This is a genomic window from Adhaeribacter terrigena (genome assembly GCF_016623615.1).
Lineage (GTDB): Bacteria > Bacteroidota > Bacteroidia > Cytophagales > Hymenobacteraceae > Adhaeribacter_A > Adhaeribacter_A terrigena.
Map to the genome: position 1 here is coordinate 57672 of NZ_JAEHFX010000001.1, position 922746 is coordinate 980417.

Sequence of the window (922746 nt, forward strand, 5' to 3'; positions counted from 1 at the left end):
GCCCGTATCATTCCTTTCAAAGGTTCCTGGATTGAGTTCGCAACCGACGTAAACAATGTGATGTATGCTTACATCGACCGTAAGAAGAAATTCCCGGTTACGACATTATTACGTGCTATTGGTTACGGAACAGATAAGGATATCTTAGACTTATTTGGTTTATCGGAAGAACTGAAAGCCGATAAGAAAACCCTTAAAAAAGCCGTGGGCCGCAAATTAGCTGCCCGGGTTCTGAGAACTTGGACGGAAGATTTCGTGGATGAAGATACCGGTGAGGTAGTTTCTATCGATCGTAACGAAGTGTTGCTGGAACGCGACATGGAAATTACGGAAGAAGATATCGATACCATCATCGATTCTGGTGTAAAAACGGTGATCGTTCACCGCGAAAACATTAACATCGCCGACTATACTATTATCTATAATACGCTTCAGAAAGACAACTCCAACTCGGAGCAGGAAGCCGTTGAGCAGATCTACCGTCAGCTTCGTAATACCGAGGCGCCAGACGTTGAAACTGCCCGCGATATTATCCAGAAGCTATTTTTCTCCGACAAACGTTACGATTTAGGTGATGTTGGTCGTTACAGAATCAACAAAAAATTAGGACTTGACAAGAACTGGGAAGCGAAAGTGCTTACCAATGAAGACATCGTCCTGATTGTGAAATACCTGATCGGTCTGATCAACTCCAAAGCTGTAGTGGATGATATTGACCTCTTAAGTAACCGTCGTGTTCGTACCGTAGGGGAGCAGCTTTACGCCCAGTTTGGGGTAGGTCTTGCCCGTATGGCGCGTACCATTAAGGAACGTATGAACGTTCGCGATAACGAAGAATTCAAACCAGTTGATTTGATCAACGCGCGTACGCTTTCTTCGGTTATCAACTCGTTCTTCGGTACCAACCAGTTATCACAGTTTATGGACCAGACCAACCCGCTGGCAGAGATCACGCACAAACGCCGTGTATCTGCATTAGGGCCCGGAGGTCTTTCCCGTGAGCGCGCAGGTTTCGAGGTTCGTGACGTTCACTACACCCACTACGGTCGCCTTTGTACGATTGAAACACCAGAAGGTCCGAACATCGGTCTGATTTCTTCCCTTTGCGTGCACGCCCGCGTGAACGGCATGGGTTTCATTGAAACGCCGTACCGTACCGTAACGGGTGGTAAAGTGGATCTGAACACGCCGGTTAAATATTTAACGGCTGAAGAAGAAGATACCCACCACATTGCCCAGGCGAATGCCCGCATCGATGATGCCGGTAATTTCTTAGCTGACCGTGTGAAAGGCCGTTTCGAAGGTGACTTCCCGGTTGAACCAGGTGAGACATATACTTACATGGACGTTGCGCCAAACCAGATCGTATCGGTGGCTGCTTCCATGATTCCTTTCTTAGAGCATGATGATGCGAACCGTGCCTTGATGGGCTCGAACATGCAGCGTCAGGCAGTGCCGTTATTAAAGCCACAGGCGCCAATTGTTGGTACCGGTCTGGAAGAACGCGCTGCTATTGACTCCCGCGCTTTGGTTGTTGCCGAAGGAACGGGTGAAATTGCTTATGTAGATGCTGATAAAATTGTAGTTCGTTACGACCTGACCGAAGATGACAAATTAGTTTCATTCGATGCCGAGTTAGTAACCTACGATCTGATCAAATTCCGTCGTACCAACCAGGATACCTGTATCAACTTAACGCCGATCGTGAAGAAAGGCGCGCGGGTTGAAAGAGGCCAGGCGCTATGCGAAGGTTATGCTACGAACCAGGGTGAACTTGCTTTGGGCCGTAACTTACAGGTGGCGTTCATGCCTTGGCAGGGTTACAACTTCGAGGATGCTATTGTAATCTCCGAGAAAGTTGTGCGCGACGACGTATTTACTTCTATCCACATTGAAGAGTTCGAGCTTGAAGTTCGGGAAACGAAACGTGGGGAAGAGGAATTAACCTCTGAGATCCCGAACGTTTCGGAAGAAGCAGTTCGTAACTTAGATGAAAATGGTATTATCCGGGAAGGTGCAGAAGTTCGCGAAGGCGATATCCTGATCGGTAAAATTACGCCTAAGGGTGAAACCGATCCGACCCCGGAAGAGAAATTACTCCGTGCCATTTTCGGTGATAAAGCCGGCGATGTGAAGGATGCCTCGCTTAAAGCGCCGCCATCCCTGCAGGGTGTGGTTATCGATACCAAGTTATTCAGCCGTCCTAAAAAAGACAAAAACCTGCGGGCCAAGTCTAAGAAAGAGGTTGAAGAACTAAAGTCGCATTACAACAACGAACTGCGCGCGGTAAAAGCGATCATGATCGAGAAGTTGGTTGCGTTATTAGATGGCAAAACGTCGCAGGGCGTGAAACACAAGTTCGGAGATGAGATCATGTCTAAAGGCGTGAAGTTCAACAAGAAGAACATTGTGGAGAACCTGTTCCCGGACAAAAACCCATACAAAGACGAAAGCAATTACGCCGTTCCGGAAGAGGTTACCTTGTTCAAAGACCTGATCCTGGAAAACTGGACCAACGACGAGCATACAAACAGCATGTTGCTGCAACTGGTGAAAAATTACACCAAGCGCCGTAACACGATCTCGGCCCGTTTCAAACGCGACCGTTTCACGCTGGAAGTTGGCGACGAGTTACCAGCCGGTATCGTACAGTTAGCCAAAGTTTATATTGCCAAGAAGCGTAAGCTGAAAGTAGGTGATAAAATGGCGGGTCGTCACGGTAACAAGGGTGTTGTTGCCCGTATCGTGCGCGAAGAAGACATGCCGTTCCTGGAAGATGGTACGCCAATGGACATCGTGCTTAACCCGCTTGGTGTACCTTCGCGTATGAACATCGGTCAGATCTACGAAACCGTATTAGGCTGGGCTGGTTTAAAACTGGGCCGCAAATACGCAACACCGATCTTCGATGGTGCTACGGAAGAGCAGGTTTCTGCTGAACTGGCAGAAGCAGGTTTACCGGTTTTCGGCCGTTCGTATTTGTTCGATGGTCTGAGTGGCGATCGCTTCGATCAGCCGGTAACCGTAGGGGTGATCTACATGCTGAAATTAGGACACTTAGTTGATGATAAAATGCACGCCCGTTCAATCGGACCGTACTCCCTTATCACGCAGCAGCCATTGGGTGGTAAAGCCCAGTTTGGTGGTCAGCGTTTTGGTGAGATGGAGGTTTGGGCGCTCGAGGCCTTCGGTGCTTCGAACGTGCTGCAGGAGATCTTAACGGTGAAATCGGATGACGTTATTGGCCGTGCCAAAGCATACGAAGCCATTGTAAAAGGCGACGTATTGCCGAAACCAAATATCCCGGAATCTTTCAACGTATTGATTCACGAGTTAAGAGGTTTAGCGTTAGAGATCACGTTAGATTAAGAACTCCTGAAAAAACGGTATGGTTTCGGGCCCTAAAAGTCAGAGAACATACAAACGTGGAAAAAATGGTATGCCGGAAGCGCTAAAAAGTGTGAGCCGGCATACTAAACCCACAGCATTAAGTGTTCATTCGTAAAATTTTCAAAACTGAAAAATGGCGTTTGCAAAAACCAAAAAATTAAATCAGGACTTCTCTAAAGTTACCATCAGCCTGGCCTCTCCGGAATCTATTCTGGAGCGTTCTAACGGTGAGGTAACCAAGCCGGAAACCATTAACTATCGTACGTACAAGCCTGAAATGGGCGGTCTGTTCTGCGAGCGTATCTTTGGTCCGGTTAAAGACTGGGAATGTCACTGCGGTAAATACAAAAGAATTCGTTACAAAGGCATTATCTGCGACCGTTGCGGCGTGGAAGTTACCGAGAAAAAAGTACGTCGTGAGCGTATGGGCCACATTGAGCTCGTAGTTCCGGTTGCCCACATCTGGTACTTCAAATCGCTTCCAAATAAGATCGGTTACTTATTAGGTTTACCTACCAAGAAACTGGACCAGATCATTTATTACGAGCGGTATGTAGTTATTCAACCAGGTATTTTGGCGGAAGATGGGGTGAATACCATGGACTTCCTGACCGAAGATGAATACCTGGATATGATCGACAAACTGCCACGCGAAAACCAGATGTTGGATAATAATGATCCGAACAAGTTTATCGCGCGTATGGGTGCCGATGCGTTGAACATGCTCTTAGAGCGCATCAACCTCGATGATCTGTCTTATGACCTGCGTTACTCTGCCGCCCACGAAACCTCCCAGCAACGTAAAGCCGATGCCTTAAAGCGTCTGCGCGTAGTTGAAGCGTTCCGTGATGCCGCAACCCGTATCGAAAACAAACCAGAGTGGATGATCATCCGCATGGTGCCGGTAATTCCACCGGAATTACGTCCGTTAGTTCCTTTGGATGGCGGCCGTTTCGCTACTTCCGATTTAAATGACCTGTATCGTCGCGTTATTATCCGTAATAACCGTCTGAAACGTCTGATCGAGATCAAAGCGCCGGAAGTAATTCTGCGTAATGAGAAGCGTATGTTACAGGAAGCTGTTGACTCTCTGTTCGACAACTCCCGTAAAGTAAACGCGGTTCGCGCCGAAGGTAACCGTGCCCTGAAATCCTTATCAGATATGCTGAAAGGTAAGCAAGGTCGTTTCCGTCAGAACTTATTAGGTAAGCGGGTTGACTACTCCGGTCGTTCGGTTATTGTGGTAGGTCCTGAATTGAAACTGCACGAATGCGGTCTGCCCAAGAACATGGCAGCAGAGCTTTTCAAACCATTCATCATTCGTAAACTGATCGAACGCGGTATCGTGAAAACGGTAAAATCTGCGAAGAAGATCGTTGACCGGAAAGATGCCGTGGTTTGGGATATTCTTGAAAACGTTCTGAAAGGTCACCCGGTTCTGTTGAACCGTGCTCCTACGCTCCACAGATTAGGTATTCAGGCTTTCCAGCCGCGCTTAATTGAAGGTAAAGCAATTCAGTTACACCCGTTAGTTTGTACGGCATTCAACGCTGACTTTGACGGTGACCAGATGGCGGTGCACGTTCCACTAGGACCTGCAGCAATTCTGGAAGCCTCTATGTTAATGCTGGCGTCGCACAACATCCTGAACCCTGCCAACGGTGCGCCAATTGCGGTACCATCGCAGGACATGGTTCTGGGTCTGTACTACGTAACCAAAGGCAAGCGTTCAACTGAAAATGAAACCATCCCGGGCGAAGGCATGACCTTCTACTCTCCGGAGGAAGTTATCATTGCGGTTAACGAGAAGAAAGTTTCGAAGCAGGCTTACATTAAAGTAAGAACCCACGACGTAGACGAGAACGGTAATTTCATTACCCGCGTAATCGAAACCGTGGCTGGCCGTGTGATTTTCAACGAGTTTGTGCCGAAGGAAGTTGGTTTCGTAGACGAATTGTTAACGAAAAAGAAACTGCAGCAGATCATTTCCCGCGTGTTCAAAGCAACGGGTATGGCGCGTACAGCACAATTCTTAGATGATATCAAAACCCTTGGTTTCCAGTCAGCTTTCAAAGGCGGTCTGTCAATGGGTCTTGGCGATATCGTAATTCCGAAAGAGAAAGACATCTTAGTTGAACAAGCTAAAAAAGACGTAGATGCTGTTTGGGCCAACTACTCGATGGGTCTTATCACCGATAACGAACGTTACAACCAGGTTATCGATATCTGGACGCGTATCAACAACCAGATCACGGAGACGCTGATGGGCCGCCTTGAAAAAGACGACCAGGGCTTCAACTCGATCTACATGATGATGCACTCCGGTGCCCGTGGTTCCAGAGAGCAGATCCGTCAGTTAGGCGGTATGCGGGGTCTGATGGCTAAGCCGCAGAAATCCCTGCAAGGTTCCGTAGGTGAAATTATCGAAAACCCGATCCTTTCTAACTTCAAGGAAGGTCTGGACGTAATCGAGTACTTCATTTCTACGCACGGTGCGCGTAAAGGTCTTGCTGATACGGCTTTGAAAACGGCAGATGCGGGTTACTTAACCCGTCGTCTGGTAGACGTTTCTCAGGACGTAATTGTAAACGAAACCGACTGCGGTACGCTGCGTGGTTTAGAGGTAAGCGCCCTGAAAGACAACGAAGATATCGTTGAATCATTATCGGAGCGTATCTTAGGCCGTGTAGGCGTGCATGATATTATCGATCCGTTAACCGATGAATTGATCCTGCAGGCTGGTGGTGAGATTACTGAAGAAGTAACTCGTCGCATTGAAGCAACTGCTATAGAAACCGTTGAAATTCGTTCGGTACTGACTTGTGAAACCAAGCGTGGTATCTGTGCGAAATGCTACGGCCGTAACTTGTCTTCTGGCCGCATGGTACAGAAAGGTGAAGCGGTTGGGGTAATTGCTGCCCAGTCTATTGGTGAACCAGGTACCCAGTTAACGCTCCGCACGTTCCACGTGGGTGGTACGGCATCTAACATTGCGGTAGATGCATCCATCCGGGCGAAATTTGCCGGGGTTATCGAATTCGAAGATGTTCGTACACTTGATACGCTCAACAACGAGGGCGATAAAGTAAAAGTGGTAATGGGTCGTTCCGGTGAGGTGAAGATCGTAGAACCAGGTACTAATAAAGTCCTGATCTCGAACCACGTGCCTTACGGTTCATTCTTACTGGTTGATGAAGGTCAGACAGTTGCCAAAGGTGACGAGATCAATAACTGGGATCCGTACAACGCGGTTATTCTTTCCGAGTTCGATGGTTCTATTCAGTACGATGCGATCATTGAGGGTATTACCTTCCGTGAAGAATCCGATGAGCAGACCGGTCACCGTGAAAAGGTTATTATCGAAACCAAAGATAAAACCCAGAACCCGTCTATCGTGGTTCAGGCGAAGAGCGGCGAACAGAAAGGTTACAACATTCCGGTAGGTGCACACATTGTGGTTGAAGACGGTGAGAAGATCAAAGCTGGTCAGATCCTCGTGAAAATTCCACGTGCCATTGGTAAAACCCGCGATATTACGGGTGGTCTGCCACGCGTTACCGAATTATTCGAAGCCCGTAACCCGTCTAACCCGGCGGTTGTTTCCGAAATCGATGGTGTGGTAACTTACGGTGGGGTGAAACGTGGTAACCGAGAGATCTTCATCGAATCGAAAGATGGGGTGAAGAAAAAATACATGGTTCCGCTTTCCAAGCACATCCTGGTTCAGGACAATGACTTCGTACGCGCTGGTATGCCATTATCCGATGGTGCTATCACGCCTTCCGACATCCTGAACATTCAGGGTCCGGGTGCAGTACAGGAATACCTGGTGAATGAAATTCAGGAAGTTTACCGTCTGCAGGGTGTGAAGATCAACGATAAGCACATTGAAGTGGTAGTTCGGCAGATGATGCAGAAAGTTGTGATCCTTGATGCTGGTGATACTTCGTTCCTGGAACACCAGGTGATCGATAAAGTGACTTTCATGGAAGAAAACGATATGATCATTGACATGAAAGTTGTGGAAGATGCCGGTGATTCAACGCAGCTGAAGCCAGGACAGATCGTAACGGCCCGCCGTTTACGCGACGAAAACTCCAGCTTACGCCGCCGCGACATGCGCCTGGTTACTGTTCGCGATGCTTCGCCTTCCGTTTCAAGACCAACGTTGCAAGGTATTACGCAGGCTTCATTGGGTACGCAAAGCTTTATCTCGGCTGCTTCCTTCCAGGAAACGACCAAGGTGTTGAGCGAAGCGGCTATCCGTGGCAAGGCCGACGAACTGTTAGGTTTGAAAGAGAACGTAATTGTTGGTCACCTCATTCCGGCTGGTACTGGTTTACGCGAGTACACCAAACTGATCGTAGGTTCGAAAGAAGAGTACGACAACCTGGTAGAATCGAAACGTCAGACAACCGCTCGTCAGAAAGAACTTCAGGAAAGATAAGATGGCAGAAAAACCAAAAGAGCAGCAAAACCAGATCAACATCGAGCTTTCGGAAGAAATTGCCGAAGGCGAGTTTGCCAACCTGGCCATGATCGCACATTCCAGCAGCGAATTTGTGATCGACTTTATTCGTCTGATGCCGGGCATTCCGAAAGCGAAAGTAAAATCGCGCATCGTAATTACCCCGGAGCACGCGAAACGCTTGCTCGCCGCGCTCAACGAAAACATTGAGCGTTACGAAGCCAGCTTTGGTGCCATCAAACAGACCCCGGAGTTTCCCAGTTTTCCAATGAACTTCAGCGGAACCATTGGCGAAGCTTAATTAAAAACGCTATCAATTTTACATACAAAAGTCCCGGTTGTTTCAGCCGGGACTTTTTTGTTTAAAACGCTATAACAATTGGCATATAAAGTCGTTTTTAAAATACCCCTCAATGAAGGTAAAATAACGCCGTTGCAATACTGAAGAATACTGGTTTTTCAAATCAACTTCAAGAAAAAAGTATGAAGATCTGGATCTTAATTTTCATAGCTTTTGCCGGCTATCTGAACCCGGTAGCAGGCCAATCAGAAAAGCCCGGCACGTACAAGCTGTCAAAAGGCGACCGTTTTTTAAATTTAGAATTCCAGGCTTCCCTAAAAAACCAGATAAAAGATACCTATTACAAAACAGGTAGCATGGGATTGGGTGGAGGTTATTATTTGCTGGATCGGGTAGCATTTAAAGCTACTTTTATGGGGCAACATTACGATGCTCTGGAGTTGGTAAACCCAACGCGGCAGAAATATGATGAAAAATACTTGCTAACACTTACCGGTAAAATGAGATATAATTTCGTGGAAATAAGAAACCTCGGAAACATCTTCATGCAATCGGGGTACAGCCAGGGGAAATTTACAGAAAGTAAAAAGATTGCGGTACAACGCTGGGAGATCATGGCAATAGGCGTCCAAACCGTATATACTAAAAAATCAGGCGGCCATATTATAGGTTTTGAGGCTGGTGGCGGAATTGAAAAAGGAAATCTGAATAAGAAAGCAACGTTTTTTGCTTTCAACGGAATCAATTATTATTTCCAAAAGCCTGAAAAAACGCTAGGGTTTTGAACCTAAAAACTGCACCCAGCTAAAACTAAAAAGCCCTTCTGTTTGCGCAGAAGGGCTTTTTAGTTTTAGTAGTGGCCGCGTCAGGAATCGAACCTGAATCAAAAGCTTCGGAAACTTCCATACTATCCGTTGTACTACGCGGCCGTAATTTTATCCGAAGGGAACGCAAAAGTAAACAGAATTTTTGAAAAAACTAGGCTTAGCCGAATAAAAACGCTATGATATTTAAGAGAAAAAGTATGTAATCCAAATAAATTCAGTAATTTTGCAGCTCGAAATTTAAGCAGGTTAAAGAAATATGAGTAATTCAAAGCTCATTTAGGCGGTTCAAAAACGCGTAAGTGGCTTTAAATAATTACTTTAAAATATTTTTTGATTTTGCAATGGGAATTCTATACCTTTGCAAACTAAATTTTCGAGAAGAGTTCTATTTATAACAACTTTGTAAATGCCTACTATAAATCAGTTAGTAAGAAATGGAAGGGAGAAGTTAACCTTCAAATCGAAGTCTCCGGCTTTGGATTCATGCCCGCAGCGCCGTGGCGTTTGTACCCGTGTATACACCACAACGCCTAAAAAGCCAAACTCGGCAATGCGTAAAGTAGCCCGTGTACGTTTAACCAACCAGAAAGAGGTGAACGCATACATCCCGGGTGAAGGCCACAACCTGCAGGAGCACTCCATCGTGCTTATTCGCGGCGGTAGAGTTAAAGATTTGCCAGGTGTTCGTTACCATATCATTCGTGGCGCTTTAGATACAGCCGGTGTAAACGGTCGTACCCAACGTCGTTCTAAATACGGCGCTAAACGTCCGAAACCAGGACAGGTTGCAGCAGCCGGAAAAGGCGCACCAGCTAAAAAGAAAAAGTAATTAGTTAGCTAAATTATAATGAGAAAATCAAAACCAAAGAAGAGACTTCTTCTTCCTGATCCTAAATACAAAGAAACTTTAGTAACTCGTTTCGTTAACTATTTAATGTACGATGGCAAGAAAAGTGTTGCGTACAATATTTTTTACGATGCCTGCGATCTAGTAGAAAAAAGAACGAAAGAAAATGGTTTGGAAATGTGGCGCAAAGCCCTGAACAACATCATGCCAGGCGTAGAGGTGAAAAGCCGTCGCGTAGGTGGTGCTACTTTCCAAGTTCCAACCGAAGTTCGTCCGGACCGCAAAATCTCTTTGGGTATCAAATGGATGATCTTGTATTCACGCAAGCGTGGTGAGAAAACCATGATGGAGCGTTTAGCCGGCGAAATTATTGCTGCTGCTAAAGGCGAAGGTGCAGCCGTTAAGAAAAAAGACGATACGCACCGTATGGCAGAAGCGAACAAAGCATTCTCACATTTCAGATTCTAATAAATGGCTCGCGATTTAAGATATACAAGAAACATTGGTATTGCTGCGCACATCGATGCCGGTAAAACCACAACTACCGAGCGTATACTTTACTACACTGGTAAATCGCACAAATTAGGCGAGGTACACGAAGGCGGAGCTACAACCGACTGGATGGAACAGGAGCAGGAGCGTGGTATCACCATTACTTCGGCCGCTGTAACGGTAGACTGGACTTACAAAGGACAGCCATATCATATCAACATCATCGATACTCCAGGTCACGTAGACTTTACCGTAGAGGTAAACCGTTCCCTGCGCGTATTAGATGGTCTGGTGTTCCTTTTCTCAGCCGTTGATGGGGTAGAACCACAGTCAGAAACAAACTGGCGCCTGGCAAATAACTATAAAGTAGCCCGAATCGGTTTCGTAAATAAAATGGACCGCTCCGGCGCAGATTTCCTTGCTGTTTGTAAGCAAGTAAGAGAAATGCTGGGTAGCAATGCCGTAGCGCTTCAGTTACCAATAGGCTCTGAAGATAGCTTCAAAGGTGTAGTTGACCTGGTAAACTTCCGCGGAATGGTTTGGAATGAGCATGATAAAGGCATGACCTTTACTGAAGTTCCTATTCCAGACGATATGCTGGAAGAAGCCGAAGAATATCGTGAGAAATTACTGGAAGCAGTAGCAGATTACGATGAGAGACTGATGGAGAAATACTTCGAAGATCCTGCTTCTATTACGGAAGAGGAAATCATCGAAGCGCTGCGTAAAGCAACCATTGATATGGCCATCGTGCCAATGCTTTGCGGTTCTTCATTTAAGAACAAAGGTGTTCAGACCATGCTGGATTACGTAATGGCACTTTGCCCATCTCCGATGGATAAAGAAGCAATTTACGGAACAGATCCTGACACTGGTGCAGAAATAGCCCGTAAGCCGGATGTAAAAGAGCCATTTGCAGGATTAGCCTTTAAAATTGCTACTGACCCGTTTGTAGGCCGTCTGTGTTTCGTACGTGCTTATTCAGGTGTCCTTGAAGCAGGTTCTTACGTTTACAATACCCGTTCAAACAATAAAGAGCGTATCTCCCGTATCTTCCAGATGCACGCAAACAAACAGAATTCAATCGAAAGACTGGAAGCTGGTGACATCGGAGCGGTAGTAGGCTTTAAAGATATCAAAACCGGTGATACGCTGTGTGCTCAGGAAGCGAAGATCGTTCTGGAAGCGATGGAATTCCCTGAACCGGTAATAGGTTATGCCATTGAACCGAAAACGCAGGCAGACTCAGATAAACTGGGTATGGCTATCGGTAAACTGGTAGAAGAAGATCCGACCTTAGTGGTTAATACGGACCAGGAAACTGGGCAAACCATTCTGAGAGGTATGGGCGAACTTCACTTAGAGATCATCATCGACCGTCTGCGTCGTGAGTTCAAAGTTGAGATCAACCAGGGTGCACCTCAGGTTGCTTACAAAGAAGCGATCACAAAATCGGTTGAACACCGTGAGACTTATAAAAAGCAATCTGGTGGCCGTGGTAAATTCGGTGATATCGTATTCGAGATCGGACCGAGAGAAGACGACAAACCAGGACTTGAGTTTGTAAACAACATTGTTGGTGGTGTAATTCCAAAAGAATTTATTCCGCCAATCCAGAAAGGTTTCGAAGAGGCTATGAAATCCGGCGTTTTAGCAGGTTTCCCAATGGACTCCATGAAAGTTCGCCTTTTCCATGGTTCATACCACGATGTTGACTCCGATGCGCTTTCATTCGAACTGGCAGCTCGTCAGGGTTACAAAGAAGCAGCTAAGAAATGCGGTCCAAAATTATTGGAACCAATTATGGCTGTAGAGGTAATCACGCCTGATGAGTACACAGGTCCAGTAACAGGTGACTTGAACCGCAGAAGAGGTCTAATGAAAGGAATGGATACCAAAGCAGGTTCACAGGTAGTTAAAGCCGATGTTCCGCTGTCTGAACTTTTCGGATACGTTACAGATTTAAGAACAATCACTTCTGGCCGTGCAACTGCTTCGTTAACTTTCTCGCATTATGAGCAGGTTCCGCAAAACTTATCAGATGCAATAGTAGCTAAAGTAAAAGGTACCGCTAAGTAAGAATTAAGAAAATGAATCAGAAAATAAGAATTAAATTAAAATCTTACGATCATAACCTGGTTGATAAATCTTCTGAGAAGATCGTAAAAGCAGTAAAAGCAACCGGCGCGATCGTTAGCGGTCCGATTCCTTTGCCTACTGAAGTTGACAAATTTACCGTGTTGCGTTCGCCACACGTAAGCAAAAAAGCCCGTGAGCAATTCCAGCTTTGCACCTACAAGCGTTTGGTTGATATTTATTCAACCAGCTCTAAAACGGTAGATGCCTTAATGAAGCTTGAATTACCTAGCGGAGTAGATGTAGAGATCAAAGTTTGATTTTTACTGATAAATCTAAATAAAAAAAGGGAACCGATATACCGGTTCCTTTTTTTTATTTCCGGCTGTAAATAAAATATTTACAAACCAGTTTGGTTTAAACATTTTTATTTTAGTATCTTTGCACTCCCATAAACAAGCCGTTTTAGGGAAGTTAAATCATTTTAAATAAATCTTAAAGTAGAATGCCTGGAATAATCGGTAGAAAAATCGGAATGACAAGCCTCTTCACGCCTGAAGGTAAAAGTGTACCCTGCACGTTGATCGAAGCAGGACCATGCACTGTAACGCAGGTGAAAACAGTTGACAATGACGGCTATGCCGCGGTGCAATTGGGTTTTGGAGAGAGAAAAGAAAAAAACACACCAAATGCATTAGCCGGACACTTTAAAAAAGCTAACGCAACTCCTAAAAAGAAAGTTGTTGAATTCCGCTTGGAAGATACAACTTTATCATTAGGCGATATCGTGAAAGCTGATCTGTTTGAAGAAGGCGAATTCGTGGATGCGATCGGTACTTCAAAAGGTAAAGGTTTCCAGGGTGTTGTAAAGCGTTACAACTTCGCCGGTGTTGGTGGCCAGACCCACGGTCAGCATAACCGCGGTCGTCACCCAGGTTCCATTGGTGCCTGTTCATGGCCTTCACGCGTATTCAAAGGAATGCGTATGGCCGGCCGCATGGGTGGAGACAGAGTTAAAATTCAAAATCTGCGCGTACTTAAAGTAATCGCAGACAGAAATGTAATCGTAGTAAGTGGCTCCGTTCCAGGTGCCAAGAATTCATACATTGTATTAGAAAAATAAGATGGAGCTTTCTGTATTATCAATTAAAGGTCAGGATACCGGCAGAAAGGTTAAGCTTTCTGATGCTATATTCGGCATTGAGCCAAATGAGCATGCGATGTACCTGGACGTAAAGCAATACTTAGCTAACCAGCGCCAGGGTACGCACAAGTCTAAAGAGCGTAACGAAGTAGCAGGTACAACTAAAAAATTAAAGAAGCAAAAAGGAACAGGTGGAGCCCGTGCTGGTAGCATGAAGTCTCCTGTATTTATCGGTGGTGGTCGTGTATTCGGTCCACGTCCACGCAATTACAGCTTCAAATTAAATAAGAAACTGAAAGCAGTAGCGCGTTTATCAGCGCTTTCTTCTATGGCAAAAGATAACAAAATTGCCCTGGTGGAAAACATAGAAATGAACGCTGCAAAAACGAAAGATTTCGTTTCGATTCTTTCTAACCTGAAAGTTTCTGATAAGAAAACGTTAATGGTTACCGGTGCAGTAAACACCAACGTTGTACTTTCGGCACGTAACCTTCCAAGAGTAAAAGTATCGGTTGCAACAAGCTTATCTACTTACGATATCCTGAATGCTGAAACTGTATTGTTTACTGAGGAATCAATCAATTCATTAGAACAACTTTATAGCAACAAATAATGGAAATTTTAAAAAGACCATTGGTTACTGAAAAGATGACCGCTTTGAATGAAGCTGGAAAGTATGCATTCGAAGTAGATAAAAAAGCGAATAAAGTTGAGATCAAGAAAACGATTGAAAAGCTTTATGGCGTAACCGTTGAGAAAGTTTGCACAAACCGTACTCAGGGAAAACTGAAAGTTAAAATGACTAAAGCCGGAATGGTATCTGGTCGTAAACCAGCTATCAAAAAAGCAATTGTTACCCTGAAAGCAGGGGAATCAATTGATTTCTATAACGGTATCTAATTATTAATAAAAAATGGCTTTAAAGAAATTAAGACCGATAACACCAGGTCAGAGATTTAGAATAGCTCCAGCCTTCGATGAAATCACTTCATCAACGCCTGAGAAATCTCTGTTGGCACCTATAAAAAAATCTGGTGGACGGAATGATTCCGGTAAAATGACCATGCGCTACATAGGTGGCGGTCATAAGAAACAATACCGTATGATCGATTTCAAGCGGACAAAGTTTGGTGTACCTGCAGTAGTTAAAACTATTGAATACGATCCAAACCGGACTGCTCGTATCGCGCTGGTATACTATGCAGATGGTGAAAAAGCTTATATCATCGCACCTGCTGGTTTAGCAGTAGGTACAACAATTGTTTCTGGTCCTGGTATTGCTCCGGAAGTTGGTAACTGTTTACCGCTTTCCGATATGCCACTGGGTACAATTATCCATAATATTGAGCTAATGCCAGGTAATGGTGGTATCCTTGCCCGTTCCGCTGGTTCTTATGCTCAGTTAGTTGCTCGGGAAGGCCGTTATGCTACTATCAAATTGCCTTCAGGCGAAATGAGAATGGTGTTGGTTAATTGCATGGCAACGGTAGGAACAGTTTCAAACTCAGATCACATGAATGTGAATATGGGTAAAGCTGGCCGTAACCGTTGGAAAGGTGTACGTCCGCGCGTTCGTGGTGTTGCTATGAACCCGGTAGATCACCCAATGGGTGGTGGTGAAGGTAAGTCTTCAGGCGGTCACCCACGCTCACGTAAAGGTTTATTATCAAAAGGTAAGAAAACTAGAAATAAGAATAAATATTCCGAGCAGCTAATCGTTAATAGAGGTAAAAAATAAATGGGAAGATCATTAAAAAAAGGGCCTTATATTGACTTTAGGCTCGAGAAAAAAGTTCAGGCCTTAGAAGAAACAGGCAAGAAAACAGTAGTGAAAACCTGGTCTAGAAGATCAATGATTTCACCTGATTTCGTTGGACATACATTTGCAGTTCATAACGGTAATAAATTCATTCCGGTTTATGTAACTGAAAACATGGTAGGACATAAACTTGGCGAATTTGCTCCAACCAGAAACTTTAGAGGCCACGTAGCTAAAAAAGATAAAGGCAAGAGATAATCATGGAAGCAGTAGCAAAACTAAGAAACGTACCTACCTCACCGCGCAAAATGCGCCTGGTAGCGAATATGGTACGCGGAAAGCAAGTGAACAGTGCATTAGGCATCTTGAAATTTGAAGCCAATTCAGGTGCTGAAAAAATCGAGAAACTTCTTTTATCCGCTTTATCTAACTGGCAGGCCAAAAATGAAGATGCCCGTATCGAAGATTCAAACCTTTACATCAAAGAGATCTTTGTTGATGAAGGCCGTACTTTGAAACGTCTTCGTCCTGCGCCACAAGGCCGTGGTCACCGGATCCGTAAAAGATCAAACCACATTACCTTGATCATCGATGCGAAATCTGATGAAGAAATGGTATCTAAAAAAGCAAAAAAAGCTGAATCAACCACTAAAGCCAAATAAGTTAAGATGGGACAAAAAGTAAATCCGATTGGTCTTCGCCTGGGTATTGTAAAAGGGTGGGACTCTAACTGGTACGGTGGTAAAGATTTCGCTGAGAAGCTGGTTGAAGACGAAAAAATTAGAAAATACATTCTTGCTCGTATCCCTAAAGGCGGTATTTCTAAGATTGTAATTGAGCGTACCTTAAAAAGAATCACTATTACTATTAATACAGCCCGCCCGGGTGTAGTAATTGGTAAAGGTGGTCAGGAAGTGGATAAAATTAAAGAAGAGTTAAAAAAGATCACGAGCAAAGACGTTCAGATCAATATCTTCGAAATTAAACGCCCTGAACTTGATGCTAAACTTGTAGGCGAATCTGTTGCCCAGCAGTTACAAGCCCGTATCTCTTTCCGTCGTGCTATGAAGCAGGCTATTTCTTCTGCTTTGCGCGTAGGAGCTGAAGGTATCAAAATCCAGGTATCAGGCCGTTTAGGCGGTGCTGAGATGGCTCGTACTGAACATTACAAAGAAGGAAGAACACCACTTCATACCTTACGTGCTGATATCGATTATGCGCTTTCAGAAGCACAAACCGTTTATGGTAAGTTAGGTATTAAAGTTTGGATCTTCAAAGGCGAGATCTACGGTAAAAAAGATCTTTCTCCTAACCAGGTTCCGGCTGAAAGCAAATCTGCTTCAGGTGGTCCACGCGGCGAAAGAAATGAACGTTCTGACCGCGGTGAGCGTTCAGGTCGTCGTAATGACCGTGGAGGCGAAAGAGGCGGACGTGATAAAGCCGATGGTGCAGCACCACGTCGCAATAACTCCGGTGGTAATAAACCACGCCGTTAATCATATAAAGTTAACTTCAAGTTTTTTTTAAGATGTTACAACCAAAAAGAACGAAATATAGAAAAATGATGAAGGGGCGGGTGACTGGTTTAGCTAACCGGGGCAGCTCCATCTCATTTGGCTCTTTCGCGATAAAATCATTAGAAGCATCCTGGATCACCAGCCGCCAGATTGAAGCGGCCCGTATTGCAATGACCCGCGCTATGAAGCGTGAAGGCCAGGTTTGGATCCGTATTTTCCCTGACAAACCTATTACCAAGAAACCAGCCGAAGTACGTATGGGTAAAGGTAAAGGTTCTCCAGAGTATTGGGTAGCCTGTGTAAAACCAGGTACCATTATGTTCGAATCTGATGGCGTGTCATTAGAGATTGCACAGGAATCCCTACGGTTAGCTGCTCAGAAGCTGCCGGTAAGAACGAAATTTGTAGTACGTAGAGATTACGTTGAGAGCAAGTAGTATGAAAAAAACAGATATCAAAGGCCTTTCTCTCGACGAATTGAAGGCCCAGGTGATCACAGAACGCACCAATAGCCAGAATCTTAAATTTGCGCATTCTATTTCACCTTTGGAAAACCCATTAAAGATTAAAGAAAGCAGAAAGCAAATCGCTCGTCTGAATACTGAAATCCGTAACCGGGAAATCGCTTTAAACTCCCAAAACGCAAAGTAAAATGCAAGAGAGAAATTTAAGAAAAGAAAGAAGCGGTAGAGTTGTTAGCAATAAAATGGACAAATCTATCACTGTTTTGGTTGAGAGCCGGACGAAGCATCCGATCTATGGCAAATTCCTCACCAAATCCAATAAGTTTATGGCTCATGACGAAAACAATGAGTGCGGTATTGGTGATACAGTTCGCATTATGGAAACCCGTCCGTTGAGCAAAAATAAAAACTGGCGTTTAGTTGAAATTATAGAGAGGGCTAAATAAGATGATACAGCAAGAATCTAGATTATCTGTTGCCGATAATAGCGGTGCAAAAGAAGTTCTTTGCATTCGTGTATTAGGTGGAACAGGAAAAAAATATGCTTCGATCGGTGATAAGATCGTAGTGACTGTTAAGTCAGCTTTATCTTCCGGAAACATTAAGAAAGGTACTGTTTCTAAAGCAGTTATCGTACGCACTAAAAAAGAGATCCGTCGTAAGGATGGTTCTTATATTCGTTTCGACGATAATGCTGCAGTATTACTGAATAATAACGATGAGCCACGCGGAACACGTATTTTTGGTCCGGTTGCACGTGAACTCCGTGAAAAACAGTTCATGAAAATTGTATCTTTAGCCCCTGAAGTTTTATAAGATGAAAACAGTAGTAACAAAGACAGCAAAACTTCATGTTAAAACCGGCGATACTGTAAAAGTTATAGCAGGTGATGAAAAAGGCAAAACTGGCAAAATTACCTCGGTTGATACAAAAAACGCGCGCGTAATTGTTGAAGGTTTAAACCTGGTAACGAAGCATAGCAAACCAAGTGCGAAAAATCCACAGGGTGGAATTGACAAAATGGAAGCAGGCATTAATGCCAGCAACGTGATGTTGATTGAAGGCAAAAAAGGTATTGCTACACGAACTGGAAAACGTATTAATAAAAGCGGTAAATTAGAGCGTTATTCTAAAAAATCCGGGGAGGCATTATAATGGCATCAGCAAGATTAAAAGAAAAATACGAAAAAGAAGTAATGCCTGCACTGAAAGAAAAATTTCAGTACAAAAGCATTATGCAGGTTCCCCGCATTACCAAGATCAGCATCAACCGCGGTATTGGTAACGCAGTGGCCGATAAAAAACTGGTTGATATCGGAGTAGAAGAACTAACTACTATCAGCGGTCAGAAGGCAGTTCCTACAAAGGCCAAGAATTCTATCTCTAACTTTAAGTTACGAGAAGGTATGCCGATCGGCGCAAGGGTAACCCTGCGTGGTGAGCGGATGTACGAATTCTTAGACCGTCTGTTAACGATCGCCCTTCCACGAGTACGCGACTTTAAAGGCGTAAACGACAAAGGTTTTGATGGCCGTGGAAATTATACATTAGGTATCAAGGAGCAAATCATCTTCCCTGAAATTTCTATTGATAAGATCAAGTCAATAGCAGGTATGGATATTACGTTTGTAACTACAGCTCAGAACGATGAGGAAAGCTACGAACTGTTGAAAGCTTTTGGTATGCCTTTTACAAACGTAAAGAAATAATATAATGGCTAAAGAATCAGTAAAAGCCCGCGAATTAAAAAGAATTGCAACAGTAGCAAAGTATGCTGAGAAGCGGAAAGAATTAAAAGCTGCTGGTGATTATGAAGCCTTGGATAAACTTCCAAAAAATGCTTCCCCAGTTCGTTTACACAATCGTTGCAAACTTACAGGCCGTCCAAGAGGATATATGCGTAAGTTTGGCATTTCACGGGTAACATTCCGTGAGCTTGCATCTGCTGGTAAAATTCCAGGTGTAACAAAGTCAAGCTGGTAGGTAACAATTTAGTTTTAGTATTTAATAAATTGTAGTATCTTTGCGGCTCGCTAAGAGCTTAATATACTTTTAATATAGTAACAATGAATACAGATCCAATAGCGGATTACTTAACCCGGTTGCGTAATGCCATTAAGGCAAATCACCGCGTGGTAGAAATTCCGTCCAGCAAGATAAAAAAAGAGATCACTAAGGTACTTTACGAGAAAGGATATATTCAGAGCTACCGCTTTGATGATGCCTCAGTTCAAGGTACTATCAAAATTGCTTTGAAATACAATCCTGCTACAAAGCAATCTGCAATCGTAAACCTTGAAAGAATTTCAAAGCCTGGTTTACGTAAATATGCCCATATTGAAAACCTGCCGCGGGTATTGAATGGCTTAGGTATAGCTATTCTTTCAACTTCTAAAGGTGTAATTACCGAAAAAGAAGCTCGCAATTTAAATGTAGGTGGCGAAGTTTTATGTTACGTATATTAAAAGTTGGTTAAGAGATGTCGCGTATAGGTAAATTACCAATTACACTTCCTGAAAAAGTGGAAGTTACAGTATCTTCAAATAACGAAGTTATTGTGAAAGGCCCTAAAGGCTCCTTATCTACAATGGTTGACCGTGATATTACTGTTTCGCAAGAGGGTAATACTTTAGTGGTTGAAAGACCAACAGAGCAAAAGCGTCACAAAGCAATGCACGGTCTGTACCGTTCTTTGATCAACAATATGATTGTTGGGGTAAGCCAGGGTTATAAAGAAGATCTGGAACTCGTTGGTGTAGGTTATAAGGCTACTATGGCTGGTACTACTTTAGAATTAGCGTTAGGCTATTCACACAATATTTTCCTTTCATTACCAGATGAAGTTAAAGCAACTGCAGTAACTGAAAAAGGTAAAGCTCCGGTTATCACTCTTGAAAGCATCGATAAACAACTGATCGGACAGGTAGCTGCTAAGATCAGATCGCTGCGTAAAGTTGAGCCATACAAAGGCAAAGGTATCCGTTTCGTTGGTGAAGTGGTTCGTAGAAAAGCTGGTAAAACTGCTTCTAAATAAGAATTAATCATGGCTGTAAATAAAGAACTAAGAAGATTACGTATCAAAAGAGGTATCCGGAATAAAATTTCCGGTACTTCTGTGAGACCTAGACTGTCTGTATTTAGAAGTAACAAAAATATCTACGCTCAAATCATTGACGATTTGTCTGGCCGTACTTTGGCTGCAGTTTCTTCTGCTAAAACTGAAAGCGCAACTAATAAAGTTGCGACTTCAGTGGAAGTTGGAAAGCAGATTGCACAGAAAGCACTTGAGCTTGGTATTTCAAGTGTGGTATTTGACCGTTCGGGTTACCTTTATCATGGACGTGTAAAATCATTGGCCGACGGTGCACGTGAGGCTGGACTTAAATTCTAATTTGATATGATAAAGAATAATGTACGTGCGGTTAAGGCCAGTGAAACGGATCTTAAAGAACGCGTAGTTGCAATCAAACGGGTTGCAAAAGTAGTAAAAGGTGGTCGTCGTTTCAGTTTCTCCGCTATTGTAGTTGTTGGGGACGGTAACGGTACAGTTGGCTACGGATTAGGAAAGGCAAATGAAGTTACCGATGCAATAGCTAAAGGTATTGATGATGCCAAGAAAAATCTTGTTAAAGTTCCTCTTTACCATCATACTGTTCCTCATGCAATTGAAGGTAAATATTCCGGTGGTTTTGTTTTAGTTAAGCCGGCTGCGCCAGGTACAGGTGTTCTTGCTGGTGGTGCAATGCGTGCTGTTCTAGAGAGTGCAGGAATTAAAGACGTTTTAGCTAAGTCTAAAGGTTCTTCTAACCCGCATAACGTAGTAAAAGCTACTTTTGATGCATTGTCTAAAATGCGTGATCCTCTTGTGGTTGCTAAGCAACGTGGTATTTCACTTTCAAAAGTTTTTAACGGATAATCCATGGCACAGGTAACAATAACTCAGGTAAAAAGCATTATTGACAAGCCTGAGAACCAAAAGCTTACAATGAAAGCTTTAGGATTAGGTAAAATTAGCAAATCAGTTACTGTTGAGTTAACTCCACAAATTGCTGGTATGGTTAATAAAGTTCAACATTTAGTATCTGTAAAAAATTTATAAAATGAATTTAAGTTCATTAAAACCAGCCGAAGGTTCTGTAAAGAATAGAAAGCGTATTGGTAGAGGTACTGGTTCTGGTCGTGGTGGTACTTCCACCCGTGGCCACAAAGGTGCTAAATCAAGATCAGGTTACTCAAGTAAAGCTGGTTTTGAAGGCGGTCAGATGCCTTTACAAAGACGCGTTCCTAAATTCGGCTTTAAAAACATTAACCGAGTAGAGTATTCAGCCATTAATCTGGATGTTTTACAAAATTTAGCTTCTCAGGGTACTACAAATTTCACATTTGAGACTTTCAGAACTAATGGTTTAGCTTCTAAAAATGATCAGATTAAAGTATTAGGTCGTGGTGAATTAACTTCTGCTATTGAAGTTTCAGCCCATGCCTTCTCTAAATCTGCTATAGAAGCAATAGAAAAAGCAGGTGGTAAAGTAATTACGCTTTAATTAAGTTTATGAATAAGCTTTTTACAACAATTAAGAACATTTTCGCCATAGATGATCTGCGTACCCGTATTTTAAATACGTTAGGTTTTATTGCGATCTTTCGTTTAGGTTCTTATGTTGTTCTTCCCGGTATTGATCCATCACAGCTAAAATCCAACGCCCAGGGTATCTTCGGGGTGTTGGATACTTTATTAGGTGGAGCCTTTAGTAATGCTTCAATCTTTGCATTGGGTATTATGCCTTATATATCTGCATCTATTGTATTGCAATTGTTAACAATTGCAGTTCCATATTTTCAGAAAATGCAAAAGGAAGGGGAATCGGGGCGTAAAAAGATTAATCAGATTACCCGCGTTTTAACTATTGCAATTACGCTGGCCCAGTCAATAGGGTTTATAGCCACCATTAATAGTGAAGCGATCGTAACCAATAATACCTTTTTTACAATCAGTTCCATGATCATCTTAACTGCAGGAACAATGTTCTGTATGTGGTTGGGTGAGAAAATTACTGATAAAGGTATTGGTAATGGTATTTCGATGCTCATTATGATAGGTATTGCTTCTCGATTACCTGGAGCGTTAATTGCAGAAGCCATTTCAAAACAATTAAATGGGGCCCTGATTTTCATTTTTGAATTGATTGTGCTTTATTTTATAGTTATGGCTGTAGTTATGCTTACTCAAGCCATTCGCCGGATTCCAATCCAATATGCGAAACAGCTTGGTGGAGGATCATCTGTTGCAGGTCAACGTCAATTTATCCCGCTGAAGGTAAATGCTGCGGGTGTAATGCCAATCATTTTTGCACAGTCTTTGATGTTTATTCCAGCGCTCGTTGGATCTATGTGGCGTGATGTAAATGAAGAGGTTGGAAGCTTTCTGACTACTTTATCTGATCCTTATTCATTTGTTCATAATTTATTGTTTGCCTTTCTGATTCTGGTATTTACTTATTTCTATACTGCTATAAGTGTAAATCCAAATCAAATAGCTGATGATCTGAAAAGAAGTGGCGGTTTTGTTCCAGGTATAAAGCCTGGTTTAGCAACATCGGAATTTATTGATGATGTTTTATCTAAAATTACTTTACCAGGCGCTATCTTTTTGGCAATTATCGCAATTTTACCTACTTTTGCATTCCAATTGGGAGTAAGCAGAGAATTTTCTTCTTTCTTTGGAGGAACTTCACTCATCATTATGGTTGGTGTGGTACTCGATACCATGAACCAGATTGAAAGTTATCTCCTGATGAAGCATTATGATGGAATGATGAAATCCGGAAAACTTAAAGGTCGTACGCAAAATATAGCGATAGCTTCTTAAATGGTTTTTTATAAATCAGAAGAGGAGATTGCTATTATTCGTGAGAGTGCTCAGATCCTGGGTAAAGCTCACGGTGTAGTTGCATCGAATATTAAAGAAGGTATAACCACCTTGCATCTTGATAAACTTGCTGAAGAGTTTATTCGGGATTCGGGTGGTATTCCCTCGTTTAAAGGGTATAATGGTTTTCCTTTTAGCCTTTGTATCTCTGTAAATGAAACTGTTGTCCATGGTTTTCCTGGATCATACATTATTAAAGACGGAGATATTGTTTCTGTTGATTGCGGAGTGAAATTTAAAGGCTATCATAGTGATAGTGCTTATACTCATGGTATTGGTGAAATAGACGATGCTACTTTCAGCTTATTGGAGAGAACCAAAGAATCTTTGTATAAAGGAATTGAGAAAGCAATAGTTGGAAACCGAATGGGCGACGTTGCAAATGCAATTCAGCAACATGTAGAGAAAGATGGTTTTACTGTGGTACGCGAATTGGTCGGGCATGGTATCGGAAAGAATTTACATGAGGCTCCTGAAGTTCCTAATTATGGAAAAAAAGGCCAAGGGATGAAATTACAAGCCGGGTTAGTTATAGCTATTGAGCCTATGGTTAATTTAGGCACCCGTAATATTGTACAAGAAAATGATGGTTGGACAATCAGGACCCGCGATCGAAAACCTTCAGCACATTTTGAACATACTGTTGTAGTTAGGAAAGACAAAGCAGAAATCCTAACTACATGGGATTATATAGAAAAAGCTTTAAAATAAAATATGGCCAAACAATCGTCAATCGAACAAGACGGAACTATTGTAGAAGCATTATCAAATGCAATGTTTAGAGTCGAGCTCGAGAATGGACATCAGTTAATCGCACACATTTCAGGTAAAATGCGGATGCATTATATTAAAATATTACCTGGCGATAAAGTTAAACTGGAAATGTCGCCATATGATCTAAGCAAAGGAAGAATTGTTTACCGTTATAAATAGAAATAATGAAAGTTAAAGCCTCCGTTAAAAAAAGAAGCGTTGACTGTAAGGTAATCCGTCGCAAAGGCAAACTTTACGTGATCAACAAAAAGAATCCACGTTATAAACAAAGACAAGGTTAATTAAATAAAAATTAGAAATGGCTAGAATAGCAGGAGTAGATATTCCAGACAAGAAGAGAGGCGAGATCGCGCTGACCTACATCTTCGGGATAGGTAGAAGTGCTTCCAAATCCATCTTATCTAAAGCTGGAGTAAGTTACGATAAAAAAGTTAGCGACTGGACAGAAGAAGAAGCTATTGCAATCCGTGGTGTAATTGCCGCTGAGCATAAGACTGAGGGTGTTCTGAGATCAGAAGTTCAACTTAATATCAAGCGTTTAATGGATATCGGTTCTTACCGTGGCTTACGTCACCGTAAGGGATTACCAACCAGAGGTCAGCGTACGAAGAACAATTCCCGTACGCGTAAAGGCAAGCGCAAAACAGTTGCAAACAAGAAGAAGGCTACTAAATAATTAGATAATGGCTCAGAAAAGAAAAGATAAAGCGAAGAAACGAGTTGTCGTTGTTGAACAGACTGGCCAAGTCCATATTAAAGCCTCTTTCAATAATATTATCATCTCTGTTACTAATAATAATGGCCAGGTAATTTCCTGGGCATCTGCTGGTAAAATGGGTTTTAAGGGTTCTAAAAAGAACACTCCTTATGCAGCCCAGATGGCCGCTTCAGATTGCGCAAAAGTTGCTTACGAGGCAGGTATGCGTAAAGCTGAAGTTTTTGTAAAAGGACCTGGTGCTGGCCGCGAATCTGCGATCAGAACTGTACAGAACGTAGGTATAGAAGTGACTACTATTAAAGATGTTACTCCGTTGCCACATAACGGTTGCCGTCCTCCAAAACGCAGAAGAGTTTAATTAGTAGCATTTTATTTGACATAATTTTATATGGCAAGATATACAGGCCCCAAAAGCAAAATTTCCAGAAGATTCGCTGAACCAATTTTCGGTGCCAGCAAAGCATTGCAAAAGAAAGCTTATCCTCCGGGGATGCACGGTCGAGGCCGCCGCAAAAAACAGTCTGAATATGCAATTCAGCTGATGGAAAAACAAAAAGTGAAATACCTTTATGGTATGCTGGAGAAACAGTTCGAAAACTTGTTTCATAAGGCAGCTTCTAAAGGTGGTGTTACCGGTGAAAACTTACTGGCATTATTAGAATCACGCTTAGACAATACTGTTTATCGTTTAGGTATTGCTCCAACGCGTCGTTCTGCCCGTCAGTTAGTTTTGCACAAGCATATTACTGTGAATGGTGAGATTGTTAATATTTCATCTTATTCATTAAGACCAGGCGATGTTGTGGCAGTTAGAGAGAAATCTAAATCATTAGAAGTAATTACCAATAGTCTTTCTGCCCGTAACGCTCGTCAATTTTCATGGTTAGAGTGGGATGGTAAAGAAATGACTGGTAAGTTCATTTCTGCACCTGCAAGAGATCTGATTCCTGAGAAAATTCAGGAGCAGCTTATCGTAGAGCTTTACTCTAAGTAATCTATTACTTAGTAAAGCTTACCCAAATAAATTTTCAACCATTAAAATTGCGTATATGTCAATATTAGCTTTTCAAATGCCTGAAAAAGTTGTGATGGAGAAGTCTGACGACTTCAACGGACAATTTGAATTCAAGCCACTTGAAAAAGGATATGGTGTTACTATTGGAAATGCTTTAAGACGTATTTTATTATCTTCGCTGGAAGGTTATGCAATTACTGCTATTCGGATTCCGAGCGTACTGCACGAATTTTCTGCTATTGAAGGAGTAATGGAGGATGTATCTGAAATTATTCTGAACCTGAAAATGGTTCGCTTCAAGAAAATCAGCGATGTAATTGATGATAAAGTTACCGTTTCTATTTCCGGCAAGGATAGCTTTATGGCTGGTGAAATCAATAATTTTACCAGCAGCTTTGAAGTACTAAACCCTGACCTGGTTATCTGTCACCTGGATTCAAGCATCAATTTTGAAATTGAGCTTACCATTCAGAAAGGCAGAGGTTATGTTCCGGCTGACGAAAATAAACCTGCAGACCAGGTGTTTGGTCAGATCGCCATCGATGCTATTTACACGCCAATTAAAAATGTGCGCTACAGCATCGAAAATACGCGTGTTGAACAGAAAACTGACTACGAAAAACTTTTAATTGATATTCAGACAGATGGTTCAATCCATCCTGAAGATGCTTTGAAAGGCGCAGCCAATATTCTGATCCAACACTTTATGCTGTTCTCTGACAATACCATGACTTTTGAAACTGCTAAGCAGGAAGAAGAAGAAGCGGTTGACGAAGAGATGCTGCATATGCGTAAAATCCTGAAGACGCAATTGAGCGATATGGATCTTTCGGTACGTGCTTATAACTGCCTTAAAGCAGCTGATATCCGTACTTTAGGTGATTTGGTTCAGCTTGATCTGCAGGATATGATGAAATTCCGGAACTTTGGTAAAAAGTCGTTGACTGAGCTTGAGAACCTGGTAGATGAGAAAGGCCTTACTTTCGGGATGGATCTTTCTAAGTATAAATTAGAAGAAGATTAATTAATCAACTGCATAATTCCCGATCCCCGTTTGGGTTGATTGACGGTATGCACGTGCACAAGTAAAATAAAATGAGACACGGTAAAAAAGTAAATCACTTAGGAAGAACATCTGCTCACCGCAAGGCAATGCTTTCTAACATGGCATCTTCCCTGATCCTGCACAAACGGATCAAGACTACAGTTGCCAAAGCGAAAGCGCTGCGTAAATACGTAGAGCCTCTGCTTACTAAATCTAAAAACGATACTACACACTCCCGTCGTATTATCTTCTCTTACTTACAGAACAAAGAGTCTGTAAAAGAGTTATTCGACACGGTTGCTGCGAAAGTAGCAACCCGCCCAGGTGGTTATACCCGTATTTTCAAGATGGGTAATCGTTTAGGTGACAACGCGGATGTTTGTATCATCGAATTAGTTGATTTCAATGACACGCTCCTGAACGCTACTGAAACTTCTGCTGCGGCTAAACCTAAAACCCGTAGAAGAGCTGCTGGTAAGAAAAAAGCAGAAGGTGCTGAAAATACTCCTGCTGCTGAAACGAAAGAAGAAAATAAAGCTACAGGTTCAACTGAAAATGCTGAATAAGTATTCTTTCTTAAATTAATTTGAAAGGGATACGGCGTAAGTCGTATCCCTTTTTTATTTTTGCAAAACTCTTTGGTTATGAACAACTCAAATTCGCAAGAAGCTATCTTAATGCTGGAAGACGGTACCGTTTTTAAAGGAAAATCTTTGGGAACGATTGGTACCACCGGCGGCGAGCTTTGCTTTAATACCGGGATGACCGGTTATCAGGAAATTTTTACTGACCCTTCTTATTACGGACAGCTGGTTTTAACAACTACTTCGCATATTGGGAATTACGGCGTAATTCCTACAGAAGTAGAATCTGACAAGATCCAGATTAAAGGTTTGGTTTGTAAGGAATTTTCTACGCATTTTTCCCGGAAAATGGCTGATACCTCTTTACAGGAATACTTTGAAAAAGCCGGAGTTGTGGGTATTTGTGAGATCGATACGCGGGAGCTGGTGCGCCATATCCGGAATAAAGGTGCTATGAATGCCGTTATTTCTTCAGAGATTCTGGATGTGGAAGAATTGAAGCTGCATCTGAAAGAAGTACCATCTATGGCCGGACTGGAGCTTTCTTCTAAAGTTAGCACAGAAAAACCGTATGGTTTGGAGGCTGAAAACTCGAAGTATAAAGTTGCCGTGCTAGATCTTGGCGTAAAGCGGAACAGCATGGACGAACTGATCGCCCGTGGCTGTGAATGCCGGGTTTTCCCTTACAATACACCTTTTGAGGAAATGGAAGCCTGGGGGCCGGATGGTTATTACATTTCTAACGGTCCGGGGGACCCGGCTGCTACCACGGAAGCGGTAAATACTGTGAAGGAAGTACTAAAGATTGAAAAACCGCTTTTCGGAATTTGTATGGGGCACCAGGTTTTAGCGCAGGCGAACGGTATTGCTACTTATAAAATGAAGAATGGGCACCGCGGGTTAAATCACCCGGTAAAGAATTTGATTACCGGCAAGTGTGAAGTAACTTCGCAGAACCATGGGTTTGCCGTAGATGCCGAAGCGGTGAAAGGTCATCCGGAAGTGGAGATCACCCACATTAACCTGAACGATAATACCGTGGAAGGAATCCGGATGAAGAATAAACCGGCTTTCTCGGTGCAATATCACCCGGAATCTTCTCCGGGGCCGCACGATTCTGAATATCTTTTCGATGAATTCATTTCAATGATCAATAATTCAATTAAAAAATAAAACTATAAACCGTTAATCATGGGCTTGATCCAAGACATTAAAGCGCGCCAGATCTTCGATTCGCGCGGGAACCCGACCGTAGAAGTAGATGTAATTACCGAGAATGGCTTTTTGGGCCGTGCAGCAGTTCCTTCCGGAGCTTCAACTGGTAAACACGAAGCCGTAGAGTTGCGGGACGGTGATAAGAGCCGTTACATGGGTAAAGGCGTGAGCCAGGCTGTGAAGAACGTAAACGAGATCATTGCGGATGAGCTGATCGGTTTCTCTGTTTACGAGCAGAATCTGCTGGACAAGATCCTGATCGAGCTGGATGGCACGCCAAACAAAGCAAAATTCGGCGCGAATGCGATCCTGGGGGTTTCGCTGGCAATTGCCCGGGCGGCGGCGCAGGAAGCTGGTTTGAGCCTATTCCGTTATGTAGGCGGCACTTCGGCGAATACTTTACCCGTGCCAATGATGAACATTCTGAACGGCGGCAGCCACGCCGATAATGCGATCGATTTCCAGGAATTCATGATCATGCCGGTTGGTGCTTCTTCTTTCTCGGAGGCACTTCGTATGGGTTCGGAAGTATTCCACCACCTGAAAAATGTACTGAAAGACAAAGGCCTTTCTACGAACGTAGGCGATGAAGGTGGTTTTGCGCCGAATTTGTCTTCGAACGAAGATGCGATTAAAGTGGTACTACAGGCCATTGAGAAAGCGGGTTACAAGCCTGGCGACGATATGATGATTGCCATGGATGCGGCCAGCTCGGAGTTTTTCGACGGAAAACACTACCATTTCAAAAAATCTACCGGCGACAAACTGACTTCTTCGGAAATGGTTTCTTACTGGAAAGACTGGTGCTCGAAATACCCGATCCTTTCCATTGAAGACGGGATGGACGAGGACGACTGGAAAGGCTGGAAAGAACTGACCGATACCGTTGGCGACAAAGTGCAGCTGGTAGGCGATGATCTGTTCGTAACGAACGTGAAGCGTCTGCAGGAAGGTATTGATAAGCAAACGGCTAACGCGATCCTGATCAAGGTAAACCAGATCGGTTCGCTTTCTGAAACGATTGATGCGATTAATTTAGGCCGCAGAAACGGTTATAAGAGCATCATGAGCCACCGTTCCGGTGAGACTGAAGACAATACCATTGCTGACTTAGCGGTGGCCCTGAATTGCGGTCAGATCAAAACCGGTTCGGCTTCGCGTTCTGACCGGATGGCGAAATACAACCAGCTGCTTCGCATTGAGGAAGAACTTGGCGAAACGGCTTACTATCCAGGCAAGAAATTCTAATTTATTCACGATTTGCGATTTTGATTACCGATTGTGATTTGAAAATTGAAGATCGATAAAACGTTAGAGCAGGATTTCCTGTTAAAATCTTTGTAACTTTAAGGCCGCTTTCAGCAATGAGGGCGGCCTTTTAGATTTTAGCTGGTTTGCGTTAAAAACGCTAGGGGTTAAGCTCCAAAAACTGCTGACTAAAACTGATTACGAATAATTGATTCCTGTTCACTGATAACTGGTTACTGACATGTGGGAGCGCATACCTAAATTTTTCCGGAGCTTTTATTTACTGGTTACCGTAGCTTTCCTGACCTGGATGTTTTTCTTTGATGAGAATGATTTTATCCGGCAGTACCAGATGAGCAAGAAACTCAGCGACCTGGAAGAGGAACGTGATTATTACGTTTCTAAAATTGCGGAAGTAGAAAAAGACCGGAAAGAACTGATGAGCAACGCCGACTTGCTAGAGAAATTCGCCCGCGAAAAATACCTGATGAAAAAGCCGACCGAAGATGTGTTTTTAGTAATTCCGGAAGAGAAGCGCCAGGAAGAAATTGAAGCGCAGCAAATGCCGGAATAGTTTTTAAACGGTAGGGATTTGCAGCTGAAAAGTCAGAAAACGGTATCAGATTTGATATAAAAAGTAAAAGCCACCTCATTCAGAAGTGGCTTTTACTTTTTCAGGCTGAAACCATAGCGTTTTCTTATTCGATCTTTTTGCCGGCCATAGCTTTTTTAATGGAGATCTGCATCACGCGTTCGGCAAATGGAGAAGTTTGTTCTTCCAGTTCATCTACGGCTTTCAGAATTTCGTCTTTGGTTCCGGAAGGCAGCGTGGCGCGCAGTTTTTCTACGTTGGTGCGGGTAATAGAAACTTCTTCTTCCGTTAAATGCTCGGCGTTCTTCTTCAGGAAATTCTCTACCTGGTAAAGCATCTGGTCGGCAGTGGTTTTTGCTTCGATCAGCATGCGGGCCGAAACGTCTTCTTTGGCGTGGGTAATGGAATCCATCAGCATGGTTTCTACCTGTTCGTCGGTGAGGCCGTACTGCGGTTTTACTTCCACGGTTTGCTTTACGCCGGAACGCAGTTCAATGGCTTCTACGGTTAAAATACCATCGGCATTCAGGATGAAGTTTACGTCTACTTTGGGAAGGCCGGCCGGCATTCCCGGAATTCCTTTCAGTTCGAATTCGGCGAGTTTTCGGTTTTCTTTTACCTGGTCGCGTTCGCCCTGATACACGGCAATCTTCATGTTACTCTGGCCATCTATAGAGGTAGTGTACTGGCGGCCAGCTTTGGTCGGGATCTTGGAGTTGCGCGGAATAATGCCGTCCATCAGGCCACCCATCGTTTCAATGCCCAGCGTTAACGGTGTTACGTCTAAAAGTAAAATATCCTGGCGGTTGCCGGCTAACACATCGGCCTGAATGGCGGCGCCTAAAGCCACTACTTCGTCGGGGTTGATGGAGTTGTTGGCCGGTTTTCCGAAGAAATCGGATACCATTTTGTACACAAGCGGCACGCGCGTAGAACCGCCCACCATGATCACCGAATCAATTTTATCGGCGGTCAGATTCGCGTCCTGTAAGGCCAGTTTGCACGAATTCACGGTTTTGCTTACGATCGGCGCGATCAGGTTTTCGAAATGCTCTTTGGTGAGCTCACAGGTTAAGCCGCTGGAAGTTTTGGAAGAAAATACGGCGTGGCTGCTGAGTTTTTTCTTCGCTTCTTCGGCTAAAAGACGAATCTCCTGGCTCAGCGATTTGTTTTCGTGGAGGGTTTCGGGTGCGATCTGGTTTTCTGTTAGCCAATAGTCAATGATTGCCCGGTCAAAATCGTCGCCTCCCAGATACGTATCGCCGTTGGTGGAAAGCACTTCAAAAATACCGTTGTGGATCTGCAGGATGGAAATATCGAAGGTGCCGCCGCCAAGGTCATATACCGCAATGGTTTTCTCTTCCGATGGGTCTAAGCCGATGCCGTAAGCCAGGGAAGCAGCCGTGGGCTCGTTTACAATGCGCAACACTTCCAGCCCGGCCAGTTTTCCGGCGTCGCGGGTAGCCTGTCTTTGTGAATCGTTGAAATAGGCGGGTACGGTAATTACGGCGCGGTTTACGGGCGTTTTCAGGGCGTGTTCGGCGCGCTTTTTCAGTTCTTTCAGAATTTCGGCGGAAAGCTCGATGGGAGAATAAAATTTATCGCCGATGCGCACTTTTACCAAACCTTCGGAATTATCGTCGATGATCTTGTAGCCAAAGAAATCGCGGTGCTCGCGCAGGTCCAGGTACGATTTTCCGAGCAAACGTTTTACCGAATAAATGGTGTTGGCCGGATCGGTGATCAGGAATTGCTTCGCTTCGTTGCCTACTTTCACCTCGCCGTGTGTGCCGAAATGCACCACCGAAGGCACAAGTTCGCCCAGATTCTGGTCGTTTATCGGGATTGCTTTTTTATGTTCGGGATGAATGTAAGCCACTAAACTATTGGTAGTGCCCAGGTCTATGCCCACAGCCATGTCTTCCTGCTGAATAGTGCCTGTGGTAAGATTTATTGCAACTTTTGCCATGTTTTCTATGCTTTAAAGCTTTCCAGAAACGGTATGGAAATGCCCTGCAAAAGTACGAATAAATGCCCCCTTTTCAGAATTAATCTAAATAAAGCAGTATTTCGGGAATTGATTTGCACTTATCGATGTTCATCTATCAGCGGAATTCCCACAATTTTGTTCCACGTATAGATAATTCCGGGGCCAGATATCTTTAAAAAGCCCCATTTAATAATAGCTTAGAATTTTAAAGATATTTATAATGGGCAACGTAACAACCAAACGAAAATTAGTAGCAGGAAAGCGGTTTGCAACCCGTATTCTCCCTTTTTTTGCGCCGCTTTTTTTCGCCACTTTAACGGCGCCGTCTAAAACGGTAGAAGCGAGGAGCAATGTGGCCAGTCATTTTAACCTCGATGCCGAAGTAAAACTAAACGCGCTGAAAAAATCGAATTTCCAGATGAACCTGCTGGAGATCTACGAACAAGCCGGGCTGGAGAAAAAAGGGATGACTTTCGAGGTTTTTGACAGGGCCATGATCGGGTATCTGAACCTGAAAAATGCCGGTTTGCTTTCCGATAAGCAGTTGCTCAGCGTGGTGGATTTCGACCTGCCTTCTACTAAAAAACGCTTCTGGCTTATTGATCTGGAAAAGCGGAAAGTGCTGGAAAATACCTTCGTTTCACACGGTAAAAATTCCGGCGGTAACATGGCCACACAGTTTTCCAACACCGACGATTCGAACATGAGCAGCCTGGGTTTTTACGTTACCGGCGAAACCTATTACGGCCGCCACGGCTTGTCTTTGAAACTGGATGGCATGGATGCAGCCCATAATTCTAACGCCCGCCTGCGCGATATCGTAATGCACGGTGCCGAGTACGTAAGCAAAGATTTTATCAACCAGCAGGGCCGTTTAGGCCGCAGCGAAGGCTGTCCGGCTTTACCGATGGGCTTGCACCAGGAAGTGATTGAACAAGTGCAGGACCGAACGGTGCTCTTTATTCATGCCTCGGTTCAGCCGTTACAGTCGCGTTTCCTGAACCAGGAAACGGCTATGGAAGCATTCTACAAAAATGATAATCTTATTTAGAAACGGTACTGTTTTAGCCTGAAAAAGTCTGCCCGCAAAAGTTGGCAGACTTTTTTGTTTTAGAAGCATAGCGTTTTCAGATTCGGTTGTTTGAAATAACAATAAATAGTTTTAAATTAACGCACTACTTCCAGCGCTAAACCTTGAAACTATGAGAAAACCGAAAAAACTGCTTGTAGCCTTTCTAAGCTTATTTTTGTTTGTACCAGTCGCCCAGGCGCAGACGAGCAATGCGTACACTTGCCAGACTGAAAGACATGCCGCAGAACTAGAAAACCAAAACCCGAATCTGATAACCAATCGGCAAGCGATGGAAGCGCAGATTCAGCAGTATCTGCAGCAGGCAGGTTCGTTAAAAACAAATGGCGTGGTGATTAAAATTCCGGTGGTGGTGCACGTGGTTTCGGAAAAGGGCTGCAATTCTATCTCCAAAGCGCAGGTTTTGAACGGGCTGGAAGTAGTGAACCAGGATTTCCGGCGGCAAAACCCCGATACAATAAATACCCGCGCTGTTTTTAAACCATTCGCCGCCGATACCGAAATTGAATTTGTGCTGGCCCGGAAAGACCCGCAAGGCAACCCGACCGATGGCATAAACCGCATTACTTCGCCTTTGGCTCACGTGCCGGCTACCCGCGCAACTTTACAACAAGCCGTGCCGGCCTGGCCAACCAATCAGTATCTCAATATCTGGCTGGTAGAAAGTATTTACGATGCCCAGTCTGGTATGAATATCTTAGGCTACGCTCAATTTCCGCACGTGCCGCCGTTGAATATTTTTGGGGTGGTACTGGAGCATAGCCAATGGGGAAAACAAGGTGCTGTGCCGGGCACCACCGCAAGCTCGACCGGCCATTTTGCTACCACCGAAATTGCGCATTGCTTTAACTTGTTTCATATCGAAGGTATTAATTGTACCGATGGGGATCTGGTTTCTGATACGCCCCCATCAACATTTGCCGGTCCGTTTACCTCGGCCTGTAACTTAAGCCAAAATACCTGTACCAACGATGTGGCCTTAGGTTTTCCGACAGATATGCCCGACCAGATCGAGAACTTTATGAGTTTCAGTAGTTTTTCCTGCATGAATATGTTCACGAACGGGCAGAAAATGCGCATGCGGGCCAGCCTCAATACGTATCCGCACCTGCAAAACATGGTTTCCCCATCTAATGCCCTTGCAACCGGCATTGATCCGAGTGTTACCGTAGCACCCTTAACGCCAAAACCTTATTTCTGTGCCGATACCAGAAGAATCTGTGCGGGCAATTCGGTTACTTTTTCGGATATTTCTTACCAGCAAGCAGCCAGTTCCAGAACCTGGAGCTTTCCGGGAGGCACGCCGGCCACTTCTACGGTGCAAAATCCGGTGGTAACGTACGCTACGCCCGGGAAATATGCCGTAACGCTTACGCTCAGCAATGGCGGCAACACTTACCCGGTTACCGTTACGAATTTCATTGAAGTAGTGCCGGTTTCGAATCTGATTAATGTAACGTTCCCGGATTATTACGTGGAAAGTTTTGAAGAACCAACGTTCCCGGAAAGTGCAACGGCCAACCGCAACTGGGAAATGAAAACGTCTGCGCTGGGAGCAAACCCGGCGAATTGGCAAAGAACCAATGCATCATCATCCACCGGAGCCCATAGCCTTCTTCTGGGAAGTGCCAGTGTTCCGGAAGGAACGATCTCCACGTTAATTACGCCGAATTTTACCGGCGGTGCTCCCTATGTATTTTTTAGAATGGCTTATGCCAAACGCGTTGCGCAGCCGAAAGATGAACTGCGGGTCTATGCCTCTGCAGATTGTGGCGCAACCTGGGGCAACCCGATTATTACCTTAACCGGCAATCAGTTAGTTACTAACGGCGGCACAAGTGTAAGCGGAAACTATATTCCTGCTTCCGGTGATTGGAAAACCAAATTTATTAGTTCCGGAGGAAGTTTCCAGAATTGGGGCGCTGACCATACCATGTTCAAAATTGAAACCGTGAACAACGGCGGCGGCACGTTTTACTTCGATAATTTTGAGATCGGAAACTTGTTATGCACTAACGAAGAACTGGCTTCGCAAAATAAGATCAACCTTTATCCGAACCCCTTAACTGCTGAATCGAAGCTGGAATTTGAATTGAAAACTTCGGAAAAAGTAACGGTGAAAATTCTGGATCTGGTTGGAAAAACTATCTATTCCGGTTCGGAAGCTACTTTTTCGGCCGGAAAGCATAGCGTTTTGCTGGCCGATAAAGTGAAAAACCAAAGCAAAGGTTTGTACCTGGTGCAGCTGCAAATGGGCGGGAAAGTTTTCAATACCAAATTGCTCTTGCAATAAAAGGCTGATGCATACACATAAAAAAAGCCTGCTGAATGATTTTCAGCAGGTTTTTTTGTTTTTAGATCGGGCAGTTTTTCACCCTGAAAGCATAGCATTCTCTAGAAAGTTAAGCTGAATTTTTTGGCCAGTTCCTCCAGGTCTTTAATTACCGGATCGAGTAAGTGAATGCCTTCCTGCAGGCGCTGCTCGGAAGTGATGCGTTCCGGATCGCCGGGGATCATTACTTTTTCGCCGGGCTTGGCTTTGGAATTGCGGAAGGTTTGGATCCAGTTATCCATGTGGGCTTTAAATTCATCGGCGGGACGGAACGCATCTACGCGCATGGCACCCAGAAAATGCCCGATGCCTTCGCCTACCGGGTTTTCCGGCAACGGTAAAAAGCTTACGAACGGCGGTACCCAGGGACCGTAATTTGCCCCGCTTAAAACTGCCGAAAAAATATCGACCACCGAGCCCAAACCGTAGCCTTTGTAACTGGCTGAAGCACCGCCGAGCGGCAGCATTGCGCCGCCCAGTTTCAGTTCGTCGGGGTTGGTGGAATCCAGGCCGAATTTGGTTTGGATCCAGCCAATTGGCGCTGCTTGTTTTTTGCGTTGCAGTACTTCCAGTTTGCCGTTGGCCGCGGTGGTAGTAGCCATGTCCAGAATAAAATCGGGTTCTTCGTTGGCCGGAATGGCAATGGCAATGGGATTGGTGCCTAATAAACGGTCGAGGCCATTGGTTGGGGAAACCAGCGGACTGGCGTTGGTCATGGCCCAGCCGATCATGTTGTGGGGCAGGGCACGCATGGCATGGTAGCCGGCAATGCCGAAGTGGTTCGAATTTTTTACTGAGATCCAGCCGCTGCCCGCAATTTCAGCCTTCTGAATAGCCATATCCATTACTCTGGGTGCAACAACTAAGCCTAAACCGGCGTCGCCATCTATAGTAGCGGTACTGGGCGTTTGGTGCACGATCCTGATTTCGGGTCTGGCATTGATGCGGCCGGCATCCCAGAGGCGCACGTACCCGATCAGGCGGGCAATGCCGTGCGAATCTACGCCCCGCAGATCAGCGGCCAGCAACGATTCGGTGGCTAAACGGGCATCGTCTTCCGGGCAGCCCATGGCCAGAAAAACCTGTTCGGTAAAATGAAAGAGGTGATTATATGAAAACATCTATATAAAGCGTTAAAGCGGTAAAAGTACCACAATTTAGGCAGAAATTTCCGAGCTTTACGGGAAATGCTATTCCTTCCAGTTATCATGCTTCCTTCTATGAATAATTTCTCTGTTGCGCGTTCCCGGGTTTTTACCGCGATTTTCATAGCGTTTTTGCTCCTGTTTTCTGTACCGTTTCAGCTTCGGGCGCAAAGCCGGAAAGAAGTTTCGGCTACGGTAAAGGAGGTAACCGTTTTTCTGCAGCGCGCCCAGGTTTTCAGTTCGGTCAGAACCAATATTAGTGCCGGCGAAACCGAAGTAGCCATTATTAATGTGCCTTCGCAGCTCGACGCGGCCAGTTTGCAGGTGGAAGCTAAAGGAAACGCTATGTTGCTCAACATTCGGTATGAGAATGATTACCTGGGCGGCAAAACCAAACCGAAAGATGTAATACAGGTGGAAGATTCGCTTCAGAATTATACCAACCAGATCCGCACGGTAACCGACCAGATCGATATTTTCCGGAAGGAGGAAACCATGATATTGGCAAACCAAAGCATTGGCGGCCAGAAAGGCGTTACGTTAGACGATCTGGAAGAAATTGCCGATTTTTTCCGCCAGCGGCTTACTTCTATCCGGACAAACATTTTGAAAAATGAAATTAAACTGAAAATTCTAAACGAAAAAGCCCAGAATTTACGCAACCAGTTAGGCGAAGTGAACAGCCGCCGGGCTTTGCCTACAGGCCGCATTCTGGTAAATGTTTCCGCCGAAAACGCTACCCCGCTGAACCTGGAAATAAGTTACGTGGTTTATAACGCCGGCTGGCAACCAACCTACGACCTGCGCGCCACCAATACCAAAAGCCCGATGAAGTTGTTTTACAAAGCCAATGTGTACCAGAATACGGGGGTAAGCTGGAATAACGTAAACCTGACTTTAGCGACTACCAACCCAAGCATCGGCGCAACCAAACCGGAATTACAGCCCTGGTATCTTTATTTTTATACGCCAACGCCGCGCGTTACCACCTTGTCTGAAGTTTCGGTTACGAGCGCTTCAAGAAAAAGAAACCGGCTGGCAAAACCCGCGGTAAACCAAAGTATTGACGTGTCTGCCGCGCCTCCGGCGGAGATGGAAGGTTGGGGCGCTGAAGCGGCTGATGTAGTTTCGGATTACACGCAAACCACGGAAAGTACTTTGTCGGTTAATTTCAAGATCGGCATTCCGTATTCGGTTCCTTCAGATGGCAAGCGGCAATTGGTAGATATTCAGCAACTCGACGTGCCGGCTACCTACAAATATGCCGCAACGCCTAAACTGAGCACCGATGCTTTTTTGCTGGCCCAACTTACCGGTTGGGATGAGTACAACATTCTACCCGGCGAAGCCAATATTTTCCTGGAAGGCACTTTTACCGGCAAAACCGTACTGAACCCGCAAGCCACCGGCGATACATTACAGGTTTCCCTGGGCCGCGACAAAAGGGTAGTGATTTCGCGCGAAAAAGTGAAGGAACTGCAAAGCAAAAGTTTGCTAGGAAATACCCGCAAAGAAGTGCGCGGCTTTGTAACTACCATTCGCAACACAAAGAACGAAGCCCTGGAAATTACTTTAGAAGACCAGATTCCGGTAAGCAACAACAAGGAAATTGAAGTGGAACTGGAGGAAGGCAGCAACGGGAATTTAAACAAAGATACCGGCAAAATTACCTGGAACCTGAAACTGAATCCGAACGAAACGAAGAAAATCCCGCTGCGCTTCTCGGTGAAATATCCGAAAAATCAGGTGGTGCCGGGACTTTAGAATTGCTGATGGTTAATTGTTAATTGTTAATTGTTAATTGTTGGGTTTTTAGGTCCAAAATTATAGCGTTATGTTGGTTGTTCGAAGTACGTGTTACCCACCCTAAACTCAGATTCTGCCAACTTCAAGAATTATTGAGTCATTCTGAGCTTGCTGAAGAATCTAACTGGTACTGCTATGGAATTCGAGCGAAGCAATGAATTCCTTGGTCGAGGTTCGAGGTTAGCTATCGTGCGGTTTCGGTACGCGTTAGTTCCCTCGACAAGCTCGGGATGACCAGAAAAATTATTTATTAATTCCTTAAACTGACATTGTTGGTAGAAGTAAGCATTATTTGCTGCATAAAAAAGCCGCTCCGGAAACTCCAATGCGGCTTTACTTTCTTAAATCAAAACGGTAGCGTTTTCGGCCTGAAAAGTCCAGATACCAATTACCAGCTGCCAGATACCAAATTAAGCCGTTTTCATGGCCAGTAATTCCTGGAGCATCCCTTCTTTCAGGGCGTAACCAGAAACCCGGATGCGCTCCATCTGATATTCCTCCAATATAAAATCGATCAGCACCAAAGCAACCACGATCATGTCGGCCCGCATTTCGATCATGCCGGGAATGGCCAAGCGTTGCAGGTGGTTCATGGGCAGAATTTCGTGGTACATGCGGTAAAAAGAAGCCAGGGAAAGATCCCATTCCGAACGGGAATTCTCGAGGCGGTTATAGCCGTGTTTCAGCGCTTCCATGTCGCAGAGCGTATCGAAGGTGCCGGAAGAACCGATGAGGGTTTTAGGTTGGAATTTGCGGACCGCTTCGCTTAAGGGCGCCAGCTTCTGTAACAGAAATGCCTTTTCAGCGGCAATTTCCGGTTCCGGGATCGGGTCGTGTTTAAAAAAATGATCGAGCAGGCGCTGGGCACCAATTTCGAAGCTGCGTTTCCAGAAAATGGTTTTGCGGTCGGCAATGATAAATTCTACGCTGCCGCCGCCAATATCGATGATCAGGTTTTTTTCCAGACCCAGATCCATGGCGCTGCGCACACCCAGGTAGATCAGTTCGGCTTCGCGGTCGCCGTCAATAATTTCAATGTCGTAGCCAAAGGTTTGCTTGATTTCCCGGGCCAGCGCCGGACCGTTGGAAGCGTTGCGCATGGCGCTGGTAGCGGTGGCTTTTACTTCGTGCACCCGGAATTCGGCCATTCTTTCCTGAAAAGCTTCGAGCGTGATCAGGGCGCGTGCCCAGGCATCGGGCGCAATTTCGCCGGAACTGATGCCGCCTTTGCCGAGTTTTACCGGCGCTTTGAATTTCAGCAACACATTGCCGTGACCGTAATCGTCTATTTCGGTTATCATTAGATGGAACGTGTTGGTTCCCAGGTCGATAAGAGCAATGCGGTGCCGGTTCATAGAGCGAAGGTTAAGGTTTCGGAGCGTTGGTGCTGAAGCGGAAAAAAGTGCCCAAAGGCAGCTTACGTAATTTCTGGTCCTGGAGATATATTTCGCCAAGTTCCTGCGTTTTTTTCGCGAACGGAAAGTTCTGATTCATCAGGTTTTCTAGGATCAGGGCCGAGAAACCGAGCGAATACAGGTTGATAACGAGAAAGCTGTTTTTCGGTTCGAGCAGTTCGGCGCAGAGTTTCAGCATTTCGTTCAGTTCGTCTTCCAGCTGCCACTTTTCGCCGTTCGGTCCGCGACCGTAAGCGGGCGGGTCCAGGATGATGCCGTTGTATTTATTGCCCCGTTTCACTTCGCGTTTCACAAAGGTCATGGCGTCTTCCACGATCCAGCGGATGTCTTTTAAACCGCTGGCTTCCATGTTTTCGCGAGCCCAGAAGTTCACCTGTTTTACCGAATCTACGTGCGTAACCTGCGCGCCGGCACCTCTGGCGGCTAAACTCGCGCCGCCGGTATAGGCAAATAAATTCAAAACTTTGGCGTTCGGAATCGCTTTGCTTTGGTCGTAAATGAATTTCCAGTTGGCGTCCTGCTCCGGAAACAACCCTACGTGCTTAAAGCTGCTCAAACCCAACCGGAATTTCAGTTTCAGGTTTTTGTAGTTGTAATTGATGAACCATTGCTCGGCCATATTCTTTTTCAGCATCCATTGTCCGCGCTCGGCGCTGCCTTTTTCGCGCTTGAAAATGGCTTGGGCCTGGTTTTTCCATTCGGTTTCGGAAAGGGCTTTGTCCCAGATGGCTTGCGGTTCAGGACGGGCCAAAACAAAATCGCCGAAGCGCTCCAGCTTTTCGAAATTGCCGGAATCGATCAGTTCATAATCGGGCCAGTTGGAAACGGTGAGAAAAGAATACATATATACAGGTCGGATTTTTTTGCTAAAACGTTGCGCGAAGGTACTAAATTTGTTGTTGGTTATTGGTTGTTGGTTGTTCGTTCGTTGTTGGTTGTTGGGTGGGAATTTTGGAACTTGCGGAGATAGAAAGTATTGAATCCATTTTATGAAAGTCAATTTTGAATTAGTTGAGAATTACGCCATTAATTTTGAAGGCAGGCATATTGATGTTCATAATGACTACGATTTTGTTAGTTTTGATTTTGATATAGTATCACAAATTTTGAAACTTAACTGGATAAAATCAGATAGAAATAGAATTACTTTCAATGAGATTCTTGATTTCACTTTGATTCATTATGAGGTAAATTTTCTAAATATTATGCCTCGCGATTCTAAAGCACTGAATTCTGATGATTCTTGCTTATTAGATTTTACTTTCTTTCCATCTACGGAACGTGATATAAATGATAGTTTAATGATTCAAAATTTGCCTCACAATTTAGATGATATCATTTATACATTCGCGGGAGGACAAATCATAAGAGTTAATTGTAGTGAAATTAAATTTGTAACGTCTTCAATAAAAAGTTAAACAAACTGTAATCTTACTTTTTTAGCCATTTTTGATATCGTTTTCACTAAATTAATGAAGTTGACTTGCTATTCTTATGCTAATGAAATCAATAATGATTTTTATTTCTTTCCTTCTGATATCATTTAATTGTATTGCTCAAAATCCAATAATTAGGACAGACTTTGACACGATTAAGGTTTTTCATGAAAAAACGCTTGTTCATTATAGAACATATCAAGACTCTTTGTTAGTTGAAGAAGCTCAGGCATTCTTATTTCCGATTACACTCAAAATTCCCAGGTTTAGATTATTGTTGGGCATTTTCAAAGTAGAAGTTGAGACCGATAGCATTGTTTTTCATGGGAGTAGAAAAAGCTTTTTGTCGGATCGGTCTTATAAAGTTGAAGAATATGAAAATGGTCAACTTTTAAACACGGGTTATTTTGATTCTTCTGGTCTTGAAATAAGTAAAGCTTTATTTTATTCTCATAGTAATTTTAAAGGGCCATGTGTTGAATATGGCAGCCATTTCTTCCTGAAAGGCAGAAAAAATTAGAATACCATACAATAGCCATTCTTTACTTTTTCAGCCATTTTAGATACCGTTTTTAATTAATCGATGAATATAAATTTCTATAAATACCAGGGCACCGGCAACGATTTCGTGATGATAGACGACCGCGATGAAAAATTTCCGGTGGAAGATCAGCAGTTGGTCGCACATTTGTGTCACCGCCGCTTTGGCATTGGCGCCGATGGTCTGATTCTGCTGCGCAACAAAGCCGGCTACGATTTCGAAATGGTGTATTTTAACGCTGACGGCCGCCTGGGTTCCATGTGCGGCAACGGCGGAAGATGCACCGTAGCGTTCGCAAAATTCCTGGGCGTTATTCAAAACCAAACCAGATTCTTAGCCGCCGACGGTGACCACGAAGCAACAATTGAAAACGGTCTGGTTTCGCTGAAAATGAACGAAGTGAATAGCGTGGAATGCGGTACTGATTTTTATTTTATGAACACCGGCTCGCCGCATTACGTAACTTTCGGCGAAAATGTAGCGCAGGAAAACGTGTTCGAAAAAGGCCGCAGCATTCGTTACAACGAGCGTTTCAAACAGGAAGGCACCAACGTGAATTTCGCCGAAATGCGCCCCGATAAAAGCCTTTACATCCGGACCTACGAACGCGGCGTGGAAGATGAAACGTATTCCTGCGGTACCGGCGTAACGGCCTCGGCTTTGGCAGCTTCGTTAAAAGGTCTGGAAAGCCCGGTGAAAATAGAAACGCCGGGCGGCAACCTTCAAGTTTCGTTTAAAAAACAAGGCGAACATTTTACCGATATCTACCTCACCGGCCCCGCCGAACAGGTTTTCAAAGGCGAGTTTTTAGCTGCAAAACGGTAGCGTTTTTAGCCTGGAAAGGGTAACGTTTTTCTTTGCTTCCAGAGCTGGTTTAGTAGCGTTTAATACTTTAGCGGTCATCCCGACGACAGGAGGGATCTCACCGGACTAGTAGAAATGCCGGAGAAAATGTACTACCAACCTGATGAGATCTCTCCTGACGTCGAGATGACGGATAAGAGATAAAACTGCTGTAATCAGGTCTTGAGTTTTAAAACAACCAATCTATCATTCACTAATTCTCTCATTCAAAATTTCTATGTTCCTTTCCTCTAAAAACATCAGCCTCCGCGCCCTCGAACCAACCGATCTGGATTTTTTGTACACGCTGGAAAACGATGCTTCGATCTGGGAAGTGAGCAATTCGGTGGCGCCGTATTCTAAATTTATTCTGCAGAAATACCTCGAAAATGCCGCCGCCGATATTTATGAAACCCGGCAACTGCGGTTTGTGATCTCGGAAGAAACGCACGGTGCGGTAGGCGCAGTAGATCTTTTCGATTTTGAGCCGCAGCACATGCGCGCCGGGGTGGGGATTAGCGTGCTGGCCGGCTTCCGGAAAAAAAAATACGCTTCGGAGGCTCTGGAATTGTTAAAAAAATATGCCAGCGAACTGCTGAACCTGCACCAATTATACGCCAGCGTGCCCGAAGATAATTATGCCAGCCTGCAGCTTTTTCGCAAGGCCGGTTTCGAGGAATGCGGCCTGCATAAAGACTGGCTTCGCACTTCCGAAGGCTGGAAAAGCGTGATCGAATTTCAACTCATTTTTTCGTAACCAAAAGCCCGGATTTAAATTATTGCCGGAATATGAAGTGTTAAATGTCCGGCTTTAAAGCTCTGAATCGCCTTCTTTTTATTTTATTATTTAAGCGTTTCCTGCCGATTTTTTCGGTTAATAACTAAAACGCTATCCTTTTTCAATTAAAAACTGCTTCTGCTTTTTGCAGTTTTTCTGCGGCTGTAAGTACCTGCCGCTTCTCCAGCTTCACACTTCTCTTCTATTTATCGCAACACTGCGGGTAAGCCTTCATTACACATTTCCTGATAAACCTGGCTATGATTCCGGTGTATACAATTCTTAACAAAGGGAATGTAGATTTCACGCGCTAAATACACCAATTTACAGTTTTTATGAAATTTCTGTAGCCCTTTTTGCGGTCTGAACGTATGCTGTTTTCTATGGCCTTTTGGACTTTTCTGTCTTCCTCGGCTAGCCAACCAAAACAGAATAAACCAGTTTCTGACTAAATTTCGTATCACGCTATGTATAAAGCTTCTACCGCATCACCTTCCATTCCTTCCGAAACCCTTACTGATTTTCCGACAACTGAAACCAAAAATTCCGGGACGCAATCCGTTGCAAATTCCGGCAACGCATTAAACACATTTCTAAATAATCTGCCCGATGTAGTTTGTTTTTCGCATTTGCGTTGGGATTTTGTGTATCAGCGGCCGCAGCATTTGCTTTCGCGGTTTGCCAAATACAGCCGCGTTTTTTACTTCGAAGAACCGGTTTTTTACGATAACGCCCAGCCGCATTTCGATGTAACCACGCGCGGCGAAAATATTACGGTATTGGTCGCGCATTTACCCCACGGTTTAACGCCGCAGGAATCGGATGAGAAGCAGATCGAATTGCTAGATGCTTTCTTAGTCGCGCAGAAAATAAACCGCTATTTGCTGTGGTATTATACGCCCATGGCGCTGGAAATTTCCCGGCAGTTGCAGCCCGAACTCACCGTTTTCGATTGCATGGATGAACTTTCGGCGTTTAAGTTTGCTCCGCCGCGGCTGCGCGAATTAGAAGCCGAAATGTTCTGGAAAGCCGACGTGGTTTTTACCGGCGGACAAAGTTTATTCGAAGCTAAAAAAGCCAGCCACGCCAACGTGCACGCCTTCCCGAGCAGCATCGATAAAGCGCATTTCGGCACAGCCCGCAAAGGTTTGGACGATCCTGCCGACCAGGCCTATATTCCGTATCCGCGCTTAGGTTTCTTCGGGGTTTTAGACGAACGTTTTGATATTGAATTGCTGGAAAACCTGGCCAACGCGCAACCTGATTGGCAGTTTATCATGATCGGCCCGGTGGTGAAAATTGATCCGGAAACGTTGCCGAAAAATGCCAATATCTATTACCTCGGCGGTAAGAAATACGAAGAATTGCCCTCGTATCTGGCCGGTTGGGATGTAGCATTATTGCCCTTCGCCGACAACGAATCGACCCGCTTCATCAGCCCTACCAAAACGCCCGAATATTTAGCCGCCGGCAAGCCCGTAGTTTCTACCCCGATCCGGGATGTGGTGCGCCCGTACGGCGAAAACAACCTGGTGCACATTGCCCGCGATGCCGCCGAATTTGAAGTGGCCATCCAGAACGCTTTGCTCCAAAACAACGACCCGGAATGGCTGCAAAAAGTAGATGCTTTTTTAGCAAATACTTCCTGGGAACAGACCTGGCAAAACATGGCGCTGCAAATGCAGAAGGCCCTGGCAGGAAAAACAAAATAAGCTGGAGGTCACATCTTCAAATCTCCAAATTTTCAAATCTCCAAATTATAGAATATGTTCGATTATCTGATCGTTGGGGCCGGGTTTGCCGGCAGCGTACTGGCCGAAAGACTGGCCAGCCAGGAAAACAAAAAAGTGCTGATAATTGACAAGCGCAACCACATTGCCGGCAATGCCTTCGACCATTACAACGAGGCCGGAATTTTGGTGCACAAATACGGGCCGCACATTTTTCATACTAACTCCAAAGACGTTTTCGATTACCTTTCCAACTTCACCGAATGGCGCAGTTACGAGCACCGCGTGCTGGCCAGTGTAGACGGCCAATTGCTGCCCATTCCCATCAACCTCGACACGATCAATAAGCTTTACGGCCTGAATTTAACGGCTTTTGAAGTAGATGAATTCTTCGAATCGGTGGCCGAAAAAGTAGATAAAATTACAACTTCTGAAGACGTGGTGGTAAGCAAAGTGGGCCGCGAATTGTACGAAAAATTTTTCAGGAACTACACCCGCAAACAGTGGGGCATGGATCCGTCGGAGCTTGATAAATCGGTTACCTCCCGGGTGCCCACCCGCACCAACCGCGACGACCGTTACTTCACCGATACCTACCAGGCCATGCCGCTGCATGGCTTTACCCGAATGTTCGAAAAAATGCTATCGCACCCGAACATAAAAGTGATGCTCAACACCGATTATAAAGAAATTGAAGACATCATTCCGTTCAAAGAAATGATCTTTACCGGCCCGGTAGATGAGTATTTCGGTTTCCGTTTCGGCAAGCTGCCATATCGTTCGCTGGAGTTCAAACACGAAACCCTGAATACCGAAAAAATGCTGCCCACGGCGGTGGTAAATTACCCGAACGAACAGCCTTACACCCGCATCACGGAGTTCAAATATTTAACCGGCCAGCAGCACCCCAAAACCAGCGTGGTTTACGAATATCCACAGGCCGAAGGCGACCCGTATTACCCGGTGCCGCGCCCCGAAAATGCGGAGCTTTACAACCAGTATAAAAAGCTCGCCGACCAGACGCCCAACGTACATTTTGTCGGACGCCTGGCCACCTACAAATACTACAATATGGATCAGGTAGTCGCGCAGGCTTTAACGCTTTTTAAGAAGATTTCGATCCGGGAAACCAATAGTGAAAATGCCGGATTACTTGATGGTGCTTTTCAGAAACTGAACGGCCACGCGGTAAAACTAAACGGAAGCGCCACTAAAATCAGGGAGCATGAATAAACCGGAGATCTGGGGCGGCATAGAGTGCAGCATGAACCGCGTAGGCGATAACTATTTCGGGCAGCTGGCGCGTAACGGGCATTTATTTCGCCCCGACGACCTGGAGCTGTTTGCCGGTTTAGGTTTGAAAAAACTGCGCTACCCGCTGCTCTGGGAACAGCTCGCCCCGGAAGATCCAAACCAGATAAACTGGGCCTGGGCCGAAGCAAATATGCACCGGTTAAAGGAGTTGAAAATTGATCCGATTGTAGGCTTGATTCACCACGGCAGCGGCCCGAAATACACCAACTTACTCGATGAAAACTTCCCGGAAAAGCTCGCAGCGTACGCCCGGAAAGTGGCCGAAAAATTTCCTTGGGTTACTTATTATACACCCGTAAACGAACCTTTAACCACGGCGCGTTTCAGCGGGCTTTACGGCTTGTGGTTTCCGCACGAAAGATCGGATAACGCCTGCCTGAAAATGCTGCTGAACCAGTTAAAAGGAACGGTGCTGGCCATGCGGGAAATCAGCAACATAAACCCTGCAGCCAGACTCGTGCAAACCGAAGACCTTGGCCTGACGCACAGCACCGAATCACTCGCTTACCAGGCCGAATTTGAGAATAGTCGCCGCTGGCTTACTTTCGATCTGCTCTGCGGCAAAGTAAACCAAGAGCATCCGCTCTGGGGTTATTTTCAGTGGGCGGGAATCGATGAAAAAACGGTACTGTTTTTTGCCGAAAATCCGCTGCCGCCCGATCTCATCGGCATCAATCACTACATCACGTCGGAGCGGTTTTTAGACGAAAATCTGGTGCCTTATCCGCCTCATACGCACGGCCAGAATCACCGCCACCGCTATGCCGACGTAGAAGCTGTGCGCATCGAAAACCTGGAAACGGCCGGCCCGGAAAAACTGCTGCTTGATACCTGGAACCGCTACAACTTACCCTTAGCCGTAACCGAAGTGCACCTGAATTGTACCCGCGAAGAACAAATGCGCTGGCTTCAGGAAGTATGGCAAGCCGCCGGAAATGCGCAAAAACAGGGCGCCGAAATAAAAGCCGTAACCGCCTGGTCTTTATTGGGTTCTTTCGACTGGAATTCGCTGCTGACCCAACCCAACGATCATTACGAAACCGGCATCTTCGACATTTGTTCGGAAAAGCCCCGCGCTACGGCGTTGGCTAAACAGATTAAAGCCTATGCCGGAACCGGGAAATACGCCCACGAAATTCTGAAAACGCCGGGCTGGTGGCACCGGCCGGGAAGGTTTAATTACCACTGTTTCGAATCGCAAAACGCTATGGTTTCCGGGCAAAAAAGTCAAGGAAATAGAGCTGAAAAGATCCGGCCCATTCTGATCACCGGGGCTACCGGAACGTTGGGAAATGCCTTTGCCCGCATCTGCGAAAAACGCGGCTTAACGTACGTGCTGCTTTCCCGAAACGGTATGGATATTGCCGAAAAAAGTAGCGTGGAAAATGCCGTCCAAAAATACCAGCCCTGGGCCATTATCAACACCGCCGGCTACGTGCGCGTGGACGAAGCCGAAACCGATGCGGACCGCTGCTACCGCGAAAACACCGATGGCCCCAAAGTTTTAGCCGAAGTCTGCGCCCAAGAAAATATTCAGCTCCTTACCTTTTCTTCCGACCTGGTTTTCGGTGGCACTAAAAATACGCCTTACCTGGAAACCGACCAACCCAACCCAACCAACGTGTACGGCAGCAGCAAACATCTGGCAGAAAAGCACGTGCTGGAAATTTTGCCGGAAGCACTTATTATTCGCACCAGCGCTTTTTTCGGCCCTTGGGACAGCTACAATTTCCTGTTTCACGCCTTAGAAACCTTGTCCCGGAATGAAGTTTTTACCGCGGCTTCCGATGCGTTCATCTCGCCAACCTACGTGCCCGATCTGGTACATACTGCTTTAGACTTGCTCCTCGATAAAGAAAAAGGCATCTGGCATGTAGCAAACCAGGGCGAAATAACCTGGGCAGATTTTGCCCGGAAAGCTGCTGATATGTTGCAGATCCAGACCGAAACCTTGGAACAAAAGCCGGTAAACGAATTTAATTTTACTGCTCAACGGCCTGCTTATACGGTTTTAAGTTCAGCCCGTGGTAACCTGCTGCCTTCCCTGGAAGATGCGCTTGCCCGTTTTGTCAGGGATTCGGAGCATCGGGTCTGGGAAACGGTATGGTTTGATTCTCAAAAAGTTAATGCCGAAACAGCTTCGGAATATTAGTTGGAAACGATACCCTGCTTTCAAAACGGTATACTTTTTTAACCAAAAACCGCAAGTTTGTCAGGTTGGCTGTTATTTAGGAGTTATGGCATTGTTTTCGAGAATCCTGCTTCCATTATTCGGAAATACCGCGTATTTTTGAGGTTATTAGCTTAGGATTCTAAAAATTAACGAAAAATGTTCGATCTAATCGGAAAAACCGTCGCGAAGTTGTTTGGCACGAAGTCGGAACGGGATATTAAAGAAGTAATGCCGTACGTAACGCGTACCAACGAGGAATACGCCAAACTTACCGGTTTATCCGACGACCAGCTGCGCCAGCGCACCAACGAAGTAAAAGCGATCATCGATGAGCGTTTACGGCCGATTGACGAACAGATCGCGGCGTTGCATGCCCGCGTTCAGAATGAAACTTCCCTGGATATCACCCAGAAAGAAAATATTTTCGCAGAAATAGACGAGCTGGAAAAACAACGCAACAAAGACCTGGAAGTGGTGCTGTTAGAAGTATTGCCCCAGGCTTTTGCCATTGTAAAAGATACCGCCCGCCGCTATACCGAAAACGAAAAATTAGTAGTAACCGCTACCGATCTGGACCGCACTTTTGCCAGCCGCAAACCCAACGTACAGATTGAGGGCGACAAAGCGATCTGGCACAACAAATGGATGGCTGCCGGTACCGAAGTTGTCTGGAATATGGTGCATTACGACGTACAGCTGATTGGTGGTACCGTTCTGCACATGGGTAAAATTGCCGAAATGGCGACCGGTGAAGGTAAAACCCTGGTAGCAACGCTGCCAGCTTTCTTAAATGCGCTGGCCAAACGCGGCGTGCACGTAGTAACCGTAAACGACTACCTGGCCAAGCGTGACTCTGAATGGATGGCGCCGCTTTTCGAATTCCACGGCATTACTTTGGATTGCATTGATAAGCACCAGCCTAACTCCGAAGCCCGCCGCAACGCGTATCGCGCCGATATTACCTACGGAACGAACAACGAATTCGGCTTCGATTACCTGCGCGACAACATGGCCCGCGAACCGGAAGAACTGGTACAGCGCAAGCACCACTTCGCCATGGTCGATGAGGTTGACTCCGTTTTAATTGACGATGCCCGTACGCCACTCATTATTTCCGGCCCGGTGCCACGCGGCGACGAACATGAATTTTATGAGCTGAAACCGCGCATTGCCATGCTGGTAGAAGCGCAGCGGAAACTGGTTAATAATTTTCTGGTTGAAGCTAAAAAACTGATAAAAGAAGGCAATACCCAGGAAGGCGGCGTGTCTTTGTTCCGTGCCCACCGCGGTCTGCCTAAAAATAAAGCCTTAATTAAATTCCTTTCCGAAACCGGGATCCGGGCCATTCTGCAAAAAACCGAGAACTTCTACCTGCAGGATAATTCCCGCCAGATGCCGGAAGCCGACAAACCGCTTTTCTTCACCATCGACGAAAAGAACAACCAGATCGAGCTGACCGAAAAAGGCGTAGACCTGATTACCGCGCAAGGCGAAGATCCGAGCTTCTTTATCATGCCGGACATCGGTTCAGAAATTGCCCAAATCGAGAGTAACAAAACGCTTTCTTCTGAAGAGCAGGTTCAGGCCAAAGAAAAACTCATTTCAGATTTCTCCGAAAAGTCGCAGCGCATTCACACCATTAACCAGTTGCTCAAGGCTTACACTTTATTCGAAAAAGATACCGAATACATTGTAACCGAAGACCATAAAGTTAAGATAGTAGATGAGCAAACCGGCCGTATCATGGAAGGCCGCCGTTACTCCGACGGTCTGCACCAGGCTATCGAAGCGAAAGAGAACGTAAACGTAGAAGACGCTACGCAAACCTACGCCACGGTAACGCTGCAGAACTATTTCCGGATGTACCACAAACTTTGCGGTATGACCGGTACAGCTGAAACCGAAGCCGGTGAATTCTGGGAAATTTACAAACTGGACGTAGTGGTAATTCCAACCAACCGCGTTATTTCCCGCGACGACCGCCACGATAAAGTTTACAAAACGGTGCGCGAAAAATTCAACGCCGTGGCCGACGAAATTGTAGAACTGACCAAAGCCGGACGTCCGGTACTGGTAGGTACAACTTCCGTAGAAATTTCTGAATTGGTAAGCAGGATGCTGAAAATGCGCGGCATCAACCACCAGGTTCTGAACGCCAAACATCACCAGCGCGAAGCCGAAATTGTAGCCGAAGCCGGTAAACCAAGCACCGTTACCATTGCAACCAACATGGCCGGCCGGGGTACCGATATTAAGTTAACCGCAGATAGTAAAGCCGCCGGCGGTCTGGCCATTATTGGTACCGAGCGCCACGAATCGCGCCGTGTAGACCGCCAGTTGCGCGGTCGTGCCGGCCGTCAGGGTGACCCGGGTTCTTCGCAGTTCTTCGTTTCTTTGGAAGATAATTTAATGCGTTTGTTTGGTTCCGACCGGATCGCGCGTTTAATGGATAGAATGGGCTTAGAGGAAGGCGAAGTAATTCAGCACTCCATGATCTCCAGCTCCATTGAGCGGGCCCAGAAAAAAGTAGAGGAAAACAACTTCGGAACGCGTAAACGTTTGCTGGAATACGACGACGTAATGAACGCGCAACGCGAGGTAGTTTACAAACGCCGCCGCAACGCTCTGCACGGCGAACGTCTGGAACTCGATATCTGGAACATGATCTTCGACGCAAGCGAGGATATGGTGCTGAACCACAAACTTTCCAACGATTTCGAGAACTTTGAACTGAATATTATCCGGGTTTTCGGTATCGATACCAAGATCACAGCAGAAGAACTTTCGAAGAAATCGGCCGAAGAATTAACGCAGCAACTTTACGACGAAGCCCTGCAGCATTACGTTACCAAAAACGCGCATATCCAGGAACATTCCTTCCCGGTTATCGCCGATATTCACATTAACAGCGGCCCGAATATTCAGAACATTGCTGTGCCGTTTACCGATGGCCGCCGCGGCATTTCAGTAGTTGCCAACCTGGAAAAAACGTTCAACTCCCGTTCCAAAGAACTGATCAAGGTGATGGAGAAAACGGTGGTGCTGAACACCATAGACCAGGCCTGGACCCAACATTTGCGCCAGATGGACGACCTGAAGCAATCGGTGCAGAACGCGGTTTACGAACAGAAGGATCCATTGTTGGTTTACAAATTCGAGTCTTTTGAATTGTTCAAACGCATGATCGGAAAAGTGAACGAAGAGTCGGTAGCTTTCTTATCACGCGCCGATATTCCGGTAGAGCAGCAGCAGGAAGTACACGAAGCGCCGGAACCGGTTCACGTGCCGCAACCAAAACTGACGCTTGAACACGAATCGGGTCTGAACTCTTTGGGTGCCGGTCCGGAAGACCTGATGGAAAACCAGACGCAGATCCCGCAACCGCCGCAAATGCCGAAGCAACAGCCGGTGCGCGCTACCAAAGTGGCTAACCGCAACGAAAAAGTGAGCGTACAGTACCACGATGGCCGCGTGCTGCGCGACGTGAAATACAAAACTGTAGAAGACGATCTGCTGCACAACCGTTGCGTGCTGATCGAAGACTAAAAACGAAACCGGGACATGAACCTGGCAGCCTACATCGATCATACCTTGCTTCGGCCGGATGCTACCCAGGAGCAGATTCTGAGCTTATGCGCCGAAGCGAAAGCGTATAACTTTGCGGCCGTGTGCGTGCCGCCGTGCTACGTGAAAACCGCCAAAGAAGCGCTGGCCGAAACTTCGGTAAACATTGCGTCCGTAATCGGGTTCCCGCTGGGGTACTCGCTTACGGACGTTAAGTTTTTTGAGACCCACAAAGCCCTGGCGCACGGCGCTTCGGAAATTGACATGGTAATAAACGTGGCAGCATTTAAAAGCGGTCACTTTTCGGAAGTGCAGGATGAAATCGAGCAGCTTTCCACGCTTTGCCATTTTAAGAATGCCGTGCTGAAAGTGATCGTGGAAACCGCTTTGCTTACCGAAAAAGAACTGGTGCAGGTTTGCGAAATGTGTGCCGTGGCGAACGTAGATTACGTGAAAACTTCCACCGGTTTTGCCAGCCGCGGTGCGGGTCTGAGAGACGTAGAAATTATGCGGGCCAATCTCCCGGAAAATATTAAAATAAAAGCTTCCGGCGGAATTAAAACGCGCGAATTTGCCTTAGAACTTATTGCCGCCGGGGCCAACCGTTTAGGTACTTCTTCGGGAATTGCTTTGATGCAGGATTAAATGATTTTGGCTTTCCATATTTAGCTTTCCGGCGTATGAACCCAATACTTGTGCAAATGAAGAAACAATATCCGCTTTTAATAGCTGTCCTTTTTTTCGGCATCTTTTCGGCCTGCGCCGGCTCTAAGGCCAGCGGCACTTCCGGCGATACGAAAACCACGGAGGAAACAAGCAAAACGGTAGGGAAAAGCAGCAAAAAAGTGCGCACCGAAGATCTGAGCGCGTATCGCCCGAAAGTGGCGGCACCTTCAGGAACGACTGCGGCCGCGGTGGAACCTACCCATCACGTGAACGATAAAGTAGCCATGCTGCTCGATACGCTCGCGGCTTCAAACAGAAATATAAAGTACGCGCAGGGCTACCGCATTCTGGTTTACACCGGCAACGACCGCAAAACGGCTTTCGATTTGCGCAAATCGGCGGTGAACAATTTGCCCGATGAGCGCGATTACCTGACCTATGTGCAACCCACTTTTAAACTGAAGATCGGCGATTTTTACACCCGTATGGAAGCTAACGAAGCCCTGCAGCAATTGCGGAACATTGCGCCGAACGCTTCCATTATTGCCGAACAAATAAACGTAAACCGTCCGAAGTAAAGGAGTTTTCAGGCCTAAAAGCATAGCGTTTTTAAAGCTTTGTCCTGACTTTTTTAGCCCGAAATCATAGCGTTTTAAAGCAAAAAGACTGCGCCGATACTGACCTCCCAGGTTTTTAAAACCTGGGAGGTCTTTTTATATTAGCACCTTAATTCATTACCACATTAGCGCCTTACCACCTTACCACATTAAACATGTCCGACCTGAAAGCCCGCGTAAAACAATTAGCTTCTGAATTTGCTGCCGATACGGTAAAGATCCGCCAGCACATTCACGCCAACCCCGAACTTTCTTTCCAGGAATTTCAGACCTCGGAATTTGTAAAAAACACGCTGGAAAGCTACGGGCTGGAAGCCGAAAACATGGCCGGGACTGGTTTGGTGGTGCTGCTGAAAGGGAAAAATCCGGAAAAGAAAACCATTGCCTTGCGGGCCGATCTGGATGCTTTGCCGATCTTTGAGAAGAATGATGCGCCTCATAAATCGAAGAACGAAGGCGTGATGCATGCCTGCGGCCACGATGCGCACACGGCTTCGTTGCTCGGTACGGCCCGCATTTTAAGCCAGTTGAAAAATGAATTTGAAGGCACGGTAAAGCTGATCTTTCAGCCGGGCGAAGAGAAATTTCCCGGCGGCGCCAGCATCATGATAAAAGAAGGCGTGTTGCAAAATCCGAAACCGGAAGCTATTTTAGGGCAGCACGTTTTCCCGCTTTTGGAAACCGGTAAAGTGGGTTTTAGAAGCGGCATGTACATGGCCAGTGCTGACGAAATTTATGTAACGGTAAAGGGCAAAGGCGGCCACGCGGCCATTCCGGAAATGAACATCGACCCGGTACTTATTTCGGCGCATATTCTGGTGGCTTTGCAGCAGATCGTGAGCCGGGTGGCCAGTCCTAAAATTCCCACGGTTTTATCTTTCGGCAAAGTGCAGGCCAACGGCGCTACCAACGTAATTCCCGACGAAGTGAAAATGGAAGGCACTTTTAGAACGATGAACGAAAAATGGCGCGCCGAAGCCCACGTGAAAATGAAAAAAATGGCCGAAGAAATGGCCGAAGCCATGGGCGGCAGCTGCGAGTTTACGATCCTGAAAGGCTACCCTTTTCTGCAGAACGAACCCAATTTAACGGCCAAAGCCCGCGAAGCCGCCGAAATCTATCTGGGCGCCGAAAACGTGGTAGACCTCGACCTGTGGCTGGCGGCTGAAGATTTTGCGTATTATTCGCAGGAAACGGCCGCTTGTTTTTACCGCCTGGGCACCCGCAACGAAAGCCGCGGTATTACTTCTTCGGTGCACACGCCCACGTTTGATATTGACGAGAAAGCCCTGGAAATTGGCAGCGGTTTAATGGCCTGGCTGGCGCTGGAACAATTGCAATAATTCAAATTGAATTTGCGGCAAAGCCTGAAAAAAGCATTGGGAAAGCTGTTTTTTACTGCAGTTTTCGTTTGAAAGTAAAGGAGTAAAAAGGACTTCCGCCGGTATTGCCGGTGCTTGTGCCGAACGGAATGACCGAGGTGGAGCTGCTTACCAGTTCAAATCCTTGTTCGTTTAGTTTTTCCATTTCCCGGATCACCGGTGCCATGTCGTATTGCTTGGCTGCTTTTTCGCGCTGGAATTCTTCTTTGGTGGTAGGAGTAGACCCAACCGTTACGCTGATGTAATTTACTTTGCCTTCCTGAAAAACACTGATGATGGCGTAATCTTCGGTGCGTTTATTTTTGGTTTCGGCGGTTGTAAAACTGAACAAGCCAATAATAACCGCCAAAAATGTTCCGAATAGTATCAGGTAGTTTTTCATAAATATGAAGGTTAAAGTTCCGGTTCTGTTTATATACGGTTAATTTTAAACCTGAATTCTGATCGGGCAATTTCTTTTTCAGCCGGAGCCGGGCAGCAAAGGGATTACTGGCTGGTAGGGGAAGGTTTTATTGAGGAGTTAGAACAAAATTTCCGGCTTTGGATCAGTTTGCTGCGTATCAGGCTTCAGAAACGCTATTAAAAATGACTAAAAAACTGCTTTTACTGCTCACGCTGAGCTTTTGCCTGAACCGGAACATTCTGGCGCAAACCAAAAAAGTACACGCCGATCCGTTTATCTGGACCGAACTGCAAGCCGATTATTTTCTTAAAGATCAAAGCTTTTTCTTTTTCCGGAACATGTACCGGCACAATACTAATTCTGCTTTTCCAGGCCTGAAAGAAAGCGGGGTTCTGAGTCATTTTTACCTAACTTATTTTCAGCTCGGTTACGATCAGAAACTAACCGAACACTGGCGCGCCGCGGTTTCTGCCCGTTATACTTTCGATGCCCGCAACAACAACCAGATCTACCTGGCTTATCTGCAGCACAATGGCAAAATTGGCCAGACAGATTTTATCAAGCGCCTTTCCTACGATATTATGAATTTTAAGGAAGGCGAAAGCCGCGGCCGGCTCAGGCCCCGGTTTACGCTGGAACGTAATGTTGATTTTGGCAGGCACAGGCTGCGCCCCGGCATAAGCTACGAGCTTTTTTTTTACAACAATTTCAACCCCGATCAGACTGAAATAGCAACCAGAACCGTAGACCGGACGCGGTTGCGGATTACCCTGAGCTATAAAGTGTCGCCTCATTTCTGGATCACGCCTTATTTTATGAAGCAGACCGAATTTTACAATGTGCTGCCTACTTACGTAAATGAACTGGATGCCGATGGCAACCTGGTGCTGGATCCGGACGGCAATCCGGTTCTGATTGAAAAAGAACCCGGCGGGAAGCGCAACCGCATCGAACCAATTTTCGGACTTGATCTGCGTATTATTATTCCGGGGAAAAATATTTCGGAAAAAACCGTTCCTAATTTAGGCAATGGCCCAATTGAATAATGAATTTAAAACCCGGAAGCATCAGTTTTACAGGAGCTGGTAATTGTCTTTCTGGCAGCGGTTTCTGCAATAATGACAGTTTTAATTCAGCTTCTCCAATCGTTTAAACCTTTGGCGGAACACAGTGTCTAAGAAGCACGTTAAGGAAGTTAAGTGTTTTATACTTATAGCGTTAAAAGAAATAATGCTTATCTGCCAAAAGTTGCAAGAAGCCTAAAAAGGCAGGCTTTTTGCAAAGGGTTTTTGCCGGAAAGCAGCGCGAAGAAAATTTCAGTTACCGGGATTCCTATATACCAATTCCGGAATTTCTTCCGTTATAGAACCATTACAAACAGCACTTTAACGTTTAATATATTTTATAAGTAAAAAAGCTACTTACACAATTTAAAACAGTTAAAAATGGAAGCAAAAAAATTCATCCTTGGCCTGATGTTGTCAGCTACTATGGGCGGCGGCATGGCCATTGGCGGGTACAAGCTCCTGGAAGAAGAAAAGCAACCGGTAGCCGAAACTGCCAGCAATAATGTGCGGTACACCAGCATGATGCGTAACAGCAAAGTGGAGGTACCGGTAGGGTTAAATTTTGTGAATGCAGCAGAAAACGTTACCCCGGCAGTAGTGCACATTACCACCGAATATAACCGGCGCCAAAGCCAGCAAAGCTATGGCCAGATGGACCCTTTTCTGCGCGAATTTTTCGGCGATAATTTTGGCGGATATCAGCGTCAGCAAGGTCCGGCAATGGGTTCCGGTTCGGGCGTGATCATTGCCTCTAACGGGTACATTGTAACCAACAACCACGTAATTGATAAAGCCGATAAAATTAAGGTGATCATGGACGACAAGCGTGAGCTGGAAGCTACGCTGGTTGGTGCCGATCCTAACACGGACTTAGCGGTGCTGAAAGTAAACGCCGATAACCTGCCTTCTTTGCGCTACGGAAACTCCGACCAGGTAAAAGTAGGCGAGTGGGTTTTAGCCGTTGGTAACCCTTTCAACCTGAACTCAACCGTAACGGCAGGTATTGTAAGCGCCAAAGGCCGGAACATCAATATTCTGCGCGGCAAAGATAACATGGGTATCGAATCGTTCATTCAGACCGATGCAGCCGTGAACCCGGGTAACTCGGGTGGCGCGCTGGTAAACCTGAACGGCGACCTGGTGGGTATTAACACCGCCATTGCTACGCAAACCGGTTCTTATTCCGGCTATTCTTTCGCCGTGCCTTCGGCCATTGTAAGCAAGGTAGTAGACGACCTGCTGAAATACGGCGAAGTGCAGCGCGCTTTACTGGGGGTAAGCATCCGGGAAGTAGACGCTACTTTAGCTGCCGAGAAAAAGATAAAGACCCTGAACGGCGTGTATGTAATGGGCCTGAATAAAGGTTCGGCAGCTTCGGAAGCCGGTCTGGAAGAAGGCGACGTGATTACTAAGATTAACGGTGCTGATGTAAATACTTCGGCGCAATTACAGGAGCAGGTTGCCCGCTACCGCCCAGGCGATAAAATTAAAGTAACCTTCCTGCGCGACAACAAAGAAAAGACCGTAAATGCTACGCTCCGGAACAAAATGAACGATACCGAAATTGTGCGTTACGATCCAGGCAAAGAAGTAGAAATTGATGGCGCTACTTTTAAACCGCTTACCAAACAGGAACTGAATAAATTAGACCTACAGGGCGGCGTAAAGATCGATAACGTGAAAAACAGCAAATTCCGCGATACGGGTATGAAAGATGGTTTCATCATTCTACAGATCGATAAAACGGATGTGAATACGCCGAAAGATATTGAAAAACTATTAGCTGACCGTAAAGGCGGTATTCTGATCGGGGGTATTTACCCGGATGGCCGCCAGGCTTTCTATGCCATGAGCCGCTAAGTTTCTGAAACCATAAATTAACATTTAAAGGCTTCTGCAAATTGCGGAAGCCTTTTTGTTTGTGTAGCTTTGCATAGAGCCAATCTGAAGATTTGAAAATTTGGATATTTGAAAATGGTAGGCTTTTTACCTTAAAAAGCGCGCCCTTTTAACTTAATTTCAGGAGCAACTAGCGCTAGTGTTAAGCGAAAGCGTTACTGGTTCCAGCCCCGGGTTTTTACCTTAAAAAGAATAGCGTTTTTTAACGTTTCAACAATTAACAATCAGCAATCAACAATTCAATAATATGAAACAAACCATCGATGCAGCACCAATGGCCGTGGCCGTTACCGAAATGCTGGAAAAACTGGGTATTAAGGAAGTAAATCCTGCTTATAGCACCGGCCTTGTTTGGGGCGGACAAAACAACAAAGAAGTACGCGAAATTTACTCGCCGGCCGACGGGAATCTAATTGCCAGCGTGCGCATGGCTACCGAAGAAGATTACGGTGCCGTGATCCGCAAGGCGGAAGAAGCGTTTAAAGTCTGGCGCACCGTGCCGGCTCCGAAACGCGGCGAAATTGTGCGCCAGATCGGCAACAAACTCCGTGAATTCAAAGAGCCGCTGGGCAAACTGGTAAGCTACGAAATGGGTAAAATTCTGCAGGAAGGCTTAGGCGAAGTGCAGGAAATGATCGATATCTGCGATTTTGCGGTTGGTCTTTCCCGTCAGCTGCAAGGCTCTACGCTGCACTCCGAGCGTCCTTCGCACCGCATGTACGACCAATATCATCCGTTGGGCGTGGTGGGCGTAATTTCGGCTTTCAACTTCCCGGTGGCGGTTTGGAGCTGGAACGCAATGCTGGCTGCCGTTTGCGGCGACGTAACGGTATGGAAACCATCAGAAAAAACGCCTTTAACTGCTTTGGCTTGTCAGCACATTATACGCGATGTTTTAGCTGATAACGAACTGCCGGAAGGCATTTTCTCGGTGATCATCGGCGATGCGAAAATTGGCGTGGCCATGTCGAAAGACGTGCGCGTGCCTTTGGTTTCGGCAACCGGTTCTACCCGCATGGGCAAAAAAGTTGGCGAAGCGGTTGGTGCCCGTTTAGGCAAATCGTTGCTGGAACTGGGTGGTAATAACGCGATTATCATGACCGAAAATGCGGACATCGAAATGGCCTTGCGCGCCGTGGTATTTGGTGCCGTTGGTACCTGCGGGCAGCGTTGCACGTCTACCCGCCGCGTAATTATTCACGAAAACATTTACGACGAAGTAAAAGAGCGCTTGCTGAAGATCTACCCCAACCTGCCGATCGGCAACCCGTTGAGCGACGGAACGCTGGTAGGTCCACTGATCGATAAAGATGCGGTAGAAGCATTTTTAAATGCCCTGAAAGCGGTACAGAAAGAAGGCGGTAACCTGCTGATCGGCGGCGAAGTGCTGGAAGGTGCGGGCTACGAAACCGGTACTTACGTAACCCCAGCCATTGTGGAAGCTGAAAACCATTACCACCTGGTGCAGGAAGAAACGTTTGCGCCGATTTTGTACTTAATTAAGTACAGCGGCGGCGTAGAAAATGCCATCGACATTCAGAACGGCGTGAAGCAGGGCTTGTCTTCTTCTATTTTCTCAACCAACATGCTGGAAACCGAAGCTTTCGTAAGCCACTGGGGTTCTGACTGCGGTATTGCCAACGTAAACATCGGTACTTCCGGCGCAGAAATTGGCGGTGCTTTTGGCGGGGAAAAAGATACCGGGGGTGGCCGCGAATCTGGTTCCGATGCCTGGAGAATTTACATGCGCCGTCAAACCAACACGATCAACTTCAGCCGCGAGCTGCCATTGGCGCAAGGTATTAAATTCGACTTTTAAGCGCCAAAACGATTGCGTTTTTAACCTTAAAAAGTAAAGCCGCCCGGAAAGTTTTTCCGGGCGGCTTTTTTATTTATGAGGTAATGAGAATCCCCCTTGTCTCTCCGAGGAAGGGAATTGCAATGCGTGATTTTTATCTGATTTAAATTCTCGTTATCCGATTATTCCTTATTCCCCTCCTCGGAGGGTTAGGGGTGGGTAACAAGTACTTTCGCCAACCTGAAAACGCTATGCATTTCAACAGAAAAACTTCAGCCGGAGTCAATCAGCAATCAGCAATTTACCGGATCGCTTCTTTCAGGAAATCGTTCAGCGGTTTGCCGGCGCAGTAATATTCCAGCAGCATTTCCGGCAGGTCGTCGCTAAGCAGCGGAGAGGTGTCGGTTTCGGCTTCGTAATAGAATTGTTTGTTGGCAATTAAAGGCTGTTCTTCGTAAAGGTCGCGCAGGTCTTTGGGTACAATTTTATTGCGCTCGCCTTGCAACTCACCGTATTTTTCCCGGAAGTTAGGATCTTCTACAATGGCATTGAAACGCTCCATTTCATCTTCAATGTGGTGACGCACGCGCGTTAAATTATCTTTTTCGAGTTCGTAAGAGCCGCCGCCAATGGTAATTTTATCGTGGCCGAACCGGAAGAAAAAGCCCGGACATTCCTTCGATTTTTTGCCGGCGTGCGAAATATTAGCTGAAACGTAGGTATGAAAAGGCGTTTTATCGCGCGAAAAACGGATGTCTTTGTGAATGCGGAAAACGGCATCGGTAACCGGAATGCAAAGCTGCGGGTCGTGCTGCTCCCGGATCCGGGTCATCACATCCTGCACCAGGTCTTTGAAGGGGCGTTTTACAGCTTCTTCGTAAAGGTTTTTATTATCGTCGAACCATTCCTGGTTGTTATTTTGGGAAAGCTGCTCGAAAAACCTGAAGAAATCGGCAGAAAAGTAGGTCATCGTTGTCAAAAGCGTTAGCGTAGGTTGAGGCCTCAAAATACACAATTCCAGCAAAAAAACATATCCATGCTCAAATATATTAATCCTGGTTTGTTTCGGAAGACACTCCGGCTGTTACCCCTCTTTCATTATTGCGCTTCATATAGCCTTCTTTTAATATTATTTCATAAGCCTAGACTTCGCGCTTCTATTGGCTATCTGCGTGGTTTTTGCGAATGAGTTGAAGCGCCTTTTTTGCACCCGCATGTGACAACACGTTAAATTCGATGTCGCGCATTTGGTTATAGCTCCGGAAAAAATGTTCGATCTGTTTTATCATAGGCCGGGGCAGGTCGCGTAATTCTTGCATGTGGGCATGCGGCTCAGATTCCGCAAAAACGCCGATCAGCCGGTCGTTGAGCTGCGGTTTGCCGTCTTTTCCGGTTTGCTCGGCCTCGAGCACCCCAATGATGCGGGTTTCTACCAGGCAGCCGGCAAACGTGGGTGCATCGAGTAAAACCAGCACATCCAGCGGGTCACCGTCTTCGGTTAAGGTATTGGGAATAAAGCCGAAATCATAAGGAAAGACCATGCCTTCTGGCAAAACGTGCTTCAGCTTAAAAAGGCCTTTTTCTTCGTCGAACTTGAATTTGTTGCGGCTGCCTTTGGGCGTGTCGATAATCACGTGGGCGAGGCCGGAACTTTCAGCCAGGGCAGGAATATGAGTAAAATTGAAGGTCATAGTACAGCCGGTTCAGAAATTAAGCTATACTTTGAGCCGGGCGCTGAAGTTGTAAAAAGCCGTTAAAAAAACGCTATGCTTTAAAGCTGAAAAATTACCGGCAAAATCATTTTCTGGCGGATCGGCTGGCCCTGGAAAAGTGCCGGTAACCACATCGGGCCGTTTTCGATCAGGCGTATCGCTTCTTCGTCGAGGCCGTTGCCGAGGGGCTTCAGGATCTTGAGGTTGGTGATGCGGCCGTCTTTTTCCACCATAAATTCTACCATTACTTTACCCTGGATCTGGTTTCGGCGGGCCTTGGCGGTATATTTCTGGTTTTCGCGGATGTAGGCAAAAAATGCATCGGTCCCGTTTACGGGCCGGGCCGGCTGCTCGGGCGTGACTGCTTTCAGTTCCAGATTTTCGTTGTATTCGGGTAAATTTCCAGCGCCGGAATTTTTAGTTGTAGCAGCCGTAGCGGTGGTATCGGGAATGCGGAAAATAAGCGGCATGGAAATGCGCTGGCGCACGTGTTTACCGCCGTGTTTGGCCGGCTGCCATTTTGGGCTGTTCCTTACCAGGCGTAAGCTTTCTTCGTTGCAGGCCTGGTCAAGGCCTTTTTCAATGTTAATGTTGGAGATAGTACCATTCTTTTCTACAATAAAAGTAACTTCCACGGTGCCCTGGGTTTTCTGCTTCAGCGATACAGTAGGGTAGGTGAGGTTGCGCGAAATGTATTCGGAAAAAGCCTCGATGCCACCGCCCGGCTGGGCTGGTTGTTCTACAGCCGTATAAACCTGGTCGGTTTTAGCTTGCTGCGCCAGCACCGGAACCGAAGAAAAGAACGCCAGAACGCCCAGGACCATTAAAACAGCTTTGCCGGAAAAAGTAAAAACGCTAGGGAATTTCATGCTGAAAGTAGAACTGATTGATACTTTAAATTTAAGACGTAGCTAAAATGCCGGTAATTTGCCTTTTCTTGCCCTAAAATAAACAAAAAAAAGTAAATTTGTAGCATGGCAACAGAAGACAAAGAACTTTTAAATTCCTCGAAAGCCCCTGAGCCGGTGGGTTCGTACCCGCATGCGCGGCGCGTGGGCAATCTTTTATTTCTTTCCGGTGTTGGCCCGCGCGAACGCGGCACCAAAAAAATTCCGGGCGTAGAACTCGACGAGAACGGCAATATTCTTTCGTACGACATCGAAGCGCAATGCCATTCGGTTTTCAAAAACGTACGCTACATTCTGGAAGATGCCGGCTCGGGCTGGGATAAACTTGTAGACGTAACCGTGTTTTTAACGAACATGAAAGACGATTTTCAGACCTACAACCGCCTTTACGCCGAATACTTCAAAGACAATCAGCCTTGCCGCACCACGGTAGAGATCAACTGCCTGCCCACGCCGATCGGCATTGAGCTGAAGTGCATTGCTACTATTGATTAGAAATTAGTATCTGGTAACAGGTATCAAGTATCAAGTAACAAGTATCAGGATTTTTTCAAACCTCACAGGTCTCCGAGATCTGTGAGGTTTTATTTTTTACGACTTTTTAACCCGGAAACCCTACCGTTTCTTAGCTTTGTACATGAACGAACCCGAAGTTTTGAACCCGGCCGTAACCTTTGAAAAGCGCCGGCACGATTTTGCTGCTTTAGAGAATACTTTCCGCCGGAAAGCCAATAACGTTTCGATGCTGCGGCTGGGGGTTTTTCTGGGTGGCGCGGCGCTGGCCGGTTGGCTTTTTTATACCGGTCAGACGGCGTTCGGTTTTTTGCTGCTGCTGATTTTTTATTTTGGTTTTGCCTGGCTCATCCGCATGCACGGGCGTTTGCAATACGAGCAGGAACATAACCGCATTTTAAGCCAGATTAACGGCGAAGAAATTTTGCGTTTGCAGGGTAAGTTAAATTTGTTCGACGACGGCGCGCGCTACAAAGACAGCCATCATTTTTACACTTCCGATCTCGACGTTTTCGGTGCACATTCCCTCTTTGCGTTGGTAAGCCGGTCGGTTACGGTTTCCGGGAAAAACATGCTGGCTAACTGGTTTCAGCAAGCCGCCGCGGCGCCGGAGATTCTGGCTCGCCAAAATGCCGTGCAGGAAATTGCTCCGGATCTGGAATGGCGCCAGCAACTCGAAGCCAAAGCCCGGCATTACAAACGCAAAACCGATCATCTGCCCGATTTTCTGAACTGGCTCGCGCAGTCCGGCTTTTTTACCGACCGTGCCTGGCTTTTGGTGTTGACTTTTGCGCTGCCTTTGGTTACCGTTTCGGCGCTGGCTTTGTGGTACTTCGATCTGCTTTCGGGTTATGTGGTTGCAGCGCTGGCTTTTGTGCAATACCTGCTGCACGCTAAATTCCGGAAGGCTAAAGACGAAATTCAGGAAAGATCCGAAGACCTGCACAAGGAAGTTTCCGGCTACGTGTCGGCGCTGGAGCACATCGAAAGCCGGCAATTTGCCAGCGAAAAACTGCAACAACTGCATGGCAAACTTTACCTCAATAACGTTCCAGCTTCGGCATCAATTAAGAAACTGGCGGGCATTTTAGACTACCTCGCAGCTACGCAAAACGTGTATCTGAATTTGCTGGTAAACAGCCTGCTTATGTGGGATTTTTTCTGGCTCTGGCAACTCGATAACTGGAAAAAAACGTCCGCGCCTTTATTCGAGCCCGCCGTTTTAACCTTAGCCGAAGTAGAGTGTTTAGCCAGCTTCGCCGCGTTTCAATTCGCCAACCCAAGCTACGCCGTTCCGGAAATCAGCACCGTACCGTTCGAAATTGAAGCTGCCGAATTAGGCCATCCGCTCATTTTCGTTTCCGAACGCATCAGCAATTCCTTCACCACTTCCGGCGCCGGGAAATCCTTGATCATTACCGGTTCGAATATGTCGGGCAAAAGTACGTTTTTGCGCACCGTGGGCCTGAATATGGTTTTGGCCTACGCGGGTTCGGCCGTTTGCGCAAAACAATTCAAATCCTTTCCGATGCAGGTTTTCACGGCCATGCGCACCGAAGACAATTTAGCCGAAAGCACATCTTCGTTCTACGCCGAATTAAAACGTCTGAAAATGCTATTGGACCTCACCGAAAAACCGGGGCCCGTGTTTTATTTTTTAGACGAAATTCTGAAAGGTACCAATTCCAAAGACCGGCATTTAGGTGCGGTAGCGCTGGTAAAACAACTGCATAAAAGGCAAGCCAGCGGCATGGTTTCCACCCACGATCTGGAGCTCGGCAACCTGGAAAATGAAATGCCGGGCGCGGTAAAAAACTACAGCTTCAACAGCAAAATAGAAGGCGATAAGATCATTTTCGATTACAAACTGACCCCGGGTATTTGCGGCAGTTTTAACGCCAGCAAACTCATGCAACTCATGGGAATTGCAATTGAGGAAGCATAAAAAACGTTAGGGTGGGAGGCGGAAAAAGTCTGCAAGTTGGAAGCTTTACTTTTTCATAGCATCAACCACCCCCAACCCCTCCTGACCAGGAGGGGAGCTTTTTTCCTGCTTCAAATTGACTTTTGGTGCTTAAAAGGATAGCGTTTTCTTCGCTAGCTATAAAATATTTAAAATAAAATTTAGCAGAAAGTAGCTCCCCGCCCTATCAAGGAGGGGCCGGGGGTGGTTGGCCCGTTCTCTGAGAATTTATAATGCCTGCATAAAACGGTAGGGTTTTAAACCAAAAAAGCCCCGGAAATCTCCGGGGCTTTTCTTATATCTGTAATTCGAAGATCCATTTCCAAATCTCCAAATTTTCAAATCATTGAATTAACCAGCTTTCTCCTCTTTCAACGTCCGGCCGAGCCAGTCGAAGAAGACGCGTTGCCAAAGCACGCTGTTTTGCGGTTTCATAACCCAGTGGCCTTCTTCCGGGAAATACAGGAAACGGCTCGGGATATTCTGCAATTGTGCGGCGCTGAAAGCTTCCATCCCCTGGTTGATCGGCACCCGGAAATCTTTTTCGCCGTGAATTACTAAAATTGGGGTATCCCAGTTTTTGGCGAATTTATGCGGGCTGAATTGTTCGAAGCTTTTGCTTGGATTCTTGTCGTAGTAGGCATTTCCGATATCATGTTTGGCAAAGAACATTTCTTCGGTAGTGCCATACCAGCTGTCTAAATTAAACAGGCCGCAGTGCGAAATAAAGGTTTTGAAACGCTTGTTGTGCATGCCAGCCAATTGATAAACCGAGTAACCGCCATAGCTTGCCCCAACTGCGCCCAGTTTGTCTTTGTTCACGTACGGCTCTTTGGTCATGTCATCGATCGCGGTCAGGTAATCTTTGATCGGCTGGCCACCCCAATCCTGGCTGATGCTGTTGTTCCATTCGGTACCAAAGCCCGGTAAACCGCGACGATTTGGGGCTACAATGATGTAACCGTTAGCCGCCATTAACTGGAAATTCCAGCGATACGAGAAGCTTTGCGAAACCGGGCTTTGCGGACCACCCTGGCAGTATAAAAGCGTCGGGTATTTTTTATTCGGGTCGAAATCCGGTGGGTAAATGATCCAGCTCAGCAGGTCTTTGTTGTCGGTGGTTTTGGAAGTGCGGGCTACTACTTTACCCATTTTAATTTTGCCCAGCATTTCGGTATTGATGCTGGTAAGCGGCGTTTCTTTGGCGTCTTTCATGCTCACCAAAACCAGTTCGGCCGGCTGGCTCATGGTAGTTTTGTTAACAATGAAATTCTGGCCGGCAATCTCGAAACCGTTGTAGTTGAACTGACCGTTCGAGAATTGCTTTACGGTTTTGTCTTTCACGTCGGCTACAAAAATTTGCTCCGTGCCTTTCAGCGTGCTGGTGAAATAGATCTTTTTGCCGTCGTTGCTCCATTTAATGCCGTGGGCGGTTTGCTCGCTTCCGGCGGTAATTTCTTCCTTCTTGTTCGAAGCAAAATCGTACACAAAAATGCGGTTGCGGTCCGATTCAAAACCCGGGGTTTCCATACTTAGCCAGGCCAGTTTTTTACCGTCAGGGCTGAAGCTTGGCTCGTTGTCGTAGCCCATCATACCATCGGTTAAGTTCTTGGTCTGGCCGGTCTTGATGTCGTACAGATAAACATCGGAGTTGGTAGAAACGGCGTAGGCCTTGCCCACCTGCTTTTTAGAGGTGTAAGCAATGGTGTTGCCATCCGGGCTGAAGGTAAGCTGTTCCGCGCCACCGTGAGGCATTAACGGGGCATCGTAAGGTTCTCCGGCCATAATGTCTTTCGGCGTGCCGCTTAAAGAACCGTCTTTGTAAGGCGCAAAAAATACGTGGCTTACTTTAAAGTCGTCCCACTGGTTCCAATGGCGGTACATCAGATCATCGATAATGCGCGCATCTGCCTTAGGCAGGTCCGGATAAATTTCTTTTACTTCCTTACCGTTTTTTACATCCTGGGTAAAGAGTATGTGGTTCTGGGCTTTGGCGTATTTGAAGTTGGCCAGGCCGTCTTTCAGGTCTGAAATTTTCTTTTTATCGGAGCCGTCCGGATTCATTTCGTATAGTTGAACCGAACCGCTTTCCGAAGAAAGAAAGGCGATCTTTTTACCGTCCGGGCGCCAGGTTACGTTAAATTCGCTGGTTTTGGTGTCGGTTAGTCTTTTGGCTTTGCCGCCTTCTACCGGAATGGTGTAAATATCGGCGTTGCCTTTGTTCTCTTTCAGATCGTAGTAGGTAACGGTGTAAACCACGGTCTTTTTATCGGGCGAAACTTCGGAAGAACCGAGGCGGCCGAATTGCCAGAGCAGTTCCGGCGTAAGGGTTTGCTGGGCGTTGGCAGTACTTAGGTGTAAGAAAACAGCCGCCGCTAAAACGAGTTTTTTCATCAATTTCAATAGCGTTTTGAGAAGCCTAAGTTACCAATTTTCGGGCAGAAACGGGAATGGAAAAACATGTACGTTAAAATTACCTGCTTCCGGACAATAAGAGCATTGCAAAGCAGTTTTTAAGAACAAAACCCTACCGTTTTTTCAGGAATATTTTTTTTTGCAGGATACTTTTTTATAGATGGCTTTTTTTTAAGTTTGCCCTGAAGTCTGAATTTTTAAACTGATAGAACCATGCGATTAGTAGCCAATATACCCCACGAAGATGTACGAATTTCGGTTTTTGCCTGGAACGAGAAATTCCTGGTGAAATTTGAGAAAGCCGGAATGGAACAAACTTACAAAATTGCCGAAATGGATATTCCCGGCGATGGCGACCTGGAAAAAATGATCGATGAGGAACTGGTGGATACCGTGCTGGAAATTTTCCATAAAATGGGTACCGCCTGGAAAGAAGCCCGGGAGCGGATGGATACATTGTAGTACTTTATTTGCTTTTCCAATCAGTAATCTAATCCTTCTAGTTTGATATTATTACAGCGTCGCGCTCAGGTTTTGCCGGATAAGAAATATTTGAATTTGCTGCTTTGCCTGGGGCACCTGTTTTTTTTAATATTCGTTTTTGCCGGTTTAAGGCTCCTGCAAGCCAAAGTTGTTTTTCCAGCAGAAACTGAATTGCTGAATTGGGACGCAGAGCATTATCATGCCATTAGTAAGAAAGGTTATTTTGGCATAAATGTGGCTTTTTTTCCGTTGCTGCCTGCCATCTGGCGCTTAACCGGGTTTAGCGGTTACGGAATTGCCCTTTTAAACGCAGGGGTTTTCTATGCAGCTTTTTTATGCCTGGCAGGTATGCTTCAGCTCCGGAAAAGAGAGATTTTACTGATTCTTTCTGTTCCGGGATTTTTGTTCTTTTACGTGCCCTACACCGAGGCCTTGTTTTTTGCCGGAGCAGTATTGTTCCTTTATGCTTTAAAGAAAGAACATTTCTGGTTCCTTATCCTAAGCATTTTCCTGGTTTCATTCATCCGGCCGGTAATTTCTATTTTATTGCCTGCTTTAGTGCTTACCGTATTCATCAGGCATAAACCGGGAGATGAGTTTTACGCTCTTAAAACAATAATCTGGGGTTTTATTTCAGTTTTGCCAGGTCTGATCGGGTTAGCCTATCTGCAAAAAACACAAACGGGAAGCTATTTCGGGTTTATAACCATTCAGGCCGAACATTGGCACCATTATTTGCAAATGCCTTCTTTTCCATTGTCAACCTGGGAAAACAGCACGCGCCTGGTTTTGTTGCTCGATGGGATCGGGCTATTCATTGCTTTGTTGTGCGGCGTGAAAGTGATGCAGCAGATGTGGTTTAAATATAAGAAGCCGGAAAACCTGTTGGAAGGTTACGTGCTTTTTTCGCACTTTTACCTGGCCGGATGCGGTGCCGCAATTCTGCTCTTTCAGGGGGGCGGCCTTATTAATATGAACCGCTATTTATTTGCCACCGCTTTTTTCGTGGTTGTATTCAAGCATTTCGCTAACCACTATAAGTTTAAGCCGGCACACTTCTTTTATCTGTTTGGCAGCCTTGAGGTTTTCTGGCTGCTTTTTAAAAGCTACGACCGGCTGAATACTTTCCTGAGATTAAGCCTGGCTTCCGTTTATTATTCAGCGATTTTGGCAGTTTTTCATAGATCAGCTTTTGTAAGAAATACCGCATTTGCAATTTTTTATGTTACTAATGCCGTTGCTCAAATGTATTGCCTGGATGTGTTTATGAGCGGACAGTGGATATCGTGATGAACTACTGGGATGAAAATATCTGACGTAAAATTTAAAGATTGGAATCAGGCACCGGAGTAAATAAAAGCTTCATAATTCTAAAAAAGTTTTCAATAGAAGCAGCGTTTGCATAGTCTGGGTTGTCAAGTAAGTGCCACTAGGGAAATCTGAAGAGCATATAGTGGGCATATTTACCAGAAACGAAGCGTTGAATTTTAGATTTATGAAGAAACTGATCTTTGCCTTTTTTACCATCCTTTCTTTCGAAACTTACAGCCAAACACCAGAAATTAAGCCTTTAGGGAAGTTTGCAATTGGCATTACTTTCTCCCCCGATTATTGCTACAGAACTTTAAATGCTGATGCTAGCAGTAAACCGATTGCTGACATGCGCGATGAAGAAGAAATTGCAAAACTTGGATTTACTACTGGTGCTACCTTGTTTTACACATTAGGTAGCCGGGTAGCCTTAGAATCCGGATTGCTTTTTTCAGATAAAGGAGAGAAAACCAGGGAAAGGAAATATAATTTTACTGAACCGATAGTTAACGCGCCTGTTGCAGGAACCCACAATTACCATTATTTCTATATTGATGTTCCGACCAAAGTTAATTATTACCTAACAATTGGAAAGATGAAGGCATTTGTATCGGCGGGTACTTCAACAAATATATTTCTAAAGGAGAAGAGGTCTTCTACCTATACCTATGCAGATGGCCGAACGGAGGACCGGACGGTAGTTTCTAAACCAGGCTTTTCCAGGGTAAATCTTGTAGCGCTGGCTGGTTTTGGAGTAGATTATACCCTGACAGAAAATTTGCAGATCAGAGTTGAACCAATTTACCGAAGATCGATAACCTCTATAATAAATGCGCCCATAAAAGGCTATCTTTATTCGGCCGGAATAAATTTTGGCGTGTATATGAAATTGTAAAAAGCTGCAATCGCCAGCCTTAACCTTAGGGTTAATTAGTACAGAAACAAAAAAGTCTGCCTCATTGCTGAAGCAGACTTTTTTTGGTTAAAACGATACCGTTTTCGGATAATTAACCGATCTGTACGCGTTTGAATTCAGAAACAGTTAAGCCTTTAGACTTGCTGTCCAGTAACTTCGCGATCGTCATAGACGGGTCTTTCACAAATTCCTGGTTCAATAAAGTAGAATCTTTGTAGAATTTGTTCAGTTTACCTTCGGCGATTTTTTCCAGCATAGCTTCTGGTTTGCCTTCTGCACGCGCCTGCTCTTTACCGATCTCGATCTCACGGGCAATAGTAGCAGCATCAACGCCGTCTTTGTCAAGGGCAATTGGCTTCATGGCAGCGATCTGCATGGCAACGTCTTTACCAACTTCCTGTACGTCGGTTCCGTTTACGTTTTTCAGGCCTACTAATACGCCTAATTTACCGTTAGAGTGGTTGTAAGCAACAACCTGGTCAGCAGTTACGGTTTCGTAAGCTACTACATCCAGTTTCTCGCCAATTTTACCCATCAGGTCGGTGATGTGGTCTTGTAACGAACGGCCATCAGCCTGCGGAGCGGCTAATAATTCTTCTTTAGAACCAGCGTTGGTTTTAACGGCAGTATCTAAAATAGTTTTCGCGAGGTTTTTGAAATCTTCAACTTTAGAAACCGGTTCTGTTTCGCAAGCTAAGGCAATTAATTTACCAGTTGTACCATCGGCGTTTACCTGGGTTAAAACTGCACCTTCAGAAGTTTCGTTGTCAGCACGTTTGCTGGCAATTTTCTGCCCCTGCTTGCGCAGAATGTCGATTGCAGCTTCCATGTCACCGTTTGCTTCGGTCAGGGCTTTTTTGCAGTCCATCATACCGGCGCCGGTAGTTTGTCTTAGTTTGTTAACGTCTTGTGCTGTAATAGCCATGTTTTCTTTTAATTAAGAATTAAGAATTAATAATTAATAATTTACTTTTTGGGTCCGGAAACCTACCGTTTTGGTGTTGCCTTCCGGATAAATTCAAAAAAAGGGAACAGGGTTGCCGGGCAGCCGCTGTTCCCTTTTGGGGATTTCATTCAGAGGTTACAAAGAATTACTCAGCAGCAACTTTTTCAGCAATACCCGCTTCATCAGCTTGTTTGCGGTCTGCATCTTCTTTGTCAACTTTACGCTCAGAAAGGCCATCTTCGATAGCTTTACCAATTACACCTACGATCAGGGCAATTGATTTGGAAGCATCGTCGTTCGCTGGAATAGGGAAGTCAACCAGTTCCGGGTTAGAGTTGGTATCGCAAACGGCGAATACCGGTAAACCAAGTTTCTGAGCTTCTTTGATAGCAATGTGCTCACGCTTCACGTCTACTACGAATAACGCAGCTGGCAGACGGGAAAGATCAGCAATACCACCTAAAACGCGGCCTAATTTCTCACGCTCGCGGGTAAGCATTAAACGCTCACGTTTCGCGATGTTAGAAACCATTAAAGGGTCTTTCATCATTTTATCGATGGTAGACATTTTCTTTAACGACTTACGAACAGTTGCGAAGTTGGTAAGCATACCACCTAACCAACGGTCAGTAACGTAAGGCATTTTCAGTCTTTTCGCTTCGTCGCCCACAATTTCCTGCGCTTGCTTTTTAGTAGCAACGAACATGATCTTGCGGCCTGATTTTGCGATCTGACGGATTGCAGCAGCAGCTTCGTCTAAAGCCACAACTGTTTTATTTAAATCGATAATATGGATGCCGTTTTTCTCCATGAAAATGTACGGTGCCATTTTCGGATCCCATTTGCGGGTAAGGTGGCCAAAGTGCACACCGGCATCAAGCAATTGCTTATAATTTGTAGTTGCCATTTTTCTAAGTACTCTTTAAGATTAACGCTTGCTGAACTGGAACGATCTTCTCGCTTTTCTTCTACCAAATTTCTTACGCTCAACCATACGTGGGTCACGCGTTAAGAAACCTTCTTTCTTCAGTGGAGGACGTGCTTCGCTGTTTTCTTCTACCAAAGCTTTAGAGATCGCTAAACGGATCGCTTCTGCCTGGCCGCTGATGCCGCCGCCTTTAACGTTAACTTTTACATCGTACTTGCCTTTTGCTTCTAACGTAGCGAATGGCTGCTCCACGATGGTTTGTAGTACTTCGTTTGGAAAGTATACTTTTATATCTCTATCGTTAATAGTGATATTCCCTTGCCCAGGCGTCATGTAGATGCGCGCCACCGAGGTTTTTCTTCTACCAGATGTGTTGAGAATTTCCATTAATGGTTAATTATAAATTGATTTTTAAAGTTTTCGGTTGTTGTGCTTCGTGTGGATGCTCAGCGCCTGTGTAAACGAACAGGTTGCGGAACTGCTCGCGGCCCAGACGGGTGCGTGGCAACATGCCTCTCACGGCTCTTTCGATTACCAGGTTAGGCGATTTTGCCATTAACTCACGAACAGTAGTATGTTTCTGACCACCTGGATAACCCGAGTGCGTTACATATACTTTGTTGTTCAGTTTCTTGCCCGTAACACGCAGGTTCTGGGAGTTGATAACAATTACGTTATCGCCGCAGTCGGCATTCGGGGTGAAAGAAGCTTTGTGTTTGCCACGTAATACGTTGGCAATCTGGCTCGCTACGCGGCCTAAAGTTGCGTCTCCGGCGTCTATCACTACCCAACCTTTATTAGCGGTCGCTTTATTAACTGATAGCGTCTTATAACTTAAATGATCCATTAGTTATGGTTAAATGGTTATATATGAATAATTTCCACTTCAGGGATTCTAAAATGGAGGTGCAAAGTTAAGGGTATTTCCTGAATTTGCAAATTGCTGAGAATTAAAAATTTAGTGGGAAGGTGAGGTCTTGAAAATCGAATCAGTACTTAAAGTTGAATTTGCTACTTTAAGTTTTTTCTTCTCAATGGCAGAAATAACCTTCTCTAATAGATAGGTTTGGCTATAATATTTTTCTGCCTGAATTATGAAATTAGTTTTCTCAACTAAAAGAATTTCTATCCATTTCACTTCAGGTGGAGGTTGGAAGGCATGTTCAACTAAAACGCAACTTAGATTCCAGCTATATTTTGATTTAAATTCATTTGGTTTGTCTAAAGTAACGTCTTTTGAATTTATTAGGATTATTTTCAATGTAGGTCCATCATTACCTTCATTGTCAATTGTAATTATTGCGTCATCGCATAATACGTCCTTTTTGAGTTTTTCTTCAATCTCCGCTACTTCAGGAATTCTTACAATCTTGTCGTATTTATCTTGGCAGCTTGCCAAAAAGCTGGAAAAAAGAAGAAGATAAAAGAAAGTATATTTCATGTTGAATTTTGAAAAGCCTAAAGCCAAAAGATGGTTGTTTTACTTTTTCACCTCAAAACCCTACCGTTTTACGAATTCTGCCGCAACGATTTCACCAAAACCTGAAAATCTTTCGGGTATGGCGCTTCTACCACCACTTTCTCGCCGTTCAATAAAGTAAAGCCCAGTTGGGTAGAATGCAGCGCGAACCGTTTGATGAGCGGTTGTTCTTCGGTTTGCTGCTTTAAGTTGAATTTGCGTTTCAGGCTGGAAAGGTACAGCACTTCGCCGCCGTAGAGTTCGTCGTTTACAATGGGCGCTTTCAGGTACATGAGGTGCAGGCGGATCTGGTGCATGCGGCCGGTTATGGGCTGGCAGGCAATTAAGGAATGGCGGTGATAGGTTTCCAGGGTGTTGAAAATGGTTTGCGCGGGTTTGCCTTTAAAGGCCAGTTTGGCTTTTCCTTTCAGGCCCGGCTGAATGGCGCGGTCCACTTCTACATTTTCGAATTTATGCACGCCCCAAACCACGGCATGGTACAATTTGTCTACCTCGCGGTTCTCGAACTGCATGCTTAAGTGGCGGTAAGCTTCCGGATTTTTGGCAATGGCCAATGCGCCGGAGGTTTCTTTATCCAACCTGTGACAGGCCTGCGCATCCGGGTGGTATTGTTTGGCGAGCTTCAGCAGGTTGGTGGCGTTTAAGGCGCGGTCTTCTAAAGTAGCCAGGAAAGGCGGTTTGTTTACTACTATAAAATCGTCGTTCTCGAATACGATGAGGTCGGTAAAAACGGGGTATTTCATTTAAGACTTTTTCAGTGATTTTGCCTACCGTTTTCCGGTGTTTTCAGGAAACGGCATTTTGCAAAGATACAGAATTTACCCCACCTAAATCCTCCCCTAAATCAGCCACTTTGATCGGGAATGCGTGTTCAACCACCCCAACCGCTCTTTGAAAAAGGAGGGGAGCTTCCGGAATCTGCAAATAGATTAAGTTTATTTGCACCGTTCTCTTGCAAAAACGGTAGGGTTTTGAGCAGAAAAAGTCACAATGAAGTATAAACGAGCCGCCCTGAAATAGAGGAGGGTGGGGCGGGATTACTTAATAGCTTTCAGCAGCTTGAATTTGAAAGTCGTGCCGCGGCCAACTTCGCTGTTAACGGCCAGAATGGAGCGGTGTGCTTCTACGATGTGCTTGCAAATGGCCAGGCCCAGGCCGGTGCTGCTGCCGGTAACTTCGCGGCTGCGGCTTTTGTCGATGCGGTAAAAACGTTCGAAAATGCGGTTGTGGTGTTCTTTGGCCATGCCGGCGCCGTCGTCGCGCACGGTAATGGTCATTTTCTTTTTACCGTCTTTGAGCGTGAGCCAGATGTTGCCGTTTTCGCGGCCGTATTTTATGGCGTTATCGAGCAGGTTTATAATTACCTGGCGAATGCGGTTTGGGTCGGCAAAAACGAGCAATTCTTCCTCTACGTCGTAATAGAAATGGAGCTTTACGTGGCGCAGGGCGGCTTTGTGTTCCAGTTGTTCCAGTACTTCGCCGGAAAGTTCGATGATATCGAAAACGCGTTTTTCCATTTTAATTACGCCTTTTTCGAGCTGCGAGATCGTGATCAGGTCCTGCACCAGGCTGTCGAGGCCGTCCAGGCTGCGGGCAGCTTTCTGAAGAAACCTGTCGCGCACATTTTCATCGTCGGCGGCGCCGTCTAATAGAGTATGGATAAAGCCCTGGGCGGCAAAAATGGGCGTTTTCAGTTCGTGCGAAACATCGGCCAGGAACTCACGGCGCAATGATTGCAACCGTTTCAGTTCGTCTATTTCCTTTTGCTTTTGTTCGGCCATGTGGTAAATTTCTTCCTTGATCCTTTTCAGCGGTTCGGGGCGGAACAGGAATTTACTGCTCATGCGCCGGAATTCCTTGCGTTTGATATTTTCCAGGCCGGCGTAAATGTTGTTGATCTCGCGGAAAATAAGGGCTTCGTAAGAAAAATAAACCAGAATAAAGCAAGCGCCAAAAGCCAGGCCAAGCGTGAAGATACGGCTGCGAAAGGCCAGGTAGGGCGAAAAGAAAAGGAAACCTGTTACAATGGCGGCTACCGTTAAAGAGATAATAATGGCAATCTTACGCGAACTCATAAATAGCTTGGGTGGCGGAACAGGAGCTTTCTATAAACCCCAAGAGTTTTTCAGTCTGTAAAGGTACCGTTTCTTTGAATGGTTTAATTCCTGATTGCTAATTGTTTTTGTATTCCCAATAAAAAATGCTGGTGTTTCCTCGTAGAAAAACCTGAGCAGGGGTTGGGTTTCATTTTTGCATTTAGTTGTTCAATCAACAATTAGCAATTAGCAATCAACAATTAATCCGTGTTGAATTTATAGCCTACGCCTTTAATGGTTTTGATATTTTCTTCGCCTATTTTTTCGCGCACTTTCCGGATGTGTACGTCTACGGTGCGGGCAATTACAAAAACATCGTTGCCCCAAACGCTGTTCAGGAGTTCTTCGCGGCTGAAAACTTTGTTGGGCGTGGCGGCTAAAAAGGCGAGCAGTTCGAATTCTTTTTTGGGGAGCGAAATTTTCTGATCGCCTTTGTAAACCGCAAAGCTGGTACGGTCTATGCGTAAACCGCCAATCGAAATTTCGGGAGCCTGTTCGGGGTTTTGCTGGTTGTCGCGGCGCACGTAGGCGGCCAGGCGGCTGATGAGCGCGCGGGGTTTTATGGGTTTGGTAATAAAATCGTCGGCACCGGCATCAAATGCAGCTACTTCCGAAAATTCTTCGGCGCGGGCAGTCAGGAATAAAATGTAGGTGTCTTTGAAACGCTTGAGTTCGCGCAGATACCGGCAGGCAGCAATACCATCCATTACCGGCATCATTACGTCCATGAGAATAATATCGGGGCTGAAGGTGAGGGCCACGTCAATGGCTTTTTTACCGTTCTCGGCGCTGGCCACCTCGTACCCTTCCTTCGTTAAATTATACTGTAGCAACTCGATAATATCGGGATCGTCGTCTACCAGAAGAACTTTGTATTTAGTAGTGTGCTGGCTCATAAGTGTTAGAATATCAGGCATTAATAAGTTTTCCTTAAGGAATTAACCCCTTTTTTCAGGTGCAAAGTTCAGACTCCGTTGCGGTTAAACCTACCATTTTCCCAATATTAACAATTCCTTAATCTGCACCTGCTATTACGAAACCGATATCTGGTAACTGCACTCAAATTTATGGCCGGACGGTAAACGCATAATGCCTTCTTTGTCGGTAATTTCGGTGGGTTCACCGGTATTGCTCGCTACGCCGTGCCACGGTTCCAGGCAAACCAGGTTGGCCTCCGGTTTTGGTGGCGACCAGATGCCTAAATAAGGGAAGCCCTGGAATTTTATTTCCACCTGCCGGTCGTCGGCGTCGGATTTTAACCGCATGGTCTGGGCTTTATTTTCCTTCAGCACAATTGCATCCTGCTTAAAGAGTTCGCGGGTCAGGGCCAGTTTTTTGTCTCTTTTCAGTACCGTTTCCGTTTCGCCGATCAGCAGGCCATCATGCAGTAAATGCCGGTCCAGATCCTGGTCTTCGTCGAACTCGAGGTAATAATCTTCGAATTTATTTTCCGGTTTCAGCGGGCAGTTAAAACCCGGATGGGCACCGATGGAAAAAGGCATTTCTTTGTCGTCGAGGTTCATGACCCGGTAATCTACCTGCAGCGTGTTGTTGTCTAAAGCATACGAAACCAGTAACCGGAAATGGAAAGGGTAATGCGCCAGCGTAATATCCGACCAGTGTAATTCCATGGTCAGGGTATCGTCGGTGGTTTCTACATGCGTAAAGATCATGTCGCGCGCGAAACCGTGCTGCGGCAAATGGTATGATTTTCCGTTTAAAAAGTATTTATGTTCCGGCAAACGGCCCACGATCGGGAAAAGCACCGGGGCATGGCGCGGCCAAACCTTCGCATCGCCCTGCCAGATGTATTCGGTATTATCGGAGAGCCGGCGGAAACTGCAAACTTCAGCGCCTTTGGCTTTTACTTTCACTTCAAACTCGGAATTACGCAGTGTATGGATCATGGTTTGGAAGGGTTTGGTTGCGGCTTTAAGATACGGTTTAAATCCTGAAAGTTATAATGTTTTTGAGGGGAATTTGTTTTTAGATAAGGGTTGCTGTTTTTAAAGAAGGTGATTTTTCAGGTGGTTTCCTTATTAGGTTTTTTATTTGAGGTCTTTGGTGCTAATGAAGAGTATGTTGGTGATAGTAGTTTTACAGCTTAAAAGGATACCGTTTTTTTTTGTCATCCCGACGATAGGAGGGATCTCATCAGATTCGTTGTTTCGCTTACTATTGACTTTTGAAGCTCAAAATGAAACGGTTTTTCATAGTCTGTATTCTACCTTTTATCATTAGCTGGATTAGCTTTTAACTCACTTCTGTGTTCTTTTTGTCCCCGAAAGGGTTCGGGATGTTCCACTTGATACAAAAAGAACCAACGGAAATCAAGCGGCACGTCCCGAAGCACTTCGGGAGTAAAGCGGAAACTTCCCGCAAGCCTGCGGGACAGGCGCTGACCGCTCAAACAACGCTTTGACAAATAGCCACCGTGATACTTTCTCAGCTTCGTAATGAACTGAAAAGTGCCTATATAGAAAATATTTCTGCTCTTGCAGGCGGCATAATCTGCCGCCGTAAGCGCAAATTATGCTTGCTCCTTGTTGCTTTCTTTGATCGTACTCCGCTCTCGCGTTCGAGTGAAATGGTTTTGAATTAGTAGAAAAGAAAAGCTCCCCTCCTTATCAAGGAGGGGTTGGGGGTGGTTGACCACGTGAGCTGATCAAAGTGGCTGGTTTAGCTATTTAGATGGTTGTATGACCTGCAAAGCCGCCCGAAAACGTTCTTCATCCGTTCCGGAAATAACTTCGAAAGGAAAATTGAGGCGTTCCAGTTCAGCTTTGTAAAGGTCGAAAAAATACTGGCGGAGGTGCGGGTGTTCGCGTTGCGGATCGGGTTCCCAGGGCAGGTCTATGTTCATTAACAGATACAGGTCGAAACGCTGGTTTTGCAGTTCGTCTAAAATCCAGGCGGGGCAGGTGCCGAACGCGTTTTCGCTCCAGATCTTCAGTACCAGTAATTCCGTATCGGCGAAGAGTATTTTGTGAGCCTGAGCTTCTGCTTGTTGTTGCAAACGGAGCTGGCCGCGGGCAATGTTTTCGAGATCTGTAAGTGTGTAAGCCTGGTTTAAATTCGCTACGTATTCACGGGCAAATTCGGGAACCCAGAGCGCCTTAAAATAACCAGCCAATTGCTGCGCCAAGGTAGATTTTCCGGTGCTTTCCGGCCCGGTTATGGCAATGCGTTTCATGTGGTTTCAAGGGCAAGTTCGCGCCGCCATTTCACGTAACCCTGAATGGCTAAACCCAGGAAAACAAAATACAAGCCGGCCGTTAAATACGCTTCTTTCTGAAAATAAAGCCATACGTAAACCACATCTACCGCAAACCAAAGGATCCAGTTCTCGATCTTTTTGCGCGTAAGCAGAAACTGGCCCATTAAACTGTAAGCCGCCAAGCCGGAATCCAGAACGGGGTAGTGCGCATCGGTGAAATTCTGGAAGTAAGCACCCAGGGCAACAGTTCCAATGGCGCCGCCTAAAACAACCAGAATTCTGGCTTTGGCAGAGAGTTTGGAAACCGGAAGTTCAGTGTGGTTTTTTCCGCCGCGCAGCCATTCGTACCAGCCATACATTGCCGAACCGGCATAGAAAATTTGCAGCCCCATATCGGCGTACAGCTTGATCTGGTAAAAGAAAACGGTGTAGGCCAGCACGCTGATCAGGCCCACAGGCCAGGTCCAGACGTTTTGCCGCACTGCCAGCCAAACGCCCAGCAACCCGGAAATTACTCCTGTAACTTCAAAATAATTCAGTTCCGGCATAAAAAACGGTAGGCTTTTGAGTCTAAAAAGTACGGCAAAGTAACAGCTATTTTGGCAAAGCATTTTCAAAAATCCGGGAAAGCTTTTGGCCGTACTACTAACAAAACGTTTTACCTTTACCAAAAAATTCAGAAAATGCTCCGCGAAATAACGCCTGCCGAACTGCAGCAAAAAATAAAGAACGGCGAAAATATCCAGCTCATAGACGTGCGCCAGCCCGAAGAATTTGCCATTTGCAGCATTTCCGGCAGCCAGCTTATTCCTTTAGGCGAAATTCCGAAACGCTATGCCGAAGTGGGTAATAACTCTGAAGCGGTGATCATTTGCCACCACGGTTTCCGGAGCGCGCAGGCCATTCAGTATCTAAATCAGCGTTTCGGCTACGAAAATTTACTGAACCTGAAAGGAGGGATCCACGCCTGGGCACTTCAGGTAGACCCGGAAATGGCGGTTTATTAAATGGTTAAATTGCTAAATGGTTAAATTGCTGATTGATAGAATAAGTGAGAATGCGCAAACCGAGAAAATGAAGATTCGGAAGTTCACAATTGGCGTTTTTGAGGCTGAAAACCATACCATTTTAGAGGCACTTTGGTTTTTGCCTTCAAAACCATAGCGTTTTGAAAGGCTGCTTTGCATAAAGAAGGCAGACTATTTTAAATTCCTGCTATTTGTTCATTTCCAATTCATCAACAATTTAACCATTCAACCATATAACAATTTAGCCATTCAACAATTCATTCATTTAAAATAGCGGTGCTAAATTATTATTGAGAAATTCTTGAAAAAATACACAAGGAATAGGAAAATCCCGTAACTTTGCATGGCAAATAGAAACCCTTAATTTTTATTTGCCATGGCAGATCAGTCCAAAGTTCTCTTCGAAGCCCTCACCTACGACGACGTTTTATTGTTGCCGGCCTATTCCGAGGTTCTCCCGAAAAATACCAACATCACCACGCAGCTTACCCGCAACATTCGCCTGAATGTACCCCTGCTTTCTGCCGCCATGGACACCGTTTCCGAAGCTGCAATGGCCATTGCAATGGCCCAGGAAGGCGGCATTGGCATCATTCATAAAAACATGAGCATTAAAGCCCAGGCCGAGCAGGTACGCAAAGTTAAGCGTTCGGAAAGCGGCATGATCCTGGACCCGGTTACGCTCGATGAAAACGCTTTGGTAAGCGATGCCCTTCGCCTGATGAAAGAAAATAAGATCGGAGGCATTCCGGTTATCAATAACGGCAGAAAACTGGTTGGCATTATTACCAACCGTGACCTGCGTTTTGAGAAAAAACCAGCCCGGGCCATTTCCGAGATCATGACCAAAGAAAATCTGATCACGGCGCCCCAAGGCATCAGCATGGAAGAAGCCGAAGACATTCTGCAGCAATACAAGATCGAAAAATTGCCGGTTGTCGATAAAAAAGGTACCCTGATCGGCTTAATTACCTATAAAGATATCCTGAAAAAGAAAAGCCACCCGAACTCCTGCAAAGACGAATTTGGACGTTTGCGCGTTGGGGCAGCCGTGGGTGTAACCGGCGATATGGTAGAGCGCGTTACTGCTTTAACCGAAGCCGGCGTAGACGTAATTTCCATCGATACCGCGCACGGACATTCCAAAGGCGTTTTAGATGCGGTTTCGGCCATTAAAAAACAATTCCCGAAACTGGAAGTAATTGCCGGCAACGTAGCCACTGCCGAAGGCGCCCAAGCCTTAGCCAAAGCCGGCGCCGATGCCGTAAAAGTAGGCGTAGGTCCGGGAAGTATCTGTACCACGCGCATTATTGCCGGTATAGGGGTGCCGCAGCTTTCGGCCGTAATGGAAGCCGCCAAAGGTCTGAAAGGTACCGGCGTTCCGGTTATAGCCGATGGCGGGATTAAATTCTCCGGCGATATTGTAAAAGCCCTGGCTGGCGGCGCCAGTTCGGTAATGGTTGGTTCTTTACTGGCGGGTACCGAAGAAGCGCCCGGCGAAATGATCATTTTCGAAGGCCGGAAATTCAAGTCGTACCGCGGCATGGGTTCCATAGAAGCCATGGAGATCGGCTCAAAAGACCGTTATTTCCAGGATGCCGAAGACGATATTAAAAAGCTGGTGCCGGAAGGTATTGTGGGCCGGGTGCCGTACAAAGGCATGGTAGCCGAAGTGATCTATCAATTAGTTGGCGGATTACGGGCCGGAATGGGTTACTGCGGAACGGCCTCCATTGAAAAGCTGCAGGAAGCTAAAATGGTGAAAATTTCTGCGGCCGGCCTTCGCGAAAGCCATCCGCACGATGTGCACATTACGCGCGAAGCGCCAAACTACAGCCGCTAATTCCGGGTTGGCTTTAGTATATATTTTTTTATATATTTATTTCCTGTAAAGTGCTAGTTCTCAATAAATTTATTGTAGGTTAGCACTTTATTTGTTTTTAGAGGGTAGTTATTTTCTAACCTTTTTGATATATATCAGTATTCAGGTTAATTATTCAGTTGAAAACAGACGCAGTTTTATTGCACGAATGCCCTACACTTCTCGGTTAAAACGAACTTATGCTGCCGTGGCTTTTGCCAGTTGGTTAATGTTGGTGGGCAATATTCTTTTGTGCATCAATATTAATGTAAGCCTGGACACCAATTCGGTTTACAGCCATGTAAATAACCTGCTCACGGTTATTTTTATGTTTTCAGTTTTCCTGTCGCAGCAAAATGAATCGGACCATATCAAAGGCACCGATTTTATGGCCTACCTCTGGAAGCTTTTTGTGCAGGCGGGCCTGGCGGCTTACGTATGCGTGGTAATGCACGTGGGGTATCTGGTGGTAGCCAGGCACTGGTTCCCGGATAGCAAGTATTTGCTAAACATTATCTACAGCATAAATTTCGCCTTGTTCATTTATTTCCTGGCCCGGGCTTTTTACACCTGGAAAAAACTGATCCTGTTTCAGAAGTCTAAATCGCTGCACACAGAATGGCGCTGGTTTGAATGGCTCATGTATGGGAGCTTGCTGCTTACACTCTTCAATATCAGTTATATAACCTATATTTTTGTGCCGCTGCTTTGCCTGCTGGTGCTTTATATTTTCTTTGTAAGCGTAAACCTGCGCTGGGTTGCCTATCTCACCCTTACTAAAAAATGGCGCTCTATTTTACTGCTGATCGTATTACTGGTCAGTGCGGTTTTGTTTGGCCGTTATTTCCAAGTGCTGGCGGGTAACCCTAATCTGGTAGCCGATCATTTTGAGCATCCGTTCGTGTTGCTGATGCTGTTCTTTGTTTTTATTTATGCCTTCATTTCGTTGCTGGTAGCAGTTTTTAGTTTGCCAACTTCTTCGGTTTTTGAACAGAAGCGCGACGATCTGATGAATATTCAGAAACTGAGCCAGTCTATCCAGCAGGGGCAAGACGAAAGCCAGGTGTTTGATATGCTATTCGACAGCACTACCAAAGCTACCGGCGCCGATGCGGCCTGGATCGAAATTTCGGATAACGAAGAGGATGTATCGCATATGCTGAACCTGGATCTGGCCAAGATCTCGCGCATCCGGCAGATCCTGAAAAACCTGAACCTGGATCATGTAGATTATATAAACAACAACCTGGAGCTGAATAATTATTTCCGCGAACTGGGTTTGCCTTATAAATCGCTGCTGGTAGTGGCCCTGAAATCAAGTAAACGCAGTTTCGGAATGCTCTACCTGCTCAAAGATATCGATCATGGTTTCGATCGCGAAAGCATCAATACCGTTCGCACGTATACCAACCAGACCATCCTGACCATTGAGAACCTGCGTCTGATAGAAGATTCTTTGCAGAACGAACGCTATAAAGAAGAACTGAAAATTGCGAGTGCGGTGCAGGATAGCCTCATTCCGAAATCGTTTCCGAGCGATAGCTGGTTCGAGGTGAGCACGTATGCGCAACCGGCCAAAGAAGTAGGCGGCGATTTTTACGATTTCCTGATGCTGAGCGAAAGCCGCATTGCCATTATTATCGGCGACGTGTCGGGGAAAGGGGTTTCGGCGGCGTTTCACATGGCGCAGATGAAAGGGATCTTTCACGCCCTGATGCAGGACGACCTGGACCCGGTGGTGTTTATGACGAAGGCAAATTCGGCGCTGAGCCGCTGTTTGGAGAGAACCTCGTTCATTACCTCTTCGTTGTATATAATAGATTACAAAATGCAGGGCTTGATGTTTGCGCGTGCCGGCCATTGCCACACGCTCTACTACAACTCCATGACGGAAGAAACGTTCTATTTTGTAACCGAAGGGCTGGGGTTAGGTATTATTCGCGATGCTTCGTATGCCAAACGCATTCATAAGCTGTATTACGATTATAATCCCGGCGACGTGATGGTGATCTATACCGACGGCGTAACCGAAGCCCGGAGCCCGGCGCAGGAAGAATACGGTGAAGACCGGCTGAAAGATATGCTGCAACAAACGTATCACCTGGAAGCCGAAGATATAAAATATGCGATCGTAAACGATCTAAAAACTTTTATTGGAGATGCCCACCTGCACGACGATCAAACGTTAATGGTGGTTAAATTCAGAAATGTTCAACCTAAAATTCAGATGTGACGTAAAGGAACTGCAAATGAAAATTACACACGAAATCAACGACAATACGATCACAATTAGCCTGGATGGCGAATTGGATGCCAGCTCTTCGGTGCTGCTGGATGAAGAGTTATCAAACCCTTCGATCATGAAGTACAACAAAATTCTAGTAGACTGCGCCAAGCTGAATTATATTTCATCGGCCGGTTTGGGTGTATTCATTTCCCACCTGCAACGGTTTGAAGATTCGCAGATCAAGCTTATTTTCTACAACATGCAGGAAAAAGTGAAGAACGTTTTCGAGATCCTGGGGCTCGATCTGCTCATGACGATCGTTTCCACGCAGGAAGAAGCCATGTCTGTTGCGAATGAATAACAGCATCCAGGTTAGCTGCAGTAAGAAAAATCTAAAAACTATCAGAGATTTCGTAACGCAGTATCTGAGCCAGTACGACCTGTCGGAAATTGTTCTGAATCAGATCGTACTGGCCGTGGATGAGATCAGCGCCAACCTGATCATTCACGCCAACCAGGAGAATGCCGATAAGTTCATGGAACTGGCAATTGAGCGGAAAAACGGACAACTGCTGTTCGAAATTTCAGATAATGGAATTTCTTTTCAGCGTTCAAATTACAAGGAGCCAGATATTGAGGAGCATATTCGCATCGGCAAGAAAGGCGGGGTGGGTATTGCGATTGTGAATCGTATTATGGACAAAGTTGAGTTTACTTCCGAAGAAGGCCGGAATATTTGCCGGCTGTATAAAACCGTATTCTAAAAACCCGCCCTTGGTGGGTTTTTTGCTTTAAAACCATAGCGTTTTTCGTGAATGATTGAATGAGAAAATAAGTGAATTGTTGAATTTTGGTATTGTGACTTTTTAAGCCTGATAGCATACCGTTTTTCATAGCCTGCTTTTCTACCTTTTATTAGTTTCTGAATTGCTTCTAACTTACTTTTCTGTTCTTTTTGTCAACGAAAGGGTTCGGGATGTTCCACTTAACGCAAAAAGAACCAACGAAAATCAAGTGGCACGTCCCGAACCCATTCGGGAGCAAGCGCAAACTTCCCGCAAGCCTGCGGGACAGGCACTGACCGCTCAAACAGCGCGCTTGACAAAAGGCCAACGCGCTAACTTTTCTTCTTCGTAGTAAACTTTGCAGTGCCTAGATAGTAAGCTTCTATGATCTTGCAGGCGGCAGGATTCGCTGCCGTAAGCGCAAATTCTGCTGGTATTTCATTGTTTTAAATTGATCGTACACCGCTCTCGCGTTCGAGTGAAGTACGCAGAAGTTTTGAGTCCCTTAATCCCCTAATCCTACAAATCCCAATCCAGACGAATTCACGATCAAAAACGCTATCCTTTTCGCCTTAAAAACTGCCTTACAGCACAAGAGCGGAACGGGCATACACGTTCTCTCAAAAAAAATCGTTAAAATTGCGACTGTCAAAGGAATACCTTCTATATTCGTAAATCTATTGCCTGTAGTTTAAAATAGCGTATGCGTAATTATCTCTTAGCTGTTGGGGCGGCCGCCCTGATCTTGACAAGCTGTAAATCTTCGAAAGAAGTAGCCAAACAGGAACCTGTTCTGGAAACCATCGGTTCTAAGCCGGTTTATACTTCCGAATTTCAGTATGTTTACAACAAAAACAATGCGAATGCCGAGAATGCTTATTCTAAAGGCAGCATCGAAGAGTATCTGAACCTCTACACCAATTTTAAGTTGAAAGTGATGGAAGCCGAAGCCCGCGGCCTCGACACGACCGATGCTTTCAGCCGCGAACTGGATGGTTACAAACAACAATTGGCCCAGCCGTACTTAACCGAAAAAAGCGTAACCGATAAACTGGTGCGCGAGGCTTATGACCGGATGCAGAAAGAAGTGAACGCTTCGCATATTCTTATAAACGTGGCTCCGGATGCCGATCCGAAAGATACCCTGGCTGCATACAACCGCATTTCCGAGATCCGGAAACAGATCGTGGGAGGTCAGAATTTCGAATCGGTGGCCAAAGAAGTTTCCCAGGATCCTTCGGCCCGCGAAAATGGGGGTAAATTAGGATATTTCACGGCGCTGCAAATGGTTTATCCGTTTGAGCACGCTGCTTATAATACCCCGGTGGGCCAGGTTTCGCAGCCGGTGCGCACGCGCTTTGGTTACCACATTATTAAAGTGAACGACATGCGTCAGGCGCAGGGCGAAATTAAAGTGGCCCACATCATGGTGCGCGCTACGCCAGGCATGCCCAAAGCCGACAGTGCCGAAGCAAAACGCAAAGTAGACGAAATTTATAGCCGCGTAAAGAAAAACGAGAACTGGGATAAACTTACTTCACAATTCTCCGAAGATGCCGGCTCGTCGGGCAACGGTGGTGAACTGCCCTGGTTTGGTACCGGTCGCATGATTCCTTCTTTCGAAGATGCTGCCTTCAATCTGAAAAACGTTGGCGATATTTCGCAGCCGGTATTAACGCCGTATGGCTGGCACATTATTAAATTGCTGGAAAAACGTACCCTGCCAACTTACGAAGAAACCGAAGCCAGCCTGCGGGCCAAAGTTGCGAAAGATTCCCGTTCGGAACTGAACAAAGCGGCTTTCCTGAAACGCATTCGTACCGAAAACAAATTCACCGAAATTAAAGCGGCCAAAGAACTGGCGCTGAGCAAAGCCGATTCTTCGGTGGTGAAAGGTACGTTTAAATACACGCCGGCCGGCAGCAAAGACAAAACGCTGGAAACGCCTTTATTCCTGATCCAGGATAAAAAGTACACTATCAAAGACTTCTTCGATTACGTGCAGTCTAACCAGCAGATCCGCAAAAATCACAATCCGCGCCACTACATGGAAAGCCTCTACAACCAGTTTGTAGATGTCAGCCTGCTGAACTACGAGAAAGCAAACCTCGAAAACAAATATGTAGACTATAAAATGCTGGTGAAAGAGTACCGCGATGGCATTTTGCTGTTCCAGTTAATGGACGAAAAAGTTTGGAGCAAAGCCATTGAAGATACTACCGGCTTGAAAGCGTATTTCGAGCAGAACAAGGAAAAATATAAGTGGGACACCCGCGCGCAGGCAACCATCATTTCTGCGGCCAGCAAAGATATGCTGAACCGTGCCGATAAAGCACTGGCCGGCGGCCGTTTCGAAGACAAGAAACAGGAGCCAAAATCGCTTGCCTTCGATGCCGGTAAAGATGCGTTTACCAAGCAAACCCAGGCCAAACTTGATGAACTGATCCAGCAGTTGAGCAGCGATTCGACCCTGAGCGTGGAAGTTCGCGGCAGCGCCGATAGCAAAGAAGTTGCCAAGAACAAAAAACTGGCCCAGACCCGCGCCCAGAAAGTAGCCTCTTATTTAACTTCCAAAGGCATTGCAGCCAACCGCGTAAAAACAGTAGCCAATCCGAAAGGTAAAACCCGCACTGTGGGCCTTACTTATTACTCCACCGATCCGGCCGTATTGGAAAGCACTCTGAACGAAGGCAACCCATTGGCAGTACAGATCACGCAGAAGAAATTCCAGAAAGGCGAAAACAAAGCTTTGGATGGCGTAACCTGGCAGCCTGGCACCTACAATGTAGAGCGCGACGGCCGTTTTATGCTGATCAAGATCGACCAGATCCTGCCGCCTTCTTACAAAACGCTGAACGAAGCCCGCGGTATAGCCACTTCCGATTACCAGGGTTACCTGGAAAAACAGTGGATCGAGGAGCTGCGCCAGAAATATCCGGTAAAAGTGAATCAGAGCGAAGTAGATAAGCTCGTTAAAAAATAGTATCGGAAATGCTTTAAAAAGCGCTGCTTTCCCGGCAGCGCTTTTTCTTTTTTAGCGGGTTCCAAAAATTCCGGCAACAAAATCAAATTAACACGCTATTTTTGCGTTAAGGCTTGTAAGCGCAATTTGCTTCACGGCCGCTTATTTTACTTTACTTTATAAATGATCGCTTTTAAAAACGGTATCCTTTCAGATAAAAAAACTTTTCTGTTGTGGCTTGCCTGTCTGGTAATGTTGCCGGCTTTTGCCCAACAGAAAAAAAATACGGTGCTCGACGGCATTATTGTAAAGCTCGATAACCAGATCATTCTGCGTTCCGAGCTGGAAATAAATTACGCCCAGGCGATGGCTTCCGGCCAGGTAAACAATGCCCCCGACCTGAAATGCGAAATTCTGCGCAGCCTTGTAATGAACAAACTGATGCTGGCCCGCGCCGATGCCGACTCGGTGGTAGTGCCCGACGACCAGGTGAAAGGCGAACTGGACCGCCGGATGGCGTACTTTGTAGCCCAGATCGGCAGCGAGCAGAAACTGGAAGAATATTACGGCAAAACCATTAAACAACTGAAAGACGAACTCGCCAAACAGGTACGCGACCAGCTGGTAATGCAGAAAATGCAGGATAATATTACCGGCCGCATTTCAGTAACGCCAAGCGAAGTAGCCAAATACTACAATAAAATTCCCAAAGACAGCTTACCGTATTTTTCTACCGAAGTGGAAGTGGGCCAGATCGTGAAAATTGGCAAGCCCAGCCGCAAAAACCGCGACGAAGCCCGTGCCCGCCTCGAAGCCCTGAAAAAACGCATTGAAGCCGGTGAAGATTTTGCTACCCTGGCCCGCCAGTATTCCGAAGATCCGGGCTCGGCGGCTGAAGGCGGAACGCTGGGATTTTTCAAGAAAAAAGAACTGGTGCCCGAATACGAAGCGGCCGCTTTGAAACTCGAGCCCGGCAAGCTTTCGCACATTGTAGAATCGCAGTTCGGGTTTCACTTAATTCAGTTAATTGAGCGTCGGGGCGAAGAATTCAATACCCGCCACATCTTAATTAAACCGGCCGCCAGCGAAATTGACCTGGCCGAAACTGCAAGAGAACTTGCTAAACTCCGCGCCGCCATTGTAAAAGACAGTATTTCGTTTGCCAAAGCGGCCAAAGAAAACTCCGACGACCGCGAAACAAAGAACAACGGCGGTTTATTTGCCAACCCCAAAGACGGCAGCTCGTACATTCCGCTGGATAAAATTAACCCGGCTGTGTTCTTTATCATCGATACCATGACCGTGGGGCAGATCAGCCAGCCCATGCCTTACCGCACCGACGATGGCAAAGAAGCGCAACGCATTATTTATTTGAAATCGAAAACCCCGCCGCACCAGGCCAACCTGAAAGACGATTACCAGAAAATATCGGCGGCCGCTTTAGCTGAAAAACGCAATAACGCCCTCGACGAATGGTTCGAGAAAAACCGTGGATCGGTGTTTATGGAAGTAAACCCTGATTTTGTGAACTGCAACCTGTTGCAAATGCAGAATTAAACCAAAACTATGAAGCAATTTTCATCGGATAAAGAAGCTGCCGACGCCTTATTTCAATCTGTAAAAAACCTGAATCAGGAAATCTCCAAAGTAATTGTGGGGCAGGATGAAGTGGTGCGTTTGGTTTTAACCGCGGTATTTTCGCAGGGCCATTGTTTGCTGGTGGGCGTGCCCGGCCTGGCTAAAACTTTGCTTATTCATACCATTGCCTCTTCCTTAGACCTGAGCTTTAATCGCATTCAGTTCACCCCCGACCTCATGCCTTCTGATATTGTGGGCTCGGAAACCATGGATCAGAACCGGAATTTCCAGTTCGTGAAAGGTCCGGTTTTCTCTAACATTATCCTGGCCGATGAAATTAACCGTACGCCGCCTAAAACCCAGGCCGCGCTGCTGGAAAGCATGCAGGAATATTCGGTAACCGTGGCCGGGCATAAATACGAATTACCCAAGCCGTTCTTCGTTTTAGCCACCCAAAACCCGATCGAGCAGGAGGGAACCTACCCGTTGCCGGAAGCGCAGCTGGACCGTTTCATGTTCAACATCACGCTGGGTTATCCTTCTTTTGAAGCCGAAAAGCAGATCGTGAAAAATACGACCAGCGGCCAGAAAGCTACGGTAAACAAAGTGCTCCACTCCGACGAAATCATGGCCTTCCAGGCCTTGGTACGCCGCGTGCCGGTAGTAGATAACGTAGTAGATTATGCCGTGAAACTGGTGCACAAAACCCGCCCGAATACCGAGATGGCTGCCAGCGTGGCGAACCAGTATTTAGAGTGGGGCGCCGGTCCGCGGGCTTCGCAGCATTTAATTGTGGGCGCCAAATGCAATGCGCTTTTAAACGGGAAATACAGCCCGGATATTGAAGATGTGCAGGCCGTTGCCTTGCCTATTCTGCGCCACCGCATTGTGCGTAACTTTAAAGCCGAAGCCGAAGGCATTTCTACCGAAAAAATTATTCAGGACCTTTTATAAGCCAAAACGCTATGGTTTTTGTGCTCAAAAGTCTGTTACCATAAAAAGTAACAGACTTTTTTGTTTCCAAAAATTCAGAAAACGCTATGCTTTGGACTATAAAAAGTCAGAACCTTCCGAAATAAACGCAACTTTCCGCCGCGAAATTTGTACATTAAGCCTGAAAAAAACGCCCGGAAACTAAACGCAAACCAATGGCCTCGGAAAAATGCATCACCATCATCGGCGGAGGTTTCAGCGGTACGCTTACGGCGGTGCAATTGCTGCGGCAAAGCCCGTTCCCGGTGTGCGTGAAACTGATTAACGCCGGTTATCCGCTTTCTAAAGGAGTGGCCTATTCGGCCGAAAGTAACCTGCATTTGCTCAACGTGCGTTCCGGCCGCATGAGTGCTTTTCCGCATATTCCGCGGCACTTTGTAAACTGGCTCGAAACGCAGCCCGACGTAGAGCAATTCTGCCAGCCCGGCGAAACCCTGGCCGATGCGTTTATGCCGCGGCGGGTTTACGGACAATACGTAGCGAATATTTTGAAAATGGCGCTGGAAAAACTGCCGGCCGGCTCTAAGCTCGAGATCATCGAAGACGAAGCCATTTCTATTGCCGAACTTTCTGAAAAACATTTTTTGGTGGAGCTGAAAAACGGCCCAAGTTTCCAGACCGAAAAAATAGTGCTGGCTTTGGGCAATTTTGCTCCCGAACCGCTAAGGCTGCCGGAAGAAATATTAACCGGCGAAAACTATTTTGGCAATCCCTGGAAACCGGAAATTCTCGAAGATCTTCGGCCGGAAGAACCCGTTTTACTTGTTGGCAGCGGCCTGACTATGGTAGATGTGGTGCTGAGTTTGCTTGAACAAAAATTCACGGGTAAAATTATTGCCATTTCGCCCAAGGGTTATTTGCCGATGGTGCACCGCCACACTGCCCCTTATCCCGATTTCCGGAAAGAACTGCAAGGGCCGTTTTCGCTCAATACGATCTATGCCGCCCTTAAACAACACATCCGCAAAGCGGTAGCCCAAGGCAGCAGTTGCGAAGCCCTGATCGATTCGATGCGGCCGCAAACCCAGCAGATCTGGCAGGGACTGAGCAAGGAAGATAAGCAGAAATTTTTGCGCCATTTGAGCTCCCTCTGGGGAATTTTCCGGCACCGCATTTCGCCACAAGTGGCAGACCGCATTCAGGCCGCCCGCGATAGCGGCCAGCTGGAAGTAAAACCCGCACGCCTGCAAAACGCCACCGAAACCGACGGAAAACTAAGGGCCATGCTTAAATTAAGGGGGCAGAAAGATCCGGAAACCATACCGGTGCAGCGCATTATTAATTGTACCGGTCCGCAGGCAAACTACGCCCGATTAACCATGCCGCTGGTCCAGAACCTGCTCGTGCAAAAACTGATTACGGCCGATGAACTGCAGCTGGGCTTAAAAGCCATGCCCGATGGCCGACTGATCCAGGAAAACGGAAAACCATCGTGTAAATTTTTTACCATCGGCCCTACCATGCGCGGTGCCCTCTGGGAATCTACGGCCGTGCCGGAGATAAGTGAGCAGGCGGCGCACCTGGCTCAGACCATTTTGCACGCCTTTCTGCCCGAAGCGGAAACAAAAGCGGAAAATACCTCGGCACAAACCAAAAGGTAAAGGGTAATTCCGTATTTTTGTATCTGAAACCTTACCGTTTTTTGTAGAAACTGAATTTAGAGATATGGAAGCTGCTTCGCTTTACCAACGTTTTAAAGATAACCTCGAAACCATTATCATACTGCTGGACAAAGGCACCGATATCCGGACCATGCCTTATTCCACCACCATGCCGCTGGAAGTTAAATTGTTCACCGAAGTTTTAACGCAGGTTGGCCTGGATCTGAACATAAAAACTGAAGGCATCAGTGCCGTAAACGAACTTTACAAAGCCTACAAGCAGCAGGAAAATGCCGTTTTGAAAGCCATGGAACGGATCCTGAATGATAAGCGCGCTTCCATGAAAACGCCGGAAGGAAAAATTCTGGTAAAGGAAATGCTGATCCGCCGCCTCGAATTTTTTAATGAAACCGCCCGTTCCATGATGGTAATGAGCAACCAGACCACGCTCAAAAGCCCGATCCAGCACATTCACCCGCATCACCGCGAAATGCTGATCCACCCGCCTTTGAAGTAGTGATTAGCGGAATTTTGCTGATCGCCAGGATATTGTAAAAAGCTGCGTTTCGGAAGAAGGCAGCTTTTTCGTTGTAAAACGCTATGATTTTCGGTCCTGAAAGTAGTTTTCAGGCCGGAAAGCTTAGCGTTTCTGAAGCAGAATTTATTTCGTGTATCTTTACAGTATGAATTTCGAATTTACTCAAACTGATCCTGCAAAAAATACCTTCGATGAAACCATGCCTACGGCGGCGCCCGGTTTTCTCCGTTTCATCAATTATATGCTCGATTGCATTTTTCTGGCCGTAGTAGCTTCTGTGATCCTCAATATTTTTGCGCCCGAAATGATGCCCAAAAGCATGGAAGATGTTTCTTCCGGCATGTTTATCAGTTTGCTATACCCTTTGCAGTTCGTGTATTACTTTGTGGCAGAATTTTTCTTCGGCAAAACGCTGGCAAAATTGCTGACCAAAACTTACGTAACCACCGAATTCAATGAGAAACCGGGCGTTAGCGCAATTTTTATCCGCACGCTTTGTCGCTACATTCCTTTCGAATACATTTCTTTTCTGGGCAACGGCATCGGCTGGCACGACCGCCTGAGCAAAACCTACGTGGTGCGTAACCCGAAGTAGAATTTTAAGAACCTAATGCCACTAAAAAAGCCTCGCGGGTTTCTATAATCCGCGAGGCTTTTTTAGTGGAAAGGCAATGAAAAACGCTATGTTTTTGGCCTGAAAAACTCAATAAGAGGCTTATTCCGGCTGGTAGCCATCGGTTAGCGTGTGCATAAACGCCACGATCGCTTTTACTTCCTGGTCGGTTAATTTTAAATCGCCCAATTCTTCGTGGTTCACGTTTTGCGGTATTTCCGGTTTGCCGAATTTGCCGCTGTCGCGCTGGTTGTAAAACTGAACCGATTCTTCCAGCGTTTTAATTACCCCGTTATGAAAGTAGGGTGCCGTTAAAGCTACATTGCGCAGCGTAGGCACTTTGAATTTTCCGTTTTCTTCCGCATTTTTCACTACTTTACCTAAACCCAGGTCGGGCTGATATTTGTCTTGCAGGCGTTTTTTAATTTCCAGATTTACCGGTGCGCCAATGTTGTCGTAGGTGAAATCGGTGAATAATACTTTGCCGGTGCGGGCGTCGGGTTCCGAAGGGTGGCAGGCGGCGCAGTTTCCTTTTTTCGGATCGTTAAAAAGCTTCAGGCCCAGTAATTCCTGTTCAGTAAACGTTGCCTTGTTTTGCCTGACATAATCGAATTTAGAGGTAAAAGGCTGAAATGCGGTAGTAGTTTCGAAAGCGGCAATGGCCTTGCCTAAACTGTTGAGGGTTTTTTCGGGGTCGTCCAAAACCTGCGCGCCATAAACCTGCTCAAAAAGCGGCCGGTAATTGGCCTGCTGAATGCGCCGGGCTACCAGTTCGGCATTGGCGTTCATTTCAACGTGGTTCAGCAACGGCCCCATGGCCTGTTCGGCTAAAGAGCTGGCGCGGCCATCCCAGAAAAAACCCCCTACGTAATGCGCTTCGGTAGTATCGAAATATAATGGCGGCGTGAAAGCAGCATAGGCTATTGCAGAAGCATTCCGGTTGCCAAGTACGCCCGGTGCGGCCCCGGCTGAAACGGCGCGGTGCTGCGGATCGGCAAAAGCTTTGGCGGGCGCATGGCAACTGGCGCAACTTTGCCCAACGGGGTTAGAAAGGTTTGCGTCGAAGAAAAGTTGTTTGCCCAGTTCCTGTTCCGGAGTGAGCCCAAGGGTTGTGCTAAACTGACCCGTAATGGTCCGGCCTTCGGGAGAAGCGGGTTGCTTATGGGTAAAGGCAAGCCAGCTGCAGCAGCAGATTAGTATTATTCCGGAAAGTAAAACTGAAAACCTCATCTTTAACCGTGTTAAACCAAATGTGAGGGCGAAGGATATTGTATTTTATCGCCATAAATAAGGATTAATACGGTAATTTATCCGAAATGGGTTTCTTTAAATATTTATCGGGAGGAAAAACGCTAAACTTTGAGCCTGAAAAACTGCAATGCGCTTCAGGCTAGGGGTTCGGGTTCTGAAGTCTGGGTTTGCCGAGAAAAAAATCGGTATCGAAATGCACGTAAAAACCGGTAGAGAATTCAAACGTGCCTTTGTTGAGATCGAAGAACGGCTCGAAGCGGTTGGTAAGCGAAACGCCTTCGGTTAAATGAAAGGTGCTCATGTGCCGGATGATCAGTAATTCGCGCTTCTTTTCTATATAACCCGGGTTTTTAACCGTAGTGCTTGCCGATTGGTAAAGCCTGCCGCCAAATTCCGAAATGTAGCCATTCCCGCGCCAGTAGCTTACCATCAATTCCCCGAACTTACGAATATCCGTTCCTACGTTCAGGTAAATACCGCTTCCGCCTTGAAAAGGCAACTGGTGCTCAAAGGAATAATCGTCGTAGCCTACAAAGTAGTTTTTGGTGTAGATGCTTTTCAGGAATTGGTCCTTTTTAGAAACTAACCCGCCATACGCGGTGTAAATTTCCCGCGGCTTTGTGGTAAAAGTATATTCTAAGCCAACGGTTCCATTAAAAAGGGTAGTCAGTGGGCGGTCGTTCGTATCGATCTGGCCGCCCTGATGGAAACCCGTAAACTGAATAGGGAGGTTAAGATTGTGTTTTTGGTAAACTAGGATCTGGGCAGGCTGATGCGGACTTTGATTATATGCCACTTCCCTTAATTTACGGTACAAGGCAATATTGCTGGTAAAACCACCGCCCACTTCTTCCTGCTGCGTATCGAAACGGTATTGCATTACCTGCCAGTCTATAAAAGCCTGAAGATCGAATTTCGGTTTCTGGTAAACATACTGCACGCCGTTTTGCAAAGGCACCAGCAGCTGGCGTTCAAAATCCCAGAGCGGCTCAATGTAATTGAAATTGGCATTTCCGTTCAGCGTTCCGAATAAAAGTGTGTGCGCGCCGGAAGTATACGTTACCGTAAAAGTTGGCTGCAAACGCGTAATTTTAAAACTTCCGAAATCTTTCCAGAGCAAAGCGCCGGCTTCTACTTTTACTTTTTCCGAAGGGTAATAACTCAAGCTCGGCATGAAATGATAACCAAAAAGCGTGTAGCCATCGGCGATCTTATTAAAATATTCGTTATTTTTAAAAAAGCCCAACGTTCTGATACCCAGGCGTAATTCTTTTGCGTATGCGGGATTTACCTGCGGCGCTTTCTGAAACGCCTGGTTTGGCAATTGTGCAAAACAAACCTGTGCTAAAAATATTAGCAATACGCCGGAAAATAATCTAAAAAAAGGCATAAAAAACGCTAGGGTTTTGGCACTAAAAAGTACCTTGGTCTGTTACAAATCAGCAAACGGAAGCAGTAGCGCTAGTATAAAAAGAGAATACTAAAAATACTTGCAAAGCATTGCTAAAAATAGTAATTTAGGCCTGAAATTACGGAATATATAACATATACAAGCTATAAAAGAAAAAGACAACATGAGTGCAACCGACAACATGAAAGCAAGCAGCGATAAGTTAAAAGCCCTGCAGCTAACCATCGACAAGCTTGACAAAGCCTACGGTAAAGGTTCCGTAATGAAACTGAGCGATACCAAAGTAGACGATGTGCCTGCTATTTCTACCGGTTCGCTGGGGCTGGATATTGCCTTGGGTATTGGCGGTTTGCCAAGAGGCCGCGTGGTAGAAATTTACGGCCCGGAATCTTCGGGTAAAACTACGCTTACCATGCATTGCATTGCCGAAGCCCAGAAAGCGGGCGGACTTGCCGCCTTCATCGATGCAGAACACGCCTTCGACCCGACCTATGCCAAAAAACTGGGGATCGACGTTGAGAATTTATTAATTGCCCAGCCGGATAACGGTGAGCAGGCTTTAGAAATTGCCGATAACCTGATCCGTTCGGGTGCCATCGATATTATTGTGATTGACTCCGTAGCTGCCCTGGTTCCGAAAGCGGAATTGGAAGGCGATATGGGCGACAGCAAAATGGGTTTACAGGCGCGTTTAATGTCGCAGGCATTGCGTAAGTTAACCGGTACTATCAATAAAACCGGATGCTGCTGTATCTTCATCAACCAGTTACGTGAGAAGATTGGGGTGATGTTCGGTAACCCGGAAACAACTACCGGTGGTAACGCCCTTAAATTCTACGCTTCGGTTCGTTTAGATATCCGTCGTATTGGCCAGATCAAAGAGAACGCCGATAATATTACCGGTAACCGCACCAAGGTGAAAGTGGTTAAAAACAAAGTAGCGCCTCCGTTCAAAGTGGTGGAATTCGATATCATGTATGGCGAAGGTATTTCCAAAGTAGGCGAGATCTTAGACTTAGGCGTAGAGCTGAATATCATTCAGAAATCCGGTTCGTGGTTTGCTTACAACGGCGATAAACTGGGCCAGGGACGCGATTCGGTTAAGAACCTGCTGTTAGACAACGAAGGCTTAATGGAAGAGATCGAAGGCAAGATCCGCGCGATGGTGAAAGGCGAACCAGAAAAGGTTGCCGCCGCGCTGGAAGACGTAGAGTAATTTCGTAAGTTCGACACCTGTAGGTTCGATTTTCTTAAAGTATAGTTCGTTTAGAAACGCTATGCTTTTGAAGGCTAAAAGTCGCTTCGGGATTTCAGTTACCTGATGCCTGAATTTGAATCGAACGTACGAATCCCGAACCTGCGAACCTCGAAAATTCGAACCTATGAAACGAAAAAAGGTGCGGTGTTAAATCGCACCTTTTTTGTTTATTTATGGTTTACAAACTGAAACAATACTTTTTCCGTTTTCACCCGTATTCAATTTGGTACGGGTTTTGAAATTGAAGCAAAAGATCAGTATTTATCCCACTATGAAACGTTATTTCTTTCCCCTGCTCCTGGTTTTGTTAGTTGCTTTTGGGTTTGCCTTTTCCGGTTTCGGAAGCCGCGACACCATGCGCAACATCGACAACGACAGCTTTAGATCCGGCGAAAAGCTGGATTACATTGTGCATTACGGCTTGATCAACGCCGCCCAGGCCACCATCGATATCGACAACGATATTCAGATGATCAATAACCGGCCGTGCTACAAAGTAAACGTGTTTGGCAAAACCACCGGCTCTTTCGATTTCTTCCTGAAAGTGCGCGATACCTGGCGTTCATACATCGATACCACTTCCATTGTACCGCAACGTTTTCACCGGAACATCGAGGAAGGCAAGTACCGGAAAAAGGAGAATATCATGTTCGACCATTATAAGAACCTGGCCACGGTAGAAGATAAAAAGGAAACCAACACCTTTAAGGTGCCCGATAATGTGCAGGATATTGTGAGTGGCGTTTATTACCTGCGTACCCTCGATTACGACAAACGCAAAATGAACGAACCGATCAAGATCCAGGGCTTCTTCGACGATGAAGTGTTCGATTTTACGGTAACCTATAAAGGCAAAGAAACGGTAGAAACCAAGGCCGGTAAAATAAAAGCCATTAAACTGGTGCCGAAAATGCCGAAAAACAAATTATTCGATGGCGAAGATGCGATCACCGTTTATTTGTCTGACGATAAGAACAAGATCCCGGTACTGATCCAGGCCGAAATGTTTGTTGGCTCGGTTAAAATTAACCTGAGCAAATACAAAGGTTTAAAAAGCCCGCTGGCAATAGCCAAAAATTAAAAAGCTATAATTTGAATTCAAAAAAAGCGCAGCCCTAAACTGCGCTTTTTTTGTTTCGACTTTTTGAGGCTAAAACCCTAGCGTTTTAAATGCTGATCTTTAGTTTTGGTGTTATGTATTGTTGCATGCAAAAACATTGTGCGTGCAATAAGCGCAGCATGCTCCGCGTAGCCAGGATTTTATGGTAAACCCGTAGTTGTTACAATATTTACCGGTGCCCGGAAGTTATGTTTTCTGATATTCTTAACAACCAACTATGAAAAAGTTTTGGCCGCTTTTTATTTTATCCCTGGTTTTAGCTGGCCGGCTACCGGCCCAGCAAAAGCAAGGGGCCTGGTGGTATTTTGGCGATAAGGCAGGTTTGAATTTTAATATGAATCCGCCTATACCTGATTTTTCAAGTCAATCAGGAAGTACTTTCGGTTGCGCTTCAATTAGTGATGCAAATGGGAATCTCCTTTTTTATTCAGATGGTAAGAATGTTTATAATAGGTTTCACAACATTATGCCTAATGGGCAAATTAGGAACCCTTTTACTGGTCTAGAGCCAAATTGTATGATAGTTCAAAAGCCGGGGAGCTCAAGTATCTATTACCTTTTTGTAGCTCAGAATTACGCAATTTTTCCTAGTTTAAACCAGGTTGCTTTTCTGGTTTCAGAAATAGATATGAGGGCCGATGGTAGAAAAGGTGCAGTCATTCAAAATCGGAAAAATATAGTTTTAGCTTGGGGAACTGCTGCTAAGATTACAGCTAATATGCATAGTAATAATCGTGACATTTGGGTGGTGACTCATTCACTCTTTGGGAATAATTTTTATTCTTTTTTATGTACTCCAGCAGGTATCGATTCTGCAATAGTTTCATCTGTAGGTAGTTCTTATAGGAACGGATCTAATGTCGCAGATTATATAGGTACCCTGAAAGGATCACCAAATAGTCAGTTAATCGCAGATGCAGTACAGGGTCAACAAATAGTTCAGTTATTTGATTTTGACCGTACTACCGGAGTATTAACCAATCCGAGGATCTTTAACTTAAATTACTTTACTTTTGGAGTAGCGTTTTCGCCCGACAATTCCAAAATCTATTTGAATGATTTTACAAATGTTTTTCAGTATAATTTAACAAAAAATAATTTTCAACTAACCTTATCATCAAAGGTTCAGGTCAGCAATTCCAGCTTTTTAGGTGCCCTGGATATGCAGTTAGGAATGAATGGGAAAATTTACATACTTCCTGATAGAACTAGGTATCCGTTTTATACTTATACAAATCCTCATTTAAGTGTAATAAATTGCCCGAACGAACTAGGGCAAGCTTGTGGTTTTCAGGATACCACAATTTATCTGCAAAATAATGGCGGAGCAAGATTACCCGCTCTGAACCAAACGCTCTTCCGTAACGCCAACCAATTGCAGGTAATCGCAGAACGGCCCTACATTTGCCAGGGCGAGTCGGTAAAGCTATCGGCTTTCGGGGCCGGGGCTAGCCAGTTTACCTGGCTTCCGGCGCAAGGCTTAGGTACCATTAATGGTGCAGAAGCTATTGTACAGCCAACCGTTACCACCACCTATACTGTAATTGGCTCCGGTTCTTGCCACTCCGATACTGCCCGGATCACCGTGGTGGTGGCCCCGCCTGCTTACGTAAATGCAGGGCCCGATCAAAGCATTTGCTCAGGCGCTACCGTGCAACTGGGCACTTCGCCGCAGCCGGGCTATAACTATACCTGGCACACATCAACCAACCTCTCCGATAGCACCATCGCCAATCCTACTTTTTCCGTGGTGAATACGGGCTCCACCAACCGGGCGTACCAGTTTATTGTAACCATGGATGGCCCCGGCGCTACCTGCGGCAAAGACAAAGATACCGTACAGATAACGGTAAAGCCCCAAATTGCAGTTAATGCCGGCTCTGCCAGGACTTTTTGCTCGGGAATTCCTACCGTTTTGCAGCCACAGCAATACAACAGCGCTTATGCTTACAGCTGGTCGCCGACTACGGGGTTAAGCAATGCTAATACGTTTGCACCAACGCTTACCTTAACCAATACTTCGGCCAAACCCGATACGCTTACCTATACCTTAACCGCTACTTTTAACGGTTGCTCCCGCAGCAGTCCGGTGCAGGTGATCGTACTGCCGGAGCCAAGGCCTGTAATCTATGGCCCGGCATCGGTTTGCCCCGGTTCGCCGCAAATTACCTATCAGGTTCAAAACCCGATTCCGGGCAATAGCTATATCTGGGGCGTGCGGGGCGGCAGCCTCAGCCAGACTTTCGGCGATAGCATTTGGGTAAACTGGGGCGCCGCTTCGGCCACGGCAACCGTGTGGGCGTTGGGCAGCAACCGTTTTAACTGCCCCGGCGATACCGTTTTCTTCCCGGTACTGATAAACCCGCTGCTGCAAACCGAAAAACCCAAAGGCAACGATACGCTTTGCGAAAACGATAAACAAAACCAATTGTATCAGTTGGCACGGGCGCAGGGTTCGGTCTATACATGGGGCATTAGAGGTGGCAGTATTGTTAGTGGGCAAAGCAGCCATGCGGTGCGGGTAAACTGGCCGGGACCGGGTCAATACAAGCTCTGGGTGCAGGAATCGGCCCAAACTTCGTTGGCGCAGTGCTACGGCGTTTCCGATACGCTTCGCATTACCGTGCTTCCTTCCCCGGATACTACGTTGGCAGTACAAGGTCCAGCTTCGGTTTGTGAACAGTCGCAGCAAAGCTACAGCCTGGCTGGTAATCCAGGTTCGATTTATCATTGGCAGGTGATCGGTGGCGCAATTATAGGCGGGCAAGGCTCCGGATCGGTCCAGGTAAACTGGCAAACGGTAGGGCAGGGTGAAGTAAAAGTGCAGGAAACATTGCCGAATGGCTGTGTTGGTAATTGGCTCACCCTATTTGTTCAGGTAAACCCGATCCCGGTAACCACTTCCCCGGTCTTCAACACTTTCTGCCCCGAAGCCCTTACCCGAACGCACCAGGTGCAGGGAATGCCGGGTTCTGCTTTTCAATGGCAGGTTTCTGGCGGAACGCTGCTGAGCGGGCAGGGCACCAGCCAGACTACTATCCGCTGGGACAGTCTTAGCGTGAATCCCAGTTACAGCGTGATCGAAACTTCGGCGTCCGGCTGCAGTTCGGCGCCGCATACTGTAGCCGTAGAATTCGACCGCTCCGCTCTGAAACTGCTCTCAGTAGGCTTAGACGAAGCGGAAGAGAATCTTATTATTCAATACAAGCTGCAGCATCCGCCGCTCACGCCGCCAGTCTACCTTAATATTTTTGCGCAAAACAGCCAGACCGGTCAGTGGGAATCCATCGGGCAAAGCTCCCTGGCCAATACCGTTTTCCGGGCACCCGCGGCTGCTTTTGAAATGCGCCATTACCGCCTGCAGGGCCGCAACTATTGCAGCAATGAACTGTATTCTAAGGCTCACCGTCCGGTAAAACTCACAGCTGCTGGTCAGGAAAATTCCGGAGAAGTGAAATTAAGCTGGAACGCTTATAAAGGCTGGCCGGGAACAGTGCAATATGAAGTCTGGCGGCAGCTGGAAGGGCAAACGGCTTTTGAAAAGCTGGCCGTTACCACCGATTCCAGCCTGAGCTTAAAGACTGGCCGCGATGGTTTCCGGCAGCGCTACCGCATAAAAGCCGTTTCGGCAAGCGGCCGGGAAAGCTGGAGCCAAAGCGTGGGCGTTGAGTTTCAGAACGAACTTGGCTTTCCCAATATCATCACCCCGAATAACGACCGCCTGAACGATACTTTTACCGCCAGCAACCTGCATCTGTACCCGAATAGCAGCCTGAAGATCTTTAACCGCTGGGGCCAGGAAGTTTTCAGCAGCCAGCATTACCGGGGCGAATGGCAGGCAGAAGGATTAAGCAGCGGCACGTATTATTACCTGTTGCAGACCCCGAACGGCAAAAAGTTTAAAGGCTGGGTGGAAGTAGTGAAGTAACCTTTCTGAAATAAAACTACCATAGCGCCGCTTCGAAGCAGCGCTATTTTTTTGCCTTTACTTTTCCCGCCCCAAACCCTGCCATTTTTAAATGCAAAAAGCCCCGGAACGATCCAGGGCTTTTATATTTTCAGGTAAGTTGGGGTTTCGGTTTTTTCGGGCGGTTGTAATCCGGTTCGAAATCATTTATTGGCAGCGAGATTCCGGGGGGCAGATCCAGGTCTGGCAGGTCGTCCTGGAGCGGTTCGCCGCCGTCATCGTCGTTGTCGCCGGAAGAAGGGCGTTGAAAACGGTTCCGGGGAATAACCGCAAAATAAGCCAGCATGGCCAACACCACAAGCGAGTAAAATAGGCTGATCATATTCACGGCAGAGCTTAAATTTAAAACATAAAGATGCAGGCGCTCAGAAAGGAAACCTGTTCTCATAAAACGAAAAATTCCGGCCTGTGGTTTTGCCCGTAATCCAGAATTTGAGTAACGATATATATTATGGTGGCGGACTTTAAAAACGGTATTGTTTTGATTTGAAAAAGTAAGCTGTACCTTTGCAGCAGTTTAGGGGTGCCTTAATATAACGGGCTGAGATTATACCCATTGAACCTGCTCCGGGTAATGCCGGCGAAGGGAAAACATGGTAAAACTTATAAAGAAAAGCAGGCTGCAAGCCCCTCGTGGCCTGTATGTTTTATCAATCTCATTTTACAATTTATGTTTACCTTTTTGCGGGCGCTTTTAGTGCTCATGCTGCTGCCTGCCTTCGCGTTCGCACAGTTCACGCTTTCCGGCACCGTTTCCGATGCCGCCACCAATCAACCTTTGCCCGGCGCTTCGGTGCAGCTTTCCGCTAAAAATGGCCAGATGTCCGATGCCGCTGGGAACTTTACTTTCACCAACCTGGAAGCCGGCAATTACACCGTTCGGGTTTCGTACCTGGGTTTTGAGCCGGTAAGCCAGACCGTAGAACTAACCGCCGACAAAACGCTGGCGTTTCCGCTGCAAAAAAGCAATATCCGCACCGGCGAAGTGGTAATTACCGCTACCCGCGCCAACGATAAAACCGGCACTACTTTCACCAACGTGAGCAAGGAAGAACTGGAAGAGCGCAATTTTGGTCAGGACATTCCGTATCTGCTGGAGCAAACGCCATCGGTAGTGGTAAATTCTGATGCCGGCGCGGGCGTAGGTTATACCGGCATCCGCATCCGCGGTTCGGATATTACCCGCATTAACGTAACCATCAACGGGGTGCCGGTAAACGATGCCGAAAGCCACGGTGCCTTCTTTGTGAACATGCCCGACCTGGCTTCTTCCATTCAGGATATCCAGATCCAGCGCGGCGTAGGAACTTCTACCAATGGAGCGGCGGCGTTTGGCGCGAGCATGAACATTCGTACCCTGGGTTTAAACCGCGAAGCCTACCTGGAAGCCACCAACGGTTACGGCAGTTTTAATACCTGGCGGCATAGCGTTTCGTTCGGCACCGGTCTGATCAACGATAAATTCACCCTGGATGCGCGGCTTTCTAAAATCTCTTCGGATGGCTACGTAGACCGCGCTTTCTCGGACCTGAAAAGTTATTACGTAGCGGCTGGTTACCACGGCAAAACCGGCAGCCTGAAATTCGTGACTTTCTCTGGCGTAGAGAAAACCTACCAGGCCTGGAACGGCATTCCGCAGGATTCTTTGAAAACCAACCGCACGTACAACAGCCTGACATACGAAAACGAAACCGATAATTACCAGCAGGATCATTACCAGCTGCATTATTCCAAAAACTTCGGCAGCAGATTTGACTTCGGCGGCGCATTCCACTTCACCCGCGGCCGCGGTTATTACGAGCAATACAAAGACGACCGGAAACTAAGCAACTATGGCATTGAACCGCTGGTTTTAGGCGATACTACCATTAAACGCACCGACTTGATTCAGCAGAAATGGCTCGATAATTATTTCTATGGTGCTACGTTTGCCGCCAATTATTACGCCCCGAACGAACGCTTGACCGCTACAATCGGCGGCGGCTGGAACACCTACGACGGCGACCATTTCGGGGAAGTGATTTGGGCCCAATATGCTTCCAACAGCAATATTCGTCACCGCTGGTACGAAAACAAAGCGCTTAAAACCGACTTTAATATTTTTGCCCGCGTGAATTACCAGGCCACCGAAAAACTTGGTTTGTTCGGCGATCTGCAGCACCGCATCATTAACTACGAGATCAACGGTTTCGACGATAAGTTTGTAGACGCCTCCTTACCAAAAACCACCTTCAATTTCTGGAATCCAAAAGCCGGCGCAACCTATGCGGTAACTAATAACCAGGCGTTCTACGCATCGTTTGCCGTAGGAAACCGCGAACCGGTTCGTTCCGATTTCACTGACCAGCCGCTAGCCGACCGCGAAGCCGGCAAAAAACCAATGCCCGAAACCATGTATAACTGGGAAGCCGGTTACCGCTTGCGCGGTCAAAACGCTACGCTTTTCGGCACCAAAACCCGTTACTCTTTCGATGCCAATTATTACTTCATGGATTACAAAAACCAGCTGGTATTAACCGGTCAGTTGAACGATGTAGGCTCGCCGTTACGCACGAACATCAAAGACAGCTACCGCCAGGGAATCGAACTTTCGGGCGTTTTAAATCTGAACGAATTGGTGGAACTGAGCAGCAATTTAACGGTGAGCCGCAATAAAATTCAGAACTATACCGAAACGGTTTATGTGTACAACGAAGATTACGTGCCGGAAACCATCGTAGAAAATAAGTATTCCGAAACTGATATTTCGTTCTCGCCGGAAGTAATTTCCGCGCATAAAATTGAAGTGCAGCCGCTGACCGGGTTAAAAATTGCCGCCCTTTACAAAACCGTCAGCAAGCAATTTTTAGACAACACCAGTTCCGAAAACCGCATGCTGAATAGCTACGGCATAATGGACCTGCGTCTGCGCTACACCATTAAACCCGCTTTTATGCGCGAACTGGAATTTGCCTTGCTGGTAAACAACGTGCTGAATGAAAAATACGAAGCCAACGGCTACACCTTCTCCGAAATGTATTCCGGCGATGCGACCCGTTATGATTACAATTATTATTACCCGCAAGCCACGCGTAATTTTATGGTAAGCGTAGGGATGAAGTTTTAATTTGTCTGAATTTGGATTCGTCAGATTTTAGGATTTAAGGATTTTTGGTAAAGAAAGGAAAAAATGATCTAGGGTGTTTTTACCATTCAAATTAGAATCCACTGATCCATTAATCTGACGGATCCAAATTCAGACAGTAAGCCTGCTCCAAGAGATTGGAGCAGGCTTTTTTTTGAACACGATTTTTAAAATTAAAAGATGCGCAGGATTTCAATTAAGCAAGATTTCACGCCTATCGCCAGCGCAGCGTCACCTGAAGATCACGTTATCCGGGATACTAAACTAAAAGAAAGCGAGCTACGAAGGGAAGCTGACACCAGTTTCTGTGAGAGCGGCCTCCAAGCTTTCCGGTGCCGACGCAGGAGGCAGCCCGGTAGGGCAGGAAGGGTTGCAGCCGCGAACGCAGAAACGAAGCCACCCGGCTTGAGGGAAAAAGCTAGCTATAAAAAAAAGACAGCAATTCATTAAATGAAAGATATCAGCTATGATAAACGGTACACTTTCAAGGCATAAAAGTCAATAGCATATTTTCCGCCACCCTGATGAGATCTCTCCTCATGTCGAGATGACCGAATAAAGTGGAGATTCCCAGAAAAACGCTATCCTTTTTGCCCTAAAATCTGCTACCTTAAAAACTACCAAACGAAAAACTAACCACAAATTTTTTCCTACAAGCCAAACCTTTACCTTTGCGCAGCAATTACTCTGAACAATTATGGCTTATAACCCTACCGAATTTTTAGATTATTACAACATCGACGACCTGCTGACCGATGAGCACAAGCTGATCCGCAAGTCGATCCGCGATTTCGTTAAAAAAGAAATTTCCCCGAACATCGAAAAATGGGCGCAGGATGCACATTTCCCTTCCGAGATCGTGAAGAAATTTGGCGACGTAGGCGCGTTTGGTCCGACCATCCCGGAACAATACGGCGGCGGCGGTCTGGATTACATTTCCTACGGCTTAATTATGCAGGAAATTGAGCGCGGTGATTCCGGTATGCGTTCTACGGCTTCGGTACAAGGTTCTTTGGTAATGTACCCGATTTACGCGTACGGTTCGGAAGAACAACGCAATAAATATCTGCCAAAATTAGCCAGCGGCGAATGGTTGGGTTGCTTCGGTTTAACCGAGCCGGATCATGGTTCGAACCCGGGCGGCATGCTGACCAACATCAAAGACATGGGCGACCATTATTTGTTGAACGGCGCTAAAATGTGGATCTCCAATTCTCCGGAATGCCAGATCGCGGTAGTTTGGGCGAAAAACGAACAGGGCCGCATTAAAGGTCTGATCGTGGAGCGCGGCATGGAAGGTTTCACCACCCCGGAAATTCACAACAAATGGAGCTTACGCGCCAGCTGCACCGGCGAACTGGTGTTTAACAACGTGAAAGTGCCGAAAGAAAATTTATTGCCTAACATCGACGGTCTGAAAGGTCCTTTAGGTTGTCTGGACTCAGCCCGTTTCGGAATTGCCTGGGGTGCTATTGGTGCCGCCATCGATTGCTACGAATCAGCTTTGAAGTATTCTTTAGAGCGTATCCAGTTCGATAAACCGATTGCCGCTTTCCAGTTAACGCAGAAAAAACTGGCCGAAATGGTTACCGAAATCACCAAAGCCCAGATCATGGTTTGGCGTTTAGGTATGCTGAAAAACGAAGGCAAAGCTACTACGCAACAGATCTCCATGGCGAAACGCAACAGCGTAGACATGGCCCTGCACATTGCCCGCGAAGCCCGCCAGATCCACGGTGGCATGGGTATTACCGGTGAGTATCCGATCATGCGCCACATGATGAACCTGGAATCGGTGATCACCTACGAAGGAACTCACGACATTCACTTATTGATCACGGGTGCCGATGTAACCGGCATTCAGGCGTTCAAGTAAGAATATTCGATTATTCGAAATTCGACTTTTTAGGCTGAGAGGCCTAGCGTTTTTTGAAAAGCAGCTCAGAGATGGGCTGCTTTTTGTTTTGCGTTATTACATTATTGCGTCATCCCGAGCGCGGTTGAGGGAACTATCGCATACCGAACCTGTTGAACTTATAATTCCAGACAGAAGTTGAATTGTCCAAATTAATCGTTATATGTCTGGAAATATCTACTTCGTTTATATCACTACCAATCCTAAACGGACTACCTATTACATTGGCATCACAAACGATCTAGCAGTAAGGCTCCAACAACATCTTGAGAATTGTGGTGACAAAAAGACTTTTGCTGGCCGCTATTATTGCTATAAGTTAGTTTACTTTGAAAGGTTCACAAATCCAACGCATGCAATTGAAAGAGAAAAGCAGGTAAAAGGTTGGCGTAGGGATAAGAAAGAAGCGTTAATTAAAAGTCTAAACCCGGATTTTAAATTTCTAAATTATATTGTTGAAGAAGTGGACGTTTATCTTTCAATCAAAAATGATCAGCGGGTTCGGTACGCGATAGTTCCCTCGGCTGCGCTCGGGATGACGCAATAAATTTAAAATTCAACGCCTTTTAAACCCTTGAGTACGGCAGCTTAGAAACCACCACAAATTTCTAAATCTCCCTTTGCTAACTACGTTAGATAAACCACTTTTAATAGCAATAATTTTAGTAAAAAAGCGTAAATTTGTATAGCCTCCGGGACTTATTCCGGGCGCAAAAACGTTACTGAAAAGCCATTTCTTCCTGCTGCAAAGTGAAGGATAAAACGCTATCAGAATTGGGTAAAAAAGTATGAGAGAAGAATATTTAACCGGCTCGGATGAACACATGTCGCCGGCCGAAAAAGAAATAGACAAGGCACTACGCCCGCTCGATTTCAGCGATTTCACCGGCCAGGAAAAGGTGGTGGAAAACCTGAAAATCTTCGTGGAAGCGGCGCGCCGGAGGGGAGAGGCCTTGGACCACGTTTTATTACACGGACCTCCGGGTTTGGGTAAAACCACGCTGTCGCACATCATTGCTAACTCGCTGAATTCGAATATTAAAATTACGTCGGGTCCGGTTCTGGATAAGCCCAGCGACCTGGCCGGTTTGCTAACGAATCTGGAGCAGAACGACGTGCTTTTCATCGATGAAATTCACCGCCTTAATCCGATCGTGGAAGAATACCTGTATTCGGCGATGGAAGATTACAAGATCGACATCATGCTGGATTCCGGCCCGAATGCGCGTTCGGTGCAGATTAGCCTGAATCCGTTCACGCTGATTGGCGCCACTACGCGTTCCGGTTTGCTGACCGCGCCTTTAAGAGCCCGTTTTGGGATCAATTCCCGCCTGGAATATTACGATTCGGCCTTATTAACGACCATTGTAAAACGTTCCTGCGAAATTCTGCAAACCTTCATTCACGACGATGCCGCGTTTGAAATTGCCCGCCGGAGCCGTGGTACGCCGCGTATTGCCAACAACCTGCTGCGCCGTACCCGCGACTTTGCCCAGGTAAAAGGCGACGGAACCATTACCGTAGATATTGCCCGCTTTGCCCTGAATGCTTTGGATGTAGATCAGAACGGATTAGACGAAATGGATATCCGGATCTTAACTACGATCATCGAGAAATTCAAAGGTGGTCCGGTTGGTTTGAGCACTATTGCCACGGCCTGCGGCGACGAAGCCGAAACCATTGAGGAAGTGTACGAGCCTTTCCTGATCCAGGAAGGCTACATCATGCGGACTTCCCGGGGCCGCGAAGCAACCGAAGCAGCTTATCGCCACTTGGGTAAAATTCCGCCGCAGCGTGTGGGTACTTTGTTTGAATAAGCCGGAGTTTTTAAGGCTGAAACCATAGCGTTTTAGCTTGAAAAATCAGATTAGAATAAAATTGAAAGAGCTGGCCCAAAGGTCAGCTCTTTTCGTTTTTTAGCTTAATCGAATTTTGCATTCGCTGCAATCCGAAGCTTTAAATATTAAACTTTACTCCGTCTTTTTAATTTCTGCGATCAGTTCCACTTCCAGCACCGATTCGTTATCTAAAAGCCTCGTAATTTCTACCCAGGTTGCGGCTGGCGTGTGGGTACCGTAATATTTCCTCCGGATGTCTTTATGTTTCTTAACCGCTTCAATATCTTTCGCGAACAGGTTTTCTTTCACCACGTGCGTAAAATCGAGGTTGTATTTCTTCAGGGTAACTTCCAGCGTTTTGTAAACCCGTTCCATGGCCTTATCCATGTCGTCGTTGCCTACCGTGCCCGAAATGTAAAGCAGGTTGCCGCTCCGGTAAGCTTGCGCATAATTCCAGTCTTTTTCCGAAGGGTGCAGGTGAAAAACCTTGCCGTTTTGTTCCAGTATTCCCTGGGCATTGGCTTTCCCGTTCAGCATTAAAACGAGTATTAGCATTAAGGCAGGTAGTTTTTTCATAGTGTAAAAATTGAAGTGGTTGATGATTCAGATTTAAGACAGCTATAATATAGAAAACCCTTAGCCTGCTGCTGTGTTTCGAAACATCCTCCGGAAAAACGCTATAGTTTTGAGGGTAAAAACTGATTTATGTAACAAATAAAGGAAGTGAAATTTTTTCGCCGGATATTTGTTCTTTCTATGATCCGTATATTCCCATTTTGAACAAAACCCAATACACCCATTTTATTAAGCAGAAAGCTGCCGAGCTCGGCTTTTTCTACTGCGGCATTTCCAAAGCAGAATTTCTGGAAGAGGAAGCGCCGCGCCTGGAAAACTGGCTGAAAAAAAGCATGCACGGCGAAATGGGCTACATGGAAAACCATTTCGATAAACGCCTTGATCCCAGAATTCTGGTGCCCGGCGCCAAATCAGTAGTTTCCTTACTGCTGAATTATTATCCGGAAGAACAACAATCCGAAGACTGTTTAAGGATCTCGAAATACGCGTATGGCACCGATTATCATTTTGTGATAAAAGACAAGCTGAAAACGCTGCTGCAGGCAATAAATGAAGCAATTGGAGAAGTAGGAGGAAGGTGTTTTGTAGATTCGGCGCCGGTGCTGGATAAGGCCTGGGCAAAGAAAAGCGGCCTGGGCTGGGTAGGCAAAAATTCAAACCTAATAAACCCGAAATCGGGCAGCTTTTTCTTTATTGCCGAACTCATTATTGATCTGGAACTGGAATACGACGGGCCGATAAAAGATTACTGTGGTACCTGCACGCGCTGCATAGATGCCTGCCCGACCGATGCCATTACGCAGGCTTACGTGGTAGACGGCAGCAAATGCATTTCTTATTTCACCATCGAACTGAAAGGGCAGATCCCGGAGGAAGTGAACGGCAAGTTCGGCAACTGGGTTTTTGGCTGCGACATTTGCCAGGATGTTTGTCCCTGGAACCGTTTCAGCAAACCGCATCATGAACCGGCGTTTCTTCCCCACGAAAAACTCCCGCAGCTAAACGCTGCCGACTGGCAGGAAATAACGCAGGAAGTTTTTCAGGAAATATTTAGAAAATCGGCGGTGAAACGAACTGGTTTTGCCGGGTTGCAGCGAAATATCCAGTTTGTCACGAAAATAAACGAGCCGTTAGATTAAGCTTCTACTTTGGCAAATACCTGGTTTAAAACCGGCGCGTGCAAAGTGGCAAACTGAATGTAACACCAGTTTCTTAGCTCATTGAGTTCTTCCTGAACCAATAACGTAAATGATTTGCGTAGTTCTTTTTCAAACAGAAACTGATCGAAGCTTACTTTAACCAGAATAGTTTTAATATACTCTAACATGATTGTTTATTGTTCTTTGTGTTGCACGTTAAGGCTAACGGCAGTAAATATACGGTAATACCTCACGCATGGGTTCTCCTTTTCTGAAAGTTTACCGTGGTTTTTGGTAAACGGCCAGATTCCGAAGGTGAAAAGTCTAAAAAAGTAGACCATGTTGCCTTTGTAGTTAATTTTAAAACGGTATTCCCGGAAGCCAGAAAAGTGTAAATTTGAATTCCGGAAGGTTTAAGCCATTCATGAAAAAACGCCTCATACTTTTTTGCCTCCTTTTGCTACCGTTTTTGCCGGCCTTTGCGCAGGAAATTGTGGTAAAGCTGGGCAAAAGTCCGGTGCCCATAGACGAGTATTTTACCATTTCGGTAACGCTTAAAAACGAGCAGTTAAAAACCATCGGTAAATTTCCCGAGATCGAAGGCTTTGAAAAAAGCAACCGTTTTTCTTCTACCCAGACCAATACCGTAAACGGCCAGGTTTCGTCTGTAGAGCAAACCATTACCCAGAATTATGCGGCCCTGAAAGAAGGGGAATTTCCGGTAAAACCTTTCAGCATAGAAGTAAACGGCCGCAAAGTAGAATCAAAAGGCGGAACCGTGAAAGTTGGTCCGCCGGCTACCAAAGCGGCACCGCCGCTCCAGGGTTTTGGCCTGCTCGACGAACTTTTCGGCAAACAAAAACCCCAGGAATACATCGACAAAAAAGAAGACGCTTTTCTGGCTTTCAGCACCGGTAAAGATGAAATTTTTGCCGGCGAAGGCCTGCCCGTAAATTTATCGTTCTACGTAGCCCGCGGCGACGAACGCCTGCTCGATTTCTACGAGTTCAACCGGCAGTATTCCGAAATGCTGAAAAAGCTGAAACCCGCCAATGCCTGGGAAGAAAGCTTTGCGCAAACCAGCGTAGAACCCGAGATCGTAACCATCGACAAAAAGGAATACCTGCGCTACAAACTCTACGAAGCCGTGTATTTTCCCATCAATACCGAGCCGCTGCTGTTTCCTTCGGTGGGCCTGAACATGATCAAATACCGCATCGCCAAAGAACCCGATATTTTTGGTGAGAGCCGGCTACCGTCGTATAAAACCTATTACACCGCGCCCAAAATTGTGCCTGTAAAACCGCCGCCGCCGCACCCTTTGCAAAGCGGTGTGCCCGTAGGCGATTACCGCTTAAATGAGCAGTTAAGTACCCGCCAGTTCACCGTGGGCAAAAGTTTTACCTACACCTTCGAAATTGCCGGGGAAGGGAATTTAGCCGTTTTAAATGCACCGGTTCCGGAGCCGGTTCCCGGGCTGGAATTTACCGCGCCCGATGTGCAGCAGCATATAATCCGGCAAAACGGTAGGGTTTCGGGCCGGAAAAGTTATGCCTATTTCGTTACGCCCAAAAAACCTGGTACTTTCGATCTCAAGCCCGTATTCAGCTTTATTTTTTTTAATCCGAACACCGCCCAATACGATACCCTGCAATCGGAGCTGCAGATTCACGTAACCGGCGAAGCGGATAACGATGCCGCCATTCAGGCCAAAGATATGGGCCAGTTCTACGAACGCATTGAAACCGAAAGCAACGAACTCGTAAGCCTGAACCAGTTTACCCAAGTTAAAATGTACACCAACCTGGTGGTTATTTTTCTGGCGGGCATTTCGCTTTTCCTGTTTTATAAAAACCGCGCATGAGCAATTCTTACGGCAAACTTTTCCGCATTACCACCTTCGGCGAATCGCACGGCAAAGGCGTGGGCGTAGTAATTGATGGCTGCCCGGCGGGGCTGGAAATTTCCCGGGAGGAAATTCAGCAGGCCTTGGACCGCAGAAGACCGGGCCAAAGCAATTTAACCACGCCGCGCCAGGAAGCCGATCAGGTAGAGATCCTGTCGGGGATTTTTGAAGGCAAAACGCTCGGTACGCCCATTGCGCTGCTGGTGTATAACCAGGATGCCGAAAGCAAAGATTACAGCCACCTGCAAAACGCCTTCCGCCCCTCGCACGCCGATTTTACCTACACCGCCAAATATGGCCACCGCGACCACCGGGGCGGCGGCCGCAGTTCCGCCCGCGAAACCCTGGCGCGGGTAGCCGCCGGGGCCATTGCCGCTAAATTGCTCGAAAGCCAAAAAGTAAAAATTGCCACTTACGTGTCGCAGGTGGGGAAAATAAAAGTGCGCAAGCCTTACCAGCAACTCGATTTGGGTAAAATTGAAACTAATGCCGTGCGCTGCCCCGACGGAAAAACGGCCAGCCGGATGATTTCTCTAATTGAAGAAACCCGCGATAAGAACGATTCGATCGGTGGGGTGGTAAGCTGCGTGATCCAGGGGGTGCCGGCTGGCTGGGGCGAACCTGTTTTCGATAAACTGCACGCCGAACTCGGTAAAGCCATGCTGAGCATAAACGCGGTAAAAGGCTTAGATTTCGGTTCGGGTTTTGAAGGATTAGGCATGACCGGTTCGGAGCACAACGATATTTTCTTTCAGGATTCCGGCGGCAACATTCAGACCAAAACCAATTATTCCGGTGGTATTCAGGGCGGCATTTCCAACGGGCAGGATATTTACCTGCGGGTAGCTTTTAAACCGGTAGCCACCATTCTGCAAACCCAAACCAGCATCGATGCCGAAGGAAACAAAATTCAGCTGGAAGGCAAAGGCCGCCACGACCCCTGCGTATTGCCGCGCGCCGTTCCCATTGTAGAAGCCATGGCCGCGCTGGTATTAGCCGATTTTATGCTGCGCGCTAAAGTTTCGAAGCTTTAAAAAACGCTAGGATTTTGAGCCGAAAAAGTGAAAGGATAAAGCTTGTTTTCGAAGGCTTTTGTATTTGACCTAACGGTCAAGTTTATGCGCCGAAAGGGTTTTCGGAGCAGTTTCCTGTCCTCCCACACAAAAGCTTAAGAGGGGTACAACGCTTGAATTCCAACCGAACCCCTTACAGCATATATGCTTTGTTGGAATTTCGTTATTTTTTCAATTTAAAATCTATTCCAACCATTAAATACCCTAATATAAATCCTTTATTACCCAAATGAATATTTATTGGTCTAACCTCATAAGCAAATCGACTTTGTTTTGGGTCAATTCTTAATCCGACCGAGGCATTCCCTCCATAATACAAAGCGTAAAAATATTCAGAATTATTATTTTGGGCGTCTCGCCAACCCCCAGTCCCTAATAAGCCTCTTGAATAATTAATAAAACCGCCACCTGTTGCAACTATAGATACAGCCTTATATTTAATTAGGTCGTAATGTATATTTATTCCTAGAGAGGTTATTCGATAAAATTGGTCCCGGGTATCGGTAATTGCGATTGGTAAAAATCCACCAATTGTCATATTTGGGTTTATTCTGAGTTTATTTTTTTCGCCAACACTTTTTTGCCAACCAATCGAGTAAATTAATCCCATTCCAATTTCTCTGCTACCTTCATTTATGCCAATGCCTATAGCTGTTCTGATGGAGCTCTTTTTATACTCTGTTTCTTGAGAATAAACCTCACTGCCTGTAAATAAACTGACCAATAAAAGTGGAATCAATTTACTAAAATTTGTTAATGCCTTAGGAATTTCTGTTTTCATATCAGACCTGTATATTTTTTCTTATAATGAATGCCAACGGCCGTGGCTATGCGGCGGCGAAGCTGCCGTATAGGTGTGGTTAGCATAAGTTTTTTATCTGTATTCGTATGTTACTTTGAAAATAGGAGTCTTGTAATCAGGACGAGTAGTCACTTTCTCAATCACCTTTTGGTCTAAGTTATATTTATAGTCTGTTCTAAAGAAATAAGCGTGATGCACTGTTTCAGTTGTCGGCAAATAGCCTTGTATATGGGTAATTGTTGTGTCGAGTTCAGATATGAGTAACGTATCCTTGTAATTATATTTAGAAATAGTCAACACGTCCTCACCAAGATGGTATCTTTTCTTAAGAATTAGCCTATTGTTATCTCCATAGAACATTGAATCAACAATGGTTAGCCATTTATTTACATTGGTATTATATTCTCTTTTGGTTGTAGTTGCTCTCCGAGATAAACTGTCGTATGTGTAACTTTCAGTTGTAGCGCTAGAATCATTACCAATAACTTTCTTGATTAGCAAGTTCTTATTATTGTAATAGTATCGTGCAGAAACCCTTTTATCATTTTTCGAAAAAACTACCATTGTCTTGACAAGTCTGTTTAAATTATCGTAATAATAAATTTCTTTTCCAGGCTTTTCACAGGTTCTTGTGCAATATTCCTCAGCGATAAGTTTTCCAGAAGTGTCGTATTTATAAAAGTGTTTATTATTTATTCCTAATTTCTGACCGTTCTCATTGTAGGTTTCGAAAATAGAGTCAATTCCTTTTAAGGAATAGTCACCGGAATCAAATTCATAATACTTTGTTACTTTAACAATTCTTCTCTTTTCTTGGTCAATATATTTTTGACGCCAATCACTTGTGCCATTGTCTGTACAGGCAGTAATTGTCAGAAGGGTTAATATGGAAATTAATATTCTCAAATTTGTGCTAACGGTATAGTATTTGCAAAGCCTGAAGCAAAGCAAAGGTTTTGTAAATACCTTGTTAGGAATTTTTATTTTTCCTTGGCAGTACCGTATCAATTGGAATTCCATTTTTAAAGTTTATGTAATATTTTTCATTACCATTTTCATCCCAATATTGCCAAGAATGTTCTTTTTTATAATTTTCCCACCTACCTTGAAATTTTTTATTACCATTATTGTAGTACTTCATTCCAACAACTAGCTTATCCTTTGGCTTCAACTTTTTTACGTTTTTAACTACCAAAATTTCATCATTAGAAATAAATAAGGACATTAATTTTCCTGTCTTATTCTCGGTCAGACTTAACTCATTATTAACTTTTTTAAAGGTTCCAGAAGATAATTCATATTCTATAAAATTATCAAAGTCCATTGCCTTTGTTTCTTTAAGCTTATAAATATTTGGTGGCAATAAATCAATCGAAATATCTGATTTTGGAGCATAATACCAACCATAAAAGTTCTGGTTCTTTTTTGATTGGCTACCACAATTGAGCACCGTAGCAAATAATAAAAGGAACAATAGGTTTGTATTCTTAATCATTATTGGGAAGGATTTATAACTTTTAATTATTCCTAACTACTGTATATCCGTAATAACTCCGTTTATCCCTCCACCGTCAGGCGGATAAACGTAACTGGATTAACGAATATACTATATTCTAACAGGATAATATAAGAAGTTAGAAAACTGCTCCGCTTTCTCCGGTTTGCTGCTGACTAGCTTTTTTCTGCTTCCGCTTTCTTGGCCAGCACTGCTTTTACCGAAGTCCAGTTAATTTCCGGGTAGCGATTATTATCCAGGTGGTCTAATTTAGGCAGGCCGCTGAGCATGTTGTGCAAATATTGCATGCCCTGCCAGGCCGGAAAAACTTCTCCGGGCGCCGGCGAAAAAGTTTTGGCCAGCTTTATCATCAGGCCGAACATGCCCAGGGTACCTGCCCACAACAACCCGAATTGCTCACCGGTAACTTCCGAAGCAGCATCCCGCAGATCGCGCATGGAAGCTACCTGGCCGGCAATTTTCAGGAAGCGGGGCGTGGTAGGGTCCAGCGCGGCGGTGGCGGTAAATGCGGCGGTATTGGCGCGGGTGGTAAAATCCATCAACTGATCGGCATTTCCCCAGTAAAGCACGCGTTTGAGGTTAAACAGAATGACCGGAGCCTCGCCCGTAAGCAGATCTGTAAACATGCCGTTCAGCACAGAAGTAGCTTTTATGGGGGCTTTATCCAGGATCTTTTGAAATTCTCTTCGCAGGTCCAGGTTGCGGTTGCTGCCTTCCGGAAGTCTGGTAAAATCGATGCAATAATCGGAGGGAATAAACCGGGGAACGCCCGCTGCTACTGCTGCCTGCAGCAATTTCGTTTGCGCCTCCACGATCACGTCGCGCAGCCCGGACAGGGCAGAAACCACGCAAGCGCCGCCTTTACAGGCTTCTGTCAATGCTTCCGCGTCGTTGTAATCAAGTCTTACGATCTCTGCGCCAAGTTGCTGTAAGGTTGCGATGGCTGCCGGGGCACTGTTTTCGCGGACCAACGCTTTTACGTGCGCCTTTCGTTGCCGCAGGTAGCCGGCAATTTCCAAACCCAAACCGCCGGTAGCGCCCGCCAGTACAATGGTTTTATTTCCGGATTGGGAAGGAAAAGAAAGTTCCGGGTTTGCTGTTTTCAGATTTGTAGCCATAACCTGCCTTAGAGATTTGTATTTTTCGGGCCGGCGTACAGAAACGAACAGCCAGGTGATTAATACATTGGTGCCCGGAAAAGGTTTTAATTCCGGCAGGCAGCCACAATTTTCGCCTGTTATTTTGCCGGGCAAAGGCTGCAAAAAATGCAGGCTGAAAAAACTGGCCGCTTTATTTCTTTCGGGCCGGCTTATCCAGGTTTTCCTTTACCCGGAAGGCCACAATGCGGGAAATCAGCTCCAGCGGCACGGGTTGATCGAAGGGAAATTGCACTGAACCTTTACCTTCTTTATAACCGGAAAGTTCTTTTGCAAACGCGGCGTGGCCGGTAGGCGTGGCATAAAACCCAAGGTGATTTTTAAAAGCTGCAAAATGGACCAATGCGCCGTTCTGCGTAAAGGTAGGAATGCCATAGCTAATGGTTTCGGTGGCTTCGGGTGCAACCTTTTTTATCGTTTCCCTTACATCTTCCAGCACGCGCTGTACTTCCGCCGGAAAGGCCGCTATGTATTCGTTTATGGTAGTGGGTTTGGCGTTCGGATTCATAAAAAAGAAGTTTCTTTTTAGCGATCTGCTACACGGGTTTAACGAATGAAATGCTGAAAGAAAACGGTAGGGTTCGGGCCGGAAAAAGTAAAGGCTGCAGAATCCGTTTTCCGCAGCCTATTATTTTTTGCCGTTTTTCCTGTTTGCAAACTTCAGGCTGACCCGGGGTTAATTCAAAGCTGCTTTGTTTTTGCCCGAAGCCAGTTTGCCGGCCAGGTAAGCCATAGGAATATAAGCCACTACCAGGTCTAAAACCGTAAACCAGGTAGGCGAAGGCAGCATGAACACGCTGGCAATGCCGCCGGCCAGGAAAAAGAACCCAACCACCAAAGCCAGCCGGATCTTATTGTAAACCGCCAGCAAAGCGGTAACCAAAGCGCCCGCAAACGTGCCCAGCGCGTGCGCCAGGAAAGGGAAAAGAAAGTGCTTCGGTTCAAATAAATGCATGGTGGCTTTCAGGCCTTCGGTGGTGGTTACGTCGGCGCCGGAAGGTGGCGGAATAATGGCGCCGCTGAGCGAAATAATGCCCATGTTCACCACGCTGCCCACAATAAAACCTGCCACTACGGCTAAAAAATTTCTAAGTACCGGACTCATGTTATCGTCTTTCAGATTCGTTTGATTATTGCTCTTTTCAGAATATTGCGAACCCCAAACCTAGGGTTTTTCCGGCAATTTCCCTAGCGTTTTTTACTGCGTTAAGATCACAAAAAACCACACCAGCACCAGCACCGGCAGCAGAAACGGAATGGAGTACGCAAAAATGTATTTAAAGAAAGTCGGCATTTTAACGCCGGCTTCTTCAGCAATGGCTTTTACCATAAAATTAGGACCGTTGCCAATGTAAGAAAACGCCCCGAAAAGCACTGATCCAATCGAAATGGCTTCGAGCAAATGATAAGTAACTTCGTTGGGAATGCCGTTGGCGAAATTTTGCACATCGGTAAAGCTGCTGTAGTTCATTCCGAATTTAGCCATGCCCAGCGAAAGGAAGTTGGCGTAGGTAGGCGCGTTATCCAGGAAGCCCGAGAGCAAGCCCGCGGCCCAATAGGTGTTGCCAGGCGTAATTAAATGCGCAAATTCGGGCTGCGAAGCCATTTGCGCGGTGTATTGCAGCGCCGGCATCATGGTAAAGAAAATACCGAAGAACAGGAAAACTACTTCCAGAATGGGCCCGAAGGTAAAATGATTGCCCTGCAGCGCCGTTTTGCTCGCATTTTTGTAGCAAAGAAAAGCGGCCGTAAGCTGAATGATCTCCCGCACAAACGATATCTTCAGGCCTTCGAACGGAATATAGGGCACGCCGTCAATTACTTTCGGATCGATGAAAATGGCTACCAGAATTACGCCTAACCAGAATAAATTACGTTTACCTTTCACGTAAAATTCGGTTTTGGCTTCGTTTCTGGCCACCACTTCGGGCTTAGGCTGAAATGCAACTTCTTTGTTGCGGCGGTCCAGGAAATAAAAGATAAGGCAAAGCGAACCCACGGCCAATATCCACGGGAAGATCAGGTGTTGCAGGGTCCAGAAAAACGGTACGCCTTTCAGAAAGCCGATGAACAGCGGCGGATCGCCGAGCGGGGTAAGCAAACCGCCCGCGTTGCTCACAATAAAAATGAACAGCACGATCTGGTAAGTTTTTATGCGGTGATTATTGATCCGGATAAACGGCCGGATAAGCAACACCGACGCCCCCGTGGTTCCGATAATGTTGGCCAGGCAAGCGCCCAGGAACAGGATCACGGTATTGGCCAGCGGTTTGGCATTCATGTTCACGTTTATGTAAATGCCGCCGGCTGCCACGTACAAAGCCGCCAGCTGAATGGCAAAAGATCCGTAATCTGCCAGCGTTTCTACGGTCATGTGGTAATCGTGGCGCACAAACAGGTATACGCTGAGCATGATCAAGCCCAGCACCACGGCAATGTGGCGGTAATATTTATGCCAGAAATGCGGGAAAAGCACCGGCCCGGTAGCAATAAGTCCAATTAAAAGCAGAAAAGGAATAAGCAGGTAAAACGGCACTCCGGCCGAAATGGCAGATAATAAGAGCATAATAAAAACGGTATCTTTTTTGAGCGAAAAACTGCAGGCCCGTAAAGGAAAAAGGGTTTTCCCGGCCGTTTTCGCACTTGGATAATGGCTAAATTACGGAAAAAACCGGAATTGCCCGGAAAACCTGAAAATTGCGTACCTTTGAAACTTTAATGTATATACACCGGTTTTATTTAAACACGGAAAGATCATGACAGAAAATACAGCAAAAAATATCTCGGTTTACGCTGAAGCCAGCCCGAACCCGGAATCGATGAAACTGGTTTTAAACCAGACTGTGCTGCCCGAGGGCGTGAGCGTAGATTACCCGAACGTGGAAGCTGCCGCCAACTCGCCGTTTGCGCAGGAACTCTTTAATTTCGAATATGTGTCGCGCATTTTCATGGCGAGCAATTTCGTAACCATCACCAAAAATTCAACCGATACGTGGGCGCAACTCATCCCGGAACTGCGCACGTTCATTAAATCGTACATGGAAGCTGGCGGACCGGTTTTCCTGGAAACGCCGAAAGCGGAAAGCAAAGCTGACCAGCCAAGAGACGAAAACCAGACCGAAGAAGACGCCGCGATTTCCCAGAAAGTGATCGACCTGCTGGAAAATTACGTGCGCCCGGCGGTTGAGCAGGATGGTGGTAATATTTCCTTCAAATCGTATAAAGACGGCATTGTAACCGTAAACCTGCAAGGCTCCTGCTCCGGTTGTCCTTCGGCTACCATCACCCTGAAATCGGGCATCGAAAACCTGCTGAAACGCATGGTGCCGGAAGTAACTGAAGTGAAAGCAGAAGGTATAACTATTTAAGTTTCGGATTTTCGATTTAGAAAAACGGTATCGTTTTAACGTAAAAAAGTCAGGTCGTAAGGCCTGACTTTTTTGTTTTCAGTTTACTAGTTGTGGCAAGGTAGAGGTATTCTTTTGTTTATAGTCTGTTAAAAATAGTAACTTTGCATCAGTTATTTTTTTAAGATTCTATGATAAACCACTATTGTTTGAAATATAAAAATTGGTTGTTTTGCAGCTCTTTCGTTTTCCTCCTTTTAAATCCATTTAATCTTAAATCCCAAAATCTACCCGTTAAGCATTGGGACAAAAGCTTCGGGGGTAGTGATTCTGATGTTATGTTTGATATCCACAAAACACTGGATGGTGGCTATGTACTAGGTGGCTATTCTGACTCTGGAATTAGTGGTGATAAAAGCCAGCCATCTAAAGGATTGCGGGATTATTGGGTGGTAAAACTCGATTCCGCAGGAAATAAAAGTTGGGATAAAACTTTTGGGGGTAGCTCTAGCGATCACCTTTTTTCTCTACAGCAAACTTCAGATGCTGGCTATATTCTGGGTGGTACATCTATTTCAGGAATCGGTGGTGATAAAAGCCAGGCAAGTCAGGGAGGAATTGATTTCTGGGTTGTGAAAATAGATTCAATTGGAAACAAAATATGGGATAAAACCTTTGGCGGTAGTAATAGTGATATATTTCAGTCTCTTCAACAAACATTGGATGGTGGATATATTCTGGGAGGAGAATCATATTCAGGGATTAGCGGGGATAAAAGCCAATCTTCAAGAGGTTTCAATGATTATTGGGTAATAAAAATAGATGCAAATGGCATTAAGCAATGGGATAAAACCTTCGGAGGCAATTCTTGGGATGAATTTCAGTCACTAAAACAAACCTCCGATGGTGGTTACATTCTTGGCGGGAATTCTGGGTCTGGAATTTCAGGAGATAAATCAGTACCATTAAAAGGCTTAAATGATTACTGGATATTAAAGCTGGATGCTAGCGGGAATAAAATCTGGGAAAAATCTTTTGGCGGGCCTGTGAGTAATGGTTTGACTGACCTCAAACTGACCTCAGACGGTGGCTATATATTGGGAGGTACATCTAATTCTGGAATTGGTGGAGACAAAAGCCAGGCAAGTCAGGGGGGGAATGATTTCTGGGTTGTTAAAATAGATTCAATTGGAAACAAAATATGGGATAAAACTTTTGGAGGTAGTTCCGCCGATTTCTTATATAAATTGCAGCAGACATTGGATGGTGGCTATATTCTGGGTGGTGATTCCGAATCAGGTATGAGCGGCGATAAGAGCCAGCCATCGCAAGGAATCCAGGATTGCTGGATTATTAAGATCGATGCAAGTGGTAATAAACTTTGGGATAGAACTTATGGAGGAAGTAGTGTCGAGTTTTTGTATTCCCTAAAAGAAACTAAATATGGAGAATATATCCTTGGTGCAAGTTCTTACTCTGGAATTAGCGGTGATAAGAGTCAGATAAGTAAAGGAAATCACGATTATTGGGTTATTAAGTTAGGCGATCCTTGTGTTGCAGAGCCAGTAGTATCTCCCGTGAGTAATTGCGGATCTGGTTCTGTTACTTTGTCAGCAACTGGTGCGCCAGTGGGAGCAAGCTATGCCTGGTACAATGTAGCTTCTGGTGGAACTCCACTTTATACGAATTCCTCTGGAATATTTATAACTCCTAATTTAACTACAACAACTACCTATTATGTGGCAGTCATCAGCAGTAATGGGTGTGAAGGAATGCGTGTGCCAGTAACAGCAACTATTCATATTTTGCCAACCATAAATACAGGGCCGACTGTTACAGTTTGTGTTTCTGCTGCTCCTTTACAACTTTCTGGTTTTAGCCAAAATGGTGGAATCTGGAGCGGGCCTGGCGTTAGTGCTACTGGTGTGTTTACACCCGATACGAGCTTACTTGGCACGCAAACCCTAACGTATACAATAATTCAAAATGGATGTGTGGTAACTGCTACCAAACTAGTAACTGTTATACCTTCACCTGTAGTGAATGCCGGTAACAGCCAATCTATTTGTGCAACAGCTCCTTCATTTCAACTCTCCGGATTTAACCCTGTGGGAGGAATCTGGTCTGGCCCCGGTATTAATGTAGGAGGAATATTTACTCCAGACAATAGTTTAATAGGTACCCAAACACTAACATATTCAATTATTCAGAATGGCTGTACTGTGTCTTCTACGAAAGAAATCACTGTAACTGCATCACCAATTGTTTTAGCAGGTTCTAATGAAATAATTTGTGCTAACGCATCTCCTGTGCAACTAACCGGTTTTAATCCTGCAGGTGGCACTTGGAGCGGACCGGGAGTGAGCGCTTCTGGCATTTTTACCCCACATACGAATTTAGTTGGCTCTAAAACCCTTACTTATAGCGTTACGCAGAATGGCTGCACAGTTTCTGTAACCAAACAGGTTACAGTAAAACCAGTTTATGAGGATTTTCTGGGGTCAGATACCATTGTTTGTGAAGGGCAGGAAATTACCCTTCGCGTAACGTTTCCTGCCAGTAGCTACCGGTGGAATGATGGGAGCCAGTCTTCTTTTCTAAAGGTAAAACAATCCGGTGATTATTGGGTTCAATGTGCCTTGGATGGTTGCGTGTTTACCGATACCATTCAGGTAACTTTTGAAAAATGCCCGGAACTATCAATTCCCAACATCATAACCCCAAACACCGATACTAAAAACGATTTCTTCAGCCCTCAAAACCTGCCGGCAGGAAAATGGCAATTACAGGTTTACAACCGTTGGGGCGTGAAATTATTCGAAGCTGAAAATTACCAGAATAACTGGCCAGATAAGAAAGTTTCAAACGGAACATATTACTACCATTTAAGAAACCCTGAGACAGGGCAGCAATTCAAAGGCTGGGTTGAAGTTCTTCAGTAATCACAAAACGCTATCGTTTTAACGTGAAAAAGTCAGGTCGTAAGGCCTGACTTTTTTGTTTACAATCCATACCATTTCCTAAATCGAAAATTCGAACCATCGAACAATCGAAAATTCAAATTAGTGAAGTGCCCGTCTTTTTACCATGCCGCCGGTAGTGTCGTTAATGCTTTGCTGGATAATGAAAGCTTTTGGATCGATCTGTTCTATTTCCAGGCGCAGGGCCGGGATCTCGAGGCGGGTAACCACGGTAAAAACAATATCCATTTCCAGGTTGCGGTCGCCGCGAGCCCCGAAGCCACGTTTGCCTTTGTAAATGGTTACGCCGCGGCCCAGGTTTTCGGTTATGGCCTGCCTTATCAATTCGCTTTGCTCCGAAATAATGGTAATGCCGGTGTATTCCTCAATACCCTGCACCACAAAATCGATCATTTTAGAAGCCGCAAAATAGGTTAAAATGGAGTAAAGCGCCACATCCAGACCCAGGAAAAAGGCCGCCGAGGTAAAGATCACGACGTTCAGGATCAGGATCACGTCGCTTACTTTCAGCAAGGGCGATTTTTTGCTTATCAGTAAGGCCGCTATTTCAGTACCGTCTAACACGGCGCCACCCCGCATGGCCAAACCAATTCCCAAACCAATAAAGAAACCCCCGAATACGGCCGTTAATAACTTGTCGTGGGTCATTTCCGGGAAATGGACCGTGGCCAGCGCTATAGATAAACCCAAAATAGCGAACGTGCTTTTTACCGCAAACCCTTTACCCAGGTGCCGGTAACCCAGTAGAATAAAAGGCAGGTTCAGCACTGCAATGAGAATAGGTAAGCCGTAGCCGGAAATAGAAGCCAGCAACATGGAAATACCGGTAACGCCGCCATCAATAAAGTGGCTGGAAAGCAGGAAACCTTCCAGACCAAAAGTGGCGGAAATGATACCGGCAACAATTAACAGGAAGTCTTTAATGTGCGTTTGCGTTTTTAAGAGCATAAATATTTGTTTTCAGGTAGTATTAGAAAAGTTTGAAAAAAAAAGGAACCCGCAAACATTGGTTTACAGGTTCCTTCCGGGAAAAGCAAAGCAGGTTAGCCGCTTTGCGGAGATAGCTTAATATTAATTAGCGCACTTTTTGTTGGGCTGGAACCGGTGTTGGTACAATGGCAGCGTTCCGTTTATCGCGGCGCTTATCCGGGTCGGTTTCCAGCGTAATTGGCGTGGCAATGAACAGGGACGAATACGAACCGAACAATACACCCACGATCATCGCGTAAGAGAAACCACGCAGGGTTTCGCCACCGAAGATGAACAGGATAATTACCACGAAGAATACCGTTAACGACGTGATAATGGTACGGCTGAACGTATCGTTCAAAGCCGGGTTCACGATGTCGCGGAATTTCAGCTTCGGATTATCGGTCAGGTACTCCCGGATACGGTCATAAATTACTACAGTATCGTTAATAGAGAAACCGATGATCGTTAAGATAGAAGCCACAAAAACCTGGTCCATTTCTAAGTTCAGACCAAACAAACGCGCGATCGGGAAGAAAGCAATTACCATTAAGGAGTCGTGGATCAAAGCAACAATACCACCCAGCGCGTAAGACCAGTCCTGGAAACGAATAGCAACGTAAACGAAAATACCAATAAAGGCCAGGATCACCGCCAATAAAGCAGTTTTCTGAATGTCATCGGCCATGGTAGCACCCACTTTAGAAGAACTCAGAATAGTTGGGTTCAGGTTGCTGTATTTGTTTAAGCCATGCTTCAATGCGGTTTCTACGGTCTGGTCTGCCTGCGAAGATTCATCATCGGCCAGGTAGCTGGTAATGATCTTGTAGCGGTTAGAAGCGCCAAACGTTTTAACCTCAGTACCGGCTTCTTTAAAGTCTTCAGTAAGTGCTTCTTTCACATCATCAGCCGGAATGTCCTGATCCAGGTTCACAATGTAAGAACGGCCGCCGGTAAAGTCAACCCCTAAATTCGGGCCACCCTGGAAGACCATTAAACCAAAACCAAACAAGATCACAACAGTAGAGAACACGTAAGCTTTCTTACGGTGGCTGATCACATCGAAGTTAAAGTTCTTGAACAGGTTTTTAGACAATGGAGTTGAGAAACTCATCTTCGAGCCATCTTTCGCCATCCACTCAACAATTAAGCGGGAAACGAAAACAGCCGTAAAGAATGAAGTAGCCAGACCCAACATTAAGGTTGTTGCAAAGCCTTTTACCGGACCTGAACCAAAGTAGAATAAGATAATACCAGCAAGTAACGTGGTAACGTTGGCATCAAAAATAGAGCTGAAAGCCTTGTCATAACCTTTGTGAATAGCATCTTTCATGCTCAGGCCGTTGGCAAGTTCCTCCCGGATACGCTCAAAGATCAGTACGTTCGCATCTACGGCCATACCAATGGTTAAGATGATACCGGCAATACCCGGTAAGGTTAACGAAGCATTCAGCTGAGCCAGTACGCCCACAATAAAGAACACGTTAATGATCAGGGCCAGGTTCGCAATTAAACCACCTTTCGCATAATACATTACCATAAAGAGCATTACAACTACAATAGCAGCAACCGAAGAGATCAGACCCTGGTTAATGGCTTCCTGACCTAAAGATGGACCAACAATGGCTTCTTCCACAATACGGGTAGGCGCTGGCATTTTACCGGCTTTCAGAATGTTGGCTAAATCCTGCGCTTCTTCAATGGTGAAGTTACCGGAAATAGAAGAGCTGGCGCCGGCAATTTCCGACTGCACAACCGGAGCAGAATAAACATAATCATCAAGCACGATAGCCACCTGACGACCAATATTTTCGCCGGTTAAGCGCTGCCATCTTTTACCACCGGCGGCGTTCATTTGCATGTTCACTTCCGGGCGGCCTTGCTGATCGAAATCCTGGCGGGCATCAGAAATGAATTCGCCGGAAACCGGAGCTTTGGCATCGCGGCCTTTTTTAATAGCATAAAGTTCCAGGAATTCCTGGCCATCCTGCGCTACGATCGGTTTCACACCCCATAAAAACTGCATGTTAGATGGGAAAATAGAACGGATCTCCGCTTTGCGGAACAGGGCGTTTACACGGGCCGTATCGCGCACGTTAGAGCCAATACCGCCCGGTAACTGGGTGAAAAGCTTCGCTAAAAGGCTGCTTTGCTGATCGTTAAGGGAATCGGTTTTAGGTTTTTCTTCGGTTTTAGCAAGGGCGTTGGTATCTTTTGCAGCAGATTGCGCCAGGGCATCTTTGGTGGTATCCTGGGCGGCAGCTTCTGCTAAAGCGTCGGTGGTAGTATCGGTAGCAGCTGCACCGGCTAAGGCATCTTCTTTTGCAGGAGCAGTAAGGTCTTTCAGGTTACCGGCTTTTTCCTGTTTTGCCAGGTAATCGCCCATCTGGCCGAAGAAAGGAGAGAATTCTTCCGGTTTCCAAACTTCCCAGAACTCCAGTTTCGCCTGGCCCTGTAATAATTTACGCACGCGGTTCGGGTTATCTACGCCCGGTAATTCGATCTGAATACGGCCGGTACCTTTTAAGCGCTGAATTTTTGGTTCGTTCACGCCGAATTTATCGATACGCGTACGCAGTACGTTAAAAGAACGGTCTATCGCGTTTTCAACTTCGGTGTTGATCACAGCCAGCACCTGATCGTTGGTAGACTGGTAAGAGATTTTGCCTTTGTTGGCGGTGTTAGAGAAAATACGGCTTAACTGGCCTTGCGGTTCAATATCGCGGTAAGCTTTGCCGAATAAAGAAACGAAGCTTTCCTGGCTGTTTTTCTGCAATTCTTTGGCTTGCTCAATGGCTTTCAGGAAGTTTGGGTCTTTGCTGTTGCCCGACATTACCTTGATAATTTCGATCGGCGAAACTTCCATGGTAACGTGCATACCGCCTTTTAAGTCCAGGCCCAGGCCAAGTTCTGATTTGCGCACATCCTGGTAGGTGTATTCGGCACCTAAGAAATTGAACACCGGCATCTTCCAGACAGAATCCAGATACGTCTGCTTTTTGTTCATGTTCACATTGCCTTTGGAATCGGTGGCATAGGCTTCAGCTTTTTGCTGCACCCCGCGCGATACCAGCGTGAAAGACAGGTAATAGGCACACAAAATGGCCACAATTACCGTCAGCGTGATGATAAAGGGTTTATTACGCATTAGAGTTTATAAATTGAAATTAAAATTGAAATACTGTTTTGGGTATCAGCAGGCAGGCACCAGAAATATCTTCCTGATTTTATAACTCACCGGGCTGTTCTGAAATTCCAGCAAAGCTGAAAAAAAAATACCATTGCGTGCAAAAACGCTATTGAAAAGGAAGGGAAAACTCAGGGGGCATTGGGCGAAATGCTGGTAGCCAGCAACCGCTGAAATAATGGGGTGATAACCGGAACGGCAAAAGAAACGAATTGCTTTGCAGCAACCGCCGGCGTAAAATCGAAGGAAATAAGATCCGGGAAAATGGCCTCCGGCAGTACAATAAAAGAGGTTACGGCCTCGAAAGAGACCTTTTCTTTTACCACGCATTGCTCCGGTGCTGCTTTAAAACGCTGCTCCGTAACCGGCTCATGCAGGTAAATAGCCACTTCGCGCTTGTCTAAAGACAGCACAGAAAGCAACGTAAGCCCCAGCAAAAGGAAGCGAAGTTGCAGCGATATGTTTTTTAAGCGTGGCATTATTCCAGACAAATTTAATTGTTTTTTCCGGAACACAAGAATTTGGAGGGTTTTGTCTTGAAAAAAATCCGTACAACTTAGGTTTAAAGCTGAAAACTATCGCGTTATCGTCATCCTGACGATAGGAGGGAGCTATTTAAGGTAATGAGAAAGGTTGCTATTGAGTTTTTATGCCTAAAAGGATACCGTTTTCATAGCTGGTTTCTGTTTTCAACCTCTAACTTTTAACTTTTGAAAGAGCTTTCTCCCTCAAGCCGGGTGGCTTCGTTTCTGCGTTCGCGGCTGCAACCCTTCCTGCCCTGCCGGGCTGCCTCCTGCGTCGGCACCGGAAGTCTTGGAGGCCGCTCTCACAGAAACTGGTGTCAGTTTAACTCCGTAGCCAACGTCTTTTTAGTTTAGTTATCTGGATAGCGTGATTTTCAGGGTACGCTGCGCTGGCGATATAGTGAATGGAACTTAGGAGTGTATTTCTGAAAATCCTGCAAATTCTGATTCAGAAAAGAATCCTTAAATCCCTGAATCTGATAAATCCCAATTGGTTTCGCCGAACTACGTTTCAGACAAATAATCCTGTCCATCCCATAAATCCCTAGAATCGTGTTCAGACTTCATAGTCGCCTGCTGCAGCTAACGGTACTATAGAAAAAAAAGCTCCCCTCTTTGATAAGGAGGGGTTGGGGGTGGTTGCATCTGGTTCGCCGATAAAAATAAAAAGCCCTCCCTTGAATCAGGGGAGGGTTAGGTCAAGTTAGCAGCTCAGCAACTAAAAGCTATTGCCCGATTTTCGTATTCAGGAAAGAAACCAGCACTTCCAGGCCGCGCTCGAACTGGTTGTTGTTCGGGATAATGATGTCGGCGTCGTTTTTGAAAGGCTTTATGTATTTTTCGTAGGTGGGCGCCACGTGGTGGGTGTAGCGATAAAGCACGTCGTCCAGGTCGTAGCCGCGCTCTACTTTGTCGCGCAGGATACGGCGGTGCAGTTTAATATATTCCTTAGCGTCTATATATACTTTCAGGTCGAGCAGTTTGGCCACTTCTTCGAAGTAGAAAACAAAAATACCTTCTACTACCACGATCGGGGCCGGCTTGAAAATGAGGTCTTTGGCTACTACGTTGGGGTTGTTGAAGGTGTACTCTTTGCGGGAAAACGTTTCGCCGCGGCTTATTTTTAATACGTCCTGCGCATATTCGTGGGCGTTTATGCAGCTGGGCAGGTCGAAATTGATGATGCCGTTCTGATCGGTGATCTGCTGGTCACGCTCGTGGTAATAATTATCCTGCGAAATGAGGCAAATATCTTCGGGGGCAAAGGAAGCTAAAAGTTTATTCAGAAAAGTGGTTTTCCCGGATGCGCTTCCGCCTGTAATTCCGACGATAAATGGTTTCTGCATGGTTTTGTAAATTAATCAGCCTGCAAAGTTAACTGAAAATGTTTAGAAGATTACTGCATGCAGATCAGGTTTTCGGCTGAAAAAGGTCATTGTTAAAATGCCTTGCGCTTCCAGACTGAGTTTTCCGGATTCTTGGTAGCTTCTGAACAGAGGTTCACCAAAAAGAAAACGGTATGGTTTTCAGGCTGAAAACCATACCGTTTTTATGCGGATTGTTCTTAACGTTAATAAACGGTACCAAATTTTTCGCTCAGGTAAGCTACCAGTTTGGCAATTGCCTGCCCGCGGTGACTGATCTTGTTCTTTTCTTCGGGGCTTATTTCGGCAAAGGTCTGGGTGTAGCCGTTCGGCACAAAAACCGCATCGTAACCAAAGCCGTTGGTGCCGCGCTGTTCTGTTATTATTTCGCCTTCCACAATGCCTTCAAAATCAAAATATTCGCCGTCTAAAACCAGTGCCACCACGGTCCGGAAACGGGCTTTGCGGTCGGTTTGGCCTTCCAGGTTTTGCAACAGCAGGTTTATATTGTCCTGGTTATTACGTTGTTCGCCGGCATAGCGCGCTGAATAAACGCCGGGTTCGTTATTCAAAGCGTACACTTCCAGACCCGTATCGTCGGCAAAGCAATTAATTTCGAAATGCTCGAACACGTACTGGGCTTTTTGGCGGGCGTTGCCTTCCAGCGTGTCCTGGGTTTCGGGCAGCTCTGCAGTGCAGCCAATTTGCGCCAGCGTTTTCAGCTTTATAGTATCCGGAAGCATTTTCTGTACTTCGGCCAGTTTGTTTTCATTGTTGGTTGCAAAGCAGATCTCCATCTTTTGAATTGTTAAATGGCTTAATGGTTAAATGGTTGGTTTCGCAATCGTCTTACGGCTTTTCGGGCGGTTAAAGATACCATTATTATATAAAGGATGCCGGCCGGCCAGAAGGATTTTGCTTGTTTCAGAGATGAAATGCTTTTGCAAATCTCTTCTTTTATAAGATCTGTAAAAACTTGATAGTTGTTTTTTTCTTTTAAATCAGTGTAAGCTTCATATTCAGTTCCGCAGGTAAATAATTGAGAATAGTCTACATCACGATAAAATACCCATAGGTTATTGCTATAGATAGACCAACCTACATTTGGCCAATTAACTATTGTTTGTTCTTCCAAACAAATATTTAGACCTGAAATCATAGTACCATAAGTTGCTTTTGGACCATAAATCAAATGTATGCCGCTTATAGTGTCCTTGTTAATCATTAATTGGTGAATCTCTTTCTGAGCTTGTTGTAATTTGTGCTCATCTTCTAATTGGTTACCGTTCAGCAAAATAGTTTTAAATTTTCTGATCGATGCTGGCGAAACATTAAATTCAGGATTTTCATTAAATTGATCAGGTGGGGTATCTGGAGGATTCCATAAGGTAACTTCAATTATATATTCCTGGTGAAAAGCTCCCTTTTGATCCAAATAAATATAACCCAAAACGGGCAGTAAAACCAAGCTGATCAATCCGGCGGGGTAGAAAAAACGATATCTTATTCGCCGGAAAAACTGCATAGAAAGTTTAGAGAATGTGTTTGAAAAATCCGCGAAATCCCTCAATCCGTAAAATCCGCGATTCAGAAACGGTAGGCTTTGGAGCGTAAAAAGTCAATAACAAATGTTGCTGCCAACCCGATGAGATCTCTCCTTGCGTCGAGATGACGGATAGAAATGCTATGCTTTTAGGTCTAAAAACTGCTGGGATTGGAAGTGCCGAATTTTAAAAAAAACAATCAGCAATTTAACCATTTAACAATTCAACCATTAAACTAGGTAAGCCGCAAAATTGCCGTTTTCCGGGAAAGTAACTTCGATGTGTTCGTTGAGGGTGGTGGCCAAAGAATAGCCGGTATAGGTGGCCGAAACCGGGAATAAGGTGTGGTGACGGTCGATTAAAGTAGCAATTTCAATTTTGCGGGCCTGCGCATCCAGGAAAAGCGGAAGGCTGTAAGCCAGCGTGCGGCCGGTATTCAGTACATCGTCGGCCAGGATCACTACTTTGTTTTGAAGGTTTCCGAGTTCGGGCGTGAGGTTTAAACTTTGCCGGGAGGGCGCTTGCTTGTTTAATTGCAAGCGGTGAAGTGAAATCTCAAAAGGCGAAATTTTCTGCAGTTCCTGGTGCAGCAATTCGGCAAAAACGTATCCTTTGGGCGCAATGCCTACCAGCACCAGTTCTTTTTCTTCGAAGTTGTGTTCATAGATCTCAAACGCGATGCGGGTAATTTTCTGCCTGATCTGGTCGGCATCCAGAATACGGGTCTGAGCACTGAAAGTAGTTTCCATGAAAAGAAGAATTAACGGAACATGGATTTGATGCTGCCCCACGAGCGTTCTACCGAAGACGGATTGTTTACGAAAGCTGTGGTAAAAGAAGCGTCGCCGGTAGAAGTGGCCACGGTTAGTTTATAGGTAATGGTGCCAATGCGGTTAGGCACGTTTCGCAGATCGGTATCGAGCAGGGAGTAGCGGCGCACGCCGGTAACTTTGCCGCTGCCAATTTGCTTAAAAGTAGTTTCGTTATTCAGTTTGCGGTAAACTTCGTAGCCCGAAACGCCGTTCTCATTCGCAATTTCCCATTCTACTTTCACATCGGTACCCTCAAAACCCGCCCGGAAAAAATTAAGCGAAACGCCCAATTCATCGGCAAAGGTTGCGGTAAACGCGAAACAAATAAGAATTAACGTAAATATCCGGGCCATAACGCTGCAGTCTTCAGCAAAACAAATATATACAAGTTTTTACTTAAATGACAATACTACATGTTAAAAATTAAATTTGCGTCCGATTGTTTTTAATTTCAGATAAAAACTTTATTTTTGCAGTCCGAAAGTTGAAAAAAGTAATTAACCGATTTATAAAATGAAAAAGGACATTCACCCAGAGTACAGAGAGGTGGTATTTCAGGATACATCCAGCGATTTTAAATTCATCACCCGTTCTACCATGAATTCGAACGAGACTATTACCATGGAAGACGGTAAAACGTATCCGGTAATTAAAGTAGAGGTTTCCTCTGCTTCACACCCGTTCTACACCGGTAAAAACCTTTTCGTGGATACAGCAGGCCGTATCGACAAATTCAAGCAGCGTTACGCTAAAAAAGCGTAGTTTTAAGCTTAAGAATAATATTAAGAAGTCTTTCCGAGGTTTTCGGGAAGACTTTTTTATTTTTGTGCCATGAACCTGATCCTCTTCGACGAACCTGAAATCCGGCAGAATTTATTGCCTTTTACGTTCACCCGCCCGGTGGCCGATATCCGCGTTGGTATTCTGACCCTTGCTGAAAAGTGGGCGCACGTTGCCAAGCAGCCGGTTTCTTTCCTCACGGAGCGTTACCTGCAGGCCAAATTCCCCGCTAACACCACGCAGGCCAACATTTACGTGAACGGCGCCGTTTTTCCGGATACCTTTCTGGCAGCAGAAATTGCGGCCCTAACGCCCGGCGAAGCCCTGATGCGCGAAGGAAGACTGGTTGCCTTGCACGCCGGTTCCGAATTCTTCGGTTCTTCCCAGCATGTTTACGACCACGTACCAACCACGCGCCGCGAATTGCCGGAGCCGCATGTGGTTTTGCAGAACGTCTGGGAAATTTTCGCCTTCAACGGAGCCCAGATCCGGGCCGATTTTAAAATGATAACCCACGGTCGCAAGAGCCAGCCGGTAAATGACAGGCATACATTTGTTTACGGCGAAGAAAATATTTTCATTGAAGAAGGCGTGAAGATCCGCGCCGCGGTTCTGAATGCCGAAAGCGGCCCGATCTACTTAGGTAAGAATTCCGAAATCCAGGAAGGTTCGCTTATAAAAGGCCCGTTTGCGCTTTGCGAAGGCTCTACGGTAAACATGGGCGCCAAAATGCGCGGCGACAATACCGTTGGCCCGCACTGCAAAGTAGGCGGCGAGATCAGCAATTCCGTGATTTTTGCGCACTCCAATAAAGGGCACGACGGTTTTCTGGGCAACTCGGTGATCGGTGAATGGTGCAATTTAGGGGCCGATACCAACACCAGCAACCTGAAAAACAACTACGCCGACGTAAAACTCTGGAACCACGCCAAAGGCGGTTTCAAAAATACCGGTCTGCAATTCTGCGGCCTCATGATGGGCGACCACAGCAAATGCGGCATCAACACGATGTTTAATACGGGTACGGTAACGGGCGTAAGCGCGAATATTTTTGGTTCCGGTTTCCCACGTAATTTCATTCCAAGCTTTGCCTGGGGCGGCGCATCCGGCTTCGAAACCTACCAGCTGCGCAAAGTTTTTGAAGTAGCCGAAAAAGTAATGGCCCGCCGCAATAAAGCCTTCGACCAGGTAGAGAAAGACATTCTGACGCACGTTTTTGAAGAAACGGCAGCCAGCCGGAATTTCTAGCGCTGGAGCATTAAAGAACAACCACCCCCGGCCCCTCCTTGAAAAGGAGGGGAGCTACTGACTGCTGAATTTTAGCTTTGGAAGCTCTTATTTGTCGGTGGGTTTTGATAAAAAATGGTAACCTTTCAGGCTTCAAAAGTCAGAAAAAAGCAGGAACCAAAAGCTCCCCTCCTTAGAAAGGAGGGGTTGGGGGTGGTTGACATTCGAGGGCAGAAAGCTTGCGGAAGGCAGAAAGTCATTTCCAGAACCAAGCAATCAACAATTAACAATCAGCAATTCAAAAAGTGCAGTTCAATCAGATCATCGGTCACGCCGATACTAAGCAGGTTTTAATTAACTCGGTACGCAACAAGCACGTGGCGCACGCGCAGCTGTTTATGGGCGCGGAAGGCGGGGCGAATCTGGCGCTGGCGCTGGCTTATGCTACGTATCTGAACTGCGAAAACAAGCAGGAAACCGATTCGTGTGGCGCTTGCAGCAGTTGCTCTAAAATAAATAAGCTCGTGCACCCGGACATGCATTTTATCATGCCCGTGGTGAATACGCCGAAAAAGGAAGCGCTGAGCCAGAATTTTCTGCCGGAGTGGCGCGAGTTTTTGCTCGAAAATCCCTACCGTTCTTTAAATGACTGGCTGCAGTTTATTGGCGCGGAAAACAAACAGGGCAATATTACCAAAGAAGAAGCGCGCGGACTTTTACGGCTGGTTTCTTTAAAAGCCTTCGAAGCCGAGTTCAAAATTGTGCTCATCTGGCTGCCGGAATTGCTGAACCCGACATCGGCCAATGCGTTGCTGAAATTGCTGGAAGAACCGCCGGCGCAAACCATTTTTTTATTGGTAAGCAATTCGCCGGAAAAACTGCTGGCTACTATTTTAAGCCGCACGCAGCTGGTAAACGTGCGCGCCTTTACGCCGGAAGAAACCATGCAATATGTGCAGGAAAACTTCGGGGTAGATGAACCCAAAGCCGCACAGGTAGCGCAACTTTCGGAAGGAAATTTACGGTTGGCCGGGCAGCTTTGCACCGAGATGACTTCGGATTATTTCGAATTCTTTGTGAACTGGATGCGGTTGTGTTTCTCCGAAAAGCTGGCGACCATCATTAAACTAAGCGAGGATTTTCAGAAGCTGGGCCGCGAAAACCAGAAGAATTTTTTGCAATACGCGCTTTCGGTTATCCGAAGGGTAATGCTTTTTGGCGTAGATCCAAGCCTGGTTGGTTTTGTGCCGCCCGCCGAAGCTGATTTCGTGAGCAAGTTTTCCAAGGTTATTCACGCCAATAACGTAGCTTTGCTAACCAACGAATTAAACCAGGCGCATTACCACATCGAACGCAACGCGAACCCGAAAATGGTTTTCGTAGATGTGTCGCTGGCGCTGGCGAAGTATTTGAAAATGAAGTAAGTTGGTATCTGATAGCAAGTATCAGGTAGCAGGTTTTTTGTCCCCCTTTGGAGGGGGTAGGGGGAGGACATCACGCATTTCGGAAAGAATCTGATAATGTGAAAATCCTCCCCCTACCCCCTCCAAAGGGGGACATCGCAATAAAATATGAAGCAGGAATTATGGTTTTCGAGCGAAGATTCTTAATTCTTAATTATTAATTTTTAATTAAAAACATGGCACTTTTCGATAAACCAATCCGGATCGGGACGCGGGGCAGCAAGCTGGCTTTGTGGCAGGCTTACCACGTGGAAGAAAAACTGAAAGCGGCCGGCCTCGAAACCGAGATCGTGATCTTTACTACCAAAGGCGATAAAATTCTGGATGTTTCGCTGTCTAAAATTGGTTCCAAAGGCGTTTTTACCGAAGAACTGGAAGAAGCGCTGCGCGATGGCGGTATTGATATTGCCGTGCACAGCGCAAAGGATGTGCAAAGTTCTTTAGCCGACGACCTTGAATTACTGGCTTTTCTGGAGCGTGAAAATCCAAGTGACGTGGTGCTTTCTTTCGATCCGACCTTCAGTCTGAACCGCGAAAATATTGTGGTGGGCACGTCTTCTACGCGCCGCCGGGCCTTGCTGAAAAAGTATTATCCGCACGTAAAAACGGTGGAAGCCCGTGGTAATTTGCAGACCCGTTTGCAGAAAATGGAAGAAAAGCAGTTCGACGGCATGTTGCTGGCTTACGCCGGCGTGCACCGCATGGATTACGTGAAATGGATCACCCAGACGCTTTCTTTAGACCAGTTTATTCCGGCGGTAGGGCAGGGCAGCGTGGCGGTAGAAAGCGCCAGAAACCTGGATGTTGCCAAACGGGAAAAACTGAAAGCCATTCTGAACCACGAAGAAACCGCTTATTGCCTGAAAACCGAACGCGCATTTTTACGCACCATGGAAGGCGGTTGCAGCATTCCAAGTTTTGCCCTTGCTTCTTTGCACGATGGTAAAATTTCCATAACCGGTGGCATTATCAGTTTAGACGGGCAGCAAATGATAAAAGAAACGTTTAGCGGCGCGGCTGCGGAAGCGGAAAGTCTGGGGCAGAAACTAGCCGAAACCGTACTGGAAAAAGGCGGAAAGGAAATTCTGGCCGATATCCGGGCGCAGCAGAAACAATTGTAATATTATAGATTTCCGAATAACCTTGTCGAGACGCAAAACTTTGCGTCTCGACTTTTTTATGCCAAAACCATATCGTTTTTCATTGGCAGGAATTTAAAATGTTTCGTGATAATATAAGCTGACCGGGCGCGTTATCGGGGAAATGATCAAGCTGAAACTATGAGAAATTTCCTGGTACTGATGTGCGTTTTAAGCTGCTGCACGAACGTATTGGCGCAGAAAATCTTAAGCTTAAAACCGTTCATAGGCCGTCAAACGCCCATTTGCCGTTTCGATAAGAATTTTCCTGCCCCTGATGGTTTATCGGTAAAACCTTTACGCATGGAATGGAGCCCTGGGATTTTGCTGGCACTTAAATTAAATTCTAACTGGACTGTGCAAAGTGGCATTGCAATGGGTTGGACCGGCTGGCATTTAAAGGATAAAAAATCTGATGCAAATTTCTCCGACCGCCCGGATGGCTTATCGGCGTTTCACCAGACAAATCAGGTGCAGCTTTTGGTGCAACGAAGAATCACGACCGTAAATACCTTAAACATCAGCCCCGGGAGGGATAATTACTTGTTGAATTTTGATCTATACCTTACTGCCGGACTGATCTACAGCATAATTCCGCGTTATGGTTCGCAAGCCGATTCTACTATATTTAAAAGGTATATGCATAACGGCAAGCCTGAATCTAACTTTAGTTACCATAAATTTCTGCACCGGCATAGCAATTCCATTTATATAGGCTTAGGAACGCAATTTTATAGCCGGAATAATGCCCGTTTCGATCTTACTCTATATTACAGCCAGGGATTAACCGATGTAATGGAAATTGAAGTAGATTACCGCCAGAACGATGATCGGTACAAAGCAAAATTGCGTACCCGCGGTTCTGTTTTCGGCGCTACATTAGCTTACCCGATCCGCCTGAAAACCTTCGAACGGAAATCAGTTTAAAGTTTCATAAGCACATAACTTCGTAGGAACGCAATAATTTGCGTCTCTTTTTTTTGCGGGTTAGGCAGTTTTTAATGCCCAATCCCTACCGTTTTTAAATGCGGTTGTTTGTCGTAATAACGTTAGGCGCAAAATATTGCAGCTCTGGAAGCGTTTACAACGGAAATGCTTTCTGCTTTCAAATCATTTTCACATCTTCACATTTCCAAATTTTCACCTTTACACAGATGTTACTTTTTAAGCGCTTTACCCTACCGTTTTTACTTGTTTTGCTAACCGTTTCGGTTGGTTTTGCCCAGAAGAAGAAAAAGACTTCGAAGAAAGATGATGTGGTTACCATTACCACGCCGCAGGGCGAAATGAAGCTGGTTTTATTTGAAGAAACGCCGCTTCACAAAGCCAATTTCCTGAAGCTGGCCAAGGAAGGCTTTTACGATGGCTCTACGTTTCACCGCGTGATCGAGAATTTCATGATCCAGGGCGGCGACCCGAATTCCAAAAACGAATCGCCGAACGACGATGGCATGGGCAATAACGGTTACATGATTCCGGCGGAATTTAAACCGGAACTGAAGCACGTTAAAGGCGCGCTGGCGGCCGCCCGCACCGAAAACCCGAAAAAAGAATCGAGCGGGTGCCAGTTTTACATTGTGCAGAACGAATTCGGTACGCCTTTTTTAGACGGAAACTATACCGTTTTCGGGCAAACTATTTCTGGTTTAGAAGTAATAGATGCCATTGCCAAACAGCCGAAAGATTTCCGCGACCGGCCGCTGACAGACGTGAAGATGACCGTGAAAGTAGAAACGATGAAGAAGAAAGACATCACCAAAAAGTACGGCTACGTTTATCCGGGCGCGGAAGTGAAAGTGAAAGAGGATAAAAAAGAAAAGAAAGAGAAAATCAAAGCGTAAGTTTTTTGAGGTTGAAAGCGCCGGAATAATGCCCGGTTTTCAGCCTGATTCTATTCCTGAATACTGAAAATGAATAAACGAATCTTGATAACCGGCTCGAACGGATTGCTGGGACAAAAACTGGTAGATCTGCTGCTGCCCAAAACCGACGTGGAAATTCTGGCAACTTCGAAAGGGGCCAATAAGCTGGCCTCGGTTTACCCGGAACTGCAGTTTCAGAACCTGGATATTACCAGCCTGGAAGATATTGCGCGCGTTTTCGAAAGCTTTAAGCCAACGCACGTGATCAATACGGCCGCGCAAACCAACGTAGATGTTTGCGAAGACGAAGCCCAAAAAGAAGCCTGTTATCTGCAGAATGCGTTGGCGGTTAAATACCTGGCCGAAGCCTGCGAAAAATTCAATACCCACCTTACGCACGTTTCCACCGATTTTATTTTTGATGGCGAGAACGGACCTTACACCGAAGAAGCCGAAGCCAAGCCGGTAAATTATTACGGCGAAACGAAGTTGGCTGGTGAAGAATTTTTAAAGCAAGCGAAATGCCCCTGGGCCATTGCCCGCACCATTGTGGTGTATGGCATTGTGCACGATTACGGCCGCTCGAACCTGGTTTTGTGGGTAAAAGAAAGCCTGGAAAACGAGAAAGCCATTCAGGTGGTAAACGATCAGTTCCGGAGCCCTACGCTGGCCGAAGACCTGGCGATGGGTTGCTGGCAGATCGTAGAACAGGACGCAACCGGCATTTTCAACCTTTCAGGACCGGATTTTTTAACGCCCTACGAAATGGCCTTGCAGGTAGCCGATTATTTCAAGCTCGATAAAAGTTTTATTAAAGAAGCCAGCGCCGCCAATTTTGTGCAGCCCGCCAAACGTCCGCCGCGCACCGGTTTTAAAATTGAAAAAGCCCGGAAAGTATTGGGCTACAATCCGCGGCCTTTCAGTGAAGGCGTCAGGGTAGTAGCGGAGCAGATCCCGGCTTAGGGTGCAGACTTAATATTTTGAAAGCGCAGGGCGAACGTTCGGCGCTTTTTTTTTACCTTAAAATGTACAGTTGTGCTTTGCCATGTGGCCACTTGCCGGATGAAAAGCGCTACTGAACAAGGTATAGGATTTCTTTCCAACAGCCTGGGTATAAGTTAGTTTTCTTTCAGGTACGGTATTTCGGATTTTTGCCATAATTATATAACAAATGAAATCCTTTTTACCGGTTGCCGTATAAAAGCTCGTTAGTTGCATGCTTCAATCTTCCGAAAACCTAATCCAGCTTTTATGCACAACGCGCTCATTCTGCATTACCAGCCGGCGGCCGCATCGGGCAGCCCAAACCTTTCTGTTCAGAAAGAAGATCTTGCCGCCCAACTGGCGCTCATTAAAAAGCTTCGAATGCCGGTGGTTTCGCTGGAGGAGCTGGTGGAGAATGATCGCAAACGCAAACGCTGGCACCGTCACGCACTTTTAATTTCCTGCACCGATACTTTTTTGGCCCAAAACCCTACCGTTTTTCAGCAATTAAAAGCTTCTGGTTTCCCGGTTACGGTTTTTGCATCCACCACCGAAAATCCTGACCCTGAACGCATAAATTTCTGGCAGGAACTGGTGGGGGCGGGCTTTTCGCTGGGTTCGCAGGGCATTTCGCCGGTAGATCTGACCCAGCTTCCGGAAGAAAAAATGCGCATTGCGCTCACGGAATCTAAAAGAATACTGGAAGAAATAACCGGGAAGGAAGTGCGGCATTTTCTGCCAATCGGTGACCTTAATAAGAAAGTAATGGCTGCAGCGCAGGAGGCCGGGTACGAAGCGTTGCTGTCGGGCAAAATTGGCTACAACAGCTTTAACGCCGATCTGATGCGCTTAAAAACCTGGAAAGTGCCGGCGCAGGTTTCGCTCAAAGCTTTTGAACATATGCTTTTGAGAGATAGAAAAGAGTTGCTGACGCAGGAACTGAAAGCGCAGGCTTTAAAAAACGGTAGGAGAATTATTGAAAAAAGTCTGTTTGGGAAGCTGAAAGGTTTGTTCCGGAAAGTGCGGGTTTGAATCTTTGTTACAGTTTTCAAATAATGATAAAAAAAGCTGCTCTGGAAATTTCCGGGGCAGCTTTTTTACTTTTTCAGGCTGAAACCCTAGCGTATTTCCACGGCTTTCTGAGCCACGGCAGTTTCGTGTTCTTCGCTGAAAACGCGTTTTACCCAGCGCGGCAGGAAGAACGAACCTAAGATCAGGTACAGGTAATACGTTACAATGCGGTACAGCAACACGATTATGGCCGTAAAACCACCTAAATAGCTGCCGAAAAACGTCGGGAAAGCAACTTCGGCAATGCCGGCGCCGCCCGGTGTAACCGCAACCATCAGCACTACTTTATACACAAAATTCCGGGCGAAAAGCAGCAGGTGGTCGTGGAAATCGATATCCGTGAAGGCGGCGATGAGGCAGTTGATAAGGTAGTAACGGGCGGTCCAGACAAAGGCGGTAGAAAGAATGGCTTTCACCCAATACCCGTAGCTGTGGCCTTTGATTTCGTGCGAAGCCCAAACCAGTTCGTTGCCGTGGCGGAACGCGCCGGTTCGCCAGCGCTTCAGAAAACCGATGCTGAAAATGCGGATGAGCAAACGTTTTACGCCGTTCGGATTTACGAAAAGCGCGTAGGTCATGATGATGGCGTAGGCCGTAATGAGCAGGTAACTGATCAAAAGTGCGTATTCCAGCCCCGAACTAACCGAAAAATTCAGGCCTTCCACATCCGGAAAGATCTGGCCTTTGGCGAAATACAGGATGATGGGCGCTACAATTACAAAATACCAGTTATCGAGCATGGCCGTTACAATTACGTAAGCCAGCGATTTTCCCAGTTTAATACCTTCCTTGTGAAGTAAAAACGTGGCAATGGTAGAACCGCCCACCACCGAGGGCATCACGCAGGAAGCAAATTCCCAGAGCATGATCACGTCTACCGATTGTTTCCAGCTTAAAAACCGGCCGGTAATGTGGCGGATGCGGTACATGTAACCAAAATCGCGGACCACCAAAACGGCAAACGTAATGAATATCCAGTGCAGCTTGGCATCGAGCAGGCGCGAAAAATCCTGGGCAGCCGGATCGCGGTAGATCATGTAGGCCACCACGCCCAGACCTATGGCCACCGGTATGGCAATTTTAGCGGGCGTAAAGTGGCGAAGGAAACTTTTTTTATTTAAATCCATTATTCGGGATCGGAATCTTGGTCGGAATCGGTTTTGGTGAGGGTGTCGGGGCTGGCGTGCACTTCAAAATTATTGAAGCCGTCGCTAACCTGCACCCAGATCTCGTTCAGCTGAATTAACTCCAGAATAACCAGAAAGTTAAAAATTACGCCGATTTTATCGGGAAAGTCTTGTAGCAGATCAGTGAATTTGAGAACGCGTTGTTCTTTTACCTTTAATTGTACAAAATCGCGCTGCTGCTCAATGGTGTAAGGGTAGGTATAAACGGTATGCTTGGGCTTGTTTTCTTCTTCCTGGAACCGGTTCATCACGTTCTCGAAAACCCGCATGAGCTTGTATAAACTCAGATCCTGCAGTTCCAGCTCTACCGAAGTTTTGGCCGCCAGGATCTTCATTTCGTCTTCTAAATTGCCGCGTTTTTCCTGTTTCAGGCGGTTTTCTTCCATTTCAGAAAGTTCGGCCAGTACGCTTTTGTATCTTTTATATTCCAACAGGTGCTGCACCAGTTCTTTACGCGGGTCAATCTCGTTGCCCTGATCGTCTTTTTCGGTGCGCGGGATCAGCATTTTAGCCTTGATGCGCATGAGCGTGGCGGCAGTGAGAATAAATTCGGAGGCCACTTCCATGTTCAGGTTTTCAAGCTGCTTGAGGTAATCCATGAAATCGTTGGTGATCTTGAAGATCGGAATATCGTGGATGTCCAGCTCATCGCGCTCGATGAAGAACAGCAGCAGGTCGAAAGGACCTTCAAACAAGGGTAATTTTATTTCGAAACTCACTTTTTTGGTATCAGGTATTGGGTATCAGGTAGCAGAATTTTTGCTTGCTGGTACTTTTTCCAACCTAAACCCTAGCGTTTTAGCTTCAGTCTCAGGCCGGAAATTCAAAAATACGGATAATTTAGGCTGCACCCAATTTTGTCTGAATTTGGATGGGTCCGATTGCTGGATTTTGGAACTCCAGGCAGAAAACTGGTTGCAGGCTTTTTCGGTGGTAAAATCATGGCAATCATTAAAATCCAGAAAATCGTGTTCAGACAACTTGTTTCAATACCAGGCGGACCGGTCAAGCCCTAACGCTACAGTAAAACAATGCTAAATCAGTGGTCGGTACTTTTTTCGCTTCAAACCATACCGTTTTAACATCGCTTCCGTTTAAGGGTTATGCAAAAACAGATTCATAAAAAGCTGCTGCTGAGTATTCTGGTAATGCTTTGGGCCGCGTTGTTCGGGGCTGAAAATGCCGAAGCCCAGAAAGCCAAAAAAATGAAGATCGAGCTGGGGGAAACTTTCCGGAACGATCAGGTGAAAGTTTTCCTGAATAAGGACCTGGTGTACGACAAACGCACTACCACCGCCGATTCAGCCAGCATTGCCGACCTGTTTTATGTAAACCGTCCGAAAGGCCCATATACCGTTACCGTAGAAATTAACGGCCAGAAATTCGAGAAAAGCAGCCCGAAACAGAAAAAGGAACTGGATGATGAAAATTATTCGCTGCTGATAAATTATAACCGCGATAGCGCTGAAGTGGAACTGAAAACTCATTCGCTGATCATTCTCTACGATTAGAACACGATTTTAAGATTTTTAGATGGACTGGATTCCCGTAAGGACAAGTCGCCACCTGTCCGCACAGATGGGTTTGTACTTTTTCCTTGCAGAACCATACCATTTTTCTTTTGCCTCCGTTTAAATTCCGGGCCTGAAAACCTACCGTTTTGCGGAAATAAAAATGGCAAACCCGATAAAAAGCAGCGAAATCTGAAAATCAGTTTAATCCGCGATCAAAAATGTGTAATTTTACCTGCTTAATTGCCTGAATAAACCAAAATGGAGCAAACTTTTTTGTACCGTTTTTGTTAAGCTATAGATTACGAAATTCACCCGCATGACGATAGAACCCGGACCCCTGTTAGCGAATATCGATTCGCCCGATGACCTTAAAAAACTGAGCCAGGACCAGCTGGTGCAGGTTTGCCAGGAATTACGCCAGTTTATTATCGATAACGTTTCCATTTACGGCGGGCATTTTGGCGCCAGTCTGGGCGTGGTGGAACTGACCGTGGCTTTGCACTATATTTTCAAAACGCCTTACGATCAACTGGTTTGGGATGTGGGCCACCAGGCTTACGGACACAAGATCTTAACTGGCCGCCGCGACGTTTTTCATACGAATCGCAAATACAAAGGCCTGTCGGGTTTCCCGAAACGCAAAGAATCCATTTACGATACCTTCGGTGTAGGTCACTCTTCCACGTCTATTTCGGCGGCGCTGGGCATGGCGGTGGCTTCGCAGTATAAAGGCGAAACCGAAAAGCAGCACATTGCCGTGATCGGTGATGGTTCCATGACGGCGGGTATGGCGTTTGAAGCGTTGAACCACGCGGGCGTAACCAACTCGAATCTGCTGGTTATTCTGAACGACAACTGCATGAGCATCGACCCGAACGTAGGTGCTCTGAAAGAATATTTAACCGATATTACTACTTCGGCAACTTATAATAAAGTGCGCGACGAGATCTGGAATATTCTGGGCAAGATCAGCAAATTCGGTCCGAACGCGCAGCAGATTGCCAGCAAAGTTGAAAGCGGCATTAAAGCAACTTTATTAAAGCAAAGCAATTTATTCGAAAGCCTGAAATTCCGCTATTTTGGTCCGGTAGACGGTCACGACGTGAATCACCTGACTTCGGTGCTGAACGATCTGAAAAATATTCCAGGCCCGAAATTACTGCATTGCGTTACCGTAAAAGGCAAAGGCTACGCATTAGCCGAAAAAGACCAGACCAAATGGCATTCACCGGGCTTGTTCGATAAAATTACCGGCGAAATTTATAAAACTGTTCCCGAGAAACCCGAGCCGCCAAAGTACCAGGATGTTTTCGGGCATACCATGGTAGAACTGGCCGAGCAGAACGATAAAATTATGGGCATCACCCCGGCTATGCCGAGCGGTTGTTCCCTGAACATCATGATGAAAGCCATGCCCGACCGCGCCTTCGACGTGGGCATTGCCGAGCAGCACGCTGTTACGTTTTCGGCTGGTTTAGCAACGCAGGGTTTGGTGCCATTCTGCAACATTTACTCCAGCTTCATGCAACGCGCCTATGACCAGGTAATGCACGACGTGTGTCTTCAGAACCTGAACGTGGTTTTCTGCTTAGACCGCGCCGGTTTTGCCGGTGCCGACGGCCCGACGCACCACGGAACCTACGATATGGCCTACATGCGCTGCCTGCCAAACATGATCGTTTCGGCACCGATGAACGAAGAAGAACTGCGTAACTTAATGTTCACTGCTTCGCAACCCGATATGGGACCGTTCACGATCCGTTACCCAAGAGGCGAAGGTGTAATGCCGGAATGGCGCACGCCGCTTAAAAAGATTGAAGTAGGCAAGGGCCGGGTGATTCAGGAAGGCGAAGAAGTGGCAATTCTGACGATTGGCCACATTGGTAACTACGCCGTGGAGGTTTGCGAAAAACTTTCGTTAGAAGGGCTGAATCCGGGCCATTATGACATGCGTTTTGCCAAACCCTTAGACGAAGAAATGCTGCACGACATCATGCGGAGATACGATAAGATCGTGACCGTGGAAGATGGCTGTCTGCAAGGCGGTTTTGGCTCGGCAGTTTTGGAATTTATGGCCGATCATAACTACCACGCGCAGGTTCGCCGCTTAGGCATTCCGGATAAATATTTTGAGCACGGCAGCCAGTTGCAATTGCAGCACGAAGCCGGTTTTGCGCCCCAGGATATTGAAAAAGCCGTACGCGAACTAATGGCGCAGCACGTTTACGCGCGCTAAAAACGGTAGGGTTTCGGCCCGAAAAAGTCAATAATAAAAAAACCTCACCAGTCTTCAGGACCGGTGAGGTTTTTTTATTTCAGGCGGTTTCCTTTGCTATACCGGCCGGCCTGAAACCAGAACCCGGACACAATAGTTATGCTATCAGGGAAAACAATTTTCCGTTATATTTAAACCCAAACCCGAAATTGCCTTGAACCCGGAGAAATCAATTCCCGGTAATAAAATAAACAAGATGGAAACGAATAAAACCTTAGATCTGACCGCGGAAGCGAAGAAATATACTTACGCCGAATACAAAGCCGGTACTGAAAAACAGGTAAACGAAGGCATGTGCGCCACGCCGGAACTGCTGGAATATACCAAACTGAACCTCCAACGCATGAAACGCCTGGACAAAACAGTGAGCCTGCGGCCGGAGGTAACCGAAGCCCTGGAAAAGCTTAACCGGAAATTGCAATGGGTAGTGATTTCGGAAGGCTGGTGCGGCGATGCGGCCCAGAACGTGCCGGTGCTGGCTAAAATTGCGGAAGCCTCGGAAGGGAAAATAACGCTGGAATTTGTGCTCCGCGATCAGAATCTGGAACTGATGGATCTTTACCTGACCAATGGCGGCCGCTCTATTCCGAAGCTGATTTGCTTTGATGCCGATACGCAGGAAGAATTAGGAACCTGGGGACCGCGTCCGGCAGCCGCGCAGGAAATGTTTATACGCCTTAAAAACGAGGGCGTTCCGAAAGACGAATTCATTTCCGCGGTGCATACCTGGTATTCCAACGATAAAACCCAAAGCATGCAAATGGAGTGTGCCGAATTATTGGAAAACTGTAATCGCTAAGCTGAACCGGCTTTTTAAAACCTCGCAGATCTTCAAGACCTGTGAGGTTTTTTTTCGTACTTTCGTTTGCTACCTTCTAAAAAACGATGACTACCAAACCCGCCGAAAACACCCTTGTATTCCTGCACGGTTTCTGCGAAAGCACCGAAGTATGGACCGACTTTATTGCTAAACTGCCGGAGAAATTCCATTGCGTGGCATTAGATCTGCCGGGTTTCGGTGCAAACCTGGAGCCGGTGAAAGATTATTCCATAGAAGCCATGGCCGAAGCCGTGCATGCCGAACTGAAACAGCTGCACATTAAAAAGTGCGTGCTGGTGGGGCATTCGCTGGGCGGTTACGTGAGTCTGGCGTTTGCGGAAAAATACCCGAAAATGCTGCAGGGCATGTGCTTGTTCCATTCCAGCGCTTTGCCCGATTCCGAAGAGAAAAAAGAAGCCCGCAACAAGACCATCGAGTTTGTGAAAAAGCATGGCGTGGAGGTTTTTATGGATTCTTTTGTAACCCCGCTTTTTGCGCCGGAAAACCGGGAGAAATGTAAAACCGCGATCGAAAAACTGAAGAAGATCGGCAAAGCCACGCCCGAAGAATCCATCGTGAAAACCCTGCGGGCCATGCGCGATCGTAAAAAACGCCTGAAAGTGCTTCAGGAAGCTGCGTTCCCGGTTTTGTTTATTGCCGGCAAAGAAGATGGAGCCGTGCCACTGGAAGCTACGTTGCAGCAATGCCATTTACCTAACAACAGCACCACCGTTTTCCTGGGCGGTACCGGCCACATGGGCATGTTCGAAAAGCCTTACGAAACCCGGAAGGCCCTGGAAAAATTTGCGGAATTGGTTTTCGGCTGATCGGCTAATAAGCAGATTTTCGACTTTTTCAGGCCAGAACGCTACCGTTTTTTGCGGCGCTTTTACTTCGTTTCAGTTTCATGTTGCCGGCAAGCCTGATGGCTGGTTTTTCAATGAAGCGGAAGCCTGCATAGCTTAAAATAACCAACACCGGGGTGAGCGAAAATATGATACCAGAAAATTCTGCGGGGCTTAACTGCTTTGCGTTTTTCAGGCCAAAGCCAAAATAGAAAACCGTGAAAAGCAGGATTCCGTGGAGCAAATACGTGCTGTAGCAAATATCGCCTAAAAATTTCAAGGTCTGGTTTCTGAAGACGCCAAACAGATCCGCTCCGCCCGCGAAGAGCAGAAAAACCAGGAAGATCAGCGCTTTGCAAACTACATTGTCGGCGGTTTCAAATTGGGGGATGGCCAGCAGGCAGGCAAGGATAATTAATCCCGTCAGGGCCTGGTTTCTTTTCGAATTAATGGAAAAATGTTGCGTTAAAAACGCCGTTATAATGCCGCCGGCAAACGATAGATAGTCGTGGTAATGCTGCAGGCCGTGGTATTTATAGAATATCAGCAAAAAAGCAATGCTGGCAACCAGGTAAAATACGGCCGGCCGGACCTTTAATATGAACAGAGAAAGCAGCGGTAAGCTGAAATAGAAAAGCCATTCGAAGCGCAGCGTCCAGGTTATTTTGGCATTGATCAGGTTGGCAAGGGCATGGCCGTTAAGCACTGTTTCGCCGGGAATTTCAAAAAGCCCCAGCCGGAGTACCGATACCAGAAATTCTGAAAACCCCCTTTGTATTTGCCAGTCGCTCAGGATGAGTACATACAGAATAATGATGGCGAGCGAAAAATAATACATGGGTACCAGCCTGAAAAACCGGGAAACGAAAAAGTACGCCCAATCGAACGGCTCCTTTCTGGCCTGAATCAGCTTTTTGGTGAAAAGGAATGCGGAAATCATAAAGAAAAGCGCAACGCTGGTCTGGCCGAAATGATTGAACAGGTTTGAACTCGTAAGCGTCCAGGTACCGGTTTGCAGGTATTGGTGCCAGATGCTGGCGTGGTGAATAAAGACTCCAATGCCCAGCAATCCTCTCAGGCCATCGATGGTTTCGTAGCGGCTTGGCAGCGAACTGATTCCGGGCTTTAAAATTTTGTTGATTAAAAAGCCGGTAAGAAAAGCCAGCAAAAAGATACCGAGCGCGAAAAGCGGATGTAAGGGATCGGCAAGTTGGGTGAGTTTGGAAATCATTTTTGCTTTTCGGTGGACTCAGGAATCAGCCAGCAAAATACAATATTAACCCGTATGCCGGTTTGAAATTCAAAAATTAATCCCTTAGCACAGCCGTAATTCCCTTGTTTATGCAGGCCTGCAAGCGCCGTAAAGCGCTGAGACCGTCCGAGACCGGGCAATAAGCCTGACCGAAAGTCACGTTTAACTTTTCGATATCCCTTTCCAAAACAGAGCAAAGGTCTGGTCGGTTACGGCTTTCCGGTTTGTGAGCTGCGGATTTTGCGTTAAAAATCCTACCGTTGCGTTAAGCTGTCCGCTGAAAAGCGCGATGAAAAGCCCGCTATCTATAGGGGCAAGGCTGCCGGCTTCGATGGCTTCCTCTACAAAATCCAGGGTGAACTGAAAGGCCGAAGCCGATTCTTCTTTGGTTAGGCTGGAAATGAAAGGCGAGTGACTGTACATGTTGAAAAACCGGAATTGGTACGGGTTTTCCAGGGCCCACGAAATGGCTTTTTGCCAGAAATGGTAGAGTTTGTTTTCTACGGAAGGTTCAGTAGGAAAATCCTGTTGAAAAAAGCCGGCCAGTTCGTTTTTAGCTTCCCGGTAAAGGGCATTTATCAGTTCGTCTTTGCTTTTAAAATACAGGAATAAAGTGCCCGTGGCCACGCCCGCTTCTTTTGAAATGGTAGCCGTAGAAGTATTCTGAAAGCCCTTTTCGCAGAATAATTTCAGGGCGGTAGCAATAATGCGGGCTCTTTTCTCAGACATGCGTTCGGGTAGTTTTTATTCTGCTTTCGCTACCGTTTTTACCTTTTCCCACCAGCGGCTGGCTGGGTACGTTTCGTCCAGAATAACCGGCTCGCCGATCATGGGCGTGGTGATCTTTACCTGCTTTTCGGCGGCGGCTTTTACCACGCGCTGCAAAGGTTCATCCCAGTCGTGTAAGGCCAGGGCGAATTTTCCTAAATGAACCGGCAACAGCACTTTGGCTTGCAGATCCTGGGCGGCCTGCACGGTTTGCTCCGGCATCATGTGAATATAAGGCCAGTTTTTGTTGTATTGCCCGGTTTCCAGAATGGCAATATCCAAGGGACCGAATTTCTCGCCGATGGCTTTAAAATGCGCATCGTAACCGGAATCGCCGCCGATGTAAATTTTATGACTTGGTGTTTCCAGCACGTACGAAGCCCAAAGCGATTTCCCGCGCGCAAGGCCGCGGCCGGAAAAATGGCGCGCCGGGGTAGCCGTTAATTTCAGGTTTTCGAAGGTAGTCGCTTCCCACCAGTCCAGTTCGGTAATTTTATTTTCGGCAATTCCCCAATTCTCTAAATGCGCGCCCACGCCCAAAGGCACGTAAAAATGCTTCACCTTATCTTTAATAGCCGTAATGGTTTCGTAGTCGAGGTGGTCGTAATGGTCGTGGGAAATGATGAGCATATCGATCTCCGGAAGATCGGAAGCGGCGTAATTATTGGCGCCTTCAAAAGCCGTTACCATAAACGAAAACGGCGAAGCATGACCGCTGAAAACGGGATCTACGAGAATATTTCTGCCGTTGGTTTTAAGAAGATAAGACGAATGCCCGAACCAGAAAATGCTAGGCTTTTGAGTGGAAAAAGTCTTCAGATCGGATTTAACGGTAGGAATGGATGCGGCCGGCCGGTTGTTTTTCGATTTGTTGAAAAAGTCGTAAAGCATGCCAAAAAAAGTTGCTTCTTCTGCCTGAACCGGCGTTTCGGATAAATTCCGGAACGCACCGTCTTTGTAGTTCGGCGATTTTTGAATGCGTTCCAGCCGTTTGCCTTTGGGCGTTTTGCCAAATGGGCCCTGCTGCATGACCATAAAACCGGTTATGGACAAAAAACAGGTAATGATGAAGGTGGTGATCATAAGTTTAGGCAGGATTTTCATTTGAAGGCCGGAAATTTTTTACTGATATGACTAATCAGTCAGTAAAGGTAGGAACCGGCTTTTTCTGCAGCAAGTTCCGGATAAAGAATTTTAAGTGCTGCAAGTGCCAGGTATAATAGCCGGCCCACACCAGGTTGTCCCGGCAAAAGTCATTTAGGGCGTAGTTTCCTGATCAGCGCAACCTGCTTTAGCATGCGGGGAAATAAAGATGCTACTGCAAAAGTTCGGCTTAGGACTTTGAGAGATTAGCAGAAAGCAGTTTTTAGGCTGAAAAGGATAGCGTTTTGGCAAAATCAGTTTTAAAAAAGCAGCTTCCTTTCCAAAGCCCGAAAATTGCGTTTACGGATGCGGCGTTACTTCTTTGGGAAATTTATCGGCAATTAAATTCAGGTTAATGCCGTGTTCCAGAAATGCCTTGCAGCCATCTAAAACGGTGGTAAATCCGCCGGTCGCATCTTTTATCTCGTTCAGCAGTTCCGGGCCGGTTTGGTGGAAGCCGTAGTTTCTGATGGTTACGTAGGTCGCGTTTTCGCTCAGGGTTTTAAAGTTAAATTCTACCGAGGTTGCCGGTTCGCCCCATTCGATCAGAATGCGTTCGTTCAGCTGAATTTCCTTTACCAAAACTTCCGCCGAAACGCCGTACATTTCCCATTCCCAGGTAATGGTTTTACCGGTTTCCAGTTTGCCGCTGCCTTGGGTAAACCAGAAATTCCGGGTGATCTCCGGATCGGTAAAGGCTTGAAAAACCTGCGCGGCCGGTTTACGGATGAGCATCTGGGTTTCTACCACGGGAGTCTGGTTTGTTGGCATAAATGGGTAAACGTAGCTGCTAAAAATGAAAAAGACTTAGCTGAAAAGCGGCTTGGTTTTTCAGGGGTAAATGATGAGGAAAATAAACGCAAATAAATTGACCAGAAGCACCACGCCGTACACAATATTAGTGCGGCCGCTGCTCAGCGAAAGCATTACCGTAAACACCGAAAGCCCCAGCAGAATAATGGATTTAATGTCGAGCCCCAGAATGATTTCCATGTCGTAGATAAAGCAAACCAGCGCTACGCTCGGAATGGTTAAGCCGATACTGGCCAGCGCCGAGCCCAGCGATAAATTCAAACTTACCTGCAGCTTGTTGCTCCGGGCAGCAATAATGGCGGCAATGCTTTCGGGTAATAAAATAATGGCTGCAATTATGACGCCTACCAGTGTTAATGGCAAATGGTAGCTGGTAATAATGCTTTCGATGGTAGGCGACAGGGTTTTAGCCAGTAGCACTACTATGCCTAAACTTATCAGCAGGAAAACCAGGCTTAAAACCAGCACCCGGTTGTTTACTTGTAATGAAGGATGATCTTCCTTTATTTCGGTGGTAAGAAAATAGTTGCGGTGCCGGGAAGTCTGGGCAAATAAAAAGCAGCCGTAAATTACCAGGCAGGCCACCGAAGCGAACATAAGTTGCGGTGAGGAATAATAAGAACCCTGCGCGCTCTTGGTGAAAGTAGGCACCACCAGGGTAAATACCACAATGGAAATAAGGGAAACCAGGGCTATGATCACCGAATGTTTGGAGAATTTCTGTTCGTGATGTTTCAGACCGCCGATAAAAAGACAAAGCCCCACAATGCCGTTCAGAATAAGCATGGTGGCCGAATAAACCGTATCGCGGGCCAAAGAAACGGCTTCTTTTCCGCCCGAAATCATGAGCGAAATGATGATGGAAACTTCTATTACCGTAATGGCAATGGCCAGGATAATGGTTCCGTAAGGTTCGCCAACGCGGTGGGCAATGATCTCGGAATGGTGCACCGCCGACATTACGCTTAATATAAGCAGGACGCTGGCTACTACCTGAAAAATACTACTGTCGTGTACAAGCCCCGAAAAAAACAGGATCCAGGCCAGTGTCGGGATAATGATGGTCCATTGCAGGAATAATCTCATAAGTTGTTTTTGATTCTTTGCAAGATAAGATTTTTAAGGTTTTTTTCCGGCATAAAATTGTTCTTTACGGTACCGGGATTACGCAATTTTTTTTCTGAACGCTGTTAATGGAAAAAAAAAGTGCCGGACAAAACCGCCCGGCACTTCTGAGATTGTTGATAAATTGGAGCATTAATTGGCTTCCACGTATTTTTTAAAATTATCCAGAATGGCCTGCCAGCCGGCGCGCTGCATTTCATCGGAATGGGTGCCTTCCGCGTCGAACGTTTCGGTTACCTTGGTTTCATGGCCGTTACCGGCAAAGGTTATTTTTACTTTCCGGCCGTCGGGCATGGCGTAAGCAATTAATTCGTTTGGTTTTACTTCGTCGTAAACGCCTTCAAAATCGAAACCGACGCTGCCGTCTTTTGCTTCCATCCGCGATTTGAACTTGCCGCCGGTGCGCGGGTCGTTTTCGGCCGAAGGCGTGTGCCAGTCTTCCGAAGCGCTGTTCCATTGGGTAATGTGCTCGGGCGCGGTCCAGAATTGCCATACTTTTTCTACGGGCGCGTTTACGGTGGTTTCTACGGTAATGCTGGTTTTGGCTGAAGTGGTTTCCATGGGTTTTCGGTTAAGTGAAGTGATGAATAATTGTTTTGAAGATGAATAACTGGTTGAAACCGGTAAAGTTAATTTCTCCCGTTAAAAAAACGAATGCTTTCACCTGACTTTTTAAGCCTGAAACCCTAGCGTTTTAAAGAAGCAAAAAGGTGCTGCCTGAAACAAGCAGCACCTTTCAACGGTAATCTGGTTTGGCCACTATTTCGGGCCGTTAGAAAGCACGAAAACGCTATGTTTTTGCCCCGAAAAAGTGCCGGTGAATAAACTGGTTTTCAATAGGAACCTCGATCAGGTTTTGGCAAGAGCTTAGTTATTGCCGTTTTCCGACGAGCGCAGCATGTTTAACCCTGCCTGGGCAATGCCGCTATCGGGAAATTCCTTTAATGCTCGTTGGTAATAAACTTTGGCCTGCGTACCGTCGCCGAGCTGGGAATAGCAATAAGCGATGTTTACCAGCGCCATTTCTTTGTAGGAAATGCGCGAAGAACTAAGCAGGAAAACAGCCCGGAATTTATCCAGCCATGCGTGACGCTGAAAGAATTCATAGCTATTTTCGAAATAAGGGATCGCGTTTTCAAATGCATTTTGTTTAAGGAACATCATGCCGTAGCGGTGGTATTTGGCCAGGAAAAAACGCAGAAAATAAGCCAGTACCAGATACGTAGCAATGGCCATTAAACTGGGCGCGCCCACTTGCAGGAATTGGAAAAAATAAACCAGTGCCACAAAAATGCACAGGTGCAAAGCAATTGCCAGCCAGTTGATTTGCCGGATTACAGGAGTGCCGGAAGCCATATTACACCAGTTTATGCGCCACCAGGTATTCGGCAATTTGCACCGCATTGGTTGCGGCGCCTTTGCGCAGGTTATCGGCCACGATCCACATGTTTAAGGTGCGCGGCTGGGTTTCGTCTAAGCGGATGCGGCCTACTAAAACGTCATCTTGCTGGTGCGCATCTTTCGGCATGGGGTATTGCAGGTTTTTTACGTCATCTACTACTCTCACGCCTTCGGTTTCGTTTAATAAACGGTATACTTCGGCCAGCGAAAAGTCGCGTTCAAATTCCACGTTCACGCTTTCAGAATGGCCGCCCATTACCGGAATGCGCACCGCCGTAGCCGTAACCTGAATAGAATCGTCGCCCATGATCTTCTTGGTTTCGTTCACCATTTTCATTTCTTCCTTCGTGTAACCGTTGTCTTCGAACACGTCGATGTGCGGAATTACGTTCAGGTCGATGGGGTAGGCGTAGGCCATTTCGCCTTGCTTGCCGGCGCGTTCGTTCAGCATCTGGTCTACAGCTTTTTTGCCCGTTCCGGTTACGCTTTGGTAGGTGCTTACCACAATGCGCTTGATCTTGAAGGCTTCGTGGAGTTTGTGCAGTGCCAACACCATCTGGATGGTAGAGCAGTTCGGGTTGGCAATAATTTTATCTTCCGGGGTCAGTTCTTTGGCGTTTATTTCCGGTACCACCAGTTTTTTGGTCGGGTCCATGCGCCAGGCCGAAGAATTATCGACTACGAACGTGCCTACTTCGGCAAACTTCGGGGCCATTTCTTTGGAAATGCTGCCGCCGGCCGAGAAAATGGCAATTTCAGGTTTGGCAGCAATGGCAGTTTCCATGGAAACCACTTTGTAAGGCTGGCCTTTGAAGTTTATGATGTTACCTACGGATCTTTCGGAAGCCACCGGCAACAATTCGGTAACCGGGAAATTGCGTTCTTCTAATACTTTCAACATTTCGGTGCCCACCAGTCCGGTTGCGCCAATTACAGCTATTTTCATTTTATTTACGTACGCTGTTAAAATTAATTTTTTAGGCTTGTTATAGTCGGAATTTTATGTCCCCTTTGGAGGGTTAGAGGGAGGATTTACATTATTTGATCATGTTTTCGAATAATTTTCCTGTCCTCCCCCAACCCCTCCAAAGGGGGACAGGATCGCTATTTTAATCTGTTTCACAAATTTACGCACAAATCCTGAATGAGAAGCTTTTTACTTTTTCTGTTGGTTTGCCTGCCGTTCTTTGCCCCGGCTCAACTGCTCGAAACGTTCTCCGACGGCGATTTTACCGCCAACCCCGCCTGGGCCGGCGATGTAAGTTTGTTTACCGTAAACACGGCGCAGCAACTGCAAAGCAACGGTCCGGCGGTTACGGCCACGGGTTACCTGGCTACGGCTTCGCAGGTGAATACCGGCGCGGAATGGGAATTCTGGGTGAACCTGAAATTTGCGACTTCCAGTGGGAACCTGGCGGAAGTGTATCTGATGAGCGACGCACCGAATTTAGCCGGGAGCCTTAACGGTTATTTTGTACGCATCGGCGATACGCAGGATGAAGTAAGTTTATATCGCAAAACCGGCACCACTGCCACCAAAATTATCGACGGCGTGGACGGCACTATTTCCAGCACAACCAACAACCTGGTGAAAGTGAAAGTTAGCCGCAGTACAGCCAATTTGTGGTCGCTGGAAATTGACGTAAGCGGTACGGGCAACAGTTACGTTTCGCAGGGAACCGTGACCGATGCCACGCACCAGCGCTCGGAATTCTTCGGGGTTTTTACGCGCTATTCTTCGGCCAACAGCACCAAATTTTATTTCGACGATCTCCGGATCACGGATGCAACGGCCCCGGTTTTACTTGCTGCCACGCGCGTTTCCGGCACCCAGCTCGATCTGCTTTTTAACGAACCGGTGAATTTAAGTTCGGCGCAAAATGTAGCCAATTACGCTGTTTCCGGAGGCGTTGGAAATCCGGTTTCGGCGGTGCGCGATGCGCAGGATTTTCGGTTGGTACATTTAACCTTTGGAAGCACTTTTCCGGGCGGAAACCATAGCGTTTTGGCAAGCAATCTGTCAGACTTATACGGAAATGTGGCCCCAGCTTTAACCGGAAATTTCAGTTTTTCGGCGCCCGTTATTCCCGCGTTGCACGACGTGCGCATTAACGAATTGATGGCTGATTACAGCCCGGCGGTTGGTTTGCCATCCGCAGAATTTGTGGAGCTTTATAACCGCAGCGGCAAAACGTTCAATCTGCAAAACTGGAAACTGACCGATGCTTCCGGGGTGCTGGCGAATTTTCCGGGGTATACTTTTCCGGCCGGAAGTTATTTGATTCTTTGCGCCCGCGCCGATACGGCTTTGTTCCGGCCTTTCGGGAATGTGTTGGGCTTGCCGAATTTTCCTTCCCTCAACGATGCCGGCGACGATCTGAAACTGCTGGACAATTCGGGTAAGCTGATCGATAAAGTAACTTACACTTCGGCCTGGTACAACGATCCCGTAAAAGCTGCCGGCGGCTGGACTTTAGAAAGCATTAACCCGAACGTACCCTGCCCGGCACCGGAAAACTGGACGGCCTCAAATGATGTTTCCGGCGGCACGCCCGGCCGGCAGAATTCCGTTTTCAGTACCGCACCGGATACGCAGGAACCTACACTTTTAAACGTAGAAACGCTATCGGACTCGGCCCTGAAACTCACGTTTTCGGAAACCATGGATAGCCTGACTTTAGCTGCTGCTAACTATACCGTTTCAGGCGGCATTTCAGTAGTTTCGAAAGTTATTTCTGGCGGGAATTTTAAAGCCGTTACGCTGAACTTAAGTCCCAGTTTAACCCTGGGAACGAGTTACACGGTTGCTGTTTCTGGGGCGGCCGATTGTGCGGGAAATGTGATGCAACCTGCCAGTTTGACTTTCGGAATTGGCGCAAAACCGGGTTTTAACGAAGTGTTGATCACCGAGATCATGGCCGATGAAAGCCCGGTGGTGCAGTCTCCCAATGCGTTGCCGGGCTTTGAGTATCTGGAAATTTTCAACCCGACAACTAAAACGCTCGATCTGAAAGGCCTCAAACTCTCAGATGGCGGCACGCCCGCGGTTTTTCCGGCCGTAAATTTAGCACCCGGCGAATACGCGATTCTGGTGCCGACTTCCCGCGTAGCCGCTTTTCAACCTTTCGGGAAAACCATTGGACTGAGCAATTTTCCTTCGCTCAACAATTCCGGCGAAACGCTGAGTTTGCGAAGCCAAGCCGGCAGCCTTATTTTCTCACTCACCTATTCCGATGCCTGGTACAAAGACAGTAAAAAGAAAGACGGCGGCTGGAGCCTGGAAATGATCGATGCAACCAATCCTTGCGGCGGCATAAATAACTGGATGGCTTCAGTTTCGGCTAACGGTGGCACGCCCGGCAAAGAAAACTCCGTGAAAGCCAGCCGGCCCGATAATATGGCGCCGAAACTTATTCGCGCGCAAGCCATTTCGGCAACCAAAACGGTACTCTTTTTCGATGAAAAACTCGATAGTTTAACGGCTACGCAGGCTTCCTATATGATTGTGAATGGTCCGGCGGTTTCGCAGGTCTTGCTTGTTGGTCCGGAATTTAACGCGGTGGAACTTACGCTGGCGCAGAGTTTAACGGCCAACCAGGTTTTTACGGTGGAAGTGCGGAACGTGCGCGATTGTAACGGCAATTTAGCTTCGGTTTTAAGTGCCAATTTTGCGCTGCCGGTTCCCGGGCAAAAAGGCGATATTGTGATCAATGAAATTCTGTTTAACCCCCGGCCCAACGGCGTAGATTTTGTGGAACTCCTGAACCGCAGCAGCAATTACCTGGACCTGAAAAACTGGCAACTGGCGAATCTGCAGAACGATACAATTTCGAACCGCAAAACTATAGGCGTGGACTATATTTTAGCGCCGCAGCAACTGGTCATATTAACTACCAATCCCGAAACGGTAAGGCAGCATTATCCTACCCACGATCCGAACGCCTTTTTGCAAATTCCTTCGCTGCCTTCCTACAACGATAAAGATGGAACGGTGATCTTGCTGCACCCTGCCGGGCAGGTGATGGACAGCTTAACCTACACCGAAAAAATGCATTTTGAGCTTTTAGATGAGAAAGAAGGCGTTTCGCTGGAACGGATCAGAACGGAGGGGCCAAGCGAACGGAATAATTTTCATTCGGCCGCTTCTTCGGTTGGTTACGCCACGCCGGGCAAACCGAATTCGCAGGTGCAGGAAATTGGTCAGCCTGCTTCCGGTTTCACCGTCGAACCCAAAACTTTCAGTCCGGACGGCGATGGCTACAAAGATTTTACGACCTTCAATTTTCAAGCTTCGCGCAATGGGCAGGTGGCTACCATTATAATTTACGACAGCCAGGGCCGCGAAATGAAAAAGCTGGCGCGCAACCAGTTACTCGCCGCCGGCAATTTCTTTCAGTGGGATGGCACCACCAACGAAGGCCGGAAAGCGCCGGTGGGTTACTACCTGGTTTTAATAGAGGTATTCGATCTGAACGGCCGGCAGCAATCTTTTAAAGAAACGGTGGCTATCGGCGCGAAATTCTGAAATCCAGAAAATCAGCAACTGTCTTATAAACTGACGTTAATCAAGCTTTTTTTTTGTCCCCCTTTGGAGGGGTAGGGGGAGGATTTTTTACTTTATTTGATTTTGAAATAATTGATCTGGAATGTGAAGTCCTCCCCCTACCCCCTCCAAAGGGGGACTTTCTTACTGGTTGCGGAATGTCAGTTATAAATCAGAATCTCTCCGCAGCAATTTTAGAAACTGCATAGGGTATTTTGGAGATGACTTCCAGGCCTTGGCGGTTTTACTTTTTCGGCCCTAAACCCTACCGTTTTTGTAAGCCGTTCGGCCTTCTGAAAAAAAGTTTTTACAGACCAGGCAACCGTTTGCGCAAAAGCCGTGTCTACCCACCTGAAGGCCTTCAGTACTTCTAAACAGTTGCTGAAAATGAGAGATTTAGTTAAAATTATGATCCTGATCGGTTTGCTGATCATTGCCGCGCTGCAAGCCTGTGACCTGAATATGGAAGGAGAAGAGGAAATTACGCCGGCAAAATTTACCGCAGAAACCAGGCTTGCAAACGATTATTTGCAAACGAAGATAAACCAGGCGCTGCCGCTGCACGTGCTCGCCAACGATGTGAAACTGCCGAACAGCACGCTGGTTTTCAGCGAACCGAAAAACGGCACGATCCAGATAGATGCTACGGCGGGCGGCTTTTTATACGTGCCGGCCAAAGGCTTTAAAGGCAAAGAAACCTTTAAATACCGCGTGTGCGGCCCGGGACCCTGCGAATATGCCACGGTAGAAATTGTGGTGTTATAAACGCCGCAAATGGCTGGTAAAACGGCCGGACAGCTGATTTTAGAAAGAAAAGCCCGTTGTCGAAGCGTTTAGGATCAGGTATTTAGAAAAAAAAATAAGGCGGATTTCCGCGGAAAAGTAAAAGAAAGTACTTAACTTAAAGCAGACAAAATTTTGGCTTACTTGGAAGAGGCAATAATTGAAGGATGTAAACGCGAAGAACCCGCGTTCCAGGAGCTGCTTTATAATAAGTATGCTTCCCGGATGATGGCCGTATGCTCGCGCTATGCAAAAACGCGTTTCGAAGCGGAAGACGTTTTTCATGAAGCTTTCGTGAAAGTTTTCAAAAATATCCATACCTACCAGAGCGGGTCTTTTGAAGGCTGGATGAAGCGCATTTTTGTGAACACCGCCATTAATAATTACCGCCAGAATAAGAAGCATTATAATCACGATGAGTTTGGCGTAGAACACGATTTCAGCTCCGAAACCGACAGCGTGATCAGCGGCATTTCTACCCAGGAATTGCTCGATATTGTGAACCAATTGCCGGAAGGCTATCGTTTGGTGTTCAATATGTTTGCCGTGGAAGGGTATACGCACAAAGAAATAGGCGAATTACTCGGCATTGCCGAGGGCACTTCCAAGTCGCAGCTGGCCAAAGCCAAACAATTGTTAAAGAAATTACTCAGCACTTATTCCTTACCTCAATATGCCAACTAAACAAGCGTTCGAAGAACAATTCCGCGAACGGTTCGAAAACCTGGAAGAAGCGCCGCCGGCCTTCGCCTGGAATAAGATCCGCCAGGAAATAACGCAGCCGGCTGCTGTAAAAGCAAAAAACAACCCGGTAAGATTCAAATGGCTGATGCCCGGAGCATTTATTGCGGTTATTTCCGTAGCACTGCTTTTTATGCTGAAATACAACAAAGCCCTGGAAAGCCAAACGGTTTCGAACGCAAAGATACATGCGTTGCAGGCCGAAGCCGAAGAACTGCGGGAGCCGGTAACGGAAATTGCCCCGATCGTTCCGGAAACCGAAGTGAAAGCGGCCAACCCGGTATTCAAGGCATACCAGGCTGATGAGGCAAAAACAACGGAACCTGCTGCTGCTTTCGTGAAAAAACGCTATCTGAATGGCGCTGAAAAGTCTGCCGCACCGGAAAACCTGAAAGCAACCGCTGCGAAGAAAAAACTGAACGCCACCAAAGTGGTTTACGTGGTAACGGTAGATCCGAAATCAGCTTCGGTAGAGAAGTTTTCTACCACCATGCCCGATTCGGTTGCGGCTACAGGCACAGCCAATTAACTTAAAAAAAATTAAACCTCAGCGGGTTGCTGCTCTTTGTTTAAATACGAAGGCCGGCAACCCGTTTTTTGTTTGGCACAACGCTGATCTCCGGCCGTAAAAACCAGCAGGAAATAAGTAAATTGCCAGCCTCTATGGAAATTATCTATCTCTGTTTTTTCGCTTTCCTGGCTGGTTTTATAGATTCGGTGGTGGGTGGTGGCGGTTTGATCCAGTTGCCGGCTTTGCTGGTTATAATGCCCAACACGCCGGTACCGGTTTTGCTCGGCACGGGCAAACTGGTAAGCATTTCGGGCACGGCCTCTTCGCTGCTGCGTTATTCGCGCGACGTAAGAATTAACTGGAAAAGTCTGTTGCCGGCGGCCGTTACAGCGTTCGTTTTTTCATTTCTGGGTGCCCGCGCCATCAGCCATTTGCCCGTGGAAGCCTTGCGGCCCATGGTACTTTTTCTGCTCATAGCCGTAGCGTTTTATACTTTCTGGAAAAAAGACCTGGGTTCGTTGCATGCTCCGCGCCTTTCGGTTACTAAAGAACGCTGGTACGCCATTTTAGCCGGCATGGCCATTGGTTTTTACGACGGCTTTTTCGGGCCCGGCACCGGTAGTTTTCTCATCTTTGTTTTCATCGGCATTTTCGGTTTCAGTTTCGTGGCGGCTTCGGCTTCGGCCAAAGTGGTGAATCTGGCCACCAATTTATCGGCGCTGGGTTATTTTGTCTGGAAAGGCTACGTGCTGTATCAGATCGCTTTACCGATGGCGGCCTGCAATATAGTAGGTTCGGTAGTTGGAACGCAAGTAGCCTTGAAACAGGGCAGCGGGTTTGTGCGGCGGCTGTTTCTGGTAGTAGTAACAGCCATCATTCTGAAGTTCGCTTACGATACTTTCCAGAAAGGCCGGTTCTGATCGGAAGGTAAATGCGGATATTTTTTGGCCTGAAAACGCTATGGTTTTGAGTCGGAAAAGTATCGGTCATAAAAGCTGTTATTTCTTCTGAATGTGTTATTTTTAGCAAAACAGTCCGAAAGAAATGTACCTGGTTTACGAACGCGCGCCCTATAAAATTTACACCGATCCGAAAAAAGCCGATGCCGCCGCCATTCACCGGTATTTAAGCCAGGATTCTTACTGGGCCCAAAATGTGCCTGTGGAAACGGTCGTAAAATCGCTGCAAAATTCTTTGTGTTTCAGTTTGTACGCTGCTGAAAAGCAGATCGGCCTGGCCCGCGTCATTACCGATAAAGCCACCTTTGCCTATCTCTGCGACGTGTATATTATGGAAGATTTCCGGGGAAATGGTTTGAGCAAATGGCTGTTGGAATGCGTGCAAAACCACCCCGATCTGCAACACCTGCGGCGCTTCATGCTGGCTACTAAAGATGTGCACGGGCTTTACGAACAATTCGGATTTAAACTTTCGGAAGCGGGGCGGTTAATGGAAATTGTGAACCGGGAGGTTTATTTGTAATTACATTATATATAATGGCTTGGCTAAAGGATTTAATTAAAGAAAATAATTTTTTGGATGTTAGGAATTATATTAATAATTGTTAATATTTGGTAACAATTTAAAGCTCTGTTTTCTACGCAATATCATTACTTGTTTTAATACTTTGTTTAAAGCCTGAAGTTTCGAATAGTTTATTATCCTTAAGATTCGTTAGGGGATAGGCTGTTATGTTGTCTGAAAGGCTATTGGTAGTATTTTGTTTAACCTTAACATAAATGCTTATGAAAAACAAGTACCTTTTATTGTGGTTATTCCTATTGCTTTCTTTATCAGTCAGAGGGCAGGAATACGTTAATAAAGACTGGACCCTTTCTTCGGGAAATCCGACCAGGCTTGAATGGAGCGCCTCCCATCTTACAGCCAGCCATTTATATACTTTAGGGAACACGTATAAAGCGGGCGAAAATGCCAATTTTCTGCTTACCAAATCCGATCTGGATGGCAATGTGATCTGGACGCGGGAATATAATGCCCATAACTTAGACGATTTTGGGGTTGCGCTTATAACCGATGCAAACAATAATGTTTATGTTACCGGGGCAGTTACCGCCTCTAATAACAAATTTGATATTGCCGTAGTTAAGTACAATGTAACTGGAAACCTGGAATGGTGGTACCACTATAATGGCAATTCTAATTTGAACGATTTACCTGTTGGAATTGCGTTTGACAATGTTGGCAACATTGTAATTGCGGGTACTTCCGTTGATGCTTTACAGCATGAAAATATTGTAACATTGTCGCTTGATAATAGTGGCAATCTGAATTGGAGCAAGTTGTATGACTATGCAAGTTTAGAGGATGGTGCTACCGGAATTATTAAGGGAGATATGGTAATCTTATTGTTTCCGGGGGAAGCGCAGCCAGTGCCAATACTTACAATTTTGTGACGTTGGAATATGACCTGCATGGAAAATTGCTTAGATCTCATCGGTCAGCAAACCAAATTGGATTGGATCGCCCTGCAGCAATTGGAGCAGATAGCAGCGGAAACGTAATTATTGGCGGATTTTATACCAACCAGCCCGGTAATACCGAACTTTCTCTGATCAGCCTGAATAGTAGTTTGCGGCAAAATTGGGCGCAAAATATAAATATTACGCCCGGCGAAGATAAAATTGCCGACCTGTTTGTAAACCAGAACGGCGATATATATGTAACCGGCCATAACGAAGAAAGCCCTGGTTATTTTAAAGCATTTGTTGCCAAGTATGATAATGCCGGCAACCAGCTTTGGCTGGAACATTACCAAAGCCCACGCGGTGGGGCATACGGTAAAAAGATCAGCATGGATAACAATGGAGATCTGGTGGTGGCTGGCGTAGTGATATCGGATGCCAATAAAAATTTTCTGACTATGAAATATTCGCAAGATGGGGAAATACGAATGGCCGAAGAATTTGATAGCGGGAATACTGATATTGCTTCTTCATTGGCCTTGGATAACCAGGGGAATATTTATATATCAGGCACTTCTTCCAGCCCGACTGCCGACCAGTATAATACAGTGAAATACAGCACTTATTACCGGGAAATAAACCCGGTAACTTCATCTAAAGGGGTTGAATACGTAGACAATGATGTGATCATCAAGTTTAATCCTACTGTAGTAAAAGTAAGCGCGATAGATAACCTGGATAAAACTTATGGCAAGCTCTCCGATTTTGTGCAACCCAGCGCGATTCAAACCATGTATAATGCTTTAGATCAGCGGATTAATTTTGGCTCTCTGAATACTGTAAAAGTTTTTCCGAACTTAACTACTACCGATAATTATTCTATTTCCCGTTTAGGCGATACTGTAGCGATGCCTCCTTTCTGGGCTACTTTTGTAATTGAGTTGCCAGACAAGGTAGATGAAACGGAAATTGCGGCGAAGCTTAGTAGAATTAATCCCACTATTGAGTATGCCCAGTTGAACTATATTGTGAAAGCTACCGCCAGGCCAAATGATAATTTGATAAGTGTTGGCAATAACCAATTACCTGGATTAATACCTAATGCAACATTTAAATATGCACATATAAAAATGGAGCAGGGATGGGATGTTGAAGTTGGTTCTGAAGATATAAAAGTCGGCGTAATAGATAGCGGAATTAACTGGGAGCATGAAGATTTCGGAAAGAAGACTGGCTCAAAAGCTTTTATTGATTCCAAAATAAAAGGAGGATGGGATTACCGGAATAAAGTACATGTGGCCAACGCGTCTAAACCTTTTGATGACAATGGCCATGGCACAGCAGCTGCCGGAATAATTGGTGCGTTGCGCAATAATACGAAAGGCGTTGCTGGTATAGCGGGAGGCGATATGGCCGTAAGTAATTCAAGCTATCCAAATGGCAACTCAGGGGTTCAATTATTTTCATTAAGAATCCTTAAAAAAAACGGATCAGCTTACTCTTACCTTATGGAAGCAATAGTAGATGGGGCAAGATATAATCCAAGTGCGGCTAACCCTGGCTTTGGGTTACATATTCTGAATCTTAGTTTAGCCGCAGGAACAGATAGTGCTGGCGTTTTGGAAGAAGCAATAAAGTTCTGTTTTCGAAATAGTTGTACGGTTGTAGCGGCAAGCGGAAACTATGGTAATTTGAATGTGGCTTTTCAAAAAATGTATCCGGCTTCTTTTTATGATCCTTGGGTTATAAAAGTTGGCTATAATGATGCTACCGGAAAAAGGGGCTTTTTTTCTAATTACGGCCATAATTTAGACCTGATTGCTCCCGGAACAAACGATTTGTATACTTGTTTAAGTAGTGCAAACAATAACGCTTATGTAGATAAATTGCAAAATGGAAAGGATGATATTGAAGGTACTTCTTTTGCCGCGCCACATGTGACTGGAGTAGCAGGTTTAATGCAAAGCCATTTTTACAAGAAGCGGAATAAAATCCTTGCTTCGGAAGATATTGAGTTCCTGATCCAGAAATATGCCACGGATATCAATGTGCTAAATTCAAATTATTTTCAATATTACGATGACCTAACAGGCCATGGAAGGTTAAACGCTGACAGTGTTTTAAAGCATATCGAGTTCCCAAAATACGATGTGCTTCATGATAGTGCTTCCATGAAAAAAGACCCTTACACCATAAATTTATATTCTGATAGTACCAAAATAGAATTGCGGAAGCCTGCTTTTGGTTTGCCAGCCGGGGAATATATTATGGATGTTTACGATGTAACAATTACCAAAACACACAGTATTGGAAATGCCACGGTTGTTAATAGTTGGGTAAGAAATGCCTCTTCCAATTTATTTCGCAGGCCCCTTCTTACCTTATCGCCCCGGGGTTTATCTTTAGAGCCTGAGCCGAATGTAACGGTTTTTAATGTAACCAATACTCAGGCTATGGTGGCCGGTAATTGTTACTTTGTGAAAAAAAGTTTAACCGGGCAAACCATAAATAAGTGGATTCCATTTGACCCTTACGATCAGCGTAAATTAGGTTATGCTGCGTATAGCTTGCATGTTTACGACGCGAACGCTACCGGTGTGGCCGATGCTTTTGCGGGTAAAAATAGCCTTATCAAAATTTACCCCAATCCAACGACAAAAAATCAAACAATTCAGCTTTCCTTGAAAGAAGCAGAACAAGTATCTATCAAACTATTTGATATACAGGGTAGGGAAATCAGGACGATCTACAAAGGCATTGCCGGACAAAACTTCAAGGCTGAAGTAGATTTGAATGCCCTGCCAAATGGCATGTACCTGTACCGGGTAGAAACCGGTAGGGAAGTAGTGCATAGCAGATTCGTGAAAAATTAAAAGAACAGCGATATGAAGAAGATAAACTATATTTTTATCTGTTTACTGGCTTTGGCTACTATATTCCAGGGCTGTAAAAAAGAAGATGATGCCAAAATTGAGCCAGCCCCGATAACCCCGGCGCCGGAAACGTTCACGTGTATCCCATTTGAAACCTATGACTTGAGTAATTGCTGGTTAGGACCGCAATATCGGAAGAAAGGTACGTTTTACCAAATGCCTTGCTTTAACCCAAATAACAGCAACGAATTTTTATATGTGCGCTCCAGCTCCATCTATAAATATAACCTCCTTTCCAAGCAAAGTACGATGATTGCAGAGCGCGTTCAGCCGGTTGGGCCGCCAGATTGGTCGCGATCAGGCTGGATCGTTTTTTCGGATATTAGCTGGAAAATCTGGAAAATCCGGGATGACGGAACCGGCTTGCAACAATTAAGTTTCGGGGAAGACGATCAATTTCCTTACTTTAACCCGGCTGGTGATAAAATTATTTACGGTTCGCACTTCCTGAATACGAATAAAATGCTGATAATGGATCTGAACGGCAATAAATTAGATACGCTTTGTTCTTTACGACTGGGTAGTTGTTTAGGTTGGGGCAATAGTTCCTGGACTGTTAACGACCGTATTCTCCGTCGCACGCACAGTGGTCAGGGGATGGATGGCGAACTAAGTTTTTATAATTATGCCACTAAACAAGATGAGTCCCCACTCTTTACTTATAAAAATGACTCGAGCAATCAGGAAATCCGGGATTATAAAGTGCTGAATGCTGATAAAATTTTGTATGCCATGACCAATAAAGGCCTGGTGCTGTACAATATTCAGGCTAAAACTCACCAAGTACTGAAAGAAAACTGCCACAATATCTGGTACGATTTCTTTTCCATTTCCCCGGATAAAACCAAACTGCTCGTAGAGAAAAACACCCTTAAATTTGTAGGTGATTGCACTTTTGAGCAACGCAAAAGCCTTGTAATCATGAATATAGACGGCAGCAACGAGCAGGAAATTCCCTTACCATAAAACAGTTTTCTGCTGAAAAACGGTAGGGTTTCATGCATAAAAACCCGCATAAAAAAACAGGCAACCCAAACCGGGTTGCCTGTTTTTTTGCTAAAAAGCATAGCGTTTTTTAGAAAGTAACCGTAGCCGCCATGCCGTTGGCCGGACCCATCAGGGGCATGATCGAGACGTTTTCCATGCCTTTGGTTTTGTGCAGTTGCGGCACCAGAATACCCGCGCCCGCGCCAATGGCATAACCCAGTAAGTTGTCGCTTAAAAAGTGTTTCCCGGCTTTCAGGCGCAAATAACCAACTGTGGCCGGAATGGCGGCTGCAGCGCCCCAGACATAAGGCCGGGCTTTGGAATCGGGGTTGAAATCGTGGAAAACTTTGGCGGCGAAGAAGGTAGCACTGGCGGCGGCAGCGGTGTGGCCGGCAAAGAAAGAGTTCTGGGCATGCTTTTTGGTTCTTTCGGTATTGTCCGGATCGTTGTTGTAAACCAGCGGGCGTTTGCGCTCTACGTGGGCCACCGACATGGTAAATAAAGTTCCGGTTACCGCCATCGCTTCTACGTAAAGTACCGCCACCTGACCTGCTTTCTGGCTGATGTCCTTATCGAGCAAAAGCAAAAACGGCAATGCAAACGAACCATAAAACGGATAATCGCTGGCCTTTTTGGCGCTCAGACTGAAGTTTCCGGCACCAAAACGGTCGAAGCTGTTAATTTTATTTTTGGCAGCTTCCAGATCGGCATCTATGGCGGCAAGTTCTTCGGCACTCGGGGCATGTTTATTTTCCTGGATCAGGTATAAGCCGGTGGCGCTGGCTCCAACGCCTAACAGCGTTACAGGCAGATCCACCCGGGTTCTGGTCCGGTATGGGGAAGTGCCGGTAGTCAAGGCAATTGATCTGGTTTCCGGCATATTTACCAGGGTTTGAGTTTCCTGGGGAGTAAGCGTAGCGGTTTCGGCGGAAGGCTGGGCGTAAGCAAGGCCGACAAACTGAACGGCTGCCAGCACACTAAGCAAAAGTTTTTTCATGTAGTTTTCAGAATATAAGCGGAAATTAATATTGTAAAGATGCTTAGGGAAACGGGCAGCTTTTTAAAAGGTTATTGGCAGATAGTTTTAGCGGCCAAAATCATAGCGTTTTCCCCGAATAGTTACAGGTTATTTGCCGGCAATGCGTTCGTATTCCAGTCGGGCTAAGGTGAAATCGTAAAGCGCGTTAAGGTAATTGGTTTGCGCGTTGAGCAGGTCATTTTCGGCATCGGTTACGGCCTGGCTTTTTTCCAGACTTTGCTCAAAACGGATGCGGGTTACACGCAATACTTTTTCGGCAAGCTGCACATTCTCTTCCCGGATCTTCAGGTTTTGTAGTTCGTTTTTCAGCGTGAGTAATTTGTCGTTGGTCTGAAAAATGTAATCGCGTTCGAAGCTCAGCAGCTGGCTACGACTGCGTTTCAGGGCAATTTTACTTTCCTGCACCAATGCTTTCCGGTAAAAACCTTCGAATAAGATCCAGTTCAGCTGCGCGCCGGTATAAGCCACGGGGTACCATTTTTCCTGAAAATCGAAAAAACTGAAATTGTCACGGTACGCCTGCGAGCCGTAGTAGCCATACAAACTGAGTGTGGGCAAGGCCAGCCGCCGGTTCCGGGTGAGCAGCAGGTTTTCCTGTTCCTGCTGCAGCAATAAGGTGCGGTATTCCGGGCGCGCTTTGAGGTCAAAAATATTGGGTTCGAAAAAGGGCTGGGCAGCGGAAAGGAGCAAGGTATCAGTTAAAATTACCGAAGAATCGAGCGGCAGGCCGGTCTGGTATTTCAGGTGGAGCAGGTTTTTTTCCAGGTTTTGGATAGCGTTTTGCAGCTCGGCCTGCTGGGTCTGAAAGTTGAGTCGGGCACGGTCTACCTCGATGGGTTGCAGCTGGCCGTTCCGGAAAAGCGCTTGGGTGTTTTTATAAAATTCCTCGTTGCGCAGCAGGTTGCCGCGGGTAAGTTTTATTTTCTGCTGGTTAATAAGGCAGCTGTAATACGCTTTTTTTACTTCCAGCGCCACTTCGGTTTGCTCGGTTAAAAGGTTGTTATTCGCAATTTCCTGTTCACGTTTCGCATGTTCCACCTGGTATTTCCGGTCCGGATCGAAAACAGCATAATTGCCTTCCAACGCCGCCGTTGTGCTGTATTTGGTACCGAAAACCACCGGAATATTCTGGCCCGGCAAATTCCGGAAATCGCCGGGCAGGATCTGGGTGGGCAGTTGGGCGTTGTAACGGGTGTCCAGCCCGGCCGAAACTTCAGGATACTTTGCCGCTTTTTTCTGTTTGAATCTGGTGCCGGAAATTTCCGCCTCATACCCCAGCTGCTGCACCGAAAGCTGATGCTGCCGCGCATATTGCAAAGCCGCTTCCAGGGAAAGCAAACGGCTTTGCGCCAGCAAAGGCCTGCCCACCGAAAGCAGTAATAGCAACAGGAATATACTTTTCAGCCTCCAAACCATAGCGTTTTCAGTACGGATATTTTAGGTAATCAGGTAAGGCAAGACTTTTTTCTTTCCTCTTCTGAAGATAAAGGTCTGCGTATTTCTGATCTTTTTTTAAATCAGGAATTGTGAAAAATCCTGCCATGTTGCGAGTTAGTCGCAGCCGCAACTTGTGACTTTGCCTTTATAGCAAGTTTGTAAATTGCGGAAGCGTTGCGACTTTATTCTGCAGTTTTCATCTCTAAAAACCTGCCATTTTTATCGCTGCATTTGTTGGTTGCCTTGCAGGCAGGGTCAGTTACAAACAGACCAAATTGTAATCCACAAGTTGTGGCTGCGCCTAAACTTGCGGGATCAATTGTGAAATTTTTAGTTTCCTAAGGAAACATTTGTTCTGATTAAGTAATTCTGGAGCATCACTTTCCCTTTTATTTATTCTCTTACTCAATAACTCAATCATGCAATAACTCACTCATTCAAAATTTCCCTCATTCAGGATCACGCCCGGAACACGGAAGCCGGTTCGGCTTTGGTAATTCGGCGGATGGCAAAAAAAGCGCCGCCGATGGAAATGATCAGCGTAATGAGCAGGAAAGCCAACCGGATAAGCGGCGAAAAACTGAAGATGGCGCCGGCGTTGGATATACCGTAACGGAACCCTTCGAGTAAAACCGAGCCGATGAGGTAACCCACCGTAGCAATGAGAAAAGCCTGGGTTAAGATCAGGTTGCGGATGTAAGCGTTGCTGGCGCCGATGGCTTTCATGGTGGCATAATCTTTTATGCGGTCTACGGCGGCCGAATACAGCGTTAACCCGATAATGACCAGGCCCGAAACAATGGCAAAAGCAATGAGCGAACCGGTAGAAATGGCAATGCCGCTGGAAGATAAAACGGTTTTTACGGTTGCATTGGAAAAATCGCGCGGAAGCCAGGCCCGCACGCCGTACAGGTGCCGGTTAAGGGCATTGCGGACTGAATCGGGATTAGCGCCGGGTTGCAGGTCTATCAGGAAGGCGTTTACTTTGGTTTGTGGCACGCTCCCCAGCGCCCGGGCCCGCTCGATGGTAGTAAAAACGTAAGCCGAACCAAAACCCCGCGCGCCTTTGGTCTGCGCTTCTACCTGCACACGTTTGCCGTTTATTTCAAAATTGTCGCCGAATTCCGTATCACCCAGACTGGCTTTATCAAAGAATTCTACGCTAACCGCATTTTCACGGAGCAGATCGTTGGCAGAGCCGTTTATCAGGTTCCAGGGGCCGCCTTTAAATGCCGGTGCTTCCGAACCGATGAGTAAAACCCCGTAGCTTTTGCCGTTCCTGAATTTGGCGTTTCCCCCGGAAACCACGTACGGATAGGCTTTAGCCACGCCCGGAATAGATTCGGCCTGCCGCCCAATGCGCACATCGATCTGGCCCAGTGCGTTTACGTTGGTGGTGCGGTCGTCTACGAGCCAGAGGCCAGTGGTCGTGTTGTCTACCAGCGAACTCATGGCGTTGGTCAGGAAAATGAAAATGCCGCTTTGCTGCCCGATCAGAAACGTAGAAATGACCACGCCCAGCAAAGCCCCGATGATTTTGGCTTTGTCGTAGATCATGAAACGGAGCGCGGTTTTCAGCATTTTCGGCAGCCTTTATTTCGTGAAGATCACACATTCCACCCGCATCCCGAAGATCATATCCTGCCCGTTTTCGGCCTGAATTCTTACTTCCCGCACGCGCCGGTCTTCCAGGTCGCCGCCGGCATCGCTGAACAGGGATTTCTTTTTTAAATAAGGCGCGGCAAAAATTACTTTCCCAAAAGCCAGCGTATCGTTCATGCCCTGGTGCCGGATCAAAGCTTTTTGCCCGACTTTTACCCGGTCGGCAAACAGTTCGTCTACTTCGCAAAGGGCGGTAACCGGGCCGGCGGGCGCAAAATCGGCCAGAGGCGTGAAAGCAGTAACGGCACTGCCGGGCGTAAGATCCATGGTCAGGACCAGGCCGTTTTCGGGAGCTTTTACATAGCGTTTTTCCAGGGCCAGTTTCGAGAGGTCTCGTTTCTGCACGGCATTGGCAACTTCCTGGCGTTTCACGTTCAGTTGGGCTTGCAGGCGTTCGGCTTCGTTTTGAGCAGTTTGGGCTTCGGTGCGGGCATTGTCTACGTTCTGCCGGCTTTCGGCGCCCTGGTCGTAAGCATTCTGCAGGCGTTGGTATTGCTGTTGCGCGTTGGCGGCTTTGGTTTTGGCTGAAGTGAATTCCGCCTGAGAAGCCCGTATTTCGGCCTGCCGGGTGGCAATGGTGGTCTGGTCGTTTTGAACCTGGGCAGCTTCGGTTTCGGTGGTCATTTCCAGCAGCTTTTGGCCGGCTTTAACCGAGTCTCCGGCTTTCACTAAAACCTGCTTTACCACGCCGCTTACCTCGGCGCTGAGCGGAATGATCTTTTCGGCGGGTTCGATGCGGCCAATGGCGGAAACCCGGCTGGGGTCGAAACTGGTTTTGGGTTTTTCGGTTGAATTTTCTTCTTTTTTGCCGCAGGAAAACGCTATGCAAAACAGCAGGAAAACTGCCAGCCGGTTCCGGAAAGTTTGGTAACAGCGGAACGTAATGGTTTGTTTAGTTGCGCGCATGGTTGGTCTGGGTCTTTATTTCCGGAAGGTTCATTTTACGGGATCACAAAACCGTTTTCTACTTTTATAATGCGGTCGGCGTAGGCTTCCAGGCGTTTATCGTGGGTAACTACGGCTACGGCTTTGTTCTGGCGGGCCAGTTGCTTTAGTTCCTGCATGATCACTTCTGCCGAGGTGGCATCGAGCGCGGCGGTGGGTTCGTCGCAGAGGATCAGTTCGGGGTTGGTAACCAGGGCCCGCGCAATGGCCACGCGCTGCTGTTGTCCGCCCGAAAGTTCTTTAGGTAAAAAATGCTGGCGGTCGGCCATGTTTACGGCAGTTAACGCAGCTTCGGCCCGCTCACGGGTTTCGGTTTTGGCGGTTTTGCTGAGTTGCAGCGGCAGCATTACGTTCTCTAAACCGGTAAGCGGCGAAATAAGATTGATACTCTGAAATACAAACCCGATCTCCTGCAGCCGCAGTTTAGCCAGTTCATTTTCATTTAAAGCCGATGTGTAGGTGCCGTTTATATTCACCCGGCCCTGGGTAGGATAAATAACGCAGCCCAAAAGTGAAAGCAGCGTGGTTTTGCCCGAACCCGATGGCCCGATGATGAGAATCAGTTCGCCGGCCCTGATTTCCAGATCCGTGGGCTGCAGGGCTACAATTTCAGTGTCGCCGCTTTGGTAAACTTTAGACGCTTGTTCGAGACTGGCAATAATGCGGGCCATGCAGTTTTTTATTAGTACAACTGTTTTTCCTGCATTTGGTTTTTTAGTTTTTGCACTGAAAAGCATAGCCTTTTTTCTGAAGCAGCAGGAAAATGCAGGTAAATAGCGTTGATCAACAATCCAAGCGATGTCGCAAGTTTAGGCGCAGCCCCAACTTGTGCCTTTTCGCTGTTAGCCAGTTTGTAACTGACAGAAGCATTGCGGCTTTCCATTACAACTTTTCGCTGGCTAAACCCTGCCGTTTTCAAAGCAAGCTGTTTTATTTGTCTGCATACATGGTCTTTACAAACTGACCCCATTCTATCCCGCAATTTGCGGCTGCGTTTAAATTTACGGGATAGAATGGGGTGGAATTTAAAAACGGTATCGCTTCGGGCTGAAAAAGTCTGGAAGCAGGTTATGGAAATACGGGTTTTTTAGTCTGAAAGTATTGTAGTAATTTTGTCCTCCTTTAGCGCTTGTGCTTACAATGCGTTTTTACGGTTTTTTAATAGTTTTTGTACCTAACATTTAAACGAAATGCCTTATTTATTTACCTCCGAATCGGTTTCGGAAGGACACCCGGACAAAGTTGCCGATCAGATCTCCGACGCCCTTTTAGACGAATTCCTGCGTCAGGACCCGGCTTCTAAAGTGGCTTGCGAAACCCTCGTTACAACCGGTTTGGTGGTGCTGAGCGGCGAAGTGAAAACGGAAGCCTACGTAGACGTGCAGAAAGTTGCCCGCGAAGTGATCAAAAAGATCGGTTATACCAAATCTGAATATAAATTCGATGCCGAAGCCTGCGGCGTTATTTCGGCCATTCATGAACAGAGCGGCGATATTAACCAAGGCGTAGAGCGCGCCAAACCCGAAGAGCAGGGCGCCGGCGACCAGGGCATGATGTTCGGGTATGCTACGAACGAAACGGATTCTTACATGCCGCTGGCGCTGGAAATTTCGCACGTATTGCTGAAAGAACTGGCCGCGATCCGCAAGGAAGGCAAAGAAATGACCTACCTGCGTCCGGATGCCAAATCGCAGGTTACCATTCGCTACTCCGATACGCATGTGCCGGAAACCATCGATACCATCGTAATTTCTACCCAGCACGACGATTTTGCCGGCGAAGCAGAAATGCTGAAAAAGATCAACGACGATGTACTGAACATCCTGATCCCGCGCGTAAAAACCAAGCTTGCCAAAGTAGCCGACCTGTTTACCAACGATATTAAATACCACATCAACCCGACCGGTAAATTTGTAATTGGTGGTCCGCACGGCGATACCGGCTTAACCGGCCGTAAAATTATTGTTGATACCTATGGCGGTAAAGGTGCCCACGGTGGTGGCGCTTTCTCCGGCAAAGATTCTTCTAAAGTAGACCGTTCCGCAGCTTACGCGGCGCGCCACATTGCCAAGAACTTAGTAGCTGCCGGGGTAGCCGATCAGGTATTGGTGCAGGTTGCTTACGCCATTGGCGTAGCCGATCCGGTAGGTTTATACGTTACTACTTACAACACTACCAAAGTAAAAGGCGCCAACGGCCAGTTATTAAGCGACGGTGAGATCTCCGATAAAGTAAGCGGTTTGTTCGATATGCGTCCTTACGGCATCGTAACGCGTTTCGGCTTACAGAACCCGATCTTTGCCGAAACTGCTGCCTACGGCCACATGGGCCGCACGCCGGAAAAGAAAACCGTAAAAGTAAAACAGAACGGCAACTGGATTGAGAAAGAAGTGGAAACCTTTACCTGGGAGAAACTCGACTACGTAGATAAGATCAAAGCCGCTTTCGGTTTATAAGCCCGAAAAACGCTATCCTTTTTAATTGAAAAACCCGGGCCAGTTGGTTCGGGTTTTTTATTTCCTTAACTGAAGTTAACGGATAGAAGTTTAATGCTCCTGCCTGGAGCATAATAGTGGCTTCTACGGGCGCAAGTGGTCAGCGAAAGCGTTACTTGTGACTTTTAAATGCTGGAAATCTTCAGACTTGCGTAAATCTGTTCCTGAATTTTAAAATCTGTTGGTATACATGAAAGTCTGAAGACTTTCTGAAATTTAAAAGTCACAAGTGACGCTTTTGCTGAACACTTGCGCCAGGAATGGTTTCACGCAAAAAGGTTTTTAAAGCGCCGATCTCAAGCCGGCTAAAGGAGTTTGAAATACAAAAATAAGCCCACCGCGCCGGCCGATAAAAGCGCCAGAACCGTGGTTTTCCAGGAAGAAACAAGAACGCCGGTCTGGTATTTGCCTTTTTCAAGCAGCACCCGCGTTACCAGAATGCAGCCAAGAATACTCCACCAGATGGCTTGCTGCGGACCTTTTTCCAGGCTTTCCGGCGCAAAGATCACCAGGAATACCAGCGGGAACCCGGTAAGGTAGTACAAAAATTTCAGCGGAAGCGAAGAAGTTTGAGTCATAAATAGGATGAAAATTCAGAGTTTCAGTTTTAAAACAACCTGCGTTTTACGAATATAAAACGCGCGTTGTTTATAAGCAAATTATGCCGGCAATTCTTCTTCCAGTCTGGTCATTTGCGCCCGGATATTTTCCGGGATCGGCACTTTTTCGTTTTTGGCAAAATCGAACATCACCAGCACATCTTTCGCTTCCGCAGCTACCTGGCCGTGTTCGTTCAGGAGCTGGTGCTTCAGCCCGAAACTGGTATTCTTCACAAAATCGAGCTTCACCTGCACCGTAATTTCGCCCGGATAATGCAGCCCTTTCAGGAAATTGCAATTGGTAGAAGCCAGAATAGCGCCTGTTTTCGTTGCCTTGAAAAGCTGCGTCAGGCCAATGGCATCCCAGTAATTTACCCGCGAAGCCTGGATGTATTTGAAATAAGAAACATTGTTGATGTGGCCGAAAAGATCCATTTCGCTCCAATCGAGGCGAATGTTCAGTTTAACCGGGTAGTTTTCCATAGGTTAGTTTAAGTATTTGTATGCCTTGTTTTTTATTTTTTCTGATCTTTATTCACCAGGTTTTTAGTTTTCATGCCCTAAACCCTACCGTTTTTCAGCAAAAAAGCCCGGCTTACAGGCCAGGCTTTTTTTATTACGCCGGAATGCAAAAATCATTTTCAAATTTCCACATCTCCAAATTTTCAAATTGCAATTAGTGCGACATCATTTTTTCTTTATGCCGTTTTACCTGCGTGGTAAGCGCGTCTAAAGCCTGATCGGTAGCGGTTTCGAAACTGGTAGCTTCTTCTTTTACGAAGAGCGTGGAGCCCGGTACAAACAGCTTAACCTCTACGGTTTTGTTGGCAATGCCATCGTTATTATTCAAACGGAGATAAACTTCCCCTTCGGTTATGCGGTCGTAATATGTTTCCAGTTTGTCGAGGCGCATCTGAATGAAATCAAGCAGTTTCTGGTCGGCGTCGAAGTGGATGGAATGAATTTGTAATTTCATAGTGATTGGTGGTTTATAATGTGAATATTAAGCCTTTGGATGGGCTTTTTCAAAAATTGCTTTTAATTTTTCAATTGAATTATGGGTGTAAACCTGCGTAGCCGCTAAACTGCTGTGCCCCAGCAATTCTTTAATGGCGTTCAGGTCGGCGCCATTATCGAGCAAATGCGTGGCAAACGTATGCCGGAGCATGTGCGGGTTGCGGTGCTGCGAAGTGGTTACCAGGCCGGTATAATGTTTTACAATGCGGTAAACCAGTTTCGGGTAAAGCGGCTGCGTTTTAGCAGTAACGAGCAGAGCGGCCGGTTTGTTATCCGGAAATTCGAGCGTTTTATGTTTTAAGTAAGTTTCCAGGCAGTTTTCGAGCGAAGCGTTGAGCGGTAAGATCCTTTCTTTCTGGCCCTTGCCCAATACTTTTATGGTTTTTTTATGAAAATCGATCGCGTTTTCGGTCAGGCCAATAAGTTCGGAAAGGCGCATGCCGGTGCCGTAAAGCAGTTCCAGCACGGTTTTGTCGCGCCAGCCTTCAAAGGTATCGGCAAATTCAATCTGTTCGAAAAGCTGCTGCATGGTTTCCTGGGGCAAAAATGCGGGCAGTTTCTTGCCGGCTTTAGGCGCGGTAACTTTCAGCATCGGGTTTTGGCTGATCACGCCGGTTTTAAGCAGGAATTTGTAATAGGAGCGGAGGCAGGCAATTTTGCGGTTCACGCTGCGGGCCTCCATCTTGTTTTGCAGCAGGCTAACGATCCAGGAACGGATGATGGTATGGTCGGCTTCAGCCGGGTCGGAGAGCTGGTAGGTTTGCGCCAGGTATTCGGCAAACCGGCCCAGGTCGGTACGGTAGGAGGTAAGCGTGTGCGGACTGTAACGCTTCTCGTAAGTAAGATATTTAAAAAATAAATCCATAAATCAGTATTCCGGAGCTGCTGCTTCGGTAATACTAATTTATGGATTAAATATTAGAAACCTAGTAAAAAATACTAGTAGTTTTCGTTCGCGAAAAGGTTCTGGATATAAGCAGCTTTTTGTTTCTGCTTCCGCTTCGTGATAGATGGTTTTTGGAAGAAAGTACGCGAACGCAGTTCTTTCAACACACCAGTTCTTTCGAATTTTTTCTTGAATCTTTTTAAAGCGCGGTCTACCGACTCGTTATCCTTAACGTTTACAATTATCATATTAGGCTTTGAATTACTTATTTTAAAGGCTGCAAATTTATAAAGAACTATCCTGAAAGTCAAGCGTTCTTGGGAAAAATTATTGAATGACAGAATTACTGAGTGAGTGAATGAGGGAATTAGTGAATGAAAGAATAAAGAAATTCTCAGTTATTCACTCATTCTGTCATTCAATAATTCTATCATTACTTCAAAATGGCTCTTGAAATTACCAGTTTCTGGATCTCGGAAGTTCCTTCGCCGATGGTGCACAGTTTCGAGTCGCGATAATATTTTTCGGCCGGGTAGTCTTTGGTGTAGCCGTAGCCGCCGAAGATCTGTACGCCTTCCGTGGCCGCTCTTACGCAAACTTCCGAGGCGTAGTACTTGGCGAAAGCCGATTCTTTGTTCACGTTAAGGCCTTTGTTTTTCATATCAGCGGCGCGGTACGTTAATAAGGAAGCTGCTTCAATTTCGGTAGCCATATCGGCCAGTTTAAAGGCAATGCCCTGGAAATCGGAGATTGGCTTGTTGAACTGGTGACGCTCTTTGGAATATGCCAGCGCGGCTTCGAAAGCACCCTGCGCAATGCCTAAGCTTAAAGCAGCAATAGAAATACGACCGCCATCCAGCACTTTCATCGCCTGGATGAAGCCTTCGCCTTCTTTGCCCAGCATGTTGCTTTCGTGCACGCGGCAATCGGTAAAGATCATTTCGGTGGTTTCGGAAGCGCGCATGCCCAGTTTATCTTCTTTGCGGCCGCCTTCAAAACCTGGCGTTCCGCGCTCAACCACAAAAGCCGTCATGCCGTGCGAATCGCCTACTTCGCCGGTGCGCACAATTACTACCGCAATGTTGCCCGATTTACCGTGCGTGATGAAGTTTTTTGCGCCGTTAATTACCCAGTGGTCGCCGTCTTTAACCGCGGTGGTGCGCATGTTGCCGGAGTCGGAACCGGTGTTTGGTTCGGTTAAACCCCAGGCGCCGATCCACTCGGCCGTAGCCAGTTTGGGTAACCATTTCATTTTCTGCTCTTCGTTACCGAAAGCCAGAATGTGGCCGGTGCAAAGCGAGTTGTGCGCCGCCATAGAAAGACCAATAGAACCGTCTATTTTAGAAAGCTCGGCAATTGCGGTTACGTATTCCAGGTAGCCGAAACCGGAGCCGCCGTATTCGGTTGGCACCAGCACGCCCATTAAACCAAGTTCGCCTAAAGCTTTGAAAACGTGCACCGGAAATTCCTGGCTTTCGTCCCATTTCATCATGTCTGGCTTGATGTGTTTGGCTCCGAAATCGCGGATCATCTGGGCGATCATTTTCTGGTTTTCAGTAAAAGTTAAATCCATTTATAAGAAGGTTATGCGTTTAAAAACGGTATGCTTTTGAAGCAAAAAAGTAGTGCAAAGCTAAACAAAAGCAGCGAATTGCCGAATGCCTGCGTCTATGAAATTGAAAATGGGTTTTAAAATTGAATGCGCACGATGTTTTATCAGGCGAACCTTGCTATATTTAACCCGCTTGCCCGCTCCCCGGAACTATTAAATGCGTTGCTCATGAGAAAACAGGTACTTTTTCGCGCTATTTTGCTAGCGTTTTGTTTTGTGGCTGGTTTTAACTCGCGACTCTTTGCCCAAACCTCATCCGTAACCGACTACCAATTCTCAGCTTACAGCGGTACGTTCACCCCTTTGCCATCTTCTGCCACCGTTTTTACTTTATCTTCTGCTTTTGGTCAGGCCGTTCCCATTGGGTTTACCTTCAATTTTGCAGGTACAAATTATACCACCGTTTACGTTTCTAAACAGGGATTTATATCTTTTAATCCCGGTGCTGTAATTGAGCTTAATAATCTTTCAGGGAATAATCTGAATTCCATTAATAATCCGTCAACCTCACGGCCTTTGATTGCACCGCTTTGGGATCAGTTGCATGGGAATTTACCACTTTCTAAAGCTTCTACAATCAATACCGGCTTGTCTGGTAACCAGGTTTTCACCTTTGAATGGTTAAATTGGAGATGGGACGGAATGGCACCGACTTATGTCATTTCTTTCCAGGTGAAACTTTATGAAGCCACCGGTCGCATCGAGTTTCATTACCGGCAGGAAACCGGTTTACCATCTACTCCAATGGCCTCCATCGGCTTGGCCGGCACGGCCACCGGCCCGGGTAATTTCCTTTCGCTTTCCGATACCGGCCCCAACCCGAGCGTAAGCTACCTGGTAGAAACCACTAATTTGAGCCAGAAACCGGCTACTGGCCAGGTGTATGCCTTTACGCCGCCGCCCGTGCCGCCCGTAGATGTGCGTATCATTGCCTTAACCGCCCCTTTAGACAGCGGCTGCCACGGCGCCGGCCAGCCGGTTAAATTCCTGCTCAAAAATACCGGCAGCACGGCGCTTAACTTAGCCACCACGCCGGTTACCGTGCAAGCCACTGCCCGCGGCGCTAACGGCCAGAATTTCCCGCCGCTCGTGCTTAATACCGGCACTTTAGCCGCCGGCGCCACTCAGGAAGTAACCGTAGCCAGCAATTTCAATATGCAGGCCGCCGGCACCTACCGCTTCAACGCCCGTGCCCTGGTTTCAGGCGATGGCAATACCGCCAACGATTCTCTGAAAGTAGCCATTAACCGTACGCAGGTGCCGCTTTATGCCCTGCCCCAGGCAGTGAATTTTACCGGGGTAAGCGGCAACGGCTCTAATATGGGCGTAGTTTTTCCCGGCTGGCGCGAAGCCAACGGCCGCAAAGCCCGCAAAATAAATGCCTCCTGGGAATATGAAACCGGTCTGGGAAATGCCGCCAATACCACGGCGGTGGTGCGGTTCCAAAGTGGGAGCGAGAAGTGGGAATGGGTGATGGGCCCAAAAGTTACTGCTGCCGCCACTACCGTGCTGCGTTTTAAAGCCGCCCTCACCGATTTTGCTAAAACCTCGCCGCATGCCACCGGTATGGCCGGCACGCAGGATTCGCTGAAAGTAATGGTTTCTACCGATTGCGGCCTGAACTACCAGCTGCTCTATGCGTTTCACGCCGGCAATACCGCCAGTTTAAGCAATACCCTCACCGATTTTGAAATTCCGCTGAGCCAGTTTGCCGGGCAGAACATCATCGTTGGCTTTTGCGCTTATTCCGCTTCCCGGCTTACCACCCCCGATTACGAATTCCACCTCGACGATCTTTTCATCGGTACGCCGCCGCCGCTCGATCTGGCGGTAACCGCTCTGGCTAATCCTTTCAAAAACGGCTGCTATTCGGCCTCCGAACCGGTTTCGGTTACGCTGAAGAATTTCGGTACCAATACGGTTAACTTTGCCGCAACGCCCGCCGCCATGCAGGTAAACGTGAGCGGTAAAACCGCAGCCACCCTCACGCATACGATCAACTCCGGCACGCTCGCTCCCGGCGCTACCCAAACGGTAACCCTGCCCGCCACGCTCAACATGCTGCCGGTAGGTACTTATAACTTCAGAGCCTTCGCCAAAATTACCGGCGATCCGAATGCCGCCAACGATACGGTTTTTGCCGTGCGGCAGGTAGATTCGGTGTATGCCCTGCCGCAAAGCAGCACGCTGGCCGGTTTTACGGGCGCTAACCTGCCGGCCATTTTTCCCGGCTGGCACGAAGCTTCCGGGTTAACGCCTTTCGGCACGCAGTCGCACTGGCTCAGCTCCACGGGGTTGGGCGGGGCCGGAAACCAGACGCTGAAGATCTATTTATCGAGCTACTTTAAAAACGAATGGATCATCGGGCCCAAAGTTGTGGCCGGGCCGAACACCGCCGTGCGGTTTAAAGCCGCCCTTACCACGGCCACCATTTTTACGCCTTACGCCCCCGGCATGAGCAACACCGACGATAAAGTGCAGGTGCTGGTTTCTACTGATTGCGGCGCAACCTTTATGCCCATCCATACCTTCGACAGCAACACTTCGGCCGGGTTAAGCAACGTATTGACGGATTTTGCTTTTTCGCTGAGCGCATACGCCGGCCAGGAAATAATCGTAGCGTTCTTTGCCAGCGAAGGCACGATCGATAACCTGAATTACTACGATTTTCACCTGGACGATATTTTCATTGGCGATCTTCCTCCGGCTGACCTGGGCGTAACGGCAATTTTGTCGCCGCCGCCGGCAGGTTGCTACACCAATGCCGAGCCGGTTGCCGTTACCATTCGCAATTTCGGCACGCAGGCTGTAGATCTGAGCAATAAGCCGGTAACGGTAACGGCGCAGGTTTCGGGAGCCACTTCGGCCACGCTTTCCGCATTTGTAAATACCGGCATTTTGCTTCCCGCCGATACGCTGGTAGTGAACCTGATCCCGGGCCTGAACATGCTTGCTGCCGGTACTTACAACATAAAAGCCTACACCAATACGCTGCTCGATAACAATGCCGTCAACGATACCGCCACCCTGGTGAGAACCCGTTACCCGCTGGCCTCTTTGCCGCAGACCGTAGATTTTACCGGCTTCACCGATGCCAATTTAAGCCAGGTTTTCCCCGATTGGCGCGAAGCTTCGGGCAGGGTGCCAACCGGCAATACGGCTAACTGGAAACACGCTATTGGTTTGGGCAGCACGCAGAATACGACCGCTAAAATCTACTTAGGCTCCGTTTGGGAAAAAGGCTGGCTTATCGGGCCGAAAGTGGTGCCAACGCCAAATACCCGTTTAACGTTCCAGGCCGCCATCACCGAATGGTTCAACCTAAACGCTGACCCAACCGGCATGGACGGCACCGACGACAGCGTGAAGGTGCTGATCTCGGAAGATTGCGGCGCTACGTTCCAAACGCTCTTCGTATTCGATTCGGTGAGTGCGGTGCATTTAAAGGATTCGCTCATCACCTATTCTTTCCCGTTGGGCGCTTACAAAGGCAAGGAAATTACCGTCGCTTTTTTTGCGACCGATGGCACCATAGACGACCCCAGCGAATATGCGTTTCACCTGGATAATATCCGGCTGGAAGATATAACGGGCGTGAAAGAAGAAAAAGCTGCGTTGCCGCTCCTGGTTTACCCCAATCCAAACCAGGGAGAATTCTACGTAAACCTGCAAAGTTTTGAAAAAGAAGTATCGCTTACGCTCAGCACGCTAACCGGGCAGGAAATCCTAAAGCACATTATTCCGGATGCCGGCAAGGTAAAACGCTATGATTTTCGGCACCAAAACCTGAAGCGAGGCATTTACCTGCTCAAAGCCGTTTCGGAAAAGCAAAGCCGGGTGGCCAGGGTGGTGGTGCAGTAGGTGGTATTTGGTATTTGGACTTTTTAAGGCAGAAAGCATAGCGTTTTTAGCCGAAAGACTTACGACTTTTCAGGGGCAAAAGTATAGCGTTTTTTAACGTGAAAACCTCCCAGGTTTCTGAAACCTGGGAGGTTTTTTGTTGGCCGGAAACGTAAGTAGCTGCAAGTAGCGTAGGGTTTAAACCCTACGCTACTTGCAGCTACTTACGTTTATAAACCGTTAATAAACGCTATGCTTTCTGCCTTAAAAAGTCCAGATACCAGCAACCAGATACCTGCTACCAAATACCAGAAATTAATCGTAATAAAATTCCTGCGGCAGCTTTTTGTAGATCGGGAAGATCCAGCCCAGTTTAATGCCGTAAAGCAGATCCAGGCGGCTGGCATCGTCTTTCCGCATTTCATCGAAATTATATTCGCGGCGGTTTTTAGTAAAGGCCTGGGTAAATTCCAGGTTCGCAAAAAAGTTGATGCGGCGGCGCTTGTCCAGGTACATATAACCCAGGTTCTGCGTTACCGCCAGGCCGTTGGTGAGGCGGTCGTAGCCTTTTTTGTATTCGCCCCGGATCTGGGGCACACTGCGGGTAACGTCTTCGTAGTTGATCTTATGCTGCATAAAACCCAGTCCGCCCATCACAAAGAACCCTGAGTTAATGCTGGCCCGCCCAACCGGCGCTGAAAATAATTTACCCGCTTTAAAGATCGGGAGTTTGGTGCCACGTTCCGTAATTCTAACGTCTGCATCCAGGCCATCTTCCCCGAGCAGAAAACCATCGCGGCTTAAAAGGCTGTTCAATGGTTTTTCCTTTACCTTATCGCCAAACATATAGCTAAAATCGGCCCCGAAAAGCCAGTTCTTTTTGGTTTTGAACATAAAGCCGCCGCCCACTTCAAAGTTATTGCCGAAACGTTTGGCCAGATCGCCGCCGCTCACATCAAAACCGGCGGCCGCGTAGATCATCGGAATGTGCATGAGCGAATCGGTATTCCGGGATTGCGCTTTGGTTTCCCAGGAAAATAACTGCAAAAGAAGGGCAACAGCAAAAATATATTTAGGCACGGGAATAGAAAACGGTAAAGTTAGAGCCATAAAAACTATAAAAGCAAAGTTACAGTAAATTCCGGATGTGCCTGAAAAATAATTTCCCGGAAAGGCTAGTAATAGCGCTTTATATGCTTACTTTGCACTTTATTGCCAGAATACCGTAAACCGAACTGTTAACCAGAAGCTATATTTTTTTTAATGCTGCGCTCTTTATTGTTTAAGTTACCCCGCTACGGCTGTTTTCTCCTGCTTTTTGTTTCGCTTTGGTCCTGCAGTGTTTACCGGCAGAATATCATGTTCCGCACCGATGGCGACGTGAATATTGAAAAAATGCGGGCCTCGCTTGCCACCGCCGAAAAGAATTACGTGATCCAGCCCAACGATTACCTGGATGTGCGGGTTTATACCAACCGCGGCGAACGCATTCTCGATCCTAACGGCGAGATCCTGCGCAGCCTTTCTGGCGGCATGATCCAGAACCAGATAGAAGAACGGCCCCGTTTCCTGGTGCAAAGCAACGGTATTGTAAAATTGCCGATGGTAGATTACGTAAAAGTAAGCGGCCTCACCTTGCTGGAAGCTGACAGCCTTTTGCAGGTAATGTTCACCAAGTTCTACAAAGATGTTTACGTAATTACAAAAGTGCTGAACAACCGCATTATTGTATTAGGGGCACCGGGCGGCAAGGTAATTCCCATGACTAACGACAACATGAACCTGATCGAAGTGCTGGCGGCCGCAGGCGGGGTAGATAAGAACGGTAAAGTTCATAATATCAGGCTCATCCGCGGCGATCTGCAAAACCCGAGCGTGCAGGTGATAAACCTGGCTACCATAGAAGGCATGCGCAAAGCGGCTTTAAATGTAGAACCAAACGATATTGTGTACGTAGAGCCCGTGCGCCGCGTATTCTTGGAGGCGCTCGCCGATTATCTGCCGGTTTTCAGCGCTGTAACCGGAGTACTTACCACCTACATCGTTATCAAAGATCTGATCGAAAACTAAGCTCTTATAATAAGAACGGACAGATTTTTTCGTTATTCTCCGGGCTTTGCCCGATTCAATTTGAAAATTAATGGCATCTACCCATACCACTGAGCTGGACGAACTCGAAAATAAACCTGTAATGCTGGAATCTGATGAAGATGCCGATGGCTCTGATTTTGATCTGGAGACGCTTATTCTGGTTACCCGCAAAAGTCTGGTCTGGCTCTTATTACTGATCATGCTGGGCTTGGGCGGCGCTTTTCTGGTAATCCGGTATACGCCTAAGCTTTACATGTCCACCTCGCTGCTCAAGATCGACGAACAATCGGAAGCCGGGGCGCTGGGACTGAATACCTTGCCGGGAGCAGATAACCGGGCCAATATTAACAAGCTTTCCGGCGAAATTGAATTGCTGAAATCGAACCTGATCTACGAGCGGCTGCGCGAAGAACTGGATTTGGACGTAAATTATTACGTACGAGGCAAAGTTTTAAGTCAGGAACTATATAAGTCTTCACCCTTCGATGTGATCTTTAAAGTAAAGAACGAAGCCCTTTACGATCAGGAAATTGACATTGATGTACTGAACGATAAGCGTTTCCGGTTATCGTATGCGCAAGGGGAAGAAACGATAAGTAATGAATACAGTTTCGGTGAGATCATCAGTAACAACGATTTTGACCTGAAGATCCTGAAAACTGCCTCTTTTGACCCAAATGCAACCGGCCAAGATTATTTCTTTAAAATAAACAGCGTAGGCAGCGTTTTAAATTACCTAAGCAGCAATCTTTCTGCGCTTATCGTAAATCCGGATGCCCGTACCATCAGCATTTCGTTTCAGGATCATAACCCTTTAAAAGCGAAAGATATTGTTAATAAAGTAGACAGCGTTTACCTGGACCTGAAACGGGAAACCAAGAACCAGTCGAACGAGCAGACCATTTCCTTTTTGCGCGACCAGCTGGATGAAACCAAAACCCAGCTGCAGAACGCAGAAGCCAATCTGGAAGCCTTTGCCAAACGTAACAAATCTTACGACATTAAAGCCGATGTTGCCGCTTCGCGCGCCAAGATCGAGAACATGATGAAGGAAAAGGAAGATCTGAGGCTTAAAATTGCCCTGCTCGATGATGTTTCCGCACTTTTGGCCCGCAACACGCATGTAGACCAGATCGTGCCGACCTTAGGTACTCTGGGCGATCCGCAGCTAAGCGAGAAAATTGCTGAATTAGGCAAGTTGCAGTCGCGGCTGGAGTTGAATTTAGCTTCCTATCAGCGTACCACGTTTGCCGTAACCTCGCTCGAAACGCAAATTCAGAAACTGAAGAAAGATATCCGGGAGTTACTGGTGCGGAGCCGCGAGCTGCTGCAAAACCAGATCGTAGCCATCAATGCCAATTCCGGAACAGTTGAATCTGAATTGCTGAGCATGCCGCAGAAGGAAACCGAAGCGATCCGCTTAAAACGTTTCTTCGATCTGTACGAAAAATTCTACCTACTTTTGATGGAGAAACAGGTTGAATTCGGTATTGCCAAAGCCGGTACCACACCCGATTTTCAGATCCTTTCTCCGGCCAATTTGCCAGGCGCACCTATTTCGCCTAATAAATTAATGGTTTACGCCATTGGTATTGCTTCAGGCTTGTTTTTAGGTCTGGGTTTAATTGCGGCCCGTTATTTTCTGCATAATACCGTCACCAATATCCGGGAAATGGAGCGGATCGCAAAAGCCCCGGTATTAGGTGTAATTCCAAAATACGAAAAAGAAAAACTAGCCGTTTCGAAGCTGGTGGTAGACAAAAATCCTAAATCGGCGATCAGTGAAGCTATTCGTTCTATCCGAACCAACCTCGAATTTATTAGTTCTTCCAGAAATAAACGTCTGATCTCGGTAACTTCTACCATAAGCGGGGAAGGGAAAACGTTTGTGGCGGTAAACTTAGGCGGTATTATTGCGCTCTCGGATCAGAAAGTAATTATTCTGGATCTGGATATGCGCAAACCGAAGGTAAACCTGGCTTTTGAAGGCGAAAACACCAAGGGGATCAGTACCATTCTCATCGAAAAGCATAGCGTTCAGGAATGTATTCAGCCTTCTTCTATTGCAAACCTGCACTATATTCCGGCCGGGCCAACACCGCCCAATCCTTCGGAACTGATCTTAACGCCCAAATTTGATAAAATGCTGGAAGAGTTGCACCAGATCTACGACGTGATCATAATTGATACGCCGCCGGTTGGTCTGGTCACCGATGCTATGCTGATCATGCGCAAAGCCGATATTCCAATCTACATTGTGCGGGCCGATTATTCGAAAAAGGCTTTCCTGAAAAATATCAACAAACTCACCCGTTCGCACGGGATAACCAAACTGACTACCATTCTGAACGATGCCCGCAGCTCCGGTTTATATGGCTATGGCTATGGTTATGGTTATGGTTATGGTTACGGCTATGGTTATGGGCAGGGGTATTATGAAGAAGTAGAAGAAAGATCGCTGCTGCAGCGCATCAAAGAACGTCTTTCTTAAGTTAAGGCTGAAATGAGATCGTTTTTCCGGAAGTTATTGGGAAGTAGCAAGGCCGCTGAAGCACTGATGGCTAACCTTGCAGATCTGAAAGCAGATATGCATTCTCATATTTTGCCGGGGCTGGACGATGGGGCCGAAACGCTGGAAAAATCCCTGGGGCTGGTAGAGAAAATGGTAGGCTTAGGCTATCAGAAACTCATCATGACGCCGCATATCATGGGAGATTTTTACAAGAACACGCCGGAGGGAATTCGGGAAAAACTGGAACTGCTGCAAAAAGCCGTGCAGGAAAAAGGCTGGCAAATTCAACTTGATTTTGCGGCTGAATATTACCTGGACGAATGGTTTATCCGCAAGCTGGAGAACAACGAAAAACTGCTGACCTTCGGTGATAATTACCTGCTCTTCGAAACCTCTTATATAAACGAACCCAGTTTTCTGAAAGATGCCGTTTTTCAGATCCAGTCGGCCGGATATAAACCCGTGCTGGCCCATCCGGAACGCTACACATACCTATACGGAAAATTCAGCGACCTGGAAAAACTACGCGAAGCCGGCGTGCTGTTGCAGCTCAACCTGAATTCGCTGGGCGGCTATTATTCGGAAGGGGCAAAACGCGTGGCCGAAAAACTGGTTGACGGCAAGCTGGTAGATTTTGCCGGTACCGATGTGCATAGCCAGAAACACCTCCAGTTTTTGCAAAAAGCCGTAGCTTCCAAACATTTTGGCAAACTGATGGCGTTGCCTTTACGCAATTCCCAACTTTAATTTCCTGTGCAATGGTAGTGGTAACGGGTGCAACCGGCTTGATCGGCAGTTTTTTGGTAGATGCTTTGCTGCAGCAGGGCTATGAAGTGCGGGCGATTAGCCGCAGGAGTTTTTCGGGCCAGAACCATAGCGTTTTAACCTGGCTGCAAGGCGATCTGCTGGACCCGGTTTTTCTGGCCGAAGCTTTTGAAGGCGCTACCCACGTTTTTCATTGTGCCGGCCTGGTTTCGTATGCCCCGCAGGATAAAGAACTGTTGCAGCAAACCAATGTGGAAGGAACGGCCAACGTAGTAAATACCTGCCTGGCGCTCGGAAATATAAAACTCTGTTACGTAAGCTCTATTGCAGCCGTAGAAAACGAAAAAAATAAACCCGTAGCCGACGAAGAGGCCAAATGGGATCTGAATGCGGAACACAGCGGCTACGCCGAATCGAAATACAATGCGGAGCTGGAAGTATGGCGCGGCATTTCGGAGGGGCTTTCGGCGGTAATCGTGAACCCTTCTATTGTGCTCGGACCCGGAAACTGGCACGAAAGCAGCACGCAGTTATTCCGGTATGTGTTTGAAGAAAAACCCTTTTATACTGCCGGAACCGCCAATTTTGTAGATGTACGCGATGTAGTGGAAATGATGTTGCAACTGGCTTTTTCGGAAGTGGAAGGGGAGCGTTTTATTCTGAATGGCGGGCAGCTTACATATGAGGACTTTTTTCAAATGGTAGCTGGTTGTTTCGGGAAAAAAGCGCCGGGCGTAAAAGTTGCCGCCGGCCTGGCTAACATTTTATGGCGCCTGGAACATGTGCGGAGCCTGCTTACCGGAAAACGCCCCTTAATAACCCGCGATACAGCCCGCATTGCCGGCCGCACGCACACATATAGCAGTAATAAAGTAAAAAAAGTGTTAACTTGCCAATTCCGCCCTTTACCGGAAACCATTGCCTGGAGTTGCGCGGGGTTGCAGGAAAAACTGGTGCAGAAAACAGGCTAAACTTTTTACCCCGGCCAAGTGTATTGGAAGGAAGGAACCGGTACCAACCGGAGGAACGAACGAGTGAAGATGAACGAAGAATTTGAGGATAGAGAGGAAGCGTTGGAGATAATCAGAAAATTTGAAGACATGCTGGCCAATAATAGTAGTGTGTTTTTTGATTTAGCCGATTTTGAATTTATAATCGACCATTATACTACCAGCTTTAACTATACCAAAGCCATACAGGCCTGCAATACGGCCCTGAATCAATACCCATTCTCTACAGAATTGCTGATCGATAAATCGCAGATCCTGGCTATGGCCGGCGATTTTACCGAAGCCCTGGAGATCATAAAAAAACTGGAACTTTCGGAGCCTGAAAACGCCGACGTTTTGATGACGCACGGCATTATTTATACCCAGCAGGGCGAATTCAGCGAGGCGATAGATTACCTGAAGCGGGCTGCTATTCTGGCAGAAAACCGGGACGATATTCTTTTCAACATCGGGCTTACTTACCAAAGCTGGGGCAAATTCAATTCGGCCATTAAGTACTATAAAAAGTGCCTGGAAATTAATACCGAAAATGAGATTGCCCTGCAGGAACTGCTTTATTGCCTGGAAGTTACTGGAGGATTGGAAGAAAGCATTTCGTTTTTTCAGCAATTTGTAGACAACGATCCGTATTCGGCGCTGGCCTGGTTTAACCTGGGTATGCTGCATTTCAAGCTGGCCAATTTCGAAAAAGCCGTTTCCGCCTTCGATTATGCCACCATTATAAAAAACGATTTTGCGATTGCCTACGTGAACCTGGCCAATGCTTATGTGTGCCTGGGCGAATTTGCAAAATCGGTAGATGCCTTTCATCAGGCGCTGGAGCACGAAGAACCAAGCGCGGATATTTACTGCAACATTGGTGAATGCTACGAAAAAATGGGGCAGTGGGATCTTTCGCGGCGGTATTACCAGAAAGCCATCGATCTGAATCCGGAAATGGATGAAGCCTGGTTTGGCATTGGGGTAATTCTGAATGCGCAGGAAAAATGGTTCGAAGCGGTGCATTTCTTCCGCAAAGCGGCGCAGATCTACGATGAGAACCCGGAATACTGGCTGGCTTTAGGCGCGGCCGAATACAACGTGGGAAACATTGTTTCCAGTTTAGAGAGTTACGAAAAAGCCAGCATCCTGAGCCCGGGCAACCGGGAGGTGTGGCTGAACTGGAGCATTATTCTGCACGAACAGGGAAATTATGAAGAGGCGATCGATACGATTAAAAACGCCATTGAGCTGAATCCGGACGATGCCGAGCTGCATTACCGGCTTTGTGCTTACATGCTGGCCGCAGGAAAATACCGCGAAGCATACAATTATCTGGAAAATGCATTAATTTTGGACTTCGATAAGCACAAACTGCTTTTTGAGTATTTCCCGGAACTGGAATCGCAAAGAGCCCTGTCCCGCATTATAGATCAATACCGTAAGTAAATTACATGAATTATTTTTTGAAAGACCTGCCGGAACGCGATCCGAAGCCACGAGAAAAAGGCTATACCATGGCCATGGATAAGGGTCTGAGCGTTCGCGAAGTAGAAGATTTTATTGAAGTTGCCGGCAATTATGTAGATATCGTAAAGCTGGGGTGGGCAACTTCTTATGTGGTACCCAATCTGCAGAAAAAACTCGACGCTTATAAAGCAGCCGGAATTCCGGTTTATTTTGGCGGCACGTTATTCGAAGCGTTTATTGTGCGCAACCAGTTTGAAGATTACCGCCGCGTGCTCGATAAATATAAAATGGAATACGCCGAGGTTTCGGATGGTTCTATTGAGATGGAGCACGGCCAGAAGCTGGATTATATCCGCACCTTATCTGAGCAGGTAACCGTACTTTCGGAGGTAGGTTCTAAAGATGCCGAAAAGATCATTCCGCCTTATAAGTGGATCAAGCTGATGCTCGACGAACTGGAAGCCGGAAGCTGGAAAGTGATCGGGGAGGCCCGCGAAGCCGGTAACGTTGGTTTGTTCCGCAGCACCGGCGAAGTTCGCAGCGGTCTGGTAGAAGAGATCTTAACCAAAGTACCTTTCGAAAAAATTCTGTGGGAAGCCCCGCAGAAATCGCAGCAGGTGTTCTTTATCAAATTGCTGGGTGCTAACGTGAACCTGGGTAATATTGCGCCGAGCGAAGTGGTGCCTTTAGAAACGATCCGTTTAGGTTTACGTGGCGATACCTTTAGCCATTTCCTGAACCAGGGCAAAGACGTTGCCCCGAAATTTAACGGCGTAACCCAGAAATTAGACTAAAGCATTCAATTATCTCCGGAAAATTCCATGGAAATTATCAAGTACCTGATCGATTTTATTCTGCACTTAGATGTGCATTTAACGGAGATCATTACCAATTACGGCGTTTGGGCATATGCCATCCTGTTTTTAATAATTTTTGTGGAAACCGGCCTGGTGATTATGCCATTCCTGCCCGGCGATTCGTTGCTGTTTGCCGCTGGTGCATTTGCCGCTCCGCAGATCATTAACGGGCAGCAGGTGGATGGACCTTTTAATGTTTTTTACCTGATCGGTTTGCTTTTTATTGCGGCTTTTCTGGGCGATACGCTTAATTACGCGATCGGAAACTGGTTTGGGCCAAAGGTGTTTCAAAAAGATTACCGTTTTCTGAAGCGCGAATATTTAGAAAAAACCGAAATGTTCTACCACAAGCACGGCGGTAAAACGATTATTTTCGCGCGCTTTATTCCCATTATCCGCACGTTTGCGCCCTTTATTGCCGGCGTTGGCACCATGCGTTACGCAAAATTTCTGCTTTACAACATTGTAGGCGGGTTTATCTGGGTAGCCGGTTTTGTAATTGCCGGTTATTTGTTCGGCAACATTCCGGCCGTGAAAAAGAATTTTACGCTGGTAATTTTTGCCATTATCATCTTATCCGTTTTACCGCCGCTTTACGAAGTTGCCAAGCATAAATTTGCCCGCAAAAAAGTGAATGCGTAAATAAAAGGTCAGGATTAAAACGCTATAGTTTTATAACGAAAAAGTAAGAAGTAAAAGGCGGGATCTGGTTCCGCCTTTTTATTTTTGTAGCAGTTGCAGCAACGTTAAAAGAAGTCTTATGCGCAGATTCGGGTTGATTGGTTATCCTTTGGGACATTCGTTTTCCGGGAAATATTTCACCGCAAAGTTTCTGTGCGAAGGCATTACAGATGCCGGGTATGAGCTTTTCGAGCTTCCGGACATTGCTGATTTTCCTGCTTTTTTAAGGCAAAATCCTGGGCTGAAAGGGTTGAACGTAACCATTCCGCATAAGCAAACTATTTTGCCGTTTCTGAATGAAATTGATCCGGTAGCAGCAAAAATTGGGGCCATAAATACGGTTAAAATTACGAACGGAAAATGCACCGGCTTCAATACCGATTATATTGGTTTCCGCGATTCGCTCCAAAACTTTCTCCAGGAATTAACGGCTGTAAAAGCGTTGATCTTAGGAACCGGCGGGGCTTCCAAAGCAGTGCAGGCAGCGCTTCAGGAGTTGCATATTCCTTTTAAAATCGTTTCCCGAAATCCTGAAAACGGTCAGTTAAGTTATGCTGAGCTTGGTCCGGAAATTATGGAAACGCATCAGCTCATCATCAATACCACGCCGCTGGGTACTTTCCCGAATACTGAAACCTGTCCCGAAATTCCTTACCAAAACCTGACCGCAAAGCATTATCTCTATGACCTGGTTTATAATCCGGAAGAAACGCTGTTTATGAAAAACGCTATGGAAAAGGGCGCTAAAACTAAGAACGGCTACGAAATGCTGGTGCTGCAGGCCGAAGCCGCCTGGCAGATCTGGAACAGCTGATGCGTTGACATGTTGGCTTTGAGCAGGTTTTTTGCGTACACGGGTTATGAAATTGCTGCAAAAACTTCGCGAAAAAGCCCGCCACCTGAATACCGAAATTTACGCGCTGTATTTAGCCTACAAGCATCCGGAAGTTTCGTGGGTAGCCAAAATCATCATTGCCATTACCATTGGTTACGCCCTCAGCCCCATAGATCTGATCCCGGATTTTGTGCCGGTTTTCGGTTTTTTAGACGATTTGCTGATCGTTCCGGCCGGCATTGCACTTTCCGTTCGCCTTATTCCGGTTTCGGTTTTGCAGGAATGCCGCGCCAAAGCGCAGGAGCTTTTTCACAGCAACAAACCAAAACTGCGCTACGCCTGGATGATCGTATTTTTTACCTGGCTCCTGGTAGCCGCAGTTGCCGTTATGCTTTTCTATAAATTCTTCCACGAACCCAAACCTTCCGAAAGTCTGTAACTTTCAGGGCGATTCATTCCTGGCTGTCTGAATTGGATTTGTCCGATTATTGGATTTTGGGATCCTTAAGAGATGTCATTTTTGTTCCATTTCATTTTTATGAAATCAATCCTTCAGAAAAGCAACCGTGAAAAAAGTAGGTATACATCCAATACTCCATGAATCGGACGAATCCGAATTCAGACAAAAACGGTAGCCTTTCAGGGCAAAAAAGTATGTGTTAGCAAACTATTAGCGCTGCCGGAATGTTATCATTTGTCTATCTTTACCAGATTAAATCAGCCTGAATGGATTTTAAATTAACATCTGAATTTCAACCGACCGGCGACCAGCCCAAAGCCATTGCGCAGTTAACGGAAGGCGTTTTGAACGGCGAACCCAGCCAGACTTTACTCGGTGCCACCGGTACCGGTAAAACTTTTACCGTAGCCAACGTCATTAAAAATACCGGCAAACCTACGCTCGTGCTTTGCCACAATAAAACCCTGGCCGCGCAGCTTTACGGCGAATTTAAATCTTTCTTTCCCGAGAATGCCGTAGAATATTTTATTTCCTATTACGATTATTACCAGCCCGAAGCCTACATTGCCTCTTCCGATGTTTTCATTGAAAAGGATCTGGCCATAAACGAAGAGATCGAAAAGCTGCGTTTGCATTGCACTTCAGCCTTGCTTTCGGGCCGGCGCGACATTATTGTGGTGGCTTCGGTTTCGTGCATTTACGGTATTGGCAACCCCGAAGAATTTGGCAAGAATGTGATCTTTATTTCGGCCGGGCAGCGCGCCAGCCGCAACAACCTGCTTTATTCTTTTGTGCAGATCCTTTATAGCCGCACCGAAGCCGAATTTACGCGCGGAACTTTCAGAGTGAAAGGCGATACGGTAGATATTTACCCGGCCTACGCCGATTTCGCGTACCGCATTTATTTCTTCGGCGATGAAATTGAAGCCATCCAGCGGATCGACCCGTCCAGCGGGAAAAAGATTGGCGATGAAAGCAGCATTGCGCTCTACCCGGCAAACCTGTTCGTAACCGGCAAGGATACCTTGCAGCAGGCCATTAAAGAAATTCAGTTCGATATGGTGGCCCAGCACGAATATTTCGAGAAAGAAGGCCGTGCTGTGGAAGCCAAACGCATAAAAGAACGCACCGAATTTGACCTGGAAATGATCCGCGAACTGGGTTATTGCTCCGGTATCGAGAACTATTCGCGTTACTTCGATCGGAGGCAGCCCGGCGGCCGGCCGTTCTGTTTGCTCGATTATTTTCCTTCCGATTATTTAATGGTGATCGACGAAAGCCACGCTACTATTCCGCAGGTGCGGGCCATGTGGGGCGGCGACCGGGCGCGTAAAACCCAGCTGGTAGAATACGGTTTCCGTTTGCCTTCCGCCATGGATAACCGCCCGCTGACCTTCAACGAATTCGAAAGCATGCACCGGCAAACCATTTACGTTTCCGCCACGCCTTCCGATTATGAATTGCAGCGTTCGGCCGGGGTGGTGGTGGAGCAGATCATTCGCCCGACGGGTTTACTGGATCCGGAAATTGAAATTCGCCCAAGCACTAACCAGATCGACGATTTGCTGGATGAAATTGACGAACGCATTAAGATGGGCGACCGGGTTCTGGTAACTACGCTTACCAAACGCATGGCCGAAGAGCTTTCTAAATATCTGGAAAAACTGCACATAAAAGTAAAATACATTCACTCCGAAATTAAATCTTTGGAACGGGTGGAAATCCTGCGCGAATTGCGCCTTGGAACAATCGATGTGCTGATCGGGGTAAACTTATTGCGTGAAGGTCTGGACTTGCCGGAAGTTTCGTTTGTGGCCATCCTGGACGCCGACAAAGAAGGTTTCCTGCGCGATCAGCGTTCTTTGATCCAGACTGTGGGCCGGGCAGCGCGTAACGAACGCGGCAAAGTAATTATGTATGCCGACCGCATGACGGGTTCCATGCAACGCACCATCGACGAAACGAACCGCCGCCGCATGGTTCAGATGGCCTACAACGAAGAACACGGCATTACGCCAACCACAGTATTAAAATCGAAGGAAGAGATCTTTGAGCAAACCTCCATTGCCGATGCTAAAAAGCCGGAAGTGAAAATGTATGCCGGTCCGGAAGAAGTTTCGCTGGCGGCAGAGCCGGTTATTGCGATCATGAAACGCGATGAGCTGGAAAAACTGATCCGCAAAACCGAAAAACAAATGGAAGCCGCCGCTAAAGAACTCGACTTCCTGCAAGCCGCCAAATACCGCGATGAATTAGCCGAACTGCGCCGGATTCTGAAAACGAAACGCGACTAATTGAATTGCTGATTGTTAAATGGCTTAATTGTTATAATTAAAAACCCGGAACAGACTTGATTCTTTTCCGGGTTTTTTGCTTTAAAAGCATAGCGTTTTGCGACTTCTGAGGCTTCTGGCACAAGTGTTAAGCGTCAGCGTCACTTGAGCCTCACCATCTCAGAAAGTCTTCAGACTTTCATGAATAAAAAGTTGAGTTTTGGAGAAAACGGCTAATAATGCTGCAAGTCTGATGTCTTCCCGGAAACAACGGGTTTAAATCTGCCTGGAAAGATGGAAGTATACCCGAAGTCTGAAGATTTTTTGAAGTTGCTATGACCCACGTGACGCTGACGCTTAACACTTGCGTCAGTAAACTCGCCCCGTAAAATTTTTACAGTTTTTCAGACTTTTTACGGCCGAAACCATAGCGTTTTCTAAAGCGGGCATAAAACAAAACTCCCCGCCTCCAGAAGGAAGCGGGGAGTTTTTCAGTTTAAAAAGCTAGCGTTTTTGCAGCAATTATTGTACTACAATACGTTTAACAGCAACTTCAGCGTCAGTAGAAGCTTTCAGCATGTAAACACCGGAAGCTACATTTTTCAGGTTGATGGTTGCGTTATCTTTAGAAGCAGCAGCGCTGTAAACCAGACGGCCTTGCATATCGCGTACTTCCAGGTTCAGGTTACCGCCTTTCATATCTTTAGCAGATACGTTGAACACCCCGTTGCTTGGGTTCGGATAAACAGAAACCAGTTTCGCGTTCAGGTCTTCTTTCACGCCGGTGATGTTGGTCAGATTCGCTTCGAATAAGAAACGGTAATCATCTTCTGCATCTTCAGGCGCGACAGGTGTTGTACCTGGAGTTGGCATTACGAAATTAGTATTAGGACGGTCTGCATCCCCATTTTGAACAGAAAACGGAAATGAAAAATCAACAGCAGTTGGTTTAGCTAACAAGCCTAAACCAATGAAATAATCCTGGTTTTCTACAATTGCCGGGGTTGGAAAATTGAAGGTAATAAAATTGTCAACATCTGCCGCAGTAAGCACCATATCCGCTGATCTTGCCAATTCGTTGCCACTAGCATCTACAACAATTGCATAAACTGTACGAGTAGCAGTTAATACAGCTGGGTTAAAAGCAGGGCCAGGAATATAAGCACGCATGCTGTTTACTTTTACTTTATTTGTAGCGAAGAAACGGGATAACCTTACGCCTGAATTTGCAGCAGCTGTCTGACCAAATGGGCCAGGAATAGCAGTTTCAAGAACCGGATCAGTGGTAGCATCAGCCTGCATAGCATAACTTTCCGCGTTAGTAGAAACTACCTGTGTGAAATCTTTAGCGTTGTTTAAGTTTACATCATCATTTGGTACAGATACCTCTATGAAGTTAGTGCCGCTACCTGCTACAGGCATATAGCTTGCAAAGGAAATAATAGTATCTGCACCAGCTGGTAAAGAGGCTAAAGTAACTGTAGTGCTAAAAGTATTATTTCCAGTTACATCCAGCGATATTACTTTATTAGTAGCAGCAGCAGAACCTGTGTTTTTAATTAAGGCCTTTACAACATGCGGAGTACCAGTTGCTGTGGCTACTTTACCTTGAGAGAAAATCGCCTCAACAGAAAGGTCGTTTGGAGGTAAAGTAAAAGGGGTAAAGCGATAAGTACGGCCTGCGTCTGGTAAGAACGTATTACGTACAAAATGCAAAGCTGGATCGCCTGGGAAATTAGGGTCCTGGTTTACAAATGTAGTAGCTGTCCAGGCTGTACCACTGCTTGGCTTTGATGCCAATACCCAATCAATTGGAGCAGCAGTTGAACCTTTTAATCCAACTAAAAGCGGTTGGCCGCCAGGAGTTGTTGCTGAATTTGAAACCCAGGTACCATATACAAGCTCGATATTGTTGGTTGTTTCATAAAGCTTGATTTGGAACTGCATTGTTGTAAATTGTGCCGTAGCATTTGCAACTGTAGTTGCTTTATCAGCCAGGTTTTCGAACTGGATGGTTGTTACACGGTTTGGAGCAGTACCCGTAGTTGCTACCCGGAATTCAGTAGGGTTAGCAGTTTGGTCAGCAGCACCCTGTAAGTCAACAAAGGAGCTGGCTGCAATAATGTTCGTGTTTGCGGAATTGGTACTCGAAATCGGGTCTAATAACGCAGCAGAAGAAGGAGCTGTTGAACCCAATTTAATATATCCATTTGTATTCAATACAAACTGGGTAAATGCTTGGCCATTGTAATTAAACGTGAAGCCAATTGGCTGAGCTGCTGAGTTAGCATTATCGTTGTTTGCTACTGTAATTATAGTGCCTGTAGAGCCTAAATCTGTATAAGTACCAGCAACATTAGTAGAGTTTGCAGGGCGGTAATTCAACTGTGCCATTGCTGGCATTGCGCAAAAAGAACCTGCAGCAAGGGCTGCTAAAAGCATCCGGCGCTTTAATTTCGAAGCCTTGAAGCTTGGGCTTGAAATGGCATCTTGTAGATGTTTTTTCATAAAAGTGATAAATAAATAAAAAGTGAAAATTTCAGTTTTGTGAATCAGAGTGGAAATATACACTTTTTCCGAAAAACAAACAGGCTTTTTGTTTAAAAAATGATTTTATAACGAAGCTAAAACCTGTGTTTTTTCAGGTTCGTGCAGAACCGTTCCAACGAAACACGGTTTCATCATTGACTGGTATGCAAATAATCAGGGTGTTACTGTTTTTAGAACCGGTTACACCAGCAACAAACCTTTTTCCCGGATCTGCTTCCACCAAACGCTATCTAAAAATGCGGTAAAACTCAGCGGCGCTTCGACAGGATACGTGGTTTCAATTTCTTTCAGGCGCAGCGGTTCACTGTTTCCGGAAGTAAGGTTTTCGAAAATGTTCATTAACCAATCTCCGATAACCAGCGGCAACTCCAGTTCAAAGTCTTCGGCTTTTTCGTAGAAGGTTAAAGTGCAGGTTGCTACTGCATTTACTTTTTTCGGCTTAAACCCTAGCGTTTTTTCGGGCACGTTGCCAAACCAAAGCAGGCGAAGGTTCCGTTTCTCGTAATCAGATTTACCGGGTTCGGCAATGGCATTATAGATCAGGTTTTTAGCAACGGTGGTGCGCGGCACTTTAAAGTCGAACCAGAATTGAAGGTTTTCTTCCAGCCCGATGCCGTGCATGAAATTGTAAATGGCCTTCGCCAGCCCTTTTCCGAAAGCTTCGTGGTCGGTGCCTTGCGGATCGTCGTGCCAGAGGTCGTTATACGCAAAGTTGCCTTGCTCCGGACCAATTTTCACCACCCCGAATTTCTCCGGGTGCCGCCCGATGGGACTGTGCGCCGTCATGGAGAACCGGTGCCAGAAACCCGACTGGATCACGTTATTTTCAAAAAGCTGCCGCACCACTTCCAGGCTGTCGATGGTTTCCTGCGCGGTCTGGGTTGGGAAGCCGTACATTAAATATGCGTGCACCATAATACCGGCCTGGGTAAAACCTTCGGTTACGCGGGCAACCTGGGCAATGCTCACGCCTTTTTCCATCTTCGCTAAAAGCCTGTCAGAAGCTACTTCCAAACCACCCGAAACGGCAATGCAACCCGAAAGCGCCAGCAAACGGCAAAGATCCGGCGTAAAGGTTTTCTCGAACCGGATATTGCCCCACCAGCTGATTTTTACGCCACGGGTTATCAGTTCAATGGCCAGGTCGCGCAAAGCCAAAGGCGGGGCCGCTTCGTCTACAAAATGAAAGCCGGTTTGGCCGGTCTGCGCAATAATCTGTTCAATTCTATCTACCAATAATGTGGCAGGCGCGGTTTCGTAGCGGGCAATGTAATCTAAAGTGATGTCGCAGAATGAGCAGCGTTTCCAGTAGCAGCCGTGCGCCACCGTCAGTTTATTCCAGCGGCCGTCGCTCCACAAACGGTGCATCGGGTTCATCACTTCAATAAACGAAATGTATTTATCCAGCTTCAGATCCGAATAATCGGGCGTGCCAACTTCCGTATGGGAAATGTCTTTTTCTGTGCAGTTATTTATATAAGAAACGGTACCGTTTTGAAGTAAAAAAGTCCGTTGCAGGTTCCCAATTTCGCGTTCGCCGTTCAGGAATTCCAGAATTCTGAGCCACGGACTTTCGCCGTCGTCGAGCGTTACAAAATCGATGTATTTGAAAAGTTTCGGTTCGTTCAGGCTACGCAGTTCGGTATTCGGGTAGCCGCCGCCCATCAGCGTTTTTATTTCCGGATTTACGCTTTTTATATGTTTTGCCAACAGCAAAGCCCCAAATAAATTTCCCGGAAAAGGAACCGAAAAACCCACCACATCCGGTTTTACTTCGGAAAGCAATTCATCTAAACTTTCGAGCAGCATTTCGTCGGGAATGGTAAGCGGCGCGTGCAGGGCTTTTTCGATCGGCTCAAAACTCGTGGCGCTTAACCCTAATTTCTCAGCGTAACGGCTGAAGCCAAAATGCGGACAAACGGCTTCCATTATAAAATCGGCAATGTCTTCTAAATAAAGCGTGGCCAGATGCCGGGCTTTATCGGTAATTCCAAGTTCGCCAAAACCTGCTTCCAGGTCGCCAATTTGGTCGAAACGCGAAGCTTCCGGCAGGAAACGGCTGTAGCAAATTTGCTGGGCTAAGGTAGAATCCTGGTTTTGCAGAAATTTAATGACCGGTTCTACCGTTTCGAAATAACTTTTCCGGAGGCGGTAAATGCGCTGCGCATTATCGGAAAGCTTCTGAATATTGGTTACGCTGTTAAACATGCGTTCCAGGCCTTTCCGGCTAAACATTTTCAGCACCATATCCAGCCCCAGATCCGACTGATGCACGTTAAAACCGCGGCTTTTCAGGAAACCTTTTAAGTAAGCCGTGGCCGGATAAGGGGTGTTGAGCTGCGTGAGCGGCGGGGTAATAAGCAGGATAACCGGAGATTTCAAAACCTGGAATTCAAATGTTTAGCCTGCAAATTTACGCATTTTTGGCCGGTTTTTGGCCAGGAAGGCCTTGCATCACCCATTATAAAGCAGAATTGTATAAAACAGAATGGACAGCGTTTAAAAGCTGTCCATTCTGTTTTAGGTTACCGGGAATTTATTTTTCAATTACCAGTTTCTGATAGTATCGGTGCTCCGGAGTATTTATCTGCAACAGGTAAAGACCATTTGCCAGCCCCGATAAGTCTAATGCCTGGGTTACCTCTCCGGCTAAGTTGGTTTTATACGCGCGTTTATAAACCTGCCGCCCTAAAGCATCGCTGATTTCTACCGAAATATTGCGAACGCCGGGCTGCTGAAAATAAAGCGTAGTACTGCCTGTGCTCGGGTTCGGGAATACGTTGAATTTTCCTATTGATATACCGGGTTTTATTCCGTTCATTACAAAACCAAAAACCACGGAAGTATCAGAAGCGCAACCATTATTCCAGATAATTACCTGGTAGCTGCCGCTTTGCGTGGGCTTGATGCCGGCGGTGGTTAGGCCGGTAGAGATGCCGTTCAGTAACCATTCATAAGTTCCTGCAACTACTCCAGAAGTTAAGCTATCGCGGTTAATAGCGGTAATTACCGGGGTAGGTGGTTTGGCCTGAACGATGATTTTTAAGGTATCAGTAGCGAAGCAACCGTTCTGGGCAAAGGTATAAACCAGTGTATGCAAGCCGGTTCCGGCAACTGCCGGATCAAACCCTGAGCCGGAAATTCCGCTGCTTCCGCTCCAGTTTCCGCCGGCCGGGGTTCCCTGCAGTGCATAAGGCGCAGTGCCGGCGCAAAGCAAAGTGTCAGAGCCGGCAGAAACCACCGGAACGCCCCGCACAATAATAGAAACCAACGCGGTACTGCTGCAGCCCGTTAAGGTATCCGTAACCAGAAGCTGCTTTAAAATGGTATCGTTTCGGGTTAAAAAACTGCCAGCGGTAAAATTCGGGTTCGCAATAGCCGGGTTACTGATGCCCGAAGTTGGCGACCAGTTGTAAACCAGGCCAGGAATAGGTGTAGTACCGAGCGCAATTGTTTCACCGGAGCAAATATTTCTGTTAAGGCCTGCGTTGGCAACCGGTCCGGTAAGCACCTGCACATTTTGGGTAGTAGTAGAGGTGCAGCCATTTCGGGTTAAGGTGTAGGAAATAGTATAACTGCCCGGAAGCGCCGGAATAAACGTATTGCCAAATACCAGGCTGCCGCTGAAAGTCCCGCCGGGAACAGCTGGAATCAGATTTATAGGTTGCGTGGTAGTACAATACGTTGGGTTCAGGGTGTTAAAAGCGCTGTTTGGTAAAGGCTTGATGATCACTGTCATTTTTGCCGGAACGCTTTCGCAACTACCGTTTTTCTGAGTAATAAAATACGTGGTAGTAGCCGTTAAACCTATTGGGGTGTAAGTCGGGCCGCTATGAACCAGGTTGGTTAACAGCGAATCCGAATACCAGCTTATATTACTGCCCGAAACCTGCAAAGCCGCTACTGTTTCGCCCAGGCAATATTCCGGAGGCATTACGATCTGCGGCATTGCCGGTATTGAAGTGATGCTTAGCGGTATTATTACGGGACTTATATAAGCCGGTCCGGAAGCGGTGAGCCTGAGTTTATAAAGGTTACTTTGCTTGCTGGTGACTGGCAAATGTACCAGCAAAGTATCCGAATCAATGGAAATCAGGCTGCCCACAATTACCGGGTTCGTAAAACTTCCGGACGAATCGCTTAACTGCGCCTGGAATTCATTGCCTGCCTGAAACGACCCGAAAACCCGGTACGGAAGCATAAATTGTTCCCCGGCGCAGAAACTGCTATTGGTAAGTGGCAGCGGCATTACTGCGCGGGAAGAACTGCTTTGCACGCAAATGCTAAAGTCGCCGGTTCCGGTTTTCTGGTTGTAGGCATAAACGCGAACGTAATAGGTACTGCCTACGAGTGTGCCAACAGCTTTTAACATTTCTCCGCCTCCGGCCAGCGCCGTGTCGCGGCACATTACTGAAGACAAAGCCCCGCACGAGCCGGATAGCAACTCTACCACCAGATCGGCATTACCGGGATTGGTTACGGTAATTACGTTCTCTACGCCAATTGCCGTGAATTTATACCAGACATCGGCCGCCGAAGCTCCGCTACAACCGGCCAGCGTTTGGGTAGCGTTCAAAACTGTGCCGGTTACCGGTTGGCAGGTTGTTGAAGCCGTTAAAGTAATCGCGCCATTGCAATCATCGTTTACCGGCGGCGTCGGCAGTTCCTGCACGCAGATCGTAAAGTCGCCGCTTCCCCAGCCAGGGCCGTAATGGTACACCCGCACAAAATACGTGTCGCCAACAGTTAGCCCGGCAGCATCTACGGTTTCAGTAGCACCCAGAGAAGTATTATCGCTGCAATGCAGAAGCGCCGGATTGTTGCAGTTTCCGCCAAATACCTGCACTACCGCATCAAAACCCGCAGACCCGCTTACTTTTATCCGTTGGTTGGCATTGGTAGCCGTAAATCTATACCAGGCATTGCCGGCGGCATTCCCGGAGCAAACCGGCAGGCCTTGATTTAGCAGCGTTCCGGTAATCGTACCACTCACAGCATTGCAAATACCAGAAGCATTTACCGGTACCGTTACTGCCTGCTGGCAGGTTGCATTTACCGGGGTAGTATCTTCCGTGATGCATATCGTAAACTTGCCGGTACCATAATTTTCTACTTCGGTAGTATTAACCCGGAGGTAGTAAGTAACGCCCTGAGGTAAGTTGAAGTAGCTATGGGTTAAGTTATTGCCGCCGTTAAAATTGTAATTACATTCAACCGGCCTCAAGTTGCCACAGGTATCGGCGTATAATCTTAATTGCGGGTGAAAATTAGGGTTGCCTTGAATCGATACGGTTAGCTTCCGGGCGCTGGTAGCAGTAAATTTGTACCACAAATCTTTTCCGAGGCTTTCCGTGGTATTAAAACAACCTTGAGCAATTGAAGCAGTAGCTTCGGAAATATTTCCTTCTATTGCTACACAGGTACTTCCGGCAGTTAAATTAATGGCTCCGGCACAATTGTCATTTACCGGCGGGTTTACCGTGCGGATGTTCAGCCTGAAATCGGCACAATGAGGCTGAGGCCATGTATCTACTACTAAATAATAAGTGCCGTTGGATGTAAAAGTGAATGGCAAGGTGGCAGAAGTATCCAGACCGGTTGCAATAAAAGGTTGATTATTCAGCCCCATAAATGTTACCTGGCCATTGCATTGGTTCAATATGCGCAGACCTTTCCGGATGCTGTTCCCGCCCAGCGTAAAGGCATACGTAACCGGAGCATTGGTAACATTCAACTGGAACACATAATCTTCTCCATCGCCGTAGCGGGGAGATTGGCCGTTTATAGGAAAGTTATAACTGCTTTGAATCATCCCAAAATCGTTTCCCTTGCCGCAGGTGGTTTGCAGGCCGCTGTTAAACGGTATGGCCGGAATAATAAAAGGATTACTGCAGGAAGAACCAACCGGACGCGGCGGCGCATCGGTTACGCAGATCGTGAATTCCCCGGTACCTCCTCCAGTATCAAATACTTTAACGAAATACGTGTTGCCTGCTGTTAGATTGGTTGCATACATTACCTGGGCATTAGTACTACTCTGTTGTATATTACAAGCCAGGATGGTTGGTGTTGGGCAGGCGCCCTGCAAAAGCTGGATACCAGGCTGGAAACCAGCTAAACCCTGCACGGTAATGTTGTGGCTGGAGGCTGTTGCTACGAACTTGTACCAGACATCGGTATCGCCGTTTGCCAGTACGCCGGGGTTCATAAAAACCATACAACTTTGGGCTGCGCCCGAACTGGTAGCAAGAATCGTAGTTCCTGAAACCGGAGTGCAGTTATTGGAAACCGGTAAAGTTATCGCATTCGCACACAGGTCATTTCCGGGAGGCAGCGGTGCCGGATTAATTTTCAGGTTAAAGTTTCCGCAATTGATATTTCCTGCGGCCATTCCCTGGAAGAGAGCATCTTCTACCACCAGGTAATAAGTACCGTTGGTGTTAAAGCTGAAGATGTTGCTGGAGGTGGAATCTCTACCGGCCTGGTTTGTATAAAGGAGCTGACCGAAGGTGTTTATGGCGCAGTTCGTTGGGGAAAAGGCCGGGCTGGGGCAGTTCCGGTAGATATTTAACATTTTAGAAGTAGTACTTCCGGAACTTAAGGTCATCTGGTAAGAAACCGGCGCATTGGTAATATCCAGCCGGAAAACATAGTCTTCTAAAGGTAGTGAGCCTCCGCCCCGACAATCGCTTCCGTAATTATCCTGGCTGCCGCAGGTGCTTACCTGCCCGCTGTTGAAAGGAATAGCCGTTACTGGTACTGCCGTAGCGCAAACTGCTCCAACCGGCGCCGGGGAATCTTCCTGTACCGAGATGGTGAATTTATCATAGGTAGCATCAGTCCTGTAATCATAGACTCTTAAATAATATGTGTTGCCCGGGGTCAGGTTGTCTGTCCTTAATTCTTCCTTTGGGTTTTGGGCATTAATATACCGGTTCATACAAACTAAAGAATTAAGACTATTGCAGCTGCCACTGAAAAGCTCAACCACTGGATTGAATGCAAATTCCGGAGTTGCTGCGTTGTTAGGTAAACCAACAACTTTTATGAGCTGGTACGGAGAAGTGGCTACAAATTTAAACCATACATCGTCGTTGGCATAAGCTATAGTAGGAGACTGGCAGGAAGGCATGGATTGCGTAGTGCCCTTGGTGCTTCCGGCAAACGGAACCGGAACGGTGTTTATGGGAGCAACCGGCAACGTTATGGCGCCGATGCAGTCGTCGTTTTCGCGTAATTGGGTAATGCAAAACCGAAGCTGTGAGTTACTAATTCCGGCTACCGGTAAATAAACCCGGAAATAATACGTCTGGCCGGGAACCAGGTTGGGCAAGTCAGTGCGGTTGGTATTCGAGCCTTGGGTAAAGCAAAGCATAGAAGTAAGGTTGCCGCAGCTGCCGGAAAACAATTCGAAACTTCCCTGCACGTAAACCTGATGCTTCGTGCCTTTGGCAACAAAACTGTACCAGGTATCATCGTCGGCAAAGGCATTAATAGTATTTCCGGATGGGATGCAGCTTGGCCGCGATTGTGTGGCATAAAGCGAACTTGCGTTCACAAAGCTGCAGGTATCTCCAACTGTTACAGTTATGGCGTTTATGCATTCATCATTAACCGGGGGCGGCGGAGCATTTTTCAGACTGAACCGGAAATCGCCGCAGGTTTGCCCGTCTACTACAAAGTAATAGGTGCCGTTTGTTTTTAAGGTAATAATGCTGCTGTCGGCTACTCCGGACCGGGAAAGAGGACTTTCGCCTACAAAATTGGAAGGCTGTAGGGCAGGCGTTGGGCAATCTTTAAATACCGAAACCCATAGATTGCTGGCCGTAGCCGAAGGCCGGTCGAGGCGCATCAGGTAAGAAACCGGGGCATTGGTAACTTCCAGTTTATACACCAGGTCTTCGCCGGGAAGGGAATAATTCCGGAAGTTGCTGCGGTAGTTGTCGCCGCTGCCGCAGGTGGTTTGCAGGCCACTTTTAAAAGGCACACCCGGAATGTTCAGCGCATTCACGCATAAGGCTCCGGGCGGCATGGGCCGGTCTTTTACCGAAATGGTAAACGTATTGGTAGTGATGTTATGATTGTTTGCATATAGCCGGACGAAATAAGTTTGACCCATTACCAAAGGAGCGAGTTGGATAGTAGCACTGGACCCATAAGCTGCCTGCACCCCGCATTGGATAGAACTTAAGCTGTTGCAGGTGCCAACTAAAACCTGAGCTTCTATTTGTAAACCTGAAGAGGCTGTAATTTCCACATCATGCGCCACTCCGGTTGCCTTAAACTTATACCAGACATCGTTAGCCGTATAACCCGGGCCACCGCAGGGTGGCATAGATTCGGTAGCATTCTGAATGGTTCCCGAAACAGGAACGTGCGTTGTATTCACCGGAAGGCTTACCGCGCCGTCACAATTATCGTTGGAAGGGTCGGAGATGCAGATGGTAAAGTTACCGGAACCAGCTCCCGCTTTGTAATGGTAAACGCGCACATAATAGGTGTTGCCGGGAATCAGGCTATCGGGCTGGGACATTTCCATTGCTCCCAGGCCGGTAGCATCTGTACAGATCAGGGAAGTAAGATTATTGCAGGAGCCCGAAAAAACTTCGATTACAGCATCGTAGTTAGCGCTGCAGGTTACCCGGATGCCATGCCGCATTTTGGTAGCTACAAATTGAAACCACACATCATCATCGGCTATGCCGCCTGCCGCACAAGCAGGCAAGGTTTGGGTAGCCCCCGTCGAAATCCCGTTCGATGGGCTGCATGTGACTCCGGGGGTTAAAGAAATGGCGCCTCCACAATTATCGTTCACCGGTAAACCCTGCGCTTGTGCGCTGGTACCTTTCAGCAGGCTTAGCAGAAAAATAAGCCAGAATAAAAAGCTTACATAAGTTCGGGTACAGGAAGGGCTTTTCATAAGGTGCGGCATAAGGAGTTAGCTTTCGGAATTTATTCCTTACCGGCACAGACAATGAAAATGCGAATAGGGTTGTATGGGCCTATAAACTTTTTCTACCACCGCCTTGCAAAAAGTAGTTCAGGGCCATTTGCGGCCCCTGCAAGGCAGGAAGTGAGAAAGAACAAAAACGCTATGGTTTCGGGCCTAAAAACTGCGCGTGAAATCCAGCAGCAATCGAAACAACTCCGGAAACCTGGTAAGCGGCAGGGTTTCGGGTTTGTCGTTCACGTCGTGGTAGGCGGTAGTGCCGCCGAGGGTGTAAAAGAAAAATGCCGGCACGCCTTTTTCCGAAAAAGGGAAATGATCGGAATTAGCGGCTTTGCCCCGGCTTTTTATTTCCGGAAAGTAGTTTTTCTGTTTATTGAGCTGCTGCAGTTGCGCAAATTCCTTTTCGTGAATGCGGCCGTTCACCACCATTAAACCCGCCTCGCCGGTGCCGGTCAGATCCAGGTTTACCAGGAATTTAATTTGCAGCAGCGGAAAAAAGGGATTTTCTACGTAAAAACGTGAGCCCACCAAACCGGCTTCTTCGGCCCCGAAAGCCATGAACACGACGGAATAATCGGGTTGGTTTTCGGGTTGGGCATAGTAGTGTGCAAGTTCCAGCAGGAGGGAAGTGCCGCTGGCATTGTCGTTGGCACCAGGGAAATACGTGTTTTCGTCAATGCGTCCCAAATGATCGTAATGCGCCGTAAAAACCAGAAACGAATCGGGCTGCGTTTTGCCGGGAATAAAACCGATCACGTTCTGCGTCTGGTAATCCGGAATAAAGTTCGCTTTAACCTCGTATTTGACTTTTTGGGGCGTTTTGCCTACCGTTTTTTGCAGCAGATCGAATTGCGGTTGCGGGTTCTGATTTTTAGCAACGGTGTACGTCAGTTTCTGCGGGTGGGAAATTAAAACAGCGCCGGCCGTCTGCATTTTTTGCGCGAACACGTCCGGCAGAATACTCCGTTTTATCCAGAATTTTTCCGGAACCAGTATCGCTTTGCTTTTCAGATTTTGGTTTAGAAATAATGCGCCCCGTTTTTCATCGGAATAAATAAGCGTATCGAGCGGCAGAATTTTCAGTTTGCCTTTACCGGAACGGATTGCTGCATCCGGAATAAAGTCCAAACCAGGCTTCAGTTTCTCACCGTCCAGCTTCAGCTCCGTTTCCAAAACGGTATTTACCGGCAATGAAAAAGTCTGAAAATAATCTCCGTGGAATGGTTTTAAACCAACTTTCTCAAACTGCTTCTGAAGAAATTCTGCTGCTTTTTTATCGCCTTTGTTTACGTAACCGCGGCCGTGCATTTCCGGGGCGCAAAGCGTTTCAATATTTTTCCGCACCCGCGCCATATCCTGCGCCGGCGCTGAAAACGGTAGGAAAATGAGAAGAAAAACCCAGCAGTTCCGCATGAAGCGAAGATAGCAGATTTATTTATGTCTGAACACGATTTTCAGGATTATAAGAAAGGCAGGATTTTTCCGAATTGGGATCTGTCGGATTTGAGGATTGGTAGGTACAGGGCTTCACCTGTCCGCACGGTATTGCGATAAGTTATTGCAATACCTCTTCGCAATTATTTCTGCCAGTCGCCAACAAGTTCCTTCGCTATTGCGATGCGAAATGCTTCGGGACATGCAGGATGGCGGAAAAAACGGTATGGTTTCCGGCCTAAAAAGTATGCAGTACCATCCGGCTTTAGCCCACGGAAAAGAAAAAACTCAGAAAGTAAGCTTGCGCCGAAGGAGGATGTAAAAGAGGCAAGCGCCTAAAACCGTACCGATCACATCGCTGATCACGTCGCCGGTTTCGCCGTGGCGGCCGCGTTTCATAACCGTTTGCAAAAGCTCAATAATAACGCCGAAAAAAAAGCAGATGACTACCGAAATACCAATGGCAAATTGCAGGAACTGGGCCCGGCCGTAATGAAAATATAAACTGCGGACCAGTAAAAAAGCCAGCAGCCCGAAAACGCCCACATGTGCCAGGGTATCGAAAGAAAGGAGTTTCCACTCGGGCGTTTTAGGAAGCGATTCTGAGGGCAGCAGCGTTAAAAACAGAATGACTGCTGCCCACAAAATTGCCGGGAAATGATAACGGAGAAAAGTAGTTACCACAAAAGAATACTTAAGCGCCGATCAGTTGGCCATAAGCTTCGGCAGAAAGTAAACCTTCCAGTTCCGCTTTATCGTCGATGCTCATTTTGATCATCCAGCCGTCGCCGTAAGCATCGGAGTTTACCAGTTCCGGGTTAGAACCCAGTTTTTCGTTCAGTTCCAATACCGTTCCGGTAAGCGGCGAGAACAGGTCAGAAACAGTTTTAACGGCTTCTACGGTACCAAAAACTTCGTCTTTGTTTACTTTTTTGTCAACCGTGTCAATGTCCACGTATACGATGTCGCCAAGTTCGCGCTGGGCAAAATCCGTGATGCCGATTATCGCTGTGTCGCCTTCAATGCGTACCCATTCGTGTTCTTTGGTGTACTTCAGTTCGCTTGGTAAATTCATAATGTTTTGATTGTTAGTTGTTTATTGCTAATTGCTGATTGATTTTGGTAATAATGACCTATCTTGTGAATTGAAAACCAAAAGTAGTTATTCAATTCACAATTAACAATCAGCAATTAACAATTAGCAATTTATAGTTTTTTACCTGAAAACGATACCATTTTATTGCGATAAACTGTAACGTAACTGCACCCCGCCTTCAGTAACCGTATTTTTGAACGAAGTCGAAATTTTCGGGTCCGAAATGGTGCGCGTAAAGTAAAGCTGCACGTTTAACCGCTGGTTCACCGTATAGTCAATAGTAGGCCGGAGCTGCAGCTGCATGTTGCCGTTGGTTACTTCATTGCGGCTCTTTTCTACGATTGCTCCGCTCACACTATCCTGCACAATGCTGCGCTGAATAATGGTATTGTCGCGGATCGAAAGATCGAGGCGGCCGGTCAGTTCGTTTTTCAGGGTTTTGTATTCGCCGTTGATCTTGAACGGGATCCGGAAATTGGAAGTGCTGTAACCCGCACCAATTACAATGTCCTTCACGTGGTTTTCGGTTACCTGGGCGTTGCTCAGGTTCAAACTCAGGTTCCGTTCGGTTTTATATTCAATGCGGCCGGTTATGTTGTTCTTCGTTTTAAAATTCACCCCTAGCAGTGGCGTAAGGCGTTCCATAATGGTTACCTGGCTCACCACGTAGTACGGTATATATTCGCCCCGTTCGTTCTCAATGCTCGGGAAACCTAAGTTCGGGGTTAAATACGAAAGCGAGCTGGCAAAATTCGTTACGCCATACGTGCTCTGGTAACCGTGCGAAATGGAGATCGAGCTTAAATAACGTTTCACAAATTCCAGGTTCGAAAGCCCCGAATAATCGATCCGCCAGTTTGGCAACGGAATCCGTTTGGTCAGGTCGCTGGCTTTGGCTCTTTCCGTTTTATAACCCGAAGCATCTTTGCCCTGGTAGGCCAGGTGGAAAGCCGGGATCAGCACATCCTGCGAATTCAGTTTGTAAACCGAATCCTGTAGGCTGCCGCTTGGGTTGGTAAGCGGGTCGCTCAAAAGTTTGGTCAGAATCTGCTGGCGGTTGATTATGAATTGCTCAAACGCTTTGGAAACGTAATTGTCCGGCCGGGCTTCAAACATCGTCTGGATCGTGATGGTAGAAACGCTGAAGGCGCCGGTATTGATCGGGTTCTGCGCTTCGGCACGGCGGTCTGGTATCACAACGCCAGTAGTATCATTCACCGGACGGCGGTAGAACACTTCCCGGATATCGGAAACATCTTTCTTGGCATCTACCAGAATGTTGAAATTCCGGATCGGTTGCAGTTCGGTGCGCATGTTGAGGCTCCAGGTTTTAAGCGAACTCAGCGGCGTTTGCAGATACTGGCTGCTATCGGTGTACCAGCCATTGCGGTCGGCACGGTCATAAAGTTCATCCAAACCGTATTGTTTTCCGGCTACAAACCCAAGGCCCGGTGCGCCAAAACCTTCTTCAAAACCAAAGAATTTCGTGCCTGGTAAATAACCCGGCAGTAAGCTTCCTTCGCTGCGCACGTAAGTTACGTTCAAGGTCCGGGCGGTCATTAAACCACGTAAAATGGTTTTCAGCGCTTTCAGTTCCGGACCTTTGGTGGTGTCTTTCTTTGCTTCCGTTGGTTTTGCGGCAACGGTTCCCGGTTTAACCGGAGCTTTGGCTGCCGGCCGTTTCACCTCGGCTTGTTTTGGCTGTTCGTTGTTTATCTTGTTCAGGAACTTCACTTTATTGTAAAGTTTTACCAGGTCTATCCGGCCGTTTACGCTCGTTTCTGCATTATTCTGAATGGTATTACCCAGTTTCAGCTGCGAAGAAGCCGTATCGGAAACGGAGTTCAGGAAGTTGGAGCTCGCCGTCCAGGTGTAGCTTACCTGGTAACGCGTATCGGCACTTACCCAGTCCGTAAGCGGGAATTTGTCGAGCGGCAAACGGTAATTAAGCGCAGCCGTCTGGTCGAAGTTCGTATTCCGGCCAAAATTCTTCAGGTTCTCGAACGCTACCTTGTTGTTTTCTTTGGTCAGCGGGCCGTAAGGTTCATCTACAATGGCGCGGTTCGTGGCTGTATAGTCAAACGAAAGCGCTTTGGTAAATTCCCATTTCAGGTCGTAGATCCGGTTAAAGAAGAACGTTTTCTGGTAAAGCGGCAAAATTCCGGTAGTGCTCGGCAACTCATACGGGTTGTTCCGGCGCTGGAACTGCAGCTCGTTGTAGCGGCGGTCCAGGTCGGCCCGGAAAGCCAGACGGCTCGGCAGGAACGTGGCATTCAGTTCTTTTATAGGCCGCAGATACGGGCTCTGGAACTTGGTGCTTTGTTCGAACGGCGCGTAGTTTTTCGGGGTCGCGTTATAGGTATACGCCAAACCGCCGGTATAAATTTTGGTCAGGTCGCGGTCCGTTAAAATATCGGTGTGCAGTTTTTCGCTGTAAGCATACGAAAGCGAAATGTTCTCAATGTCGTACACCTTCGGTTTGGAATTCGGGTTAGTTTTCTCTTTCCGTACGTTCAGTAAACTGATGCTCTTGGTTGTGGTCCGGTCTAAAACTTCTTTTTTATATGCTGCTTTATCTTCCGGACTATTAGCATATTTTTCCAGCGATTGGCTCAGTTCCATATCACCTTCCAGCGGGTCGTAGCGCGGCTCGCTTTCTATTACCCCGTATTGCACCGAAAGCGGAACTTTCAGGCCCAAAGCAGATGGCAGGAATTTATCGGCTACAATGTTGGAGTTCAGGTCGAACTGACGGGTGTTTTCCCGGGCGCGCTGCGCAATTTTCTGCTGAATGCCGCCAAAACCTACGGTGGTATAACGCCCGGTAGCAGTAATGTCGGCTACGTCGGCCAGCTTGGCGTTTACGCGAGCTGTGGCCGCCCAGCCAGCGGTTTTATCAAAATCGGAAACACGCATTTCGTTTACCCAGATACATACACTTTGCTCGGCACCGTCGTCACGCGGGTTCAAAACCCCGATCATGATGCCCTGCACCGCACTGAAATCCGGGTTACCGACTACGGTAATCGATTTCCCGTCTTCGCGGGTGATTGTAAATGGTGTGCGACGGTTATCGGTAGTCATATTCCGCCGGGCTTTGGCATCTACAAAATCTTGGAAGGCTACGTCTATTTCGTTTTCTTTCGGCCAGATCGCATACGGGTCACTGGTACCCTGCTGGGTCATTTTCAGCGGAACTGAATATTCGTAATAGTTCTGGGTGTAGTCAGTACCAATGCGGATAAAAGCGCGCATTTGCCCGTCGCGGGTTACGTTGTTCGGGCTTTCGGCGTGAATGAACATTTTCAGGCGCTTGTAGATCAGCATGTCCATAGAAACGTTCTTGTAAACCGCCTTGCCGTATTTGTCTACCAGGTTCTCTACGCAGATCTGCATGGATTGCTCGTTCAAACGGCGTTTGTTCTGCGAAGCATAATCGTCCTGGCGCACGGTACCCGGAGGCAATACATACGGAATAGCACCTGAACTTACTTCACCGTTCTCTTCAATATTCACTGCCGAAACGTCGAATTTATCGGCGCTCGGATCGCAGATACCGGTACAAGGTTCGTTGTTCTCGATAATGGCCGTCTGGAATTTACGCCACTGGTTCGCCACAAACTGAAACTGCACAAAACGAAGTACCGCCGGCTGTTCAAAATCGGTCAGGTACATGCGCAGGAAACGAATGGATTTGTAACCGCTGATGCCGCCAATATTGCGTGCCAGCGGGCTGCGAACCGGGATCCGGAACTGGTACCAGGTTACCGTTTCGCCGTTAATTTCATTTTCTACCTTGTCTACAATGTAAGGGTTGGTACCAACGGCTAACTGCCCCGGTTCCAGCGGAATGGAATACTCGTAATACCGTTCCACATCCGAAACAATATTATCCTTGTTCAGATCTTCTTTATCCGGGAACGTATACGATGTTTCGATGCTGTTTTCCGGCGAGTTGCCTTCCATACCGTTGTAGTTTTTATAACGGCCCAGAATTTTTACGTCGCGGTTGGTATATTCAGCGTTCAGGTGGTGCTTGAAATTATCGTTGGAAGGGTCATCTAAATTGCTGTAGATCCCACTGAAGAATTGCTTTTCATCGCTGTCGTTCAAACCATCCAGACCAATATCCTGGCGGCTCCGCGAACCGGCATCGTTGTCGAAGGCATCGGTCAGGAACTGCAGCGTGCTTACACGGCCCCATGGCGTGCGTTCGGTATCTTCTTCGGGGTTATCGCCGGTTGGCAGGCCGTTCTCAAATTCATACCGGTTGGCATTCTTCATCAGGTCTTCCGAAACGTTACCCAGGTTGAAAACCAGGCGGCCGCCGGTGGTGTTGTTCGTAGCCGGATTTTCGCTGTCGTTTACCACGCCGTTCGGGCCGGGCAGGAAAGGGTCCATCATCCAGAATTCCATGTATTCGATATTGGCATTATCGAAATCGGTATCGAAGGTAATCTCCCGGCTGATGCCGCCGTAATTGCGTTTTAAATTAAAGCCTTGTTTAAAATGTTTTCCATCATCGGCCACATCCGGAGAATAGTTGTACTGTCCGCGTTCGCCCGGGTAATAGGCTACGTCGAAGGTATATTCGTTATTGTTGGCAATTTCCGGGTCCCGGTTCGGGAAAAGCTCGCGCTTCTGCACCGCCCGCACATAGTGGTTTTTAACGTCGCCGGTGGCAATATTGCTTGGTTTCTGGCTGCTGCCGGTATAATAAACCTGGTCAATAGAGTACCAGGCAATCTTTGCCCGGCTATAAGCATACGCACGATCTGGTTGTAAGGCCCCGAAACGATCATCCGGCGTAACCGGGGTGGTAGCCAGGCGCCAGCCGGAGGTTCCGAAGCCGCCCAGCGTATAAGGGGTTTTTACGCTTTCAAAATCATCGATGAACGAAACCCCGTCTTCACCCCGCAGTTTCGATTTAGCTGGTAAAAGCTGGGCGAATTCGCTGTTAATGGTTACTACCGACGGCACTTTGGTTTGAATGATCGGCAGTTTATCGATCATTTTGGTCAGGAAACGCGACTCACGGCGGTAATTCAGATCCAGGCCGTAAATGGTGTTGTTTGTTGGTTCATCGCCAATGCCTACGCGGTAAACAAAGGGTTTTTCGGCCAGATGCAATACCGTTCCGCCTAAGTTGAAATCAGGGTTCAGTTTATAATCGAAGCGGGCACCGAGTAAGGTTCGCGGCTGCACGTTCACGATCTGGGCTTTTTCGAAATTCACTTTCAGGTTACTGGCTGAATTCAGGTAGCTCGGATTCAGGATCTTTACGCGGCCTAACTGGTAATTTACCTGGTAATCTACGTTTTCCTGCAGCTGCGTACCGCCCGAAAATACGGTTACCGAACCTTCGGCGATCTGAATGCCTGGCAAAATAATTTCGTCGGTGGCAGTGGCCTGGTAGCGGCCCTGTAAAAAGAATTTGTTTTTGTTGGCAAACTGCTGCGCATCCGTCTGGGTAGAGTCGTAAAGCTCCTGATACACGTATTTCTGGATCAGGGCATCTTCCGTTCCCGGTTCAAATTTGCTGCGCAGGTAACTCCCGAATGGTTCCACTTCCGGGAAGATAATGCGCCCGTTTTCCGGATCGATGGTGATATCGGTTAAAAAGTCGAAGTTACCGTCGGATGGTTTATCGTTGTTGCGGTTTACGTTATCGAGGTTGAAAACCGAAACCAATGGCCGGTCTTTTACCTGGTTGCCTTCGCGGAGGCTGTTAATGTCTACGCCGGTTTCGTCGTCTTTATAAATAATGTTCAGCTGAAAATTATCGCGGCTTACCTGACTGGCGTTCAGGGAATAAATGTTTTTCATCATCAGATCCCAGGTTGGCAGGCCTAGCGCCGGGTTCGTAGATTTCAGCATTTTCAGGAAGATCACCTGGTCGTCGGTAATGTTCTGATAATCGTCCTGCAGTTCGCCTACTTTATAGGTCTTGCCGTTCAGGGTGTATTCAAAAGCTACGCCAAGCACCTGCTCCGGCAGCAAAGCCGAATTCAGGGATATGTAACCAAGCTGCGGGTTGAATTTATATTCGGCCTGGTTTAGTTTTCGGGCTTTTACGTGTTCAAACTCTATCGCTTTTACCAGGCCCTGGCCGGCTAAAACGGCGTCGACCTGGTTGTTGTCGCGGGTGCCGCTTTTGGTAACCTGATCAAACAGGCTGTTGGCTTTGTTGTCGGCTGGTTTGCGCGGGGTGCTGCCACCGGGAAATGAAAGGGAGGTATTATAAACAGCATTACGGTTTCCTTCGGCTAAATCCATTAACGCTACCATATTCCGCAGGTTTTCAGTTGCGCGGTTATCGTTGGTAATGTAAACTTCCAGGCGGCGGATGGTAATACCGGAATTTACGAGCGGCAGGTCTTTCAGGGCTGCATCGTAGCGGTCGCGGAAGAACTGAGCAAGGAAGAAGTGGCGGTCTTTTTCGTAATCGCTGGCTTTTATTTCAAAAATACGGTTCTGGGCGCCATTCTGAATGTTTACTTCATCTACCTGCCCGCGAATGTTGGAGGCAATGGTGGTAACGCCCAGGCGGCCGAACTGCAGCTGGGTTTTTACCCCGAATAAATTCTGGCCGCCGGAAATCAAGCTGTTATTAAGCGGCAGGCTTACGTTACCGGCTTCGATCTTGCGGATAATCTCTTCGTCGTAACCGGTGTATTCCAGCTTCATGTTGTTTTCAAACTCGAAGTTGGCTTTGGTATCCCAGTTAAAGGAGAGTTTTAGTTTTTCGCCGATCTGGCCGATCAGGTTCAGGGTAATGTTCTGGTCGAACTCAAAATCGCCGACGCGCTGCTGGCGCAAGGGTAACTGGCGGTTGAAGTTCCGGTTAAAGCGCGCGCCGAAACGCAGCGTTACGTTCCCGTTCGGACGGATATCGACGTAATTGCCGCCAAAGATCCGGTCGAAAGCGGAGCTGATGTAAATTTTAGGGATCACGCGCTTGCTGGCCACCACGCTTTCGCCGTCCTGCCCGGCCGATTTGGTGCGCCAGTAATTCCGAATGGCCTGTTGCTGCTGGAATTTCGAATATTCTTCGAAAGTCATGTAGCTCGGGTTGCGGTAATCGAAACCACCGATCTCTTCGTTGATCTCGTAATAGCGCAGGCTATCGTCTAAGGTAACGTTGGTTTTTACGTTGGCCGGGTCGCCCAGCAGCAGGGGGGAGTTACTTCCCTTGTTCGAGAAAGGATCGCCGGTACGGTCTTTAGGCCGGTAGGTGGGCTGTTTGCTGGGCTGGTAGGGCCGGTTGCGGGTGGTATCCTGCAGGGTGGTATCCGGGGGAAACAGGTTCCGGAAACTGGTCAGCGTTAAATTGCCGCGTGCGCCGGTAGTAGCCGCCTGCGAAAGCCACGCCAACAGCGAAATAACGACCACCGAGGCCACAATCGTTTGTGTTCTTCCTTTATTCGAAATCAAGGTGCGTAAAAAGCTATGAAGATTTTAAAGCAAATTTTATGAGCTGTTCCACGCTGAGGTGGTTTCCTTCGCGTTTCAGGATCGCGTCGAGGGACTTTTCAGCCACGTTTTTGGCAAAGCCCAGCGTTACCAAAGCAGATAACGCTTCGTTCCGGTTTGTATTGTGTGATACGGTACTAAAAGCTGCAGCATCGATCGGACTTTCTTTCCGGAATTTGTCTTTTAGCTCCAGAATAATGCGCTGGGCCGTTTTGGCGCCAATTCCCTTTACATTCTGAATGGTGCGGACATCTTCCTTTACAATGGCCTGCTGAATTTCGGCCACCGTAAGCGAAGAAACGATCATGATACCCGTGCCGGGGCCTACGCCGGAAATGGAAATAAGGTGCAGGAAAACGTTCTTTTCGGCGGGGTCGGAAAAACCGAAAAGCGTGTGTGCGTCCTCTTTAATGTGCAGATACGTGTAGAGTTTGCAGCGTTCGCCTTCTTTTAAGCTTGAAAAAGTATTCAGCGAAATTTTGATCTGGTAACCGATCCCCCCTACATCGATGATGACGTAGGTCGGGTCTTTATAGGTTAGTTTTCCGTCTATATATGCTATCATTTATAAGCTTCTCTTATAGTTTTGCGCATCTACCACAGCAATGGCCACCATGTTCACGATTTCGCGGATCGAGCTGCCCAGCTGCAGAATGTGCACCGGCTTGCGCATACCCATCAATACCGGGCCAATCGCTTCGGCGCCGCCAATTTCCTGCAGTACTTTATAAGCAATGTTGCCGGAAGTAAGATCCGGGAATATCAGCGTATTAGCGCCTTTTTCGGCAAGTTCGCTGAACGGGTAATGTTCTTTTAGCAGGTCGCAGTTTAAAGCCGTATTGGCTTGCATTTCCCCGTCAATAATTACATGCGGGTAACGCTCTTTCGCCATTTCGGTAGCTTTACGCGCTTTTTCAGGCATTTCCCCGTTATTGGAGCCGAAGTTAGAGTAGGAGAGAACAGCTATTCGCGGTTCGGTATCGAAGAAACGTACGGCACGGGCCGTTAAACCAATAATATCGGAAAGTTCTTCGGTGGTAGGGTTTACGTTTACGGTAGTGTCGGCAAAGAAATAAGGCTCTTTTTTGCTCAGAATGATGTACATCCCGGCCACTTTATTAATGCCTTCTTCCACGCCAATTACCTGCAGCGCCGGTGAAATGGTTTTGGAATAATCGCGCGTTAAACCCGAGATCAGTGCGTCGGCTTCATTCAGTTCCACCATAATGCTGCCGAAATAAATGCGGTCGCGTACCAGGCGGCGGCTTTCGAATAAGCTGAGGCCTTTGCGCTTCCGTTTTTCGAACAGGATTTTGGCAAATTTTTCGCGTCTTTCGTCTTCTTCAAACGGATCCAGGATCACGCATTCGCTTAAGTCGAGGTTGTTTTCGGCAATGATCCGCCCGATCTTTTTGCGGTTTCCTAATAAGATAGGCTGGGCAATTTTCTGGTCTTTTACGATCTGGGCTGCTTTCAGAATTTTCACGTGATCGGCTTCGGCAAATACCACACGTTTCGGGTGTTGTTTGGCCTGGGAAATCATGCGGTTCATGAGTTTCTGGTCGATTCCGATGCGTTTGAGCAATTCGTGGTGATACGCTTCCCAGTCTTCTATGGGCTGCCGGGCTACGCCGGTTTCCATGGCGGCTTTGGCTACGGCCGGCGAAATGCGGGTGATCAGGCGCGGATCGAGCGGCTTGGGTATTAAGTATTCCCGGCCGAAAGCAATGGTGTTATCGGCGTAAGCTTTATTCACAATATCCGGCACCGGTTCTTTGGCTAACTCAGAAAGAGCTTTTACGGCGGCCAGTTTCATGGCTTCGTTAATTTCGGTAGCGCGGACATCTAAAGCGCCCCGGAAAATATAAGGAAAGCCCAGCACATTATTTACCTGGTTCGGATGGTCGGAGCGGCCGGTTGCCATGATCAGGTCCGGACGGGTAGACATGGCCAGGTCGTAGGTAATTTCCGGGTCCGGGTTGGCCAGGGCAAACACGATGGGGTTTTTAGCCATGGTTTTTACCAGTTCCGGGGCCAGTACATTACCAGCCGATAAACCCACGAAAACATCGGCGCCGTTCATGGCTTCGGCCAGCGTAGTGATTTTGCGGAGCGTTACGAACTGGGCGCGGTAAATATCCAGATCATTACGGTGCGGGTTAATAATGCCGTCTTTATCGAACATGACAATATTATCGAGCTTGGCACCCAAGGCTACGTAGAGTTTGGCGCAGGAAATAGCCGCCGCACCGGCGCCGTTCATGACGATCTGGGCCTCGCTGATCTTTTTGCCCACCAGTTCCAAAGCATTCAGCAAGGCGGCGCCCGAAATAATGGCAGTGCCGTGCTGGTCGTCGTGCATGATCGGAATGCTCATTTTCTCGCGCAGGGCATTTTCGATCTTAAAACACTCCGGTGCTTTAATGTCTTCCAGGTTTATACCGCCAAACGTTGGTTCCAGCGAAGAAACAATGCGGACAAATTCTTCGGGATCGGTACAATCAATTTCAATGTCGAACACATCGATGCCGGCAAATTTCTTGAAAAGAACGCCTTTCCCTTCCATAACCGGTTTAGAGGCATCGGGTCCGATATTGCCCAAGCCTAAAACCGCAGTGCCGTTGGTAATTACGCCTACCAGGTTGCCTTTGGCGGTATATTTGTAAACGTCGTCTTTATTGGCGGCAATTTCTTTGCAGGGTTCGGCCACGCCGGGCGAGTAGGCCAGGGCCAGATCGAGTTGCGTACTTACCATTTTGGTAGGCACCACTTCAATTTTTCCAGCCGGACTCTGGCTGTGGTAATTCAGCGCTTCTTCTTTATTTATTTTGATCATCTTCTGCGTTCAGTTCATTCTGACAAACCTGCAGGCGACGGATCTGACGTCCGGTGCGTACAGGTTGTTTATGGTAAAAAAATGCAAGGCCTTAGCCTTAACCTACAAATATAAGGGTTTGCTCCGGATTGTTGCCACTACGCAGCCGGCACATTTCGGTTATGAGGCCTAAATTTTTGCTGCCCGGAAGCGTGTCATTTGCAGGCATAAAAGCAGACCGGGCCGGAAAAGGATAGGAAATTAACCGGCAAAAGTCTTTTCCGTCCGGAGCCTGTTTTAAAAAAGGTATGGTTTTCAGCGGAAAAACTCGTGAAGGCAGGGCCTGGTGGAACTGACAGGAAGAGCTATGCTATTGTTGAGGCTGAAAAGTAGGAGTGGTGCATGGCAGCTATGGGAATAAGTTGGTATTATCTATTCCAGCAATTTTTCTGCGGCGGGCTTTTAGTTTTTAAACCAGAAAGCATAGCGTTTTTTTAATGTAAGTGCCTGAAATAGCTTTTGTTGTATTGGTTTTTTTTGTTACGGGTTTGCTATATTTGGTTTCATAAACTGAATCGCACCGACTATGAAAGTAAAGTTACTAACGAGTATTCTTTTCCTGTTCGCCGGATTTTGTTTCAAAGTTACTGCGCAAAACCCCACTGGCAAAGAAGCCAATATCTGGTATTTTGGTTACAAGGCTGGGCTTGATTTCAATTACATTCCTCCTCGTGCATTATTAGATAGTAAATCCGATGGATGGGGAAACTTTGCTTCTATTTGTGATGGGAATGGCAACTTACTTTTTTATGCTTCGCCAGATTCTATACTAGACAGAAACCACCAGAGGATGCCCAATGGAGCAGTTGCATCCGGAGGACTAACTACTAATTCAGCAGTCATTGTACCTTGGCCTTCCAATCCAGGCAAATATTTCCATTTTTCTGCCTTTGCTGTGCCAATGGGATTTAGCTTTTCTGTGGTTGATATGAGTTTGCGCAATGGCTTAGGCGATGTGGTGCCAACCCAAAAGAATATCCTGATTCAAAACCATGTTTATGATAAAATAACGGGCGTACAACATCAAAACAGACGGGATATCTGGGTTATTGCTCGAAAGACGCTTTCCAATATATACCATGCATATTTAGTAAGCCCTACCGGGGTAAACAGCACTCCAATTATTAGCCAGATAGGGCCTAATCATTATCAAAGCCACATTACACCATTAGGAGCATTTAAAGCTGCGCCGGATGGGCGTACCCTGGCTGATGAAGTTTGTTCGCCATTTTCAACGAATCAGTTGAAATTTTACCATATCCAGTTAATAGATTTTAATTCCTCTACTGGGGCAATGATTGATAAAGGTATCCTCCCGGATTCAACTGCATTTGGATTAGAGTTTTCACCCAATGGCTCGCTATTGTATGCAGGCAGTAGACCACTTATGCCTGGTAATGGCGATTATTTATGGCAATATAATCTAAGCTTGCCAACAACCGCAGCTATGTATACTAATCGAAGTCTTATAGCTCACCGGCCTGCAAATGTTACTGGGCCTCACTATGGCCATATGCAGGTTGGGCCGGATGGGAAAATTTATATGAGTATGCAAACGAATAATGATTTTAATCCTCCATGGAGACAATACTATCTGGGTGTTATCAATAAACCTAATGAACCAGGAGTTAGAGCAAGTTTTGTCCCATTAGGAATCAACGTGAATCCTGATAATTTGCAGCCTCGCCCTCGGCATCCAGGTTTTGCTCTTCCCACCTTCATTCAAAGCTACTTTTTCAAGCCAAGCATTTATCTGCATCAAAGCTGCTTAGGCGATACGGCTTACCATTTCTCGATCAACAACTCGGGCCCCCTCGATTCATTGCGCTGGGATTTCGGCGATCCGGCTTCGGGCAAGCATAATACCAGTTCGCAATTCAGTCCCTGGCACAGCTATGCTACGGGCGGCACTTACAACGTACAGGTAATTGCCTATTTCCAGTTCGGCTCCGATACCCTGCAGCAAAGCATCACCATCCCCGGCCCGCCGCTGCGCAACGTTTTAGGCAAAGATACTACCTTATGTGCCGGCTCGGTTTACACGCTATCGCCCAACGTACCGCAGGCTCTAAGCTACAAATGGCCCGATAACTCCACCGATTCAGTTTTCCAGGTAAGGCAGCCGGGCACGTATTGGGTAGAGATCGTTACGGAATGTGGCCCTTACCGGGATTCGGTGCAGGTAGATTTCCTGAACCCGCCATCTTTTTCTTTAGGCTCTGATCTAACGCTTTGCGCCGGCGAAAGCATAACGCTCAAGCCTCAGATAAAGGATGCGGCTTACTTGTGGCAGGATGGCAGCACTAAAGATAAGCTGGTGGTCGATATGCCCGGCACGTATTGGCTGCAGGCCTCCAACCGCTGCAGCAGCACCCGGGATAGCCTGGTGGTAACCTTCCGCGAGCCGCTGCCGGCTAATTTGTTAGGCCCCGATACGATTTTATGCGAAGGAGTAAGCTACACCATCAGCGCAAGCGGCAACTACACGCTTCAATGGCAGGATGGCTCTACAAGTCAAAGCTTCACCGCTACCCAAGCCGGCACCTACTTTGCTGACCTTACTAATCCTGAAAACTGCACGGTAAGAGACAGCATTACCGTGAGCTACAGAAATTGCTTCGGTAAAGAGTATTTAATTCCCAATATCATCACCCCTAACAGTGACGGCAGGAACGACAGCTTCGTGATCTGGGGAGCCAAGCCCGGTACTTTGGAACTGAGCATTTACAACCGCTGGGGCATACTAGTTTATCAAAGCGATGATTATAGAAATAACTGGCAGGCAGAAAATGCTTCGGCTGGTATCTATTACTACCTGCTCCAGAACAAACAAACCCGCAAAACCTACAAAGGCTGGCTCGAAGTGGTTCGTTAAATGGCTGAATGGTTAAATGGTTTAATGGTCACTTGGTGTAGATTTCTAACTATCCTTTAGCAGCCTGCTTTGGTCTGTGCGCCACAGACCAAGGTGAGCGACCAGTGAATTGGTAAATGATTAATAGTTTTCAGGCCCAAAAGCATACCGTTTTTCAGGCAGCTAAACCTGCGAGGTTTAAGAAACCTCGCAGGTTTAGCTGCCGCCAATGGTTTTCGTTACCGATCTTAGTTTCCCTCCCAAAACGCTACCGTTTTGCACCCAAAAACTGATTGCCACGGGTTTTAACCCGTGGAGCATAAAGTAAAACACTATACTTTTAGCCCCAAAAGTATGGCACAAAAAAAGCCCGGCGGTTGGCCGGGCTTTCAATTTTATGTAACTGAACTTAGCTGATCACCAGTTTCTGGCCCGGTTTCAGTTCGTTGGTTTTCAGGTTGTTTTTCTTTTTGATCTCTTCCACCGTTATGCCTTCGTACTTTTTGGAAATATTCCAGAGCGTATCGCCGGGCTGAACGGAGTGGATGATGATCGGAGCTTTGGGTGCCACTTTGCGGGCTACAGTTTTTTTAACCGGGCTGGCTTTGGCAATTTGTACCGGGGCTGGTTTGGTTTCTGCTACCGTTTCTTCTGTCGTTTTCACCTCGGCAGATGCCAGGGCAGTGGTTTGGGCAGAATCTGTAACCGCCGGCTGATGAATTACCAGTTTCTGATTTACCATTACATTGGTAGATTTCAGGTTGTTCCAGGTTTTCAGGTCTTCCACCGTAACGTTATGTTCTTTCGCAATCTTACCCAAAAAATCGCCGCGTTTTACCGTATAAGGCAATTTCTGCAGGCTTTCGGCCGAAGAATCCGGCTGTTTTTCCGGCGCTTGTTTCGCGATCATTACCGGTTCGGGTTCCTGCGGCGTCAGTTTCGGCTGTACCGGTTTTGGGGAAAAATAACGGGAATTATCCAGAATGGTACTGCGGTTCTGCGCAAGGATCGGGCGTTTTTCGGCCGGCACTTTTATGGCAAAATTCCGTACCGTTTCCGGCAGATAATCTTTCTTTAAAGATGGGTTCAGGTTTTTCAAAGCTTCCGGGCTCATGTTCAGTTCTGCCGAAAACTTAGCCAGATCAATCCCCTGGTTCAGAAGAACGGTATCGGTAGCAATGGCAAACTGAAGGGAATCGGAAGTGATCTTGTGGTGCCCGGCATAATTCATGGCGTACATTACAGCCGTGAAAGACGGAACGTAACCGCGCGTTTCTTTTGGTAAATAAGGGAAGATAGCCCAGAAGGTTTGTTTGCCGCCGCCGGCTTTGGCGATGGCTTTCCGCACGTTGCCCGGTCCGCAGTTATAAGCTGCCAGGGCCAGTTCCCAGTCGCCGAACATGTTGTGGAGCTGGCGCAGGAATTTGCAGGCCGCTTCGGTCGATTTTTCCGGGTCCATGCGCTCGTCGTAATACGCATTTTGCACCAGTTTAAAATCGCCGCCGGTGGCCGGCATAAACTGCCACAACCCTAAAGCGCCCACGTGCGATTTGGCTTTCGGGTTCAGCGCCGATTCTACCACTGCCAGGTATTTCAGTTCTTCCGGCATGTTGTGCTTTTTGAGGTATTTCTCGAAGAGCGGAAAGTAGAGGTTTTCGCGCTCCAGCATCCGGCGGGTATATTTCCTGTTCCGGATGGTGAAATAATCTACATAGCTGCGCACAAACGGGTTGAACGTAAGCGGAATGGAAGATTTAATGCAGCTCAAACGATCCTGAATTACTTCGTCCGGCTCGTTGGGGATCAGCTCGCTGAAGGAAAAGAAACGCTCCGGAAAGGTAAAAGCAGAATCCAGTTTCAGGCTTACCGAGTCTTTGGAAAGCTTTTTTTGCAGCCCGGGTTTACGTTCGGAATCTGCCCACGCAGGTTGCCACACGCTTACGAATAAGGTTACTAAAAAAAGCTTTCCGAATTTCATTAGGTTGAAACTAAAATATTGTCTGTCAGATATTTAGAAAAAGCAAATAATTCCTGTTCTTCAAACGAACGGCCAATTAACTGTAAGCCGATCGGAAGGTTGGTAGCGTCGGTGCCGGCCGGAACCGATATGGCCGGTACGCCGGCCAAAGATGCCTGTACGGTAAAAATATCGGCCAGGTACATTGCCAATGGGTCTTTCGCATTTTCGCCAATGCTAAAGGCCGTAGTTGGCGCCGTAGGCAGAATCAAAAAGTCGAAACGGCTTAATAATTCGTCGGTTTTTTCTTTTATCAAACGGCGCACTTTCTGGGCTTTGGTGTAGTACGCGTCGTAATAACTGGCGCTCAGTACGAACGTTCCCAGCATAATGCGGCGCTGCACTTCTTCGCCAAAACCTTCGGCGCGGCTTTTCTTGTAAAGCGAATTCAAATCCGTAGCCTGCTCGCTGCGGTGGCCGTATTTTACCCCATCAAAACGCGAAAGGTTCGAGCTTGCTTCGGCGGTGGTTAAAATATAATAGGTCGGCACCATGTAAGCGAGATACGGAAAATCTACCGCTTCCACAGTATGGCCTTCTGCTTTCAAGGCTTCAATCGCGTTTTCCATGGCCGCTTTTACTTCCGGCTGCAAACCCGGGCTTTCCAGCGTATCTTTAATGTAACCGATCTTCTTTTTACCGGAAACTTCCAGGTGCTGGCTGTAAGCCGGAACTTCACGCTGACTGGCGGTGCTGTCAAATTCATCGGCGCCGGCCATTACTTCTAAAAGCAAAGCGGCGTCTTCTACGGAGTGCGTTAACGTACCGATCTGATCGAAAGAAGAAGCGTAAGCCACTAAGCCGTAGCGCGAAATGCGGGAATACGTTGGTTTTAAACCCACTACCCCGCAAAAAGCTGCCGGCTGACGCACGGAACCACCCGTATCGGAACCGATGGAAGCAAAGCAAAGATCTGCCTGCACTGCCACGGCCGAACCTCCCGAAGAACCGCCCGGAACCTTCGAATTATCCGCCGCATTGAGCACGTTGCCAAACGAAGAGTTTTCGTTCGAAGCGCCCATGGCAAATTCATCGCAGTTCTGGCGGCCAATGATGATCGCATCTTCATTTAAAAGGCGCTGCACCGCAGTACCTGTGAATAAAGACTTGAAACCGTTCAGGATCTGGCTCGAAGACTGCAGCGTATGATCTTTATACGCCAGCACATCTTTCAGCCCGATAACCATCCCGGCCAGTTTACCCGCAGAGCCATTTCTGATTTTGGCATCTACGGCTTCGGCCTGGGTAAGGGCTTCGTCAGCAAAAACTTCTAAAAAAGCATTCAGGTGCGCATTGTCCTGGATGTTCTGTAAATAAAACCGGACCAGATCGCTGCAGGAGGTGTTTCCTGCAGCTATATCGGTCCGGATAGCGCGGAGGGAGCGGTAACGCATTCGCTTAGTTTGCTTTTGGTTCGTCTTTTACGCCGTTCTCTATTTCAGATTTAATTTCTTTGGTAGCATCTTTAAATTCGCGGATGCCGCGGCCCATGCCTCTTGCCAGTTCCGGGATCTTTTTAGCCCCGAACAACAAAAGCACAATTAATAAAATTACCATGATTTCGCCGGTGCCAATATCGCCGAGGAAAGCAAAAACGGTATTTAAAGCCATAACTTACTGGTTTAAAAGTAAAAAATAAGGACTACAAAAATAGGTATTATTTCAATACAAGACCAGAAAACCCGATAAAGTTTAAAAACGGTATCATTTTCTTTAAAAAAAGTGCGGATGCCTGATGGTAGCTGGTTTCGGTAACATTTTTGGTTCCGGAAAAATATTACAGTCGAACGCAGGATACTTCGCGCCAACGTGTAACTTCGCCGGGAAGTAACCCCTTCGGCCACTTTTTCGCTATATTTACGATCATGACCAGCCAGTCTAAACTGAACACAAGCTTAACGGAAGAACAGCAGGCCTTTGCCGGGAATAAAGTATATGGCCAGCCGCTCCAGGAACTTGCCCGCCTCGAAGCCCTGGAAAGTTACGATATTCTGGATTCTGCTCCCGAAGCCGATTTTGACGCCCTCACCCGCCTGGCCGCTTACATCTGCGAGACCCCGATCTCGCTTATTTCGCTCATTGATGCGCAGCGGCAGTGGTTTAAATCGAAACTGGGTTTGGAAGTGCCCGAAACGCCCCGCGAAATTTCCTTCTGCCAGTATGCCATTTTGCAGCCCGAAGTATTTGAAGTGGAAGACGCCACCCGCAACGATATTTTCCGCGAAAACCCGCTGGTAACCGGCGAGCCGAACATTCGGTTTTACGCCGGCGCGCCTTTAATTACCCACGAAGGTTTCAGTTTAGGTACGCTCTGCATTATAGACACCGTGCCGCGCAGCCTCTCCGGAAAACAGAAAGATGCCTTGCAAAGCCTGGCCCGCACCGTAGTAACCCACCTGGAGTTGCGCCGGGCCCGATTGACCCTCGAAAACGAAAAAGAGAAACTGGAAAACCTGCTGAAACTAGCCAACAGTACCGCAAATGGAGGCCTGGTAGCCGGCAAGTCCGATATTTTTGTAAAGCAGGAATCGAAACTGGTAAAAGTGAACACCGCCGATATTTTATGGGTAGAAGCCCTGGGCGATTACGTAAACATTCACACCCACAAAGACCGCTACACCATTTACGCCACCATGAAAGACATGGAAACCAAACTGCCCGGCAACGAATTTGTGCGCGTTCACCGGAAATACATTATCAGCGTAAATAAGATCAAATCCATCGAAGACGATTCGGCCGTAATAGAAAAGCGCGATACCAGCAACGCCGGCCACATGATGAACGGCCTGATGTACGTGCCGATCGGGAGTTCTTACAAAACCACGTTAATGAAACGCCTGAACCTGATCTGATGCCAGAACAAGGACATTCGGAGCATGCTTCAACAATCTGTAGATTTTTGTCAGGCTTGCCTGCGCCGTTTTTCAAACAGGAACGTATAAGTTTCTGGTAGTAACAAAACGTTTACCCGGCAATTCGCTCCGTTAATCAGCAAAAAGCATACGTTCATCGAAAAGTTAAACTTTCACCGAAATTAGAAGTTAAATTTGAAAAGAATATCGGAAAAGCTTCCACAAAACAAGGCTTTTCGGATCCTGAATTAGAAACATAAGTTTGTTTTCATAGCTCAGAAAGGCATCCTGCAAAGCGGGATGTTTTTTTTTTGCCTTTTGCTTAACAGTTTGTGGAACGCTATTGTTTTAAGGCCTAAAACTATCTAGAAAAACGCTATTGTTTTGAACCCTGAAACGAGTGCCTAAATCGCTATTCTGCTTTGTAAACGTAGGTTTCGGTTTTAACGGTGCCGTTGCTGAGTGTCTGCGTCCGTTTTACCGGGAAGCCTTTTTCGTTGTAGTCATACGTGTTGGTATAGGAACTTACTACCCGGCCGGCCTCGTCTTTCAGCTCCATTTTTAGCTCGTTGCCTGCAAACGTTATCGGGTTTATGTTGGTGTTCGCAAACGGGTTCATTTTCCCATCAAAGCTAATTTCAATTATATCCTGAAACTGTCCCTGATCGCCGGTTCCGGTGGAAGTTACCGCGTTATTGCTTTTATAAACGTACGTACGGCTGTTGGTGAGCTGGTTATCCGGCGCCAGTTCGGTCCAGCGGGTTATGTTGCCGTTGGCGTCGAAAAAGTAAAGGCGCTGATGATGCAGGTTTGGCGCGCCGGCAGCATCGGGGTAGGAATGCAACAATTTCTGGGGAAGATTTCCGCCATTGTACACCATTTCATCCTGCTCCAGGAAAACGCCGGTGCTGCCGTAAATGCGTTTGCGGTGTAATTTTCCATCGGCCAGGTAGCTGAAAACGCTGTAACGCTCCAAGGCTCCATTGCCAAAGATTTCTTCCTTTATAAGCTGGTTGGCCGCATTATAAGTATATTTCAGCTTCACCACATCGGGCGACAGGGAAGTGGTGCGGGTAATTTCTGTGGGGAAGAATACCAGTTCCGGCTCAGGTATGGGGGCAGGTTTTTCTTTTTCACAGGAAAGGAAAGCAAACGCTAAAAACAGTACAGGCAGGACCTTTTTCATGGTTTATCAGAATTTTCAGAAGCAGCTATACGGTATTAAACAGCGCCGCTAACAAAATAGTATTTCCACTGCAAAGAAAAATTTCAGGTTTTCAGAACCTTTCGCAGCAGAAATGCTAGGTATTCAGGCAGAAAAACCCGCGATAGTAATTGCAGCACAAAAAGGATAACGTGGAAGCGGAAAAAACAATCAGCAATCAGCAATCAAGCGATTACTGCGGTGCCAGCCAGCTTTCCGGGTTCAGGTTGCTGCTGTTTTTCCAGATCTGGAATTGGAGTTCGGTGGTGCCTTCGGCGTTGGTATAAACCGTTCCGATCACGTCTTTGCGACTCACGGTTTGCCCTTCCGAAACACTTACCGTTTTCAGTTTGGCAAACACGGTAAAGTAATCGCCGTGCTGAATCATCACGATGTTGTTCATGCCCGGCACGCTGGCTACGGTCAGCACTTTGCCGTCAAAAACCGAACGGGCCGCTTCGCCGTGGCTGGTCTGAATATCGATGCCGCGGTTTTCTATTACAACGCCTTTTAAAACCGGGTGCGCGTGTTTGCCGAAACGATGCGAAATAAAACCTTTGCCTACCGGCCAAAGTAAACGGCCGCGGTTGCCGGCAAACGACGACGATAGCATGGCCATTTCCGGAGTCATGCTCACTTTGTTAGTTTCTACTTTGGTTTCGGCGGAAGAAGTTTTACCGGCGCGGGCATCGGCGGCGCTTTTGGCCTTGGCCGCGCGGGCTGCCCGGGCAATTTCCTCGCGCACCATATCGGCAATTAAATTATCGAGTTTGCGCACCGACTGTTGCCGGCGGGCCACTTCGCGGCGCAATTCTTCTTCCTGCTTGCTCAGTTTCTGCACCACCTGGTCTTGCTGGCCTTTCAGATTCAGGAGGCTTCTTTTTTCGGCCAGCTGTTTTTCCAGGGCTTTTTGTTTTTCCTGCTGCTGTTCGGTAAGGGTGTTCAGTTCCTGATTCAGGTTTTTAGTTACGCGGTTTATCTGGGCCACCTGGGCTTTACGGGCATCGGCGTACTGGCGCAAATACCGCAGGCGCATGGTAAATTGGTTAAAACTTTCGGAAGCGAACAAAAACATGAGCCGGTTATAGCTGTTGGTCGTTTTTGCCGCCGAATAGATCATGAGCGCGTATTCCGCCTTCAGTTTTTCGAGGTCCGACTGCATGGAAGTTACCAGGTGCTCGGTCTTCTTTACGTCTTTCTCGATGTAGTGCAACTCCGAACTCACGTTCCGGATCACGCCTTTCTGCACCGTAATTTTTTCTTTAATGGCGTTGAGCTCACCGAGCGAAGCTTCTTTCTGGACGCGGGTTTGTTCCAGAATGCGGTTGGCTTCCTGAATGCGGCGCAGGTTTTCGCGTTTTTCCCGTTCCAGCGTAGCCCTGGATTTAGGCTTGCGCTGCGCCGTAGTGGTGAGCGTGGCTACCAGTAAAAGACAGGAAAGAAAGTAAATAAAGTAACGCCGCATGAAATAAACCACTCCTTTTTCAGGATTGCCAGCTGCAAAGATGCGAAATACTGCAAAGAACTGCTAATAAACGCTATGGTTTTGGCGATGGAAAGTGGGGGAGGGATAATTTACCAGTGCTCTAAACCGATAGTTAAAAGTGTTTTGATGGGCGGGCTTCGCAATTTTATGGTCTGAATTGACAAGACTTTTTGCTTTCAAAACGCTATAGTTTTTAAAGTAAAAAGTCAGCAATACCTTTTGGTGCAAAATTAAAACATAAAGTAAAGCAACGGTCCTGAAGAATTTTACGACCTATCTGTAAAGTGAAAATCTACCGATGCATTTTAAACTTCTTCTACTGATATTTTTCTGTGGTTTAACTGTAACTACCAATGCCCAGGAAAAGCAAGGGGCAAATTGGTTTTTGGGAGGTGATTATGATGTTTTTTTAGGGCCTATTCCGGGCGTTCATTTAGATTTTAATCATTCAGAAGTATCTAAATCCCAGTTTCTTATTAAATATGGTATGCGTGTGGGAGCAGTTGCTACAATCAGTGATAGAAAGGGCCGGCTTCTTTTTTTTACAAATGATGGTTATGTGTTCTCCCGGGAAAAGAGCAATAATGAGTATCAACCCATGCTCAATTCAGGTTCCAGAGGTAGCGATTTTTCAGAACTGATCATGCAAAACCCAAAAGATGAGCAACGCTATTATATTTTTACAACTACCTATTCATGGGAAAATCCTTTGCTTGTAAAGGAAGTGAATATGCGTTTGAATAATGGTTTAGGCGACGTTGTTCCTTCAGCATCAGGAGCAGTGAAAACGAACATTGGTACTGGTATGGCTGCCATGCTGCATGCCAATAATAAAGATTTCTGGCTTGTAACTTCAAGTGCTACTGGCGATAGCATCTTTTCTTTTCCAGTTAATGCAGCTGGAATTGGCGCTCGGGTTGTTTCGCTTCCTAATAGAAATATCGATTCATTATGCTGGCTCAAAAGTTCACCAAACAGCGAAATGTTGGTTACAGGCGGAAAACAGGGCGTAGAATTATTTCATTTTAACCGCCACACCGGTGCTGTTTCGCCATTTGTTACACTTGGTATTCCTGATCCTGGAAAAGAAAAAGGCTATTCTTTTTCATTTTCTCCGGATAATAAGAAGTTGTATGTTGGCACAAAAAGCATTTTCGACCCAGTTAATAATCAAAATAACAGTTCTTGCTCCATTTTGCAATATGAGCTTACAGCTGGTAACGCTACCCAAATTCAACAGACAGTAACTGCCCTTTATAAAACTTCATTACCCAATAGCACGAATGATCCGCTCTTTATTTCGGATATGCAATTGGCAATGAATGGGAAAATTTACACATCAATTAGAAATCCTTCTTTCAGTTATAATCAAAATTATTTAAGCCAGATCAATTATCCGGACCAAAAAGGATTAAATGCCGGTTTTCAGCTGAATACAATACACGTTGGCGCGCTTATTTTAAGCCTTCCATCCCTAAATCAAACAATCTTCCGCAACGTCGGCAAACTACAGGCGCAAGCCAGTAAAGATACCATTTGCTACGGCGATTCAGTGCAACTTTCGGCTTATGGCGCGGGTGCAGAACGCTTCCGGTGGCAGATTGTCGATGGCCTGACTTCTCCTAACGATACGCTGGCTAATCCGATAGTTTGGCCAACGGTTACTACTACCTACCGGGTTATTGCTTCTTCACCATTTCGTACCGATACGGCTTTTGTAAAAGTGGTAGTTCGGACAAATCCTGAAATAAAGTTAAGTGGCCCCGAAGAAGTTTTTACTTTAGCCGAGAACCAGGAATACCAAGCATCAGGCGAAACGCCCCGAAGCACCTTGAATTGGCAAGTTTTCGGCGGCGAAATTGTTTCCGGGCAAGGCACAAACCATATCAGGGTAAATTGGGCCGAAGCTGGTTCCGGAACGTTAAGAGTAGTTGAAATTACTGGCCAAGCGTGTAATTATTCCGAAAGCTTAAATGTTAAAATTACTGGCTCGCCGCCGCCGGTTTTCTACAACATCATTACGCCCAACGGCGACAAACTGAACGATGCTTTTGTAATCCAAAATCTGAAATGGTATGCTGAAAACGAATTGAAAATTTACAACCGCTGGGGCGTAGAAGTATTCCGGACTCGGAATTATAAAAATAACTGGCAGACAGAAGAATTAAGTAGTGGCGTTTACTTCTACCGTTTTCAAGCCGGAACGCAAACCTGGAAAGGCTGGCTCGAAGTGGTAAAGTAACCATTAGTTTTTCAAACAAAAACGCTACCGTTTTACTTCAGAAAACGGTAGCGTTTTTCGCTTAAAAAGTCGTGGCTCAAACCTCTTGCCTCAGAAATTACTTCCGTTGGTAATCAGCCGGAACTGAAAAAGGAAATTGCAGGTCAGGTTCGTTCAAACTGAATTTGCTGTATTTAATCGCCACTGAAGCTGCTTTGGAATTAGGGTCCGGGTTGGAGGCGCGTTGCAGCAGAATCAAAGATGCCGTCGGGAAAAGGTTATTGCCCTGCGTTTCAAATTCGTTGTAAGTAGCTACAATGGCGTCGCCGGTTTTTTCGTCTATAACCTGCAGGCGTTTGAGTTTGCGCATTTCCACGTCCAGGAACTGGTTGATGAGCAGGTTGTTGCGCAATTGCTGGATCTGCTGCATTTCGCCGCCTTTAATTTCCTTTATCGTGCCCGGTTCGCCCGGCAGGTAATTCCCTAAAAGCATGGCCTGCAACATGTCGAACGAAGCGGCAATGTTGTATTTCTTTTGCAGCATCGAAAAATTGCCGGCAATGTATTCGCGCTGCAACCGGTTCAGCACCTGAATGGTATCGGGGGTAATGCGCACGCGGGCCGCTTCTATGCCCAAAGCCGGCACCACCGAGATCCAGATCACGCTGTCTTTTTTAATGCGGACGGTTACGGCCGAGCCGATCTTTTCATCGGGCTTTTCTAGTTGCATCCGGCCTTTGGCGCTGAAGGTGGTAAATTCGGTGTTCACCACGTTTACAGATACATTCGGCACCGTAGCTGCGGTAGCCGTTACGGGCACCGTTTCCTTCTTGCAGGCGCTTCCTAAAAACGCTATCGAAAAGGCCAGGAAAAGTGCTGCGCGGTTATTCATAAAGTTTTTTGTCACGGATTTTTTTGTCGATCAGGTCCGAAGCGCCGCCGGCTTTTTTAGCTTGCTGCCACTGGCTCAGCGCTTCGTCTTTTTTGCCCAGCTGGAAAAGCACGTCGCCGTAATGCTCGATCACGGTGCCGTCTTTGCTGGTTTCCAGGGCTTTTTCCAGGTATGTTTTGGCGCTGGTATAGTCCTTCATTTTATACAAAACCCAGGCATACGTATCTAAATACGTGCTTTCTTCGGGGGCCATTTTTATCAGTTTTTCAGCCATTTCCTTTGCCTTTGGCAGATCCTGGTTTCTAACCGATAAAAAGTAGCTGTAATTGTTCAGCACGTGAATATTATTCGGATCAATGGCCAGTACGGCTTCGTAGGCGTTATTCGATTTTTCATATTGCTTCATCGAATTATAAGCATCACCGAGCTGCAGGTTGAATTGCGTTTGCAGTTCCGGTACATCCGCAGAAAGCTTTTTGCCGAACTCCAGGGCTTTGGCTGCTTTGCTGAAATTCTTCTTGATCAGGTGCGCCGTGCCGTTATAGAACCATACCACGGCCTGGTTCGGAAACAGATCGGTCGCTTTTTCGGTGTGCATCAGCAACGAATCATTTTCGCCCAACTCTGCATCCAATACTATTAGCTGCTGCCAGACCTGGAAATGCGATTTGTCATATTTTAACGATTTGGCATAGAAGTCGCGGGCGGCTTTTTTATTGCCGCTCAAGGCCTGAATATCCCCGGAAACGGCATAGGCTTTGGCTTCGGTAGGATGCGCTTTTACGGTAAGCTGCGCCAGCTGGGTAGCAGTTGGTTCCAGCTCTTTGTTAGGCAATTGCTGCATGTAACGCACCAGGATCCCGATCTTATCGTCTATGCTTAAAAGCGGGTTTCCGAAGGCAATTTTAAGTTGTTCTTCGGCGGCCTGCGGCTGGTTTTTCTGGCGGTAAAGGTCCGAAAGCAGCAAATGTACCTGCGGATCGTCGGGCACATCCGAACGCAGCAAACGGTTCAGCAAGGCAATGCCTTCGTCGGGGCGGTTATTGGAACCCAGGATCTGGGCCTGCGCCATCACAAACTGCGGTTCGGTGGGGTTATTGTCGATCAGTTTCTGTCCTTCGGCCAGCGCTTTTTCCAGTTGGTTCTGCTTTAAATAAAGCTGCTGTTTCCGGAAAATGATCTGCTCCAGTTCGCCGAATTGCTTTTCGGCTCTTTCGTAAATCCGAACGGCGTCTTCGGTTTTATTCTGCGCTAAATAAAGATCGGCCAGGTTGAAATAATACATTTCTTCCTGCGGAAATTTTTCGAGCAGGCGGGTAAAAACGTTCGTAGCTTCGGCAAACTGCTGGCGGCCGGCGTAAAGCTGACCTAAAAGCAAGTAATAATAGCTGTTTTCCGGGTCCAGATCGAGCGCGGCTTTGGCATAAGGCAGCGCTTCGTTCTCTTTCCGGATGTTCAGGTACATTTCCGCGACCTTGAAGTTGACCGCTGCATTTTCCGGGTTCAGTTTATACGCCTGCATAAAAGACTCCAGCGCCTGCGGGTAATCTTCGAGCATGGCATATTTTACGCCGTCCAGGAAAAAACTCTCGCTGGCCTGCCGGGCTTTCGCATCGATCTCGGCAGGAATTACCAGCGCGGTTTTCTTCTTTTTACGGTTCCGCTTTTCGAGTTTTTCCTGCCGTTTGCGTTCTTTCCGTTCTTTTTTTGTTTCAGATTGCTGGGCAAAAACCGGGGTGCCTGCTGCGGTAAACAACAGGGAAAAGGCAAAAAGGAAAATTCGGATGCGGAACATTAAATATTAGTCTCTGATGGTGTTGTAATCGCCGACGCTCAGGTCAGACTGCTTTCCTTGTAACGTAACGAAGCTGCCCACCATAGAGTTCGTCAGGTTGCTGTTGCGCACGTCGCTGCTTTCCTGAACGATGGAATTGCTGATAACGGTATCGGAAATGCCGGTTTTTTTACCAACAGAAACGTGCGGACCCACAACTGAGTTGGTAATTACCGCTTCGTCGCCAATAAATACCGGCGGAATAATAACCGAATTGGTGATCCTGGCGGAAGGCGAAACGAGGTCTTTTTCGTCTTTAATGTATTCCAGGTAACGCTGGTTGGTATAAACGGTCGCGTTTTTGTTGCCGCAATCGAGCCACTCCGAAATTTTGCCCGGCACAAACTTCGTACCTTTGTTCTTCATGTTCTCGAGCGCGTTGGTCAGCTGGTATTCGCCTTTGTCGGTAATGTTGTTATCGAGCAGGTACTGTAATTCCGAACGCAGATACGCGCCATCCTGGAAATAATAGATCCCGATAATGGCCAGGTCGGAAACGAATTCGGTTGGTTTTTCTACGAAATCGGTGATCTCGTTCTGTCCGTTCATTTTAATTACCCCGAAGGCGCTCGGATCAGCTACCTGCTGCACCCAGATGGTGCCGTCAGAAGACGTGTCGAGTTTGAAATCAGCTTTGAAAAGCGTGTCGGCAAAAGCCACTACCACTTTTCCGTCCAGGGCTTCTTTGGCGCACATAATGGCGTGGGCCGTTCCCAGCGGCTGGTCCTGGTAATGAATGGTACCTTTGGCACCTACTGAAGCCGCAATATCCAGCAGTTTTTGCTCTACCTCTTTCCCGAAATCGCCTATAATGAAAGCAACCTGTTCGATGGGTTCGTGGCAAACTTTGGCAATATCTTCTACCAGACGCTGCACAATGGGTTTGCCGGCGATCGGTACAAGTGGTTTCGGAACGGTGAGGGTGTGCGGACGCATGCGCTTGCCCATGCCCGCCATTGGTACAATTATTTTCATGGTTTTATTTTTTTAGCCGGCCGGAAAGCCGGTTGGTTTTTTTAGATGAACAGATGCTTATTAAAATCTGGTAAAGAGTTTTTATGCCCCAAACGCTATCGTTTTTCCGGCGAAAACCCTACCGTTTTTACTTTTTGCCGGTGCTGCCGTATCCGCCCGCGCCGCGTTCCGTTTCCGAAAGCTGCGCGGTTTCGAGCCAGTTTACGGTTTCGTGTTTCGCCACAACCATTTGGGCAATGCGTTCGCCGTCTTCAATTAAAAATTCTTCTTCCGAAAGGTTTACCAGCAGCACTTTTATTTCGCCGCGATAATCGGCATCTATGGTGCCGGGGCTGTTGAGTACGGTAACGCCGTGTTTGTAGGCCAAACCGCTCCGCGGCCGGATCTGGGCTTCGAAACCTTCGGGCAGCTCAATAAATAAACCCGTTGGAATTAAGGCGCGCTGCAAAGGTTTTAAACTTACTGCCGCATCGAGGTTGGCGCGCAGGTCGAGGCCGGCGGAAAGGGAGGTCTGGTAAGCCGGCAACGGGTGCCGCGATTCGTTAATAACTTTTAATTGCATGTAAATGCTTGTTTTTCAGAATAAATGGTATTACCTGCGGGTTAAAAACTGCTTGATGAATTTCGGTTTTTCGAAGGCATAAATACTGAGCAGAAATAAGCCGCACAGCAAAATATGAAATATATGCCGCAATATAAAATCTTCGATCTCGATCAGGAAACTTGCCGCCGTGAGCACGATGGCCAGCATCAGGTAACTGCTGATCGCTTTCACCGGATACGGAACCGGATAATGACGGTTGCCTAAAAGTAAACAAACCGCCGCCATGGTAAAGTAGCAGATAAGCGTGGTAATGGCGCAGCCCATGTAGCCCAGTTTCGGGATCAAAAACCAGTTGAGTAAAATGGTTAATGCCGCGCCGCCAAAACTGATGTAGGTGCCGTAATGCGTTTTATCGGTTAATTTAAACCACACCGAAAGGTTATAATAAGCGCCCAGAAATAAATTGGCCAAAAGTAAAATTGGCACCACTCTTATGCCGGCGCGGTAACTTTCCTGGCCCAGCAGCATCTGGAAATCTTCGAGGTTGGCGGAAATAAAAAGGAAAATAAAGGCGCAGCAGATCATGAACCATTTCATAACCTTGGCAAACATTTTCGGCGAATTTTTATCCTGGCTCTGCGAAAAGAAAAACGGCTCGGCGGCGTAGCGGAAAGCCTGGATGGTGAGCGTCATGAAAATAGAAAGCTTGTAGCAGGCGCCGTAAATACCTACGGCCGCTAAGTTGCTGGTACCCGGATAAAAACCTTCCGGCAGCCATTCTTTCAGCAGAATTCTATCCAGCACTTCGTTTACCATGCCCGCCAGACCCATGAACATAAGCGGGTAAGCGTATTTTAAAAGCGGCTTAAGCCAGGCAAAATCAAGCTTAAACCGGAACCTTATAAATTCCCGCCAGAGCATGGGTATGTAAAGCAGATTCACGCCCAGGTTCACCAGGAAAACGTAGCCCACCCTTAATTCAGGATCGTAAATTCTGGCGATGTAGGGTTGCAATGCCGGTAAAAAATCGCCCTGGTAAATGTGCTGGCAGAAATACAGGAAAAAAATATTGGCCGTAACGATCAAGAGCACATTGAGCAAACGCAGACTGGCAAACCGGATAGCTTTATTATCTAAACGCAAACGCGCAAACGGAATGGCTACAATGGCATCGGTAGCCAGAATGATGGCCAGCCAGACAATGTAGTGCGCTTTATCGGGGTACTCTAAAAGGCTGGCAATTTGCCCGGAAAACGCTATGAGAATGCCCGAAAAAAGTAAGCTGCTGCTTAGAAGCAAACTCTGCACCCGGTTATAAGTTTCCTGTTTGGCGTAATCGGGTTTGTTGGCGAAACGGAAAAAAGCCGTTTCCATGCCGTAGGTGTAAATAATATTGAAGAAGGCAACGTAGGCGTAAAGTTCGGTTACAATGCCGTATTCTTCGGGCGCAAACATTTTGGTGTAAAACGGCACCAGCAAGTAATTCAGCGCCCGCCCGACAATGGTACTGATGCCGTAAGCGGCCGTTTGGCTGGCCAGTTTTTTCGCAATTGCGCTCATTTAGTTAAATTATTGAATTAGGGAATGAAAGAATGATTGAGTGTTTAAATGAAAGATTTTTTTAATTTTTATTCTATCATTCAATAATTCTTTCATTCAATCACTAAAAAAAACGGTATCCTTTTCAGCCGAAAAACCCACCTGCCGGGTTAAAAGCGAGGTGGGTTTTTAGGATTTCTGTTAAATCTGTTTAGTTACCGGAAAAGGCTGGTTTGCGTTTCTCGAGGAATGCGCGGGTACCTTCTTTAAAATCGGCGGAACCGCAGCAGCGGCTGAAAGAGTTGGCTTCGGTCTGGAAACCCTGTTCTTCTTTGTCGTAAACCGCGTTCACGCAATCTATCACCAAACCTACGGCCAACGGCGCTTTGGCGGTAATTTTCTGCATGATCTCGCGGCATTTGTGCATGAGTTCGCTTTGCGGCACTACGTGGTTAACCAGGCCGTAACCGTAAGCTTCCTGCGCATTGATCATGTCGCCGGTCATCATCAGTTCCAGGGCTTTGCCTTTGCCAACCAGTTGGGTTAAGCGCTGCGTGCCGCCGTAGCCCGGTATAATGCCCAAGTTTACTTCCGGCTGACCGAATTTTGCGTTATCGGCCGCAATACGGATGTGGCAGGCCATGGCCAGTTCGCAACCGCCGCCCAGTGCAAAACCGTTTACGGCCGCAATTACGGGCTTGGTGCAGTACTCTATCATGTCAAAAGTTTCCTGACCGCGCTCGGCAAAACGGCGGCCAACCACTTCATTCAGTTCAGCAATTTCCGAAATATCGGCACCGGCTACAAATGCTTTTTCGCCGTCGCCGGTAAAAATAACGCCTTTAATATCGTCGTCGTCATAAACTTCCTGCATGGCAGTTCTGATTTCCTTTACCGTTTCAATATTCAGCGCGTTCATTTTGCTCGCACGGTTTATTGTAATCGTCAGGATGCCTTCCTGCAGGTCGAGTTTAAGATTAGAATAAGTAGTCATAATTTGCGCAAAGGCTTTCAGTTTATGATTTTGATTGCAATGCAAAGATAAGCAAAACGCGGCAAACAACAGCTTTTCTTGCTGGTAACTAATAATTCGGCCTTTCAGGAATATATTTACTTTATATATAGTATTTGTATTGGAAAAGTACTTACTTAGAGTGGTAAATTGCTGCAATCTCAACTACTTATAACCAAAACATTATGGGATTTATTTCTGAATTTAAAGAATTTGCCTCCAAAGGAAACGTAATGGATCTGGCCGTGGGGGTGGTGATTGGCGCGGCCTTCGGGAAGATCGTGGCCTCGTTTGTAGAAGATGTGCTGATGCCGCCGCTCGGCATTATTATTGGCGGCGTTGATTTCAAACACCTGAAAATTCCGCTGAAAAGCGCGGTAATGGAAAACGGCAAAGTAATTTCCGAGGCCGTAACGCTGAATTACGGTAATTTTATTCAGACCCTGGTCGATTTCCTGATCATTGCTTTTGCCATTTTCCTGCTCATTAAAGGCATTAACCGGCTGAAACGGAAGAAGGTAGAATCTGTGGCTGCCCAGGAAGTTATAAAGAAACTAACCCACGAAGAAGAATTGCTGACCCAGATCCGGGACCTGCTGGCCGAGCGTCCGCGGGTTTAAGGATACCATTTTTTTAACCCCCGGGCGGGCTTAGCCGTATTCGTTTCCGAATGCCGCTAAGCCCGCTTTTATTTACTGATTCATGAAAAAAATTCTCTTCAGCTTTCTTACTTTTTTTACCTTTTTACCTACCGTTTTCGCTCAGGATTCCGATTCTACCAATTACTGGAACTGGGGTGGGGCCGGTACCATAAATGTGGGCCAGGTGGCGCTCAGCAACTGGGCTGCCGGCGGGCAAAGTTCCGTAAACGTGCTGGGACTGGCCAGCCTTTTTGCCAATTACAAACGCGGCACCAGCGCCTGGGATAATACATTGAATGTGAACTACGGCGGCAATAAAACCGGCAAAGAAAAATTCCGGAAAAACGACGATAAACTGGAGCTGAACGCCAAATACGGCCGCCATGCGTTCGGGAAATGGTATTATGCCGGGCAGTTCAACCTGAAAACGCAGCTTTCGCCTACTTTTTTTAAAGATACTGATTCTGTGATCTCCGATTTTATGAGCCCGGCTTTTATCATGACTTCCCTGGGACTTGATTACCGGCCGAACGAAGATTTCTCGCTTTTCCTTTCGCCGGCTACCGGTAAATTTACGTTTGTGAAAAGCCAGCGGCTGGCCGATGCGGGCGCTTTTGGGGTGGAACCCGGGCAGCTCAATAAAGAAGGTTTCCGGGTGCCGAATACCGGGGAACGTTTCCGCGAGGAAATTGGCGCTTACCTGGCCATGCGGTTGCGCCGCGACGTGATGGAAAATATCAAGCTGCAAACCCGGCTCGAACTTTACTCCAGTTACAACAATAACCCCAACAACATAGACGTGAACTGGGAAAACCGCCTCGATATGAAGGTGAACAAATTCATTTCCGTAAGTTTAATAACCGAACTGGTCTACGACGACGATATTATGATTGCAGTAGACCGCGACGAGGACGGAATTTACGAAAGTTCCGGCCCACGTACCCAGTTTAAGGAAACGCTGGGGGTAGGTTTGTCTTACAAATTCTGAAGTAATGAGTTGTTTATCAGGTAAAAATGCTGTCTTTTTCGAACTTAACACCGGGTTGGCTGCGTTAGAAAAACATTTGGTATGAATATTGGTTTTCAATAACTTGCCTGTTTATTTTTTTACGCGCTTACCCAATTGTTTATGAATAAGATATTTGGATTTGTTTTTTCGATCATGTTCTTGTGCGCAGTTGCTTCTGCCCAGGCTCAGAGCCAGGGTGCGCCGCGTGGTCAGGATAATAATGTTTACGGGAATGATGCAGCCACTGCCAAACCGGTTTCGCCTTATGCCAGTAATACCGGCAGCTATACAGTAACGAAGTATAAAGAAAGCAAAACCAAAAAGAAGCTGCGCCGCGGCGAAGCCCGTTCCCGCTTATCGGTTCCGCAGCCCAAAGGCAAACCGCTGAAGCATAAAAAGAAACGTAAATTCCTGTTTTTCGGATAGAACTTTTAAAATGAAAATCCGGCCCTTACCAGAAGAGCCGGATTTTTTTATGCCCGCACTTTTTGAGCTGAAAGGCATACCGTTTTTTAATCCTGGAAAACGAAGCAAAAAGCTAGCTCATAAATCAAAGTTTCTCCGTAGCGTAGGGTTTAAACCCTATGCTACGGAGAAACCCTTTCTGGCGCAAGTGTTCAGATGCAGGCGTCACTTGTGACTAAATCATGTTGGCAAGTCTTCAGACTTGTGTAAATACTAACAACGGTTTTCAAAGTTTCCGTAAAAGATTCACGAAAGTCTGAAGACTTTTTCACCTGTATGAGTCACAAGTGACGCCTTCGGCTGAACACTTGCGCCAGCATATAGCCAGTACTTTTGAGGCTTAAAATGATACCGTTTTTTTACTCTGGAAGGAAGTAAAAAACAAAACCCTTCCGCTTTGCAGCAGAAGGGTTTTTTATCTTAAAACGCTACCGTTTTTCGGTTAAAAATTACAGCGTACGTTTTACTTCTTTCTCGGTGTATGCTTCAATAATGTCGCCTACTACCAGGTCATCGAATTTCTTGATGCTGATACCGCATTCGAAACCGGTGCGCACTTCGGCTACATCGTCTTTGAAACGTTTCAGCGCCAGGATATCGCCGGAGTGAACCACGATACCATCGCGTATGATCCGGATCTTGGAGTTTCTGGTAATGGTACCATCGGTAACCATACAGCCGGCAATCGTACCCACTTTCGTGATCTTGAATACCTCGCGTACTTCTACGTTGGCTACAATTACTTCCTGAACGGTAGGGGCAAGCATACCTTCCATCGCGTCTTTCAGTTCGTTGATGGCGTTGTAGATGATCGAGTACAGACGGATATCGATCTGTTCCTGCTCAGCCAGTTTACGCGCATTCAGCGATGGACGAACCTGGAAACCGATAATGATCGCATCGGAAGCCGAAGCCAGCAATACGTCGGATTCGGAGATCTGACCCACACCTTTGTTCAGGATATTTACCTGTACTTCCGGGGTAGAAAGTTTTAGTAATGAGTCGGAGAGTGCTTCTACCGAACCATCCACGTCACCTTTCACGATCACGTTCAGTTCCTTAAATGAACCGATAGCCAGACGGCGGCCGATCTCATCGAGGGTAATGTGTTTCTTGGTCCGCATGCTTTGCTCGCGCAGTAACTGGGTACGGTTGGTTGCCAGTTCGCGGGCTTCGCGTTCGGTTTCCATTACCTGTAACTTATCGCCGGCCTGCGGTGCGCCATCCAGACCCAATACCTGCACCGGCGTAGATGGAATAGCTTCCTTCATTTTTCTGCCGCGGTGATCGGTCATGGCTTTAACGCGTCCGAAATGAGAACCTGCCAAAACGATATCGCCAACTTTCAGCGTTCCGGTTTGCACCAGCACGGTAGTTACGTAACCACGGCCTTTATCCAGGGAGGCTTCAATAACGGTACCCAGGGCTTTTCTGTTCGGGTTTGCTTTCAGTTCCAGAATTTCGGCTTCGAGCAATACTTTTTCCAACAGGTCTGGAATACCCTGGCCCGATTTGGCCGATATTTCCTGGCACTGGTATTTACCGCCCCACTCTTCCACTAAAACGTTCATCGCGGCAAGCTGCTCACGAATTCTGTCCGGGTTAGCGGCTGGTTTATCTATTTTGTTTATCGCAATTACAATTGGCGAACCGGCGGCCTGCGCGTGATTTAAGGCTTCTTTGGTCTGAGGCATCACGTCATCGTCGGCAGCTACCACAATAATTACAACGTCGGTTACTTTGGCACCACGGGCACGCATCGCGGTAAACGCTTCGTGACCCGGGGTATCCAGGAAAGTAATACGTTTTCCGGTTTCAGTAAGTACATCGTAAGCACCAATGTGCTGGGTAATACCACCGGCCTCACCAGAAGCTACGCGGGAATTACGGATGTAATCGAGCAGGGAAGTTTTACCGTGGTCAACGTGACCCATGATGGTAACGATTGGTGCACGATCCTGCAGGCTTTCCGGATCTTCTTCTTCCAGAATACTTTCTTCTTCTTCTGCGGAAAGGAATTCTACATCGTAGCCAAACTCATCGGTAATGATCGTGATCGCTTCGGCATCGAGACGCTGGTTAATGGAAACGAACATGCCCAGGCCTAAACAAACCTTAATTACTTCGTTCACCGACACGTTCATTAAAGAAGCTAAGTCGTTGGCCGAAATAAATTCCGTCAGTTTCAGCGTTTTAGATTCCGACTGTTCCTGCATGCGTTGTGCTTCGGTAGCATCGGCGATAGCAGAACGTTTCTCTCTTCGATATTTGGAACGGTTACCCTGGTTTCCGCCTTTGCCACCGCTTAAGCGGGCCAGCGTAGCCTTGATCTGTTCCTGAATCTGTTTGTCGGTAACCTCCGGTTTCGGATTGGCTGCCTGAATTGGACGCTGGTTGCCTTGCCCCGGACGGTTACGATCGCCTGGACGACCCTGGCCACCGCCGCCCCCCGGACGCTGCCCACCTTGACCTTGTCCCTGGCCACCACCGCCTTGCGGACGATCACCTGGTACGTTGGTAGTTGGGGCCTGCGTAATGATGCGCTTGCGTTTTTTCTTATCGCCTCCCTGGCCTGGCTGGCCCGGACGGTTTTTATTGTCGGAAGAAGCTACCGGCTTGCCGCCTTTTTTGCGGAAAGAATCTTTCGGTAATTCAATTTTACCCAGTACGGTTAAGCCTTTCAGCTGATCGCCTTTGGCCGCAATGGTTTCTACCGCATCGGCTGCCGGAGTTACCGGCGCTGCTGGTGGCGTTGGCGTGGCCGGAGCAGCAGGAGTAACCGGTGCAGCAGCTGCCGGTTTGGCGGGCTGTACTTGTGGTGCTTCTGTTTTAGGAGTTTCCGGCTTCGGATTTTCAGCCTTCGGCGTTTCTGCTTTTGGTGCTTCCGTTTTAGGAGCGTCCGGTTGCTTTGGCGCGGCAGCTACCGGCTGAACGGGTTCTGCTTTCGGTGCTTCTGGTTTTGGTGTTTCAACTTTTGGCGTTTCTACTTTCGGCATTTCTGCTTTCGGCGTTTCGGCTGGTTTTTCAACGGCCGGTGCCGGCGCTTCTGTTTTAGGAGCCGGGGCTGGATCGGGAGTTTTGGCTTCTGCCGGTTTAGGCGTTTCGGTTGCTTTAGGGGCTTCCGCTGCTTTTGGTGCAGCCGGTTTACCTTTGGCATCGAGGTCTATTTTACCTAATACTTTTATACCTGGCAATTTTACGCCGGTGGCCGGAGCTTCTTCCTCGGTTTTAGCCGGGGCGGCTGGTTTGGTTTCAGCAGAAGGGGCAGGCGCTGGTTCCGGAGCTGGTGAAGCAGGAGTTTCCGCAACTGGTTTAGCCGGGGCAGCAGGCTTGGCCGAAATTTCCGGTTCAGCTTCCTTGGCTTTTTTAACTTCCAGTTCCGGAGCTTTTTTCACTTTTTCCAGGGCTTCCAGTTTGTCGGCTACAGAAGATTCAAACGCTTTGAGCAATAACTTGAACTGTTCCTGGGTAATTTTTGCGGTAGGTTTATTCTCGATCTCAAAACCTTTGAGGGTCAGGAATTCTACCACAGAAGAAATACCTATGTTCAAAGTTTTTGCAGCCTGATTTAGCCTCATTGTTTTTTCTTCTGTCATGCTCAACTGTTCGGTATTATATATTTTAATGGTTAACAGGTAATTCGTTGTAAAATAGTAAACGCAAATTTCGGTAATTTTCCGGAAATAAGCACTTTTTAACGCCCAAAGGCTAGCGTTTTTCCGCCAGCCCCGGGAGTTTTTAAGTAATTAAGCTTCTGGTTCCGATTCCGAATCAAATTCCTGACGGATAATATTCAGGACATCTTCTACGGTTTCTTCTTCCAGCTCGGTGCGGCGCACCAGGTCTTCTTTGCTTACAGCCAGTACCGATTTTGCCGTGTCCAGGCCGATCTTTTTCAGTTCGTCGAGTACCCAGGCTTCAATTTCGTCGGAGAATTCGTCTAAGGCAATGTCTTCGTCGTATTCTTCCTGCTCGCGGAACACATCTATTTCGAGGCCAACCAGACGGCTTGCCAGTTTAATGTTCTGTCCGCCTTTACCAATGGCTAAAGAAACCTGATCCGGTTTCAGGAATACGGCTACGCGACCTTCTTCCTGGTTGATCTTCATGCTGGTAATTTTGGCCGGGCTCAGCGCGCGCTGAATGTAAAGCTCCAGGTTATCGGTATAGTTAATTACATCGATGTTTTCGTTCTCGAGTTCACGCACAATGGTGTGAATACGGGAACCTTTCATACCCACGCAGGCGCCTACCGGATCGATGCGGTCGTCGTAAGATTCTACGGCAACTTTGGCTCTTTCGCCCGGTTCGCGCACAATATTTTTGATCACGATCAGGCCGTCATAAATTTCCGGAACTTCGTTCTCGAACAAGCGCTCCAGGAAAACCGGCGAGGTGCGGGAAAGAATGATCTTCGGGTTGCCGTTAATTACTTCCACGCGCGAAACTACCGCCCGAACTACATCGCCTTTACGGAAACGGTCTTTCGGGATCTGCTCGGTTTTTGGAATGATCAGCTCGTTATCTTCGGTATCTACCAGCATTACTTCGCGGTTCCAAACCTGATATACTTCGCCGGAAATGATCTCGCCCACCAGGTCTTTGTATTTCTGGTAAACGATCTCTTTTTCCATGTCTTTGATGCGCTGGATTAGGGTCTGGCGGGCGGTGAGAACGGCGCGGCGGCCAAAATCTTCCAGCTTCACTTCTTCGGCCAGTTCTTCGCCGATTTCGAAATCAGGCTCGATTTTCTGGGCTTCGGAAAGCGGAATTTTATCGTGATCCCAGATATCTTCGGAGTTATCATCCACAATTTCGCGGTTGCGCCAGATCTCGAGGTCGCCCTTCTCTACGTTCAGGATAATGTCGAAATTATCGTCGGTGCCCCATTTTTTACGGATCATGGTACGGAATACATCTTCCAGGATCCGCATCATGGTTGGGCGGTCTATGTTCTTGAATTTCGCAAACTCGGCGAACGATTCGATGAGCACTGAACTGTTCATGCTGTATTTATTTAAATGATATTACAATGTTGGCTTTTACAATATCGGCGAGCGGAATGTTGGTTGGTTCTGCGGCCAGTTTTTTGTTTTTGCCTTTGCTTTCTTCGGTTAAAAGGATAGCGTTTTCTGATACTTCGTTCAGGATCCCGATCTTTTCGGCACCATCGGCCATTTTAAGCTTTAGCTTGCGGCCTACATTGCGCTGAAACTGGCGCGGGCTGGTAAGCGGGTAGTCTATGCCCGGCGAAGTTACTTCCAGCACGTAGCTGAATTCTTCGCCCTGCTGCTCTTCAATGCGCTTGGCCAACCGGCGGCTGATGCTGGCGCACTGGTCGATACTGATGCCCTGGTCGCCGTCGGCCATTACAGTTACTTTGGGTTTGATAGGCGATTCGGATACGGTTACGCCAACCAAAAACAGGTCGCTTTCGGGCAGTATTCCTTCCAGCATTTTCTCAACAGCTGCAACAGTCAGGCTCATGGTTTAAGGTAAAAACGAAGTAATAAGAAACAAAACAGGGGACTTCATGTCCCCTCGCTTCCCTGATTTTTCTACAAAAGTAGGAACAAAACTTGATTTTTGCAAATACTGGTATTTTATTCCGTTAAGATACCGTTTTTCTGAGGCATTCGTTACGTGGTGAAGCTGCTTTTTGCGCGCTAATTCGCTACTTTTGTTTTTCATTTCTGAACACCCTCAAAGCTGCGTGCGCCGGACTTTAATTTTTACGATTTATTTATTTACGCTGGCCTGGCTGCTGGTAGGGGTGGTTTGCATTAATACCCCGCCGGCTACGTTCTGGCCGGCCGGTTTCATTGCCATGACGCTGCCGGCGCCGCTTTTGCTGAACCTGGGTTTCCTGTTTTACTGGCTCTTTGGTAAATCGGTGCGGGTTTTAATTCCGGTGGCAGTGCTTTTTCTGGCCTGGGGGTTTTACAAACGCGGTTTTGCCATTAATTTATTTCCGGCCAAAGCAAGTGCCGACGATAAAACGCTGACGGTGCTGAGTTACAACGTGCGCATTTTTAATTTGTACGAACACCTGCGCGTAGATGGTTTTGAGATCTCGATCGAGGAAATTAACTGGGTGAAAAACTACCCGGCCGATATTTTTTGTTTACAGGAATTTTATAACGAACCCGGTCACAATATTTATAACTCGGTAGAGAAGATCTGGAAAGGGAATGCCAAGTATGCGTTTGTTTCCAAATCGTTGGTAAACCACGTGGGCGGACAATTCGGGCTGGCTATTTTTTCGAAATACCCGATCGTAAATAAAGGCTCTATAAAATTCGGGAAGCTTACGCAGAATCACGCCATGTTTGCCGACCTGAAAATTCATGAAGATACGATCCGGGTGTATAATTTCCATTTGCAAAGCATGAGCATCGAGGAAAAGGAAATTGTGGAAAGTTATTCGGGCGAAAGCCAGGAAAGAATGATGCGGGTAAAACAATTGAGCCGCCGCCTGAAAAAAGGTTTTTTAAAGCGCAGCGCGCAGGTAGATACGCTGGTAGCGCATTTTCAGGCTTGTCCGTACCCGGTAATTATTGGCTGCGATCTGAACGATACGCCTTACAGTTATACCTACGATAAATTTGACGGGCTGCTGAATAACGCTTTTACGAAAGCAGGAAACGGTTTTGGCGCTACGTATAACGGTAAATTGCCTTTTTTGAGGATCGATAACCAGTTTTACAGCGATGATTTTAAGGTAACGGATTTTAAATTGCATACAGAGGTGCCTTATTCCGATCATTTTCCGGTTTCGGCTACGTATGTTTTAAAAAGGAAGTAATGGGGGTTGGATTTAAGGATTGTGCGGAGTTTTGGGGTTTAAAACCATACCGTTTTATTGCGTCATCTCGACGATAGGAGAGATCTCATCCGGATGGTAGTAATGTTTGCTATGGAGTTTTTGAAGCTTGAAATTATACTGTTTATCATAGCCACCTTCTTTCCCCTAATAAATGGCTTTTAACTTCCATAGTTAACTTTTCCCCTCAAGCCGGGTGGCTTCGTTTCTGCGTTCGCGGCTGCAACCTTACCTGCCCTTGCGGGCTGGCTAAAGCCACCGGTAAGCTTGGAGGCCGCTCTCACAGAAACTGGGATCATACACCTTCGTAGTCAGCTTCTTTTTAGTTTAGCTTCCTTCATTACGTGATCTTCAGGTAACGCTGCGCTGGCGATAGGCGTGGATAACCACCCCAACCCCTCCTTGAAAAGGAGGGGAGCTGGTAGTAGCCAGCTTAAATGCAGAAGCTATTACTCAAACTATAGAGCGTAAAACGCTATGCTTTCAAGCTGAAAAAGTAAAAATAAAGCAGGAAGCAAAAGCTCCCCTCCTTACCAAGGAGGGGTTGGGGGTGGTTGTTTTCGATGCAGAAATTCTCCCTTTAGAATAAAGATTACAAAGCAGGAAATTTAAAATCCTGCCAATCCCTAAAATCCTAAAAATCGTGTTCAGACAAACTTCATTGCCGTCTGCTTTAGCTGACGGGTTTAAGGGAATTTCAGGAAACTGTTTAAGCCCTTCTGCCTTTTATAATTAATCTCTTAACTTTGTTCTTTCCTTTTTAGGGCTGAAATCCTACCGTTTTAACGAACGAATTGCTTATGAATAGTTTTCCGCTGAAAATATACAATACGCTTACCCGTAAAAAAGAACTTTTTGAACCGCTTGCGGCGCCTTTTGTGGGCATGTACGTTTGCGGCCCAACGGTTTACGGCGAAGCGCATTTAGGCCATGCCCGCGCGTATGTTTCTTTCGATGTGCTGTATCGTTACCTGAAAAATGTTGGTTACAAGGTGCGCTACGTACGCAATATTACCGACGTGGGACATTTGGTGAACGATGCCGACGAAGGAGAAGATAAGATCGGGAAAATTGCCAAGCTCGAGAAGCTGGAACCGATGGAAGTGGTACAGTATTTTACCAATAGCTTCCATCACGACATGGCGCTGCTCAACATTCTGCCACCGGATATCGAGCCCCGCGCCTCCGGCCACATCATCGAGCAGATCGAAATGATCAGGGAAATTATGGATAACGGGCTGGCTTACGAAGTAAATGGTTCGGTTTATTTCGATGTGCCGGCTTATAATAAAGAACATAAATACGGCAAACTTTCGGGCCGCATAATTGAAGAATTGCTTTCGAATACGCGGGAACTGGAAGGGCAACAGGAGAAACGTTCGCCGCTGGATTTTGCGCTTTGGAAAAAAGCTTCGCCGGAGCACATCATGCGCTGGCCTTCGCCCTGGGGCGATGGTTTTCCGGGCTGGCACCTGGAATGCTCGGCCATGAGCCGGAAATATTTAGGAACTACCTTCGATATTCACGGCGGTGGATTGGATTTAATGTTCCCGCACCACGAATGCGAAATTGCGCAAAGCCAGGCCAGCAACAGTAAGTCTGACGAAGCCAAATATTGGGTGCATAATAATATGATCACGATAAACGGCCAGAAAATGGGCAAGTCGCTGGGCAATTTTATTACCCTGGGCGAACTGTTTTCCGGCGATCATAAAATGGTGGATATGCCGTATTCGCCCATGACGCTGCGTTTCTTTATTTTGCAGGCGCATTATAGAAGCACCCTTGATTTCAGCAACGAAGCCTTGCAGGCGGCTCGCAAAGGCTACGTGAAACTGATGAACGCTTTGCGCTTACTCGAAAAACTGGAAGCGGCTTATGCGGAAGTTCCGGAAGAAGGCGAAGCGGACCTAGAAACAGTGAAAATGATTGAAAGCTGCTACCAAAGCATGGCTGACGATCTGAATACGGCAAAAGCGATTTCGGGATTATTTAACGTGGTTTCGTTTCTGAACGGGAAGTTCCGGGAGCCGATACTTTCAGCAGAAGTTTCGAAAGCTACTTTGGCGTTCATTCTTACCCATTTCCGCACGCTGGTGCTTGATGTTTTAGGTTTGAAAGACGAAAAAGCGGCCGATGCGGATGCCTTGCTGGAAGTGGTAATGGAGTTCTATAAAAAAGCCAAAGCTGAAAAAGATTACGCGCAGGTAGATGCCATCCGGGCTGCGCTGAAAAAGCAAAACCTTGTACTGAAAGATTCTAAAACCGGAGTAGACTGGAGTTATGAATAAAAGACTGATTGCCGCCACTTTTTTAACCGTTTTTAGTTCCGTTTTCTGGAGTTGCGATTCGAGTACTCAGAAGCGGGAAAAAGTAGGAAAAGCTCCCGAAATTAAAGAACCGGAGATGCTGAAAAGCCCCGCTTTTATTGCCGATTCGGCTTATAAATATACGGCCGCGCAGGTGGGCTTCGGTCCGCGTATTCCCAATACTGAAGCCCACGTTAAAACCGGCGATTATTTAATTGCCAAGCTGAAGGCCTTTGGCGCTACGGTTACCGTGCAGGAATTCGAAAGCATGGCGTTTGACGGCACGATGCTGAAAATGCGCAACATCATTGGCTCCATAAATCCGGACGCCAAGAAACGGGTTATGCTGGCGGCGCACTGGGACACGCGCCCCTGGGCCGATAAAGATTATCAGCGGAAAGATGAACCCATAGATGGCGCCAACGACAGCGCCAGCGGCGTGGGTATTTTGCTGGAAATTGCTCGGGTAATTAACGGGGCGAAGGAAAAACCGAACATAGGAGTAGACATCGTTTTTTTTGACGGTGAAGACTACGGTTACGATGAAAGTACGCAGCACGACAAAGTAAACAAACTAGCCAACAGCGGTACCGATACGTGGTGCCTGGGTTCGCAATACTGGGCAAAGAACCTGCACACACCGGGCTATAAAGCCGATTATGGTATTCTGCTGGATATGGTTGGTTCTAAAACGGCCAAATTTGCCAAAGATGCTTCGTCGCGGAATTATGCCTCGCACGTGCTGAACAAGGTTTGGGATGTAGCCGATAAAATTGGTTATGGCGAATATTTCGTGCACGTAAACACGCCAGGCATTACCGACGACCACGATTACGTAAACCAGGCCGGCACCCCGATGATCGATATTATTGAGTACAATCCGCTCACCAACGATTATTTTGCGCCCTACCACCACACCCACCAGGATAATATGAATATTATTGAACGCCGCAGCTTAAAAGCGGTAGGCCAAACGGTGCTGGAAGTGCTTTACCGGGAGTAGAAAACGGTATTACTTTGAAGGTAAAAAGTCCTGAATAGCTGGTCTTGTACCGGCAGTTCAGGACTTTTGGTTTAGTTGCTTTAGGAATATGTTTTTTTAATTTTTCGCTAAATACTCCAACCAACTTCCATCTTTCCCAACTTCCAGTCTAGCTTTCCGGCCGCAAACCAAGGCTAAATTATGCGCTTCGTGGCCAACCGGGAAATCGAAACAAACCGGGAAATTGTATTTAGATGTGTGTTCGCGGATAATTTCGTAAGCGTTTTGCCCGAAAGGAATGAGGTTGTCTTTCATGTCGCTCATGTGACCGATGATGAGGCCGGCGAGGTTTTGTAATTTACCGCAGCGGTCTAAATGCACCAGCATCCGGTCGAGGTGATACAGGTATTCGTCGAGATCTTCCAGGAAAAGGATCTTACCATCGTAATCGAAATCGGAACGGGTGCCGATTATGGTGTGCAGGATCGATAAATTACCGCCAACCAATTCGCCTTCCGCCTTACCCAAACGGTTAAAAGTATGTGCTGGAACTTCGTAGGAAATAGCTTCACCAAACAGAATTTTGCGCAGACTTTCGATTGCGGCTTCGCTGCCTTCGCGCGGAAAAAGAATGGGCATAATGGCGTGCAGGCTTTCGAAACCAAGTTTATACAGGTGCGCGTGCAAAGCCGTTACATCGCTGAAACCAATTACCCATTTCGGGTTTCGGGCGAATTCGGTGAAATCCAGATCGTCTAAGATTCGGGCGGTGCCGTAACCGCCGCGGGCGCATAAAATAGCTTTTACTGAAGCATCGTCGAGGAAACGCTGCAGGTCGCTTCGGCGAAGTGCGTCGGAGCCGGCAAACTGGTGAAATTCCGCGCCAATAGTTTCGCCTAAAATTACTTCCAGTCCCCAGCTTTGTAACACCGTTATGGCAGGCTGCATTTCTTCCAGGCTCACTTTTCGGGCAGTAGAAACGATCGCAATTTTATCGCCGGCTTGCAGGTTCATTTTGTTAATGATTGATTGAGTGAATTAGTGAATGATTGGGTTAGTGAATGAGAGAATAATTGAGTGTCAGCGTGGATGAATTCCGGGGTAAATAAAGACTTTTTTAGCGGAAAAGCATAGCGTTTTGGGGCGTAAAACTACGCTTCAGGAACGTCTTTTTTTGAAGAAAAGGAAATAGATGCCGAGTACCAGCGCCACTAACACAATGGCATAATAATAGAGCGGTTCGCGGTTTTTTTCCTGCACTATATCCGTCACGATCGCGTACAGGTTTATACCGAAAAGGAGCAACAGGAAAATACCGGCAATTTTATAACGCATGGGGAGCTTAATTAAAAAACGGTAGGGTTTGGGGTGAAAAAACTAAAAGCTCCTCTTTTATGCAAAAAGAGAAGCTTTCAGGTATTCGTTTTTTATTCTGGCATTACATTAACAAACCCGCCAGCGTAGCCGACAGGTAAGAAGCCAGGGTACCGCAGATCAAGGCCCGCACGCCCAGGTTCGCCAAATCTTTACGGCGCGTTGGAGCCAGCTCGCCGATACCACCCACCTGAATGGCAATGGAGCTGAAGTTGGCAAAACCGCAAAGCGCAAAACTGGCGATCAGGAAAGACTTCGGTTCGAGCTTGTCTTTTAAAGCCGTCAGGTCGAGGTAAGCTACGAATTCGTTCAGCACCATTTTGGTACCCATTAAAGAACCGGCATCGAAAATATCTTTGGTAGGAACGCCCATGGCCCAGGCAAAACCGGCAAAAACGGCCCCCAGAATGGTTTTCAGGCTTAGCTTACTCAGATCTACGCCTACGCCGGTAAGGTCTAAACCGGCGCTTACCAATAAACCACCAATGGAGCCCAGTAAATAATCTACCAGTGCAATTAAGGCAATAAAACCGAGTAGCATGGCAATTACGTTCAGGCCTACGCGAAGGCCATCGGATGCGCCGTGCGAAATGGCATCGATCAGATTAGAGTGCTGTTTGGTTACTTCCAGTTTTACTGTGCCTTTTGTTTCGGAAGGTTCGGTTTCGGGGTACACGATTTTGGAAATCACGAGTGCTGCCGGGGCCGCCATTAAACTGGCCGCAATTAAATATTCGGCCGGAACACCCAGGGCAATGTAAACCGCCATTACGCCGCCGGCAATACAGGCCATACTTCCGGCCATGGAAGCTAAAAGTTCGGAACGCGTCATACCAGCCAGGTACGGTTTGATCATGATCTGCGCTTCTACCTGGCCCACAAAAGCACTCGCTACGTTACTCAACGCCTCGGAACCGGAAACGCCCATGAGCCAGTGCACGGCTTTGGCAATTACGGCTACAATGCGCTGCATCAGGCCAATGTGGTATAGAATGTTTACCAGCACGGCCACAAAGATAATGGTAGGAATAATGTTGAAAAAGAAAACGAAGCTGTTGGAAGGACCGAAAACCTGAGCCATGAGTTCGCGGTTTACCAGCGGGCCAAAAACGAATTCAGCGCCTTTACTCGAAAAATCCAGGAGTTTGGTTACGCCGGCGCCCAGTTTCCCGAAGATCACTTTACCAATGGGCACTTTCAGAATGAAAATTGCCAGACCTAACTGCACCAGTAAACCTACTATTACCAGCCGGTAGTTAATGGCTTTGCGATTATTCGACATTAAAAAAGCGATGCCTAAAATAAGTGCTACGCCAATAAGCCCGGTAAAACGGTCCATAAAATTTGGTTTGTTAAAAAAATAAAAACGCCGAAAATGCTTGCAGCAAGGAGAAAATCAAACTGTTATGCATGCAGTTTTTAAGCCGCCAAAGATAAGTAAAATTTGCTAGTTGCTTCACAATGCGTTAACATAAAAAAAAGTCTTCCGGCCACGGCCGAAAGACTTTTGGGTGCTGAAACAATACCGTTTTGCTTAGTTAGCGTTGTAGAGATTCTCTACTTCCTGCCAGTTAATGATGTTAAAAAACGCCGCAATATAATCCGGGCGACGATTCTGGTAGTTCAGGTAATAAGCATGTTCCCAAACATCAAGGCCCAGAATTGGCTTGCCACCGCAGGTTTGTGCATCCGGCATCAGCGGGTTATCCTGGTTAGGCGTAGAGCAGATCTCCACGCTGCCGTCTGATAATTTGCAAAGCCAGGCCCAACCCGAACCAAAACGCGTCGTTGCCGCCGCAGTAAACTGGGTTTTAAATTCATCGAAAGAACCGAATTTGTTATTGATAGCCTGAAGCACATTGCCTGTTGGCAGTCCACCACCGTTGCCGCTCAGCAGTTTCCAGAAGAAGGTATGGTTCCAGTGGCCGCCACCGTTATTACGCACTGGCATTGGTAAGCCCGCAGTTTTCATGATTTCATCCAAGGATTTACTTTCCAGTTCAGTGCCTTTAACGGCATTGTTCAGGTTGGTTACGTAAGCCTGGTGGTGCTTGGTATAGTGAATTTCCATGGTGCGCGCATCGATGTGCGGTTCCAGGGCATCGTAGTTATAGCCAAGTTGAGGCAATAGAAATTCGTATTGCGTTACGCTCATAGTTTTAAGGTTTAAAGGTTAAAGTTCCCAGTAGGGCTTATTTCAAAGGTATATTATTTTCGTTTATTCTGAAAGAAACTGCTCATTAAATCTGCGCATTCGTGCTGCATTATGCCGGTTTCCAGCTCGGTTTTTGGGTGCAACAGATTGCCGAATTTCCGGTAGCCGCGTTTCGCATCGGGCGTAGCATACACTACGCGTTTTAACTGGCTCCAGTTCAGGGCGCCGGCGCACATGGGGCAGGGTTCTACGGTAACGTAAAGCGTGCAATCGTGGAGGTATTTATTGCCTAAGTTGTTCGCAGCAGCGGTTATGGCCAGCATTTCGGCGTGCGCGGTAACGTCGTTCAGTTTTTCGGTCTGGTTGTAGGCGCGCGCCAGTATCTTGTTGTTGCACACCACCACGGCGCCGATCGGAATTTCCCCTTCTTCCAGCGCGTATTGTGCCTGTTTAAAGGCTTCTTTCATAAAGGTTTCGTCGGAATATAAGCTCAGCACTTTTTTAGTGATTAATGATTAATGGATAACGATTCGTAAACCTGGCAGCTCCGGTTTTTGGGGTAAAAACGATAGCGTTTTCCGATTGCCAACGAGGGTTTACGAAAAACGCTATCCGGAATGCTTAAGAGGAAAGCTGGGAATTCATTAAGAACTGACTTTGATGGAGTTCATCACTTTGTTGGCGGTTGCCTGCCATTTGTCTTTCAGCAGGGTTGGGGCATTGAAGGTGAAGATCATAAGTTTGCCACCTTTCAGGTAATACTGCATGATGGTGTATTTTTTAACCGGGGCTTTGTTGCTGTTCGGGTTTTCGTCTTTTAGAGTAGAAACAAACTCGAACACGATCATCTGTTTTTTATCGATCTCTTTGATCTCTTCTCTTATGAACTGCACTTCCGAGAAAGTGCGCATGATGGAGGCTTTGTAAATATCTTTTACTAAGGGCAGATCCCGGGCAATGAACGTGGTTGGTTTTTCATTTACGCTGAAATCTATCTGGCCATTTTTACTGCTGTAAACGCCCAGTGGTTTGCGCGCCGCCGGGTATTTTACGGCAATTCCTTCGTCGGGCATTACGGTAAATTCTTCGGGCAGGGAAACGGTTACGCGTTTAGCAATGGTTACTTTTTTAAGATTGATTGGCGCATCATAATTATAGTTGCGGTTAGCCGGAGCGGTTGGTTTGCCTTTACTGCCGTAACTGCTGCTCTGGGCATAGCCAACAGCGGTGTTTAAAAGGAAAAAAGATAATAGAATAAAAAATACGTTTTTCATTTCTGATAATAATTGAGACGGCAAGTTAGCCAAGAAACGTTGGTTTTTAAATTTTAGCGTTTCAACCACGACAAATTTGCGGCCAATTGTAGTTCAGTATGAAGGCTTTTTGATGCTTTTAAGGTTGGAAGGTTACCGTTTCTGATCGCGGATTTGCGGAGTTACTGGATTTTGCGGAGTTTTTTGGTTTGAAAAGATAGCGGTTTTTTAATCGTCATTTCGACGATAGGAGGGATCTATTGGAGCTAAGTAAGAGCGGTTGCTCTTGAGTTTTTATACTTGAAAGGATAGCATTTTCATAGATTGCTTCTGTTCTTAATTATTAATTTTTAATTATTAATTAAACTTTCTCCCTCAAGCCGGGCGGCTTCGTTTAGCTACGCTGAATCTCCGATTTCTGCGTTCGCGGCTGCAACCCTTCCTGCCCTTGCGGGCTGCCTCCTGCGTCAGCACCGGAAGTCTTGGAGGCCGCTCTCACAGAAACTGGTGTCAGTTCCCTTCGTAGCTCGCTTCTTTTTAATTTACTCTCTCAAATAACGTGATTTTCAGGAAACGCTGCGTTGGCGGGATGCGTAAAATCAGGTGTTAAAAATCATGTTCAGCATTTCAATCCCTAAAATCGTGTTCAGACCATTGCCGGCTGCTTTTGCTGAAGAACAAAAATGCTAGGGTTTTACCCCGAAAAACTCCACGCATAAAAAAGCGCCAGGCAAATGCCTGACGCTTTTTAAAAAGTCTTCCCCTGAATTAGGGGAGGTTACACTTTCGTAACGACTTTTAAATTATCGCCTGGTGTACGGTCGATTAATTTGTTGTAAGGGTCGATGCCGGCTTTGCTTGGTTTTTCTTTTACGAAAATTTCCAGTTTGTTCTGGCCGGTTTTAATGCGTTGCTTTTCGAAATACACCGGAACGTCTTTGCCAACTTTCTGGCCTTTTTCTTTTTTGTACGTGAACACGGCAACGTCAACCAGGTCGTTCATTTTGGCTTCTTTTTCGTTGCCCAAGCTGTCGGCGTAGTATTTTTTGGCATCCAGGTTCAGGGTTACTTTATAGCGGCCGTCTTTCATTTGCTGGTAGGTTGGTTCGTTGGCTTTGTTTTCGTAAAGCGTAATGTTCTCAAACATATCGGCCACTAAATACTGCAATGAATCCGGGGTAGCTTTCTTGATGTATTTCAGGAATTCTACTGATGTGGTGTAAGGTGCTTCCTGGAATTTAACGGCGTTCAGGTATTCTTTGATGGCACCGTTCAGTTTGTCTTCGCCTAAATAATCTGCTAGCGCATACATCACTACAGAGCCTTTCTGGTAATGAATGTATTGCTGGTTTTCTACTTTGTAAAGCGGCAATTCTTTCTGGTCTTCGCGGGCGCGGCCACTCAGGTATTTGTCCATTTCGTAGCGCAGAAATTTCTGCATCCGGTCGTCCCCGTAAGTTTTTTTCATCACCATTAAAGCGGAATACTGGCTCATGGTTTCTGAAAGCAATGTTCCGCCCTGAACGTTCGCGCCAATTACCTGATGCGCCCACCACTGATGCGCTACTTCGTGGGCTGTTATGTAAAACGGATAATCTACGTCTTCTTCGTCTGCATCATCGATATCGGCAATAAAACCAACGCTTTCAGAGAATGGAATGGTGTTCGGGAACGATTGCGCGAAGCTGGCGTAGCCCGGGAATTCCAGAATGCGAACCTGGCGGTGCTGGTAAGGGCCGAAATTTTTGGTGTAATAATCCAGCGACGCTTTCACACCTTTCATCATCCGGTCCAGGTTGTATTCGTGGCCTTTGTGGTAGTAAATTTCCAGCGCTACGTCGTTCCATTTATCTTTTTTTACCTTGTAATCGGCGCTCAGGAACGAATAGAAATTCAGGATCGGCGCGTCCATTTTGTAGTGGAAATACCGGCGGCCGTTTTCCATCCATTCTTTCTGCAAATAACCCGGCGCAATGGCGGTCTGGGTTGGAACGGTGCTCACGGTTGCTTCAAATCTAATCCAATCGGAATCGTGGGAAATGTAGGTGTTGCCGTAAGCGGTGGTGTCGTAAACCGATGGCATGCGGTCTTTCTTGGCTAACCCGTATTCCTTGCGGGCATCTTCGTCGCTGATCTCTGCTTCGGAATTATACCCGATGCTTGGCAAATAGCTGCTGTTGAAAAAAGAACCGTTGTAAACAATGTTGGTGTTAGAACCTTCGTTTTCGAAGCCTTTCGTTTCGTACAGCAAGTCCATTAATAACTGCACCGAATCGCCGGGCTGTAAGGCTTTGCTTAAGCGGTAAATGTAGTAGCCGTTCTTTTCGTCGCGGTGCACATTTTTATACGACCGGCTTAAGGCCAGCTTTTTGATGTCCATTTCGGTGTTGGTGTTCACGTGAATGGAATCGATGGAGACTTTAGTTTTATTTTTGAGCCAGAAATGGCCTTTCATCCGGAAATTACGCTCTTCTGGGAAAATATCAACGTTCAGGTTGGAAGCTACAATTCTTGGTTGCGGCGACGTTTCGTATTGCTTGTACAGCTTTTCGTATTCCGCCATTTCCTTCTGCTCGTCTTTGCCGCCGGTGTATTCGTTCAGCACGTTGGTGTTGTAGAAAATGAACCCGCCGGAAGTAAGGAAGATCAGAATAGCCGCTATCGAAACCAAACCAGATGACCGGCTGAATTGGGTGCGGGCCACTTTTAAGCGCCATTTCAATAGCGTTTCGGTGCCGCGTACGTACAGCGCGCTGGCTACAATGGCCAGGAGCACGGCAAACGCGGCCCAGTAAATTTTAAACGCCAGGAAAGGCACAATGAAATGTCCGTAGCCATTCATGGCCGAATACTGCACGCCCGGCCCGAAGTTGAAACGTAGCAGATTGTGCTCAATGCCCATTTGTCCCTGGAACAAAGTGAACAAATAGTAAGCCGCCATAATAAAGTGACCCAAATACTTATTATTCACCACCACCTGCACCAGCATGGCCAGCACGCAAAGAATAAGCAAACCCGCCAGTTTCAGTCCGAAAAGACCTTTCAAATAAAGTAGCGGCTCGATGTCATAGAAACCTTTGGCAATCTGCACGATAATCCCGCAAACCATAACCAAGGCCAGCAAAACTACCTGCACTAACATGAGGGCCGAAAGTTTGGAAGCAAACGGTACCCAGTTCGGAATTGGCAAAGCGTCGTAGATCTGGTTCATGCGGTTATCGCGTTCGCGCCACACCAGTTCGCCGGCGTAATAAATTATAATGATGAGCTGGAATAAATAGAATGAAGCGGTTAATCCGCCAATTACTTCGGAAGTTACCGGGAAGGTGTTGGTGTCGTACATTTTGCCAACCTGCGCGCCAAAAGCTAATAAGGCCGCCAATCCGGCAAACACGATGGCAATAAAATAAACGCTTTTTACAATGCCCAGAAACTCCAGTTTGAGCAAGCGCCAGTATTGGCTCAAACTCTGGAAACCGGTGTAGGTTGGTTTGGCTTCGGGTAAAATGAAACGGGTAGTAGCCGAAACGTTGCTGATCTTTTCAGAAGCCGCTTTCCGGTTTACTTTGCCTTCGGAAGCGAAGAACGCGAAACTGAAACGGAAGTAACAGAAAGCCAGAATGCCTAAGCCCACCGAAACCCAGATCAGTCGGTTCAGCATAATTTCCGGGTTAAGGGGCAGCAGGTTATTGTTTTGTTCGGCTACGGTCCAGTATTTGGTCGTGAATTCCGCCGCGGCAGAACCCATCGGATCGAGCAAAGTAACTAAGAATTGGTTGTCAAGATCCTGGGTCAGGTTCTGGGAGATCACGTACAAAACCAGGAACATGATGCTGCCAATGTAGGTGGAAAGAATATTGCGCGTAAGGGTTGCTAAGGAAAAAAAGATGGCCCCAATAAACAACAAATTCGGCCACACAAAAAGCAGGTACGGTTGCACGTAAGCCATAATGTTGAACGGACCGAATTTCTCCGGTTGCAGCCAAGGCCACGGCAATTCGCCGGCCATTAATCCCAACCCAATTCCCATTAAAACCAGCATGGTTATCAGGAACGAACCTAAAAAGCGGCCGCCCAGGTATTCCCATTTTTTAATGGGCGTGGTATAAAGTAACGAATGCGTGCGGTGCTCAAAATCGCGGTAAACCGCATTGCCCATAATGGCCGAAATAATAAGCACGCCCACAAAATTCAGGGCCATGATAACCGGTGCTAAAGAAGCCGGGGAGTTCATGAAAACTTTACTGCCCGTGGTTACAGAAGCGCCTTTAAATGCTCCGCCCATGATGTTCATGAACAGGAAACCCAGGAAAAAGAGCAGCGCAAAATATATATAGGTAACCGGCCGGCGGAGGCGGTATTTAAGTTCGAAAAGGAATATTTCTGAAAACATCTTATAAAAAAGTTAAGAGTTATGAGTTGAAAATTTTGAGTTTTTTAATCGGTTATGATAGCGTTCTGCGATCAGGTCCCCCTTCGGAGGGGGTAGGGGGAGGATTTTTACGTTATCTAAATTTTATCAGAAATGCGTGGTCATCCCCCAACCCCCTTCAAAGGGGGACTTTCTTCTCAAAACTTAACTCATGGCTTTCAGAACTTCATTCACAGCCGGGGCGGCCTGCGCTTTGGTAATTTGGGTAAAGTACACATCTTCCAGGTCTGGCTGCACGGTTTCGAAGGTGTAATCGGGGCGGGTTTCTGAATAGATATGCACCAGGGTTTTGCCAGCAAACAGGCGCGACGAAATAACGTTGTATTGCAGTTGGTATTCCATCAATTCTTCCTTACCGATCATTCTTTTGAAGATTTTGCCGCTCAGGTCGTCCATTACGCGCAGCGGATCGCCGGTTAATAGCACTTCGCCTTTGTTAATAATGGCCATCTGGCGGCACAGGTCGCTTACATCGGAAACAATGTGAGTGGAAAGAATTACCACGCGGTCTTCGCCGATCTCGCAAAGTAAATTATGGAAACGATTCCGCTCCGCCGGGTCTAATCCTGCGGTTGGCTCATCTACGATAATAATTTTCGGGTTACCTAAAAGTGCCTGGGCAATACCAAAACGCTGTTTCATCCCGCCAGAATAACCACCCAGATTTTTCTTCCGCACATCGTATAAGTTGGTTTGCTGAAGCAACGCCGCGACTACCGCCTGCCGTTCTTTTTTATTGTGTAAACCTTTAAGCACCGCCATGTGATCCAGCAGATCTTCGGCGTTTACTTTCGGATACACCCCGAATTCCTGCGGCAGATAACCCAGCACTTTTCTGACTTCTTCTTTCTGTTTCAGCACATCCAGATCGCCGAGCATGATGCTCCCGCTGTCGGCTTCCTGCAGGGTAGCAATGGTGCGCATTAACGAAGATTTGCCGGCGCCGTTGGGGCCCAGTAAACCAAACATACCGGTTGGAATGGTGAGGTTTACATTTTTGAGGGCCTGGGTGCCGTTCGGATACGTTTTGGAAAGGTTGCGGATCTGTAATTCCATGGGTTTAAAAGTCTAAAAGGGTAGGGTTTCGGGTAGAAAAACTAAAGGCGTTTGCGCAGTAGATGCGGTAAATGCTGCAATGGTTGCCCTGCCATCCGGAAATTATTTTCAGAAAGGTTTGGAGCCTAGAAATATAAAAATATTTTTTCGGAAGTGTGTTAAATGCAAGGTGGTTTTTTGTTAATGCTTTGTTTTTTAAGTTGAAGTGGGCGCAATGCTGGGTAAAAGGTGGTAAAATAATAGTGCTTTTCATGGGTTGGCTTCTAGCCTCGGAAACGGAAAAAGCGGCAGTTAGAATTTATTGAAACAAGTTGTAACCCCTGCAAATACAAAATTTAAAAACTGTTATTTCTGGTAAAATGCTCTTTTACAGCAGCAAGGTTATTTGCTGAAAAAACGGCATCTTAATTCGGTGATAAATCAGTAACTTTGCACTTTCATTTTTTAAAGTAGTATTTAACGATGAGTAATATTCCGCACATAATATTAGCCAAAGGGAAAGAGCATTCTTTATTGCGTTTTCACCCCTGGGTTTTTTCGGGTGCTGTTAAGAAAAAAGCTGACGGGCTGGCCGATGGCGATGTGGTAGAAGTTTATTCGGCGCAAAACGAATTTCTGGGAACCGGGCATTACCAGCAGGGCGGCTCTATTGTAGTGCGCGTTTTTTCTTTTGAACCGGTGGAAGTAAACCTGGCTTTCTGGGAATATAAAATTGGCCAGGCTTATACCTTTCGCACTACGCTGGGCTTAACGCACAACCCCAAAACGAACGTATATCGTTTGGTTTTTGCCGAAGGCGACGGGTTGCCGGGGCTGGTTATTGATGTGTACGGCGGAACGGCCGTTTTACAGGCGCACACCATTGGCATGTACCGCGCGCGCCACGAAATTGCGCAGGCTATTATGAATGTGCTGGGCGAAAACGTGAAAGCGGTTTACGATAAAAGTGCCGAATCGCTGAGCCAGAAAGCACCGGCCGATGCTGTGAATGGTTACCTGCTGGGTGATAACGGGGCCGAAACCATTGTAAAGGAAAACGGTAACGAGTTTTATATTGATTGGGTGAACGGACAAAAAACGGGCTTTTTTGTGGATCAGCGCGAAAACCGCGAACTGGTGGCGCGTTATTCCAAAGGCAAAAATGTGCTGAATACATTTTGTTACACCGGCGGTTTTTCGGTTTACGCGTTGAACGCAGGCGCTGAACTGGTACACTCGGTAGATTCGAGCAAACGCGCCATTGAACTGACCGAACGTAATGCCCAGCTTTCCGGCCACGCCGATAAGCACGAAGCTTTTGCGATCGATACGTTCGATTTCCTGAAACGCCCACTGGATGAATACGACGTGGTGATTCTGGATCCGCCGGCTTTTGCCAAACACTTAAGCGCCCGCCACAATGCGGTTATGGGTTACAAACGCCTGAACGCCGAAGCGCTGAAGAAAATGAAAGCCGGCAGTATTTTATTTACGTTCTCGTGCTCACAGGTGGTAGATAAATACCTGTTCGAAAACACCTTGATGGCAGCAGCCATAGAAGCCGGACGCAGCATTAAGATCATGCACCAGCTTTCGCAGCCTGCCGACCACCCGATCAGCATTTTCTGTCCGGAAGGCGAATATCTGAAAGGCCTGGTACTTTATGTGGAATAGGTTGATTGCTGATTGTTAATTGTTAATTGATTTCGGTAAACGCTATGGTTTTGAGATAAAAAACTCTAAGCAAGTGATTCCGGAAATCAGATAAAATCTATCAGCAATCAGCAATTAACAATCAGCAATAAAAAAAAGCATCCTGTATTGCTACAGGATGCTTTTTTTATTTTCGGGGAAAAGATCAGGTCAGTTTTGGGGCTGCTCTTAGAATTCGTCGTCGTCGTCAACGTTCGAGAATTCATCGTCTTCATCCAGATCATCGAAATCGTCGTCCAGATCCAGGTCAAGATCATCAGCGTCTTTGAAGTCATCACCCTCGTAGTCATCGTCTACCAGCAATTCTTCTTCAAAATCATCTTCTTCTACGTCGTCGATATCATCGTCGCCGCCCGGCATCGCTTTTAGTACCGGGTAATTCATCATTACGATGTTGTTGTTCGGAGCGAACGGGTTGGTTAGGCTGGTGTTGGTGTACATAATCTTCAGTTGAAAAATATGGGTTAATTCTGTGTGTTTTCTGAATGCAAAAATAGTAAGATGAACTTACAAAAAAACTGCTGCAAGCCGCCGGAGCACGATTTTTAAGCTAAATACGCAAATAAATCTCAAAGCGCTGTCCGGCCATAGAAAAAAATAATTCTGATGCAAGAAGCAGGCGCAGGAGCTTAAAGGCACATAAACTGAAATTTCGGAAATTAGTTCCCGGCTTCCGCCAAACAGTTACTTTTTCGGGCTGAACAGCTACCGTTTTTTAGTGGCCTTAAAAGTTTTCAGCAAAATGCGTGCCCGGGCTCTAATCGCAGCGCTTTCGTGTTCCAACGCGGCGTGTAAAGCTTCCCGTACTTCGGGTTGAAGCCAGTCGTGCTGTCTGGCTAATACGGCCAGGGTTTGCAGGCAGTTCACTTTTACGAATTTATGCGGAAGGGTATGCAGCCAATTGAAAAGCGCATTTACGGCCAAAGCCAGATCATCTTCTTCCAGTTCCAGGTAACCTAAAAGTAAGGCTATGTGCCAGATTATTTCGTTTTCCTGCCTTTGGCTGGTAGCTGAAAGTATTTCTTTTTTATAGGGAATTAGCAAGGCAGGGGTTTTTCTGGCCGCTTTTTCTACCGCGTTGCCCATGCGGAGCCGTACTCTTGCGTCAGGATTATGGAGCATTTCCCGAAACATGACCGGAAACGTTTCGGGGTTTTCTTCCAGAAAATTATTGAGTTGGCTAACCGTTCCGGTATAATCGGAAAGATTATTGGAGGTTGGTGCCGGGTAGATTTTTGACGCCATAATTTCTACCGGCTTTTTACATTTCTCAGCAGGTTCAGCGTGTGCTGCAAAGCCATTTTATTGGACCAGTCCTGATGCCCGGGAATTACAAAATTCGGATCCGGGAATTCGGATATTACGGTATTCAGGGAGTTTGGCCAGGCTCGTAGGTTTGCATCGGCTACATTGCCAAGGTCTTTGGCGTGGGTGCTTTTTACAAAGCAGCCGCCGTAAAGTACTTTCTGGTCCGGAAACCATACCGTTATATTATCTTCTGTGTGTCCAGGTCCGGGGTAAAAAGTTCGGATATTGGTTCCTCCAACGGAAATAGTAGTATCGGCGGGTAAAATTCCGGCTGGTTGGGGGTGCTTGTTCCGGGCAGCGCTTTCGGCGGTAAGGCGGGTGCTGATCACCCGGATATTTTGCTTTTGCAGCGCTTTAATTCCCCCTAACCGGTCTTCGTGAGCATGTGAAACAACGCATAAAACCACCGGCTTGCGCAGATTGTTTTTCACCCAATCCAGAATTTCTTTGGTTGGTTTTTCGCCCCAGCCGGTATCGATTAAAACTACGCCTTCGGTGGTTTCTACCAGTAAGCCGTTAGAGGGAAAGGGCTGGCCGTTAAGCAATTTGTAAGATGTATGTACATAAATGCCGGTTGTTAAAGGAGTTACTTTTATGGCTAATTTATTATTGTTTTGGCTGAAACCATTCGGTAAAATTCCAAGAAGCGAAAGTAGAAAAAGGAAATAAAATTTCATAAGGCCGGTTTATGTTTCAAACTTAACAAGATTAACGGAATTATCTGGGAGGAGAAAGCGCCTGCATTAGTTTTTGGTCTGCAAACCATAGCATTTTCCATTAAATTTGTGCTTTTTTCGCATGCAGGCTTCCGAAACTATGTGTATTTTTACCTCTTAATTCTTTCCTGAAGCAAATAAGTAAATTCTGATATGTTGAGAACCCATACCTGTGGCGAATTACGCAGCGAGAATATTGGCGATAAAGTGGTTTTATGCGGTTGGGTGCAGCGCTCCCGCGACAAAGGCGGCATGCTTTGGATCGATCTGCGCGACCGCTACGGCATTACGCAGCTTTCTCTGGAAGAAGGCGTTACGGCGGAAGATGTATTGAAAACTGCCCGGGAGCTGGGTCGCGAATTTGTGCTGAAAGCCGAAGGAACCGTAATTGAACGCGAAAGCAAAAACGATAAAATGCCCACCGGCGCGGTAGAGATCAAGGTTTCTAACTTAGAAATCCTGAACGCAGCTAAATTGCCGCCTTTCATGATCGATGATGAAACCGATGGCGGCGACGACCTGCGCATGAAATACCGTTACCTGGATCTGCGTCGTAACCCGGTGCGGAAGAATTTAGAGTTGCGCCACCGTATGATGCAGCAAACCCGCGCGTATCTCGATTCCCGTGAATTTATTGAAGTGGAAACACCGGTTCTGATCAAATCTACGCCGGAAGGTGCGCGCGATTTTGTGGTGCCGAGCCGCATGAACCCGGGTGAATTTTATGCCTTGCCGCAAAGCCCGCAAACGTTCAAGCAGCTTTTAATGGTTTCCGGGTTCGATAAATATTTCCAGATCGTGAAATGTTTTAGAGACGAAGACTTACGTGCCGACCGCCAACCAGAATTTACCCAGATAGACTGCGAACTTTCTTTTGTAACCCAGGAAGATATTCTGGATATGTTCGAAGGCCTGGCCAAACATTTATTCAAGACCGTACGCGGCGTGGATATTGAAAAACTTCCGCGCATGACCTACGCCGATGCCATGAAATTCTACGGCAACGACAAACCCGATACGCGCTTCGATATGAAATTCGTGGAACTGACGGACGTGGTGAAAGGCAAAGATTTCAAGGTTTTTGAAGAAGCCGAACTGGTTATTGGTATCAACGCGAAAGGCGCTGCAACTTACACGCGGAAGCAGATCGACGAGTTAATTGATTTTGTAAAGCGTCCGCAAATTGGAGGCACCGGCATTATTTACGCCCGCGTGGAAGCCGACGGCAGCCTGAAATCTTCGGTAGATAAATTCTATGCGCCGGAAGACTTACTGAAGTGGAAAGCTGCCATGAATGCGGAACCCGGCGATTTACTTTTATTGATGGCCGGCGGTGCGGATAAAACCCGTAAAGCGATGTCGGAGTTGCGTCTGGAAATGGGAACGAAACTCGGTTTGCGCGATAAAAATGTATTCAGCCCGCTGTGGGTGGTAGATTTCCCGCTGCTGGAATGGAACGACGAAGCGCAGCGTTATTTCGCCATGCACCACCCGTTCACGTCGCCAAAACCAGAAGATCTGCACCTGGTAGAAACGAACCCGGGTGCGATCAGAGCAAATGCTTACGACATGGTAATTAACGGGGTGGAAGTTGGCGGTGGTTCTATTCGTATCCATGACCGGGAGTTGCAGAGCCGCATGTTTAAATTGCTTGGTTTCTCGGAAGAAGAAGCCCAAAATCAGTTTGGTTTCCTGCTGAATGCGTTTGAATACGGCGCGCCGCCGCACGGTGGTCTGGCGTTTGGTTTCGACCGTCTGTGCTCATTATTTGGCGGTTCCGATTCGATAAGAGATTACATTGCTTTCCCGAAAAACAATTCCGGCCGCGACGTGATGATCGATGCGCCTTCGCCGATCGCGCAGGAGCAGCTCCATGAACTGCAGATCAGGTTAAGAACGGAAGCCAAAGCTTAAGCAGTTTTGTAGCGTTAAAGCATAGCGTTTTTATTATTCTAAACCTCACGGACCTTCGGGAACTGTGAGGTTTTTTTATGCTTAAGAAATTAAGAAACAGGAGTTTTTAATATTAAAAGCATAGCATTTTTTAAAAGTCTTGGCTGCATATAGATAGAGCGTTTTTTTTTGTTCTGATATTCAATTGGTTATGTGTTTTACGGAGCCTTTTGAGAATTTCAGGCAACCGGTTAGAACTTTGTGTTGTCTGTGTTTTTGTGAAAAATCATGTTTGAAGCACTGATAAGTTATGATGCTGAAAAATAAGACGTTGTGATCATCGGGCTTCATCCCGGATCAGTATTTTCAGCTTTTGCTAATACTTGCTTTCAACCTGTTCTTTAAACATATAATTAAAACTCACCCTATGAAAAGTAAATACACCGGTTTTAATTTCCTGCTGCTTATCTGCCTTTTTTGGCTGGCGGCTCTGCCCAAAACCCTGGCGCAGGCTCAGTATTGTACCAGCAATCTTTACACGACCGGTTGTTCGGCCAATGACCGGATTGATCGCTTTGAATTTGGGACGATAAATAATTTAACCACAGGTTGCGGTACCAACGGATATTCAGATTTTACTTCCATAAGTGCGAACGTGACCAGGAATAATAATTATACGTTACGGGTACAGGCTAACGCGGCATCTGCGCAGGGCTTTGGGGTCTGGATCGATTTCAACCAGGATCTGGATTTCGACGATGCCGGTGAATTTGTTTATGCCACGCCAACTACGGGTACCCAGTTATATACAAAGCAAATCCCCATTCCCGGCTCTGCTATGCTGGGGCAAACCAGATTACGGGTGCGTTCGGTAAAAAATGCCTTGCTGGTAGCAGGAAGTGCCTGTGTGCAGTTTGCTTTTGGTGAAACCGAAGATTATTCCCTGAACGTGCTGCCAAATACGCAATATTGCACAGATCTTTATCAGCTTGGTTGTACCGCACAAACTATGATCTCAGCAGTAAAGCTTAATACCATCAATACCAACGATGTTTTTTGTACCAGTGGCTCCGGATATGTTAACCGTACTTCGATGAGCACAACCGTGCAGATGGGAGTTACTTATCCGTTGGAAGTAACGGTGGCCTACAACGCAGGCGCAGCAGCGGTTTGGGTAGATTATAATAATGACCTTGATTTTGATGATGCCGGTGAATTTATAATAAGTGATGTAGGAGGCATTGGTGGGTCTGCTGAAATAAACGGCACGATCACAATTCCTCAAAATATTACTCCGGGAAATAAACGGATGCGGGTTCGTTCGGCAAATACCTTATTCGGATTTCAGCCCACCGATGCCTGCAGATATGAAAGCAATGGCGAAACTGAAGATTATACCCTGAATGTGGTAGGGCAGCCAGGATATTGTACAATAGGGCTTTATCAGCAGGGTTGCAACGGGGGATCATCCAGCCCGAGTATAACTGCGGTAACGTTTGCCGGGATCAGTAATTTCAGTGCCTGCTCGCCCAATGGCTATGGCGATTTTACCAATCTGGCCGCCAGTGTTCGCCCCGCTACAAAATACCCGCTTAGCGTGGGCGTAGGCCGAACAAACCTGGCCATTGGCGTGTGGATAGATTTTAACCGCGATTTTCAGTTCAACGATGCCGATGAGTTTGTTTATCAATCTGCCGTGCAAACCGGCCAGGCTATTACCGATTCTATCCGAATCCCGGCAAATGCACCTTTGGGCAGTACCCGCATGCGTATCCGGACCTTTAGCACCAATCAGGTTCCTCAGGCTAATCAGGCCTGCTTTATGGCTTCTTCCGGCGAAACAGAGGATTATACGATTATCATTACGCCGCCACCTGGCCCGGTAGACGTTGGGGTTAGCGAAATAATCACGCCTAAAAGTTCCTGCGGTTTGGGCACTACGGAAACGGTAAGCATTGTGGTGAAAAACTACGGCACTACTACTCAAAGCAATTTCCCGGTGAACTATGCCGTTAACGGGGTGCCAGCCGGAAATCAAACCGTAAGCCGAAGTCTGATTGCCGGCGATACTATTCATTTAAATTTCATTTCAAAAGCGAATCTCAGCGCACTTTCTAATTTTAATTTGAAATCATGGACCGGTTTATCTTCGGATGCCCAATTGCTGAATGATACTGCCAGCATAAGCGTTACAAATTTTGGCAATGGGGTTTCAGTTTATCCTTACACCGAAAATTTTGATTCCTTTGTGCCTTTGATAGCCAATAATGTGGTTTTAGCTGGCCTTTTTCAGAATGGCTGGAGTAATACAACGAATGATATTATCGATTGGCGGGTTTCTTCGACCTCTACGCGGCAATTGGCCAACGTAGGCCCGACCAGCGATCATACCACCGGCAGCGGACTTTATGTAAATGTGATCAATACTACTCCCGGCGGTGCCACTGCTAATTTAGAATCGCCTTGTTTAAATTTTACCAATGTAAATAACCCAACCCTCGAATTCTGGTACCACATGTTTAATATTGGTTCTGGTTCGTTGGCGGTAGATGTGAACGACGGGGGAACCTGGAATCTGAATATTTTCACTCTGAATGGTTCGCAGCAAGGTGTTAGGCCTGACCCGTGGCTGAAAGCAACTGTTTCGTTATTGCCATATGCCGGAAAAGTGATCAGGCTGCGGTTCAGGGCTCAAAGCGGTACCACAGGTGCCATTGCCCTGGATGATATTGGTTTGTCAAATCCGCCTTTTCCGGTGCATAACATCGGGGTTTCGCTGCTTAGCTCGCCGCAAACGGGTTGCAGTTTAAAAGCCGCCGAAAATATTTGCTTACAGGTTACCAACCTCGGTAACCAGCCGGCCATCAATTTCCCGATAACGTATCAGGTAAATAATCTTGCGCCGGTTACCCAGGCCTTTCCTGTAAATCCGCTGGCCCCGGGTGCTTCGGTTAGTTTCTGTTTTGGCACAAAAGCAAACCTGAGCGCGGCCGGAAATTATCAGCTTAAAGTCTATACTGCCTTACCAGCCGATTCGGATAAGAGCAATGATACTTTACAGGCTACGGTTACGAATACGCTTCCAGACCTCAATTTTACGTTTACACCAACTGCGCCGCAAACCTATCAGTTCACGGCCCAGAATTTAGGAGCCGGAAATATAAGCTGGGATTTCGGCGATGGTAACACCTCATCGGTTGCCAGCCCGGTGCACCAATTTACTACAGCCGGAAGCTATACCGTAAAGTTAACAGCGGCCAGCGCGAACGGTTGCGACGGTGAAGTGCAGCAAAGCGTTTCTGTAGTAGTGAACGGAATAAAGGAAGAATCAGGAAAAGCGTTCCAGGTCTATCCGAATCCGGCCAATGCCAACGTTACCATTTCGCTGGCTGAAAATAATGCGGGGAAGCAGGTTTTACTTATTTCGGCGTTGGGCGTTACTCTGAAAGAATACAGGATACCCGCCGGAATTCTGAAAACACAGTTCGCAGTAAACGAGCTGCCGGCCGGCGCCTATTTTATTAAAGTTTTCAGTGAGAAGCAAAGCTATCTGCAGCCACTTATCTTAACCCGCTAAATACGCAGCACAATGGTAGTTTTTTAACTTGTAAGCATCCCGTTTCTAAACCCAAAACCTCACAGAACCCAAAGCTCTGTGGGGTTTTTTTATGTTCGCCAGGCAGGTTAAAGGAGTTTTTCAGCCTGAAAGCATAGCGTTTTATACATGAGAATTTCCGGGTTTGACACCGGTTCTTTTCATAAAAAAAAATATGAAATTTAATGAAAAGCAATACAACCGTTTAACACAAATGCGTGTCTGTAGATTTGTGAGAGTTTACTTGTAAATAGTAGGGAAGCGGGTTGCTTTAAATCTCGTCCTGTTTTGGTTTAAAGCTGCTGCGGTATTCCCTGCTTTTTCTCTCTTTTTCCATAGCGTTTTGAATTATTCAAAACAATAGTTAGCGTTGATTCTCGCATTCCAGAAGCCTATTTTCTTGAATTTTTTCATAGTGCAGAAGCACCGTTGAAGGCTATTGCTTATTGAGCTTTACAGATTTTTCAGAATTATAAAAAAACATCACACATCTTAACCCTCAACTAATATGATACGATCACGCTATGGGAAACAAATTTGGGCTATAGTATGCTGGTTGCTGATTCAGACCTTCTTCCTGATGCCGGAAGCACGGGCGCAAACCTATTGTACCACCAACCTTTATACCAATGGCTGTTCAACCAACGACCGGATCGATCTGTTTACCTTTGGTACCATTAATAACCCTAGCTCCACCTGCACCGCCGGCGGTTATTCCGATTATACCAATCTGGTGGCAAATGTGAACAATAATGGTGTTTATAATATGAGCATGCAAGCCAATGCAGCTTCGGCTCAAGGTTTTGCGGTCTGGATCGATTATAACCAGGATAATGACTTTGACGATGTGGGGGAAATGGTTTATAGTACAACCACTACCGGAACCCAAATTTATGCTACAACGGTGCAGATTCCGGGAGCAGCTTTACCCGGTACCACCCGTTTAAGAGTACGATCCATTCGGGGCGGGCTGCTGATTGCCAGTAGTTCCTGCACGCCATTTTCATACGGAGAAACGGAAGACTATACGGTTACAATTGCCGCAAGTACGCAGTATTGTACTACCAGCCTTTATCAGAATGGCTGTAGCACTTCAAATATGATCAATGAGGTCCAGTTTGCCGGCATTAACACCTCTGATACGAATTGTAATGGTAGTAATGGGTACGCAAACCGTACCAATTTAAGTGCTACTGTGCAGATGGGGAGTACTTATCCGCTCTCGGTTAAAACCGGAGCAATTATTAGAGTTGGTGTTTGGATCGATTATAACCAGGATAATGATTTTGATGACCCGGGGGAGTTTATTGCTTTTAATCAGGGCGGTAACCTGAACAGGTCTGTCATAATCGCTCAGAACGCTTTACCCGGTACCACCAGAATGCGGGTAAGAACAAACCCTCATGCCTTTTTTCAGGCAGGGGATGCCTGTAGTCAAATGATCAGCGGCGAAACTGAAGACTTTACATTGCATATTACCGGCCAGACCCAATATTGCACCGCTAACCTACATAATCTTAATTGTGGCATTGGCTCGAACCCTAACAATTATATTTCTTCCTTTAGTTTGGGTAGTATAAATAATAACTCCACATGTTCTGCCAACGGATACGGAGATTATACAAGTCAGTCGGTTGGAATAACCAGGGGGACTACCCAATCTTTTACTATTACTTCTCCGAATAACACGAATGCTTATGGAGTTTGGATCGATTTAAACAAAAACCTGCAATTCGATATACAAGAGCTTGTTTACCAGTCACCGACCACCAGCAACGGGCTAAGCCAGACAGCATCTTTTACAATTCCTGCAACTGCGGCCCTGGGAAATACACGGTTAAGGGTTCGGGCTTTTTCAGGTAGCATCCCGCAGGCTTCGGAAGGTTGTACTTTTAAATCGACAGGCGAAACCGAAGACTATACGCTTACCATATTAGCGCTGCCTAGCCCGATAGATGTTGGAGTAACTACTATTACCAGGCTGAAAGATGCGTGTGGGTTGGGTGCAGCAGAACAAGTAAGCATAATTGTAAAGAACCTGGGAACCACAACCCAAACTAATTTTACTGTAGGTTATTCGGTAAATGGCACCTCAATAGCAACCCAAACAGTTTCTAAGGCAATGGCTCCCGGAGATACCACGCTGGTGAATTTCTCTTCTAAAGCAAACCTGAGCACTCCGGGCGTTCATACTATTAAGGCCTGGACTAACCTGGCTAACGATGCAGAAGCATACAACGATTCTACCAGGCTTAGTTTAACCAACTTTGGTAATGGTATTTCAACTTTCCCGGCTACAGAAACCTTCGAAACTTTCGTGCCGCAATTAGATGCCTTAGGAAATAATATTATGGCAGGTACATTCAAAAACGGGTGGAGTAATATGAGCAACGATAACGGTGACTGGATGGTATCCGGGCCGGTAACCCGGGCAAAACTGAATCTAAGTGCTTCCGGCGACCATACTACCGGTACCGGTAATTATCTGAATTTTTTCAGATACGGTTCCAATACCGGCACTGCTGATCTGGAATCGCCTTGCATTACCCTAACTTCCCTGCAAACCCCAACGCTGGAATTCTGGTACCATTTGTATGGCGGCACCAACGGCTCCTTAGCGATAGATATAAACGAAGGCGGAAACTGGAACCTGAACGTTTTTACTTTAACCGGCAGTCAGCAATCAACAGCATCGTCGCCGTGGCTAAAAGCCGTTGTGCCTCTTACAGCTTATTCCGGCAAATCGGTGCGGCTGCGCTTCCGGGCGACAATAACCAGTACCAACTCCATAGCGGTGGCCATAGATGATTTACGCATTCTGGACCTGGCGGCCGCTTTGAACGATGTAGGAGTAAGCCGGATAAACACACCCATTACAACTGGCTGTGACAAAAAAGCTGCTGAGGAAGTATGCGTAAACCTGACCAACTTTGGCAATACTACCAGAAAGAATTTTCAGGTTGGCTATAAGCTAAACAACCTGGCAATAGTATCAGAGACCTTTGCTGATTCCCTTTTACCGGGCCAGACCAAGCAATTCTGTTTTGCAACCAAAGCAAATTTGCTTGCCGCCGGAACTTACACAATAAGGGCATTTTCCAGCTTAGCCGGTGATCAGGATCTGGTAAACGATACAGTGGAATCAGTTATCACAAACATTGTTTCCCAGGCAAACTTTACCTTCATGAATACCACCGGAACTACTTACCAATTTACTACACAGTCGGTAAACTCAGGTTCATTTATTAAATGGTATTTCGGCGACGGTGATTCCACTACTACCATGATGCCTACCCACCAGTATCAGGCCCCGGGAACTTACACCGTAACCATGAAGGCCGTTGATTTTCAGGGATGTCTCACAACCGTTCAGAAAGTGATAACGGTTACCGGTGGCACCGCCCTACACGATATCGGGGCGGTATTAATGACCAAACCGGTTTCAGGTAGCCACTGCAGCCTTACAACCACAGAACAGGTATGCGTTAACTTAACCAATTATGGGAACGTGAAGCAGAAGAATTTCAGTGTGTACTATAAAGTTAACAACCAGGCAGCAGTTAGCCAGCAGTTTACCGATTCTATAATGCCGAATCAGACGAAGCCATTCTGTTTTTCTGCCCCAGCCAATTTAAGCGGAGCCGGTATTTACGCTATTAAATCATACACAAACCTGCCAAACGACCTGAACCGGAACAATGACACCGCACGGGTAAGCGTAACGAACAAAGTGCCGAATTTAACCTTTACTTTCAGCATCACTTCCCCTACAACTGTCCTGTTCACACCCCAAAATTTAAGCGCTACTGCTCCGGTAAAATGGTACTTTGGTGACGGCGATTCTGCTGTTACGGTATTGCCAACGCATACGTACCCGGCGGCTGGAACTTATACCGTAACCTTGAAGGGGACTGATCTGCAGGGGTGTATTGCTTCCGTGCAGCAAACAGTAAATACGCTAAACACTGGCATAAATGAAACTGTTGCAAATACTTTTAAACTTTACCCGAACCCGGCAACTACTTTTCTCATGCTAAAGTTTTCTGAAAGGAAGTCGGCAAAGGAAGTGGAGATCGTATCGGTTTTAGGGCAAAAAGTAAAATCGCAGAAAATTGACGCTGGTTCAAAAGAAGTAAGATTGGGGGTGCAGGAACTGCCGGCCGGAACCTACCTGGTGCGCATCACCGAAGCCGATAAAACGGTTATTCAACGCCTGATCATTCAGAAGTAGAATCTGACTCTGACTCTAGCACTAACTCGTTTCAGGATGCTCTACAATTGAATCCAAACCTAAAGAAGCCGAAATTTAGGACTGCTCTGAATTTGTGATTCAGGCAAAAACTCTTCTGAACAGGGGAAATAACAAAAAAGTGCGGCCGGTAAAAATTACCGGCCGCACTTTTTTGGCTTAAAACCCTACCGTTTTCCGGCAGTGAAATTCCTATAACCAGTTGTTGAACCAGCCCGGGAAAATACCCATAATGAAGGTGAAAATGCTCAGGAAGATCAGCATGAAAGCAGCAAAGCCATCTACGGCCACTTTTTCGCCGACCGGCTCTTTCATGTACATGGCCATTACCACGCGGAAGTAGTAATAAATGCTTACTGCCGACATTAAAATGGCTACTACTACTAACCAAACCGCTCCAGCCTCAATAGCAGAACCGAATATGAAGAACTTGGCAAAGAACCCACCGGTTAGCGGAATACTGGCCAGGGAACACATGGCCACGGTCATGGCGAAAGCCAGCAGCGGATTGGTGCGGCCCAGGCCGTTGAACATTTCATAAGTTTCGCCCTCGCGCTGATCGGAAACCAGTTTCAGTACCCCGAAAGCAGCCACGGTGGCAACGGTGTAAGAAAGTGCGTAGAATAAAACGGCATTCTCGGAATAATCGTTGAATGAAGTTAAGGCAATTAACAGGTAACCGGCATGCGCAATGCTGGAATAAGCCATCATGCGTTTAAAGCTGGTTTGAATGGCGGCGCCAATGTTTCCGATAACCAAAGTCAGTACCGTGATGGCTACCAGTGTTGGGTACCAGAATTCGTTCAGGCCCGGGAAAACGGCCCAAACCAGTTTGTAAAAAGCAGCAATACCGGCCGTTTTTACCACGGTGCTCATGTAAGTCGTGAAAAGGGTAGGCGTGCCTTCGTATACGTCCGGGGTCCAGAAGTGGAACGGCGCGGCACCAATTTTAAAGCAGATCCCTACCAGCACCAGCAGTACGCCAATTTCCATCATCGGAAGAAGGTCGGTAGCAGTGGTATTAGATGAAAAAGAAGCGATTTCGGCAATGTTGAAGCTGCCGCTAGCGCCGTAGATCAAAGCAAAACCGAAAAGCAAAATACCGGTAGCAAATGAGCCCATCAGTAAATATTTCAGGGCGGCTTCGTTCGAACGCAATTCTTTTTTGTGGCTGCCGGCCATTACGTACATGGCAATGGAAAGAATTTCGATGCCCAGGAAGAGCATGATGATGTTTTCGTAGCTCACCATCATGATGGCGCCCACCAGCGAGAACATTAAAATGGAATAGAATTCGGCTAAATGCGGGTTGCCGCTGTTAATATAGCTCCGGGAAAAAGGTAAGATCAACGCCAGCGAAAGCACCATTACCGCGCTGAAAGCCACCGCAAAATTATCGATGGTGAGCATGTTGTTGAAATGGCTTTGCGGGTTATTCCAATCCAGGAAATTTACTCCGAAAACAATTGCCAGGAAAATGATTACCGCCGGCAAAAGAATCTTGTTCGACTTCAGAAAGCCGAGGAAAAGATTGATGATGCCGAAAACTGATAAAAGAATTATTGAAGTCATTTTTTTTTAGATTGTTCGAATTTCCGAATGTTCGAATTTTCGAATTTTTAAAGGAGAAAATCTAAAATAACGTTATTCTAAATTTTTAAAGTTAGGCCTTATGTAAGTTCAGATCTATTATATCGAACCTCGAACATTCGAACCTCGAAAATTCGAAAAGAGGACTACCTTTTAATAATGCTCAGCAGGTTTTGCACCGCCGGTTCCGAAATGTTCAGAAACGTGTTCGGGTGCAGACCGATCCAGAAAACCAGGATGATCAGCGGGATCAATACGGCCAGTTCGGAAGCAGTCAGGTCGGTAAACTTGGCCGTAGTAGTATTTGCTTCGCCGAACATCACGCGCTGGAACATGCGGAACAAATAAACTGACCCTAAAATGATGGTTAAACCGGCAACCGCGCCCATGATGTAGTTGTACTGGAACACGCCGCTCAGCAACAGGAATTCGCCTACGAAACCGTTGGTCAGTGGCAATGCTACCGTACCAAGCAACAGGATCATGAAAGCAATGGTGAAGAATTTAGCATATTGCGTAATGCCGCCCAATGCTTTAATCTCTCTGGTACCGGTGCGGCGGAAAATGATATCGATCAGGAAGAACATGCCCACTACGTTGATACCGTGGCTCAACATCTGGATCATGGCGCCTTGTAGGCCTTGCATGTTCAGCGTAAACAAACCGGCCGCAATTAAACCCACGTGCGAAATGGAAGAGAAAGCGGTTAAGCGTTTCAGATCGTTCTGACGAATGGCGATGATGGCACCGTAAATAATGCCGATGATCGCTAAAACCAATACGACATCAGCCCATTGCGCTACGCCAGCCGGAACGACCGGTAATAACCAGCGGATCACGCCGTAGATACCCATTTTCAGCATGATACCGGAAAGGAGCATAGTGCCCGGCGTCGGGGCTTCGGTATACGTATCGGGCTGCCAGGTATGGAACGGGAAAACCGGCATTTTAATGGCAAACGCCAGGAAAATGAACCAGAAAACCCAGCTTTGATTTTCCGGAGAAAGCGCTAAGTTGTAGAACGCGGAGATATCGGAAGTGTGCGTGCCCGGGGTCTGGAAGTATAAATACACAAACCCAACCAACATGAACAAGGAACCGAAAATGGTATAGATAAAGAACTTAAAAGTAACCGGCACGCGACGTTCTCCGCCCCAGATCCCGCAGATAAAGTAAATCGGAATTAAAGCAACTTCCCAGAAGAAATAGAACACGAACGCATCCAAGGCCACAAACGAACCGATCATGCCCATTTGCATGAACAGGATGAGGGCGTAGAACGTACCGGCGTTATTGTAGGTGTGTTTAAAGCTGGAAAGGATGATCAACGGTACTAAAAACGCCGTTAAAAGTACCAGCAGCAAACTGATGCCATCCATACCGATATGGAAACTAATGCCGGCATTCTGGATCCAGGGCTGGTTTATTTCGAATTGGGTAGCAGCGTTGGGCTCAAAGGAAACCGCCGCGTAAACCGCGATCAGGAATTCGATTACTGCCGCGCCGAAAGCTGTTTTTTTGGCAGCTTCGCCTTTCATTAACAGTACCAGTAAACCAGCTAAGGCCGGCCAGAAAAGTAAGAGTGCAGTTAACATTTTCTATTTTTAATGTTAGACACAAGTATCAGGACACAAGTATCAGGACTTTTTATTTTCTGACACAAGTGTCAGGACTTTTTTATCTTAAAACGATAGCGGTTTGGGCTGTTCGTTCTTTTTAAATTCTAATCTGATCTTTTAATTCTTCGATCTGAATTTTTAAATCTCCAAATCGGAAAATCGGCAGTTAGCGCATAATATAGTTCAGCACCAGGATCAGGATAATGCCCGCTACCATGGTAAGCAGGTAAGAGCCAATCGCCCCGCTTTGCAGCACGCGCAGGCCGCGGCCACCACCCATCGTAATGCGGCCGAAACCATGCACTACCGGATCGATGATGCCTTTTTCCACGAAACGGTAGAGGCCAGTTGAAAGACCCATCACCGGTTTCACAATAATGGAATCGTAAAGTTCGTCGATGTAATATTTGTTGTAAATTAGCTTGTGGAGGCCGGTTTCGGTTCCTTCGGCGGCTGGCACCGACTTTTTGCTCACGTAAATCACGTAGGCGATTATCGCGGCAATTAAAGCAACTACTACCGAAATGCCCATCAGCATGTATTCCGTAGCGTGATCCATGTGATGACCGAATGCTTCCGGATTAAGCTGCTGTGAGGCGGTGAATAACGGGGCTAAGAAATTACCTAAGCTATGATTTTCGGAGAATACCGGCGGCAGGCCCATAAAACCGCCAATGGTAGATAGAATGGCCAGAATGATCAACGGAAGGGTCATGCTTTTCGGCGATTCGTGTAAGTGGTGGCGTTGCTCTTCCGTACCTCTGAAACCGCCGAAGAAGGTCAGGAACATTAAGCGGAACATGTAGAAGGAAGTCATGAAAGAAGCCAGCAGACCGAAGGCCCACATGATCTTGTTATGCTCAAAAACATGCGCCAGAATTTCGTCTTTCGAGAAGAAACCGGCAAACGGCGGAATACCCGAAATGGCCAGCGTACCGATGAGCATGGTGATGAAGGTAACCGGCAAAGCCTTGCGTAAACCACCCATGTTGCGCATATCCTGTTCGCCGCTCATGGCGTGAATAACCGAACCGGCACCTAAGAAAAGAAGCGCTTTAAAGAAAGCGTGCGTTAATACGTGGAAGAAAGACGTGCTGTAAGCCATTACGCCCAAAGCCAGGAACATATAACCCAGCTGCGAAACGGTAGAGTAAGCCAGAACTTTCTTAATATCGTTCTGGAAAAGGCCGATGCTGGCGGCAAAAACTGCCGTAGCCAGACCAATGATCGCTACAAATTCCAGCGTGATCGGAGCCATGGTATACAGCACATTCGAACGCAGCACCATGTAAATACCGGCGGTAACCATGGTAGCGGCGTGAATCAGGGCAGAAACCGGGGTAGGACCCGCCATCGCATCCGGGAGCCAGGTGTAAAGCGGCAGCTGGGCACTTTTACCCATCGCACCTACAAAAAGCAACAGCGTAATAGCCGTGATCATTTCGGAAGAAACCGGTAAAGTAGGGGCCTGCGTGAAAACCTCGGAATACGTTACGCTGCCGTAGGTCATGAAGATGAGGAAGATCGCTAACAGAAAACCTAAATCCCCGATGCGGTTCATGATAAAGGCTTTCTTAGCGGCATTGTTGTATGGCGTTACTTTGTTCCAGAAACCGATCAGCAGGTAGGAGCAAAGCCCTACACCTTCCCAGCCGATGAACATCATGGCGTAGTTGGCGCCCATTACGAGCAGCAACATCGAGAAAATAAACAGGTTCAGGAAAGCAAAGAATTTCCCGAAACCCGGATCGTGGCTCATGTAACCGGCCGAATACACGTGAATGATGAAACCAACGCCCGTAACCAGCAGCAACATGATCAGGGAAAGCTGGTCGATCTGGAAGGCGAACGGAATGCTTAAGGAACCAACTTTTATCCAGTTAAAAATTTCGGTGGTATACCCAACCGAGCCCGCCGGGAAGCTGATGAAGAGGTAAATAGAAAGCAGGAAGGAAACCAGCACAGAGCCGCAGCCAACCAGCGTAACCACAGATTTGGGAAGTTTACCGTTGCCGAGGCCATTGATAACGAAGCCAATAAACGGCAACAACGGGATCAGCAGGCAGATAAGCGCCATGGCTGCGTTGTTTTCCGGTACTTGAATTTGTTGCATTTATAAAGGTTTAAAAATGAACGGTATAGTTTTCAGGCGAAAAAGCCTACCATTTTAGTTTGTTGAGTAAATGCACATCGGTGCTCTGCAGGTTGCGGTAGATCATTACAATAATGGCCAGGCCCACGCAAACTTCCGCCGCGGCCACTGCCATAATGAAAAACACGAAAACCTGCCCGTTCGGGTCGGAACGGTAGGCAGAGAAAGATACCAAAAGCAGGTTTACTGCGTTCAGCATCAGTTCTATACACATAAAGATGATGATGGCATTGCGGCGAAGTAAAACGCCTGTTACCCCAATTACAAAGAGCGCGGTGCTCAGAAAGAGGTAATAATTTAACGGAATGGTCCGGATGACCTCTGGAATTTCGTTCATAGCCGATAAACGCTTGCGCGGTTACGTTGAGTTAATTGCGTAGAAAATGCAGCCGCAAAGTTATCCGCATTTTTCAATTTTACACAATTTATCGGCAATCTTCTTTCAACAGTATCGATTAAAAGGGCAGTTTTTTAGTCCAAAATCCTAGCGTTTCAATTTACTGTAGCCAGCCAGACTTCCGCATCGGCTTTGTTTATAAAACGCTCCACGATCACATAATCATTTACTGCCTGTTCAAATTTGCCAAAAACAGTTTCTTCGGACGTTAAATAATATTCTTCCGGCGAAACGACCATGGCCAGAAAGAGCGTATTCCCGATCAGCTTTAAGGCTTCATTAAAAAGATCTTTAAACAACGGGTCCGGACTGAAAGCCAGGTTGAGGCGCCGCCGGGACTGATCGATGAGAATACGTTGTACGGGGTTTTGTTCGATAACCACCAGGGCCGCCTTATAGCCGTCCAGGAGTTCCTTTTCTGAAACGGTGCCCTGCCAGCTGATGCGGATCAGGGAATTAGCTGGTTCGAAACAAACACTGAAATTGGGTTTGGGAAGCGGTTTTTCTGCCATACGGGTGAGATAAGGTAGATTGATGGCCTTAAAATAACATAAATCTTTTAGAATTACGCCGTAAAAAATGGTTTTATAGAAAATGAAATGCCATTGGTTCTATAACATAAAAAGCCGGCCACTTTGCGGCAGCCGGCTTTTTATGTTACAAAATTCAGGTATCCCCGGAAGATTAGAAATGGCGTTCGCCGGTTTCTTTTTTACCCAGCATCACGGCACCGGCCATGGCTACTAAAAAGAGCACCGAAGCCAATTCGAAGGGCAGGAGGTAGTTTTTGAAAAGCACCATACCCAGGTTCTGTACCATTCCGATCTGCGAATCAAAACCTTCTGCTTTATACGTTCCGGCGTCTACATCTTTCAATGCGGCTACCATAATTACCAGTAAAATGCCGCCGGCAATTACGGCAGCAAACTTCGAAAGATTCGATTTATGCGTTTCGTTTTCTTTATTCAGGTTCAGGAACATGATCACGAACAGGAACAATACCATAATGGCGCCGGCGTACACAATAATATTAACGGCGGCCAGGAACTGCGCATTCAGCAAAATATAGTGGCCCGAGATCGAGAAAAAAGTCAGGATCAGGAAAAGCACCGAGTAAACCGGGTTCCGCGAGAAAACCACCATGCTGCCACTGATCAAAGTCAGGAAACAAAGGAAATAAAAAACGTTCTGGATCATTTAATTCAATTAAGAATTAGAAATTAAGAATTAGAAATTGAGGCAATATTACGCATAAAAATGCTATGGTTTTAAGGCTAAAAAGTCAGATCAACCATTCAGCCATTAAATCCTTTAGCAATTAATACTGGTAGTTGATATTGTCTTTCGTGTTTTTGTGCGTATCGGTGTTCAAAGGTTCCAGCAAACGGTCTTTGCCGTAGATGAATTCTTCGCGTTCGTAACGCGGCGGCGTAATTTTGTCGTTCTGTAAAAACACGGCTTCTTTCGGACAAGCTTCTTCGCAGAGGCCGCAGAAAATGCAGCGCAGCATGTTGATCTCGTACGTTACTGCGTATTTTTCTTCGCGGTACAAATGCTCTTCGCCTTTCACGCGTTCGCCGGCTACGATCGTGATCGCTTCGGCAGGGCAGGCTACGGCGCAAAGCCCGCAGGCAGTGCAGCGTTCCCGGTTCTGTTCGTCGCGTTTCAGCACGTGCAGCCCCCGGAAAACGTTACTCATCGGGCGGATCTGCTCAGGATACTGAATGGTAGCTTTTTTCTTGAAAAAGTGGCGCAGCGTAATGGAAAGTCCCTGGAAAATAGCCGGCAAATAAGCTCTCTCAGCGAAAGTCATTTCCTTGGGTTCCAGTTTTTTTACTCTATTGGTTAAAGGTTGCATAATGCTCCTTTCAGTTTAAAATTTAAAACATTGCTTTAAGTTGTGGCCAGAACAGAATAGCTGCTCCGGTTAAAACCACGTTCATGATGGCCAGCGGAATTAAGATCTTCCAGCCCAGGCGCATCAGTTGGTCGTAACGGAAACGCGGCAAGGTCCAGCGCACCCACATAAAGAAGAAAATAAAGGCGAAGATCTTTCCGAAGAACACCACTATGCCCAGAATCGTTACCAGGTTATGCGCCAGCGTTGGATCGGAAGCAATGTTTGCTCTAACCCAATCCTGGCCCGGAAAGTTGAACCCGCCGAAATAAAGCACGCTCATTACCGCGGAAACCACAATAATGTTTACGTACTCAGCAAACAGGTACAAGCCCAGTTTCATGGCCGAATACTCCGTATGGTAACCGCCAATTAATTCGGTTTCGCATTCGGGTAAGTCGAAAGGGGTACGGTTGGTTTCAGCAAAAGCGCAGGTTAAGAAAATGATGAAGCCCAGCGGCTGGTAGAAAATATTCCAGTCTAAACCGGAAAGCCCCAGGAACTCGCCGCCCTGCTGCAACGTGATCTGGCGTAAAGAAAGCGAGCCACTCATCATTAAAAGCGCAATGATGGAAAGACCCATGGCTAGTTCGTAGCTGATATTCTGCGAAGCAGCGCGGATAGCCCCTAATAATGAGAACTTGTTGTTCGAAGCCCAGCCCCCGATCATGATGCCGTAAACGCCCAGCGCTACCACACCAAAAATGTAAAGCAGACCAATGTTCGTTTCAATGCCCTGCACCCGAATGTGGTTGCCGTTAATGATCAGGGTATTGCCAAACGGAATTACCGCCGAGCTCATACAGGCCGTTAACATGGCCAGCGAAGGACCCGCCACGAATAAAAATTTATGCGCATTGGCAGGAATGAATTCTTCTTTGAAGAACATTTTTACCGCATCGGCCAGGGGCTGTGCCAAACCGAACGGACCCGCGCGGTTCGGACCGATCCGGTCCTGGATAAAGGCAGCAATTTTACGTTCCGCATAGGTGCAGTACGTAGCAATCAGCAGCGTGATCCCGAAGATCCCGAGGATGATCATTGCATTTATTGAAAAGGGTTCTAACAGAAATTCCATTTTACTTAATTAGAAATTAGAAATTACGAATCAGGAATTTTTAACGAGTTCTGAATTCATAATGCAGTATTTTTCCGAATAACGAGCAACGAAAAACGACCAACGATTTAGTTCTGATCCTGAATCTGCGTATCCACCACGTGTGCCGGCAGATCCGGAACCAAATGCGGGTTAATAACCGGCAGTTCGTAATGGTTAGCTGCAATTACCGAAGCGCGGGCAATGTGGCGCGGACCGTCGATGATCCAGTCGCTCATTTCCTTTTTATCGAAACGGCAGGTATTACAGATGAATTCTTCTACTTCGCCGTATTCGTTTTTGCGGGCAGTAACGCGCAGCACTTCTTCGCCACGGCTCCAAAGCACTACTTTCCCGCAGCAGCCCGGCGTTTCACATTCGCGGTGCGCATCCATGGGCTTGGTAAACCAAACGCGGTTTTTAAAGCGGAAAGTCTTGTCGGTCAACGCACCCACCGGACAAACGTCGATCACGTTGCCTATAAATTCGTTTTCCAGGGAGTTCTCGATATACGTGCCAATTTCAGAAGCATCGCCGCGGCCTAAAACCCCGTGAACGCGCTTTTCGGTTAACTGGTCGGCGGTGTACACGCAACGGTAGCACAAAATGCAGCGCGTCATGTGCAGCTGAATCAACGGACCGATGTCTATTTTATCGAAGGTGCGGCGGTCTTCTTCGTAACGGGTGCCGGAAGTGCCATGCTCGTAGCTCAGGTTCTGCAGATCGCACTCACCGGCCTGGTCGCAAACCGGGCAGTCGAGCGGATGGTTGATCAAAAGCATTTCCACGATTCCCTTCCGGGCTTCCATGGCCTGTTCCGATAAAGTGTTTTCTACCACCATACCATCCTGAACCGGGGTAATGCACGAGGCAACCAGCTTGGGCATCGGGCGCGGATCCTTAGCCGAACCAGCCGTTACTTTTACTAAGCACACGCGGCATTTACCGCCGCTGCCTTTTAAAGGCGTATAGTAGCACATGGCAGGCGGCACAACGTTGCCACCAATTTTGCGGGCAGCATTCAGAATGGTGGTGCCATCTTCCACTTCTACCTCAATGCCGTCAAAAGTTATTTTAGCCATTATTTCGTTGTTCGTTGTTGGTTGTTCGTTGTTCGAATTTTAATAGGAGCAACTACAACGTAAAACCTGTAATCTATTTAATTCAGCAGCAGTTTTCTGACTTTTGAAGGTTGAAACCCTACCGTTTTTTGTTTTCGGTTCTGACTTTTTTAGCCTGAAACCCTAGCGTTTTCCTTTATGCCAGCACGGCTTCCGATTTATTGAAAACGGCCCCTGGTTTGGTAGCTTCCTGCGGGTTACGCACGTGCCACTCAAATTCCTCGCGGAAATGACGAACCGCACTGGCAACCGGCCAGGCCGCAGCGTCGCCAAGTGGGCAAATGGTATTTCCTTCAATTTGTTTCGAAATGCTCACCAGCAGATCGATATCGTGCATGGAGCCGTGTCCGTGCTCTAAACGGTGCAGTACTTTTTCCATCCAGCCGGTACCTTCGCGGCATGGCGAGCATTGTCCGCAGGATTCGTGGTGGTAGAAACGCGCGAAATTCCAGGTATTGCGCACTACGCAGGTTGTATCGTCCATGGCAATAAAACCGCCGGAGCCCAGCATGGTACCACTCACAAAGCCACCTTCAGATAATGATTCGTAGGTCATTACGCGGGGAACGCCTTCAGCTGTTTTCAGGAATAATTCGGCAGGAAGAATTGGAACCGATGAACCACCGGCAACCACCGCTTTAAATTTCCGGCCTTTCCAGATGCCGCCGCAATATTCGTCGGAGTACAGGAATTCTTCTACCGGTAAACCTAATTCAATTTCGTAAACACCCGGCTTGTTTAAATGTCCGCCCGCAGAAATTAACTTGGTACCGGTGGAACGGCCTACGCCAATTTTTGCGTATTCATCGCCGGTGTTGTTCACGATCCACGGCACGGTAGCAATCGATTCTACGTTGTTTACCACGGTAGGAGAGCCATAAAGGCCCCAAACTGCCGGGAAAGGCGGTTTATTACGCGGGTTTCCGCGTTTGCCTTCCAGCGATTCCAACAAGGCTGTTTCTTCGCCGCAAATGTAAGCGCCACCGCCCGGGTGCACGTGTAAGTCTAAAGAATAACCGGAACCTAAAATGTTTTCGCCCAGCATGCCGTTCGCGTACGCTTCAGCAATAGCTTTCTCTAAAATCCGCAACACGAACATCAGCTCACCGCGGATGTAGATATAAGAAGTTCGCGCACCCAAAGCAAAGCTGGAAGTGATCATGCCTTCAATAAGCGCGTGCGGGATCTTCTCCATCAGTACGCGGTCTTTGAAAGTACCTGGTTCCGATTCGTCGGCGTTGCAAACGAGGTAGCGTGGCTTGCCTTCTGGTTTTGCCAGGAAGCTCCATTTCATACCCGTAGGGAAACCGGCGCCACCGCGACCACGAAGACCGGATTTTTTTACTTCTTCCACCACTTCGTCGGGCGTCATGGTTTTCAGGGCTTTTTCCACCGAACGGTAACCTCCCATTTTGCGGTAGGTTTCGTAGGTTTCAATGCCTGGTACGTTAATATGTTCGGTTAATATTTTAAGTCCCATTTTCTTCGCTTTCTTAGACACAAGTATCAGGACACAAGTATCAAGACTTTAAAATGATATTCAAATTTTCCGTTACCGGAATTTCGTTCTTAGTTTTTCGGGTGAAAAGGCTAGCGTTTTTAACGTTCGCTTTTTCAGTAGTTTTTATAGTCGAAACAATAGCGTTTCAAAACCTGGCCTCTTAAGTTTCCTCAAAAAACTTGGGAAATACGTTGAGTTTTTTCGCTAAAACCCTGGAGTTTTCCTACTTGAAAAGCTTAATTGCTTTGTTTCACCGCCGCTTTATTCCGCAGGTCTTCCAGCAGTTTATCCACTTTTTCCGGATCGAGGTTTTCGTGGTAATCTTCGTGGATCTGGAGCATTGGGCCCATGCCACAAGCCGCTAAACATTCAACCGTTTTCAGGGTGAACATGCCATCCGGCGACGTTTCGCCCACTTTGCAACCGATGCGGTTTTCGATGTGCTCGATCAGTTGGTCAGAGCCGCGCAGCATGCAAGGTCCGGTGCGGCAAACTTCCAGCACGTAATTTCCAACTGGTTTTAAGTTGAACATGGTATAGAAAGTTGCTACTTCATATACCTCTATCGGTTCTATGCCTAAAATTTCGGCTACTTTATCTTGTACCGCCGGGCTCACCCAACCGCCAAATTCCGCCTGCGCAATGTGCAACACCGGCAGAACTGCCGATTTTTTACGATCGGCCGGATAGTGGCTGATGTAGCGTTCTATTTCTTTCTGAGCGGCTTCGGAAAATTTAACCTCCGATTTATCTTTAAAATCAACCATTTCTAGTATTTCAGTTAACAGTTTTTCGGTTTCGGATTTTGACTTTTTAAGCCTTAATGCCTACCGTTTTCTGTTCTTATTTCACTGTAAATTAAGCGTCTAATTCGCCGGCAATTACGTTCATCGAGCTCAGGATCACGATCGCATCCGAAAGCTGCGTGCCAATTACCATTTCCGGGTAAGCCTGGTAATAAATAAAGCACGGACGACGGAAGTGCATGCGGTAAGGCGTGCGGCCACCATCGGAAACCAAGTAGAAACCAAGTTCGCCGTTGCCACCTTCTACACTCTGATAAACTTCGCCAACCGGCGCATCGATTTCACCCATCACAATTTTGAAATGGTAGATCAAAGCTTCCATGTTGCGGTAAACCGCTTGTTTCGGAGGCAGGTAATATTCAGGAGCATCAGCGTGGTAAGGTCCTTCGGGAAGGTTTTCCAACGCTTGTTTGATGATGCGTAAGCTTTGCCAAACCTCTTCGTTACGAACCATGAAGCGGTCGTAGGTATCGCCTTTGGTACCAACCGGAATTTCGAATTCGAAATCTTCGTAAGAAGAATAAGGGTTCATCACGCGCACATCGTAGTCAACGCCGGCGGCACGGAGGTTAGGTCCGGTAAAACCGTAGTTCAGGGCACGTTCAGCGGTAATACCACCTACGTTCTGAGTGCGATCCATGAAAATGCGGTTGCGGTTGAACATTTTTTCAAACTCGGCCCACACTTTCGGGAATTCATCTAACCACTTGCGCAGTTTTTCAATAGCAATCGGCGAAAGATCGCGTTCCATCCCGCCAATGCGACCCATATTGGTCGTTAAGCGGCTGCCGCAGATCTCTTCGTAGATCTCGTAAACTTTTTCGCGTTCCTGGAAAACGTAAAGGAAACCGGTAAAAGCGCCCGTATCTACGCCCAGAATAGAATTACAGATCAAATGGTCGGTGATACGCGCTAATTCCATGGCAATTACCCGGATATAATCGGCACGTTTCGGAGTTTTTACGCCCAGCAGTTTTTCTACTGTCAGCCACCAGCCAATATTGTTGATCGGAGCAGAGCAATAGTTCATGCGGTCGGTAAGCGGGGTAATCTGGTAAAACGGACGACGTTCGCAGATCTTTTCGTAGGCGCGGTGAATATAACCGATCGTGGGCACGCCCGAAACGATCTTTTCACCGTCCATCTGAAGGATATTCTGGAAAATACCGTGCGTAGCCGGGTGCGTAGGTCCCAAGTTCAGCGTGGTAAGTTCGTTATTAAATTCATCAGCAGTCTGAAGCGAACCGTGCACCTGATTGATCGGGTGCTTTACTTCTTCTGCTTTTTTAATTTCTGCCATTTTTGGGTTCGTTATTCGTTGTTCGTTGTTCGTTGTTCGAATTCAGAAATTTAAAATTCCGTCATTTGAAAAACTCCAACGGCTAACTCACTTTACTTTTCGTTTTTTTTTGCCCTTGAAACGCTATCGTTTTTCCCTTAAAAAGCAGAACAACGAAAAACGAACAACGAGCAACGAAATTATCTTCCGAAGAAGAGGTCTACTTTATCTTCCCGGGTGCCGTCTTCCAGCGGGTAATGCTTCAGCATCGGGTGATAATCCATGTCTTCCACGTTCAGGATGCGAATTAAATTCGGGTGACCTTCGAACTTGATGCCGTAAAAGTCAAAAGCTTCACGTTCCATCCAGTTAGCGGTGGCGTAAAGCTTCGTGGCGGTTGGTACCACCGGATCGGCGATAGGGAAGAAGATCTTGATGCGCAGGCGAACGTTATGAACCAGGCTGTGAACATGGTAGATCATGCCCAGTTCCTGGTCTTTGCTGCTTGGATAATGAATGCCGCACATGGTGGTGAGGAAATTCATTTGTAAAAACTCATCCGCGTGCAGAAACTCCAGAATTGGAATGATCTGCTCGCGGGTGGTAGTAACAGTCAGCAGGCCGTATGGTTCGCCTATATCGGTAAATGTTTGTTCACCGAATTTCTGCGTTAAGCGCTCTAAAACTGCCTGATTGGTAAGTTCGGCCATGCTTATTTGATGTTGTAAGAAGCTAAAAGTTCCTGGTACTCCGGAGAGTTACGACGACGCAATGATTCGTTGGCGGCAAGATCCTGCACACGCAGCAACCCATCTAAAACGGCTTCCGGACGCGGCGGGCAACCCGGCACGTACACGTCAACCGGAATAATGCGGTCGATGCCCTGTAAAACGGAATAGGTATCGAAAATACCACCCGAGGAAGCACACGCACCCATGGCTAAAACCCAGCGCGGCTCGGCCATCTGCTCATAAACCTGCTTTACAATGGGCGCCATTTTCTTGGCAATTGTTCCCATAACCATCAGCAAATCGGCCTGGCGCGGGGAAAAACTTGGGCGCTCAGAACCGAAACGGGAAATATCGTAGTTGGCACCCATAGTAGCCATAAACTCAATGCCGCAGCAGGAAGTAGCAAAAGGCAGCGGCCACAGCGAGTTTTTACGCGCCATGCCAACCACTTTTTCTAATGAGGTTGCGAAGAAACCGGCGCCTTCGTGGCCATCCGGAGCTTCAATCATTCTGATATTGCTATTTAAATTGCTCATAAATCTCTAAACTTTAATCGAAAATCGGGCTAAAAGCACTTTCTTCTCAACACGCAGGAATTTTTAAAAGTTTATTCCGTTTCGGTTTCCGTTAATTTATTCCCACTTCAGAATGCCTTTTTTGATAACGTACACGAAACCAGCCATTAACAGGCCCATGAACGTGATCATCTGCAGGAAACCTTCGGTGCCCAGTACTTTGAAATTCACGGCCCAGGGATACATGAAAATGATCTCGATATCGAAGATCACGAACAGGATCGCCGTCATGAAGTACTTATAGGAAATAGGCGTACGGGCGTTTCCAACGGTTGGAATACCGCATTCCCAGGCTTCGTCTTTTACTTTGGAATGGCGTTTCGGGCCGATCAGGTGGGTTACACCCATGGCAAAAGCCACAAAACCAGCCGCTGCCAGAAATTGTACAATAATCGGGAGGTAATCGTATGGGGTATATATTGCTTGTTCCATTTTAAATGCGTTCTGAGGCGAAATTTGGGAGCAAAATTAGAGATTAATCAGAAACATTACAAGCTAATAATCGGATTAGACTGTTTCTAAATAAGGCTTACGGTGGCAGGTTTTGTTCTCATAAAAAAGCTATGGTTTTGCTCCTGAAAAGTATAACGTTAAAATGTAGTTTTATTGAGCGTAACGTGCTGATAATAAAAAAGCTACCGCCTTTCCTTGGTTTCGGAAAACGGTAGCTTTTTGAGCTCATAAAGTATAAGTAAGCCTTACTGCTTCACAATGCGTTTTGTAATGGTTCCGCTTTCGGTTTGCAGTTGCAGCAGGTAAATGCCTTTGGGTAAAGCTTCTATGTATACCGAATTTTCCTCACCGGCCTGGAAAGTTTTGGTCAGCCAGGTTTTGCCGGTTACGTCAGCCACTATAGCAGTAAAAGCCGCTTTGTTTGCGGGGATAGAAACCGTTACCATTTTGCTGGCCGGGTTCGGATAAACGTTTACCGCAGCTTCGGCCAACTGATCTTGTACCCCGGAAACATTGAAAGTCTGGAAATTGCTGTAAACTTCTTTCACGCGGTCTTCCAGCGTAGTTGTGCCTGAACTCCACGAGTCCTGGTAAATGCGCTGCGTTACATCAATGCCCGAATAGGTGAGCACCTGCCGGTCTTCGCCTTCATAGTCCCAGGCATTATTCATCTGGTTCCAGTCTTCATCCAGCCAGCCGGTATAGTTTTTATTATTATCGTAAGTCTCGGTTTCGCGCATAAAGTTCTCCCAGGCGGTGCCGTTCCAGTTTTCATAGGTACCTACGTGGCCGCCGTTGGCATCGTAAACTGCGGTATATTTTTCGTCTTGCACCCAAACGTTATTATCGAAAGTTTCCAGCACATATGCCGAAGGAATTTCGTAAAGTACATGCCAGGTCAGGTTTAAGGCCCGGTAAGCATCCGTCCAAACGCCGCTGTTGTATTCCTGTATAACCGCGCTCGTAGCAACCCCGCCCACATTATTCAACACTATCCGTTCTTCCGGTTGCCAGGTAGTGCCATCCCAGCTGGAATTAGTAAACGACGTTGCCAGGTTGTTGGCATCGTAAACGGTTTGTTCGCGGGCTTCCCGTACCCAGGTGTTCTGAACGTTATCCCAATACTCGGAAATGAGCTCGGTTTTGTTGCCTTTCTGATCATAGCTGATCAGGGTCATATAACCATCTATCAGTTCCCAGGCGCTGCCATTCCAGCCTTCTACCCGGTATTCAATTTCGTTGCCCCGGGCATCGTACGTTGTTTTTTCGCGGCCCAGGTTCTGGTTGGTAGCCGGGTCGGTGTAGAGACGTTGCGTTAAGCGTCCCTGGGTATCGTAAGTATAGGTGCTGTGGCTTTGGATCTGCCAGTTGCCGCCACCCGACGCCACATAATCCTGGCTGTTGCCCGGCCGCGATACCAGCGCATTTATTCTGGCGTGGCTGCCGGTTGGTGCATCGGCTGGTTTAACGGTTAATTTTCCCGGCCGGAATTTCGTGGAGTTTCCCTGGGCCAATACGTTGATGCCAACGCCGGCCAGCAACCATACGGCTAAGGCCGCAGTTAAAAATCTGGATGTAAATAATGCAGTCATAATCAAAAATGAAATGAATTTACAATAACTAAAAGTTACGGTATGTTTCCGGGAAGGTGCTGAAAATGTGGTGAATAGCTTTTTTTATGAGTGACAGGTTCAGGCCAGGCTTTCCCGACGATAAAACGGTAGGCTTTTAAGCTGAAAAACTGCTGTTTGGCTTATTGTTTTATGAATTTTTGCGAAACAACACCTTTTTCAGTCTGCAATTGCAGCACGTAAATACCGGCCGGCAGCGCAGCAACCGAGAACCGGTTTTTCTGACTGGTTTCGGTTTTTTCTGTAAGGCAGGTCTTTCCGGTCAGGTCTTTTATGGTAGCTACCGCAGCTGAGCCGGTAATTCCAGTTGCTTCAAAGCTTATAAAATCCTGCGCCGGGTTCGGGTAAAGCTTTATCTTCATCGCTTTCTTATCGGTTTTCGGCAAGCCGGAAACACCCGAGCAAATGGAGATCCGGGAGTTAATGGTTTGGTGTACCTGCCCGTTATAAATGCCCTGCGCCACAATTTTATAGGGTCCGAAAGTCCAGGGAGCCGGCACGTTTATTTTGCGGTAAAGCGGGTAGGGCATGGCCGGGCCGGGGCCGGCTACAAAATAGAACTGCACCAAAATGGTATCGTTTCGCACCGAAAAACTCTGGGTCCCATACTGGATGCTGCCATCGGCCACGGTTCCGAAAACTTCCACATCGAAATGGCTGGCCTGGCAGATATACGGCGGTGCCCAAATGCTGTCGAAAGCGAAGACTACGCTCTGCGCAGCACTGATCCGTGAAAAGCCGGCAACAAAAAGCAAAAGCAATAAAATTTTTTTCATAGTTCAGGTAGCATCATGTTTAAGAATGACGCCGGTTTCAGTAATTCCGTTGCAGGCATTTGCTGGTTTCTGAAGCAAAGACAAAAGAAATATTTGCTACCCTTAGCCGCGCAAATAATATTTTGCCAACGACAATATTCAGATACAGGAATTTTAGCAACCGTTGCCATCGGTAACAAAAAAAGCTACCGCTCTCCTTTTCAGAAAACGGTAGCTTTTTGGCACTAAAAAGTCTGCGTTTAGTTTTTTATGATCTTCCGAACCGCCTGTCCTTTTTCAGTTTGCAGCGTGAGCAGGTAAATGCCGGGTTTCAAGTTTTGTATGTTCAGTTGTTTTGCTTCCGTAGCTTTGAAATTACGGCTCAATATTACTTTACCGGTGATATCAGAAAGCAGGGCAGTTACATTTTGCGTTTTTTCAGCGATCTCGATGTTCAGGAGGTTTTCAGTTGGGTTGGGATAAACCTTGGCGGTTATTTCCTGAGGGATTTCGTTTTTCAGGCCGGTTACCCATTGCGTTGTGTAAACTTCCCTTAACTGGTTATTCCAACCAGGTTGAGAAAAAGACCAGCTGCGATAGATCCGTTCTGTAATTTCATCTGCCTGGTTATAAGTTAGCACTTGCGCTGATTCAAATCTGGACCACCAAGCACCATTTAACCATTCTTCGTTTTTAGAACCAATGTAATTTTTTTTTGTGTCTAAAATTGTGGAAATGCGGTAAACATTTTCCCAGGCACCATTATACCATTGCTGTTCTGTATAAATTGACCCTCCAAGAGAATCGTAAGAGATGTTAATTTGGGCGTAATCTTCCCATGTATTATTAATCCACTGTTGCACTTTCAGGGCGGTTGGCTGCATTTTTGAAAAATTATGCCAGGTAATATTTACATGTCTTTCGTGATTTGTAAGCGTGCCATTTAAATAGCGCTCAATCGTAATTTCAGTTGCAGGCCCAGTAGGAACACTGTAGGTAAATGTTGTGTTTTTATTCTGAATCGGATTGTGAAGATAAGTTTCAGAAATCTGGACAACATTCATTGCCGTATCATAACCGTAAAGATCCCATCTATAGGACTGCCAGCTACCATTTATGAGTCGTTCATGATCAGCTAAAATTTCATTACCATTTCTATCATAATTTCGCTGAATTCTATACCCGGCAATAGGTGTCCATTGGTTGCCATTCCATTGGAAGTTTGCCTTTATCAATTCTTTGCCATTTCTGTCATATCGGACTGAATCTTTTTCCAGCGGCCATCCTTTAAGATCAAAAACTGTACGGGATGTATACCAGCCTAAGGAATCATAGGTGTAAAATCCCCGATTAGTCAGATTCCAGCCAGAATTACTTGAATCAGGAAGATAAATATCGCAAAACGGTAAATTAGTATTGGTGCGCAGATTTCCGTAACCCCTTTTTTGTTCCCGTTTTTTAAAAGTTTGTTGAAGATCTTTCCATGAACTCAGGACCGTATGGCTAATATTGGGTTGAGGAGTTATCTGCGCAAAACTCGAAAAGCATATGAAAAAATGAATAATTATTAAACTGAAAATGGGTCTCAACAGTAAAGTTGGAGTAAGTTGTATTCTCATAGATCGAAAGGCTTCATTAATAACAAGTCGTAGAAATTTCTGCAACCGTTGCCTTAGGTAACAAAAAAAAAGCTACCGCCTTCTTTTCCAGAAAACGGTAGCTTTTCAGCACTAAAAAGTCAGATTAACTTATTTCGCCAGGAACGGGTAACGGTAATCTACCGGCGGCACAAAGGTTTCTTTAATGGTGCGGGTAGATGTCCAGCGGATCAGGTTGAATACCGAACCGGCTTTATCGTTGGTACCCGAAGCTCTGGAACCACCAAACGGCTGCTGACCAACTACGGCGCCGGTCGGCTTATCGTTAATGTAAAAGTTACCGGCCGCGTGAACCAGTTTTTTAGTGGCCAGCTCAATAGCATAACGATCCTGCGCGAAAACGGCACCCGTCAACGCGTAAGGCGAAGTAGAATCTACCAGCGTCAGCGTATCTTCAAAGCTGCCTTTTTCATCATACACGTAAACCGTTAAAACCGGGCCGAACAATTCCTCGCACATGGTTACGTAAGCCGGGTCTTTGGAAAGAATAATGGTTGGCTCAATGAAATAACCTTTCGATTTGTCGCATTTGCCACCGGCAATAATTTCCACTTCCGGATCTTTCTTCGCCGCTTCAATAAATTTCTCCAGCTTATCAAACGATTTTTCGTCGATCACCGCGTTAATGTAATTGCTGAAATCTTCCGGGTCGCCCATTTTAAAGCTTTTCAGGTCTTCCAGCACGTAGCCTTTAATTTCTTCCCACAGGTTAGAAGGAATATACGCGCGGCTGGCTGCCGAACATTTCTGACCCTGGAATTCGAACGCGCCCCGCGAAATAGCCACCGCTACTTCTTTGGCATTAGCCGAATGATGCGCCAGGATAAAGTCTTTTCCGCCGGTTTCGCCCACAATTCTTGGGTAGGTGCGGTAACGCGAAACATTCTCGCCAATGTTTTTCCAGATGTTATTGAAAACGCCCGTAGAGCCCGTAAAGTGAATGCCGGCAAAATCGCGGTGCTTGAAAATTACGTCGCCCGCAGTCGGGCCTTCTACATAAACCAGGTTAATAACGCCGTCCGGCACGCCGGCTTCGCGGAACAATTCCATCAGCACATTAGCTGAATAGATCTGCGTGTTGGCTGGTTTCCAAACCACTACGTTACCCATTAAAGCAGGCGCAGCTGGTAAGTTACCGGCAATAGAAGTAAAGTTGAAAGGCGTAAGGGCAAATACAAAACCTTCCAGCGGACGGTGCTCCAAACGGTTCCACATGCCCGGCATGCTTTCTGGCTGAATGGCATAAATATCCATCATGAACTTCACGTTGAAACGGAAAAAGTCGATCAGTTCGCAAGCCGCATCAATTTCAGCCTGGTAGGCATTTTTGCTCTGGCCCAGCATGGTAGCCGCGTTCATTTTCGCCCGGAACGGACCCGCCAGTAATTCGGCCGCTTTTAAAAAGATCGCTGCGCGGCTCTGCCAGGGCATATTGGCCCATTCTTCGCGCGCCGCCAAAGCCGCATTAATGGCCTGCGTAACGTGCTCGGCCTCGCCCTGGTGGAAATGACCCAGCACGTGTTTATGATCGTGCGGAGGGGCAACAGCCACTTTGTTATCGGTACGAACTTCTTCGCCGCCAATGTACATGGGAATATCTAACTTCTGGCCTTTCAGCTCTTTATAAGCTTTCTGCAGTTCTTCTCTTTCTTTGGAACCCGGCGCGTAGCTTTTTACAGGCTCGTTTACCGGGGTAGGTACATTAAAAAATCCGTTCGACATATTTTTTCAGTTATCAGTTAAGGTTGAACAGTTATCAGTTCGTTTAAACTCTAAAGCAAAGGTATTTATAATTGTTGATTGTTGATTGCTAATTGTTGATTGAGCTGAAGGTTCGGAGCAGTTTTTACTTCGATGATCCTACCGTTTTTAACTCCAAATGCTAACAATTCAATTATTGAAATCAATCAGCAATCAGCAATTTAAAGAATCCGCTGCAGCTCGCTCAGGCAGGAAATTTCGTAAGTTGCTTTCAGCGGGTGCTTTTTCTTTTCAGGGTTGAAGAAAACCTGATCGATGCCGGCATTTTGCGCGCCCAGGATATCGGCTTCCAGGTTATCGCCTACCATCAGGCAGTTTTTAGCCGTGCAGTTGGCGCGTTCCAGGGCGTGCTGAAAAATGCGTTTATCGGGCTTGGCAAAACCCGTACATTCCGAAGTGATCACTTCGCCAAAATAAGGATGCAGGTTCGAGCTCGTAATTTTCTGCGCCTGCGAATCTTTAAACCCGTTGGTAATGATATGCAGTTCGTATTTGCTTTTCAGGTAAGTAAGCGTTTCGTAAGTGAACGGGAAAACTGCCGATTTGGTAGGGCAGATGCGCAGGTATTCTTCCTCCAGTTCAAACGGGATTTCGCTTTGCGGCACGCCCAGGTCGCGGAGGGTTTTGGTGAAACGCGTGCGCCGCAACTGTTCCTGGTTTACCTTACCGGCATTATAAAGCTGCCACAAACGTTTGTTTACGTAGCTGTATTTCTTAAAAAAATCGGAACAGGTAAAATCGTAACGACTTAACTTGAATTCCTCGAAAAGGTGGTAAATGGTTTCTTCGGAGTTCTTTTCAAAATCCCAGAGCGTATGGTCCAGGTCGAAGAAAATATGGGTATACGTTTTCATGTTCAGGTAAGTAGGCGCAAAAGTTAAAACCGGTCCGCGCCCTGTTTGGTTCGGCAAAGGTAGGGTTAATTGGTGAATGGCTTAATTGTTAAATGGTTAAATTGTTGATTCCTGCCTGCAGCGGGATTTACGGAAAGATTCCCATTAAATAGCGAAGGTCAACCCCCGGCACCTCTCCTTAAAGCCACGAAGTTATAACCCCACCCTGATTCAGAGGAGGGAGCTTTTTTCTCCTGTGTACCGTCAGCTAAAGCAGATGGCAATGAATGTCTGAATTTGGATTTATAGGATTCAGGGATTTAAGGATTTCTTGTCTGAACACGATTTCCAGGATTATCAATTTCACGCCAATCGCCAGCGCAGCGTACCTTGAAAATCACGTTCTGAAGAAAGCTAAACTAAAAAGAAGTTAGCTACAAAGGGAAACAGATACCAGTTTCTGTGAGAGCGGCCTCCAAGACTTCCGGTGCCACAGGCAGCCCGCAAGGGCAGGAAGGGTTGCAGCCGCGAACGCAGAAACGAAGCCACCCGGCTGGAGTGAGAAAGCTACCTATGAAAGTAAAAAGTTATTAGTTAAGATCGAAAGCAAGCTATAAAAACGGTATCGTTTCAGGCTCAAAAACTCATTAACAAACTTTCTTATTAACTTAAATAGATCCCTTCCATCGTCGAGATGACGGAAAAAAAACGCTATGCTTTTAAGCTTAAAAACTCAGAGCAAACCAAAAATCACCCCTGCCACCTTCTACTATGCAATTTGCAAACCGCCAGTTCCCGGTTCGAATAAAGTACATTGTAAACTTCCTGGTCTTTCAGCAAAAGCGCATCTTTTTCCAGGTACCCGAAGATCTGGCTCAGCAGGTCTTCCGTTTCTTCCTTTAAATAATAATACGCCCAGTTATCTACCCTTCTAAAACTTACCAGACCGGCATTTTTCAGGTAGATCAGGTGCCGCGAAACTTTGGTCTGGGTAAAATCGAGGATCTGTTCCAGGTCAGAAATACACATCTCTTTGTTGCGGTAGATCAGGTTCAGCAGGCGGATCCTGGACTCATCGCCGAGCGCTTTGAATACTTGTTCGCCGAAAGCTACGTTAAAGTGTTTGAGCCGCATGTTGTGGAATTAAGGTGAAACAAATTTAGCCGGCTTGCATCAATAATACCAGAAATGCGGTATTATTGTATAGCGGCGAAGCAAACGCTGTATTTCCGGCAAAACTGCCTTTACAACATTAACGTACCTGCCAGTATGCATTTTTTTACAGGTTTCAGAAATATTTTTACCGCTTTGGTTTTTACCGTGGCAGCTTTTTTACTGGTACTTTCTCCTCAAAAAGCGGCTGCCCAGGGCAGAGCCAAAGTGGTGCAGCTAACCGGTATCGTTACCGCCGGCGACAGTTTATACGGCCTGGTAGGCGCTAGCGTATACGTGCCCAAAGCGGGCCGCGGAACCACCACCAACCAGTATGGTTATTTTTCCCTGGCCGTACTGGCCGGCGACAGCGTGGTTTTCAGTTCGGTAGGGTTCAAATCGCAGTTCATTAAAATACCCAGAACGTTCCGCGGCGATAGTTATTCGGTGATCATTGAAATGAAAGAAGACCAGACGGCGCTGCCCGAAGTCCGGATTTTCCCTTATTCTACCGAAGAACTTTTCAAACGCGCATTCCTTTCGCTTAAACTGCCGGACGAAGACCAGAAAGCCGTAGCCAAAAACCTGAACGAAGCCATTATAGAACGCATGATGCTCGATGCACCGGCTTCTCCGGGCGTTAACTTCCGGGAGCGGATGCGCCTGCAGGATGCGAATATCGAACGCCGCTACATGGCCCCAACCATACCGCTTACCGCCTGGTACGACCTGATCCAGGCCATAAAACGCGGCGATCTGAAAAATCAGAAAACCGACAAGTAACCCTGCTGAATAAAGACTTTTAACGCCTGAAAACCTACCGTTTTCAGGCGTTATTTTTTGTGCCCTGCAGGCTGCTTCGTACTTTTTAAGGACAAAACCATAGCGTTTTTCAGCAACCTCTTTCCTTATTTTGAGTAAGCCTAGTAAGAAAATCCGATATTCGAATTTTTGAATATTCGATGATCTGATGATTTAATAATCAGCTTGTATTTGATAATCGGACAACCGAATATCGAATAATCTAAAAATCTTAAAAACGAACGTATGAACGTAAATATTCCGGCTACCAATTTGCCCCGCGTGGTAGTTATCGGTTGCGGTTTTGGCGGGTTGGAGCTTGTGAAAAAACTGCGGCACGCTCCGGTGCAGGTAGTGCTTTTAGATCGCAACAATTACCACAACTTTCAGCCTTTACTCTACCAGGTAGCCACCGGCAGCCTGGAGCCCGATACCATTGTGGCCCCGATCCGCAAAATGTTCAAGGGCCAGAAAAATTTCATTTACCGCTACTGCGAAGTTACCCGAATCAATGCCGGCAGTAACCAGTTAGAAACCAACATCGGCCCGATCAGTTACGATTATTTAGTGATTGCCACCGGCAGCCAGACCAACTTTTTCGGCAATAAAACCATCGAAAAAGCGGCTATGCAGATCAAAACCATTCCGAGCGCGTTGAATTTGCGGAGCTATATTTTCCAGAATTTCGAGAAGGCGCTTTTAATGAACACCACTTACGAGAAAGAAGAACTCATGAACGTGGTGGTGGTAGGAGGTGGCCCCACGGGCGTGGAAGTAAGCGGCGCGATTGCGGAATTAAAAGCCAACGTGTTGCCCAAAGATTACCCCGAGCTCGATTTTCGCAGCATGCAGGTTTACCTGATCGAAGCCGGCCCGGTTTTACTCAACGGCATGAGCGCCGAAGCTTCGGCCAAAGCCAAGGAATACCTAGAAGAAATGGACGTGCACGTCTGGATAAATGCGCCGGTAGAAAAATACGAAGACGGCAAAGTTTATTTCGGGCAGGGGCAGAGCATTCACGCCGAAACCCTGATCTGGGCGGCCGGCGTGAGTGGTACCGCTTTGCCGGGCTTGCAGGAAACTGCCGTAGCCAAAAACCAGCGCATAAACGTAAACCAATTCAATAAAGTAGAAGGCTACGAAAACATTTTTGCCATCGGCGATTGTGCCCAGATAGTTACCGAAGATACGCCGCGCGGCCACCCCATGGTAGCACCGGTGGCCATGCAACAAGCCAAATTGCTGGCCAAAAACCTGGTACGCATCCTCAACCAAGAAACGCCCGAAAACTTCGTTTATCACAACCAGGGTGCCATGGCAACCGTGGGCCGCAACAAAGCGGTGGTAGATCTGCCGAAGTTCAAGTTTCAGGGCTTTTTTGCCTGGCTGGTCTGGCTTTTTGTGCACTTAATGAGTCTGGCCGGCCACCGCAACCGGGTAATAACTTTCTTTACCTGGGTATGGAATTATTTTACCTACGACCAATCGTTGCGCCTCATTATCCGGCCGTACTGGAAAGAACCGCGCAAGAAAAAAGGCGACGCCAGCCCGGAGGCCCAAGGCAACGAAACCCCGCAGGAAAAACCGCAACCGCTAGCTTCGCCTGATCTGCAATCTGCGAAACCAGCCGAGCCGCTTCCGCCGGCTACAGATACCAGTCCGCCGGAAGCCCCGAAAGAACAGCAGAACCAACCGCCGCAAAATCTGCCGCCAGTGGCTTAAAAACGGTAGGCTTTTAAAGCAAAAAACTCCGCAACCAGTACAGGCAGCAGAGTTTTTTTTTATTCCGGTTTTCAGAAATTACTTTTTCGGTTCCATCAATTTAAAGAACTGATCCAGTTGCGGCAGAATTACAATGCGGGTCCGGCGGTTGCGCGAACGGTTTTCATCCGTGTTATTCGTTACCAGCGGCTGGTATTCAGAACGGCCTGCGGCAATCATGCGTTTGGCATCTACGCCGTAGTTCTGTTGTAGAACCCGCACTACAGCTGTAGAACGAAGCACGCTCAGATCCCAGTTGTCTTTAATGAAAGTGGTTTTAATCGGTTTGTTATCGGTATGGCCTTCCACCATGAACTGCACATCGGGCTGGGCTTTCACCACGGCGGCTACTTTGCCTAAAACATCCTTAGCGCGCGGGGTAATTTCGTAGCTGCCACTTTTAAACAACATTTTGTCTGAAATAGAAATGAAAACGGCGCTGCCATCTACTTTCACTTCCACGTCCTGGTCGTTTACGTCTTTCAGGGCGCCTTTCAGGTTCATGACCAAAGCCAGGTTCAGCGAATCTTTTTTCTGCAGCGAGATCTGCATATTCTTGATATAGGCGTCTTTCTGGTTGATGTTCTCGATCGACTGGCGGATATTATCGGCTTGTTGCTGGCTGATCACCGAGAAATTGCTCAGCTGGTTGAGCAACGCTGTGCTGTTAGCTTTCAGGTTATCGATCTCCGATTGCATGGCGCTGATCTTAGCCGTTTGTCTTTCCTTTTCGGTATTACAATCGTTGAACTGTTTTTGCAGGGCTTCATATTTGGCCGTCTGGCCTTTGTATTTTTTGGAGCTTACGCACCCGGTGAAGGCCATTGAGATTGCCAGTGCCGGCAATACTAATTTTTTCATGTTGATTTAGGATGGTTTGATTACTTGTACGACAAAGTTAGCATTCTATTGCCTTTCAAACATTATTTCCCGGCAAAATGTACTCTTTCAATGCAAAACGCTATGGTTTTCGCCCTGAAAAGTGTAGCGTTCTGCCTTTTTAAGTTCCGTACTGAAATTGTTAAAACGGTAAGCTCAGGCTTTCTTCGATCGCATGCCGGGCAGTACTTTTACGTTTTCCTGCGCCAGCAATTGCTGGTATTCCGATGAACCCAGCGGATAAACGGCAATTTTTCCGGCCTCGTCGTAATGCGCGCCAAAGCCGTAACGTTTCACCAAAGCCGACGCCCGCATGCACGGGTGCCCTTTCGAAAACAGTTGTGCTTTTATTTCTTCGCCTTCCGTTTCCAGCACTTCCTTCGGAATCTCTTTTTGCTGCACATATACTTCCCAGATCAGTTCCTCATGCCCGAAACGGTAGGGATTCCGGGTTAAAATCTCGTACTGAATGAAATGCGCCGGTCTTTTGCCGTTTTTAGCCACCGGAATTTCAGCAACGGTAACCGGGCAATCTTCCGAAACTTTAACGAACGCGTTCTTATAGCTCATAGAATTTCTTAGTTGGTATCCATAAGTTCTCAGCCGGGTTTTGCTTTCCCGTTCAGTTTATTTTCCAGCCGTAAGCGCTACTATTTCCTGTATGATCAGTTCCCAATCCTGCTCGTGCAGTTCGTGCCCAACGCCTTCCAGCCTGAGCAGTTTGGCTCCCGGAAAAGCTTCCTGCAAAGCCAGCGCGTGGGGGTAGGGCAGGATCGGGTCTTCGGTGCCGTGAATAATCAATACCGGCGCTTTAATTTCGGAACTGCGATCATAATACGCTTCGCCGCCACCCAGCATAGCATGATTAAACATGCTGATAAGGCTATTCGCGCGGTCAATTTCCCGGAAAGCGAGCTGACTGGACCGCACTACGTCAAACTTCCTTGCCGAGCCATTTACCAGTTTCCAGCCGCCAACCAGGTAATCCTGTACTTCGGCTTTATCTTCCCAGTCTAAAGTTGCGGCCCGGCTATGGTATTGCAGAAATTTGGGATCTATCTGCGGCAGTTCCGGACGGTTGGCCCACACACTGGAAGCAATAAGCGTTAAACTCAAAACCCGTTCCGGTTGCTGCAAAGCCATGATCTGCGCCAGCATTCCACCCAGCGACATGCCCACCAGGTGCGCTTTTTCTATTGCGTAAAAGTCCAGTACCCCAAACGCATCGGCCGCCATATCGGTAACGTCGTAATTGAGTTCCTCAAATACCGAAGAACGCCCCACATCGCGATTGTCGTAGCGGATCACGAAACGGTTTTGCGCCCCCAGTTTCCGGCAAAATGCCTCATCCCACCAGATCATGGAAGCCGTGGCACCCATGATCAGCAAAATGCAGGGATCAGTAGCGTTGCCAAACGTTTCCGTACAAATTTCAACGCCGTTGGTTTCTATTATTTTTTCAGCCATGGTCGCAGCAGTTTTGAAAAAATGAAGTTACGAATTTCACGCTTTCAGCAAAAGCAGACGGCTGTGAATTTGTCTGAATTGGGATTTATAGGATTCATGGATTTTTGTCTGAACACGATTTTTAAGATTAAAGGATAGGCAGGATTTTCAAAAACAAGATTTCACGCTTATCGCCAGCGCAGCGTATCCTGAAGATCACGTTATCTGAGAAACTAAAATAAAGAAAGCTTACTACGGAGGAAACCGACACCAGTTTCTGCGTGCGCGGCCTCCTATTCGTACGGTGCCTTTAGGCAGGCCGCAAGGCCAGTTTGAATAGAAGACGCGAACGCAGAAACGAAGCCACCCGGCTCGAGGGAGAAAGCTCTTTTGAAAGTTAAAAGTTAGAGGTTGAAAGCGAAAAGCAAGCTATGAAAAAGAACTCCTTTCAGGCTGAAAAACTCAATATGCTGCAGTAATGCTCCACGGGTTAAAACCAGTGGCAATCAGCTTTGACATTCAGCGAAATCTTTAATCAGTTTAATCAGCGATCAAAAAACGGTATCCATTCAAAGTAAAAAACTCAATAGCAAACATAACTACCAACAGTATGAGGTTTCTCCTAATGTCGAGATAACGCAAAGAACGGTATGTTTTCACACTTAAAAAGTCAATAGGTTACTTTCTTAAAATAGATCTCTCCTATCGTCGAGATGACGTGGAATACGCTATCCTTCCAACCCCAAAAACCACTTTACAAAACCTGCTCCGCCAACAACCTCTCCAATTTTCCTGCCGGATCATTACACAAACCCGGATGCACTTTAGAAGTTTGTACCACGGTGCTGCGAGTAGCCGTAAGCCACCGGAAACGACTCGCCAAAGGCAATTCTCCAATGGTTCCGCCAGCTTTGCCGCCCTGGCAAATCCGTTCGAAAGCCTGCAAACGTTCCTTTATTTCTTCCAGGTCCAGTTCAGCAGAAAAAGCACGCAAGCGAGGCTCGTCTAAATGAAAAACCGTTTGTAGAAAACCCTGCGACGCGCAGTATAAAATCACCCCCACGTTCAGGAATTCTTCGCGTTCTACCCTGGGCATTACGCGGAGCACGGCGTACTCAAATAAGTGCTTCTCTTGCATTTTTCGCCTCCTGCACAAATATTTCCGAATGCGCGATCCGGGTGTTTAAAAAATTAGCGTACATCTGCCGGTTTTCCTCCGCATCTTCAAAAGCCGATGTAGCCAGCCAGTCTTCCGGCAGCAAATTAACGATGGCCTGAATGCGTTCCGGCGTCAGTATTTTCCGGAATTCCGCATCAACAGTTTCGAGTTCAGAAGCTTTTGGCAGCAGCACATGGTCTTTTATCTGCACGAAAGGCCGTTTGGCCTGCTCTTCCCAGTTCTGGCCCGAATGGTGAAAATAAAGCGCCGCACCGTGGTCTATGAGCCAGAGTTCTTTGTGCCAGATCAGCATGTTGGTGTTGCGCGCCGTGCGGTCTACGTTGGTTACCAGGCAATCGAGCCACACAATGCCAGAAGCTGTTTTGGCATCTACCTGGTTCACCAGCGCATCGAAAGTAATGGCGCCGCTCAGGTAATGCACCGCTAAATTAAGGCCTTCGGAAGCGCGCAAAAGATCCTGAATTTCTTCGTCAGGTTCGGTGCGGCCAAAAGCTTCGTCAACGTTTGCAAACACAATTTCGGGCACCCGGAAACCCAGCAAACGCGCAATTTCGCCGGCTACCAGTTCCGCGATCAGCGCTTTTACGCCCTGGCCCGCCCCGCGGAACTTCAGGGCGTATAAAAAAGCGTCGTCGGCTTCCACAATGGCCGGCAGCGAACCACCCTCGCGCAAGGGCGTTAAGTAACGGGTAACTTCCACAGACCTGATCTCAGGCGGATAATAATTCATATTTACTTTCTATCGTTACACCAAAAACAAAAATACGCACTTAAATAAAACGGAAGCATTACACGTACCAGACGTCTTCCGCCGCCACCGTAATGCAAACCTTTTCGCCTTTTTTGCCCTTAAATCCTACCGTTTTCACAATCACCGGAATGCCCGCAAGCTGCACTTCTACTTCCGAATAACTGCCAAAGAACTGCACCCTATTTATTGTGCCCGGAATACCGTTTTCAGCGGCGTCTTTAATTTTTATACACTCCGGCCTGATCAGCAAACTTTTTTCCGATAAGGCAATCCGGAGCATGGCTTCGAACCCGAACGCTAAGGGCGGGGGAATTAAATTGTAGCTTCCGAAAAGGCCGGCGGTATATTGGTTTACCGGCCGGCGGTAGATCTCCTGCGGCGTGCCGCGCTGCACGATCTGGCCATTTTCGAGCACCAGAATTTTATCGGCCCACGAAAGCGTATCCAACGGGTCGTGAGAAACCAGCAGGCTGGTAATTTTCAGCTCTTCACCAATGTCGTGTAATACGGTTTTCAGCAGTTTTTTATGGCCGTTGTCCAGGTTCGAAAAAGGTTCGTCGAGCAGCAGCAGTTTGGGCGCGCCCAGCAGCAGTTTGGCCAGCGCAATGCGTTGCCGTTCGCCCCCCGAAAGTTCGCTGGTTTTGCGTTTCAGCAAATGCCCGATCCGGCAGAGCTCATACAAGTTTTCGGCGTCATTTTCGGCAAAGGTGTTGGCGTATTTTAACACCTGTTCAACCCGTAAAAACTGCGGTAATTCAAAATGCTGGCTTAAATAAGCAATGCCTGCCTGCCCCGGCACCAAAACTTCCTGCGGACCGCGCACGCGCGTGCCATCAAAAAAGACTTCGCCCGCATTAGGTTGCACCAGCCCGGCAATGATCTGCAAAAGCGTACTTTTTCCCGAACCCGTTTCGCCGGCAATTACCAGTTTCTGAAATTCCTGCTGGGTAAAGCTGATGTCTTCCAGAACGGTATGGTTTCGCTCCTGAAAACTAATGTTCTGTACTTCTAATAAGGGCATTTTTTGGTATTTTATTTACGAAGCTTACGCAACAAAGAGAGAGATCTCCTTATGAGGCTAACGTAGCAGGGTTAAATTTAGATTGCCCGATTCCTCTCTTCGGAGGGAACTTTTGCTCCTGGAAAGCCTTTTCAGAAACCTGTTTTTCCGGCCAAGTTAGTTTTGCGGGGTAACGGCTTGCTGTTTACCGTGGTCTGTAGCGCACAGAACACCTTGCTGCCGGTTATTAAAGCACTCAACTTTTAACGGCTGCGCTTCCGGCAACTGCAATGCTAAAAGGGTAAACGTAAAAATTACGCCTGGTAAAGCTGAATTAAATTGCCGCAGCCATCTTCAAAAAGCGCCTGCGTGCCGGCTTCGGTTTTAATGGGTGCCTGCCGGAAAGTTACGCCTTTGGCAACCAGTTTTTCATATTCCGCTTTCATATTGGTTACGCCAAAAACAATGCACGGAATACCGGCGGCATATAAACCGGTTTGGTAAGCTTTCGCCAGCTTGCTTTCGTTGGGTTCCAGCAAAAGCCCGGTGCCATTGGGTTCTTCTGGCGAGGCTACAATGGCCAGGTTTTGTTCCGGCAGGTAGAGCTTTTCTATAAAACCCAGCACCTGGGTGTAGAACTTAAAAGCGGTAACCGGGTCGTTTACAAAGATGCTGGTTAAGGCAATTTTCATGGTTTTTTGAGCTAAATCCCTACCGTTTTGTTTCCGGAGCGCCTTCCAGAAATTGCTTTAACGATACGCCGATGATCTGCTGCCAGCCTTCCACGAAATTCGGTCTGGCTAGTGCCGGTTCGTTTGCCGGAAAGGTATCCAGGCCGGCGTGCGTCAGTTTTAAACGGGTTTTTTCGCCTTCCGGAAATAGTTCGAACGTTACCAGCGAATTGCCGGAAAATCCATCGTAGCGCCAGCTGTAAGCCAGTTTTCGCTCCGGAATTACTTCGGTTACTTCGCACAAATGCAGGAATTTCCGGTTTTCCGCACCGCCTTCAAATTTAAACACAAAACCCGGTTCCGGCTTAAATTCTGCCAGGTCGAAATACCATTTTTTCATCTGGTCTTTATCGGTAAGAGCCAGCCATACGGTTTGGGCAGGAGCGTTAAAAGTGCGTTCTATTTCAATGGATTGGTTTGCGTGCATAGGTTTTTCCGGAAAAGAATAAGAAGCATTACCGGCATTCTGCAAATGTAGCCCGGAAGCTTGGTTTACCCAATTTTAAGGCCATTATTTCCCCGGGCTTCATAGAAAACGCTATGGATTTGACCGCTAAAACTGCTGCAGTTAAAGCAGGCGCATAAAATATTTATCCAACGGAAGCAACCATTTGCGAATAGTTTGCGACCTGTTATTAGAAAGCCTTTCCACGCAGCAGCACAACCGAACAAGCAATGCATGGCTTCCCCATAGCTTGTGCGCTGTCTTACTGAACTCCGGCTCCGGCAATGAAAGGCCTGCATTGCCCGGATGCAAAAGAGTAGATCCATAGCGTTTATGGTAGCCAAATTTTGAAACAGAACCCTGTTTCGGAGGAATGCTATTGCCTTTTTTCTAACCTAACAAAAGAAACATGAAAACCAAGATAAAATTGATGGCCCTATTAGTAGCATGCGTGCTCTTCGGGCTTTCTTCCCGCGTTTTAGCCACTCACTTTCAGGGCGGCGACCTTACTTACAACTGCATTTCGCCAAATGTGTACATCGTAACGGCCAAAGTTTACCGCGATTGCACCGGGGCGGCTGCCTATACCTACAATGATCTGAAAGTCTGGTCGCCGGGCTGTAATACCGGCCGCGTCATTCCCATGACCATGCAGGGCGGGCTCATAACCGGCACCCCGTATTGCCCTGCTGTGGGCAACCCTTGCACCACTTCCGGAAGGCCAAATTACCAGGAAGTTACGTTTACCGCGCTGGTGGTTTTAAACGCCGCCGAAATAGCCTGTAACGACTTAATATTCAGTACCCGCAACAGCGCCCGCAACACCAACGAAAACATTACAGGCCAGGATTATATTTATACCGAAGCATTTGTAAAACTGCGTCCGACGGTTAATTCGCAGGTGCAATTTTATAATTCATCGCCGCAGTTCAGCGGCAACAATATTCCTATTCCCATTGTGTGTTTCGGGCAGCAGACCCGTTTCAGCCTCAATGCCAACGAGCTGGAAGGAGATTCTCTGTCGTACGAGTTAATTGCCGCACAATCGAATTATAATACGCCCATTGCTTATAAACCCAACCCTTTGGTACTCAATCCCGGAACTACTTTTAACAATCCAAATCCGAAAAGCCCTTATTCCAATCCCTTGCGCCCGCAGGTTGCGCTCGTGCAGGGCGCAATGCCGCCTGTTTTCACGCCCACCTATCCCATGCCTTCGGTAACGGTTAACTGGAACGGCCCGGCCACGGTGCCCATGCAGGACCCTAATTCGCCCACCGGAACGACCCTGGTTTGGGCGGCCACGCCAGCTTTTAGCCTCAACCCTTTGAGCGGCGAACTGATCTTTACGCCTTCGGCTTATTACCCGGGCACGGATCCGGACCTGGGGCGCAACAAATATGTGGTAGTGGTGCAGATAAACGAATTCAGAAAAGTAAACGGCAGCATGGTTAAAGTTGGTCACGTGCGGCGCGATATGCTGTTCATTGTGGAAGATTGCTCCGGAAACCAGACCACTCAACCGGATGTTCCGGCGCCGGCACCAATTTTCAATGCCACCATCAAGAGCGATACCATTATTGAAGTGCAGACCTGTAACTCCACGCCGCTCCGCTTCCTTTTCTCCGACCCGAACCCGGGCGATAAGCTTACGGTAACTTTCGATACCAAAGTGGTAGACCAAATGCCGAACAGCCATTTAAGCATCCGGAATAACGGTTCGGCGGTAGTAGAAGCCCTGCTTTATATCACGCCTGAACCGCAGCACGTGGGCCGCGATTATTACCTGCCCGTAACCATTACCGACGACCATTGCCCGATAAAAGGAACCGCCACCTACATCTACCGCATTCACGTAGTGGAAAATAACTTTGCCGAACCGGATGGCGGTTTAAAGCAACGCACCCTTTGCCTCGGCGACCAGACCGATCTGAAAGTAGTATTGCTGCGGCCCGATTCCCTGCTTATTCCGCCGGCAACGAAGCCGCAAAAAGCCAGTTACACCTACCAGTGGCGTTTAGGTGCCGGCTCCGATCCCCTGCATGCCGGCTTCGATCCTAATACCAGTAACCAGAAAGATATCACTATAAAACCAACTTTGCCGGGAAACTACCGCTACAACCTGATGGTTACCAGTGCTATTTCCGGTTGCGTCGATACGATTTCCTTTGCAGTGAAGGTGCAGCCTTTGCCGGTTATTAACGATTTGCAGGTGCTGTACGCCCGGGGGCAGGAAGAAATTAGGTTCGGACGTTCTGCCCCGCTGCAGGTAAGCTTAGGAAACGCAGATCCGGCAACTTACACGTATTCCTGGTCGCCGGGCACCGGTTTATCAGATTCCACAGTTATGAACCCGATTGCTTCGCCGCTGAAAACCACCACTTACAAGCTTACGGTTTCCAGCAAAGAAGCCAATTGCAAAGCCGAGCGCGAAGTAACCGTAAAAGTGGGGCCTTTCTTCCTGCCCAACATCATTACGCCAAACAACGACGGCAGCAACGATGCTTTTGTTTACAAGGGCATCCAACCCAATACCTCGCTCAAAATTTACAACCGCTGGGGCGTGCTCCTGAAAGCTTACAGCAATTACGATAACAGTTTCAACGGCCAGGGCATCAGCGACGGCACGTATTATTACGTGATCAAAGAACCGAACAACGGCAAAACCTATAAAGGCTGGTTCGAAATTGTCCGCGATTAAGTTGTTTTGTTTCAAGAGGATAGTTTCAAGTGAAGAAAAATACTCCGCCGGTCCAGCGTCTGCGGAGTATTTTTTTGAAAAACGGTATGTATTTGGGGGTAAAAACTGCTTATTCAAAAAGGCTAAAATTTATCTCATAAGCCAGAATTTTTCCGTAGCGCAGGGTTTAAACCCTGCGCTACGGAAAAATTCTGTTTACCGAAGCAATTTCAGAAACTGATCAGCGTATTTGCGAGATAGCTCCTAAAAATTGGTTCCTGAAACCCGGGATTTTCTAAAAAAAGGAACGATATAAACCCGGAATACAAGGAACAATCGCTAAGCCATCAATCAATGATCGTCCGGAAAGTGAGGTTTACGCGGGGCTTAAAAATTGTTTTGGTAGGCGGTAAGCGGTGCAGCCAGTTGGTTTGCGTGGCATCTTTCATCACCAGTAAACTGCCGTGCCCCAGCACCAGCGAAACCACTTGTTTGGTTTGTTTGTGTTTGAAAGCGAATTTCCGCTCTGCTCCAAAACTCAGCGAAGCAATGGTCGTGTTCCGGCCCAAAGCTTTTTCGTCGTCGGAATGCCAGGCCATGCCTTCCTCGCCCGAATGGTACAGATTCAGCAGGCAGGAATTAAACGTGGTGCCGGTTTTGGCTTCCGTCAGCGCTTTCAGTTCCAGCAATGCCGGCGTCCAGGGCAGGGCTTGTTTGGTGGTGTTGGAGTAAGTATAAGCAAATTCGCGGTCGCCGTACCAGGCCACTTTTCGTTTGGTAATAAAATGCTTCCCGAAAATATTAGCCTCATCGTTTTTCCATTCGATCTGGTGCAGCAGCAAATCATAAAACCGGTCTGCTTCCTGAAGCGGCATGATCTTCCCGAAATAATTTACCGTGCCGCCTTCGGGCAATAAATTGGTTTTTTCGTCTACCAGATTTCCAAACAGATCCATTTTCGTTTTTTTCTAGATGTGGGCGTGTCCCTGCGGGCCGGGCTATCCGCTGCAAGTCCTCGCTGCGCTGCGGGCTTTCCGCTGCTATCCCTCACGCAAATGCAGCAACCCGGTTCCTTTCCCGGATTATTAAGCAAAATTAACGAACCCTGCACCACAAAACCAGCTCAAATTTGTTTTACCCCAAGAATAAAAACGCTATGCTTTAGCTCTTAAAAAGTCAGGTAAGGGTGTTTTAAATGTAAACAGCATGGTTCTGAAACTTTTTTAATACCTATGAGTACAATACATAAGAAAATTATGTATCATTGCGTTCTCCTTTCAACCTCCTGAAAATGATCTATTCCTCCGAACTCATAAAAGGCACCTTAAAAACCATTATCCTGAAGCTTTTAGCCGACAACAAGCGCATGTACGGCTACGAAATCACCCAGAAAGTAAAAGAACTGACCTCGGAAAAAATTCAGATAACGGAAGGCGCTTTGTACCCAACTTTACACGCGCTGGAAGACAGCGGCCTGGTAACCACCGAAACTGAATACATTGGCAAGCGCGTGCGCAAGTATTACAGTCTGAGCCAGACCGGCAAAACCCAGGCCCAGGAAAAAGTAAGCGAGCTGGCCGACTTTATGGAAACCATGAAATTTCTGTTAGACCTCAAACCGCAGCAAATTTAAATGTACCAGCTTTCGGAAGAACAGATCGATTTCATCAGCCGCGACATCCAAAGCCGGGGGCTGGAAATGGAAAGCCTGCAGCAGGATCTGCTCGATCATGTGTGCTGCATCATTGAGCAAAACCTGGAAGCAACCGGTAATTTCGAAGGCTTTTATTTGGCAACCATCCGCACTTTTTACAAAACCGAACTAAAGGAAATAGAGGAGGAAACGCTTTTTTTACTAACCCATAAAAACTATTATGCCATGAAAAAGATTATGCTTGCCAGCGGGGCTTTTTCCGCCATTGTGCTCAGTATTGGTATCGTATTTAAATTTATGCATTGGCCCGGCGCCGGCGTATTGATTGTGATTGGTATTGCCTTGTTCAGCCTGCTTTTCCTGCCGCTGCTTTTCACCCTGAAAATAAAGGAAAAAGAACAGGCGCAAAGTCCGTTTATTTTAGCGGCCGGCACGCTCAGCGCCATTTTGTTCAGCCTCAGTACGCTTTTTAAACTCATGCACTGGCCCCTGGCAAATGTGCTCGGGTTAACGGCCATCGGCATTATGCTGCTGCTGTTCCTGCCGGTTTACTTTTTCACCGGCATCCGCAACGCCGAAACCAAAGTGAATTCGATTGTAACGTCTATTTTAATTGTAGCCGGTTCGGGATTGTTAATGTCTTTGGTGCGGTCGCCGGGAGGTTCTACCAGGCTCAACGAGCTTAATACGAGCTATTTTTTGCGCAACGAACAGATCCTGCACCAGGAACAAAAACAAGTTGCTGATTTCCTGAAAACGAACCCCGGAAAACAGGATGCTTTCGCGCAAAGCCAGAAAATAAACGCGCTATGCGAAGAATTGAAAGCCTACATTTTAGAAAGGGAAACCGGCCGTAAAATCCTTCCGTCCGAGCTGGAAAAGGAAAACACCTTGCTAACCGACGGTTGGGTACGCGATTATTTCAAAGATGATCTGCCGGCTGCTCAAAAACTAAAAACCTTAAGCAGTTTGGTAGAAACCTATAATCAAATAAACGCCAAAACCGGAAACCCCAATTTTGTACCCATTCCGGTAAAAGAAACCGTGCTCGATAAAAGCGAAGAAAGAACGTTGGCCGCCCTGAATGGTTTTACTCAGATCCAGATCATGGTTTTGCAAAATGAGCAAAATTTGCTGGCGCAGAAATAAGAAAAAACGCTAGGATTTTAAATGAATAAACTCCGCTGCAGTAGAAGTAGCGGAGTTTTTTTATTGAATTCTCATAAGATATTTCAGTTACCTGATCAATGCTGGATCACCAGTTTTTCGGTAACCGTTCCGGCTTCGGAAATCAGATTCAGCAGGTAAATCCCGTTCGGATATTTTTCCACGTTCAGCAATAATTCGGTTTCAGCAATTAAAGTTTCGTGCAGCAATTTGCCGGTCAGGTCGCGGAGTTGCAGCGTGGTCTGCGGGCGTTTTTCCGGGAAGAAAAAGTTTACGGTCTGGCTGGCCGGGTTCGGATAATAGGCAAACGTTGGTTTCGCTACATCATCGGAGAGCCCGGTTACAGTTTGCAGTACGGTAGCCATAAAATCGCGGGCCGGGTTCGGCGAAATAATATCCTGGTTAATGAGCATGCCAATGGCCACGCTATCCTGCGGCGAATACAACATGCAGGCCGCATACCCGAAATAATTTCCCGCGTGGCCCCAATAGGTTTTACCGGCCGTTGGAAAACGCATCACGCCCAGGCCATATCCGTTAAAATAACTGCCATTCACGTTCGTAAAAGCAAGCATTTCATTCAGCGAACCAGGGGAAAGCACCTTGCCTGAATACAGATCATGGGCCCATTTTGCCAGATCGAACGCATCGGTAAAATAACCGCCATCCGCCTCCGCCGAACTCCACAACGCGATCCGTGAATAACCCGAAACATCTACCGCCTGCAACGGATTCATGTTAGGTGCAGCCCAGTTATGGGCCGTCGGGTTCGGGTATTGCTCAAAAACTTCCATGTGCGTGTTCTGCAATGTGCGCGGCACCAGCAGATCCTGACGCAAAACTTTGTGCAACGAATCTGCCGTAACCGCTTCGATCACTTCGCCGAGCAGCACGTAATTGGCGTTGCAGTAACTCCAGGGGCCGCCCGGCACACCGACCGGTGGCGTTAAAAAAGAATCGATCACGGCGGGTATGTACCAGATCTTATTCAGATCGCGGAACATGGCGTCTTCCCAGGCTACGTTCGTTACGTCGCCCAGGCCGCTTTTATGGTTAAGCAATTGCCGGATGGTCAGGTTCGGATTTACGTACTGGTGCGAGCCGATAAATTCATGCAGCGAATCGGAAAGTTGTAATTGATTAGCATCTACCAACTTCATGATCTGGGCGGCAATAAAGGTTTTGGTAACGCTGCCCGCGCCCAGCAGCATGGCTGTATCCATGGCTACTCCCCCGTGCGAAATCCCGCTCACACCTTTCCAGGTGCCCTGTTTCTGACTGTAAACCGCCGCCGAAATACCTTTTACCCGGTACTGGGTTCGCAGATTATCGACCGAATTTTGCAGCACTGCAGCCTTGGCGCCGGTTATGCGCTGCTGGGCATTGGCGGTAAGCAAAGAACCCGAAAAAAGGAGGACGGCTAAAAGAACGCCTAAAAAGCGTAGCGGGAAATAACCATTTCGGAAGTAAAGTTTTCTCATGCAGTTTTAGTTAAATAGTAGCCAATCAGGTTTGTCCGGAAGCAGGTTATTCAGGTGGGAGGAAGCAGTGAAAATTTGCTTGGAAAGCCCGTTTCAGAAGAGGGTTTTACCAGTCTTAAAACAGTTCAACAGCAATTCCGGACACCTGTCTCTTACAACCGCTATGCCAGAGTAAGCTTTCATTTAAAACAGCTTTTAAAAATGGTTTCTGAGAAGTATTCCGGCAAAACACTGTACTGTTTCCGGACGGTAAATGTCTGTTTTCGATGCAGTTTTCTCCTGCAAAACCATACCGTTTTAGGGCTTTTTTACCCCCAAGGAAGGTCGCTTGAAACGCTATGGTTTTAAGCAAAAAAAAACGCCGCCAGGTAAATCCGGCAGCGTTTAATTTCCTTTCAAAGTCGGTTAAACCAGCACTTTATTTTTTATCACTTTCTTCAGCGCCATTACGTAGCCCAGGTGAATGCCTTCGTGGAATGGCAGGAATGAAATGGCCTCGTCGATATTCTGAATGGCTACGCCGTAGCGGGTAGTCCAGGGCGTATAATTGGTGAAAATATTTTGCCCATAATCGGTTTCCAGTTGGTCTAACGTAGTGAAAAGCATTTCTTTGATCTTTTCTACTTCTTCCGCAGTAACACGCTGCTCGGGTTTGCTTTCGGGTTTGTAAGCCAGGAAAAATGCATTTTCAATTTTTAAAGGCAGACCCGCCCGGAAATAGCAAACGCCTTGCTGCGCCGCAATCAGGTGCGCCACGTTCCAGATAATATTGTTATTAAAGCCGGCCGGAATTTCGTTTATTTCTTCTATTGTAAGATCATGGATGAGGTTAAGTAAAGCCTCACGGGTTTTGCGAATGGTTTCTATTTGCGGGTGCATTTTCAGACGAATGTAGGTTAAAAATAAGGATAAATGGTGCCCGAATTTAGAAGAAAGTTAAGCAAATGCAAAGCTAAGTTTGTAAAGAAAACGATAGGGTTTAGATGAAAAAACGCTGATGAAATATTACCGCAGCGTTTAAATCACATTTTAATGTTCCTTAATTTATCAGGATCCTGGCGGGTATCGAATAGCGCACCTATAAAAATGATGTCTTTTTCAACCCAGTAAATGAGCTTGTAATTCCCCTCGACCAAATATCAATATTCGTTTTTCTTGCTTTTCAATAAAACTTCATGCTGCCCCATTGTTGGTTGACTGGGCAATAATTTCGTTTTACTAACCAGATCTTTTGAAATTTTCCGGGCTACGTCCAGGCTGGCAGTTGTTTTATAAAAGTCGAAAATTGCTTCAAGTTGCACAATTGCACTATCGGTCCAGACAATTTTCATGACCAGGAATCAATATCCTTTTCCAGGTCTTCGGCGCTTCTGAAACGGCCATTGGCAGCATCGTCTTCGGCGCTGTCTATCATTTTATTGAACTCCTCCATGGACATGGGATTTACTTCGGCCGCGTATAATTTCTGTTTTTCTGATTGCAGGATTTGTTCGAATTTAGCTACGATTTTTTCGTTGTTCAGCCGCAAGAATTCTTGTACAAAATGTATTTTCCGAGCTTGTATGTCCATAATGAAATCTTTTCAAGTAAAATTAAATTGAAAATTACGCTTTTGTTTAGAACAATTTTTGAGAACTTTTAATTAAAAAATAAACTCTAAAATTTTAGGTGAAAGCCACCCAACAATTCCAATTAATGTACCTATTACAATAGAGTAAATTGCAATCTTACGAGTTTTGATATTTTCCTCATAAGTTCTATAGTATTCTCTTCCTTTTTGTTTAATCCTTGATTTAACAAAAATATTCTCAGTTGAATCTTCCGGGAAATCACGACCCAGCATACGTAATCCTTTGTAATTGTAGATGCTTTCTTGCTCTATATAGTCTTGGGCTTCTTCAAGAATTGTTTCTAAATATTCTTTTGATGGTATATCTTTTTTACCAAAAGCATTTCTAACGTCATAAAAATTTCCATCATCATGCTTAGATAAATATTTTAAGATTTTTAATTGAACTTGGTTCATCTTATAAATATTTTAACCACTAAAACGCTATCCTTTTTCCTCCAGACCTACTCCCCACTACTACCACCAGCTCCACCAGAACCCTGCTGCTTCAACTGCTCCCGCATCGGATTCGTACCGCGTTCATTCCGGTCTTTAAACAACTCAAACCGCGAAGGCGCTAAACGTCTTGGAAAACTATTATTATTCAGATCAATATCCGCCGTTTCTAAAAACGGATCCAGCGTAAACGACACTACCGGCTTTTCAGTAATGAAAACCTTGGTTATTTTTTCGTTGTTCATGCGCCAGATCTCGGCCGGAATTCTTAACGTTTCTTCGGTACCGTCGTCGTATTTCATCTGCACAATTAATGGCATAATTAACCCGCCAATATTCCGGAAATCGACTTCGTAAAAGTGCAAGCCTTTGTCCAGAATAGCTTTTTCCTGTGGGCTGAGTGAGTTGTAATAAGCCTGGTAACGCGCTTTATCAGAAGCGGTAGTTTCCAGCGGATTGTAGGCGTTGTAGAAATCTTTCAGCTCCGGTTTTTCCTCTACCAGCGTGCGCGTAATGCTTTTCAGGTTTTCCTGCTGCGACAAGGTTTTCGGGGTGTTATTCTGCGCGCTTAGTTTTTTGGCGTTTTCAATTTTCGGGTTTTTAGAGTCAATTGTATACCATTTTACGCTTTCCAGGGCGATGTCGGTGTGGTCGGTGGTGTAGAACCAGCCGCGCCAGAACCAGTCCAGATCCACGCCCGAAGCATCTTCCATGGTCCGGAAAAAGTCGGCCGGCATCGGGTGGCGGAATTTCCAGCGGCGCGAATATTCCTTAAAAGCATAATCGAAAAGTTCGCGGCCCATTACCGTTTCGCGCAGAATATTCAGCGCCGTGGCCGGTTTGCCGTAAGCGTTATTGCCAAACTGCTGAATGCTTTCCGAATTAGTCATGATGGGTTCCAGCGTGCTTTTGTCGCTTTTCATGTAGTCCACAATTTTGTATGGTTCTCCCCGGCGGGATGGGTAATCGCGCTGCCATTCCTGTTCGGTTAAATACTGCACAAACGTGTTCAGGCCTTCGTCCATCCAGCTCCACTGGCGCTCGTCGGAGTTAATGATCATCGGGAAAAAGTTGTGACCCACTTCGTGAATAATTACCGAGATCATGCCGTATTTGGTGGTTTCAGAATACGTGCCATCGGCCTCCGGACGACCGCCGTTAAAGCTCAGCATCGGGTATTCCATGCCGCCCACCGCGCCGTGCACCGAAATGCAAACCGGGTAAGGGTAAGGCACCGTAAACCTCGAATAAACCTTCAGCGTGTGCGCAATCACTTCGGTAGAATACTGCCCCCAAAGCGGATTCCCTTCTTTCGGGTAAAACGACATGGCCATAACTGGTTTGCCTTCGATTTTCACCTGCATGGCATCCCAGATAAATTTACGCGAACTCGCCCAGGCAAAATCGCGCACATTCTTCGCCGTAAACGTCCAGGTTTTCTTTTTGCTGGCTTTGCTTTTTTCGTTCTTTTCGGCTTCACTTTGGCTTACAATCAGCACCGGTTTTTTCGCGTTCTCCGCTTTTTTCAACCGGTTTTTCATTTCTGAAGAGAGTACCTGTTCGGCGTTCTGCAATTCGCCGGTAGCAGTTACTAAATGGTCGGCCGGCACGGTTAAGCTTACTTTGTAGTCACCGAAAGGCAGGGCAAATTCGCCGCGGCCCAGGTATTGTTTGTGCTGCCAGCCGTTCACATCGTCGTAAACCGCCATGCGCGGAAACCACTGCGCCATCTGGTACAAATAGTTGCCGTCTTTTTCAAAGTATTCGTACCCGCTGCGGCCGCCAATTTTACGCTGGTTGTTAATGTTGTGGTGCCACTTAATGGTGAAACTGTAGCTGCCTTTCGGATTCAGGGTTTGCGGCAGGTCTACACGCATCATGGTTTTGTTGATCGTATATTTCAGCGCCTTGTTCGTTTTGGCATCTTTCACGCTTTCAATTTTAAAGCCGCCGTCAAATCCCTGCTGCTGCATGTATTCCACCGCCGAAAACGTCATGCGGTCCTTGATTTCTCCGGTTCGGGTCAAAGCCGAAATGCTTTCCTTGTCAAAAATATTCTGGTCCAGCTGTACCCACAAATACGTCAGTTTATCCGGGGAAAGGTTGGTATAGGTAATGGTTTCCGTACCTTTCAAAGACTGGTTTTCATCGTTCAGTTCGGCGGAAATTACGTAATCGGCGCGCTGCTGCCAGTATTGGTGGCCCGGTGCGCCGGAAGCGGTCCGGTAGGTATTTGGCGTAGGCAATTCCTGCCCCAGTTGCCGGAATTTACTCTGGTCGGTATTGCTTTGCGCGAAGGCGAAGCTAATGGAAAACGCTAGGAAAAAAGCAGCAAAAAGTCGTTTCAACATTATGAATAATTGTGCGGATTAAAAAATGGGAATGTGAAAATGCTTTTTCAGAAAAGCAAAAGCGCATTGCTGAACAAGATACAATTTTTAGAGCAGATTTCCGAAAAGGAGGATATGGAGGAATTCATTGCCGTCTGCTATAGTTGACGGTACTAGCAGATGATTTTTAATTGGCTTTAGCCTAAATCATACTTAGAAAATTTGGCTAAAGCCGGGCAGAGATTCTGTCTGAATACCATCAGCTAAAGCAGACGGCAATGAAAGGAAAGTTAATAATTCTCAGTCAGCAAAAATCCCGAATAAAATATAAGCCGAAACCAGCGCTGTTATGGAAGAAACCACCATGATCCAGGTCTTCCGCGGCAACAACCGGGCAGCAAAAGTGTTCAAAAGCAAAGCCAGCAGCACAATCAAAACCTGCCCGATCTCGATGCCCACGTTAAAAGCAAACAGTTCTAAAACCGGCTTGCTTTCCTTTCCCAAAAGCATCTTCAGGTAGTTCGAAAAGCCCAGGCCGTGGATCAAACCGAAACCGGCCGCCAACAGATTTTGCGTGCCAAACCCTACCGTTTTTGCGCCCAATCTGGTTTGCTGGAAAATATTAAAAAGGCTGGTAAAAAGAATGGTAACCGGGATCAGCGTTTCAATTAAGCTTTCGTTTACCGGAATGATTTGCAGCACCGCCAAAGCCAGCGTAACGGAATGCCCGATGGTAAAAGCCGTAGCCAGCAAAACCACGTTCCGCCAGTTGCGCCACACAAAAGGCGCGGCCAACGCTACCAGAAAAGCCAGGTGATCGTAAGCCTGTAAATTTAAAATGTGGTGAAAACCAAGTTGCAGGTAAGCCGAAAAAACCGAATCGTTCAAGAGTAATTATCTGTGGTTGTTCGTGTAAATATAAGCCTGAAGTTCGGGTTTGGAAAACGGTATACTTGCAAGCTTAAAAAGTCAGCGAAATCTTTTAATCTGTTTCACCGGCGATCAAAAATGGTATGGTTTCAGCCCCAAAAAGTCGAACAATCGAATCTCAAACATTCGAACAATCGAGAAAAAAACGCTATGGTTTTCAGCCGGAAAACTCTCAAGCCGGAAAATGGAGCCATAAAAAAAGCCCCGGCAATTTGCCGGGACTTTTATCAGACTGGTGAGCAAAAATTATTGAACGATCAAACGCGTAACGCTTACTTTATTTTCAGAAGTAACTTTCAGTAGGTACGTTCCGGCCGCTAGACCTTGCAGGTTCATGTTGGCTTCCGGTTGACCGGCTTTCACGTTTTCAGTAGCAATTAACTGCCCGGCCAGGTTGTAGACCGCCAGGCTGGCAGCCTGCTTCAGCCCGTTCAGTTTCACCTTGAAATTACCGTTGTTCGGGTTCGGATAAACGCTGATCAAATTCGCTGTCAGGTTCTCTTTCACGCCGGTAGTAATGCGGTAATGTTGCAATTTAATGTTGTCGATCAGGTTAGCCGTTCCGGTTCCGTTCGCATAACCTTCTTTCACGTTGCTCTCCAAGCCTATCTGAATAGAAGGCTGGTTCAGGAAAGAAGAAAGATCGAGCTTCACGTGCGACCAGGTTGCTCCGGCAGCGCCGTAACCACCAATCGGCGGGTTGTAAGTGTTACCAACCTGACGGCCGTTTACCGTAACCCGGAAATTGGTGTTGTATTTCGAAGCTTTAAACAATTGTTTCAAGTCGAAAGACAGGATCAGGGAATCGGCAGCGCTGCCCGGAGTTGGCATGATACACATGTAAACGCCAGAGAAGTGCTCCGGATTTACGTCCCATGGGCTTTTAATGCCCACCGGAATATCCCAGCTGTTATGATCAACGCCATCCATAATAATGCCTTTGGTTGAATTCACGCCGAAGCTGGCCGCCGTATCTTCCTTTACGTTAGATCTGGCGTTCACAACTTTGCGCAGTGCGTCCAGGCCATTAGCTGCCGTTTCGAAGTCGATGTTGATGTTGGAAGATGTCATCAGCGAGTTCGTTACTTTCAGCGTATCGGCATCGTTGCCTGCATTATTATCGCCGCTCAGTGCTGTACTGGCAACAATGGTGTACGGGCCGGCAACCGACATATCCGTTTTTACCGTGAAGGTATAGTTAGCGGTTGCATTATAAGCCAGCGAACCGTTATAAACTTCGTTCGCTTTCACTACGCCGTTTACCGAATAGGTTACTGGAATAGCGGTTTGCGTGCTGGTACCAAAGTTTTTGATCGTTACCGTAATGCTTTCCTGGGCCGAAAGACCGCAGTTAGCCGCCGGGCCCGAAACAGCCACAATACCCACGTTATCTACCGGAACAGAGAATTCGTAAGCGCCGGCATCCGGCGTAGTAGTGCTGCGCGGCGCGCCGTTAATGTCGTCGGTTACCGCTGCAACCGGACGGCCCACGTTGTCGATGCTAAGGCCGTTCGGCAGGTAATTTCCGGCGGCGGCATTGGCAAATACCGGGTTTCCGGCTACTGAATTCTGGTCGAAAGCGCCGTTGTTAATACCTTTCCACAGCGCCAGGGTTGGATAGTCGCTCGTGCCATAACGGCCCAGGTTACCCACTGTAACGTTAAATACGTTGTTGTTGCTGATAATGGCAGAAGTGGTCGTATTCAGGTAAAGCGCATATTTAGCACCGGTAGCGCTGCTGGTCATATTCACAATGTTGTTTACAAACTGAATGTTGCTGGCTACTACCGTCTGGTAGAAAGCACGTACATCGCCATCGTTGTTGGCATTGGAAATATCGAAAGTGTTGTTGAAAACGTGCATGCCGTCGCTGCCTACGTTGTAAATACCGTAGATCGCATCGTAGCTGTTGGTGTTGTAGATCAGGTTGTTTTTAACAATATTCTCGGCACCAACCGGAGCATCGTTCGAGCTGAAATGAATCGCATATAGATCCGTATCCAGGGCAGTGCCGGTAATAGCACCACCGTGCGTATTATGGATCCGGTTTTTGCTGATCACGGTCTGCTGCGAGTTGCCGGCTACTTCAATGCCTCTGCAGGTTCCAACATCGGCCAGGGTAGGGCGGCTCATGTCGTTGCCTTCCACCAGCGTACCTTTTACGGCATTCAGTTTAATGGCCGTAGCGTAGAAATCGCGGATCGTATTGTTAATGATCTGGTTATTGCCAGCCAGGGTCAGGTCGCCGTTCAGGTGAATAGCTTTATGACCACCGGTAATGGTGTTGCCGGAAATTACGTTGCCATTGCCGGTATTGCCTGCTATGGTAACGGCCGCGTTGGCATTCGAGAAAACAATACCGGTAGCATTAGACTCCACGCTGGAAGTAGACAAAATGCTGATGGTGTTGTTGCTGATTGTGTTGTTGTCGGCGCCATTGGTAAAGTGCAGTCCCCAGCCAAAAACCGGGTCTGTGGTAGCAATGGTAAAGTTCGAGATCGTAACGAAATCGGTACCGTCTAATTTAATAACCGCACGGTTGGCCGAAGTGGGAGCAAACGAAATGGTGTTGCCGTTACCGTTAAAAGTTACCGTGTTGGTAGCGCTGCTGCCGTTAATGCTCAGGAATTCTACCTGCTCGTTATAAGGGCCCGTGGCATTGGTAACGTTGAAAACAACCGGACCGCTGATGCCGCAATTGTTCAGGCTTTGGGCTGCTGCCGAAATGCTCTGGAAATTGGTAGCCGAAGCCGGGCTGTTTTTGTCAATTGTATACGTACCGGCTAAAGGCGCGCAGGCATAAAGCGTAGTGGTAAAGCAGTCGTTAGCCGTATTCGAGTCGGTAGTGTTGTTTGGCGTAGCGGTGCAGAACTCAAGGTTGTAAACCCCAGCTGCAAACGTAAAGTTACCAATGGTAACCGGCGCAGAAACCTGGCCGCCCGCTAAAGAACCGATCCAGTTGAAAGGCGTTTGAGCCACTCCGTTCACCGTCCAGTTAATTGCCAGACTGGTAAGGTTGGTTGCACCGTAGTTTTTGATCGAAACTTGTACAGCTTGCTGAAAGCCTGGAACTGCCGGGGTAACCGGCGAAACCAAAGCCAGAATCCCGGCATCGAAACCAACCGGCACAAATTCATAAGCACCTGGGTCTGGCGTAGTGCTGCGTGGAGCGCCGGTAATATCGTCGGTAACCGCTGCTAATGCAAGTGCCAGGTTGTTCAGCATCGAGTTAGTAGGAGCAAAATCGCCATTGGCCACGTTGCTGAACAGCGGGTTGGCAAATACAGAGTTCTGGTCGAAAGCAGCGTTATTAGCAGTTTTCCAGTCAGCCAAAGTAGCATAAGCTATGGTGTAGTAACCAAACGTGCTGTTTGCAATAGCCGGATCGATGTAATAAGCATTACGATCTGTAGTCACCGAAGAAGCGGCCGTATTTAAATGAATGGCGTGTCTGGCACCGGTACCAGCGCCACCCAGGTAGATCAGGTTGTTGTTGAACTTAATGTTTGCAGCAGAAGTACTCTGCGCAAAACCGCGGACATCTTTCGTAGTGGTAGCGTCTAAAACAATGGTGTTGTTATAGATAAAAGAGCCATCGCTGCCGCTGTTGTAAATACCGTAGGTAACGCCCGGGTTATTAATGTTGTAGATCAGGTTGTTTTTGATGATGTTCTCTGACCCAACCACCGCATCGTTACTGTTCAGGTAGATCAGGTAAGCAGCATACGAGGAAGAAGTAACCAGGTCGTGCGTATTGTGAATCCGGTTTTTAGCAATGGTGTTACCTGCCGCATGGTTTTTTAATTCTACCGCGCTGAAGTTTGAAGTCGTTGCATTGCGGGTCACCCGGGTGAATTCGTTGCTTTCTACCAGGGTATTCATGGCTGCATCCAGCATGATACCGGTATTGTAGAAATCCTTAATAATGTTGTTTTTAATCTGGTTATTACCAGCTGCCGTTACTGCGCTTGCCAGGTGAATGCCTTTGTAACCGCCCAGGATCGTATTGCCGATAATGAGGTTATGGTTACCGGTGTTGCCGGCCGTTAATGCAGCATTGGCATTGCTGAAAACAATACCGGTTGTAAGCGCTTCTGAACTGCCGGTTAGGGAAGTGTTCAGGGTATTATTGCTGATCACGTTATGATCGGCGCCATTAGAAAGCTGAATTACCCAGCCATAAGAGCCGGTAGCAGTCAGTATAAAATTATTAATGTTAACGTAATCAGCGCCATCTAACCGGAATATTGAATAGTTTGTACCGCCTGGTTCAAAAGAAACGGTATTGCCGTTGCCGTTAAAAGTAATGGTATTGGTAGCACTTGCTCCTGTAATAGAAGGAATAATTACCTGCTCATTGTAAGGGCCAGAGCCAGCCACTACGTTTACCGTAACCGGACCTGATACACCGCGGCATGAAAGATCCTTCATCAGGTCGTTCAGAGTTGGGTAGGTACCGGTTGCTGAAAAGGGAACATTCTGGTTTACAGTATACACCCCGCTCATTGGGGTAGGGTTGGTTATCATTTCCACCATGCCAGAAGTGGCTGAACTGCCGCCACTGCAGGTTGTAACTACACGGTAGTAAGTAGTAATACCATGCGAAGTGGTCAGACGGGAAGTAGTTGCCCCGGCAATGTTGGTCCAGGTTGTTCCATCTGTTGAAGATTGCCACTGGTAAGTAATATCAGAACCTATAGTAGCTCCAACCAGGTCGAGCTGGAAATTGGTATTAGGACACACAAAAAGAAAAGGCGCCACTACGTTGCCGGCTACCGGAGTACCTGTACAAGCTGGCGTATTGGCTACATCAATTCCGAAATTAGCTAAAACGGCGTTGCTGGAACCGGTAGTAGCGGTTACTGAACTGGCCGTAAGCCGGCGGCCTGAAACCGAAGAAGTAACCACGTTTATGCTGCCGTTAACTCGGGAAGTCATGGTCATATCTACGATCAGCGGTTTTGCCGGGTCATACAAGAAAGGGGTGGTCAGGTCAATGGCAAACCATTCGTTTACAGCCGTAACCGAAAGTGTGGTAGCAGTATCGAAATAAACCTGGCTTAAGTTGGTAAAGAACTGGGTTTTGGAAGCGCCTCCAAAGCTGGTTGCCAGGGTTTGCCCCAGGCTGATTTTCAGGTCTTTCAGCTTAACAGTTCCAACAGTGCTGGCCTGAAAGTAAACCCGCGTAATGTTGCCTGGCGTTGCTCCCGCCAGTTCCCCGGGAAGGTAAAAAGTCTGAATCCGTTTAGAACTCGTGTTAAATGGTACAGTGTTATTGCCGGAGCCTGAGCTTATCGCGAACTGCGGCGTAACCTGGGCATTTGCGCCCGGCATAAAAGCGAAGCAAAGCGCTAGCATAAATAAGAGGAAGCGGGCAGGCCTGCTACACCCGGAAAGGGCGTAATGTTTCAGACCCTGGAAGGTTTGTTTCCGAAAGTAGTACTGATTCATTAAAGTAATTAAAAGATTGAAAAATAATTTGCGCCTTAAAGTTACTGAAAAAACTGGCCCGATTTTTATTTTTATGTCATAAATGCTTGAAATTCAAAATGCTACATGTTTGTTTTGTTATTTTAAAACCTTTAAATTTTGTTTTTGAAACAGTTTCGATTTGTCGTTCACTATAAAAAAATAGCCGTTTACCATATATATTGTAAGGGTATATATTTACCTAAACCCTGAAAATCAGCTTTAAGACCTTTCAGAACCGGATGAAAGGGGGAAACAGAGCCGAATGGATGGATTGATTGGACTATGTTTTAACTGCCTGTTTATGTGTTTGGGAACACTATGCTTTTTGCTAAAAAAACCATAGTCTGAAAAATGCTATCCTTTTCAATCGGAAAAGTAATTTTCATACCAGCGCCTTTCTAAATGTATCGTTGCTTAAGAAAATCTTTCCCGGTGCTTGAGTTTAAAGTGTATTTTAGTCCTAAAAATGCTATGGTTTTCCGCCTGAAAAGTAAATATGCCCTACCGGAGCGTTTCTGTCCGAACGGTACATTTGCCATCCATTCAACTGATAAACGCTATACTTTTCACCTTGAAAACTGTAGGTTCAAAACGGTATGGAATTGGCCCGAAAAAGTCGAGGCATAAAAAAAAGCCCCGGCAATTTGCCGGGGCTTTTCAATTTTAATTCAGAATCAGGTTATTCCACGATCAGTTTATTGATTTGAACCCCTTTCTCAGAAACTACTTTCAAGAGATAAGTGCCGGCTGCCAGGTTTTTCACCTGCACTTTGGTTACTTCCTGACCTGCTTTCACTTCCTCTTTCGCGATTAGCTGACCAGTCAGCGAATAAAGCTCTAAAGCAGCATCCTGCTTGTAGCCAACCAGCTTCACGTTGAATTTACCGTTGCTTGGGTTTGGATAAACGCTCACGCTCATGCCTGCCATCGCACCTTTAATACCTGTGTTGGTAATGTTTACCGCCGCTGAAGGCAGGGAAACGCAATAATTATGATCTCTTACTACCACCGTATAGTTACCATTGGCAATAGCCGTATACGTCTGTGCGATTGCGCCTGCAATGGCCGTTCCGTTCAGGTACCATTGGTTGCCTGTATGCTCCGAAGAAGTCAGTTCCTGACCCGAATCTCCTCCTTGGGTAATGGTTGGCGTAGCCGGCCGCGGATTTACGGTAATGGTGTATAAAATAGAAGTAGCAGAACAGCCGTCGCTATTCGTGGTAACCACTACAAAAGCGCCGGTCGTTTTAGCTACATAGGCTGCCGATGTTGCACCCGGAATAGGAACGCCGTTGTTTAACCACTGGTAGGTAACGCCCGGGGTTAGAGAACTGGCGATCAAGGTGCTGGAATCTCCCTGGCAGATGATGCCGCGGCTGCCCGGGGCAAAAGTAACAGCCGCCTGACCGGGGCCATTGGTTACAAAAGCCGTAACCGGCGTGCGCGGAGTAGCATTACAAACTAAGGAATACCGGATAGTGCCGTTCCAGTCTTTGTTCGGGGCTACGTTTCCAAAAGCGTTGCATAAACCCGTACCCGGCGAAATACGCAGGTCGGTATTGCTGTAAAGAATAGGTGCCGGGAGGTCAGAATATTTTACGGGCGCCTGAATATAGATACCCGTTAACTGTCCCGCCTGCAAACGCAAGGCATTAACCGGAATGGCCGTAGCGTTGCCCGGACCGGCCGAAATTACGGTAACCGTATCAAGTGGGGTCCAGGAGGCGGCACTGGTTTCTGAACCCGAAAAGCTACCGTTTTTGTAATAAATATAAACCGTTACCGAAGTTCCGGCTGCATCGCTCAGGTTCTGATCAAAGCCGTTAATAATAAGATCGCTCACCGGATTTACGTCAAACATGTTTCCTCCGGCGCAACCTAAAAAGCCGTTGAAGGAGTGGGCATTCAGGCTTAAAGCATTGCTGGTAACCGTTGCCTGCGCATAAAAAGTGGTAGTGCCTAAAACCTGGGTAGTATACGCATTGCCGGAAGCCAGGGGAGCGCCGCCGCTGGCCGCACCATACCACGCAACCTGGCTGCCTCCGGTCGGCGTTACCGTTAAGGTAACCGGCCGGCTTCCCTGGCAAATCGTATCGCCGGTAACCGAAGCAATGCCCGAAGGCAATACGGTTGCCAGTATTACATTCGACGTGTCTGCAAAAGCACCGCAGCTTACAATTGCCTGGAAATAGGTGTTCTGCACCAGATTGGAGGTAATGTAAACAGCATGAATAGCCCCGGCAATATCGGTAAACGGACCATTGGGGGAAGTTGCCTGCTGCCATTTAATGGTGCTGCCGGTCGATCCGGTCAGGTATAAACTTACCGGGCTGTTGTTGCAAATAGTAGTAGCGCTTACCGTTGCTGTTCCGGCTACCGGACCCGTTACTACTACCGTGGCTGTACTCAGGGTATCGTTGCTGGTATTGCCGTCTCCGGTAACCGTGGCAATTGCCTGAAAGCTATAGGTGCCGGGAAGGTTCATGTTCAGGCTGTCTACCAATACGGTAAGCGCAGCGCCGGGAAGCAGTGGATTGCCATTGTTTAGACTGTTGGCATTCAGGTTTAAGCTAAGCGTTTGGCTCACGGGTCCGGAAACGTGTACGGTAACCGTAGCTGGTTGCGTCGTAAAATCCAGCGAAGCTGCCCCCTGGTTTTTGATCGTTACCAAAACCGGCTGAGGCCTGTTGGCGCAGCTGTTGCCGGCCGCCGGGCCGCTAAAAGCCGTAGCACTCAGGTCAGCCTGCGCAAGGTTTACCAGGTGCAGATCATCTACGTGAAAATCGTACATGCTGGTGCCCGAAGTGGTGCCGCCGCTACCAAAAATAGCCACAATTATCTGCTGCCCGGCAAAAGGTGCTAACGATACGCGCTGTTCTGTTAATACATTCGTCAGGTTTGCGGCCGCATCCAGGGTATAAACCGGCGAAAAACTCAGGCCGCAGTCGGTAGAAACCATTACCTGCACTTTATCGGTAGCATCCATGCCATCCGGGTCCGGGTTTAGGCTATTATTGTCGGTAATAGCCGCTTTAAAAATGAAATGCGTACCGGCCGTTGCCGTTATTTTCGGGCCTACCAGCCATTCGTTCTGGTTGGCTCCGGTGCCGTAAAGCAATAATTTGGCGGTAATGTTGCCGGCCGCGCCCAGGTTCGTGGCATGAAACCAGTTAGAAGTAGTGCCGGCCGGTACCGTGGTGCCTTTGCCTTTCAACCAGTTCGGAAATAAAGCAGTTAAGTTATTACTGTTAAAGCCCGTAAAATCTACCATCTGCGGCAAACTAACCACCGGTTTAACCTGCGCGGTTCTTTCCGGCATGGCATCGTTAAACGGAAAGCCATCGCCGGAAACCTGTGCGGTGCCGTTAAAAGTATAGGTGCCGGCAGGGAGCATATTCAGGGTGCCCACCGGTACGTTTAAAGTAGCGCCGGGTGCTACCAGGCCTGAATTTACCACGGTGCTCAGCGTCTGGGTTACCGCGCCGGTTACCTGTACGGTTACTGTTGCCGGGTTCAGTGAAAGGTCCAGCGGCGTATTCATGAAATTTTTAACGGTGGCCGTAACATTTTCGCTGGCCGTGAAACAGCCCGTAGCCAATGGCGCCGCCAGCGTTGTCAAACCCAGATCCAGTGTAGGAGCCGTTCCGATAAAAATGTTGTCCAGGAATATTTCATTGTCCTGGTTTACTACGGTGCCGTCGGTGGCATAGAAAGCAATTTTTACAGGTTGCCCGGCATAGGCGCCCAGGCTTATTGATTCTTTCTGCCCCGCATTGCTAATGGGCGTTTTGGAATCGTAAGTACGCAGCAGGGAATAACTTTGGCCGCAATCGGTAGAGATCAAAACCAGGAAAACATCGTCTGAACCCATGGTTGTGGACGAACTGCTGCCCCAGGGCGTCAGGGCCAGGTCAAATTGCAGGAGGGTAGAAGCTACCGGTTGAAATTTCGGGCTCATGATCCAGGAATGCGCCTGGAAATCGATAAAATTGAACATCGCGGCTTTGCCGTTCACATGGCTGGCATTGTTCACAAAGTTATCATTCAGCCAGGTAGAGCCACCACCGGTAGCAAAATTGGGCGCACTGTTCGGGGTATAAACACCGCTACTTTCTTCCCAGCCGGGAAAAATCGCTGACAGGTTTGAGCCGGTGTAATTCGTGAAATCTACAAAAATGGGCAGCGCCGCAGGGGCAACTGTGGTTCTGGTTGCTTCCGGCATGGCATTGTTAGCCGGAAACCCATCGGAGGTAACGGCCGCTGAGGCGTTAAAAAGATAAGTGCCAAAGGCGCTCATGTTGTAGGTAGTAGAAACCTCTACATCCAGCACTGCACCCGGCGCCAGTGTACCGCTCGTTACCGTAGCCGGCGTGAACGTTACCGGGTTGGGGCCTGCAGCATTTGCCGAAACCGTTAAAGGGTTCACCCCGAAATCGAGGGTATTGGTGCCCGTATTTTTAACCTTGACGGCAATCGTTTGGTTGGGGCCATAGCAACTGATGGTACCCGGCTGCGACAAGGCAATGGCGCTTACGTCGTTGGCTACCGGTTTGCTGAACGCGTAGATCTGCCCGGTGGCCGGCTTGGTACTGATCACGCTATTGGTGATACTCGTGCTGGATGGCGGGTTAGCGCTGGTATTGTTTACTGAAATATAATTATGGTTGCTGTTGCCGGCTATGCCGATAGAAGCCGATGCTGCTACCGGATTTCCGCTTTCGGAACGGTAAATGAATTCAATTTTTCCGTCGGCTTCGTAAAGTTTTACCTGAAAAGAAATTACCGGCACGTTGGAAGAAGCACTATATTCCCAGTTCAGCCATTCGAAGGTAAAAACCTGCGCTCCGGGCTGGCCGCTTACCTCATATGCAGCATTGGAGCCACCCACAGCCCGGCCGTCCAGGTTATCCCAGAGCGGGGCCAGTAACGGGAACTGCGAATTAACGTTAGTAAAAAGGTTATTTGAATTGTTGTTGGAAGTGCGGCTCCCGAATGAAATATACCCGTCGGAACTGGCTTTGAAACTGGTAAAGTTTACGCCTTCAAAATTAAAAACAAAGCCATTCGGAAAAGTGGTGGCTGGCATCAGGTAACTATCAGCCTGCAGTAAGGGCACCTGAATAGCCGTAGCCGGCAAAGGCGTAAAAGTGCCCTGGAGCGCTTCGAAGTTATATTGATTGGCAGACTGGGCCGTTGCCGTACCCGCCCAGAACGCCGCGCTGCATAAAAGTGCCGCGCGTAAAGTCAAGGTACGGGTCGTATTCTTCAGTTTCCCGGCCCAGGCAGACCTTTGTAAAAATTTTCGCATGCGTAATTGGAATTAAAAAGTATTTAGAAAAGGATTGTTCCCTGGCATTAATTATAATGCCTTTTCCCGGAAGATTTTGCAGGAGATGAACCGGCATCCCGGCCGGGAAGGGATTAGAAATGAAGGGTAAATTAATACATGATAAAAAACGCTATGCCTTCTGGCATAAAAAGTAATAAAGTATGTTTCTGGATCTTCTGTTTGTTCGTAGTTGAGGTTGTGCGGCAACATGGTTTTGCGCCATGTAATGTAAGCCTTCCAAAGCTCTTACCACTTCAAGATCAGGCAAAGATAGTGCTTCCTTTTATTAGTAAAGCCTGGTTTTAACTAAAGATAGACTTTTTGACAGCGATTATTCGAAATGCTATAAACCGGCTCCGCATACTGCAAGAAAACAATTTGAAGAATTGCCGGAATTGAAAATAAATCGGTGCGAAACGCTATGGAATCAGGCCTTAAAAGTCAGAAAACGCTATGTTTTTCATCTTGAAAACTGCATAGTTCAAAACGCTATGGTTTTCCGCCTGAAAAGTAGAAATGGCCTACCGGAATGTTTCTGTCCGAACGGCACATTTGCCATCAATTCAACTGAAAAACCCTATACTTTTCACATTGAAAACAGCCCGGTTCAAAACGCTATGGTTTTAGCTTGAAAAAGTAGGGACATAAAAAAAGCCCCGGCAATTTGCCGGGGCTTTTCAATTTTAATTCAGAATGAGGTTATTCCACGATCAGTTTATTGATCTGTACGCCTTTTTCGGAAACTACTTTGAGCAAGTAAGTACCGGCTGCCAGGTTTTTCACCTGTACTTTGGTAATTTCCTGGCCCGCTTTCACGTTTTCCTTGGCGATCAGCTGACCAGTCAGCGAATAAAGCTCTAAAGCAGCATCCTGCTTGTAGCCAACCAGCTTCACGTTGAATTTACCCTTGCTTGGGTTCGGGTAAACGCTCACGCTCATGCCTGCCATTGCTCCTTTTATACCCGTGTTGGTAATGTTCACTACCGCCGAAGTATCAGAAGTACAACCGCTGGCATTCGTTACCACAACAGTATAGTTACCGTTGGCAGTAGTCTGGTAGGTCTGGGCTGTAGCTCCGGTAATGGCCGTACCATTCAGCAACCACTGATTGCCCGTAGCTTCAGAAGAAGTCAGTTCCTGGCCCGAGTTACCGCCTCTGGTAATGGTTGGCGTAGCCGGTATAGGGTTCAGGGTAACAGTAGTAACTGCCGAAGCAGCGCTGGAACAACCATTAGAAACCGCTGTAACGGTAAACGTACCGGCTGCGTTGGCGGAGTAAGTTGCTGAAGTTGCACCTGTAATGGCAGTGCCGTTATTAAACCATTGGTAAGTTACGCCGGTAGTTGTAGAAGAAGCAGTTAAAGTTACCTGGCTGCCAGGGCAAATAGCAGTCGTGCCACCGGCGGTAACAGTTGGAATAGCAGGTGCAGTAGTAGCAGTAATTGTAGTAGCCGCCGAAGCAGGACTGGAGCAGCCGTTTGCTGTAACTACCGCGGTATAAGTACCGGCAGCACTTGCTGTGTAAGTTGCATTGGTAGCACCTGTAATAGTAACTCCGTTGTTATACCACTGGTAAGTAGCTCCTGTAACTGAAGATACAGCAGATAAAACTACGCTGCCCCCAGTACAGAAAGTAGTGGCTCCGTTTGCCGTAACAGCAGGAGCAACAATTCCCGGAGTTACAACTACGGCAACAGGTACCCGTGGAGCAGCACAGCTGGCTGTGTAGCGAATTACACCATTCCAGGCCCGGTTTGCGTTCACACTGGTAAAAGAACCGCATAAACCAGCTCCGACCACAATGGAAAGATCAGCATTAGAATAGGTTATTGGTGCAGTAATAGAAGTATAACTTACATCAGCTTCTACATAAAAAGCATAATTCTGGCCTCCTGCCAGCGGAAGCGGATTCACCGGGATAAAAGTAGCCGCATTTGGTCCTGCGGAAGTTACTGTTACTGCCTGGTGTAAAGTCCAGGCCGAGGCCGTTGTTTCTGAACCCAGGTAAGATCCGGTTTTATAATGAATATTAACCGTTACCGATGTTCCGGATAATGCATTCAGGTTTTGGTCAAAACCCGTAATAGTGATATTGCTGATCGGGTTTACATTGAACATGCTGCCGCCGGTACAACCATTTCCCCCTGTTAAAGGATGCGCATTCAGAGATGTTAAACCATTCCCAACAACGCTCGCTTGCGCGTAATAAGTAGTGTTAGCCGTTACAGTTGGTGAATAGGTATTGCCGGTGGCTAAAGCAGAACCGCCAGTAGCAGCACTGTACCAGGTTATAGTTGCCCCCGCCGATGGAGTAGCGCTTAAAGTTGCAGGCAATCCGCTACAAACTGTAGCACCAGCCGAAGCAGTTACCTGTGGATTACTAACTGTTACCGTAACTACATTCGAAGTGTCGGAATTAGCGCCACAGCTTACTATAGCCCGGTAATACGTGGTTTGAGTAAGGGTAGGAGTAGTGAAAGGGGCAGCAGTTGCACCCGTAATATTTGTAAACGCCCCGGTTGCTGAAGCGCCCTGCTGCCACTGCACATTTCCGCCGGTTTTACCAGCCAGATTCAGCGTAGTAGCACCGCTTAAGCAAATGGAACCTGGCGTTGCACTGGCTACCCCGGAAACCGGAGGACCCACTACAATGTTTACTGGGCTCATGGCATTATTAGCAGCCACCGTATCGCCGGCAACGGAAGAAGAAGCGTTGAACGTGTAAGTTCCTAAAGCAGACATGTTCAGGGTTCCTACCGGCACGTTTAAGGAAGCACTAACGGCCAGCGGGTTTCCACCATTAAGCGTGTTGTTATTCAGTGTAAATGGTATAGCCTGGGTTACTGCACCGCTAACGTTTACCGTAATGGTAGCATTGTTGGTTTGAAAATTAAGTGGCGCTGAACCCATATTTTTGATCGTAACAGTTACATTTTGCGCATTCCCATAGCAACCATTCGATACAGTTGGGTTTACCAGAGCCGTTACCCCAAGATCGATCGGGGTGATTTGGAGAATAGCAAGATCATCAATATGGAAATCATAATCCGATGAACCCGAGGTAGTGCCTTCCGTGGCAAACAACGCTACAATAATATTCTGGCCGGCATAGGCGGCCAGCGATATTGCCTGCTCCGTGAGCACATTCGTCAGGGTAGCGGTATTGGCTGCATTTAAGGTAAATACCGGTGAAAAGGTAAGACCGCAATCAGTAGAAACCATTACCTGTACTTTGTCATCTGCATCCATGCCGTTAGCATCCGGGGTTAACCCATTATAATCTGTAATGGCTGCTTTAAACCGGAAAAAGGTCTGTGCCGTTGGGGTAAATTTAGGGCCAACGATCCATTCATTTTTACCCGTTGACCATAAATTGATCTTAGCGGTAGTATTGTTGCTGCCTCCCAGGCCGGTTGAGCTTGTCCATGAAGAACTGGTACCAGTAGGAACAGTTGCACCGGCTTTTTCTATCCAGTTCGGGAATAATGTAGTTAAGTCAGACCCGGTATAGCCGGTGAAATTTAAATTCTGGGGTAAACTTACCACCGGAACCACAGTGCGGGTTGCTGGGGCAGCAGCATTGTTGTTTGGAAGTCCGTCGCCGGTTACGTTTACAGTGCTGTTAAAAGTATATGCACCCGGTGCGCTCATCGGTAAATTACCCATGCTAACGTTCATTGTCGCACCCGCTGCTAAAGTGCCGGTATTAATTGTGGTAGTAAGCGTTTGGGTAACCGCGCCGGTTACGTTTACGGTTACTGTAGCCGGGTTAACCGCGAAATCAATTGGAAGGGCTGCATAGTTTTGGATAGAAACCGAAACTGCCTGGCTAGCTGCCATACAACCGGTTGCTAACGGAGAAACCAGGGCAACAACTCCCAGATCCAGGGTTGGCGGGGTGCCAATGAAAATATTATCCAGGAAAAGATCTATGTCTTCCGGATCGTTTACAGTTCCTTCGGTAACAAAAAAGCCAACGGTAATTTCCTGCCCTGCATAGGCACTTAAGCTTACCAGGTCAGATTGCCCGGTATTGCTGATCGGGGTATTAGCCGAATAAGTCCGGAGTGCGGTCCAGCTGGCGCCGCAGTTGGTTGAAACCATTACCTTAAACTGATCATCAGAACCTAAAGTGGCGGCAGTAGTGGCTGCATAAGCAGTAAGGGCCAGGTCGTAACGAACTGCGGAACTTGCAGTAGCCAGGAATTTAGGGCTTACGATCCAGTCGTTCATTCCCAGGTCATAAATATTTACCCGGGCTGAGGTGCCGTTCGTACCCGTGGCGTTGCCAAAATTGGAGTTGGTCCATTCATCAGAAGTAGTACCATTTGGAAGGGTTGGGCCCACGCCTTCGCGCCAGTTTGGAAATAAAGTAGCAAGGTTTGTGCCCGAGTATCCAGTAAAGTCTACAGTTTGTGGCAAGGTAGCAACAGAGGTAACTGTGCGGGTTACGCTTGCCAGCGTATCGTTCCCTCGAAAGCCATCAGTCGCTAAGGCTGCATAGGCTTTAATGTTGTATGTGCCTGCTGCCAGCATATTTGCATTGCCAACCGTTACGTTTACCGATGCATTTGGTAGCAGCGTTCCTGAATAAGTGGTAGTAATGGTTTGTGGGGCTGCACCGCCGGTAATTCTGGCTGCAACCGGCACATTGCTGATCGGGCTGGTACCAAAATTTTTCAAGGTAACTTCAATGGGTTGCGTAGCCGTGTAACAAGCCGGTTGAACAGGAGCTAGCAAAGCGGTAATGCTTGCATCTGCTGCTACTAATGGGCGCGGAGCAAACTGGTAATAATCCACCTCGGAGACTACCGCATTGATATTAGATTCCAGCGGTAAGGTATTGGTTCCCTGCTGAATGGCCGTAGTGCTGTTTTGCTGCAGGCCAACGGTAGTAGTAAGCGTTGGGCTGCCGGCATTGTAAAGATTTACCACATAAACTTTATTCGTAGTTTCCTCCAGCACAATGGCGTTATAGGCATAAGATATATTCGGGTTGCCGTATTCGAAAGAAAACCAGACCACCCATAACTGGCGGTTCGGGGCAGTACCGTAAACCCGGGTATGCACCACATCGTTTGTACCGGTTGGCTGTGCATTGGTAAACTCATCCCAGAATCCGGCTATGGTATTATTAGGTAAAGTTGCGGCTGGAAGGTTCGTGTTTGCGCTGGGCAGCGCCGTATTGGCCACATCGAAGGTAAGCAGCATGTTGGCACTGGCCTTGTAACTGGTAACCGGCTGCCCGAAAAAGCTGAAAGTGAAAGGCATGGTCTGGGTAGGAGACCATGCATTTGCCGCCGCAGAGCCGGGAAGAATGGTTGTCCAGCCGGTATTGTCCGATACGGAGCTGGTGCTTGGGCGTACTGTTCCCGGATAGCCCGCATTCTGGGCATAAATGACATCGTAAGTTGTCTGGGCAAACGAGCAGTACGTCGTAAACAGCAGCAACTTTAGTAGTAAGAGTTTTTTCATAAGGAATTAGGAAGTTACAGGTTAAAATTGTTTACTCTTTAGCCCAAAGTCATGGCTTGAGGCCAATTAAATAAGTCTGTGAGATTAGACCGGTTGGTAGGAGAAATCCGATTGAGTTTGTGCAACGAATAATAATCCAGGCAAGCCTTGCTTAACCAGTTAACCGCATAGAACTAATTGTAACGTTTTATGGCTGGGCCATTTTGTTTCCAATGTTTCTTCCTCGCGGCGGATACATTATTTAAGGCGGGATACGGTAAACAAGTAGCATGATATTAACCATTATTAATGATCAAAAAATGATGTTTCGCGAATGGTAATCTGCCGTGCGATTGGTAATCCGTTAGTGTAATACTATTGTGGTAGTGTTTGTACGGATAAGCGTAAATAGTAATATCACAGTTCACTTCTGTAGAATTCAAATATATAAGTTTTTAATTGTTAAACTAATTTTTCAAAAGTTTAATTAAGAAAGTGAGATTCTTGTTTGGTAACCGCCAGATTTCCTGAGGTATTAAGAAATTTATAGGGAAAGTTCGGAACATTTATTAGGAAAGAGCAAAGCAATAAGCCAAGGGTAATTTAATGGGTCATCATTTACCTGAATCTCAGGTTGAAAAACGCTATTCTTTCAAATTAGAAATCTGCTTTCAGACTAAAAACGCTATGCTTTTCAACTGAAAAAGTCACGTTCCTGCCATCGTTTTTAAGGAAGTATTACCTTATAATTTTTTCACGCTGAAAACTGCCCGGCTCAAAACGCTATGGAATTGGCACGAAAAAGTAAAGCCATAAAAAAAAGCCCCGGCAATTTGCCGGGGCTTTTTAAGCTTGAATCATCGAAAGGTTTATTCCACGATCAGTTTATTGATCTGTACGCCTTTCTCGGAAACTACTTTGAGCAGGTAAGTACCGGCTGCCAGGTTTTTCACCTGTACTTTGGTAATTTCCTGGCCTGCTTTCACTTCCTCTTTCGCGATCAATTGACCGGTCAGGGAGTAAAGCTCAAGCGCTGCATCTTGTTTGTAGCCAACCAGCTTCACGTTGAATTTGCCCTTGCTTGGGTTCGGGTAAACGCTCACGCTCATGCCCGCCATTGCGCCTTTAATGCCCGTGTTGGTAATGTTCACTACCGCCGAAGTATCAGAAGTACAACCGCTGGCATTGGTTACCACAACAGTATAGTTTCCATTGGCAGTAGTTTGGTAGGTCTGGGCTGTAGCGCCTGTAATGGCCGTTCCGTTTAGCAACCATTGGTTGCCCGTAGCTTCAGAAGAAGTCAGTTCCTGGCCCGAATCTCCGGAACGCGTAATGGTTGGCGTAGCTGGTTTCGGATTTACGGTTATAGCTGTAACGGTAGAAGCAGCAGAAGGACATCCATTTGCAGTAGCAATAACGGTGTAAGAACCAGTTGCATAAGCCGTGTAAGTAGCAGCTGTAGCGCCGGTAATGGCAGTGCTGTTTTCATACCACTGGTAAGTTGCACCGGGAGTAGCAGAAGCAGCTGTAAACGTTGCAGAATCACCGGCGCAGAAGGTAGTGGCCCCGCTAACGGTTACCGTTGGAGTAGCAGCACCTTGCGTTACCGTTACTGTAGTAGCAGAAGAAGCAGCAGAAGGACATCCATTGGCACTAGCAACAACGGTGTAAGAACCAGCTGCATTAGCTGTATAAGTAGCAGCTGTAGCGCCGGTAATGGCAGTGCCATTTTCATACCACTGGTAAGTTGCGCCGGTAGTAGCAGAAGCAGCTGTTAATACAACCGAGCTACCTGAACAGAATGTTGTCGGACCACCAGCTGTTACCGTTGGAGTGGCCGCCGGTGTGTTAACGGTTACTACTGTAGCGGTAGAAGCAGCGGAAGAGCAAGGAGTTGCATTGGCAATAACCGTGTATGAACCGGAAGTTGTAGCTGTATAAGTAGCATTAGTTGCTCCGGTAATGGCAGTGCCATTTTCATACCACTGGTAAGTAACTCCTGTAGTGGTAGAAGCAGCTGTTAATACTACAGAACCGCCAGTACAGAAAGTTGTAGCACCCCCAGCTGTAATAGTTGGTGTTGCAGCAAGTGGATCAACGGTAACGGTTGTGGCTGCAGATGCTGCACTGGTACAAGCACCTAAAACTGCTTGAACTGTATAAGAACCAGCCGTAGAAGCCGTGTAGGTAGCAGTAGTTGCACCCGCAATAGCGGTACCATTTTTAAACCAGGCATAAGTAATACCAGGAGTAGTAGAAGTAGTGGTAGCTGTTAATACAACTGAACCGCCTGCGCAGAAAGTAGTAGCTCCGCCAGCTGTAATGGTTGGTACAACCGGAGTAGTACCGAAAGTAACTACAGTGCTACCGGTAGCAGAACAGGTTGTTGTAGTGTTAGTTACTTCTACAGTGTAAGTACCTGCTGCAGTAGCAGCGTAAGTTTGCGAAGTAGCACCACTTATCGGAGTACCGTTGAAAGACCACTGATAGGTTGCACTTGGAGTCGCGCCAGCATCTAAGGTAGTTGTCAGAACGTCGCATACATTACGCGTTGCAGGTAAAGTAATAACCGGAAGTGGGTTTACGGTTGCTACCACTGCAGTACGGGCCGATCTGCAACCAGCACTGAAAGTTAAATCGAAGAAGCTGTAATAGGTAGTAGCTCCAGGAGCTGAACTTGCACTGGTTGCACCACCTGTAATGCTGAATACTCCACCCGCCGAGGTTAATGGGTAAGCAGGGCCGGAATAAGGATTGTAACGATTGAGGAATACACCTGATGAGTTTAACAGGTTGTAATCACCAGCAGAAGGAACTGCAATGTTAAGTGGAATTAAGGTCTTATTTCCAACATCTGAAGCTGAAACTGCTACCGTTACCGGGCTGCCTACTGCAACGCCGGCACGGGTATAAAGCTGAACAACTACGTTGCCCGCACTTACCGGATAAACATATGCAGATTCTAAAGTACCAGGCTGCGTAAAGGTCATGGTTAAACCCCAGCCACTTGTGCCCGGGCTTCCGAACGTGCCATAATTACCTGTTGAAGTTAAGCCGGCTTTGTAAGAAGTTAAACCTTCAATCGCTTCAGCATAATAAGTAGTAGTAGCCGTTACATTTGGCGTAAAAGAATTACCACTGGCTAATGAGGCTCCACCAGTAGCGGCCGCATACCAATTAATGGCAGCATTTGCAGAAGGAGTTGCAGATAAAGTAACAGTACCGGCTCCGCAACGGGTAGCCGGAACTACTGAGGCCACAGTAGGAGTAATTACGGTAACAGTTATAAGGTTTGAAGTACCTGTGTTTGTACCGCAGCTTGCTACTGCCTGGAAGTAAGTAGTTTGGGTTAAGGCAGTTCCTAAGGTATAATTACTGCTTGTAGCTCCGGCAATATTCGTGAACGGACCAGTTGCCGAAGCAGCCTGTTGCCACTGAATATTACTTCCTGTATTACCGGTAAGCGATAAGGTAACTACACCGCTGGTGCAAAGTGAAGTCTGAGAAACAGAAGCAGTACCTAATGCAAACGGAACTACCGTAATATTGGTAGCTGCCATGGCATCGGTAGTAGCATTGGCATCGCCGGCGATAGAAGTGGAAGCATTAAAGGTATAAACGCCAGGAATTGACATGTCTAAAGTTCCAACCGGAATTGCAACACTAGCACCAGACGCTAATGCGGTACCATTGTTTGCTGCATTGTTGTTTACCAAAAACGTTAACGTCTGGGTAATTGCACCAGTCACGTTTACGGTAATGGTAGCGTTTGTAGCAGCAAAGTCTAAAGCATTGGAACCGTAATTTAAAACAGTGATAGAAACTGTTTCCGCATTTGAATAGCAACCCTTTACAGTTGGGGCAGCTAACGCAATTGCACCGAGGTCTACTGCTGGTGGCGTAAATTCATCGGCTCCCATATCCGGAGCGGTTGTGCTTCTTACATCACCGTCAATATCAGTTGTAAAACCGGTAATTGAAGTAGCTTTACCATTCAACGCAATGTTTACAAGCTGAATATGAAGATCAGTTGGGGAAACAAACTTAGGATCTATGTTCAGAGACGCAGCATCTTTCGTTGTTGCTGTTTTCCAATCGGCCAGGGTAAGTTTATCTGAGCCTAAGAAGCCAAGCTTGCCAGCCGGACCACTAACAAAATAATTATTATTGTTAATGGTGCTGAAAGCTGTACCGCTTAGCGCATAAATCGCATAAGCGCTGGTAGTAGCTGTTCCAGTCATGCTGTTAGCAAAAATGTTGTTGCGTACATCAAGGCCGGTTACTGCAGAGTTGTTGATTAATAAGGCAGCACTGCGAATAGCACCGGTTCCGGTAAACGCTCCGGTCATGTTAATGCTATTATAGTAGATCTTAACGTTATTACCACCATCAACTCTGATACCAAACGGATTGAACATACTTGCAGACTCGCCAATAGAGGTCAGGTCATAGATCATGTTGTTGTCGATCGTGATGTTATCTGAACCACTGGAAGAAGACAGGAATACACCAAAAGCACCATATAAGATAGTATTGGAAGAGTTCAGGCCGAAAATTCTGTTTTTGCTAACTGAAGCACCAGTTACGGCAGAACCTATCTCAATACCAGCAAGGTTACCAGAAAGCGAGGTTTGAATGTTGAAGATGGTATTTCCGGAAATAACAGGTGCAGTTGCATTCTGGACTAAAACGCCACGGAAAGATACATAGTCCGCAGCTGTTTGAGAACCTATAGAATTGTTTCTGATCTGCGCACCGGTTGCAAGATTTGCTGCATCGCCTTGCAGGTAGATACCATAATATGTTTTGGAAATGTTGTTGTTCTCAATTACCAGGTTGTTGTTTCCGCCGCCGGTAGAGAAAATGCCAACAGTTCCGGAAATCGAGTTGCTTCCTGTACTGATGTTCAGGTTTTTGTAAGTATTGTTTACTGCTCCTGATGACGGTTGAATGGTAAATGTATTTGTTACAGTACCGTTATTGATGAAGGTTAAGTAACGGCCTGATCCTCCAAATGAACCATCGATCGTTACCCGGTCAGCGCCTACCAGGCGAATAAGGCCAAAGCCTGCGGTACCGGTTCCTGAAATAGTGCGGTTAATGGCAGCGTCCGGACGGATCGTTAAGGAGTAGCTTCCTGTTCCTTCCTCGGTCCACTGTCCTAAGCCAATGTTGCCGGTTTCTGCAGTAAGATCTGCTGTAATTTGTACCGTAACGTTTGCATTCAGCACACCATTGTTAATGGCTTCAAATAAACCGCCAGCATTTGTAAGTGAAGGATATGTACCAGGCACGGTAACTGTAGCCGGGATCGGGGCATTAATATTGTATGAGTAGGTTGCAGGTACAGAGGTTACTGTATTTACATCAGTAGCAATAATACCTGCCGGCTGAGTAGACACGTTTGTGTTTACATCCTGTGCGATAACGTAGTAAGTAATGCGGTCGCCGTTTGCAACCCCACCCATAGCAGCGCCGGAAATTGTAAATGTCCAGGTGCCGTTAGAAGCGGAACCGCTTGCTAATACCCCTTGCGTTGAGAACCATGTAGTACCGTTATCTTTGCTGAAGTAAATTCTTGGCATTAAATTACCAGTAGTAGGTACTCCGTTAGCATCCGTTATTATTGCAGTTACGGTCCGGTCAGCGGTAGAGCTGGTATTGGCAAGTAACGAGTTAATCGTGATTAACGGAGCAGAAAGGTCGCCGAAAGTAAAGGCACCTTCATCTGCACCTAAATCAGGGGCAGTGGTGCTGCGTGCTTGGTTATCAATATCATTGGCTGCCCAGGTAATTGCACCACTAAAGAATGAACCGCCGCCTTCAACTTCAGTAGGAACACTTGGGTTGATATGCAGATCGGTAGCAGAAACAAACTGCGGGTTGGTAGAGAAGCTGTTGGCATCCTGGTTGGTGGTAGTTCTCCAGGCAGGTAATGTAGCCTGGTCTACACTATTAGCTAAACCCGTAAAGCCATTTGTAGTATTGGCAATATAAAGCGTATTGCGGTTTGAAACTGAACCGGCAGGGCCAGTTGTTGCTGCCCCGGTAGTTACCCAAACATAATGTTTCGCAACACCGGTCTGAGCACCCATAAAGTTTGCAAAGATGTTATTGCGTACGTTCATAACGGGCCCTGTTGCAGTTCCAATCTCAAAAACGGAGCTTGAAGCTGTAAATGCTGCCACAGGTTCAATGCGTACGCTGTTGAAATCGATGTTGTGGGTGCTGCCAGTTCCACTGCCGTTGGATTGAACGAAAATACCGATAATTCTACGGCTGGCAGAAGCAGTTCCACTAAAAGCATGGTTCAGAGCGTATATAAAGTTGTTATACACTCTTGATGTATGGCCGTTGGTAGTAGTGTAATGGTTAATTCGCATACCGGTAACTGCAGAAGTGCTGCTGGTACCTGAGTTAGCGATATCATGAATTCTGTTGTTGTATACTTGAACTAAACCCAGGCTCTGGTCAATGAAAATACCATCTACAGTTGTGCCGCTAATGGTGATGTTGCGGATCTCGTTATTGTAAACTTTCAGGTTATTCTGGAGCGTGCCTTTAACACCGTAGGCAGAAGTAGAGCTTCCACCTAAGTCGTTGGCAGTTGCGGCACCAATGGTGTTATTGAAAACCTCATTGTTGTTGTCGGGGAAAGTACCCGCGCCGCTTACCAATAAGATACCATTGTAAACATTTTCAATGGTTAAGTTATTATAAGAGTTGTTTTGGTTTACACCGGTTAAGTTAGTAGCCGTAACGCCTCCTCCTGTAGAGCTGGAAGATTGTAATACAGCAATTGAACTTGTATTGCTGCGGTTCAATGTGATTTTGGCGTTCTTAATGGTGTTGTTCAATGCGCCGTTTGTAGCAGAAGCATTGCGAATCAAATAACCATATTCTACTGCACTTCCGGTATTAATAGCTATATCAATGCCGTCGAAGGTGAAAAAGTCGCCGCCATTGATCGTAATCCCGGCATCTGTAGAGCCAGTGGTTCCGGTAGGTTTCAGAATCGGATTTGCACCAGTTCCGTTTTTAATAAACGTAATGGTATTGGCAGTGGTACCAGTTACCTGAATAATGGGAGCATCTTCTGTGAAGGTTTGTCCGGCGGAAACGTTAAAAGTAACCGCACCATTTACTCCATCCAGGTTTAATTTTGCAATCGCATCGGTGAAGGAAGTAAAATTCGTGCCGCCGGTTGGAAGAGTATTATCGATGGTATAAGTTCCGCTTATTGGTGCAAATGCACGGGAAGTTAATACAATATCATCGATAGAAACGGGAGGCTGGGTACCAGAGCCGTTATCGTTTTTCCAGGAGAATACCAGCTTTTTGGTAGTGCCGGCGAAAGAAGTCGGTAGCTGAATGGTAGTAGTTGTATAACCGGTTCCAGCTGAAAAGTTGTACCAGGTAGCCCCAATACGGTCGGCAGATGGCATTGCAGTACCAGCAGTAACGGCAGCAGTAGTTGCAGAAGCAAATACTTTCATGTTATCCCAGTCGTTGGATGGCCCCTCGCCCTGAGCTTTCCATTTAAAAGTTAAAAAGATAATAGGCTCATTTGCCGGGAATGTTACATCTTTTGAAAGATGAACGATAGAAGTAGCAGTAGCAGGGGAAGACAGAGTTAAGGTGTAGGCATTGGTAACGCCGGCATCATTTGTAATAAATGCAGACTGCGTGCCACTTGCAGGTGTGGCAGCACTACCGATAAACCACTGATTTGTTTGAGTGCCATTGGTCATGATCCAGGTGCCTAGCCCAGTTTCCCAACCTTCATTCAGGATGGTAGTTTGAGCTTGAGCATTCGGGGAAAATAGCCAGCTGCTTCCTAAAAAGCCAGCTAACAGGAGCTTTCTGCTTCCTGCTTTCTTCAGCTGCCTGGCAAGCGAATGCCAGCGACCAGGTGAAGGTTTGTGTAAGAATTTGTGCATAAAAAGGTTGTGAGAAAATAAATGTATAATAATTTGCAATGGAGAAGCTTTATGCTACAATTTATTAAAATTGAAAAACATAATAGCCTAGAACATAATAGGTGTGACAAAGGGTGGAGTTGTGAATGGATAGTATTACCAGGTAAGTTTATCCATTAACCTCCAAATATATGGTTATAAGCTGGTTAAACAAATATATTTCGATGATTTTTTGCATTAGAATATTTGAGATAGGAATATATTAATACAGAAGTACAATACATTAAAAATGAAAAATAAACAATGGGTAAGTGTTTTAACAGAAAATTTTCACTTTTATTAAGTTGTAAAATCGTTTACTAAGAAATATATGTCATTCACTAAATATTTGGAGATATGCTTTGGTTTTTTCAAGCATATTTTCTGACTTTATTAACCTGAAAGCATAGCCTTTTAGTAGGAATACTTATTAATGGAAAATTTAGTAAATGGTATTTCTATTAGATTGTTTAGCAAAAGAAAATTTGCTTTTTCAGCAGTTTAATAGTTGCGAAGTAAAAGCTGGGGTGTAGTTTAGAATCAATAAATAAAAAAAGGTCCCGCCGGAATTTCCGGCGGGACCTTTTCTAACAGTTTTTCAGGCCAAAGCCCTACCGTTTTTGCGATCCTGGGAACTGGTCTTCCGGATCTTTGAATCAGACCGTAAAAGTTTTATGAATCGCTATCGCAGGATTGCCTTTTCCGGTTTGTAAAATGACAGTAGTTTTAATATTCAGATTTGAATATCTTTCTTAACTTGCCTTCGTAACAGGAATTGTGTTCTGATTAGCCTCTCCATGAAAAATAGCAAAACATGAAAAGAGCCATTTTTACGTTAGTCTTCGTCTTATTTGCCTGTATAATTAGTTTCAGTCAGCAATGGCCTAACGTGCCGGGGAAATTAGAGATCTTGACTGATTCACTAAACAGGCCAATAGGCATTCGAAACGGGTTCGTAATTACTTCAGATGCAGCCCTGAACCGCGTTTTTAGAAATAATCAGGTTTATAATTCTTTTCAGGCGTACCCAGCCGCGTGGAATCAGGCATTGCGGGATATATATGTACTCGAATGCAATTGTAACGAACGGTTGCTTAAAGACACCCTGGAAAGGGCGCCGTTTTACTACTATGTTGAATTTATAAATCAAACAGTTCTTACAAGTTATAAAGAAGAAACTGAGCCAGCTGATCTGAAAATATATCCCATTCCAGCAGCTTCCCGGGTCTTCCTTGAAGCAAAAGAGAAAATAGAAAAAGCACAGATCATGGATCTTAGCGGTAAACTGATTTATGAAATTGAAAACCCAACTAAATACTTTGATGTTTCCGGGCTTAGAAGCGGCCAATATCTGCTGCTTTTAACCTCGAAGGCTAAAACATTTAAACGACTAATTCTGAAAGAATAAAAAAAAGTCCCGTCTGATACATGGCGGGACTTTTTTGTGTTAAAACCATAGCGTTTTTATTCCGGTCTCGGAAAAGCTACGTCCAGGTTTTTAAAGGCAATTCTGTCATTTTCCAGCACGGCTTCCACTACGGAATCTTTGGTGATCTTGCCGGCCAGGATCTCTTTCGATAATTCATTCAGCACCATGCGCTGCAATACGCGTTTCAGCGGACGGGCACCGAACGTAGGATCGTAGCCTTCGCGGCCCAAAAAGTCGAGCACCTCGCCGGTGGCTTCCAGGTGAATGCCGTTTTCTTCCAGACGGTCCTGAATTTGTTTGAACTGGATGGTAACGATCTTGCGCAGTTCTTTCTGGCTCAACGGACGGAACATGATTAGCTCATCGATGCGGTTGAGGAATTCCGGACGCACGGTTTTCTTTAGCTGCTCAAATACTTCCTCTTTCGTACGCTCGATCACTTCTTCTTTGTTGCCTTCATTCATTAAACTGAAGTTCTCCTGAATGATGTGCGCGCCAATGTTGGAGGTCATGATGATGATCGTGTTCTTGAAGTTCGCGATCCGGCCTTTATTATCCGTTAAACGACCGTCGTCTAACACCTGCAGCAGGATGTTAAATACATCGGGATGCGCCTTTTCAATCTCATCCAGCAGGATTACCGAGTACGGTTTCCGGCGCACGGCTTCGGTCAGCTGACCACCTTCGTCGTAACCCACGTAGCCCGGAGGCGAACCGATCATGCGGCTTACAGCGTGGCGTTCCTGGTACTCACTCATATCGATGCGCACCATTGCGTTATCATCGTTGAATAAATATTCGGCCAGGGCTTTTGCTAATTCGGTTTTACCAACCCCGGTGGTTCCCAGGAAAATGAAAGAACCGATCGGGCGTTTCGGGTCCTGCAAACCGGCGCGGCTACGGCGAACCGCATCGGAAATGGCGGCAATGGCTTCTTCCTGACCGGCTACCCGTTTGCCTAGTTCTTCTTCCAGGTGCAGCAGTTTTTCACGGTCAGACTGTAGCATTTTGCTTACCGGAATTCCCGTCCATTTGGCAACTACGCTGGCAATGTCTTCGGAAGTCACTTCTTCTTTCAGCATCGGGTTGGAATCCTGGTTTTCTTCCACGGCTTGCTGCAGTTCGGCCAGGTGTTTTTCCGCTTCCTGAATTTTACCGTAACGCAGTTCTGCTACCCGGCCGTAATCGCCGGCGCGTTCGGCTTGCTCGGCTTCCAGTTTGTATTGCTCAATGTTTTCTTTTTCCTTCTGAATTTCGCCGATCACCCCTTTTTCGTTTTCCCACTTCGCTTTCAGATCGTCGCGCTTGGTGCTCAGGTCGGCAATTTCGCGGCTCAGGTTTGCTTCTTTGTCTTTGTCATTTTCTCTCCGGATGGCTTCGCGCTCGATTTCCAGTTGCATGATGCGGCGGTTCAATTCGTCGAGTTCCACGGGTAACGAATCGATCTCAATGCGTAGTTTCGCGGCCGCTTCATCCATTAAATCGATGGCTTTATCCGGAAGGAAACGGTCAGAAATGTAGCGGCTCGAAAGTTCTACCGCAGCAATAATGGCATCGTCTTTAATGCGGACTCCGTGGTGTAGTTCGTATTTATCTTTGATCCCGCGCAGAATTGAAATAGCATCCGGAATATTCGGTTCATCCACCATTACCGACTGGAAACGACGTTCCAGCGCTTTGTCTTTCTCGATGTATTTCTGATATTCTTTAAGCGTAGTCGCGCCAATGGCGTGCAGTTCGCCGCGGGCCAATGCTGGTTTTAGTAAGTTGGCCGCATCCATCGCACTTTCACCGCCGGCACCTGCCCCAATCAGGGTGTGAATTTCGTCGATGAAAAGCACGATCTCGCCTTCGGAATCAACCACTTCCTTGATCACCGCTTTCAGCCTTTCTTCGAATTCGCCTTTGTATTTCGCACCCGCCACGAGCAAACCCATATCCAAGGAGAAAATGGTTTTCGATTTCAGATTTTCAGGCACGTCGCCGGATACAATTCTTTGGGCCAAGCCTTCTACAATAGCCGTTTTTCCAACGCCTGGTTCACCCAGTAAAACCGGATTGTTTTTGCTCCGACGGCTCAGGATCTGTAAAACCCGGCGGATCTCTTCGTCGCGGCCAATCACCGGATCGATCTTGCCGGCCTGGGCCATTTCGTTCAGGTTTTTGGAGTAGCGTTTCAGGGAATTGTATTTGGCCTCGGCGTTCTGGTCGGTTACTTTTTCGCCGCCGCGCAATTCCTTGATCGCTGCCTTTAAATGCTTCTCGTTGAAACCCACGTCTTTCATGAGCGAAGCCACGTTATCGGAGCCCGCCATGATGGCCAGCAGCATGTGCTCGATGGTTACAAACTCGTCGTTAAATTCTTTGAGGTAATTGGTGGCTTTCTGCAAAGCGGCTGCCGCCGCGTTACTTAAATACGGGCTGCCGCCGCTCACTTTCGGGTAAGCCGCCACGATCTGGTCGAGCCGGGTGTTGAGGATGTTCTGGTTTACGCCCAGCTTTTTAATGAGAAAGGACGTAACGTTTTCGTCGGTTTGCAGGATGCCTTTGAGCAAGTGGCCGGTTTCTACAGCCTGTTGCTGGTTGCCGCCGGCAATCTCGGTTGCCTTCTGGATGGCTTCCTGCGATTTGATGGTATAATTATTAAAGTTCATAGTTTTTCTCCGTTTTATGATACCGTTTCTGAACGTTTAGCAAACTACTTTCCAAAGGCATAAATTGTTTAAATCCGGAAAAAATGACAGCTATTGTTGTGGTCTTAAAAAAGAGAGTCAGACTTTTTGGCTGGATTAAACCTCACAGGTTTTCAAAATCTGTGTAATTTGGTTCTTCCAGTTTCTTTAATAACTGTAGCATCAGACTATAAATTTCGCGCAGGTCTTCCGGATTGGTAATCGCAAGGTCGAGGCTGAAGGTGAGCAGGTTTCGGGCGCCGGGTTCGTCGGTTTCGTGGCTTAGTTTTAGTTCGCAGTCGGGGTATTTGAGCAGCGTTTGACGGATGGACTCATCGGTGAAGATCGTTTTTAAAGCGGCCGGGTTATTGGCTTTTATCATGAAGGCCTGGTCGAGCCGGGGATAACCCAGTTCCACGTCTTCCATGCCCAGCATTTTGCCCACTTCGTTCAGCCAGTTTTGCGGGTGCAGGTGAAATTTCAGGGCTGAGTTTTCTACCGGTGCCATAAACGTGGTAGTTTCAAAACCGCCTTCAAAACCGCCGCCCAGATCAATGTCTATGTCGAAATAAACCTCGTAATTTTGCTGCTTTACCTGCGCGCTATAGGTTAGTATTTCGCCTTGCTGTTGCATGTCGGTGGCAATTTGCTGCCAGATTTCGGCTTCGTTTTCGCCGCTGAATTGCCGGAGATTTTCCATAGTAGTTTTGATCGCTGATTGAACGGATTATTGAATTACGCTGATTTTTTCTCTTGCTCTGTTTCGGGAGTTTTTCAGCGTAAAACCATAGCGTTTTTGCAACATTACGTTCTAAATTCAGAAAAGATAAAAGCGGTAGGGAAGGCACAAAAAAAGTCTGGCGTAAACCAGACTTTTTAAGGTGAATACCATAGCGTTTTTTATTTGTCGACCGGTTCCATTTGTTTGCGCATGAGGCTGGCAAGCATGGAATCGGGCATCAGATTTCCCTGGGTTACGTGCATTTTTGCTTTGGTAGTGGGCAGCACGCGCTTTTCGCCTTTCATTAAACCTTCGTAAGCGGCTTTGGCCACATCTACCGGCGAATCGAGATCGCTGTGAGCAACTTTAGTGTTTTCGGCGCCGGCTACTTTAAAGAAGTTGGTATCGGTAGCGGCCGGGCAAAGGATGGTTAGCTGCACGCCCGTATCCTGAATTTCGTTTTGCAGCGCTTCGGAAAAAGAAAGTACAAACGCTTTGCTGGCCGCATAAACTGAAAGCAGCGGAATAGGCATAAAAGCGGCTTCGGAAGCTACATTCAGGATCTTGCCGGAGCGGCGGTTGAGCATGAATGGCAAATATAATTTGGTTAAATGGGTAAGCGAAGCAATGTTCAACTGAATCAGTTCCAGTTCTTTTTTCAGATCGGTCTGGGCAAAGAAACCGTGCTCGCCAAAGCCGGCATTGTTCACCAGAATTTCTATTTCCAGGTTCCGGCGCTGAGTTTCGGCAAAAAGCTGGTCCGGGCTACCGGGCTGGCTCAGGTCGCAGGGAATGGTCATGATCTCGGCCTGCGGAAATTCGTTGCGGATCTGGTGAGCTGCGCCTTCGAGTTTTCCGGCAAAATGCGCTACCATTACAATTTTGTAATTATCGCGGGCAAACAAGCGGGTTAGTTCGTAGCCAATGCCGCTGGAAGCACCGGTAATTAAAACGGTTTGAGTTGAAGACATATGCAAGGTCGGTTTTAAAGGTTAGACGTTTGCTTTTTACTGTCCGGCCCGTTAAAAGTTTTGTTAAGCTTGTGTTGCGTTTGGTAAGGTGGTTATTCAGCGTCCGTTCATAAAGGCGCCAAATACCAGCATCATGAGCAGTCCTGCGCCATAAAGCACCAGGAACACGGCCGTCAGGATCCCGAAAAACTTAAAAAACGATTTCAGGCGACTGAAAGCAGCAGTAAGATCGAATTGCTCGTTGCGGCGCAGGGCGTTTTGGGTTTTGGTGCCGAACTGATACAAATAAAGCGAAGGGAAAAAATAAAGCAGCGCCAGGAGTAAAATATAACCCGCCATGGCCAGCGAAGCCGCGCCCGAAGCAAAGGGATTATCGCCGGCTTCATAGGTTTGATTCCGGCCCAAAAAATTCATAAAAGTGCCCATGAAAAAAGCCCCGACCACCATAAAACCCACAAAGGTAAAACCTACAATGCCCAGAAATCTGGCCCATTTAGCCGATTCGGAAAGGTAGTTTTTGATCGGGGCGTTTACTTGCAGCGTTTCTTCCGGCAGGGGTGTGGCGGCAGCAGTTTCGTAGTTTTCCATGGTTTATAAGGTTGGGTTTGAAAAGCAAACTACAAATTCTTTTGCTAAAACCAAGAGCTGCGGAATGCGGTTACGCTTCCCGTACGTCGCTTTTAAAAACTTCGGCGTAATGATCGGCCAGACGCGTTGGTTCGGGAAGTTTGTGTTTGAGGGCAGTTTTCAAGGCAATTTCGGTAGCGTTTTCCAGGTCCATTAAATGTCCCACCGAAACAAACACCGGCTTTACTTTTTCCTTGGTGCGCAATACGTTGCCGATGTGTTCGTGCTGGTGAATAATGGGCGTAATAGCGCCTTTTTCCGGACCGGGTTCTTCATATTTCCCGGCCAGGATCTTCTTGGCTACACCCATGGTTGGTTTATTCAGCAAAACGCCGAGCTGGCTGGCAATTCCTAATCTTCGCGGGTGCGCAATGCCGTGGCCGTCTACCATGATCAGGTCGGGTTTGGTTTGCAGTTTTTCGTAGGCTTTGAGCAGGTTCGGACTTTCGCGGAACGCTAAAAAACCGGGAATGTAAGGCAGTTCCACGACATCGTAATGGTACACTTTTTCCAGGATCTCCAAGCTTGGCCAACTCAGAAGCACAAATACCGACAGAATATTTTCGCCGATAAAAGAAGAGTCGCAGCCCGCAATGGTTTTGAGCTCAAAATCCGGTTTCTGGATGATCACTTTTTGCCGCATGTCGTTTTGCTGCGCCGTAAGCGTTTTTACCAGTCCGGGATCAGGAGCAGGATATTGCTGGTACCAGGCCATCGTTTTAATTTGAAGATTTGGAAATTTGAAGATTTGAAAATGTTACTGAAAATTCCTCCTAATTGTTTTTGAAGAATTAAGTTTTTGGGAAAAAGATATGTTTTTAAAACTTTAGGTTCATTTCCAAATTTTCAAATCTCCAAATCTCCAAATCTTCAAATTAACTACGCGCTGCACGGAATTCTCAGGTCTATGAAAAGCACTTTCCATTTGCCGTTAATCTGGCCGAAGTGGAACTGGTAGGAAGTGGCGGTTTGTACGACGGTTTTTTGCACAAGCGGCAAGGTTTTTTCAATGTTTTTCAGTTCGTTTTCGGGCAGGCTGGCGTATTTGTGCATTTCTGTTTTGCGGAAAGCTTCGGCATCGGCTACAAAACAGCCTTCTTTGCTGTAACCGGTATTGCCGCCGGTCTGACCTTCGCAGTTAAAGGTGGGCAGGGTTTCTTCTTTTAATTTGCAGCTTTGCAGCCCGTCTTTTATGGTGAAAAACGATTGTTGCTGAAAGTCACGTTTAAAGTTGCGGATGTCTTTTACCAGCGTCATTTTGGGCATGGCTCCCGGGTTTTCAATGATATAAACGCCGCGTTCCGAATCCATGAAATGGTTGAAGGCATCGGCATCTTCGTTGTAAACCGCCGTCTGAAACTGGGTGAAAAAGGTTACGAATTCGCTTTGTGCTTTGGCTCTTATCGTGTCGCGCCCATCTATTTCGTCGTGGCCAGGCGGCGATTTGGCGGCAGTGCTTTCCTGGTCCTGCGAGCGGTTTTCGATCTGGTCGGAGCCTTCGCAGGCCAAAAGCAGGGCGGGAAGCAGAAAAAATAAATATCTGATCTTCATGGCGAAAGGGTTTGCAGCTTTGGTACGGTTAAATATGCAAAGTAGTTAAACCAAATTGCCGGTTGCCACTTTTTCGCTTTAAAACCCTACCGTTTTTTAACCGGAAGTACAGCCGCAAGAAAAAAGAAAAATGACAAAGATCATGCTTTCGGCTGACGGGCACTTTCTGATAACAAAAGCGTAATCAAGACCTTTGTGATGTACAAATCTTCCGCACAAAGATGAACACACTTAAACAACTGATCGAGAAATACAACCAGCCCGTTCCGCGCTACACCAGTTATCCTACCGTTCCGTTCTGGGACAATGCTGCGCCCGACAAAAAACGCTGGAAAACAACGGTAAAAGATACGTTTCAGGCTACCAATACCAATGAAGGCATTAGTTTATACCTGCATTTGCCCTTCTGCGAAAGCCTTTGCACCTATTGCGGCTGCAACAAACGCATTACCCGAAACCACGCCGTAGAACCGGTTTACTTGCAGGCAATTCTGAAAGAATGGGCCATGTACCGCGAAGTGCTGGAAGACAGGCCGGTTATCCGGGAAATTCACTTAGGCGGCGGCACGCCCACTTTTTTCAGTCCCGAAAACCTGGCCACCCTGCTAACCAAACTGCTGGAAGGCTGCGAAATTCACCCGGAACACGAATTCAGTTTCGAGGGGCACCCCAACAACACCACCCGCGAACATTTGCAGGCTTTGTATGAATTGGGGTTCAGAAGGGTAAGTTACGGCGTGCAGGATCTGAGCCTGAAAGTACAACAAGCCATTAACCGCATGCAGCCTTTCGAGAACGTGAAAAACGGTACCGAAATGGCGCGCGAAACCGGATATACTTCCGTGAATTTCGACCTGATCTATGGCCTTCCGTTCCAGACGCTGGAAAGCATAAAAGATACCTTTGAGCAGGTAATTACTTTGCAGCCCGACCGCATTGCGTTTTACTCTTACGCGCACGTGCCCTGGAAAGAAAAATCGCAGCGCGCGTATTCGGAAGAAGATCTGCCGCAGGATGAAGAGAAGTTTGCGCTTTATGAACTGGGCCGCGAAATGCTGTTAAAAGCCGGTTACCACGATGTGGGCATGGATCATTTTGCCAAAGCCGAAGACGATCTGTACCAAGCCAAACAGGAAATCCGCCTGCACCGCAATTTCATGGGTTACACTACCAACAATACCAAATTGCTCATCGGGTTAGGCGTTTCGGCCATCAGCGATGCTTTTTTTGGGTATATGCAGAATGTGAAAACTGTGGAAGAATATTATGCACTTTTGAAAATGGATGAACTCCCAATTGTGAAAGGCTATTTCTGCACTACCGAAGACGTGGAAATGCGGAAGCACATTCTGGAAGTAGCCTGCACCGGTAAAACCACCTGGAGCCCTGCCGATGCTTTGTGTGCTAAAACCATTGTAAAACTGCTTTTACTGCAGGCCGACGGGCTGATCACCATGGGGCATGGTAGTTTACAAGTTACGCCGCTGGGTAACCGCTTTATCCGCAACATTTGCAACGCCTTCGATGTGAAAATGCATGCGGTTAATCAGGAGGGAAGCGTGCCGGAAAAAATGTTCAGCAAGGCGGTTTAGGTTTAATTGTTAAATTGTTGATTGCTGATTGTTAATTGTCAAACCAGTAGCGTAGGGTTTAAACTCTACGCTACTGGTTTAAAACAAAAACGCTATACTTTTCAAGTGAAAAAGTATAGCGTTTTTGTTTTATGCTTTGGTTGAAATCCCTTTCAGGAAGTACGCAGTTTTTTATAAATCCGGATCGCCAGCATTAAAATCACGCCAAACAAAACCAGCCCTACTACGCCCCAGATAAAGTTTAAGCTGCTTTTGAGCACCACCAGGAAAACGATGGCAAACAGGAAAAGCGTGGCTACTTCGTTCCAGATGCGCAGCTGCGTGGAAGTTTGTTTTACCAGGTCGTTTTGCTGCTGTCTGAATATTTTCTGGCAGCTGAACTGGTACAAAAACAAGCCGGCCACAAACGCAATTTTCAGCCAGAGCCACCCGGGAATATTTTGAAAACCGGTGTACAAATAAAGCATCCAAACGCCGAAAAGAAGCGTGAGAATGGCCGAGGGCCAGGTAATGCCGTACCACAACCGTTTTTGCATGAGTTTAAACTGCGTCTGCAGGATCGATTTTTCGGGCTCGGGTTTGTCGGCGGCTTCGGCAAAATAAATGAACAGGCGCACAATGTAGAACAACCCGGCAAACCAGGTTACCACGAAAATGATGTGCAGGGCTTTTACGTATAAATACACTTCAGGTAATTAGAAATTAGAAGTTCAAAATTAGAAATTACTACCGGATTTTCCGGCAGAAATGTAGCCATACAAAACGGTAGGGTTTTATGCCTGAAAACTATCGCCGCGGCAAACCAATTCCCATTCCGGCTGTTTCTTTTGCAGACACGTTTTCCGGCACTTTCAACTTTGAGCATTATGGCTTCAGAAATTTTTAACGCTACCATTCCCATTTCAGTTGGCAGATTTACGCTTCCCGGCGATCTCATTATTCCGGAAAAGGCTTCGGGACTCGTTATTTTTTCGCATGGCAGCGGCAGCAGCCGGCTGAGTTCGCGCAACCGCTACGTGGCCAAGGTTTTACAGGAACACGGCATTGCCACGCTTTTATTCGATCTGCTCACGCCCGAAGAAGATCAGGATTACCAGAAACGTTTCGAAATTCCTTTGTTAACCGAAAGGTTGGTAGCCGTTACGAACTGGGTTTTTGAAAATGAAAATACAAGCAATTTTACCATCGGTTACTTTGGTTCCAGTACCGGCGCGGCCTCGGCCTTGGGTGCGGCGGCCGTTTTAGGCAAAAAAGTGAAAGCAGTAGTGAGTCGCGGCGGCCGGCCCGATATGGCCATTCCGGTTTTGCCAAACGTGAGTGCGCCGGTGCTTTTACTGGTTGGCAGCAACGATGGGCAGGTAATAGAACTAAACCAGCAAGCCTATGACCAGATGCCCGGCACCAAAGAAATGAAATTAATTTCCGGTGCCACGCACTTATTCGAAGAACCAGGCACTTTGGAGCAGGTTGCCGAACAGGCCGCTGCCTGGTTTAAGAAATATCTTTAACAAATTACGCGGAATATAGAACGTTAAAAGCTACCCGATCTTCAATCTTAACCCCGCAAAACCATGATCCGAAACCGACAGGATGGCGCCAAAAGATTAACCGAACGCTTGCGTAAATACCAGGGCGAAGACGGGATAGTGCTGGCTATTCCGCGCGGCGGCGTTCCGATCGGGGCCTATATTGCCAAAGAACTCGGTTTCCCGGTAGAAGTAATTCTTTCTAAAAAGATCGGGCATCCGCGAAATCCGGAATTTGCCATTGGCGCCGTAAGCATGGATAGCGTAGAAGTAAACGAAAGTCTGGCTGTTCCACGTGAATACATCGAAAAGGAAACGCAGAAAATTCAGGAAGAACTTAAGCGCCGCTACCAGCTTTTTATGGCCAGCCACAAACCCACCGACCTGCACAACAAACTCGTAATTCTGGTAGACGACGGCATTGCCACCGGCCATACCTTGATGTCAACCATTTTAATGGTAAAAAAGCAGAAACCAAAAAAACTGGTAGTAGCCGTTCCCGTGGCCCCGCCTTCAGCCATTAAAGAATTCGAACCGCTGGTAGATGAACTGATCTGTTTATTAGCCCCGCCCGGTTTCTACGCCGTAGGGCAATTCTACGAAGAATTTCAACAGGTAAGCGACGAAGAAGTGATCTCAGCGCTGAAAGGAAATATTGTTTTCTGAATCAGAATTTTAGAACTTACGGAATTGACCCACCTCTATAGCAAAAAACCATGGAAGGCCTTGAACAGATACTGTGGTCAACCATCTCAGCTCCCTCCCGAAAGCCACCGGGATCTGCGACTGTTCAGGAGGGAGCTTTTCCTTCTGTAATACCGTCAGCTGAAGCAGATGCCAATTACATCTGAACACGATTTCAGGGATTTATAGGATGGGCAGGATTTTCAATAAATAAGATTTCACGCCTATCGCCAGCGAAGCGTTCCCTGAAAATCAAGTTATGCGAGAAAACTAAACTAAAAAGAAGCTGACGACGGAGGTGTATGACAACAGTTTCTGTGAGAGCGGCCTCCAAGCTTACCGGTGGCTTTAGCCAGCCCGGTAGGGCAGGTAAGGTTGCAGCCGCGAACGCAGAAATCGAAGATTCAGCGTAGCTAAACGAAGCCACCCGGCTTGAGGGAGAAAATCAACTATGAAATTAAACCATTAAAGGTTGAAAGTAGAAAGCTGACTATGAAAAACGGTATCCTTTCGAACATAAAAACTCAATAGCCAGCTTTCTTCTTAGCTTAAATACACCCCTCCTCATGTCGGGATGAGATAATAAAAACGCTATGCTTCAGCGCTGAAAAACTCCCTCATGCAATTTAAAATCCTCCCGCTTCGCCAATTCCAAAAACTCCTTTTATATTTGCCAACCGTTCTTGCTGCAATCTGCCCGGGCGGGTTTTAAGGAAACTTTAAAAGAGAAAACGCTATGCTTTCGTAGCCAAAAACTCATAATTCATTAAACTATGACCAAAAACACCAAAATTATCTATACCATTACCGACGAAGCGCCGGCTTTAGCCACGTATTCGTTTTTGCCTATCGTAAAGAAATTCACGTCGGCTGCCGGCATCGAGGTAGAAACCCGCGATATTTCCCTGGCAGGCCGCATTCTGGCTACATTCCCGGAAAACCTGAAGGAAGATCAGAAAGTGAACGACGACCTTTCTTACTTAGGCGAACTGGCGAAAACGCCGGAAGCGAACATCATTAAATTACCGAACATTTCGGCTTCGGTACCGCAATTGGTAGCCGCAATTAAAGAACTGCAAAGCCAGGGCTACAACATCCCGGATTACCCGGCTAACCCGGAAAACGATACCGAAAAAGAGATCAAAACCCGTTATGGCAAAGTGTTGGGCAGCTCGGTAAACCCGGTTCTCCGCGAAGGGAATTCCGATCGTCGCGTGGCCGATGCGGTGAAACAATACGCCAAAGCGCATCCGCACAGCATGGGCAAATGGTCTTCCGATTCTAAAAGCCACGTTTCGCACATGCAGGACGGCGATTTCTACGGGTCCGAAAAATCGGTAACTATAGAAAACGCTATGGAAGTGAAAATTGAATTCGTTAGCAACTCCGGCAATACTTCCACTTTAAAAGAAGGCCTGAAACTGAAAGCCGGCGAAGTGATCGATGCGTCCCGCATGAGCGCCAAAGCCCTGCGTGAATTCTACGCCAACCAAATTGCTGATGCCAAAGCGAAAGGTGTGCTGCTTTCTTTGCACCTGAAAGCAACTATGATGAAGGTTTCCGACCCGATCATGTTCGGTCACGCGGTTACCGTTTTCTTCAAACCGGTATTCGAAAAACACGCGGCTACCTTCAAAGAAATTGCTTTTGATCCGAACAATGGTTTGGGCGACCTGTACAACAAACTGCCAAATTTGGCTGCGGAAAAACGTGCTGAAATTGAAGCCGACATCAAAGCGGTTTACGACAATGCGCCGGCTTTAGCCATGGTAGATTCTGACAAAGGCATCACCAACCTGCACTTCCCGAACGATGTGATCATTGATGCTTCCATGCCGGCCGCGATCCGTACTTCCGGCCAGATGTGGGGCGCCGACGGCAAATCGCACGACACCAAATTCATGATTCCGGACCGCAACTACGCCACCATTTACCAGGAAGTAATTGATTTCTGCAAAAAGAACGGCGCTTTCGATCCGAAAACCATGGGAACCGTGCCGAATATCGGTTTAATGGCCCAGAAAGCTGAAGAATACGGTTCACACGACAAAACTTTCCAGATCGCGGAAGCCGGTAAAGTGCGCGTTTCTGATGCTTCAGGCAACGTTTTAATGGAGCACAACGTGGAAGAAGGCGATATCTGGAGAATGTGCCAGACCAAAGATCTGCCAATTCAGGATTGGGTGAAACTGGCCGTAACCCGCGCCAGAATTACCAACACACCGGCCATTTTCTGGTTAGATGAAAACCGCGCCCACGATGCTGAGCTGATCAAAAAAGTAAACCAGTACCTGAAAGATCACGACACGAACGGCCTGGAAATTAAGATCATGAGCCCGGTAGAAGCCATGCGCTATACCTGCGAAAGAGCCAAAGCTGGTAAGGATACCATTTCTGTAACCGGTAACGTGCTCCGCGATTACTTAACCGATTTGTTCCCGATCTTAGAGCTTGGTACTTCGGCTAAAATGCTTTCTATCGTGCCTCTTTTAGACGGCGGTGGCTTGTTCGAAACCGGTGCGGGTGGTTCTGCCCCGAAACACGTACAGCAGTTCCAGGAAGAAAACTACCTGCGTTGGGATTCCCTGGGTGAGTTTTTAGCGCTTGCCGTTTCATTAGAAGATCTGGCTTACAAAACCAAAAACGAAAAAGCCGAAGTATTAGCCGAAGCCCTGAACAAAGCCAACGCCGAGTTCCTGGAAAAAGACAAGTCGCCGGCGCGTAAAGTGGGTGGCATCGATAACCGCGGTTCGCATTTCTATTTGGCCTTATATTGGGCGCAGGCTTTAGCCGAGCAAACCAAAAATGCCGAACTGAAAGCTGCCTTCGAACCTTTGGCCAAAGCCATGACGGAAAACGAAAACAAGATCGTGGAGGAGCAAATTGCCGCGCAAGGCAAACCAGTAGAAATGGGCGGTTATTTCCATCCGGATGCTGCTAAAGTTGAAAAAGCCATGCGTCCATCCGAAACGTTGAATGCTTTGATCGGTTAATTTCCGGTTCATTTAAAATCTAAAAAAGCTGTCTGATCTGTTTCGGGCAGCTTTTTTTAATTTACCTGCACCCGAAACCCCACCCTGAAAGAATTGGTATATTCCTGAAAATAATATTATTTGATATAATATTGGATTTTGTTTTGAAAAGCTTATTTTTAAGACTTGTATGGGCTCCGTAGTGCCTATCCTAAACGCCTCACCCTTGCATATGTGTAGAATTTAACAATCGCAAGCATGTCAACGGATAAAACTTTGTCGCAGAAACAGACTGCCTTATGCCTTCAGCAACAAACCTATTCGCTGGAAAAGCAACTGAGTGAGAAACGATATTCCATAACTGAGATCGGCGAACTGATTCCGGGGGTAATGCTGATCGACGATTTTATCTGCAAAACGAACGACTACATGAACCATGCCGGCTGCAGCGTGCTCCGGCATACTTCGGAGCAACTCAATTTACTGGGTGAAAAGTATTTTACGGAGTTTTTTGAGCCCGGCGAGATTAAACAGATCTTTAAAATGGCTACCGAACTGATCCAATCCGGGGATGGCAGCCGGGTGAATAGTTTTTACCAGCGCGTCCGGCCCGATCAGCATTCGCCTTACGAATGGTATCACATGACCACCAAACTTATTACCGATAAAAATACGCCGGGCGCTTTCCAGAAAATGATCATGGTAGGCAACCGGGTGAACGATATGACCGCGGTAGTTAATAAAATGAACCGCTTGCTGGAAGAGAACCTGTTTGCCTCTAAAAATTATCACCTTTTGGCCCGCTTAACCAAACGCGAAAAAGAGATACTCGCGCAATTGGCACTGGGCTTAAAAAACAAAGATATCGCCGAACAGAATTTTATTTCTGAAGCTACCGTAGAGCAGCATCGCAAAAACATCAAGCATAAATTAGGCGTAAAAAATCTCGCCGAACTCATCCGTTTTGCGCTCGCCTACGACCTGATCTGATCTGTAAAACGCTATGGTTTAGGCGCCAAAAAGTGCTGTAAACAAAAAGGGAAGCTGCTGCTGCAACTTCCCTTTTTACTTTTTAAGCGAAAATCGATACCGTTTTAGTAACCGAAGATCTCTTTCAGGCTCAGTTGTTCTACTTTGCCGTATTTCGCTAATTCTTTAAAGTTCAGGCGGTCTTTCGAACCAATTACTAAAATCGCTTTTGGCTGGCCTTTCACGTTTTCAGCCTGGAATTTCTTCACGTCATCCATGGTCATGGAATTTACGCTCGTGAAAATATCGCGGCGAATATCGTAATCGATACCCAGTTTCTTGGCGCGCTCATAGTTGAACAGAATGCCTGATTTAGTAATGCGTTCGGTAGCAATGTTGTTGCGGATCGAAGCTTTCGCGTTTTGCAGGTTCATTTCGGCAACCGGCATTTCGGCTAATAAAGCATCCATGCCCGCCATGGCTTCCGGCAGTTTGTCGCTCTGCGTACCAATGTAAGACATGATGTAGTTGGCGCGGTCTTTTTTAGCAGCGTTGTTGTAGCGGGAGTTTACCGAGTAAGCCAGGGCTTTCGATTCACGCAGTTCCTGGAAAACGATAGAACCCATGTTGCCGCCGAAGTATTCGTTATAAAGCTGCACAGTTGGCACCATTTCCGGGTTGTAGTTCTGGGCTTTGGTCAGGAAGATAATTTCGGCCTGCACCATGTTGTAATCTGCCCAGTAAACTTTGTTTTGCTTGATATCCTGCTCCTTGAATACTTTTTCGGCCGGAACCGCTTTTAAAGTAGCCGGTAGAATACGTACGTCGTTCAGCGTTGAAACCAGTTTATTCTCTTCCCGCGGACCGTAGTAAAGCACGCGGTGCTCGTACGTCGGAATGCTCTTGATCATGCTAACCAGTTCTTCCGGCTTAACCTTTTTCAGTTCTTTCTCCGGAATAACATTCGTGAACGGGTTGTTTTTGCCGTATTTCGCAAAGTTCACCAAACCCTGGCTCAGAATGATCTGCTTGCTAAGTTTGGCATCATCACGCTCTTTCAGCGTACCATCTACCAGGTCTTTCAGGGCTTTTTTATCTGGTTTGGCGTTTTTCAGGAAGTTTTCGAACAGGCTTAAACCTTTATCGAAGTTTTCGTCCATGCCGCGCAGCGAAATATAAACCTGGTCCTGCGACGAGAATACATCGAAAGAACAGCCCAGTTTGTAGAATTCCTGCTGCATTTCTTCTGCCGTAAGTTTATCGGTGCCCAGGTATTTCAGGTAGTTCACCGCAAGGCCCAGTTTCGGATCGTTGTTGGTGCCCATATCCAGGATATAGTACAGCTCGAACAAACCGTTTTCTTTGTTGCGGGAGTAAAGCACCGGAACATTGTTTTTCATGTTCAGTTGCTGAATGTCCTTCTTGTAATCTACAAAAACCGGCTGAATTGCATTCGATTTGGCGCCCATTACGGTTTTGTAGAATTCAGATTCTACGCCGCGGTTAGCCGGCACCGGTGTGATAGCAGGCTTGTCAACTTTCTGTGCGTTAGCATCTTTGCCGTTGCGTTTGTAAACCACCACGTAGTTATTGCCATAGTATTTGTTGGCAACATCTACTATGTCTTTCTTGGTAAGCTGCGCGAATTGGTTATCCATGTTCACGTAATCTTTCCAGTCCATGTTGGCCACAAAAGCAGTAACGAAAGCATCGGCGCGGGAAGAGTTGCTTTCGTAAGCCTTCATGCGGTCAATTTTTTCGTTGTTGATAATGGCCGGGATCAGCCAGTCAGCAAATTTACCTTTCTTGATCAGGTCGATCTGGCCGAGTAATAATTTCTGCGCATCTTCCAGTTTCTGGCCCTGGCGCGGCGAAGCGTAGAGCATGTGCGAAGAATAATCGTTGTTGATGTCGGCGAAAGAAGCTGCGTTCAGAACGGCTTGTTTCTGATTCAGGTTTATATCAATTAAGCCCGCCTGGTTGTTGCTCAGAATACGGTCTATCATGCGCAAAGCCAGGGCATCTTTTTCTTTTACGCCCGGAAAGCGGAAGCCCATCATCACCATTTCGGCATCGGGTCCCATTACTTCGCGTTTTATCGGCTCGGTGATCGGCTCTTCCATGGCTACTTTAAAAGCAGGAACATCCTGTTTCTTCCAGCTGCCAAAATATTTATCTATCGTCCGAATCGTCTGTTCCGGATCTAAGTCACCGCTCAAGCAAATAGCTACGTTATTGGGCACATAGTATTTGTTGAAGTAATTTTTGATCTCGGTAATGGAAGGGTTTTTCAGGTGCTCAATCGTTCCGATGGTGGTTTGCGTGCCGTACTGATGCTGCTGATAAAGGGCAGTGTTCATGGCTTCGTAAACCTTGCGGAAATCGTTGTCCAATGTCCGGTTTTTCTCTTCGTAAACTGCCTCCAGCTCGGTGTGGAACAAACGCGGCACTACTTCGCGGAAACGTTCGGCCTGCACCATCGCCCAGCGTTCTACTTCGTTTGCCGGAATATCGTCTACGTACACGGTCTGCTCAACCGATGTGTACGCGTTGGTACCTTTGGCGCCCAGGCCACTCATGGCTTTATCGTATTCGTTCGGAATGGCATATTTTGCCGCTACGCCCGAAACGCTGTCGATCTGGTGGTAAATTTTCTTGCGAACGGCCGGATCGGTTTGTTTGCGGTATTGCTCGTAAAGGGCTTCAATTTTATCGAGCTCTACTTTTTCGGCGGCCCAGTTCTGGGTGCCGAGTTTGGAAGTGCCTTTAAACACCATGTGCTCCAGGTAGTGCGCCAGGCCGGTGGCATTAGCCGGGTCGTTTTTGCTACCCGCTTTCACGGCCACGTAAGTCTGAATACGCGGTGCATCTTTGTACTGCGTAATATACACTTTCAGGCCGTTATCTAAGGTATAGATTCGGGCTTTCAGCGAATCGCCGGGCACGCTTTCGAAGGTATAGGTTTTCTCGGCGGGCTGTGTAGTAGTGGTGGCAGAAGTTGCCTTATTTTGGGTTTCAGTGGTTTTACACTGCGTAAAGAGCATGGTGCCCAGCACTAAACCCAGATAAATAGGTTTTTTCACGGAAGTTATTACGGTTTAAGAGATGAAGGTTTTAACAGGTCAAATATAATATATTATGCCGGTTTGTAAAGGAAACACTATAAAATTGCCCGTTTTGGTACATTCCGAACGGTAAGATGTTTTCAGTTTTCATCCGGAAAAAGATAGCGTTATTTTGTCAGCCTGCCTTTCTCGAAGCATTTCGGGGAGCGCTAGGGAAGGATCTCATTGTCGGATGGTAGTTTTTTAGCTACAAAGCATACCGTTTTTCTTTGTCATCCCGACAATAGGGGGGATCTATTACAGTTGGTAGTTTGGTTTGCTATTGACTTTTTTGCCTCAAAAGGATACCGTTTTTTATAGCTGGCTTTCTACCTTTTATCATTGGCTGAAATAGCTTTTAACTTCCTTTAGTGTTCTTTTTGTCTTGACACAAAAAGAACCAAAAAAGTCAAGTCAACAAAAACTCGCTGACCGCTCAAACAGTTTGTTGACAAAAAAACACCGTGATACTCTCTCTTCTTTGTAGCGATCCGAACAGTGCCTAGATAGTAGATCTTAGTGGCTATGCAAGCGGCATAATTTGCTGCCGTAAGCGCAAATTATGCTGGTAGTTCTTCGTCTTTCGTGGATCGCTCTCCGCTGCGCGTTCGAAGGCCATTTTTTTTCGAAGGCAATTCTTTTAAGGAAGTCCTGTCAATCCTTAAAATCCTCAAAATCGTGTTCAGACAAAATATTTAGCTGATGGTACTACAGGAAAAGAAAGCTCCCCTCCTTAGCAAGGAGGGGTTGGGGGTGGTTGACTTGCAGAACCAATTGCTATAATTGAAGCAGACCATTAAAAGAGAAAATCCTGTACTTCCTTTAATCCTTAAAATCGTGTTCAAACCAATAATCGGTTCAATCACCAAAATTATAGAACTCAAACCGCAGACAATTTTCCTCAAAAACGCGATGCTTTCGGCATGAAAAAGCCTTTAACGGAGAATCTGAAAAATTAACCAAATGTTTTTTCCGAAACCGGTTTGTTTTCTCTAATTTAGATTCCCAAAATTTAGTTTTACCTCCAAAATATATAGCGTTTTTCGTATGAAATTCTTTTACTTCGCGGCCTTCCTGCTCCTTTTTACCTTGTCTGGTTTCACGCAGAAAACGGTGGTTACCGAAACCGAGCAAACCATTAACGGCGTGCCGCGCAAAGGCCAGCAGATCAGCATTCAGCTCGATGCCAAACTGGTGGAAAAAGCCTGGGAAAGCTACCTGAAAGAAAAAGTGGGAAAACTAACCGGCAAAAATATTCTAACCAGCAACAAAGGCATTTATACCATCGAACAGGGTAAGATTGAAGCCGTGGCTTCCACGCCGCTGCGCATTGTTTCTAAAGTAGACGTAACCGAAGGTGCCACGCTGGTTTGGTGGAGCCTGGATATGGGCAGCGCCTACGTAAACAAAGATGCCACGCCCCAGCAATACGAAGCCGCCGAAACCATTCTGCGCGATTTTGCCCGCAAACTGTACCGCGAAGATGTAGCCCGCCAGGTTTTAGATGCCGAAAAAGTTTTAGCCAATACCCAGGCCGAAGAACTGCGCGTAATTAAAGCCGCCGACGAGATCAAGCGCAACATCGAAAAGAACAAGCAGCGCCGCATAGAACTGGAAGCTGAACTTGCCCAGAATGCCCAACAACTTACGCAGCTGAACCTGGACACTGAAAACAACATCAAGCAACAAGCCACCGCCAAACAAAACGTAGATAATATGCGCCAGGCGGTAGAAGTCGTTAAAAATAAAGTGAACCTGATCGAGTAGTAAAACGCTATGCTTTCCGGCTCCAAAAGTATAAAGCCCCGAAATTTTTCGGGGCTTTTTTGTTGGGGTAAACTAAGAATTCTGGCTAACCTGAAAAACCTGGTGATTCTGGAATTTTCAACTAAACTTTAAAAGAGCTTTTCTATAAATTATTCCGGAAAGAACTCACTGGAACGTGCTGCGAGCTCGCACCAGCCTTTGAAAATAAATTAACCGGAAGAAAAAAAATCCTGATACCTGTATCTTGGTACCTGTGTCTGAAGGTTACTTCAGATGTTTCCGGATCAGTTCGTCGGCAAATTTATCGTCTTTCCAGCCCATGATGCGCACATTATTTTGTGGTTCGGAGTTTAAAAACCACGTTTCCAGCATTTTTTTTGCCGCCGGATATTTCCGGATAAATTCTTCTGAATCGGTGGCCTCAAGCAAACGTTCGCTGGGTTTGGCCGGCACGGTTACGATCTGGTACTCGAGTTCGCCGGCACTTTCCAATAGCAAAACCCCGACTGGCATTACTTCGGTTACCGTACCGGTTTCCTGGCTTTCGCTTAAAACTAAAGCGAACAGCGGTTTATTATCGGGCGTGCGGGTAGAAGGAATGAAGCCAGCATTGGCAGGGTAAGGCAGAAACCGGATAATTTTATCCTGCCCGGCTTCCTGCACCACCGCAAATTCATTCGTTTTGGAGCTGAAGGCATATTCACGTGCCGAACCGGCTGGCGTTTCGATTACCACCTGCACCTGTTTGCTTTCAGAAAAAGCGGGCAAGTCCTCGTAATTGGTCTTACAGCCTGAAAACGCTAGCATTCCCAGGCCAAAAAGTACTTTCTTCATCTAAAACTACAGCGCTTCGTTCAGGGCTTTAAACGGATTCAGCATATTAAACCGCAAACTGAAACGGATATTCTGTTTGAAATCTTTGAAATCCTCGGGGGTATCATTCACAAAGTTGCTGCCGGCAATGGGTAAATATAAACTGAAGAAACCTTCACCAATGTTCAGTGCCAATCCCGTTCCGTAAAATAGATCGTCATAACCTCCGGCTTTGCCCAAGTCAAGGTAAGCGCTCAGGGGAAAGTAAGGAATATCCGTTTCCAGGTTCAGGGTACTCATCCAGTCATCTGAAAATACCGGAATAAAGTTTTTGAAAGCACCGTCACGCATATCAGTTTGGTCTGCCAGTGCGCGAATTCCGTCCGATTTCTGTGCCCGGTCCAGGAAAATGGTTTCTTTCAGGTAATCCGGGCTGCCGCTCAGACCCATGTAAAAGGGAACTTCCCCCTGGGTAAAGAATTTCCCGCCAAATAACCGCACGTTAAAGTTTTTATCCTTAGACCAATAGCGTTTGTATTGAATAGCGCCGCGCAAGGCATTACTTTGGTTATCAGATTTTTTGGGGTCTGAACCTAAATGCTGGAATTGTAATTCAAATCCGAGGTCTTGCAAAGCACTCTTTTGGGAGTACGTATAAGTCATGGTTTGCCCGCCAATATCTTCCGGCTGATGCAAAATTCTGAAAAGGTTATCGGTAGACGCAGGTTCCAGGATTTCGTTTATCGTCCCTCCGGCCTGGTTAATATTTGTGATTGCCAATTTCAACTGCTGGCGTGGACTACGACCGGACTTCCGTTTAAAATTCAGCGTAAGCGAAGGCTCGTATTTCTCGAAATATTCAAAGCGCTGGAAGTTAAAACCAATTAAAGCCTGCCGCAACCATTTGCTTTCGCGGGCAACCAGGTTATAATTGATATTGCCAATGCCGTTCACCTCATTTTCGTGAAAACTGTACATAGGCATTACCAGGAAATTCACGCGTTTATAAAGCAAACTGCTGTTGTAAAAAGCGGCGCCCAGCATGAATTTATCGGCGGTGTTGGCGCCAATTACCGGCAGAAAGTAAAGCTGTTTTTTATCGTATTGTTCAATGCCGGCCAGTTTCTGCAACCGGAATCTTTTCGATTTTTTGAAAAGGCCGCTGGTTTTTAACTGGTTGTCGCGGCGCTTCAGTTCCGGCACTACGTAATCCGGATCGATCACGTATTTCTCGGCCTGGGTAGTAGCAAACGCGATGGTTTCAGTGCCGGAAAAGGGTTTGGTCCAGTGCTGTTCCAGTTTCTGGCCCTGCGCATCGAAAGCCGCTACCGGTACCGCCACCGGGTAACCCGATTCGTTTTTAATAGTAACCATTCGGCCCGTTGGCCCCGCATCTTCACTTTTAATTTCTACGTCTACTGGCTTGGTGGTTTTTATAATATTGCTGAAAAACCAATCCAGGTTTTCGCCGGTGCTTTTCTCAAAACTCCGCTGAAAATCTTCCGGATACGGGTGTTTGAATTTCCATTCTTCAAAATACGTCTGCATGGCTTTATCAAAACGTTCCTGCCCCAGGTAAGCTGCCAGGTATTTAAAAACCATGGTCGATTTCTGGTACACAATGCCGCCATAATTCAGTTTAAAATAATCGGCAGCATGGTATTCTATGGGTTGATCGTTGCCGCGGCTTGCGGTTACCTGATACAGCAGTTCGTCGGTAATGGAAGCCGGCACATTTTCCAGCCCGAAATGCCTGCGCAAACCAGCCGGAATAGAACCATCTTTTTTGCCCAGTTCGGTATTCTTATCGGTGTCTATGCGGCTTTCTACATAAGAGTTCAGGCCTTCGTCCATCCAGGGGTGTTGCCTTTCATCCGAAGCCAGAATGCCGTAAAACCAGTTGTGGCCCACTTCGTGAATAATTGCTGAAGGAGAGGTTACCGTAACCATCGGGTATTCCATGCCGCCCACGTTTTCGCCCAAGGCGCCGTCTACGGCCGTGGCTGCGCTGTAGGGATATTCGCCTACGTGTTTGGAATAGTAATAAACCGCTTCGTTAATATCGTTTTTGCTTTTCAGCCAGCCGTCGGCATTTTTGTTCAGGAACATTTGCCAGGTAATTACCGGTCTTTTCGATTCCGGAAGTTCTACCGTGTCTTTTAATACGTTAAAGCGCTTATCGGCAAACCAGGCAAAATCGTGAATGTTATTCTGCACGTAATGCAGCGTTTTGGTTTTAGCCGATGAAGCCGGAAAAGTCATATCGTTGCCGAAGCTGCTTTTCTGCGCCGTTACGCGGGCTAAACTATCCAGGCGTCTGAGTTCCGAAGCGGTTTGCAGTTCGCCGGTGGCGCCCACGGTATAATTTTCCGGCAGCGTAATTTTTACGTCGAATTTCCCGAACTCCGAATAAAATTCGCCCTGATCTAAATAAGGCATTGGGTGCCAGCCTTTACGATCGTAAACCGCCGGTTTGGGATACCATTGCGTGATCTGGTACGACTGCGCTACGTGCCCCAACCGCGAAAATGCGCCCGGCACTTTTACCACGAACGGCGTTTTGATCGTGATCTTTTCGCCCGGTTTCAGCGGTTCGTTCAGGATAAGTTTGCCAATATCTTCCTGCTCGTATTCGAGTCTGGCCGGCCGGCCGTTCACTTCAAAAGCCAGGTTGCTGATGTAGCCGCGCTGCTCTTTTTTAGCGAACTGCAATTTGCGCGAACCATTAACTACCATTTGCTTTGCCAGAGCCGTTTTTGTGTTTTTATAAGCGTTAGGCCACAAGTGAAAGTAAATGTAGGTAAGCTGGTCCGGCGAATGATTTACGTACTCAATTTCTTCGGTGCCGCTTAATTCGTGTTTATCATCGTTGAGCGAAACAGCAATTTTATAATTTACTTCCTGCTGCCAATAAGTTTGCGCCTGGCTCAGGCCCGGAAGTAAGGTCACCGCGAAAGCTGCTAAAAGATTTTTCATAGATCAGAGAATTGCAAAACAGAATTTAAAGTTAGCGGATTGTTCCCGAAATCATGCGTTTCGGGCAGTTTTTATCTAACTGGGTTTGCTTTCCTGATTTTTGCCGGGCCTGCCAGCGGGTTTAGAGTTTTTGATTCCGAAAGCATAGCGTTTTGCAATTGGTGAGAGGCTTATGCTGAAGGCGGGAAAACGCGCTTCCGGATTTTTAAAGCGAAACCGCAACGGTTTCGTATTTGGTGATCTTTACGTTTTTCCAGTGACCCATAATATTATCGTGGCGGTCTACCAGAATATCAATCGTGTTTCTCAGGCGTTTGTTCATGGTGTCTCGCACCACGTAAGTGCCATCCAGTTCCTGCGAAATACCGTTTACCTGCACCGTGTCGCCGTATTGAATGGGGCCGCCCCAACGTTTGAGCAGGTTTCTGGAAACGGCGATCCAGCGGTGTTGTTTTACCTGCCGGTGATTGATGCGGGAGCCGTCGGCGGTTATTAAGGGCTCTGCGTCGGTCTGGGAAGCGTCCGGAAAATAAACCGAGGCCGATACCTTATGCGAGAATACGGGCAGTTTTTTTAAGACCTTTCGGATCGGGTTTACTTTTATGCTTAGCGGAAAATCGGTTTTGGAATACGTTAACCGGGCCGGGAAGAAAGTGACCATTAGAAAAAACAGGCCAATAATTTTTTTTCGTACCATGTCGCTTCATTTTGTGAACACTTGTTTAAAATTTTCATGAACCTCTTTAACGGTTGCTCTAAAAATATGGTTGAACGAAGTTGGTATGGTACAATTTATATACACAATGCTTTTTCAGAGCATTTAATACGAAAACGCTATGTTTCAGGGCTTTAAAACTGCTTTCCGTAGCTCTAATAAAATTTAGGAATTTTTATAATATTCTTTGTAAAATACAATTAAATTTAACCGCTATCCGGATTTTTGGTATTATTATTCTCCTGAAAAACATTCACAATTAATTTTGTACCGAAGTAAAGTGCAAAAACAGGGCAGAAGCTTTAAAACATCGGGCGATAAAACGCTATGGTTTTACCGCCCGAAACTAACTTTTTCTGGCTGATAATTACCGGTAACCTGCCGCCTGCAAATGGAATAATTCCGCGTAGCGGCCACCCTTCCGCAAGAGTTCTTCGTGCGAACCGATCTCTACAAATTGCCCGTTCTCGATCACCAGAATGCGGTCGGCCATGCGCACGGTAGAGAAACGGTGGGAGATAAGTACGGCCGTTTTGCCTTTGGTCAGTTCGGCAAAGCGCTGAAAAACCTCGTGCTCTGCGCGCGCATCCAAAGCTGCCGTAGGTTCATCCAAGATCAGAAGCTGGGCGTCGCGCATGTAAGCCCGGCCAAGTGCAATTTTCTGCCATTCGCCGCCCGAAAGATCTACGCCTTTTGCAAACCTTCTGCCAATGATCTGGTTATAACCTTCCGGTAGTTTTTTAATAACAGAATCTGCTAAGCTCAGTTCGGCCGAGGTTTCGATGCGCGGCTGGTTTTCTTTTTCCTCAATGCGCCCCACGGCAATATTATTGCCCGCCGAAAGCTGAAACCGCACAAAATCCTGGAATATAACGCCGATCTCTTTGCGCAGTTCCACGGGGTCGTATTCCTTCAGATCGTAACCATCCAGCAAAATCCGGCCTTCGGTAGGGTCGTATAAACGCGAAAGCAGTTTTACCAACGTGGTTTTTCCGGCGCCGTTTTCACCTACCAAAGCCAGTTTTTCGCCGGCTTTCAGCGTAAAATTCAGGTTGCGGATGGCCCATTTTTCGGCGTTCCGGTACTTAAAGCCTACATTTTCGAAGGTAAAACCCTGCCTGATCGGTTTCGGGAAAGTCCTTGCCTGGGCGTTTGGTTTAATGCGCGGCTGCAACTGAAAGAACTCGAAGAAATCCTGCAGGTACAAGGCGCCTTCGGCAATACTCGAAAAACGGTTCAGAATACTTTCTAAAAGCCCGCGGAGCCGCATAAAAGAGCCGGAAAGGAAGGTCAGATCGCCCAGCGTTAACGTGCCGGTTACAGTTTTATATATTATATATAAGTAGGCGGCGTAATAACCTGCACTGCCCAGCGCGGCAAACAGGCTTCCCCAGGCGGCGCGTTTTAAAACCAGCTTTTTATTAGCAAGGTAAAACTGGTCGGAAAGCTGCCGGAAACGGTCGGTTAAAAAGCCGGAAAGCCCGAATATCTTTACTTCTTTGGCTGTGTCGTCGCTGGCGCCGGTCATGCGCAGGTAATCGAGCTCACGGCGTTCGGGCGTCCAGCCATGCACCAGCGAGTAACTGCGTTCGTTAAAATGCGATTCGCCCAGAAAAGCCGGGATTACGGCCACTACCAGCAGCAAAATAAGCCACGGATTGAACGCAATTAAACCCACCGAAAGGAAAAGCATGGTAATAATATCCTGCGCCTGGCCCAGCACCTGCGTCATTAAAACGGTACGGCTTAAGGTTTGGCGGCGGGCACGTTCGAGTTTATCGTAAAAGGCTGCATCTTCAAACTGATCGAGGTCTAAGGTGGCGGCGTGCTCCATCAGGTTTATGGAACTCTGGTTGGCAAACAGATCGCCGAGCAAACTATCCAGTAAGGCTGTGGCGCGGTTCAGCAGATCGGAAATAATGGCCAGACCAAACTCCAGCCCGATAAGCATAAAAAGATAATTCAGTTCCAGGTTTTCCGGCGTTTTGGCCAGGCGCACCACTTCGTCTATGATCAGTTTGCCAATGTAGAGCGTAGCCAGCGGAATTGCCGCCCGGATAATGCGCAGCATCATGTTGGTAAAAGCCATGCCGGGGCTAGTATGCCAGATCAGTTTCAGGAAGCCCGGCAGGTTTTTGAGCGCCGAAACCCGTTCCTTTAAACTAAGCGGGGGTTTATCCTGGTTGCGTTTGGCGCGGTTAGCAAAAAGATCGGAAAAAAAAGCCATAATGAAAAGTTGAACTAAAGCAGATACGCAAAACAAATATCAGGCGGCAATTTCAACCCGACTTTTTGACGCATTTTGCCTGGCGTTTTCCGCTAAAAAAAAACTCCGGCGCTTTTGGGGCCCGGAGTTTTTTGGAGGAAGTATTTTGTTGACAGGAATGCTGACGTTACCCGAAATGCTAACAGTTCATTTTAAATTCTTCACCGAATCATTTTCGGAAAACTAATAACGGCTGTTCCAGGAAGGTTCGAGCACGTTCAGTTTCAGGATCCAGAAATCTTTATAACCCAGTGAGTTATTCTCTTTGTGGCCACTGCGTGGTGAATCGGAAACCCCGCCGAGTACATAGCCGCCGTCAGCAGTTTGTTGCAGCGCGTATAAAGCATCTTCTTCGGCGCCGCCGTAGGTTTCATCCCAGAGTTTATTGCCGCGGGCATCGGTTTTTACAATCCAGAAATCAGTTTTCCCTTTGCCGTCGTGGGTTTTGTCGGCACCTTTGGGAGAAGTAGAAATACCGCCTAAAAGAAAACCACCGTCGGAAGTAACTTCTATGGCCGAAAGGTAATCGAAATTTTTGCCGCCGAAGGTTCTATCCCATTTCTTCTGACCCTGAGCATCCAGTTTTACGACCCAGTAATCGCCTTTTCCGTGGTTAGGCTGGCTTTTATCGCCGTTTCGGCCCGAATTAGATACGCCGCCAACAATGCAGCCGCCATCCAGGGTAGGTTGCAGCGCAGTCAGGTAATCGTCGCGGTGGCCACCATAGGTTTTTTCCCACAGCAGTGTTCCGTTCTCATCGAAATGCGCCACGTGAAATTCATCGCCGGTGCGGCGTTTGCGGCTTAATTCCGAAGAATGGTTTTTGGCAGAGCCGCCACCTAAAAAGTAGCCGCCATTCGGGGCCTCTTTCAGCACATAAATAGCATCGGCATCGGCTTCACCAAAAGATTTATCCCAGAGTTTGTTCCCGTTGGCATCCAGTTTCAGAACCCAGTAATCCGGCAGGCCATTCGAAATGGTTTTACTTCCGCCAATGCCGGAATCGGAGTAGCCGCCCAGCAGAATTCCGCCGTCGGCCGTTAGCTGCAGCGAATAAAGAAAATCGTAGTCGCTGCCGCCGTAGGTTTTATCCCAGATCTTGTTGCCATTGGCATCCAGGCGAATAATCCAGTAATCGAAGCTGCCAATGTTGGGCTGGCTTTTGTGTTCGTTTCGGTCCGATTTGGAGCTGCCGCCTAAAATGTAGCCACCATCAGCGGTTTGCACCATTAAATTACAGATGTCCTGTTCGGTGCCGCCAAACGTTTTTTCCCAAATCAGGTTACCGTTAAAATCGAGTTTAAAAACCCAGAAATCGGTAAGGCCATAGCCGACGCTGGCTTTATCTTTACTCTGGCCCGAGTCGGTAAAGCCGCCGGCCAGATAACCGCCATCAGGCGTTTGCTGCAAAAAAGTAAGATCGTCGTTTTTATTACCGCCTAAGGTTTTTTCCCAGAAAACCGTGGGCAACGATTGGGCATTGACGTTAAAAGTAACAGCAAGCCATAAGCCTAAGCAAATAAAGCTGATCCGGAAACAAGCGAATAGACCCTTATGGGAGATCTTCATTTGAAGTTTGGTCTGTTTATGCTGTTTATACACTTCTAGATATAAAGGTTAGTAAGTTATTCTGTAATTGGAGTAAATTTTTTCAGGGAATAGCTATTGTTTATTCACTGCAAATTTACCATAACCATTTTTAACAATATAAATACTAAGAGTTTGCAAAGTTAATAAAAAGATTCGTATAATTTTTAGCATGATACAAATAAGTGGTTGGTAATCTGGCAGATGTTACTGGAAGGCCGTTTTTAATTAAAATATGTTGCGTCTTTCGGGCGGAGTAGTTTGAAGTTTGATGGTTGCAAACATGTTTAAATTTTTGCTTTTGCAGCCTGAAACGATGCAGACTGGTTTCCGATAATTTTGGTTGAACAAAATGGCCCCCTTACGTGCGATTAAATGCAGATGTCTGCTTTTTGCCCGGAGCAGCTTAACGCAAACGCAGTTACTGCGCTTAAACCACCAGACCAAAAACAGCCTGAAAGGGTTGCCTGGGCGCATTTACTTTATTTCCGGACTTAGGGTTTTGAATAAATTTCAATTTGATCTGCTTTTTAAGGCGCATTCACTAGCCAGCTTCCTTCGGTATAAACAAAAAAACTCCGGCAGGTAGCTGCCGGAGTTTTTTTAAAAAAAGAGCTTGCCGCCTGAAAATCAGGATAGATAGGAGCGGAGCATCCAGGCATTTTTTTCGTGAATCTGTTGCAGCTGGGAAATAAAATCGGCGGTGCTTTTGTCGCTAAAGTTTTCTTCACATTTTTTTACATCTTCGCGCATTTCCCTGATCAGGCTTTCGTGATCGCGAAGCAGGTTGCCTACCATGGTTTTGGCATCCGGATATTCGCCCGGAAATTCCTGTAAGGTGGCATGTTTGGTAAATTCCTGGTGCGTGCCAATGGCTTTAGACCCTAAAGTGCGGATGCGTTCGGCAATTTCATCTATAGATTCGGCCATTTGTTCGTATTGCTCCTGGAAAAGCGTATGCAGCTCCTTGAAATCGGTGCTAACTACATTCCAATGATAATTACGGGTTTTGGTATACAGTACGTTGGCGTTGGCCAGCACCTTGGTTAAAAGATCTACGCTACCCTTCAGTTGCTCGGGCGTTAAGCCTATATTCAGTTCCATAGTTTTGGGGTTAGAGTTTTTCGTTTTCAACAGATACTGTTTTTAGCGCCGCGAGTTGCAGGCAATCCGGAAAAACTGTTGGTTTTTAAAATTCCGCCGAAACGATAAAACGCTATGCTTTTGGTCCCAAAAAGTAAGAGCAGAATAAACTACTGAAACGGTAGGAAAAACAGCTGAAAAAGTGCCAGGTAATAAATAAAAAGCGGAATAAATAAAAAACCTGACCGTTGCAGATCAGGTTTTAAATTATACTTAGTTTTCGTTCAGCCAGGCGGAAGCCGTTTCTTCATCGGTAAAGACCATGGCCTGCAAAAAAGGCGTCTGGGTTTTAAAGACTTCGGTAAAAACAGGCCCGCTGGAAAATCTTGGCGAAAGTACCCAGGCAAAAGAAGTACAGCCTAAAATAAACAAGCGCGGAAACCAGTTTTTAATGGCCCAAACCGGCGCTTCCTGCCACGAAAGATAAAAATTCTCGTTTATGTTCAATATCTTCCGGCAGTTTTCTTTTCTTAAAGCCGCTTCAATTTCTTTAGTAAAAACAAGTGCACTTTCTTTGGAGTGATTTCCCGTCCAGGTAACGCAGATCCAGTCGTTCTCCGCATCGTAATCTATGGTAACGGCCGGCGTAATGGTCAGCAAGTCAACATCATTTATTTGTACTTCCATATCTTTCTTTAAACATCCCCGCCCAAGATAAGGCAAAATCAGATTAAACTTACCTGTCAGTTTGCCCTTTAGTAAACGAAGTTAGCAATTTTGCATGATAAATTAAAGATATTATTGATTAAATAATATTGCGCCTATAATTTTTGCTGTATAGATTTCCCCTAAACTTAACAGAGAAGTGCTTTTCTAAAGGGTAACTTTCCTAAAGGGTAACCAGATATGCCATAAACAAAAAAACCTGATCGTTTCTGATCAGGTTTTCGTGGAGAATATCGGAGTCGAACCGATGACCTCTTGCATGCCATGCAAGCGCTCTAGCCAGCTGAGCTAATCCCCCAAATTTTAAGAACACAATTACGAACCGTTGATCTTCCCGAAGGCTTTCGGGACACTCAGCCAGCTGAGCTAATCCCCCGTTTGGTTATTGTGTTGCAAAACTAATACAAATTTTAAAAGCTTCAAATATTTAAGCTGATTTTTTTGAAATTTATGACAATAAAAAAGACAGCTGGTAGGCTGCCTTTTTTATTGATTTGGTTATCTGTTAGTTAAAGATATAGCGGATGCCGAACTGCCCCTGCCATCTGGAGCCAAAAGTGTTTTCGTCCCAAACGCTGGTCTTTGGCTTGCTGAAAGTAAAGGTTGGCAAACCGGTATTTGCCTGACGCCCTGCGTAGGTAACCAGCTCGTAAGCGGCGTTGGCTACCGTATAATTTCTGCCCCAGTCTTTATTCAGTAAGTTTCCGAGGTTGAATACATCGAAGGTAACCTGCAGGGTGTGCTTTTTACCGTTTGCATTGATGTAGAAATCCTGGCCTAAACGTAAGTCTAACTGGTTTGTCCAGGGCATGCGGGCGCCGTTCCGTTCTGAATATTTACCGCGGCGCTCTTTCAGGTAATCGTCGTTTTCAATAAAGTCGTTCAGGTCGTTCCACATTTGTTCGGCGCTTACGGTACTGTTACCAACCAGGACAATTTCGTCGCGGTTGCGCGGTACGTAAAGCAGGTCGTTCGCATTGTTGCCATCGTTATTCAAGTCGTTGCGGTATAAATACGTGAACGGCGTGCCGGATTGGCCCTGGTAGAATAAGGAAACTGAAGTACCGAAGTTGTCGCCGTATTTTATAGTATAACCGCCGGTGGCAATGATCCGGTGGCGGATATCGAAACGGGAGTAAGACAATTCCGGATCGTTCGGGTTATTTACGATCTGGTTGAACTGCCAGTTAGAACGGGCCGTACTGCTGGCGCCACTGTTCAGGTCTTTCGATTCGCCGTAAGTATACGCTACCATGGTGTTGATGCCGTTGGTAAAGGTTTTCTGCAATTGTCCGGTTACAGTATAGGTGTAGCCTTTCTTGGCATTGTCAAGCAGAATTACGTTCGTAAAATCGCGGCTGATTTTGCGGTCGTTGCTCGAAGCGGCATAAACCGGTCGGTTGTCCGGGCCTGGCAAGGTGCCTACCGGGTCTTTCAGGTTTATATCTTTATAAACAATGTCGTTCAGCGTTTTAGAATATATACCTTCTACCGTAGCAATTATGCCCAGCGGTAATTCATAATCGGCAGCCAGGTTGGAGCGGAACGTTTGCGGGATCTTGAAATCTTCGCTTACCAGGTTTATCTCCGAAGTAGTACCGGCGGTGCCAATGGTAGATTGTAGTGCCGGGTTTGGTTCGAAACGCGGGTTGCTGGAATTGAATATAGAGTTAAAAGTAATTCCGTTATTGGTGAATTGGTTCGAAAGCCAAACAAATGGCACGCGGCCCGTGAAAATTCCGGTACCGCCACGAACCTGTAAGGTTTTGTCGCCACGAACATCCCAGTTAAAGCCGGCACGCGGCGCAAACAGCAATTCGCCGCTTGGAGTAGCATCGGTGCGCAGGTTCGTATACTGCGGATAGCTGTCAAAAACGGTTTCCACTTTTTCGTTACGAGCCGGCTGATCGGGTAATACCGGAACATCGAGGCGCAAACCTAAAGTCAGGCGCAATCTGTCGGTGGCATTGTATTCATCCTGAATGTAAGCGCCTAACTGCATGGCATCAAATTCAGCAGATGGCCGGTCATTGCCCGGTACAGCAGAATAGGTTGCTTCTGCCTGCCTTGGTTTGCCCGCAAAGAAGTTTTTAAAGCTGGAGAATTGGTAATAGCCGTTGCTGTTGTTTATGAACAGGTTGCGGAAGCTGAAGAATTCGTTATGCGTTCCGATGGTAAACGTATGCTTGCCTTTAAAAATGGTCAGGTTATCGGTAAATTCAATAATGTCCTGATCCAGTTCGTTCGCTGCAGAGCTGCGCTCGCTGCCGGCCACCACGTTGCCATTGCCACCATTGCTGTAATTGATCTGCATCTGCGGGAAAAGGCTGCCTAAGGTTTCGCGGAAATCGCGGATGCGGGAATACCCTACAATTAAGTTGTTGGAATACGTTGCTGAGAAATTGCTTCTTAATTCGGCTACGGTGCTGTTGGTAGTGCTGTTGAATTTATAAGCGTTGTTTCCGAAACGGAAGTTGTTGGAGAAACGGGTTATATTATCGTCGAATGCATCTACGAAGTTGTGGCGCAGCGTTAACTGGTGTTTGGCATTGATGTTCCAGTCTAAACGGGCGAATAATTTATTGCTTTCCGTTAAGCGGTCAATGTTTCCGAAAGAGCCGGCATCGTAACCATAATTGTTTTTCAGGAAATCGTAAACCAGTTGCACGCTGTCAGCCGGCACAATAGAAGTAGAAGAGCCCAGGTTATTTTGCAGCGGCTCGCTGCGCCGGGTTACTTCCCCGTTCAGGAAAAAGAATAGTTTATCTTTCAGGATCGGACCGCCAATGCGGAAACCAGCCTGGTAATCTTTAAAGTCCGCAGCTTTGGTGCGGGTTACGTCTACGCTTTTGCCAACGGTGTTTTCGTTGCGCAAGAAACCAAAAACAGAACCTTCAAAGTTGTTGGAACCGCTCCGGGTTACGGCATTTATGCCGCCGCCGGTAAAGTTGCCCATTTTTACGTCGTAAGGCGCCACTACTACCTGTATCTGTTCAATGGCATCGAGGGAAATGGGTTGCGTGCCTGCCTGACCGCCCGGCGTACCGCTGCCGGCCAAACCAAAAACATCGTTGTTTACCGCGCCATCTATGGTAATATTGTTGTAGCGGTTATTAGCACCACCAACCGAAGTTCCGCCGGAAGTGTTGGAGGCCTGTGGCGTTAAACGGGTGAAATCGGATAAGCCCCGGCTCAGAGTTGGCAAACGTTCCAGTTGTTCTCTTGAAATGTTGGTGGCTGCGCCGGTGCGGTCAGGGTTTATCACATTGTCGCGGCGGGTAGAGATCTCCACTTCACCCAGACCAATGCTGCCGCTGGTAATGGCAAAATCAAGTTTCACCGATTGCCCTAAACTAAGGAAAATATTTTCGCGGATTTGCTCCTGAAAACCTATATAGCTCGTTTTTACGGTGTAAGGGCCACCCACACGCATATTCTGAATGTTGTAGCGGCCATCGGTATTGGTAGTAGCCACGTACTGGGTATTGGTAGGATTGTGAAGCGCAATGATTGTGGCACCCGGCAGGGGAGAACCACTTTCATCGCTTACAAGGCCGTTCAAAGAAGCCGTTGTACTTTGTGCCCAACTTAAATGCATTGGCAAAACCAAGGCAACCAGCAGGAACATTTTCTGGTAGATTTTTTTCATGATAGGGGTTGAGAATTTGCACAAAGGTAATACGGCCACCCCGGAAGAATGCTAAGCCCGGATTAAGAAAATGTTAAATTTGGTGAAGGAATTTTTAGTCTGGAAATAAATTGATAATGCAAACCGCTGCAGTCAGGAAAGCGCTAGATCTGCGGCCGCACAGCTTTAATAAAAAGATCGCTCCAGTAACTCGAGAAAACGTTATCTTCTTTTACGCCTAAACTCGTGGAAGAATGAATGAAACGCACTTCTTCTTTTTCTTTAATTACTTCGGTTACCAAACCCACGTGCGTGATCTGGCTGCTGCCGCGGCGGGCGCTGAAAAATACAAGGTCGCCTTTCTGCAACTCTTTGGGGCGGACGGATGGGCCAAGCTGGCTTTGCTCGTTGGAGCTGCGCGGCAACTGCACGTCTATAGCACTGAAACTCTGGTATAATAAGCCTGAACAATCGATGCCGATGCGGGTGGTACCGCCGTATTTATAAGGCGTGCCATAATACGAACGGGCGGTAGATATAACTTTTTCTATTTTTTGATTTTCGCCGCGCCGCGCTTCTTTCAGTTTGCGTTTCTCCGACCAGCCGGCTTGTTTGGCCGCTTGCTTTTCGAGCTTTTTAAATTCGCGGGCCAGTTGCTGCTGCTCGCGGTCGTCGGGCGAAACCGGGCCGGAAGAACGCAGATGAAATGACTGGCAGGAAGCCATGGCAACCAAAACCAGCATCAGAAAAATCGGATATTTTTTAAATAACGCCTGCAAACCCATATCTTAGCTTTTCCTGTTCCTGCTCTAAAATTAAGTTAAAATTTTTTCTTTCAAAATGACTTTTTCGCCCGTTTCCGATACCGTTTTAAACCAGTTCCGCCAGATAATAGGCGAAGCATTTGTGTTAATTTCCCCGCACGAAGATTTTGCCCGCTACGCCTCCGACGAAACCGAAGACCTGAAATTTTTTCCGGAAGTAGTTTTAAAACCAGCAAACGCCGAACAGATTGCCGAAATTGTACAGCTCTGCCATCAAAATTTTATTCCGGTTACGCCGCGCGGCGCCGGCACGGGTTTAAGCGGCGGTGCTTTGCCGGTGCACCAGGGCGTGGTAATTTCCACGGAAAGGCTGAACAAAATTCTGGAAATAGATGAACGGAATTTGCAGGCAACCGTGGAGCCGGGGGTGATCAACGAAGTTTTTCAGCTGGCGGTGCAGGAAAAGGGCTTGTTTTACCCGCCCGACCCGGCCAGCAAAGGTAGCTGTTTTTTAGGCGGCAATCTGGCGGAAAGCAGCGGCGGGCCCAAAGCGGTGAAATACGGCGTTACCAAAGATTATGTGCTTAATTTACAGGTGGTTTTGCCAACCGGCGAACTGATCTGGACCGGCGCGAATGTGCTCAAGAATGCTACCGGCTATAATTTAACTCAGCTCATGATCGGGAGTGAAGGCACGCTGGGCATTATTACCAAAATTGTTTTCCGCTTAATTCCTTTCCCCACCAAAAATCTGCTGTTGCGCGTGCCGTTTTATTCCGCCGAAGAAGCCTGCGCTGCTGTTTCGCACATTTTTCGCACAGGTTTGGTGCCTTCGGGTCTGGAGTTTATGGAGCGCGAAGCCATAGAATGGGCCAGCCGGTATTTAAATATTGAAACGGAGCTGCCGGAAGGAATTGAAGCGCATTTGCTCATCGAACTCGACGGCAATGATTTGGATACTTTATACAAGGAAGCTGAGCAACTTTACGAACTGCTGCAGAACTACAGCATCGGCGAAATTCTGCTGGCCGATAACGAAGCCCAGAAAGCCGAACTCTGGAAACTGCGCCGGAATGCCTCCAATGCGGTGCGTTACAATTCGGTTTACAAGGAAGAAGATACGGTGGTGCCGCGCGCCGAATTACCCAAATTGCTGCATGGAGTAAAGGAAATCGGTAGGCGTTACGGCTTCAAAAGTGTGTGCTACGGCCACGCCGGCGACGGCAACCTCCACGTAAACATCGTAAAAGCCGACATGACCGACCACGACTGGAACCACAAACTCACCGACGGCATCAAAGAACTTTTCGAGTTGTGCGTGAAACTGGGCGGCACTATTTCCGGCGAACACGGCATCGGGCTGGTGCAGAAACCCTACATCGGCATCGCCCTTGGCGAAACGCAACTAAACCTGATGCGCGGCATTAAAAACGTTTTCGATCCGCATGGCATCATGAATCCGGGAAAAATCTTTTAGATGGTTAAACAGTTGAATTATTAAATGGTTGATTGGTTAAAGGGTTTATTTTTTACGGGAAATGGTGAGTTATCTGGCCGTTTTACGTAAAAATGGTATGGTTTTTCGGCTAAAAAGTATGGTCCGGACGTTTTGCTTTTAGCTAAACGTTTCCTTACGAAAGCCACCAACCAATTTAACTATTAATCAATTATAACAGTGAATCATTTATCATTTATCGGGCTATTTTCGGGGTTTATTTTTGTGGTTGCCGGCTTGGTGATGCGTTTTTTCCCGCCCAAAAAAATTAACTGGTACTATGGCTACCGCACCTCCACTTCCATGCGTAACCACGAAGTCTGGAAGGCGGGCAACCGGTACGCCTCGCAACTCCTCTGGCAGCTAGGCCTGGTAATGTTCTTGTTCGGGGTTTTTACGTTTCCTCTGCCGCCTTCAGCCTTTACCGGAATTCTGGCCGGCATCCTGCTGATGCTTTTGCTGGTTGGCGGTATGTATTTTCTTACCGAACGCTATTTGAAAAAACATTTCGATGAGCAGGGGAGAAGAAGAAACTAAATATCTTGCGGCGTCATCAAAATCCTTGTTATGAAACCAAGCTTTTGATGACGCAGCCGCAGCATAAGATTTTTGTACCCAGGTCCTGTTCAGAAAGTTGGAACGCGATAACGCTGCAGGCAAAAGGCCGGTTCTGGGCCAGTTGCCTCTAAAAATTCCAATCTATTACCTTCGCAACCACTGGTGGAAAAACCAAAAATGTGTTCCGCAGGCAGGATGGTTATTTTTCGGGAGAATAACACTTACACCTGAACCTTTCCAGATATAGTCTGAAAGTATCAGGTACTTTTCAGTCCCAAACCCTACCATTTTACTGTTAGTCAAGCCGCTGTTCAGGAGTTTTACGAAATAGATTTCATAAAGCAGTCCATTTCCGGACTTCATGGTGTGGATATGCGGAGATGTTGCTTCAGGCTTTCCGAAATAGTATAAAAACCTGGATGTAAAAGCGTGTTTCAAAGGCCGGTATGAAAACCACGAGGCCAGATAACCGGTATACCTTTTATCGCTTTTACATTTGCTATGTACCAAAAGAGCCTCTTCATTTTTCTTTTAAGTATCGTGCTTCCCCAGGTAGTTGCTGCGCAGGAATTTCGGAAAATGGAAATAAAACCGCATCAGAAGCTATGGGAGGAAGGATCCGTAGTTACAGGCGATTTTAAGGGTGAACCTTTACTTAATGCTGCTGCCAACTCCGACCTTTCTTACCAGATCGGCTATTTTCCTGAAAAAATAAAAAGACCTGACTCCACAATTTTCCGGTATTCGGCTTTTAGTTTCATGGACCGGAACAAATCATGGCTTAACCCCAAAGCGAACCCGGAACAGCTCTTAAAATATAATCAGGTAATCCTGAACCTGGTGGAGGTTTACGAACGAAAATTGCAGCGTGAACTAAACCTGCTCACAGATCAGGCAGAGGCAGATGCGGTTACGAGCCAGCTTTTTAATCAGTTAAATCAGGAAACCAAACGCCTGGCCAGCGAAACCAGGAACGGGGAGGATGGCGCGATGGTAGCGCAATACCTGGCCGGTACAGAAAAACAGCTTGCCGAGGATCCCGCGTCATTGTTGCCGAACTTTTCTGACCGGAATTTTAGTTACGGGGTTCATGCCGGTTTTGGCTATTCCGGTCTGACCGGTAATATGAACCGGTATTTTCAAAACCCCATTAATCTGGTTTTTGGCCTTGATGCTGGTTATAAAAAGCTGGTGCTGCACCTGAATGCTACCCAAGGTTTCTCGGAAGTGAAAAATAATTTTACGGAAGCCCGCATCTGGCCCGCCGATATTCGGGTGAGCGTAAACCTGATAGAAGCGTCGGCAGGTTTCCGGTTGCTGCATACCGCCAGACTGAACCTGATCCCTTTTGCCGGCTGGGCTTTTGCCGATTTTTCCGGCAGCGATAAAAATGATGTGTACCGTTATCACGAATTACAGGAGCACACCTTCAGCGCCGGCATTTGCCTGGATTATAAACTCAGGCACCGCTTAAACTTCATTCCCGGCTACTTTGGCAAACCCGAAGGTTCTGAAACCCGCATTCGCACCCGCCTGAGTTTTATCCCGGTGCAATATAATGACCAGCAGAAAGGAGGCATCGTGAGTTTGTCTGCTTCGCTGAATTTTGGAGGCCGCATGCTGAAGGTTCGCTAAAATTCTATCGCAGTCACTAAAATCAATTTTTACCGGTATTTTCCGGGTTACGCTTGCCGGGCACGCTGGTTTTCATTCAGGTCTTAATACACAGGCACTTTTTCTGGCCAAAACCCTAGCGTTTTTCTCACGTTACTCCCGCATTTCAGGATTTTCTGAAAATAAATTCTATTATCTCCAAATTACCCGTATTTTTGACGCTTGCTATGTGTGGAATATCTGGAATATACGCTTTTAACGACGCCGGCCGGCATTTTATCGGCAACCTGAAGGCCTCGACCGATGCCATTGAAAAACGCGGACCTGATTCGCAGGGCCATTTTGTGAGCTCCTGCGTAGGCCTGGGCCACCGCCGTTTGTCTATTATCGATACTACCGAAGGCGGCGCGCAGCCCATGCACGACGAAACCGGCCGCTACACCATCGTTTTCAATGGCGAAATTTTTAATTACCGCGAACTGAAAGCAAAACTGGCAGCCAAAGGCCATACCTTTCAAAGCCAATCCGATACCGAGGTGTTGCTCAAAATGTACATCACCGAAGGCAAAAGTTTCCTCAAAAAACTGAATGGCTTTTTTGCTTTCGCCATTTACGATAAACAGGACGATAGCCTTTTTGTGGCCCGCGACCGCATGGGTATAAAGCCGCTCTTGGTTTACAAAGACGCAGATAAATTCATTTTCGCTTCGGAAATGAAAGCCATGATGGCCTTTAATATTCCGAAAAAGCTCGACCTGACTTCGCTTTATAATTATCTGCAGCTGAACTATATTCCTGGTCCGGCCTCTATTTTTAAAGGCGTTAAAAAATTGCGTCCGGGTTATTACCTGCATATTCGCAACGGGAAAGTGATGACCAAAGCCTGGTACAAGATTCCCTACGATAAAAAGAAAACCAAAAACAACCCGCTCAACTACGATCAGCAGCAAAAAGAACTGGTGCGCCTCATGGACCAGTCAGTAGAACGCCGGATGATAGCTGATGTGCCTTTGGGCGCTTTTTTGAGCGGAGGCATCGACAGTTCAGTGATTGTGGCGCTGGCGTCCAAATATACCAACAAGCTCAACACGTTCTCGATCGGGTATAAAGACGAGCCATTTTTCGACGAAACAAAGTACGCTAATTTAGTTGCCGAGAAATATAAAACGAACCACACCGTTTTCTCGCTTACCAACAACGATCTTTACGACCACATTTTCGATGTGCTGGAATACACCGACGAACCTTTCGCCGATTCTTCCGCGCTGGCCGTTTATATCTTAAGCAAACGCACCCGCGAAAAAGTAACAGTAGCCCTTAGCGGCGACGGCGCCGACGAACTTTTTGCCGGCTACAACAAGCACATGGGCGATTACCGGGTGCGCCATGCCGGCTGGAAAGAAGAGGCTGTGTTAGCTTTATCACCACTTTGGGACGTTTTACCAAAATCCCGAAACTCTGCTATGGGAAATCGCGTACGGCAGTTTCAGCGTTTCTCTAAAGGCATGATGCTTTCGAATAAGGAACGTTACTGGCAGCTGGCCACTTTCACCAACGAAAAAGACGCGCGCAAACTCTTCAAAAAGCAAATAGCCCGGGTAATAGGCAAGAAACTTTTCCAGAAACGCAAAAAGAAGATTCTCGAGAACATTCACCAGGACGGCGATATTAACGAGGTGCTGTACACCGACATGCAACTGGTACTTCAGAACGATATGCTTACCAAAGTAGATCTGATGAGCATGGCCAACAGCCTGGAAGTGCGTACTCCGTTCCTCGATTACAAAGTGGTGAATTTTGCTTTTTCCCTGCCGGAATCTTCCAAAATAGATGGCGGCATGAAGAAAAAGATCGTTCAGGATGCATTCCGTCACTTATTACCCGAAGAACTTTACAAGCGCCCGAAACACGGTTTTGAAGTACCTTTGCTGAAGTGGTTTCGTAATGAACTAAAGCCATTGATCACCGATGATCTGCTTTCTGATCAGTTCATTGAAGCCCAGGGTTTGTTTGAAGTAGAGGAGATCCGGAAACTGAAAACCAAGCTGTTTTCCAGCAACCCCGAAGACATTCACGCCAGGATCTGGGGCTTAATTGTGTTTCAATACTGGTGGAAGAAGTGGATGGCCTGATTTTTTTAGTTAAAAAAGATACCGTTTTGAATTTTCGTTTTAGCTTCGTTTAAAACATTTGAAGTAGAAAATTATGAAGATAGCAGTTGTAGGCACCGGTTATGTTGGTCTAGTTACCGGCACATGTTTAGCCGAAGTAGGTATGGAAGTTACCTGCATTGATATTGATCAGAAAAAAATAGATAGCCTGAAGCAGGGCATTCTGCCGATTTACGAACCCGGCCTGGAAGAAATGGTACTCCGCAACACTGAAAAAGGGCGTTTGCAATTCTCTACCAATCTGGCCGAAAGCATTCAGGGCGCCGATGTGGCCTTTATTGCCGTAGGTACGCCTCCCGGCGAAGATGGCAGCGCTGACCTGAAATACGTGTTAGGGGTGGCCCGTGAAATTGGCCGCAACATGAACAACTACATGGTAGTGGTTACCAAAAGTACCGTGCCGGTTGGAACAGCTAATAAAGTGCGCGCCGCGCTGGAAGACGAACTTAGTGCTCGCGGAAAAAATTTCGATTTTGATGTAGCTTCTAACCCGGAATTCCTGAAAGAAGGTGCCGCTATTGAAGACTTCCTGAAACCGGACCGCATTGTAATTGGCGTGGAATCGGAAAAAGCGGAAGGTATCATGTCTAAAGTTTACAAGCCATTCCTGCTTAACGGCCACCCGATCATTTTCATGGATATTCCTTCCGCTGAAATGACCAAATACGCGGCTAACTCCATGCTCGCTACCAAGATCAGCTTTATGAACGACATTGCCAACCTCTGCGAAATTATGGGCGCCGATGTAAACATGGTGCGTAAAGGCATTGGCTCCGACGCCCGTATCGGCAATAAATTCATTTACCCAGGCATTGGCTATGGGGGCTCTTGCTTCCCGAAAGATGTGAAAGCCCTCATCAAAACAGCAGCCGATCACGGTTACAAAATGCAGATACTGGAATCAGTTGAATCGGTAAATGAGAATCAGAAATCGGTGCTTTTCAATAAGATCCAAAAGCATTTTAACGGCGACCTGAAAGGAAAAACATTTGCGGTCTGGGGTTTGTCTTTCAAACCAAAAACCGACGATATGCGCGAAGCGCCTTCCTTGGTAATTATTGAAAAACTGCTTGCTGCCGGTTGCCAGGTAAAAGCCTACGATCCGGTAGCCATGAAAGAAGCCCAACACATCATCGGCAATAAAATTGAATACGCCAACGATCAGAATGAAGCTCTGGTAGACGCCGATGCACTTTTGATCGTAACGGAGTGGCCGGAGTTCAGATCGCCTAATTTTAAAGTTGTAGGTAAACTGATGCGCGATAAAGTTATTTTTGATGGTCGTAATATTTACGATACCAAAGAAATGCACGACGCCGGCTTTACTTATTACGGCATAGGCGTAAAGCCTTATTACCATTCTACAGTAGAAATTGCATAAATAATAATGGGTAGAAAACGCATTTTAATTACCGGCGGCGCCGGCTTTTTAGGCTCACATTTATGTGACCGGTTTTTGAAAGAAGGGTACCACGTTATTGCCATGGATAACCTCATTACGGGAAGCCTGGCCAATATCGAACATCTTTTTAAGGAGCAACATTTTGAGTTTTACCACCATGATGTTTCCAAATTCGTATTCGTGCCGGGTAAGCTGGATTATATCCTGCATTTTGCTTCACCCGCTTCACCGATCGATTACCTGAAGATCCCGATCCAGACGCTGAAAGTAGGATCGCTGGGTACGCATAATTTGCTGGGCTTAGCCCGTGTAAAACATGCCCGCATGCTCATTGCTTCTACTTCCGAAGTATACGGCGATCCGGAAATTCACCCGCAGGTAGAAGAATATTGGGGGCACGTAAACCCGGTTGGCCCACGCGGTTGCTACGACGAAGCCAAGCGTTTCCAGGAAGCGATCACGATGGCTTACCACATGCACCACGGTCTGGAAACCCGCATTATTCGCATCTTCAACACGTATGGCCCGCGTATGCGCTTGGATGATGGCCGCGTTTTACCAGCTTTTTTAAGTCAGGCATTACGGGGCGAGCCCCTTTCCATTTTTGGTGATGGCTCGCAAACCCGTTCTTTCTGCTACGTAGACGATCTGGTGGAAGGAATCTATCGCTTACTGCTCAGCGATTACCACTTGCCGGTTAACATTGGCAACCCTTCGGAAATCACGATCAAGGAGTTTGCCGAAGAGATTAGTAAACTGGCGGGCGTAGAGCTGAACTTAACATACCAGCCGTTGCCTGAAAACGATCCGCAGCGTCGCAGGCCGGATATTACCAAAGCGAAAGAAATTCTGGGCTGGGAACCTAAAGTGGACCGGGCAGAAGGCTTGAGAAGAACTTACGAGTTTTTTAAGGATAAAGTGTAAGGTGTAGGTTCCTCATTATTAATTATACCGTTTCTCAGAGATCTAATGCGATTCTCTTTGTAGGAACGGTATTTTTTTAGAAAGCATAATCGAAGGATAAGGGTGGAGAAAGTTCACAGATAAGGGAAATCGAACTTTAAAAAATAGAAGCAAATAATTTTTGAAGCTTAACTCTTAATAATAGTAATCTTTCAAATTATCTTATATTTGTAAATTACTCTTAATTTAAGATGTTCGATCAGGTATAGTAAAGAAAATACGTCTTGATTTAATTAGTTAATCCTGAAAAGTAAAAGGTTATCAGCAAAACTTACGTTCAAAAAATGATTCACTCTGTTCAAGTAGAACCGATCCAGATGGTGGATCTCAAAAACCAGTATCTACGGATAAAAAATGAAGTAGACGCAGCTATTGCTCAGACTTTAAATACTACCACATTTATTAATGGGCCTCAAGTTACAGAATTTGCTCATAATTTAGGGCTTTTTCTGCGGGTTAAACACGTAATTCCGTGTGCTAACGGTACGGATGCGCTTCAGATAGCTATGATGGCTTTAGGACTGGAACCCGGTGATGAGGTAATAGTTCCTACATTTACCTATGTCGCGACCGCCGAAGTAATAGCTCTATTAGGGTTTGTTCCGGTTATGGTAGAATCAGATCCCGAAACCTTTAATGTTAGGGCTGAAGATATTATAAACGCTATTACTGCTAAAACCAAAGCTATTGTACCTGTACACCTTTTTGGGCAATGTGTTGATATGGAACCATTGCTTAAACTGGCAGAAGACCACAATTTATATGTAATTGAAGACACAGCTCAAGCCCTTGGCGCAGAATACACTTTTTCAGATAGTACCATAAAGCGGGCCGGTACAATGGGTACAATTGGTTGTACTTCTTTCTTTCCTTCTAAAAACTTAGGTTGCTATGGCGATGGGGGAGCTTTATATACTGATAACGATGACCTTGCCGAAAAAGTAAGAATGATAGCCAACCATGGCCAGGCTAAAAAATACCATCACAAAATGGTGGGCATAAATTCTAGATTAGATACGTTACAGGCCGGAATTCTGAATGTGAAATTAAAGTATCTTGATGAGTATGCTGCGAACCGCAATGCCGCTGCCGATTATTATGACAAAGCATTTTCTGGAGTTTCTGGTTTACAAACGCCCCGGCGTCAAAATAATTCAACTCATGTATTTCACCAGTACACTCTAATTGTTAATAATGGAAAGCGAGATGAATTAAAAGCGTATCTGGAAACCAGGGGGATCCCTTCCATGGTATATTACCCTTTGCCTTTATACGCCCAAGAAGCATTTAAGAACGATAAATATAAGGCAGAGAACTTTCCAACGGCAGAATACCTTTGTTCATCTGTTCTCTCCTTACCAATTCATACTGAAATGACCGAAGAGCAGCTTAACCAGATTGCTGCAGCAGTTTTAGCATTTTTTAATTCCCAAAGATAATGGCTGAAAACGAATTTTTTGCGCACACCACCGCTGTAGTAGATGAAGGATGCACCATTGGTAAAGGCACTAAGATATGGCACTTTAGCCATATTATGTCTGGTTGTATCCTAGGAACCAGTTGCAACATTGGTCAGAACGTAGTGATTTCTCCCGGAGTTGTTCTGGGTAATAATGTAAAGGTGCAAAATAACGTTTCAATTTATGAAGGTGTTACCTGCGACGATGATGTGTTCCTGGGGCCTTCCATGGTTTTTACCAACGTAATTAACCCCCGAAGTGCGGTTAACCGCCGGGGACAATATTCTAAAACTCATGTAGGTAAAGGTGCGTCTATCGGGGCCAACGCTACTATTGTTTGTGGCCACGATATTGGTGAATTTGCATTTATCGGTGCCGGAGCTGTAGTAACCAAAACTGTTCCGGCCTTTGCCCTTTTAGTAGGGAATCCTGCCCGGCAATTGGGTTGGATGAGTGAATTCGGGCATCGCCTTAATTTTGATGCCGATAACAAAGCAGTTTGCCTGGAAAGCGGACAGGAGTATCAATTAGAAGCGGGTAAGGTAACCAGAACTAAATAATTCAAATAACAATTCAGGATTTTACAAGAAGGGTTCCCTTTTTATAAATCCTTATGTCTGAACACGGTGGAAAATAACCAAAAAATAAAATATGCGGTAATTGGATGCGGCCACATTGGGAAGCGTCATGCCGAAATGATTGTTCGTAACCCTGAATCAGAGTTAGTAGCCCTAGTAGACGTGAAAGATCGTTCCCAATTAGGCTTGGAGAACTTCGAGGTCCCTTTTTTTAATGATATCGATACCATGCTTGCTTCCGGCCTGGAAATAGATGTGGTAAATATCTGCTCACCGAATGGCTTTCACTCAGAACATGCTTTAAAATCGTTAGCTGCTAAAAAGCATATTGTGGTAGAAAAGCCAATGGCTCTTACTAAAAATGATGCTGAAAAGGTAATCTTTAAAGCGCTGAACATGCACCGGCATTTATTTGCCGTAATGCAGAACCGGTATTCACCGCCATCTGTGTGGATTAAGGAAATGATAGAATCCGGGAAATTAGGGAATATTTATATGATGCAGCTAAATTGTTATTGGAACCGCGACGATCGTTATTATAAACCGGATAGCTGGCATGGTAAGAAGGATCTTGATGGTGGGACTTTATTTACCCAGTTTTCTCATTTTATCGATATCATGTACTGGCTTTTTGGTGATATTGATAATATTCAGGCTAAGTTCAACGACTTTAACCACGCCAATCTTACCGATTTTGAAGATTCAGGTTTTGTAAGTTTCGATTTTGTAGAAGGGGGCATGGGCTGCATTAACTATTCCACATCAGTATGGAACCAGAATTTGGAAAGCAGCATGACCATTATTGCTGAAAAAGGCAGCGTAAAGATTGGTGGTCAGTATATGAACGAAGTAGAATACTGCCACATTAAAGATTATGAAATGCCTGAATTGGCCCCAACTAACCCTGGAAATGATTATGGCGCTTATAAAGGATCTGCTCAAAACCACCATTACGTTATCGAAAATGTGGTAGATGTTCTTAAAGGTAGAGCTCCAATTACTACCAATGCACTGGAAGGCTTGAAAGTAGTAGATATTATTGAGCGGATTTACAAAGAAAAAAAAGTCGACCAGAAGTAGGATATAATGGAATTAGCAAATAAAAAAGTATTAGTAACAGGTGCAGATGGTTTTATCGGCAGCCAGTTAGTAGAAAGACTTTTAGAAGAAGGATGTCAGGTAAAAGCATTTGTTTATTATAACTCATTTAATACCTGGGGATGGCTTGATACGCTTCCTAAAGAAAAACTTAACCAGATCGAGATATTTACCGGCGATATCCGCGATCCGAACGGGGTACGCGTGGCCTGTCAGAACGTAGATGTTATTTTTCACTTAGCAGCCCTGATTGCCATTCCATATAGCTATCATTCGCCAGATAGTTACGTTGACACGAATATTAAAGGGACCCTGAACATCCTTCAGGCTGCTAAAGACCTGAATATTGAAAAAGTGCTCGTTACTTCTACTTCCGAAGTGTATGGCACAGCCTTATATGTGCCAATTGATGAAAAACATCCGAAGCAAGGGCAGTCACCTTACTCCGCTACCAAAATCGGAGCAGATTATATTGCAGAATCGTTTTACCGCAGCTTTAACCTCCCGGTTACTATTGTAAGGCCGTTTAATACCTTTGGTCCTCGCCAATCAGCCCGGGCGGTAATCCCAACGATCATTTCGCAATTGGTTTCTGGTTACAACGAAATTAAACTCGGTGCCTTACACCCTACCCGCGATCTGCTTTTCGTTAAAGACACGGCCAATGGTTTTGTAGAAATTGCAAAGTCTGATAAAGTATTAGGCCAGGAGATAAACATAGCCACTAACTCCGAAATAACGGTAGGCGATCTGGCACAAAAACTCATTGACAAGATCAATCCGCAAGCGAAAATCGTGACTGACGATGTACGCATGCGCCCGGAGAAAAGCGAAGTGGAAAGACTGTTCGGCGACAATAAAAAAATTATTGAGCTTACCAACTGGAAACAACAGTATTCGTTAGATCAGGGGCTGGAGCAAACAATAGAATGGTTCAGTAACCCGGCAAACTTGGCTCGCTATAAGGCCGATATTTACAACCTGTAACTCTTTCCGGAAAGGAAAAAATTGCTATTATATAAACGTTCTGCCCCAAATATCTCAGGTTATATGCTAAATAATGCCAGTTACACCGTTCCAGAAACCAAAAATGCTAATTCTACCCAGGTTATGGAAGCAATTTATAAAGAGATTGTAGATTACATCAAAAATTTATACGGCAATAAGGATTTTATTCCGCTCCACGCCCCGGTTTTTCAGGGCAATGAGAAAAAATATGTAGTTGAAACGATCGATTCTACTTTTGTTTCTTCGGTAGGTGCTTTTGTAGATCGTTTTGAGGAAATGATCCGCGATTATACAGGGGCCAAATTTGCTATTGGCACTATGAATGGAACGGCAGCGCTGCACATGGCATTGCTGCTGGCCGGGGTTAAACAGAACGAACTGGTTATTACGCAGCCATTTTCATTTATTGCCACCTGCAATGCCATTTCTTACATAGGTGCCCAGCCGGTTTTTGTTGACATCGATGCCAAAACGCTAGGCTTATCGGCCGAAAAACTGGAAGCCTTTTTAGTAACGGAAATTGAAACAAAAAACGGTAGCTGTTTTTATAAAAAAACCGGGCAACGTATTGCGGCTTGCGTACCCATGCATACCTTTGGCCATCCTGCAGATATAGAAAAACTGGTTGAAATATGTAACCGTTACAACGTGCCTTTAGTAGAAGATGCTGCGGAATCTATTGGTAGCACCTATAAAGGCCGCCAAACCGGTACCTTTGGCTTACTAGGGACGTTTAGTTTTAATGGAAATAAGACAATTACCAGCGGCGGCGGTGGAGTAATAACTACCAACGATCCCAGTCTTGGGAAAATGGCAAAGCATTTAACCACCCAAGCCAAAGTTCCGCACCGTTGGGATTTCGTACATGACCATATCGGTTATAACTACCGTCTGCCGAATTTAAATGCTGCATTGGCTTGCGCCCAGATGGAACAATTAGATGCGTTTATTCAAAACAAGCGGGAAACTGCTGCTGTTTACGCAACTTTCTTTCGCGAAAAAGGAATAACCTTCGTGCAGGAACCGGAAGGCTCTCTCTCTAACTACTGGCTGAATGCTGTTTTATTAAAGAATCAGGCGGAACGCGATGCTTTCTTAACTTTTACCAACGACAACGGTGTAATGACGCGACCGGCCTGGCGCACCATGCATAAATTACCAATGTTTCAGAATTGCCACCGGGGCGACTTGTCAGTTGCCGAAAATATTGAGGCCCGGTTGGTGAATATTCCAAGTAGTGTAAGGTTTGAAAGCTAAGGAACCAATTCTACTGATTGGGGGCGGCGGGAATTGTAAATCGGTGATCGAAGCCATAGAATCGGAAGGAAAATATCAGGTAGCCGGTATTGTGGATGCACCTGACCGGGTTGGGAAACTCGTGCTCGGTTACCCCATAATCGGCAGCGACGAAGATCTTCCTGAGTTTTTAAAGCAAGTTCCCAATGCCCTGATTACAGTCGGCCAGTTGAAAAGTGCGGCAAGCCGGATCAGGATTTTTGATGCAATAAAGGCCGCTGGTGCACGGCTTCCGGTTATAGTAGCTTCCACTGCGAATGTTTCCAAGCATGCTTTAATCGGAGAAGGAACCGTAATTCTTCACGGTGCTCTGGTGAATGCCGACGCTGTGGTTGGAGTAAACAATATTATAAATACCGGGGCTATCATTGAGCACGATGCAGTAACCGGAAACCATTGTCATATTTCCACAGGTGCAGTTCTGAACGGCGATTGTGTTGTTGGGAACGAAGTGTTGATCGGTAGTAATGCCGTATTGAAGCAGGGAATTAAGATTGCTGACAAAGCCGTAGTCGGTGCGGGTTCGATAGTGTTGAAAGATGTAGATGCGGGTATGGTAGTAGTAGGTAACCCTGCTAAAATAAAGTAGAAAATGAATAGAACATTAATAATTGCTGAAGCTGGCGTAAACCATAACGGCAGCATCGAACTGGCAAAAAAGTTAATAGACGTTGCCGTTGAAGCCGGGGTGGATTATGTGAAATTCCAGACCTTTAAAGCGGAGAACCTAGTTAGCAAATCGGCCAAGAAAGCGGCTTACCAGGTTAAAAACATTAATGATAACGACGATTCGCAGTTTGCCATGCTCAAAAAGCTGGAGCTGGATATCGACACCCATAAACTGCTTATCGATTATTGCCAATCCAGAAATATTAAATTTCTTTCTACCGCTTTCGATCTCGACAGCATCGATCTGTTGAATGAATTGAATATTGATCTCTTTAAAGTTCCTTCCGGCGAAATAACCAATTACCCGTACCTGCAAAAGATCGGACGTTCGGGCAAATCGGTTATCGTTTCAACGGGTATGGCCAACCTGTCCGATATTGAGGCTTGCATCGAAGTACTAACCAACGCCGGTACAAACCGCGACCAGGTTACTATTCTGCATTGCAATACCGAATACCCTACTCCAATGAAAGATGTGAATCTTAAAGCTATGCTTACCATTGGCGAAGCCTTTAAGGTTCCAGTTGGATATTCTGACCATACACTCGGGATCGAAATTCCCGTTGCTGCCGTAGCAATGGGTGCTACTGTTATTGAAAAGCATTTTACCTTAGATAAGACCATGGAAGGCCCGGATCATAAAGCTTCGCTAGAGCCGGATGAACTTATAAAAATGGTGGCGGCCATCCGGAATATCGAAAACGCTATGGGAAATGGTATAAAAAGTCCTTCGGCTTCCGAAGCCAGGAATATAGAAATAGCCCGGAAAAGCATACATATAGCTAAAGACCTGCCAGCCGGCCACACATTGACAGAAGCCGACTTGCTTATGAAACGGCCTGGTTCCGGCATTTCCCCGATGAAAATCAATAGCATTTTAGGCAAGACAATTGCCGTATCTTTACGGGAAGATGATATTTTATCCTGGAGCCACCTGCAATGAATATAACTGTTTTAACAAGTTCGCGCGCAGATTACGGAATTTATTTACCGCTACTTAAAAAGCTTCAGGCCGATCCGTTCTTCAATCTGAAAATTTTCATTTTTGGTACTCACATGTCTGTTTTTCATGGGCTTACCAAAAACCAGATAAAAGAAGACGGCTTTGAAATTTCCCGCGAAATAGAGTCGCTGATTTTAGGTGATTCGGCAGAGGCTATTTCTTCTGCAATGGGGCTTACTATGCTCAAATTTGCTTCGGTCTGGGCGCAGGAGCAAAATGAAGTAGATCTGATTTTCTGCCTCGGCGACCGTTACGAAATGTTCGGAGCGGTCATGGCTTCTGTTCCATTCAATATTCCGGTAGCGCATATTCATGGAGGGGAAACTACCATTGGAGCTATCGATAATATTTTCCGACATGCTTTAACGCTTGCTTCAAAGCTGCACTTTGCCACTACACAACACCACGCAGGCCGGATAAAAGAGCTAACTGGTCAGGAGAATAATATTTACAATGTTGGCTCTTTAAGTTTAGATAATTTAAACAATATTGATTTTTATTCAATTGGCGAGTTTAAAACAAAGTTTGGGGTAGATATGTCCATTCCTACTATACTGGTGACTTACCATCCCGAAACAGTAGATCTTAGGAATAATTTAAACTCCCTGAACGAAGTGATTGCCGCATTAGACACACTTGATGAACAGATCCTAATTACAATGCCGAATGCCGATACCCAGGGAAATGAAGTAAGAACCGTATTGTTGCGATTTGCGGCTCGTAAAAAGAATGTGGTAACTGTTGAATCTTTAGGCACTAAAGGCTACTTTTCTGCGATGCATTACAGTAAATTTTTGCTAGGTAATAGTTCTAGCGGAATAATTGAAGCAGCTTCTTTCAGAAAATACGTAATTAACATCGGCGACAGGCAGAAAGGCCGGGAAGCAGGCAGAAATGTAATTCATTGCGCCGCCCAAAAAGATAATATTTTAAATGTAATCAGGCAAATAAATGAATTGCCTGATTACGACGGGTTCAATATTTATGGTAGAGGAAACGCTTCTGAGAAGATTGCCAGGATTCTGAAAGAAATTAATCTGCAGAATTAGGGTTTAGTGAGGCAGTTTTCTACCTTAATAAATATTGGCTTATCAATCAGGAATATTTATATATGAAGTCTTTAGATAGTAATATTATTAGTAATAATGCATCTGGCCGTGAAGCAATAATACAACTGGACCGGGCTAAAATAGGGAGCAAGGCTTTATTTATTGTAGATGAGAATGGTAAGTTACTTGGTACATTAACCGATGGCGATATAAGAAGAGGGCTAATTGCCGGGAAAGATATTGATGCTTCGGTGGAAAATTTTATTAACCGGAATTTCCGCTACCTCTATGAGAGCCAACTTACTCTTTCTGATTTGAATGCTTTAAGGGAAATTAAGATAGTCTTGGTTCCGGTACTTGACCAAAGTAAAAAATTAATAAAGATACTTGACCTGAACGATCGGAAAGCCATTTTACCGGTAGATGCTATTATCATGGCGGGCGGGAGGGGCGAAAGATTGAAGCCGCTTACCGATGCTGTTCCGAAACCAATGCTGAAAGTAGGCGATAAACCTATTATTGAACATAACCTCGACCGGTTGATCTATTTTGGCATAGAGAATATTACAATCAGCATTAAATATTTAGGAGAACAGTTAAAGGCCGCATTTGGTAACGGAGAAGAAAAAGGCATTCATATCCAGTACATTACCGAAGAGCAGCCTTTAGGCACAATAGGCGCCGTTAGCATGATTGATGGGTTTAAAAATGACCATGTACTAATCATGAATTCGGATCTGTTGACCAACATCGATTTCGAAGATTTTTTTCAGACATATCAGGAACAAAACGCAGATATTGCCATAGCTACGGTTCCTTATAAAGTAGATATTCCTTATGCCGTACTGGAAGTAGAAAATTCCCGGATCAAAGATTTCAAGGAAAAGCCAAGTTATACCTATTATTCTAATGCGGGTATTTACCTGATAAAAAGAGAGTTCCTTAGGCTGATTCCTAAAGGTGCGCATTATAATGCTACCGACTTGATGGAATTGTTACTGAAGAATGGCCATAACGTTGTTTCTTATCCAATTTTGGGCTATTGGCTTGATATTGGTAAGCATGAAGACTTCTTAAAAGCCCAGGTCGATATTAAGCATATTCAATTTTAAAGCCGTAGTAAAAACTTGAAATGAAACAGAATAGAAATGTTTTAGCAATTATACCGGCAAGGGGAGGTTCTAAAGGAATTCCTGGGAAAAATCTGCGACTATTGAATGGAAAGCCATTAATTCAGTATTCCATTGATGCAGCTCTTGAGTCTGAATTAATTAATAAGATTGTAGTTTCTACCGACGACGATAAAATTGCTGAGGCAAGTATAGGTTTAGGGGCAGAAGTTATCAAGCGCCCAGAATCCCTGGCCGGCGACAAAGCTTTAGTAATAGATGCAATCAGGTATACTATTAAGGAGAGTGAATTGCAGGGCTTTGTACCCGATATTATTGTTCTTCTTGAATGTACTTCACCGATCAAAAGTGTTGAAGAAATCGATCTTGCTATCCGGAAATTGATTAACAATGAAGCGGACTCGGTAGCTACTTTTAAGGAAACAGCCGTATCTCCTAACCGGCTTTGGCGCATTGAAGATGGCAAAGTTGCTCCCTTTATTGAAAGTGCTTCACCCTTCATGCCAAGACAGGCTCAACCAAAAGGCTATGAATTAACCGGGCAGGTCTATGCTTTTACAACCTATATCTTGAACCAGAACCCGGAGGCCATTTCAATCCTTCTTGGCAGAGTGTTGCCTATTATTTCGAAAAGTAAGGCTGTAGATATCGATGAAGAGTTAGATCTTTTAATTGCAGAACAAGTTTTAAAATATATTGAGAATGAAAAGATTACAGGAGCTTTTTAATTTAAAAGGCAAAACTGCATTTGTTACCGGTGGCGCAGGATACCTGGGGAAGGCTATCTGTGAAACTTTGGCCGAGCTCGGCGCGAACCTGGTTATTGCCTCCCGGGATGAAACTAAATGTAAGGATTATGCCCGAGTAATTACCGAGAATTTCGGCGTAAAAGCTATTGGGATTGGAATGGATATTACCAGTATCGATTCCATAAAGGCGGCCTTGAGCCAGATCGAAAATGAATTTGGCAGTATTGATATTCTGGTGAATGATGCCTGGTCCGGCAATAAGAATACGTTTGAATCCATTTCTTACGAAGACTGGCAATACGATATTAACGTATGCCTTAACGGGGTTTTTTACACCATTAAAGAAACTACTCCTTACCTGATAAAATCAAAAGGCGTAATTCTGAACATTGCCTCTATGTATGGGCATGTATCCCCGGACTACCGCCTGTATGATGGTGCGAAACTGGCTAACCCGCCAAGCTATGGCGCTGCCAAGGCTGGAGTAATTCAGCTAACCAAATATCTTTCAAGTTTCCTGACTGAGCACTCCATCCGGGTTAATGCTATTAGTCCGGGTCCGTTCCCTTTCCCGCAAACCGGAGTAGATAACCCGGAGTTCATTCAAAAGCTGAGCGATAAAAATATTGTAGGCCGGGTTGGAACGCCGGATGACCTGAAAGGTGCTGTGGCATTATTATGCACAGATGCTTCTAAATACATGACCGGACAGAATATTTGCGTTGACGGGGGCTGGGCAGTATGGTAGAAATCAAAGTTGGAATTATTGGGTTGAGTAAGGGTAATGGTCACCCTTATTCATTTTCATGTATAATTAATGGTTATAACGATTCTGGTCTAAAAAATTCTGGTTGGGATGGTATTTATAGCTACGTTCGGCTGCGCGATGATTCGGATTTCACTTTCCCAGGCGTTAAAGTAACCCACGTCTGGACCCAGGATCCGGAAGAAAGCAAGAAGATCGCTGCTGCAGCCAATATACCCAATATTGTTTCTGCATACGAAGACTTTATTGGTGAAGTGGATGCCGTAATAATTGCCCGCGATGACTACGGAAACCATTATAAAATGGCGCGCCCTTTTCTGGAAGCCGGACTTTTTGTTTTTGTAGATAAACCTCTAAGCATAGATCTGGAAGAACTCAGGTTCTTTAAGCCATATTTGGAAAGCGGCCATTTAATGAGCTGCGCGGGCATGCGATATGCCCAGGAACTGGACCCGGTAAGAAACGTAAACGAATGGTTAGGCGAAATAAAGCTGGTAAGAGGAGCTGTATTGAATGACTTTGAAAAATACGGAGTCCATATGCTGGATGGCATTTTCAGCTGTGTTCCTTTTAAAGTTGACCGGGTTCTGGCTATCAAATCTAATCACAAAAGTGCGGTTCTTTTTAATTCCGATGATTCCATCATCCAGATCGATGCCTTGGGCGAAGTTGTGAAAACGTTTCAGATAGATTTTTTTGGTACCACCGGAAGATTTACTGCTGAACTGAATAATAATTTCAGTGCCTTCCGTCGTACTCTTTTTCATTTTTTCAAAATGATAAGAGAAAGAAAGCCTTCTATTGATCCGGAGCTGACACTGTCTATTATGAAAACGATCATTGCTTTTAATATTTCATTGAAAGAAAACAGAGAGGTTAAAGTTAGCGAAGTTCATGTTTAGTTTAAAAGATAAAGTAATCATTGTAACGGGTGGGAGCGGGCTTTTAGGTTCTCTTTTCCGGAAAACCATTGAACAGGCTGGTGGTATTGCAATCAATGCCGACGTGAATGCTTCCAAAGACTTAGATCAGAAAGAATACTATTGTAACATCACTGAAGCCGGTTCTATTGAGGAGCTTTTTGAAGCGATCGTCCATAAATATGGCAGAGTAGATGGCTTGGTAAATAACGCTTATCCTAGAACTAAAGACTGGGGGGTGAAATTTGAAAAAATTCCGGCCGAATCCTGGAAGCAAAACGTAGATATGCACCTGAACGGTTACTTTTTATGCTGTCAGGTAGCAACTAAGTTCATGGAAAAACAAGGTTTTGGAGCAATTGTTAATATTGCATCTATTTACGGCATTGTTGGTCCGGATTTTACGATCTATGATGGCACTGAAATGACAACGCCGGCTGCCTATTCTGCAATTAAAGGGGCAATAGTTAACTTCAGCCGCTATCTGGCTTCATATTATGGACCAAATGGCATCCGGGTAAATTGTCTTTCTCCGGGTGGTATCTTCGATAACCAGCCTGAAAGTTTTGTGAGAAATTATTCAGCCAAAGTACCTTTAAGACGCTTAGGAAAGCCCGAAGATATTGCTCCGGCGCTGGTTTTTCTGTTAACGGATGAAGCCGCCTATATTACCGGGCATAACCTGATAGTGGACGGAGGCTGGACAGCAATTTAATTTATATATTATTTCTTTAATTCAATATAATCCTGTGTTGGAAAATGCTGTTAATAATTGCTCTAGCAAAAGGATGAGAAGTTTTTAAAATGTTAAAAAAAATTTTTTTTCATTCTGCACTTTATGCACTTCCCTCAATAAGCTTGCAGATAGTATCATTATTGATGCTGCCATTTATTACTCCTCATCTCTCCGCTTCAGACTATGGTATTTATGGAGTTATATTAGCTTACATATCTTTTATTGGCCCTCTACGGGATTTGGGGTTCAATATTTCATTTGTTAATTCGTATTTTAAGCATCCAAAGAGGTGGCCACTTATCTGGCGGGCGTTATATGGTCATTTAATATTATGGAGTATTTTGTTTTCCCTGATTTACATTACTTTAATATTAATAGCTGTTCCTAAAAGTGAGTTTCAAAATATTTATGAAATTTTAGTTTTAACCTTATTACCCGGAGTCGTTTTTGATACTGCTAACAATATAGCAAATTATTATTTTAGATTTAGTGAAAGACCAATTATCATCGCAACTGTTGGAATATTTTCAGGAGTTATAGGGATGATTGTAATGTACTACTGTATTGTGGATCTGAAAATGGGTTACCTTGGATGGTTTTATAGCACATTTGCAACTTCATTAACATTGTTTTTAATTTACTTATATCCAGTATTTATAAAAAATAAATTATTTCCTATTGTTAAATACCGTAAAAACTTTATTAAAAAGTATCTAAGGGTATCCCTGCCTATGATACCTCATAATTACTCTTCTTATCTCTTAAACTCCTCTGATAGGGTAGTGATGGATTGGTATAAAATAGATTTAAAACAAGTAGGATTATTTAATATTGCATACAGATTTGGCGGTGCTTTTGAAATGATTGGTGAGGCAGCTGGAATGGCAATTGGTCCCCAGTATGTTAAGCTGTATATTAGTAAGAAGAAAAGTGATTTACAGCTTGCAAGACAGCTTACATTTATTTTAATGGCGCTTTTTCTAACTGCTGGGTTTAATGGGGCAATTTGGCTGAAAGAAGTTTTCCAGATATTAATTAAGAATAAAGACTTGGCTTCCGCATACGGTATTGGTACTATAATTCTTATGGGGTATTGTTATAGGCCAATGTATTGGGCCGCAATCAATAAATTAAGCACTTTTGAAAAAACCGATGTCATTTGGAGAATTTCTTTTGGGGCAGGCATCATTAATGTTTTGTTGAACCTGATTTTTTTAGGTAGCTATGGTATTATGGCTGCGGCGATTACTACGTTTATTTCCTTAATGATTATAGGATTTGCTGGCTTTACATTGAAAGAATACCGAGAGATGGATAATTTACCGCATTATCCTATTGTTTGGCTTCTGGCAATTATATTTGCTACTTTTCTTAGTTATTATGTTAAAGATATTGCAATTTGGCAGAAGGCTATAATTTCTTGTGCCTCATTGATTTTTATTTTTTATTACATAAGGAAAATTTACTTTGAGTTCCACTTAGATTCAAATAATGGATAGAGCACAACTTGGTAAGCTTCTTTATAAATTTGAATCAGAGAATACGGAAGCCATAGGAAAATTACAAATTAATAAATTTCTAATCTGGTCTATTGCTAAACCTTCAATCTTTTTTTTTCCGTTTGAACAAACGAGTGAAAGTAATAGTGGCAGTTCAAAATCTAACAATTCAGTTGTTACAAAATTAAAATCCATTTTAGGCTTTTTAATAAACCTATTCTTAGTTTTACTTAAATGTATAGGTAGAAAAAAAATAGTTATACTTTTTAATTCTACAATTAATAAAAAAACAAAAAATAATAAAGGAGAGCATTTCAATTTCATCACTGACCCATATGTAACCGAGGGTGTTCTACACACTTACTTAAATATAGAATACACTGTCGGAGAAAAAGTACAGGGACCATCGACTGTAAAAACTGACCTGAACATAGATGGGCTATTTTCTTTGTCAATTTTACTTAGATTATTCATCTCAAAAAGAAAAATCAAAAGAGATAGTCAAAAGTTAGAAGGCCTCCTTAATGATTTTTTTAATAAGTCTAATGTTAAGATTCAAATAGATTGCCAATTCATTGAGCAAATATTGATAAATTTTTATACAGATTATAAATTATGTAAGGCTTTGTTCTCCTTATTAAAGCCCAAAATTATAATTTCTTCAGAAAAGATTGGGTCTGGAGTCTTTGGCGCTGCTATTGATTTGAATATTTCAAGCATAGATATTCAGCATGGTGTTGTGGATCCTTTTGATGGGATGTATCAGTACTCTCCAAATCTTTTACCATATAAACAAAAGATGGTAATCCCTACTGAGATAGGAGTATGGGGGATTCAATTTAAAAAGTTGATGCTAGAGAAAGGTTTTTGGGAAGAAAAGGAAGTAAGGGTACTAGGAAATCATAGAATAAACTCGTTTAAAGATAATTTTAAACGCTCAAATGCAGATTCAACTATAATACTATTTCCAACTCAATGGCCCTTTTTTGAGGAGGCTATGGAATTATTAAATAAATTAAAAGTTGAGAGACCTCACGTTTTTAACTTAAAAATTAAAATTCATCCAATTGAACCAGACAACTTCGTAAAGCAATATGAGGAATTTGCTGAACAGAATAAAGAATGGGTAAGTATATCGTATCCTGCTGAAGATATTTATAAACTGATAGCACACTCTAAAGTCGTTTTAGGCTTTAATTCTACAAGTTTAATTGAGGCAATTAATTTAGGAATTCCAGCAATTAGCTTAACTACTAGAGGATATAACCAAGGAGTACATTATTATTTAGGAACTAGTAGTTTACTACTTAAGAATTCTATAAAAGTCATCAGTTATCAGGCTATAAATGAACTAATACTAACCTTAAATGCTGTTATTAGTGATGCTGATTTTTACCAAAATTGGTTAAATGAACTAAAAAGTTCCAGCTCTGAGTTATATGCAGAAGGATTTAAAGAGAATGCTGAAAAGCAAATCGCCGATTTATTAAATTGATTTTATTTAAATATAATTATTTCTTAATATTCTAAGATTATTAAAATGTGTGGTATAGCACTTCTTATAAATAATAATATTACTACAATTAAAGAAGAAGAAATCCGCGCCATGACGGACATGGTTGAACATCGTGGTCCGGATGGTAGTGGTACCTTTATTGAAGGTAACGTAGCAATGGGACATCGGAGGCTGGCAATTTTGGATCTTTCGGAATGTGGAAAGCAACCAATGATGTTTGATCATTATGTTATAGTATTTAACGGTGAAATTTATAACTATATAGAGCTTCGAGATGAACTGAAGCAGTACGGTTATACATTTGTTTCTGAATCAGATACGGAAGTTCTTCTTAAATCTTATGACAAATGGGGTGAAAACTGCGTGCATCATTTGCGTGGAATGTGGGCTTTCAGTATTTACGACCGAAAAAATGAGCGCGTTTTCATAAGCCGAGACCGTTTTGGAATTAAGCCTTTATACTATACGCAAACGCCAACAAAATTCTTAGCCGGATCTGAAATAAAACAATTTACTGTTATTAGTGATTTTGAAGCAGTAATGTTTCCTCCAATAGTTTATGAATTTTTGTTGCATGGGGCGCTTAATCATAACAAGTACACTTTTTATGAAGGTGTTTTTGCTTTACAACCAGGCCATAATTTGATTTATGATTTGAAGCAGCAGAAATACAATATTTACCAATGGTATTTCCTTGAGAAAACGGTTGAAAAACCGAAAGTGACTCCTGAAGAAGCTTTTAAAATTTTCCGGGAAAAGTTTGAAGAGGCAGTTAGGATTCATTTAAGATCTGATGTGAAACTTGGTGCTTGTCTTTCAGGAGGACTGGACAGCTCTTCGATCGTGACTATGTCGCGAAAGATCTTAGGAGAAAAGGTTCCTATATATACGGTTACTTCCTGCAATGAAGAGGCGCAATACGACGAAAGAGAATTTTCCAAAGCAGTTGTTGACGCCTGCCACGCTGAAGAAGTGCTGACCTTTCCCGATTTAAATACCCTTTATGCGGATAGTATTTTAGAAAAGATATGCTGGCATCAGGATCAACCAATTGGTACAGGTAGCCATTTTTCTGAATATGCAGTGTTCGAAGCTGCCCGGAAGAATAATCTGATCGTAATGTTGGATGGTCAAGGTTCTGATGAATATCTGGCTGGGTATCACAATTTCTTTATTTTCAGATGTATTGGTCTGATTAAGAAAGGCAAATTCCTTGATTTAGCCAGAACTGTAAAAGAACGGGCTGCCAACAGAGGATTGTCTGCCAAAAATATTTACCTGGATATTTTGAAGGTTTTTGTTTCCAAGAACAGAGAAATAGAATTTAAATTCACGCCTTGGTTAAGGAAAGAATGGGTGGAAAAGTATAAAGGGTCAGAGGCAATTACTTATAAAGGCTATCGAAACATTGAAAATATCAAAGACCTGTCTCTTTTAAGTATCAAGGAGATTAGCATTCCTTATCAGCTGCATTCTGAGGATAGAAACGCGATGTTATTCTCAATTGAATCACGCGTTCCTTTCTTAGATCATGAGCTTGTAGAGGCCATGATGGGCCTGCCTGAAGATGTATATTACTACTACGGGCTGGATAAAAACCCTATCAGACAAGGTTTAAAGGACATTCTGCCGGAGAAAATCTATAACCGTAAAACTAAGCTGGGATTTGCTTCCTCAGATGATATCTGGATGCGGAAGAATAGTAAGGAAATAAAAAGCAAACTGGAAGCAGCGGTCAATTATTTCAAAGATATATTAGATCCTCAGGTACTTACCGAATTTGATAAATATAGTGAAGGGAAGTCAGGATACAACAGTATATTTTTCAGGATACTTTCATTGCATGCTTGGGCAAAAGCTACCCAGGTGAGTGTTTATTAGTAATATTTTAATGGAAAGTACCTTCGAATAAATTTATTTTCATTAATCGGTTAAATGGGCTGTTTTTATATTAAGGAAATGGCGCTGTGAGTTTTTGGGCATAAACCCATACCGATTTTAATTTATTGCTGTTAATATAAATATTCCAAGCTGGGGTAATGAGGACTTACGTCACGAATGAATAGTCAGAGCAATATTCTGGATAAACTGAGGTATAATTAGAATGACTGTCAGCAGAGTTTTTGACGAGATAAGAATAGAGTTTTAGCACAGTTATTGCCGGTAATTAGGTCCTTTGGGTAAATTATAAGCAAATAGGTTAGTAAAGAAAAGATAGTTCTTAAGTATTCGTTATTTAAGAGGTGGCTTTTTTTCTGATTACTATTTCCAGAATAAGGTACTGGATTCTTTATCTTTGTCGTAACTTTAGTTGTAAGTAGAGAATTATATGATTACTATAATCGATTATGGCCTCGGAAATCTTGGTTCTGTAGCCAATATGATGAAAAAGGTCAATGTGGATGCAATAATAACCAGTAACCTTGCTGAAATAGAGCGTGCGGAGAAAATATTGTTGCCAGGGGTTGGGGCTTTTGATGCAGCCATGGAGAAACTTACAGATACGGAGTTACGGGAAATTCTGGATCATAAAGTACTGGAAGAACGCATACCGGTTCTAGGTATTTGTTTGGGTATGCAGCTTTTAACTAAGGGAAGTGATGAAGGTACCTTGCCGGGTTTAGGATGGGTACCAGCTTATACTCATAAGTTTCCAGATAATCTTGGAATAAAAATACCGCATATGGGCTGGAATTATGTAATCCATAATCGTGATAACCCTCTTACCGGAAATTTTGACAAGGATTTTAGATTCTACTTTGTTCATTCTTATTTTGTTAAAGTAGAGAATGAAGAAAATTCAATATTAAAAGCAACCCATGGAATAACTTTCGATGCTGCAGTCCAAAATTCTAATGTTTTTGGCGCCCAGTTCCATCCTGAGAAAAGCCATCGGTTTGGAATGCAATTATTTAAAAATTTCTCCTTGTTATAATGGTTATTAAAAGATTAATACCGTGCCTGCTCTACGATGGAAAGTATCTGGTTAAAACAGTAAATTTCAAGAACCCTCAGTATATAGGCGATCCGATTAATGCAATAAAGATTTTTAACGATAAGGAAGTTGATGAGCTGGTGTTCTTAGATATATTCGCTACTAAACAAAAGCGCTCACCAGATATTGCTAAGATATCACAATTTACTTCTGAGTGTTTTATGCCTTTTGCTTATGGAGGTGGAATTACTACTTTTGATGATTGTAAAAAATTATTTCATGCCGGAGTAGAAAAGGTAATAGTTAATTCGCTTTTATTCACTAATCCTAACGAAGTAAAGAAAGTTGTTGATGTGTATGGCTCACAGGCAGTAGTTGCATCAATCGACGTGAAGAAAGGGCTTTTTAAGGGGTATGGAGTCCATTCGCATGTGGGCACAAAAGTTAATAAAAGCATAGAAGAACTCATATTATTTGTTCAGAATGAATTGAAGGTAGGCGAAATAATGCTGACTTCAGTGGATAATGAAGGAAGCTGGAAAGGATTTGACGCGAAGTTAATTCAGAATATACACTCTTTAATCAAAGTGCCACTTATCGCTTCAGGGGGAGCAGGTACAATCGAAGATATTCGGAAGGTGCTTTATGAATTAAATGCAGATGCAGCAGCTATCGGAAGCATGGCGGTGTATCAAAAAAAAGGAATGGGAGTATTAATTAACTTCCCAAAGCGAGAAAATATAATATTATAGCAAAATGGCTAACCAGGAATATAAAATGTGTAGTGTTTGTGTAATGGATACAACCGATCCTTCAATTGTTTTTGATGAGAACGGACAATGTAATCATTGCAAATCGTATAGCGAAAAGTTTAAAAATACCCAATTAATTTCACCTGAAAAGAAAAAAGAACTGCTTCACAAGAATATTCAGGAAATAAAGACTCGGGGCAAAGGAAGCAAATACGATGGTATTCTGGGAGTAAGCGGTGGTGTAGATTCTACTTACGCTGCCTTGCTTGCCAAAGAGCAAGGACTAAGAATGCTGATTTTTCATGTGGACAATGGGTGGAACTCTGAACAGTCTGTAGGAAACATTGAAAATCTTGCCCAGATTACTGGCTTTGATTATGTAACAAATGTTCTTGATTGGGAGGAGTTCCGGGATATTCAATTAGCCTACTTAAAAGCGTCAGTACTTGATTTTGAGGTACCGTCAGATCATGCAATCTATGCAACTACCTATAAGTATGCTGCCAAGTATAATATAAAAACTATTATTACTGGCCTGAATGCTTCTACAGAAGGTATTTTGCCAGGCACATGGCATTACAGCGAAAAGAATACAGATTCTGTAAATATCAAAGCTATTCACAAACAATTCGGGAAATTACCGCTTAAGAGCTTTCCTTTATTGAGCTATGAAGACTTCTTTTATTATACCAAAGTTAAAGGAATAAAATCTTTTGATATTCTAAACTATGTTGAATATAATAAGGAAGAAGTTAAAAAGCGGATAATGAAAGAACTAGGCTGGCGAGACTATGGCGGAAAACATTACGAATCTATAATTACGCGTTTCTATCAGGGATATATATTGCCACAAAAATTTGGAATTGATAAAAGAAAGGCACATTTGTCAACTTTGATAGCCGCTGGCCAAATTACAAGAGAAGAAGCGCTTAAAGAATTAGAGAAACCACCCTTAGATCCTGAAATTCTGAAACATGATCTTGAGTATGTTCCCAAAAAACTAAACATAAGTCAAGAGGAATTTCAGCAGCTGATGAAACTGCCTAATAAAAGTCATTATGAATACCCTACCGACCAGTATAAACGTGGCAACTTAGGACGGATTAAAAATAAGATCAGCTCACTATTTAAAGCCTGATAGCCGCCTTTGTATTTGTCGAAATACGAGCCTGTAATCTATTCAACACAGGCTTCAATCTAAGTTTTTTATCCTATAAGCGTGGTGGGAAAACCGCAGAACATCTTATTAATTACTTCTCAGTTTATTGACCGGTATATCAGTGGTTTTACTAACAGATATGTTGGTTTATACACCTATATTCTAAATAATGGCTTTGCCAGGAAATTTACTTTTCTTACAAATGACCTGATCTGGGATCATTTTTTTAAAGGGAAAGATGATTCCAGAACTGAGATTTTATCTGTGCGATACAATTTTTTGTATAAAATAACAAGTCGTTTATTTTATCCGCTCTATATATGTTACTTATATAAAAAAAATAAATGCACATCTGTTCATGTTTCTACCTCGGTAATAGATGTACTTTATCTGATCAGGGTCTTCAACTTTTTTGGTATCCCTTATTGTATCACATTTGCTTCCAACAGCATAGAAATGGCTGCCTATGGAAGTGATTGGAATAGAAGAAGATGGACAAAAATATTAACAGAGGCAAAAAATGTAGATATTTTAAATCCTACACACGACCTGCACTTTTTCCCGTGTAAGCAGTTTGTGTCACGGTGTAGTTTTCCTTATTTTTCAGAGCTGAACCATGTTGATGAAAGTGTTTATCTGAATCCGGTCAGAAATAACTGGATAATCTTTTGTGGATCGTTAATACCTCAGAAGAATCCTCTGCTAGCATTAGAAGGATTTTACCATTTCATTAAAAACAATAATTTCCCTGATGATTTAAAACTGATTTTTTTCGGTAAAGGTGAACAGTTCGCGGAGCTGGACGAAAAGTTAAAAAGAGTGAATTCAGAATTTGGTAAAGAGTTGATTGCTTTTGCCAATTATAAAGATCTTCCTGAAGTGCTATCTAAGTCGAAGATTTTTCTTAGCTTACAGGATTTTGACAATTACCCTTCTCAGTCCTTAATGGAAGCCATGATCTTTTGCAATAGTATAATTAGCATCGATAATGGCGATACATCAAAAATGGTAATAGAAGACCTTGGCAATGTATTGCTTAAAGGTAAGGATCCTGAGCAGTTGTCAGATGCGATCAATCAGCTTTTGCAAAACAGAGTGCCAAATGTTCAAAACAGAAATTTTATTCTTGAAAATCATAATCCAAAGCGGTTTATGGAGTACTTGTTAGAGGTACATAATAATTTAGCTAGTTAAATACAGTACTTTAAAAGTAATAATGCTTCAAAAGAACAGTTCTTTGGGTTTAAGGTAAATGCACTAAAACAGTATCGGTTTTAACTGAAAAGTCAAAACAGGTTTTTCCAAAATTATTTTAATAAACGGTAACTGATAGCTTACGTGAACTTACGCCTGAAGTGCATTTATTGATGAAGCGGGCTGAATAGTTTGGTAAACACTTTGTATAGATTACATTTAAATTTCTATTATTTCTAAACGCTTCTCATACTCAGGTAATTAATATTTATGGGTAGATTACTTCACATTGTTGATACGCTGGAGCGAGGCGGTGCTGAGACCCTTGTTTTAAATACCGTAGAAATGATTAATAAATCATTTCCGGACTTTGAGCAGTATGTGGCGGTAATGTATAGGTCTGGTGAACTGGAAAAGCAGCTCCCGGACAACGTTAAGCTGATAAACCTCAATTTCAGGTTAACCAAACTCCCAAAAGCCATCATTCAATTACGGGATATTATAAAAAGGAATAATATTGAAGTTGTTCATTCTCACCTGATACATTCCACGTTACTTGCAAGATTAGCGCTGCCTAAAGGGGTAAAATTGGTTACAACTTACCATAGTGTTTTTTATGACCCTGAAATGGTAACTTATGCTAAATACGAATTGCCAATTGATAAATTTACTTACAAGGAACAATACTTTACAATTTATGTATCTGATGCTGTAAGGGAAAATATTGCCAGTAAAGTAGGAATTAAGAAAAACTTCAAAGTGCTTCCAAATTTTGCATCGGTAAAGTTTAAACCTTCTTATAAATTAAATTCCCAAAAGCCTTTACGGATCGTGATGGTAGGTAATCTTCACGAAATAAAGAATCATGAAATAGCTATCAGGGCTTTGGCTAACTTAATGGAAGCGGATATTACCCTGGACATTTATGGGGATGGAATACTTCGCGGATTTCTTGAAAATTTAATTGCCGAGACCGGAGCGAAGGTAAATCTTAAAGGGAAAGTTTCGATGGATTCCGGAATACTTGGCCAATATGATCTCTTTCTTATGACTTCGCATCATGAGGGAATGCCTCTCTCGGTTCTGGAAGCTATGCAAACGGGCCTGCCATCGATTCTGAATGATATACCTATGCTGAAAGAAACTGCTGCAGATAGCGCGCTGTATTACAAGTATGATGATCTTGACGCTCTTGTAGCCCAGATAGGTAAAGTTTATCAAAACCGTTCCATTTTGGCCGATCTTGCGCAAAAAGCAGTTGTGCGCTCCAGGCAATTTTCCGCGGAGAGTTATATGAACCAACTCCTTGAAATCTATCGTTCCTGACGTCTTATGGGTATACCAGGTTTTAGCAACGTTTCTGTATAGATAAGTCTTTAATTTAAAAAGTGTACCTTTGTTGCCTTGCTTAGATTTTTAAATTATTTATTCATTCCTTTTTTATTTTTGTAGAAAGAGGAGTAAAAGAGATTAGTATTTACTAGATAATACATGGTATGCTTAATTGCCTGATTGAAAGGTTTTAAAGGTGCCAGGTTTAACGTTATCCTGATGTGCGGAATTGCAGGTTTTATAGATTTTAATAATAAAAGTAGTGAGCAAACCCTTGGACAGATGGCGCAATGCGTTTCGCATCGCGGACCGGATGGGCAAGGTGTCTTCTTCAGACAAACTGGATCGGCACAGATTGGATTAGGTCATAGAAGACTATCCATCATAGATTTGAGCACTTCTGCCAACCAGCCAATGTCTTTCGGACGGTTGCATTTAGTTTTTAACGGTGAAATATATAACTACAATGAAATACGGGAGCAACTGATCGCAAAAGGCCATCAGTTCCAGACCCATTCCGATACGGAAGTGATTTTACATGCCTGGCAGGAATGGGGGGAAGCTGCTATTCAGCACTGGCGGGGTATGTTTGCCATTACGCTATTCGACGAAGAAGCGAAAGAAATAATTTGCATTAGGGATAGGGCTGGAGTAAAGCCATTTCATTATTACTGGAAAAATGGTTTATTCCTTTTTGGCTCTGAGCTAAAATCGATTATATCTTACCCAGGTTTCTCAAGAAAAGTAAGCAAACCTGCCTTGAAAACCTACCTCCAATATGGCTATGTTTCTCATCCTTATACAATCTTAGAGGGTGTTTCCAAACTTTCACCTGGGCATTTGCTCAGGCTTAATCTGAAAACAAGGGAGATCAAAATTAAGCAGTATTGGAACGTGTATGATTATTACAATAAGCCAAAGTTAAAAATTGGGTTAGAGGAAGCAACTGCCGAAACAGAACGGATTTTATCTGAATCCTTCCAATTAAGAATGGTGGCAGATGTTCCGGTTGGTGTATTTCTGAGTGGCGGTTATGATAGCTCATGCGTAACAGCGTTGCTTCAGAAAAATAATGCTGAAAAAATAAAGACGTTTACCATTGGATCTACAGATGGTAAGCTGAATGAAGCGCCATATGCGAAAGAAATTGCTGCCTTTTTAGAAACAGACCATACCGAATATTACTGTTCGCCACAGGAAGCATTATCAATTATCCCGGAACTGCCGCATTTTTATGACGAGCCTTTTGCGGATAGCAGCGCAATTCCTACAATTTTGGTGAGCCGGCTGGCTAAGAAAAAAGTTACTGTGGCTTTATCTGCCGATGGAGGGGATGAAATATTTGCGGGTTATAACCGGTACGATTACATTACCCGATATACGCAAAAGATTAATTCAATACCCACTCCCATCCGAAAAGCCGCTGCTGCCACCATGGAACTTTTTAATGCTGAACAGATACCGTTTTTAAAAAAGAATAAGATGGCCAGTAAGTATGGAAAATTAAAGAATATTCTCGCAGACCCATCTCCCCTTGAACTCCTTAATAACCTGAGCCAGGTCTTTACTGATAAAGAATCTGATAAGATATTAAACGGTATGGCAAATGGATTAAAAACTGCTCATACCAGCACGGAGTTGCTTAGCGGCTATAATGATCCGCTGTCGTTCATGATGGCCATTGATTACCAAACCTACTTGGTAGATGATATTCTGCAGAAAGTGGATCGAGCAACTATGTCGGTGAGTCTGGAGGGCAGAGAGCCATTTCTGGATCAGAAGATTATAGAATGGGCTGCACAACTTCCCAATGAGCTTAAGTACTACAATGGACAGAAAAAGTACATTCTAAAGGAGATCGTGCATAAGCATCTTCCGAAGGAAATCATGGAAAGACCAAAAATGGGTTTCGGCATCCCATTAGCTTCCTGGCTTCGGAAGGAATTAAGAGAACTGGTAAATAATTACCTAAGTGAAAGTAAATTAAGCGAACACGGGCTTTTTAATATTGCCGTTGTAAAACAGATCGTATTCGACTTTTATAATGGAATGAACGAGAATCATTTAAAGATCTGGCATTTGCTTATGTTCCAGATGTGGTATGAAAAATGGATGGAAAAGTAATTAAAGATTCAGTTTCTGTATTTTTATTAAACAATGTTTTAAATAACCGGCAGTTTTCATGAACATAGCTGTAATTGGGGCTAATGGATACCTTGGGCAACACTTGGTATATTACCTTCTTAAGGAAAAACAGCAGAAACCGGATTGCTATGATATTCAGCCGGATTTCGCAGGTAAAGATACTGTAGCTTACCAGCAACTTAATATTTGCGATAAAGAACAGATAGGTAACTGTTTTGCAGCCTACGATTATATATATTTTTTCTCAGGACTTACTGGTACTGATGTCTCAATTGATAGATATAGAAGTTTTATAGAAGTTAATGAGCTTGGGCTACTGAATGTGCTCGATTCTTTAAAAGACCTTAATACTAAGCCAAAATTGATTTTTCCTTCTACCAGACTGGTTTATAAGGGCCAAGAAAACACGCCATTATCAGAAGATGCCGAAAAAGAGTTTCGTACGATTTATTCTTCGTCTAAATTTAACGGCGAGAAGTATCTCGAGATGTTCAGGAATCTTTACGCCCAGCCCTATACCGTTTTCCGGATCTGCGTGCCTTATGGCAACGTAGTTGGGGGGCAACTTTCTTACGGAACGGTAAGCTTTTTTCTGAATAAAGCTACGAATGGTGAAGCAATTACTTTGTTCGGTAATGGGAATTTGAAAAGAACCTTTACGCACGTAATGGATCTTTGTCGGCAAATTGTAGAAGTTTCTGCCAAGCCTGAGAGTAATGGCAATTGCTTTAACACTGCGGGAGAAACCTATTCGTTGAAGGAGGTTGCAACAATGATCGGAGAAAAATTTTTGGTTCCGGTTCAATTTTCCGAATGGCCCAAAAAAGCTTGGAAGCTGGAATCCGGCGACACCATTTTTGAATCTTCAAAACTGGAGCAACTGTTACCGGAGGCCCTTAAATTTTCTATAAAAGAATGGATAAACGCTTAATAAATTATAATACAAAAGGAAGAGATCAAAACACAGAACTTGCATTTCTAAAATCTGCTTTGACTTTTCAGAATCCATTTAATACTACTGAACAGGTACTGGAATGGGTACAGGAAAGAAACCGGCAGGTTCATGTCAATATCGAACGCATCCCGTTCGATAAAATGCGGAATTGGTCTCTGGATGAAAAAAAGGAAAAGCTGCTGCATAGTTCCGGTAGCTTTTTTTCTATTGAGGGGATCAATGTAAAAACAAACTGGGGACTGGTTCCAGATTGGGATCAGCCGATTATCAATCAACCTGAGATCGGTTTTCTGGGCATTATTACCAAAGAGGTCAGTGGTATTCTATATTTTCTGCTACAGGCTAAAATAGAGCCTGGTAACGTAAATAATGTACAGCTCTCCCCAACCTTGCAGGCTACCAAGAGCAATTATACCAAAGTTCACAAGGGCAAGGCACCTGCTTACCTAGAGTATTTTACAAACCGGACCCGAAGCGTGGTCTTATTAGATCAGCTGCAATCCGAACAGGGCGCCCGGTTCCTTAAAAAAAGGAACCGGAATATTATTATTAAGATAAATGAGGAAATAGAAATACTGGATGATTTCTGCTGGCTTACCTTGGGGCAGATAAAAGACCTGATGCGATTTGATAATGTGGTAAATATGGATACCAGGACCGTTGTTTCCGGTATCTCCTTCGGCAACCACTCAGATGAAACTGTTAATTTTTTTAATCTTATCAATGATGGCGTTTCTGGAGTGGGGGCTCAATTCTTAGCTTCAGATCTGAACAGCGAAGTTTCACTTTATTCATTCGATGAAATCATACATTGGTTTACAGATCTGAAAGTTAAATATGATCTAAATATCAAATCGATTCCGCTAAATGCAGTAAGAGACTGGCTGATCGAAGATAATTGTATCCGGCATGTTGATAATAAATTCTTTAGTGTGATTGGGGTTCACGTTGAAATTTCCAGCCGGGAAGTTACGAATTGGGATCAACCATTGGTTGCGCCGGTACAGGAAGGTATATGTGCTTTTATTGTAAAGGAGATAGATGGTATTTTGCATTTTTTGGTGCAGGCGAAGTTGGAAAGCGGAAATTTTGATATTCTGGAAATGGCTCCGACCTTGCAGTGCCTGACAGGAAGCTACCATAACGAAAATAGTCTGCAAACACTTCCGTATCTGGATTATGTTCTAAATGCATCTTCAGAAGAAATAATTTTCGATACCCTACAATCGGAAGAAGGGGGCAGATTTTACCGGGAACAAAACCGCAATATGGTATTACTTGTAGGAAAGAATTTTTCTCAGGAAGTGCCGGAAAACTATATCTGGATGACCTTAAACCAGCTAAAGATCTTTATCAAATTCAATAACTACTTGAACATTCAGGCCAGAAGCCTGATCTCAGCAATCTCTTATAATTAATTAGCTATGAATTGGGGCATATTAGGCTGCGCAGGCATTGCACAGAAAGCGGTGATACCTGCCATCTTATCTATCAATGAAAACAAGCTGGTTGCTGTAAGCAGCCGGAATCAGGAATCTGCGGATAACTTTGCCAAAAAATTTGGTTGTATTGGGATTGAAGGATATGAAGAGCTGTTGAAACGGGATGATTTAGATGCGGTTTATATTCCGTTGCCCAACGGGCTCCATTTTGAGTGGATCATGAAAGCATTGGAGCATAATAAACATGTACTGGTAGAGAAAGCTGCATTTATTTCACTTTCCGAAGCGCAGGAAGCCGTGGACCTTGCCAGAAAGAAAGGCCTAGGGATTGTTGAGAATTTTCAATTTCAGCACCATTCCCAGAATACCTTTGTGAAAAAGATGCTAGTGAAAAACGAGATCGGCGAGATCCGGTGCTTTAGAAGCTCTTTTGGCTTTCCGCCTTTCGATCCGGAAACCAATATACGATATAAACCGGAATTAGGAGGTGGAGCCTTACTGGATAGCGGCGCTTATGTGCTGAAAGCGAGTAGTTTTTTCTTTGGTCATGATTTCGAAGTGAAAGCGGCGCACCTGGATTATCACGAAGAATATGGGGTAGATTGGTTTGGTGGAGCCTTTTTGATTAATAAAGCCAATGGGATCTTCGCTGAAGTAGCATTCGGATTTGACAATTACTACCAGTGTAATTATGAGATTTGGGGAAGCACTGGTAAGATTACAGCAACCCGGGCTTTTACAGCAAAAGCAGATTTTGCACCAACCATAATCCTCGAAAAAAACGGGGTAAGCACGGAAATTGTTTTAGAGACCGACGATCATTTCCGGAACATGCTGCAGTATTTTAACCAGACTGTGAAAGAGGAGAACTTTGAACCTGAACTGCAATATATTCTTACGCAGGCTAGGTTAATTGAGCAGGTGCGGCAATTGGGAGGCAGGAATTAAAATTCCTTTTACAAAATGGCGGTTAAAAGGAATGTTTTGGTTCTGGTTGAGTTTTTTGGGCAAGGCGGAGCGGAAAGAGTTGGAGCTATGGTTGCTCAAATGCTTGCGGACAGCGGAAAGTATAATGTATGGCTCTATGCCATTCAGGGAGGAGACATCACATCTACTTTAGCAGGAGTGACGTCCGGTAGTTTAAATATTCTAAATGAACCAGGATCGTTAAAAAAGGTCCGAAATTATTACCTGAAATTTGCCCGGTTAAGTAAATTAAAGAAGCAACTGAATATTGACCTCTCTATTAGCAGTCTGTGGCCGGTAGACTGGATCAATGCCTTAACCGGTTCCGATAAAAAAGTGGCCATTATCCAGATCAATATTCTGAACAATGTGCAAAATGAAAAAATGGTCAGATTTCGCAAATTAGTTTCTACCGTTTATTCCCGTTTCGATAAAATTGTATTAGGTGGCGGCAATCTGGTGCCGGAAATGACAGATTTTTTCAAGATCAATGGTGAAAAACTGCTGGTGATCCAGAATCCGGTTGAAACCAAGCGGGTTGAAAAAAATCTGCGGGAGCCTTTACCGTTTGGCTTATCCACCACTTTTGATAAGTATCAGGTTTTGGTTGCCGCTAACCGGTTGAGTGCAATTAAAAACACCCAAGCCCTGATTTACATTTATAAATTATTGACAGATAAAGAAAAGGTAAAAATTCTGATAATTGGAGAAGGCGAAGAAAAGGAAAGATTACAGCAACTTATTATCAATGAAGGTTTCACTTATTCTCAGGTAGAATCCGAGAGCTTTGATGAAAATTCGAATTTCTATTTTTTAAACTTCCAGAACAATATCCATAACCTGATTGGCACGTCGAAGGTCTTTTTATTCCCTACCAAAGCCGAAGGGTTGCCACTAACGTTATTGGAGGCCATGAGCACCGGGGTGCCTGTATTAGTAAGCGACTGCCCGAACGGAGGCGTAGGGGAAATTATTAATGGAACTTACGATTTCGACTTTAGTAACCAGCGGTCTGAACCTGCAAAGTTTGATGGGGGTTATTTAATGCCAATACCTCATACGGATAAGGCAGAGCAATTAGTTTTCTGGAAGGGCAAAATTGAGGAAATACTTGCCGCAGATAACCCAAGGCGGGAAAGTTACAGATTTTCGAATAAGGCTAGGGCAGAAAAGTTTGATGTGGAGCACGTGAAATTCACATGGGTAAGCATGATTGAAGGATTATTTACAAATTAATGACAACAGGAAATAAAAAAATACTTTATTTATCTTATGATGGTATGAGCGATCATATCGGGCAATCGCAGGTATTGCCTTATCTGATCGCTTCCAGTGAAAGAGGAATGGATATCCATATTTTGTCTTTTGAAAAAAAACAAAATGAGCAAAAGATCGCTGGGATCCAGAGTTTGCTGGAGAAGCATGCTATCAAGTGGTTCAAAATAAAATTCAATCAGGGAGGAGATCTATCTAAGGTATATGATTATATAAAATTCTTTTTTAGCGCCTTTTATGTTTGTATCAAATACCGGTACGATATTGTGCATTGCCGGAGCTATACCGCCTCAAATATCGGTCTTCTCTTGCATTATATATTAGGTAGAAAGATAATTTTTGACAAAAGGGACTTCTGGATCGATGCTAAAATCGAGACCGGTAGGATCAACCCCGACAGCAGCTTCAGCCATAACCTGATCAATAAATTCCTTCGGTTCTTTGAAAGAAGGCTTTTTTTGGATGCTGATCATATTATTTCACTAACCGAAAAGGCAAAACAGGTCGTGCTACAAAAGTATCCCTCCAGAAAACCAGAGGATATTACAGTAATTCCTTGTTGCGTTGATCTTAACCTATTTAATAAGAATAAATTGGATCAGGGAAAGGTTACGACCTTAAGATCGGATCTTGGACTTGATGGGGCTTTTGTGCTGGGTTATGTGGGGAGTATTGGTTCTACTTATATGATTCCTACGTTGTTTGAGTGCTTTAAAGCAATTCAAAAAGCAGTTCCGGAGGCAAAATTGTTGTTTATGGTTAATAACGATAAGGAGGAAGTTTATAAGGCTGCCGCGGAAAGCCAGGTATCGCGGGAAAATCTGGTGGTTACTTCCGCTTCTCGCCCCGAAATGCCTTTGCATATAGCCCTGGTCGATATGGGGATCTTTTTTATTACGCCTACTTTTGCCAAGCAGGCGACTTCCCCAACTAAGCTTTTTGAAATGCTGGCTATGAATAAACCCATAATTACCAATGCGGGGGTTGGTGATGCTGAAAAGATTTTTAATGATCTGCAGTGTGGTTATTTATTAAATAACTTTACCGAAGAGGAATTTAAGAATGTTGCCAGGTGGGTTAAGGCTAATATGGCTGGAAAGCAGTTCGATCTGAGTTGCTATTCGTTAGAATTTGGCGCCCGGAAATATTACGAGGTGTATCAAAAAAAATAATAATGAGAAAGATTTTATTTGTAGCACCGTATCCGGAAGGACTTGCCCCTAGCCAGCGATTAAAGTATGAACAATACTATCCGTATTTCAGGGAAGCAGGATATGAGATCACTACGAGATCCTTTATTGATGCGGAGTTCTGGCAGACCGTTTATAAGCCAGGTAATACCTTTAGGAAGATCCTTTTTACAATTAAGGCCTACTTTAGGCGGATAAAAGACCTGTTTACCCTTGGTAAATATGATGTGGTATATGTGCACCTTTGGGTCACCCCAATTGGCCCGCCTTTATTCGAGTGGCTTTTCCGGAAGTTCTCAAAACGGCTGATCTATGATATTGATGACTTGATCTTTCTGAAACCGAAGAGCAAATCGAACCCCCTGATCAACTGGTTGAAGTCCAGTAATAAGTCCATTTACCTGATGAAAGTTGCTGATCATGTGATTACGTGTACCCCGCACCTTGATCAGTTTGTAAGACAATTCAACAACAAAACCACCGATATATCTTCTACGATAAACACCATTGCTTATCGGCCCCGAAAAGATTATTCTGTTAAAGAAAAGATCACGTTGGGGTGGAGCGGGAGCCATAGCACTTCCAAATATGTTTATCTGTTAAATAATGTTTTTCTGAAACTGAAAGAAGAAATAGATTTCCGTTTGCTGGTTATCGGCGACCGGGAATTTAAGATGGAAGGCATTGAAGTAATTGCTATTCCCTGGCAGGAGAGCACAGAAGTAGATGATCTTGCTAAAATAGATATCGGCCTTTACCCGTTGCCGGATGAGGAATGGGTATTAGGGAAAAGTGGTTTGAAAGCCTTGCAATACATGGCGCTGGGTATTCCAACAATTGCAACTGCCATTGGTGCAAATTACAGAGTAATAGAAAGTGGTGTTTCCGGCTTCCTGGTAAATTCTCCGGAAGAATGGTTGCAGGCAATCCGTGATTTGGCGAAAAATGAGGCACTTAGAGTTTCTATTGGATCTAAAGCTGCTGAGCGGGTAGAGCAATTTTATTCTCTTAATGCCAATGCACCGGTTTATTTGAGAATTCTGGATAAAGTTATTTCAAATGAGGTCAATTCCTGATTTATAGAGTTTTTACAAAACAATATGTTATCCCGGAAACACCGATTGATTTGTTATTTTACCATTTTGCCAGGACTTTAGTTTCCAGAAGCAAATGTAACGGTACTTTTTCGGTTTAAAATAATAGCGTTTGTATTCTATAGACCTGCGTCTTCTACCTTTGTTTGTTTAAAGCTTTCTCAGAAATACTTGCATTGTCAATTTAGCTAAACAACTTATTTGCTACTTTCAATAATTTGACTGCTGGCCCTTTTGTCCGCCGATAAGATGCTTCAGGGCACCCGCGCAATCTTTGGGTGCCTACGATCAATTATGTTAAGATGATAACAATGGGTTTGTATAACTACTAATAAAAACCATATTAAGAGGTCAAAGATAACCTTTTGAATAGATTTGGGTTCAATATTTTATAAAGACAATATCATTGCTTTTTAGCTAAAAATGATATCGTTACTACCAGGAATTTAATTCATAAATTATTGAATTGAATTCCTGGTAGTAACGGGTTTTGAGATTACTGCCCTATTATTAATAGTCAATAGTAGTTTAGATTTCTTAGTTTTGATTTTAGACACCACAAACTTTTCTTTATACAAAATTCCTAGAAAAAGCAGATAGAAGGGCATAAACGGTATTTTATAACGGACCAAAGAACCAAAGTTCGCAGAAGATACGCCAACCATAAATGCAAAGGTAAAACTGAATAACAGGCAAAACTGGATAAGGGGGGAGTTCCAGATGATAGACATTGATCTGCCGAACCCTTTTTTGAAGAGCAGGTAAAGGGTGAAATATAGAAATAACATACTTTCTGCCGATGCAAAGAAGATGAAAGGGCTCAGATATTCCCAAGGGTAAGGCCGGAACAAGCTGATATTTATTCCCTGCGGAATAGCAATTAAAACTCCTAAGGGAGAAGAAAAGTCGACCTCAAAACTATATGCCGAACCAGCGCTGCTTTCCTGAATATAAACAGCAGTCTGGGCAGCCGTTTCTAAAACCTGATCCACTGAATATCTTCCCAGTAATTCATCTGCATTCTGTAAAAAAAGTGCTATTGCAGCTGCACCAAACATGAAAATAAATGGAGTACTAAACCATTTTATAGCTGGATTCTTTATCTTATCCCGATTACTGTTTATAATATAAATAATGAAGAAAGGAATAAATGCGGCTAAAATGTATAGTTTAATGGAAGCGATCATAAGCATGGCTATCAAAATACCAATGATGTTTCTGATTAAGTTTTTAGGTTTAATAAAGATATAGTAGCTACAGATAAACAGCCACATTAAGGCTGTAAATGTAATGGTATCTTTAAATATTCCGGAATCCCAAATCAGAACAGACGGGATCAAAATAGAACTGAAAGCAGCGATCTTAATGGGTATGTTAAATTCTTTGATTATAAAAATAAAGAAATTCCAAACCCCTATAAATGCTATAACACAAAAAAATATGGCGCAAGGTAGAAAAGTGTCAAAAGTGAAAAAATTAAAAACAGCCGCTATTTTGCTTACAGTAAACGATTCATTTGCAAAAATATGGACGTTTCCGCCAAAAAGCCCAAGTTTGTTAGTTTCATTAAAAGTATTTAATTCCTGAAAGAGGACTGGGATAATTTGGTCTGGAAACTCTAACCAATATGAAGTAAGCATTTTGCCTCCTCTAAAATAATTTATTCCATCATAAGAACCTCCATAGTAATATTGGTAAATTAATGAAATAGAAATACAACCAAATAGTTTTAAGTATAGAGCCCAATTAAAATACTTCTTCAAGGTGCTATTCTTTCCATGTTTTACTTTAAAATAGAGGTTCATTAATAAGATTGCACCAATCAGATAAAAAGGGAGGAGCAAATAGTCTTTTAGAAAAATGAATTGGTTACCCATGGAAAGTTATTTTATTTAGAAACCTTAAACCCGCCAAGAGTTATTTAAGATTATAACGATATTATAATAATTAAGACAGGTGTTGTTAAAAGTAGAAGTTACGAGTAATCTAATTGGGCTCTTTAGAGATCCTTTAAAGTTGTAAGTAAGAATGTTTAGCTTTGTTTTTTTAATTTAATGAATAAGTAATGGTTAAGAATTTAAATTTACAACCCAATAGTTTTAAAATAAAGGAGATTTTATTTTAATCTTAATTTGGTTTGAAAATTTAAACCTTATAAAATGTTTGAAAAATAAATTGGTCATTTTCTATATAGCAAGTTGCCTTATAAACAAAATGTTCCAATCATTTTAAAAAGACTATTAAAGATGGAGAACAGCAGCTCAAATTCTAAGTTTCCAAAACTATTTCCTTAAGCTATTCAATCAAAACATAAATTATATAATTGAATCCTCCATACCTAATATTCATTTTGAGGTAAAATAAAAAATGTTATCAATTTTTATTTTTTTTTAATATTAGATTCAAATACATGCAAATTTTTTATCCTTTGTTAATTATCAATTGGTAATTATTTAGGCAGTAATTCTGGCGGAAATATCTTTTATTTTCAAAAAGTCTGGTTAACGGGACTGGAACGTTCTCCTCGTTTTAATAGCAGGGATGATAATATTGAGCTTAGAGCTTGAAAAAAAAAATGATTGTTTTGCAAACTTTTTTCACCTGATCTTCCTGCAAGCCCGGATATATTGGTAAGCTCAAATAGGTTTTTGCTAATCCTTCTGCAATCGGGAATTCTCCTGGTTTATAACCTGATTCTCTATACGCGGCCTGTAAATGCGGTGGGAGCGGATAATGCACCATTGTTTGAATGTCTCTAAACGCCAAATTATCTTTCATTTTATCACGGTCATTCATTTGAATTGCATACAAGTGATAAACATGTGTTGCACCTTCAGCAATTTTGGGAGTAATAATTCCTTGCATTCCATCCAACTCCTGATTGTACAAAGCCGCAATCTTCTGCCTTTCTGCATTCCAATACGCTAAATATTTCAACTTTACATTCAGAATAGCTGCCTGCAATTCATCTAAGCGAGAGTTGAGCCCAATAACCTCATTATAATACTTCTTCTCCGAACCGTAATTCCGAAACATGCGCGCTTTACGGGCTAATTCTGCATCATCGGTTATAATGGCACCAGCATCACCTAGTGCACCTAAATTTTTGGTGGGGTAGAAACTAGTAGCGTTGATGTGACCAAAATTGCCGGTTAGTATTCCTTTAAAAGCAGCGCCCTGGCTTTGTGCATGATCTTCCACCACAAACAGGTTATGCTCTTTTGCGATTTTCATGATCGTATCCATTTCACAAGCCTGGCCATAAAGATGAACCGGTATGATAGCTTTGGTGCGAGGTGTAATGGCTGCCTCAATTAAAGTCGGATCGATATTATAGGTATCTATTCGGGGTTCTACCGGAACGGGGGTAGCTCCAACTAAAGAAACTGCCAGCCAGGTGGCAATGTAGGTATTGGAAGGTACAATTACTTCATCGCCAGGGCCAATCTCCAGGCACATGAGGCAGATGCGCAAGGCATCCAGGCCGTTGCCAACTCCAATACAGTACCTGGTTTGGTTGAAAGCTGCATAATTGGCTTCAAATTTCTCAACTTCCGGACCCAGTATGTAGTTTTTAGAATCGAAAACGCGAGCCATCGCTTCCAGCACTTCCTCGCGCATTTGGCGGTTCATGGGTTCGAAATCTAAAAACGGTATCTTCATGAGGTTAAAAAGTCAATCCTATTTCCACTGGTTTTGAAAATCGGAAATATCCCTGATGTAGTCAGTTTCATCGTAAAGTTCAGACGAAAGTACTAGTTGGAGCGCATTTTCGGAATAATTCATAATGCGCCAGACATTCGGGGGAAGGTATAAAGCCTGGTCCGGGGAATGCAGTTCAAAGCTTTTTTCTTCACCCGACGGAGACGTAGTAATAACGGTTACGGAACCCTGTAAAGCTACCAGGATCTGCTGGTTCCGGTAATGCGCGTGGTTCCCTCTTATTGCCTGTGCCGGTATAGAATGGGTCCAGAAAACCCGTTTAACTTCAAAAGGAATATTTTTAAGATTCTCTGCTACGGTAATAAACCCTTTTTCAGGCGCGCCGATCTCTGGAAATTCAAATAAATATGGTTGGGTCACGAATAAAAATGGTAGGGTTTTGACTAACAAAAGTACATAAAATCTCTGGTCCGGCGGTTTAGAAGTTTCATTAATAATACTTTCGGGGCTGAAAAGGATACCGTTTTTAATCAGGAAACTACACTTTCCGGTTCTTCTTCAACCACGCCTTTGCTTCCTTATGGGGTTGCGATTTCTTGTCAGCAATATCTTTTAACCGTTCGTAGTGCTTTTTGGCCAGTTTCAGATCCTGCTGTTGCTCGGCAATTTTAGCCAGATTGAGCAGGGCATATAGCGCATAGCCGGATTTTTCTTCGTTGGTCTGTTTCGAGAAATTTACGCATTGCTCGTAATAGTTTTTGGCGCGGTTCAGGTCTTTGTGCTTGTTTTGAGCAATGTAGGCCAGGAAATAAGAAGCGTAACGGCCACCAATTTCTTCGTAACCGGGCATGCGGCGATTCAGTTTATCAAGAATATCTAATGAAACGCGTTCAGATTCCATGAAATTGCCTTCCAGGAAAGCCAGTCGGGCGTAAAAGCGCTGAAAATACGCATTATCCGGGTACGTGTAGGCTAGGTAACGCGAGATGGGCATAGCGGCTGCCGGATTATTTTCTTCGTTCGCGTAAATCTTCATCAAAAAGAATTTCGCTTCGGTGCCAGTGTAAAAACCATTGGCAGCTACCATATTCAGCTGTTGCAAACCAAGCTTTTTGTCGCCATCCGGGAAGAAAAGGAGCACCGGTTTGAGAAGCGGATAATTATTCGAGATCCAGACCGCGTAGTAATTATAAAGGCCTTCACCGAATAAAAATTCCGGGCTCAGGTCGTTGCCAACCCGGCTTTTCTGCAAATATTCCAGCGAATTTTTACTGGCGAAAGTAGCTTTGCTCCAATCACTGCGCTCGGCATGAAGGCGGGCTTTGAAACCATAGGCGGCGGCCAGGAAAAAAGCGGCCTCAAAATTTTTCTCATTGGCATCGAACATCCGTTCGGCGTGCGTGATGGTGGTGTCCATGTAAGCATAAAAAGCGCCATCGTATTGTTTGGTGCGGATGTTGGTGGGCACGATTTTCCACCACTGGCTCAAACCCATCAAAAAATAAGGCATGGGGTGTTTCGGGTAGCGGCGGCGGAGCGACTTGAATTGTTTTTCGGCTAAAGCGTATTTAAAATTGTACAGATTATCTACCGCACCGCCAAGTTCATTCTGGATATCTTTGTCGAGCAAAAGCATGCCCCGGATATCTTTGGGTTGCGGCAGAACCACAACCGAATCGATCTCAATAATACGCATGATAGAATCCACAACCTGCTGTTCGCGCACCGAATTGCGGATCGAGTCGTTCTGGGCCTGCGCAGCCAGGGAGAAAAACGCTAGGAAAAAGAGGCAAAAAAGTCGCTTCATAGCTGCAAATAACGAAAAATCGAAAGTAATTAAAAGTAAACGCAACAACTGCGGCGGTGTTGTACTAATTTTGCCTGAATGGCGGAAGTTGATGGCAATAAAAATTGAACACAATTTTAAAGATTTGGGAGATGGGCAGGAATATTTGCCTGAAACGTAGTTCGGCGCAGCCAATTGGGATTTGTAGGATTCAGGGATTTAAGGATTCTTTTCTGAATCAGGATTTACAGAATTTTGAGAATTATCATAATCACGAATTAGGATTTCTCTGTAGAGACACCCTTCTCGTTGCCCTTTTACATTCCCATATCAAGTCTATCGCCAGCGCAGCGTACCTTGAAAATCACGTTAGAAGAGAAGCTAAACTAAAAAGAAGCTCACTACGAAGGAGCATGACACCAGTTTCTGTGAGAGCGGCCTCCAAGACTTCCGGTGCTGACGCAGGAGGCAGCCCGCAAGGGCAGGAAGGATTGCAGCCGCGAACGCAGAAACGAAGCCACCCGGCTTGAGGGAGAAAGTAAACTATGAAAGTAAAATGCTTGTAGTTAAGTACAGAAGCAATCTATAAAAACGCTATCCTTTCAAGTATAAAAACTCAGTAGCAAACTTAACTACTCACCCAATGAAATTTAGCTACGCCGAACCTGTGGTTTCTCCTCACGTCAGGATGACAAAAAAAACGCTTTCATAATCACCAGAAAAACTAAATTCGCTACCAGTTACCAACACAAACCCTTATGGAATTACTGCAAAAACTCTGCGCCATCCACGCGCCATCCGGCAACGAAATCAACATGACAAATTTTGTGCTCGAGTACATTGAAAAGAAAAAAGGCAATTGGAAAGTGCAGCCTCAGATCATTACCGGCGAAGCTTTTCAGGATTGCATCATGCTGGTTTTCGGCAAGCCGCGCACCGCTGTTTTTGCGCATTTAGATTCCATAGGTTTTATGGTTCGCTACGGCCGGCAACTCATTAAAATTGGCGGACCGGATGTGGAAACGGGTTACAAGCTGGTAGGCGAGGACAGCCAGGGAAAAATTGAATGCACTTTACAGGTTGACGAAGAAACCGGCGAATTGACTTACGATTTTGACCGGGAGATCGAGCGCGGCACCGAACTGGTGTTCAAACCTGAATTCCGCGAAACCGAAGAAACTGTACAGTGCTGCTACCTGGATAACCGCTTAGGCGTCTGGAATGCTTTAAAAGTAGCTGAAACGCTGCAAGACGGCATTATTGCTTTTAGTTGCTGGGAAGAACACGGCGGCGGTTCGGTGCGCTACCTGGCCAAATATATTTACGAAACCTACGGCGTGAAACAAGCCCTGATCTCAGACATAACCTGGGTTACGGAAGGCGTGGAAGCCGGCAAAGGTGTGGCGATTTCCCTGCGCGACAGCTTGATTCCGCGGCGTAGTTTTATCATGAAAATCATTGAAATTGCGAAGAAATCAGGCGTACCGTTTCAGGTGGAAGTAGAGAGTGCGGGCGGTTCTGATGGCAAAGAATTACAGCACAGCAGCATTCCCTGGGACTGGTGTTTTATAGGGGCGCCGGAAGATCACGTGCATTCGCCAAACGAGCTCGTGCACAAAGCCGATATTCAGGCCATGACGGAGATGTACAAGGTGCTGTTAAAGGAATTATAAATTTCACGTTCATTTCTTGCAGATTTCATTTAGAAAATTCTATATTTAGAGCAATTAAACGTCATTCACCATCACGCTCAAAATTTTCTAAATGGAACAAATTGTTTACGCAGTCCCGGCGCTGGGCATCCTGGCGCTGCTGTACACCGCCGTAAAATCTGCCTGGGTTACCCGGCAGGATGCCGGCGACGAGAAAATGCAGACCATTGCCCGGTATATTGCCGAAGGTGCTATGGCTTTTTTGAAAGCAGAATATAAGGTACTCACCTATTTTGTGATCATCGGCGCTATTTTACTGGCGTATCTGGGCTTTACCGGCGAAAAATCGCACTGGACCATTTCCCTTGCTTTTATTATGGGCGCGGTGTTTTCGGCCCTGGCTGGTTTTATAGGCATGCGCATTGCTACTAAAGCGAACGTACGTACGGCTCAGGCCGCTAAAACCAGTTTGTCGCGCGCGCTGAATGTTTCTTTTACCGGTGGTTCGGTAATGGGAATGGGCGTGGCCGGCCTGGCTATTCTGGGTCTGGGTTCGCTCTTCATCGTTTTGTATCACATTTTCGTGCAAAGTACCGGTGCCGACGTAAATGGCATTGAAATGGAACGTGCCCTGGAGATTCTGACCGGTTTCTCGTTAGGTGCGGAAAGTATTGCCCTATTTGCCCGCGTTGGCGGCGGTATCTACACCAAAGCTGCCGATGTGGGAGCAGATTTAGTTGGAAAAGTAGAGGCCGGGATTCCGGAAGATGACCCAAGAAATCCTGCTACCATTGCTGATAACGTGGGCGATAACGTAGGCGACGTTGCCGGGATGGGCGCAGATTTATTCGGCTCTTACGTGGCTACGATGCTGGCTACCATGGTTTTAGGCCGCGAAATAATTGCCAACGATAATTTCGGCGGCATTTCGCCGGTTTTATTGCCCATGGTAATTGGCGGCTTGGGAATTATCTTCTCTATAATCGGGGTAATGTTTGTGAAAGTGAAGGAGGGAGGCAACGTGCAGGCCGCGCTGAACTTAGGAAACTGGGTTTCGGTGATCCTGACGGCAGTTGCTTCTTATTTTGTTGTGAACTGGATGTTGCCGGAAACCATGGATATGCGCGGTTTTGAATTCACTTCCATGGAAGTTTTCTACGCCATTATTGTGGGTTTAATTGTGGGTGCTCTCATGAGTATCATCACCGAATATTATACTGCCATGGGTAAACGGCCGGTTAACAGCATTGTGCAGCAAAGCTCTACCGGCCACGCTACTACCGTTATCGGCGGTTTAGCAGTGGGCATGGAATCTACCGTTTTGCCGATTATCGTTTTAGCGATTGGTATTGTGCTTTCCTACGCCTTTGCGGGTCTTTACGGCGTGGCCATAGCCGCTGCCGGTATGATGGCAACTACGGCTATGCAACTCGCCATAGATGCTTTCGGGCCGATTGCTGATAACGCCGGCGGTATTGCTGAAATGAGTGAATTGCCGAAAGAAGTACGCGAAAGAACCGATATCTTAGATGCCGTTGGCAACACGACTGCCGCAACTGGTAAAGGTTTTGCCATTGCTTCGGCAGCCTTAACTTCCTTGGCTTTGTTTGCGGCTTTTGTGGGAATTGCGGGCATCGATGCCATTAATATTTATAAAGCGCCGGTGCTGGCCGGACTTTTTGTGGGCGCCATGATACCGTTTATCTTTTCAGCACTTGCCATTGCGGCGGTTGGCCGGGCGGCTATGGCCATGGTACATGAAGTGCGCCGCCAGTTCCGCGAAATTCCGGGTATTATGGAAGGAACCGGTAAGCCGGAATACGACAAATGCGTGGCCATTTCTACCAAAGCTGCGATCCGGGAAATGATGTTGCCGGGAGCCATTGCCTTAACCGTGCCGGTTTTGGTCGGGTTCGGTTTGAAAGGGGTTTTTGACTATGCTTCTTCCGCCGAAATTCTGGGTGGTTTGCTGGCCGGCGTTACGGTTTCGGGCGTGCTAATGGCGATGTTTCAGGCAAATGCCGGCGGCGCCTGGGATAATGCCAAAAAATCTTTCGAGAAAGGCGTAATGATAAACGGAAAAATGGAATACAAAGGTTCTGAAGCTCATAAAGCCTCCGTAACCGGCGATACCGTTGGCGATCCGTTCAAAGATACTTCCGGACCTTCCATGAACATCCTTATCAAACTTATGTCCATCGTTTCCCTGGTAATTGCGCCGCACATTGCCGATAATTCCAAAGAACACGACCGCCGAATTGAGAATCCGGAAAATACCATTGAGGCGGCTCCCGGAGCAAGAAACAATCAAAATACTGAAAACACGCACGTAATTACAGTAGCCAGAAAATGATATGGTTTTCATCTGAAAAACGGTAGAAAACGCTATGTTTTTAGCCTAAAAAAGTAAAATCCCAAAAGTCCTTCCCGGAATCCTGGAAGGACTTTTTGTTTGCTGGTTTTTAACGCGGTATTTTTATCTGTCTGGATCAGAGTTTTCAGGATTAATCCCACCCAACCCTCACCTAAATCAGGAGAGGGCTTTTTTTACCGTCAGCTAAAGCGGACGGCAATGAATATTTGTCTGAATTGGGATTTGTAGGATTAGGGGATTTAAGGATTCTTGTCTGAACACGATTTCAAGGATTTATGGGATGGACAGGAATTTCGTCTGAATCAGAATTTGCAGAATTAGAGAATTATCAGAATTAAGAATCAGGAATTATAATTTCTTTCTAAAGGCACTTCTTGTGGATACCCTTTCACTTTACCATTTCACGTTTATCGCCAGCGCAGCGTATCCTGAAGATCACGTTATCCGGGAAACTAAACTAAAAAGAAGTGAGCTACAAAGGAGAATGACACCAGTTTCTGTGAGAGCGGCCTCCAAGACTTCCGGTGCCGACGCAGGAGGCAGCCCGGCAGGGCAGGAAGGGTTGCAGCCGCGAACGCAGAAACGAAGCCGCCCGGCTGGAGGGAGAAAGCTCAATTGAAAGTAAAAAGTTAGAGGTTGAAAGCGAAAAACAAGCGAAGAAAACGCTATCCTTTCAGGCTAAAAAACTCAATAGCAAGCTTTCTCAGCTGCTTAAACAGATCTCTCCTCACGCCGGGATGACGAAAAAGTCAGGATGACCAAAGAATAAAACGCTATCTTTTCTAAGCAAAAAACTCTGTGAAATCCTTTAATCCGTATCGATCCTGATCCAAAACGCTATTCTTTCAGGCACAAAACGCAGAGCTTCACGATTAAAAGTTTCCCATTTTGTATTACTTTTGAAACTTCAAACCTGACCAAACCCTTTCAATGGCTGCGCAAACCGTTACCCTGCACGATAAATCTTTTGGCATTTACCTGCCGGAATCCGAAATCCTGAGCAATATTAAAGCCCTTGCCGATAGAATTAACCAGGATTACGCCAGCCTGAACCCGCTTTTTGTAGCGGTTTTGAACGGCTCGTTCATGTTTGCTGCCGACCTGCTGAAAGAGGTAACTGTGCCCTGCGAAATTTCTTTTATGAAGGTGGCTTCTTATGAAAATACCAGCAGCACCGGGCAGGTAACCGAATTGGTTGGCCTGAAAGAAGAAATTGCCGGCCGTCACCTCGTTATACTCGAAGACATTGTAGATACGGGTAATACGGTAGTAAAATTGCTCGATATGTTAGGCGTGCGAAATCCGGCCTCCATCGAGATCGCAACTTTGCTTCAGAAGCCGGAATGCCTGCAACACAAACTTGATGTAAAATACACCGGCCGCGAAATTCCGAATGATTTTGTAGTAGGTTATGGCTTGGATTACAACGGTTTAGGAAGGAACCTGCGCGATATTTATAAGGTGATCTAACGTTTTTTGAGCATAGACTTATAAAAGGAAGCCAGATTTTCGTTTAAAAGCTCTACCATTTCCGGCTCCGACCGTTTGCGCGGCGGAATGTTTTGCGATGCCTTTATAAAGTAGGGGAAAGGTTTGGTAAGCTGGTGGAAATCATTGTCCCGCACCACGAGCGCTTTAAACGAAACTTCGGCGTTGTTGCTGGCATTCAGGTCGTCCGGTTCCGGGCGGTATTGTTCCAGGTCGGTAATTTCAGCCACGTAATAGTTGCGTTCTGTAATTTGAGGGTCGGCCGCCGGTTGCAGATTTTCATTTACAAACCCGCCCATATAATTGCCGGCTTTTATTTTTTCAGAATTAGTGCTGAAGAAGAAATAAACCGGGCAAAACTTGAAATGCTGCTGAAAAGCGGCGATCAAACGTTTGTTTTCTGCTTCCTGTCTTCGCTTTAACGTAGCGGCCATCTGCTCGTTTCCCGCTTTTTCCAGGCTGGAAATGGCTTTTTCTGAGGTTCGGAGCCGAACCAGCAATACCCCGTTTTTAAGGTTTTGAATGTGCGTCCTGGCCTGGATATCGGAAGGGATTGTTTGCTTTTTCTTTCCGGCCGTGCGATTCGATTTACGGCTGGTTTCTACTGCTTCCGGTTGTGCGTTTAAAGCCTCCTTTTTATTCAGGGACGGGTTTTGCTGCGAAAAGGCCGACGCAGATAACAGCAACAGAAGCACGATTGAAGTCATAGCTTTCTTCATATTAAAAGGATAATTTTCTATAAGATTAACAGTTTACGCGAATTTATTCTTATTTTTGCTCTTTATTTTCACGAAGAAAGCATGCTGAACCTCGTTTTATTTGGCCCTCCGGGCGCTGGCAAAGGTACTCAAAGCCAGAAACTGATTGATAAATATAACCTAGTACACCTTTCTACCGGTGATTTGTTACGTTCTGAAATTACGGCCGGCACGGAGCTTGGTTTAAAAGCCAAAGCGCTGATGGACCAGGGTATGCTGGTGCCCGACGAAGTGGTGATCGGGATGATCGATAACAAACTGAAGGAAAATAAAACGGCCGGCGGTTTCATTTTCGATGGTTTCCCGCGCACGGTTCCCCAAGCCGAAGGCCTCGACCGCCTTATGGAAGAGAACGGCACCGAAATTACCTGCATGATCGCGCTGGAAGTAGACGAAGAAGAACTTACCAAACGCCTGTTGCTGCGCGGTAAAACCTCCGGCCGCCCCGACGATCAGAACGAAGAACTGATCCGCAAGCGCGTGCAGGAATACAACAACAAAACCACGCCGGTAGCCAATTACTACGAAAAGCAAGGTAAATTCTTTTCGGTGAATGGCATTGGCGAAATTGAAGAGATTTTTGCCGAAAGCTGTGCCATTATCGACCGGCATCTGGCCAAAGCAGAATAAATACGCATATTAATCCTGCCGGAAAAACGGTAGGATTTCAGGCTTAAAAACTATATCGGAAGCCGGTTTTGCCTCAGGTGAAACCGGCTTTCAGCTATCATTAAAATCCATAAACGTGTCAGGTTCAAACTTCATCGACTACGTAAAAATATGTTCGCGCTCTGGTCACGGCGGCGCCGGTTCTGCGCATTTGCACCGCGATAAAAAGAATGCCAAAGGCGGCCCCGACGGCGGCGACGGCGGACGCGGCGGCCACATTATTCTGCGCGGCAACGCCCAGCTCTGGACGCTTTTACACCTGCAATATCAGAAACACGTAATTGCCGGTCGCGGCGAAAACGGTGGCTCCAGCCACAGCACCGGTGCGCAGGGCCAGGATATTATTCTGGATGTGCCCATCGGAACCATTGCCCGCGATGCGGAAAGCGGTGAACTGAAAGCCGAAATTGTGGAAGACGGCCAGGAAATTATTCTTACGCCCGGCGGTCGCGGCGGCCTGGGCAATTCGCATTTTAAATCTTCTACCAACCAAACCCCGCGAAACGCGCAGCCCGGCGAAGAAGGCATTGAAGAATGGGTGATTCTGGAATTGAAATTACTGGCCGATGTTGGTCTGGTTGGTTTCCCGAATGCCGGCAAATCTACCTTGCTTTCGGTTGTTTCGGCGGCGAAGCCAAAAATTGCCAATTATCCGTTTACCACCCTGGTGCCAAACCTGGGCGTTGTGGCTTACCGCGATTATAAATCTTTCGTAATGGCCGATATTCCGGGCATTATTGAAGGCGCTTCCGAAGGCCGTGGTTTGGGCATCCGTTTCCTGAAACACGTTGAGCGTAACTCCATTCTATTGTTCATGATCTCGGCCGAAAGCCCGGATATTCTGGAAGAATACCACATTCTGCTAAACGAACTGGAAACTTTCAACCCCGAATTACTGGATAAAAAGCGTTTGCTGGCCATTACCAAATCCGACCTGATGGACGATGAGCTGGAAGCCGAAATGCGCCAAACCCTGCCAACCGATCTGCCCACTATTTTCATTTCCAGCATTACCAATAAGAATATAATGGAGCTGAAAGATATGATCTGGAAAGCGTTGAACGATAAGTGATTACTTAATTGTTGAGTTGTTGATCGCTGATCGTCAATTGCTGATTGTTTTCAGGATTTCAGCCTGGAAATGGTATCATTTAAATGCATAAAAGTATCGGCAACGAAAAATAGCGTTAGGAAACATTCCTAATTATTAATTCTTAATTATTGATTAAAAAGGTGCCACTATGTCAGAAAAACGCTTTGGCAAATTAATTGATAAGCTGGCCGATAAGTCTAAAAAGATAATTACAGGTATGAAAACCGGAAAAGATAAAAATAAGCCCGACTCGGAAGAGCATGTAGATAAGCACGAAAACGTTGAAGGTCAGACTGTAACGGAAGAACAGGAAACCATTCCTGCCGATCATCAGATGCCGGATGTGCCAACCGATACGCTTTCGAAAACGGAGGAAGAACTGAGTGAGATGAAGGATAAATACCTGCGCCTTTTCTCCGATTTTGAGAATTTCCGCCGTCGTACATCCAAAGAACGCCTGGAACTGATGAAATCTGGCGGTGAAGACGTAATGACTGCCTTATTGCCCGTAATGGATGACCTGGACCGTGCCAAAATGGCCATGGAAAATGCCACCGATGTAGACGCTGTAAAAGAAGGTCTGGAATTGGTTTTCGGAAAACTGGCCAGCATTTTACAACAAAAGGGGCTGAAACCTATGGATGCCAAAGGCCAGCCATTCGATGCGGACCTGCACGACGCGATTACCCAAACGCCGGCCGGCGACGAAATGAAAGGCAAAGTGGTAGATGAAATTGAAAAAGGCTACTACCTGAACGATAAAGTGATCCGCTTCGCAAAAGTGGTTATTGGAGCATAAAATACAATGGCAAAAAGAGATTATTACGATGTGTTAGGCGTGAGTCGGGAGGCAAGTGCGGAGGAAATTAAGAAAGCCTATCGCAAAATTGCCATTAAATATCACCCCGATAAAAACCCGGACGACCACACGGCGGAAGATAAATTTAAGGAAGCTGCTGAGGCCTACGAAATTCTGAGTAATCAGGAGAAAAAGGCGCGTTACGACCGTTTCGGCCACCAGGGCATGAACGGCGGCGGCGGTTTTGGCGGCGGCCACATGAACATGGAAGATATTTTCTCCCAGTTCGGCGATATTTTCGGCGGCGGCGGTGGCGGCTTCGGCGATTTCTTTGGCGGCCAGCAACGTGGCGGCCGCAGAGTGCGCAAAGGCAGTAACTTACGCATTAAGCTCAAGCTGAACCTGGAAGAAATTGCCAACGGCGTTGAGAAAAAAATTAAAGTAAAGCGCTACGTAGCCTGCGAAGCCTGTTCCGGCAACGGTTCTAAAAACGGCGCTTCGTTACAGAATTGTTCTTCCTGCCAGGGTTCCGGCCAGGTGAGAAAAGTGGTAAATACCATGCTGGGCCAGATGGTGAGCACGGCAACCTGCCCAACCTGCCACGGCGAAGGCAAAATTGTAACCCAGAAATGCGAAGTTTGCCACGGCGAAGGGCGTCAGCTGCAGGAAGAAGTGATTCCGATCAACATTCCGGCGGGCGTGGCCGATGGTATGCAACTGAGCATGAGCGGTAAAGGCAACGTGCCGGAGCGCGGCGGTGTTCCGGGTGATCTTTTAATTCAGATTGAAGAAGAAGCCCATCCAACCCTGAAACGTGACGGCAACAACGTGGTTTACGACCATTACATTAGCTTTGTAGATGCGGCTTTAGGTGCAAGCATAGAAGTACCAACCATTGAAGGCAAAGCGAAAATTACGCTGAAAGCGGGAACGCAAAGCGGCGAAATTCTGCGACTGCGCGGCAAAGGGATTAAAGACCTGAACGGCTACGGCAGAGGCGACCAGCTGATCTACATCAACGTCTGGACGCCGAAGAACCTGAGCAGTTCGGAAAAAGACCTGTTGGAAAAGTTACGTGATTCGCAGAACTTTGCGCCAAATCCGGGCAAGAACGAAAAAGGCTTCTTCGAGAAAGTGAAAGAGTATTTTCAGTAACAGCATTGTATTACCCTGTTTTATTGTTTTAGTTTTTGTTTGTTAGAGAAAGCCGGTTTAGAAACTTAAACCGGCTTTTTCGTTTTTAAAACGCTAGGGTTTGGGGCAGAAAAAGTACCTGCATTTTCAGATAATAAAGAGAATAGAAACTACTTGTTTAAGACGCCGTAAGCAATTGTTCGAGCATTTTTTTTTCAACTTAATAAACCACCCAAACCATGACCTTAACCCTGGAACAAGCTCAAGCCATGATTGCCGCAGCTACCGCTAAAGCCAAAGAACTGAACGTAAAAATGAATATTGCGGTAGTTGATGCCGGCGCCAATTTAACGGCTTTCGTGCGGATGGATGGGGCTTGGTTGGGCTCGGTAGATATTTCGATCAAGAAAGCTAAAACGGCGCGCTTTTTCGATATGCCGACTGGCGAGATCGGGAAAATATCGCAGCCTGGCGGTTCGTTATACAATATTGAGCACTCCAATAATGGCCTGATCACGTTTCCCGGAGGCATTCCGATAAAAGCGGCCAACGGTGAAATTATAGGCGCGATCGGTGTATCGGGCGACTCTGTGGAAAACGACCATACTGTAGCCAGCGCAGGTTTAGAAGCCTACAAGTAAAAAAAAACAAAACGAAAAAGCCGGCAGTTATACAACTGCCGGCTTTTTCGTTTTAAAATGCTATGGTTTCAGGCCGTAAAACTCAATTCTTTTCCAGCCAGGCAATCCAGTCTTTTGCGGTCTGGGTCCAGCCAGTTCCCCGGTCCGGAATGCCTTCGCCTTTAGCATCGACTTTAAAGTAATTATGTTCCAGACCGACGTAATCTTTAAAGGTGAAATTCTTTTTCTTGTCGCGGATCATGGCAATGCGCATAAAATCGTTGTATGGTGCGCAATGATCTTTGGTGCCATACGTAACCAGAACCGGCACTTTTATTTGCTGGAAATTATCGAAGGAGGGTTGATTGGCACTTAATTCATATCTGTATTGCTGTTCCAGCGTGAAACCCGGATGCACAGGCAGGTCAGGTGATTTATTCACCAGTTTTTCCCAGTATTCGAAAGTATCATTCGTATAAGTTTTGGTAGAATCGTCGTATGGGCGGCATTGGTGGATCATTGTTGCCATTTGTCCGAATGGGTTAGCGCTGGAACTGATCACGTGGGTTACGTCTTTGGAGATCCTGGCGAGTTTGGCCACAATCGTTCCGCCTTCGGAATGCCCGGCAATTACCATTTTTTTAGAATCTACCCAAGGCTGCTTTTTCAGGAATTTCAGCACCTTCGCATCACGGTCCACGTAATAATCGATGTGGTTAAGTTCCTGGTACTTTGCGGGAAACAAACCGGTTTTCGGATCGGTGTATTCGCCGCGGTTAGTTATATTTTTAAAATTAACAATAGCCGGAACGCCGGGCTTGCTTACAAAAACCACATGGTAATCTTTGGTCAGGATCCGGGTATCGAAAGGCATGATGGAAGCGAATCCCTGGCCTTCGTATTCGATCAGCAACGGAATAGGTAACGATCCTTTTTCCAGCAGCATAACGGGTTTCCGAAGCGCTTCCTCGCCCTTTTTCGAATGAATTACCAGGTCTACCGTATCTTTTTTATAAGGCATTTTCACGATGCGGTATCCAAAATCTTCCGGTTTGTATTTTTGGGCCATGGCACCGGAACCGCTGAAAACGAACAGGGAAATATGCAGCAAACAGGTTTTAATACGGATGTTCATAAGCTGAATTAATATTTTTCTAAGTTTGAAAACGGTAGGGTTTTGCGGGCAAAAAGTATGAAGTGCCTTATTCATAAAAAATAGCGTACCCGTTCTGATCGTAATTGAATGTCCACGATTTATTAACCGATTCATATACAAATCCATTGCGGTTTTTCCGGTGGCGGGTGTAGCTTCTGAAGTTATGATTAGATAAGGTCCGTAAAAATACTTCCTCGAAAATAGCCAGGCTTTTGAGCTGGTTCGGAGCTTGGTCATAATCTCCAAACGTTTCCGTTTCGGTATAAATCGTATCCTGCAAATAATGGTCGAAGCTTAAGGTTTCAGTTTTTTGAAGGTTTCCGGCGGCATCGAAAAAGAAGCGTTTAATAGTAGAAATGTTGCGGTCTTTGTGCTGGGTATAAGATAGCCTGTGGCCGGCATAAAAAAACAAGGTTGTATCGTACGGATGGCTGGTGTTCATGGCGTTATGCCGGATAATCTTATGGATCTGGCCATAGAAGTTCAGGAATACCCGTTTAGGTTCATTGCCAAAATTCAGTTCCGGATCTTTCTGGGTAATAATAATCTCGCGCCCTTTGTGGGTTATATCTTCATAAAGTTCAGGCCGGAAAGCGGATCCAAAACCCGTATTCGGGTTGATTTGAATAAAACCGCCCTGCCTTTTACTTACCTGGCCATTTGCGTTGTACGATAGCGTTACCAGCGGTTCCGGGCCCATAAAAACGTTAAGGGGATAGGCCATGTATTTTATCAAATATTTATCGGGCTTGGGAACCGGGTTTTCAAAATCGGATTTACAGGCGAAAAAGGGTAGGAAAAAGAGTACTAAAAGTAACTTGCGCATAAAGTAAGAAGCCAAATGATCGCCCTAAATTACAGGATTAAAGTTGCCTTGCAAATATACCTTGTTGCTTTTGCTGTTTTATGTTAAAGAGGTTCAAATGCAGCAGTGTTCATTTTTCCTTTCAGCTTAAAGTTAATCTTCCTGCTTGCACATTCGGGGCAAACGCGTAGTTTTACAGTACAAAACCTTAGCGTTTTCCGCACAAAAACTATGTTGCAGATAAAAGAAGTCAGTAAAAAATACGCCAGCCACCTGGCCCTCGATCATGTGAGTTTCGAGATCCCGAAGGGCTGCATTTTTGGTTTGCTGGGCCCGAACGGCGCCGGTAAAACCTCGCTCATCCGCATTATTACCCAGATAACCGGCGCCGATACCGGCGAAATTCTGTTTAAAGGCGAAAAACTGCAGCCTGATCACATCCGGTATATGGGGTATCTGCCCGAAGAGCGTGGCCTTTACAAAAAAATGAAAGTAGGCGAACAGCTGCTTTATTTAGCTCAACTCAAAGGTTTAAGCAAAGCCGAAGCCACAAGCCGCATTAAAAAATGGATCGATAAACTGGATTTGCGCAGCTGGCTCGATAAAACCATCGAAGACCTGAGCAAAGGCATGCAGCAGAAAGTGCAGTTCATTGCTACCGTGGTGCACGAACCCGAGCTGATCATTCTCGATGAACCTTTTTCCGGTTTCGACCCGGTAAATGCCAATATTATTAAAGACGAAATTCTGGAACTTCGCGAAAAAGGCAGCACGATTATTTTTTCTACGCACCGCATGGAAAGCGTGGAAGAGCTCTGCGACAATATCGCGCTCATCAACAGATCTAAAAAAGTGCTCGACGGGCCGGTGAAAACGATTCGCGACAGCTATAAAACCAACACTTTTATGGTGGAAGGCAAAGGGAAACTACTGCTCGCTTCGCCTGATTTTAAAGTGCTGGAGCAAAACGAGCACCACGGTTTTTTCCATGCCACGGTTCAGATCTTAGATAACCAGAGCCCGAATGTTTTACTACGGTATATGCTGGAACGGGTAGAAATTCACGCTTTCCGTGAAAAAATACCGAGCATTAACGACATCTTTATTCAAACTGTAACCGAAAAAATATATGCATAAGATCTGGCTCATCGTTCAACGTGAATATTTAACCCGCGTCCGGAAAAAAAGCTTCATCATCATGACCTTGGTGGGACCGCTTTTAATGGCTGCGCTCATGGTGGTGCCGATCTGGCTGACCACCATTTCCGACGATTCTGAAACCATAGAAGTGCTGGATGAAAGCGGTTTGTTTGCCGGAAAATTTCAAAACGAAGGTGATCTGAAGTTCAAACCGGTTTCCGGTTCGGTAGAAGCTGCCAAAAAAAGGGTGATGGAAACCGAAAATACCGCGCTGCTTTACATTCCGAAAATTAACCTGGATAAACCGGAAGGCATTAAACTTTTTTCGCAGGAAAATACGAGTTTAACCACGCAGATCGGGCTGGAGAAAATGCTGAAACGCGAGATCGAGGAACAGAAATTTGCCCGTTCCGGCGTAGATAAAAAAGTACTCGACCAGATCAAAACCGACATCAGCATCAGCACGGTAAACATGGCCGACGGCGATGAGAAAAGCAGCAACGCGGCGGTTACTTCGGCGGCCGGCTATATTGGCGCCATTCTGATCTACATGTTCATTTTTATTTACGGCGTACAGATCATGCGGGGCGTGATAGAAGAAAAAACGAACCGCATTGTGGAAGTAGTTATTTCTTCGGTAAAGCCTTTTCAACTCATGATGGGGAAAATTCTGGGCATTGCCGCCGTGGGTTTAACGCAGTTCCTGCTCTGGATCATGCTTTCCACCGCCATCGTTTCGGTAGTTTCTTCCCAGTTCAAGGTAGATCGTTTTTCAGACGAAAAGATTGAGGAAACCCTGAAAACCACTTCCGATGCGGGGCAGGCCAAAGAAATGCACGATATTTTCAGCGCGATTAATAACCTGAACGTGCCGCTTTTGCTGGGCTGTTTCCTGTTCTATTTTTTAGGCGGTTACCTGCTTTACGGCGCATTATTCGGGGCGGTAGGCTCGGCGGTAGACAATGAAACCGATACGCAGCAATTCCTTTTCCCGATCACGATCCCGCTCATCATGTCGTTTATTGTGGCGCAAACGGTTATCATTAAAAACCCCGACGGTCCGGTTGCTTTCTGGATGTCGGTAATTCCGTTCACGTCGCCTATTTCCATGATGCTGCGTTTGCCTTTCGGGGTGCCTACCTGGCAACTTTTGCTTTCTATGGCCATGCTGATTTTAGGCTTTATTTTTACGGTATGGCTGGCGGGTAGAATTTACCGCGTGGGTATTTTAATGTATGGTAAGAAAGTAAATTACCGCGAATTGAGTAAATGGTTGTTTTATAAAGGTTAATCTTAACCCTCCTCTAAAAAAAAGGGAGGGTTTTTTTATGTTTTTCCTTGGGTTATGCTGTCCTATAGCAAAAATGCTTTTTGGTAGTTTTTATGCCTGAAAGCATACCGTTTTCATAGATTGCTTTTGTTCTAAACTACAAGCATTTTACTTTCATAGTTTACTTTCTCCCTCAAGCCGGGTGGCTTCGTTTCTGCGTTCGCGGCTGCAATCCTTCCTGCCCTGGCGGGCTGCCTCGTGCCTCGGCACCGGAAGTCTTGGAGGCCGCTCTCACAGAAACTGGTGTCAGCTTCCTTCGTAGCTGGCTTTTTTTTAGTCTACTTTTCTTCAGTCCTTGATTTCAGGATAGGCTGCGCTGGCGATAGGTGTGAAATCAGGTGTTAAAAATCCTGTCCATCATTTCAATCCCTAAAATCCTGTTCATACGAAAATCCTTAAATCCCTAAATCCTAAAAAAACTATTCAGACAAAACTCATTGCCCTCTGCTTTAGGTTACGGTCTCTAAGCTCCCGTCCTTTTCAAGTCGCAGATTCCGGAGAATTTCGGGCAAGGGGTTGGGGTGGTTGCCCTGCACTGCTGGCTGCTTTACCAGAAGAACCTGATGCGTAAATCCGATTTTGGCTGAAATTTCCTAAACTCTTTCTATCTTTAGCATATCCCATTCCTCAAACCCATGAAGCGCTTTTTTACGTTGCTGCCCCTTGTTTTTCTGTTACTTGCTATGAATGAAAAAACGGCTTACCAGCTTTTTACTTCCGAAGGGAAAGCCACCGATACCGATAAAATGTTACGGGAACTGGCAAAAGCGGATGTCATTCTTTTCGGCGAACAGCATAACGATTCGGTGGCGCATGCCTTGCAATTGCTCGTTACGCAAAAACTTTTTCAGACGCATGGTAGTCAATTGGTTTTAGGCGCCGAAATGTTTGAAAGCGATGTGCAGCTGGTGCTGGATGAATATTTGAGCGGTAAGATTAAGGAAAACAATTTTGAAGCGGAATCGCGGCCCTGGAGTAATTACACAACTGATTATAAACCTTTAATAACGTTTGCCAAAACGCATAGCCTGAAGTTTATAGCCACTAATGTGCCGCGCCGTTATGCCGCTTCGGTAGCTGGTTCGGGCGTGGAAAGTTTAACCAGTTTTAGCCCGGAAGCGCAGAAACTGATGGCGCCGCTGCCTTATAAAATTGATTTAGAATTGCCGGGTTATAAGAATATGCTCACCATGTTTGGCGGTTCGCACGGCATGGGAGAGAAGGGCAATAAAATGGTGGCAGCCCAGGCGCTGAAAGATGCTACCATGGCCCATTTTATTCTGAAGAACCTGCAGCCGGGCCAGAAATTCCTGCATTTTAACGGTTCGTACCATTCCGATAATTTCGAAGGCATTTACTGGTACCTGAAACAGCAAAAGCCCGATCTGAAAATTATCACCATTTCTAATGTTAGCCAGAAAGAGCTGAAAAAACTGGACAAAGAAAACCGGAAGAAAGCTGATTTTATTCTGGTAGTTCCAGAAGATGCGCCGAAATCGTATTGAGGAGGAAACGGTACGGAAAGGGCACAAAAAAGTCCGGCTTGTTTCCAGGCCGGACTTTTTGAAGTAAAAACGATAGCGTTTTATTTTTTAAGCGCTGAAAGAGCTTCCGCAGCCGCAGGTGCTTTTGGCTTGCGGATTGTTGAAAGTAAAGCCGCGGGCGTTCAGGCCATCCTGGAAATCTACTTCCATTCCCATAACATACATACCGTGCTTTTTGTCCATGATCAGCGTAACGCCTTCCAGATCAAAGGTTTCGTCAGCTTCTTTGGCTTTGTCGAAACCCAGCAGATAAGACATGCCCGAGCAGCCGCCACCTTGCACGCCAATGCGCAACCCGTAGCCTTCCGGCACGTTTTTATCTTGCATAATTGTCTTTACTTCCGCCAACGCCTTCTCAGTGATGGTGATCGGCGCTTTTTTTATTGTTGAAGTTTCCATGTTCTACAGTTTTGATGCGTAAAAATACGAAATATATTCCGGAAAAAATCCGCTTCCGTATTTTGGTAAAACGATATTAATCCTGAAATGATTTCAAAAATATTCCGATATTTAGAACGCTAAAAATCTAATCCTGCATGAACACTTCCGAACTGATATTCGACCTGCTTAAAATCATTCTGCCGTCTGCCCTTTTATTGACCGGGATGTACTTCCTGGTAAAAAGTTACGTTGACCGCGACTACAAACTCCGCTTGCTGGAGCTGCGCATGAAAAACGCCGAAACCGTGCTCCCGATCCGGCTGCAGGCTTACGAGCGCATGACGCTTTTCCTGGAACGCATTACGCCCAGTAACCTGCTTATTCGCGTGAGCAGCAGCGGCCACACCGCCTCCGATTACCACCGGATGCTCATCAACGATATCCGGAACGAATACAACCACAACCTTTCGCAGCAGATCTACATGACCGACCAGACCTGGGAAAGAATACAGAGTGCGAAGGAAAACGTGGTTACGCTCATAAACCGTTCGTACCACGAAATGCAGGATAAAAGCAAAGGCACCGATCTGGCCAAACGCATTCTGGAAACCATCATCGCCCAGGAAACCGACCCGACCGCGCATGCCATTACCGTGATGAAAAAAGAGATCAACCAGGTTTTTTAACCTAAAAGCATAGCGTTTTACAATGAAAGCCAGCTTCTGCGAGAGGCTGGCTTTTAGTTTTTCTGCCGGAAACACAATCGGTTTCAATGCAAAAACCTGTGAGGTTTAAAATCTCACAGGTTTGCTAAGGGTTTTTTAGGTGAAAAGGATACCGTTTTTATAACTTTACCAGTTTGGAAGTCAGGCTTTGTTTTTCGGAAGTAACCGTAACCTGGTAAATGCCTTTGCTTAAAGCAGAAATGTTGAGTTGCTGTATTTGGCTGTTTTTGGAAGTGTTAGTTTGCAGAACAATCCGGCCGGTGTAATCAGTAATGGTGATAATGGCTGCTTTATTTTCGAAGGAGTTTGGTAGCTGGATTTGGAGTAGATCATTAGCCGGGTTCGGGTATATGCCTAAGGTTTGGTTTTCAGCAATTGCTTCCGATTTGCCCAGCAAGATATTGTTGTTAAAGAAATTCTGCACATTTTGAGCATCCTGGGAAGCTGTTACGAGGCTATTCAAATTAGAACTTCCGCGGCTGTAATTATAGGCAACCGTAAATTTCAATTCCTGGCCGGCGTTTAGGTTGAATGGTCCGATAGAACCAAGTCCTCTTCTGTCGCCGGGTGTATTTGACGATTGGCCAGTTGGTTGCGCTTTACTTTCAGACCAACCATTTGCTCCACCTGGAAACATATAAGAAGCAGGAGGATTGCTTTGATTGGTTCCATCACCCCATTGCGTTAAGAACTTGCCATCTCGCCAAACGCCGCTCATGTAGTTGTAAAAATCTGAAGCGCGGGAAGGATTACCATTAGTAGGGTTACTATCGTTTTGGTAATAAATAAAGTGACTCATCTTGTTATCGAGGAAAATAACCGATTGTGCCGGTGGGTTGGCGCCGTAGCCATTTGGATTTATAGTAACCTGGCCATAGATGGTTTGTTTGGTAAAAGTGGTGTCTTCATCATAGTTGTCGCCATTATAGACGTAAAAACGATTCTGAAGGGTATCGCAGCCTATAAAATCATCATCATAATAGCCAAGGTCGAAATCTACCCAGATGCCGGCGTAGAAATTCTGTAAATTAATGGTGCCCCGGTTAATGATGCGGTACTCGGTGAAGAGGGTATTGAAAACGGCCGCGCTGGCTGGGTTATCAAACCCGTAATGCATTACATGAACTTCTGCGTTCATGGATGGCGATAAAGGGTATTTCTCATTGCCTTTGTCATTTAGAATGAGATAGATCGCCTGATCGCCGTTTATATTCGGGTAATCGCCTTGCGCCGGAGAATAAACGCCATCGTTGTTCAGGTCTACAAATGGGGCGAGCTGAGCCGCTTCTCCTTTAGAAATATCGCCATTTCCGGGCCAGGTTGCGATAGCTTTTGGCATCGTATAACCGGGTTTGTTGTAATTGGCCATGTGGTTTTGGATTTCCGTTTTACTTACTTTCCAAAGCTTGTCGTATTTAACCGTGTGGCTTGTATCCTGAACTGTTGCAATTGGTCCGGGCCAATAACCCCCGTGATTAATAGAACCTTGCCGGTAGGTTTGCTGCGATACATAAAGCTGTCCGGAATGATCTTTCCCGCCAATCCAGAGCGCCCCGGCATAAATAGTATGTTTTCCGCTGCCACGGGGCACTTCAAACCTTGCGTTCATTAAGTCTGTGAAAGCATCGCCTCCGGTTAAAATATGCGGTTTGATATTCGATACATCCAGCTTTTCGTTAGCCAATCCATGGGTTTGAGTGCCCTGGCTGTAAGCGTTAAAAGTTATTCCGAGCAAAAGGAGAGTTAGCGCTTTTTTCATCGTGGTAAGTTTGGGTTCGTTACAAAGACGAACTTGATGTTACAAACGCTGCTTTGGGTTTTAAGAAACAACAAGTATTTTTTTCATACGCTTCTCAAGCCATTTATTTAAACTTTTTCTATTGGAAACAATAGGGTTTTAAAACTGCCCCAAACCTGTGAGATTTTAAAATCTCACAGGTTTGGGGCAGTTTTTTAGCAGGAAACCATACCGTTTTTACAATTTTACCAGCTTAGAAGAAATCGTTTGTTCTTCGGAAATAACGGTTACCTGGTAAATACCTTTGCTTAGACCCGAAATGTTGAGTTGCTGGTTTTGGCTGGCTTTTATCGCTTTCGTTTCCAGTACTATGCGGCCGGTATTATCGGTAATGGCAATAGTGGCTTCCTTGTTCCGGAGTGAATTTGGTAATTGAATTTGCAACAGATCGGAAGCCGGGTTTGGGAAAAGCATTAACGATTGTGAAAGTATTTCGGGTTTGGTGGCGCTAACTATTGAGCTGCGGAAGAAATTTTGCACGGTCTGGGCATCCTGAGCGGCCGTTACTAGACTGTTCAGATTAGATGTGCCGCGACTATAGTTGTAAGCTACTGTAAATTTCAGGTCCTGGCCGGCGTTCAGATTAAACGGGCCGATAGAACCGACGCCGCGACGGTCGCCCGGAACATTGGAGCCAGCAGGTGGTAAATTATTCACTTCAGACCAACCTGCACCGGTTACCGGATTTCCGGGGAACATATAATTGGCTGGCGCATTTAGTGTATCGGTACCGTCGCCGCCGTAGGTTAAACGTTGGCCGTTTTTCCAGTAACCGCGCATATAGTTGTAATAATCAGATGCCCAGCCCGGATTGCCATTTACAGGATTGCTATTATTGTTGTAGTAAACAAAATGGCTCATTTTTTTATCCAGAAAGATTACTGATTGTGCCGGTGGATTGGCTCCGTAACCATTAGGATCTATGGTAATTGGTCCGGTGCCGGTCTGATGGGTGAAAATAGTGTCTTCGTCATAATTATCGCCGTTATAAACGAAAAAACGATTCTGAAGCGTATCGCAACCAATAAAATCGTCAATGTAATAACCCAGATCAAAATCTACCCAAACGCCGGCGTAAAAATCCTCCAAATTTATGGTGCCGCGGTTTATAACGCGATATTCCGTGAAGAGCGTATTGAAAACGGCAGCGTTTGCCGGGTTATCATACCCGTAATGCATTACGTGAACTTCGGCATTCATGGACGGTGATGAAGGTATTTTTACGTTTCCATTATCGTTCAGAATGAGGTAGATTGCCTGATCGCCATTAATATTCGGGTAATCGCCTTGTGCCGGCGAATAAATTCCGTCGTTGTTTATATCGATGAAAGGGGCAAGTTTAGCGGCTTCGCCATTTGCTGCATCACCATTACCCGGCCAGTTGGCAATATCGGCAGGCATCGTGTAGCCTGGTTTGTTGAAATCGGCTATATGGGTCTGAATTTCGGCTTTGCTTACCTTCCAGAGTTTGTCGTATTTAGCAGAGTGGGCCGTACCTTGTACAGCACCAATTGGACCGGGCCAGTAACCAGCATCATGTGGTGCTCCTTGCCTGTACGTTTGGGCTGAAAGATATAGGTTGTTTTGTTGGTCTTTGCCTCCAATCCAGAGTGCGCCAGCAAAAATAGTATGTTTTCCGCTGCCTCTCGGTACTTCAAATGCCGGCAAGCCATTAACAGTACCCATTGATCCAAATGAATTGAACATATCGCCGCCCGTTAAAATAGTGGGATTGATGTTCGAAACATCCAGGTTTAGTTTGGCCTGACCATGTGTTTGCGTGCCCTGACTGAAAGCGTTAAAAGTTATTCCGAATAAAAGAAAGGTAAGTGCTTTTTTCATAGTTGCCGTTTTGCGTTCTTTTCATTGACAAGTTTGATGTTACAAACGCTGCTTCAGCTTTTAAGAAATGTTAAGTTTTTCTAAGTAGTTTTTCAACCAGAAACCCTACCGTTTTAAAACGAAAAACCTGTGAGGTTTTAATACCTCACAGGTTGGCTAAGTGTTTTTCGGCTGAAAAGGGTAGCGTTTTTAAGCTTGTGCTGCTACCGTTTTGCGTTGGTTTTCTATCGCGCTTTGGTAGCAAGCTTCGTAAAGCGGTACAATTTTACCGGTTTCAAATTGCTGGGCGTGGGCAAGCGCAGCAGCTTTAAAGCGCGGCAGATTTTCTTCCTGCAGCACAAAAAGCGCATTTTTTACCATGTCGTCCACGTCGCCGATGTTGCTCAGGAAACCAGTTACGCCTTGCACGTTCAGTTCCGGAATGCCGCCCGCGTTCGAGGAAATGACCGGCACTTCGCAGGCCATGGCTTCCAGGGCGGCCAGACCGAAGCTTTCTTTTTCGGAAGGCATTAAAAACAGGTCGGCAATGGAAAGCACTTCCTCCACGGCTTCGAGTTTGCCTAAAAAGCGCACATCCTGGCAAATGTTCAGGTCGCGGCAAAGTTTTTCAATTCCCGGCCTTTCCGGCCCGTCGCCTACCAGCAATAATTTACTGGCAACGGTTTTTCTGACCTCAGCAAAGATCCGGATCACGTCTTCCACCCGTTTTACCTGCCGGAAATTAGACGTATGCACAAGCAGTTTTTCGCCGAAAGGGGAGATAGCTGCCTTGAAATGTTCTTTGGGTTGTTTCCGGAAACGCTCCAGGTTTATAAAGTTCGGGATCACTTCGATCTCTTTCTCGACCTTGAAATATTTGTAGGTTTCCACTCTCAGGTCGTCCGAAACCGAAGTAACCGCGTCAGACTGGTTGATGCTGAAGGTAACCACCGGTTCATAAGAAGGATCTTTGCCCACCAGCGTAATATCGGTGCCGTGCAGCGTAGTAATAACCGGAATGTTGATGTTCTGCGTTTTCAGGATCTGCTTCGCCATGTAGGCCGCCGAGGCGTGCGGAATGGCGTAATGCACGTGCAGCACATCCAGCTTCTCGAATTTTACGATGTCTACCATTTTGCTGGCCAGCGCCAGTTCGTAAGGCGGATAGTGAAAAAGCGGGTAATCCGGGATATAAACTTCGTGGTAAAACAGGTTTTCGTTGAAGAAATCGAGGCGGGCGGGTTGGCTGTAGGTAATAAAATGCACCTGGTGGCCTTTCTGGGCCAGGGCTTTGCCCAATTCGGTAGCCACCACGCCGGAGCCGCCAAAGGTTGGGTAACAAACAATGCCTATTTTCATAGCAATTCTTTTTTTCGGAGCCGGAAATAGCAATTTTATTTTAGAGAAAACAAATGGGTGTTCTTATGATTTTGTAATTTTTAATTTGTTGCTTTTGCTATTATATAACTGTTTTTGGCTGGAGTGGGTATTTCAATATTGGTTTTTATTTCCGGAGCTTTTGAAGGGTTTAATGAGGTTTTGGGTTGAAAGCGTTTTGGGTTTTTGTGTGTGAAAGCATACCGTTTTATGGCGTCGTCCTGACGATAGTAGTGATCTCATCAGGTTGGTAGTTTTGTTTGCTATTGAGTTTTTAGGCTTGAAAGTATACCGTTTTCATAGTCTGCTTTCTACTTTCAACCTTTAATGGTTTAATTTCATAGTTTACTTTCTCCCTCAAGCCGGGTGGCTTCGTTTCTGCGTTCGCGGCTGCAACCCTTCCTGCCCTGGCGGGCTGCCTCCTGCGTCGGCACCGGAAGTCTTGGAGGCCGCTCTCACAGAAACTGGTGTCAGCTCCCTTCGTAGCTCGCTTCTTTTTAGTTTAGCTTTCTTCAGAACGTCTTCAAGGTACGCTGCGCTGGCTATAGGCGTGAATCAACCACCCCAAACCCCCATGTCGTCAACTTAAGGGTTTATTCGGTCATCCTGAGCTTGTCGAAGGAACTAACGCGTACCGAACCTGCAAGGAATTCATTGCTTCGCTCGAATTCCCTTGTAATTCCGCGTAAGTTTCTTCGACAGGCTCAGAATGACCCGATAATTTTCTATGGATTCTCTTAAGTTAACGACATTGGGGTTTGGGGGTGGTTATCTTCAGGGCAGTAATGTTTAAAACTTTATTACACGCTGCTTCAATTGAAATCCTTTAATCCATGAATCCAATAAATCCTAATTCAGACAAAATTCATTCTCGTCTGCTTTAGTTGCCGGCTCAAGCACAAGAAAAAAGCCTGCGTTTGAGCAGGCTTTTTTTTAACTATCAACTACAAACAAGTTAAGATTTCGGAATGATCGATTTGTAAACCACATCGTGAATGCGGGTGCGGATGTTGTATTTTACGAGCTTGTTGTTTTCGGCATCATGGTGCACCCGGTTCGAAAGGAAAATGTAGATCACTTTGTTTACCGGGTCTATCCAGGCGCAGGTGCCGGTAAAGCCCGAGTGGCCGAAGGTGCTTGGCGGCGCCAGATCGGAAGTCGGGCCGTTGCCTTTCGGGTCCATTTTGTCCCAACCCAGGCCGCGGCGGTTTTCCTTGTTCTGGCTTCTCGAGAATTCACGCACTACCTGGTTCTTGAAATATTTTTTTCCGCCGTAGTTCCCGTTGTTCAGGTCCATTTGCATCAAAACGGCCAAATCGTTGGCGTTCGAAAATAGACCGGCATGGCCCGCTACACCGCCCGCCATGGCAGCCATCTGGTCGTGCACGTTGCCCCAAACCAAGCTGTTACGAAAATATTTATCCTGTTCGGTAGGAGCAATGCGTTCGCGGGGGAATTTGGCCAGCGGGTTGTAGGTCATGGTAGTTAAGCCGAGCGGCGCGTAAAAATTCTGATCCATGAACTCGTTAAGGTTCTGCTTCAGCATTTTTTCGGCCAGGCGTTTCATCATAAAAAAGCCCAGGTCGCTGTATTTGTATTCGTATTTTTCTGCCCCCCCTTTTTTGGAGATCAGTTTCGATTTTATGGTCCAGCGCCATAGCGAATCTTCCATGGCCTTGGTGGCATAAATACCCGGAATTACTTCGTGCGGAAAATCGGTGGTTTTTTCGCTGGCATAATACGTCTTTTTCAGTTTAAGCGAATCGCCGACCGTGTTTTTCCAGAAAGGCAGGAAAGGTTGCAAACCAGCCTGGTGAATCAGGATGTCGCGGATGATCAAACCACCTTTGTTGGTGTTGCGCAGTTCCGGCAGATAGGTGCCAATGCGTTCGTCCAGGTTTATTTTGCCCTGATCTTTCAGGTACATAATGGCCTGCAGCGTAGAAGCTACTTTGGTAACCGAAGCAATGTCGTAAAGCGTGTAATTGGTAACCTGCTGCGCTTTGTCGTAAGTATAATGGCCGTATGCTTTGTTGAAAACCACCGTGCCGTTTTTCACCACCAATACCTGGCAGCCCGGCGTTGCGGCGTAAGCAATGGCTTCCAAGGCAATATTATCGATGCCTTTCAGGATCTGCGAATCCATGCCTTCACTTTCCGGCACTGCATAGCGCAGGCGGTTAATGGCCGGCGTACTTACCCCGGTGCCTAGTTTAAAAGTTTCGCTGGCAGTAACCGGTAAGCGGCCACGGCCGGGCAGGGCGCCGAAAAGGATCTGAGGTACCACCGTTTGTGAAACCGCATTGTCTTCGTAACCGCATACCAGCCAGTCGCTCGCATCGAAATATTTCAGGCTGTAAGCATTGCCCATAACCGCTACCACTACTTTATAAGCGCCGTTCAGTTGCAGGTTCCGGATAAAATTACGGGTGCCTTCACCGATGCCAAAATCTTTCAGCGGCGTATTGTTCATACCGTGAATGCTCACCACTATCACATCGTGGCCCTGTAATTTGGGGTACAATTTATCGAAGATCGAATCGGGCGCAAAGCGGTCCGGGACGTTGAACTTGGTGAAAGGCGCGTAATTATCGAGGGTGCGGGTAAACTGGTTATCCGGGGTAACGCCGACCGTAATGGAGGCGAACTGCACAGTGTCCAGGCTCCGGAATGGCAGCAGGTTTGCTTTGTTTTTAACCACGGTAGTGGAGCGTTCGTAAATTTCCTGCTGCACTACGGCGCTAACCGGTTTATCGATCTCGGCGGCCAGGTTTTTGGTTACGATCGGTTTATATTTGTTCAGGCCGGCAAAATATTTGGCTTTCAGGATCTTTTTTACGCGCAGGTCCAGTTCTTCCTGAGTGATTTTCCCGGCGGCAATGGCTTCTTTTATTTTAACCATGGCAGTAGGCACATCTTCCGAAAACAAAAGAACGTCGTTGCCGGCCAGCAAAGCCATAACGTCCAGTTCGCCGGGTTTGTAGAAGTTGCTTACGCCTTTCATGTTCAGCGCATCGGTAAAGATCAGGCCTTCGTAGCCCATTTTTTCTTTCAGCAGGCCGGTAACCAGTTTTTTGGAAAGGGTAGAAGCCTGATTAGCCGTACTATCGATCTTCGGAATGTATAAGTGGGCCACCATTACGCCCATTACGCCGGCTTCGAAGGTTTTCCGGAACGGGTATAATTCCACTTCGGTCAGGCGGGCAAGGTCGGCATTGATCACGGGCAAAGCGTAATGCGAATCGGTATCCGTATCGCCGTGGCCGGGAAAATGCTTGGCAACCGCAATTATGCCGTTGTCCTGCAAACCTTTCAGATATGCTACGCCGCGCTTGGCCACCTGTTCTTTGCTTTCGCCGAAAGAGCGGTTGCCGATCACGGGGTTGGCTGGGTTTACATTCACGTCTACATCCGGCGAAAAGCTGATGTGCACGCCTAATCGCTTCATTTTCAGGGCTATTTCCTTGCCCATCAGGTAAATCAGTTTTTCATCGTCCAGGGCACCCAAGGTCATCTGGCGGGCAAAGTGCATGGAAGAATCCAGGCGCATGGAGAGGCCCCATTCGGCATCCATGGAAATGAGCATAGGCACGCGGCTCAGGCTTTGGTAGCGGTTGGTTAAAACGGCCTGGCGAAAGGGAGTTCCCTGCAAAAACATGAGGCCGCCAATGTTGTAATCGCGCGCCAGCTGGTCAATTTTTTTATAATGATTTTCGTCTTTGTTGGAGTAAGCGGCTACCATAAAAAGCTGGCCCAGGCGCTGGTCGGGCGTCAACGACATAAAAACGCTATCGACCCAGCTTTTCTCCCGGACCATCATCAGGTTTTCTTCCGAACCATTGAACGACATCAGCGAACCCACCCCACCAAGCGTAGACAACAGAATTACAAGATTTAATAACTTACGCATTGAGTACTGAACTTCTAAAATTTGAATACGTCGGAATTACGGCTAATTTTGTGCAGCAGCACCAGCAATAATTTCTGACTTTTTCGGGCCCGAAGCATACGGTTTTTCCGTAACAAACTGACCGGCTTTAAAATAAAACAACCCGTTTTCTGCGGGTTGCGCTTAAAAGACTAACGCTGTGCCCGGCCGGTTTCATACATTTCCGGCGCAAAGGACTTTTAAAGAAGAAAACGGTAGCGTTTCGGGCTTAAAAAGTCTGTGGGCAATTAGATTGCAATATTACTAATAATTTTTTTTACGGGCAGTAAAGCAGCTGTTTTTAATAGTGTTAGCTTGCCGCGGAAAAGCAACGCTGCCCGGTCATTTTTAAGTTTTCAGTGCCACATGGCAGATATCATACGTTTATTACCCGAATATTTAGCCAACCAGATCGCGGCCGGCGAGGTGGTGCAACGGCCGGCTTCGGTGGTGAAAGAGTTGCTCGAAAATTCAGTAGATGCCGGCGCAACTTCGGTGCAGCTGATCGTGAAAGAAGCCGGTAAGCAGCTCATTCAGGTGGTAGATAACGGCGCCGGCATGAGTGAAACCGATGCGCGCATGAGTTTCGAGCGCCATGCTACTTCCAAAATCAAAACCACCGAAGACCTTTTTCGCATCAAGACCATGGGTTTCCGGGGCGAAGCGTTGGCCAGTATTGCCGCCGTGGCGCAGGTAGAACTTAAAACCAAGAAACGCGACGCCGATACCGGCACCCGACTGGTAATTGAAGGCTCTGAAATTGTGGAACAAAGCCCGGTGGCCACGCCCGACGGCACTTCGTTTTGCGTAAAAAACCTGTTCTTTAACGTGCCGGCGCGTCGTAATTTCCTGAAAACCAACGCGGTGGAAATGAGGCATATTCTGGATGAATTCCAGCGCGTGGCTTTGGCCAATCCGCAGATCGCGTTTTCGCTGTACCAGAACGATTCTGAAGTCTATAAATTATCGGCCGGAAAACTGAGCCAGCGCATCATTAACCTGTTCGGGAACAACTACAAAGAACAGATGGCCAGTGTGGAAGAAGATACGGACGTGTTGCAGGTGCGCGGCTACATTGGCAAACCCGAATTCAGCAAGAAAACCCGCGGCGAACAGTTCTTTTTCGTAAACAACCGTTTTATAAAAAGCGGTTACCTGAACCACGCCGTGATGAACGCTTACGAAGGGTTGTTGCCCAAAGACAGCCATCCGTTTTACGTACTTTTCCTCGAAATTGAGCCGCAGAGCATTGATATTAACGTGCACCCCACCAAAACCGAGATCAAGTTCGAAAACGAAAAAGTGATCTATGCCATTGTGCAGTCGGCCGTGAAAAAATCGTTGGGCGTGCACAACATTGCGCCTTCTTTAGATTTTGACGGCGACGTGAATTTTGCGCCATTGAACCCGGTTCGGTTGCAACCTACAAGCACGCCCGATTTTGGCAATTTCGAAAAAGCGAAAAGCTATAACGCTATGGTTTCGGGGCAAAAAAGTGGCAACACCCAAAACTGGGAACAACTCTACGAAGTAACCCGCCGCGAACCGACTTTTCCGAAAAATGATAGCTTGCCGGCCGGCCTGGATTTTGGCGATGAACCCGTTGAAAATAAACCGCTTACCTTTCCTTCTTCCATCAATTCGGAAAAAGCGGGCTCGAAAGCCATTCAGGTGCAAAACAAATTTGTGCTGGTGCCGGTAAAATCGGGCATTATGCTCGTAGACCAGCAGGCGGCGCAGGAACGTATTTTGTTCGAAAAATTCAGCAGCGCCTTAGATAAAAAGACCGGCGTTTCGCAGACCTTGCTTTTCCCGCAGGCCATTTCGTTTTCGCCTTCCGATTACAGTTTGGTGATCGAGCTTTCCGCCGAATTTCAGGACCTGGGTTTTCAGCTCAGCGAATTCGGGCACAATACCATGCTCATAAACGGGATTCCGGCCGATGTGCCACCGAGTTCAGAAAAAGAACTGTTGGAAAGCCTGCTCGAACAATATAAAAATAACTTAAGCGGTTTAAAGTTAAACAAACGCGAAAGCCTGGCCCGCGCCATGGCCAAGCGCGTGGCCGCCCGCTTCAGCAACCGCCTTTCGGACCTGGAAATGAACGCGCTGGTAGACAAGCTTTTCGCCTGCCAAACGCCCAACTACACGCCCGACGGCCACAAAACCATTGTAATGCTGGACAAAGACCGGCTGCAGGAGTTTTTTAAATAATTGTTAATTATTAATTGCTGATTGAATGAAGAAAACGATACGGTTTTGGCCTTCAAAAGTCAGCACTACAATCAGGTTATTTCAACCTAAAATCAATTAACAATCAGCAATCAACAATTAACAATAAAAAAAAGAACATGTTCCAATTAACCCCCACGGTAAAAGCGCTGCTCATCATGAATCTGGTCATTTTTGTGATGACCAATTTCATTTTTCCGGAAGCCATGCAACAGTTTGCGCTCTACGGTTTTCAGTCTGATAAATTCCGGGGATACCAGTTGTTTACGCACATGTTTCTGCACGCCGGCTGGGGCCATATTTTCAGCAACATGTTCAGTTTGTTTATTTTCGGACCGATGCTGGAATACCGCTGGGGCGGCAACCGTTTCCTGGTTTTTTACCTGGTTTGCGGCCTGGGTGCAAGCTTGCTTTACCAGGGAATCCGAACGTATGAGATAATGGATATGAAAAAAGACGTAGCCGTTTATGCTGAAAATCCGAGCCCGCTGGCTTTTAGTCAGTTTTTAGATGAACACTTGGGCGGACGATACAATCCGGAAGCGGTGGCGCAGTACAAACGCGAAGCTGATAACCAGGAAATGGTACAGGCCACGATTGAATCGGTAAAAAGCGTTTACAACGATCTGGTGCAGAACGGCAAGATGGTAGGGGCCTCAGGCGCGGTTTTCGCCCTGCTGATGGCTTTCGGCATGCTCTTCCCGAATACCGAACTGATGCTCTTATTTTTCCCGTTTCCGATAAAAGCGAAATATTTTGTGCTTTTTTACGGCGCTTACGAACTGTATGCCGGTTTGGCCCGTAATCCCGGCGATAATGTAGCCCATTTTGCGCACCTTGGCGGGATGCTTTTTGCGTATATCCTGCTAAAGATCTGGGAACGCCACGACCGCAAGAATTTCTACTAAACCTCTATGACTTCGATCTTCGACGATATAAAGCATGCTTTTACGCAGGGCGGCAACGCGGTAACCAAACTGATCCTGATCAACGTGATCGTGTTCGTTACGCTTATTTTGCTGCGCACCATTTCGTTCCTGGTAGGTTACGGCTCTATTTACGAACTGGTAACCATTAATCTGGGGCTTCCGGCGCATATTCTGCGGTTTTTATTTAAACCCTGGACCATTTTTACTTACTTTTTTACCCACGAAGGTTTCCTGCACATCATTTTCAACATGCTGAATCTGTACTGGTTCGGGTTTTTGGTGCGCGAATACTTGGGCAATAAAAAAGTGGTGAGCCTGTATATTTTAGGCGGTCTGGCCGGCGGCGTTTTATATCTGCTTTTCTATAATCTGGTACCCTATTTCGAAATGCGGGCAGCCACTGCGGTCATGATCGGGGCTTCGGCCAGCGTGCTAGCCATTATTTTAGCCGCTGCTACCTTGTTGCCAGACTATACCTTTAACCTGATCTTACTTGGTCCGGTACGCATCAAATACATTGCCGCCTTCCTGGTAATTCTGTCTATTTCCGGTGCCGTGGGCGATAATGCGGGCGGCAATATTGCCCACATTGGCGGTGCGCTTATCGGGTTTCTTTTTATCAAACAGCTGCAAAAAGGCACCGATCTGGGTAAACCCATTCATGCCATCGGCGATTTTTTTGGTAACCTGGCAGCCGGCCGCCCAAAAATGAAAGCTACTTTCAACCCGGCCGGGTCCAGATCACGAAGCACCAATTCAGGTTCTGCCAGCGTTCGTCCCGACCAGAAAGAAATAGACCTCATTCTCGATAAAATTTCGGAGTCGGGCTACGAAAGCCTGACCAAAGAAGAAAAACAAAAACTTTTCCGCGCCAGCCAAAAGTAAGATTAACCCCGGCTACCGAAACTAAATTCAGCTGCCTGAGTTAAAGAGTATGGCTTATTTTTGAACGTGAACTTTTCCGGCTAAACACTTGCACGCTTTAATTTAATCCGGTTTAAACCGATTGAAAGGAGGCGAAAAATGTGTTTTTCTGCGGAAGCAAGTTTTGGGGCCAGTGCTGTTTTAGGAGCCATTGGCGTAATTTCGTTGCGCAAATGCAGTAACCGGAAACACCGCCTTTTTGCCGCAATTCCCATCTTTTTTGCCTTTCAGCAACTCTCCGAAGGTTTTGTATGGCTGTCGTTTTCAAGCCCCGGCTGGGAAATTTACCGCAGCACCTTTGCTTACATTTTCCTGGTATTTGCCTTGCTCGTCTGGCCCGTCTGGATGCCGGTTTCGGTCTGGCTCCTGGAGCCCCGCGAAAACGTGAAAAAACTGCTGGCCGGCTTTTCGGTGCTGGGGGTTTTATTTGCGGTACTGGCCGGTTTTTTCCTCTTCAGCCATACCGTTTTTCCTGCCATAAAAGATCATCACATTCATTATGCGCTGGGTTTTACCGGTCATCTTTTTAAAGGGGCCAGTTTGCTGTATTTTATTCCAACGGTTATTCCAACGTTATTTTCCAGCCGGAGAAGCGTAAACTTTTTTGGTTTTTACCTGGCTCTTTCCTTTCTCATCAGCGAACATTATTTTGGCCAGGCAGTAGTTTCGGTATGGTGTTTTCTGGCAGCCGGCATGAGTATAATTGTGCTTTGGGCAGTACTGGAAATGAAGAAAACGGATAATACGCTGGCCTGATCTTTTGACTTAAAGTTACCAGCTCCGGGTTATTAAAACGCTATGGTTCCGGGCTGAAAAACTAAAAAACAGGTGAGTTACCAGAACCTTCACCAGATTTTTGTTCAAAACGCTATCGTTTTCAGGGGAAAAAGTCGTAAACCGGACATCCAATAATTTATCCGTACTTTTGCGTTCTTTTAAGCACCTTTTTATGACCACTTTCGCGGATCTGAACCTGAAACCCGAGCTCCTGCAACGTTTGCAGGAAATGCAATACCACACGCCCACGCCCATTCAGGAAACGGCTATTCCAATTTTGCTCGAAGGCCGCGACGTAGCCGGTCAGGCGGAAACCGGAAGCGGCAAAACAGCAGCTTATGGTTTGCCTATATTAAACGCACTTCAACCGGAACTGCAGCAGATTCAGGCGCTGGTAATTGTGCCTACCCGTGAACTGGCCGTGCAGGTGCAGAAAGAACTGAAACTTTACGGACAGCAAATCAGGAATTTAAAGATCGGCGCTTTTTACGGCGGTCATAAATTTTCCGAAGAAACCGCTTCGCTGGCTTTCCCGCCGCAAGTGCTGGTTTGTACACCCGGCAGGATTGTAGACCATCTGAACCGCCAGACCGTTGAACTGAAGCACTTAAAACAACTGGTTTTAGACGAAGCCGATAAATTGCTGGAAATGGGTTTTCAGGAAGAACTCGACCAACTGATGCGGAATCTGCCCAAGAAGCGCCAGAGCATTTTGTTTTCCGCCACCATGCCCGATAAAGTGAAAGGCCTCGTGGTGCGGTCGCTGAACAAACCCAAAATGCTGGAAGCTTCCCAAAAAGCAAATCCAAACCAGCTCCACTTTTCAGGGCTGAAAGTGAAGCCGGAAGAGAAAGAAACGATCCTGGTAAACCTGCTCAACAGCTTCGACCATGCAGGAACGGTAATTTTCGTGAATACCCGCGAAGCCGTAGATGGTTTGGTTGATTTCCTGCAAGCCAAAAAAATAGGAGCAAAGCCTTTGCACGGCGGCATGGAACAACCCGCCCGCGACAAAACCATGATGCTGTTCCGCAACGGCACCATTCCGGTTCTGGTAGCTACAGATGTAGCCGCCCGTGGCCTCGATATTTCCGCCTTAACCACCATCATCCACTTCGAAATTCCCCACGACGAAGAAGCGTTCCTGCACCGCAGTGGCCGCACCGGCCGGGCCGGAAAAAGCGGCGTGGTGTACACGTTGGCCACCGAGAAAGACGAAATGAAGCTCCGGGAATGGCCGCAGGTGAAAATCGATGAATGGCTGCCGGTTTCCAAATTCCAGCGCATGGCAGCCGTTTCCAAGCCGAAAACGCAAACCGCAGCTTTTACTACCCTGCACATTACCGCCGGTAAAAAAGACAAGATCAGCCCCAGAGATATTGTAGGCGCTTTGATTGCCGAAGCCGGGTTGAAAATGGAGCAGATCGGGAAAATCGAAGTGCTGGAGCGTTTTAGTTATGTGGCCGTTCCGCAGAAACAGGCTAATGCGATTGTAGAAAAGTTAGGGCAAGGGCGAATTAAAGGGAAGAAATTCAAGGTTAGTTTGGTGAAGTGACCTCACCCAACCTTCCCCTAATTCAGGGGAGGACTTTGATCGGATAATGTGATTTAATCACCCCCGAACCCCTCTTTGAAAAGGAGGGGAGTTTGAAAACTGTCAGCTAAAGCAGACGGCAATGAATTTTCTTGCTTTTGACTTTTTGTGCTTAATAGCATAGCGTTTTTATTAGCTTACTACAAAACACTGAACTTAAAAATTTGCAGCGCAGCAGCTCCCCTCCTTTTTTCAAGGAGGGGTTGGGGCAATGCCGTCAACTTAAGGGAATCCATAGAAAATTATTGGGTCATTCTGAGCCTGTCGAAGAAACTTACGCGGAATTACAATGGAATTTTGAGCGACTGAGCGATAAATTCCTTGCAGGTTCGGTACGAGTTAGTTCCCTCCCAAGGTCGGGATGACCCAATAATTTTCTATGGATTCCCTTAAGTTGACGGCATTGGGGGCTGGGGTGGTTATTTCACGTTATTGCGTAAAAAGTCCTCCCTGAATTAGGGGAGGATTTAGGTGGGGTAATAAACACAAAAAAAGCAGCTCCGTTTCCGAAGCTGCTTTTTTTATTTTATCGAACAATCGAATATCGAAAACTCGAACGATCTTAATTAAGCGTTAACCGGCATGTTGTCCAGGACGTCCATCACTTCGCGAACGGCTTTTTCGGATGCTTTCAACAGCTCCATTTCTTCGTCGTTTAGTTGCAGTTCGATCACTTTTTCTATGCCGTTTTTGCCTAATACTACTGGTACACCTAAATAAGTACCGTTAATGCCGTATTCGCCTTCCAGTTTAATGCAAACCGGGAATACGCGTTTCTGGTCACGTACGATGGCTTCTACCATCTGTGCAGCTGCGGAACCCGGAGCATACCAGGCAGAAGTACCCATCAGTTTTACCAGTTCGCCGCCGCCGTTTTTGGTGCGCTCGATGATCGCGTTCAGTTTATCTTCCGCGATCAGCTCCGTAACCGGAATACCACCAACGGTAGTGTAACGTGGAAGTGGAACCATGGTGTCGCCGTGGCCGCCCATTAATACCGCCTGGATATCTTTAGGCGATACGTTCAGTTCTTCGGCTAAGAAAGCGCGGTAACGGGCCGTATCCAGAATACCGGCCATACCCATCACTTTCGTGCGTGGCAGTTTGGAAGTTAAATGCGCGGCGTAAGTCATTACGTCGAGCGGGTTAGAAACCACAATGATGATGGCTTCCGGAGAATATTTGATCACGTTTTCGGTAACCGAACGCACGATGCCCGCATTGGTAGAAATAAGGTCGTCGCGGGTCATGCCAGGTTTGCGCGGCAGGCCGGAAGTGATCACCACTACGTCGGAGTTAGCGGTTTTGCTGTAATCGTTGGTTACGCCGGTGGTACGGGTGTCATACAGGTTGATCGGAGCTTTCTGCCAGATATCCAGCGCTTTGCCTTCGGCGAACCCTTCTTTGATGTCTACTAAAACTACTTCGTTCGCGATCTCGCGGTAGGCCAGAACATCGGCACAGGTTGCGCCCACGTTACCGGCGCCAACTACGGTTACTTTCATTATGATCAGGTTTTTAAGTGTAATAATTTCGGTTGGGTAAAATTAGAAAAAAACCAATACCGGTGCGAGTTTTTTGTGTTTTTTAATTGGAAGGAGTTTTGGAGGGGAAAAGGATAGCGTTTTTCTAAACAATCTGGTGGTTAAGTCGCTTTTTAAGATAAAGCAGTTATTCCATTCTTAAAGAACCAAACCATGCAGGATGCACCAGAAATTGCAGCACTAAAACTTCAGTTGCGGGGTGAATTAATTCAGGCTACCGATGCCGGTTACGACGAAGCCCGCAAAGTTTATAACGGCATGATCGACAAACGCCCACGCTATATTGTGCGCTGTGCAAACGTGGCGGACGTGATTTACTGCGTGAACTTCGCCCGGGAGCAAAATTTGTTGCTGGCTATAAGAGGAGGCGGGCACAACGGTCCCGGTTTGGGAACCTGCGACGACGGCCTGGTGATCGATCTTTCGCGCATGAAAGGAATCCGTATTGATCCGGAAGAAAAAACTGCCTGGGTAGAAGGTGGTTGTACGTTAGGTGATTTTGACCATGCGGCGCACGTTTTCGGTTTGGCAACGCCGAGCGGCATTAATTCAACTACCGGCATTGGCGGATTGACTTTGGGCGGAGGCGTAGGGCATCTGAGCCGCCAATATGGGCTCACCATCGATAATTTGCTGGGAGCGGACATGGTACTGGCCGATGGTAGTTTTGTGCAGGTAAATAAAGATAACCACGAAGACCTGTTTTGGGCGATCCGGGGTGGTGGCGGGAATTTCGGGGTGGTTACGGCTTTTCATTTTAAACTTCACCCGGTAGATATAACTTATAGCGGCCCAATGATCTGGGAATTAAGCGAAGCCAAAGAAGTGATGCAGTGGTACCGCGATTTTATTGAAGATGCGCCGGAAGACCTCAACGGTTTTTTTGCTTTCCTGAAAGTGCCGCCGGTAGAACCCTTTCCGCAGGAATATCATACCAAAACCATGTGCGGCATTGTGTGGTGCTATACCGGCGAGCTGGCTGAAGCCGAAAAAGTTTTCAAACCGATCCGTGAATTTAAAAAGCCTGCTATTGACTTTGTAGGCCCGATTCCGCACCCGGCGCTGCAAAGCATGTTCGATGCGCTTTACCCGCCGGGCTACCAATGGTACTGGAAAGCCGATTTCGTGAATGATTTACCGGATGAAGCCATTGAAAAGCATTTAGAGTTTGCCGCAAAATTTCCTTCGCTTTTCTCTACCATGCACCTTTACCCGATAAACGGTGCCGTGCATAAACATTCCACTTCTGATATGGCCTGGAATTTCCGGGAGGCAACCTGGGCGCAGGTAATTGTGGGCGTAGACCCGGACCCGGCCAATAAAGATAAAGTGGTTTCCTGGGCCCGGGATTATTACAAGGCGCTACACCCGTTTGGAGCCGGTGGCGCTTATGTTAATTTTATGATGGAAGAGGGGGAAGACCGGATCCGGGCAACCTACGGCAAAAATTATGAAAAGCTGGAGAAAATAAAGGCCAAGTATGATCCTGATAATTTATTCCGGGTGAACCAGAATATTAAGCCGTTGGTGGTAAGCTGAGAAAATATGGTTTCTGTTTGAATATAAAATGAGCCACCTAATATGTATAGGTGGCTTTTACTTTATTATTAAGAAGTAGTTTTTGAAGGGAAAAGGATAGCGTTTTTCGGGGCTAAAATTACTTAAAAGCGGATTTTACTGATCATCAGCATTATTACTAATCGTTGTTTGCTTTCTTGGTAACTGAAATTCGCTTTTAAATATCTTTAATCCGGCAGCTCAAAAGAGGCCTTGAGTTTACCGCTCTTTATTGCTTTCATAAATTCTGCAAAATCACGTTCGGTTTGGTTGGCATAAGCCACTGCAAATTTCCCGATCGCCATGTCTAATTGTTCCCTTTTCCCCATATAACCGGCTAAAAGGGATGAAGGTCCGGTTTTTGCGTGGGCGCGGGCCAGCATTCTGCCGCATAGTTTGGCGTAACCTTTTAAAACTGCCTTGTCGAACGTTTCTATATCGGGGGAAATTTTTTTGTCTTTCAGCTGGCGTACATAGAATTGTCTTCCGCCCGGCCCGGTACTCCACCCCAGAAAAACATCGCTGGCCGCCTGCACCAGCCGCTGCCCTGCTACCACCCGCTGACCATGGTGTTTGTAAATGCTTTTACCGGTAAAGGGCTCCAGAGCGCTTTCGCCGGCTTCTTTTATCTGCAGAAAAAGCGGCTCGTCTTTTTTGTTCATCAGCAGAGCCACAAAACAGGGCGTTCCCACGCTGCCTACGCCTACTACTTTCATGGCCAGGTCTACCATTTTGTATTGGTTGAAAAGCCATTTTCTGTCTGACTGTAGGGTTTCTGCGTATTTTTTAAAGAACCCTTCAATCATTTTCCGACTCTTATCAATATCAAAGGGGTGATAAACCAGGGGCGGCTGATCTTTGATCACGAAATTACCGGATGAGCTGATGGCCATTTTATAGAGCTCTTTTTGGATAGATTGCTTCTGACCTTTGCTAATTAATTTGTCCAGTTGTTTTTTTGACCTTTTAACTTTAGCCATGTCGCGAATTCCCTCCAGATCGAATTTTATGTACCACAGATCCAGTATGTTCATGGCCGCAAATTCCTGCATGCTTTCCCGGTAATATTTAGAAACATTGCGGGCAATTTCCAGGGTTGTACTTTCGCCAATGCCTTTTTCCCGGGCCGCGAGCACAAAGCTGGTAGCCAGGCGTTTCAGGTCCCATTCCCAGGGAGCCGGATTCGTTTCGTCGAAATCGTTGGCATCGAAGATCAGGCTGCGTTCGGGGGTGGCAAAACCGCCGAAATTCGCTAAATGCGCATCGCCGATGGCCTGTACATTTACCTTGGTGTGCGGCTGAAAGGCCAGATCGTAAGCCATTACGGAAGCCGTAGCGCGGTAAAAAGTAAAAGGCGATTTGCTCATCCGGGCGTGCCTGATCGGAACCAGGTTCTGAAGGCGGCCAACATTGTCGGCCTTAATAAAAGCCGCGATTGTAGGACGGTTTGGCGGCAGTTTAAAAGTGCCCTGTTCGTTTCTTTTTAATTTCTGCCGAAGCTTTTTGCCTTCATTTCCTGGTTTTACTTTCATAGCAGTATGGAAATACAAGTTCCTTATTTTCAACCGCTTGTTCAGGCAAAGGTTTTAAAAAGATGAGCATAATAAAAGAAGGCGACAATTAATTGCCGCCTTCTTTTATTATTTGTAAGATATTGATTGTCTTTTAATTCTGCAAGCCGATCATCGTTTGGGTTAAATTGCGCTTTTCGTTTTGCAGGTTCATGAGAGAAAGGTTTGGTTAAGGTTACGGTTTTTTGTGGGGAAAGGGTAGCGGTTTGAATTACAAAACCCGCTGGTATTTCTTGCCGCTAACAGTTGTAAGCCGGACCAGACCATGCACTGCCGAATAATAAACGCTGTCAAGGCCAAGCGGACTGTTTATAGAGCCTCCCTGGTAAGGTTTATAACTGGAGCATCTGTCGGAAATGCTGGCAGTATTTAATTTATGGAACTGCTGCCCGTTAAACGAGATTTGCGGTATAAAATTAAAATTGCCGATTATTGGGTATAAGCTTTCTTCTGTTTTTCCTAAATAAATTTGTTCGTTATTGAATTGTTGTGAAATTTTAAAAAAAAGGTAGAAAGAACATTTATAATTCGATTTGCAAGGGCGATTGAATTCCGGATCATTTGGGTTGTCGCCACTTTCAATGCGGGCTTCAAGCGAAATAGGTTGGTTCTGGTCGTTTGTAATATTTCCTTCGAAATGGGCGGTAACTTTATCCCAAGTCTCATAAATTGATTCGCAGGGCGTGTTTTCATGCCCGAGAGGCACATAGGTTACAGGCGATATTTCTTTGTTTTTACAAACCAGGAAATATTTATTCCCAGCATCATCCAGAAAGTGCAGGCTGTCACCAGGTTGATTGGGAATAAAGCTTCTTTCCGTTACGCTTAATAAAGGCTTTTTTTGTGGATCACAATCTTGACGCAAGCAGCCTCCTAATATATTCCCTATAAACAGGAGAATCATTACTTGTAGAGTACGAGTGGCAAACAGCTTCATAATTTGGTATTAAATTTTTGTAATAATAACCATTATTTACAAAGGATGTTACAGTAAAGAGGTTTGTTTTTAACAAGCTATTATCACTTCCTCTCAAACCAAACCTCCAAAACTTCCTCCGTCTTCTCACTCACTTTAAATCGGTTATCCGGCCGCAAGCCAACCACCCAGGCAATGCTTTGCGCCGAACTCAGCACCAGAACTTTGGCTTTTAAATTAAGCGGCACTTTCTGATCGATCAGCAAATCGCTGATTTTCTTTTTTCCGTTCATGCCGAGCGGCACAAACCAGTCGCCTTCCTGCCACGGGCGGAGTTTGAGCGGGAATTGCAGCAAAGCGGCATCCAGGGCAGCTACTTTTTTGCCTTTCGGAATTTTATAACCTTCGGCGGGAACACGTTTTAGTTTGATCGTGAAGTTATCGGCCTGCAGTTCGGTGTCGGTTTCGGAAATTTCGTAGGAGGCAAACTGGCGCAGGTCTTTGGGCGTAATTACGAGTTGTTCGCGGTCTATTACCAGGTGGTGCGTCGGCGAATCGAATTGCGTGCCGGAAGCATTGTGCAGGTTGGCGGCAATTTGCTTCGACTTTTCGAAGGGAAAATGATACGGTTTTAGCAGTTCGTGCAGCACGGTAGCCAAAGATAAACTCGTTTCCAGTTCCGGTACATTTATATAAGTGGCTTCGTCGGTTTCTTTCACGGCCCGGTTTTTTGCTTCGGAAACATAGCGTTCGAAAATGGCTTCGGCGCCGCGGATGCGTTCGGAGGTCTGGAAAATGGTTTCTTCCAGGTTCGGGTTTAGTTTTTTGAGCACCGGCACTACTTCGTGGCGCAGCAGGTTGCGCTGATATTTGGTGGTTTCGTTGCTCGCGTCTTCGCGCCAGGCCAGGCGGTTTTCCACTAAATAATCGTAGAGATCGTCTTTGGCCATGCAAAGCAACGGACGAATTAAGTTGCCATTCTTTGGCGGAATGCCGTGTAAACCCGCCAGACCGGTGCCGCGCGTGAGGTTCAGGAGAATAGTTTCTAACGTGTCGTTCTGGTGATGGGCGGTGGCAATAAAGTCGAAACCAAGTTCCTGGCGCAGTTTTTCGAACCAGCTGTAACGCAGTTGCCGGGCCGCCATCTGGATGGAAAGTCCGTGTTCATCGGCGAAAGCCTGGGTGGAAAAATGCTCGGAGTAAAACGGCACTTCGTATTTTTTGGCCAGTTTTTTTACGAACAGTTCATCGGCTTCCGATTCTTCGCCGCGCAACCCGAAGTTGCAGTGCGCAATCGCAATTTCGTATTTGAGTTTGTGCAGCACGTCGGCTAAAACCACGGAATCGAGGCCACCACTTACGGTTACAATTATTTTCGCGCTGGCTTCGGCCAGTTTGTTTTCTTTTATATAAGAAGCTATTTTTTCTAGCATGGGTTAATGCGCTAATGCGGTAATGTGCTGAAACTTTCGTGTTTCTTTTGAGATCAATTTAATTTTCGGTCATCCAGAGCTTGTCAAAGGAACTAACGCGTATCGAACCTGCAAGGAATTTATCGCTCTTCGCTCAAAATTTCCTTGTAATTCCACGTTAGTTTCCGCGCCAGGCTCGGAATGACGCAATAAGGGATTGGCTTAAATCTTACGGTGAAAATATATTCCTTTCTCCCTTTATGTATTTCAGACGAAACTGCGTTTAAAAACCTGCCACCACTTTTTTCGGTTAAAACCATAGCGTTTAATTTGCTACTGATTTTTCAAGCTTAAAACGCTATGGTTTTCGGCCTGAAAACTGCGTTTCGGCAATGCCGGTATTTTATGCTAATTTTGCCCGCTTTATTAAAGTTTAAATGAAGATCACGAAAGTACTGCTTTTTCTGTTTTTTCTGACCATGCCGGGCTTTTCGGTTTGGGCGCAACAAGGTCAGCCGAAGCCCAAACCGGAGAAGGTAGAATTGTTGCGCGCCGATGCGCTGGAAGGCGGCACGTTTAATGGGCGTCAGATCCGTAAATTGCTCGGCAACGTGGTTTTTAAACAGCAGGATACGTATATGTATTGCGATTCAGCGTACCAATATGCCGATCAGAATGCTATGGAAGCTTTTGGGAACGTGCGCATTACGCAGGGCGATTCGGTAACGGCTACATCCAATACGGCTTATTACGACGGCGATGCCCGGCGGGCGAAACTGCGGGGCAACGTGGTGCTGCAGGACCCGCGCATGACTTTAACCACCCCGAATTTAGATTATGACCTGGACCGTAAAACGGCTTTTTACAACGAAGGCGGCACCATTATAGACGGTACTAATAACTTAACGAGCCAGACCGGCGATTATAATACCAATACCAAAATGTTCCACTTCACCCAGAACGTGGTGCTTACTTCGCCGGATTATTTAATCACCACCAACGACCTGCTTTACCACACCGTTACCAAAATTGCTTATTTTAACGGGCCCACCACCATAAACGGCAAAGACGGGAAAATTTACGCCGAAAAAGGGAATTACAACACGCTTACCAAAGTTTCGAATTTTGAGCGGAATGCCATGATCGAGACGGAAAAATACCTCTTGGGCGGCGATAAATTATTCTACAACCAGAATACCAAATACGGGCAGGCCGACGGCAACGTGCGCATGACTTCCAAAGCCGATAACGTGGTAATTAAAGGGCAGCGGGCCAAATACTGGCAGAATACCGGCCGCGCCGAAATTACCGGCAGCCCGGTACTGGAGAATATCATGGAAAACGATACGCTTTATATGTCGGCCGATATTCTGATTTCGGAAGAATCGCAAGATACGGCCAAAGCGAGCATGATCTATGCCTACCACGACGTGCGGATCTTTAAAACCGATCTGCAGGGCAAATGCGATTCGCTGACGTATAACCAGAAAGATTCGGTGATCTATATGTTTACGCGGCCTATTTTATGGTCGGGTAAAAACCAGCTTACGGCCAAACACATGCAGCTTTTTATCCGCGACAAAAAACTGCACACCATGAAAATGTTTACCGATGCGTTTTCAGTTTCGGAAGACACCCTCCGGAATTACAACCAGGTGAAAGGCCGCGACATGACCGCTTTTTTTAAGAACGATGCCATTAGAAGGGTAAACGTGAACGGCAATTCCGAAAGCATTTATTACGCACTGGAAGGCGATACGGCGGTAACGGGTATGAACCGCGCCATTTGCTCGGATATGATGATCCAGTTCATGGAAAATAAACTGCAGAGCATTTCCTTTCTGGATAAGCCCGTAGCCCGCTTTATTCCGCCGCACGAACTCAGCCCGGAAGAAACCCGGTTGGATGGTTACCAGTGGCTCATTGCCGAAAAACCTACGCGCGAAATGGTAGTGGGGCCAAGGCTGCCCAAAAAAGTGGTAGTGAAACAACCGGCTGCTCCTGCTAAAACAACTCCCGCGAAAGCACCTACCCGTAAGGAGCAACGCCAGGCTAAACGCGAGGCTAAAAAGGTTCAAAAAGCGGCTAATGGCAAGAAACCTTAACAATACCAAACTGCTTACGGCGTTATCTTGGGAAATCTGAAAGATAATCGCTATTTTTGCGCCCTCATGAACAAACGAATTTTTCATATACTTCTTTTCTGGTCAGCAGCGCTGGTTTTTACCGCCTGTTCCGATTTTCAGAAGATACTGAAGAGCGACAGCGTAGATAAAAAATACGAAGCCGCCCTGAAATACTACGAGAAGAAAGATTATTATAAAGCCGGACTTTTACTCGAAGAACTGATACCCCTTTTAAGAGGCCGTCCGGAATCGGAGAAAGCGCAGTTTTTATTTGCCAACACCCAATATTTTCAGCGCGATTACGTGCTGAGTGCGTATTACTTCCGCAATTTCTACGATACCTACCCGCGCAGCGAATTTGCCGAAGATGCCATGTTCCTGCACACCAAATCGCTGTATAAAGATTCGCCTTCTTTCGACCTGGACCAGACCAGCACATATACCGCGCTGGAATCTATTCAGGAGTTTCTGAACCGCTACCCGCAGAGCAAAAATAAGGATGAAGCGAACCAGATGTACGACGATCTGAACGAAAAACTGGAAGTGAAAGCCTTCGAAAGCGCCAAATTATACCACCAACTGCGCCGCTACCAGTCGGCCGTTGTGGCCTTAGGAAACTTCCAGACCAATTATCCTTCTTCGGAATTTAACGAAGAAGCCGCCTTTTACCAGATCGAGTCGCAGTATAACCTGGCCAGGGAAAGCGTGGCTGAGAAACAGCGCGACCGGTATTACGATGTAGTGGGCTTGTACCAGGGTTTTGTAGATAAGTATCCGAAGAGCAAATATTTGCGTACTGCCGAAGGATTTTATACTGCCTCGCAAAGCCAGCTGGAAAAGCTCCGGGTTTCGTCGGCAAAGGAATAGTAAGTTTTTGGGCCGGAAAGCCTACCATTTTTTAATTAAGCATTTAAATAAACATATATATGGCAAACGTACCTGCTTCAATTATTACCCGCAACATGGCCGAATTCGCGAAAGAAACCGGCAACGTGTATGAGTCTGTGGCAATTATCTCGAAAAGAGCAAACCAGATCTCGGTAAAACTGAAAGAAGAGCTGAACTCGAAACTGGCCGAATTTGCAACTACCGTAGATAACCTGGAAGAAGTTTTTGAAAACCGCGAGCAGATCGAAATTTCGAAATACTACGAGCGTTTGCCAAAGCCTACCATTCTGGCCATTGAAGAATTTATGGAAGGCAAAGTGATGTTCCGCATGCCGGAAGAAGAGGAAGAAACGCCTTCTTTATAATACGGTATGCTTCGGCATAAAAAGATCTTATTGGGCGTAACGGGCAGCATTTCGGCGTATAAAGCGGCGCAACTGGTGCGGTTACTCGTAAAAGCAGAAGCAGAAGTGCAGGTGATCCTGACCACTTCTGCTTCTGGCTTTATTACCCCGCTCACGCTGGCTACGCTTTCCAAACGCCCCGTGCTAACCGATTTTGTGAAAAACGAAAGCGGCGAATGGAACAACCATGTGGAATTAGGCCTTTGGGCCGATGCCATGGTCATTGCGCCGGCCAGCGCCAATACGGTAGCTAAAATGGCTAACGGTTTATGCGATAATCTGCTGACAGCCTGTTATTTATCGGCTCGGTGCCCGGTTTTTGTAGCCCCGGCCATGGATCTGGATATGTACCGCCACCCGGCCGTAACCGCCAATTTTGACAAGCTGAAAAGCTACGGCAATTATATGATCGAAGCAGGTTTTGGCGAACTGGCCAGCGGCTTGGTAGGGCAGGGCAGGTTAGCGGAGCCCGAAGAAATTGTGGAAATGCTGTATCAACATTTTACCGACCTGCACATTGCTTAAGGGAAAAAAAGTATTGCTCACGGCCGGACCAACTTACGAGCCGATCGATCCGGTGCGGTTTATCGGAAATCACTCAACGGGGAAAATGGGATTTGCGCTGGCCGAGGCGTTTGCGGATGCAGGCGCCGATGTTACGCTGGTTTCCGGGCCGGTGAATTTAAAGACTTTACACCCGCAGATCCATACCGTTTCGGTAATGACGGCTGATGAAATGTTTGCCGAAGTGCAGCAATATGCGGCTGAGGCAAATATCTGGGTTTTTGCGGCGGCCGTAGCCGATTACAAACCAAAACAAGCCGCCGCAACCAAAATAAAAAAGGATTCTGATTCGTTTAGTATTGAGCTGGTGAAGAACGTAGACATAGCGGCTACGCTCGGAAAACAGAAAAAGCCCGGCCAGTTTGCGGTGGGCTTTGCGCTGGAAACGAACAACGAACTGGCGCACGCGCAGCAGAAACTGCAAAAGAAGAACCTGGATATGGTAATTCTGAATTCGCTTCAGGATGCCGGCGCCGGGTTTAAACACGATACCAACAAGATCAGTATTGTGGAGCGCGATAAAATAACGAACTTTGAACTGAAGGCAAAAACGGCGGTAGCGCAGGATATTGTCCGGACGATAATAGAAAGAATGTATGCGTAAAGTTTTAGCAGCGGTTTTCTTTTTGCTGGGAATGGGTTTGCAAACCCAGGCCCAGGAGCTGAATTGCGAGATTACCGTAAATACCGAACAGTTGCAGCAGGTGCCCAACAAACGGATCTTTACCGAAATGCGGAACCAGATCTTCAACTTTATGAACAATACGCGCTGGACCAACGACGTGTATAAGCTGGAAGAACGCATTAACTGCAAGCTTTTCATAACCATTACCTCCATGCCCGAGATCGGGACTTACAAAGCCACGGTGCAGGCGCTTTCGAGCCGGCCGGTTTATGGTACCGCTTACGAAACGGTGGTTTTTTCGCACATCGATAAAGACTGGAGTTTCGAATTTAACGATGCACAGCCGCTGCAATTTTCCGAAAATACCTTCACTTCCAATTTAGCTTCTTTGCTTTCCTTTTATGCCTACACCTTTATTGGTATGGACATGGATACCTATGCCTTGAAAGGTGGTTCGAAAATGTACGACCGGGCGGTAACCGTGATGAACAACGTGGTGGCGCAGGGGCAGAATAATCCCGGCTGGAAAGCTTTTGAAAGCACCCGTAACCGCTACTGGGTAGTAAACGGCCTGCAGGATCCGCAAATGGAATCGGTAAGAAATGCGCTTTACAGCTACCATTTGCAAGGCATGGATATTTACATGACCAAACCGGAAGAAGCCAGGGTAAACATTCTCACGGCCTTGCGCGGCATTCAGCAGTCGGCCCGTTTGAAACCCGGTGCGGCCCTGATCCGGGATTTTTTCGAAGCGAAAACCGATGAGATCATCAACGTGATGAAAGGCGCCTCACCGGCCGATAAACAAGCAGCTATTACCTTGCTTTCGGAGATCGATCCCACCAATACGGCCCGGTACCAGACGATTATGCGGTAATTTCTTGATTTGAAAATTTGGAAATTTGAAGATGATCCTTTCCAAATGAAATATTTTTTTTCTATCGGGTTAAGCTGTTTTTAGCACTTTTTCGGGTTAAAAGCATAGCGTTTATGAACTGGTCTTTGCCTCAAAAGACAGAAGCTTTAAACTATTTACCGGAAATCCATTTCCAAATCTTCAAAATTTTAAATCTCCAAATTATAAAAAATGGGCAAGCGGCAGGTTCGTATTTCTCAGAAAAATCTGGCCGAAAAGCGGACTGAGATCGGACATCGTGACGTGCAGCTTATTTTAACGGATAGCCGCGTATTTCACGGCACAGTAAACGAATTTTCTGATGTATCTTTGTGTATTAAAGATTACCGGCAACGTTTGCATACGTTCGGGCTGGGAGAGATACAGGAATTGGTTTACGATTTCGAAACGCTTTGCTGAAATTACATGCTTGTTGATTTAAAAATACAGAATTACGCTTTAATAGAGAACCTGCAACTGCAGCCTTCGCCCTTGCTGAACGTGATCACCGGCGAAACCGGTGCGGGTAAATCCATCATGCTCGGCGCCATTGGTTTGCTGCTGGGGAACCGCGCCGATTCTAAACTGCTTTTCAATACCGAACAGAAATGCGTGATCGAGGGCGTTTTTAACGTGGCCGATTATGAGCTTCAACCGCTTTTCGCCGCCGAAGATATTGATTACGATGCTACCTGTATTCTGCGCCGCGAAATTACGCCTACCGGAAAATCGAGAGCTTTTATAAACGATACGCCGGTAACGCTGGAAAGCCTGCGCAAAGTTGGTACTTTCCTGATGGATATTCACTCACAGCACGATACGCTGCAGCTTGGCGATTCGGCTTACCAGCTGAATATTCTGGACTTATATGCTGGTAATCAGAAGGAACTGGAACGCTACCAAACGGTATATAAAAACTACAAAAAACTCGAAGCGGCTTTTAAAAAACTGGAAGCCGAACTGGCGCAGAGCAACAAAGAGCTGGATTACCATACCTTTTTGCTGAACGAACTTTCAGAAGCCAAATTAACCGACGGCGAGCAGGAAGAACTGGAAAGCGAACTAAAGCAACTCGAACACGCCGAAGAAATAAAACTAAAGCTCTCGCAAGCCTTACAATATTTAAGCGAAGGCGAAATGAACGTGGTTTTGGCCATGAAAGATGCTTCGCATTTACTGGGGCAGGTGGCGGCTTATTCCGAAAGTTTTCAGGCTTTGAAAGAGCGTCTGGACAGCAGCTTAATTGAGCTGAACGATATTGCTGCCGAAGTGGAAACTGCCGAACGCAAAACCGAAGCCGATCCGCAACGCCTGGAAGTAATTCAGGACCGCCTGAACCTGCTTTACACGTTGCAGCGTAAACATTCGGTTAGAACGGTGGCCGAACTGATCTTAATTGAAGAAGATCTGGCGGGTAAAGTGAGCGGCGTTCATAATTTGGATGCGGCCATCGAGAAAACCAAAAAGGAAATGACAGCGGCGGCTGCCGAAGTAGAGCAAACCGGCAAAACGCTATCGGAAAGCCGCAAAAAAGTGTTCCCGAAATTTGAGAGCGAGCTTCATAGTTTACTTTCTGAATTGGGCATGCCGAACGCCCGCATTGTAATCGAACACCAGCAAGTAGCTCCAACCGCTACCGGCCTGGACCTGGTTTCGATTCTCTTCAGTGCCAACAAAGGCGCGCAGCCGCAAACGCTGAGCAAAGCGGCCTCCGGCGGGGAGTTTTCGCGTTTAATGCTTTGCGTAAAATATTTATTAGCCGATAAAACTGCGTTACCAACCATTGTGTTCGACGAAATTGATACGGGTATTTCCGGCGAAATTGCGGTGAAAGTGGGTAAAATGATGCAGCAAATGGCCAAGAAACACCAGCTTATTGCCATTTCGCATTTGCCGCAAATGGCCGCGCAGGGCAACGAACATTACTTCGTTTATAAACAAGACCGTGCCGACCGCACCGTTTCCAACATCCGGAAGTTAAGCGAAGAAGAGCGCGTGAAAGAAATTGCCCAGATGATTGCCGGCGCCAATCCAAGCACCAATGCGTATCAGAGCGCAAAGGAATTGCTGGCCCTGTAAATCGTTTCTCCTTACTCGTTATTCGGAATTAACCTCACAGGTCTTTGTGACCTGTGAGGTTTTTTGTTTTCGTACTTTTTCAGGCAAAAACCATAGTGTTTCGGGCAAATTTATGGGCTCAGATTTTCAGCTTTCAGCTTAATTCACAATATTGCAGGATTATATTTTGCGTGGCTGATTGCGCTTTACCAACAACGAATAACGAAACTCCAAACTATGGCTTATAACCTGCTTAAAGGAAAAAGAGGCATTATTTCCGGTGCCCTTAACGAAGAATCTATTGCCTGGAAAGTGGCTTTAAAAGCGCACGAAGAAGGTGCTGAAATTGTGCTGACCAATGCGCCGCTGGCTATGCGGATGGGTGAAATAAACAAACTGGCCGAAACCTGCAATGCCCAGATCATTCCGGCCGATGCTACTTCGGTAGAAGACATTGAAAACCTTTTCTCGAAGTCTACCGAGATCCTGGGTGGCAAAATTGATTTTGTGCTGCACTCCATTGGCATGAGCCCGAACATCCGCAAAGGCAAAAGCTACGGCGATCTGAACTACGACTGGTTCCAGAAAACCCTGGATATTTCGGCCCTTTCGTTCCATAAGATGATGGCCGTAGCCGAAAAGCAGGATGCTATGAACGAATGGGGCTCGATCGTAGCGCTTTCGTACATTGCTGCGCAGCGCGTATTCCCGGATTATACTGATATGTCGCAGGCCAAAGCCGTTTTGGAAAGCATTGCCCGCAATTACGGTTACCGCTTTGCCAAACTGAAGAACGTACGCGTAAACACCATTTCGCAAAGCCCGACCATGACCACGGCCGGTTCCGGCGTAGGCGGCTTTGATGCGTTCTTTGAATATGCGAACAAGATGAGCCCGCTGGGTAACGCTTCTGCCGAAGATTGCGCCAACTACTGCATCATGATGTTCTCGGATCTGACCCGCAAAGTTACCATGCAGAACTTAATGCACGACGGTGGTTTCTCTTCGACCGGAATCACGGAAGATATTGTTGAAATGATCAGCCCGAAAAGTTAATGTGCTAATTTTTTAATGTGCTGATGTGGTATCGGCATCGCGGTAATAAAAAGGCCTCTGAAGTGATTCGGAGGCCTTTCTTGTTTTAATTTATTTGATGTCACCTGAGCCTTAGCGGAGAACCTCATTAGCTGATAGCACTTTTTCAACTATAACTGATACCGTTTTTACACTTCTGGCGCAAGTGTTAAACGAAAGCGTCACTTGTACCTTTAAATTACGACAAGTCTTCAGACTTGCGTAAATTCCAATCCAGAGCTTCAAATATTAAGGAGAGTATCCATGAAAGTCTGAAGACTTTCTGAAATGAATAGTCACAAGTGACCCTAACGCTTAACACTTGCGCCAGTTATCTTCATTTATCAATTTTCTCATTTCCATATCCCTCCTTTACTCATTTCCACGTTTGCCTCATTTCCCAATTAGCATATCAACACATTAAAAAATTAGCACATTATTCATCTTCCCGGTTTACGGTAGCAATATCGAAAGCGGGCACGCAGAACGAAACATATTCGCAGGGTTCTTCGAATGGGTTGGAGTAGCGTACGCGGGTTCCGGCTTTTATTAAAATTGACTGGCGCTCGCCCAGGTCTATGGTTTCTTCGTCCATTTCAATGCGTTTTTTGCCGCGCAAAACCAGGGTTACTTCGTCAAATTCCGGTTTCTGAAAAGGTTCGCCCCAGTGCGGTGGTGCCAGCATGTGCGCTACACTGTAAGCAGAAGTGTGCGTGGTGGCCAGTCCGAAATGCTCTTCAATGCGTTTGCCGTCGGTAGTTGGTACCAGGAATGGTTTGGTTTGCAGCAGGAATTTTTTATCAGCCATATATCGGTAATTCTATAAGGTTAAAAACCCATTATTTACATTCGCCTTTGGTGTAAGACGTTACGCCGGCATTTGTGGCCACGCAGGAATTGCCGTAGGTTTTACCATCGCAACCGCACACCGGGTCGTAGATTTCGATGCAGATGCCGTCGGGGTTTATTTTGGCAGGATCGATGCAGGTAGTTTTCTCGGTGGTTTTGCAGGAGAGTAAAAGGAGCAGCGGAAGCGCCAGAACGATAGGTTTTAAAAGTGAATTCATAGGATCAGGTTGTTTTTTCAAATATACGGTTTAAACTATTTTTTTAACGGAACGTTTAAAAACCGGGCCATAATTGTGGATTAGATTCCGACTTGCCTGAAATAATTTAACTAAAATCGAACCTTGCCGTATAGCCAACTTACGAAAAAAATGGCCGTTTCTGGCAGATAATTTATATCCTCTAATCATCTCTTTCACCATTCTAAAAATCTAATTATGAACAGCGGACAGTTTAATAAAGGCGGTAAAAAAGTGAGATACGAAAACGCAGCCAACGCCGATACCAATCGCACAAAATATGGTACCGGGGCATTTGGCGCTTCTAAAAAGAAGAAAACAAAATATTTTTCCGATAATGGCAACAGCAGCAATAAGATCTGGATGGCTGCTTTGGCCGGAGCCAGCGCAGGCGTAATTGCCGGTTTGCTGATGGCTCCTGAAAGCGGTAAAAGCACCATCGACAGCTTAAAAAGAAGTGCCATGCGTTTAGGCGACCAGATGGACGAAACATTCCGGGTGGCAATGAATAAAATGGAAAGTATGGGCCTTGCCCGTTCTGGCGACAGCCTGCAGATTCAGGGAAACTGGGATCAGGTTAAAGGAAAAATGAAAGCTCAGTACGGCACTCTTACCGATCAGGATCTGGCTTACCTGGAAGGGCAGGAAGATAAATTTCTGGGTAACCTGGAAACCAAACTTGGCAAATCGAAGCGCGAACTGGTTCGCTGGATCAACAGTCTGGCTTAATTTTTTCAAACTTTTTTCCGGCGGAAAAAATAAGCCGGAAATTGTTTGCTTAAATATATAATAAACTATATGTTTAAGCGTTCAACACTTTGTAAAACGGTAGGTTTCCGGAGATAAAAACTCAGAAATTTACATATTAATAAAACTTAATATATCAATAAACGTTAAGTTAAATTACTGGAGCAGTTTGTAATGCAGGCTGCACAAATCAGAAATAAAAATCAACTCTATAAATTTATAATACTATGAAAGACAATAGCGGAAAAATTATTTTAGCGCTTTTAGCCGGTGCAAGTGCCGGAGTTATTGCCGGTTTATTAATGGCTCCGGACAGCGGTACCGCTACCCGCGACAGCCTGAAAAAATCAGCTTCTAAACTGGGCAAAGATCTGGAGAAAAAACTGCAGGAAGGAATGGCTAAAATGGAAAGCATGAATGCCGGCGGCTTGATCGATCAGGCTACTTCTATGTTAGGTATGAACAAAGGTGGCGATTCGCAGACTGGTTCTAATACTGGTTCCGCTAACGCTGGTTCTAATACTGGCCGTAGCGCTGCTTCCGGTTCAACCGGATCTTCTGCTTCGTCTGGTTCAGCTGGCAGCACTGCTGGTAATACTGGTTCATCGGCTGGCGGTGGTTCTACCATCAGCAACAGCTAATTGAAGTTACTTTTGTAACCCCGGGCATTAAATGCCCGTATAATAAAGTATAATTGCTTAACTAGTTTTAAGAAGAATTAGTTGATAAGTGAATTTTAAATAGAAAACGAACGGAAATACAGGTTCGAAAGAACAAGTAAAATGAAGTGAGTGTTTAAAATTCAGTCTTCAATTGATCTGAAAAAGAGTTAGTTAAGCAATAAAAAAGTCCCGTTTTTAAAACGGGACTTTTTTGCGTTTAAACCATACGGTTTTGCTTATTCTTCCTGGGCTTGCGCCTGTTTTTCCGGCTTCATTTGCGGGAAGAACAATACATCCTGGATAGAGTTTGAATTCGTCATGATCATGGATAAGCGGTCTATGCCGATGCCTAAACCGGCGGTTGGTGGCATACCGTATTCCAGGGCCCGTAAAAAGTCTTCGTCCAGCAACATGGCTTCGGTATCGCCGCGTTTGCCAAGCTCTAACTGCTCTTCAAACCGGGCCCGCTGATCGATCGGGTCGTTCAGTTCCGAGAATGCGTTGCAGATCTCTTTTCCGTTGCAAATTGCTTCGAAACGTTCTACCAAACCTGGTTTGTCGCGGTGCTTTTTAGCCAGCGGGCTCATTTCTACCGGGTAATCGGTAATAAACGTTGGCTGGATCAGGTAAGGCTCGCACATCTCACCAAAAATTTCGTCTATGATCTTGCCGCGGCCGATATTCGGATCCAAGTTTATTTTCAGGCCTTTTGCAACTTCACGCATTTCCGCTTCATCCATTTCCGAAATATCGATCTTGGTGAAATGTTCAATGGCTTCGTACATGGTATAACGTTTCCACGGGCGGGCAAAATTGATGATGTTTTCGCCTACTTTTACCTCGGTAGTTCCGTGCAGGTCCATGGCAATTTTTTCTACCATTTCTTCTACCAGGTCCATCATCCAGTAATAATCCTTGTAGGCTACGTAAAGCTCAACCTGCGTAAATTCCGGGTTATGGAAACGGCTCATGCCTTCGTTCCGGAAATCTTTGGAAAACTCGTACACGCCATCAAAACCACCTACGATCAGACGTTTCAGATACAGTTCGTTCGCGATCCGCAGATACAAAGTCATATCCAGGGTGTTGTGGTGCGTTTTGAACGGACGCGCGGCGGCACCCCCGTAAAGCGGTTGTAAGATCGGCGTTTCAACCTCTAAATAACCACGCTTGTTCAGATACTCGCGCATGGAGTTGGTGAGCTGGGTACGCTTAATGAAAGCTTCTTTCACGTGCGGGTTCACTACCAGATCTACGTAACGCTGGCGGTAACGCATTTCCGGATCGGAGAAAGCATCGTAAACTACTTTGTTGCCGTTTTCGTCTACCGCTTCTTTTACAATTGGCAGCGGTTTCAGGCTTTTGGTTAAAATTTTTAACTCCGTAACGTGTACCGAAATTTCGCCTACCTGGGTGGTAAAAGCGTAGCCTTTAATGCCGATAAAGTCGCCGATATCGAGCATTTTTTTGAATACGGTATTGTACAGGTCCTTATCCTCACCGGGCGCAATATCGTCGCGGGAAATATAAAGCTGAATGCGGCCACTGCTATCCATGAGTTCGGCAAACGAAGCTTTACCCATAATGCGGCGGCTCATTAAACGACCCGCCAGGCTTACTTCCTGGAAGTTGTTGAGTTCCGGTTTATAATTCTCTTTTATTTCTTTGGCCGAGGCCGTAACGTCAAATAATTCGGAAGGGTAAGGGTTGATGCCCATTTCGAGCAATGCTTCCCGTTCGTGGCGGCGGCGTAATTCCTGTTCGCTTAGCTGCATTTTAGATATCTGGTTTAAAAGTAATTTAATCCGCAAAAATGCGAATTTATTTGCGGATTATGGCAATTTTTTCGTTTTATAACCATTCGCGGGTAAATTCAGTATATGAGGAAAACGCTATGTTTTTAGAAGAAAAAACCGGGAAACAAATCTAAAACGACTCATTCCCGTTTATAGCCTTAAACCAAAAATGAACTATGAAAAGTGAAGTAACTTTAATTTTCGAAGAGAACGACGGCACGCTGAACTGGCTATTTAATATAATTTCGTACGCCCACCACATCTCAGACGCGAAAGTGAAAGGCATGCTGGAACCGATGATGAAAGAATTTCTGCACCAGGACAGTTACAACCGGCTTTTAGAACTTTCGGAAAAAAATATTTCGGAAGAAGAACTGATATCCGAGCACCTGAATAAAGGCGTGATCAAATTCAGTTCGCCCAAGGTAACCGTGCGCGGCCCTAAAATTAAAGCCATGTGCTACATGATCGAGCAGGCCGGCGCCATGCAGGAAGCGGCCGCGGGCGAAGATGTGCCGGAAAATGTGCTGGCTTTATTCAAAGGTCACCAGGGAATTCTGGACCGCATTAAAATTGTAATTACCGAAGCCCTGCAGATTGCCGGCGCTAAAGGCGTTCAGATCGAAAAATTCAGCAGCCAGTAATGGTTAATTATTAGTGATTAATGAATAATCGTTAATGAACCGGGAAACCGGGTGGCTTTTATGAATATTAAATAAAAAAACCTCACAGCTCTTTTCAGGCTTGTGAGGTTTTTTTGTTCAGACTTTTCAGGCCCGAAACCCTACCGTTTTTAAGTAAAAAAGCCCGGCAAAATTTGCAGGGCTTTTTGTTAAATCGGACAACGAATAACGAAATTAAGCTGCAAGGCCGAATTGGTAGTTTTGTTCGTTGCCGAATAGCGGTACGATCTTTTCGCGGAAGCGGGCGGCAACATAGCCATCTTTCAGGTGCGCCGGCAATTCTTCCAGGATCTGTTCGTATTTCTCCAGCCCAATGGCTTTGGCCACGTAGCTTTCATGAATGCCATTCAGGTAGCTTACAATGTTAAGTAACGATTCATGGAATAAACTAAAATCGATATCGGCTTCCACAAAACGCTCAATTTCGCGGTGCGACGAAGAGATCTGTAAGCGGCTCAGCAGATCGAAGAACGTGGTATAACCCATGCGCCAGGTAATTTGCTGCCAGTGCTGGGCATTCCAGCGGTTCAGGATCTCGTTCGTTTTCGGGTTCCGAAGCGCTGTATTCGGGTTGTTTTGCAGCTGCGTTCTGATGGCGGTTGCTTTCTGCTTGCGCGTGGTGCGTAAAAACTGCCCGATCTGCGCCTGGGCATCGAGTTCTTTTTCAGCTATTTGTAAACCTGCTTTGTAAGCGGCTAGCGGCAACCGGTGCACACTAAAATCGTTGTAATGGCCGGCCGCATAAAAACCAATGGCTTTCGGGTACGCGTTCCGCACTACCAATCTGCCAACTTCCCGCTGAATTACGGATGCGTTGTTAGTTTGCACGCCAAGGGTGTATAAAAAGGCCCGCAACCCCGCAAAAACGGTAAAGTAAGCCTGCGGAAAGGTCCAGTGCAGGGCATTTCTTAAGTATGCCTCATCGCCGAGTTCGGCCGTAGAACGCAACGCATATTCGGTGCTCCAGCAGGAGCGTAAAAGTTTAATAATGGCCTGCTGGTCTTCGGTTTTGAGTTCAGCCTGGTGTTCTTTTAAGAAAGCCAGGTGTTGCAAACCGGCATCCGAAGCGCTATTTTGTATATGGTAATTAATGGCCGAAAAGTAATTCAGGAATACCTGCGCGGGAATGGACTTCCGCCAGGTTTCTTCGTTTTTTTTCTCCTCCGCAAACAGCGGAATCACATTTTCATCTGTTAGCTTTTTCATACTTTTTTAACAAAAAAACATAGCGTTTTAGTTGCAAAACAGGGTCTGAAATAGGGGATATTTGATTCTATAAAGCGTTGATAATCAATCAAATAAAAGGGAATTGAAAATATTTTTAACTCATTTGGAAAGGTTTGATAATCAAGGGCTAACGTTTTGATAAAACCGGAAAAAGCTATGCTTTCGGGCGGAAAAAGTGCCTGCACAGTAAAGCAGAAAAGTAACAGAAACCGCTGAAATGAGTTTAAAGGTAAAGCGAATCTAATCCTTAGAAAATGGAGCTGTCTTACATTCTGAACGAACTCGGCGAAGACCGGGAAATGTATTTTAATTCGGTGGCGCCGCCAATTATCCAGACCAGTAATTTCAGTTGCAAAACCGTAAATGCGCTGCGCGAAGCTTTGCTGCACGAAAGCGAAGTGGAGTTTTATACCCGCGGCAATAACCCGACTACCGACCTGCTGGAAAAGAAAGTGGCCGCTTTGGAAGGAGCCGAACATGCCCTCGCTTTTGGCAGTGGTATTGCAGCTGTTTCGGCGGCAGTGATGAGCCAGGTTAACGCCGGTGATCATATCGTTTCAGTGGCCAAACCTTATAGCTGGACCAATACGCTGCTCAAGAAATACCTGCCAAAGTTTGGCGTTGAAACTACGTTCGTAGATGGCCGCGACGCTGCCAATTTCGAAAAAGCCATCAAGCCCAATACCAGGGTTTTTTACCTCGAAAGCCCCAATTCCTTCACTTTCGAACTGCAGGATATTGCCGCGGTTACTAAAATTGCTAAGGCCCATAACATCATCACCATCATCGATAACAGTTACGCGACGCCGCTTTTTCAGCAACCCATTGCTTTGGGCGTAGATATTGTAGTGCATGCGGCTACCAAATATATTTCCGGCCATTCCGATACCATGGGCGGCATAATTTGCAGCACGCATGCGCGCATCACCAAAATTTTTGAATCGGAATTTATGACGCTGGGCGGCATTATCTCGCCGTTCAACTCCTGGCTACTGCTGCGCGGTTTACGCACCCTGCCAATCCGCATGGAGCGCATAGCCGATACTACCCGCAAGGTGGTAGATTATTTAACCAAACAACCCAAAGTGCAGAAAATATTCTTTCCTTTCCTGCCAACCGATTCACAATACGAACTTGCCAGAAGACAAATGAGCAATAACTCCGGGCAGTTTACCATTCAGCTCCAAACCGAAAATCTGGAAGAAATAGACCGCTTTTGCGACAACCTGAAACACTTTTTAATGGCAGCCAGCTGGGGCGGGCACGAAAGTTTAATTTACCCCACAGCTGCCAGCTACAACGCCGGAAATTACAAATCTGACCTGCCGCCCAACCTCATTCGTTTCTACATTGGCCTGGAAGATGCCGATTACCTGATAAAAGACCTGGACCAGGCTTTTGCCCTGATCTGAAAACGGTAGGGTTTAGCCGGCAAAAACTAAAAGCAATAAAAAAGCCCCGGCATAATTGCCGGGGCTTTCTATTTTTAACAGATTTACGACTTATTTTACCGCTTTGGCACCAGCCCACTGGTCTTTAATAATGTTAGTGGCTTCGCTCAGGTAAATGTCTTTCGAAAGGTTTTTAATAAACTTGGTATTAATATTTTGCTTCACCGTATCGGCACCAATTTTATCGGTATCTACTTTTAAAGAAGCTATGTTCAAAGGTTTATTGCCTTTTTCAACTTCTTCATAGCGTTTCGCGTCTTCCTTCGACTTTTTGTTTTCAGCCATGAACGTGGTCAGTTTCAGCGAGCGGTTGGTATTATCCGACTGCTGTTTCATGCGTTGGGCAATTTCGGTTACCATTTTGAAATTTGCATTTCCGGCAACGCGGGAAGTGGAGTTGGCTTTCAGTTTTGCAATATTGGGTTGATCTTTCCAGAGTTTGAAGCTGGCCGGCTTGATCTCATCCCAAGGCAGCGGGAAGTCCTGATCCTTTTCGCCTTGCTCCAGGTAGGTGTACATGTCTGGCAATAAAATGTCAGGTGCAACGCCCCGCAGCTGGGTAGCGCCGCCATTTACGCGATAGAATTTCTGGGTAGTAAGTTTCAGCGAACCCAAAGGTTTAATGGCGTTAAATTCACTTGGCACTACGTTATCTAAATTGAAAACCTGCTGTACTGTGCCTTTGCCAAACGTGTTGGCACTGCCTACCACTACGCCACGTTTGTAATCCTGCATGGCCGCAGCCAGAATTTCCGAAGCCGAAGCGCTGAACTGGTTTACCATAATTACCAGCGGGCCATCGAACTGCACCTGCGGGTCGCGGTCTTCCAGAATGGTAGGAGCGGAGCCGCTCGTTTCTACCTGCACCACCGGGCCGCGCTCAAAGAACAAACCAGCCATCTGCACAGCATCCTGCAAAGAACCACCACCATTATTTCTCAGATCTAGGATCAGGCCCTGGATATTTTGTTTTTTTAGTTTTTCTACTTCTTTCCGCACGTCGTCGGCGCTATTACGGCCGCCTTTGTTGTCGAAATCGGCGTAAAAGCCGGGCAGTTTAATGTAGCCAACCGGTTTCTCTGCATTTATTAGGGCCGATTGCGCGTAAGTTTCTTCAATGATCACGATATCGCGGATAATGGAAATAACTTTTACCGAAGCGTCAGGTTTTTTAACGGTCAGGCGAACTTCCGTGCCTTTTTTACCGCGTACCAATTGCACAGCATTGTCCAGGCGCATGCCTTCCACGCTTACCGGTTCTTCGTTACCCTGGGCCACTTTCAGAATAATATCGCCGGCTTTCAGTTCGCCCTGACGATAGGAGGCACTACCCGGCACAATTTCGGCTACTTTAATATAACCATCGCGTTCACTTAAAGTAGCGCCAATACCTTCCAGGCGACCGGTCATGGCAATATCAAAAGAGGCTTTGTCTTTCGGCGGAAAATATTCGGTATGCGGATCGTAAGCGTTAGCAATGGCGTTTATGTAAGCCGAAACGCTGTCGTTCCGATCGAACTGACTGATGCGACGATACATGTCGTCGTAAGTTTTTAGCACTTTTTTCCGGGCTTCGGCTTCCAGTTCGGTGTTGGTTTTGGCAGGCGTTTTATTGTCTTTTTTAGCTTGTGCTTTCTCCTGCATTTCTATCAGTTCGGCCATTTGTACCAGTGTCTGGTATTTTAGGTATTTCCGCCAGGCTTCGCGCTGTTCGGCTTTGTCTTTCGGGAATTTCAGTTTTTCCGGATCCAGTTCGGTGCTTTCTTCGGTGTTGAAATCAAAAGGTTTGGCCAGAATATCTTTATAGATTTCCTGGCTTTCTTTAGAACGAACGTTGAAAATACGCGTGCTGGCATCCAGGAACTCGTAAGAACCGTTCTGTACGTGATCGTCTATTTTGGTTTGGTATTTCTGCAGTTTATCGATATCGGTCTGCAATAAAAATTTCTTGTTGAAGTCGAGGCGTTTCAGGTACAGGCCGTACACTTTTTTAGAAAAATTATCGTCTAATTTCTCCGGCTGAAAATGCGCTGAATTCAAACCCTGCATGAGTACGCGCAGCAGAATTTCGTTTTTACCCTGGCCTGAAAGATCCTTTTTCGTTTCGCCGGAACCGGAATGCGATGTATAGCAGGCAAATAGCATCATCACCGAAAAGAGTGATGCTATAAAAATTGATTTAGATTTTAAATAATGCATAAGCGCTATTAAAGTACGTTTCAAATATACACAAAAGTAATGCCCGATTCAGCAGTTTTCCTGCAATATGTCTACGGAAAAAAACACCGTTACTCCGTTTGTTTCCGGACAATTTTACCGGCGAATTTGTTTTAAAAAGGGCAATTATTCTTTAAACGAAATTGAGCGAAGAAAAATGCTATGGTTTGCAATAAAAAAAGTGCCTGCCGGGCTTTTATAACCAGATTAACCTTTAAACACAAAAAAGCCTCCAATATATTGGAGGCTTTTTCTGTGTAATTGATTTTTAACTTTTAAACGCGGCTTAGCGATAAATATGCTCGCCGTTGCTGTTTTTCCATTCTGTTTCGAAATAGCGGGCATCTTCTTCGTTGCGTGGGGTTACACCCATTACTATGCCGCCTTCTTTTACGCCAGATTCATAAACCTTAGCGCGTTCTTCCGGAATACCAGAGCCTACTAAAGCACCCAGTAAACCACCTGTTAAACCACCGGCACCGGCACCAGCCAGACCAGCCGCTAACGGACCAGCAATTACCAATCCTAAACCTGGCAATGCCACAGAAGTACCTAAGGCTGCTAAAGCACCAACAATAGCGCCTAACGTACCACCAATGGCAGAACCGGCACCAGCACCTTCAAGGGCTTTGTTGCCTAATTCGGTTTCGGTGTGGGTATCAGAAAAATGTCTTTTACGGGTATCGTCCGACATAATTACGTTCACATCGTCTTTAGTATAACCGCGGGAATGTAAAGTGCTGTAAGCGCGTTCTGCACTTGCTCTGTCTCTGAACATTCCGGTCATCATGCGGTTTGAATTGCTTGTATTTTCCATAGTTGTGTAAAAAAATTAAGTTTAAATGAATACTTATTTAGGAAACCGCTAAACCTTTTTGGCTCCGGTTCCGAGTATCATTAAACGCCTTGTTAACTTTTTGGTTACGGAAATTCTGGAAAAAGCTTAAAAAGCAAAAGCCGCAGCAGGTAGTCTGATTTCCCTGCAACGGCTTTCTTAGAAATGTGAAATTAAATGAGATTATGCTGTCTTATTTTTTCTTTGGGGATCTTCCACACCAGAAGTCTATTGGAATATTATACCGAACTTTAACTGCTCTTCCGTTTTGAAATCCAGGTTTCCAGGCTGGCATTGACATAATTATACGAATGAATTCCTGGTCAATATCTTCCCGTACACTTTTAAGGATTTTAGGATCAGTAATTTCACCATTCTGATCAACAACAAAAGAACCAATTACTTGTCCTGAAATTCTATCCCTCATAGCGGTTTCCGGATATTTTACCGAAGAACTTAAAAACTTCATCATAGCATCCTGACCTCCAGGGTATTGAGGATGCTGTTCGATAAAGACATCTTCTGAAATTGCAGCGAGACTATCATAAAGGAATTTTTGTCTTGCCTTAACTTTCTCTAAGTCAGGGTGCGGAATAGAAGAAGGTTTTACTGGCTGGTAATTAGCAATACCGGGAATAAAAAGCATAGCCACTTCTATCCGGTGGCAGGTACTCCAGGAATCAGGGGTTTGATGCTGCAGAATCTGCATGGCATTACCACCTGCTTTTAAAGTCGCCTCCCTGGCAAGTTTTAATACTTCAGGATATGAACAGTTAGTACTGAATCCTGTATCTGAAATTCTAACAATTCCGAGTGACTCCGCTTCGTTAGGTCGTGGCTGTCCGTGCTCAAGAACTGTTACATTTCTCGATCCCGCAGTTATAGTTGTGGAAGGCTGCCTTGAATCTGTAACTTTAACCGATGGTGCACAACCCGTAACCCAAACCGAAAACGCTATGAAAAACAGCAGTAAAAGTCGTGAATGGTGCATGCTTACTTCTTTGCGGCTTTGCGGCGCTGTTTTTCTTTGCTGATCAGGTTGAATTCGCGGGAGCTTTGGCCGGCAATAGCCGTGTTTTCATTCGCGCGGCGCAGTAAATAAGGCATCACTGCTTCCACCGGGCCGTAAGGTACATATTTGGCTACGTTATAACCGGCGTGGGCCAGATTGTAAGATAAATTATCGCTCATGCCCAGCAGCTGCGCAAAGAAAACCCGTTCATCGCTTGGTTGCAGGCCTTTTTCCGCCATCATATCCATTAATAGTGCCGAGCTGGCTTCGTTGTGCGTGCCGGCACAAATGGCAATTCTATCAATGTGGTCGATGCAGAATTTCAGCGCTTCGTTGTAAAGTTTATCCGAAGCTTCTTTGGTGGGGTTTATCGGGCTGGGTTCACCGTGTTCGGCAGCTACGCGGCGTTCTTTTTCCATATATGCGCCCCGAACCAGTTTGCCGCCCAGGTAATAATTTCCTTTCAGCGCATTGTCGTAATCACGCTTAATTACATCCAGACGATCGTGGCGGTAAAGCTGGTAGGTATTGTAAACGATGGCTTTCTGCTTATTGTATTTTTCCATCATTTCATACGTCAGCTGGTCTATCGTTTCCTGTATCCAGCTTTCTTCAGCGTCAATAAAAATACGGACGTTCTTTTCAAAAGCGCGTTTGCAGATCGAATCTACCCGCTGGCGGCCCCGGTCATAAGCCGTTTTTTCGGCTTCCGAAAGCGTTTTGTTTTCCTGCACTTTTTCCAGCAAAACGGTATCGATTACGCCGGTAATTTTGAAGACCGAGAACGGAATGGCTTTGTTGCCGGCCGCTTTTTCAACAGTGGCAATAATTTCATCGCGGGTATGGTCAAAGCTTTTTTCGTTGCCTTCGCCTTCCACCGAATAATCCAGAATGGTACCGATGTGCGATTCGGCCAGCTTATTGATGGTGCCGGTACATTCCTGAATGGTTTCGCCGCCGCAGAAATGTTCGAAAATGGTAGGCTTCACCAGGAATTTAACGGGCAGATGCCATTTAAAAGCCGTTTCCAGGATCGGGCCGCCGGTTTTTACCAGGAAATTATTATTCATGGTAGCAAAAAGCCAGTACATTTTCTGCAGCTCAAAATCAGACTTGGATGCAAACGCAACGGCGGTATCGTCGAAAGAAACTTTTTGACTCGGTTTCATTTAAAAATAAGGTAATTTTACAGCTGCAAAGATACGCAAAAACGTCCGGATTGAACACGGTTTATGCTTATTTCCGGCCAGCCCGAAACCCTGCCTTCCGATCTTTTTGAGCAGAAGCAGCAATATTTTCCGGTTAAAAACGCTATGGTTTCGGGGCTGAAAACCCGCGCCGCCTTTGCCCAGTACACGCAGCTTATGGAACTGAACCCGCACCAGAATTATTTTTCGCAGCTTTTAAATAACCGTCGTCCGCTTCTTATTTCCGGGCCCTGCAGCGCCGAATCGGAAGCGCAGGTTTTAGAAACGGCCTTTGCTTTAAAAAATACCGGCATCGATCTTTTTCGCGCCGGCATCTGGAAACCGCGTTCCAAACCCGGCACGTTCGAAGGCATTGGCGAGATCGGGCTGCAATGGCTGAAGCGCGTGCAAACCGAAATTGGTTTGCCGGTTTCGGTAGAAGTGGCTACGCCGCAGCACATCGAACTGGCGCTAAAATACGGCATCGATGTGTTGTGGATCGGCGCCCGGACTACTGTAAACCCGTTTGTGGTACAGGAATTGGCGGAAGCTTTGCGCGGGGTAGAAATTCCGGTAATGGTAAAAAATCCGGTAAACCCCGATCTGGCTTTATGGGCCGGGGCTTTGGAAAGGTTTTATAATATGGGCATCCGGAGTCTGGCAGCCATACACCGGGGCTTTTCGGTTTTAGGCGAGAACCGCTACCGCAATGCGCCGCTCTGGCAGATCCCCATCGAACTGAAATCCCGTTATAAAAACCTGCCTTTAATTGTAGATCCGAGCCACATTGGCGGGCGCCGCGAGCATATTTTGCCGCTCACGCAGCAGGCCCTCGATCTGGATTACGATGGCCTGATGGTAGAAGTACATCCGAACCCGGCTGTGGCCTTAAGCGATGCCGAACAGCAACTCACCCCCGCCGCTTTTGCCGAAATGCTGACCCGTTTGCAGGTAAGAAGCGCGAATAGCCCCAACCCGGAATTTCAGAATTGCGCCGAAGAGTTGCGGGAAAAAATAGACAATGCCGACCGCGAAATAATTGAAATGCTGGCCCGCCGCATGGCGCTGGTAGAAAAGATAGGCGAATATAAAAAGCAAAACAACGTAACCATTCTGCAAATGGAGCGCTGGAACGAAATTTTTAAAACCCGCCCCGAATGGGCCGCTAAAATGGGGATGAATGCGGAATTTGTAGAGGAATTGTATAAACTAATTCATCTGGAATCTATCCGAAAGCAAACGGAGATTATGGAGCGGTAGTTTTTTTGCTGGAAAGGATAGCGTTTTTCGTCATCCCGACGTCAGGAGAGATCGCATCAAGTTAGTAGTGAGGTTAACTATTGAGTTTTGGAACTTGAAAGGATAGCGTTTTTATAGCTAATTTCTGTTCTTAACTACAAGCATTTTACTTTCAATTGAGCTTTCTCCCTCAAGCCGGGTGGCTTCGTTTCTGCGCTCGCGGCTGCAACCCTTCCTGCCCTTGCGGGCTGCCTGTGGCACCGGAAGTCTTGGAGGCCGCTCGCACAGAAACTGGTGTCAGTTTCCCTTCGTAGCTCGCTTCTTTTTAGGCTACTTTTCTTCAGGCCTTGATTTCAGGTTACGCTGCGCTGGCGATATGTGTGAAAGGAATTTGAAAAAGAAATTCTTTTAATTCTCTTATTGGCTACGCCGAACTTCGTTTCTGAAAATTCAGATTTAAACAAGAAATCCTGTCCATCTCATAAATCCTAAAAATCGTGTTCAATTTCATTGTCCTTTAGCTGACGAATTCAAAAAGCCCTCTTAAAAATCAGGGGAGGGCTTTTTGAATTTTGTAAATCCTTAAATTTTGCAAATTCTGATACAGATAATTGTCTTGAAAATCCTGTAATCCAGAAAATTCTGATTCTGATAAACTCATTTTTTATTCAGCATCCGCTCTAAGCCGTTGGCAATAAAAAGTAAGATACCCAGGCCGAAACTGATGCCTAATTGTTGCGCTGTAAGCGGTGCGAGCCCGAATGTTTTTTGTAAGGGCGGGAAATAGATGGCTAGCAATTGTAATCCGATCGTAACGAAAGTCATTAACATGAATAGCGGGTTGGTTTTTACTGAGAATGGCTTTTTTACGTTGGCTCTTAACCCAAAGGCATTCCCGATCTGAGTAAAACCGATGGTAGCAAAAATCATGGTTTGCCAGGTCTGGTCTTGCGGATTTCCGGGATCGTAGTAAAAGTAACCCGTACCCAAACTGATGATCCCGATCAGAAATCCTGACCAAAGTACATAGCGCAGGTCCGGGGCGGTGAGTACGGGTTGGTCAGGGTGGCGGGGTGGCCTGCTCATGGTGTTTTTTTCGGCCGGCTCCGTTCCTAAACCCAAGCCCATTAAACCGTCGGTAAGTAAATTGAGCCAGAGCAGTTGCAGAGGTCGCAGGGCAATATGAACTCCGAATAAAGGTGCGGCCAGCATTACGAACACTTTTCCCAGGTTCCCGCCTAAGGAGAATTTAATGAAGCGCAGCAGGTTATCGTAAATAACCCGGCCTTCTTCCACGGCGGCTACAATGGTGGCAAAATTATCGTCCAGTAACACCATGTCAGAAGCTTCTTTGGCAACATCGGTGCCGGTAATGCCCATGGCCACGCCAATGTTGGCTTTCTTCAGGGCGGGCGCATCGTTCACCCCGTCGCCTGTCATGGCTACTACTTCACCATTGGCCTGTAAAGCCGAAATGATGCGTAATTTATCTTCCGGCGAAACGCGTGCAAACACTGAAACTTCCTTTACTGCCTCCCGCAGTTCTTCTTCTGAAAGCTGTAGCAGTGCTTCGCCGTTAAGGGCTTTGAAATTTTCGGTTATACCCAGTTCGCGGGCAATGGCAGCAGCCGTAAGCGGATGGTCGCCGGTGATCATGATGGGGCGGATCCCGGCTTTGCGGCATTGGGCTACGGCAGGTTTTACGGCAGCGCGCGGCGGATCGATCATGCCGATCATGCCCACAAAGATCAGGTCCTGCTCCAGGTCAGCTTCGGGTTTTTGAGGCAATTCCGATAGCGTTTTGTAGGCCAGACCCAATACCCGCACGCCTTCGCGCGCCAGGGCTTCGTTGGCTTGCTGCATCTGGTTTAGCCAGGCTTCGGATAGTTTTTCGGTTTGGCCGTTTACCCAGATATGACTGCTGATTTCGAGTAACCCGTCTACGGAGCCTTTGGTAAAAGCCATGAAATTAGTGTCGCGCCAGAATTCAAAAAAAGAGCCGGGCGAATTCTCAGGTAACCGGTGCACCGTAGACATGCGTTTGCGATCCGAATCGAAAGGATATTCACCTACACGGGGCATGTTTTCGAAATGACATTGCAAACCAGCCCGGGCGGCGGCAACAAGTAAAGCGCCTTCGGTGGGGTCGCCAATAATAGTAAACTCTTCGTGTTCGGGGTTGGTAGAAAGCGTGGCGTCGTTGCACCAGGCACCAATGCAAAGCGCCATTTTTACCGTTTCGGAATGTCCGCTTTTCTCCTGAAGATCTTCGAGTTCTACGTGTTGATCCGGAAGTTTGAGGGTAGTGGCGGTCATACGGTTTTCGGTGAGGGTACCGGTTTTATCGGAGCAGATCACGGTTACTGAACCCAGCGTTTCGGCGGCAGGAAGTTTGCGGATCAAGGCGTGGCGTTTCAGCATGCGTTTGGCGCCGATGGCCAGCGTAATGGTAACTACGGCCGGTAAACCTTCGGGCACCACGGCAACGGCTAAACTAATGGCCGTCAGAAACATTTCTTCCGGCGATTCGCCCAGTAAAACCCCGATTCCCAGCATGAGCGCCGCCGCGCCGGCTCCGATCAAAGCCAGCATTTTTCCCAGCCGGTCGAGGCGTTGCTGCAGAGGCGTTTGCAGGTTTTTTACTTCCTGCAGCAAGGTGGCAATTTTGCCGAGCTCGGTTTGCATGCCGGTGCCCGTTACAATGCCCACCCCGCGGCCATAGGTTACGTTGGTGCCCAGGTAAGCCATGTTTTTACGGTCGCCGAGCGGCAGGTCTTCTATTTCCAAAGCCTGGGAAAATTTCTCGACTGCTTCCGCTTCGCCGGTAAGCGCGGCTTCCTGCACCCGGAGGCTGGCACTTTCCAGCAATCGCATATCGGCGGGAATGATGTTGCCGGCTTCCAGCAGCAGAATATCGCCGGGTACCAGCTCCGGGGCGGCAATTTCCTGCACCTTGTTTCCGCGCCGCACCCGCACGGTGGGCACCGACATTTTTTTGAGGGCAGCCATGGCTTTTTCGGCGCGGAATTCCTGCACAAACCCCAGCACCGCAAACAGCACCACAATGGCCAGGATCGCAATGGTCTCTATGGTTTCGCCTAAGAAAAATGAAATAACCGCTGCGGCCAGTAAAATAAGCACCATGGTTTGAGTGAATTGTTCCCAGAGCATTTTCAGCGGATTTTTTCCGCCTTTTTCCTGCAATTCGTTGGGGCCGTATTTTTCCTTGCGCGCCGCAATTTCTTCGGTGGAAAGTCCGGCAGGGGAAGTTTGAAGGGCTTCTAGCGTTTCTTCACCGGAAAGGGTATGCCAATTTTGGTTTATCATGGTGCAGTTTGCCTTTTTCAAAGGAAAAGGCTTCCTAAAACGGTACGTTTTTTAACCGGAAAAGTAATTGGGGTTAAAAGGAATGCTTTCAGGAAATTGAAACAACGGAAAGAAAAGTTGGTTTAGAGTTTTTTATGTAAATTGAATAGCGTTTAAGAACATACCAGATTTTCGATTGCAGCAGCTCATCACCTTTCTTTCCAAACTCGCCAATTTCACCGCTTCCGAACTGGAACAGATTTCCAGCTTCTGGAGCCGGAGGCAAACATTTAATCGCGGCGAATTTATTGTGCGGGCCGGTGAAGTGGAAACGCAGGTGCATTTCGTTTTGGAAGGCACGCAAACCATTCATTACCTGGAAAACGGCAAGGATATTTGCGTGGGTTTTGGCTATCCCGGCACGATCCTGATCGCATATCCTTCGTTTATTACCGGCAAGCCTTCCGATTTTTATTTACAAGCTATTAAAAAAACCGAGCTGCTTTCTTTGAATTATTCCGATTGGAAAATGCTGCTGGAAACGCTGCCGAAATTTAAAGACGTGTGGCATAAACTGACCGAACAGGCCTTACTGGGCATGATGGCGCGGGAAGTGGAATTGCACCTGGCTTCCAATGCCGAACGTTACGAACGGTTATTGAAACGCAGTCCGCAGTTGTTGCAGCAAATTCCGCAACGGTACGTGGCCTCGTATCTGAAAATGGAACCCGAGACGCTGAGCCGCCTGAAAAAAGCAACGGCTTGGAAATCTTGATCCACGTCAAGGTTTCCGGGGAAGCGGCGGCAGTATCTTTGTTTAAAAAACGAAACGCCATGAATCCTACTTTAGACCAATTAACCCGTGAGGTAAGAACGATCGTTCAATTTGCCGAAACAGAACTCAAAAAGCTGCCGATCGAAAAGCTGAATCAACGGCCGGCCAACGGCGGCTGGAGTTTGCTCGAATGCCTGGAGCACCTGAACCGCTACAGCAATTATTACAACCCGGCACTGGAAAAAGCCCTTGCTACTAATTCATCTGCGAAGGGCAATTCGGAAATAACGCTAACCTGGATCGGGAAAAAATCGGTGGAAATGATCGCGCCGAACAATACCAAAAAGCACAAAACCATGAAGAAAATGAATCCTCAGGGCTCGTTGCTGCACGCTTCAGTGGTAGACGAATTTCTGAAAAACCAACAGCAATTACTTTCACTGTTGCAAAAATCAGGACAGACCGATCTGGGTAAAAAAGCTGTTCCGGTTGAGTTTTTCCGCTTGCTGAAAATGAACATCGGCGAAACGCTGCTTTTTATGGTTTTGCACGAACAACGGCACTTTCTGCAACTGCAACGAATTCTGGCGGAAGTAACGACTCGTAGAAATGCAGCAGCTTAAACTTTAAAACCAGATCAAAATTCGGGTGGCACCTTTTAGCCTTAAAACCATAGCGTTTTTGCAAAGTTTCCACGGGTTTTAACTCGTAGAACATTGCTGTTTCCGGCAACTCCTGCAAGCCAAATCCTGACAAATTCCGTACCTTCGGGTTATGGAAAATATTTTCTTCGGAGCCGAAGCCTTTCCCAAACTTCAGGAATTTTTGCAGAATAAAGCTTTTAGCCAGGTGCTGGTTTTGGCTGATGAAAATACCCGCCGCGATTGCTATCCGCTGGTAAAGAAATTCCTGCCGGAACACCAAATTTTGCAAATTACCTCCGGCGAAGCCAACAAAACGCTGCAAACCTGCGAAACGATCTGGCAATTCCTGACTGAAAAGCAATTTGACCGCTGGAGCGTGGTGGTGAATCTGGGCGGCGGCGTAATCGGGGATATGGGTGGTTTTTGTGCAGCACTTTACAAACGCGGCATCACCTTCGTAAACGTGCCTACCACGCTTTTAGCAATGGTAGATGCGAGCGTGGGCGGTAAAACTGGCGTCGATTTTTCCGGGTTTAAGAACCAATTGGGTATTTTTCAGCAACCTACGAGTGTTTTTATCGATCCCGTTTTTCTGGAAACCTTGTCGGGCCGGCAGCTGAAATCGGGTTATGCGGAAATGATCAAGCACTGGCTTATTGCCGATGCGGCCGCTTTTGAAACCCAGCGCTGGAACGGTTTGCTGGCTGCCGACTGGCAGGAATTAATTCCGGAAGCGGTGAAAATTAAGAGCCGGATCGTGCAAGCCGATCCGCTGGAAAACGGTTTGCGCAAAGTGCTGAATTTCGGGCATACTGTGGGGCACGCCGCAGAAAGTTATTTTTTGCAGCAACCCGGCCGCGAACTTTTGCACGGCGAAGCTATTGCGGTGGGCTTGCTATGCGAAAGTTATTTATCGGAACAAAAAGGCTTGCTCAGCAATAGTGAATTAAGCAAGATCGAAACATTCCTGGCTTCGGTTTTCGAGAAAGTGAAACTTACGCCCGAAGATATTGCCGGGATTTTACCTTTTCTGCAACAGGATAAAAAAAATTTCCGGGGCACTATTAATTGCGTGCTGTTGGAAAGTATTGGCAAGCCCGTTTACGACCAACCCGTTACGCTGGCAGAAGTTGAAAAATCCCTGCGGTATTACCAATTGATATGAGCGGAATCTCGATTTCAATTTCGCACCCCACGGGCATTTTACGAGGCACGGTTCAGCTGCCGGCATCTAAATCGGAAAGCAACCGCGCGCTTATTATTCAGGCCTTAAGCCCGGAAAGAATCACGCTCCAAAATTTATCGGATGCGAACGATACGGTTTTGCTGCAACGGCTTTTGCATGCTTCGGAAAAGGAAATCAACGCCGAAGATGCCGGCACAGTGATGCGCTTTTTAACGGCTTATTTCAGCTTAACCAACCAGCCAAAAGTTTTAACCGGCACCGAACGCATGTGTCATCGCCCGATCGGGATATTGGTAGATGCGTTGCGGGAATTGGGCGTGGAAATTAAGTATCTGGGTCAGGAAGGTTTTCCGCCATTGGAAATTAAGGGTTTTGAGCCGAAGTTTTCTGGCAAATCAAATGTGAAATTACGCGGCGATGTGAGCAGCCAATTTATTTCGGCATTGTTGTTATGCGCACCGGTTTTGCCCCATGGTTTGCGGCTGGAACTTGCAGGAAAAATTGCCTCGCGGCCTTATATTGAAATGACGCTGGCTTTGATGCAGCAGTTCGGCATTTCTTCCAGTTTCATAGGAAACGATATTGAAATTGCGCCCAAAACTTATGAAGGCGGAACATTTTCAGTGGAAGCAGATTGGTCGGCGGCAAGTTATTGGTACAGCCTGGTGGCACTGGCGAAAAAATCAGAAATTCTGTTAACTGGTCTGAAAGAAAATTCCCTGCAAGGCGATAGCAAAGTGGCGGAACTAATGAAGGATTTCGGTGTAAAAACGACTTTTCTGAAAGAAGGGATTTTGCTTACGAAAACTGCTGAAACAGCTGAAAAAATTGCCATCGATTTCTCCGATATTCCGGACCTGGCGCAAACCTTTGCGGTGCTGGCTGCGGCAAAAAATATAGCTTTGGAAATGACCGGCCTGGAAAGTCTGCGCATCAAAGAAACCGACCGCATTGCTGCTTTGCAAACCGAGCTGGCTAGATTTGGCGCTACGTTAATGGAAACCAAACCCGGTACTTTTTTAGTGAAAAATGATAGCGTTTTGGGGCGAAAAATTGCCGTCCAAACGTATCACGATCACCGCATGGCGATGGCATTTGCCCCGCTTGCTTTGTTTCAGGAAATTCAAATCGGAAATCCGGAAGTGGTGAAGAAATCGTACCCGCAGTTTTGGAATGAATTGCGGAAAGTGGGGTTTGTGGTGGAAGGAATTTAGTTTGCCAGGAATGCTATGCAAAAAAAAACTCGCCAAAGGGCGACTGATAGTCTCTACCTGTTTATTTCCTGAAAGCCGCCAGCAGCTTTAGGAAATATTCCGGCGCTTTGAACAACCGGCTGCCGTACCAGCTGAACATTTCACCGTCTACGATCATCACTTTTGCCTCCGGACAAATCTGCTGAAATTCCTGAAAATGTTTTTCCTGAAAAGGGTAGGGTTCGGAAGAAAGCAGAATCACTTCCGGCCGGCTTTTGTGCAGCAATTCGATACCGATTTCCGGGTAACGCTCGGCATGGGCAAATACGTTTTCGAAACCGCAGCGCTGCAGCATATCATTTATAAACGTGTTGCTGCCGGCGGCCATGTACGGGTTTTTCCAGATGAAATAGGCGGCCTGGATTTTGTTTTTAGGTTGCGGCAATTGAGCAAAAGCAGTGGCAGTTTTGGAGGCAATTTCGATAGCATTTTCAGCTTTTCCGGTTAGTTCCCCTACTTTCCGGATCATGTCTAAAGAATCTTCCAAAGTAAAAATATCGCTCATCCAGACCGGGTATTTTTCGGCCAGCTTTTCGATGCCTTCCTGGTAATTTTCTTCTTTGTTGCCAATGATCAGATCCGGTTGCAATTCATCAATAACTTTGAAATTGAAATTCTTGGTGCCGCCGATCTTCGTTTTGGGTTTTACTTTTTCCGAAGGGTGAATGCAGAATTTGGTAACGCCCACCACTTCGTTTTCCAGCCCCAGATCGAAAAGCAGCTCCGTTTGCGAAGGCACCAGCGAGATGATCCGTTTGGGTTTTTCAGCTAAAAAGATAGCGTTTTGGAGTTGGTCGGTGAAGGTGGGCACGGTGGTGATTTACGTTTTTGGATTGACGGTTTACGATTTTCCGGGTAGGAGTTTTTAATGGTAAAATGCTGCCTTTTTTCAGTTGCAGTGCTTTGGTCTATGCGCCACTAACCAAAGTTATAGCTTTTCGGTTAAAAGGATAGCCGTTTGGAGTTGATCGGTGAAGTAAGATTTTTAAATATGAAATTAAGAATTTAAAAGGAGAAATGTTTTTAAATGAAAACACCTCACAATTTCGATAGCATGTGAGGTGTTTTTGGTTAATTGTAATTAATTGCTTTGGTTAATAAATTCATTAAGTCTATCCCTTAATTCAATTGCATGAGCTCTATCCAGATTAATGTTTTGTTTATTTACTCTTGGATTTACAGGACGGTCAGCAGGGGAGTTCCAAATCACAAAATATTCATTGTCTGAATTATAATTGAGTACAATATTACTCTCAAATCCAGGAAGATTATTCTGTCTTCTAAGTTCAATTACTCTTGCCATTTCCTTTTCGTTTAGGGTTAATTAATTAGAAAATTACTTCAGATACCGGAAATCCTGGCCGGCTTCGAGCTGCAAAATAAACTCGTACATGAGTTTGATCACATTTTCTACGTCGTCTTTGTGCACGGTTTCTACGGTGGTGTGCATGTATTTCAGGGGCAAAGAAATCAAAGCCGAAGCTACGCCATCGGAAGAATACGCAAACGCATCGGTGTCGGTGCCGGTGGCTCTTGTGGCGGCGGCACGCTGGAATGGAATTTCCTTTTTCTGGGCTGTATCGATGATCATTTGCAGCAGGTTGTTCTGCACCGCCGGGCCGTAGGTTAAAACCGGACCTTTGCCGCAATGCTGGTCGCCGCTGATCTTTTTGTCGTACATCGGGCTTTGCGTGTCGTGGCACACGTCGGTAATGATGGCTACGTTTGGCTTGATACGGTGCGCGATCATTTCGGCACCGCGGAGACCAATTTCTTCCTGCACCGCATTTACCACGTACAATCCGAAGGGCAGTTTTTTCTTGTTTTCTGCTATCATTCGGGCTACTTCCGCGATCATGAAACCGCCAATTCTATTGTCTAATGCACGGCCTACGTAGTATTTGTCGTTCATCACCATCAGTTCGTCGGTGAAAGTAACTACCGTTCCCACGTGGATGCCCAGTTCTTCCACTTCAGCTTTGGTACTGCAACCGCAATCGATGAAAATGTTTTCTACGGTTGGGGCTTTATCGTTTTCCACTTTGCGTACGTGAATGGCCGGCCAGCCAAAAACGCCTTTCACGATGCCTTTGCGGGTGTGGAAATTCACGCGCATACTTGGCGCAATGATGGCATCGGAACCGCCGTTGCGGCGCACGTAAATGTAACCCTGGTCGGTAATGTAATTCACAAACCAGGAAATTTCGTCGGCGTGCGCTTCAATTACCACTTTGTATTCCGCTTCAGGATTGATCACGCCGACTACAGTGCCATAGGTGTCTACAAAATATTCGTCTACGTACGGTTTCAGGTATTCAAGCCACAGTTTCTGGCCCTCGGCTTCGAAACCGGTAGGGGAGGCGTTGTTTAAATATTTCTCTAAAAAATCGAAGGATTCTTTTCTCATAATTTTCAGATATGCAAAGCAAATGTTAATGTGCCCCTTACGCAAGTCGTACTTTTTGGGTCTAAAAACATAGCGTTTTGGGGAGGCCAATATAACGAAAAAAAAGGTTGCCCCCGAATGAGGAACAACCTTTTTGTATTGGAGAAATGATTAACGAAACTACAATGGAATATTGCCGTGTTTCTTGCGCGGAAGTTTCACCGCTTTATTTTCCAGCATTTTAAATGCTTTGATCAGCTTGGTGCGGGTTTCGGAAGGCGTAATTACCTCGTCTATAAAACCACGGTGCGCGGCGCGGTATGGCGTGGCGAATTTCTCCTGGTATTCGGTTACTTTTTCGGCCAGTTTGGCTTCCGGATTTTCTGAGGCGGCAATTTCGCGTTTGAAGATGATTTCGGCAGCACCTTTCGCGCCCATAACGGCAATTTCGGCGGTTGGCCAGGCGTAGTTCATATCCGCGCCGATGTGCTTGGAGTTCATTACATCGTACGCGCCGCCGTAGGCTTTGCGGGTAATTACGGTAATGCGTGGCACGGTAGCTTCGGAGAACGCATACAATAATTTTGCGCCGTTGGTGATGATGCCGCGCCATTCCTGGTCGGTGCCCGGCAGGAAGCCCGGAACGTCTTCCAACACTAAAAGCGGAATGTTGAAGCAGTCGCAGAATCGAACGAAACGGGCAGCTTTGGTAGATGCGTTAATATCGAGAACTCCGGCTAAAACGGCAGGCTGATTGCCCACAATACCGATGCTGCGGCCGGCTAAACGGGCAAAACCTACCACAATGTTTTCGCCGAAATTCTTGTGCACTTCCATGAACGTATCCGCATCGATGATGCCTTCGATCACTTCGCGCATGTCATAAGGTTGGTTGGCGTTGGCAGGGATGATGGTATCGAGCGCCGGACGGGTTTCGTCTTCCTGCGCTTCGTAAGGCACCGCCGGAGCCGTGTCTTCGCAATTCTGCGGCATGTAGCTTAAAAGTGCCTTGATGTTGTTGATGGCTTCCACTTCGTTGGCGCAGGAGAAATGCGTAACGCCGCTTTTCGCACTATGCGTGCTTGCGCCGCCCAATTCTTCGGAAGTTACGTTTTCGTGGGTTACGGTTTTTACTACGTTTGGTCCGGTTACGAACATGTACGAGGTATTTTCCACCATCAGAATAAAGTCGGTGATGGCCGGAGAATATACTGCACCGCCCGCGCACGGACCCATAATGGCAGAGATCTGCGGCACTACGCCGGAAGCCTGTACGTTGCGGTAGAAAATATCGGCGTAACCGCCCAAAGAAACTACGCCTTCCTGGATACGGGCTCCGCCGGAGTCGTTCAGGCCAATTACCGGAGCGCCGTTTTTCATGGCCAGCTCCATAATTTTAACGATCTTCTCGGCGTGGGTTTCGGAAAGCGAGCCGCCTAAAACGGTGAAATCCTGGGAGAAAACGTATACCAGACGACCGTTTACGGTGCCGTAGCCGGTTACCACGCCATCGCCTAAATAGTATTCTTTATCGAGGCCGAAATCTTTGGAGCGGTGCATTACAAACTTGCCGATCTCTTCGAAAGAGCCTTCGTCCATTAATAAGCTGATGCGTTCGCGGGCAGTAAGTTTGCCTTTTTTGTGCTGGGCATCAATGCGGTCCTGGCCGCCGCCTAAGAGGGCTTCGGCATTCTTTTTAGCTAAAATTTCGGTGGGAGTTCCGGTATGGGAATTTGGCATGGTATCCGTTCAAATTTAATTCTGACCCCAAATTTATTAAAGTATGCCGGCATTACTATTTTTTGGATTGGTTTTTTCGGGAGGGATGAGTTTTTGGGGTGGGAGGGATAGCGTTTTTGGGTATTTGTTGGGTTGCATTGGGATTAGTCTTGTAAAAAAAGTTAATACTCATTGAGTAAGTTATAACAATTGCCTATATTGGTAGGCCCCTATATAATTAAACGCTAGTAAGGCTTGTGAATATCCTGTAGAAGGAATGCAGGTAATTCCATAAAGATAGAGTCAAATGAATGAAAGAAAGTTATCAGAACTACAAAAAGAGTATAGAGCCTTCTTTTTAGAGAAGATGAAACTTTATAATGTTAATTCACCTGCTCAATTAACTAAGGAAAAAAAAGGTGAGTTCTTCTCAGAAATAAAGCAAGATTGGGCAAAATGTAAACTATCGAAAAAACAAATCAGGGAGTTCAGTAAAAAGACAACTCAACCAACTGTAGATGGACCAGTAGGATTATACCGTAAGGAATCAATACGTGAAACCGAAAATGAATCAACCATTACGACAAAGCAATGGTCTCAAAAAGAGCTCTTAAATTATCCCAATAAGGAAAAGAAGCACCATCAATCAGAAAGAAAAACATCATATCAGGCGCAAGAACGACTACCACAGGAGTTTACCAAACAAATCATTAAGTCCGAGCCAAATCTTGAGCAAACAGACGATTTGAGAATATTTTTTAAACCTAATAATCATTTTGTTCAAGAAGGACAATATCAGTATCCTGTTGTGAAAATGCCAAGGGAAAACTCAAGTCTGAAGCTTCCAAGGACTGGTCGTTCTAATCAAAAAGGTTATAAAGAAATAGACTTTTTTAAACAACTAAAACAGAATATGGTTGACATTGAAATAGTCAACAATGTTCATATGGTGATACCTAATTTTAATAAGCCTTATGAGCCTGATATTGTTTTGTTTAATAAAAGCTTAAATCTCTATATCGATATTGAAATTGATGAACCCTATGATGGTTATTACAGATACCCTACGCACTATATAAATCCTGAAAATGAAGTTAAGCAAGACAATATCAGAGATTTGTTTTTTACTGAAAGCGGATGGGTTGTTTTAAGATTCACTGAAAAACAAGTTCATTGTCAAGCTGACGAATGCATAGGTTTTATCAGAAATGTACTGAATTCAATTTATAACAGACCATTTTCTAACATTGTAAAATGCCAACAGGAAAACCAGTGGGATTATAACCAATGTATTCAATGGCAAAAATCCTTTTACAGGGAAAAGTATCTTGGAATAGATAGGTTTCAAAAACAATACAGCAACAAGGAAATTGAAATTGATAGCAAAGAAAATGAAAGTATTGAAGACCTAATACAAAGAACGAAAAAATTCAATTTTGATAGTTGGAATGTTGGTGTTACGATTGAACCTGAGTTACACATTTATATAGGAGATGAAACGGGGAATGCAGAGTATATTTCTGTAACAACTCTAATTGAACGTTTTTTTCCTTTTGATTTAAAGAGATATATTGAAAGAAAGGCAGAAGAAGAAAATAGAACGGAGGAAGATGTATTTGATGAATACTCTTTGATGCGGGATGAAGCAGCGGAGAAGGGTACATACCTTCATAATCAAATCGAAAACTTTCTAAAGGGAAAAGAGTTTGATGCAGATTCAAAAGAGTTTAAGCTTTTTCTTAATTTTTACAATAAAGAAATTAAGGTAAGGAATCTTTTATTCAATGATGCTGAAAAAATGATTTTCTCCAACAAGTATAATGTAGCAGGAACAATTGATTGTCTTTTTAAAAAAAATAAGGAAGACGAATATGTAATCCTTGACTGGAAAAGGAGTAAAAAACTCATCATTGATAATCGTCCAAGAATTTTCGGATTTGGCTACGCCTCATCTGAATTATGCCACCTAGATAATTCAAGTTATTATAAATATTGCCTGCAACAGAACATTTACAAACACATAGTTGAAACTGAGTATTCAATGAAAATATCCTCAATGAAGTTAGTCGTGTTACACGAAAACTATTCTAACTATCATATTGTGGATGTACCTAAAATGGAGAAAGAAACCAACATAATTTTAAACTCACTCAAAGTAAAAATCTGATATGGACATATTAAAAGAATTCCAGGCTGCAATTGAAATTGAATTTGCTAAAAATCTTCAGGAGTTTGAAGAGCAAAAGAAACTACCTTTAGACGAAAAGGTGGCTAAGGGTGTTACTATGACTAACCTAAAGGTTGAATTTGACTTTTATAATGGTTTGCCGAATCAGTATTGTTATTCGTTGTCAGGTTCTCAAGGATACATTTCGTCAGCGAAGATACTTTGTGACAACAATATCTCGAAATTCAAAGAAGGCAGCTCTGTTATTTTGAGTAATGGTGCACATCACTTTGAAATGGATATTGAAGAAGATAGTACAGAAAACTTTATTCTTAAACCCAGCGACTTCAATGTAAAGCACTGTTACATTGACACCAATAACTATCCAAATAATAATTGGGAAATAAATGCAGTAAATTCAGACATCAGCACTAAACTTCTTTTATATACTGGTGAAATTTTAAAAAACAAAGAAACAACGCTACGTAAAATTGATGACTTTTTAAACGGAATAACCAAAAATCACTTTCAAGATTATTCCCAAAAAAATGGCTACTTAAACGATTCGCAAAACTCGGCTTATTTGAAAGCCATAAATGCGAGTGATTTTTGCCTTATTCAGGGTCCTCCTGGAACTGGTAAAACCGAAACCATCGGAAACATCGCAAAGCACCTTATTGATTGTGGCTTAAAAGTATTCATTACTGCTCCAACTCATACGGCCATCAATAACTGTTTAAAAGCTGTTGCTTTAAAAGTTAAAGACAGTAGCAAAGTGATAAAGATTGGGGAAAAAGCAAGTAATAAAGAAGTACAGGAGAATCAATATGTGAGTAAGAAATCACGAGTAACATACTCCAGTTATTTAAATAATTCCAGCTACAGCCAAAAAGGTATTGCAATAGGCTCAACAGCTTATTCGCTTTGTTATCCTGGTAGTAAAAAGCTTGACGGATGGGAGTTTGATGTTTGTATTATAGATGAAGCGTCTCAATTGAGTATTCCATTATCCATAGCAGCAATGAGCAGGACAGGAAAATATATTTTCGTTGGCGATCACAAGCAACTTGACCCGATTATTCCAAAGGGTTCAAATAATGAGATGTTTGCAGAATCGATTTTTAGTAGACTGGCACGCATTTATCCCAACGAAATAAATCTCTTGAATACTTCCTATCGCCTTAATAACTCCCTCATTAAAATTCCAAACACCTTGTTTTATGAGAATCTACTTCAATCGGCTTCTTCTACACTAGAGGATAACTCGCAATATATTTGCAATTATCAATCTGAAATTTTAAATAGTGATGCTCATAAACTTATATTGCACAATGTTTTTGATGGAAATCATCGTTCACAACACGAGTCAAAGATGGTTGCAGGTTTAGTTTCAGACCTCTTGCAAAACGGCGTGAATATCAAAGATATTGGTATTATGTCGCCATACAGAGCGCAAGTGAGGGAAATTAAAAAAGAGGTTAAAAAAGTACTGCCAAGGAGTATAATTAATCCATTCGAAACCTTACTTGTAGATACGGTTGATAGTATGCAGGGGCAGGAGAGGAATTATATCATTTACAGTTTGGCTAACTCTCATCCACTTGAATCCATGAGGCGATTAGACTTTTTCTACAGCCCAAATAGATTGAATGTGGCCATTACCAGAGCAATTAAAAAATGTTTTGTAATAGCTAACAAAAAGGTGTTTGACATAATAGATGATGAGTTAAAAGTTCACAAGGAATATCAAGATATAAAAGACAATCTTGACGTATTTAAACGATATTATTCTCTCTCTTCAAAAGCAGAGATAAACCAAACTGTAGAAGCAGAATGGTAATTGTATAGCCTTAACACGATTATGCGTTGAGCGCTATAGGAAGGCTATATACAACTGTATTCCGACTTTTTCAGCCCGGAACCCTACCGTTTAAAACAAAAAAAGCCCCGAAGCAATTCGGGGCTTTTTTAATGGGATTTAAGAAAACTTATTCCGATGCTTTCGGATCGGTTGGGGTTGGTTCTGAAGTTTCCGGCAGTTCGTCGGAAGCGCTTTTCGGGGCACCGTCTTTCGATTTTTCGGAAGAGAAGCTCAGTTGTTCTTTGCCTTCTTCGTAATCTACTTTTATAACGTCACCCTGCGCCATTTCGGCTTTCAGGATCTCTTCCGCGATTGGATCTTCGATGTATTTCTGAATGGCCCGGTTCAGCGGACGCGCGCCGTATTTCGGATCGTATCCTTTTTCGGCTACAAAGTCTTTTGCTTTTTCGGTGAGCTCAATTTTGTAACCCAAGGCCTGCACGCGTTTGTAGAGTTTGCCTAATGAAATATCGATGATCTTGAAGATATCTTCTTTGGCCAGCGAGTTGAACACGATGATATCGTCCAGACGGTTCAGGAATTCCGGCGAGAAGGTTTTCTTCAGGGAATTCTGAATGGTTGACTTCATGATATCGTCCATGTTTTCCTGGCGCGCCTTATTGGCAAAACCAATACCGGCTCCGAAGTCTTGCAGATCTCTGGCGCCAATGTTCGAAGTCATGATGATGATCGTGTTCCGGAAATCTACTTTGCGACCCAAGCCATCGGTTAAGATACCATCGTCTAACACCTGTAAAAGCAGGTTGTAAACATCCGGGTGCGCTTTTTCGATCTCATCTAAGAGCACTACCGAATACGGCTTTCTGCGGATCTTCTCGGTCAGCTGACCGCCTTCTTCGTATCCTACGTAGCCCGGAGGCGCTCCCACCAAACGCGATACGGAGAATTTCTCCATGTATTCGCTCATGTCAATTCGTACCAGAGAATCTTCTTTGTCGAACAGATACGTAGCAAGCACTTTCGCTAATTCGGTTTTACCAACGCCAGTAGGGCCTAAGAATACGAACGAACCGATCGGTTTTTTCGGATCTTTCAGACCCACGCGGGTACGCTGAATGGCTTTTACCAATTGCTGAATGGCGCGGTCCTGACCGATCACTTTGCCTTTCAGCTCGGTGCCCATGTTCAGGAGCTTGGCGCTTTCGTTCTGCGCTACGCGGCTTACCGGAATTCCCGTCATCATGGCAATTACTTCGGCCACGTTTTCTTCCTTCACGGTATAGCGTTTTTTCTTGGTTTCTTCTTCCCAGTTTGCTTTCGCTTTATCCAGCTGATCGATGAGTTTTTTCTCTTTATCGCGGAGCTGGGCAGCTTCTTCGTATTTCTGGCTTTTTACCACCTGGTTTTTCTCTACCTTAATATTTTCGATAGATTCTTCCAGTTTCAGGATGTCTTCCGGCACCACAATGTTGTTGATGTGCACGCGGGCACCGGCTTCGTCCAGAATATCGATGGCTTTATCCGGCAGGAAACGGTCAGACATGTATCTATCCGATAACTTCACGCAAGCCTCAATGGCCTTGTCGGTGTACATTACGTGGTGGTGATCCTGGTATTTATCTTTGATGTTGTGCAGAATTTCCACGGTTTCTTCCGGCGTAGTTGGGTCTACCATCACGATCTGGAAACGACGGGCCAACGCACCATCTTTCTCGATGTACTGACGGTATTCATCCAGGGTAGTAGCGCCGATGCATTGGATTTCGCCGCGGGCCAAAGCCGGCTTGAACATGTTCGAAGCATCCAAAGAACCAGAGGCACCACCGGCACCAACAATCGTGTGGAGCTCATCGATGAAGAGAATCACGTCCGGCGATTTTTCCAGTTCGTTCATCACCGCTTTCATGCGTTCTTCGAACTGACCACGGTATTTCGTGCCGGCAACCAGAGAAGCCAGATCCAAGGTAACTACGCGCTTGTTAAAAAGCACGCGGCTTACTTTTTTCTGAATGATTCTTAACGCTAAACCTTCGGCAATGGCAGTTTTACCAACGCCCGGCTCACCAATAAGGATCGGGTTATTTTTCTTACGGCGGCTCAATACTTGGGCTACGCGTTCAATTTCTTTTTCGCGGCCCACGATCGGGTCGAGCTTATCTTCTTCGGCCAGTTTCGTTAAGTCGCGGCCGAAATTATCGAGTACCGGAGTACGGGATTTTTCGCCGGGCTTTTTGGCAGTGGAACTTCCGGAACGGGAAGAAGCACTGCTGCCGAATAATTTGTCGTCGTCGTTGTCGTCAGTATCTGAAGAGGCAATGGGGTTGTTCTGCTGATAGTCCAGCGAATCTCTGATAGCTTCGTAGTTCACGTTAAATTTGGCTAGAGTTTGAGATGAAATATTGTCTTCGTCCCGGAGGATGGAGAGTAATAAGTGTTCAGTGCCGATAATATCGCTTTTGAAGATCTTGGCCTCCAGGTACGTAATTTTCAGTACTTTTTCGGTTTGCTTCGTGAGCGGAATACTGCCGGTTATGTTGGTATTCGGAGAAGCGGTATTGCGGGTTGCCTGTTCGATGGAATATTTTAATTCGTCGATGGAAACGCCGAGTTTTTTGAGCAGGGCAATGGCGGTTCCTTCCCCTTCGCGGATCATGCCCAGCAAAAGGTGTTCGGTTCCTATATAGTCGTGCCCAAGGCGAATGGCTTCTTCGCGGCTAAGCGAGATCACTTCTTTCACCCGGTTAGAAAATTTAGCTTCCATGTATATGTATTTGTAAAATAATTTATTTTTTTAACTGCTGCCGCACTTGCCGGAACCGTTTTCTTTTAATTTAAACAAACAGCCAGCCTTAATTGTTCAGGTTTGGAGATTGGCGCTTTGCTGGTAGCCGGCCGCTTCGGGGCCCTGGTTGAAGAGCAGGTCGAGCATGCTCAGGTTGGGTGCAAATTGCCTGCCAAACACCTGGTTATACGGTTTTAGTGTCAGGCTGTCAGGTGCTTTTTTCGGGTGAATGCCGGAACGTAAATCTTGTACTGGTTTCTCATATTTTTCCTCATAACGTTCGGTTAAACGCAGGGGTTTTGAAAATTTTAAAAATTTAATATATAAGCGCAGAAATTCGCGGTTCAATTCAAACAGGAAACGCGGTTGCTGCCGGTAAATTGCCTCAAAATAATCGGCATAGAACTCGAAATAAGGCGAATTGCCGTAGGCCGATTTTATCGTGCGCCAGTGCGTGTTCACCCAGTTCTGTTCGTAGTCTATTTCCAGTTCGGTAATTACGGTTTTGCGGTTGCCGCCTTTTACGGGTACGGTTAAGGCCAAAGGCCCTTGCGAGGTAAGAATATGGCAGCGGTTGCGGTAGCTTTGTTTTATATAGTTTTCGTGCGCTTCTATTAAAAGCTCATCGGCGTTAAAAGCGTGCTGAAACCAGGCAATGCTGGGGTGGTAGTGCAGTTCGGTTAGTAAAATCATAGCGTGGTTCGGGAACTTCCCGATTGCGATATTACTTATTTTACGTAACTTTAAGGTATTTATTGCAGACGTATGTTTTTGAAACGTTTTACTTTTCTGGCCATTTTGGCTACCGTTTTTTCGGCCGCCCACGGCAAGCAACTCGACGCTACGTTCGATCTGGTGCGTTTTAAAGCCACCGACAAGCAGAATATGGTGGAACTGTATTGTTCGGTGAACGGCAATTCGGTGATCTATAAAAAAGTGCCCGGCGGTTATCAGGCTTCCGTGGCACTGGAAGTGCAGGCAGCCGATTCGGCCGGTATCCGCCATTTCGATAAGCTTTTAATGAAGTCGCCGGTAGTGCAGGATACGGCCGTTTTTCAGCCGGCTTTTAACCTGCAGAAGCGTATTTTTCTGCCGAACGGTAACTTTAAATTCAGCATAAAAGCCCAGGATGCCAACAGCAAACAGCCGGCCAGCAATATTGAGCTGCCGCTGCTGGTAAACTATAAAAAGGATGCCGTGCAGCTCAGCGATATTCAGCTGATCGATTCGTATTCCAAATCTTCGGAGAAAAATGAATACACCAAAAACGGGTATAAACTGGTAAGCTACGTTTCTAATTTTTACCCCAAAGGCCTGAACAAACTGAGTTTCTACACCGAAATTTATAACGCCGAAAACGTACTGGGCAAAGAGAAACCGATGGTGGTTTTTTACCGCATTGTGCCTACCCGCGACAATTTGGCCAAACTCACCATTGCCGGCCAGAAAGTGATGAAAGCCGCGCCGGCCAACGTGCTGCTGCAGGAACTGGATATTACTACGCTGGCTTCGGGAAATTACGATCTTTTTGTGGAAGTGCGCAACGAAGAAAACAAAGTGGTAGCTACGCAGCGCCGCCTCATTCAACGCAGCAATCCGCTTACCATAAACGAAGAAGTAGCTATAAATGCCGTAAGCCCGAATGTGAAAGACACCGATCTGCCGCCGGCATTTACCAACCTGGATTCCACTAAATTCGATCTTTACCTGTATTCGCTGAAACCGATCGCGAATGCTACGGAAAATGCGTTTATAGATAAAGTAGCCAAGAACGGCAGCAATTTTCAGAAACGGAGTTACCTGTATAATTTCTGGAAAAAACGCGACGACGAAAACCCGGAACGGGCATGGCTCGAGTACAAAACGCGGATTGAAGTTGTGGAGAAATCATTCGCCAACCAGACTTTCCACGGGTATGAATGTGATCAGGGGCGCGTGTATCTGCAATACGGCCCGCCCAGCAAGATCAGCGACGAACGTACCGACGTAAACCGCAGCTCGTCGCGTAACACCGATTCACGCCCTTACCAGATCTGGCAATATTATACGTTAGGCGATCAGCGGAACCGCATGTTTGCGTTTGTGGAAATGAATTTAGGTAACTGTTATTCGCTGCTGCATTCTACGGCTAAAGGGGAAATTAACAATGTAGCCTGGCGGGCACAAGCCAGGTATAAATATGCAGGCTCCAAAAATCAGAGTGGTTTCGATCGTGATTCTGAACAAGGCAGCTATTTAGACAGCGAAGGCAACGAAACGCAAACGCCGGGGCAACGCCTGCCGCAGAACCGCTAAGTTATTGGCATGCAGGCGTACCCTCCTAAAAAACGTTATTACCCGTTGTGGTGGCTTTTGCTGGCCGTTTCCAGGTTGCCGTTTCCGTTGCTGTATTTACTTTCCGACTTTTTATGCCTGATCCTGTACCGTTTTATCGGGTATCGAAAAAAAGTGGTCAGGTTGAATCTGGAACGGAGTTTCCCGGAAAAAACGGCGGTCGAAATTGAAAGCCTGATTCCCGCTTTTTACCATAACCTTTGCGACGTAATTGTAGAAACTCTGAAGCTGGCTACCATTACAAAGGCCGAAATGCGAGGAAGAACCAGCCATCCCGATTCAGAAGTTTTTGTAAAGGCCGCATCAGCCGGTCCGGTTATAATTCTGGGTTCGCACCAGGCTAACTGGGAGTGGGCTTTGCCCGGCGCGGCGGCGCATTTCAGCTTTCCGGCCGATGGTATTTATAAAGTCCTGAATAACGAATTTTTCGAATGGTTCATGCTCCGTACGCGTACGCGTTTCGGGCAGCATTTAATAAATATGAAAGACACGCTGAAGGATTTTATCCGCCGCAAAAATATTCCCCGGGCTATCAGCATGCTTTCGGACCAGACCCCGCCGCGCGGCGAAATCCAGTACTGGACCACCTTTCTGAACCAGGACACCGCTTTTTATGTAGGCGCCGACAAACTGGCAGCTACCTTTAAATACCCGGTTTTTTTCGTGGAATGTGTGCGGGTTAAAAGAGGCTTTTACGAATACCGCATTTCGCAGCTCTGGGACGGTAAAACAACGTTAGAAAACGAAGCATTCCCGATCACAGAACGCTATGCCCGCAAGCTCGAAAAGTCTGTGCAGGCAAATCCGGCGGCTTATTTATGGTCGCATAAACGCTGGAAACACGCCAGACCGGTTGCAAATGAAATGGCTGGGATGCAATAAAAAACGCTAGGCTTTCGGGCCTGAAAACTAAAAACGCTATACTTTTGAAGCCCAAAAGTATAGCGTTTTTTTTTTGCGTTGTGGAGCAACGTTTTTACAGATATTCCTCCAACTCACCGGCACCTTCGCGTACCACTTCAAAGGCATCGTCTACGCAGTTTACAACCGTAGAAGCAATGTTGTTGCCGTAGCCGCCGTCTATCACGGCATCTACCAGGCCGCGGTATTTTTCATAGATCAGTTCCGGGTCGGTAGAATATTCAATTACCTCGTCTTCGTCATGAATGGAAGTGGAAATAATGGGGTTGCCGAGTTCGCGTACCAGCGTTAAGCAAATATCGTTTTCCGGCACCCGAATGCCCACGGTTTTCTTTTTGGCGCCGCCGAATTTGGGCACTTTGCTGCTCGCTTCCAGAATAAAGGTAAACGGGCCGGGCAAGGCTTTTTTCATTACTTTATAGGTTTGCGTAGAAATGCCTTTGGCGTAATCGGAAATGTGCGTCAGGTCGGAGCAGATAAACGAAAGATTGGCTTTCTCGGGTTTAATGCCTTTTATCTGGCAGAGTTTTTCTACTGCGCGGGCGTTGTGCAGGTCGCAGCCAATGCCGTAAATGGTATCAGTGGGGTAAATAATAATGCCGCCCTGGCGTAAAATATCCACTACTTCCAGGATCTTTTTCAGGGGCGGGTTCTCGGGATGAATTTTAATGAATTGAGCGTTTTTCATAGGAAGGTTAAGGTAGCGCAAAAATAAAAAAGGCTTCAGTTATTACTGAAGCCTTTTAAATAAGTTTGGTTTCGCTTAGTTAATTTTAACGAAACGTTTTACGGCAACGCCTTGCTGGGTAGCAATGCGCAGGGAGTAAACGCCTGCCGGGAAATTAGCAACGTTCAGTTCAGTAGCAGTAGCCGGAACATTGGCAACTACCTGGCCTAAGCTGTTCACTACCGAAATAACGGCATTCTTCGTGTTTACTGCGCTCAGGTTTAGTTTCAGTACGCTGGCAACCGGGTTTGGATAAATGCTGATCTGCTTGTTCAGGTTTTCAGAAACACCCGTTACGTTACGAAGATCAGATAAACGGCGCGGAATGATCTGGTATCCTTCATCGCGTGGATCGGTTTGGTCAAACTGACCACCAATACCTGTTACTACGAAAATGCCGGTTGGTGCAGGAATGGTATGTAGGTTAGAGCTTGGAACAACCCGTAATCTGTAGGTGTTCGTGCCATCCGTTACATCAACATCAGCAGCAGATGAGCTGGTTGGCCACTGGTTAGGATCTACTAAAGAAACCGGGTTTGCCAGCGTGATCAGTTCAGACTCAGTGCTTTCGTTCAAAACGGTTACTACAGCCGGCTGAATCAAAGTGCGGTTGTTGGCTAAAACCACAATAGAATCCAAGCTGATCTGGGTAAGGCCGTTGAAGTGTCCAACTGTACCAACAACATAAACTGAATCGCCTTCAACAGGAGCTGTGGCAGGAACTACCGCAGCAGAAGTTGTGAACAGACCAATACCGCCGGTGTTGTCAATTAAAGTAAGTTGTAAACCGGTTGTGCGTTGGTTTTCGCCGTAAAGGGTGCCATAAACTCTGACTTTTACGCCTAAAGAATCTGGCTGGAGCGTGGTAGCGTTGTTGGTAGTAATCTGTGCTACAGTATAAGTAGGAATCGGGGCAACTTCGTTATCCTGGATTGTTAACGTGAAAGAAGAAGTGCCTAAAGTAACGCCGGTAGAAGGGTTGCTCAGAGTTAAAACCACAGTTTCGTTCTGCTCCAGAATTGCATCGTCTAAAATGGTGATGGTTAAGATTCTGGAAGTAGTATCACCAGCAGCCCAGTTCAGGGTAGAACCTGTGAACGTGAAGTCGGTGCCAGCAGTAGCCGTTCCGGTAGTTGCTAAAGCTACATCGGCAGAAGTTGCTGCTGTAGTGCTTGGGTTCGTAATTCTTACTCTTACTGCATGCGTACCGCCGGTTACATTTTCAGCAACGGTTGCCGCAGCAGTTTTAAAGCCTACCGTTGGACCAGCTGGAGCAGCAACACAGTTGGAAGTATGAGAACCGAAACCGGTATAGTCCGTGTCGATGAAATCATTCCATTCAGTAGCTAAGGCAGGAAAAGGGCAAGTAGTGTTTGTCCCGGAAGTTCCCGGAGTTACGGAAGTAATACCAGCACTTACAGTAACTTTCCGGCGCAGGGTGCGGTCTTTAGTGCTTAAAGTTGCAGTACCGTTATTCCAATCCGATCCCGGATCGCAGCCGATATTGCCAATAATATCAACGAATGATTCTGTGGTGCCAACCGTTTTTACAATAGCCAGTGCATCATCACCGTTAAAAGTCATTGGGTTCGCAGTGGTGCCTGTAGTAGTTACATCGGCAGTTGCGAGCAAACCAGCACCAGCCTGGCCGTTTACAATCACCAAAACATCGCCGGAGGCTATTGTGCCCGTTAATTGCAGGGTAGCAGTAGGAGCCGTGGCAAGCGCGCCGTTGGAATATAATTTTACTGAATAAGCCGAGAGGCTGATCGCAGCATTGGTAGGATTGTAGATTTCTACCGCTTTATTGTTGCCGCTTGCTCCTTCAGTATATTCAGAGAAGAATAGATCAGAGCAACCTGTGGTTTGCGCCTGAGCTTCAGAAGCAGCGAAAGCAGTGCTGGAAAGCACCAAAGTCATCACTCCCAGTTTTTTTAAGTAATTCTGGATCATAAATTAAAGGTTAATTGAATATTCCGACTAAAATAAGTGTTAATTTTGCAGGTCAAAACTACTCAAAATTAAGACAAAGGGCAAATTCAAGTGCATTAAGAATTTGTTATCCAAATTATGGCAACCAAACAAAAATCAAAACCCCGCAATAAAACGCTTACGTATCTGCTGGTGCTGCTGTTGTTCCTGTTCGTGAGCTTTTCGTATTACGCTTACCAGATCATGTATACCGATAACGTAGATACCAAAGGCAAGCCAACCTACGTGCGCATCCGCAAAGACCAGAGCTACGAAGCCGTTATGGATTCGATCGAGGCCAAAGGTGTGATCATCGATAAACTGGCGTTCCGGTTTATGGCCAAACTCATGAATTACGATAAACTGGTAAAACCGGGCCATTATCAGATCCCGGATAATGCCACCAATTACCAGCTTATTGGTATTCTGCGTTCGGGCCGGCAGACGCCTATCAAACTTACCTTCAATAATATTCGCCTGAAAGATGACCTGGCTGCCAAACTGGCCGGTTACCTGGATGCCGAAGAAGATGAGTTCCGTGAAATGTTCAACGACGAAGAATATCTGAAGCAATTCGGTTTCACGCCCGAAACCATTATGCTCATGTTTATTCCGAATACTTACGAATTGTACTGGAATACCACGCCGGAGCAACTTATGGAGCGGATGAAAAAGGAATACGATAAATTCTGGACCGCCGAACGCATTGCCAAAGCTAAAAAACAGGGTTTAACCAAGAAGGAAGTTTCCGTTTTAGCTTCTATTGTAGAAGCCGAGCAAAACCAGCACCCCGACGAAAGACCCAGAATTGCCGGCGCCTACCTGAACCGTTTAAAAAGGGGCATGGCCCTGGAAGCTGACCCGACCGTAGTTTTTGCTGTTGGCGATTTTTCTATCCGGCGGGTTTTAAACAAGCATTTACAAACAGATTCGCCGTACAATACCTATAAATACAAAGGCTTGCCGCCCGGCCCGATCAATCTGCCAGCCATTCCTTCTATAGACGCGGTGTTGAACCCGGAAAATCATAAATACATTTATTTCTGCGCCAAAGAAGATTTTTCGGGCTACCACAGCTTTGCCGAAACTTTTCCGGAACACTTAGCCAATGCCCGGCGCTACCAGAAAGCCCTAACGGACGCCAAGATCATGAAGTAATTTAAATGGTTAAATGGTTAAATTACTGATTGTTAAATGGTTGGTTTGATTTGCGGGGGGCTTTTGAATGAAGCCTGACTTTTAAAGCTGAAGAACATACCGTTTTAACCATTAAGCAATTTAACCATTAAACCATTTAGCTTAACTTTCGGTCGTTATAAACGGTATGCTTTCCGGAGTAAAAACTCGAAACGGCAGGGCAGAATTTCTAAAAAAAATAAGCAATCAACAATTTAAACATTAAGCCATTTAACCATTAAACATGTACCAGACCGACGTTGAGATAAGAGTGCGCTATTCCGAAACCGACCAGATGGGCTACGTGTATTACGGCAATTACGCGGCTTATTTTGAAGTGGCCCGTACCGAAGCATTCCGGCGGTTAGGCATTCATTATAAGGAAATGGAAGCGGATGGCGTAATGATGCCGGTGCTCGAACTGAAAACCAAATTCATCCGCCCGGCCAAGTACGACGATCTGCTCACCATCCGGTTGTTTCTGAAGCAATACCCTACGGGTGCCCGCATTTTATTTGAGTACGAAGTTTTTAACGAAGCCCAGGAATTGCTGACCATTGGCGAAACCACCATGGTTTTTGTAGACATGAAAACCGGCCGGCCAACGCCAACGCCGCAGGAAATTCAGCAAACAATGGCACCATATTTTGCCGATGGGGTTACACGATAAATACATTAAACACAGCCGCCTGTACCGCCTCTTCATTGTAGCCTTGAAGAAGTTCCGGTTCAATAACGGGCAGGCTTCGGTTTACGATGTACTTACGGTGCTCATTCACGAAGTGAAGCTCGATTCGGTAACCAAGCGTTCGAGTTACATGGCTTATAACTTTACGCTTTCCATTTTCCCGGCCATTATTTTTCTTTTCACCCTCATTCCCTACATCGGCGGACAGGATTTTAACGATAATATTATTGATTTTCTGCGCGACTTTATGCCGCCGGAAATGTTCAATGCAGCCGAAGGAACTATTAACGATATTGTGAACCAGCCGCGCGGTGGGTTATTATCAGTCGGGTTTTTATTTGCGCTGGTGCTTTCCAGTAACGGCATTATGTCGTTGCTCGATACCTTCGATAAAAAATATCATACCTTCCAGAAACGCAGTTATTTTAAAAAGCGGGTTATTGCCACGATACTTACCATTGTGCTGGCGCTGATTCTGTTTATTGCCATCGCCGCCATTTTCTTTGGTACCTATATTCTGGACGTGCTGGTTTATTACGACGTGGTTACCGAAACTTCTACCTACGGCCTGATCCAGGTGCTGAAATATATTTCAGTGGTTTTCCTGTTTTTGCTGGCTACCTGCATGATCTATTATTACGTGCCTGCCATTCAGGATAAATGGCCTTTTTTCTCGGCCGGCGCCGTGGTCTCCACCGTGCTGATCTTTCTTATTTCCTGGCTTTTTTCGCTTTACATCAGCAGCTTCGATACGTACAACCACCTTTACGGCTCTATTGGCGCACTGGTAGGTTTAATGATCTGGCTCGATTTTGTTTCTATGATCCTGATCCTGGGCTTTGAAATTAATGTCAGTATCGATACGGTTACCAAGCGGCTGGAGAAGTAGTAGTGACTTTTTAAGGGTGAAAAGATAGCGTTTTTTCGGTCATTTCGACGATAGGAGGGTCTATTTAAGCTAAAAGGAAAGTTTACTTTTGAGTTTTTAAGCTTGAAAGGATAGCTTTTTTATAGCTGCCTCTTTTTTTAACTAATTCCCTTTTACTTTCAATTAAACTTTTTCCCTCAAGCCGGGCGGCTTCGTTTCTGCGTTCGCGGCTGCAACCCTTCTTGCCCTGCCGGGCTGCCTCGTTCCTCGGCACCGGAAGTCTTGGAGGCCGCTCTCACAGAAACTGGTGTCATTCTCCTTCGTAGCTCGCTTCTTTTTAGTTTAGTTTCTCAAATAACGTGATTTTCAAGGGGCGCTGCGCTGGCGAGGAATAAGATAATTTGGACCTGCACCCACAAGAGGTGCTTCCTCGGGTGTTTAATCCTGCCCATCCTTTAATCTCAAAAATCGTGTTCAATGAAATTTACAGAAGCAGAGATAAGGTTGAGATACTTTTGCTTTAAAATCAGATAGATAGGTTTCGGGTGGGAAAAAACTGAAACTTTTTTTCAATTTTTTCCGAAAATGGTTTTGTAAATTCAATTCAGGTGCATACTTTTGTATCATCAAAACAGAGAGGTGGCAGAGTGGTCGATTGCGGCGGTCTTGAAAACCGTTGACTGTTAAAGGTCCGGGGGTTCGAATCCCTCCCTCTCTGCAATCTAAAAGCCCTAAATTGCTATGTATCAGCGATTTAGGGCTTTTTTTATTGCCCTGTCGTCAAAAAATAGTCAAATAATTTTTTCTATAGGGTTTTATAGAATTTTTTTTTCATAGCTTGTGCCATGTTCTCTTAGCCAAGAAGCATTTATTCTGCATTGTTAGATTTTTTTGCCATGCCAAAGTTTGTTAATAATACCCATGTAACAGGAGAAAGAGGTGTTTTAGCTTTCAGCACCTATTGCAATAAGCATAATCCATATATTATTTTCAGAGAGGTTACTAAAAATGATTTTGGGATTGATGGGGAGGTAGAAATAGTTAGAACTAATGAAGAAGGTAAAAAAGAAGCAACGGGCGAGGTTTTGAAAGTTCAGATTAAATCTACAGCTTCTGATAAAGGTTATATCCGCCGAGAGACTGATGAAGAAATAGAGTTCCAAGCAAAAAAGGAAGATATTGAATATTGGTCTAAATATAGCTTAGATGTATTATTGGTGCTTTATGATGATAGGAATGAGAAGTTATACTGCCGGAAGATTGAAAAGGTAGATCTGGCGAAAGTAAAACTAAAGAATAGCCAACCAATCATTTTTAATAAAAATGAAAATTTATTAGAAGTAGCTGATAATAAATTCGTTCTGAAATTTTCTCATAAATTTAAGCAAAGGGTGAATTTTGATGCGGATGAACTACTTTTGAGTAACATGCTGCATTTTAAGGCGCATCCAAGAGTAGTCTATAAATTTGATTCAAAATTTACTACTAAAAGAAGAATCTTTGAAGAATTAGAGCAGGACGAAGCTCCAATTTTTGTTTTAAATAGTAACTCTATTTTAACATTCTTTGATGAATCCGAGTTAAGTGAAGGATTTAAATCGAAAATTTTAGCTTCTGATGTAAAGGAAACGGTTTATTATAATGATATATTAGAGGATAGAGCTCTTAGAAATAATTATATTGAACTGATAAATGAGTATGTTAGAAAGCATTTGTATTCTAAAAGGTTAAAATTCAACAAAGATTATAAGAGATATTATTTTGCAAAACCCTCTGAGGCAGATAGTAGGGAAATAAGTTACCGATCTCGGAAGATGAATAGATCGACTCCCAGAACAGTTGTTAATAAGTACACTTATGGTAAAGATACTTTTTATAGACATGCGGCTTTAGGAATCGAATACCACTTTATAGAAGATAAGCTATATTTTGTAATGAATCCTAAATATTTATTTACCCATGATGGGAACGATACACTCTCTCCAGATAAAATTACAAAATATACAAACTTCTTAACAGCCCGAGAGTTTAATCAGCAGATTCTCAATACCGTTCATTTTTTCTTTGATTATCTTTCAAACGTAGAAGATGGAATTAGTCTTTGGGATTATAATAAGCATAAAATCTTATTAAGTAAGTATATTTCTTTCTTTGTTAAATTTGGAATCCCATTAGATACACGCAAAGATAGGGGTAGAAAAAATGAAAATAGAAACGGTTTAAAGCAGGCAGAATTGTTTTAGAGATGAAAGTAGAGTTATTAAAGGAGCCTTTGTTAGAATTCGGTAATGATTTTCTATGCGATGATCCAAAGACTGGTATTACAGTTGGAGGTTTTTTTTCATTAACTAATAAGACCCACCGTACTGAATTGCATTATGCATTAATTGGTACTAATAACGGAATAGAAGCGGCAATTGATTGGTTAAAAAGCTTTGAAGATGAAATAGAAGCCTCACCTAAAGATTTAATCTCGGTTGATGATTTTGAAATAAATGATGGGCAGGTAGTTCAATCTGAAAGTGAATATCAATTATTTGATACCGAAATAGATAGTAATGCTACCGATAGAACAACTTTTGAGCAAAGTAAAAGGCTTAATCCTAACTTTCCTGGTTTTAGGACAGATTCCATTTTTGAATGTGAATTCGTTAACGATGATGCTAATAACAAGGTAGTTAAAGAAATTTCGATAAGCAATATTCTAAACGATAAAGAAATAGATCCTTTAGATAAGGCTATTCGAGTTGCTGATCTTTATGTTAACGCTTATAAAGAAATTATAGAAGATAGTATCTCGAAACCAACTGTTTGCTTTTTAATAATTCCTGCAAAAGTATATGATAAATTTTCTTCAGTTAGATATCATGGTAATCATTACTTCAATTTAAGAAGATACTTAAAAGCTCAATTGATTAGCATTCCCAATTCTATTCCAGTGCAAATCATCCTGGAGGATACACTTACTGGTAAGAAGAAATCTTTACAGGACTTATCAATGCAGGCTTGGAATTTTATTGTAGCTAATTACTATAAGACTTCTGCGACACCCTGGACACTAACTCTGAAAGATAAACATACGTGCTTTATAGGTATTAGCTTTCATAAAGTACTGGATTCAGATTCAAACGTTTTAAGATCAAGCATTGCCCAGGCATTCGATTATGAAGGTAAAGGGGTGATTTTTATTGGGAAACAATTTGAATGGAACTCTAAATTAACGAATACTGCAGCTCCGCATTTAACCCATGATTATGCGCAGGATTTAATTAAAAAGGTGCTTTTAGAGTATAAGAAGTACCATAAGAATCAAATGCCTACCAGGGTGGTAATACATAAAACAACTGATTTTTGGAATGTAGGCATTAATCAAGAATATGCTGAAGTGGAAGGATTTAAATCCGGGATCCACGAGCTTTTAGGGGAAGATGTTGAGATTGATTTAGTTACCTTAAAAGGATCTAACATTAAGCTTTTAAGAACGGGAGGTATTTACCCGCCCGTAAGAGGTACTTTACTTCATTTAAATCAGCAGCATGGAATATTATATACTACTGGGTATATACCTTATTATGAAACGTTTCCAGGAGTACATTTTCCTAAAGCTATAGAAGTAGAGATTTTCGAAGGCGAATCCACTCTCAAAAAAGTGTGTGATGAAATTATGGCCTTAACTAAAATGAATTTTAATAATTGTAGCTATTACGATAGTTTACCAATTACAATTCGATTTGCACAAAAGGTAGGTGAAATTATTCAGTACATTGATGATGGTGTAATTCCTCCAAATAAATATTATTATTATATGTAGGTTGGAAGTAATGTAACTCATTACTTCCAACTAAATTATTCGAACCCTTCTGCAAAAAACTCCGCCGGCGTAATCCCAAAGGCCTTAATCAGCTTCATTAAGCTGGTGAATTTAATATTTTCCCCATTTTCATACCTGTTAAATTGCGTTCTGGTGATATTATGTTCGTACGCAAAGTAATCAGCATTTGTATAGCCTTTCTGAATCCTTAAATCTCTAATTCGCTTTGCAAGCTTTTGAAGATCAGGGTCTTCTTTCTTGAGTTGTTTCTTGCTTTTTTGATCATTACTGCCACTGTTTAGCTCTGATTCGGAACTGGAGGTGGTTGCTTTTTCTGGCTTTTTCATGGCCAAAAATTAGATGATGCCCTCTTAAGGACTAACCTCTGTAAAGATTACCTTTTTTAAAGAACCTCTTTTAAGATTATTTTAAAGAGATTTTATATATTTGGACGTCAATCAAACATCTGATAAATGAAAAGAGCATGTCTACTTTTGCTGGTTTTAGTTATACCATTTATTCTAAAGGGTCAGGAGTTGCCTTGTAAAGCAAAGTATCGTGATGGGCGTTGCAAAGAACGTTATCGTGAAGACTCAAATGGGGAAATACATGGGAAATACATCTTATATAACGAAGCGGGTGTTGTATCTTCAAGAGGTAATTTTAATCATGGTAAAGCTCAAGGCTGTTGGGAATTTATTTATTCGGACGGCACCGAATATAAGTGGTATGAAAATGGCAAGGAGGTTTACTTTCATTCAAATCACTATTCACCTATTGTTTCCTATGCTCAGGCAATCCAGCTGCAGAAAAAGTATGAGGCTGTACACAAAGCAAAAATGGCAGAGGTTAGGAAGTTAGAAGCAAAGGCAGAAGCAGAGAAAGAGGCCTTAGCAGCCAAGGTAAGGAGAGAAGAAGAAATTGAGTACCAAAAGAAAGTCGAATCAGAGGCTGCAAAAGCGAAATACGTAGCTGAAGCTCCAGATAGGGCTCTAACTGCCATGAAAACCAAAAGCGGGCCGGCACTTGATCCAAATTCATTGGTATACTTATCAAATAGCTATTATCTCAATAAGGGCTCATACGCTAACATTACAAAACTGGCTGAATCAATTTCAGCCTTCAATGATTCTAATCCTGCTGATAGAATAACTGATATCTACATCATTGCACATGCACATAAGGGCTTGGAAAGTGATTCGGAGCAGAGCAGAAAGCAGGATAATATTTTATTTTTGCTTACGCTAAACAGAGCGGTTATGGTAAAAACCATTTTAGCCAATAAAACTAAGGATATTAAATTTCATCTAATACCAGTAGGAACAAAAATTCCAGTTGGTACAACGGCGGCAGAGAACAGTAGAACTGAAATATTTTATGAAGCAAACTCTGAAGTTAATAATGCTCGAACAGTATTTTCTACCTTGGCAGGCCATTATAAGGTAGCAAATGAAAATGGTGAATATGTTGGAGAGAATATTGTAAAAAATGATTTGTTAAGAGCAGTAGTTCTTAGTAATTTGAGGTCTTACTTTGATGCAAACCGAAAAGGTCAGTTTATTCCGATAGAACTTTGGGACGCTAATTTTGGCCAAGCCGAGAAGGATCTGGATAAGTTTAAGAAAGAACTACTTAATATAGCCGGTTCAGATTATACCATTAATAAGTATGTTATTAAATATGAGTGATAAGCAAGTAGGTAGTTAACCATATAAATATGCATTCTTAAAGCCTTATAATTGTTTAAGATTATAAGGCTTTTTATTTAGGGATTTTATTAAAACCACTGGTTGATTGGTAAAGCATATTTGATGTAACTTGATTCCGGGTTTGACTTTTAATCGCTACAGGTTTCAAACTTAACATTAAATCATTACCTTACCCTAACTGTAGGAGGCAAAACAAAAGGTTAAAGATATACCTCCACAATCCGATACTATGAAACTGATTAACAATCAGGAAGTACGATTATTCGATGAACTTAAATCGTTTCTAACGAATAATTCTGAAGTTTATTTGTGCTGTTCCTATTTCACCATTCCAGCGCTTTTTGAGCTTTCTGATCAACTACGCCAGGTTCAATCCATCCGCATTTTGATCGATTCAAAAGCAGACCAGGATATTCGGTTTGCCTACGACCAGAACGAATGGCTCAGCTACCTGGACCTGCGAAGCAAGCATAAATCCGATACTTCAATAGAGATTATCCGAAGTAAAAGCCAGATCAGGCACGGTAACGTGGGTGGTCAGAAGTTTATCCTGGTGAAAAATGGGGAGCAGATCCATTGTTTTTCAATTGTGCCGCAAGATCTGAACCTGGTTACCTTGGGAATTTCGCCGGCACCAGGTCCAATTATTTTAAGCTATTTCGAAGATACTACTGGGCAATTTCTAAACCTGTTCAACCAGTTTTGGAATAATAGCCATAAAGACCTGAAACAGCTGATTTTATCGGTGATGGAAAAAGCGTCAGCTGATAATGCACCAGAGCTGATTTATAAATTTAGCCTATTCAATCTATTTCAGAACGCTACCATTGATGAAGTTTCCGAGCAACGTTTAAAGAAGATAGGCTTCAAAGAAACCAACGTTTGGAAGATGCTTTACAACTTCCAACAGGATGCCGTGTTGGGTGCCATCGACAAAATCGAAACGTTTGGTGGGTGTATAATTGCTGATAGTGTGGGCTTGGGTAAAACCTTCGAAGCGCTGGCGGTTATGAAATACTACCAGATGCGGAATGATCGAATTCTGGTGCTTTGCCCAAAGAAGCTTCGGGATAACTGGGTAGTTTATGCCCAAAACGATGTAAGGAATATTCTATCCAAAGACCGGTTAAACTTCGATGTGCTGAATCATACTGACCTATCCCGGAAGAATGGTATGTCTGGTTACATTAACCTGGAAACGATTAACTGGGGGAATTATGACCTGATCGTGATCGATGAATCGCATAATTTCAGGAACAACCCGCCAGTACGGGAAGGCATTACTCGCTACCAGCGCCTAATGACCGATATTATAAAGACTGGTGTAAAAACGAAAGTCCTGATGTTGTCGGCAACTCCGGTGAATACGAAGATGAATGATATCAAAAACCAGATCTCATTTATTACAGAGCAAAATGACAAAGCCCTGGAGCCTTATGGAATCAATAGTATTGAAGTAACCCTACGTAGAGCGCAGCAACGTTTCAATAACTGGCTTAAAAATAATTATGGCCACGCAAACAGCCGTGATACTTTAGTGGATAGCCTGGACGGTGCGTACTTTAAAATACTGGACTTATTAACTATTGCCCGTTCCCGAAAACACATACAGAAATACTACGATGTAAGAGATATCGGTAAGTTTCCTGATCGTTTAAAACCAATTAGCAGGCACGCCGATTTTGACGTGAACCGGTCTTTCCCGGCAATGGATAAGGTGAACAATGATCTGAATGCGTTGAACCTGAAATTCTATTCGCCGCTATCGTATGTGCGTGGCGATAAACGACCATATTATGAAGCTAAATATGATATTACAACCGCTAACGGTAGTATTTTCAAGCAGATAGAACGAGAGAGTAGTTTGATCCACTTAATGCGTGTGAACCTGCTTAAACGCCTGGAAAGCTCTATACACGCCTTTCGTTTAACCTTGGAATCGCTTCTAAAACACATCGATTCTATTCTTTTAAAAATTGAAAATGCACATAGCAATGCTTCATTCGATAGCGACCTCGATATAAATGAGGTTGACCTGGACGATGAATTGCTGGAAGATCTATTGGTAGGTGGGAAGATCAAAGTGCTGCTGCAGGATATCGATTTAATAAAATGCCGGGAAGAACTACTTGACGATAAAAAGCGGATTCGGAATTTGCTGGCGCAAACCGTGGTGATCGATGCGGAGCGGGATGCCAAACTCCTGGAATTGAAGAAGCTGATCTTAGATAAGATTACCTTCCCGATAAACCCAGGCAATAAAAAGATAATCATCTTTTCCGCTTTCGCTGATACCGTTAAATACTTATATGAGCATTTGCAGCCCTGGTTAAAATCGGAGCTTGGGCTTTACACAGCGCAGGTTACGGGTGGTGAAACAAACAAAACTAACCTGCCCGATTGCCGACCAGACCTAACTTCCATTCTGACGAATTTTTCGCCGATCTCTAAGAAACGTGAGATTATAATGCCCAATGCGGTAGAAGAAATCGATATTCTATTCTGTACCGACTGTATTTCCGAAGGCCAAAACTTACAGGATTGTGATTATCTTATTAACTATGATATTCACTGGAATCCGGTGCGAATCATTCAACGCTTTGGTAGGATAGACCGCATTGGCTCCCGAAACGATAAAATCCAGTTGGTAAACTTTTTCCCTAACCTTGACCTGGATAGTTACATCGACTTAATCGGTAGGGTACAAGGAAGAATGCAGATACTGGACGTTTCGGCAACCGGCGACGATAATATTATTGACGAAACCGTTGGCCATAAGCAGGACTTGGAATACCGGAAACGGCAATTGGTACAGCTGCAAAACAAAGTGCTCGATCTGGAAGATATTGAAGGCGGTATCAGTATTACGGATCTTACTTTCAACGATTTTAAGATTGATGCGGATCGCTTAACTACCGAAGAAAGAGAAGCCTATACCTTAATGCCGAAAGGTATCTACGCAGTAACTCAAAGCAACTTGGAAGATGCACCCAAAGGCGTTATTTTTTGCCTGAAAGACCTTAGTGCAATGGGCGAAGATGTTTACCGCAACAATGCGATCTTCCCTTATAGTTTATGCTATGTAAACGCTGACGGCGAAATTTTTATTCCCGGTAATAATCCGAAACGGTGTCTTGATTATTTTAAGAAGCTGTGCCTGGGCAAGCAGGAAATATTGCCAGCTTTGGTAGCTGAATTTAATAAGGAAACCAGAACGGGTAAGAATATGGATGCTTATGTAGCCTTATTACAAACCACCTTGCGCCATTTAAAAGGAGTGGACGAAGATATGGGCCTTGATTCGTTAGCCACGCCAGGAGGAACCAGGTTGTTTAAAACCGAAATGGATGGCACCTATGAACTGGTTTCTTTTCTGGTTATAAAATAACGTGGAAGAATTAAACGCCATATTGCAGATTCCGGAGCGGTGTCTGGTAAACCGAAAACTTACGAAGGCATTCTTTAAACGGAATTTCGATTTGACCAGCGCCGAAAGAGCTTTGTTGGATGATCCTGCGTTGGTAAGCGGAATGGATATTGTGGCTTCCATTACCCCAGCAAGCTGTAACGTTAGCGTTTATAAAGACGACCTGTCCGACTTTACAGAAGTGCTAATAATAAGTGTTCAGACCACGGAAGTAGATTTCGAACGGAACCAGCTGAAAATAGCCGAGCTGATACAGAAACACATTCCTTACCCGATACTGCTGTGTGTTTACCACGCAACTACTTTTACGTTAAGTGCCGCCGATAAACGGATAAACCAAAACGACAGCACCAGGCGCATTGTAGATAAAACGTATTTTTCTGAAACGATCAGCCAGCAACAACCTACGGAGCAACAACAAGTTTTTCTGGATAGCCTGGCTTTTGCCCTGCTCGATAAAACCAACCTGAAAACGTTTTATGAAAGTTATATTCAGTTGTTGGTTTCGTTGAAAGCAGCTGAGTTAAGCGGTGTTTTTACAATCCGAACCCAAAGTCGTACTCAGGATGATATTGCAGCGTTGGCCAGAATAGAAGCGTTGCAGAAAGAAATTAGTGGGTTGCAAAATCAAGTCAGGAAAGAAACGCAGCTTAAAGAAAAGGTAAAACTGAATATGCAGGTGAAAAACCTGGAAAGCCAGGTTCAGGAACTTTTAACGAACTTAATATAAAAAAAGAATCCCGCTGTAGGCAGCGGGATTTTTCATTTCTTCTAATGCTAAAGTTTATTTCAACTTAACATATTTGGCAAGTTTAACAGCTTTAGATAGTTCTGCTCGAAATGCAGGCCGTAAGCCAGATTCCTCAATCACTTCTCGAATTCCGTGTTTTAGAATTTCGTTGCTGTACCCAATACCAAAGCGGTAGATACCTGTTACCTGTTCGCCCCGCTCCGCAGAGTTGTACATCTCATTTAACTTTGCGCCTAATTCTTTTAATTCCATAATTATTATCGTTTAGTTTATGCAAAGGTACGAAAGTTTTTGAGCTTTTTGAGCTTTTTTTTAAAAATATGCTCAAAAAGCTCAAGATATTTTGCAACTAATTGATTATTTGGTATTTAATTTTAAAGGTGTTCTTTTTAAATATAGGCGTTAGAATTGCCGGCAAATTTTCTTTACCCTTTCTAAACTTTAAGCCTCTGCCACTTTTACCCATCGATCTCTTTGCTTATACTTGTAGGAGAAGTTTAGCTTGCCAATTTTCTGCGCCGTTTAGCGGTTCCAGCACTTGCCGGCAATAAATCTAAATGTAAAACGCTATCGGTTTGGCCTGAAAAACTCAGAAAATGCTATCGTTCTTACCTGAAAAAGTAAGAAGCCCTTACCGCTATTATTAAATAATATTTCTAAATGGTTATCGGCAAACCGTAGGTTTATCCGGTGCCAAGCAGCAGCTATTCATTATGGAACAAACACTTGAAATGGAGCAGATCACGGCTGGCCACGAACTGAGCCAGAGTGCAGATATAGTAAAGCAAAACCTGGAAACCCTGAAAACGCTATTCCCTACCATCGTAAAAGAGGGGAAGATAGATCTTGCAGAATTGAAAGCATTGCTGGGTGAAGAAGTAGAAACCGGCGATGAATATTACCGCTTTACCTGGGCCGGCAAAAGTATGGCTCGCCTGGAAGCCAACAAACCAAGCACCGCTACCTTACGCCCAAACAAAGCTGATAGCAAAGATTGGGATACCACGCAGAACATTTTCATTGAAGGCGATAACCTGGAAGTATTAAAGCTGCTCCAAAAAAGCTATGCCAACCAGGTAAAGATGATTTACATCGACCCCCCATACAACACCGGGAGGGACTTTGTTTACAAAGACAACTACAACGATAACCTTGGAAACTATTTAGCAATTACCGGGCAAGCCGATGAAGCAGGGAACCGCATTAGTACCAATACCGAAAGCGATGGCCGTTATCACAGTAATTGGCTAAATATGATATATCCACGTTTAAAACTTGCACGAAATCTTCTAAAGGAAGATGGATTAATATTTATTTCCATCGATGATAATGAGTTGCAAAACCTAAGAAAAGTATGTGATGAAATTTTTGGGGAAGAAAACTTTATAGATAATATTATTTGGAAGAAAAGGTATGGTGGTGGTGCAAAGGAAAAATTCTTGGTATCCCTGCATGAGTATATTTTAGTTTATGCAAAAAATAGCTTGGAGCTAAATCCTATTTTTATTCCAAATAATGAGGATGCTATTAAAAGATACTATACTAAACAGGACGAAAAATTTGAATCAAGAGGACCTTATAGAACTCACCCTTTAGAGGCAACTAAAAGTATGGGTGAAAGGAAAAATTTGGTGTATCCGATTCCTGGTCCAGATGGGGTAGAAGTTTGGCCCAAGCGGCAATGGTTATGGGGTAAAGATAGGGCTCTTGAAGCACTTAAAAATAATGAATTAGATTTTTTAAGAGATAAGGATAATAATTGGTCGATCCATACTAAGCAATACTTGAAGGACGAAAGCGGAAAAGTAAGAGAAAGTAAAGCATTTTCTATAATCGATGATGTATTCTCTCAGCATGGAACCAATGAAATATTAGACCTATTTGGTAACGCACAGATTTTTTCCTTTCCAAAACCTACTGAACTTTTAAAGAAAATATTAAATATAGGTCTTGAAGAAACTAATGAGATTGTAATTGATTTATTCTCTGGTTCAGGATCTACTGCCCATTCCATTATGAACCTAAATGCCACCGATGGTGGTGAACGAAAGTTTATTTGTATTCAATTACCCGAGCCTACTTCAATTGATAGTGAAGCTTACAAAGCAGGTTATAAGAACATTGCTGAAATCACAAAAGAGCGATTACGCAGGGCTGGCGAGAAAGTGAAAAAGGAAGCTAAATCTGACCTTTTTACAAATGAAGTTAATAAGTTAGACACTGGCTTTAAGGCTCTTAAACTTGATAGTTCAAATATTCAGGCTTGGGATGGCAGTGTAGAAAATTTTGAGCAAAACCTGTTTACGGCTGCGTCTAATATTAAACAAGACCGCTCCGAAGAAGATGTGCTTTACGAAATCCTGCTGAAATACGGTTTAGACCTGGCGCAACCCATCGAAGAAAAAACGATTGCCGGCAAAAAGGTGTTCAACATCGGTTTAGGCGCTCTGTTTATCTGCCTGGCCGATGGCATCACTACCGATGTAGCCGATGGTATTGGCCAATGGAAGGAAGCACTGCAACCAGCCAGTTGCCACGTTATTTTCAAAGATACCGGCTTCACCGATGTAGCGAAAACTAACTCTATCCAGATCCTGAAACGCTATGGAATTAGCGATATAAACTCAATCTAATTCACGCAAAGTAAAACGGTATGCAAATTAAGTTCGAAAGTGAATTAGATTATCAGCAAGATGCTATTAATGCCATCGTCGGTATTTTTAAAGGTCAGGAAGTCTGCACCTCTAACTTTACCGTGTTTTCGCCGGCATTTTTAGCCAAGCAGAAAAACATCGAATTCAACCAGTTAGGGTACGCCAATAAACTGCAACTCACCGAAGCGCAGATCCTGGAAAACGTGCAGAAAATTCAGCTGCACAACGGTATGAAACCTTCTGCTAAAGAAGATATTGATGTCAAACACCTTGATTTTTCGGTGGAAATGGAAACCGGTACCGGTAAAACCTACGTGTATCTGCGCTCCATAATGAAAATGAACCAACAATATGGATTTACAAAATTCATTATTGTGGTGCCATCCATACCAATAAAAGAAGGCGTTTACAAAAGCTTACAGATAACCGAAAGCCACTTTAAAGGGCTGTACGCCAACATTAACTACAAATATTTTATCTACGATAGCTCCCGGCTGAACGAGATCCGTGATTTCGCTACCAACGACCAGTTGCAGATTATGGTCATCAACATCGATGCCTTCCGCAACAGTTTCGACGATTCCAAAGATGCCAATTCCAGCGTCCGTATCATCCACCGCTACAACGATAAGCTCGGTTACAAACCCCTGCAACTTATCCAGGACACCCGGCCAGTAGTTATCATCGACGAACCGCAAACGACGCTAAGTACACCACTGGCCAAGAAAGCAGTTAAAAACCTGAACCCGTTAACCATTTTACGCTATTCGGCCACGCACAAAGAAAAGCTGAACCAGGTGTATAAACTCGATGCCATAGATGCTTACAACAAGCAGCTGGTAAAACAGATCGAAGTAGCGTCGGTAAAAGTTGAAGGTTCGCCTACCAATGCTGCTTATGTAAAATTGGTATCGGTACAGAATAAAAAAGGCATTACCGCCAAGCTGGAACTGGATGTAATAGTAAAAGGCGACCGCAAGCGCAAAATAGTAGAAGTTAAAAAGCCCGATGATCTGGTGCAGGTTACCCGAATTCCTGAGTACGATGGTTTTCAGGTAAATGAAATCTACACCCAGGCAGGCAACGAATACATAGAATTCTTGAACGGCACCATCTTAAAATTAGGGGAAGTTGTTGGTTCCGTAGATGAAAGCCTGATCAAGCGGATGATGATCCATAAGACAATAGAAGAACACCTGAATAAAGAATTACTGCTGAACCCGAAAGGCATAAAAGTCCTGAGCTTATTCTTTATCGATGCTGTAAAACATTACCGGGTTTACGACGAAGATGGCAATGCCCAGAACGGCGATTACGCTACCATTTTCGAAGAAGAATATAAAAAGCTGATCAAAAAGCCGAAGTACCAATCGCTGTTCGGTGAAATTAAAGACCTGGATTCCGAAGCGTCCGACGTTCACAACGGTTATTTTTCCATCGATAAGAAAGCCAAAGCCAGCAACAAAAAAGAGAAATTCGAATACTTTAAAGATAGTAAAGAAGATAAGCCAAGTAAAGATGACGAGGAAACTTACAACCTCATTATGAAGGAAAAAGAAAAGCTGCTTAGTTTCGATTCTAAACTGCGGTTTATTTTTTCGCATTCTGCCTTGAAAGAAGGTTGGGATAATCCGAACGTTTTCCAGATCTGTACCTTAAAAGAAGCTGGCGCATCCGAAATTCGCCGCCGTCAGGAAATTGGTCGTGGTTTACGTTTAGCTGTAAATCAGGAGGGCGAAAGGATAAGAGGGTTCGATGTAAACACGCTAACCGTAATGGCAAGCGAGTCTTACGAAGATTTTGTAGAGAATCTGCAAAAAGATATAGAAAAGGAAACCGGTATCGTTTTCGGGATTCTACAAACCCACAGTTTCAACAATATCGTGGTAGCCATGGAAGGCAGCGATCCTGTTTTCTTCGGCCAGGAACAGTCAGCCAGGCTATTCGATTTCCTGATGCTGAAAGGCTATATCAACAACAAAGGCAAAGTCCAGGAACTCTTAAAAGATGACCTACGCACGGGTAACGTAGATCTGCCTGAGCACTTGGAAGACCACGTAAAAGCGCAGGTAATCGAAACGCTGAAACACACTGCCGGCAAAATCGAAGTAAAACGTAACGAAGATAAGCAGCCCGTTACAGTTAATAAACGAGTATTGCTTAGCCCTGATTTCAAAGAACTGTGGGATAAGATAAAATTTAAAACCACCTACTCCGTAGATTTCGACTCTCAGAAATTGGTGGAGGCCTGTCAGAAACACATAAGCGAACGCCTGGTAGTAAGTCGTGGTAGATTGGTTTACGAAAAGGTAGATTTAGCAATGACCCAGGGTGGCGTTACTTTAGCCAGCGAAGCCATTACGGATTACGGTATCATAAACCAGCAGGTAGAAGTGCTGCCTGATATCGTAACGTATCTGCAAAACGAAACCCAACTGACCCGTAAATCTATCGTCCAGATTTTGCAAGGCTGCACCAACCTGAAATACTTTAAGATCAACCCACAAAAGTTTATTGAAGGCTGCATCGATATCATTAATGAGCAAATGCGCCTGCACATCATCGATGGCATTGTTTACACCAAAATAGGCGATCACGAATTCTACCGTCAGGAATTATTCGAAGAAGAACAACTGACCGGTTACCTGAAAAAGAATATGCAGGCCAGTACCAAATCGCCATACGAACACGTGGTTTACGACAGTGGTATTGAATCGCAACTGGCTCAAAAATTCGAAACTACTTCCAACGTAAAAGTTTATGCCAAACTGCCAGGCTGGTTTAGAATCGATACCCCGTTAGGCGCTTACAATCCCGACTGGGCAGTTCTTTTCGAAATAGATGGCACTTATAAGTTATTTTTCGTCATCGAAAGCAAAGGCTCTATGGGTTATGAATTCTTACGGCCAGCAGAACAAGGTAAGATCGATTGCGGGAAGGAACATTTTAAAGAACTCTCCCGAGCCACTGGAAGCCAGATTAGTCTTGAATATGTGAAAGATATTGAAGATGTTGCTAATCTGGCAATGGCGAAGGTGTAGTAAAGTCTACTACATTTGATATATAGTTATCAATTGTCGTAGACTTTAATTTTAATTATCAGAAAACGTTATGAATTTTATTTTTTCCATTCTTGTAAACCTCAACCAATCACTATAAAGATTAAAATAGTGGCTAATATTGTGGCCAATTTCTACATCATATTTGTGGAATAAAATATTTTCTATTAAACCAAGTATACGATAGTGGTTCCGGTCGATAATTTTAAATTTATTTATCGATAATAAATTTTTTGCCATTATTCTACTGTTCGAATTCAATAGGCAAAAGCTATTCGTTTCAGTAAGGTATTTTTCATAAGTGTCTTTAGGAATAGTACTATAATGGAATTTTAAGTTCAGTATATCTTCATCTAAAATAAATTCAATATAGGGTAAATGATCATGGCATTCATATATTTCATAATACTCTGAATCAAATCTATACAAAATAGCCTGTAAATATTCAAGTAAACTTTGCTCTGTCAGAGGATGATAGTCTATTTTTAAAGGTTTAATTGTTGTGTAATTATCAGTAAATTCAATTGGTAAATTAGGTTTCATATTTTTTAAATTTTATAATATTAAAGGCAGCCACATTTTGTTGTATTTGGCTTTTTGTGATTACCGTGGACTGTTATTTGTGTTTATTCAGCAGCCAAAATGGTAAATAATCTGCTGGAAGATTAAATTAATCTATTTGATTCGTAATAAAGGGTATTTTCTGCATTCCTATCCCATCACAACCCTGGCAGCCACCACCAGCGCAGGCCGGACATCTATCGAATTTATAGAAGAAAAAATCCGGTTCGTAATTCAGTAGTTTAATTTCATTATATTCAGGTAAAGTAATAAGAAAGAATTCCCTATCTGTTTCGCCAATAATTTGGTTGTTATCAATGCCGATGTAATCAAACTTTGCTTTAATTAGCATAGCTGATTTTGATAAATCATAAATTCCGTATTTATCATTTTTCAAATATTTTACCAGGGTTTCTTCTGGATTCAAAAAGCTGTATTTTAAGATCATTTTCATTCTTATTTTAATTTATATAGTTAAAAAAGCAGCTTTCGGTAGCAAAAAAGTAGCATTTTATATTTAATATATAAGGAAAATATACCTTACAAATGAAATACAAATGCGTTAAACTTTATAAAAGAAGCTACGATAAGCTAACCACAGCGAAAGTCGATTTGGAGTCCTTAGACTACTATTTATGCCGTGCAAGAATTGTAGATTTAGCTTTAGATAACCTATTAAAGTCCATAGAAAAAATGAATGTTACAAATCATGGAGCATAAGGCTGGCTATCTGAACGATCCCTATATTTTTGCAGTACAAGCAGGTAAAGATCATTACGAGGTTCAAATTATTCAACAAGCGATAATTGATTTTCAGTTCGATTATTTTATTAATCCAGGAAATGTAGAAGCTTTTATTTCGAATTTAATTAGTTCCTGGAATACAACAGTTTGGGACTCAGGCTTCACTTTTTTTAATATTAACAATTGTTTCAAAAGTGGTAAATCTTATTTTGAAGTAACAGGTTTTAGTGTAATAATTTCAAGAATGGATCTTTCAGAATACGAAATTGAAATTGGCCCAGATGATGTTGGTAATGGAATATTAGATTTTGAAGCTTATTTGAACCAAGAATAAGCAGGTAAGCCTTCTAATGAAGATTAAATCCGTTGGTAAGAGCCTGAGCTAAAGGCTTCATAGAAATTCAGCTATTTGGTTAGCTGAATTTCTATGAACAGGTTAGAAAATGATCAATTCTACTTTTTCTGATCGTTTTCGCCCAAGCCTTAAATTCAGGAGATTTACGCCAATTATTCTTTTCTATAGTTAAGTTATCAGTTTCTGAAGTATCAGTGCTGTTGTTAAATTCAAATTTTAAGATTCTCAATACCGTTTTTAGATTCCTAAATTGTAATGGTAAATGATTTATTTCCATGTATTTGTGTGCAATTTTCTTATCAGCTGAGGTAACTAACTTTAATGAAATCAAATGAAAAAGATCTTTAAGATTGCTCAAGGCATTAATACCTCCATAACCATATGAAATAGTAAGCATTTTTTGGTCTATTGAAAAATCTATCATAATTCGGTCTGGTGAATCCCCATCAAAATTTATAAGTACTTCTAAGCAATCTAATTCATCAATTACTTTAAATAATAATTTTTCTGTATTCTGAGAATTACAACCCTTTCCATATGTTGGCGTATTTGAATAGATTATGGACATTATTTTTAATTTTTTGATATATATTATTCAATATTAGATGTTTTATAGGTTCTGGATATTTTTAAAATTGATGATTTAAGTTCTTTACATTTTTTAATAGCCTCTTTTTTATCAGATACAGTGTCCAAGATTATGATATCTTTAATTTTATTAATCAAAACATCTTTCTCTTTTAAATGATTAATCCAATAATGTAACGGAGAAAATGAAGTCCAGGCTGCTCTGATGCAATTCCCACCTTGATCAATAAGAGCTAAAATATAAAATTGCCCATCTGAATCAGGTATAGGTAATAATTTTTTGTAAAGGAAAGTATCCCTTAAATTATTAAACTCAGCTAATGCAAGATTATAATACTGAATATAATCTTTTCCATATGTTGCTTTAATTTCTTTATATTTTATTAATGTTATGTCTTTTAAAATCATAATTTATTTTGTATTAAATGTTGTTTGCCACTGGTCCAATTATTGTTGTTGGCTTAGTAAGTAAATACAATGTATAATCCTGTTAAATATTATAAAGTGATTTAATTTTTTCTTTTCTAACTAATTTTGTCCAGATGGCATAAGTGGTTTCCCATTCCTGGAGCTTATCTCTATCAATTGGTCTATTATCTATTCTAAATAAATAATATTGTATACATGAAATAAATTGCGGTATCCACATTGCGTTTTTAAAGTGGATATCTAATTTGTTTAACAATAGTAGGTTTTTTACAATTTCATAATCCATCTCAGTAATTAAACAAAATGAATTTTCCTTTTTAGTATATCCACCTCCGTTAAGAAAAATAATATTAGATGGGTACGTGTATTCTATAAAAAATATATTGTTAGTTAATTTAAATTTTAGTTCTGGAATAGGGACATCTTCGTGTTCGAGGTAATCAAAATAAAAATCCCTTCCAAAAATCTTAATCATTTGAATTATGATATCCAACCCTGGATGATAAATTTTTGGTTTTGAGACCACTTCTCCATTGTCTATAAATGAATTTAATAAAGAATTTAGCTTATTGATTTCTATTGATAGTTGTATGAATTCTGGTGCATCCTCCTCCTTATGAATTTGAATATCTGCATTCTCAATCAAATTGATAATTAGAGAAGCAGCATGATAATTATTTATTGGAGATGTATGTTTGAAGCAAATTTTAGCTACATCGTATAATTCACAATAATCCGTGGTCTCTTTTAGTAACTCTTTTCCTCGGTAGTACAACTTTTCATTTTCTACCAGAAATTCTATTTCTATTAATTCAGGTGGATAGTTGTTTGCTAAAAGAATATTTTTCAGTGTACCTGTAACATTCAAGGCGAATTTTTCTCTTGTTTCGCATTCTATTCTGCCACGGTTGTTAAATAAATTACTCGGTTGAATAGGTATATATTCGTATAATGTATTAAGGTGATTGGTATTAATTATTTGCATCGAAGTCGATTGTTAACTGTTGATTGATTAAGAATTTGCGTTTAAAGGTTTTATATTTTTCAGATTCGATTTGATAACCTGCTTTTTTTAATTGCAGATCATTCATATCTATATGCTTCGCATGGAAATCTGTAAGTTGGAGTTGTATTACTTGCTCGCACTCCGATTTAGTATAGTCGTATTTTTCTTTGAATAGAACTTTTTTGTTATTTGTTAGATTAATGAAAATCTTTGAATGGTATGCTGGAAAAGAATCGGTTTGGTCAAGTTCTGCATATAAGAAAAAGTACTTAGCTGGGTAACTTTTACCATCTATTATTAGTGATTCTTCTGGCAGTGATCCTTTGGTACTATTAAATAAAAATTGGTTTGGGTTTGATTTTAAATTCATATTAAATGTGGTGTTTACAATTTATTTACCCACTTTATATGAGAAAAAATCCTTTTGTTTTGGAGGTTCATAAAAAAAAGCAAACTTTTTTATTTGCTTTTTTTTATGCGGTTAGGAACTTTAAATAATATTAAAAGTTTCTGGAGCTTTAAGTTTGGGCTCGATACCAACTTCAGAACAGAAGTGCTTCAATACTAATGCCTGCACTTCATTAATATATTCACCTTCGCATAGTATGCTATCATGTAAAGAACAAAAGAAATGGCTCTGGCTTGAGAAGTTATTTTTATGTTTTTCCATTAGCTCCGTTAATGCTCCATCTATTACCGCAGTAGACTCTATTTTTTGCATAGCAATAGATAAGGATTTATAGTTGCTCATTTTTTCCTGCTGGATTATTTGGTAAACTGTGCTGAACTCTTGTCGAAATAGCTCAGCTTCCTTTGTGTAATATCCTTTTTGGTTTAAGCTGTAAAATACATTAGCAAAAAGTGTTACTTTAAATTCCGGTATATCTTCAGGTGCTACTTTTAATATATCTGCTAAATATTGGTAAAATTTGCCTTCACAAACTAATTGGATATACTTATTTACATCAGGAGGAAAGTTCCGGTTTGGAAATGCTTTAAACAATATTTTAACTAAACAGAAAGGTTGAGCATTTGCAACGTCTATACTATAAATCTGCGCTTTAGGGTTTTCTTTAATATAAAGGAATTGACGCAGCTCCCGCCAAAGAGTTGAAATTGGATGATGCATACGGCATCCCTTTTCATCCCTTATCGCATTAAAACCAGTGCCATCGTATATTGAATAGATACTATATAAATATTTTTGTAGCTTATTATCTAATATATCTTTTAAGTAAGTATATTTTGCGGACTCAGTGGTAAGTCGGTTTAGTTCTTTGATTTGTTTTCTTTTAAGTTTTATTTTATCTGGCTTTGATAAATTTTTAGAGTACCAGTCTTCTACAAATCGAATCGCTTCATATTTCCTAATACTAATAATTTGTATTTTAGATTGTATCCATTGAGTAACATCGTCTTGATTGGATAAATCTTTTTGTTTATATTTTAAAATGTTTTTGTGTAGCGTAGTGTATTTGTCGACTAAGATCCGTCGGTGCATTACGTCGTATTCTTTTGTTAATCGATAACCTTTGCATTCACCCTGGAAATTATTTTCAGTTGTAGCTACTTCATATTTCACCTTTTTATTTCTGTTTTGATGATCAATATTTAGTGGATCGAATTCTTCTATGATCTTATATTTATATAAGAGTGGTTTTAAAATTTGTGTATAGCGACAAGTTAGAAATCTTTCAAAATGATATTTTCTTGATAAGTGGATAAAGTCATTTTTACTATATTTATTATTTGTTACCTGATTGATGTATAACTGGTGAAGCATAAAATCTAATTCTTGGCTATGCCTTTCTATCATAAAATCTTTCCAGCCTTCATTCCGTAATATTTCTTTCGCTTTAAAATTTTTTGGAGTATATATTTCTAAATCTTCGTTTTTCATAACCATACGCTTTATTATTGTATGGATATTTTTTAAAAAGTTGTATTACCAGTACCGAAATATTTTCACTATAAACCTGAAATATAAATTTACTTATTTAAATATTTTGTAGTGTTGATGTGAAATATTAGAATAAATCTATTAAATTAGTGATAATGCCATTTTTTTAGAACTAATGCTTGTTCTTAAATAAATTATTTATAATTATTTGTAATTGCTTAATTATAATATTTTAAAGTTAAATTTCTTTGATTGTTATCATTTGTACTCTCACTTTTCAGATTATATTCTAACTACCTATTGAAAGTTCTTTTATAAAGAGACGGTAAGTAATGGGCCCTTTATTCTATGGTGGAAAAATGTCTATTTGGTTATTTCCATTTTTATAAGCAGAAATAAATTAAGAAGCCGCTATTTAGACAAATTATAAATTGGCCTTAGGCAATCTTATGCTCCAAACTTTTAAAATTTATAATCTATAAGCATAGAATTTTAAATTGTAAAAAAATATTATGAAACTACTTAAAAGAATAAAAAAGCAAAGAAAAGACACTAATTCGGTTTTTAAGATACACTATTCTTGTACTGCAAAAATCATCGATGGTGAATGGAATTTTGAAATGCATGAATCAAGATCAATTTCTGGTCATTTACTCCTATTAAAAGAAAAGTGGCCTGATCATAAAGAAATGAATTATGACTTTGGCATCTATAAATATAATCATATAGGAGAGTTAGTAATTGATGAAAAGGTATCCTTGTCAGTTCTGTACAATTTAAGCATGAAGAAGTATTATGCTACACTTTGCATCGAAAAAACAAAAGCAGATATCAGGAAAGAAAAAATACTAAATATTATTAACGATTAACCTGGATTTGATTCTCACTTAAATAGATTATAAATGCTAAAAGAATTACAAAAATGATAACTACAGAATTATTTACCCCATCGTCAGAATTTACATTTGGTGAAGATGATGACATTAAAACCAAGATATGTATTGATCAACACCTAAGAGATGTTGAAAATGCGTTGCTTGAATTAGCAAATAATGGAAACATTGTAACAGATAAGATCCAGCCAATAATAGATATGGATCTTAAAGTTTTTTCAGAAAAATATAACACTGGCAATTTACTTGATTTACCGGAAAACGACTCATTGATGCGTTACTTAGTAAATAAGCCCCGGTCAAATGCAAGATTTATTCTTAACCCAAGCGATTTGCTTCCAGATGATATTTTATATTTTAAAGAAGCCGAGATATTTTTTAAAGAGTTAACATACCTTGGTGTTTATAAGTACTGGAATAAATACTCCGAGGTTTATGGAGTTGCTGTTATTTATTTATGTTCCCGTAATGGTAATATGTATGAAATTTACGGAAAATTTGATGATTATAATAATCTATATTATTTAAAAACTTCAATTGTAACTTATGATATCTTATGTGATATGTTGGACTATGACGAATTTAGCCTTGAAATTGACCTACGACATGTAAGAAGACAATATATCATTACTAATATTAATTTATTAATCAATGATTAATGATTCAAGACAAAAATATAGCCTTTGAAATGATCATAGATTAAAAAAAATAATTCATTTACAAATCTTCAACCCTCGTTGAAGATTTGTAAATGAATTAAAAATTTACTATATTTAGATAAATCAAAACCGATGTTATGGATTTTTCTGGAAGTGATAAAAAAAAATATGTATTCTATTTTAGAGTAAGTACAAAGCGGCAGGGAGAAAGCGGTTTAGGATTAGATGCTCAGCGGACATATTTAAATCATTTCTATAGTGGCAAGAATGTTCTGGCAGAATTTACAGATGCTGTAAGTGGAAAATCCATTGATAATCGTCCACAGCTTTTAAAAGCCTTAGAACTTTGTAAAAAGGAGAAGTCTATTTTAGTCGTGGCAAAAATCGATAGATTAAGCCGGAATACTGAACAAGCTTTAAGTATTTATCGGGACTTAGAAGGTAGGTTAGAAAGCTGCGATATCCCGAATTTGGACAAGTTTACACTAACTCTTTTTATGGCTATTGCAGATAGAGAACGTGAACTTATTAGTATTAGAACCAAAAATGCTCTGGATGAAGTGATTCGTCGTCGCAATGGTAAAAACTGGCGAGAAGCTTCTGCTGCTTATAAAACTGGTGAAGCTTCAAAGAGTGGTATACTTGCGATAAAAGCTAAAGCTTTAGCTAATGCAAATAATAAGAGAGCTGGGGCGTTAATTTCAGAATATCGAGATAAAGGTTTTAGTTGGCAGATTATTTCTGATAAATTGAATGATGCAGGTTTCAAAGCAAGTAAAGGTGGTAAGTTCCAAGCAGTTCAAGTTCAAAGGATTTATTACAGAATAGTTGAACCAGTATAATTTGTATACTATATATTATTAAAGAAAATAAAGAGCCAATGCTGAATGTTGCATTGGCTCTTACCTTTTATATGATTCTGTTTATGGTTTAATTTTACTTAGCTAACCCTTCCAAGTAGTCTTTTACTTCCTTCGAATCGTAATCAGCCATACCATCATGGCGAGCAGCTACTTTGCCGCCTTTACCCAGAATGAAAGTAGTCGGAATCGATTGTGTTTGGAAAGTAGCAGGAATATTGCTGGCTGGCAGGTACACCGGGAATGTATAACCTTTTTTCGAAATGAATTTCTTTACTTTCTCCATACCATTCTGGTCTACCGAAAGCATTACAAAGGCAATATCCTTTTCGCCGTTAAGCTTATCGTATAATTTTTGAATACCTGGCATTTCGGCTACACAAGGCGGACACCAAGTTGCCCAAATATTCATAAAGACTACCTTGTTTTTCAGGCTGCTGAACTTAACCATATTTCCTTGCAGGTCCTGCAACAAAAAATCATTGGCTAACATTGCTTCTGGTACAACTTCCGTTTCCGGCGATTTATTTATTGAAGACCGGCTTGCTGGAATTGCCGGCAGATCTGGCTGCATTATTCCAGTTGCCAGTAAAACCCGTTGCACCTGGCCAATGGCTTCAGTATGGAGTCCGCTTAGGTAAAGAAATCCAAAAACAACCACGGTATAAACCCAGCCTGGAATGTTACGGAATGAAAATTTATTTTTAGTCATGATCTTTTCTATTTAAAAGTTCTCGATAAGTTCTTGCAAAGGTATTGCCTTAAAATTCCAGCCACAGTGACCAAAGTTACTCTGGCCAGAATTTTAAGGTTTGGAATGTTACCGTTTTACAATTCAACCGTGATAAATCCTTCCTGTTGCAAGTCGAACATATAGGTTAACCCGTTAGGGATAATTTCAGCGCCATCCATAATTTCCGAAGGTGCTATTTTAAACTTATCCAGCGACATACCACAAACTTTATAAGTGACCCCGGCCGCTTTTCCAGCTTCAAAAAATAGCTTCATTTCGCTGTCTTTTTTAAAGGCTTCCACCGATTTAGCACAAGCCATAATTACAATTTTATCAGCGTTATACTTCTCTTCATTCCGCATGGTCTGGGCCGTATTTACCGCAGCTTTCAGATGGTCCGGTTGACTGATCAGGATGCCGTAGTTATTCTTTACAGAAACAGAAGAATCTGACGCTGAATTTACAGCTTGTGCTGTGGAGCAGGAACTAATGGCCATTACTCCGAGGAAAACAACTGCCATCATTTTTACAGCATTATTGGTACTGGCAGTTAATTGGTTTTTCCTAACCAGGTATTGGTCCAGACCATAGTAAACTGCGCCGTTCGCCATAAAGAACAGCAACACACCCATAATTGCAATGTTCTTAAAAAGCGGTCCCATGGTAGCGACACTTCCCACCTGCATTGTAAGCGTTATTGGAATTAGGATAAGAATTAGCAGGAGCGCAGCCTTTCGGGTTTGAAAACCAACCAGCAGCATCAGGCCACCAACCAGTAAACCAATACCAGAGAGGATTACCAAAATTTCAGGATCGGCCATAGAAGTTGCCAGGAAACCCATTTTTGCTTTCTCTAATCGGGCTGCTGCTTCTGATGTCTGGAACAGGTGGTTGAAAGCAGCAGTAATGAAAATGAGGCTTCCCATGATACGTAAAGCCAGAAATGATATTTTATTCAGGTTATTTGATTGCATAATTTTTCGATTTTCAATTAATGTTTAGGACCTTAAAACGCTATGGTTTTCGGGCGAAAAAGTCGGTTCTTATTTCCTACCGGAATACATAATCTACATTAGGGACCTGCGATAAAACTGGTTCCGGCAAATCCAAGGCTTTGGCTCGATCATCGGTTTTAGGCGAAACGGTGCCTTTCTTTTGCAAGTATTCGGCCATTACATCGTGAATGGTGTAGTCCAGCACTTTCGGGTCTTTGGCATTGGGCATCCGGCAAAGCGTGTGGTCGGGTTCGCCCCGACGTAAGCAAGCAGCCATAGTATATTCTTTTTTCAGGTCTATTGGATTTCCGCCGATGGTTATGGTTTGCACCCGCTGGCCTTTCGGGGCGTTGGCGTTAAAGGTCATTTCCATTCCTGAAAAACGGATCAGCCAGCCGCCGAAGCGTTCCAAGGGTTTTTCGGCAAATACATTGTGCAGTTCTTTTTCCATCCAATCGTGTATCTGCTGGCCGGTGGCTTTACCGGTTTTCACGTTTTCATTTACCGGCAGCATATTCCAGATATCGGAGTAGGTAATAGCTGCTTTCCCTGATGCATTGGGAATGATGGGATTACCGAAACGGAAACCATTGGAGATGGCAATGTCGGCACCGGTTTTCCAGCGAACGGCGTCCGTAATCATATTATCCATTCCGGTTTCAACCACCAGGTAGCGGTAAAGCGGCGTAGTGGTGTAGCCTAAAACTTTGTCCATCTGAGTGCGGTAGGGAGCAAGCTGTTCGTTTATAACCTGCTGCACTTCCGGATCGGCGGGATATTTTGCTGGATCTACATCGATAAGTTCGTAGCGTTGGCCTACAATTTTTCCGTCTTTAATGTCAAGGTCCAGGCGGCCGACAAATGAGGCGAAAGCCCCCGGTTCTACTACCTGGGCATATTTGCGTTGAATTGGTTTCCGGATGCGTTCGTGGGTATCGTTACCCAGAATAAAATCGACGCCTTTAATGTATTCCTGGTCGGCCAGGTGAATTTGCTTGGATATGCCGATGTGCGTAACCAGAAAAAGCACATCCACTTGCTGATCTTCTTTCAATTCTTTTATCAGGTTTTCCAAGTTGTCTTCCACCTGCTTAAAAACAAGACCTTTACTGAAAGATGGATTCTGGCGGATCGGCACTTCGGGGTCGTTGTAAGAAATAAAGCCAAGCTTTACACCGTTCACTTCTTTCACCAGGTAGGGCGGATAAAGCATTTGGTTCGTTTTCTCTTCGTACACATTGGCGCACACAATCGGCGTATCGAAAGATTTTAGCACGCTTTTCATTTTATCTGGACCATAGATCACTTCCCAATTGCCCGGAATCAGGAAATCGTAGTCCATCGACTTAATGATGGGACCAAAGGCTTTTCCTTCGGTAAGGGCGGCAATGGCACTTCCCTGGATTAGATCACCGCCGTCCACAATTACCGTTCCCCCTGGGTTTTCAGCTTTTACCTGTTTGAAAATGGTTTGGATATGCGCCAGTCCGCCCCGGGTTTTGAATTTGAACTGGCCGTCTTCTACAAAGAATTCCTGATGCGGTTCAACCTGACCGTGAATGTCGGCGGTCTGCAGAATGGTAACAGTTTTTATGTCGTTTTGCATAGCGTTTTGGGATGTTGTAGCGGTTTGGTTTTGCTTACCGCCATGGCAGGAAGCAAGAAAGATTCCGGCTGCTGGGAGCGCCGTGATTGCTATTTTTTTGAGTATATGAAACATCTTTTATGTTTAAAATGAAGGAAAGGGAGTACCTGAAAAGTAGCACATATTAGTCAACCACCCACTAAAAGAAAGCTTTAAAGGGTTATAGGAGTTATGCTGGTTTCGTTTAGAAATGAATTAACGACGTATGAAAAACATAGCCTGATCTAACCAGCACCAAAGAAAAGTGGTGTAGGTTAAAGCCGTAAATTCAGATTAAGAGAAATAGGAAATTAAGCGAACCTTGGAGGATCAGGTTCTTCGGAAGTGGAAAGGAAATGGTAATAAGCTTGCTGAAACGGGGCTGTTTCGGACAGGGTAAAGGGAGGTAAAACCGATACGGAAAAAGCTACTGGTGGCGGTGCCAGCTTGCTGATGCACACTTTCACTTCCGGAACAGGTTGTTCAGATTGTTCGGAGGTTGGTAATGCAACTTGTTGTTCCGGGTTTTGTTGATTTCGGGAGACTGCCTGTAAAGTAGCCCGGGCTTCGGAGCGGAAACATTCCTTTTTGAAAACCACATACCCCGTACCGGCAGGTGCTACTTGCAGCAGCGCCCACGACGTCAGATGTATCATCAACATCAGCCAGGTCAGTATTTTAAGGTGGTCTTTCAAATCAAATTAATTCATTGGTTTACAAAGATACCAGCTTTGGATTTAAGGTTATGTGATTTTTGTCACTGAACTTCCATTATATAAAACGGTACTTGCAGCTTATTTAACGTAACTTAAATACTAACTGATATGAAAAGTCTTTTTGTAAACCTGATCTTCGTTGCGATGCTTACCGTTTCTGGCTGTGCGCAATCGCAAAATTCTTCCGGTGGAAGCCGGCAGGATGTAAATGCTATGCAGGCCAAAGAATTGATCTCGGAAGATAAGGAAATGGTGATTCTGGATGTCAGAACGCCAGAAGAATTTTCCGAAGGGCACGTTACAGGCGCTACGAATCTGGATTTCTACGCCCCAGATTTTGAACAGCAATTAGAGAGGCTGGGTACTACCAATACTTACTTGTTGTATTGTGCATCGGGTAACCGTAGTGGAAAAGCTGCCAGCCTGATGCAAAATAAAGGCTTTAAAAAGATCATCAATTCCCAGGCTGGTTATAAGGAATTAAAACAAGCAGCAGTACATACCAAATAAATCGTGTCGGAAAAAGTAAATCAAATTTTTCGGGTTTCGCTTTTCTGGCTTTTTCTGGTCCTAATTCTCATTACCGACTTTATAAGTGCGCCTCTGGCTTTGTTGGCAGGTATAATAATGGGTTTGAGTCTTGGGAATCCGTACCCATTGCAATTAGGAAAAATTACTAAATTTGCCTTGCAGGCATCAGTAGTTGGTTTAGGGTTTGGTATTAACCTGACCCAGGTGGCGGAAACCGGAATTAGTGGCTTTTTTTATACTGCCGTCTCGTTGGCGGTAACGATGGTCTTAGGTCTGTTATTAGCAAAGTTATTCGGGGTAGAAAAGAAATTAAGCCACCTGATCTCTGGCGGAACAGCTATTTGCGGCGGTAGCGCCATTGCAGCGATTGCCCCAGCCATTAAAGCTTCCGAAAAAGAGATAACCGTAGCGTTAGGGATTGTTTTTATTTTGAATGCGGTGGCCTTGTTTATTTTTCCAGTGGTTGGCAAATATCTACAACTTTCACAGGAACAGTTTGGAGTTTGGGCAGCTATTGCGATTCACGATACCAGTTCAGTAGTAGGAGCGGCCACCAGTTACGGTGAAAAAGCCCTTGAAATTGCTACTACCTTAAAACTAACCCGAGCCTTGTGGATCTTACCGATGGTAGTTTTTACTGGACTTATGTTTAAAACAGAAGGAAAAAATGCAGCCTTCCCCAAATTTATCTTGTTTTTCCTGGCCGCTTCAGTTGTTCATACGCTGATTCCTGGATTGGAAAATGTGTACGCTGGTCTAACTTCTTTGGCTAAAAAAGGATTGATCCTGAGTTTATTTCTAACGGGTGCTGGTATCAGCTTATCTCTATTAAAAACCATCAGTTTCCGGCCATTTGTTCAAGGAGTTTTGCTTTGGGTACTGGTAGCCACCGGATCGCTAATTGCCGTTATATACTTGATGTGAAGGGGCCACTTTTGTTGAAATTCGGTAGTGGCCTGAACGCTTTTAATTAAATAGCTGGGGTGAATTTCTGACATTCTTCACTTCGCCAAAGTAGCTTATTGGTGCAACACATTCGGATCTCTGATAAAATTCCGGCACCTACCGTTAGTAATGCAGTTCCAATTATTACCGTTTCCAATCCAAATAAATCTCCTATAATTCCGGCCAGAACCGCACCAGCTACATACCCGAAATCTCGCCAAAAACGGAAAATACCGAGGCTTTGCGGTCGCTGGCCAGGGTGCGTGTTTTCGGCTACTAACGTTATGAAATTAGGATAAACCAAAGCAGTACCGGCTCCCAGTAAAACCAGCGCAGTTATTAAAATCGGTAACGATTGGCTGAATAAAAGTCCGGAAATGGCTAACCCTTGTAGCACCATTCCCAAACTGAGAAGCTGTTTTTTACAAACCAGATCACCAAGCTTGCCGGTAACTAACTGGCCTAAACCCCAAACAACTGGGTATATACCAGCAAGCATCCCGATCTCTTTTATGGTATAACCTTTCGATGCCAGCAGCACCGGTAATAGCCCCCATAAAATTCCGTCGTTCAGGTTGTTTACAAACCCGTTAAGCGTAACGGAACCAAGGTTGCTGTGCCGCCAGGTGGTATCTTTCCATACATTTTGCAGCAATGGAATATTGGTTTGTAGGGTTTCGGTTTGTACGTGGGCGTAAGTATCTTTTATAAACAGCAGCGAAATCAGCAAACCAGCCATCGAAAACAGAATACCTGGAATGAAAGCCGTGACAACATTTCCAAATTCGGAGGCCAGGTAACCAGCCAGAAAGGCCATTAAGCCAACTGCCAGATAGCCGGCAAATTCGTTAATGCCCATTGCCAGACCCCGATTCTTTTCGCCTACCAGGTCAATTTTCATCACAACGGTGCTGCTCCAAGCTAATCCCTGATTTATTCCCAACAAAAGGTTCGCAAATATTATCCAATTCCAATTAGGAGCATAGATCAACAGCCAGGGAACAGGTAAGGCAAAAGACCAACCAAGCAATAATATCTGTTTGCGGGTAAAGCGACCAGTAAGTTTACCCATTAACAGGTTTGCGCCCGATTTGGCCAGTCCGAAAGCAACTATAAAACTCAACAGCGCTGAATTACCGTTAAGTCCAAAATTGACTTCGGCAAACTGAGGGATTACGGAGCGTTCCAGGCCAATCATTGCGCCCACGAAAGCATTTACCAGCACCAGCAACCAGAATTGGAATGCATTTTCCCGAAGGCCTAATTTAGCAATAGCCATAACTTTCTAAAAAAAACAATACATTTAAAATCAAGTCCTACGGGTATTCATTCTCATAATGCCCCACCCGATTAGAACCATTAAGATTGCCATAATCAGGAATCCAATATTCCATGCTTCTGGATTGGGAACATTGTCTCTTACATTGTGATAACGAAAGATAAAATGATTCGCACTATCCATTACATTGAAAATACCCCAACCGGCAATCAGACCGCCAATAAAGATCTTGTTTGACAAGTCCAGATCTGTCCTTTTTCTGGAAAGCCACATTAGAATAATACCAGCTAAGGTTAATATCCACGTTACTGCTTCAAATACGCCATCCCAAAACATATTTATGCTTTTGGCTTCCAGCGTAACCGGAGCCAACTGATTCGATAACATTTGGTGCCATTGTAAAAGCTGGTGCAGGACAATACCATCCACAAAACCACCCATGCCTATCCCGATTAGCAACGAATATGCTATTACAGGGGCTTTTAAAAGTTTAGGCTTCTCTGTGTCCCCTAAACTGTTTCTAACCTTTGAATGGTTATAAAGCAGGATCAGAGGGATCAAGACAACCAGTGGTAATAAGGTTTTCAGAAAAATCTCAGTAAAATTTTCGTTGTAAATCCCCTCCTGAATATTGAGATTACAGGATACGCAAAGCATTATGGTTGATACGTTCATATTAATTGGGCTTTCGAATTAAAAAACCTTCATAAACAGGCTTTGCGCCTATATGAAGGTTTTTTACGGCTGGAAAAAAGCCTTGATTAAAAATTGCCACTTTTACGCCTGTTTTGATAGCGTTTTCTGTATTAATGCGGAAGTTTGTTTTGAAATAGCCCGTAAGCATAGGTGCCTACAAGGCCGCCAAAAATGGCTACTAAGATAGGCCAATAACCGTGACCAAGGTTTACAAAAAGTGGCCCCGGACAAGCACCTATCAAGGCCCAGCCTAACCCGAATACAGTACCGCCAATCAGGTAACGGGCTACCGATTTTTCTTTATCCGTAAAGATAATCGGGTTGCCCTGGATATCACGGAGTTTATATTTTTTGATGGTGTAGGTTAACAAAGCAGCCAGCGTAACCGCCGTGCCAATTATGCCATACATGTGGAAAGCCTGGAAGCGGAACATTTCTTGGATACGGTACCAGGAAATAGCCTCAGACTTGCTCATTACAATACCGAACAAGATGCCGGCTAAAATAAATTTCAGGAATTTCATTTCTTATTTTTTTTAAGGCTTAAAACCAGGTTTAGAAAATTAATGGCAGCAGCAAATGGGTCATAACCAGACCACCGATGAAAAAGCCAATTACGGCAATCAGGGAAGGCAACTGTAAGTTAGATAGTCCACTAATGGCGTGACCAGAAGTACAACCACCGCCATAACGTGAGCCGAAACCGATCAGGAATCCACCGCCTAATAAAATCAGGAAACCTTTCAGGCTAAAGAGTGCTTCGGTACTGAAAATTTCTTCGGGCTGTAATCCCTGTGGGGCAGCAAAACCGATGGCTTGCAGATCCTGAATAGTAGCCTGAGAGATTTGTACCGCTTCGCCGTTACTCAGAAATTCGTTGGAAATAAAGCCGCCGATAATGGCTCCAATCAGGAACATTAAATTCCAGGTTTGGGCTTTCCAGTTAAAGTCGAAAAACTTTACATTTTTACCGGCTCCACATGCAGCGCAAATGGTACGGAAGTTAGAAGAAAAACCAAACGATTTTCCAAAGAATAACAGGATGGCCATTACCAGAACGATCACGATTCCGGAGGTATACCACGGCCAGGGTTGTTTTATTAATTCAAGCATTTGTGCGGATTTGTTTAAATTTTAAATAAGTAGAAAATTCCCTTAAACATCCCGCCATTTCAGCGTCTTTCAGGATATGCAGGATGATAATTTAGGAAATATTATCGTGGCCAGGCACCAACGCCGCCAGCCAGGTTATATACTTTTAAGCCTTGTTCAGCCATTAATTTACAGGCTGAACCTGAACGATTACCACTACGGCAAAAAACAAAGTATTCTTTATCCTTATCAAGCATTCCCAATGCAGCCTGCAACTCTCCGGTCATAATATCGAGGTTTCGGGAACCTGGTATAGTACCGCCTTTGAATTCATCAGCAGTCCGCACATCCAATAGTTCAGCTTTCGATGCATTTGTGTACTTCGCTTTAAAGGCGTTTCCATCCAAATCTTCGTAATTTTTCGGGATTGTTTTAAATATATTTAACATGACGATTCCTTTTTATAATAATGGTTTTCTGCTCCGCTTCCGGCCAGAGGGCTGTTTAATACTTTAGAAATAAACAGGTGAGAGTCTGGCCGAAAACGTTGCAGGGTTACAATTTTAATATTACAAATTGATTTAAATTTATTTCAATGTTGACGGACAAACGTATGCCGTTTTCGGGATGCTGGTTTCAGCAATAGCTTTGAACCCGCCTTCCACATTTACCAGGTTGTCGAAACCACGGGCTTTCAAGATTGAAGCTGCGATCATGGAGCGGTAACCACCTGCACAATGTAGATACACCGGTTCGTTTCTCGGGATTTCAGCCAGGTAATCATTCAGGTAATCTAAGGGTGCGTGGGTAGCCGTTTCTACGTGCTCTGCTTTGTATTCCCCATCTTTCCGAACGTCTATAATTTTAATGTTACTGTCTGCGTTAAACTCTTTTTTCAGTTCGGAAGCTGGTATTGATTTAATATTATCAGTCTCCTTCCCAGCAGCTATCCAGGCTTCAACACCACCATTCAAATAGCCCATTGTATAGTCGTAACCTACCCGTGCTAACCGGGTAACTACTTCTTCTTCCCGGCCTTCTTCGGTGATTAATAGAATCTCCTGTTTCAGATCTGGAATTAAGGTACCCACCCAAGGAGCAAAATTGCCGTCAATACCAATGTTAATGCTGTTTGGAATAAATGCTTTTGTGAATTCTTCCGGTTTGCGAGTGTCTAAAATAAGGGCGCTGGTTTCGTTGGCTACAACTTCAAATGCTTCGGGTGTCAAAGCCATTAATGCACGTTCCAGTACATCAGCAATATTGGCGTAGCCTTCTTTATTCATTTGCACGTTCATCGGAAAATAGGCAGGGGGAGCCATCAAGCCATCTGTTACTTCTTTAACAAATTCCTCCTTGTTCATATCCGCCCGTAAAGCGTAATTGTTCTGCTTCTGGTTGCCCAGGGTATCGTAGGTTTCTTTGCTCATATTTTTGCCGCAGGCCGAACCCGCTCCGTGCGCTGGATAAACCAAAACATCATCTGGCAAGGTCATAATTTTAGAGCGCAGGGAATCAAATAAATGACCCGCTAATTGATCCTGGGTCAGGTCCGATTTAGCGGCCAGATCCGGACGACCTACATCGCCAATGAATAAAGTATCTCCGGAGAAAATAGCATAGTCATTACCGTTTTCGTCTTTCATTAAGAAAGTGGTAGATTCCATGGTATGGCCAGGCGTATGCAACACTTTTAAAGTTACATTTCCCAGTTTCAGTTCTTCGCCATCTTTAGCAATGTATGCTTCGTAAGTAGGTTGTGCATTAGGTCCGAATATGATTTTCGCACCACTGGCTTTAGCCAGGTCTACGTGACCTGAAACGAAGTCGGCGTGGAAGTGCGTTTCTAAAACGTATTTGATTTTAACTCCCGCTTTTTCTGCTTTTTCCAGGTAAGGGGTAATTTCCCGGAGCGGATCGATAATGGCTGCTTCGCCGTTGCTTTCGATGTAATATGCGCCCTGAGCCAGGCAACCGGTATAAATCTGTTCTACTTTCATGGTAGGTGATTCTTTTAAATTATTTATGATGAATTATTTACTTTTTCTGCTTCCAGCCATAGCGATTTAATTGTTAAGCTGGAAGAACGATACAAAGGTCGCAAGAAAGGAAAGGGTAGTCAGTGACTTTGGTTACACTGCTAAAAATTTACAACAGCGTTTCTTTCAGGATGATATAAACGCCCATTACCAGTACAAACCAACCGAATGAAGTTTTGAGTTTATCGGCGTGGATCTTCGTTGAAAGGTAGGTGCCTACGAAAATACCGGCAATGGAAATGGTAGAGAAAATAGCCAGGAAACTCCAATCGATATCGTAGTTGTAAATATCCCCGATGAAACCGAAAAGTGATTTCGCTGCAATAATTAGTAACGAAGTTCCCACTGCCATTTTCATATCCAGTTTACTGAACAACACCAAAGCAGGAATGATCAGGAAGCCACCGCCAGCACCAACCAGGCCGGTAAGTGTACCAACTACTACACCTTCGGCTAAAATGCCGGCATAGTTGAATTTTGGTTTAGGGTGTGGTGCGTTTGGATCTACGTTTTCAATGTCGATTTCCTTATCGGCATTTTCATCCATTGGTGGCGCATTCTTCTTTTGCCGGATCATACTGATAGAAGCAAAAACCATCAGCACCGCAAAAAGCAGCATTAGTAAAATACCTTTGGTAATGGCAAAATCGCCAATGTCGAAAAGGTTTTCCGGAATGGCCGGAACGATGTAGCGGCGGGTGGCATAAACGGCCAGGATAGAGGGTAAGCCAAAAACGATGGCGGTCTTCATACTGACCAGTCCTTTTTTGTAAAAACTGTAGCTTCCTACTAAACTGGTTAAGCCCACAATAAACAGGGAATAAGCCGTAGACATAACCGGGGTAAGACCGATCAGGTAAACTAAAACTGGTACAGTTAGAATAGAGCCGCCGCCGCCGATCAGGCCAAGGGAAAGCCCGATTAATAGGGCTGCAAAGTATCCGATAATTTCAAGTATTTCCATAAGGTTTGTATTTGTTGGTACAAAATTACCTTATGGAATTCTCGCCCACAGTGACTTACATCACGCAGCCAAAAAACGTTGCAATAAATTGAATGATGGATATTATACCTTTTCCAGGTTATGAACCTTTAAATAATTACGGTGTAACGTAACCGCACCACGTTGCTCTAACTTTTTTAACAAGCGGGAAATTACTTCCCGGGAGCTGTTCAGTTCTTCGGCAATTTGCTGATGTGAAAGCCGGATCTCGGAGCCGATGGTTTCTACGTGGCGTTTCAGGTAAAATAAAAGCCTTTCATCTAAACTTTTAAAGACAATGCTGTCCAGGGTTTGCAGTAATTCTTCAAAACGTTCCCGATAGGTGCCAATTACGAAATTATGCCAGCTTTTATACTTGGCCAGCCACTGCTCCGATAAATGCGCCGGAATTAAAACCACATCAGAGGACTGCACGGCTTTGGCTTTTACCTGACTGGTTTCTCTGCGGTCAGTACACATCATTGATAGGGCGCAGGCGCTGCCTGGTTCCAGATAATACATCAGAAATTCATTTCCTTCATCATCTTCCCGGTACACTTTCAGTAAACCGTTTAAAAGTAAAATATTGGAGCGAATATACTGGCCGGTTTGAATGATAGGTTCACCTTCTTCAAGGTGTTTGATCACGCTTTCTTTTAATATGCCATCCAATAGCGGTTGTTCAAACTGCGGGAATTGCTTTTGTATTTCTTCTTTGTTTATGGAATCCATGAATTTCAATGCAAGGTTAAATTTACTTTCGCACTATTTTTAATAGCATTTCCGGGGCACTATTGGCGGAATTTTGCTTAAAGTCGCCACGCAGTACTTTTAAGGCGTACCGTTCTTCTTCAATTTCTTTCCTGGTTCGGAAACCCAGTTTCCGGAGAATAGGCAGGGGAGGGCACCAGCCCTGAATACCGTGCTGCAACAGAAAAGTAGTTACAATACCCGGGAGAATAAACCACCGTTTGTCTTTCGCAAAACCCAATAGTACGCCCGTTAAGGCCAGCGTAGAGGCATTTACTTCCAACAGGCGTTCAACATCCCATTCTTTGTTTAGTTCTTCTATGCGGTCTTCCAGGGCCTCCAAGCTGTCATAGCCATACTGCGAAATATTATCCAGTATTTCCTGGTCAATTTCCCGATTTGCTTCATTGGTAGAACTGCGCCGGACCCGGCCTTCCTGATTTGAACTCATTTCTTCCATAGTTTTTCCTTGACTATACGACAGCAAAATGATTGAGATATTTCAGATCTAACGGTATGCAAAATAGCCGGCATCTTTTTAGATACCGGCTATTGGTAGTTATCAGTTATTGGTAGTTATCAGTTTATAATTTTACTTTTTGAAGTCATTCACAGCTTCGCTCAAATCTAATACTTTGGTTTTTGGCAAGGCTTTTTCCAGAATGCTGCTTCCGGCGGCAGAACGATAACCGCCAGCGCAATGAACCACTACCGGTTTATCGGTTGGTACTTCTTTGGCTCTTTCCCGCAACTCAGGTAAAGGAATGTTTATGGCTTTGTCGAAGAACTTACCGGGTTTGGTTTCAGAAGTATTCCGAATATCTACAATGGTGTAGTTGCCTGGGTTGGTTTTAAAGTCAGCCAGATCAATTTCTGGAGTAGTAGCAGCCGCTTGTTCTGTCTGCACAAATGCGCCCTTTATATGCTGCTCGTATCCAATTTTAGCTGCTTTTTGAATCAGGTCATCAAGTTCCGAATCGCTTGCGGCAATCAGGTAAAAGTTTTCTTTCGGGTCAACAATACTACCCAGCCAGGTTTCGAATTTACCGCCGTTCTGAATATTGATGGCACCCTCTAAATGACCTTTCTTGAACGTTTTTTCCGGCCGAGCATCTACAATCAATTCACCGTCTCCGGGTTTAAAGTTTTGTTCCAGGCGTTTTACTTCTTGTAAGCTTGGTTCGTAATTCGGTGCACCTTCCTTGTTCAGGCTTACATCGTAGCCAAAATATTTCGGAATGAACGGCTGGTCCTCGGTAATGATCTTAACGAATTCTTCTTCGCTCATTTCCTTTAAAGCGTAGTTGCCGATCTTTTCAGCGCCAATGGTGCTGGAATGGGCATCGGAAAGCGATTTGCCGCAAAGCGAACCAGAACCGTGGGCTGGATACAACAGTATATCATCGGCCAAGGTCATCAGTTTCTGGCGGGTGCTTTGGTAAAGCTGGCGGGCTAATTCCTTTCTTTTTGCCGTTACATTACCAGCATTTTCCCGCAAATCAGGGCGGCCTACATCACCAATAAACAATGTGTCGCCGGTAAACACTGCTTTATCTTTGCCACCGTGTTCCAGCACAATGCTGATACCATCTGGCGAATGACCAGGCGTATGCAACGATTTAAGCTTGATCTTACCAAATTCCAGCACCGCACCTTCGTCGAAAGCCTGATGCGGGTAATCCGCACCTACCAGGCTATGGGTGTAAATGGTAGCCTCGGTTTTTTCGTGAATTTCAAGGTGGGAACTTACAAAGTCAGCGTGGGGGTGGGTTTCGATCACGCCAATTATTTTAGCATCGTTTTGTTTGGCGAAATCATAATAGGGCTGCGGATTTCGGGCCGGATCTATCAGCACAATTTCCTTTGCACATTCACTTAATATAGCGTACGAAAAATGGGCCAGGCCTTTGTCATTAAACTGCTCGATTTTCATAATTTCTCTTTTAGGTTTTACTCATTTAAAATTCTGCTGGGTTAGCCAGTAGTAAAATTTATGATACAAAGGTACAGCATCCCCGAAAGCTGGTCAGTGATGTTTGTCACATATGGCAATTGCTGTTAGGTTACCATTTATCGTAGCCTTGGTTTAGAATGTAAGTTGGGTAACGAAATTAAAATGATGGAAGTTGGTATTGTAAAACCGTTTTTCCAGAGGAAGTTTGGTATCAGGCGATAGTCGGGCAATGTATAATAACCGGAAGCTTAAACCGTTCAGCGGTTCAAATTCTGGTTTATAATTCAGGTCGATCAGGCCATTCCAGTAAGACGTTGCTCCATATTTATTAAATTGGAAATCGTGATAAGCTGGTAGCCAGGTTTTGGTTATTGCTGCTTCTGCCGATAGTTTAGGAATGATATCTTTCCTGGCTTTTACTGCCAAAGCATCAGAATTACCAAGCCCTTCCAGGCGGCCTCTTGGGGTAGTTACGAAAAATTGTTCCCGCCCAAATTCTCTTGGAAATAAGAACCGACCTTCGGCACCCAGGTGTAAATAGTTGGCCGAAAAGTGCCAGTTGCTCGGTTCGAATGCAATCTTTCCACCAGCTAACCATTGCTGCTGATCAGGAAAATATGCTAAGGCTGGTTCCAGGTTACCGCCATTGCCAACCTGAGTTTGAAATAAACCTTCTGCGCCGAGCCTGAATTTGGGTTTTACTTCCAAGATCAACTTGGTGTATGTGGTATTGGAAACGTTTTCGATCCAGTAATTCCAGGTTTCACTTTTCAATAATCCTGTTTTTTGCCATTGAAATCCAGCAACTGCAATCCCAGTGGTTTGAACCTGACTTTTATAGCCCGTTTGCCTACCGTTTTCATCTACTCCAACGGGATAAATACCAATACTTTCGCCAGCCTGGTACCAGGAAACTGTGCTGCGGGGCGAAAAATGATCGAGCCAGGCAAGGCTGAACCGGCCATTTTGCTTAACCGGGATTTCCAGGCTAATTCCCTGCACCGAATACGGTTTCATGCGGCCATCTTGGGGATTGATTAAGGGTGAAGTAAAACTGAAACGGCCGATGGTGGCTTTTATGTGTTTGGTGTGGTATTCCAGATACAATTCATCCAAGCGATCCAAATCTGCTTTGTTCTCTGCTTCTTCTATGTCGAATAATTCAAGTTCGTAGCGGGGTAGTTTACCCGATTTGTAATCAGGTTCGGCTAAATCAGAGGAAAATGCATTGTAGGTAAAAAGCCCAGCCAAGCCAAACCTGAATCCCTTATAGGGTGCGGAATGAAAACCCAAACGTGCTCCAATCGCATTGGCATAATGATCAGACAGTTCGCCCTGATTATAGGTAGCCATAAAGTAATTCCGGATGTGGCCTTCGGTTTCACCGTGGGTAAATACATCTTTGATGTCCCTAACCTGAATGGAATCAGTTGGAATTTCTGCAACATTATGGTGCTGCCCTGAGGCTCCCAGGCTAATAAAAAAGCTCAGCAACAATAACGGAAATTTAGGTTTTGAAAGCATATTAGAAATCAGTCCAGGTGGAGCCTTGGTCCAAGCTGGTTTATTAATTAAAGGATTGGCTTAGGAAACGGAGATGTACTTTTTAACGTCCAAACCATAGCGTTTTAGAAACAGATATTTGGGCCAAAATTCCCTTGGGTGAGATATGGCATAATCGCTATAATAAACCGGCCAAAAAGTGCCTTACTTTATATGGTAGGTCAGCAGTGGACGGATGCAGCGGTTAATCAGCGTTTCCGCTACGCTGCCATAGAAGATTTTACTGAAACTGTTTCGATCATGTGTGCCGATCACAACCAGGTCCATTTCAGTTTCCTGATTAAAGTTGCGGACGCCTTGTGGCACTTTATAATCGTGTTTCAGGTACAGTTCAGAATCTTGCAATTGCATGGCCTGGGCGAACCGCTCCATGTTGCTTTTGAAATTCGCTTCCTTTTTTTTGTCGCTTTCAGCTAATATCTGTAACAAATGAATTTTAGCACCAAACAGCTGTTGCAGTTTTATTACTGTATTAGTCGCCGGATTCTGCTGTTGTTTTTCCTTGAAGTCGGCTACCCATAAAATATGTTGAATCGGCGAAATAGAGGCAAATTCGTGGATGGAAATGACCGGGATCTGGGCGTGTCGCACCAACTGTTGCGCCTCGGAACCTGAGATTTTTTCAAGCAGGCCAGTAGCGCCTTTTGTACCCATTATTACAAGGTCGATCTGATTGGACTCGGCATACCGAGCCAATTCGGTAGTCAGGCCACCGTACAGGATCTGGCTTGTAAACGAAAAATCGACGTGCTGTTTCAGGTTCTGGAATTTCTCAACTGCTTCTTGTTCCCGCTTTTGCAATGCTTTGTGGTCAATATTCTCCGACGCTTCGTTGCTGCCAGCCCATTCAGCTTGGTTAACCTGAATTACGTGTACAAGATGCGTTTCCAATGGTGTTTTATCCTGCAGAAATGCCAGAAGTTCGATGGCTTTTGCGGATACCGGTGTAAAATCTACCGGGATCATTACTTTAAATTTCATAACTGTGGCTTTTAGGTTGTTTATGTGTTCAGAAGAAAAACTGTTATAGCGTTATTTCTTTCCGTTACAAAGTTGGCTAACTAAAAAGCTGTAGTCAGTGACATTGGTTACATAAACTAATTAGTAAATGTAATCTTAATGGTAAGTCGATTTTGCTTGAATATAGATTTATGACTTTACTTGATAACTATTAAAGCTATTCAATAGAAGCTTTTTGGAAAGCTTGTTGTTTAAAGAAATTTTTCGTATTCATCTTTGCTTCAGGAAAGTGTAAATTAGTAGTTTCATAATGCGTCATTTCTGGCAAAAAGCTAATTATGAGGTGAATGTGCTGCAAAATATCTTCTTTTAAAGTTTTGTGAACATTTATTCAAGTTGGATTTTAATTGAAGTGTTTGGCCGTTTTCTAATGTAGATATAATTAAGCAGACGCTTTTAATTATTAAAATTATTTAATTGATTTGTTTTACCTTTGCCAAGGTGCTAAGAAGCAAATACATATCGTTTCTATTATTTTTTGCCTTCCTGGTAATGCAGACGCATATTGTCCTGCCTCACCATCATCATCACAATTCTAAAGAAACTCCAGGCCATAGCCACAACCATAAGCATGATCATGGACACGAGCAGGGAAAACATCCAGATTCTGGTAGGCTGGGTGATTTAATAGGCCATGAAGCTCACCAGAATACGTCTGCAGAAATTCTGCCTTCTACAGTTCAGGAACATTCAGTTAAAAAAGCGGATATAAAGGTTCCTTTTATTGCTAAAGCTGAATATTTATTCAAATATCCGAAAGTACCAAGTTCTTCCCAATACACTTCCCAGGATTTAGATTTTTATAAATCCGACCATTTTCATTCCTTCCAATTACGAGGGCCACCTGCTTATATCCTATAAGTCAGGCTTTTTGCTGTTTTCCAAATCTTAATAGCTTGTTTCCAACCTTAATTCTAAGGCTGTTAAACCCTGCGTATTATATTCAATAGGAACATTCCTGAAGCATTTAAACCTGTTTTTCTGGTTAAAAACGGTAGGCATTTTCAGCCAAAAAGTGGTTGATCGCTACCGGAAAACGCTATGCTTTTGGACTAAAAAAGTGCCGGACCCATCCTGCTTAAAATTTCATATCTATACTTTTTCATTTTTCAAATTAAAACCAAATCACGATGAAGAAATTTATCATTCCGGCAATGTTTTGCCTTGCTTTAACTGTTGGCTGCGCTGAAAAGAAAACAGAAACCGAGGCCCATACCCACGAAGACGGTACTACCCACGAAGCGCATACGGAAGCCAATCCGGAAACTGCACCAAACCAGGAAGAATTCGATGCTACTGGAACGGACACAACTAATGCAGCACCGGCTACGGAAGGCGAACATACCCACGCCGATGGAGAGCCGCATAGCCACTAATTTTTAACGGAAGGCAGGTTTTTAATGCCTGCCTTTCATTTTGGAAAAGTATTTATGAAAAAGATTCAGTTATTGATTTTAGGCTTTTTTCTGGTTTTGAGCGGATGCAATAAACAGCCACAGGAGGAAGCCCACGAGCACGGTGAAGGCGGGCATGCTCACGGTTTGGAACCAGTTTCCTATACCTTGTACTCCGATAAATCCGAGCTTTTTGTTGAATTTAAGCCACTGGTAGTTGGGCAAGTTTCAAAGTTCGCCACCCACTTAACTAAGCTTAACAATTTCAAACCATTTACAAAAGGTCAGGTTACTGTTAGTTTTATTTTGAACGGAAAAGGAATTCGGAGCACTGCGGATAGCGCCAGTTCTCCGGGAATATTCCGGATGGCTTTACAGCCTAAAACCGCTGGAACCGGCAAATTAATTTTCGATATAAAAACCCAGGAATTTGCGGATCAGTTTGTGATCGAAAACATCCAGGTTTATCAGGATGAAAAAACAGCAATGGCCAACCAGCCTGCTGAAGCTGCCGGATCAGATATAACTTACCTGAAAGAACAAGCTTGGAAGACCGAGTTTGCAAACCAGGAAGTAAAAAAACAGCCCTTTGCGGAAGTGATCAAAACCACTGGTCAAATATTATCTGCTCCAGGCGACGTTGTGGTGGTTTCTGCCAAAAGCGACGGGATTATTAAATTCGGGAAATCAGGAATTATGGTAGGCGAACCGGTGAAAGCCGGGGAATTGCTTTTCTCCGTTTCCGGCAGCGGTTTAACGCAGAATAACCTGGAAGCCAGCATTCAGGAAGCCAAAACAAATCTTTCTAAAGCCCGCTCGGATTACCAGCGTGCGCAGGAACTTATAAAAGACGACATCATTTCGCAGCGTGATTTCTTGGAAATAAAAACGGCTTATTCAAACGCTCAAACTGCCTACAATACTCTCTCCAAAAATTATGGTAGTGGTGGCCAGCGGATCACGGCCCCAATAACGGGCTACCTCAGAAATATTCAGGTAACGGAAGGACAGTTCGTAGCAGCCGGGCAACCAATAGCAGAAGTAACAAAAAACCAAAAACTGATGCTCCGGGCAGATGTATCGCAATCCTATTTTCCAAAACTTGGCTCCATTACAAGCGCACGTTTTAAAATGCAGAACAGCGATAAAATCTACAGCACACTTGAACTGAACGGCAAGGTAGTTACCTACGGCAGAAGCGCTGAAAACAATGTAACCGTTCCGGTAAGTTTTGAGGTGGACATGGCGGAAGGAATGGTACCAGGAGCTTTTGCCGACATTTATCTTCAAACCAAAGAAACCAAAAATGCCCTGGTAATTCCGATTTCGGCCTTACTCGAAGAACAGGGTAATTTCTACACTTATGTTCAGGTTTCCGGTGAAGGGTTTCAGAAAAGAGACTTGAAACTGGGAGCCAATAACGGCGAACAGGTAGCAGTTTTAAGCGGAATTTCCGAAGGCGAAAGAGTGGTAACCAAAGGCGGCTACCAAATTAGACTTTCCACGATGTCAGGTGCTTTACCGGCTCACGGCCACGAACATTAAGAGCTATGCTGAATAAGGTTATAGAATTTGCACTGCATAACCGATTGGTGGTTATAGTAGCATCGGCCTTGCTCATTTTTATGGGCAGCTATACAGCTTCAACTATGGAAGTGGACGTCTTTCCCGATCTGACGGCCCCAACCGTAGTGATACTTACTGAGGCCCACGGAATGGCTCCGGAGGAAGCGGAAAGACTGGTAACGTACCCAATCGAAACGGCGGTAAATGGTGCCTCAAATGTACGGAGGGTTCGGTCTTCTTCTTCCGCAGGTATTTCTATTGTTTGGGTGGAGTTTAACTGGGGAACCGATATTTTCCAGGCCCGCCAGATCGTAAATGAACGTCTGATTTCCGTTGCGGAAAACCTTCCGGAAGGAGTAGGGAATCCTACGCTTGCTCCTAATTCGTCTATTATGGGCGAAATTATGCTGATCAGTTTAACCGCCGACAGCACCAGCCTGATGGATTTGCGCACCATTGCGGACTGGAACATCCGGCCACGATTATTGGCTACGGGTGGAGTTTCGCAAGTAGTAGTAATTGGCGGCGAATACAAACAGTATCAGATCCTGGCTTCGCCGCAAAAAATGAAATATTATGGTGTTTCGCTACCGGAATTATTGCAGGCCAGCAAAGATGCCAATCAGAATGCTTCCGGTGGTTTCCTGAACGAGTATGGTAACGAATACATCGTAAGAGGAATCGGTAAAACCAGCGACCTGTCGGAGTTAGGAAAATCAGTAATAAAAACGGTAAACGGGGTTCCGGTTAAAATTGAAGACGTAGCCGAAATAAAGATCGGTACCTCGGTAAAGATCGGTGATGGTTCTTTGAAAGGCGAGCCGGCGGTTATCATGACGGTAATGAAACAGCCTAATACCAATACATTGGAGCTTACCGATAAAATTGATGCCGCTATGGCAGAAATGAGCCAGAACCTACCGCAGGATATCCACATCAATACCAAGATTTTCCGGCAGGCAGACTTCATTACGGCCTCGGTGAATAATATACAGAAGGTACTGGTAGAAGGCTCCATTTTCGTAGTCATCATCCTGTTCATTTTCCTGATGAATTGGCGGGCTACGGTAATTTCCCTTATCGCTATTCCCATCTCATTACTGGTGGCAATTCTAACCTTGAAATGGCTCGGTTTAACCATCAATACTATGAGTTTGGGCGGGATGGCCATAGCCATTGGCGACCTGGTAGATGACGCCATTATTGACGTAGAAAATGTATATCGTAGACTTAAGGAAAATGCTCATAAACCGATTGCAGAACGTGTAAATAAGCTGAAAGTGATTTATGATGCATCGGTAGAAATTCGTTCTTCCGTTATCAATGCCACCTTTATCATAATCGTAGCATTTGTGCCATTATTTTTCCTTTCGGGAATGGAAGGCCGACTTTTAGCGCCGCTGGGCATAGCGTTTATAGTGGCACTTTTCGCTTCATTGATCGTGGCCATTACACTTACACCAGTGCTTTGCAGCTTCCTGCTTACCAGCGATAAAAGGCTTTTAAAAGAGCATCAGGATAGCTGGCTGGTGCGCCACCTGAATAATATTTATGAAAAGGCGCTGGTGAAAGCTATGGGAATGCGCAAACTGGTAATTGGTCTGGCAGTAGGTTTACTGGCTGTTGCGCTGGTTCTCTTTTCAGGCTTAGGCCGCAGCTTTTTACCTGAGTTTAACGAAGGTTCGCTGGTTGTAAGCGTGGTGAGTTTGCCTGGGATTTCACTGGAAGAATCGAATAAGATTGGTACGCAGGTTGAAAAAGCTTTGCTCACAGTTCCGGAAATAAAAGTAACTACTCGTCGCACGGGTAGGGCAGAACTCGATGAACATGCCCAGGGCGTAAATGCTTCTGAAATTGATGCGCCGTTCACGTTGGAAGATCGGGATCGGGAAGAGTTTATGAAAGAAGTTCGGGAAAAGGTCGGCAACATTACTACCGCTAACATTACCATCGGGCAGCCAATTGGTCACCGCATAGATCATATGCTTTCTGGTACCCGTGCCAATATTGCCATTAAGATTTTCGGTCCTGATCTGAGCCAGTTGTTTACGCTTTCCAACCAGATTAAAGCCAATATTGAAGGCATAGATGGTCTGGTTGATCTGAGCGTAGAGCAGCAGGTCGGGATTCCCCAAATACAAATCAAAGCTAACCGGGATATGCTGGCAAAATACGGCATTTCAATCGGGCAATTTACGGAGTTTATTGACGTGGCATTTGCCGGCGAAAAGGTATCGGAAGTGTATGAAGGAGCCAGAAGTTTTGATTTGATCCTGAAATTTAACGATGCCAACCGGGGTAAAATGGAAAACATCCGCAACAGCCTGATCGATACCGATTCTGGCGAAAAGGTGCCGTTGCATTATGTTGCTGATATTGTTTCTACTTCCGGACCAAATACCATTAACCGGGAGAACGTGCAGCGTAAAACGGTGGTGTCAGCAAACGTGGCTGGCCGTGATCAGAAAAGTGCTGTAGCGGAAATCCGGAAGAAAATTGAAGCCACTATCAAACTGCCGGAAGGCTATCATATTGAATATGGCGGTCAGTTTGAAGCCGAGGCAGAAGCTTCCCGAACGTTAATGATCGCTTCGCTTTTAGCCTTGCTGGTTATTTTCCTGCTTTTATACCAGGAATTTAAGGATGCCAGAGTTTCGGGTATCATCTTACTCAACTTGCCGCTGGCCTTAATTGGCGGTATCCTGAGCGTTTATTTTACTTCGGGTATTCTGAGCATTCCGGCCATCATCGGTTTCATTACGCTTTTCGGCATTGCCACCCGGAACGGTATTTTACTGGTGTCGCATTATGAATTACTGCTGCGGGAAAATCATTTTACCGGCAGCAAAAAAGAAATCCTGTACCAATCCATTATTCAAGGTTCAAAAGATAGGTTAAGCCCGATCCTGATGACAGCTTTAACGGCTGCATTGGCGCTTATTCCACTGGCGATTGCGGGTGATTTGCCGGGCAATGAAATTCAAAGTCCGATGGCCCAGGTAATTTTAGGAGGCCTGCTTACTTCTACCGTGCTGAATTTGTTTGTGATCCCAATCGTGTTTTTCTGGACGACTAATAAAGCTGAAATGGTATGAAAAATATAAGAAAAACTGTTCGTATGAATTATTGGAAAGGAATATTTTTGGGTATAGTGATTTCAATTCCCGGTTTGGGTTTTGCGCAAAGCAACCTCGATGCCGTGCTAAATTCCATAGCTCAAAACAATAAAGCTATTGCCGCTAATAAGCAATACTGGGAAGCTCGTAAACTGGCTTTTAGAACAGGTCTTACTCCTGAAAATCCCGAAATGGTATACGACTACATGCGTGGCAGACCTGCTTCCGCCGGAAACCAGGAAGATTTTGCAGTAACGCAAACATTTGATTTCCCTACCGCCTATGCTAAAAAGAAAGCGTTATCGAAAGAACAAATTGCCCAGACTGAATTTCAGGCTGCGGCATTCCGGCAGGATATTCTGTTGGAAGCCAAATTAAGTTACCTGGAAATGGTATACTTGAACAAACAAAAAGCAATTCTGGCTCGAAGACTGAAAACTTCGGAGAGCCTTCACAACGATTTTCAGAAAAAATTTAAGCAGGGGTTTGCTAATATTCTGGAAGTAAACAAAGCCAAAATCCAGCTGGCAAACCTGCAAAATGAATTACGCCGGAACGAAAGCCAGCTCAAACTAAATTCTGAAAAGCTCACGCAGCTTAATGGCGGTAGTGCAATTGTCGTAAGCGATACGCTCTATCCAACCTTAGCGCAGATTCCGGTTTATGAGAAAATGGATAGCTTGGTTGAGGTAAATGATCCGATCTTAAAAACCGTAAAACAGCAAAAAGAGATCAGCATCAAGGAAAAGGAAGTAACCAAAGCACTTACGCTGCCTAAACCTGGAATTGGCTACCATTCGCAGGCTATCCTGGGGCAGAAATTTAACGGTGCCAGAATTGGAGTTACTATTCCGTTATGGCAGGATAAGAATAAAGTAAAGCAAAAGGAGGCTGAAATTCTGTATTCTGAATTGCAGATTCACAACCACCGCACCGAGCACCTGCACGAAATAAAAGCCCTTTATGACCAGTACGAAAGTTTACGCTTAGGTTTAACAGACTACCAGAGTCTGATGCAGGCCGTTCACAGCGATGTTTTATTGGCAAAGGCATTGCGACTGGGAGAAATCTCAACTACCGAGTATTTTATGGAGCTTACTTACTTCTATAATTCCTATGATAATTACCTGGCTTTGGAAAAAGAGTATAACCAGGTAATTGCGGAACTTTACAAGTTTGCTTTATAGTATTACTTCCTGACCAGAGGCAATAAAAATTTAAAGTACTTCAGGCCAATGTTGCTAACATATGGATATGAAATAATTTAGCGAGATTGCAATAACAAAAAAAACCTGTCATTTCTGACAGGTTCCACTGATACGCAGGAGACTAAGCTACATTTCGGTGTAATCGGAAAGTCGTCACCCATACTTTCCGAAATATTTTTATAACCGGTAAGGCATTTAATCCTACCGGTTATTGTTGTTTAAAGGGGTACCATGATTCTTGTCGTAGAATGGTCCGATAATTATATTGGTTGAAGTCCATACAATAAAGTGTTTCCATTGCTTTCCATTTTTAGTGCAGGCAAGTAAATAAACGTCATTCGTGTTGGTACCTAACTTGTAGTTAAAATCCTGACAAGCCTTAACATTATTGTGCACTAAAGTCCTTTCTATTTCAAACAGCTGTTTACTACCCGGTTCTTTTCATTGCCCAGTATCACGGATTGTGAATGAGCACAATAAGGTCAATCCTATAGCTAAGACACTAATCGGTTTCATTACCTTCCAATTACTGAACCAATGGCTTCATTCCGGTAATACTTCTTCCGGAACCAACTGGCAAAATTTACAAGCGCAATTAAGGCTGGAACTTCAATTAAGGGCCCTACAACCCCAGCAAAGGCTTGTCCTGAATTTAATCCGAATACTCCGATTGAAACTGCAATGGCAAGTTCAAAGTTATTGCCGGTAGCAGTAAAAGCTACTGAAGCGTTCTGTGCATAAGTCGCACCTAATGCTTTTCCCATATAAATGCTTATTACAAACATAATAGCAAAGTACAGCACCAAAGGAATTGCAATCCGGATAACGTCAAATGGAATATTCACAATTAGGTTACCCTTCAGGCTGAACATTACAATAATGGTAAACAGCAAAGCAATTAGAGTTATCGGGCTTATAGCTGGTATGAATTTTTCTGAATACCACTTTTCTCCTTTTAGCCGGCGAAGAATAAAGCGAGAAAGAAAGCCCATTAGGAATGGAATACCTAAATAAATTAATACACTTTCGGCAATTGCAGACATACTAATATCTACAACTTTGCCCTCCAGCCCAAACCAAGTTGGTAATACAGTAATGAAAACGTAAGCAAATACGCTATAGAAAAGCACTTGGAAAATGCTGTTAAAAGCTACTAATCCAGCAGCGTATTCACGGTCACCCTCTGCTAATTCATTCCAAACCAATACCATTGCAATGCACCGGGCAAGGCCGATCAAAATAATGCCAACCATATATTCCGGATAGTCATGCAGGAAGGTAATTGCAAGAATGAACATAAGCACCGGGCCTATAATCCAGTTAAGGACTAAGGACAGGGTTATGACCTTTACATTTTCAAATACTCGTCCTAACTGTTCGTATTTTACTTTCGCTAAAGGTGGGTACATCATTAAGATAAGACCAATGGCTATTGGTACATTCACGGTACCTACTTGAAAGGAATTTATGAAGGTTTCAGTTTGCGGAAATACATATCCTAATAATACTCCAATACCCATTGCCAGGAAAATCCAGACAGTCAGGAATTGATCTAAGCGGGAAAGCTGTTTTCTTTCCTGAACATTACATTGGCTCACTTTTCTTTAATTTAAAATTTAATTAAATTCCTTTTCTTAAGCTCTCAGCATACGCATCCGGAAGGATACTATCTTCGATAGCTTTAGCAGCTTTTTCAAAGTCATATTCAAACCGAATAAACTCCACCTGAATGCTTTCCTTATCTAATATGGAGCTATTATCGTTAATGGAAAGCATCACGTAACCCCCACGGTTATCGCCATCTTTCGGCTTTCCAACAGAACCGATGTTGACTGCATGGCGGAAATGATCTTGTCCCTCAGCACCTGAATTCATTATTCGATGGTAAGGTTTATGGGTATGCCCAAAGCACATAATATCTGCATCTGCATCAGCCATAATCCGTAGCATACTCTTTTCATCACGGTCTTCGAAAAGGTATTCATTTATCTTACGTGGGCTACCGTGAACCAGTAACAGATTCAGCTTATCTTCATTAAGCTGAAACTCTACTTTTATATGAGAAGGCAAAGTTCTGAGATACTGCCGCTGCTCGTCTTTCATAATTTCATTGGTAAAAGAAATCGAAACAGCTCCGTTAGCCTTTTCATCATCAGTTTTATAAGCGCAGCCGCATTCAGGAATGTTTCTTCCGATGCCGAAATCATAGTTACCAGCAATGGTAGGTATGTTTCTTTTTCTGATTTCATCCACTACTTCATTAGGCCAGATATTATAGCCAACCAAGTCGCCCAGACAATAAATGAAATCTGGTTTTCTGTCATCTACATCGGCAAAGAAAGCTTCTACGGCTGGCAGGTTAGCGTGTATATCGCTGAACAATGCAATTTTCATAATATGGGATTTAGGATTAGGATAACAATTTTGAAATTAGCAGCAGCCTGAATTTGGATCGCAGGTATTCCCTGGCTGGAAAGTATTAAGGTTTAATCTGAATTTTTCCTTGGGAACACCGCACTTATCTAATGCCAGACAAGCAGTAGTTTTCGCCTGTAAAACAAAGTCAGTACCGTCGTGGCCTAAATCATATTTACCAATGGTTTCACCCTGATACTCAACCTCAATTTCCAGATCTTCCATCCCCAGCTTCGTTTCAGAAAGCTCAATGATATTAATAAGTTTCTGGGGCTTTAAGCGGTGATCATAATCGTTAGCATCCCAAAGCTGGAAATTGGCTACCTTTTCATCCCGTACGGTACCACCGCAGTCGATGAAGTGTTTGCTGATAACACCAACTTCGGTAACGTGGAAGTTCTCAGGAACCATTGTTCCGTTCTCTAATTTAAAATTTACTGATTCGGCACCACTTAGAATGCTTTTTACTTCTGACAGTTTCATGGTATTTGAATTAATGGTTAACAACAAGTTGACTTTTTATAGATTTCGGTAAGCATATTACCGAAGTAGGAATTAATATATTCTAAAGCACCCTCGTCCAAGCAATAACAGATAGCATTTCCTTCAATGTTACCTTTGATGATGCCAGCATTTTTAAGCTCTTTCAGGTGCTGTGAAACCGTAGGCTGTGCCAATGGCAGTTCGTTAACTATATCGCCGCAAATGCACGTTTTTACCCGAAGCAGATATTCGACGATGGCGATTCTGGCTGGATGTCCCAAAGCTTTAAGGAGCGTAGCAGTTTTATTTTGATTCTCGGTAAAGAACTCGGATTTAGTTAAGCCCATAGTTGAAATTGTTTCATTGCAATATTACGATAATAATTTAACAAAGATGTTGAACTGGAAGTTTAATTTTAAGAAAAACTTGATTTGGCCTATACCAGCCAGCAACCTGTTAAGCGAAGCATCCTTTCCAAAAAGAGCGAGTTTAATTTGATCTTAAATAGAAAGGCTGGATAGATGGTTTGTTTTATGATAGTTTTTTTTACCGTAATAAGGCATAAGAAGCAAAGCATACAATACAAAAAAAAGAGCAATCATTTCGGATTGCTCTTTTTAATTTACTTCTTTTTGCAACAAGATGGTAGCGTACTCGCTGATGCAAAAGATATTGTAGATTTGGCTTTCGCTTCCTTTACCAATGGGCAGTCAGGCGTACCTTTTAACTTGCACTCTTTCACAATGGGGCAATCAGCCGTACCTTTCAACGGACAATCCTTCACCTTGTCATTTCCAGCGAATGCAAAGAAGGTACCGCCTGCAAGCATCATCGTGCCTGTTGCAATTCCTAAAAATCTCTTTTTCATAATATTTAATAGTTAAACGCTATGTCGGGTATAGCAACAAAGCTAATTAAACAAAGCAACCATACCTTGCTTTTTATTTCAGGTTAAACTGGGCTTCCTATTCCAGCAGCTATCAATTGTTAACACCCTTGCCTGAGCAACAAGAAAGCAACTCACCGTTTACGACAATCGCTGGCAAGGAAGTAATATTATACTCTTTTACCTTGCTAATGCACTCCTTGGTGTCGCATTGCTCCGTAAGGTTATATACGGTTAAATCACACGATTCACAGGCCATTGCCGTTACCATTTCCACAACTGGTTCACAAACTGGACATCCTGCGGTGAATACTTCTATTTTTCTCTTAGCCATAGTTGTAAATTTTAATTTAAGCAAATCTACATCAGGGTACTGGGTGGTAGTCAAGCAGATTTATTCTTTGAGTGATTTTCTTTCATCTGGTCATAGACCGACTGGATCTCGTGCATTTTGCTCGTTAATTCATCAACGGTAAGGTTCGGAAATTGCTTACGTAACATTTCAATCCTTACTGCCTGACTACAATCACCTGAACAGTTTTCCATCGTTTCTGAAAGTTTAACCGCCAGAGATTTTCTGAACGTTTCATCCAGCAACAGGAACTGCGCAGTTTCCAGTGCTTTACCCGCAGCTTTGAACTGCACCAATACCGTTTCGGGATTTTTGTCTTCATCCAGCATCTTGATGATACCTTCAAGCTGTCCTTTTATAGTGTTCAGTCTGGTCTTTATGTCCCTGGTTAGATCCTTTTGTAGCATAATTTCAAATTTCATGTAGTATAATGCAGTTCAGGGGGTGGTCTCCAAATAATTAAGTTAAAAATTTTAAGACTTAACAAGCCAAAGAAAGGTGATTGTTGTGTTTATTGTAGCTACGGTACTTATTGTTTTTCCACCAATGCAGGCCGGCTCAATTTGCTGTTCCTGAGTTTGCATTATAAAAAAAATGAATTTAAAAGGAATTATTCGGAGGTATTTAAGGTCAATAATTAAGTAAGAACTTGCTTTCAGAAAAACTTTTGGGACGGAAGCCTTTATAATTCTGCAAATCTTTTCCAAAATTTTGTAACGAAAACTGGAGAAATAAACCTTTTCTTTGTATTTGGGTATTTAAACCTGTTCATGGCCAACCATTTGAAACACATAGGGAAACAATTGATGGTATTTGCGTTGATCGCATCTATCTTCAATATCTATGCCCTTGAAATATGGTGTGGTCTTACTATGGATGGGCCCCGGCATGAACCGATAAGCATTGGGTATCATGGAACAAATGCGCCAGCAGGAACAGATTATTGCCCGCATCAGAGTGATACAGATGACCATAAAGGTGCTTGTGAGGATCATCATAGTTTTTTCCTGACTTCCTTAGTAGATTCTGGCCCGCATAAGATTAATTTTTCTGCAGATGATTTTCAGTTTATTCTACCTGATCATCTCAATATTTTTGGCTCTCATACCAATCCTCTGTTAACCTTGTCTGTAAGGTTATTTCCTGATGTCGGACTTAAACCAAAGGTCCCAGATATCCGGATATTTATCTGTTCCCTTATTATTTGATTTTTTTCCTTTCAGTAACCTGAACAGGCAGGCATTTCTGCGCTTTTCAGGTTCTTTTTGTGGCCATACTTTTTTGGCTCACAGGTATAACGTTTTCCTTACTTCTAAACCAGGATTTGCTTTTCTGGCTATTGATGTACCTAAACGCTATTGCCTTTCCTCAAAATTCTAAATTTTCATTATTCAACTTTTAGCTGGCATGTACGCTCATGCACGTCTGCTATACCTGCTATTCAAAAAAAACGGTAGGTATTCAGACTATAAAAGTCCGTCTTAAATATTGTTTAATCATAACTGTAAACCCCATGAAAAACATTTTGTTAGCCCTATCCCTTTTCGCTGCTGTAATGGTTACAGGCTGTAATAAAACCGAAAAATCTACTGAGAATCAGGGTGCTTCTTCTGAAACCACCACTTCCGAAACTACTCGCCCTGCGCACGGAGAACCGGGCCATAACCATGAAACTGATCATGGCCAAATGGCAGCAGTTTATAGCTGCCCGATGCACCCGGAAGTTACCAGCGATAAGCCAGGTAGCTGCCCGAAATGCGGAATGGATTTAGTTAAAGAGGATGCAAATGCAAAGCAGGAAGATCCTGCGCAGTAGTTTTTTACAATAAAGCCGCCTGATTCCTGGACGAATCAGGCGGCAATTTAGATTGATCATGATTGAAAAAATAATATCATTTTCTATCCGGAACCGGCTAATTGTTTTAGGGGTAGCCGCCATTTTATTTGGCTGGGGTCTCTATTCTGTAGACCGGAATCCGGTGGATGCTATTCCCGATTTGTCGGAGAATCAGGTAATCGTTTATACGGAATGGATGGGCCGAAGTCCTCAAATTATTGAAGACCAGATCACGTATCCGTTAGTATCAAATTTGCAGGGCGTTCCCAACGTGAAAAGTATCCGGGCAAATTCCATGTTCGGTATGAGTTTCGTGTTTGTGATCTTTAACGATGATACCGATATATACTGGGCCAGGACCCGGGTGCTCGAACGGTTAAATTATGCCCAGCGATTACTTCCGGATCAGGTGGTGCCAACCTTAGGGCCGGACGGTACCGGCGTAGGCCATATTTTCTGGTACACGCTCGATGCTCCTGGTTTTGACCTGGCCGAACTTCGAACCTTACAGGATTGGTACATCCGCTTTGCCTTACAGAATGTTCCGGGAGTAAGTGAGGTTGCTTCCTTTGGCGGCTTCCAGAAGCAGTATCAGATTGCCATCGACCCGCATAAACTGAATTTTTACAACATTCCGCTTAGTACAGTGCTATCGGCAGTGAAATCGAATAATAACGATGTGGGAGGCCGGACTTTTGAAATGAGCGGTTCCAGCTATCTGATACGAGGCTTGGGCTACATTAAAAATCTCGACGACATCCGAAAAATACCATTAGGCACTTTTAACTCCGTTCCGGTTACCGTTCAGGATGTGGCAGCCGTGCAGACTGGCGGGGAATTACGATTAGGTATAACGGAAGAAAACGGGCAGGGCGAAGTAGTAGGCGGAATTGTGGTGATGCGCTACGGTGAGAATGCCAGAGAGCTGATCGACCAGGTGAAAATGAAAATGGAGGAAGTAGAAAAAGGGCTTCCGCCTGGAGTGAAGTTTAAAATTGTGTATGACCGTAGCGATCTGATCGATGCCGCAGTGGCTACTTTAAGGGAAGCCTTAATAGAAGAAATCCTGGTGGTTTCTCTGGTGATCCTGATCTTTCTGTTCCACTTCCGGAGTGCTTTGGTGGCCATGATCACCATCCCGCTTTCGGTGCTGATCGGCTTTATTTTAATGAATGTGTTTGATGTAACCTCCAATATCATGTCGCTGGGTGGTATAGCTTTAGCAATTGGCGACCTGGTAGATGCAGGAATTGTGATGGTAGAAAATGCCTACCGGAATTTATCGGAGGGGGAAGGAGTGAGCTGATGGAAAATCTAAATAATAACCAAATAAGACATACCCGGGATATTCCGGAACCGGAAAGAGTCCAGATCATTGAGAGATCGGCACGAAAAGTAGGTAGAGCAGTTTTCTTTTCCATCCTGGTAACGCTCGTTTCCTTTGCACCTTTGCTTTTCTTAACCGGCCAGGAAGAAAAACTGTTTACGCCGTTGGTGTTAACCAAAACGTTTGTCATGATCGGTTCGGCCTTCACGGCTATTTTCGTGGTGCCTTTGCTGATGCGTTTATTGATGAAAGGCCGCTTGCGCCCGGAAAGCCAGAACCCGATATCCCGTTTTTTTATCAGGTTGTATGGGCCGGTAATCAGGTGGAGTTTGCGCTGGAAGAAAACCGTATTAGCCATAGCGGTACTGATTGTTTTGGGCAGCATACCGGTTATCATCCGGACCGGATCTGAATTTATGCCGCCCCTGGATGAAGGTTCGTTACTATTTATGCCTGTTACCCTGCCCGATGTTTCCAATGCCGAAGCCAAACGCATTCTGCAGGTGCAGGATCGGCTCATAAAATCGGTACCGGAAGTGCAGAACGTTTTAGGCAAAGCTGGTCGTGCTAATACCGCTACCGATAATGCTCCTATGAGTATGATCGAAAGTATTATCCTGCTAAAACCGCAATCGGAATGGCGGGAAGGCATGACCAAAGAAAAACTGATCGCCGAACTGGATGAAAAAGTAAAGATTCCCGGCGTTACCAACGGCTGGACCATGCCCATTATTAACCGCATCAATATGCTGGCGACAGGTATAAGAACGGATGTTGGGGTGAAGGTTTACGGTCAGAACCTGGATTCCATTTATGCCATTTCGCTGGATGTAGAAAAAGCTTTAAAAGGCGTGGAAGGTCTGACTGATTTATATACCGAAAGGCTTACTGGTGGTAAATACCTCGATATTCAGATCAAACGGGATATGCTGGGGCGTTACGGGCTCAGCCTGGATCAGGTAAACCAGGTAATCGAAACCGCTTTGGGTGGCATGAGCCTGACCAATACCATTGAAGGCCGGGAACGGTTTACCATAAACGTCCGGCTGGCGCAAGATTACCGCAACGATCTCTCTGAAATTAAACGAACCCTTATTCAAACGCCCCAGGCAGGGCCAATTCCGCTTTCTTCGGTTGCCGATATTACTTTAACCGATGGTCCTGCCATGATCAGTTCGGAGAATGCAATGCTCCGGGGAACGGTACTTTTTAACGTAAGAGGCCGGGATTTAGGCAATGTGGTGGAAGATGCCCGCCAACGGGTAGCAGATCATATTAAGAAGCTGCCGAAAGGCTATTACCTGGAATGGAGCGGGCAGTACGAAAATAAGATCAGAGCTGAACAACGCCTTCAATTCATTATTCCAGGCGTGCTGATCATTATCTGTTTTATTCTATACATCACTTTTAATTCCTGGAAGGAAATGCTGATCGTGCTATCAAGTATGCCCTTAGCGCTAATCGGAGGTGTTTATTCGCTATACTTTTTCGATGTGAATTTCTCTGTTGCTGTGGCTGTAGGATTTATTGCCCTATTCGGAGTAGCAGTAGAAACAGGTGTACTCATGATCGTTTACTTGAACGAATCTATGCAGCGGTTATCGACCCGAAAGCAAGGTCAACAAATTGAGCAGAAGGACCTGAGAGATTCAGTGTATGAAGGCTCTGTATTGCGGGTAAGGCCAAAACTGATGACAGTAATGGCGGATATGATTGGTTTATTGCCGGTATTACTGGCAGGTGGTGTAGGAGCAGACGTGATAAAGCCAATTACCATCCCATTTGTGTTTGGTCTGGTTTCATCCACCCTATATGTGCTTGTCGTGCTGCCGGTAATTTATCTCTGGGTGAAAGAATATGAATTAAGAAAAACTGGAAGCATCGCATTCCTGGATATTAAAGAATAGGCCCATGGAAGTTATAAAAATTAAGATCAACTGGAAGTATACCTTATTTAAACTGGCTCTGCTACTGACTTTTGGGCTGATCAGCCTGAAAACGGTAGGGCAAAGCCACGAAAAACCGGTGCTCACGTTGCAGGAAGCATTGCAAAAGATGGAGCAACATTATCCCCAGCTTAAGCAATACGATTACCAAAAACAAGCTGCCGAAGCCCGGGTTTCAGGTGCACGGAGTTGGATGCCGCCACAGGCAACTTTTGGGCTAAGCCGCCTGCCTTATAACCCTAAAATGATCGATATGCCCCTGATGGAAACCCAATCAGGTCTGATGGTCGGGGTAGAGCAAATGATACCAAACAGATCAAAGCAACGGGCTAAAGAGCGGTATTTACAGGCTCAGGTTCCTGCTATAGAACAGCAGCGCAAGTGGACTTTAAATGAGTTAAGGACTGAGCTTAGGACTTTGTATTTCAACCGGTACGTGAGCGAAAAAATGCTCAGTGTAATAAGCAAAAGTGAACAAGTATTAAACCTGCTCATAAAAAATTCGGAAGCGCAGTATGCTTATAACCAGGCGCAGCTTACCAATATTTACAGCGCAAGAGCCCGGTTGCAGGAACTTCAGAACTTAAGGCTGGCGCAGCAACAGATGGTTCAGGAAAGTAAGTTCGGTATAAATACCTTAATAGGGCAGCATGTAAATCAGGAGTTTAGTGTCGATACCACAGCTGTGCCGGGCATAGGAATTTCCCCTATGTTGTTAATTGATACAACAGCAGACCGCAGCGATATTGCCATAATGAGCGCTAATATCCAGGCCATGCAGGCTAACCGGGAGCTGATGAAAACTGAGTTGAAACCTGAATTTGGATTCAGGTTCGAGCACATGCCCATGTTCAATATGGAATCGATGTATTCGGCAATGGTAATGGTTTCCATTCCGATTGCACCCTGGTCTTCTAAAATGACCAAGGCCGAAGTGAAAGCCATGGATCAGCAGCTAAATGCTATGGAAAAAGAGCGGGAAACGATGCATCTGATGCACCTGAGAATGGCCAATGAAAAGCAGGCTATGTGGAAGTTAGAACAAGAGCGGGTACAACATTTCCAGGAAAAAGTGTTGCCCGCTTACCGCAAAGCTTTGGATGTAAACCTGCTTGCTTACCGGCAGAATACCGCTAACCTGTTTGTAGTGCTGGATGCCTGGGAAATGTGGCAAATGAAAGAAATGGAATATTATGAACTGCTTGGCAAGGCACTAAAACTGGAGGTGGAATATGCTCGTGAAATGGAAAAATAAAAGCCTGATCCTACTACTTTTTGGGTTACTGCTGGCAACGGCTTCTTGTAAAAAGGAAACCGCAACGGAGCATAAAGAACATGCAACCGAAACCGAAGAGGGCGTAATTTATACCTGCCCGATGCACCCGGAAGTTACCAGCGATAAACCTGGTAGGTGCCCGGAATGTAATATGTTCCTGGAGCCGAAGGATGTAGTTCTGGAGCAACTTATTGCTGATCCAAACCGGATTGTAGTTTCCTCCCAGGCTACTGTGCAGGCAAAAAGCAACACGATGAATAAGCAGGTGCAAGCGGAGGGCATAATTGCTTTTGATGAACGCCAAAACAATACAGTTGCTGCTTACTTTCCGGGCAGGATTGAAGAACTGTTCGTGAAATACAATTATACCTTTGTACGTAAAGGCCAACCCATTTTGTCGCTTTATAGCCCGGAACTACTAACGGCCCAGCAGGAATTTCTATTTGTGCTGCATGCGGAGGATAATGCTTTAGCAGAGCAGGCCCGGAAACGTTTGCGTCTGTTGGGGCTTACAGAATCACAACTCAAAACCCTGGAAAAAACCGGTAAACCACAAACTAAAACCACGGTTTACAGTCCCTATGAAGGTTTTGTCAGGTTTACTCCGGAGGCCGCTACCACCTCAACTACAACGCAAAGTCCAGCGGCAGCAGGAGGAAGTATGGGTAACATGGGAGCTGCAAACACAGCTCCTGATGCTCCGGTAACCCAATCAACTTCAGTAGAAAATCCGATCAGAGAAGGACAGTATGTAGCCAAAGGCCAGACACTTTTCCAGGTTAATGACCTGAAAAAGGTGTGGGCTATTCTAACACTTCCGGCAGGTATTGCTGGTTCTGTAGAAACCGGTGATAAGGTAACCATTCGATCCCAGTTACTGCCTGATAAAACCATTTTAGGGGAAGTTAATTTTATAGAATCTGTGGTCCGGCAAGGGCAAAACCAGGTTACGGTAAGGGTTTATCTGGCTAATCCGGACCTTAAATTAAAGCCTAATTCCCTGGTGCAGGCTACTATCGCCGATGAAAATAAGCAGGCAGTTTTAACGGTTCCAACTTCAGCAGTATGGAGTTTGGGGCGGCGCAACATCGTTTGGGTTCGGAAAACGCCAGCCGGTAATCATTCCTTTTCCTTTGAAGCCACAGAAGTACAGATAGGTAAACAAAATGGCGACTATACCGAGATTATTAGCGGGCTGCCGGATGGTGCCCATGTTGCAAAAGAAGCCGGTTACATGACCGACAGCGAATCCTTTATCAGACCTTAAAAAAATGATTAATAAGCTGCTATTTTTATTGACGCTGGTTATTGGCATTTCTGCCTTTACCGGTTGTACCGATTCCGGCCAGGATGGCCACGAACATGCCGCTGCAGGAGAATATTATACCTGCCCGATGCACCCCCAGGTCCGATCAGACAAACCCGGAGTCTGCCCGGTTTGCAACATGACCCTGATAAAAGTGGATGGAAGCGCTTCCAAAACAGAAACAGGGATCATGCTTACCGACCAGCAAAGGAAACTTGCCAATATTCAAACTTATAAAGTGGTAACCGGCAAAATCGGAGACATGTCAACCTTAACTGGGGAAGTGGTGCTGAACCAAAATGCTACTGAGTCCATAACGGCTCGGGTGCCTGGCCGCATTGAGAAATTAATGGTATGGAGCATCGGCGAAAAAGTGCGAAAAGGCCAGCCGCTTTACCAGATTTACAGTGAACAATTGCTGGCTGCTCAACAGGAGTATTTATTGGCACTGCAACAGGAAAGCATAAACCTGAGCGGGTTGAAACAGGATCTGGCTGCTTCTTCCCGGCAAAAGCTTCTGCTATGGGGCATGACAAATGGCCAGATAAATCAGTTAGCAAAAACAGGTAAGGCAAGTCCCCGTGTCACTTATTACAGCCCGGTGTCCGGAAATATTACGGAATTGGCCTTCCGGGAAGGAAGTTATGTAATGGAAGGCTCGGTTGTTTTTCAAGTGTCTGACCTGACCGCTGTTTGGGTACAAGCCCAGCTTTATCCTGGTGAAACGGGTCTTCAATTTCAAAAAGAGAATGTCCGCATCGTTGCCGAGGCTTATCCCAAAGATACGCTGGCTGGTCAGCTGGTTCTGAATAGCCCGGTTTTGGAAACGAACCGGCAGGTAAACCTGGCTACTTTTAAAGTTGATAATATGGCTGGGAAATTAAAACCAGGAATGCTGGCCTATGTGCTAATAAGACAGCCATTGGATGCTGGAATTATGGTGCCTAAGTCGGCTATTATTCCTGGAGATATGCCAATGGTATGGGTTGAAAATAAGGATGGGTCTTTTGAGCCCCGCATGGTAAAAACGGGCAGCAATAATAAAGATTGGGTAGAAATTAATAGCGGTTTAAAAGGAGAAGAACTTGTAGTATCGGAAGGAGCTTACCTGTTAAACAGTGAATACATCCTGAAAAAGGGGAACGACCCGATGGCTGGGCATAATCATTAATCTATTTTAATATAAATCATGAATTTCAAATCACTAAAATATTGGTTTTTAACATCATTCTGTTTAGCCCTGGCATTATTAAATGGGCCGACACTTTTAGGTCATGGAAATGAAAAGCATGGCAAGAAAACGGAAACTGAACAGGTGGATACCTTAAATACCAAAGCCCAGGAACAGGTCGATCCTATTACAGGAGGTACCGTAACGGAAGCTGAACATGCCGGCCATATCGCTGATAAAAGAAAGGTTCATGCCTCTATTTCAGATTTTCCGCACATCCATCCGCTTATAGTTCACTTTCCAATCATGCTATTAATGATTGCTGCGGCTATTCAACTGGTTAATATTTATTTTTTTCGGACCGAGTTGAATTGGGTGGTAACGGTACTTACGGTAATAGGCTTTATCACTGCCTATGCATCAACTTATTGGGCACATCCCCATACCAGCGGCTTAACCGAACATGCAAAACTGGTTTTAGACCAGCATGATAAGTACGCTTACCTCACCATTTATTTTTCAGGGGCAGGTCTGCTGGCCCAAGTATTAAGCTTGCTGGTTTTCAAAAAGAAGCGTTGGGGTATAGTAGTTGCCGCCTTACTTCTTACCGGAGCTGGCTATTCCGTGGCTATGACCGGCCATTATGGGGCACAATTGGTCCATATCGAGGGCGTTGGTCCTCAGGGAAAATATCTTGAGCATCATCACTAATATTTACAAGCTCCTCATAGATGGAAACCCAACAGAATAGTAAACCGATGCTTTACATTAAGCACATGGTATGCCCCAGGTGTATTTATTTGATCAGAACCGAATTGGAAAGGCTTAACATTGCCGTAAAGGAAATTCAGTTAGGAACCGTTGAATTTATGCAACCACTTATGGAAGACGAATTCTCTGCTGTTAAAACTGCATTAGAGAAGTTTGGTTTCGAGATAATCCAAGACCAGAAGTCCAGAATCGTAGAGCAAATAAAGACCCTGGTTATTGATTTGATTCGGTATAGTAAAGAACCTATTTCAATTAAGTATTCTGAATTTCTGGCTCGGGAAACGGGTAAAGATTACAGTATGCTAAGCAATCTTTTTTCCGGCTCTGAAAATATCACTATTGAAAAGTATATAATTCTACAAAAGATCGAATATGTGAAGGAACTGCTTACATACGACGAACTTAGCCTGAGCCAAATTGCCGCAAAACTTTCTTATAGCGATTTAGGATATCTTTCCCGGCAATTTAAAGAGATAACCGGGAAAACCCCAACCGAATACAAGAAGCAGCGATTTAATGACCGGAAACCGTTAAATGATATTAATCCGGACTGAATTTTTCAAATCTAATCCATAATTCTGTAAAACGAAAAAGGGCTATTCAGGTATACGTTTATATCATTTAAACATAAAAATATTATACTATGCATAACTCAAAATACCAAAATGTAATTCAGGCTTTAGATGCCTGTGCTGCTGCGTGTAACCACTGTGCTGCCGCTTGCCTCAATGAGGAAGATGTAAAGATGATGAAACGCTGCATCATGCTTGATATGGACTGCGCTGCAATCTGTAAAGAAACAGCTGCAGCCTTAGCCCGAGGTTCTGAAATGGCAACGATTTTTTTACAGACCTGTGCTGCAATCTGCGATGCCTGCGGTGAGGAATGCGGGAAGCACGAACATGACCATTGCAAAGCTTGTGCTGAAGCCTGCCGCCGTTGTGCAGAAGCATGTAGAAGTGCGGCTTAAAAAGAGCGGTTTACTGGCTGATCTTATTTATGCAGCTTGACAAAGAACAAAGGCTGTTAAAGATTTAGGGTGAAGATTTAATGGCAGCTTGTAGAAGGGAGGGCTTAAGGCTTTCCCTTTGCTTTTCTTTCAGAAATCAGAAGATAAAATCTTTTAAAGCTGTACCTGAAAAGTTACTGGCTCTCGGATTACGGCTACTAAAACAGAAAAGCATTTAGTAGCAATTTTGTGATTTTTAAGTTTTACATAACTACCATGTATATGATCAGATTAGTAATAACCATCCTGTTTATTTACTTTGGGTTAACAGCTGTTGCACAACACGAAGGGCATAACATGCCGGCTAAACAACAACAGCAGCCAGTAATTTATACCTGCCCCATGCACCCCGAAGTGCAAAGCCCCAAGCCGGGCAAGTGTCCTAAATGCGGCATGACGCTGGTAAAAAAGAGCACGCCAGTTTCGCCTAAACCTAAGGCCACTCCAAAATCTCAGTCCAGGTCTACTCAAAAGCCGAAGGTAATAAATACCGTTCCAACCCAAAAAACGGTAGGTACTGAACCGGAAAAACCCAAGCCGCCAGTACAAAATGAAGATGTAAAAGAAGGGCCCACCCATAAGGCCGGTCACCCAACCGAGTCTCCTGGCCCTACCAGAACACCTAAAAAAGTGCGTTATGACCTGGTGGTGCATGATACGATCGTGAATTATTCCGGTAAACCGAAGCGAGCAATTGCAATAAATGGTAGTATTCCAGCGCCTGCTCTAACTTTTACCGAAGGCGATACTGCAGAAATTTACGTCCATAATAAGCTGGATGAAGAAACTTCCATTCACTGGCACGGGGTTTTTCTGCCAAACCGCTTCGACGGCGTTCCATGGCTTACCCAGAAGCCAATTAAACCCCACAGCACTTATTTATATAAATTCCCGATCATTCAGAATGGCACGTATTGGTATCACAGCCACAGTGCTTTCCAGGAACAAAGCGGCATGTACGGAGCGCTGATTTTTAAGAAAAAGAACGAGCCTGAAATGCCTGCCTTCCCCATTGTGCTCAGCGACTGGACAGACATGAACCCGCATGAAGTGTATCGGTCGCTGCGCACAGCCAACGATTGGTTTGCTATCCGGAAAGGTGCAACTCAGGCTTATGCAGAGGCAATAAGGAAAAGCCATTTTGGAACCAAACTTAAAAATGAGTGGAAGCGGATGACTGCTATGGATGTAAGCGATGTTTCGTATGAGCGATTTTTAACCAATGGGAAACCGGTTTATGAACTTCCCCAATTTAAAGCAGGGCAACAGGTAAAACTGCGAATTGTAAACGGCGGCGCATCTACCTATTTCTGGCTCACCTATTCTGGCGGTAAAATTACCGTTGTAGCCAATGATGGCAATGACGTGGAACCAGTGGAAGTTGACCGGCTTATAATTGCTCCCTCCGAAACCTATGATCTTATAGTTACTATTCCTGAAGACATGCAATATGAACTCCTGGCAACTGCCGAAGACAGAACCAGTTCTACGTCGCTTTTACTGGGAAGCGGGCATAAAATGCCTGCTAAGCCGCTTGGCCGGTTAAAGTATTTCGAGGGCATGAAAATGATGAACGGTATGATGAAAATGAACGGTGATATGGAGCCAATGGGCATGCAAATGAGCAACCAGCAAATGGATATGAACTACGTGATGTACCCTGAAATTACCGGTGAAGAAGAAGGTGGAACTGCCGTGGAATCAACCCCCAAGACAACAGGCGAAAACGGTATGCATAAGCAGCAAAAAACTGACACCACTCAAAAATCCCAATCCATGGAAGGCCATAATATGCAAGGGCATGAAGGACATGATATGAATATGGGTTCAAGTGGCGGAGATCTGGTTACGCTTAATTATGGAATGCTACGGGCTACAGAAGAAACAACCCTTAAACCCGCATCAGAAAAAGTGCTGCATTTCGAGCTTACCGGTAATATGAACCGCTACGTGTGGTCGCTGGATAATAAAACGGTATCGGAATCAGATAAAATCCTGATAAAGAAAGGAGAGAATGTAAAAATCATAATGTTTAATAATTCGATGATGCGCCACCCAATGCACTTGCATGGGCACGATTTTCGTGTAATAAACAAACAGGGTGCTTTTGCACCGCTAAAAAATGTGATTGATGTAATGCCAATGGAAACTGATACTATTGAGTTTGCCGCTTCAGAGAGTGGAGATTGGTTTTTCCATTGCCATATTCTTTATCATATGATGACCGGAATGGGCCGGGTATTCAGTTACCAGAATTCTCCCCCTAATCCAGAACTTCCGGACACAAAAATGGCCTGGAGAAAGTTAAACCAGCATGAGAGAGTATTTCTGCCATCGGCACGAATTGGTTTGGAGAGCAATGGTACTGAGGGGGAGTTTTTGCTTAGCGGAACCCGCTTTGAACTTTCCAGCGAATGGCACATTGGAGTAAAAAAGGAATACGGCATTGAAAGCGAAACATACATTGGCCGGTACTTTGGTAAAATGCAATGGTTTTTCCCATTCATTGGCTTTGACTATCACCACAACAGTGTAAAAAACGAAACGGAAGAAACACTTTTAGGCCAAACAAGCAATAAGAATAATCGAAAGGCTTTTTTAGCTGGTTTTCAATATCTCCTGCCAATGTTGGTGCAGGCACAAGCCAGAATAGACAGTGAAGGAAAGTTTCGTTTTCAGCTGCGCAGGGAAGATATTCCGGTTACCAGCCGGCTAAGGTTAGATCTTTCTGCTAATACGGACAAGGAATATCGGGCAGGCTTGCGGTACGTAATTACAAAATACTTTTCTGTTTCTACCCACTACGACAGCGATATGAAATATGGAGCCGGAGTTACTATTATCTATTAAAATCAATTAATTTATTAAAAATTAAAAAAAACTTAAATCACGTTTTATGAAAAAGATCAGATTATTTACTTTTTTAAGCCTTTTCTGTACCGTTTTTTTTCTTGGTTCCTGCAATAATGATGACGAGGAAGTAGAAGGCCTAAAACTTGAAGCCCATGATAGCAACAAAATGATGACCATTATGCACGAAATGATGGCTCAAATGATGAACAGCCAAATGACGGCAGGCCCTGATCATATGTATGCTATGATGATGCCGATGCACCACGAGGGGGCAATTAAAATGGCGGAAGAAGAAATCGCAAATGGTACAAATGCTGAAATGAAAGCTATTGCCCAACGTATGAAAGCTGCACAGGAAGTCGAAATTCAGCAATTTAACGCCATGCTCGCTACAATACCAACGGGTACTCCGGATGCGGAATACAATAAAAAGGATAAGGCGGCAATGGATAAAATGATGCGAGACAAAGACTTAAGGGTAATTACAGGAAATACGGATCATGATTTTGCCCAACTAATGATTCCACACCATCAAAGTGCAATTGAGATGTCTTATGCTTTACTTGAACATGGAAGCGATCCAGCATTAAAGAATATGGCAAGAAAGATCATTGAAGATCAAAACAAAGAGTTAGAAGAATTGCAAACCTGGTTATTAGTCAATAAGGGATATTAATCTTAACATAAATGCTTCAGGAAGGCTTAACAGCTTTCCTGTTTTTTTTAATGTCTTGCTTTTTGGCCAAATTTTACCAAGCTGATGCTTTCACCTCTTTTGCGTAAAGTTTTTCTTACGACTCATATAACCCTTTCAGTTGGGTGGCTCGGTGCGGTAGCTGCTTTTTTAGCCATAGCGCTTATGGGTCTGGTTAGTCAGGATACCATGCAAGTACGATCTGCTTACATCACGATGGAATGGGTTGGCTGGTTTGTTATTGTGCCTGCTTGTTTGGGCTCTTTAGCAACGGGCCTTATCCAGTCTCTTGGTACGAATTGGGGTTTATTCAGGCATAAATGGATAGTTGTAAAGTTGCTGATGACAGTTGCATGCACCATTCTTTTGTTTCTTCACATGCAACCTATAAGTTACTTAGCCGATGTCGCTTCAAATGCAGATATTTCAACTATTGAACTGCGCAAACTTCGAATCCAGCTCATTACAGATGCTGGAGCAGCTTTGTTGGTCTTATTGGTTATTACTTCAATCTCTGTATTTAAACCCTGGGGGCGTACCAGGTTCAGTTTTGGCAAGCAGACCATAAATATTACAAAAGGAAAAGGTAATAAGCCCTGGCGGCTTTATATTATCTATGGACTTATTAGCCTTATCATTTTGCTATTTATTATATTCCACCTATACACAGGCGGGATAAAGCATTTTTAATTTCCTAACTATAAAAAAATGGAAAGATTTCATTACAACTCGGCCCTCGAAGCTTTGAATGACCTGAAGAAAAGAGGTTATACCTTGGATTTTAACCTGGAAGGCGATTGCCTGCAATGTCCGCAGGCACAATTACAGTTAAACCCCAAAGACTTTACAATTGATGAAGTTTACCGGTTTGAAGGCATGAGTAATCCAGCGGATAGTTCGGTAGTTTACGGCATTTCTTCTAAAACCGGCCAGAAAGGCGTATTGGTAGATGCTTATGGCATGTACGCTAATTCGGTTTCCACAGAAATGGCAGCAAAACTTAAATCAGCGTATCACTAACCCAAATAATCATGGATCATTCGCATCACCAGCATCATCACAATTCAGGAAAAGGTGCTGATAATATAAAAGCAGATTTAGCAGAAAAAACGGTCCATGCGCATGAAGAAGCGGGTGGCCACGGCGGCCACGGACACGATCACCATGCCATGATGATCGATGATTTCAAGCGCCGGTTCTGGGTTTCATTGGTTTTATCTGTTCCGGTAGTTGTGCTCAGCCCGATGGTGCAGCATATTCTGGGGTATACCTTAGATGTGCCGTATGCAATGTACATAGCCTTTGTGTTGTCTTCGGTAATTTTCTTTTATGGGGGCTGGCCATTTTTAAATGGTTTAAAAGACGAAGTAAAAGCTGGCTCGCCGGGTATGATGACGCTGATCGGGGTAGCCATCACCGTAGCCTATGTGTATAGTTCCGCTATTGTATTCGGCCTGAAAGGGATGGACTTTTTCTGGGAACTGGCCACCCTAATTGTAATCATGCTGTTGGGCCACTGGATCGAAATGAAATCGGTAATGGGAGCTTCCAAAGCGCTGGAGTTACTGGTTAGCATGATGCCCTCCGAAGCCCACGTGATCCGGAATGGTGAAACGTTGAATATTGCCATTGCCGACCTTCAGAAGAATGATTTGATCCTGATCAAGCCCGGGGAAAAAGTGCCTGCCGACGGACTGGTTGAAGAAGGTAACAGTTACCTGAATGAAAGTATGCTGACCGGCGAAAGCAAACCAGTACAAAAATTAAAAGGCGATAAGGTAATTGGCGGGGCGGTGAACGGTAATGGTTCGCTGCAGGTAAGGGTGCAGAATACAGGCAAAGACAGCTATCTGAATAAAGTAATTACCTTGGTGCAGGAAGCCCAGAAAACAAAATCAGAAACCCAGAACCTGGCCAATAAAGCCGCTAAGTGGTTAACCTATGTAGCTTTGTTTGCAGGTTTTGCCACACTTGCCGTCTGGCTTTTAGTGGGTGCTGAATTTGCGTTTGCGCTGGAACGAATGGTAACGGTAATGGTCATTTCTTGTCCGCATGCCCTGGGGTTGGCTGTACCGTTGGTGGTGGCTATTTCTACGGCCGTTTCGGCACAGAATGGCTTGCTGATCCGGAACCGTACCGCTTTTGAGAATTCCCGTAAGATTACAACTATTATATTCGATAAAACCGGCACGCTTACCAAAGGGTCACATGAGGTAGCTGAAGTTGTGGTATTTGAAGTTGGTATTTCGGAAAGGGAGATGTTGCGCCTGGCAGCCGGGGTAGAACAGCATTCCGAACATTATATTGCCCAGGGAATTTTACGCAAAGCGAAAGAACTTCACATAGAAGTTCCGGCCTCAGAGGATTTTAACTACCTGCCAGGCAAAGGCTTGGAAGGAATGGTAGGGAATCAGGATGTAAAAGTGGTTGGCCCTAATTACCTGCAGGAATTTAAAGTTGAGGTGCCGGCAAATAAAGCGGAAGAAGGGGTGGAAACGGCTGTGTATATCTTAATTGATAAAAAGCCGGTTGGTTACATAAAATTGCGTGATCAGATAAGGGAAGAATCGGCAGAGGCAATTGCTGTTCTAAAAAAGAACGGTATCAAAAACCTGCTCCTAACCGGTGATAATGAAAGGGTGGCTAAAAGTGTAAGTGAACACCTGAAAATGGATGGTTACCTGGCTAATGTATTGCCGCACCAGAAACAGGAAAAGATAAAAGAACTTCAAGCCCAAAATGAATTCGTAGCCATGACCGGCGACGGCGTAAACGATGCCCCAGCTTTGGCACAAGCTGACGTAGGCATTGCGGTAGGCTCTGGTACTGATGTGGCTGCTGAAACTGCCGATATTATCCTGGTAAATAGTAATCCAAAGGATATTGCCTCGCTTATTTTGTTTGGCAAAGCAACTTACCGGAAGATGATCCAGAACCTGGTTTGGGCTACCGGCTACAACGTAATTGCTTTGCCTTTGGCGGCTGGAGTTCTCTATAACTGGGGTATCATGATTTCCCCGGCCGTTGGTGCAGTTTTAATGAGTATGAGTACAATAATCGTAGCCATTAATGCCCAGCTGTTGCGGAAGGAATTGAAGTAAGTTAAGCAGAGAGGAAACAAAAACGGCAACCAAAATGGTTGCCGTTTTTGTTTAAAATTCTTCCGTTTGGTTTACAGCTTTTCAGCTTTATAACCAGCTTCCTGCACCAGTTTAATTACTTCTGCTTCGTTTAAATTCGCGGTAGAAACGGTCAGGATTTTCTGGGCATTGGTGGTATCTACTTTCCATTCATTAATACCTTCTGCTTTGTCCAGGAAAGGTGAAATGTTAGCCACACAACTTCCGCAATTGATATTGGTTTTAAATTTTAGATCTTTCATAATTTGTGCCTTTAAGTACATTACAAAGATACTTAGTAGGGTCAGCGTTTCCGTTACAGGATTCCGACGGTTTCTTATAAAATTCGGTACTATCGCCTTTAATTCACGAAAACTTTGTAATTCTTTTCCGATTCGAAATACAAAACTTCCCCTGAAGCGCTACCAGGTTTTAAGGCAATAAATGCTACCGATTTATCTACTTCTTTGCCGGTTACGGGGTCGGTCGCAAACCGCACAGAACGCTCATTTTTAATGGTTTTCACGCACATTTCGCAACAGCCGTAATACATTTTACCTTCAAACGGCACCGGGAATTGCTGTTTACCCATGTAGGCATTATTCACCATGCAAACCAAGTCTTTTGGCAAGCCGGTTTCCGTCATCGGGTTTTCACCTGCGACCTTATTTTCCGGTGCATGAGCATGCATAGGGGCAGCTGGTTGCGTATTTTCAACTGGCGGTGCGGCAGCGGCAGTTTGGTTGTTTTCGCTTTTTTGCTGGGAACAGGATGCCATGATCAAGCCGGCGAAAAGAACGGGTAAGATTATGCGGTTTTTCATATTGTTAACTGTTTATTGAATCGGTGCGTTACCAGGTTTTAAGTTTTCTTTTTATCTGATTTTCTTTACATTAATTTCTGAAACCGCCTGAAAAACGCTATGCTTTTGACCGGGCTTTTGTTCCGGAAACAATTATTTTTTTGCCATTGTTCCTTCCTTTATGTGTGAGCAGGCATGGGGCAGTAATTTGTCGCCTGGATTTAGCGAACCAAAAATTTCTACTTTGCCATCCTGTTCCCTGCCTTTTTTTACAGCTACTTTTTCAGTTGAATTATTTACCGTTCTAATTACAAAAGTTCCTTCTTCTGAATCGATTAAAGCTGATTTTGCTATTACAAAGGTACTGTCCTTCAGAGCCAACTGAAAGCCTTTAATAGACCAAAGGAGTGATGTATCGAACTTTATCCACCGGGGTTTGGTAATATTTGCCCTAAAATTGATTGCTTGAAATTGAGAAAAACCATGGTCAATAATTAGAACATTTATTGATTTGTGATTTCACTTCTCTTCCTAAAACTTTTATTTAAAGTTACCATGTATCTAAACAGTTTAAAAGTAGCCCTATTTAAGTCAAACTTCCCTGCGTAAAGTTTACCGAACCGTCCAGTTTTACTGAATGTCCCATATTTATATTTCGATACAAAAGCTTTAATATTAAAAGATTAAAATATATATTTAGTGTATAAAAATATTGTTAACATCTAAAATAAGAGTATGGAACAAATCCAAGCAATTAAACCTGGTCCAAAACCAAGAAAAGATGATGGTGATTTAGATAGAAGAAGGCGAGTTTCACCTGAAAAGAAGCCAGATTATCCCCCTCTTAAACCTCACAAACATAAAAAAGGGGAATAGTAGCTTTTAGTTTACTAATCCTCATGTTAGTGAATTTCTTAAAAAATGAAAAGAACCTGCGAGGCATGACCTCGCAGGTTTTTTTATGCATGAATACTTGTTGATTACATTTATGTGAAACTGAAGATAGTTTATTAAGCCTTTTAACTTCTTAAATACTTTTTTGCTTTTTTAACGAATCAATACATTCTTTACCAGTACCAGATTATAAAGTTGATTTTGATAATATTAAGGAGTATATCAGAACTTTACCTCGAAGGCCGATTTTTTTGGTTTGCCATACTTCGATCATGGAAAAGAAGATTTGCACGGAAAGAATTCTAATGATTATTGAAGTAAAATCCCAAGTCTGGTGAAATCCTAAACGACTCAAAACTTCATTCGCTGTATTCTTATAGCATTTAGAATAGCTAAAAACGCTACGCCTACATCGGCAAAAACTGCTTCCCACATAGTAGCCACTCCGAATGCCCCAAAGATTAGCACCAGGGCTTTTACGCCAAATGCCAGCCCGATATTCTGCCAAACGATCTGCTTCGTTTTCTTGCCAATATTTATGGCGGTGGCAATTTTTGAAGGCTGATCAGTCTGGATCACCACGTCGGCAGTTTCGATAGCAGCATCGGAGCCTAAGCCACCCATTGCCATCCCTACATCGGCTAAAGTAATTACTGGCGCATCGTTTATGCCATCACCAATAAAGGCTACGGTCTTTCCTTGCTTTTTAAGTTCTTCTACCTTATTCACTTTGTCTTCCGGAAGCAATCCACCAAAAGCCAGGTCTATTCCGATTTCTTTTGCAATTTTCTGAACGATAGAATCTTTATCGCCGGAAAGCATTACAATGTCTTTTATGCCTAAGTGGTGTAGCGTTTTAATAGATTGTACAGCATCCGCTTTTATCTGGTCGGCAATGGTAATGTAACCCGCAAACTTTCCATCAACCGCTACCAAAACAATGGTATCTATTATGGCATCAATCTGTCGGTCATAAGCAATGCTGAATTTGTTCATCAGCTTACCGTTCCCAGCTAATACTTCTTTGCCATCAACTTTACCTTTCAGGCCGTGGCCGGAGATTTCTTCAATATCTGATACCGTTTTTTGCTTGTGAGATTCGCCCGAATACTGCACAATTGCCTGGGCAATGGGGTGGGTAGATTTGCTTTCCAAAGCAGCTGTTAAAGCAATGAATTCTGCCTGTTCAATTCCATTGGTTTTGATTTCCTGCACTTTGAAAACGCCTTCGGTAAGGGTGCCGGTTTTATCCATAACTACAGTATTCACTGTAGTTATCAGGTCAAGATAGTTGGAACCTTTAAACAGGATGCCGTTTCTGGATGCTGCTCCGATGCCACCGAAATAACCCAGCGGGATAGAAATTACCAGGGCACACGGACAGGAAATCACGAGGAAAATCAGTGCTCGATAGAGCCAGTCGTTAAACACATAATCTTCTACAATAAAGTACGGAAGCAAAGCCATACCTAAAGCCAGAAATACTACGATTGGCGTATAGATTTGAGCAAATCGGGTAATAAACTGCTGCGTTTTCGCTTTCCTCGTACCTGCTTCTTCAACTAATTGCAGGATTTTAGACAGGGCGCTGTCTTCGTAAGCTGAAACAACTTTGAGTTCAATAACCTTATCCAGGTTGATCATGCCTGCCAGCACTTTATCTCCTTTTCTTTTTGTGTCTGGTTTCGATTCGCCGGTTAAGGCTGCTGTATTGAATGAAGAACTTTCGGAAAGCAATTCGCCATCTAAGGCTACTTTTTCACCGGCTTTGACCTGGATGGTTTCCCCAATATTTACCTGTTTTGGATTTACTTCAGAAATCTGACCATTGCGGAGCACACCTACAATTTCCGGGCGATTATCTATCAGATCTTTAATGGATTTTCGGGATCTGGCAACGGCAGCTTCCTGGAAATGTTCACCAATTACGTAGAACAACATTACCGCCACACCTTCCGCATATTCGCCGATGTAAAATGCCCCAAGCGTAGCAATACCCATCAGGAAGAACTCATTGAAAATACTGCCATTTTTGATGTTGGTAATAGCGTGCCAAAGCACTTTCCAACCTACCAATAAATAAGCAATCCCGAAAACGGCAAGCCGGATATAACCTTCAAACCAGGTGACATCAGTATAATCGAGCGCAATGCCCGTAAGCAAAAGCACCAGACTGATTACCGTTGGGATATAGGAAGAACTTTCGTCTTCGTGGTCGTGTCCGTCTTCGTCTTTATTGGGTTTTGCATCGGTGCTGCAACATTCTGCTTTGTTTGCCGGCACTTCATACAAAATACCAGTTTTGGGCTTCTCAGGCCCCGGATGTTCAGCGGTTCGGGGAGAAGTAATTTCCATTGGTTTAGGTACCTCGGATTTATTTTTATTTGGTTCGGTCATAGGTTTAAATATAGGGCACTTTAATGCCAGCTAAATGGAATAAGCGATCTGAATACTTACTTCTTCTTCAAACTACAGAACACAAAGTTTTGAATAGTATTGAATGGAGTAGTGTGGTCTGCTTTATGGCAATCAAGCATTTCGAATCCTGCAGCAAACAATTCAGGTAAGGATTTTTCGGTGTATTGTTTTATTTCTAACCCGCTGCATTTCTTGGGGCCATCTTCGGAGAACGTACCGATAACTAAAAACCCTTTAACTGCTTTGGTTGCTGTTTGAACATATTTAGCAATCTGGTCGGGAGTAGTAAGGAAATGAAAAACAGCCCGGTCGTGCCAAAAGTCGAATTCGGTATCTGGCTTAAAATCGGTTATATCGGCAACAATCCAATTCACGAGGTCTGCTTTTGTACCCAGGCGGGTTTGGGCTCTTTTAAGGGCATTTTCGGAAATATCCAGAACACTAACATTTTCGTAACCTTCCGCTACCAGATAGTCCACAAGTTTACTGTCGCCACCACCCACGTCGATAATTTTAGCAGATTTTGGTAAGTTAAAACTGTGGAAATAATCCAGTGAAGTTTTCGGAATTTCTTCTGTCCAGCTTACTTCATCTGGGCTTTTTGTTTCGTAAATGGTTTCCCAGTGATCCTTATTTTCTGAGTTCATATCAGTAGTTTTTGGAGTAGATTTAAGAGCGGTTCTAACAGCAGGCTTTATCAGATTGCATTGGCGGACATTTTACGGTGCCATAGCTGCAATACACGCAACAATCGCCAGCTTTTGGCTTTAAGATTTGTTTACAGTTTTCGCATTCATAGAAATACTGGCAGGCATTTGTAGGCATTTCTTCTTCTTTGCTGAAACCGCAATGCGGGCAAGTAATGGTACTTTTTAGGTTGATTTCTGTACCGTTTTTAACCTCAGGGAAACAGCAGGCATTGTGGAGCCTGTTCCGGTAATGGTTTATTACGGCTGAAATAAAAAGGCCGAACATACCCAGATAAAGCAGGTAAATCCAATTATCGCTTTCCATTATATGGTAGCTGTAGAAAATCATTACGGCGCTTGGGATTGCTATTAATAACGGATAAGTGCATCTATGCTTCCGGTAAGATATTGCCAGCCCAACCAAAGACAGCAGCACTAATCCCTGAAATACCCACATCGTCCAGCCTCCAAATAATTCGAAAGTGCCAAAGCCAAGTGCGGTTAAAATGAAACCGAATAACGGGAAACAACAAGGAGAAGCTAATGCTGTGATTAGCAAACCAAAGGTGCCAAGTCTGTTTAAGTTTGATTCAATTTCCATTTTTCTATTTATAGTCTGAAAGTATTTGCTTCAAATCTGCCGGAATTTCCATCGGTAATAAAGGCGGCACATTTGCACCTCCGGTATTGCCAACGGGAATTTTACCGACAAAAGATTTGATGCCACCAACCAATAACCGGGGAAGCTGACCAGCTACTTCTTTTACGCTTTTTATTTGCCATCCGAATTTCAGCATTTGCCAATGAACGGAGGTATGCGGAACCGGGAAAGCCTGGCCTAAAATATGCGCACGCTCCAGATGAAACCAGGCTATTTGTAATTCTCCGTTTCGAAAGTTAGCTACATAATTGTCCAGTTCATTTTTATAGAACGGGGTAAGCTTGTCAGGCATTTTCAGGTTAAATTTCATAGTGTTTCGTTCGGTTGTTTTACAAAGTTACTACCGCTTAACCTGCAACTGCATTGCATTTTATTGGGTGCAATTACTACACAGCCCCTTAATTGTTAGATTTATTTCTTCGGCATTGTATTGTTCTGGAAGTTGTATTTCTGGTACACGGGTTTTAGGTAAGCAAAAAGTCTTATCGCATTTTCTACAGTAAAAATGTAAATGAAGGTCGAGACAAACTTGGGCAGAACAGCTACTGGAGCAAAGTGCGTACTTTACGGAAGTTGTTCCGTCATCAATCTGGTGAACTAAACCTTTTTCCTGAAAAGTTTTTATTGTTCGGTACAGGGTGATTCTATCAGATTTTTCAAAATTTGCCTCCAGGTCGTTTAAGCTTACCGCTGACTTTTGGTGTAGCAGGTAATCAAATACTAACAGCCGCATCGCCGTTGGTCGGATGCCTTTTATCAGCAGGTCGGTTTCCAGGTTCTTTAGCATAGCGTTTTTGTTAATGACCGTGGCCTCCGCCCTCTTCTTCTGTATTCTTAATCTTAGCAAGCACCGAATAAGCTCCCTTGGTAACTATCTGGGTGGAATCTGAAATATTTTCCGGTAAGAAAATTTCTACGAAACCATCTTCCGATACGCCAGTCATGATTTCCAGCATTTCGAAATCGTGCATTACCTCATTATTCTCTTTTCGCTGCCCCTTAGCTAAAAAGATGTAGTTTTTCCCGTCTGCCTGTACTACGGCTTCTCTGGGTAAAGCTTTAACGGAATTGCCTTTCAATTCTATATTCGCATTAATGAAGGTGCCAGGAAGCAAGGTATGGTCTTCTTTATCTAAGTGTGCATGCACTCTGATGGTACGGTCACCGGTAACTGCTTTCCCAATAAGGTAAATAGTAGCAGTTCGTTCCTGGTTTTCATTGGGTAACAAAAACCTGACTCTCTGGCCTTTGCTGATCTTGGCAGCATCCTTTTCGAAGACAGTTAATTCAGCGTGTAAATGGTCTGTATCGGCGATGGTAAATAATTCGTCGGTAGGATTAACGTATTTGCCGATGTTCACATTTACCTCCGTAACGTAACCGGTAATAGGGGAAATAATAGGAGCCGTTCTGGCTATATTCCCTGACTGAATTCTACCGGTGGAAATACCGATCATTGCCAGCTTTTCCTTTAGGCCATTGACCCTGGCCCGAACACTTTTATATTCAGCTTCCGTTTGTTGCAGCGTTTTAGCCGCATTCACATTTGCTGCCCGTAGTTCTTTCTGGCGGGTCAATTCCAGGTTCAAGTAATCCAACCGGCTTTTATTTTCCAGGTAATCCTGCTGTAACTGAATGAATTCTGGATTTTCAATTACAGCAATTACAGAGCCTTTTTTAACTAACTGACCCTGCAAAAGATCGGTGCTTTTAAGAAAACCACCTAACGGAGCACTAATGCTTACCAGGTTTTGAGGGGGTACATCCAAAAGTCCTGATACCTTTAGTACCTGGCTCAGGTTCTTCATTTGAGGTTTACCGAGTTCTATTCCGGCAACTTCATATTGGCGGCTGGTAAATTCTACAGCATTTGCATTTTCCTCTTCAGTATGACCTGCTTCTTCCTGGGTTTCAGGAGCAGTTTTTTCGGCTTCGTTGGTACCGTTTTGGCCGTTACAAGCTACAAGGATTAAGATTAAAAACAGATAAACGTAGTTGGCAAAACGACTGAGGTATGTGCCATTCAAAGATATTTTATATCGTGTCATATTTTGTCGATTCAAAAAATTAGTATTGATTTCCGGTGAAAAACTCAACCGCAATTGCTGCCTGGTTATATTGATTCAATAATTCAAGGTGCTCAGTCCGGATCGTCTGGGCACGGTTTAGAGCCTGAATGAATTCCAAATAGCCTATTTCACCGCTTCGAAATGCCAGGGTAGCATTGCTGGTAATCAAGTTTGCCTGGGGCAATGCATTTTGCTGGTAAAACTGTAGACTGGCCTGGTATTGCAGAAATTGTTGCACCAGTTGCGCATATTGTCCTTGTATAGTTTTCTGATTGTAGTCAAGGTTAGATTGGGCGATCTTTTCCCGGATTTCAGCGGCTTTTACATTTGCTTTGGTTGGGCCCAACCAGAGTGGAATGGAAACTCCGACTTCCACGCCCTGGAACCTGTCACCTGAGCCAAACCGTTTAACCGTGCCACCTTGTTCTTCAGTGCTGCCGATCAGAGACTGGTTAAAGTAACCTAATCGCAGGTCAGGCAATAATTCGGCTTTTTCAAGAGAAATGGCTTGCTTAGCGATTTCAATTTGTTGCCTCAGATAAATCAGATTTGGGTTATTGCTAATGGCTGCAGTAGCTGCGTTAACGGCCAGCTCTTTAATAATAAGAGCATCTTCAGCTACCGTTACTGGCTCCTTGGTGTTAAGTAGGAATTGAAGGTTTACCTGGTTCGCCTTTATTTCTGAGCCATTGCGGTTCATAGCTACTTTTGAGCGGGCAGCTTCTGATTCGGCAGTAACTTGTTCCAGGTACGTTGTTTCTCCAGTTCGGTATCTTACCTGAGCTGCCTGTACAAAGGTGCTGATAAGGCTATCCTGGTGCTGTAAAACCTTATGCTGGGCTTCCAGGAATACAAGCTGATAATAGGTTTCTTTAACCTGCCTGATCAACTCATTTGCCGTTACATTTTTCTGAATTTCGCTGCCTTTGATATTGGCATCCGCTAATTTAGCACGGGCACCCCAAACCGTGGGAAAGGGTATGGTTTGCCCAATGGTAAAATTATTATCCTTTTCGCTGCTGTTATACTGCCCGTAAGTTAGGCCAACATCGGTTTTGTTTATTCCCGATGCAGTTTTCCTAAGCGCCTGTTGCAGTTCGATTTCATAATTAGCAGACCTGATGGTGCCATTATTCTGCAATGCCTGATCAATGGCCTGATTCAGCGTGATGCGTTTGACTGGATTATCCTGCGCACCAGCAATTGAAGGCAAAATGCATAGCAACATGAGCGCAATCGTAGCTAAACCTGCCGTGGAATTACCTTTGGGGTTTTTGAATCCTTTTTCGAAATAAACATACAGCACCGGCAGAACCAGCAGGGTAAGCAGAGTTGCAGATATCAATCCGCCAATAACTACGGTAGCTAATGGCCGCTGTACCTCAGCTCCAGCCGACCCCGATAAAGCCATTGGTAAGAAGCCCAAAGATGCTACGCTGGCAGTCATGAGTACTGGCCGTAATCGATGCTTGGTGCCTTCAATAACCCTTTGGTAAATATCGGTCATGCCCGATGCTTTTAGGTTGTTAAATTCCCCGATCAGTACAATGCCGTTCAGAACGGCTACTCCGAATAACGCTATAAAACCGATACCAGCAGAAATACTGAAAGGCATCCCCCGTAACGAAAGGGCAAGAATTCCGCCGATGGCAGAAAGTGGTATCGCTGTAAAGATCAGCAGCGATTGTTTGACCGAGTTAAACGTAAAAAACAGCAGGATAAAGATCAGGCCTAACGCCACTGGAACAGCAATTCCCAAACGTTGCCTGGCTTCGATCAGGTTTTCGAATTGCCCGCCATAACTGACATGATATCCAACCGGGAGCTTTATCTGGCTTTCTACCTTTGTGCGCAATTCATTCACCACGCTTTCAACATCACGGTTGCGGACGTTAAAAGCTACTGTAATTCGTCGCTTGGTATCGTCACGTTGTATCTGGTAGGGGCCAGGCTGGAAGCTAACTTCTGCTACCTGGGAAAGTGGAATCTGATGCCCGTTTGGAGTGGCAATAAAAAGTTGCTGCACATCTTCGATCCCTTGCCGGTTTTCCTGGTCAAGCCTTACTACCAGGTCAAATTTTTTCTCCCCTTCATAAATCTGGCCTGCTACCTGACCCGCAAAAGCAGTCTGAACTACCTGGTTTACATCTTCTACTGCCAAACCAAATTTTGCGAGCTGGCCACGGTTATAATTTACCTGAATTTGAGGCAGGCCAGTTACTGTTTCCACGTAAACGTCTTCAGCGCCTTCCACAGTTTGTACCAGTTTGCCGACTTTTTCTGCCTCTCTGGATAGCGTTTCCAGGTCTTCACCGTAAATTTTTAAAACCACATCCTGCTTGGCACCGGTCATTAATTCGTTGAATCGCATTTGAATTGGTTGCTGAAACCCAAACGTAACGCCGGGAATATCTTCTAAAGCTTTTGCCATCATATTGGCCAGTTCATCCCGGTTATCGGCAGTAGTCCATTCATCCTGATCTTTCAGAATCACCATCATATCTGCAGCTTCCACCGGCATTGGATCTGTAGGTATCTCGCTGGAACCGATCTTACTTACCACTTCCTTTACCTCCGGAAATTCTTTTAATAGTATTGCTGCAGCTTTCTGAGAAGCATCTACTGTTTCCATCATTGAGCTTCCGGTGAGAACCCTTGTTTCAACGGCAAAATCACCTTCACTTAGGGTCGGAATAAATTCGCCGCCCATCCTGCTGAAAATAAGATAGCTAATAGCAAATAGGCCTGCTGCGGTAAAAACGATAATGGCTTTCCTTTGTAATGCAAATCGAATAAGCGGATCGTAGCCCCGCTGGAAGAAATCCATCAGCTTGTCGGAGATATTTCGTTTATGAGTAGTTTTCTTGCTTAAAAACAGAGCCGACATCATTGGTACGTAGGTTAGGGAGAGCAGGAACGCACCTAAAATGGCAAAAGCTACTGTCTGCGCCATCGGGCCAAACATTTTGCCTTCTATTCCTACCAACGCTAAAATAGGCAGGTACACGATCAGGATAATGATCTCGCCAAAAGCAGCGGAATTCCGGATCTTGGAGGCTGCTCCATATACTTCCTTATCCATCTGTTGCTGATTCAGTCGGGTATGGCCAGTTATCGTGGTTATCCGGTGAACGATGCTCTCCACAATAATTACGGCACCATCCACTATCAACCCGAAATCAATGGCTCCAAGGCTCATTAAATTGCCTGAAACGCCAAACAGGTTCATCATGCTGATGGCAAAAAGCATTGCCAGGGGAATTACAGAAGCCACTACCAAGCCTGCCCGTAAGTTTCCTAAAAACAGCACCAATACGAAAATGACAATCAGCGCACCTTCCGCCAGGTTTTTAGTTACTGTATTAATGGAATTGTTTACAAGCTTTGTTCGATCCAGGAATGGCTCAATTTCTACACCTTCGGGTAGACTTTTACTAATGGTGGCTATTCTTTCCTTTACATCACCGATTACTTTAGAAGCGTTGGCATCTTTGAGCATCATGACAATACCACCAACCACTTCGCCTTCAGCGTTCCGGGTCATGGCTCCGTATCGAGTTGCATGGCCGAACTGTACCTTGGCAACATCACGGATCAAAACAGGCACACCGGATTCCCGATTCTTAACCACTACCTGACCTATTTCATCCAAATTTGTAATTAAACCTTGGGTGCGGATGAAGTAAGCATTTGGTCTTTTGTCGATGTATGCCCCGCCTGTATTCTGATTGTTTCTTTCTAAAGCGGTAAAAATCTCAGCTATGCTGACATTCATGCTTTTCAGGTGCTGCGGATCAATGGCAATCTCATATTGTTTTAAAAAGCCTCCGAAGCTGCTTACGTCCGCCACGCCAGGAGTGCCGAGTAATTGCCGGCGAACGATCCAGTCCTGGATTGAGCGTAATTCCGTAGCGTCATATTTCTTTTCATACCCTTTCTTCGGATGTATAAGGTATTGATAGATTTCGCCTAAGCCTGTAGTAACGGGAGCCAGTTCGGGCGTACCAACACCTTCCGGAATCTGCTTTTCTGCTTCTGATAAGCGTTCGTTTACCTGTTGCCTGGCCCAGTAAACATCTACTTTATCTTTGAAAACAATTGTTACAACTGATAGGCCAAACCTGGAAAATGACCGGATTTCTTCAATATCCGGAATAGTGGCCATGGTTACCTCAATCGGGTAAGTAATCAGGCGTTCGACCTCTTGTGTGGCCAAGGAAGGGCTGGCGGTTATTACCTGAACCTGGTTGTTAGTAATATCCGGAACGGCATCAATTGGGAGCTGAGTAACTGAAAACACTCCCCATACGATCAGGGCAAGCGTAAAAAGTCCAACAATCAGCTTATTATGGATCGAGAAATGGATTACTTTATCGAGCATTATAATAAATTAAGTAAATAGATAGGTGATTGCACTGGAACACCAGGAAGGTGCCAGGACAAGAATTCAGCAAGTTTTGCTGATCACTTAAAAAAATCTATTAGCTTAATTTTGGCGGCTGCCAGACGGAATAGGAGAGGTCTAAGCGATTTATTTGCTTGTAAATGGGAAATTCTTCATCAAAAACTATTGAAATAGTTTGGATGACTTGGGCCGTATTGGGCAGGATGGTAACACCACTGCAACAGTTGCAAATGCAAAGCGGTGAGCAGGCGTCTTCCGTGTGGATAGGAGTATCCGCTTCGGAATGTGAACTTGCTATTGTAACTGGAGGAAATGAATATACAGGTTCTTCATCCATGCAAGGTATGCAGGATATTACCAGCAGGTAAACGCTCAGTATGTAGTTGAACCACTTCATTTTTGCAAATGTATTTATTTCTGCATCTTATTACAAGAAATTATAGAAAGTTACAATGATTTTGGTTGTTTTCTTAAATCTATTAGTGCGTTATTTTAGCTGGTATAGCAGTTAGTAATTCAATAACTTACTGATCTACATTCCAGCTAATATATACCATAAATGGTTTTGGCTTTAGGACGTGAACTAATCGATCTGGTAATCTGACTTTAAAGAAGTAAAAATTTAAATTTGTATAAACTCCTTTTTTCGTTGAAAACTCAATTTCCTGGTAGATCTTAATCATTTTTCTTCCCTTTTTTAAATAAAAGGGGTTAAGAGCATAGCTTAGACGCCAATCTTCATGCTGCTTAAATCGAACCTCCTTGGTTTCATTAACTCTCATAGAATTTAGATTTTTTCGTACTACTGGTGACTTTCTGAAATAATCAGCTTCCAAATAAAGGTTCTTACCAGTACCGTCCAGATAATGCTCCAAAAGATTGGCAGATTCAGGGTAGATTATTTTTCCTACAATCACTATAGAATGATAGATTATTTTACATTGTAGCCTATCAGCAACCGTTAGTTCTTTTTTTTCAAACCTGGTATCTATACCTGCTAAATGTTTACTGATAATACTCCCTAACAGACTACTTACCGGAGTTAGTAGGATTAGTGTGAAAAAAAATAGACAATAGACTAAATTTTTTAAGTATCTCAATAAATATCTGTGTTATATGATTGAGTTTTTTGATTATAATTCTGTAATAATATTTAGAACTTTTCTTTTAGTTCCTGTTTTGTTTTCAAAAATTCTATGGATAGCTTCCTTGGTGATTAAGGAGGTAAGTAGCTGATGTTCTTCGTCGTAGATATTTAAAATATCATAGATTTCTAATGGCTCTTCAAAATTAGTTAAGAAATTACTAAGATCATTTTTATAAGCTTCGACACTCCAAGAAGGTAGTTTCCAGGTTCTTTGATTTATTACTTTAGCGGAAAGTAGTCCTTCTGCAATTAATTGCCGGATTTTATCTGCAGATACTTCTAATATTTTGCCAGCCTCTTTAGTAGAGTAAAACTGTTTGGAACCAATAGTAACCAACGGATTTGCTTCATTTAGACGAAGTTCTAACTTTAGATCGTCGCATAGGATTTTAAGTTTATCAACCGAATTATTTAGTTTTTCCAACATTTTCGGTTTATCCTGAGCTTTGCCAATTCGAAAGTTAATATATGTTAAGGCATCGGGCTTAGTGATACTTTGATTCTCAAAAATTTCGGTATATAATTCTTTCTTATCCATTCCTAAATATAATTAATATTTAAGAATTCTGATACTTCTTGAATATCATCAATCGGGCTAAGTTGAATATATTTATCAAATTCTTGCTCGGACGTATGTCCGGTAAAAGACATTATCATTCTTTTAGGATATCGTCCTTCATTATATAAAATCGAGGCAAAACTCCTGCGCCCACTATGGGAGGCAGCTAATGTATGGTATTCAACCTCTTTATATTGTTCGTATTTTCCTCTAATTTCTTTTACCCATACTTTTTCTAAACGTTGGAGGAAATTTTGATAGAATTGCTTTAAAAATACTTTTATGCATTTGTTATACTTTTGATCGCTCATACCCAGTGTATAATCGTGTTTTTCTAACAGATCCTTAATTGTTTGGTTAGAATTCAATAAAAATTCATTATTAGTTTTCTGGGCTTTTTGCTTACCCATTTCTAAATGGTGGCGTTTGATCAATTTTAAATCTGATATTCTGTTAGCAGTAAGGATACTTATTACAAAGTAATCCTTTGACCTTATCAAGATTTCTTTTGAAACAGATCTTGATACTTCCTGGCCGGCAGAGAATTCTATGTATGAGTCATCTTGTAATGCACCATCGAACTCAGATGAAGAAAGCAACTTTACATCTTCTCTTTTCTTAAAGGCAAACTCCAGGTTCGTAAATTCCGATATCTGAAGTTCTTTCTTTACATTCTTCAAAATAAGTTTCAGCTTTTCGTAATCCAGGTTAACTCCTTTGTTGATTGCCCATTTAAAAAAAGACATTAAGGCGTCTAAGCGCTTCAAAAGCGTATTATTATTCATTCCGAACCGATCATCAAAAATAACCTGCGCAGTTAGAAGATGGTTTGGAGTGCCTGATTGCTTTTGGTTTTTAGGTTTATTGAAAAGCAAGTAATTGATCAAGTCCTTAAAGAATTCTTCACCAATATCATCAAAGGAATAGTCCATGTTTTTATAAGTGCAGAATTGCTCATACCCAGATTTAACTGCATTGACAACACTTTTTTTATTCCGTTCTTTCTTCTCGTAAAGCTTATGATAATCTTCCAAATAACCTTGGATGGTAGAATAGTTTACTTTGCTTTCTTCCTTATAAGTTGTTAAAAGATTTTCAACCTGCTCCGGGGTTGGTTTGTCATGGTGTTTATTTACATAGCCTTCAATTATGGATTCGATCCTTAGCTGTTTATTATCCAGCTTGGTTTTGTCAGTTTGATAATCATTAGGTGCGATAGCATTAGTTTTCCTATAGATTTTATCTTCATTAAAAAGCCCGGCATCTTTCACATAAATATTGGTCTTAAACCGTTTAATCTTCCCATCTTTGGTGTAGAGAATTTTAATGTGATTTTTTTCTCTTTCCTTCACTGCTACCAATGAAGTATATTCGTTTAATCTGGCCATTTTTTGTCGTCAAATAAAAGTCAAGTAGTCAAAAAATAGTCAAAAAAACAAGTGGGAAGTTGTTGGGAGTTATTGGTACAGTGCTTGCAGAGTATTTGTTAAGTTGCTGACCCTTAGTGATTTAATATTGACTGTTGAATTTCGTAGTTTGTACTTGTCGGGTAATTGCAGAACCTCCCTCTCTGCAAGCTAAAAGCTCTAAATCGCGAATATGAAGCGGTTTAGAGCTTTTTTGCTTTTAGGCTTTTTTTTATCGATCGGGCTTGTATTTATTCTGTAATGCCGGTCTTCCGGTTTTGTTAAACTTCGCGCTTTCAAATCATTTCTTACCTCCTTCAATTCGCTTGTTATCAGGTTTTATTCAGGGATGAGTATTCTGTGTTAATGGCTACAATGTAGTAGCGGAATAAAAATGTGATCAAATTACTATGAGAAAATTCTGAACTATAATACCCGAATAAGGGGATGGGTTTGGGAGATATATTAATTTTGTTAGCACTTTTTTAATGAAAAAATTAATACTCTTTGCCTGTTTGCTTCTTTGGGGCTACAGGTCAAATGCGCAGAGTACGAACGATGCCGGGGTGAATGCTATTACGGGTCCAGCTTCACCGGTACTCTCCGGGGTAAGCCAACCGGTTGCGGTTACCATTAAAAACTACGCTGCCAGCACGCTTACGGCGGCTACCATAGGTTTCAGCGTGAACGGAGTAGTGCAACCAACTTTTTTCTGGACGGGTAGTCTGGCGAGTAATGGAACAGTAGCAGCAGTAACCATCGGCAACTTTACTTTTTTGGCCGGAAACCATACCGTTAAAGCATGGACCAGTAATCCGAACGGTGCTATCGATGGGAACCATGCCAACGATACAACTACCGTTACAATTGCAACCTGCACTGCCCTGAACGGTACATATACGATCAATAAAACTGCGCCGGCTTCTGCTACAAACTTCCAGTCTTTCGCTTCCGTTGCTCAGGCGCTGACCAATTGCGGAATTGGCGGGCCGGTGGTATTTAACGTAACCGGTGGGCCTTATAACGAAGCGGTTACTTTCACAAATGTGAATGGTGCCAGTGCATCAAATACCATTACGTTCCATGGGAATGCTAATTCGCTGAACAACCCGGCTTTGACTGGCGATGCGCTCAAACTGGATGGTTCTAAGTATTTCCGTTTCAATAACCTGAAAGTAGAGAATAATCAGGCCGCTACGGGCGGTGCCGTTTTAGCTCTTCTGAACAACGCTCAGAATAATATATTTACCGGCTGTACTTTTACGCATAGCATTTCTATTACGGCTGCATCGTGGGTTATTAATATGCAGGGGGGAAGCAGTAATAATACTTTCCAGAATAATACCCTGATCGGCGGTAACTATAGCATAAATAACAGTGGTACAACCAGCGCACTAAATTCCAATAACCAGTTTACCGGTAATAATATCAAAGATTTTTATTTCACCGGTATTCAGACTAGCAATGCACCGGGTGCGCTGATAGAAGGAAACGATATTTCCCGGCCCATGCGTACCACTACCAGCACTTTCCAGGGCATCAGCATTGGTTCGGGTTGCACCGGTGTTACGATCAGCAAAAACCGCATTCACAATACCCACGATGCCATCTCGCTTCCAACAGGTAATTATTTTTACGGGATATACCTTACCGGCGCGGGTATTTCCGGTACCGAGAATATTGTGAAGAACAATGCGATCTATAATATTAATATTCCGAATGGTTCGGTTTATGGTATTTACAATTCGGGTGGAAGCAATACCTATTTCTATAACAATACGATATCAGCAGATAACCCCGATATTACGTACAATACGCTCCGCGGAATTTATCAGGGTAGTGCATTCACGAACGTAAAGTTTATTAATAATAACGTTAGCTTAACCAGTCCGGCAACCTCCAAGCATGCTGTTTATTTAGGCTCGTCCGGCATTTCGCTGGTAAGCGACAGAAATAACCTGTACGTAGGCTCTTCCGGAAATATTGGCTATTACGGTACCGACAAAGCAACACTGGCAGACTGGAAAGCAGTGAACGGAAGTGCCTATGATCAGAACTCCGTTTCTGCAGATCCGCATTACATAAACCTAAGTACAGGTAACCTGAGACCAACCAATGCAGCCCTCAATAATACCGGGCAGATTTTAACTGCGGTTACCGATGATATTACCGGCGCACCCCGCAGCACAACTGCCCCTGATCTGGGTGTCTATGAATTTACGCCTGCAGCAAATGATGCCGGTATTATTGCTTATGTTTCGGCTGCAACTCCAATTGTTCCGAATATTAGTACACCGGTAGTGGTAACGTTAAAGAATTTCGGAACGGCGCCGCTTACTGCTGTTGCCATTAACTGGAGCGTGAACAATGCAGCGCAAACGGTTTACAATTGGACCGGAAATCTGGCGAGTTATCAGACTGTGAACGTTACTCTAGGAAATTATACGTTCCCGGGAGGCAACCATTCGCTGAATATCTGTGCTTCTAACCCGAACGGTGTAGCTGATCCTAACACAGATAATGATTGCCAAACCGTTTCAATAATTGCCTGCACCAACTTTGCCGGTACCTATACCATTAACAAAAACGCTCCGGCTTCAGCCACGAATTTTGTTTCTTTTGCTTCGGTTATAAATTCACTTAAAAGCTGCGGGGTTTCTGCCCCGGTTACGTTCAATGTAGTTGCCGGATCAGGACCTTATAATGAAAATATTTCAATTGATAATATATCAGGTGCAAGTGCTACCAACACCATTACTTTTAATGGCAACGGCAACGTAGTGGCGAGCCCAAGTGCGTTAACCGATATTGTTCTGAAACTGGATGGGGCTAAATACCTTCGGTTTAATAATCTGAAAATTGAGGAGCACCCGAATACCGTTACCGGCGGGGTTATCTGGATGATTAATGGCGCTCAGCAAAATATTTTCAATGGATGCCATTTTACCCACAGTGTAATCAATACAAATGCTTCTTATGGGGTTTATATGCAGGCTGGTTCATCTTTCAATAAATTCACGAATAATACGATTACTGGTGCTTATTATGGTATCTATAATAATGGCATGCCGAACCTGCCAAATAGTAATAACCAATTTATTGGTAATATTCTGAAGGATCAGTTTGCTTATGGTATTTATAGTGCATTCAGTCCTGTTACTTTAATTGAAGGCAATGATATTTCCCGCCCTAACCGGACAAATGGTACCGTTTTTTTTGGTATTAATTTTTCAACCGGGGTTCAGACTACTATAAGCAAGAACCGCATTCATAACACACACGATGTAGTTACCGTTACCGGTGATGTTTATGGTATCTATTATGCTGCAGACGGAACTGCGGGGAATGAGAACATTATAAAAAATAATGTTCTGTATAATTTTAATAATACTGGCGGTACGCTTTATGTTTTGTATAGTGCGGGCAGCAATACGTATTATTACCACAATACTATTTCAGTAGATAATCCGAATGTAAACTTTGCCAACGTAAGAGGAATAGATTATGCCGCACCCGTTACGAATGTTAAGTTTATTGACAACATAATCAGCATAAGCAGCCCTGCTACCCTTAAACATGCTATCTATTTAGGTTCAACGGCTCCCCCGATCATCAGTAATTACAATAACTTATATGTTCCGAATGGGAACGTTGGTTATTTAAGTGGTGATATTGGAACATTAGCGTTGTGGGCACTTGCAAACCAAAACGCCTACGATCAGAACTCATATTCCTTAAACCCGATTTTTGCTAATGCGGTAAGCGGAAATTTACGACCTACTGCTCCGGGAGCGGATAATCTGGGGCAGCCCATTCCAACCGTAACCGATGATATTAACGGAAATTCCAGAAGTACAACCACGCCAGACATTGGTGCATACGAATTCACCATTAATCAGAATGATGTTGGGATTACAAATATTACCGGCCCGGTTGCTACCGGTTGCGGGCTTACTGCTGCCGAAACCATTACTGTAACCATTAAAAACTACGGAACTTCTGCGCAAACCAGTATACCGGTTTCTTATACCCTGAACGCTGGCACCCCGGTAAATGAAACGTTCACCGGAGCGCTGCCTGCTGGTGGCACCGCAATATATACCTTTGCGGCCAAAGCGAATATGGTAACGGGCGGAGTTCATACTTTTGCCGCACAAACTAACCTGCCAAATGACGCAGTAGCTGTAAATAACGATACTACCCTAACAATAACGAATGCATTGGTGCCAACTCTGCCGGCAAAATTCGATTTTGAAACGCCTGTAACTGGTATGAATAAGTTATACAAGGTTACGAATGCAAAATCCAATATTTGGGAAGATGCAGCAGCCAGCTTTGGTACTGGTTCTACCAAAGGTATGATCATGGATGGGGTAGGCCATGCAGGCTGGGTTCCTCCGGTTGGCGTAGTAGATACCTGGACCAGCAATTCGGATAATTTTTCCGGAATATACATCTGTATTTCGCCGGCTGGTGGCCCGGTAGCCGATTCCCTGTATTTAACTTTTGATCTGAAGCAATTATTTAAAGGGGCCTATGTAAATACCAACTTCCGGGTAACCGTGAACGGGACCCAAACCGGTCAGACTTACCAGCCGCCTTTCTCCGGTTTGCCAATTAACTGGCAGAAAGTAAAAGTTGACCTTACCAAGTATATAAATGATCCGTTTGTAAAGATCGGGCTGGAAAGCATCGTGAAAGAAGCGTATGACAACGGTAACGGCACAGCCAACCTGATCGACAACATCGAGATCAGGCGTGTGGGGTATACCGGGGTAAAAGATGCTACGCTTGCCGCTCAACTGAACGTATTCCCAAATCCTGGAAATGGCATCTTTAATGTTGAACTTCCAGAGAGTAAAACTTACGAATTAATAGTATCTGACCTGGCTGGCAAAGTGATGATAAAACAGGTAGTTAAAGGTGGAAGAAGCCAGTTGAAGCTGGAAGGAACTGCCAAAGGCATCTACCTGGTGAAGGTTACTTCAGAAAAGGGCACTGCGGTAAGAAAACTGATCATAGAATAATAAAACGGTATGCTTTTAAGCATAAAAACTCCTGCTGGTTTTCCGGCAGGAGTTTTTTTTTGCCTGATTTTTTGTTCTGCAGTAAATAAATCTCCAGTTTCGGGAGCCAGTTGAACGTTGCTTAACCTTGAATAATGTTTTACACCTGGTGACTCATACCTGGTTACAGGTGGTTCGTTTATACTTTTTCAAAGGAAATCTAAGCGGTTTTCTAAACCAGAACTACCTGTAATTTCTTCCGGCAACTTAGCCTAAATTGTGATTCTTATAGCTACGGATTTACACGGCAAATCTGCGGGGAAGAATACAGCCAATACAAAAACGGGCTGCCGGCTGCTGCAATCCTGCTTTATTCTGAAACGGTATTTAAAAACAGCCGAAAAGTATAAACCTGATCTGAATACTCTCGCGGCGGGGGTAATTTATGGGTAGGATTTTTTTAATGCTTTATATAAGAACAGACTCTAAAATCCTGAAAATATCTAAGTTTGTCTTGTAGTAATCTGATTAACATACATTGTTTGATTAGCTGGTTGGCGTTCATGCCTGAAATTGCTCTGTTCATTCCCATATTATTGAAGTGTAAATAACTATTAAATAGTTTTAGTTAGGATAAGTCGTGTTTATACTGAATAGACACTCTTATTATCAGTTACTTTTTCTCACAAATAATTTGGTTTTTTCAGGGTCCGGCATTTTTAAATGCCGGACATCTGGATTTGCAACTCCATTTTCAGGAGAAAAATGATCATTGAATTTATCCTCATTTTTTTTCACTTCACTCTTTCTTTCAAATGAAAAAACATTTACTCTTTTATCTGGTGTTTCTGCTGCTTGCCATAAATGCTATGGCGCAGGTGCAGCAAAGTACAGTAGTTAGCCTTGGCACAGGTACAACTGCTTCCAAGGATAACGGCCCGATCGTGGTGGATGCCACCGTTCCGACAGGTTATTTTTCCCGGCATATAGGCCTCTATATGGCATCAGATATCTCTGCTGTTCCTTTCACGGAGCGGGTTCTGACTAAAATCGCCTGGTATAAAGATAATGCAGACCCGTATGTTACTACCAGCGGAGCCATGAAGATCTACATAAAACAAACGGCTTTGCAAACTTTGTCACCTCCGATAGGATTTGGTGTAAACTGGAATACGCACTTTACGGGTGCTACTGAAGTGTATACCGTGAACATGCCAAGCATTAGCAGCGGAGCCGGCTGGAAGGAATTCGTATTGCCGAAACCCTTTACCTGGGATGGAACCAGTAACCTGGAGGTGTTCGTGGAATGGACCGGGGTAGGCACTATTACCAACAGCCTGAACTGGCGTTATACAACCGGAGCTGCTACTGCTAATACGCTTACTACTACCGGCACAGGAACGACGGGTCTCCCGGTTTCCGGAAACATTCCGGATATTCGGTTTACCTTTTCTTCTTTCAACAACGATGGCGGCGTAACGGCAATCAACGCGCCGGTTTCGCCGGTTACGGCAAACGTTAGTACGCCAGTTACTGCTACCATTAAAAATTTCGGCATTAACGCAGTAACTACTGCCACCATTGGCTGGAAAGTGAACGGCATAGCCCAACCGGATTATACCTGGAGCGGCAACCTGGCCAGCCAGCAAACCGACGGACCTGTTACGCTGGGTAATTATACTTTTCTGGATGGTTCTCATACCGTTAAGGCTTATACCAAAACCTTAAATGGCGTTGCTGATCCGCTCTCGGCCAACGATACCACTACCGTTCAATTGGTAGCCTGTTCTGCTTTAAGCGGAAATTATACGATCAATAAGAATGCCCCGGTTTCTGCTACCAACTTTCAGTCGTTCAATGCAGTTGCCCAGGCTTTAAATACCTGCGGTGTAGCCGGGCCGGTAATCATAACGGTTACTTCAGGAACAGGCCCATACAATGAGTCGGTTACATTGACCAACGTGCTTGGTACCAGTGCCACCAATACCCTTACTTTTGAAGGCTCAGGCAATACCATTACTTCGGCCAATGAAATCATATTCAAATTGAATAACGCGGATTACGTAAAGCTGAATAACCTGGTAATTACCAATACAAATACCGGGCAAAAGTGTGCCGGGGTACAGTTGATTAACAATTCTGATTTCTTTACCCTTTCGAACAGTACGATTAATATGCCGCAAATAGCTTTTGCGGGTATTGTTGGTATCGTACTAACCGAAGGCACTGGTTCCCAGTATAATGCAACAGGAAATTTTTCTAACAACTCTTTGTTTCAGAACAATATCATCAATGGAGGGTATTATGGTATCCGGATGCATGGACAAGCAGGCGTTCCAACAGGATCTGCTCCTACAGGCGCAGTAAATAACCATTTTATTAATAACCAGATCCGTGAATTTTCCAATTTTGGTATCTCCTTAAGCAATGCCGATGGCACCAAGATTGAGGGCAATATTTTTACCCGCCCGACCCGGACAGATGTTTCAAATTTTCAATGTGTAGTGATCGCTAGCGGATCAATCAATACCCTTGTAAACAAGAATCGTTTCCATAATTCACATGGTGGCGCACCTACAAATACTGGTGGTGCCACTGTTATTTCTATTGAATCTGCTGCTGCTGCCGGTTCGGAGAATATTATCAAGAACAACCTAATCTATAATATCAATCATCAGGGGGTTGTTAATGTAATTAGTATGTTCAGTAATACGGTTACCGGAGCTTATATTTATCACAATACTATTTCTATTGAAAACCCGAACCGCCCGGCCACCAATACCAGCAATATCCGGGCATTTACCGGTGCATCAGGGGTCGGAGGAAATGTTAAATTCATCAATAACATTATTTCTGTAAATATGCCGGGCACCGGCAATAAACACGCTATTTACCTTGGCGCCGCACCGGCTGCCACGTTCGTAAGCAACAACAACGTTTTGTATCTTGCTTCCGGCCAGACCAATGCTTTTACCGGCGCAATAGGTGCTACTAATTACGCGACATTAGCCAACTGGCAGGTGGCCAATACTACCACGCCTTACGATGTGAACAGCGTTGCTATTAACCCGGCATTTACAAGCCTTGCAACCGGCGACCTGAAACCAACAGCATTGGGTGTAAATAATATTGGAGTTCCGGTCGTACCAACCGTTGCCGATGATTTTATGGAGGTAACCCGCAACGCAACCACTCCTGACCCGGGCGCTTATGAGTTCGACGTGAATGATGCCGGTGTATCGGCCATCACAGCTCCAAATTCCGGCTGTAACCTCTCGAACCAGGCAGTAATTACCATTACCGTAAACAACTTCGGAACGGCGGCTTTAAGCAATATTCCGGTTTCGTATACAATTAATGGCGGCACTCCTGTAACGGCGATTATTGCTGGTCCGATTGCTGCGGGCGCAACCGCAACGTATTCTTTCACGGCAACTGCTAACTTAAGCACACCAGGTTCTTACAGCATTGTAGCCAGCACCAACCTTGCCGGCGACGCGCTTGCTCCCAACGATGCTTTCACCAAAGTAGTTGTTTCTTCTGCGACACCAGCAATACCGACAATCACTGCCGGTGGCCCAACCACTTTCTGTACTGGTGGCTCGGTGGTATTGACCGCTGCTTCTACAACTACCGGCGCAACTTTCACCTGGTTTAAAGATGGTGTAGCGATCACTGGTGCAACAGCAGTTACTTATACTGCCACTACTGCTGGTAATTATACTGCGGTGGCTACTGCGAACGGTTGCGCCAGCCCGGCTTCAGCGGTAACTACTGTAACGGTAAACTCAATTACAGCAGTACCAACTATTACAGCAGGTGGCCCTACAACTTTCTGTACAGGAGGTTCTGTTACGTTAACAGCTGCATCGACCACAACTGGAGCTACTTTCGCCTGGTATAGAAATGGTACAGCGATCACGGGCGCAACAGCAGCAACTTATTCGGCTTCTATGGCGGGTAATTATACCGCAATTGCAACAGCAAACGGTTGTTCCAGCGGATATTCGACAGTTATAATTGTAACAGTTAATACAATCGCAGCTACCCCAACCATTACTGCCAGTGGCCCTGCAACCTTCTGTACTGGTGGCTCCGTGGTATTGACTGCAGCTTCTACGACTACCGGCGCTACTTATACCTGGTCCCTGAATGGCACGCCAATTACCGGCGCCACTTCGGCCACTTATATTGCCACTACTGCTGGTAACTATACTGCAATAGCTACGGCTAACGGTTGCGCCAGTCCGGCTTCGGCAGTTATTACTGTTACTGTAAATGCTGCTCCGGCTATACCAACTATTGCCGCCAGCGGGACGACAACTATTTGTGCAGGTGGTTCTGTTACGTTAACGGCTGCTTCTACTACCGCCGGCGCTACTTATACCTGGTCCCTGAATGGTTCGGCAATTACGGGTGCTACTGCTGCTACTTATACTGCTAATACAGCAGGAAACTATACTGCTACGGCTATTTCAGGAACCTGTACAGCAACGTCAGCCGCTACTGTTCTTACAGTTACTCCGCTACCGGCTACCCCAACTATTACGCGTAACGGATTCACGTTGACTTCCAGCAGCGCAACGGGCAACCAGTGGTATAAGGATAGCAATATTCTTACCGGAGAAACCAATGCCACTTATAATGCTACTGCCAATGGATCTTACACGGTAGTGTTTACCGACAATGGCTGCAGCTCTGCAATTTCAAATGCGGTTAACATTACCAACACCGGCCTGGCCGACGATCTGGCTAATTTGCAGGTTGCTGTTTTCCCGAACCCTTCAACTGGAATATTCAACGTTACTTTACCGGAAAACCAGACTTACAAGTTATTGGTAACCGATTTGACGGGCAAAGTGATCCAGCGTCAAACTGTTAACAACAGTAAGGTTCAGTTAGATATCCATACGGCAGCTAAAGGGATTTACCTGCTCCGTATTTCCGGCGAAAACGGTTTGGCCGTACGTAAGCTGGTAGTCGAGTAAGCGCAAAACGCTATCCTTTTTATCACGAAAAGTCCTTCTGTATTTTGCAGGAGGACTTTTTTTTATACATTATTGCTCTATTTTTAAATTAATTTAACTGCGGATTAGGAATTGGTTCTTGGCCTATACTTGGATGAAATTTAAGTTTAATTAAAAACCAAACGGGAGGTCCGACTGCATTAAAAGCCTCCTGATTTTTTATCAGGTAAATAAGCAGCCGCCTCTAATTGTATTGCATCATTAAAAATTCTATAGTCCCGCACCTTGTTGCAGGGCTTATATTTTTCCTTATGAGGATCTGGAAGGATAGGGTAGGAACACTGTGAAAATTTACAGCCAGCTTGCATTAACTTGAATATGTGATTAGTGGCCTGTTAAGAAAAAATGGAATGCATGAAAAAATAGTTTGTATTTGCTTTAAATGCATTTCTTTGCATATGCAAATAAAGAAGGTTTTAACAGGTTTTATCCATTTTGTTGTATGGTTGCTATTTGCTACCATGCCACCCATTATCTTTTACGATGCGCCTTTTAATAAAAGTTATTCGCAGACGTTAGCCTTGCCTTATTATTGGCTGTTTGTTTTCTTCTATATCTTTATTTTTTATTTTATTACCTATTATCTTATTCCGAAATTCTACCTGCGGAAAAAGTATGTTTGGTATTTCGTAAGCATGTTCCTGCTATTTGCAGTGTGTTATTTTCTGAAGCCTTTTGAGTTGATGTTTTATCATAGTTCTTCCTTTACTGAAGAAATACCTTATCAACCTTTTGGCCCGGATATTATAAGTATTTTCACCTATATAATGGTTGTTTCGATGGGGATTGCGCTGCAGATTATCACCCAATGGCGGCGCGCTGAAAAGGAGAAATTAGAGGCGGTTGCTGAGAAAAAGACGGCGGAATTGTCTTTTCTGAAAGCTCAGATCAATCCCCATTTCCTGTTCAATACCCTTAACAATATTTATTCGCTGGCCATTACCCAAAGCCCGAACACGGCGCCTTCCATCATGGAACTTTCTAACATTATGCGCTATGTAACCGATGATGCTACCAAAGATTTTGTAACCGTGGATAGGGAGGTGGATTGTATCCGCGACTATATCAGCCTGCAGAGTTTGCGCCTGGGGGAGAGCACGCAGGTGATTTTTGAAGTAACAGGCCAGACCGAAAATAAAAAAATTGCGCCTTTAATTCTGATGACCTTTATTGAGAACAATTTTAAATACGGTGTTTCAAACCACGAAAAGACAAATATTACCATCAAACTAATATCTGATGATCAGAAAATAGGTTTCTTTTGCCAGAATAAAATCTTTGTGCACCACAACCAGATGGAAACAACCGGAATCGGCTTGTCCAATACCCGCAACCGGCTCGAACTTGCTTACCCAAACAAACATTCTTTAGATATAAGCAATAATAATGGACTTTATACCGTACATTTAACATTGCAGGAATAGTAATATACTCTTTCTCAGGAAACATTTTAAAAGACAATGACCTTGACTAGCGTTGCGATTGATGATGAACCTCTGGCCCTGGAGTTGATTAAAAATTATGCCGGACAATTGCCAGGCCTGGAATTAGTGAAAATCTTCAATGACCCCATTGCTGGCGTACATTTTTTAAAAAGTAAACCGGTAGACCTGCTCTTTATAGATATCAATATGCCGGATATTTCCGGCCTGGATCTGGTACGTTCTCTAAAAGTAAAACCGCTTATTATTTTCACCACTGCTTATAAAGATTTTGCTTTCGATGGTTTTGAACTGGAAGCCATCGATTATCTTTTAAAACCTTTCGATTTCGATCGTTTTTCGAAGGCTGTACAAAAGGCCCAGGATTTTTATTCCTTTAAACATGGTGCTCAAACCGATACCGAAGAAAGTCTGTTCGTGCACTCGGAATACAAACTGATAAAAATTCCCATCAGCCAGATAGAATACATTGAAAGCCTGGAAGATTATATCAGGATCCATCTTACGAATGCAAAACCAGTGCTTACGCTTATGTCTTTAAAGAAAGTGTGTGAAAAGCTGCCACATGATAAATTTAAAAGGATCCACCGGGGTTATATCATACCGGTTAGTAAAGTAAAAGCCATTGCTAACCGTAAAGTACTTTTAACTTCCGGCAAAGAATTGCCGATCAGCGAAAGTTACCTGCAGTTCATCCAGGAATGGAAAAATTCCTGACTTAATCCGCTTATTGCATCATTTACTTAAAAGAAATTCAGATTGGTTTTCTGTTTCTTTCTTTCTTTCCTGTATACCAGAATTAATGTCTTTCAATTACCTGCGTAGCTCCAACACATACTTTCTAATCGAAAAACCATAGCGTTTTTCAGCGGAATAGAAGCGGTTTACTGCTGCTTTAAAAGCATGGACCTGATTTAAAGGCTAAAAAAGCTATGGTTTTGATTACTAAAACGCATTATGGATTAAATGAAAGTGCTTTTGTTACTTTCAATAATCTTTCTATTACAGTTCAACAACAATAACCTCCATATTCTATTCCATTTAACCTGTATAAGTAAGTTTCTTACGGTTCCGGCCAACGCGCAGCTTTCGCAATTCAAGGATAATTTATTGCTGGTTGCATTTTCTTTTAATAAAAAGGGCTTCTGAATCTAATTCTTGGGAATGCAATAAAAACGATAATTTTTTAATATAAAAAAGTCTGCCGGAATATGCTGTCAATAATGAGGTCCTGTATTCATCGACTGAAAGTACCTTTCTACCGATACTTCTTCCCTCAGTCGAACCTAATCTTTTAGTTTTACTAATTGGTTCACCAATATCAATGGCTTTCTAAGGCTGTTAATTGATTTGTTTAAAGCATAAACGAGCTCCGGAAGAAGAAATAGCAGTTAAAATCAAGTCAGGTAAAAACGCTGGTTTAGGTTTGGTTACGCTTTCCTAAGTTATTAAAAAAGTTGTGATGTACACGGGAAGGTCAAGGAGATTATCAGGTTAAATATATAAATAGTATTTATGCCAGATATGATGAAAAGGGAGGTTTGTGATCGGGAATAGTAAAATTGTTTTTATGCAACATTATTCGTTGCCATTTAATACTATTTAATGAAAAAAAAATATTATTAACATCTTTTGGGCGGCAATTCTACTTCAGGTAAATGCGCAGACGTATTCGAATAGCCCCGTGCCGGTTGCTGGCTTTACAGTTTTCTATACTGTGAACGGCGGAACTCCTTTTAGCCAGATCTACACCGGCTCTCTGGTGAGTGGTGCGACTACAAATTTTAGCTTTACTACATGGGCAAACTTGTCTGTTGCCGGCACTTATAACGTTGAGGTTACCGTGACGATGACCGGCGACCCGGTGGCAGCCAATAATGCTACTATGTATACCGTCATAAATACTTCGTACAACGGACTTCCGCCGGTTTTCGATTTTGAGCCTGGTGGAAACGGTATTGCCCAGTTTAAGGCTATAACCAAAACCAGATCTGCTATTTCAGAAGACGCAGGAGCGAGCTTCGGTTCAACATCTACGAAAGGAATGATCATAGATGGGGTAAATCATACAAGCTGGAACGTTCCAACGGTGGTTGTTGATCCCTGGAACAGCAACGCAGTAAATTTCTCAGCTGTGTATATCTGTTTCTCTACAACGGGAGGCAGTGCTAACGATTCGCTGCTGCTCACCTTCGACCTGAAGCAGTTATACAAAGCTGCCAATGTCAATACCAACTTCCGGGTTACTGTAAACGGTGCCCAGGTAGGCCCAACGTACCGTCCGCCATTCTCCGGCATGCCGATCAACTGGCAAAAAGTAAAAGTGGACCTGAGCCAGTACAAAAATGACCCGAACATCCAGATCGGCCTGGAAAGCAGCGTGAAGGAAGCTTACGCCAATGGTGCCGGCACTGCCAACCTGATCGACAACATCGTGATCAAACGAGTAACCGGACCAACCTGCGTGAAAGACGATCTTCTGCAAAGCCTGGTAAATGTATTTCCAAACCCATCAGCTGGACTTTTCAATGTTTCCTGCCGGAAGGAAAAACCTATACGTTAACGGTATTGGAACTGAGTGAAAAAGTGATAAGCGCTCTTACTGTAGCTTCTGAGAAAAACGTGATGGATTTCATAAGCCTCGCGAAAGGAATTTACCTGTTGAGAATCCAGAGCGTAACCGAAAACGTGGTCCGCAAATTAGTAATCGAATAAGGTAAAAGTAATCATGTAAAGTAAATATAACTGTTTTAAGAAGGAGGCTTTTAGCCTCCTTTTTTTTGTGCCTGCTGAATTTTAGCAGGATCAGAAAAGATCATGGCGCATAAAAACGCTATGGTTTTTTACCTGAAAAGTCTTTCCCGGGAAATCCTGGCATTTCCATGCAAGCCTGTTCATCGAGGGAAAATGCCTGTGTACCGATGCTTCTTCGAAAAGTTAAGTTAGTTCTAGTATTTTCCAAAGCAGTTAAAAGAAACCCTGGTCTGAATTAGAGCTTAATTCCGGAAAACGGTATGGTCTGGGCCATCAAAACTGCCAGATAAAAGATTCTGGAATTTTAGTTGTGAGTCCTATTTCCATTAAAGCAGAGTGCTGGGAAATCGCCGTACAGCCAGCTTTTCTCGATCGACTTTGCTGAAGCTTTCAGAGAAGAAGATTACGCTATAACAATAAATTCATCTTTCACTTTAATTAATATTTTAATGAAAAATCTTTTATTTCTTACCCTTCTTTGTTTAGGGTTAATGGGCGGTGCAAGGGGGCAAACTTGTACTTCCACTATTAGTTCCTATCCTTACTATCAGAATTTTGAAGCCGGAGCAGGTGGCTGGACTTCGGGTGGTAACAATTCTTCCTGGGCTTTGGGACAACCTAATAAACTGGTTATAAACTCAGCCGCATCCGGAACGAAGTCCTGGGCAACTAACCTGTCAGGTAACTACAATGCGAACGAGCAATCTTTTGTAGAAAGTCCGTGTTTCAATACTAATTCGCTAACGCAGCCGGTTGTTGAAATGAAGATCTGGTGGAACTCCGAATTCAGCTGGGATGGTGCCGTTTTGCAGTCTTCTATCGATAATGGTGCTACTTGGCAGATTGTAGGTGCCAATGGTGATCCGAATAACTGGTACAACGATAATTCAATTGGCGCTGGACCGGGTGGCCAGCCCGCTGCTTCCGCTATCGGCTGGACCGGCAGAACGGGTTTCACCCCGGGCAACGGCTCCGGTAACTGGGTTGTAGCCAAACATGCATTAACCGGCCTGGGTGGTAAAACCAGCGTGAAACTGCGCATTGCCTTCGGTTCTGGCCCCACTACGGAAGATGAAGGATTCGCATTCGATGATGTGTCGGTTTATGAATTGCCGGCGAACGATGCCAGTGTAGCTTCAATCACCAATCCGGTAGTTTCAATACAGCCGAATGTAAGCACTCCAATTACGGTAACGATTAAGAACCATGGCTCGACAGCCCTAAGCACTGCTACTTTAGGGTTTAGCGTGAATGGTGCCGTTATTTCAAACAATTTTGCTTTTAGCGGAAATCTGGCTACAAATCAGGTTTCTGCTCCGGTAGTTATCGGTAATCATACTTTTCCGGCCGGAGTATATACCATTAAAGCCTGGACCCGCTTGCCGAATAGCGTTCCAGATGGCAACCCAGGCAACGATACTATAAGTGTGCAGGTTTACTCTTGTACTTCCCTGAGCGGAACTTATACCATAAATAAACTAATTCCGGCTTCTGCTACTAACTTTCAATCGTTTACCGCAGCTTCTCTGGCCATGTTAAACTGTGGGGTAAGCGGTCCGGTTACTTTTAACGTAGTATCAGGCAGCGGACCCTATACTGAAGCTGTAACGTTCGGGAATATACCGGGAGCCAGTGCCACCAATACAATTACTTTCAACGGTAATGGCAATACCATTCTGCGGCCTGCTGCTTCTCCAGCCGATGGGGTATTGAAATTATCCGGCACCAAATTTTTCCGGTTTAATAATTTACAGGTTGAAACGGACCCGGCAACGGTTAATTGGGCGGTGCTTAAACTGGAAAATGCAGCTGCAAACAATATCTTCAGCGGCTGTACTTTTACGCATAGCATTACCACCACATCTGCCGCATCACAAGCCGTCCTGATCATGCAGGGATGCACCAGCAACAACTTCCAGGATAATACCATTATTGGTGGTTACTATGGAATATTGAACAACGGGTCGTCACCCTTGCCAAATAATAATAACCAGTTCTCGGACAACATTTTTAAAGACCAGAATTTTTACGCCTTTTCTTCCTCAAACGCAAATAATATTATTGTCTCGGGGAATGATATTAGCCGGTCTCTAAGAACAAACGGGACCAGCTTTTACGGAATAAATTTTGGACCCGGAAGTTTAGGGATAATGATAAGCAAGAACCGGATCCATAATACCCACGATGCAGCTACTGCAACAAACGGAACAGTATACGGCATCTATATGAGCGCACCAGGTACTTTGGGTGCAGAGAATATTATAAAGAACAATATTATCTATAATATCAATTGCGGGGGCGGTACGCTCTATGCTTTCTACAACAGCAATGCAAATAATACCTATTACTACAACAATACTGTTTCGGCCGATAACCAGGGTGTGAATTACAATATACTGCGGGGGATTCATTTTACGACTAGTACTGCAAACGTGCAGTTCATTAATAATAACCTGAGTTTAAGCAGCACGGCTACCACCAAGCATGCAATTTACCTGAGCAATCAAACGAATTCGTTATACACCAACAATAATAACTTTTACCTGGGTACTTCCGGAAATGTAGCCTATTACTTAGGAGCAAATGTAATTACCCTTACCGCCTGGAAAATTGCCAACAGTAATACTTACGACCAGGCATCAGTTTCTGCAGATCCGCTTTTTGTAAACGTACCTACAGGTAATCTGAAACCTACTAACCCCATCCTGAATAATATTGGCCAGGTTTTAACCGCAGTAACGGACGATATTACCGGTACTCCCCGCAATGCTACTACACCTGACCCGGGTGCGTACGAATTTACCCCGGCAGCGAACGATGCAGGCATTTCCGCAATACTATCGCCGGTTTCACCTGCAACCCCGAGTGTGAGCTTGCCGGTAACGGTAACGCTCAGTAACTATGGGTTAAGTCCGCTGACTTCGGTTACTATAAACTGGTCGATCAACAGTATTGCCCAGTCACCTTTTACCTGGACCGGCCACCTTACCACCAGTCAATCAGCAAACGTAACCATTGGCAATTATACTTTTGCGGGCGGCATTTTTGCCCTTAATATCTGCACAAGTCTGCCAAATGGCGTTGCCGATCCAAATGCCATAAATGATTGCCGAAGTATGAGTGTTATCTCCTGTAATGCGTTAGCGGGTACCTATACCATCAATAAAAATGTGCCGGCTTCAGCTTCCAACTTTGTATCATTTACCACTGCTGTAAATACATTGGTAAGCTGCGGCATTACTGCGCCGGTTACCATAAATGTTGTTGCCGGTTCTGGCCCTTATAATGAGGTGTTCGAAATTTTTAACATTAACGGAACCAGTGCAACGAATACTGTAACGTTCAATGGCAATGGCAATACTCTAAGCAGTCCAAGTCCGGCAGCAGATGCAGTTGTTAAATTAAACGGTGCCAAACACATCCTTTTCAATAACCTGAATATCGAAGTGCATGCGAATGTATCAGGAGGATCGGTCGTTTCGCTTGTGAATAATGCTCAGAACAACACGTTCAGCGGGTGCACAATCACACATAGCAAAACCATCACTGCTACTTCATATGCAGTTTCCCTGCTAACCGGAAGCAGCAACAATACCTTCCAGAACAATACCCTTATCGGGGCTTATTATGGTATTTATAACGGTGGTGCTTTCGCTGTTCTAAACTCGGGTAATCAGTTTATCGGAAACACCCTGAAGGATATGTATAATGCAGGTATTTATAATTACTTTGGTCCAAACACGCTGATAGAAGGAAATGATATTTCCCGTCCTACGCGTACCAATGGCATACTTTTTCATGGTATCTACAACGCAACAGCGGGCAGCACTGCCGTAATTATCAGCAGGAACCGGATCCATAATACCAATGATGCAGCAACCGCTACGGCAGTTAACGTATACGGAATTTACACAAGCGCTCCGGGTGCGGTTGGCTCCGAGAACATCGTAAAGAATAATGCGATCTATAACCTCAATAATACCGGAGGAATGGTTTATGGCCTGTACAATTCGAATTCCGGCAATACTTACTATTACAATAACACGGTAGCCGTAGATACTGCATCGGGCAGCTACAATGCAGTGTATGGCATGTACTTTACCGCTGCTTCCCAGAACGTGAAATTTGTGAACAACCTGGTTAGTTTAACCAGTACGGCAACTACCAAATATGCGCTTTACCTGGCAACAAACGGAATTATGCTGATCAGCGATTATAACGATCTGTTTGCACCGGGCGGTCACGTAGGTTATCTGGTAAATGCATTCACCACGCTGGCAAACTGGAAAACGGTGAATACTGCGGCTTACGACCAGAATTCCGTTTCTCTTGATCCGTTATTTGTAAATGTTGCCTTAGGAAACCTTTATCCAACAGAACCAAACCTGAATAATTTAGCGCAGCCTTTAACAGCCGTAACCGACGACATAACCGGAGCTCTTAGAAGCGTAACTATGCCGGATATTGGGGCCTTTGAGTTTAACATCAATGTGAACGATGTAGGGGTGATTGCAGTTTCCGGTCCGGTAGCTACCGGCTGCGGACTTACGAATGCGGAAACCATTACCATTACCCTTAAAAATTTTGGTAATGTTGCCCACACTTCCATACCGGTTTCTTATACCATTAACGGTAACGGAACGGTGAATGAAACCTTTACCGGTTCGCTGGCTCCGGGTGCTACTGCCCCTTACGCGTTCACGGCTAAAGCAGACCTAAGTGTTCCGTCAACTTTTGAAATAATTGCCCGGACCAACTTAATCGGAGATGCCAATGCGTCTAATAATGCCGATACGCTGAATATAACCAATTCCCTGATCACGGGTATGCCGGTTACTTTAAACTTCGAAACGGTTGCTACCGGAATTACCCGCTTCCGCAAAGTGGTTAATCCAAAATCGAACATTGCTGAAGATGTGGCTGCCAGCTTTGGTGCTACTTCTACTAAAGGCCTGATCATGGATGGTGTTAATCATGCAGGTTGGGTTATGCCTTCCGGGCTTACCGATCCGTGGACTACTAATCCGGATAACTTTGCCGGAGCTTATATCTGCTTTGATTCAACTGGCGCCGCCGCTAACGATACGCTGCTGCTGACCTTCGACCTGAAGCAGTTATACAAAGCTGCCAATGCCAATACAAACTTCCGGGTTACTGTAAACGGCACTCAGGTAGGGCCTACGTATCTTCCTCCATTCTCAGGTACACCAATTAACTGGCAAAAGATCCGAGTTGACCTGAGCCAATACAAAAATGACCCTTTCGTAATGATCGGTCTGGAAAGCAGCGTAAAGGAAGCTTACGATAGCGGTAACGGTACAGCCAACCTGATCGACAACATCGAGATCAAACGCGTTGCCGGCCCAACTGCACCAACCGGCCTGAACGAGCATACGCTGCAAAGCAACGTGCAGATCTATCCGAATCCATCGAATGGCCAGTTCAAGGTTGCTCTTACCAAAGGCAAAAACTATTCATTTACGGTATCGGATCTGAGCGGAAAAGTGATCAGAACCCAAACAACAAGAAAGGAAGATAATATGCTGGATATGACCGGCGTTGCCAAAGGAATTTATCTGCTGAAAATTCAGAGCGCCACCGAAAGTGTGGTTCGCAAACTGGTAATTGAGTAAGGTAAAAAATTAATTAAGTATAGTAAAGTAAAATGGTTAAAGAAGGAGGCTTTTAGTCTCCTTCTTTCTTTTGAGCCTCCTGCATTATTATCAGGATGAATCTCCCCGGATTAAAAACGCTATGATTTTTTATCAGAAAAGTCTCCAGGAATATTCGGGCATTTTTTTGCAAGCCTGTTCGTCGATACAAAGTGCCTGTTTGCCGATACTCTTTCGGAAGGGCAAATCTATTGTTGTATTTTCAAACAAGTTATTTATAGGAATTTCTGAAAGTAATATAGAAGATCTCTATTGAATTGCTTGGTTTACCATCATCATATCTCCACGGAATGTGAACCATCAACAAAACAAAAGCAGGAAGAAAGCCGGGAAAGCAAGCTACCAATTAGACGCACTCAAACTTCCATAATAGCAGGTTGTTGCATTTAACACAAGAAAATAAATTTATTACATCAATCACTTTTTAATGAAAAAATTAATACTAATTGCCTGTAGCCTGTTAGCAGCCTACGGAAGCAAAGCCCAGGATGCGGGGGTAAATGCGATAAGCTCCCCAACTTCATCGGTACTTTCAGGGGTAAGCCAACCCGTTAGCGTAACGCTTAAAAATTATACCGCCTCCGCATTAACTTCTGCCACGTTGAGTTTCAGCGTGAATGGCGTAGTGCAGCCCTCTTTTTCCTGGTCGGGGAATATAGGAGCGAACGGAACATCGGCTTCAATTGCAATCGGCAATTTTACTTTCCCGGCAGGCTCGCATAAAATTAAAGCCTGGAGCAAAATGCCGAACGGCGTAACCGATACAAACGCAGCAAATGATTCGGCCAGCATCACCATTTTTTCCTGCTCGAGCCTGAGCGGAAATTACACGATCAATAATAATGCAGCCGCTTCGGCTACCAACTTCACCTCAGTAAGCGCAGCAGCCCAGGCTTTAGCTTTATGCGGAGTAAATGGCCCGGTTACTTTTACAGTAGCCCCGAATTCAGGACCTTATAACGGAGTGGTTAATTTGCCGGTGATTTCCGGAACAAACGCTACTAATAAGGTTACTTTTGAAGGCAATGGAACCATCATTTCCGGAGCGGGCAGCCAGGGTCTGATCAATTTCAGTGGTGCTGATTACGTGAAGGTGAATAATTTTAAAATAAATGTAGACCCGGCTTCTACAACCAGTTCGGGCGTTTATTTTAGTAATATTTCCGAAAACGATATTATTTCGAATTGTACCATAAACCTGTCAGTGTCATCCACAGGAATGAACATGAGTGGTATAGCGGCCGGAAACTTCAGTGGTAACAACGTTAATAACCTGCTCATTGAGAATAACATCATCAATGGCGGAAATAACGGAATTTTATTGTCCGGAACGGGCACAAATACTGGTAACCAGATCATTGGCAATATCGTGCGGGACTCCCGTGCTTATGGCATTTACATAGCCAACGGCGGTTCAGGCACCCTAATAGAAGGAAACGACATCAGCCGGCCGACCCGGGTCAACACCCAGGGTTTTTATGGCATTACCCTTCAGGGTACAACTATTAATACCATTGTGAACAAGAACCGCATCCACAATACTCACGATGTGTCTTCAAATCCGCTATCATTTGTGCGTGCTATTCATACAACGGCAGCTGCTCCTGTAGGAAGTGAAAATATTATCAAGAACAACCTGATCTACAACATCACCAATAACGGCGGTCCGTTATACGCTTTAGCTAATGAGGGAGGGAGCGGTACTTATTACTATCATAATACCGTTTCAGCCGATAACCCGAATATTATTTACACCACGGTGAGCGGACTCTATATTCAACTTGCTGCAAGCAACCTGAAATTTATCAATAATATCGTTTCGCTTACAACATCTTCCGTGGTATCACACGCAATTTATCTTAATAGTAATGCTGTTTCGCTGGTAAGTAACAACAACGATCTGGTAGTTGGGGGCTCTGGCCATATTGGTTATTATCCGTCAGTAAATTTTACCACCCTGGCTGACTGGAGAATGGCAAACGGAGGTATTTATGACCAGAATTCCCTATCAGTAGACCCATTATTCGTTAACGCTACTTATCTGCAGCCTTTGGCACTTGCTTTAAATAATGCGGGGCAGTCATTACCAGCCGTAACGGATGCTATAAATGGCGTAACCCGCAGCACAACTACGCCTGACATGGGCGCTTACGAGTTTACCCCGGTTGCTAACGATGCTGGCGTAACAGCCATAAATGCTCCGACTTCCCCGGTTACCCCGGGCAGCCAGCCGGTAAGTTTTACCCTGAAAAACTTTGGAACGGCTACGCTTACTTCAGCAACCATTGGCTGGAGCGTGAATAATGTAGCACAAACACCATATTCATGGACCGGTAGCTTGAACAGCTTACAGGCTACGGCTACCCCGGTAACCATTGGTAATTATACATTCCCAACGGGTAATCTTACGCTGAAAGTCTGGAGCCAGAACCCAAATGGTGTTGCTGACGGATTGACGGCCAACGATACCACGGTTTTGAATATTGTTTCCTGCGCCCCTTTAGCAGGTAACTATACTATCAACAAGAACAACCCTACGGCGGGCACGAATTACCAGAGCTTTGCGGAAGTAGTTCAGAAACTTAATACGTGCGGCGTTTCAGGTCCGGTTACTATTACCGTAGCTTCCGGAACCGGACCTTATAACGAACAGGTTGAGATCATGAATATTCCTTATACCAGCGCTACCAACACCGTTACTTTTGAGGGCAGCGGCAATACCGTTTCGGCTACGCCGGTGGCAAAATTGGGTATTATTGTTTTGAACGGAGCGAAATTCGTGAAGGTGAACAACTTTGTGATTACGGCGCCTACGGGAGTAACTTCCGTAATGGGCATTCAGCTGCTCAATTCGGCCAATAATAATACGATCTCCAACAACACCGTTAATTTGCCTGCTACAGGAAGTGTGTCAAATGTAAGCGGGATAGTTGCCGGAGCAAGTCTTTTTGATAAAGGAAATAATACCAGCTTTACAAAGATCCAGAATAACATTATTTACGGAGGTGGTATCGGGATCAAGATATTGGGTAATACTGAGGGAGTTCATGCAGTAAATAACCAGATCACGGGCAACCAGGTAAGGGATTCTTATTATACCGGCATCAGTATTAACGATGCAAATGGTACCCTGGTAGAAGGAAATGACATTAGCCGCCCTACGCTTACAGCTTCCGGAAATTTCACGGCTATTGAACTTTTCGCGGTCACCAGGAATAGTATTATCAGCAGGAACCGGATCCATAATACCCACGACATGATACCAACCACTACATCTTATGTATATGGTATTAGTGTAAACAACGCAGCATCAACTCCTGGTAATGAGAATATTATTAAGAATAACCTGATTTACAAAGTTAATATTAAAGGGGGGAATTTTATCGGACTGTATAATAGCGGCAGTAACGGTGCCTATTTCGACCACAATACTGTGGCAACAGACCCGGCGGACAACTATAACACAGTAAATGCTGTGTACTTTGGTGGGAATATCAGCAACGTAAAGTTCAGAAATAACATTATTTCCTTACTAGGTCCGGCTACTAATACCAACTTTGCTATTCATGTGTCAAGCGCCGGAATTTCTCTGGAAAGCAACAATAATGATCTTTATGTAAGTTTTGGAGGCTTTATTGGCTATTTCAATGGTGTGCCAAAACTTACCTTGGCTGATTGGAAGACAACAAATCTGAATGCCTATGATCAGAACTCTGTTTCAATTAATCCGGTATTTACAAACTTTGCTACCGGCGATCTGAAACCAACTGCTGCCACGCTCGACAACCTGGGCCAACCAATTGCTAACGTTACCGACGATTTCCTTGGAATTTCCCGCAACGTAACCACACCGGATATGGGCGCATATGAATTCGTGACAATCGGCAATGACGTAGGTATCGTGGCGGTTTCCGGCCCAAGCATTACCGGATGCGGTTTATCTGCTACCGATTCTATTACGGTTACGATCAAGAACTTTGGAACCATTACCCAGACTTCCATTCCTGTTAGTTATTCAGTAAATGGTGTTGATATTCCTGCTCCTGAAACCTTTATCGGTTCCATTGCCTCGAACGCTACCGCTACGTATACTTTCAGCACCAAAGCAAACCTGGCAACTGCTGGAAATTACCAGATAACTGCTACTACCCAGCTTGTAGGCGACAACATTGTTAACAACAATCCTAATACCTTATATCTGACCAATACCCTGCTGCCCAACCTGCCGGTGGTATTCGATTTTGAAACGCAAGCTTCGGGTATTGCCGGCATGCGCAAAGTTGTAAATTCAAATTCTTCTATCGTCGGAGATCCTGCTGCGAGTTTCGGTACCGGTTCTACCAAAGGAATGATCATGGATGGTGTTGATCATGCCGGCTGGGTTGCTCCAACAGGAACTACTGATCCCTGGACAACAAATCCGGATAATTTCGCGGCTGTTTCCTTCTGTATTCCGACAGGAAGTGGCGCGGCTACTGATTCTCTGAAATTGACTTTCGACCTGAAGCAATTGTTCAAAACTGCTATTGAAAATACCAATTTACGGGTAACGGTAAATGGCGCACAAGTTGGTCCTACTTATCGTCCGGTTTCCGGAACCAATAACTGGCAGAAAATTAAAGTAAACCTGAGCTCTTATTTAAACACTGGTTCCATATTGATCGGTCTGGAAAGCAGCGTAAAAGAAGCTTATGACAGCGGCAACGGTACTGCCAACCTGATCGACAATATTAATGTGAGCCGTGTATCAGGAGTTACAGGGGTGAAAGACTATCTGTTGCAAAGCCTGGTAAACGTTTATCCGAACCCGAGCAACGGTATCTTTAATATAGAGCTTCCGAAAGGAAAAGCTTACGAACTGGAAGTAACAGACCTGACCGGAAAAGTGCTTAAAAAGCTGAACGCTAAGGGAGGAAGCAATCAGCTGAACCTGGAAGGAAAAGCAACTGGTATTTATCTGCTGAAAGTTTCTGGGGATAATGGTTCTGCGGTTCGTAAACTGATCGTGGAATAGAAAAAAACGCTATCCTTTTTAAGAGAAAAAGTACCCCGGAGCATAATCTCCGGGGTACTTTTTTTTAGTTCCGGCCATCCTTATACCCTGGTCTTTAAATCCTTGTTTTTGTCTGTTAATAGCTGCGAAAGGTCGGTTCGGGCATACTTTTTATTTATTCAGGGATAGAAAACCTTTGTTTAGACATACCTCCGATGAGGGCCAATCCTTTAACAATATATTTCACTGGTATATAATTAAGCTTGGAAAGGAATGCCTATGGAAAACTGAAAACGAAAACTATTCCCGAAACTTTAAATTTTCATCATTCAACATTCACTTAATGAAAAAAAGATTATTACTTACCGTTGCAGCGGCCCTCAGTCTTCAGGCTAAAGCACAAACCTATACCCATGCCACCGTGCCCGTTACAGGCTTTTCGGCCGACGTAATTTCCGATGGGCCAGGTACCGCAATAAGTTCTGCCCCGTACGATATAGACGGAGTGGGATTTAACCTGGTAGCCCAGAATTTTGTTAACCCTGCAAACCAGACCCCGGTTTCATATTTACCTACCGGGGGGCTTATTAACAGCGCCGCTACCGCAGGGCTTAGTTTTCAGATGGCGCCTTACAATGCCAACAATTCCCTGCGAATAACTACTGCAAACAATACAGATACTATTGTATTTGTAACGCCTCGCGCTGCTCATAAAATTAACCTGCTCATAACTTCGGCTTATGGCTGTACTTTTACCGCAACCCTTAATTTTACCGATGGAACCACGGAAACATTTTCTGGCAATGTTGTTCCTAACTGGTTTGATGGTACTGCACCTATTGCAATTAAAACGATTGGTCGGGTAAAAAGAGCAGACAACACGATCGAAAACCCAGCCAATAACCCGCGCCTATACCAGTATGCTTTTACGTTGAATGCAGCTAATACCAGCAAGCTCATACAAAGTATAAAATTTACCAAAACATCTACACCTGCAAACGAAATACTGCATGTATTTGCGGTATCGGCCAGTACGTTATTGCCGAATGATATCGGGATAACTGCTATTTCAGCGCCTACTTCGCCGGTAACTCCGGGCATAAGCCAGCCAGTAACGGTAACCGTAAAAAACTTCGGTTCGAGCCCGCTTAATACTGCAACCCTGGGTTTTAGCATTAACGGGAATACCGTTTTAAATAACTATGCTTTTACCGCTTCCCCGGCTTTAACTACGAATGCTGTTTCCACGCCTGTTACCATCGGGAACTATACTTTTCCGGCAGGAAACCATACCATTAAGGCCTGGAGTTCTCAGCCCAACAGCCTGCCAGATGGGGCTCCAGCCAACGATACGATACAAGTGTCTGTTACAGCCTGCAACGCCTTAAGCGGTAACTACACCATCGATAAAAACACCCCGGCTACTGCTACTAATTTTACATCGTTTGCAGCCGCCCGGCAGATACTCAGCAGTTGCGGGGTTAGCGGGCCTGTAACGTTCACTGTAGTGCCAAATTCCGGACCTTACAACGAACAAGTAACGCTGGCGGCAATAAACGGCGCCAGTGCAACCAATACCGTTACTTTTGAAGGCTCAGGCAATACCGTTTCTGTTGCTCCCGGATCGACCCACCTGGGTATTTTTACCCTGGACGGTGCTGATTTTGTCAAGATCAATAATTTTAATATTACGCTGCCTGCAGCGGCTACCACCGGCTGGGGTATTCAGTTAAAGAATAATGCCGATAATAATGTCATTTCAAACAATACTGTTAACATACCTTTAACGTTAACCACATCGGCAGTATTTGGTATTGTGGCAGGCTCGGGTGCTACATCTGCCGGAAATAATGCCAGCAATACAATTATTCAGAATAATATTATTAACGGAGGCTATGGGGGGATTTCAATTAACGGAAATAGTAGTAACGGAGGTGCAGTTGGAAACCTGATAAAGGATAACCAGATAAAGGATTCATATTTTTATGGTTTATACCTGAATAATGTAACGAACGTCATTATAGAAGGCAACGATATAAGCCGTGCGGTACGTACGAATGGCACTGCTTATTATGGGGTATATCTATCCGGTATCTCTATCGGCAACCACATCAAAAAAAACCGCGTGCACAATACCCACGATGCAGCGACCACTAAAACCGGAACTGTTTACCTTTATTATTGCAATAGTTCAGGTGCCGTAGGTTCTGAAAATATTTTCTCGAATAACCTCGGTTACAACCTGAATAATAACGGCGGACTTTTATACGCATTCTATAATGGTGCTTTCAATAATAACTGGTTCTACCACAATACAATATCAGCAGATGATCCTGCAATATCTTACAGTACACTGCGGGGTATCTGGTTTACCACGGCCTCTACCAATGTACGGGTAATTAACAACAATTTTTCCCTGGCCAGCGCTGCAACCAATAAGTATGCAATTTACCTGGCATTTAGTGGTATTGCGCTGCAGAGCAACGGCAATAACTTTTATTTAGGCACTTCCGGTAAAATTGGGTATTACACCGCAGACAGAAACACGTTAGCCGACTGGAAAGCCGTAAACGCTGGTGCCTATGATCAGAATTCTGTTTCTGTAGATTCATATTTTACCAATCTGCCTGCGGGTAACCTGAGACCAAATGCCGGCCAGTTAAATAACGCAGGGGTGGCTCAGACTGTCGTAGTAGATGATTTAACCGGTACAACCCGTAGCACAACAAACCCGGACCCGGGAGCTTATGAATTCGTGCCACCTGCAACGGATGCTGGTATCAGTGCAATTCTTTCGCCGAATACCGGATGCGGTCTTACAAATCAGGAAACAATCTCGGTTACCCTGAACAACTTCGGTGCCGCAGCCCAGAGCAACATTCCGGTTTCTTACACCATTAACGGTGGTACGCCGGTTACAGAAACTTTTGCCGGACCATTGGCTCCCGGGGCTTCTGTAACTTATAATTTCACAACCAAAGCGAATTTAAGCGTTCCGAATAATTACACCATTGCTGCTCAGGCCAACCTGGCTGGAGATATGTTTACTTCAAACGATGGTGCATCTAAAGCAATAATTGCTATCCCGCTGGTTACAACGTATCCGTACCTGGAAAATTTTGACACCAACCAGGGTGGCTGGATAGCGAGCGGCGCATCTTCTTCCTGGGCTTGGGGAACTCCGGCTAAGGCAACTATAAACTCAGCTGCATCCGGAACCAAGTCGTGGGTTACCAACCTTACAACAAACCATAATTCAACTGAAAAATCGCAGGTAGTTAGCCCATGTTTCAATTTCTCTGGCTTAACGGCCCCGGTAATTGAAATGAAAGTCTGGTGGAATTCCGATTTCAGCAACGACGGTGCCGTTTTGCAATCTTCAATTGATGGAGGCTTAACCTGGCAGAACGTGGGTGTTTCCGGCGATCCTAATAACTGGTATAACGACAATTCCATTAATGGTGGTCCCGGCGACCAGCTTCCTCCCTCAGCGCATGGCTGGACCGGCCGTAACGCTACCAGTAACGGTAGTGGTGGTTGGGTTACGGCAAAACATACTTTGTCTGGTTTAGGCGGTCAGTCTTCCGTACGTCTGCGCATTGCCTTCGGATCTGATGGTTCAACGAATTACGATGGCTTTGCATTTGATGATGTAACGATCTATGAAACTCCGACCAACGATGGTGGCGTTACTGCCATTATTACTCCTAATTCAGGGTGTGGCTTAACGAATCTGGAAACGGTAACCATTGCCGTTAAAAACTTTGGTGGAACAACGTTATCAAATATTCCGGTTTCCTTTAAAGTAGATGGTGGTTCACCGGTAACCGAAGTTGTAGCTGGTCCGATAGCATCTAACACAACTATTAATTATACCTTCGCCGCCAAAGCTAATCTGAGTGTTGTAGGGTCGCATACCATTGTTGCAAGAACATTTGTACCTGGCGATAACCTGGCATTTAATGATTCCCTGGTTAAAATTGTTACAAACATTCCCGTTGTTTCTTCGCTGCCTTATACCGAAGGGTTTGAAAACGGAAACGGCGGCTGGCTGGCTGGCGGTACTAATTCTACCTGGGCACTGGGTACTCCTGCAAAAACGGTGATCAACGCTGCTGGTGCCGGTACAAAATCATGGGTAACCAGCCTGACCGGAACCTATAATGCTTATGAGAATTCGTACGTAGTTGGTCCTTGCTTTAATTTTGCCGGTTTGGCAGACCCTGATTTCGAAATGAAAGCCTGGTGGAACTCTGAATTCAGCTTGGATGGTGCCGTATTGCAATCTTCTATTGACGGAGGCCTAACCTGGCAGAACGTAGGCGTGAAAGGTGACCCGAATAACTGGTATAACGATAATACCATTAATGGTGGCCCGGGTGGTCAGTCGGCGGCTTCAGCACATGGCTGGTCAGGACGCAATTCTACTAATAATGGTTCTAATGGCTGGGTGACTGTAAAACACCGACTTAATGGTTTGGGCGGTCAGTCTGCTGTTTTGCTGCGTGTTGCCTTTGGTTCCGATGCTTCAGGCCAGGACAATGGTTTTGCTTTTGATGAAATTAAGATACTGGATAAAAGCAATGACCTGGCTGTTAATTCAGTTGTTCCGATCAATAAGCTTTGCGGTTTGACCAATGCAGAGCCGATCACAGCGGTTATTCAGAACCAGGGGCCAGTTGCTGCTTCGGGTTTTACGTTAACTTATTCCGTGAATGGTGGCTCTCCGGTAACGGAAAACTTTACCGGATCATTGGCAAGTGGTGCTTTAGCTAACTTTACCTTTAACCAAACTGCAAACCTGTCTGCTTCCGGTAATCAGAATATTGAGGTTACAGTAAACATGACCGGTGATCCGAATGCAACAAATAATTCGGCTACTTATTCTATTGCGAATTCTACTTTTGCCGGGCTTCCTCCGGTATTCGATTTTGAGCCGGCTGGAAATGGTATTGCTCAGTTACGTACAGTAACCAATTCCAGATCTGCAGTTGTTGAAAGTGTTGATGCTACAAATGGTGCCGGTTCTACCAAAGGAATTATTATGGATGGTGTGAATCATTCGAGCTGGACGATTCCAACGGGCATTACTGATCCTTGGATGAACAACCTGGAAAATATTTCGGCGCTTTACATCTGTTTCGATCCAGGCAGCACTAACCCTAAGGATTCATTATTACTGACTTTCGATCTGAAGCAGTTGTATAAAACAGCTAATGCTAACACGAACCTGCGCATATTGGCAGATGGCGTTCAGATCGGACAGACATATCGTCCTCCATTTACTGGCACGCCAATCAGCTGGAAGAAAATCAGAGTTGACCTGAGCAATTATCAGAACCGTAACGGTCTGCAACTCGTGATCGAATCGAATGTGAAAGAACCTTATGCAGCTGGTGCTGGTACAGCCAACCTGATCGACAACATCGAGATCAGGCGTGTTGTGTATACCGGTGTGAAAGATGCTACGCTTTCTGCCCAACTGAATGTATTTCCGAATCCAAGCAACGGTATCTTCAACGTTGAACTGCCGCAAGGTAAAAACTACGAACTGGTAGTAACTGACCTGACTGGCAAAGTACTGAAGAAATACCCCGCTAAAGGCGGCGCAAACCAACTGAACCTGGAAGGCACAGCCAAAGGCGTTTATCTACTGAAAGTTAGAGGCGAGAAAGGGGCTGCGGTACGCAAGCTGATCGTAGAATAAAAAAACGGTATAACTTTTAACTTAAAAACTCCTGCCTCGATAAGGCAGGAGTTTTTTCATGGCTGAGCCTACCGTTTTTTATATTTTTTGAATGTAAATATCTGTTAATAAGATGTGTTAGGTCTATTTCTGAACGTTCAAAGATACATTTTGCCTATTCAGGGATATTCGCTGTTTTCCAGGGAAAACATAACCTAATTTAGTAATGCATATTAAAGTTGATACTATCTGTTAAAGTCTTCAATAGACCTGAAAAGATGTGGAGCGTGTGAATTATATACTAAGAGTGGTAAAGTGATAAAAATAAACCCGACGAGAAGTTAATTTGCAATCACACGATGAAAAGCCTTGTAAAAGGTAATTCATTTTACTCCGTAATCTTTGCCTGGTAATGGGTAAAAACGGTTTATCTGACTATGAGGTAGGTAGTGGAAATAAATGTTGTTTATGTGGAAAGTCCCCCGAAAGATTTTGGGGGATTTTTTTTACATAACAAATTTAAAAAAGAAGCCTGTGTCTGGAATAAGCTATTTGTAAACAGTTGCCGTTATATGATAAAAAAGCAGATTTTAGTTCTTAGGGCAGGTGTTTATTTATTCTGCTCAATTTTGCAGGAAGCCTGTGAATCGTTTCTTTTGTATATGCAAAAAAAAATCTTTTCTTATGCCCTGCATTTTATTTTATGGTTCTTCTTTCTGTGCTTTCCTCTGATTTTCTTTATTGAAGGCGATGAATTTGAGATAGAGAGTGTTCTGACATTGCCGTATTACTGGCTGTTTTCGTTTTCGTACTTATCGTTGTACTACCTTAACTATTACTTTTTTATTCCCAGGTTTTACCTGAAGAAACAATACAACAAATACATACTGACCATTTTTGGCTTATTCACGGCTTTTTATTTCCTGAAACCTTTCATTCTGATGTTCAGCCATTATTTGAAAGAACAGAATGTTGCTTTGCCTGACTATCCTCCGTTATTGCCAGATACCATATCCATCATAATTTTTGTTTTTGTAGTTGTTATCGGCCTGGCAATTCAGGTAATTAAGCAAAGAGAAGCCACAGAAAAACGGGCTTTACAGGCAGAAACAGACAGAGCAAACGCGGAATTATCGTACCTGAAAGCGCAGATAAACCCGCATTTTTTATTCAATACCCTGAATAATATTTATTCCTTATCGGTAGATCAGCACCCGGAAACTCCGGCATCTATCATGAGGCTTTCCAACATTATGCGGTACCTTACCGATGATGCATCCAAAGATTTTGTGCCGCTCGAAGAAGAAATAAATTGTATCAGGGATTACATAGACCTGCAAAAACTGCGGTTGTACAAGAATATGACCGTAGATTTCTCGGTTACCGGCAATATAAAAGATAAGCAGATTGCTCCGCTTATTCTGATGACCTATATTGAAAACGTTTTTAAATATGGCATCAGCAGTCGTGAAGAAGCCCGGATAACCATTAAATTGCAAATAGATGATGAGAAGATCAGTTTTTTCTGTCAGAATAGGATTTTTGCCTTGCCGCGGGTAATAGAACGCATCGGTATTGGGCTGGTTAATACTGAAAAACGGCTTAAGTACCTATACCCGAATAAGCACAATTTAACAATTTCCAACAACAATGGTTACTATACTGTAAACCTTACTTTGTTCGCATAATATCTTCTATTTGTAAAAAAAATATCCTGAAAGCATGATCCTTAAATGCATTGCCATTGATGATGAACCTTTAGCGTTAAATCTGATCAGGAATTATGCGGCCAAAATTCCCGCCTTACATTTAATACAAACCTTTAACGATGCTTTATCCGGGGCCGAATTTCTTCGGCATAACCCGGTAGATGTGTTGTTTCTGGATATCAATATGCCGGATATTTCCGGTCTGGATCTGATCCGTTCTTTAAATGAAAAGCCGCAGGTAATTTTTACCACTGCTTACAAAGATTTTGCTTACGAGGGTTTTGAGCTGGATGCGCTCGATTACCTTTTGAAACCCATCACTTTTGAACGCTTCGGGAAAGCCTTTCAGAAAGCCCTCGATTATTACTCCGCTAAGCAAATTCAGGCAGAATCGCACCCGGAAAGCCTGGTAGTTTCTTCGGAATATCAGCGGATCAAAATTGCCCTTTCCGATATTGAATTTATTGAAAGCTCCGAAAAATACATCAAGATCCACCTGGTGAAAGCAAAGCCGGTATTAACCTTGATATCGTTGAATAAAGTGCTGGAAAAGCTTCCGGAAGATAAATTTAAAAGAATTCATCGGCGTTTTATTGTAAACGTTTTCAAAGTAAAATTTATCTCTAACCAGAAAGTGCAGTTGACATCCGGAGTAAAATTACCGATTGGGAAAACTTACCTGCATTTCATTGAAGAATGGTTGCATTATTAATTGTCAACCTGAATTCATTATGCGTTTTCTGACTTTAAGGATCTTGTTTTTGTAAAAAAATAAAAAGGCTGGATATTATTCCAGCCTTTTTATTTTAATTAACCTGCCTGATTTATTCAGTTTTTTCTGAAGTGTAAGATGCGTATTACAATTATCAATTAACTTTTAATGCCTGCATTACTTCTGGATTACGATCTGTTTCTGAACAAATTTATTGGCTACCTGGCATTTTAAGGTGTAAACCCCGGCTGGCAAATGATGTACCGGAACCTGGATATTCGGGCTCATTTCCTCGAGTTTAGAAACCTGCTGGCCAAGGGCGTTGTAAAGTTCCAGCGAAACAATTTGGTTCTTGCTTTCTACTTTAACGTTCAGGATAGTTTGAGCCGGGTTGGGGAATACAGACAGATCAAAAGCAGCTTTGTCTTCCTGGGTACCTAAGGTTGTCTGAATACGGAATGCTTCTGTAAAACCACAACCGAAATCGCCATTGAAGTAGCCTTTCAGTTTTAAATTGGCGTTGTTAGCTAAGTTTTTAGCAGTTAAAGAACCAGTTCCCTGGCTTTGAGCCGCCCACCAGGAAAGACCGTTGCAGCCAGTATCAGTTACTTCCAGGCGATAGCATCCTGACGGCAACTGTATTGTATCACGGTAGGTAGTATTGCCGGAAGTTTGCAAACGCGATTTTACTGCGTTGCCGGAAGCATCGTAAATGCGCCATTTGGTTTGAGAGCCTGCTCCATTAGTGGTCATGGTTACCAGGAAATTATTCGGCCAAACTGCCATTGGCGTAAATTCAGTCTGCATTTCGTTGTTTAAGGCATTTGGGTCGGCTGCGCCGTTTACTTTAGAAATCAGGGCAGTAAATTTTGCTTTGCCGGTTCCCATGGTCACGAATTCTGAATTGTTCGGTAAAGAAAGTTCTTCGGAACCCCCTGCCGGAATACTAACGCTTAAGGGGTATGTGTGCATCGTTCCTCCCAGCAGGCCGTAAGTAACTTCCAGGCTGTTGATTGTAGTATTGCCTGTGTTTTTCACCAGGATCTTTGCTTCTTCGCAGGTTGGGTTAGAACGGAAATAAGCTTCGTGATCATTTGGTGAAATTATAGTTTCTAATGAAGCATCAGTAGTGTAATGATAGGCACCGTAGTAAATAACCTGGCCTTCCACCGCGTAAGAGGCTTGGGAAGAACTTACATTATATGCCTGAAAATCTACGTCTACCGTATAGTTGCTGCCTGCGGTAAGGTTGCCCAGCGGGTGATAGTTTGATTGAACCGCATCGCCGGGGCACCAGTTTGCGCGGTCATAAACCCAAGTACCGGTTTGCGGATAAAGGTTGTTGAGGCCGCAGTTGTTTCGCCAGATATTTTTCTGGGCAACCATGGCATTGTTTACGTTTACGCGGTAGTATTTGCTGCAGAATTCTGAGCAATTATCGGCAGGGTTAGAGCCGTGGCCGGTTACGTTGAATTTTAAAACCGCCGCTTGAGTACCGGCAGGTATTTGTTTTGTGCGCGCGTTCATTTTAGCTTCAAAAGCTGCGGAATTTCCATAAGCAAAACTACCATTCCACAGGCGGTCAATTTTTATTACGTTGCGTGGCGGCGTACCTTCAATCAAAGTAAATTTCACGTTTGCGGTAAAACCGCCCGAGTAGCCACTGTAATGGATCCGGATATTGGTGTTGCCTTTTAAATACTGGGCATAATCCGTTACATCAAATTCGTAGCGATGTTGCCAGTTCCACGGAAAGCGGCTTACGTTGGCATAAGGCGTTATTAAACGCCCGATCTCAAAGGTATCGGTAGGAGTAAACAGAAAGACCTGAACCCCATAATCCCAGTCGCCGCAGTATTGCGGATTGCCCTGGCATTGGTATTTGCCCAGGGTAAATGTCATGGTAATGTTGCGGTAAGCAGTGTTGGAAGTTGGGAAAACTGCCGGGGAATTATAGTTGCCATAATTAGCCAGCTGCGTTGCCGTGTGCGACTGCACTACCGTTGTGTCTCCGGGGGCGGCTTGAACACCTGACAATAAAAAAAGACTTAAAAAAAAGAGGAAGTAACAATGTTTCATGAAAAAAGAATTTGAAGGAAAAAGGGTATAAATAATGTAATAGGGCTCAGTTTAAGGCGATTGTCTTGTAGTGGGTTAATGCGTTGTTTTCTGTTTTCGATATGAATTGACAGTATTTAATTTGTTTTTGCGGCGAGGTGTTTTAAAATTAGAAAAAGCCCTGCAGGTTAAATTGCAGGACTTTTTGGGGTGAGATTAATAGCGTTTTGAGGTTATTCCACGATCAGTTTGCGGGTAGCGGTATTGTTTTCGCTGGTAATTTTGAGCATGTAAACGCCTTTGGCAGTTTTGCTCAGGTCTATTTGCGCGGCAGTTGTTTTTACTGTTTTCAGTTCGATCACCTTACCTGTCAGGTCAGTTACTACTAATTCATAGGTTTTTCCTTCCGGTAAATTCAGATTGAACAGGCCGGTAGAGGGGTTTGGATAAACTGCAACCTCCAGTTTATTCCTGTCATGGTTGATGCCGGTATTGGTAATGGTTACGGCGTTAGAGGACAGGGAAGTACAGCCGTTGGCAGTAACTTTTACTGTGTAAACGCCATTGGAAGAAGCATTTAAGCTTTGAACATTTCCGCCAGGAATAGCAGTGCCGTTTTTGAACCACTGGTTGCCGGCCGGGCTGCTGGAAGTGAGCAAATTGCCATTCCGGGTGATGGTGGGCGTTACTGGGAGCTGCTTAACGGTGATGGCTCTGGCTACTGAAGCCGGGCTGGCGCAACCATTAGCTGTCGCAATAGCAGTATAGCTGCCAGCTGCTTTCACCGTTAAGTTTGCCGTAGTTGCTCCCTGTATCAGGTTACCATTATTAAACCAGGTAAAGGCAGCGCCTGTAACGGATGAAACAGCAGTTAAAGTTGCCGAATCGCCGGTACAAATAGCGGTTGAACCGGTTAAGTTTACACCTGGTGCCGGTGGCGGAGTATTTACAGTAAGGGTAATCGTGGTAGAAACTGGGCTTGAACAGGTTCCAGCAATAATAGCTGTTGCAGTGTAGCTACCGGCAGCATTTGCGGTATAAGTTGCATTGGTAGCTCCGCTAATGGCAGTACCATTGTTAAACCACTGATAAGCAACTCCAGTGGTAGTTGAAGCGGCTGTTAACGTTACTGTGTTGCCGGAACAGATTGAAGAAGCTCCGGAATTTGTAATGGAAGGAGTTGCCGGCGTAGAGCTATTTGTTACCGACTTCGTGAAAGTATCGTTCGTTGGCACAACATCACCGGGCATTATAGCTTTAGCTTCTATGGCATAGGTTCCTAAAGCGCTCAGGTTTGCTTTTTGGGTAAAAGAATAATTTACTATAGCATTTGCCAAAACGGGGCCAGCTACTACTTCATTTACCGGTGTTCCGGTGGCGCCGATCTTATAGGATACCGGGATGTTGCTCAAAGTGGAAGATCCGTTATTCTTTACGGTTACCGTAATGGTTTCCGTACTGGTAAGGGCGCAACCAGAATTCGGTGCGGTGATAGCTGTAATACCGGCGTCGGTAGCAACAGCTGGAACAATTGTCCGGATAGAAACCCCCATGATGTGCAATACTTCGTTGGTCCCGGTAGAGGTTTTATTGATGGCAATGCTTTGTATCAACTTGCTGGTATTTGCGGCACTTAGTGCTAATGCTAACTGATAAAGACGCGGGGCATTTGCCGGGTTTTCAAGAATATTTGTTGTTCTTGAAACTCTGCCAATATTTTGCGCTGCAATGGTTCCGGTGCCAACCATCCACCGATCTACGGTCTGATTGGTAAATGCCTGATTTGTACCATCGGTAAAGTTTACCGTAACTGTTAATGTGCTGGTATACACCGAGGTGGCTAAAAGATAAATCTGATTTGCAGCGGTAGGAGTGGCCAAGGTAAGCGTACCATTATTGGTAGTGCCAGTCAGGCGCAAAGAGTTGTTACCGGTGTAAGGCGCTAACTGGAACGTTAAGCCTGAAGTAGCAACACTGTTAATAAGTCCGCTGTTCGGTAAAAAAGCCGCCGGGGTTTGGTTAGTAGGGCTTACATAGTTCTGAGCAACAAAATTGTAGCCAACAAGGTCAACGTCAGTAGATGTCGAAGCGGTGGCCGAACCGGAGCCATTGGCAATCACGTCTGCCGTGAAACCAGAAACAGTTACCGGAGCATAAGAATATGTCTGGGCATTTGTGTGTAAGGCAAATGCAGCTGCAAACACAGTGAGTAAAGATTTTTTCATTTCAAGAGTTATAATTTTTATTTAAAATAATGGCCATAGAAATCCACCAAAGCTTCTGTAGGAAGCAGGTAACAACAGGTTTTAATTAAATTAATAAGTTTGTTTGTTGTGCAGAAAAGCCTGATCAATGTTCAGGCAGAAGCGTAAGGCGTTATATAATATTGTATATACTGAAACTAATATATAATTTAGCTTTTCTTGTTCTTAAGAAGCATTCATGAACAGGGAAAATGTATGCCTGAACGCAAAACTTTAAAAGCAAAAAAGTCCCGCTGTAACTTCAGCGGGACTTTTTCAGTGAAAAACCATAGCGTTTTTTAGTTCATTGTTTCTTTCGTAATCGGGTTGCAATTTTTCCCAGGCCGAATTGTGCATTTAATAAACGCCGGCAGGTAAATGCTCATACATCCCGATCGTTATTTTATTGTTGCCTTTCTGCACGTTCATATCCAAAATAGTTTTGCCGGTGAAATTCATTTTAAAACGTTTACCTTTGCCATTCCGGGAATAAAGCATTTGACCATGGTTTATTCCTTTACTGCGACCAAAAAGCAGGTCCTTTAACCCGGCTATTTTCGCTACCAAATGAAAGTCCAATAGTTGGTAAAGCAAGTGTTTGGTTTTTGGTAATTATAGTGAAAAGTGCTGATTGATATTTAAAATTATTTTGTTGTAAATATCTGGTATTCAGGGTTTATTGCGTTGCCGGTTAGGTTCATTCCTGCCGCTTTGCAAACAGAAACCCGCAATTAAAACTGTGTTTTGTTTAAATATGACTTGTGAGCGGGCTTCTTTTCTGAAGATCGGTTTTTTGGATTATGCAACTGCCTTAATATTACCTGAAAAGTGCTGGAAATACTGTATGAAGACGCGCATTATGTAGCTATTAACAAACCGAATGGCTTGCTGGTGCATCGTACGCGCATGGCGGAAGAGAAAAACGAATTTGCGCTCCAGTTACTGCGCGACCAGCTCGGATTACGCTTGCACCCCCTGCACCGCCTGGACCGGGGTACATCGGGGGTGCTGCTGTTTGCCAAAAGTCCTGAAGCGGCCGCCCCCATTGTAAAAGCTTTTCAGGAACGCCAACCCGATAAAACTTACCTGGCAATTGTGCGGGGTTATGCCCCGGAAGCCGGCACAATCGACTGGCCCATTCGCCCGGACCGGGACAACAACCTGAAAGAAGCACAGGAGGCCGTTACCCATTTCGAAAGGCTTGGAACGGTTGAGTTACAAATTCCGGTGGGGCGTTACGAAACTGCCCGTTACAGCCTCGTTAAAATTAAACCGGAAACCGGCCGCATGCACCAGATCCGCAGGCATTTCGGACACATCCGGCATTATATTATAGGCGATAAAAAACACGGCGACTGGCGGCATAACCTCATGTTCCTGGAAGAATTAAACAGCGATACACTTTTATTACACGCTGCTGCATTAACGTTCATCCATCCTTTTTCCAGAGAAAAAGTTGAAATAAAAGCTGCGCTTCCTGCAAATATGCGTCGCCTTTGCGAGCAGTTTTCCTGGGCTCCATTTCTGAAGCAAGCAATTTGGTAGGAACCAACCAAAAAAATAATTTTATAATTCACCTGATCAAGCCCGGTCCTGCAAAAAAGATCGGCTCATTAGAGCTGCGAAAATAACTTCAAACCAGAAATGTCCATGTTTTTTTGGAAAATTTTCTGTTATAGAACAAAATGCATAATTTGCGAGCCTGTTTATTTTTTTTCAGGTTATGCAGAAGGTCCTGTTTTATTTGTGCGTAGTTTTTTTGCTGAACGGCTGTGGCGGAAAGGAAAAAGATCCGGACCCGATTCAGGGTAATAAAGCTGAATTGCCGGTAGCCTCTTTCGATTTATTTGATAAAATTGTGCCGACCGGATATACCATTCGCCCGCAAAATTCCAGCACAAAGGCGGTGCGCTACGAGTGGAAATTTGGCGATGGTGAAACTTCTTCCGACCTGAACCCCAGTCACCATTATAATAACCCGGGCACTTATATCATCACGCTAAATGCTTATAACCTTAACCATGAAGTAAGCATAGTTTCCAAAACGATAAAAGTTGGGGAGGTGTATCTGACGGGCGTTAAACTTAACAAGATCAATTTCATGAATCCGGTAAACCAGCCCTGGGATACCGATGGAACCGGGCCGGATATTGAATTCCGGGTGGCACCTTTGCTTTTAGGCGGCCAAAATCCGGACTGGATTTTCCATGAACATCTCAGGAATGATTTTACGCCTGCAATGTTGCCATACCAATACAAGCTGAGAACGCCTTTAAAAGTATTTGGCAATAACCTTAACTACAATTTAGCAAGCGGGCTTTATTACTTTGGCTTATTTGAAATGAACGGTTCGGTTACAAACCGGGAAATGTTCTATACCAATAGCTCCCCCAATTATTTTGATACGCAAATAGGTAATTCGGTACTGGATCTGCCAACCCCGGATTACGATATGACCCTTTATTTTGAAGTTTACTGATCTTTCCTTTTTTAGCACATGAAGATACCGTTTCGGAAAAGTTCTCTTTATTTTCAGTTTTTAGTTTTGCTGCTGGTTTTAACCGGCTGCAGCAAAGATAACGTTGCTCCCAAAGCAGGCATTATGGCCGATAAATATCAAGCTGAACCGGGAGAGATAATTACTTTTACCAGTACCAGCAGCAACCTCCGCGATTATGCCTGGGAATTAGATAACGGGGTGAAATCGGATGAAAAAGTTGTAAAAACTTCCTTCGATACGCCCGGTAATCACGTTGTAAAGTTAAAAGTTACCGACAGAAGCGGCAAAACCAATGAGACCAGCATAAACGTTTATGTTGGCCGGTTTTACTTAACCACAGTTGGGCTAACGGCCATGAATTTCAGAAATCCTGATGGTAATACCTGGGATGCAGACGGGTCTGGCCCGGATCTGAGTTTTGGCTTAAACACCCCGGGAACTACTAATTATGGCTGGCTGGTTGGCGACAATATTACGCAGAAAGATATTCCTAAAAGGCTTATAAGTGGTTCACCCATCCTTTTAATAAACAATAATTACACGTTTACTATATACGAAACGCCGGAGCAAGGAAAAACGGGAACTTCCCGAACAATAAAAAGCTGGCAGTTTAATCCTGTAAAAGAAGCGCAAAAAACAAAGTATAGTAATAATAATGGCATCATTGTTTTGCCGGGCCAATATCCGGGTATCTATTTTGAATATACTGTGCAGTAATCTGTAATTCTTAAATTAATGAGCGCATATTCCAGTTTAATAACCAGATTTTTAATATTGCTGTTTGTGGGTTTTAATTTTGCAGCCTGCAAAGGAAATCATTCTGATGAGCCAGCCCCTGCAACTGTTAAGCCGGTTTCGGCTGCAACGGTCGGTTTTACCAGTGATCTGCAACTCGCCGATGTGAACCAGACCGTTACCTTTACCAACCTAAGTGCCAATGCAGCCCGCTACACCTGGTATTTCGGCGATGGCGATTCTGCCCACACGGTAAATGCCAAGCATAAATTTTTACACCCGGGAAAGTACCAGGTAATTCTGAAGGCTTATGATCATCAGAATGTGCCTGCTATAAAATCTATGCAGTTTGCAGTAGGGGAGCGGTTTATTTCAGGACTGGTAATAAATAAACTGAAATTTACTGACCCATCCGGCTTGCCTTGGGATAACGGAACAGGGCCGGACCTTTGGTTTGGCTATATTAAAATAACGCAGGAAAATTATTTATCTATGCGCAGGATTAAGAATAATCTTCAGGCCAGCCAAATACCTTACCGGCATACTTTAGAAACAAACCCGTTTCTAAACGAAGATTATAAATTTGTACTGGCCGAATTCGATTCTACCTCTGCCACTACCTATACCTCCCGGCAAATGACTTCCTGGATTTTAAACCCGGCGCGGTCAGCAAAATGGGATTCTGTAACGCAAACCGGGTACGTGGAGCTCAAGAATAATGATTATGAGGTCCGGTTCAATCTCAAGCTTAAGTTAGAATAAGCGAACAAGGCCGGCTCATAACCAATTTGCAATAGTTTTCAGGTAGAAAACCATACCGTTTTTCAATCAATAACTCTGAGCGAAATATAAAGTTGGCTGGTCAAGTTTTAGCGACAGATTTTATTTTAATTTCGGCTTGGCTGCGAGCAGGTTATCTGATTTAGCAGCATGATAGAATTGTTATTTTGAATTTACTGCGGGCTTCAGGAAAATTGTTCTGCAAATAGGATTGCGTTGTAACGAGTGAATAGACTTTAAAAACGCTAGGATTTTGAAGCAAAAAAGTCAGGCTGTGTGCCTGACTTTTTTGCTTCTGTCATTTTAGAAATGAATTTTCTGTGTTGGGTCTGCTTCATAAACAGCCGCATATCAGGGATATTATTCCATCATCAATTTCAGGGTTTGGCTGGTTTTGCTGCTCTGAACCCGTACCACATATAAGCCTCTTGGCAGGAGCTGGCCTTTTATTTCTGCCGTAAGCTGGTCGCCGGCCTGAGCATTTCCTTTTTTTAGAACTTTTACCGGGTTGCCTTCCATGTTGTATAAAATAACGGCGTAATCACCCTTGTCTGGCACGGTAAATTTAATTTTGGTAGTCAAACGGAACGGGTTCGGGCTGGCTTCCAGGGTGGCGGGCGTTTGCATGGTGGCCGACATTCTGGCTACGGATACGGTAGCTAATGCATTTATTTCCGAAGCGGTTAAGGCAATGTTGTAAATCCGGGCATCGTCTAGATAGCCCTGAAAACGGCTGTTACCACTGCTGGTTGCTCCGAAAGATAGGGGCTCATTGTTGCTGTTTATTACCGGTGTTGAAGTTAATACCTGGCTATCATCCAGCGTACCGTTCAGGTATATTTTCATAACGGAACCATCATAGGTAGCAGCTACGTGCAGCCAGGTTTGGCCATTCGTTGGAGCAGTCGCGTTAGAAACTACCTGGTAATTGTTAAGCGCAGAAATTTGATTAAAGCGGAAAGCAACCCTGGCACTACCAGTTAATGAAATTTCATAACCATCATTCGCCAGCCCTTTTTTCAGGATAAATTGTCTGGAGCCTGAGGTTTCTGGCTTGATCCAGGCAGTTAGGGTAATGCCACTACCTGGGTTTAGCGTGGTGCTGTGAGGGGCAGTGGCGTATTGGTTTAAGCCGGTCAGATGTAATGCCTGCCCGATTCTGCCGGTTACAAAACCCGGGTTTCCTGAAGTGGTGGCGTGGTTTCCGTTGCCGGATGCATCTGAAAGCGTAGTACCCGCCGGGTCTTCCATTTGCCAGTGACCCACTAACGCAACCGGCTGCGGCACAGTAGTGAAATTCCATACCGTAGACCAGTTGCTGGCTCCGGCAGCATTAACCGCTCTTACCCGCCAGTAGTATTGCGTGTTGTACTCTAAACCTGAAACCGAGACCGATAAAGCTGTAATATTATTAATATCATAAACCGGAGCCTGGAAATTCGAATCTGTGGCTATCTGGAACTGGTAGCTACGGGCATCGGTGGTGGCATTCCAGCTTACGGTTGTGGCAAGACTGATGTTGGTAGCATTGTTCAGTGGTGAAGCCAGTACCGGAACAGTTGGAGGCGAAGTTGGCGCCGCAACCGTAGTAAAATTCCAGGTCGATGACCAGTTGCCTTCCCCGTTGTGACTATACGTTTTTACCCGCCAGAAATATTGGGTGCTATGGTTCAGGCCGGTTAGCTGCTGCGAAAGCGAGGTGATATTGCTGCTATCGGCAACCAGCGTAGAAAAAGTGTTTGAAGTGGCTACCTGCAAACGGTAAGTAAGGGCGTTGTTTGCTGCATGCCAGCTTAAAGTTGGATTGATATCGATGTTCGTAGCGGTATTGGCAGGCGCTTGCAGGGTTGCTGCATCCGGCACAATTATAGGTTCGGCTTCAGTAGTAAAATTCCGGATCACCGACCAGTTACCGAAACCTGCGGAATTACTTGCTCTTACCCGCCAGTAATATGGGGTGTTGTAAGCTAAGCCAGAAACAGACACCGCACTACCCGTTACATTACTTGAATCTATGATTTTGTTCGAAAAACTGGAGGAAGCCGAAAGTTGAACCTGATACGAAGTGGCGTTGGTAACAGCGTTCCAGCTCAGCGTTGGTGTAATGCTAACTCCTGTAGCTCCGTTGGCCGGCAGATTCAGGGTTGGAACTCCAGGCGGCTGCGGTGGGGGTGTACCATCGTCGGTAACCAATACACCAACTGCCTCGCTGGAAGTAGAAGCTAAAATCACCACATGCGGACTAAAGGTGTTTTTTATACTGGTCGGGTTGTTGTAAGTCCCGGAGATCAGGGTGTATGTCGAGCCGAATGAAATAGCATTTGTCGAGGATTCCTTATACAGAATATCGCCGTCATCTTCATTAGAAGCATAAACGATCCTGATTTTAGCACTTTGTTCATTCAGCACCACAATGCCGCGGGTACCAATATTGGAAACGCCATACAGATTATCCCAAGTGCCGGAGGGCCGCCGAACCAGTAACGCAATTCTCGGGTAATTCTGCGAATCGTAGCTGGTTTTAACGGCGCAATACAGCGTGCCATCGCTGGCAACTTTCAGGTTCATATGGTCGTCAGCCATTCCGTTGCCTTTGTTAAGGGCAGATTGCGAAGCCGGAATCTCATCTGCTGTCCAGGTACCCGGGTTCGTGCCATCGGTATGCATTCTAAAACCAAAGCGTTTGGTAACCTGATTCGACCAGAATACGCCGATCTTATTGAGCATGGGAAATGCAACTACAGCGCCAATATCATCAGGATCTATTCCCGAAGCAATTGTAATTGGCGAGCTCCAGGAAGAATACGGCGAATCGCTCCAGCGAATAGTAATGCTGGAATCATCGTCGGAAGCCATCCACATGCGGTTGTTAGTATCCAGATCGATGGTGGCCGTTTCAGAACTCAGGTTGGTGGGTATCCGGATGGTGGAAGTTCTGCTGGTCCAGCGTTTATAGGTACTGCTGGCTGCCACATATTCTAACGATACCAGATCCGTTTCGCCGGGCCGGAACAGGAGAATGTGCACCAGGTTTCCGTTTACTTTACAGTCGGCCCGGCGGTTATCTTTATTTAGAATCGTTAGTATTCTGGTCCAGGTTGTATTATCCAGCCGAAAGACATGCGCACCTGCCCCATCTGATAATACGGTAAAGTGCTTGCCATCGTGGATCCAGGCTTTAGATTGAGGTTTCTCCCGGGTATTGGTGGTTATACTTAGCGATTTTAAGTTAGAAACGTTCGGGAACTGGGCAAAAGCGGTTTGAATACATAGTAAGGCTGCTATCATTAAAGATACTGCTTTTCTCATAGTAAGGAAGTTTATATAGGTGGTAAATTGAATTCCTGCATCATGGGCTGGATATAAAAAAGAGGTGCCAGCCACAAATGCTAAATGACAATTAATGCTAAGTGGTAAGGGTAATTTATTCGGTTTGTTTTATAAGCAAGGGACGTGAAATCCGGCAGAACAATGTCTTTCAGGAATCATTTTCGATTTTGCGCGGGAGCGTTAATGGCACTGAGTCAGCTCAATGCCTCCCACTAAATCATTATAAATGGAGCCTGTAAAAGCGAATCCGGACCTGAAATTCAGAGGCGGATCAGTTTTATTGTTTTGCTGCGTTTTTCTGTTTGTAAGCGGACCATATAAAGGCCGTAAGGGAGATTCTTGGCATCGAGCTCAACGGTATGTTTTTCCCCGTATTTGGTATAGCCTTCTTTTATATTGAAAACCAGGTTTCCCGTTACGTTGTAAAGATCTACGGAATACCGGGTATCGCCGGGAACCGAGAATTTTACTTCGGAGGTGGTCATACTGGGGTTCGGATTAACTTCAAGGTGTAAATATACGGCATCGAAAGCGAGTACGCCCGTACTATACAATGAGTCTGAAGCTATGACCAGGGTGTTGGGGCTGGTATTGTTCTTTATACTAGTGCTGTGATCGAATTCCCCGTTCATTAGTTTATAAGCCTGCCCGAATGCGATAGGCGCAATGAACGATTCCCGGTACATAATATTTCCGCCGCGTTCTTTGGCCGTGTAAACCACCCTTAGTTTTCCGGTGACCTCATTTAATAATACAATTCCCTTTGTGCCCGTAGGCGAAACCGGGTAAAGGTTGTCCCAACTGCCGTTTGGCCGCCGCACCAATAGCCCCAGGTTTGGGTAATCTGACCGGCCGTAATTGGTTTTAACGGCACAATAAAGCGTGCCATCCCGGCCCAGGGTCATGTTCAGGTGGTCGTTGGCCATGCCACCTCTGAAATTGACCGCAGACTGCGAAGCGGGCACTTCATCTTCGTTCCAGCGTGTGGGGTCGGAGCCGTCAGGATGCGTTCTGAAGCCAAAACGCTGGGAATTCTGATTAGACCAGAGTATGCCCACCTTCCCAAAAACGGGCATGGCAATAAGGGCACAGATGTCATCTTTTTTTACTCCCGAAACTACGGTTATCGGGTCACTCCAGGTTGAATACGGCGAATCGCTCCAGCGTACATAGATCTTGCTGGTATCGTCGTAGGCGATCCACATGCGGTTCCGGGTGTCAATGTCGATGGTGGCGGTTTCTGCGCTGTCATCGAGCAGCACCAGTACTCTTTCCGGCCTTGCAGACCATAGTTTGTAGGTAGAAGATTCGGGTACGTATTCTATTGATAATAAGAAGGACCTTTTTTTTCGATAAAGGATCACGTGTACTACATTGCCTACCACTTTGCAATCGGCCCGGGCATAGGTAGATTTTGCAAGGGTAAGCATCCTGGTCCAGGTTGTGCCATCTAAACGCCATACATGAGTTCCCGCAGAATCGGTCAGCACGGTCCAATAAAAGTCATCGTGAAACCAGATCTTGGATTGCGGGCTTTCCTGGGTATCGGTGGTTACTGCCAGGGGGGTTAAGGGAATTGTATTGTAAAACTGAGCCGAAGCACTTTGGATAAAAAGCAAAATAAGGGCCATTACAATTAGAAATTTTCTCATAACGGTTAAGCATTAAGGTAATTCGGCAATCCATTGTTTTCAGGAGTACATTTTATGTTTTTTTAAAGGCTTGGATCGGAAAACCAATTTTAAAAAATTATAAAAAGGGGGGAATCAGCTTGGTGTAAAGAGTATATATATGGTATAACCTTTTTTAAGTTGTATTATTTCAATTATTTTCTAAAAATTTCCGTGAACAGGTTATGTTGCTTTCCGAGGACTTGTTGTATTATCCCGTGGCAAGGTTTTCAGGAGTTTTAGCTTAAATAAAAATTGAGTGAAAGGGCAACCCAAAAAAGGCATGCAGTTTTTGCTCCGAAAACCATAGCGTTTTGGAAATAAAATAATGGTGTTTACACGTGGTTTAGGATTTTAATCAGAAATCCGCAGGGATTGGGAAAGCATATTTACTTTAGGGTTTACCTGCAGAAACTGAGATTTTGCCTGATCCTGAAATTGTTGTTTGAATAACAAGAGTTCCCGGAAATTTTGAAGCATGGTACGGTAATTCCGGAAGCTGCCTAGTTTGGCTTTCAGGGAAATATATGCAAGCTCATTGGCCTGTGATGTCCGTAAGCCGGCTGGCAAAAGGAGGCTTTTTATAAATGCCGGCAGCAGTTTCCGGGTATAATTGGCTACCGTTTTGGCGTATTGAAAATGAAAATCTGCCAGCGAGCGGGAGCCTTTATTCACCAGAAAACGATAGGGCACAAGGGCAGAGAAGCTTTGCGCACTCTCCCGGAAATACCGTTCGTGATATTCGCGGGTCAGGCGTTTGGCCGGGATAAAATGGCGGAAAATCAAACGGTCGTGGTACCAGATTGCGTTACCGGCCAGGGCCAAAGCAAAGCAAAGCTCGTAGTCGCCGCCCGAACTCAGGCTGGCGCCTTTGCGGTCGGTTAACCGGGACCTGAAACCAGCTTTTAATAAGGCCTCAAAAGCTGTTCTTCGCATGACGCTGCCGGCGCCGTAAACCACATTCGTTTTAACTTTTCCTGATCTTAATGCTTGCGGGCCGCTGGCAAATAAGCGCGAATTTCTGGCCCAATGGGGCGGTTTTTCTTGGAATACCAATTCGCCGTACCCGCCCAACATCCCTATCTCGGGGTGTTGCATCATTAATTCGTAAGCACGTTTTACATAATCGGGGCAAAGCCAGTTATCGTCGTCGCAGAAAAGCACGAACTCGTAACGGGCTTTTGCCAGCCCTAATTCGCGGGCGAAAGTTAAACCCGGCTGGGGCTGATGCAGCAAAGAAAACGGCGTTTTGTTTCCGGAATTTTCCCAGACAGAAGCCGCCACCGCAGCAGACTGGTCGGTAGAAGCATTGTCGATCACGATCACTTCCCAGGGAATTTCCGGCGGCACATTTTGCCTGGCCAGGTGGCGCAGCGTGTCAGGTAAAAGCGCTGCGCCGTTATACGTGCAGATAATTACCGATACGCCCGCTTCCATAATTTATACAGGTTTAGTTTCAGGTATAATTTAAGTAGTATAAGGTGCAACAAAGGGCTCCGGTGAAGGTGCAGAATATGCTTTATCTGGGTTTTTACTACCTGCTCGTTATGCAGGCTGTTCCATAAACGGTTGGCTATTTTCAGGCCGTAATAGGCATAATACTTTTTAGAACGGGCCAGTATTCCGGTTTTCTGACCTTCGGGTAAATGCTGCTGGATCAATTTCATGGTCCTGCCAAGGTCTTTTAAATGCCCGCCTTTCAGGAATTTATTGCCCGAAATGGAGTTGGAATGCGTGCGGTATTCTGCCAGGATCTGCGGCGTATAAGCAACCGGGTAATGACGCGCAATACGTACCCACATTTCCCAGTCTTCCCCGTAGGTTACCCCAAAAAAGCCGCCCAGTTTTTCGTACACTTCGCGGCGCACGGTAATGGTGGCATATTGCAGGCGCTGCCGTTCGCTGATCGTTTTGAGCCAATTGGGTAAAATGCCGTCGTGCTGCATTTCGGGCGTTTTATCGTAGTTTTTCCTACCGTTTTCGTCTATGCAGGTGTAGCGGCAAAAAGCGGCGCCGGCCTGCGGGTTTTGCTCGAAAAGGGTTTCAATTTTGCGGTAATAGCCATTTTTAACTTTGTCGTCGCCGTGGAGCAGGTGCACATAATGGCCTTTGGCGCGGATCAGGCAGGTTTCGAAATTTACGAGGCTGCCTACGTTTCTGGGTTGCCGGAAATACGCAACGCGCCCTTGCCCGATCTGCTTTACCAGGGCTGCCACATCGGCGTCGGTGCTGCCATCATCTATTACTTCTATCTGCATTTCGGCTGCCGGAATGTTTTGCTGCAATACGCTTTCCAGGGTTTCGGGCAGAAATTGCGCGCAGTTGTAAACCGGGATCATAACCGACCATTTCGGCCGTACACAATTTTCAGGTAGCGGTGCAATGCGGGGCGGAGATTTGGGAATGTAAGCCATCGGTTCAGCGGTAAATTGTTTCAGCGGCGGGTTTATGAAGTTTAGAATTCCGGAGGAAATATGCACTTGTTCTTTTCCGGATTTTCCAGTCCGGAAAACGGTAGGGTTTCAGCGGGAAAAAGTAAAGGCCGGTTTTAGTTTACGCATTACAAGCTGCTCCCGGATAAAGGCCCGCAAAGATTTTAAACCATCTGACAGCGAATAAACCTGCAGCAGGAAAAGGAACCTGGAAAAGAACGGCAGTTTACCGGCCAAGGACCAGATGGTGTAATTGCGTTTGTGCAGCGCCGCTTTTTTTATGGCCTTAGCGTTACGATTTACGTTGGGTTTTGCCTGGATGCAAAGCGAAATAAAATCAAGCTCTTTTATGCAGGCAACCAAAGCGTTTATGCTGTTTCGGGCTAAAATCGGTCCGAAATTATGACGGTAGCAGAACAGATAACAATCCGGAACGATGTAGTGCTCGCCGGCGTAGTAGCGGATGTTGCGCAATACCTGTTCCTGTTGGGCGAGTTCGTATTCCGTTTTTTTCAGAACCTGGTTCAGGCTCTGGCTGGTTTCGCGGTAATCGAGCAGCACTTCGGGCAGGTTATAGAATTTATATCTGCGGGTGAGCTGCCAGAATAATTCGTAATCTTCGGCGTAAGCAACAGTGTAATTGTGCACGCTTTCTGAGGCGCTTTTCCGGAACATGATGCTAGGGTGGTAGATCCAGCAAATGAAGGTGAGGTTGTAGTAAAAATGCTCGCTTTTGAACCGATCCTGCCGGATGAATGTTTTGTCTTCTGAAATTACCCGCACCAGGCAAGATACCATGGCGCAGTCGGGGTTTTGCTGAAGATAAGCGTATTGTTTTTCCAGTCGTTCGGGATAGCTGATGTCGTCAGCATCCATGCGGGCAATAATTTCAGTTTGGGCCAGGCCAATGCCTTTGTTTAAGGTTTTAGTAATGCCCATGTTCTTTTCATTCTGATAAAACCGAATGCGTGGATCGCCGAAAGTCTTCACAATTTCTACGCTCCGGTCGGTAGAACCATCGTCGATGATGATAAATTCGAAATCGCGGAAAGTCTGGTTCAGCATGCTTTGCATGGCTTCGACCAGAAATTTTTCGGCATTATAAACCGGCATCAAAACTGTTACACTAGGCATGGGCTGGTTGTTTGGTCAGAATTCCGTTTCTTGTTAAAAATCTGGTAAGCAGGCGCAGAGGTTTTAAAGAAAGTCGCAGCAGTTTTTTCGGCAAGGTCCGGGAAATAAAAAACCAGTTCGGATTACGGTATGGCAGCAAGGCCTGGTTTAATAGCTTTTTAAGTTTCGCGTCTGAAATGTTGTGATGCTGGAAATAGTTTTCGAGCCAGTTCAGAAAGTAGGCGCGTACTTTATGGTAATGCCCTTTTTCATTTACCCATTGCACCACCGAGCCCGGCCGTTGGCGGTAAAGGTTATTGCATTCCGAAGAGAGGTAAACTTTTTCCCGCAGGTAGATCTTGCATAAAAAAGCCTGGTCTTCATAAAGCTGGTATTCTTTGGTGAACGATTCTTCGAAACCGCCAGCTTTAATGATAGCTTTTTTGCTGAGCAACCAGGCACAAGGCCCGGCCGCAGCACCTTTGCTTAGCGGATAAAGACTGTATAATAATTCCACCGGTCCGAAGACTTTATCCTGATGAGCAGGCAGCCGGATCACGCGGTTTTTTTCGTATAATGAGCCCACCGGAATTTCGATGTCTTCGGCTTTTGGATCGTTCCAGCTATACCAATGCGTAGAGCCTTCGGCCACTAAACCCAGATCCGGATATTTTTGAAAAATGGCTACCTGCTTTTGTAGTTTTTCCGGCAGCCACACATCATCTGCATCCAGAATAGCAATCAGGTTTCCTTTGGAGTTTTTTACGCCCAGGTTGCGGCTTACGCACACGCCTTTGTTTACATGCCCTTCGTGCTCCAGGTAAAATATTTTACCTGGATGATCGGCCGCAAACTGTTTTGCAATACCGGTGCTTTGGTTGGTGGAGCCATCGTCTACCAGCAGCAGTTCCCAGTTCAGATACGTTTGGGCCAGCACGCTTTTTATCGTTTCTGACAGGAATTTTTCTTCGTTCAGAAAGGCGATGATCACGGAAACCAGTGGTTGTGTTTGCATGGCAGTTAATTTTTTAGTGCGGCTTCATTCTTACTTTTAAACCTTAAATGCCTACCGTTTTTGATTGCGGATCAGGGGAATTTCAGGATCTAAGGTTCTTGCTGATATTTCCAGTTTTGCCTTCCGTTGTTTATGGGGCGGCTTCGGGTTGCTTTTCATACTTTTTGAGGCTCAAACCATAGCGTTTTTTACTTCAACACCAGCGTTGCGCGGGCAGATATTGTGCGGCAAATTTTTCCGGCGGAAGATCTTTTACCTGGAAACGGCCCATGCGGAATTGTTCGGTCTGGTTGTTTATAAATTCATCCTGCGTGGTGAAAGCGGCTTTGAACTTTGTCTGGTTTGCGGTCCGCAAGGTCTGGGTATTATAATTGCCGTAGGGGTAGGAAAGCAGCTCGATGTTCCGGTTGGTAATGTCGCGCAGCAGGTTGCGGTTTTCACTTAATTCCTGTTCCTGAAACTCAGGCGGGTGAAAAGCCAGCGCGGCATGCGAAACCGTGTGTGCGCCAATTTCAAAAAGGGAGTTCCGGCTGAGTTCCTGCAATTGTTTTTCGGACATGCTTTCGTAACCATTTCTGGGTGCGCTTGTAATAGCAGCCCAATCGCGGATTTTTTGTAATTCCTGCTTCTGTATTTTAGGCGGAAGCGGTTTTAAGGTTTGCCACAATTTCAGGAACATGGCGCAGCGGATATTAGGCGGATTCTCTTCACCGGCTTTCCAGTTGCGGTTAATATGCCGTTGTACGGGCCTGAGTTCCGCTTCCTGTTGCAATTCAAAATTCAGGACCTGACCGTTGATTTTACCGGAGAAAACCGGCGGTAATTTTTCTGAAAAAAGGATCAGGCTTTCCAGTTCATCCCACCAGAATTCGGTTTTTTTTCCCAGGTTCGAAGTGGTAATGAAAAAGGTAGCCGGCAGGTTGTATTTCTCCAGCAGTGGTTTGGCGATCAAAAAATTATCGGCATACCCATCGTCGAAAGTGAGGGCAATGCTTCCGCTTTTCAGGCGGTTTTTCCTGGCGTTTTGGGTTAGTTCGGTAAGGGAAATTACCCGGCCGGATTGCTGCAGCAACTGGAGTTGCCGCTCAAAATTTTCCGGGCTAACGGTTATGTCCCAGATGTCGCTTTTTACTTCGGCCACGCGGTGGTACATCAGCACGGCAGCCTGCGGTGCGAAATACGATCTGAAGATGTGGCGGAAACGGAAGTTCATCATGATAGGGCTTTCTGGGCTTTCAGCGTAATGATTACTTGGTAATGCGGGTCGTGGTGGTCTAGTTTATGGCGCGGAACTTCGGGCAAACCCATGCCATATAAAAAAGCAGTGGCCGCAAATACATTTCCGAACGAGCTGATTTTTGCTTTGCCTTCGGGAAAGGTTTTAGTGGTTAATTTCTGCACGGCCTTATCGGTAAAAGACCAGTACCAGGTTTCTTTCCATTCGCCCTGGTCTATGGGCGTGATGCCGGGAACGGTGAGCAGCAGCGTGCCGCCGGGTTTTAAAATGCGGTGGCAGGTTTGCATGGCGGCATCAAAATCGTAGATCAGGTGCAGGGTTTGCGTAAGAATGATGCAGTCGAAACTGTTGTCGGCAATCTGGGGTGCGTGGCTGATGTCGCCAATAATGGTTGCCTGCGGATTTTTATCGTTCACGTGCAGAATTTCGCTTTTGGTAACCCGGGTTTTTCCGAAGGCCATGGTATAAGCATTGTCGCCGATCTCAAGCGTTCTGCCTTTTATGTTCTCAGATTCCAGCGCCAGGAAATTTTCGATGTAATACCGGTCCACGGGGCCGCCCCGGTCGTAGCCAAAGCATTTACTGAACGGCGTGGTGCGGCTGAAATCGCCGAAGGCAACCTGGCCAACTGCCGGAACATGATTTTTGGATAAGCCCATTTTATGAAGCCATCTTAAACTAAAATCGGGAGCGTTTCGCTTTACAAAGGTCTTTAGCATTGTCTTTCTTCTGGTTACAAGGTGTTTAAAAAGCAGCTCCGGCCGGTGCCAGATAATGGTGGTGGCCGCCTTGCTTTTATTCGTGCCGGTTTTAAGTTGCTCTAAAAGGGCCTGGCAGTAATAGTTTTTCCAGTTGCGGCGGCCTTTTTTCAGGGCGTTTTTTTCAGTATCGGTTTTCAGGTGCGGCTTCTGGCGATCGAGTATTTTCAGTACGCCCTGCAGCATACCCGGAATATTGCCAGACATATTGCTGTTGTGAAGCCGGTAAGCCGCAATTTTCTCGGTATGGTGCAGAACCGGGTGGTGGCGGGCAATTTTCAGGTACAGATCATAATCTTCGCAGTTAGGCAAACTTTCATCGAATAGGAACTGGTCGAAAATCCGTCGGTCGTATAAAACGGTGGCGTGCATGCCAATGTAGTTTCCCTGCAATAAATGCTCGTAATGAGAAGCGCTTACAGTAGTTTTTTCGTCCAGAATCCTACCGTTTGCTACATATACTTTTTCGTGCGCGCCCGATACAAAAGCGAGGTCAGTATATTGCTGAAGGTAATTTGCGTTGGTTTTAATTGCTCCCGGTAAAAGCCAGTCGTCGGCGTCCAGAAAAAGCAGGTATTGGCCTTTGCTGTGCCTGATCCCGGCGTTCCTGGCAGCAGATAAACCTTTGTTTGTCTGGTAGATGTACTGCACTTTTGGTGAGTTTTCGGCTACCGTTCTGGTGTTGTCCGTCGAACCGTCGTCTACCACAATTATTTCCAGGTTAGGATAATCCTGCCGGCGTACACTTTCGAGCGCATCGGGTAAAAAGGCACCGTGGTTGTAGCACGGTATAATTACCGAAACCAGGGGAGATCCATGCCGGGCTGTTTCCATCTTAGCGGGATAGCTTAGTGTTCGGACGTTTGTTTTTTATATAATAAGCCAAGCCCGATAGAACACCCAGCATTTCGGCCGCAATGGTGCGGTAACGATACGAGTAATGCGGAAAACCCGAACGGAGCAGGCGCAGATAATGCCTTGGCAATACCCAGAAGATCTGTTTTGCATAACCCGCCTGTTGGAGTTGCTGCTGCTGTAAAAGTGCCGCCGCCGTGTAGCCCCGCATATAATAAAAGAGCTGTTTTTTAAGGCCTTCAATTTCTTTGCGGTGTTCGTGAAAGGCTACCGCCCGTGGGTTGTAATGAATGGTGTGCCCGGCTTTCAGAATGCGGTACCACATTTCCGAATCGCCGTTGCAACCGGCGGCGCCTACATCCAGGAGCTCATCGAAATAACCCACTTCCTCAAAAATCTCTCTCCGGAAAGCCATGTTGGCTCCGGCCCCGATGTTCCAGACCGGCGGGCCTTTTCGAAGCGTTTTCCGGAAAAAGTCGGAATCGTATTTCACATCGGTATAGCCCCGGTTAAAACTCCAGTGTTTCTCAAAAATATATTGAGCTTCGGTAGCCAGCTCGGCTGCAATTACCAAACCGGTCATGGCGGCTACCTGCGGCTTTTCAAAAGTTTGCCAGATCTGATATGTCCAGAGCGGATGCACGGAAACGTCATCGTCGGTGAAGGCTACGATCGGGAATTTAGCGTTGCTTACGCCTGTATTGCGGGCAATATCCAAACCCGGCCGCGGTTCTCTTATATATTTTACCTCGGAGAAAGCTGAAACAACTTCCCGGGTAGATTCGTCGGTTGGGGCGTTATCGATCACAATGATTTCGGCCGGCCTGCAGGTGAGGTTCTGCAGCATGGTAAGGCAGCATTTTAAATGTGCGGCCCGGTTGCGCGTGCATACTACCACCGATACGGCAACTTTTTCCGGAATAATTTCTGTAGCCGTTATTTGCAGGTTTGCCGGAAGCCAGCTCTGCAGGTTTTTTAATTTGTCCGGAGAAGTAGTGGCCAGGTAGTTTGCTTTTAATTCAGCAGGATTTTGGGCATAATGGTTTAAAGTTGGGAGAATTGCCTGGCCCATGGCTTTATAATATTCATCGGTCGAGGTGTTGGTGCCAGGTTCCAGGTACAGGTCGCCTAAGGGTATGGTTTTCCACCAGAAAACTAAGTAGTTACCCTGGTGGTGATCCAACTCCGGCATTTCCACCGGTTCGTGCAGGCTAATATGGGAGATCCGGTATGGCTGGTGCGTTTTCATGTTTTCTCTTTTTGGCGCAGTAGCAGAATTTTTATAGAGCAAAAGCAGGTTCAGACTTTTCAGCCCTTTTTTCCTACCGTTTTTCAGATTAAATCTACCTGAAGCTGATCTTGTAAGCAGGTGTTGGTTTGTTTCAGCTGAAAAGGGAATTTTGGCCTTACAGCTCCCCACCACTTGCCATACCATTGAATATCGCCGCGGTAATCTTCCAGTTCAAAGGTCAGGCATTCTTCGAAATCGAAAAGCGGCACGGAGGTGTCTTTTAAAAAATGGAGGGAAATGTAGTAAGCCCCATCGTTCAGGAAATTACCGGGAATGGTACATTCGCCTTCCAGAAGCCCTTTTTGGCCGCGCGTGGCAGGCGAAGGAAGATCGAAAATGCACTCGCCGCCTAAATTGAAAAGCAAGATGCTTGCACTTATCAAGACATCGTCCTGCAGGTTCCAGAACTGGAATTTTACCTGCAAAGGCGTTCTGATATCCAGGGCAGCTTCCGGATTTTCTAATTGCGGAATGAGTTCAATTGATTTTACGCGGATCTTATCATTGCCGGGCGCTTCCTCCGGTACTTCCCATTGCTGTTTAAATTTAGACTGCTGCGTACTGGAAAGGTATTTATTTACCACTTCCGAAACACCGCCAAAGACCTGCATTTTTCCCTGGTTCAGCCAAAGCGCTTTGTCGCAGAGATTCTTTATGGCCTGCATGTTGTGGCTTACAAACAAAATGGTCCGGCCACTGGCCTGCGAAACTTCGCGCATTTTGCCCAGGCACTTTTTCTGAAAATCGGCGTCGCCAACGGCAAGCACTTCGTCTACTATCAAGATGTCGGGTTCCAGGTGGGCAGCTACCGCAAAGGCCAGGCGTACATACATGCCGGAAGAATACCGCTTTACGGGCGTATCGATAAATTTTTCAACCCCGGAAAAAGCTACGATCTCATCGAACTTGCTCCGGACCTCGGCTTTGCTCATGCCCAGAATGTAACCGCTGATGTATATATTTTCGCGGCCGGTAAGCTCCAGGTTAAAGCCGGTGCCCACTTCCAGCAAGCTGCTTACTTTTCCTTTGCCCAATACCCGGCCCTGCGTAGGTCTTACGATCCGGGAAATAATTTTGAGCAGGGTAGACTTTCCGGAACCGTTCCTGCCGATGATGCCAATGGCTTCGCCCTGGTTTACCTCGAAGCTTACATCATGCAATGCCAGGAAAAAATCCTTGTTGCCTGCGGCAGTATTTCCGGGTTGCAGCTGAAAGAACGGGTCTTCCTTTTTCAGGAAAGCGGTATTCCACCAGCGCTGCAGGTCCTGTTTGAACGAGCCGGTGCCAATTGTGCCCAGCCGGTACACTTTTGATAATTGCTCTACTTTAATTACGGTGTCAGGCATGGCAGAGCTGGTTTAAACGATGTCAATTAATTTATCGCCTTGTTTATTAAAGAGGAGCCAGGCGCCGGTTAAAAGCAAAAAAGTAAAACCCAGGCTATATAATATAGATGGCAGCGCAATGGTGCCTTCGCCCAGCATGGCCAGCCGGAATAATTCGAACATTGGCGTTAAGGGGTTGAGCTGCACCAGCCACCGCACATTTTCAGGAATGGTGGCCAGCGGGTATATTACCGGAGTTAAGAACATGAGCAGCCGCACGCCCAGGTTTGCCAGGTTGGTCATGTCGCGGTATTTGGCTGTTAATACTGAAAAGATCAGGCCCAGGCCCAGGCTGAAGGCGCCCACATTTAATACTATAAACGGTATGGTCAGCAACCAGCTGTTAACCGGAAATGAAAAGCCGCGGGTAAAACTGTAGAAAACCATTGCGCAGAGCAGCATGATAAACTGAATGGCAAAGCGCAACAGCTGCGTGCTGATTACTGAAACCGGCATGATGATGCGCGGAAAATATACTTTGCTGAAAACGTGGGCGTGTTCTTTAAAAGTAGAAGAAGTGCCGGTAAAGCTATCGTTAAAGAAATTCCAGAGGATGATGCCGGCTAAGTAAAATAATACGGGTGGCACCGAGCCGGTAGAAATACCCACCAGTTTATGGAATACCAGCAGATACGTTGCTAATGTGAGCGTTGGCTGAAACAGGATCCAGAGCGGACCTAAAACGGTTTGCTGGTAATTAAGCAGAAAATGCCGCCGTACCAATCCCGCCAGCAGGTGCCGGAAAGCCCAGAGTTCTTTCAGGGTGTGGCTCCAGAAACTGGTCTTATTGCCAATTTCCCAATCCCAGCTGTTTACAGCCTTTATCATAATCTGGAAGTTAGAATTTTTAGAGTGCTTGATAATGTGTGTGTACCCTGCTACTGGTTAAGGGTTTTACGGAATGGCGCATTACTGCTTGAACCGTGGGAAATAAATAGTAAAGGCTATCTCTGTGCAGACGAACTGATTTACTCTGCCCGGAGTGGGTGGGTGTTTTATAGTTTGCTGATATATAATAAAACCAATATTTGCGGCCTTGCCAGGCTGCTGGCTAAGCATTATAGGACAGCTAACCGTGTTTAGCTGATTTTAGCAGGCCTTGTTTGTGGAAAATTGTATAAGTCATTCATAAACACAATCTTACATTTTAAGTATTTACGGGTAAACGGCAAATGTTACCGTTTTTTGGCCTTGTTTTTGTTTGCTTCGCAGACTGTAAATTTTTAAAACATGGCCAACTTCGTAACTTATTCTGTGAATCACCTAAATTTCAGTGTGTTGGAGTTGCTTTTTCTAGGGAAGGAGGTGTTCTTTCAGAGGGGATAATTCAATATATATGAAATTTAAGTTGTGTTTTTACCCATTTTATTGATATGTTCACTTACTTTTCTTCAAATATTGCAAAACTATTTCAGAAGGCGTGGATGTTAATAGGGTGTAATTGATTTTTTAACTATTCTAATTTTTTATGAAAAAGAGAATTTTGCCAGTATTATCTTTAGCCTTCTTAGGCGCGTTCGCATCGTGTGAAAAGAAGGAAGTAGAAGAAACGGCACCAACCAGTCTTTCTGCAGCTAACAGTGCAAGATCAGCTAACTTATTATATGAAGAAGACCTGGAAAGCTCTTTGTTTTCAACTGCTCACAACATTGAAAATAATGGTACCAGCTGGACACTGTCTTCTGTAACGAACCCGGTTTACCAGGGTGCTAAAGCTGCCCGTTTCGAGATCCAGAAAGGTCAGACGCTGGTAGGCTCATCTAAGCGGGTACGTTCTGAAGTAACGATTATTAAAGGAACAGAATATCCGAATTTCCCGAAAGATGTGTGGTATTCTTATTCTATCCTTTTCCCGGCAAAAGGTTTTGAATACGATGATACCCGCGACTGTATTAACCAGTGGTTTGAAGATGGTAGCGATGAAACTACGATCCGTGCCCAGAAAGATAAGGCGTTCTTAGAAGTAACTCCTGCCAGTGGTTCTTCTACCCTGATGAAATACGATTTGTTCGGTACTTCTTCTAATGGAAAGTCGGTTGATGGATTCAATAACATTCCTAAAGATAAATGGACTCAGTTCGTGTTCCACTTCGTTCACTCGACAGGTTCTGATGGTCTGATCGAGGTATGGAGAGATGGCGTGAAGATCCACACGATCAATGGCCGTAACATGCACCTGATGATTCCGAAATGGAAAATTGGTTTGTATAAATCTTCTTTCCTGGATGGAAGTTCGTCTAGAAGTTCAAGAGTGGTTTACTTCGATAACGTTCGCGTAGGTAACTCTAATGCAACTTATGCTGATATGGTAGGTGGTACAACAACTGCACCAACCCCAACTCCTCCTACTACAACTGAGCCAACTACTCCACCTACAACTGAGCCAACTCCAACTCCTCCTACTACAACTGAGCCAACACCGCCAACCTCTCCAACTACTCCAGCCCCTGCTACAGGAGTATTGAGCTATACGCTGGTTAATTCGTCTACTGATAAAGATATTATGACGATTACCAATGGCGCGGTTATTAATCGCAAAACCTTAGGTGTTTCGAAATTTAATATCCGGGCGAACACCACTGCCGGAAGCTCTGTAGTGAAGTTTGTATTAAGCGGAAAAGAATCTAAAACAAGAATCGATGATGTGGTTCCTTATGCCTTGTTTGGTGATGACAGAAATGGTGACTATAATAACTGGTCTGCATCTTCTGGTAACTACCGCCTGGAAGCCAATACTTATTCCGGTACAAAGGATAAGATGGGTTCAGCAACCGGAACGCCATACGTAATTAACTTTACTATTCAGTAATTAAAACTGAAGTGATCTAAACAGATCAAAAATCTGAAAAGGCAGCTAATTTTTAGCTGCCTTTTTTTGTGCCTTCAACTTTAAGATCTGCAGCGGTAAGCACTATACTTTTTCAGCAGAAAAACATAGCGTTTTGTTCGCTTCCGCCGGAAGGGTGTAGGCTGTAAATAGGCAACTGACTTTTAGGGCTTAAAACCCTGGCGTTTTCCAGAAATTGAAAACATTTCGGCCCGCGTTTAATTATCTGTTATATAAGTGCATAATCGTAGCGTGCAGCCTGAAGATGTTTTTGGTTTAAATTGAAAATAGCAGAAAAATGGTTTCATTCCGGTCTTTAAGTTTCATTGCGTTGCTGGGGTCGCTGGCGGTAACTACCAAACCTGGCGCTTCAGCCAATAAAAATATTGCGGCATTAAAGTGTGCCGGTTTAAGCCGCCCGGAAAAAAGCTCCCTGCTGTATGCCGAAGATTTTGAAAGCTCCAATCCTTTTGCTACGGCAGATGGGCTGGAAACCGGGCCGGAATATGCTTTAACTTTTGTCGATTCGCCGGTATTTCAGGGCAAAAAAGCGGCTCGGTTCGAATTGCGGAAAACGGACGCGCTGGTAAAAGATGGCAAACGCGCCGAAGCGGTGATCGTACCGGCGGTAGAAAATAAAGATCGCTGGTATGCTTTTGCTGTTTATTTCCCGGCCAACGATTATCCTTACGATTCTCAGCAGGAGGTAATCAGCCAGTGGCGGCAGCGGCCCGATTACCATTTAGGCGAAACTGCCGGTAGCCCGGCTACGGCTTTACGCGTTAAAAAAGACCGTTTTCTGCTGGATGTGGGTTTTACGGCCCGGCAGGTAGCCGCTGAAGTAGATGATAAAAGCCGTAAAAAAATTGACCTGGGACCGGTTACCAAAAACGCCTGGCACCAGTTCGTTTTCCACTTTATTCATTCTTACCAGGAAGATGGCTTAATAGAAGTGTGGCATAACGGCGAAAAAGTGCTCACCCATAAAGGCGGTAATATTTACAACAACCAGGTTTTTCCGAAATGGAAGATCGGCCTTTACAAAGCATCTTTTAAAAACGGCACTTCCGAAGTAGATAAACGCGTACTTTATTTCGATAATATCCGGGTCGGCAACGAACACGCAACTTTTGAACAGATGTCGCCGGCTACGGAATTTACCAAGGGCGGAAATTAAGAATCTGGTAAAGTTTTCAAAATATGCTACCCGTTCACAGTTTCGTAATTGATTGCCTGAAAAAAGGCCGGATTTTCAGATCAGGCTTTTTTTTGGCAGAAAACGCTATGGTTTCCGGCTGAAAAAGTAACCGGTTCATATTCTGAAAACTTTACCAGATTCTTTTTTGAATTGATCTTTAAAATGCGCTGCTGTGTACTTTGCGGCTGAATACGGTAAGGAAAATAATTTTAAGATCGAGCCCAAGTGTCCAGTTTTCCTGGTACCATAAGTCGTGGGCAGTACGCTGGGTTCTTTGTTCTTCGGTGTCGGTTGGGCCGCGCCAGCCGTTTACTTGTGCCCAGCCGGTAATACCGGGTTTAAAATAATGCCGGATCATATAATTGTTCACGCTTTCCTGCAATTGCTGGTTCAGGAAGCTGCGGTGCGGCCGCGGGCCAACCACGCTCATGTCGCCGTAAAGCACATTAATGAATTGCGGTAACTCATCGAGGCTGTATTTGCGCAGGAATTTGCCGATCCTGGTAATGCGGGCATCGTCTTTCTGGGTAGATAAGCTGCCACCGTTCACCGCATCGTTTTCGCGCATGCTTCTGAATTTATATACCTTAAACGGCCGGCCACCGCGCCCGATGCGGATTGGGCAATAGAAAACCGGTCCCGGAGAATCCAGTTTTATGAGCAGCGCAAGCAATAAGAATACCGGGGAAAGGAACAACAATACGCCGGCCGAAAAGAGCTTATCGAAGGTGTTTTTCAGGAAAAAAGCATAGCGTTCGTCGAGCGGTAATTGCCGTACCTTTACGGCATCTATGTGGGCATACTGGGTGGCTTTGTAGTTTTTACCCAACAGGTTGCCGTAGTCGGGAATATAGGTTACGCGCACGCCGTGGTAATCTGCCGCCCCGATAATGTTGCGGATCTTTTTAGAGGGCTTTACCGGTAAGGCGATCACAATTTCATCTACCGGGTTGTCTTTCAGATACTGATGGATGTCTTTCAGATCGCCAACCACTTTGTTTTGCGGTACCTGGCAGGTTTCTTTTTTGCAGTTTATAAAACCTTTGATCCGGTAACCCTCGTTTTCGCGCTCAGAAAAATGCTTTTCCACGTTTTCGGCCAGATTTCCAACCCCGGCAATAAGCGTAAATTTAACGTTGGCTTCCTGGTTTTTTAAAGTCGTTAGCAAGGTTATGATCAGAAAATTTACCGTGATGCTCAGCACCGGGAAACCGATCACAAAAGCCGCTACCACATCTTTATCGGGGGATGGAATGCGGAACAAAATGAAAATAATAAAAACCAGGACCAGTATGATGAAATACGTTTTAAGGTAATTGAAAATCCGGAGCCCGAAATCGTGATCTAAATTCAGATTATAGAGTTTTCGCCAGTAGCTGACCAGGAACCATAAAATGACAAAGCCAGGCAGAATGGTCCACTCAGATTGGAAATGATCCTTGTTACTGAAGAAATAAATAGAAATAAAAGAAGTAAGAACGAGTGTTAGTACATCTCCGCCAATGTAAAGGGTCGGGAGATTGCGTTGTACAGTTTTGAACATAGCTTTAAAGGACTTAAGTGCGAAATGTTTGTTTTGTTAGGTGAGCCGGCTTTTAATGGGCGGTTTTACAGTAGTAGCAGGTCGTGGGGAAGAAGCAAAATTAGATTTTGCTGATTTTAGTTGAAATATTCTGATATTATTATTCTTTTATATAGAATATTTAGAAATATTTATAGTTTTATTTTGGTTGTTTATTCGCAGTTTGCCAATTTTTAATAAGCGAAAACAAAGCTTCGCCACCTGAAAACCACCTTGTGGTGATTTAAAGCGTAATTGTTCGTTAATCTTTAAAGATTTAAGGATATTATTATGAAATTGTTAAGTTATTATATGGCAAAAACAATAAATAGTTACATTTTATACATAATAATGGTCCGTAATTGTAATAAATATGGTTTTCGCATCGAAAAAGGGGGTGAGTGTTTTTGTATGTGAAGGCCAATGAAATAAGATCAACTGGCGGGCGAATTTCGGGCGGTTTTGGCAGGCGCAGCGAAACGTAAAAGAAACAGTTTTGTTTCAGGTAAATGCGAAACAAACTGCCTTGAAAAATGAAAATACCGGAAACTTTTGTGCAGCTTCGGTATTAACTGGAAAAAAACGGCAGGAAAAATCAAGCTAAAAGTATAAGTAGTTTGTTAAGCATACTTAAGTACTTCGTTTATCATAAACTGGGTAGTATCGATGCACTCGTTCAGCATTTTATGACGGGTTTGCCGGAACTGCGTTTTTACGTCTTTATTCCGGATTATTTCAATGGCTTTTTCAATGGCTTTTTCCTGATCTTCGGGGCTTTCGGTAAAATTGAAAACAATGCCGTATTTTCGTTCCTCTTCGTCAGTATAGCCCCGGCCATCGTTGTCCATAAAAATAGATGGCGTACCTAGAACCGCTGCTTCCGAAGCCATGGTAGCACTTTCGCCGAAAAGCAAGCTGCTATAGTAAAGCGCATCGTGCATTTTATGGAACGGGATCCGGATGCGGTATTTCTCCAGGTCGGTAGGTAATTCGCCTTCGGCGGTAATAAATACTTTGGCGTGTTCCGAGAGGGCTTTTATGGCTTTCCGTTTGTTCACCAAACTCATGCCCGCATGCCCGAAATCGTGGGCTGCCCCCCAGGAAACAAACCGGACAATGGCGTATTTTTCTTCTGGTTTTACCTGGAGCAGATCTAAAATTGCCGGGTCAGGAGTAAAATAATTCGGGTGCAGGTAGGCCAGCTCCATGTAACTGTTAAAACGCACGTGTTTTTTGCCCAGGTTTATGCGGTAGCAGGCCGGCGTAAAAACTTTGGTGGCAAAAGGTACGGTAAGTTTGTGGTGCAGCTTCGCGTGTTCGGTATCGCTGAAAACGAGGGAAACCTTGCCCAGTATTTTTGCTACCTGCGAAGGGTAAGGATGCAGGAAATTCAGAAAAACATCGGGCTTGAACCTGGAGGCGATCCCGATCAGTTTGGCATCGGCGTAAAGCATATACAGGAATTTGCCGATCTTGCCGTTCTGCCCTTTTCCGCGGTTAATGTAGGGGAAATTATACAGCTTCAGTAAATTATGCTCGATCTCTTTGTTGCGGGAAACGAACAGGATTTCGTGCCCGTTTTTTTGCATAATGCTGGAGAAATTCCGGAAATAATGCACATGGGCCGGGTGGTTTATATCGATCAGGATCTTCATAGTTTCTTCTGATGAATAATTTAAACTTAATGGTACGCCTGTCGTTAAGCCGCGTGGCAGCATCAGAATGGGCATGGAGCTACCCTGAAATGGAGCTGTTTGCTACGAATGAGTACCATATTAACGTAAACAAGCCCGCCTTGTTTCTGAAAACATGGAATATCTGTATTGGAAAAGTAATATTTTTTATTTCACAGATACAGACCTAAAGGACGTAAAACAGTATTTCTGAAAACGGGTATAGCTGTGAACCAGAATTGACTTTTAACCTGCTCCTGTTCCATTTTGTCTCTTTCCCAGATTTTGTTGCGCAGGTTATTGGTTAAGTTACTTTTAGTGCCTAGCAGGATCTTATAAGCCCCGGCTTGTAAAATTTCTGATTCTACAGCTTTGTTGGGTACCCGCTTACCATAAGGATAGGAAAAATACCGGACCTCGGTATTGAACGTTTCGGCCAGGATCTTTTTAGAACCAAGCATTTCAATTTTTGCTTCAGTATCCGTCAGTTTCGAAAATTCCGGATGAGACATGGAGTGAGACCCAAGAGAATAACCGAGGCCTAACAATTCGCTTACTTGCTTATTGGTAAGATAAGGCTGGATTTCTGCCAGGTATTGTTTTAGGGGCGGCATACCAGCAAGTTCCCAAGCCCGGTTGGTTATTGCTTCTTTGGCGGCCATGGGGAAGTAGTTGCTTAAAGCAATTATGCTTTTCTGGTCTGGCGGGAGGTGGTATTGTTGCGCTAATTCCCGGCAAAGTGCAGCTTCCTTTTCTTTAGAAATTTTATTCTGGATTAAGTAAATCTTATTGTTCCACATCAGGTCATTATTATCCAGGCAGTTGCTTAGCAGAAACAGGGTAGGTTTTATATTGAATCTGGAAAAGACCGGGGCCATTACCGAATAGTTTTCCTGAAAGCCATCATCCGTTGTGAAGGCAATTGTTTTGGTAGCTTTTTCATTGTTTTCTACCAGCCACACAGCTTCGTCGAGGGTTATGAAAGTATATCCGTTTTTTTTATACCAGGTAAGTTGTTCGTTCAGAATGCGTTCTGTGAACACATTCTTTTTATAGTAATAAGGTATGTGGCAGGAATTGCTAACCAGGTGGTAATATACTATTCTGGGCAAACCACTTTTATAAGATAAGAGGGGTTTTTGAACAACACCAGCATTCAGCAGTTTCATGATCGTATTTTTCAATTTTCCGGAAGTTTAGCAGGTTGACCAGATTTTTTTATTGCGGGTAGATTTCGGGATCGCATATTGCTTCGGTATAATGGTTTTGAGAATATATGTCTAAACATCAGCACTTGCCGGTTGCTTATCATATTTCAACACTTCATTCACCATAAACTGCGTAGTGTCTATGCATTCATCTAAGAGATGCTGACTTTGGCGCCGGTACTTTTCTTTCCCGTTTTCTTCCTGAATAATTGTCAAGGCTTTTTGAATGGCTGATTCCTGATCCTGGGCACTTTCCCTGAAATTAAAAACCAGGGCGTATTTTTTTTCCTGTTCATCCAGATATCCTAAACGGTTGCTGTTAAGAAAAATGGCCGGCGTACCCAGTATAGCAGCTTCTGAAGCCATGGTGCCGCTTTCGCCGAATAATAAGGCGCTGTAATACAACGCATCGTGCATTTTATGGAAAGGGATCCGGATGCGGTGTTTTTCCAGGTCTTCCGGCAATTCGCCTTCTGAGGAAATGAATACTTTGGCGTGCCTGGATAGTTCCTGTACGGTTCTCCTTTTATTTTCCATAGTTATGCCGGCCTGGCCGAAATCGTGCACCGCTGCCCAGGATACAAACCGGACGATCACGAATTTTTCGGTTTCCTTTACCCCGAGCATCTCCAGCACAGCTGGGTCCGGCTTAAAATAGTTGGGATGCAAATAGGCTACCTCCATGTAGCTGTTAAACCGACATTGTTTTTTACCAAGGTCTAGACTGTAGCAGGCAGGGGTAAATATTTTAGATGCATACGGCACCGTAAGCTTATGATGCAGGCTGGCATGTTCGGTATCGCTGAAAACCAGGGAGGTTTTGCGCAGGAAATTAGCCACCTGCGAAGGGTAGGGATGCAGGAAATTAAGGAAGACATCGGGCTTGAATTTTCTGGCAATGGCCCAGATTTTTACGTCGGCATAAAGGAGGTATAAGAACTTACTAAATTTGCCGTTTTTGCCTTTTCCCCGGTCTATGTAAGGGATGTTGTAAGAATCCAGTAAGGTATGCTCTATCTCCTTGTTTCTGGAAACGAACATAATTTCATGCCCCATCTGTGTCATTAGCTTGAAAAAATTCCGGAAGTAATGCACGTGGGCCGGGTGGTTGATATCGATCAGAACTTTCATAGTAGATTGTGGTAGGGAAGGTGGAAAATGTTTTTTAGTTTTTTGTAGAAGTTTTCTTGCAGGTAAACGCTATGGGTTCAGGATTAAAAACTCTGCAATCCCTGACTTTCTGAAATCAGGAAGTTAGTAACCGGAATGGCTTTAGCGCAGTGCCAGCTGGTAAATGCCTTTCACGCGTTGGGCAATGGTTTCGGCATCTAAACCCAGATCTAAAATGCGTTTTTCACCCTCGGTGCGGCCTTTCCGTTCGGAAAATTCCAGCGCCTGTTTTATTTTTTCGGCAAAATCCTGGGGTTTGAAAGAAGAAAGGTAACAACCTTCGGTATTGCCAAAAACCCAGCCGGCATCGCCCATATCGGTAGAAACGATCGGGCAGTTGCAGGCCATGGCTTCTTTGAGTACGTTTGGCGAACCTTCCATAAGCGAGGGCACCACCAACACATGGGCTGCGTTCAGGTATTTGGGTATCATTTCGTGCGAAACCGGGTAGGGATTGATGAGTTCCACATCGGTGCGGTTCAGGTGTTCGAGCGCATCTTTTACCAGGGCAAAATTCTTCCGGACGTTGGTGCGGCTGCCCAGGAACAGGATCTGCTTTTTTTCGGGGTCCAGGCCAAGTTCGGAGCGGAAATCGGTAGTAGCCGGTTTGAATTTTTCTTTGTTGATGCCGTTGGGAATGATGTAGGATTTATGCTTCAGGTACACGTAATCTTCGATGTTCTGCGATTTGGAAATAATAGCTTTGGTGAACGGCTGGATCAGGTACGTAAGCAGGGTGTTGGCCCGGCTCTTCAGCTGCACTTTGTTTACGCCAATGTATTCGCCGTAGGCATCGCTGCCCATTAACGACAGCACTACCGGCGTGCGGCCCGAAGCCAGCACTGCCGACCAGCCGGAATGCGTAAAATGCGCATGGATCAGATCGTATTGGTTAACCTTAAGGTGTTTACGTAGTTCAAGACTTGCCTTGAAATAACCATGCAAACCTTTCCCGACTATCGGAAAATAATCTACATCGATACCCACTTTTTTCAGCGATTCGCCCTGTTCTTTAATGAACGGGATCACCTCGAAACCTTTAATATTACCGCTGCAAACAAACAGGACTTTCATATTTTTTCTGGATTACATAAAAGAGATCGTTACAAGTAGCATTACCGGAAGGCCGCACTTTTTCTGGTCAAAAGCATAGCGTTTTATCAGCTTATGCCCTAAGACTTGCTTAGTTCATCGAAACAGAATACTGCGTTAAGGCGGGTTCCGGCTCATCTTTAGCCAGGCTGGTAACCCTGCCGAATTTTGTGGTGCTCAGCAAAAGCATAAGCAGTGGGGCGAAAGTTAAAGTGCCCACAAAACGGCCGGGAATAAGTACAATGAGAAACATAAACAGGAACGGGTAGAATAATTTCCGGTTCGGGCCGGGAATCTTCAGGTTTTGTTTCAGGAAATAATGACTGAAGAATATTGTGAAAAACAGTACCCCTATTAACCCAGTGCTGAAAAAGATCATGTTTATATCTGAGTGGATGGGCCGGGCGTGGTTAAAATATTTGGCTCCAAAACTATAGGAATCGAAGAATTTAATGCCGAAAAATACTTCGAACATACTGGCTCTCCGCTCATGATAATCCATCAGGTATTTGGTTTCAAGATAGCGGCCTTCTTCCTCGTAGGTATCTAAATTCCGGATGCGGTCGCGTTTTTCGAGCTGGGCATCCAGCCGGTCCTGATAAAGCGGATAACTCACTACCAAACCGCCCACGGCAATGAAAAGGAACAAGACCATTTTGAACATTAGTTTCGGGTTCAGCAAAGCGTAGATCACGATAGCCCCTAACAGCATGCCGAAAGCCGTACGGCGCGTATTTAAAATCAGAATGCTGATGTTTATCAGGATCAGCGTCATATCGCTGAGCTTCACCAGTAAATTTTTATGCGGATTAGCCAGCAGGTAATGAACGCTCAGAAAAACCACGATCGGTACAATGTACATGCGAGAAGTGATCAGAAAACCGGTAGAAAAGGCTTCGGTATAATAGCCGCCGATGCCGAGCACATTCACTACAAAAATGTAGGCCGGAATCGTGTAAAGTAACAGGCGGTTATAAGGTTCAAATTCTTTTATAAAATCAACTTCGGCTCCCAGGTGTTTGCCAACCGGGATCATGAGCAGCGTGATCAGTACCGATAGAAAGGCCCGCGTAGAAACCACCATGTCGCCGGAATTTATTACGAGCAGCAGCAAGAGGTAAAGTACCAGGGCAATAAAAACGGCATCCGATTTTTTCAGGGCCTGGTACTTGAAAACGTAGATCAGCCCGAGGCTAAGCGGCACGATGTAGCGGATGGCGGCATAGACCTTGTTTTCTTCGTAAAAGCCATCAAACATATCGAAGAACACGAAATATGCGATCAGGGCGAAAACGAAGGTTCTGGTATCGTAAAAAAACAGAATGATCAGCAGGATTGTAAGGCCAAGTAAAATCATAATCGGGTAGGTTTAGTTAGTTAAATGGAAGCACAGGCGCTAAGAGCTTTAAGAACAATTCGCCGTTCTGGGAAGGGCTTTGTTTGGTGGAGAGGGTATGTTTCTGGCGGCAATCTGCATGCTGGTATAACCCGTGCAGATAGGCATTGTATTTCTTCATTTCGGCCAGCCGTTTTTCGGGCGTCATGCGGTCGAAGCGGCTGCGGTTTGTGCTGCGGTTCTCAATCCGGTCGGCGGCAGTTTCTACATCCAGATCGAAATAAAAAAGATAATCGGTTTTGAAGTAGAACTGCTTTAGTTCGGTTTGCAGTTTTTCTACCCGATCGGTTTTAAAGATCGTAGCCGACCAAAGCTCCTGGATCATCCATTGATCGAGCAATACCAGGTTTACTTCTCTGCTCTTCAGCATTTTATCTAAGGCCGCCTGAAATACCGAAAGCCGCAGAAAACGGTAAACCGAATTAAGACTGTAAATTCGGTAGCGGGCTAAAGTAGCCGTGTATTGCACCAGGGTAAAAGCCTTCAGAAAAAGGGTGTTAAGGTAGAGCTGAAGTTTCTGCCGGCGTCCCAGATTTCTGAAATATGTTTTCAGGTCTTCGGATTGGCAAACCTGCAGGCCTTTGGCTTGCAGCATTTCGGCGAAACAATTGCAACTGGTAGTTTTGCCCACGCCCGGTGAACCTACAAATTCCACGATGGTGGCTTTTTGCTGGGTGCGGGTTGGTTTAGAAGTGGGTGCTGCGGTAAACGTTTTCACCATCATTGCTGCTTTTAAGCTTCCTGGGTATATTTTTTTGTTTGTTATTCAGATTTTTAATAATGGCCCCGGTGAAAAAGGCACCCGAAAAAAGGATTTCCGGGGCGGCCTGGGTTGCCGGGCAAGAACCGGTTTTTTGGCGGCCACCTGCTGGTAAAAATTCCGGAGCATATTTTTCAGAAAAATGAGCTGAATCACCAGTTTTATTCCCGGATCGGGCAGGCGGTTAAGCAGAAATAAGATCCGCCATTTGTTTGCCGAAAGCCGGGTATAACTGAAATCGGTTTCCATTTTCAGGCTTTTTACCCGGTTAAAACTAAGCGCGTACCGGATGCCGGCTTTTAAAGCTTTTCCGGCGATGAGTTCGTTGCGGTAAAAATCGCCGTCGGCATAAAGGTCCAGCCAGCATTCGCGGCAACTGTCCATTTTTGCAAAACGCTGCGGCAAGCCGCTGAATTTTTTATTGTAGATCACCAGCGGCTTAGGTGTGTAGGCCACCGGGAATTCACGGGCGATGCTGGCACAGAAAAAATTATCTTCGCCGCTGATCATGCCTTCCGGAAACCCTTTTATTTTTTCGAAAACTACCGGATCTACAATGGTGGCCGAAAGCCGGGTAATGTGATGGGTCCATTCGCAGCGGAAATAATCTTCTACAATTCCTTCCGGCATGGTGCCGCCTTCTATAAAGGTGCGGTGGTTCTCTAAAACGGTATGGGCCGCGCCGTAAAAACCACAACCCGGATACGTTAAGAGCAGCTTGCGCATTTCGGCCAGGTACTGCGGCTCCCAAAGATCGTCGGCATCCAGAAAGGCAAGGTAGCGGCCTTTGGCGCGTTTTATGCCATGGTTGCGGGCTGCCGAAACGCCGGCGTTTTTCTGATGAAAAACCTGCAGACGGTGATCGTGGAACAAACCCGCTATGGTGGCACTTTGGTCGGTAGAGCCATCGTTTATCACCAGCAGTTCGTAATCCGGAAAAGTCTGGTGGAGTACCGATTGCAGGGTATTGGCGATGTGTTCCTGCTTGTTGTATAACGGGATCACGATGCTGAAAAATGGTCTGGCTGCACGCACGGGAATAGGGTTTAAGGCATTGCTAATTAATTTTGTTAAGCGATTATCCGGAGATTTTTAAAAGGCCGGGCCGACTTTTTCAGACTAAAACCATAGCGTTTTTAAGGACAATTCTCCCAGATATTCTGCTTCACGGAAGTAAGCACCTGTTGCAGCGGCTGGGTAGCGTCTATGGTTATGGTTTTGCAGCTTTTTCCGAATTGTAGTTTTTTAATGCCGGCTATTTTGGTTTCCAGTTTTTCCAGTGAAGTTTCGCCAGGTTTGCGGGCTTCTACCACTTCGGCATCGGCAATCAGTTTAATAATGGCATCGGGCGGCGTATTTTCGGCGCGGGCATACACCCGGGCTTCGTAGGCAGCAATCCTTTTAAAAATTGGGTTTCCGGAATTGCGCAGGTGGTGGAGTAAGGGGCCGTCATTGTAACCCATCAATTGGTTTTGCGGGAACCGGTCGCAGATCACAAGCATGCCTTTGGCCCGGGCTTTTTGCATGCGGTTCAGGTTGCTGCTTTTCTCATGGGCTACCAATAGCGCTTCCAGGCACTGATAAATATTGGCAACCAGGCCACTTTTTTTGCCTGAAACCCTACCGTTTTTTACCTGGCTTTCCTTCGAAGCTGCTTTGGGTTTCGCGGTTTTTTTGAAGGCCTGCAATACTTTTCTGGGGAAGGAAATCCTGCCGTCGCCGCGGCCGTAGTAAATGCGGTACACATCCAGTTTCTGCCGGAAAGTTGCCTGCAGATTAGCCGTAACCGTAGATTTACCGGAGCCGTCGGCGCCAATTACGGCTACTACCATGCCGCCGCGCGGATTGATGCGCTGGGCCAGAATGGGCTGGTTTAATAGGCGTGCCAGCTTGCGGGAAACTTTTACGGTTACTTCGCGGTACCAGCGCAGCACCAGGGCTTCGAGGGGCGAATGCAGCCGGTTATCGCGGAATTCGTTTCGGATCAGATCGGCCAGTTTAAACAATTCGCGGCGGTTGAAAGACCCGGTAATGAATTGATAAATTGGTTCGTAGTTTTGGAAAATGCCTTTCAGTATTCGCTCGATGTCTTCGTTTTTTGCCTGTTTGCGCAGCCATTCGTATTCCGTTTGGGTGTTGCCGGTGTATTTTATTTTATTGAACACGTACATCAGCCCCTGGTCGCGGTGGCGGAGTTTCAGGGCTTCGCGGATATAAAGCAGCACCAGTTCAAAAGCCGGGCTGCTGCAATAAATGCCGAACGTTTCGTTGAAATACCGGGTTTCGAGGATCTTGTTTTCAAAATTGAGCTGGTAGCCTTTCAAATACATTTCGCCCATGGTAAGCCGGAAATGCGCATGCACGTGGATCACTTTCCCCGATTCCAGATCCAGACCCAGGAAATCTTCGATGTCTTTGTATTCTTTCTGGCTGATGGAATGAAAGCGTTTGAAACCAAGTTCATGCAGAATTTCAATGGTTTTTTCTTTCTGGTTTTCATCGAAGAGTACATCCAGGTCGGTGTCGCCGGTCATGGAAGCGGCCAGGTGTTCGTTGCTTTTCCAGTGGCAGTAAAGTATGTTGTTTTCATGCCAGGCGGCCACCAGGTTTTTTACCAGGGGGAGGGTGACTGCCGGTTTGGTTATGAATTGGTCCATGCGCTTTGGGGGGAAAGTTTCTTAAATCGTTTCAGCAGCAGTTTGTTCAATAGTTCTTTCTGGTCATCGCGGATAAAAAGGGCCGGGAATTGCCAGATGGTGAGGGCAGAAAGCAGGCCGAGGCCCAGCACAGTAAGCAAAAGCGTAAGAAAGCCGGAACCAAAATACATCCGGCTCCAGGTGGATAAAGCGTACGTTATAGTGCCGGTAAGCAAGCCCAGGCTCAGGCCAGGCAGGTGCGCTTTCAGCATATCGAGCCAGGTAATGGTGGTAAGCTGAATACTTAAATGGGCCATTAGCAGGAAATTGAAAACCAAGGCCCCGGCTACGCCAACGGCTACGCCCGGTAAACCCCAGAACTGCCCGAGGTAAGAACCAACTACTACAAACAGCGCGTATAAAAACTGCCGCCAGGCCCGGCGGTAAACCGCACCGGTAGCTCTTGCCAGCGAGTCGCTCATTTTGTAACTCATCCGGAAAAGCAGGCTGCAGGCCAGGATCTGGAACGGGAAAACGACCGCGTTCCATTTCGGGCCGAGCAGAAGCAACACAATTTCCGGGGCCAGGATCATGAAAACTATGCTTAACGGAATGGCTACCAATGCTATGCTGCTTACGCCGGTTAAATATGCTTTGCCCAGCCGGGCTTTATCGTCCTGCACTTTGGCCATGGCCGGGAATAAAGATTTGTCTAAGGCGTTGCCGAAGAGGCTGGCCGGCATAACCATGAATTGATAAGCGCGGCCGTAAATACCCAGCGCCCCGGCGCCCAGCATCCGCCCGATCACCAGGTTATCGCCCTGCACCGCCAGGAAATTGCCTAAACGCGCCAAGGTCATGCCGCCGCCAAAATTGATGAGTTCTTTAAAAGCCGCTTTTTCGAAACCGGGTTTCTTCGGAAATGGCTGAATGATAACTACCAGCAGCGCGTGCAATACGGCCTGGGTAATTAACGCGGCCACCAAAGCCCACATGCCCCAGCCTAAATATGCCAGTACAATACCCACCGCCCCGTAGCCAATGGCATAAGAAGCAACTTCTACGGCGGCAATGGTTTTAAAATTCATGTTCCGCTGCATTAATGCCTGGCCTACCAGGGTGAGCGAATCTACCAGGAAAATCAGCGAAACCATGCGCAGCACTGAAACCAGACCCGGCATCCGGAAAAAATCGGCTAAAAGCGGGGCGGTTAAGATGAGCAGACCGGCAAAGAAAAGGCCCATGAAAATCGATAAGGTAAGACCGGTGGTTAAATGACGGTTTTCCAGTTCTTTACGCTGCACAATTGCCGGACCCACGCCCATCTGCGAAAACATTTTTGAGAAGTCAACCGCAATTACGGCCATGCCCACGATCCCGAATTCTTTTGGCGAAATAAGCCGCGCCAGAATTGCCAGCACGCCAATTTTTAAACCTACCTGAATGCCGCTACCCGTGATCATCCAGAGAAAGCCGGAAAGGGTACGTTCGGTTAGTTTTTTTTCAGCGTTCATGGTAAGGGCTTGTGAGAGGGTGAAAACTTAGTGATGACTTTTAGGGCCGGAAAGCATAGCGTTTTACTTCGAATCTTTCAGTTTTTAAGCCGCCGTTTCCGGAGTTGTTTCCGATTGGTTTTGCAATGGGATGTTTTCGGGCAGGGTGGCCAGAGTCATGTGCAGGTTTGAAGCGAGCTGCTCGGGGGTATCGGTCTGGTAAGATATTTCTGTGGTAGCAGTTGTTTGGGCGGGCGAGTAATAGGCTTTGAACCAGTCGGTGAATTTTTTAAGACCGTCCTGGATGGTAGTGTCGGGTTTGTAGTTGAAGTGGTGAAGCAGATCATCTACGTTGGCCCAGGTGGCTACCACATCGCCGGCCTGTATTCCCTGCATTTCCAGCAAGGCTTTTTTGCCCAGGTTCTTCTCGATTTCCGAAATAAAACTCATGAGCTCTACCGGGTTGTTGTTGCCGATGTTGTAAATGCAATAAGGCGCGGTGGAGCGGGATGGATCGGGTTCGTGTGCATTCCAGTCGGCGCAGGGCTCGGCGGGTTTGTCCATCACGTTCACGATGCCGTTCACAATATCGTCTATGTAGGTAAAGTCGCGCTGCATTTTGCCTTCGTTAAAAACCTTGATCGGCTTGTTGTTCGAAATGTCTTCGGCAAAACTGTAATAGGCCATGTCGGGGCGGCCCCACGGACCGTAAACCGTGAAAAAGCGGAGCCCGGAAGTTGGAATGCGGTATAAATGGCTGTAAGTGTGCGCCATGAGTTCGTTGGCTTTTTTGCTGGCGGCGTAAAGCGAAACGGGGTGTTCGGTATTGTGTTTTACCGAGAAAGGCATTTTTTCATTCAACCCGTAAACGCTGGAAGAACTTGCGTAAACCAAATGCTGAATTTTATGATGGCGGCTGGCTTCCAGAATATTGAGAAAACTTACCAGGTTACTCTGGGCGTAGCAATCGGGGTTGGTAATGGAATAACGCACGCCGGCTTGTGCTGCCAAATGCACAATTATGTCGAAATTTTCGCGGTCGCAGAGCTCCATGAGCTCTTTTTTATCTTCCAGATTCATCCGGATAAAGCGGTAAGCGGCATGTTTCTGACTTTGCACTTCCTGGTTCCAGGTTACTTCCGCTTCCGGAATTCCGCTTTCTTTCAGTCTGGCAAACTTGAGTTTTATGTCGTAATAATCGTTTATGTTATCTACGCCCACCACTTCGTCGCCGCGGGAAAGGAGCTTTTCCGCAAAATGAAAACCAACAAAGCCAGCAGTTCCGGTTACTAATATTTTCATCGTTTCGGGTTTTTAAAATGTACTTTTTTAGCCGCCAGCCATAGCGTTTCGGGCTTTAAAATTGTTGGTTCAGATTGCGAGTTCACGCTTTTGGTTTTATAACTTTTTGGGGTCAGAATCCTAGCGTTTTGGGGAGGTTAAGCTGCCACCGCTTCGAGGCAGGTTTTGGGGAGTTCTACATAAAGCATGCAGCTTAAAGAGGGGAGCGCCACTTTTACGGTCTGGTTTTTAACGGCCACTACGGTGCCGTGCTGTTCCATTAAAGGACCGCTGGTTACCCGCACCGGATCGTTTATATTAAGGGCGGCGGCTTGCAGTTTTACATCGGAATATTCGCGTAAAAAATGCCGGATAATGGTTATTTCGCTTTCGCGGATGGTAGCCGGTTTGCCCTGCCAGGTTACATAATGCAGAATGCCGGCGAGGCGTTTTAAAGCCGGCAGCTGTTTTTCAGTAACTTTTACAAATACATACGAGCTGAAAAGCGGCTCATACACTACTTTTTTGCGGTCGCTCCATTGGCGCACTACCCGGTTCAGGGGACAATAATTCTGAATGCTGTGCAGGGAAAGCAGATCGGCTACTTTTTTTTCCCACCGCGGTTTGGTGTAAACGGCATACCAATTCTCGGATATCAGGTTTTCATTCATCGGGTAGAAGTTTAAAGGGTTTAAATAGCAAAAGGGCAGGGCTTCGCCTTCCTGGGTTACAAATTATTTAAGCGGGTATTTGCTGAAGGCTTGATCAGGTCCGGGAGGTTGTAAAAGAAACTAAAGCGAATTCAACGGTCTGATGATCAGAAGATTGGTTTGCGCTTTAGTCTCAGTTGGTCAGGCGATAAGTATGAGTGAAGGAATATCGCAGGGCCGGCTTTTGTGCCCGTACCCTACCGTTTTGAATTTGTTCGTTTCAAGGAAATGTGCTGGTCGCAAACCGCAGGAACTATACCTGCGGATCCAGGTCTGGCGTGGCTTTACTGGTGTTGTAGTTTATCAGTTTTTTCAGATTTAAGCCCAGACCTTCGGTTTTAGGAGCCTCTTTCCGCTTAAATTTAGCGCCGTATTTGTAGCCATAGGCAGAGCCGTAACCGTAGCCGTAGTCGCCTTTAATAAAGCCCCGGGCTTTTACCCCGGTAAATACAATACCTAGGTTACTTACTGCTCTTAATTGGGTGTTCTGGTTCAGGTGCTTGATCTTGCTTTTTGGGGTAAAAGCGTGGCGCATCACAAACAAGGTAGCATCGCAATATTCGGCGAGCAGGTAGGCGTCGGAAACTAGTTCAACCGGCGGCGTATCGATAATGATGTAGTCGAAGGTTTTTTCTACGTATGCAAAGAAGGTTTCCAGTTTTCCGTTCAGCAGCAGTTCGGTGTGGTCGCCAATGGAAGTTCCGGCTGGTATAATGCTCAGGTTACTGAAGCCGGTTTCGCATACAATGCTTTGCGGATCAATGTCTTCGGTTAAATATTCGGTAAGGCCCGTTTGTCTGAAGCAGTTGAACAATTGCGAGGCGTTCGGGCTTCTTAAATCGAAATCGATCAGGACCACTTTCTTGCCCGAAGAGGCCAGGCTGTACGCCAGGTTGCTGCTTACAAAGCTTTTTCCTTCGCCGGCAATGCTTGAGGTTACCATTATTTTTTTCCGGTTAAAAGACCGTCCGAACAAGCCCATGGTAGCGCGCATTTGCCGGAATTGCTCAATCACGTACACTTCGCCCGGTACGGTAAACAAGGCCCCTTCCTTGCGTTTCACATCCGAAAGTTCGGTAATGATCGGAATAGTAGTATTGTCTTCTATATCGGAACGGAAAAGCAGTTTGCTGGTGAGTTGTTCCTTGGTAGTTACAAAGCCGATGCCTAAGGCCAGCGAAAGAAACATCGCTACCGCATATACCTGGATCGGTTTGGGGTTAACCGGCATTACCGACGACTGGGCCATATCTACTACCCGGCTGGAATTAGCAGTGGGAGCATGGGCCAAAGCGGTTTCTTCTCTTTTCTGCAGCAGGAAGCTGTAAGCGTTATTTTTAATGGCCATTTCGCGGCTGATCTCGAGCAATGCCCGCTCTTTTTGCGGAATGGTCTGCAAAGCGCTGCGGTAGGAGTTGTTGGTAGCCATCAGGTCTGCACGGCTGGCAAGCAGGTTGGCTCGCTGGTTGCGGATATTTTCCAGAATGCTTGGGCGGGCTTTATTTATTTCGTCCTGCGTGGCCAGCAACAGTGGGTTGTTTTCAGCGGTAGTTTTGCTTAAAGCCTGGTATCTCAGTTCGGCTTCGTAGAGTTTTTGCAGCAGTTGCGATAAAACCGGCTCACTTACACCCAGCGTAGAAGGCACTGTGCTTACCGTATTCCGTTTCGAAATTACGTAGGCTTCCACGTTTTTGAGTACGGCCAGTTTCATGTTTATGTCAGAAAGTTTCCGGTCGTTATCGCCTACGTTCTGCAGGTATAGTTTGCCTTGCTCGTCCAGGTTTACCACCCCGGCCGACGATTTAAATTGTTCTACCTGGTCTTCTACCGAAGTAAGTTCGTCTTCTACCACTTTTATGCGGCCTTCTATAAAATTCATAGTATTGGCGGCCAGTTCGTTGCGGTCGGCTATGGCTACATCGTTGTATGCATAGATCAGGTGGTTCAGGATATCTTCGCCGCGTTGCGGTACCTGGTCTTCCAGCGCCAGGTTTATTACCGTAGAAAGCTTGCTGGATGGTTCCACGGCCAGGTTCATAAGTAATTCGTTGGCTACGCGGCGCGGATTTACAATGGCAAAATACAGCGGTCCGGCCGGCATGGCAGATTTAGCAGGGTTTTCGGTAAAAAGCATTTCTCCGTACGGCGTAGAAACCCATTCATTGAGCGCATAAGCGGTGCTTCCGATAATTACCTGGTTTTTCTCTTTGTTAAAACGGAAATTGATCTGCGGGTATTCAAGCGCTTTATTCGGGTTGCGGAGGGAAATTCTTACCGGTGAAGTAGTGTATGCCGAACTCACTTTGAACTGACCCTGCTCGTAAATTGGGGCGTAGAGTTTCAGGCTATCTACCACTTTATTCATCAGAATGCGGCTCTGGATCACTTTCATCTCGTTGTCTACCAGTTTGCTGGAAGTAAACCCGTCTATTTCTTCCATCATTTTGGGGTCATTTATACCTTTTTTCTCGTCTTTAATGAGCAAAGTAGCGCTGATCTGGTACGTTGGCGAGGCATAGTATTTCAGGTAAGCCCAGGCTGCGCCGCCGGCAAACAGCAGCAAAATGAGGAATAAGGGCCAGTAAGGCAGAAACCGAAAGGTTAATGCAGCGAATAAATTTTCCTCGGATCTTGGTTTATCTTTATTTATGGATAGCATACCTTTAAATTTTAACGGGTTAAACGATCTACACTAATTACTGCCAGGGAAAGCGCACTCAGGATAACCGGTAGCCATTGCCGGGTGGCGCTTGCGTTCGCGATCTTGGTTTTGTTGGGCTCGACATAAATAATGTCGTTGGATTTGAGGTAGTAGTAGGGCGAGGTAAAGATCTGGTTTGAAGTGAGATCGATGCGGTTGAGTTTCTTTTTGCCGTCTTCTTCCCGGATAAGCAGAATGTTGTCGCGGCTGCCGTAAATGGTCAGGTCGCCGGCCAGCCCGAGGGCTTCGAGCAGCGTAATTTTTTCGTTCGGAACGGTAAGTACAGCCGGCCGGGCAACTTCGCCCAACACCGAAACCTTGTAATTCATGTACCGGATATCGACAATGGGATCCTTGAGCAGCTTCCGTTTTACAATTTCGGTTCTGATTACATCCTGCAGGGCTTTTTTGCTTAAACCGGCTGCGTGTATACTGCCCAGATAGGGAAATTTGATGTTGCCTTCGGTATCTACCAGGTAACCGGCGGCATTGGAAATGTTGTTGGTAGCGCTGGTAGGCCGAACAGAATTACTGTTGAGGGAATTAAATACTTCGGATGCCTCGGGGTTTAAACTCGTGACGGAAATACTTAACAGGTCGTTGCTTTGAATAACAGGCTCGAGGCTCTCGAGCTGGGCCGTAAATTCAGCCTTGTTAATGTCGTTGAAATAGATTGCCTTTTTAGAACTGGTACAGGCAGAAATGATGAGAAAGGTAAGGCCCACAGCTAGGGAGCCCAGATTTTTAAAGCTTTTCATACGTATCGGAGGTTTAGAGTGGTGGCTTGGTAACTTGTTCGTGCTTTATGGAAACGGAATAATAACGCATAAACAAAGTGCAATAAATTATTAATTTACTTCAATACGTTAGCTTTTAGGGGTGAGTTGTTGAAATGCCGGGCTAAGTTGAGAACGGGTTATCTTTCATGGTAAATGGATGCTTTTTGTAAGGCAGAGCACTATGAGGACTTAAAATCGTCCTGTAAAATATAGGAATATGCAAGTATTTAGGATGATTGAGGTGCTTTTCAGGATATTTTGACTTTTAATTTCAGACTTTGAAGCAAGCATTTTAGACGTTTCCCCGAAGGTAAATGAAGGCCTTTTTTAATATCAGGGGTCTTTTTTGCATGCAGAGATGTGGTCATCTCGGGGTAAGGATAAATCTGATTAAGTTGGCAGGAATTGGTTTTGACTTTTTAAGGTCCAAAGCATAGCGTTTTTATTGCTTCATTCCGAAGATAAGAGGGTCTTATCGAATTGGTAGTTTATTATTACTATTACTATTACTATTACTATTTATATTCTGGTTTGCTTTGTCCTGTCATCCGGAACGCTGATGAAGGACCTTGTGGACTGAGAAGCAGTTTTTCTGCTACAAAGAATAGCGTTTTCTTGTCATCTCGACGTTAGGAGAGATCTCATCAGGTTGGTAGAAAGCTTGCTATTGAGTTCTTGAGCCTAAAAGGATAGCGTTTTTATAGCTTGCTTTAGTTTTTAATTCTTAATTTTTAATTATTAATTAAGCTTTCTCCCTCAAGCCGGGCGGCTTCGTTTCTGCGTTCGCGGCTGCAACCCTTCCTGCCCTTGCGGGCTGCCTGTGGCACCAGAAGTCTTGAAGGCCGCTCTCACAGAAACTGGTGTCAGCTTCCCTTCGTAGCTGGCTTCTTTTTAGTCTACTCTCTCAGATAGCGTGATTTTCAGGAAACGCTGCGCTGGCGATATGTGTGTGAAATCAAACTAAAAATAATCCTGTCTATCTTTTAATCCCTAAAATCGTGTTCAGACAAGAATCCTTAAATCCCCTAATCTGATAAATCCAAATTCAGACAAATATTCATTTCCGTCTGTTTTAGCTGACGGTATATACTTCCTTCCTGGATAGTCGCAGATCCCGGAGACTTTCGGGGGGAGGGCCACGTTACCCGATCGAAGCAACAGGTTTAGCTAATTAAAAACAACTATTTCCCCGATAAGAAAGCAGCAATTTTTACTGATACGGCGATATGGTTGGCTGCGAGTAATAAAAATCCTGGAAATCGTAAAAGCGGCGGGAGTTTTCGTAGAATTTAATGTTGTTAAAACTGTCGCCTTCGGGAATACGTGGGTAATAGGCCAGCAACAGTTGAATGGTATTAAAGCCCATGTATTCGTTCCGGAATCGGATGCCTACGCCAAAAGCCTGGTAGGGCTTGTCTTTGAAAGGCGAAACATCGTCGGTGCGGGATAGCCAGGCAAAATCGGCAAAAACTACGCCCGCCAGCCGGAAACCGACAAAGGAAATGGGGGTGAAAAGGTTGCTTTCCAGGTTCAGGGTAAACCGGTTCTGGCCTACCAGCGTGCCCGAACTGAAACCGCGCAGGCCTTCATAATTATTCACGCGCAGCACTTCTCCGGGGTCGCGGTTCAAGCCGTAGGTCATGCGGTTCCAGACAAAGTTACGCAGCAGCCAGCCATTCAGATTATAGAGTTTGGTAAAATACAGGATGTTGGTATTTATTACGCCCTGCGCCCTTTTACCTTCCTGGTAAAAAGTGCCGAATTCGCCGCTGGCGTATAAGTAGCCGAAGTTCAGGTTGTATTTCCCGAAATCGTTCCGGATGCCGATGTATTGCCGGATGCGGCTGGTGGCATATTCGTAGCCCATTGTAAGGGTCATTAAATTGCCGGCAGGAATATCTTCGGTGCGGCCAAAGCCGAACAGGTATTTGTCTTTATAGTATTTACGGTAGCTGTAACCAATACTGGCCAGATAAAGCGTGGTGTTCAGGTAACCGCCTTCGGTAGGTGTTTTCGTAAAATTAATATTGCTGATGCGCGTGCCTACAATTAAGCGGCCCGGATTATCGTAACCTAAATTATAGGTCTTCAATTTAAAAGATCGGGCCAGCCACAGGTCTTTGGCGTTAAAGCGCAGATCCTGGGTGCTGTCGCGGGTAAAGGTGCGATTCTTGAACCAGTTTACCGTGAGGCCGCCGGCATATTTGGTAGTAGGCGTATAAAAGTAGCGGTTAAAAGTAAAGCCCCGCTGATCGTTGCGGTAATCATTTAAATAATTGAACTGGGCGGAAATATAAGAGCGGTAAATATTTTCGATCAGGTAACTGCCCTGGTATTGCCATGACTGCGGCAGATCATCTATTCCGAGCCATATTTTATTGCGAATCTGGTGGCCGAGACCAAGAAAGTTAACGTCGCGGAGGCCGATTACGGACATGGTTTTAGATGCATTGTAGCCAAACGAACCGCCAATACTGAAAACATCGCGGGTAGTAACTATAATATCTACGCTGTCGGCAGTGGTGGTTTTTTCATTTACGCGAATGCGGGCATCCAGAATGTGGTCGGTCTGGCGCAGCAAACGTTCCGATTCTAAAATAGCCTGTGGTTCGAGTTGTTTGCCTTTCCGGAATAATAATTTGTTGCGCACGCGGCCGCGGTGAGTTTTTATGTGCAGGTAGTTGCCGCTTTTTTCCAGAAAGTTATCCGGTACGGAAGCCGTATCGGTAAGCGAATAACCAAAGGGATCGAGGGTTTGAATATCGATTCGGCGGACGATCTTGTAATCGTGCTGCGAAAACTGGTAATTGATCAGCTCCGGGTCAATGCCGCTTTCGGTGGGTTTTTTCCGGTTGAAATTAAAAAGCTTGCTCACAGCGCGGGCCGGTAAACTTTTGCGCTTCGAATATTCCTGCAGGCCTTTCAGAATGCGGTCAGAAGAAGTGCCTTTCCGGGTCGTATCGGCCGGAACCGAATCGGTTTTAGTTGGCGTTTGCGCATGCGTTTGCATTGGTTGCAGCAAAACCACAACCGGTAGGAAGAGAAAAAGAACCCAGCGAAAAATAAAAGGCATTTTAGAAAATTGAACCAACCGGTAAATTACAAACGTATGCCGCAAATCAAAAATGCCATTTTTATATAGTTAAATTATTGGGTGCATTAACGCAAATCCTGCTTCGGAGTTTTTCAGGCCTTTTACCTACCGTTTTCTTTAGCATCTGTAGTTTGCTTTGCAGGAATATTTTAAATAGATACTAAATAAATTAGTTTAAAATGCTTGTTTATTTAGTAAAACGTTCGTAAAATTACGTCATGAACGAACGTATTCAGGAAAAGCTAAAAATATTAGCCGATGCGGCCAAGTACGATGTTTCCTGCTCCAGCAGCGGAGGCAAACGGAAAAACAGCAACAAAGGCCTAGGCAATGCTGAAGGCATGGGCATTTGCCACAGCTATACCGAAGACGGCCGTTGCGTTTCGTTGCTGAAAATCCTGCTTACCAATTTCTGTATTTACGATTGTGCTTACTGCGTAACCCGCAAAAGCAACGATATAAAACGCGCTGCCTTTACCATAGAAGAAGTGGTAGACCTGACCATAAACTTCTACCGCCGCAACTACATCGAAGGCTTGTTCCTGAGTTCGGGCATTTTCAAGAACGCCGATTATACCATGGAACGTTTGGTACGAATCGCCAAAAAACTGCGCACCGAGCATAAATTCAACGGTTACATTCATCTCAAAACCATTCCCGGGGCGTCGGAAGAATTAATTAAAGAAGCCGGTTTGTATGCCGACCGCCTGAGCGTGAACATTGAGCTGCCTTCGGAAGTAAGTTTGAAAAATCTGGCTCCGGAAAAGAACTATGCCGAAATTTTAACGCCCATGGGCAATATTTCGGATCAGTTGCAGCTAAGCAAAGACGAACGGAAATTATTTAAAGCTGCACCCGCGTTCGCGCCGGCCGGCCAAAGCACGCAACTGATCATTGGTGCTTCAAAAGAAAACGACCAGCAGATCTTAACGCTTTCGAGCAACCTTTATAATAGCTATAATCTAAAACGGGTTTATTATTCCGGCTACGTGCCGGTGAGCGAAGACAGCCGCTTGCCTTCGCTCGTAAACCCGCCCATTATCCGCGAAAATCGCGTTTACCAGGCCGATTGGCTCATGCGTTTCTACGGTTTCCAGGTAAACGAAATTGTAGACGACCAGAATCCGGACCTTGACCTGGAGATCGATCCGAAACTGGCCTGGGGGCTGCGCAACCTGAGCGTTTTTCCGGTAGAAATAAACACCGCCGATTACGAACTGATCCTGCGCGTACCGGGCATCGGGGTAAAATCGGCAAAGAAAATTGTGGCTGCGCGCCGGTTTGCACCGCTAAGCCTGGAACATCTGCACAAATTCGGCGTGGTTTTAAAACGGGCGCGTTACTTCATAACCTGCAAAGGCCAAAGCCCCGAAAGCAAAGACTTCACTGCCGAAATCATCCGCCGCCGCATTCTTTTTGGTGAAGGCTCCGTGCGGAATGCGCTGGTAAAGCAACAACTTTCGCTCTTTGCCATGGCCGGCTGAAAACGGTAGGGTTTTAAGCTGAAAAACTAGAATGAAAGCCGCAAAAACGGTATCAAAATCAACCCAAAAAGTAAAAATAATTTTTCCTGAAAACATAGTTAAACCCTTTGAATTAAAATGCTATGAAAAATTCTGCAAAAGTTAACCCGGTTTCCTGCCGCTGCAAATTAAGCAAACTGGTGCTGCACTTAAAGCAAATGAACGGCCTGATCTCGGTGCCGGCGCCCAAAGGCAACGGCCGCATTAATCTGCGTGCCGCCGAAGCCGTGTTTGTGCAATACATTTAAAAACCGGGAATGCATTATTATACCTACGACGGTAGTTTTGAAGGCTTGCTTTCGGTTATTTTCGAAGTGTATGAACACAAAGCCTGGCCCGATAAAATTGACAAACAAGGGCAGGAGCAACCCGGTATTTTTGCCAGCTCCCACCATGTGCTAACCGACGAAGCTAAAGCGGCCCGCGTGTGGAACGGTTTGCAGAAAAAACTTTCGGAAAGCGCCTGCACCGATCTGTATAAAACCTATTTGTGGGAGCAGCCGGGCTTTGAAATGCTGATCTTCCGGTATGTAGAGCTGGTTTTTGCAAGCAAAACGAATATTGAAGAGAATTTTGCCGAAGATTGCGTGCGCCATATCTCTCAGATCAGCAAGCAAATTTTCCGCGAAAAGCACCGCATGGAAGCCTTTATTCGCTTCCAGAAAACTGAAGATGGACTTTTTTACGCCACCATTTCGCCGGATTTTAACGTGTTGCCGCTTTTAAAAACGCATTTTCAGAAGCGTTATGCCGATCAGGCCTGGCTGATCTACGACGTGAAACGCCGCTACGGCCTGCACTACGATCTTGAAAACGTCAGCTTTATTTGTCTGGAAGAAGCCACCGTACACGCTAAAACCGGAGCGTCACCGGCAAACATTTTGTCAGAAAAAGAGCCGCTTTACGAGATGCTTTGGCAAACTTATTTCGATCACGTCAATATCCCGGAACGGAAAAATAAGAAGCTGCACCTGCGCCACATGCCCGTTCGCTACTGGAAATACCTCACCGAAAAGCAAGCCCGTTTGCAGTAAAGTGAATACCCGAAGCTGGCAAAATGGTACTCTTGCACTTATTGAGAACAGCGACGGCATTTAAGAAACCAAGAAAAATTTATAAGCAGTAACAATTATGGACGAAATGAAATTAATAAAGCTTTGCATTTATCTGAGCTTAATTCTGGAAGAAAGCGGTAGCGCTACAATACAGAACGCATAAGTTATAAACTAAAAAAGGCTGAATTACTTCAGCCTTTTTAATTAAAAGATATTTCCCGTTCAGCCATTCAAGCCATTCAATTTAACAGGAAAGAGTAGGTAAAAGCTGGTTTAACAGGTTGAAAAGCTCCTGATTGCCGTTCTGGTGGTAGTTTTGCAGGTTCATCCGGAAACTGTTGATGTCGTAGAGAAAGGCGCGCAGGTTATCCGGGGTAATTTCTTCGAAATGGCGGCCGTAACCCAGTTTGTCTACATAAGCCGCGTTCATAAACTGCTCGAACTGGTTTTCTAAGGGAACAGAGCAAACGGGTTTATGCAGATATATGGCTTCGCTGATTAATGAGAAACCGCCGTTGGTAAGCACGGCTTTTGCGCTGCTCAGATCGTCTATAAAACCTTGTTCGCTGAAAGATTTTAGTTGCACATTCCCATGCATTTCGGTTTTGTTGAAGCCATATACCCGGAAAGTTTCCAGCGGCAATTGCTGCAAGGTATTTACCAGATTTTTTTGCGAAGTGGAAGATTGATAAACCAATACGTGCGGACCATTCGTGGGCGAAGCATTCAGGATGGAATCGCGCATGATGGGCGGCACCAGCGTGGTCTGGTCTTTCTCCAGAAGCGCCGGAAAAAAAGAGGTGATGAGGTAATGCTGGCAGCGCGGAACTTTGGCTTGTACAATTCTCTTCCCGATCAGAAAGTTCTGTTTCTGATTTTCCGGAATTTTGATATCGAGTTTACCACGGCTCATAACCTGCATGTTATCGATGCTGATAATGGGTAGTTTGTGGTGTTTTGCAAAAAAGTAGCTGAACGATTCGAAATCAGAAATAACCAGGTCCGGGGCAAAACTTTCTGCAATCTTGCGGTATTTGGCAAAGTTGGTTTTCAGGTTTTCAGGCGCCGTTTTTAACGTGCTGGTAAAGGTTTTCAGTTTCGAAACGGCCGCATTTTTATATGCCAGGTGGAAGCCTTTTATTTCGTGCACCCGCTCCGGAAAACTCTGGTTGAGCAACGTAAATGCCCGCGAGCTTGAAACTACCTGCACATCGTGGCCACTTTGCAAAAGATAGCGGATTATTACCTGGCTGCGGGTTGCGTGACCCAGGCCTTCGCCGGGAACGCCGTAAAGTATTTTCATAGTGCCGGATTCTTGATTCTTGAGAGGTGGAATTTACTAAAAATTGCCGGGGTATCAGTTTTAAAACTTGTAATCTTTATACGTTTTGGTAAACTCGGCGCCTTGTATAACCGGATTTACCTGTAGGTTATGGTATTCGTATTGTTCGAATAAACCTTTCTCGTCGTACACTTTTATGACCACCGGCAAGCCCGTTTTCTGGTCTAAGAGCATCCAGATCTTCCTGGCATAATCGGTTGGAATCTTTATTTTCTGGCCGGCTTTTACATCGGAATAATCATCCAGGGCCGGATTTTTCTCCAGGATCATGTATTCGCTGAGCCTGAATTTAGTTGCAATATTGAGCACGTTTTCGTTCGGCCCAACGGTATGCTCTATGTACCGGAAATTCGGGTTTTCGAGCGTCAGCGGGTAGCATTTTAAGTTGTTCCAGTTTACCGGTTCGCCCGTTTGCAGCATGCCGGCGGCTTGTTTGCCGTATTTTTTCAGTATAAAGTCAGTAATGGCCAGAATCTGGCTGAAACCCATTTCGTGAATGGTGTGGTGTTGCCCGCTGCGCATGGTGCTGCTGTTCGGGTTCAGGCTGATCGTGGTCCACGGGAAACTGCTGGGCCGGATAAAAGCTTCGTTATTATTCTGCCCGGAAACAAATAAAACCTCCATGCCCGGGTTGGGCGTTTGGTACCTGAGGTAAACTTTAAACGGTTTTTGCTGCAGTTTTACGTTTGCTTTTTCACTCGTAAGTTTTCCCTTTATCCGTTCCTGTTTCTGTAAGGTGAATTTCAACGTTTGTACGTCTTTGCCCGCCTCCAGCATTTGGCTTACTAACTGGCTTGCCGTGGGTGTTGCCTTCTGAAACGAAAGCAAACAGCCGAGGGCTAGTAAAAAATTCAAAAGCAAAAAGCACTTTTTCATACGTAAACCATAGCGTTTTTAAGCAGCAAAATATATTGGGATTATTTGCCCTTATCCATCGGATTTTTCAGGCCTTTATCCAGTTTTGCGATCGTTTCCAGCACCCTTTTTTCGCGGGTTTCTTCGCGTTTGGCGCTGGTTACCCAATGCACATATTCTTTCCGGTTCGTAAAAGAAAGCTTTTCGAAAAACACGAACGCCTCTTTGTTTTCCGCCAAAGCCTGTGCCAGATCTTCCGGCAGATTTACCACGCGGTTTACCGTATCAATATAAGGGTTTTCCGGTTTAATAACCGTTTCAACAGACATATCGCGCAAGGCCCGCCGCACTTTGGTGGGTTTGTCGCCCGCCTTTCTAAAGCTGAAAGCCGACCATTTGTCATCGAGCGAGATCAGGTTCAGAAACTGCCATTCTTCCGCCGAAACGCTTTCCCAGCCTTTGTCGCGGGTCAGGTCGGTTTGCATCTTCGATGAACCCTTCGGATAAGCCACCCAAACCACGCCCTCCGGCGTGACCACATTTTTAACCACCGGTACCAGTTTATCTAAAGTAGCTTTATCGGGCGCAAAAAATAAGATCAGGTCCGCGGTGCTTTCCGGGAGGATGGAAACGGTATGGTTTTGGGCAAAAAAAGTCTGCCATTCCGGGCTGCCATTCAGCAACAAAATTTGCTGTCCGGGCTGCAAACGCATTTTCTTCAGGAGGGAATTATCTGGCATAGCCGCGTAAGTTGGAAGTAGTTGAAAGGCTGAAATTCGGTTTCGGAAAGAAAGATAGCTATTTTTTCGGCACGTAGGCGCGCACCAGTTCGTCTTTATAAACTTCCTGATAAAGGCTATCAGCAATATTTTCCGGAAATTTCTTTTGAAGTTCAATCATCACGTAATCATATTTTTCACTTGCAACCGGAGCAACATTATCGATCTGAATTTTTTTACCAAAGCGCGCATACTCGTATTCCAGGAAAAGCTGGTAAAACGGTTCTTCCACGTAAACTTTCTTCGCCTCGCTTTTCTGAATCTGTTTTACCAGGGCCGGGAAATTATAATACGGCTGCGGATAATCTTTCAGAAAAAACTCTGCTGCCAAAACCTGGAAACCGGCAAAAATCAACACGCCAAAAAGCATCAGCGGGACTCTCAGATTATTGTTCCGGATCAAGAATTTCAGCAGGAAACCGATTATCAAAGCAGCACCCAGGTAATCGAAAAAGCTTTTGAAAAACAATACCCTCGGCGGCGGCAACATTAACTGGAAACGCATGAAAGCATAAACCACCAGGCTGGTCGCCAAAGCAAATCCAATGAGCCAATTGCTATGTTTCGGCAATTGTTTTTTCAGAAATGGCCGGTTCCGGAATAGAAAAAGCGCCAGCAATGCGCCCATCGTAACGTAGAAAAACAGAATGCCGCCGCCGAACTTTCCGCCCATCAAAAAGCCCTGGCTTTCGCGCAGGTAAAGCGGTAACTGTTCCCAAAATTGTTCCGGCGTTAATCTCCGTAAATACTTATTCCCGAAAAGTGCTTCCGGACCGCTTACCAGCAATAAAGGCATATACAGAAGCAATGTTCCGCTCAATACTGTAGCTCCAGCCAAAGTCATTTTCGGAATTTTCTGCCATTGCTTTTGGAAAAGAATATAAATTCCCGCCACAAAAACGCAAACCGCAAACGGGTAAAGAAAGGTTGGAACGGTATAAAAACCCAGAACTGAAAGCAAGCTGAAGATCGACCAGTAACCAGCTTTTCCGGTCTGCAGCGCACGCATGATGCTTGCAAAAGCCAGCACCGCCAAAAGCGTAAGCAACATGTAGCCCCGGCCTTGTGTGGCCATAAACAACGTAAAACAGCTAAAGCCAAACAAGCCGGATGCCAGGTAAGCCGTGGTGAAATCCGAAAACCGCCTGGTGATCAGGAACCCGGAAAACGTTAACAGCAAACTAAACAGCAGCGGCGGTAATCGTAAGATCCAGAAAGGCTCCGAAAAAAAAGGCGTTAAAGCCGAGGCCAACAGATTTTGCAGCAAATGATTGTTCGGAATAGGATAGAAGGTAGCCGTAGCCCAGATTCCGTTTTGAATAAACAGGAAATAACTAGCTGCTTCGTCGGTATGAATCGGGAATTGAAACAGGTAGTAAAACCGCTCGGTAATAATTAATATGAAGGTAAGCCCGGCTACAATTCTTTCAGTCCGGTTCAGGCTACCAAGTTCAGACTTCATAAATCTGATGATCTTTTTGAAAAGCAGGCTAAATTTGCCTGGCATTCGAAAGAAAGCATCCCGGAAAAACGCTAGGGAAAAGGCCGTAAAAAGTATGAGTAAAACCGGGTATGCGAGCCGGATCAGGTTGAAGCTACTCTGTGGAACCGGTTTAACCGGAAAGGTTAGTTTCTGGTCAAGTTCAAAATAAGTGATTTTCCTCAAAGCAGTAATATCTTCCGGCCCGTGGAAAAGGAAAAGCAGCCAGACGAAACTACCAAACAGAAACAAGCCGGTCAGGCTGTAGAAAAACTGCAGCCGCAGGGAATTAAGCATGCAGCAAGCTACAAAAACGGTAGGGATTTTAAAACAAAAAGCCTGTTCCTAAAAGGAAACAGGCTTTTTGCAACATGGGGAATTTATGAAAACTATTTTCTTTTTTCCTTGATACGGGATGCTTTACCAGAAAGACCACGCAGATAGAACAGACGCGCACGACGTACAACACCTCTTCTTACCAGCTCGATCTTCTCGATGTTTGGCGACAATAAAGGGAAAATTCTTTCCAGACCGATCTGGTTAGAAACTTTACGTACTGTGAACGTTTCACCGTTGGTGTTAACGTTACGACGCTGAATCACCACGCCCTGGAACTGCTGGATTCTTTCTTTGTTACCTTCACGAATCTTTACGTGAATGTTTACAGTATCGCCCGCTGAAAAATTTGGAATAGAGGCGCGTTTTTCGTTGAATTCTTCTTTAACTAAATCTAACAGTAGGCTCATGGCTCTTTAAAATATAAAAAATTCTTATTTCTGATTTCGGACTGCAAATATAAAACAATCTTACAAGTAAGACAAATGCAATCAATTAAAATTTATTAATACGCTTATAGTCAGCGTATTAATCGTTTAAAAGGTCGGGCCGGCGGGCTTTGGTACGGGCCAATGCCTGCTCAAAACGCCATTCCTCAATTTTTGGCTGGTTTCCGGAAAGCAAAATCTCCGGCACTTTCAAGCCTTCATACTCAGCCGGACGGGTATAAACCGGCGGCGCCAGCAAGCCATCCTGAAAAGAATCCGTCAGGGCAGAAGACTCATCGTTCAAAACGCCCGGAATGATCCGGATCAGCGCATCGGCTAAAACTGCCGCTCCCAATTCCCCACCCGAAAGCACATAATCACCGATGCTGATCTCGTGGGTAATGAATTTTTCGCGTACGCGTTCGTCCACCCCTTTGTAATGCCCGCACAAGATGATCACATTTTCCAGCAGCGATAAACGGTTTACCAGCGGCTGTTTCAGTTGCTCGCCATCGGGCGTCATGTAAATAACCGCGTCGTAGTTCCGTTCGGCTTTTAAACCGGCCAGGCACTTATCGATCGGTTCGATCATCATCACCATGCCCGCGCCGCCGCCAAACGCATAATCGTCTATCTGGCCGTGTTTGTTTATGGCAAACTTGCGCAGATCGTGCAAATGCACTTCGGCGATCCCTTTTTCCTGCGCGCGCTTCAGAATAGAATGCGTGAAGAAACTGGTAAGCAAATCGGGCTGACAACTGATAATATCGATCCGCATGGGTTATCTTTCTTCGGTTATTTTTCGTCCGAATAATCTTCGTCGCCGTCGTATTCTTCTTCGTGGCGGTTGGTTGGTTGGGTATACACTTCCATTAAACCATCCGGCAGTTTCACGAAGATCTTTCTGGCAACTTTGTCGGTTCTTAAAACAATATCGTCGGCCACCGGGATCAGGATTTCGTGGCCCTGGTATTCCATCGCCATAAGATCCTGGTTCGGCATTTCGTAAAATTCCTTTACCGTGCCCAGTTCGCCTAAATTTTCGTCTATTACCTGGTAACCAACCGTTTCGTGGAAATAAAACTGGTCTTCGTCGAGTTCCGGTAATTCGGAAAGAGGCAGATACAGCGTAGTCGATTTTAGTTTTTCGGCCTCCGCAATGGTGTTCAGGTCTTCGAACTTAAGTATGAATTTGCCGCCGGCCTGGGGTTCGATCCGTTCAATAAAAAAAGGAACCAGTTTGCCGGCCATAAGCAGGAAAACTGATTCCAATTCTTCGTAATCTTCCGGGTAATCTACGTCGAATAACGCGACTACCTGGCCTTTTACCCCATGCGTTTTGACGATATAGCCTAATTCAAAGCAATCATCTAACTTCATGGAAATGGGTTTATTAAGCTTCCGTTTCTTCGGTAGCTTCGCCTTCAGTTGCAGCCGGAGTTTCCTCGCCAGCTTCTTCTGTAGTTTCTGCTACAACCGGAGCAGGAGCGTTTTTCTTCGCAATGGCAGCAGCACGGTCAGCGTTAACTTTGGCTTCAGCAGCTAAAGCAGCTTTACGGGCATCGGCTTTCTTCTGAGATAAAGACTCTTTTTTGCCAGTGATCTTCGCTTCTTTGCTTTCAGTCCATTCCTGGAATTTAGCATCAGCAGCTTCTTGCGTTAAAGCGCCTTTGTTTACACCAATCTGTAAGTGTTTTTTGTAAAGGATACCCCGGTAAGACAGCATCGCGCGAACAGTTTCGGTCGGCTCAGCACCTTTCATTACCCAGTCAAACGCCTTTTCCATGCTGAAATTGATCGTAGCAGGGTTGGTAAGCGGGTTGTAAGTACCTAATTTCTCGATAAAGCGACCATCACGTGGTGCACGAGCATCTGCAACTACGATATCGTACATTGCAGCTTTTTTGCGGCCTCTGCGGGCCAGTCTGATTTTAACAGCCATATTGGTTAACTAATTGTTATGCGACGGAACCCGTCCGTCTTTTGAGTCTGCAAAGGTACAAATTTATTTCTGAATAAAAAACGCCAGGATAAAGGCCCTAAAAAGTCTGAAGCAAAGAAATTTTGTTTTAATCTCTGAACCGGTTTAAACTGGTTGGTCCGCGTCCGAAAAAATCGCCGGTTAGGAAATAGCGCGGTCTGGGTTTTACCGTATCGGCCAGGGTTGGCCCGTAGTTTTTTCTTATATATTCCTGCGGAAAGCCCTGCAGCCAAAGCAAAGTCGGGAAAATATACGCGTGGCTGTATTGGTTCGGAAAGTTCGGTTTGAAATTCGCGGGCAATTGTCTGGCCGGATCCCAGATCAATAAAGGTACTTCCGCTTCCTGCTGACTGGCTTTAAACACAGAGGCGTGCGCAAAATTAAATCCTTCTTCCCGCAAATTCTGGCCGTGGTCTGAGGTGTAAATCACCAGCGTACTGTCTTGTGGCAAAATATTGACGTGCAGTTTTTTCCAGAATTCATCCACGCTCCAGCGCAAAGCATTGTGGTAGGTATTCAGGGTTCGTTCCCGATCTTTATACAAACTGCGCTTGCCTAAAACCGGCTGAAAAAATGCCGAATCTGCCGGGTAAGCCGAAGCATACGGCCAGTGCGCCCCTACTTTTACCACATAAACGAATACCTTTTTTTCTGATTTTGCCAGTTCAGTCAGTTTTTCAGCTATCAAATGATCGCGCAGGTAACGCGGTTGATCCGGGAAAGCATCGCCGGGTTGCCAGAAATGATCGATGTATTTCAGGTCTTCCGGCGAAACAAAATTCTGCAACGTTTTACCCGTAAGCTGCCCGTCGATATAATAAGTTGTGTAACCAGCCTTTTTGGCAAACTGAAAAATGTTCTGGCGCTGCAAGGTAAGCTGGTTTTTATCCGGCAATTCTTCCGGCCGCGTACCGCACATGAGCGCAATATTAGAACCGTCGCTCTGATTGGTGGTTGAAGATGCCAATCCGAAATTGATAAACGAAGCTGCGTGTTTTTTCAGAAATGGTGTAGTTTCCAGGTTCGGATTGTTCAAACCAAGCTCGCCGCCGGTCACGCTTTCATCTACAATCAGGAATAATTTCGGAACGCCTTTCTGCACCGGTTTTACCGGTACGGTTTGCCTGATCGGCTGCGTTAAGCGGTTCGTAGCACCCACAGCCAGATCTACGGGAACGCGAAATATGGCCGGAAAATCATCGACGATACCGTTGCTGTTCTTAACCTGCAGTAAAACTAAAACGGTAGCCAAAACCGGCAAAAAGGTGTAAACGCCCGAAAACCGCAGCTTCATTTTCTTTCGCAAAAACCAACTGAAACCAATTACCAGAACCGTTGCCAGCAAAGCCAGCAGGATCTCGGATTTAAAATTCCCGAAAGCCAGCGGCAGCAATTTCAGGTTGTTCAGCGCCGTAGTCGCATCGGAGTACATAAAATTATAGCCCGAAATAAAACGGTAGGAAAAACTGACAAAAAGTGCTGGAGCTAACAAGAGTATGAAAGCCAGCCATAGATACCGGTTCTTCAAAAACAGCAACACCCAAAAACTAAAAGCCGAAAGCAGGAAAAGCGCGGCGTAAGCCAGGAAATCGGTAATACTCACCTGAAAAAGCAGGTAGTTTAAAATGAAATACAACCGGCCCGGCCGCATTTCCGCAGTGGCCACGTAAAGCAGCAGCACGACAAAGCCCAGCAGAAAACGGTAGTTTTTTTTCAGAAAAAGTAAGGGCATCGGCAAAAGGTTCTGCTTTTTTTGTGCAATTTCGGCAAGTTAATCTAATTCGCAATTCTGCCCATTAAAAAGCGGTCAGCAGTTTTTATGCATTCACCCCAACTTGCTTCTCAACGGCTGCCAGCCCCAGACCTGATCCGGGGAATTGCCCTGGTGGGAATTGGGGCCGAAAATATTCTGAGCTTTAATGCGGCCAACGAACACATTGCTTTGTTTGCCGCCAGTTTCCCCGAACCCGTTAGTCAGGCTTTGCTGAGCGTTTTTATGCTGTTTTTCCGGGGAAAGTTTTACCCGGTTTTTGCACTGCTTTTTGGGTTTGCCACGGCTTTTTCTTTTGCGCAGCGCGGCCATAAACCTTTTTTCCGGCGCAGTCTTTTCATAGCACTTTTGGGCTTAACGCAGTTAGTTTTTATCTGGAACGGCGACGTGCTTCTGCAATACGCCTTGCTGGGTTTGCTGTTATTCAGCCTGAAAGATCTGCCTGATCGCATTCTGCTTTCCTTGTCTGCAATTTTGTTTTTGCTCAGTTTTCTGCCCGCCGGTTTTTTGCCCCCAAACCCTACCGTTTTTAGCGGCATTCCCCCGGAAGTTTATGCAAAAGGCAGTTTTCTTACCTTGCTCCGTTACCGCCTTCCCGAGTTTTTGCACGGCCTGGCTTCCCCGGAATTCCTGTTGTTTCTGGCCCGGATCTTTGCGTTTATGATATTGGGATTTTTCCTGGGCCGGAACCAGAAATTTAAGCAGTGGCTACAATTCAGCACAGTATCCAGGTATTTTATAATTGGCTTGCTGAGTTTTATGGTGTGCGGCGCCTTGTTGCAGTTTTCCGGCTTACGCGGCGAGGCAATCCGGCCGGCGCACCTGGAAGTAATCAAAGCAATTATACTGGCCCTTTTCTTTCTGGCCAATGTTTCGTTGTTTGTTTTAGTGCCGCTACTTTTATTTCTCCGATTTCCGGCAATGCGTTTCTGGCAACTTTACATCGCCGCCGGCCGCCTGACCTTAAGCCATTACCTGTTCCAGAACCTGCTGTTTAGTTTCGTTTTTTACGGTTATGGTCTCCGTTTTTACCTGCAAGTTCCGCCGCTGCAACTTTGGTTGGCTTACGGATTGCTAATGCTCATGCAAGCTCTTGTTTCCGTTTGGTGGCTCCGGAATTTCAAACTAGGACCGGTGGAAAAGGCGCTTCGGAAATTTGCGTATGACCATAAATAAAAAATGCCTTCTCATGGCTGAAAAGGCATTTTTTATTGTAGTATTCAGAATCTAGGCCCGCACCAGTTTCGGACGAAGGGAAGTCACATAAAGCAAACCGGCAAAGCCCGAAGTCATCAGAATGCCAATACTCCACATGATCTTTTCAGAAACCGCAAGTTTTTCGGTTGTATAAATCTCCGATAAAGCCTGCAGCATAAAAATGATTGAAAGCCCCAGGCCCCCCCAAATTATTGCCGAAGCGCCGGGTAGGGTTTGCACCGTAAATAATGCGCCGGTAAGGGTAAGGATAAAGCCGGCAAAAAAGAAAAATTTCAATCCAAAAGTAAATTTCATGGTTTTCAGATTTGTTTCGGATTCAAGATAACAAAAAAAAGCCTTTCCCGCAAGGAAAAGGCTTTGAAAACGCTATGGAAATGCAGCTGAAAACTACGCGCGCACTTTTTTCAGTTTAATAATGCCGAGTTTATCCAGCGTCCAGATCACCGGGTAGGTCGGGTCCACTTCCCACCATTTTACTCCGAAATTCACGCGGGTTGGCAGTTTGTGGTGGTTATTCTGAAACAATTCGCCGCCGGTTACAAAATCAAAAAACAAAGAGTTGCGCGATTTATCGTTGTTGTCGAAATTCTGGTAACCGTATTTGTGGCCGCTCCAGTTAACAATAGCCCCGTGAATCGGACCCATCAGGAAGTGAATCGGCAGCAACAGGTACAGATACCACATATCGGCCGGCACAAAGGCCACGTAAAATGCCACGTAAAACAAGCCCCAGCCTATACGGCTCCAGTAGGTATCGCCAAAATTTTCCAGGCTGTTCCAGAGCGGATAATTGCCTTCAAAACGATCTTCCGGCGTTACGCGGTGGTGCAATACATCGTTGTAAATATTTTTGGTTTGCCACATCATGCTGAATGCGTTGGTGTAATAATGCGGCGAATGCGGATCTTTCGGCGTATCGGAAAATGCGTGGTGCATGCGGTGCAAAATGGCATAAGCGCGCGGCGAAAGGAATGACGAACCCTGGCTGATATAGGTCAGGAAAAAGAAAAATTTCTCCCAGAATTTATTCATGGTAAACATTTTATGCGCCGAATACCGGTGCAGGTAAAACGTTTGCACAAACAACGACAGGTACCAGTGAACAATAAAAAAGACAATAATGATCATTGAAAAAACGGTATAGTTTACGGCTGAAAAAGTCAGTAGCTTCGAAAGGTAAACACCAGGGGAGCTAATTCGTTCACAAAATTACGAAGTAGGCAGCATACCTGACAGGTCGGTGCAAAAGAATTTAAGAAAACTGATCAGAATCATCCCGCCAGTTTAGGCGGAGAAGTAACTTGTGGGAATATCTTTGGTCAGTTTGTAATTGACAATGTCTGCAAGGCAAATAAACCGCACGCTATAAAACGCTAGGTTACCGCCGTGAAAAAGTCGAAATAATATCGTAGTGCTTCCACAAGTTACAACCTTGCTATTAAGGGAAAGTCACAAGTTACGGCTCCGCTTAAACTTGCGACATGACTTGTGATTCAGAGAATAACGATTTAAAAGTCCTGCCGGAAAATTTTCCAGGGTTGCACATTTGGCAGCGGCGCGGTTATTTTTATAGTCGTTTTCTGTACCGGGTGCTCAAATTCCAGCTGATAGGCGTGCAGGCCAATGCGTTTGTCGGGCAAAAGGGCGGGGGCACCGTATTTTACATCGCCCAGCAGCGGACTTTTCTGCGAAGCCATTTGCACGCGGATCTGGTGCGGCCGGCCGGTTACCGGATTCACCTGCATCAGGTAATATTGTTCACGGTGCATCAGCAATTTGTAACGCAGTTCAGCGCGCTGACTGCCCGGTTTTTCCGAAGAAAAGGCTTTAGTAATATTTTTGGCAGGATCTTTCACCAACCAATGTTCCAGGCGCGCTTCGGTCTGATTAGGTTTTTGCAGCGAAATTGCCAGGTACGTTTTAGTGGTTTTATTGCTCCGGAAAAGTTCGTTCATCCGGGCAAGTGCTTTCGATGTTTTAGCCAGTACTACCACGCCGCTCACCGGCCGGTCGAGCCGATGCACTACCCCTACAAAAATATTACCGGGTTTGTTGTATTTCTCGCGCAGGTATTCTTTGGCCAGATCGGGTAAAGTAACATCGCCGGTCGCATCGCCCTGCACCAGTAAACCGGCCGGCTTGTTAACTACCAGCAAATGGTTGTCTTCATACAAAACGTCCAGCATTTTTATTAATGAGTAATGATTAATGGTTAATTATGAATTTTCTCCTTCGGGAGTTTCGGGAGGCTGTGGAGATGGTTCAGGCTCTCTAAACGGTTCAGGTTTTTCTGGTAATTCGCCTAAGCCTATGAAGGCATCTTGCTGGTTGTAAAATAGCAGCCATTCGTATTTTTTGGCCACCACGTAAAACGCAAGCTTCGGTAACTGGCTCAGTACTTTCTGAATGGCCTGCACGGTTCCCTGAAAAAGCCAGAGTTTGGATTCCTGAACGTTTGGATCGGGTAAAAGCAGCCAGTAGATCTCATTTTCGGGCAGCAATTCATCCAGATATTCATATGGTTCGAAGCCTTTTAGCGGAATAAGTTTTTGCCGGCCTTTAAAATGCTCCGGCCATTCCTGAGGCTGCAGATCCGAGCTGGTTTTCATAATAAAGCGGCTCTCGATCTTTTTCTGAATAGCAGGCCAGTGCGTAAAAGGCCCCACGGTAAACTGTTCCCGCGAAAGCTTCAGCAACCGCGCCAGCCCAATAATCCGTTCCCGAAAAGTTGCCATGTTTTTTAATGAATAATAGTTAATAACTAATGATGAATTTTCCGTTTTACGGTCATCCGGGAAATTAATCATTAATCCTAATTCATTAAGCCTTAATAAGCTTCTTTCTCGTTCGGGAAATCGCGGTTTTTTACGTCGGCAATGTAGTTGGTTACCGCATCGGTCATGATGGTGTGCAGATCGGCGTAACGGCGCAGGAACCTTGGTTTGAATTCCTTGTTAATGCCCAGCATGTCGTGCGCTACCAAAACCTGGCCGTCTACGTGCGGGCCGGCGCCAATACCAATAATAGGAATGGTTAATTGTTCGGCTACTTTTTTGGCCAGTTCCGAAGGGATCTTTTCCAGCACGATCGAGAAACAGCCTAATTCCTGCAAAAGCAACGCGTCTTCTATCAGTTTATTGGCTTCTTCTTCTTCTTTGGCGCGCACGGTATACGTTCCGAATTTATAGATAGATTGTGGCGTTAAACCCAAATGGCCCATGATCGGAATGCCTGCGCTCAGAATCCTTACGATTGAATCTTTAATTTCCGAACCGCCTTCCAGCTTAATGCCGTGCCCGCCCGATTCCTTCATGATCCGGATAGCCGAACGCAAAGCTTCGGAAGAATTTCCCTGGTAAGAACCAAAAGGCATATCTACCACCACAAATGCCCGCTTAATGCCCCGCACTACGCTTTGCGCATGGTAGATCATCTGGTCGAGGGTGATAGGCAGGGTAGTTTCGTGGCCGGCCATTACGTTACTGGCCGAATCGCCTACCAGCAACACGTCTATTCCGGCTTCATCGAAAATGGTAGCCATGGAAAAATCGTAAGCCGTAAGCATGGAAATCTTTTCGCCCCGCTGCTTCATGGCCTGCAACTGGTGCGTGGTAATGCGTTTTATATCTTTCTGAACCGACATGCAAATAAGTTTATCGCGTTTCCCAAAGGTAGAAAAAGAAAACGGCTTTTTTAATGCTCAACCGGTTTTGACTTTCTCCCATAGCATATAAGTAACCGGATGTCCGGAGGGTTTGCACTTTTCAGCGAACGGTACCGGTACAAAAGGCTATAGTTTTTACGCGAAAAACCCTACCGTTTTTAGGCTTTCTTCCGCAAATGAAAGAAAGTAAATAAAAACGGTAGGGTTTCCGCCCCAAAAAGTCTTTAAAGAATTACCGGTTATAATAGGTCTGGTTGCGGGTGAATTTCAGGTCACGCAGAATAGAAGATTTCACGTTGATGTTCACGTAATACCCCTGCGCATACCCGAAAGGCGTCCAGCCGATACTCATTTCCCAGCAATGCAGGTCGCGGTACAGGTCTATCTTGGTAAACGTTACGTCTTTATTTACCATGTCGTAACCCGAACTGAAGGCCACTTTCCATTTTTCGCTGGGATTCACGGTGCCGCGCACCATTACGTTGCGGTTCTGGGTAATACTACCTTCGGGGAAATACCGCGGGTTGAAATAAGAAGCGTTAAAGCCCAGGTAAAGCGACCATTTAACGTCAAAATCTACGTACTCGGGCAGCGCAGTCACGGCCGTTTGCGGGTAAGTAGTAGGCTGCGTTTCCGGCCCAACCGGGTAACTGTTGGTGCTTTCACGTTTTTCCCGTTTCCAGTTTTCCGGGTTCAGATCGGTAGAAACATCGAAATTGGCCTGGGTGAAGTTTACCAGCTTGTAATTGCCCCGGCCGAATTCATACTCGTTTACGCGCCGGCCATTGTAGAACTGATACGGGCTGAAGTTAAAGGTCATGTTTATGCTGATCCGGTTGAAGAGATTCGTATTCAGCTGTACCAGAATATCGCTCAGGTTAAAGGAATCGGCGGCGAAATTATAGCCCCCGCTCGCCGTCAGGTTATCGATCAGTTTTACTTTGTCAAACCCGCTTACGGTATCTTTTTTCGATACTTTTTTCATTTCCACGGAATTGCGCAAACTAAAATTAAGGGAACTCTGCGGAAACGGTGACGGGGCGCTGTAAAGCATGCCGTTGTAGCGCGAAAGCCGTTGGGTACCTTCCTGGTTTAACTTTGGCAAGGTTTCGTAGAAATCATAGCGCGGGTCGCCAAAATCGGGGCTGAAGTTATACGAAACGGCCGGGTTAATTACGTGGCGGATCGCTTTGATCTTTTTGCCCTTGAAGTTATACATCCCGTAGATCTGGGTGCTTAAACTGGCACCCGCCGAATAATTGTAAATGCGGCTGAATCGGGAAATAGTATCGGTTTCAATGGAATCTAGTCCGGCCGCCGTTTGGGTAAACCGGTAATCCAGCCGTTTGAACTGCCAAGATTCCCGGTACGCTACGTTCGGCGAGAAATTTAAATATTTCAGAATTTTATAACTGCCCAGGCTGATGTTGAAATTATGGTCTGCGCCGTATTGCCCTGCGGAAAGAATGCGGTCAAGATGTTTAGAAAAATCCAGCGTATCGCGGCCTACCCGGTTGGTGAACCGGTTCTGCGCATTCAGGCGATAAGTGAAATAAGCCTGGTTGGTAATGTTTTCGTACCAGGCGCCGGTTGGCACTTCCGGCGCTAGCCAGCGGAACGGGTAAAGGCTGTTGGTTCCTAAGGTAAAATCGGGCAAGTTAAAGGTAACTTCCTTGGTTTGCACGTTCTGGAAATGGCTGGCCCGGATGTCATAATTTATCGGCGCGTTCGGCAAAGACCGCGAATAAGAAACCGCCGACTGGAAGGTAGAAGACAGGTATTGGCCGGGATCGGTGGCATTTACTTTATTGTAGCTCGAAGAACCGGCGTTAACGCTGGCGCTGAACCGGCCGCGGCCTCCTAATGCTTCCGGCGAGTGGTTCCAGCGCACCCAATATGTTTTGTTTTGCGGCCGGAATAACCTGGGTGGACCTACGGTGGCATCTGTAGACAGTTGATCCTCCCCATTAAACGTGCTGTGCTCTAAACTGAAATTACCCCGGTATTTGTAGCGTTTATAATAATCGCCGTGCGCCGAAACCCCGTAATCGCCCAGAGAATAAATGTCGCCCATAAAACGCATGCCCAGGTAATCGTTCACGGCCCAGTAATAGCCGCCGTTGCGCAGGTAAAAACCCCGTTCGCGGGTTTCGCCAAAAGTGGGAATAATAACCCCGGAAGCCCGTTTTTTAGGCGTAGGGAATAAACCGAACAAAAAGCCCAGCGGAGTAGGCACATCGCCGATCCAGAGGTTGAACGGGCCGGTAATCACTTTGCGGCCCGGTTCCACTTTCATTTTGTGGGCATTAATAAAAAAGTGCGGGTGTTTCAGGTCGCAAGTGGTGTATTGCGCATTCTGCCCGAAAAGTTCGTTGTCGGCATTTTTCTTTACCGTTTCCGCGTGAATGTAGCCTTCGCCCTGTTTGGTAATGGCCCCGGTAATTTTGCCGCGCTTGGTTTTATAATTGTAAGCCATTTTTTCGGCTTCGTACATTTCTTCGCCGTCTTTAAAAATAGGCGTACCCACGAGCTTGCCGGCAGAATCGGGCACGCCGTTTGCGTACACCGTGCTGGTTTCCCAGTTTATCTGAATTTGTTCGGCTACCAGCGAGGTAGTTCCGTAATCGATCTTGGCATCGCCGAAAAGGTACATGATCTTCTGCACCACATCGAAGCGGATCGAATCGCGGGCCGAATAGTTGATGGTGGTTTCCACGCCGCCTTTACGGGCTGCACTTACGCGTATAGTATCGGTGTTTTGGGCAATAGTATCGGGCGGGGTAACCTGGGCCAGCAGGCCTTCCGTTATCCCCAAAACAGACAGAATCAGCAGGGCGATTCTGAAAATGTAGGCTGGCGTTTTCAGTTTATGGTAAAATTTTGCTTATTTTGTACAAAGTTATAGGTTTCGCTTTAAGTAACGCAACTCGTGAAAAATATTGTAACCGTTTCCGTTTTAGCGATTTTTTTTGTTTTAGGTTCTTTTACGGGTACTTCCCGGAAGGCTTTCAGGTTACGTACAGTTGTAATTGATGCCGGCCACGGAGGCAAAGATCCCGGTTGCAACGGCCGCCATTCCAAAGAAGCGCATATAGCCCTGAAGGTTGCCCTGCAACTGGGGCAGTATATAGAAAAAGAAATGCCCGATGTAAAAGTTATTTACACCCGTAAAACCGATACCTTCGTAGAACTCATTGACCGGGCCGGCATCGCCAATAAAAACCGGGCCGACCTCTTTATTTCCATTCATTGTAATTCCGGACCGTCTACGGCTTATGGCACCGAAACTTATTGCATGGGTTTGCATACTTCGGAAGGGAATTTAAAAGTGGCCAAACGCGAAAACGCCGTAATTCTGGAAGAAGAGAACTACCAGGAAAAATATAACGGTTTCGACCCGAATTCTGCGCAAAGCCACATTATGTTCGCTTTGTACCAAAGTGCGTATATAGAGAACAGCCTGCGGTTTGCCCAGAAGGTAGAATACCAGTTCAAGCATAAAGTTGGGCGCACCAGCCGCGGCGTAAAACAAGCCGGCCTTCTGGTACTCTGGAAAAGTGCCATGCCCAGCGCCCTGATAGAACTTGGATTTTTAACAAATAATGCCGAAGAAAAATACCTGAACGATAAATTGGGCCAAACGTATATGGCTTCAGGAATATATAGAGCTTTTAAAGACTACAAAGTAGAGTTAGAAGCCATGAATTAAGCTAATTAAACCTCCGTGAGAATCACAAAAGAAATTAAAGTTGCCCTGCTGGGTATTGCTGCTGCTGTTGCCTTATACTTTGGATACTCCTTTTTACGGGGAAGTAATCTTTTCTCCGATACCCGTACCTTTTATGCCCTCTACGATACCGTAGACGGGCTTACCATTTCCAACCCGGTGTTGCTCAATGGCGTGAAGATCGGCATTGTGCAGGACGTAAAGTTGCAGCCCAAAAATAAAAACCGCATCCTGGTTACCATGGATATCAACGAAGATATTGACGTGGGCGATTCTACCATTGCCAACCTTTCGAGCAGTTCTATTCTGGGAGGTAAGGCCATAACGTTAATTATGCGGGCCAACACCCGGCGTTACGAGGGCGGCGATACGCTGATCTCGTTTACCGAAAAAAGCCTGACCGATATGCTTACCGCCAAAGCCATGCCGCTGATGGGCAGCGTAGATTCTACCTTGCTCAAGATCAACTCTTTCTTTGATAAAGACGCCAAAAAAAGCATGCAGGCTACCATGCTCAACGCGCAGGCATCTACCGAGGCCATGAAGAATATCCTGATCATGAACCAGCGGAACATGCACGAAATTACCACCAACCTGAGCGAACTGACTTACAGCCTGAAAGCCACGCAACGCAAGTTCGATCGCCTGGCCGGAAACCTGACAACCATTACCGATACGCTTAAAAATTCGGAACTCAACGATGCGATCCGCAACATGAACGCCACCGTAACCGAAGCGCAGATAGCCGTGAAGAAATTCAACGAAAACAACGGTACGCTGGGCAAACTCATGAACGACGATTCGCTTTACAACAACCTGAACAGCACCGCTAAAAACATGGATGCCTTAATGATAGACCTGAAAGCAAACCCGAAACGTTACGTACATTTCTCGGTTTTTGGCAAAGGGGCGGGCAGCGGCGATACCAAAGTGGAGAAAGCCAACGTGGTAAACACCAAAGGCACCGGTGAAGTGAAGATTAAAGAAGTGAATAACGTAGATACTACCCGTAAGCCGACCCCCGCAACCAAATAAAGCCGAGTAAAATTTTTTCAGAAACGCTATACTTTTGAGCCTTAAAAGTATAGCGTTTTTTTATGCCTTAAACTGTGGGGTTGCCTGCGGGAAAGGTCGCTTTAAACTTTTTGAACGCAGGTTTGAATTAAAAAATCAGCGACATCAATAAATCCGTTTCATCCGCAATTCTGAAATTTGTATTCGAAACGGTAGGGTTTCGGGCTGAAAAACTGGTTCGGGGGCTTTGCCAAATTTTAGTAACTTTGCCCAACCGGCATTTCACAGCTGGAATTGTTTTTTCATTTCTCATCTTGCTCCTTCAATGGATATCGAATTTAATAAGAACGAAGACGCGCTGAAGCAACTCAGTTTTCAGCTCAAAACCAGACTCAAAAAAATACACCTCGGCGGCGGCGAAAAGAACATTGCCAAGCAACACGCCAAAGGCAAACTTACCGCCCGCGAACGCATCGATTATTTGATTGATGATGAATCGGAATTCCTGGAAATTGGTGCTTTTGCTGGTGAAGGCATGTATAAAGAATACGGCGGTTGCCCGAGCGGCGGCGTGGTTACCGGCATTGGTTACGTAAAAGGCCGTCAGGTAATGATCGTGGCCAATGATGCCACCGTAAAAGCCGGTGCCTGGTTCCCGATCACGGCCAAGAAAAACCTGCGTGCGCAGGAAATTGCCATGGAAAACAAACTGCCGGTAATTTACCTGGTAGACAGCGCCGGTGTTTTCCTGCCTATGCAGGATGAGATTTTCCCCGATAAAGAACACTTTGGCCGCATGTTCCGCAATAACGCCATCATGAGTTCCATGGGAATCGTGCAGATCTCGGCCATTATGGGAAGCTGCGTGGCTGGTGGCGCGTATCTGCCTATTATGAGCGACGAAGCCATGATCGTAGACCAGACCGGTTCTATTTTCCTGGCAGGTTCATATTTAGTAAAAGCGGCCATCGGCGAAAGCATCGATAACGAAACCTTAGGCGGCGCTACCACGCATTCCGAAATTTCCGGCGTAACCGATTATAAGTTCCAGACCGACCAGGAATGTCTCGATGCGATCCGCAATATCTTCGATAAAATGGGCGATTACGACAAAGCCGGTTTCAACCGCGCTGCGCCGGCCAAACCAAAACTCGACGAAAAAGAGATCTACGGATTGCTGCCAACTGACCGCGTAAAACCTTACGACGTGATGGACATCATCAACCGTTTGGTAGATAATTCGGAATTTGAGCCTTACAAAGATCTTTATGGCCAGACGTTGGTTTGCGGTTTAGCCCGGATCGATGGCTGGGCCGTGGGAATTGTGGCGAACCAGCGCAAGATCGTTAAAAGCAAAAAAGGCGAAATGCAAATGGGCGGCGTGATCTATTCCGATTCGGCCGATAAAGCTGCGCGCTTCATTATGAACTGCAACCAGAAGAAAATTCCGCTGGTGTTTATCCAGGACGTTTCCGGATTTATGGTTGGTTCCAAATCAGAGCACGGCGGCATTATTAAAGACGGCGCTAAAATGGTAAATGCCATGGCCAATTCCGTAGTACCGAAATTCACGATCCTGATCGGTAACTCATACGGTGCGGGTAACTACGCCATGTGCGGCAAAGCCTACGATCCAAGATTGATCTATGCCTGGCCAACGGCCCAGTTAGCGGTAATGAGTGGAGCCGCCGCCGGTAATACCTTGCTTCAAATTCAGGTTGCCTCTTTAAAAGCCAAAGGCGAAGAGATTACCCCGGAAGCCGAAAAAGAACTGCTGGACAAGATCACGGCCCGCTACAACGAGCAACTTTCGCCATACTACGCTGCCGCGCGTTTATGGGTAGATGGCATTATTGATCCGCTGGAAACCCGCAAAGTGATTTCCATGGGCATAGAAGCTGCCAACCACGCCCCGATCGAGAAGCAATTCAATGTAGGCGTTATTCAAACATGATTTAGTGATTATGGTAATGATTAATGAATAGTGATTAGTAACACGGCTAAATGTGATTCGTAAGAACCATTTTAGCTGTGTTTCTATATCAGAAAGTATCATTAAGCATAAATCTTATGCTTTTGCCTTACGTATTGTAAAGGCTTATAAATATTTGTCTGGAGAGAAAGGAGTTTGTTTTATCTAAGCAGCTGTTACGGAGCGGAACTTCTTTTGGAGCAAACGTTACTGAAGCAATTGGAGGCATCAGTAACCCCGACTTCTTAGCTGAAATTTCAATTGCCTACAAAGAAGCCTTGGAAACCAAGTATTGGCTTCAGTTTTTAAAAAAAGCAGAGAATTTAGATGAAAAAGTATTTAACTCTCTATTGGAAGATTGCGTTGAATTGAGCAAAATATTATTCGCTATTTTAAAGACAACCGGAAAAATTAGAAATTCAGATTAGTGTTTGCGGTTTGTATCTGACTTACGAATCACGAATCACTAATCACTAATCACTAAAAAATTTGACCAATAAAGAAATAAAAGCGCTGATCTCGCTGCTGGAAGACGAAGATCCGGAAATTGCGCGGCATGTAGGCGAGCAGATCAATAACCTGGGCGATACCATTATCCCGTTCCTGGAGGAAGCCTGGGAAGAAACCCTGAACCCGGATTTCCAGAAAAAGCTGGAAGACCTTATCCACGACCTGCAGTTCTCGGCGCTCAAAAACCGCCTGATTTCCTGGAAAGAAGAAGGGGCAACGGATCTGCTGCGCGGCATCTGGCTCGTAAACACTTACCAGTACCCGGATGTAGAGTTTGCCAGCATCACCAAAGCGATTGAGCAGATCTACTACGAAGCCTGGCTGCTCGTTAAGCCCGACATGCACCCTTACGACCAGGTAAAAGCGCTGAATTATGCGTTTTTCAAAGTCAATAAGTTTTCGGCGAATACGGTTAATTTTCATGCGCCTTCCAACTCCATGTTGCATCTGGTGCTGGAGAATAAACGTGGTAACCCGCTTACGCTGTGCGTAATTTACCTCACCATTGCGCAGAAACTGGGCTTGCCGATCTATGGCGTAAATCTGCCGAATTTGTTTGTGCTCACGTATAAACACGAAGTTTTAGATCAGTTTTACATTAACGTATACAATAAAGGCCTGATCTTAACCAAAACCGATATCGATAATTATCTGCTGCAACTAAACCTGAACCCGGTAGAGATCTTTTATGAACCCTGCGGCAACCTGGCCATTGTGCAGCGCTCGCTCCGTAACCTGGCTTTCAGTTTCGAAAAAATGAACGACCTGGAAAAAGCTGCCGAAGTAACCATGCTCCTCGACGCTATTACCGACGACAAAGACAACCTGAACAAAACCGAAGAAGAGGACGAAGAATAAAAACGCTATGCTTTTAGCACGAAAAACCCGCAGCAGATCTCCAGGCTGCGGGTTTTTCGTTGATTTCGCTTTGGTAAAGAAATGAAAAGTTTACTAATGATAAATCAGTATCATCTTCAAATTTTCTCATTTTCAAATCTTTAAATTTTAATTTAATACTTTTTGATCAGGCAGCCCGTAGCCCGTTTATCGAAAGACTGCACGTTGCGGTCGTTCAGAACAGCTTCAATGGCATTGCGGAGATAATTGTCTTTCACGCCGCTTTCCAGCTGCGGATTATCGTCTATGGCGCCTTTGTATTTCAGAATAAAATCTTTGCCGGTGCCGTGCAGCACAAATACTTCCGGCGTTTTGGTAGCCCCGAATTGCTGGCTAATCTTCTGGCCTTCGTCGGCTAAATACGGAAAGGTGTAATTCCTGTCGTTTACTTTTTGAGCCATTTCCGCTACCGTTTCGCCGTCTTCTGTGCCAATGGCCGGGTTAATGAACACGAATCTTACGCCGCGGTTCTGGTACGTATTATTCAAACTCAGCAGGCGGTTTTCGTAGAGTTTAGAGTAGGGGCAAAGGTTGTTGGTAAAAACCAGCACCACGGTTTTGGTGCCCGCAAAATCCTGCAGCGAAACCGCCCGGCCGGCTGCATCTTTCAAGGTGAAATTGTTTACTTTCTGACCCAGCTGATAACCGCCCTGCGCCAGTACGCTAAGCGAAAGCAAAGAAAAAACGAATACAGCGCTAAAGAATTTCATAGGGTTAATTTTCATTTTCGGGTGAAGCCAGGCAGTATGTGAGCATGAAATTATCAAAATTTTCGAAGTGAACGGTAAAATTCCGGTGAAAGTTGTTGACCAGTACTTTGCCTTCCAAAACGCCTTTTTCCGTTTCCCAAACCGGGCCGACGGCTAAGTTTTCTTTAAAAAGCAGTTTTTTGCGGCTATACATTTTATACAGGGTTTCTTTCGCGCTCCAATACAAACAGGTTTTCTTCAGATCCTGGTTAGCCTGCTGCAGTTCCTTGTCGTTCAGGAATTTAGAAGCAAGCTTCAGGATCTTTTCCCGGATAATTTCAATATCTATGCCAACTTCAAAGCAATCGGAAAGCAGCACTGCCACCATGCCGCCGCTCTGCGAAACCGAAACCTGGTAAGGCGTGCCGGTAAATTCAGGTTTGCCGTTTTCATTCGAAGTGATCTGGTAAGGTTCAGACGTGAAATCCTGCAAAAGCAGGTAAACCAGAATGCGGCTCGCCAGCCATTCCTGCTGCCGGACTGCACTTTTAAAAACCGGTATTTCCTGCTGCGGGCGCAGTTTTCTGAAAAGCAAGGTGAGCGCTTCCACCGTTTCGGTAATCTGCCAGAAACCTATAAAAGTGGTAGCGTTAATTTCGCGGAGATCGGTAAGCGGCACGGGAATTTTTTGTTCGGAATTTAGAAGTTTTACAAACCGAATGGAACCGGTTTTTACAGCCAGACAAATAAAATCAGGTTTTGGTTGGCCTGAAAGGAAAATAAAATCCGGATTTCGCCCGAAACTTTGTAAATTTATAAAATAAAACCAATTCTGCACTCAAAAAATGGCCAGTCCGCTGGAAGTTACCAAAACCGCCACCTTAACCGGGCACCGCGACTGCGTATACACGCTCGAGCGTTCGGGGCTGGAACATGTTTTCTTTTCGGCCGCCGGCGATGGTTTTGTGGTAGCCTGGAACCTGAACGATCCTGAAAACGGCGACCTGATTGCCAACGCCAACAGTTCGGTATACGCCCTGAAATATTTAGCTGATAAAGACCTGCTCGTGATCGGGCAGAATTTTAAAAGCCTGCAGGTGGTAGCGCCGGGAACCAAAAAACTGATACAAACGGTTGCCATGCCACCGGTTGCCATTTTCGATCTGGCCTATTCCGAAAAGCACCAGAAACTCTACGCCGGCCTGGCCGATGGCAGTCTGGTGGAAGTAGAAACGCTATCGTTTTCGGTGAAAAAAGTGCTGAAAGGCAACGGAAAAAGCCTGCGGTGCCTGGCCCTGAACGAAGCCCGAAACGAACTGGCTGCCGGCTATTCCGACCACACCATAAAAATATTTGAAGCTGACACGCTGAAGCTGAAGCAGGAAATTGACGCCCACGCCAACTCCGTTTTTACGGTTGCGTACACCCCCGACGGCAAATACCTGTTAAGCGGCAGCCGCGACGCGCATTTACGGGTCTGGAACGCAGAAAAAAATTACGAAGAACACGCCAGCATTATTGCACATTTGTTCACCATAAATCACCTTACGTTCAGCCCGGATGGTAAGTATTTTGCCACCTGCAGCATGGATAAAAGCATAAAAGTGTGGGATGCCGCAAGCTTTAAATTGCTCAAAGTAATAGACAAAGCGCGGCACGCCGGGCACGGAACATCGGTTAATAAATTATTTTGGTCAGGCCACGAAAATGCATTAGTTTCGTGTAGCGATGACCGCACCATTTCGGTTTGGGATATTAAATTAAAGAGGTATGAAGATAACACCGTTAGAAATTCGGCAGAAAACGTTTGAGAAAGCATTCAGAGGGGTAGATAAAGACGAAGTGCAGGCGTTTTTGCTCACGCTGTCGCAGCAGTGGGAAAAGATGAACGATGAGAACAAAGACCTCAAAATGAAACTGGAAGTGGCTACCCGCGAAGTGCAGAAAATGCGTGAAGTGGAAAGCAGCCTCTATAAAACCCTGAAAACAGCCGAAGATACCAGCGCCAGCATCCAGGAGCAAGCCAACAAAGAAGCCGACCTGCGGATCCGCGAAGCCCAGTTCAAAGCCGACCAACTGATGAACGAAGCCCGCCAGAAAGCCCGCAGCCTGATAGAAGATGCCTACAAGCAATCGGAAAAAGCCATTGCCGAAATGCAGCAGGAGGTTAAAACTATGGAGCAGGAGCACGAGCGCATAGAATCTTACGTAGAAAACCTGGTGCGCGAGCTCAAGCACCTGGCTACCGATGCACTGGAAAAAGTAGAAAAAAACCAGGCAAAACCTAAAGTATCTTTATCCAGTATCATGAGTCGGGCCGCCAATATAAAGGTGAAAGAAATTGAAATGGACAAAGATCTGTTAGGCGAACTGCCGGTAAAAACGGTAGCACAAAACACGCCAAAAGTAAATACTTATAAAACCCCGGAAGCGCTTCCGGTAGCAGCAGCGGTTGTAGCTAGTGGCGGTGGCGGCAGCGAAGAATCCATTCCGGAATCGCCGAAAGAAAACCCGCAACCAACCAAAGCGCCGGAACATACGCCTTCAACAGCACCTGGTACTGCGCCGGAACGCGAAAAGCCAACGCAGCCGCAGGAGCCACAACCATTGGAGCCCGTAATTCAGCCGGAGATTTTACCAAGCACGAAACCCGAGCCCAGCATTAACCCTGCTACCCCGGGCGTAACACCGCCAAAGCCGGAAGTTCCGCAGCCGGAAACGCCGGTTCCAAATATTCCATCGCCGGTGGTACCTAATCCGGAAAAAGATATTCCCAATATTCCCAAACCCGAAATTGAAAGACCAGTTCCGGAGATTCAGCCCTTAACGCCCAATACCCCGGAAATTCAGCCACCGTTAACCGAGCCCGGCAAAGGCCCGGTTTTCCAGAAAGAAAAAGCCATGGCCGAAACCTCGTTTTTCGATGATTTGTAATACAGACGTTAGATATTAGACATAAGATTTAAGACTAAAAAAGCAGCTCAATTTCCTGAGCTGCTTTTTTGTTTTCGAGAAAGCAAATAATTTCCCCATCTTCACACTTTTAAAAACAGCACATTAGCACATTAAATAATTAGCACATTAAATCATGGGCCAGATTGCATTAGAAGGCATGGAGTTTTTTGCCTTTCACGGTTTTTACGACGAAGAACAAAAGATCGGGAATAAATACGGCGTAGACCTTTACATCGAAACCGACCTGCACGCCGCTGCCGCTTCCGACGACCTGCACGAAACCGTGAATTACGAAACGCTTTACAGCATTGTGTTGGAGCAAATGAAACAACCGGCCCGGCTTTTAGAACATATCGGACACCGCGTAATTGCGCAGGTTATGAATAAATTCCCGAAGGTGAAAAAGGTGAAAGTAAACATCTACAAATTCAACCCGCCGCTGGGAGGAATTTGCCACCGGGCTATGGTTACGCTGGAAGAAACGGTAGGGTAAACAACTAAAAAAGTCAGATGATCAATTCTGGATTCATAAAATTTTTATATTGCCTGGTGGCTTTGTTAGCCGCTGGTTTTAGTGCCCATGGGCAGAATTTACCTGATTCTTTTAAAATAGGGAAGTACGTGGAGGTACTCAATGGCGATAGCCTGAAAGTGCATTTCAATTGCGCCGGACAGGTAGTGCCAGCCGGTTGCGCCAGTTATTATCGCGTCGGGCGTATAGATAGGGAATACATAAATTTTAAGGGGCTGGTCCGGGATTATTTTGGGGATGGAAAACTTGCTTTTGTTGGCGAAATTCAAAATAATAACCTGAACGGCAAAGCTGTTTATTACTATAAAAACGGAAATATTTCAGAAACAGGGTTTTATAGAGATCATGTCCGTGAGGGAATCTGGAAATACTTTTATTCTGACGGCAAGCTGGAAAAAGTCATCAATTTTATAAACAGCGAACCCTTTGTAGTTACTTACCTCGATTCTAACAATGTAGCGCAGGTAATCAATGGTAATGGTAATTTTTTAGGCACCTTTGTTTTCAATGGTTGCCATTTGTACCAAATGCGGGGTACCTTAAAAGAAGGTAAAATGCATGGTGAATGGACCATGTACAATACTGTTTTTCGATTCGGTAAAAGCGATGGGATAGAATTATTTGAGAACGGGAAATTTATAAAAGGGTATTCTGAGCGAAGAAAAAGCATTCCGAACGATTATTCCAATTATACTGATCGAGCAAGAATTACCTTTAACAGTCCCTATCCGGCCGAAAACCTGAACTTGGCTGAGAGTTTCTTTACCCCATGTCTGAAAGATGCTAAGGGCCAGCTTATTCGGACGGCCATTCTACACGATGTAAGATACAACCAGAAAAGGTTAGAAGCCAGTTTCTATCCGGAATTGCAAGAGAAACTCCAAGCTTCTTTAGCAAAAGATGTAACAAACCAATGGCTGATTGTTGGCCTAAATGTAGAAAAATCTGATGCAGTAAGCGAGATAAGCGTACTTTCTTCCATTAATGATGTTGTCTTAGAGAATTCTCTGCATGCGCAGTTAAAGCAAATGAATTTGTGGAATTCCGCACGAGTAAATAAAGTTCGGTTTGGATATAGTCATTTCTTTACCATCCTTATACACGATAAGCAGGTATTGATCCCGAAACTTATTCTTTCACAGGCACGAGAAAATAACGAGATCTTATTAAGGCTGAGAGAATAACTTTCTCCGACAATCAAAAGTCTTCTTTGAAAAACGGTAGGGTAAACAGCTAAAAAAGTCAAACCATTAAACCTTTACCCATTTACCACATCTAAACCGGCATAACTGCGTTTAGTGCTTCTATGAGAACATTTTTCTTACTGCTATTTTTAAGCTTTACTGCTCATCTTTCTTTCGCCCAGGGCGTAAGCGTTTCCGGAAGGATTACCGATAAAATTACCAGCCAGCCCGTTTCTTTTGCGCAGGTGCTGCTCGTTTCTTTGCCTGATTCTACGCTTAAACCCGTGCAAACCGATATGGAAGGCCTTTTTACCTTTCCGGATGTAGCCATCGGGCGTTATGCATTAAAGATTCAGTACCTCGGTTATAAACCTTACCGCCGCGTAATTCAGGTGGCCGCTTTGCCGGTAAATCTGGGCAATATTACGGTGGAAGAAGATGCCAAACGGCTGCAGGAAGTAGAGATTGTGGGCCGCGCGGCTACGGCGGTGCAGAAAGGCGATACTTCCGAATTCAATTCCAAAGCGTTTAAAACCAACCCCGATGCCAGCGCCGAAGATCTGGTACAGAAAGTGCCCGGCGTAACCATGCAGGACGGCAAAGTGCAGGCGCAGGGCGAAGAAGTAAAAAAAGTGCTGGTAGACGGCAAAGAGTTTTTTGGCGACGATGCGGCGGCCACGCTGCGCAATTTACCGGCCGAAGTGATCGACAAGATCCAGATCTTCGACCAACAGAGCGAACAATCGAAGTTCAGCGGGTTTAACGATGGCAACACGACCAAAACCATCAACATTGTAACCAAACCGAATATGCGCAACGGCAGGTTCGGGAAAGTATATGCCGGGGCCGGTACCGATAACCGGTACCAGGCCGGCGGCAATATCAATTTCATGAACGGCAACCGCCGCCTTACCATCATCGGGCAAACCAACAACATCAACCAGCAGAATTTTTCGGCTTCCGATCTTTTAGGCGTTTCCAGCGGCGGCGGACAAGGCGGCAGAGGTGGCCGGGGCGGTATGGGTGGCCGGCCGGGTGGCGGACCAGGCGGAAATTTTGGCGGCGGCGGCGGCGGAGCTTCCGATTTTCAGGTAAGTACGCGCAACGGGGTTTCTAAAACGCATGCCTTTGGTTTGAATTATGCCGATAAATGGGGTAAGAAAATGGATGTAACCGGCAGCTACTTTCTGAACGCCACCGATAACCTGGCTAACCAGAACGTTTTCCGCGAATATGTGGCACTTTCCGATTCCGGGCAGGTATATGCCGAGCGCAGCCGTTCCGATGCCATGAATATTAACCACCGGTTTAATTTCCGGATGGAATGGGAAATAGATTCGATGAACTCGATCCGGTTAACGCCGCGCTTAACCTTACAGCAAAACGACGGGACTTCTAATCTTTTCGGACAAACCCTCAGTTTTGGCGATTTCCTGAACAGCACCCGCAACGAACTGAAAACCGACCTGCTGGGCTATAACTTCTCGAGCGAATTACTTTACCGCCACCGTTTTGCCAAACGTGGCCGTACTTTTTCGGCCAGTTTCAATACCGATCTTTCGGGCAATAACGGCGACCGTTTGTTGCAGGCCGAAAACCAGTTCTTCAATAAAGATTCGCTGCAAACCGAGCTGATCAATCAAACGTCAGCGCTGGAAACTTCGGGCCCGACTTTGGGTACCAACCTTACCTATACCGAACCGATCACGGATAAAAGCAGTCTTTCGGTGGAATACAATGCCAGTTTGCGCCGCAACGAAGCCGACCAGAAAACCTACGATTATTCCGAAGCGGAGAAAGGATACACCGCTTTCAATCCGGGACTTTCCAACGTATTTAATTCCGATTACTTAACCCAGCAGGCGGGTTTAGGCTACCGTTACAGCCCGAGCAAAGATTTTATGTTTGTGGCGCGAGGCATGTATCAGTATGCCAACCTGAAAAGCAAGCAGGAATTCCCGTTCCAAACCAATATTAACCGGAAATTCAATAATGTGTTGCCGTTTGCCATGGTTCGCTATAATCTGACGAAGGATAAAAACCTGCGCTTATTTTACCGCACCAGCACCAACGCCCCGAGTATTAACCAGTTGCAGAACGTGATCGATAATTCCAACCCGTTGCTGTTAACTACCGGTAACCCGAACCTGCAACAAGATTACCGCCACATGCTGGTAACGCGTTATTCTGCCGCCAACCCCGGAAAATCGACCAATTTTTTTGCGATGATAAGCGGGGAAGTGGCTGATAACTACATTGCCAACAGCACTTTTATTGCCCGAAAAGATACCGTTTTGCCAATTGGTATTCGCGTGCCGGACGGCGGACAACTTTCGCGACCGGATAACCTGGATGGCTTTTTCCGCATCCGTTCCTTTGTGAATTATGGCATGCCGCTGGGTTTTATGAAAACGAACCTGAACCTGAATGCCGGCGCTACTTTTACGCGTTTACCGGGTATGATCAATAACCAGGTGAATTACTCGAACACGCAGGCGTACACCGCCGGAATTGTATTAAGCAGCAATATCAGCGAGAACCTGGATTTTACCTTGAGCACTAACCCGAGCTACAACTTAGTGGAGAATTCCCTGAATACGCGTTCCAATAACAATTATTTCAACCAGAATTCTTCGCTGCGTTTTAACTGGATCATCTGGAATGGTTTGTTTGTGCAAACCGATCTGGCGCACCAGTATTACAATGGTTTAGCGGCCGGCATCGATCAGAATTATTTGCTCTGGAACGCAGCCATTGGTAAAAAGCTGTTCAAGAACAATCAGGGCGAAATTAAATTAACGGGCTTCGATCTGCTGAGTCAGAACAACAGCATTCAGCGCAACATTACCGAAACCTATATTGAAGACGTGGAAACGAACGTATTGCAGCGCTATTTTATGGTTGTGTTCACCTATAACCTCCGGGCATTTGGAAGCGGGAAAGCTGCCCCGGAATCTTCCCGTCCGGATGGCTCGCCGGGTATGCAAGGTCCTCCTCCGGGAGGTATGCCTAACCGGCCCTATGGTAATTAATCTAAAAAGCGCTTCTGGTTTTCCCGGAAGCGCTTTTTGTTTTAATCTAAATTTTCAATACTATTACAAAAAACCGAACCTGTTTATGGAAAACCAATTACAAAAAAGAACCTGGCTTGAAGTGTTTTTTGGGTTTTATGTAATTATCTTTAGTTTGATAAATATTTCTACCCAACTTTGGGAAATGTCCGGAAACTATGCCTCTTTGTTAATTTCTTTAATTGGAATAGCAGGTAGTTTTTTAATGTATAAGCGAAATAAGCGAGCTCTACAATTCTTAAATATTTGGGCAAGCTGTCAACTTTTAATTCTACTTGTGGACGGCAGCCCTCTTTGGAGTGTAGAACAAGTTTTGAGTTTTAAATTTTATTTTAGTTTTACATTAATTTCTGATACAACTTTACAGCTCGGGGTTAATTTGTTTGCTATTTTATTGGTTTATTGTGTTTGGAAGTTGAAACAGGTACAACAAAATAAAATAGATAAATCCTTAATTTAACTTCAGAATTTCCTCTGCCGCGGCAAATGCCGAAACTTCGCCGTGCAGCACTTTTTGCTCTAATTCCGGTAGCGTTTTTAGTACTTCAGGTTTGGCAAAAAAGCGGTCTAGCAGGGTTTGGCGGATGGTTTCGTGGAGCCAGTGCAGGTTTTGGTTCTGCCTTTTTTGTTCGAAAAAGCTACCGTTTCTTACCGTTTCCAGGTAGGCCTCAATGGTTTTCCAGATTTCCGGAATGCCGGTATTTTCGAGCGCCGAAGAAATGGAAACTTTGGGGATCCAGCCCGAAGCGGAACGCGGAAATAAATGCAAGGCACTTTGAAATTCGGCGCGGGCAACCCGGGCTTTCTGTAAGTTTTGCCCGTCGGCTTTGGTAATTACCACGGCGTCGGCCATTTCCATAATGCCTTTTTTTATGCCCTGTAATTCGTCGCCGGCGCCGGCCAGCATCAGCAACAGGAAAAAATCTACCATTTCATTTACTGCCGTTTCACTTTGGCCTACGCCTACGGTTTCTACAAAGATCACTTCGAAACCGGCCGCTTCGCAAAGCATAATGCTCTCGCGGGTGCTGCGCGTTACGCCGCCTAAACTCTTGCCCGCCGGCGAAGGACGGATATAGGCCATTGGGTTGCCGGCCAGGGTTTCCATGCGGGTTTTATCGCCGAGAATGCTGCCGCCGGTTTTCTGACTGGTAGGATCTATGGCCAGCACGGCCAGTTTTTTACCCAGCGTATTGGTTACATAATTCCCAAAGGTTTCGATGAAGGTACTTTTGCCAACGCCCGGCACGCCGGTAATCCCAATACGCACCGAATTTCCGGCGAAAGGCAGGATTTGCTGCATTACCTGGTGGGCCAGTTCGCGGTCGGAGGGCAGGGTGCTTTCTACCAGCGTAATGGCGCGGCTTAAACCCAGCCGGTCGTGGGCTAAAATGCGTTCTGCGTAAAATTCAACCGGAAATCTTTTGGCCACGGCAATTCAGTTTTTAGACTTTTCAGCCCGAAAATGATACCGTTTTTTACAGGATGCAAATTATTTCGGAAAAAACTCCGGAAGTGCGGGAAAACGGTAGGGTTTAGGCATAAAAAAACGCCCCGGGTTTCCAGAGCGTTTTCAAAAGTAAGGATATTTCTAAACGAAATTAGAAGTTAAATTTAATACCTACACCAACGCCAACTGAGCTGAAAGGCATGTTGAATTTTGAGCTTTTATCCGGCTCAGAATCCGAAGGCTGGTCGTTGCTGTTGAAAGAATAATCATCTACAAATTCGGTTTCTTTATCGTTGGTAGTAAACTCGCCCAGCACATCTTTGCCGTTGTAAGAAGCTTTGGTTACTTCCGCTTTATCCGGAGAGTAGCTCAGGTTGTTCATGGTTACTTCAGAAAAGAAAGCCATGTTGTCGCTCATTTTGAATTCTACCCCAAGGCCGGCCTGCAAACCAAGTCCCCAGCCACCGCTAAGTTTGGTTTCCTGCTCGTATTTATCGCCGTCTCCCATGTTAATATCTGTTCCGGTTACCGATCCTTTGGCAGCTACCAACCCTAAGCGTGCATACGGATTGATGCCTTCCATACCCGCTGAAATTACCAGCGCCGGCTGTAAAAGCAACATGCGGGAAGATACTTCCGATTCGTAGCTTTCAGAATTGCCATTGTTGGTACGGATGTCTTTCAGTTCATTTTTTCCGCCGATCAGGTAACCGATTCCCAGTTCCGCGCCAACGTGTTCATTGAACATATAACCTACCGTTCCGCCGGCAGTAATGCCTTTGCCATAGTTCACATTTACTTTTTCGTAACTAACATTATAGGTACTGCCAGTTTGTGAATTTGTTTGCGTGGCAGTTTCGTTGTAGTTTCTTTCTGAAGCCACGCCGAAGTTATAAGCACCGCCGAGTTTTACGTAAGCTCCCTGGGCTTTGGCTTCTGACTGGGCCAGAAATAAGCCGCCAGCCAATGCAACAGCTAATACAATGTGTTTTTTCATAAACGTTTTAATAGGAAAGATGAAAGGTTATGTTTTGTAACGCGTAAACATAGTGATTTTATGATTAGTGAACTTTATTTGCTCATCTGACTTTTTGGTGAACACTGCATTTAATTAAGGGAACGAAAACAGATCGGTTCGGGCATAAAAAAAACCGTTAGTAGGAAATACCAACGGTTCTTAGTAGGGTGAGAGTGTTTTTTAAGATTTTTATTGCAATGGAATCAGGTAACCAAGCGATACACCTAAGGTGCGGTTTGCGTATTTAGGCCAGCGCGGGTCGCGTTCATCCTGGTATTGGTTCAGGTCAGATAAGCCAAGGCCGTAACGAAGCTCCAGCGCCAGGTTTCCCGGACCGATTTTGCTGCCAAAGCCTGCGCCAAATGCCAGGCCTACATCGCTGCGGTTCGGTTTCACGCCATTGCGGTATTTTAGTTCCAGGTCAGCTTCGGATTCGTTGCCGCCAATCAGGTAATTGTTTTTGCCGCCCAGTAGATAAGCCAGGTATGGTCCGCCGTTTACAAAGGCATGCAGGCTTTCTGAACCAAAGGTAGCTTTTAACAGCACCGGTATTTCCAAGTAATTGAGGCTGTATTTGTACTCGTAAGGGGTGTTCCAGGGGCGGTAAACACCTTCGTGGCGGTGGCCTTTCTGCGAATAAAGCAATTCGGGCTGAATGGAAAGCATTTCTGTAAGCCCGATATTGGCCACAACTCCAACATGCGCCCCGGTCAGATCTTTCTGGTCAGATTTAAAAGCATTTCTATGAGCAGCATCGCCTTCCGTAGCCGCTACGTGCGAAAAATTTACCCCCAGGCGCGGACCTACGGAAATAGACTGCGCACTGGCTTCCGAAAAAAATAAACCGGCAACAAGCGCCGCCGCGAAAAACAATTTTCTGTGCATATCTGTTTTTGAGTTACTGTCTGGATTTGGTCGAAAGCCTTTTTTTATGCGCTGCGCCATGTTCAAAAAGCATACCGTTTCTTCTGTGTTGTATTTTTTTTGAAAATGGGGAGCCCGAAAAAAATACTGCACTGCTTTCTTTGTTTGCTGAACGCTCAGCTTTTACCGCTGCAATATAACCATGAAAAGAATAGCATTTGCGGGCCTGCTGGCTATACTTTTTACTGGTAACGCGCGCGCTCAGAACGAACTTAGCAACTTTACGGCTACCGGCCGGGGCGGCGTGGTCAATACGTTCGCCACCGACTACCAGGCCATTGGTATAAATCCGGCTAATCTGGGACGAACAGGGAATGCGCCTTTTGCTTTTTCTATCGGGGAGATCGGGGCCGGGGTGCGATCAGAATCTTTAACCCACGAGCAACTCAATAAATTTATTTTCCATTCCGAAGAAAAGCTCGATTCGCTGCAGAAGCAGGCCTTCGCCCGGGCTTTCAACCACGAAGATGCCTTTAACCTCAACTTCGATATTGCCACGCTCTCGGTTTCAGCCTATTTTGAGAAGATCGGAGGTTTTGCCTTCAGCAACCGCATTCGGGTAACGGGGCACATGGGGCTCAATAAAAATGCTTCCGAAATATTATTCCTGGGCCAGAACGCACCCGTTTTTCAGCATTACCAGATCGGCGATACCATCGGTATTCGTAAAACCCTGAACCCCACGTTCGTAAAAATGCAGATCCTGAACGAATGGAACCTGGCTTATGGCGCAGAGCTGGTGCGTTTGCCGGGTTTTAAACTGCAGGCGGGTCTTGGTTACAAATTCATGCAGGGTGTGGGCGTGATCGAGATTGCGGTAGATGGCGAAAACGTTACGGCTTACACAGCATTATCGCCTAAGTTTAATGTAAACTATGGTGCCCTGGTAAACGACCCGAATTTCAACACTACCGATATTGGCGAGGGCTTTTTTAAACCGGTTGGCAAAGGGCACGGCTTTGATCTGGGCATAGCCGCCGAAATTGGCCAAAAACTGAAAGCAAGCCTTTCGGTTACCGATGTAGGCAGCATAAAATGGCGCGGCAATTTGCTTACTGCCAACGATCAGTACATTCAGAAAACAAGTTCAGACGGCATCGAAAGTTTCGATTTTTTAGATGAAGTAATAGACCTGGCCGGCACCGGCAGCTCCAACCTTTTTATTTTCACCCCCGAAAGCGAACTGAAAAGAAAACTGCCTGCCAAGCTGCGCACCGGCGTAGGTGTAAGACTATCCGATAAACTGGAAACCGGGCTGGATGCTACTTTTCCGCTAAACGACGTGGCCGGCAACCTGGAAGACCCGTTTGCCGGCGTTGGGGTAGATTTTAAAGCCTTGCCTTATCTGAAACTGAGTTCCGGGTTTTCGGCCGGCGCCGGTTATGGCGCCAGCATTCCGTTGGGTTTTACTTTCGAAACCTCCGGGTATGCATTCGGGGTGGCCACCCGCGATGTTGTAGGGCTTTTCTCAACCCAGGATCCGTATTTGTCTGTGGCGTTCGGGTTTCTGCGTTTTAAATTCAGTACGGATGAATCGCCATAGTTTTTGCTTGCCAAAGCATACCGTTTTTGGTCTGTAAACGGTAGCGTTTTCGGGCTGAAAAGTAAAAGGAACCCCTTAAAACGCTATACATAGAAAGCAAAAAAGTGCTGCAAGGTAGACTTGCAGCACTTTTAGCAGGTTTACTTTAGGAGTTGAAGCTATTTATTCCACTACTTCTACCCAGCCTTTAAACTGCTTGCCGGTTTGCTGGTTTTCAAAAATGTAGAAGTAATTGCCGTTCGATATTTTATTTTCCGGCCATTCGTTGCGGTAGTCTTTTTTCTCAAAAACCTGCATGCCCCAGCGGTTAAAGATCCGCACGTTATAGGCGCCTTCGGGCAGATGAATACTTGTGAGTTTATCGTTCAGGTTATCGCCGTTGGCAGTAATAATGTTCGGGATAAAAGGTTGCGGCGGCGGCGGGCAGTAGTTGAACGTTACCTGAACCGTATCGGTAAAGGAGCAGCTTCCCCTCGTGATCGTGGCCCAGTATTTCCCGGTTTTGGTAACCTTCATCTCACGGCCCCGGCTGTTGTCGCTCCATATAAAACTGGCAGGGGTCGTAGCCGGAATGTTTGAGCGTAAGGTTACTGTTTCTCCGTCGCAGGTCGTAACATCGCTACCCAGATCCATGCCCGGCACATTCATTATCGATACGTTTTTGGTATCGGTAGTAGAGCAGCCGTTTGCGGTTACCGTTACGGAGTAAGCAGCAGTTGCATTTACGGTTATGGTTTGCGTGGTCTGGCCGCCCGGCTGCCATAAATACGTGGCTCCCGGGTTGCCGGCATCTAAGGTAAGGGTGGCACTGCCGCAGGTAAAAAAGTCCTCGCCCAGGTTTACGGTTGGCACCGGTTTGGTGGTTATCCGGATAGAATCGCGGGTGGTGCACTGGCCGTTGTTCAGCTCAAGCCAGTAAATACCTGCTTTGGTTACCGTAATGGCCGCTGAAGTATCGCCGGTACTCCACCTGAAACGTTCGTTGAAAGGGCTGTGCGGGAAACGGCTTATCAGGTTGTAAGGCTGGCCTTCACAGATAATGGTATCCGGACCCAGATTTACTTTCGGGTTGTTCAGAATGATAACCTGGCGCTCAAAAACCGATGCAAAGCCCTGGCTGTAAATGGTGAGTTTTACATTGTAGGTACCAGGCTGGCTATAAATGTGGCTGGGTTGTGGCCGCTTGCTGGTGTTGTTTCCCATGCTCGCCGGGTCGCCGAAATCCCAGCTAACCGAATCGGAAGAAGGAGTATTAATAATTGAAAAAACGGTAGGGCTTTCGGCGCAAATTCCGCTGTAATTAAAACGGGGCGGTGCAAAATAAGTCTGAATAAAATTCGGGAATCCAAACCCATGCATACTTCCCGATACCAACAGGTTATTGGGGAATAAGCTGGCTGCTTTTAAATTACAGGCAATACCCAGGTTATTAGGATCGGCAATTTCAGAAAGTAAGGCTGTATTGTGGCGGGCAATGTAAATTTTGCCGTTGCGGGCCAGCTGCATGGCCATAAAACTGCCCAGCCCGTTCGAAATGGTAGTATTTATCAGCATCACTGCAGCTGTAGGGCCGCCCGCCAGGTTATATTGCCAAACCTGCATGTTATTCGGGTTATCTTTCCGGGTAAAATATAATTTCTGTCCGTCGGGCGAAAATTCAGCGCCGTAATAAGAATTGAAATTAGGCCGCGGCAAAAGGTTTGGAATGGTTTGCAGATTGCTTACCAGGCCGGTTTTATTATCGAAATCAAAATACTGAATGCCCTTGTCGGTAAAAGTAGCCGCCAGTTTATTGCCTAACGGGGAAGCCTTTAAATAACCACTGGCCGAAACAGACGGCAAAGAAGGCATAGAACTGATTACCGGCGTGGTAACCAAACCGGTTGCCGTAACTTGATATGCCAGAAACTCCTGCGTACCTGCTACCGGGAAGCGGTGCGCAATAACCCATATATCCTGGTTGTTGAAATGATGTACACCCGCCAGTTTTTCTGAGACCGGGCCCGCGCCGGTCAGGGGAATATTCTTGCTGCTTGCTAAAACTTCGCCCATGCTGTTATTGGCGTTAATGTTTACGAGGCTGTATTGCACTCCGTTGGCAGAATTTCCGGCTATAGACTGATCGGAAGTAAAAACAAAGAAAACTGAATCGTTCCCGGGTTGGGGTACAATTAAGGCCGATTGCGTAGAACTGTTATGCCCGTTTAGCCCGGTGCCGTTAGCCATAGGCAAATGCAAACGGTTCCAGATCGTTTTCCCGTCGGTATAAAAAAGCAGGTTGCCTTGCTTATCCGAAATGGTGGCGCTGCCTTCGGGTGTTACCATGGCGCTGCTAAAAAAACTGGTAGGTTTGGCCGAAGAAAATTCGAGGGAGGCCTGGTTTCCAAAAAACCAGTTATCGGTCTGGCGCTGGGCCATAACCGGTTGTATAAAAACAGGCAGCAGCAATAAAATTGAAAGTAGGGTGGGGCGTAAATTCATAGTTTTTCGGGCTAAAAAGATACCGTTTTCATTTACCAACGGGCCGGCTATTAATGCGCAACTTCAAGCCAGCCTTTGTATTGTTCGCTGGTGCCAGGTTTTTGCAGAATGTAATAGTAAGTGCCACCTGCCGGCGCTTTCTGCGGCCAGTCGTTGCGGTATTGCTGGTCTTCGTAGAGCAGCGTGCCCCAACGGTTGAAAATACGCAAATGCCATTCGCCGGGCTGGGTGCCACGGATCATGAAGGTTTCGTTCTGGCCGTCGCCGTTCGGGGTAATAATGTTAGGCACCATGAAATCTTCCGGACAAGCTTTGAAAACTACCTGCACCGAATCGGTGGTGAAACATTCGTCTATTTTCATGGTGAGCGCATACCAGCCTTCGCGCCGCACCAACAGCACCGAATCTTTGCTGCCATTGTTCCAGGTGTAGCGCGTGCCAGATACTTTCGGTTTTATGGTTACATCGCGGAACGGGCAGGTTTCAAAGATATACTGATCGAAGAGCTTCGGCGGGCTCTGCAGCGGCGTAATGTTAATGGTATCGCGGGCCACGCAACCATTCATCGATCTTACCTCCAGCCAGTAAGTACCCGGTTTTCTGATCGTGATATTGGCTGAATCGGAACCGGTGCTCCACTTGTACTTCAGCATTTTTTCAGGACCTTTCAGGCGAAGGCTTCCGCCCACGCAAACTTCCTGATCCGGACCCAGGTCAACTTCTGGCAGTGGGTTAATAACAACTTGCATGGTGGTGCGTCGGACCCGGTTATTCAGTAAAATGGTAGTTAGTGAAACGTTGTAGGTGCCTGGCTTGGTGAATTTATGGTTCGGGTTTGGCAGCTCAGAATAATTATCGTTGCCGCTATCCGGGTCATCAAATTCCCAGTAGAACCGTTTCACCTGCCGTTTGATCTTCATCGTAAATTCGGTTACATCGCCAATACACTGGAATCTATAGAGAAAGGTGGGTACCCATAAATAGCTTTGGTTAAAATTTGGCAGACCCTGCAGGCTGAAACGTACCGGCGTAGTAGTAGCGGTATTGAGCTGCTGATTTCCGGAAGAAAAGCTTTTATTGTTCGACAGGCTATCGGGCACATTCAGCACTTTAATGTTGCGGTTTCCGGTACCGGTTTCGGTGCTGGCGGCGTAAATTTTACCGTTCCGGGCCAATTGGAGCGAACTCGAAAAAACAGATTTGGTGCCAAGGGCAATGCGGCGGGAGGCAGCTATTGCCGTTCTACTGCCGGCTTCCAGGTTAAATTGTTCAATACTTACCCCGTTATTTTGGGTGCTTACGTAGAGCTTGCCGCCATCGCGCGAAAATTCAATGCCATAAGCTTTGGGTAAACCGGTAAACCGGAGCGGGTTGGAAATAAGGCCGGTTTCATCGTCGAAATCGTAGAGTTCCACCAGGTTCAGTTCCTGCATGGCCAGGGCCAGTTTCCGGCCGTCCGGCGATACTTTCATGCACCCGATCGCGTTGTGGTTCGGGAAACTTCCCGCATGCGAAACCGCATTGGCCGGCTGACTCACAACCGGGTTCGGGTTTACGCCGGTCGGGGTAACGCGGTAAGCATAAAATTTATCGTTCTGGGTTGAAGAACCGTGCACAATTACCCAGGCATTCCGGGAAAAACGATGATCTACGGCGGTTATCTTTTCGGCAACCGGCGTTATGAGTGGAATGTTTTTAGCGATCACGCTGCCCTGTCCGTTCATAGCTGCCACATCTATTACCGAATATTTCAGGCCGTTCGCGCCGCCCAAGGCATCTACAGTAAATAGGTAATAGGTTTCGGGAGAATATGGGTTCTGCACCACTACCGAAGATTGCGCCGCCGACTGATGCCCGTGCAGCAACCAGCCGTTATTCATTTTATTATGAAACCTATTAAAAACGGTATCGCCGGAGGTATAAAAAAGAAGATTGCCTAAACTGTCGGAAATAGAAGTACAGCCTTCCTGCGCCCTGGCGGCACTGTTAACATCTATAGCCGGCGTGTTATTCTGAAAGAAATTACTATGAAAGTGTAAACCGGCGCGGCCGCCAAAATACCAGTAATCGGTTTCTTTCTGCGCTTGCGCATAAAAGCTGGTCAGGAAACCAAGGCATAAAAGCAGGCAGGCAATTCGGTACGTTTTCATGGCGGGGGAGGAGCGGTTTGTAGTGATGTCGTAGAAAATCTTCGAAACGTTGCCTGAAGAAAGGTAAATATTTTAAAAAAGTCAAGCTGTGTTTTAGTAAAGCCGGCCTCTTGAAAACGCTATTGTTCTGAACTGGAAAAATAAAACCGCTTTAAATTGCAAAAACGCTATGTTTTGGCACAAAAAAGTCCGGCCGCTTTGCAGCAACCGGACTAAAAGAATATTTAAAAGGGTAAAGAATTATTCCGCTTTCAGCAACGTTTCCAGAATTTTCTGCGCCGCTACCGAAATTACCGTTCCCGGTCCAAACACACCGGCCACGCCGGCATCGTAGAGGAACTGGTAATCCTGGGCCGGAATTACGCCGCCGGCAATAACCTGAATATCGCTGCGGTCCAGTTTTTTCAGCTCCGCAATTAAAGCCGGAATCAAGGTTTTATGGCCCGCGGCTAATGAAGACACGCCAATAATATGCACGTCGTTTTCGGCCGCCTGCATGGCAACTTCTTCCGGCGTCTGGAACAGCGGCCCAATGTCCACGTCAAAGCCCAGGTCGGCAAAGGAAGTGGCAATTACTTTGGAACCGCGGTCGTGTCCGTCCTGGCCCATTTTGGCCACCATGATCCTTGGTCGGCGGCCTTCGGCTTCTGCAAAAGCATCGGCCATTTTCTTAGCCCGCTCAAAATTTTCATCGTCCGAAAGTTCGGCGGCATACACGCCCGAAATTGCTCTGATCACTGCTTTATGTCTTCCGTAAATTTTTTCCAACGCATCCGAAATTTCCCCTAAAGTTGCTCTCACGCGCGCAGCTTCCACGGCTAAAGCCAGTAAATTGCCTTCGCCAGATTTAGCAGCTTCGGTTAAATTTTGCAGCGCTTTTTCAACTTCGGCCTGGTTTCGTTCCGCTTTCAGTCTGGCTAAGCGTTCCAGCTGCGCGGTGCGCACGGCAGTATTATCAATATCCAGAATTTCGATGTTGTGGTCTTCGCTTTCGAGCTGGTATTTATTCACCCCCACGATCACGTCTTTACCGGAATCAATTCTTGCCTGTTTCCGCGCCGCCGCTTCTTCGATGCGCATTTTCGGCAAGCCGGTTTCAATGGCTTTGGCCATGCCGCCAAGTTCTTCCACTTCCTGAATTAATTCCCAGGCTTTGTGCGCGATTTCGTGGGTCAGGGCTTCAACGTAATACGAGCCGCCCCACGGGTCTACGGTTTTGGTAATGTTGGTTTCCTGCTGCAAATAGATCTGCGTGTTGCGGGCAATGCGCGCCGAAAAATCGGTTGGCAAGGCAATAGCTTCATCCAAAGCGTTGGTGTGCAAACTCTGCGTTCCGCCCAGCGCCGCCGCCAAGGCCTCGATAGTTGTTCTGGCTACGTTATTGAACGGATCCTGCTCGGTTAAGCTCCAGCCCGAAGTCTGGCAATGCGTACGTAAAGCCAGCGATTTTTCGTTTTTCGGGTTGAATTGTTTCAGCAGTTTGGCCCAAAGCATGCGGGCGGCGCGCATCTTGGCAATCTCCATAAAGTGGTTCATGCCAATGGCCCAGAAGAAAGACAACCGCGGTGCAAACGTATCGATGTCCATACCAGCTTTCAGGCCGGTGCGCACGTATTCCAGGCCATCAGCCAACGTATAAGCCAGTTCAATATCGGCCGTGGCGCCGGCCTCCTGCATGTGGTAGCCCGAAATAGAGATGGAGTTGAATTTGGGCATATTTTGCGAGGTATATTCGAAAATATCCGCAATAATTTTCATGCTTGGCTCCGGCGGGTAAATGTAGGTGTTGCGCACCATAAATTCCTTCAGAATGTCGTTCTGGATCGTGCCGCTCAGCTGCTCCGGTTTCACGCCCTGCTCTTCGGCGGCTACAATGTAAAAGGCCAGAATTGGAAGAACAGCCCCGTTCATGGTCATAGAAACCGACATTTTATCCAACGGGATCTGATCGAATAAGATCTTCATATCCAGGATCGAATCGATGGCCACACCGGCTTTCCCTACGTCGCCCACTACTCTTGGATGGTCGGAATCGTAACCGCGGTGCGTGGCTAAGTCGAACGCAACGGAAAGCCCTTTCTGGCCGCCGGCTAAGTTACGGCGGTAAAAAGCATTGCTTTCTTCGGCAGTACTAAAACCGGCGTACTGGCGAATGGTCCAGGGGTTGCGCACATACATGGTGCTGTAAGGGCCGCGTAAAAAAGGCGCAATACCGGCCGCAAAATCCAAATGCTCAAAAGAAACGGTATCGTTTTGGGTATAAAAACTCTTGAGCGGAATTTGTTCGGCAGTTTGCCAATCGGTAGGCCGGGCCTGCCCTTCGTGGGCTTTTTCCCAAACCTGATTAAAATCTATCTTGGTAAAATCGACTTTCATTTTTTAGATATAAGTATTAAGATATTAGATCTGAGACTTTTTGGTGCCAAAAGGATATCGTTTTCCGGTATCCGATTTCTAATTCTTAATTTCTAATTTTTAATTAATCAAGCGGTTCATCTTCCAGCAACACTTTTTTCTGCACGCAGTCTACCAGCGTTCCAATGTCGCAGCCCTGGAAAATGTACTGATCGAAGCCTTTGGCCGTCATTTCGGTTTCCATATGCTGGGGCGTAGCCGCCAGGATCAGCACCGGTTTCTGGGGTTTACCTTTTAAATTGCCGGTAAATTCTGCCGTAAAATGCTGGTACTGTTCTTCCGAGCCCGAAAGCACGATGATCTTCGAATCGTTGTTTTGCAGCGTTGCCGCGGCATCTTCCACGTTTTCGAAATGATAAACGTGCGTATCGAAGTTGGCGCATTCGAAGAACTCTTTGGCAAAGGAAGCGTGCAGGTGTTCGTTTAATTTGGTGCCGATCACGGCAATTAAGGCCCGCGCTTTTTTCTTCCTTTTCTGGAAATGCATTTCCGAGGCCAGGCGCATGATCTCGAACGGGTAAGCGGCGCGGTTGGTGTCGTAATACTTGCTTTGCATTAAACGCTCCGGGTCGAAATCTACTTTTTCGTTTGCGTTCGGGTATTTGTTGGTGCCTACCAGAATATGTTCGCGATTGGTAAGCGCTTTGAATTTCTGTTCGGTAATTTTTTTGATCTCTGCAGCAATAAACTCACTTTCCAGCGATTTTTTAAAACCACCTTTGCTTTCCAGGAGCTGAAAACATTCCCAGGCTTTTTCGGCTATTTCCTTGGTTAAACTTTCCAGGTAATAAGAACCGGCCGCCGGGTCGATGGCTTTATCTAAATAAGCTTCTTCTTTCAGAATAACGGAAATGTTGCGGGAAATGCGTTCCGAAAAATCGTCGGGGGTTTTGTAAAGCTGATCGAACGGCGCAATGCTCAGCGAATCGCAGCCGCCCAAAACGGCGCTCATGGCCTGGGTAGTGCCGCGCAGTAAATTTACGTGCGGATCGAAAACTGTCTGAAACCAGCGGGAAGTAGAAACGTGAATGCGTAACCGGCCGGCAATTTCGCCGTGCAAACCGTAGCTGCTCACAATGGCGCTCCAAAGCAGACGCAAAGCCCGAAGCTTGGCAATTTCGAAGAAATAATTGGTGCCCGCCGTAACGTGAAATTGCATGCGACTGATAACCTTTTCCGGCGCGATGTTGTGTTTCTCACAATTTTCGATCACGCTCACCGCCGCGCTTAAAACCAGCGCAATTTCCTGGGTAAGCAAAGAACCGCGGTTACTGAACTGCTGGCCGCTGATGGCAATAGGGTAAAGGTTGGGAGCATCTTTTACCAGGTCCAGCATAGGCGGAATGCAGGCATAGGCGGGCAGATGAAAAGGCTCATCGTCTATTGGTTCGAACTGAATAAAGCCGCGCAGTAAAGTCAGATCGTAGTTATTCTCTTTGGCGCTTTTGAGGTATTGTTCCAGATACGTTTCGGGCGAAACCGGAAAGGTGAAGCTGATAGATGCACCGCGCATAAACGGTTTGGAAAACAAATAACCGAAATCGAAATCTACCGGTTCTTTCAGGATGAAGTGGATGCCGGTGGCGCCGCGTTCCAAAGCTGTTGCTGCTTTGTCGATGGACGGTTGGCTTTCGCGCCGCACGTAGATCGTCTGCACATTGTCCCACTGGTTGTCGCGGGCTTTGGTGGTGCGCACAAACGGGAAATCGTCGGGCCTGGAAACCAGGTTTTCCGGCAGGTCCTGGCGCGTATAAAATGGTTTAACAGTTATGCCTTCGTCGGTTTGCCACAGCAGGGAATGGTAGCTCGCTTCGCGCAGATCTTTGCGGATGCGTTCTTCCCAGGTTTGGGCGTTTACCGGTGTGAAATCATTAAAAAGAGGCGTTTCAGATTTCGCTTCGTTCATAATATACTCGTTTTTCGGAGGGTAAAGATACGGTTTTTGCGTTGCTATGATTTAATATTTGCCAAAAATCGGCAGTTTCCGGTATTGTTCCGTAAAAACCGCCAAAGCACTTTTTTACATGAAAACCATACCGAATTTATACATTGGTACCTCCGGCTGGAGTTATCGCTGGAAAGGCGTTTTCTATCCGGAAGACCTGCCCAGCGCCGATTTTTTGCCATTTTACGCGCAGCATTTCAACACCACCGAAATAAACAGCAGCCATTACCACTACACCATGGCCAAAACCATAGAAAAATGGCTGGCACTTACGCCTCCGGAATTCCGGTTCGGTGCCAAATTCCACAAAGAAATTACCCACGTAAAGCGCCTGGCAAACGCGGAAGCCGAAATTGAAAAATGGATGAGCCGCTATTTATTAATGGGTGAAAGGCTAGGGCCGGTACTGGTGCAGATCCCGGCCAGCTTGCGTTTCGACCGGCCGCTGGCTGAGGATTTTTTCCGGTTGCTGCGCGAGAAATATCCCGATCAGATCTTTGCCTTTGAAGTGCGCCATAAAAGCTGGCTTGAAGAGGAACCTATAGAACTTCTGCGCGATTACGAAATAACCTTTGTAATTGCCGATTCGCCGCGCTGGCCCAAACTCGATATCACCACCACCGAAAATGTGTACCTAAGATTGCACGGCCAGGAACGATTATATTCCGGGCCTTATGACGATGCTGCCCTGGAACGTTACGCCTTTATGATAAACGACTGGCTACTGGATGAAAAGCAGGTCTGGGTGTATTTCAACAATACCATGTTCGGAAATGCGGTTACAGATGCGAAACGCTTGCAGGAAATGCTGGAGAATTTGTAAATGAAAATGATCTGAAAACGCTATGTTTTCAGGCCGAAAAAGTGCCGATGTAGCTTTTCTTTCCTTCAAAACGCCACCCGGATACCCATAAAAACTGAAATGTTAAGCTTCAGTTTTTATGGGTATAAAATTTCAGGGAACAGTTTACTTCCCGGCAATGTCTTTCACCTGATCCACCTCAAAGATCCGGGAAGTTTCGCCATTTTTAAGTTTGTAGGTAATTACCCGTTTCATTTCCGAAGGTTTGCCGTTTACATCTCCCTCGTTGTAGAGCGGGAATTCCTGCGTCAGCGCGTTGTTTACCACGGTAAATTTATCGTGCCCGCCATAACCTTTTTTGAGAGTAGCATTATCAGCAATTTCCGGGAAAGTAACCCGGCTCATCGATTTTCCATTGTTTACCGAAAAAGCGATCACCTTGCCATAACTTCCGCTGCCAGCCGATTGCGTATAAATTAAAAGTTCCGGAAATCCGTCGGCATTCAAGTCACCGGTTTCGGCATTTACCACCGGTTCTGTTTCCAGTTTTTCCTCCCGGTTGGTTGCTGAAAGGCCCCCAGGCTCAATGCTTACTTGTTGCAGAGAACCTTTGCCGTAAGCGTTCACGGTAAACGTTATGTTTTTATAAGTTAAAACTTTCGAGAAATCTGCTGAAACCGGTTCTGCCTTGATTACTGGTTCTTGGGTTGTTTTTGGTTCTTCGGCTGGTTCTTTGTCTTGAACCGACATAGAATCGGTTTTTACATCAGAGTCGGTCCCGGTTCTTTCAGAATGGACACGTTCTTTAGATTCGCTGCAACTTACGACCAGGGAAGAAGCAATAATTGCGGTGAAAAGGTAAGGAAATATTTTTCTCATTTTTGGATTATCATCGTTAAGGTCCGGTCCGGATTGCATATCTCACAACATGCAAATCAAGGTTTCAAATACTATTCAAAACTATTGTAAAAAAAACCTGAAGCAAATTGCTTCAGGTTTTTTTGTTTAGCGGAGTCTTTTGGATTTATGCAAGCCTTCGCCGGCGAACATGCTTTTTTTAGGAACTCTTTTCTTGGAAACCGTCCGCTTCGATTTATGTTCGCTGTAGGTTATTTTACCTTTCGGTACGTTGGTTTGTTTTCTTTTTTTGTCGCCTTCGTCGGCGTGGCTTAACGATATGCTGAGCATAAAGGTCAAAGCCAGGAGTAACGTTTTCATAGCAGGGTTTAATTTGATTTTTTTGGGTTTTTCATAAGTGTGTTTTCAGAGCAAACAAAGGCAGCGTTTTAAAGTTGAGCAGCCCTTCTGGTATTTATTTGGCTGTCTGCCTTTGTCTGTTTATTTACGGTGCCCTATCAGATTCGGTAATGTAAATTGACTTATTTGAAGAGGAAGTTTCTTCGGTGCAATACTTTTCAGGGAAAAAGCCACTTCGGTTTCCTATTGTTTTACCAGGCAAAACGGTAGGGTTTCAAGCCCGAAAAGTCTGAACGAAAGAGAATTGGTTTCTGAGAGCAGAACCTCGTACCTTTGTTTTCCAAATCCTGCAGAATCTATGCGCTTTCACTTCTTTAAAATAGTATTGCTGAGCCTGGGCCTTGGGCTTTCGGTAAGTTGCCAGCGCACCTGGCACGGAGAGCCGGCTTTGCAAAAAACCATGCTGGGCGTTACGGCAACTATTGCTCCCGATGCCCAGGCCGAAAAAACGATTGCCCCTTACCGGGCACAGGTAACCAAACAAATGGCCGAAGTAATTGGCGTAGTGCCCGTGGCCCTCGAAAAACTAGCCGTAGAATCGCCGGTCGGAAATTTTGTGGCCGATCTGCAGCGCATTCAGGCCGAAAAGCTGACCGGTAAACCCATAGACCTGGGCCTGATGACCGCCGGCGGCGTGCGCACACCACTGCGCCAGGGCAACCTGACCGTTGGCGATATTTTTGAACTCATGCCGTTCGAAAATGAACTGATGGTAATTACCGTGCCGGCCGTGGTGGTGAAGCAACTTTTGAATTATGCTTCGCAGCCGCACATTTACCCGCTGGCGCCTAAAACGCTTTCTACTTCCAATGTAGCCTACCAGATCCTGAATAACCAACCCCAGAACATTTTAATTGGTGGCCAGCCTTTCGATTCTACCCGAACCTACACCATTGCCTTATCCGATTACCTGGCCAAAGGCGGCGATAACCTTGAGTTTATTACCAACCAGGTAAGTTCCCAGAAAGTAGGCTTGTTATTGCGCGACGCCATTATAAAGCACATTAAAGAACTGACCGCCGAAGGCAAACCCGTGGAAGCTAAAATTGACGGCCGCGTGCAGGTAATTGTTCCAAATACTCCAGTAGAACCGAAGCAATGAAAAGAAGAGAATTTCTCCGGAATAGTTTAATGGGTACCGCCGGTTTAAGTCTGCTGGGTTTCCCGTTTGCTGCCCAGGCGCGCCCTAAAAATAAAAAGCTCGTAATTCTGCATACCAACGACACGCATTCCCGCATCGATCCATTTCCGAGCGATGGCCGGGCCAACGGCGGCATGGGGGGCATGGCGCGGCGCGCATCGCTTATCAAGCAGATCCGGGCGAAGGAAAAAAATGTGCTGCTTTTAGATTCCGGCGATATTTTTCAGGGCACGCCCTACTTTAATTTTTTTGGCGGCGAACTGGAGTACAAACTCATGAGCCAGATGGGCTACGATGCGGCCACGCTCGGCAACCACGATTTCGATAACGGCCTGGCTGGTTTGCAAAAGCAATTGCCGCACGCCAGTTTTCCGTTCCTTTCCGCCAATTACGATTTTTCCGAAACCATTCTGAAAGATAAATTCCAGCCTTATAAAGTGTTCGTGAAAGATGAGCTGAAGATCGGGGTTTTTGGTTTGGGCATTGATCTGCAGGGCTTGGTGGGCGCCGATATGTACGGCAAAACCCTTTACCTTGACCCGGTGGTAAAGGCCAAGGAAATGGTGAAAATTCTGCGCGATGAACAGGAATGTAATTTAATTATCTGCCTTTCGCACCTGGGTTATAAATACGACACCGATAAAATAGACGACCGCAAACTGGCCGCCCAGGTTGGCGGCATCGATCTGATCTTAGGCGGCCACACGCATACCTTCCTCGAAAAACCCGATGCCATCATTAGCCCGGGCGGCGAAGAAACTTTGATTAACCAGGTGGGCTGGGCCGGTATCAATTTAGGCCGTATCGATTTTGAATTCAGTACCGAAGGCAAGAAAAAAGGCTACGCGGCGGCGGTTTTACCGGTGCACGAACGTACTGCAATAAGTTCGTAAACGAAAAGTTTTTTGTTTAAAATTATTTACTCATTTTTGTAGTCCTTCCGAAAATTTCGGAAGCGAATCCACTCAGAAGAAAGAAGAACGCAGCGATGTTGATGGTTAAGGACGCTACCACTGTATGGAGTAATTGTTTACACGTGATCAGGGAAAATATTGGGGAGCAGAGCTACAAAACGTGGTTCGAACCCATTGTGCCCACTTCACTGGTAAATAACGTCCTGACGATTCAGGTGCCGAGCCAGTTCTTTTACGAATGGCTGGAAGAGCATTATGTGGGTATTCTGAAGAAAGTGATCTTTCAGGAACTGGGTAGCGAAGGCCGCCTGGAATACTCGATTATTGTGGACCGCGGCAACGCAGCGAATAAACCGCAGACGGTAAACCTGCCAACGAAGAAAATTCCGCAGGCGGTGGTAAACTCTTACCAACCCGAACAGCACGTTTTGCGCAATCCCTTCGATTCGAAAACGATCGACCGCAATTACCTGAATTCGCAGCTTAACCCGAACTACGTTTTTGATAATTACATTGAAGGCGACTGCAACCGGCTGGCCCGTTCGGCGGGGTTTGCGGTAGCTAATAAACCGGGTACCACTTCTTTTAACCCGCTCATGGTTTACGGTGGGGTAGGGCTGGGCAAAACGCACCTGGTGCAGGCCATCGGTAACCACATTAAAAGCCACGCGCCCGAGAAATTCGTGCTCTACGTTTCTTCCGAAAAATTCGTGAACCAGTTCGTGGAATCGGTTAAAACGAACAGCATGCAGGATTTTGCCAACTTCTATTTATTGGTAGATATCCTGATCATAGACGATGTGCAGTTCCTGAGCGGCAAGGAAAAAACCCAGGAAATGTTCTTCCATATCTTCAACCATTTGCACCAGTCTGGCAAGCAGATCATCATGACCTCGGATTGTCCGCCGCGTGATCTGAAAGGCCTGGAAGAACGTTTGCTTTCCCGTTTCAAGTGGGGCTTAACTGCCGATTTGCAAAGTCCGGATTTTGAAACCCGCATGGCGATCATCCAGAAGAAAATGCAGAGCGACGGCATCGATATTCCGGATAACGTAATCGAGTACCTGGCTTACAGCGTAGATACCAACGTGCGGGAACTGGAAGGCGTGCTGATTTCCCTGATCGCGCAAAGCAGCCTGAACCGCAAGGAAATTGACCTGGAACTGGCCAAAGGCGCGCTAAAGCACATTATTGAAGATGTTGAAACGGAGGTAAACCTGGATTTCATTCAGAAAACCGTAGCCGAATATTTCAACGTTACGCTCGATTCTTTAAAAGCCAAAACCAGGAAAAAAGAAATTGTAACCGCGCGCCAGGTAGCGATGTATTTTGCCAAAGAATACACCAGCCATTCACTTAAATCTATCGGCTACCACTTCGGCGGCCGCGACCACAGCACGGTAATTCACTCGGTGCAAACGGTTTCGGATCTGATCGATACCGATAAAAAATTCAAGGCTTCTATCCAGGAGCTGCAGAAGAAATTCAAAGGCAAGAATTCGTAAGTTCGTAGTTCGAATTTTCGAAGTTCGCAGGTTCAATAAAAACGCTATACTTTTTGAGAAGAAAAGTATAGCGTTTTTTGTTTCTGAATCGCTGATTTTGTGGATGAAAGAATGACGCGGATTTTTTTGATCTTAAAACTTAATGTAAGAATTTATCCATGCGAAATTCTTCCCCCTGCCAGAATTTTTTGCTCAGGTTTTGAATTACCGGTATTGAAATTCAAAAGCAGAAAACCATAACAATATTGTTTTAGTAACACCGTTAAAGCCGTACGTTCAAAAAAAATGTACAGTTTTTTCTTTACCCAAAATCTAAAACTATGAAAATTGTAAAGCCGGTCTGGTGCGTGGTATTCTCTATGGTAATTTTTGCTGCCTGCAGCAAAAATGAAAGCGAAGAAAACAAACCTGCCGAACCTAAGCCGGAAGCCATCATCGAACCCGGTCCGGATCAGATCAGGAAAGTGATTCGCTATAACGATACTGGCGTGGTGCAAGACAGCATCTTTTTCAGGTACGACACGAAGAACCGCATTGCTAAAATTGAATACGGCGATTTTGTAAACGGTCGGTTTAAATTTAAAGTAGATTTTGTCTATACAACCAATGCTTCCGGGGCGAACATTTTAATGGAACAAGACAGCACTTTGGCTACTACCGGCAAGTATTATTTAACTGCTTCGGCTACTTATTACGTGAATGCAGCTTACCAGAAAGCTACCCGTGTTGCAATCCAAAGTCCTCTTAGTTATGGTATTACCTACGATAGTAACGGTTTTGTAAATAGTGTCAGACAGAGTGGACAAAAACAAAACGATGCGTATCAGGATGTAACTTTCCAATCTCAAAATAACAACTTAACTGAATTCGTTTCGGAATCTGATCTCGCGGGCAATTATAGAATTAATTACGAATATTACCCGGAGCCTTACCCTCACAATTTAAATTTCAATTTAAATGAAACAGGCATGCGCCTTTTCTGGAATGCACAGTTATCTGATGTATTTAGTTTCAGACATAGCTTACTTGGGAAAAGGAATATGAATTTAGTGAAGAAGCAAACCACTTCCTATGGACAAGCTGATTCAACTGAAATCAGCTATCAGTATGAATTCAATTCGTTAGGATTGGTTTCTAAAATTCAATCAGCAACCATTTCTTCGAAAAATGGCACTAAACCTATGGCAGCCAGATACGAGATATTCTATTATTAAAAACCTGAATCGGTATAATAAAAACGCTATACTTTTTAAGCCCAAAAGTATAGCGTTTTTGTTTTCTGAATCGCAGGTGAAACGGATTCAAATATTCAGTTGATTTTTTTCTAAACTACAAATTCATTCAAGCTTTCCGCGAAATCCTCTAATCCGTTTGATCCGCGATTCAGACTTTTTTACTTCAAAACCCTACCGTTTAAACAAAAATCCCCGGAAAATTCCGGGGATTTCTGCATTAATTAAAAAGTATTATTGGGCCGGAATGGTATTGCCGGGAAATAAAATATCGATGATCTCACGCGGCACTGATTTTGGTTTTTGGGCTTCCGCTTTCCGCCAGTCGTATTGGGTATCGTAAGCCTGGTTGCCGTGAATGATAAAGGCGCCGTCGGTAATAGGCGCGTTAGGCGGATATCCGTAGGCTACCGGCGCCGGCTGGTGTCCCGGAGGACGTCCCGGGTACCAGATGCGGTAAGTTCCGGCCGGCGGATAATGCCCCGGTGGTACTTTAAAATGCCGGGGGGTGGCGTGCGGAAAATTACCGGCGTTTTTATTTTTGGCTTTATAAGCTTTGGCAGGCTTACCTTTCTTGCCATAATTAACAGCTTCCGGGTTGGCAACCTTGTATTCGCCGTGTTTTTCTTTATGCTTGTCTTTTCCGTTGCCATTGCCTTTGCCCTGGGCCAGTATTTCTGCTCCGGTAAACAGGAACATACCGCCGAAAAGGAACAGCGATCCGAGTGTTAATTTATTTTTCATGGTTCTGGTAGTTAGTGAACTTGCGTTTCTGTTTTTCTGGATTACAAGCTTTATGCCACAATTTTCAGGCATAAAAAACGCTATACTTTTTGCTTTCAAAAGTATAGCGTTTTTACTTTAAACGTTATGTTCTGGCTTTATAAAGGCAGGTTGATATTAATACCAGGACGCGGTGCCGGCTGTACAATTATTACTTTTTCACGGTAAACGTGGTGCACCCCATGGCGGCAGTGCGCCTTGCAGTAATGTTTTTGTTTTTTGTAATAATGCTTCTGATGGCCTTTGCCTTTTCCATTGCCGCGATCTTTAGGGTTCGCCTGGACAGCAATAGAAAATAACATGATTAGGGTAAAGAGAGATAAAAATATTTTCATATTTCGTTAGCGGGGTGAAACGTGGGAGAAAATCGCAGATTTGCAATATTCATGCCACAGGTTTCGTACGCCGGAAAACCTAATCGAAGAATTCGGAAAAAAGTTTGGCGCCGCCGAAAAAAATGAAAAGCCAGACCAGGCCTTTAATAAAGAAAAACATAAAGCCGGCTAATCCCAGTTTCTTCATCCGATCTTTAAATTTCGACATGGCTTTTGCAGGTAATAATTCTTTACTTATAACGCAGTTTATCTTGGAAAAGTATCGGCCGAAAGCGCAAAGCGGTGGCGTTCCGACATGAGTTGCAGTTTCTCTCGCACCAGTTCAATGTTTTTCCGGCGTTTCAGCGATTTCAGGTCCATGGTTTCCTGTTCCCCGTTCTTGAGTTTAAACCGCAGCGTGGTAGGCAAAATCTGAACGGAGGTTACATCGTCGAAAGCAATTACCTGTTTGGGGCGGAAATGGCCTTTTTTCTGCACAATGTAGGCTGGCGTAATTTCCAGGTAACTCTGCGTGCCAAAAATAGAAGTGTTTTGCGCCAGAATATAAAGCAGGTACAGAAAAGCCAGCACCAGGAAAACAATGTGCAGGTAGCTGCGGTCGTTGGTGTCAGGTTCGGTAAAAAGCAGGGCGCTGCCGTAAGCCAGCCAGAAAAAAACGATGGCTAATTGCACACCAAACGAAATACGCGAATTTTTTAAAGGGCGAATACCAACCCGTAACAAAGACCTCATACCGGAGACTGAACTAGATTTAGAAAGCGAAGGTATAAAAAAATAACGGCAACTTATTAAAGTTGCCGTTCTGAAATTGCTTATTCGTCGCCCGAAAGGCTGGCCGTGACCGTAACTTCCGGAATACTGCGCAACGCCCGGCTTACCGGGCAGTTTTGCTTGGCATCCTGCACGTGTTTCTGAAAATCGGCTTCTTCAATATTTTCTACCGTTGCCTCGGTGGTCAGTTCAATTTTTGAGATCAGCGGGCCGGTGTCGTCTTTGCTCAGCGTTACTTTGGCTTCGGTTTTAATGTGCTTCGGAACGTGGCCGTGTTTTTCCAGAAGGCTGCTCAGAAACATCGAAAAACAACCCGCCAGCGCGCCGCCGATCAGTTCCTCGGGGTTCGTGCCCGATTTGTCGTCTTCGAAGCGCGAACCGAATGAATAGGCCGCGTTCACCGCGCCGCTTTCGGTAGAAATATTGCCTTTGCCTTCTTTCAGGCCGCCGTGCCAGATGGCTTCTGCAGAATGTACTCCCATAGTTTTTTTCTTGAATGATTTAATTATAGAATTAATGATTTTTGAGTATTAGAATTATTGAATTGTTGTTTTTCTGAGTTCCGGGTTATTGGTGCTGAAAAGATAGCGTTTTTTGAGCCAGAATCTGCACCGCGGTTTACAAACCGGCTTTCAGAGAACAAGTAAATAGCTTTAAATAAAAATCCTGCGTATTTATGGCTGAAAGCTGAAATCGTGCATACGAAACAAAAAGCTGCCGGTTTTCTTCGGCCTTAATTCGCGCCCGTTCGGTAATTCAAACTTTCGGAATTCAAACATTTTCTCTCATGAAGCTGCTGTTGTTTTTGTTTGCTGCCGTTTTGTTTTCGCTGGAAATTTCTGCGCAGTGCGATGACCTGAAACCCATGTATGGCCTGAAATGCGAGAAAACTGCCGCCATGCGTAAAGCCGACGATACCTTTCGCAACGCGGCTATAAAACAATTCGGTTCGGCCGATTCAGCTGCACAAGTTTATTTGCGCCGGGGCTGGAATAATTTCAGGAACCTGAACCAGGCCGCTGCCATGAAAAACCTGAACCAGGCCTGGTTGCTGAACGCAAATGATCCGGAAATATATTTCGCCTTCGGGCATTTGGTGCGTTTCGCTTTTACTAAAAATGCGCCCGAAGCCGGAAAATATTACCAGCTGGCCCGCGACCGCGACCCGAAACGTACTGCTGAAAAAGTAAGCTACGTCCGGTTGATTGCTGCCCTGGAAAACGGTGCGGAACCGCAGGCCGTGATCGATGCCTGTTCGCAACTCATTCAAAGTTTTCCGGAATATAAAAATGGCCTGGGCTATAAAAAACGAGCCCAATATTACACCCAGATGCAACTGCCCGACCGCGCCGTTAAAGACTGGACCGAAGCCCTGAAATTTGACCCGAACGATGCCGGAATTTATGCCGGCCGGGGTGCTGCTTATTTCTGGCTCAAAGATCCGGAAAAAGCTTTAACCGACCTGGAAAAAGCCCTTGCCCTGAAACCCGGTTTTGCCGAAGCGCACGCCACCCGCGCGCAGGTGCAAGCCGGGCTGCAAAACCAACCCGCCGCAGCTTTAACCGAAATAGATAAAGCCCTGGCCATAAACGACCGCAAACCGGAATTCTACAAACTGAAAAGCCAGATCCTGCTGCTGCAAAACCAGAAAACCGAAGCCTGTAAATGCCTGAAAAACGGTATCGAAAAAGGCCTGAAAAGTCTGGCTGAAGATTACAAAACGCAATGCGGAAAGTAGGAAATGATTGAATTGTTGAATGAGTGAATGAAAGAATAAGTGCAGGAGGAAGTTAAGACTTCAATAATTTCTGATGTTCATAATTCCATGATGCATTTTTTACAATCTATCCATTTAGGCTTATTTCTTCAATTGTTCCATTTTTCAGTTCTTAATTTCCTCAATTAATCACTCACGCATTCCATAACTCACTCATTCTCTAATTCTATCATTCCTTCCTTCAATCATTCCAAAAAACGCTATCTTTACAGGCAAAAAAACTGCCGGAATGGGAATAAAAGCCGCTTTAAGTAAACCGCTTGCCGCCTGGGTGCACAGTCGCGACCAGGATTGGATGCGTTACCCGGTGCAGGCGCAGCAGGCTATTTTAGAAGATGTTCTAAAAAAAGCCGCCAACACTGTTTTCGGGAGAGATCATAATTTTGGCAACCTGAAAACGCATGCTGATTACGTAAAAGCCGTTCCCGTGCGCGATTACGAAGGCCTGAAAACCTATTTCGACCGCGTGAAAAACGGCGAACCAGATGTGCTTTGGCCCGGCAAACCAATTTATCTGGCTAAAACTTCCGGTACCACATCGGGCACTAAATACATACCCATTACCAAAGCCAGCATTCCCAACCATATAAACGGCGCTAAAAATGCCCTGCTCAGTTACATTCACGAAACCGGCAACAGTAAATTTCTGGATGGCAAGCTGATCTTTTTATCGGGGAGTCCGGAACTGGAAGAAGTAGGCGGCATTAAAACCGGCAGGCTTTCAGGCATTGTAAATCACCACGTGCCGGGTTACCTGCGCCGCAACCAGATGCCGAGTTACCAGACCAATATTATTGAAGACTGGGAAACCAAGCTCGATAAAATTGTAGACGAAACGATCTCGGAACGCATGACTTTAATCTCCGGCATTCCGCCCTGGGTGCAGATGTATTTCGATAAGTTGCAGGCCAGAACCGGCAAAGAAATTAAAGATATTTTCCCTGATTTTTCCCTGTTCGTTTACGGCGGCGTGAACTTCGATCCGTACCGCGCCAAGCTCTTCAAAAGTATCGGTAAATTCGTAGACAGCATTGAAACCTACCCGGCTTCCGAAGGCTTTATTGCCTACCAAAACTCGCAGAAAGATTCCGGCTTATTGCTTTTGCTCAACAGCGGCATTTTCTACGAATTCATTCCGGTGAGCGAATTCTTCGATGAAAACCCGACGCGTTTAACCATTGGCGAAGTGGAACTGGGCGTAAATTACGCGCTCGTTTTAAGCAGCAACGCCGGTTTGTGGGGCTATTCCATCGGCGATACCGTGAAATTCGTTTCTAAAAAGCCGTACAAAATTGTGGTTACCGGCCGCATCAAGCACTTTATTTCCGCGTTCGGCGAACACGTGATCAGTGAAGAAGTAGAAAGAGCTTTGTTCCAGACCCTGCGGCATTTTCACGGCATTTCGGTGGCAGAATTTACGGTAGCACCTCACATCAGCAGCACCGAAGGCGAACCATCATACCACGAATGGCTCATCGAATTCGATCAGAAACCTGCCAACATGCCCGCCTTCGAACGCACATTGAACAACGAACTATGCAAGCTGAACAGTTACTACGATGACCTGATAAAAGGCCATGTACTTTCGCAGCTCAGAGTAACTGCTTTGCCCGAAGCCGCTTTCCAAAATTACATGCGCAGCCAGGGCAAACTCGGCGGCCAGAATAAAGTACCGCGTTTAAGCAACGACCGGAATTTAGCGGATGGCTTGTTGAATGTCTGAACACGATTTTAAAGATTTAAATGATAGACAGGGTTTTTGAAAATTAAAATGTGCCTGAATTGTATAGGAAATGGTAGAGTTTTGAACTGAAAAAGTCAACCACCCCCAACCCCTCCTTGAAAAGGAGGGGAGCTTTTGGGTTCTGCTTTATTCAGACTTTTTACCTTGAAAAGGCTACCATTTTTTAACATAAAAGTAACCTAAGAACTGCTAAAATATAAATCTGGCAGCAAGCAGCTCCCCGCCTGGACAGGAGGGGTTGGGGGTGGTTGACTTTCGGAGCCAGGATGGTTGCGAGAAGCGAAAACCAGATTGCATAAAAAAAATAGGAACCTTTGTAATATAAAAATTACGCTGAAAAATAAACGAATTCATTGCCGTCTGCTTTAGCTGACGGACTAAAGAAAAAGAATTTTGAATACTGAACATAAAAAAAGAATCGCCATACTTGGCTCTACCGGCTCCATCGGCACCCAGGCCCTGGAAGTTATAGAAGCCAATCCGGAAAGTTTTGAGCTGGAAGTTTTAACCGCCAATCACAACGCCAAACTCCTCATCGCACAGGCGCTGGCTTATAAACCAAACGCCGTAGTCATTGCCAACGATGCGCTTTACGACGAAGTTTTCGATGCCTTAGATCCGCACGATATAAAAGTGTATGCCGGGGCCAACGCGCTCAATAGCATCGTAGAAATGGAAACCGTGGATCTGGTTTTAACCGCCATGGTGGGGTACGCCGGGTTGCAGCCAACCATCCGCGCCATTAATGCCGGAAAATCCATTGCACTGGCCAACAAAGAAACCTTAGTAGTTGCCGGCGAACTCATTACCAAACTGGCCCGCGAAAAAGGCGTAAATATTTACCCGGTAGATTCCGAGCACAGCGCTATTTTTCAATGTCTTGCCGGCGAATTTCATAACCCGATCGAGAAGATCATTCTCACGGCTTCCGGCGGACCATTCCGGGGCAAAGACAAAGCTTTTTTAGAAACCGTAACCAAAGCCCAAGCCCTGAAACACCCCAACTGGACCATGGGCGCGAAAATCACCATCGATTCGGCCAGCCTGATGAACAAAGGACTGGAAGTGATCGAGGCCAAGTGGCTTTTCAATTTGCGGCAGGATCAGATCGAGGTGGTGGTGCATCCGCAAAGTATTATTCACTCGCTGGTGCAGTTCGAAGACGGCAGCATGAAAGCGCAGATGGGATTACCGGATATGAAACTGCCGATCCAATACGCCATGGCTTACCCCGATAGACTAAAATCCGCTTTCCCGCGTTTTGACTTCCGGAACTTCAGCCAGCTTACGTTTGAACAACCCGATCTGGAAACGTTCCGGAATTTGCAGTTAGCTTACGATGTGCTTGCCAAAGGCGGCAATGCGCCCTGCGTTTTGAACGCCGCCAACGAAATTGCCGTAGCCGCATTCCTCAACGACGAGCTCGGATTTTTGCAGATGCCCGACCTGATTGAAAGCTGTCTGGCCAAAGTTGCGTATATTGCGCATCCTTCGCTGGAAGACTACGTGCAAACCGACGCCGAAACGCGCCGCCTGGCCGAAGAACTGAAAGTGAAATATTAATTAATTATTGATTGTTAATTGTTGATTGTTAAATTGTTTAAGGATTAAATTGTTAAATGGCTGTCCGGATATTTTTCCTTTCCCATTTAAGTTTTCCATTTCCAGAATTTCAAATCTTCAAATTTCCAAATCAATTATTAATTCCTAATTATTAATTATTAATTAAACTGAGTGGAAGCATTGATCATGGCGGGCCAGCTTATTTTAGGCCTCACAATTTTAGTAGGAGTACACGAGCTCGGGCACATGCTCACGGCCAAATGGTTTGGCATGCGCGTCGAGAAATTTGCCATCGGTTTTCCGCCCAAAGTGGTTAGCAAACAGTTCGGCGAAACCGAATACATGATCGGTGCCATTCCCTTGGGTGGTTTCGTGAAAATTTCCGGCATGGTAGACGAATCTTTAGATACCGAAGCGCTGAGCAAAGAACCGGAGCCGTACGAATTCCGCGCCAAACCGGCCTGGCAACGTCTGATCGTAATGATGGGCGGCATTATTGTAAACGTGCTGACCGGAATCCTGATCTTCACCATTATTACCTACAATTACGGCGAAAGCTATTTACCGGCTTCGGAAGCGCGTTACGGCGTGCTGCCAAACGACCTGGGCAAACAAATGGGTTTCCAGGCCGGCGATAGAATTGTAAAGATAAACGGTCAGGATTTTAAGAATTTCGATGATGTGTACGACCAGGATGTGCTTTTAAGCCGCGGCGGTTATTACACGGTAGAGCGTAACGGCCAGTTAGTTGATATTAAAGTTCCAGTAGACCTGATGGATCACATGGCCGATAAAGGCGATGCCCGTTTTGTAGAAACCATTTTCCCGTTCGAAGTAGGGCAGGTGGTTGCGCAGGAAAATGCGGCCAAAGCAGGCCTGCAACCCGGCGATAAATTTGTGAGCGTAAACGGCCAGCCAACGCCGTATTTCCATACGTTTCAGGAAGCCTTAAAAGCGAATGCCGGTAAACAAGTGCCGATGGTAGTGGAGCGAAAAGGTCAGCCAGAAACGCTGAACGTACAGGTAGACCAGGATGGCAAGATCGGTTTTGCGCCGGTACCTTTATTGAAATTTGCTACGAAGGAATATTCCTTATTAGAAGCCGTTCCGGCCGGTACCGCCCAGGCATTCGGCATTGTAACGGCCAACATCAAAGGCTTCGGTAAAATTTTCCGGGGCGAAGTTTCGGCTTCCAAATCGTTGAGCGGCCCGATCGGAATTGCCAAAGTTTTTGGCGGTCAGTTTCAGTGGCTCAAATTCTGGTCTATTGTGGGAATGCTTTCTATGGTGCTGGCTTTCATGAACTTCCTGCCGATTCCGGCGCTGGATGGCGGCCACGTAATGTTCCTGACCTACGAAATTGTTTCCGGCCGCAAACCTTCCGATAAATTCCTGGAAAATGCGCAAAAAGTTGGTATGGTGCTGCTGTTAGGCCTCATGGCTTTCGCGATTTTTAACGACGTATTTAAAATGTTTATGTAATTCCGGAAGTTTCCTGTAAATAGATTCAGATTCAGGAACGCGCGGCAGTGCGTTCCTGTTTTTTTGCCTGAAACCCTACCGTTTTTCGGAATAAAGATAGCGTATGAAATTAAAGATCTGGCGGAATATCCTGTTGTTGGTTTGCTTGTTGGCCATTTTTCAGAAAGCCGAAGCGCACCCGTACCATGTGAGCATTGCCGAAGTAAAATACAATGCCAAAACCCAAAGCCTTGAAATTGCCCTCAAGATTTTCACCGACGACCTGGAGAAAACGCTATCAGATTTAGTCAGAAAACCGGTGCTGTTAACTTCCGACGCTGCCGTGCAGAAACTACTGGAAACGTACTTTCAGAAGAATTTTAATGTAGCGTTATCGCACAACCAAGTGGAAGTTCCGCGGCTTTTAGGTTTCGAAAAGCAGGACGACGCACATTGGTTTTACCTCGATATTCCTGTAAAAGCCAGCCAACTGGTTACCGCCAAACTCCGCAACCAGGTATTGATCCAAACTTTCCCCGATCAAACCAACCTCACCAACCTGGAAATTAACGGCCAGAAACGCACTCTGATTTTCAAAGAAGGCGAGGTACTGAAACCGCTTTTGTAGGGAACCTGAAACGACTAAAAAACGCTACGCTTTTAAACCGAAAAACCGCTGAAGCTTCTTAAACGCTTCAGCGGTTTTTTCATTCAATCAGCAATTAACAATCAACAATTCAACAATCAGCCATTCAACAATTAAACTAGTCCCAACCCTGTAATTGTTCCTGGTTTTGACCGTTGTCTGGTTTAAGGAGTTTGAATTCTACACGGCGGTTAATTTTCATGTCTTCGTCGGTCACTTCGTCTTTCAGCGGTTCAGTGCTGCCGTAGCCAAAAGAATCGATCCGGTCTTCGCTGAATTTACCTTTCGTTGCCAGGTACCTTTTAATAGCGTCGGCGCGTTTCTGCGAAAGCTCCAGGTTCAGGTCCGGGTCGCCGCTGCTGTCGGTGTGGCCGCCAATTTTTAATCGGAACGTCGGGTGGTCTACCAGGTAAAGCACAATACGGTCCAGGATCGGCTCCATGTCTTTTTTAATGTCCCATTTGCCACCATCAAATTCTATATTCTTGAAGATCAACGGCAAGCTGTGGTCTATCATGGTAGTCATGATCTGGAAAACGGTATCGGTTGCCAGGTCAAAAGTCTTTTCCACGCTAAAGAAATCCGGACTCTGGATCAGCATGGTGTAGCGCGTATTATCGATCAGGTCAAAGTCAAAAGTGCCATCCGGGCGAATGTATTTCGAAGCCACTTCCACGCCGTTATCAAGGTCAATAATAGAAATGATACCCGTGAGCGGCTTGTTCGAGACCGAGTCTGTCAATACGCCTTCAATGTGCGTTACGGCCAGCGGGTGCGCTTCCATAGGCAGCGGGAAGGAATAAAGATCCAGGTTTTTCGGTTCCTTCGGGTCGGCTTTGGCGTAATATAAATTCTTGCTTTCGCCGTCTATGCTGAAATAATATTCACTGCCTTTGCCATTAACCAGCGGGCCTAAGTTACGTGGTTCCTGCCAGCGGCCGTTCACCCGGTAGGTTTTATAAATATCGAAATCGCCGAAGTTTAGTAACTGCCCGCGTGAGCTGAAATAAAGTACCTGGTAGAGCGGGTGAAAGAATGGGCTAACCTCGTTTTCGCGGGTGTTTATAACCGGACCGGCATTTTGCGCCGGGGCCCATTTGCCGTTTTTCTGCTTATACGTAAACCAGATATCCGATAAACCGAAACCACCCAGACGGTCGGAAGCGAAATAAAGCGTGTCTTCGTTTTTAGAAAGCGTTGGCTGCGAATCCCAGGCTTTGCTGTTTATTTCCGGCCCCAGGTTTTTGATCTTGCCCCAGGTTCCATCTTCAAGCAAATGTGCAATATACAGGTCGCAGTTGCCGCGGCAATCCGGGCATTCGCAGCGGGCAAAATACAGCGTTTTACCATCTTTTGTCAGGCAGGCCGAACCTTCGTTCCAAATAGAATTGATTGGTTTTCCGAACGATTGGGCTTCTTCCCAGGCGCCATCTACCATTTTCGTGTAATACAGGTCTTCATTCGGAACGGCGTTTAAACCCCGGAATCCGCGTTTGGAAGTAAAAATCAATTGGTTGTTTTCCGAAATAACCGCCGGGCCGTAATCTTCCGCTTTCGAGTTGATCTCATAGCCCATATTCACGTTTACGCCTTTAGGCGGCAGGAATTTGGTTACGTTTTTCCGGTATTCCACCAGCTTGTAATAATAATCGAGCGGCACGTAATAATCCTTTTCCTTCTGCTCCAGCGAGTCGTAATAAAGCTGCACCCGTTTAATGTCGGTACGGTGGTGTTTGAGCACCATCTGGTAATAAGCTTTGGCTTTGTCGGGGCGGTTGGTGCGTTCGTAAAGCTGGGCCAGGCGCCACATCAGCTGGGTATCTTTGTAAAAATTCTCGATCCCGAAATTTCCTACGTAAGCTTCCAGCAAGGGCAACGTTTTCTGCCAGTTTTTCCGTTTTTCGTGTTTCCGGATCGCGTTCAGTTTTTTCTTATCGTAGTAATACGGAATTTTATTTACGTTCGGAAAATCGATGGCCACTTCGGCTTTGGGAGCAATTTGCCGGGTAGAATCAGTCAGTAATTTGTTGTTCAGGCGCACCTGTTTGGTTTTCTGACCGAAAGCCGGGCTGGCCAGCAAAGCCATTAAAAAGGTACACAGTATTATGTAAAATCGGAAATTCATAGGTAGCGCACGCTTTTATTCGCAAAAACGCAAACAAATTTATAATATTTCCTGACAAAAACTAAATTACTAACAACGGCGTGCTCTTAAAAACGGTAGGGTTTTGGTCTTAAAAACTAAAAGCTGCCAATTCTTTTGCGGAATTAAAGTTGGCATTTCTTGGCACAGGTCTTGCGTTTTTTGTAATTTACCAAAAACTAAGCAAGCTGAAAGCAAAAGCCTGCCAATCTGGCACGCGCTATTTCTAATTTATGATAAACAGAACTCCGAATTTCCTCCACCAGTTGTTGCTCCAGGATATTTCTGACGACGACAGCGGAGAATTTATTTCTATAGTTACCGATCCGGAAAACGACGAAAACAAAAAGATCAAACAGCCGGCCACGCTGCCAATCTTGCCGATCCGGAATACCGTTTTATTTCCGGGCGTGGTTTTACCCATTACCGTAAGCCGCAAAAAATCGATCCGTTTGGTAAAAAAAGCCTACCGCGGCGATAAAATTATTGGCGTAGTAGCCCAGAAAAATGTCCTCAGCGACGATCCTTCTTCCGAAGACATGTTCAAGGTGGGCACAATGGCGAAAATCCTGAAAATGCTGGTGCTGCCCGACGGCAATACCACCATCATCATCCAGGGCCAGAGTCGCTTTAAGATCGAAGGCGTGTTGCAGGAAATTCCGTTCATGACCGCACAGGTGGCCCACATCAAAGAGTCGTTCCCCAACAAGAACAGCCGCGAAGTGAAAGCCCTGGTGCAAAGCCTGAAAGATGCGGCCGCCAAAATGCTGAAACTGAACCCGGAAATTCCGCAGGAAGCCCAGATCGCGCTCGATAATATCGACAGCCCGGCCTTTTTAACCCATTTCCTGTCTTCCAACATCAACGTAGAAGTTAGCCTCAAGCAGCAATTGCTCGAAATTAACGACGGCGTGGAGCGTGGTACGACTTTGCTCGAACTGATGATGAAAGAAATCCAGTTGCTCGAAATCAAGCAGGAAATCCAGACCAAAGTCCACACCGACATCGATCAGCAGCAGCGCGATTATTTCCTGCGCCAGCAGATCAAAGTGTTGCAGGATGAACTCGGTTTCGATGGCCCGGACCAGGAAATTGAGAAACTGCGGGCCGCCGCAGCCAAGAAAAAATGGCCGGAAGCGGTTGCCAAACATTTCAACAAAGAACTCGATAAACTCGGCCGCATCAATCCGCAGGCCGCCGAATATCCGATCGCGCTCAATTACTGCGAATTCCTGATCGAGTTGCCTTGGGGCGATTACACGAAAGATAATTTCAACCTGAAGCGCGCCAAGAAAATTCTGGATACGGACCATTACGGCCTGGAAAAAGTAAAGGACCGCATCATCGAATACCTGGCCGTACTGAAGCTGAAAAACGACCTGAAAGCGCCGATCCTGTGTTTATTCGGTCCTCCGGGCGTGGGTAAAACTTCGTTGGGCCGTTCGGTTGCCAAAGCTTTAGGCCGTAAATACATCCGCATGAGCTTAGGCGGCGTGCGCGATGAAGCCGAAATTCGGGGTCACCGCAAAACCTACGTAGGCGCCATGCCAGGCAAGATCATTAACCAGATCAAGAAATCAGGTTCTTCCAACCCGGTAATTATCCTGGATGAAATTGATAAGGTTAGTTCTGATTTCCGTGGCGATCCGTCTTCGGCTTTGCTCGAAGTTCTGGATCCGGAGCAGAACAGCACGTTCGTAGATAATTACTTAGAGGTTGAATACGACCTTTCCAAAGTACTTTTCATCGCTACGGCCAACTCGCTGGATACCATTCAGCCGGCCCTGCGCGACCGGATGGAAATTATTGATATTACCGGTTACACGCTGGAAGAGAAAACCGAAATAGCCAAACGCCACCTGGTGCCAAAGCAAAAATCGGAGCACGGCCTGGAAGAAAAGGATGTGAAAATTACGACTTCCGCTTTGCAAAAAGTGATCGACGATTATACCCGTGAATCGGGCGTAAGAAGCCTGGAGCGGAAGATCGGCGCACTGGTACGCAACATTGCCAAAGCTAAAGCCATGGAAGATGATTACAACCATACGCTGGATGCTAAAGACGTGGTGAAAATTCTCGGTCCGGAGATCTTCGACAAAGAAATTTACCAGGAAAACGATACCGCGGGCGTAGTTACCGGCCTGGCCTGGACATCCGTGGGCGGCGATATTCTGTTCATCGAATCGATTTTGAGCAAAGGCAAAGGCAAACTGACGCTTTCCGGCCAGTTAGGCGATGTAATGAAAGAATCTGCGGTAACGGCGCTTTCTTACTTAAAAGCGCATGCTTCCGATATGCTGGACATCGATCACCGCTTATTCGACCAGTACGACCTGCACATTCACTTCCCGGAAGGTGCGGTGCCGAAAGATGGGCCAAGCGCCGGTATTGCCATTTTTACCTCCATTGCCTCCATGTTCACGCAGCGCAAAGTACGTCCGAAGATGGCGATGACCGGCGAAATTACGCTGCGCGGCAAAGTGCTTCCGGTGGGCGGCATCAAGGAAAAAATTCTGGCCGCCAAACGCGCCGGCATTACCGACGTAATTCTGTGCAGCAAAAACCGCAAGGATATTTCCGAAATACCGGCCGTGTATCTCAAAGATGTAACCATTCATTATGTAGATACTGTGGATGAAGTAGTTGCGTTTGCCTTGCTGGATGAGCAGGTGAAAAAGCCCTTGAAACTGGAACTGAGTAAAGATCCGGTTGCGCCTTCAGCTGAAGTGGCGGTTATACAATAAAACGGGTTTTTAAGCGTGTAACATTTGGCGGGTTGCCTACAGCTTAGTTTTTTTATGCGGAAGATCTTTTACGCTTTTTTTACTTTTTTTGCCCTGAACCATACCGTTTTGGCGCAGATCGGCGGTCAGCAGAGTTTCGGCTTTCTGAATTTGCCCGGCGGCGCTAAAACGGCTGGTATCGGCGGCGTAAACGTTTCTTCCCGCAGCCACGACGTAACCATGCTTTACGCCAACCCGGCCCTGCTGAACGACGAAACCAATTACCAGCTTTTCTTCGGCCACACCGATTATTTAAGCGATATCCGGCAGAACAGTTTAACCTTCAGTTTTCCGAACAAGCAAGGCAACCATTGGGCCGCCGGTATCCAGTACCTGAACTACGGCGATTTTATTCAGCGCGATGAAACGGGGCAGGAGATGGGTACTTTCTCGGTGGTAGATTATACCCTGAACCTTACGCATGCCCGCACCATCGAGCATTTTACTTTAGGGGCTACCGCTAAAATGGCTTTTTCGCGCATTGCGGAATATAAATCGACGGCAGCGCTGGTAGATCTGGGTGGTGTTTTCAAACATCCGGAAAAAGATTTTACCGTAGGCCTGGCCCTGAAGAATATCGGTTACCAGCTTAAAACCTACAACGGCGAACGCGAACCGATGCCTTTCGATGCCCAGATCGGGATGAGTTACAAACTCGAGCACATGCCGCTGAAATTCTCGCTCACGGCGCACCACCTGCATAAATTCGATATCGTGTATCTCGATACCACCGCTACCGGTAAACTCGACGATAAAAACCAGCCCATAAAACCCAAGAAAACCTTCGGCGATAAGCTGGCGCGGCATTTTGTGGTGGGCGGCGAATTCATGTTCAGCAAAAACTTTAACGTCCGCTTCGGGTATAATCACCTGCGCCGGCGCGAATTGCGCACCGAAGTAAAAGCCGGCGGCGCGGGCATGTCTTTCGGGGCCATGGTGCGCATCCGGAAATTCGAACTTGATTACTCCCGGGCCTACTATCACGTAGCTGGTGCAAGCAATTTCTTTACCGTAAGTACCACGCTGGAAGGTTTTTTTAAGAAATCTAATTAAATGGCTTAATGGTTGAATTGCTAAATTGTTTAATGGTTGAACGGTTTTTCCGCTGAAAACCCTACCGTTTTTGAGTTAAAATTCAGCAGGTTTAGAATGTAAAAGTTTCTCTATCAAACCTAAAATGATTTATGTCAACAATTTAACCATTAAAGCATTTAACCATTAAACCATTTAGCCTTTAAGCAATTTAGTTAATGATCGATTCAACGCAATATTTAACCCCGGCGCAGATTGTAGCCGAACTTGATAAATACATTATTGGCCAGCACGATGCCAAACGCAACGTAGCCATTGCTTTGCGTAACCGCTGGCGCCGTATGCACGCCACTCCGGAAATGCAGAAAGAAATTGTACCGAATAATATCCTGATGATCGGGGCTACGGGCGTGGGTAAAACCGAAATTGCCCGCCGGCTGGCCTCCATTGCCGATGCTCCTTTTGTAAAAGTGGAAGCTTCTAAATTTACCGAGGTGGGGTACGTGGGCCGCGACGTGGAAAGCATGGTGCGTGACCTGGTGGAGCAAGCCGTGAACATGGTGCGCATCAAAAAGAAAGAAGAAGTAAAAGTGCAGGCAGCGCAGGCGGTAGAAGATATTATTCTGGATGCCCTGATCCCACCGGTAAGTCAGCCGGCGCCCAGAGTTGCCCCGAGTGTTGGCTTCCTGGAAAATGAAAATAAAGAACCCGAAACCGATCAGGAATTAAACGAACGCACCCGCGAAAAATTCCGGCTCATGATCCGTAACGGCGAGCTCGACGAACGAAAGATCGAGATCAAGGTATCGCAAACGGCAAATCCGGGAATTGGCGTAATGGCTCCGGGCATGGACGACGTTTCGATGATGAACATTCAGGAAATGATCGGGGGGATGCTGCCGAAAAAACAGAAAAAACGCAAAGTATCCATTGCCGAAGCCCGCAAAATTCTGTTGGACGAAGAAGCCGCGAAACTCATCGATATGGATGAAGTGAAGGAAGAAGCTATTAAAAAAGCCCAGGATTCCGGCGTAATTTTCATCGATGAGATAGACAAGGTAGCCAGCGCGAGCGGCAAAGGGGGCAGCGGCCCCGATGTAAGTCGCGAAGGCGTGCAGCGCGACCTCTTGCCGATCGTGGAAGGGAGTTCGGTAAACACCAAATACGGCGTGATCAATACCGATCATATTCTTTTTATTGCAGCCGGCGCTTTCCACGTAGCCAAACCTTCTGATCTTATTCCCGAGCTTCAGGGTCGTTTCCCGATCCGCGTAGAACTGCAAAGCCTGACCAAGGAAGATTTCTACCAGATCCTGAAGTTCCCGAAAAACGCCTTAACGAAGCAATACGAAGCGCTGTTAGCCTCCGAAAACGTAACGCTCAGCTTCAACGACGAAAGCCTGGAAAAACTAGCCGAAATTGCTTTTGAAGTAAACTCCGAAGTTGAGAATATTGGTGCCCGCCGCCTGCACACCGTGATGAGCCGTTTACTGAACGACATTCTCTTCGACGTGCCGGATAAAATTGGGGCGAACGCGCACATTGCCGTAACCAAAGAAATGGTAGAAGAACGCTTGAATGACATGGTGAAAAACCGCGATCTGAGCCAGTATATTCTCTAAGAAAACGCTATCCTTTTAGCCCGAAAAACCTTCCGCGTAAAGCGGTTAAGGTTTTTTTATGAAAAATGATCTTGAACCCGATTCAAAGGATTTTTTTGATGGACAGGATTACGTAGGGACAGGGCTTGACCTGTCCGCACGATATTACGGCAACTTTTCACAACCGCCTGCGAAAAACGGTATGCTTTCAAGCTTAAAAAGTCTGCACTGAGATTTTCAAAATTAAATCTCAGCAAAAAACGCTAGGGCAAAAGCCTGAAAAAGTCGTAATTAAAGTCATTCACTAATTCCTTCATTCTCTCATTCAAAAATGAAATATTACATCATAACCGGTACCGGTAAAGGCATAGGCAATGCCCTGGCCGAAGAATTATTAAAGGAAAAAGATACATCCGTAATTGGTATTTCCCGGCATCAAACCATTGTGCATCCGCAGTATCAGCATCAAAATTTAGATCTCTCCGATACGCAAAACCTGATCGCCCGCCTGCCTGAAATATTCCCGGATCTTAAGGATGCAGAAGAACTGGCATTGGTAAACAACGCGGGTGTTTTAGGCGAAATTGGTTACGTAGGAGAGAAGCAGCCGGAAGATTTTGGCTATATTTTTTCCGTGAACATAACCGTGCCGGCTATTTTAATGAACGCTTTTCTCGAGCAATATTCTGCCTTAAATGTCCCGAAGGTCGTTCTGAACATCAGTTCCGGCGCCGGCAAATACCCGATGGATGGCTGGGCGGGTTATTGCGCTTCCAAAGCTGCTTTAGACCTGTTTTCCCAAACGGTGCAGCTAGAACAGGATCTTCGCAAGACCGGCGTAAAAGTGTTCTCCCTGGCACCCGGCATTGTAGATACCCAGATGCAAAGCCAGATCCGCTCCGCCGACGAAGCCCAGTTCAGTCTGCTCGATAAATTTCAGGATTATAAAAGCAGCGGTAGTTTGGCGAGTCCGGAAACGGTAGGAAAAAAGCTTAAAAAACTGTTGCAAAACGTGCCCGATGATCTGAAGGTAGTTTGCCGCATCGATGAAATAGCATAAAAAAAAGGCCGCTCATTGAGCGGCCTTTTTTTTATGCTTAGTTTTATAATATTTGCTAAAAACTAATTTTAGCTGAATAAAAAGACAAAATTAGTTTACACGAAAACCTTATTCAATGCGTAACATGCTACAAGAAATTTATGAAGTAAAATACAGAAATCATAAATTTCTTGCAGCATTTCAAGAAGAGTAGCTCAATGTTTATTACTACTAGAAGTATTTAATAAGAAAGTTGTAATAAGTTAGCTAATTAAATAGTAAGCCCACAAGCTTTGATAATTAGATAGAATTATAGTAGTTAACAAGTTTGGCAGCATCTTCAGGACGTTTTAGCTTTAATTTATGGGTTTTTGCGTATTTTTCTACAGCTTCTGCTTTCCGTCCGAATGCCTCAAAATCATTGGCTTTTATTAAAGTAACTTTATTATTCTCGGCTAAATAAATTTTTTCTTTTTTAACAATCTTATCTGTTTTGGAGCCGCTATTAGTAATCATGTTGTAATTAGCCCTGATAATTTCTACGTCGGTTTTTACTAACAACTGCATTTTAGAACCACCGTTTACTATTTCGTAAAAACCAAAATTATAAACATTATTTACGGGAAATGCATCGGTGTTTACCAATTGCATGCTGTCTGACAGACCAGGTTTTTCAAGGTTAAACTGCTTAACCCGATCTCCCGGAAGTACTTTTATACCTTCTTTGGTTTCGATCTCAATCAGATCTTTTTCCATATCGTAATTCAATTTATACCCTTTAATGCTCTGCTTATTCTTTAAATAAATAGTGCCTTTATTCCAGGTGTCAAAAAGGTAAACTGTTTTCAAAGATTTCTCCTTAGGGCTAATCCATTCTCGCACAATAAAAAATTGTTCATCTAAAACGGGATTGCGTAAGTTGGGGGTAGCCTGCTGAGCTTGTGTTTCAAAAGCAAGGAAAAAAGAAAGGCAGACTAAAAGATAAATTATTTTCATGATTAAGGTTAGTGTGTAGTAATCTAATGTTAAATAACAAAAAAAATAGCATAAAAAAAAGGGTAGCCAAATTTTTGGCTACCCTTTTTTTATTTTAAACACTATTAATGTTCGTCTTCCAAAAATCCGGTTCTCTTATAACCAGAAGCACGGTAGATAACGCCTGGATCATCTTCAAATTCAACATTGAAAATAATACTGTCAGTCACAGCGCCAGACGGAGGGGTAGATCCATCTTCAATTATCCGGCCATCAGTTATCTTAACATTGATATCATATGGGATTGGCGGTACGGCAGGCTTAGTAGGGGTCTCAGACTTTGCGGCTTCTACTGCAATGCTTTTATCATTTGCATTAAAAGTCTTAGATCCAAGGTCTACGTTAGTTCTTACCATATATGTCCAGAAAGTTCCCCGGAAATTGGCATCTGCAAAATTTATAGCCCGTGGATCGCTTAAAATATCACCTAACCACATTTCAGTAGCTGTATTAGCAGATGTACTGGATGTTAACAGCGTTGTATAGCCGGAAACATCTTCCCACTGGCCAGTAGAATCCTGTACTTCGTATTTTACGAACCATTCTCCAGACATTGAGACAACTTCAGTATACTCAACTTCCGGATCATCCATTTCGCAACTGGTTAGCAACCCAGCCGAGAATAAGGATGCAACCATAAAAACTTTTCTAATTATTTTATTCATGATTTTTCTGAATTTAAAATAAGACTATTGTTTTACGAAAGTCCGCGGTGCCGCTCCATAACCTGGGTTAATTACCGTCCAGGTATAAGATGCCGGGGTTGTTCCTGCTGCAGGTGAATAAGTCGCGTTAGTTACAGCGAATACACCAGTACCATTGTTTTGCTCTGGGCCTACCAGCCTGTTACCAGTAGGATTGTAGAAAAAGATTGATGTAGCAGGACCACCAACTGCAACACCACCTACGTTATCTGTAGTGTAAAGCCCCACGCCAACTTTGGTTACTTTAGAAACCCCGAATACGCCGGCATTACGCTTGTAGTTACCAGATAGATCAGCTGCTGCTGCATCCGGAGCAATTACACCAACATAGCGTTTAGTAGATGCTGAATAACCATCTTTATTCGTGGCAGTGTACGTCATTACATAAACGCCAGGAGTGCTGGTATCTACTACATCGCCGGTTTTAGTTACCGGAATTGAAGCACCACCCTCTGTAGCAGTAACGCCCGGGTCGTTGAAAGTTCCACCAACCGGAACTGACATAAACTGTTCGCCCGGCATATCGAAAACCGGGTAGTTGGTAATTCTAGAGATTCCTTCCGTTTCTAAATCGCGTTCGCAGCTAAATAAAAACGGCAGCGCGAATAAAAGGAAGAAATATTTTAAACTATTTTTTTTCATGATATCTAGATCTTTAAATCAGTTGATTAATTAACATCCCACCAAACCTTATCAGTAATGGTTTTGCTTGCTGCTCCTGCTGCATTCGGGTTACGGGTGCGCTCGGTTTCCGGAGTTAATAAACGTGCGGCAAAATTACCGTTACCGGTTACGCCTTCAACCGGATAAACAAACTCACCTGGAATATAACCAGTAGCAGTAGATCTTCCAACAGCACTCGTAGCTGGTATGTTGGTACGGTTACGCTCTAAGTAACCCTCAATACCTTGCTTAGATCCACCTAAGGCTACCCATTTCTGAGTAATGATTGCTTTAATTTTATCTGCTGTAGAACCGGTTGCAGGGAAAGCATACACGCCCGCAAGTTTTGCATTAGCGGTCGAATCGCTTCTACCATTTCTATCTAAAATCGGATCAGCTACAGAAGATACATCTGAGAATTCAGCAACTAACTGGGCATATGAAGCTCTAACGCCAGCTTCATAAAGCTGTTGTGCATCTCCGGTACCCCAGCCACGAACAACTGCTTCCGCCTGTAAAAAATAGCTTTCGGCTTCTGAAATAAGGTAAACCGGAGCAGTGGGCGAAATTCTGGCACGGGAAACAGAAAGCGGAGCTACCAGAGTGCTCGGCGTGTTAAATGCTCCTTGTTCCAATGCTTTCTGACCAGCGTTGCCTGCAATATAGAATGCCTCCAGACGAGGATCGTCATTAGCATCTAAAAACGTGAACATAGTCGTGCTGGCCTTTAAGTTCTGATTGGTATTTAAAGCAGCACTTTGATCCTGTTCGAAAAGCGGGTTACGCTTGCCGGTTTGGTCAACAAACAGATCTACTTTGGCATCCGTGTTTAAGAAGTTTGCCCCATTCGTGTACAAACTACGCACACCGGCTTCTGCAATACCCGGACGAGCCTCGCTTTGGCGTAAGTAGATTTTTAAAAGCAACGTGTTAGCAAACTGTTTCCAGCTATTCATCTCACCACCAAAAACGATATCGTTTTCACCAACTAAAGAAGTGCCGGTTGTCGGACGATTCAGGGCCGTAGTTACACGGGCAGTAATTCCATCATAAACTTCCTGACCGGTATTGTATTTCGGGGTCAGGTTGCTAAGGCCCTGCAACGCTTCTTCAAACGGAATCTGATCGTATAGGTCAGTTAATACCTGGTAAGTATAAGCTTCCATTACGGTTGCCATCAGGTATAAATTATTATTTGCCTTGGCATCAGCTTCTTCCTTTACGTACTTGTAATCGTTAAGTGCACCGGCATATAATTCACCCCAGCTGTTCTGAAAATCGGTTGGGCGCAGGTTATAAGCATCGTAAGTCTTGTATTGGTTAGAACCGTTGTTTTGGGTCCAAACCTGTGACCAAATACCGCCTAAGATTGCAAAGTTACCACCCACTACACTGGCCGTAGAAGCCACACCTGCCGGAAATACTAATTCAGCCGGAGCAGTAAGTGGGTTATTCGGATCTGTGTTTACATCCAGGAAATCATCGCCGCACGAGCTCGCATAGAACATCATGGCTACGGCTAAACCTATATTAAATATTTTTCTTTTCATTTTCAATTTAAATTAAATCAAATCAATTCAATTAGAATGATACACGTAAGCTCGCACCTACACTTCTTACACTTGGCCCGCCGGCAAACTCACCAAATTCACCGCTCAGGTCATTACCAAAGGTAGTGGTCTCAGGGTCGATGATGTTATTTTCCTTAGGAGTTATCAGGAACAGGTTACGACCTACCAAGCTGATGTTTACACTTGCAAATGGTGTTTTAGAAATTAAGTCTGCTGGTAATGTATAACCCAATGTAGCTTCTCTTAGTTTCAGATAAGTTCTGCTGAATAAGTGCTCTCTTTCAATTGGTGCATTAGATTGTGGATTCCAGTAATCAACAATGCTACCCACATCTACCGGGTTCACGTTTTCAGAGAAAGTACCATCAGCGTTTTGAACTACTGAATTAGGAATTACGAAAGGCAGACGGTCGTTATATAACGTGTTTGTTGTATTTCCCACAAACTGCGTTAAACGCTGCGTGTAAGAGTACATTAAACCACCTTTGCGATAATCGAACAGGAAGGAGAAGTTAATGTTTTTGTAGTTGAATTCATTGCTTAGGCCCATCATGAAATCAGGTTGAGAATTACCGTAAATTTCTTTTTCGGTAGTTGGAACCGGGTAGCCTGCAGCACTTACAATTAATTTACCATCTGGAGAGTATGTGTAACCCGGGCCTTTGAATACGCCAAGAGGTTCACCTACTGTTGCTACGAAGTTAATGCCGTAAATAGATTGGATAGTAATCTCTTCTAATCCTTCGGTTAACTCTTCAACTTTGTTACGGTTGTTTGAGAAGGTGTAACGAATATCCCAGTTGAAATCATCTGTACGAATTGGCGTAACAGTTAAACCAAGCTCAATACCTTTGTTAGAAATTTCACCTAAGTTAGATACCAGGGTAGAATAACCTGATGAAAGAGCAATTGGAACTGGGAGGATCTGACCTTTAGTAGAGCGGTTGTAGAAAGAGATATCAGATTTGATACGGCTATCTAGGAACTCAAAGTTACCACCAAATTCAAACTCGCGGGTGATCTCAGGAGCAAGGCTAAGGTTGCCGATCTGGTTAGATCGCTCGTAAGCGCTAACACCGCTAAGTGGGAAGTTCAGGTTACCAAAACCTAAACCAACTGTACCTGGTACGAATACTGAATTTACTAAGTAAGGAGAAGCATCGTTACCGGTTTTACCCCAAGCAGCACGTACTTTACCAAAGTTCATTACGCCTTTCAGATTGGTAAACACATCTGTAAATACGAAGCTACCATTAATGCCAGGGTAGAAGAAACTGTTGTCGCTGGTTGGTAAAGTAGAAGACCAGTCATTACGGGCTACTAGGGTTAAGAATAAGTAATCACGGAAATTTAAGTCAGCCTGACCGTAAACACCATATAATCTTCTTAAGCTGGTTGCAGTTGAGGCTTCAACCGGAACTGAGGTATTTGCCAAGTTATAGAAGTTGGGGATAGTTAAGTTGTTGGTGAAAGCGGTACCGTTTCTGGCATAACGCTCATTCACGTTATAACCAACCAAAGTAGTTAAACGGAGATCTTCGTTGATGTTGTTGTTTGCTGTTAAAATTAAGTTAGCATCCAAATCACGGGAGAAACGGTTTCTTTCTGTTACGCGGCCCGGTATGTCTGTATTAGAAGAGTTAGGGCTACCAGGTGTATAAGTACCTTTGGCTATCCAGTCCTGAATAACGCCGTGCGCTACATCACCACCACCACGTAAGGTAGCAGTTAACCAATCGGTAAAGTTATAGCTCAAATCAACACCACCAAAAATACGGTTTTCGTCGAAATCGTTGCCGTTCTGGGTTAATGACCAGTAAGGGTTTTGCGCATAAGGAGTATAGAAATTATCCAGCGTGTTAAAAGGATTATTTAAGTCTTTGTAATCAACTATACTGTGATCGACAGGAATCTGGATCATTTCCTGGAACAAGGTTTGGCCTTCGCCGCCCTGACCGGTAGTTACTGCTTTCGCATCTTTTCTTACATAATTCAAGTTAGAAGAAATGGTGATTTTTTTACCTCTGGTCGAACCACGTAAGGCTAAAGTATTACGTTTGTAAGAATCTGCGTCCGTTGGTACTACACCGTTCTCGCTAACATTACCATAAGAAGCGTAGAAGCTGGTTTTTTCTGAACCGCCAGATAAAGCGATGGTGTTAATATAGGATTTACCGGTTTCGTAGAAATCTTTCAGGTTGTCTTTCTGTGCTGAGAAAGGCTTAATTTGCTGTGAGTTATTTACGATGTTACCCCACAGACGGTCTTTCCCATCCAGCATTGGGCCCCAGCTACCATTTTCTTCAGAAGCGAAGTGTCCATTCCAGCCTTGTCCGAATACCTGTTGGGTTTGAGGTAAGCGTAGCGGTCTGGAGAAAGTAGCAGAAGTAGTAAAATCTACACCTATCTTTTCAGAAACTCTGCCTTTTTTAGTAGTAATGATAATTACACCACTTGCAGCCCGTGAACCATAAAGGGCAGTTGCAGAAGCACCTTTCAGGATTGAGATGGATTCTATATCATCCGGGTTGATGTCATTGGCACGGTTACCAAAATCCTGGGTACGGTTCACCGTGTTGGTGCCCTCATTCAGGTTGGTAGCAGCGTTGTTCATCGGGATACCATCGATTACGTATAACGGGTTGTTATTTCCGGTAATAGAAGAGTAACCACGAAGAATAACTTTAGTAGAAGCACCTGGTGAACCCGAAGCAGAAGAAACGTTCATACCTGCTACTTTACCTTGTAGGGCGTTCATCGGGCTGGAAGTACGGCCTTTGGTAATCTCTTCAGATTTTACTGAAGTTGTAGCATAACCTAAACCTCTTTCCTGGCGCTCAACGCCCATTGCTGTTACTACCACTTCGCCTAATTGCTGGGCATCGGTATCCATAGTAACGCTGACGTTTGATTCCGTACCGATTGTGCGCTCGATGGTTTTGTAACCGATAAAGCGGAATTCAAGTGTGTTTGAGCCTGCCGGCACGCTTAACGTGTAGCCACCATTTACATCGGTTGCAGTTCCAACACCTGTAAGGCCTTTAACAGAAACGGAAACGCCCGGCAAGCCGGTATTTGTCGCTTTGTCAATGACCGTACCCGAGATTGTTCTGTCCTGCGCCATTGCCTGCTGTAGCAAGGTAAACACCAGGACCAAACTCATTAAGAGTAGTTTTTTCATTGTGTTTGTTTTAGGGTGAAAAGATAAAATTTTAAAATTGAACAGTTTGTCAAGTCAATGTTAACTAAAAGTTTGTAATAAACAAAACGCTGCAAGCATAATTTTTTCGCACTCACAGTGCATTCTGAGTAGATAAATGGGGTAAAAAAGATAAGGTTGATAGACGGTATTTTAATAGTTTAAGATAACGTATTCAAATTGAATAAATTATATGTTGCTTCGGAATAATTCTGTGCTTGCAAAAACTTAAAAACCGGATGAAAATGCTGGAAAAAAAAGTAGGAAATTTCTATAGATCTTTTGATTTTGGTTAGGTGAACGTTGATTTCATATTGGTCATAAACGACGAAAAGCCCGGTGTATTGCCGGACTTTTCGCACTACGGAAAGCGTAGCTTTTAGTTTTGCATCAGAAAACCTTTTATGTATTCATCTAGGTCGCCATCCAATACTTTCTGCACATCGGTTCGTTCAATTCCGGTGCGAAGATCCTTTATAAGTTTATAAGGATGCAACACATAATTCCGGATCTGAGAACCAAAGTCGATGCGTTTCTTAGTGCTTTCTATTTTATCACGTTCTTCGTTCTTTTTATCTACTTCAATCTGGTATAAGCGGGAACGTAGCATGTTTAAAGCGTGCTCTTTGTTCATGAGCTGCGAACGCTCTATCTGGCATTCGATCACAATGCCCGAAGGTTTGTGTTTTAAACGCACCGCCGTTTCCACTTTGTTCACGTTCTGGCCGCCGGCACCACCGGCCCGATACGTATCCCATTCAATATCGGCCGGGTTAATTTCTATGTTAATGGTTTCATCTACGAGCGGGTAAGCAAAAACCGAAGCAAAAGAAGTGTGCCTGCGGCCTCCGGAATCGAATGGAGAAATGCGTACCAGGCGATGCACCCCGATCTCCGATTTTAAATACCCGTAAGCAAAGTCGCCTTTAATTTCCAGCGTAGCCGATTTTATGCCCGCGCCATCGCCGGGCTGGTAGTTCAGCTGGCGCACCTGGAAGTTATGGCTTTCAGCCCACATGATGTACATGCGCATGAGCATTTCGGCCCAGTCCTGGCTTTCAGTGCCGCCGGCGCCAGGGTTTATTTCCATAATGGCACTCAGCTGGTCTTCTTCGTTGCTGAGCATGCGTTTGAATTCGAGTTGCTCTACAACGGCTTCGGTGGCTTTGAATTCGGCCTCTACTTCTTCCTGGCTGCCTTCGCCTTCTTTAAAGAATTCGTAAAGCGTTTCGAGATCAGCTAATTTGGCTTCAACGGCTTCGTAATCATCGGTCCAGATCTTAACCGATTTAATTTCGCGCAGAATGGTTTCGGCTTTTTTAGAATCGTCCCAGAAACCGGGAGCGGTGGTTTGCGCTTCGGTTGCTACTACCTGCGCTTTTTTGGCATCGTAGTCAAAGATACCTCCTCAGGGCCTCTACGCGGCCTCTTAGATCTTTTATTTGTTCGTTAGTCATATTTTTATTTTAGCCGGAATTTCAGGATCATTTTCCGGTAAAGGTAAGGTAGTTTTTTATTAAAAAACGGTACGGTTTCGGGCTGAAAAAGTCGGAACAAGATTTTAAGGATTGAAAGGTTTCCAGAATTCCGTTCAGTTGAAACCTTGATCTTGCCCCTTGTAAAAATTTCTCATTGCGGCCTGCTTTAGCAAACGGTTGTAAAAGGCTGTTATACGGCTTCAGTCAAATTGTATTAATCCGTTAAGCATGAAATTTTGGCCAGAGCTCATAAATATTCCCCAGTTATCCGTTAGCTAAAGCAGATGGCTATGAAATTCCGGTAAGAGAAATTGATAGCCAATTTAAAGTGGCAATAATATTTTACTGAAAATCTACGAAATCCATGAATCCGTTTAATCAGCGATCCAAAATGCTAAGCTTTTCAAACTAAAAAATGTTAAAAAACAGTAGCGTTTCCCTTCATAAAAGTCTAAACTTTTACCCGGAAAACGCTACCGTTTTTAACTTAAAAAGTGTTTCAGATCTTCGCCATCCAATTATGAATATCAGCCGCTTCACCGGTTTTGATCTTATCTAATTCCACCGAAACTTTATTGGAGAATTTGCGGGTTTCTACGGCCGGCAGCTCGTAATCTTTGCCTTCGTAGCCAATGGTAATGATCGGGGCAATTACGGCGGCGGTACCGCAACCAAAAGCTTCTTCCAAGGTTCCGTTGGCGTGCGCGGCCACAATTTCATCGGCCGAGATCCGGCGTTCTTCCACGGTCATGCCAAAGTCGCGGGCTAGTTGCATAACGCTGTCGCGGGTAATGCCGGCCAGAATGGAAGTGCTTAAAGCCGGTGTGATGAGTTTACCATCGATCACGAACATCAGGTTCATGGTGCCGCTTTCTTCCAGGAATTTATGTTCTTTGCCGTCGGTCCAGATCAGTTGCTGGTAGCCTTGTTGCTGGGCCAGTTTGGAAGGCAGCATGGAAGCGCCGTAGTTACCGGCGGCTTTGGCAAAACCGGCGCCGCCTTCTACCGAACGGGTATATTCGGTTTCGATTTTAACGCGCAGCGGATTGGCATAATAACCACCCACCGGGCAGCAGAAGATCATGAATTTATAGTTTGCCGAAGGACGTACGCCTACAAAAGCATCGGTTGCGAACATGAACGGACGGATGTAAAGCGCGCAGCCTTTGGTTGGCGGCACCCACTCCGAATCCAGTTTCAATAGTTCAGTTAAGCCCTGCATGAAAATTTCTTCCGGAAGGGTAGGCATGCACATGCGTTCGGCGGAAAGGTTCAGGCGGCGGGCGTTATCCAGCGGGCGGAACATCAGTACTTCACCTTCGGCATTTTTATACGCTTTCATTCCTTCAAAAATAGCCTGGCCGTAATGCAGCGCCGAAGTTGCCGGGCTGAGGTTAAGGTCGCCGTAAGGCAGAATTTCTGGCGTTTGCCACTGGCCATCCACGTAATCTACCATGAACATGTGGTCGGCGAAAATTTTACCGAATTCAATATTGTTGTAATCTAACTCAGAAATGCGCGATTCCGGGGTTTTGGTTATATTTATAAAGCAGGTCTCGATCATATTTTTTAATTATTGAATAACTGAATGAGAGATTTATTGAATGATTGCATGAGAGAATTTGTGATTTAGAGAATGATTGATTTTCGGTAGGAATTTCCGGGATGGAAAGTAGAAGCAAAACAAAAGGTCATTCAGGATCATAATTCAAATTAGCCAAAATTGTTCAGAAAGCCAAGTTTCGGATTGAAAAACGCTATGGTTTTTCCTTTAAAAAGTGCCTATCCCCGTTTAACGGAATTACTTATGATGCAGCCACAAAACGCTATGATTCCAGGCCAAAAAAGTCGTAGAACGAAAAACACTTCTCATCTTCACCTTCAAAAATTCTCTTATTCGCTCATGCAAGAATTCCATCACGCTCTCATTAAAAAACTACATCCGTGGTTTCCAGGGCACTTCCTCGGCGTTCAGCTCGTGGGCCATTTTGCGGCTTAAAACAAAGAGGTAATCCGATAGACGGTTCAAATACTGAATTACCAGTTCTGCTACGAAACTTTCTTCCTGCAAGCCAATAGTTAGGCGTTCGGCACGGCGGCAAACGCAGCGCGCTAAATGACAAAACGAAACCGACTGATGGCCGCCCGGCAAAACGAAAACCCGCAAAGGCGGCAGTTCGTCATTCATCTTGTCAATTTCGTTTTCGAGTAAGGTAACGTCTTCGGCATGCAGGTCCGGAATTTTCATTTTAGACTTTTCCGGGTCGGAAGCGAGTGAAGAACCGATGGTAAACAAACGATCCTGGATCCCTTTCAGCAGGTCTTTACGGCCGGCATTTACTTCCTGATCGCGCACCAGACCAATATAAGAATTCAGTTCATCTACGGTACCGTAGGTTTCGATGCGCAAATGCGATTTTTTTACGCGGGTGCCGCCAATCAGCGAGGTTTCGCCTTTGTCGCCGGTTTTGGTATATACTTTCATCAGATTTTCGGGGCAGTGTTTTGTAAATGCGTGGCAACTTCCAGGTTCTCAATATCGCTTTCAATCAAGCCATCGCGCAGACGCACAATCCGGTGGGCGTATTTGGCAATGTCTTCTTCGTGCGTAACCATAATAATGGTGTTGCCTTTTTCGTAAAGTTTCTCGAAAAGGTCCATGATCTCGTAGGAAGTTTTGGAATCGAGGTTACCGGTTGGCTCATCGGCCAGAATGATGCTGGGGTCGTTTATGAGAGCCCGGGCAATGGCCACGCGCTGCCGCTGCCCGCCGGAAAGTTCGTTGGGCTTATGCTTCGCGCGGTCGGCAAGACCTACACTGGCCAGCGCCGCCATGGCTTTTTCATCGCGGATCGATTTTTTATAACCGGCATATACCAACGGCAACGCCACGTTATCCAAAGCCGAGGAACGAGGCAACAAATTGAAGGTCTGAAACACGAAACCAATCTCTTTATTGCGGACTTCGGCCAGCTCATTATCGGTCATGTTGCTCACATCTTTTCCGTTCAGAATATACTGGCCGGAACTGGGCGTATCGAGGCAACCTACAATGTTCATTAAAGTGGATTTTCCGGAACCTGAAGGCCCCATAAAAGCTACATATTCGCCTTTGTTTATGGTTATGGAAATGGAACGGAGCGCGTGAATGGTTTCGCTGCCCATCCGGTAGATCCGGGAAATTTCGTTCGTTTGAATAATGGTTTGTGCCATAGGTGCGCGTTTATTCCCAACCAGCGGATATTTCCTGGATTTTGGCCAGTTCCGCCTGGTAAAGCTGGTTAAAGGTAGCGTATTCTTCCGGGCTAAGCAACGGCGTTAGCTGCTCCATACCGGCGGCGGCGTAACTTTCGAAGCCGGCTTTTAAGCTCTGCAAAACGTACGCCTTGTAGAGCGCCGCCGAAAACGGATTATAGGTAATGCCGGCCATTAAAATGTTGTACGCCTCCATGTCATCTTTTTGCTTGTCGCGGTAGAATTTCGAGGCGGCCAGTAAGGCATCTTCGTGGTATGGCAGCACTTTTTCTATCCGGTCGTATAGCGTTTTTGCGTCCTTTATTTTGTTTGAATTTTCGGCCAGCAATGCTTTGTAATAAATTTTTTCCCCGGCAAATTGCGGCTCTAAATACAACTTATCCTGGTTTTGCTGCAAGGCATTTACGTTTTTAGATCTTGCCCAAACCAAGGCCTGCAGGCGGTTGCGGTCCGATTGTTCCACGGTTTTAGCGGCCGGATCGGTTGGTCGGGTTTGCAGGAATTGCTGCGCAGCTGGCAGATTGTTTTGTTTGTTCAAACGCGAAACCAGTACATTTTCCGCCGCCATTTTCGCCGTTTCGTTCTGAATGGAAGCAATTAAACCGGTAAAATCAATCTGGTCTGAAAGCGGCTGAATTTGCAGGAATTTCACTTTGTCGGCTTCGTTTTTAAGCGTGAAGGCTTTAGGCAGATCAGCTTCCAGAATAGCCAGTAAATGCGCGGCTTCTTTTACAGTCTCCGGGTTTTCGGCGGTTTGCAGATTCCGGGCCGCTTCCATTGCTTCAGCTTTCTTACCGGCAAACGCTAAAGCCCAGGCTTCGTGAATTGGTGCTTCCGGAAAACCGTTGCTTTTGGCTTTGGAAAAATAATCGGCCGCGCCGGCATAAAGTCCCTGTTCCAGCATCCATTGGCCCAGAATATCCTGATAGTATCCGGTTCCGGCAGAAGTAGTGCGGCTCAGGTTTTCCAGGGTGGCTTTGGCCATTAAGGGTTGCGCATGGTATTGTTCCAGCGCACCTTTCAGCAAGGTGAAATCTTCGGCGTGCGGGGCGTTTTCTTTTGTCTGGATGTAGCGTTTCAAATGCGAAATGGCGCTCGAATCGGTATGCAAACGGTTTAAAACGGTATGGTAAAGCAGCGTAAAAGCCGGGGTGTCGAAAATGGTATTGGCGGCCGGATATTCCGGTTTCGGAGTTTCCTGGCCCATCAAATGCTGCAGTAAAACGGCGTTGCTTTTCAGGGGGACATAACCGGTCCCAGCGTTTTCTTTGGCTACGATCTGGGCCTGTTCGGGCAAGCCATTCTTGATATAGAAAGCCAGTTTGTTGCTCGTGATCAGTTCTTTTTCGTTGCTGAAATTTTCGGCCAGATCGTAGTAATAATGCGTGGAATCGAGCAGCGAAGTTTTGTTGAAATGCAGCGCCATGTTGTTGTTTAAACGCGCGCTTTCGGGGAATTTCTGCAGCGCTTCTTTTAATACAAACTGCTGCTCAAAAAAGTATTGCTTATCCTCGAACAGCGCCGATAAACGGGCATATACTTTCTCGCTGGGCCGTTTGCGGAGCGCTTCTTTCAGATACACGATCTCGGTATTCCGGAAATTCTTTTCGCGGCTTATGCCGGCCAGGCTGTAGTTAGCTTTTACGTTGTGATGCTCCAGAATATCACTTTCGCGGTAAAAACGTTCGGCCAGTAACTCTTCGCCAGAAACGTTATACAGATCGCCGAGATAATTGTAAAAACCGGCGCGCGCCTGGCTGTAGGTAAACCACTGCGTTTTGGCAAACAAAAACAGCGTGGCAATGCTGCCCATGGTAATTACGGTAAAAAACGGTAGCCTTTTGGGGTCGTAAACTACTTTGTAAACCTGCAGTTTCTGGCCCAGCAATCGGCCGAAATTTACCATTACATAGAGGAAGAACATGAACCCGTAACCCAGGTGCAAATAAATGATCAGCGAGCGGTAGGCGGCAATTAACGGATCATTGGCAGTAGCAAAAACATAGCCGATATTCAGGAACGTGATGCTGGCAAAGATCAGGAACAAGAAAGCCGCGCCCGGCCAGAAAGCCACCATGCCACCGTAAACTTCTTCGCGTTTGCGCAAGCCCCAGAAACCCGCCAGCGCCGATAAAAATAAAATCAGGAAGGCATTTACCTGCAAAATATCGATGTCGTAAACGCCCGCTTCGTTCAGGAAAAATATGGTAAGGCTGGCCAGGTAGATCAGGGCAATGAACATGAACTGCCACATGCCGTGCCGCCGTTGCGGGTTTTGCGCCTGCGTATTTACCCACACTAAAAAGTGAATGATTTCATAAGCCACCCACACAATGAACAAAATAGAAGCAATGAGCAAAGCCGGAGCTACGTGGCTGATAAGATGCAGCGAAGTTAGTTCAGCAGAAAGCGGGCTGCGGCTGAAAATGAAAATGCCCAGCAAACCGACCAGCAAGGCAAAAATGCCCAATCTTTTAGCAAAAGAAACGGTAGGGTAGAAGGCCTGAAAAGTATAAGCCGGGCCCGCCAGCAAAAGCATAACGGGCAGCAAAATAAACGTGCGTCCGCCCGGAATCAGTTCCAGCCCTTCGAGCGTGGCCGTTACCAGGAAAAACATGAGCAGCAGCATGGCCGCCAGAAAGGTCCAGCGTTTTAAAGTAGAAGCAACCGTTAAAAAATAGACCAGCAGCACGCCCAGAAAAGCCAGGAAAATATGCGCGGCAAAAACGTTTATATAAGGCAGGCTGGCATCGTAGCGTTCGGTGAGTAAATAGCCGTTAGCTTTAATGGTAAAAGTTTGCTGCGCCTGCGTAAACTGGTTAATAATGGCATCTACGGGCTCCAGGTGCGACACTTTTTCCCACCGGATCATGGCATTGTCGGCGGTGAAGTAGGCAAAAATGCCCAGGCCGGCGGCCGAAATGGTTAAGAAAAGCAACACCAGGTACGGGTACTTCAGCGCCGGAGATTGGTTTTGCAGGAAATTAGTTGTTCGTTGTTGGTTTGGGGTTATTGGTGTTTTACTTTTCAGGGGTAAAAGCATAGCGTTTTGGGCAAGGAATCAGATGAATTTTGGTCCGGAAAAGGCCGGCTGAAAATTACCGGCTCCCGAACGACGAATAACGAACAACGAGCAACGAGCAACGAAATTATTCCATCACTTTTGGTACCCGGAAATAATCGGAATCTTTTTTAGGCGCATTGCGCAGCGCTTCCTCGTGGGTAACCGTGTTTTTGGCAAAATCTTCGCGCATCACGTTCACTTCCTCGCTCATGTGAATGAGAGGTTCCACGTTATCGGTATTCAGTTCATTGAGCTGCTCCATCCAGTTCAGGATCTTGTTCAGATCCGAAAGCATTTCCTGCTCTTTGGTTTCGTTAAATTCAAGCCGCGCTAAGTGGGCCAGATTTCTGATGGTGTTTATGTCGGTCTTCATAAATATCGGTTACGAATTCGGTTTTTATAATATTAAATACTTGTGCTTTCAGGGTTTCCAGATCGTTCATCGTCATGTTCGTAGTATCGATCGGCTCGTGAAAAACGATCTTGAGCGGATGACGATTTACAATGAACTGGCCTTTTACATCGGGCAGAAAAATGTGGTTGAACGGCATGGTTACCGGCACCAGCGGAATTTTTCGTTCTATTGCCAGCCGGAACGGACCATCCTTGAATTCAGCCAGTTCTTTGCCCACATTCTCATCCGGAATTTTACCTTCCGGGAAGATCACCAGGCTACGGCCTTCGTCTAAGGTTTTGTTGGAGTAAAGGTACGTTTTAGCGCGGCTCATCCGGCTGTCGCGGTCTACGGAAATGTAAAGCGCTTTAAAGATCGGCCCCCAGAGCGGCACCCGCGTAAGCGAAGCTTTTCCTACAAAATTCAGAAACCCGGGCACGGTGCTGAGCAACAACGGAATATCGATGTAAGAGGAATGGTTGGGCGCGTAAATGTATTGTTGCTTCGGGTTATAATTGCCTTTCCGGATCACTTCTACCCGCACGCCATACATGTGCAATTGCAGCCAGCTCCAGAAACGGTTCAGCGCCCCGGCATATTTAAACCATTCCTTCCGGAGAATAAAAAGCCGGAAGAAAGGCAACAAAATTATAAAAGGCAGCAGGAAACTGAAAACGCACCAGACCCTGTAAAGATTATTGCCAAACTTTTTTAAACCGCTCATACCGCCCAAATTTACGAATAAATCGTTGTTCCCGAATGCTAATCCTTCGGCGTTATTTGTTTTTCCGTTTTCAAAAATAGAAGTTTTCATATTTGCCTCCCTTTTTATGTTCCAAACCCTACCATATTTTCTATATTTAAATATACTTTATTGGTAGTAATTGGTTGAATTTCAGGAAGATGATTTTTATAATTTTCTAAAGAACCGAAAACGGCGAAGGAAAAACGAACAACGAATTTTACAAACCTAACAAACGCGCCACTTTCAAAATTCCGGCCACGCTGATGGCATCGGTAATTTCGTCGCGCATCACCATTTCTACGGCTTCTTTAAGCGGCAATTTCCGGAGTTGCAGGTCTTCGGTTTCTTCAAATTCGGTTTCGCCTGCAGTTAATTCCTGCGCCAGATAAACAAAGCCTTCTTCGTCGGTTACCGAGTTAGTAGTGTGCAAACGGCAGACTTTGGTCCATTTGGCGGCCGTAAAACCGGTTTCTTCTTTTAGTTCGCGTTTAGCGCTTTCCAGAATGTCTTTTTCCAGCAAGCCGCCGCCCATGGGTATTTCCCAGCTGTATTCGTTCAGCGCGTAGCGGTACTGGCCCACGAGCCAGGTGTTCATTTCTGCGTCTACCGGAATAATGCCCAGCGCCTTGTTTTTAAAGGAAACCACGCCGTAAATGCCCTGGCCGCCTTTGGGGTTTATTACCTGGTCTTCGCGCACGCTGATCCAGGGGTTTTGGTATATTGCTTTGGTGGCCAGCGTTTGCCACGGGTTTTTTATTTCTTCTTCCATATTTTTTCTGAACTGAAAACTGCTGCAAATAACGTAATTTCGGGCTGAATTTTTTACCGGTTTATTTTGTCTGATGAACATGTTGCTGCCTAACCATAGCGGAAAAATCCTGGAAGCAGGCCTCGATGAAGCCGGCCGCGGTTGCCTGGCCGGTCCGGTAATGGCTGCGGCCGTAATCTTACCGGCTGATTATTATCATCCGTTACTCAACGATTCGAAGCAACTGAGTAAAAAAGACCGGGAAATGCTGCGCGAAGAGATCTGCAAAGAAGCCGTGCAGTGGGCTGTAGCCGAAGTTTCGCACGCCGAAATTGACGAAATAAACATCCTGAACGCTTCCTTTCTGGCCATGCACCGCGCAGTAGACCAGTTTTCAACCCATCCTGAATTTCTGATCGTGGACGGAAACCGGTTTAAAAAGTACCGCGAGATTCCGCACGCATGCATTGTAAAAGGCGACGGTAAATATTTTTCCATTGCGGCAGCTTCTATTCTGGCCAAAACCTTCCGCGACGACCTGATGGAAAAGCTGGCCCTTGATTTTCCGGCCTACGGCTGGGAAACGAATGCCGGTTACCCCACCATCAAGCACCGCGAGGCGATCTCAAAATTCGGTGCCACGCCGCATCACCGCCTGAGTTTTAAATTACTGGCCGAAGTTCCGGAGCTAAGCTTTTAAAAACGCTAGGGTTTCGGGGCAAAAAAGTCAGGAAAGTGCAATGTTTCTGTTTTACGAGCGACTTCCGGGAAACTAACCAGGTCTACTATTAAATTATTTTTTTGCAGCCTTTTCAAGCACTTCCGCAATGGCGGTGAAGTTGCGTTTTCTGGCGTGTTGGAGGGCGGTTACGCCATCTTTATCCGGAATATTAACGTTGCAGCCGGCCGCGATCAGGGTTTTGGTAACTTCTACATAGGTTTTGCTACCATCGCCCAGCACTACGGTTTCCATCAAAGCGGTCCAGCCCAGCCGGTTTACGTGGTCAATGGGGAATCCTTTGGTGTTGGCCAGCAGCTTTACAGTTTCCAGGTGGCCTCGCTCACAGGCCGGGATCAGAGCCGTGCCGCCATAACGGTTGAAAACATCGAAACGGGCGCCGTTTTCCAGAAATAACTTTACGAAAGGCGTATAGCCGGATGCCCCTGCAAATAGAAAAGGACTGTCCTGGATATCGTCCTGCTGGTTTACGTTCGCGCCATGGGCCACCAGCAACTGCGCCATTTTCAGGTCTTTAGCGTGGGTTGCGAGCAGTAAAAGCGAGCGTTTGTTCTTGTCAGTCGTGTTCACGTCGGCGCCGTTTTTTAAGGCAGTTTCCACTTCTGTCAGGTTCCCGTTTTTTACGGCTTCAATTAAAGAAGCCTGGCTGGTTTGCGTTTGCATAGCGTTTTCTGAAGAGCAGGTGGTGAAAAATAAAAAGGAAAGCAGCAATAATAAAGTATCCATATAGCAGGCATTTTTTAGCGATTTCACTTTTCATGCTTCTGAGTTTTCAGGCTTTTACGTATACGGTTTTACCTGAAAATAAATGCTTTTATGGTATTAAAGGTCCTGGGGTAAAGCAGGTAAATTGCTTTAATTCAAGCTTTTAGCCGGTTGTATTTCTGCGGGTTAATAAATCTCTCGGCAATTCGGTTGACCTAAATTATCCTAAAGGCTTTGCGCACCGACATTAGAAGAGAATAAACGGTATGATTTTCAGCCGGAAAAGTCTGAAACAGTTTTTATGCTTAAATGGCTACCGTTTTATTTATTCGGGTTGAAGATGTTGCGCAAATATTTCTTGTCGTGGCCAAAATCGGTCAGCGGTCCGATAAACGTTTCAGTTTCAGATGCTTCCCCAAACTCCTGGTCGTTCTGCTCTGCGAGAAATTGTTTCGGATATAAAATTAAAAAGCTGTGCTGCCCGAAATAGCTGGTTAAATAATACGGCAGTTTATCGAGGTGTATATTGTACGATAAATGACCTTTGCGCGAAGTTACGATCACAAAAAGGTCGTTCTGGTGAAGTTCCCGGCTAAAGATCAGGAAATCTTCCCATTTGCTAAATGGCCGAAATTCGGCTTTAACCGGGCTGGCGCTTTGTTTGTTTTGCGCCTGCAGGGCTTCCAGGGTAGCCGGGTGCCCGAAAAACACCATGGAAAGGCCGGCCTCGGAAGCAATGGTAGTCAGTTTTTCGAACCAGTGTGCAAAGCCCGGCTCCAGTTCAGCCTTGGGGGTAACGGCTACCAGCATGCGGTTCAGGGTGTTGATAGGCTGTACCGATTTGTAGATGAAGATCGTTTCGGAAGTGCTTTTTACGATGCCATCGGCAATAGGACCCAGGAAAATTTTTTGATTCGATTCCTGGTGCAGACCGATGAGCACATCGGTAATGTTTTGTTCCTTAATGGTGTAAACAATGCCTTTGCTTACCGAACTATCGAAACGGGTGAGCGGAATAAGCTCATTTTCGGTGGCGGCAGCGTGCATGGTGGCTTTTTCCAGGATCTTTTTGCTCGCGTTCTGAGCCAGGTCCTTATCATCTTCATCGGTGGTTATGTGCAGGGCATAAACCGGGGTTTCGCTTTTTTTAGGTTTCAGGAATAAGCCCAGGTCCACCAGTTCCGGAACGGAATCGAGGTAAGCCATCGGGATCAGGATCTTATCTTTTCTGCCGGATTTATTTACGGGCTTGCTGGCTTCCTGCAGCGCTAAATTCCGGGAAGCTTTTTCTACCACAAACGAACTGATGGCGCAGCTGATAAGAATGAGTAAAATGGTACCGTTCAGCACGTCTTCATTCAGAAAACGGATGGGTTCCCCGTTGGGCATTTCCCCGATAATAATGTTGTAACCCACCAGAATAATGGCCAGAGTAGCGGCCGCGTGCGAAGTACTTAAACCGAAGATCATTTTGCCTTCATCTTCCGATAACCGGAAGATCTTTTGCGTGATCCAGGCGGCGGCATATTTGGTGACAACTGCTACCACCACAATTACGCCGGCAACTTTCAAGGCGCCCCAGCCTTTCACCAGCACAGTAATATCTACGAGCATGCCCACGCTTATCAGGAAGAAGGGAATAAAAAGCGCGTTGCCCACAAAATCGATGCGGTTCATTAAGGGCGAAGAATGCGGCACGAACCGGTTAAGCACCAGCCCGGAAAAGAACGCACCGATAATCGCTTCTATGCCTGCAACCTCGGCTAAGAAAGAAGCCAGGAAAACAATGCCTAAAACAAAAATGTATTGCGAAACGCTGTCTTCGAATTTCTTGAAAAACCACCGGATGATGATGGGGAAAATAAAGAAAATTACGCCCACAAAAACCAGCGTAGAAACGCCCAGCGTAACCCAGAACGACGAGGTAACTTCGCCTTTGGCCATGCCCGCCACGCCGGCCAGAATTAGCAGGGCCAGAATATCGGTGATCATGGTTCCGCCAATGGTGAGCGTTACAGCGCGGTTGCGGGCTATGCCGTAGCGGCTGGCAATGGGGTAGGCAATAAGCGTATGGGTAGAAAACATGCTCGCCAGCAATAACGACGGTAAAAATTCGTATTGCAACACGTAATAAGAGGCCAGCGTGCCTGCAATGAGGGGCAGCAGAAAAGTGGTTAATCCGAAAACCAGGATTTTGTTCCGGTTCTTTTTAAATTCGGTCATGTCAATCTCCAGCCCGGCCAGGAACATGATGTAAAGCAAGCCCACCGTACCGAAAAGCACGATACTGCTGTCGCGGCTAAGCAGATTTAAACCGTAGGGCCCCACAATTACCCCGGCCAGAATAAGCCCGATAATATGCGGCACTTTTATTTTCCTGAAAAGAATGGGTGCAAAAAGGATAATGAAGAGTACCAGCGAAAAAATGATCACCGGGTTTTTAAGGGGTAGCGAAAAGTCTAATTGCGATAATAGGATCATATTGTATCAATAAGGTTCAAAAGAATAAGTACAGCAACGTGATCGTTCCGCCGCTATTCCCTGCTCATTTGTAACTCATAAATAATCTTACAACCGGTTGCCCTGGTAATTTCGCGCTGGCCTTCGAGGGTGTTTTCTGAAGCTTTTCTTAAACGGGCAATTATCTTTACGGCCGGCTGGTTGGGGGTTGCTGCTTCATCTGCAATCAGTTCCAGCGTGTTGCCGGTGTAGATGCCGCTATACATCCGAACCTGGTTGTTGTTGGCTATCGCTTTGGCAATGAATTTATTATCCTGATAAGTGATTTCCCATTGTTCCGTTTTGGTGTCGCCCACCGCAGAACCCGGGCAGGTGGTTTCGCTGCAGGTCATTTTTACGGCCCATTTGCCTAATAAGGCTTCGTTTACGGCCGCCAGGGTATCGGTAACTACGGGTTGTTTTAAGGCTTCTTCCCGCTCTGCAAGCGCCGCTTCTTTTAATTCCAGGGTTTTTTCTTTCACCAGCAATTCCTGTTCTTTTTGCAGCAGGCTTGCTTCCTTTTGGCGGAGGTTTTCCTGTTGGGTTTTTGAATTGCAGGCGGAAAGGAGGGGAAGAAGAAAAAGGATAAAAAGGCTAAGCTGCTTCATGAAAAATCAGTTAGTTTCAGTAAGTTAAAAGACACTGGTAGCAAGATAAGGAATGTTGCTATAGTCCAGAAATGTAACCGGCGGTATGTTGGTATAAAGTATGCCGATATTGTTAAGGCTGCTTATTTAAAAGCTTCATGCAGTTTAAACGAAACCACTGACTTTTTATTGAAAAAAAGATAGCGTTTCGGCAGCCGCAGAACCTGTATCCGGTAATAAGATCAAAATAAACCGGGAATTTTTGCTGATTTTAAGAATACGAAAAAACGTGTTATTCCTTAAATGTCGGCCAATACGTGGAAGGTTTGCTCTGAATGGAAACCTTTATGGTATTAAAAAAACAGGCTTGTAGTAAATGCAAGCCTGTTTTTTAGCTAAATGCTTAACAAGAATAATTTATTTGATCTTCAGCAAGTCCAGCATTAAGCTGAAACTGTCGATGGTAGAATTTTCGCCGCCGAATTTATCGAAGGAAAGCGGTTTTACGATGTAACCGGTTGCGTTCAGGTTCTGAGCCGCCAGGCGGTCACTTTCTTCGTTCGAGGTCGTCATGATAAACACGTTCAGGTCGCGGAACTCGGGGTCTTTGCGTACGGCTTCCAGGAATTCGATCCCGTTCATTTTCGGCATGTTGATATCCAGGAGCACCACGCTTGGCTTAGGGATGATCTTGGTAGCGCCGCCTTCGCCTTTCAGCATGTTCAGCGCCTCGCGGCCGTTCCGGGCCACGTGCAGAGGAAGATTTATATTAAGTTTCTTCAGCTCGCGTTCAACGTTCATGATGTCTAAATAATCATCTTCCACAAGCAGAATACTAACTTGATTTTCGGTCATGTTTGTTTGGGCAGTTAAAATTTTTAATTAAATACTCGAAATCATAGAATTGGTTTCCAGCGGCGCAGTTTTAGGCCAGTTAAAAGTAAAGGTTGCCCCATCGCCTGGCTCAGAATCTACGGAAATTGTGCCGCCCTGCCGTTCTATAATTTTTTTCACAATGGCCAGTCCCACGCCGGTGCTTTCCATTGCGTCGCGTTCCTGCAGGGTCTGGAAGATCACAAATATCCGGTCGTGATATTCCGGGTCAATGCCCGGACCATTGTCTGTAAAAGAAAAGGAATAGAACTGATTCGATTCCTGGCAGGTAATGGTCAGGTTGCCTTCCGGTTTATCGTTATACTTTATCGCGTTGGAAATCAGATTGGAAAAAACCTGCTCCAAATAAATCCGGACGGTGTAAATATGTGGCATTTTCTCCGGAATTACAATTGAAAAGTTCTTCGGGATGCTGATCGAATCGATAATATCCAATACCAGCTGGCGCACATCTACCAGTTCATCCATTCGTTTGGTACGGCCGATACGGGCCAGGTCCAGAATACCGTTGATGAGGTTTTCCATGCGGTGTACGCGCACGCGCATCATCATTAAATATTCCTGAATATTAGCCGGCAAGGTGTTTCCCATGTCTTCTTCTATCCAGCGCGAAGCATTTTCGATGCCCCGCAAAGGCGCCTTTAAGTCGTGCGAAACCACGTAGGCAAACTGGTCCAGTTCTTTATTTTTGCGTTCCAGTTCGGTAATGTTGCGGTCAATGGTGCCGGCCATGATGTTCAGGGAAGCAGAAAGCTTGCTGAGTTCATCTTGCTCAGTATCTACCAGCTTGGTTTTATAATCGCCTTTGGAAATTTTATCAGCCAGCCTTACCATAGTCATGATGCGGTTGGAAATGATCTTGGTAATGTAATAAGCCCAGGCCAGCCCTAAGAGCACCGAAAAAATGGTTAAGCCCGTAGAAACGTTGCGGGTATAGTTAATGGTCTGGCTCAGGCGCTGGGTGCGTTCTTCGCGGATCTGGTATTCAATGGCATTGAAATTCTTGAACTGTACCCGGATCGAATCATTAAGCTGCTTGCCGAATTGGGCCTTTACTTTATCGGCGCTCCTTAATTCCGAAAGGCCGGAACGCGGTTCATTTTCCATTTGCTCGCGTTTCTCGGCAATCAGTTTTTCGGCAAATTCATTCATCCATTGGGTGTGGAGCGTGCGGATGAGGCGGAGGTATTTCTGCTGCCCCGGCGAATTTACCGTCATTTCTGTCAGGCTCTGGAAAAGGGGCTGCACCTGGTCTTTAGACTGCACATACGGCTCCAGAAACTCTTCCTGACCGGTAAGCAGGTAACCACGCAGACCAGATTCCATATCGGAAATATTGCGTTGCAGCGAAGCCGAGTTCCGGGTAATGATCTGCGATTGCGAAACCCAGGAGCTGCTGGCCAGCACATCCTGCGAGAGGTTGTAGTTAATATAAGTTACCGCCAAAAAGATAAACGATACAATAGAAAAGCCGGCAAACAGCTTGGTAGATAACTTCATGGGGTAAAAGTATAAGAAACAAGTTAACTATGCAAGCTGGTAAACGCTAGGGTTTTAGGCCAGAAAAGTGTTTCTTATTTAAAAATAATTGGTTATTAATGATTCAGATTCCGGGTTGGCCGGGTAAAAATACGAGCTGTTTTAAAGGGTATCCAGCACCTCGTCGGAGGCTTTGGGCGAGGTAATTTTATCTAAAAGCTGCAGGCCTTTTTCGGTGAGTAAACCACGGAGGTAATACTCGATGGCCAGTTTAAAAACTACCCCGAAATTATTTTCTTTTTCGTTCAGAACATTGGTTTCCACGATGGCGTAAGTTTGCGCAATAAGCAGTTGGCTCACCAACGGGGCTTTGATTTCCGGTTTTAAAAGTTCCTGCTCTTTGGCCGCAATTACCTGGCTGGTTAAAGCGCCCTGTAAATAATTATTGGAAAATTCCTGGGTTTTGAGCCAGCAACCAGGGTAAGCTGTTTTCATATCGGGCAGGAACGACGGGTGATGCCCGGCAAGCGCTTTCAGGTTGGCGTGCAGCAATTGCATAAGTGCTTCTACGGGGTTAGCCGCAACTTCTAATAAACCTGCAAAATGAGCCATGCGCCGGGTTAAGGCAGCATCTACGCACTGATCCAGCAAAGCTTCCTTCGTTTTGGCAATACCCTGCAAGGTGCCTTTTGAAATGCCAAGTTGCGCCAGCATATCTTCCATGGTCAGGTTCTTAATCCCGTGCCGCTGAAAAATATGCATACCTTCTTCTAAAACCGTCTGCCTGAAATCCATAATCCCTCCAAAAATAAATTCTTCAAGCGCTCTCCGGAACCAGGAGCATATAGTTTTACAGCTCAAAACCATAGCGTTTTTGTCCGGGAAATTACATCAGTTCAAATATATTTTTTAAAATATATAACGAAATTGATACAATAGAACGCTTTTTTGCCTATATTATTACGAAGATGTTTTGCACCAGGTTTTGTAACTTTCAGGCAAATTATTGTAACTGTACCGGAAAAAGAACCGGCCATTCTTTTAAAAGCGGATCTTTGGCTTTATAGAAAAGGTTTATGCTGCTGCAATATCTGCTGCGCATAAAATGAAAGGTAATTGTATAAAATTCAGAAACTGCCCGGCCAGGCAAGGTTGAAAAATCTGGTTTCAGAAACAATTTTAAATCAGTACTTTTGCGCACAATTATTAAGCCTCTCTAAAGATCCTGAACCATGGAATTGAAAAAAGTTGCCCTGAATGATGTGCACGAAGCCTTAGGTGCCAAAATGGTGCCGTTTGCCGGTTACAACATGCCGGTGCGTTACAGCTCCGACATTGAAGAACATAAAACCGTACGCGAAGCGGTTGGTATTTTCGACGTGTCGCACATGGGGGAATTTATGGTGAAAGGCCCGAAAGCGCTGGACCTGATCCAGCGGGTAACGTCAAACGATGCCAGCAAACTGGTGCCGGGTAAAATTCAGTACACCTGCCTTCCGAACGAAGAAGGCGGCATTGTAGACGATCTGCTGGTTTACCAGATGGCCGAAAACGAATACATGCTGGTAGTGAACGCTTCGAACATTGAAAAAGACTGGAACTGGATCTCTAAATTCAATACGGAAGGCGCGGAGCTGGAAAATATTTCTGACAGCATGTCTTTATTTGCCGTGCAGGGACCGAAAACGGCCGATGCGCTGCAAAGCCTCACCAGCCTTGATCTGCACAACATGACTTATTACACCTTCGAAAAAGGCGAATTTGCCGGCGTGCCAAACGTAATTGTTTCTGCCACGGGTTATACCGGTGCGGGCGGATTTGAAATTTACGTGCCGAACGAAAACGCGAAAGCAGTTTGGGATAAGATCATGGAAGCCGGCAAAGCGTTCGGCATTAAGCCGATCGGTTTAGGCGCCCGCGATACGCTGCGTCTGGAAATGGGCTTCTGCTTATACGGCAACGATATTTCCGATACTACTTCGCCGCTGGAAGCCGGTTTGGGCTGGGTTACCAAATTCAACAAGGAGTTTACCAATTCTCAGAACCTGAAGGCGCAGAAAGAAGCCGGCGTGAGCCGCAAGCTGGTGGGTTTCGAAATGGTAGAGCAAGGCATTCCGCGCGCGCATTACGAAATTGCCAACGCCGAAGGCGAAACCATTGGCGAAGTTACTTCCGGTACGCAAAGCCCGATGCTGAGCAAAGGAATTGGCCTGGGTTATGTGAAAACTGAATTTGCCGGTCCCGGTTCAGAAGTTTATATCAAGATCCGGAACAAGGCCGTGAAAGCCAACGTGGTTAAACTGCCTTTCTACAAAGCTTAATCTGACCTATTACGGCCTCGCTTTGCGGGGCCGTTCTTTTACCCTTATATCGAATTCTTACTATTTAAATTAAAAATATATGTTAACGGTTGACGTTTGTTTCAGCCCCGAATTATTACACTTATATAATTTGCAGGGCCGTGTTGTAGTGGTGGTAGATATTTTGCGGGCTACATCCAGTATGGTTACGGCTTTTGCGCACGGCGTAGAAAAAATGGTGCCCGTAAGCAAACTGCAGGAGTGCATGGCTTACCGCAAAAAAGGATTTTTAACCGCTGCCGAACGCGACGGGCAAAAAGCCGAAGGTTTTGACCTGGGCAATTCGCCTTTCAGCTACATGGAAGAAAGCATTAAAGGCAAAGCCGTGGCCATTACTACTACCAACGGTACGCAAGCCATCCGGCTTTCCATTTCTGCCGATACGGTGGTAATTGGTTCATTCCTGAATATTTCGGCGGTGGCGAAGTTTGTGCAGATGCAGCAGAAAAGCGTGATCATTGTGTGCGCCGCCTGGAAAGGAAAATTTAACCTGGAAGATACCTTGTTTGCCGGCGCTTTAATTGAAAAACTGGGCAGCGAATTTGAACCGGAAAACGATTCTACTTTAGCCGCCACCGTTCTTTGGGATGCTGCCAAAGCTGACCGCCGCGCGTTCCTGAACAACTCGAGCCACGTAAAACGCCTCGCCCGCCTGGATATTACCAAAGATGTAGATTTCTGTTTGCAGGAAGATGTTTACGACGCCGTGCCGGTTTGGCAGGGCGCGTATTTAACTAAAGCCGTTCCGGTGCTGGTAGATTAGTTGCTGTTGACTTTTTAAGGCGGAAAACCTACCGTTTTTATTTCAAACCTGTGAGATTTTAAAACCTCACAGGTTTTTTTGTGCGAAAGCCTACCGTTTTTGATCGCGGATTAAGCGGATTAAAGGATTTCGCAGATTTCTGGCAGGAAGGGGAAGCGTTTTGGAGTGTCAGATTTTATTATGCGTTAGGAAGTGAGTTTTTTGTTTCAAAAGGCTACCGTTTTTGCATTCTAGAAACAAATAGTTAATTGCTGTTTTTTATTGTTACAGATTTTTTAGTTTTGTAACGAAACCTGCTTTTCCTGGAATGAACAAGACTGTTTTTCTTTTCTGCTTTTTTATTATAAACCTGGTTGTAGGGAAAGCTGCTGCCCAGCAAAAAGAAGGTGCCTGGTGGTTTTTTGGCTCAAGAGATTTTACCACTAGTAATTATTGGGGCCCCTCGTTGCATTTCAATGGCAATAAATTAGCGATTGGTAAACATAGTGATCCTTCAGGTATATGGGGTAACAGTACCATAAGCGATAACCAAGGCAATTTGCTTTTCTATACCAAATACGGATTCCCTTATACCCGGAATTTTACCCTGTCTGGCAACCCGCCCATTCCAGAGTATCCAATGATACCAGCTAGTTTTAACCAGCAATATCCAAAAAGTATTGGATCCAGCCATCTTGAAATGCTTGTGCAAAGCCCGGCGGACCCACAGGTTTACTTCCATTTTTTTCTTACTCAATTCGGTTGGTCACTCGGTGGAATTGGCCAAACAACAGACACTACTTATTTTAACGTAGGCCAGTTAAGTTTGCGGCTTAATAACGGCTTTGGCGATGCCATACCCAATGCACTTCGGGTAATCCAAAAGAACGCGGCCATAAAAATGGCGGCCCTGCTGCATACCAACAACCGCGATACCTGGATCCTGACCCATAACCGGGAAGGCACCCATTTTTACGCCTACCTGCTTTCGCCTGCCGGTATTTCTGCCCCAGTAATAACGCCCACCGGCCGGCCGCTAGCCGAAATCGGGCGGCTTAAAAGCTCGCCAAACAGCGGCCAGTTTACAACCAACAGCGCGGCCGGCATCGAGCTCTTCGATTTTGATCGTAGCACAGGTATTCCTATTTTCCGACAAACCTTAACCATTCCGGTAATAAACCCGCTTTATTTCGCTTATTCCACGGCCTTTTCCCCGGATGGCAGTAAATTGTATGTTGGCTCCGGGAACCCCGATTACATCGGTGTGAATCCACCGGATATTCCTACGTATAAAGCCTATTTATACCAATTTAACCTTGCATCCGGCAGCCCGGCGGCCATTCAGAATTCGCGCTTCCACGTTTTTACTTTCGACAGCACTCATACCGTTTTTGATATGCAAATTGCCATAGACGGTAAAATCTATCTTACCAAAGGCTATCATGATGGCAGCAAATACCTGAGCCGGATCAATTGCCCGGACCAGCCGGGCGCGGCCTGTCGTTTCCGGTACAACGAAATTTACCTGCAGGGAAGTTTAAGTGGCCGGAATCTTCCCGCCCTCAACCAAACCATTTTCCGGAACGCAGGTTTTTTGCAGGCGCAGGCATTAAGAGATACGATTTGCTACGGCGATTCGGTGCAGCTTTCGGCTTACGGGGCAGGCGCGGAGCGTTTCCAATGGCAGTTAGCCAATGGCTTAACTGCTCCGGATGATACGTTGGCCAATCCTTTTGTAAAACCCACGCAAACCACTACTTATTCAGTTACCGGTTCGAGCGATTGCAGCCAACGTACAGCTTCGGTAACGGTGGTGGTTTTGCCTAAGCCGATGGTTACTATCAGCGGTTCGGCCTCGGTTTGTCCGCAGGTGCAGGGCGTTTGGTACAAGGCAAGCAATCCCGAGAAGCTGCCAATAAGCTGGGGCGTTAAAGGCGGCACCGTGGCTACTACTTCCAACGACAGCATTTCGGTAAACTGGGGCAATGCAAGCAACACGGCGCAGGTTTGGGCTTTGCCAAGAAACCGCTTAGGCTGCCCCGGCGATACGGTTTTCTTCCCGGTGAACATTAACGTAATTCTGGCTACTGAAACCCCGAAAGGCGCGGATACGCTTTGCCTGAACCAAGCGAAAAACGTAAGTTACCGCATTGCTCCAACTACTGGTTCGGTTTACACCTGGGGCATAAACGGCGGAATAATTATAAGCGGACAAAGCACCAACAGCATACGGGTAAACTGGCAGCAAGCCGGAAATAATAAACTCTGGGTACAGGAAGAAAGCCGCACCAGCACCTCGCATTGTTTCGGCGTTTCCGATACCTTGCTCGTGTTTGTTCAATCATCACCGGCCGAAATAAATAAAATATCCGGCCCGACGCAGGTTTTTACTTTTGCCCAAAATCAGGTTTATGAAATTGAAGATCCGCAGTTGGGTTTATCTTACAACTGGCAGATTAGCGGCGGCGCAATTACTTCCGGACAAGGCAACAACAGTATAAAAGTAAACTGGAAAAATACCGGAATCGGTCTGATAGAAGTTTCAGTTGCGAATGCGCAAGGTTGCGAAAGCAGTAAAACAGTTTTGAAAGTAGAAATTTCGGGTGCGCCGCTTCCGGTTTTCTACAACATCATCACGCCAAACGCTGACCATAAAAACGATGCTTTTGTAATAGAAAATCTGAAATGGTATGCAGAAAATGAACTGGTAATTTACAACCGCTGGGGCATAGAAGTTTTCCGGAGCCGAGATTATAAAAACGACTGGCAAGCTGAAAAACTAAGCAGCGGCGTTTACTTCTATCGTTTCCAGGCTCAAGGCAAAAGCTGGAAGGGCTGGCTGGAAGTAGCGAAATAGTTGTTGGTTGTTCGTTGCTGGTTGTTGGTTAAATAGATGATCGTAAAACGGTAGGGATTTGTCGTGAAAAACTGCTCCACGCCTTAAAAGGCGTGGCAATTAAACTGTAGTGCCAAACCGGTGTGAGGATTTAAATAAATTAAATAACCCATTCAACCATTTAACTAATTACCACGCTTTTTAAGGCGTGGAGCACAGGAGTTAAAAAAACGGTAGGGTTTAAACCCAAAAACCATTTAACAATTAAATCAAAATAATTTCTCGTTGTTTTTGTGCCTTTCTGCATCGCGGATGGTTTTCTTGTCGAGGTTTTTTTGCAGGGCTTCGGTTAAATTTACGCCGGTTTGGTTGGCCAGACAGATAACTACAAAAAGCACATCGGCCAGTTCATCGGCCAGGTTTTTGTCTTTATCCGAAGGTTTGAACGATTGCTCGCCGTATTGACGGGCAATGATGCGCGCTACTTCGCCTACTTCTTCGGTAAGCATGGCCATGTTGGTGAGTTCGTTGAAATACCGCACGCCGGTGGTTTTAATCCAGGTATCTACGGTTTGCTGCGCTTCTTCTATGGTCATTTCTGTGTATTGTTAATTGTTTATTGCTAATTGAAAAACGCTATGGTTCTGGGTTTGAAAAGTCAGATTATTCTATTGCTGGATAATTATTCCCATTGGGAAAACGCTATGGTTTAAGGGCGGAAAAGTCACTGAAATTTTTTGCCATCAAGAATCACATAACGTTTATAAAAAAAAGGAATAGTAAGGCCAAAAGATTTAACAATTGTCAATTAACAATCAGCAATTAACAATTCAATCATTCCCGGTTCTGGGAGTCGATGATGATGGTTACCGGGCCGTCGTTTACCAGCGAAACTTTCATGTCGGCGCCGAATTCTCCGGTCTGAATGGGTTTGCCAAGGTCGGTTTGGAGTTGGGTTATGAATTGCTCGTATAGTGGAATGGCAATGGCCGGCGGCGCAGCGTTAATGTACGAAGGGCGGTTTCCTTTTTTAGTATTGGCGAAAAGCGTAAACTGGCTGATGAGTAAAAGTTCACCCTTTACATCCAACACGCTTAAGTTCATTTTGTCGTCAGCATCTGAAAAAATACGCAACTGCACCAGCTTTTTCGAGGTCCAGATCAGGTCTTCGGTAGTATCGGAAGCTGTCAAGCCGGCCAATATCAATAAACCCTGACCGATCGCACCTTTAATCTGACCGTCAATTTTTACCGATGCTTCGCTCACGCGCTGAATAACTACCCGCATATTTTTCTGAAATTATTCTTTTTTGCAAGTTAAGGTTTCCCGAAAAGAATGCCGCGTTCTGAAACGCAAATACCATAAAAAAAAGTCAGCCTGAACGTTCAGGCTGACTTTTTTACAATAAAACTATAGCGTTTTTTACAGGCCCATGGCCGGATAATCGTTCACGTTAACTTCCGGGATCTTTGTTCCGAAACCAGAGAACTGCGGCGATTTTGGCAATACTTCCTGGTTCATTGCCTGGATGATCTTGTTGGCAACAATTGCCTGGCCGCGTGGCGTGAGGGTGAAATTATCGAGCGAGAAAACGCCGCCTTTTACCGGCGAAAGGTCGTATTTCACGCCGTTATAGATCACGCCGTTGCGCAGCGTACCAAACAGCTGTTTCATATCGGCTACAATTACCATGTTGGCAAAAGCAGGATTCTTTACAATATCGGTGATCTTTACATTGTAGCGGTTCATGCGGGCCGTTAAATGCTGAATTTCTTTGTAATTCAGTACTTCATCAGAATTCAGCGGATGTTGTTTGCTCAAACCATGCCCCTGCACGCCAATCGTAGTTCTGCCTTTCGGAGTGAGAATATCTTTAGCAACCACAACTACAGTGTCTACACCCTGGCTTGGTACATTCATGTTTTTCAGCACTTTTACCCAGATGGTTAAATTACTGTTGCCGGTTTGTTTGCGCAGATCGTCCTGAATTTTTACCAGGTCAGGCGCATAAGCAATCGGAAAATCTTCGTAAGAAGGCAGGTTCAGAATCACCCCTTTGCGTTCGGCTTTGCCGTTTGGCTGCCGCTTCGTCAGGTTATCGAGCAGGCTGTTCATCTCCGTAGTAAATTCAGCTTCTTCGGGAAGGGTACCGCAGGCGGCGCCACTCATGATATAAGAGATCACGTCGCTCATGCCAAACCAGGCCGTAAAGAAAGTTGGGTTACTGGTACCGGCTACTTCCAGGTAACTGCGGTTATCGCTGGCGGGTAATATGCGTTCGAAATAAGGATTAAAGCCGGCTGTGTTCTGATTGGCTGAATTACCAAGGCCTGGCGTTTTAAGCTGCTTGATTTTAAGAGCCGGAACCCCAAAGTTCTGAACTTTTGCAAGATCACCGCCATAGGGTTTATTCAGGCTGGGCAGGCCAGTGCACTCTGCTAAAGTAAGTTTTACAAATTCTTCTGAATTCCGGATAGCCGGAGCCCCATTTTCCGAAGCAAGGGTCATCATGGGCGTGCCTTCGCCGGAAAAATACGGTTGTTCGAACGTGGCAGGTGCGCCGAATAAAGCAAATTGTTTAGCCAGAATAGCCGGGTAAGCATTTTGCTGGCTTTCGCGGGACAAGCCGCCGTTCATAAATCCAGCCGTAATATAATCGCCGTAGGCTACGTATCTGGTCAGGTTCAGGTCGGCGGAATTGGTATCGGGCGCTTCTATATCCGGCTGACAGGAAACTGCCAGAACTGATAATGCAAGGCCGGGAATTAAATATAAAAAACGTTTCATCTTCAGCAATTAAAACTTGTAATTAAGGCCTAAACCTACACCATTTACCAGGGTACGGTATTTACCGGCCACATTTGCAACATTGGTTTTGGTAATATCAGTTACTGCGTTGCGTTCCGCCACTTTCTCAAACAGGTAAGCTGCATCGAGTTCAAAACGTTCCGAAAGTTTATAAGAAAGTCCGGCGGTTAAACCTATGCGGCTGCCGTCCGGCAATTCCGGCGAAATATATTCGTCGCGCACCGGGGTCTCGTCGTAGAAAAGACCGGCCCGGAAAGCCAGGTTGTCGCTGTGGCCATATTCGGTTCCCACCCGGAAAGCCATGGCATCTTCATATTTGCGGCCGGCCCGGCTGTCTGGCGTGGCAGCGTTTTCGAAGTTGAAGTTCAGCGAATCGTAGCTAGACCAGCCGGTGAGGTTAAATTCGAAAGCCACTAAAATTTTCTGATTAATGCGGTTGGTAAACCCAACGGAAAGGGTAGAAGGCAGCTCGAGGGTAGATTTGAAATTCTGGTTCGGGAACTGGCTGCTTAAGCTGGCCGGCACATTGGTGAAAGTGGCTTTTCCTTTGTCGAGGTTGAAATTTACGTTGGAACGGTAGGTAATGCCGAAGGAAAGTTCATCCTGGATCTTACCAAAAACGCCCGCATTAAAACCAAAGCCCGAAGCCGTACCGGTTAATTTGGCGTTGCTGTTAATTTCCCCGATCTGCCGGCGCACCAGCACATCGCCATAGGCATAAACCAGTCCGGCGCCGGCGCTGAAATTATCGGTAATGCGGTAAGAAAGCGTAGGTTGCACGTAAAATGTTTTCAGGTTCACTTCCTGGCTCACCGAGCGGCCTTCCCAGTTATCTTCCCATTTCGTGCCAAGGCCGTAAGGGCTGTTCACGCTTAAACCCGCCGTTATTCTTTTGCTAACCGGAATGGCGGCGTACAGATAAGAAGGGAAAAATACCTGGCTTTCCATTTCGGAAACAGTAGCCGTGTTGGCTGAAAGAAAGGTAGTTTTAGGCATCAGGAAGGTAGAGCCCACGCTGATGTAGCGACCTGAATCGAGCATGGACAAGGCACCGGGATTATAATAGGCCGCCGAGGCATCTTTGTTGTAAGCGCTGAACGCACCGCCCATACCAAGAGCCTTCTGCCCCTGCGTATTTACCTGGAAACCACCGGCCTGAGCCAGCATGGCTGCCGAAAGCAGGTAAATTGATAATAAAGTTTTCTTCATTTGTTCGAGTAAACGCAATTTGGCGCAAAGTTACGAAACCCTGCGCGAAACCTTAGCACTTTCCGTTATTTTATTGTTATCTGCCTGGGGCATTCAGGAAGATTCTGAGAGGATTCTGAAAGAAGTTCGGCAAATATGATCGTGCAAAATGCGGCAGGCACTTTTTGTGGTTAAAACCCTACCATTTTCGAGCTTAAAACGTTCCTAACGGAAGCTATTCTTTTGAATTTAATTGTTGGTGCGAGCTTGCCACTCTTTCCTGTCTTTGTTCAAGCAAATGAGCTACCGGGCGCACCGGTGAATTTTAATTGGATTTTCAGCAAATTCTTTGCTGTATAATTTATAATACTGGATTTCAGGGATTAGAAAAATGCTATGCATTCAGGCTTAAAAAGTGCTGAAGCATTCCGTTTGAGCAATCAAAAAAAAGATCAGAAATCGCTTTTATCGTACCACGAACGCATTTTCCAGTTATCGTTGCGGTTTTTGCGGGTGAGTACAATGCGGGCTGAACCTACCCCGCGGTAAATGGTGGCGTCATCCTGGTTAATGGTAAGGTTGAAGGCGCGTTCGGCAATGGCTACGGTGTCGGAAATGGCGGTATCGGCTAAAATATACTGGTTCCATTGCAGGGAAGTGGCGCGCACCCCCCGGAAAAGCTTGTAGGTGGTGCTCATTTCCACGTCGCGGGGCCAGCTTACTTCGGTGTTGTTGGTAAAATCGAAATACGTGAACCGGAAATCGGGCGCTACGATCTGGCCATATAAAGTAGAGTCGCGGAGCTGGTAGGAATTGCGGAACCACTCGAAAAACCCGTTCACGGTTTTACGGTCACCCAGCAGTTTGTTCGGGTCGGTTACGGCATCGTCGAGTTCCGGGGCAAAAGGGTTGCAGGCCGCCAGCGAAGCGACCAGAACCAGCGGTAAAAGCCGGGTCAGCGCGCAATAAAATGTTTTTTCAGATCGCTCCAGCATGCCTGGTTTTCCCGGTTATCTTCCCATTTGGCAATAAGCCACTCGTTATTTTTTCGCGTAAGGACCAGCCGCATGGTGCCCGTAAAATCGTGAGGCTTGAGGGTGGTATCGGTGTGCGAAGTACGTAATTTATAAGAAAAAAACTGTTCCAGCGAATCGGCCCGGAAAAAATTCTCACGCGTTTTGGTCAGGTCCAGCAAATTCAGGGCATTGCCGGCAGATTTGTTTTTCAGGCTGTTGAAGTAATCGCGTTCTTCGGCCGCAGTCCAGTTTTCAAATAAAGCGGTGTTGGCGCCCGCCGTGGCCGGATCGGCTTTGAACCGGAAACCGGGCGTAAAGCAGCGACTGTAAACGGAAATATTCAGGGTGCGTACGGCTTTGGAAAAATTGTCGGTTAAAATATCGGGCTGGGTAGGCGGGGTCCATTCGCTTATGGCATCGGGTTTTTCGGGCTCGCGCACGTTAAAGCAGCCGCCGCAAAGCACTACAAGCAGCAAGAGCCAAACCACAGACCACTTTTGCATAAAAAGATAATTTCTATAAAAATACAAAGAATACCTGAAGCTGCCAAACTACTTTTCCGGCCCCAAACCCTACCGTTTTGCAGCAGTTTCGGGTTTGCTGCGTAAAAGTGGAGCGGGCAGTCAGGCGGGTTAAAAGCTTTGCGGCGGAGAAAATTTAGTTATTTTTGCCCTTCACCTTTTTGCGCATGCCGAAGAAATATATTTTTTATTTGGTGGGATTGCTGCTGCTGGCCGGACTCGGTTATTACGGTTTCAGTAAATGGACCGAGGCCCGCGAAAAAGTAGACCTCTGGACGCTGGTGCCCGACGATGCGGTTTTCGTGATAGAAAGTGGTAACCACGCCGATATGGTAGACCGCCTGAAACGCACCCAGATCTGGGAATCGCTTTCGGAAGTTACGTATTTGCGCCGCCTGGAAGAAAACCTGGTGCTGGTAGACAGCCTGGCCGATAACCGCGAAACGCTATTTAAATTTCTGGGCGATAAAAAAGTGCTGAGCTCGGTGCATGTAACGGGTAAAAGCGATTTCGAACTGGTTTTTTACCTCCCGATCAGCACCGTAAAAGAGCACCGCTACATGCGCACGCTGGTAGAGAACCTGGAAAAGAACGGGCAGTTCGAGCACACCACAGATCAATATCAGGGTACAACCATCACTTCATTCAGAAACCAGGCAAACCGCCAGAGCCTTTCGTATTTTACGTATCGCAACAATCTGATCCTGAGTTCTTCGCCGGCTTTGCTCGAAGGCATTGTGCGCAGGATCAAGCGGAAGCAATTCGTTTCGGTGGCTGCCGATTTTAAGAATATCAATTACCTGAACCAGGAAAAAGTTTACGCCAACGTATTCATTAATTACCGCAACCTGCCGCCTTTTCTCAATCTTTTTGTGAAGCCGGAACTGCAGCCCGACCTGGAATATCTGTGTGGCCTGAGCCGCAACAGCATGCTGGAGTTCAGGCTCGAAAACAACAAACTTTTCCTGAACGGTTTTTCTAACCCCGAAACGCTGAGCCAGACTTTTTTTGAGCACCTTTCGGGCCAGAAGCCCAAACCCATGGCTTTGGAGCAGCTTGTGTCTAACCGGGTAGCTTTTTTCATGCATTTCGGGCTCGATAAGGCAGCCCGGCTCCGCCAGTATAAAGGTGCCAAACTGCCGGAATTGTTGCCGGAATATAAAGCGCAGACCGATACGCTTGCCCAATTATTTGGCGGTGAATTAGGGCTGGCTTATCTGCAAACATTTAACCCCAATACTTCGCCGGAGAAAGTTATTTTTGCCCAGACCAGTGCACCGGCCCATGTTTTAAAACGCCTCAATGCCCTGGCCCTGGATATAAACCTGCTAAACAAAACGGTACCTTATAAAGAACAAAAAGGCAGTTATGTGATCCGGATGGTGCCGGTTAAAGATTTTCCGCAACGCCTTTTCGGGCGGCTTTTCCGGGGTTTCGGGCAATGCTATTTTGTAGACGTGCAGCAATATATCGTTTTTGCCGATAACCCCGCGGCGCTGCGCAGTGTGCTCAACGATATTGAAGCCGGCAACGTGTGGGGCAAATCGGTGGCACAAAAAGCTTTTCTGGAGGAAACCCAGCACGAAACCAATTTCAGCGTTTTTCTGAATTCGGAGAACGCCTGGCCCATGCTGAGCCGCTACGTAAACACCGATAAACGCGAAAGCCTGCTGCGCAACGAAAACCTGATCAAAGATTTTAACCAGTTCAGTTTGCAGTTCAGCCAGGTAGAGAAACAGTATTATACCACTATTTTACTCCGGCAGCAAGATGCGCTGGCCATTGAGGACCTGCAGGCCGATACCTTCGAAATTGAAAAAACCATCCCTTTCCGTAGTAAGCTTATTGCAGGCCCTTTTGCGGTGCGCAGCCCGTTGAACCGCGGCCTGGAAATGATGGTGCAGGACTCGGGTTCGGTATTACACAACGTTTCGTACGAAGGCCGCATTACCTGGTCCGATACCCTGAACGAAGCTATAAAAGGAGAAATTCTGCAGGCGCCTTTTGGTTCGGATGGCAAAACCAAATACCTGTTTGCCACTTCCCACAAAATTCACTGCCTGGACCGGAATGGGAAGGATGTTGAAAATTTCCCGTATTTTCTGCCCGATTCACTGCATTTGCAACGCCTTACCATTTTAGATTTTAATAAGAACGGCGACCATAAATTACTGGTAGATGATGAACTGGGGAATCTGTTCATGTTCAACGAAACCGGTGACCTGCTGCCGGGCTGGGAACCGCGCAGCCTCGATAGCCGCCTGGCAGTTGCGCCGCAGTATTTTAGGGTGGGCAGCAAAAATGTGATTGTGGTGGTGCTTGAAAACGGGCTGGTATATGCCCTGGATGAAGCAGGTGAAACGTATCCGGGCTTTCCTTTCAGCGTGCGGGCTAGCGTGCGTTCCGGCATGTTCGGGAAACCGGGCAGCAACCTGCAAAAATCGGAAATGACGCTGGTAACTTTGCGCGGCGAAGTAATAACCTTTAACCTGGCCGGCGAGATTCTGAAACGCCACCAACTGGTGCGGCCTGACCGTAATGCCACCTTTGAACTGATTCCGGAAAACGCCGGGAAATCGTACCTGATCGCGCGGCAGAGCCTGGGGCGGGTAACGTTGCTAAGCCCTGATTTTAAATTGTTGCTGGAGCGGAACTTCTTTACTTCGTCGCGCAAAATTGTGCAGTATTACCTGTTTGGCGGCGATAATGTTGTGTACGTAATTACCGAAACAGGCCCGCAGAAAACTTATCTTTTCGATGTAAAGGCGCAGCCGATCGGAAACCGCGTGATCGAGAACCGCAGCCCGGTAAAGTTGTTTTACAACGATATTACCCGCGAGTTCCAACTTTACAAGATATTCGGCCGCGAACTGAAAAAAATAACCCTCGAACGCAAGAATTAACCCTGAGTTTTTCAGCTGAAAAGCATAGCGTTTGTTGCCGGTTTTATAAAGTCGCTATGGTTTTCCCAGACTTCAGGCAGTGCGGTACAAACCGAAGTAATCTCATTTTTGAGCAAATAATTTTATTGGATTTTCCGCTGGAAAAAGAGTTGTGTAGTGCTGAAAAACGGTATGCTTTCAGCTGAAAAACTCCCGAGTCGGTATTTATTTGAACCAGCCTTTCCGGTAGAAAAAATAGATCTGGCCCAGGATCAAAGCACCCATTAAAAATAGCAGCGTTATGTAACCGTACGGCTGGTAAAGTTCCGGCATGTTCAGGTAATTAATGCTGCCGTCCGGGTTTTCGCGCGAGAAGTTCATGCCGTAAATGCCTACAATAAAACTGAGCGGAATGAAGATACTCGAAATAATGGTAAGTACTTTCATGATCTCGTTCATGCGGTTGTTGATGTTCGATAAATAAAGTTCTACCAAACTGCCCGACATCTCTTTGTAATTTTCTACCAGGTCTATGATCTGCACCGAATGGTCGTAGGTATCGCGGAAATAGATCTTCAGGTCATCCGGAATTACTTCGGGCGATGATCGCAGCAGTTCGCTTATTTTGTCGCGTTCGGGCCAGATGATGCGGCGCAACTTTACAATTTCCCGCTTTACCGACAGGATCCGGCTCAGAATTTCTTTTTTCGGCTGTTTGAACAAACAATCTTCCAGTTCATCGAGGTAGTCGCTCATTTCGGCCAGCACCGGGAAATAGTGGTCCAGCACCACGTCCATGATCGCGTAAGCCATGTAAACAACCGGCCTTTTCCGGATAATGCCTTTTCCACCCCGAATGCGCAAACGCAGCGGATTGAGGCAATCTTCGTAATCGCTCTGAAAGGTAAGTACGTAGTTGGGGCCGGTAAAAATGCTGAGCTGATCGTCGTCTATTAATTTTTTGGGAGTAAAAGTAACCATCCGCGAGATCATGAAAAGCGAGCCGCTTTCTTCTTCCACTTTGGGCCGCTGGTAATCACTGATCACGTCTTCGAGCTGCAGCGGGTGGATGTTGAAATCGCGGGCAATGTTTTCCAGAATTTCCAGGTTGCCGTAGCCGCGCACATCGAGCCAATGGCGCTGGTGCGGGCGTTGCTGCATGTAGGCAAAAAGTTCGTCGTAGCTTTCGTATTCTTTTTCTACCAGTTCAAATTCGTCGAATGAGATCAGGAACAAGCGGGTATCGAACGCGTTTTCGGGCCGGAAAAGGAAGCCTGGTTTTTGCCCGACTTTGGTGCTGATTTTGTTTTGCTGCAGAATGCGCGGTTTTACCATAAAAAAGGATACCGTTTAAAAAGGAAACGCCTGGATAAACCGGCCGTTTATAGTTTTTGGGTTTAGAAAGATAGCGTTTTCAGCCCGATTTAGTTACAAATTATTGCAGCAGGCCGGCTTGCACATCGTCCAGTTTTTCAAGGCGCGCCATAATTTTTTCGCTTAACTGTTTTCTGACTTCCACGGTTATCTCGCAGCTTATTTCAAAATGCTGGCTGGCCATCTGCAGGTCAAATTCCTTGATCAGGCTCATCACATCGTTCATTTGCGGGTACTGAAATTCGATCCTGATGAAAGCCGTTTCGTGTTTTTCTACGGTCTGGGCCTGGCTCAGGGCTTCGGCAGTGGCGGTTTTATAAGCGTAGATTAAACCGCCCACGCCCAGCTTGGTGCCGCCGAAATAACGCACCACAATTACCAGCACGTTGCTCAGACCCGAAGAGCGGATCTGGCCTAAGATCGGATCGCCGGCCGAATGGTTTGGTTCGCCATCGTCGTTGGCCCGGTACACTTTTTTAGCCGCACCCAGCAAATATGCATAGCAATGGTGGCGCGCATCAAAATAGGTTTTGCGCACTTCGGCCAGTTTTTCTTTTATGTCGGCTTCGGAATATACCGGGAAAGCGAGCGCAATAAATTTGCTGCCTTTTTCTTTATAAAGCCCTTCGGCCGGTTCGGCCAGCGTAATGTAGGTATCAGGATTTTCGGCAACAGTCAAAGCAATAATTTTTTAAGAAGAAGAAAACCACCGCAAATTTGCGTTTATTTACGCGTTTTCCGGTTATTTATGCATAATTTCGTTACTCAGGCAAAACTATCCATGGCAACCGGAATGGTTTCTGGAAAGATGCCCGATTTTTTCCCGGTTCTAATACCCATGCAGCTGCAAAATAACCGCTATTTAATTGCTATTGCTCCCGAAAGCCAGCCGCAGGAATTTGCCTTCGACCCTTTCCTTTTTTTACGCCAGGCGCATTTGCAAACGCAGGCCGAAGATGAGCAGCTGATTTTTCAGTTACTCGACCAGAAAACCAATAAAATTGCCGCGCACCTGCCTTTTTTTCTCGACGGAAAGGGCTTGGCTTACAGCCCCGGAAAAGCGCCATTCGGTTCGGTTCAGTTTAAAAAACGGTTGCCCGAAGAAGTCCTGGCGGAATTTCTGTTGCACGCAAAACGGTATCTGTTGGAGCAAAAAAACTGCCGCAACATTCAGATAAAAAGTTACCCGTTCGCTTACGCTACCCACGAAAGTGCGGTGCTTACCGATATTTTTTTAAAGCAGGGTTTCCGGGTCAGCCATTCCGAGATCAACCATCATATTGCCATAACTGAAGCGCCTTTCGAAACAAAATTGCATCCTTCGGCCCGCCGGCGTTTGCATAAATGCGTGAAAAACGGTTTTGCGTTTCAGGAAGAAGAAGTGAAAATATTGCCGGAAGTCTGGAATTTTATCCGGGATTGCCGCCTGGAAAGAAATTACGAACCGCCCATGCCTTTAAAAAAACTGGCCGCTTTATTTCAGGATTTTCCGCAGGATTTCCGGCTTTTTTCGGTGCGGCACCAAAACGAACTGGCGGCGGCCACCATTGCCGTGCGCATAAACGGGCAAACGCTTTATAACTTTTATCCGGCCAATCCGCTTCGCTTCAATGCTTTCAGCCCGGTTGTGTTTTTAACCGAAGGCTTGTACGAAGTTTGCCAGCAGGAGTATTTTGAAACGCTGGATCTGGGAACTTCGAATTTGCCGACCGGCCCGAATTTTCCGCTAATTGCTTTTAAAAAACACCTGGGCGGAGAACCCACTTTAAAACTTACTTTTGAGTTTAACGCTTAGCTGAATCTTGTAAATAAGAACTTCTGAAAGTACCTATGCAGCCCCTCGTTTCGGTTATTTGCCTTTGCTACAACCACGCCCGTTTTTTAAGAGAAGCCCTCGATTCGGTGCTCAACCAGACCTATCAGAACCTGGAAATAATAGTAGTAGATGATCTGAGCACCGATAATAGCCGCGAAATCATTGAAGATTACGTAAGGCGTTTTCCGCAAATCAAATACCTGCCAAACGCACAGAATCTGGGCAATTGTGTAGCTTTTAACCGGGCTTACAGACTTTCGAAAGGAAAATACCTGATCGATTTTGCCACCGACGATGTTTTAATGCCCGAAAGAATCGCCGAACAGGTGGCAGCGTTTGAAAAGCTGGATGAAAGCTACGGTATTTTATTTACTGATGCTGAATTCATAGACGACTTCGGCAACCATTTACTTAATTTTTACAAGCGCGATAAAAACGGCAACCTGGCCGAAAATGTACCCGATGGCGATGTTTTTGCCCACGTAATTGCCCGCCATTACATTTGTTCCCCCACCATGATCATGCGGCGCACGGTTTTCGATAAACTGAACGGCTACGACGAAACGCTGGCTTACGAAGATTTCGATTTGTGGGTAAGATCGGCGCCTGATTTTAAATATTTCTTCCTCGATAGAATTCTCACGAAACGGCGTATCCATGCGGCTCAGATGTCGCAGCAGCAATATAAGCCTAACGATAAGCAGATCTTTTCTACCATAACGGTATGCAAAAAAGCCCAAAAACTGCTGCGTACCGAAAGGGAAAAACAAGCCTTAAAAAAACGCGTAATACACGAATTGATCCAGGCAGTTTTTACGCGTAATTTTGAAGCAACACGTCAGCTTTACGGACTGCTGCAGGATTTAGGGCCGGTACCGGCAAAAATGAAAATGCTGGTTGCAATACATAAATTACCGTTCCCTTTTGAGCGCACCCGGCAGCTTTATCAGCAGATCCGGTTCGGCAAATAATACCTTTTTTCAGAATATGGAAGCCTGGTGTTTTTCAGGTTATGTATAATAATTCTAATATTTGACGGCGCTTTGAAACAAGAAGCTTTAAAAATCAGTTAGAAAATAGTATCTTTGGAGTTTACACAGCTTGATAATTATGATTGCAACGGCCATTTCGCGCGGCGAAGTTTTAACATACCTTGAAAAATTTCTTGATTATAACTTCGATTCATTGTTAAAAACGGTAGAGGATAGCTGGCAACCCGCTGACCTGCTTCCGGATTCCCGTTTCGATAATTTTCTGGATGAAGTAAAACAACTCCGAGAAAGAGCAAAAGACCTTTCTTATGACCTGATGGCGGTGCTGATCGGCGATACCATTACCGAAGAAGCCCTGCCAACCTACGAAAGCTGGCTGATGAGTACCGATGGTCTGACCAAAGACCCGAATAGCGGCTGGATGAAATGGATCCGTGCCTGGACGGCCGAAGAAAACCGCCACGGCGACCTGCTGAACCGTTATTTATACCTTTCCGGCCGCGTGAATATGCGCGAAATGGAAGCCTCAACCCAATATTTGATTGCCGATGGTTTCGACCTGCAAACCGGAACCGATCCGTATCGCGCCTTCGTTTATACTTCTTTCCAGGAAACGGCCACCAATATTTCGCACCGCCGCGTAGCTGCTTTGGCTAAAAAATCGGGCGACCTGATGCTGGCCAAGCTTTGCGGCAATATTGCTTCTGACGAAGCACGCCACGCAAAAGCGTATAAAGGTTTTGTAGAGAAAATTTTTGAAGTAGATCCGAACGGGATGATGATGGCCTTTGAAGACATGATGCGGAAAAAAATCGTGATGCCGGCTCATTACCTGCGCGAACTTGGCGTAAATATCGGCCAGACCTTCGGTCATTTTACCGATGCTGCTCAACGCATTGGCGTTTATACCTCTGCCGATTATACCGATATTCTGGAAGACCTGATAAAAGAATGGAAAATTGAAAGCATGACCGGCCTGAACGATACCAGCGAAAAAGCCCGCGATTACGTAATGGCGCTGCCGGCCCGTTTACGCCGCGTTGCCGAACGGATGCGCGTTCCGGAACTGCAATATAAATTCCGCTGGATCGAAGGGTAATTCCTCAAAATATTCTGATCAGAAGCTCCGGGTGAAAATCCGGAGCTTTTTTATTTATCTGAGCCAGGATTTATAGGATTAATGGATTGAAGGATTTTTTTTCGTTAAAAGGAGTAAAAAATCTAAAGTAAAATGTAGCAGGAAGAAAGGGCCAACCCCGCCAGGCATATCATTTCCTGCCTGCAGAACGTTTACTATTGGTGCAAAGGCGTAAACGTTTTTGTACATTTAATCAGGCTGCCTGCTGATCTTAAAATTTCCGACAGCTATATATATAGTTTTTTATGCCTGCAAACTACCGTTTTTCCGATTATATACCGCCTGAAGATAACGCTCCGGGTTTTGAAAGCCTGCTCAAGATCTTCCTGCAACTCGTAACCATGACCTCCGGCGACGTGCGTGAAGCCCTGGAATGGATGAACCAGCTCGATAAAGAGTATAACCTTACTTCCGACGATTACGGCATGGGCGATTTTCTGGAAGACCTGAAACGCAAGGGCTACTTAAGCGAAGATCCGGGTTCCGGTGAAATAAAAATATCCCCAAAAAGCGAACAAAAGATCCGCAAAAGTGCCCTGGAAGAGATTTTCGGCAAACTCAAAAAAGGCGGCAAAGGCAGCCACGCCACGCCGCACTCCGGCTTCGGTGATGAAGCCGGTACCGACCGCCGCGAATTTCAGTTCGGCGATGCGCTGGAACAGATCCAGATGACCGATTCGATCCGGAACGCACAACTAAATCATGGCCTTGGTGCAGATTTCTTCCTGACCGAAAAAGACCTGGAAGTAAACGAAACCGAGCACAAAACCAACGCGGCTACGGTGCTCATGATCGATATTTCGCACTCCATGATCCTGTACGGTGAAGACCGCATTACGCCGGCCAAAAAAGTAGCCATGGCCCTGGCCGAACTCATCAAACAAAAGTACCCGAAAGACACGCTCGATATTATTGTGTTCGGCAACGATGCCTGGCAGATTACGGTGAAAGACCTGCCGTACCTGAACGTTGGGCCCTTTCACACGAATACGGTTGCCGGGCTGGAATTAGCCATGGATCTGCTCCGTAAACGCAAAACCCCGAACAAGCAGATCTTCATGATAACCGATGGCAAACCCACCTGCTTGAAAGAAGGCCTGAAATACTACAAAAACAGCTTCGGCCTGGACCGCAAAGTAGTAAACAAAACCCTGACCTTAGCCGCGCAGGCCCGCCGCCTCAAAATCCCGATTACTACCTTCATGATCGCCTCTGATCCGTATTTGCAGGAGTTTGTAGAGGAGTTCACGAAAGTGAATAACGGGCAGGCATATTACAGTAGTTTGCAGGGCTTAGGGAATCTGGTTTTTGAAGATTACAAGCGGAACCGGAGGAAGCGGGTTTAAATTTGAAGATCTAGAAATGCCAAAATATCGGTCATCCCGAGCGAAACCGAGGAAACTTATAAAGCCATTATCAGGAATTTATTTCAAGATAAATTTAAAAGTCATTTCCCGCTTTGCTGAAATGCCATAGGAGTACGCATAAGTTTCCTCGGCTTCACCCGGAATGACGCAAAAGCTTGAGAAATAAAGCAATCAAAAATCAACTATCAGCAACAAATTAAAATGAACTATAAAGACATTCCTGCAAAGGAACTCCATCACATAAAAACGCTTGGCCAGTTGAAAGCTGCCGGGTACGAACCAAGATCCGTAAAACAGGAACTCCGCGATAATTTAATTGCCAAACTGCAGGTCAAAGAAGAAGTTTTTCCGGGCATTTACGGCTACGAAGAAACGGTAGTGCCCGATCTGCAACGCGCCATCTTGAGCATGCACCACATCAACCTGCTGGGCTTGCGCGGACAGGCTAAAACCCGGCTGGCGCGCATGATGGTAGATCTGTTAGACGAATACATCCCGGTAGTGGAAGGCTCGGAACTGAACGACGATCCGCTGCAACCGCTTTCGGTTTATGCCTTGGAGCAGATCAAGCGGCATGGCGATGAAACGCCCATTAACTGGCTACATCGTTCTGATCGCTACACCGAAAAACTGGCTACCCCGGATGTTTCCGTAGCAGACCTGATTGGTGATGCGGACCCGATAAAAGCGGCTACATTGAAATTGCCTTATTCCGATGAACGGGTTATCCATTTCGGTTTGATCCCGCGTTCGCACCGGGGCATTTTTGTGATAAATGAATTGCCCGATCTGCAGGCGCGGATCCAGGTTTCCTTGTTCAATATTCTGCAGGAAGGCGATATTCAGATCCGGGGCTTTAAGGTGCGTTTGCCATTGGATATTCAGTTCGTTTTCACGGCCAACCCGGAAGATTATACCAACCGGGGCAGCATCGTTACGCCGTTAAAAGACCGCATCGACAGCCAGATCATTACGCATTATCCGAAAAGTATCGAGATCGGGAAGAAAATCACGAAACAGGAAGCGAGAATTAAAGAACCGCAGAAAAAACTGGTGCAGACGCATGAACTGGTAAGCGACCTCATCGAACAGGTGGCCATTGAAGCGCGGACGAGCGAGTATGTGGATGCGAAATCCGGCGTTTCGGCACGTTTAACAATTTCGGCTTTTGAGAATCTGATGAGTGCCGCCGAGCGCCGGGCTTTGATAAACGGTGAAAAACAAACCCACGTGCGGATAGCCGATTTCCTGGCAGCAGTGCCGGCCATTACCGGGAAAGTGGAGCTGGTGTATGAAGGCGAGCAGGAGGGAGCCGGCATGGTGGCGCACAACCTGATGGGCAAAGCCATCCGTTCGCAATTCCTGCATTACTTCCCGGACCCGGACAAAGAGAAAAAGAAGAAAGACAAAACCAAGAACGTGTACAAAGCCATTACCGACTGGTTCAGTGAAGGCAATACCCTGGATCTGTTGCACGACGTGCCCGATAAAGAATATAAAAAGCTGTTAAACTCTGTACCTGGTCTCCGGGATCTGATCGATTTTTACCAGAAAGATCAGCCTGAAGATGCAAAGCTTTTCTTAATGGAATTTTGTCTGCACGGTCTGGCGGAACATTCGCAACTGAGCCGCAATCCGTTAACTGCCGGAACCCAATTTAAAGACCTGTTCAGCAGCATGTTCTCGATGCCGAGTTTTGGCAAAGAGGATTTTGATGAGAATTAATCCCACTTAAATCCTCCCCTAATTCAGGGGAGGATTTCTTTTGCCTGTCATTCCCGGCTCAATTGTGCTCAGAATGCCACGGTTACTATATAGCAAGCTTTGCTCTGATTCTATTTGCTAACCTACCAGCCAGTTCAGCGCATCGTTTCGTTCTTCGCTTTTAAACACCCGGATCTCGGCCGGTACCAGCGGCGAAACCAGTTTGGTAATAGCCGCAAGCCATTCTGGTTCGCCAATTATAGCCACGTGGCTGAAATCGTTGTAGTGCTTAATGTCCATTTTCAGGTCTTCCCAAATGGCAGGCAACGTTGGTAACCCCAGGTGCTCGATCTCAGCATAAAGTTTTATTTTGCCGAATTGCCGGATCCTGGTTTCCAGCGTAGGTTTGATCCGGTCGTAATCGGCTTTGGTAAGGGTGCCGCTGATCTTCAGGGCAATTAAATTTTCTTTCGGGCTTGGTAGTAATGCAATCATAAAGCAGTTTTTTAGGTGAAAATCATAGCGTTTTTTTACGATAAGCCTGTTCTGTTTAAATCATTCAGCCGCATGGGGTTTGCTTTTTCCTCTTTCATTTCCAGCTCCAGGAAATAGTTCAGGCCGGTACGGAGCACAGCAATAGCGGCCAGTTTGCCAATATCATCCCAGGTTGGGGCAACGGCAGTTTGCAGAATATCGGCGCCCAGTAAAAATTCCAGCGCCAGGGCCAGCGATCTGCCTAAATTGTGCCTGATCCCGCTGCGCGGAATAAAGGGAGTTTTATTCAGGAAAAGATCCCGCAAATAAAGATAGAACGCTTTTAAAGTGGCGAAACCTATGATCAAGGCCGCCCCCGCCTCCACGAAACGCGCCAGGTAAATGGTTATCATTTTAATGAATTCTTCCATGCAGGCTTAGCTAGTTGCCCCGGAATTATCCGGAAGCTTTTTATACCGGAAAGTACGTAATCAACGCAAAAAAGACTTTTCAGGCTGTCATTTCATTCCGGAATTGGAAAAACGAAATAGAATAGGACAATTCCTTCCGCCTAAAATGCTGCTAATTTTACGTAAATTTGAATTTTAAATTGGCAGCGGCAGATCAAAAATAAAGCCTGCTGCGTTTAAGCATTACCTATGAATAATTTCCTGAGAACCGCCGCCCTGCTCGCTTTTTGCTACCTTTTTACCTTTACGGCATCTGCCCAGAATCTGAAATTCGATGAACTGAAAACCAGTTTTACGGCTCAGAATTACCCGGAAGGTTTATTTGAAATGGTGGAGGCGAAAGGCTTTTACCGCGTAGATAAACAATACCTGCCTTATTGCGACCGGGTAATTTACGCGTATGTGAAAAACGACCGGCCGGTAATGTTTGTAAATCCAGTGGTTTGCCCCAAGCCGCAGCGCAGCGAAATTTTTCCGATGAAAGTGAAAAATGAACTGGAGCTGCAATACCAGAAAACCGGCCGCCCTCAGTTTGAAAGTTTGCATGAGCAGATCCGGAAAACCTGCAAAGCGCTGCCAGATGAAAACGGTACGGTTCCGGGCCCGAAAAGTAAAACTACCAAGCGCGCCTACCGTCACGAAGCCAGCGGAATAACTTTTGTGGTGATCAATACGGCCCCGGTGGCCTACATTTATTTGCTTAAATAAAGCTACCGTTTTTCAGGTTTTACGTATGGCCAAAAGAACACATTTTTGCCTGCATGAGCCTTGAAACCTACAACCAGAAACGCGATTTTAAGCAAACTCCCGAACCCAAAACCAACGGAAAAAGTGCCAAAGGCGCCCTGCGTTTTGTAGTACAGCGCCACGATGCTTCCAGCCTGCATTACGATTTCCGGCTCGAAATGGAAGGCGTGCTCAAAAGCTGGGCCGTACCCAAAGGCCCGAGTATGAACCCTGCCGACAAGCGTCTGGCCGTGGAAGTGGAAGACCATCCGTACAGCTACCGCACTTTTGAAGGCGATATTCCGGCGGGCAATTATGGCGCCGGGCACGTAGATATCTGGGACGAAGGAACTTACCACCACACCGAAACTTCCGATGAGCCCGAAGGCGAAAAAACGCTCCTGGAAGAACTGAAAAAAGGCCGCATTCATTTTGTGCTGGAAGGCGGAAAACTCAAGGGCGCTTTCACTTTAATGAAAATGAAGGGCCGCGGCGAAAACAACTGGCTCCTGCTGAAAAAAGACGATGCCTTTGCCGTGCACGAAACCTACGATCCGGAAGAACACCTGGGGAAAACGGTAGCGAAAAGTAAAAAAAAAGTAGCGGCCAAGATGGTAAAGGAAACTGAAGCTACAAAAGTTGCAAAAGCTGTAAAGCCAGCGAAAACCGGCATGCCGCACCACATTGTGCCCATGATGGCGCGCCTTACCGATAAGCCTTTCGATCATCCGGATTGGATCTTTGAGAATAAATGGGACGGTTTCCGGGCGATTGCCGAAGTAGAAAAAGGGAAAACGGCGCTTTACTCGCGCAGCGGAAATTCCTTTAAAGATCAATATCCGCAACTGGTAAAAGCACTGGAAAAATTACCTGCAGATCAGGTAGTTCTGGATGGCGAAATTGTGGTGCAGGACGAAAACGGCCGCGTAATTTTCCAGCATCTGCAGAATTTTCAGAACACGCCCACCGAACATTTATATTACTACGTTTTCGATATTTTATACCTGAACGGGCAGGACCTGCGGGATCTGCCATTGCTGGAACGAAAAAAACATTTGGAAAAACTTTTGCAAAATACCGGTCCGGTCCGATACAGCGAACACCGGGTTGAAAAGGGAATTGATTTCTTCCGGGAAGCCGAAAAGCTGAAAACCGAAGGCATCATGGCCAAAAAAGCCGACAGCAAATATTTAACCGGCAAACGTTCCGACGATTGGCTGAAAGTAAAAACGCACCTGCGGCAGGAAGTAGTAATAGGCGGCTACACCGAACCCAAAGGCAGCCGCATTCATATCGGGGCCTTATTATTAGGCGTTTACGAAAACGGAAAACTGCAATACATTGGCCAGAGCGGCAGCGGCTTTAACCGCGAAAGCCTGGAAATGCTGATCAGAAAACTAAAACCCTTGGAGCAGGAAGAATCGCCGTTTGCCGGGAAAGTGAAAGTGAGCCGGGAGGCCACCTGGGTAAAGCCCGAACTGGTGTGCGAAATTTCTTTTGCCGAATGGACTGCCGCCGGACTGGTGCGTCAGGCAATTTTCGAAGGGTTGCGCGAAGATAAAAAAGCCCTCCAGGTAAGCCGCGAACAGGAAGTTTCAGCCAAGGAGGTTGTAAAGGAAAAAGCGAAAAAAAACGGTAGGGTTTCGGGCTGAAAAACTATTGTTTAGCTTTCAGGATAATCGAACAAGGCTACGCTGTAGCGTTTCAGATCATAAATTTCCAGCACGCTTTCACAGATCTTTTCCCGGATCACCAGGATCAGGTTCAGGTGATCAGGCAGGTCAGCAAAAATATTTTCCAGCGCCGGGTTCAGGCCCTTGCCTTGCAGTTCCAGCGGCCCGATCTCATCAATTACAAGCCATTTAAGCTCGGGTAAGCGGCTGGCTTGCAGTAAAATTTTATTGGCCCAGGCAAACGTCTTTTCCGAAAAGGTATAGCGGCCTACCTGTTGCACCTCGGTTTCATCCAGGTCTGCTTCCATGGCTTGCCATTCCTGGGTGCGGATATTCTGGAAACAGCGTTTTTCAAATACGATCGGCGAAAGCAACCCACCCACATCCGTGCGGCCGCTGCACCAATGGGTCAGGCGGGTAGTCTTGCGACTTTGTGTAGGTCCGGTTATAAGAAAGATCTTGGCCACTTGTAAAAGAAAACGGTATGGTTTAGCAGGAAAAAACTGCTTAGGAAGGAAGTATAAATAATTGCCGGAAAGCCAGTTTTACGAACCTCCGAAGCCTTTTTAAACCCGGATTGTCTGCACTTTGCTGCCAGCTTTTTTTCAGGAGCGCACCCATTTCCGGCAGCAGGTTCACAATGGTTTCGAGTTCGGTTTGCAACTGGTTTTTTTTGCCGGCCAGCCACTTTTTCAGAATACGCATAAGCAACGGCGAAATTACAAAATACCACACCGAAACAATCAATACCGATCGGATCAGGATCTGAAAGATCTTATGTTGCGGTAAAAGTGCCGGCCCGATCCCGAAATAAGACTGCAGAAAAACCGCCAGCAAAACCAGCCATACAACTACCAGGCTGAACTGAAGTTTCAATCTTTTCTTTTTCGGCTTCGGTTCAATATTTAAAGGGAAGGTTGCGGCCGGCGAAAGTTCTTCTGCAGAAATTTCTGAAATAGTGGGTAAACGGGAGGGCAAATTTGCAGCCACCAAACCAATTAAGATACCCGCCAAAGCATGCACTGCTACATAAATAGCAGCCAGGTAAACCGTAAAAGGCCCGTTTTCCAGCCCAAGGGTCTGCGCAATTTTACCCATATATTCATCCAATGCCGTCCAAAGATCAATTCCGAAAACCAGCACCAATTTGCCAATATGCAGTAAAGCCGATTGTAATTGCGTAAAAAAACCGAACAGAAGGCAGTTGAGTCTAAAATTTTTGCCGGAAAAAAAGAAGAGTTCAGCGAGCAGGCCCTGGCTTAAAACCGCAATGTAAGCGGCCAGTGGCGCGTGTGGGCTGAGCATAGCCTTCACCAGCAAAACCAGGATGGTAGCTTTTAAAAGATCTCCCCGCCGCCGCCGGAACCGCGCCAGCAAACTTAAACAGCAAACGGCAATGCTCCCAACAACCAGGCCGGTAACCGGCAAATGCAAGGCATGCAGAATACCGCCCAAAACCCCTTCGGCCAACGCCCACACCGCAATAAGCCGATGCTGCAAGCGCATAGAAACGGTATCGGAAAGGGAGGAAAAACTCGGTGCGGTTGCCATGATTTTAAACGAGAGATGAGAAAATTAAGCCCGTTTGGTAAAGTTAAGCAAATTTCCAACATCCAACTTTCCGAATTTGGCTAAGACCCGCGGCTAAAACTGCTTTAAAAAAGAATTTGCAGTGGTTTTACCGGAAAGGAAATGGCCCGTTATCAATCGATGATCTGCAGCAATTGCCCTACTTTCAGCGTGGTGCCGGTACCGTTATGGATCAGGTTCTGGCCGAAATTTACTTTGTTGTTTTGCGTGCGGTAGGTGGCCAGCGTTTTTAAAGGCTCAGCCGATTGTTCAGCCGTTTCCTGGTTTATAGTGGTTACTACGCAGCGGGCGCAGGGTTTTACCGGGAAAAAAGTGGTGTCGCCGATGGCAAGTTCGGTCCAGGTATCTTCATCAAAAGCGCCGCCGCCGGTAAAAACCAGGTTCGGCCGGAAACGGTTCATGGGCAATGCTTCGGACAGGCGGCTGTTCAGATCATTCAGACTTTCCTGCCCGATCATCATGAACGGATAGGCATCGGCAAAACTTACCAGATCTTTGGGGCGGGCATATTCCGGGTCTACGTGGCGGATAGCGTTATCGGGCATATGCACCAGTTTGCAGGGCATTCCCAGGGCTTCCGAAAACCAGGCATTGGCTTCATTATTAACTTCAAAAGCAAAACAGACATCGTTCCAGATGCTTACCAGTTTGGTTTTTTCGTCGTTGGCCTCGAAAGGAATCTGTAAAGGAGGGAGTTTTTGTTGCTTGTGCGAAACCAGTAAACCAGCTGCCGCAATTTCCACCTGCAGCAAAGCCATATGGGCAAATTTACGTTGGGTCAGAAAGTTACCCTTTTCATCGATAAGCATCCAGCGGCGGTCGTATTGCAGGCCCCGTTTCTCCACGAGAGCTTCCTTTACCTGAATGCCGCCTAACGATTTGATGGGGTAAATATAAATGCCGGAAAGGGTATAATCTGCCATGGAAAAGTCTGGATGTAAGGCTGCAAAGCTACTTGAATTCCGGGCAATTTACGGGAAAATAAGGATACAGTTTTTAGGGATCAGAGGGCGTAGCTTTGCATTTGCATGTTTTTAAGCCACTGCTCTGCCTTCTTCACATCACCAAAAATCTGCATGGTAAAAGCATCGGTGGTGCGGCGGTGCAGATCCTGCGCCGATAATGCACCGGCTACGTTGGGAGCCAGTACGTGGGCAAAATACTGCAGGCCGGCTTCTTTTACCTGTGGTACCCAATTGCATTCCAAATGGTCGTTAGACCTATCCCAAGGCCCGAGCAGTTGCCGGTTGTCGTTTAAAATGTAGGCGTAATGTTCTTTCCGAACCACTTCCAGGATCAGATTGGCGCCTTTTATGATATTTTCATGCGAAACAAAACCAATCCAGTTCAGATATAGCCAATCGTTTTCTTTATCGTACTCCCATTGCAGGAAAGGTTTGTTCAGGTTATTTAATAATTCTTGCGGCATGCCTGCGGGTATAAAGGTGAGAAACTTGAGGCAAGTTATCGTAATAAAACTTCACTAAGTATATTAATACTCATTTCATTAGAAAAAGGATCGTCTTTCTTGTTTATTTTTCATAAACAAGAGCTGTATAATCCGTTGTTGTTGAAAAAAGACGTTTCTGTAGGAAAATTCTGAGCCGGCGAATTGCTGCATCTGACCGGAAAAACTTATATTTACCTGGTTCCGCTTTCTTAAAAATCCGCCATGACCCGATTTATTTTAAATCAGCAAAGCATCTGCACCAACCAGCCGCCGGGCTTGCCGCTGCTCGATTTTATCCGTTATCAGCAGCACCTGAAAGGTACCAAGATTGGCTGTCGAGAAGGCGATTGCGGCGCTTGTACCGTATTGGTTGGAAGCCTGGAAAACGGACACGTAACTTACCGCTCGGTTACTTCCTGTTTAATGCCGTTGGCCAACGCCGGGGGAAAGCATATTGTAACGGTAGAAGGCCTGAACCTGCCCGAACTCAGCCCGGTGCAAAAAGCCATTGTGGAAGAAAACGGCACGCAATGCGGTTTTTGTACGGTAGGTTTTGTGGTTTCGCTTTCCGGGTTCTGCATTTCTGAAAAAGCGCCTACCGTACAAAAAGCAATAGCGGCCATGGACGGCAATATTTGCCGCTGCACAGGGTATAAATCTTTGGAGCGCGCCGCCGGAAAACTGGTAACGAACCTGCAGGAAAAATCGGCGGAAAACGCGATGCGCTGGCTTGTAGAAAATAATTTCCTGCCCGCGTACTTCCCGGAAATTCCGCAGCGGCTGGAAAGCCTGCAAGCTGAAGAAGCTGCCGAAACGGTAGGGATTCCGGAGGAAAAAGTCGCATATTATATTGCCGGCGGTACCGATCTTCTGGTGCAGAAACCGGAAACGGTACAGCTTTCGGCAGTAAAAGTGCTTACCCGGGAAACCGGTTTAAAAGGTATTTCCAGCGATGTGGGGCAAATCATTATCGGCGGTGGCACAACGGTAGAAGAACTGCGCCAAAGCCCGGAAATGCAGGCCGCTTTTCCGGAACTGCATCAATACGTGAAACTGGTTTCTTCTACCCAGATCCGCAACATGGGCACCGTGGCCGGGAACTTTGCCAACGCTTCGCCCATCGGCGATCTGACTATCTGTTTTCTGGCTTTAAACGCTACCGTTTTTATCCGGAAAAATGAACATTTGCGCGAGCTGCCCTTGCGGGAACTTTATCTGGGCTATAAACAGCTGGCCAAAGATCCCGACGAAATCATTGAAAAAATCGCTTTTGATATTCCGGACGCAAACACGCATTTCAATTTTGAAAAAGTAAGCAAACGCACGCATCTGGATATTGCCAGCGTAAATTCGGCTATCAGATTAAAAACCGAACTGAACGTGATCTACGAAGCGCATTTTTCGGCCGGCGGTGTGGGCCCGGTTCCTAAATATTTAAACAAAACTTCGGCGTTTCTGCTCGGGAAGGAAATTGAGCCGGCAACCCTGAAAGAAGCTTCAGAAATTTTGCAAACCGAAATTGCCCCGATCAGCGATGCGCGTGGTTCCGAAACCTATAAACGTTTGCTGCTGCGCCAGCTTTTCTTTGCGCATTTCCTGAAATTATTTCCCGAAACGATAACCGCCGAAAACCTGCTATGAGAAACATCGATGCTTTAAATCACGTGCGCGGCGAATCGGTTTACCTCGATGATATTCCGGTGCGACAAGGCACGCTTTACGCCTGGGTTTTCAGTTCGCCGGTGGCGCATGGCAGGATCCTGAACCTTGATCTTTCAGAAGCCGAAAAAATGCCGGGCGTGGTAAAAATTTTTACCGCTCAGGATATTCCCGGCCAGAACCAGATCGGCGGCATTATTCCTGACGAACCGCTTTTAGCCGAAAGCGAAGTGCATTTCTGGGGACAACCCGTTGCCGTATTATTAGCCGAAACCGAATTACAGGCCCGACTCGCTTCGCATAAAATTCAGATCGAAATAGAAAAACTGCCCGTAATTACCGAGCCGCGGGATGCGCATAAAGCCGGGAAATTAATCATGCCGCCGCGCACCTTTACTTTAGGCAATACAGAAACTGCTTTTGCCGGTTGCGAATACGTTTTTGAAGGCAATGCCGAAAGCGGCGGCCAGGAACATTTGTACATCGAAACGCAGGGCGCTTATGCTTACGTGAAGGAAAATGGCAGCTTTTACGTAGCTTCTTCCACGCAAGGGCCAACGGCAGTGCAACGCCACGCGGCGGTAGTTTTGGGCATTAGCATGTCTAAAATTGAAGTGGATGTGATGCGTTTAGGCGGCGGCTTTGGGGGCAAGGAAGATCAGGCTACGCCCTGGGCAGTAATGGCTTTGCTGGGCACGGCTTTAACCAAACGACCGGTAAAATTAGCCCTGCACCGCCCCGAAGACATGCGCATGACCGGCAAACGCCACCCGTATTCCTCTGATTTTAAAATCGGTTTCGATAAAGAACTTAGAATTCAGGCTTACGAAGTTACGTTTTACCAGAATGCGGGCGCGGCCGCCGATCTTTCGCCTGCGGTGCTGGAGCGCACCTTATTTCACTGCACCAATTCCTATTTTATCCCGAACGTAAAGGCTACGGCTTACAGCTGCAAAACCAATTTGCCGCCCAATACGGCTTTCCGCGGGTTTGGCGGTCCGCAGGGCATGTTCGTGATCGAATCGGCTTTGGCACACGCGGCTGAAAAATTGGGCCTGGAAACCTGGGAATTGCAGGAGAAAAATCTGCTAAAAGACGGCGATGAATTTCCGTACGGGCAAATTACTGAAGGCTGCGAAGCGCAAAACTGCTGGCAAACCGCTGCTGAAAAATACGATCTGCCAAAGCTACGCGAAGAAATTGCTGCTTTCAACCAGCAACATAAATTCCTGAAAAAAGGTCTGGCTTTAATGCCCATCTGTTTCGGAATTTCCTTTACCAAAACGGCCATGAACCAGTCGCGCGCGTTGGTGCATATTTACCAGGACGGCAGCGTGGGCGTGAGTACCGGCGCCGTAGAAATGGGGCAGGGTGTAAACACCAAAATGCTGCAGGTGGCGGCTACGGTTTTAGGCATCGATCCCAACCGCATCCGCATCGAAACCACCAATACTACGCGCGTAGCCAATACCTCGCCCTCGGCTGCTTCTGCCACCGCCGACCTGAACGGGAAAGCGGTGCAAATGGCCTGCGAAGCTTTGAGAGAACGCCTGAAATTGCACATTGCCATTCAGTTAGATTTGCCCGAAAATACGCCGATCGAAATCCAGGATGAACAGGTTTGGGTGGCTGGCAAAACGGTAGAACTTCCGTGGGAAAAACTCGTATTTTCGGCTTACTGGAGCCGGATCAGCCTGAGCGAAAATGCGCATTACGCCACCCCGGAAATTCATTTCAATCCGGCAATTGAAAAAGGCCACCCGTTTGCGTATCACGTTTACGGAACTGCTCTGGTAACGGCCACCGTAGATTGCCTGCGCGGTACCTATGAGTTCGACAGCGTAAAAATTGCCCACGATTTTGGCTCGAGCATGAACACCAACGTGGACCTGGGGCAGATAGAAGGCGGGCTGGTGCAGGGAATTGGCTGGATGACGCTGGAAGAACTGCTTTTTAACCCGGAAGGCCGTTTGCTTTCCAATGCGCTTTCTACCTACAAAGTGCCCGATATTTACGCCGTTCCGAAAGAAATTGCCGTGCATTTTATGGCTACCCAAGGCATCAAACTGGCTATTTTCGGTTCAAAAGCCGTGGGCGAACCGCCGCTGATGTACGGAATCGGGGCTTATTTTGCCTTACGCAACGCCATAAAAGCTTTCCGCCTGGAAGCAGTACCAAGATTTTCTGCCCCGATGACGCCTGAAAAAGTATTGCTAAATTTGTATCCGGATTTCGGAACGTAATTTTAGTTTTTTGCTTCCAAACCCTACCGTTTTTACCCGTTAAGTTTTTATTTTTTGAATTTCATTTACAGCCGTTCTAATATTTTAAGGGGTTTGCTCATCTATGCTTCCGGCGATACGGTGGCGACGCTTTTGCAAAACCAGTTTTCCTTTAGCCGCATGCTGGGCATGATGGTTTTGGGCGCTACCATTTATGCTTTCGAGATCCCGAATTATTTCCGCTGGCTCGATGGCAAGCTGGTGAAGACCTATACCTTTAAAAATTCGCTGCAACGCACCTTGCTTTCGCTGGCTTATTTCAGCCCTTTATGGATTACACGCCACCTGTTTTTTATCAAGCTTTTTTCCGGTAATTTTCAGGAAATAACCTGGGACCTTTTCCGGATCGCAACAATTTCTTTTGTAGTGAATCTGCCGGTTTCTTTAACGGCCAATTACCTGATCCAGAATAAAGTGCCTTACCGCCACCGTTTTATGGCAAGTGCCCTTTTTTCGGCAGTTATGGCGGTTTATTTTGCGCTGGCCGCGAACTGGTTTAAGTAATGATTAATGATTATTCATTAACGGATAGTGATTAAGAAAGAAATTCGTTAATGGTTGGGTTTACTTTTGGGGCTGAAAAGGATAGCGTTTTTTATCATGGAAATAAAAGCGAAGCTGGCGGAGTAATTCCTGATTTTTATTAATTAAATGCCTTTGGGCTTATAATTTAATTTTGCATTTTTAACTTATTAGTTGCTCATTTATAATAAGTTAATAAAAGAATATTTATTGAAATACCGATTACTGAATAATGAAAGATCTACAGGTTTGGGAGTTTGTGCGGAAGCGTTTGCAGCGGGGGGCACCGGTAGCTTTGCTGGCAGTTTTACATCACGAAGGCAGCAGCCCCGGGCGGCAGGGTTTTAAAATGGCCGTGCGCATTTCGGGCGAAATGTGCGGCTCCATTGGCGGCGGCATCATGGAGCACAAACTGGTGGAGCTGGCTAAAAATATGCTGGCCGAAAACCAAACCAAACCGGTGCTGAAGCACCAGATCCATTCGAAACTGGCTGCGCAAAACCAGTCGGGCATGATCTGTTCCGGACATCAGTCGGTGGGCATTTATCCTTTACAGGTTGCTGATCTTCCGGAGGTTGATAAAATAATTACGGCTATTAAGAACCGGAAAAAAGGCGTGCTCCAGCTTATTGAAAAAGGCGTGAGCTTTTTTCCGGAAATGCACCAGCCTGTGCGTTATGGTTTTTCTTCGCAAAAGCCTACCGTTTGGCAATATACCGAAGTGCTGCCCGAACGCGATACGGTTTACATTGTAGGCGCCGGGCACGTGGCGCTGGCTTTCTCGAAAGTAATGAGCCTGCTCGATTTTGATCTGCATTTATTCGACGACCGCGAAGGGCTGGATACTTTTGAGCAAAACCAGATCGTGCACTTCAAAACCCTAACGCCTTTTTCCAAGCTTGCAGCCTTAATTCCGGAGGACGAGCAAAGCTACGTGGTGATCATGACCTTTGGCTACCGTTCTGACAAAGAAGCGCTGAAACAACTGGCCGGTAAAAAGTTTAAATACCTGGGTTTGATGGGGAGCAAAACCAAAGTAGACCAACTTTTCAGCGAGCTGCGCGATGAAGGCTTTACCGAAGAAACCCTGCAAAAAGTATTTTCCCCGATCGGGCTCCAGATAAAAAGCGAAACGCCCGAAGAAATTGCCATCAGCGTAGCTGCCCAGATCATTCAGATTAAGAATGGTTAAATGGTTTAATTGTTGAATGGTTAAATTGTTAAATGGCTTAATGGTTAAGTTTAAATAAAAAACGCTGCAGAAACTGCAGCGTTTTTTATTTAGTGGTTGTTTTATGAATACAATTTAATGATTACAACTTTCAATTCAACAATTAAACCATTTAACAATTAAACCATTCAACAATTCAACCATTAAACCGCCTTCTGTTTGGTGAGTTTTTTCCATTGGGCAATGTAGCGCTGGTTTAGTTTTACGTAGTCTTCGTTGCGGGCTTTTTTGGCCAGGAAAACCGATTCGTTGGCAGCGGCAATGGCTTGGTCGTATTTCTTTTGCTTGGCCAGGATCTTCGATTTTAAATGCACTGTCCAGTATTTCGGATCGATGGAAATGGATTTGTTGATCCATTCCAGGGCCTGGGTCAGGTTTTTGTCGTTGTTGTATAAGTAACCGGCCGCCAGGTAATATAAACTGTAGTCGGGCTCTTTCTGGTTTTTAATGCGTTCCTCAATTTCGGCCATTACTTTGGCATCTACTTCGGTTTCGATCCGGAATTTAACGGCGGTTTTGGCCCAAAGCAATTCCACATCTGCAGAATTCTGGGTGTAGTTGGTCAGGTCTATGGTGAAGGCTTCTACGTCGTTGGCATTTTTTTGAGCCGGCACATTGAATCGCAGCAAGTCGTTGGCCTGGTTGTAATTGTCGGATCCCCAAAGGCTTATGTCTTTGTGAATGATAATGGTCCATTGGTCGGCGCCGGGAATGGTATAAAGCGCATAAGTACCGGCCGGCACGCGGTTGCCTTCTAAGGTAACATTGTCGGCAAAGGTAATTTTAGTAGATTCGTTGGCACCGGTGCGCCATACTTTGCCGTAAGAAACCAGATCGCCGAAAATTTTACGACCCTGCACACTCGGGCGCGAATAATCGAAGGTAACATCGGTAAGGCCTACTTTCTGGGTCAGTTTGGCCCGGGGGCTGATGGGCGGCAATTCAACCTGGGCAAAGGCAGCATTGGAAAGCAGGAAGGTGAAGCTTAGCAGGAAGGAGAGGAGCAGGTAAGAATTTCGTTTGTACATATAAGTTGTTTTTAGTTAGCAATCGGTAATTCCCCGAAACTGGAAAATACCTTAAAAGGTTGTGGGCTGCCTTACTAAAACTTTGCCAAAAATTTAATGCAATAAAAAAGGCTGCCCTTAAAGGCAGCCTTTTTAGTTTTTCAGCTTAAAAGCATAGCGTTTTAATGTTGTTGCAATTGCAGTTTTAACAGGTTCGCATACAGGCCGTTATCTTCAGAAAGCGCTTCGTGCGAACCTTCTTCGGCAATCTGGCCGCCATCGATTACCAGAATTTTATCAGCTTTGCGGATGGTGCTTAAACGGTGGGCAATAATGATGCTGGTGCGGTCTTTCATGAGTTCGTCCATGGCATCCTGCACCAGTTTTTCGCTTTCCGAATCGAGGGAGCTTGTGGCTTCGTCTAATACCAGAATGGCCGGGTTTTTCAGGATGGCCCGCGCTATGGCAATGCGTTGGCGCTGGCCGCCGGAAAGCTTGATGCCGCGTTCGCCAACCACAGTTTCAAAACCTTCGGGGAAAGAAGAAACGAACTGGTACGCATTGGCTTTCCGGGCGGCTTCGGTAATTTCTTCCAACGTAGCGTTTGGTTTCCCGTAGGCAATATTTTCGCGGATGGTGCCGCCAAATAAAATGGTTTCCTGCGGTACAATGCCGATGTTGTGGCGCAGCTGCGTGAGATTGAACGCATTAATATCTTTTCCATCGATGCTGATGGTACCGCTTTGCAGGTCGTAGAATTTCATGAGCAGCTGCACAATGGTCGATTTACCGGCCCCGCTCGGGCCAACCAGCGCAATTTTTTCGCCGCTTTTAATGCTGAAGCTGATGTTTTTGAGTACCTGCACATCGGGGCGGGTAGGGTAGGAGAAGGCCACATTCTGGTAGGAAATATTGCCCTGTACCCGCGAAGCCGCGTTGTTGAACGGTTCGCTTTCCTGCACCGGTTCTTCGGTTTCGTCCAGAATTTCCAGTACCCGTTCCGAAGCGCCCAACGACACTTGTAACTTGCTGTACAGATCGCCCAAGCCGCCCACGGAAGCGCCAATGAATGTGGTGTACATCACGAAAGAAAGCAGCTCGCCGATAGTAATATCACCGTTTTGCACCAGCGTGGCGCCGTACCAGATAATGGCAATGATGCCCCCGAAAATGCCGATGATGATGAATGAAACGAACGCGCCGCGGTAATAGGAAGCCTGCAGGGCGGTGCGAACCGTTTTATTCAGGGCGGTGTTGTAGCGTTTTATTTCGAAGAATTCGTTTGTGAAAGCTTTTACGGCGTTGATGGCTTGCAGCGTTTCTTCCACGATCACGTTCGTTTTAGCGAGTTCATCCTGGGTGCTGCGGCTCAGTTTTTTAATGCGCTTCCCAAAAACCATGGCCAGCACAATGATGAACGGAAACGTAGCCAGCATGAATAAACTCAGTTTCACCGACATGACCATGATGAAAACTACGCCGCCGACCAGGGTGATCACCTGCCGGAAAAGTTCGGCCAGGGTGATGGAAAGCGTGTCTTGTAATTGCCCTACGTCGGAAGTGATGCGGCTGGTAATTTCGCCTACGCGCCGTTTTTCGTAAAATTGAATGGGCAGCGTCATGAATTGCCTGTACAAGCTCCGGCGGATATCGGCTACGGCATTTTCAGAAACCTGGGCGAAGAAATAGATGCGGAAAAAAGAGAAAATTCCCTGCAATAAAATTACCCCGAACAAACCCAGCGCAATCAGGTTGATGTCGTTCACAAACCAGTCGGTTTTACCCATAGCCGAATCGACGAGCTTGCCGGTTACGAGGGGGAAAACCATGAAAGTGGAGCTGGAAAGCAATAAAAAGAAAAGCCCGATGATGAATTTGGCTTTGTAAGGCAGCACGTAATTAAAAATGCGCAGTCCTTTTTTGAGGTTCTCTTTGGTAAGAGGTTTTTTATTTTCTTTATCGTCAGCGCTTCCGTTTCTGGAAGGACCGAATCCGCGTTTTGCCATTCTCTGCTTTTGTATTAGTTTTTTTGCCTGAAAGCATAGCGTTTTGAGCTTTGGTTGATCTCAGGGAAAAATCGTGCAAAGATACGGAAATTTAAGGAGTTTTGCTTGGAAAGCGGTTGGCCGGAGTTTTTTAGCTGGAAAGGATAGCGTTTCTACATCGCCTTTGGGAATGGCAGCAATCAGGTTGCGGGTGTAATCGTTTTGGGATTGGTTGAAAACGCTATCAAAACCAGCCTGAAAAGTGCACCAAGCTATAACAATTTAAATTAAAAGAGCTTTCAGTCTTTAAAATACTTTCTTCCATACCGGTCTATATATCCCATACTATCTGGATCATCAAAAATAGTATGAACTTTTATTAAGCCGTTTTGTAAAATTGCCATTACTTCAGTACCCGGAGGCAAGTTTCCTGGAGGAAGTAACTCTTCTCCATTTTTACTTATTAATCCCATATAATCTTTTTGCCATACGCCGATCATTCCATTTTTATACTTTTCTATTCGGGTATATTTTATTGGCGTAATTTCTTCTCCTAGATGATTAGTTAATCCGTAAAACCAATCTCCTGAAAAAGTGTGCCTTGCAAATGCAATATAAAGGACAGAGTCAAGCGCTTCAATAGATTTAAATTTAAAAGGAACTACTATACTATCTTTCTTATTTATTACACCCCATTCGCCATTCTTATTTACAAAAGCATAACCATTGTAGAAGGATTTTGCATTATCATATTTAAAAGGTATCGTCAAAATACCATTTACATCTATATAACCTTTTGGTCCATAACCTTCTGAAAAAGCTGTTACCAAGTAATTTGAAACCGGTGCCAATCCTTCACTAAAGCTATCTTCTAAGTAATAATTATTTTTTACAATCTTTATATAAGGAGATTCAGGTTGAATAATTGCTAAATGGAATTTATTTTGTTCTTTTAAATAGTAGCAATTCTTATAATACTCGTATCTTATATATTCATAAGTTGTATCTAACACACTTTTGCCTTCTTTATTTATTAAAGTTATTCCACTTTCATTTTTTACAATTGCAAATCCTCTTCTGAATTCACTAGCCTCTTTGTATATAGGCTTGATTATTAATTTGCCACTTTCATTAATATATCCCCATTTTCCGTCTTTCTCCACAGCCGCTAAGTTTTCCGAAAATTCTTGAGTAGAATTAAATTGTGGCTTAACTACTATTTCACCTTTTTTATTTATAAAGCCGAATTCGTTATCCTGTAAAATACATAGAAGTCCATTTTGAAATTTGCCTGAAACTAAAGCTTTTGATGCAAAAATGATTTTACCAGAAGAATTAATTAGATAATTATCAAATTCATCAGTAGCATTAAAATAGCCTTCTCCTAAAGGTTCTATTTTTAAATACTTAACAGGAAGAATTTGCTTTCCTGAGCTGTTAAATAAGCCATATTTTTTATTGGGAGAATAAATTTCGTTTGAAACTCTTATATAAAGTTGAGTCTTATCAGTGTCCTGAATAAGTTCTACCCAACTGTATTTTGTTGGTACTATTTCTTGAGCTTTTTTATTGATTATTCCCCATCCTGAATTTGTCCGTACACGAGACAAGCCTTGATAAAAGGAAGAAATATCGGAGTATCTGCTTTTAGTTAATTCTTCTCCTTTAAAGTCGACAAGCCCCCATCCGTTTTTATCATGAACTTGTCCGACATTATCATGAAATGGTTCTGTTAACAAATATTGTGGCCGAATCTTAATTGCGCCTGTACTATCTGCATAGCCCCATAACTTTCCTTCCCTGAATGGGATTAATATAGGCAACTTTGATTTTCCCGAATCCGAATTCTGTTTAGCTTCAGTAATTTTTTTAACTGAACAGGATGAAATTAACCCTATACATAATAAAAGAAAGTTGTAAAATAATAATGAGCGCTTCATTCTAAAAAAGTCAATTAGCTTGTTCTACACTTCAACGTTGTTAGTGATTTAATTAGAAATTATTAACCGTAAACAAAATTCAAAAACGCTAATATTCAGCACCAAAAACGGCCAAAGCTAGGTTTACGAAGCCACCGGCAATAACGCCACTACATCTTCCGGGTGTTTTTTAGAAATGAACCACAAGCCCATAAAGGTCAGGAAGCCGTTGAGCATCAGAATTTCGAACCCGAATTTGTAGCCGAAATGCCATTTTCTGCTAATGAAATAGTTTTTCCCGCTAAAAGCATAGCGTTTTTGCTAAAGCTTTTTCAGGGAAAAATCGAAGATACGGAAATTTAAGGAGTTTTGAGTTTGGAGTTTTTGTGGCAAAAAGGATAGCGTTTAATATTATCCAAAACTCAAAAGGCTGACGGTTTACTTCCGTCAGCCTTTTGAGTTTTAAAACCAGTTTCCTTATTCCTTTATTAACTGCAGGTGCTGAGCCCCGTTGCTCGTGATCAGCCGGGCAATGTAGAGTCCGCTTTTTGCCTGCTCCGGCAACCAGGTAATTTTAACCTGCTGGCCTGCTTCGGCGCTGGCAGTTGGCCAGCGTTTTATAAGCTCACCGGCGAAATTATATATTTCCAGGGTGTAATCCTGCGTTTCCGGGAATGTTAAGGCAAGGGTAGTGCTGCTGGTTAAAGGATTTGGATACGCCTGCCACGAAGCCAGAGATTGACTAGCGGAATTTGGGGTAAGGGGAAGGGCTATGGAAGGATTTGATGTTTCCTCCAGCTTAACGATCCAATAGTCGTAGCCGCCCTGATTTGGCTTGGTCTTGTCGCCGCTTACCGGAGAATCGGAAATGCCGCCTACTATGTATTTGTTTGGATAGCCTCTGTCCAGGGTAGTGAGTTGATCATCGCCACTGCCCCCTAAGGTTTTGTCCCAGAGAATGTTGCCGGTAGAAGAAATCCTGATTACCCAGAAATCATCGGTGTTAATAGTGTTGTCTCTGGGGGCTTCCGTTTTGTCAGCGCCAATATCCGAATCGGAGCGGCCTCCTAAAAGAAAACCTCCGTCTTTGGTTTCCACCATTGCTGTAAGCGCATCATCGCCGAGCCCACCAATTGTTTTATCCCATTGAATAACGCCGGTAGCATTTATTTTTACCACCCAGTAATCGCGGTAATCTGAGAAAAAGCTTTTATTGGGTTCTGTTTTATCGAACCCGGCCCCGGAATCGGAAGAGCCGCCCAGCAAAAAGCCGCCATCTTTGGTACTAACCATGGCCGCAACGCTTTCCCCTTGCTCTCCGCCGACACCGCCGATGGTTCTGTCCCACATTTTCTTGCCTTTGGAGTTTATTTTCACTACCCACATATCAAACTCGCATTCATCTTCGCAAAACCGTTTCTGGGGGTCTGTTTTGTCGCCGCTTACTACCGAAACGGATGCGCCGCCCAGCAGGTAACCGCCATCCGGGGTTTGCAGCACTTTAGAAAGAAGGTCTGCAGAATTACCGCCAAGAGTTTTATCCCAGGATTTACTTCCTGAACTGCTCAGTTTTACCACCCAGTAATCGTTGGCGCCCCGGGAGGGTTCGGATTTATCTTTGCCAATGCCGGAGATGGACCAGCCGCCCAATAAATAGCCCTCATCTTTCGTTTGGATAATGTCCCTCAAACCATCGGTACTCATTCCGCCTAAGGTTCTATCCCATTGTTTCTTTCCTTTGGAGCTGATCTTTACAACCCAGTAATCATTGCCGCCCCGACTGCCTTTCGATTTGTCGCCGCTTTCCGGCGAATCGGAGGAACCTCCCAGGATATAGCCGCCGTCGCAGGTTTGCCGGATAACCTCTAAAATATCGCGTCCGGAGCCGCCAAACCGGCGATCCCATTCTTTTTTGCCCTGGGAATTGAGCTTTACGACCCAGTAATCCATGCCTCCCCGGCTAGCCTGCGTTTTGCTTCCGCTGATGCCTGATTCGGAAGAACCGCCCAGGATATAGCCGCCGTCGTCGGTGTGCTGCATAAACTCCAGTTCATCGTTGCCGGTGCCTCCGAAGTTCTTATCCCATATTTTTGTCTGCCCATTAGCAAGCAGCGAGAGCAACAGGAAAGCTGAAAGTAAAGAGAAAATGCGATAGTTTGAAAAAGCGTGAATGGCGTTGCCGCAAGCGGCTTTAAAGGGAGCTAAATTTCTAATCATAATAAAGAATAAAAATGTATAACTTTAAAAAAGGACAGCAGGAGATTTACACCCAGGAAAATGGTATTTAGTGTGCTTGAATCGGGAGGATAGGATTACCAGGGCGTAAATGAAACCACCCAATTCCTGCGTTAAAAGGAAGGGTGTAACCGAAGCGGATGCTACAACAGGTAACTTTATCTGGTAGTACGCTTGTTCTTTTCAGAAAGGATAACAAATTACAGGAACGGACATTAAATTCATGTTAAGGAAGCAGGTTCCCCTTTGTAGCCCCTTCTCATTTTTAGTTCTCAGACCAATTGCAATCTGACAAAACCCTTAAAACTACCGTGAATTGTATTATACCTATTTAAAGCTGGTGTATCCTTGTTTTCAATATTGGTTACGAATACTGCCCAGTCGTATAAACTGACTCTCCTTAACCTGACGAGTAGCACCATAGTTTTAGACCAGATTATAAAAGGTAGAGACGCAATGTTTTGCGTCTCCAATCGAGGTAGAAGAATTAAATGGGATTAGGGCTTCCGGCATCTGAAAAACGCAGAATATTGCTCCCTACACACGGTAATGGTCGTGAAGGTTCTTTAGTTGTAAGCTAAAGGTTTCCGGTTCTTCTCTAAGAAACTGAGGTCTTGAATTTTAGGATAAATCAACGCAAAAAAACAGGAATTCGAATCCCTAAAACAGCCAAAAAAAGCCCTGAATTGCTGATGCTGTGCAATTCAGGGCTTTTTATTTCTTCCTGGAAAATAGTGTAAGGCTTAGCTCATAAGCCGAAACAGTTAACCTGCTTCTGGATTTCTGGCGAAAGCCTACAGTTTACGATGCTACCGGCATGAGTACGGTTACATCTTCGGGATGCTTTTTGGAAATAAACCACAAGCCCATGAAAGTCAGGAAACCATTTAACATCAGTATTTCGAAACCGAACTTATAACCGTCGAACCAGATCTCAGAATTTTCATTGGTAATGTAAGTAAGGATGGGGCAGATAATGCAAACTAGCGGTACCAATTTATCGCGGAGGTGGCGTTTGGTGAAAAGCCCGAAAGCATACAAGCCAAGCAGTGGGCCGTAAGTATAGCCGGCCACTTTAAACACGGCAGCAATTACACTCTGGTCGTTTATAGCCCGGAAAATGAGAATCACGAGCATGAGCAGAAACGAAAAACCGAGGTGAACCAGGTAGCGGTACCGTACGCGCTGGTGTTCGTCGCGGTTGGCAAAATCAAGAAAATCGACGCAGAAAGACGTGGTTAAAGCTGTTAAGGCCGAGTCGGCGGAAGCGTAGGTAATGGCTACAATGCCGATGATGAACGTAACGCTGGCCAGTACGTTGAAATGATTCAGCGCCAGGAATGGGAACACATCGTCGCCTTTGGCCGGTAACTGAATGCCTTTGGTATCGGCGTAAATGTATAGCAAAGCGCCCAAGGTCAGGAAGAAAATATTTACCAGCACCAGAATAATACTGAACCAGAACATGTTTTTCTGGGCTTCGCCGATGTTTTTACAACTCAGGTTTTTCTGCATCATGTCCTGATCAAGCCCCGTCATTACAATAGTGATGAAGGCCCCGGAAAAGAATTGTTTCAGGAAGTATTTGCTGTCTTTTGGATCCCAGAAAAAGGTTTGGGAATATTTACTTTCCGAAATGGTGGTTACCATGCCGTCAAAACTCAGGTTAAGGTCCTGGGAAATGAGCACAATGGTGGTGCCTACGCAAATAAGCATGGCCAATGTCTGGAAAGTATCGGTCCAGATAATGGTTTTCATACCGCCCCGGAACGTGTAAACCCAGATCAGCATTACGGTAATTAATACTGAAAGCCAGAACGGTACGCCCAGCGGATCGAAAACGGCCAGCTGTAAAACCAGCGCCACTACATAAAGTCTTAAGGCCGCGCCAATGGTTCTGGAAAGCAGAAAGAAAAACGCGCCGGTCTTATAACTCCAGAAACCAAAGCGCTGCTCCAGATAAGTATAGATCGAAACCAGGTTCAGCTTGTAATAGAGCGGCATTAAGATCGTAGCAATTACCAGGTAACCGAGTAAATAACCCAGCACCAATTGCAGATAAGAAAAACTATTGGTGGCAACCGTGCCGGGAATGGAAATGAACGTAACGCCGGAGAGCGACGTGCCGATCATACCGAATGCTACAATGTACCAGGGTGATTGTTTGTTGGCGAGAAAAAAGGTTTGCGAATCGGTATTCTTGCCGGTGAGGAAAGAAATAAAGATCAGAATGCAGAAATACGCGGCGATGATGCCGATAATAAGCGTTGGCGACATGGAAATTCCTTTATTGCAATGGGCAAAGATAAGGAAATCAGGGATTTTAGCTTATGGTTTGTTTTTTCTTCGCTGAAACGGATGTTTTTTTAAGAAAGCTGTTGGTATTAGGGGAATTATGATTGGGGATTTAAAAGATTTGGTGTTTTTTTGGTTTGAAAGGTTAGTGTATTTTTTAATCGTCATCCCGACGAAAGGAGGGATCTAGTCAAGCTAATATGTTAGTTTGCAATTGAGTTTTATGCCTAAAAGGATACCATTTTTATAACTGGCTTTTAGCTTTCAACCTCTAACTTTTTTCTTTCAAATTTGCTTTCTCCCTCAAGCCGGGTGGCTTCGTTTAGCTCCGCTGAATCTGTGATTTCTGCGTTCGCGTCTTCTATTCAAACTGGCCTTGCGGCCTGCCTAAAGGCACCGTATGAATAGGAGGCCGCGCACGCAGAAACTGGTGTCGGTTTATCTTCGTAGCTGACTTTCTTTTATTTTAGTTTCTCGGATAACGTGATTTTCTGGGGCGCTGCGCTGGCGATATGTGTGAAAATCAAATTAAAAATAATCCTGTCTATCTTTTAATCTTGTAAATCGTGTTCAGACAAAAAAACACCATAATCAGATAAATCCCAATTCAGACAGTATTGATCGGGAATGCGTGCGGACAGGTCGCGACCTGTCCCTACATCGTCACGCTAATCATAAGGATCATAAAAATCACAGTTCAGACAATTGTCCTGAAAATCCTTGAATCCTGAAAATCCTGATCAAAAAAAGCCCTCCCCTGAATTAGGGGAGGGTTGGGTGGGTTGATTTCCAGGCTGCCGAATTTTGCTGACAGGTTCCTTTGCAGGTTTTATTTCAGATTTATAACCCGAAATACGGATTGCGGCCGAAGCCGGAATTATAGGAATTGTAATTGTTGAAATATGGTGAACTGTATGGATTTCCGTGGGAAGTACGAATGCTGCCGTGCACGGAAAAGTTTTCGCTGAACTTGTAGCTGGCGTTGAATTCGGTACCGTAGCTGGCCGGCATTTTAAGACCGTTCATCAGTTCGGGCTGGCCGGAAATACCGGAAAAGTCGCGCCACACGCTACCCGATAAACGTAATTTGTCGGAAACATCGTAAGCGCCGCCTACATGCACCAGATAATGTTTGGTAGCCATAGGTGGACGGTTTTCGTTGGCAAAAGGCGCGAAATTGCTGTTCAGATACGTTACGCTGGAAAACACGCTGAATCTGTTGTTCAGGCGGTAGTACATGGCCGGCGATAAATACGAAGCATGGCCGTAATTGCTGAACATGGTGCCGGCCGATAAGCTGAACGATACTTTTTGCGGCACTTGCCCTACCGTTTTTACTGGCGCAACAGGAGTAGTTTTCGCAACGGAATCGGAGGAAAGGGTTGTTGCAACTTCCGGAACAGCATTGGTTAAAGCCGCTTTTTCAGTTTGCTGCGCGAAAGCGGTAAAGCTAAGGGTAGCGGAAAGGGCAATAAAAGTAAGTTTCAGTTTCATAGGTAAAAGTATTTGCCGTGCGAGAGCAAGTTACAAAATTCTGCGGTTCTTTCCTTTAACGGAAATCTGGCCGGAAAAGTGTGTTTCTGAATGCCAGGTTTTATCCAGGTTTGTCTGTTTCACCATGTGGTCAATGCCACAGTTAAGTGCATTACGATTAGGGATTTAAAATAGCACTTGAGCCCATTGAAAAATTAGCACATTATTTCAGCCAATTATCGCGCAGTTTTTTTGCCGATTCCGATAGCGTTTTGCCGGTTTTTTCGGTACTGACCACTTCTATATCCGGATTTTCAATTAAAGTTACCGTGGCTGTTTTTACCTGGCTGCGCTGCATAAATTCTAAGGTTACTTTATTGCCGGGCTTGTGTTTTTTGAGGATGTTTTGGAGGGTTTTGGCGCTGGTTATTTTTTTGCCATCCAGTTTTAAAAGCACGTCTTCGTTTTCTAGCCCGGCCTGGTATAAAGGGCTGCCGCGTAAACTGCCGGCTTGCATGGTGGCACGGTTGCTGGCAAAAGAAAGCGGCGCAAAACCCAAAGAAGCTTCGTTTGGTTTTTCGGGGCGCAGCTCCAGCCCGGCGTTTTTCAGGAGCGGGTTAAAATCTATCGGCGCGTGCCCGTAAACGTATTTCTGAAAGAATTCGCTGGCGAAAGATTCGTTTTTGGTTAATTCGGCCAGGGTTTGTTCCAGGTCTTTGAGCACGTATGGCTTTTGCGTTTTGCCGTATTTCTGCCAAATGGCGCGCATATAATCGTCTAAACTTATACCTGCAAATTCGGAACGTAGAGTCAGATCTAAGGCTAAGGCTAGCACATCGCCGTGCGTATAATAAGAAACGAAAGTGTTCAGGCGGTTGGTATTATCTACAGATCGGGCGGCATCTACAAAAGGGGCTTGCCGGCTCATTTCGGCCGGAGAATAAAGATCTTTGCCGGGCAGCAGCAGGAAATTGTTCAGGTTGTTGCTCAGAACTTTGGCGTAATCATCTACCGAGAGTAAACCGCTGCGGCATAAAAGCAGATCGCCGTAATAATTCGTGAATCCTTCGGCAAACCAGAGTGCATCGCTTGAGTTGGCATCGGCAAAATTAAAAGGCTCCAGGTTTTGCGGACGAATGCGCTCTACATTCCAGGCATGAAAAAATTCGTGCGAAACGGTCCCCAGATTATCTTTGGCGTGGGTTTTTAAAGGCCGGGAGGAAGTAAGGATGGTAGAGTTGCGGTGTTCCATGCCATCGCCGGCGGCGTGCGGCATGTAGCAGCCAATAAAGGTGTAGGTTCCGAAATCAAAAGCCGGTAATTCACCGAAAACGTCTTTGGCTTCCTGCACCATTTTTTTAGTATCCTCAACGTATTTATCGAATTCGGCGGCGGAACCATTATGGTGCAGGGCGAAGCGGATGGTTTGGGTTTTTCCATTTTCCTGGACCGGCCATTCGCGCCACATAAAGTCGGCTATTTTAACGGGCGAATCCATTAAATACTGGAAACTCGGGGCAGAAAACGTGTTTTTAGCAGTTTCGGGTTTAAGCTGGGTGGCAATGGTCCAGTTCTTTCCGGCGGGAATCTCGAATTTTACGAAACTGGGTTTCTGGTCGAAAACCGGGGCATACATAAACGTGGCCGGGGCATTTAAATGGGCATGCGTTTCATCTACTGCGGCGTAGGTGCCATCCGGCCGGTCGGCAAATAACGTGTAGGTGATTTTAACAGTACCATTGTGGCCCGTTACATTCCATTGGTGCAGATTGGGACGGGTTATTTTCAGCGTTTCGCCTTTGGAATTGGTGGCTTTTACGGCATATACATTTTTGGCAAATTCGTGCAGCGCATACCGGCCCGGTGAACTGCGAGCCATGCGCACTTCCAAAACTTCTGCAGGTACGCCGGTAAATTCGGCCGTAATTTCGGCTTCGTGATGCACTAAATTGGGAAACGAAACGGTGTAATTGGTTTGCGTTTGGGCTAGTAAAAGGGTAGGAAAAAGCAGTAAAAAACTGGCGGTAGAACGCAGTAATATTTTTTTCATAGTACGCAAAAGCTTGGAACAGGGAAGATAAGAAAAAATGGCGGAATGTTAAGTTTACAAGGTATATGAAAGCAGTTTTTCAGATGAAAACCATAACGTTTTCCGGCGGGATTTCCGGTCGGTTTCAGATCCTGAGCATTACCGTTTAAGGTAAACTGCCCCGAAAATAAGATCGTGATAAAAATGTTTTTTTTGCTTTTGTACCAGCGGAAATTTTTCGAAAGCTTTTTCAATTTCGGGCAGGCGGTTTGCCTGTAGGTTGGCGGTAAGTTTGAAGAACAGTACCATGGATTTGAGCAGACTTTTTTGCCAGTACCGGGTAGCGTTTTGCGGCGCAAAATCGGCCAGGAGCCAAAGCCCGGCTGGTTTTAAATGCGTGTAAAGTTTATGCATGAGTAGCTGCAGGTTTTCAGGCTGAAACAGGTCGAGCAGGAAACCGGTAAAGACCACATCGAACGTTTCTTCGCGCTTTAATTCCTGTTCGGTTCCCAGCCGGAATTCTACTTTTACAGCAGACTTTCTGGGGCTTTTTGCATAGCGTTTTTGACTTTGTTCCAGCATTTTTTCCGACGCTTCGAGGTAAAGGATCCTGCTTACGTTGGTTTGCTTCAGCATTTCTTCCAGAATCCAGCCCGTGCCACCACCGATTATTAAAACGGTGGCATTTTGGGGGATAAAAGGCAGCAGCCAGGTTTGGGAATTCTGAATGCTGCTGCCGAAAATAAGTTTGGCGAGCGGGTCGTAAAAAGGGGCTACAAAGTTGAAGTTGTTTTGCAATGTTTTTTGTGGCGAATGTAAGGGTTTTTTGGTTTTAAGGTGTGGGAAGTGTTGGTACTAAATAGTAAGCTGTTGATTTTTTCAGGCTGAAAGCATAGTGTTTTTCTCGGTCATCTCGACGAAAGGAGAGATCTCATCAGGTTTGTAGAAAGTTAGCTATTGAGTTTTTTAGTTTGAATAGTGTTTTACCCCACCTAAATAGCTAAATCAGAGGGAAGCTTTTTGGCTTCTCAATTTCATTGCAGGTTTCAACCCATAACTTTTAACTTTCATAGTAAGCTTTTTCCCTCCAGCCGGGTGGCTTCGTTTCTGCGTTCGCGGCTGCAACCCTTCCTGCCCTGGCAGGCTGCCTCGTTCCTCGGCACCGGAAGTCTTGGAGGCCGCTCTCACAGAAACTGGTATCAGCTTCCCTTCGTAGCTTGCTTCTTTTTAGTTTAGTTTTCCGGATAACGTGATCTTCAGGTGACGCTGCGCTGGCGATATGGGCAGAAGAAGTTGGAAGAGAAATTCTGTAAATTATTTAATTCTGATAATTCAGATTCAGACAAAAATCCTGCCCATCCAGTAAATCCTTAAAATCGTGTTCAGACTTCATTGCCGGCTGATTTAGCTGACGGTTTTAGGCTCCCCTGAAATAGTTGTTGGGTGGGGAAACACAGACTTAAACGCTAGAAGTGCCTGTCGTAAATTTCTTCCATTTTGGTGAAGATAAATTCGGTGGCTTGCTTGCGCACATTTTCGGAGGTTCCTTCAAAAACTTCCCGGAACTCTTCGATCTTATCTTTATAAAACATGGAAAAGAAAACGGTGCCTACTGGTTTGTTATCCGTTTCGGAAGCGCCGGTTTCGGCCAGCCCGGTTACGGCAATGCTGAAATCGGCGTTTAAAAGTTTGTGCAAACCCATTACCATTTCATTGGTAACTTGTTGGCTTTCGGCGGTATAAAGTTCCAGGGTTTTCTTTTTTACGCCCAGCAAGGTTTGTTTTACGCTTTCGTTATAGGTTACAATGCTGCCCAGAAACGTAGTGCCGGTGCCTTTAGCTTTCACAATTTCGGAAGCGAGCATGCCCGCCGTGGCGCTTTCGGCAAAAGCAACGGTGAGTTTGCTGGTCTGGAGTTTGCGCACAATGCGGGTGATATCGGAAGTATTCATGAAGCAGAAGAGTTTTTTACCGGTTTTGCATACCGTTTTTAAAGCTTAATTGTTTTCAGGTTCCGGGTTTTTGTTGCCTAAAGTATAGCGTTCCAGAATGGTGTAATGCGGGTGCGGCTTCCGTAATTCCGATTCCCAAAGCGAAATTTCCTGCACCGGGAACAGCGTATTCTCTTTGGCAGGTGTCTGGGGCATTTTGGGCGGCCGGATATCTTTGGCAAACCGCGCAAGCGTAACGTGGGCAACCGGGTGCTGATGATCCATTTTAGCGCCTAAGGCAAACGTAACGGCACGTACCATTTTTTCGAAAGCCTGGTTTGCGGCAAATTCGGCCCAGATCAGGCGTGGCATTTTGGCATTGGGTCCGGGAGCCACGCGCAGTAGTTTCAGTTCGAAATTTTCCAGCTGCGGCGCCAAGGTATTTAGTTTTTCAGCAATTTCCGGAACCTGCGTTTTGGGTACGTTGCCAATAAAATGCACGGTTAAATGCCAGTTCTCTTCGGGAATAATGCGCACGCCTGGTTTTTCATAAGCGGGCAGATAAGTTACAAGTTCTTCGGTTAGCAAACCGGGCAAGGGAACCGCGACGAACAAACGGGCGTAATGCTTCATAATTTTCTGAAAAAAGTAATTTTACGGAAGATGGTGTGAGCATAGCCGGGCTTTGCTGGAAAATTCTTTACTTTTATGGACTGTTTTACTTTTTAAGCTTCAAATACTACCGTTTTAAATTATGCGGAAAATTATTGAACGGGCCTGGGTGCGCCTGGTGGCCATGTTTGCGCTTTTTACTTTAGAATTATTTTTGATTCTGGCCCTGTTTCTGGGCAGCATCATTATGTTTTTGTTTCTGGCTTCCAAGATCAGGGGCGGGGGAGAAGTGAAATTCGATAAACTGGCCTTCGATTTCATGGATAGCCTGAGTTCGCCGGCAGTTACTGATTTTATGATCTTTATGTCGTTTCTGGGCGATGCGCCTTTTATAACCGGGTCGGCCATTTTGCTCATCGTTTATTTTCTTTTCATAAAAAAGCACAGGTGGTATTCGGTTAAAGTGCCGGTAATTGCGGTGGGCAGTATTTCGCTTAACCTGATCACCAAATTTTTCTTTCATCGCGAGCGGCCTATTATTCCGCATCTGGTAGAGGCATCGGGCCTGAGTTTTCCGAGCGGCCACTCCATGGTAAGTGCCTCTTTTTACGGCCTGCTGATCTACCTTTCGTGGCATAATATCGAGAACCGGAGATTATATTATTTTTTAACCGGCCTGCTGATCTTAACTATTATCCTGATCGGTTGCAGCCGGGTTTATCTTCACGTACATTATGCTACTGATGTAATAGCGGGCTTTTCGGCTGGTTTTCTGTGGGTTATACTGGGCCTTTACGGTTTGCGGAAACTGGAACGTTATTCTAAACGCAACCTGAACCCGATCGTGGAAGAAGCAGCCGTAAAAGTGGAGTAATTTTTTTTGGCAGCGGTATGGTTTTTCTGAAATTAAATTTTACCTTTGCATCACTAAATCGAAAAGGGTTTCCCGGATTGGTTAGTAGTCTACTAATGCGCACGTGGCGGAACTGGTAGACGTGCAGGTCTCAGAAGCCTGTGGGAGTTGTCCCGTGGGAGTTCGAGTCTCCCCGTGCGCACGATGCACGAAGCATCTTTCTGAAAAGCCCCGGTAACCCCGGGGCTTTTTTCGTTTTAAGGGTAGTCAATTAAAGGGCATTCATTTTTTTTATTCTATTAATAACATTGATTAAAAATATATGCGCCTTTTTACTGCTATTGATTCCTAGCTTAAGTATTATACCCTATTATTATTATTATTATTATTATTATTATTATTATTATTATTATTATTATTATTATTATTATTATTTACAAATTTTAAGACATTTGTAATAATTTTATTGTAGCTATGATTTTGCAATTAAATTGGTAAGATTCTTCTGGCACTCAAGGAATAAGGCCTCCCATTTATCACGATCTTTTTCAACTTCCTTCAGGCGTATGGCTTCCCCATTTTTAGCAACATGCGCCAGCAAAGCGTCCTTTCTGTCAAGCATCTTTCCTATTCCTCTTATCAGCCACTCTGCGCTCACATCTGGATGCACGTTAAGGGTTTTGTTAATCACCTCAAACCCAGGAAACCCCTTGCGACCTTCCCCACCAGGCAGGAAGTAATTCAATGCCCCCGGTTTATGCTCAATAGCCTGCGCGAACGCCCGTTTATTTCCTTTATAGAAGTGGTCAATTATTTGCATCATTCTGCTAGCCATTTCAGTTTGGGTCGATACAGTTGGGTTTTTAGAATTTTCCATAATTTTCATTTTAGTAAATTAAAGATATTTGCTTTTATTTTTGCTAAATAAATATATTACAAATGTATAATAAAAATATATTATATTCAAATAATTGTAGTAGTAATTAGAATAATATTATTATATTATTGATATTCGTCTTTTCCTGAAACATTTTAATTCTAATTGATCAGATTGTGCGATTTGAAAGTACTGATGGATGAAGCTAATAATAAGAGTAACCTTTATTGCAGAATTCAGGTTTTAAGCAAGCATTAATATTAAGTCCTTATGCAGCAGGAAAATAAAAAGCAACTCACTTTCTGGACTTTCTTTACCTTGGAAGCCCTGGTATTGCTGGCTATATTCATTTCCTGTTTCGGCATTTTTTTCTTCCTTACCAAGGAAATTTTTCTCGACAAAGAAGATGATTTCGATAAGGCCGCTTTTGCCTGGCTGGCTACGAAGCGTTCGACTTTCATGACGGACCTGATGCAATTTATTACCTACTTTGCCTCCAAGCGTTTTCTACTCTCCGTGCCGGCGGCGCTTATCGTTTTTTTTCTGTTGTTTAAGAAATGGCGGTGGTTTTCGGCCCAGATCTTGAGCGCTACGCTCGGCAGTTTTTTGCTGAACCAATACCTGAAAAATAATTTTGGCCGGCTGCGCCCCGAAACCGCTTTTTACCACCAGAGCGGCTTTAGTTTTCCGAGCGGGCACGCCATGATCGGCGGCGCTTTTTATGGCGTGCTTATTTACCTTAGCTGGGTAAACATAGAAAATAAATGGCTGCGCCTTGTGGTTTGTATCGCGTTGCTGATCTGGCAGTTATTAATTGCGGTGAGCCGGGTTTACCTGAACGTGCATTATGCCACCGATGTAATTGCCGGCCTTTCGGCAGGCTTGTTCTGGGTGGTGCTTTCGGTAATTTTAGTACGCCAGCTGGAACGGTATTTTTACCTGCGCGAACGCCACCGCCGGCTCAACGAAATCCGTAAAATTCGCCGGGCCAGGGGCTTTTAAAATCCGGTTCAGGTTCGTTTGCCGGCAGTTTTTAAGGTAATAACCATAGCGTTTTAGAAGCAAAGAAGGTTATTTTTTTACTTTCACCCGCAAAGCCTGCAAACCTTTCACGCCCTGTAATTCCTCAATTTCTACGTTCTCAATATCTTCCTCCAGAATGCCTTTGTTCTGCAGGTAATCTATGTATTCGAGGTATTCGGTTGCTTCTTTGGCCTGCGAATACACAATGGCAATTTTACCGGGCTGCGTAAGGCGTTCTTCAGAATTAACGATGTAGGCCTTGTCGATGCGCTTTTTGATGATCTCGTAGCGGATATTATAAGCCCCGTCCACGTCGAATTGCCGCTCGTCGAGCCGGAAACGGATGGAAAGCGGCTGCGCGTGAATGAGGATCAGGTGCGTGGTATCGAGCGTAACCTGCAGGTTTTCTTTAAGCATAGCCGTTTTTTTCGATATTTTACACATCATCATCAGCTGCCAGAGGCGCATGTTTTTCAGAATGATCGGGTCGAACTGAATACCATCTACCAATGACTCACCGATGTAAATATTGTGTTCTACGCCGTCGGTTTTATACTTCTGAAAATAATGCGGGAACATTTCCTGGGCTTTTTCTTCTTCCTCATCGAGCAGGTCGGAAATAGCATCGTTCAGGGTAGTAAGGCTTTCTTCAAAACTTTTACGGCGTTTATATAGAATGCCCAGCTTCGGATCCATGGCTTCCCAGTACGTGTCTATTACCGGTTTCAGCTCCGGATTCGTGGTTTCGAGGTATTCGAAAAGCGGTTCTACTTCGGTTTTGATAGAATTGAAAATGCTTACTTCATCTTCCGATAATAACCCTTGTTTCAGTTTTTCCAGATGCTTGGAAATAAAAAAACGCAGTTCATCCAGAATGGGCAATTCCTGAAGTTCCAGGGCTTTTATCAGTACGTTTTCGGCCAGTTGCAAATGTTCGATCAGGTCTTCCTGAATAGCATTATTGCGTTCTGTAGAAGAGCCGCGAATGTCGGAAACGCCGTAAAGCGGATACACTTCCGGGAAAATGATCGGCTCCATTTCAGCTTGTTTACTGGTCTCGCTTAGCTCTAAAAAGTTGAGGGCAGCTTCTTTAAACCGCCATTCCAGAACCGGATGAATAGCCGTGAACCGTTCTTTGATAATGGCCTGCACGCGGTTCTCGATTTCTTCGGCGTTGCGTTTTACGGCTACCGAAAAAAGCGGCATGAATTGCTCTACTTTGCTGAGTGAAAAATTATCGAGATCGTTGGAATTTGGCGAACCCAGTTCCAGAATACCAATGGTTTCGTCGTGAAAACAAAGCAGCACCAGAATAATGTTGTTGATACCCAGCCGCAGAATTTCTTTTTTTATTTTTTCGGGCAGGTTCGAAGAGGCCACATCTTTTACCACCAGGGGTTTATTTTCCTGGATCAGCTGGCGGTACATGGCCCGGAATTCGCGCGAAAAGTTGCTGTCTTTAATGTTCTGAACCAGGAAACTGTGGTTTATTTTATTGCCGAAGTTTACGAACGTATTGCGGTTCTTGTGAAAAGCGGTTACGCCTAATTGCAGATTAGGGCGCTTAAAAAGCACGCGGATCTTTTCCTGCAATTGTTCAAAACGGTCGGCGGCCAGCATTACGTCGGTTTGCAGCAGGTCGTATTTCAACGACGAGAGCACTTCCTGATCAGTTACATCCACGAGTTTCATTACGTAAAACCCTTCCAGCGTAAACTGTTCCGGAGGCAGCACTTCCATCCACATTTCCAGGTTGTTGATGTTGTCGTAGAGTTGCTGAATGGTTTCCGGCGTTATTTCCGGGTTTTCGCCGGAGTGTTGAATCTTCAGGAAACTGGAGTTCAGTTCGATGTTGTAATGGCGGTATAACCCGGTTTTGTAATCGGGAATGGTATAAATAAGCGGCTCCCGCGGCGGCTGCGGTATGTGGTAGAATTTTTCTAGAATGAGCATGTAGGTAAGCCGCGTGAGGTAATAATGCATGGTTTTGGTATCCATGTTCAGCGGCTGCTTCAGTTCGTGGTCGTTATTCAGAATTATCTCCGAAAATTTAGGCGAAAAGTAAAAACTGAAATCCTGCAAAGGCGTAATGGCGCCCATGGTTTCGGTTTCGAAAGTAGCCGCCGGAAAAACCGCCGACATGAGTTGCGCCACCAATTCGTAATGCTGTTCGAGCACCGTAAAATCTTCGATAGGTTCCAGTAATTCGGGTGCGTCTTTCAGTTCTTTGGCAATCTGGCGGGCTACCAGCGAAAGGGCTTTGCTGGGTTCATTGGTTTTGGCGCGCCAGTATTCAATTATGGGTAAAAAACTCAGCACCGTATTGAACGGAAAGGTTTCGATGCTGGCTTCTAAAGTCTGGGTGTTCGGATCATTCATAAATTTAAGGGCAGAAAACGGCGCAAAAGGCCATCATTCATAATAAACGAAGCCGGATAGAAACAGTTGCCCTGAACTTTAGGAATGAAAAACGATATTATTTCCGGAGCACAAGGGTGTCGGCGATCAGATCGTGAAGTGCCTGCTTGCGCTCGGTGAAGGCCGCCATAATATAGCCAATAAGCAAGGTAATGCCGGAAACAATTTTGCCGAAATAACGCAAGGTAGCCCGCAAAAAAGTAAGCCGGCTTCCGTCTATTCTGCACACGTACAGGTTCATGGCCTGTTTACCCAGAGTTGCCTGTTTGGCAGAGCTTTCGAACAAGGAAAAATATAGCCAGTTAATCAGGAAACTGGTAGCATTGTAAATATTGAAGTACTGGTATTCGATGGCTTCGGTTGTAGTAGGATTTATTTCCGGAGTCGGGTTATCGCTGAACCAGGTTGCCAGGAAATACACCGGTACCGAGAGAATGAGCATGTCGATAAAAAGGGCAGCGGCGCGGCGCCAGAAACCGGCATAATTGGTCAGGTTTCCGGGCGGGGTTTCGGCATTTAATAAGTTATCCATCGTGCTAAGCAGTTTTAGGGGTTGGCTGTATACCGTTTTTTGTGCTTTTACGGGAAAGGGCTGAAAAAGACGTTTCTGTACGGGTTTCGGGGAAGGGCATAAAAAAGCCCGATTCAAAAAGAACCAGGCTCCATACTTTTCAGGCAAAAAATGATAGCGTTTTTTATTTCACTACCTCTTCCAGTTCCATGTAGTCTAAGGCCGGATTGTCCTGAAATTCACCTTCCCAGCGGGCTATTACGGCGGTTGCCAGGCAGTTTCCCAGCACGTTTACCGAGGTGCGGGCCATGTCCATCAGTTCATCAATTCCCAGAATAATAAAGATGGGTTCTACCGGTAAATTAAAGGAAGCCGCAGTTCCTAATAAAATTACCAGGGAAGCTCTTGGTACGCCGGCTACGCCTTTAGAAGTGAGCATCAGGGTGAAAACCATAAGCAGTTGCTGGCCCCAGCTTAGGTCTATGCCCGCAGCCTGCGCTACAAAAACCGAAGCCAGAGAAAGGTAAAGCGTGGTGCCATCTAAATTGAAACTATACCCCATCGGCATTACAAACGCTACGGTTTTTCTAGGCACGCCAATGGCTTCCATAGCCTCCATGGCGCGCGGCAAAGCGGCTTCGGAACTGGTAGTGGCAAAGGCAATGGAGATCGGTTCGGCAACTGCTTTCAGGAAACGTTTGATCGGGATGCGGAACATTAAAGCGGCCGGCAAAAGCACCAGCAAAATGAAGGCAATCAAGGCTACGTAAAGCGTGAGCAGCAATTTGAACAGGTTGAGCAAAATGCCAAAACCCATGTGGCCGACCGTATAGGCAATGGCCGCGCCCACCGCAACCGGAGCCATGTACATAATAATGTTCGTGAATTTGAACATGGTTTCGGCCAGGCTTTCGGCAAAGTTCAGCATCGGTTTGCGTTTTTCGGCGCTGAGCATGGCCAGGGCAAAACCAAAAATTACGCTGAAAACCACGATCTGCAACACCTGGCCTTCGGCAATGGATTTGGCAATATTCTCCGGGAAAACGTGCAGAATAATATCAGAAATGGTTTGTTTGGGCGGGGCCACAATTTCGCCGTGGTCAGCAGCGCCTTTTAATACAATGCCTTCGCCGGCTTTGGAAATGTTGATAGCAGCCAGGCCAATAAAAAGGGCAATGGTGGTAACTACTTCGAAGTAAATAAGCGCTTTAATACCCATTTTACCCACCTGTTTCATATCCGAATGGCCGGCAATGCCCACCACTAACGTTGCAAAAATAAGCGGGGCAATAATGGTTTTGATAAGCTTGAGAAAGACCTTGCTGAAAATATTGAGGTGCATGGCAATTTCCGGGAAATCGTTGCCGATCTCGGCGCCCACCACCATGCTCACCAGGATCCAGGTCGTTAAATTTTTCCGGACAAAAGCATAGCCCACTAAAATTGCAATGGCCGCCCAGCGTAAACCGGCAGCTACCACTTCAGGCACTGCAATGAAATTGTAAAGATTAAGTACCGTAATAATGGCCGCGATGGTAAGGGCAATAAAGGCCGCTAAGCCAAAAATTCTGCTTCTTGAAGGTTGCATTCAGAAAATGGTATTGGTTGGGGGCTAAAAAGTCTGCCGGAGCGGAAATTTGTACCCTGATAATTGTTTCAGCCTTAAAAGTAACGATTATTTTTTTTCTGTGCGTGGTCAGGCCGAAAGCAAATGCAGCGCAAAAGCGGAAAGATTTGGCCGGAAGTTTTGATTAGGGCGGAATTTCCCTGAACTTCGGCTTCTCCTGAACGGGCTTTTAAACGAATTAAAAATGCTGAACTGGCACATAGAAGCGCTGGCGCTGGAACTGAATTACGTCTGGAAAATTGCGCGCAACACTTCAGAATCTAAAATAAATTTGTTTGTGCGCGTTTCCGACGAACACCACACCGGAATAGGGGAAGCGGCGCCTAACATTCGCTACCACGAAACGCCCGAAAACCTGATCGTGGAATTTGGCGACCTGGTGGCGGCTGGTTTAAATAAAGTGCGTTCGCTGGATGATCTTCTGGTTTTGCTGAATACCCAGAAACCGGCCAATGCGCTACGGTTTGCCGTAGAATCGGCTTACATTCATTTTATCTGCCAGCGGCTTAATTTAACCGTGCCTGATTTTCTAGGCGTGCCGGAACCGCTGCCACTGGCTACTACGTTTTCGCTGCCCATAATGGAGCCGGAAAAAATTGCCGGTTTCATTGCCCAGAATAATTTAAGCCGTTTTTCAGCTTTAAAAGTGAAAGTGAACCGGGAAACCGGGCTGGAAACAGTGCACCAGGTTACCCAAAATTTCTCCGGGCCATTATTGATAGACGCCAACGAAGCCTGGACCGAGCCGGAAACGCTATTGGTTTTCCTTGAAAAACTGCGGCCTTACAATATTATGTTCATAGAACAGCCCATGCCGGCAACGGAAGAAGACGGCTATATTTACCTGAAGAAAAAATCGCCATTCGATATTTACGCCGACGAATCGGTATTGGATCAGCCGGAATTTGAGCGCCTCAAACCGCAATTCCATGGGGTGAACATGAAACTGATGAAAGCGGGCGGGTATCTGAATGGCAAACGCATTCTGGAAGAAGCCGCAGTTTTTGGTATGAAAACAATGATCGGCTGCATGGTAGAAACCTCGCTCGGTATCTGGAGCGCTTTGCAGCTCAGCCGGTTGGCGCAAACCGCCGATCTCGACGGTTTCCTGATCGTGAAAGCAGAGCCTTTTCAGATCGTGAAAGAGGAAGCCGGCTTGCTTTATTTACGCTAGTTGGAAAAAGTGCAAAATATTTTTTAAGCCTAAAACGCTAGGGTTTTTTGCCTGAAAAGTGCTTTTGTAGTAAATGTGCCAACTTTTAACGCCGGTTCTGGTTTATTAGGGATCATTCAAAAAAAAATATTTTCAAAATTTCCGGAACTAATGTTTGTACATTTAATGTATGTACATATATTTGCAACGTAAATGCTGAAAAGACATGAAGCTTATGAGAATAGAAGACGAAATTCAGCAGAAAGCTTTTAAAAGCGAAGGCCATAAAGCCCAGATCAATATCCTTTATACGGCTAACTATCTGGGGGTGAAACAGGCAGCAGTTTTTAAACCGTTTGGCATCACGTTGCCGCAGTTTAACGTGTTGCGCATATTGCGCGGACAGCACCCTACTCCGGCTACCGTTAATTTGTTAATGGAACGCATGCTGGATAAAACGAGCAATGTTTCGCGCATTATGGATAAACTGGTAGTGAAAGGTCTGGCTACCCGCAAGCAATGCCCCAACGACCGCCGTTCGGTAGATATTTTAATTACGGATGCCGGCCTGGAATTGCTTAAGAAGATGGATGTGGCCATGGAAAAACAGGAAATTGGCCTGAATAACTTAACGGAAAAAGAAGCGCAGGAATTAAACCGCCTGCTCGATAAAATCCGGGACTGATTTTTGCCCGGCAGCTTTCCAAACAATAGAACTTGAAAAACAAATTAAAAATAAAAATAAACCCAAACACAAATAAAATGAAAAAGTTAATCTTATCAGCAGCCCTGGCTTCGGCCGTAGTTTTTGCCCCGGCGTTTACCGCTACCGCAGATAATGCAAAAGGCAAAGCTAAATCTGAAAAAGCTGTTAAAGCCGACAAAACGTTAAAAGTAAACACTGCTTCCAGCAAAATTGTATGGAACGGTAAAAAAGTTGCCGGCGAACACAGCGGTAACATTAACATTGCGAACGGTAACCTGTTGGTAGCTAAAAATAAACTGGTTGGCGGTACTTTCGACATCGACATGAACTCGATCACGGTAACCGATATCACCGATCCGGAATACAATGGCAAACTGGTTGGTCACCTGAAGAACGATGATTTCTTCGCTACCGATAAATTCCCGAAAGCTTCTTTCAAAATCACTTCTTTAGCTCCGATTAAAGGTGCCAAAGCTGGCCAGAATAACTACAATGTAACCGGCGACCTGACCATTAAAGGCATTACAAAACCAGTTACGTTCCCGGCTGACATTAAAGTAGAAGGCAACAAAGCAATTGCTAAAGGCGTGGCAACAGTAGACCGTTCTAAATACGACGTGAAATATGCTTCCAAGTCTTTCTTCGATTCTATTGGCGACAAAGCAATCGACGATAACTTCACGCTGAACTTCAACGTTGTTGCCCAGCAGTAATTAATTTGAAAATGCGAATATCCGGATAGGATCTCCAATTCCATTTTCAATTAATAGTTAAAAATCAATTACAAAAAAAGCCCCGAAGAAATTCGGGGCTTTTTGATTTTTCCTACTTTCAGATTTTAAAGATGATGAGGTTTCAGGGTTTTGATTTAGCGGTAGAAACCCGGCAATGCGTTTGAAACAAGGCGGCGCTGGTTTCTATATCGTTGTCCGATTTTTCGGGCTGAAACCCTACCGTTTATTTCACAGCCTCGAACGTTTCGGGTAAAACAAACGAAAGCGGTTTCCGGCGGCTGTGGATCGCTTCCAGGTATTCGTTTATTTCGTCTTCGTATTCCACAAAGTAATCTTCGTCCAGGTTCTTTTTGATGAGCTGGGCCGTTTTTAAAAGCAGCCGGGCGGTAGCCGTATAAAAGCTTTTGTAAAAGCTATCAAACTGACCGGTAAAATTCTGGAAAATAAGGCGCAGTAAAAACAAATGCAGATCTACTTCGCCTTTCACGTTTTTGGTTACTTTCTTGAAGCGTGCAATTTCCTTGATGCTTTTGCGGAGCGAGCGGGTTAAACTTTTGCTCAGGCTTCTTCCCGTTAAACCATACATCAGATCGTGAATTTTCTCGGAAGTTTCTTCTACGAGTTGTTCCACCGGAATATCCAGCAGCTCAAAAGCCACAATGTCATACAGCTCCGCATCGCGCCGCACGGCTTTTAAAAGAAGGGCTTCTTTTTCCTTGTCGGTCAGTTGCTTAATGGCTTTCTTAAATTCGGCGCTGGGAACGGGCATTTAAATTTGAAGATTTGAAAATGTGGAGATTTGAAAATGATCGCAAAGTTAAACCAGAAACCTGGTTTATTTGAATTCGGGTAATTGCCGGATAGGGGAGAAGTTCACCTTCCAGAAATCGAGCTCGTACAGGTCGCCAAAATTATCGATTCGCAGGGAAACCGTGATGGGAACTTTGTCTACGTCGTGGCCAATTTGGGCCGCAATTTCTTTGCCCAGTCTTCGCTCCGGCGAATTGCTGCCGGCAAACCGCAAACTTCCCATACCGCCGTCCGGCAATTCTTCTACCTGCACGGTTCGCAACTGCGGCAGTAATTTTTTTGCTTCCGGTTTATCGTGGAGCAATTTCTCGATCAGTTTTATTTCTTCCGGTTTTAGCTGCCGCTTTTCCATAATTACGTTTTTAGAAATGTGCTCATGCATACGCACTTTATGGATTGTAAGATTTTAATTCCATAATTTAAGAAAACTTTGTCCGGTAATTCCCGCCGAAATCTGGATAACTCGAAAATTTAGCGCAACTGTCCGAAAACCATATAACGCCTGCATCAGAAAATGGCTTTATAAATCTCCTCGATTGGTTCCCGCAACGACCTGAAAACGGTATGGTAAATGCAAAAAAAAGTAGCGCAGAAATTATTCTGCGCTACTTATAAAATTCATTGTCTTCTGCTTTTTCTTTCGGAATTAATTCACCGCCGGAGCAGTATTCAGCAGGAAATCGTCGAAATACTGCGTTACTTTATTCATTAAATGCACGCGGTCTTTGCCCAGCACGTTGTGCGGGTGGCCCGGGTACATAAAATAATCGATCTGCTTGCCGGCATCTACCGCTTTCTTGGTGTACGTCATGCTGTGCTGCCAAACTACCACGTCATCGATCGTACCATGAATCATCAGTAAGCGGCCTTTCAGGTTTGGGATGTATTGGTAAAGCGTATTGGCTTTATAGCCTTCCGGGTTTTCCTGCGGCGTATCCATGTAGCGTTCGGTGTACATTACTTCGTACAAATTCCAGTCGATAACCGGACCGCCGGCCACGCCTACTTTAAACGCATCCGGGGTGCGGGTCATTAAAGAAGTTGTCATGAAACCGCCGTAGCTCCAGCCGTGAATACCTACGCGGTTCGCATCTACAAATGGCTGACTTTTCAGATGGTTGGTGCCGGCAATTACGTCCTGCATTTCCAGGGTACCCAGCTGACGATGAACCGCCGATTCAAATGCAAAACCTCTGCCCGCGGAGCCGCGCGTATCTACCGTAAAAACCACGTAGCCTTTTTGCGCCATCAGTTGCATCCACAAATTCGAGCCGCCCAGCCAGCTTTCAGTAATTAACTGCGCATGCGGACCGCCGTAAATGTAAACCACCGCCGGATATTTTTTATTCTTGTCGAAGTTCGGCGGCGTGATCATGCGGCAATACAGATCCGTTCCGTCTTCAGCTTTGATCGGGAATAATTTGGTTTCGCCTAAGGCAAATTCTTTCAGCGGATTTGGAGCTACCAGCAACGTATTCGCTACTTTGGCATCGGTACCAATTACGCGAACCGTGCGGGGCACCATCGTGCTGCTGTAGTTGTCGATGATGAAATTTCCGTTCGGGCTTAAAACAGCGTTATGCGTGCCGGAACCCTGCGAAATACGTTCAATGGCGCCGGAGTTTACATTGGCTGCATACACGTGACGCTCCAGCGGACTTTCGGCGGTGCTGCGGTAAATTACGCGGCCGCCTTTATCGAAGCCCAGCACATCGGTTACCATCCAGTTGCCTTTGGTTACCTGACGAATTAACTGGCCGTTCGTATCGTAGAGGTACAAGTGATTAAAACCATCGCGCTCGCTTAACCACAGGAATTTTCCGGCATCTTTGGGCAGGAAGTACAGGCCGTTTTCCGGCTCCACATATTTCTCGTTTTTCTCTTCGAACAGGGTTTTTACAAAATTACCGGAAGCAGCATCGTACTGATTCAGTTTCATGTGGTTTTGCTCCCGGTTCACTACCGCAATGTAGATCGATTTTTCGTCCGGGCTCCAGGTAACGTTGGTCAGGTATTGTTCCAATGGTTCGCCGGTTTTCAGGAAAACTGTCTGCTTGGAATTCAGGTTGTAAACGCCAATGGTTGCGTGGTGGCTTTTGCCGCCAGCCATCGGGTATTTGATATTGCGCACGGTAGCCGGCATGTTGTTGATCTCCAGGATCGGGTAATCGGTTACCATGGTTTGGTCCATGCGGGCAAAAGCCAGGGAGTTTCCGCTCGGCGACCAGAACGTACCTTTGGTAATGCCGAATTCGGAACGGTGGTAGGTTTGCCCGTTTACAATATTCAGCATCGTTTCCTGCGTAACCGCTACATCCGGCGCGCCTTTCTGCGAAATATACAGGTTATTGGCTTTGGTATAGGCTATTTTTTGCTTCGTCGGGTCCAGTTCGCCGTTTTCGGCTTCATCGGCAATGCTGGTAACCAGGCTGGCTGCCTTTTTCTTTACATCGAAATTATACAGCTTGCCTTTAACCGTTACCACAAAGTTGTTTTTGTCGCGCCACTGGATCTGCGGGAAACCGGCTTGTTTTTCGGCGCCGGCTTTTACCATTGCATCGCTGAAATCGTCAAGTTTCAGGATATCGTTTTCTTTCTTTTTACCGGCGGTACCGCGTACCAGTTTGTCTTTTTTGTCGTCGGCTTTCAGGTAAGCGTAATCGTCGGTATTCGGGATCCAGCCCAGTTGTTTCAGGTTGGCCGGCACCAATGCCCGGTTCAGATGGGCGTCTTCCATGGTGAGCATTTTGTTCTGCGCGGCCAGCGGCTGCACATACAACCAGGTGCTCAGTACCAGCAATAACGCCGTTAAACGACGTTTTTTTAACGAATAAAGCATTTTCAAAGAGTTTTAATTTAAAAACGGTAGGGTTTGGAGCCAAAAAAGTCGGCCGCCGCCCATTGGGTAAAGATACGAAGTTTTGAATTAAGGATTTAGTGTTCGGGATGTGCGGATTCGGGCGAAGTTTTGGATTAAATTTGTTAATTGCATTAGAGTTTAACGAAGATTTTGCTAATTATTAGAAATTATTGTGATGGTACTTATAATCTTTAATATATTCTCGATCATTTTGTCATTAAGGGTTGAAGATAATGGAGGGAAGCCAATTGAAACTATTGTTAAAGATGTAAATCAAGATGGTATTATTGACACAATTTATCTGAAAGATAAACCAGAAGATCCTGGGCTTTTTACAACTATAGAAATTAAGATTACAGGTAGGGGAGTTTACAGGTTTAAAGCTCGAGATGCATGGGATAAAGTTGATGGGAGCTTTTTGCTAAATCATAAAAATCAGATTAACTCGCCAAATGCTTTTTTAACCCAAAACTCCAAAGATGTATTTATTCTATTATTTGGATTTACTTATGGCTCAAGTAGAGATGAATTTTCTATAATTAAAGTTAGCGGTGATAAAGCAACGATGATTCTCGATAGAGATTTAGAAAAGATTGTAGCATTTAAAGATATTAATAATGATGGAAGAATGGAATTGGTTTGCTACAACGAAGTCGATAGAATTGAAAGTTTTGATAAACAATTAAAAGCGAAAGGCGGGTTTTATGTTTTTACAATAGGTGAATCTGCAACTTTTAATCCGCATCTTTCAGATTCCTATAATTTGAAAAATAAACGTAAGTAAGAGCAATTTCTGATAAAATTCCTTAAAATAAACCGCTCCCAAAAGGAATTCTCACCCGCTTGGGTTTGTTCTAAAAAGCCGGCCAGGGTGGCGTGGTGGCGGACGATTTGCCTTGTAAAAGTCCGTAGTTTTTTCGTAATTTTGTAAGATGAACACAGCTACCGAAATCCAATACGAAGACGATGTTTTACTCCTCGAAGAAACTACCGATGTGCGTAACCTCGTGGTTTACAACGACGACGTAAATACCTTCGATCACGTGATCGAAACCCTGATTGATGTATGCAATCATACTTCCGAGCAGGCCGAGCAGTGCACGCTACTCATTCATTACAAAGGTAAATGCGTGGTAAAAATGGGCGAGTTCGAAGCGTTAGCCGGCATGTGCACTGCCATTCACGACCGTGGCATTTCGGCCGATGTTGTTTAATTTTTATTCTGCTAAGTGAATTATCCTTCCAAGTTAATAGAAAATGCGGTTGAAGAGCTGGCCAAACTCCCGGGTATCGGGCGTAAAACGGCTTTGCGACTAGCCTTGCATTTGCTCAAAACCGAAACTGAACAAACCGTAGGTATGGCCGATGCGCTGCTGAAAATGCGGACCCTGATCACCTATTGCAAAACCTGCCACAACATTTCCGATTCGGAAACCTGCAGTATTTGCGCCAACCCCGGCCGCGACCACAGCCTCGTGTGCGTGGTTTCGGATATCCGCGACGTGATGGCCATTGAAAATACCTCGCAGTTCAAAGGGGTTTATCACGTGCTGGGCGGCGTTATTTCCCCCATCGAAGGCATCGGCCCAAGCGATCTGACCATAAATTCGTTGCTGGAGCGCATTCCGAATTCTGAAATCAGAGAAATTATCCTGGCGCTCAGCCCCACCATTGAGGGCGATACGACTTCGTTCTACATTACCCGCAAACTCAAAGATTTCAACCTGAAAATTACGAGCATTGCCCGCGGGGTGCCGGTGGGTGGTGAGTTGGAGTATATTGATGAAATTACGCTTGGCCGTAGTATTGTAGAACGTAGCAATTACGGGCGGGCTTAATTGTCTGAATTTGGATTTATCAGATTATTGAATTTTAGGATTTTTGGGTTTTTTCGTTTAAAACCATACCGTTTTTATATCTTTGAAAGCTGCCCCGCAAAGGCAGCTTTTAGTTTTTTAGGTGAAATGGATATCGTTTTTTTAGTTTTCGCGCTCTAAATTATTGCGTCATCTCGACGTCAGGAGAGATCTCCGGAGGAAGGTAGTAAAGCCAGAATAAAGGGTAGTACAAACTGGTTGTGATCTCTCCTGACGTCGAGATGACATAACGGACTTTTTCTGCTCAAAACCCTAGCATTTTTCAACTCCTTACAATCCCATTACCAAACCCTCAGAAAAAATCTCCATATTTGCTTCTTTGATTCTCCGAATTCCCGTTTGAAAAAGCTTGCCGTAATAATTGTTAACTACAACGTGTGCTACTTCCTGGAGCAGGCGCTGCTTTCCGTGCGTAAAGCGGTGCAGCATCTGGATGCGGAAGTATGGGTTGTCGATAATAATTCGGTAGATGGTTCGGTGGAAATGGTGCGGGAGAAATTCCCGGAGGTGAAGCTGATCGCCAATAAGGTGAATACCGGTTTCAGTAAAGCCAACAACCAGGCCATCCGGGAAAGCAATGCCGAATATGTGCTGCTGCTTAACCCCGATACGGTGGTGGAGGAAGATACTTTTGTGAAGGTGTGCCGCTTTATGGACGAACACCCGGAAGCCGGCGGTCTGGGCGTGAAGATGCTCGATGGCAAAGGAGAGTTTTTGCCGGAAAGCAAGCGCGGATTGCCTACGCCATGGGTGGCTTTTTACAAAATTTTCGGGCTTTCGAAATTATTTCCAAAATCGAAACGCTTTGGGCGTTACCATTTAGGCTACCTCGATAACGATAAAATTCACGAAGTTGATGTTTTAAGCGGGGCGTTCATGCTCATGCGAAAAACCACGCTCGATAAAGTCGGTTTGCTGGATGAAGATTATTTTATGTACGGCGAAGACATCGATCTTTCTTACCGGATCACGCAGGGCGGCTACAAGAACTATTATTTTCCGGAAACGCGCATCATTCATTACAAAGGCGAAAGTACCAAGCGCACCAGCGTGAACTACGTGTTCGTGTTTTACCGCGCCATGATCATTTTCGCCAAAAAGCATTTCAGCAGCGGCAACGCGGGTGTTTTTTCGTTCCTGATAAACCTGGCCATTTATTTGCGTGCCGGGGCGGCCATTGCTATGCGTTTTTTCAAGGCAGCGCTACCGGTTTTGCTCGATGCGGTGATCATATTTGTGGGCATGTTTTTCCTGAAAAATTACTGGGAAAATAACCACAAATGGGTGCCTACGGATTATCCGCCGCAATTTATGCTGGTGGCCGTGCCGGCTTATATATTTATCTGGCTGCTTTCGGCGTTTTTCAGCGGCGCCTACGATAAACCTTTTCGGGCCTCTAAAGCTGTAAGGGGCATTTTTATCGGTACTATTTTAATCGCCGCTATTTCCAATTTCTTCGATGCCTACCGGTTTTCCAAAGCCTTAATTGTATTGGGCGGCGTTTGGGCGGTTACTGCCTTTGCCGGACGAAGATTGCTGATGCATTTTCTGAAATATAAGAATTTCCGGATGGGGGAGGCGCAGCAGAAACGCATTGCCATTGTGGGTTCGGAAGCCGAAAGCCGGCGCGTGATCGGTTTGCTGAAGGTGGCGCACGTTGACGCTACAATTTTAGGCTTTATTTCCGATGATAAAGCGGAACGCAGTGCCGGCGATTTTTTAGGTGATCTGGGCCAGCTAAGCGAGATCATTCAGATCTATGGCGTAAATGAGCTGATCTTTTGCGGCAAAAGCCTGGGAACGAGCGAAATAATTGGCCTGATGGCGCAGATCCCAAACAAGGAAATTGAGTTCAAGATCTTGCCGGAAGCCAGCGAATACATTATCGGCAGCAGCTCCAAAACCAGTCAGGGCGATTATTATACCCTGCAAATTGACCTGAACTTAGATAAAAAAACGAACCGGCGCACGAAGCGCTTACTGGAGTTTTTCCTGAGTTTCGGTTTTATAGTTTTGAGTCCGGTTTTGCTACCGTTTGTGGAAAAGAAAGGCGGTTTTCTGCGGAATTGTTTGGTTGTGCTTTTTGGAAATAAGCAGTGGGTTGGGTTAAAACATACTGCCAAAGATGTGCTTCAAACACGGAAGATCGTACTTTCGCCGGCGGATCGGTTTAAAGAAAATGCATTGGATGAAGCAACCATTGAACGGCTGGAAGTGCTTTATGCGAAAGAATATACGCCGATGCTTGATCTGGAGATTATTTTTAAGGCGTTCCGGAAGTTAGGGGACTGATTTTTTGCTTTTTGGGTGGAAAGCAGGGCGTTTTTCTTGGTCATCTCGAGGCTAGGAGAGATCTCTTCGGGTTGGATAATGTAAGCTATTGACTTTTTAGCTTCAAAAGGATAGCGTTTTTCATAGTTTACATACTGCCTTTGAGCAGATAGCTTTTCTATTTCATAGTTTACTTCTGTGTTCTTTTTGTCCCCAAAAGGGTTCGGGATGTTCCACTTGACACAAAAAGAACCAACGAAAATCATGCGGCGCGTCCCGAAGCATTTCGGGGCAAAGCGCAAACTTCCCGCAAGCCTGCGGGACAGGCGCTGACCGCTTAAACAACGCTTTGACATTGGCTACCGTGATACTTTTCCTGCATTTCATAGTAAACTGAACAGTGCCTGGATAGTGAACTTTTCTGCTCTTGCAGGCACCAAAATTTGCTGCCGCAAGCGCAAAATATGCTGGTAGTTCTTCGCTTTCGTTGATCGTACTCCGCTGCGCGTTCGAGTGCTAGTTTCTAAAGACGGAATTCTGAAAATTCTAAAACTCTTCAAATCCTAATTCAGACAAAAAATCAAATAAATCATCGTTCAGAAAATCTTGACAATCCTTTAATTCTGAAAATCCTGATTCAGACTTTATTGTCGTCTGCTTTGGCTGACGGCGCAGTTTTTTCCGTTTTAAAACAGTTTTTAACGAAAATATTGTTTATTTTTGGCTCCCTTAAACCTACTTGAACTATGCAGTTAACAGAAACTGTAAGCGGCGTTTTGTCCGACCGTATTATTTCCCTTTCCGAATCGCAGACCATTGCCATGGCTAAAAAAGCACGTGAGCTGGTAGCGCAAGGCCGAGATGTAATAAATCTGAGCTTCGGCGAACCCGATTTTCAAACGCCGCAATATATTAAAGATGCTGCTAAACAGGCTATCGACGATGGTTTTACGTTTTATACGCCCGTGGCCGGTTACCCGGAACTGCGGCAGGCCATTGCTGATAAACTGAAGCGCGATAATAACCTTGACTACAAACCCGAGAATATTGTGGTTTCTACCGGCGCCAAGCAAGCCATTGCCAATGCGGTAATGTGCCTGGTGAACCCGGGCGACGAAGTGCTGATCTTTTCGCCGTACTGGGTGAGCTACGAAGAAATTGTAAAGCTGGCCGAAGGCATTCCGGTGCAGGTGGTTGGCAAGATCGAGCACAATTATAAAGTTACTGCGCAGCAGCTCGAAGATGCAATCACTTCCAATACCAAGGTAGTCATGTATTCTTCGCCATGTAACCCTACCGGTTCGGTTTTCACCAAAGAAGAGCTCGAAGCTTTTGCCCGCATCCTGGAGAAACATCCGCAGGTGCACGTAATTGCCGATGAGATTTACGAATACATCAACTTTGGCGGACAGCATTTCAGCATGGCCGGGTTCGATTTTATAAAAGACCGCGTAATTACCATTAACGGATTCTCCAAAGGCTATGCCATGACCGGATGGCGCGTGGGTTATTTAGCGGCCACCAAAGAAATTGCCGATGCCTGCGATAAGATGCAAAGCCAGATCACTTCCGGAACCTGTTCTATTGCCCAGAAAGCGGCCGTTGGGGCGCTGCGGGGCGGCCGGGAATCGGCAGAAATGATGACGGAAGCTTATAAACGCCGCCGTGACCTGGTGCTGGATCTGATGAAAGAAATTCCGGGCATTAAAACGTACGTGCCGGAAGGCGCTTTTTATATTTTTCCGGATGTAAGCGCGTTTTTCGGAAAGTCCTGCGAAGGCTACCAGATCAACGATTCAATGGATCTGAGCATGTTTTTACTGAACGATGCGAGCGTGGCCCTGGTAAGCGGCGATGCTTTTGGGGCGCCGCAGTGCATTCGTTTCTCGTTTGCCGCTTCCGATGAAAAACTGACCGAGGCACTGAGCCGCATTAAAGCCAGCCTCGCTAAATTAGCTTAATTTATTGCTTTGAACAGTCTGAAAGAACTTTTCGATTCCTTCGATGAGCTTACCGCGCTGATCGTGGGTGATGTAATGATCGATTCGTATTTGTGGGGAAAATCGTCGCGGCTTTCGCCCGAGGCGCCGGTGCCGATCGTGAACGTGGTGAAAACCGAAAAGCGGTTGGGCGGGGCTGCCAACGTAGCGCTGAATGTGCAGGCTTTGGGCGCCACGCCTCTTCTATGCTCGGTGATAGGCGATGATATGGAAGGGGCCGATTTTGAACGGTTGCTCGAAGAAAAACAACTCTCGCTGGAAGGCATTGTAAAAAGCGTGGAACGGGTAACTACCACCAAACAGCGGATCATTGCCGGGAACCAGCAGCTGTTGCGTATCGATTCGGAGCACGAAACTGACTTAACTGAATTTGAAGAGCGCCACTTGCTGGAACGCTATGAAAAACTGCTCGGAAAGTGCGATGTGGTTATTTTCGAGGATTATGACAAAGGCGTTCTGACGGAAAGAATAATTGACAAACTCATTGCCCGGGCGAGGGAAAAAAATATTCCGACGGTAGTTGACCCTAAGAAGAAAAATTTTCTGAGTTATGTGGGCGTGAGCCTTTTCAAGCCGAATCTGAAAGAACTGAAGGAAGGGTTGAAAGTGGAATTTGCCGATGCCAACCTGGAAGCTTTTGAACATGCCGCTGAAACGTTGCAGCAGAAACTACAGGCGGGTAACATTTTAATTACCCTTTCTGAGCGCGGCGTATTTTGTACCGATGGCGAAACCAAAACCTACATCGATGCGCACATGCGTTCAATTTCCGATGTTTCAGGAGCTGGTGATACCGTGGTAAGCATTGCGGCTTTGTGCCTGGCGCGCCAAATGCCTTTGCCGTTGCTGGCCGGCCTGGCAAATTTAGGCGGAGGATTGGTTTGTGAGCAGGTGGGAGTAGTTCCCATAGACAAAGGAAGACTTTACGAAGAAGCCCGCGAATTCAATTTGTTTGAAGAACTTTCAGAAATCAGAAATTAGCAGTCACGTTACTTTTGCAGCTAAAAACAATAGCGTTTCGAGATACTTTTAAGTTAATCGGAACGCTATTGTTTTTAAACGGCCAGGATCCAGCGTTCTGCATTTTCAATATTATCGAATACAATGGCAATGGTATCGGTTACGGAACGGCTAAGCACCGAATCTGCGGAAAACCGGCTGATGGATTCTTCGGAATAAATCCAGGCTACATGATGCACACCCAGAGCATTCATACGCGGGGCAAAATTTGTGATGATCCATTCTACTGATTCCGTAAAAAGACCTTCAACTTTAGCTACGTCGTTTATTATTTTGGAAATGTTGTATTGCTTCACATATACCAATATCTGTTCACTTCCCACTTTAATCTGTTCTTTGGAGGGCAGCCCATTCCACACCAATTTTAAAAAGTTGCCTTCTGCAGAATAAAAGATCTTCATGTAATCTTGTTGCCAAAGCAAGTCATATTTAATACCGTTCGGGAAATGCATAGGTTGGTTAGTAGCAGTAGTAGTAGATGCGGGCATGGCTTAAATAATTTGTATCGAATTTAAGAACAAAAAACGCGCAGATATCTGATTTAAGTTTAGAATTACGAATAATTATGGTAAGAAGCAGTTTTTTGCAGGTTAACTTCACATAGCACAGGTTACCCGAGTAAATGCCAGTATTATACTGCAATTTAGTGATTTCAACACCTGCTCTGGATGGTAAGTGATTTGTTATTGTATTGCTGTAGATTTAAAATAACTAAAGTCGCGTTTGTGGTTTAACGGTTTTTAAGTTTGTAATGTCAACTTTAAAGCAATACTGTTAAAAATTGTAGTCAATTAATTCCGCAAGTTTGCATTAAGAACACATGCCAGCCATTCGGATCTTCGAAGGTAAGACTTGGCTAATCGGTAAGAACTTTGCGGAGCAACCGGGCAATGACCTGGTTTTTAAGCGGTTTTAGATAATGTAAATAGTCAGTGATGCACCATACCAGAAAGTTATCTTCGGAAGGGGCAGGGTGTGGGTTTCCGGTTTCATGCGTAATAAACCCGAGGTGGTACAAAGAATCTGGTAAAACTTAATATAACGCATTCTTGTGCGCTTCAAAAACCACCGAGTAATTCTAAACAATCCTCTGGCATAAAACGCTACAGCTTTCTCTGCTGATCAGCGAGTTTTACTATGCGGACATGCAGTACCGGTCAGTTTTTATACTCAGTGGGTTTACCATGAAAATGCCATGGAAACGGGGTAAAAAAGTGAAGGCCGGCTTTTTATAAACCAGCCTTCTATTGTAACTAAAGCTTAACGCATTTGGGCGCTGAATTCTTTTACCGCATCTATGTAGCAACGTACATGGTCGGGGTTGGTATCCGGGTAAACGCCATGGCCGAGATTGGCAATGTGGCGGTCAGGACCAAAAGCTTCCAGCATCTTTTTCGTTTCTTTCCGGATGGTAGCAAAATCGCTGTACAACGCGCACGGATCTAGATTTCCCTGCAGGGTTTTGTTTGGACCAACTAATTTGCGGCTTTCGGCAATGTTCATGTTCCAGTCTAAACCTATAACCGAGCAATTCAGTTTGCCGAAATCTTCCAGCGCAAAAAAAGCACCTTTGGCAAAAACGGTTACGGGCACATCCGGTAAGGCGTCACAGATCTGCTTGATGTATTTATAGGAAAATTCCTGGTAATGTGCCGGGGGCAAAATACCGGCCCAGGAATCGAAGATCTGAATTAAATTAGCTCCGGCCGTAACCTGTGCCTGCAGATAGGCAATGGTGGTATTGGTAATTTTCTGCAGCAGCTTGTGGGCCATTGCCGGTTCTGTATAAAGCATTTTCCGGGCCTGCGAAAACGTTTTAGAACCGCTGCCTTCTATCATGTACGCCAGAATGGTAAAGGGAGCACCAGCAAAACCGATGAGAGGTACGCGGCCGTTCAGGGCTTTTTTGGTGATTTTTATCGCATCGAGCACGTAACCCAAATGTTCTTCCGGATCGGCTACCAGCAACTGGTCAATATCCTTTTCAGTCTTCACTGTTTTCGGGAAGATCGGTCCGCGGCTTTCTACCATTTCGTAGGTCAGGCCCATGGCTTCGGGCACAACTAAAATATCGGAGAAAATAATGGCAGCATCCACTCCCAGCAGATCTACCGGCTGAATCGTAACTTCAGCCGCAAATTCCGGAGTTTCTACCAGTTCTTTAAAGCCGCTTAAAGAGGCGCGAACGGCGCGGTATTCAGGTAAAATACGGCCGGCCTGGCGCATCAGCCAAACAGGAGTTCTTTCAGTTTTTTCGCCGCGGGCAGCCCGCAGAAACAGGTCGTTCTTCAATTGCATGGCGCAAAGATACTTTTTATTGTTTAATGAGGGAAAGTCTGAAGACGGGAAATATTGTTTTGGGTTTTGTGATTTAGATCATTGATTTTGTTAGGGTGGTGTATTTTAAAGTTTGAAAGGGGGTTAGTAGGTTTTTAGCAGTTTTTCAGCTGAAAAGTATACCGTTTTTCATAGCTAGCTTTCTACCTTTTATCATTAGCTGAATTAGCTTTTAACTTACTTCTTTGTTCTTTTTGTCCCCGAAAGGGTCCGGGATGTTCCACTTGAAATAAAAAGAACCAACGAAAATCAAGTGGCACCTCCCGAAGCATTTCAGGAGCAAGCGCAAACTCGCTGACCACTCAAACAGTGCGCTTGACATTGGCCACCGTGATACATTTGCTACCCTGTAGAGAATTGACCAGTGCCTGGATAGTAAGCCTCTCTGCTCTGGCAAGCGGCCTAATTTGCTACTGTAAGCGCAAATTCTGCTGGTAGTTCTTCGCTTCTCGTTGATCGTACTTCGCTCTCGCGTTCGAAGGGAAGTTTTTAAAAGATTGAATTTTGGAAATTCTAAAATTGGCTACGCCGAACTTCGTTTCTGTAAATCCTGATTCAGAAAAAAATCCTTTAATCCTCTAATCCAATAAATCCCAATTGGCTTCGCCGAACTACGTTTCAGACAAATAATCCTGCTCATCCCATAAATCCCTGAAATCGTGTTCAGACTTTCATTGCCATGATGGTATGCATCCCGATCAAAATTCTCCCCTGAATTAGGGGAGGATTTAGGTGGGGTAATTCTGATCCTGGCAATTACATTTTCAGGAGCTCAATAATGGATGAAACAATAAAATTAACCCCGATTGCCAGCACGATGAAACCCATGATCTTGGAAAGTGCTTCGAGACCGGCGCGGCCCATAAAGCGCATCAGGCTGCTGGAAAAATACAGAATGGCGTAACTTAAGAGGGCAACCAGGGCAATTCCGGAAATGATCAGTATAAAATCGAGGGTGTGCAGATTGGGCTTGAACATGCTGATGCTCACGGCTATGGCGCCGGGGCCGGAAAGCATGGGCATAGCCAGCGGCGCAAAGGAAATATCGTTGCGCTGCAGGCTGTCGGCTACCGAAGTTTTAGAAATCTTGCGGCCCCCGCCGGTTTTGGAGTTTAGCAGATCGAAACCCGCTTTCATGATCATCAGGCCGCCGGCAATCCGTAGGTCATGAATGCGGACGCCGAAGAAATTGAGAACATACTGACCAATAAAAAAGAAAACCACCAGAATGCCAAGCATATATAAACAGGCGTTCCGGGCTTGCTGGTTGCGGCGTTCGGGCGTATCGTCGTGCGTTAAAGTCAGGAAAACCGGCATGGCTCCAAACGGATTCACCACCGAAAACAAAGCCGAAAACGTGGCCAGAAACAATTCCATAGGCATTTATTTGAAGTAAAGATAGGAAGCTTACATTACGCCGGCGTTTCGCAAACGTTAACTTACCACAATGTTTTAAATTGAATTTTTATGCCAAAACTCCTTTATGTCGGCATTTTTGAAAGAGCAGCATTTACCTGAAATATTAAATTGCAGAACCTGAATATAGTAAAATATATTTTCAGGCAGGATAAATTCCGGATTAAGCGCCGGCCATAACGCACAACTATTTTAATTTCTTTACTTTTGAGGTCACAAACCCTAGCCTTTTTACCATGATCGGAAACGTGAAACTCGGCATTCTGGGCGGCGGCCAGCTCGGGCGCATGCTTATCCAGGCCGGAATAGACCTCAACCTGTACACTTTAATTCTGGACCCGGACGCCGATGCGCCCTGCAAACCGCTTTGCAACGAATTTTACCACGGCAGCTTCGCCGATTACGAAACGGTTTATAATTTCGGTAAAAAGTGCGACCTGGTTACCATCGAGATCGAGCACGTGAACTGCGATGCACTGGCTCAGCTGAAGAAAGAAGGCGTAAAAGTTTTCCCTGATCCGGAAGTGATCCGCACCATTCAGGACAAAGGTCTGCAAAAGGAATTCTACCGAAAAAACAACATCCCTACCGCCGATTTCCGGTTAATGAAAGATGCTTCGGAACTGAAAACGAATGAAGATTTTCTGCCCGCTTTCCAGAAACTCCGGACGCTGGGTTACGATGGCCGCGGTGTGCAGAAAGTAACTGCCGAAACTGCTTCGGACAAAATATTTGCTGAGCCTTCGGTTTTAGAGAAACTGGTAGATTATGAAAAGGAAATTGCCGTGATCTGCGCCCGCAACGAAAGTGGCGAAATTGCGGTTTTCCCTTCTACCGAACTCGTTTTCCATCCCGAATTTAATCTGGTAGATTACTTGATCGCGCCGGCTAATATTTCAGCAGAACTGGAAAAAACGGTAGCCAATTTAGCCCAAAAAGTGCTGGAAGCCTTCGGTATGGTTGGTTTGCTGGCCGTGGAAATGTTCCTGACCAAAACCGGCGAAGTGCTGGTAAATGAAGTGGCCCCGCGACCGCACAACTCCGGCCATCATACCATGAAAGCTAATTTTACTTCGCAGTTCGAGCAGCATTTGCGCGCCATTCTGAATTTACCGCTCGGAGATACCCGTCAGCACAGCGCCGCGGCCATGGCGAATTTATTGGGCGAACCGGGCTTTACCGGCGAAGCCAAATATGAAGGCATAAACGAAACCCTGGAAATTCCGGGAGTTTATGTACATTTATACGGAAAGAAAATTACCAAACCGGCGCGCAAAATGGGCCACCTCACTGCCCTGGCTCAAACTACCGCCGAAGCGCAAGCCAAAGCTGAAAATGCCCGCCAAAATTTAAAGATAATTGCATGAGTGAAAATCAATCAACCCCGAAAACTGCGCCCGTAGTGGGCATTATTATGGGCAGCCAGAGCGACCTGAAAGTAATGGAAGCCGCTTCCGAGGTCCTGGAAATGCTGCAGGTTCCCTACGAGCTGACCATTGTTTCTGCCCACCGCACCCCGCACCGCATGTTCGAATACGCTGAAGGTGCCCGTAAACGCGGCATAAAAATTATTATTGCCGGAGCCGGTGGCGCGGCGCATTTACCGGGTATGGTGGCTTCGCTTACAACGCTGCCGGTAATTGGGGTGCCGGTAAAATCGAGCAATTCTATAGATGGCTGGGATTCTGTGCTTTCTATTTTACAAATGCCGGGCGGTATTCCGGTTGCAACAGTTGCGTTGAATGGCGCACAAAATGCCGGTATTTTAGCGGCTCAGATCCTGGGAACCACTGATGCCGTGGTTGCTGATCGGCTGGAAAAATACCGTAGTACCTTGAAAGATAAAGTAATGCGCTCCGCCGAAGAACTTCGTCGCGGTGACCGTGATATAGACTAAAGATTTTTTAAAACTACCTAAGTAAGCCTGATCGTGAAAACGATCGGGCTTTTTTTATGCAGTTTTTTGATTGAAAATGATACCATTTAAGAAACTATTCTCAAAAATTAGAGTTATGGCTTTAACAAGTTTAGATTAATCTAAAAATTAAATTACTTTTGTTTTTAATTTTTAGTTATGGCTTTGCTTAAAATATAATTCGACCTTTTTAATATTTGATATATGCTTAAAGGGATACTTTATACTATTTTAATGCACCTGTTTGGTTTCCAGGTGGCTTTTGCTCAGAATCTGAAACAGGAGATCAGCGGGAAAGTAGTTTCTGAAGGAGAAGGAGTAGGTTTTGCGTTGATCGGTCTGAAAGGAACCGCCCATGGAATTACCGCTGATGCCGCCGGAAATTTTACGCTAAAGGAAGTTCCGGCGGGAACTTACGACTTGGTAGTTTCGGCCATTGGGTTTCAGAACTATAAAAAAACGGTAGGGATTGGAGCCGAAAAAGTCTGGCTTCAGGTGGAGTTGAAAAAATCGTTGCAACAACTTCAGGAAGTGGTAGTGAGCGGCACCATGAAGGAAACCTACACCATGCAATCGCCGATTCACGTGGAGGTTTATACGCCTAAATTATTTCAGAAAAACCCGACGCCCAGCATTTTCGAAGCCATGCAAATGGTGAACGGGGTGCAGCCGCAACTTAACTGCAACGTCTGTAATACCGGCGACATTCACATTAACGGCATGGAAGGCCCTTATACCATGGTGACGATCGACGGCATGCCAATCGTAAGTTCATTGGGCAGCGTTTATGGCTTGAGCGGTATTCCCAATAGCATGATCCAGCGGGTGGAAGTGGTGAAAGGTCCGGCTTCTACGCTGTACGGTTCCGAAGCGGTGGGCGGTTTGATCAATATTATCACTAAAAATCCGGTGGATGCGCCGCTGGTTGCTACAGATCTGATGGCGACTTCGCACGGCGAACTGAATGCGGATGTTGCTGTGAAAAAAGACTTCGGGACAGCCCAAAGTTTGCTCGGGATCAATGCTTTTAGTTTTCAGAACCGCCGCGATGTGAACGACGATAATTTTACGGACATCACCTTGCATCAGCGCATTTCGTTGTTCAATAAATGGAATTTCAACCGGAAAGAAAACCGCCTGGCATCGCTCGCGGCGCGCTATTTATACGAAGACCGCTGGGGCGGTGAAATGAACTGGCAACCTGCATTCCGGGGGGGCGACAGCATTTACGGCGAATCGATCTTTACGAAGCGGGTGGAAGTAATTGGGGCGTACGCATTGCCGGTGAAAGAAAAAATGACCTTGCAGTTTTCCTATAATAATCACCGGCAAAATTCGGCTTACGGCGCGATGCGTTTCCTGGCAAACCAGCATATTGCATTTGCGCAACTGCTCTGGAATAAAACCCTGGAGCGGCATGATATCATGTTTGGTCTGCCTTTCCGTTTCGATTTCTACGACGATAATACGGTTGGAACGCAGCAAAAAGACGGTAAGAATAAACCGCAGCAGCTTTATTTGCCGGGCATTTTTTTGCAGGATGAAATTACGATAAACGAAAAGCTGACTTCTTTGCCCGGCCTTCGCTTCGATTATAATTCCGCGCACGGCGGCATTTTTTCGCCGCGGTTGGGTTTTAAATTCGCGCCGAACAACCATAATACTTTTCGCCTGAATGCGGGCAACGGCTACCGCATAGTGAATTTATTTACTGAAGACCACGCAGCGTTAACCGGTTCCCGCGAAATAATTATTAAAGATGATCTGAAACCGGAAAGAAGCTGGAACGCAAGCCTGAACTACCAGAAATTCATTGATCTGGATAAGGGTTTCCTGAACCTGGATGGCAGCTTGTTTTACACCTATTTCACTAATAAAATTCTCGGCGATTTTCTGACGAATCCAGATCAGATCATTTACCAGAATTTGCAGGGACACAGCATTTCGCGCGGAATTACTTTAAATGCCGACTGGATGTTTGCCATCCCTTTAAAACTGAATGCCGGCGCTACTTTTATGGAGGTTTATACTATGCAAAAAGCCGAAAACGGCGCGGAGGAAAAACAACCCCAATTACACGCGCCCAAGGTTTCGGCCACTTACGCGATCACCTATACCTTCAGCAAAATTAGTGTTTCTGTAGATTACACCGGCAGGCTTTACGGCCCCATGCATTTGCCGGTCCTGGAAAATGATTTCCGACCGGGGAAATCGCCGTGGTTCAGCCAGGATAATCTGCAACTGACCAAGAAACTGAGGCATGGGTTTGAAATTTATGGCGGCGTGAAAAACCTGTACAATTTCCTGCCCAAAGACCCGCTCATGCGCCCTTTCGATCCGTTCGATAAGCACGTGAACGAAAATAATCCGGAAGGCTATACCTTCGATACCACTTACAATTATGCGCCAATGCAGGGCAGAAGGCTGTTTTTAGGCGTCAGGTGGAATCTGGGCTGAAGTTAGATCGCGGGAGTTTTTTACCGCAATTCCCTACCGTTTTCAGGCTTATCGGGGAGGTGGCGGAGCAGAAAGTAAAAGCAAAGTACGTAAACCATCTGCGTACCGGCGGTATCCCAGTCCTGTTTCAGGGTTACGCCAAACAGCAGGGCACCCATTAACACGCCTCCGGCAAAAACTGCCCAGCGCAACCAGAAACCCGTTAAAATCAGCACCCCGATCACCAGTTCAGCCAACGGAATAACGTAACCCATGGCCAAAACCTAGGGGTAAGGCAAAACTGTTTCGGTAAAGCCGGCGGCCATTTTTTCGGCAAAACCACTTAGATTGAAAACGCGGGTTAAGCCGTGCATGAGCATGTTTACGCCCAGCCCAAGCCGGAGAATCAGGTGTGCCAGTTGCGGATTGGTCATGGTTCAACGGTTAATTTCGGACGATATCTGAGTTCTGGATGAAGGAGTTTTTGGGCAGAAAAACATTGCGTTTTTTCTTGGCAGGTTTTGGTTTGCGGTTTGAAGCATACGGTAAAACGGAAGGCTTTCGGGTTTAAAAAGTCGGGTTGAAAATAGTGATCAGCCGCAGCCTTCTTTCATTAATTTGTTAAAATCTACCGGGGCCGGCGGTATGGTTCTGATATAGGCCTGCCAGTCTTTTTCCAGTTTTTTCAGGTTGAAGCCGTAAATTTTTTCCAGATCGGCAAAGCCCTGCTGACAGAGTTTTTTCAGTTTTTCATTGCCGTATTTTTCCTGCAGATATTTAATAACCGCGGCACTTTGCAGGTAGGCAATTACGTCGCTCTCTTTGGCTTTGGCATCGAAGTTATGAACCAGGTCTTCGAGCTTCATGAGTTTTTTATGTTGCAGGAAATAGGCGTTTATGCCGTAGATGGGGTTTTCGTAAAAGCAATCGTTATCGGTGAACTGGGCGGCGCCTTCTTCCAGCATGCGGTGCGGACTTTTGCCCCAGAGCGCGAAAGAAATAATATGAAAAATTTCGTGCTTGAATTGCGGCCGCAGCTTTTCGTTGAATACAAAAAATACAAAATCGTGGCCCTGCAGGGCGCCGCCTTTTATGTGCATGCCCATAAGTTCCTGCATGGCGTCTTCGGAGTCTACGGCCAGTAAATTAATGCCGCGGTTATATTCGGTTGCCCCTAAAACGGCCAGAATGCGGTTAAAAGCTATATTCAGCTCCTGTTTCAGGTGGGGCAGGTTTTTGGCCGCGTAAGAATTCTCTTGAAAATAGATCCGGAAATTACCGTGGTTTACCGATTGCACCGGCACCGAATCGTTGGCAATGAAATGAGCTACATAGGGGATAGGTGGGTAAAAAATTACTTCTTTTTGCTGCGCTTTAAGGGTTGCCGATGTGGCCAGAAAAAGCATCAGAAGCCAGAATTTAAGTTTCATTGTTTTAAGGGCAAAAAGGATAGTGCTTTAAAATTTTATAAACTCCTGAAAACTGAAAAATATTGTAGTCGCGTTATTTTGCCCGATAACTTTGATTTAATTCCTGCAGTTTTCTGAAAAAGGGTATCTTTTTTACGTGAAAAAGTGCCCGGAAATTACCGGCTAGTTTGCCGGATGCGCGGCTCGCGGGAAAGAATAATTTTTAACTGCAAACGCACAATGTCGCCCATATTCTTGCATTTCAGAAACTCCGGGGCTTCATGATGCTGGGCCAGTTCCTGCTGAAGTTGCACGATCTTTTCGGGCGTAGAAATCGTATCGGTGCGCATTATGTCTACCAGATCCTTTAAACGGTAGCGCGCCGATCTGAGCCGGTGAAACAGGGAGGTGCGTTCTTCGCTTTGGTATTGCTGCATGGTTTGCGGGTTTAGCAGCTTTATTACCAGGTCTACCATTTTGTTGTTTTCCTTGAAAAACTGGGGCAGGTACATTTTCTTTTGTCCTTCGTAGCTTTGCTGGTCAAAATCGATGGAGCGGATCCGGTATTGCTCGTCTTCGAAGTCGGGTGTAACGTCTATCACGTAATTATAAGAACGCATATCGCCGAGCAACCGGATAAAGCAGCGTTCATTAAATTTTACAAATTCTTTCGCAATGCGTACTTTATTGGTATTCGGCAGGTCGAGGTAGTCTTTTATAAAAACATCGCCCGGAATGCCGGCAATGTGTTCTTCGATCAGGGTTTCGCCGTTTACAAGGTAGTTGATGCGGCTGGGAGAAAGAATATGTTCCAGTTCAAGCCCGTAGATCCTGGACGCATCGGCCCGCTTTACATAAAAATAATCGTAGTTATCGTTCAGCTGATTGGTGATCTGCACCCGGAACGGATTGGTATTGCCAAAAGTGCAGTAATCGATGCGGGTAACCACCAGGTGCTCCATTACCGAAATATCGCCATCCGTTTTCAGCAGCGCATAGATCATGGTAAGGCCTTCGTTTAATTCCTGCCGCTGCCCTTCGTGGTACATTACCGTTTGCCAAAGCGTATCGATGCCTTTTTTATCGAAATAGGGAAATGATTCGGTGTAATGAAGCAGGTCCTTGTACTCTACCGGCAGGGAAACCTGGCGATCGTAAGCGTGCAGGTACCTTTGCAGACTTGCAGAAACCGGATAGATCAGTTTTTTTTTGGAGATATGAAGCACAGGCAGGTTCTATCTTTCAATTGTTTGAAATTTAAGTAAAATTCCATTTGACAGTATAACGCGGTGATTTTAAAAACGCTATGCTTTTACATGAAAAAAGTCTTTTCGCAGGACGAAAAGACTTTCCGTGAGTTGTCAAAACTATATCACTTTAAACTTTATTTTTCAAACAATTACGGCCTGTTCGGCTTTTAATTCATTTATAAACTGGTCCAGAATGCCCTGGCGCACGTGTGGCATTACTACAATTTTATACCAGCTGGCTTCGTGTTCATAAGTATCGGCTACGAGGTGGTATTTTTCGGCAAGCTGGGTAGAAATATGGCTGCTCCGGATGGCGATGATGTTGATGTGCGGATCGCGGAAATAGCGGATGCCGAGTTCGTTCAGTTTGTTGCAAAGGCGCGAAGTACGGTCGTTGAGCATCTGCATCTTTACGCGCCAGCCATCGGAGCCGTGCGTGCGCAGGATCATCCACACGGAAATGGCGTTGGCTCCCGACCGGCTGCCGCAAAGCGTATAATCTTTGCCGGGAATGTACTGGGCTTCGTCGGTGCAAACGTATTCCATCCAGTTTTTGCGGATCAGGAAAATGCCGGTGCCGTAAGGCGTTTGCAGCATTTTGTGGGCATCTATGGTAATGGACGTAATGTCGGGGTTGCGGAACGAGAATTTGCTTTCGGGGTTGGTAAAGGGGTAAATAAAACCGCCGAAAGCTGCATCGATGTGAAGTTTAAAATCTACCTCCCGCTTTTTCAGCAGCTCGGTTACCGCCTCGATATCGTCTACTGAACCGAACATGGTGGTAGAAAGATTTAGGATGAAAATAAAGTGCTTTACGCCCTGAGCCTGTAATTCAGTAAGAGCCAGTTCCAGGTCCTCCATTTCTAGCTGGCGGTTGGCGTCTTTCACTTTTAAAATGCGCGAGGGCAGGCCTAACAGGTTTACGCCTTTGGGCATGGAATAGTGGCTGTCCTGGGAAAAGATAACGGCAATTTCGTGCGGTTTCGCCTGTTTTTCGCGCATGAAATAATTGCGGTAGATCCACATGGCCTGGATATTGGCTTCGGTGCCACCGGGCGTTACGTAGCCGTCTTGCTGGCCGGGTTCGCCGCCAAAGATCTGTTCGGCGCAGATCTTTATCAGGTCAACTTCCAGCTTTTGGGTGCCGCGGAAATAACTTAAATGATCGTTGCTGAGCGTGTGGCAGCCAATATGGTTGGGATTGGCAATGAGCGTACGCAAAAAAGGCGCATCCTGCAGAAAGGGTGCATCTTCGTAAAATTCTTCCTGGTCGAGGTAGGTTCCCGGAATGCCGAGCACCGGTTCTTTATGCAGATCTATGTTTTGGCGCAATGCTTCTTCAATCCGCAGGTTTATGGCGTCGTGCGAAAATTTCTCCCAGTGCATGCTCATTTCTTTCATGGGTAATTCCGTTTTTTTTAACGCTTCAAAATTATGTAACCAAAACCCGCGCTACCATGGAACCAGTCATGCCTGCAGGTGACATTGGTCAGTTTTGAAAGGCCGGCAAAGGATTGTTCGGATCGTGGTGCAATTTATGGCCGGGGCAAAGTGCTAACCCCACATTCATAACCTGGAAATTACCTGAAACTGGGTATTTGTAATTAGATTTTAATCCTATATTTTTGTAAAGTTACCAATTGTGGGTAAGTCTTTTTCAGGTTTGATTGCAGGTGCGGTTTGGGGCTTATTGGGTGAGAGCATTAATTCCTGAAAAGCACCTGAGGTCAGCTGAAAACAATTAATTGCTTACAGAAATTTTTCCGGATAATCGGGACCAATACATTGCAGAAAGCCGGACCCTTGTTCCGGCTTTTGTTTTTACAGCAGTTTTTTGGTCTTAAAGCATAGCGTTTTTTTAAAGAAATCCGATATATTTACCAACGTATTGCTTTTCTGGCAAGATGGTTGCAAAACGGTTTTGTGCCGTGCCTGTTTGCGGAAATTTATTAATCATCCCTATGAACAAGATCACTTTTTTTACTTTTCTGCTATTCAGTATTGCTTTTGGGCAAGTAGCTGTGGCACAAACTGCTGCCAAAGCGGCTACGCCTAAACCCGTTACAAAAGCTATTTCGGAAGAAGAGAAGATCAATCGTCTGATAAAATACGTGGCTGATCTACAGGGGGCTACCTTTATCCGGAACGGCGACGAGTATCCGGCAAAGGATGCGGCCGCTCATTTGCAGATGAAGCGCAAAAAAGCCGGTAATCGCGTGAAAACGGCCCGGGAGTTTATCGATGGCCTGGCTTCGGAATCTTACCTCTCGGGCGAAGAATACCACATCAGGTTTAAAGACGGTAAAACGTATAAAAGCCGCGATGTGCTCATGAAAGAATTGCAGCGCATTGAGAAACTGTAAGCAGTTTTTTGATGTGAAACTATAGCATTTTAAAAGCCTTGCCGGAAAACCGGCAAGGCTTTTTTTTTCATTTCCTTATCGGTTTTCGTTCATCATGAGATTTTCAGCCTGTTTCCGGAATATGGTGGGCGCAATAATTAGTAAAGCTTAATAAGAACTTAGGAGGGTGAGCAACAAACTGAAAATCAGTATAGTAAACTATATTTGGGCTTTCGGTCTTTATACATTCCTGCATCAGCCCTAATACTTATTTGCACGCCAATGAAAAAGCTAATTGTTTTTATAATGCTGGTTTCGGGTACTTTTCAGGCTTCGTTTCCGCAGAATTCTTCCTGCCGGAATATAACTGCGGTTTCGCAAGTTGTGATTATGACCGAAGAAGAAAAAGTAAATCACCTGATCGATTACATCCGCCATCTTTCGGGCTCGGTTTTTATCCGGAACGGCAAAGAATATTCCCCGGAAAAAGCCGCCGATCATTTATTAAGCAAGTGGAAAAAGCATAAGAAGAAAGTGAAAACTGCGCAGGGCTTTGTAGAACGGCTTGCTACGTATTCCAAAACCGATGAACCTTATATGATCCGTTTTTCAGATGGACATATGGAAAAATGTGGTGATCTGCTAAGCCTGGAATTGCAGCGCATTGAGATTTGAATCGTGGTTTACTATTCCTGACTGCTACCAGAGCAATGTGATTTGCTGCTTTTGCTTTAAAAAGATTGATATAATTCGCGGATCGCTTCGTTACCGTAGGTTCGTTCCAGCCTTCTGATAATGAAATGCCCGCGGGCCATGTCCTGGAAATGATCCATAAAAATGGTGTTGATAAAAGCCCCGCCAGCCGCGCCAATAATAGGAACAGCCTGCGCACTCACTTTCTGTGCTACGGTTGCGCTAAACCGTTTGGCTACCACCGCTATTACTTTTGCCAGGATAGTTGCCCCTTCTTTTTTTGCTGAAATAGCTAAGGCCGCCCTTACCCCGTAGTACCCGAATTCCGCCGCATCATCGTTGGGAGAACTTCCGCCGAAAGCAAACACTTCGATGCAGGCTAGCCGGGTAGCTTCCTGACTGATATCCTCGCCTTCGCTGCGGGCGATGTCAGTAATAGAGCGCATCATTATGGCCGTAGAAACCGGTAATTCTACGGCTAAAGCAGCTACGCCAAATATGCCGCCAAGGCCACCTGTAACTGCTGCCGAGAGTTTATGCCATTTATCGGAAGAAGTTTTGCCCGGCGCATTTTGCAGCGATAAGGCGGCTGTATCGGCGGCTTTACGCAGGGCGGCCTGAATCACGCCCTCCATTTTCTGATTTAATTTTCCGGGCAGGTTTTCCAGCACTTTATCCAGCGGCATGCCTACCAGGTTGGCGATTTTTATGGCCAAACCGGGGTTTTCGAGCAGGGTTTTAGCCCGTTTCAGGTCCTGAAGATCGGTAGAGGATAGTTGCATGAATTGTGGGTTGGTTTGTTTGTACTGAACGGTTTTTAAGCGGAAAATGATAGTGTTTTTTGCCCGAAACTGAGGTTGCTTTTATTCATATTAGCAGACCTTTTGAGCCTAGAACCAAATCGTTTTATTGATTCGTATTTTCAGTTGGTGGGGTAAATTTAATTGTTTTTTGAACCGGAGGTGGAGGCGCGCTTACTTTAAAATCTCTCCGGTTTACGATCGGTGTCACCAGACTATCATCGTTTAGTTTATAATCTTTTCCGGCCAGTTTTAAGGAATCAGGATTAACTGCAAAGTCAAATAACTTTTCTGATATCTTACCAAGTTTAAAGTCGTAAAGGGAACCTGATTTTATATGATCAATATAAAAGTATCTTGTAGTGGTGTCTTTTTTATATTCCAGAAAGATAATTGGCCCGCTATAAAGTACGGCGTTTTCTTCAGGATTATTAAGCCTTGTTCCACTTTTTTTAGTAAAGAGGTACGGTTCAAAATAAGCGATGTCTCTTTTCAGTGAAAGCGGAATTTTACCGGTAAAGTATTTCGCTGGCTGTTTTCCGTATTGATATTCGTTAAAACCACTTTGATTTTGCTTTAAAAGAACGGAATCTGTATTCAGATTGATCTGCATAAAATGAGAAAATCTCCAACCTCTATTTGTAGAATTTTCTGATGGATTTCCATTGAAAGAGCCAAACCTTATCTGATGTATTTCTGGTTTTTTTTGATTATTCTGCACTTGATTGCATCCTGAAAATGATAGGAAGAACAAGTATAACGCTATCAGTTTTAATGTAGACATATGTCATAATATTTTTACTCAACAAGTTAGCGCTTTTGGCCTGTAATCATAAAAAAAGTCCCGGAGAAATCTCTCCGGGACTTTTTAAGCTTAAAACGATACCGTTTTATTATTTTTTGTCGCCATCCACTTCTTCGTAATCCACGTCGGTTACGTTGTCGTGGCCTGGTTGGCCGTTGCCACTTGCTTGTCCGCCACCGGCGTTTCCGCCCATGTTCGGATCAGGTCCGGCGCTGCCGCCCTGGCTTGCCGCGTACATTTCCTGCGAAGCTGCCTGCCAGGCCGCGTTGATTTTCTCCATCGCGCTGTCAATAGCAGTTACGTCTTTAGAGCCGTGGGCCGTACGTAATTCGGTTAAGGCACCTTCAATAGCCGTTTTGTTTGGCTCAGAAAGTTTATCACCGAATTCTTTCAGCTGCTTTTCCGTCTGGAAGATCATGCTGTCAGCTGCGTTCAGTTTTTCGATTTCCTCTTTGGCTTTTTTATCTGCTTCGGCGTTCGCCTGAGCTTCCTGACGCATGCGCTCAATTTCCTGCTCGGTTAAGCCGGAAGAAGCTTCGATGCGGATCTTCTGTTCTTTGCCGGTTGCTTTATCTTTAGCGGTTACGTGCAGAATACCGTTGGCATCGATGTCGAAGGTTACTTCGATCTGCGGAACGCCGCGTGGTGCCGGTGGAAGACCGTCTAGGTGGAAGCGGCCAATGGTGCGGTTATCGCGGGCCATTGGGCGTTCGCCCTGCAACACGTGAATTTCTACTGAAGGCTGGTTATCGGAAGCGGTTGAGAACGTTTCCGATTTCTTCGTAGGGATCGTGGTGTTCGATTCGATCAGTTTGGTCATTACACCGCCCATGGTTTCGATACCCAAAGAAAGCGGCGTTACGTCTAACAGCAGCACGTCTTTTACTTCCCCGGTCAATACACCACCTTGGATCGCAGCGCCAACAGCTACTACTTCATCCGGGTTAACGCCTTTAGAAGGTTTTTTGCCGAAGAATTTCTCTACTTCTTCCTGCACTTTCGGAATACGGGTAGAACCACCCACCAAAATTACTTCGTCGATGTCGTTTACCGATAAGCCGGCATCCTGTAACGCTTTTTTGCAAGGTGCCATCGCACGGTCTACCAGGTCATGCACCAGCTGCTCGAATTTAGAGCGGCTCAGTTTGCGTACCAAGTGTTTCGGAATACCGTTAACCGGCATGATGTATGGCAGGTTAATTTCCGTTTCGTTCGAAGAAGAAAGCTCGATCTTAGCTTTTTCGGCTGCTTCTTTCAAGCGCTGTAAAGCCATCGGGTCCTGGCGCAGGTCAATGCCTTCGTCGTTCTTGAATTCGTCGGCTAACCAGTTAATGATCTTCTGGTCGAAGTCGTCGCCCCCTAAGTGGGTATCGCCGTTAGTAGAAAGCACTTCAAAAACGCCGTCGCCTAATTCCAGCACCGAAATATCAAAAGTACCGCCACCTAAGTCGAATACGGCAATTTTCTGGTCTTTGTGTTTTTTGTCTAAACCGTACGCTAAGGCTGCCGCCGTTGGTTCGTTAATGATCCGTTTTACATCCAGACCTGCAATGGCGCCGGCTTCTTTGGTAGCCTGACGTTGCGCATCGTTAAAGTAAGCCGGAACGGTAATTACTGCTTCGGTAATGGTAGTGCCTAAATAATCTTCGGCGGTAGCTTTCATTTTCTGAAGCACCATGGCCGAGATTTCCTGCGGAGAGTATTCCCGGTCGTCGATCTTTACCCGAACCGTATTATTTGGTCCTTTCACGATCTCATAAGACACATGTTCTGAGCTTACTTCGTCAAAACTATGGCCCATAAAACGCTTAATAGAAGCGATGGTCTTTTTCGGGTTGGTAATTGCCTGGCGTTTTGCCGGATCACCAACTTTGCGTTCGCCATTATCCAGGAACGCCACAATGGAAGGCGTTGTACGGCGCCCTTCACTGTTTGGAATTACCACTGGTTCGTTACCTTCCATTACGGACACGCAGGAGTTGGTAGTTCCTAAGTCAATACCTATAATTTTTCCCATTATGTTTTATTTAGTTTTAAATATCTAAGGTTTCTATATCAGGAATTCTGAATACGGATTTGATTTATCAACAGCTATGCCAACCAGAAAAAAAGCGCGCTACCGTGACAGATTGTCACAATAGCGCGCTGCTTCAGCTCAAAGCGTGAATTTATTACTTGAATTTCAGTTTCTGGTATTGACTGTTGTTGATCAGTTCGGCCAAAGCTGCCTGACTTAACACGGTTTTTACAGTGCGCTGTGCCCGCGCTCCGATCAGGCCGGTACCATTTTTTATATTATCCCACTCGGGTTTTACCTGCGAGAAAATGGAAAAGGAATTATTGATCCGATAATTGGTGGCCAGGCTTTCAGACCCTGCCGTAATCGTTACCAGTATTTCGCCGGCCGTGCGGAACGTACCGGGTTTATCCTGGCTGGTATCGATGAGGTTTAGCAGATTGGTATAGAATAAGCGGTTTTCTACCTCGAACCGGATGTCTTTTACATCCTGCAGGAAATTATTGCGGATATACCACGAAAGCTGTTTGTTTTGAGTAGTAGTGCCGTCGGATTCGGTGTAGTTAAATGTTAGCTTTACCGTGTAGATAGAGGCATTAACCGGCCCCCGGAACTCAATGCGGTTCAGTTTTTCCGGCTCATATTTAGAGGTATCGATCTGGTCTAGCGGCGGGTAGCCGGAACCGGCAAAGCTTACTTTAAAGATGCTGAAACGTTCGCTCCGGCTGTTGTTTTTAAGTTGTATCAGTTGAGTAGCCCCGCTGGTAGATAATCCGGATTTTGGATTGGTGGCCACAATGCGGTATATCGACTCTTCATCGGTTAAAGGACCGGGCTGGTTGGGTTTGGTTCGGTAAAGTACCTGGTTGGGGCCAAAAAAAGTACCAGCTTCTTTGTTCGTGCTTACAAAGCGCTCCATCGGGTAAGAATTTAAAACCAGGCTGTCACCGTTTTTAATGGTGAGGCGCTCCAGTTTAACTACCAGGTTTTCTTCCGGATAGGTTGTAGAATCGGGGTTGGTAGCGGCAATGGTTAAGGCGTTGGAATTGGTATTCAGGAAAGCTTTATTCACTTTGGCATAATGAACAGTATCGGCCTGGTTCAGAATGCTGTACAATACCATTACCTCTTTGTATTCGGCATTCGGATCGAGGTCGGTAGAACAGCCGGAAAAAAGGAACGCACCAAAGCCCAAAACAGCCAGGTACCGGAAAACAACTTGACGAAAGCGCATAAAAACAGGTTTCAATAACAAATGGGGGTAACCCGACAAATATACGAATTTCTTGCTTTTTTTACTGGCATTAGTTTTTTGTCTGAAAAGGATAGCGTTTTTTATCGTCATCCCGACGATAGGAGGGATCTATTTAAGATAATAAGCAAGTTTGTTATTGAGTTTTGAATATCAAAACGATAGCGTTTTCATAGCAAGCTTTAGTTTTTAATTATTAATTATTAATTAAACTTTCTCCCTCAAGCCGGGCGGCTTCGTTTAGCTCCGCTGAATCTTTGATTTCTGCATTCGCGTCTTCTATTCAAACTGGCCTTGCGGCCTGCCTGAAGGCACTGTATGAATAGGAGGCCGCGCCCGCAGAAACTGGTGTCGGTTTCCTTTGTAGTAAGCTTTCTTTTAGTTTAGTTTTTCGGATAACGTGATTTTCAGGAGCGCTGCGCTGGCTAAACGCGTAAAAAAGTTCTCCCCTGTTTTTAGCTATTTAGGTGGGGCGATCCTGATAATTCTTCAATTGGCTTCGCCGATCTTCGTTTCTGTAAATTCTGATTCTGACAGGTATGGATAACGTGCGGACAGGTTGCAACCTCTCCCTACATCGTCACGATAATCAAAATAATCACATCAATGAAAAAATTACATCAATCAAAAGAATCACAGTTCGGACAATTGTCCTGAGAATCCTTTAATCCTGAAAATACTGATTCAGATATTAACGGTTCAATCCTTTCAGAGCTTTTATTTCTTCCGGAGTCAGCAGGCGGCTTTCTCCGGGTTGCAGGCCGGCAATTTTTAAAGGTCCGATGGCTTCGCGGATAAGTCTTAAGGTGGGAAAACCTACGGCGGCAGTCATTTTACGGACCTGGCGGTTCATGCCCTGGCTTATTTTTATTTCTACCCAGCTGGTGGGAATGTTGGCTCGGAAACGGATCGGTTTGCTGCGTTCCCAGATGGCAGGTTCCGTTTCTAAAAGGCGGGCTTTGGCAGGGGCAGTTTTTACATTTTTTATTATTACGCCACGCCGAAGTTTTTCCAAAGCTGCTTCATCAGGAATGCCTTCTACCTGCGCCCAATACGTTTTTTCTACCTTAAATTTCGGGTCGGAGAGGCGGTGCTGCAATTGCTTGTCGGAGGTTAAAAGTACCAGCCCTTCGCTGTCGAAATCGAGGCGTCCTACCGGGTAAATATCCGGTGCTTTTACAAAGTCTTTAAGCGTGGCACGGCCGTTTTCGTCGGTAAACTGCGTGAGCACTTCGAAGGGTTTGTTCAGAATGAGGTAAGTAAATTGCTGCACAGTTTTCAGGAGGAAAAGCCTACCGTTTTTCTGCCAGACCTGATTATTCGTGCCGGAAAAACGGTAGGGGAAAGGTTGAAAAAAGTCGGTTAAAACGGATTGGTAGCCCAAACGGTCAGTTCCGGAATAAAGCCGCGGTCGTCCATTTCCAGCGATGATTTTATGGCGTGGGCAATTTCTTCGCCGCGTAGTTTGTTGGGTACTTCCGGTTTTTCTTCGCGGTTGGCCACGTTAAAAGCGGTGGTAACTTCGCTCGGGTTAATCAAAATTACGCGCACGTTGTGCTTGCGGAGTTCGGCCTGCCAGCATTGGGTCATGCCGCGCAAGGCAAATTTAGAAGAGGCATAGATACTTCCGCCTTCAAAACCTTTGGTGCCCGCCGTAGAAGCAATGTTGATGATGTTGCCGGAATTCTGTTGCTTGAAAAGTTTTGCCGCTTCCGCGCCCATTAAAGCTGCCCCGAAAACGTTGATGCGGTAGATGCTTTCAAAATCTTCGAGCGTGCAGTCTTCAATTCTTTTAAATAAACCCAAACCGGCGTTGTTGATCAGACAATCCAGCTTGCCAAATTCCTTCAGAAATTCCTCGTACGTGCGTTTGATGTCTTCCGGATTGGCCACGTCGGCGGTGATTGGAAAAGCGCCTAGTTCTTTGGCAGCAGTTTCGGTGCGGGTTTTATCGCGGCCGGTGATGGCTACTTTTGCGCCGTTTTCGATGAGCAGTTTCGCCGTGGCGTAACCAATGCCCATGGTGCCGCCGGTTATTAAAAAAGTTGCATTTTCGATCTTCATAGTTTTGGTAGTGTCAGGTAGAAAGTATCTGGTATCAGAACTTTTTATTTAATAAATATTTGCGGTAATCTCGAACTAATTGAGAGATCTCATCAAGTTGGTGCTACCATTTATTCCGGCCTTACTGCCGTATGTAATAGATATCTCCTGTCCTCGAAAGGACGGATTAAAGTAGTTTGAAGTTTTGAAACAGTTAAAACAACGCTATGGTTTTCGCACTAAAAACTCATAACGCTTCAGGTATAACTTTAAACTAAAAAGTTACCGCCGGTTATCATCGCCTTCCAGAATGCTTTTGTAACTATCGAAACGCGTAAGCGAAATTTTGCCGGCTTCTACAGCTTCTAAAACCTTGCAGCCCGGTTCTTTCAGGTGCAGGCAATTGTTAAACCGGCACTCCGCCATAAACGGCCGGAATTCGGGAAACAAACCGCCCAGTTCTTCTTTGGGAATATCGACAATGCCGAGTTCTTTAATGCCGGGCGTATCAATTAAATACGTTTCGGGGCCAATTTCAAACATTTCGGCAAAGGTGGTGGTGTGTACGCCTTTGTCAGAAAACGCGGAAATTTCGGTGGTTTTCAGGTCGAGATCCGGAACCAGCGCATTTACCAGGGTAGATTTTCCTACGCCGGAATGGCCGGAAAATAAGGTTACTTTCTTGTCTAAAAGCTGCTGAATTTCTTCGATGCCAATGCCTTCGGCCGCCGAGCAAACCACGCTTTCGTAACCAATTTGCCGGTACATGTTGCGCACGCGTTCCTGGTATTTAAGCGTGTCTTCGTCGTAGAGATCGATCTTGTTGAACAGCAGCGTAACGGGAATGTGATACGCTTCGGCGGTAACCAGAAAACGATCGATGAAGCCAAACGACGTGCGCGGCGAAACCAGCGTTACCACCAGAAAAGCCTGATCTAAATTGGAAGCAATGATGTGCGCGTGCGCCGTTTTATGGATCGATTTCCGGATGATGTGATTTCTGCGTTTGCCAATTTCGGTGATCACCGCCGAGCCTTCTTCGCCTTCCAGTTCCAGCGTTACGTGGTCGCCCACGGCTACCGGGTTGCTGAGTTTCAGGCCTTTATTTTTGAATTTTCCGCGCAGGCGAGCCCGTAAAAGTCCGCCGTCTTCTTTGCGCACCACGTACCACGAGCCCGTCGATTTTAATACCAGTCCTTTCATAGCGTTGCGGAGATCCAATCCATAATTTTTTGTGTGGCACCGGCCTGTCCGGCAATGTAGGTTTTCTGCCTTGCGGCAATAGCGTTTTTCGTTTCCGGTTTTTTCACGTTTTCGAATACCGTTTCCAGCTCCGCGAAGTTATTTACAGGAAAGGCCGTTTGCAACGCAACGAGGTCTTTGGCTTCCTGGAATTTCTCGTATTTCGGACCGAAAAAAAGCGGCAAACCAAACACGGCAGCTTCCAAAGTATTGTGCAAACCTTTCCCAAACGCGCCGCCGATAAAAGCATACGAACCATAGCCATAAAGCGACGAAAGCATGCCGATATTGTCGATGATCAATACGGAATATTCTGTCAGGTCACGAGTTTTAACTTCGGAAAAACGGATCGCGGTACCGGCAAATTCGTGGCAAAGCGCGGCAATTTCGTTTTCGTGAATTTCGTGCGGCGCAATGATGAATTTCAGTTCCGGCTGGTATTTTTTAAGGAATGGAACCAGTACCTGCATGTCTTCGGGCCACGAGCTGCCAATTACAAATATCTCTTTGCCGGCTTTAAAAGCTTCCACTACCGGAATTGTTTTCACGCTGGCCGCCGTTTGCAAAACCCGGTCGAAGCGCGTATCGCCGGCCACGGAAACGTTGTTTATCTGTATGCTTTTCAGCAGGTTATCAGATTGCAGGTTTTGAGTGAAAAACCAGGAAAAATTGCGCAAAATATTCCGGTAAAAGCCGCCGTACGGTTTAAAGAAAAGCTGGCCTTCGCGGAAAATCGTGGAAATGGAAATGACCGGCACGTTCTGGTTTTTCAGTTCCTGCGTAAAGTAATGCCAGAATTCATATTTCACGAATACCGCGAGTTTTGGCCGCAAAAGCGATACCATTTTCCGGGCGTTTGTGGCGGAATCTTTCGGCAAGTAAAAAATGTAATGGGCGCCGGCATAGTTTTTCCGCACTTCGTAACCGGAAGGAGAGAAGAAGCTGAGCGCAATTTTGTATTCCGGATACTGCTGTGCAAACGCCTCGATCACCGGCCGGCCCTGTTCAAATTCCCCTAACGAGGCACAATGAAACCACGCCACCGGCGCCGTATTTCCCTTTAGTTTCGCTTCCAGTTCCGCCCACATGTTTTGGCGCCCTTTCACCATCAGCTTCGCCTTGGTATGAAAAGGGGCCGCCAGCCGCACAAACAGCCAGTAAAACCAAATGGAAAGATTGTAAAGCAGCATTTCGATGATTCGAATGTTCGTAGTTCGTATGTTCGACTTTTAAAGTCCGGAACGATAGCGTTATGCCGGGCAAAGGTACGGTTAAAATGAGAGAAAAGCAGAAGGAAGCAAGAAGAAGGATTTTTTGAAAATGATTGATCCGCGAAAGTGATTACCTCCCCTCACCTCCTCCAAAGGAGGACTTTATCAGAAATTGAATTTTTAGATTTTACTTTTGCAGCGAGATCCGCTTCGGATGGAACAGGGGGATTTACGCATTCCGGTTAGATTCAGGAATTCATTAAAATGAAAACAACTGCTACAAAGCTGCAGCGGTTTTGCTTTTAAAATCAATACCGTTTTCCGGTAAAAAATTCGAACCATCAAAAAAAAATAAACCTTTTCCTGATTTAACAGTTAAATAAAAGTTTGCTCAAAATTGCTTCAATATAAAATTCCGTTGCCTTTTTCATGGTAGAATCATCCGTTTCCAAACCCTTCGACCTGCAATTTATTTTGCATGCTATTCCCGGTGAATATTTAATTCTCGATACCGATCTGATAATGTTAACCGCCAGCGACGATTACCTGGCAGCTACCAAAACCACCCGGGAGGAGCTTATTGGCAAATACGTGTTCGATGTTTTTCCGGACAACCCTGAATTTCCGGGCGTAAACGTCGTAGAAAACCTGCGCGATTCGATGCTGCAGGTAATTCAAACGCGGGAAACGAACAGAATCTCCATGCTGCGCTACGATATTCGCGGCGAAAACGGCACGTTTGAACAACGCTATTGGGATATTGTAGATTCGCCGATCATTAATTCCGCTAATAAAGTTGTTGGCCTGATCCACCATTCTACCGATGTAACGACGCAGGTAAAAGCCCGGGAAGCAGCGCGCCGCAACGAAGAAATGATCCGCGTGGTAACGCAAGCGGTAAACGATGTGATCTGGGACTGGAATCTGGAAACCAACCAAGTTAACTGGAATGAAGGTTTTAACACCAAGTTCGGTTATGCCGTGGAAGAAACGGAACCTACCTCGCTTTCCTGGACCAACCGCATTCACCCGGAAGACCTGGAACGCGTTTCCGAAAAAATTCACCACGTAATAGATCACGGGGAAGAACACTGGACCGATATGTACCGCTTTAGACTGAAAGATGGTTCGTACGCCGTAATCCTGGACCGCGGCGCTGTGCTGCGCGATGAAACCGGAAAACCTTACCGCATGATCGGGGCCATGGTAGATATTACGCTGAATAAAAAAGCTGAAAAAGAAGCTCTGGAAAACGAGAACCGGCTGCGCAGCATTATGGAAAGTATTCCTCAAATGGCCTGGGCTGCTACTACCAACGGCGAAGTGTATTATTATAACCAGCAGTGGCCAAAATACCTGGGCGTAACTTTAGAAGATCTGTACTCCAACGGCTGGACCAAATACATGCATCCGGAAGATCTGGTAAAAACCCTTGCCAACTGGGAGCGTTGCCTGAAAACCGGCGAAAACGTAGAATTTGAACACCGCTATTTACAGGCACCCCATAACGAATACAAATGGTTTCTGACCCGCGCCGTGGCAACCCGCAATAACGAAGGCGAAATAGTGAACTGGGTAGGAACCTGTACCTATATAGACGATCAGAAAAAAATAACCCAGAAACTGCAGGAACAGGAAGAAAAAGTGCAGCGCATTTTAAGCCAGGCACCCGCGCATTTCTGTCTGGTAAAAGGCACCGCCCAGGTTATTGATTTTGCTTCGCCGGGCATGAAAAAACTATTTGGAAACCGCGAATGCATTGGCTTACCAATTGCCCAGGCCTGGCCCGAAATTGCAGAACAGGGCTTAACCAACAATATGCGTGAAGTATATGAATCTGGTAAACCGCAGTTTTTCTGGGAAAACCTGGTAATGGTAGATCGCGAAAATACCGGCGAATTAACCGAAGGATTTTACGATTTCACCTATCAGCCTTTCTGGGATTATAATGGTAAAATTGAAGGAGTTTTGGTTTTAGCCATTGAAGTAACGGAACAGGTTTTGGCTAAACAGGCAGCCTTTAAATTATCGGAAGAATTGCTGGAGGAAAAAGAACGCTTCCAGTTCCTGGCAGATACCATTCCACAACTCGTCTGGACCACCGATCCGCAGGGCTACCACACCTATTTCAACCAGCGCTGGATCGATTATACCGGCTATACCGTGGAAGACAGTCAGGGCACTGAAATGTGGAATAACCTGCTCCACCCCGAAGACCGTGAACGATCGCGCAAACGCTGGCAGCATTCTTTAAATACCGGCGAGTTTTACGAAATAGAATACCGCTTTAAAAGCAAGGAAGGCACGTATCGCTGGTTTTTAGGGCAAGCCGCACCCATGCGAAATGTCGAAGGCGAAATTTACAAATGGTTTGGAACCTGCACCGATATTGAAGAACAGAAACGGTGGCAGGAAGAAATGATCAAAGCCAACGAAGACCTCAAAAAAGCAAATGCCGACCTCGATAGTTTTGTTTACACCGCTTCGCACGATCTGAAATTACCCATTATCAGCATGGGCCGCATTTTCGAGGAACTTACCAACTCGGCTACTTTTGCTGATCCGGATGCGGAAAAACTGGTGGGCATGTTTCAGAAATCGCTGAGCCAGATTAACGCTACAATTCAGGACCTGGCCGATATTGTGAAGGTGCAGAAGAACGCGCAGCAGAACCAGGAGTTTGTGTCGCTGGCAGCAATTACCGACGAAGTGAAACTCAGCATTCAGGATATGATCAAAGATTCCCAAGCCAGGATCACCACCGATTTCAGCGGTGCGCCGGAAGTTTATTTTTCGAAAGTAAACCTGAAAAGCGTGATCTACAACCTGATGAGCAACGCCATTAAATACCGCAGCCCGGAACGCATTCCGGAGGTTCAGCTAAAATCCCGGATCGAAAATAATTGTCTGATCCTTACGGTGCAGGACAACGGATTAGGTATTAATTTAGCGCGGCATAAGGAAAAGCTTTACCAGATGTTCAAACGGTTTCACAACCATGTTCCGGGTTCCGGAATCGGACTTTATATTGTGAACCGCATTGTTAAAAACCAAGGTGGCACGCTGGAGCTCGAAACAGAAGTTGACCGGGGTTCAACGTTTAAAATTTCCCTTCCGCACAAAGAAAAAAACGAAATAGCATGAGAAAATTATCGCCGCTGAAAATGATCATGTTGGTGGACGACGACGATACCACCAACTACCTGAACCAACGCCTGCTGGAGAAACTGGATGCCGCCGAAAAGGTGCTGGTTATGAAAGACGGCGAAGAAGCCCTGAATTACCTTACCAAAGCCTGCGAATCGGCCCATTCCGAAGAGTTCCCTTGCCCGGACCTCATGTTCCTGGATATTAAAATGCCGGTTATGGATGGGTTTGAATTTCTGGAAGCCTATAAGAATTCTAAACTTACTTTTAAACAGGAGATCGTGATCATGATGCTTACTTCGTCGGCCAGTTTCTACGATCTGGAAAAGCTGAAACAATTCCCCGACGTTAAAAAGCACTACTCCAAATCGTTAACCGAAACCGACGTAAAAGATATCATGGAAGCTTATTTCCCGGCCCACGTTTCGCAGGTTTGATTTTAAGATGGTTCGAATTTTCGATCTTTCGAAGATTCTACTTTTTGAAGAGAAAACGGTATCGTTTTAGAATGAAAAACTGCTTCAGCAACGGAGCAGTTTTTTGCTTTTAAACCATATCGTTTTTGATTGAGGTCCACTGAAAAAAATATTTCTTAAATGCGAAATTCCTTCCCCAACCTCTTGAAAATGGGACTTTATCAGATAACGTATTTTTGATAGTCTTCCTTTGAGGGGGAGGAATTACGCATTTCAAAGTCCAAGCCCAATAAAAACAAAAGCCGCCCCGAAATACTTCGGGGCGGCTTTTTCTTATAAAAACGATACCGTTTTCCGGTAAAAAAGTCTTAAATCTTACCGCTTAAGTCTTTCGTCTGAAAAAATTAGTGACGGCTCAGGTAGCTGGCAACGCCTTCGCGGGTAGCGCTCATGGCTTCTTTGCCTTCTTCCCAGTTAGCCGGGCAAACTTCGCCTTTTTCTTCGAAGTATTGCAGGGCCGTAACCATGCGCAGCGCCTCATCGATTGAACGGCCCAGTGGCAGGTCGTTTACAACCTGGTGACGAACGATGCCTTCTTTGTCGATCAGGAACAGGCCGCGGTAAGCAACCGGCTCGCCTTTGAATTCCATTTCGCCTTCGTCGTTATAGTGGTATTCGCCGGCTAAAACATCGTAGTTGGTAGCAATGGTTTTAGAAGCATCGGCCACTAACGGGTAGTTTACGCCTTCAATGCCGCCTTTATCGCGCGGAGTAGATAACCAGGCAAAGTGAGAGAAATGCGTGTCGGTAGAGCAACCTACTACGGCTACGTTCTTCGATTCGAATTCTGCCATGCGATCCTGGAACGCGATGATCTCAGTTGGGCAAACGAAGGTAAAGTCCATCGGGTAGAAATAGAAAAGTACGTGTTTCTTTCCCAGGTATTGATCTAATGAGAAATTCTCTACGAATTCACCGTCTACAACGGCAGTTGCTTTAAAATGAGGAGCTCTTTTTCCTACTAATACAGCCATGATTTTTTATAATTAAAAATTAGAAATTAAGAATTAGAAATTTCCAGAACGCGTAAGTACGCATGCCGAATAGGTTTGACACAAAGCTACGCCGGAAGGTTGGGAAAGGCAAGTTTTGGGCTTGGGTTTATTATTTGGGTTATTCAAAATAAAAGCCTTATTGAATAGAAAAATTAAAAGTTCTCTCCTGTGCTCCGGGTTCACAAGGATATCCATATTTTTTCGAATATTCGCCAAGTCTGGTAATCGCATCAATTGCAGCTTTATCGCATTCAGGAGACAAACTTTTTATTATCAATATATCTGTTATTAAACAATCGGGCTGAATTTTGTATCCAATTTTAACCTTACCTTCAATATTCTTTTTTGCAGCCGTTTCTGGGTAATTAATATCTGCTCTTATCTCCGGGTTCAAGTACTTTTTATTGGTGTAATCATACCGTTCTATAACTTGTCCGTTTTCTCTTCTGGTTTTCCAAACACCTATTTTTTTATCCTTCTGATAGTTTCCTTTCGATTTTATTATTGAAGGCTCAGAATACTCAACCCATTCTCCATTTTTCTTGCCATTCAAAAAGTTACCTCTTATTCTGATAAAAAAGTCAAGATTTTCTGGGTGGGAATGGTTAAAATCGGTTGGTTTAAAATAAGCAACATATTCGCCATGCTTGATGTTTTTATTAGATTTCAGTACCGAATAGCTTTCAAAAACTTCCTTCGAGCCCTTGAATTTAACAATAACGTGTTTGGTGGCTTGTGGAAGGGCTACGAAATTGCAGCTCAATAAAATAAACCAAACAAATAGTGATTGTTTCATAGTAAATACACACTGGTACAAGGAAAACTAAACTCCAGTTTTCCCCGCCAACCTCACCGCCCCCGCTTTAATTTCCTCTACCACTTCCGGATCCAGCAACGTAGAAGTATCGCCTAAATTCCCGGTTTCACCTTCCGCAATTTTTCTTAGAATACGCCGCATGATCTTGCCCGAACGGGTTTTGGGTAAATTGCTTACGATCTGGATTTTTTCCGGTCGCGCAATTGGTCCGATCATTTTCACCACCATTTCGTTGATTTCTGCTATCAGTTGTGCTTCGTTTTCCGGTTGCTTTTCACATATCACGTAGGCGTAAATGGCGTGGCCTTTAATGCTGTGCGGGTAACCTACCACGGCGCTTTCCACTACGTTCGGGTGTTCGTCTATCGCGCTTTCAATTTCGGCCGTGCCAAAACGGTGCCCGGAAACGTTAATTACGTCGTCTACGCGGCCCATGATGCGGTAATGGCCGTCCTGGTCACGTTTGCAGCCGTCGCCGGTAAAATAAAGATTAGGATACGTGGCAAAGTAATTCTGGCGGCAGCGTTCGTGATCGCCCCAGGTGGTGCGGAACATGCCCGGCCACGGAAATTTCAGGCACAAATTACCTTCTACGCCGTTGCCTTCAATTAAATTGCCTTCGTTATCTACCAGAACGGGTTGCACGCCGGGCAGCGGCAGCATGGCGTAACTTGGTTTGGTTGGCGTTATGCCGGCAATCGGAGAAATTAAAATGCCACCGTTTTCGGTTTGCCACCAGGTATCCACGATCGGGCAGCGTTTGCGGCCTACGTGTTCGTCGTACCAATGCCAGGCTTCTTCGTTTATGGGTTCGCCTACGGAGCCTAAAACTCGAAGGCTTTTCATTTCGAACTTTTGCGGAATTTGGGGCCCGAAGGCTTCCAGCGAACGAATGGCGGTTGGGGAAGTATAAAAAATATTCACGCCGTATTTCTCAATAATTTCCCAGTACCGGCCGGCATCAGGGTAAGTAGGAATACCTTCGAACATGAGCGTGGTGGCGCCGGCCAGTAACGGACCGTACACAATATAGGAATGCCCGGTGATCCAGCCAATGTCTGCGGTGCACCAGTAAATTTCGCCTTGCCGGTACTGGAAAACGTTGCGGAAGGTATAATCGGTATAAACCATGTAGCCGCCGGTAGTGTGCACCACACCTTTCGGTTTGCCGGTAGAGCCAGAGGTGTAAAGAATGAAAAGCGGATCTTCGGCATCAACGCTTACGACTTCGTTATTGGAATTTACTTCGTTCAGTTCGTCGTGCCACCACAGATCGCGGCCTTCGTGCATCGTAACTTCGGTGCCGGTGCGCCGCAAAACCAATACTTTCTCGATGGTTGGCGTCTGGGTTAAAGCCTCGTCGGCGATTGCTTTCAGCGGAGTAGTTTTGGCGCCGCGATAGGAAGCATCGGCCGTTAAAAGCATTTTGCAACCGCTGTCGTTAATTCTATCGGCTATGGCCTGGGCTGAAAAACCGGCAAAAACCACTGAATGGATGGCACCAATGCGGGCGCAGGCCAGCGTGGCAATAGCCAGTTCCGGCACCATGGGCAGGTAAATGCAAACGCGGTCGCCTTTGGAAATGCCATTGCGCAGCAGTATGTTGGCCAACTGACAAACCTTGATGTGCAGCTCAATGTAAGAAAGTACAATGTTGCCTTCGTTGGGGTCGTTGGGTTCCCAGATAATAGCGGGCTGGTCGCCGTGTACCTCCAGGTGCCGGTCCAGGGCATTTTCGGTGATGTTTAGCTGGCCGCCTTTAAACCATTCGATCTTCGGTTCCCGGAAATTCCAGTTCAGAATTTGATCCCACTTTTTGTGCCAGGTAAATTTTTCGGCTTTATCGGCCCAGAAGGCTTCCGGGTTTGCTACGCTGAGTTGGTACTGTTTTTCGTATTCGGCAAAAGAAGTGATGTCGGGCTGCATAGTCAAATTTGAAGATTTGGAAATTTGAAAATTTGAAACGGTAGGGAAAAGGCCTGAAAAAGTAATGCATACTCTAAAAAACCGGTTCCGGATTTGAAAAGTTAATAAGTTTTCGGGAAAAGATAACCGGGCAGGCCTGATTTTTTTGTCAGCAACCGGCTTGCTGTCAGAACATGGGGTTAAGAAATATTTAAAAGCAGGGAAGGGTTTGCCGAAGGTTCCGGAAAAACGCTATCTTGCTAACCTGAAAAACTAACCCCAAAATAATAATTATGAAATCCAATTACATTAACTGGTTCGAAATTCCGGTTACCGACATGAGCCGCGCTTCAAAATTCTACAACGAAGTTTTTGGTATTGAAGTGCAAGCGTTCCCTTACGGCGAAGATCAGGAAATGGGAATTTTTGCGCACACCCAGGAAACCGGCGTTGCCGGCGCGCTGGTAAAAGGGCAGGGCTACGAACCTTCTGCCAAAGGACCGTTACTTTACCTGAACGGCGGCGAGGATCTTTCAAACGCGTTAGCCAAAGTAGAAGCTGCCGGCGGCAGCGTGCTGATGGAAAAATTCCAGATATCTCCGGAAAACGGCTACATGGCTATTTTCCTGGATACCGAAGGCAATAAACTGGCTATGCATTCTATGAACTAGGATTTCCTGATCTGGAAATTTGAAGATTTGAAAATTTGGAGATGATCCGGTTTTCAAAAACAAAAGGCCCCTGATTTATTTCAGGGGCCTTTTGTTTTTGCGTTGCTGGCGCAAGTTACGCTTTGGCTTAACACTTGCGCCAGCAACTTAAGATTAGAAAACATTTTCAAATCTTCAAATTTCTAAATTTGAATTACTTTCCGGTAAACTGTGGCGCGCGTTTCTCCACGAAAGCGTTCATGCCTTCTTTCTGATCTTCGGAAGCAAAGCACATGTAGAAATTCTTCCGCTCAAAATACAAGCCTTCATCTAAACCGGTTTCAAACGAACGGTTCACGCTTTCTTTTGCCAGTTTAACGGCTACCGGACTCATTTTTGCAATTTCAGCGGCCAGTTTCAGGGCTTCTTCCAGATATAATTCCACGGGCACCACGCGGTTTACTAAACCGTGTTTTTCTGCTTCTTCGGCCGAAATAAATTTGCCGGTCAGCACCATTTCCATGGCTTTGGCTTTACCTAAGGCTTTGGTTAAACGCTGCGTGCCGCCGGCGCCCGGCATTACGCCAATTTTAATTTCCGGCTGACCAAATTGCGCGGTTTCCGAAGCAATGATCATGTCGCAGGTCATGGCCAGTTCGCAGCCGCCACCTAAGGCAAAACCAGAAACGGCGGCAATGATTGGTTTCTTCGTTTTCTTGATCTGATCCCAGGTAGAGAATTGGTCGATGTTGAACATATCGATTGCGGTTTTGCCGGCCATCTGTTTAATATCAGCACCGGCGGCAAAAGCGCGTTCGTTGCCGGTTAGTACAATAGCGCGCACGCTGTCATCGTCGTCGAGTTGTTTCAGTGCATCGCGCAGCTCGCCCATTAACTGTAAATTCAACGCATTCAGTTCTTTCGGACGGTTCAGCTCGATTAAGGCAACGTGTTCCTGGTGGTTTGGGGTAACTTTTATGAATTCCATAGTTTTAAATTTTTAGACATAGGTATCAAGACACAAGTATCAGGACTTTTTTAGGTAAAAACGCTAGCGTTTTCGGGGTTAAAGGTGGCGGTCATTTCATTTCGACATCTTTATATTTTTCGTCACCAAAACCTTCGCCAATATAGACATAATCAATTTTAGGGGTTCCTTTTTCATTAATAATGATCAGGCCAATATTGTCAACAGTATCTCCAGTAGGAGCCCAAACATAAGAAATTGAATACAAATTGTATTTTGAATTTTCTTTAATCACTCTTAAAGTTTCAGGCGTTTTAATATTCATGTCCTGAGCATTTAAGAAGGGATCCCAATCTAACTCATTCTCACGATATTGCTTTTCCAGGAAAGAAACTAGTCTACTAGTACAGTAAGATTTTAATATTGAATCTCTTTTCGAAATGCTTTCAGCTTCTTTTGAAAGCTCCCCATTATACTCTTGGTAAAATTTCTTAATAAAAAGAATATCTTCCTTCTCTGTACTTAAATTATTACATCCGCAGATAAATTGAAGTATGATAACAAAAAGAAAATTCTTCATCAATTTAAATTTAAAGGAACCTGAATCAAAACTACTACTTATTGGGTGAGGTTTCTCCCTGTGGTCGAAATGACGCGGAATATTAAGCCCGGCAGGCAAACTGGTACGTATTCCGGGTCCGTTGCTCGAGCAATATTTCTTTACCGGAAGTCAAATTCCGGATGCTTTCCGAATCGTAGTTTTTGATGGTGAAAAGTTGCAGTGAAATGTTGTATTGAATTACGAATTGATCGCGCAGGGTTTCCATGAGTTTTTCCATCCTGGCGCCGTGGTAATCGGTGCAGATAGAAAAGGAAATGGCGGAATTCTGCATCAGGTTTATTTTAATGCGCAGCTCGGAAAGTACGTGAAAAATGGTGCTTAAATTCTGCTCCGAAATAAACGAAAAATCTTTCACCCCGAAGGAGATGAGGCATTGGTTCTGCTTTAAAATAAACGCCGGCGCCAGTTTTTCGTGCGGACAATTTCCGATGCGCGTTCCTTCACTCTCCGGATCCAGAAACGATTTTACGAATAACGGAATCTGCCGGTCGGCCAGCGGTTTTATGGTTTTAGGGTGAATAACCGAAGCGCCGTAATAAGCCATTTCAATGGTTTCCTGGTAGGAGATCTGCGGGTAGCGCACCGTATTTGAGAAAATCTTCGGATCAGCGTTGAGTAAACCGGCCACATCTTTCCATATCGTCATACTTTGGGCTTTGAGGCAATAAGCAAAAATGGCTGCGCTGTAATCTGAACCTTCGCGGCCAAGCGTAGTAGTTTGCCCGTCGGAGGTGCCACCAATGAAGCCCTGGGTAACAATGATCTGGTTTTTTAGCATTTCCGGCAGGTCGCGCTGGATCAGTTTTTCGGTCCAGGTCCAGTCTACTTTGCCTTCGCGCCAGGTGCTGTCGGTCTGGATATATTTGCGGCAATCGAGCCACATGGCCGGCAGGTTTTCGGCTTTCAGGAAATGATGGAGCAGGGTAGAAGCCAGCAATTCGCCGAAGGAAATGACCTGGTCGTACTGCTGATCGAATTTATCGGGAACCAGGTTCTGCAGTTTTTCTTCGAGCTCCACAAATAAATGTTCCAGCGCCTCGTAAACCGGGTTTCCTTTTTCCGGAAATAATTCCTGGGTCACCGAAAAATGGTAGGTTTTTAAGGCAAAAAAGTCGGAGGAATAGTTTTGCTGCTGATGTGCCAGGCCGAAAATGGTTTCCAGAGCGTTGGTAGTTTTGCCAATAGCCGAAACCACGATCAGCAATTGCCCCGAAACGCTATGCTTTTGAACGATAAAACTAACGTTCCGGAAAGCAGCTGCATCTTTTACCGAAGCGCCGCCGAACTTGAAAACCTGCATGTTTACTAAAATTATGAAGCTGTAAATGTAGAAAGCTTGGTTTTATCGCGCAAATAATTATATTTTTGTGGCATCAATCACTTGCTAACATAACTCCCAGTTTTTATTCCCAGACAAATGGATAATAAGGATACCAAAATTGCGCTTCCTGTCGGAACGACGCTCGACCGCTTTATCATGCGCAAACAGGAAGATTTCCCGTATGCCACCGGCGAACTTTCCCAATTGCTCCGCGACATTGCCTTGGCTTCTAAAATTGTGAACCGCGAAATTAACCGTGCGGGCCTGATGGATATTGCCGGCGCATTTGGCAGCCAGAACGTGCAGGGTGAAGATCAGCAGAAACTCGACGTAATTGCCAACATTCGCTTTATCCGGGCATTCCGCAACGGCGGTGAAGTTTGCACCATTATTTCGGAGGAAGACGAAGAAATTATACAGACCGGCAACCCGGATGGTAAATACATCGTGGCCATGGACCCGCTCGATGGTTCTTCCAACATCGACGTGAACGTTTCGATCGGTACTATTTTCTCGATCTACCGCCGGAAATCGGCAACGGGTTGTGATGGAGACCTGACCGATTGTTTACAAAAAGGCGTGGAGCAGGTGGCAGCCGGTTACGTAATTTATGGTTCTTCTACCATGCTGGTTTACACTACCGGCAACGGCGTAAACGGCTTTACTTACGAGCCATCTTTAGGTGAATTCTTCCTCAGCCACCCGGACATCGTAACGCCGAAAACGGGTAAAATCTACTCTATAAACGAAGGCGGTTACAATTCTTTCCCGCAGGGCATTAAAGATTACGTAGAGTATTGTAAATCAAATGAATACTCGGCCCGCTACATTGGTTCTCTGGTTGCCGATTTCCACCGGAACTTATTGAAAGGCGGTATCTATCTTTATCCGCCAACGGCTAAAGCACCAAACGGCAAGCTGCGCTTAATGTACGAAGCAAACTCCCTGGCTTTCATCGTAGAACAGGCCGGCGGAAAAGCAACCGATGGTAAAAACCGGATCATGGAGATCGAGCCAACTTCGCTGCATCAGCGTTGCCCGCTGGTGATCGGTTCTGCTGAAATGGTAGATAAAGTAAAAGAAGTATTAACCCAGGCGGAAGCCGCTTTGGTTTAGATTCTAAATAATTTTGAAATGAAAAACAGCGCTGCATATTTTGTAGCGCTGTTTTTTTGTGCCTTTACATTATGGCACACTTCCCGTTTTGGAGGGGTAGGGTAGGATTTTTTTGCGTTATCAGATAATGATAAACCCGGAACGCTTCGTGCTATATGCTTCCCAATGCCAATTTTAAAGGAAACTGCGGATCGCCAACAGAAATTTTTCTAACTTTGATAGCGGCGGCGGAATTCCATTTTTTGCTTTTCGCGCTCAATTACCAGGCGGGCTACATTTTCGGCAATCTGGCGCGAATCGTCGGCGAGTAAAGCCTGGCGGAGCAATTTTTCGCTCACATCGTGGCGGTATAAAATGCCGAAAAGTTTCTGCGTGTTGGTTTGCAGCAAGGTGGCGATGGCCAGCGTCAGAATTTCCAGCAATTCGTTTTCCGGCATTAACTTGCGCCTAAGCTTGAGCCCGAAATTCTGGTTAATGGTTTGCAGCAAAGTTTTATCGAGGTTATCTTTCAAAATTACGCTATGAAAAAAGTACTTACCATTTTTACGTTCCTGAGTTTTTTCCTGTTCGGCCATACCGTTTCGGCTCAGAATATCCGCAATGCCATTGTAATCGGCGCCAGCGCTTCGCAGATAGACGGCGATGCGATGAGCGGTTTTAATAAAGGCGGGCTGGTTTTCGGCGGCAGCTCCAATTTCAAAATTACCGATAAATTTAGTTTTCAGCCCGAAATTTTATGGCTCCAGAAAGGCAGCAAAACCAGCAACCGCGATAGCCTGGTGTACACCAAGTGGCGTTTAAATTATGTTTCGGTGCCGGTTTTACTTAATTATAAGATCCAGCCGCGGTTTACCCTGCAGGCTGGTATCACTGCCGATTACCTGATCGATGCCAAACTGGACGATGGCGGCGGTTTTTTTGAGCGTACGGCCGACCTTGAAAGATTCGACCTGAATTATACCGGCGGCATTGAATACAAGATCGGCGATAACTTTTCGGCCAATGCGCGCTACCAGTATTCTTTTTTCTGGCTCGATGACCTGCATTTTAAAAACAGCAACGTGCTGGTTACGCTGCGTTTCTATTTGGGCGGAAGGGAATAATTTCAGAGTTCTGGTGCCCGAAACCATAGCGTTTTTTTTCGATTGTTTGAATTTTTGAAGTTCGAATATTCGATTTATTATCGGATTGTCTTACCCTGGAATCCGGAACGCACGAATAGTATTTGGCCGCAAAACGCTACCGTTTTTAAACAAAAAAGTCTGCTATTCAGCAGACTTTTTTGTTTTCTTTGGCTTAGCTTCGGCTTTCGCTTCTTCTTCGCCGGCTTCAACTTTTTCAGCTTTGGCCTTGGTTTTCTTTGCCGGTTTTTCTTCTGCTTCAGGCTGCGCAGCTGCTTCGGTAAAGGTCAGGTGTTTTTTTACGAGCAAATACCAGCTGGCAATTTTCTTAATGTCAGACATGTAAACGCGTTCGCGGTCATAATCCGGCAGGATCTTTTCCATGAAAGCGGTCAGTTCCTGGCTCGAAGATTTCGCATTAACCGGAATGTTCTCACCAAATTGCTGATTGATATTATCGAAAATATCAGTTAACGGAACCGTTACATCCGGATCGTTGGTATAAATGGAAATTTCGTGCAACAATGAAATGCGGTGTTTGGCTTGTGCCGCCGAACGAACCGGATTATCGGCAAGCGTTTCGATAATTACGCCGCTACGGGTAGGGCTTAAAATGCGGTACAAACCTGGCATACCGGAAATAGAAGCAATTTCTCTTAAATCAACAGGCATAGATTAATTAGAAAATTAGAAAATGTGGAAATTTGAAAATGAACGCCGGAATCTACAAAGCTGCATCTTCAAATTGTAGATAGATTCCCGAGGTCTAAAAAGTTATAGTTTGAAATTAACCGGAACGCTGGATTGTACGCTGTAACCCGGCGCATTGAATTTCAGTAGTCTTACCACGCGTAACGCTTCTTCGCCGGTGCCCGCACCCATGTTTTTCAGAATGCGCATGTTGGTGGTAGTCCCGTCGGGGTTTAACGTTACCGATACAATGCACTGGCCCTGAATACGGTTGCGTTTGGCCATAGGCGGGTACTGGATGTTCTTGTTAATAAATTCGTACATAGCTGCCTGGCCGCCTTCGTAATACTGGGCAATCGGAATAGCTTTATCGGCCCCTTTTCCGCCGGCTTTATCCTGACCGGGCGCAATTGGTTCCGGCGATTTTTGGGGCGTGCCCTGCGCGTTTTCTTCCGCCGGGGTTTCAGTTTTAACTTTAACTTTTGTTTTGGTTTCGGACTGGGCCGAGGCATTAAGCGATAAAAAAGCGAAGCCTGCGGCCGCCAGAATTACTTTTACTTTCATGTTAAATACAGTTTTATTAAGATTGAGCTTGTGCAGAAGGTCCCAATTTTAATGCCAATTTAATATTTTATTCGGATACTTGTTTGTTCGTAGCGTCTATAAAATCCAAAATTTCGTCGCGGCCGGCTTTTTCTGCCGACGAGGTTTTGAATATCTGCGGCAGTTCTTCCCAGGTTTCGCGCATTTTACGCGAAAATGCGGCAATATTCTGGTCCGTTTTTACAGCCGATTGTTTGTCGGTTTTCGTAAACACCAGCACAAACGGAACTTCGAGGGCACCTAAAAGCTCAATAAATTCCAGATCGGAAGCCTGGGGTTCGTGCCGGGAATCGATGAGTACGAATACGCAGATCAGGTTGGTGCGGAGCCGCATATATGCCCGGATCATTTTGCCCCATTTCTCGCGGCTGTCTTTGCTTACTTTGGCCCAACCGTAGCCCGGCAGATCGACCAGGTACCACGATTCGTTGATCAGGAAGTGGTTTATTAGCTGGGTTTTACCGGGGAAAGAAGATGTCTTTGCCAGTTTATTGCGGTTGGTAAGCATGTTTATGAGCGACGACTTACCCACGTTGGAACGGCCAATAAAGGCATATTCCGGCAGGTTTGTTTGCGGACATTTATCTACCTGGGTGTTGCTGCAAATAAACTGGGCATCTTTAATGATCATGGTGTAATAAAATAGGTGAGGGCAGGCTTGCCACAACAAACTTACTCAAATCCGGCGGCATTACTAAATTAAAGCAGGCAGAACCCTGCGCGGATTTATTTAGTAACATAAATGTTTTTTTTATTGAACGGCGAAAATCTGTTGTTAATTTCGGTTTTTTATCTGCAAATTGAACCGGCATAAATGGCAGTGTGCCTGAAAGTATTTTGGATGAAATTGGATAACATGAAAATTTTACGTCGCGTACTTTTTCTGGCAATTTGCCTGTGCTTTTTCGTTGTGGCTACTTCTCAGGCCCAGACCCCCAAAAAAATCATTAAAAAAGCCGACAAAGCTTTTTTTAACGATGAATCAGACAAAGCACTTGCGCTCTATGAGCAGGCCCTGGCTTCAAACCCCGATAACATAAGAGTGAATTACCGGCTTGGGTTACTTTATCTGCAATTCAAACAGCCTCATAAAGCCATTCCGGTTTTACAAAAAGCTACCAAACTTTCGCCTAAATATAATCCGGAATATACCCTGAACCTGGCGCAGGCTTACCAGTTAAACGGAAATTTCGAGGAAGCCATAAACCAGTACCAGGCAGCGCTGGCCAATACCAGTAAACGAAAAGAGCTTGAAATAGAGGGCCTGAATAAAAAGATCACGGAATGCGTTTCCGGTCAGCATTTAAGATCGTTACCCACTACTGCGGAGGTCCGCATGCTGCCGGGCGAACTGAATTCCGCTGCTTCCGATCACGCCCCGATCCTTTTCAATAACGACAGATCGCTGCTTTTTACCTCCAGCCGGCAGGCAAAACCAGCAAAAAGACCCGACGAGAATATTTATGTTTCGGAATTTGACGGACAGAACTGGTCAATCCCCAAAGCTTTTTCAAAACCCGTAAACACTTCCGGTCACGACGCTGCGGCGGGCATTTCTGCCGATGGCAATACGCTTTATATATACAGGTACGAAAACGGCGGTGATATTTATCAGCTGAAAAGAACCGGTACCACCTGGGGAGAGCCTGAAGAAATGCCGGAACCAATCAATTCGGAATTTTACGAACCGTCTATTTTTATTACCGCCGATAACCAGTTTGCCTTTTTTGCCAGCGACCGTTACGATAGTTTCGGCGGCCTGGATCTGTACATAACCTTGCGCCAGCCCGATGGCAGCTGGAGCGAAGCCATGAACCTGGGGCCCAATATCAATACCGAATACGATGAAGATGCTCCGTTTGTATCCCCCGATGGCTTAACGCTGTATTTCAGTTCGCGCGGACATAACAGCATGGGGGGCTACGATATTTTCAGCTCCAATTCCGAAGGCGCCACCTGGACGAAAGCCCGCAACCTCGGTTTTCCGGTCAATTCGCCTTTCGATGATATTTACCTGGTAACCATTGCCAATGGCAACCAGGGATTTTTTAGTTCCGACCGGGTTGGCGGCGCAGGAGACAAAGATCTTTACGGCGTTACTTTCCGCAGCGCAGTTGCTACCGATTCTTTAATTGCCGCTACTGAACCGGAAACGGTAAAAGACACGCTGGTAGCTACGGCCCGGCCAGACACGCAAACGATAATGCTGCGCGGAAAAGTTACCGAGGCAGGTTTAGGAGCGCCGCTGGCAGCCCAATTGGTTCTCACAGAAGTAAGCCAGAACCAGAACCCGATCTATGCCAATGCCGACAGCCTTTCTGGCGGTTACCAGTTTGTAGTAGACAAAGGAAAAAAGTATAATCTTGTGGCCCGGAAAGAAGGGTATTTTTACGCCACCGAGAACCTGAACTTCCCCGAAAATTTTTTGGACGATACCGTAGCTAAGAACTTCGCGCTGAAGAAAATCAAAACCGGAGCTAAACTGGTACTTAATAATCTGTTCTTTGAATACAACAGCGATCAACTCACCATGAGCTCCCGCGATGAATTAAACCGCCTCTACGATCTGATGGTAGATAATTCAGGACTGAGCGTTGAGATATCCGGCCACACCGATAGCCGCGGTAGCGCTGCTTATAACCAGGCCTTATCGCTGAAGCGCGCCAAAGCTGTGGTGAACTACCTGAATGAAAAAGGAATTTCGGAAGCAAGATTAAAAGCAGTAGGGTATGGAGCCCAGAAACCGATAGCCACCAATAAAACAGAAAAGGGCCGCAAACAAAACCGCCGTACCGAATTTAAAGTGCTTCAAAAATAGGCCGGAAAATGAAAACGAAGGAACTGTGGATAAATAAATATTTAATATAGTCTATCTGAAATATAAGTGGCCTGTTTTTTGCAGGCTCAGAATCTGCTTTCTTTTCAGGAATTAGAGTTTTTTATCTCAAAATCCTACCGTTTTTAAACGCCTGAACCTTAATTTGGTAAGTGGGCTTTGGCAGGAAATTAAGAATTAGTAGCTAAAAATTAGTAACCAAATTGGCCGGAAACTAGTAACGTAGGCAAAATGCTGTGCGCTACTTCAACCAGAATTGAAAATTACAAGGGCAGCTGCTTTTACAGCGCCTTAGCGACTTAAGGATAGTTTTTTTATATATATTATAACCTATATGTTGTATTAATAGTATAGGAGGTTACAAAGTTCAGTTCATAAATTTTTAAATAAATACTCTATTAAACGTACACGCTACAAATTAACTACTTACAACATGGATAACGCAGTCAGAATACTCAGAAAGACTACTTTCCTTTTCGTGCTTACCCTTTGTGCCACAGCTTCGGCTTTTGCGCAAAGTACCCGCAAGCTTATGAAGGATGGTAATAAGTTTTTCGAAAATGAGAATTACCGCGCAGCCCTTCCTTTTTATGAAAAAGTATTGGCCAAGGAACCTAATAACGAAACTGCCCTGTTCCGGGCAGGTGTTAGCTACATGGCTTTCGATAAGGAAAAAGCCAGCGATTATATTTACAGAGCGCAGAAGCTGAAGCCAAAAGTGTCGAAGGATGTGGAATACTGGTTGGGCCGTGTAGATCATATCAACTACCGTTTCGACGATGCTATTAACCACTACAAGGCATACGATGCCACGCTGAAGAAGAAAAAGGATTCCCGGAAAGCTGAAATTGCCATGCTGATCCAGCAAAGCAGAAACGCGAAAGATCTTTTCAATAAGCCAAAAGATATTTTCGTGAAAAACCTGGGGCCGACCATCAACTCGCAATATTCGGAGCATAGCCCGGTAATTTCTGCAGATGATAACTACCTGCTCTTTACTTCGCGCGGCGAAGGCGTAACCGGTGGTAAAACTGCTGCTGACGGTGAGTATTTTGAAGATATTTTTGAAGCCAGACGTTTAGGTCCGGATGAGTGGGAGCAGCCTCGTTCTTTGAGCAGCTCGCTTAACGGTAAAGGCCACGACGCTTCTATCCAGATCTTCGATAACGACACCAAGCTTTTAATGTATCGCCAGGATGAGAACGGAGATATTTTCTATTCCGAAAAAGTTGATAACAACTGGACGAACCCTAAGAAACTGAACAACAACATTAATACCAAGGCGTTTGAGAGTGATGCTTTCATTACCCCGGATGGCCGTACTATGTATTTCTCTACCTCGCATTATTCTGAGAACGGTGACCTGGATATTTACGTTTCGCAGCGTGCAGAAGGCGGCGACTGGGGTAAACCAACCTCTATCGGAACCACGATCAATACGCAATACGACGATGACAGCCCGTATTTGAGCAAAGACGGCAAAACGCTTTACTTCTCTTCGCGCGGCCATAATACCATGGGTGGTTACGATATCTTCATGACCAAATATGATTCGGTAGCCCGCAAATGGACAAAACCAGAAAATATGGGTTACCCGGTAAACACGCCGGATGATGATACTTACTATCGTTTGAGCCCGGATGGCAGCTATGCTTATCTTTCTTCTTACCGCATTGGCGGCTACGGCGAAAAAGATATTTACACCATTAACTACATCCGCAACGTAACCATTAAAGGCCAGGTATTCTCAATGCGCGACAGCTCAACAATCCCGGGTGTAGAACTGGTATTTAACAGCCAGACTGCCGATAAAAGAGCCATCAGCTACCGCGATATTACCAAGCCGGATTCCGGCAACTACAGCGTAAACGTGCTTTCCGGCCGTAAATATTCGGTGGTAGTTACCAAAGACGGAAAGAACATTACTACCGAAGAATTTGATGTGCCGGTGGTAACCAACGATACCACTACCATTGTTAAGAATTTCTACGTGCCTTACGAAGACTCTTCGATGGTAGCCCGTGCGATGAAGTTCAAAAACATTTACTTCGATACCGACAAGTATAAACTGCGTCCGGAATCTGTAAGAGAACTTGATAACATTGCATCGGTACTGAAAGCGAACCCGCAAGTGAATATCTCTATTGAAGGCCACTGCGATAGCCGCGCTACCGACGAATACAACATGGTATTAGGCGATAACCGCGCGAAAGCCGCTTATGAATACCTGCGCAAAAAAGGTGTTTCTCAGGCTCGTATGGTAACTGTGAGTTACGGCGAGCGTCGTCCGGCAGTAGAAAACGATTCTCCTGAAAACATGCAGCTGAACCGCCGTACCGAGTTTATTGTATTGAACCAGCCTAGCCGCAGCACAACCGGCGCAGGTGCAGGAACCATGAACCGTGGAACTACTTCCGGCAGCGGAACCCAGCAAAATATCCGTCCGGCTACCGGCGTAATGGAAAACGGTACCATGAAAGTGAAAACTTCTAAGTCCGGCGAAACCAAGATCAAGATCGAGAACGGTAAAAACGAACAGAAGATCGAGATCGAAAAAGACGGTGAGATCAAAACCAAAGGTAAAGTTAAAAGCGGCGAAGACGACAAAGTGAAATATAAGTCAGAAACCGAACCTAAAAAATAACCGCTGAAAAAGCAGAATCAACAAAAACGGGCTAAACGAAAGTTTAGCCCGTTTTTTTACAACATATTTTAGTAATTGTAGTTAAGGGAATTGTATTTTTGTGCTTCAAGCAAAATTTAGCCCATGGCGGTAGTTCCGTATAAAGATGCCCCTGATTCGAAAAAGAACCAGGTAGCGCAGATGTTTAACAGTATTGCAGGCAAGTACGATTTCCTGAACCATTTTCTGAGTGCCGGCGTGGATATTTACTGGCGCAAAAAGGCTATCGGTTTGCTGCAAAAAAGTAAGCCCAAGCAAATTCTGGACATTGCCACCGGTACCGGCGATCTGGCCATTGAAGCCCTGAAAGTACATCCGGATAAAGTTACCGGCGTAGATATTTCGGAAGGCATGCTGGCCGTGGGGCGGGAAAAAATGCAGAAAAAAGGCCTTGCCGGTAAAATAGAACTGCTTTCCGGCGATTCGGAGAATCTGCAATTTAAAGCTGATTCTTTCGATGCCATAACCTGTGCTTTTGGCGTGCGCAATTTCGAAAACCTGGAAAAAGGACTTTCGGAGATGAACCGCGTACTAAAACCGGGGGGCAGAGTCGTTATACTGGAGTTCTCGAAGCCCACGGCTTTCCCGATGAAACAAGCTTATAACTTTTATTTTAAAAATATTCTGCCGGTTTTTGGGAAAATGATCTCCAAAGACCAGTCGGCTTATACTTACCTGCCGGAATCGGTGCAGGCTTTCCCGGATGGAAAAGCTTTTCTGGGCATTCTGGATAAAGTAGGTTTTAAGCAAACCCAATGGCAGTCACTTACTTTCGGAATATGCTCAATTTACACCGCTGTAAAGTAGTTTTCAGCTTCATTTTAGTACTGTTTTCTACAGTAGCTATTGCTCAGAAAGATCAGAAGATCAGCGGGAAAAACCTGCCGAATTACGATAACCGCAAAATGCACTATGGGTTTTACCTGGGTGCTACGGCTTCGCGTTTTAACGTAGATTATTCCGACGAATACATCCAGCGCCTGCAGGTGGCCGATTCTTCCGGGTTACGCGCGGCTAACCCTAAAACTACGCCCGGATTCACGCTTGGGTTTGTGCTTAGCCGGCAGTTAGGCGATTATTTTACGATCCGTTTCCTGCCCGGCGTTGGTTTTTATAACCGCCAGATAGAATTTGAGGATAACGGCGAGCTGGTGAACCAGGAAGTGCCGAGCACCACGGTGCATTTGCCTTTCCTGTTTAAATACATGTCGAAACGCCGGCAGAATACGCGAATGTATTTTGTAGCGGGTGTAACTCCAAGCATAGACATGGGTGGCAGCAAACGCGGCGAACGGATTGATAATAAACTGCGGGTAGATAAAAATAATTTTCAGATCGAATATGGCGTAGGGGTTGACCTGTTTTATCCTTTCTTTAAATTTGCCCCGGAAATTCGGGTTGCCCACGGGGTGCCCAATATTCTGATAACCGATAATAACCCCTACAGCCGGAGCTTTCAGAATTTAAGAACTACCACGGTTACGCTTTATCTTAATTTCGAATAAGACTTTTGACATGCCAAACCCTACCGTTTTTATTACCGGTGCCACTTCGGGCATTGGCCGTGCCACGGCGCTTTTACTCGGTAATGCAGGCTTCAGAATTATTGCTGCCGGCCGCCGGACCGAACGCCTGGAAGAACTGAAAACTTTGCTCCCGGCAGGGAATGTGCACACCCTGGAATTTGACGTGCGCGATAAAGCGGCCGTAAAAAACGCTATTGAAACGCTGCCGGAAACCTGGAAAAACATTGACGTGCTGATCAACAATGCCGGTAACGCGCACGGACTTTCTGATATTCAGAATGGCAATGTGGACGATTGGGATCTGATGATCGATATTAACGTGAAAGGTCTCTTGTACGTGAGCCGCGAAATTATTCCGGGTATGATTGCTAATGGCGGCGGTCGCATCATTAACATCGGTTCTATTGCGGGCAAGGAAGTTTACCCGAACGGGAACGTATATTGTGCCAGCAAATTTGCCGTAGATGCGCTTTCCAAAGCTATGCGGTTAGATCTGCTGAAAGAAGGTATTATGGTGTCGGAAATTAACCCGGGCATGGTAGAAACCGAGTTTTCGGAAGTGCGCTTTAAAGGCGATAAGGAGAAAGCGGCGCAAACCTATAAAGGAATGGAACCGCTGCGCCCGGAAGATATTGCTGACGTGATCCATTTTACTTTAACCCGCCCGAAACACGTAAACCTGGCCGATATTCTAATTTTGCCGGCGGCACAGGCAAGCACCACGCTAAGCATCCGTAAATAATAATGAAGCTTTTTAGGAACTGGAATACGAAAGAATGGGCCGTTTTTGCAACGGCCTGTTTGTTTATATCGGCCTGCGTTTTTATAGGCTGCTCCGGAAACGGTAGCAAAAATGAGGAGAAAACTGCTGCTACGGTTTCGCAAACCGGTTATCTGAACCACAGCCATGAAGTGCATTATACGGGCATGAAAAGCTGCGTTTCCTGCCATCAGGACATTTACCAGACTTACCTGGAAACCGGAAAAGCGCGTTCCTTTCACCTGCCGGACCCAAAAGACCAGATCGAGAATTTTGCAGCCAAACCGGTTTACGATAAATTCTCCGACCTGAGCTACACGGCGTTCTGGCAAGGCAATGATATGTACATTTCCGAATTCCGTTTGCAGGGCAAAGACACGGTGCATTACCGCGCTGAAAAAATTGATTTTGTAATTGGCTCCGGAAACCAGACGCGCTCCTATATTTTTGAAAGTAACGGGTATTTCTATGAAATGCCGATAACCTGGTACGTGGGGAAAAAGATCTGGGACCTGAGCCCGGGCTATGAAAACGGCGCCAATTCCGGTTTCAGCCGCACCATTGGGCAGCAGTGTTTAGAATGCCATAATTCCGATAATAAATTCGTAGAAAATTCGGTAAATAAATTTACGAGCGTAGGCTTAGGTATGAGTTGCGAAAAATGCCACGGCCCCGGCGAAGCGCACGTAAAACTGATGCAGCAAGGTTCGAAGGAAAGTATTAAAAACAGCATCGATTACAGCATTGTAAACCCTGCGCATTTGCCTATTCAATTGCAGTTCGATGTTTGCCGGCAATGCCACCTGGAAGGGTTAACGGTACCGAAAATGAATAAAAAACTCGTAGATTTCCGGCCGGGTTTGCCGCTGAACAGTTTTGTAGATGTGTTCATTCCGGTGCAGAATATGAGCGTTCCGGCCTTTGGTTTTGCTTCGCACGCAGAACGTTTGCAGCAAAGCCCTTGCTTTATTGGTTCGGGCGAAAAACTGACTTGTAATACCTGCCACGATCCGCACAAAGCCCTGAAAGGCAATTCGCTGCTGTTTTACGACGAAAAATGCCAGGGCTGTCACGCGCCCGAAAAAATGGTAGACCCGCACAAGAACGTGAAAATTGCCGGTCAGAACTGCGTAACCTGCCACATGCCAAAATCGGGCACTACCGATATTCCGCACGTTTCCAGCACCGATCATTTTATCCGGAAAAAAGCGGAAACCGAGCCGATCACCGTTTCTAAAAACCGGCTGGTTTCGTTCAAGAGCTTTACTTCCAAAGAAAATTTATCGGAAACGGACCGCAGCCATTTGCTGGCCAACATGCTGTACTTCGAGCAGAATGAGCAGAACCCGGAATACCTGGCGCGCATTGTAAAGTTTCAGAAAAACCTGGACCGCGACGAACAAATAAAACTGGCTTACCTGCGTAAAGCTGCTCCCGAACCGGAATGGAATAACCTGACGCCGGCGCAGATATCTGAACCATACACGGCATTTTATTTGTCGCAATTATTCCGGAATAACCCGGAAAACGCTATTGCTTTTGCCCAAAAAAGTACGCAACTGGCACCCGCCAATTTAGATTTCCGTTTCCGGCTGGCTGAACTTTACGACGATTTCGGGCAGAAGCAACTGGCCGAGGAAAACTACCGCCAGGTACTGCAAATGGAACCTGGCTATAAAATGGCGCTGCTCAATTTAGGGTTCCTGCTCAGTCAGCACGGCGATTTTAAAAACGCGATAGATTTAACCGAAAAAGCCATAAAAGCTGACCCGAATTACACCCGCGCCTACGAAAACCGGATCAATATTCTGCTGCAAACCGGCCAGTTTCCGAAAGGGTTGGATGAACTGAGTAAACTGATCCGTAAATTCCCGCAAAACGCTAATTATAAAGCCCTTAAAAGCAGGGTGGAGGAAGCGATGCGGAATTAATGTGCTGATGTGTTGATTGGCATAGTAGCAAAGTAAAGCGAAAGTAGCGTGATGTAGCGTAGGGTTTAAATTCTCTACGCTACATCACGCTACTTTCGCTTTAAGACAGTTTTTCGCCTCAAAACCCTACCGTTTATAACCCTTTCCGGAAATTCCAGTTTAACTTAATCACTAATCACTAATCACTAATCACTAATCACTAATCACTAATCACTAATCACTTTCCCGTGGAAATTCTGCAAATAAAAGAAACCTGTTTGTATGTGAAGGATCTGGATGCTACGCGGCAATTTTACGCCGGGAAGCTGGGGCTGGAAATTATTGGCGAAGTGAAAAACCGCCACGTTTTCTTTCGGGCTGGAAAATCGGTTTTGCTTTGTTTCGATCCGGAAGCTTCTAAAAAAGGCGAAACCCTGCCGCCACATTACGGTACCGGAAATCTGCATCTCGCTTTTGAAGTTGCTCCCGACCGCTACGAAGACCAGAAAACCATTGTAAAGGCTTTGGGAATTGGCATTGAGCACGAACACGAATGGCCCAACGAACTCAAGTCATTTTACTTCCGCGACCCGGACAATCATCTACTGGAAATTGTAATGACGGGAATGTGGGAAAAGCAGATTTGAAGATTTGAAAATGTAGCGATGACAAAAAGTACAAAGGAGAACATGAGGAAATAAAAGAAGACTGTTATGGTTTTTCTCGTGAGTAGCCAGCCATTCCGGATTACTTTATTTATTAAGGAGCTAGCCTGGCAATTACCAATCAACAATTAAATAATACCCGCATCCAGCTGCCGCAGAATTTCTGCATCCATTTTATGGCCGCCGTTAAAGCTTACGATCTGAGGCGTGAGGCCATAGGAGCGGAGCAGTTCGTATTGTTTTTGCGGCATATCTTCCGGAATCATTTCATCTTCGGTGCCGCGCACCATTACCAGGTTGGTTTGCTTCAGGGTTTCTAAAGAAAGATCGAAATTCATATCTTCCGGAAATGCGGCCGCCCATAAAATTAAGCGGTTGCAGGGCACTTTTCCGGCGGCCAGCCAGCGACAAACGGTAGCGCCGCCCTGCGAAAAACCCAGGATATTCACTTTTAAATTTGCCGGAAAATCAGGTTTCAGGCTTTCGAAAAGCTGGTTCAGGTAATTTACGTAATCGTGAATTTCGGTTTCGCGGTTATAACTTGTCATCCAGCTGGCGCCTACGTGGCCCCGGAAACCTTCACGGTAAAATTTCGATAATGCCTCTGGTGCTACTACCACATTTTTGCCCGTATCCAAGCTCTGGAAATGGCGCAGAAAATAATCGGCCCGCTGTCCGTAGCCGTGGCAAACGATCCAGAGCGTTTCGGTTGCTTTAGAAAATTCGCCGAGCTGGTAAACATTGGCGGTGCGGGTTACGGGCAGGTTAAAGGCTTTCATGGTTTTATTTTGGGAAAGCGAAATTGTGAAAAATTTCTGAATACTGCGGCCCGTTGACTAAAGCCAACGGCAATGAATGGCGAAGGTGAAGTTGTAAAACCCGGCGGTGCCCCCAATGGTAAAACCGTGAGAATTAGAGTTGCTATGAAAAACGCTATGCTTTTCAGCTGAAAAACTCCATTATGCTTCTCCCTGAAAAAAAATCATTACCGTCTGCTTTAACAGACAGAATAAAGCTGCCTGAATTTTCGGCTTTAGCCAAATTTACAAAATTCTGATTTGGCTAAAGCAGAAGATCGAAAAGTAGTTAATCGTAAGCTAAAGCAGTCGGCAATGAAATTAGTACAGTAGTTTCCCGGTAAAAACCTTGCCGTTTCACTAACTTTTTGGCCGGTTTTAACTCGCAGATTTTTATTCTTTCGGTTGGGCGCCCAGCAGATTTTCCTTGGTAAAAACCAGCGGCAGCAGATCTTTTACACTCGAAAGACGGTAAATTTCAGTGCCTTCGCCTTGCAAAAGCAATTTTATGGGCGAGCCTTGCCGATCTTCATATTCGGTCATAACCTGGCGGCAACCTCCGCAGGGTGCGCCTTGTAAATATTTATAGGTGAACGCTTTACGGGCCGCTACGGCAATCAGCTCGATGGCCATGAAAGGGGCAATGGCGCTTTTGCCAAACAAAGCGGTCCGTTCGGCGCACATGCCTGAAGGGTAGGCTGCGTTTTCCTGATTGTTGCCGATGTGAATGGTGCCGTCTTCGAGCAATAAAGCAGCGCCCACCAGGAAATTGGAGTAAGGCGCATAAGCGTTTTCAGTTGCTTCTTTGGCTTTGTTCCAGGTTCGTTTTTCGCTTTCGGTCAGCTCTTTTTCTGACTCCAGCACTTCAATTCTGATCTTTATTTTTAATTCTCTGGCCATGGCCGTTTCTATTAATCAAGTGAAAAAGGGCGTTAAAAGTAACAGTTTCTGATGAGAATACAAGTTTTTGTTTGGGCAGGGAAGCAGAAAATGGTAATTTTCCCTAAATTTTGAGCTTCACTATGAAACATATCCTCCTTTTAGGCGCCGGCCGCTCGGCTTCGGTGCTCATTGCCTACCTGTTGCAAAATTCCCTGGAACATAACTGGACCCTGACCATCGGTGATATTTCCGTAACGCACCTGGATGAAACCCTGGTGGGCCGCGATTACGCAAATGCCGTTATTTTCGATGTTTTTGACGAAGAGCAGCGCACTTCCGAAGTTGCCAAAGCCGATCTTGTGATTTCTTTGCTGCCGGCGGCTTTTCATATTCAGGTGGCGCTGGAGTGTTTGAAGCAGCACAAAAATATGATCACGGCTTCGTACGTTTCGCCGGAAATTCAGGCTTTGCACGAGCAAGCGGAAGCTGAAGGCCTGACGTTTATGATGGAATGCGGCCTGGACCCGGGCATCGACCACATGAGCGCCATGCAGGTTATTCACCACATTAAAGAAAGCGGCGGCCACATCTTTTCGTTTAAATCGTACACCGGTGGTTTAATGGCGCCGGAATCGGATACCAACCCCTGGAACTACAAAATTACCTGGAACCCGCGCAACGTGGTTTTAGCCGGACAAGGCACTGCTAAATACCTGGAAAACGGCTGCTACAAATACATTCCGTACCACCGCTTATTTTCCCGCACCGAAACCTTTAATGTGCTGGATTATGGCGAATTTGAAGGCTATGCCAACCGCGATTCTTTAAGCTACCGCGAGCCGTACGGCCTGCAAAAGATCGACACCATTTTGCGCGGCACGTTCCGCCGCAAAGGGTATTCCGAAGCCTGGAACGCGCTGGTGCAACTTGGTATGACGGATGACACTTACAAGCTGGAAAACTCTGCCACCATGACCTACGCCGAATTTACCGCCGCTTATTTGCCGGCCGGAAATGAAGCCTTGTCGTTAGCAGAAAGAACGGCCCGTTATTTGGGTTTTCCGGCTGAAAGTGACACTGTTGCTAAGTTAAACTGGCTGGGTTTATTCAGCGATGAAATGATCGGTCTGGAAATTGCAAGTCCGGCGCAGATAGTGGAGAAAATGCTGGTAGAGAAATGGAAATTAAGCACCGGCGACAAAGACATGATCGTGATGCAGCATATTTTCGATTATGAATTGCAGGGCCAGAAAAAACGCATGACCAGCAGCATGGTGGTGTTGGGCGAAGATGAAGTGAGGACTGCGATGGCGAAAACGGTAGGTTTGCCGGTTGGAATTGCGGCCAAATTAATGCTGCAAGGCGAGATCACGGAAAAGGGCGTGGTAATGCCAACCAAAGGTGCCGTATACGGACCAATTCTGCGGGAATTAAAGGCACATGGCATTCATTTTATAGAAGAAGTTACGCCGCTGGAAAACTAAGAAAAACGGTAGGGTAAATGCCTGAAAAAGTGCTGCTGAGTTATTTCGGCAGCACTTTTTTTTTTTGTTCAGAAAATCAGATAGTAATCCTTCAGCAATGTTGCAAAGTCGGCAGTGTAAGCCTGATCCGGATTGCGGATGATGAGGCTTTGTTTTTGAGTTGGTTTTTCCCAAAACGAATAGGCGTAAATGGTGCGCAAATGTTTGCCATCGGGCTGGGTGAAAAGCTGCAATTCCCTGGCCGGAAACAGTTTTTCTTTAAATGCCAGATTCCGGAAAACTTCGGCTTCGGCAGGCGGCAGCAATAAATAGAAAATTCCTTCCGGCGTTAAAAACTGTTTTACAAAATGCACCAGATCTTCGAAAGGCAGTTCCTGCGTATGTTTGGCAATGGTTCTGGCCGTATCCGGCGATTTTAAAGAAGCCTGAAAAAACGGCGGATTGCAAATGATCACGTCGAACTGCTGCTGGTTTTCCTGCCCGAATTGTTGCAGACTTTTTTGCGCTAAAACGATACGGTTTTTCCAGGGGCTTTCCGCGAAATTTTCTTCGGCCTGAGCAGCCGCCGCCGCGTCAATTTCTACGGCGGTGATCTGGGCGTGGGAGCGTTGCGCCACCATTAAACTCAGCAAACCGGTGCCGGTGCCAATATCCAGAATTTGTTTTGCATCTTTCACCTCCGCCCAGGCACCCAAAACGCAGGAATCCGTGCAAACTTTCATGGCGGTTCTATCCTGGTTTATACGGAATTGCTTGAACTGAAAGTAAGCGTTGGCCACGTGGTTAATGTGCTAATGGGTAATGAATAATTTGCTGTTGATGTATTGTGAGAATCCGCAATAAATCGGTTTAAAACGCTAGGATTTTGAGGCTAAAAAGTAATTCAGATACAGTGTATTAAGAAAGAACCGATTCCCATTTATCTTTTTTCCAAATTAACGCTGTATAAAATAGCACATTAGCCCATTAAAAATTAGCACATTACTTCAGGCTCGCTTCATACCCATGGTCTATCAGCTTGTCCGGACCTTCGGCCGATTGCACTGCCAGCACGTCGCAGCGTTCGTTTTCCGGGTGACCGGCGTGGCCTTTGATCCAGACGAATTTCACCATTTTCGGGTCGTATACTTTCAGAAAGCGGATCCAGAGATCCGGGTTGGCTTTGCCCGAGAAGCCTTTTTGTTTCCAGCCGTAAACCCATTTTTTCTCTACCGCATCTACTACGTATTTGGAATCGGAGAAAACCGTAACCGGAATATCTTTCTGCTTGATCGCTTCCAGGCCTACAATCACGGCCAGTAATTCCATGCGGTTGTTGGTGGTTTTGCGGAAACCCTGCGAGATTTCTTTCACATGGTGCTTGTAGCGCAGAATTACGCCGTAGCCGCCCGGTCCGGGGTTGCCGCGCGAAGAGCCGTCAGTAAAAAGTTCGATCAAAATAGTGTGCGTTTATTGGGCTGCAAAGGTAGAGAATTTAGCAGGAACCTGCGCCGGAAACCTTTGCCGCAGCGTTAAATCATGAATTAAAACATAGTATTGTTATTTTTCGCTTCCGAAGGAATTACCTGCAGCACATCCCAGTGCTCCACAATTTTACCGTTTTCATCGAAGCGGAAAATATCGATGCCGGCATAGTCGTGGTCGCTGGGCCAGGTTTGGTAGCAATGCAAAACTACCAGGTCATTTTCGGCAATTACCCGTTTGAATTCCACTTTTTTACCTGGATATTCCCGGGCCATGCGTTCGAAGTATTGGATAAAAGCAGCTTTGCCGTCGCCTACGTGGGGATTATGCTGGATGTATTCTGATCCCACGTATTTTTCAATGGCTTCAGCCGGCTGGCATTGGTTGAACATCAGGTCATAAAAAGCAACAGCATTTTGTTTGTTCTTTTCGGGTTTTTGGGGCATTTCAGATAGCGTTTAGGTTTGGCCGTTTTACGGTTTTCCGGCACAAAAGCATAGCGTTTTTGTGCTTCTTTTTCCGCTTAAAACCGCACCTGAATACCCGGCCCTAAAAAGTAGAACCACGGATCTTTGCTTTTCGAAATGAAATAACCGCCGCCCAGGTATAACGGAAAACTGAGTTTGGTATCGCGGGTGGTAGGGTAGAGCGATCCGATCACCACCACGCCCAGGTCCCGTTTTACGTCGGCGTTGTTGCTGAAATTAAAGGCGTTTAAGGCCAGGAAACCGGCGCCTACCTTATACGGACGGTAGCGGTTTATTTTTTCGGGGTGGTAAAAGCTGAACTGCGCGATCATGGCCATACTGATACCCCCGAAACTGCCGTAACCATCGGTACCCTGATTTTTAACCAGCAAGCCGGCCGGGAACGACACTTCGGTATCGAATTTTACGCGGCGGCGCAGCACAATTTCCATCTTTTTGCTGAAGCCTTCGCCGCCGTATTTGTCTTTGTTGTGGCTTACAATGATTTCCACTTTAGACCATTCGTTCAGATCGTAGGTTTTGCGGCCCAAGTAATTGTTCAGGCTTATTTCGCCCTGCGTACAAGCTTCTCCGTAAAAGGCCGCACGCGGGGAATTATCTCCGGGGCAGATCACCACGTTTTCGATGGTGCGCTGGTCTATGAGTTCGTTGCGGTTGTTGGTTACCCGCACCTGAATGGTGAGGTATTGCTGGCCGTAAAGTTTGCGTTCCTGGTCTATCAGATTCGGCGAAAACGAGAGCACCAGGTCTTTAAGCACATGTTCGTAAAAGATCGGGCCGCTGGCAAGCGAAGTAATTTTCCGGGGTTTATCGCCGTAATTCAGCAATACAAAATCCAGGGGTTTGGGGCGCTGGTGTTCTTTTACCGAAAGCGCATAACCGGTGCTTACCGCCCGGTTGTAAATCCCGATCCTTTTCCGGGTAATGTTAATGGGCACGCGAAGGCGGAAAACGGCAGACTGTTCGCTTAAAAGGGTAGAATCGGCGGTAATGTCGCGGAGATCTTCGAAGTTGAACTGCGCTTTCTGCAGGCCTTCACCTTCTATTCTTAAGCTGATCACTTCGCCGGGATTTACCGTTAAATTGGTGGTCCAGTCGCCGCCTTCGTGCATAATGGCTACGCTTTTAATGCTGGTTTTGGGTATTACGTCGAAATTGGTGATGAATTTTGCCTGGTCGCCGTCTTTTATGTACAAATACCCTTCGGAAATGCGGTGGTAATTGAAAATGCGGAGCCAGCAAAGTACCTTGTTGTTGGTTACGTTATTGCGGGTAAATAATTCGGCTACCAGCATGCCGCCGGGCTGCTCCTGGTCTTCGATGCGGTAAGTTTTCTGCAAACTTAGGTTCCAGTTATTTTCGATCAGGATCTCGATGCCTTTCGTGCGGGCTACGTCGTCGTAAACCATTTCTTTTTTGTCGGTGGCCAGAAAGCGCAGGCGGCTGCCTTTTACCGTAAAAGTCTGGGTTATTTCCGGAAGGTCATAGGTGATGCGGCCATTCTGATTCAGGCTGGGTTTTATGGTTTGCAGGTTCAGCTTTAAGGTGCGTTTGCCTAAAGCCGTTGGCATTACGTGCAGGCGCAAAATGCCGTTCCGCTCCGAAAGCCGGTATTCCAGGCCCTCGCCTTTCACCCAATCGGTCGGGAACTTAAGATTAGCTAAGTTGTTGGTGGTCAGTTCAAAAACCTTTTCTTCGCCAATAAAAAGCTCGGTATCTTCCTGCAGTAATTTAGCGGTGGTTTGGGTATGCGGGAATAATTTTACGATCTCGGTGCGCGGTTCCGGGGTATCGGCTTTTTTAACGAAGAAAGTAAAATTGAGAAACTGGCTGGCGGTCAGGTTTTTGAACCGGACCCGGAATTTAAAGTATTCGTTGTTTACGTTTACAATGGAATCGAGCAGGGTAAAATCGGCGGAAGGGGCCAGTTTTACGCTTTGAATATTGGGTGCTACAGGAGTCAGGGTTACTTCCGCTACCTGGTTTTCGCGCGTGTACAGAAATGCCAGGTGTTCTTCGCCCTGAAACGTAAGGGTATATTGGCTGAACGGGTAGGCGCTGGTATCTACTTTCAGCGTTATTTCTTTAAAAGACGGCGTAACCGGGGGCTGGGCAAAAGCGGGCACGGCCAACCACAGCAGCGCCAGTAAACTTAAAACGAAAAACTTCTTCACAGGCATAAAAAAACACTAAAACGGAGGTTCGGAAATGACTATTGCCTGTTATTTTCTGCAGGTAATAAAATGAAAAAACCGGTTTTGAGGCCGGTTTTTAACTTCTCCGTTTCGGGTGCAAAATTACGGTTTTTTCGGGTTAAGCGCATTATCCGGTTCAAAATCCAAAACAATTGAATTCATGCAGTAGCGCATGCCGGTTGGCGGCGGACCATCGTTGAAAATATGCCCCAGATGCGAGTTGCAACGGCCGCAAACCACTTCGATGCGCTCCATGCCGTGCGAAAGGTCTTTGTTGTATTTTACTGCGTCTTTGCGGGCCGGCTCAAAAAAGCTGGGCCAGCCGCAGGAACTCGCAAATTTCTGATCGGCGCGGAAAAGAGGATTCCCGCAAACGGCGCAATAATAATTTCCCAGGCCTTCGGTGTTCCAGTATTTACCGGTGAAGGCACGTTCGGTACCGGCCTGGCGGGCTACGGCATATACATCGGCGGGCAGAATTTTTTTCCATTCGGCATCCGAAACGTTCAGTTTGGTAGTATCGGTGCGGGAATAATAGGGGTTAGCGGCATGTTGCGATTCGGTATTTCCGGGGTGATCCTGAGTAGTCATATTGGTTTGCGTTGTAGGGTTTGGTTTGTTTTGGCAGCTGGTAAAAAACGGGCAGGCGAAAATAAACAGGAAAAAGATCTTTTTCATGCCTTTATAACGCATCGGGTAGTTTTTTGGTCTGAAAAGATAGCGTTTTTAAACTCGGAAAATGATTTCGTGGAGCATAGAAAAAAGCAGCGCCGGTTTTAAAACCGGCGCTGCTGATGTTATGCTGCTGACTTTTCAGGCTTTAAGCCCTACCGTTTTCAGGTCTGAAACGGGAAGTGTAGCTTATTGCACCACAATGCGGCCAGAGCCCAGCTTTGTGCCATTTAGATCCCGAAGCTGCAGCCAGTAAATGCCCGGTCCGTACTGACTTAAATTAAACCCGGTTTTGTCATAAGCTTCTTTTGTAGTGAATTCCTGATTTAATACCACCGAGCCTTTCGCATCGTAAACTGCCAGGGAGTAAACATGACCGGTACCGGTTTGGTTGTGGAACCGGACCTGAAAACGGCCTTTATTTGGGTTTGGGTAAATAAATACATTGCTCGTTGCAGAATCTGAAATGGCTAGTTTGTTCGACGTTCCGGTACAGCCTTCGGAAGTAGCTATGGCCACTTCATACTCCCCGAGCTCGTCTACTGATACCGGTAGTGTTGCGGCAGTTTTTCCGGTTAAAACCATACCGTTTTTCTTCCAGGTATAGCTTAAAGTGCCGGCAGCCTGCGTAGTTGCCGATAGCGTAGTGGTCAGACCCGGGTACAGTTGCTTATAAGGCGCAGCCGTCAGGCGTACTTCCGGATTTGGCATCGGGGTAATGGTAACAGGAGCCGAGGTGCTGACGCAGCCCGTAGCCTGGGTAATATTTACGGAATAATCTCCCGGTTGCTTTACTTTAATAGCCTGGGTGGTTTCGCCGGTGCTCCAGTAATAAGAATTTCCGGCACTTGCGGTTAAGGTGGCTTCTCCGTCGTTGCAAATGGCGGTTTGAGTGGCATTGATCGTGGCCGGCGGCACCGGGTTGATGGTTAATGTAACCGGCGTTCGGGTTGGGCTTTCGCAGTTGCCGGAACTGCTGTAGGTGGCCGCATAATAGGTAACCGTGCCAGGAGAATTCAAACTAGGATCGTTTACCACCGTGCCACCGGTTGGGGCATTATACCACACCACGCTGTAACCTGCCGGCACACTGGCCGTGGCTGTAAGTACCGGAGTCGGGTTGAAATCACATACCATGCGGTCGCCGGTGCTGATGGGCGGCGCTAAAGCCCCGGCTGAAACGGCCAGGTTCCGGATGGTTGTCTGGCAGGGCCCGCTTGTACCATATACGGCAATGTTGCCGGAAACAGATGTTGCCGGATAATTAACCACAATATTGTTTGTGCCCTGCCCGCTCACGATGGTAATGCCGGTCGGAACGCTCCAGGTATAAGTAGTAATGCCGGTGGTGGTTGGTACTGTGTAAGGAATATTCTGGCTGCCCTGGCACAGACTGGTCGGGCCGGAAATAGCACCCAGCGAGAGCGAACCACCGGAAGAAATGCTGCGGGTTATAGCAAGTGTTCGTTCGCTTTGCGAGCCGGTTAAATTGTTTTTAGCAACCAGAGTAAACCACAGGCTGGCGCCTGGAGTAAGGCCGCTTGCTGCATAGGAAGTACCGGTAACGTTTGCAGCCAGGTTTACCCAGGTGCCGGTGGCAGCATCCAGTTTTAAAAGGTCGTAATGGGTAGCATTGGTAACGGCTGGCCAGCTGAAATTCAGGGAGCCGGCGCATAAACCCGGGTTGGCGCTTAAACTGGCCGGAGTTCCCAGAATTTTAAAAGTGACATCGCTTTGGTCGGTTAAGGTTCCGCTGGAGATTTTAATTAAAGCCGTGGCCGTATTTAAACCGGCCGGTATAGTCCAGGAATAACGGGTAGCCGTTGCCGATACCGCAGCTGAAATAGTGGTCCAGGTGGCGCCGTTGTTTATGGAATACTGAATGGTTTGATTTCCGGTAACGCCGGCATTATTCCATGTGATGGTTTCCTGCGCGCCCGGGCTTAAAGATTCGCCTCCGTTCGGGAAGATCACTTCAATATTCGGCTGGATGATTTCCCAGGTCAGGGAGTATTGCTGGTTCGGACCGGTTGGCACAGCGGTTCCGTTCACGCGCAGGGTATACGTTCCGGCCGTTGGATTGTCGAGGGTTACCTGTTCAATGTTGCTGATGTTGTCGAGGGCGCGGGTGGCATTGCTGGTAGGGCTTAGTTTATCCAGGATCCAGGGCAGGGTAGTGGTAGGGCCGTTTATAACTTTCAAATCGAGATTGTTTACCAGGGCGGTGCTGGCATTGGCGGCTCCGGCCGGGTCGTTCCAGGTAAGCATTACTTTTAGTTTTACTGTGCCCGATGGCACCGTTATGCTTATATCGTTGGTGGCTCCGGTGGCAACGATGTTTACGGCGTAGCGGTTTTGTTCCAAGGCTTTTACGGCGGCCAAAGCATTGATTCTGCCGAAACCAAATTTATAATCCGGACCCGGATTGCCGAGGTCCTGCGCAGTATTGCAAACCACCGCTTTTATTAGTGAAGAAATGGGTAATGCGTTGGAATTTAATTGTTTATAGCGTTCTACTAATAAAGCTACCGAACCCGATACGCCCGGCGTAGACATGGAAGTACCGGTAATGGTGCCGTAGGTGTTTAAGGGTGTATAAGTAGACAGAACGTTAGTTCCGAAAGCGCTGATCTCGGGTTTTACGCGGCCATCGTGCACCGGACCATAGCTGCTGCTGTTATTAATGGTTTCGGTGGTGGTAATGTTGGCGACCAGGATGTTGTTTTTGGCCGTTTTGCCGCTGCCTGTTATAGTAGACCAGCCGCCGCTGCAAGCCGATTGGGAATTTCCGGCTGAATGCACATGTAAATGCCACGGAAACGTATTCAGATTAACATCGGTGCTGCGGCTGGTAGTGGAATACGCTACGCCGGCTCCGGTTACGCCGCAGGTTTGGGTACTGCCGTAAGAATGGCTGCTGATATTCAGGTTCTGGGCAGGAATGGCCGCAAACATTTCCGATTGAATGTTGCCGTTGAAATTGTAGGAATATAGTTTAGCGTTGGGCGCCATGCCGCGGGCTTTGGGGTTGATGATGCCACGGCCGCCGATGGTGCCGGCTACGTGCGTGGAATGGCTTTCGGGCTGGTTGGTTTCCATCATAACCAGGCGGCTGGCCGTTGGCGAAAAATCGACGTGCGGACTTACTTCGCCGCCATCCCAGATTCCGATCTTTATGCTGTCGCCTTTCAGGTTTCTGATGCCGTCGTTAAGCACGTTTACGCGATGCAGGGTGCGGCCCAGCAGGTTTTCAATTTTATTCGGTGCATCGATCGGTTCAGCCCACTGCACAAAAGGCAGGTTGAGCAGTTTCTGCAGATTTTTCTGCGGAACCCGCAACGTAAAAGTCCGGAACATGGGCATTTCTTCCAGAACGGTGATTTGCAGTTTCGAAAATTCTTTTTGCAGCGTAACAGTCGAGAGTTTTTCGAAAGTAATTACCGAAAGATCGGCGTAGCCGGGTTGTTTGATGGCGTGCACCGGTAGGTTGTTTTTCAGCACGGCCGGAACCGTTTTTTGAGCGGCGCTGAGCCTGAAAACGCTACGCACATTCAGGTTTTTAAATTGGGCCGGGTTGAAATGTTGTGGCAAGGAAGCCGTGTAAGCCAGGTTCGGCAGGTAATCCAGCAGGGTGATGCCGGCGGCGGTTAACTGTACTTTTTGCTGCTGATCTGGTAGCGTTTTAAATTGCACCACCACGTAGCTTTTCCCGTTAAAGGTGCTGTGCCTGAAAACTTCGGCGTCGGGCTTTAAGGTTTGGATATTTTCCTGCGGGATGAATTTGCCGGCGTTCAGCAGCATGGTATAATCCGGATTGGGCTGGGCGAAAAGCAAACCGGGAAAGAACAGGGCCAGAAAAAGTTTTAAGGTGCGGAGTAGCAGTTTTTTCATTTACAAAGAATTGGGAAAGAGCTTTGTAAATATATCGAAATAAACAGGAATAAAATTAGAAGGTTTTAGGCGAAGTTATAAAATATTTAGTGAAGCAGAATTGTGCGTGTATGGTTATGAGAATCAGAGGTTTATTTAAGAGTTTCCAGGGCGGAAATGATAGCGTTATTGGGCTAATATAATTCAAACCCCTTTGCTATTTTCTTATTAATAAAGCTGAATAATTGTGAAGCTTCTTTTGACAGGCTATAAATTGATTCGGTAGTCCACTCTGTACATTGTAGTTCTTTACTTTTGTATCCGCCATAAACCAACGATACAATAATAGGGCGTTGGTCGCTTGGAAACTGCCAATCTTCACCTTCTCCAACGTAGCTATTATTGTTGTAATGGGAAGAAAGGTAATTATAGGTCAATGTATAAAGACTGTCTATTTCCCAGTTTTCAAATTTAAGTTTAAAGGTGTCTGGAGTTGCACGAATATTTTTCGATTTTAAAATATAAAGCGTACTTGCTTCGGGGCCCATTTTTAAATGTTTAAAGCCAGGGCTAAAGCTTGGACTGACCATATCTGGTGTAAAAAGAGAAGCATTAAAAGACGGGTGCTCAAGTCCTCCTCCTACAAAAATATTCACAGCGAAATACTTTGGGTTGCTTCTGGCTGGCTTTTGGTTCTTTTCCGCATTCTGGCAGGCAAACAGAGTTCCTGCCAGAATAAACAATAACAGAAAATTTTTTATGGATTTCAATTAGTTAGATAAGTTTAAGAACTTTTTATTTTAGGTAGAATGAGCTAAAATAAAACAGGCAGCAGAATAAATCAGATTAAAGAAGCTTAACTTTCTTCGTGGAAGAAAAGCTGGTAGAAATGCATGCCTTTTTCCTGATCGTAGCCTTTTACGATCTGGCTGGCCTGGCCGTGCACGTAAACGTGGAAGTTCTTGTCGAGCTTGATGATGCTTTTCATAATTTTTGCCTGCTTTTTTACGGCGGCCGTTGAAATGTCGAATTCGTCGTAGATCGGCACTTCGTTGTTGCTGGCGTACTGGGTTTTAAATTCCTCGAAACTCTCGATAAGATCCGGGTGCGCGATTACTTCCTGTTGAAATTCTTTGATGTTAAAGGTTTCTTTTTCGCGCAGGTATGAGGCGGATTTGTTAAGCAGATCGGCCTGATCGGCGCGGTTAATTTCGAATTGTTCCGGCAAATGTTCCTCCACAAAATTCTTGCAGAGCGCCATCATGTTGCTGGTATGGAAGTAAATATCTTCGCGCGATTTCAGGCGTAAAAATTCTTCGCGCCAGTACTGCGCTTCGTTGCCTTTGTTCAGGTTATCGACGGTGGCTACCATAAAACCTTTGTCGCGGTCGGTGTTGAAAATGAGGGCGCCTTTGTCGAGTTTGTTGATGTTCACGCCGTCTTCGCTGTCGATGTCGAAATTGTCGCCGTTCGGGTACACTTTTAAATACGTATCCCGGCTTTCCGATTTGAAAACCCCGATGGCATCCACCGCTTCGCCGTGCACCACCAGGTCTTTCATGAAGGTAACGTAAAATTCGCCTTCCTTAATTTTAGGGTGGTTGCTTTGCTCGTAGAGGTGTTTTGCCAGGTTTACTGATTGCTCGTGAAAGGTTTCCGGGTTATCGAAGATGTTGGCGCAAAAAGAAAATACTTCGTTCAGGTTGATGTCGGATTCATGGTGGAGGTTGAAATATTCTTCCTGCTTGAACGGCGAGAGGAAATATTTCATGAGCAATTCCTTTACAAACCCATCGAGTTTCAGTTCGCCTTTGGAAAGTTTGAGGCCTTCTTCGCGGCTTTTGTTGCCTACTTTATGCAGGATAATGGATTCGAGCTGAACTTCGGAGGTGACGAGCATATTTTAATGTGCTAATGAATTAATGTGCTGATTTGCTAAATTTTATGTGGTCAGCAAAATCTGGGGTGTAAAGGTACAGAGTTTTTGGAGGGAAAAGGATAGCGATTTGCTATTGTCTGAACACGAATTTTAAGATTTATATGATTAACAGGATTTTATAAACCTGGCGAAATAATTTCAGAGAATCATTTTTATCTTTTAATCCTGAAAATCGTGTTCAGACAAAATAGAGTTTTAAGGGTAAAAAGGATAGCGTTTTTACAGGGTTTTTACAAACTCCATCGCTTTTTGCGCCAGTTCGGGCCATTTTTCAGAATAACTGTATGGCACCTGAACCCAACCGTTCATCGGGCGGCCGTCGGCAGGCTCGAAAATCTGGGCGCCATCTAAACTCAGGGTTTCGTTTAGCAAACTTTCTTCGAGTTTGAAGGCAATAGAATCATTTTTGAAAAGTACGCCGGCTTTGTTGTTCGGGGCTTTCAGGCAAAGCGCGCCAAACATTTTACCTTGGGTGGCATCGGGCGTTTGGGTGGCAATTTTATGATAGAGTTCTTCGGCTGGGGTCATATTATGGGAGAAAGATGAAAGTGAAAAGATTGTCTGAATTGGGATTCGTCAGATTTAGGGATTTCTGGATTTAATTTTTGAACACGATTTTTTTGATTTAGGAAATTAAAGGATTTCTTTCTGAAACGTAAACTTATTTCAGGACGCGACATTCCTGAAAAATCCGGTCAATCCTAGACATCATCTTTCAAAACCAATCCTGCACATCCTAAAATTCCTTAAATCATGTTCAGATTTTAGTGGTTGTAATGTAGAAATTTTCGTCGGTTTTGAAAGTAAATTTCTTTGGAAGGTTTTTCATTTCCTGCCATTCGGTAGTTGGAGTCAGCCACGTTGACTGCCCGTTTACATAGCATTTCAGGCGCATATCGAAGCCTGCCACGCAGTTGGTCCAGCGGTATTTAAGTTTTTGTTTTTCAACGGTGTATTCCAGTTTCGGAATTTTAGTTTCGCGTAAATACTGGTCGAAAACAGATTGTAAATTGAGGCCGGTTTTTTGGGAGAGGTAATTTTCAATCTGCTTTGTAGTTACAGTCTGGTGGTAGAAATCCTGGTTCAGGCCGCGCAGAATTTCCCGGAATTTCTGGTCGTCGTTTACGATTTGGCGGATGGTGTGCAGCATGTTGGCGCCTTTGTTGTACATATCGCCGGAGCCTTCGTGGTTTACGTGGTATGCACCGATTATGGGCCGGTCGTTGGCAATGTTGCGGCGCAGCCCTATTACGTATTCGTCGCCGGCTTTTTTACCGAAATGATAATCCAGGTACAGGGCTTCGGAATAATTGGTGAAGCTTTCGTGCACCCACATGTCAGCAATATCTTTGTAGGTGATGTTGTTGGCAAACCACTCGTGGCCGCTTTCGTGAATGATGATAAAATCGAACTTCAGCCCCCAGCCGGTGCCGCTCAAATCTCTGCCTAAATAGCCGTTTTTGTAGCCGTTGCCGTAGGTAACCGAGCTCTGATGTTCCATGCCTAAATAGGGTACTTCCACGAGCTTGTAGCTGTCTTCGTAAAAAGGGTAGGGGCCAAACCAGTGTTCAAAAGCCTGCAGCATTTTGGGCACCTGTTTAAATTGTTCTCTGGCTTTTTCGAGGTTGTCGCGCAGTACATAATAATTGCAATCGAGCACGCCTTTTTCGCCCTGGTATTTTTCGCCGAAGGTTACATAATCGCCCAGGTTCACGTTCACGCCGTAATTATTGATCGGGTTGGTTACGGCCCAATGGAAAGTTCTGGTGCCGTCCTTATTGGTTTCGGTTTTGCGCAGCCGTCCGTTGGAAACTGCCGTTAAATTTCCGGGGGAAGTTACGCTGATCTGCATGCTATCGGGTTCGTCGTACATGTGATCTTTGCAGGGCCACCACAAGCTGGCGCCTTCGCCCTGGCAACTGGTGGCTACGAATGGGTTACCGTTTTTATCTTTTTGCCAGGTAAAACCGCCGCTCCAGGGCGGGTTTTTGCTCACTTTGGGTTTGCCGCTGTAAAAGACTTCAATTTCCTTTATTTCACCCGCATTTTGTTTTTCCAGAAGCGTTATTAAATGCGCGTTGCCATCGGTTTTAACCTTCAAATCCCTACCGTTTTGGGTAGCTTTTTCCAGTTTGAGCGGCGGTTGCAGGTCTATTTGCATTACCTGGGCCGGTTGTAAAACTTTGTAGCGGATCACGTTGCTGCCCTGCACGCTTTGAGTTGCCGGATCTACCTTGATTTTCAGGTGATAAAAATTCAGGTCCCACCAGGCGCGCTCGGGCGTAATGCTGCCGCGCAGGGTATCCTGATGGGTAAAGTGCTGACCGTTACAGGCTAAAGCTGTAAAAGCAAAAGGAAGAATGAAAAGGAAACGTTTCAGCATATCTCAGGCGAATTAACGGTACTTTTTACGGTAAAAGGGATAGCGTTTTTAAGCTATGTCAGAAATATTAAAAGTAATGAAAAAAGCCTTTCGTTTTAAAGAAAGGCTTTTGAGTTTTTGTAAATATATAGGGGAATGGAACTTTACTTCTGGTTTTGTTTTATTCAGGATCAATTATTTCCAGATCCCATTTTTTTAAGTTCCGGGGAGAATTTTTTATGATTTTGTTAATGCTTAATACATTCATACCCAGGCCGATGCCAGATAGCACCACGGTGCCGGCCATGGCTTTGTCTTCACCGGTAGTTACCACATGGCAGTTCCTGCAGGGCGGTGCCGGATCCTGGGTCTGATTACTAATGGCGCCCACAACCAAAGCTGTTCCAAACCCGCTCAAAAGAAAACTGCCAAATCCGCTACCCTTTTTTTTGGTGCCAAAACTATACAGATCGTTTACGTTAAAAGTTACCCCATTTACGGTTAAGGTTTCAGTTGAAATTTCGCTTAAAATACCCGTTATGGCTTTAGACTGGCTTTTGCCGTTAACCGGCTTCAGAAAATACGCTACCCGGGCGCCGGTAGTTATTGGTTTTAATTTTTTGCCGGTTGTTTTATTGGTTAACTGAATGGCTTTTTGTGCAAACAAGCTGGTATTTGTAGAAAAAAATAATATTATTACCAGCGCAATTATTGCTTTTTTAAAGAAGGCTCGTACGGGTGTTTTCATATGGAGATTTTTTTCAAAACTAAGAAAACATCTCGTGCCTGCCAATAAAATCCTTATGCTAACAAAAAAAGCCTTCCATTTCAGAAAGGCTTTTGAGTTTCTTAGCTTAAAAACATAGCGTTTTTCAAGCTTATTTTGGCTGTTCCTGCTGAAAGTTGAACAACCAGTGGATGCCGAATTTGTCGATCAGCATGCCAAAGTAAGCGCCCCAGAAAGTATTCTCTAAAGGCATGGTAATGGTTCCGCCTTCGCTTAACTTTTTGAACAAGGCATCGGTTTCATCTTTGCTTTGGGTGTGCACCGATAGCGAAACGCTGTCGCCGAATTTTACCGGACGGTCAGGCATACCGTCGGAAGCCATGAGCATAAAATTGCCGCTGCTTAATTGGGCGTGCATCACGCGGCTTTTATCCGCTTCAGAAGCATTTACGGGCGCCTGGCCAAAGGTCTGGATCTGCAGTTCACCGCCAAAAACGGTTTTGTAAAATTCCATTGCCTCTCGGCAGTTTCCGTTAAAAGCAAGGTAGGGAGTTAAATGAGCCATAGTTTTATGAAAGGTGTAAATAATTAGAATCTGAGGGCTAAGTTAATAAAAAAAGCCTTCCGTGGCGGAAAGGCTTTTGAGTTTTTTATGCAAAACGCATAGCGTTTACCTGCCTTTTCAGGCTTCGTGGTTAACCGTCATTTCGGGTACTTTACCTACTTCAAAAATGAAGAACCCCGGCAAACCGGCGCGGTTTAAAATTGGTTTGGCTACGTTAAAAACGGGTACTCCGGCCGAGGTTTTTCCTTCCAGCGTGCCTACGTGGGCATGCCCGTGAAATGCTGCTAAAACCTGCCGCCGATTGATGGGCTCTACCAGGCGCGAAGATCCCATGAAAGGGAAAATTTCTGGTGGTTCACCTTCTATGGTGGCTTTTATGGGCGCATAATGCAGCAGCACAATTTTAGGAATGTCGCCGTAATTGCCTTCGAGGTGCTGGAGGGCGCGGTCTAGTTTCAAAGATTCATCCACGGCTTCCTGTACAAAATCCTTGAACATTTTCTCGCCGAACATCGAGAGCATAAACCGGTCGAAACCGCCGCCAAAACCTTTCACGCCCGCAAAACCGATGTTGTTGATCACCACCGATTCGCCGTCGAGCACGTGCACGCCGGCGTGTTCCAGAATTTTTTTGATCTGCCGCTGCTCCCCGCGCTCATAATCGTGGTTGCCCAGAACAGCCACAACCGGAATGGTACAGCCTTTCAGTTCTTCGGCCAAAACTTCCGCTTCTACCAAATGGCCAGTATCGGTCAGGTCGCCGCAAAGCATTAAAATATCGGCCGCAGCAGAAGCTTGTTTAAAATAGTCCCGCCATTTTCCCTGATCATTTTCCTGCACGTGAATATCGCCCACGCAGGCAATGCGGGTGATGGTTTGCTGATTTTCTTCCATAAAGCTTATATGGTTTTAATAGTGATCACTTTAAACTCGGAATCCATGATATCGGTGCGGTACTGGGTCTGATCGATGATGGGACCGAGGCACACGCGCTCTACCGGCAACGGCATATCGAACTGACCCTTGGCTTTTTCAATGAGAATATCGAAGAGCCAGCGCGGAATAATATCGCGTTCGGTAGGGTACACGAACTGGAAAATGAGGATCTGGGCGAAAAGCAAATGCCAATGTTGTTCCATGCGGTTCCAGATGCGGTGCCAGTCCAGGAAATTGCCGTATTTCACAATTATGTGGTTTACATCGGCGCCGTCGTAGCGTTCGCGGTTCTGCACGTAAATTTTGCACCACATCAGTTCTTCGGCCGGAATAAATTTAACCGGTACGCCATACGCTTCGCCTTCGGTGGCGTGCTGAAACCAGATATCGTCTACGTAATTGATGTTGTTTACCGTGTTGAAGATGATGTCGATGTAATAATCGTCTTTAAAAACCTTGGCCAGCCAGCGCACATCGGTCAGTTCGGTATGAAAGCCCTGATCGGCGAAAAATTTTAAAATGCGCGGATAATCGCCGGCTTTGCAAAAAAGGTCGAGGTCTTTGAGGTCACGGATAATGCCGGTGTATTGCCTTAGTGCCAGGCCGCCGCCTACTAAAAACGGGATGCCGCTTTGGGATAATAATTGCAGGGCGTTGCCGAAGAATCCGTGCGCTTCCGTTGCTAATTCTGCTTCACTGATCATGTAAGAGAAGGTAATCTGAGTTGAGTTTTTTGCCGGGCAGGCCGCTTTGGCTGCCGGTTTTTTGCTGAAACGCAGCCGGCGGGCAGAGGTTATATTTTACTCTTTTAGCTGAGGCTGCCAACAGCAAGCAAAGTACTGGGTTTACTCTTTTTCAGGTTTTTGGTTTGGAAACGGTAGCGTTTTGGCTTAAAAAAGTAAAGACCGGATCGCAGGGGCCGGTCTTGAAAGTAACAAGTTTTTAAGAAGTGAGGAAATTAAAAACAATAATCCAGGCCGGCATTCAGCAAACCTTTGTAACCGAAACCCACTTCAAATGCAAAGCGGATTTTTTCATTCACGGCACTGCGCACAGCCAGCGGCGTAAACTGGATGTTCGGGTGAATCCTTCTGGTTAAAAAGCGACTTTCCCATTCGGGCGGAATGTTGGTATAGGGTTTGGAAAAGGTATAGCCAAGCCCTAAAAGGCCATAAAACTCTATTTTCTCTCCTAAATTATACCCACAAGTTGCTTCGGCGGCGGCCGTTAAATAATGCCGGTTGAAACTGCCCACGTAGGCATCTTCTACTTTAAATTTTGCCGAAGTGCTTTCGAACGTTGCCGTGCTGCCCAGGGAAAACCACTTATTGATATTATAAAAATAAGCCAGCGAAACGGCCGGGGTATTCCTACGGTTGGTTATTTCGGTTTTGGTGTATTGGCCGGTAAACATGGAGCTAATAACCGGGCCAAAGGCTTTTTCGCTGAAATCGTTCAGGGAATTGATCATGCGGTTGCTGGAAAGCGTGCCAACCCGGATACTCAGGCCGTGTTTTTTATGGCCGGTTGCTTCAGGCTGGGCTGTCTGGGCTTTGGCTGCCGGCTGTATTAAACAACAAAGAAGTAGGCCTGCAGCCAGCGAAATACGTTTTAATTTCATAGCAGGGCATTTATGCCTTGAAATTAAAAAGTTTCTGTGAAATAACAAAAATTAAACAGGCAGACTTTTCAGGCGTTAAACCCTACGGTTTTATCAGAATGCCTTCCAGGTTAATATTGGTTTTGAAAAGTTTGATGGCAATGGCCAGCAGAATTACACCGAAAACTTTTCGTAACACTTCGGTGCCGCCCTGGCCCAGTTTCTGTTCCAGCCAGCCCGATGATTTCAGCACGCCGTAAACAAAGAACAAGTTGAGCACAATGCCGATGAGAATGTTGGGCAAAGAATAAGCGGCCCGCAAAGAAAGCAGCGTGGTCATGGTGCCGGCACCGGTGATAAGCGGGAAGGCAAGCGGCACAATGGAGCCGGTTTTGGCTTCAGGATGGGATTGAAAAAGGTGAATGCCTAAAACCATTTCCATACCAATGAGGAAAATAATAAGCGCACCGGCCAGGGCAAAACTCTGAAAATCGATGCCAAAAAGCGCCAGAATAGATTCCCCGACGAATAAGAACACGATCATGATCATGCCGGCCACAATGGTAGCTTTTTCGGAGTGAATTACGCCTTCGCGCTGCCGCAAACTAATAATAACGGGGATGGATCCCAGAATATCGATCACGGCAAAAAGAATGAGGCTAACAGAAGTAATGCCTTTCAGGCTGATCTGGTCGAGAATGTTTTCCATAGTATTCAGGAGGGTGGTGGAGCGGTTAATATTTTAAAATTAGGCTTATACGGGTTTTGAGAATTGTTGAATGATGGAATTAGGGAATGATTGAATGATAGAATGAAGGAATGGCAGAATTATTTAAATTTAACTTATTCTTCCAATCTTTCATTCTCTATTTTAATTCACTCATTCACTTATTTAAAATTCTCTCATTCTCTCATTCACTCAATCAGTCATTAATTATAGTTCTTGGTGAAAAAATCTTTCAGGGTTTCGAATTCTACATCGGTATTGGCCGGGAAGTTGGCGATGCGGAAAGTATCGCGGGCCCATTTTCCGTAGCCGTTACCGAGCTGAATATTATGGGCGGCGGCATTTTTCTTGATGTCTTCCACCAGTTTATGATGGCCCTGCAACGCAATTACGGTGTTGGAGCGCACTTCCGGATTGGTGACCAGAGGGCGGAACTGCGTGAACGGCTCAAAAAACTCGTATAGGTTTTGCGCCCGCTGCACCAGTTGCTGATCGATGGTTTTTATGAGTTCGCGTTGTTCTAAAACCCGATTCATTAAATATAAATTGAGCGTGTTGGGCGTGTACGAAGTCTGGTAATTCAGCATTTTTTCGTAGAGCAGCACCACGCTGTTGTAGTGGTTTTTTTCATCGAGTTTCTTGGCGCGGTAGAGGGCGCGCGGCGAACAAACCATTACGGCCATACCCGGCGGTAACCCGAAGCATTTCTGTACGCTGGCAAACCAGATGTCGGCTTTAATGTATTTCAGGTTCAGGCCGGCCATGCTGGAAGTGGCATCTACGGCCAGCAACTGGTCCTTGCATTTATTATACAGGTTCAGAATGGTGTTGGCGTTGATCTGGGTGCCGTTGCTGGTTTCGTTCTGGGTAATGCAAACCACTTCGGCATCGTCGGGAATTTCCAGATTGTTGGTATCGATGTGTTCTTCCAGCGGAAATTCATGGGCCTGGCTTTCGGAACAGATCTTTTGCGCGTACTCAAACCATTTCTGCCCGAAAGAACCGTTGTAAAGATGAAAGCTCTGCGAGAGCGTAAAGCTTTGGGCAATAATTTCCCAGCACTCGGTAGCCGACGAAGTAAAGAAAATGTAGTAATCCTGGGGAATGTTCAGTTTCTTTTTCAGGCTGTTTACCGTGGCCCGCATCAGCTGCATAAACGTTTCGGAACGGTGCGGAATATTCATAATGCCGCCGTCGTAAGCATCGGTTAAAAATTGGCGCACTTCCGGGTAAACTTTAGAAGGGCCGGGATAGAAGTTGAGCAGCATGGTGGTAGCGGGTATCGGGTAAAAAGTATCTAATAGCGAGTATCAGGATTGTTTTTTGCGGGATGCAAAGCAGTTTTTCACGCAAAAAGCCTACCGTTTTTTGTGCAGGTCTGAAAATGAGGCAGCCTGAAGCGAACTATTCCTTACGTAGGAACGAAAATTCCGGCTGATTATTTATGCGCACCGAAGCCTAATTTGCGGGGTTTCAGGCTTAAAAAATAATGCAGCGCCAGCCGGTAACTTTCCAGCCCGAAACCGGAAATGGAGCCTTTGCAATGTTTGGCCAGTAAACTGCTTTTCCGGAATTCTTCGCGCCCGAAAATATTGGAGATATGCACTTCCACCACCGGCGCTTCGATGGCTGCTACCGCATCGGCAATGGCTACAGAAGTGTGGGTATAGCCGCCGGCGTTTAAAACAATACCTTTGTAGCCCGAAAAACCCGTTTCGTGCAGTTTGTCGATGATCTGGCCTTCGTGGTTGCTTTGAAAATACTCGAGCTCCAGTTCCGGAAAGGCGTCTTTTAATTCCGGTAAGAAAAGTTCGAACGATTTGGAACCGTAAATGCTGGTTTCGCGGCGGCCGAGCAGATTCAGGTTCGGGCCATTAATGATGCAGATCTTCATAGTTTTCAGGGCAAAATAGGTAGCGTTTTTTCAGGGGAAGCAAAGGTACGGGATTTCGCTATCTTTGTAGATTGAATTGTTAAATGGTTTAATGGCTTAATGGCTGTTTAAAAATGGTTCAGACTTTTTTGCCTCCAAAGCATAGCGTTCTAAGAACTAAATCAGCAATTTAACAATGCAACAATTAAACAATTTAATATGAATTGGCCGATCTACCAGAAACAGTTTGAAGGTTATTTGCAGTTGGAAAAATCGCTGAGCGGGAATTCGGTAGAGGCTTACCGGAACGACCTGGGTAAACTGCGATCTTTTCTGGAAGCTACTAACCAGCAGGTAGATCCTGCGCAGGTTACGCCGGCGCATTTGCAGGGTTTTCTGCAGTGGGTGAACGAGCTGGGCATGTCGGCTACGAGTCAGGCGCGCATGTTGTCGGGCATCCGGGCGTTTTACAAGTTCCTGATCATGGAGAATATTGTAACCGCCGACCCAACCGAAAACCTGGAAGCCCCGAAGCTGCGCCGCAAACTGCCCGATACGCTGAACTTTCAGGAAATTGAGGAATTATTTGCTGCCATTGATGTTTCGAAACCGGAAGGTGCTCGCAATAAAGCCATGCTTGAAACCTTGTACAGTTCGGGGTTGCGGGTTTCGGAACTGGTGGAGCTGAAGTTGAGTAATTTTTACCCGGATATGGGTTTTCTGAAAGTGGTGGGCAAAGGCAATAAGGAACGGCTGGTACCAATCGGCCGCGACGCGCTGAAATTCATCCAGATCTATTTAGAGCATTTCCGGAAGAATCTGAAAATAAAACCGGGGCAGGAAGATTATTTGTTTCTGAACCGCCGCGGTACCAAACTTACCCGTGTAATGGTTTTCCTGATCATTAAAGAGCTGGCGCAGAAAATTGGTTTGCAGAAGCAGATCAGTCCGCATACGTTCCGGCATTCTTTTGCTACGCATTTAATTGAAGGCGGCGCCGATCTAAGGGCTGTGCAGGAAATGCTAGGCCACGAAAGTATTACTACTACCGAAATTTATACGCACCTGGACCGGGATTATCTGAAGCAGATCATTACTGATTTTCACCCGCGGAGTTAGGAGTGGGGAATTAATGTCGGTTTTGAATTAACGTTTCAAGGTTTGGCCGCAGTAGAGCAGCCACCGTAAGGTGGTATCGTATAGCGTTTGGTTTATTTTTTTTGAACCTTATAAAAGAGGAAGACACAAGTTTTTGCAAGCTTAAGCCCTGGAGCTAAAACTATCCAAGTACAAGTTGTTAATATTATGATCATGAATGGAATAAAAAGTATATTTATTGTGAAACCCTTGACCCCTACATACTGCTCATCATTCAAATTAGCTGGCATAATTTCTAATGCAGCTAATAAACCCGTCAAAATGCCAATAGGAATGTAGAAACCTGTATAACAGAATAATAAAAGTTTAAATAAGCTTTTGCTATTCATTGAAAGTATTTCATTCATAAGTGTTTGCAAGATTGATGGTGTGAAGAACTTGTTTTTTTTAGTTAAGCTACGCTTTAATCATTTCAATTTTATCCAATTCCTGAATATATGTAATAACATCGGCGTATTCAGTTGCAGTTAGCGGCATATCCGTAGGTTTTCAGCAATCTAAACTTTAACCTGCAAAACGCCTAGTCAAAAACCGTTACTTTTTCACCCCAAAAACCTACCGTTTTACTTTCCTTCCACCTTCATATACCACGGGTCGAATTTGCGTTCGGTGCGGTAGCCTTGTACTTTGGTTTTTTGCAGGCTGCCGTTTCTTTCAATGCCGTAAAGGCGGGTGCCCTGCAGGAAAAGTTTCTCGGGAGCAGGGTGCTGGTTCTGGCCTTCCGTAGTGCCGGGGCGCAGGCTTTGCTCTTTGGCGGCAACTTTTTGGCCTCTTTCGTTCAGCGATAAATAAAGCCGGATGGTGGTGGGGTTAACCCAAACCGTATCATAAACCGGCACCATTTTCAGGAAGATCGTATCCTTTTTGGTTTTCCAGGTGCCGTTGGTCCAGCTCGAAGCCTGCTCCAGGCGCCATCTGTATTCGAAAGTAGAGTCGGGCTTTAATTTCAGCTCGCTTCCGAAGTAGTTATAGTAGTCTCCGGAAAATTTGTCCTGAGCCAGCAGGTTGCAGGCGAACAAGGAAAAAAATATTGCCAGAAATAATTTCAATTTCTACTCAGATTATTCATAAAAAATACAATTAGGCTTACTAAATTAGGAGCAATAATGCGGCTTTTGTTTTAAATCAGCGCAGGAAAAACTCTCAGAAACCAACTTTTTAGGCCCAATATTCAGCGAATTTAAGAAATTGTAACAAGTTATTTAGCTTAGCCTTATTTATTTTGTGCAATTTTTTTTTAAGTCCGGATTTGGGCCTGCAAAAAAGACATTAAAAAAATGAGCCAAGCGCTTATGAACGGGGAAAGTAGGGTGATATCGGGTTTTTATGCCCAAAACCATAGCGTTTTCTTAGGCAATCCGTGCTTTCTGTTCTATATTTGTATAACGCTAACCTCACCTGAATCTGCTTGTGTATAAAGAACTGTTACGTCCGCTGCTATTCCAGATAGACCCTGAAAAGGTTCATAATTATTCTTACACGGCTCTTCGGACCGCTTTTAGACTACCTTTTTCCGCTAAAATTGCCGAAAATCTATACTGCATAAATAACCCTAAACTGGAACGCGAAGTTTTTGGACTGAAGTTCCCGAACCCGGTTGGTCTGGCGGCAGGTTTCGATAAAAATGCTTTGCTGGTAGATGAATTTTCGCACCTGGGTTTTGGTTTTATCGAGATCGGAACCGTAACGCCCCGGCCACAGCCCGGCAACGATAAACCGCGTTTGTTTCGGCTGCCCGTAGATCAGGCCATTATAAACCGGATGGGTTTTAACAACCAGGGTGCCGAAACGGCTGCGCACCGGCTGAAATACCGCAAAAGCAATATCATTATTGGCGGCAACATTGGCAAAAATAAAGATACGCCGAACGAACACGCGCTGCGCGATTACGAGAAATGCTTCGATGCGCTTTATGATGTGGTAGATTATTTTGTGGTAAACGTGAGCTCGCCGAATACGCCCGGCCTGCGCGAGCTGCAGGATAAAGAGCCGCTGATGGAATTGCTGGCGGCGGTGCAACGGAAAAATAACGCTAAAGCCAAGCCGAAACCACTGCTGCTCAAAATTGCCCCGGATCTGACCGACAGCCAGCTGGACGACATTGTGGAAATTGCCAGAGAAACCAAACTGGCCGGCATTATTGCCACCAACACTACAATCAGCCGCGAAAACCTAGAAACCCATTTAAGCGATATTCAGGAAATAGGAGCAGGCGGCCTTAGCGGGAAACCGTTAAAAGAACGCGCTACCGAAGTAATAAAATACCTGCGGAGTAAACTGTCGGAAAACGTGCGCATTATTGGCGTAGGCGGTATCATAACGGCCGACGATGCGATCGAAAAATTAAATGCCGGCGCCGACCTGATTCAGCTTTATACCGGTTTCGTGTACGAAGGCCCGGCGCTGGTAAAAGCCATAAACGAGAAAATTTTAGCTAGTGATTAGTGAATAGTGATTAATGATTAGTTTTCGGATTTTCAGGTTTAAAACGGTAGGGTTTCAGGCGTAAAAAGTCAGCCTTGCGAAGATCGTTTCCTTAAAAGTAGTCTATCATAGTTTTCAGCATACCAGCCAGGGAAACTACTTTTTCCGATCATCACCGTTTCTCATTCAATTAATTATTATTCACGAATTATTATTCATTAATCCTTATCCATTAATCATTAATTTTGGGGTTTGAACTGTAGAGATGGCAAAAAATACATACCGATACGATGAGGGGAATGAGGCGAAAAGTAAGAATGCGCCCCGCAATGCAACCAAAGAACCAATAGGCCGCAACGAATTCAGAAAAGCAAACGAACCGAAGGGCGAACAAAAAGAAAAGAAAGTGTTTAAAATGCCGGCCTTTAGCTTGCCGCGTATTACGCTTTTTAAAGACCGCCGGGTGCAGTTGCTCTTCGGTTTTTTCTTTTTGCTGGCTTCGCTTTATTTAACCATTGCCTTCGTTTCGCATATTTTTACCGGCGATGCCGACCAAAGCATTGTAGAAGGCTTGCCGCAGTCTACGGTTAAAACGTCGGGACTGGAAGCGGAGAACTGGCTGGGTTTGGCAGGCGCTTACGTTTCGAATTATTTTATCCGGGAGTGGCTGGGTATCGGGGCTTTTTTCCTGATCCCGCTTATCTTTTTCTGGGGTTATAAAATTGTTTTCCGTAGCCGTAATATTTCGGTTTCGTATGTAAATACCCTTTGCCTTTTCAGCATGCTCTGGACGAGTTTGCTTTGCGGTTACCTGGTTTACACTACCAATACAGTAACGGATTACGGTTTCCTGACCGGCGGCATTGGATACGAAAGTACCATCTGGCTCGAAAGTCTGATCGGTTCGGGTACCATTCTGTTGCTGGCTTTCCTGCTCATTATTTTCGTGGTTTTCTTCTTTAACATCACCACACTTATTGCCACTAAAAAGGAAAATGCGGCAGATCCGGGAACCGGTAATTTTGCGAAAGACGAAGAAACATACGAGCAGCTTTCCACCGGTTTTAACCATTACAATAACCCGTCGGCAAGTTTAGAAACCGAAGAGGAATTTGAAGAGGTAGAAGACGAGGAAGCAGATATGGAAGAAGTGGCTTCGACTTTTTCGGTTAAAAAGCCTACCGTTTCTAATGGCCCGAACGGCCACGAACTGGAATTGACTGTAACGCCGCCGGCTGTGGTTTCGCCGCTGCCTGCGCCGGTAAATGGCCTGAGCCTGCAGATTGAAACACCCATGCTGGAGCTGGAAGAAATGGATCTGGAAGCCGAACCGGAAACAGAAGAAGAAACGCCGGTTGACTGGAAAGTAACCCCGATTCCAGAGGAAGAAATGGGCCGAGAAATAGAAAACTACGACCCTACTTTAGATCTGGCCCGTTACCAATACCCGACTTTGGAATTGCTCAGCGATTACGGCGGCAATAAAGTGCAGGTAAGCAAAGAAGAACTGGAAGCCAACAAAGATAAGATCGTAGAAACGCTTGCGAACTACAACATCGGCATTGCCAGCATTAAAGCTACTATTGGTCCAACCGTTACGCTTTACGAAATTGTGCCGGATGCCGGCGTGCGGATCTCCAAGATCAAAAACCTGGAAGACGATATAGCTCTGAGCTTAGCTGCTTTGGGAATCCGGATCATTGCCCCGATTCCGGGTAAAGGTACCATTGGTATTGAAGTGCCGAACAAGAAAAAGGAAATGGTTTCCATTAAATCGATGCTGAGTACGGAGAAATTCCTGAAAAGCGAAATGGATTTGCCAATTGCTTTCGGAAAAACCATTACAAATGAAGTGTTCATTACGGACCTGGCCAAAATGCCGCACTTGCTCATGGCGGGTGCCACCGGCCAGGGGAAATCGGTTGGTCTGAATACGATCCTGACTTCTTTATTATATAAGAAACATCCGAGTCAGCTGAAATTCGTATTAGTCGATCCTAAAAAAGTGGAGCTTTCGCTTTTTAATAAGATCGAACGTCACTTCCTGGCTAAGCTTCCGGATAGCGAAGAACCGATCATTACCGATACCAAAAAGGTCGTGAACACGCTGAATTCGCTTTGTATGGAAATGGATATGCGCTACGACCTGCTGAAAGATGCCGGCTGCCGCAACCTGAAAGAATACAACCAGAAGTTCGTGGAGCGTCGCCTGAACCCAAAAAAAGGTCACCGGTTTATGCCTTTCATTGTGTTGGTGATCGATGAGCTTGCTGACTTAATGATGACGGCGGGTAAGGAAGTAGAAACGCCGATCGCGCGTCTGGCGCAGCTGGCCCGTGCCATTGGCATTCACTTAGTTGTGGCTACGCAGCGGCCTTCGGTAAACGTAATTACGGGTATTATCAAAGCCAACTTTCCGTGCCGGATCTC

The 922746-nt window shown here is 45.5% G+C and carries 745 protein-coding genes, 4 tRNA genes, 1 pseudogene and 1 riboswitch (2 of these 751 running past the window's edge); of the genes and pseudogenes, 352 read left to right on the forward strand and 398 right to left on the reverse strand.

Translation table 11 applies throughout. The annotated features are described in order from the left end of the window. The 4 genes from rpoB to I5M27_RS00285 form a co-directional block, all read left to right on the forward strand. Positions 1-3369: the 3' portion of a DNA-directed RNA polymerase subunit beta gene (gene rpoB, locus I5M27_RS00270; protein WP_200504029.1), read on the forward strand. 504 nt of this gene lie to the left of the window's left edge; only the last 3369 of its 3873 coding nucleotides appear in the window; the start codon falls outside the window, past its left edge; it ends in the stop codon at positions 3367-3369. A 154-nt stretch (positions 3370-3523) separates the two neighbouring features. After that, on the forward strand, positions 3524-7837 hold the full coding sequence (gene rpoC, locus I5M27_RS00275) for a DNA-directed RNA polymerase subunit beta' (protein ID WP_200504030.1): 4314 nt from the start codon (positions 3524-3526) through the stop codon (positions 7835-7837). A 1-nt stretch (position 7838) separates the two neighbouring features. Continuing rightward, positions 7839-8159, forward strand: coding sequence for a DUF3467 domain-containing protein (locus I5M27_RS00280; RefSeq protein WP_200504031.1), 321 nt, complete (start codon positions 7839-7841; stop codon positions 8157-8159). Positions 8160-8341: 182 nt separating this feature from the next. Then, positions 8342-8944 (forward strand): hypothetical protein, encoded by a 603-nt coding sequence (locus tag I5M27_RS00285; protein WP_200504032.1) that lies wholly within the window; start codon positions 8342-8344, stop codon positions 8942-8944. A gap of 72 nt (positions 8945-9016) precedes the next feature. Here I5M27_RS00285 and I5M27_RS00290 read toward each other — a convergent pair. Continuing rightward, positions 9017-9088: transfer RNA gene (locus I5M27_RS00290), tRNA-Arg, on the reverse strand. A 304-nt stretch (positions 9089-9392) separates the two neighbouring features. On the opposite strand from I5M27_RS00290, the gene rpsL reads away from it, so the two are divergent. From rpsL to I5M27_RS00470, 36 genes are all read left to right on the forward strand, one after another. Then, a complete protein-coding gene (rpsL, locus tag I5M27_RS00295; RefSeq protein ID WP_200504033.1) occupies positions 9393-9815 on the forward strand; it encodes a 30S ribosomal protein S12 in 423 nt (140 codons plus the stop codon). An 18-nt stretch (positions 9816-9833) separates the two neighbouring features. Continuing rightward, positions 9834-10301, forward strand: a complete 468-nt coding sequence (gene rpsG / locus I5M27_RS00300; protein WP_200504034.1) for a 30S ribosomal protein S7 — start codon at positions 9834-9836, stop codon at positions 10299-10301. A 3-nt stretch (positions 10302-10304) separates the two neighbouring features. Further along, a complete protein-coding gene (gene fusA, locus I5M27_RS00305; protein WP_200504035.1) occupies positions 10305-12404 on the forward strand; it encodes an elongation factor G in 2100 nt (699 codons plus the stop codon). 11 nt (positions 12405-12415) lie between these two features. Next, positions 12416-12721 (forward strand): 30S ribosomal protein S10, encoded by a 306-nt coding sequence (rpsJ, locus tag I5M27_RS00310; protein WP_200504036.1) that lies wholly within the window; start codon positions 12416-12418, stop codon positions 12719-12721. Positions 12722-12906: 185 nt separating this feature from the next. After that, the gene (gene rplC / locus I5M27_RS00315) at positions 12907-13524 is read left to right on the forward strand and encodes a 50S ribosomal protein L3 (RefSeq protein ID WP_200504037.1); all 618 of its coding nucleotides are present in this window, start codon (positions 12907-12909) and stop codon (positions 13522-13524) included. A gap of 1 nt (position 13525) precedes the next feature. Continuing rightward, complete coding sequence (rplD, locus tag I5M27_RS00320; protein ID WP_200504038.1) at positions 13526-14158, forward strand: 50S ribosomal protein L4; 633 nt, start codon at positions 13526-13528, stop codon at positions 14156-14158. Next, positions 14158-14445 (forward strand): 50S ribosomal protein L23, encoded by a 288-nt coding sequence (rplW, locus tag I5M27_RS00325; protein WP_200504039.1) that lies wholly within the window; start codon positions 14158-14160, stop codon positions 14443-14445. The genes rplD and rplW overlap by 1 nt, the downstream gene beginning before the upstream one ends. A gap of 13 nt (positions 14446-14458) precedes the next feature. After that, entirely contained in the window at positions 14459-15283 is an 825-nt protein-coding gene (gene rplB, locus I5M27_RS00330; RefSeq protein WP_200504040.1) for a 50S ribosomal protein L2, read from the forward strand. Continuing rightward, positions 15284-15562 (forward strand): 30S ribosomal protein S19, encoded by a 279-nt coding sequence (gene rpsS, locus I5M27_RS00335; protein ID WP_200504041.1) that lies wholly within the window; start codon positions 15284-15286, stop codon positions 15560-15562. 2 nt (positions 15563-15564) lie between these two features. Continuing rightward, positions 15565-15966 carry a 50S ribosomal protein L22 gene (rplV, locus tag I5M27_RS00340; RefSeq protein WP_200504042.1) on the forward strand — a complete coding sequence of 134 codons (402 nt, stop codon included), beginning with the start codon at positions 15565-15567 and terminating at the stop codon, positions 15964-15966. A 6-nt stretch (positions 15967-15972) separates the two neighbouring features. After that, complete coding sequence (gene rpsC / locus I5M27_RS00345) at positions 15973-16800, forward strand: 30S ribosomal protein S3 (RefSeq protein ID WP_200504043.1); 828 nt, start codon at positions 15973-15975, stop codon at positions 16798-16800. A 32-nt stretch (positions 16801-16832) separates the two neighbouring features. Further along, on the forward strand, positions 16833-17258 hold the full coding sequence (gene rplP, locus I5M27_RS00350; protein WP_200504044.1) for a 50S ribosomal protein L16: 426 nt from the start codon (positions 16833-16835) through the stop codon (positions 17256-17258). A gap of 1 nt (position 17259) precedes the next feature. Continuing rightward, on the forward strand, positions 17260-17472 hold the full coding sequence (gene rpmC / locus I5M27_RS00355) for a 50S ribosomal protein L29 (RefSeq protein ID WP_200504045.1): 213 nt from the start codon (positions 17260-17262) through the stop codon (positions 17470-17472). A gap of 1 nt (position 17473) precedes the next feature. Beyond that, entirely contained in the window at positions 17474-17731 is a 258-nt protein-coding gene (gene rpsQ / locus I5M27_RS00360) for a 30S ribosomal protein S17 (protein WP_200504046.1), read from the forward strand. A 1-nt stretch (position 17732) separates the two neighbouring features. Beyond that, entirely contained in the window at positions 17733-18101 is a 369-nt protein-coding gene (gene rplN / locus I5M27_RS00365) for a 50S ribosomal protein L14 (RefSeq protein ID WP_200504047.1), read from the forward strand. Between the two features lies 1 nt (position 18102). Further along, on the forward strand, positions 18103-18441 hold the full coding sequence (gene rplX / locus I5M27_RS00370; RefSeq protein WP_200504048.1) for a 50S ribosomal protein L24: 339 nt from the start codon (positions 18103-18105) through the stop codon (positions 18439-18441). Then, a complete protein-coding gene (rplE, locus tag I5M27_RS00375; protein WP_200504049.1) occupies positions 18441-18995 on the forward strand; it encodes a 50S ribosomal protein L5 in 555 nt (184 codons plus the stop codon). The genes rplX and rplE overlap by 1 nt, the downstream gene beginning before the upstream one ends. A 4-nt stretch (positions 18996-18999) precedes the next feature. Next, positions 19000-19269 carry a 30S ribosomal protein S14 gene (gene rpsN / locus I5M27_RS00380; RefSeq protein ID WP_200504050.1) on the forward strand — a complete coding sequence of 90 codons (270 nt, stop codon included), beginning with the start codon at positions 19000-19002 and terminating at the stop codon, positions 19267-19269. 83 nt (positions 19270-19352) lie between these two features. Continuing rightward, positions 19353-19751 carry a 30S ribosomal protein S8 gene (gene rpsH / locus I5M27_RS00385; RefSeq protein WP_200504051.1) on the forward strand — a complete coding sequence of 133 codons (399 nt, stop codon included), beginning with the start codon at positions 19353-19355 and terminating at the stop codon, positions 19749-19751. A gap of 14 nt (positions 19752-19765) precedes the next feature. Further along, the gene (rplF, locus tag I5M27_RS00390; RefSeq protein WP_200504052.1) at positions 19766-20320 is read left to right on the forward strand and encodes a 50S ribosomal protein L6; all 555 of its coding nucleotides are present in this window, start codon (positions 19766-19768) and stop codon (positions 20318-20320) included. A gap of 9 nt (positions 20321-20329) precedes the next feature. Further along, positions 20330-20677 (forward strand): 50S ribosomal protein L18, encoded by a 348-nt coding sequence (gene rplR, locus I5M27_RS00395; protein ID WP_200504053.1) that lies wholly within the window; start codon positions 20330-20332, stop codon positions 20675-20677. 6 nt (positions 20678-20683) lie between these two features. Beyond that, positions 20684-21202: a 30S ribosomal protein S5 gene (gene rpsE, locus I5M27_RS00400; protein ID WP_200504054.1), complete on the forward strand. Its 519-nt coding sequence runs from the start codon at positions 20684-20686 to the stop codon at positions 21200-21202. A gap of 3 nt (positions 21203-21205) precedes the next feature. Next, complete coding sequence (gene rpmD, locus I5M27_RS00405; RefSeq protein WP_200504055.1) at positions 21206-21385, forward strand: 50S ribosomal protein L30; 180 nt, start codon at positions 21206-21208, stop codon at positions 21383-21385. A 1-nt stretch (position 21386) separates the two neighbouring features. Continuing rightward, positions 21387-21830: a 50S ribosomal protein L15 gene (gene rplO, locus I5M27_RS00410; protein ID WP_200504056.1), complete on the forward strand. Its 444-nt coding sequence runs from the start codon at positions 21387-21389 to the stop codon at positions 21828-21830. Between the two features lie 8 nt (positions 21831-21838). Continuing rightward, positions 21839-23155, forward strand: a complete 1317-nt coding sequence (gene secY, locus I5M27_RS00415) for a preprotein translocase subunit SecY (RefSeq protein WP_200504057.1) — start codon at positions 21839-21841, stop codon at positions 23153-23155. After that, entirely contained in the window at positions 23156-23926 is a 771-nt protein-coding gene (gene map / locus I5M27_RS00420) for a type I methionyl aminopeptidase (protein WP_200504058.1), read from the forward strand. It abuts the gene before it with no gap. Positions 23927-23929: 3 nt separating this feature from the next. Continuing rightward, positions 23930-24148, forward strand: coding sequence for a translation initiation factor IF-1 (gene infA, locus I5M27_RS00425; RefSeq protein ID WP_200504059.1), 219 nt, complete (start codon positions 23930-23932; stop codon positions 24146-24148). Positions 24149-24153: 5 nt separating this feature from the next. Then, complete coding sequence (rpmJ, locus tag I5M27_RS00430) at positions 24154-24270, forward strand: 50S ribosomal protein L36 (protein ID WP_071890035.1); 117 nt, start codon at positions 24154-24156, stop codon at positions 24268-24270. Between the two features lie 17 nt (positions 24271-24287). Continuing rightward, the gene (gene rpsM / locus I5M27_RS00435; RefSeq protein ID WP_200504060.1) at positions 24288-24665 is read left to right on the forward strand and encodes a 30S ribosomal protein S13; all 378 of its coding nucleotides are present in this window, start codon (positions 24288-24290) and stop codon (positions 24663-24665) included. Between the two features lie 7 nt (positions 24666-24672). Beyond that, positions 24673-25065: a 30S ribosomal protein S11 gene (gene rpsK / locus I5M27_RS00440; RefSeq protein WP_150903916.1), complete on the forward strand. Its 393-nt coding sequence runs from the start codon at positions 24673-24675 to the stop codon at positions 25063-25065. Positions 25066-25095: 30 nt separating this feature from the next. Then, positions 25096-25701: a 30S ribosomal protein S4 gene (gene rpsD, locus I5M27_RS00445; protein ID WP_200504061.1), complete on the forward strand. Its 606-nt coding sequence runs from the start codon at positions 25096-25098 to the stop codon at positions 25699-25701. A gap of 55 nt (positions 25702-25756) precedes the next feature. Further along, positions 25757-26746, forward strand: a complete 990-nt coding sequence (locus I5M27_RS00450) for a DNA-directed RNA polymerase subunit alpha (RefSeq protein ID WP_200504062.1) — start codon at positions 25757-25759, stop codon at positions 26744-26746. 71 nt (positions 26747-26817) lie between these two features. After that, on the forward strand, positions 26818-27333 hold the full coding sequence (gene rplQ / locus I5M27_RS00455) for a 50S ribosomal protein L17 (RefSeq protein ID WP_200504063.1): 516 nt from the start codon (positions 26818-26820) through the stop codon (positions 27331-27333). 78 nt (positions 27334-27411) lie between these two features. Beyond that, on the forward strand, positions 27412-28524 hold the full coding sequence (carA, locus tag I5M27_RS00460) for a glutamine-hydrolyzing carbamoyl-phosphate synthase small subunit (protein WP_200504064.1): 1113 nt from the start codon (positions 27412-27414) through the stop codon (positions 28522-28524). A gap of 18 nt (positions 28525-28542) precedes the next feature. Next, positions 28543-29814, forward strand: coding sequence for a phosphopyruvate hydratase (gene eno, locus I5M27_RS00465; protein WP_200504065.1), 1272 nt, complete (start codon positions 28543-28545; stop codon positions 29812-29814). A gap of 241 nt (positions 29815-30055) precedes the next feature. Beyond that, on the forward strand, positions 30056-30388 hold the full coding sequence (locus I5M27_RS00470; RefSeq protein ID WP_200504066.1) for an FtsB family cell division protein: 333 nt from the start codon (positions 30056-30058) through the stop codon (positions 30386-30388). A gap of 124 nt (positions 30389-30512) precedes the next feature. Here the strand turns inward: I5M27_RS00470 and hscA are convergent, their stop codons facing one another. Continuing rightward, positions 30513-32375: a Fe-S protein assembly chaperone HscA gene (gene hscA / locus I5M27_RS00475; RefSeq protein ID WP_200504067.1), complete on the reverse strand. Its 1863-nt coding sequence runs from the start codon at positions 32373-32375 to the stop codon at positions 30513-30515. A gap of 241 nt (positions 32376-32616) precedes the next feature. Here hscA and I5M27_RS00480 point away from each other — a divergent pair, with 241 nt between their 5' ends. Both I5M27_RS00480 and I5M27_RS00485 read left to right on the forward strand, forming a co-directional pair. Further along, positions 32617-33447, forward strand: coding sequence for a murein L,D-transpeptidase catalytic domain family protein (locus I5M27_RS00480; RefSeq protein WP_200504068.1), 831 nt, complete (start codon positions 32617-32619; stop codon positions 33445-33447). 151 nt (positions 33448-33598) lie between these two features. Next, positions 33599-35779 carry a T9SS type A sorting domain-containing protein gene (locus tag I5M27_RS00485; RefSeq protein WP_200504069.1) on the forward strand — a complete coding sequence of 727 codons (2181 nt, stop codon included), beginning with the start codon at positions 33599-33601 and terminating at the stop codon, positions 35777-35779. 101 nt (positions 35780-35880) lie between these two features. Here the strand turns inward: I5M27_RS00485 and I5M27_RS00490 are convergent, their stop codons facing one another. Beyond that, positions 35881-36939: an Ldh family oxidoreductase gene (locus I5M27_RS00490; protein ID WP_200504070.1), complete on the reverse strand. Its 1059-nt coding sequence runs from the start codon at positions 36937-36939 to the stop codon at positions 35881-35883. Between the two features lie 156 nt (positions 36940-37095). On the opposite strand from I5M27_RS00490, the gene I5M27_RS00495 reads away from it, so the two are divergent. Beyond that, a complete protein-coding gene (locus I5M27_RS00495) occupies positions 37096-38727 on the forward strand; it encodes a DUF4139 domain-containing protein (RefSeq protein WP_200504071.1) in 1632 nt (543 codons plus the stop codon). 452 nt (positions 38728-39179) lie between these two features. On the opposite strand, the gene I5M27_RS00500 is transcribed toward I5M27_RS00495, so the two are convergent. After that, a complete protein-coding gene (locus tag I5M27_RS00500; RefSeq protein ID WP_200504072.1) occupies positions 39180-40124 on the reverse strand; it encodes a Ppx/GppA phosphatase family protein in 945 nt (314 codons plus the stop codon). 10 nt (positions 40125-40134) lie between these two features. Next, positions 40135-41028, reverse strand: a complete 894-nt coding sequence (locus I5M27_RS00505) for a class I SAM-dependent methyltransferase (protein WP_200504073.1) — start codon at positions 41026-41028, stop codon at positions 40135-40137. Between the two features lie 145 nt (positions 41029-41173). Here I5M27_RS00505 and I5M27_RS00510 point away from each other — a divergent pair, with 145 nt between their 5' ends. The 11 genes from I5M27_RS00510 (at position 41174) to I5M27_RS00560 (ending at position 55189) form a co-directional block, all read left to right on the forward strand. Then, positions 41174-41602, forward strand: a complete 429-nt coding sequence (locus tag I5M27_RS00510) for a hypothetical protein (protein ID WP_200504074.1) — start codon at positions 41174-41176, stop codon at positions 41600-41602. Positions 41603-41684: 82 nt separating this feature from the next. Further along, a complete protein-coding gene (locus I5M27_RS00515) occupies positions 41685-42140 on the forward strand; it encodes a hypothetical protein (protein WP_200504075.1) in 456 nt (151 codons plus the stop codon). Between the two features lie 63 nt (positions 42141-42203). After that, positions 42204-42986: a diaminopimelate epimerase gene (gene dapF, locus I5M27_RS00520; protein ID WP_200504076.1), complete on the forward strand. Its 783-nt coding sequence runs from the start codon at positions 42204-42206 to the stop codon at positions 42984-42986. Positions 42987-43242: 256 nt separating this feature from the next. Further along, positions 43243-43761 (forward strand): GNAT family N-acetyltransferase, encoded by a 519-nt coding sequence (locus tag I5M27_RS00525; RefSeq protein WP_200504077.1) that lies wholly within the window; start codon positions 43243-43245, stop codon positions 43759-43761. 488 nt (positions 43762-44249) lie between these two features. Next, positions 44250-45494, forward strand: coding sequence for a glycosyltransferase family 1 protein (locus tag I5M27_RS00530; protein WP_200504078.1), 1245 nt, complete (start codon positions 44250-44252; stop codon positions 45492-45494). Positions 45495-45548: 54 nt separating this feature from the next. Further along, on the forward strand, positions 45549-46745 hold the full coding sequence (glf, locus tag I5M27_RS00535; protein WP_200504079.1) for a UDP-galactopyranose mutase: 1197 nt from the start codon (positions 45549-45551) through the stop codon (positions 46743-46745). After that, a complete protein-coding gene (locus I5M27_RS00540) occupies positions 46738-48978 on the forward strand; it encodes a family 1 glycosylhydrolase (RefSeq protein ID WP_200504080.1) in 2241 nt (746 codons plus the stop codon). Before glf ends, I5M27_RS00540 begins: the two co-directional genes overlap by 8 nt. A gap of 177 nt (positions 48979-49155) precedes the next feature. Next, positions 49156-52545, forward strand: coding sequence for a preprotein translocase subunit SecA (secA, locus tag I5M27_RS00545; protein WP_200504081.1), 3390 nt, complete (start codon positions 49156-49158; stop codon positions 52543-52545). A gap of 15 nt (positions 52546-52560) precedes the next feature. Continuing rightward, positions 52561-53208 (forward strand): deoxyribose-phosphate aldolase, encoded by a 648-nt coding sequence (gene deoC, locus I5M27_RS00550; RefSeq protein WP_200504082.1) that lies wholly within the window; start codon positions 52561-52563, stop codon positions 53206-53208. A 56-nt stretch (positions 53209-53264) separates the two neighbouring features. After that, on the forward strand, positions 53265-53807 hold the full coding sequence (locus I5M27_RS00555) for a sporulation protein (RefSeq protein ID WP_200504083.1): 543 nt from the start codon (positions 53265-53267) through the stop codon (positions 53805-53807). A 194-nt stretch (positions 53808-54001) separates the two neighbouring features. Beyond that, the gene (locus I5M27_RS00560) at positions 54002-55189 is read left to right on the forward strand and encodes a M20 metallopeptidase family protein (RefSeq protein WP_200504084.1); all 1188 of its coding nucleotides are present in this window, start codon (positions 54002-54004) and stop codon (positions 55187-55189) included. 52 nt (positions 55190-55241) lie between these two features. Here I5M27_RS00560 and I5M27_RS00565 read toward each other — a convergent pair whose 3' ends face one another. Beyond that, positions 55242-55610: a hypothetical protein gene (locus I5M27_RS00565; protein WP_200504085.1), complete on the reverse strand. Its 369-nt coding sequence runs from the start codon at positions 55608-55610 to the stop codon at positions 55242-55244. A gap of 203 nt (positions 55611-55813) precedes the next feature. On the opposite strand from I5M27_RS00565, the gene I5M27_RS00570 reads away from it, so the two are divergent. The 3 genes from I5M27_RS00570 (at position 55814) to amaB (ending at position 60416) form a co-directional block, all read left to right on the forward strand. Next, positions 55814-56677, forward strand: a complete 864-nt coding sequence (locus I5M27_RS00570) for a DUF2490 domain-containing protein (RefSeq protein WP_200504086.1) — start codon at positions 55814-55816, stop codon at positions 56675-56677. Positions 56678-57076: 399 nt separating this feature from the next. Next, the gene (locus I5M27_RS00575; RefSeq protein WP_200504087.1) at positions 57077-58558 is read left to right on the forward strand and encodes a Do family serine endopeptidase; all 1482 of its coding nucleotides are present in this window, start codon (positions 57077-57079) and stop codon (positions 58556-58558) included. 286 nt (positions 58559-58844) lie between these two features. Continuing rightward, on the forward strand, positions 58845-60416 hold the full coding sequence (gene amaB / locus I5M27_RS00580) for an L-piperidine-6-carboxylate dehydrogenase (protein WP_200504088.1): 1572 nt from the start codon (positions 58845-58847) through the stop codon (positions 60414-60416). Positions 60417-60696: 280 nt separating this feature from the next. Here amaB and I5M27_RS00585 read toward each other — a convergent pair whose 3' ends face one another. The 3 genes from I5M27_RS00585 to I5M27_RS00595 form a co-directional block, all read right to left on the reverse strand. Next, complete coding sequence (locus I5M27_RS00585) at positions 60697-61365, reverse strand: DUF2461 domain-containing protein (RefSeq protein WP_200504089.1); 669 nt, start codon at positions 61363-61365, stop codon at positions 60697-60699. A gap of 187 nt (positions 61366-61552) precedes the next feature. Then, complete coding sequence (locus I5M27_RS00590) at positions 61553-62086, reverse strand: inorganic diphosphatase (protein WP_200504090.1); 534 nt, start codon at positions 62084-62086, stop codon at positions 61553-61555. A gap of 80 nt (positions 62087-62166) precedes the next feature. Next, a complete protein-coding gene (locus I5M27_RS00595) occupies positions 62167-62976 on the reverse strand; it encodes an energy transducer TonB (protein WP_200504091.1) in 810 nt (269 codons plus the stop codon). Between the two features lie 105 nt (positions 62977-63081). On the opposite strand from I5M27_RS00595, the gene I5M27_RS00600 reads away from it, so the two are divergent. Both I5M27_RS00600 and I5M27_RS00605 read left to right on the forward strand, forming a co-directional pair. After that, the gene (locus tag I5M27_RS00600) at positions 63082-63510 is read left to right on the forward strand and encodes a RidA family protein (RefSeq protein ID WP_200504092.1); all 429 of its coding nucleotides are present in this window, start codon (positions 63082-63084) and stop codon (positions 63508-63510) included. Positions 63511-63652: 142 nt separating this feature from the next. Further along, positions 63653-65473, forward strand: coding sequence for a MutS-related protein (locus I5M27_RS00605; RefSeq protein WP_200504093.1), 1821 nt, complete (start codon positions 63653-63655; stop codon positions 65471-65473). Positions 65474-65842: 369 nt separating this feature from the next. Here the strand turns inward: I5M27_RS00605 and I5M27_RS00610 are convergent, their stop codons facing one another. Next, entirely contained in the window at positions 65843-67885 is a 2043-nt protein-coding gene (locus I5M27_RS00610) for a S9 family peptidase (RefSeq protein WP_234462329.1), read from the reverse strand. A gap of 234 nt (positions 67886-68119) precedes the next feature. Here I5M27_RS00610 and I5M27_RS00615 point away from each other — a divergent pair, with 234 nt between their 5' ends. The 3 genes from I5M27_RS00615 to I5M27_RS00625 all read left to right on the forward strand — a co-directional run bounded on the left by I5M27_RS00615 (position 68120) and on the right by I5M27_RS00625 (position 70595). After that, complete coding sequence (locus tag I5M27_RS00615) at positions 68120-68368, forward strand: hypothetical protein (RefSeq protein WP_200504095.1); 249 nt, start codon at positions 68120-68122, stop codon at positions 68366-68368. Between the two features lie 42 nt (positions 68369-68410). Next, positions 68411-69679 (forward strand): hypothetical protein, encoded by a 1269-nt coding sequence (locus I5M27_RS00620; protein ID WP_200504096.1) that lies wholly within the window; start codon positions 68411-68413, stop codon positions 69677-69679. Positions 69680-69884: 205 nt separating this feature from the next. Continuing rightward, positions 69885-70595, forward strand: a complete 711-nt coding sequence (locus I5M27_RS00625; protein ID WP_200504097.1) for an outer membrane beta-barrel protein — start codon at positions 69885-69887, stop codon at positions 70593-70595. Positions 70596-70707: 112 nt separating this feature from the next. On the opposite strand, the gene tsf is transcribed toward I5M27_RS00625, so the two are convergent. From tsf to pnuC, 11 genes are all read right to left on the reverse strand, one after another. After that, positions 70708-71541 carry a translation elongation factor Ts gene (tsf, locus tag I5M27_RS00630; protein WP_200504098.1) on the reverse strand — a complete coding sequence of 278 codons (834 nt, stop codon included), beginning with the start codon at positions 71539-71541 and terminating at the stop codon, positions 70708-70710. A 166-nt stretch (positions 71542-71707) separates the two neighbouring features. Beyond that, entirely contained in the window at positions 71708-72469 is a 762-nt protein-coding gene (gene rpsB / locus I5M27_RS00635) for a 30S ribosomal protein S2 (RefSeq protein WP_200504099.1), read from the reverse strand. A 21-nt stretch (positions 72470-72490) separates the two neighbouring features. After that, the gene (rpsI, locus tag I5M27_RS00640; protein ID WP_200504100.1) at positions 72491-72877 is read right to left on the reverse strand and encodes a 30S ribosomal protein S9; all 387 of its coding nucleotides are present in this window, start codon (positions 72875-72877) and stop codon (positions 72491-72493) included. 10 nt (positions 72878-72887) lie between these two features. Next, positions 72888-73337, reverse strand: a complete 450-nt coding sequence (gene rplM / locus I5M27_RS00645) for a 50S ribosomal protein L13 (RefSeq protein WP_200504101.1) — start codon at positions 73335-73337, stop codon at positions 72888-72890. Positions 73338-73448: 111 nt separating this feature from the next. Next, on the reverse strand, positions 73449-73958 hold the full coding sequence (locus I5M27_RS00650; RefSeq protein ID WP_200504102.1) for a hypothetical protein: 510 nt from the start codon (positions 73956-73958) through the stop codon (positions 73449-73451). Positions 73959-73999: 41 nt separating this feature from the next. Then, on the reverse strand, positions 74000-74713 hold the full coding sequence (locus tag I5M27_RS00655) for an RluA family pseudouridine synthase (RefSeq protein ID WP_200504103.1): 714 nt from the start codon (positions 74711-74713) through the stop codon (positions 74000-74002). 294 nt (positions 74714-75007) lie between these two features. Continuing rightward, complete coding sequence (locus I5M27_RS00660; protein ID WP_200504104.1) at positions 75008-76045, reverse strand: sensor histidine kinase; 1038 nt, start codon at positions 76043-76045, stop codon at positions 75008-75010. A gap of 221 nt (positions 76046-76266) precedes the next feature. Continuing rightward, complete coding sequence (locus tag I5M27_RS00665; protein ID WP_234462330.1) at positions 76267-76983, reverse strand: response regulator transcription factor; 717 nt, start codon at positions 76981-76983, stop codon at positions 76267-76269. Between the two features lie 114 nt (positions 76984-77097). Then, positions 77098-77973 carry an aldose 1-epimerase family protein gene (locus I5M27_RS00670; RefSeq protein WP_200504105.1) on the reverse strand — a complete coding sequence of 292 codons (876 nt, stop codon included), beginning with the start codon at positions 77971-77973 and terminating at the stop codon, positions 77098-77100. 776 nt (positions 77974-78749) lie between these two features. Beyond that, positions 78750-79259, reverse strand: a complete 510-nt coding sequence (locus I5M27_RS00675; RefSeq protein WP_200504106.1) for an AAA family ATPase — start codon at positions 79257-79259, stop codon at positions 78750-78752. Next, positions 79256-79831, reverse strand: coding sequence for a nicotinamide riboside transporter PnuC (gene pnuC / locus I5M27_RS00680; protein WP_200504107.1), 576 nt, complete (start codon positions 79829-79831; stop codon positions 79256-79258). Before pnuC ends, I5M27_RS00675 begins: the two co-directional genes overlap by 4 nt. Before the next feature lie 135 nt (positions 79832-79966). On the opposite strand from pnuC, the gene I5M27_RS00685 reads away from it, so the two are divergent. From I5M27_RS00685 to I5M27_RS00735, 11 genes are all read left to right on the forward strand, one after another. Continuing rightward, entirely contained in the window at positions 79967-80290 is a 324-nt protein-coding gene (locus tag I5M27_RS00685) for a rhodanese-like domain-containing protein (RefSeq protein ID WP_200504108.1), read from the forward strand. A 397-nt stretch (positions 80291-80687) separates the two neighbouring features. Continuing rightward, positions 80688-82154 (forward strand): IMP dehydrogenase, encoded by a 1467-nt coding sequence (guaB, locus tag I5M27_RS00690; protein ID WP_200504109.1) that lies wholly within the window; start codon positions 80688-80690, stop codon positions 82152-82154. Between the two features lie 187 nt (positions 82155-82341). Continuing rightward, entirely contained in the window at positions 82342-84405 is a 2064-nt protein-coding gene (locus I5M27_RS00695; protein ID WP_200504110.1) for a PP2C family protein-serine/threonine phosphatase, read from the forward strand. Between the two features lie 16 nt (positions 84406-84421). Continuing rightward, positions 84422-84760, forward strand: coding sequence for an STAS domain-containing protein (locus I5M27_RS00700; protein WP_200504111.1), 339 nt, complete (start codon positions 84422-84424; stop codon positions 84758-84760). Continuing rightward, the gene (locus I5M27_RS00705) at positions 84753-85163 is read left to right on the forward strand and encodes an ATP-binding protein (protein WP_200504112.1); all 411 of its coding nucleotides are present in this window, start codon (positions 84753-84755) and stop codon (positions 85161-85163) included. The genes I5M27_RS00700 and I5M27_RS00705 overlap by 8 nt, the downstream gene beginning before the upstream one ends. A 724-nt stretch (positions 85164-85887) precedes the next feature. Then, positions 85888-88167: a peptidylprolyl isomerase gene (locus I5M27_RS00710; protein ID WP_200504113.1), complete on the forward strand. Its 2280-nt coding sequence runs from the start codon at positions 85888-85890 to the stop codon at positions 88165-88167. Between the two features lie 162 nt (positions 88168-88329). Further along, complete coding sequence (locus I5M27_RS00715; protein ID WP_200504114.1) at positions 88330-89703, forward strand: peptidylprolyl isomerase; 1374 nt, start codon at positions 88330-88332, stop codon at positions 89701-89703. A gap of 9 nt (positions 89704-89712) precedes the next feature. Then, positions 89713-90678 carry an AAA family ATPase gene (locus tag I5M27_RS00720; RefSeq protein ID WP_200504115.1) on the forward strand — a complete coding sequence of 322 codons (966 nt, stop codon included), beginning with the start codon at positions 89713-89715 and terminating at the stop codon, positions 90676-90678. Positions 90679-90872: 194 nt separating this feature from the next. Then, a complete protein-coding gene (locus I5M27_RS00725; RefSeq protein ID WP_200504116.1) occupies positions 90873-92318 on the forward strand; it encodes an FAD/NAD(P)-binding protein in 1446 nt (481 codons plus the stop codon). 64 nt (positions 92319-92382) lie between these two features. Next, complete coding sequence (locus I5M27_RS00730; protein WP_200504117.1) at positions 92383-92835, forward strand: hypothetical protein; 453 nt, start codon at positions 92383-92385, stop codon at positions 92833-92835. Positions 92836-93001: 166 nt separating this feature from the next. Further along, positions 93002-93451, forward strand: a complete 450-nt coding sequence (locus I5M27_RS00735) for an RDD family protein (RefSeq protein ID WP_200504118.1) — start codon at positions 93002-93004, stop codon at positions 93449-93451. 120 nt (positions 93452-93571) lie between these two features. Here I5M27_RS00735 and I5M27_RS00740 read toward each other — a convergent pair whose 3' ends face one another. Continuing rightward, positions 93572-94699, reverse strand: a complete 1128-nt coding sequence (locus I5M27_RS00740) for a cytochrome-c peroxidase (RefSeq protein WP_200504119.1) — start codon at positions 94697-94699, stop codon at positions 93572-93574. A 160-nt stretch (positions 94700-94859) separates the two neighbouring features. After that, positions 94860-96110, reverse strand: a complete 1251-nt coding sequence (locus I5M27_RS00745; protein ID WP_234462331.1) for a hypothetical protein — start codon at positions 96108-96110, stop codon at positions 94860-94862. A gap of 202 nt (positions 96111-96312) precedes the next feature. On the opposite strand from I5M27_RS00745, the gene recA reads away from it, so the two are divergent. From recA to I5M27_RS00760, 3 genes are all read left to right on the forward strand, one after another. Then, a complete protein-coding gene (gene recA / locus I5M27_RS00750; protein WP_200504750.1) occupies positions 96313-97347 on the forward strand; it encodes a recombinase RecA in 1035 nt (344 codons plus the stop codon). A gap of 313 nt (positions 97348-97660) precedes the next feature. After that, on the forward strand, positions 97661-98470 hold the full coding sequence (locus tag I5M27_RS00755) for a DUF3108 domain-containing protein (RefSeq protein ID WP_200504120.1): 810 nt from the start codon (positions 97661-97663) through the stop codon (positions 98468-98470). Positions 98471-99884: 1414 nt separating this feature from the next. Beyond that, positions 99885-102437: a gliding motility-associated C-terminal domain-containing protein gene (locus I5M27_RS00760; RefSeq protein WP_200504121.1), complete on the forward strand. Its 2553-nt coding sequence runs from the start codon at positions 99885-99887 to the stop codon at positions 102435-102437. A gap of 130 nt (positions 102438-102567) precedes the next feature. On the opposite strand, the gene I5M27_RS00765 is transcribed toward I5M27_RS00760, so the two are convergent. Further along, positions 102568-102798 (reverse strand): hypothetical protein, encoded by a 231-nt coding sequence (locus tag I5M27_RS00765; protein ID WP_200504122.1) that lies wholly within the window; start codon positions 102796-102798, stop codon positions 102568-102570. A 187-nt stretch (positions 102799-102985) separates the two neighbouring features. Next, positions 102986-103082, forward strand: a riboswitch (TPP riboswitch). Positions 103083-103146: 64 nt separating this feature from the next. On the opposite strand from I5M27_RS00765, the gene I5M27_RS00770 reads away from it, so the two are divergent. From I5M27_RS00770 to ruvB, 4 genes are all read left to right on the forward strand, one after another. Continuing rightward, complete coding sequence (locus tag I5M27_RS00770) at positions 103147-105582, forward strand: TonB-dependent receptor (RefSeq protein ID WP_200504123.1); 2436 nt, start codon at positions 103147-103149, stop codon at positions 105580-105582. A 715-nt stretch (positions 105583-106297) separates the two neighbouring features. Then, positions 106298-107476 carry an acyl-CoA dehydrogenase family protein gene (locus tag I5M27_RS00775; RefSeq protein WP_200504124.1) on the forward strand — a complete coding sequence of 393 codons (1179 nt, stop codon included), beginning with the start codon at positions 106298-106300 and terminating at the stop codon, positions 107474-107476. Positions 107477-107678: 202 nt separating this feature from the next. Further along, on the forward strand, positions 107679-108062 hold the full coding sequence (locus I5M27_RS00780; RefSeq protein ID WP_200504125.1) for a GIY-YIG nuclease family protein: 384 nt from the start codon (positions 107679-107681) through the stop codon (positions 108060-108062). Positions 108063-108303: 241 nt separating this feature from the next. Beyond that, positions 108304-109332, forward strand: a complete 1029-nt coding sequence (ruvB, locus tag I5M27_RS00785) for a Holliday junction branch migration DNA helicase RuvB (protein ID WP_200504126.1) — start codon at positions 108304-108306, stop codon at positions 109330-109332. Positions 109333-109485: 153 nt separating this feature from the next. Here ruvB and I5M27_RS00790 read toward each other — a convergent pair whose 3' ends face one another. Further along, positions 109486-109929 carry a RidA family protein gene (locus I5M27_RS00790; RefSeq protein WP_200504127.1) on the reverse strand — a complete coding sequence of 148 codons (444 nt, stop codon included), beginning with the start codon at positions 109927-109929 and terminating at the stop codon, positions 109486-109488. 200 nt (positions 109930-110129) lie between these two features. Between I5M27_RS00790 and queG the strand changes: the two genes are divergently transcribed. Next, positions 110130-111068: a tRNA epoxyqueuosine(34) reductase QueG gene (queG, locus tag I5M27_RS00795; RefSeq protein ID WP_200504128.1), complete on the forward strand. Its 939-nt coding sequence runs from the start codon at positions 110130-110132 to the stop codon at positions 111066-111068. Here queG and I5M27_RS00800 read toward each other — a convergent pair. Further along, positions 111065-111256, reverse strand: a complete 192-nt coding sequence (locus I5M27_RS00800; protein ID WP_200504129.1) for a hypothetical protein — start codon at positions 111254-111256, stop codon at positions 111065-111067. The two genes, queG and I5M27_RS00800, sit on opposite strands and share 4 nt — an antisense overlap. A 236-nt stretch (positions 111257-111492) precedes the next feature. Between I5M27_RS00800 and I5M27_RS00805 the strand changes: the two genes are divergently transcribed. Both I5M27_RS00805 and aroC read left to right on the forward strand, forming a co-directional pair. Then, entirely contained in the window at positions 111493-112932 is a 1440-nt protein-coding gene (locus tag I5M27_RS00805) for a BatD family protein (protein ID WP_200504130.1), read from the forward strand. After that, complete coding sequence (gene aroC, locus I5M27_RS00810) at positions 112929-114008, forward strand: chorismate synthase (RefSeq protein ID WP_200504131.1); 1080 nt, start codon at positions 112929-112931, stop codon at positions 114006-114008. Before I5M27_RS00805 ends, aroC begins: the two co-directional genes overlap by 4 nt. A gap of 202 nt (positions 114009-114210) precedes the next feature. Here aroC and I5M27_RS00815 read toward each other — a convergent pair whose 3' ends face one another. The 7 genes from I5M27_RS00815 to I5M27_RS00845 all read right to left on the reverse strand — a co-directional run bounded on the left by I5M27_RS00815 (position 114211) and on the right by I5M27_RS00845 (position 120088). Continuing rightward, the gene (locus I5M27_RS00815; RefSeq protein WP_200504132.1) at positions 114211-114828 is read right to left on the reverse strand and encodes a hypothetical protein; all 618 of its coding nucleotides are present in this window, start codon (positions 114826-114828) and stop codon (positions 114211-114213) included. Between the two features lie 93 nt (positions 114829-114921). Beyond that, complete coding sequence (locus tag I5M27_RS00820) at positions 114922-115869, reverse strand: hypothetical protein (RefSeq protein WP_200504133.1); 948 nt, start codon at positions 115867-115869, stop codon at positions 114922-114924. After that, entirely contained in the window at positions 115820-116344 is a 525-nt protein-coding gene (locus tag I5M27_RS00825) for a toxin-antitoxin system YwqK family antitoxin (RefSeq protein WP_200504134.1), read from the reverse strand. Before I5M27_RS00825 ends, I5M27_RS00820 begins: the two co-directional genes overlap by 50 nt. A gap of 176 nt (positions 116345-116520) precedes the next feature. After that, positions 116521-117483 carry an NmrA family NAD(P)-binding protein gene (locus tag I5M27_RS00830; RefSeq protein WP_200504135.1) on the reverse strand — a complete coding sequence of 321 codons (963 nt, stop codon included), beginning with the start codon at positions 117481-117483 and terminating at the stop codon, positions 116521-116523. Positions 117484-117655: 172 nt separating this feature from the next. Continuing rightward, positions 117656-118030, reverse strand: coding sequence for an iron chaperone (locus I5M27_RS00835; protein ID WP_200504136.1), 375 nt, complete (start codon positions 118028-118030; stop codon positions 117656-117658). Between the two features lie 168 nt (positions 118031-118198). Then, positions 118199-118627 carry a hypothetical protein gene (locus tag I5M27_RS00840; protein WP_200504137.1) on the reverse strand — a complete coding sequence of 143 codons (429 nt, stop codon included), beginning with the start codon at positions 118625-118627 and terminating at the stop codon, positions 118199-118201. A gap of 93 nt (positions 118628-118720) precedes the next feature. Beyond that, a complete protein-coding gene (locus tag I5M27_RS00845) occupies positions 118721-120088 on the reverse strand; it encodes a sodium:proton antiporter (protein ID WP_200504138.1) in 1368 nt (455 codons plus the stop codon). 190 nt (positions 120089-120278) lie between these two features. Here I5M27_RS00845 and I5M27_RS00850 point away from each other — a divergent pair, with 190 nt between their 5' ends. Together I5M27_RS00850 and I5M27_RS00855 are read left to right on the forward strand one after the other, a co-directional pair. Further along, the gene (locus tag I5M27_RS00850; protein WP_200504139.1) at positions 120279-120890 is read left to right on the forward strand and encodes a NifU family protein; all 612 of its coding nucleotides are present in this window, start codon (positions 120279-120281) and stop codon (positions 120888-120890) included. A 188-nt stretch (positions 120891-121078) separates the two neighbouring features. Next, positions 121079-123811, forward strand: a complete 2733-nt coding sequence (locus tag I5M27_RS00855) for an Ig-like domain-containing protein (protein WP_200504140.1) — start codon at positions 121079-121081, stop codon at positions 123809-123811. Between the two features lie 120 nt (positions 123812-123931). Here I5M27_RS00855 and I5M27_RS00860 read toward each other — a convergent pair whose 3' ends face one another. The 8 genes from I5M27_RS00860 to I5M27_RS00895 form a co-directional block, all read right to left on the reverse strand. Then, a complete protein-coding gene (locus I5M27_RS00860) occupies positions 123932-124798 on the reverse strand; it encodes a YitT family protein (protein WP_200504141.1) in 867 nt (288 codons plus the stop codon). A 127-nt stretch (positions 124799-124925) separates the two neighbouring features. Further along, the gene (gene secDF / locus I5M27_RS00865; protein ID WP_200504142.1) at positions 124926-127967 is read right to left on the reverse strand and encodes a protein translocase subunit SecDF; all 3042 of its coding nucleotides are present in this window, start codon (positions 127965-127967) and stop codon (positions 124926-124928) included. Positions 127968-128137: 170 nt separating this feature from the next. Beyond that, positions 128138-128485, reverse strand: a complete 348-nt coding sequence (locus tag I5M27_RS00870; protein ID WP_200504143.1) for a hypothetical protein — start codon at positions 128483-128485, stop codon at positions 128138-128140. 770 nt (positions 128486-129255) lie between these two features. Further along, positions 129256-129876, reverse strand: a complete 621-nt coding sequence (locus I5M27_RS00875) for a uridine kinase family protein (protein ID WP_200504144.1) — start codon at positions 129874-129876, stop codon at positions 129256-129258. A 224-nt stretch (positions 129877-130100) separates the two neighbouring features. Then, on the reverse strand, positions 130101-130691 hold the full coding sequence (locus I5M27_RS00880) for a non-canonical purine NTP diphosphatase (RefSeq protein ID WP_200504145.1): 591 nt from the start codon (positions 130689-130691) through the stop codon (positions 130101-130103). A 20-nt stretch (positions 130692-130711) separates the two neighbouring features. Then, on the reverse strand, positions 130712-131419 hold the full coding sequence (locus tag I5M27_RS00885) for a hypothetical protein (RefSeq protein ID WP_200504146.1): 708 nt from the start codon (positions 131417-131419) through the stop codon (positions 130712-130714). A 249-nt stretch (positions 131420-131668) separates the two neighbouring features. Continuing rightward, a complete protein-coding gene (locus tag I5M27_RS00890; protein ID WP_200504147.1) occupies positions 131669-132187 on the reverse strand; it encodes a phosphoribosyltransferase family protein in 519 nt (172 codons plus the stop codon). Between the two features lie 11 nt (positions 132188-132198). Continuing rightward, complete coding sequence (locus I5M27_RS00895) at positions 132199-132603, reverse strand: hypothetical protein (RefSeq protein ID WP_200504148.1); 405 nt, start codon at positions 132601-132603, stop codon at positions 132199-132201. Positions 132604-132763: 160 nt separating this feature from the next. Here I5M27_RS00895 and I5M27_RS00900 point away from each other — a divergent pair, with 160 nt between their 5' ends. The 8 genes from I5M27_RS00900 (at position 132764) to I5M27_RS00935 (ending at position 140737) form a co-directional block, all read left to right on the forward strand. After that, a complete protein-coding gene (locus tag I5M27_RS00900) occupies positions 132764-133012 on the forward strand; it encodes a type B 50S ribosomal protein L31 (protein ID WP_200504149.1) in 249 nt (82 codons plus the stop codon). A gap of 69 nt (positions 133013-133081) precedes the next feature. After that, the gene (locus I5M27_RS00905; protein ID WP_200504150.1) at positions 133082-134278 is read left to right on the forward strand and encodes a GlmU family protein; all 1197 of its coding nucleotides are present in this window, start codon (positions 133082-133084) and stop codon (positions 134276-134278) included. 284 nt (positions 134279-134562) lie between these two features. Continuing rightward, positions 134563-135681, forward strand: coding sequence for a DNA polymerase III subunit (locus I5M27_RS00910; protein ID WP_200504151.1), 1119 nt, complete (start codon positions 134563-134565; stop codon positions 135679-135681). Between the two features lie 215 nt (positions 135682-135896). Then, positions 135897-136841 (forward strand): hydroxymethylbilane synthase, encoded by a 945-nt coding sequence (gene hemC / locus I5M27_RS00915; RefSeq protein WP_200504152.1) that lies wholly within the window; start codon positions 135897-135899, stop codon positions 136839-136841. Positions 136842-137000: 159 nt separating this feature from the next. Then, a complete protein-coding gene (locus I5M27_RS00920) occupies positions 137001-137786 on the forward strand; it encodes a hypothetical protein (protein ID WP_200504153.1) in 786 nt (261 codons plus the stop codon). A 227-nt stretch (positions 137787-138013) separates the two neighbouring features. Continuing rightward, on the forward strand, positions 138014-138700 hold the full coding sequence (locus I5M27_RS00925; RefSeq protein ID WP_200504154.1) for a peptidylprolyl isomerase: 687 nt from the start codon (positions 138014-138016) through the stop codon (positions 138698-138700). A gap of 69 nt (positions 138701-138769) precedes the next feature. Next, positions 138770-139684, forward strand: a complete 915-nt coding sequence (locus I5M27_RS00930) for an SDR family oxidoreductase (RefSeq protein ID WP_200504155.1) — start codon at positions 138770-138772, stop codon at positions 139682-139684. 288 nt (positions 139685-139972) lie between these two features. Beyond that, a complete protein-coding gene (locus I5M27_RS00935) occupies positions 139973-140737 on the forward strand; it encodes a polysaccharide deacetylase family protein (RefSeq protein ID WP_200504156.1) in 765 nt (254 codons plus the stop codon). Between the two features lie 86 nt (positions 140738-140823). On the opposite strand, the gene I5M27_RS00940 is transcribed toward I5M27_RS00935, so the two are convergent. Both I5M27_RS00940 and I5M27_RS00945 read right to left on the reverse strand, forming a co-directional pair. After that, entirely contained in the window at positions 140824-141903 is a 1080-nt protein-coding gene (locus I5M27_RS00940; RefSeq protein WP_200504157.1) for a lysylphosphatidylglycerol synthase transmembrane domain-containing protein, read from the reverse strand. Next, positions 141903-142682, reverse strand: a complete 780-nt coding sequence (locus tag I5M27_RS00945) for a segregation and condensation protein A (protein ID WP_200504158.1) — start codon at positions 142680-142682, stop codon at positions 141903-141905. The genes I5M27_RS00940 and I5M27_RS00945 overlap by 1 nt, the downstream gene beginning before the upstream one ends. 384 nt (positions 142683-143066) lie before the next feature. Here I5M27_RS00945 and I5M27_RS00950 point away from each other — a divergent pair, with 384 nt between their 5' ends. The 4 genes from I5M27_RS00950 to I5M27_RS00965 all read left to right on the forward strand — a co-directional run bounded on the left by I5M27_RS00950 (position 143067) and on the right by I5M27_RS00965 (position 147399). Continuing rightward, positions 143067-143474 (forward strand): hypothetical protein, encoded by a 408-nt coding sequence (locus I5M27_RS00950; RefSeq protein ID WP_200504159.1) that lies wholly within the window; start codon positions 143067-143069, stop codon positions 143472-143474. A gap of 319 nt (positions 143475-143793) precedes the next feature. Further along, positions 143794-145713 carry a 1-deoxy-D-xylulose-5-phosphate synthase gene (dxs, locus tag I5M27_RS00955; protein WP_200504160.1) on the forward strand — a complete coding sequence of 640 codons (1920 nt, stop codon included), beginning with the start codon at positions 143794-143796 and terminating at the stop codon, positions 145711-145713. Positions 145714-145948: 235 nt separating this feature from the next. Further along, positions 145949-146551: a thioredoxin family protein gene (locus I5M27_RS00960; protein ID WP_200504161.1), complete on the forward strand. Its 603-nt coding sequence runs from the start codon at positions 145949-145951 to the stop codon at positions 146549-146551. Between the two features lie 86 nt (positions 146552-146637). Further along, positions 146638-147399: an alpha/beta fold hydrolase gene (locus I5M27_RS00965; protein ID WP_200504162.1), complete on the forward strand. Its 762-nt coding sequence runs from the start codon at positions 146638-146640 to the stop codon at positions 147397-147399. A 28-nt stretch (positions 147400-147427) separates the two neighbouring features. Here the strand turns inward: I5M27_RS00965 and I5M27_RS00970 are convergent, their stop codons facing one another. The 8 genes from I5M27_RS00970 to I5M27_RS01005 all read right to left on the reverse strand — a co-directional run bounded on the left by I5M27_RS00970 (position 147428) and on the right by I5M27_RS01005 (position 154865). Then, the gene (locus tag I5M27_RS00970; protein WP_200504163.1) at positions 147428-148648 is read right to left on the reverse strand and encodes an acyltransferase family protein; all 1221 of its coding nucleotides are present in this window, start codon (positions 148646-148648) and stop codon (positions 147428-147430) included. Between the two features lie 183 nt (positions 148649-148831). After that, positions 148832-149398: a TetR/AcrR family transcriptional regulator gene (locus I5M27_RS00975; RefSeq protein ID WP_200504164.1), complete on the reverse strand. Its 567-nt coding sequence runs from the start codon at positions 149396-149398 to the stop codon at positions 148832-148834. A gap of 15 nt (positions 149399-149413) precedes the next feature. Continuing rightward, positions 149414-150541 (reverse strand): MBL fold metallo-hydrolase, encoded by a 1128-nt coding sequence (locus I5M27_RS00980; protein WP_200504165.1) that lies wholly within the window; start codon positions 150539-150541, stop codon positions 149414-149416. Positions 150542-150880: 339 nt separating this feature from the next. Further along, complete coding sequence (locus I5M27_RS00985; RefSeq protein WP_200504166.1) at positions 150881-151351, reverse strand: SRPBCC family protein; 471 nt, start codon at positions 151349-151351, stop codon at positions 150881-150883. 60 nt (positions 151352-151411) lie between these two features. Beyond that, entirely contained in the window at positions 151412-152479 is a 1068-nt protein-coding gene (locus I5M27_RS00990; RefSeq protein WP_200504167.1) for a calcium:proton antiporter, read from the reverse strand. A 171-nt stretch (positions 152480-152650) separates the two neighbouring features. Then, positions 152651-153079, reverse strand: coding sequence for an SRPBCC family protein (locus tag I5M27_RS00995; RefSeq protein WP_200504168.1), 429 nt, complete (start codon positions 153077-153079; stop codon positions 152651-152653). 306 nt (positions 153080-153385) lie between these two features. Further along, complete coding sequence (locus I5M27_RS01000) at positions 153386-153922, reverse strand: tetratricopeptide repeat protein (protein WP_200504169.1); 537 nt, start codon at positions 153920-153922, stop codon at positions 153386-153388. Continuing rightward, positions 153876-154865: an aspartate-semialdehyde dehydrogenase gene (locus I5M27_RS01005; protein WP_200504170.1), complete on the reverse strand. Its 990-nt coding sequence runs from the start codon at positions 154863-154865 to the stop codon at positions 153876-153878. The genes I5M27_RS01000 and I5M27_RS01005 overlap by 47 nt, the downstream gene beginning before the upstream one ends. Positions 154866-155063: 198 nt before the next feature. On the opposite strand from I5M27_RS01005, the gene I5M27_RS01010 reads away from it, so the two are divergent. The 9 genes from I5M27_RS01010 (at position 155064) to I5M27_RS01050 (ending at position 166819) form a co-directional block, all read left to right on the forward strand. Continuing rightward, entirely contained in the window at positions 155064-158444 is a 3381-nt protein-coding gene (locus tag I5M27_RS01010) for a lamin tail domain-containing protein (RefSeq protein WP_200504171.1), read from the forward strand. A gap of 405 nt (positions 158445-158849) precedes the next feature. Next, positions 158850-159227, forward strand: a complete 378-nt coding sequence (locus I5M27_RS01015; protein WP_200504172.1) for an Ig-like domain-containing protein — start codon at positions 158850-158852, stop codon at positions 159225-159227. 162 nt (positions 159228-159389) lie between these two features. After that, positions 159390-159929, forward strand: a complete 540-nt coding sequence (locus tag I5M27_RS01020) for an RNA polymerase sigma factor (protein WP_234462332.1) — start codon at positions 159390-159392, stop codon at positions 159927-159929. Next, on the forward strand, positions 159919-160515 hold the full coding sequence (locus I5M27_RS01025) for a hypothetical protein (RefSeq protein WP_200504173.1): 597 nt from the start codon (positions 159919-159921) through the stop codon (positions 160513-160515). The genes I5M27_RS01020 and I5M27_RS01025 overlap by 11 nt, the downstream gene beginning before the upstream one ends. A 134-nt stretch (positions 160516-160649) precedes the next feature. Continuing rightward, the gene (locus I5M27_RS01030; protein ID WP_200504174.1) at positions 160650-161417 is read left to right on the forward strand and encodes a sulfite exporter TauE/SafE family protein; all 768 of its coding nucleotides are present in this window, start codon (positions 160650-160652) and stop codon (positions 161415-161417) included. A 124-nt stretch (positions 161418-161541) separates the two neighbouring features. Continuing rightward, positions 161542-161979, forward strand: a complete 438-nt coding sequence (locus I5M27_RS01035; RefSeq protein WP_200504175.1) for a GNAT family N-acetyltransferase — start codon at positions 161542-161544, stop codon at positions 161977-161979. 263 nt (positions 161980-162242) lie between these two features. Further along, the gene (locus I5M27_RS01040) at positions 162243-162911 is read left to right on the forward strand and encodes an NHL repeat-containing protein (protein ID WP_200504176.1); all 669 of its coding nucleotides are present in this window, start codon (positions 162243-162245) and stop codon (positions 162909-162911) included. A 2-nt stretch (positions 162912-162913) separates the two neighbouring features. Beyond that, the gene (locus I5M27_RS01045) at positions 162914-165793 is read left to right on the forward strand and encodes a S8 family serine peptidase (RefSeq protein WP_200504177.1); all 2880 of its coding nucleotides are present in this window, start codon (positions 162914-162916) and stop codon (positions 165791-165793) included. A gap of 12 nt (positions 165794-165805) precedes the next feature. Continuing rightward, positions 165806-166819 carry a TolB-like translocation protein gene (locus I5M27_RS01050; protein ID WP_200504178.1) on the forward strand — a complete coding sequence of 338 codons (1014 nt, stop codon included), beginning with the start codon at positions 165806-165808 and terminating at the stop codon, positions 166817-166819. Positions 166820-166928: 109 nt separating this feature from the next. Here I5M27_RS01050 and I5M27_RS01055 read toward each other — a convergent pair whose 3' ends face one another. The 6 genes from I5M27_RS01055 to I5M27_RS01080 all read right to left on the reverse strand — a co-directional run bounded on the left by I5M27_RS01055 (position 166929) and on the right by I5M27_RS01080 (position 172842). Beyond that, positions 166929-167837, reverse strand: a complete 909-nt coding sequence (locus tag I5M27_RS01055; RefSeq protein ID WP_234462333.1) for a phosphatase PAP2 family protein — start codon at positions 167835-167837, stop codon at positions 166929-166931. Between the two features lie 129 nt (positions 167838-167966). After that, a complete protein-coding gene (locus tag I5M27_RS01060; protein ID WP_200504179.1) occupies positions 167967-169295 on the reverse strand; it encodes a TolC family protein in 1329 nt (442 codons plus the stop codon). 480 nt (positions 169296-169775) lie between these two features. Then, positions 169776-170897 carry an ABC transporter permease gene (locus tag I5M27_RS01065; protein WP_200504180.1) on the reverse strand — a complete coding sequence of 374 codons (1122 nt, stop codon included), beginning with the start codon at positions 170895-170897 and terminating at the stop codon, positions 169776-169778. 12 nt (positions 170898-170909) lie between these two features. Then, positions 170910-171884 carry an HlyD family secretion protein gene (locus I5M27_RS01070; RefSeq protein WP_200504181.1) on the reverse strand — a complete coding sequence of 325 codons (975 nt, stop codon included), beginning with the start codon at positions 171882-171884 and terminating at the stop codon, positions 170910-170912. 35 nt (positions 171885-171919) lie between these two features. Next, positions 171920-172594, reverse strand: coding sequence for an ABC transporter ATP-binding protein (locus I5M27_RS01075; protein ID WP_234462334.1), 675 nt, complete (start codon positions 172592-172594; stop codon positions 171920-171922). An 11-nt stretch (positions 172595-172605) separates the two neighbouring features. Further along, positions 172606-172842 (reverse strand): hypothetical protein, encoded by a 237-nt coding sequence (locus I5M27_RS01080; RefSeq protein ID WP_200504182.1) that lies wholly within the window; start codon positions 172840-172842, stop codon positions 172606-172608. A 271-nt stretch (positions 172843-173113) separates the two neighbouring features. Between I5M27_RS01080 and metK the strand changes: the two genes are divergently transcribed. After that, a complete protein-coding gene (gene metK, locus I5M27_RS01085) occupies positions 173114-174379 on the forward strand; it encodes a methionine adenosyltransferase (protein WP_200504183.1) in 1266 nt (421 codons plus the stop codon). 344 nt (positions 174380-174723) lie between these two features. On the opposite strand, the gene I5M27_RS01090 is transcribed toward metK, so the two are convergent. The 6 genes from I5M27_RS01090 to I5M27_RS01115 form a co-directional block, all read right to left on the reverse strand. Continuing rightward, complete coding sequence (locus tag I5M27_RS01090) at positions 174724-174996, reverse strand: hypothetical protein (RefSeq protein WP_200504184.1); 273 nt, start codon at positions 174994-174996, stop codon at positions 174724-174726. A gap of 81 nt (positions 174997-175077) precedes the next feature. Then, entirely contained in the window at positions 175078-175500 is a 423-nt protein-coding gene (locus I5M27_RS01095; RefSeq protein ID WP_200504185.1) for an acyl-CoA thioesterase, read from the reverse strand. 193 nt (positions 175501-175693) lie between these two features. Then, on the reverse strand, positions 175694-175993 hold the full coding sequence (gene hpf, locus I5M27_RS01100; protein ID WP_200504186.1) for a ribosome hibernation-promoting factor, HPF/YfiA family: 300 nt from the start codon (positions 175991-175993) through the stop codon (positions 175694-175696). 27 nt (positions 175994-176020) lie between these two features. Then, positions 176021-176899, reverse strand: a complete 879-nt coding sequence (locus I5M27_RS01105; RefSeq protein ID WP_200504187.1) for a tyrosine-type recombinase/integrase — start codon at positions 176897-176899, stop codon at positions 176021-176023. 74 nt (positions 176900-176973) lie between these two features. Next, on the reverse strand, positions 176974-177168 hold the full coding sequence (gene rpsU / locus I5M27_RS01110) for a 30S ribosomal protein S21 (RefSeq protein WP_200504188.1): 195 nt from the start codon (positions 177166-177168) through the stop codon (positions 176974-176976). 185 nt (positions 177169-177353) lie between these two features. After that, entirely contained in the window at positions 177354-178493 is a 1140-nt protein-coding gene (locus I5M27_RS01115; protein WP_200504189.1) for an acyl-CoA dehydrogenase family protein, read from the reverse strand. Positions 178494-178700: 207 nt separating this feature from the next. Here I5M27_RS01115 and I5M27_RS01120 point away from each other — a divergent pair, with 207 nt between their 5' ends. Continuing rightward, positions 178701-182393, forward strand: coding sequence for a T9SS type A sorting domain-containing protein (locus I5M27_RS01120; RefSeq protein ID WP_200504190.1), 3693 nt, complete (start codon positions 178701-178703; stop codon positions 182391-182393). Between the two features lie 294 nt (positions 182394-182687). On the opposite strand, the gene I5M27_RS01125 is transcribed toward I5M27_RS01120, so the two are convergent. After that, the gene (locus I5M27_RS01125) at positions 182688-183452 is read right to left on the reverse strand and encodes a hypothetical protein (RefSeq protein WP_200504191.1); all 765 of its coding nucleotides are present in this window, start codon (positions 183450-183452) and stop codon (positions 182688-182690) included. A gap of 279 nt (positions 183453-183731) precedes the next feature. On the opposite strand from I5M27_RS01125, the gene I5M27_RS01130 reads away from it, so the two are divergent. From I5M27_RS01130 to uvrB, 10 genes are all read left to right on the forward strand, one after another. Continuing rightward, the gene (locus I5M27_RS01130) at positions 183732-184442 is read left to right on the forward strand and encodes a polysaccharide biosynthesis/export family protein (RefSeq protein WP_234462335.1); all 711 of its coding nucleotides are present in this window, start codon (positions 183732-183734) and stop codon (positions 184440-184442) included. Between the two features lie 70 nt (positions 184443-184512). After that, complete coding sequence (locus tag I5M27_RS01135; RefSeq protein ID WP_200504193.1) at positions 184513-186954, forward strand: GumC family protein; 2442 nt, start codon at positions 184513-184515, stop codon at positions 186952-186954. Positions 186955-187020: 66 nt separating this feature from the next. Next, complete coding sequence (locus tag I5M27_RS01140) at positions 187021-187722, forward strand: tyrosine-protein phosphatase (RefSeq protein ID WP_200504194.1); 702 nt, start codon at positions 187021-187023, stop codon at positions 187720-187722. Positions 187723-187733: 11 nt separating this feature from the next. Next, entirely contained in the window at positions 187734-188711 is a 978-nt protein-coding gene (locus I5M27_RS01145; protein ID WP_200504195.1) for an NAD-dependent epimerase/dehydratase family protein, read from the forward strand. Between the two features lie 69 nt (positions 188712-188780). Beyond that, entirely contained in the window at positions 188781-190178 is a 1398-nt protein-coding gene (locus tag I5M27_RS01150; RefSeq protein ID WP_200504196.1) for a tetratricopeptide repeat protein, read from the forward strand. A 5-nt stretch (positions 190179-190183) separates the two neighbouring features. After that, a complete protein-coding gene (locus I5M27_RS01155; RefSeq protein WP_200504197.1) occupies positions 190184-190993 on the forward strand; it encodes a phosphosulfolactate synthase in 810 nt (269 codons plus the stop codon). A gap of 27 nt (positions 190994-191020) precedes the next feature. Beyond that, the gene (locus I5M27_RS01160; RefSeq protein WP_200504198.1) at positions 191021-191698 is read left to right on the forward strand and encodes a DedA family protein; all 678 of its coding nucleotides are present in this window, start codon (positions 191021-191023) and stop codon (positions 191696-191698) included. A gap of 118 nt (positions 191699-191816) precedes the next feature. After that, positions 191817-192551, forward strand: a complete 735-nt coding sequence (locus I5M27_RS01165) for a shikimate dehydrogenase family protein (protein WP_200504199.1) — start codon at positions 191817-191819, stop codon at positions 192549-192551. Positions 192552-192597: 46 nt separating this feature from the next. Next, on the forward strand, positions 192598-193011 hold the full coding sequence (locus I5M27_RS01170) for a YkvA family protein (RefSeq protein ID WP_200504200.1): 414 nt from the start codon (positions 192598-192600) through the stop codon (positions 193009-193011). A gap of 287 nt (positions 193012-193298) precedes the next feature. Continuing rightward, entirely contained in the window at positions 193299-195326 is a 2028-nt protein-coding gene (uvrB, locus tag I5M27_RS01175; RefSeq protein WP_200504201.1) for an excinuclease ABC subunit UvrB, read from the forward strand. Positions 195327-195827: 501 nt separating this feature from the next. On the opposite strand, the gene I5M27_RS01180 is transcribed toward uvrB, so the two are convergent. The 10 genes from I5M27_RS01180 to I5M27_RS01225 all read right to left on the reverse strand — a co-directional run bounded on the left by I5M27_RS01180 (position 195828) and on the right by I5M27_RS01225 (position 220625). Then, on the reverse strand, positions 195828-197813 hold the full coding sequence (locus I5M27_RS01180; protein ID WP_200504202.1) for a T9SS type A sorting domain-containing protein: 1986 nt from the start codon (positions 197811-197813) through the stop codon (positions 195828-195830). 222 nt (positions 197814-198035) lie between these two features. Further along, complete coding sequence (locus I5M27_RS01185) at positions 198036-200237, reverse strand: B12-binding domain-containing radical SAM protein (RefSeq protein ID WP_200504203.1); 2202 nt, start codon at positions 200235-200237, stop codon at positions 198036-198038. A gap of 154 nt (positions 200238-200391) precedes the next feature. Further along, positions 200392-206787, reverse strand: a complete 6396-nt coding sequence (locus I5M27_RS01190) for a T9SS type A sorting domain-containing protein (RefSeq protein ID WP_200504204.1) — start codon at positions 206785-206787, stop codon at positions 200392-200394. A 174-nt stretch (positions 206788-206961) separates the two neighbouring features. Further along, positions 206962-208218: a M28 family metallopeptidase gene (locus I5M27_RS01195; protein ID WP_200504205.1), complete on the reverse strand. Its 1257-nt coding sequence runs from the start codon at positions 208216-208218 to the stop codon at positions 206962-206964. Between the two features lie 309 nt (positions 208219-208527). Further along, entirely contained in the window at positions 208528-208923 is a 396-nt protein-coding gene (locus I5M27_RS01200; protein WP_200504206.1) for a VanZ family protein, read from the reverse strand. A gap of 10 nt (positions 208924-208933) precedes the next feature. Next, positions 208934-209314 carry a glycine cleavage system protein GcvH gene (gene gcvH / locus I5M27_RS01205; RefSeq protein WP_200504207.1) on the reverse strand — a complete coding sequence of 127 codons (381 nt, stop codon included), beginning with the start codon at positions 209312-209314 and terminating at the stop codon, positions 208934-208936. A gap of 162 nt (positions 209315-209476) precedes the next feature. After that, positions 209477-216769: a T9SS outer membrane translocon Sov/SprA gene (gene sov / locus I5M27_RS01210; RefSeq protein ID WP_234462336.1), complete on the reverse strand. Its 7293-nt coding sequence runs from the start codon at positions 216767-216769 to the stop codon at positions 209477-209479. Positions 216770-216782: 13 nt separating this feature from the next. Beyond that, complete coding sequence (ruvA, locus tag I5M27_RS01215; protein WP_200504208.1) at positions 216783-217373, reverse strand: Holliday junction branch migration protein RuvA; 591 nt, start codon at positions 217371-217373, stop codon at positions 216783-216785. Then, positions 217374-219644, reverse strand: coding sequence for an NADP-dependent malic enzyme (locus I5M27_RS01220; protein WP_200504209.1), 2271 nt, complete (start codon positions 219642-219644; stop codon positions 217374-217376). It abuts the gene before it with no gap. Between the two features lie 786 nt (positions 219645-220430). Next, positions 220431-220625 (reverse strand): hypothetical protein, encoded by a 195-nt coding sequence (locus tag I5M27_RS01225; RefSeq protein ID WP_200504210.1) that lies wholly within the window; start codon positions 220623-220625, stop codon positions 220431-220433. 733 nt (positions 220626-221358) lie between these two features. Here I5M27_RS01225 and I5M27_RS01230 point away from each other — a divergent pair. Then, positions 221359-222558, forward strand: coding sequence for a T9SS type B sorting domain-containing protein (locus I5M27_RS01230; RefSeq protein ID WP_200504211.1), 1200 nt, complete (start codon positions 221359-221361; stop codon positions 222556-222558). A gap of 388 nt (positions 222559-222946) precedes the next feature. Here I5M27_RS01230 and I5M27_RS01235 read toward each other — a convergent pair whose 3' ends face one another. From I5M27_RS01235 to I5M27_RS01245, 3 genes are read right to left on the reverse strand one after another with little or no spacing between them, the layout of a single operon-like run. Beyond that, positions 222947-224515 (reverse strand): lytic transglycosylase domain-containing protein, encoded by a 1569-nt coding sequence (locus I5M27_RS01235; RefSeq protein WP_200504212.1) that lies wholly within the window; start codon positions 224513-224515, stop codon positions 222947-222949. Beyond that, positions 224515-225948: an Asp-tRNA(Asn)/Glu-tRNA(Gln) amidotransferase subunit GatA gene (gene gatA / locus I5M27_RS01240; RefSeq protein WP_200504213.1), complete on the reverse strand. Its 1434-nt coding sequence runs from the start codon at positions 225946-225948 to the stop codon at positions 224515-224517. The genes I5M27_RS01235 and gatA overlap by 1 nt, the downstream gene beginning before the upstream one ends. 4 nt (positions 225949-225952) lie before the next feature. Beyond that, entirely contained in the window at positions 225953-226165 is a 213-nt protein-coding gene (locus I5M27_RS01245) for a Sec-independent protein translocase subunit TatA/TatB (protein WP_200504214.1), read from the reverse strand. Between the two features lie 254 nt (positions 226166-226419). Here I5M27_RS01245 and I5M27_RS01250 point away from each other — a divergent pair, with 254 nt between their 5' ends. Continuing rightward, entirely contained in the window at positions 226420-227406 is a 987-nt protein-coding gene (locus I5M27_RS01250; protein ID WP_200504215.1) for a GAF domain-containing DNA-binding protein, read from the forward strand. Between the two features lie 412 nt (positions 227407-227818). Here I5M27_RS01250 and I5M27_RS01255 read toward each other — a convergent pair whose 3' ends face one another. Both I5M27_RS01255 and I5M27_RS01260 read right to left on the reverse strand, forming a co-directional pair. Further along, positions 227819-228592 (reverse strand): hypothetical protein, encoded by a 774-nt coding sequence (locus I5M27_RS01255; RefSeq protein WP_200504216.1) that lies wholly within the window; start codon positions 228590-228592, stop codon positions 227819-227821. Between the two features lie 211 nt (positions 228593-228803). Then, positions 228804-230075, reverse strand: a complete 1272-nt coding sequence (locus I5M27_RS01260; protein WP_200504217.1) for a murein hydrolase activator EnvC family protein — start codon at positions 230073-230075, stop codon at positions 228804-228806. A 319-nt stretch (positions 230076-230394) separates the two neighbouring features. On the opposite strand from I5M27_RS01260, the gene I5M27_RS01265 reads away from it, so the two are divergent. After that, on the forward strand, positions 230395-232338 hold the full coding sequence (locus I5M27_RS01265; protein WP_200504218.1) for a T9SS type B sorting domain-containing protein: 1944 nt from the start codon (positions 230395-230397) through the stop codon (positions 232336-232338). Between the two features lie 97 nt (positions 232339-232435). Here I5M27_RS01265 and I5M27_RS01270 read toward each other — a convergent pair whose 3' ends face one another. From I5M27_RS01270 to I5M27_RS01295, 6 genes are all read right to left on the reverse strand, one after another. Next, positions 232436-233209 (reverse strand): DUF4292 domain-containing protein, encoded by a 774-nt coding sequence (locus I5M27_RS01270; protein WP_200504219.1) that lies wholly within the window; start codon positions 233207-233209, stop codon positions 232436-232438. Then, the gene (locus I5M27_RS01275) at positions 233202-235004 is read right to left on the reverse strand and encodes a tetratricopeptide repeat protein (RefSeq protein ID WP_200504220.1); all 1803 of its coding nucleotides are present in this window, start codon (positions 235002-235004) and stop codon (positions 233202-233204) included. The genes I5M27_RS01270 and I5M27_RS01275 overlap by 8 nt, the downstream gene beginning before the upstream one ends. A gap of 6 nt (positions 235005-235010) precedes the next feature. Then, the gene (locus I5M27_RS01280; protein WP_200504221.1) at positions 235011-236018 is read right to left on the reverse strand and encodes a sugar phosphate nucleotidyltransferase; all 1008 of its coding nucleotides are present in this window, start codon (positions 236016-236018) and stop codon (positions 235011-235013) included. Between the two features lie 127 nt (positions 236019-236145). Beyond that, complete coding sequence (gene dut / locus I5M27_RS01285; protein WP_200504222.1) at positions 236146-236580, reverse strand: dUTP diphosphatase; 435 nt, start codon at positions 236578-236580, stop codon at positions 236146-236148. A 30-nt stretch (positions 236581-236610) separates the two neighbouring features. Then, the gene (locus I5M27_RS01290) at positions 236611-238122 is read right to left on the reverse strand and encodes an oligosaccharide flippase family protein (protein ID WP_200504223.1); all 1512 of its coding nucleotides are present in this window, start codon (positions 238120-238122) and stop codon (positions 236611-236613) included. A gap of 190 nt (positions 238123-238312) precedes the next feature. Next, complete coding sequence (locus tag I5M27_RS01295) at positions 238313-239095, reverse strand: enoyl-CoA hydratase/isomerase family protein (RefSeq protein ID WP_200504224.1); 783 nt, start codon at positions 239093-239095, stop codon at positions 238313-238315. A gap of 203 nt (positions 239096-239298) precedes the next feature. On the opposite strand from I5M27_RS01295, the gene mscL reads away from it, so the two are divergent. The 3 genes from mscL to I5M27_RS01310 all read left to right on the forward strand — a co-directional run bounded on the left by mscL (position 239299) and on the right by I5M27_RS01310 (position 241189). Continuing rightward, positions 239299-239733 carry a large-conductance mechanosensitive channel protein MscL gene (gene mscL / locus I5M27_RS01300; RefSeq protein ID WP_200504225.1) on the forward strand — a complete coding sequence of 145 codons (435 nt, stop codon included), beginning with the start codon at positions 239299-239301 and terminating at the stop codon, positions 239731-239733. Between the two features lie 82 nt (positions 239734-239815). Beyond that, entirely contained in the window at positions 239816-240742 is a 927-nt protein-coding gene (locus tag I5M27_RS01305; RefSeq protein WP_200504226.1) for a DUF3078 domain-containing protein, read from the forward strand. Positions 240743-240883: 141 nt separating this feature from the next. Further along, positions 240884-241189, forward strand: a complete 306-nt coding sequence (locus tag I5M27_RS01310; protein WP_200504227.1) for a hypothetical protein — start codon at positions 240884-240886, stop codon at positions 241187-241189. A gap of 488 nt (positions 241190-241677) precedes the next feature. Here the strand turns inward: I5M27_RS01310 and infB are convergent, their stop codons facing one another. From infB to I5M27_RS01325, 3 genes are all read right to left on the reverse strand, one after another. Then, the gene (gene infB / locus I5M27_RS01315) at positions 241678-244824 is read right to left on the reverse strand and encodes a translation initiation factor IF-2 (protein ID WP_200504228.1); all 3147 of its coding nucleotides are present in this window, start codon (positions 244822-244824) and stop codon (positions 241678-241680) included. Between the two features lie 150 nt (positions 244825-244974). Further along, positions 244975-246234 carry a transcription termination factor NusA gene (gene nusA, locus I5M27_RS01320; protein WP_200504229.1) on the reverse strand — a complete coding sequence of 420 codons (1260 nt, stop codon included), beginning with the start codon at positions 246232-246234 and terminating at the stop codon, positions 244975-244977. A gap of 7 nt (positions 246235-246241) precedes the next feature. Beyond that, entirely contained in the window at positions 246242-246715 is a 474-nt protein-coding gene (locus I5M27_RS01325; RefSeq protein ID WP_234462337.1) for a ribosome maturation factor RimP, read from the reverse strand. Between the two features lie 193 nt (positions 246716-246908). Between I5M27_RS01325 and I5M27_RS01330 the strand changes: the two genes are divergently transcribed. The 3 genes from I5M27_RS01330 to I5M27_RS01340 all read left to right on the forward strand — a co-directional run bounded on the left by I5M27_RS01330 (position 246909) and on the right by I5M27_RS01340 (position 251363). Then, positions 246909-248033, forward strand: a complete 1125-nt coding sequence (locus I5M27_RS01330) for an endonuclease/exonuclease/phosphatase family protein (RefSeq protein WP_200504230.1) — start codon at positions 246909-246911, stop codon at positions 248031-248033. Positions 248034-248851: 818 nt separating this feature from the next. Further along, positions 248852-250342, forward strand: a complete 1491-nt coding sequence (gene cysS, locus I5M27_RS01335) for a cysteine--tRNA ligase (protein ID WP_200504231.1) — start codon at positions 248852-248854, stop codon at positions 250340-250342. Then, positions 250335-251363 carry a M28 family peptidase gene (locus I5M27_RS01340; protein WP_200504232.1) on the forward strand — a complete coding sequence of 343 codons (1029 nt, stop codon included), beginning with the start codon at positions 250335-250337 and terminating at the stop codon, positions 251361-251363. The genes cysS and I5M27_RS01340 overlap by 8 nt, the downstream gene beginning before the upstream one ends. 96 nt (positions 251364-251459) lie before the next feature. Here I5M27_RS01340 and I5M27_RS01345 read toward each other — a convergent pair whose 3' ends face one another. The 8 genes from I5M27_RS01345 to I5M27_RS01380 form a co-directional block, all read right to left on the reverse strand. Then, entirely contained in the window at positions 251460-252356 is an 897-nt protein-coding gene (locus I5M27_RS01345) for a S66 peptidase family protein (RefSeq protein ID WP_200504233.1), read from the reverse strand. Between the two features lie 144 nt (positions 252357-252500). Next, on the reverse strand, positions 252501-252677 hold the full coding sequence (locus tag I5M27_RS01350) for a hypothetical protein (RefSeq protein WP_200504234.1): 177 nt from the start codon (positions 252675-252677) through the stop codon (positions 252501-252503). A 103-nt stretch (positions 252678-252780) separates the two neighbouring features. Further along, on the reverse strand, positions 252781-254055 hold the full coding sequence (locus I5M27_RS01355) for a NupC/NupG family nucleoside CNT transporter (protein ID WP_200504235.1): 1275 nt from the start codon (positions 254053-254055) through the stop codon (positions 252781-252783). A 195-nt stretch (positions 254056-254250) separates the two neighbouring features. Then, on the reverse strand, positions 254251-254871 hold the full coding sequence (locus I5M27_RS01360; RefSeq protein ID WP_200504236.1) for a superoxide dismutase: 621 nt from the start codon (positions 254869-254871) through the stop codon (positions 254251-254253). 53 nt (positions 254872-254924) lie between these two features. After that, on the reverse strand, positions 254925-255368 hold the full coding sequence (locus I5M27_RS01365) for a nucleoside deaminase (protein WP_317193531.1): 444 nt from the start codon (positions 255366-255368) through the stop codon (positions 254925-254927). A 147-nt stretch (positions 255369-255515) separates the two neighbouring features. Beyond that, the gene (locus tag I5M27_RS01370) at positions 255516-256145 is read right to left on the reverse strand and encodes a hypothetical protein (RefSeq protein WP_200504238.1); all 630 of its coding nucleotides are present in this window, start codon (positions 256143-256145) and stop codon (positions 255516-255518) included. 757 nt (positions 256146-256902) lie between these two features. Continuing rightward, positions 256903-260517 carry an ABC transporter permease/M1 family aminopeptidase gene (locus I5M27_RS01375; RefSeq protein WP_200504239.1) on the reverse strand — a complete coding sequence of 1205 codons (3615 nt, stop codon included), beginning with the start codon at positions 260515-260517 and terminating at the stop codon, positions 256903-256905. 183 nt (positions 260518-260700) lie between these two features. After that, complete coding sequence (locus tag I5M27_RS01380; RefSeq protein ID WP_200504240.1) at positions 260701-261612, reverse strand: ABC transporter ATP-binding protein; 912 nt, start codon at positions 261610-261612, stop codon at positions 260701-260703. A 462-nt stretch (positions 261613-262074) separates the two neighbouring features. Between I5M27_RS01380 and I5M27_RS01385 the strand changes: the two genes are divergently transcribed. Then, the gene (locus I5M27_RS01385; RefSeq protein WP_200504241.1) at positions 262075-263265 is read left to right on the forward strand and encodes a class I SAM-dependent rRNA methyltransferase; all 1191 of its coding nucleotides are present in this window, start codon (positions 262075-262077) and stop codon (positions 263263-263265) included. Between the two features lie 207 nt (positions 263266-263472). Here the strand turns inward: I5M27_RS01385 and I5M27_RS01390 are convergent, their stop codons facing one another. The 3 genes from I5M27_RS01390 to bla form a co-directional block, all read right to left on the reverse strand. After that, complete coding sequence (locus tag I5M27_RS01390) at positions 263473-263745, reverse strand: hypothetical protein (protein ID WP_200504242.1); 273 nt, start codon at positions 263743-263745, stop codon at positions 263473-263475. A 264-nt stretch (positions 263746-264009) separates the two neighbouring features. Then, a complete protein-coding gene (locus I5M27_RS01395) occupies positions 264010-264549 on the reverse strand; it encodes a hypothetical protein (protein WP_200504243.1) in 540 nt (179 codons plus the stop codon). Positions 264550-264554: 5 nt separating this feature from the next. Further along, the gene (gene bla / locus I5M27_RS01400; RefSeq protein WP_200504244.1) at positions 264555-265289 is read right to left on the reverse strand and encodes a subclass B1 metallo-beta-lactamase; all 735 of its coding nucleotides are present in this window, start codon (positions 265287-265289) and stop codon (positions 264555-264557) included. A gap of 192 nt (positions 265290-265481) precedes the next feature. Here bla and aspS point away from each other — a divergent pair, with 192 nt between their 5' ends. The 3 genes from aspS to I5M27_RS01415 all read left to right on the forward strand — a co-directional run bounded on the left by aspS (position 265482) and on the right by I5M27_RS01415 (position 275047). Continuing rightward, entirely contained in the window at positions 265482-267242 is a 1761-nt protein-coding gene (gene aspS, locus I5M27_RS01405) for an aspartate--tRNA ligase (protein ID WP_200504245.1), read from the forward strand. Positions 267243-267648: 406 nt separating this feature from the next. Further along, positions 267649-270798: a GEVED domain-containing protein gene (locus tag I5M27_RS01410; protein ID WP_200504246.1), complete on the forward strand. Its 3150-nt coding sequence runs from the start codon at positions 267649-267651 to the stop codon at positions 270796-270798. A gap of 526 nt (positions 270799-271324) precedes the next feature. Beyond that, positions 271325-275047, forward strand: coding sequence for a GEVED domain-containing protein (locus I5M27_RS01415; protein ID WP_200504247.1), 3723 nt, complete (start codon positions 271325-271327; stop codon positions 275045-275047). 210 nt (positions 275048-275257) lie between these two features. Here the strand turns inward: I5M27_RS01415 and I5M27_RS01420 are convergent, their stop codons facing one another. The 21 genes from I5M27_RS01420 to I5M27_RS01520 form a co-directional block, all read right to left on the reverse strand. After that, entirely contained in the window at positions 275258-276637 is a 1380-nt protein-coding gene (locus I5M27_RS01420) for an NADH-quinone oxidoreductase subunit N (RefSeq protein ID WP_200504248.1), read from the reverse strand. A 164-nt stretch (positions 276638-276801) separates the two neighbouring features. Then, positions 276802-278250, reverse strand: a complete 1449-nt coding sequence (locus tag I5M27_RS01425) for a complex I subunit 4 family protein (protein WP_200504249.1) — start codon at positions 278248-278250, stop codon at positions 276802-276804. Between the two features lie 190 nt (positions 278251-278440). Then, complete coding sequence (nuoL, locus tag I5M27_RS01430; RefSeq protein WP_200504250.1) at positions 278441-280387, reverse strand: NADH-quinone oxidoreductase subunit L; 1947 nt, start codon at positions 280385-280387, stop codon at positions 278441-278443. 46 nt (positions 280388-280433) lie between these two features. Further along, positions 280434-280763 (reverse strand): NADH-quinone oxidoreductase subunit NuoK, encoded by a 330-nt coding sequence (gene nuoK, locus I5M27_RS01435; RefSeq protein WP_200504251.1) that lies wholly within the window; start codon positions 280761-280763, stop codon positions 280434-280436. A 155-nt stretch (positions 280764-280918) separates the two neighbouring features. Then, a complete protein-coding gene (locus I5M27_RS01440; RefSeq protein ID WP_200504252.1) occupies positions 280919-281335 on the reverse strand; it encodes a hypothetical protein in 417 nt (138 codons plus the stop codon). Positions 281336-281507: 172 nt separating this feature from the next. Continuing rightward, the gene (locus tag I5M27_RS01445) at positions 281508-282020 is read right to left on the reverse strand and encodes an NADH-quinone oxidoreductase subunit J family protein (protein WP_200504253.1); all 513 of its coding nucleotides are present in this window, start codon (positions 282018-282020) and stop codon (positions 281508-281510) included. 121 nt (positions 282021-282141) lie between these two features. After that, entirely contained in the window at positions 282142-282681 is a 540-nt protein-coding gene (locus I5M27_RS01450; RefSeq protein ID WP_234462338.1) for a NuoI/complex I 23 kDa subunit family protein, read from the reverse strand. Positions 282682-282703: 22 nt separating this feature from the next. Further along, entirely contained in the window at positions 282704-283798 is a 1095-nt protein-coding gene (gene nuoH, locus I5M27_RS01455; RefSeq protein ID WP_200504254.1) for an NADH-quinone oxidoreductase subunit NuoH, read from the reverse strand. Between the two features lie 107 nt (positions 283799-283905). After that, the gene (locus tag I5M27_RS01460) at positions 283906-284898 is read right to left on the reverse strand and encodes a 2Fe-2S iron-sulfur cluster-binding protein (RefSeq protein ID WP_200504255.1); all 993 of its coding nucleotides are present in this window, start codon (positions 284896-284898) and stop codon (positions 283906-283908) included. A 175-nt stretch (positions 284899-285073) separates the two neighbouring features. Next, entirely contained in the window at positions 285074-286417 is a 1344-nt protein-coding gene (gene nuoF / locus I5M27_RS01465) for an NADH-quinone oxidoreductase subunit NuoF (RefSeq protein ID WP_200504256.1), read from the reverse strand. A gap of 257 nt (positions 286418-286674) precedes the next feature. Beyond that, entirely contained in the window at positions 286675-287205 is a 531-nt protein-coding gene (locus I5M27_RS01470; RefSeq protein ID WP_200504257.1) for an NADH-quinone oxidoreductase subunit NuoE family protein, read from the reverse strand. A gap of 91 nt (positions 287206-287296) precedes the next feature. Then, positions 287297-288544 carry an NADH dehydrogenase (quinone) subunit D gene (gene nuoD / locus I5M27_RS01475; RefSeq protein ID WP_200504258.1) on the reverse strand — a complete coding sequence of 416 codons (1248 nt, stop codon included), beginning with the start codon at positions 288542-288544 and terminating at the stop codon, positions 287297-287299. 179 nt (positions 288545-288723) lie between these two features. Next, positions 288724-289233: an NADH-quinone oxidoreductase subunit C gene (locus tag I5M27_RS01480; RefSeq protein ID WP_200504259.1), complete on the reverse strand. Its 510-nt coding sequence runs from the start codon at positions 289231-289233 to the stop codon at positions 288724-288726. 2 nt (positions 289234-289235) lie between these two features. After that, positions 289236-289790: an NADH-quinone oxidoreductase subunit B gene (locus I5M27_RS01485; RefSeq protein WP_317193532.1), complete on the reverse strand. Its 555-nt coding sequence runs from the start codon at positions 289788-289790 to the stop codon at positions 289236-289238. A 96-nt stretch (positions 289791-289886) separates the two neighbouring features. Next, a complete protein-coding gene (locus I5M27_RS01490) occupies positions 289887-290261 on the reverse strand; it encodes an NADH-quinone oxidoreductase subunit A (RefSeq protein WP_200504260.1) in 375 nt (124 codons plus the stop codon). 266 nt (positions 290262-290527) lie between these two features. After that, positions 290528-291874 (reverse strand): T9SS type A sorting domain-containing protein, encoded by a 1347-nt coding sequence (locus I5M27_RS01495; RefSeq protein WP_200504261.1) that lies wholly within the window; start codon positions 291872-291874, stop codon positions 290528-290530. Positions 291875-292035: 161 nt separating this feature from the next. Beyond that, complete coding sequence (locus tag I5M27_RS01500; RefSeq protein WP_200504262.1) at positions 292036-292689, reverse strand: T9SS type A sorting domain-containing protein; 654 nt, start codon at positions 292687-292689, stop codon at positions 292036-292038. Positions 292690-292928: 239 nt separating this feature from the next. Then, on the reverse strand, positions 292929-294287 hold the full coding sequence (locus I5M27_RS01505; RefSeq protein WP_200504263.1) for a T9SS type A sorting domain-containing protein: 1359 nt from the start codon (positions 294285-294287) through the stop codon (positions 292929-292931). 129 nt (positions 294288-294416) lie between these two features. Beyond that, complete coding sequence (pruA, locus tag I5M27_RS01510) at positions 294417-296048, reverse strand: L-glutamate gamma-semialdehyde dehydrogenase (protein ID WP_200504264.1); 1632 nt, start codon at positions 296046-296048, stop codon at positions 294417-294419. A gap of 200 nt (positions 296049-296248) precedes the next feature. Then, complete coding sequence (locus tag I5M27_RS01515) at positions 296249-296998, reverse strand: YjjG family noncanonical pyrimidine nucleotidase (protein ID WP_234462339.1); 750 nt, start codon at positions 296996-296998, stop codon at positions 296249-296251. A 672-nt stretch (positions 296999-297670) separates the two neighbouring features. After that, positions 297671-298054 (reverse strand): ArsR/SmtB family transcription factor, encoded by a 384-nt coding sequence (locus I5M27_RS01520; RefSeq protein WP_200504265.1) that lies wholly within the window; start codon positions 298052-298054, stop codon positions 297671-297673. Between the two features lie 135 nt (positions 298055-298189). Between I5M27_RS01520 and I5M27_RS01525 the strand changes: the two genes are divergently transcribed. Both I5M27_RS01525 and I5M27_RS01530 read left to right on the forward strand, forming a co-directional pair. Further along, the gene (locus I5M27_RS01525) at positions 298190-298855 is read left to right on the forward strand and encodes a carboxypeptidase-like regulatory domain-containing protein (RefSeq protein WP_200504266.1); all 666 of its coding nucleotides are present in this window, start codon (positions 298190-298192) and stop codon (positions 298853-298855) included. Between the two features lie 264 nt (positions 298856-299119). Next, positions 299120-300595, forward strand: coding sequence for an NAD(P)/FAD-dependent oxidoreductase (locus I5M27_RS01530; protein WP_200504267.1), 1476 nt, complete (start codon positions 299120-299122; stop codon positions 300593-300595). A gap of 78 nt (positions 300596-300673) precedes the next feature. Here I5M27_RS01530 and I5M27_RS01535 read toward each other — a convergent pair whose 3' ends face one another. From I5M27_RS01535 to I5M27_RS01570, 8 genes are all read right to left on the reverse strand, one after another. Continuing rightward, entirely contained in the window at positions 300674-301495 is an 822-nt protein-coding gene (locus I5M27_RS01535; RefSeq protein WP_200504268.1) for an OmpA/MotB family protein, read from the reverse strand. 174 nt (positions 301496-301669) lie between these two features. After that, complete coding sequence (locus tag I5M27_RS01540) at positions 301670-302083, reverse strand: DUF6157 family protein (protein WP_200504269.1); 414 nt, start codon at positions 302081-302083, stop codon at positions 301670-301672. Between the two features lie 57 nt (positions 302084-302140). Then, the gene (locus I5M27_RS01545; RefSeq protein WP_200504270.1) at positions 302141-302980 is read right to left on the reverse strand and encodes an alpha/beta fold hydrolase; all 840 of its coding nucleotides are present in this window, start codon (positions 302978-302980) and stop codon (positions 302141-302143) included. A 733-nt stretch (positions 302981-303713) separates the two neighbouring features. Beyond that, positions 303714-304097: a DUF3037 domain-containing protein gene (locus I5M27_RS01550; RefSeq protein WP_200504271.1), complete on the reverse strand. Its 384-nt coding sequence runs from the start codon at positions 304095-304097 to the stop codon at positions 303714-303716. Further along, positions 304075-304869, reverse strand: a complete 795-nt coding sequence (locus tag I5M27_RS01555; protein ID WP_200504272.1) for a HipA family kinase — start codon at positions 304867-304869, stop codon at positions 304075-304077. Before I5M27_RS01555 ends, I5M27_RS01550 begins: the two co-directional genes overlap by 23 nt. Before the next feature lie 58 nt (positions 304870-304927). Further along, positions 304928-305911: an ABC transporter ATP-binding protein gene (locus I5M27_RS01560; RefSeq protein WP_200504273.1), complete on the reverse strand. Its 984-nt coding sequence runs from the start codon at positions 305909-305911 to the stop codon at positions 304928-304930. Positions 305912-306204: 293 nt separating this feature from the next. Continuing rightward, positions 306205-306582, reverse strand: a complete 378-nt coding sequence (locus tag I5M27_RS01565; RefSeq protein WP_200504274.1) for a VOC family protein — start codon at positions 306580-306582, stop codon at positions 306205-306207. A 19-nt stretch (positions 306583-306601) separates the two neighbouring features. After that, positions 306602-307048 carry an SRPBCC family protein gene (locus tag I5M27_RS01570; protein WP_200504275.1) on the reverse strand — a complete coding sequence of 149 codons (447 nt, stop codon included), beginning with the start codon at positions 307046-307048 and terminating at the stop codon, positions 306602-306604. Positions 307049-307475: 427 nt separating this feature from the next. On the opposite strand from I5M27_RS01570, the gene I5M27_RS01575 reads away from it, so the two are divergent. Then, a complete protein-coding gene (locus I5M27_RS01575) occupies positions 307476-309767 on the forward strand; it encodes a gliding motility-associated C-terminal domain-containing protein (RefSeq protein ID WP_200504276.1) in 2292 nt (763 codons plus the stop codon). A 326-nt stretch (positions 309768-310093) separates the two neighbouring features. Here the strand turns inward: I5M27_RS01575 and I5M27_RS01580 are convergent, their stop codons facing one another. Next, positions 310094-310702 (reverse strand): alpha-ketoglutarate-dependent dioxygenase AlkB family protein, encoded by a 609-nt coding sequence (locus tag I5M27_RS01580; RefSeq protein ID WP_200504277.1) that lies wholly within the window; start codon positions 310700-310702, stop codon positions 310094-310096. 335 nt (positions 310703-311037) lie between these two features. Here I5M27_RS01580 and I5M27_RS01585 point away from each other — a divergent pair, with 335 nt between their 5' ends. Both I5M27_RS01585 and I5M27_RS01590 read left to right on the forward strand, forming a co-directional pair. Further along, positions 311038-311379: a PadR family transcriptional regulator gene (locus I5M27_RS01585; protein WP_234462340.1), complete on the forward strand. Its 342-nt coding sequence runs from the start codon at positions 311038-311040 to the stop codon at positions 311377-311379. Continuing rightward, positions 311380-312549, forward strand: coding sequence for a hypothetical protein (locus I5M27_RS01590; RefSeq protein WP_200504278.1), 1170 nt, complete (start codon positions 311380-311382; stop codon positions 312547-312549). A gap of 95 nt (positions 312550-312644) precedes the next feature. On the opposite strand, the gene I5M27_RS01595 is transcribed toward I5M27_RS01590, so the two are convergent. From I5M27_RS01595 to I5M27_RS01645, 11 genes are all read right to left on the reverse strand, one after another. Continuing rightward, a complete protein-coding gene (locus I5M27_RS01595) occupies positions 312645-314048 on the reverse strand; it encodes a serine hydrolase (RefSeq protein WP_200504279.1) in 1404 nt (467 codons plus the stop codon). Between the two features lie 405 nt (positions 314049-314453). After that, a complete protein-coding gene (locus tag I5M27_RS01600) occupies positions 314454-314927 on the reverse strand; it encodes a DinB family protein (RefSeq protein ID WP_200504280.1) in 474 nt (157 codons plus the stop codon). Between the two features lie 260 nt (positions 314928-315187). After that, the gene (locus I5M27_RS01605; RefSeq protein WP_200504281.1) at positions 315188-315379 is read right to left on the reverse strand and encodes a type II toxin-antitoxin system RelE/ParE family toxin; all 192 of its coding nucleotides are present in this window, start codon (positions 315377-315379) and stop codon (positions 315188-315190) included. After that, entirely contained in the window at positions 315376-315618 is a 243-nt protein-coding gene (locus I5M27_RS01610) for a hypothetical protein (protein WP_200504282.1), read from the reverse strand. Before I5M27_RS01610 ends, I5M27_RS01605 begins: the two co-directional genes overlap by 4 nt. Positions 315619-315690: 72 nt before the next feature. Further along, complete coding sequence (locus I5M27_RS01615; RefSeq protein ID WP_200504283.1) at positions 315691-316074, reverse strand: hypothetical protein; 384 nt, start codon at positions 316072-316074, stop codon at positions 315691-315693. A gap of 47 nt (positions 316075-316121) precedes the next feature. Next, positions 316122-318464: a M1 family metallopeptidase gene (locus tag I5M27_RS01620; protein ID WP_200504284.1), complete on the reverse strand. Its 2343-nt coding sequence runs from the start codon at positions 318462-318464 to the stop codon at positions 316122-316124. Positions 318465-318743: 279 nt separating this feature from the next. Continuing rightward, positions 318744-319331 carry a HupE/UreJ family protein gene (locus I5M27_RS01625; RefSeq protein ID WP_200504285.1) on the reverse strand — a complete coding sequence of 196 codons (588 nt, stop codon included), beginning with the start codon at positions 319329-319331 and terminating at the stop codon, positions 318744-318746. 288 nt (positions 319332-319619) lie between these two features. Beyond that, positions 319620-324824, reverse strand: coding sequence for a right-handed parallel beta-helix repeat-containing protein (locus I5M27_RS01630; protein ID WP_200504286.1), 5205 nt, complete (start codon positions 324822-324824; stop codon positions 319620-319622). A 700-nt stretch (positions 324825-325524) separates the two neighbouring features. Further along, positions 325525-330153 carry a T9SS-dependent choice-of-anchor J family protein gene (locus I5M27_RS01635; protein ID WP_200504287.1) on the reverse strand — a complete coding sequence of 1543 codons (4629 nt, stop codon included), beginning with the start codon at positions 330151-330153 and terminating at the stop codon, positions 325525-325527. Between the two features lie 720 nt (positions 330154-330873). Next, positions 330874-335649, reverse strand: coding sequence for an Ig-like domain-containing protein (locus I5M27_RS01640; RefSeq protein ID WP_200504288.1), 4776 nt, complete (start codon positions 335647-335649; stop codon positions 330874-330876). Positions 335650-336497: 848 nt separating this feature from the next. Then, on the reverse strand, positions 336498-343568 hold the full coding sequence (locus I5M27_RS01645; RefSeq protein ID WP_200504289.1) for an Ig-like domain-containing protein: 7071 nt from the start codon (positions 343566-343568) through the stop codon (positions 336498-336500). A gap of 832 nt (positions 343569-344400) precedes the next feature. Here I5M27_RS01645 and I5M27_RS01650 point away from each other — a divergent pair. Then, positions 344401-344994 (forward strand): T9SS type A sorting domain-containing protein, encoded by a 594-nt coding sequence (locus tag I5M27_RS01650; RefSeq protein ID WP_200504290.1) that lies wholly within the window; start codon positions 344401-344403, stop codon positions 344992-344994. A gap of 56 nt (positions 344995-345050) precedes the next feature. On the opposite strand, the gene clpB is transcribed toward I5M27_RS01650, so the two are convergent. The 6 genes from clpB to I5M27_RS01680 all read right to left on the reverse strand — a co-directional run bounded on the left by clpB (position 345051) and on the right by I5M27_RS01680 (position 351557). Further along, complete coding sequence (gene clpB, locus I5M27_RS01655; RefSeq protein WP_200504291.1) at positions 345051-347669, reverse strand: ATP-dependent chaperone ClpB; 2619 nt, start codon at positions 347667-347669, stop codon at positions 345051-345053. Positions 347670-347811: 142 nt separating this feature from the next. Beyond that, positions 347812-348387 carry a hypothetical protein gene (locus I5M27_RS01660; RefSeq protein WP_200504292.1) on the reverse strand — a complete coding sequence of 192 codons (576 nt, stop codon included), beginning with the start codon at positions 348385-348387 and terminating at the stop codon, positions 347812-347814. A 200-nt stretch (positions 348388-348587) separates the two neighbouring features. Beyond that, entirely contained in the window at positions 348588-349379 is a 792-nt protein-coding gene (locus I5M27_RS01665) for an SDR family NAD(P)-dependent oxidoreductase (protein ID WP_200504293.1), read from the reverse strand. 96 nt (positions 349380-349475) lie between these two features. Further along, positions 349476-349967, reverse strand: coding sequence for a hypothetical protein (locus I5M27_RS01670; protein ID WP_200504294.1), 492 nt, complete (start codon positions 349965-349967; stop codon positions 349476-349478). 70 nt (positions 349968-350037) lie between these two features. Next, positions 350038-350721 carry a deoxyribonuclease V gene (gene nfi, locus I5M27_RS01675; RefSeq protein ID WP_200504295.1) on the reverse strand — a complete coding sequence of 228 codons (684 nt, stop codon included), beginning with the start codon at positions 350719-350721 and terminating at the stop codon, positions 350038-350040. Positions 350722-350885: 164 nt separating this feature from the next. After that, positions 350886-351557 carry a hypothetical protein gene (locus tag I5M27_RS01680; RefSeq protein ID WP_200504296.1) on the reverse strand — a complete coding sequence of 224 codons (672 nt, stop codon included), beginning with the start codon at positions 351555-351557 and terminating at the stop codon, positions 350886-350888. A 221-nt stretch (positions 351558-351778) separates the two neighbouring features. Between I5M27_RS01680 and hemN the strand changes: the two genes are divergently transcribed. Beyond that, entirely contained in the window at positions 351779-353149 is a 1371-nt protein-coding gene (gene hemN / locus I5M27_RS01685; protein WP_200504297.1) for an oxygen-independent coproporphyrinogen III oxidase, read from the forward strand. A gap of 152 nt (positions 353150-353301) precedes the next feature. Here hemN and I5M27_RS01690 read toward each other — a convergent pair whose 3' ends face one another. Then, the gene (locus I5M27_RS01690) at positions 353302-353835 is read right to left on the reverse strand and encodes a CopD family protein (protein ID WP_200504298.1); all 534 of its coding nucleotides are present in this window, start codon (positions 353833-353835) and stop codon (positions 353302-353304) included. 180 nt (positions 353836-354015) lie between these two features. On the opposite strand from I5M27_RS01690, the gene I5M27_RS01695 reads away from it, so the two are divergent. The 4 genes from I5M27_RS01695 (at position 354016) to I5M27_RS18770 (ending at position 359321) form a co-directional block, all read left to right on the forward strand. Further along, positions 354016-354657 (forward strand): dienelactone hydrolase family protein, encoded by a 642-nt coding sequence (locus I5M27_RS01695; protein WP_200504299.1) that lies wholly within the window; start codon positions 354016-354018, stop codon positions 354655-354657. Between the two features lie 63 nt (positions 354658-354720). Then, a complete protein-coding gene (locus tag I5M27_RS01700; RefSeq protein WP_200504300.1) occupies positions 354721-355341 on the forward strand; it encodes a phosphoribosyltransferase in 621 nt (206 codons plus the stop codon). Between the two features lie 791 nt (positions 355342-356132). Further along, positions 356133-358352 carry an NADP-dependent isocitrate dehydrogenase gene (locus tag I5M27_RS01705; protein ID WP_200504301.1) on the forward strand — a complete coding sequence of 740 codons (2220 nt, stop codon included), beginning with the start codon at positions 356133-356135 and terminating at the stop codon, positions 358350-358352. Between the two features lie 237 nt (positions 358353-358589). After that, positions 358590-359321, forward strand: coding sequence for a response regulator transcription factor (locus I5M27_RS18770; protein ID WP_317193534.1), 732 nt, complete (start codon positions 358590-358592; stop codon positions 359319-359321). Positions 359322-359425: 104 nt separating this feature from the next. Here the strand turns inward: I5M27_RS18770 and I5M27_RS01715 are convergent, their stop codons facing one another. Continuing rightward, a complete protein-coding gene (locus I5M27_RS01715; RefSeq protein WP_317193535.1) occupies positions 359426-362383 on the reverse strand; it encodes a M16 family metallopeptidase in 2958 nt (985 codons plus the stop codon). A 1068-nt stretch (positions 362384-363451) separates the two neighbouring features. On the opposite strand from I5M27_RS01715, the gene I5M27_RS01720 reads away from it, so the two are divergent. Further along, a complete protein-coding gene (locus tag I5M27_RS01720) occupies positions 363452-364171 on the forward strand; it encodes a DNA repair ATPase (RefSeq protein WP_200504302.1) in 720 nt (239 codons plus the stop codon). Positions 364172-364435: 264 nt separating this feature from the next. Here the strand turns inward: I5M27_RS01720 and I5M27_RS01725 are convergent, their stop codons facing one another. The 10 genes from I5M27_RS01725 to I5M27_RS01770 form a co-directional block, all read right to left on the reverse strand. Then, on the reverse strand, positions 364436-365005 hold the full coding sequence (locus tag I5M27_RS01725; protein WP_200504303.1) for an inorganic diphosphatase: 570 nt from the start codon (positions 365003-365005) through the stop codon (positions 364436-364438). Positions 365006-365011: 6 nt separating this feature from the next. Further along, positions 365012-367960 carry a M1 family metallopeptidase gene (locus tag I5M27_RS01730; protein WP_200504304.1) on the reverse strand — a complete coding sequence of 983 codons (2949 nt, stop codon included), beginning with the start codon at positions 367958-367960 and terminating at the stop codon, positions 365012-365014. A 205-nt stretch (positions 367961-368165) separates the two neighbouring features. Beyond that, entirely contained in the window at positions 368166-368657 is a 492-nt protein-coding gene (locus I5M27_RS01735) for an RlpA-like double-psi beta-barrel domain-containing protein (RefSeq protein WP_200504305.1), read from the reverse strand. Between the two features lie 385 nt (positions 368658-369042). Then, entirely contained in the window at positions 369043-370902 is a 1860-nt protein-coding gene (locus I5M27_RS01740) for an ABC transporter ATP-binding protein (protein WP_200504306.1), read from the reverse strand. A gap of 222 nt (positions 370903-371124) precedes the next feature. Further along, positions 371125-372510: a hypothetical protein gene (locus tag I5M27_RS01745; protein WP_200504307.1), complete on the reverse strand. Its 1386-nt coding sequence runs from the start codon at positions 372508-372510 to the stop codon at positions 371125-371127. A 648-nt stretch (positions 372511-373158) separates the two neighbouring features. Next, entirely contained in the window at positions 373159-373632 is a 474-nt protein-coding gene (locus I5M27_RS01750; RefSeq protein WP_200504308.1) for a Dps family protein, read from the reverse strand. A gap of 252 nt (positions 373633-373884) precedes the next feature. Then, entirely contained in the window at positions 373885-374298 is a 414-nt protein-coding gene (locus tag I5M27_RS01755; RefSeq protein WP_200504309.1) for a hypothetical protein, read from the reverse strand. A 263-nt stretch (positions 374299-374561) separates the two neighbouring features. Beyond that, positions 374562-374635 (reverse strand) — tRNA-Ala (locus I5M27_RS01760). 207 nt (positions 374636-374842) lie between these two features. Next, positions 374843-377986: a TonB-dependent receptor gene (locus I5M27_RS01765; RefSeq protein ID WP_200504310.1), complete on the reverse strand. Its 3144-nt coding sequence runs from the start codon at positions 377984-377986 to the stop codon at positions 374843-374845. A 143-nt stretch (positions 377987-378129) separates the two neighbouring features. Next, positions 378130-378750 (reverse strand): C40 family peptidase, encoded by a 621-nt coding sequence (locus I5M27_RS01770; RefSeq protein ID WP_234462341.1) that lies wholly within the window; start codon positions 378748-378750, stop codon positions 378130-378132. A 55-nt stretch (positions 378751-378805) separates the two neighbouring features. Here I5M27_RS01770 and I5M27_RS01775 point away from each other — a divergent pair, with 55 nt between their 5' ends. The 34 genes from I5M27_RS01775 (at position 378806) to I5M27_RS01940 (ending at position 418830) form a co-directional block, all read left to right on the forward strand. Continuing rightward, entirely contained in the window at positions 378806-380206 is a 1401-nt protein-coding gene (locus I5M27_RS01775) for an FAD-binding oxidoreductase (protein WP_200504311.1), read from the forward strand. A gap of 198 nt (positions 380207-380404) precedes the next feature. Then, a complete protein-coding gene (locus I5M27_RS01780; RefSeq protein WP_200504312.1) occupies positions 380405-380761 on the forward strand; it encodes an SdpI family protein in 357 nt (118 codons plus the stop codon). 522 nt (positions 380762-381283) lie between these two features. Continuing rightward, positions 381284-382417 carry a hypothetical protein gene (locus I5M27_RS01785; RefSeq protein ID WP_200504313.1) on the forward strand — a complete coding sequence of 378 codons (1134 nt, stop codon included), beginning with the start codon at positions 381284-381286 and terminating at the stop codon, positions 382415-382417. Positions 382418-382623: 206 nt separating this feature from the next. After that, the gene (gene asnB / locus I5M27_RS01790; protein ID WP_200504314.1) at positions 382624-384528 is read left to right on the forward strand and encodes an asparagine synthase (glutamine-hydrolyzing); all 1905 of its coding nucleotides are present in this window, start codon (positions 382624-382626) and stop codon (positions 384526-384528) included. Positions 384529-384601: 73 nt separating this feature from the next. Then, complete coding sequence (locus tag I5M27_RS01795; RefSeq protein WP_200504315.1) at positions 384602-385948, forward strand: UDP-glucose dehydrogenase family protein; 1347 nt, start codon at positions 384602-384604, stop codon at positions 385946-385948. A gap of 6 nt (positions 385949-385954) precedes the next feature. Further along, the gene (locus I5M27_RS01800; RefSeq protein WP_200504316.1) at positions 385955-386893 is read left to right on the forward strand and encodes a UDP-glucuronic acid decarboxylase family protein; all 939 of its coding nucleotides are present in this window, start codon (positions 385955-385957) and stop codon (positions 386891-386893) included. A 323-nt stretch (positions 386894-387216) separates the two neighbouring features. Next, a complete protein-coding gene (locus I5M27_RS01805; RefSeq protein WP_234462342.1) occupies positions 387217-388371 on the forward strand; it encodes a DegT/DnrJ/EryC1/StrS family aminotransferase in 1155 nt (384 codons plus the stop codon). Beyond that, on the forward strand, positions 388371-388952 hold the full coding sequence (locus I5M27_RS01810; protein ID WP_200504317.1) for an acyltransferase: 582 nt from the start codon (positions 388371-388373) through the stop codon (positions 388950-388952). The genes I5M27_RS01805 and I5M27_RS01810 overlap by 1 nt, the downstream gene beginning before the upstream one ends. A gap of 66 nt (positions 388953-389018) precedes the next feature. Continuing rightward, positions 389019-390050 (forward strand): Gfo/Idh/MocA family protein, encoded by a 1032-nt coding sequence (locus I5M27_RS01815; RefSeq protein ID WP_200504318.1) that lies wholly within the window; start codon positions 389019-389021, stop codon positions 390048-390050. 6 nt (positions 390051-390056) lie between these two features. Further along, positions 390057-391055: an NAD-dependent 4,6-dehydratase LegB gene (locus I5M27_RS01820; RefSeq protein WP_200504319.1), complete on the forward strand. Its 999-nt coding sequence runs from the start codon at positions 390057-390059 to the stop codon at positions 391053-391055. A gap of 123 nt (positions 391056-391178) precedes the next feature. Next, positions 391179-392333, forward strand: coding sequence for a LegC family aminotransferase (locus I5M27_RS01825; RefSeq protein ID WP_234462343.1), 1155 nt, complete (start codon positions 391179-391181; stop codon positions 392331-392333). Continuing rightward, on the forward strand, positions 392323-392961 hold the full coding sequence (locus tag I5M27_RS01830) for an acetyltransferase (protein WP_200504320.1): 639 nt from the start codon (positions 392323-392325) through the stop codon (positions 392959-392961). Before I5M27_RS01825 ends, I5M27_RS01830 begins: the two co-directional genes overlap by 11 nt. A 3-nt stretch (positions 392962-392964) precedes the next feature. Further along, positions 392965-393984 carry an N-acetylneuraminate synthase gene (gene neuB, locus I5M27_RS01835; RefSeq protein ID WP_200504321.1) on the forward strand — a complete coding sequence of 340 codons (1020 nt, stop codon included), beginning with the start codon at positions 392965-392967 and terminating at the stop codon, positions 393982-393984. Next, positions 393981-395093 carry a UDP-N-acetylglucosamine 2-epimerase gene (gene neuC / locus I5M27_RS01840; RefSeq protein WP_200504322.1) on the forward strand — a complete coding sequence of 371 codons (1113 nt, stop codon included), beginning with the start codon at positions 393981-393983 and terminating at the stop codon, positions 395091-395093. Before neuB ends, neuC begins: the two co-directional genes overlap by 4 nt. A 62-nt stretch (positions 395094-395155) precedes the next feature. Next, positions 395156-396205 carry a nucleotidyltransferase family protein gene (locus I5M27_RS01845; protein WP_200504323.1) on the forward strand — a complete coding sequence of 350 codons (1050 nt, stop codon included), beginning with the start codon at positions 395156-395158 and terminating at the stop codon, positions 396203-396205. A 20-nt stretch (positions 396206-396225) separates the two neighbouring features. Beyond that, entirely contained in the window at positions 396226-396951 is a 726-nt protein-coding gene (locus I5M27_RS01850; protein ID WP_200504324.1) for an acylneuraminate cytidylyltransferase family protein, read from the forward strand. Then, positions 396926-397720 carry an SDR family oxidoreductase gene (locus I5M27_RS01855; RefSeq protein ID WP_200504325.1) on the forward strand — a complete coding sequence of 265 codons (795 nt, stop codon included), beginning with the start codon at positions 396926-396928 and terminating at the stop codon, positions 397718-397720. Before I5M27_RS01850 ends, I5M27_RS01855 begins: the two co-directional genes overlap by 26 nt. Beyond that, positions 397714-398640, forward strand: a complete 927-nt coding sequence (locus tag I5M27_RS01860) for a Gfo/Idh/MocA family protein (RefSeq protein WP_200504326.1) — start codon at positions 397714-397716, stop codon at positions 398638-398640. The genes I5M27_RS01855 and I5M27_RS01860 overlap by 7 nt, the downstream gene beginning before the upstream one ends. Continuing rightward, a complete protein-coding gene (locus I5M27_RS01865) occupies positions 398633-399373 on the forward strand; it encodes an oxidoreductase (protein WP_200504327.1) in 741 nt (246 codons plus the stop codon). The genes I5M27_RS01860 and I5M27_RS01865 overlap by 8 nt, the downstream gene beginning before the upstream one ends. A gap of 89 nt (positions 399374-399462) precedes the next feature. Further along, positions 399463-400893, forward strand: coding sequence for a lipopolysaccharide biosynthesis protein (locus tag I5M27_RS01870; RefSeq protein ID WP_200504328.1), 1431 nt, complete (start codon positions 399463-399465; stop codon positions 400891-400893). Next, positions 400886-402388, forward strand: a complete 1503-nt coding sequence (locus I5M27_RS01875) for a hypothetical protein (RefSeq protein WP_200504329.1) — start codon at positions 400886-400888, stop codon at positions 402386-402388. Before I5M27_RS01870 ends, I5M27_RS01875 begins: the two co-directional genes overlap by 8 nt. A gap of 45 nt (positions 402389-402433) precedes the next feature. Beyond that, positions 402434-404290 (forward strand): asparagine synthase (glutamine-hydrolyzing), encoded by a 1857-nt coding sequence (gene asnB, locus I5M27_RS01880; protein ID WP_200504330.1) that lies wholly within the window; start codon positions 402434-402436, stop codon positions 404288-404290. 448 nt (positions 404291-404738) lie between these two features. Beyond that, positions 404739-405344: an imidazole glycerol phosphate synthase subunit HisH gene (gene hisH, locus I5M27_RS01885; RefSeq protein WP_200504331.1), complete on the forward strand. Its 606-nt coding sequence runs from the start codon at positions 404739-404741 to the stop codon at positions 405342-405344. Next, positions 405344-406096, forward strand: a complete 753-nt coding sequence (locus I5M27_RS01890) for a HisA/HisF-related TIM barrel protein (protein WP_200504332.1) — start codon at positions 405344-405346, stop codon at positions 406094-406096. The genes hisH and I5M27_RS01890 overlap by 1 nt, the downstream gene beginning before the upstream one ends. A 25-nt stretch (positions 406097-406121) precedes the next feature. Beyond that, positions 406122-407234 carry an N-acetyl sugar amidotransferase gene (locus I5M27_RS01895; protein WP_262896438.1) on the forward strand — a complete coding sequence of 371 codons (1113 nt, stop codon included), beginning with the start codon at positions 406122-406124 and terminating at the stop codon, positions 407232-407234. A gap of 477 nt (positions 407235-407711) precedes the next feature. Then, complete coding sequence (locus I5M27_RS01900; protein ID WP_200504334.1) at positions 407712-408449, forward strand: glycosyltransferase; 738 nt, start codon at positions 407712-407714, stop codon at positions 408447-408449. Positions 408450-408719: 270 nt separating this feature from the next. After that, positions 408720-409775 carry a glycosyltransferase gene (locus I5M27_RS01905; RefSeq protein WP_200504335.1) on the forward strand — a complete coding sequence of 352 codons (1056 nt, stop codon included), beginning with the start codon at positions 408720-408722 and terminating at the stop codon, positions 409773-409775. A 225-nt stretch (positions 409776-410000) separates the two neighbouring features. Then, complete coding sequence (gene asnB / locus I5M27_RS01910) at positions 410001-411905, forward strand: asparagine synthase (glutamine-hydrolyzing) (RefSeq protein ID WP_200504336.1); 1905 nt, start codon at positions 410001-410003, stop codon at positions 411903-411905. A 58-nt stretch (positions 411906-411963) separates the two neighbouring features. Next, positions 411964-412857 carry an NAD-dependent epimerase/dehydratase family protein gene (locus tag I5M27_RS01915; protein WP_200504337.1) on the forward strand — a complete coding sequence of 298 codons (894 nt, stop codon included), beginning with the start codon at positions 411964-411966 and terminating at the stop codon, positions 412855-412857. Continuing rightward, positions 412842-414299 carry an NDP-hexose 2,3-dehydratase family protein gene (locus I5M27_RS01920; protein ID WP_200504338.1) on the forward strand — a complete coding sequence of 486 codons (1458 nt, stop codon included), beginning with the start codon at positions 412842-412844 and terminating at the stop codon, positions 414297-414299. The genes I5M27_RS01915 and I5M27_RS01920 overlap by 16 nt, the downstream gene beginning before the upstream one ends. A 6-nt stretch (positions 414300-414305) precedes the next feature. After that, positions 414306-415271 (forward strand): Gfo/Idh/MocA family protein, encoded by a 966-nt coding sequence (locus tag I5M27_RS01925; RefSeq protein ID WP_200504339.1) that lies wholly within the window; start codon positions 414306-414308, stop codon positions 415269-415271. Positions 415272-415286: 15 nt separating this feature from the next. Further along, entirely contained in the window at positions 415287-416525 is a 1239-nt protein-coding gene (locus I5M27_RS01930) for a glycosyltransferase (RefSeq protein WP_200504340.1), read from the forward strand. Next, positions 416525-417736, forward strand: coding sequence for a glycosyltransferase family 4 protein (locus tag I5M27_RS01935; protein ID WP_200504341.1), 1212 nt, complete (start codon positions 416525-416527; stop codon positions 417734-417736). The genes I5M27_RS01930 and I5M27_RS01935 overlap by 1 nt, the downstream gene beginning before the upstream one ends. Positions 417737-417738: 2 nt before the next feature. Next, a complete protein-coding gene (locus tag I5M27_RS01940; protein WP_234462344.1) occupies positions 417739-418830 on the forward strand; it encodes a glycosyltransferase family 4 protein in 1092 nt (363 codons plus the stop codon). A gap of 476 nt (positions 418831-419306) precedes the next feature. Here I5M27_RS01940 and I5M27_RS01945 read toward each other — a convergent pair whose 3' ends face one another. From I5M27_RS01945 to I5M27_RS01960, 4 genes are all read right to left on the reverse strand, one after another. Beyond that, positions 419307-420725: a hypothetical protein gene (locus I5M27_RS01945; protein ID WP_200504342.1), complete on the reverse strand. Its 1419-nt coding sequence runs from the start codon at positions 420723-420725 to the stop codon at positions 419307-419309. Positions 420726-421404: 679 nt separating this feature from the next. Next, a complete protein-coding gene (locus tag I5M27_RS01950) occupies positions 421405-422511 on the reverse strand; it encodes a DegT/DnrJ/EryC1/StrS family aminotransferase (RefSeq protein WP_200504343.1) in 1107 nt (368 codons plus the stop codon). A gap of 18 nt (positions 422512-422529) precedes the next feature. Continuing rightward, complete coding sequence (locus tag I5M27_RS01955; protein ID WP_200504344.1) at positions 422530-422931, reverse strand: sugar 3,4-ketoisomerase; 402 nt, start codon at positions 422929-422931, stop codon at positions 422530-422532. 118 nt (positions 422932-423049) lie between these two features. After that, the gene (locus I5M27_RS01960) at positions 423050-424318 is read right to left on the reverse strand and encodes a tetratricopeptide repeat protein (RefSeq protein ID WP_200504345.1); all 1269 of its coding nucleotides are present in this window, start codon (positions 424316-424318) and stop codon (positions 423050-423052) included. A gap of 737 nt (positions 424319-425055) precedes the next feature. Between I5M27_RS01960 and I5M27_RS01965 the strand changes: the two genes are divergently transcribed. From I5M27_RS01965 to hpt, 4 genes are all read left to right on the forward strand, one after another. Next, positions 425056-425970 carry a M20/M25/M40 family metallo-hydrolase gene (locus I5M27_RS01965; protein WP_200504346.1) on the forward strand — a complete coding sequence of 305 codons (915 nt, stop codon included), beginning with the start codon at positions 425056-425058 and terminating at the stop codon, positions 425968-425970. A 91-nt stretch (positions 425971-426061) separates the two neighbouring features. Further along, positions 426062-428302, forward strand: coding sequence for a sodium-translocating pyrophosphatase (locus I5M27_RS01970; RefSeq protein WP_200504347.1), 2241 nt, complete (start codon positions 426062-426064; stop codon positions 428300-428302). A gap of 545 nt (positions 428303-428847) precedes the next feature. Beyond that, positions 428848-429081: a hypothetical protein gene (locus tag I5M27_RS01975; protein ID WP_200504348.1), complete on the forward strand. Its 234-nt coding sequence runs from the start codon at positions 428848-428850 to the stop codon at positions 429079-429081. 172 nt (positions 429082-429253) lie between these two features. Then, complete coding sequence (gene hpt, locus I5M27_RS01980; RefSeq protein WP_200504349.1) at positions 429254-429793, forward strand: hypoxanthine phosphoribosyltransferase; 540 nt, start codon at positions 429254-429256, stop codon at positions 429791-429793. On the opposite strand, the gene I5M27_RS01985 is transcribed toward hpt, so the two are convergent. Further along, a complete protein-coding gene (locus tag I5M27_RS01985) occupies positions 429790-430518 on the reverse strand; it encodes a hypothetical protein (protein WP_200504350.1) in 729 nt (242 codons plus the stop codon). The genes hpt and I5M27_RS01985 overlap by 4 nt on opposite strands. 93 nt (positions 430519-430611) lie before the next feature. Here I5M27_RS01985 and I5M27_RS01990 point away from each other — a divergent pair, with 93 nt between their 5' ends. The 5 genes from I5M27_RS01990 (at position 430612) to I5M27_RS02010 (ending at position 434905) form a co-directional block, all read left to right on the forward strand. After that, positions 430612-431199: an adenylate kinase gene (locus I5M27_RS01990; RefSeq protein ID WP_200504351.1), complete on the forward strand. Its 588-nt coding sequence runs from the start codon at positions 430612-430614 to the stop codon at positions 431197-431199. Positions 431200-431314: 115 nt separating this feature from the next. After that, positions 431315-432310 (forward strand): GTPase ObgE, encoded by a 996-nt coding sequence (gene obgE / locus I5M27_RS01995; RefSeq protein ID WP_200504352.1) that lies wholly within the window; start codon positions 431315-431317, stop codon positions 432308-432310. Between the two features lie 169 nt (positions 432311-432479). Beyond that, positions 432480-433130: a nucleotide exchange factor GrpE gene (locus tag I5M27_RS02000; RefSeq protein WP_234462346.1), complete on the forward strand. Its 651-nt coding sequence runs from the start codon at positions 432480-432482 to the stop codon at positions 433128-433130. Between the two features lie 6 nt (positions 433131-433136). Next, positions 433137-434285 carry a molecular chaperone DnaJ gene (gene dnaJ, locus I5M27_RS02005; protein WP_200504353.1) on the forward strand — a complete coding sequence of 383 codons (1149 nt, stop codon included), beginning with the start codon at positions 433137-433139 and terminating at the stop codon, positions 434283-434285. Positions 434286-434503: 218 nt separating this feature from the next. Then, positions 434504-434905 carry a GlcG/HbpS family heme-binding protein gene (locus I5M27_RS02010; protein WP_200504354.1) on the forward strand — a complete coding sequence of 134 codons (402 nt, stop codon included), beginning with the start codon at positions 434504-434506 and terminating at the stop codon, positions 434903-434905. 82 nt (positions 434906-434987) lie between these two features. On the opposite strand, the gene I5M27_RS02015 is transcribed toward I5M27_RS02010, so the two are convergent. Together I5M27_RS02015 and I5M27_RS02020 are read right to left on the reverse strand one after the other, a co-directional pair. Further along, positions 434988-436019, reverse strand: coding sequence for an alpha/beta hydrolase family protein (locus I5M27_RS02015; protein ID WP_200504355.1), 1032 nt, complete (start codon positions 436017-436019; stop codon positions 434988-434990). Positions 436020-436086: 67 nt separating this feature from the next. Next, positions 436087-436764: a hypothetical protein gene (locus tag I5M27_RS02020; RefSeq protein ID WP_200504356.1), complete on the reverse strand. Its 678-nt coding sequence runs from the start codon at positions 436762-436764 to the stop codon at positions 436087-436089. A 312-nt stretch (positions 436765-437076) separates the two neighbouring features. On the opposite strand from I5M27_RS02020, the gene I5M27_RS02025 reads away from it, so the two are divergent. The 3 genes from I5M27_RS02025 (at position 437077) to I5M27_RS02035 (ending at position 440820) form a co-directional block, all read left to right on the forward strand. Continuing rightward, positions 437077-437982: an ABC transporter ATP-binding protein gene (locus I5M27_RS02025; RefSeq protein WP_200504357.1), complete on the forward strand. Its 906-nt coding sequence runs from the start codon at positions 437077-437079 to the stop codon at positions 437980-437982. After that, positions 437975-439276, forward strand: a complete 1302-nt coding sequence (locus I5M27_RS02030; RefSeq protein WP_200504358.1) for an ABC transporter permease — start codon at positions 437975-437977, stop codon at positions 439274-439276. Before I5M27_RS02025 ends, I5M27_RS02030 begins: the two co-directional genes overlap by 8 nt. Positions 439277-439950: 674 nt before the next feature. Further along, the gene (locus tag I5M27_RS02035; protein WP_200504359.1) at positions 439951-440820 is read left to right on the forward strand and encodes a ChaN family lipoprotein; all 870 of its coding nucleotides are present in this window, start codon (positions 439951-439953) and stop codon (positions 440818-440820) included. Between the two features lie 87 nt (positions 440821-440907). On the opposite strand, the gene I5M27_RS02040 is transcribed toward I5M27_RS02035, so the two are convergent. Continuing rightward, entirely contained in the window at positions 440908-441258 is a 351-nt protein-coding gene (locus I5M27_RS02040) for a HesB/IscA family protein (protein WP_200504360.1), read from the reverse strand. A gap of 137 nt (positions 441259-441395) precedes the next feature. On the opposite strand from I5M27_RS02040, the gene I5M27_RS02045 reads away from it, so the two are divergent. Beyond that, positions 441396-441926, forward strand: coding sequence for a DUF7935 family protein (locus I5M27_RS02045; protein ID WP_200504361.1), 531 nt, complete (start codon positions 441396-441398; stop codon positions 441924-441926). Between the two features lie 157 nt (positions 441927-442083). Here the strand turns inward: I5M27_RS02045 and I5M27_RS02050 are convergent, their stop codons facing one another. The 4 genes from I5M27_RS02050 to I5M27_RS02065 all read right to left on the reverse strand — a co-directional run bounded on the left by I5M27_RS02050 (position 442084) and on the right by I5M27_RS02065 (position 450871). Further along, the gene (locus I5M27_RS02050; protein ID WP_200504362.1) at positions 442084-443724 is read right to left on the reverse strand and encodes a T9SS type A sorting domain-containing protein; all 1641 of its coding nucleotides are present in this window, start codon (positions 443722-443724) and stop codon (positions 442084-442086) included. Positions 443725-443940: 216 nt separating this feature from the next. Beyond that, positions 443941-445605 (reverse strand): T9SS type A sorting domain-containing protein, encoded by a 1665-nt coding sequence (locus I5M27_RS02055; RefSeq protein WP_200504363.1) that lies wholly within the window; start codon positions 445603-445605, stop codon positions 443941-443943. A 189-nt stretch (positions 445606-445794) separates the two neighbouring features. After that, positions 445795-446943, reverse strand: a complete 1149-nt coding sequence (gene bshA / locus I5M27_RS02060) for an N-acetyl-alpha-D-glucosaminyl L-malate synthase BshA (protein WP_200504364.1) — start codon at positions 446941-446943, stop codon at positions 445795-445797. 973 nt (positions 446944-447916) lie between these two features. Then, positions 447917-450871 carry a glycoside hydrolase family 3 N-terminal domain-containing protein gene (locus tag I5M27_RS02065; RefSeq protein WP_234462347.1) on the reverse strand — a complete coding sequence of 985 codons (2955 nt, stop codon included), beginning with the start codon at positions 450869-450871 and terminating at the stop codon, positions 447917-447919. Between the two features lie 384 nt (positions 450872-451255). On the opposite strand from I5M27_RS02065, the gene mutL reads away from it, so the two are divergent. The 5 genes from mutL to I5M27_RS02090 all read left to right on the forward strand — a co-directional run bounded on the left by mutL (position 451256) and on the right by I5M27_RS02090 (position 457306). Further along, entirely contained in the window at positions 451256-453103 is a 1848-nt protein-coding gene (gene mutL / locus I5M27_RS02070) for a DNA mismatch repair endonuclease MutL (protein WP_200504365.1), read from the forward strand. Between the two features lie 137 nt (positions 453104-453240). Next, positions 453241-454029 carry a rhomboid family intramembrane serine protease gene (locus I5M27_RS02075; RefSeq protein WP_200504366.1) on the forward strand — a complete coding sequence of 263 codons (789 nt, stop codon included), beginning with the start codon at positions 453241-453243 and terminating at the stop codon, positions 454027-454029. A gap of 6 nt (positions 454030-454035) precedes the next feature. Beyond that, positions 454036-454935, forward strand: a complete 900-nt coding sequence (locus I5M27_RS02080; protein WP_200504367.1) for a rhomboid family protein — start codon at positions 454036-454038, stop codon at positions 454933-454935. 138 nt (positions 454936-455073) lie between these two features. Continuing rightward, the gene (locus I5M27_RS02085) at positions 455074-455730 is read left to right on the forward strand and encodes a DUF6629 family protein (protein WP_200504368.1); all 657 of its coding nucleotides are present in this window, start codon (positions 455074-455076) and stop codon (positions 455728-455730) included. A gap of 193 nt (positions 455731-455923) precedes the next feature. Continuing rightward, positions 455924-457306 (forward strand): DEAD/DEAH box helicase, encoded by a 1383-nt coding sequence (locus I5M27_RS02090; RefSeq protein WP_200504369.1) that lies wholly within the window; start codon positions 455924-455926, stop codon positions 457304-457306. A 605-nt stretch (positions 457307-457911) separates the two neighbouring features. Here the strand turns inward: I5M27_RS02090 and mdh are convergent. Beyond that, positions 457912-458850: a malate dehydrogenase gene (gene mdh, locus I5M27_RS02095; RefSeq protein WP_200504370.1), complete on the reverse strand. Its 939-nt coding sequence runs from the start codon at positions 458848-458850 to the stop codon at positions 457912-457914. A gap of 192 nt (positions 458851-459042) precedes the next feature. Between mdh and I5M27_RS02100 the strand changes: the two genes are divergently transcribed. After that, positions 459043-460428, forward strand: a complete 1386-nt coding sequence (locus I5M27_RS02100) for an FAD-binding oxidoreductase (protein ID WP_200504371.1) — start codon at positions 459043-459045, stop codon at positions 460426-460428. Positions 460429-460634: 206 nt separating this feature from the next. On the opposite strand, the gene I5M27_RS02105 is transcribed toward I5M27_RS02100, so the two are convergent. The 3 genes from I5M27_RS02105 to tilS all read right to left on the reverse strand — a co-directional run bounded on the left by I5M27_RS02105 (position 460635) and on the right by tilS (position 464366). Continuing rightward, a complete protein-coding gene (locus I5M27_RS02105; RefSeq protein ID WP_200504372.1) occupies positions 460635-461978 on the reverse strand; it encodes a DUF2252 domain-containing protein in 1344 nt (447 codons plus the stop codon). A gap of 250 nt (positions 461979-462228) precedes the next feature. Then, positions 462229-462954 (reverse strand): hypothetical protein, encoded by a 726-nt coding sequence (locus I5M27_RS02110; protein WP_200504373.1) that lies wholly within the window; start codon positions 462952-462954, stop codon positions 462229-462231. An 83-nt stretch (positions 462955-463037) separates the two neighbouring features. After that, entirely contained in the window at positions 463038-464366 is a 1329-nt protein-coding gene (gene tilS, locus I5M27_RS02115; RefSeq protein ID WP_200504374.1) for a tRNA lysidine(34) synthetase TilS, read from the reverse strand. Between the two features lie 416 nt (positions 464367-464782). Between tilS and I5M27_RS02120 the strand changes: the two genes are divergently transcribed. From I5M27_RS02120 to I5M27_RS02155, 9 genes are all read left to right on the forward strand, one after another. Next, entirely contained in the window at positions 464783-466450 is a 1668-nt protein-coding gene (locus I5M27_RS02120) for an OstA-like protein (RefSeq protein WP_200504375.1), read from the forward strand. 66 nt (positions 466451-466516) lie between these two features. After that, positions 466517-467338: an outer membrane protein assembly factor BamD gene (locus I5M27_RS02125; RefSeq protein WP_200504376.1), complete on the forward strand. Its 822-nt coding sequence runs from the start codon at positions 466517-466519 to the stop codon at positions 467336-467338. A 59-nt stretch (positions 467339-467397) separates the two neighbouring features. Beyond that, on the forward strand, positions 467398-467724 hold the full coding sequence (locus I5M27_RS02130) for a DNA-directed RNA polymerase subunit omega (RefSeq protein ID WP_200504377.1): 327 nt from the start codon (positions 467398-467400) through the stop codon (positions 467722-467724). A 6-nt stretch (positions 467725-467730) separates the two neighbouring features. Next, on the forward strand, positions 467731-468288 hold the full coding sequence (locus I5M27_RS18855) for a flavoprotein (RefSeq protein WP_394369075.1): 558 nt from the start codon (positions 467731-467733) through the stop codon (positions 468286-468288). Further along, complete coding sequence (coaBC, locus tag I5M27_RS18860; RefSeq protein WP_394369076.1) at positions 468281-468931, forward strand: bifunctional phosphopantothenoylcysteine decarboxylase/phosphopantothenate--cysteine ligase CoaBC; 651 nt, start codon at positions 468281-468283, stop codon at positions 468929-468931. Before I5M27_RS18855 ends, coaBC begins: the two co-directional genes overlap by 8 nt. Next, positions 468924-469829: a type IX secretion system protein PorD gene (gene porD, locus I5M27_RS02140; protein WP_200504378.1), complete on the forward strand. Its 906-nt coding sequence runs from the start codon at positions 468924-468926 to the stop codon at positions 469827-469829. The genes coaBC and porD overlap by 8 nt, the downstream gene beginning before the upstream one ends. Positions 469830-470039: 210 nt before the next feature. Then, positions 470040-470267 carry a hypothetical protein gene (locus I5M27_RS02145; RefSeq protein WP_200504379.1) on the forward strand — a complete coding sequence of 76 codons (228 nt, stop codon included), beginning with the start codon at positions 470040-470042 and terminating at the stop codon, positions 470265-470267. 6 nt (positions 470268-470273) lie between these two features. Then, entirely contained in the window at positions 470274-471926 is a 1653-nt protein-coding gene (recN, locus tag I5M27_RS02150) for a DNA repair protein RecN (protein ID WP_200504380.1), read from the forward strand. Positions 471927-472142: 216 nt separating this feature from the next. After that, positions 472143-472961, forward strand: coding sequence for an enoyl-ACP reductase FabI (locus I5M27_RS02155; protein WP_200504381.1), 819 nt, complete (start codon positions 472143-472145; stop codon positions 472959-472961). Positions 472962-473415: 454 nt separating this feature from the next. On the opposite strand, the gene I5M27_RS02160 is transcribed toward I5M27_RS02155, so the two are convergent. Together I5M27_RS02160 and I5M27_RS02165 are read right to left on the reverse strand one after the other, a co-directional pair. Beyond that, positions 473416-473787: a cupin domain-containing protein gene (locus tag I5M27_RS02160; RefSeq protein ID WP_200504382.1), complete on the reverse strand. Its 372-nt coding sequence runs from the start codon at positions 473785-473787 to the stop codon at positions 473416-473418. A gap of 31 nt (positions 473788-473818) precedes the next feature. Next, complete coding sequence (locus I5M27_RS02165; protein ID WP_200504383.1) at positions 473819-474046, reverse strand: Kazal-type serine protease inhibitor family protein; 228 nt, start codon at positions 474044-474046, stop codon at positions 473819-473821. A gap of 216 nt (positions 474047-474262) precedes the next feature. Between I5M27_RS02165 and I5M27_RS18665 the strand changes: the two genes are divergently transcribed. Continuing rightward, complete coding sequence (locus tag I5M27_RS18665; RefSeq protein ID WP_317193538.1) at positions 474263-474793, forward strand: CsbD family protein; 531 nt, start codon at positions 474263-474265, stop codon at positions 474791-474793. A 245-nt stretch (positions 474794-475038) separates the two neighbouring features. Continuing rightward, positions 475039-475452, forward strand: coding sequence for a YtxH domain-containing protein (locus I5M27_RS02175; RefSeq protein WP_200504384.1), 414 nt, complete (start codon positions 475039-475041; stop codon positions 475450-475452). A gap of 257 nt (positions 475453-475709) precedes the next feature. Here I5M27_RS02175 and lysS read toward each other — a convergent pair whose 3' ends face one another. Next, a complete protein-coding gene (gene lysS / locus I5M27_RS02180) occupies positions 475710-477248 on the reverse strand; it encodes a lysine--tRNA ligase (protein ID WP_200504385.1) in 1539 nt (512 codons plus the stop codon). A gap of 197 nt (positions 477249-477445) precedes the next feature. Here lysS and I5M27_RS02185 point away from each other — a divergent pair, with 197 nt between their 5' ends. Further along, positions 477446-477913 (forward strand): hypothetical protein, encoded by a 468-nt coding sequence (locus tag I5M27_RS02185; protein ID WP_200504386.1) that lies wholly within the window; start codon positions 477446-477448, stop codon positions 477911-477913. 213 nt (positions 477914-478126) lie between these two features. Here I5M27_RS02185 and I5M27_RS02190 read toward each other — a convergent pair whose 3' ends face one another. Next, positions 478127-479158 carry a hypothetical protein gene (locus tag I5M27_RS02190; RefSeq protein ID WP_200504387.1) on the reverse strand — a complete coding sequence of 344 codons (1032 nt, stop codon included), beginning with the start codon at positions 479156-479158 and terminating at the stop codon, positions 478127-478129. A 275-nt stretch (positions 479159-479433) separates the two neighbouring features. On the opposite strand from I5M27_RS02190, the gene I5M27_RS02195 reads away from it, so the two are divergent. Further along, positions 479434-480591, forward strand: coding sequence for a trans-sulfuration enzyme family protein (locus tag I5M27_RS02195; protein WP_200504388.1), 1158 nt, complete (start codon positions 479434-479436; stop codon positions 480589-480591). A 90-nt stretch (positions 480592-480681) separates the two neighbouring features. On the opposite strand, the gene I5M27_RS02200 is transcribed toward I5M27_RS02195, so the two are convergent. The 4 genes from I5M27_RS02200 to I5M27_RS02215 form a co-directional block, all read right to left on the reverse strand. Then, a complete protein-coding gene (locus tag I5M27_RS02200; RefSeq protein WP_234462348.1) occupies positions 480682-482829 on the reverse strand; it encodes a carboxy terminal-processing peptidase in 2148 nt (715 codons plus the stop codon). A 304-nt stretch (positions 482830-483133) separates the two neighbouring features. Then, positions 483134-483664 carry a hypothetical protein gene (locus I5M27_RS02205; RefSeq protein WP_200504389.1) on the reverse strand — a complete coding sequence of 177 codons (531 nt, stop codon included), beginning with the start codon at positions 483662-483664 and terminating at the stop codon, positions 483134-483136. 211 nt (positions 483665-483875) lie between these two features. Beyond that, positions 483876-484673 (reverse strand): energy transducer TonB, encoded by a 798-nt coding sequence (locus I5M27_RS02210; RefSeq protein ID WP_200504390.1) that lies wholly within the window; start codon positions 484671-484673, stop codon positions 483876-483878. A 2-nt stretch (positions 484674-484675) separates the two neighbouring features. Continuing rightward, the gene (locus tag I5M27_RS02215; protein ID WP_200504391.1) at positions 484676-485863 is read right to left on the reverse strand and encodes a proline dehydrogenase family protein; all 1188 of its coding nucleotides are present in this window, start codon (positions 485861-485863) and stop codon (positions 484676-484678) included. Positions 485864-486058: 195 nt separating this feature from the next. Between I5M27_RS02215 and I5M27_RS02220 the strand changes: the two genes are divergently transcribed. Then, on the forward strand, positions 486059-487141 hold the full coding sequence (locus I5M27_RS02220) for a bifunctional 3-deoxy-7-phosphoheptulonate synthase/chorismate mutase type II (RefSeq protein WP_200504799.1): 1083 nt from the start codon (positions 486059-486061) through the stop codon (positions 487139-487141). 636 nt (positions 487142-487777) lie between these two features. On the opposite strand, the gene I5M27_RS02225 is transcribed toward I5M27_RS02220, so the two are convergent. After that, a complete protein-coding gene (locus I5M27_RS02225) occupies positions 487778-490447 on the reverse strand; it encodes a cation-translocating P-type ATPase (RefSeq protein WP_200504392.1) in 2670 nt (889 codons plus the stop codon). 175 nt (positions 490448-490622) lie between these two features. Here I5M27_RS02225 and I5M27_RS02230 point away from each other — a divergent pair, with 175 nt between their 5' ends. The 4 genes from I5M27_RS02230 to aroA all read left to right on the forward strand — a co-directional run bounded on the left by I5M27_RS02230 (position 490623) and on the right by aroA (position 494245). Further along, positions 490623-491201 carry a Crp/Fnr family transcriptional regulator gene (locus I5M27_RS02230; protein ID WP_200504393.1) on the forward strand — a complete coding sequence of 193 codons (579 nt, stop codon included), beginning with the start codon at positions 490623-490625 and terminating at the stop codon, positions 491199-491201. A gap of 59 nt (positions 491202-491260) precedes the next feature. Beyond that, positions 491261-491824 (forward strand): DinB family protein, encoded by a 564-nt coding sequence (locus I5M27_RS02235; protein WP_200504394.1) that lies wholly within the window; start codon positions 491261-491263, stop codon positions 491822-491824. Positions 491825-491975: 151 nt separating this feature from the next. Further along, positions 491976-493010, forward strand: coding sequence for a 3-dehydroquinate synthase (aroB, locus tag I5M27_RS02240; RefSeq protein ID WP_200504395.1), 1035 nt, complete (start codon positions 491976-491978; stop codon positions 493008-493010). Further along, positions 493007-494245, forward strand: coding sequence for a 3-phosphoshikimate 1-carboxyvinyltransferase (aroA, locus tag I5M27_RS02245; protein WP_200504396.1), 1239 nt, complete (start codon positions 493007-493009; stop codon positions 494243-494245). The genes aroB and aroA overlap by 4 nt, the downstream gene beginning before the upstream one ends. 61 nt (positions 494246-494306) lie before the next feature. Here the strand turns inward: aroA and I5M27_RS02250 are convergent, their stop codons facing one another. The 4 genes from I5M27_RS02250 to I5M27_RS02265 form a co-directional block, all read right to left on the reverse strand. Further along, on the reverse strand, positions 494307-495095 hold the full coding sequence (locus tag I5M27_RS02250) for an ABC transporter substrate-binding protein (RefSeq protein WP_200504397.1): 789 nt from the start codon (positions 495093-495095) through the stop codon (positions 494307-494309). A 270-nt stretch (positions 495096-495365) separates the two neighbouring features. Beyond that, on the reverse strand, positions 495366-495587 hold the full coding sequence (locus I5M27_RS02255) for a hypothetical protein (protein ID WP_200504398.1): 222 nt from the start codon (positions 495585-495587) through the stop codon (positions 495366-495368). 33 nt (positions 495588-495620) lie between these two features. Further along, a complete protein-coding gene (locus I5M27_RS02260; protein ID WP_200504399.1) occupies positions 495621-496691 on the reverse strand; it encodes a M42 family metallopeptidase in 1071 nt (356 codons plus the stop codon). Positions 496692-496850: 159 nt separating this feature from the next. After that, positions 496851-498410 (reverse strand): acyl-CoA carboxylase subunit beta, encoded by a 1560-nt coding sequence (locus tag I5M27_RS02265; RefSeq protein WP_200504400.1) that lies wholly within the window; start codon positions 498408-498410, stop codon positions 496851-496853. Between the two features lie 286 nt (positions 498411-498696). On the opposite strand from I5M27_RS02265, the gene I5M27_RS02270 reads away from it, so the two are divergent. Further along, positions 498697-500556, forward strand: a complete 1860-nt coding sequence (locus I5M27_RS02270) for a hypothetical protein (RefSeq protein WP_200504401.1) — start codon at positions 498697-498699, stop codon at positions 500554-500556. Between the two features lies 1 nt (position 500557). Beyond that, complete coding sequence (locus I5M27_RS02275) at positions 500558-502396, forward strand: DEAD/DEAH box helicase (RefSeq protein WP_200504402.1); 1839 nt, start codon at positions 500558-500560, stop codon at positions 502394-502396. Between the two features lie 148 nt (positions 502397-502544). Here the strand turns inward: I5M27_RS02275 and I5M27_RS02280 are convergent, their stop codons facing one another. Both I5M27_RS02280 and I5M27_RS02285 read right to left on the reverse strand, forming a co-directional pair. After that, positions 502545-505139 (reverse strand): ATP-dependent Clp protease ATP-binding subunit, encoded by a 2595-nt coding sequence (locus tag I5M27_RS02280; protein ID WP_200504403.1) that lies wholly within the window; start codon positions 505137-505139, stop codon positions 502545-502547. Between the two features lie 96 nt (positions 505140-505235). After that, a complete protein-coding gene (locus I5M27_RS02285) occupies positions 505236-505853 on the reverse strand; it encodes a WbqC family protein (protein ID WP_200504404.1) in 618 nt (205 codons plus the stop codon). A gap of 72 nt (positions 505854-505925) precedes the next feature. Here I5M27_RS02285 and I5M27_RS02290 point away from each other — a divergent pair, with 72 nt between their 5' ends. Continuing rightward, a complete protein-coding gene (locus tag I5M27_RS02290; protein WP_200504405.1) occupies positions 505926-507455 on the forward strand; it encodes a GWxTD domain-containing protein in 1530 nt (509 codons plus the stop codon). Positions 507456-507464: 9 nt separating this feature from the next. Next, positions 507465-508376 carry a lysophospholipid acyltransferase family protein gene (locus tag I5M27_RS02295; RefSeq protein ID WP_200504406.1) on the forward strand — a complete coding sequence of 304 codons (912 nt, stop codon included), beginning with the start codon at positions 507465-507467 and terminating at the stop codon, positions 508374-508376. Between the two features lie 94 nt (positions 508377-508470). On the opposite strand, the gene I5M27_RS02300 is transcribed toward I5M27_RS02295, so the two are convergent. Together I5M27_RS02300 and I5M27_RS02305 are read right to left on the reverse strand one after the other, a co-directional pair. Beyond that, a complete protein-coding gene (locus I5M27_RS02300; RefSeq protein ID WP_200504407.1) occupies positions 508471-509103 on the reverse strand; it encodes an L-threonylcarbamoyladenylate synthase in 633 nt (210 codons plus the stop codon). 75 nt (positions 509104-509178) lie between these two features. Further along, positions 509179-511095, reverse strand: a complete 1917-nt coding sequence (locus I5M27_RS02305) for a T9SS type A sorting domain-containing protein (protein ID WP_200504408.1) — start codon at positions 511093-511095, stop codon at positions 509179-509181. Positions 511096-511212: 117 nt separating this feature from the next. Here I5M27_RS02305 and mltG point away from each other — a divergent pair, with 117 nt between their 5' ends. The 6 genes from mltG to I5M27_RS02335 all read left to right on the forward strand — a co-directional run bounded on the left by mltG (position 511213) and on the right by I5M27_RS02335 (position 517656). Continuing rightward, positions 511213-512271, forward strand: a complete 1059-nt coding sequence (mltG, locus tag I5M27_RS02310; RefSeq protein ID WP_200504409.1) for an endolytic transglycosylase MltG — start codon at positions 511213-511215, stop codon at positions 512269-512271. Between the two features lie 262 nt (positions 512272-512533). Continuing rightward, positions 512534-512959, forward strand: coding sequence for an acyl-CoA thioesterase (locus I5M27_RS02315; RefSeq protein ID WP_200504410.1), 426 nt, complete (start codon positions 512534-512536; stop codon positions 512957-512959). Further along, positions 512943-513866, forward strand: a complete 924-nt coding sequence (locus tag I5M27_RS02320; protein WP_200504411.1) for a YihY/virulence factor BrkB family protein — start codon at positions 512943-512945, stop codon at positions 513864-513866. Before I5M27_RS02315 ends, I5M27_RS02320 begins: the two co-directional genes overlap by 17 nt. Positions 513867-514478: 612 nt before the next feature. Further along, positions 514479-514563 (forward strand) — tRNA-Ser (locus I5M27_RS02325). A 178-nt stretch (positions 514564-514741) separates the two neighbouring features. Continuing rightward, the gene (locus I5M27_RS02330; RefSeq protein WP_200504412.1) at positions 514742-516088 is read left to right on the forward strand and encodes a DUF4365 domain-containing protein; all 1347 of its coding nucleotides are present in this window, start codon (positions 514742-514744) and stop codon (positions 516086-516088) included. Between the two features lie 2 nt (positions 516089-516090). Further along, complete coding sequence (locus I5M27_RS02335; protein WP_200504413.1) at positions 516091-517656, forward strand: argonaute/piwi family protein; 1566 nt, start codon at positions 516091-516093, stop codon at positions 517654-517656. Between the two features lie 35 nt (positions 517657-517691). Here I5M27_RS02335 and I5M27_RS02340 read toward each other — a convergent pair whose 3' ends face one another. Further along, a complete protein-coding gene (locus I5M27_RS02340; protein ID WP_200504414.1) occupies positions 517692-518003 on the reverse strand; it encodes a helix-turn-helix domain-containing protein in 312 nt (103 codons plus the stop codon). A 126-nt stretch (positions 518004-518129) separates the two neighbouring features. On the opposite strand from I5M27_RS02340, the gene I5M27_RS02345 reads away from it, so the two are divergent. From I5M27_RS02345 to I5M27_RS02355, 3 genes are all read left to right on the forward strand, one after another. Continuing rightward, on the forward strand, positions 518130-519344 hold the full coding sequence (locus I5M27_RS02345; protein ID WP_200504415.1) for a toxin-antitoxin system YwqK family antitoxin: 1215 nt from the start codon (positions 518130-518132) through the stop codon (positions 519342-519344). A 250-nt stretch (positions 519345-519594) separates the two neighbouring features. Further along, positions 519595-522753, forward strand: a complete 3159-nt coding sequence (locus I5M27_RS02350; RefSeq protein ID WP_200504416.1) for a helicase-related protein — start codon at positions 519595-519597, stop codon at positions 522751-522753. Position 522754: 1 nt separating this feature from the next. Next, positions 522755-523522: a DUF4391 domain-containing protein gene (locus I5M27_RS02355; protein ID WP_200504417.1), complete on the forward strand. Its 768-nt coding sequence runs from the start codon at positions 522755-522757 to the stop codon at positions 523520-523522. Between the two features lie 54 nt (positions 523523-523576). On the opposite strand, the gene I5M27_RS02360 is transcribed toward I5M27_RS02355, so the two are convergent. Next, positions 523577-523795: an HTH-like domain-containing protein gene (locus I5M27_RS02360; protein WP_234462349.1), complete on the reverse strand. Its 219-nt coding sequence runs from the start codon at positions 523793-523795 to the stop codon at positions 523577-523579. Between the two features lie 461 nt (positions 523796-524256). Between I5M27_RS02360 and I5M27_RS02365 the strand changes: the two genes are divergently transcribed. Further along, positions 524257-526176, forward strand: coding sequence for a site-specific DNA-methyltransferase (locus I5M27_RS02365; protein WP_200504418.1), 1920 nt, complete (start codon positions 524257-524259; stop codon positions 526174-526176). A gap of 20 nt (positions 526177-526196) precedes the next feature. After that, positions 526197-529238, forward strand: a complete 3042-nt coding sequence (locus tag I5M27_RS02370) for a type III restriction-modification system endonuclease (RefSeq protein ID WP_200504419.1) — start codon at positions 526197-526199, stop codon at positions 529236-529238. A gap of 51 nt (positions 529239-529289) precedes the next feature. Here I5M27_RS02370 and I5M27_RS02375 read toward each other — a convergent pair whose 3' ends face one another. Beyond that, positions 529290-529799, reverse strand: a complete 510-nt coding sequence (locus I5M27_RS02375) for a hypothetical protein (protein ID WP_200504420.1) — start codon at positions 529797-529799, stop codon at positions 529290-529292. Positions 529800-529926: 127 nt separating this feature from the next. Continuing rightward, on the reverse strand, positions 529927-530265 hold the full coding sequence (locus I5M27_RS02380; RefSeq protein WP_200504421.1) for a hypothetical protein: 339 nt from the start codon (positions 530263-530265) through the stop codon (positions 529927-529929). A 261-nt stretch (positions 530266-530526) separates the two neighbouring features. Between I5M27_RS02380 and I5M27_RS02385 the strand changes: the two genes are divergently transcribed. Then, positions 530527-530895, forward strand: a complete 369-nt coding sequence (locus I5M27_RS02385; protein WP_200504422.1) for a hypothetical protein — start codon at positions 530527-530529, stop codon at positions 530893-530895. A gap of 91 nt (positions 530896-530986) precedes the next feature. Here I5M27_RS02385 and I5M27_RS02390 read toward each other — a convergent pair whose 3' ends face one another. From I5M27_RS02390 to I5M27_RS02410, 5 genes are all read right to left on the reverse strand, one after another. Beyond that, on the reverse strand, positions 530987-531484 hold the full coding sequence (locus I5M27_RS02390) for a hypothetical protein (RefSeq protein ID WP_200504423.1): 498 nt from the start codon (positions 531482-531484) through the stop codon (positions 530987-530989). 23 nt (positions 531485-531507) lie between these two features. Beyond that, positions 531508-531912 carry a hypothetical protein gene (locus I5M27_RS02395; RefSeq protein WP_200504424.1) on the reverse strand — a complete coding sequence of 135 codons (405 nt, stop codon included), beginning with the start codon at positions 531910-531912 and terminating at the stop codon, positions 531508-531510. 82 nt (positions 531913-531994) lie between these two features. Next, complete coding sequence (locus tag I5M27_RS02400) at positions 531995-532918, reverse strand: hypothetical protein (protein WP_200504425.1); 924 nt, start codon at positions 532916-532918, stop codon at positions 531995-531997. Next, positions 532905-533309, reverse strand: coding sequence for a hypothetical protein (locus tag I5M27_RS02405; RefSeq protein WP_200504426.1), 405 nt, complete (start codon positions 533307-533309; stop codon positions 532905-532907). Before I5M27_RS02405 ends, I5M27_RS02400 begins: the two co-directional genes overlap by 14 nt. A 120-nt stretch (positions 533310-533429) precedes the next feature. Next, positions 533430-534839, reverse strand: a complete 1410-nt coding sequence (locus I5M27_RS02410) for a hypothetical protein (RefSeq protein ID WP_200504427.1) — start codon at positions 534837-534839, stop codon at positions 533430-533432. Between the two features lie 512 nt (positions 534840-535351). Between I5M27_RS02410 and I5M27_RS02415 the strand changes: the two genes are divergently transcribed. From I5M27_RS02415 to I5M27_RS02425, 3 genes are all read left to right on the forward strand, one after another. Further along, a complete protein-coding gene (locus I5M27_RS02415) occupies positions 535352-535708 on the forward strand; it encodes a hypothetical protein (RefSeq protein WP_200504428.1) in 357 nt (118 codons plus the stop codon). A gap of 53 nt (positions 535709-535761) precedes the next feature. Beyond that, positions 535762-536391: a hypothetical protein gene (locus tag I5M27_RS02420; protein ID WP_200504429.1), complete on the forward strand. Its 630-nt coding sequence runs from the start codon at positions 535762-535764 to the stop codon at positions 536389-536391. A 137-nt stretch (positions 536392-536528) separates the two neighbouring features. Next, positions 536529-537233, forward strand: a complete 705-nt coding sequence (locus I5M27_RS02425) for a recombinase family protein (RefSeq protein ID WP_200504430.1) — start codon at positions 536529-536531, stop codon at positions 537231-537233. 94 nt (positions 537234-537327) lie between these two features. On the opposite strand, the gene I5M27_RS02430 is transcribed toward I5M27_RS02425, so the two are convergent. The 4 genes from I5M27_RS02430 to I5M27_RS02445 all read right to left on the reverse strand — a co-directional run bounded on the left by I5M27_RS02430 (position 537328) and on the right by I5M27_RS02445 (position 541265). Then, on the reverse strand, positions 537328-537963 hold the full coding sequence (locus I5M27_RS02430; protein ID WP_200504431.1) for a TlpA family protein disulfide reductase: 636 nt from the start codon (positions 537961-537963) through the stop codon (positions 537328-537330). Between the two features lie 116 nt (positions 537964-538079). Then, positions 538080-538958, reverse strand: a complete 879-nt coding sequence (locus tag I5M27_RS02435; protein ID WP_200504432.1) for a DsrE family protein — start codon at positions 538956-538958, stop codon at positions 538080-538082. A 76-nt stretch (positions 538959-539034) separates the two neighbouring features. Beyond that, entirely contained in the window at positions 539035-540585 is a 1551-nt protein-coding gene (locus tag I5M27_RS02440) for a bifunctional metallophosphatase/5'-nucleotidase (protein WP_200504433.1), read from the reverse strand. Between the two features lie 329 nt (positions 540586-540914). After that, positions 540915-541265, reverse strand: coding sequence for a hypothetical protein (locus I5M27_RS02445; RefSeq protein ID WP_200504434.1), 351 nt, complete (start codon positions 541263-541265; stop codon positions 540915-540917). Between the two features lie 162 nt (positions 541266-541427). On the opposite strand from I5M27_RS02445, the gene I5M27_RS02450 reads away from it, so the two are divergent. Together I5M27_RS02450 and I5M27_RS02455 are read left to right on the forward strand one after the other, a co-directional pair. Beyond that, the gene (locus I5M27_RS02450; protein WP_200504435.1) at positions 541428-541829 is read left to right on the forward strand and encodes a rhodanese-like domain-containing protein; all 402 of its coding nucleotides are present in this window, start codon (positions 541428-541430) and stop codon (positions 541827-541829) included. Between the two features lie 3 nt (positions 541830-541832). Further along, positions 541833-542774 carry a YeiH family protein gene (locus tag I5M27_RS02455; protein WP_317193540.1) on the forward strand — a complete coding sequence of 314 codons (942 nt, stop codon included), beginning with the start codon at positions 541833-541835 and terminating at the stop codon, positions 542772-542774. A gap of 46 nt (positions 542775-542820) precedes the next feature. Here I5M27_RS02455 and I5M27_RS02460 read toward each other — a convergent pair whose 3' ends face one another. The 12 genes from I5M27_RS02460 to I5M27_RS02515 form a co-directional block, all read right to left on the reverse strand. Then, positions 542821-544074, reverse strand: a complete 1254-nt coding sequence (locus I5M27_RS02460; RefSeq protein ID WP_200504436.1) for an MFS transporter — start codon at positions 544072-544074, stop codon at positions 542821-542823. A gap of 30 nt (positions 544075-544104) precedes the next feature. Then, positions 544105-544749 (reverse strand): DUF2243 domain-containing protein, encoded by a 645-nt coding sequence (locus tag I5M27_RS02465; RefSeq protein ID WP_234462350.1) that lies wholly within the window; start codon positions 544747-544749, stop codon positions 544105-544107. Between the two features lie 131 nt (positions 544750-544880). Continuing rightward, entirely contained in the window at positions 544881-545294 is a 414-nt protein-coding gene (locus tag I5M27_RS02470) for a YeeE/YedE family protein (protein WP_200504437.1), read from the reverse strand. Positions 545295-545325: 31 nt separating this feature from the next. Continuing rightward, a complete protein-coding gene (locus I5M27_RS02475; RefSeq protein ID WP_200504438.1) occupies positions 545326-545883 on the reverse strand; it encodes a YeeE/YedE family protein in 558 nt (185 codons plus the stop codon). Between the two features lie 101 nt (positions 545884-545984). Beyond that, positions 545985-546311, reverse strand: a complete 327-nt coding sequence (locus I5M27_RS02480; RefSeq protein WP_200504439.1) for a rhodanese-like domain-containing protein — start codon at positions 546309-546311, stop codon at positions 545985-545987. A gap of 138 nt (positions 546312-546449) precedes the next feature. Beyond that, complete coding sequence (locus I5M27_RS02485) at positions 546450-547862, reverse strand: MBL fold metallo-hydrolase (RefSeq protein ID WP_200504440.1); 1413 nt, start codon at positions 547860-547862, stop codon at positions 546450-546452. Positions 547863-548010: 148 nt separating this feature from the next. Then, positions 548011-548865 carry a sulfite exporter TauE/SafE family protein gene (locus I5M27_RS02490; protein WP_200504441.1) on the reverse strand — a complete coding sequence of 285 codons (855 nt, stop codon included), beginning with the start codon at positions 548863-548865 and terminating at the stop codon, positions 548011-548013. A gap of 102 nt (positions 548866-548967) precedes the next feature. Continuing rightward, positions 548968-549615, reverse strand: coding sequence for a Crp/Fnr family transcriptional regulator (locus tag I5M27_RS02495; protein WP_200504442.1), 648 nt, complete (start codon positions 549613-549615; stop codon positions 548968-548970). A 22-nt stretch (positions 549616-549637) separates the two neighbouring features. Further along, positions 549638-550093, reverse strand: coding sequence for a DUF2892 domain-containing protein (locus I5M27_RS02500; RefSeq protein WP_234462351.1), 456 nt, complete (start codon positions 550091-550093; stop codon positions 549638-549640). 132 nt (positions 550094-550225) lie between these two features. Next, on the reverse strand, positions 550226-551566 hold the full coding sequence (locus I5M27_RS02505) for an MBL fold metallo-hydrolase (RefSeq protein ID WP_200504443.1): 1341 nt from the start codon (positions 551564-551566) through the stop codon (positions 550226-550228). A 153-nt stretch (positions 551567-551719) separates the two neighbouring features. Next, on the reverse strand, positions 551720-553084 hold the full coding sequence (locus tag I5M27_RS02510) for a porin (protein WP_234462352.1): 1365 nt from the start codon (positions 553082-553084) through the stop codon (positions 551720-551722). Between the two features lie 210 nt (positions 553085-553294). Next, positions 553295-554131, reverse strand: coding sequence for a universal stress protein (locus I5M27_RS02515; RefSeq protein ID WP_200504445.1), 837 nt, complete (start codon positions 554129-554131; stop codon positions 553295-553297). A 531-nt stretch (positions 554132-554662) separates the two neighbouring features. Between I5M27_RS02515 and I5M27_RS02520 the strand changes: the two genes are divergently transcribed. The 5 genes from I5M27_RS02520 to I5M27_RS02540 all read left to right on the forward strand — a co-directional run bounded on the left by I5M27_RS02520 (position 554663) and on the right by I5M27_RS02540 (position 561433). Then, positions 554663-555031 (forward strand): hypothetical protein, encoded by a 369-nt coding sequence (locus tag I5M27_RS02520; protein WP_200504446.1) that lies wholly within the window; start codon positions 554663-554665, stop codon positions 555029-555031. A 269-nt stretch (positions 555032-555300) separates the two neighbouring features. Continuing rightward, the gene (locus I5M27_RS02525) at positions 555301-555546 is read left to right on the forward strand and encodes a hypothetical protein (protein WP_200504447.1); all 246 of its coding nucleotides are present in this window, start codon (positions 555301-555303) and stop codon (positions 555544-555546) included. Positions 555547-555600: 54 nt separating this feature from the next. Beyond that, positions 555601-557109, forward strand: coding sequence for an efflux RND transporter periplasmic adaptor subunit (locus I5M27_RS02530; protein ID WP_200504448.1), 1509 nt, complete (start codon positions 555601-555603; stop codon positions 557107-557109). Positions 557110-557114: 5 nt separating this feature from the next. Further along, positions 557115-560225, forward strand: a complete 3111-nt coding sequence (locus I5M27_RS02535) for an efflux RND transporter permease subunit (protein ID WP_200504449.1) — start codon at positions 557115-557117, stop codon at positions 560223-560225. Positions 560226-560248: 23 nt separating this feature from the next. Further along, a complete protein-coding gene (locus tag I5M27_RS02540) occupies positions 560249-561433 on the forward strand; it encodes a TolC family protein (protein WP_200504450.1) in 1185 nt (394 codons plus the stop codon). Between the two features lie 536 nt (positions 561434-561969). On the opposite strand, the gene arsB is transcribed toward I5M27_RS02540, so the two are convergent. The 7 genes from arsB to I5M27_RS02575 form a co-directional block, all read right to left on the reverse strand. Next, the gene (gene arsB, locus I5M27_RS02545) at positions 561970-563052 is read right to left on the reverse strand and encodes an ACR3 family arsenite efflux transporter (RefSeq protein WP_317193541.1); all 1083 of its coding nucleotides are present in this window, start codon (positions 563050-563052) and stop codon (positions 561970-561972) included. A gap of 22 nt (positions 563053-563074) precedes the next feature. Next, positions 563075-563848 carry a metallophosphoesterase family protein gene (locus I5M27_RS02550; RefSeq protein WP_200504451.1) on the reverse strand — a complete coding sequence of 258 codons (774 nt, stop codon included), beginning with the start codon at positions 563846-563848 and terminating at the stop codon, positions 563075-563077. 36 nt (positions 563849-563884) lie between these two features. Then, positions 563885-564352, reverse strand: coding sequence for a DUF6428 family protein (locus I5M27_RS02555; RefSeq protein WP_200504452.1), 468 nt, complete (start codon positions 564350-564352; stop codon positions 563885-563887). A gap of 17 nt (positions 564353-564369) precedes the next feature. Beyond that, positions 564370-564699, reverse strand: coding sequence for an ArsR/SmtB family transcription factor (locus tag I5M27_RS02560; RefSeq protein WP_200504453.1), 330 nt, complete (start codon positions 564697-564699; stop codon positions 564370-564372). A 275-nt stretch (positions 564700-564974) separates the two neighbouring features. Then, positions 564975-565220: a hypothetical protein gene (locus I5M27_RS02565; protein ID WP_200504454.1), complete on the reverse strand. Its 246-nt coding sequence runs from the start codon at positions 565218-565220 to the stop codon at positions 564975-564977. Between the two features lie 112 nt (positions 565221-565332). Beyond that, positions 565333-565572, reverse strand: a complete 240-nt coding sequence (locus I5M27_RS02570; protein ID WP_200504455.1) for a thioredoxin family protein — start codon at positions 565570-565572, stop codon at positions 565333-565335. 50 nt (positions 565573-565622) lie between these two features. Then, complete coding sequence (locus I5M27_RS02575; protein ID WP_234462353.1) at positions 565623-566012, reverse strand: metal-sensitive transcriptional regulator; 390 nt, start codon at positions 566010-566012, stop codon at positions 565623-565625. Positions 566013-566360: 348 nt separating this feature from the next. Here I5M27_RS02575 and I5M27_RS02580 point away from each other — a divergent pair, with 348 nt between their 5' ends. From I5M27_RS02580 to I5M27_RS02650, 15 genes are all read left to right on the forward strand, one after another. Then, entirely contained in the window at positions 566361-566798 is a 438-nt protein-coding gene (locus I5M27_RS02580) for a hypothetical protein (RefSeq protein ID WP_200504456.1), read from the forward strand. Positions 566799-567103: 305 nt separating this feature from the next. Next, entirely contained in the window at positions 567104-567406 is a 303-nt protein-coding gene (locus I5M27_RS02585) for a heavy metal-binding domain-containing protein (RefSeq protein ID WP_200504854.1), read from the forward strand. Positions 567407-567464: 58 nt separating this feature from the next. After that, positions 567465-568733, forward strand: coding sequence for an efflux RND transporter permease subunit (locus I5M27_RS18670; protein WP_200504457.1), 1269 nt, complete (start codon positions 567465-567467; stop codon positions 568731-568733). Beyond that, entirely contained in the window at positions 568733-570661 is a 1929-nt protein-coding gene (locus tag I5M27_RS18675) for an efflux RND transporter permease subunit (RefSeq protein ID WP_200504458.1), read from the forward strand. Before I5M27_RS18670 ends, I5M27_RS18675 begins: the two co-directional genes overlap by 1 nt. 4 nt (positions 570662-570665) lie before the next feature. Next, positions 570666-571955 carry a TolC family protein gene (locus I5M27_RS02600; RefSeq protein ID WP_200504459.1) on the forward strand — a complete coding sequence of 430 codons (1290 nt, stop codon included), beginning with the start codon at positions 570666-570668 and terminating at the stop codon, positions 571953-571955. Further along, positions 571933-573243, forward strand: coding sequence for an efflux RND transporter periplasmic adaptor subunit (locus I5M27_RS02605; protein WP_200504460.1), 1311 nt, complete (start codon positions 571933-571935; stop codon positions 573241-573243). The genes I5M27_RS02600 and I5M27_RS02605 overlap by 23 nt, the downstream gene beginning before the upstream one ends. 4 nt (positions 573244-573247) lie before the next feature. Then, positions 573248-574453 carry an efflux RND transporter periplasmic adaptor subunit gene (locus I5M27_RS02610; protein ID WP_262896432.1) on the forward strand — a complete coding sequence of 402 codons (1206 nt, stop codon included), beginning with the start codon at positions 573248-573250 and terminating at the stop codon, positions 574451-574453. A gap of 18 nt (positions 574454-574471) precedes the next feature. Further along, entirely contained in the window at positions 574472-575164 is a 693-nt protein-coding gene (locus tag I5M27_RS02615) for a hypothetical protein (protein WP_200504462.1), read from the forward strand. Between the two features lie 89 nt (positions 575165-575253). Further along, positions 575254-575778, forward strand: coding sequence for a helix-turn-helix domain-containing protein (locus tag I5M27_RS02620; RefSeq protein ID WP_234462354.1), 525 nt, complete (start codon positions 575254-575256; stop codon positions 575776-575778). Positions 575779-575867: 89 nt separating this feature from the next. Then, positions 575868-576194, forward strand: a complete 327-nt coding sequence (locus I5M27_RS02625; RefSeq protein WP_200504464.1) for a four-helix bundle copper-binding protein — start codon at positions 575868-575870, stop codon at positions 576192-576194. 255 nt (positions 576195-576449) lie between these two features. Further along, positions 576450-579083, forward strand: coding sequence for a multicopper oxidase domain-containing protein (locus I5M27_RS02630; protein ID WP_234462355.1), 2634 nt, complete (start codon positions 576450-576452; stop codon positions 579081-579083). Between the two features lie 46 nt (positions 579084-579129). Next, complete coding sequence (locus tag I5M27_RS02635; protein WP_200504465.1) at positions 579130-579762, forward strand: DUF305 domain-containing protein; 633 nt, start codon at positions 579130-579132, stop codon at positions 579760-579762. An 84-nt stretch (positions 579763-579846) separates the two neighbouring features. Further along, positions 579847-580470 (forward strand): hypothetical protein, encoded by a 624-nt coding sequence (locus I5M27_RS02640; RefSeq protein WP_200504466.1) that lies wholly within the window; start codon positions 579847-579849, stop codon positions 580468-580470. Positions 580471-580488: 18 nt separating this feature from the next. Continuing rightward, positions 580489-580800: a phosphoribosylpyrophosphate synthetase gene (locus I5M27_RS02645; RefSeq protein ID WP_200504467.1), complete on the forward strand. Its 312-nt coding sequence runs from the start codon at positions 580489-580491 to the stop codon at positions 580798-580800. A gap of 11 nt (positions 580801-580811) precedes the next feature. After that, complete coding sequence (locus I5M27_RS02650) at positions 580812-582881, forward strand: copper-translocating P-type ATPase (RefSeq protein ID WP_200504468.1); 2070 nt, start codon at positions 580812-580814, stop codon at positions 582879-582881. Between the two features lie 71 nt (positions 582882-582952). Here the strand turns inward: I5M27_RS02650 and I5M27_RS02655 are convergent, their stop codons facing one another. From I5M27_RS02655 to I5M27_RS02665, 3 genes are all read right to left on the reverse strand, one after another. Beyond that, complete coding sequence (locus I5M27_RS02655) at positions 582953-583162, reverse strand: heavy-metal-associated domain-containing protein (RefSeq protein WP_200504469.1); 210 nt, start codon at positions 583160-583162, stop codon at positions 582953-582955. Between the two features lie 98 nt (positions 583163-583260). Next, positions 583261-583722 carry a hypothetical protein gene (locus I5M27_RS02660; protein WP_200504470.1) on the reverse strand — a complete coding sequence of 154 codons (462 nt, stop codon included), beginning with the start codon at positions 583720-583722 and terminating at the stop codon, positions 583261-583263. A 132-nt stretch (positions 583723-583854) separates the two neighbouring features. Then, a complete protein-coding gene (locus I5M27_RS02665) occupies positions 583855-584082 on the reverse strand; it encodes a hypothetical protein (RefSeq protein ID WP_200504471.1) in 228 nt (75 codons plus the stop codon). Between the two features lie 354 nt (positions 584083-584436). Here I5M27_RS02665 and I5M27_RS02670 point away from each other — a divergent pair, with 354 nt between their 5' ends. Next, positions 584437-584577, forward strand: coding sequence for a hypothetical protein (locus tag I5M27_RS02670; protein ID WP_200504472.1), 141 nt, complete (start codon positions 584437-584439; stop codon positions 584575-584577). A 369-nt stretch (positions 584578-584946) separates the two neighbouring features. On the opposite strand, the gene I5M27_RS02675 is transcribed toward I5M27_RS02670, so the two are convergent. The 12 genes and pseudogenes from I5M27_RS02675 to I5M27_RS02725 form a co-directional block, all read right to left on the reverse strand. Further along, positions 584947-586992: a heavy metal translocating P-type ATPase gene (locus tag I5M27_RS02675; protein WP_200504473.1), complete on the reverse strand. Its 2046-nt coding sequence runs from the start codon at positions 586990-586992 to the stop codon at positions 584947-584949. A 56-nt stretch (positions 586993-587048) separates the two neighbouring features. Beyond that, a complete protein-coding gene (locus I5M27_RS02680; RefSeq protein WP_200504474.1) occupies positions 587049-587660 on the reverse strand; it encodes a class I SAM-dependent methyltransferase in 612 nt (203 codons plus the stop codon). Positions 587661-587694: 34 nt separating this feature from the next. After that, entirely contained in the window at positions 587695-587895 is a 201-nt protein-coding gene (locus I5M27_RS18510; protein WP_317193546.1) for a GDCCVxC domain-containing (seleno)protein, read from the reverse strand. A 69-nt stretch (positions 587896-587964) separates the two neighbouring features. Next, a pseudogene (locus I5M27_RS18515) lies at positions 587965-588303 on the reverse strand (MerC domain-containing protein); the annotation flags it as partial. 4 nt (positions 588304-588307) lie between these two features. Next, positions 588308-588673, reverse strand: a complete 366-nt coding sequence (locus I5M27_RS02690) for a DUF3703 domain-containing protein (protein WP_200504476.1) — start codon at positions 588671-588673, stop codon at positions 588308-588310. A gap of 60 nt (positions 588674-588733) precedes the next feature. After that, on the reverse strand, positions 588734-589150 hold the full coding sequence (locus I5M27_RS02695) for a Fur family transcriptional regulator (protein WP_200504477.1): 417 nt from the start codon (positions 589148-589150) through the stop codon (positions 588734-588736). Between the two features lie 10 nt (positions 589151-589160). Continuing rightward, positions 589161-590411: an efflux RND transporter periplasmic adaptor subunit gene (locus tag I5M27_RS02700; protein WP_200504478.1), complete on the reverse strand. Its 1251-nt coding sequence runs from the start codon at positions 590409-590411 to the stop codon at positions 589161-589163. Between the two features lie 19 nt (positions 590412-590430). Then, positions 590431-594813, reverse strand: a complete 4383-nt coding sequence (locus I5M27_RS02705; protein ID WP_200504479.1) for a CusA/CzcA family heavy metal efflux RND transporter — start codon at positions 594811-594813, stop codon at positions 590431-590433. Between the two features lie 100 nt (positions 594814-594913). After that, positions 594914-595234, reverse strand: coding sequence for a DUF6660 family protein (locus tag I5M27_RS18865; protein ID WP_394369077.1), 321 nt, complete (start codon positions 595232-595234; stop codon positions 594914-594916). Positions 595235-595361: 127 nt separating this feature from the next. Then, entirely contained in the window at positions 595362-595937 is a 576-nt protein-coding gene (locus I5M27_RS02715) for a hypothetical protein (protein WP_200504481.1), read from the reverse strand. A gap of 33 nt (positions 595938-595970) precedes the next feature. Continuing rightward, on the reverse strand, positions 595971-596522 hold the full coding sequence (locus tag I5M27_RS02720) for a helix-turn-helix domain-containing protein (RefSeq protein ID WP_200504482.1): 552 nt from the start codon (positions 596520-596522) through the stop codon (positions 595971-595973). A 2-nt stretch (positions 596523-596524) separates the two neighbouring features. After that, complete coding sequence (locus I5M27_RS02725) at positions 596525-597931, reverse strand: site-specific integrase (protein WP_200504483.1); 1407 nt, start codon at positions 597929-597931, stop codon at positions 596525-596527. Positions 597932-598437: 506 nt separating this feature from the next. Between I5M27_RS02725 and I5M27_RS02730 the strand changes: the two genes are divergently transcribed. The 11 genes from I5M27_RS02730 (at position 598438) to I5M27_RS02780 (ending at position 630950) form a co-directional block, all read left to right on the forward strand. Then, positions 598438-602976, forward strand: coding sequence for a T9SS type A sorting domain-containing protein (locus I5M27_RS02730; RefSeq protein WP_200504484.1), 4539 nt, complete (start codon positions 598438-598440; stop codon positions 602974-602976). Between the two features lie 794 nt (positions 602977-603770). Continuing rightward, positions 603771-607943: a beta strand repeat-containing protein gene (locus I5M27_RS02735; protein WP_200504485.1), complete on the forward strand. Its 4173-nt coding sequence runs from the start codon at positions 603771-603773 to the stop codon at positions 607941-607943. A gap of 806 nt (positions 607944-608749) precedes the next feature. Beyond that, the gene (locus tag I5M27_RS02740) at positions 608750-609406 is read left to right on the forward strand and encodes a sensor histidine kinase (RefSeq protein WP_200504486.1); all 657 of its coding nucleotides are present in this window, start codon (positions 608750-608752) and stop codon (positions 609404-609406) included. A 36-nt stretch (positions 609407-609442) separates the two neighbouring features. After that, a complete protein-coding gene (locus tag I5M27_RS02745; RefSeq protein ID WP_234462356.1) occupies positions 609443-610141 on the forward strand; it encodes a LytR/AlgR family response regulator transcription factor in 699 nt (232 codons plus the stop codon). 967 nt (positions 610142-611108) lie between these two features. Then, on the forward strand, positions 611109-611987 hold the full coding sequence (locus tag I5M27_RS02750) for a hypothetical protein (RefSeq protein ID WP_200504487.1): 879 nt from the start codon (positions 611109-611111) through the stop codon (positions 611985-611987). A 23-nt stretch (positions 611988-612010) separates the two neighbouring features. Next, the gene (locus tag I5M27_RS18870) at positions 612011-612139 is read left to right on the forward strand and encodes a T9SS type A sorting domain-containing protein (protein ID WP_394369078.1); all 129 of its coding nucleotides are present in this window, start codon (positions 612011-612013) and stop codon (positions 612137-612139) included. Between the two features lie 488 nt (positions 612140-612627). Beyond that, complete coding sequence (locus I5M27_RS02760) at positions 612628-617811, forward strand: T9SS type A sorting domain-containing protein (RefSeq protein WP_200504489.1); 5184 nt, start codon at positions 612628-612630, stop codon at positions 617809-617811. Positions 617812-618277: 466 nt separating this feature from the next. Next, positions 618278-622864 (forward strand): T9SS type A sorting domain-containing protein, encoded by a 4587-nt coding sequence (locus I5M27_RS02765; RefSeq protein ID WP_200504490.1) that lies wholly within the window; start codon positions 618278-618280, stop codon positions 622862-622864. A 322-nt stretch (positions 622865-623186) separates the two neighbouring features. Then, positions 623187-628550 carry a T9SS type A sorting domain-containing protein gene (locus tag I5M27_RS02770; protein WP_200504491.1) on the forward strand — a complete coding sequence of 1788 codons (5364 nt, stop codon included), beginning with the start codon at positions 623187-623189 and terminating at the stop codon, positions 628548-628550. Positions 628551-629191: 641 nt separating this feature from the next. Then, positions 629192-630217: a sensor histidine kinase gene (locus I5M27_RS02775; RefSeq protein WP_200504492.1), complete on the forward strand. Its 1026-nt coding sequence runs from the start codon at positions 629192-629194 to the stop codon at positions 630215-630217. Between the two features lie 34 nt (positions 630218-630251). Continuing rightward, entirely contained in the window at positions 630252-630950 is a 699-nt protein-coding gene (locus tag I5M27_RS02780; RefSeq protein ID WP_200504493.1) for a LytR/AlgR family response regulator transcription factor, read from the forward strand. Positions 630951-631127: 177 nt separating this feature from the next. On the opposite strand, the gene I5M27_RS02785 is transcribed toward I5M27_RS02780, so the two are convergent. The 3 genes from I5M27_RS02785 to I5M27_RS02795 form a co-directional block, all read right to left on the reverse strand. Beyond that, positions 631128-632987: a peptide-N-glycosidase F-related protein gene (locus I5M27_RS02785; protein WP_200504494.1), complete on the reverse strand. Its 1860-nt coding sequence runs from the start codon at positions 632985-632987 to the stop codon at positions 631128-631130. A 254-nt stretch (positions 632988-633241) separates the two neighbouring features. Further along, positions 633242-635233 carry a T9SS type A sorting domain-containing protein gene (locus I5M27_RS02790; RefSeq protein WP_200504495.1) on the reverse strand — a complete coding sequence of 664 codons (1992 nt, stop codon included), beginning with the start codon at positions 635231-635233 and terminating at the stop codon, positions 633242-633244. A gap of 375 nt (positions 635234-635608) precedes the next feature. Further along, a complete protein-coding gene (locus I5M27_RS02795) occupies positions 635609-635749 on the reverse strand; it encodes a hypothetical protein (protein ID WP_200504496.1) in 141 nt (46 codons plus the stop codon). A 330-nt stretch (positions 635750-636079) separates the two neighbouring features. Between I5M27_RS02795 and I5M27_RS02800 the strand changes: the two genes are divergently transcribed. The 4 genes from I5M27_RS02800 (at position 636080) to I5M27_RS02815 (ending at position 639248) form a co-directional block, all read left to right on the forward strand. Beyond that, on the forward strand, positions 636080-636796 hold the full coding sequence (locus tag I5M27_RS02800) for a pseudouridine synthase (RefSeq protein WP_200504497.1): 717 nt from the start codon (positions 636080-636082) through the stop codon (positions 636794-636796). A gap of 178 nt (positions 636797-636974) precedes the next feature. Then, a complete protein-coding gene (locus tag I5M27_RS02805; protein WP_200504498.1) occupies positions 636975-637730 on the forward strand; it encodes a PKD domain-containing protein in 756 nt (251 codons plus the stop codon). A gap of 18 nt (positions 637731-637748) precedes the next feature. Next, positions 637749-638468: a PKD domain-containing protein gene (locus I5M27_RS02810; RefSeq protein ID WP_200504499.1), complete on the forward strand. Its 720-nt coding sequence runs from the start codon at positions 637749-637751 to the stop codon at positions 638466-638468. 18 nt (positions 638469-638486) lie between these two features. Further along, positions 638487-639248 (forward strand): PKD domain-containing protein, encoded by a 762-nt coding sequence (locus I5M27_RS02815; protein WP_200504500.1) that lies wholly within the window; start codon positions 638487-638489, stop codon positions 639246-639248. Between the two features lie 378 nt (positions 639249-639626). Here I5M27_RS02815 and I5M27_RS02820 read toward each other — a convergent pair whose 3' ends face one another. The 11 genes from I5M27_RS02820 to I5M27_RS02870 form a co-directional block, all read right to left on the reverse strand. Further along, entirely contained in the window at positions 639627-642575 is a 2949-nt protein-coding gene (locus I5M27_RS02820) for a LamG-like jellyroll fold domain-containing protein (RefSeq protein ID WP_200504501.1), read from the reverse strand. A 281-nt stretch (positions 642576-642856) separates the two neighbouring features. Then, positions 642857-644248 (reverse strand): T9SS type A sorting domain-containing protein, encoded by a 1392-nt coding sequence (locus I5M27_RS02825; RefSeq protein WP_200504502.1) that lies wholly within the window; start codon positions 644246-644248, stop codon positions 642857-642859. A gap of 372 nt (positions 644249-644620) precedes the next feature. Further along, complete coding sequence (locus tag I5M27_RS02830; protein WP_200504503.1) at positions 644621-645703, reverse strand: glycosyltransferase; 1083 nt, start codon at positions 645701-645703, stop codon at positions 644621-644623. Continuing rightward, on the reverse strand, positions 645682-646680 hold the full coding sequence (locus I5M27_RS02835; protein ID WP_200504504.1) for a glycosyltransferase family 2 protein: 999 nt from the start codon (positions 646678-646680) through the stop codon (positions 645682-645684). The genes I5M27_RS02830 and I5M27_RS02835 overlap by 22 nt, the downstream gene beginning before the upstream one ends. 108 nt (positions 646681-646788) lie before the next feature. Further along, complete coding sequence (locus tag I5M27_RS02840; RefSeq protein WP_200504505.1) at positions 646789-647832, reverse strand: glycosyltransferase family 2 protein; 1044 nt, start codon at positions 647830-647832, stop codon at positions 646789-646791. Continuing rightward, positions 647825-648826, reverse strand: a complete 1002-nt coding sequence (locus I5M27_RS02845) for a glycosyltransferase family 2 protein (RefSeq protein WP_200504506.1) — start codon at positions 648824-648826, stop codon at positions 647825-647827. Before I5M27_RS02845 ends, I5M27_RS02840 begins: the two co-directional genes overlap by 8 nt. A gap of 193 nt (positions 648827-649019) precedes the next feature. Beyond that, positions 649020-650042, reverse strand: coding sequence for a polysaccharide deacetylase family protein (locus I5M27_RS02850; RefSeq protein WP_200504507.1), 1023 nt, complete (start codon positions 650040-650042; stop codon positions 649020-649022). Further along, entirely contained in the window at positions 650039-651655 is a 1617-nt protein-coding gene (locus I5M27_RS02855) for a glycosyltransferase (RefSeq protein ID WP_200504508.1), read from the reverse strand. The genes I5M27_RS02850 and I5M27_RS02855 overlap by 4 nt, the downstream gene beginning before the upstream one ends. Position 651656: 1 nt before the next feature. Then, entirely contained in the window at positions 651657-652925 is a 1269-nt protein-coding gene (locus I5M27_RS02860) for a glycosyltransferase family 2 protein (RefSeq protein WP_200504509.1), read from the reverse strand. Positions 652926-653008: 83 nt separating this feature from the next. Continuing rightward, the gene (locus I5M27_RS02865; RefSeq protein ID WP_200504510.1) at positions 653009-654313 is read right to left on the reverse strand and encodes an ABC transporter ATP-binding protein; all 1305 of its coding nucleotides are present in this window, start codon (positions 654311-654313) and stop codon (positions 653009-653011) included. Between the two features lie 12 nt (positions 654314-654325). Continuing rightward, positions 654326-655180 (reverse strand): ABC transporter permease, encoded by an 855-nt coding sequence (locus I5M27_RS02870; RefSeq protein WP_200504511.1) that lies wholly within the window; start codon positions 655178-655180, stop codon positions 654326-654328. Positions 655181-655820: 640 nt separating this feature from the next. Between I5M27_RS02870 and I5M27_RS02875 the strand changes: the two genes are divergently transcribed. Beyond that, a complete protein-coding gene (locus I5M27_RS02875; protein ID WP_200504512.1) occupies positions 655821-657161 on the forward strand; it encodes a heparin lyase I family protein in 1341 nt (446 codons plus the stop codon). Between the two features lie 316 nt (positions 657162-657477). After that, positions 657478-658356, forward strand: coding sequence for a polysaccharide lyase (locus tag I5M27_RS02880; protein WP_200504513.1), 879 nt, complete (start codon positions 657478-657480; stop codon positions 658354-658356). Positions 658357-658534: 178 nt separating this feature from the next. Here I5M27_RS02880 and I5M27_RS02885 read toward each other — a convergent pair whose 3' ends face one another. The 15 genes from I5M27_RS02885 to I5M27_RS02955 form a co-directional block, all read right to left on the reverse strand. Next, entirely contained in the window at positions 658535-659920 is a 1386-nt protein-coding gene (locus I5M27_RS02885) for an undecaprenyl-phosphate glucose phosphotransferase (RefSeq protein ID WP_200504514.1), read from the reverse strand. A gap of 638 nt (positions 659921-660558) precedes the next feature. Then, positions 660559-661593 carry a DUF354 domain-containing protein gene (locus tag I5M27_RS02890; protein WP_200504515.1) on the reverse strand — a complete coding sequence of 345 codons (1035 nt, stop codon included), beginning with the start codon at positions 661591-661593 and terminating at the stop codon, positions 660559-660561. A 191-nt stretch (positions 661594-661784) separates the two neighbouring features. Continuing rightward, positions 661785-662780, reverse strand: a complete 996-nt coding sequence (locus tag I5M27_RS02895; RefSeq protein WP_200504516.1) for a polysaccharide deacetylase family protein — start codon at positions 662778-662780, stop codon at positions 661785-661787. A 111-nt stretch (positions 662781-662891) separates the two neighbouring features. Next, entirely contained in the window at positions 662892-663950 is a 1059-nt protein-coding gene (locus I5M27_RS02900; RefSeq protein ID WP_200504517.1) for a DUF354 domain-containing protein, read from the reverse strand. Positions 663951-664091: 141 nt separating this feature from the next. Further along, positions 664092-665063, reverse strand: a complete 972-nt coding sequence (locus I5M27_RS02905; protein WP_200504518.1) for a glycosyltransferase family 4 protein — start codon at positions 665061-665063, stop codon at positions 664092-664094. A 109-nt stretch (positions 665064-665172) separates the two neighbouring features. Then, positions 665173-666438: a hypothetical protein gene (locus I5M27_RS02910; protein WP_200504519.1), complete on the reverse strand. Its 1266-nt coding sequence runs from the start codon at positions 666436-666438 to the stop codon at positions 665173-665175. Between the two features lie 16 nt (positions 666439-666454). Next, positions 666455-667195 carry a hypothetical protein gene (locus tag I5M27_RS02915; RefSeq protein WP_200504520.1) on the reverse strand — a complete coding sequence of 247 codons (741 nt, stop codon included), beginning with the start codon at positions 667193-667195 and terminating at the stop codon, positions 666455-666457. A gap of 48 nt (positions 667196-667243) precedes the next feature. After that, entirely contained in the window at positions 667244-668272 is a 1029-nt protein-coding gene (locus I5M27_RS02920) for a glycosyltransferase family 2 protein (protein ID WP_200504521.1), read from the reverse strand. A gap of 101 nt (positions 668273-668373) precedes the next feature. Further along, positions 668374-669894, reverse strand: coding sequence for a nucleoside/nucleotide kinase family protein (locus tag I5M27_RS02925; RefSeq protein WP_200504522.1), 1521 nt, complete (start codon positions 669892-669894; stop codon positions 668374-668376). Continuing rightward, positions 669879-671387, reverse strand: a complete 1509-nt coding sequence (locus I5M27_RS02930; protein WP_200504523.1) for a lipopolysaccharide biosynthesis protein — start codon at positions 671385-671387, stop codon at positions 669879-669881. The genes I5M27_RS02925 and I5M27_RS02930 overlap by 16 nt, the downstream gene beginning before the upstream one ends. An 84-nt stretch (positions 671388-671471) precedes the next feature. Continuing rightward, positions 671472-672668, reverse strand: coding sequence for an NAD-dependent epimerase (locus tag I5M27_RS02935; RefSeq protein ID WP_200504524.1), 1197 nt, complete (start codon positions 672666-672668; stop codon positions 671472-671474). A 137-nt stretch (positions 672669-672805) separates the two neighbouring features. Continuing rightward, on the reverse strand, positions 672806-673318 hold the full coding sequence (locus I5M27_RS02940; protein ID WP_200504525.1) for a UpxY family transcription antiterminator: 513 nt from the start codon (positions 673316-673318) through the stop codon (positions 672806-672808). A 292-nt stretch (positions 673319-673610) separates the two neighbouring features. Then, positions 673611-676016: a GumC family protein gene (locus I5M27_RS02945; RefSeq protein ID WP_234462357.1), complete on the reverse strand. Its 2406-nt coding sequence runs from the start codon at positions 676014-676016 to the stop codon at positions 673611-673613. Between the two features lie 11 nt (positions 676017-676027). Continuing rightward, entirely contained in the window at positions 676028-676816 is a 789-nt protein-coding gene (locus tag I5M27_RS02950; RefSeq protein ID WP_200504526.1) for a polysaccharide biosynthesis/export family protein, read from the reverse strand. A gap of 1231 nt (positions 676817-678047) precedes the next feature. Then, positions 678048-679910 (reverse strand): BamA/TamA family outer membrane protein, encoded by a 1863-nt coding sequence (locus I5M27_RS02955; protein ID WP_200504527.1) that lies wholly within the window; start codon positions 679908-679910, stop codon positions 678048-678050. Between the two features lie 239 nt (positions 679911-680149). Here I5M27_RS02955 and I5M27_RS02960 point away from each other — a divergent pair, with 239 nt between their 5' ends. The 3 genes from I5M27_RS02960 to I5M27_RS02970 all read left to right on the forward strand — a co-directional run bounded on the left by I5M27_RS02960 (position 680150) and on the right by I5M27_RS02970 (position 682488). Further along, complete coding sequence (locus I5M27_RS02960) at positions 680150-681415, forward strand: putative DNA modification/repair radical SAM protein (protein ID WP_200504528.1); 1266 nt, start codon at positions 680150-680152, stop codon at positions 681413-681415. A 122-nt stretch (positions 681416-681537) separates the two neighbouring features. After that, positions 681538-681702, forward strand: coding sequence for a hypothetical protein (locus I5M27_RS02965; protein WP_200504529.1), 165 nt, complete (start codon positions 681538-681540; stop codon positions 681700-681702). 9 nt (positions 681703-681711) lie between these two features. Next, on the forward strand, positions 681712-682488 hold the full coding sequence (locus I5M27_RS02970; RefSeq protein ID WP_200504530.1) for a TIGR03915 family putative DNA repair protein: 777 nt from the start codon (positions 681712-681714) through the stop codon (positions 682486-682488). Between the two features lie 265 nt (positions 682489-682753). Here I5M27_RS02970 and I5M27_RS02975 read toward each other — a convergent pair whose 3' ends face one another. The 9 genes from I5M27_RS02975 to I5M27_RS03015 form a co-directional block, all read right to left on the reverse strand. After that, a complete protein-coding gene (locus I5M27_RS02975; protein WP_200504531.1) occupies positions 682754-683812 on the reverse strand; it encodes an MJ1255/VC2487 family glycosyltransferase in 1059 nt (352 codons plus the stop codon). A 60-nt stretch (positions 683813-683872) separates the two neighbouring features. Beyond that, positions 683873-684727: a DUF1571 domain-containing protein gene (locus I5M27_RS02980; protein WP_200504532.1), complete on the reverse strand. Its 855-nt coding sequence runs from the start codon at positions 684725-684727 to the stop codon at positions 683873-683875. Between the two features lie 41 nt (positions 684728-684768). Beyond that, positions 684769-685446 carry a YdeI/OmpD-associated family protein gene (locus I5M27_RS02985; protein ID WP_200504533.1) on the reverse strand — a complete coding sequence of 226 codons (678 nt, stop codon included), beginning with the start codon at positions 685444-685446 and terminating at the stop codon, positions 684769-684771. 58 nt (positions 685447-685504) lie between these two features. Then, complete coding sequence (locus I5M27_RS02990; protein ID WP_200504534.1) at positions 685505-687262, reverse strand: glycosyltransferase family 39 protein; 1758 nt, start codon at positions 687260-687262, stop codon at positions 685505-685507. A gap of 92 nt (positions 687263-687354) precedes the next feature. Further along, positions 687355-687711: a 50S ribosomal protein L19 gene (rplS, locus tag I5M27_RS02995; RefSeq protein WP_150902765.1), complete on the reverse strand. Its 357-nt coding sequence runs from the start codon at positions 687709-687711 to the stop codon at positions 687355-687357. 118 nt (positions 687712-687829) lie between these two features. Then, the gene (trmD, locus tag I5M27_RS03000; RefSeq protein WP_200504535.1) at positions 687830-688507 is read right to left on the reverse strand and encodes a tRNA (guanosine(37)-N1)-methyltransferase TrmD; all 678 of its coding nucleotides are present in this window, start codon (positions 688505-688507) and stop codon (positions 687830-687832) included. A 17-nt stretch (positions 688508-688524) separates the two neighbouring features. Beyond that, complete coding sequence (gene rimM / locus I5M27_RS03005; RefSeq protein ID WP_200504536.1) at positions 688525-689109, reverse strand: ribosome maturation factor RimM; 585 nt, start codon at positions 689107-689109, stop codon at positions 688525-688527. A gap of 13 nt (positions 689110-689122) precedes the next feature. Continuing rightward, the gene (locus tag I5M27_RS03010) at positions 689123-689671 is read right to left on the reverse strand and encodes a 30S ribosomal protein S16 (protein WP_200504537.1); all 549 of its coding nucleotides are present in this window, start codon (positions 689669-689671) and stop codon (positions 689123-689125) included. Between the two features lie 127 nt (positions 689672-689798). Further along, complete coding sequence (locus tag I5M27_RS03015) at positions 689799-691442, reverse strand: sulfatase-like hydrolase/transferase (protein WP_200504538.1); 1644 nt, start codon at positions 691440-691442, stop codon at positions 689799-689801. A gap of 87 nt (positions 691443-691529) precedes the next feature. Here I5M27_RS03015 and I5M27_RS03020 point away from each other — a divergent pair, with 87 nt between their 5' ends. After that, positions 691530-692657 (forward strand): DUF418 domain-containing protein, encoded by a 1128-nt coding sequence (locus tag I5M27_RS03020; RefSeq protein ID WP_200504539.1) that lies wholly within the window; start codon positions 691530-691532, stop codon positions 692655-692657. Positions 692658-692708: 51 nt separating this feature from the next. Here the strand turns inward: I5M27_RS03020 and I5M27_RS03025 are convergent, their stop codons facing one another. The 6 genes from I5M27_RS03025 to I5M27_RS03050 form a co-directional block, all read right to left on the reverse strand. Beyond that, complete coding sequence (locus I5M27_RS03025) at positions 692709-692993, reverse strand: hypothetical protein (RefSeq protein ID WP_200504540.1); 285 nt, start codon at positions 692991-692993, stop codon at positions 692709-692711. Positions 692994-693086: 93 nt separating this feature from the next. After that, positions 693087-693827 carry an acyl-CoA desaturase gene (locus I5M27_RS03030; protein ID WP_200504541.1) on the reverse strand — a complete coding sequence of 247 codons (741 nt, stop codon included), beginning with the start codon at positions 693825-693827 and terminating at the stop codon, positions 693087-693089. Positions 693828-694207: 380 nt separating this feature from the next. After that, complete coding sequence (locus I5M27_RS03035; protein ID WP_200504542.1) at positions 694208-694885, reverse strand: RluA family pseudouridine synthase; 678 nt, start codon at positions 694883-694885, stop codon at positions 694208-694210. A gap of 30 nt (positions 694886-694915) precedes the next feature. Beyond that, entirely contained in the window at positions 694916-695434 is a 519-nt protein-coding gene (locus I5M27_RS03040) for a DUF6756 family protein (RefSeq protein WP_200504543.1), read from the reverse strand. 92 nt (positions 695435-695526) lie between these two features. After that, positions 695527-696342: a 3-methyl-2-oxobutanoate hydroxymethyltransferase gene (gene panB / locus I5M27_RS03045; protein WP_200504544.1), complete on the reverse strand. Its 816-nt coding sequence runs from the start codon at positions 696340-696342 to the stop codon at positions 695527-695529. A gap of 253 nt (positions 696343-696595) precedes the next feature. Next, positions 696596-699178: a putative LPS assembly protein LptD gene (locus tag I5M27_RS03050; protein ID WP_200504545.1), complete on the reverse strand. Its 2583-nt coding sequence runs from the start codon at positions 699176-699178 to the stop codon at positions 696596-696598. 114 nt (positions 699179-699292) lie between these two features. Between I5M27_RS03050 and I5M27_RS03055 the strand changes: the two genes are divergently transcribed. The 5 genes from I5M27_RS03055 to I5M27_RS03075 all read left to right on the forward strand — a co-directional run bounded on the left by I5M27_RS03055 (position 699293) and on the right by I5M27_RS03075 (position 704444). After that, positions 699293-700072: an N-acetylmuramoyl-L-alanine amidase family protein gene (locus tag I5M27_RS03055; protein ID WP_200504546.1), complete on the forward strand. Its 780-nt coding sequence runs from the start codon at positions 699293-699295 to the stop codon at positions 700070-700072. Positions 700073-700087: 15 nt separating this feature from the next. Beyond that, positions 700088-701125 (forward strand): MlaD family protein, encoded by a 1038-nt coding sequence (locus I5M27_RS03060; protein WP_200504547.1) that lies wholly within the window; start codon positions 700088-700090, stop codon positions 701123-701125. A 304-nt stretch (positions 701126-701429) separates the two neighbouring features. Beyond that, entirely contained in the window at positions 701430-703058 is a 1629-nt protein-coding gene (locus I5M27_RS03065) for an acyl-CoA carboxylase subunit beta (protein WP_200504548.1), read from the forward strand. 191 nt (positions 703059-703249) lie between these two features. Continuing rightward, positions 703250-703504 carry a four helix bundle protein gene (locus I5M27_RS03070; RefSeq protein WP_317193547.1) on the forward strand — a complete coding sequence of 85 codons (255 nt, stop codon included), beginning with the start codon at positions 703250-703252 and terminating at the stop codon, positions 703502-703504. Between the two features lie 61 nt (positions 703505-703565). Further along, positions 703566-704444: a transglutaminase-like domain-containing protein gene (locus tag I5M27_RS03075; protein WP_200504549.1), complete on the forward strand. Its 879-nt coding sequence runs from the start codon at positions 703566-703568 to the stop codon at positions 704442-704444. A gap of 152 nt (positions 704445-704596) precedes the next feature. Here the strand turns inward: I5M27_RS03075 and I5M27_RS03080 are convergent, their stop codons facing one another. Next, positions 704597-705193, reverse strand: coding sequence for a thioredoxin family protein (locus tag I5M27_RS03080; RefSeq protein WP_200504550.1), 597 nt, complete (start codon positions 705191-705193; stop codon positions 704597-704599). Positions 705194-705197: 4 nt separating this feature from the next. Beyond that, positions 705198-705851 carry a 4'-phosphopantetheinyl transferase family protein gene (locus I5M27_RS18775; RefSeq protein ID WP_200504551.1) on the reverse strand — a complete coding sequence of 218 codons (654 nt, stop codon included), beginning with the start codon at positions 705849-705851 and terminating at the stop codon, positions 705198-705200. Positions 705852-706017: 166 nt separating this feature from the next. Here I5M27_RS18775 and I5M27_RS03090 point away from each other — a divergent pair, with 166 nt between their 5' ends. From I5M27_RS03090 to I5M27_RS03115, 6 genes are all read left to right on the forward strand, one after another. After that, positions 706018-706983 (forward strand): WD40 repeat domain-containing protein, encoded by a 966-nt coding sequence (locus I5M27_RS03090; RefSeq protein WP_200504552.1) that lies wholly within the window; start codon positions 706018-706020, stop codon positions 706981-706983. Continuing rightward, positions 706943-708106, forward strand: coding sequence for a DivIVA domain-containing protein (locus tag I5M27_RS03095; RefSeq protein WP_200504553.1), 1164 nt, complete (start codon positions 706943-706945; stop codon positions 708104-708106). Before I5M27_RS03090 ends, I5M27_RS03095 begins: the two co-directional genes overlap by 41 nt. Positions 708107-708260: 154 nt before the next feature. After that, positions 708261-708620: a dihydroneopterin aldolase gene (gene folB, locus I5M27_RS03100; RefSeq protein WP_200504554.1), complete on the forward strand. Its 360-nt coding sequence runs from the start codon at positions 708261-708263 to the stop codon at positions 708618-708620. A gap of 17 nt (positions 708621-708637) precedes the next feature. Continuing rightward, entirely contained in the window at positions 708638-709843 is a 1206-nt protein-coding gene (locus tag I5M27_RS03105) for a toxin-antitoxin system YwqK family antitoxin (protein WP_200504555.1), read from the forward strand. A 122-nt stretch (positions 709844-709965) separates the two neighbouring features. Then, a complete protein-coding gene (locus I5M27_RS03110; protein ID WP_200504556.1) occupies positions 709966-712875 on the forward strand; it encodes an outer membrane beta-barrel protein in 2910 nt (969 codons plus the stop codon). An 85-nt stretch (positions 712876-712960) separates the two neighbouring features. Next, a complete protein-coding gene (locus I5M27_RS03115; protein ID WP_200504557.1) occupies positions 712961-713374 on the forward strand; it encodes a hypothetical protein in 414 nt (137 codons plus the stop codon). On the opposite strand, the gene meaB is transcribed toward I5M27_RS03115, so the two are convergent. The 3 genes from meaB to I5M27_RS03130 all read right to left on the reverse strand — a co-directional run bounded on the left by meaB (position 713366) and on the right by I5M27_RS03130 (position 716267). Beyond that, entirely contained in the window at positions 713366-714346 is a 981-nt protein-coding gene (meaB, locus tag I5M27_RS03120) for a methylmalonyl Co-A mutase-associated GTPase MeaB (RefSeq protein WP_200504558.1), read from the reverse strand. The genes I5M27_RS03115 and meaB overlap by 9 nt on opposite strands. Positions 714347-714515: 169 nt before the next feature. After that, positions 714516-715361: an outer membrane beta-barrel protein gene (locus I5M27_RS03125; RefSeq protein ID WP_200504559.1), complete on the reverse strand. Its 846-nt coding sequence runs from the start codon at positions 715359-715361 to the stop codon at positions 714516-714518. A 210-nt stretch (positions 715362-715571) separates the two neighbouring features. Beyond that, positions 715572-716267 carry a porin family protein gene (locus I5M27_RS03130; RefSeq protein ID WP_200504560.1) on the reverse strand — a complete coding sequence of 232 codons (696 nt, stop codon included), beginning with the start codon at positions 716265-716267 and terminating at the stop codon, positions 715572-715574. Positions 716268-716448: 181 nt separating this feature from the next. On the opposite strand from I5M27_RS03130, the gene I5M27_RS03135 reads away from it, so the two are divergent. Next, entirely contained in the window at positions 716449-717849 is a 1401-nt protein-coding gene (locus I5M27_RS03135; RefSeq protein WP_200504561.1) for a DUF5723 family protein, read from the forward strand. Positions 717850-718011: 162 nt separating this feature from the next. On the opposite strand, the gene I5M27_RS03140 is transcribed toward I5M27_RS03135, so the two are convergent. The 4 genes from I5M27_RS03140 to I5M27_RS03155 all read right to left on the reverse strand — a co-directional run bounded on the left by I5M27_RS03140 (position 718012) and on the right by I5M27_RS03155 (position 726801). Further along, positions 718012-720330, reverse strand: a complete 2319-nt coding sequence (locus I5M27_RS03140; RefSeq protein ID WP_200504562.1) for a T9SS type B sorting domain-containing protein — start codon at positions 720328-720330, stop codon at positions 718012-718014. A 50-nt stretch (positions 720331-720380) separates the two neighbouring features. Next, the gene (locus I5M27_RS03145; protein WP_200504563.1) at positions 720381-722480 is read right to left on the reverse strand and encodes a T9SS type B sorting domain-containing protein; all 2100 of its coding nucleotides are present in this window, start codon (positions 722478-722480) and stop codon (positions 720381-720383) included. Positions 722481-722720: 240 nt separating this feature from the next. Next, positions 722721-724856 carry a methylmalonyl-CoA mutase gene (scpA, locus tag I5M27_RS03150; RefSeq protein ID WP_200504564.1) on the reverse strand — a complete coding sequence of 712 codons (2136 nt, stop codon included), beginning with the start codon at positions 724854-724856 and terminating at the stop codon, positions 722721-722723. 103 nt (positions 724857-724959) lie between these two features. Then, the gene (locus I5M27_RS03155) at positions 724960-726801 is read right to left on the reverse strand and encodes a methylmalonyl-CoA mutase family protein (protein ID WP_200504565.1); all 1842 of its coding nucleotides are present in this window, start codon (positions 726799-726801) and stop codon (positions 724960-724962) included. Between the two features lie 118 nt (positions 726802-726919). Between I5M27_RS03155 and I5M27_RS03160 the strand changes: the two genes are divergently transcribed. Beyond that, positions 726920-727663 carry a DUF72 domain-containing protein gene (locus I5M27_RS03160; RefSeq protein WP_200504566.1) on the forward strand — a complete coding sequence of 248 codons (744 nt, stop codon included), beginning with the start codon at positions 726920-726922 and terminating at the stop codon, positions 727661-727663. Between the two features lie 144 nt (positions 727664-727807). Here I5M27_RS03160 and I5M27_RS03165 read toward each other — a convergent pair whose 3' ends face one another. Then, positions 727808-728521 carry a PliI family lysozyme inhibitor of I-type lysozyme gene (locus I5M27_RS03165; protein WP_200504567.1) on the reverse strand — a complete coding sequence of 238 codons (714 nt, stop codon included), beginning with the start codon at positions 728519-728521 and terminating at the stop codon, positions 727808-727810. Between the two features lie 126 nt (positions 728522-728647). Beyond that, the gene (locus I5M27_RS03170; protein ID WP_200504568.1) at positions 728648-728860 is read right to left on the reverse strand and encodes a hypothetical protein; all 213 of its coding nucleotides are present in this window, start codon (positions 728858-728860) and stop codon (positions 728648-728650) included. A 337-nt stretch (positions 728861-729197) separates the two neighbouring features. Here I5M27_RS03170 and I5M27_RS03175 point away from each other — a divergent pair, with 337 nt between their 5' ends. The 4 genes from I5M27_RS03175 (at position 729198) to I5M27_RS03190 (ending at position 733673) form a co-directional block, all read left to right on the forward strand. Further along, positions 729198-730001 carry a 5'-nucleotidase C-terminal domain-containing protein gene (locus I5M27_RS03175; RefSeq protein ID WP_200504569.1) on the forward strand — a complete coding sequence of 268 codons (804 nt, stop codon included), beginning with the start codon at positions 729198-729200 and terminating at the stop codon, positions 729999-730001. Then, complete coding sequence (locus I5M27_RS03180) at positions 729998-730933, forward strand: bifunctional metallophosphatase/5'-nucleotidase (RefSeq protein WP_200504570.1); 936 nt, start codon at positions 729998-730000, stop codon at positions 730931-730933. Before I5M27_RS03175 ends, I5M27_RS03180 begins: the two co-directional genes overlap by 4 nt. Positions 730934-731034: 101 nt before the next feature. Continuing rightward, the gene (gene dnaA, locus I5M27_RS03185) at positions 731035-732459 is read left to right on the forward strand and encodes a chromosomal replication initiator protein DnaA (protein WP_200504828.1); all 1425 of its coding nucleotides are present in this window, start codon (positions 731035-731037) and stop codon (positions 732457-732459) included. A 320-nt stretch (positions 732460-732779) separates the two neighbouring features. Then, on the forward strand, positions 732780-733673 hold the full coding sequence (locus tag I5M27_RS03190) for a hypothetical protein (protein WP_200504571.1): 894 nt from the start codon (positions 732780-732782) through the stop codon (positions 733671-733673). A 252-nt stretch (positions 733674-733925) separates the two neighbouring features. Here the strand turns inward: I5M27_RS03190 and I5M27_RS03195 are convergent, their stop codons facing one another. The 5 genes from I5M27_RS03195 to I5M27_RS03210 all read right to left on the reverse strand — a co-directional run bounded on the left by I5M27_RS03195 (position 733926) and on the right by I5M27_RS03210 (position 736062). After that, positions 733926-734435: a hypothetical protein gene (locus tag I5M27_RS03195; protein ID WP_200504572.1), complete on the reverse strand. Its 510-nt coding sequence runs from the start codon at positions 734433-734435 to the stop codon at positions 733926-733928. Positions 734436-734572: 137 nt separating this feature from the next. Then, on the reverse strand, positions 734573-734809 hold the full coding sequence (locus I5M27_RS03200; protein WP_200504573.1) for a hypothetical protein: 237 nt from the start codon (positions 734807-734809) through the stop codon (positions 734573-734575). 79 nt (positions 734810-734888) lie between these two features. Beyond that, a complete protein-coding gene (locus I5M27_RS18680) occupies positions 734889-735017 on the reverse strand; it encodes a hypothetical protein (protein WP_262896433.1) in 129 nt (42 codons plus the stop codon). 38 nt (positions 735018-735055) lie between these two features. After that, positions 735056-735541, reverse strand: coding sequence for a hypothetical protein (locus I5M27_RS03205; RefSeq protein ID WP_200504574.1), 486 nt, complete (start codon positions 735539-735541; stop codon positions 735056-735058). Between the two features lie 80 nt (positions 735542-735621). Further along, a complete protein-coding gene (locus I5M27_RS03210) occupies positions 735622-736062 on the reverse strand; it encodes an OsmC family protein (protein WP_200504575.1) in 441 nt (146 codons plus the stop codon). A gap of 305 nt (positions 736063-736367) precedes the next feature. Between I5M27_RS03210 and I5M27_RS03215 the strand changes: the two genes are divergently transcribed. From I5M27_RS03215 to I5M27_RS03235, 5 genes are all read left to right on the forward strand, one after another. Continuing rightward, positions 736368-737318 carry a tetratricopeptide repeat protein gene (locus I5M27_RS03215; RefSeq protein WP_200504576.1) on the forward strand — a complete coding sequence of 317 codons (951 nt, stop codon included), beginning with the start codon at positions 736368-736370 and terminating at the stop codon, positions 737316-737318. Between the two features lie 268 nt (positions 737319-737586). After that, entirely contained in the window at positions 737587-739080 is a 1494-nt protein-coding gene (locus I5M27_RS03220; RefSeq protein ID WP_200504577.1) for a GH3 auxin-responsive promoter family protein, read from the forward strand. Between the two features lie 411 nt (positions 739081-739491). Next, positions 739492-740664 (forward strand): 1-deoxy-D-xylulose-5-phosphate reductoisomerase, encoded by a 1173-nt coding sequence (locus I5M27_RS03225; protein ID WP_394369079.1) that lies wholly within the window; start codon positions 739492-739494, stop codon positions 740662-740664. A 171-nt stretch (positions 740665-740835) separates the two neighbouring features. After that, entirely contained in the window at positions 740836-742146 is a 1311-nt protein-coding gene (gene rseP / locus I5M27_RS03230; RefSeq protein ID WP_200504579.1) for an RIP metalloprotease RseP, read from the forward strand. 103 nt (positions 742147-742249) lie between these two features. Beyond that, positions 742250-742753, forward strand: a complete 504-nt coding sequence (locus I5M27_RS03235; protein ID WP_200504580.1) for a DUF6702 family protein — start codon at positions 742250-742252, stop codon at positions 742751-742753. A gap of 136 nt (positions 742754-742889) precedes the next feature. Here the strand turns inward: I5M27_RS03235 and I5M27_RS03240 are convergent, their stop codons facing one another. After that, complete coding sequence (locus I5M27_RS03240) at positions 742890-744896, reverse strand: OmpA family protein (RefSeq protein WP_234462358.1); 2007 nt, start codon at positions 744894-744896, stop codon at positions 742890-742892. A 251-nt stretch (positions 744897-745147) separates the two neighbouring features. On the opposite strand from I5M27_RS03240, the gene lon reads away from it, so the two are divergent. The 4 genes from lon (at position 745148) to I5M27_RS03260 (ending at position 751390) form a co-directional block, all read left to right on the forward strand. After that, a complete protein-coding gene (gene lon, locus I5M27_RS03245; protein ID WP_200504581.1) occupies positions 745148-747658 on the forward strand; it encodes an endopeptidase La in 2511 nt (836 codons plus the stop codon). A gap of 54 nt (positions 747659-747712) precedes the next feature. Further along, positions 747713-748750 (forward strand): type IX secretion system protein PorQ, encoded by a 1038-nt coding sequence (gene porQ / locus I5M27_RS03250; RefSeq protein ID WP_200504582.1) that lies wholly within the window; start codon positions 747713-747715, stop codon positions 748748-748750. A 197-nt stretch (positions 748751-748947) separates the two neighbouring features. Beyond that, the gene (gene hslU, locus I5M27_RS03255; RefSeq protein ID WP_200504583.1) at positions 748948-750351 is read left to right on the forward strand and encodes an ATP-dependent protease ATPase subunit HslU; all 1404 of its coding nucleotides are present in this window, start codon (positions 748948-748950) and stop codon (positions 750349-750351) included. A 310-nt stretch (positions 750352-750661) separates the two neighbouring features. Continuing rightward, on the forward strand, positions 750662-751390 hold the full coding sequence (locus tag I5M27_RS03260) for an SDR family NAD(P)-dependent oxidoreductase (RefSeq protein WP_200504584.1): 729 nt from the start codon (positions 750662-750664) through the stop codon (positions 751388-751390). A gap of 279 nt (positions 751391-751669) precedes the next feature. On the opposite strand, the gene I5M27_RS03265 is transcribed toward I5M27_RS03260, so the two are convergent. The 13 genes from I5M27_RS03265 to I5M27_RS03325 form a co-directional block, all read right to left on the reverse strand. Next, a complete protein-coding gene (locus I5M27_RS03265) occupies positions 751670-752365 on the reverse strand; it encodes a hypothetical protein (RefSeq protein WP_200504585.1) in 696 nt (231 codons plus the stop codon). A gap of 104 nt (positions 752366-752469) precedes the next feature. Next, positions 752470-753069 carry a lipid-binding protein gene (locus tag I5M27_RS03270; RefSeq protein ID WP_200504586.1) on the reverse strand — a complete coding sequence of 200 codons (600 nt, stop codon included), beginning with the start codon at positions 753067-753069 and terminating at the stop codon, positions 752470-752472. Between the two features lie 24 nt (positions 753070-753093). Further along, positions 753094-753750 (reverse strand): immunoglobulin-like domain-containing protein, encoded by a 657-nt coding sequence (locus I5M27_RS03275; RefSeq protein ID WP_200504587.1) that lies wholly within the window; start codon positions 753748-753750, stop codon positions 753094-753096. 26 nt (positions 753751-753776) lie between these two features. Continuing rightward, a complete protein-coding gene (locus tag I5M27_RS03280) occupies positions 753777-755321 on the reverse strand; it encodes a SusD/RagB family nutrient-binding outer membrane lipoprotein (RefSeq protein ID WP_200504588.1) in 1545 nt (514 codons plus the stop codon). Positions 755322-755352: 31 nt separating this feature from the next. Then, positions 755353-758523, reverse strand: coding sequence for a SusC/RagA family TonB-linked outer membrane protein (locus I5M27_RS03285; RefSeq protein WP_200504589.1), 3171 nt, complete (start codon positions 758521-758523; stop codon positions 755353-755355). A gap of 397 nt (positions 758524-758920) precedes the next feature. Then, positions 758921-759998, reverse strand: a protein-coding gene (gene prfB / locus I5M27_RS03290; RefSeq protein ID WP_200504590.1) for a peptide chain release factor 2 whose coding sequence is annotated in 2 segments (ribosomal slippage) — positions 758921-759946 and positions 759948-759998 — 1077 coding nt in all. Because the reading frame shifts where the segments join, the coding sequence is not laid out codon by codon here. A 520-nt stretch (positions 759999-760518) separates the two neighbouring features. Next, entirely contained in the window at positions 760519-761583 is a 1065-nt protein-coding gene (locus I5M27_RS03295; RefSeq protein ID WP_200504591.1) for a branched-chain amino acid aminotransferase, read from the reverse strand. Positions 761584-761955: 372 nt separating this feature from the next. Beyond that, positions 761956-762504 carry a cob(I)yrinic acid a,c-diamide adenosyltransferase gene (locus tag I5M27_RS03300; protein WP_200504592.1) on the reverse strand — a complete coding sequence of 183 codons (549 nt, stop codon included), beginning with the start codon at positions 762502-762504 and terminating at the stop codon, positions 761956-761958. Beyond that, positions 762504-763232 (reverse strand): ABC transporter ATP-binding protein, encoded by a 729-nt coding sequence (locus tag I5M27_RS03305; protein ID WP_234462359.1) that lies wholly within the window; start codon positions 763230-763232, stop codon positions 762504-762506. Before I5M27_RS03305 ends, I5M27_RS03300 begins: the two co-directional genes overlap by 1 nt. Positions 763233-763242: 10 nt before the next feature. Further along, positions 763243-766317, reverse strand: coding sequence for an APC family permease (locus I5M27_RS03310; RefSeq protein WP_200504593.1), 3075 nt, complete (start codon positions 766315-766317; stop codon positions 763243-763245). 106 nt (positions 766318-766423) lie between these two features. Beyond that, positions 766424-766711, reverse strand: coding sequence for an Asp-tRNA(Asn)/Glu-tRNA(Gln) amidotransferase subunit GatC (gene gatC / locus I5M27_RS03315; RefSeq protein ID WP_200504594.1), 288 nt, complete (start codon positions 766709-766711; stop codon positions 766424-766426). After that, on the reverse strand, positions 766659-767546 hold the full coding sequence (locus tag I5M27_RS03320) for a lysophospholipid acyltransferase family protein (RefSeq protein ID WP_234462360.1): 888 nt from the start codon (positions 767544-767546) through the stop codon (positions 766659-766661). Before I5M27_RS03320 ends, gatC begins: the two co-directional genes overlap by 53 nt. Positions 767547-767694: 148 nt before the next feature. Further along, entirely contained in the window at positions 767695-768246 is a 552-nt protein-coding gene (locus I5M27_RS03325; RefSeq protein ID WP_200504595.1) for an NUDIX domain-containing protein, read from the reverse strand. Positions 768247-768325: 79 nt separating this feature from the next. Between I5M27_RS03325 and I5M27_RS03330 the strand changes: the two genes are divergently transcribed. Then, entirely contained in the window at positions 768326-768925 is a 600-nt protein-coding gene (locus tag I5M27_RS03330) for a ribonuclease HII (RefSeq protein WP_200504596.1), read from the forward strand. Positions 768926-769018: 93 nt separating this feature from the next. On the opposite strand, the gene I5M27_RS03335 is transcribed toward I5M27_RS03330, so the two are convergent. The 6 genes from I5M27_RS03335 to I5M27_RS03360 all read right to left on the reverse strand — a co-directional run bounded on the left by I5M27_RS03335 (position 769019) and on the right by I5M27_RS03360 (position 775890). Further along, the gene (locus tag I5M27_RS03335; protein WP_200504597.1) at positions 769019-769690 is read right to left on the reverse strand and encodes an ankyrin repeat domain-containing protein; all 672 of its coding nucleotides are present in this window, start codon (positions 769688-769690) and stop codon (positions 769019-769021) included. A 300-nt stretch (positions 769691-769990) separates the two neighbouring features. Beyond that, on the reverse strand, positions 769991-772150 hold the full coding sequence (locus I5M27_RS03340) for a cation:proton antiporter (protein ID WP_200504598.1): 2160 nt from the start codon (positions 772148-772150) through the stop codon (positions 769991-769993). A gap of 53 nt (positions 772151-772203) precedes the next feature. Continuing rightward, on the reverse strand, positions 772204-772776 hold the full coding sequence (locus tag I5M27_RS03345; RefSeq protein ID WP_200504599.1) for a hypothetical protein: 573 nt from the start codon (positions 772774-772776) through the stop codon (positions 772204-772206). A 396-nt stretch (positions 772777-773172) separates the two neighbouring features. Further along, positions 773173-773610: a response regulator gene (locus I5M27_RS03350; RefSeq protein ID WP_200504600.1), complete on the reverse strand. Its 438-nt coding sequence runs from the start codon at positions 773608-773610 to the stop codon at positions 773173-773175. 27 nt (positions 773611-773637) lie between these two features. Further along, the gene (locus I5M27_RS03355) at positions 773638-775149 is read right to left on the reverse strand and encodes a sensor histidine kinase (RefSeq protein WP_200504601.1); all 1512 of its coding nucleotides are present in this window, start codon (positions 775147-775149) and stop codon (positions 773638-773640) included. Between the two features lie 141 nt (positions 775150-775290). Next, positions 775291-775890, reverse strand: a complete 600-nt coding sequence (locus I5M27_RS03360; protein WP_200504602.1) for a TetR/AcrR family transcriptional regulator — start codon at positions 775888-775890, stop codon at positions 775291-775293. Between the two features lie 470 nt (positions 775891-776360). Between I5M27_RS03360 and gcvT the strand changes: the two genes are divergently transcribed. From gcvT to I5M27_RS03375, 3 genes are all read left to right on the forward strand, one after another. Then, entirely contained in the window at positions 776361-777449 is a 1089-nt protein-coding gene (gcvT, locus tag I5M27_RS03365; RefSeq protein ID WP_200504603.1) for a glycine cleavage system aminomethyltransferase GcvT, read from the forward strand. A gap of 79 nt (positions 777450-777528) precedes the next feature. Continuing rightward, positions 777529-778251: a 2-phosphosulfolactate phosphatase gene (locus I5M27_RS03370; protein WP_200504604.1), complete on the forward strand. Its 723-nt coding sequence runs from the start codon at positions 777529-777531 to the stop codon at positions 778249-778251. 307 nt (positions 778252-778558) lie between these two features. Continuing rightward, the gene (locus tag I5M27_RS03375; protein WP_200504605.1) at positions 778559-781087 is read left to right on the forward strand and encodes a T9SS type B sorting domain-containing protein; all 2529 of its coding nucleotides are present in this window, start codon (positions 778559-778561) and stop codon (positions 781085-781087) included. Between the two features lie 248 nt (positions 781088-781335). Here the strand turns inward: I5M27_RS03375 and I5M27_RS03380 are convergent, their stop codons facing one another. From I5M27_RS03380 to I5M27_RS03405, 6 genes are all read right to left on the reverse strand, one after another. After that, positions 781336-781662 carry a nucleotide pyrophosphohydrolase gene (locus I5M27_RS03380; RefSeq protein ID WP_200504606.1) on the reverse strand — a complete coding sequence of 109 codons (327 nt, stop codon included), beginning with the start codon at positions 781660-781662 and terminating at the stop codon, positions 781336-781338. 238 nt (positions 781663-781900) lie between these two features. Then, on the reverse strand, positions 781901-782353 hold the full coding sequence (dtd, locus tag I5M27_RS03385) for a D-aminoacyl-tRNA deacylase (protein ID WP_200504607.1): 453 nt from the start codon (positions 782351-782353) through the stop codon (positions 781901-781903). Between the two features lie 135 nt (positions 782354-782488). Then, the gene (locus tag I5M27_RS03390; RefSeq protein WP_200504608.1) at positions 782489-783853 is read right to left on the reverse strand and encodes a hypothetical protein; all 1365 of its coding nucleotides are present in this window, start codon (positions 783851-783853) and stop codon (positions 782489-782491) included. A 9-nt stretch (positions 783854-783862) separates the two neighbouring features. After that, positions 783863-785083 (reverse strand): OmpP1/FadL family transporter, encoded by a 1221-nt coding sequence (locus I5M27_RS03395; protein WP_200504609.1) that lies wholly within the window; start codon positions 785081-785083, stop codon positions 783863-783865. Between the two features lie 431 nt (positions 785084-785514). Further along, positions 785515-786057, reverse strand: a complete 543-nt coding sequence (locus I5M27_RS03400) for a hypothetical protein (RefSeq protein ID WP_200504610.1) — start codon at positions 786055-786057, stop codon at positions 785515-785517. Next, positions 786018-786581 carry a hypothetical protein gene (locus I5M27_RS03405; RefSeq protein ID WP_200504611.1) on the reverse strand — a complete coding sequence of 188 codons (564 nt, stop codon included), beginning with the start codon at positions 786579-786581 and terminating at the stop codon, positions 786018-786020. Before I5M27_RS03405 ends, I5M27_RS03400 begins: the two co-directional genes overlap by 40 nt. Positions 786582-786766: 185 nt before the next feature. Here I5M27_RS03405 and I5M27_RS03410 point away from each other — a divergent pair, with 185 nt between their 5' ends. Beyond that, positions 786767-789502, forward strand: a complete 2736-nt coding sequence (locus I5M27_RS03410; protein WP_200504612.1) for a hypothetical protein — start codon at positions 786767-786769, stop codon at positions 789500-789502. Between the two features lie 204 nt (positions 789503-789706). Here the strand turns inward: I5M27_RS03410 and corA are convergent, their stop codons facing one another. Both corA and I5M27_RS03420 read right to left on the reverse strand, forming a co-directional pair. Next, entirely contained in the window at positions 789707-790816 is a 1110-nt protein-coding gene (gene corA, locus I5M27_RS03415) for a magnesium/cobalt transporter CorA (protein ID WP_200504613.1), read from the reverse strand. A gap of 100 nt (positions 790817-790916) precedes the next feature. After that, entirely contained in the window at positions 790917-791534 is a 618-nt protein-coding gene (locus tag I5M27_RS03420; RefSeq protein WP_200504614.1) for an IMPACT family protein, read from the reverse strand. 159 nt (positions 791535-791693) lie between these two features. On the opposite strand from I5M27_RS03420, the gene I5M27_RS03425 reads away from it, so the two are divergent. The 5 genes from I5M27_RS03425 (at position 791694) to I5M27_RS03445 (ending at position 797893) form a co-directional block, all read left to right on the forward strand. Further along, positions 791694-792650: a GNAT family N-acetyltransferase gene (locus I5M27_RS03425; protein ID WP_200504615.1), complete on the forward strand. Its 957-nt coding sequence runs from the start codon at positions 791694-791696 to the stop codon at positions 792648-792650. A 35-nt stretch (positions 792651-792685) separates the two neighbouring features. Continuing rightward, positions 792686-793642, forward strand: a complete 957-nt coding sequence (locus tag I5M27_RS03430; RefSeq protein ID WP_200504616.1) for a glycosyltransferase family 2 protein — start codon at positions 792686-792688, stop codon at positions 793640-793642. Between the two features lie 139 nt (positions 793643-793781). Continuing rightward, entirely contained in the window at positions 793782-794762 is a 981-nt protein-coding gene (locus tag I5M27_RS03435) for an acyl-ACP desaturase (protein ID WP_200504617.1), read from the forward strand. A gap of 284 nt (positions 794763-795046) precedes the next feature. After that, positions 795047-796147: a vWA domain-containing protein gene (locus I5M27_RS03440; RefSeq protein WP_200504618.1), complete on the forward strand. Its 1101-nt coding sequence runs from the start codon at positions 795047-795049 to the stop codon at positions 796145-796147. A 222-nt stretch (positions 796148-796369) separates the two neighbouring features. Further along, the gene (locus I5M27_RS03445) at positions 796370-797893 is read left to right on the forward strand and encodes a sigma 54-interacting transcriptional regulator (RefSeq protein ID WP_200504619.1); all 1524 of its coding nucleotides are present in this window, start codon (positions 796370-796372) and stop codon (positions 797891-797893) included. Between the two features lie 117 nt (positions 797894-798010). Here I5M27_RS03445 and I5M27_RS03450 read toward each other — a convergent pair whose 3' ends face one another. Continuing rightward, complete coding sequence (locus I5M27_RS03450; protein WP_200504620.1) at positions 798011-798367, reverse strand: SpoIIAA family protein; 357 nt, start codon at positions 798365-798367, stop codon at positions 798011-798013. A 35-nt stretch (positions 798368-798402) separates the two neighbouring features. Continuing rightward, positions 798403-798777 (reverse strand): DUF1622 domain-containing protein, encoded by a 375-nt coding sequence (locus tag I5M27_RS03455; RefSeq protein WP_200504621.1) that lies wholly within the window; start codon positions 798775-798777, stop codon positions 798403-798405. A gap of 228 nt (positions 798778-799005) precedes the next feature. Between I5M27_RS03455 and I5M27_RS03460 the strand changes: the two genes are divergently transcribed. Together I5M27_RS03460 and ligD are read left to right on the forward strand one after the other, a co-directional pair. Then, positions 799006-799524 (forward strand): hypothetical protein, encoded by a 519-nt coding sequence (locus I5M27_RS03460; RefSeq protein WP_200504622.1) that lies wholly within the window; start codon positions 799006-799008, stop codon positions 799522-799524. A gap of 53 nt (positions 799525-799577) precedes the next feature. Further along, positions 799578-801194, forward strand: a complete 1617-nt coding sequence (gene ligD, locus I5M27_RS03465) for a non-homologous end-joining DNA ligase (RefSeq protein ID WP_200504623.1) — start codon at positions 799578-799580, stop codon at positions 801192-801194. A gap of 11 nt (positions 801195-801205) precedes the next feature. On the opposite strand, the gene I5M27_RS03470 is transcribed toward ligD, so the two are convergent. The 4 genes from I5M27_RS03470 to I5M27_RS03485 all read right to left on the reverse strand — a co-directional run bounded on the left by I5M27_RS03470 (position 801206) and on the right by I5M27_RS03485 (position 804234). Further along, positions 801206-801682: a nucleoside-triphosphatase gene (locus I5M27_RS03470; RefSeq protein ID WP_200504624.1), complete on the reverse strand. Its 477-nt coding sequence runs from the start codon at positions 801680-801682 to the stop codon at positions 801206-801208. A 40-nt stretch (positions 801683-801722) separates the two neighbouring features. Continuing rightward, complete coding sequence (locus tag I5M27_RS03475; RefSeq protein WP_200504625.1) at positions 801723-802766, reverse strand: hypothetical protein; 1044 nt, start codon at positions 802764-802766, stop codon at positions 801723-801725. Positions 802767-802918: 152 nt separating this feature from the next. Beyond that, positions 802919-803728 carry an MOSC domain-containing protein gene (locus I5M27_RS03480; protein WP_200504626.1) on the reverse strand — a complete coding sequence of 270 codons (810 nt, stop codon included), beginning with the start codon at positions 803726-803728 and terminating at the stop codon, positions 802919-802921. A gap of 80 nt (positions 803729-803808) precedes the next feature. After that, positions 803809-804234 carry a hypothetical protein gene (locus I5M27_RS03485; RefSeq protein ID WP_200504627.1) on the reverse strand — a complete coding sequence of 142 codons (426 nt, stop codon included), beginning with the start codon at positions 804232-804234 and terminating at the stop codon, positions 803809-803811. 243 nt (positions 804235-804477) lie between these two features. On the opposite strand from I5M27_RS03485, the gene I5M27_RS03490 reads away from it, so the two are divergent. From I5M27_RS03490 to I5M27_RS03505, 4 genes are all read left to right on the forward strand, one after another. Then, the gene (locus I5M27_RS03490) at positions 804478-805896 is read left to right on the forward strand and encodes an FAD binding domain-containing protein (RefSeq protein WP_200504628.1); all 1419 of its coding nucleotides are present in this window, start codon (positions 804478-804480) and stop codon (positions 805894-805896) included. Continuing rightward, entirely contained in the window at positions 805893-808157 is a 2265-nt protein-coding gene (locus tag I5M27_RS03495) for a xanthine dehydrogenase molybdopterin binding subunit (protein ID WP_200504629.1), read from the forward strand. Before I5M27_RS03490 ends, I5M27_RS03495 begins: the two co-directional genes overlap by 4 nt. A 54-nt stretch (positions 808158-808211) precedes the next feature. Then, complete coding sequence (locus tag I5M27_RS03500) at positions 808212-808700, forward strand: hypothetical protein (RefSeq protein WP_200504630.1); 489 nt, start codon at positions 808212-808214, stop codon at positions 808698-808700. Between the two features lie 250 nt (positions 808701-808950). Continuing rightward, positions 808951-809910: an XdhC family protein gene (locus tag I5M27_RS03505; protein ID WP_200504631.1), complete on the forward strand. Its 960-nt coding sequence runs from the start codon at positions 808951-808953 to the stop codon at positions 809908-809910. 182 nt (positions 809911-810092) lie between these two features. Here I5M27_RS03505 and I5M27_RS03510 read toward each other — a convergent pair whose 3' ends face one another. From I5M27_RS03510 to thpR, 10 genes are all read right to left on the reverse strand, one after another. Further along, positions 810093-810977 carry a DUF2911 domain-containing protein gene (locus I5M27_RS03510; RefSeq protein ID WP_200504632.1) on the reverse strand — a complete coding sequence of 295 codons (885 nt, stop codon included), beginning with the start codon at positions 810975-810977 and terminating at the stop codon, positions 810093-810095. A gap of 161 nt (positions 810978-811138) precedes the next feature. Continuing rightward, on the reverse strand, positions 811139-812962 hold the full coding sequence (locus I5M27_RS03515; RefSeq protein ID WP_200504633.1) for an ABC transporter ATP-binding protein: 1824 nt from the start codon (positions 812960-812962) through the stop codon (positions 811139-811141). Positions 812963-813240: 278 nt separating this feature from the next. After that, positions 813241-814881, reverse strand: a complete 1641-nt coding sequence (locus I5M27_RS03520) for a WG repeat-containing protein (protein ID WP_200504634.1) — start codon at positions 814879-814881, stop codon at positions 813241-813243. 456 nt (positions 814882-815337) lie between these two features. Next, positions 815338-817077 (reverse strand): T9SS type A sorting domain-containing protein, encoded by a 1740-nt coding sequence (locus I5M27_RS03525; RefSeq protein ID WP_200504635.1) that lies wholly within the window; start codon positions 817075-817077, stop codon positions 815338-815340. Between the two features lie 819 nt (positions 817078-817896). Beyond that, positions 817897-819372 (reverse strand): sodium:solute symporter, encoded by a 1476-nt coding sequence (locus tag I5M27_RS03530; RefSeq protein WP_200504636.1) that lies wholly within the window; start codon positions 819370-819372, stop codon positions 817897-817899. 858 nt (positions 819373-820230) lie between these two features. Next, a complete protein-coding gene (locus tag I5M27_RS03535) occupies positions 820231-820884 on the reverse strand; it encodes a hypothetical protein (RefSeq protein ID WP_200504637.1) in 654 nt (217 codons plus the stop codon). Positions 820885-821086: 202 nt separating this feature from the next. After that, positions 821087-822913, reverse strand: coding sequence for a M61 family metallopeptidase (locus I5M27_RS03540; protein ID WP_200504638.1), 1827 nt, complete (start codon positions 822911-822913; stop codon positions 821087-821089). Between the two features lie 138 nt (positions 822914-823051). Continuing rightward, on the reverse strand, positions 823052-823690 hold the full coding sequence (locus I5M27_RS03545) for a class I SAM-dependent methyltransferase (protein WP_200504639.1): 639 nt from the start codon (positions 823688-823690) through the stop codon (positions 823052-823054). Positions 823691-824358: 668 nt separating this feature from the next. Then, a complete protein-coding gene (locus tag I5M27_RS03550; protein ID WP_200504640.1) occupies positions 824359-824844 on the reverse strand; it encodes a CinA family protein in 486 nt (161 codons plus the stop codon). Positions 824845-824889: 45 nt separating this feature from the next. After that, on the reverse strand, positions 824890-825456 hold the full coding sequence (thpR, locus tag I5M27_RS03555; protein ID WP_200504641.1) for an RNA 2',3'-cyclic phosphodiesterase: 567 nt from the start codon (positions 825454-825456) through the stop codon (positions 824890-824892). Positions 825457-825577: 121 nt separating this feature from the next. On the opposite strand from thpR, the gene I5M27_RS03560 reads away from it, so the two are divergent. Next, positions 825578-826309 carry a phosphatase PAP2 family protein gene (locus tag I5M27_RS03560; protein ID WP_234462361.1) on the forward strand — a complete coding sequence of 244 codons (732 nt, stop codon included), beginning with the start codon at positions 825578-825580 and terminating at the stop codon, positions 826307-826309. A 97-nt stretch (positions 826310-826406) separates the two neighbouring features. After that, positions 826407-826490 (forward strand) — tRNA-Leu (locus tag I5M27_RS03565). 270 nt (positions 826491-826760) lie between these two features. On the opposite strand, the gene I5M27_RS03570 is transcribed toward I5M27_RS03565, so the two are convergent. Beyond that, the gene (locus I5M27_RS03570) at positions 826761-827165 is read right to left on the reverse strand and encodes a hypothetical protein (protein ID WP_200504642.1); all 405 of its coding nucleotides are present in this window, start codon (positions 827163-827165) and stop codon (positions 826761-826763) included. A 270-nt stretch (positions 827166-827435) separates the two neighbouring features. Here I5M27_RS03570 and I5M27_RS03575 point away from each other — a divergent pair, with 270 nt between their 5' ends. Next, positions 827436-828167: a phosphatase PAP2 family protein gene (locus I5M27_RS03575; RefSeq protein ID WP_200504643.1), complete on the forward strand. Its 732-nt coding sequence runs from the start codon at positions 827436-827438 to the stop codon at positions 828165-828167. A gap of 69 nt (positions 828168-828236) precedes the next feature. Here I5M27_RS03575 and I5M27_RS03580 read toward each other — a convergent pair whose 3' ends face one another. The 3 genes from I5M27_RS03580 to I5M27_RS03590 form a co-directional block, all read right to left on the reverse strand. After that, positions 828237-830567, reverse strand: a complete 2331-nt coding sequence (locus I5M27_RS03580) for a GAF domain-containing protein (RefSeq protein WP_200504644.1) — start codon at positions 830565-830567, stop codon at positions 828237-828239. A 97-nt stretch (positions 830568-830664) separates the two neighbouring features. Continuing rightward, positions 830665-831138, reverse strand: coding sequence for an RDD family protein (locus tag I5M27_RS03585; RefSeq protein ID WP_200504645.1), 474 nt, complete (start codon positions 831136-831138; stop codon positions 830665-830667). A gap of 163 nt (positions 831139-831301) precedes the next feature. After that, a complete protein-coding gene (locus tag I5M27_RS03590; RefSeq protein WP_200504646.1) occupies positions 831302-832705 on the reverse strand; it encodes a dicarboxylate/amino acid:cation symporter in 1404 nt (467 codons plus the stop codon). 223 nt (positions 832706-832928) lie between these two features. Between I5M27_RS03590 and I5M27_RS03595 the strand changes: the two genes are divergently transcribed. The 3 genes from I5M27_RS03595 (at position 832929) to I5M27_RS03605 (ending at position 835316) form a co-directional block, all read left to right on the forward strand. Continuing rightward, positions 832929-833918, forward strand: coding sequence for an enolase C-terminal domain-like protein (locus I5M27_RS03595; protein WP_200504647.1), 990 nt, complete (start codon positions 832929-832931; stop codon positions 833916-833918). A 205-nt stretch (positions 833919-834123) separates the two neighbouring features. After that, positions 834124-834582 carry a MarR family winged helix-turn-helix transcriptional regulator gene (locus I5M27_RS03600; protein WP_317193544.1) on the forward strand — a complete coding sequence of 153 codons (459 nt, stop codon included), beginning with the start codon at positions 834124-834126 and terminating at the stop codon, positions 834580-834582. A gap of 77 nt (positions 834583-834659) precedes the next feature. After that, positions 834660-835316, forward strand: coding sequence for a YceI family protein (locus tag I5M27_RS03605; RefSeq protein WP_200504648.1), 657 nt, complete (start codon positions 834660-834662; stop codon positions 835314-835316). Positions 835317-835560: 244 nt separating this feature from the next. Here I5M27_RS03605 and I5M27_RS03610 read toward each other — a convergent pair whose 3' ends face one another. From I5M27_RS03610 to I5M27_RS03620, 3 genes are all read right to left on the reverse strand, one after another. Beyond that, entirely contained in the window at positions 835561-836106 is a 546-nt protein-coding gene (locus I5M27_RS03610; protein WP_200504649.1) for a hypothetical protein, read from the reverse strand. Positions 836107-836172: 66 nt separating this feature from the next. Further along, positions 836173-836499 (reverse strand): DUF6984 family protein, encoded by a 327-nt coding sequence (locus tag I5M27_RS03615; RefSeq protein WP_200504650.1) that lies wholly within the window; start codon positions 836497-836499, stop codon positions 836173-836175. Positions 836500-836793: 294 nt separating this feature from the next. After that, positions 836794-838986, reverse strand: coding sequence for a S9 family peptidase (locus I5M27_RS03620; protein ID WP_200504651.1), 2193 nt, complete (start codon positions 838984-838986; stop codon positions 836794-836796). 193 nt (positions 838987-839179) lie between these two features. Between I5M27_RS03620 and I5M27_RS03625 the strand changes: the two genes are divergently transcribed. The 6 genes from I5M27_RS03625 to I5M27_RS03650 all read left to right on the forward strand — a co-directional run bounded on the left by I5M27_RS03625 (position 839180) and on the right by I5M27_RS03650 (position 846136). Further along, on the forward strand, positions 839180-839791 hold the full coding sequence (locus tag I5M27_RS03625) for a hypothetical protein (RefSeq protein ID WP_200504652.1): 612 nt from the start codon (positions 839180-839182) through the stop codon (positions 839789-839791). 148 nt (positions 839792-839939) lie between these two features. Continuing rightward, a complete protein-coding gene (locus tag I5M27_RS03630; protein WP_200504653.1) occupies positions 839940-840221 on the forward strand; it encodes an ATP-dependent Clp protease adaptor ClpS in 282 nt (93 codons plus the stop codon). 15 nt (positions 840222-840236) lie between these two features. Then, positions 840237-840845 (forward strand): recombination mediator RecR, encoded by a 609-nt coding sequence (gene recR / locus I5M27_RS03635; protein WP_200504654.1) that lies wholly within the window; start codon positions 840237-840239, stop codon positions 840843-840845. Between the two features lie 378 nt (positions 840846-841223). Then, positions 841224-843176, forward strand: a complete 1953-nt coding sequence (locus I5M27_RS03640) for a glycosyltransferase family 2 protein (RefSeq protein WP_200504655.1) — start codon at positions 841224-841226, stop codon at positions 843174-843176. 725 nt (positions 843177-843901) lie between these two features. Further along, positions 843902-845116, forward strand: a complete 1215-nt coding sequence (locus I5M27_RS03645; RefSeq protein WP_200504656.1) for a pyridoxal phosphate-dependent aminotransferase — start codon at positions 843902-843904, stop codon at positions 845114-845116. 3 nt (positions 845117-845119) lie between these two features. Further along, a complete protein-coding gene (locus tag I5M27_RS03650; RefSeq protein WP_200504841.1) occupies positions 845120-846136 on the forward strand; it encodes a bifunctional heptose 7-phosphate kinase/heptose 1-phosphate adenyltransferase in 1017 nt (338 codons plus the stop codon). A gap of 74 nt (positions 846137-846210) precedes the next feature. Here I5M27_RS03650 and I5M27_RS03655 read toward each other — a convergent pair whose 3' ends face one another. From I5M27_RS03655 to I5M27_RS03665, 3 genes are all read right to left on the reverse strand, one after another. Continuing rightward, entirely contained in the window at positions 846211-846663 is a 453-nt protein-coding gene (locus tag I5M27_RS03655; RefSeq protein ID WP_200504657.1) for a hypothetical protein, read from the reverse strand. Positions 846664-847435: 772 nt separating this feature from the next. Next, the gene (gene hemE, locus I5M27_RS03660) at positions 847436-848473 is read right to left on the reverse strand and encodes a uroporphyrinogen decarboxylase (protein WP_200504658.1); all 1038 of its coding nucleotides are present in this window, start codon (positions 848471-848473) and stop codon (positions 847436-847438) included. A 795-nt stretch (positions 848474-849268) separates the two neighbouring features. Continuing rightward, complete coding sequence (locus I5M27_RS03665; RefSeq protein WP_200504659.1) at positions 849269-849889, reverse strand: MarC family NAAT transporter; 621 nt, start codon at positions 849887-849889, stop codon at positions 849269-849271. Positions 849890-850164: 275 nt separating this feature from the next. Between I5M27_RS03665 and I5M27_RS03670 the strand changes: the two genes are divergently transcribed. The 3 genes from I5M27_RS03670 to I5M27_RS03680 all read left to right on the forward strand — a co-directional run bounded on the left by I5M27_RS03670 (position 850165) and on the right by I5M27_RS03680 (position 854300). Next, positions 850165-851295 carry a 5-(carboxyamino)imidazole ribonucleotide synthase gene (locus tag I5M27_RS03670; RefSeq protein ID WP_200504660.1) on the forward strand — a complete coding sequence of 377 codons (1131 nt, stop codon included), beginning with the start codon at positions 850165-850167 and terminating at the stop codon, positions 851293-851295. Beyond that, entirely contained in the window at positions 851292-851825 is a 534-nt protein-coding gene (gene purE, locus I5M27_RS03675; RefSeq protein ID WP_200504661.1) for a 5-(carboxyamino)imidazole ribonucleotide mutase, read from the forward strand. The genes I5M27_RS03670 and purE overlap by 4 nt, the downstream gene beginning before the upstream one ends. Before the next feature lie 222 nt (positions 851826-852047). Then, a complete protein-coding gene (locus I5M27_RS03680) occupies positions 852048-854300 on the forward strand; it encodes a TonB-dependent receptor (protein WP_200504662.1) in 2253 nt (750 codons plus the stop codon). Between the two features lie 20 nt (positions 854301-854320). Here I5M27_RS03680 and I5M27_RS18525 read toward each other — a convergent pair whose 3' ends face one another. The 5 genes from I5M27_RS18525 to I5M27_RS03700 all read right to left on the reverse strand — a co-directional run bounded on the left by I5M27_RS18525 (position 854321) and on the right by I5M27_RS03700 (position 858339). Then, on the reverse strand, positions 854321-854554 hold the full coding sequence (locus I5M27_RS18525) for a hypothetical protein (RefSeq protein WP_234462362.1): 234 nt from the start codon (positions 854552-854554) through the stop codon (positions 854321-854323). 9 nt (positions 854555-854563) lie between these two features. Further along, positions 854564-854713, reverse strand: a complete 150-nt coding sequence (locus I5M27_RS18530; protein ID WP_234462363.1) for a DoxX family membrane protein — start codon at positions 854711-854713, stop codon at positions 854564-854566. Positions 854714-854872: 159 nt separating this feature from the next. Further along, positions 854873-855709 (reverse strand): peptidase MA family metallohydrolase, encoded by an 837-nt coding sequence (locus I5M27_RS03690; RefSeq protein WP_200504663.1) that lies wholly within the window; start codon positions 855707-855709, stop codon positions 854873-854875. Between the two features lie 155 nt (positions 855710-855864). Then, entirely contained in the window at positions 855865-856914 is a 1050-nt protein-coding gene (locus tag I5M27_RS03695; RefSeq protein ID WP_200504664.1) for a hypothetical protein, read from the reverse strand. 165 nt (positions 856915-857079) lie between these two features. Beyond that, the gene (locus I5M27_RS03700) at positions 857080-858339 is read right to left on the reverse strand and encodes an aminotransferase class I/II-fold pyridoxal phosphate-dependent enzyme (protein ID WP_234462364.1); all 1260 of its coding nucleotides are present in this window, start codon (positions 858337-858339) and stop codon (positions 857080-857082) included. Between the two features lie 560 nt (positions 858340-858899). Here I5M27_RS03700 and I5M27_RS03705 point away from each other — a divergent pair. Next, positions 858900-859301, forward strand: a complete 402-nt coding sequence (locus I5M27_RS03705) for a DUF5329 family protein (RefSeq protein WP_200504665.1) — start codon at positions 858900-858902, stop codon at positions 859299-859301. Positions 859302-859562: 261 nt separating this feature from the next. Further along, the gene (locus tag I5M27_RS03710) at positions 859563-859955 is read left to right on the forward strand and encodes a DUF5329 family protein (protein WP_200504666.1); all 393 of its coding nucleotides are present in this window, start codon (positions 859563-859565) and stop codon (positions 859953-859955) included. 56 nt (positions 859956-860011) lie between these two features. Here the strand turns inward: I5M27_RS03710 and I5M27_RS03715 are convergent, their stop codons facing one another. The 8 genes from I5M27_RS03715 to I5M27_RS03750 all read right to left on the reverse strand — a co-directional run bounded on the left by I5M27_RS03715 (position 860012) and on the right by I5M27_RS03750 (position 869322). Beyond that, entirely contained in the window at positions 860012-860755 is a 744-nt protein-coding gene (locus I5M27_RS03715) for an EcsC family protein (protein WP_200504667.1), read from the reverse strand. A 124-nt stretch (positions 860756-860879) separates the two neighbouring features. Beyond that, the gene (locus I5M27_RS03720) at positions 860880-861557 is read right to left on the reverse strand and encodes a hypothetical protein (RefSeq protein ID WP_200504668.1); all 678 of its coding nucleotides are present in this window, start codon (positions 861555-861557) and stop codon (positions 860880-860882) included. 109 nt (positions 861558-861666) lie between these two features. Further along, positions 861667-863595, reverse strand: a complete 1929-nt coding sequence (gene dnaK, locus I5M27_RS03725) for a molecular chaperone DnaK (RefSeq protein WP_200504669.1) — start codon at positions 863593-863595, stop codon at positions 861667-861669. Positions 863596-863749: 154 nt separating this feature from the next. Beyond that, the gene (locus I5M27_RS03730) at positions 863750-864829 is read right to left on the reverse strand and encodes a hypothetical protein (RefSeq protein WP_200504670.1); all 1080 of its coding nucleotides are present in this window, start codon (positions 864827-864829) and stop codon (positions 863750-863752) included. Positions 864830-865538: 709 nt separating this feature from the next. After that, complete coding sequence (locus I5M27_RS03735) at positions 865539-866120, reverse strand: pseudouridine synthase (RefSeq protein WP_200504671.1); 582 nt, start codon at positions 866118-866120, stop codon at positions 865539-865541. An 89-nt stretch (positions 866121-866209) separates the two neighbouring features. Further along, positions 866210-866911 (reverse strand): SDR family oxidoreductase, encoded by a 702-nt coding sequence (locus I5M27_RS03740; protein ID WP_200504672.1) that lies wholly within the window; start codon positions 866909-866911, stop codon positions 866210-866212. Positions 866912-867172: 261 nt separating this feature from the next. Further along, a complete protein-coding gene (gene rsgA / locus I5M27_RS03745; RefSeq protein ID WP_200504673.1) occupies positions 867173-868093 on the reverse strand; it encodes a ribosome small subunit-dependent GTPase A in 921 nt (306 codons plus the stop codon). Continuing rightward, positions 868090-869322 (reverse strand): 3-deoxy-D-manno-octulosonic acid transferase, encoded by a 1233-nt coding sequence (locus tag I5M27_RS03750; RefSeq protein WP_200504674.1) that lies wholly within the window; start codon positions 869320-869322, stop codon positions 868090-868092. The genes rsgA and I5M27_RS03750 overlap by 4 nt, the downstream gene beginning before the upstream one ends. A 450-nt stretch (positions 869323-869772) precedes the next feature. Here I5M27_RS03750 and I5M27_RS03755 point away from each other — a divergent pair, with 450 nt between their 5' ends. Together I5M27_RS03755 and I5M27_RS03760 are read left to right on the forward strand one after the other, a co-directional pair. Further along, a complete protein-coding gene (locus I5M27_RS03755; protein WP_200504675.1) occupies positions 869773-872487 on the forward strand; it encodes a PAS domain-containing protein in 2715 nt (904 codons plus the stop codon). After that, positions 872484-872927, forward strand: a complete 444-nt coding sequence (locus I5M27_RS03760) for a response regulator (protein ID WP_200504676.1) — start codon at positions 872484-872486, stop codon at positions 872925-872927. Before I5M27_RS03755 ends, I5M27_RS03760 begins: the two co-directional genes overlap by 4 nt. A gap of 383 nt (positions 872928-873310) precedes the next feature. Here the strand turns inward: I5M27_RS03760 and I5M27_RS03765 are convergent, their stop codons facing one another. The 3 genes from I5M27_RS03765 to acs form a co-directional block, all read right to left on the reverse strand. Next, entirely contained in the window at positions 873311-873940 is a 630-nt protein-coding gene (locus tag I5M27_RS03765) for a peroxiredoxin (RefSeq protein ID WP_200504677.1), read from the reverse strand. Positions 873941-874097: 157 nt separating this feature from the next. Continuing rightward, positions 874098-874757, reverse strand: coding sequence for an energy transducer TonB (locus tag I5M27_RS03770; RefSeq protein ID WP_200504678.1), 660 nt, complete (start codon positions 874755-874757; stop codon positions 874098-874100). Between the two features lie 27 nt (positions 874758-874784). Further along, positions 874785-876704, reverse strand: a complete 1920-nt coding sequence (acs, locus tag I5M27_RS03775; protein ID WP_200504679.1) for an acetate--CoA ligase — start codon at positions 876702-876704, stop codon at positions 874785-874787. Between the two features lie 272 nt (positions 876705-876976). On the opposite strand from acs, the gene I5M27_RS03780 reads away from it, so the two are divergent. Then, complete coding sequence (locus I5M27_RS03780) at positions 876977-877354, forward strand: VOC family protein (protein WP_200504680.1); 378 nt, start codon at positions 876977-876979, stop codon at positions 877352-877354. Between the two features lie 193 nt (positions 877355-877547). On the opposite strand, the gene I5M27_RS03785 is transcribed toward I5M27_RS03780, so the two are convergent. From I5M27_RS03785 to I5M27_RS03795, 3 genes are all read right to left on the reverse strand, one after another. Next, on the reverse strand, positions 877548-878321 hold the full coding sequence (locus I5M27_RS03785) for an enoyl-CoA hydratase-related protein (protein WP_200504681.1): 774 nt from the start codon (positions 878319-878321) through the stop codon (positions 877548-877550). 91 nt (positions 878322-878412) lie between these two features. Further along, the gene (locus I5M27_RS03790; protein ID WP_200504682.1) at positions 878413-878880 is read right to left on the reverse strand and encodes a hypothetical protein; all 468 of its coding nucleotides are present in this window, start codon (positions 878878-878880) and stop codon (positions 878413-878415) included. An 82-nt stretch (positions 878881-878962) separates the two neighbouring features. After that, entirely contained in the window at positions 878963-880222 is a 1260-nt protein-coding gene (locus I5M27_RS03795; protein ID WP_200504683.1) for an aspartate kinase, read from the reverse strand. A 117-nt stretch (positions 880223-880339) separates the two neighbouring features. On the opposite strand from I5M27_RS03795, the gene fbp reads away from it, so the two are divergent. After that, on the forward strand, positions 880340-881359 hold the full coding sequence (gene fbp, locus I5M27_RS03800) for a class 1 fructose-bisphosphatase (RefSeq protein WP_200504684.1): 1020 nt from the start codon (positions 880340-880342) through the stop codon (positions 881357-881359). Between the two features lie 209 nt (positions 881360-881568). Here the strand turns inward: fbp and I5M27_RS03805 are convergent, their stop codons facing one another. Beyond that, positions 881569-881871 carry a hypothetical protein gene (locus I5M27_RS03805; RefSeq protein WP_200504685.1) on the reverse strand — a complete coding sequence of 101 codons (303 nt, stop codon included), beginning with the start codon at positions 881869-881871 and terminating at the stop codon, positions 881569-881571. Positions 881872-881880: 9 nt separating this feature from the next. On the opposite strand from I5M27_RS03805, the gene I5M27_RS03810 reads away from it, so the two are divergent. After that, positions 881881-882462 (forward strand): porin family protein, encoded by a 582-nt coding sequence (locus I5M27_RS03810; RefSeq protein ID WP_200504686.1) that lies wholly within the window; start codon positions 881881-881883, stop codon positions 882460-882462. A 162-nt stretch (positions 882463-882624) separates the two neighbouring features. Here the strand turns inward: I5M27_RS03810 and I5M27_RS03815 are convergent, their stop codons facing one another. The 4 genes from I5M27_RS03815 to I5M27_RS03830 form a co-directional block, all read right to left on the reverse strand. After that, on the reverse strand, positions 882625-883152 hold the full coding sequence (locus tag I5M27_RS03815) for a DUF5606 family protein (protein WP_200504687.1): 528 nt from the start codon (positions 883150-883152) through the stop codon (positions 882625-882627). A gap of 102 nt (positions 883153-883254) precedes the next feature. Beyond that, positions 883255-883734, reverse strand: coding sequence for an energy transducer TonB (locus I5M27_RS03820; RefSeq protein ID WP_200504688.1), 480 nt, complete (start codon positions 883732-883734; stop codon positions 883255-883257). A gap of 67 nt (positions 883735-883801) precedes the next feature. Further along, on the reverse strand, positions 883802-884404 hold the full coding sequence (gene yihA / locus I5M27_RS03825) for a ribosome biogenesis GTP-binding protein YihA/YsxC (protein WP_200504689.1): 603 nt from the start codon (positions 884402-884404) through the stop codon (positions 883802-883804). Further along, positions 884394-884663 carry a hypothetical protein gene (locus I5M27_RS03830; protein ID WP_200504690.1) on the reverse strand — a complete coding sequence of 90 codons (270 nt, stop codon included), beginning with the start codon at positions 884661-884663 and terminating at the stop codon, positions 884394-884396. The genes yihA and I5M27_RS03830 overlap by 11 nt, the downstream gene beginning before the upstream one ends. Positions 884664-884683: 20 nt before the next feature. On the opposite strand from I5M27_RS03830, the gene I5M27_RS03835 reads away from it, so the two are divergent. The 7 genes from I5M27_RS03835 (at position 884684) to I5M27_RS03865 (ending at position 894135) form a co-directional block, all read left to right on the forward strand. Further along, the gene (locus I5M27_RS03835) at positions 884684-886591 is read left to right on the forward strand and encodes an OmpA family protein (RefSeq protein ID WP_200504691.1); all 1908 of its coding nucleotides are present in this window, start codon (positions 884684-884686) and stop codon (positions 886589-886591) included. Between the two features lie 451 nt (positions 886592-887042). Then, positions 887043-889253, forward strand: coding sequence for an OmpA family protein (locus tag I5M27_RS03840; protein ID WP_200504692.1), 2211 nt, complete (start codon positions 887043-887045; stop codon positions 889251-889253). Positions 889254-889376: 123 nt separating this feature from the next. Beyond that, positions 889377-890099, forward strand: a complete 723-nt coding sequence (ubiE, locus tag I5M27_RS03845; RefSeq protein ID WP_200504693.1) for a bifunctional demethylmenaquinone methyltransferase/2-methoxy-6-polyprenyl-1,4-benzoquinol methylase UbiE — start codon at positions 889377-889379, stop codon at positions 890097-890099. Next, positions 890048-890797, forward strand: coding sequence for a type IX secretion/gliding motility protein PorT/SprT (porT, locus tag I5M27_RS03850; protein WP_200504694.1), 750 nt, complete (start codon positions 890048-890050; stop codon positions 890795-890797). The genes ubiE and porT overlap by 52 nt, the downstream gene beginning before the upstream one ends. A gap of 10 nt (positions 890798-890807) precedes the next feature. Further along, entirely contained in the window at positions 890808-891560 is a 753-nt protein-coding gene (locus tag I5M27_RS03855; protein WP_200504695.1) for an SDR family NAD(P)-dependent oxidoreductase, read from the forward strand. Between the two features lie 2 nt (positions 891561-891562). Then, a complete protein-coding gene (locus I5M27_RS03860; RefSeq protein ID WP_200504696.1) occupies positions 891563-893509 on the forward strand; it encodes a tetratricopeptide repeat protein in 1947 nt (648 codons plus the stop codon). Positions 893510-893736: 227 nt separating this feature from the next. Then, entirely contained in the window at positions 893737-894135 is a 399-nt protein-coding gene (locus I5M27_RS03865) for a VOC family protein (RefSeq protein WP_200504697.1), read from the forward strand. 146 nt (positions 894136-894281) lie between these two features. On the opposite strand, the gene I5M27_RS03870 is transcribed toward I5M27_RS03865, so the two are convergent. Both I5M27_RS03870 and I5M27_RS03875 read right to left on the reverse strand, forming a co-directional pair. Next, positions 894282-894932, reverse strand: coding sequence for an alpha/beta hydrolase (locus I5M27_RS03870; RefSeq protein ID WP_200504698.1), 651 nt, complete (start codon positions 894930-894932; stop codon positions 894282-894284). Positions 894933-895343: 411 nt separating this feature from the next. Next, on the reverse strand, positions 895344-895850 hold the full coding sequence (locus tag I5M27_RS03875; RefSeq protein WP_200504699.1) for a cytidine deaminase: 507 nt from the start codon (positions 895848-895850) through the stop codon (positions 895344-895346). A 122-nt stretch (positions 895851-895972) separates the two neighbouring features. Here I5M27_RS03875 and I5M27_RS03880 point away from each other — a divergent pair, with 122 nt between their 5' ends. Next, positions 895973-897316, forward strand: a complete 1344-nt coding sequence (locus I5M27_RS03880) for a saccharopine dehydrogenase C-terminal domain-containing protein (protein WP_200504700.1) — start codon at positions 895973-895975, stop codon at positions 897314-897316. 68 nt (positions 897317-897384) lie between these two features. On the opposite strand, the gene I5M27_RS03885 is transcribed toward I5M27_RS03880, so the two are convergent. From I5M27_RS03885 to aroQ, 18 genes are all read right to left on the reverse strand, one after another. Next, the gene (locus I5M27_RS03885; protein WP_200504701.1) at positions 897385-898095 is read right to left on the reverse strand and encodes a tRNA1(Val) (adenine(37)-N6)-methyltransferase; all 711 of its coding nucleotides are present in this window, start codon (positions 898093-898095) and stop codon (positions 897385-897387) included. 202 nt (positions 898096-898297) lie between these two features. Further along, entirely contained in the window at positions 898298-898753 is a 456-nt protein-coding gene (gene rnhA / locus I5M27_RS03890) for a ribonuclease HI (RefSeq protein ID WP_200504702.1), read from the reverse strand. 86 nt (positions 898754-898839) lie between these two features. Next, positions 898840-899226: a nuclear transport factor 2 family protein gene (locus I5M27_RS03895; RefSeq protein WP_200504703.1), complete on the reverse strand. Its 387-nt coding sequence runs from the start codon at positions 899224-899226 to the stop codon at positions 898840-898842. Positions 899227-899303: 77 nt separating this feature from the next. Then, positions 899304-901442 (reverse strand): hypothetical protein, encoded by a 2139-nt coding sequence (locus tag I5M27_RS03900; protein ID WP_200504704.1) that lies wholly within the window; start codon positions 901440-901442, stop codon positions 899304-899306. Between the two features lie 123 nt (positions 901443-901565). Next, a complete protein-coding gene (gene msrB / locus I5M27_RS03905) occupies positions 901566-902141 on the reverse strand; it encodes a peptide-methionine (R)-S-oxide reductase MsrB (protein WP_234462367.1) in 576 nt (191 codons plus the stop codon). Positions 902142-902324: 183 nt separating this feature from the next. Further along, positions 902325-906026 (reverse strand): S8 family serine peptidase, encoded by a 3702-nt coding sequence (locus I5M27_RS03910; protein ID WP_200504705.1) that lies wholly within the window; start codon positions 906024-906026, stop codon positions 902325-902327. A 173-nt stretch (positions 906027-906199) separates the two neighbouring features. Next, positions 906200-906775 (reverse strand): hypothetical protein, encoded by a 576-nt coding sequence (locus I5M27_RS03915; protein WP_200504706.1) that lies wholly within the window; start codon positions 906773-906775, stop codon positions 906200-906202. A gap of 86 nt (positions 906776-906861) precedes the next feature. Then, positions 906862-907905, reverse strand: coding sequence for a nucleoid-associated protein (locus I5M27_RS03920; RefSeq protein WP_200504707.1), 1044 nt, complete (start codon positions 907903-907905; stop codon positions 906862-906864). A 258-nt stretch (positions 907906-908163) separates the two neighbouring features. After that, positions 908164-908472: a hypothetical protein gene (locus tag I5M27_RS03925; RefSeq protein ID WP_200504708.1), complete on the reverse strand. Its 309-nt coding sequence runs from the start codon at positions 908470-908472 to the stop codon at positions 908164-908166. A 229-nt stretch (positions 908473-908701) separates the two neighbouring features. Further along, a complete protein-coding gene (locus tag I5M27_RS03930) occupies positions 908702-910327 on the reverse strand; it encodes a M1 family metallopeptidase (RefSeq protein WP_200504709.1) in 1626 nt (541 codons plus the stop codon). A gap of 160 nt (positions 910328-910487) precedes the next feature. After that, positions 910488-910973: a hypothetical protein gene (locus I5M27_RS03935; RefSeq protein ID WP_200504710.1), complete on the reverse strand. Its 486-nt coding sequence runs from the start codon at positions 910971-910973 to the stop codon at positions 910488-910490. Positions 910974-911184: 211 nt separating this feature from the next. After that, positions 911185-911598 (reverse strand): VOC family protein, encoded by a 414-nt coding sequence (locus I5M27_RS03940; protein WP_200504711.1) that lies wholly within the window; start codon positions 911596-911598, stop codon positions 911185-911187. Between the two features lie 117 nt (positions 911599-911715). Then, the gene (locus I5M27_RS03945; RefSeq protein WP_200504712.1) at positions 911716-912492 is read right to left on the reverse strand and encodes a metallophosphoesterase family protein; all 777 of its coding nucleotides are present in this window, start codon (positions 912490-912492) and stop codon (positions 911716-911718) included. Between the two features lie 5 nt (positions 912493-912497). Then, a complete protein-coding gene (locus I5M27_RS03950) occupies positions 912498-913238 on the reverse strand; it encodes a nucleotidyltransferase (RefSeq protein ID WP_200504713.1) in 741 nt (246 codons plus the stop codon). Positions 913239-913492: 254 nt separating this feature from the next. Beyond that, the gene (locus I5M27_RS03955) at positions 913493-914155 is read right to left on the reverse strand and encodes a hypothetical protein (RefSeq protein WP_200504714.1); all 663 of its coding nucleotides are present in this window, start codon (positions 914153-914155) and stop codon (positions 913493-913495) included. 82 nt (positions 914156-914237) lie between these two features. Beyond that, on the reverse strand, positions 914238-914843 hold the full coding sequence (locus I5M27_RS03960; protein WP_200504715.1) for a MarC family protein: 606 nt from the start codon (positions 914841-914843) through the stop codon (positions 914238-914240). A gap of 221 nt (positions 914844-915064) precedes the next feature. Then, the gene (locus I5M27_RS03965; RefSeq protein ID WP_234462368.1) at positions 915065-916129 is read right to left on the reverse strand and encodes an aminotransferase class V-fold PLP-dependent enzyme; all 1065 of its coding nucleotides are present in this window, start codon (positions 916127-916129) and stop codon (positions 915065-915067) included. A gap of 170 nt (positions 916130-916299) precedes the next feature. Then, on the reverse strand, positions 916300-916755 hold the full coding sequence (gene aroQ / locus I5M27_RS03970; protein WP_200504716.1) for a type II 3-dehydroquinate dehydratase: 456 nt from the start codon (positions 916753-916755) through the stop codon (positions 916300-916302). Between the two features lie 198 nt (positions 916756-916953). Between aroQ and xerD the strand changes: the two genes are divergently transcribed. After that, positions 916954-917853, forward strand: coding sequence for a site-specific tyrosine recombinase XerD (xerD, locus tag I5M27_RS03975; RefSeq protein ID WP_200504717.1), 900 nt, complete (start codon positions 916954-916956; stop codon positions 917851-917853). Positions 917854-917945: 92 nt separating this feature from the next. Here xerD and I5M27_RS03980 read toward each other — a convergent pair whose 3' ends face one another. Next, positions 917946-918239: a hypothetical protein gene (locus tag I5M27_RS03980; protein ID WP_200504718.1), complete on the reverse strand. Its 294-nt coding sequence runs from the start codon at positions 918237-918239 to the stop codon at positions 917946-917948. A 216-nt stretch (positions 918240-918455) separates the two neighbouring features. Further along, positions 918456-918941, reverse strand: a complete 486-nt coding sequence (locus I5M27_RS03985) for a hypothetical protein (protein WP_200504719.1) — start codon at positions 918939-918941, stop codon at positions 918456-918458. Between the two features lie 361 nt (positions 918942-919302). On the opposite strand from I5M27_RS03985, the gene I5M27_RS03990 reads away from it, so the two are divergent. Continuing rightward, positions 919303-920337: a quinone-dependent dihydroorotate dehydrogenase gene (locus I5M27_RS03990; protein ID WP_200504720.1), complete on the forward strand. Its 1035-nt coding sequence runs from the start codon at positions 919303-919305 to the stop codon at positions 920335-920337. A 244-nt stretch (positions 920338-920581) separates the two neighbouring features. Next, positions 920582-922746, forward strand: partial view of an FtsK/SpoIIIE family DNA translocase gene (locus tag I5M27_RS03995; RefSeq protein WP_200504722.1) — the 5' portion only. 490 nt of this gene lie beyond the right edge of the window; the window shows 2165 of its 2655 coding nt (coding positions 1-2165); the start codon lies at positions 920582-920584; the stop codon falls past the right edge of the window.

What these genes read in the sequence shown, in the direction of transcription:
- rpoC (WP_200504030.1), top strand. Translation starts at nt 3,524, where the DNA reads ATGGCGTTTGCAAAAACCAAAAAATTAAATCAGGACTTCTCTAAAGTT.
- I5M27_RS00280 (WP_200504031.1), top strand. Translation starts at nt 7,839, where the DNA reads ATGGCAGAAAAACCAAAAGAGCAGCAAAACCAGATCAACATCGAGCTT.
- I5M27_RS00285 (WP_200504032.1), top strand. Translation starts at nt 8,342, where the DNA reads ATGAAGATCTGGATCTTAATTTTCATAGCTTTTGCCGGCTATCTGAAC.
- rpsL (WP_200504033.1), top strand. Translation starts at nt 9,393, where the DNA reads ATGCCTACTATAAATCAGTTAGTAAGAAATGGAAGGGAGAAGTTAACC.
- rpsG (WP_200504034.1), top strand. Translation starts at nt 9,834, where the DNA reads ATGAGAAAATCAAAACCAAAGAAGAGACTTCTTCTTCCTGATCCTAAA.
- fusA (WP_200504035.1), top strand. Translation starts at nt 10,305, where the DNA reads ATGGCTCGCGATTTAAGATATACAAGAAACATTGGTATTGCTGCGCAC.
- rpsJ (WP_200504036.1), top strand. Translation starts at nt 12,416, where the DNA reads ATGAATCAGAAAATAAGAATTAAATTAAAATCTTACGATCATAACCTG.
- rplC (WP_200504037.1), top strand. Translation starts at nt 12,907, where the DNA reads ATGCCTGGAATAATCGGTAGAAAAATCGGAATGACAAGCCTCTTCACG.
- rplD (WP_200504038.1), top strand. Translation starts at nt 13,526, where the DNA reads ATGGAGCTTTCTGTATTATCAATTAAAGGTCAGGATACCGGCAGAAAG.
- rplW (WP_200504039.1), top strand. Translation starts at nt 14,158, where the DNA reads ATGGAAATTTTAAAAAGACCATTGGTTACTGAAAAGATGACCGCTTTG.
- rplB (WP_200504040.1), top strand. Translation starts at nt 14,459, where the DNA reads ATGGCTTTAAAGAAATTAAGACCGATAACACCAGGTCAGAGATTTAGA.
- rpsS (WP_200504041.1), top strand. Translation starts at nt 15,284, where the DNA reads ATGGGAAGATCATTAAAAAAAGGGCCTTATATTGACTTTAGGCTCGAG.
- rplV (WP_200504042.1), top strand. Translation starts at nt 15,565, where the DNA reads ATGGAAGCAGTAGCAAAACTAAGAAACGTACCTACCTCACCGCGCAAA.
- rpsC (WP_200504043.1), top strand. Translation starts at nt 15,973, where the DNA reads ATGGGACAAAAAGTAAATCCGATTGGTCTTCGCCTGGGTATTGTAAAA.
- rplP (WP_200504044.1), top strand. Translation starts at nt 16,833, where the DNA reads ATGTTACAACCAAAAAGAACGAAATATAGAAAAATGATGAAGGGGCGG.
- rpmC (WP_200504045.1), top strand. Translation starts at nt 17,260, where the DNA reads ATGAAAAAAACAGATATCAAAGGCCTTTCTCTCGACGAATTGAAGGCC.
- rpsQ (WP_200504046.1), top strand. Translation starts at nt 17,474, where the DNA reads ATGCAAGAGAGAAATTTAAGAAAAGAAAGAAGCGGTAGAGTTGTTAGC.
- rplN (WP_200504047.1), top strand. Translation starts at nt 17,733, where the DNA reads ATGATACAGCAAGAATCTAGATTATCTGTTGCCGATAATAGCGGTGCA.
- rplX (WP_200504048.1), top strand. Translation starts at nt 18,103, where the DNA reads ATGAAAACAGTAGTAACAAAGACAGCAAAACTTCATGTTAAAACCGGC.
- rplE (WP_200504049.1), top strand. Translation starts at nt 18,441, where the DNA reads ATGGCATCAGCAAGATTAAAAGAAAAATACGAAAAAGAAGTAATGCCT.
- rpsN (WP_200504050.1), top strand. Translation starts at nt 19,000, where the DNA reads ATGGCTAAAGAATCAGTAAAAGCCCGCGAATTAAAAAGAATTGCAACA.
- rpsH (WP_200504051.1), top strand. Translation starts at nt 19,353, where the DNA reads ATGAATACAGATCCAATAGCGGATTACTTAACCCGGTTGCGTAATGCC.
- rplF (WP_200504052.1), top strand. Translation starts at nt 19,766, where the DNA reads ATGTCGCGTATAGGTAAATTACCAATTACACTTCCTGAAAAAGTGGAA.
- rplR (WP_200504053.1), top strand. Translation starts at nt 20,330, where the DNA reads ATGGCTGTAAATAAAGAACTAAGAAGATTACGTATCAAAAGAGGTATC.
- rpsE (WP_200504054.1), top strand. Translation starts at nt 20,684, where the DNA reads ATGATAAAGAATAATGTACGTGCGGTTAAGGCCAGTGAAACGGATCTT.
- rpmD (WP_200504055.1), top strand. Translation starts at nt 21,206, where the DNA reads ATGGCACAGGTAACAATAACTCAGGTAAAAAGCATTATTGACAAGCCT.
- rplO (WP_200504056.1), top strand. Translation starts at nt 21,387, where the DNA reads ATGAATTTAAGTTCATTAAAACCAGCCGAAGGTTCTGTAAAGAATAGA.
- secY (WP_200504057.1), top strand. Translation starts at nt 21,839, where the DNA reads ATGAATAAGCTTTTTACAACAATTAAGAACATTTTCGCCATAGATGAT.
- map (WP_200504058.1), top strand. Translation starts at nt 23,156, where the DNA reads ATGGTTTTTTATAAATCAGAAGAGGAGATTGCTATTATTCGTGAGAGT.
- infA (WP_200504059.1), top strand. Translation starts at nt 23,930, where the DNA reads ATGGCCAAACAATCGTCAATCGAACAAGACGGAACTATTGTAGAAGCA.
- rpmJ (WP_071890035.1), top strand. Translation starts at nt 24,154, where the DNA reads ATGAAAGTTAAAGCCTCCGTTAAAAAAAGAAGCGTTGACTGTAAGGTA.
- rpsM (WP_200504060.1), top strand. Translation starts at nt 24,288, where the DNA reads ATGGCTAGAATAGCAGGAGTAGATATTCCAGACAAGAAGAGAGGCGAG.
- rpsK (WP_150903916.1), top strand. Translation starts at nt 24,673, where the DNA reads ATGGCTCAGAAAAGAAAAGATAAAGCGAAGAAACGAGTTGTCGTTGTT.
- rpsD (WP_200504061.1), top strand. Translation starts at nt 25,096, where the DNA reads ATGGCAAGATATACAGGCCCCAAAAGCAAAATTTCCAGAAGATTCGCT.
- I5M27_RS00450 (WP_200504062.1), top strand. Translation starts at nt 25,757, where the DNA reads ATGTCAATATTAGCTTTTCAAATGCCTGAAAAAGTTGTGATGGAGAAG.
- rplQ (WP_200504063.1), top strand. Translation starts at nt 26,818, where the DNA reads ATGAGACACGGTAAAAAAGTAAATCACTTAGGAAGAACATCTGCTCAC.
- carA (WP_200504064.1), top strand. Translation starts at nt 27,412, where the DNA reads ATGAACAACTCAAATTCGCAAGAAGCTATCTTAATGCTGGAAGACGGT.
- eno (WP_200504065.1), top strand. Translation starts at nt 28,543, where the DNA reads ATGGGCTTGATCCAAGACATTAAAGCGCGCCAGATCTTCGATTCGCGC.
- I5M27_RS00470 (WP_200504066.1), top strand. Translation starts at nt 30,056, where the DNA reads ATGTGGGAGCGCATACCTAAATTTTTCCGGAGCTTTTATTTACTGGTT.
- hscA (WP_200504067.1), bottom strand. Translation starts at nt 32,375, where the DNA reads ATGGCAAAAGTTGCAATAAATCTTACCACAGGCACTATTCAGCAGGAA.
- I5M27_RS00480 (WP_200504068.1), top strand. Translation starts at nt 32,617, where the DNA reads ATGGGCAACGTAACAACCAAACGAAAATTAGTAGCAGGAAAGCGGTTT.
- I5M27_RS00485 (WP_200504069.1), top strand. Translation starts at nt 33,599, where the DNA reads ATGAGAAAACCGAAAAAACTGCTTGTAGCCTTTCTAAGCTTATTTTTG.
- I5M27_RS00490 (WP_200504070.1), bottom strand. Translation starts at nt 36,939, where the DNA reads ATGTTTTCATATAATCACCTCTTTCATTTTACCGAACAGGTTTTTCTG.
- I5M27_RS00500 (WP_200504072.1), bottom strand. Translation starts at nt 40,124, where the DNA reads ATGAACCGGCACCGCATTGCTCTTATCGACCTGGGAACCAACACGTTC.
- I5M27_RS00505 (WP_200504073.1), bottom strand. Translation starts at nt 41,028, where the DNA reads ATGTATTCTTTTCTCACCGTTTCCAACTGGCCCGATTATGAACTGATC.
- I5M27_RS00510 (WP_200504074.1), top strand. Translation starts at nt 41,174, where the DNA reads ATGAAAGTCAATTTTGAATTAGTTGAGAATTACGCCATTAATTTTGAA.
- I5M27_RS00515 (WP_200504075.1), top strand. Translation starts at nt 41,685, where the DNA reads ATGAAATCAATAATGATTTTTATTTCTTTCCTTCTGATATCATTTAAT.
- dapF (WP_200504076.1), top strand. Translation starts at nt 42,204, where the DNA reads ATGAATATAAATTTCTATAAATACCAGGGCACCGGCAACGATTTCGTG.
- I5M27_RS00525 (WP_200504077.1), top strand. Translation starts at nt 43,243, where the DNA reads ATGTTCCTTTCCTCTAAAAACATCAGCCTCCGCGCCCTCGAACCAACC.
- I5M27_RS00530 (WP_200504078.1), top strand. Translation starts at nt 44,250, where the DNA reads ATGTATAAAGCTTCTACCGCATCACCTTCCATTCCTTCCGAAACCCTT.
- glf (WP_200504079.1), top strand. Translation starts at nt 45,549, where the DNA reads ATGTTCGATTATCTGATCGTTGGGGCCGGGTTTGCCGGCAGCGTACTG.
- I5M27_RS00540 (WP_200504080.1), top strand. Translation starts at nt 46,738, where the DNA reads ATGAATAAACCGGAGATCTGGGGCGGCATAGAGTGCAGCATGAACCGC.
- secA (WP_200504081.1), top strand. Translation starts at nt 49,156, where the DNA reads ATGTTCGATCTAATCGGAAAAACCGTCGCGAAGTTGTTTGGCACGAAG.
- deoC (WP_200504082.1), top strand. Translation starts at nt 52,561, where the DNA reads ATGAACCTGGCAGCCTACATCGATCATACCTTGCTTCGGCCGGATGCT.
- I5M27_RS00555 (WP_200504083.1), top strand. Translation starts at nt 53,265, where the DNA reads ATGAAGAAACAATATCCGCTTTTAATAGCTGTCCTTTTTTTCGGCATC.
- I5M27_RS00560 (WP_200504084.1), top strand. Translation starts at nt 54,002, where the DNA reads ATGTCCGACCTGAAAGCCCGCGTAAAACAATTAGCTTCTGAATTTGCT.
- I5M27_RS00565 (WP_200504085.1), bottom strand. Translation starts at nt 55,610, where the DNA reads ATGAAAAACTACCTGATACTATTCGGAACATTTTTGGCGGTTATTATT.
- I5M27_RS00570 (WP_200504086.1), top strand. Translation starts at nt 55,814, where the DNA reads ATGACTAAAAAACTGCTTTTACTGCTCACGCTGAGCTTTTGCCTGAAC.
- I5M27_RS00575 (WP_200504087.1), top strand. Translation starts at nt 57,077, where the DNA reads ATGGAAGCAAAAAAATTCATCCTTGGCCTGATGTTGTCAGCTACTATG.
- amaB (WP_200504088.1), top strand. Translation starts at nt 58,845, where the DNA reads ATGAAACAAACCATCGATGCAGCACCAATGGCCGTGGCCGTTACCGAA.
- I5M27_RS00585 (WP_200504089.1), bottom strand. Translation starts at nt 61,365, where the DNA reads ATGACCTACTTTTCTGCCGATTTCTTCAGGTTTTTCGAGCAGCTTTCC.
- I5M27_RS00590 (WP_200504090.1), bottom strand. Translation starts at nt 62,086, where the DNA reads ATGACCTTCAATTTTACTCATATTCCTGCCCTGGCTGAAAGTTCCGGC.
- I5M27_RS00595 (WP_200504091.1), bottom strand. Translation starts at nt 62,976, where the DNA reads ATGAAATTCCCTAGCGTTTTTACTTTTTCCGGCAAAGCTGTTTTAATG.
- I5M27_RS00600 (WP_200504092.1), top strand. Translation starts at nt 63,082, where the DNA reads ATGGCAACAGAAGACAAAGAACTTTTAAATTCCTCGAAAGCCCCTGAG.
- I5M27_RS00605 (WP_200504093.1), top strand. Translation starts at nt 63,653, where the DNA reads ATGAACGAACCCGAAGTTTTGAACCCGGCCGTAACCTTTGAAAAGCGC.
- I5M27_RS00610 (WP_234462329.1), bottom strand. Translation starts at nt 67,885, where the DNA reads ATGAAAAAACTCGTTTTAGCGGCGGCTGTTTTCTTACACCTAAGTACT.
- I5M27_RS00615 (WP_200504095.1), top strand. Translation starts at nt 68,120, where the DNA reads ATGCGATTAGTAGCCAATATACCCCACGAAGATGTACGAATTTCGGTT.
- I5M27_RS00625 (WP_200504097.1), top strand. Translation starts at nt 69,885, where the DNA reads ATGAAGAAACTGATCTTTGCCTTTTTTACCATCCTTTCTTTCGAAACT.
- tsf (WP_200504098.1), bottom strand. Translation starts at nt 71,541, where the DNA reads ATGGCTATTACAGCACAAGACGTTAACAAACTAAGACAAACTACCGGC.
- rpsB (WP_200504099.1), bottom strand. Translation starts at nt 72,469, where the DNA reads ATGGCAACTACAAATTATAAGCAATTGCTTGATGCCGGTGTGCACTTT.
- rpsI (WP_200504100.1), bottom strand. Translation starts at nt 72,877, where the DNA reads ATGGAAATTCTCAACACATCTGGTAGAAGAAAAACCTCGGTGGCGCGC.
- rplM (WP_200504101.1), bottom strand. Translation starts at nt 73,337, where the DNA reads ATGGATCATTTAAGTTATAAGACGCTATCAGTTAATAAAGCGACCGCT.
- I5M27_RS00655 (WP_200504103.1), bottom strand. Translation starts at nt 74,713, where the DNA reads ATGAAATACCCCGTTTTTACCGACCTCATCGTATTCGAGAACGACGAT.
- I5M27_RS00660 (WP_200504104.1), bottom strand. Translation starts at nt 76,045, where the DNA reads ATGAGTTCGCGTAAGATTGCCATTATTATCTCTTTAACGGTAGCCGCC.
- I5M27_RS00665 (WP_234462330.1), bottom strand. Translation starts at nt 76,983, where the DNA reads ATGCCTGATATTCTAACACTTATGAGCCAGCACACTACTAAATACAAA.
- I5M27_RS00670 (WP_200504105.1), bottom strand. Translation starts at nt 77,973, where the DNA reads ATGATCCATACACTGCGTAATTCCGAGTTTGAAGTGAAAGTAAAAGCC.
- I5M27_RS00675 (WP_200504106.1), bottom strand. Translation starts at nt 79,259, where the DNA reads ATGAAACGCATTGCCATAACCGGGCCGGAAAGCACCGGAAAATCTACC.
- pnuC (WP_200504107.1), bottom strand. Translation starts at nt 79,831, where the DNA reads ATGCCGGAACTGAATTATTTTGAAGTTACAGGAGTAATTTCCGGGTTG.
- I5M27_RS00685 (WP_200504108.1), top strand. Translation starts at nt 79,967, where the DNA reads ATGCTCCGCGAAATAACGCCTGCCGAACTGCAGCAAAAAATAAAGAAC.
- guaB (WP_200504109.1), top strand. Translation starts at nt 80,688, where the DNA reads ATGGCAGATCAGTCCAAAGTTCTCTTCGAAGCCCTCACCTACGACGAC.
- I5M27_RS00695 (WP_200504110.1), top strand. Translation starts at nt 82,342, where the DNA reads ATGCCCTACACTTCTCGGTTAAAACGAACTTATGCTGCCGTGGCTTTT.
- I5M27_RS00700 (WP_200504111.1), top strand. Translation starts at nt 84,422, where the DNA reads ATGAAAATTACACACGAAATCAACGACAATACGATCACAATTAGCCTG.
- I5M27_RS00705 (WP_200504112.1), top strand. Translation starts at nt 84,753, where the DNA reads ATGAATAACAGCATCCAGGTTAGCTGCAGTAAGAAAAATCTAAAAACT.
- I5M27_RS00710 (WP_200504113.1), top strand. Translation starts at nt 85,888, where the DNA reads ATGCGTAATTATCTCTTAGCTGTTGGGGCGGCCGCCCTGATCTTGACA.
- I5M27_RS00715 (WP_200504114.1), top strand. Translation starts at nt 88,330, where the DNA reads ATGATCGCTTTTAAAAACGGTATCCTTTCAGATAAAAAAACTTTTCTG.
- I5M27_RS00720 (WP_200504115.1), top strand. Translation starts at nt 89,713, where the DNA reads ATGAAGCAATTTTCATCGGATAAAGAAGCTGCCGACGCCTTATTTCAA.
- I5M27_RS00725 (WP_200504116.1), top strand. Translation starts at nt 90,873, where the DNA reads ATGGCCTCGGAAAAATGCATCACCATCATCGGCGGAGGTTTCAGCGGT.
- I5M27_RS00730 (WP_200504117.1), top strand. Translation starts at nt 92,383, where the DNA reads ATGGAAGCTGCTTCGCTTTACCAACGTTTTAAAGATAACCTCGAAACC.
- I5M27_RS00735 (WP_200504118.1), top strand. Translation starts at nt 93,002, where the DNA reads ATGAATTTCGAATTTACTCAAACTGATCCTGCAAAAAATACCTTCGAT.
- I5M27_RS00740 (WP_200504119.1), bottom strand. Translation starts at nt 94,699, where the DNA reads ATGAGGTTTTCAGTTTTACTTTCCGGAATAATACTAATCTGCTGCTGC.
- I5M27_RS00745 (WP_234462331.1), bottom strand. Translation starts at nt 96,110, where the DNA reads ATGCCTTTTTTTAGATTATTTTCCGGCGTATTGCTAATATTTTTAGCA.
- recA (WP_200504750.1), top strand. Translation starts at nt 96,313, where the DNA reads ATGAAAGCAAGCAGCGATAAGTTAAAAGCCCTGCAGCTAACCATCGAC.
- I5M27_RS00755 (WP_200504120.1), top strand. Translation starts at nt 97,661, where the DNA reads ATGAAACGTTATTTCTTTCCCCTGCTCCTGGTTTTGTTAGTTGCTTTT.
- I5M27_RS00765 (WP_200504122.1), bottom strand. Translation starts at nt 102,798, where the DNA reads ATGATCAGCCTATTTTACTCGCTTGTGGTGTTGGCCATGCTGGCTTAT.
- I5M27_RS00770 (WP_200504123.1), top strand. Translation starts at nt 103,147, where the DNA reads ATGTTTACCTTTTTGCGGGCGCTTTTAGTGCTCATGCTGCTGCCTGCC.
- I5M27_RS00775 (WP_200504124.1), top strand. Translation starts at nt 106,298, where the DNA reads ATGGCTTATAACCCTACCGAATTTTTAGATTATTACAACATCGACGAC.
- I5M27_RS00780 (WP_200504125.1), top strand. Translation starts at nt 107,679, where the DNA reads ATGTCTGGAAATATCTACTTCGTTTATATCACTACCAATCCTAAACGG.
- ruvB (WP_200504126.1), top strand. Translation starts at nt 108,304, where the DNA reads ATGAGAGAAGAATATTTAACCGGCTCGGATGAACACATGTCGCCGGCC.
- I5M27_RS00790 (WP_200504127.1), bottom strand. Translation starts at nt 109,929, where the DNA reads ATGAAAAAACTACCTGCCTTAATGCTAATACTCGTTTTAATGCTGAAC.
- I5M27_RS00800 (WP_200504129.1), bottom strand. Translation starts at nt 111,256, where the DNA reads ATGTTAGAGTATATTAAAACTATTCTGGTTAAAGTAAGCTTCGATCAG.
- I5M27_RS00805 (WP_200504130.1), top strand. Translation starts at nt 111,493, where the DNA reads ATGAAAAAACGCCTCATACTTTTTTGCCTCCTTTTGCTACCGTTTTTG.
- aroC (WP_200504131.1), top strand. Translation starts at nt 112,929, where the DNA reads ATGAGCAATTCTTACGGCAAACTTTTCCGCATTACCACCTTCGGCGAA.
- I5M27_RS00815 (WP_200504132.1), bottom strand. Translation starts at nt 114,828, where the DNA reads ATGAAAACAGAAATTCCTAAGGCATTAACAAATTTTAGTAAATTGATT.
- I5M27_RS00820 (WP_200504133.1), bottom strand. Translation starts at nt 115,869, where the DNA reads ATGGAATTCCAATTGATACGGTACTGCCAAGGAAAAATAAAAATTCCT.
- I5M27_RS00825 (WP_200504134.1), bottom strand. Translation starts at nt 116,344, where the DNA reads ATGATTAAGAATACAAACCTATTGTTCCTTTTATTATTTGCTACGGTG.
- I5M27_RS00830 (WP_200504135.1), bottom strand. Translation starts at nt 117,483, where the DNA reads ATGGCTACAAATCTGAAAACAGCAAACCCGGAACTTTCTTTTCCTTCC.
- I5M27_RS00835 (WP_200504136.1), bottom strand. Translation starts at nt 118,030, where the DNA reads ATGAATCCGAACGCCAAACCCACTACCATAAACGAATACATAGCGGCC.
- I5M27_RS00840 (WP_200504137.1), bottom strand. Translation starts at nt 118,627, where the DNA reads ATGAGTCCGGTACTTAGAAATTTTTTAGCCGTAGTGGCAGGTTTTATT.
- I5M27_RS00845 (WP_200504138.1), bottom strand. Translation starts at nt 120,088, where the DNA reads ATGCTCTTATTATCTGCCATTTCGGCCGGAGTGCCGTTTTACCTGCTT.
- I5M27_RS00850 (WP_200504139.1), top strand. Translation starts at nt 120,279, where the DNA reads ATGACAGAAAATACAGCAAAAAATATCTCGGTTTACGCTGAAGCCAGC.
- I5M27_RS00860 (WP_200504141.1), bottom strand. Translation starts at nt 124,798, where the DNA reads ATGCTCTTAAAAACGCAAACGCACATTAAAGACTTCCTGTTAATTGTT.
- secDF (WP_200504142.1), bottom strand. Translation starts at nt 127,967, where the DNA reads ATGCGTAATAAACCCTTTATCATCACGCTGACGGTAATTGTGGCCATT.
- I5M27_RS00870 (WP_200504143.1), bottom strand. Translation starts at nt 128,485, where the DNA reads ATGCCACGCTTAAAAAACATATCGCTGCAACTTCGCTTCCTTTTGCTG.
- I5M27_RS00875 (WP_200504144.1), bottom strand. Translation starts at nt 129,876, where the DNA reads ATGCAGAAACCATTTATCGTCGGAATTACAGGCGGAAGCGCATCCGGG.
- I5M27_RS00880 (WP_200504145.1), bottom strand. Translation starts at nt 130,691, where the DNA reads ATGGAGATCTGCTTTGCAACCAACAATGAAAACAAACTGGCCGAAGTA.
- I5M27_RS00885 (WP_200504146.1), bottom strand. Translation starts at nt 131,419, where the DNA reads ATGCAGTTTTTCCGGCGAATAAGATATCGTTTTTTCTACCCCGCCGGA.
- I5M27_RS00890 (WP_200504147.1), bottom strand. Translation starts at nt 132,187, where the DNA reads ATGGAAACTACTTTCAGTGCTCAGACCCGTATTCTGGATGCCGACCAG.
- I5M27_RS00895 (WP_200504148.1), bottom strand. Translation starts at nt 132,603, where the DNA reads ATGGCCCGGATATTTACGTTAATTCTTATTTGTTTCGCGTTTACCGCA.
- I5M27_RS00900 (WP_200504149.1), top strand. Translation starts at nt 132,764, where the DNA reads ATGAAAAAGGACATTCACCCAGAGTACAGAGAGGTGGTATTTCAGGAT.
- I5M27_RS00905 (WP_200504150.1), top strand. Translation starts at nt 133,082, where the DNA reads ATGAACCTGATCCTCTTCGACGAACCTGAAATCCGGCAGAATTTATTG.
- hemC (WP_200504152.1), top strand. Translation starts at nt 135,897, where the DNA reads ATGGCACTTTTCGATAAACCAATCCGGATCGGGACGCGGGGCAGCAAG.
- I5M27_RS00920 (WP_200504153.1), top strand. Translation starts at nt 137,001, where the DNA reads ATGAGAAATTTCCTGGTACTGATGTGCGTTTTAAGCTGCTGCACGAAC.
- I5M27_RS00925 (WP_200504154.1), top strand. Translation starts at nt 138,014, where the DNA reads ATGTTACTTTTTAAGCGCTTTACCCTACCGTTTTTACTTGTTTTGCTA.
- I5M27_RS00930 (WP_200504155.1), top strand. Translation starts at nt 138,770, where the DNA reads ATGAATAAACGAATCTTGATAACCGGCTCGAACGGATTGCTGGGACAA.
- I5M27_RS00935 (WP_200504156.1), top strand. Translation starts at nt 139,973, where the DNA reads ATGCACAACGCGCTCATTCTGCATTACCAGCCGGCGGCCGCATCGGGC.
- I5M27_RS00940 (WP_200504157.1), bottom strand. Translation starts at nt 141,903, where the DNA reads ATGGATTTAAATAAAAAAAGTTTCCTTCGCCACTTTACGCCCGCTAAA.
- I5M27_RS00950 (WP_200504159.1), top strand. Translation starts at nt 143,067, where the DNA reads ATGCAAAAACAGATTCATAAAAAGCTGCTGCTGAGTATTCTGGTAATG.
- dxs (WP_200504160.1), top strand. Translation starts at nt 143,794, where the DNA reads ATGACGATAGAACCCGGACCCCTGTTAGCGAATATCGATTCGCCCGAT.
- I5M27_RS00960 (WP_200504161.1), top strand. Translation starts at nt 145,949, where the DNA reads ATGGAAACGAATAAAACCTTAGATCTGACCGCGGAAGCGAAGAAATAT.
- I5M27_RS00965 (WP_200504162.1), top strand. Translation starts at nt 146,638, where the DNA reads ATGACTACCAAACCCGCCGAAAACACCCTTGTATTCCTGCACGGTTTC.
- I5M27_RS00970 (WP_200504163.1), bottom strand. Translation starts at nt 148,648, where the DNA reads ATGATTTCCAAACTCACCCAACTTGCCGATCCCTTACATCCGCTTTTC.
- I5M27_RS00975 (WP_200504164.1), bottom strand. Translation starts at nt 149,398, where the DNA reads ATGTCTGAGAAAAGAGCCCGCATTATTGCTACCGCCCTGAAATTATTC.
- I5M27_RS00980 (WP_200504165.1), bottom strand. Translation starts at nt 150,541, where the DNA reads ATGAAAATCCTGCCTAAACTTATGATCACCACCTTCATCATTACCTGT.
- I5M27_RS00985 (WP_200504166.1), bottom strand. Translation starts at nt 151,351, where the DNA reads ATGCCAACAAACCAGACTCCCGTGGTAGAAACCCAGATGCTCATCCGT.
- I5M27_RS00990 (WP_200504167.1), bottom strand. Translation starts at nt 152,479, where the DNA reads ATGAGATTATTCCTGCAATGGACCATCATTATCCCGACACTGGCCTGG.
- I5M27_RS00995 (WP_200504168.1), bottom strand. Translation starts at nt 153,079, where the DNA reads ATGGAAACCACTTCAGCCAAAACCAGCATTACCGTAGAAACCACCGTA.
- I5M27_RS01000 (WP_200504169.1), bottom strand. Translation starts at nt 153,922, where the DNA reads ATGCGGTGCAAATTGCCGAATACCTGGTGGCGCATAAACTGGTGTAAT.
- I5M27_RS01005 (WP_200504170.1), bottom strand. Translation starts at nt 154,865, where the DNA reads ATGAAAATAGCTGTAATTGGCGCAACCGGACTGGTGGGCACCGAAATG.
- I5M27_RS01010 (WP_200504171.1), top strand. Translation starts at nt 155,064, where the DNA reads ATGAGAAGCTTTTTACTTTTTCTGTTGGTTTGCCTGCCGTTCTTTGCC.
- I5M27_RS01015 (WP_200504172.1), top strand. Translation starts at nt 158,850, where the DNA reads ATGAGAGATTTAGTTAAAATTATGATCCTGATCGGTTTGCTGATCATT.
- I5M27_RS01025 (WP_200504173.1), top strand. Translation starts at nt 159,919, where the DNA reads ATGCCAACTAAACAAGCGTTCGAAGAACAATTCCGCGAACGGTTCGAA.
- I5M27_RS01030 (WP_200504174.1), top strand. Translation starts at nt 160,650, where the DNA reads ATGGAAATTATCTATCTCTGTTTTTTCGCTTTCCTGGCTGGTTTTATA.
- I5M27_RS01035 (WP_200504175.1), top strand. Translation starts at nt 161,542, where the DNA reads ATGTACCTGGTTTACGAACGCGCGCCCTATAAAATTTACACCGATCCG.
- I5M27_RS01040 (WP_200504176.1), top strand. Translation starts at nt 162,243, where the DNA reads ATGAAAAACAAGTACCTTTTATTGTGGTTATTCCTATTGCTTTCTTTA.
- I5M27_RS01050 (WP_200504178.1), top strand. Translation starts at nt 165,806, where the DNA reads ATGAAGAAGATAAACTATATTTTTATCTGTTTACTGGCTTTGGCTACT.
- I5M27_RS01055 (WP_234462333.1), bottom strand. Translation starts at nt 167,837, where the DNA reads ATGAAAAAACTTTTGCTTAGTGTGCTGGCAGCCGTTCAGTTTGTCGGC.
- I5M27_RS01060 (WP_200504179.1), bottom strand. Translation starts at nt 169,295, where the DNA reads ATGGTTTGGAGGCTGAAAAGTATATTCCTGTTGCTATTACTGCTTTCG.
- I5M27_RS01065 (WP_200504180.1), bottom strand. Translation starts at nt 170,897, where the DNA reads ATGCTGAAAACCGCGCTCCGTTTCATGATCTACGACAAAGCCAAAATC.
- I5M27_RS01070 (WP_200504181.1), bottom strand. Translation starts at nt 171,884, where the DNA reads ATGCGCGCAACTAAACAAACCATTACGTTCCGCTGTTACCAAACTTTC.
- I5M27_RS01075 (WP_234462334.1), bottom strand. Translation starts at nt 172,594, where the DNA reads ATGGCCCGCATTATTGCCAGTCTCGAACAAGCGTCTAAAGTTTACCAA.
- metK (WP_200504183.1), top strand. Translation starts at nt 173,114, where the DNA reads ATGCCTTATTTATTTACCTCCGAATCGGTTTCGGAAGGACACCCGGAC.
- I5M27_RS01090 (WP_200504184.1), bottom strand. Translation starts at nt 174,996, where the DNA reads ATGACTCAAACTTCTTCGCTTCCGCTGAAATTTTTGTACTACCTTACC.
- I5M27_RS01095 (WP_200504185.1), bottom strand. Translation starts at nt 175,500, where the DNA reads ATGGAAAACTACCCGGTTAAACTGAACATTCGCCTCGATTGGAGCGAA.
- hpf (WP_200504186.1), bottom strand. Translation starts at nt 175,993, where the DNA reads ATGAAATTACAAATTCATTCCATCCACTTCGACGCCGACCAGAAACTG.
- I5M27_RS01105 (WP_200504187.1), bottom strand. Translation starts at nt 176,899, where the DNA reads ATGGATTTATTTTTTAAATATCTTACTTACGAGAAGCGTTACAGTCCG.
- rpsU (WP_200504188.1), bottom strand. Translation starts at nt 177,168, where the DNA reads ATGATAATTGTAAACGTTAAGGATAACGAGTCGGTAGACCGCGCTTTA.
- I5M27_RS01115 (WP_200504189.1), bottom strand. Translation starts at nt 178,493, where the DNA reads ATGGATTTAACTTTTACTGAAAACCAGAAAATGATCGCCCAGATGATC.
- I5M27_RS01120 (WP_200504190.1), top strand. Translation starts at nt 178,701, where the DNA reads ATGAGAAAACAGGTACTTTTTCGCGCTATTTTGCTAGCGTTTTGTTTT.
- I5M27_RS01130 (WP_234462335.1), top strand. Translation starts at nt 183,732, where the DNA reads ATGTTCCGCACCGATGGCGACGTGAATATTGAAAAAATGCGGGCCTCG.
- I5M27_RS01135 (WP_200504193.1), top strand. Translation starts at nt 184,513, where the DNA reads ATGGCATCTACCCATACCACTGAGCTGGACGAACTCGAAAATAAACCT.
- I5M27_RS01140 (WP_200504194.1), top strand. Translation starts at nt 187,021, where the DNA reads ATGGCTAACCTTGCAGATCTGAAAGCAGATATGCATTCTCATATTTTG.
- I5M27_RS01145 (WP_200504195.1), top strand. Translation starts at nt 187,734, where the DNA reads ATGGTAGTGGTAACGGGTGCAACCGGCTTGATCGGCAGTTTTTTGGTA.
- I5M27_RS01150 (WP_200504196.1), top strand. Translation starts at nt 188,781, where the DNA reads ATGAACGAAGAATTTGAGGATAGAGAGGAAGCGTTGGAGATAATCAGA.
- I5M27_RS01155 (WP_200504197.1), top strand. Translation starts at nt 190,184, where the DNA reads ATGAATTATTTTTTGAAAGACCTGCCGGAACGCGATCCGAAGCCACGA.
- I5M27_RS01160 (WP_200504198.1), top strand. Translation starts at nt 191,021, where the DNA reads ATGGAAATTATCAAGTACCTGATCGATTTTATTCTGCACTTAGATGTG.
- I5M27_RS01165 (WP_200504199.1), top strand. Translation starts at nt 191,817, where the DNA reads ATGCGCAGATTCGGGTTGATTGGTTATCCTTTGGGACATTCGTTTTCC.
- I5M27_RS01170 (WP_200504200.1), top strand. Translation starts at nt 192,598, where the DNA reads ATGAAATTGCTGCAAAAACTTCGCGAAAAAGCCCGCCACCTGAATACC.
- uvrB (WP_200504201.1), top strand. Translation starts at nt 193,299, where the DNA reads ATGGATTTTAAATTAACATCTGAATTTCAACCGACCGGCGACCAGCCC.
- I5M27_RS01180 (WP_200504202.1), bottom strand. Translation starts at nt 197,813, where the DNA reads ATGAAAAAACATCTACAAGATGCCATTTCAAGCCCAAGCTTCAAGGCT.
- I5M27_RS01190 (WP_200504204.1), bottom strand. Translation starts at nt 206,787, where the DNA reads ATGCCGCACCTTATGAAAAGCCCTTCCTGTACCCGAACTTATGTAAGC.
- I5M27_RS01195 (WP_200504205.1), bottom strand. Translation starts at nt 208,218, where the DNA reads ATGCGGAACTGCTGGGTTTTTCTTCTCATTTTCCTACCGTTTTCAGCG.
- gcvH (WP_200504207.1), bottom strand. Translation starts at nt 209,314, where the DNA reads ATGAATTTACCAAGCGAACTGAAGTACACCAAAGAACACGAATGGGTA.
- ruvA (WP_200504208.1), bottom strand. Translation starts at nt 217,373, where the DNA reads ATGATAGCATATATAGACGGAAAACTAACCTATAAAGACCCGACCTAC.
- I5M27_RS01220 (WP_200504209.1), bottom strand. Translation starts at nt 219,644, where the DNA reads ATGATCAAAATAAATAAAGAAGAAGCGCTGAATTACCACAGCCAGAGT.
- I5M27_RS01235 (WP_200504212.1), bottom strand. Translation starts at nt 224,515, where the DNA reads ATGAAATTCGGAAAGCTTTTTTTAGTAACCTTATTCGTAAGCGTGTGG.
- gatA (WP_200504213.1), bottom strand. Translation starts at nt 225,948, where the DNA reads ATGCGTTACCGCTCCCTCCGCGCTATCCGGACCGATATAGCTGCAGGA.
- I5M27_RS01245 (WP_200504214.1), bottom strand. Translation starts at nt 226,165, where the DNA reads ATGGCTTTAAATACCGTTTTTGCTTTCCTCGGCGATATTGGCACCGGC.
- I5M27_RS01250 (WP_200504215.1), top strand. Translation starts at nt 226,420, where the DNA reads ATGACCAGCCAGTCTAAACTGAACACAAGCTTAACGGAAGAACAGCAG.
- I5M27_RS01255 (WP_200504216.1), bottom strand. Translation starts at nt 228,592, where the DNA reads ATGAAAAAGGTCCTGCCTGTACTGTTTTTAGCGTTTGCTTTCCTTTCC.
- I5M27_RS01260 (WP_200504217.1), bottom strand. Translation starts at nt 230,075, where the DNA reads ATGCGGCGTTACTTTATTTACTTTCTTTCCTGTCTTTTACTGGTAGCC.
- I5M27_RS01265 (WP_200504218.1), top strand. Translation starts at nt 230,395, where the DNA reads ATGCATTTTAAACTTCTTCTACTGATATTTTTCTGTGGTTTAACTGTA.
- I5M27_RS01270 (WP_200504219.1), bottom strand. Translation starts at nt 233,209, where the DNA reads ATGAATAACCGCGCAGCACTTTTCCTGGCCTTTTCGATAGCGTTTTTA.
- I5M27_RS01275 (WP_200504220.1), bottom strand. Translation starts at nt 235,004, where the DNA reads ATGTTCCGCATCCGAATTTTCCTTTTTGCCTTTTCCCTGTTGTTTACC.
- I5M27_RS01280 (WP_200504221.1), bottom strand. Translation starts at nt 236,018, where the DNA reads ATGAAAATAATTGTACCAATGGCGGGCATGGGCAAGCGCATGCGTCCG.
- dut (WP_200504222.1), bottom strand. Translation starts at nt 236,580, where the DNA reads ATGCAATTAAAAGTTATTAACGAATCGCGGCACCCGTTGCCGGCTTAC.
- I5M27_RS01290 (WP_200504223.1), bottom strand. Translation starts at nt 238,122, where the DNA reads ATGAGCGCAATTGCGAAAAAACTGGCCAGCCAAACGGCCGCTTACGGC.
- I5M27_RS01295 (WP_200504224.1), bottom strand. Translation starts at nt 239,095, where the DNA reads ATGACTACTTATTCTAATCTTAAACTCGACCTGCAGGAAGGCATCCTG.
- mscL (WP_200504225.1), top strand. Translation starts at nt 239,299, where the DNA reads ATGGGATTTATTTCTGAATTTAAAGAATTTGCCTCCAAAGGAAACGTA.
- I5M27_RS01305 (WP_200504226.1), top strand. Translation starts at nt 239,816, where the DNA reads ATGAAAAAAATTCTCTTCAGCTTTCTTACTTTTTTTACCTTTTTACCT.
- I5M27_RS01310 (WP_200504227.1), top strand. Translation starts at nt 240,884, where the DNA reads ATGAATAAGATATTTGGATTTGTTTTTTCGATCATGTTCTTGTGCGCA.
- infB (WP_200504228.1), bottom strand. Translation starts at nt 244,824, where the DNA reads ATGACAGAAGAAAAAACAATGAGGCTAAATCAGGCTGCAAAAACTTTG.
- nusA (WP_200504229.1), bottom strand. Translation starts at nt 246,234, where the DNA reads ATGAACAGTTCAGTGCTCATCGAATCGTTCGCCGAGTTTGCGAAATTC.
- I5M27_RS01325 (WP_234462337.1), bottom strand. Translation starts at nt 246,715, where the DNA reads ATGAGCCTGACTGTTGCAGCTGTTGAGAAAATGCTGGAAGGAATACTG.
- cysS (WP_200504231.1), top strand. Translation starts at nt 248,852, where the DNA reads ATGAATAGTTTTCCGCTGAAAATATACAATACGCTTACCCGTAAAAAA.
- I5M27_RS01340 (WP_200504232.1), top strand. Translation starts at nt 250,335, where the DNA reads ATGAATAAAAGACTGATTGCCGCCACTTTTTTAACCGTTTTTAGTTCC.
- I5M27_RS01345 (WP_200504233.1), bottom strand. Translation starts at nt 252,356, where the DNA reads ATGAACCTGCAAGCCGGCGATAAAATTGCGATCGTTTCTACTGCCCGA.
- I5M27_RS01350 (WP_200504234.1), bottom strand. Translation starts at nt 252,677, where the DNA reads ATGCGTTATAAAATTGCCGGTATTTTCCTGTTGCTCCTTTTCGGTATA.
- I5M27_RS01355 (WP_200504235.1), bottom strand. Translation starts at nt 254,055, where the DNA reads ATGGACCGTTTTACCGGGCTTATTGGCGTAGCACTTATTTTAGGCATC.
- I5M27_RS01360 (WP_200504236.1), bottom strand. Translation starts at nt 254,871, where the DNA reads ATGAGCGTAACGCAATACGAATTTCTATTGCCTCAACTTGGCTATAAC.
- I5M27_RS01370 (WP_200504238.1), bottom strand. Translation starts at nt 256,145, where the DNA reads ATGAAAAACGTATTTTTTATTCTATTATCTTTTTTCCTTTTAAACACC.
- I5M27_RS01375 (WP_200504239.1), bottom strand. Translation starts at nt 260,517, where the DNA reads ATGTTTTCAGAAATATTCCTTTTCGAACTTAAATACCGCCTCCGCCGG.
- I5M27_RS01380 (WP_200504240.1), bottom strand. Translation starts at nt 261,612, where the DNA reads ATGGAATTACAGATCCGCAACCTTTCCAAAACGTATCCGAACGGCACC.
- I5M27_RS01385 (WP_200504241.1), top strand. Translation starts at nt 262,075, where the DNA reads ATGAGTAATATTCCGCACATAATATTAGCCAAAGGGAAAGAGCATTCT.
- I5M27_RS01390 (WP_200504242.1), bottom strand. Translation starts at nt 263,745, where the DNA reads ATGTACACCAACACCAGCCTAACCAACCCGTTCGCTCCGAACAACAAC.
- I5M27_RS01395 (WP_200504243.1), bottom strand. Translation starts at nt 264,549, where the DNA reads ATGGCGTCAAAAATCTACCCGGCACCAACCTCCAATAATCTTTCCGAT.
- bla (WP_200504244.1), bottom strand. Translation starts at nt 265,289, where the DNA reads ATGAAATTTTATTTCCTTTTTCTACTTTCGCTTCTTGGAATTTTACCG.
- aspS (WP_200504245.1), top strand. Translation starts at nt 265,482, where the DNA reads ATGTTGAGAACCCATACCTGTGGCGAATTACGCAGCGAGAATATTGGC.
- I5M27_RS01410 (WP_200504246.1), top strand. Translation starts at nt 267,649, where the DNA reads ATGAAAAGTAAATACACCGGTTTTAATTTCCTGCTGCTTATCTGCCTT.
- I5M27_RS01415 (WP_200504247.1), top strand. Translation starts at nt 271,325, where the DNA reads ATGATACGATCACGCTATGGGAAACAAATTTGGGCTATAGTATGCTGG.
- I5M27_RS01420 (WP_200504248.1), bottom strand. Translation starts at nt 276,637, where the DNA reads ATGACTTCAATAATTCTTTTATCAGTTTTCGGCATCATCAATCTTTTC.
- I5M27_RS01425 (WP_200504249.1), bottom strand. Translation starts at nt 278,250, where the DNA reads ATGTTAACTGCACTCTTACTTTTCTGGCCGGCCTTAGCTGGTTTACTG.
- nuoL (WP_200504250.1), bottom strand. Translation starts at nt 280,387, where the DNA reads ATGCAACAAATTCAAGTACCGGAAAACAACGCAGCCATGGCGCTTATC.
- nuoK (WP_200504251.1), bottom strand. Translation starts at nt 280,763, where the DNA reads ATGAACGAAATTCCAGAGGTCATCCGGACCATTCCGTTAAATTATTAC.
- I5M27_RS01440 (WP_200504252.1), bottom strand. Translation starts at nt 281,335, where the DNA reads ATGGCAGAAAAACCGCTTCCCAAACCCAATTTCAGTGTTTGTTTCGAA.
- I5M27_RS01445 (WP_200504253.1), bottom strand. Translation starts at nt 282,020, where the DNA reads ATGATCCAGAACGTTTTTTATTTCCTTTGTTTCCTGACTTTGATCAGT.
- I5M27_RS01450 (WP_234462338.1), bottom strand. Translation starts at nt 282,681, where the DNA reads ATGCAACCTTTAACCAATAGAGTAAAAAAACTGGAACCCAAGGAAATG.
- nuoH (WP_200504254.1), bottom strand. Translation starts at nt 283,798, where the DNA reads ATGGAATTTCTGTTAGAACCCTTTTCAATAAATGCAATGATCATCCTC.
- I5M27_RS01460 (WP_200504255.1), bottom strand. Translation starts at nt 284,898, where the DNA reads ATGGCTAAAATAACTTTTGACGGCATTGAGGTAGAAGTGGAAGATGGC.
- nuoF (WP_200504256.1), bottom strand. Translation starts at nt 286,417, where the DNA reads ATGGGACTTAAAATATTAACCGAACATATTAACGTACCAGGCATTGAA.
- I5M27_RS01470 (WP_200504257.1), bottom strand. Translation starts at nt 287,205, where the DNA reads ATGGTTGATTTTAAAGATAAATCGGAGGTTAAATTTTCCGAAGCCGCT.
- nuoD (WP_200504258.1), bottom strand. Translation starts at nt 288,544, where the DNA reads ATGGCAGAAATTAAAAAAGCAGAAGAAGTAAAGCACCCGATCAATCAG.
- I5M27_RS01480 (WP_200504259.1), bottom strand. Translation starts at nt 289,233, where the DNA reads ATGGCCGAACTTACCAATCAGGCAGTTTTAGAGCGCTTAACGCAGAAA.
- I5M27_RS01485 (WP_317193532.1), bottom strand. Translation starts at nt 289,790, where the DNA reads ATGAGCAATTTAAATAGCAATATCAGAATGATTGAAGCTCCGGATGGC.
- I5M27_RS01490 (WP_200504260.1), bottom strand. Translation starts at nt 290,261, where the DNA reads ATGGAACAAGCAATATATACCCCATACGATTACCTCCCGATTATTGTA.
- I5M27_RS01495 (WP_200504261.1), bottom strand. Translation starts at nt 291,874, where the DNA reads ATGACTGCATTATTTACATCCAGATTTTTAACTGCGGCCTTAGCCGTA.
- I5M27_RS01500 (WP_200504262.1), bottom strand. Translation starts at nt 292,689, where the DNA reads ATGAAAAAAATTTTATTGCTTTTGCTTTTTGTTGCCGGCTTTTCACGG.
- I5M27_RS01505 (WP_200504263.1), bottom strand. Translation starts at nt 294,287, where the DNA reads ATGAGAATACAACTTACTCCAACTTTACTGTTGAGACCCATTTTCAGT.
- pruA (WP_200504264.1), bottom strand. Translation starts at nt 296,048, where the DNA reads ATGTCGAACGGATTTTTTAATGTACCTACCCCGGTAAACGAGCCTGTA.
- I5M27_RS01520 (WP_200504265.1), bottom strand. Translation starts at nt 298,054, where the DNA reads ATGCGGCTCAAACACTTTAACGTAGCTTTCGGCGAACAAGTATTCAAA.
- I5M27_RS01525 (WP_200504266.1), top strand. Translation starts at nt 298,190, where the DNA reads ATGCATTTTTTTACAGGTTTCAGAAATATTTTTACCGCTTTGGTTTTT.
- I5M27_RS01530 (WP_200504267.1), top strand. Translation starts at nt 299,120, where the DNA reads ATGAACGTAAATATTCCGGCTACCAATTTGCCCCGCGTGGTAGTTATC.
- I5M27_RS01535 (WP_200504268.1), bottom strand. Translation starts at nt 301,495, where the DNA reads ATGAAAAAATTAGTATTGCCGGCACTGGCAATCTCAATGGCCTTCACC.
- I5M27_RS01540 (WP_200504269.1), bottom strand. Translation starts at nt 302,083, where the DNA reads ATGAGCTATAAGAACGCGTTCGTTAAAGTTTCGGAAGATTGCCCGGTT.
- I5M27_RS01545 (WP_200504270.1), bottom strand. Translation starts at nt 302,980, where the DNA reads ATGGCTGAAAAAATAATAGAAACCAACGGCGTTGAAATTTGTACGGAA.
- I5M27_RS01550 (WP_200504271.1), bottom strand. Translation starts at nt 304,097, where the DNA reads ATGCAAGAGAAGCACTTATTTGAGTACGCCGTGCTCCGCGTAATGCCC.
- I5M27_RS01555 (WP_200504272.1), bottom strand. Translation starts at nt 304,869, where the DNA reads ATGAATTATTATCCGCCTGAGATCAGGTCTGTGGAAGTTACCCGTTAC.
- I5M27_RS01560 (WP_200504273.1), bottom strand. Translation starts at nt 305,911, where the DNA reads ATGCCCTTATTAGAAGTACAGAACATTAGTTTTCAGGAGCGAAACCAT.
- I5M27_RS01565 (WP_200504274.1), bottom strand. Translation starts at nt 306,582, where the DNA reads ATGAAAATTGCCTTAACCAGCATCTTTGTAAACGACCCGGTTACCGCT.
- I5M27_RS01570 (WP_200504275.1), bottom strand. Translation starts at nt 307,048, where the DNA reads ATGCACGCAAACCAATCCATTGAAATAGAACGCACTTTTAACGCTCCT.
- I5M27_RS01575 (WP_200504276.1), top strand. Translation starts at nt 307,476, where the DNA reads ATGAAAACCAAGATAAAATTGATGGCCCTATTAGTAGCATGCGTGCTC.
- I5M27_RS01580 (WP_200504277.1), bottom strand. Translation starts at nt 310,702, where the DNA reads ATGGATCTGTTTGGAAATCTGGTAGACGAAAAAACCAATTTATTGCCC.
- I5M27_RS01585 (WP_234462340.1), top strand. Translation starts at nt 311,038, where the DNA reads ATGATCTATTCCTCCGAACTCATAAAAGGCACCTTAAAAACCATTATC.
- I5M27_RS01590 (WP_200504278.1), top strand. Translation starts at nt 311,380, where the DNA reads ATGTACCAGCTTTCGGAAGAACAGATCGATTTCATCAGCCGCGACATC.
- I5M27_RS01595 (WP_200504279.1), bottom strand. Translation starts at nt 314,048, where the DNA reads ATGAGAAAACTTTACTTCCGAAATGGTTATTTCCCGCTACGCTTTTTA.
- I5M27_RS01600 (WP_200504280.1), bottom strand. Translation starts at nt 314,927, where the DNA reads ATGCACCCGCAAATAGAAACCATTCGCAAAACCCGTGAGGCTTTACTT.
- I5M27_RS01605 (WP_200504281.1), bottom strand. Translation starts at nt 315,379, where the DNA reads ATGAAAATTGTCTGGACCGATAGTGCAATTGTGCAACTTGAAGCAATT.
- I5M27_RS01610 (WP_200504282.1), bottom strand. Translation starts at nt 315,618, where the DNA reads ATGGACATACAAGCTCGGAAAATACATTTTGTACAAGAATTCTTGCGG.
- I5M27_RS01615 (WP_200504283.1), bottom strand. Translation starts at nt 316,074, where the DNA reads ATGAACCAAGTTCAATTAAAAATCTTAAAATATTTATCTAAGCATGAT.
- I5M27_RS01620 (WP_200504284.1), bottom strand. Translation starts at nt 318,464, where the DNA reads ATGTTGAAACGACTTTTTGCTGCTTTTTTCCTAGCGTTTTCCATTAGC.
- I5M27_RS01630 (WP_200504286.1), bottom strand. Translation starts at nt 324,824, where the DNA reads ATGAATCAGTACTACTTTCGGAAACAAACCTTCCAGGGTCTGAAACAT.
- I5M27_RS01635 (WP_200504287.1), bottom strand. Translation starts at nt 330,153, where the DNA reads ATGCGAAAATTTTTACAAAGGTCTGCCTGGGCCGGGAAACTGAAGAAT.
- I5M27_RS01640 (WP_200504288.1), bottom strand. Translation starts at nt 335,649, where the DNA reads ATGAAAAAACTCTTACTACTAAAGTTGCTGCTGTTTACGACGTACTGC.
- I5M27_RS01645 (WP_200504289.1), bottom strand. Translation starts at nt 343,568, where the DNA reads ATGCACAAATTCTTACACAAACCTTCACCTGGTCGCTGGCATTCGCTT.
- I5M27_RS01650 (WP_200504290.1), top strand. Translation starts at nt 344,401, where the DNA reads ATGAAAAGAGCCATTTTTACGTTAGTCTTCGTCTTATTTGCCTGTATA.
- clpB (WP_200504291.1), bottom strand. Translation starts at nt 347,669, where the DNA reads ATGAACTTTAATAATTATACCATCAAATCGCAGGAAGCCATCCAGAAG.
- I5M27_RS01660 (WP_200504292.1), bottom strand. Translation starts at nt 348,387, where the DNA reads ATGGAAAATCTCCGGCAATTCAGCGGCGAAAACGAAGCCGAAATCTGG.
- I5M27_RS01665 (WP_200504293.1), bottom strand. Translation starts at nt 349,379, where the DNA reads ATGTCTTCAACTCAAACCGTTTTAATTACCGGTGCTTCCAGCGGCATT.
- I5M27_RS01670 (WP_200504294.1), bottom strand. Translation starts at nt 349,967, where the DNA reads ATGGAAAACTACGAAACTGCTGCCGCCACACCCCTGCCGGAAGAAACG.
- nfi (WP_200504295.1), bottom strand. Translation starts at nt 350,721, where the DNA reads ATGGCCTGGTACCAGCAATATCCTGCTCCTGATCCCGGACTGGTAAAA.
- I5M27_RS01680 (WP_200504296.1), bottom strand. Translation starts at nt 351,557, where the DNA reads ATGAAGATCAGATATTTATTTTTTCTGCTTCCCGCCCTGCTTTTGGCC.
- hemN (WP_200504297.1), top strand. Translation starts at nt 351,779, where the DNA reads ATGAACACACTTAAACAACTGATCGAGAAATACAACCAGCCCGTTCCG.
- I5M27_RS01695 (WP_200504299.1), top strand. Translation starts at nt 354,016, where the DNA reads ATGGCTTCAGAAATTTTTAACGCTACCATTCCCATTTCAGTTGGCAGA.
- I5M27_RS01700 (WP_200504300.1), top strand. Translation starts at nt 354,721, where the DNA reads ATGATCCGAAACCGACAGGATGGCGCCAAAAGATTAACCGAACGCTTG.
- I5M27_RS01705 (WP_200504301.1), top strand. Translation starts at nt 356,133, where the DNA reads ATGACCAAAAACACCAAAATTATCTATACCATTACCGACGAAGCGCCG.
- I5M27_RS18770 (WP_317193534.1), top strand. Translation starts at nt 358,590, where the DNA reads ATGTCAACGGATAAAACTTTGTCGCAGAAACAGACTGCCTTATGCCTT.
- I5M27_RS01720 (WP_200504302.1), top strand. Translation starts at nt 363,452, where the DNA reads ATGAAATTCTTTTACTTCGCGGCCTTCCTGCTCCTTTTTACCTTGTCT.
- I5M27_RS01725 (WP_200504303.1), bottom strand. Translation starts at nt 365,005, where the DNA reads ATGAAGAAAGTACTTTTTGGCCTGGGAATGCTAGCGTTTTCAGGCTGT.
- I5M27_RS01730 (WP_200504304.1), bottom strand. Translation starts at nt 367,960, where the DNA reads ATGAAAAATCTTTTAGCAGCTTTCGCGGTGACCTTACTTCCGGGCCTG.
- I5M27_RS01735 (WP_200504305.1), bottom strand. Translation starts at nt 368,657, where the DNA reads ATGGTACGAAAAAAAATTATTGGCCTGTTTTTTCTAATGGTCACTTTC.
- I5M27_RS01740 (WP_200504306.1), bottom strand. Translation starts at nt 370,902, where the DNA reads ATGGCTTTTTTTTCCGATCTTTTTGCTAACCGCGCCAAACGCAACCAG.
- I5M27_RS01745 (WP_200504307.1), bottom strand. Translation starts at nt 372,510, where the DNA reads ATGAAGATCTCCCATAAGGGTCTATTCGCTTGTTTCCGGATCAGCTTT.
- I5M27_RS01750 (WP_200504308.1), bottom strand. Translation starts at nt 373,632, where the DNA reads ATGGAACTGAATATAGGCTTAACGCCCGAGCAACTGAAGGGTAGCGTA.
- I5M27_RS01755 (WP_200504309.1), bottom strand. Translation starts at nt 374,298, where the DNA reads ATGGAAGTACAAATAAATGATGTTGACTTGCTGACCATTACGCCGGCC.
- I5M27_RS01765 (WP_200504310.1), bottom strand. Translation starts at nt 377,986, where the DNA reads ATGAAAAAAATCTACCAGAAAATGTTCCTGCTGGTTGCCTTGGTTTTG.
- I5M27_RS01770 (WP_234462341.1), bottom strand. Translation starts at nt 378,750, where the DNA reads ATGGGTTTGCAGGCGTTATTTAAAAAATATCCGATTTTTCTGATGCTG.
- I5M27_RS01775 (WP_200504311.1), top strand. Translation starts at nt 378,806, where the DNA reads ATGACTTTTTCGCCCGTTTCCGATACCGTTTTAAACCAGTTCCGCCAG.
- I5M27_RS01785 (WP_200504313.1), top strand. Translation starts at nt 381,284, where the DNA reads ATGTACCAAAAGAGCCTCTTCATTTTTCTTTTAAGTATCGTGCTTCCC.
- asnB (WP_200504314.1), top strand. Translation starts at nt 382,624, where the DNA reads ATGTGTGGAATATCTGGAATATACGCTTTTAACGACGCCGGCCGGCAT.
- I5M27_RS01795 (WP_200504315.1), top strand. Translation starts at nt 384,602, where the DNA reads ATGAAGATAGCAGTTGTAGGCACCGGTTATGTTGGTCTAGTTACCGGC.
- I5M27_RS01800 (WP_200504316.1), top strand. Translation starts at nt 385,955, where the DNA reads ATGGGTAGAAAACGCATTTTAATTACCGGCGGCGCCGGCTTTTTAGGC.
- I5M27_RS01805 (WP_234462342.1), top strand. Translation starts at nt 387,217, where the DNA reads ATGATTCACTCTGTTCAAGTAGAACCGATCCAGATGGTGGATCTCAAA.
- I5M27_RS01810 (WP_200504317.1), top strand. Translation starts at nt 388,371, where the DNA reads ATGGCTGAAAACGAATTTTTTGCGCACACCACCGCTGTAGTAGATGAA.
- I5M27_RS01820 (WP_200504319.1), top strand. Translation starts at nt 390,057, where the DNA reads ATGGAATTAGCAAATAAAAAAGTATTAGTAACAGGTGCAGATGGTTTT.
- I5M27_RS01825 (WP_234462343.1), top strand. Translation starts at nt 391,179, where the DNA reads ATGGAAGCAATTTATAAAGAGATTGTAGATTACATCAAAAATTTATAC.
- neuB (WP_200504321.1), top strand. Translation starts at nt 392,965, where the DNA reads ATGAATAGAACATTAATAATTGCTGAAGCTGGCGTAAACCATAACGGC.
- neuC (WP_200504322.1), top strand. Translation starts at nt 393,981, where the DNA reads ATGAATATAACTGTTTTAACAAGTTCGCGCGCAGATTACGGAATTTAT.
- I5M27_RS01845 (WP_200504323.1), top strand. Translation starts at nt 395,156, where the DNA reads ATGAAGTCTTTAGATAGTAATATTATTAGTAATAATGCATCTGGCCGT.
- I5M27_RS01850 (WP_200504324.1), top strand. Translation starts at nt 396,226, where the DNA reads ATGAAACAGAATAGAAATGTTTTAGCAATTATACCGGCAAGGGGAGGT.
- I5M27_RS01855 (WP_200504325.1), top strand. Translation starts at nt 396,926, where the DNA reads ATGAAAAGATTACAGGAGCTTTTTAATTTAAAAGGCAAAACTGCATTT.
- I5M27_RS01860 (WP_200504326.1), top strand. Translation starts at nt 397,714, where the DNA reads ATGGTAGAAATCAAAGTTGGAATTATTGGGTTGAGTAAGGGTAATGGT.
- I5M27_RS01865 (WP_200504327.1), top strand. Translation starts at nt 398,633, where the DNA reads ATGTTTAGTTTAAAAGATAAAGTAATCATTGTAACGGGTGGGAGCGGG.
- I5M27_RS01870 (WP_200504328.1), top strand. Translation starts at nt 399,463, where the DNA reads ATGTTAAAAAAAATTTTTTTTCATTCTGCACTTTATGCACTTCCCTCA.
- I5M27_RS01875 (WP_200504329.1), top strand. Translation starts at nt 400,886, where the DNA reads ATGGATAGAGCACAACTTGGTAAGCTTCTTTATAAATTTGAATCAGAG.
- asnB (WP_200504330.1), top strand. Translation starts at nt 402,434, where the DNA reads ATGTGTGGTATAGCACTTCTTATAAATAATAATATTACTACAATTAAA.
- hisH (WP_200504331.1), top strand. Translation starts at nt 404,739, where the DNA reads ATGATTACTATAATCGATTATGGCCTCGGAAATCTTGGTTCTGTAGCC.
- I5M27_RS01890 (WP_200504332.1), top strand. Translation starts at nt 405,344, where the DNA reads ATGGTTATTAAAAGATTAATACCGTGCCTGCTCTACGATGGAAAGTAT.
- I5M27_RS01895 (WP_262896438.1), top strand. Translation starts at nt 406,122, where the DNA reads ATGTGTAGTGTTTGTGTAATGGATACAACCGATCCTTCAATTGTTTTT.
- I5M27_RS01900 (WP_200504334.1), top strand. Translation starts at nt 407,712, where the DNA reads ATGGCTGCCTATGGAAGTGATTGGAATAGAAGAAGATGGACAAAAATA.
- I5M27_RS01905 (WP_200504335.1), top strand. Translation starts at nt 408,720, where the DNA reads ATGGGTAGATTACTTCACATTGTTGATACGCTGGAGCGAGGCGGTGCT.
- asnB (WP_200504336.1), top strand. Translation starts at nt 410,001, where the DNA reads ATGTGCGGAATTGCAGGTTTTATAGATTTTAATAATAAAAGTAGTGAG.
- I5M27_RS01915 (WP_200504337.1), top strand. Translation starts at nt 411,964, where the DNA reads ATGAACATAGCTGTAATTGGGGCTAATGGATACCTTGGGCAACACTTG.
- I5M27_RS01920 (WP_200504338.1), top strand. Translation starts at nt 412,842, where the DNA reads ATGGATAAACGCTTAATAAATTATAATACAAAAGGAAGAGATCAAAAC.
- I5M27_RS01925 (WP_200504339.1), top strand. Translation starts at nt 414,306, where the DNA reads ATGAATTGGGGCATATTAGGCTGCGCAGGCATTGCACAGAAAGCGGTG.
- I5M27_RS01930 (WP_200504340.1), top strand. Translation starts at nt 415,287, where the DNA reads ATGGCGGTTAAAAGGAATGTTTTGGTTCTGGTTGAGTTTTTTGGGCAA.
- I5M27_RS01935 (WP_200504341.1), top strand. Translation starts at nt 416,525, where the DNA reads ATGACAACAGGAAATAAAAAAATACTTTATTTATCTTATGATGGTATG.
- I5M27_RS01940 (WP_234462344.1), top strand. Translation starts at nt 417,739, where the DNA reads ATGAGAAAGATTTTATTTGTAGCACCGTATCCGGAAGGACTTGCCCCT.
- I5M27_RS01945 (WP_200504342.1), bottom strand. Translation starts at nt 420,725, where the DNA reads ATGGGTAACCAATTCATTTTTCTAAAAGACTATTTGCTCCTCCCTTTT.
- I5M27_RS01950 (WP_200504343.1), bottom strand. Translation starts at nt 422,511, where the DNA reads ATGAAGATACCGTTTTTAGATTTCGAACCCATGAACCGCCAAATGCGC.
- I5M27_RS01960 (WP_200504345.1), bottom strand. Translation starts at nt 424,318, where the DNA reads ATGAAGCGACTTTTTTGCCTCTTTTTCCTAGCGTTTTTCTCCCTGGCT.
- I5M27_RS01965 (WP_200504346.1), top strand. Translation starts at nt 425,056, where the DNA reads ATGGAATTACTGCAAAAACTCTGCGCCATCCACGCGCCATCCGGCAAC.
- I5M27_RS01970 (WP_200504347.1), top strand. Translation starts at nt 426,062, where the DNA reads ATGGAACAAATTGTTTACGCAGTCCCGGCGCTGGGCATCCTGGCGCTG.
- hpt (WP_200504349.1), top strand. Translation starts at nt 429,254, where the DNA reads ATGGCTGCGCAAACCGTTACCCTGCACGATAAATCTTTTGGCATTTAC.
- I5M27_RS01985 (WP_200504350.1), bottom strand. Translation starts at nt 430,518, where the DNA reads ATGACTTCAATCGTGCTTCTGTTGCTGTTATCTGCGTCGGCCTTTTCG.
- I5M27_RS01990 (WP_200504351.1), top strand. Translation starts at nt 430,612, where the DNA reads ATGCTGAACCTCGTTTTATTTGGCCCTCCGGGCGCTGGCAAAGGTACT.
- I5M27_RS02000 (WP_234462346.1), top strand. Translation starts at nt 432,480, where the DNA reads ATGTCAGAAAAACGCTTTGGCAAATTAATTGATAAGCTGGCCGATAAG.
- dnaJ (WP_200504353.1), top strand. Translation starts at nt 433,137, where the DNA reads ATGGCAAAAAGAGATTATTACGATGTGTTAGGCGTGAGTCGGGAGGCA.
- I5M27_RS02010 (WP_200504354.1), top strand. Translation starts at nt 434,504, where the DNA reads ATGACCTTAACCCTGGAACAAGCTCAAGCCATGATTGCCGCAGCTACC.
- I5M27_RS02015 (WP_200504355.1), bottom strand. Translation starts at nt 436,019, where the DNA reads ATGAACATCCGTATTAAAACCTGTTTGCTGCATATTTCCCTGTTCGTT.
- I5M27_RS02020 (WP_200504356.1), bottom strand. Translation starts at nt 436,764, where the DNA reads ATGGCCTATCCCCTTAACGTTTTTATGGGCCCGGAACCGCTGGTAACG.
- I5M27_RS02025 (WP_200504357.1), top strand. Translation starts at nt 437,077, where the DNA reads ATGTTGCAGATAAAAGAAGTCAGTAAAAAATACGCCAGCCACCTGGCC.
- I5M27_RS02030 (WP_200504358.1), top strand. Translation starts at nt 437,975, where the DNA reads ATGCATAAGATCTGGCTCATCGTTCAACGTGAATATTTAACCCGCGTC.
- I5M27_RS02035 (WP_200504359.1), top strand. Translation starts at nt 439,951, where the DNA reads ATGAAGCGCTTTTTTACGTTGCTGCCCCTTGTTTTTCTGTTACTTGCT.
- I5M27_RS02040 (WP_200504360.1), bottom strand. Translation starts at nt 441,258, where the DNA reads ATGGAAACTTCAACAATAAAAAAAGCGCCGATCACCATCACTGAGAAG.
- I5M27_RS02045 (WP_200504361.1), top strand. Translation starts at nt 441,396, where the DNA reads ATGAACACTTCCGAACTGATATTCGACCTGCTTAAAATCATTCTGCCG.
- I5M27_RS02050 (WP_200504362.1), bottom strand. Translation starts at nt 443,724, where the DNA reads ATGAAAAAAGCGCTAACTCTCCTTTTGCTCGGAATAACTTTTAACGCT.
- I5M27_RS02055 (WP_200504363.1), bottom strand. Translation starts at nt 445,605, where the DNA reads ATGAAAAAAGCACTTACCTTTCTTTTATTCGGAATAACTTTTAACGCT.
- bshA (WP_200504364.1), bottom strand. Translation starts at nt 446,943, where the DNA reads ATGAAAATAGGCATTGTTTGTTACCCAACCTTTGGCGGCTCCGGCGTG.
- I5M27_RS02065 (WP_234462347.1), bottom strand. Translation starts at nt 450,871, where the DNA reads ATGCGTAAGTTATTAAATCTTGTAATTCTGTTGTCTACGCTTGGTGGG.
- mutL (WP_200504365.1), top strand. Translation starts at nt 451,256, where the DNA reads ATGGCAGATATCATACGTTTATTACCCGAATATTTAGCCAACCAGATC.
- I5M27_RS02075 (WP_200504366.1), top strand. Translation starts at nt 453,241, where the DNA reads ATGTTCCAATTAACCCCCACGGTAAAAGCGCTGCTCATCATGAATCTG.
- I5M27_RS02080 (WP_200504367.1), top strand. Translation starts at nt 454,036, where the DNA reads ATGACTTCGATCTTCGACGATATAAAGCATGCTTTTACGCAGGGCGGC.
- I5M27_RS02085 (WP_200504368.1), top strand. Translation starts at nt 455,074, where the DNA reads ATGTGTTTTTCTGCGGAAGCAAGTTTTGGGGCCAGTGCTGTTTTAGGA.
- I5M27_RS02090 (WP_200504369.1), top strand. Translation starts at nt 455,924, where the DNA reads ATGACCACTTTCGCGGATCTGAACCTGAAACCCGAGCTCCTGCAACGT.
- mdh (WP_200504370.1), bottom strand. Translation starts at nt 458,850, where the DNA reads ATGAAAGTAACCGTAGTTGGCGCCGGTAACGTGGGCGCAACCTGTGCC.
- I5M27_RS02100 (WP_200504371.1), top strand. Translation starts at nt 459,043, where the DNA reads ATGCAGGATGCACCAGAAATTGCAGCACTAAAACTTCAGTTGCGGGGT.
- I5M27_RS02105 (WP_200504372.1), bottom strand. Translation starts at nt 461,978, where the DNA reads ATGAAAGTAAAACCAGGAAATGAAGGCAAAAAGCTTCGGCAGAAATTA.
- I5M27_RS02110 (WP_200504373.1), bottom strand. Translation starts at nt 462,954, where the DNA reads ATGAAGCTGTTTGCCACTCGTACTCTACAAGTAATGATTCTCCTGTTT.
- tilS (WP_200504374.1), bottom strand. Translation starts at nt 464,366, where the DNA reads ATGCTAGAAAAAATAGCTTCTTATATAAAAGAAAACAAACTGGCCGAA.
- I5M27_RS02120 (WP_200504375.1), top strand. Translation starts at nt 464,783, where the DNA reads ATGAAGATCACGAAAGTACTGCTTTTTCTGTTTTTTCTGACCATGCCG.
- I5M27_RS02125 (WP_200504376.1), top strand. Translation starts at nt 466,517, where the DNA reads ATGAACAAACGAATTTTTCATATACTTCTTTTCTGGTCAGCAGCGCTG.
- I5M27_RS02130 (WP_200504377.1), top strand. Translation starts at nt 467,398, where the DNA reads ATGGCAAACGTACCTGCTTCAATTATTACCCGCAACATGGCCGAATTC.
- I5M27_RS18855 (WP_394369075.1), top strand. Translation starts at nt 467,731, where the DNA reads ATGCTTCGGCATAAAAAGATCTTATTGGGCGTAACGGGCAGCATTTCG.
- porD (WP_200504378.1), top strand. Translation starts at nt 468,924, where the DNA reads ATGCGTAAAGTTTTAGCAGCGGTTTTCTTTTTGCTGGGAATGGGTTTG.
- I5M27_RS02145 (WP_200504379.1), top strand. Translation starts at nt 470,040, where the DNA reads ATGGGCAAGCGGCAGGTTCGTATTTCTCAGAAAAATCTGGCCGAAAAG.
- recN (WP_200504380.1), top strand. Translation starts at nt 470,274, where the DNA reads ATGCTTGTTGATTTAAAAATACAGAATTACGCTTTAATAGAGAACCTG.
- I5M27_RS02155 (WP_200504381.1), top strand. Translation starts at nt 472,143, where the DNA reads ATGGCTTATAACCTGCTTAAAGGAAAAAGAGGCATTATTTCCGGTGCC.
- I5M27_RS02160 (WP_200504382.1), bottom strand. Translation starts at nt 473,787, where the DNA reads ATGGCTGATAAAAAATTCCTGCTGCAAACCAAACCATTCCTGGTACCA.
- I5M27_RS02165 (WP_200504383.1), bottom strand. Translation starts at nt 474,046, where the DNA reads ATGAATTCACTTTTAAAACCTATCGTTCTGGCGCTTCCGCTGCTCCTT.
- I5M27_RS18665 (WP_317193538.1), top strand. Translation starts at nt 474,263, where the DNA reads ATGAACAGCGGACAGTTTAATAAAGGCGGTAAAAAAGTGAGATACGAA.
- I5M27_RS02175 (WP_200504384.1), top strand. Translation starts at nt 475,039, where the DNA reads ATGAAAGACAATAGCGGAAAAATTATTTTAGCGCTTTTAGCCGGTGCA.
- lysS (WP_200504385.1), bottom strand. Translation starts at nt 477,248, where the DNA reads ATGCAGCTAAGCGAACAGGAATTACGCCGCCGCCACGAACGGGAAGCA.
- I5M27_RS02185 (WP_200504386.1), top strand. Translation starts at nt 477,446, where the DNA reads ATGAAAAGTGAAGTAACTTTAATTTTCGAAGAGAACGACGGCACGCTG.
- I5M27_RS02190 (WP_200504387.1), bottom strand. Translation starts at nt 479,158, where the DNA reads ATGAAAAAGCTAACAGATGAAAATGTGATTCCGCTGTTTGCGGAGGAG.
- I5M27_RS02195 (WP_200504388.1), top strand. Translation starts at nt 479,434, where the DNA reads ATGGAGCTGTCTTACATTCTGAACGAACTCGGCGAAGACCGGGAAATG.
- I5M27_RS02200 (WP_234462348.1), bottom strand. Translation starts at nt 482,829, where the DNA reads ATGCATTATTTAAAATCTAAATCAATTTTTATAGCATCACTCTTTTCG.
- I5M27_RS02205 (WP_200504389.1), bottom strand. Translation starts at nt 483,664, where the DNA reads ATGGAAAATACAAGCAATTCAAACCGCATGATGACCGGAATGTTCAGA.
- I5M27_RS02210 (WP_200504390.1), bottom strand. Translation starts at nt 484,673, where the DNA reads ATGCACCATTCACGACTTTTACTGCTGTTTTTCATAGCGTTTTCGGTT.
- I5M27_RS02215 (WP_200504391.1), bottom strand. Translation starts at nt 485,863, where the DNA reads ATGAAACCGAGTCAAAAAGTTTCTTTCGACGATACCGCCGTTGCGTTT.
- I5M27_RS02220 (WP_200504799.1), top strand. Translation starts at nt 486,059, where the DNA reads ATGGAACTGAACCCGCACCAGAATTATTTTTCGCAGCTTTTAAATAAC.
- I5M27_RS02225 (WP_200504392.1), bottom strand. Translation starts at nt 490,447, where the DNA reads ATGATAAACCAAAATTGGCATACCCTTTCCGGTGAAGAAACGCTAGAA.
- I5M27_RS02235 (WP_200504394.1), top strand. Translation starts at nt 491,261, where the DNA reads ATGAATCCTACTTTAGACCAATTAACCCGTGAGGTAAGAACGATCGTT.
- aroB (WP_200504395.1), top strand. Translation starts at nt 491,976, where the DNA reads ATGGAAAATATTTTCTTCGGAGCCGAAGCCTTTCCCAAACTTCAGGAA.
- aroA (WP_200504396.1), top strand. Translation starts at nt 493,007, where the DNA reads ATGAGCGGAATCTCGATTTCAATTTCGCACCCCACGGGCATTTTACGA.
- I5M27_RS02255 (WP_200504398.1), bottom strand. Translation starts at nt 495,587, where the DNA reads ATGGCAAGAGTAATTGAACTTAGAAGACAGAATAATCTTCCTGGATTT.
- I5M27_RS02260 (WP_200504399.1), bottom strand. Translation starts at nt 496,691, where the DNA reads ATGAGAAAAGAATCCTTCGATTTTTTAGAGAAATATTTAAACAACGCC.
- I5M27_RS02265 (WP_200504400.1), bottom strand. Translation starts at nt 498,410, where the DNA reads ATGCCAAATTCCCATACCGGAACTCCCACCGAAATTTTAGCTAAAAAG.
- I5M27_RS02270 (WP_200504401.1), top strand. Translation starts at nt 498,697, where the DNA reads ATGAATGAAAGAAAGTTATCAGAACTACAAAAAGAGTATAGAGCCTTC.
- I5M27_RS02275 (WP_200504402.1), top strand. Translation starts at nt 500,558, where the DNA reads ATGGACATATTAAAAGAATTCCAGGCTGCAATTGAAATTGAATTTGCT.
- I5M27_RS02280 (WP_200504403.1), bottom strand. Translation starts at nt 505,139, where the DNA reads ATGGAAGCTAAATTTTCTAACCGGGTGAAAGAAGTGATCTCGCTTAGC.
- I5M27_RS02285 (WP_200504404.1), bottom strand. Translation starts at nt 505,853, where the DNA reads ATGATTTTACTAACCGAACTGCACTACCACCCCAGCATTGCCTGGTTT.
- I5M27_RS02290 (WP_200504405.1), top strand. Translation starts at nt 505,926, where the DNA reads ATGTTTTTGAAACGTTTTACTTTTCTGGCCATTTTGGCTACCGTTTTT.
- I5M27_RS02295 (WP_200504406.1), top strand. Translation starts at nt 507,465, where the DNA reads ATGCAGGCGTACCCTCCTAAAAAACGTTATTACCCGTTGTGGTGGCTT.
- I5M27_RS02300 (WP_200504407.1), bottom strand. Translation starts at nt 509,103, where the DNA reads ATGAAAAACGCTCAATTCATTAAAATTCATCCCGAGAACCCGCCCCTG.
- I5M27_RS02305 (WP_200504408.1), bottom strand. Translation starts at nt 511,095, where the DNA reads ATGATCCAGAATTACTTAAAAAAACTGGGAGTGATGACTTTGGTGCTT.
- mltG (WP_200504409.1), top strand. Translation starts at nt 511,213, where the DNA reads ATGGCAACCAAACAAAAATCAAAACCCCGCAATAAAACGCTTACGTAT.
- I5M27_RS02315 (WP_200504410.1), top strand. Translation starts at nt 512,534, where the DNA reads ATGTACCAGACCGACGTTGAGATAAGAGTGCGCTATTCCGAAACCGAC.
- I5M27_RS02320 (WP_200504411.1), top strand. Translation starts at nt 512,943, where the DNA reads ATGGGGTTACACGATAAATACATTAAACACAGCCGCCTGTACCGCCTC.
- I5M27_RS02330 (WP_200504412.1), top strand. Translation starts at nt 514,742, where the DNA reads ATGCCAAAGTTTGTTAATAATACCCATGTAACAGGAGAAAGAGGTGTT.
- I5M27_RS02335 (WP_200504413.1), top strand. Translation starts at nt 516,091, where the DNA reads ATGAAAGTAGAGTTATTAAAGGAGCCTTTGTTAGAATTCGGTAATGAT.
- I5M27_RS02340 (WP_200504414.1), bottom strand. Translation starts at nt 518,003, where the DNA reads ATGAAAAAGCCAGAAAAAGCAACCACCTCCAGTTCCGAATCAGAGCTA.
- I5M27_RS02345 (WP_200504415.1), top strand. Translation starts at nt 518,130, where the DNA reads ATGAAAAGAGCATGTCTACTTTTGCTGGTTTTAGTTATACCATTTATT.
- I5M27_RS02350 (WP_200504416.1), top strand. Translation starts at nt 519,595, where the DNA reads ATGAAACTGATTAACAATCAGGAAGTACGATTATTCGATGAACTTAAA.
- I5M27_RS02360 (WP_234462349.1), bottom strand. Translation starts at nt 523,795, where the DNA reads ATGGAATTAAAAGAATTAGGCGCAAAGTTAAATGAGATGTACAACTCT.
- I5M27_RS02365 (WP_200504418.1), top strand. Translation starts at nt 524,257, where the DNA reads ATGGAACAAACACTTGAAATGGAGCAGATCACGGCTGGCCACGAACTG.
- I5M27_RS02370 (WP_200504419.1), top strand. Translation starts at nt 526,197, where the DNA reads ATGCAAATTAAGTTCGAAAGTGAATTAGATTATCAGCAAGATGCTATT.
- I5M27_RS02375 (WP_200504420.1), bottom strand. Translation starts at nt 529,799, where the DNA reads ATGAAACCTAATTTACCAATTGAATTTACTGATAATTACACAACAATT.
- I5M27_RS02380 (WP_200504421.1), bottom strand. Translation starts at nt 530,265, where the DNA reads ATGATCTTAAAATACAGCTTTTTGAATCCAGAAGAAACCCTGGTAAAA.
- I5M27_RS02385 (WP_200504422.1), top strand. Translation starts at nt 530,527, where the DNA reads ATGGAGCATAAGGCTGGCTATCTGAACGATCCCTATATTTTTGCAGTA.
- I5M27_RS02390 (WP_200504423.1), bottom strand. Translation starts at nt 531,484, where the DNA reads ATGTCCATAATCTATTCAAATACGCCAACATATGGAAAGGGTTGTAAT.
- I5M27_RS02395 (WP_200504424.1), bottom strand. Translation starts at nt 531,912, where the DNA reads ATGATTTTAAAAGACATAACATTAATAAAATATAAAGAAATTAAAGCA.
- I5M27_RS02400 (WP_200504425.1), bottom strand. Translation starts at nt 532,918, where the DNA reads ATGCAAATAATTAATACCAATCACCTTAATACATTATACGAATATATA.
- I5M27_RS02405 (WP_200504426.1), bottom strand. Translation starts at nt 533,309, where the DNA reads ATGAATTTAAAATCAAACCCAAACCAATTTTTATTTAATAGTACCAAA.
- I5M27_RS02410 (WP_200504427.1), bottom strand. Translation starts at nt 534,839, where the DNA reads ATGAAAAACGAAGATTTAGAAATATATACTCCAAAAAATTTTAAAGCG.
- I5M27_RS02415 (WP_200504428.1), top strand. Translation starts at nt 535,352, where the DNA reads ATGAAACTACTTAAAAGAATAAAAAAGCAAAGAAAAGACACTAATTCG.
- I5M27_RS02420 (WP_200504429.1), top strand. Translation starts at nt 535,762, where the DNA reads ATGATAACTACAGAATTATTTACCCCATCGTCAGAATTTACATTTGGT.
- I5M27_RS02425 (WP_200504430.1), top strand. Translation starts at nt 536,529, where the DNA reads ATGGATTTTTCTGGAAGTGATAAAAAAAAATATGTATTCTATTTTAGA.
- I5M27_RS02430 (WP_200504431.1), bottom strand. Translation starts at nt 537,963, where the DNA reads ATGACTAAAAATAAATTTTCATTCCGTAACATTCCAGGCTGGGTTTAT.
- I5M27_RS02435 (WP_200504432.1), bottom strand. Translation starts at nt 538,958, where the DNA reads ATGCAATCAAATAACCTGAATAAAATATCATTTCTGGCTTTACGTATC.
- I5M27_RS02440 (WP_200504433.1), bottom strand. Translation starts at nt 540,585, where the DNA reads ATGCAAAACGACATAAAAACTGTTACCATTCTGCAGACCGCCGACATT.
- I5M27_RS02445 (WP_200504434.1), bottom strand. Translation starts at nt 541,265, where the DNA reads ATGTTGATGATACATCTGACGTCGTGGGCGCTGCTGCAAGTAGCACCT.
- I5M27_RS02450 (WP_200504435.1), top strand. Translation starts at nt 541,428, where the DNA reads ATGAAAAGTCTTTTTGTAAACCTGATCTTCGTTGCGATGCTTACCGTT.
- I5M27_RS02460 (WP_200504436.1), bottom strand. Translation starts at nt 544,074, where the DNA reads ATGGCTATTGCTAAATTAGGCCTTCGGGAAAATGCATTCCAATTCTGG.
- I5M27_RS02465 (WP_234462350.1), bottom strand. Translation starts at nt 544,749, where the DNA reads ATGAACGTATCAACCATAATGCTTTGCGTATCCTGTAATCTCAATATT.
- I5M27_RS02470 (WP_200504437.1), bottom strand. Translation starts at nt 545,294, where the DNA reads ATGAAATTCCTGAAATTTATTTTAGCCGGCATCTTGTTCGGTATTGTA.
- I5M27_RS02475 (WP_200504438.1), bottom strand. Translation starts at nt 545,883, where the DNA reads ATGCTTGAATTAATAAAACAACCCTGGCCGTGGTATACCTCCGGAATC.
- I5M27_RS02480 (WP_200504439.1), bottom strand. Translation starts at nt 546,311, where the DNA reads ATGTTAAATATATTTAAAACAATCCCGAAAAATTACGAAGATTTGGAT.
- I5M27_RS02485 (WP_200504440.1), bottom strand. Translation starts at nt 547,862, where the DNA reads ATGAAAGTAGAACAGATTTATACCGGTTGCCTGGCTCAGGGCGCATAT.
- I5M27_RS02490 (WP_200504441.1), bottom strand. Translation starts at nt 548,865, where the DNA reads ATGGAAATACTTGAAATTATCGGATACTTTGCAGCCCTATTAATCGGG.
- I5M27_RS02495 (WP_200504442.1), bottom strand. Translation starts at nt 549,615, where the DNA reads ATGGATTCCATAAACAAAGAAGAAATACAAAAGCAATTCCCGCAGTTT.
- I5M27_RS02500 (WP_234462351.1), bottom strand. Translation starts at nt 550,093, where the DNA reads ATGGAAGAAATGAGTTCAAATCAGGAAGGCCGGGTCCGGCGCAGTTCT.
- I5M27_RS02505 (WP_200504443.1), bottom strand. Translation starts at nt 551,566, where the DNA reads ATGAAAATCGAGCAGTTTAATGACAAAGGCCTGGCCCATTTTTCGTAC.
- I5M27_RS02515 (WP_200504445.1), bottom strand. Translation starts at nt 554,131, where the DNA reads ATGAAATTTAAAGTAATGATCCCGGTAGATTTTACACCGGTATCCGCA.
- I5M27_RS02520 (WP_200504446.1), top strand. Translation starts at nt 554,663, where the DNA reads ATGCAGACGCATATTGTCCTGCCTCACCATCATCATCACAATTCTAAA.
- I5M27_RS02525 (WP_200504447.1), top strand. Translation starts at nt 555,301, where the DNA reads ATGAAGAAATTTATCATTCCGGCAATGTTTTGCCTTGCTTTAACTGTT.
- I5M27_RS02530 (WP_200504448.1), top strand. Translation starts at nt 555,601, where the DNA reads ATGAAAAAGATTCAGTTATTGATTTTAGGCTTTTTTCTGGTTTTGAGC.
- I5M27_RS02535 (WP_200504449.1), top strand. Translation starts at nt 557,115, where the DNA reads ATGCTGAATAAGGTTATAGAATTTGCACTGCATAACCGATTGGTGGTT.
- I5M27_RS02540 (WP_200504450.1), top strand. Translation starts at nt 560,249, where the DNA reads ATGAATTATTGGAAAGGAATATTTTTGGGTATAGTGATTTCAATTCCC.
- I5M27_RS02550 (WP_200504451.1), bottom strand. Translation starts at nt 563,848, where the DNA reads ATGAAAATTGCATTGTTCAGCGATATACACGCTAACCTGCCAGCCGTA.
- I5M27_RS02555 (WP_200504452.1), bottom strand. Translation starts at nt 564,352, where the DNA reads ATGAAACTGTCAGAAGTAAAAAGCATTCTAAGTGGTGCCGAATCAGTA.
- I5M27_RS02560 (WP_200504453.1), bottom strand. Translation starts at nt 564,699, where the DNA reads ATGGGCTTAACTAAATCCGAGTTCTTTACCGAGAATCAAAATAAAACT.
- I5M27_RS02565 (WP_200504454.1), bottom strand. Translation starts at nt 565,220, where the DNA reads ATGAAAAAGAGATTTTTAGGAATTGCAACAGGCACGATGATGCTTGCA.
- I5M27_RS02570 (WP_200504455.1), bottom strand. Translation starts at nt 565,572, where the DNA reads ATGGCTAAGAGAAAAATAGAAGTATTCACCGCAGGATGTCCAGTTTGT.
- I5M27_RS02575 (WP_234462353.1), bottom strand. Translation starts at nt 566,012, where the DNA reads ATGAAATTTGAAATTATGCTACAAAAGGATCTAACCAGGGACATAAAG.
- I5M27_RS02580 (WP_200504456.1), top strand. Translation starts at nt 566,361, where the DNA reads ATGGCCAACCATTTGAAACACATAGGGAAACAATTGATGGTATTTGCG.
- I5M27_RS02585 (WP_200504854.1), top strand. Translation starts at nt 567,104, where the DNA reads ATGAAAAACATTTTGTTAGCCCTATCCCTTTTCGCTGCTGTAATGGTT.
- I5M27_RS18670 (WP_200504457.1), top strand. Translation starts at nt 567,465, where the DNA reads ATGATTGAAAAAATAATATCATTTTCTATCCGGAACCGGCTAATTGTT.
- I5M27_RS18675 (WP_200504458.1), top strand. Translation starts at nt 568,733, where the DNA reads ATGGAAAATCTAAATAATAACCAAATAAGACATACCCGGGATATTCCG.
- I5M27_RS02600 (WP_200504459.1), top strand. Translation starts at nt 570,666, where the DNA reads ATGGAAGTTATAAAAATTAAGATCAACTGGAAGTATACCTTATTTAAA.
- I5M27_RS02605 (WP_200504460.1), top strand. Translation starts at nt 571,933, where the DNA reads ATGCTCGTGAAATGGAAAAATAAAAGCCTGATCCTACTACTTTTTGGG.
- I5M27_RS02610 (WP_262896432.1), top strand. Translation starts at nt 573,248, where the DNA reads ATGATTAATAAGCTGCTATTTTTATTGACGCTGGTTATTGGCATTTCT.
- I5M27_RS02615 (WP_200504462.1), top strand. Translation starts at nt 574,472, where the DNA reads ATGAATTTCAAATCACTAAAATATTGGTTTTTAACATCATTCTGTTTA.
- I5M27_RS02625 (WP_200504464.1), top strand. Translation starts at nt 575,868, where the DNA reads ATGCATAACTCAAAATACCAAAATGTAATTCAGGCTTTAGATGCCTGT.
- I5M27_RS02630 (WP_234462355.1), top strand. Translation starts at nt 576,450, where the DNA reads ATGTATATGATCAGATTAGTAATAACCATCCTGTTTATTTACTTTGGG.
- I5M27_RS02635 (WP_200504465.1), top strand. Translation starts at nt 579,130, where the DNA reads ATGAAAAAGATCAGATTATTTACTTTTTTAAGCCTTTTCTGTACCGTT.
- I5M27_RS02640 (WP_200504466.1), top strand. Translation starts at nt 579,847, where the DNA reads ATGCTTTCACCTCTTTTGCGTAAAGTTTTTCTTACGACTCATATAACC.
- I5M27_RS02645 (WP_200504467.1), top strand. Translation starts at nt 580,489, where the DNA reads ATGGAAAGATTTCATTACAACTCGGCCCTCGAAGCTTTGAATGACCTG.
- I5M27_RS02650 (WP_200504468.1), top strand. Translation starts at nt 580,812, where the DNA reads ATGGATCATTCGCATCACCAGCATCATCACAATTCAGGAAAAGGTGCT.
- I5M27_RS02655 (WP_200504469.1), bottom strand. Translation starts at nt 583,162, where the DNA reads ATGAAAGATCTAAAATTTAAAACCAATATCAATTGCGGAAGTTGTGTG.
- I5M27_RS02660 (WP_200504470.1), bottom strand. Translation starts at nt 583,722, where the DNA reads ATGAAAAACCGCATAATCTTACCCGTTCTTTTCGCCGGCTTGATCATG.
- I5M27_RS02670 (WP_200504472.1), top strand. Translation starts at nt 584,437, where the DNA reads ATGGAACAAATCCAAGCAATTAAACCTGGTCCAAAACCAAGAAAAGAT.
- I5M27_RS02675 (WP_200504473.1), bottom strand. Translation starts at nt 586,992, where the DNA reads ATGACCGAACCAAATAAAAATAAATCCGAGGTACCTAAACCAATGGAA.
- I5M27_RS02680 (WP_200504474.1), bottom strand. Translation starts at nt 587,660, where the DNA reads ATGAACTCAGAAAATAAGGATCACTGGGAAACCATTTACGAAACAAAA.
- I5M27_RS02690 (WP_200504476.1), bottom strand. Translation starts at nt 588,673, where the DNA reads ATGAAATTTAACCTGAAAATGCCTGACAAGCTTACCCCGTTCTATAAA.
- I5M27_RS02695 (WP_200504477.1), bottom strand. Translation starts at nt 589,150, where the DNA reads ATGCTAAAGAACCTGGAAACCGACCTGCTGATAAAAGGCATCCGACCA.
- I5M27_RS02700 (WP_200504478.1), bottom strand. Translation starts at nt 590,411, where the DNA reads ATGACACGATATAAAATATCTTTGAATGGCACATACCTCAGTCGTTTT.
- I5M27_RS02705 (WP_200504479.1), bottom strand. Translation starts at nt 594,813, where the DNA reads ATGCTCGATAAAGTAATCCATTTCTCGATCCATAATAAGCTGATTGTT.
- I5M27_RS18865 (WP_394369077.1), bottom strand. Translation starts at nt 595,234, where the DNA reads ATGAAGTGGTTCAACTACATACTGAGCGTTTACCTGCTGGTAATATCC.
- I5M27_RS02720 (WP_200504482.1), bottom strand. Translation starts at nt 596,522, where the DNA reads ATGGATAAGAAAGAATTATATACCGAAATTTTTGAGAATCAAAGTATC.
- I5M27_RS02725 (WP_200504483.1), bottom strand. Translation starts at nt 597,931, where the DNA reads ATGGCCAGATTAAACGAATATACTTCATTGGTAGCAGTGAAGGAAAGA.
- I5M27_RS02730 (WP_200504484.1), top strand. Translation starts at nt 598,438, where the DNA reads ATGAAAAAATTAATACTCTTTGCCTGTTTGCTTCTTTGGGGCTACAGG.
- I5M27_RS02735 (WP_200504485.1), top strand. Translation starts at nt 603,771, where the DNA reads ATGAAAAAACATTTACTCTTTTATCTGGTGTTTCTGCTGCTTGCCATA.
- I5M27_RS02740 (WP_200504486.1), top strand. Translation starts at nt 608,750, where the DNA reads ATGGTTGTTTCGATGGGGATTGCGCTGCAGATTATCACCCAATGGCGG.
- I5M27_RS02745 (WP_234462356.1), top strand. Translation starts at nt 609,443, where the DNA reads ATGACCTTGACTAGCGTTGCGATTGATGATGAACCTCTGGCCCTGGAG.
- I5M27_RS02760 (WP_200504489.1), top strand. Translation starts at nt 612,628, where the DNA reads ATGAAAAATCTTTTATTTCTTACCCTTCTTTGTTTAGGGTTAATGGGC.
- I5M27_RS02765 (WP_200504490.1), top strand. Translation starts at nt 618,278, where the DNA reads ATGAAAAAATTAATACTAATTGCCTGTAGCCTGTTAGCAGCCTACGGA.
- I5M27_RS02770 (WP_200504491.1), top strand. Translation starts at nt 623,187, where the DNA reads ATGAAAAAAAGATTATTACTTACCGTTGCAGCGGCCCTCAGTCTTCAG.
- I5M27_RS02775 (WP_200504492.1), top strand. Translation starts at nt 629,192, where the DNA reads ATGCAAAAAAAAATCTTTTCTTATGCCCTGCATTTTATTTTATGGTTC.
- I5M27_RS02780 (WP_200504493.1), top strand. Translation starts at nt 630,252, where the DNA reads ATGATCCTTAAATGCATTGCCATTGATGATGAACCTTTAGCGTTAAAT.
- I5M27_RS02790 (WP_200504495.1), bottom strand. Translation starts at nt 635,233, where the DNA reads ATGAAAAAATCTTTACTCACTGTGTTTGCAGCTGCATTTGCCTTACAC.
- I5M27_RS02795 (WP_200504496.1), bottom strand. Translation starts at nt 635,749, where the DNA reads ATGCTTTATTCCCGGAATGGCAAAGGTAAACGTTTTAAAATGAATTTC.
- I5M27_RS02805 (WP_200504498.1), top strand. Translation starts at nt 636,975, where the DNA reads ATGCAGAAGGTCCTGTTTTATTTGTGCGTAGTTTTTTTGCTGAACGGC.
- I5M27_RS02810 (WP_200504499.1), top strand. Translation starts at nt 637,749, where the DNA reads ATGAAGATACCGTTTCGGAAAAGTTCTCTTTATTTTCAGTTTTTAGTT.
- I5M27_RS02815 (WP_200504500.1), top strand. Translation starts at nt 638,487, where the DNA reads ATGAGCGCATATTCCAGTTTAATAACCAGATTTTTAATATTGCTGTTT.
- I5M27_RS02820 (WP_200504501.1), bottom strand. Translation starts at nt 642,575, where the DNA reads ATGAGAAAAGCAGTATCTTTAATGATAGCAGCCTTACTATGTATTCAA.
- I5M27_RS02825 (WP_200504502.1), bottom strand. Translation starts at nt 644,248, where the DNA reads ATGAGAAAATTTCTAATTGTAATGGCCCTTATTTTGCTTTTTATCCAA.
- I5M27_RS02830 (WP_200504503.1), bottom strand. Translation starts at nt 645,703, where the DNA reads ATGGAAGCGGGCGTATCGGTAATTATCTGCACGTATAACGGCGCAGCG.
- I5M27_RS02835 (WP_200504504.1), bottom strand. Translation starts at nt 646,680, where the DNA reads ATGGCTTACATTCCCAAATCTCCGCCCCGCATTGCACCGCTACCTGAA.
- I5M27_RS02840 (WP_200504505.1), bottom strand. Translation starts at nt 647,832, where the DNA reads ATGCCTAGTGTAACAGTTTTGATGCCGGTTTATAATGCCGAAAAATTT.
- I5M27_RS02845 (WP_200504506.1), bottom strand. Translation starts at nt 648,826, where the DNA reads ATGCAAACACAACCACTGGTTTCCGTGATCATCGCCTTTCTGAACGAA.
- I5M27_RS02850 (WP_200504507.1), bottom strand. Translation starts at nt 650,042, where the DNA reads ATGATGAACTTCCGTTTCCGCCACATCTTCAGATCGTATTTCGCACCG.
- I5M27_RS02855 (WP_200504508.1), bottom strand. Translation starts at nt 651,655, where the DNA reads ATGGAAACAGCCCGGCATGGATCTCCCCTGGTTTCGGTAATTATACCG.
- I5M27_RS02860 (WP_200504509.1), bottom strand. Translation starts at nt 652,925, where the DNA reads ATGAAAACGCACCAGCCATACCGGATCTCCCATATTAGCCTGCACGAA.
- I5M27_RS02865 (WP_200504510.1), bottom strand. Translation starts at nt 654,313, where the DNA reads ATGCCTGACACCGTAATTAAAGTAGAGCAATTATCAAAAGTGTACCGG.
- I5M27_RS02870 (WP_200504511.1), bottom strand. Translation starts at nt 655,180, where the DNA reads ATGATAAAGGCTGTAAACAGCTGGGATTGGGAAATTGGCAATAAGACC.
- I5M27_RS02875 (WP_200504512.1), top strand. Translation starts at nt 655,821, where the DNA reads ATGAAAAAGAGAATTTTGCCAGTATTATCTTTAGCCTTCTTAGGCGCG.
- I5M27_RS02880 (WP_200504513.1), top strand. Translation starts at nt 657,478, where the DNA reads ATGGTTTCATTCCGGTCTTTAAGTTTCATTGCGTTGCTGGGGTCGCTG.
- I5M27_RS02885 (WP_200504514.1), bottom strand. Translation starts at nt 659,920, where the DNA reads ATGTTCAAAACTGTACAACGCAATCTCCCGACCCTTTACATTGGCGGA.
- I5M27_RS02890 (WP_200504515.1), bottom strand. Translation starts at nt 661,593, where the DNA reads ATGAAGATCCTGATCGATATAAACCACCCGGCCCATGTGCATTATTTC.
- I5M27_RS02895 (WP_200504516.1), bottom strand. Translation starts at nt 662,780, where the DNA reads ATGAAACTGCTGAATGCTGGTGTTGTTCAAAAACCCCTCTTATCTTAT.
- I5M27_RS02900 (WP_200504517.1), bottom strand. Translation starts at nt 663,950, where the DNA reads ATGAAAGTTCTGATCGATATCAACCACCCGGCCCACGTGCATTACTTC.
- I5M27_RS02905 (WP_200504518.1), bottom strand. Translation starts at nt 665,063, where the DNA reads ATGAAAGTCCTGTTTGTTTGCAGCGGTAATATTAAAGGTTTCGAGGTG.
- I5M27_RS02910 (WP_200504519.1), bottom strand. Translation starts at nt 666,438, where the DNA reads ATGATTTTACTTGGCCTTACAATCCTGCTGATCATTCTGTTTTTTTAC.
- I5M27_RS02925 (WP_200504522.1), bottom strand. Translation starts at nt 669,894, where the DNA reads ATGGACCAATTCATAACCAAACCGGCAGTCACCCTCCCCCTGGTAAAA.
- I5M27_RS02930 (WP_200504523.1), bottom strand. Translation starts at nt 671,387, where the DNA reads ATGAACGCTGAAAAAAAACTAACCGAACGTACCCTTTCCGGCTTTCTC.
- I5M27_RS02935 (WP_200504524.1), bottom strand. Translation starts at nt 672,668, where the DNA reads ATGAAAATATTAGTAACCGGAACTGCTGGCTTTGTTGGTTTTCATTTT.
- I5M27_RS02940 (WP_200504525.1), bottom strand. Translation starts at nt 673,318, where the DNA reads ATGAATGAAAACCTGATATCCGAGAATTGGTATGCCGTTTACACCAAA.
- I5M27_RS02945 (WP_234462357.1), bottom strand. Translation starts at nt 676,016, where the DNA reads ATGCTATCCATAAATAAAGATAAACCAAGATCCGAGGAAAATTTATTC.
- I5M27_RS02950 (WP_200504526.1), bottom strand. Translation starts at nt 676,816, where the DNA reads ATGAAAAGCTTTAAAAATCTGGGCTCCCTAGCTGTGGGCCTTACCTTT.
- I5M27_RS02955 (WP_200504527.1), bottom strand. Translation starts at nt 679,910, where the DNA reads ATGCCTTTTATTTTTCGCTGGGTTCTTTTTCTCTTCCTACCGGTTGTG.
- I5M27_RS02960 (WP_200504528.1), top strand. Translation starts at nt 680,150, where the DNA reads ATGAACGAACGTATTCAGGAAAAGCTAAAAATATTAGCCGATGCGGCC.
- I5M27_RS02965 (WP_200504529.1), top strand. Translation starts at nt 681,538, where the DNA reads ATGAAAAATTCTGCAAAAGTTAACCCGGTTTCCTGCCGCTGCAAATTA.
- I5M27_RS02970 (WP_200504530.1), top strand. Translation starts at nt 681,712, where the DNA reads ATGCATTATTATACCTACGACGGTAGTTTTGAAGGCTTGCTTTCGGTT.
- I5M27_RS02975 (WP_200504531.1), bottom strand. Translation starts at nt 683,812, where the DNA reads ATGAAAATACTTTACGGCGTTCCCGGCGAAGGCCTGGGTCACGCAACC.
- I5M27_RS02980 (WP_200504532.1), bottom strand. Translation starts at nt 684,727, where the DNA reads ATGAAAAAGTGCTTTTTGCTTTTGAATTTTTTACTAGCCCTCGGCTGT.
- I5M27_RS02985 (WP_200504533.1), bottom strand. Translation starts at nt 685,446, where the DNA reads ATGCCAGATAATTCCCTCCTGAAGAAAATGCGTTTGCAGCCCGGACAG.
- I5M27_RS02990 (WP_200504534.1), bottom strand. Translation starts at nt 687,262, where the DNA reads ATGCTTAATTCCCTGCGGCTGCAGTTTTTCTACAGCCTGACCGGCTTG.
- rplS (WP_150902765.1), bottom strand. Translation starts at nt 687,711, where the DNA reads ATGAGCCTACTGTTAGATTTAGTTAAAGAAGAATTCAACGAAAAACGC.
- trmD (WP_200504535.1), bottom strand. Translation starts at nt 688,507, where the DNA reads ATGCGGATCGATATTATCAGTTGTCAGCCCGATTTGCTTACCAGTTTC.
- rimM (WP_200504536.1), bottom strand. Translation starts at nt 689,109, where the DNA reads ATGAAGTTAGATGATTGCTTTGAATTAGGCTATATCGTCAAAACGCAT.
- I5M27_RS03010 (WP_200504537.1), bottom strand. Translation starts at nt 689,671, where the DNA reads ATGGCTGTTAAAATCAGACTGGCCCGCAGAGGCCGCAAAAAAGCTGCA.
- I5M27_RS03015 (WP_200504538.1), bottom strand. Translation starts at nt 691,442, where the DNA reads ATGCCCTTACTTTTTCTGAAAAAAAACTACCGTTTTCTGCTGGGCTTT.
- I5M27_RS03020 (WP_200504539.1), top strand. Translation starts at nt 691,530, where the DNA reads ATGCATTCACCCCAACTTGCTTCTCAACGGCTGCCAGCCCCAGACCTG.
- I5M27_RS03025 (WP_200504540.1), bottom strand. Translation starts at nt 692,993, where the DNA reads ATGAAATTTACTTTTGGATTGAAATTTTTCTTTTTTGCCGGCTTTATC.
- I5M27_RS03030 (WP_200504541.1), bottom strand. Translation starts at nt 693,827, where the DNA reads ATGATCATTATTGTCTTTTTTATTGTTCACTGGTACCTGTCGTTGTTT.
- I5M27_RS03035 (WP_200504542.1), bottom strand. Translation starts at nt 694,885, where the DNA reads ATGCTGGACGTTTTGTATGAAGACAACCATTTGCTGGTAGTTAACAAG.
- I5M27_RS03040 (WP_200504543.1), bottom strand. Translation starts at nt 695,434, where the DNA reads ATGGCAACTTTTCGGGAACGGATTATTGGGCTGGCGCGGTTGCTGAAG.
- panB (WP_200504544.1), bottom strand. Translation starts at nt 696,342, where the DNA reads ATGTCGGTTCAGAAAGATATAAAACGCATTACCACGCACCAGTTGCAG.
- I5M27_RS03065 (WP_200504548.1), top strand. Translation starts at nt 701,430, where the DNA reads ATGGATATCGAATTTAATAAGAACGAAGACGCGCTGAAGCAACTCAGT.
- I5M27_RS03080 (WP_200504550.1), bottom strand. Translation starts at nt 705,193, where the DNA reads ATGAAATTCTTTAGCGCTGTATTCGTTTTTTCTTTGCTTTCGCTTAGC.
- I5M27_RS03090 (WP_200504552.1), top strand. Translation starts at nt 706,018, where the DNA reads ATGGCCAGTCCGCTGGAAGTTACCAAAACCGCCACCTTAACCGGGCAC.
- I5M27_RS03095 (WP_200504553.1), top strand. Translation starts at nt 706,943, where the DNA reads ATGAAGATAACACCGTTAGAAATTCGGCAGAAAACGTTTGAGAAAGCA.
- folB (WP_200504554.1), top strand. Translation starts at nt 708,261, where the DNA reads ATGGGCCAGATTGCATTAGAAGGCATGGAGTTTTTTGCCTTTCACGGT.
- I5M27_RS03105 (WP_200504555.1), top strand. Translation starts at nt 708,638, where the DNA reads ATGATCAATTCTGGATTCATAAAATTTTTATATTGCCTGGTGGCTTTG.
- I5M27_RS03110 (WP_200504556.1), top strand. Translation starts at nt 709,966, where the DNA reads ATGAGAACATTTTTCTTACTGCTATTTTTAAGCTTTACTGCTCATCTT.
- I5M27_RS03115 (WP_200504557.1), top strand. Translation starts at nt 712,961, where the DNA reads ATGGAAAACCAATTACAAAAAAGAACCTGGCTTGAAGTGTTTTTTGGG.
- I5M27_RS03125 (WP_200504559.1), bottom strand. Translation starts at nt 715,361, where the DNA reads ATGAAAAAACACATTGTATTAGCTGTTGCATTGGCTGGCGGCTTATTT.
- I5M27_RS03130 (WP_200504560.1), bottom strand. Translation starts at nt 716,267, where the DNA reads ATGCACAGAAAATTGTTTTTCGCGGCGGCGCTTGTTGCCGGTTTATTT.
- I5M27_RS03135 (WP_200504561.1), top strand. Translation starts at nt 716,449, where the DNA reads ATGAAAAGAATAGCATTTGCGGGCCTGCTGGCTATACTTTTTACTGGT.
- I5M27_RS03140 (WP_200504562.1), bottom strand. Translation starts at nt 720,330, where the DNA reads ATGAATTTACGCCCCACCCTACTTTCAATTTTATTGCTGCTGCCTGTT.
- I5M27_RS03145 (WP_200504563.1), bottom strand. Translation starts at nt 722,480, where the DNA reads ATGAAAACGTACCGAATTGCCTGCCTGCTTTTATGCCTTGGTTTCCTG.
- scpA (WP_200504564.1), bottom strand. Translation starts at nt 724,856, where the DNA reads ATGAAAGTCGATTTTACCAAGATAGATTTTAATCAGGTTTGGGAAAAA.
- I5M27_RS03155 (WP_200504565.1), bottom strand. Translation starts at nt 726,801, where the DNA reads ATGAACGAAGCGAAATCTGAAACGCCTCTTTTTAATGATTTCACACCG.
- I5M27_RS03160 (WP_200504566.1), top strand. Translation starts at nt 726,920, where the DNA reads ATGAAAACCATACCGAATTTATACATTGGTACCTCCGGCTGGAGTTAT.
- I5M27_RS03165 (WP_200504567.1), bottom strand. Translation starts at nt 728,521, where the DNA reads ATGAGAAAAATATTTCCTTACCTTTTCACCGCAATTATTGCTTCTTCC.
- I5M27_RS03170 (WP_200504568.1), bottom strand. Translation starts at nt 728,860, where the DNA reads ATGAAAACGTTACTCCTGGCTTTGACCTTTATGCTCAGCATATCGTTA.
- I5M27_RS03175 (WP_200504569.1), top strand. Translation starts at nt 729,198, where the DNA reads ATGCGCTTTCACTTCTTTAAAATAGTATTGCTGAGCCTGGGCCTTGGG.
- I5M27_RS03180 (WP_200504570.1), top strand. Translation starts at nt 729,998, where the DNA reads ATGAAAAGAAGAGAATTTCTCCGGAATAGTTTAATGGGTACCGCCGGT.
- dnaA (WP_200504828.1), top strand. Translation starts at nt 731,035, where the DNA reads ATGGTTAAGGACGCTACCACTGTATGGAGTAATTGTTTACACGTGATC.
- I5M27_RS03190 (WP_200504571.1), top strand. Translation starts at nt 732,780, where the DNA reads ATGAAAATTGTAAAGCCGGTCTGGTGCGTGGTATTCTCTATGGTAATT.
- I5M27_RS03195 (WP_200504572.1), bottom strand. Translation starts at nt 734,435, where the DNA reads ATGAAAAATAAATTAACACTCGGATCGCTGTTCCTTTTCGGCGGTATG.
- I5M27_RS03200 (WP_200504573.1), bottom strand. Translation starts at nt 734,809, where the DNA reads ATGAAAATATTTTTATCTCTCTTTACCCTAATCATGTTATTTTCTATT.
- I5M27_RS18680 (WP_262896433.1), bottom strand. Translation starts at nt 735,017, where the DNA reads ATGTCGAAATTTAAAGATCGGATGAAGAAACTGGGATTAGCCGGCTTT.
- I5M27_RS03205 (WP_200504574.1), bottom strand. Translation starts at nt 735,541, where the DNA reads ATGAGGTCTTTGTTACGGGTTGGTATTCGCCCTTTAAAAAATTCGCGT.
- I5M27_RS03210 (WP_200504575.1), bottom strand. Translation starts at nt 736,062, where the DNA reads ATGGGAGTACATTCTGCAGAAGCCATCTGGCACGGCGGCCTGAAAGAA.
- I5M27_RS03215 (WP_200504576.1), top strand. Translation starts at nt 736,368, where the DNA reads ATGAAGCTGCTGTTGTTTTTGTTTGCTGCCGTTTTGTTTTCGCTGGAA.
- I5M27_RS03220 (WP_200504577.1), top strand. Translation starts at nt 737,587, where the DNA reads ATGGGAATAAAAGCCGCTTTAAGTAAACCGCTTGCCGCCTGGGTGCAC.
- I5M27_RS03235 (WP_200504580.1), top strand. Translation starts at nt 742,250, where the DNA reads ATGAAATTAAAGATCTGGCGGAATATCCTGTTGTTGGTTTGCTTGTTG.
- I5M27_RS03240 (WP_234462358.1), bottom strand. Translation starts at nt 744,896, where the DNA reads ATGAATTTCCGATTTTACATAATACTGTGTACCTTTTTAATGGCTTTG.
- lon (WP_200504581.1), top strand. Translation starts at nt 745,148, where the DNA reads ATGATAAACAGAACTCCGAATTTCCTCCACCAGTTGTTGCTCCAGGAT.
- porQ (WP_200504582.1), top strand. Translation starts at nt 747,713, where the DNA reads ATGCGGAAGATCTTTTACGCTTTTTTTACTTTTTTTGCCCTGAACCAT.
- hslU (WP_200504583.1), top strand. Translation starts at nt 748,948, where the DNA reads ATGATCGATTCAACGCAATATTTAACCCCGGCGCAGATTGTAGCCGAA.
- I5M27_RS03260 (WP_200504584.1), top strand. Translation starts at nt 750,662, where the DNA reads ATGAAATATTACATCATAACCGGTACCGGTAAAGGCATAGGCAATGCC.
- I5M27_RS03265 (WP_200504585.1), bottom strand. Translation starts at nt 752,365, where the DNA reads ATGAAAATAATTTATCTTTTAGTCTGCCTTTCTTTTTTCCTTGCTTTT.
- I5M27_RS03270 (WP_200504586.1), bottom strand. Translation starts at nt 753,069, where the DNA reads ATGAATAAAATAATTAGAAAAGTTTTTATGGTTGCATCCTTATTCTCG.
- I5M27_RS03275 (WP_200504587.1), bottom strand. Translation starts at nt 753,750, where the DNA reads ATGAAAAAAAATAGTTTAAAATATTTCTTCCTTTTATTCGCGCTGCCG.
- I5M27_RS03280 (WP_200504588.1), bottom strand. Translation starts at nt 755,321, where the DNA reads ATGAAAAGAAAAATATTTAATATAGGTTTAGCCGTAGCCATGATGTTC.
- I5M27_RS03285 (WP_200504589.1), bottom strand. Translation starts at nt 758,523, where the DNA reads ATGAAAAAACTACTCTTAATGAGTTTGGTCCTGGTGTTTACCTTGCTA.
- I5M27_RS03295 (WP_200504591.1), bottom strand. Translation starts at nt 761,583, where the DNA reads ATGATCGAGACCTGCTTTATAAATATAACCAAAACCCCGGAATCGCGC.
- I5M27_RS03300 (WP_200504592.1), bottom strand. Translation starts at nt 762,504, where the DNA reads ATGAAAGTATATACCAAAACCGGCGACAAAGGCGAAACCTCGCTGATT.
- I5M27_RS03305 (WP_234462359.1), bottom strand. Translation starts at nt 763,232, where the DNA reads ATGGCACAAACCATTATTCAAACGAACGAAATTTCCCGGATCTACCGG.
- I5M27_RS03310 (WP_200504593.1), bottom strand. Translation starts at nt 766,317, where the DNA reads ATGCTTTTACCCCTGAAAAGTAAAACACCAATAACCCCAAACCAACAA.
- gatC (WP_200504594.1), bottom strand. Translation starts at nt 766,711, where the DNA reads ATGAAGACCGACATAAACACCATCAGAAATCTGGCCCACTTAGCGCGG.
- I5M27_RS03320 (WP_234462360.1), bottom strand. Translation starts at nt 767,546, where the DNA reads ATGAAAACTTCTATTTTTGAAAACGGAAAAACAAATAACGCCGAAGGA.
- I5M27_RS03325 (WP_200504595.1), bottom strand. Translation starts at nt 768,246, where the DNA reads ATGGAAGAAGAAATAAAAAACCCGTGGCAAACGCTGGCCACCAAAGCA.
- I5M27_RS03330 (WP_200504596.1), top strand. Translation starts at nt 768,326, where the DNA reads ATGTTGCTGCCTAACCATAGCGGAAAAATCCTGGAAGCAGGCCTCGAT.
- I5M27_RS03335 (WP_200504597.1), bottom strand. Translation starts at nt 769,690, where the DNA reads ATGGATACTTTATTATTGCTGCTTTCCTTTTTATTTTTCACCACCTGC.
- I5M27_RS03340 (WP_200504598.1), bottom strand. Translation starts at nt 772,150, where the DNA reads ATGATCCTATTATCGCAATTAGACTTTTCGCTACCCCTTAAAAACCCG.
- I5M27_RS03345 (WP_200504599.1), bottom strand. Translation starts at nt 772,776, where the DNA reads ATGAAGCAGCTTAGCCTTTTTATCCTTTTTCTTCTTCCCCTCCTTTCC.
- I5M27_RS03350 (WP_200504600.1), bottom strand. Translation starts at nt 773,610, where the DNA reads ATGACCGAAAATCAAGTTAGTATTCTGCTTGTGGAAGATGATTATTTA.
- I5M27_RS03355 (WP_200504601.1), bottom strand. Translation starts at nt 775,149, where the DNA reads ATGAAGTTATCTACCAAGCTGTTTGCCGGCTTTTCTATTGTATCGTTT.
- I5M27_RS03360 (WP_200504602.1), bottom strand. Translation starts at nt 775,890, where the DNA reads ATGCATATTTTTCAGCGGCACGGGATTAAGAACCTGACCATGGAAGAT.
- gcvT (WP_200504603.1), top strand. Translation starts at nt 776,361, where the DNA reads ATGGAATTGAAAAAAGTTGCCCTGAATGATGTGCACGAAGCCTTAGGT.
- I5M27_RS03370 (WP_200504604.1), top strand. Translation starts at nt 777,529, where the DNA reads ATGTTAACGGTTGACGTTTGTTTCAGCCCCGAATTATTACACTTATAT.
- I5M27_RS03375 (WP_200504605.1), top strand. Translation starts at nt 778,559, where the DNA reads ATGAACAAGACTGTTTTTCTTTTCTGCTTTTTTATTATAAACCTGGTT.
- I5M27_RS03380 (WP_200504606.1), bottom strand. Translation starts at nt 781,662, where the DNA reads ATGACCATAGAAGAAGCGCAGCAAACCGTAGATACCTGGATTAAAACC.
- dtd (WP_200504607.1), bottom strand. Translation starts at nt 782,353, where the DNA reads ATGCGGGTAGTTATTCAGCGCGTGAGCGAAGCATCGGTAAAAATTGAC.
- I5M27_RS03390 (WP_200504608.1), bottom strand. Translation starts at nt 783,853, where the DNA reads ATGAAACGTTTTTTATATTTAATTCCCGGCCTTGCATTATCAGTTCTG.
- I5M27_RS03395 (WP_200504609.1), bottom strand. Translation starts at nt 785,083, where the DNA reads ATGAAGAAAACTTTATTATCAATTTACCTGCTTTCGGCAGCCATGCTG.
- I5M27_RS03400 (WP_200504610.1), bottom strand. Translation starts at nt 786,057, where the DNA reads ATGCTGGAGCGATCTGAAAAAACATTTTATTGCGCGCTGACCCGGCTT.
- I5M27_RS03405 (WP_200504611.1), bottom strand. Translation starts at nt 786,581, where the DNA reads ATGCAAAAGTGGTCTGTGGTTTGGCTCTTGCTGCTTGTAGTGCTTTGC.
- I5M27_RS03410 (WP_200504612.1), top strand. Translation starts at nt 786,767, where the DNA reads ATGCCGAAGAAATATATTTTTTATTTGGTGGGATTGCTGCTGCTGGCC.
- corA (WP_200504613.1), bottom strand. Translation starts at nt 790,816, where the DNA reads ATGGTAAAACCGCGCATTCTGCAGCAAAACAAAATCAGCACCAAAGTC.
- I5M27_RS03425 (WP_200504615.1), top strand. Translation starts at nt 791,694, where the DNA reads ATGCAGCTGCAAAATAACCGCTATTTAATTGCTATTGCTCCCGAAAGC.
- I5M27_RS03430 (WP_200504616.1), top strand. Translation starts at nt 792,686, where the DNA reads ATGCAGCCCCTCGTTTCGGTTATTTGCCTTTGCTACAACCACGCCCGT.
- I5M27_RS03435 (WP_200504617.1), top strand. Translation starts at nt 793,782, where the DNA reads ATGATTGCAACGGCCATTTCGCGCGGCGAAGTTTTAACATACCTTGAA.
- I5M27_RS03440 (WP_200504618.1), top strand. Translation starts at nt 795,047, where the DNA reads ATGCCTGCAAACTACCGTTTTTCCGATTATATACCGCCTGAAGATAAC.
- I5M27_RS03445 (WP_200504619.1), top strand. Translation starts at nt 796,370, where the DNA reads ATGAACTATAAAGACATTCCTGCAAAGGAACTCCATCACATAAAAACG.
- I5M27_RS03450 (WP_200504620.1), bottom strand. Translation starts at nt 798,367, where the DNA reads ATGATTGCATTACTACCAAGCCCGAAAGAAAATTTAATTGCCCTGAAG.
- I5M27_RS03455 (WP_200504621.1), bottom strand. Translation starts at nt 798,777, where the DNA reads ATGGAAGAATTCATTAAAATGATAACCATTTACCTGGCGCGTTTCGTG.
- I5M27_RS03460 (WP_200504622.1), top strand. Translation starts at nt 799,006, where the DNA reads ATGAATAATTTCCTGAGAACCGCCGCCCTGCTCGCTTTTTGCTACCTT.
- ligD (WP_200504623.1), top strand. Translation starts at nt 799,578, where the DNA reads ATGAGCCTTGAAACCTACAACCAGAAACGCGATTTTAAGCAAACTCCC.
- I5M27_RS03475 (WP_200504625.1), bottom strand. Translation starts at nt 802,766, where the DNA reads ATGGCAACCGCACCGAGTTTTTCCTCCCTTTCCGATACCGTTTCTATG.
- I5M27_RS03480 (WP_200504626.1), bottom strand. Translation starts at nt 803,728, where the DNA reads ATGGCAGATTATACCCTTTCCGGCATTTATATTTACCCCATCAAATCG.
- I5M27_RS03485 (WP_200504627.1), bottom strand. Translation starts at nt 804,234, where the DNA reads ATGCCGCAAGAATTATTAAATAACCTGAACAAACCTTTCCTGCAATGG.
- I5M27_RS03490 (WP_200504628.1), top strand. Translation starts at nt 804,478, where the DNA reads ATGACCCGATTTATTTTAAATCAGCAAAGCATCTGCACCAACCAGCCG.
- I5M27_RS03495 (WP_200504629.1), top strand. Translation starts at nt 805,893, where the DNA reads ATGAGAAACATCGATGCTTTAAATCACGTGCGCGGCGAATCGGTTTAC.
- I5M27_RS03505 (WP_200504631.1), top strand. Translation starts at nt 808,951, where the DNA reads ATGAAAGATCTACAGGTTTGGGAGTTTGTGCGGAAGCGTTTGCAGCGG.
- I5M27_RS03510 (WP_200504632.1), bottom strand. Translation starts at nt 810,977, where the DNA reads ATGTACAAACGAAATTCTTACCTGCTCCTCTCCTTCCTGCTAAGCTTC.
- I5M27_RS03515 (WP_200504633.1), bottom strand. Translation starts at nt 812,962, where the DNA reads ATGGCAAAACGCGGATTCGGTCCTTCCAGAAACGGAAGCGCTGACGAT.
- I5M27_RS03520 (WP_200504634.1), bottom strand. Translation starts at nt 814,881, where the DNA reads ATGAAGCGCTCATTATTATTTTACAACTTTCTTTTATTATGTATAGGG.
- I5M27_RS03525 (WP_200504635.1), bottom strand. Translation starts at nt 817,077, where the DNA reads ATGATTAGAAATTTAGCTCCCTTTAAAGCCGCTTGCGGCAACGCCATT.
- I5M27_RS03530 (WP_200504636.1), bottom strand. Translation starts at nt 819,372, where the DNA reads ATGTCGCCAACGCTTATTATCGGCATCATCGCCGCGTATTTCTGCATT.
- I5M27_RS03535 (WP_200504637.1), bottom strand. Translation starts at nt 820,884, where the DNA reads ATGAAACTGAAACTTACTTTTATTGCCCTTTCCGCTACCCTTAGCTTT.
- I5M27_RS03540 (WP_200504638.1), bottom strand. Translation starts at nt 822,913, where the DNA reads ATGAAAAAAATATTACTGCGTTCTACCGCCAGTTTTTTACTGCTTTTT.
- I5M27_RS03550 (WP_200504640.1), bottom strand. Translation starts at nt 824,844, where the DNA reads ATGAATACTTCCGATATCACCCGCATTGTGCGCAAACTCCAGACCAGC.
- thpR (WP_200504641.1), bottom strand. Translation starts at nt 825,456, where the DNA reads ATGAAGCATTACGCCCGTTTGTTCGTCGCGGTTCCCTTGCCCGGTTTG.
- I5M27_RS03560 (WP_234462361.1), top strand. Translation starts at nt 825,578, where the DNA reads ATGCGGAAAATTATTGAACGGGCCTGGGTGCGCCTGGTGGCCATGTTT.
- I5M27_RS03570 (WP_200504642.1), bottom strand. Translation starts at nt 827,165, where the DNA reads ATGGAAAATTCTAAAAACCCAACTGTATCGACCCAAACTGAAATGGCT.
- I5M27_RS03575 (WP_200504643.1), top strand. Translation starts at nt 827,436, where the DNA reads ATGCAGCAGGAAAATAAAAAGCAACTCACTTTCTGGACTTTCTTTACC.
- I5M27_RS03580 (WP_200504644.1), bottom strand. Translation starts at nt 830,567, where the DNA reads ATGAATGATCCGAACACCCAGACTTTAGAAGCCAGCATCGAAACCTTT.
- I5M27_RS03585 (WP_200504645.1), bottom strand. Translation starts at nt 831,138, where the DNA reads ATGGATAACTTATTAAATGCCGAAACCCCGCCCGGAAACCTGACCAAT.
- I5M27_RS03590 (WP_200504646.1), bottom strand. Translation starts at nt 832,705, where the DNA reads ATGCAACCTTCAAGAAGCAGAATTTTTGGCTTAGCGGCCTTTATTGCC.
- I5M27_RS03595 (WP_200504647.1), top strand. Translation starts at nt 832,929, where the DNA reads ATGCTGAACTGGCACATAGAAGCGCTGGCGCTGGAACTGAATTACGTC.
- I5M27_RS03600 (WP_317193544.1), top strand. Translation starts at nt 834,124, where the DNA reads ATGAAGCTTATGAGAATAGAAGACGAAATTCAGCAGAAAGCTTTTAAA.
- I5M27_RS03605 (WP_200504648.1), top strand. Translation starts at nt 834,660, where the DNA reads ATGAAAAAGTTAATCTTATCAGCAGCCCTGGCTTCGGCCGTAGTTTTT.
- I5M27_RS03610 (WP_200504649.1), bottom strand. Translation starts at nt 836,106, where the DNA reads ATGCCCGTTCCCAGCGCCGAATTTAAGAAAGCCATTAAGCAACTGACC.
- I5M27_RS03615 (WP_200504650.1), bottom strand. Translation starts at nt 836,499, where the DNA reads ATGGAAAAGCGGCAGCTAAAACCGGAAGAAATAAAACTGATCGAGAAA.
- I5M27_RS03620 (WP_200504651.1), bottom strand. Translation starts at nt 838,986, where the DNA reads ATGCTTTATTCGTTAAAAAAACGTCGTTTAACGGCGTTATTGCTGGTA.
- I5M27_RS03630 (WP_200504653.1), top strand. Translation starts at nt 839,940, where the DNA reads ATGAACACAGCTACCGAAATCCAATACGAAGACGATGTTTTACTCCTC.
- I5M27_RS03645 (WP_200504656.1), top strand. Translation starts at nt 843,902, where the DNA reads ATGCAGTTAACAGAAACTGTAAGCGGCGTTTTGTCCGACCGTATTATT.
- I5M27_RS03655 (WP_200504657.1), bottom strand. Translation starts at nt 846,663, where the DNA reads ATGCCCGCATCTACTACTACTGCTACTAACCAACCTATGCATTTCCCG.
- hemE (WP_200504658.1), bottom strand. Translation starts at nt 848,473, where the DNA reads ATGCAATTGAAGAACGACCTGTTTCTGCGGGCTGCCCGCGGCGAAAAA.
- I5M27_RS03665 (WP_200504659.1), bottom strand. Translation starts at nt 849,889, where the DNA reads ATGGAATTGTTTCTGGCCACGTTTTCGGCTTTGTTTTCGGTGGTGAAT.
- I5M27_RS03670 (WP_200504660.1), top strand. Translation starts at nt 850,165, where the DNA reads ATGATCGGAAACGTGAAACTCGGCATTCTGGGCGGCGGCCAGCTCGGG.
- purE (WP_200504661.1), top strand. Translation starts at nt 851,292, where the DNA reads ATGAGTGAAAATCAATCAACCCCGAAAACTGCGCCCGTAGTGGGCATT.
- I5M27_RS03680 (WP_200504662.1), top strand. Translation starts at nt 852,048, where the DNA reads ATGCTTAAAGGGATACTTTATACTATTTTAATGCACCTGTTTGGTTTC.
- I5M27_RS18525 (WP_234462362.1), bottom strand. Translation starts at nt 854,554, where the DNA reads ATGGGTTACGTTATTCCGTTGGCTGAACTGGTGATCGGGGTGCTGATT.
- I5M27_RS18530 (WP_234462363.1), bottom strand. Translation starts at nt 854,713, where the DNA reads ATGACCAATCCGCAACTGGCACACCTGATTCTCCGGCTTGGGCTGGGC.
- I5M27_RS03690 (WP_200504663.1), bottom strand. Translation starts at nt 855,709, where the DNA reads ATGAAACTTAAATTCTGGCTTCTGATGCTTTTTCTGGCCACATCGGCA.
- I5M27_RS03700 (WP_234462364.1), bottom strand. Translation starts at nt 858,339, where the DNA reads ATGAAAGAAATGAGCATGCACTGGGAGAAATTTTCGCACGACGCCATA.
- I5M27_RS03705 (WP_200504665.1), top strand. Translation starts at nt 858,900, where the DNA reads ATGAACAAGATCACTTTTTTTACTTTTCTGCTATTCAGTATTGCTTTT.
- I5M27_RS03710 (WP_200504666.1), top strand. Translation starts at nt 859,563, where the DNA reads ATGAAAAAGCTAATTGTTTTTATAATGCTGGTTTCGGGTACTTTTCAG.
- I5M27_RS03715 (WP_200504667.1), bottom strand. Translation starts at nt 860,755, where the DNA reads ATGCAACTATCCTCTACCGATCTTCAGGACCTGAAACGGGCTAAAACC.
- I5M27_RS03720 (WP_200504668.1), bottom strand. Translation starts at nt 861,557, where the DNA reads ATGTCTACATTAAAACTGATAGCGTTATACTTGTTCTTCCTATCATTT.
- dnaK (WP_200504669.1), bottom strand. Translation starts at nt 863,595, where the DNA reads ATGGGAAAAATTATAGGTATTGACTTAGGAACTACCAACTCCTGCGTG.
- I5M27_RS03730 (WP_200504670.1), bottom strand. Translation starts at nt 864,829, where the DNA reads ATGCGCTTTCGTCAAGTTGTTTTCCGGTACCTGGCTGTTTTGGGCTTT.
- I5M27_RS03740 (WP_200504672.1), bottom strand. Translation starts at nt 866,911, where the DNA reads ATGAAGATCGAAAATGCAACTTTTTTAATAACCGGCGGCACCATGGGC.
- rsgA (WP_200504673.1), bottom strand. Translation starts at nt 868,093, where the DNA reads ATGAAAGGACTGGTATTAAAATCGACGGGCTCGTGGTACGTGGTGCGC.
- I5M27_RS03750 (WP_200504674.1), bottom strand. Translation starts at nt 869,322, where the DNA reads ATGCTGCTTTACAATCTTTCCATTTGGTTTTACTGGCTGTTTGTGCGG.
- I5M27_RS03755 (WP_200504675.1), top strand. Translation starts at nt 869,773, where the DNA reads ATGGTAGAATCATCCGTTTCCAAACCCTTCGACCTGCAATTTATTTTG.
- I5M27_RS03760 (WP_200504676.1), top strand. Translation starts at nt 872,484, where the DNA reads ATGAGAAAATTATCGCCGCTGAAAATGATCATGTTGGTGGACGACGAC.
- I5M27_RS03765 (WP_200504677.1), bottom strand. Translation starts at nt 873,940, where the DNA reads ATGGCTGTATTAGTAGGAAAAAGAGCTCCTCATTTTAAAGCAACTGCC.
- I5M27_RS03770 (WP_200504678.1), bottom strand. Translation starts at nt 874,757, where the DNA reads ATGAAACAATCACTATTTGTTTGGTTTATTTTATTGAGCTGCAATTTC.
- acs (WP_200504679.1), bottom strand. Translation starts at nt 876,704, where the DNA reads ATGCAGCCCGACATCACTTCTTTTGCCGAATACGAAAAACAGTACCAA.
- I5M27_RS03780 (WP_200504680.1), top strand. Translation starts at nt 876,977, where the DNA reads ATGAAATCCAATTACATTAACTGGTTCGAAATTCCGGTTACCGACATG.
- I5M27_RS03785 (WP_200504681.1), bottom strand. Translation starts at nt 878,321, where the DNA reads ATGGAATTCATAAAAGTTACCCCAAACCACCAGGAACACGTTGCCTTA.
- I5M27_RS03790 (WP_200504682.1), bottom strand. Translation starts at nt 878,880, where the DNA reads ATGAAGAATTTTCTTTTTGTTATCATACTTCAATTTATCTGCGGATGT.
- I5M27_RS03795 (WP_200504683.1), bottom strand. Translation starts at nt 880,222, where the DNA reads ATGCAGGTTTTCAAGTTCGGCGGCGCTTCGGTAAAAGATGCAGCTGCT.
- fbp (WP_200504684.1), top strand. Translation starts at nt 880,340, where the DNA reads ATGGATAATAAGGATACCAAAATTGCGCTTCCTGTCGGAACGACGCTC.
- I5M27_RS03810 (WP_200504686.1), top strand. Translation starts at nt 881,881, where the DNA reads ATGAAAAAAGTACTTACCATTTTTACGTTCCTGAGTTTTTTCCTGTTC.
- I5M27_RS03815 (WP_200504687.1), bottom strand. Translation starts at nt 883,152, where the DNA reads ATGCCTGTTGATTTAAGAGAAATTGCTTCTATTTCCGGTATGCCAGGT.
- I5M27_RS03820 (WP_200504688.1), bottom strand. Translation starts at nt 883,734, where the DNA reads ATGAAAGTAAAAGTAATTCTGGCGGCCGCAGGCTTCGCTTTTTTATCG.
- yihA (WP_200504689.1), bottom strand. Translation starts at nt 884,404, where the DNA reads ATGATCATTAAAGATGCCCAGTTTATTTGCAGCAACACCCAGGTAGAT.
- I5M27_RS03840 (WP_200504692.1), top strand. Translation starts at nt 887,043, where the DNA reads ATGGATAACGCAGTCAGAATACTCAGAAAGACTACTTTCCTTTTCGTG.
- ubiE (WP_200504693.1), top strand. Translation starts at nt 889,377, where the DNA reads ATGGCGGTAGTTCCGTATAAAGATGCCCCTGATTCGAAAAAGAACCAG.
- porT (WP_200504694.1), top strand. Translation starts at nt 890,048, where the DNA reads ATGGCAGTCACTTACTTTCGGAATATGCTCAATTTACACCGCTGTAAA.
- I5M27_RS03855 (WP_200504695.1), top strand. Translation starts at nt 890,808, where the DNA reads ATGCCAAACCCTACCGTTTTTATTACCGGTGCCACTTCGGGCATTGGC.
- I5M27_RS03860 (WP_200504696.1), top strand. Translation starts at nt 891,563, where the DNA reads ATGAAGCTTTTTAGGAACTGGAATACGAAAGAATGGGCCGTTTTTGCA.
- I5M27_RS03870 (WP_200504698.1), bottom strand. Translation starts at nt 894,932, where the DNA reads ATGAAAGCCTTTAACCTGCCCGTAACCCGCACCGCCAATGTTTACCAG.
- I5M27_RS03875 (WP_200504699.1), bottom strand. Translation starts at nt 895,850, where the DNA reads ATGGCCAGAGAATTAAAAATAAAGATCAGAATTGAAGTGCTGGAGTCA.
- I5M27_RS03880 (WP_200504700.1), top strand. Translation starts at nt 895,973, where the DNA reads ATGAAACATATCCTCCTTTTAGGCGCCGGCCGCTCGGCTTCGGTGCTC.
- I5M27_RS03895 (WP_200504703.1), bottom strand. Translation starts at nt 899,226, where the DNA reads ATGCCCCAAAAACCCGAAAAGAACAAACAAAATGCTGTTGCTTTTTAT.
- msrB (WP_234462367.1), bottom strand. Translation starts at nt 902,141, where the DNA reads ATGAAAAAGATCTTTTTCCTGTTTATTTTCGCCTGCCCGTTTTTTACC.
- I5M27_RS03910 (WP_200504705.1), bottom strand. Translation starts at nt 906,026, where the DNA reads ATGAAAAAACTGCTACTCCGCACCTTAAAACTTTTTCTGGCCCTGTTC.
- I5M27_RS03920 (WP_200504707.1), bottom strand. Translation starts at nt 907,905, where the DNA reads ATGCTCGTCACCTCCGAAGTTCAGCTCGAATCCATTATCCTGCATAAA.
- I5M27_RS03925 (WP_200504708.1), bottom strand. Translation starts at nt 908,472, where the DNA reads ATGACCCCAGCCGAAGAACTCTATCATAAAATTGCCACCCAAACGCCC.
- I5M27_RS03930 (WP_200504709.1), bottom strand. Translation starts at nt 910,327, where the DNA reads ATGCTGAAACGTTTCCTTTTCATTCTTCCTTTTGCTTTTACAGCTTTA.
- I5M27_RS03940 (WP_200504711.1), bottom strand. Translation starts at nt 911,598, where the DNA reads ATGGCTCATTTAACTCCCTACCTTGCTTTTAACGGAAACTGCCGAGAG.
- I5M27_RS03945 (WP_200504712.1), bottom strand. Translation starts at nt 912,492, where the DNA reads ATGGAAGAAAATCAGCAAACCATCACCCGCATTGCCTGCGTGGGCGAT.
- I5M27_RS03950 (WP_200504713.1), bottom strand. Translation starts at nt 913,238, where the DNA reads ATGATCAGTGAAGCAGAATTAGCAACGGAAGCGCACGGATTCTTCGGC.
- I5M27_RS03955 (WP_200504714.1), bottom strand. Translation starts at nt 914,155, where the DNA reads ATGAAATTAAAACGTATTTCGCTGGCTGCAGGCCTACTTCTTTGTTGT.
- I5M27_RS03960 (WP_200504715.1), bottom strand. Translation starts at nt 914,843, where the DNA reads ATGGAAAACATTCTCGACCAGATCAGCCTGAAAGGCATTACTTCTGTT.
- I5M27_RS03965 (WP_234462368.1), bottom strand. Translation starts at nt 916,129, where the DNA reads ATGCTGCTCAACTTCTATCCCGGCCCTTCTAAAGTTTACCCGGAAGTG.
- aroQ (WP_200504716.1), bottom strand. Translation starts at nt 916,755, where the DNA reads ATGAAGATCTGCATCATTAATGGCCCGAACCTGAATCTGCTCGGCCGC.
- xerD (WP_200504717.1), top strand. Translation starts at nt 916,954, where the DNA reads ATGAATTGGCCGATCTACCAGAAACAGTTTGAAGGTTATTTGCAGTTG.
- I5M27_RS03980 (WP_200504718.1), bottom strand. Translation starts at nt 918,239, where the DNA reads ATGAATGAAATACTTTCAATGAATAGCAAAAGCTTATTTAAACTTTTA.